A 922746-nucleotide genomic window follows, 5' to 3' on the forward strand; every position below is an offset into this window, starting at 1 on the left:
ACATTGATAAGGGATTTTTGGCTGCAAGTTTTAATGCTCTTTTTGAGTTTGTTGTTGATTTGGAATTAAACGATAAATTTTCTACGATATTTAGAGAGAAGACAAAAATACATTCAATGTGGTTAAGCAAGTGGGGAGAGCCAAAAGAAGGATTGGCAAAATTTTATTATAGTAATCATAATTTAGCAATAACTGGAAATTATAAAGCTGGGAAAAAAGAGGGAATTTGGGAATTTTATGATGAGGATGGAAAATTGACTAAAAAGGTTAATTATGTTAATGATGTTGCTGAGAACGAAGTTGTTTATTGAAATAATAGAATAAAAATTAGAAAGAAAAATTTAAAAGATGGCAGAAAAATCAAAAGAACAATTAAAAGCGGAAGAATATTTTAAACAAAATGGGATAGAGTGCGATAAAAATTTTGTTTATGGTATTAATTAAAAAAGAAAGAAATTTTGAATTTGTAACTGAAATTTTTTGTATTTTGCGAAGGGAGAATATTGATTTATGTTTTCAATATTAGGTGCAGTATTATTTGGAGTTATAGCAATTATGACAGTTCTTGTTGCTTGTGGTTTGCCTCTGGGCGAATTTACAATGGGTGGACAACATAAAATCTTACCTAAGAAATTTAGAGTTATGGCAGTCATTTCGGTAGCTATCCAAATTTTTGCAATGATAATTATTTTACAAGCTGGAGGTTTTATTTCCTTATGGCTGTCTTTTAAGATTACTAAATATATTTGTTTCTTCTTTGCCGCTTATCTATCTTTGAATACTATTATGAACATGATTTCAAAAAGTAGGAAAGAAAAATATGTTATGACTCCGCTTTCACTTATAGCCGGAATATGTTTTTGGATAACGGCATTTCAGATGTAGTATGTAAAATGAGGATAATCTATAGTGCATCAAATTGGAATTTAAAGTAAAAAATACGTATAAAAAAATTTATTTTTAGTATTGATTATTTATAAGCTCATGTATTTTTAAATATATATACAAATAAAACATTACATTTTTTGGATTGGTACTATTTAATAACTATTTTATTTATATTTTTAGCATTATGTAGTAGATAAAAAATCTAAAAAGAATATGTTAATCCTATATGGGATTTCAACTTAATTCACAAAATTTAAAAAATATAATAGAAACTATTTATTGCATATGTCTTTTTGAAAAACTTATATTATGATGAATTTTATGATGAGGATGGGAAATTGACTAAAAAGGTTAATGATGTTGCTGAGAAGGAAGTTGTTTATTAAAATAATAGAATAAAAATTAGAAAGGAAAATTTAAAAGATGGCAGAAAAATCAAAAGAACAGTTGAAAGTAGAAGAATATTTCAAGCAAAATGGGATAGAGTATGATAAAAATTTTATTTACGGTATTAAAAGAGAAAGAAATTTGAATTCATTTTTGATGATGGGACTTATTGGATTGATTATGAAAGCAGGAATGAAGCCGTGTTATATACTTTTTAAGGAGAATGAAATATTATTTTTCGAAGTTGGGATGCTTGGTGGAATTAAAGGGCTTTTAACAAGAATAGATGTTGATGATATAGAAAAAATTGATTTAAAAAAAGGAATCGTAAACTATAAATTTACAATATCAGTAAGAGTTGGGGATAAAATAAAAAAAGAAATAATAAATTTTGCCCAAATTAATGGAAAGGCATGGTGGATGCAGAATAGGAACAATCTGATTGAAGGTGGTTATTTTGATAGATTGAAGGAAAAAGTGGATAGAAAGAATTTGTTAAATTAAAAAAAATGAATAATTTTTAGGAGCAAGAAAAATGTATAGAGCTAATGATGAAGACTATTTAAATTTTTTTGAAATGTTAAAATTTTGGATTTCTCAAACTGATAAAAATATTGCAAATAGTGGTGAGAGAGTAAAGATTAAAAATATAAAAAGCAAGGATATGGAAAGCTTGGAAAGATCAGAAAAAGAATTTTTAAATCCAAAATTTGATGAAAAATTTATAAAATATAGTGATTTTTCAATAAATATTAATTTTGTAACATCTGGACATTATAAAGGAGAAAATACTAATTTTATTGTATATCAATCTAAAATTGAAAATATAGGTTGTTGGATAAATATTGTTTATCAGTATGATAATAAAAAAGTTGTAGCTTATTATAAAGGGTATCATGAAGACAATAAAGAATCTGAAGAATTTAAAAGGTATATGCAAGAAAAAGGATATACTAAAGGCTTTGAAGAATCAATTAGTAAATTAGGACTTAACGAAAAAGAACCAAATCAAAATGTAAAAGAGTTATTTGATTATTTTTATAAAATGATAGAAGAATCTGAAAATTATTCTAAAAATAAATTAAAAGATAGTAGAATATTTGACTTAAAAGAGAAACTAAAAAAAAATTATAATATAATTTTGAGAGGAGCTCCAGGAACAGGAAAAACATATTTAGCTAGACAAATTGCAGCTGAAATGATAGGAATTAATGTTGATGAATTAGATAATAATGAACAGTTTGAGTTTGTTCAATTTCATTCCAGTTATGATTATACTGATTTTATTGAAGGATTGAGACCAATTATTAAAAATAATCAATTAGGTTTTGAATTAAAAAAAGGTATATTTTATGAATTTTGTGAAATAGCAAAAATATCAGAAGTTTTAAGAAAATTAAATTCTAAAGAATTTACATTACAAGGTTTTGAAATTTTTTTAAAAGAATTAGGGGGAAATAGAGCTAAAAATTATATTCCTAAAATTGAGCAATTGCTTGGGAAAAAAAAATATACAGGAGATAAAACATCTGAAATAAAAACTTATGGAAATTTAAGAGAAATTCTTGAGAATAGCGAAGAAATTAGCAAATTTGATAAAGAAAATAATTTTAGTAATTGGTATTCAACACCTGTTAATTATTTAAAAAAATATGATGATGAAATTAAAAAAGAACATAATTCTGTTAATAAAAATTATATTTTTCTTATTGATGAAATTAACAGAGGAGAAATTTCTAAAATTTTTGGAGAGCTGTTTTTCTCAATTGATCCAGAATATCGAGGTAAAAAAGGTTCTATAAAAACACAATATTCTAATATGCATGAAGATTCACAAGAAAAATTTTATATACCAGAAAATGTTTATATTATAGGAACAATGAATGATATAGACCGTTCAGTAGATACTTTTGATTTTGCTATGCGACGTAGATTCTTATTTGAAGAGATTATGGCAGAAGACTCTCAGATAATGCTTAAAAATGGCAAAATAAAAGAACAGATGACAAGATTAAATAATGCGATTATAGATCAAAAAATTGGTAATTTATCAAAAGATTATCAAATAGGTGGAAGTTATTTTAAAGCATTGGATGAAGGTAAAGTTAATCAAGACGAGCTTTGGAAAAATAAATTAGAACCTTTATTAAAAGATTATTTTAGAGGAGAAAGAGATTCAGAAGGAAAATTGAGAGAGATTAAAAAATATTATGATGGAAAAAATGATACTAACTGATAATGCAGACATAACTGAATTTAGAAAGAACGAAATAATAGAAGAATTATTAAATATTACTTTATCTCAATTAAATGAAGATAATTTTATAATTTTTCCACCAATATTAAAAGAATCAGAAGATTTAGAAGAGAGTAATTTTATATTTGAATCAAAAAATAAAAAAGTATATACTCGAAATATAGTCGGGGTAATTGGAAAAGGACATGATGAAGTTAAAATTAAAACAAGATTTTTTAATAATTCTGAGTCACAATCTGATTATTTTCTTAAATATATGTTTCAAAAAGTACTTAATTATAATGTTATAAAAAATGAAACAAAAAGTGATAATTTAGGAATGTACTATGATTTATTAATTTATTTATTCCCGTTTTATTTAAAGAGAGCTATGAAAAAAGGTCTATATAAAGAATATAAAACTAAAGAATACAATAATTTGAATGTTAGAGGAGCTATAAATATTATAAAAAATATAAATAAAAATATTCCATTTAATGGGAAAATATCTTATACAACAAGAGAGTTTAGTTTTGATAATAGAGTAACTCAGATAATTAGACATACTTTAGAAAAAATAAAACAAAATTATAACTTTGATTTTTTCAATGATATGTTTTTAAAAGAAGATATACAAATACTTGTACAAAATACAAAAAGTTATAAAAATTCTGATTTGGTCAAAATATTAAAAGATAATATACTTAATCCAGTTAGACATAGCTATTATGAAGAATATTATGATTTACAAAAATTATGCATTCAAATTTTAAAAAATGAAAAAATAGATTTTGGAAATAACGATAATAAAATTCATGGAATAATAATAGATGTTGCCTGGCTTTGGGAAGAGTATTTAAACACTATGTTGATAAATAAAAAATTCATTCACCCTAAAAATAAAAAATCGGAAAAAGGTATTTCTTTGTTTAGCAATAGGCAAAGAATGGTCTATCCTGATTTTTATAACCTTGATGAAAAAATTATATTAGATGCAAAATACAAGAAATTAGGAAAAAACAAAAAAGAAATTTACAGAGAAGATTTATATCAATTAATAAGTTATTTGCATATAATAGAAGGTAAAAAATCAGGAGTAATCTATCCGGATATAGACAAATCCGAATCTAATGAAATAGGACAATTAAATGGATGTGGTGGAGAAATATTTAAAATTTCTTTTAAAATTCCACAAGAAATATCTAATTATAAAGAATTTGTTGTTGAAATAAAAAAAAGTGAAAAAATTTTTTTAAATAAGATAGATTGTATAAAAAAAATTATAAAATAAATATTTGTTGAAATATTTTAAAAGAAAGGAAGTAAAAAAATGAACTACAAAATTGCATTATTAAAAGGGGACGGAATTGGTCCAGAAATCGTTGATGAAGCGGTAAAAGTTTTGGATAAAATTGGAGAAAAATTTGGGCATAAATTTGAGTATACACAAGGATATTTGGGAGGAGAATCTATTGATAAATATGGGATTCCTTATTCTGAAGAAACTGCGAAAATTTGTAAAGAGAGTGACTCGATTTTGTTAGGATCGGTTGGAGGGCCTAAATGGGATAATGTTGAGCCTGATAAAAGACCTGAAAAAGGACTTCTTGCGATAAGAAAAGACTTGGGAGTTTATACAAATTTAAGACCAGCGGTTCTGTTTAAGCAATTGAAAAGTGCTAGTCCATTGAAAGATGAAATAATTGGAGAAGGGCTAGATGTAATGATAGTTAGAGAGCTTACAGGAGGAATTTATTTTGGACCTAGAGAATATTCTGATGAAAAAGCTGTCGATACATTGCCATATACAAAAGGGGAAATTGAAAGAATTGCAAAAAAAGCGTTTGAAATTGCAAAATTAAGAGGGAAAAAAATTACAAGTGTGGATAAACATAATGTTTTAGATACTTCAAAATTGTGGAGAAAAACAGTAAATGAACTTGCAAAAGATTATCCAGAAGTGGAAGTTTCCCACATGTATGTGGATAACGCTGCAATGCAATTGATTGCAAATCCAAGACAATTTGATGTAATTTTGACAGATAATATGTTTGGAGATATTTTGTCAGATGAGGCTTCAATGCTTACAGGATCACTTGGAATGTTGCCATCAGCAAGTTTAGGAGATGGAAAAGTTGGACTTTATGAACCAAGCCACGGTTCAGCACCAGACATCGCTGGACAAAACATCGCAAACCCAATCGCAACAATTTTATCAGCAGCAATGATGTTAAGATACGCATTTAACTTGACAAAAGAAGCAGACGCAATTGAAAAAGCAATCGAAGAAGTGTTGGAGGATGGATTCAGAACAGCTGATATTTATACTGATGGACTGAAAAAAGTTGGAACAAAAGAAATGGGAAATGAAATTGTTAAAAGAATATAATTTACTTTTTTGAATTTTAGAATTATACTCAAATTTATTTTAAATTAAACTGCTAAAAATTATATGAATTTAGGAATTGACTAAAATAGTCATAGTTTTTGAGTTCAGTTTTAAAGCAGTTTTACTATAGAATTGTTGATAATTATATAGATTTTGAATTTAATATTAGTAAAGTAAAACCAGGAGTCTTGATTTTTTGTGTAATTAAAAGATTTCGATTACTAAATAAGAGTTATTAAGGAAAAGTAAAAAAAGGAGGGGTTAGCATGAAAAAAAGTATGCCAATCGGAATTTCAGATTTTAAAAAAATCATCAAAGAAAATTATTATTATTTTGACAAAACAAATTTAATTGAAAAAATTTTAACAGATAATTCAGAAGTCAAATTATTCGCTCGTCCAAGAAGATTTGGGAAAACATTAAATATGTCAATGTTAAAATATTTTTTTGATATTAAAGAAAAAGATGAAAATCGAGAATTATTCAAAAATTTGAAAATTTCTAAAAGTAAATTTTTTGAAAAGCAAGGATCGGCTCCTGTTATTTCAATTTCTTTTAGGAATTATTCTGAAAAGAATTGGGAAAATGGATTTAAAACGGTAAAAACGGCGATTGCTGATATTTATGCTGAATTTAAATTTTTAATGGACAAGTTAGATAAAAGAGAGTTAAAGAAATTTGAGAATATTTGGTTGGAAACGGATGAAGGGGATTGGAAAAATTCCTTATTAATGTTGACTAAGTATTTGTATGAATATTACGGGCAGAAGGTAATAGTTTTAATAGATGAATACGATCATCCAATAGTTGATTCTTATGTTAAAGGTTATTATGATGATGCAATAGATTTTTTTAAAAGTTTTTATGGTATGGTTTTGAAGGATAATAATTACTTGGAAATGGGAATCATGACAGGAATTTTGCGTGTTGCAAAAGAAAATATTTTTTCAGGATTGAATAATTTAGAAGTTCATACGATTTTGGATAATGAATTTACAGAATATTTTGGAATTACAGAAGAAGAAGTTAATCAGGCAGTAAAAGATTTTGATTTGGAATATGAGCTAGAAGATGTTCAAAAATGGTACAACGGATATTTATTTGGCGATAGAAAAGTTTATAATCCATGGTCTATCGTAAATTTCTTAAAGCGAAAAAAATTGAAACCATATTGGGTAAATACTAGTGGGAATGAACTTATAAAATTATATTTGAGAAAATTGAAAAATGAAATTTTTGATGATTTTTCACAACTTTTAAATAAAAAGAGTATTTCCAAAAGAATAAATGATAATATGATTTTTGAAAATTTAGAAACAAATTTTAGTAAAAATATATGGAATTTATTTTTTCATAGTGGATATTTAACTTTAGCTGAAGAGTATGACGAAAATAGAAATGATGTAAGTTTAAAAATTCCAAACGAAGAAATTTTGAGAATGTTTTCTGAAATGTTTATTGATTTGTATTTTGAAAATTATGATATATTTTTAGAAGTGACAAAGGCATTAAAAAAAGGAGACGCTGAAAAATTTAAGAGAGAATTAAATAAGATTTTATTGGAAAATGTTGGAATATTTGATGTAGGCGGAATTTACAAGGAACAATTTTATCGCGGATTTATGTTGGGATTAGTTATAATGCTAAAAAATGAATATGAAATTTCTTCCAATAATTTTGCTGGAAAAGGCAGATATGATTTGCTTTTGAAGCCAAAAAATCTTGAAAAAAGAAAAGAAGGAATTATTTTAGAATTGAAAATTGTAAATTCTTCTCAAAAATTGAGTGAAAATGAAATTCAAAAAGAGTTAGAAAAAGAATGTGATATTGCATTAAAACAAATTGAGGAAAAGAAATATTCTTCAGTACTAAAAAATGCTGGGATTGATAATATTTTGAAAATTGGATTGGCGTTTTTGGGTAAAGAAGCGGAAGTTAAATTTGAAAGGGAAATTTAGTTTTAAAAATTTAAATTAGAAATTTTTAGTAATTAAGGTGAGAGTTTTTTGGGGGAAGATAGGAGAATGAAATGTTAAATAAAAAAATAGAAAATTTGTTGAAATCGAATAAAAAATATATTTCAGAGAAAAATGAAATATTAAAGGCTAAAGTATATGAAGATGCAGTAAATATTAATAAAGAATTAATAGAGTTACTACTTTCAGATGGTAAAGTAAAGAAAACTTATTTTACCGAAATTAATGGAGTACTTGTGTTTGATAAACAAGGATTTTTAAATTTTTTAGAATCAAAAGATTTTTTACCTGACAGTTATACAGCTTTTAAAAATAAAATAGGACTTACTGATCGAAATGGTAATTACTTATCAGATAATGATGATGTTGTATTATCCTTTCCTTATAAAGATTGTGTATTGGTGGGTGGACAAGATAAAGATGATCAAAAGAGAGAAGAAAAAATGTATAATGAAATACTTGCAAGTGAAGAAATAAGCACATTATTTTCTCCAAAAGTCTTGACAAATATAAAAAGATTTGGCAAAATTTCTAGTCAGTCAGTCAGTCAGTCAGTCAGTCAGTCAGTCAGTCAGTCAGTCAGTCAGTCAGTCAGTCAGTCAGTCAGTCAGTCAGCATAATGTAACCTTTAGTGAAAATGATAACTTAATTATAAAAGGAAATAATCTTATAGCACTTGCAAGTTTACTTAAAAGATATGAAGGGAAAGTAAAATGTATTTATATAGATCCACCGTATAATACAGGAAATGACAGTTTTAAGTATAATGACAGATTTAATCATTCTACTTGGCTTACATTTATGAAAAATAGACTGGAATTGGCGAAAAAGTTGCTTAGTGATAATGGAGTAATTACTGTGCAATGTGATGATAGAGAACATATTGATGGATGAAATATTTGGAAGAGAGAACTTTCTTAATTGTGTAGCAATTAAAATGAGCGAAAGTAGTGGAGTTAAAATGAATCATGCTAAAAATAAATTTCCTAAACTTAAAGAATATATATTAATATATGTTAAACCTAAATTTAAGGGTTTTATTGAAATTGACAAATATAAAGAAACAAAATGGGATTTAGAAAATAATATTTTTATAGAAAATTTGACGATGGAACAAAGGAATTTGCTCATAAATTTGGAAATGAAAGAAATAAATAGTGAGGAGGATGAAATTGTAGCAAATGATATATTAAAATTTTCTAAGAAAATATCGTTATCAGAGAAAATCAAAACCCTTAATTTTAAAAATAAAGAAGAGAAAGAAGAATGGCTATTTAAAAATAGTTATAGAATTATAAAAACAGCAGGGTCTTCTAGTTTAACAACTTTGGTAAAAAAAATAAAAGAGATACCCAATCAAGATTTGGCAGCGGCAGTTTCTAAAAAGGGAGTATTATTTTTTTATATAACAGACTTTAATAGAAAAAGTAAACAACCAAGACTGCAAGTAATATTTGCTGATTCAAATATATTTAAGAATCCTTGTGATTTTTGGCAGGATGTAAAAACAACAGGAGCTATTTCAGATGAAGGTGGAGTTAAATTTGTAAATTCTAAAAAACCAGAAAAAATATTATATCGATTAATCAAAATGATAACTAAACCAAATGACATAATACTAGATTTTTTCTTGGGTTCTGGAACAACAGCAGCAGTAGCTCATAAAATGGGAAGAAGATATATTGGAATAGAACAGATGGATTATATTGAAGATATTACTGTAAAAAGATTGAAAAAAGTTATAGATGGAGAACAAACAGGTATTTCAAAAACTGTGAACTGGCAAGGTGGTGGCTCTTTTGTCTATTGTGAACTCAAGGAAAATGGACAAAAATTAATAGATAGCATTTTGTCTAGTGATGAAAAAAGTATTGATGAAATAAAAGAAAAGATATTTTCTGATGATAGAATAGTTCCATATATTACAAGACAGGAATTGGAAAAAGCAGATAAAGATTTTTTTGATTTAAAATTTGAAGAAAAGAAAAAAGTTTTAATAGATTTGGTAGATAAAAATAAACTGTATATAAATTATTCTGATATTGATAATGAAGAATATGATATTTCGAAAGAAGAAAAACAGTTTAATGATTCTTTCTATAAGGATGTGAGATAATTATGGAAAGATTTTTATATGAAAAATTAGATGTATCAAGGGAAACTGGAGCTATAAAAGAAATTCCAAATTTTTTGAAACAAGGATTATCTAAAAGAATAGAATTGAGAGAATATCAGAAAGAAGCATTTGAAAATTTTATAACTTATTTTGAAAATGAAAAACTTAATAAAAATAAACAGGTTCATACACTTTTTCATATGGCTACAGGAAGTGGAAAGACTGTTATTATGGCAGGACTTATTTTGTATTTGTATGAAAAAGGATATAGAAATTTTTTATTTTTTGTAAATCAGACAAATATTTTGGAAAAAACGAAAGATAACTTTATAAATGTTTTATCAAATAAATATTTATTTAACGAAGATTTAAACTATCTTGGAGAAAAAGTAAAAATAAATGTGGTAGATAATTTTCAGAGAGATGTATTTAAAAATAATAATATAAATATATGTTTTACAACGATACAAAAATTACATTTAGATTTATTTGAAAATAAAGAAAATGCAATGACTGGAGATGATTTTGAAAATAATAAAGTTGTATTCATATCTGATGAGAGTCATCATGTAAATACGTTTACTAAAAATAGAACAAAAGAAGAAAAAGAAATTCAGAAAAGTTGGGAAACTTCGATAATGAATGCTTTTTATAGCAATAAAAATAGTATTTTGTTAGAATTTACTGCAACGGCTGATTTAAAAGATAAAAATGTGGAAGAAAAATATAGGGATAAAATAATCTATAACTATCCGCTCAAAAATTTTAGAGAAAGTGGATACACAAAAGATTTTGTAAATTTTAGTATTAATACTGATACTTGGAAACGAACTTTAATTGCATTAATACTGAATGAATATAGGAGATTTTTGTTTTCAGACTGTGGATAAAATATAAAACCTGTAATAATGTTAAAGTCAAAAGTAATTAAAGAATCGAGAAGTTTTTATGATGAATTTTTTGAAAAAATAAATAAACTAGATAGTAGTGATTTTGAAAATCTTCCGAAAGAAGATAAATATTTAAAAAAAGCATTAGATTACTTTAGAGACAAAGATAAAAATAAAACTTTTGAATTTTTAAAAGAAAGCATTAGAGATAGTTTTGTAGAAGAAAAAGCTATTATTATTAATGGAAATGAAGATAATAATGTTGAAAAACAATTGCTTTTAAATTCACTTGAAGATAAAAAAAATAATAAACGAATTATTTTTGCAGTAGATATGTTAAATGAAGGATGGGATGTACTTAATTTGTTCGATATTGTAAGACTTTATGATACAAGAAGTAGTGCGAGTTATACAATAAAAGAAGCTCAACTTATTGGTCGTGGAGCAAGATACTGTCCTTTTTTAGTAAATGAGGAGCAAGAAAAATTTAAAAGGAAATATGATTTTGACTTAGACAATAAATATAGAATACTTGAAACTATGTTTTTTCATAGTATAGACGATTCAAAATATATATCTGAATTGAAAAAGGCTCTTATCGAAATTGGATTACAAGAAAAAAACATGATTGAAAGAAAATATATTTTAAAAGCTGAATTTAAAAATACAGATTTTTATAATCATGGATATGTATTTTCAAATAGTAGAATTGAAAAAACTCGAGAGAATATTTATGAAATAGAAGAAGATTTGAAATATAAAACATTTTATCCGAAAAGTAAAAATAAAAATGCTAAAATAGAAAATTTGATTGACAATAAAAATGAAAAAATCTCTGACAATATTGAAATAAAAAAAATAAAATTAAGTGAAATTGACTATAATATTTTATCAGGTACAGCTATTTATTTTAATGAATTAAAATTTAATTTCCTTAAAGAAAAATATCCTAATTTAAAAACTCTAAAGGAATTTTTGACAGGTGAAAATTATTTAGGGAATATAGGGATAGAATTTAAATATGTAAAAGGAAGTGAGATAACAGGGAAAGATGTTTATAGAGAATTGAAACAGGAAGTGTTTCCCGTGATTTGTAAGCATATAAATGAAATAAAAACTGAATATGAAGGAAGAGAAGAATTTGAGCCTTATAAGATAAAAAATGTTATAAAAGACAAGACAATATATTTAAGCAGAATAAGTAGTGATGGAAAGGGAGAATCGCAAATAAAAACTTCTAGTAGTGAATTTAAATTAGATCTATCGGTAGAAGATTGGTACGTGTATGATGATAATTATGGAACAACAGAAGAAAAATCATTTATAAAATATTTTAAAACTGAAATAAAACCTAAACTAGACAAAAAGAATCTTGAATATTATGTAATAAGAAATGAGAGATTTAGTGAACTTGCAATTTATTCATTTGACAAAGGTAAAAGATTTGAACCTGATTATTTATTATTCATAAAAAATAAAACTCTTGATGAAGGTAAGAATAAGGAATATCAAATTTATGCCGAACCAAAAGGAGAACATTTATTAGAAAAAGATAATTGGAAAGAAGAGTTCTTGCTTAAAATTGAAAAGAAACAAAAAATATCAAAAAATAATCAAAAAATAATAGGATTACCGTTTTTTTATGGAAAAGGGACTAAATTAAAAGAGTTTAGCGAAGTTATCAATAAATTTTTAGACCAAATTTGAGAATAACGTTAGAATAAAAAAAGTATATAGAAATATTTTAAAATTAATTACAAAGAAAGGACGGTTTTTATGGAAAAAACTGGTGAAATTTTACATTATGAAAACATAACTTTCAGACGAGAAGGAAGAGAAATTTTAAAAGGTGTTGACTGGCACATAAATAAAGGAGAAAACTGGGCTTTATTAGGTTTAAATGGTTCTGGAAAATCCACTCTTTTGGGAATGATTCCAGCTTATAATTTCCCAACTTCAGGAGAAGTGCGAGTTTTTAGTCATAAATTTGGAAATTATGCTTGGACAAAGATTCGTGACAGAGTTGGTTTTGTGAGTTCTGCTTTGAATAATTTTTTGAGCACGTTAAATTCGCAAAAATTGGAAGATATTGTAATTTCTGGGAAATTTAGTTCGATTGGAATTTATCAAGAAGTTACAGATGAAGATAGAAAGAAAGCTGAAAAAATAATTGAAGATTTTGGGATAACTTACATTAAAGACAAATATTTTGCAACATTATCACAAGGGGAGCAAAGACGGACATTGCTTGCCCGAGCATTTATGAATGAGCCAGATTTGCTGATTTTAGATGAGCCGTGTTCAGGGCTAGATGTGAAAGCAAGAGAATATTTGCTGTCAGTTTTGGAAAAAAATTCTAAAAATGAAAATGCAGTTCCATTTATTTATGTGACGCATCAAATTGAGGAAGTGATTCCAGCGATAACTCATGTAGCTCTTTTGAAAGATGGAAAAGTTTTTGCAAAAGGTAGAAAAAAAGATATTTTGATAGACAAAATTTTGTCAGAAATGTTCGAGATGCCAGTAAAAATTGTTTGGGAAAATGATAGGCCTTGGCTGATTGTAAAATAATAAAAATTAGAGAGTGTCCAAATTTGTGTAAATATATCAAATCCATTAATAAGGATCATTTGAGATTATTTACACAAAAAAGTTTACACTCTTATTTTAACAAAAAGATAGCAAGAAGTCTCCGACTTCTATAAGTGGGAGATGAATTGCTTTTTTTGTAAAAAAATTGAAAAAAGGATATGTCTATGATACAATTTTTGTGTAAAATATTGAAGAGAAGTCATTAAAAATAATATTCAAAATCAAAAGGAGGTGTAATTTTATGAAATATAATTTAGCATTCAAATACAGAATTTATCCAAATAAAGAGCAGGAATTATTGATAAACAAGACTTTTGGATGTGTTCGTTTTATTTACAATACAATTTTGTATACTGCGAATAAAATTTATGAAGAAACTGGAAAAAATAAAATAATTACACCTGCCAGTTTGAAAAGTGAAAATCAATTTTTAAAAGAAGTGGACAGTCTAGCACTTTCAAATGCTCAATTAAATGTAAGACGATCGTTTACGAATTTTTTTCATAAGAGAGCGAAGTTTCCAAAGTTCAAATCTAAAAGACTAGTGTTAAAAGTTATACGACAAATTGTGTGAACAATTCGATACGAATTGAAGAAAACAAATATTTAGTTTTGCCAAAATTGAAAAAAGTGAAATTGAAATATCATAGAGAAATACCAAAGAATTATAGAATAAAGTCGGTAACATTGACAAACAGTAATGGAAATTACTATGTTTCTATTTTGACAGAATTTGAAAAAGAAATTCAAAAAATGCCAAGTAGTGATAAAGTAATTGGACTTGATTTTTCAATGTCTGAATTATTTGTCAGTTCTGAAAATCAAAGGGCTGATTATCCAAAATATTTTAAGATGTTGGAAGAAAAATTAAAGAAATTACAAAATCATTGTCAAGAAAAGTAAAATTTTCTAAAAATTGGTATAAACAAAAGAAAAAATATCAAAATTGTATGAGTATATCAAAATTGTCGAAGAGATTTTTACATAAATTATCAAAAAATTATCTGAAGCGTATAATGCTGTGGTTGTTGAGGATTTGAATATGAAAGGGATGAGTCAGGCATTAAATTTTGGTAAACGTGTAGGAGATAATGGATGGGGAATGCTTTTGAGGATGGTTGGGTATAAACTGATGTTTTTAGGAAAGCAATTTTTGAAGATAGATAAGTGGTTTCCATCGTCGAAAACTTGTAGTAAATGTGGAAATGTTAAAGAGAAACTGAAATTATCAGAAAGAAGTTATAAATGTGAGTGCTGTGGGATTGAAATTGATAGAGATTACAATGCGGCATTGAATATAAAAAACATTGGAAAAGCGATGTTGGAATATTAAGAAAATAAAAGAAAACAGGGCAGGGACTGCCCGAAGAGCTTGGTAAATATATTTGGCTAGCAAAAGCAGATACTTCCCAAGAAGCTCCCGCTTCTAAAAGCGGGAGTAGTTCACATTGTTGAATTGTCGATAAAAAATTTATACTATTCCCCGTTTAAAAAGCGGATATTTATTTTAATTATTTAAGAATAAATATCAGGTTTAATCTGCTAAAAAGATTTACAATGTATTCGTTATTCAAATGGGGTTCAGTATTAGAGCGAATTAAAGAAATTATTCTTTATATTCAAAAACTATAATAGATCCTTGCAATTTCTGTAGGTGATTTTCCATCTGCTCCGATTATATTACCAGTTATATCTGTTGCAATGTAATTTTTTTTATCAGAACTCACAAGAACTATACGGTAACGATTATTTGTTTTAAAGTATTTTATTACATCTCTTTGAATATTTTTACCATCTGCATTTAAAGAAACTATGTATAAGGCTTTATTCCTTATGAAGTTATTAGCAATGAATTTTGTTAAGCCTTTATTTTCCCATCTTTTGCATATACATATTATCAAAATTTGCTTTGAATATCAAATTATATTAATTTTAATATTATAAAATATATAAAAACATAATAAAAATTAGTATAAAATAATTTTAATTTATAATTTTTTTTCAAAAAACTTGAAAATGTAAAAAAATGTGGTACACTTAAAACATAAGGTTGTTTACTTTTTTAGATTTTAAAGGAATTTTAGAAATCATAAAATTATCAAAAATTTTTAAAAGTGAATACATAAAAATATATTTTGATAGAAGGAGGTTTAAAATGGTAGGAATTATTGTTGCAAGTCACGGTGAATTTGCTGCTGGTATAAAACAGTCGGCTTCAATGATTCTAGGTGAAGCTGAGTTATTGGAATCAGTTGTTTTTATGCCAAGTGAAGGACCAGATGACTTATATAAAAAAATTCAAGATGCCATTACAAAACTAGGAACAGAAGAAGTTCTATTTTTAGTTGATTTATGGGGAGGAAGTCCATTTAATCAATCTAATCGTTTCTTTGAAGAGGATCCTAAAAAGAGAGCGATTGTTGCAGGACTTAATTTACCAATGCTTTTAGCTGCTTTATCAGAAAGAGAAGATGTGGAAACAGCCCATGAAGTAGCAAAAGCTATTGTTCCAGAAGGAAAGGATCAAGTTAGAGTACGTCCTGAAGATTTACAGCCAAAGGAAGAAGCTCCAAAAGCTGCAGCACAAGATGACACACCAAAAGGTGCAATTCCAGCAGGAACAGTTATTGGAGATGGGAAAATTAAATTCGTACTAGCACGTATTGATACACGTTTACTACACGGGCAAGTTGCGACAAGCTGGACGAAGGCAACAAATCCAAATAGAATAATCGTTGTTTCAGACACAGTTTCAAAAGATGAATTACGTAAGAAATTAATTGAACAGGCTGCACCTCCAGGTGTACGTGCACATGTTATTCCACTAGATAAGTTGGTGGAAGTTTCAAAAGATCCAAGATTTGGAAATACAAAAGCGTTATTACTATTTGAAAATCCTCAAGATGCACTTTATGTAATTGAAAGAGGTGTTGACATTAAAGAATTAAATGTAGGATCAATGGCTCATTCTGTTGGAAAAGTTATGGTTAATAATGTACTTTCAATGGATCAAAAAGATGTTGATACTTACAAAAAACTTAGAGATTTAGGTGTAAAATTTGATGTTAGAAAAGTTGCCGCTGATAAACGTGCAGATTTATTCAAATTAATTTCAGAAAAAGCAAACGAAGGATTAAAACTTTAATTTTAGGAGGATGTTATGGATTTTAATATTTTAGCAGTTATTTTAATATTAATTGTCGCATTTTTAGCAGGAATGGAAGGTATTCTTGACCAATTCCAATTCCATCAGCCAATTATTGCGTGTTCATTAGTTGGTCTTGCGACAGGACACATGAAAGAATGTATTATGTTAGGTGGAGCATTGCAGTTAATGGCTTTAGGTTGGGCAAACGTAGGGGCAGCAGTTGCTCCGGACGCTGCACTTGCTTCTGTAGCTTCAGCAATTATTTTTGTTAAGGCAGGAAAATTTGATGCTGCAGGTCAAAATGTGGCGATTGGTACAGCGATTGCACTTGCAACAGCTGGATTGGTTTTGACTATGGTTGTTCGTACTTTATCAGTAGTTATTGTTCACCAAGCTGATAGAGAAGCTGAAAAAGGTAATTTCAAAGGTGTAGAATTGTGGCACATGGTTGCACTTGCTTGTCAAGGTTTGCGTATTGCTATTCCTGCTTTATTGTTGTTATTTATACCTTCTCACGTTATTCAACATGCTCTTAATTCATTGCCAAAATGGTTTACTGATGGAATGACAATAGGTGGAGGATTTGTAGTAGCAGTAGGTTATGCAATGGTAATTAACTTAATGGCTACAAAAGAAGTATGGCCATTCTTCTTCTTAGGATTTGCAATTGCACCGTTAAATGAACTTACACTAATTGCTACAGGAATTATAGGTGTCTGTGCAGCTATCATTTACTTAAATGTTACAAGTAATGGTGGCGGTGGCAATAGTGGTGGAGGAGATGGAGGTTCATCAGCTTCAGGAGATCCACTAGGTGACATCTTAAATGACTATTAATCTAAAGGAGGAATAAGAAATGGCAGAAGACAAAATAAAATCATCAAATGATAAAATAAAACTATCAAAAGCTGATCGTCGTAGTGTAATGCTTCGTTCTCAATTTTTACAAGGTTCTTGGAATTACGAACGTATGCAAAATGGAGGTTGGGCTTATTCATTAATCCCAGCATTGAAAAAATTATACCCAAATAAAGATGACGCAGCAGCGGCTTTAAAAAGACACTTGGAATTTTTTAACACTCACCCGTATATTGCTGCACCAATTTTAGGAGTAACTCTTGCTTTGGAAGAAGAAAAAGCCAACGGAGCGGCAATAGATGATGCGGCTATTCAAGGGGTAAAAGTTGGAATGATGGGACCACTTGCGGGAATAGGAGATCCAGTATTCTGGTTCACAATACGTCCAATATTAGGAGCAATTGCAGCTTCTCTTGCAACAAGCGGTTCAGTTATCGCACCATTGTTCTTTTTCATTATATGGAATGTAATTCGTATTGCTTTCTTATGGTATACCCAAGAATTTGGTTACCAAAAAGGTTCAGAAATTACAAAAGATTTATCAGGTGGATTGTTGCAAACTATAACTAAAGGTGCATCTATTTTAGGTATGTTTATTATGGGTATTTTGGTTCAACGTTGGATTACAATCAAATTTCCAAGAGTTATATCACGAGTTCCACTAGCTGACGGAGCTTATATAAAATTTCCAAATGGTTCAGTAACTGGTCCTCAATTACAAAAAATTCTTGAAGATTTCGGAAATAAATTATCACTTTCAAATACACAGATAACAACTTTACAAGATAACTTAGATAAATTAGTACCAGGACTAGCCGCATTATTATTGACTTTCTTATGTATGTGGCTACTTAAGAAAAAAGTCAGTCCAATCTTAATTATCTTTGGATTATTCTTAGTTGGAATTGTAGGACATGTAGTTGGAATATTCTAAATTAAAGATCGTTAAAATCTGATTTTACATTGAAAGTCTATGTGTAATAAAAAAGTTGGAACTAAAAATCCAACTTTTTTAATAATTAGAGTAGAAATAAAAAATAAAGAAATGGGGAATAAAATTGGCTATTTCATTAAATACAAAAGTATTATTTATGACAAAGGCAAATTCTTTATCTGGAATGATTGGAAATAAAAACGGTGATGTACTTATAGGTGATAAGGCTTTTGAATTTTATTAAATAGTGCAAGAACACTCGCAACTTTAGTCGTGAGATGAATTGCACGAAAATTTTAGTAAGCATATAGGGAAACTTGTATGTAGATACAGAGAGAAGCTGTACAACAAAGAAACTGAATTGCTGGGAACTCTTAAAGCTAGTATGACCACAACATAATACTTAAGTGAGGATATGGTATAAGTGTGAAGGTAGCGAAAGCAGAAAAAATATACTAGATGGTGCAAGGTTAAATCCTAAGTGCTATAAACAATAGACAATCAGCAGCTAAGCCTGAAAAGGAAAGTTCAACGACTATCCCTCGTGAGGGGAGTACAATACAAGCGGTTGGTATTGGAAGTGGTTTCGCCTAAATCTTAGGTAGTAACAAATATAATTGTTATGAATATAAGATATGGATAAGATATAGTCTGTGCTTGTTAGAGATAACAAGAAGTTCAAGATATTCTTTTCTCCTTAACTTGTTAAGGAGTGAAAATATTAGGAGAACTGCATAAGTAGTAGCGAACTTATGTGAACGACACTTCCCACTGTTGTGGGGTTTTAAAAACTTTAAAAATATTTAAAAATAAACAAATAAAATGTAGAATACATGGTATAATATCTCTGATGAAAAGGAGGTGATATCTATGTATTTAACTTTAAAACAGCAGGTAAAACATCTTAGTAAAAAGGAGTTTAGGAATTTAAAATACTTATCTCATATAGCCAAGAACTTAACTAATGAAGCTATATATAATGTTAGACAACACTATTTTCAAAATAAAAAGTATTTAAGCTATAACGAAAACTATAAAATGCTTAAAAATAGTAAGAACTATAAGAAGTTAAATTCTAATATGGCTCAACAAATTCTAAAAGAAGCAGACGGAAGTTTCAAATCATTTTTTGGACTTTTAAAACTTGCTAAAAATGGTCAATATGATAATAAAAAAATAAAATTACCTAAATATCTTGCTAAAGATGGATTTACAACTCTTGTTATAGGTTTTGTTAGATTAAAAGATGGTATGCTGATTATTCCTTATTCAAATTTATTTAGAAAGACACATAAGGAAATCGCAATAAAACTACCACCAGTATTAAAAAACAAGAAAATAAAAGAGATCAGAATAATACCAAAACAACATTCTAGGTACTTTGAAATTCAATATACTTATGAAGTAGAGGAAGTTCAAAGGGAATTAAATAAAGAAAATGCACTAGGAATTGATTTAGGTATAAACAATCTTTGCACTTGTGTTACAAATACTGGAGCTTCATTCCTAATAGATGGTAGAAAATTAAAATCAATAAATCAATACTATAACAAGACAAATGCAAAATTGCAAAGCATTAAAGATAAGCAAAAGATAGAGCATATAACATTAAGGCAAAAAAGAATAGTTAGAAAAAGAAATAATCGTATAAATGATTATCTTTCAAAGGCAGCAAGAATAATAATAAATTATTGTCTTAATAATGATATAGGAAAACTAGTTTTAGGATATAACGAGAATTTTCAAAGAAATTCAAATATAGGAAGCATAAATAATCAAAATTTTGTAAATATACCATATGGAAAATTAAGAGATAAATTAATATATCTATGTAAACTATATGGAATAGAATTTAAACTGCAAGAAGAAAGTTATACATCAAAAGCAAGTTTCTTTGATGGAGATGAAATCCCAGTATATGATAAAGAAAATCCGCAAGAATATATATTCAGTGGAAAAAGGATAAAAAGAGGACTATATCAAACAAGCACAGGTAAACTCATAAATGCGGATTGTAATGGAGCATTAAATATTCTAAGAAAAAGTAAAGTTGTGGACTTAAGCGTCCTATACAATAGAGGTGAACTGAACACGCCTAAAAGAATAAGGGTAGTGTAAAGCTATCAAACTTCTTAGAAAATTTTTAAATATTTTTAAAGATTTTAGAACCCATGACTTCAGTCGTGGGAGGTTCAGAATTCAAGAAATCCTGAAGATTATATTCAAATTCCATGGGATGAAATAATGAGAGTAAGAGCACAATTATTTTTTCGTGATAAATACATTCGTGGATTTTTTATTGACACTAAAAGTGCGGGCTCATATAACTTTGTTGTAAAAAATGCTGGAAAAACGCTAAAAACTATGCGGGATTTTCTTGGAAATGAAAAAATTGTAAGAAATAAACCTGTTCTGTCATTGAAAAGAGTATTGGAATGGTTTAAGAGAAAAAAATAAAAAAATATAAAGGAGACTTGTTATGAAAAAAAATTTAAAATTTTTGTTTATTTGTTTTGTCTTTTTAATTTCGTTTAATGTTTTTTCTGATGGTATGGTATTTGCAAAAAAAGTGCCACTTGAAGAATTACCTGAAACTGTGGAAAGTGATATGAGAAATGGAACAATGGGGTATCTTTCAAATCAACAATGTTTTGTATCAACATACAGATCTTTTTACAAAAATTCTGGTCTTGATCACGTAAATATTTATGCAACTTGTATTGATACATATCCTAATCGGAAAATAGAATGGGATAATCCCAAAATTCCAAAAGGTACTGAAAAAAAGACTATCCATATTATGGGAAAAAATACTTCACAAAGAATGTTAGATGAAATGAAAAAAGGGAAAAATGCCTTTCTTATAAAAAAACTTTATTACTATAAATCTTCAGATAAAAATTATAAAAAAGGTGAATACTATTATTTTGACTAATAAATTTGTTTGATAATTTTAGTTTGAAATTTTTAAAAATTTTTAGCAAGGGATTTTATTCCCTTGTTATTTTGTATTTAAATCTATATCAATTCTAGACAAATCTATTATATAAAGGAAAGATTTTCAAAAAAATATTTGTAAAATTTATGGAAAAAACTTTTTAAAAATGTTACAATACTTTACAAAGGAAAAAAATATTTTGAAATTTTATTTTTAAGAGGTATTTATTATGGAAAAATTGGAAAATGGTAATGTAGTTAAAAAAAATAAAGTAGAAAAAGTTAGAATAATAAAAAGTGGATATGGAAATGAAGAATTGCTGAAGGATTTTTATAGTTATTTAAAGGAAAGAAATATTCAGGAAGTTTTTGGAGTAGAGCAGGCTGATCTTATAATTTCACTAGGGGGAGATGGGACGATGCTTATTTCAGCAAAGGAGGCTATTAGAGGGAATATTCCTGTACTTGCAGTAAATATGGGATCTCTTGGGTATCTTGCTGAAGTTAAACCACAAGATGCTGTAAAAATGATGCAGGATTATGAAAATGGGAATTATAAAATTGAAGAAAGATCATTTCTTGAAGTAAAATATGAAGATAATATTTTTTATGCACTAAATGAACTTGTAATTACAAAAGGCGGACATGAAGCTCATCTGATACAAGTTGAAGTTTATTCAAATGATGTTTTTGTAAACAAATATAGAGCTGATGGAATAATAGTTGCGACTCCTACAGGTTCTACAGCCTACTCACTTTCAGCTGGTGGTTCAATCGTTCATCCAGGATTGAATGCCTTAACAATTACACCACTTGCTCCACAAAGTCTGACAGCACGGCCAATAATTGTAAATGGATGTGAAGTGCTAAGTTTTAAGGCAACTTCTAGAGACGACGCAGTTCATTTGAATATTGATGGAAATCAATGGTTTCAAATAAAAAAAGGAGATTTGGTATCCGCAAGAATATCAAAGAAAAAAGTCAGAATAGTAAAACCTGTAAGTAGTGATTACTACAGTATTCTACGACAAAAATTAAAATGGGGAGACTCTGTTTTATAATTATTAATATGAAAAAATTGGAAAATATATTTTATTTATTTGATAATAAGGAATTTTATTGTTTTAATAAATTAAATAAATCTAAAATTTATTGTTTATAATAACAGATAGCATATAAAATATTTTTACTTTTTTATTATACTTAGATAATCAAACATAATAATTTAGAGAAAGCCTTTGGAAAAAATAAAATAGTGAAAGGGAAGAAATGCTAAGGGAATTAAGATTAAATAATTTAGCGATAATAAAAAAACTGGATTTGGAATTTAATGATAAATTTATTGCATTGACTGGGGAAACTGGAGCTGGGAAATCAATTATTTTAAATGGAATATCATTGTTAATCGGTGAAAGAAGTCATACGGATATGATTAGAAATGGTGCGCAAAGCCTTTTTGCAGAAGGAGTTTTTGAGCTGAATGAAAATCAGAAAAAAAGATTGAATGAGCTTGGATTTGAGATAGAAGATGATGAATTGATTATAACACGATATTTTGATAGAAATGCAAAATCTAAAATTACAGTAAATGGATCAAGGATGACTTTATCGAGATTAAAGGAGCTTATGGTGAATATTATTGATTTAGTTGGGCAGCATGAGCATCAATTTCTTTTAAATAGCGAGTATCATTTGCATCTTTTAGACAGATTTTTAGATGATGGAGGAAAAATACTTTCTAGAAGGATACGTGAAAATGTAAATAAAATAAAAAAATTAAATTTGCAAATAGGAAATATTGAAGAGGAAAAAACAAGAATTGCAGAAAAAAAAGATATTTTGGAATTTCAACTTAATGAAATTAATAGTCTTGAGTTGAAGGAAAATGAAGATAATGAGCTGGAAGAAGAATACAAAATATTGTTTAATGCAGGAAAAATTAATGAAAAACTTGAGGAAACATCACAATTTTTGAAGGAAGGAGAATTTTCAATTTTAACGGCACTTGGAAGAGCTAAAAGAAATTTGGAGCAGCTCTCAGACTTGTCAGAATCGTATAATGAGCTTTATGAAAAAATTGAATCTGTTTTGTATGAAGTTGAGGAAATCTCGTATTCTGTGGATAATTTTGCTGGAGATGTTGAAATTGATGATAAAAAGTTAGAAAAAATTGTTGAAAGAATTGACAATATAAATAAACTGAAATTAAAATACGGCTCAACAATTGCTGAAATACTTGAGTATAGAGATAAAATTGAAAAGGACTTATCGTTAGTTAATTTTGAAAATGAAGAACTGGAAAATTTGAAAACTGAAAAAAATAAGCTTGTAGGTCAATATTTTCAAGATAGTGAAAAACTTAGTGAAATTCGTATGAAAATTGCAGAAAATTTGCAAAATACAGTTGATGTTCAGTTAGATGACTTGAATATGGAAAATGCTAAATTTAAAGTGGAAATTAGAAAAACTCAGGAAATAACAATGCATGGAACAGATAATGCAGAATTTATGATTGCAACAAATGTGGGGGAAACATTTAAACCACTTGCTAAAATAGCTTCAGGAGGAGAAATTTCACGTATAATGCTAGCTCTAAAAACTGTATTTTCAGCGGTTGATAATATTTCTGTGCTGATTTTTGATGAAATTGACACTGGAATTTCAGGTGAAACCGTGAGAAGAGTGGCAGAAAAGTTGAGGGAACTTTCAAGAAATACCCAAATTATATGCGTAACACATTCTCCACAAATTGCAGGAAGGGCACAGCAGCAATTTTTCATTAAAAAGGAAATAGAAAATAATTTTACAGAAACAAAAGTGCATGAATTAAATACTGAAGAGAGAATAAGAGAAATTGCAAGAATCATTTCGGGAGATAACATCACAGAAGCATCTATTAATCATGCCAAGGAGATAATGGGACTATGGGACAAGAAAGTACTGATATAGATAATCTTGAAAAAGATTTGAAAGTGGAAGAAAATACGGAAGTTAAAAAAAATAATGAAGAAATGATGGAAGGTCAAAAGGAGCAAAAAAAGAAAATAAAAAAAGATATATCTCGTGAAAATAAAATGCAAATTAGAGAATTTCTTGACTTTTTAGAATATGAAAAGGGGAGTTCCCAAAGTACGGTTGATGGATATAATCGTGATTTAGTACAGTTTTTTTTATTTGTTGAAAAAAATTATAATGAAATTGAAGAACACGATGTTTTCGACTATATTGAATATATAGTTGAAAAATTAAGAAAAAATTCAGCATTAAGAAAGATTTCGGCAATAAAGACATTTTACAAGTTCTGCTATTTGAATAAGGTGGTGAAAAAAGATCCAACGGGAATGGTGAAGTCTTTGAAACGTGAACATAGATTACCTGAAATATTAACAATAGAAGAAATGAAAAGAATTGTCGATAATTGTCCGTATACACCTAAAGGGATGCAGAATAGACTTATCATCAAGTTTTTGATTGCAACAGGTGCTAGAATATCGGAAATATTAAATTTGGAAATAAAAGATGTGGAAAATCAAGAATATGAATTTATTAAAGTGCTTGGAAAAGGTTCCAAATACCAAATAATACCAATTTATGACAGTCTTGAAAATGAAATAAAAAATTATTTGGCTGTTTATAGACCAAAATTAAAAAATGCAAATAACAGTTTTAAGATATTTCCAAATACACGAAGGGAAAAATTTTGGAAGGATTTGAAAATTATTGCAAAGGATACTGGAATTAAAAAAAATGTGTATCCGCATATTTTTAGACATTCACTTACTACGATTTTGCTTGGAAATGGCGCTGATATACGTGTGGTTCAGGAAATACTGGGGCATGCTAATATTACAACGACAGAAGTTTATACACACGTTGAAAAATCCAAATTGAAAATGATATATAATAATATAAAGCTGGGAGATGACTAGAAAAATGAAGGAAAAAAGTGAATTGAGAAAGCAAAAGGATGAAAAAATAAAAATACTTATGACTACAATTATAGCATATTTTGTATTTTTCATATTGACAGAAATAGGAATAATAACAGAATATTTAGGAATTATTCTATTGATTTTACTATATATGTATGCTAACTATAATCTAATAAATATGTTTTTTACAAGTAAGAGAACAACTTTTAAAGTGTATGCCTTTCTTTTGCTGGAAGTCATTTATTTATTTACAGGAAATATTTCATTACTAGGTGCGATTGTATACATTGTATTATTTTCGCTGTTGATTTTTTCAATAAGAAAAGATGAAGGAAGGGAAGAAATTCCTAAAATAATGAAATTTGTGAATATATTTTTAATATTTAAAGTTGTTTTTGTGCTGTCAATGTTGATTTTTTAAGAATTATTATTATTTGAATGTATTGAAAAATACAGCCTAAAATAGAATTATTAAAAATAGATAAAAGTTCAAAAAATAGTTGAGAAATGTATAAAAAAGTAGTATAATGAAAAAATATTGTAAATTAATGTTTTAGATGAATTGGAGAAATAAAAATGGAAATTAACAATGTTAATAGAAATAGTGGAACAGATGTTATGAAAAGTGTAGAAGATGTTACAGATAGAGCAGCTAGTGCACAAGTTGAAAAAAATTTATTTCTTGGGGAATATAAAGAAAGAATTATAAAGGCTCTTACTTTTGAGGAAATAAAGGAAAAAGGGATTTATTATGAGATAGAAGAGGCTTTGGAAAATAAAAGTGTGGCAAAGATGGTCATTTCACGTCATGCCAATTTTGAAGATATAAAAAAATATATTGAAATAGCTAAAAAGAAAAAAATACCATACAAAATGATAGATAATCTAGTCTGTTCTGGAGATATTGCGCTCGTTGTTGTGGCAAAGGATGCAATTGTACATGAAGCTGGGGATGAGATTATCATAACTTCAAAATTAGAAATGTGCCATTTAAAGCACTTGCCAGATGTGTATTATGAAGCTATGGAAAGTCCAATTTGTGATTTTCATTTAAATATAATAAAAGAAGAAATGCCTGAATATGCAAAAAATTATAAGGAACTGACTTTTATGGACAAGTTATTTGGTTCAAAATGTCCGATATGTCAAAAATTAGGAGGAAAAAAACGTGGTTGATGGATTTAGAATAAAGGGAAAAACTCCATTAAATGGGGTAATTAAAGTAAGTGGTGCTAAAAATGCCGCACTTCCAATAATTATAGCGACGCTTGTTGCAAAGGGAGAATATATTTTAAGAAATGTGCCGAATTTGAGGGATATTAGAGTAACAATGAGACTGCTTGAAGATTTGGGAATGGAAACAGAAAAATTAGATGAGAATACTTATAAAATAATAAATAACGGATTTAAAAGAACTGAAGCAAGTTATGAAATCGTAAAACAAATGAGAGCATCATTTCTTGTAATGGGACCTATGATTGCAAACTTAGATGAAGCTGTTGTATCACTTCCTGGTGGATGTGCAATTGGTTCAAGACCTGTTGATTTACATTTGAAAGGGTTTGAGCTGTTAGGAGCGGATATTACAAGAGTTCATGGATATGTGCATGCAAAAGCTGATAAATTGAAAGGTGCTGAAATTCCTCTGGGATTTCCAAGTGTAGGAGCTACTCAAAATATTATGATGGCAGCGGTAAAAACACCTGGAAAAACTGTTATTTCAAATGCAGCAAGAGAGCCTGAAATTGTTGATTTAGGAAACTTTTTAAATAAAATGGGAGCAAAAATTAAAGGACTTGGAACTCCAAATATTGAAATTGAAGGAGTTGAAGAGCTTCACGCTGTGGAATATTCAATTATGCCAGATAGAATTGAAGCTGGAACTTATGTAATTGCCGCATTAGTTACAGAAGGAGATTTAAAAATACAAAATGCAAGACTTGAAGACCTTGGAGTATTTAAATCAGAACTAGAAGCAATGGGAGTAAAATTTAAGCAAGATGGAGAGCTTTTGAGCGTAATAGGAAAAGCAAGAGATTTAAAACCATCGAAAATAAAGACATTGCCACATCCGGGCTTTCCAACAGATATGCAGCCTCAAATGATGTTATTACAAGTGCTTGTAAATGGTGGAAGTTCAATGGAGGAAACTGTATTTGAAAACAGATTTATGCACGTGCCTGAATTTAACAGAATGGGAGCAGATATTACAATAAGACACGGAATAGCCTTTATAAATGGAGGATTGCCTTTAACAGGCGCAGAAGTAATGTCGTCAGATTTAAGAGCTGGAGCAGCATTAGTACTTGCAGGACTTGCAGCGGATGGCGTGACTGTTGTAAATAGAGTTTACCATATTGACAGAGGATACGATAAATTGGAATTAAAATTAAATACTGTTGGGGCTCAAATTGAAAGAATTAAATTGGATATTTAGTGACTCTGTGAGTATTTTTTAAAAAAATTAAAAGACCTTTTTGATTAGGTCTTTTTTTGTATTGAGGATAATTTGGAGATAAAATTAAAATTTTGTATAAGAAATTTGTTGATTTTATACATAATTTTGTGTATAATAATAGTGAGGTGATAAAATGCCGATGACGTCAACGGAAATGATAAAATTGCTTAAAAAGAACGGATTTGTGCAAATTGCAGGCGGCAAAGGTTCTCATAAGAAATTTTATAATCAGAGTACGGGCAAATCAACTATTGTTCCTGATCATAAACAAGAACTTGGTAAAGATTTGGAGCATAGAATTTTAAAACAGGATGGACTTAAATAAGTCTAGTTTGTACCTCATAAAAGGAGAGTGAATAAATATGGTAGTATACCCAGCAATATTTCATAAATCAGTAGAAGGAGGATATGTTGTAGTATTTCCAGATTTTGATTATGGGGCAACAGAAGGGAAGTCATTAGAAGAAGCAATGGAAATGGCTGAAGATTATATTGGTACTTGGTTGTATGATGACTTTGTGAATAATAGAAAATTGACAGTTCCGAGTAAATTAAATGATATTTCTATTGAGATTTCTGAAGATGAAAAGGAATTTTATGTGGAAGGTGAAAGTTTTAAGACGTTAGTTGCTTTGGATATGTTGAAATACGTGAGTGAATGTAAAAATACAGTAGTTAGAAAAAATGTATCTATACCTAGCTGGCTAAACGAAATGGCAAAAAATCAAAATCTGAATTTTTCTCAAATATTACAAAGTGCTTTAAAACAAGAATTAAAAATAGGATATTAATATTTAGCTGCAGTTACTAAATTAGCTGTGATTTTTTGTTATAAAAATTTTCAATCGCATTGTCTTTTAAAGTCATTTATGGTAAAATAAATATATGATAAATATAGTAAAATCACTTTAAAAATGAGCTCAAATAAATAAAATTTGAGAAGTTGAAGGCTCTTGAATTTATGAGAGCTTTTTTCTTATTTTCTTATATTTACTAGAAAAAGATAAAGGGAATTGATAAGATGGGAAAATTAATAATTGTAGAAGGAACTGACGGAAGCGGGAAGCAGACACAGACAGAATTGCTGTGTAAAAAATTGAAGGAAATAAAAGGAGAAGGGAAAGTAAAAAAAATATCTTTCCCAAATTATGAAAGTAAGGCTTCAGAGCCTGTAAAAATGTATCTGGCAGGTGAATTTGGGAAAACAGCGGAAAGTGTTAATGCCTATGCGGCTTCGGTGCTTTATTCAGTTGACAGGTTTGCTTCATTTAAGACTGAATGGGAAAAATTTTATGAGGATGGAGGGATTGTGATTAGTGATAGATATACAATTTCAAATATGATTCATCAAGTTCCGAAAATTCAGGATAAAGCAGAAAGAGAAAAATATTTAGATTGGCTTATAGATTTAGAATGGGGGAAAATTGGGATACCGAAGCCAGATGTTGTATTTTTTTTGGATATTCCTTTTGAAATTAGTCAGAAGCTTATGGAAGATAGGGAAAATAAAATAACCGGGAAGAAGGAAAAAGATATTCACGAGAAGGATAAAAAGTATTTGAAAAATGCTTATGAAGTGGCAAAAGAGCTTTCAGTAAGATATGGATGGAATGTGATTTCTTGTGTAAATGAAGGGAAATTGAGGGAGATAGAGGATATAAATGATGAGATGTTGGAAATAATATTGAAAAATATTTAAAGATATACGGCTTTTAATTTTATTAAAAAGTATTTTTAGATAAACAAAAACATATAAAAAGTAATTAAATTGTGGTATAATAATACTTGAAGTAAAAACGTTAAAATAAGGAGAGGGTGTAATGGCTAGAAAAAAGGCAGAAGAAAAAGATGATAAAGGATTAAGTGAAAGAGAGAAAATGCTTAATTTAGCACTAAAGCAGATTGAAAAGGATTATGGTGAAGGTGCTATAATGAAACTTGGTGAAAATCAAAAAATGAATATTAGAGCTATTTCTACAGGAAGTTTAAATTTAGATATAGCACTTGGAGTTGGAGGAGTTCCAAGAGGGAGAATTATTGAGATTTATGGGGCAGAGTCTTCGGGGAAAACTACTCTTGCACTTCATATTATTGCGGAAGCTCAAAAGGCTGGAGGAACTGTGGCATTTATTGATGCGGAGCATGCTCTCGATCCAGTTTATGCAAAGGCTCTTGGAGTAAATATTGATGAACTTCTGATTTCGCAGCCTGATACTGGAGAACAGGCACTTGAAATTTCTGATATGCTTGTTAGAAGTGGAGCAATGGATGTAATCGTTGTGGATTCAGTTGCAGCACTTGTTCCAAAAGCTGAAATTGAAGGAGAAATGGGAGATCAGCAAATGGGACTTCAGGCAAGATTAATGTCAAAAGCACTTAGAAAATTGACAGGAAGTATTGCAAAATCTGATACGGTTATGATTTTCATTAATCAAATAAGAGAAAAAATTGGAGGATTTTCATTTACTCCAGGTCCACAAACTACAACTTCAGGAGGACGTGCATTAAAATTCTTTTCAACAGTTAGAATGGAAGTGAAAAGAGTGGGTTCTGTGAAACAAGGAGATGACGTTATTGGAAATGAAATTCTAGTAAAAGTCACTAAAAACAAAGTTGCACCACCATTTAGAGAAGCTAGATTTAATATTATGTATGGAACAGGAATTTCTAGAATTGGAGAAGTGCTAGATGCGGCTATAAATTTAGGAATTGCCTCGAAGGCTGGAGCTTGGTTCAGCTATGGAGAAGAACGATTGGGACAAGGTCGTGTAAATGTGGAAAATATGTTAAAGGAAAATAAGGAACTTTACGAAAGACTGGAAAAAGATGTACTGGAAGCAATTCGTCCAAAACAAGAAGAAGATAAAAAGGAAAATCCTGAAGCTGTGGAAAATGACCAGACTCAAAATGACGAAAATGGCAAAGTAGAAAATAATGAAAATTAATAAAATTTATCGAAATAAAATGTATCTTGATACAGGAGAAATTATGGATATAAGTCCGTTTATCAGGCAAAAATATGATTTGAAGGTAAATGATGAGATTGAGAGGTTTTATGATGAGGTTTCTTATGAAGCCTCTCTTGAAAAGGGAATTTTTCTAATTTCATTAAAGGACAGGACAAAAAAGGAAGTGCGGCTAAAATTAGAGGAAAAATATAGAAATAAGGCAGCTATTTTACGAGCAATAGAAAAACTGGAGGAATTTGGTTATTTAAATGACTTGAATTATGCAATGTCATATATTGAAGGTAGAACGTATGGGAAAAACCGTATTTCCTATAATCTTTTTCAAAAGGGAATTGATAAAGACATAGTTGAAAAGGCTTATTTGGCTTTGGAGGAAGAAAGGGAAGAAAATGTTGAAGATGTAAAATTAGAAAAATTGATTGAAAAAAAAGGTAAAAAGGTCAATGTAAATAATGAGCGGGATGAAAAAAAAATAAAGGAAGAGCAGAAACTTATACAGTATTTGGCAAGGCAGGGATTTTCGCTTGATAAGATTTTTAAAAAATTGAAGGAATATAAGGGAAATTTTGAATAGTAAATTGTAGTTATAGAAATAAAAAAATGGGAAATAATAATAAAGGAGGAAAACTATGAGAACCATATTTTACCATCTTGTACTTGTGGGTACTTTTATTTACGGAAGTATTTTTCATATTTGGTATCTAATATTTAATAGAGGTGAAAAAAGATATAGATATGTGTGCAGGGTGGCAAAAAATTGGGGGAAAAATTTAATATGGGGGTCTGGAAGTAAAGTAAATGTTATTTACAAAAATGGGAGTGAAGAGGAAGTAAGGAAAATACGAGAGAATAATGAAGCTGTCATATTAATTTCAAATCATCAGAGTAATGTTGATATTCCAGCATTGCTTGGGTATTTGCCACTTGATTTTTCATTTATTGCAAAGAAGGAGATGAAAAAATGGCCTGCTATTGGGCGGTGGATGCGTTCATTTGACTGTATTTTCCTGGATAGAAAGAATGCCAGACAAGGAATGAAGGATATGAAGGATGCGATAAGCAAAATAAAAAAAGGACATTCCTATGTTATTTTCCCTGAAGGAAGCAGAAGTAAAGATGGAAAGATTGGCGAATTTAAAAAGGGAAGTTTTAAACTTGCAACTGATACAAATGCTAGAATTTTGCCGATTACAATAGTGGGTACTTATGAGGTGCAAAGCCGTAAAAGTTTGAAAATAACGCCAAATAAAAATATAAAAATTATTGTGGATAAACCAATTGAGTTGAAAAATATGTCGAGGGAAGAAAAAAAAGATGTGCATAATATTGTAAATGAAATTATAAAGGACAATTTTAAAAAAGAAAAAAATCTTTAAAAAAGATGATTGAAATTTAAAGGAAGGAAGGTGAAATTATGAAAGTATTTTTGGCAACTAAGAATAAAGGAAAAATAAAAGATTTTGAGAAATTGACGGAAGGAATGGATTTGGAAGTTGTGACTATTCTGGATGGGATGGATATTCCTGATGTTGTGGAAGATGGGAAGACTTTTGAAGAAAATTCTAGGAAAAAGGCTAGGGAAATAGCTGATTATACTGGAATTGTGACAATTTCTGATGATTCGGGGCTTTGTGTTGATTGTTTGGATGGAGGGCCTGGAGTGTATTCGGCACGGTTTGCTGGAGAAAATGCAAGTGATAGAGAGAGAAATGAGAAATTGCTTGAAGTGATGAAGGATGTAAAGAAAGAGGATAGGCAAGCACATTTTGTATCTGTTGTGAGTATTGCTTTCCCAAATGGAGAAATTCATTCGTTTCGCGGTGAAGTAAATGGAGAAATTTTGTTTGAGCTGAGAGGAAGCAATGGATTTGGGTATAATCCGTTATTTTATTCGTATGAGCTAAAAAAATCATTTGGAGAAGCTGATGACGAGGAAAGAAAGAAGGTTAGTCATAGGGCTAGAGCATTTAGAAAACTCATTGATTCAGGACTTCTTAAAGAAAAATAATATTTTTGTTATTATGTTTTTTATTTAAATAGTGTATTTTTATTTATAAGAGTATTATAAATTAAGATAAAATATTATTTCTATTTTTTAAACGAAGTTTAGCATAAAATTTTATTTGATTTTTAAATTATTTAGAAAAAAGCTGGAAAGGAGCTTATTATGGAAATTACTGATGGGAAAAAAATTGAACTAAACGGATTGATTCACAAGGGAGTGGATAAAATTCTGATACTAATGGCAATATTATCGGTTGTGTATGGAGTGGTGTTTTCAATCATAGAAAAGACTTACCATATGCAGGTTGTTGCGGCATTTTTGCCAGTTGTTGCCATTGTTGTTTGGATTTTGTTTATTTTTTTGCGAATTGACAGGCTAAAACTTGAAAATGGAAAACTTTCACTAAATAATGAGAATTTAGATAAAAAAAATGTTTCGGGGTATATGGATAAATATGTGGGAACACCAAGAATACATTTTACAGTAGATGGCGAAGAAGTTTTATTTGAACCTTATGTAAATCGATACAGCAGAAGTGATACATCTAACAAAATTACGGCAATAGGATTTTTCCTAAAGGAAAATGGGATTCCTGAAATAAAATATCAAAGACTTTATCGTAAAATCTTGCTTTTAAGATTGGTCGTAGTTTTAGGAATTGTTGCTCCAGTAATTTTTACAGTTTAAAGGAAATAAAATATAATGTTGGTAAATCTGGAAATAAAAAAAACAAATTTGGAAAAAAATTTAAAAATAGCTCGTTCCATTAATGAAAATCTTATTTGTGTAATCAAAGATAATGCCTACGGGCTAGGAATTGAAAATATTTTGCCAATACTTCTGGAAAATAAATGTGACTATTTTGCAGTAGCATATATTGAAGAAACATTAAAAATTCAGGAAGTGCTGGAAAATTTGAAATTAAAAAATCAGAATAATAAAATAAAAGTAATGACTCTTAATTATGTAAAACCTGAAAATGTAGAATATGCAATAAAAAATAACATTGAATTAACAGTTTTTAACTTTTCACAGTTGCTTGATTATTTAAAAATCTTAGATGAGTTTTTTGAAAATACGACATTGAAAATCCATATAAAAGTAAATAGTGGAATGAATCGGCTTGGATTTGATGAAAATGAGATTTTGGAATTGGTTGAAATAATAAAAAAATATGAAATAAATTTTTTAAATAATAAATCAAAGAATAAAACTTCAAAAAATAGATTAGAGATAATTTCGATTTTTTCACATATTTCTGATGCAGAAAATCAAGTTGAAACAGAAAATCAAGTTGAAAAATATGAAAAAATCTTAAAAATATTTTCTCAAAATAATGTAAGATACAAATACAGTCATCTTCAAGCAAGCCCGCTTCTTTTCAAATATGGGAAAAAATACAACTATGACTTTGCAAGAATTGGAATGGCACTTTACGGAATGGAGCCTTTGTCAACCGATGTGGGTCTTTTGGATGTAATAACAGTAAAGTCAAAAATCATAAATATTAGAAATGTCAAGAAAAATGACAAGGTTTCCTATGGAAGCAAAGGAATTGTGAAGCATGATTCTAAAATAGGAATTGTTGCAATAGGCTATGCTCACGGACTTCAAAAGCAGATTGAAAATTCAGGGGAAGCATATATTTTAGTAAATGGGCAAAAAGCCAAGATTATTGGAGAAATTTGTATGGATATGGTTTTTGTTGATTTGACAGATATAGAAAATGTGGAAGTGAATGATGAAGTTGTGATTGTGGGAAGTCAGAAGAATATTGAAAATGGAATTACCAAGAGAATAACATTAAGGCAAGTAGCGAAATGGGCTAGGACAATACAGGATGATATTTTAACGAAATTTGGTGGGATAAAAAAAACGGTAGATTGATTTGGAATTAAATCTTTTTACTGTTTTTTATTTTTTGTAGTGATATCTTAAAATTGTCAAACGAAAATTTTCTATTTTTTGAATGAAGCAAATGTGATATAATGAGAATATAAAGAGAAACTCGATGAAGAAAATTTTAAAAGGAAAAGAGGAATGAGAAAATGTATAATACATTAAAAGATAGATTTTTGAGATATGTAAAATTTGAGACTAGATCGGATGAGAAAAGTGAGACTATTCCGTCGACACCGACACAACTTGAGTTTGCGAAGATTCTTGCGAGGGAATTGGAAGAGATTGGGATGGAAAATGTGTATGTGAATGATGCTTGTTTTGTGAATGCGACATTGCCTGGGAATATTGATAAAGATGTGCCTGTGATTGGATTTATTGCGCATATGGATACTGCAGATTTTAATGCAACTAATGTTAATCCGAAAATTGTGGAAAATTATGATGGGAAAGATATCGTGTTGAATGAGGCGAAAGATATTGTGTTGTCAGTTGAGGAATTTCCTAATTTGAAAAATTATGTGGGAAAAACGGTGATTACTACTGATGGGACTACGCTTTTGGGAGCTGACGATAAAGCTGGAATTGTGGAAATTGTTGAAGCAATGAAATATTTGATTGAGCATCCAGAAATTAAGCATGGGACTGTGAAAGTGGCGTTTGGTCCTGATGAGGAAATTGGTCGTGGTGCAGATAATTTTAATGTGGAAGAATTTGGTGCTGATTTTGCGTATACAATGGATGGAGGACCTGTTGGAGAGCTTGAATATGAGAGTTTTAATGCTGCTGGAGCGGTTTTCAAGATAAAAGGTAAGAGCGTACATCCTGGAACTGCGAAGGGAAAATTGATAAATGCAAGTTTGATTGCAGCAGAGATTGTGAATAGTTTTCCAGCTGATGAAGTGCCTGAAAAAACAGAAGGATATGAAGGTTTCTATTTCCTTGATAAAATTAATTCGAATTGTGAAGAAGCAGAATTGTCGTATATTTTGAGGGATCATGATAGAGAAAAATTTGAAGCAAAGAAAGAATTTGCAGCAAATGTTGCGAAGAAAATTAATGAAAAATATGGAAAAGAATTGGTAAGTGTTGAGATAAAAGACCAATATTACAACATGGGTGAAATAATTAAAGATCATATGAATGTAGTGGAAATCGCTAAAAAAGCAATGGAAAATTTGGGAATAAAACCAGTAATTGAACCAATTCGTGGTGGAACAGACGGTTCTAAAATTTCATTTATGGGACTTCCTACGCCAAATATTTTTGCAGGTGGAGAAAATTTTCATGGAAAATATGAATTTGTTGTACTTGAAAGTATGATTTTGGCAACTGATGTGATTGTCGAAATTGTGAAGTTGAATGGAGAAGGGAAATAATGAATGAGGAAAGCACTAGTAAAAACGTATATATATGAATTAATTTTTTTGTGTATTTATTTAATAGTTATGAATAAACTTTTGGAAATTTTTGAAGAAAAATTTATTTTAGGAGTTTTCATAATTTTAATAATAAACATAGTAGTGTTTTTTTATTTAATAATTTATTTAATAATTTCTTTAAAATCGCAATATCATGTATATAAATTGAATCTTTCAAAAAGTATTGTGATGGAGAAAAAACTATATAAGATGACAAAAATTAATATTAAGAAAGATATTCACAGAATTAATTTGTCAGCCTATTATAGGTTATTAAATAAAGAGGAAGAAGCATTGAGATATTTGAATGAAGTGAGAATAAGCAGGTTTACATTTCCAATAGTGAGATATTGTTATTATATGAATTTAGCAGAATATAAATATTACAATGGAAAAAAAGAAGAAGCTAGAAAAATACTTGATGAGAATATTAAGAAAGAATCTAACAAAAACTTATTAGAAATTTTTTTAGATTATGAAGATAATCCCGAACAAAAGGTTGTTGAACTTGAAAAAATATTACCAAAACATAAAAATAGATTGTATAAACTGCAAGTGGAGAATGCTTTAGCAATAACATACGAAGAAATTGGAGATTTTGAAAAAGCAATGGAATTTTATAAGAAAGTGGCTGAAAAGGAAAGTGAAATTTATTTTATTAAAGTTGCGAAAGAAAAAGTTTTGGAGTTAAGTTTGAGGAATAAAGAAATTTAGCAGGAAAGGATATGAGATAAAATGTTTGATTTAGCAGGTGAGGTTGCTCTTGTTACAGGAGGAGCAAAGGGAATTGGAAAAGGAATTGCAAAAGCATTGAAACAGGCTGGGGCAAAGGTTATTATTGGAGATATTGATAAGGAAAAAGGGGAGATGGCAGCAAATGAGCTGGATGGGGATTTTTACTATCTTGATGTTACAAATAAAGAACAAGTAAAGGATGTTGTTCAAAACATTTGTGAAAAATATGGAAAATTGAGTATTCTTTGTTCAAATGCAGGAATTTTCCCACAAGTGACTATTGAAAATATGACGGAAGAAGATTGGGACAAGGTTCAAAATATAAATATAAAGGGAACTTTTTTGATAATACAAGCAGCATTGAAACATATGAGAGAGCAAAATTATGGACGTATAGTATTAACATCTTCAATTACAGGTGATATTACCGGATATCCGGGATGGGCACATTATGGAGCGAGTAAAGCTGCTCAATTAGGATTTATGCGAACTGCAGCTTTAGAATATGCAAAATATGGAATTACAATTAATGCTATTCAACCAGGGAATATTTTGACAGATGGATTAATAGAAGCTGGAGAAGAATATATGAATAAAATGAAAAGTGTCATTCCAGTTAATGTTTTAGGAAAACCTGAAGATATTGGATATACAGCTGTTTTCTTGGCAAGTCGTGAAGCAGGATTTATTACAGGGCAAAGAATAGTTGTAGATGGTGGACAAATATTGCCAGAAACACCTGACTTTCAATAAATAAAATATTTTTATTTTCTTTTGAAAAAAGTGTTGAAATTATTGTATATTTCGTGTTAAAATAATATAATTAAAAAAAGTAATGTAAAAAATATGGTTTAGTTAGGGAAATTTTGAAAGATAAGAAAAATAAACAAAGTTTAAAAATAAAATGAGGAGGAATCTTAAAATGAGTCAAAAAGATAAAGTTGTAATTTCTGAAGGATTGACTTTTGATGATGTGCTGTTAATTCCGCAAGCATCTAGTGTTGTGCCGCATGAAGTGTCGTTAAAAACTAATTTAACTAAGAATTTGGTGTTGAATATTCCAATATTGAGTGCTGCGATGGATACGGTTACAGAATCAAAACTTGCGATTGCACTTGCAAGAGAAGGTGGAATTGGGTTTATTCATAAGAATATGACTATTGAAAGACAGGCTGACGAAGTATCGAAGGTAAAAAGATATGAAAGTGGGATGATTACAAATCCTATTACATTGAAAGAAAATGCTGTTTTAAAAGATGCTCATGACTTGATGAGAAATTATAAAGTTTCTGGATTGCCTGTGGTTGATGATGAAGGGAATTTAAAGGGAATTATTACGAATCGTGACTTAAAATATAGAGAAGATTTGTCATTAAGAGTTGTGGATATTATGACAAAGGATAATTTGGTAACTGCACCTGTTGGAACAACTCTTGAAGGAGCAAAATCTATTCTTTTGGAAAATAGAATTGAAAAATTGCCGATTGTGGAAGGTACTAAATTAAAAGGTCTGATTACAATTAAAGATATTGACAATGTTATTAATTATCCTAATGCTGCGAAGGATAAGGAAGGAAGACTTAGAGTTGGAGCAGGAGTTGGAATTGGAACTGATACTGTGAGAAGGGTTGCGGCTTTAGTGGATGCTGGAGTTGATATTATCGCTGTTGATTCAGCTCATGGACATTCGATTGGAGTTATTAATAAAATAAAGGAAATCAGGGCAGCTTTTCCTGACTTAGACATTATTGGTGGAAATATTGTAACTCCAGAAGCTGCGCTTGACTTGATTGAAGCTGGGGTAAATGCAGTAAAAGTCGGAGTTGGGCCTGGATCTATCTGTACAACAAGAGTTGTATCAGGAGTTGGAGTTCCACAAATAACAGCTGTTATGAATATTGCAGAAGTTTGTAAGGATAAAGGAATCGGAGTTATTGCTGACGGTGGAATTAAATTGTCTGGAGATGTTGTAAAAGCAATTGCGGCTGGAGCAGACTGCGTAATGCTTGGTGGAATGCTTGCGGGAACTGATGAAGCGCCTGGAGAAGAAATTCTTTATAACGGTAGAAAATTTAAAACTTATGCTGGAATGGGATCACTTGCGGCAATGAAGAGGGGAAGCAGTGATAGATATTTTCAGCTTGAGGCAGCAACTGAAAAATTAGTTCCAGAAGGAATCGAATCAATGGTTCCACATAAAGGTGCATTAAAAGACACAGTTTACCAAATTTGCGGTGGACTTCGTTCTGGAATGGGATACTGCGGAACACCTACAATTAATGAATTAAAAGAAAATGGAAAATTTGTAAAAATAACAGGAGCAGGACTTAAGGAAAGCCATCCTCATGATGTTATAATTACAAAGGAGGCACCTAATTATAACAATTCAAATAATTAATAGTTTATAACTGTAATAACAAATAAAAAGTAACTAAAATAATAGATTTATTTAAAAACTATAATTTGAAACTTTTAAAATTGGCAAAAATTAAGTAAAATTAATATTTAAGAGTATTTAGCAAAATGGGAAGTTTTTTGCAAAAAAGTAAAGGAAATGAAGAGAATGAATAAAGTAAAAAAAATAGCACTTTTATCTGTATTGGTGATGGGAATAAGTGTTTTGTCTTATTCTTATGAGGATTATTATCAAAAGGTCTACATTGTGAAAATTTCTAAGGAGGACTTGTTCAAAGTTGTAAATGCCACTAAAAATCAGCAAAAAAAATTATCAAAAATATTTGATGAATATCAGAAAAAGGCTGAAGGAGTAGAAAATGATTTAGTTCAGTTCGATAAAAAAAAGGATAAAATTGGGAAAATCGAACAAGATAGATACAGAGCAATTGCAAAAATTCTGTCTAATGAGCAGCTGGAAGCCTATAATTCTTATATAAATTCGCAAAAGGAATTATTTAACGAAAAAAATGATAAGGTTAAGAATCTTGTTGATAGTCTTAATTTGACAAATGTTCAGAAATCACGTGTTTTAAAATATGAAAGAGATTTTAAACGAGCAGTTGGCAAATTGAGGGATCAAAGATTGACAGAGAATGAATTTGTGGCAAAGTATAATGAATTAAGACAGGAAAGAAATGAAAAAATGAGAACTGTTTTGTTGGATGAGCAAGTGAAATTGATAGAAAATTTTTAAAGTATTGACAAAAGTGATAAAAAAATGGTAAAATACGATGATTATTAAATATAAATCACACTTTGTATTATTTAGAGATAGGGTGTTGCAATTTTTTAGAATATTTAAAAATTAGAAAAGTTTAAATAAAAAAGTGAAATTACAATCTGTCTTTTGAAGAGAAGTGGGAGAAAAACCAAAAAAAATTTAGGAGGAAAAACGTAATGGCAGTTATTACAATGAAACAATTATTAGAAGTGGGAGCACATTTTGGACATCAAGCAAAAAGATGGAATCCTAAAATGAAACCATATATCTTTACAGAAAGAAACGGAATCCATATTTTGGATTTACACCAAACTTTAGGAGCAACTGAAGCGGCTTATGAATTTGTTAGACAAATTTCTGAAGAAGGTGGAAAAGTATTATTCGTTGGAACTAAAAAACAAGCTCAAGAAGCTATTAAAGAAGAAGCAGAAAGAGCTGGAGGATTTTATGTAAATCACAGATGGCTAGGTGGATTATTAACTAACTTGGAAACTATCAAAAAAAGAGTAAAAAGATTAAAAGAATTAGAAGAAATGGATGCTGATGGAACTTTAGATACAGCTTACACTAAAAAAGAAGCTGGATTATTAAGAAAAGAAATGGCAAAACTTTCTAAAAATATCGGTGGAATCAAAGAAATGAACACTTTACCAGCTGCATTATTTGTAGTTGATATTAAAAAAGAATTCTTAGCATTAGAAGAAGCTAAAAAATTGGGAATCCCTGTAATCGCATTAATTGATACAAATGTAGATCCTGATTTAGTAACTTACAAAATTCCTGCAAATGATGATGCTATAAGATCAGTAAAATTATTTGCGCAAGTTATTGCAAATGCTGCAATTGAAGGAAACGGTGGAATTGAAAATGTTGCTGAAGGAGCAGAAGTGGAAGTTCCTGCAAGCGAAGAAATCGTTGAGGAAGTAGTAGAAGAAGTAGTAACTGAAGAATAATTTTTAAAAATCAAAGATATATATATAATTTGATGTGCCAAAATACAAAATTATTTAATTTTTTAGAAAAGATTTACTTTTTCTTTTAGTTAAATAATTTACCATGAAATGTATTTTAGGAGGAAATAATATGAAAAAAAAATTATATAAATCATTAAAAGATAGAAAAATAGCAGGAGTTTGTGGAGGAATAGCAGAATACTTTGATATTGATTCAAATGTTATAAGAATACTCTGGGTTATTTTTGCATCTGCATTTGGAACTGGAATACTACCATACATCGTCTGTGCTTTAATTTTAAAAGACAATCCAGACGAATATTAATCATAATCAAAACAAATATTTTTTTACTGAATTTAAAGGAACTGATAACAATAAATAGGAGGGAAATAAAGTGGCAATTACAACAGCACTTATTAAAGAATTAAGAGAAAGAACAGGAGCAGGAATGCTTGACTGTAAAAAGGCTTTACAAGAAAACGGTGGAGATATTGAAAAAGCAATTGACTGGCTGAGAGAAAAAGGGATTGCTAAAGCGGCTAAAAAGTCTGGAAGAGTTGCAGCAGAAGGATTAGTATTTGCAGCAGTTTCTGAAGATAGAAAAAAAGGTGCTATCTTGGAATTTAACTCTGAAACTGACTTTGTTGCTAAAAATGATGAATTTAAATCATTTGGGGAAAAATTGGTAGATTTGACTTTAAATCATGACTTGACAAGTGAAGATGAATTGAAGGCAATTGAATTTGAAGGAAAAACAGTTGAAACTCACTTAACTGAATTAATCGCTAAAATTGGTGAAAATATGAATATCAGAAGATTAAAGGTAATTTCTACTGACGGATTCATTGAAACTTATATTCACTTGGGTGGAAAAATTGGTGTATTATTAGATGTTAATGGAGAAGCTACTCCTGAAAATGTTGAAAAAGCAAGAGGTGTTGCAATGCACGTTGCAGCAATGGATCCAAAATACTTGGATAAGTCAGAAGTTACAGCTGATGACTTGGAAAGAGAAAAAGAAATTGCAAGACACCAATTAATAGCTGAAGGAAAACCAGCCAACATTATTGAAAAAATATTAGAAGGAAAAATGAGAAAATTCTACGAAGAAAACTGTTTAGTACAACAAAAATATGTTAGAGATGACAGCGTTACTATCGGGAAATTTATTGCCCCTAGCACAATAAATTCATTTGACAGATTTAAAGTTGGAGAAGGAATCGAAAAAGAAGAAGTAGATTTCGCTGCTGAAGTAGCTGCACAAATTTCTGGAAATTAATTTTTACTATAAGGGGAATTAAATCCCCTTATTTTTTCGCAAATTTTTAAATAATTGTTCTATACTGTTTTTCACTCAAGTGGAAAATTTATCAAGAAACTTTATTTGGCAAGGAGTCAAGACCCCTTGTTATAAAATAAAATCTTTTTCTGTTTTAAAATAGAATTTAGCATTAGACAAAATATGTTTAGAAAATTTTATTTAATTTATAAAATTTATGGAGGATTCTAAATGTTTAAATATAAAAGAATATTATTAAAATTAAGTGGAGAAGCACTTGCAGGAAATAAGGAATTTGGATTTTCAAATGAAGTGCTTAAAAGTTTTGCAAAACAAATAAAGGATGTTCATGAAAAAGGTGTACAAATTGCTATTGTTATTGGTGGTGGAAATATTTTTCGTGGAATTAGCGGGATGGAAAAGGGATTTGACAGAGTGACTGGAGATACGATGGGAATGCTTGCAACTATTATGAATGGACTGGCATTGCAAAATTCGATTGAAAGTTTAGGAGTTCCAACACGTGTGATGACTGCACTTCAAATGCCGCAAGTGGCAGAACTTTACATAAGACGTAAAGCTATAAGACATTTGGAAAAGGGAAGAGTGGTTATTTTTGCAGGTGGAACAAGTAATCCTTATTTTACAACAGATTCTTCGGGAGCTTTAAGAGCTGTGGAAATTCAAGCAGATGTGCTTGCAAAAGGTACAAAAGTTGATGGAATTTATGATAAGGATCCAATGAAATTTAGTGATGCTGTTAGATACGACACTGTAACTTTTGATGAAGTAATTTCAAAAAATTTAGGAGTAATGGATACAGCAGCACTTTCACTATGCCGGGAAAATCAAATGCCAATTGTAGTATTTAACGCTTTAGAAGAAGGAAATATACTAAAAATGGCTCAAGGTGAAAATATAGGAACAACTGTAAAAAAATAAAAAATATTAGGTAAAAAATTGAAAAAAGAAAAAAATAAAAATAAAAAGGTGGTAAGAATGTTAGACACAATTTTAAAAGAAGCTGAAGAAAAAATGGCAAAATCTGTGGAAAATACAAAAGATAAATTTTCACATGTAAGAGCAGGACGTGCGAGTGTTTCTATGCTTGACGGAGTAACTGTGGAAGCTTATGGTTCGCCAACTCCGCTTAACCAAGTTGGAACAGTTTCAGCTCCAGAAGCTAGATTATTAGTAATTGATCCTTGGGATAAATCATTAATTCCAGTAATTGAAAAAACTATTTTACAAGCAAACTTAGGATTTAATCCTTCAAATGATGGAAAAGTTATCAGACTTGTTGTGCCAGAACTTACAGAGGATCGTAGAAAAGAATATGTAAAAATGGTAAAAAAAGAAGCTGAAGAAGGAAAAGTTGCAATTAGAAACGTAAGAAAAGACATTAATAATAAACTTAGAAAACTTGAAAAAGATAGTGAAATTACAGAAGATGAACTGAAAGCAAATGAAGAAAAAGTTCAGAAAACAACAAATAAATTTATCGCACAAGTTGATGATGCCTTGAATAAAAAGGAAAAAGAATTATTAACAGTTTAGTTTTGAATAGAATTAAACTATATTTTGTTATTGTAAAAAAATTAAGCTAGATTTCTCTAGCTTTTTTATTTGAATATTTATTTTAAATTTCATATTTAAATAGTAAGTCAAAACTTCTTGTTATTAAATTATGAAGAAAAGTTTATTTGACAAGTTGCCATTTATTGTCGTTTCCTTTGGCAAATTTAACAGTAGATGTTGCTAAATTGATTTTTTTTGTATTCTTCAAATAATTATATTGAAGTTTTATATATTTTTCAATGTCAACTTCGACTTCGTCTTTTCCACTATCAACTTTTGCATATTGACTTGCATTATCTCCCAAATATTTATCCAATGCCTTTTCATCGTATCCTTTAATTAAAAATACAACTTCACCATCATTTCCATTTTCATTTACTTTGTAAACAGATACTTCAAATTGTTCAATAAGCATAGTATTTGAATCTTCCCATTGTTTTTTTAGTGTTGGGTTATTTATTTTTGCAACATATTTGTCGACATCTGGGTTAATTGATTTCAGTATTTCACGTGAACCATAATTTGAAATTTCTTGTAGTGCTTTTGCATAATCTTGGGCTGCAGTATTTAATGAATCATATTTTTTGATTTCTGCAGCTTCCTTTGCAGATGGAGCAGCAGTTGCAATAGTAGGAATTGCTGTTAATTGTCCCAATACCATTAATCCCATTAATATTTTTTTTGCTTTTGTAAATTTTATCATTTCTTTTTTTCCTCCAAATATTATTTAGTAAATTTATAAATTTTTCTTTTTGATTATTTCAGTTAATAATAATTTTTCTTTATATTATTATTATTTTTTTTTAACGTAAGGGCATCAGACGCCATGCCCTTACAACCTCGCTTTACGCAAAAATTTCTTATAAAGAAAAAAGAAAACTCGCTTTTGAAAATAGATTATTTTAATATGAATAAATGAATTTAACTTGAAATATGTTCCAAAAGCTCAAACAGTTCTTTTTTCTTTAACGAAATTTTGCTTGGTATTTTTTTATCTATATTTAAGTCTATTTTAAAATAAAATTTTTTTTAAAATTATAAATCTTGTTCCAAGTCGTCGGTAAATTTAAAGCCTTGACCTTCTAAATCCTGTTTTGACTTGTTGTGGAAGTTTTCGTAGATTTTTACTAGCATTTCTTTGTATGATGGCAGTTGTGGGGTGTTGTTTTCTTCACGCCATTTTATGGTGTCTTTTTCGTGGAATTCTACTCCTTCTTCAACTTTTTTCGCATTATAAGTGTCTTCAAATACGAATGTATCTAGTGGAACTCTTGGTTTTACTCTTGTTAGGCTTCTTTCGGCAGGGACTCCGATTGTTGTTCCAACGATTGGAAATACGTATTTTGGAAGTCCTAGCATTTTTATAAATTCTTTTGTTTCTTTTCTAATTGCGCCGATTACAGTACCTCCGTAACCAAGGGCAAAAGCTGCGGTTTGCAGTGCGTTTACCATAATTCCAGCATCTACTGCTCCAACTAGGATTCCATCGGCTGATTTTGGAGCGATGTTTCTTTTTCCAAGTGAATTTGAAGCATAAACTCCACGGTGGAAGTCAATTAGTACAAAAATAAATGCTTCAGCTTGGGCGATATGTTTTTGTCCGCCACATAATTCTGCGATTTTTGCTAATTTTTCCTTATCTCTTATGACAATCAATGAAGTTTGCTGACCATTAACTGAATTTGCAGCTCTTTGGGCAGTTTCAAGAATTGTTTGTAAATCTTCTTCCTTTAATTTTTCGCCTGTAAATTCCCTTACAGAACGTCTATTTTGTAATTGTTTTATTAATTCGTTCATTAAAACCACTTCCTTTTTAAATTTTACTAATTAATGGTATCATATTATATTTCTATTGTCAAACAGTTTAAAATCGTATTTTTTTATGGTATAATTTATAAATAAATGATAAAAATTTGCTATGAAGTGAAAAAATAAAAATAGAAAAGAATTGAAAGTGAAAAAATGTTAGAAAATAAAATAATGACTAATAAAACTTGTGGAAAGCTCTATATTTCTGGAGAATATTCGATTTTGACGGCTGGGCAAAGTGCAATTATAAAAAATGTAAATATATTTATGGAATCAAGAATAAGTTTTTCAAATATGGATGAATATATGGTTTTTTCAGATATGTTTGATTATAAATTGACTCTTGAAAAAGATACTTTTAATAATGAAAATATTTTGCAAAATTTTGATAAAAATTATTCGCTTATTTGTGAAGCAATATCTGTTATGAGTGAATATTTAAAGTTAAAAAATTTTGAAATCAAGCCTTTTGAGCTGGAAATTACTGGGAAAATGGAAAGAGATGGGAAAAAATTTGGAATCGGCTCAAGCGGGAGTGTTGTAATTTTGACAATAAAATCCATTTTGAATTTATATAATTTGGAAGTTTCTAAAGAAATGATTTTTAAATTGTCTTCTTATGTCTTGCTAAAACGTGGAGATAATGGCTCTATGGGCGATATTGCCTGTATTTCTTATGAAAGTCTGATTTTTTACAGATCTTTTGACAGAAAAAAAATTAGGGAATTAATAGAGAAGGAAACTTTGAAAGATGTATTAGAAGCTGATTGGAATTATGAAGTTTCTGAACTTTATTTTGATGAAAAAAAATTAAATCAAAATAATTTAAGTTGTGAATTTTTAGTTGGATGGACAAAGAAGCCTGCTATTTCAAAGGATTTGATAAATATTGTGAAAAATTCTATTTGTGAAAGTGAAAATTTTTTGGAAAATGTGGAAGAAGTTGTGAAAAAACTTAGGGAAGCTATAAGGAATGGGGATAAATTGACGATTAAAAAATGTATTGGTGAAAATGGGAAATTGCTTGAAAATTTAAATGAAAATATTTATAATAAAAAATTAAAAGAATTGGTAAATGCAACAAAAAATTTGGATATTTGTGCAAAAAGTAGCGGGGCAGGTGGTGGAGATTGTGGAATTGCACTTTCCTTTAATGAAAAGGATACTAGGATAGTTGTTGAAAAATGGAGAGAACTTGGGATTGAGTTGCTGTATTCTGAAAAATTATAAATAAATAAAAAAAGGAGATAAAAATTGAAAAATAGAAAAGATGAGCATATTAAGTATGCATTGGAACATAGAAGTGAATACAATAGTTTTGATGATGTTGAGCTTATCCATTGTTCAATTCCTAAGTATAATCTTGAAGAAATTGAGCTGAAAACTCAATTTGCAGGGTGTGAATTTGAAGTGCCGTTTTTTATTAATGCGATTACGGGTGGAAGTGAGAATGCGAAAAAAATTAATCAGAAATTGGCTAGAGTTGCGAATGAGTGTGGATTACTGTTTGTAACAGGGTCTTATAGTGCGGCTTTGAAAAATGCTGGAGATGATTCGTTTGAAATTGTAAAAAGGGAAAATCCAGGATTGAAACTTGCTACGAATATTGGGATTGATAAGGATTATACGGCTGGAGTTAAGGCGATTAAGGCTTTGGATCCGTTATTTTTACAAGTTCATGTAAATCTTATGCAGGAGCTTATTATGGCAGAGGGAAGTAGAAATTTTAGAGAATGGGAAAATAATTTACGGGAATTTGCACGAAATATTGAAATTCCGATTGTATTGAAGGAAGTTGGATTTGGAATGACTGAGAATGCAGTGAAAAAAGGGATTAAGCTTGGAATAAAGACTTTTGATATTAGCGGGCGTGGGGGAACCAGCTTTGCATTTATTGAAAATATGAGGCGGGAAAATGGGCTTCATTATTTGGATAATTGGGGACAGACTACAATTTCCTGCCTTTTGAATTTGAAAAAATATGTGGATAAAGTGGAAATTATTGCAAGTGGAGGAGTTAGAAATCCATTAGATATTATAAAATCATTAGTTTTAGGAGCAAAAGCAGTAGGAATTTCAAAAGTAATTTTAGAATTGGCTGTGAACTATGAAATTGAGAAAGTGATTGAAATTTTAGAGAGCTGGAAAAATGAATGCAGGATGATAATGTGTGCTTTAAATGCTAATAACATTGAGGAATTGCGGAATGTTAAATATGTTTTGTATGGGAAAACATTAGAATTTGCTATTCAGCAAAAATAGGATTTTTTAAATTTCTAGGTTTAAACTTTAGATAATTCTTGTGAACAAAAGTTAATTCATTTTTTTATATATTATTTTACTTTAAAAGTGCAAGGGGGAACAGTCGCCATCCCCCTTGCATCCCCGGCTAGTCTACGACATTTTTACGTACTGGCAAAAAACTCGCTTACGCTCAAACAGTTTTGTCAGCACATAAAAATGCTCCGACAGTAAATTGTGGTTTGTATTGTTGTAACAAAAAGAGGAAATATAAAATAAATTTTTAAAATATTCTGAAGCAAGGGGTCTTGACCCCTTGTCATAATTTTTTTAATTTGTTTAGAAAAGTGAGTTAAAAAAAAGCCCCTAAGGGCAGAGGTAGAGGTGAAATTCGGTTTTGTCAGACTATTTAGTTATTCTATAAACGATGTATAGAACAATGATAAGTCTGATAAGATCCTCGTTTGACATCTCTTACCTCCTGTTCGCTAAATATGAGTTTTACTAGAACTCCGTAATATTATAATAAAAAAAACTGGGAAAATCCAGTTTAATTTGCTAGTAAATTTTATTTAACGAACAAGTTCCCCTTAGGGTTCTTAAGGTGAGTTTATTATATCATATTTTATGAAAATGTCAAATAAATTTTTTTAAAGTTAGATTTGTTATTGGGAAATGGGAGGAGAGTTTATTAGATGAGAAAAGAAGAAGTTGGGAAGAAGAAAATTATTGTTTATGATTTTGATAAGACGCTTTATGATGGGGAGACAGGGGTTAATTTTTCGGTGTTTTATTTGAAGAAGTATCCGATTAGGTCGGTTTTATTTTTAATGAAATATTCTAAGGATTTGATTTTTTATTTGTTGAAAATAATTGACTTGACAACTTTGAAGGAGAGATATTTTGAGTTTTTGGAGAGACATTCTAAAGGAGAGGTTGAGAAATTGGTAGCTGGGTTTTGGGAGACTAAGAGGCATAAAATTTATTCTTGGACAAGGGAAGAACTGGAAAAAAATAAGAAGGAGTGTGAGATGGTTATTGTATCTTCGGCTAGTCCTTTGTTTTTGATTGAGAATTTTTTGTTGTCACTAGGGTATGATAAGGTTTTTGGGACTAATTTTGTAAATGATGGGAAGGATGATAAGGTAACTTTTGTTGCGAAAATTGATGGGGAGAATAATAAAGGAGATGAGAAGGTTAAAAAATTGGATGAATGGGCGAAGGAAAATGGGTTTGAATATGAGATTGTGAAATTTTATTCGGATAGCTTGGCGGATGAGCCATTGTATAATATTTCTTGTAGGAAGTATTGGATAAAGAAGGGGATTAAAATTGAGGGGATGCCTAAAAGGAAGACTTTATTTGATAAGTTGTTTTGGAAGTAAATTTTCTGATTTTATATTTAAATTATTTTTGTGAATAAAAATTAATACTATTCTTTATATATTATTTTATTTTAAAAGTGCAAGGGGGAACAGTCGCCATCCCCCTTGCATCCCCGGCTTGTCTAAGCATTTTTTTGAAACAAAAACGAAACTCGCTACGCTCAAACATCGTTTTTATTCCAAAAAAATCACGACATTTTTATTTGATTACAGGAATTAATTATAACAAAAAAAGCTAGAAAAATCTAGCCTTATTTTGTTAGTGATTTTTTATTTCATACCATAAAATTTCCCTAAGTTTTTTATTATATCATATTTTGTGAGAATGTCAAATACTTTTTTTTATAATTATAGATGTAAGGAATATTGATAAAAATAAAGAAAATTAATAGGGAGATTTTGAAAAATATAGAGGAAATATAAGGAAAATATTGGTGAGGATAAAGAAAAAATTTGTTAGGATTTTTTTAAAATACAATTAAAAATAGGGAGAAAATTTGAAAAAAGCTTGACTTATATTTTTTAATAGGGTATACTAAGATTATATCAATAGTCTTTTAAAAAGATATGGGTTTAATAAATAAAAAAGGTAAAGGTTGAGAGAAAATAAGTTTTATAAGGTTGAGCTATTAAATCTGTTGTGTTTAAATATTAATTTCATACGTTGAATATAGAGTTCGGGCAGGTTTTGGGACGAAATTGGTATGGATAAGGGCTTAGACAGGAATTTATAAGAATTGGGAAAATGGAAAACTAAGGACTGGAAGCGATGGATAGCTTTTGGTAGAGGAGTTGGATATTTGTCTTGAAATCTTACTAGGATTTACTGTTTAAGGATGGAGAGATTAGGGAGAATATAGAGTGAATTCCTTTTTTAAATCACTATCAAATCACTAAATCCACTATTTTTGTTTTAATGGTGGATTAATAATTATCACTTTTGAAGTCCTCTATGGCCCCCCTTAAGGACTCCACCCCTTCCATCCCTCATTTCTACTGGGATTTGCTGGACTTTGTTGAGGGTGTTTGAAAGGTTTTTGGAAAAATAAGGCTATTTCGATACTTTTTAGGCATTTCGCGGGAATACTTTTTCTTGGAAGCTTCATGGATGCCTAAATCAAAAAAACAGGCGGCTGTGAAAGCTGGAAAATTAATCAGCAAGCGCTGCATTAATTGGAACTGACGGCTTTTGCGGATGGCTATAAATTTACAAATTTTAGGAGGAAACAATGAGTAATAATTTGCGACAAATTGCAAGAGATTTGCGATCGTTTGTAAAAAGATGTAAAGACGTGCATTATTCTGACAGCCTGCTTATCTCTTTCCTGATAACAGGGCTTTTAACAATTGCGCCAAAGCTTCATGCTGACGTGGCAGACGTGGCAAGCGAACAGCAGGAAGTGACAGCACAGACATACGATGCCATAACAGATCTGCGGCAATCATTCATGCGTGCAAGAAAAGAGAACGAAAAATCATTAAAGGGAGCTCAAAGCGAACTTGTTCAGCTGTTAAGACAAGGGGACCAAGTAATCAAGAGCCCATGGTCATCATTCCAGTTCGGGACAGGATATATGAATAACGACTGGGGAACAACATATAGAGGTAGGGGCGGAAAATTCCTTGAATACTACAAGAGAGACAATGACCTTACCAAGTATGTGTTTGACCCTACTAAGCATTTATATGGGGCAACTAACCTGAATATACCTCGTAACAAGGAGCCGAATTCATTGACAATCAATCCGGCCAATATACATGAGCCTTATAAGCCTTATGTGCCTGAAAGATTGGATAATATCAATGGTCCAACTGCACCATCATTTAGACCTGATATAAAAATAAGTAACCCAGTTTCAACACGTGTAGAAACATATAATTTTAGTGAAAGCAGAAATCCGACTGTAGTATCAGCTCAAGGAGCTAGTAAAACATCTTGGGGGAATTTTGGTGTTGTAACTAATACTACAGGAGCACCATTAGAACCTGATTATACTTTCTCAAGTACTAATTATAAATCATATAATGGATGGGATGGTAATACAGCATCAGATGGATATGAGAGAAATCATATCAATGCTCCAAATGAAACTGCCACTATAACTAATATAGGAGGTTCGGGATGGGGAGCTATGGCATCTATGTGGAATGGACGTGATTTTAGTACTTCAACAGATCTAAATAATGTTCGTAATACAAACTGGAGCTGGTGGTATAATCCAACAACATCTTGGAGTTCAAGTGTTCAATATGAAAACTTAAATGGAACTTCAACATCTAGTATTACACCTGGAGCTAATAATACATTACCGTACTATACGCCTGGAAACTATTGGAACTCAAACCCTTATGTAGACAACCAAAACGTAGGTTATGATTATATTTATGCTAGAAGTGTTAGCACTTGGACTTATCCTGGTTGGTGGAATTGGAGTAATGAAAGTGCTACAAAAACTAATGCCTATAATTATTATATAGATCCAGCTCACCAAGGTGAAAGTATATATGGTACAGGAAATTCTTATACTAGTTATTATAATGCTGCTACATTATCGGGTACTAGATATGTAATATCAGGAGTAACTGGAAATTATGCTACTAAAGCTGACGCCGCCGCCGCCGCTGTTAGTCAACTTATAGATGCTCAACATAATTCATATTGGACTGCTAGATATAATGCATGGAATAATTTTGGAAGCAGTTATTCAGGAACAGGGGCATATAGAGAAACATTAATTTATGCTCCTTCAAATATGAATGTAAATTATACTAATGCATATATTGGAAACAATCATCCAGGTGGTTCATTTATGTTTGTAGGTCCACTTAGTGGTGGTAGTGGAGCAGTTGCAGCTAATATGGAGGCTACCCGTGTTCATTTGTATAACGGTACTTCTACTAAAAATAATGCTGCCTATGTAATTTCCACTTCTGGAGGAACTGATAGAACATTAAAACTTTCTAATGGAAGTTATATTTATGGAGATGGCAGTGGAAATAATATAGGATTTAATATCCAAGCACGTGATTGGAATCCAACAAGCAGTGCTGTAAATATATTTTCAAATGCAGATATGAGTTTTTATGGAAATAATAACTCTGTTTATAAAGTAAATAGTCATCTTGGGAAATTAAATATTAGCAATGGAGATGCTGCTCCTACTGCTGCTACTTTTGGACATGATAATGTTGCTTGGGATAATGGAGCATTTAATACAGGTGTAGTTAGAGTAAATGGAAATAATAATATAGTTTACGATGGTCTTGCTCCTGTTGAAGATAGCGGAGGTTCTAAATTATATCTTTCTGATGTACAAGTTGGTGGAGATAACAACATAATGGTTGCTTTACAACAGCAAGGATATTTCGGTGGAGAGATTAAATTACAAGGTGCTATGGGTGGAGGAGTTATGCCTGCTACTAGAAATAATGTAGCTGTATATGCTAACACTGCTCAAGGTTCTGTTCCTTATAGTGCTTATGCAATAAACAGTACTGGTCAGCCTGCAGGAGATATGTCAAAAGCTGTTGATATTAAAGTTCTTAATGTTGGAATGGGAGCCAACACTTCAAATAGTACATTAGTTTATGCAGATAATGCTACTCAAGTAAATGTATTAGCAGGAGACGCTAACAACAATAATATAATTTCTGATGGTGCTGAGTGGAGATTACCAGATGGTGTTACAACAACAAATGCACTTAATAGAGGTTATGATGTTAAAAGAGGTGCTGTCTCTACCAACGGTGTAATTGGTTATGCAACTGGTGGATTTACTGGAATTGGTAAAAATACTGCTGTTGACACAACTGCTTCATCTACTATTAATTTCAAAGCACCTGTTGATATGGTTTCATTAAATGGTGTTGCATATTATACTCAAGATGGTGGTATTATAACACAAATAAAAGATACTAGAGCTGCTGGTTACAAGTCAATAATTGCCTTAGCTGACGGAGTTGCACAAGGGAAAAATAGATTTTCTGCTTCAACTGTTAAAATAAAAGGTAATATTACAGCCGCTGATAACATTATGTATGTAGATCAAAATGCTTATAATGGTGCTGGGACTTTAGTTGCAAATGGGTATCAAAATATTGGAGGTGCCGCTATAAATGGTGGTTATGTCCTGATAGAAGGTGCAACAACTAATGGAGGAAGCACTATAGAAACTGGTACAGGAGCTAATGCTGCAAGTCCAGGAAAATCATTAATTTATGGTATGGGTGCTTATGCAAAAGGTACTGGTTCTACAGTAATTTATGCGAATGGTGACAATAATACTACAACAGCTGCAGTAAGTGTAGTGAGTGGTGACAGAGGAGCACTTTGGGCAGAAGATAATGGTGCAATAGAATTTAACGGAGAAATTACTCATCAAAATAATGTTGGATTAGGAAAAGTTATTAATACTAAAAATGGAACAACAGATGAACCAAGATTTGGTAGAGGTATCATAACGAATGATTCAGTAGGAGATCGTACTAATGATCACGATTCAATATCACCATTTTATGTAAAAAGAAATTTAAATGCAAATACTTTAGGTTCTAATTCAAATGATACAGCACATATTACATTCAATAAAGATACAACAATCTATATGTATGACGGTATCTTATTAAATGGTAATATCTATGGTTCTACATACAATAACGATAAAGGATATGCTATTTCTGATTATCATAAGGATGTAACAAGTGCTTCTGACCAATGGAAAGCTGCTAAATATAGAGGAATGTCGAAAGTAACAACTGAGATTAAATCTGACAATGTTGTAATTGGAGTTGTTAACCAAGCTAAAGATGAAATAGTATGGACTAGTACTAAAGCAGGAGGGACAGGAGTTCCTGGTACACCATCAACAAACTTTTTAAGTGGAATTGGTGCTTATGCTGGTAACATGGTAATCAAGAATACTGACAATCATAAGATTGACACCACTTTAATTAATGGTTCTTTAAAAATAGATAACGATGTCAATATAGAAGATATTCAAGAAACAAAACCAACTGGAGTAACAGATCCTAAAAATGATACTTTCAATCATATAAAGATGGAAAGTGAAATAGTAACTAACAATAAAAAAGTTAGTGGAGATGCAGCAAACAGAGCTCTTACAGGAGCTGACAATAAAACTAATTATCAAGTTAGAAATGTAGGGTTTGCTTTGGCTAACTCATTAAGCAGATGGGATAATCCAAATAATCAAAATCCAACTTGGATAAAAACATCTAAAGATCAATCTAAATTTGTGAATTTAAAAGAAGTTGACATTTGGGGTGGAAGAAAAGAAGGAACTGAAGCAAAACCAGTAATAACAGGACTTCTTGTAAACTTTGGAACTATTCAAAATGGTGACGGAACTAATAAAGGATATATAAGAGTTGACCATGGAAATGCAATTGTTGGTACTGATGGAAGTGTATTGCAAAATATGAAAGGCAGCGAAATTACAGTTACAGGGCAATATAAAAAACCAACATCAAATGCTCCAACAAGAGGAACTAATGGTAATAGAGGAGATGACACTGATTATGCTGGAGAAAATTATGGTATCGTAGGTATTTCTGATACTTATGAAGTAAGATATAATTATTCTGATTTGATTAACCATAGTGGTACAGATAATTCGGTTAAAATAGAACATGAAGATGCAAAAATCTTTGTTGAAGGTGATCAAGCAACAGGTATTTATGCCGAAAACAGAGGAAATGCTGCAAAAGATAATATAATTATTAATTACAAAAACGGTACTGCTGGTACAAATGGTATTGATGTAAGAAATTCAAATGTTACAAATGCAGATGCCCGTGGAATTGGTATTGCATTAGTAAATAATGTTAAAGATTATGTTAGCAAACTAAATGCAGGTGGAACTATTAACTTGACAGGTGCAAGTGATGGAGCATTCACATTTGGAAATAAAGCAACAAATACAGGACTTGGTTCACTTACTCTTCAAATGGGTAAAAATGATATTTTAACTGGTAAAAATGGTATAGGTATCTATGCAGAGGCTGCTAAGATTAACTTATCTAGTGATAAATTTACAGTAGAAACTCAAGATAACGGTGTAGGATTATGGGGAGTAGACGATACTAATGTCGCAGAAGGTGCTAACCACCAAAAAACTTTCCAATATAACTATAGTGGTGCAAGTAACAAAAATGGATTTGCAATGGCATTTACTGGTAAAAAATCTGGTGTAACAAATGCATCAAATGACTTAGATATTAAATTTACTAACGTAAAAGATACTAATGTAAATTTAGCTTATGAATTAACAGAATCTAAAGCAGCTACACCAACAGCCAATCGTGGAACTTACAAAGGAATTGTAGGTATCTTGGTAAACACTAACGATGGTGCAGATACTGTAACTAACAGAGGTAATATTGAAGAAGATTCATCATCTAAGACTAATGTAAGAGCTTACGGTGCTGTAGTAAATAAGGGAACATTCGTAAACTTTGGTAAGATTAAGCTTAACGACTCGCTAGATGCACAGGCTAGCACGCTAACTTCTGAAGACATGAAGAAAGTTAATGTGGGAATCTTTGCAAACTCTACTAATAAGCTTGATACAACTATCACAAACCGTGGAGATATTACAATTGGAGATTCTACAAACAACAAGAACATAGGAAGCTGGGCTATTTACGGATATAATGTAAATACTGACAGCAAGGAAGATGGAACTAAATCTAAGATTACAATTAACAGAAACAACTACGGTATCTATTCCGGTGACGGAAATGTCAACATTAAGAATACTAAATTGCTAGTTGGTAACGATACAGTTCTAGGGCATGTTCAGACTACATCAGGAGTTTCAACAGCGCCAGGAGCTTACCCTATTAACAGACAGACTGCTTATGCAAATGCAAACGACTTGTTATCTGGACTGGACAAGCCAAGAGAGCTTGACTCTGCAATTGGGGTATATATTGACAAGGGAAGCGTTGCAAGAAACATTAATGTAAGCGCTGACATGGACATTGACAGATTCTCTTACGGTATTGTCATGGCTGAAAAGAATGGAGGACCTGCAACAAACGTAACAATTGGTGATGGTGCCTACACTCTTGACGCAAGCGGAAAGGTTAATTCATTGACAGCGACAGATGCTCCGACAGTTGTACTGGCTTCCAACAGAACTGCAGGAGGACAGGTTAAGTCAACAGCCCCATCAAACCCTAAAGTTCCAGAAGAAACTAAGGAGCAGGGAAATGCAGTGTACTACTATTCAGCAGACACAGCATCAAGAGGTAAGTCATGGGCAAACGTAACAATGAACGGGGATTACAACACAGCCTACTATACTAAAGGTTCAATGGACAACTTCGGAACAATTGACCTGAGATCTAAATATGACGTTGACAACAACAACACAGCAAGAGGGTACGGAAACGTAGGTATCTTCTCGGCAAATACAAGCGCTCCGTCAACAAACTACGGAACAATCACTACAGGTATGTCTGACACTGTAAACATGGAATACTCGGCAGCGATGGCGGCAGGTAGAAACCACTACAAGACAGATGGAAACTTTGACAAGACGACAGAAGAAGGATACATTGTAAACAGGGGAAATATTATCGTCAAGGAAAAAGAAGGTATCGGTATGTTCGCAACTGGTGCAGGGTCTAAGGCAGTAAACTACGGTAATATCCGTCTTGAAGGAGAAAGCGCAATTGGTATGTACCTAGACAGAGGAGCAATTGGGGAAAACTATGGAGAAATCGAAGGTAACGCCCAAAGCTTGAAAGGGGTAGTGGCAATTAATGGAGGTTACATTAAGAACTACGGACATATTAATGTAACAGGATCAGGATCTTACGGAATCGTAACAGACGGATCAAGATTCATCGTAGACGCAAACGGAAACCCAACAGAAGTGCTTAAATCAACAGATTCAAGATATACTTCATCATCTGCCGTGACAGCAGGGCAAACTAATGGAAATGGCGGAACAGACCTTTACGGAGGAAAAGAAAGCTCAATTGAGGAAGGGACAAGCGGAAATCCTAAGACAACAGGTGTCGGAACAACTATAACAGCTCCAGACATCGTGCCTATAACTAAGGTAAGTGTTGACGGAATCGACACGCCAATCTTTGATGTTGAAAGTGATGCGGCAAATCCTGGAGACTGGGCTAAGAACATAACAGTAAGCAGCAGCATTCAAACTGGAGGAACAAGAATAATTGACCTTTCAGTTAAGAATGAATGGGGTAATCCAGTATGGGAACACGCATACAAAGACCCATTGTCAGAAGTAACGTCAATCGGAATGTATGTTGACACGTCAGGAGTCAGATACACTAACCCAATTGACGGAATCCAAAACTTGCCTAAACTAGGAAAAGTTGACTTGTACTTCGGACCGGAAGCTACACTGTATACAAACTCTAAGGCAATCAGAATTGGGGATAAGGTTGATGTAAACGGAAACGTAACTAAGAGCAACATCCTAAAACCATTTAACGATGCATTGTCAAGACTGCCTGGAGGAGCAAAAGTGAACGTTCTTTCTGCAAGCTTGACTTGGCAAGTATTAGCAAAACTTGACTCTAACAACCAGTTGTCAGAAATTTACATGAGTAAAGTTCCTTATCATTCATTCGCATATGATAATGACAAGTCTCTAGTAAACTTCACAAACAACTTGGACAACATTTATGAAATCGCAAGACAGGAAAGCGCTGAAAAAGTTATCTTCAACAAGCTGAACAGCTTAGGTAACGGAGAAGGGCATATATTGGCTCAAGCATTTGACCAAATGAGAGGTCACATTTATGGTGGAGTTCAACAAAGAATCAAGTCTACATCAGATATTCTAGGTGGAGAAATCAGCAGCTTGAGAAGTGAAAGAAACGTTTCCAAGGATTCTAACAAGTTCAAGGCATTTGGACAAAGAAACGAATTCAAGACAGATACAGCAGGAATGCCAGACTGGTACAGCAATGCAGGAGGATTTGCGTTTGTTCATGAAGATGAGACTGTAAGACTTGGACAGTCATCAGGATGGTCAGCAGGTGTAGTAAACAACTACTTCACATTCAAGGATCTATCTAAATCATATGAAAACCAGGCAATGGCAAAAGTTGGAGTGTTCAAGTCAATCCCGCTTGACGCAAACGGAACATTCATACTTAGCCTAGGTGGAGATGGATTCTTTGGAAGAAATGACATGAAACGTAGATTCTGGGTAGTGGATCAACAGTTCAGAGCGAAAGCAAGCTACTACTCTTACGGTGCAGGGCTTAATGCAGGGCTTGAAAAATCATTTGTAGTAAATGACGGATTCAGCATAGTTCCAAATTTAGGAATCAGAGCGGAATACGGAAGATTCTCGTCAATCCATGAAAAAGGTGACATGGCATTGAACGTCAAGAGCGACGACTACGTTTCAGTTAAGCCAAGCGTAGGAATTGACTTCAGATACAATCAGGAAGTATTCAAGAATTCAAACTTGACAGCAAGCTTAGGATTTGCGTATGAAAACGAAATTGGAAAACTATACGATGTTGAAAATGAAGCAAGAATAGTAGGAGCATGGACAGACTACTTTGGAATAAGAGGAGACAAGGAAGACAAGAGAGGAAACTTCAAGTCAGACTTGAAACTTGGACTGGACAATGGAAGATTCGGATTCAACGTAAACACAGGATACGATTCAAAAGGTCACAATTTCAGAGCAGGAATGGGCTTGAAAGTATTGTACTAAAAAATTCTAGGAATGAGGGAAACATGCTAGACAAAATGGGAGGAGGGCTGCCAGTGATGGCGGCTCTTCTTTTTGTTTATCGAACTTAGTAAAAAAATTTTTAATAAAAGCAATATTTAATGGAAAATTTTGAAAAATATGGTAAAATAATAGTATAAATTAAAAATTATTTATTTTAGGAGGAAAAAAAGATGAAAAAAATTATGAGAGGTGTACTGTTATTCGGTATGTTAGGAGGAATGCTTTTGTCTTGTGGAAATAAGAAGGGTAATGATTCTCAAGAGCAAAAAAAGGATTCTAAAGTTAGTGAAAAAGTTTATAAAATTGGGCTGTCGCAAATTGTGGATCATCCAGCGTTGAATGCGGCAAAGCAAGGATTTAAGGATGCGTTGGCTAAGGCTGGAGTGAAGGCTGATTATGATGATAAGATTGCAAATAATGATATGAGTAACCAGACTTTGATTATGCAGCAGTTTGCAGCAGACAAGAAGGATTTGGTTTTTGCAATTACTACTCCAACGGCACAGGCGGCTAAGAATCAAGTTGGGCATGAAACACCAGTTGTATTTGGATCAGTTACAGATCCTAAGAGTGCAGGGCTTGAAGGAATCCCAAATGTTACAGGAACAAGCGGCGCAGCACCAGTTACTGAAAATTTGAAATTAATGAGAGAGTTGTTACCAGGAGCTAAGAAAATAGGGATAATTTATAATTCATCTGAACAAAATTCGGTTTCTGAAGTAAATAATTTGAAAAAGCTGGCAGGGAAATATGGATTTACAGTAATTGAAAAGGCTGTTACAAATGGTACAGAAATGGTTGCGGCTGCAAATCTTATTGCAAAAGATATTGATATTTATTATGCTATTCAAGACAATACGGTAGCTTCATATTTTGCGGCAATACTTGATGTGTTTAATAAATCAAAAATACCAGTTCTAGCTACAAATAACGTATTCTCCAATGCAGGAGGGCTAATTTCCCAAGGAACTACCGATTATAACATTGGTTACCGTTCTGGTGAAATTGCAGCAGAAATTTTATTAAAAGGCAAAAAACCAAGCGAGATTCCAATAGAAACTGTTAAAAATCTTCAAATAGAAATTAATAAGCAAAATATGGAATCATTGGGTATAAAAATACCGGACAGCATTTTAAAACAGGCTAAGATGGTAGAAACTAAAAAATAATTAATATAATAAAAAGCTGGAGCTGTTTAAATAACTCCAGTTTTTTTATTTAGTTTAAGGTATTACAGTTTTATCAGTTTTTATTTTCGTGTTTTTTTCTTTCATTAGCATTCAAATATTTTTTTCTAAGTCTAATAAAGTTAGGTGTAATTTCTACCAATTCATCATTTTCAATATATTCAAGTGCCAGTTCCAATGTAAATTCCTTTGGAGGTGCTAATTTTACAGCGTCATCACTTCCAGCAGCCCTCATATTTGTAAGTTTTTTACCTTTACATACGTTTACAACCAAGTCATTTTCTCTTGAATGTTCTCCAACTATCATACCTTCATAAACTTCCACTCCTGGTCCAATAAATAGGATTCCACGTGGCTGCAAGTTGTTTAATGAATAACCTAGACTTGTTCCTGGCTCCATTGCAATTAGAACTCCCCTTCTTCTTCCTGTAACTTCCCCTTTGAAAGGTTCGTATTCGTAAAAAGAGTGATTCAGGATTCCTGTTCCTCTTGTTTCTGTTAAAAATTCGTTTCTAAATCCGATTAATCCACGTGATGGCACTTTGAACTCAAGTCTTGTGTAGCCGTCGCTTCCTTGATTCATATTTACCATTTCACCTTTCCTAAGTCCTAATTTTTCAATTACAACTCCTACAAATTCATCGGCAACATCAATAATTGCAAGTTCGATTGGCTCCATTTTCTGTCCATTTTTTTCCTTAAAGATAACTTCAGGCTTTGAAACTGCCACTTCGTATCCTTCTCTCCTCATATTTTCAAGCAAAATAGATAATTGAAGTTCGCCTCTTCCTTTTACAATAAAGGCATCTGGCGAGTCTGTCATTTCAAGTCTCATACTAACGTTATGATTTACCTCCTTTTGTAATCTTTCCAAAATATTTCTAGAAGTTACAAATTTCCCATCTTGCCCAGCAAATGGCGAATCATTTACAACAAAAGTCATCGCAAGCGTTGGCTCGTCAATGTCAATTAGCGGCAATGGTTTTGGATTTTCCTTACTTGCCACAGTTTCTCCTATGTCAATTTTTTCAATTCCTGCAATTGTTACAATGTCTCCGGCAAACGCTTCTTCCATTTCAACTTTTTTAAGTCCGTCATATCCATAAATTCTAGTAATTTTTCCATTCACCAAGTCGCCATTTCTTTTAATTAACGTAACTTCCTGATTTTTTTCAATTTTTCCGTTGTAAATTCTTCCAGTCCCTAATTTTCCAACATATTCATCATATTCCGTATTTGTAACAAGCATTTGCAATGGTTCATTTACATCACCTTCAGGATCATCAACGTGCTTCATAATTTCATCATAAAGTGGTTTCATATCCTTATCTTCATCTTCCAATTCCAGTTTAGCATATCCATTTTTAGCCGATGCATAAACTACTGGAAAATCAAGCTGAGCATCATTTGCTCCCAAATCCACAAACAAATCAAATACAGAATCCACAACAGCATCAGGATCTGAATTTGGCCTGTCAATCTTATTAACTACCACAATTGGACGAAGCCCATGTTCTAGTGCCTGTTTTAATACATATTTAGTCTGTGGCATGACTCCTTCAAAAGCGTCCACCAAAAGCAATACAGAATCCACCATTTTCAAGATTCTTTGCACCTCTCCACCAAAATCCGCATGCCCTGGAGTATCCACAATATTTATCTTATATCCATCATAATGAAATGAAGCATTTTTAGAAAAGATTGTAATCCCTCTTTCCTTCTCCAAATCATCACTATCCATAATTCTTTCATCTACTTTTTCATGTTCCCCAAATGTCCCCGCCTGTTTTAATAAAGCATCGACAAGAGTTGTTTTCCCGTGATCTACGTGCGCAATAATTGCAATATTTTTAATTTTGTTCATCCTTTATTTTAACAAATTTTTTGTTAATTTTTCCTCCTTAAATTTTAAAATTACTATCCCCTAAGGGTTGAGGAGCAGAGGTGAAATTCATGTCCTATCTATTCAAGCTGTAAAAAATAATTACAAATAGAATAAATATCGCAATGAAATCTACCATCCCACTACCTCCTCATATACAAATTGTGAATTATGCTAAAATTCACTTAATTATTATAACAAAAAAGACTGGAAAAATCCAGCCTAATTTATGGCATATTTTTTTTAAACGTTATATAAAGTTCTCCTTAGAGATTTTATACAAATTTATTATAACATATTTTACAAAAATGTCAAATATTAAATTCAGACCGACAGAGTAAAAAATATAGGGGCAAATAAATTTAATCAAATTTTTAATTAACAAAAAAGAGGAAACCAGTTACAATATAATCGCCAAACTCTATTGAAAGGTGGTTCCCTCTATGATTAGAATATCAGATTTTTCTTCGCTTGTAAAGACTTTTTTTAAAAATATTTTTTCCTTCAGACTTCCGTTTGAGCAGCAGTTTAAGCTGTTTGTCTCAAAGGCCTTTGAAACGCTGTTTAGAGTTTATGTCAAAAGAGTTGATGATGCCTTTTTCCATTCCGATGAAAGAAAAGATAAATTTAAAAGCAAAGGATTTGTTAAAAGAACTGTTACTACTGCTTTCGGGCATGTCACTTTTGAACGTCGAAAATATGCAGACAAGAAAACAGGCATTCACTACTACATTGATGAAAAAATTGGGCTTAAGCGGTACAGAAGGCTTTCTGAGGAGCTGATTTTTACTATACTTTTTTGAGTATCAATATGCTACGGCTTCATTTCTTGCAAAGACTTACGGTGTTTCAAGGGCTACTGTGTACAATCTTGTCAATTCTTTTGAAATGCCGAAACTTGATATTGAAAGATTTGAAAGGGATGACGATTCGCCAGTATATATGGAGATTGATGAAGACCATATGAAGTGCAGAAGAAGTAAAAACACATATATGAGGATGGTTTCAATACATCGTGGAATTGAGGAACTCTGCAGGGACAGAAACAAACTTATTGACAAACACACAATAATGTTCCCTGCATCCGTATCCCTTGAGGAAGTGTCGGAATATGTGCTTAACTATCTTGAAAAGAGATACAATATGGACAAGAAGAAGCTGATTGTGAACTCTGATGGGGGAATATGGATAGACAGCTTTGCAGGGGAGCTTAGGATTTACAATCCGATACACATTTATGACAAGTTTCATCTAGCAAAAGCTATAGTTGAAATTTCCAAGAAGGACAAGGGAATATCAAAAAATCTTTACAGGTGGCTTGAGAAAGATAACTTTGCAGGACTTGAAAATTTTTATGAGAATTTCAAGGAAAAGGAGAATGTGAGCCAGAGAAGAAAGGAGCAGATGAAGATGCTGCTTAACCAGTATGAGAAGATAAGAAGGATATATACTGAAGAGGATTACATAGGCTCAAGGACGGAAGCCCTTGTGTCCCACGAATGCTCAAGATTTTTGTCAAGCAGGTCGAAAGCGTTTTCAAGAAGGAAGATAAAGGCAAGAGCGTTATACCACACTTTCTTTGCAAACTATGGAAAAAACAGGGAAAAGGCGTATGAACTGTACTTTAGCGGCAAAAGAACGAGTTCACTAGAAAAGGTAATAGAGATGGAACGCTTGCCAGAAATTGTTAATGAAACAGGAAAAAGCACAAACATTCCATATTTGAGAGGAGGAGAATGTCCGATTAGGGAAGTTTTGAAAGAAATATCACAAAGTAAAATATTTTAAAAAAAGCAGTCAAAAAAGATTTGTTGTGGTATTTAATGACCGCCCCTATATTTTTTACTCTGTCTTCAGACCCCTAAGGGTTGAGGAGCAGAGGTGAAATTCATTCTCTATCTATTCAAGCTGTAATAAACAATTACAAACAGAATAAATATCGCAATGAAATCTACCATCTCACTACCTCCTTTATATAACGTTTCGTGAATCATGCCAAAATTCACTTAATTATTATAACAAAAAAGACCGGAAAAATCCAGTCTAATTTGTAGCATATTTTTTTTATTTGTATATGAGTTCCCCTTAGAGATTTTATACAAATTTATTATAACATATTTTACAAAAATGTCAAATATTAAATTCAGACCCCTAAGGGTTGAGGAGCAGAGGTGAAATTCATTCTCTATCTATTCAAGCTGTAAAAAATAATTACAAATAGAATAAATATCGCAATGAAATCTACCATCTCACTACCTTCTTTGTAGAATTTTTTGTGAATTGTGCTAAAACTCACCTAAGTATTATAACAAAAAAGACTGGAAAAATCCAGCCTAATTTGTAGCACATTTTTTTTATTATTCTACAAAGTTTCCCCCCTAAAGGTTTTTTACATATTTATTATAACATATTTTACAAAAATGTCAATTACTGAAATTTTATTTTTTATTTTTATGGAAAAAACTTTTTAAAACTGTTATAATTAGAAAAAGGTAATAATAATTTATAAATTATAGATTATTAAATACGTCTATGAAAAAATATTAAAGGAGAATTTATTTTGAGCAAAAAAATTATTTTTATATTTGTGTTTTTATTATTGGGAACTTTTTCTTGTACTCCGCTTTCAGAGGGGCTTTCAATGAAAAGTCAGGTTTATAATGCGGATGATGTGGATTTTTACTATGATTTGACTTATAAGAAAGATGGGGAAACGCATTATGAAAGACAGATCTGGGAACAGGCTTATAAGATTTTAGATGAAGCACAGGATTTTTTTCTGATGGATATTTTTGTATTTAATGATTTTGTTGGAAAGGGTGTTGAAGAAAAATTACATCCATTACCGCTTGCAGAGGAATTTACAGAAAAGATACTGGAAAAGCGGAAAAAAGATCCAAATGTGGAAATTTATCTGATACTTGATGAAAGCAATACATTTTACGGGGCTTACGACAATAAGATGCATAAAAAATTGGAACAGGCTGGAGTAAAAATTGGATATGTTGATTTAATGAAGCTGAGAGATCCAATGCTTGTTTATTCTGCACCATGGCGACTATTTATACAGCCTTTCGGAAATCCAAAAAATCGTGGAAAAATAAAAAATCCAATTTACGAAGGAACTGATAAAGTTACAATCCGTAGCATTTTGAGAGCATTAAATGCAAAAGCGGATCACAGAAAACTAATTATGAATGAAAATACTGCAATGCTGACATCAGCCAATCCACATGCTGAAGGTTCAAAACATTCAAATATAGCATTTAAGTTTTCAGCACCAATCTTAAAGGAAATTTACGATGCTGAAAAGCCAGTTGCAAGAATTACTAAAAAAGATGGAAGTTTAAAAAGAAGGCTTCCAAATAAGGATTTTAGCAAAATTCCGTTTTCTTCAAATGACAAGCTGAAAATACAATATTTTACAAATGATGCAACAGCTAAAGATATTTCAGAAGAGTTAAAAAATACACAATTTGGAGAAAAAGTTATCATTGCTCAATTTTTCCTTGCTGATAGAGGAATAATAAATGACATTAGAAAGGCGGCAAAACGTGGAGTAAAATTTGAGATAATATTAAATAATTCAGATGCCGGATTGCCAAATAAAGCGGCGGCTGGAGAATTAATGAAATATGCAAGAAAACATAACTATGACATAGATGTCAAATTTTATAACAAAGGTGAAGAAATGTACCATGTAAAAATGATGTCAATTCTGAAAAAGAATTATCTAATAACTTACGGAGGCTCTACAAACTTTACAAGAAGAAATATGAGAAACTATAATTTAGAAAATGAATTGAAAATAATGTCAGCTTACGACCAGAAAGTTTCCAAAGATATTTTAGACTATTATGACAGATTATGGACAAACAGAGATGGTGACTTTACATTACCCTACGATACACAAAAAAATGAAAAATTTATGAATGACATGTTATTCAGATTTATGGAAGTAAACGGATTTGGAGCCTTTTAAAAAAATTTTAAATATAATGAAAGAAGTGCGATTCCTATGGAAAACAGAGTTAAGGTTGAAAGAATAGATGAAAATAATTATGATAGAATATTTGCAATTTCTGATCTTCATGGTCAATATGATTTATTTTTAAAATTACTTGAAAAGATTAATCTAAAAAGAGAAGATTTACTTTTAATTTTAGGAGATATTTGTGATAGAGGAAAAAAATCTTATGAAATTTATATGAAATGCATGAAAATGATAAAACTTGGATATAATCTGAAGTTTATCTTGGGAAATCATGAAGATATGCTTCTGGAGAATTTTGAAAATGATTATCCGTTGAATTATGAAACAGAGTATTCGATTTATAAAAATTCTAAATATTTTGAAAAGAAAAATATAGAGAAATGGCATAAGGAAAATTTTTATGCTGAAGTAAAATGGCTGATAAAATGGTTAAAGGATTGTCCGCTCATAGTTTACGGAAATGAGAATATTTTTGTTCATGCAGGGCTAGATTTAAGCAAGGATTTGGAAAATCAGGAAAGGGAAAATGTGCTTTGGACACGAGAAGAGTTTTGGATGGATAAGAAAAATATTCTTGAAGAATATAAAAATAAAAATATATATTTTGGTCATACACCAAATATGAATGGAAAAATATCTAAAAAGTCTAATAAAATTTATGATATTGACTGTGGAGCATTTTTTACACATTCATTAGGGTGTATGGAAGTAAAAAATAAAAAATCAAAGGGCATAAGGGAAATTTACGTACATTGTTAAAATTCTATTTTGATTAACTATTTATTTTAAAGGAGATAAAATGAAGAAAATTCCTGTTGGTATTGAAGATTTTAAAGAAATTATAAATAATAATTGCTATTATATTGATAAAACTAAATTTATTGCTAACATTTTAGATGATGGTTCTAAAGTAAAACTTTTCATACGTCCAAGGAGATTTGGAAAAACTTTAAATATGTCAACATTAAAGTATTTTTTCGATATTCATAATGCTAAAGAAAATAAAAAATTATTTAATGGCTTAGATATTAAGAAATCTAAACATTTTTCAGAGCAAGGACAACATCCAGCTGTTTTTATTTCACTGAAGGGGATTAAGGCTGACAGCTGGGAAAATTTCTTAAATGCCATTAAATCCCTAATATCAAATCTTTATAATGAATTTGAATATGTAAGAAATTCATTAAATGAAGCTGAACTGAAAAATTTTGATAAAATATGGTTCAAAAAAGATGATGGTGATTATGAAAATTCTCTAAAGTATTTGACAGCTTATTTATACAAATATTACAATAAAGAGGTTGTTCTTTTAATTGATGAATATGACAGCCCTTTAATTTCAGCTTATGAATATCACTATTATGACAAAGCAGTTATATTTTTTAAGATCTTTTACGGAGAGGCATTAAAAACTAATCAGTATTTAAAAATGGGGATTATGACTGGAATTATAAGAGTTATAAAGGCTGGTATTTTTTCAGATTTAAATAATCTTAGCATTTATTCGATTTTAAATGAACATTATTCTGATTTTTTTGGATTTACAGAAGCAGAAGTTGAAAAAGTTCTTAAAGATTTTGAAATTGAGTTTAAACTTTCTGATGTAAAATCTTGGTATAATGGCTATAAGTTTGGAAATTCTGATGTTTATAATCCATGGAGTATTTTGAAGTTCTTACAATTTAAAAAATTAGCTCCTTATTGGGTTGAAACTTCTGGAAATTTTCTTATTAATGATATTTTAAAAAATGCAGATACAGAAACAACGGAAACTTTGGAACAGTTATTTTCAGGAGAAAGTGTAGAAGAAAATATTAATGGAAACTCTGATTTGTCTGTATTGCTTGGGCAGGAGAAAATTTGGGAACTGCTTTTGTTTAGTGGATATTTGACGATTGATGAGAAAATTGGAGAGGATTACGAGAATGTTTATTCTTTGAGATTACCTAATCGGGAAGTCAGGGAATTTTTTAGGCAGAAGTTTATTGAAGTGAATTTTGGGGAAAGTTTATTTAGGAAAGCGATGGAATCACTTAAAAGGTTGAAATTTAATTATTTTGAGAAATATTTACAAAATATTTTGCTGAAGTCGACTAGCTATAATGACACTAAAAATGAGGATTTTTATCATGGGTTAGTTTTAGGAATGATGTTTTATTTGGATAATCATTATTACGTGAAGTCTAACGAAGAATCCGGGCTTGGAAGATATGATTTGATGATAGAGCCTAAAAATAAGAATACTAGGGGATTTATACTGGAATTTAAGGTTACTAAAGATGAAAATAGTCTTGAAAAGGTTTCAAAGGAGGCTGTCAATCAAATTATTAAAAAAAAATATGATGTTGCTTTGAAAAACAGGGGAATTGAAGATGTTACTTTAGTTGGAGTTGCTTTTTGTGGAAAATTAGTCAAAATTTCTTATTTTTAGCAATAATAATAAAATCAATATACTTTTAAATTGAAAAAAAATAACAAGAGCAGTTTACTAGCTGCTCTTTTTTTGATTTCCTTACAAAAAAGAAGAGCCGCCATTACTGGCAGCCCTCCTCCCATTTTGTCTAGCATGTTTCCCTCATTCCTAGAATTTATTAGTATAATACTTTCAATCCTAATCCTGCTCTGAAGTTGTGTCCTTTTGAGTCGTATCCTGTGTTTACGTTGAATCCGAATCTTCCGTTGTCCAGTCCCAGTTTCAAGTCTGACTTGAAGTTTCCTCTCTTGTCTTCCTTGTCTCCTCTGATTCCAAAGTAGTCTGTCCATGCTCCTACTATTCTTGCTTCATTTTCAACATCGTATAGTTTTCCAATTTCGTTTTCATACGCAAATCCTAAGCTTGCTGTCAAGTTTGAATTCTTGAATACTTCCTGATTGTATCTGAAGTCAATTCCTACGCTTGGCTTAACTGAAACGTAGTCGTCGCTCTTGACGTTCAATGCCATGTCACCTTTTTCATGGATTGACGAGAATCTTCCGTATTCCGCTCTGATTCCTAAATTTGGAACTATGCTGAATCCGTCATTTACTACAAATGATTTTTCAAGCCCTGCATTAAGCCCTGCACCGTAAGAGTAGTAGCTTGCTTTCGCTCTGAACTGTTGATCCACTACCCAGAATCTACGTTTCATGTCATTTCTTCCAAAGAATCCATCTCCACCTAGGCTAAGTATGAATGTTCCGTTTGCGTCAAGCGGGATTGACTTGAACACTCCAACTTTTGCCATTGCCTGGTTTTCATATGATTTAGATAGATCCTTGAATGTGAAGTAGTTGTTTACTACACCTGCTGACCATCCTGATGACTGTCCAAGTCTTACAGTCTCATCTTCATGAACAAACGCAAATCCTCCTGCATTGCTGTACCAGTCTGGCATTCCTGCTGTATCTGTCTTGAATTCGTTTCTTTGTCCAAATGCCTTGAACTTGTTAGAATCCTTGGAAACGTTTCTTTCACTTCTCAAGCTGCTGATTTCTCCACCTAGAATATCTGATGTAGACTTGATTCTTTGTTGAACTCCACCATAAATGTGACCTCTCATTTGGTCAAATGCTTGAGCCAATATATGCCCTTCTCCGTTACCTAAGCTGTTCAGCTTGTTGAAGATAACTTTTTCAGCGCTTTCCTGTCTTGCGATTTCATAAATGTTGTCCAAGTTGTTTGTGAAGTTTACTAGAGACTTGTCATTATCATATGCGAATGAATGATAAGGAACTTTACTCATGTAAATTTCTGACAACTGGTTGTTAGAGTCAAGTTTTGCTAATACTTGCCAAGTCAAGCTTGCAGAAAGAACGTTCACTTTTGCTCCTCCAGGCAGTCTTGACAATGCATCGTTAAATGGTTTTAGGATGTTGCTCTTAGTTACGTTTCCGTTTACATCAACCTTATCCCCAATTCTGATTGCCTTAGAGTTTGTATACAGTGTAGCTTCCGGTCCGAAGTACAAGTCAACTTTTCCTAGTTTAGGCAAGTTTTGGATTCCGTCAATTGGGTTAGTGTATCTGACTCCTGACGTGTCAACATACATTCCGATTGACGTTACTTCTGACAATGGGTCTTTGTATGCGTGTTCCCATACTGGATTACCCCATTCATTCTTAACTGAAAGGTCAATTATTCTTGTTCCTCCAGTTTGAATGCTGCTGCTTACTGTTATGTTCTTAGCCCAGTCTCCAGGATTTGCCGCATCACTTTCAACATCAAAGATTGGCGTGTCGATTCCGTCAACACTTACCTTAGTTATAGGCACGATGTCTGGAGCTGTTATAGTTGTTCCGACACCTGTTGTCTTAGGATTTCCGCTTGTCCCTTCCTCAATTGAGCTTTCTTTTCCTCCGTAAAGGTCTGTTCCGCCATTTCCATTAGTTTGCCCTGCTGTCACGGCAGATGATGAAGTATATCTTGAATCTGTTGATTTAAGCACTTCTGTTGGGTTTCCGTTTGCGTCTACGATGAATCTTGATCCGTCTGTTACGATTCCGTAAGATCCCGATCCTGTTACATTAATATGTCCGTAGTTCTTAATGTAACCTCCATTAATTGCCACTACCCCTTTCAAGCTTTGGGCGTTACCTTCGATTTCTCCATAGTTTTCCCCAATTGCTCCTCTGTCTAGGTACATACCAATTGCGCTTTCTCCTTCAAGACGGATATTACCGTAGTTTACTGCCTTAGACCCTGCACCAGTTGCGAACATACCGATACCTTCTTTTTCCTTGACGATAATATTTCCCCTGTTTACAATGTATCCTTCTTCTGTCGTCTTGTCAAAGTTTCCATCTGTCTTGTAGTGGTTTCTACCTGCCGCCATCGCTGCCGAGTATTCCATGTTTACAGTGTCAGACATACCTGTAGTGATTGTTCCGTAGTTTGTTGACGGAGCGCTTGTATTTGCCGAGAAGATACCTACGTTTCCGTACCCTCTTGCTGTGTTGTTGTTGTCAACATCGTATTTAGATCTCAGGTCAATTGTTCCGAAGTTGTCCATTGAACCTTTAGTATAGTAGGCTGTGTTGTAATCCCCGTTCATTGTTACGTTTGCCCATGACTTACCTCTTGATGCTGTGTCTGCTGAATAGTAGTACACTGCATTTCCCTGCTCCTTAGTTTCTTCTGGAACTTTAGGGTTTGATGGGGCTGTTGACTTGACCTGTCCTCCTGCAGTTCTGTTGGAAGCCAGTACAACTGTCGGAGCATCTGTCGCTGTCAATGAACTAACCTTTCCGCTTGCGTCAAGAGTGTAGGCACCATCACCAATTGTTACGTTTGTTGCAGGTCCTCCATTCTTTTCAGCCATGACAATACCGTAAGAGAATCTGTCAATGTCCATGTCAGCGCTTACATTAATGTTTCTTGCAACGCTTCCCTTGTCAATATATACCCCAATTGCAGAGTCAAGCTCTCTTGGCTTGTCCAGTCCAGATAACAAGTCGTTTGCATTTGCATAAGCAGTCTGTCTGTTAATAGGGTAAGCTCCTGGCGCTGTTGAAACTCCTGATGTAGTCTGAACATGCCCTAGAACTGTATCGTTACCAACTAGCAATTTAGTATTCTTAATGTTGACATTTCCGTCACCGGAATAGATACCGTAGTTGTTTCTGTTAATTGTAATCTTAGATTTAGTTCCATCTTCCTTGCTGTCAGTATTTACATTATATCCGTAAATAGCCCAGCTTCCTATGTTCTTGTTGTTTGTAGAATCTCCAATTGTAATATCTCCACGGTTTGTGATAGTTGTATCAAGCTTATTAGTAGAGTTTGCAAAGATTCCCACATTAACTTTCTTCATGTCTTCAGAAGTTAGCGTGCTAGCCTGTGCATCTAGCGAGTCGTTAAGCTTAATCTTACCAAAGTTTACGAATGTTCCCTTATTTACTACAGCACCGTAAGCTCTTACATTAGTCTTAGATGATGAATCTTCTTCAATATTACCTCTGTTAGTTACAGTATCTGCACCATCGTTAGTGTTTACCAAGATACCTGCGATTCCTTTGTAAGTTCCACCATTAACAGCAGCCACTTTAGATTTGGCTTGTTCGTAAGCCAAGTCTACTGGACTTGTAGCATGGTTAGAGAATTTAATATCTAAGTCATTTGATGCATGTGTAATTCCTGTATTTCTTCCACCAAATGCCATTGCAAATCCATTTTTATTATTTTTTCCAAAATAGTTATATTGGAAAGTTTTATTATGATTAGCACCTGTAGCAATTTCAGAATTATCAGTTACCCAAATTCCAACACCATCATCTCTAGTTGTAACTGTGAACTTATCAGAATTTAACTGAATTTTCGCATTTTCAGCATAAATACCAATACCATTTTCTTTAGTTACAATATCGTTACTACCACTTGCATCTGATCCAAGGCTTCCACCAAATCCTTTTAATGTAATTAGTCCACCGTTACCGTTTGAATTTTCATTAACTAATGCTATACCTACTCCTCTACTGCTTGAAGGTGAACCGCTAGCTTGTACTTCTATTCCTGCAGTATTACCAATTTGAGTATCATCATAGCTGATAGTTACATTATTTTGTTTTGCATTAACATTTTTAGCAAAAATACCAGTTGCAGTTACAGATCCATTATTAGATTCTCCACCATCAACTTTAATTTTACCTTCAGACGTAATAGCAGTTGCATCAGTATCAACAATTGATCCATCTATTGTGTAGCTGTTAAGATAATTAGTTGTGTCTTTTCTTGAAATTCCAACTATACCGTAGTTTGCTCCACTAGGAGTAGATTCAGTAGTACTGTTTATATTTAATGAATTTGCTGTTAAACCAGTTGGTTTTGTATATTTACCAGAAACTTCGATAGTTGCATCTTTTGTATTAGTAAGAATACTGTTGTCAGTTCCAACTAAAGCGTTTCCATGATCAACTTTTACATCTTTTTCATTCTGAATAGTTCCATAAGATACATTTAATGCAGTTACAGCCTGATCTTTAGAACCTCCAGTTATATCAACAGTTCCTTTATTTACAAATCCTGATTCAGAATTTTTAGTTTTTCTCCATGTTGTATCATTACCATACACATCATTCCATCTAAATAGGCTATTTGCCATGCTAAGTCCCACATTTTGTAATTGATAGTTTGTATTTCCTTTAGCATCTTTTAAATCTCTATTTGTACCTCTTACATCACCTTCTACTTTTTTATTAGTATCAATTGTTACAAAAGTACTTTCCATTTTTATATCATTAAATGGATCATTCTTAGTTGGAGGAGTAGTTGCTGTTCTTGTTTCTTCTTTGTTTTCTAAATTAACATCTTCCCCTATTTTTACTTTACCGTTAATTATAGTAACATCAAGTTTATATGAATCACTTGCACTTGTACCATTTTTAATTTTCATTCCACCTGCATATTCACCAATTCCACTTAAGAAATTACCAGTTGCTGCACCAGTACCTGCTCCCCAGCTTTTATCACTGTTCCAGTTAATTTCATTTTTTGGCTGGTTAATAACTCCGATTGTTACGTTATCACTAAGGATATTTGCTGTTACTTTATCCATACCTTTGTATTTTGCATTAGTTTTAACATTTGCTTCTGAATTACTTCCTGCATAATCCCATTCTCTAGCAATTGAATCCCCACCAGCAATAATATTTCCTGCACTAGCAAAGCTTCCATTATATTTATTACCGCTTAATAAGATTCCGTCATACATATCTATATTAGTAACAGTAGAAGTACCAAAATCTATACTAGCTGTATCATTAATTCCTGTTCTGTGAACATAAAACGGACTTATATTGGCATGGTCATTCTCACCTGTATAACTAGGAGCCATACCTTTTCTAGTTCCAGAAAATGTAGCATTAGAAGTAGCTAAGGTAATATCCCCATTTCCATTTGGAGACTTATTATTTTGATGTAAAATATTACCTCCTTCATATTTAATAGAACCACCATTAGTAGCATATAAAGCTCCACTAGCACCACTTACAACAGAAACTTTTTCCATTTCAATATTAGAATTTGGTCCAGTTGCTACAGCTCCAATACCATAAATCAATGATTTATTGTTTGCATAATCAGTAACATCTGCTGAAGCATTCGCACCAACAACTTTAATAGTACCACCATTTTCAGCATAAGCACCTATATTTTGATATGTATGAGGTCTTGCACTTGCACTACCGCTACCATATTTACCGTTGCTTGTGTTTAAAACTAAATAATCAGTAGCATTAATATCTCCCTCAATTTTAATTTGTGGAGTGTTGATAGAAGCAAGGGCATTTGCACCATTAGCATATGCAATTATAGACTGAGGTGCGGCAGCTCTAGTAGATTTAGCATCTATACTTCCAGAATTTATAGCAAAGTAAGCTATACTTCCTAAATCTGGATTATTGTCACTTGCCTTACCAGCCATATCCACTGGACTCTTGAATTCAATTCTTGAAGGTTTTACAGCTGATGTGGTACTTTGAGCATATCCGGTATTTTGTATAACACCATCAGCATAACCAACAATAGTGTGTTCAGCAACAGAATTTAAGTACATGTCGTCATAATCTCTTTTAACAGCACCTGCATTCCAATAAACTGAATCACTTATAACAGTATTTTTACCAGTAACTTCAACTGTTGTTCCATTAGTTGCTTTAATCAAAGTATTATTTCTACTAGGTGTATTACCACCATTTTGAATACCAAATCCAACGTTTAGTTTCTCAACTTTAACATTATCCAAAGTCCCACTAAGTGCTGAAGAGATATGTTGCTTACCAATTCCACTACCTTGTCCAGAAGCAGCATCTACAACAACATTATTATCCCCAAACATAGCTCCTTGAATATAAATTTTACCTGCAAAAGCCCCAACTTGAGCATTACCGCTAGCATTACCGTCTGGTTTTTTCAAAGCAACCATAACATTGTTGTTACCTTTCATTTGTACATCGCTCAAAGTAAGTTTACTTGTATCATCATTTACAAATCCTTGTCCATCATAAACAACATTATCGTTACCATTAACCCAAATTCTACCTTTACCCGTAGTAGAACCATCACTAGTTTGAAGATTATCTGCACCAAGTGTTCCATGGCTATTACCACTATCTCCATTAGCTAATTGTAATTTTCCGATATAGTTATTAACACGATATACTGATACATTGCTATTATTTCCTTTAAGATCTATATCAACTGTTCCTTTGATTTCAACCTCACTATTATATGCTACATTTCCATTTTGGAAGTTAAAAATAACTTCTCCATCTAAACCTACACCGTTATCATAAATTTTATTCTTTTCACTTCCACCACTAGTACCAAAAGCAATCTCACTTTTAGTGTTCGTATTTGTATCTATAACAAACGCTGCTTGTTTTCCAGTTCCATTTAAATCTACTTCTACGTTATTTACACTATATTTACCACCTTGTATTTGAGCAAAAGCATCATTAGTTCCTAAAACATGTGCATTAAAGTTTTGCAATGTAACTGTTTGTCCTGTATTTGAAATTAAGACATCCCTATCTGCATCACCACTTCCACCTGGTGTCCAAGCTTCCCTGTATACGGTATACCAGTTAGACCAACCGTTTGAACTGTTATTATATTGAGCATCAACTAATTGATAAAACAAATTTTGTCTAGCTATTGCTTCAGTAGCACCAGTTGCTGTTACTCCTCCTAATGTAACAGTATAGGAAGAATAAGGTGGTGTTCCAACACCAGTAGGTGTACTATCAAGAATATTCTGATAAGTAACTCTAGAACCTCCTATCTCCGCATTTGGATTAGATGTATGATAATTACGAATCAAAGATTGTTGGTAAGAAGAATGTCCACCATATCCCCAATAATTGTACCACCAATAACCAGAACCTGGATAAGCTGAAGTAATACCATCATATCCAGCAGTTCCACCGTTTGGCGTATATGATTCAGTTGTTCCACTACCTGGTGCAGGACTGCTTAGGTTTTGATATCTTACAGTTGCAGACCAAGTTCTTGATGGATCCCACCACCAAGTCGAAGTACCAGTTGCATGACCTACAGAAGTCGTTCCACTGAAATTACCACCGATTGTCATATCTCCTTCACTTGTAGAGCTTGCACCCCCTAGTGTTGTTGAGGCTAAAGTATTGTTAGTACCATTTCTTTGGTTATATGTATTCATAGTATTCGCAGACCAACCATTCCAGGCTCTATATAAATTACTAGTACCATAAGTAAAGGTAGAATCATTACTCCAACTTCCACTAGTACCACCAATAGTATTAGTATTAGCTCGAGGGGTTCTACCAAATGCATTTCGTGCAGTAACAGTAGTATTTACTATATTAGGACTATATACAGTTGGATCGAATGTAGGATTAACTGGCATATTCACATTATCCAATCTTTCAGGCACATAAGGCTTATAAGGCTCATGTATATTAGCCGGATTGATTGTCAATGAATTCGGCTCCTTGTTACGAGGTATATTCAGGTTAGTTGCCCCATATAAATGCTTAGTAGGGTCAAACACATACTTGGTAAGGTCATTGTCTCTCTTGTAGTATTCAAGGAATTTTCCTCCCCTACCTCTATATGTTGTACCCCAGTCGTTGTTCATATATCCTGTCCCGAACTGGAATGATGACCATGGGCTCTTGATTACTTGGTCCCCTTGTCTTAACAGCTGAACAAGTTCGCTTTGAGCTCCCTTTAATGATTTTTCGTTCTCTTTTCTTGCACGCATGAATGATTGCCGCAGATCTGTTATGGCATCGTATGTCTGTGCTGTCACTTCCTGCTGTTCGCTTGCCACGTCTGCCACGTCAGCATGAAGCTTTGGCGCAATTGTTAAAAGCCCTGTTATCAGGAAAGAGATAAGCAGGCTGTCAGAATAATGCACGTCTTTACATCTTTTTACAAACGATCGCAAATCTCTTACAATTTGTCGCAAATTATTACTCATTGTTTCCTCCTAAAATTTGTAAATTTATAGCCATCCGCAAAAGCCGTCAGTTCCAATTAATGCAGCGCTTGCTGATTAATTTTCCAGCTTTCACAGCCGCCTGTTTTTTTGATTTAGGCTTTCACAACTTCCAAGAAAAAATATTCCCGCGAAATGCCTAAAAAGTATCGAAATAGCCTTATTTTTCCAAAAACCTTTCAAACACCCTCAACAAAGTCCAGCAAATTCCAGTAGAAATGAGGGATGGAAGGGGTGGAGTCCTTAAGGGGGGCCATAGAGGACTATTTTGAAGTAAAATTTAATATTTTATTTAAAATAATAAGTTTTAAAAAAAATATTTCTAATATAATTTATATAATATTTATATTAAATATTAAATATTTTTGATGGTTATTTTTAAATAAATTTTAGTGAAATGGTAAAAAATTATTAATAACCAAAAAAGACTAGAAACATTAAGGACTTGATGTTTACTATTTTTTTATTGCTGAGGTTGTTTTGTTTTTCTTGCACAATTACTGAATCTGTCCGATAGTTATGCAAACTCAGAATTTAACAAAATAAATAATCTGAAGCAAGGGTCTTGACCTCTTATAGAGATAAAAAGAATTAGGTTGTCGAATATATCGTCATATCATAAATTTTTTTATATAATATAGAAAAAATACTTGACAAAAAACGATTACTATTGTAAACTTATAACATAAAAGATTACAAATGTAAACATTTTAGACGAGGTAGAGATTATGAAAGAAAGTAGCAGAATTGATCAGAAGTGGTATATAACTGATGCAGAATGGGAAGTGATGCGTGTTGTTTGGGCAAATAATGAAGTGACGAGCAGGTTTGTGGCAGAGGTGCTTTGTGAAAAGATGAATTGGAAGCAGGCTACGATAAAGACTTTGTTGAATCGGTTGCTGGAAAAGGGCGTTTTGAAAAAGAGGGAAATAGGGAATAAGTATATTTATTCGACGGATTTTACAGAAAAGGAAGTGGCTAATAGTTATATATTGGGGACTTTTAATAAGATTTGTAAAACGAAGGTTGGGGAAATGATTGGGAAGGTTATTGAGAACAGTGAACTTAGTTTTGATGACTTGGAGCTGATTTTGAAGGCTGTGGAGGAAAAGAGGAAGACGGCTGTGGAGGAGGTTTTGTGTGACTGTGTGAAAGGGCAGTGTAATTGTGAGCATAATGGGCATAGGCATGTTTGAAAATATAAAAAAAATTAATCTGTTAAATTTATAAATTTTTTAAGTAATTGTAAAAGTAAATTATTAAAAATTAAGAAACAGTAATATTTTTGATAGTAAAGTTTAAGAGGAGGAAAAAAATATGGCAGAAAAAATTTATACAGTAACTGGGATGAGCTGTGCGGCTTGTGCTAATGCTGTGGAGAAGGCACTTAACAAGAATGAGGATATTAATGCTTCGGTTAATATTGCAACTGAAAAATTGAATGTTGAGTATGATGAAAGGAAGTATGATTTTGATAAGATTAGGAAAATAGTGGAATCGGCTGGGTATGGGCTAGTTGAAAATATGACTGAGGACAGGAAAGTTGAACTTTATCAGGAAAAAATAGCGAGTTTGAAAAAACGATTGATTTTGGCGATTGTATTTGTTGTTCCACTTTTGTATATTTCGATGGGACACATGCTTGGGGCGGCGCTTCCTGAGTTTTTGAATCCTAAGGTAAATGCGCTTAATTTTGCATTGGCACAATTTGTGCTGACTTTGCCAATCATTTATGCTGGGAGAGATTTTTTTTCGCATGGTTTTAAAAATTTGGTAAGAAAATCACCAACAATGGATTCGTTAATTGCAATTGGAGCGACAGCGGCGATACTTTATGGAATTTATGCAACATATAGAATTGTTACTGTGGATCCTGAAGCGCACATGGATTTGTATTATGAATCGGCTGGTGTAATTATTACGTTAATTTTGTTTGGAAAGTTGCTAGAAGCAAAGACAAAAGGGCAAACTTCATCGGCAATAAAAAAACTTATCGGACTTCAGCCTAAAAAAGCTAAAATTATTGAAAATGGTGTGGAAAAGGAGATTTTAATTGAAAATCTGAAGGTTGGAGATATTGTGATTGTAAAGCCTGGAGAAAAAATTGCAGTTGATGGGAAAATTGTGGAAGGTGCAACTTCTGTGGATGAATCAATGTTGACTGGGGAAAGTTTACCTGTTAGTAAAAAAGTTGGGGATAAAGTTGTTGGAGGAAGTATTAATAAAAATGGGAGTATTAGATTTGAAGCAACTGAAATTGGGAAAAATACAGTCTTATCACAAATTATAAAGCTAGTTGAGGAAGCGCAAGGGTCGAAAGCTCCAATTTCACGAATGGCTGATGTTGTGGCGGCGTATTTTGTGCCGATTGTTATTGGAATTGCGATAATTACAGGAGTTGCCTGGTTTGTGAGCGGAAGCGGATTAGTTACTGCATTGTCGTTTTTTATCGCCGTACTTGTAATTGCATGTCCGTGTGCATTGGGACTTGCGACTCCGACATCAATAATGGTTGGAACTGGAAAAGGTGCTGAAAACGGGATTCTTATTAAAAGTGGAGAAGCTCTTGAAACAACATATAAAATTAAAACAATTGTATTTGATAAAACAGGAACAATTACTAAAGGAAAGCCTGTATTAACTGATTTGATTGCTTATGGAAATTACAAGGAAGATGAACTTTTAAAAATTGCCGCAAGTGTGGAAAATGATTCTGAACATCCGCTGGCAGAGGCAATTGTAAATGAGGCAAAGGGGAAAAATGTTGAAATTAAGCCTTATGAAAAATTTAGGGCAATGCCAGGTTATGGGATTCGTGCGACTTTTGAAGGCAAGGAAATTCAAATTGGAAATAAAAAATTAATGGAAAATAAAAAAATTGATGTGAAAATTTCTCAAAAGGACTATAATATTTTATCAAATGAAGGAAAAACTCCAATGTATATTTCGATTGACAATGAATTGGCAGGAATTGTTGCAGTTGCCGATGTTATTAAGGAAACAAGCAAAGAAGCCATTGAAAAATTGAAAAAAATGGGAATTAAAACAATAATGCTTACAGGAGATAATGAAAAAACTGCAGAATTTATCGCAAAGCAAGTGGGAATTGATGATGTAATTTCAGAAGTTCTGCCTTATCAAAAATCTCAAAAAATAAAGGAACTTCAGGAAAAAGATGAATTTGTCGCAATGGTCGGAGATGGAATCAACGATTCGCCAGCGTTAGCCCAAGCAAATGTAGGAATTGCAATAGGAAATGGAACAGATGTGGCTATAGAATCAGCTGATATTGTTTTAATTAGAAACGATTTGCGGGATGTGGCTGGAGCGATTGCATTAAGCAAGGCAACAATTACAAATATAAAGGAAAATTTATTCTGGGCATTCTTTTACAACGTACTTGGAATTCCTTTTGCAGCTGGAATATTTTATGCATTTTTTAATGGACCGAAGTTAGACCCGATGATTGCGGCTTTTGCAATGTCGTTTAGTTCGGTGTCGGTTTTGGGAAATGCTTTGAGATTGAAGTTTTTTAAAGTTAAATAATATTTTTAAAAAATAGGTTGAATTTATCCTATATTTATGATATTATACTTTATAAGAGGTGAGCAATATGAAAGCAGAATTAGACAACTTAGTTTCAATGAAGGAAGCTAATCAAAATTTTTCAAAAGTGGCAAGAATGGTAGATACAAATGGATCTGTTGTCATTTTAAAAAATAATACCCCAAAATATATTTTAGTTGATTACAATTTAGCAAAAGAAGTTGAAAAAGAACCAGTAAAATTTGCGGAAGATAATGAATTGGAAATGGTTTCATCTAAAATTTTAAAGAAATACAAAAAAACATTTGAGGAATTGGCAAAATGATTCTTTTATCTGAAAAGCAAATATTAAAACTTCATTCTGAATTGGTAGAAAAATTTGGAGGAATTGATGGAGTTAGGGACAAAGGTTTAATTGAAAGTTCAATAAATAATGTTTATCAATCTTATTTTGGAGTTGAAAAATATCCAACAATAGAAGAAAAGGCTGCAAGATTATGTTATAGTTTTATTAAAAATCATGCTTTTTTAGATGGAAATAAGAGAATTGGAATTTATGTTATGATGGTTCTTCTTGAGTTAAATGGAATTAGTTTAAATTGTTCTAATGATGAACTTACAGAATTGGGGTTAAAAATAGCAGATTCTAGTATAGGATATTCTGAAATTCTTGAATTTATTTATAAGTTCAAGTAATATTAAAAATTTATTTATAAAAAAACCGTTTTAAATGAATTAATCAAATAAGACGGTTTTTTATTTTGTTTTTAAATTAAAATATATTTAAAATTTTATCCTTCTTTTATGGCAGGTTTTAATGCTCCTAAAACAATAGCCGAAACAATACTTCCAATTATAACTGCTACTAAATATAGGAAGAAGTTGTTACTTAATGCCATTACTAGGATTCCACCATGTGGAGCAGGTATTTTTATATTAAATAGTCCTGTTAATGCTCCTGCGATTGCGGAACCTACGACACTTGCTGGTATTACTCTTGTTGGATCTGCCGCTGCATAAGGGATTGCACCTTCTGTGATGAATGAGAATCCCATAATGTAGTTTGTAAGTCCAGCTTCTCTTTCTTGTGCAGTAAATTTATTTTTAAATAATGTTGATGCTAATGCGATTGCGATTGGAGGAACCATTCCACCAGCCATAACTGCTGCCATTGGTAAACTTCCACCAGATGTCATTGTAGCTGCCAATGTTCCAGAACCAAATACATAGGCTGCCTTATTTACAGGGCCTCCCATATCAATAGCCATCATTCCACCAAGAACTGCACCTAATAGAACAGCGCTTGAACCAGACATTCCATTTAACCAAGCATTTAAACCGTTGTTAATTATTGCTGCAAATGGATTTATAACAAGTACCATTGCTACACCTGTGATTAATACTGATAAAACTGGATACAATAATATCATTTTTAATCCGCTTAAAGATCTTGGCATACCTGATAATGCTTTTACTAAACCTTGTACAACATATCCAGCTAAAAATCCACCAAGCAATGCACCAATAAATCCAGAACCACCAGCTGTTGCAATAGCTCCTGCAACTAGTCCTGCCGCCAATGCCGCTCTTTCACTAATACTGTAAGCAATATATCCAGCTAATACTGGAACAAACAATCCAAATGCCTGTCCGCCAATATCTTTTAACATTTTAGCTAATGGCGCTTTAGAACCATATTCTGCTCCCGCTCCACCATTACCAGACAATGTATCAACTAAAAATGCCAGTGCTATCAAAATTCCTCCACTTATTACTAACGGAAGCATATATGAAACTCCACTTAATAAGTGTTTGTAAAGTCCTTTTTTCTCAGATGAAGATGATTCAGAAGAATCTGCAGTTTTTGAACCGCTTGCATGGAAAATAGGAGCTTTTCCATCTAAAACCTGTTGAATTAACGCTTTTGCATTGTTAATTCCTTCTTTTGCTTCCACTTGAATTAACGGTTTTCCGTCAAATCTGTCAACTTCGATATTTCTGTTAATTGCTAAAATTACACCAGTAGCTTTTTTAATATCTTCATCAGTCAAGACATTTTTTCTGCCATCCGCACCATTTGTTTCAACTTTTATGTTTATTCCCATTTCATCAGCTGCTTTTTTTAGTGCTTCTGCCGCCATATAAGTATGGGCAATTCCTGTCGGGCAGGCTGTTGCTGCAATTATGTAAGGAGCATTTTCATCAGTTGGAGCTTGTGCAGTTACAGCATCTTTCTTTTCTTCTTCTGCAAATTTTTCTGCTTCAGCTTTATTAATAATTTCCAGTACTTCATCAGCTGTCTTTGCATTTTCAAGAGCTTCCTTGAAATCATCATCCAATAATAATTGTGATAATCTTGCAAGTGTTTCAATATGAGTGTTATTTGCACCATCTGGAGCGGCAATCATAAAGAACAATGTTGCAGGTTCTCCATCTAATGAATCATAGTCAATTCCTTCTGGTTTTCTACCCATTGCGAGTGCAGGTTTTTTTACATATTTTGTCTTAGCATGTGGAATTGCGATTCCTTCACCAATTCCAGTTGAGCTTTGAGCTTCTCTAGCCATCAATGCCTCTACATATCCGTCATAATCATTCAGAACACCTGTTTTTTCGTGCAATCTGGCAAGTTCTTTAATTATGTCAACTTTAGTTGTAGATTTTACATCTAGACTAATTCTATCTTTGATTAGTAAGTCAGATATTTTCATTTTTACACCATCCTTATTTATTATTTTTTTATTTTATTCTTTTAAAGTAAATAATTCTTATTTTTAGCCATAGTAAAGCAACTTTAAAATTCAATACAAAAATCATCACTATTTTACTTCAATATATTAAGTTTACTTATCTTTTAAAAAGTTTCCTTTGAAATTTCAATTTCATCATATAATTTATCTACTAAATCCTTTTCTGCAAGCCCATAAGAATAAGCTGTAGCACTTCCTGAAGCAACTGCCAGTCTAAATGAATCTTCTGGAGAAAGCCCCTTTACAAATCCTGCAGTAAACCCTGCAACCATAGAATCTCCAGCACCAATTGAGTTAATTAATTGCCCTTTTGGAACAGATGCTTCCAGCACAAAGTCCTTGTTTACAAGCAATGCCCCTTCGCCACCTCTAGATAAAATGACATTTTTAACTCCTCTGTCTAAAAAGAATTTACATTTTTCTACGATTTCAGCCTTTGTTTCCAATTTTTCGTTAAACATTTCTCTTAGTTCATGAATATTCGGCTTAACAAAAAGATTATTGTGAATATTGTCTTGTAATAAATTTCCTCTTGTATCAAGCACAATTTCCACATTTGCTTTTACATTTTCAGATAATTGCTTATAAATTTTGCTGCTGATTGAAGATGGGATGCTTCCAGATAAAACAAGTATATCTCCATCTTTTAAATCAGAAATTTTGTTAGTTAGTTCCTGCAATTTTTCCTCTGTAATTTCTGGTGAAACTCCGGTAAGTTCAGTTTCCTTGTCATTCCCATTAACCTTTACATTAATTCTAGTGTTTCCTTCAAGTTCCACAAATTCAGATTTAATGTTATCCTTTTTCAAATCTCTGACAATAAAATCTCCAACAAATCCAGCAACAAATCCAATCGCTATAGATTCCACATCCAGATTTTTCAATACTTTAGAAACATTAATCCCTTTTCCGCCAGCTCTATAATTTACTTTGTGAGCAAGATTCAAATGTTCTGCCCGCAAATCATCCTTTAGATACATATCATAATCCAACGCTGGATTTAATGTCAATGTGTAAATCATCTTTTTCTCCTCCTAAATTTAAATATATTTTAAAACTATTTTTCAAACCATTTAATAGATATGTTTTAAAATTTGATTTTTTTTATTTTAGCAAAGGTTCCAGATTTTTTGCTTCATAATATCTGTTTTATTATAATTCTAATATAATTTCAAAACAAGTCTAATATGGTTTTACTACATTATTTGCCACTATATATTTATAACATTTGAAAATTAAAAAGTCAAATAATTTACGCTATTAAATTTATTTTCTCATTTTTCTTTAATGTTAATATATTATAATTAAATTAAATCAAGTCAAGATTCAAATCAAATTATAACGGGAGTGGTCTATATGAAAAGTAAAATAAAAAAGATATTTATTTATGCCTTGCTTTTATCCCTAATAAGCTGTGGAAGTAGTGGTGGAAATGGCAGTACAGGAAAAACACCAACACCAGCCCCAAAGCCAAAACCAGCAGATCCAAAACCAAAACCAGCAGATCCAAAACCAAAAGGACCAAGTGCCTCAGATGTTTATTATAACGGTGAAATTGTGATCCGAAATGGAGGATATTCGTCAAAATATCCAAATGGTACAATACTTACAACGACAACAAGTGATATAGTTAAAATTCCAAGTACAGCTGGGATACCAATAAGAAAGCAAGATTATCAAACGTCTTCAGGAATTCCAATGAATGGAAAGATATTTTTGCACAGTACAGGAACTACACAGCAAGTTACAGATTTTAGTTCAGATTTAACTGCTTCAAATAGTTATCGAGCAGCAATTGGCGGAGATTTAATGGACGAGTATATTGCAAGAGTAAATTCAGTTTCAGGTGGAGATAATTTATATATTTGGCCAGCAGGGAACATCAGAGGAAATAAAAATCCGTCACTTGAAGGAGGACTTCCTTATTTTGAAAAAACTTTGGAAAAATCTTGGATAAATGTAGTTGCACTTGTGAATAAATCTGGAACTGCAGGATTGGAATGGAAGGATTTAGAGCCATTGTCAAATGCAGGGGTAGCTAGTAAATGGACTATAACTGCGGTAAGTGAAGATGGAACATCAGCAAAAGCAGCGGAAAATGTTGCAAAAGCGGTAGATCAGGTACGTGAAAAATTTCCTGGAATGAAAATGGATATGATTAGAGACATAATTCTTTCAACAGCTACTGATATCGGAGCAGCAGGAGTGGATGATGTATTTGGATATGGACTTTTAGATGCTACTACTGCTTTAAATGGACCAAAAAGATTAGATTATGGAACGAGCAAATTTTATGTTCCAAATACAAAAACTTGGGTTTTTAAAAATAATATTTATGGTTCGTATACAGATTTAGAAAAAAGTGGAAAAGGAACATTAGTTTTAGAAGGAAAAAATTCTTTTTATAAAATAAAAGTAGATGGTGGAACACTGATTTTAAAAGGATACAATACTTCTAGATATGAAACAATAATAAAAAATGGAACACTCGATGTTAAGAGAAAATTTACTCCTCGAAATATTGAAATAGAAACGGATGGTACATTGATTACAAATCCTAATACTGTGATAGGAGAAATTACTAAAGATTATTATACGAATGAGATAACTGTTAATGTGGCAGTTAATATTGTAAATAAAGGAACACTAAAAAATATTGGAAAAGGAGCGATTATAACTGGAAATTACACAGCGAAATATGGTTCAGTGACAGAAGCAGAAATTGGATCAAAATTGATAGTAAAAGGAACAATAAAAATTGATGGAAGAGAAAGAAATCAAACTTTGGGAAGCTCAGTAAAACTTTTAAGTAATGGATACGTTACTGCAACACCAACAACATCGACAGTTATTGAAGCCGAAAAAGGAATAGAAGGACAATTTGCAAAAGTGGAAACTGATGAATTGATTAATGGAAAAGTGGAAAATAAAGGAAATTCAATTGAAGCTACAATTAGTAGAAAAAATGTGGAAGATTATGTAAATAGTTTGAAAAATAGCGATGAAATGCAGAAGAATACTGCTAAAAATGTAGAGGTTTTCTTTAAAGAATTAGATAAAAAAATAGCTGAAGGAAATACAAATGTTTCTAATTTTGCTTTAGGTGCGGCAAAACTTCAAAAAAATTCCCTATCTCTAAGTTCAAGTATATTAGATAGTTTATCAGGACAAATTTATGCTTCAGCTCAAGCTTTAACATTTCAACAATCGCAAACAATAAATAAGGATTTATCAAATAGACTTGTAATGCTCGGAACGCTTGATAATGCTAGTGATAAATTTGGATTATGGATTTCTTCCATTGGAGCTAATGGGAAATTAAAACAAAATGGGTATGCTGAAGGAAAAACTAAAGTTTATGGAGGACAGGTTGGAATTGATAAGCAATTTGGAGAAAATTTGATTTTAGGAACGGCTTTAGCTTATTCAAAAGGAAATGTGAAATTTGATAGACATGGTGGAAAGTCAGATGCAGATAATTTTGGAATTTCATTGTATGGAAGAGTTGGAAATAAAGATAATCCGATGTATTTGCAAGGAAGAGTTGGACTTGGATTTGTAAATAGTGAAGTTAAAAGGGATATTATTTTATCTGAAAATGATATTTCACGAGGAAAAATTGAGCATAATGATAAAGTAATTTCAGGATATTTAGAAACAGGGTATGATGTGAAAAAAGGTGATTTTGTATTGACACCATTTGCTGGAATCTCGCACGATACAGTTCAAAGAGGAGCATTTCACGAGGAAAATAGCCAATTTGGATTAAAGGCGGATAAAAAGACTTACAAACAAACAAGTGGACTTGCTGGAGTTAGAGTTAGTCAAAAATTTAATTTTGAAAATGGTTCAAAAACTACATTACAAGGATACATAACACATCAAAGGGCATTTAATAATGAAAATTTGAATTTTAAAGCATCGTATTCAGGACTACCAGATGCAAAATTTAAAGTAAAGGGAATAGGGCTTTCAAAGAGTCAAACATGGGTAGGAGCTGGAGTTTTAAATGAAGTTAGTTCAAAATTTGCCTGGTATTTGAATTATGATGGAAAAATTGATAAAAAGGCTAAAAATAATGTATTTACAGCTGGTATGAGAGTTAATTTTTGATAGACTTTTTTAAATGATAAATTTATAAATTTTTTATGAATTTTAAACTATATATGTTCACTTATCATTGGTAAGATATTTTTAAATAAAAGTTTAGTTCAAAAATTAAAAATAAGTTTTAGGAGATGATTTTTATGAAAAAGAAAAAAGTTTTAATATTAATTCTATTGGCATTTATGATGGTAACACCAGTAATGAAAGCAGATTTTTGGTCAAAATTAAGAGATGCTTTTATAGGTGGAGATAATTATTCAAGTTCGAGTTCAAGCTCAAGTGATAAAAATATTGTAGATGGTAAAATTTATAATCCAAAGGATAATAGAGAATATAGACTAGTTGAAAAAATGAAAGATGAAAGAGAAAATTCCCAAAGTGACTATAGAAAATTTGAAAATTCATCAAGTAAAACTTTTTATTATGAATGTACAATAAATTCAAAAGATTTTTTATCAATAATAGGATTTAGGACTTTTTATGGATATGCTGATTTTCCTGTATATGAAATTAGTTCAGGAGTGGAAAAGTGTTATGAAAAGAAGGAAAATGAATATAAAAAGGAAGTTTCTAAAAGGAAAATTTATATAGATGGTAAATTGGCAAAACATATTTTAAAAAATGAAATTAATGTTCAAAAAATAGCAGTTTATGATGCAAAATTAAATGACAGAGGCTATCCTTTGTTTAGTTCAAAAAATCCGAGAGTTTTGATAAATGATAAATTAGTATCTTATTAAAATGATAAAAATTAAAAAGTAAAAAATAAGAAAAAATGTAACTAACAATTTAAGTTAATTACATTTTTTTATTTACATAGATGACTTAAAATCATTAAATATACTTGAACACATCTAAAATTAAACTGATAAAAATTATATAAATTTAGAATTTGAGTAAAATAATTATAGTTTTTGAGATCAGTTTTAAGTAAGTTTTACTATAATTTTAAATTGATTAATGTTTATGTCCACATCCGCAAGAATGTGAGTGCATATCAATTACCATACGTCCTTGAATTGTTCCTTCTTCCATTTCCTTAAAGATTTCAGGAGCTTCTTCAATAGTTCTAGTTTGAACTACTGGCACAACCAATCCTTCGGCTCCAAATTGGAATGCTTCTCTCAAGTCTTCTCTTGTCCCTACCAATGAACCAATTACTTCAATACCGTCTAATACAGTTTTTACGATTGGCAAGTCCATAGTTTCTGATGGTAATCCAACAGCCACAACTTTTCCTGCAGCTCTTACTGAATCAACAGCTTGGTTAAATGCAACTTTTGATACAGCAGTAACTACAGCAATATGAGCTCCAATTCCGCTTAATTCTTTAATTTTTGCAACTGGATCTTCTTTTTTGCCATTTATAACATAATCTGCTCCAACTTCTTTAGCAAGTGCCAATTTATCATCATTAATATCAACAGCAATTACGTGAGTGTTAAACACTTTTTTAGCATATTGAACTCCCAAATTTCCCAATCCTCCTGCACCGTAAATTACTACCCATTGTCCTGGTTGAGGTTTTCCAACTTTTATTGCTTTATAAGTTGTAACTCCTGCACAAGTGATGCTGCTGGCTTGAGCTGGATCCAGTCCTTCAGGTACCTTTACTGCATAATCGGCCGTAACAATACATTGTTCAGCCATTCCGCCATCTGCAGAATATCCAGCATTTATTACATCTCTACATAGTGTTTCCTGTCCATTAATACAGTATTCACATCTTCCACATCCTTCAAAGAACCAAGCAATACTTACTCTATCTCCTGGTTTGAGTGATGTCACACCTTCAGCAACTTCTCTTACAATCCCAATTCCTTCATGCCCTAAAACTCTTCCCGGAACTTTCCCAAAGTTACCATGAGCCACATGCAAATCAGTATGGCAGACACCGCAATATTCCACATCAACTAATGCTTCTCCAGCTTTTAATCCTCTTAATTCTTTTTCTACAACTTCTATTCCTGTTCCTTCTTTATTAACTACTACTGCTTTCATTTTATTTCCCTTCCTTTTTTATTTATTTTCAATTTTTAAGTTTTTAAATTTAGTTATATGAATATTTAATCATATAACATATATATACCTCATAAAATCTAAAAAGTCAAATTTTTTTTATAAAATAATTTATTATATTTTTTATTTTTTAAATGAAATTTAGTATTAGAGGTTAATCAAATTTCTAGAAATTTATTGACAATAGTTAGTTTGTTTGGTAGAATTTTTGTGGGCATAAGTTTTATCGGTTATTTATCTTAATTTTTGTTTTGATTTTGAATATAAAATAATAGATATAAATATTTCAAATTTATGCTATTTTTGTTGTTTTATGGAGGTAGATATCTTGAACGAGGAAGTCCCGGAAGAGAGATTTAAAAATCTGAATAAATTAAAATTTACAAATTTGTGCAAATACGGATAAAGGGAATATCTTCGTTGCTGTTATTCTCCTGATTTTTATTTGCAGAAAAATTTTAAAAAATTAAAAGTGCAAAGAAGAAAAAAGAAAGGAGATAATAATGGAAAACAACATTATTCAAAAACTTATAGATGAAAAAAAATATTTTGAAATTAGAAAATATTTAAACGATTTAAACATTGTGGAAGTTTCAGAGCTGCTAAATCAGTTTGAATCTTCTGAATTAATAATGATTTTTAGGTTACTTTCCAAAAATAGGGCAGCTGATGTATTTTCGTATCTGGACAGTGAACATCAGGAAATGATTATTAAAACCATGACAGATGTGGAAACAAAAAATATATTTGATGAGCTTTATTTTGATGACATTGTCGATATCATCGAAGAAATGCCATCAAACGTGGTCAAAAAGATACTAAAGAACACCGACGCAAAAGATAGACACACAATAAATCTTTTGTTAAAATATCCTGAAAATTCAGCTGGAAGCATTATGACAACTGAATACATGGATTTGAAAAAGAATATGACAGCTTCTTCTGCAATTTCTAAAATTAGAAATGTTGTGGAAGATATGGCAAATGTCTACACTTGCTATGTGATTGATGAAAGTAGAAAGCTGGAAGGGGTAGTTTCTTTAAAAGAGCTTATTACAAGCGAGGACGATGAACCTATTCAAAATCTTATGAATAAAAATGTGATAAGTGTTCATACAAATGATGATCAGGAAAAAGTTGCAGAAATAATAAAAAAATATAATCTTATCGTACTTCCTGTGACAGATAACGAGAATAGACTTTTAGGAATTATCACGATTGATGATGTAATGGATGTTGTAGAACAGGAAGCGACAGAGGATTTTCATAGAATGGCTGGGATTTCACCTGTGGAGGAATCTTATTTGAAAACAAGCGCCTTTACAATGGCAAGACAGAGAATTAGCTGGTTAATTGTACTTATGATTTCTGCCACATTTACTGGAAGAATTATAAGCAAATATGAAGATGTGCTGCAGTCTGTAGTTATACTTTCTTCATTTATTCCAATGCTGATGGATACTGGAGGAAATGCAGGCGCACAGTCTTCGACAATTGTAATTCGTGCTTTAGCGTTGGGGGAAGTTGATATAAAAGATACTTTTAAAATATTAAAAAAAGAATTTCTTATTTCATTTATAGTAGCTATCGTTTTGGCAGCAATAAATTTTTTAAGAATTATAACTTTGACAAAGACACCTTTAAATGTTGCAATAACAGTTTCAGTAACTTTAATTTTTGTAGTTATAATTTCTAAAATAATAGGTGCTTTTTTACCAGTTATTGCTAAAGCCTTTAAAATGGATCCGGCAATAATGGCAGGGCCTTTAATAACTACGATTTTAGATGCGCTTACTCTTACTATTTACTTTAGATTTGCAACTATGTTTTTAAGTAATGTTATAAAGTAAATATTTTTATAAAATTTAAGAATGTAAAAATTGATTGTCTAATCGAAGTTTTATGATAACTATTTAAAAAAAATGAGGTGAGAAAAAAATGAAAAAAATAAAAAGAATAGTTGAAGATCTTTTGAAAGAAAAAAAATATTTTGAAATAAAAAAAGAATTAGATAAATTAAATGCAGTTGAAATTTCTGATGTGATAAATTTATTTAAACTCCCAGAGCTTGTAATAATGATTTTTAGACTTTTAAAAAAAGATAAAGCGGCGGATGTGTTTTCATATTTGGACAGCGAACATCAGGAAATGATTATTCACGCTTCAACTGATGTTGAAACACGAGAAATATTTGATGAACTGTATTTTGATGATATTGTCGACATTATCGAGGAAATGCCGTCGGATATTGTAAAAAAAATCTTGAAAAATACGGATAGAAAAGATAGACACTTGATAAATCAGCTTCTAAAATATCCAGATAATTCAGCTGGAAGCATTATGACGACTGAATATGTGGATTTTCAGAAAAATATGACAGTTCAAGAGGCGATAGGACAGCTTAAAAAAACTGGGAAAGACAAGGAAAATATTTATACTTGCTATGTTACGGACAAAAACGGGAAATTGGAAGGCGTGCTTTCACTAAAGGAATTAATTTCTAAAAAGGACGGTGCTGTAATTGAAGATATTATGAATACAAATTTTGTAAGTGTAAATACAAATGATGATCAGGAAAAAGTCGCAGATTTGTTTAAAAAATACGATTTTATCGTTATGCCAGTCGTTGACCAAGAAAATAGGATTTTAGGAATAATTACGGTGGATGACGTTTTGGATGTTGTGGATCAGGAAGTTACGGAAGATTTTCATAAAATGGCTGGAATTACTTCACCTACAGATGATTCCTATTTAAAGACAAGTATCTTTACGATGGCAAGACAAAGAATCGGGTGGCTTGCAGTTCTTATGATTTCTGACACAATTTCTGGAAACATAATACAAGGCTATGAAAAAGTTCTGGCAAAGTCAATAATTTTAACGGCATTTATTCCAATGCTTATGTCAAGCGGAGGAAATGTTGGTTCACAATCTTCAACGGTTGTAATCCGTTCACTTGCACTTGGGGAAATTTCTCCAAAGGACGCTTTTAAAGTGATTAAAAAGGAATTTTCAATTGGAATAATGGTTTCAATAGTTTTGGCGATATTAAATTTTATAAGACTTGTTACACTTGAAAAAACTAATTTTGTAATTGCTTTTGTCGTTTCATTGACACTTGTATTTACAGTAATAGTTTCAAAGCTAGTAGGAGCACTGCTTCCACTTGGGGCAAAAATTGTGAAGGCTGATCCGGCGGTTATGGCAACACCTTTGATAACAACGATTTCTGATGCCGTAACACTTATAATTTATTTTAATTTTGCAACAATGTTTTTGAAACTTTAGTAAATATAAACAATAGCAGTTTATTAAGTAATGTAAATCTAATGAAATACTGGATATATATTTATATATTTTATGGTATGATATAGCAAATTTTTAAGGAGGAAAGTAATCTTATGAAGGTTAAAATATTAATTTTATTAGGTATGCTTCTATTTGTAGTAAGTTGTGGAACTCATCCAGCACAAAAGGAATTTGAACGGCAAATGAAAGTAATACAGTCAGGAAATTTATCAAAATTTGGTAAAGCAAGTGGAGATGTAGTGGTTATTTTAAACCAATTTAGTAAAATGTATGGTGAAGGAATGAAAAAGATAACTTACAAAATTAATAAAGTTGAAGCAAAAGGAGATACAGCTACAATTAATGTTACCGTAAAGTCTCCAGATATAACACCATATATTCCAGAACTTCAAAGTAGAATATCTCAAAAACTTTCAAAGGCTATGCCAAAAAATAACGAAGAATTACAAAATCAGATATCAGAACTTGGAAAAGAATTTTTTAATGAAAAATTTAATAGCAAGGATTTGAAATATACAGAAAAAACTTTGGATGTTAAGTATGTAAAAAATGGAAAAGAATGGGAAATGAGCGATGAAAATGAAGAATTTTTTAAAATCTTAACTTTTGGGCTTATGAATTAGTTTAAAAAAAAGAAGTTACTTTGATTTGGATAACTTCTTTTTTATTTTCTTTGCTTGTAAAATTATAGTAAGACGGATTTAAAACAGAATCCAAAAACCATGACTATTTTATTTTGATTCAAGTCCTAAATTTATATGATTTTTGATAGTTTAATTTTGAACGAGTTAGAGTATATTTTAAAAATAGAAAACGTATTGTTTATTTTCCATGTCAAACAAAACCTATAACGAATTTTTAAATATCATAAACTCTCGAAGTTCATTTTCTTTAAGTGTATCTGGATGTTTTCTAAATTGAATTTTCCCAAGAGATTCTGTTATATCAAATTCTGATATAAAATATATATGCAATTCAAATTTTGTCTGTGTGCTGCAAATCCAAACTGTTCCTTTGGATAAATCTGTAAATGCATAACCGACGCTGCTGTTTTTATTCCATTTGAAAATCTGATTTTTGGGGACTGGAAGTTTTGACATTCTTCGGTTAAGTTCCTTGCTAACTATATTTTCACATGCATTAGTGCCAAAAACTATAGAAGATGAAATTACAAAACAGATACCAATAACAAATATTCCAAGTTTTAAAAGAACTGGTGTTGATATACAGGCTAAAAAAATCAAAAATCTTGCTGTATAAGCTAATTTTATATATTTATAATTTTTTATAATCATTATCCTTTTCTCCTTTGCATTAGATAATATTCTAATTGGTTATCTAGAAATTCCTTTACCATATTTAATTCTTGAGTTTTAGCATTAGCAGTTTGATCCGAATTTCTATCTGGATGCACTTTTTTTATTTCCCTTCTGTATGCTTTTTTTATTACATCCTCATTTATTTCTCCATTTTTATCAATTTTTAAAACAGCAAGATATTCTTCAAATTTCTGAATAATTTCTCCATCATTTGTGCTTTGGTAATCAAAATTTGAATAGTCATTATTTTTTCTTTCATATTGCTCCCTTGAGTATTCCTGTTGATGTCTATAGTATGAGTATTCTTGGGATTTTTCTTTCCAGTACTGTTTTTCCCTGTCCTGCTGCTTCTGATATTCTTCCTGATCTTTTCTTCTTCTTTCATATTCTTGATTCCTTGCACTTTCAAACCATTGCTCATATTTTTTGTAAATTTTTTTATTTTCTTCTCTTTCATTCAGAAGAATTCCCAAAATAAAATTCAAAAATTCTGGAATGGCTTTAAAAATCAGAAAAACTGCACAAGCAATTAGAACGTAAATAAGAACACCTAAGAGCCAGCTCCAGTTTCCAGCAAAAATAAAAGCAAGAAGAGCAAAAAATACTAAAATTGGCAATATTGTATAAAATCCTATAGCCATTATTGCCAATGAAATTAAACTGCATAATTCAGCAATTTCACTTAATATAAATTGTACTAATCTTATTAAGGTTTTCACTATTTACCTCCTTTTTAAAATTTCTCATTTAAATAATAAATTAATAAATTTTATTCAATAAGTATTCAAAATTTCTTATTTTCAAATAAAAAATATTTTTAATTTTTAAATGAGATTTAGAATTAATAAGAAACTCTTAAATTAATATCATTTTACTCAATTATAAATTAATTGTCAACTTTTTGTATTTTTTATAAATAGCGGAAAAAAATGAGGTTGTCTCATAAGATAAATAAAATTCCCAAATCATAAATTTTATATATTTTACTATATTTATAAAGTCAATAAAAATAATATTTATTGATTTTTAAAATATATAATACTTATGTTAGTAAAAATTATTTTTGAATTACGAGACACCCTCATCATATACTAAATCATGAATTTATTATAGATTTTTTTTAGCAAGGAGATGATTCCTTGTTACTAAATAATTAAGTAAATGCAATAAAATTAATATTTTGTAATTAAATAATCAAATGCTCCAAGAGCTGCTTTTGCCCCTTCTCCCATTGCAATGATTATTTGTTTTTGTTTGATATTTGTAACATCTCCTGCTGCGAAGATTCCTGCTGCGGAAGTTGAGTTGTTTTCAGGGTTGATTACGATTTCTCCAATTTTGTTTGTTTCAACTAAATCTTTTACAACTTCGCTTCTAGGTGATAATCCTACTTCCACGAACATTCCTTCCACATTTAATGTTTTTTCTTCTTCAGTTTCTCTGTTTTTGTAGATGATATTTTCTACAAATTCATTTCCGTTTACTTTAGTAGTTGCGGAATTTAAAATTACTTTTATGTTTGATTGCTCAGCCAATTTTTCCTGTAAAACTTTATCAGCCTTTAATTCAGGCATAAATTCGATTAATGTAACTGATTTTGCAATTCCAGATAGGTCAAGAGCCGCTTCAACACCTGAATTCCCACCACCAATTACAGCAACATCCAGTCCTTTGTAGAAAGGCCCGTCACAAGTTGAGCAGTAATGAACCCCTTTTCCAACGTATTCGGCTTCTCCTGGAATATTAAGACTTCTTGGTTTTGCTCCAGTTGCTATAATAACAGTTTTCGATTTATAACTTTTTCCATCATCAGTTACTAAAATTTTATCTTTTCCATCTTCCTTTATTTCTTTTACCAAATGTCCTTCTTTAAATGCAACTTCGTATTCCTTCAGATGTTTTTCCAAAGTTTGGGCAAATTTAGCTCCAGTAGTCGAGATAGTTCCAATAATATTTTCAATTTCATTTGTATCAAGAACTTGCCCTCCGATTTTCACACCAATCATCGCCACATTAAGCCCTTTTCTAGCTGCATAGATTGCCGCTGAGACAGCTGCAGGTCCAGAACCTACTACAGTTACATCGTAAAGTTTATTTTCATCAATTTTTGCCAGTTTCCCTTCATCTAAAGCCCCAAGATTTAAGCTAAAATCCATTTTTTATACCTCCAAATTTTATTTTTATTTATACAAATTTATTTAATTTTGTAATCATTACAATTTATTTTAATATAAATTTTTAAAATTGTCAACATCTAAATTTTTAATTTGGTCCTGAAGAATAAATTTTTAAAGAAAATTCAATATCAGACTTGTTTGAAAACTATATGTATTTAGAATTTAATGAGAAAAATATAAAAATTTTGTCTATCAAAAATTATTTATATTTATCTGGAGATATGCTATAATAATTTTAAGGGAAATTAGAGAAATAAAATTATTTTTAAAGAGGAATTTTTATGGATAAAGTAAAAAAAGAACTGGTTATAATAACTGGGATGAGTGGAGCTGGAAAATCTGAGGCTATGAAATTTTTTGAAGATAGGGAATATTTTTGCATTGATAATTTTCCTATTAATTTGTTTCAATATTTGAATGAGATTTTTTTAAGCAGTGAAAAGAGAAATCAAGTGGCAATAGCGATAGATGTTAGAAATCAGGAATTTATCGAGCAGTTGACAAAACAGCTGGAAATATTGGATAAAGAAGAAATTTCTCATACTATGATCTATTTGGATGCAAGAACAGATGTTTTACTAAGTAGATATGAGCTTTCCAGAAGAAAGCACCCGTTAAATATGTATGACACTTTACTTGCCAATATAAAGGCGGAACGTAAAATTATAAAGGATTTTATGGTAAAAGCTGATTTGGTAATTGATACAAGCACATTGACAGTAAAAAAATTGCAGGAAGTTTTGGAAAAGGAATTTTCAGGACAAAGAAAAAAAATAAGCGTCAATTTAACTTCCTTTGGATTTAAATATGGAATTCCGCTGGATTTACATTTAATGTTTGATTTACGATTTTTACCAAATCCCTATTATATCGACAATTTAAAAAGAAAAACTGGAAATCATAAGGAAGTACAGGATTATGTAATGGGACTTCCAGAAAGCCAGGAATTTTATAAAATGCTTTTAAATATGCTTTTGTATCTAATTCCAAAATATGAAAAGGAAGGAAAATCACATTTACGTATAGGAATAGGATGTTCAGGTGGACAGCATCGTTCAGCTACTTTTGTGAATAAACTTTACGATGATCTTTCACAAAAAATGGATTATCATATTGGAAAATTTCATAGAGAAGTAGGAGATAAAAAAGAAATTTAACAAAAAGATAGCAAGAAGTCTCCAACTTCTATAAGTGGGAGATGAATTGCTTTTTTTGTAAAAAAATTGAAAAAAGGATACACCTATGATACAATTTTTGTGTAAAATATTGAAGAGAAGTCATTAAAAATAATATTCAAAATTAAAAGGAGGTGTAATTTTATGAAATATAATTTAGCATTCAAATACAGAATTTATCCAAATAAAGAGCAGGAATTGTTGATAAACAAGACTTTTGGATGTGTTCGTTTTATTTACAATACAATTTTGTATACTGCGAATAAAATTTATGAAGAAACTGGAAAAAATAAAATAATTACACCTGCCAGTTTGAAAAGTGAAAATCAATTTTTAAAAGAAGTAGACAGTCTGGCACTTTCAAATGCTCAATTGAATGTAAAACGATCGTTTACAAATTTTTTTCAGAAGAGAGCGAAGTTTCCAAAGTTCAAATCTAAAAAGAATAATGTTAAAAGTTACACGACAAATTGTGTGAATAATTCGATACGAATTGAGGAAAACAAGTATTTAGTTTTGCCAAAATTGAAAAGAGTAAAATTAAAATATCATAGAGAAATACCGAAGGATTACAAGATAAAGTCAGTAACATTGACAAACAGTAATGGAAATTACTATGTTTCCATCTTGACAGAATTTGAAAAAGAAATTCAAAAAAATCCAAGTAATGATAAAGTGATTGGACTTGATTTTTCAATGTCTGAATTATTTGTCAGCTCTGAAAACCAAAGAGCTGATTATCCAAGATATTTTAGGATGCTGGAGAAAAAATTGAAGAAATTACAGAAATCATTGTCAAGAAAAGTGAAATTTTCTAAAAATTGGTATAAGCAAAAAGCGAAAATATCAAAATTGCATGAATATATCAAAAATTGTCGAAGGGATTTTTTGCATAAATTATCGAAAAAATTGTCTGAAGTGTATAATGCTGTGGTTGTTGAGGATTTGAATATGAGAGGAATAAGCCAGGCATTAAATTTTGGAAAAAGTGTAGGAGATAATGGATGGGGAATATTTTTGAGGATGCTTGAGTATAAGTTGATGTTTTTAGGGAAACAATTTTTGAAGATAGATAAATGGTTTCCGTCATCGAAAACTTGTAGTAGATGTGGAAATATTAAAGAAAAACTGAAATTATCAGAAAGAAGTTATAAATGTGAGTGCTGTGGGATTGGAATTGATAGAGATTACAATGCGGCATTGAATATAAAAAACATTGGAAAAGCGATGTTGGAATATTAGGAAATAAAAAAACAGGGCAGGGATTGTCCGAAGAGCTTGGTAAATATATTTGGCTAGCAAAAGCAGATACTTCCCAAGAAGCTCCTGCTTCTAAAAACGGGAGTAGTTCACTTTATACAAATTGAAAGAAAGAATAAAAAAAACACAAAAATGGAAGAGGAAAGAAAATTAGAGAAGAAAATAAAATTAGAAAAAGAAATAAAATCACCAATTAAATATAAGGATATTCCCACAAATCCAGGGGTTTATTTGATGAAAAATGAACGTGGAAAGATTATTTATGTGGGTAAGGCGAAAAATTTACAAAATAGGGTAAAGTCCTATTTTACAAATGTAAATTCGCACAATCAGAAAACACTGGAATTGGTGAAGAATATTAGAGATATTGAGTTTTTCATTTGTAAATCAGAAGTTGAGGCACTTATTTTGGAAAATAACTTGATAAAAAAGAATAAGCCTAAATACAACATTTTATTAAAGGATGAAAAAACTTATCCGTATATAAAGTTTACAAAGGAAAAATTTCCTAAAGTGGAAATTGTGAGAAGTACGAAAAAATTAAATGACAATGCAGAATATTTTGGTCCTTATCCAATGGGAATATTTTTTGCAATGAAAACTTTGTTAAAAATATTTCCAATGAGAGATTGTAATCGAAATATGGAAAAAATAACAAGACCTTGCTTAAAATATTATATGAAAACTTGTCCCGCTCCTTGCCAGTATAAAAACATAGAAGAAGAATACAGTGCAAATGTAAAAAATTTTAAAGATTTTCTGAAAGGGCGTTCAGATAAGGTTATTGAAATGCTAGAAAGCAGAATGAAGAAGTTTAGTGATAATATGGAATTTGAACGTGCAATTAGTGAGCGTGAAAAATTGACTGTACTAAAAAAAATGCTGGAAATACAGATTATCGAATACAGCAAGGAAATTGACGAGGATGTGTTTGTATTTGAGGAAAAAAGAGAAAATGTGTTTTTATGTGTGCTGAACATTCGGGAAGGGAAGGTTATTAATAAAAATCACATAATAATTTCAATGGAAAGAAGTCAAGAGGAAAGCCTTTTTGAACGGTTAATCACTTCATATTATGAAAAAAGGAATATTCCAAAGCATATTATTTGTGACGAGAGATTTTTGCAAAGTGAGCATTTGATAAAGGAATGGGCAAAAATTGAAAAACATAAGGAGATAAAAATTTATTTTCCAAAGATAAATAGCCGAAGATTAAAGCTTCTGGAAATGGGTTATTTGAACTTGCGAGAAGAAGTGGATAAATACTATAGAAAACGGCGTTTGGTTCAAGAAGGGTTGCGTAATTTGAAAAAAGAACTGAGATTAAAAAGTCTGCCTTATAGAATAGAATGCTTTGATATTTCAAATATACAGGGAAAAGATGCAGTTGCAGCAATGACGGTGGCACTTGATGGAGAAACAGTTCCAAGGGAATATAGACATTTTAAAATTACAGTAAAAGATACACCAGACGACTTCTTAATGATGAGGGAAGCATTGACACGGAGATATTCTAAAATAGAAAATGATAAAATGCCCAATCTGATTTTAATTGATGGTGGAAAAGGTCAGCTTGGAGTAGCTGTGAATGTGCTTGAAAAACTTGGGAAAATAGAGTATACTGATGTGATTGGAATTGCAAAAAGAGAAGAGGAAATTTTTAAAAGTTATGAAAGTGAGCCGTATTTATTTGAAAAAACAGATGAAACATTGAAAATTTTGCAAAGATTGCGGGATGAAGCTCATAGGTTTGGAATTACACATCATAGAAAATTGAGAAGTAAGCGGAATGTCAAAAGTGCATTGGATGATATTTATGGAATTGGCCCGAAACGGAAAAAGGAATTAATAAAAAAATTTGGATTAATAAAAAATATACGAAATGCAACACTTGCGGAACTGATGGAAATTGTACCAGAAAATATTGCTATTTCTATAAAGGAAAATTTATAAAGTAAAAATAGAAAATTGTAAAAGTTAAAAATGGGATGATAACAGTATTTAAAGCAAGAAGTTAAAACTTTTTTTCAAAAAGTGAGAAGATTAAAAAATTAAAATTGAAAAATGCTGTATTAATAAGATTTTATGAATTTTTACAAATAGTTATGTAAAATAAAAGTATTAGGAGGAAAAACTTGAAGAAATTAATAATGTTAATATTACTTGGGTGCAGTATGACAAGTTTTGCTCTTTTTGATAAAATAAAAAAGGAGATAAAATGGAGGGAAGAGGAAAAGCCGCGATTTAACCAGGTAAAAGTGACAATTGATGGAAAAGAAAAAATGCGTAAGGTCATTCCAGGACGTTATGAAATTAAATTATTTGAAATTACATATCCGACAGATTTGTTTGGGAAAAATAGATTTTATAATGAGTTTAATGCTTTTTTGAAGAATATAAAAAAAGGAAAAAAGTATTCATTGCTTTTGGAAGATAGATTTTATCAAGAAATGCAAGATATAAAAGTTGATCAATTATCAGAAGAGGAAAAAATATTGGAATTGCCAGCATCTTCATTGGATGAATATTACAGACAGCAGATAATTGCAATGTCAAAAGAAGTTAATTTAACTGAATATGTGGGAACAGATCAGGAATATTTGAATAGACAAATTTATGTTCTTTATGAACTTTTGAATAAAACTGATTTTAATCCAAAAAACGTTTATTCTGAATTAGATAAGGAATTTTTAATTGAAGAATTAAAAAATAACCGTAAGGAAGTTGTAGAAAACTTTGAAAAATCAAACGTTGAATTTTTTATAAAGGAAACCTATGAAAACTCAGGATTAAATAAATTTAAAGATGATTCAGTATATAAATTTGACAAAGATATCTTAATTTCTGATAAACTGGAAGATCAGGCTGTATTGCCAGAACTTCAAAGAAACGTTTATTTGACAGGTTTTCCTAATGAAATTATTGAAGAACTTGCAAAAAATCAGTTAAAATTAAAAAGAACACCGTTACTTCTTGAAAATAGCGAATATCATGGGTATACTTATAATGAAAATAATACAGTAGTGTTTATAGGAGGAGAAAAGCCCAAATACTATTATAATGATTATAAAATAAACGTAGTTAAAAAGCCAATAGAAGTACTTAATTTGTTAAAAACAAGTTCAAATTATTATGTATCAGACTTTTTTTAAAATTTTATTTTTGGTATAAAATATAAAATCCTAAATCATTCATCTAAAAGACTTTTTTATTTTAGGTTATTTTTATTAATAATAGTTTTTTCTTTACTTTTTACTTTTTAACTTTTTTAACGCAAGGGCATCAAACGCCATGCCCTTGCATCCCCGCTTTACGCAAAACTTTCTTATAAAGAAAAAAGAAAACTCGCTTTTGAATATAGATAATATTGATAGGTAGAAATTAATTCAATTTAAAATATATTCCAAAAGCTCAAACAGTTCTTTTTTCTTTAACGAAATTTTGCTTATCAATTTTTAAGAAGGTTATCTTAACAATTATAATTTTTTCAAAATAATATTTGTAGTCAAATTAAAATTATCGTGATTTTTTGGAAATAAAATCGACTGTTTGAGTAAAGCGAGTTTCGATTTCGTTTTCAAAAAATGCTTAGACGAGCGGGGGGTTCAAAGGAAATGGCGAATGATTCTCTTTGAATATTCAAAATAAAAAAATATATAAAAAAGAAGTGATAATTATTTATAAAAATAATTTGAAAATATAAATTTAGAAAAAAGTTTTTGGATGAATGATTTATGGATAAAAAAATATTGAATAAGGATAAATCTTAGAGAAGCAGGAGGAAAAATGAGCGAATATATTTTGGAAATGAAAAATATACGGAAGGAATTTTTAGGTGGGAAGATTGTTGCAAATGATGATATTACGCTGAAGGTTAAAAAGGGGGAGATTCATGCGATTGTTGGGGAAAATGGGGCTGGGAAATCTACGCTTATGAAGATTTTGAATGGGCTGTATTCTCCGACTTCTGGTGAGATTTTTTACAAGGGGGAGAAAATTGACATTGACAGTCCTACAACTGCGGCAAATTTGGGAATTGGAATGGTTTATCAGCATTTTATGCTAATTGATACCTTGACAGTTGCCGAAAATATGGTTCTGGGATTTGAGCCTAAAAAAGGTGGAGTATTTTTTGACTTGAATACTGCTAGAAAGCAGGTCAGGGAAGTTTCTGAAAAATATGGCTTAAACATTGATCCAGATGCAAAAGTGTCGGATCTGTCAGTTGGGATTCATCAGAGAATTGAGATTTTGAAAATATTATTTAAGGGTGCGGAACTTCTGGTATTTGATGAGCCGAGTGCAGTGCTGACTCCACAGGAAGTGAAGGAACTTTATGAAATTATGAGAAATCTTATAAAAGAAGGGAAAACAATTATTTTTATTTCACATAAATTACAGGAAGTGCTTGATTTATCTGATAATATTACAGTTATTCGACGTGGAAGCGATGTTGGAGAATTGAAAACTAAGGAAGCTACGAAGGAAAAGATTGCCAATCTTATGGTTGGGCGTGTTGTGCTGTTTGAAGTGAAACGTCCAGATGTGAAATTGGGAAATGTGGTTGTGAAAGTTGATAATTTGACAGTGAAAAGTGGAGGCATCGAGAAAGTTAAGGGTGTTTCGTTTGAAATCCGTGAAGGTGAAGTGCTGGGAATAGCTGGAGTGCAGGGGAATGGACAGACTGAACTTATTGAGGCTTTGGCAGGGCTTGCAAAAGTTGACAGCGGAACATATTTTATAGATAATGATGAGCTAGAAAACAAGACGCCAAAACTTATTAAGGAAAAGGGGCTTTCACACATACCTGAAGACAGACACAAAAGAGCGACTATTGATGATTTTACAATGGAAGAAAATATGGCCTTGGGACTTCAAGATCAGTATTCTAAGGGAGCATTGCTGGATTATAGCGAAATTGAGAAAAAAACTAATGAATATATAGAAAAATATGATATTAGGCCAACAGATGGGAAAATCAAGTTTGGCGGGCTGTCTGGTGGAAATCAGCAGAAAGTCGTAGTAGCAAGGGAGCTGGAACGTGAAAATAAATTTATTATTGCGGCACAACCTACAAGGGGGGTCGATATTGGTGCAATTGAGATGATTCACAATACAATTTTGAATGAAAAAACTCAGAAAAAGGCGATAATGCTTGTTTCGGCTGAGTTATCGGAAATAATGGCGTTAAGTGACAGAATTGCGGTAATGTATTCAGGAAAAATTGTAGGAATTTTGGATAGAAAAGATGCAACAACAGAAAAATTAGGAATATTAATGGCAGGAGGGGAAATAAATGATTAAAAATAAGATAAAGGATTTTCTACCATCTATAATTGCAGTATTAATTGCATTAATTATTGGTGGAATAATAATGATAACAAAGGGTGTAAATCCGTTTACAGCCTACATTGATATGATGCGGGCGGCTTTTTATCAGCCTTATCCAAGATCTCCGTTATTTAGTGGACTTGCAAATACATTATTTATCGCAACTCCGTTAATATTTTCAGCACTTGCTACAATGGTGGCCTTTAAAGCGGGATTATTTAATATAGGAATGCAAGGACAGATGATTGCTGGAGGATTAGCTGCGACTTTTTGGGCAATCACATTTAAAAATTATGTTTTCGGAAATGTGCTTGTTGTAATAATTGTGGCTGTAATTGCTGGATTTTTGTGGGCTGGAATAGCAGGATTTTTACGGGCAAAATTTGGAGTAAGTGAAGTAATTAGTACAATTATGTTAAATTATATTATGCTAGAATTACAAAATTTCCTGTTAAATGGGCCTTTAAAGGATCCAGCTTCACAAAATACACAATCTCCACGTGTTTTTGAAGGGGCAAGATTACCGTTACTTTTTGCAAATGTTACAAGACAAAACTTAAATTTTGGTTTTATAATCGCAATTCTTTTGACAATAGGGATATTTTTCTTTTTCAAATATTTCAAAAAAGGATACGAGATAAAAGCAGTTGGACAAAGTGATACAGTTGCTGAAAATGCAGGAATTAATCCAAAATATATCATGTTTTTAGCAATGGGAATCGCTGGAGCTTGTGCTGGACTTGGTGGAGCTGAACGTGTTTTAGGAGGAGCTTCAGAATATTCATACACTGAACTTATAATGGGAGATTACGGATTTACAGGACTTGCGGTAGCACTTCTTGGAAAAAATAATCCATTTGGAATATTAGTTGCGGCAATATTTTATGCGGCACTTGAAGTTGGGGGACAAATGTTGCAGCAAAGATATCAGATTGATAAGGAAATTGTATTTATTATACAAGCATTAATCATCATTTTTGTAGCATCAGAAAATTTATTTAAATTTATGCTTAATAAAAAGAAAGCAGCGTAAATTGGTTATCAAATAAAAAATATTAAGTCAGAAAGGAAAATTAAAATGATTATAAAGCAAATATTCGATTTAATACAGCAAACAATAGTAATAGCACCTCCAATTCTTATAACAGCCGTAGGAGCGTGTATTTCTGAAAAAAGTGGAGTCATTAATATTGGACTAGAAGGAATTATGCTGAGTTCAGCATTTGCAACGGCAGTTGTCAATATTGCCACAGGAAATCCATATTTAGGGATAATTTTTGGAGTAATAGTAGGAATCTTAATTTCACTAATTCACGCAGTAATCAGTATTAACCTGAAAGGAAATCAAATTATAAGCGGAGTTGCAATTAATCTATTCGCAGCAGCAACAACATCATACCTAATAAAAGCCATTTACAAAACAGCTGGAAATACTCCATTAGCAAAATCATTGGCAAACCGTCCATTAATGATAATTGTAATCTACGGAATCGCAATCGCAATGTATTTCTTCTTATATAAAACAGTTTTAGGTTTAAGAATCCGTTCAGTTGGAGAACATCCGCTAGCAGCCGACACGGTAGGAATAAGCGTTTACAAAACAAGATATATAAGCGTACTTATATCAGGAGCATTGGGAGGACTGGGAGGAGCTTATCTTACAGCAGTCCTACTCCCAGCCTTTTCAAATAACATGTCAGCAGGACGTGGATATATCGCAATGGCTGCAATGATCTTTGGAAAATGGAATCCGCTAGGAGCAATCTTGGCAAGTCTATTATTCGCTTTTGGACAAGCATTTGCCGACGTTTCCAAAACAATAGGACTTCCAATATCTCAGCAATTTTTGACAATGATACCATATATTTTGACTTTGTTGGCATTAGTTGGATTTGTAGGAAAATCGAAAGCGCCGAAGGCTTCGGGATTGCCGTATGAAAAATAAAATTAAATGATTTAAAAGAGGAATAAAAATGATAAAATCTTATCAAGAAATAAATGCAGAAACAATTGACCGATGGGTTGAAGAAGGCTGGGAATGGGGACAGCCAATTAGCCATGAAACTTATTTAAATGCTAAGAATGGTAATTGGAATGTTCTCCTAACACCAACAAATCCTGTACCACACGAGTGGTTTGGAAATATAAAAGATAAAAAAATATTAGGACTGGCTTCTGGTGGTGGACAGCAAATGCCTATATTTAGTGCTTTAGGGGCAAACTGTACTGTTTTGGATTATTCAGATAAACAGCTGGAAGCTGAAAAAATGGTTGCAGAACGTGAAAAATATGAAATAGAAATTATCAAAGCCGATATGACAAAAAAATTGCCATTTGCAGATAACAGTTTTGACATAATTTTTCATCCAGTAAGCAACTGCTATATTGAAAAAGTTGAGCCAGTATTTAAAGAATGTTACCGAATCTTGAAAAAAGGTGGAATTTTATTGTGTGGCCTGGATATTGGGACAAATTATACTGTAGATGAAAAGGAAGAAAAAATCATCAATAGTCTTCCATTCAACCCATTAGTCAATGAAGAGCAAAGAACACAGCTGGAAGAACAGGACTGTGGAATTCAATTTTCCCATACAATATCAGAACAGATAGGTGGACAGTTGAAAGCTGGATTTAGATTAACAGATATTTATGATGATACAAATGGATTTGGAAGGTTGCATGAACTTAATATTGCAAGTTTTGTGGCGACAAGAGCAATAAAAGAATAAAAACATAAAAGGAATATTTAATATGAGAAAAATAATTTTTATATTTGTGGTATTTTCTTTAGTTTCTTTTTCAAAGGATTTGGAAATAAAAACAGTCAAATTTTTTAGTGCGTGTGGGGAAAATGATAATGAACATTTAAAAATACTGGAAAATGAACAAGGAAAAATGAATGAAATATATAATAAATTAATTCAGAAATTTAATAAAAATGGAAGGCATCACTCTAAATTGAAGCAAAAGTTAATTAATTCTCAAGAAATATGGATAAAATATTCAGATGAAGAAATGAGAAATTATGGAATGTATAGAAATTGGTATAATCTATGCGTTAGAGAAAAATCTGAAACAAGAGAACAGATTAATTTAATACAACAAAGAATATTAGAATTAACAAATGAATATAAAAAATATTTAGATTAAAATAATAATTGAAAAAATCTGTTTCATAGATTGTAAAAAAAATTTGTGAAACAGGCTTTTTTATCTTTAAAACAGTAAAAAATTTATTTTAAAGTTTATAAAATAGTGGTTATTAATGAATGTTTTTTCTGTAATTTATATGTTTTTTCTTTTTTATAAAGCAAAGGGGAACAGTCGCCATCCCCTTTGCAAACCCGGCTCGTCTAAGCATTTTTTTGAAATAAAAATGAAACTCGCTACGTAAAACTTCGCTCAAACAATCATTTTCATTCCAAAAAAATCACGACAATTTTAATTTAATTATAAAAAGTAAACTAACTAAAATAAATAAAGAAAAATTTAAATACTATAGAAAATACTTATTAATTATTTCATAAACTTTAAAAGTAAAAATTTAAATTTAAAATAAAAAAATAAAATGGAATTGGTTTATTGAGGGAAATTTTAGGAGAGAGGAACATTGAAGAAAATGAAAGACAACAAAATAAAGATTACTGGAGCTAGAGAGCATAATTTACAAAATATTGATATTGAGATTCCAAAGAATGAACTGGTTGTAATTACTGGGGTTTCAGGAAGTGGGAAGTCTTCGCTTGCGTTTGATACGATTTATTCAGAAGGGCAGAGAAGGTATGTTGAGAGCTTGTCGGCTTATGCGAGAATGTTTATTGGACAGATGAAGAAACCAGAATTAGATAGTATTGAAGGGCTTTCTCCTGCGATTTCGATTGAACAGAAAAGTGTGTCAAAAAATCCTCGTTCGACTGTTGGTACAACTACTGAAATTTATGACTATATGAGGCTTTTGTGGGCACATATTGGAGAGGCACATTGTCCGATTTGTCATAGAAAAGTGGAAAAACAGTCGATTCAGGAAATTGTCGATAATTTGATGAGTTCTAGGAAAGAAAAGGATAAAATGATAATTTTGTCGCCAGTTGTGATTGATAAAAAGGGGACTCATAAAAATTTGTTTTTGAATTTGCAGAAAAGAGGGTTTCAAAGAGTTCGAGTGAATGGCGATATTCTTGATTTGAGTGATGAAATTGTTTTGGATAAGAATAAAAGGCATCATATTGAAGTTGTTGTTGATAGGGTTGTGTTTAAGGCGGATAATAAGGAATTTTTGAGTCGATTGACGGAGGCGATTGAAACTGCGAGCGAGCTTTCTGATGGGAAAATAATTGTGAATATTAATGGAGAAGATAACAAATTTAGTGAGAATTTTTCTTGTCCAGAACATCCAGATGTTATGTTTCCAGATGTCGTGCCAAGACTTTTTTCGTTTAATGCACCTTATGGAGCTTGTGAAGTTTGTAATGGGCTTGGTTCAAGATTGGAAGTTGACGAAAATAAATTAATTGTTGATGAGAATTTGTCGATTAATGAAGGTGGGATAATTTTTCCAGGAGCGACGACTAAAAAGGGTTGGAACTGGGATTTATTCATAGCGATGGCTAAGGCACATAAAATCGACTTGGATAAAAAGGTGTCTGAATTGACTCGAAAAGAGAAGGATATAATTTTTTATGGAAGTAATAAGAAATTTAAGTTTTCTTGGAGCGGAGATAGTTTTAGTTATAATGGAAATAGGGATTTTGAGGGAATTGTGAATGGTATTGAGCGTCGATATAGAGAAACTGCTTCGGAGTCGGCAAAGGAAGAGATGGAAGCCAAATATATGACAGAGAGAACTTGTAAAACTTGTCACGGGAAACGGCTTAAAGATGTTGTACTGGCGATAACGGTTAATGATAAGAGTATTATTGACTTGACTGAAGTGAGTGTTGTTGATGCACTTGATTTTTATGAAAAAATTCAGCTTACGGAAAAACAAATGCAGATTGCAGCTGAAATTTTGAAGGAAATAAAAGAACGGCTAAAATTTATGATAAATGTTGGGCTTGATTACTTGAGTCTTGCTAGAATGACGAAAACGCTGTCTGGTGGGGAATCGCAGAGAATTAGACTTGCGACTCAAATTGGAAGTAGGCTTACTGGCGTGATTTATGTGCTTGATGAGCCGAGTATTGGACTTCATCAGCGGGATAATGACAAGTTACTTGCGACTTTGAAGGATTTGCGTGACATCGGGAATAGCTTGATAGTTGTAGAGCATGATGAGGATACGATGAGAGAAGCGGATTATTTAATTGACATAGGTCCAGGTGCTGGAATTAATGGAGGAAAGGTTGTAGCACAAGGAACGCCAAAACAAGTTATGAGAAACAAAAAATCATTGACAGCACAATATTTGAACGGAAAAATTAAAATTGAAGTGCCTGAAAAAAGAAGAAAAGCGACTAAAGAAATTGTTTTGAAAAATGCAAAAGGAAATAATTTGAAAAATGTGACAGCACATATTCCACTTGAAGTTTTAACGGTTGTAACGGGGGTTTCAGGAAGTGGGAAGTCGACATTGATTAATCAGACATTGTTTCCGGAGCTTCACAACAGGCTAAATAAAGGGAAATTGTATCCACTTGAAAATGGTGGAATCGATGGGCTTGAAAACTTGGAAAAAGTGATTGACATTGACCAGTCGCCGATTGGGAGAACTCCAAGATCAAATACTGCGACATATACTAAAATTTTTGATGATATTCGTGATTTATTTTCACAGACAAACGATGCGAAAGTGCGTGGATATTCGAAAGGAAGATTTTCATTTAATGTAAAAGGTGGACGATGTGAAGCGTGTAGCGGTGCTGGAATTAATAAAATTGAAATGAATTTCTTACCAGATGTTTATGTGGAATGTGAAGTTTGTAAAGGAAAACGATACAATCGAGAAACATTAGAAGTTCAGTACAAAGGAAAAAGTATCGCAGATGTGCTAGAAATGACAGTTGAAGAAGCATACGAATTTTTTAAAAATATTCCATCACTTGAGAGAAAATTGCAAACATTGATGGATGTAGGAATGAATTACATTCAATTAGGACAACCTGCGACAACTCTTTCAGGAGGGGAAGCTCAACGTATAAAACTTGCAACTGAATTATCAAAAATGTCAAGAGGAAAAACTATTTACATTTTGGACGAACCTACGACAGGGCTTCACTTTGAAGATATCAGAAAATTATTAGAAGTGTTAAACAGATTGGTTGATAAAGGGAATACAGTCTTAGTAATTGAGCATAATCTGGATGTAATTAAGGTTGCGGACCACATTATCGATATAGGGCCTGAAGGTGGTTACAAAGGTGGACAGATTATTGCAGAAGGAACGCCTGAGGAAATTGCTAAAAATAAAAAATCTTGGACAGGAAAATTTTTGAAAAAATATTTGAAAAAAGATTATTGATGGAATTTTGTAGCAAGTGATAACAGTAAATTTTAGCAAATGGTCAGTAAATAAAATAAAATTTTGGGGTTAAAAGATAAAACTAATTTTAAAAATATGAAATAATAAATAATATTTTGTATGATTAGTTAAAGTAGATTTAGTTATAAAAGTTTAAAAATATTGTATTAATGGACTTTTAAAACTAATTGTAAAAAGAAGAAAAGGAGAATGAGATTGGTAATGAAAAATAAAAATTTATTTTTAAAAATAGTATTATTTATGCTTGTAATAGCATTTGGAATAGTATCTTGCGATCTTTTGGCGAATAAAACGTTGAGAGTGCCTGATTCTATGATTACAAAAGAATTAAATAAAAAGTTTCCGATTGAAAAGAATTTCTTGTTGGGAAAAGTTGGGCTCAAAAGTCCTGTAATTAGTTTTGCAGGAGATAGACTTTATTTTTCAGCTGAGTATGATGTTTCACTTTTGGCAGGAAAAGCGAAAGGTTCGATATTTTTAAACAGTCAAGTAAAATTTGATCCAAAAACAAATAAATTGTATCTGGTAGATTTAGACGTTACTAAAATTACTGATGAAAAAGGTAATAAAATAGATGATTCAGTCATGGCAAAATCACTGAAGGCGCTTGTTTCAAATTACTTGGAAACTAATGAGGTTTATACTTATGATGATGACAAAAAAGTTAAAGTAAAAAATATGTTTATAAAAGATGGAAAACTATTTGTTCAAACTTAATAAAATATTTTAAATTACGGCAAAATTTCGGTTTTGCTGTTTTTTTTGTTGAAAAAATGAAAATTCTTTGGTAAGATAATATTTAGTGTGAATTGAGAATATTTTTTGAAAGGAAAGTAAAAGTTGGAAGGAATATTTGACAGATTGAGAAAATTAACTGCTTTGTCTATTGTGAATAGGGGAGTTGAGTATTTTAATAAGCAAAAAGTAAAATTAATGTTGTTTATGAAAAAAGATGATAAAATAGTGGTAGAATCACAAGTTGATGGAAATTATAGAAATGCCTACAATGTTAATATAACTTATTTTTATGAAGATGGAAAGCCAGATAATAGAATTATATATGGTTGTGACTGTCCTAACTTTAAAGATACAAAAAAGCCTTGCAAGCATATTATTGCAACTGGGATGGCTGCAGATGTTGAAGTTAAGGCTGGAAATATTTATTTTAAGGAAAATAGAGAATTTAAAAGAGAAAAAGAAGATAAAAATAGCAGTAATCGTATAAAAATTTCAGAAAATGAAGTGTATGATGAAATTCTTAGAGAAGCTGAAAAGATTTTAGGAAAAAAAGAAGAAAATACTTATGAGAAGATTGAAGAAAAAGAAATTAAAGAGTTTAGGGAAAAGCTGGAAAAATTAAAAAAAAGAATTGATAAAACTAAGATTCCAGATTCAGAAAAAAACGAGTATAAGCTGGCACTTGAAATAGAGCAGTTATCATCTACATTATCAACATTGAGAGTAAAGGCAGGAGAAAAAAGTTTAAATTATATAAAGGAGTTAGAATATTTTATTTATTCAGTAGAAAATGAGCAGTTTTATGAAATTACTCAAAAAAATATTTATAATCCAAATTTGCATTATTTTAATGAAATAGATAAAAAAGTGATAAAAAACCTTGGCAACTATTTTAAGAAAAAAAATGAATTTGGAATGAATTTTAATAATAATAGTTATTATTATTATGGAAAGCCACAAGGTGAAATAATGAATCCAATGCTGGCAGAACAGATATTTTCAGCCATAGAAAATAAAAAGACAATAAGATCTGGCAGTAAGACAATTTATGTGACTGGAGAATACGAGCCAATATTTGCATTTCAAGAAGATAAGAATGGAAATAAAAAAATAATTATAAGAAACTTTACAGTTTTATCATCAACAAGTCGTTATTTTACCTTAAAAAATGGTGTGTCAAATATTGAAAAATTTCATAAAATGAGTGATGCAGAGTGGGAAATAATGAATACTCTTACAGATGGAACTAGAAAGGGGACAGAATATCTGAATGAAATATCAGGAAAGCTGTTTGATGAAATAAAAGAAGTTCTTTCAAAATACGAAATTCCAATTGCTAAGGTTACAGAAAAGTACGGAGCAGTAAATATTTTTGTAGAGGAAGGCAATGGAAAAAATAAACTTCAAGTAACGATTTCCTGCATTGAGGAAAGTATTAGGACAGATGACGAATATTTTATTCCTAAAAAAAATAAAAAACTTCAAAGGGAAATTTCTGAAGATTTTCAAAAATATGCAAGTGCTCAGATTATTGATTTAGAGTATAAAATTTATATTGGGTTTAGAGAAAAGCAGTTAAAATCAGATGACATTGTACTAGTGATTGATAGAAATGAATTTTCAGCAATGGCTGATATTATTGATGAAAAATATTCAGAAAAAGTGAATATTAATGTAAGTGATAAAATAAAAAAAGTTCGTAAAATTGGCGTGGATATTAATATAAGATCTGTAGGAAATGAACTTTTTAGTGTAAATTTCAATATTGAGGGAATTGATGAGAAGGATGTTGAAACAGTTCTGGAATCAGTAAGAAATGAAGAGAAATTTGTGACATTGTCAAGCGGTGAACTTGTGAAAATTGCCAATAGGAGCACTGAAGAAATGGTTGGAATCGTTGATGCAATGAACGATTTGAAAATTGGTGAAAATAAAATTTCTAAAATAAAGGCATTGCAGCTGGCACAGGTTTCTAGCAGTATTAACAAGGAATTGAATGAAATTGAAGAATTTAAGCAGCTTTTTCAGAAAATAAAAAAACGTGAAAATAAAGAGCCTTCAAATATAAAGGTAAAATTATTTCCATATCAGCAAATTGGGTTTAATTGGCTTAAAAATATGTATGATATTGGATTTGGTGGAATTTTGGCAGATGATATGGGACTTGGGAAAACTTTGCAGGCGATTTCGCTTATTTCGGAAATTCAGTTAGAAAATGAAGATTTGCTTGGGATAATTATTGTTCCGACTTCGCTTTTACATAACTGGAAGGAGGAGTTTTATAAATTTTCGGATATAAAGCCGATTCTTGTAGAAGGAAATGCTGAAACAAGGAAAGAATTAATTGAAAAAACTGAAAGAGGAATTTTGATAACGACTTATCAAACTTTTAGAAATGATGTGAAAAATTATAACAATAAGAAATTTGATGTGGCAATATTGGATGAAGCGCAAAATATAAAAAATGTATCTTCTCTTGTAAAAAAAGCGACAAGTAAGTTAAAAAGCACTGTAAACTTTGCTTTGACAGGAACTCCAATTGAAAACAGCATTATGGAACTTTGGTCGATTTTTGACTTTATTTTGCCTGGTTATCTTGATAACATAACAAAATTTAGAAAAAAATATAAAAATTCATTAAATAATCCAGATTCAAAAAAAATATTTAATTTGAAAAATATAGTTTCTCCATTTATTCTGCGAAGAACAAAAGATGAAGTGCTAACAGAATTGCCTGAAAAAGTTGAAAATAATATGATTGTAGAATTGAGCAAAGAGCAGAAAAAGCTGTATATGGCTTATGTTAAAAGGGCGAAGAAGGAGCTTAGGGGATTTGACAAGGAGGAAAATAACAACCTAAAAGTTCTGGCAATTTTGACAAAATTACGGCAAATTTGCAATTCTCCACAATTATTTGATGAGAATTATACTGGTGAAGTTGCTAAAATTGAATTATTGAGGGAAATGATACCAGATATTTTAGAAAATGGTCATAGAATGATTATTTTTTCACAATTTTTAGGAACATTGGAAGAAATAAAGGAAGAATTGGAAAAAGAAAAAGTAGAATATTTTTACATTGATGGAAGTGTAAAGTCCAAAGAAAGAATGGAAATTTCTAAAAAATTCAATTCAGGCGAAGGGCAAGTTGTCTTAATTTCCCTGAAGGCTGGCGGAACAGGATTAAATCTAGTTGGAGCAGATGTTGTAATTCACTATGATCCGTGGTGGAATTTTGCTGTGGAAAATCAGGCGAGCGATAGAGCCCACAGAATTGGTCAGAAAAGGAGTGTTCAAGTTATTAAGCTTATAACTGAAGGAACAATTGAGGAAAAAATAATAAAAATTCAGGAGAATAAGCGGGCTTTGAGTGAAAATATTTTAGGTAAAAATAATGGAAATAATAATAAGGATTCAAAAGAGATTTTTGAAATGGATGAGAAGGAATTGATGGAGCTTTTGAGTTTTGAGAAATAATTTATTTAATAAAAAATTTAAATTTTTCGCAGATATTACAGAAGGCATTAAAACAGGAAGTGTACATAAAATAAAAAAAATAATTTTTTATAATGTTGACAATTTTGAAAAAAAGTGATATACTAACTAAGTCATACTAGCCGGGGAGTTAGCGGTGCCCTGTATCTACAACCCGCTTTAGTAGAGGTGATGTCAAATTTGAGGGAAGTTTTAGTGTCAACGTCTTATTTCAAAAGTGTTGAGAAAATAGTCCTATATTGTAGAGAGTTAGCGAAATGTGTCAGGTCGGGAACGAAGCAGCACTAAGTTGATTTCTTTAGGTTTATAGGGTAGCTGTTTTTGAGCTTTTGACTTAAGAAACGGATGGTAGAACGTTTTCGAGAGTTTGATGTATGACTTTTTATTTTTATTTGAGTAATTATTTTAAAATCTTAAACTTGTTTATTTTGATTTCTTTAGCTATGAATGGAGGTTTCACAATGAAAGTAGTGGAATGGGATAGAAAAGAGAATATTAATAAAATTTTAATAGATATATTGGAGATAGATCCGAAATTTTCTTTTGATAAGGAAAAGGAGGATATATATTTTTTATATAATGAAGAAGATTTATATGGTTATGCAGTTCTTTCTTTAAATGATATTGCAGAACTGAAAAAAATATTTATTTTACCGAAATTGAGAAATAATGGATATGGGACGTTTTTTTTGAAACATATAATTAATTGGCTTACAAATAAAAATTTTGGTTCACTAATTATAACTAATCATAAAAAAATGAATAATTTTCTTGAAAAACATCGGTTTATAAGAACACAAGACGGATATATATTGAATAATTTGAGAGAAAGAAAAAAGCAGGAAGAAAATATGCTTTTTATTTCAAAATTTGCAATTTGTGTAAATATTATTTTAGCTTTTTTAAAGATTGTGGCTGGAAAGATTTTTTTCAGCATGTCGCTACTTTCAGACGGATTAAATTCACTTTCAGATCTGATTACGAATGTGTTGGTTATTGTGGGATTAAAAGTTGGAAGTAATCCTGAAGATAAGGAACATCCTTTTGGACATGGGAAGATAGAGTCAGTTTTTAGTGTGATAATAGGGACATTTATAATGATAACGGCTTTTGAGCTGATAAAAGATAATTTTTCAAAGTTGATATCTCTTAGTAGTGAAAATAATTTAAATATTACAGTTATTCCAATAGTTGTAACGATTTTGGCAATATTAATAAAAATATTTCAGTTGTCTTTTATGAAGAAAAGAGCAAAAAAATATAATAATTCATTAATAAATTCACTGCTTGCAGATTATAACACAGATATTGTAATTTCAACTTCTGTTTTAGTAGGATTATTTTTATCAAGAATTCATCCAGTATTTGATACAATTGTAGGATTTATCGTGTCAATTTATATTATAAAAAGCGGTTATGAGCTGATAAAGGAAAATTCATTAATATTGCTGGATTCGCAAGACAATGAATTAATTGAGAAAATACGTTCTGAAATATTGCAGTTTAAGGAAATTGAAAATGCACATGACTTTAGAATGACTACTTCTGGAAAGGATATTTATGTGTTTGCAGATGTAAGGATGGATAAAAATAAGACTATTGAAGAGGCACATGAAGTTACAAATAGGATTTCAAAAAAAATTAAGCATAAATATAAAAATATAAAGAGGGTATTAATTCATATTGAGCCTGTTTATGAAGATGATTAAGTTTGTTGGAATAAAAAAACTGTACTTATCGTATTTTTAGACTTTTACAAATGACTATAATATAAAAATATAAAGGAGATATAGTAAAATGATAGAAAAAATAAAACATGAGAAATATAAAATTTTAAAACGAAATATTATTGAAGATTCTGATTTTACAAAGGAAACGATGTTTATTCTTATTTGTGCAATGATTATTGCTTCGATAGGTTTAAATACAAATTCTGTTGCTGTAATTATTGGAGCTATGCTGATTTCACCATTAATGTCACCAATTCAATCAATAGGATTGGGACTGTCAAATGGAAATTTAAAAAGAGTCTATGTGTCGCTTTTTAGGCTGGGAATTTTTATATTAATAAGTGTGATAAGTTCCACTTTTTATTTTTTAGTAAGCCCTATAAATGAAGCGACTCCGCAAATATTAGCTCGAACTTCTCCAACTTTATGGGATGTATTAATTGCAATTTTTGGTGGAATTGCAGGAGTAATTGGAAAAGCGGAGGAAGATGGCGGAAATGTTGTTCCTGGAGTAGCAATTGCAACTGCATTAATGCCGCCTTTATGTGTAGTAGGATTTGGAATTGCTCATGGGAATCCCAAAATTTTTCTTGGAGCAGGATATTTATTTATAATAAATGTATTTTTTATAATGATGGCAACATTAGTTGGTTTGATAATATATTCTGGAAATATTTTTGAAGCAGGACATAAAATTTCAATAAAAAAGCAAATAATATTTTATATAGGAAGTTTAATTGTAATTGTTCCAAGTATATATACAGCGGCAACTTTGGTTCAGGATACAGCAACTGAAAATTCATTAAAAAAATTTATTTCAAAGGAATTAAATAATCATTATGTTTTTGATAATTCTGTTAATAAAAAAGATAAAACTGTTACTTTAAAAATTGTAGGAGAGGCTTTTAAAAAACAGGATATTGAAAAATTAGAAAAAAAACTGGAAAAATATAAATTGAAAAACTACAAATTAAAAATACAGCAGTTATCAAATGAAAAATATTTGACAGCACAGGACTTATCAAAATATTTAAATGAAGAAAAAACAAAAGAAAATACAGAAAGCATTGCATTACCAAGTAAAAATGAAGATCAGGCAATTTTGGAAAGTGATTTAAAAACTGTTGAAAACGTTTTGTATAAAAATTTTTCAAATAGCATTAGTGGAGTTAAAATTGGGAAACTGATAGATGCAAATAATAATGAAAACTTTGTTGTTTTAGTTATTGGAAATGAAACAATGACAGATGAAATCGCTGAAAAAATAAAAAATCTTGAGTTTAATACTGAGAAAAATTATAAAATTATTATTGAAAAAAATTAAGTGGCTATGAAAGTAAAAGAGGTAAAAATTGACTAACAGTAGTATTTGTAGTTATAAGCATCGGAATTTCTTCTCTCAAAGAGTGGAAAAAAACAAGAAATTTAAACAATAGACCTGTTTGGCAACTATATGTATTTAGAATTTAATAAAATAAAAATAATTTTTTTGTAACATAAATTGCATAATAAAATGTAGTAAGATCTGCCAAAATAGTAAAAAGTTTTATGAATAAATGTAAAAAATAGATTAAAGCCTTGACAAATGGCTTTAGATTTATTATAATAGTTTGTATAAGTGTAAAAAATTATGATTTTCTATAATTGTTTTTACAATATTAAATTAAAATATTAAAGATATAAAAATTAGAAAGGAGTCGATAAATAATGGCAGTACCTAAGAAAAGAACCTCTAAAGCGAAAAGAAATATGAGAAGATCACACGATTCAATCAAAGCTCCAAACATCGTCGTAGAAGCTGATGGATCAATAAGAAGACCACACAGATTAAACTTGGAAACAGGAGTTTACAGAGGTAGACAAGTAATAGCTAATGAAGCTACGGAAGCCGAATAGTTTTTCAAAGCAGGATTTATGTCTTGCTTTTTTTTTAACTTTTTTAGTTTGATAATTTTGGTGTTTTGCAGTTGTATTTTTAAGTTTTTTGTGATAGACTTTAGTAGAATAATTTTAAATTTGAAAAGTGTAAAATTATGCAAAAGAAAAGAAATATAAATGGGAAAAATAAAAATAAATCTGAGGTGAGATATGAAAGTTGGGATTTTAGGAACAGGATCTTATGTGCCTGAAAAGATAATGACAAATGATGATTTGGCAGGGATTGTGGATACAAATGATGAATGGATAACAGTTAGAACTGGTATCAAGGAAAGAAGAATTGCAGATGAAAATGAAGCTACATCTGATTTGGCATTTAGGGCAGCAGAAAAGGCGATTGAAGATGCAGGAATAGATAAGAATGAAATTGATTTGATCATTGTTGCAACAATGACTCCAGATTACGGAACACCGTCAACTGCGGCATTAGTTCAAGATAAATTGGGAATAAATGCTGCTGCATTTGATTTAGGTGCAGCTTGTACAGGATTTGTTTATGCCTATTCATCTGGACATAGCTTTATTGCGGCTGGACTTTATAAAAAAGTGCTTGTTATTGGGGCAGAAACAATGTCAAGAGTAGTTGACTGGACAGATAGGGGAACTTGCATCCTATTTGGAGATGGTGCAGGAGCTGTTGTACTTGGAGAAGTGGAAAATGGAGGATATTTGGCAAGCCATCTTGTGGCTGACGGTTCTGGAGCAAGTGAACTTTTAGTGCCTGCAGGAGGAACTAAAGAACCTATATCAAAAGAAAAGATTGAAAATAAGGATATTTATTTGAAAATGAATGGAAGAGAAATATTTAAATTTGCAGTAAGAGTATTTCCAGAAACAGTCGAAAATGTGCTAGAGCAAGCAGGAATTACTGCAGATGATATTGATTTGTTTATTCCGCATCAAGCAAATATTAGAATTATTGAGTCAATTGCAAAAAGATTTAAACAGCCGTTAGATAAATTTTTTGTAAATTTGAATAAATATGGAAATACTTCGGCGGGTTCAATTCCAATAGCACTTGATGAAGCAATAAAGGAAGGAAAACTTAAAAAGGGAGATAAGTTTGTTGCTACTGGATTTGGTGGAGGGCTTACTTATGGTTCGATTATGGTTGAAATTTCAAAATAATAATTTATAAAAATTATTGATTTGTTATAAACATACAATTAAAAAATTGTCAAAACTTGTAATTTTAAAAATTTTAGAGTATAATGTAATAGAGAATATTTAAAATTAAATATATTAGATTTACTCTATAAATTTAGAATTATAATAAAATATTATAAATTAAAGACATTTTGAATTTTTATCAAAATAAAAAAATAAAATACCGAGTAATTTGTTAGTCTAAAACTATAAATAGTAACTTAAATAAAAATTTCTGTATGTAAAAAATAAAATTTTTAAATATTAAGGAGGAAAAATTATGAATTCAAAAATATTTTGGGGATTGGTAATTGTAGTTTTAAGTTTATTTAAATTTATACCTGAAGATATTATGAAGTACATTGTAAATTATCAAGTAGTTATGATTCTTGTAGGAGCTTATTTCTTAGTTAAAAAGAAAAAACATGGATGGATTTTTCTTGGTATAGGAGTATATTTGTATATTACTAGTTATGTTTGGGAAGGTTTACCATTATTCATAGTTCCATTGATTTTTGGACTAGCTGTTATTGGACTCGGTATAAAAGAAACTGTTGATAAAGAAAAATTAACTAAATTTAGTAATAAAAATACTAAAGAGTCAAAAGAAGAAGTAGTTGATGCTGAAGAAATAAAAAAATAGTTTTTTTAATTTTGAAAAAAGTTTTTGAGTATTAAAAAACAAAGAATTAAAAGGAGAGTTTATATGTCAAAAATTGCTTTTGTATTTCCAGGACAGGGAACACAGTATGCTGGAATGGGAAAAAAGTTATATGATGAGGTAAATGATGAAAATAAAAAATTAATTGATAAGATTTTTGAAAATAATGAAGATGTGAAAAAAGTTATTTTTGAAGGAACTGATGAAGAGTTAAAAAATACAAAATATGCACAGCCTGCAATTGCACTATTTTCAGTTATCTTAACAAAATTATTAAAGAAAAAGGGAATGAATGCAGATTTTGTGGCTGGACACAGTTTAGGAGAATACAGTTCATTATATGCTGCTGGAGTTTTGAATGAAATTGATACATTAAAATTAATTTCAAAAAGAGGGGAAATAATGAGCAATGCTAATATTAGTGGTGGGATGGCTGCAATATTGGGACTTAGTGCAGCAGATATTGAAAATATCTGCAATGAAATTGATGGAACTGTAGAAGCAGTAAATTATAACGAACCAAAGCAAACTGTTATTGCTGGAGAAAAAGAAGTAATTGAAAAAAATCTTGAATTATTTAAGGCAAAAGGTGCAAGAAGAGCATTGCCACTAGCAGTTTCAGGACCTTTCCATTCATCATTGATGAAGCCTGTTGCCGAAACTTTAAAAAAAGAATTTGAAAATTATACTTGGAGTGATCCAACAACTCCAATTATTGCAAATACTACAGCAAACATTTTAGCCTCTGCTGAAGAAATAAAACGTGAATTGTACAATCAAACATTTGGTCCAGTAAAATGGGTTGACACAATAAATAGACTGTCTGAAAATGGAGTTACAAAGATTTATGAAATTGGACCAGGAAAAGTATTAGCTGGATTAATTAAAAAAATTAATAAAGAAATTGAAGTTATAAATATTGAAAATGTAGAAAGTTTATAATTTTTATTTATAATGTAAATTTAAAAAAGACTGACTTAAAAAGAGAATTTTTAAGTATAGTCTTTTTTTTTAAAATCAAAACTTAAAGTTTTTAATAATTTTAAAAAAAAATTAATTTTTTGTTGACATTTATTTAAAAATATAGTATAAATAATTAAATAAATATTAATAAAAGAGGTGGGTAGTTGTGAATAAGGATATGAAAAATGTGAAAAACAAAATTGAAAAGACGAAAAGAAAGGAGGAAGATAAAGAGTTACGAGATCGTGAAAAGGGATTTACACTTGTGGAAGTGATTCTGGTAGTGGCAATTATTACAATAATATCAGCAATTGCTGTGCCTCAAGTGGGGAAATATTTGAATAAGGCTAATAGAAGTAAGGTTATTGGAGCAGTTGCAGAGCTTAATAATACTACAACTTCTTGGAGTATTGATCATGGAGGAAATTCACCTAAAAATTTGCAGGATATTTTGACAGAGCATGGAAATCTAAATAAACTTGGGATTGGACTGGATAGCAGCGGAAAATTTAAAATTGGAAATATTGAAGGAAATATAGTTTATCAGGATGGAGAGGTTTTTGCTAAAGTTGCTGCGGGAAGTAAGGCATTTGCGGGGGAAGAAATTAGAAAATAATGAAATTTGAAATAATAAATAGTATAATCGAAGTTGTTAAATATTGTATTTTTTTTAGAATAATTTGGGTTGATATAAAAAAGAGGATAATTCCTGAAGAGAGTGTTGTTATTTTAATTATTTTAGGATTAATAGCCGCAATTCAAAACGATAATTTAGAAAAGTATTATTTGGGAATTTGTGCCTATTCAATGCCAATGATAGTGCTTTATATTTTAGAAGATTATTTTAGAAAAACGTTGATAGGCTTTGGGGATGTGAAGCTAATGATGGGGATTGGTGGACTTTTGGAATATTTTGGAATAGAGAAAATATTGAATTTTTATATGATTTTGTATATTTTTTCAGGAGTTATTGCTTCTTTATTTTTATTTTTGAAAAAATGGAAGAAGTATGAATATATACCATTTGCACCATTTATTGTTGCAAGTTATATTATTTTTGAAATTTTAATAAATAAAAGTTGGTGAAAATATGGTAAAAAATAGGGGAGAAACGTTAATTGAAAGTCTTATTTCGATGTTTTTTGTTACAGTTGCTATCATTCCAATTGCAAATTTATTTTTGAAAACATTTCAGACAGATGTGAAAGTGGATGATTTGAATAAAAAAAATGTGAATATTGAAAATATGATTGAAATAATAAAGGCAAAAAAATATGAAGAAATACTGAATTTTAATGGGAAATATGAGATTTCAGAAGTGGATGATTTTTATAATAGATTTGCAGTTGAAAAAAAATATCAAATTTTAAAAAATTTGGAAGGGAGGAAGGATAAAAAAGGAAAAACACAAGAAGAGAAAATAAATGTGGAGATAAAAAGAACAGATGAGTATTTTATAAATGAGTCTGGAAAAAAGGAATATATTTTTGAAATAAAAGTTGATAAAATAAAGGATTATTATTTTCCTGATTTTGATAAAAATAGTTAATTATAAAAATAAAAGTTTAAAATTTTTGTATTAATTGGATTTTATAGATTTCTGTAAGTATCTAATACTATCCCCTGTTTAAAAAGCGAATATAATATCAGGTTTAATCTGCTAAAAAGATTTACAATGTATTTGTTATTCAAATGGGGTTTAGTATAAATACATTTAATAGATAAAAAGTGAAATCTTTAAAAATTAGTTAAATAGTATTTGTAGTAACAAGAAGTCAAGCTTCCTAAACGATAAATGGTAAAAATATGAAAATTAAAGTTGAAAAATGCTGTATTGATGAGATTATATAAACTTTTAAAAATGATAAAAATTAAGGAGGAAAATGATTGGAAAAATAAAAAGTAGAAAAGATGGATATTTGCTGGTAGAAATATTGATAAGTATGTCTATATTTTCTGTGCTCGTGTTTGTAATTTCTGTATTTTTAAAGCGGATAGTTATTGTGGAAAAGGCTAAGAAGAATAATCAGAAAATGTATGAGAAAATGTATTTTTCAATGGATAAGATTGTTTTGGATATAAAAAATAGGGATATTCGGAAATTTTCTTACGAGAAGGAAAATAATGATATTTTTATCAGGGAAAATTTGATAGTTTTTAAATTGAATGAAATTTTTTATAAAATTGAATATGAAAAAGGAAAACTTTTTGTTTCAGATGCTGAAAATTTAGGAAAATTTGGAAGTAAAGTGGAAATTGGAAAATTTGATGAAGCAAAGTTTGAAAAAGTGGGAGAATTGTTAATTATTCGATTGAAAGAAAATAAAAATGAAGATGTCAGAGTTGTAAAAATTTAATATGATTTCTATAAATAACGGATTTTTTTATCAAGAAGTTAAGTTTACGTTATCAAATAATGGTATTCAGTATAAATTGAGGTTTTGGGTAATGAAAAATAAATATTTTGATGAAATAAGAAATAAAAGATTGGATAGAGAAAAGTCAAATTTAAATAATAAAGGAGTAAAAAATAAAAAAAGAAATAAAGGGGCAAGTTTAGTTTATGTTTTAGTAATTTTATCAATAATTTCAGCATTTTCAATTAATTTTGTCTATTATGTGCAACAGAAGAAGGATATGATATTTTTAAAAAGCCATAAGGAAACTAAGATAGAAAAAAAGTTTTTGATTCAAAAGGAAAATCAAAATATAGAAAGAATCTTGAAAAATGGGATTAATTTTGATGGGAATTTGGTTTTATTAGAGAAAAAAGAGCGATATTTTGACAGTGTTTTGAAAAAAGATGGACAAAATGCTGAATTGAAAAACTTGATATTTTTAGGAAAAGATATTGAAAGTATTGGAAATTACAGGATTAAGTCTATAAGTGATGAAAGTGATAATGAATATTCGCTGCCGCTTGAGGAAAATAAGGTTTATGGTGAGTTAAAAGTTATTTTTGCAAGGAAAATTCTAGATGAAGAGATTTTGTTTTGTGAAAAAATTGTATTTAAGAGAGTAAGTCCGCTGGAAGTAGAGATGAGAGTTGTGGAATCAGAATTTTTATAAAATTATATTCGATAGTTTCAGATAAAATTATAGAATTTAAAAAATTATAAAATTAAAATAATAATAATGGAAAGGAGAAAATTTTCTTTTAAAAAAGTATAAAAAAACATTATATTGTTTAAAAATTTATGAATATATAAATATAATTAATAATTAAAATAGTAAAGGGGAGTGATGGAAGAAAAAATAAAAATATATATAAGAAGTAAAAATAAAATCTATATATTTTTTAATGATGAAATATATTTTTTTGAAAATCAGGAATTGGAAATGGCTTTGGAGTCGTTTTTTGAGGAAAATAATATTGAAAAAAATGTGAAATTGGCTGTGATTTTGCATTATTCATATTTTTTGTTTGATAATTTTGATAGAAATATGGAAGAAACTGGTAAAAGAGAAAATAATATTGAAGATTCGGAGAAAAAATCTCTAAAATTTGAAGATATTTCAGAAGTTTTTAAGAAAAAAATTAATTTTGTAAAAAGAAAAATGGTTATAAATCATTTGGAAAATCAGTTTTTAGATATTTATTTAGATAAAAGGGAAATTGTTAGGATAAAAAATTGCTTGAAAAAGTATTCGGCAGTAATTTCTGAATTGAAGATAGATTTTGAGGCTGTCTATAATTATTATAAAGATGGAAATTTTGAAACGAATCAGAATAAAAATTTTGAGAATAAAGAGAATTTTCAGAATGTAATTGGAGATGTTGAAGAGATTCAAGAAGTTGAAGTTTTTGAAAATAGAGATGTTGAAGAGGTTCAAGAAATAGAAATTCTTGAGAATAGAAAAATTAATAGAAATTTTGGTGAAATAAAGGAAATTGATATAAATGAAGAATTTTTGGAAAATAGTAATAATTTAGAGAATGAAAATGGTAAGATTGAAATTTTGCAGTTGGGAGAAGAAAATAGTCTTAGGATTTTAATTGAGGATGAGAAAATTGTTGAGGTTGAAAAAATTGAACTGAAAATTGAAGATGTGGACGATGTTGAAAATTTTGATTTTGGAGATATGGTAGTTGTTGGAGATGAAGAAAATGATGTAAAAGTTATATTTGCAGGAGAAGAACTTTCAAATAGTCTTGATTTTATAAAGAGAATGGCTATTTTTGATAAGGAAAGTGTAAAAAATATAAAAGTTTTGGATGTTGTTATTGCTGGAATTCTTATATTTGCATACTTCTTGATTTATAATTCGATTCCGCTTCAGAAAAAAACTGTGGAAAATGAAGTTATCCAGAGGGAGATAAAGTCGCTGGAAAAGGATTATTTGAAAAGAAAGGCTGAAGAAATTCCTGATTATTCAAAGGAACTTGCGACTCTTCGTGATATTGATGGCGGGATAAAAAGGCGGGAGTATTATTCAGTTATAAAATTTTTAATTGAAAATAGTAAGAATGGGATTGATTATACAAAAATTAATTATGAAAAGGCAAAATGGATTGTGCAGGGGGAAATGGAAAATTTTAACAATTTTGAGAGACTTGAGAATAATATTTTGAGAAGGTATCCAAATTCTGAATTGGGATATTTGAAGGATAATGACACGGCAACAGTTTTTGAATATGTGATTGAGCCATTTCAAAATTAAAAAAATAGGAAGAGAAAAATGATAAAATTAAATTTTAAGATGATAATATTTGTAGTTGGAATTGTTTTTATGCTGGTAAGTATTAATAAAAAGTATGGGAAATATAAGGAAATTTTGAATAATAGAAAAATTTTAATTGAAAATAAAAGAAATCTGGAAAATAAAATTGTGAATGTGGTGGAAAGTAAAAATGCCGAAAGAAGTAAAATTATGGGAGAATATAACGAAATAATGGCAATTACAGATAAATTGTCGTTTTTATCCATAAAAAATGAATCGGAATTTAAGAAGATGATTTATGTATTTTCACACGATAGCGGACTGAAAATGAAGGAAATTTCAAAGTCTGAAAATGTATGGGAAAGAAATGGGTATAGGCTTAAATATATTCATTTTACAGTATATGGAAGTTTGAATAATTTTGGAAAATTTGTTTATTTTGTGAATAAAAGCAGAAAATATATTGATACATCTAAAATGTTTATGGAACTTACGAGTGATGGATTTAAAATTTCGCTAGGGTTTATTGAAAAAGTTGAAAATAAAGGTAAAATTAGTATTTAGTAAGATTTTTATTATAAAAAAATGTAGGAATTAAATTAATGAAGAGGAACTATTTATTATTAAAAAATTAGAAAGAATAAAAAGATTAAAATTGAAAAAAGGGGGGATTACAATTTTGAAAGGAAAGAGAAGATTTAGGTTTATGACTGTTTTAGTTCTATTTTCTTATTTTTCAGGAAATAATATTTTTGGAGCAAAAGTGGCTGACTATGTTAATAAAAGTGATGTGGAAAGTGCTAAAAAGATATTTATTTATGAAGTTCCAAAAAAAGTGCAGACTGATAATAAAAAAAAGACAAATGATGGGAATAAAGCCAAAAATAATAGTAAGCAAGGCAGTAAAAATAGTCAGGATGGGCATAAAAATAATAATTCTGCTAATAAAAAGGAAGAAGATAAAAATAAAGGGAATAGTCAGAATCAAAGCCAAAATCAGGTACGGCAGACTGTAAAGGAAATAAAAAAGAAAACCGGAGAGATTGATTTGGAATATAGAAATGGTAAGGATATTACTGAAGCACTTAATGGTTTTTTTGGATTTGAAGTGATTGGGATTGATAATAAGATTATTTTTAGTGGAGATGAGAATAAAATTGAAGAGATGAAAAAGATTATAAAGTCGCTGGATAAGGAGAAGGAGCAGGTTATAATAAAGGGAACTATAATTGATACAAGTTCTAATTTATTTGAAAGGCTTGGAATTGATTGGAGCATAAATAGTGATAATGCAGGTGCGAATAAGGATAATTTGGTAGCAAAATTTTTGAATGGAGAAGTTTCGATTGCATCAATTTTTTCTAAAGGTGGGAAATTTTTAGGAATAGATTTTAATTTACTGAAGGAAAATGGGGATATAAGGATTGAGGCTATGCCGACACTTATGATTATGGAAAACGAAGAGGGAGAATTGAAGGTTACAGAAGAAGTGCTTGTTGGAGAAAAGAAAACTACGAAGAATGATACTGAATATGCAGAGCCGATTTTTTCCGAAGCTGGGATTGTTTTTAAAATAAATCCTGAAATTAGAAGAATTAACGGAGTGAAGAAAATTTTACTTAAAATTGATACAGAAATAAGTAATTTTAAATTGACTTCAAGTTATAATGCTTCTTCTGGTGCTAAACAGAAAAATCAGACTAAAACAACAATTACATTAAATAATGGTGGTTCAACTTTTATTGGAGGATTAAAACAGGATGTGAGCAGGGAAACAATAAGAAGAGTTCCCATTTTGTCAAAAATTCCTATAATTGGTCCATTGTTCAAATATCGAAGAAATAATAGGGAAGTACGAGATATTTATATTGAAATTGAAGCGATTATACAAGATAAAACTTAATGGATAAAATAATTTTTTTAATTTTTTCAATTCATATAAAAAATTTATAAATTATACTGGAAATTTCAGAAATATGTAGTATAATATTAAGTAAAGGCTAAAATTAAAAGTATAATTGTAAAATAATGAATTTGAGTTAAGGAAAGGAAAAAGATGGTTTCAATTCAAAGGATTGAAGAAATAATAAAAAAATTTAATAGTGTTAGAATAGCTGTTATCGGTGATATGATGCTAGATGAGTATTTGATTGGAAAAGTGAATAGAATTTCACCAGAAGCACCTGTTCCAATTGTGAATATAGAAAGGGAGAGATTTGTGCTTGGGGGAGCTTCAAATGTGGCAAATAATTTGACTTCGCTTAAAGGGAAAGTTTTTGTTTATGGAGTTATTGGAGATGATGCGAATGGAGAGAAGTTTGTTAGGGAGCTTGAGGATAAAAATATAAATTCTGATGGAATTGTGAAGGATGAGACACGTCCAACGATTATTAAAAGCAGAGTTTTATCTCAAGGACAGCAACTTCTGAGATTAGATTGGGAAAAGGATACTGATATTTTAGAAGATATTCAAAATCAGCTTTTGGAAAATTTTGAAAAAAATATTGAAAATATTGATGCAGTATTGCTTTCAGATTATAATAAAGGATTGCTTACAAAGCATTTGGCAAAGAATGTAATTGAAATAGCTAAAAAATATAGTAAAAGGGTAATGGTTGATCCAAAACCGCAAAATTTTAAAAATTATGTTGGAGCAACTTCAATGACTCCAAATAGAAAAGAAATTTTAGATTATTTTGGAATGAAAAAGTTTACAAGTGAAGAGCAGATTGCTGAAAAAATGGCACAGTTAAAAGATGAGCTTAAATTAGATAGTGTTGTGCTTACTCGAAGTGAAGAGGGAGTTTCGTTATTTAAGACTAAACATAAGAGAATACCAACTGTGGCACGGGAAGTTTATGATGTGACAGGAGCTGGAGACACCTTCATATCGACATTCTTACTTTCAATATGTGCTGGAGCGGATTTATATGAGGCTGGGGTAATTGCAAATATGGCATCTGGAATTGTAGTGGCAAAAATAGGAACGGCTACTGCAACACAAGATGAAATATTGGAATTTTACAAGGATAATGACAATATTTTGAAAAAAATATAAAAATTATTTATTATTATAAAGATGTTATAAAATAAAAAATATAAAAAAGAGAAAAGGAAGTGAAATTATGGCAGTTATTGCAGCAGTTGAAGCTGGAGGAACAAAATTTATATGTGGTTTAGGGACTGAAGATGGGGAAATTATTGACAGAGTAAGCATCCCAACTACAACACCTGAAGAAACTATGGCTCAAGTCATTGAATATTTTAAAGATAAGAAATTTGATGTAATGGGAGTTGGAAGTTTTGGACCGATTGATCCTGTAAAAGGTTCTAAAACTTATGGATATATTACAAAGACTCCAAAACCTTACTGGAGCGATTACAATTTAATTGGAGAATTGAAAAAATATTATGATGTTCCAATGGAATTTGATACAGATGTGAATGGTGCAGCACTTGCAGAAAGCTGGTGGGGTGCTGGAGAAAATCTTAAAAATGTTATGTACATTACAGTAGGAACTGGAATTGGAGCTGGGGCAGTTGTTGATGGGAAAATGCTTCAAGGATTGACTCATCCTGAAATGGGACATATATTTTTGAAAAGACATAAGGATGATAAATTTGAAGGAAGATGTCCTTTCCATAAAGACTGTATGGAAGGAATGGCAGCAGGTCCTGCGATAGAAGACAGATGGGGTAAAAAAGGATTTGACCTTGCTGATAGAGATGAAGTTTGGGATATGGAGGCATATTATTTGGCTCAGGCTGTAGTAAATTATATTTTGATTTTATCGCCTCAAAAAATAATTATGGGTGGAGGAGTTATGAAACAACAGCAACTGTTTCCATTAATTAGAAAATATGTCTTGGAATTTTTAAATGGATATGTACAAAAAGAGGAAATTTTGGAAAAAATTGATGAATATGTTGTTTATCCAGGACTTGGAGATGAAGCAGGATTTATTGGTGCTATTGCATTGGGGAAAATTGCGTTGGAAAATAGCAGAAAATAATAATTAATTTGTAATTAATCAAAAGGGGAGGATTAATTAAATGGTAGGTATTATAAAAAGTAAGGAAAGTGAACTTAGTGAAAAAGACTTATTATCATTTACGAAAAGTGTATATTATTTATTAAATGGTAAAATTTCGCTAATTGATACACTTGGAATTGTTTCACAGAATTATGATGGAGATTTAAGAAGTAAAATAATTCGTACAAAACAGCAAATTGAAAGAGGAGTTTCCCTTCATAGGGCATTTTCCAAAATTACTGCAAATAGAGAATTTATGGAAATGGTTAAAATTGGGGAAGAAACGGGAAATTTGGAAATAGTTTTTAAGAATTTGTATGAAAAGTATGAATTTAATCAGAAAATAAAAAAGGATATAAAAAATTTGAGCATCTATCCAGTAACAGTTATAATTACAGCATTAGTTATCGTATTTATACTATTAAAATTTGTTGTACCTAAATTTGTCTTAATTTATTCAGATATCGGGCAAGAATTACCGAAAGTTACAAAAATTGTTATAAATTTTAGTAAAATAGTTGATAAATATGGGATTATTTTTTTGATTATCATAGTTTTTTTATCTTTTTGTTTTAAAAAATGGAAAAGGCAAAATGAGAAAACTTTTGAGAAAAAAATTCTGGGAATAAAAATTATTGGAAAAATGTATAAAAATATTTGTATATTAAATTTTACAAGAAATATGTATTCGCTTACAGATGCCAATGTCCCATTAATCCAATCTTTAAAGATGTGTACAAATTCTAAAAGTTATGTTTTAAATGAGGAATTGAAAAAGATTATTTTGAAAATAGAAAAGGGTGAAAGTATTCAAAAATCGTTTAAAAATACAACTTTTTTTGATAATGAATACAGAAGTTTTCTGACAATTGGAGAGAAAACTGGAGAAATGAAAATATCATTTTTCAATCTGAATGAAATTTATTATGAAAAGGTTAGCGAAAAGATAAAATGGTTTTTGAAAATGTTTGAGCCACTTTCGATAATTTTTATCGGAGTAATTATTGGACTGATTGTATTTTCAGTTATGTTGCCAATTTTTAAAATGGGAGAAATGTTGTAAATATTAAAGTTAAGAAATTAAATTTGAGATTTTTGAATGTTTTTTCTTTTTGAAGTTGTAAAGTAACAGTAATGTTTATATAGCAATAATCTAAATTTTTACAAATAATTAAAATAAAAAAAGGATAAATTATGATAGAAAATTTTATAGAATCATCAAAGTATACACAAAATCTATTTAAAATTCAAAATGAAATTGTACAAAATATAAAGAATGAAAGTTTAGCGGGAAATGTGCCGATTATTACAGATGAAGTGCTGAATTATATGATTTTTACAGCTAGAAATATGAAAGCTGGAAATATTTTAGAAATTGGAACGGCAACAGGATACTCTGGGCTATTTTTGGCACGGGTTGCTAATGAAAATGGCGGCTTTTTGACAACGATGGAAATTGATGAAAAACGTTATGGAAAAGCTGTGGAAAATTTTAAGAAATTGGGATTGTTTGAGAAGAATAGAATGATTTTGGGTGATGCTTTGGAGGAAATTCCAAGGCTTGATAAGGATATAAAATATGATTTTATTTTTATTGATGCATCGAAGGGGCAATATTTGAAGTTTTTTGAGATGAGTTATGAACTTCTTAATGGAAATGGAATTATTTTTATTGATAATTTGATGTTTCGTGGATTTGTAGCAGTAAAAAAAGAAGAAATTCCAAAAAGGTATAAAACTATTGTAAAAAGATTAAAAGAATTTATAGAAAAGTTAAATAAAGAATATAATTTTGTGCTGCTGCCGTTTGGAGATGGAGTTGGGATAGTAAAAAAATAAATTTTGTTTGATCTGTTTGGCAACTGTAAATATGATTAGATTTATTGTTTGAGAAATTAAGGTTTCTTGTAAAAAATGAAAATATTAAGTTGCTGAATATATTTATTTGATGTTAAAACAGCTGAAACATAGAATTTTATGAAGAGGCAGGAAAGAGAAGTGAGAGAAGATGAAATTTCTTTTATATAATATTCGATATGGAACTGGAAAGTATTTGAATCAGCCATTTAAGCATATACGGGGATATCTGGGCCGTTCTGTAAAGCATATTTATCGGATTGGGAAATTTATTAACAGGTATAAGCCAGATATTGTGGGACTTGTGGAAGTAGATCTGGGATCATTTCGGATGTATAGCAGAAATCAGGCTACACTTCTTGGGAGAATTACGAGAAATAATAATGTTTATCAATATAAATATGAAGAAGATTCTAATTATATGAAATTTCCAATGGTAAGAAAACAAGGGAATGCTTTACTTTCTAAAAGTTCAATTATAAGGGAAGAATTTCATTATCTGGATATTGGAATGAAAAAATTGATTATTGAAGTGGAAACAAAGGATGTGATTGTGTTTCTTGTACATTTAGCACTTGGAGGGAAAACAAGACAAAAACAAATTGTGCAGCTTTATAATCTTGTGAAAAATTGTAAGAAGCCGGTTATTGTAGCTGGTGATTTTAACGTTTTTTGGGGTGAAGAGGAAATTGAGATGTTTTTGAAGGCTTCAAATTTAAAAAATATAAACACAAGAAAAGATCCAACTTTCCCAAGTTGGAATCCAAAGAGGGAACTTGATTTTATACTTTGTTCTGAAGAAATAAAAATTAATAATTATAAAGTGATACAAACTCAACTTTCAGATCATCTGCCAATATTAATTGATTTTGATATTGTTCATGTTCATTCATAAAAACTGAATCATTAATTTTATTAATGTAACTATAAAAAACTTATATATTTAACATATTGATTTTTTATAATTTTTTTGATAAAATAAATTTATCAAAAGATAAATAAAAAATAATTAGGAGGAAGTATTATGAAAATGATAAGAAGGATAAGGGATAACAGAATAGCTGCACAATTTAATTATAGCCCCTTGTCTAAGGTATATAATCATTTTTATAATGGATTTCTGTTTTAATAAAAATAATTCTTGCCAATGACTTTTGGGTTGTTGGCTCTTTATTTTTATATACAAGTATAATTTTATTTGGAGCCTGTTAAGAAGGCTCTTTTATTTTAAAAAAATATTTTAAGGAGATGATTTTATATGATAAAAGCTGGTATTATTGGAGCAACAGGATATGCTGGACAGCAGTTGGTTTGGATATTAAATAATCATAAGGAGGTAGAACTTGAATTTATTTCATCACATTCAAATACTGGGGAAGATATGGGAAATGTATATACAAATTATAAAAAATATTTTGAGAAAAAGTTAATTTCTCTGGAAGAAGCAAAAGAAAATTTTAAAAATATTGATGTGCTATTTTTAGCATTGCCACACGGATTATCAGAAAAATTGACAAAGAAAGCGCTTGAAAACAATGTAAAAGTCATAGATTTGGGAGCAGATTTTAGATTAGATGATTCAGAAATTTATGAAAAATGGTACAAGGTAAAACATAACTATCCAGAAATCAATAAAAATGCAGTTTATGGGCTTCCAGAATTTTATAAGGAAAAAATAAAAAATACGAAAGTTGTGGCTTCACCTGGATGTTATCCCACTTCTGCTATTTTAGGCGTGGCACCGTTATTAAAAAATGGACTTGTTGATACGAAAAAAATTATTGTTGATTCGAAGTCAGGAGTTTCGGGGGCTGGAAGAAGTGCTAAATTGGATTTGATTTATGCTGAAGTAAATGAAAATTTTAAGGCTTATAATGTTTTGAAACATAGACACACACCTGAAATAAAGCAAGAGATGGATAAATTAGCGAATGGGAATATTAATTTAGTATTTACTCCGCATTTGTTGCCGATAAATAGAGGAATTCTTTCGACAATTTATTTGGATGTGAAGGATGAATTTAAGGAAAGTTTGACGGAAGAAAAAATCTATGAAATTTATAATGAATTTTATAAAAATGAGTATTTTGTGAGAGTTACAAAAGATTTGCCAGAGATAAAAAATGTGAAAAATAGTAATATTTGCGAGATTGGGGTTCGATATGACGAGGAATTTGGAAACATCGTTGTCGTGTCGGCGATTGATAATTTGATAAAAGGCGCTGGTGGACAGGCGGTTCAGAGTATGAACATTTTATTTGGATTTGAGGAAAATGAAGGATTGGAATTTTTGTCGATGTATTTATAAAAATATTTTGTTAATAAGATTTTATTAATAGGATTTTACAGAAGAAAAGAAAGGAGCGTGTGATTTATAATTTTTAGAAAATAATTAAAAATTATTTATCATACAAAAGTTATATGAAAATAATAGAAAATGGTACGATTACTGATGTTAAAGGGATTAAAGCGACTGGAATATCGGCAAAATTGAAAAAAAGTGAAAAAAAAGATATGGCTTTGATTTATAGTGAGGAAAAGGCGGTTTCAGCTGCAGTTTTTACAAAAAATTTGGCAAAAGCTGCACCAATTATTTTGGATATCAAACATATAAAAAATGAGAATACACAGGCGATTGTGGTAAATAGTGGGAATGCAAATTCTTGCACGGGGGATACTGGACTTGCGAATGCTAAAAAGATGACTGAGCTAGTTGCGAATAAATTGGGACTTAAAGCTGAGGAAGTTTTGGTCCAGTCAACTGGGATTATTGGAGTTCAGCTTGATATGGAAAAAATTGAGAACGGGATTGAGAAAGTTGTGGAAAACTTATCAGAAAATGGCGGAATTGATGCGGCTACTGCGATTATGACTACTGACACCTTTGTTAAACAAATTTGCTTGGAAATTGAGATTGCTGGAAAAAAAGCTAAAGTGGCTGGAATGTGTAAAGGTTCTGGAATGATTCATCCGAATATGGCGACAATGCTTTCATTTACTGTAACTGATGTGAATATTGAAAAATCACTGTTGCAAAAAATGTTTTCTGAAATTGCTGATAACACTTTCAATATGATTTCAATCGATGGAGATACGAGCACAAACGATATGGCTTGTGTTTTAGCGAATGGACTTGCAGGGAATGAAAAAATTGTTGATGAAAATTCGGTTGGATATGATGAGTTTAAAAAGGCGTTATATAAAGTGAATGAAGAATTGGCTAAATTAATTGCGAAAGATGGAGAAGGTGCGACAAAATTGATTCAAGTTACAACAAATGGAGCGAAAACGCTGGAAGATGCGAAAAAAGTTTCAAAATCAGTTATCACTTCAAGTCTTTTCAAAGCGGCGGTTTTTGGTGGCGACCCAAATTGGGGAAGAATTTTGTGTGCGGTTGGATATTCAGAAGCTGATTTGATGATTGATAAGGTTAATATTTTCTTAAAAACTGGAAATGACATAGTTCAAGTTGCAAAAAATGGGATGGCACAGGATTTTGATGTTCCGAAAGCTGAGAAAATTTTGAAGGCTGAAACGGTTGAAATAATTATTGAATTAAATGATGGACAGTTTGAAGCGACTGCTTGGGGATGTGACTTGAGTTACGATTATGTGAAAATTAATGCGGAGTATCATACTTAATAATTTTTAAAATAAAATTTATGATTTTAAGAATTATTTGTTAGTAAACTTTTCAAGATAAATTTTGAAAAAAATTATTTTTAAAATTAAATTTTTGAAAAACTAAAAAATAAGAAAAATTTTAATAATGAAGAAAGGGAAAATATGATTTCAAATTTAGATAAAGCAAAAATTTTGGTAAAGGCGTTGCCATTTATAAAAAAATATCATAATAAAACGATTGTTATTAAATATGGTGGAAGTGCGATGGTTAATCCTGTTGCACGAGAACAGTTTATTCAAGATGTGGTTCTTATGAAATATGTTGGGATAAATCCTGTGATTGTGCATGGTGGAGGACCTGAGATAAATGAGATGTTGAATAAGATTGGAAAAGAGAGCAAATTTGTCGCAGGAAATCGTGTGACTGATGAGGAAACAATGGAAATTGTAGAAATGGTGCTTTCTGGGAAAGTTAATAAAGGAATTGTGTCAGATATTAATAAATATGGTGGAAAAGCTGTGGGCCTTAGCGGAAAAGACGGAAATATGGTATTTGTCGAGAAAAAGTTTGTTGAAGTTGATGGAGAAAAGGTTGATATTGGATTTGTCGGAGAGATTAAGGAAATTAATACGGAAGTTATAAAATTGTTGGAGTCGAATGATACGATTCCTGTGATTTCGTCAATTGGAGTTGACAAAAATGGTCAGACATACAATATTAATGCGGATTATGTGGCAGGTGCGATTGCTGGGAAATTACAAGCTGATAGACTGATATTTTTGACAGATGTCGATGGAATTTTGCTTGACTACAACAATAAACAAACGCTTATTGATGAAATTGACGTGGAAAAAGTGAACGATTTAATCGAGCGTGGAATTATCAGTGGTGGAATGTTGCCAAAAGTTACAACTTGCTTGAATGCAATTGAAAATGGTGTGGAAAATGTTGTTATTCTAAATGGTAAATTGGAACATTCTGTGATTCTTGAGTTGTTTACAGTTGAAGGAGCTGGAACACTGATTAAGAAAGATGCAAATTTAGAGGATTAAAATTATTTGAAAAAGGAAAATGTCTGAAACATAAAAATATTTTGTAAAGATTTTGAAGTTAAACATTAGAAGATTATCGAATATTTTCTAAAAAAATTAAGAAAGAAGTGATTTAATGTTATTAAATGTATATAGCCGTTATAATAAAATTTTTGAAAAAGGAAAAGGAACATATATTTACGATAATGAAGGGAATGAATATTTAGATTTTGTGTCGGGAATTTCAGTAAATTGCTTGGGACACGCAAGTCCTGTGATTACAAAGGCTTTAACGGAGCAAAGTCAAAAATTGGTGCATATTTCTAATTTGTATTACAGTCAGCCACAATTGGATTTGGCGAATAAACTTACTGAAAATAGTGAAATGGAAAGCGTATTTTTTACAAATAGTGGAACTGAAGCGATTGAGTTGGCTTTGAAAATTGCTCGAAAATATGGGAATAATTTGTCGTACGATGAAAATGGAAACAAAATTGCTGATAAAACAGAAATAATATATATGAAAAATTCGTTTCACGGAAGAAGTACTGGAGCGTTGGCAGTTACTGGTCAGCCGAAATATCAAAAACCGTTTGAACCGTTGATGAAAAATGTTACTGAATGTAATTTTAATGATGTTAAAGATTTAAAAGCTAAAGTAAGTGAAAAAACTGCTGCCATTATTTTGGAGCCAATTCAGGGAGAAAGCGGACTTGAGAGTGCTACTCCTGAATTTATGGAAGCTATAAAAGAATTGAGCAAAAAATATGATACACTTGTGATTTTTGATGAAATTCAATGTGGAATGGGAAGAACTGGAAAACTATTCGCATATGAAAACTTTAATTTAGTGCCAGATATAGTTACAATCGCAAAATCACTTGGTGGCGGAGTTCCGATTGGAGCTTGTCTGACAAAAGGGAAAGCAAATGATGTGCTGGTTCCTGGCGACCACGGTTCAACTTATGGTGGAAATCCTTTGGTTTGTGCCGTTGCAAATGCTGTTTTACACGAATTAATTGACAACAAATTAATTGAAAAAAATGTTGTGGAAAAAGGTCAGTATTCTGTGGAAAAATTGGAAAAATTAAAGGAAAAATTTGATTTTATCGAAGAAATTCGTGGAAAAGGACTTCTTTTGGGAATAAAATTTGATGAGAAAAAAGTTTTGGCAAAAGATGTTGTTTTAAAAACATTAGAAAATGGGTTGTTGCTAGTCGGAGCTGGAAATAATGTTGTGAGATTTTTTCCGCCGTTTAATGTGACAGATGGGGAAATTGACAAAGCTATTTCGATTTTGGAAAAAGTTTTGAAAACATTTTAATTAATTTTAGAAATTTTTGATAACTCAATTTTTGATTTTGTTATGATTCAAGTTCCATTTTTTTATAATATTGTTGCATTAAATTTTTAATTTTTAAAACAATAGTAATTTCTGAATGATTCTATTTCAAAAGACAAAAGTTTTCGAAAAAATTTCTTCTTATAATTGCAAATTATAATTGTAAATTAAAAATTATTAAGGTAAAATTATACTGAAAGAACGAAAAAATTTAGATTTAAAGGGGAGATTTTGATGAAAACTTTTAGAAAAATTTCAATACTTTTTCTTTTGGTAAGTTTGATGAATTTTGGTGCGTCGAATATTGAAGGAAAAATTGCTCAGATTAGGAAGGATTTCGCAAGTACTAATGCTGTGAAAAATTATGTTATTAAGGAAGTTGAAGATTTAGAGCAAAGTACAGATGGCGGCGTTGTGAAGTATTATTTTCAAAATGGAATTGTTAAAAAAATTGTGGCTGAACATTTTGGGGAAAGTTGGAATAGTTTGACAGAATATTATGTAAAAAATGGAAAAGTTTATTTTATTTTTGAGAAGACTGAAAAATATAATGTACCATACTACGTGGATTCTAAATGGTATAAAGAAAATGAGCTAAAAAATGGAGAAATTTTTGATAAAAGAAAATCGAAATTTTCTGAAAAACGATACTATTTTGATGAAAATGAGAAATTGATTCGATATGTTGGTGAGAATAAAAAGATTGTTGAGAATGGACAAAAATTGAAGGAAATTGAGAAAGATATATTGAATGAATATTATAGAATAAAAAATTAATATATAGTTATAAATAAAAATTGGCAAAATTAAATAATAGCAAGGGACAGAATCTCTTGTTGTGATATGATAAAAAATAAAAATTAAGGAGAAATTATGCTAAAAGGAAAATCATTTTTAAAATTATTAGATTTTACGACGGAGGAATTGCAGTATTTACTGGATTTGGCGAAAAAATTGAAGATAGATAAGAAAAATGGGACTGAGAAAAAAACAATGATTGGAAAAAATATTGCTTTGATTTTTGAGAAAACTTCTACTAGAACGAGATGTGCGTTTGAAGTGGGAGCTTATGACCAAGGGGCAAATGTCACTTACATTGGACCTTCTGCATCACAAATTGGAGATAAGGAGTCTATGGAAGATACAGCGAAAGTTTTGGGAAGATTTTATGATGGAATCGAATATCGAGGATACGGTCAGGAATTAGTCGAAACTTTGGTTGAACATTCGGGAGTGCCGGTTTGGAATGGACTTACAACCGAGTTTCATCCGACACAGATTTTGGCGGATTTTTTGACAATTACAGAGAAAAAAGGTAAATTGAAAGGAATAAAATTCGCATTTTTAGGCGATGGAAAAAACAATATGGCAAATTCTCTAATGATAGGTGCTGCTAAATTTGGAATGGATTTTAGAATTGTTTGTCCGAAAGAATATTTTCCTGAAGAAAAATTAGTTGAAGAAGCTAAAAAAATTTCCAAAAAAACTGGCGGAAAAATTTTGTTGACAGAAGATAGAATTGAAGGGGTGAAAGATGCCGATGTCGTTTATACTGATGTTTGGGTGTCTATGGGAGAGCCAAAAGAAATTTGGAAAGAGAGAATTGATAAATTGCTTCCATATCAAGTAAATGCCGATTTAGTAAAATATTGTGCAAACGATTACTTGTTCATGCACTGTTTACCAGCGTTTCATGATTTGAATACGAAAGTTGCAAAAAATATTGAAAAAGAATATGGTTTGAAAGAAATGGAAGTTACTGACGAAGTTTTCAGAAGTAAAAATTCAGTTGTATTTGATGAGGCGGAAAATCGTATGCATACGATAAAGGCTGTGATGGTGGCGACATTGGGAGATAGAGAATATCCGATGTAAAAAAATCTACTTAAAATTAATTTTTTTAAGATAAAAGTTTTTTTATTTGTTCCTAAAAACTTTACTCCATCCTTAAAAATAAAAAATTTGAAATAAATATATATATATGATATACTAAAAAAAATAAATTTTGACAATATTAAAAATACATCGGGAGGAGTTTATGGATAATAATAGAGTTAGTGAACAAAAGTCAATTGCAGGTTTAAGGGCTAATGCTGCTGCTTTTCTTGTAAATTTGAGTTTTTTTACAATAATTGGAGGGTTGATAGTTCCGATTTTTGCTTTGATTTTGGAGGATAAGAATAGTTTTGTGAGATCGTATGCGAAACAGACTTTGACAATATCAGTTTTGTTAATTGTTTCAGGGGTGTTAAATTTTGTCATAATTGTTGGAAATATTTTGTATCTTGTAATTTTTGTTATATTGGTTATATTGCAAATTGTTGCAACTGTTTCATCAATTTTGGAAAAAGAATTTAGAATTCCTTATGTTGAAAAAATTATGAGTCTTTTATTTTTAAATTAATTTGTATTTTTTCTATTTAAATAATAAATTTATTATGATTATTTGTTAACATTAACAAAGAGATAAAATTTTTGTTATATAATAAAATTTAAAATAGAGTTTGGCATATTTAAGATTAGATTATAATTGCAAAATAAAATAAAAATGCATCTGGATATATTATTTAGGTGTATTTTTTTTGTCTTTATATTGTTTTTAGTGAATTACTCCCACTTATAGAAGACCTACGACTTCTTGCTATTTTTTGTTAAAATAATAATTTGTTTTAAAATAATTCAAAATTAGAGAAAACTAAATATAAGTGTATCATAATATAATTAAGTACAACAAAAAAATTTTGCAGCAGTTCACAAATTATAGTAAAAATGTTATAATATCAAATGTATTCAGATTTGTGTTTATTAGTATGATATCTGGTAATAGGAATTTTAGTCAATGTGTTTATGAAAAAGGGAGAGAATGTTGGATAATATTACGTTATATAGAAAGTATCGACCGCAGAATTTTGATGAAATTGCGGGGCAGGAATTTGTGTTGAGGGCTATTAAAAATTCCCTTAGGGAGAACAAGCTGTCGCATGCGTATTTGTTTACAGGGCCACGGGGGGTGGGGAAAACTACTATTGCGAGGCTTATTGCTAAAGGTGTAAATTGTCTGAATAGTGAAAATGTGACTGATAATCCTTGTGGAAAATGTGAAAATTGTCGTGAAATTTCTTCTGGGATTTCGATGGATATGATTGAAATTGATGCAGCTTCTAATCGTGGGATTGATGAAATTCGTGAATTGAAGGAAAAGATAAATTATCAGCCTGTTAAGGGAAGAAAAAAAATATATATAATTGACGAGGTTCATATGCTTACAAAGGAGGCATTTAATGCACTTTTAAAAACATTGGAAGAACCGCCGGCACACGTTATATTTATTCTTGCTACAACGGAAATTGATAAGATTCCAGATACAGTTATTTCCAGATGTCAAAGATATGATTTTTTGCCAATTGATAAGAAGGATATAAAAAAATTACTTCAGAATGTGGCAGAAAAGGAAAACATTAAGATTGATGATGCGAGTCTGGATTTGATATATCGGAAGTCTGAGGGAAGTGCAAGGGATAGTTTTTCTATTTTTGAGCAGGTTGTGTCAAATTTTAATAATGAGGAAATTAATCTTGAAAAAACTCAAAAGGCTTTGGGAGTGGTGCCTGATGTTATTTTGGAGGAATTTTTAAATTTAATAAAAAAAAGTGATAAAGGTAAATTAGTTGATTTTATTGACAAAATTTGGGAAGATGGGCTTGTGATTGAAACCTTTTTAAAGGATTTTTCCTATTATTTGAAGGAGCAATTTAAAAAGCAGACAGATTTATCGGTGGATTTTTTGCTAGATACAATAAGTGCGATTTTTTTTACTTTGAATGAATTTAAATATGAAGAGGATAAGAGATTACTTGGTTATGTGCTTGTTTATGAGCTTTATAAGAATCAGAAGAAAAATTTAAATAGAATTAAAACTCTAGAAACTGATAATTTTGCTTCAAATAAAACAGCTATTGACAAAAATTATATTAAAGATGTGTCGGATCATATTTATGAGAAGGTTATGAGTCAAATTTCAGAAAATCCGAAAATCGTAAATTCAGCAAATGAAACGAAAATAGCTGAATTGAGAGAAATAAAAAAAGTAGAAAAGATAGAGAAATCTGTAAAAAATTATGATATTTCAGTTTTTTCTGAAAAGTGGAGAAGAATTTTATCTGGAATAAAAGAAGAAAGTGTAATGCTAGGGGCATTATCGGTGGAAAGTAAGCCAGATAGGGTGGAAGATGGGGTGCTTTTTATAAGATTTCCAAGTAATCAGAAATTTCATAGTGAACAGCTTATGATACCAGAAAAGAAAGTAAAAGTTGAAAAAGTCATTAATCAAATTTGTAATTCGGATATTGAAATAAAGACTTTTTTTGAAAATAATGATGCTCAAAATGGAGAGGATAAGTTTTTGAAGGATGCGGTGAAGTTTTTTGATGGGGAAATTTTAGAAAAAAAATAAAAATATTAAATAAATTTATTGACAATAGGTTTGTTAAAATAAAAAAAGAAAAGAAAGGTATGGTAAATATGAAAATCAAAGTAATTTTGAAGGAAAATATAAAAGGTGTTGGAAAAAAAGATGAAATAGTGGAAGTTAAAGACGGATATGCGAATAACTTTTTATTAAATAAAAATAAAGCGATTCTTGCAACACCTGAAAATATTAATAAATTGAAGGCAAGAAATGAAAAAATTCAAAAAAATCATGATAGAGATGTGAAAAATGCTAAAGAATTGAAGGAAACTCTAGCTTCAAAGGAAATTGTGCTAAAGGTGAAGGCTGGGGAAAATAACAAGGTGTTTGGTTCAATTGGTGCTAAGGAAATTGTGCAAGCTATAAAAGAACAATTGAATATTGACATTGATAAAAAGAAAATTTCAGCAGATTCTAAAGTAAAGGAAATTGGGGTACATAATGTGGAATTGAAACTTCATTCAGAAGTAAGGGCTAATTTAAAAGTTAGAGTTGAGGCTGAGTAGTAAATTTATTACGAATTTTTGTATAATTATAAAAGTAAAAGTTGTAAAATTGAATAATAATATATTTATAGTAGCAGGAGGTCAAGGCCCCTTGCCTGAAAATGGTAAAAAAATAAAAATTTAAAATATTGTATTTATTAGCGTTTTTAAACTTTAAAAAATGACTAATAAATTATTTAACAAAAAGTTTTTATTATAAAATTTGAGATTAGAAAGTGAGAAAATTAAAAAATGGGGTTATACGATGAAGATGTGAAAAATAGTGAACCGTATAGCATAGAGGCTGAAGAGGCACTTCTGGGGTCTATCTTTATAAATCCCAATGTTATGGGAGATGTTGTCGATATTGTAACAGCTGAAGATTTTTATAAAAATAATTATAAAATAATTTTTTCTGAAATGACTAATGCCTATAATTCTGGGAAAATAATTGATGTGCTTTTGATAATTGAGGCTTTGAAAAAAAAGGAATTGATGGATGAAGTTGGAAATGAGGATGTTATTTATGATTTGACTGAAGTTGTTCCAACTGCTGCAAATGCTACGAATTATGCCCAGATTATAAAGGATAAGTCTGTTCAGCGTCAATTAATAGCCATTGGAGAAAAAATTGTAAGAATGGCGACACGTGGATATGAGGAAACAGATGCAATGCTTGATAAATCAGAAAGTATGATTTTCAAAATTGCAGAATCTAAACAAAAAAAAGAAATTGTGAAATTGTCTGAATTAGTTCAATCTAAGGTAAAGCATCTGGATGATGGCTCCAAGATTATAGGTAAAATAACTGGCATTTCTTCGGGATTTGATAGATATGACAGCATAACAAGCGGATTTCACGGCTCTGACCTGATAATTCTTGCGGCACGTCCTGCGATGGGAAAAACTGCATTTGCATTAAATCTTGCAATAAATGTTGCAAAGCAAGGTAAAGGAGTGCTTATATACAGTTTGGAAATGGGAAATGAACAATTGTTTGACAGGCTTGTGGCAAGTGAATCAAAAATTAGGTTAAAGGGGATAAAGGATGGAACACTGACTGCAGAAGAGCTTGTAGCTTTGGGAAATGGGCTTGGGAGGCTTTCTGAGATGCCAATTTATATTTCAGATTCTGCAAGTGTGACGATGCTGGAAATAAAGGCTAATGCAAGGCGGTTAAAGGCTGAAGGGAAACTGGATTTTATGCTAATTGACTATTTGCAGCTAATAAGCCCTTCGGCAAATTCAAGAAAAAGTCGTGAGCAGGAAATATCTGAAATTTCACGTTCGTTAAAAATACTTGCAAAGGAGCTAAATATACCAATTGTAACACTTTCACAATTATCTCGTGGAGTAGAGCAAAGGGTTGACAAAAGACCAATTTTATCAGATTTGCGGGAATCGGGTGCGATTGAACAGGATGCGGATATGGTAATGTTTTTATACCGTGAAAAGTATTATAATAAGGATACTGCGACAGAGGTAAATAATGTGGATATTCCAGAAAAATATGTTAAAAAACCGCAGAATTTGCCAGAAAATGAGGAAAAACAGGGAATGGAAAAGGTTGAACTGATAATTGGAAAGCATAGAAGTGGACCAACTGGAACGATAGAACTAGGATTTTTTCCAAATTATCAGCAGTTTGTAAATGTTGTGGATGATAAATTTGCACCACCTGCAGAATAAAATAAAAAAAATAAAGAAAAGAATTAAGGAGAAAAAATTAGAGAATGGAAACAAAAAAAAGAGTAGAATTGTTAGCACCAGCTGGAAATATGGAAAAGTTAAAAACTGCATTTCATTTTGGAGCTGATGCATGTTTTGTTGGAGGAAGTGCATTTAATTTAAGAGGGATGTCTTCAAATTTTAAAAATAAGGAATTAAAGGAAGCTGTGGATTATGTTCATAGTTTAGGGAAAAAAATATATGTAACTTTGAATATCTTTGCACATAATGCAGAAATTGAGTATATGCCGAGATTTATAAAGAAATTGGATGAATTTGGTGTGGATGCGGTAATCGTAGCTGATTTGGGAGTTTTCCAGATGGTTAGGGAACATGCTCCAAATATGAAAATTCATGTAAGTACGCAGGCAAATAATACAAACTGGATGAGTGTAAAAACTTGGAAGGATTTAGGGGCAAAAAGGGTTATTTTGGCTAGAGAAATGTCACTTAAAGAAATTAAGACTATTCGAGAAAAAGTACCTGATGTGGAAATAGAAGTATTTATTCATGGGGCAATGTGTATGGCTTATTCTGGAAGATGTTTGCTAAGCAATTATTTTACAAATCGTGATGCAAATCGTGGGATTTGTGCACAGGATTGCCGTTGGAATTATAAGGTTATTGCTGAAGGGCATGAGGAAACTGGGGCTCATGATATTGTGGAAAATGAAGAAGGAACATATATGTTTAATGCTAAGGACTTGTGTTCGATAGAGTTTATTGATAAGATAATTGAAACTGGAGTAGATTCGTTAAAAATTGAAGGAAGAATGAAGAGTATTTATTATAATTCGACAGTTGTAAAACAGTATAAAAGGGCACTAGACAATTATTATTCTGGTAATTATAAATATGACCCTGATTGGCTGGCTGAACTTAAAACTATCAGTCATAGACAATATTCAAATGGATTTTATTTGGGGCCTACTTCTGAAAAGGATCAAAATTATGAAACTGGACTTTCTTATAGCCAAACTTATAGACTTGTTGCAAATGTGCTAGAAAAAGTTGATACGAATAAATACAAGATTCAAATAAGAAATAAAGTTTTTGCGACTGAAACTTTGGAATTGGTTCGTCCAATTGGAGATGCTGTTAAATTTAAAGTGGAAAACTTTTTAAATACAAAAAATGATGAGTATCAAGAGTATGTAAATCCAAATACAATCGCTATTATTGAAACAGACGTGGAAATGGGTCCAATGGATCTCATTAGAATAAAACTTCCTGAAGGGCAATCAGATAGCGATATGGATACGTCAGAATTTTAATTATATTAAACAAAAAATTAATTATAATTTTAACGTAAAAAAAGCAATATGAATAAAAAGTATTGCTTTTTAATTTTAAATAAATCTTTTATTTATTGAGAATTGTTGAAAAAAAAAGATAAAATACTATACAAATTAAAAAAAATGAGTTATAATAACTTGTAAGGTTATTGACCTTTACTTTATGTCAAAATTTTAAAATTAATTTATTTGGAAAATTACTGAATAGATATTGAAAATTTTAAAAAATAATAGTTTATAAAGTAAAAAAGTAAAAAATATTAGAATAGAAGTGGAGATAACTATGAGAGAAAAAATATTAGTAATTGAAGATGATCCTAAAATTTCAAGATTACTTGAAATTGAATTAAAATTTGAAGGATTTGATGTGTTTTTTGCATACGATGGTAAAGAAGGGCTAAATATGGCTAAATATGGTTCGTATGACATCATTCTTCTAGATGTAATGCTTCCTAAAATGAGTGGAATGGAAGTTTGTAAGAGAATAAGGGAAACTTCGCAAGTGCCTATTATTATGCTTACTGCTAAAGATGAAATTAGTGATAAGGTAGTTGGATTTGATTATGGAGCAGATGACTATATGACAAAACCATTTTCAAATGAAGAATTGCTTGCTAGAATAAAAGCTCTTCTTAGAAGAACTAAAAAATCTGTTGTTCATAAGGGAATATTTGAATTTGAAGATTTAACAATTAACTATTCTACTTATGAAGTATTTAGAAATTATGGAAAAGATCTTATTCAACTTTCAAAAAGAGAATTTGAATTGCTTGACTTTTTAGTTTTGAATAAAGGAATTGTTTTATCGAGAGATAAAATTTTAGAAGAAGTTTGGGGATTTGATTATATTGGAAATGATAATATTCTTGACTTGTATATTAAATATTTAAGAGATAAAATTGATAAGCCTTATGAAAGAAGATTTATTCAAACTGTAAGAGGAATTGGATTTATTTTTAAATAAGGAGTAAAAAATGAAAAATTTGAAATTAGAAGATCGTATTTCAGCAAATTACGCTCTTCTATTTTTGGTATTAATATTAGTTTCCAACATTATTTTGGTTTATTCGTTGCAAAGACAGTCAAATAAGGTGCTTGAAAATTCAGCTGAAGAAAAACTGGAAGAAATAAACAGTTTTTTAGATAAGGTTGGAGTTTTTTCAGATAAGACAAATGTGCTTACTCTCGATTTTAATCCTGAAATTCAGGAAGGTAAAAAGGTTATACACGTAAAGCCTTTTAATCCAGGAGAGGATAATTATCTGTATGTTTTAGAAATAAAACAAAATAAGGATTCGGTAATTCCAATTAATACAATTGGAGATACAGATACAGAAGAAGCTTCAATGACTAATGAAAAAATGGTTGAATTGCTTGAAAGCTTTAATCTGAAAAGTAATGTTTCAGACGGAAAATTAATAAATATTGAAAAAAATAAATATTTTGTATTCAAAGTAAGCCGTGAAATAAAAAATTATAAATTCAATATTTATACTCTGAAAAATGTTACGAATGAAAATAAAATTTATAAAAGATTGGAATACCTTGTTATTTTGTTTACAATAATCGGAGTTGTTATAACAATTATTGTTTCAAAAATAATGAGCCGAAGAATTTTAAAACCGATTAACAATGTAATAAAAACAGCGAAAAGTATTTCAACAGATGACTTGAGCAAAAGAATAGAAATACCAAAAGAAGAAGATGAATTACAGGATTTGACGCTAATTATAAATGAAATGCTGGATAGATTGGAAACATCATTTGAAAATCAGAAAAAATTTGTGTCGGATGCTTCACATGAATTGCGGACACCGCTTGCTATAATAAAAGGTTATGCGGAAATTATACGTAAGCGTGGAACTACAGATATTGATATATTTGTAGAATCAATTGATTCGATAATTAGCGAAACTGACAATATGCGTAATTTAATACAAAAATTACTATTTTTGGCTAAGGGTGAAATTACAAAAATTAATACGAAATTTACAGAAATTGATGCAAATGAAATGGTTCGTCAAATTCATTCTGATACAGTAGTTTCTACAAAAACTCATAAATTCCATCTGGAAATGGGAGAAGACTATAAAATTAAGGGTGACGAAACATTACTGCAGCAGGCAATTAGAGCATTAATTGAAAATGCTACAAAATATTCAGAGCCAAATACAAATATTTATATAAAATCCTTTATAAAAAATGGATTTGGGCGAATTTCAATTCGAGATGAAGGTGTTGGAATTTCAGATGAGGATGCAAAGAGAATTTTTGACAGATTTTATAGGGTGGATTTGTCGAGAACGAAGGCAACAGGTGGAACTGGACTTGGACTTGCGATAGTTAAACGGATTGTGGAAATTCACAATGGAAAAATTGAAATTGATTCTAAAATGAATGAAGGAACAGAAATTTCAATTGTTTTACCTATTGGAGATAGCGTTATAAGTTCACAGGAAGAAATTAATAAAAATACAAATAAAGAAAAAACTGAAAAGAAAAAAAATATTTTTGGATTTTTAAAAAAGAAAAACAAGAAAAAATAAAATTATAATTTATTTGTTTAGTATCAAGTTTTATCAAATAAAAGTTAATAAATGTATTATTTGAATGTGAAAATAAAAATGAGAAACTAAGAAATAGAAAGGGAAAATAATGGCTAGAAAATATTTTGGAACTGATGGAATGAGAGGGGAAGCTAATAAGGACTTGACAATTGATTTGGTTACAAGTTTGGGACTTGCTCTTGGATATTATTTAAAAAAACATAGAAAAAAAGCTGGGAAACCAAAGGTTATTCTTGGGACAGATACAAGAATTTCAGGATATATGATTCGTTCGGCACTTACAGCAGGATTAAATTCTATGGGTGTAAATATTGACTTTGTTGGGGTACTGCCTACACCTGGAGTTTGCTACTTGACTAGAAAATTAAAGGCTGATGCGGGAATTATGATTTCAGCTTCACATAATCCTGTAAAGGATAATGGAATAAAAATATTTAGTCAAAATGGTTATAAATTGCCTGACGCAGTTGAGGAAAAACTGGAAGAATTAATGGGGAAAAAGGATGAACTTCTTCAAAAGCATCAAGTTGCAGGAGATGACCTTGGTACATTTAAATATGTGGAAGATGATATGAAAATCTATTTGGATTACTTGACTTCTACAGTTAAGAATACTAATTTTTCAAAATTAAGAATCGTAATTGACACTGCAAATGGTGCGGCATATAGAGTGGCTTCAAAAGTATTTCAAAATCTAGGTGCAGATGTTATTGTAATTAATAATATTCCAAATGGAAAAAATATCAATGTAAACTGCGGATCTACACATCCAGAACTACTTCAAGAAGTAGTCAAAGTTTACAAGGCTGATTTGGGACTTGCCTACGATGGAGATGCCGACAGATTAATCGCCGTTGACAATACAGGAGCAATTATAAACGGAGATCTGATTATTGCAATTATTGCAGAATATATGCAAAGCAGAGGACTTTTGAATGATAATAAAGTTGTAACTACAGTTCTAAGTAATATGGGATTTGAAAAATATCTGGATGAAAAGGGAATCGGATTAATTCGTGCAAATGTTGGAGACAGATATGTTCTTGAAAAAATGAAGGAATATGGATTAAACATTGGTGGAGAGCAATCTGGGCATATCTTAATGCTTGACTACAATACAACTGGAGATGGGGTATTATCGTCAATTCAGCTAGTTGCAGCTATTTTAGAAAGTGGAAGAACTTTACATGAACTTGTAAAAGATATTAAATTATGGCCACAAAATTCTAAGAATATTACAGTTGCAAAAGAAAAAAAAGCTACTTGGGAATCAAATAAGGACTTAATTGACTTTATCAAGGCAAAAGAAAAGGAAATCGCTGGAAAAGGAAGAATCCTTGTGAGAGCTTCTGGAACAGAATCATTAATAAGAGTAATGGTTGAAGCTGAAAGTCAGGAAATTGTGGATAAATATGTGGAAGAGTTAAGTAAGAAAGTGGAAGAAACACTTTGTTAAAATAAAGAATAAAAAAATAATTGTAAAACTGGGATTTTTTTCTCAGTTTTTTTTATGTGAAATTATATTATTATCCAATGTAAGCCCTATTTAAAAAATAATAATAAAATTCTTTAATGATTAATTAGATAGCTTTGTTAAAAAAATCAAATCTGATTTTTAAGTATCTATCTTAATGATTAAATTTGATTAAAAGATATTTTAATTATTTAAAGATACTAGTTTTTTATTCTTTGCTGGGAAAGTTTTTTTGGAAAACTATTGTATTTTTTTGTTAAATTTGGTAAAATAAAGAGCAACGAGTTTTCAAAACTTTTATTTGGAATCAATTAAAATAAGTATAAATTTATAATTTAGATAAATTTAAATTTATAGAAAATTATATTTAAGATTATAAAAAAATCTAATTTAAAAACATAACTTATTTAGCTTTTACGAGGCTTAACACCAAAAAAATTACTACAAAAAAGCCAAATTTTGAACTTTAGAATATTTTATTAATTTGGTATAAAATTCTAATTACTACCCAATTTCCCGTTAAGCTTTATGTAATTTTAATGTAGAAGTTTAGAAATTGTTAAGATAAAAGTTTCAAAAACATAATAATATATATTTAACAAAAAGCTTATATAATTTTAAAATTAAATCAAATCATTAACTATCATCATTTGAAATTTTAATTTGTTAAATATGAAAATATTTTTTTGTTGCAAAAATTTTTAATTTTTAAGTAAGGAGTGAGAGTCAAAATGACAAATAATCTTAGAAAGATTTCAAAAGATTTAAGAGCATTTGCAAAAAGAACGAAAGATTTCAAGTATACAGATTCTGCATTAATTATATTTTTAATGACTGGAATGGTATCAATCACAACTAATCTGTTTCCTGCAACAACTACTACAAGCAAAAGCATAGAAGCTCAGAAACAAGAGATTTCATCTTCAATAAAGGGGTTACATCAAAAGGTCAAAGAAACAAGACGTGAAAATGAAAAATTATTAAAAGATACAAATCTAGAACTTGTCAAATTAATGGAACAAGGAGATCATGTTGTAAAAGCACCTTGGAGCAGCTGGCAATTTGGTATGAATTATTTCTACAACGACTGGCATGGAACTTATAAAGGTAGAGGAGATAAAAAAGAAAAATACCCATATGAAGGAGTATTCCAAAGAAGTTCGGATGTTTATGAAAGAACAGTTTCGCCAGATAGTGACAAATACGGATTATTAAGCAGAAATAGAAAACCAAACTCTGCCTCAGGTTCAGCAGCTGGATACGGTGTAGCAAGTTTCAAACCTGTTAAGGAGCCAATCGTACCATTTGAAGTGAATGCAGGGATACGTCCAAGAAGCATAAATAAATCAGCAATAAGAATAGCAGATAAGACGGCGGTTACACCTACATTGCCAGAGGCAATTAGCTTTACTCCGCCAAAACCAGTTATTAGTATTCCAAAAGATCCATTTACTCCAAATCCACCAACATTTGCAGTAATATTAGGGGCAGATTGTAATAGTAACTGTAATAGTTATGATTGGAGAAATGGGGGAGGTATTACTCCAAGACAAAGAACTAAAAATGGTTTTTTACCAAACGCACTAAGTAATCAAAATACAACTGCTTGGTTGCATTATACTTGGAGAGATGGTAGTCATACTCCTGCTGAACAGTCTTATGCTTTTAAAATGTATGCAGAAGAAACAACTAGTGATATAAATAGTCCTCAAGGAACTTTAGTGGCTGGAAATACTACTCCTGGGGGAAATACATATTATTTTAACTCATATAATTTTGGAAATGAATTTGATGATCCAATTTCAGATCCACAAGATATCACACCTACTTTAAATAAGAATAAGCAATATTTCTTTATAGGTGGTTCAAGATTTTGGGAAATAGATAATCTATCTTCTGGTAATCGTGTTTTCCCAAATGGTAAAACATTAAATTTAGGAGGAATCTTAACCTTAGGTTTGGTATCACAACAAAATGGAGTTACACTAAAAAATGAAGGAACAATTACTGATATTAAAGAGAGAGAAGAGAAATATATACAAGATATGCCTTATGACACAACAGGAGCAGGAGCTGGAAAATATAAAACTATTTATGGACCTGCTAGCAGTGTTTATCATGTAAAAAGAAGTGATGATGGTTATGTAGGATATAAAGTGGGAATAGCACAAGTGTATGAAAATGCAGAAGGCTATGATCAAAAAAATCAAATATTAGAAAATGCTGGAAAAATTGACTTTCGTGGAGAACGTTCAATAGGGATGTATACCTATATTCCAAATGATCAAAGTTATGTTATTATGAAAAATGATTCAAATGGAACAATCAGTATGAGTGGTAAAGAAAGTTACGGGATGAAATTTGCTGCGAAAAAAAGCTCTAATGACAGACCTTCGATGATAAATGCAGGAACTATAGAACTTAGAAAAAACCCTGATGGTAATGATAAGGCAGATAATTCAGCAGCAATGGCTCTTATGGAAGATACAAGTGTTCTAAATCATGTAAGTATGGCTAGAGGAAAAGCTATAAATGAGTCAACAGGTATTATTAAACTTGAAAATGTACAAAATTCGTTAGGAATGTTTGTTAATATAGATTCAGATATGACAAATAAAAATAAAATTCAAATAGATTCAGATATAGATGAAGTTGATACAGATCAACCTATGAACGTAGCAATGAGAGCTGATTATGGAACTGGGCATGGAGGAAGCACTGCAGTTGGTTCAAATGCTGAAGTAATAAATGATACTACTGGTGAAATTAGCTTAAAAGGGAAGTTTGCAATTGGACAATTGGCAAGATTATCTACAGCTACAAATAGAACAGGTGGTAAGATAATAACTGCTAGTGATGTAAAAAATTCTATTGGAATGTCTACTTTAGGTGGAGTACTTAATAATGATGGAACAATAACAGTAACTGGAAGTGGAGTTACAAAAAATATCGGAGTATTTTTGAATAAGTATGAATTATCAGGAACTATATATAATCCAAAAGGTACTTTAGGATCAAATAGTAATATAACTGTATCAGGAGATAGATCAACAGGTATATTGATTAATGGTTCATCAACTGGAACTCCGGCTTCTTTAAAATATGGTGGAAATGTATCAGTTACAGGAAATGGAGTTTCGGGAATAATTGTCGGAGATAATGATACTGGTAAGGCTGAAGTAACAGTAGAAAATGATGGTACAGTAACTGTAAATAATGGAACATCAACATCTGCTGGAGTTTATGAATATATGGAAGGTGCTAATAAGAAGAAACAAGGTTCTTATGGTATTATTGTAAGTAAAGATTCAAAACTTGTAAGTGATGGAACTCACAAGATTAATGCTGATATTAATGTAAAAGGACAAGAATCAGTTGGACTGTATACTGGTGAAAATGCTAAATTAGATGTTAACAATCACACAGTAAAAGCCTACGAAGGAGCAGTAAACTATGATGCTGAAAAAGGTTCTACATTGACATTGACAGGAACAGGAACTGCAACTACAGGACAAAAGTCACTGCTGTTCTATACAGGATCAGATAATGCAAACCAAGGAAAAGTTTTAATAAATGGAACTATGACGGCAACTATTGAAGGTGGAACTACACCTAACGAGAGAGGTAATGCTTTTCTTTATGTAGGAAATGGTGGAGACTTTGGAAAATCTCAGATTGAAAACTGGGCAAAGAGTAACTTTGGAAATGGTACAAGTACAACTTTAGGTAACCTGACATTGAATATGAACAGCGGTTCAAGACTGTTCATTGCACAAAATGTCAAGATGAATCTGTCTGATACGACTGGAAATACAGTTTCAACTGCTACGGGTGCACATATAAATGGAACTGACTATAAGACATTTATGCTGTATTTAAGTAAACTGACAATTAATCAGGATGTAAACTTGGATGATGCTAACGATGCATATAATCAGCTTGAAATTTCAAATTCATCAATAACAAATGCAAATACTAAAACAATAACAGGAACAAAAGCTGATCAAGTTGCAATGGCACAAGAAAATGATAAGGTTTTATATCATAGAAATGATGTTGTTTTATCAAATGAAGGGACAATTAGCTTGAGTGGTACAGGTTCTACAGGAATGTATGCTAAGTTTGGAGAATTGTATAATAAAGCAACAGGAGTTATGACAATTGGTGACAAATCAACTGCTATTTATGGTATTGATGATTCATTGATTGAAAATGCAGGTAAGATTACAATTGGTTCAAATTCGACTGGACTTTATTCAGAAGGAACTAAGACACAGACAATAAAAAATACAGGAACTATAGAAACAACAGGAAATGATTCAGTTGCGATTTCCTACAAACCAGATGCGGGACTTGGTTCAGGAATAGTGCTTGAAAATGCAGGAAAAATCACAATGACAGGTGATAGAAATACAGCAATTTATGCAACAGGAACACCAGGATATACAGCTAAAAACAGCGGAACAATTACATTGGGAGATTCAGCATCAATTACAAGTCCTAATGTCGGGCTTTACACAGATCATAATAGTGTAACATTGCAAAATACAGGAAAAATAGAGTCTGGAAAAAATACGATTGGAGTATATGGACACAATGTAGAAAATTCAGGAGACCTGAAGATAGGAAATGCTGCAGTTGGAATTTACTCTCAAAGCGGAAACGTAAATTTGACAGGAGGAACAATTACAACTGGAACGGATGAGGCAGTTGGAGTTTACACAGTGGGAAGCGGACAAACTGTTACAAACAGTGGAACAGCATTCAATATTGGAAATAATTCATTTGGATTTGTAAACGTTGGAAAAGGAAATACAATAACTTCGAGCATCTCAAATGTTGGGCTTGGAAATAACAACGTGTACCTATACTCAAATGATACGGCAGGAACTGTGACAAACTCTACAAAAATAACTTCTACCGGAGAACAAAACTATGGAATTTATTCAGCAGGAACAGTAACAAATAATGGAAACATTGACTTGTCAAGTGGAAAAGGAAGTGTGGCAATCTACAGTATTAAAGGTGGAACTGCGACAAATAATGCAACAATTACTGTAGGGGCATCTGATGTTGCAAACAGCCTTTATTCAATAGGTATGGGTGCAGGATATTCTACAACTGATACAGGAAACATTGTAAATAAAGGAACAATTAATGTAAATGGAAAACACAGTATAGGTATGTATGCAAGTGGAGCAGGAAGTACAGCAACAAATGATGGAAATATTGTATTGAATGCAAGCAACACAACAGGTATTTACGCTGATAATGGAGCGACAGCAATTAATAATAAATCAATTACGACTGGTTCAGGAACTTACACAAATACAGTAGGAGTGTATCTTGGAAAAGATTCTAAATTGATAAATAGTAAAGGTGCAACAATCAACATAAATGCTAAAAATGGTGTGGGTGTTTACTTGAAAGGTGGAACGGTAGCAAACTACGGAACAATCACAGTAAACGGTGTTTCTAAAACAAATAATAATGATGTAGATGGAAATATGATATATAAATTTACAGTACCTGAAACAGGAAAAGGAGTAGGTGGAGTAGCAATCAACGCACCAGCAGGAGCACAAACAGCTACAATTACAGCGAATGGAGTTCCACAAACACCAGTAGTAGTAAACACAACAGGAAGAAATCCAATATCAGTGTCAGCTTCAAGCATCGGACTGTATGTAAATACCTCAGGAGTTGACTACACAAAATCAATAGATGGATTACAAAACTTGACAAGTGAAGCAGACTTGATTATTGGTAATGAAGCGGCTGAATCAACAAATAGTAAATATATATTAGTAAACGATCCTAACATAATAAATCCATACAAGACAGCAATGCTGAGCAATCCGAACATCAAATGGAACGTATATTCAGGATCAATAGGATGGATTGCAACTCCAACACTAGATCCAAATGACGGTTCAATAACAAGCCTATATATGGCAAAAGTGCCATATACAGAATGGGCTGGAAGAGAAAGCACTCCTATAAACAGTTTAGATACGTATAACTTTGCAGATGGATTGGAACAAAGATACGGAGTAGAAGCTTTAGGAACTAGGGAAAGACAGATATTCAGCAAATTGAATGGAATTGGAAACAACGAGGAAGTATTGTTATATCAAGCATTCGATGAAATGATGGGACATCAATATGGAAATACCCAAATGAGAATAAATGCAACTGGAAATATTTTGGATAAAGAGTTCAGATATTTAAAAGACAACTGGAGAAATCCATCTAAACAAAATAATAAGATTAAAATATTTGGTGCAAGAGATGAATACAATACTGACACAGCAGGAATCATTGACTATACAAGCAATGCTTACGGTGTAGCTTATGTTCATGAAGACGAAAAAATTAAGATGGGTAACTCTCAAGGATGGTATGCTGGAGCTGTAACAAATAGATTTAAATTTAAAGATATTGGACATTCAAGAGAAGAACAAACTCAAATTAAAGCAGGAATCTTTAAAACAATGTCACCTAAGAAAGATTATAATGGATCATTACAATGGACAATTGGTGGAGATATATTTGCAGGTGTCAATAATATGAAACGTAAATATCTAGTTGTAGACGACATATTCCAAGCAAAATCAAATTATCATTCATACGGTGCAGCACTTAAGACAGATTTAGGATATGATATAAGAATGAGTGAAAGAACACACTTAAGACCTTATGGAGCACTAAAGATGGAATATGGAAGATTTAATAAAATTAAGGAAGATTCTGGAGAAATGAGATTAGAAGTAAAAGGAAATGACTATTTCTCAGTTAAACCAGAAGTTGGACTTGAATTTAAATACGTACAGCCATTAGCAGTAAGAACAAACTTGTCAGTTGGACTTACAGCCGCTTATACAGACGAACTAGGAAAAGTAGGAAACGTAAATAATGAAGGAAGAGTAAGATATACAAATGCCGACTGGTTCGGAATAAGAGGTGAAAAAGAAGATAGACGAGGAAGCGGTAAATTTGACTTGAATATCGGAGTAGATAACACAAGATTTGGAGTAACAGTAAATGGAGGATATGACACTAAAGGTAACAATGTTAGAGGTGGAATAGGATTCAGAGCTATTTACTAATGTGAAAGATTGTATGAATTAAAAAAAATTCAGGATAAACAAGATTTTACACATTCAAATATTGGGTTAAAAGCTTGAATAAAATTAAGGACAGTAGAACTTAGGTTTTGCTGTTCTTTTTTGATGGATAAGGAAATAAAAAAGACTATCTCATATTGAAATAGTCTTTTATTTTTAAATTGTCTTTACTTTTTAAATTATTTAAGCAAGGAAAATTATCCCTGCCATTGTTTTATTATAATTTAAATAATAAATCAGTATATGTTGGGAATTTCCATAAGTCTTTCTCAATAACTTTTTCCAAATTATCACAAGGAACTCTCAATGCTTCAAGTCCTGATATTAATTTTTCTTTTGCTAAATCAGTTTGTTTAGAAAGATCTTCCTCGTTTGAAACTCTTGCAATTTCTTTTTCAAGTGATTTTGTTTCTTTTCTTAATGCTGTTACATTTGATAAAACATCTTTTAACAATTCTTCCTGCTCTTTTATAAAGGCTTTTCCATATTTTGAATTTTTTTCAATATGGTCTGCCAATAAATTTGCAAATTTTAATGCTGATGGTAAAATGTTTTTGTTTACGATATCAATTAATGTTCTTGATTCAATGCTAAGCTGTTTTACATATCTTTCAGCATAGGCATTGTATCTTGCCGCTGATTCTTGTTCTGATAACATTCCTATTTCATTTACTAATTCTAAAATTTCAGGATCAAGCATTTTTCTAAGTGCTGTATTTGCCGAAACTTCGTTTGTAAGCCCTCTTCTTTTTGCTTCTTTAACCCATTCTTCACTGTATCCATTACCATTGAAAATAATTCTGTGGTGTTTTTTGTAGGCATTTGCGATGATTTCGTTTATTACCTTTGGCAAAGTTTTTTCTGTCGCTTTTTCAAGTTTATCAGCATACTCTGACAATACTTTTCCAACTGCTGCATTTATTACTGCCGCTGTTGTTGCTGGAGTTGAGCTTGAACCTGGCATTCTAAATTCAAATTTATTTCCTGTGAAGGCAAAAGGTGAAGTTCTGTTTCTGTCTCCTGCGTCCATGCTGAATGTTGGCAGCACATCAACTGATAAGTTTACTTCTGAAGCTTCTGACACAGGTGCATCTTTTTTGTTGGCGATGTTGTCTAAAATTGTTGTCAATTCTTCACCTAGGAAGATTGAAATAATTGCTGGAGGTGCTTCGTGTCCTCCTAATCTGTGGTCATTTGTAGCAGTTGCAGTTGAGTATCTTAACATTGGATAATATCTATCCACAGCTTCAATTACAGCAGATACAAAAATTAAAAATTTTTTATTTGTTTTAGGCTCTTTTCCAGGACTAAACAGGTTTTCCCCATCATCAGTACCAAGCGACCAGTTGTTATGCTTTCCTGAACCGTTTACGCCGTCAAAGGGTTTTTCGTGAAGTAATGCCACCAAATCGTGTTTTAATGCAGTTTTTTCAATTGTTTCCATTATAATCTGGTTTTGGTCTGAAGCCAAGTTTGCAACTGAAAATAATGGTGCAACTTCAAATTGGTTTGGTGCAACCTCATTATGTCTAGTTTTTGATGGAATTCCTAATTTCCAAAGTTCTACATCGACATCACTCATAAAGTTTATAACTTTATCTTTAATTTTTCCAAAGTAGTGGTCGCTTAATTCCTGACCTTTAGGTGCTGGTGCTCCAAATAATGTTCTTCCAGTAAGAAGTAAATCGTCTCTTGCTTCAAACATTTCTTTTTTAACTAAGAAATATTCCTGTTCAACTCCAAGTGTGTTAAATACATGTTTTGAAGTTGTATTTCCCAATGCTCTTAATACTCTTAGTGATTGTTCGCTTATATATTTCATTGTTCTTAGCAAAGGAACTTTCTTATCCAGAGCTTCACCTGTAAATGAAATAAATGCAGTTGGAATGTATAATGTAACTCCATTTTTATTTTCTCTTATGAATGGATATGAACTTGTATCCCAAATTGTGTACCCTCTTGCTTCAAATGTGCTACGAAGTCCTCCATTTGGAAATGATGAAGCATCAGGCTCACCTTTTATCAAATTGCTTCCTGAAAATTTGTAAATTAATTCTTCACTTTCTGTTGGTTCCAAAAATGAGTCGTGTTTTTCAGCTGTCAAGTCTGTTAGTGGCTGAAACCAGTGACAGTAGTGAGTTGCTCCTCTTTTAGTTGCCCAGTCTTTTATAGCATTTGCAATTACTTCTGCAGTTTCCTTCGATAATTCTGTTTTACCAAGTTGTGATGCTTTAAATTCTTTGAAAACTTCTTTAGAAACTCTTTTTTTAAGATTGCTGTCCCTAAAGACATTCTCTCCAAAACTTTTCATAGCATTTTCCATAAATTTACCTCTTTCCTAAATTTCTAAGATTTTCATTTTTTGTAAGATTGAAAATGTGTAAAAATAATTAAGATGTGTAAAATACACTTTTCTAAAACTCTTTCAAAACTATTCATAAGCTTATTATACAATGTGTAAAATTATAAGTCAAATGAAAATTTTGATAGTATTTTATAAAGAAAAGTCTTTTTAAGTTTAGTATTTACCATATTTATATACATTTTTTATAAATAAATACTTTGGTTTACAAATCTTTTTTTATGTTTGCAAAATAATTATGTGAAATGTATAATTGGTTCATATATTAGGGTAAGATATTTTATTTGAAAATATTTTATGAGAACATCTAAAACATTGGAGGTACAGACTTTGGATAATAACATTCAAAATGTAAAATCACAAAAATATGAGCTTTCTAAAAATTCACTTTATGAGCCGTATTTTGAAAAAGACAACTGCGGTATGGGATTTATCGCAAACATTGACAACAAGAAAACTAATCAAATCGTAAAAGACGGAATAAGAATTTTAGCTGGATTAGAACATCGTGGAGCGGAAGGATATGACTCAGATACTGGAGATGGAGCTGGACTTTTATTTGAAGTGCCGCACGAATTTTTTGCTGAAATTATTCCTAATCTTCCTGAATTTGGAGATTATGGGGTTGGAAACATATTTTTCCCAACTGTAAAAGAAGAATTTGAAAAAATAAAGGCAATTATCGAAGAAACTGTGAAAAACTCAAAAGATGAAATCCTAACTTGGAGAGAAGTTCCTATAAAAAAAGATGCCGTTGGAGTTCAAGCGCAATCTACAATGCCATCTGTCTGGCAACTTTTCATAAAAAGAGTAAATTCATCAAAAGAAGATTTTGAAAAAAATCTTTATATTTTGAGAAGAAAAATTGAAAATGCTGTAAAAAAAGCAAACTGCGACACTGAAGATAAATTTTACATAACAAAATTATCTTCAAAATCAATAATTTATAAAGGTCTAGTTAAACCTGACCAAATTGAGAACTTCTATATTGACTTGCAATCAGACAAGCTTGTAAGTTCTTATTGCCTAGTTCACCAAAGATTCAGTACAAACACTTTTCCAGCATGGAAACTTGCACATCCGTTCAGATTTCTGGCACACAATGGAGAAATTAATACGGTAAAAGGAAATGTAAACTGGATGAAAGCCAGAGAAATTGCACTATCTTCGCCTAACTATGAAGATATAAAAGAATTATTTCCTGTAAATGATGAAGAATGGTCGGATTCAGCTAATCTTGATGCCGTTATTGAACTTCTTGTATTTTCTGGAAAAACTTTGATGGAAGCAATTTCAATTTTAGTTCCTGCGGCTTGGGAGAAGGATCATACTAAATCTGAAGATTTAAAAGCATTTTATGACTATTATTCAGGATTAATGGAACCTTGGGACGGACCTGCGGCCATGATTATGACTGATTCCAGATATTTGGTTGCAAAACTTGATAGAAACGGGCTTAGACCGCTTAGATATATCTTAACTGATGACAATCAGATGTTAGTTGGTTCTGAAGTTGGAACTTTACCAATTAAACCTGAAAATATTGTCCAAAGTGGGAGAGTGAAACCTGGAAAAGTTTTTGTAATTGATCTGGAAGAGAAAAAATTGTATAACGATGACGAAGTTAATGAAAAAGTTTTAAATGGAACAGATTTTAAAAAGTTGATTAAAGATAAGAAAAATGTAAATGACTTGATGAAGGAAGCTAATTTTGATTATAACAGAAATAGCGATTTAGATGACATTTACAACAAATTAAGATTATTTAGCTATTCAAGGGAAGATTTGCACATCTTGATTTCAAGAATGGCTATAACTGGGCAAGAACCACTTGGTTCAATGGGAAATGACGCAGCACTTTCTATTTTTTCCAAAAAGCCAAAATTGCTTTACAGCTACTTTAAACAATTGTTTGCACAAGTAACAAATCCTCCAATTGACCCAATTAGAGAAAATTTTGTTATGTCGCTTAGAACACAGCTTTACAGAAAAGCAAATATTTTAGAAGAAGTTCCTGAAGCTGGAAAAACTGTAGTTTTGGATTCACCAATTATGGACAACAAGACTATGGAATTTTTGAAAAATTATGAAAGAGATGGTAAAAAACCTGCTATTTTAGATATTACTTTCAAGCCAACTGAAAACTTGGAAGAAAGATTGGATAAAATATTTAAGCTTGCTGAAGATGCGATTGATAGCGGCATAAAGTCAATTATTTTATCTGACAGAAATGCTGATACTGAAAATGTGGCAATTCCAGCTTTACTTGCTGTTGCTGGACTTCATCACTATTTAATTAGAAATAAAAAAAGAAATGAAATTGATATTTTAGTGGAAACTGGGGAAGCTAGAGAAATTATGCATTTTGCATTGCTGATCGGATACGGTGCAACTGCGATTAATCCTTACTTGGCACTTGATTCAATTGAATATATGGTAAAAAATAAACTTTACTTGAATGCCGATGAATCTGAAATAAAGGATTTGCAATACAACTATTTGAAAGCTCAGAAAAAATCAATTTTGAAAACCATGTCAAAAATGGGAATTTCAACTGTTGACAGTTACAGAGGAGCACAAATTTTTGAAGCTGTTGGATTATCAACTGAGTTAGTTAAAAAATATTTCACAGGAACTGTTTCAAGAATCGAAGGGCTTACAATTAAAACATTGGAAGATGAAGTGCTAAATAACTTTGATGATGCAATTGACTCCATAAATCTTGGTGCTGAAACACTTTATGTGGATGGAGAATATTCTTGGATGAAGGAAGGAACAAATAGAATCTTGACTCCTGATGCGATTTCAAAAGTTCAAGATGCCGCAAATAGAGATGACTATAATACTTACAAGGAATTTGCAAAAATTGTAAACGACCAAAGTCAGCATTTGCTTACAATAAGAGGAATGCTAAAATTCCATTCTGACAGAAAACCTGTTTCAATTGACAAAGTTGAGCCAGTTGAAGCAATTATGAAACGATTTGTTACTGGAGCAATGTCATTCGGGTCAATTTCAAAGGAAGCTCATGAAGCGATTGCAAGAGCTTTAAATACAATTGGTGGTCGTTCTAACTGCGGAGAAGGTGGAGAAGATCCTAAAAGATTTCTGGATAACAGAAGAAGTGCTACAAAGCAAATTGCATCTGGAAGATTTGGAGTTACAACAGATTACTTGGTAAATGCCGATGAGTTACAAATTAAGATGGCTCAAGGAGCAAAACCTGGAGAAGGTGGACAATTACCTGGATTTAAAGTTAATAAGGAAATTGGAGCTACACGTCATACAACGCCTGGAATCAGCTTAATTTCTCCGCCACCACACCACGATATTTACTCAATCGAAGATTTGGCACAACTAATTTTTGACTTGAAAAATGTAAATGAAAAAGCTAGAATTAGTGTTAAATTGGTGTCTGAAGCTGGAGTTGGAGTCGTTGCTTCTGGAGTTGCAAAAGCAAAATCTGAAATGATATTAATTTCTGGACATGACGGAGGAACTGGAGCATCACCACTATCTTCAATTAAACATGCTGGATTACCTTGGGAATTAGGACTTTCTGAAGCTCACCAAATTTTAAAGGAACATAAATTGAGAAGCAGAGTTACTCTTCAAGTTGATGGAAAATTAAAAACAGGTAGAGATTTAGTAATTGGAGCGATTTTAGGAGCTGAAGAATTTGGATTTGCGACAATGCCACTTGTAATTTTAGGATGTATTATGATGAGAAAATGTCATACAAATATGTGTCCAGTTGGAGTTGCAACTCAGTCTGAAGAACTTCGTAAGAAATTTACCGGACAATATGAAAATATCATTAGATACTTTAGATTTATTTCACAGGAAGCAAGAGAAATTATGGCAGAACTTGGAGTTACAAAACTTGATGAATTAATCGGAAAAGCTGATGAATTCTTGGAGGTTTCTAAAACTTCAAAATTAGAAAAAGTAAAAAATGTAGACTTAGGAAAAATTCTTTACACTAACAAGAATAGTGACAGCCCAAATGTAAAAACTCAAAATCAAGACTTTAAAATGGAAAATATAATTGACAGAAAATTAATTAAACTTGCAAGTGCAACTTTTGAAAGTGATAAAAATAATGTCGCAAAAACTGTAATTAATGAAAAAATCGAAAACTTTGACAGAAGTTTTGGAGCGATGTTAAGTGGAGAAATTGCTAGAACATTTGGTGGATATAAACTTGAAGATGATACTATTACGTTGAATTTAGAAGGTATCGGAGGACAAAGTTTTGGTGTGTTTGGAGCAAAAGGAATTACATATAATTTGACTGGACAATCAAACGATTACATCGGAAAAGGACTGTTTGGAGCAAAAATTATTATTAAAAAACCCGAAGTTTCTAAATACGAAGCAGATGAAAATATAATTGGAGGAAATGCCATTTTATACGGTGCTATCAGAGGAGAAGCTTATTTAAACGGAGTTGCTGGAGAAAGATTCTGTGTTAGAAACTCTGGAGCAGTTGCTGTTGTAGAAGGTGTTGGAGATCACGGCTGTGAATACATGACTGGAGGTCGTGCTATTGTTTTAGGAGAAACTGGGAAAAACTTTGCCGCTGGTATGAGTGGTGGAATTGCTTATGTTTATGATAAAAACAACACTTTTGAGAAAAATTTGAATAAAGAAATGGTCGATTTTGACGAACTTAACGAAGTTTATGAAAATGAAATAAAAACTTATGTGGAAAAACACTTTAATTATACAGGAAGTGCCGTTGCAAAGGAAATTTTAAACAATTGGGAAGCTGAAAAACAAAACTTTAAAGTTGTTATTGCACCTGAATTTAAAGAAATATTTGAGAGAGGTGAGGCTTAGAAATGGGAAAACTAGGTGGATTTTTAGAAATACATAGAGAAGAAAAAAAAATTAGGGAAATTTCTGACAGAATTAAAGATTTTAATGAAATTGATGTCCCTTTAAACGATGAATATATAAAAACACAAGCGGCTAGATGTATGGACTGCGGAGTACCTTTTTGCCACTGGGCCTGTCCTGTCGACAACCACTGTCCTGAATGGCAAGATTTAGTTTATAACGGTGAATGGAAAAAAGCTTTGGACTTGCTTTTGTCAACAAATCCATTTCCTGAATTTACTGGGCGAATTTGTCCAGCACTTTGTGAAGGAAGCTGTACTTTAGGAAAAAATGACAAACCTGTAACTACTAAAAATATTGAACTTGCTCTTATTGAAAAAGGTTGGGAAAATGGATGGGTAAAACCAAAAACTCCTAAAAAAAGATTTGATAAAAAAATTGCTGTAATTGGAAGTGGACCATCTGGACTTGCTGCTGCTCAAACTTTAAACAGATTTGGGTACAATGTGACAGTTTACGAAAAAAGTGAAAGAGCTGGAGGATTACTCGCACTTGGAATTCCTGATTTTAAGCTTGACAAGAAAATAATTGACAGAAGAGTAAAACTTATGGAAGAAGAAGGTGTTAAATTTATTTACAACACTGAAGCTGGAAAAGATATTTCCAACGAAGAACTGGAAAAAGAGTTTGACATAATTCTTATGTCTTGCGGATCAAAACAAGCTAGAGATTTGAATATCAAAGGAAGAGAAGCAAAAGGAGTTTATCTTGCAATGGACTTTTTGACTCAGCAAAACAGAAAAGTAAATAATATTCCTTTGTACAACGAGGAAATTGATGTGAAAGATAAAAATGTGCTTGTAATCGGTGGTGGAGATACTGGTTCTGACTGTGTTGGAACTTCTGTAAGACAAGGTGCTGCCAGTGTAAAACAAATTGAAATTTTAAATAAGCCATCTGAAACTCGTACATCAAAAAATCCTTGGCCACAATTTCCAATGTATCTAAAAACTTCGACTTCTCACAAGGAAGCGACAGAAGTTTACGGAAATGACCCAAGGGAATGGAATGTTACAACAAAAGAATTTGTAAAAGATGAAAATGGAAACCTTTGTGGAGTAAAAATCGCAAAAGTTGAAAGTTTTGTAAATGAAGATGGAAGACTTGGATTTAGGGAAGTTGAGGGCTCTGAAGAAATAATAAAAGTTGACTTTGTCTTTTTAGCAATCGGATTTTTACATCCATATTTTGAAGGACTTTTGGAAAACTCAAAAGTTAAATTAGATGGGCGTGGAAATGTTAGTGCAAATGTCATCGACTTTAAAACTTCTGCTCCAAAATATTTTGCCGCAGGAGATGTAAGACGAGGGCAATCACTTGTTGTCTGGGCAATTAGTGAAGGTAGAAATGCTGCGAAGGCTATTCATGAATATTTGAGAAAAAATAGAAATTAATAGAATTTTGTATAATAATAAAAAAGGACTGTTTTATAAAAATAATTTTGTAAAGCAGTCTTTTCTTAATTTTATAAAAAAATCATAAATTAATCTTTAATTAATCTTTTTTTCTTAAACTTACTTCATTTACGAATTTTTTAAATAATTTTTGTGCAAGTTCATCATTAATTGCCATCATTTCTGGATGCCATTGGACTCCAATGATAAAAGTTTTATTTGAAATATTTTCAATTGCTTCAATTACTCCATCTGTACTTTTTGCAATTGTAGAAAATCCTGGTGCTAGCTGGTTTATCGTTTGGTGATGGTAACTGTTTATGAATCCAATCCCTTCAGGATAAATGTCGCTTAAAAAGCAGTTGGTTGCTACAGAAATGGAATGAGTTGGAGTATGAGCCCTAGCCTTTTGGAAATGTTTTATTTTAACATTTTCATCATAGGAAAGATCTTGATAAAGCGATCCGCCACATTCGACATTAATTATCTGCATTCCACGGCAAATTCCGAAGATTGGCTTTTCATAGGTAATTGCATAACGGATAAGAAGTGAGTCAAATTTATCACGTTCTGGAAAAATTTCTCCTAGTTTCTCTTTTGGCTCTTCCCCGTAAAGAAGCGGAAAAACATCATTTCCCCCAGTTAAAATTATTCCATCCACACTTTTTACAAATTCCTCAATGATGTCTTCGTGCTCATTCAAAGGTAGAATATGTGGCACTCCACCAGCATTTATCACGGCATTAATATAGGAAACATCCACATAAGATCGTTTATATCCAGCAAATAGTCCTTTTTCCAGTCCAAGTATATTACTTGAGATTCCAATAATAGGTTTTTTCATAGTTTTCCTCCAAGTTGTAAAAATATATATGAATTTAAGCATATATTTTTCTGTTAGTCAATTATTTTATATGATTTTTTTTATATTATCAACAATTTGTTCAAGAGTTTCCATAAAAAAAATATTTTTTTCTTCCAAATACATATATGAAAATAATAAATTTAAGTTTTCTTCAAAGTTTTTAGGTAAAATTTTACATTGTTTTTTACAAAGCTGAACTAATCGTTTTTCACCTGGATGTGTTATTTCATTTATTGCGAATAATAAGTCGAAATAAGAGGCTAAAAATTCTGTTATTCTATGATTTATGCTTACAAAATCTTTTCTTAAAATTGCTTTTTTTATTTGTTTTGGGTATGCTGGCATTGAAGAATCAATTAATTCCAGTTGTCTTTTTATGATATTTTCCTTTAGCTGTTTTGGATAAGGTATCGAATATTTATTTTTATATTTTTCAAGTTTTCCATTTTTGTCATATAAAATTTTGCATGTAATTAAATTATGCCACATGCAAGTTGTGTAGGAATTGCTCGGTTGACATTCAACAACTACCCTTTGAATACCTTTCATAAAGTCTTCCATATCCCGATATAAAATGTCAATTTCGATTCCATTGTTTAAAATACAGTTGTCTTCATATTCCCAAAAACTATTTCCAATCTCCATATGGCTGCAGAAATTTTTCAGGATATTTTTTCTTTTTTCTTCATTAATGGGTGAAGTTACATAAAGGTATACATCATAGTCTGACTTTTCATCATAATTTACTCCCGCTCGTGAACCTCCCAATGCAATTGCCTCAACTTCTTCTAATAAAGATAGTTCTTTAAATAATTGTTCTACCATTTTTTCCTCCTAAAATTATACTAATAGATATATTTTATCACTAAATATTTGATTTTTCTATAATTTTTTATTTAATTTAAAAATTTTTATAAAAATAATTTGATTATCAAAATAAATAATTATATAATATTTTTGATATAAAAATATTTGATTATAGGAGGATATATTCTAAAATGAAAAAAAAGAAAAATTTTAAATTTTTATTATTGTTGACAGGGATTTTATTGTTTGTGCTGTCTTGTGGAGGAAATGTCAGAAAAAATGCCAGCAAGGACGAGATTGTTGCAGCTAATTTCAGGGATATTCGTGACTTGAATCCGCATAATTATGCTGGGGAGCTGTATGCGCAGAATATTTTATATGAAGGGCTTGTAATAATTAACAAGGATGGAAGCATTGCACCGCAGCTTGCTGAAAAATGGGAAATTTCAAAGGATGGACGTGAATATACGTTTCATCTGAGAAAAAATGTAGTATTCTCTGATGGGGAAAAATTTGATGCAAAGGCTGTAAAAGCTAACTTTGATGCAATTATGGAAAATAAGGATAGACATGGATGGCTTGAAAGTGTACGACTTTTTGATGGATTTGAAACGCCTGATGACTATACATTTAAAATAAAATTGAAGGAACCATATTATCCAATGCTAATTGAACTTGGATCAATACGTCCATTCAGATTTATTTCACCCAAAGCTATGAAAAATGGGAAAAGTACAAAAAATGGAGTAGATAAATATGTTGGAACAGGACCTTATGTGCTAAAATCAAATAAAACTGATGAAGAAGCTGTTTTTGAAGTGAATGATAAGTATTGGGGAACAAAGCCAAAAATTAAGAGAATCCGTGTGAAAGTCATTCCTGAAGAGCAAACAAGAGCTTTGGCACTTGAAAAAGGGAATATTGATATTGTGTTTGGACGTGATATGATTGATAGTGAAACATTTAAGAAATTTAAAGATAAAAAAGGGTTCTCGGCTATGATGTCTGAACCTGTAGCAACAAGAATGATGCTTGTGAATACAACAAAAGGTGCATTGACTGATAAAAATGTACGTAAGGCTTTACAGCATGTATTGAATAAAAAAGAAATTTCTGAAGGAATCTTTGAAGGAACTGAAACACCTGCAGATACAATTCTTGCGAAAACAGTGCCTTATGCAAATATTAATGTTCCAGTTTACAATTATTCATTAGATGAAGCTAAAAAATTGCTAGATGCGGCAGGATGGACTGCAGGAGCTGATGGAAAAAGACAAAAAAATGGAAAGCCTTAACAAAAGATAGCAAGAAGTCTCCGGCTTCTACAAGCGGGAGATGAATTGCTTTTTTTGTAAAAAAAATTGAAAAAAGGATATATTTATGATATAATCTACTCAGTGAAATAATATAGAAGTAGGTAATAATAATGTCATACAATAGTAATTATCATTCAGTATTTGATATAAATTATCATATAATTTTTTGTATAAAATATCGAAGAGAAGTCATTAATGATGAAATTTCTAATAGATTGAAAGAGATTTTTGAAAAAATATGTCCGAAGTATAACATTGTTCTTAAAGAATGGGAACATGATGTTGATCATATTCATATGTTGATTAATGCTATGCCTAATACTGAACTTTCTAAGTTTGTAAATACTTACAAAAGTGCTTCCAGCAGGTTGATAAAAAAAGAATTTCCTGAAATAAGGGGAAGATTGTGGAAAGAATATTTTTGGAGTAGAAGTTACTTAGTTCTAAGTGTCGGAGGTGCACCGTTAGAGATAATTAAAAAATATATTCAAAATCAAAAGGAGGTGTAATTTCATGAAATATAATTTAGCATTCAAATATAGGATTTATCCAAATAAAGATCAAGAATTGTTGATAAACAAGACTTTTGGATGTGTTCGTTTTGTTTACAATACAATTTTGTATACTACTAATAAAATTTATGAAGAAACTGGAAAAAATAAAATAGTTACACCTGCTAGTTTGAAAAGTGAAAATAAATTTTTAAAAGAAGTAGACAGTTTGGCACTTTCAAATGCTCAATTGAATGTAAAACGATCGTTTACAAATTTCTTTCAGAAGAGAGCGAAATTTCCAAGATTCAAATCTAAAAAGAATGATATTAAAAGTTACACGACAAATTGTGTGAACAATTCGATACGAATTGAGGAAAACAAATATTTAGTTTTGCCAAAATTGAAAAGAATAAAATTAAAATATCATAGAGAAATACCAGAGAATTATAGAATAAAGTCAGTAACATTGACAAACAGCAATGGAAATTATTATGTTTCTATTTTGACGGAATTTGAAAAAGAAATTCAAAAAATGCCAAGTAATGATAAAGTGATTGGACTTGATTTTTCGATGTCTGAATTATTTGTCAGTTCTGAAAACCAAAGGGCTGATTATCCAAGATATTTTAGGATGTTGGAGAAAAAATTGAAAGAATTACAAAAATCATTATCAAGAAAAGTGAAATTTTCTAAGAATTGGTATAGACAAAAAGAGAAAATATCAAGATTGCATGAGTATATCAAAAATTGCCGAAGAGATTTTCTACATAAATTATCGAGAAAATTATCTGAAGATTATAATGCTGTAGTTGTTGAGGATTTGAATATGAAAGGGATGAGTCAGTCATTAAATTTTGGTAAAAGTGTAGGAGATAATGGATGGGGAATGTTTTTGAAAATGCTTGAGTACAAGTTGATGTTTTTAGGGAAACAATTTTTGAAGATAGATAAGTGGTTTCCATCGTCGAAAACTTGCAGTAAATGTGGAAATATTAAAGAGGAACTGAAATTATCAGAAAGAAGTTATAAATGTGAGTGCTGTGGGATTGAAATTGATAGAGATTACAATGCGGCATTGAATATAAAAAACATTGGAAAATTGATGTTGGAATATTAGAAAAATAAAAAAAACAGGGTAGGAACTACCCGAAGAGCTTGGTAAATATATTTGGTTAACAAAAGCAGATACTTCCCAAGAAGCTCCCGCTTCTAAAAGCGGGAGTAGTTCACTTGAAACAAGACGGGCTTTAATGAAAAAATTTAAGGAAGTGGCTGATTAAGATATTTGATGAAAGTGAGAATAAATAATTGATGGAAGAAGAAAAGATGAATAGTGAAAATAATATTTTGTTAAAAGTGTCAAATATTACTAAAAGTTATACTGAAAAGAAATTTTTGAAAAAATCAGTAAAGAATGTGTTAAACGATGTTTCGTTTTCACTAAAAAAGGGAAAATGTCTTGGAATTATTGGAGAAAGCGGGAGCGGAAAAAGTACGCTTGGAAGGATTTTGACTGGAATTGAAAATGCTGATGGTGGAATTGTTGAATTTAAAGGAAAAAATATTCATGCAAAGGAAAATAAATATCTCAAAAGAGAAATAAGCATTGTTTTTCAAAATTATGTATCTTCTGTAAATCCAAAATTTTCTGTTGCTGAAATTATTGCCGAGCCATTAACAATCGAATCTCAACTAAAAAAAGATGAAATACAGGAAGAATTAAAAAAATTGATAGAATCTGTAGGGCTTTCTGAAGAATTTTTGCAGAGATTCCCCAATGAACTAAGCGGAGGACAGCTTCAAAGAGTGTGTATAGCAAGGGCAATTGCAACAAAGCCTAAGTTTATTATGTTAGATGAGGCTGTAAGTTCACTTGATGTGTCTACACAGGTGGAAATTCTGGATTTATTGCAGAAATTGAAGAAAGAGTATAATTTGTCGTATATTTTTGTAACGCACGATTTGCTTACGATAACTTATATTTGCGATAGCATAATATTTTTTCGCAATGGAAAGATTGAAGAGGAAATTTCTGATATAAAAAATTTAAAAAATATAAAAAAAGATTATTCAAGAAAGCTCTTAAATGCAGTAATAGAATTTTGATATTTACATTCACAGAATAAAAATGTTATAATGTAGTAAAATTATTTTAAAATCGAATTTAAAAATTATAACTGTTTTACTTAAACTCTAAGATTATGTAATTTTATAAGTTTGATTTTAAGGTTCGAGTATAATATAAAAATATATGATTGGAGAGAAATAAGTGTGGATGTACATCATTTAAAAATTTTCTTTGAGGCATGCAAGGAAAAAAGTTTTACTAAAGCTGCAAAAAATTTATTTATAAGTCAATCTGCGGTATCAATACAAATAAAAAAACTGGAAACAAAACTTGGAATCCAGCTTATTGAAAGAAATTCTAAAAATTTTAGGCTGACTTTTGCAGGAAAAGAACTTTATCGAATGTCAAAGGATGTTTTTGATAAGATTTTGCGGGTAGAAAAGGAAATGGAGAAAATCTCACATTATGGTAAGGGAAAGATTTGCATAGGGGCAACTCATAATATTGGTGAGCCTGTGTTGCCGAGAATTATGGTAGAATTTAAAAAAAATAATCCTGAAATTGAATTTGATTTGTATATTAAAAATCGGGAATCACTTGTAAGGCATTTGAAAGAAGGAACAGTTGATATTGCCCTAATGGAGGAATATTTTATTGAGGATAAGGAAATAAAAGTGATTGAAACGGAAGAATACCCATTTGTTGTTGTAGCAGGAAGAGAAATATCAGATTATAGGGAATTGAAGAGAATGCAGCTGTTAAAGCGGGACACGCTTTTAACAAGTAAATATCTTGATTTGTTTGAAAAAATAATTGGATTTAATTTGGAAAATAGAATTGTAATAAATGGAAGTATTGAAACTATGAAAAATTTTATAAAAAGTGGGCTTGGTTTTGCCGTTTTGCCGTATTATAGTGTTTATGAGGAAATTGAAAAAGGTGCATTGAAAGTTATTCATAATTTTGAAAAGTCAGAAGATAAGTTTCAAATTGCCTATATTCGTGAAAATGGAGAAAAGCCGGGAATTTCAAAATTTGTAAAATTTGTAAAAAGTTATAAAATTACACCTGCTTTATTTTCAGTAAAAAATAAATAATAATTTTTATTAAATAAATTTTTTTTGATTTGGAGGAAAATTATGTTAAAGGAAGATATTAGAAATTCGTATTTAACTGCCTTTGAAACTGTAAAGGCATTTGTGGAAAATGAAGAGAATATCGAAAAAACAGAAAAAGTTGCACAGGAATTGGCATTGGTCTATAAAAATGGTAAAAAATCACTAATTGCTGGAAATGGCGGAAGTAACTGTGATGCGATGCATTTTGCAGAAGAATTTACAGGAAGATTTAGAAAAGACAGAAGAGCATTGCCATCTATAAGTATTAGTGATTCTTCGCATATTACTTGTGTTGGAAATGACTTTGGATTTGATTTTGTCTTTGCAAAAGGTGTAGAGGCATTTGGGCAGGAAGGAGATTTTTTCTTTGGAATATCAACTTCGGGAAATTCTAAAAATGTAATTGAAGCTGTAAAAATGGCAAAAGAAAAAAAATTAAAAACTGTAGCACTACTTGGAAAAGATGGAGGAAAATTAAAAGGAGTGTGTGATTATGAGTTTATAATACCTGGCGAAACTTCAGATAGAATTCAGGAAGTTCATATGATGATTTTACATATCATAATTGAAGGTGTGGAAAGAACTTTATTTCCTGAGAATTACTAAAATAAAGTGATTTTACTGTAATTCTATTATAAATTAATAGTTTTTTATAAGAGTTTTAAAAGCATTTAGTGGTATACTCTTTGCTGAAGTAAATTTTGAAGAAGAGAGATGGTAAAGATGAAATTATTAAAAAAATCTATGTTAGTATTGTCTGCAATGACACTAATTGGAGGAATGAGCTTTGCTGCTGCAACAAAAACTGAAAAAAAAGCAGTTGCTAAAAAAACAGTTACAAAAGTTGTAAAAAAACCAGCTGCAAAAACTACAAAAAAACCAGCTACAAAAGCTGCTAAGAAATCAGCTGTAAAAGTTGCAAAAAAACCAGCTGCAAAGGCTGCAAAAAAATCAGCCGCTAAATAAAAACAAATTTTGAAGAAGAGAGATGGTAAAGATGAAATTATTAAAAAAATCTATGTTAGTATTATCTGTAATGACATTAATTGGAGGAATGAGCTTTGCTGCTGCAACTAAGACTAGAAAAAAAGCAGTTGCTAAAAAAACAGTAGCTAAAAAAGTTGCTTCAGAATCTTACACTTGTGGTTCTGAAAAAATAAGAGTTGTATATCCAACAACAAAAACTGCAAGAGTAACAACTAAAGCTGGAAAAGTCTATAATTTAAATGTAGCAGTATCAGCTAGTGGAGCAAGATATGTTTCTAAAAATGGAAATATTGAATTTTTCAAAGGCGGAAAAGATGCCATTTATAGAGGACCTAATGGTATTGAAAAATCTTGTACAAAAAGATAACTCTTAAAATAATTGAAGTATAATAAAAGAATTTTAATTTTAACTGAGTTTTAAAAAGTACAGCTGGCAGATTTGGTGAGTGAAATCATTGAATTTGTCCGTCGTACTTTTTTTATTTTGATTTTTTTATAAAATTCAATATTATGCTATTTTACATTAAAATAGCAGCCTGGTTATGAATTTCTTTGCAAAAGGTCAAGATTTTTTGTTAGCGAATAATATAATTTCTATTTTTAAATAGAGTTTAACATTATTAGTATTAAATTTTTTTATTCATTGAGATAGAATGATTGAAAATCTTTGTTAAAAATGATAAAATTATAGAGTATAAGCAGAGAAATAAATTTAATAATTAAGAGAGGAAATTATAATGCATGAATTGGCTATAATCATTTCAACTTGGGTAATTCCGTTTGAGAGGATACATTATTTGATAATTATTATTCTGGCTGTGGCAGTGCTTTTGTCGGACAAGTCACCAAATGCGATGCTTGCTTGGATTTTTACAATTTTTACATTTCCATTGGGTGGAGCAATTTTATATCTTTTGTTTGGGATTAATTGGAGAAGGAATAAGATAATTTCAAAAAAGATGAAAGGTGAAGAAAGAAAGCTGTTTTCAAGACTTTTTAACTTTATGCAGAGAGATGTATCGGATATTTTCAGGTCACAGGACTTTTTTTATTATAATCGGTTAAAAAATATAAATGAAAATGTTGATAAAATGTCTGAGTCTGAAATAAAAGAAAAAATTCAAGGTCAAATTGACACGATGATAACAAATATTGGACTTCCCGCTCAGCAAAAAGAAATTGTCAAAATGCTTTACAATTCTGAAGGGACTTTCTTGACAAATAATGATTCGTATAAATTATTTTATGATGGAAAAGGAGCTTTTGATTCTATTTTGAAAGATATCGAAAATGCGAAAAAAACAATTTATATGGAATATTTTATTTGGAGGGCTGATGAGTTGGGAGAAAGAATAAAAAATGCACTTATAAAAAAGGCAAAGGAAGGTGTTAAGATAAAGCTGCTTTTTGATGGAGTAGGAACATGGAAGTTGCCGAGAAAGTATAAAAAGGAACTTAGAAGTGCTGGAATTGAAATAAGATGGTTTTTGGATGTGAAATTTTTTATTTCCAAGATGAATTATCGAAATCATCGTAAAATAGCCTTAATTGACAATAAAATAGTTCATACTGGCGGAATGAACGTGGGGCAGGAATATATAGATGGTGGAAAGCGGTTTGAAAGTTGGAGAGATACGAATATTAGAATTACTGGGGAAATAATTGGACAGTATCTTGCAATTTTTGTAACAGATTGGTTAAATAGTGGTGGTAAGTACAGTTTTGGTGAAGATGTAAAGGGTGAGGCAGTTCACGAATTGGAAGAGCAAAAGCCGATTGATAAGCAGAAAAAACTAGAATATTTAATGCAGGTTTCTTCGAGTGGACCTGATACAGAATGGACGACTTTGAAATATTTGTATTCTAAAATGATTGCAACAGCAAAAACGGAAGTTTTGATTCAAAGTCCTTATTTTGTGCCTGATACAGATTTGATTTCACAGTTGAAAATGGCGGCTCTTTCGGGAGTAAAAATAAAAATAATGATTACAGGAGTACCTGATAAAAAGATGCCCTATTGGATTGCAGAAACTTATTTTGCAGAATTGATAGAAGCTGGGATTGAGATTTTTAGATATAAGGCGGGATTTTTACACAGTAAAAATGTAATCGTAGATGAGAAAACATCTACGATGGGAACATGTAATTTTGATATGAGAAGTTTTGAGATAAATTATGAAGTGAATTCAGTATTTTATAGTGAAGAGATTAGCAAAGATTTAAAGGCACAGTTTGGAAAAGATTTGGAAGTGTGTGAAAAATTTGATGAAGCAAGATTAAAAAAAGTGACTTTCAGAAAACAATTGAGAAACTCTATATTCAAGTTAATTTCACCAATAATGTAAATAAATTATAATAATTGTGGGAAGGAAGAAAAATGGAAAAAAATTTCACGAAGGATGGGCTTATTCTTTTGAATAAAAGTAAGGGAGTAAGTTCATTTGCGGCAATTAATGAGTTAAAGAGAAAAATAAGGGCTAAAAAGGTCGGTCATGCGGGAACATTGGATCCGATGGCTGAAGGACTTATGATTGTTATGATTAATGATGCAACAAAATTTTCTGATGACTTGATGAAAAAGGAAAAGGAATATTATGTTGAAATGGAACTTGGATACAAAACTGATACTTATGATCTGGAAGGGACGGTCGTTGAAAGATATGAATCTGAAATAAGTGTAAGCAATGCTCAAATAATAAAAGTTATAAATAGTTTTAGAGGGAAAATAAAGCAAATTCCGCCAATGTATTCAGCAATAAAAATAGACGGGAAAAAACTTTATGATTTGGCGAGAAAAGGTGTGGAAGTTGAAAGAACAGAAAGAAATGTTGAAATTTCAGAAATTAGAAAAATAAAAATTATTCGTCCAGATAAAAATTCAAAAGATGCTCGAAATATAAAAATTTCATTTTATGTAAAAGTTAGCAGTGGAACTTATATCCGTTCTCTAGTTTACGATATTGGGGAAAAATTGGGAGTTTTTGCTACGATGACAAGGCTTGTGAGAACTAAAATTGGAAGATTTGAAATTGAAGATGCGATTGATTTGGAAAAGGCTGAAGCTGAAATTGATAAATTGAAGGAATTAGTGGAGGCTAAAAGAGAAAGTGAGTCATTTTGGGCTACAAAGAGTGATGCTGCTATAAGAGCTGAAAAGATTAGAGAAATAGTGTGTTTTGTTGAAATAGAATATGTGCTTGACTATTTCGGGATAAATGTTTCCAATGAGAAATATGGAAAATTGAAAAATGGAATGACAGTTATTGACACATTTAAAAAATTTGAAAATATAAGTAAAGAAGTTAATATGAGAAAAAACATTAAAGAAAATCAGAAATTTAAGATTTATGTGAGAAATAAAAATACAAATGAACGGGAATTTCGTGGAATTGTAAAAATTGTAAATATTAAGGGAGATAGAATTTATTTAAAAAGAGATAAATATTTTTTGTAACTTTCAGAATTTGAAAAGTGGTGATAATAATATATGAAGAAGTCAAATAAATATGTATTTGATATCGAAGTTTTTCCAAATTATTTTTGTATTGTGTTGAAAAAGTTGAATGATGAAAAAATATTGATTATCGATTCAGATAATTTTAATCGTCAAAAAAAACTTTTATATAGAGTCATTTCAAAAAACGTGTTAATTTCCTATGGAGGACACAGTTTTGATGATATTGTAATTAATGACCTTTTAAAATACAGAAATTCAAATGTAAATAGAAATAAATTAAACAGTGAAATAAAAATAATAAGAAATATGCCAAAAAATGAATATAAAAATGAAAATCACGAATTCAATTCGTATGACTTGGCTTATGAGTATAGTTTAAATCTTGGAGTAAAGGGGTTTGAGTTTAATTGTGGAGATAATATTGAAGAGCAGGATTTTGCCAACTTTAATTATGTAATAAAAAAAAATATATATGATAAGATTGTTGATAAGGTAATTGATTACTGCATACAGGATGTTTTGGCAACTGAAAAAATGTATAATTTTATAATTTCAGAAGAAAGTAACTGGGATGAAAAGGAAAACTTGTTAAATATACTTACAAATGGCAATTATAGCAATAATATGAAACTTAAAAGGAAAATAAAATATTTAAATTATAATAATGACAAACTTGTGACCATGCTTTTGGATCAAAATTCTGATAATTCTAGCCAGTCTAAAATAAATTATTCTAAAAGGATGAAGATGGATGATTATGATAATTATCTTCAAAAAAAAGTATATGAATTAACAATAAAAAAAGACCATTTGTATGAGTGGCTGCTTGAAAATAAAATATTTTATGAAAAGGATAAAAATATAATAAAAAAAATACCGAAAGATTTGCTTTTAAAATCATCATTTGTAAAAGATGTTTTAAATAGATATAGAATAAGTATTGTAAAAAGAATAAAAAGAGTTTTTGCAAGAGAAGGTATTGAAATGGTGGGAGCATCAGAAAATGATATTTTTATAACAAATGTAACTGATGAACTTTTAAGTAAAATAAAAAACAAGATAAATCATCAATATCAAGATATTTTTTTAATAAGAGATATTGATAAATTTTTAAAAAATAAAAGTTCTATTTTGTATAAGGTGAATGATAAAGTTAAGGGCATCAATGAATATCACTACAGCAAGTTAATTATGCCAAAAAATCATAAATGGATTTCAGAAATTTTAAAATTATATTTTTGGGAAAAACAGGAAATAGAAACAGCAGTAAGAAAAGTTTTTTCAGAAAATCCTGATATATTCTTTATGTATGCTTCTGTTTACGAAGACATTTATGCTTGTGATGAAAATGGAAAAATGGAATTTGAAAGTAATAAAGTGCTAGATAAGTTTAGAAAATATCGGCTATATTTTTCAAAAACGGGATTGTATAAGGTTGTTATTCGTAAAGATGAAAAATATTATGAAAAATATGGTTTTGGAGATATTAACGATAATTTATATAAAGTGAGGAACGTTGAAACAAGCGTAAATGAATTTGAAAATTATGAGGATATTGACTTGAAAAGCTATATTGACTATACTCAAAATTATATAGAAAAATATTTTGAATAACATATACGGATATCTTGCATACAAACTTTAGGTATGATATAATTAAAAAATAAAGAAGCAGGGAAAAATAAGGAGAAATATGAGAATTTTAGGAATAGATCCTGGTACAGCAATAGTGGGATACGCTGTTGTAGATTATGAAAATGGTGATTATACTCCACTTGATTATGGATGTATTTTTACAGATAAGGATGAGGATATGCCTATTAGGCTGGAAAAAATTTATGATGGACTAGAAAATATTATAAAACTCTGGAAGCCAACAGATATGGCTATTGAAGACTTATTTTTCTTTAAAAATCAAAAAACAGTAATAAAAGTAGGACAGGCTCGTGGAGTAATAACTTTAGCAGGACAAAAAAATAAGCTGAATTTATATAGCTATACTCCGCTTCAAGTAAAAATGGGGATTGCAAGTTATGGAAGAGCTGATAAAAAGCAAATTCAGGAAATGGTAAAGCTAATATTAAAGTTAGATGAAATTCCAAAGCCTGATGATGCTGCAGATGCACTTGCAATCGCAATTACTCATATCAATTCCAAAATAGGATTTGGTGGATTTAACAGAGGAGATAACATTACAAAAAAATTAGATAAAATTACTTCTAATCGAATAAAACTAGAAGACTATAAAAGATTAATGAAATAAATTTATATAATGAAAATTTAAATAGAAGGAATGGTAGATAAAATGAACATAGTTCTATTAAATCCAGAAATACATGTAAACACAGGAAATATTGGAAGAACCTGTGTCTTAACAAATACAAAGCTGCATTTAATAAAACCTCTAGGCTTTGAACTGGATGATAAAAAAATAAGACGTGCAGGACTAGATTACTGGAAAGATGTACAGCTTTTCGTATGGGAAAATTTGGAACATTTCTGGAAAGAAAACATCGAAACCAGCAATGCAAAAATCTATTTTGCAACGACAAAAACAAAACAGAGATATACAGACGTGAAATTTGATGACAACGATTATATAATGTTTGGACCTGAATCACGTGGAATACCTGAAGAAATATTAAATAAATATAAAAAAAATAATATTACGATTCCAATGTTGCCACTTGGAAGATCGCTGAATTTGTCCAATGCTGTGGCGATTGTGTTATTTGAGGCATTAAGACAGAATGATTTTCAATATTAAGATTAGAGATAAAAATTATTAGGAGAGAGAATGAAACAATATTTGGATATGGTCAAGTATGTACTTGACAATGGAGTGAAAAAGGAAAACAGGACAGGAGTTGACACAATTTCAACTTTTGCTTATTCATATAAAGTAGATTTGAGCAAAGGGTATCCACTTTTGACAACTAAAAAAATGTATTTTAATTCAATGCTGCATGAGTTGTTCTGGTATTTGTCGGGGGAAGAGCATATTAAGAATTTACGAAAAAAGACAAAAATATGGGATGCGTGGGCAGATGAAGAAGGAAGGCTTGAAACTGCTTACGGAAGATTTTGGAGAAGATATCCAGTTCCAGAAATTGCTTTGGGTGGAGAAGTGTTTGCAGATGAGAATAATCCTTGGACAACGAGAGAAGAAAATGGACAATTGGTATTTGATCAAATTCAATATGTAATTGATACTTTAAAGGAAATGAAAACCAATCCTAATCATAAAAATGGAAGAAGAATGATTGTAATTGCTTGGAATCCAGGAAATGCGACAATAAGTAAGTTGCCGCCGTGTCATTATACTTTTGCATTCAATGTTTTAGGAAATAAATTGAATTGCCATTTGACTCAGAGAAGTGGAGACATTGCACTTGGAATACCCTTTAATCTGGCTTGCTATTCGTTGCTTACAATGATGATTGCAAAAGAGTGCGGTTATGAAGTTGGAGAATTTGCTCATACAATAATAGATGCTCATATTTATGAAAATCATATTGAAGGATTGAAGGAGCAGCTGACAAGAAAACCGCTAAAACTTGCCAAAATTAAGATTGCAGATAAGCCGTTTAATGAATTGACATTTGAGGATATTACGCTTGAAGATTACGAAAGTTATCCAGTTATTAAATTTGAAGTTGCAGTTTAAAAGAATGATTTTAAATTGTGCATTATTAGTTAGAAATTTGTGATTCAAATAATTGAATGAATAAAAAAATAAAAAAGGAGCTATGATGTTTAGTTTAATAGTTGCTATTGGGAAAAATAATGAAATTGGAAAAAATAATCAGCTTTTGTGGCATATTCCTGAAGATTTGAAAAACTTTAAGAAAATAACGACAGGAAAGACGGTTATTATGGGAAGAAATACTTATAAAAGTATAGGTAGAGCTTTACCGAATCGAACAAATATAGTTTTATCTAGGAATTTTTTGGAAACAGATGAAAAAGTTAAAGAAGATAAAAAAAAATATGAAAACGAAACTACAAAGCTAGAATTTTTTAATGATTTTCAGAAGGTTATTGAAAAATATAAAGATTTACCAGAGGAGATTTTTATTATTGGGGGAGGCGAGATTTATAAAAAATCGCTTGAACTTGGGATTGTGAAGAGAATTTATATGAGTCGTGTTGATTTTTCTGATGATGAGGCAGATGCTTATTTTCCAGAAATAGATTGGGGAAAATGGGTAACTTTGACAGAGGAAAATTATGATGGCTGGAAGTTTTGTATTTATGAAAAAATAAAATAAATATCTAAAGAGGAGAAGACAATGCCTAGGCTTAAATTCACAAAAGAAATAGTAGTTGAGGCTGGATATGAATTAATGAAAAAGGAAGGCTTTCAAAATGTGAGTGTCAGAAAAATTGCAAATTATTTAAAATGTTCCACGGCACCAATTTATTTTAATTTTAGAACGGTTGATGAATTAAAGGAAGAAATTATAAATATGTGCAAGGAAAAATTAAAAAAATATCTTTACGGAGATTATTCAGAAAGAAAAATTTTAAGTGGAGCTATTGGATTTGTAATTTTTGCTAGAGAAGAAAAGGAATTATTTAGAACAATTTTTCTTGATACTACTGAAAGATTTGAAAAACTTTATGAAATGACGCTTAATGAGCTTTTAACAAAAGAGAATTTACATGAAAGTTTTCCAGCTTTGGAAAAGGAAGAAGCTAAAAAAGTTATAAATAAATTATGGTATTTTTTATTTGGATATGCAACTATGCTTTGTACAAGGCTTGATGAAGATTACAGAAAAAATGAAACAGATGAAGTCATAGAAAATAAAATATCAGAAATAGCAAAATATTTTCAGATGAAAATCTAAAAAAATAGTAAAACAAATGGGAGAAAAAATGAAAAGATATAAATTTTTAGGGGCGTTTCTTCATTTTATATACAGAATGCTTAGTTTTATGACTAGAAGGGAATATTTTTTTGCAGATGGAGTGGAAATGAATAATCCAAATATCGTTGTTTTTTGGCATAGAAAAATTTTTACAGTTTGTAGTGCTACACGGATTATTAAAAAAAAAGCTTCCATCGTAAGTGCATCAAAGGATGGAGAAATATTGGCAGAATTGCTTAGAAGAGAAGGAAATGAGCTAATTCGTGGATCTTCAAACAAAGATAATATAAAAAGTTTAAAAGAAGCTATGAAATATGCTAAAAAAAAATATACTCTTGGTATTGCAATAGATGGTCCAGCAGGACCTATTTTTGAGCCAAAGTCTGGTGCAATCTTTATAGCAAAAAAAACAGGAATGCCAATTGTACCAGTTAGCTCCTATTGCAGTAAAAAGTGGATTTTTAAGAACATGTGGGATAAACTTGAAATACCAATGCCATTTTCAAGGTGTGTTCATTATGTTGCAGAGCCGTTTTACTTGACTCGGGAAAGTTCTATGGAGGAATCAATAGAATTGGTTAAAGAGAGAATACACGAAGCTGGGTACAAAGCATTTGAGATTTATAATAAAAAATATAATAAAAATAAAAAAATTGAATTTAACGAAGAAAGTTTTGGAAAAGAATAAAATATAAATATTTTTATAATTATAAGGAGGAATAAAATATGTCAAAATCGTTTTATATAACAACGCCAATCTATTACCCTAATGCGGCACCGCATGTGGGAACAGCTTATACAACAATAATTTGTGATATGGTAGCGAGATATAAAAGATTAGCAGGATATGATGTTAAGTTTTTGACTGGAGTAGACGAGCACGGACAAAAAATTCAAGAAGCAGCAGAAAAAAATGGATATACACCTCAACAATGGGTTGACAAAATGTCATTAAATTTTACAACTTTATGGGAAAAATTAAATATTTCAAATACTGATTTTATGAGAACTACTCAAGAAAGGCACATTAACAGTGTTAGGGAAATTGTAAAAAGAGTTAATGATAATGGAGATATTTACAAAGGTGAATACTGGGGTAAATATTGTGTTTCAGAAGAAACTTTTGTTCCTGAAAATCAATTAGTTGATGGCAAGTATATGGGAAAGGAAGTTATTGATGTAAAGGAAATTTCATATTTCTTCAGATTGTCAAAATATGAAGATGCATTATTAAAATATATTGAAGAAAATCCTGAATTTATTAAGCCGGAAGGTAAAAAAAATGAAGTAGTTGCATTCATAAAACAAGGACTTCAAGATTTGTCCATTTCAAGAACAACTTTTGACTGGGGAATACCATTAGAGCTGGAAGAGGGACATGTAATTTATGTTTGGTTTGACGCTTTGACAAATTATTTGACTGGAGCGGGATTTGCTAAAGATCCTGAAGAGTTTGCAAATATTTGGACAAATGGTACTGTAAATCATGTTGTTGGGAAGGATATTTTAAGATTTCATGCTATTATTTGGCCTGCTATGCTTATGTCAGCTGGAATAAAATTGCCTGATACGGTTGCAGCACATGGGTGGTGGACTGTTGAAGGAGAAAAGATGTCTAAATCGCTTGGAAATGTTGTTAATCCTGAAGAAGAAGTGGAAAAATATGGACTTGATGCTTTTAGATATTATTTGATGAGGGAGGCGACTTTTGGACAGGATGCAGATTATTCTAAAAAGGCAATGGTTCAGAGAATAAATGCTGATCTTGCAAATGATTTAGGGAATTTACTTAATAGAACGATTGGAATGCAAAAAAAATATTTTAATTCAAAAGTTATGTTAAATGAAGTTGAAGAAAATTTTGATGTGGAAATTAAAGAGCTTTGGGAAAATGTATTAATTGACTTGGATAAACATATAAATAATTATCAATTTTCTGAAGCATTAAAAGATATTTGGAAATTTATTTCAAGAATGAATAAATATATTGATGAATGTGAACCTTGGAAACTTTCAAAAGATGAAAATCAAAAGGATAGATTGTCAACAGTTATGTACAATTTAGTAGATTCACTTTATAAGATTGCAGTGATAATTTCACCATTTATGCCTGAAACTGCACAAAAGATGATAAGTCAATTGGGACTTGACAAAGATGTTACTAAATTACATTTAGATGATGTTAGAGAATGGAAGAGTTATCCTGTTGGAAATAAATTAGGTGAGGCGATTCCATTATTTCCTAGAATTGAATTTGAAGAAGATCCTAAAAAAGAATATAATGAAGATTTAAAAATTGAAAATCCAATTACGATAGATGATTTTAACAGAATTGAAATAAAAGTTGTTCAAATTGAAAAAGTGGAGAAAATTGAAAATGCAGATAAACTGTTAAAATTCATTGTAAATACAGGAAAAGAAAAAAGACAGATTATTTCAGGAATTGCAAAATGGTATCCAAACATGCAGGAGTTAATTGGTAAAAAAGTTCAGGCTGTGTTAAACTTAAAACCAGTTGAACTAAAAGGGGAACTTTCACAAGGAATGCTTTTAACAACAACAGAAAAGAAAAAAACTAAACTAGTAATTATAAATGATGAGATAAAAGTTGGAACAACTGTAAAATAGATAGTTTTAAATTAATTGAAATAATAATTTATTTTAAATGACAGAGTTATTGCAATTTATATTTTGTAATCAGTATTAACTCTTTATTATCAATAAATAGAAAAAATAGTGAAGCACAAGAAAAGAAAAAGGGAAAAAGTGGGGGTAATTTTTTAACGAATAGGAAATGTGATAAAAATATGAAAAGATGTATATATATATTATTTGTGTTATTATTTTTAGCATCTTGCTCGAAAACCGATGCTGGTTATGATGCACTTGAAAAAGGGCTTATTGGAATTTTAGAAAAAAAAGACTATGAGTATATAATGAAGAATATCAATGAAGCAGCAAAGGAAGGAAATGAAGATGTATATGGACTTGCCTATACTTACCTTGCTGAAAATGGAAGTATGTTTTTTAATAAATATATGAAAAAGAGTAAAGGAATTGCTGAATATTATCAGGCTCTTTTATTACAGCAAACCAATGGAGATGAACTTCAAATTCTAGATCTTTTGGAAAGTTCAGCAAAACAGGGGAATATAAAGGCATATTATATGATTGGAAATATATATGAAAACAAGCTGCAGTTTACAAAGGCGCAAGAATACTTGAAAAAGGGCAGAGATGCTGGAGAAATTTATTCACTTTATTCTTACGAATATAATAAGAAGTTAATGAAATTTTATAAACGGATAGAAGAGCTTAATCAGAAATTAAATGATGGAACAATTACAATAGAGGAAAAAAAGGAGCTTGGAACTTTAGTTTTGGAAAAAGTTTCAAATCCAGAAAAAGCTTACGATATTTTAAAGGATTTTCTGTCTGAAAATTATTCTCCTGCACTTTATGCAAAGGCAAAATTATTGGAAAATGATGATAAGGAAGAAGAAGCTGTGCAAATTTATAATCAAATATTTACACAGAATAAATATTATTTGGCAGCATTTGAACTGGCTTCACGGCTTGTAAAAGATCAAAAGAATTATAATTTGGCATTGAAAATATTAGATGATACAAACTCTGATGAAGTTCTTATTTTGGGATATAAAGGATTTATTTATGAAAACCTGAAGGATTTTTCAAAAGCTGAAGAATTTTATCAAAAGGCTGCAGATAAAGATGACATTGATGCAATGAACTATCTTGGTCGTTTATATGAAACTCAGAAAGAAATGAAAAAGGCTAAAAATATTTATAACAAAGCATATATGCTAGGTTCAATTTCAGCTGGATATAAACTTGCCTATATTCTTGAAGATGAAGAAAAAGAAAAAAATCCTGTAGATAATAATGACAATGAACCAGCAAAACGAAATAAGGAAGCTAAAAAAATACTTGAAAGACTTGCAAATAGTGGAGATGACTATTCGATGGTAGATTTAAGCCTTTATTATCCTGAAAATGATAGAATGGTCAGAATTTTGAATCTGGAAGCAGCTGCAAAGCTGAATACAACTGCATTTTACAATTTAGGAGTTTATTATTATAACAAAAAAAATAAAGATAAGGCAAAATTTTATTTTAAAGTTGCTAAAGAAAATGGATATGATATTGGAGATGTCTTTAGTGCTTATATAGCCGAGTAGCAATATTTAAGTTTTTATGTACAAAAATAAATGTTTTCATGGAAAATTCTAATAGATATGATGTATAATTACTAAATTATTATAATAATAAAATTTACGAAAAGGAGAAAACTTTAAAATGAAAAAGATAATTTTAATGATATCGATGCTTTTATTATTTGTAGTATCGTGTGGAACAAAGGAATTTAGTGTTGATGTGGATGGAAAAGGGAAAGTTCCTGACTTTGAATTGAAGGATCTTAATGGTAAAAGTGCTAATCTTGGTAAAATTATGAAAAATGGGAAAAAGACTTTGTTTATTATAGCTGCTGAATGGTGCCCTCATTGCAAGGAAGAATTGCCTGAAGTTCAAAAATTTTATGATGCAAATAAAGATAAAGTAAATGTGATTGTAGTATTTACAAATAATAATACTAATCTTGGGAAAACTCAAACTTATGTAAAGGATAATGAATATACTTTCCCAGCATATTATGATGAAGATGGAACAGTTACACGTGGATTTGCAGTTGATGGATTTCCGTTTAACTTAAAAATAAACAATGGAAAAGTTGATGAAAAACTTGAATTGCCAGTTGACTTTGACTCATTGACAGCTTCTTTTGGAAAATAGTTTTATTTTAAGGTTATTACGTTCAAGATTAAAAAAGATAGCAAGAAGTCTCCGACTTCTATAAGTGGGAGATGAATTGCTTTTTTTGTAAAAAAATTGAAAAAAGGATATGTCTATGATACAATTTTTGTGTAAAATATTGAAGAGAAGTCATTAAAAATAATATTCAAAATCAAAAGGAGGTGTAATTTTATGAAATATAATTTAGCATTCAAATACAGAATTTATCCAAATAAAGAGCAGGAATTATTGATAAACAAGACTTTTGGATGTGTTCGTTTTATTTACAATACAATTTTGTATACTGCGAATAAAATTTATGAAGAAACTGGAAAAAATAAAATAATTACACCTGCCAGTTTGAAAAGTGAAAATCAATTTTTAAAAGAAGTGGACAGTCTAGCACTTTCAAATGCTCAATTAAATGTAAGACGATCGTTTACGAATTTTTTTCATAAGAGAGCGAAGTTTCCAAAGTTCAAATCTAAAAAGACTAGTGTTAAAAGTTATACGACAAATTGTGTGAACAATTCGATACGAATTGAAGAAAACAAATATTTAGTTTTGCCAAAATTGAAAAAAGTGAAATTGAAATATCATAGAGAAATACCAAAGAATTATAGAATAAAGTCGGTAACATTGACAAACAGTAATGGAAATTACTATGTTTCTATTTTGACAGAATTTGAAAAAGAAATTCAAAAAATGCCAAGTAGTGATAAAGTAATTGGACTTGATTTTTCAATGTCTGAATTATTTGTCAGTTCTGAAAATCAAAGGGCTGATTATCCAAAATATTTTAAGATGTTGGAAGAAAAATTAAAGAAATTACAAAAATCATTGTCAAGAAAAGTAAAATTTTCTAAAAATTGGTATAAACAAAAAGAAAAAATATCAAAATTGTATGAGTATATCAAAAATTGTCGAAGAGATTTTTTACATAAATTATCAAAAAAATTATCTGAAGCGTATAATGCTGTGGTTGTTGAGGATTTGAATATGAAAGGGATGAGTCAGGCATTAAATTTTGGTAAACGTGTAGGAGATAATGGATGGGGAATGCTTTTGAGGATGGTTGGGTATAAACTGATGTTTTTAGGAAAGCAATTTTTGAAGATAGATAAGTGGTTTCCATCGTCGAAAACTTGTAGTAAATGTGGAAATGTTAAAGAGAAACTGAAATTATCAGAAAGAAGTTATAAATGTGAGTGCTGTGGGATTGAAATTGATAGAGATTACAATGCAGCATTGAATATAAAAGACATTGGAAAATTGATGTTGGAATATTAGGAAAATAAAAGAAGACAGGGTAGGAACTACACCCGAAGAGCTTGGTAAATATATTTGGCTAGCAAAAGCAGATACTTCCCAAGAAGCTCCCGCTTCTAAAAGCGGGAGTAGTTCACTAATAAGGGATTTTACAAAAATACTTTAAAATAAAAAATAAAAATCTTTACAAATACTAAAATATATGATAAAATAACACTTGAATTTAAATTTATACTATGAATATAAGTTTGCCGCTATATTCTTGGTTTAAATAATAAATATTAGGAGGAAATAAAATGGCATTGAAACAAAAAAAAGAAATTATTGAAGCATTTGGAAAAAATGCTCAAGATACAGGATCTGCAGAAGTTCAAGTTGCACTTCTTACAGATAGAATCAGTCATTTGACTGCTCATTTAAAAATACATCCTAAAGATATTCATTCAAGAGTAGGATTATTAAAAATGGTTGGTAAAAGAAGAAGATTATTAAACTATATTAAAAATAGAAATGTTGATGATTATAGATCATTAATCGAAAAATTAGGAATCAGAAAATAGTAATTGAAGTAAAAGAGCGTATTTGTGTATGCTCTTTTTTTAAAAATTTTAAGGAGTTCATGTAAATAGATGGAATATAAAGTGAGTGAGAAAATAACAGGATTTTTTGTAATTTTGTTAAAAAAAGTATTATCAATTTTTTCTCTTAAAATTAGATACAAAATTTTTGAAGGTTTTGGTATTCTTGCATATTATCTTGTAAAAAAAAGACGAATGCTTGCGATAAATAATATAAAAAATGCTTTTCCTGAAAAAGAAAAAAAGGAAGTTGTGGAAATTGCGAAAGAATCGTATAAGACAATGGGAAAAATGATAATGACTTCGATTTTCTTAGAGGAGATTACGAAAGATGGAAATACTGTTGTGGAAAATGAAGAACTAATGAGATGGGCTTGTGAAAATAATGAAAAAGCAGTTTTAATTGTATCTCTTCATTTAGGTGGTTTTGAAGCTGGAAGTAAGATGCGAAATATTAGAAAGTTTTATGCTGTTTTTAGAAATCAGAAAAATAAAAAAATTAATGATTTAATGGAAAAATGGCGTAAGGAAGGTGGATTAAATTCGTTGCCTTTACATAATAATGAAGCACTTAGTGGGGCAATAAATGAAAAGTCAATTATTGCACTTGCTTCGGATCATTATGGAAAAGATGTGAATGTAACGTTTTTTGGACGAGAAACGACAGGAGTTGCAGGACCTGTATTGCTTTCAATAAAATATAAAATACCGATAGTATTGGCTTATGCGGTATTTGATGAGAATATTGTGAAAGTTGTAAATAAAAAAATTATTCAAATTGAAAAGCAAAATAAATTAAAGGAAACAATGCAATTTAATATGCAAAAAATTTATAATGAATTTGAAGAAATTATAAGAGAGTACCCTGGACAATATATGTGGCAACATAACAGATGGAGAAATAAGAAAAAATTAAGAAAGAAATAGATAAGAAAAAAATAAGTGGCGAAAAAAGTAAAAATTTATTTTTTCTAACTTGAATATGTGAAAAAATTATGATAGAATTAAATGACGAAGTTTTTGGAGGAAAATATGAAAAAATATTTATGTCTATTTATTTTGTTAATTCTAACAAGCTGTACAACTTTAAGTTCTACTGTAAACAATGTATCTCAAGTTGAAGCAGGTAAAATTAATGCAGAGATAACAAAAATTACTGAAGATTTTAAAAATGCTGCCAGCTTAAATGAATATGATAAATTAAAAGAAGTTTTTTTACCTACATTTAAAAATAATATTATTGTAAAAAAAATACAAGAATACGATCTTTCAGGATTGACATTTGTTTTTTCCGATGTGAATGTCGTATCAAAAAATAAAGCAAATAGTATGATGGTAATTAATTTTGCCACATCGAGCAATTATTATAAATTAACTTGGAAAAGGACAGATGACAATTTGTGGAAGATTTCAAATGTAGCTGAAAAAAAATAGGAAGGGAGAAAAATGAGCATATCAATAGCAGTTTTGTTGATTGTTATTTTTTCTTTTTTAACTTTTTTTATAGCTTATTTTTTTGGAAGTTCAATTTTTAAAAAGAAATATGGAGATTTGAATGAACTAGAATTAAAAATCGTTGATGCTAAAAGAAGACTTGAAACATCAAAAAAAGAAGTTGAAAGAGAAATTGAATCGTTTAGGAAAGAAGAAACACTAAAAGTAAAAGAAGAATTGTTAAATGAGAAAAAGATAGCAGACGACGAAATAAAAAAAATGAAATCAGAGCTTGCCATTAAGGAAGAAAGAATTGCCAAAAAAGAGGAAACATTAGAAACCAAAATGGAACGTCTGGAGGAGAAAGAAGCTAAAAGTGATAAACACCGTGAAAAATTATTCCGCAGAGAAAAAGAACTGGAAGAAATGATTGCAAGTGAGGAAAAAGAATTGGAAAGAATCTCAGAATTGACACAAGAGGATGCTAGAAAAATCATCTTGACTAAATTGGAAAATGAGTTAGATCATGATAAAGCTGTGTTAATTAGAGATTATGAGTATAATTTAGACAGGGAAAAAGACAGGATTGCCAAGAGAATTATTTCTACTGCAATTGGAAAGGCTTCTGCTGATTATGTTGTAGATTCAACAATTTCAGTTATCCAACTGCCGAGCGAAGAAATGAAAGGTAGAATTATAGGGCGTGAAGGTAGAAATATAAGAGCTATCGAAGCAGCAACTGGAGTTGATTTGATAATTGATGATACTCCTGAAGCAGTTGTATTATCTTCATTTGATGGGGTAAGAAGAGAAGTAGCTAAAATCGCACTTGAAAAATTAATTTCAGATGGACGTATTCATCCAACCAAAATAGAGGAAGTCGTAGCAAAGGCACAGCATGAAGTGGATGAAAGCATATTAGATGCGGCAGAACAGGCTATTCTAGAAGTAGGTATTCCAACATTACCACGTGAAGTACTGAAAGTATTTGGACGATTAAAATTCAGAACCTCTTTTGGACAAAATATTTTACAGCATTCAATAGAAGTTGCACACATAGCGGCGGCATTAGCAGCAGAAATCGGTGCAAATGTTGATATAGCTAAAAGAGCAGCATTGCTACATGATATTGGAAAGGCTTTTTCACACGAACAGGAAGGTTCACATGCTTTAAATGGCGGAGAATTTTTGAGAAAATTTTCTAAAGAAAGTGAAATTGTCATAAATGCAGTAGAAGCACATCATAATGAAGTTGAACAGTTAAGTATTGAAGCAGTAATAGTGCAAGCTGCAGATTCAATTTCAGCTTCAAGACCAGGTGCAAGACGTGAAACATTATCAAATTACTTAAAACGTCTCGAACAATTGGAAGAAATTGCCAATAGTCATGAAGGAATCGAAAGTTCGTATGCAATTCAAGCTGGAAGAGAGTTGAGATTAATAGTTCGTCCAGATAATATTGATGATGACAAGGCTACAATATTGGCAAGAGATGTGGCTAAAGAAATTGAAGAAAAAATGCAATATCCAGGACAAATAAAAGTTACTGTTATTAGAGAAACTAGAGCTGTGGAATATGCAAAATAGTAAAAGATAATAATAAATTAAGAATAGAGTTAATCCATTAAAAAATATCCTTTTAGAGAGTATTCAAAATTTTTGTAAACTTGAAAATAGAGATAATTTTATTTTGGAGACTCTTTTTTTATCATAAATAGAAAAAATAAATTAATAAAAACTATAAAAAAATGATAATATGTAGTATAATAAATATCATATAATAAAACTATTTGGTAATTTAACTATATGAGTTTATTATTTAGTTAAGAGAGAATTGAAGATGTAAAGGAATGATTTTAGATGAAATTTTTAATAATTGGAGATGTTGTTGGAAGACCTGGTAGAAATACACTATTTAAATATTTAGAAAAAAGACGGCAAAATTATGATTTTATTATTGTAAATGGAGAAAATTCTGCTGGTGGATTTGGGATAAATGTGAAAATTGCAAAGGAAATGTTTGAACGTGGAGTGGATGTTATAACTTTGGGAAATCATAGTTGGGATAAAAGGGAGATTTATCCTTATATTAATGAACAGAAAAATTTGATTAGACCTATTAATTTCACGAAAGAAGCTCCAGGAAATGGTTATACAATTGTAGAGAAAAATGAGATAAAAGTAGCAGTTATAAATGCACAATGTAAAGTATTTATGCCGCCAATTGCCTGTCCATTTTTGGCAGTTGAGGAAGTTTTGCCTAAAATAAAGGAAAAAACAGATATTATTGTGCTTGATTTTCACGGAGAAGCTACTTCGGAAAAGCAGGCAATGGGATGGAATTTAACTGGAAGAGTATCGGCAGTTTATGGAACACATACACATACTCAAACGGCTGATGAAAGAATATTACCTGGAGGAACCGCTTATATTTCAGATATTGGAATGACAGGAGGACATGATGGTATTTTGGGAATGAATAGAAGAGAAAGTATTCAAAGATTTAAAGATGGAATGCCAACAAGATATTCTGTATGTGAAGAAAATTTAAGAATTAATGGAATTGAACTGAAAGTAGATGAAAAGATAGGAAAAGCAGTTTCTATAAAACGTGTAAATATGGGATACGATGAAATATAAAAATAGGGGAAAAATTTAAGAATGAAGTGGATAAAAGTAAAAGTAGACTATTTTTCAGATAGTTTAGAAAAAACTAAAGCAAAATTAGTAAATATGTTTAATGAAATTGGAATTAATCAAGTTGAAGTAATTGATTACTTTTCAGAAAATGAACTTGACTATAATGCAAATTTTTCTAGTAAAAATGATGTTTGGAGCATTATTGGATATATTGTAGATAATAGATTTGCAAATACAAAATTAAATATTATTTTTAATAATTTAAAAGAATTTATGGAAAGTGAAAATGAGTTTATATATGAAATTTTTACAGCTAAATGTAACGATGAAGACTGGCAAGATGAATGGAAAAAGTATTTCCATACTGTAAACATAACTGATAATATTGTGATAAAGCCCAGCTGGGATGAATATGAGCCGTCTGATAACGAAATTGTAGTTGAGATTGATCCTGGACTTGCTTTCGGAACTGGAACACATGAAACAACTTCACTTTGTGTGGAATTTTTGGAAAAATATGCCAAAAATAAGAAAAAATTGCTTGATATTGGATGTGGCTCTGGAATTTTAATGTTAATTGGGAAAAAATTAGGTGTAGAAAAAGTCGTTGGAATTGACATTGATGAAAAAGTAAATGATGTTGTACTGGAAAATTTTTCTAAAAATGGAATAAATGACAATTTTCAAGTAATAATTGGAAATCTTGTAGATAATGTAAATGAAAAATATGACCTGGTTGTTTCAAATATTTTGGTGGATGTTTTAGAAAAACTGCTTGAGGATATAGAGAAGGCTTTGGAAAAGGGGGCTATAGTTATTTTTTCTGGAATTCTAAATGAAAAAGAAGAGGCGTTTTTAAAAAAGGCTAAAAATTATAATTTGAAGCAGATTGACAGAAAAGATAAGAATAATTGGGTGTCGCTTGTTTTTAAATATGAGAGTTAATCGAATAAAAAATTCAAGTTGTTCTAAATATATTTAATAAAATAAATTAATAAAAGTAGAAAGTGAGAAAATATGATAATTGCTATTGATGGTCCAGCTGGAAGTGGTAAAAGCACCATTGCAAAACTAATTGCAAAGGATATAGGGCTTGTTTATCTCGATACAGGGGCTATGTATAGGCTTGTTACGTTAAAAGCTTTGAATGAGGGGATATTTGGGAATGGTAAATTAAGTGATTTGGAGAAAATAAAAAAACTGCTTGATAATCTCAATATTGATATTAAGGAAAATGGTTTTTATCTTGATGATGTTGATGTAAGTGAAGAAATTAGAAAGCCGATTATTTCAGAAAATGTGTCGGATATTGCGGCAGTTCGAGAAGTACGAGAAAAAATGGTGGATTTACAGAGAAAGTTTTCCAAATCAAAAAATGTTATTTTAGATGGACGTGATATTGGAACAGTTGTTTTTCCAAATGCAGATTTGAAAATATTTTTAGTTGCTGATGCAAAGGAAAGGGCTAAAAGACGTTACAAGGAACTTGTTGAAAAAGGTGAAAATGTTGAAATTGAAGAAATTTACGATAATATTTTAAAAAGGGATAAAATTGATTCTACACGTAAGGAAAGTCCGTTAAAGAAAGCAAAAGATGCAGTTGAAGTGGATACGACTTTTAAAAGTATTAAAGAAGTGAAAAATGAGATTTTAAAAATGATAAATGTAAATATTTAATTATAATTTTTGTTTTGTAAAGTGTTAGTTTAAACTTATAAATAATTGTTATAACTTTAATAATTATTTTAGGTTTATTTTTTTAAAATTATAAGATACGTAGAATATATAAAAAAGAGAAAAAAATCAAAAAATTTGAAAAAAATACTAGACAAATATTGAAAATAGTGTATAATAATCTAGTAATTTAATAATTTAAAGAATAAAGCGGAGGTTTGATTAATATGTCAAAAAAAGAATTTGTAGATGCTTATGCAAAAGCTACAGGAGAAACTAAAAAAAGAGCAGAGGAATTGGTAAACCAATTTTTAGATAGTGTGGAAGAAGTATTATTAAATGGAGATTCAGTTCAATTTGTTGGATGGGGAACGTTTGAAGTAAAGGAAAGAGCAGCAAGAACAGGAATTAATCCACAAACTAAAGAAGAAATTCAAATACCTGCAAAAAAAGTTGTTAAATTTAAAGTAGGTAAAAAATTAGCTGATAATGTAGCTGAAGGAAAATAATGACTTTAAATTAGCGCAAGAATACTCGTAACTTTAGTTATGAGAATTTCAGGTAAACTGATAAAAGGCTATTTCTAAATGGAAATTCATTAGGAGATAGTCTTTTTGCTTAAAGATGAGTAAAAAGTGAAATTAAAAGATAGGTGAAATATGGTTTTATATAATTTATTAAGGAATTTATTGTATTTTGTAATAATGATTTTAGCAATATTTAATATTAAATTACTAAAATTTTTTAAATCTCGATTATTTCAAAAAATGGAAAATGATGATTTTTTAAATAATGGTGAAGAAGCAATTTTTATTCATTTTTCATCGGTTGGAGAATTCAACTTGACAAAGGAACTTATTTCAGAAATATTAGAGGAGAAAAAGACTGGAAAAAAAGAGAAGGTTATTCTTTCTGTTATGACAAATACTGGATTTGAGGCAGTTAGCAAAGAATATTCTGAAAATGGGAATGTAAGAATATTTTATTTTCCACTTGATGATTTTCTTGCAATTCGTAAAATTTATAAAAAATATAAAATAAAAAAGACAATAGTTATAGAAACTGAAATTTGGCCGAATTTATATTATTTTGCTGCTAAAAATGGAGAATTATTCATTGCCAATGGAAGGCTTACAGAAAAAAAATTAAAATCATATCTAAAATTTGGCTGGATTATTAAAAAAACTATAAATCGTGCAAAAAAAATAATGGTACAAAGTATTTCAGATAAGGAAAGATATGAAAGACTGGGAGTTCAAAGGGGTAAAATTAAAGTTTATAAAAATTTAAAATATTCAATTAAATATAATAAAATCTCAGAGATTCAAAAAAAAGAATATTATGATACAGTTGTAGATAAAAATAAAAAAATAATTGTATGCGGAAGTACACGTTTAGATGAGGAGAAAATTTGGCTGGACATTTTAAAAAAAATAGATACAAATAATGAATATCAGTTAATTATTGCACCAAGACATTTGAAACGGATTAGCGATATTGAAAAAATGATTTTGGAAAGATATTCAAGAGATGATTATTCTTTATTTACAAAGATTAATAAAAATAAAAAAAATGATAAAATAACGAAATATAAAAAAATAGTTATAGTCGATAAAATGGGAATTTTGACTGATTTTTATCAATTAGCGGATTTTGTATTTGTTGGAGGGACGCTTGTAGATATTGGTGGGCATTCAATTTTAGAGCCGCTTTATTATGGGAAAAAGCCGATTATTGGGAAATATTTTCAAAATATTGAGGAAATTGTAAAGGATGCTAAAGAACTTGGATTTGTTAAAATTGTGGAAAATGAAGATGAAATTGTTGAATATTTGAAAAAGTTTGAAAATATTGATACAAGGGAATTTTTTGAAAAAAATAATGAGATAGGTAAAATATTGGATGAAATTTTATATTAATTTTATAATGTTACTTATCAATTTTGATAATAAATTATTATAATTTTTTTAACAAAAAAGTAAAATTTTTATTAGTTTGTATCAAACTTCAATAAAAAGAAACAGTTTGTTATTAGTTTCTTTATACGGAGGGTCTTGCTCTCTTGTCATTAAGCTGTTAGTATAAATTTTATTAAAAATTAAAAAAGAAAAGGAAAATAAATAAATTATGGAAGATAAAAGTGAAGTTAAGATTAACATTATTGGAAAAAATGGGCAGAAAATTGAAATTACTGAAGCTGAACAGAAAAGAAGGAATAAAATAAAAAAAGTTAATGATGAATTTAAACTGGTGAATGCAGAAAAAAGTAGAATTATAAATGAAAAGGAAATTTGGAAATATTTCTTTGAAAAGCCTAAAAAAAATTATAATAAATATATGTATGAAATGCTTGAATTTCCTAAGCATTTGATGTATAATAATAAAAGCGTTGATGAATATTGTGGAAAATGGAATGAATTTTTTGGGAATAAAAATGACATTTACTTGGAAATAGGTTGTGGAAGTGGGAATTTTACAGTTCAAAATGCTGAAAAGTATAAAGATAGAAATTATATTGCATTGGAATTACGATTTAAAAGGCTTGTTTTAGGAGCTAAAAAATCTAAAAAAAGAAATTTGGATAATATTTTGTTTGTAAGAAAAAGAGCAGAAACAATTCTAGACTTCTTGGGAAAAGATGAAATTGCGGGAGTATATATTAATTTTCCTGATCCTTGGGAAGGTGAGGAGAAAAAAAGAGTTATAAGTAAAAGTCTGTTTTTTAAATTAGATATTGTTTTAAAAACAAATGGAAAATTATTTTTTAAAACAGATCATGATCAATATTATGAAAATGTTTTAGAATTGATAAATGAACTTGATAATTATAAAATTATTTATCATACAAATGATTTATATAATTCAGAAAAAGCAAGTGAAAATATTAAAACTGAATTTGAACAAATGTTTTTAAGTAAGCATAATATGAAAATTAAATATATAGAAATTCAAAAAAATAGGTAGATTGCATAAAATATTGAAAGGAGAGAGAAGTAAGAATTTAAGCTTGAAAAATAAAAATTCTTATATAAAGGTTATGGAAAATAAAAATACGTATAGTGAATTGCTTTATAAGTCAAATCCATTTAATTATACGATACCAGCATTATTGGAGGCACATGGGAGATTATATGGACTGACTCCAAAAGATTCGAGAAAAGCTAGAGTGTTGGAATTAGGCTCATCATTTGGAGGGAATATAATTACACAGGCACTTTATAATCCTGAAGCTGAATTTATTGGAATTGATTTGACATCAGAACAAGTTAAAAAAGGAAATGAAATTATTGAAAAAATTGGACTTAAAAATATAAAATTAATTGAAAAAAATATTTTAGATATAAATAAAGATTTAGGGGAATTTGATTATATTATTGTTCATGGTGTATTTTCTTGGGTTCCAAAAGATGTACAAGATAAAATTGTCAAAATTTGTAATGAAAATTTGACTGAAGAAGGAATTGGATATATTTCATACAATACTTATCCAGGATGGAAGGAACCTGATAAAATACGTGAAATGATGATTTATGCAAATAAATATTTCCCGGAAATTTCATTAGGAGATAAAAATCAGCGTGGAAAAGCCTTTATTTCAATTGTTGCAGAGCAAATGAAATTATATGATGATATTTCTAAGAAAAAGGGAGATTTTATTAAACAAATAGAAGAAGTTGTGGGAATGCAAGATTACTATGTAGCACATGAATATCTTGAAAGTTTTAATCATCCGTTATATTTAAATGAGTTTGTAGATTTGATGAAAAAAGAAAATTTAGAGTATATATCGGATGTTGCCTTGAGATTATCCATTATTAGTACTTATAATAAAAATACTGTGGAAAAATTGCAGCAGTTATCACAAGGAGATCATGTAATAAAGGAACAATGTCTTGATTATATACTTGATACAAAATTTAGAAGATCAATAATTTGTAAAAATAGTCAAGCTAAGAAACTTAATTTTAGCGAAAGTTTTCCTAATGAAATATTAGATTCGTTTTTATTGTCATTAAGATATACAAAAGAAGAATTAGAAACATTGAATGAAGATAATGTTAAGACTATTATGCTTCATTTGGTAGAAACGCCAAATAAAAGTTTTGTTATAAAAGATGCTATGAAATATTGGGAAAGTATTGCTAAAGATAAAAATGATGAAAAAAGAAATGAAGTTATTAGCAATTTGAGAAAATTTGTTTTGAATAGTATGATCAATGGTAAAATTAAATTTTACTGCTCTGAAAATGAAGTAGTTCCTTATGAGGAAAATAAAGTTTATATCCTTAAAAAATTTAGAAATTATCTAAAAACTCTAATTATTGGAGAAGGAGCTGGAGTAGTTGGAATAGCAAATTCGAGAAATGAACTTATTAATGATTTAAATGATGTTGATGTAATAGTTGCAGATATTTTATCAGAACCAAAAACAGAAAAGGAAATAATTGAAGAATTATCAAAAACAACCATTTATAGAACAATGCCAGACGGGGAAAGAAAAGAAGTAGAGGCTTCTGATTATTTGCCAGAAAGTATAAGAAAGTTTGAATTTTTAGGTTATTTTTCAAAAAGATAAAATTAATGCAAAATAGTGATAGGCAGAATAATACATACTTATCACTTTTTTTGAATAATTATTTGCACATTTTCTGTTTTAAAGTTAAATAATTATAAATTTTAAATTATATGTAATTTGGAAAATGATAAGAAATTATTGTATTTAATATTGCTAAGTAAAAAAATTTAATTGGAGGGAGGGAAATAGGTCATGAAGGAATTAGAAAAGTTTTTAGAGCTGGATAATATAATTAGATTTTTGAAAACTAATATTTTTAAATTATTTATAATTTTTTTAATTGTAAAAATTGGGAAAATATTTAAGACTAGAATTGAAAAAATATTAAAAATTATACTTGATAAATCAAATATTGATAAAAGTGTAGCCTCATTTTTACTTTCAATTTATTCAATCTTATATTATTTTATCCTAATTTATTCTTCAGTAGGAATTCTTGGAATTAATACTACTTCGATTACAACGTTTTTAGGAGCAACAGGAATTGTTTTGGGAATTGCTTTCAAGGAAACTTTAGGGAATTTTTGCGGTGGACTTATAATTCTTACATTTAAGCCATTTAGCGTTGGAGATACAATAGAGTATAATAATTATATTGGGACTGTGACAAAGATAGAATTGTTTTATACAAAAATGTTGAATCCCCAAAATGAGCTTGTAATAATTCCAAATGGAATAGTTACTAATACCGAAATAAGAAATATTAGACAAAATGGAGAACGCAGACTTGATTTGGAAGTTGGAGTTTCATACAATAGTGATATTCAAAAAGTAAAAGGTACCTTAGAGAGAATAATTAAAGAGGAAACAATGAATGAAGTTGAAGAAACACAAATAAAAAATAATTTACTTGTAAAACTTCAAAATACGATTTTAGAAAAACGTGAAAAAAGTAAAATTAATTTATTTGCAACAATTTTTTCTAGAAAAAAAATGAAAGAAGCCGAAGACGAAGCAAATAAAAAAACTGAGGAAGAAAATTATGAATCTGATAAAAATACGCAAAGTATATCAAATACTTCAAAAGTTGTCAATGATAAAAAAATGATTTTAGCTTCAAAACCATCTATTATAGGAGTCGGTCAATTAGCAGATTCTGCAATAATATTTTATGTTTATGTTTACACACGTTCGGAAAATTATTTAGATTTAAAGATGAAATTAAATGAAAAAATTAAAATGGAATTTGATAAATTAGGAATTGAAATACCATATCCACGAATGGATGTGCATATACAAAATAATAAATAATTAATAAAAAATAAAAGGAGGAATAAATGGAATTAAAAAGATTTTTAAATGACAATGCAGTGCAAAGTAACTGTTATGTTATTTCTCATGGGAAAGACTGTTATGTTATGGATCCTGGACAGGAAAAAATGACAGAAGTTATTGAATACATTGAAAAAAATGAATTGAATTTATTGGGAGTTCTTTTAACACATGGGCATTGGGATCATATTTTAGGGATACCGTCTATGCTGGAATATAAAAAAGTACCTGTTTACGTAAGTGAAGGTGGATATGAATTTTTATTTAATCCTGAATTGTCGCTTTTTGCTTGGAGAGAAGGAGAATTTGAATTAAATAAAGAAGATGTCAAAATTATAACTTTGAAGGAAAATGATAAAATTGGGAAAAATGGAATAATTTCTGAAAATACTGATAATGAAGAAATTTATTTTGAAATAATTGAAACACCAGGACATAGTAGAGGAGATATTTGCTACTATGATAAAAAAGATAAAATATTGTTTTCTGGAGATACATTGTTTACTGGAACTTATGGAAGAGTGGATTTACCAACAAGTGATCCAATTCAAATGGGAAAGTCCTTGAAAAAATTATTGAATTTGGATCCAGATATAAAAGTTTACCCAGGACATGGATTTGATACTACTATTGGAGTAGAAAAAAGATATTATTAGTTTATAAATTAAAATATAAAATTAAGGGAAAAAATGAAAATAATAATACAAAGAGTAAATTTTGCAAAAATATTTGTAAATAATGAATTTAAAGGAAAAATTCAAAAGGGAATAGTTGCTTATGTCGGAGTCGCTAATGGGGATTGTGAGAAGGATATTGATTTTTGTATTGACAAGTTAATTAATATTAGAATTTTTGATGATGAAAATGGAAAATTAAATTTGTCGGTAAAAGATATAAAAGGAGAATTACTAATTGTAAGTAATTTTACAATTTATGGAAATACAAAAAAAGGAAGAAGACCAAGTTACACAGATTCTGCAAGAGCTTCTGAAGCTCAAAAAATTTACAACCTTTTTTTACAAAAATTAAAGAATACAGATATTAAATTTGAAACAGGGGAATTTGGGCAATATATGAAAATTGTTTCTGAAAATGATGGACCTGTAAATTTAATATTATCTTCTGATTTGTAATGAAAACAATTTAATTTTAGATTTAAATTATTAAAATTCAAAAAATTATGGAAATAAAAATTATAATAGAGATAGAATATGGCAATATTTAAATTAAGAAGGAGCCAAGATATTTATTAAGAAGTATTTTATTTACAATAAAGGAGTAGAAAAATAAATAAAAAAATTCTTTTTTAAAGGTAATATAAAAAATAAGAACAGGAAAATATTATATTTATAGAAATGAAGGGAGAAAAAAGAAATGGTAAGAAAATCAACTTTAACAATGGCATGTATGTTATTAACAGTAGGATGTACAGGATTACAAACAAATAATGAAAATGATTCTAAAACTAGAAAGAACAATAATGATTTTTCATCTAATAGTAATGATGATAATAAGGATGATAATATTATTATTGAAATAGTTGGAGATAATAAAAAAAGAAATACAGGAGCTTCTCAAAGTAGTAATATAGAAAGAAAATACAATAATCATGATAAAAATAATGAAAGTAAATTTGACATGTCAGAAGTATCTGAAAAAAATAGCCAAACAAATAAAAATTCAGATGATTTCAAAATTACAAAACTATTTGATGAAAATAATTTGGTAGATCGTTCAATGCCAAATTCACAATTAGTATTACAAAAGTTATCTGAATTGAAAAGAAAACAGCAAGAAATACTAAGAAATGGTACGTCTAGTCAAAAAAAGACTGTAAAGTTACAAAATGATCTATTGAAGTCATACAGTCATTGGAAGGGCACAAAATACTCTCTTGGAGGAGATTCATCAAGTGGAATAGATTGTTCAGCATTGACACGTAGAGTTTATCGAGAAGTATACGGCTACGAATTACCAAGACAGACAGTACAGCAAATTAAAGTAGGAGCTCATGTTGCTAAAGAAAACTTGAAGCCAGGAGATATTGTATTTTTTAAACCAGAGGATACAAATAATCATACGGCTGTTTATTTGGGAGACTCTCTTTTTATCAATGCGTCTTCATCTAAAGGAGTCGTAATTTCTACATTGGAAAATACTTACTGGAATAAATATTTTAAATATGGCATAAGAGTTAGAATGACATAATAAATTTATTTTAAAAAACTTCAAAACTTGTAATTTTAAAAATTTTAGAGTATAATATACCCATAATATTTAAAATTGAATATTTGGAGGGCAAAACCTTGAAAAATTTAGGAGGAAAAATAATGAAAAATTACAAAGTGGCGATTATTGGTGCTACAGGACTTGTTGGAAGAACATTTCTAAAGGTATTAAAAGAAAGAAACTTTCCAGTGGAAAAATTATATCTTTATGCTTCAGCTAATTCAGCAGGTAAAAAAATCGAATTTAATGGAACAGAATACACTGTGATGGAATTAACGGATGAGAATATAGCTAATGACATTGATATTGCTTTATTTTCAGCTGGAGGAGGAGTATCGCTTGAATATGCTCCAAAATTTAAAGCGAAAGGTGCAGTTGTTATAGACAACAGTAGCGCTTGGAGAATGGATAAAAATATTCCGCTGGTAGTTCCTGAAGCTAATCCAGAAGCATTGAAAAATCACCCTGGAATTATTGCAAATCCAAATTGCTCTACAATTCAAGTAATGCCTGTATTAAAGGTATTGCAAGAAAAATACGGATTGAAAAGAGTAATTTATTCTACTTATCAGGCTGTTGCAGGTTCTGGACAAAAGGGTCTTAATGATTTGGAAGCTAATTTAAAAGGAGAGCCATCAAAAGGGTATCCACATCAAATTGCATTTAATGTATTACCTCATATTGATGTTTTCCTAGATAACGGATATACAAAAGAAGAAGAAAAAATGATTAATGAAACTAGAAAAATACTAAACTTGCCAGATTTAAAAGTAACTGCAACTTGTGTAAGAGTTCCAATTAGATTTGGACATGCAGTATCTGTAAATGTGGAATTGGAAAAACCTTTTGAATTGGAAGATGTAATTCGTGCATTTGAAGAAAAAGAAGGAATTGTTGTGCAAAATGATGGAAAGAATAATGTTTACCCAATGCCTATAAATGCACAAGATACTGATGAAGTTTATGTTGGTAGAATTAGAAAAGACTTTTCCGCTGATAATGCTCTAAATTTATGGGTTGTAGCAGATAACATCAGAAAAGGTGCTGCTACAAATACAATTCAAATTGCTGAAACTTTAATAAAAGAAGGAGCACTATAATAGAAAATGAAAGTTAGTACGATAAAAAATAAAATATTAGTATTACTAGTTTTTATGGCAACTTTCATAGCAGGATATAGTGATGATATAAAGGTTGGAATGGAGTGTGGATATGCTCCTTTCAACTGGTTTCAAAACGATAGTAAAAATGGTGCAGTGAAAGTAGATGGAGGTTATTGTGGCGGATATGACGTTGAAATAGCCAAAGTTATCGCTAAAAAGTTAAATAAAAAATTAGTAGTTGTAAAAACGAAATGGGATGCATTGCTTGGGCCTGCTTTGACTTCTGGAAAAGTTGATTTAGTTATAGCAGGAATGTCGGCAACGCCTGAAAGACGACAAAGTTTAAAATTTTCAAAACCATATTATGAATCAGATTTAGTAGTAGTTGTGAAAAAAAATGGGAAATATGCTAACGCTAAAACAATTAATGACTTTGTGGGAGCAAAGATTACAGGGCAGTTAAATACACTTCATTATGATGTTATTGATCAAATGAAAGGTGTGAAAAAGCAAACTGCAATGGAAAGTTTTCCTGCGATGATAGTAGCCTTAAATTCTGGGAAAATAGATGGATATATTTCTGAAAGACCAGGAGCGATGGCAGCTCAATTTTCAAATCCCAATTTAAAATTCATTTCATTCGATAAAAAAGATGGATTTAAATACGATACTGAAGAAGTAAATGTTGCAGTTGGAATGAAACTGGGAAATACAGAACTGGAAGAGAAAGTTAATAAAATTCTAGATGAAGATCTGACTCCTAAAGTGCGACAGCAGATTATGGAAAAAGCTATACAAAATCAGCCAAATGAAACATCTCGTTCATTTTTTGGATGGGTTACATTTTTTGTTCAAAATAACTGGAAGACATTTTTAAAAGGTACAGCTGTAACATTGTTTATTTCAGTTACTGGTACAATTGTAGGATTTTTCATTGGATTAGTAGTTGCATTATTTAGATATTCGGAAGCAGAAATTGATGGACAGAATAAAAAATATAAAAAAGGTGGATTAAAAATCTTAAACAGGATTTTTTCAATTTATATTGCAGTATTTAGAGGAACTCCTATGATAGTTCAGTCAATGGTAATTTATTATGGACTTTCTCAAGTATTTAATTTAAATTTATCTCCATTGCTAGCGGCTTTATTTATTGTATCAATAAATACGGGAGCATATATGAGTGAAATTATCCGTGGTGGAATTGACTCGATTGACACAGGGCAGTTTGAAGCGGCAAAGGCGATTGGAATGACAAATTTTCAATTAATGAAAAGTATTATTTTTCCGCAAATGTTTAGAAATATTTTGCCAATGATAGGAAATGAACTTATTGTAAATATAAAAGATACATCGGTGTTAAATGTAATAAGTGTTACAGAGTTATTTTTTATTTCAAATTCTGTTGCAGGAACTTATTCACGTTATTATGAAGTATTTATTATAACAAGTGTAATTTATTTCTTCTTGACATTTACGTTATCGTCAATTTTAAAACAAATTGAAAAGAGAATTGATGGACCTCAAAATTTTGAATTTTTAGATGATGTTAATGGGGAGGAAAAATAATGGGGAAAAAAGTTATTGAAATAAAAAATATTAGAAAAGATTTTGGAAAAAGAACAGTATTAAAGGATGTAAACTTTGATGTTCACGAAAAGGAAGTTGTAAGTATAATTGGCTCATCTGGAAGTGGAAAGTCTACTCTTTTACGATGTATAAACTTACTTGAAAAGCCTACAAGCGGACAAGTTTTAATTCATGGAAAAGATGCGATGGCAGGAGATATATCGCTTGTAACATTGCGTGAAAAAGTAGGAATGGTGTTTCAGCAGTTTAACTTATTTAATAATTTAAGCGTTTTGGAAAACTGTGTAATCGGACAAATGAAAGTTTTAAAAAAGTCACGGGAAGAAGCTGAAAAAATTGCAAAGGAATTTTTGGCAAAGGTAGGAATGGAACGTTTTATTCATGCAAAGCCAAATCAAATTTCAGGTGGACAAAAGCAAAGGGTGGCAATAGCAAGAGCACTGGCAATGCAGCCTGAAGTCTTGTTATTTGATGAACCTACAAGTGCACTAGATCCTGAAATGGTTGGAGAAGTTTTAAAAGTAATGAAAGATTTAGCCAAAAGTGGACTCACAATGATTGTCGTAACACATGAAATGGACTTTGCACACGATGTCTCAAGTAGAGTTGTATTTATGGATCAAGGTATAATTGTGGAAGATGATAAACCTGAAAATATTTTTGAGAATCCAAAACATGAAAGAACTAAGGAATTTTTGAGTAGAATGTTAAGTAAATAATATGTCATTATTTACAAGTTCTAATTAAAATCAAATTAAATCTAAAATTATTCCTTGAAATTTTTTAAAAAATAGTGTAAAATAATAAAAGTTGAAAAAACTAAAAGTAAAATTTATTAAAATTAAAGGAGATAAAATGGCAAAGAAAAAAGCTGAAGATACTAAATTAACTTTAACTGATGAAGAAAGAGAAGGATTGGATAACGAAGGAATAAAAAGAATTTTGACTAGCAAGGCTATATTAAAAGTTGCAAAAGAATATAAATTTTCGGATGAAGAAAAAGAAGAATTTGAATATTTATTTACAAATGAAAAACATAAATTCTTTATTGCAAAACTTATTGAAGATAAAATTTCTGTTAATGAAAATGATGTTACAAAATTATATACAGATAATAAAGCAAACTTTGATGCACAAAATATTCCTTTTTCTCAAGCTAGAGAAATTATTCAAAGAGATTTATTAAATCAACAAGTTGCTACATTAGAAGCAGAAGAATTGAATAAATTAGTAGAAGGAATGGAAGATAAAATAGAAGTTACCAAGAAAGAAGTTTTATTTTCAAGAGGAGATGCTGAAGTATTAAAAACTTTAATTGTTGGTAAAATAATTTCTAAAAAAATGGCTGATGAAAAATTTGAAGATCAAGAACAAAATAAAAAAGATTTAGAAGTTATAAGAGATAATGTATACATCAACTATTATTTAGATTTAGAAGTTAGAAAAAATGTAAAAGTTACTCAAGAAGAAGTTGTTGAGATTTATGAAAAAGAAAAAGCAAAACTTGGAAATGTAACTCCAAATAGTGCTTATCAACAAATTACTAATAGTTTGTTTAATAACAGAGCAATTGAAGAAAGAAATAATTTAATAAATAAAATTGTAGAAGATTATAAAGTTGATGAAATCGCAAAGGAATATGCAGAAGCTGAATAAAAATTAATAAAGTATAAAAAAACTTGGAAAGTAGTAAATTTATGAAATCCAAGTTTTTTATTTTATAAAAATAAAAGAATATCTCATAAAATAAATAAAATTTCTAAATCACAAATTTTATTTATTATTTAGAAAGTCAATAAAAATAATATCTGTTGATTTTTAAAATACATATCTATGTTAGCAAAAATCATTTTTGAATTATGAGATATCCTTGATTATTTAAAAATTTTAAATTAATTTTTACCAAGTTCATCTGCTACTAATATTGCTGCAAAAACATCATCAGCAGTAACTTTGAATGGCATATTATGGATTGTTTCACCTTCAGCTGTACTTGCTTTTGCCACTTCATATAATCTTTCTTTTGAAACATTTCCCATTCCTAGTTCAGCCAATGTTGTTGGAAGTCCTAAACTTTTGCAGAAGTCCACAACTTTTTTGATTTCACATAAACATCTGTTTTCTAAAACTAGCTGTGTAATTGTTCCAAATGCTACTTTTTCTCCGTGATACATGTGGTGTCCTTCTTCCAAAATTGTAAGTCCATTGTGAATAGCATGAGCTGCAGCAAGTCCTCCACTTTCAAATCCAATTCCACTTAAATAAGTATTTGCTTCAATTATGTTTTCTAAAGCCTTTGTGACTACTTTATTTTCTACTGAAATTTTAGCTTTTAAACCATCTTCAAATAATGTATCTTTACATAGTTCTGCGATTGCAATAGCGGCTTTTGTAATTCCTCCACCAGCAATTGAAGTGGCATTTGCATCGACACAGGCTTTAGCTTCATAATAAGTGGCAAGTGCATCTCCAATTCCAGCTACAAGAAGTCTTACAGGTGCATTTACAATTATATCTGTGTCCATTATTACCATATCAGGATTTGCCTTTAAGAATAAATATTCTTCAAATTCTCCGCTTGGAGTATAAATTACAGATAAGGCGCTGCATGGTGCATCAGTTGAAGCAATTGTAGGTACGATGAATACAGGGATATTTTCGTAATATGATATTGCTTTTGCTGCATCAAGAGTTTTTCCTCCACCAATTCCAAATACTGCATCACATTTTTTTTCTTTTAAAATATCAATATTTCGGTTAATTTCAATTTTTGAACATTCTCCGCCAAAAACTTCAATATGATAATTTATGCCTTCGTTTTTAAAACTTTCAACAATTTTATCTTTAAAATTATCAAAAATAAATTTGTCTACTAGTAGATATGCACCATTATTACCACGTAATTTGTAATAAGTCGCTAAATTAGTGATTTCATTTTTTCCTTGAATATATTTTGATGGTGAATTAATAATTTTTGCCATAAAAAATCATCTCCTAAAAATTTATTTTTATTTATTAATATTGTTATAACATATTTTTTAATAAAGTCAATAGCAGTTTTGAAGTAAAAAATCAGAAAATTATTCAGATTTAATATTTTATATAATTTCCTGATTTTTGAATTTTATTAAGTTGATTTTAAAGTTAAAGGTTCTTTTTGGATAATATAAATTTAAAATTTTTATAAATCCTGTTTTAACAAATGTCCCATTTTTTCCTTTTTTACCTTTAAATAATTTTTATCTACATCGTTGGCAGCAATTTCAATTTCCTTGCGTCCAGCAATTCTAATTCCATATTTTTCCAATCCTTCGATTTTCTTTGGATTGTTGGTTTTTAAAATAATTGATTTTATTCCTAGATCCTTTATAATCTGTGCTGCTACGGCATAATCCCTTAAATCGTCAGAAAATCCCAATTTATGATTAGCTTCCACAGTATCATAACCTTCGTCCTGAAGTTTGTAAGCCTTTAGTTTATTCAGAATTCCAATTCCACGCCCTTCCTGACGTAAATAAATCAGAAGTCCTTCTCCGCTTTCTTCCAGTTCATGTAAAGCTCTATGAAGCTGTTCTTGGCAATCACATCGTTTTGAACCGAAGACATCGCCTGTCAGGCATTCAGAGTGAAGTCTGACTGTGATATTCTCTTTATTTTTTATTTCGCCCTTCATAACTGCGATATATTCCTTATGTTCGATTTTATCGCTATAACCTGCAAAAGTAAAATTTCCAAATTGTGTTGGAATATCAACAGTTGCTTCATTTTTAACTAATTTTTCGTTTTTTTTTATATAAACAATCAGACCATCAATTGTAATTAATTTTAAACTATGTTTTTGACAAAATTCAAACAAGTCATTTCGACGAGCCATTTCTCCGTTTTTCTTTAAAATTTCCATAATTACAGCCACTTCAGAAAATCCTGAAAGTCTTGCCAGATCAACAGCCGCTTCAGTATGCCCTTTTCTTTCAAGTACACCGCCTTCACGTGCAATTAACGGAAATAAATGTCCTGGCTTTCTAAAATCCTTTGCAGTTTTAGCTGGATTTGCCAAATCTTTTATTGTATTTAATCTGTCACCTGTAGAAATTCCAGTAGTTGTACCTTCTAATGAATCGACTGAAATTGTAAAGGCAGTTCCAAAATAGTCGGTATTATGCTGAACCATTGGATTTAATTCAAGCTCTTCAGCTCTTTTCCTAGACATTGGCACACACATAAGTCCTCGTGCTTCATTAATTATAAAGTTCAATGTTTCATAAGTTACTGTATCGGCAGGAATTATCAAATCCCCTTCATTTTCCCTATCTTCATCGTCAACAACCACAACTGGAATACCTTTTTTCAAGTCTTCAATCGCAGCTTCGACAGTATCAAATTTTGCTTTATTTTCTGCCATTTAAATCACTTCTTTCTTTTTTTCCTTTTTTTATTAAAATCCATTTTTTTGTAAAAATTCCATTGTCAATTTTGATTTTTTTTCTTTATTTTTTAAATTATCAAAATTATCAAATTTCAATATTTTTTCTACATATTTTCCAAATAAATCTGTTTCAATATTCACAAAATCCCCAGTTTTCTTCATTCCAACCGTAATATTTTCAATCGTGTGCGGAATAAGTGAAACAGAGAAAATTCCATCTTCATCATTGACATCAATTACTGTAAGACTCGCCCCGTCAATGGTTACACGCCCTTTTTCAACGATATATTTCATATTATTTCTATAATTTTCATCCAGCTGAAACTCATAAACTTTCGCAATTCCCTTATCCGTAATTGACAAAATTTTAGCCTCGCAGTCAACATCTCCCATAACAAGATGTCCACCTAAAAAAGTTGCAAGCGTAAGCGACTTTTCAAGATTGACAATATCCCCCGCTTTAGCCCGTTTCAAGCCACTTCTCTCAATAGTTTCAAACATCACATCTGCCGTAAAGTCACTTCCCTTTAATTTGGTAACAGTCAAGCAAACTCCGTTTACAGCGATACTATCTCCAATTTGTGCCTTTTCTACAACCTTTTTTCCTCTTATTGTAATTTCAATACTTGCATTTTTTTTCGCAAGATTAATAACTTTTCCAGTTTCTTCAACTAAACCAGTAAACATAACTTTCTCCTGATTTTTAATTTTTTATTCAAATTAATTATAATTTTTTTGCAAAAATTCTATTCCCACATTTTTGTCATAAATATTATATTTCACATTTTCCAAAATCACAGCTTCATCCATTTTTTCCCTATCAAATCCTGTAATAAAAGACTTCCCTTTTTCATCGCCTAAAATTTTATTGGCAATAAAAATTTCTCCAGCGTCAATTACATTTTCTTCAAATGCCTGTGAAATAAGCGATTGTCCACCTTCCAGCAAAATTGAATCAATTCCAATTTCTCCAATTTTACGAAGAATTTCTTTAAAGCTAAATTTTGTACCATTTAAAAATACAAATTTAACTTTGCTATTTTCAGAAAAATCCAGCTGCTTTTCAGAATTTTCGTTATTTTTTGATGTGACAATTATTGTCTTTTCATCGCTATTTTCTTTAATAATATTGTGATTTTTTCCAGTTTTAAAATGCGGGTCAATAATGATTCTATATGGATTTACACCGTTTTCAACTCTTGCAGTAAGACTTGGATTGTCAACTAAAACCGTGTTTATTCCAACCATAATTCCCATAAATTTATTTCGATACAACTGAACTTTTTCACGAGCAGTTTCATTTGTAATCCATTTGGAATTTCCTGTCTTTGTAGCAATTTTCCCATCTAAAGTTATCGCACATTTTAAAAACAAATACGGAATTTTTGCCATAATATATTTAAAAAACACTTGATTAATTTTATCGCATTCACTTTTCAAAACATTTTCACGCACTTCAATCCCAGCATTTCTCAATATCTGCACACCTTTTCCAGCCACTTTCGGATTTGGGTCAGATGAGCCGATAACACATCTTTTTAGCCCCATTTTCACAATTTTTTCAGCACAAGGTGGTGTTTTCCCGTAATGCGAACACGGTTCCAATGTGACATAAATCGTGGCATTCGACAAATCGTTTGAATTTTGAGCAGCTTCTTCCAAAGCGTAAACTTCAGCGTGAGGTCCTCCAAAATATTTATGATAGCCAGTTCCAATAACTTTTTCATCTTGAACAACAACCGCTCCGACCATCGGATTAGGATTTACCGCCCCAGCTCCTTTTTTTGCTAGTTCAATTGCTATTTGCATATATTTTTTATCAATTTCATTATTTTTATTTGTAGACATAATTTTAATTTTCCTTTTTATAAATAAAATTATTAGATGTGTTTGATAATCTAACGTTTTTTATTTTTCAATTTCTTTAATTAAATTAATCATTTCAATTGCAGAAAATGCCGCATCTGACCCTTTGTTTCCTGCCTTTGTCCCTGCTCTTTCAATAGCTTCTTCAATGTTATTTGTAGTTAAAACTCCAAAAATTACAGGCAAGTCAGTTTGCAACGAAATTTGAGCCACTCCTTTTGAAACTTCTGCACAAACATAGTCAAAATGTGGTGTTGAACCTTTTATTACAGCTCCTAGAGCAATTATTGCATCATATTTTCCTGTCTTTGCCAATTTTTTTGTAATTAAAGGTATTTCAAATGCCCCTGGAACCCAGGCAATGTCAATATTTTCTTCAGAAACATCATTTCTTTTTAATACATCTAAAGCGCCTCCAACTAATTTTGAAGTAATAAATTCATTAAATCTCCCAGCTACAATTCCTATTTTTGCATTTCTTCCATCAAATTTTCCTTCAAAAGTTTTCATTTTCAAATCATCCTCTCATTATTTAATTTTTATTTTCATTTAAAACCAAAAAAGCCAAGAATATTAGATTCAAGGCTTTTATAATATAAAGGTAGGTAATTTTAATTTGTAATTACTTTAATTTAGAATTTTATATAAATAACTGAGCTATATATAACAAAGTTCCTTAATAATTTCATATTAAAAATTAATTATTTCACTTCTACCATCTAGACTATAACTATCGGTACTGGAATTACACCAGTTCATGTTATTTCTATCTTTAATTAAGTAAAAACAACTCGTGGACTTTACCACCGGTCGGGAATTTCACCCTGCCCTGAAGTTTTAAATTTATTTCCGAATTAATGATATCACTTTTTTACTATAATTACAAGCATTTTTTAAAAAATATATAAATCTTTTTTTAAAAAAATCAGTTCTTTTATTGACAAAATTTAAAACATAAGGTATTATTATATAAATTAATATTAAATTAATAAATGTAAAAAATAATAAAAAAACATTTATAAAAAATAAATTATATATTAATTTAAAATAATGATACAATAGGAGGTAACAGTGAAAAATACACTTAAAATACTAATTTTTCTAGTATTTATGGCTTGCAGTAACAGTAAAAGCGAGGAATTGAAAGAAAATAAAAGTACAAATGAACAAATGGCACAAATTAATACAATTCCCAAGCAAGATAAAAGCTGTATTGAGCTAGGGAAATATAATATTAGTGCTGAAAAAATAGAATTAAAAAATAAAGGATTGGAGGAGATAAATTGTATAACAGATTATAGAAATGTAAAAGTTCTAGATTTACGTTGGAATAAAATTAAGGATGTAAAACCGTTGAAAAATCTGAAAAAATTGGAAGTTTTAAAAATAAATTTTAATCAGATAGAGGATATAAAGCCTTTGTTAAATTTAATAAATATAAAGGAATTGTGGCTACATAACAATAAAATAAGTGATATTAGAGGAATTGGGAAATTAACAAAATTGGAACATCTGGATATAAGTTTTAATCCGCTAAAAAATGGAATTAAGGAAATTTCTGGATTGAAAAGGTTAAAAAGGCTCGAATTACGGGAAGTTCCAAAGGAAATAGTGGATTATGTGTATGAAGATTATCATAATTTTATGATTCCTGAAAAAATATTTATTGAGCAAAGATATCCAGAACTTGCTAAAAAACGTGAAAATGAAATAAAATATCCAAATTTTTCAAAGTTTGAAGATAAAATAAACGGTTTTGAAACTGTGAAAATTATAAGGGAACTTTCCACAAAAGAAGTTGCATTGAATAAATTGCCTAACGAAGTTTATAAAATAGTTGATGAGTATGATAAAAACTCTGAAGAAGCTGATGATAAAGTGGAGGGAGCAGCTTTTTTTACAAATAATGTTTATTCAATATACACTCTTACTTATCCTTTTGCTTATGCTGGGCAGTCAAATAGTGAAACTGTCTTTGTGAAAAATGGAAAAGTGATTGCAAGAGATACTGTAAATTTAGATTCTCAATTGGAAAGTATTGATGGAAATAATCTGTTTTTATCGGCAGTTGCAGCAAGCGGGGGAACAAATTATGCAATAACTGATATGAAAAGTGGACAGATGTGGCGAGAAGAATTCAGAGATTTTGGATTAACATCGTCTAAGGGAATGGGTAAAGTTTTTGTAACATCTTCAAAGGAAAATACTGTCAATGTAAGAGAAAGCAATGACTTAGACAGTTCAATAATTCATAAATTAGCGAATAATGTTGAAGTTGAAGAAATTTCAGATGAGAAAGACTGGAAATATGTGTATTTTTATAATAAAGAGGGGGGATATTATATGAAAGGGTATATACATAAGAGTCAGTTAAGATAAAATAGCTGATTTTGTAAAAATTTCAAAATTTAAAGGGGGAGTTAATTGTGGTAAATAGGAAATTTAATGGGGTAGATATTGGAGATAGTGCGGTTGCATTTTTTGAAAAGCTGGCTAAATTAGAAAGTGGCGGAAAGTATAATTTAGCAGATCAAAAATATTATATTGGAAAATATCAGATTGGGACGGATGTTTTAATGGACATGGGATGGCTTCCGAAGGGTTCGACTTGGGCAAATGCCAGATTCATTGGTGAAGGTGCCACAAAATGGAAGTTAAAGGGGAAACAGAGTTTTTTAAATAATCCAGCGGCACAAGATGAAGTAATAATGCGTTCAGTAAAAATGAGATGGGCAACCTTGAAAAAACATAAGGATAAAATTTGTAAAAATATATCTGTTCCTAAAAATGCAGTTTATATAGCACCAGGAAAAGTTAGAGCTTCTGAAAGTAAAGTAAAAACAATAATAATGAAAAAGAGAAATCAAGGATACAAAGCAGAAGATTTGAGGGGTAAAAGTTTTTTGCTTACATCGTCTGGAATGCTGGCAGCTTCACATTTATGTGGTCAAGGTGCAATGTCTAATGCTTTGGGAAATAATTTTAAAGGTGTCTGGGGAATACCGGTAGATGGAAATGCAATGCCATCATTGCTTTATGCTGTAAATTTAGCAGGGCATGATTTATCAGTGATTATTGGATTTAAAGATAATTGTGAAGTGGATCACAAAGTTGTAGAGAAAAATCATACACAAACTGATAATAAAAATATAAATAAACAGGCTACAATTCAGTCAAAACCTAAATCTAATGTTTCAAGTAACTCTTTACAAACACAAAAAGAAGTTTTGACACTAAATAATGCTAAAACTGAAAGTGATGAAAGTAATAAAGAAGGTGTATTTTCATTTAATGGTCAAAAATTTGAGGAAGTTTGGGATAGTGAAGAGTATAAAAGGGATAGAGCTGAAAATGGGAAAGCTCCTGAATTGGCATTTGTAAATCCTGATGAGGCGATTTTGAAAAGGCTGCAAGCTAAATTTCAAGATGAAAATATTTATAATGAGGATTATGTAAAATATTTAGAAACTAAGACAGGGAAAAAGGTGCTGGAAGAGAATACGGAAGATATAAATGTCATTTTGAAGATGTATGATGAGGCGACAAAGGACAATGATAAGATTGGGAATGTGATAAGGCAGCATGGATTTGATATTTTAAGGGGAAGAGAGGAAAATAATGAGATTTTGCGGATACAAGATATAGTTTATTATATTTATTCGTATCCTATTCCTAATAAAAGTGCTATAGAATCATTAGAATATGTACTTGGTCAATATTCAGCAAGATATGTGAAATATCCTGATAAAAAACCTGTAAATAAATTCAAGGAAGATAAGAATTATGTGGATAAAATACAAAGTGTGATTCAGATATATGTAAAAGATGGAAAAACTAAAGTTGAAAAAAATCAGCTACCTGAAAAGTATGACAAGTATATGCAGGGAATAAAGGATATTGATGAAATTGTTATAAAAGTTGCTAAAAAGCCAGCTTTGGAGTTACAGAAGACAAGATGTGAAAATTTGATAAGGGAACTTGGAGAAAATGCTGCAGAATATGAAAAAACTTATTCTATTGATGAAAATGGAGTTAGGCAGTTTCCTTTGTCGAGAAGATTGATTGACAATATAATAATTGAATTTTTGAAGGTGCAAACTGGGTTTAAGGAAGAAAATGAAACTAAGTATTTTGATAACCATGAATATAAAGATAGCAATATTGTGAGAAATTATCTTTTATGGTATATAAAAAGACAAAAAGGAATTGATATTCCATCAAAAATTGAAAGTGGGTTATTTAATAGACTTGAAAAAATTGGGAAGGATATAAGGGTAACGACTGTCTTGAATGACTGGATAACTTCAAAATCGGCAATAAAAGTGCGGAATATTAGGAAAATAAGTGATTTGATAGATGAAGTTTATGAAAATTACAGGGATAATTCGGATTTTGAAAAGGATAAAGACATTATTTTGGGATTATTTAAAAATAGCAAGGAATTGCGGGATTATGCGGCAAATGTTGATTCAATGGATTTGTATTCCTTTTACAAGTTATTTTATGATCTGCAAAATATTATAAATCCTACTGGAGAGTTATTTGTAAATACTAATTGTATGCTAAAATGTACGCTTGGAAGGGATATTAGCCGATTAATCATAAAAGAGGACAGTGTAATGCTTGAAGGCGGAAAACAGGCTAATATAAATGATACGAATATTCAGCCTTTTAAATCTTGCAGTGCAATTGGGACTTGCCAGCCTGCATTAATGGGGATGTGGGAGAAAAATACGGATGTAAAAGTTAGAAATAAGCCTGCATTGCTGGATATTTCAACTATTCAATGTCAGCATGGCGGAACTATAAGTATCGATGACGCTGGACAAAAGGAAGCTGGAACGGCAGTTACTAAAGATAAGGAAGTTAATGAAGCTGTTAGGGATGCTGATTGTCAATATAAACTGCTGATAAATATTTGTAGCGATGTAAATAATGATTTTATGCAAACGCAATTAAAAAAGGAAGCACAAAAATTTTCTAAATGGAACAGATTTAAAAGTAGCACAATGAATGGTGCAAATAAGACGAAAATTCAAATTGCTGAAAAGGAGACTTCTTCAGAAAAAGAAAAATATTTGAGAGAAAAAATTTTGGATGCATTTAAAGAGGCATATAAAAGTGTAAAACAAAAATCTGGACCTGAACTTGATACAAAGGGAATAATAAAAAAACATGGGTTAAGTTTGTGTGATTACGAGCAAAAAAACTTTTATTCTGGAAAAATGTTGCCTGTAATAGCTTATGGGTATTTAATGCGGGCTGGAAATTTGACAATAACGGAAAATGAAAAAAAACAGATTGAAGCAGAATTAAATAGCGATATAAAAACTTCAAATACAGAACAGATAGAATTAAAGGATTACAAAATACAAAATAATGTAAAACAAACAAAAGAAGCTACAGATCATAAAATAAATTCTTCAGATATTACAAGCTGGATTGAAATAGGTAAAACATTATACACATCAACAGAATATCCTCCAACTGAAGTAGATGTACTAAATGCAATAAGGAAAAATGGAAAAAGAGTGGCTGTGTGTCCGTTTAGTCAACGAGAGTGGAGTGAAACTCATAATTCTTCAAAGGGATTGAATAATGTTGATGGCGTTCAGGATGATGTGAAGAAGAAAGTTGAGCAGGATTCTAAAGATAAAAATAAAGAAGAAAGAAATAAGAATACAGATAATTTAGAAAATAATGTATCAAAAGGACAGGTTTCAACAGTTAAAGCAGATAAAAAATTAGAAAGAAAGTCTGAAAAATGTGATATAGATAACTGCCCACATAAAGAAGTCAAAGGAAGGGCGCCATGGATAAAAGTTGCAGAAGAAGAAATGAAGAAATATAAAGGGCAAAAAGAATCTAGCCGGAGTTTATATAATAGAATACAAAAAACATATTTTCCTTATGCAAATTTTGGAACAGATAAAAAACCTACTGAAATTGCATGGTGTGCAGCATTTGTAACATATTGCATGAAAACAGCAGGATATAAGAATTCATCTGATCCTTCTGTTGGAGGATATGATTGGGGAGTTGCGCCAAGACCAAAATTACCAAAAAGAGGATGGTTTGAAGGTGAAAAAACTAAACCTTTTGTAGGAGCTATAGGAATTTTTAAATTTCGAAAAGGTTATAGCCACGTAGCAATATTAGTTGGAAAAAGAAAAAATGGAATGTATGTATTTTTAGGCGGAAATCAAAATAATGAAATTAATAAAACGGCTTTTGAGCCAAGTAGAATTGATTATTTTATGAAACCCAAAAGTTATACAGTAAAACCAGAAGAGCAAGAACTACCAATAATTACAGATTCAAAAAATACAGGTACAGTAGGATAAAGGAGATAAAATGATAAAATTACTAATTAAAATAATAATACTAGCTTTAATTTCATGTTGTAGTAAAAATAATGACAATTTGTTTAATAATATTAAGTATAAAGAAAATATAGAAAAAAAGCCACAAAAGATATTGCAAAAAATGAGTTTTGATAATAAAAAATTGAATAATAAGGAAATGACTGTATCACTTAAAAGGATTATTGATACTGTTGTTACGGCTCGGAAAAGTAAAAGTTATACATTAGAAAAATATGATGAAGATATTTTTAAAAAATATAGAGAATATTTTGATGATACCCAAAATAATAGTGAGTTTTTTGAAAAAACTTCAAATTTACTTTTAGAATTAAAGAGTGAATTGAGTAATTTAAATTATGTCAAAAATATTAAAAAGTCCGTGAAAATTAAAGGTGCTAATTACAGTTGTTCAATTCAAATAACAAAAAAACCTGAAAAATTAGGATATGTTGATGGAGATGTATATGGTACAGTTAGCTGTTCTTCGGAATATGATTCGATGAGCAGGTTTGAAGAAATTTATTTAAAAAAAGTAGGTGAGAAATATTATATATTAGATTTATTAATTTCATAAAAAATATATTGACAAATTTTGAATTTTAGTTTAAAATAATATTAATTAAAATTTAATTAATATATAGAAGGGGGAGAATTGAAATTATTTGAAATAATACATAAAATTAATGCAGGTTGACTGAAAATAATTTTTATGGTATTAAAAGTAATTTTGAAAGGAATATGAGGAATAAAAATGTTATAAATCAGACTAATCGAACTATTTTGTTTGAGGAAATTAATCCAGAGAAAATGGATATTTTGACACTTGTTAATGATGCTAGAAATATGGATTCGTTGGATGATGAAAATATTATTGAGATTAATAGGCATCTTTTGGTTGGGAGTTTTGAGGAGTTTTTGGAAAAATTTGATCCGAAAGTGTATAGTTATTTTGATGCAGAGAGTCAGAGTATCAAGTATATTTTGAAAAAACCTGAAGGAGTACCTGAGGATCTTGTGACAGAAATTAAGATTAATAATGGGAATACATTTTTTAAAATGCTAAGTACATTGATTGAAGCTAGAAAGTCACAAGGGAATAGAAATGTAGATTTTAAGTTTGAAAATATTTTGGAGTTAATTTCTCCGAAAAAGGTTATTGAGGATATTAAGCAGACAAGAAAAGAGATTGCTCATATTTTTCAGAAGTATGAAGAATTGGATGATGAGAATCCTAAAAAGTTAGAATTGGGGGATAAACTTAATACAAAGTTTGAGGAGGCTTCTGAAAATTATAGTAATGTACTTGGAATGTTGCCGCTTGCAATTGAAGACATAAAAACTCGGCTATTAATTGGAAATGATTCGAACAATTTTAAATCAGAGAAAATAAAATTGGGAATGTTACAGGTTGGAGAGAAAGGAGAACTTGAGGTAATTGAGTATAAGCAGGAAAATCAAAATTCACTTGCGATGATTGAAGAAAAAAATACAACAGCTCTGGTTGAGGCCTTTAGGGATGACTATGAAAATGTGACAGATGAACCAAATAAGTATATTAGTGATTTGGTTGTTAGAACATTTGTGCCGCTTGCGAAAACATTTGTGGATGTAGATCCTAAGCAGGAAGTTCAAAATTATAATAATTATTTGGCATTTTATAAATCGGCTCAAGAGGATTTTATAAAAATTGCGAAGCCTTTGATTGAAAAAATATTGGGTGTGAAAATGTTTTTTGAGCAGTATGATGTTAGAATGGGGCTTATGAAACCGACACTTTTGATTACAAATGTAAAACCTGAAATGATTGTAAAGGCTGGAAATAAGGATAAATTACGTGCATTTTTGAATACGACTAATGAGAAAAATGATTTTGATAATACAGTATGGTTTGGGATTTATCCAAATGTTGATTTGGATATGAAAAAATCAGAGAAAAAAGTTCGTGAAAGATTTATGGGGACTAAAAATGAGGAAAAAACAGAGAAGAATACAATAGAAGTATTAACAAATTTAATGACTGTTTTGGCAGAATATAAAGTTCAAGTATTTTTTAACTTTGAAGGAAAGCCTGAAACTTCATTTGACAATCTTGCAACAACTGGTGTAGATAAATATATTGAAAAAACTCAAATTTTAGAAAATCAAAAATATTCAGAATACTTAGTTCCAGTAATTCCTAATTTTACAATAATTCCAAAGGATAAATCAGGAGTTATGCTAGATTATAAAATGAAATTTGAAGAGGAAACAGGAGTATTGCTTTCAAAAGAACAGGAAGATTTGTTAAAATTTTGGATAGAAGGTGTGTATATAGATGCATCTTATGTTGCAGCTGGAATAATTAGTGCGATACAATGTCCAAATTATCTAAAGGAAAGATTTTCAAATGTATCGCCGCTTTATCCAGGAGTACGTTTTGATATTGAAGAAAAGGATAACTCATATCATGCGAAAACAACAATGTCTAAGGAAATATCAGGATTTACAAATACAATAAAAGATAGAATAAATCAGTTTAATTATGGATTCGTATTTTCATCGGATAATGCGAATGTAGCACGTGAAAAAATTAGAAATATTGTCGTTTATAAGGCAAGAACTTTGCTAAAAAATCTAGATGGAGGATATGAGCCGCTTTATAAGACACTTACAACGACTTACATTGAAAGAACATTGAGATTTACGACAACAGATTTTAAAGAAGACAAATTAAATATGTTTTTTAGCACAAATCCTGAAAGTCAAAAATCAATTTGGTTAAAAGATACAAAATTTGTAAATGGAATTATGCAAAAGGGAGATGACTTATCTCATGTGATTGATGCAGATAATGGAATTTGTCAGCTAAATATAACTTTTGCAGGAAATTTGAAGAATTTGCAGGTTGAAATTAATAAAAATTATTAGTATTAATAAAGGAAAATAAAAAAAATAAAGAGGCTAAAGAAATAAAATGGGGGAAAAATGATTGAAAATAAATATCCGATATTTGGGAATGGGCAGGTGATAAATAAGGAAGCACTTGATTTATTGAGGGATAATCCTGCGGAATTGACGGATTTATTATATTTGGATAAAAAAGATGGAATAATCTCGGGATTTGACCTTATTACAGATTTAGATAATAAAAAAGTTACTGTGACAAGGGGAATTATTAAATATAATGAAAAAATCTTTTGGATGAATGAAGATTATAAATTTAATATGCCTGAGATTGAGAATAGATATATTTTGAAATTAAAATTATTTTCAGATTTTGAAGAAAGAAAATTTTATATTAGAAGTGCTGATTTTTCATTGGAAATTTTAGATATTGGAGCGAGTAATAGTGAAAATACTGAAATTGAAAATAAAATTTCGAATGGTTTGGAAATTCAAGAAGAAAATAATAACAAAACAAAAGAACTTTGGAAAAGTAAAATTGGAGAAATTGAAATAACACGTTTTATTACTAGAATAGGAGCGGAACTTAGAAATGACTATAATAGTTTTAGAGATTTAAGACGTGATTTTAATTTACTGGAACTTATAAATATAAAATATTCTTCAAAACATGAATTGGGGACACTTCATCCTAAAATTTTGAAATTATTTGGGAAAGAGGCTTCTAAAAAGGAGAATTTAGATATTTATGATGTAAATTTTTATGTAAATTGTTTAAATGGAAGTGTAGAAAGAGATGCTATAATTGCTTATATTAATTTAAAATTACAAATGGAACAGGAAAATTATACCAATGAAGAACTTTATCAGTATTTAGTTAAAATTTTGGATAATTTAGGAAAAGACAGAAAAATTACTGAGAAAAAGAGAGTTATTCCTAGAAAAATAACTATTGAATAGAAAAAAATATTTAGATTTTTAAAATATAAAAAAAGTTTTAAAATTTTTAGAAAAGTCAAGCAAGGAATTATAAGCTTTTATAAATTTTTAAATAATATAATTATTTATGACAAGGGGTCAAAACCCCTTGTTTTAGTTACCAAATAAGTTTAATAATACTCAATGATAATTAAGTGTTTTTTAGTTAAATCAAATAAAAAAAATTAATCTACTGTAAATAGAAATTGGCTTCCTGCATATAATCCCAATTTATTTTTCTTTAACTTGAATGTATAATTACCATCTGTTAGGCTGTCATTTTTTTCATTAAAGGTTAAATTTTTAGTATCAACTTGCATTCCATTTTCTGATTCGCCTTTGTAGGTTATTTTGTATTGGTTATTTTGTTTAGAAAATACTAAAACTCTATCTTCCATTGGAATTTCCTTACCAATAAGTTTATCTACGTGTTGTAAAGTCTTACTAGCTTTTACTTCTTCAGCTTTTACTTGTGAAGGTGGTTGAATATTAGCACTCTCATTGATATTTTCTGTAGTTTTATTTGCGGCTTCTGCAGCTTGTGCGGCTGGTTGAACTTCTGATGAAGCGGCGGTATTTTCTTGGGAATTATTGCTGTTATTGGCGGCAGTATTATCTACACTTTGTTGTTCGATTTGGATTTCATCTTGATCTTCATCTTGTTTTGCTTCTTTTTTTCCACAGCTAATTACGGCAAAAATTGCTAAACATCCTAATAGAATATATTTTTTTAGGTTCATAAATTATCACTTCCTTTTAATTAAATTTTATTTTGTAATTGATTTAAAATAATTATTATAACTATATTTTATATTGTTTTTAGTAAAATTACAAGAGTTTTATTACAATAAAAATTGTAAATTTAGAATTTAAAATATGGCAATTAAAAAAATTTTGAGATTCCTTAAAAGAGCATAATTACTTTATTTTTAAAGGAATTTTAGTGTACTTTATAAACAAATTCTTAAAAGTAATTAAAAAATTAAGAAAAAAAGCTATTATTTTTTTGAAAAATATGGTATAATACTTATAGATAACCAAAAGCAAGAAGTAAGTGTAACAAAATATAGATATTTGTAACAGTAACAAGTTGTTTGAGGTATTAAAATTTTAGGAGGTAATACTTTGTTAGGTAAAGTAAAATGGTTTAACGAAAAAAAAGGATTTGGATTTATTTCAGGAGAAGATGGAAATGATTATTTCTTACATTTCTCAAAAATTAATAAAGAAGGATTCAAAACAGTTAACGAAGGTGAAGAAGTAAGTTTTGATGTAGAAGAAGGACCAAAAGGACCTCAAGCAACAAATGTAATTTCTCAATAATCGATTAATTAATTTTGTGTAAAAAAGGCTGTTTCAAAATGGTAAATTTTGGGATGGCTTTTTTCTTTATTTTGGATACAATATATGAAAGCGAGGAAATATTATGTTGGTAGATTATCATATGCACTTTGAATATGGAAGTTATAACGAGAATTATGTAAATCCTTTTTTTGAAAAGGCAAAGGAAATGGGGCTGACAGAAATAGGGATTACAGAGCATACCCATGGATTTAAGGAATTTAAGGACTTGTATTATGATGAGTTAATTTTGGATGATAGTGAAACTGGGAATTTTCAGAAAAAATGGCTTGAACAGAAAACTAAATTTGTTCATACATTGGATGAATACAGAGATTTTATAAATAAATTGAAAGCAAAAGGCTATCCAGTAAAATTTGGAATTGAAGTTTGTAATTTTAGAAATCAGGAAAAAGTTAAGGAAATATTATCTAAATATGACTTTGATTATTTAATTGTTTCAATTCATTTTATTAAGGGTTGGGGATTTGATTTTAGTGCTTTGAAGCATAAATTTACAGATGGTAATTTGGTGCAAATTTGGAAGGATTATGCAAAAGAAATTGAAGATGTGGCAAATACAGGAATGTATGATATTTTGGGACATCCATTCAATTTGAGATTGTTTAAAAATATTCCTGAGAAGAAAGATGTTGATAAGTTGCTTGAAAGTACGGCTAAATGCCTAAAAAAGAATAATATGATTGTGGATGTAAATACTGGTACATTTTATCGGTATCCAATTAAGGAAATTACGCCGTATAGGGATTTTATGGAATATGTGAAAAAATATGATATTCCTGTAATTTTATCAAGTGATTCGCATTATTCTGAACATGTTGGAATGAAAATCAAGGAAGCGGGAGAATATGTGAAGGAATTTGGAATTACTGAAATGGTAACTTTTGATAAAAGAAAGAGAAAAATGGTTGAAATTGGATAATTAATAGTATTAGATGACTTAAGTTTTTTATCTATACAATGGTTCAAATCTCTTGTTAGCAAATAATAAAAATATAACTTTTATTTTTAAATTGGGTTTGGCATGAATTAACAAATTTAAGTTCATTAATAAAAAATGGGGATTATCTTAAAATACAAGATAATCCCTTTAATTTTATTGTTTTTAATTTTTTCTTTTTTTAATGTCTTCCCAATCTAGTGTTGTTGAAAATTCCTTCATAAATGCAATTAATATTCCTAAGAAAATTCCTAAAAATAATGAACCAGCGATAACCAGCTTTTTATTTAAAGAAGGTTTTGTTGTAGAATTTATAAATTTTACAACTGGATTTGGATCATTTTTTAACAAACGGTAATATGCCAGTCTTGATACAAGAGTGTCTGTTAATGAATCTTTTGTGGTTCTGATATCAACATTTTTTGTCAAAAAACTGTATTGTTGCTCTAAAAGTTTTATTTGTGAATCCAAAAAGTTGTTTTTTCTTTCAAGAAGATAATTTTGTGCAAGTATTGGGTATTCCTTTGCAAAATTTTCTCCTTCGGATTTGCTATTTGTAGAAAATTTTACTTTTACCATAGGATCATTTGTTTCAGATTGAGCAGTCAATCTTGTTGTCATTTCCTTTAGAAATTTGTCATCAGGTAAATTTACATTTTTTAAAGTCTTTGAATTTTTTTTCAAGTAATTGAAAAAATCAAATGAAGTTAGTGAAAATTGTGAATTTTCTCCAATTTCTGTAAGAACTTTGTCGTTTCCATAAAGTATTATTTCCGATTTGAATGATTTATGTACAAATACGAAAATTGTTGATAGTATTACAACTAATATTGTTGTTAAAGCAATTAGGGCTTTATCTTTATAAAGAATTTTAATTATCATATTGGCATCAATTGCCTGTTGATTTTTATTGTCCATTTCCTTTCCTTTCCATTTAAGTTTTAATACTAAATCCCATTAAAACAGAAATTATAATTTATTTAATTTCTTATTGCAAAAAGAATTTGTAATAAATTTACTATTCAAATGAAAAATAGCATAAATTAAAATTTTTATATATTAATTTTATCAAAAAAAGTGAAAAATGACAATGGAAAATTTAATAAAAATTATAAAATAAACGAAAAATATGATATAATGGGTTATTGATAAAAAATAAATATGAAACGTAAAGAAAGAAGGTTTTGAAAATGTACATAGATCCAATAATAAAAGGAATAGAAATATCAGATATAAGAAAAATTCATGAAAGATTGTCGTCTTATAAAAATGTAATAAATATGACAATTGGGGAGCCAGATACGGATGCACCGAAAAAAGTAAAGGAAGCAATCGCTTATCATGCTTTAAACAGCCCAATCAAATATTCACCTGTGGGTGGGATGCCTGAATTAAGAGAGAAAATTGCAAAATTTTATAATGAAAAATTTGGAGGAAATTACAACAAAGACAATGTTTTAGTTACAGTTGGTTCGACTGAAGGACTTTCTTCTACACTTAAAACAATTCTTGCAGAAGATGACGAAGTGTTAATTCCAACTCCAGCGTATGTTGGATATGAGCCATTAATTAGAGTTGCAAGAGCAAAAACCATTTTTATGGATTTGGAAGAAAATAATTTTATTTTGACTGAGAAAATCTTGGAAAAATATATTACACCAAAAACTAAATTAATAATTTTGACTTATCCAAATAATCCTTCAGGAATTACATTGCCGAAAGAAGAAATGATTAAAATTGTAAAATTTTTAAAAGATAAAGAAATTTATTTGTTAAGCGATGAAATTTACGCTTCAATCGCTTTTGAAAAATTTACTTCTTTTGCAAAATATTATAATGAATTAAAAGAGCAGTTAATCGTTGTAAATGGATTTTCAAAATCACATTCAATGACTGGACATAGACTTGGTTATACACTTGCAAATGAAAAATTACAAGCTCAAATAAAAAAAATAAGTCAATATACTGTGACAAGTGCTTCTACATTATCTCAATATGGAGCAATTGCTGCACTCGACTATTGTTCAGATACAACTGAATTGTCAGAAATTTACAAAAAAAGAGTTTACTATTTTGTGAAAGAACTTGAAAAATTAGGATTCAAGTGCTTGAAACCCAAAGGGGCATTTTATGTATTTGCGACATACAAAACAATTGATAAGTTTAAAGATGTAGGTTCTTTTGATTTTATTTTGGATTTGTTGGAAAAGACTGAATTGGCAATAATTCCAGGAATTACATTTCAAGTGGAAGGATATGTGAGATTTTCGATTGTGCATGACTTGCCTGTATTGGAAGAAGCGATTGCGAGATTGAAAAAATATATTGAATCTAAATAAAAATAAAAATAGAAATTAATTTTTAAAATTGCAGAAAATTTGTTTGGTAATCTTGTATAAATGATGGGATTACCAAATTTGTTTTTAATTAAAGTGAGAAAATTTTATAGGAAAATGGAGATGGAATGGAAAATAAAGAGAAAAAAATTTTAAAAAAAGGTGATAAAATACAGCTGAAAATAGCAGGACTTAATACGAAAGGTCGTGCGTACGGTTTTTATGGAGATGATGAAAATAGGATTTTTCCAAATATAAATGCTGCTGAAGGACAAATTGTTGAAGGTATTTTTGTGAAAAGAAGAAGAAAGTATGAATTGATTCGATGTGAAATTATTGATTTTGCAGGTAGAAAAAATGCGATTTATGACAAAATTGCTAGACAAAATGGTGGTTGTAATTATCAGTATTATTCATATGATGAGCAACTTGCGATGAAAAATTCTAACATTGAAAAGGAAGTGAAGAAAATTGCAAAATATGATTTTACTTTTGAAGAGCCAGTTAGAAGTGTCGAAGTGGAAAAATATCGAAATAAAATGGAATTTAGTTACGGAAATGCTATGAAAGACGGACCTATGATTTTGGGACTTCATAAACAAAACAGTTTTCATGATATTGTTGAAGTAGATGGATTGAAATTGATGGATGATAACTTTAATAAAATTTATGTTTTTTGTAATGAGTTTTCAAAAACGACAGGGCTGGATTTTTATCATAGATTGGATCATATTGGCTTTTTTAGGAATTTAGTTATTAGAAAAGCGGATTTTACGAAACAAATTTTAGTAAATATGGTTACTACAACTCAAATTGAAGATGAGAAAAAATTGGAATTTCAAAAAGGTTTAGTTGAAGGATTGTTGGCTTTGAAGCTTGAAAATGGATTTGAAATAACAGGGATTTTACATACATTTAATGACAATTTTTCTGATTCGGTTGTTTCTGAAAGTGAGGAAATTCTTTTTGGAAAAAGAGATTTGGAAGAAGAAATTTTAGGATTGAAGTTTAAAATTAGTCCATATAGTTTTTTTCAGACAAATTCAAAAACAGTAGAAAAATTATATGAAAAAGTGCTAGATTATTTGGATGAAATAGAAGGGGAAAATATTCACAATTCAATTGTATTTGATTTATTCAGTGGAACAGGGACAATTGGGCAAATTGTTTCAAAAAAGGCAAAGCAGGTTTATGGGATTGAGCTTGTGGAAGAAGCTGTTGAAAAAGCAAATGAAAATGCAAAATTGAACGGTGTCGAAAACGCTCATTTTATCGCAGGAGATGTTTTTGAAAAATTAGATGAGTTTGATAAAAATGGAATCAAGCCAGATATTATAATTTTAGATCCACCCCGTGCAGGCGTTGGTGACAAGACGCTTAATAAATTGCTAAAATATGGTGTGAAGGATATAATTTATGTGTCGTGTAATCCAAAAACATTTAATACTGATTTGAAGGTTTTGCATGAAAATGGGTATGAATTATTGAAAATGATTACGGTTGATATGTTTCCGGTTACACCTCATATTGAGGTTGTGTCAAGGTTAAAAAAGTCAATTTAGTAAGAAATTAACTAGGATGTATTGTTTATAAGGTCAAGTGCAACAAAAAAATAAAAATAATCATTGACAACTTTTGATAAATATAGTATATTATATATGAATAAGTGTTCATATATTCTATTAAAATTAAAATTTATTGTAATAAATAAAAAATGGAGGTTGCCATGAAAAGTAATGAATGTATGTTGTCTGTTGAAGGGCTGGATTGTCCTAATTGTGCGGCTAAAGTTGAGCGGAAGATAAATACTTTGGAGGGGATTAAGGAGGCTACGGTTGATTTTCTTGGGAAGAAAATAGTTGTTCTTGCTGATGAAATTTCTGAAAATGAGCTTGTTGAGCTTATTCAGACGGAAGTGGATAAAATTGAGGATGGGGTGAAAGTTTTTGTTCCAAAAGTCCAGGCGGGAGAGAGTTCTTCTGAAGGGGAAGATACAGGTAAAATTAAGAAAAAATTGCTAATTGGCGGGGTTTTATTTGTATTGGGAATTTTTGTTCCAAAAACTTTATTTATTCCAAAACTTGTGATATTTTTGGTAAGTTATCTTGTAATTGGTGGCGATGTTCTGCTTTCTGCATTTAAAAATATATTAAATGGGCAAGTTTTTGATGAGAACTTTTTGATGGCGATTGCGACTGTTGGGGCATTTGCTATTGGAGAGTATCCTGAAGGTGTGGCTGTTATGTTATTTTACCAGCTTGGTGAGCTATTTCAAGGGATTGCAGTTAATAATTCCAGAAAATCCATTGTTTCACTTATGGACATACGCCCTGATTATGCCAATATTAAAGTTGGAGAAGGAATAAAAAAAGTTTCGCCTGAAGAAATAAAAGTTGGAGAAATTATTGTGGTAAAACCAGGGGAAAAAGTTCCTTTGGATGGAAAAATAGTAAAAGGTGCTTCAACTTTTGATACTTCAGCATTGACTGGAGAATCATTGCCAAGGGAAGCGAAGGCTGGAGATGATGTTTTAAGTGGATTTATAAATAAAAATGGGCTTATAGAAATTCAAGTTGCAAAAGTATTTTCTGAATCTACTGTTTCAAAAATACTTTATTTAATGGAAAATGCTGGAAGCAAAAAATCAAAGACAGAAAATTTTATAACAAAATTTGCAAGATATTATACTCCAGTAGTCGTTATTACAGCATTAATTGTGGCAATATTTCCTCCACTATTAATTCAAGGTGCAACTTTTTCAGATTGGATTTACCGTGCTTTGATATTTCTTGTAGTATCTTGTCCTTGTGCTTTGGTTATTTCTATTCCTTTAGGATTTTTTGGAGGAATAGGTGGAGCTTCAAGACATGGGATTTTGATAAAAGGAACAAATTATTTGGAGGTTTTGAACAATTTAGAAAGTGTTGTTATGGATAAGACTGGAACTTTGACAAAGGGAATTTTTAAAGTTACAGAAGTAAATGCTGAAAACAATATAAAAATTAATGATTTTCAAAATAATAAAACTGAATTGACAAAACCTTTATTATTAAAGTATGCAGCACATATTGAAAAATTTTCCAATCATCCTATTGCACAGTCAATCGTGTCAGAATATGAAAATTCTGCATCCAAAGTTGATGAAAATGTTGTAAAGGATTTTGAAGAAATTTCAGGATTTGGAATAAAAGTTAATATAAATAACCATCAGTTTTTGGCTGGAAATTCTAAATTAATGAATTTGGGAAATATTACTTTTGATAAAAAAGAAAATTTAGGAACTGCAATTTATTTGGCGGCTGATGGAAAATATATTGGAAATATATTAATTTCAGATGAAGTGAAGGAAGATTCGGCAAGAGCGATTAAAGGCATGAAGGAAAATGGAGTAAAGGAAATCGTGATGCTTACTGGCGATAATGAAGCCATTGGTAAGAATATAGCTGAGAAACTTGGAATTGATAAGGTATTTACTGAATTGCTTCCAAATGAGAAAGTTGAAAAACTTGAGGAAATTTATAAAACTAAAAGTGAAAAAGGGAAAGTTGCTTTTGTAGGTGATGGAATAAATGATGCTCCTGTGCTTGCCAGAGCTGATCTTGGGATTGCAATGGGAGGAGCTGGAAGTGATGCGGCTATTGAGGCTGCTGATGTTGTAATAATGAATGATGAGCCGTCTAAAATAGTGACAGCCATTAAGATTGCTAAGAAGACGAAGGAAATTGTATGGCAAAATATTACTATTGCATTTGCTGTAAAAATAGTTGTTATGGCTTTAGGGCTTTTTGGAGATGCAACAATGTGGGAAGCTGTATTTGCTGATGTTGGAGTTGCATTGCTTGCTGTTTTAAATGCTACGAGAGTTTTAAGATACAATCCAGAATCTTCAAATAAATAATATAAACAAAAAAGTTAGAAGAATATATTCTTTTATGAATTGACTTCTAATTTTTTTATTAACATTAAAGTTTTTAAAATTTTTATTTTATTCTTACAAAAGAAAAAATTTGCAAATACTTATAAAATCTGTTATCATAAATTTAAGAAAATATTGAAATTCAATGGAGGCATAGTAGTGGAAAATATTATTTCTATGAATGATATGAAAAAAAATGAAATTCTTGATATTTTAAGATTGGCAAGAAAAATCGAAAATTGTTCGGAAGAGGAAAAATTGAAATTTTTACATGGTAAAATTATTTCAACTTTGTTTTTTGAGCCAAGTACACGTACCAAAATGTCGTTTGAATCGGCTGCAATGCGGCTTGGAGCAAATGTTTTATCATTACCGCCTGTGGAACAGTCATCTGTAAAAAAAGGAGAATCTTTTACAGATACTATAAAAATGGTTGAAGCATATTCAGATGTGATTGTTGTAAGGCATCCATTTGATGGTGCAGCACGGCTTGCGGCAGAGACATCAAAAAAACCTGTAATAAATGCAGGAGATGGATCTAATCAGCATCCTAGCCAGACTTTACTCGATTTATATACAATTTTGGAAGAAAAGGGAACACTTGAAAATTTAAAAATTGCATTTGTTGGAGATTTAAAGTATGGAAGAACAGTCCATTCGTTGACAAAGGCACTTACACATTTTAATCCGACGATTTATTTTGTAGCACCGCAAATTTTACAAATGTCTAATTATTTATTGGAAGATTTGAAAAAAAATGGAATAAAATATGAAATTTTAGAAGATTTTAGAAATTGCCTTGATAAAATTGACGTTTTCTATATGACTCGAATTCAGAAGGAAAGATTTCCAGATGTGGAAGACTATGAGAAAGTTAAGGGAATTTATGTTATAAATCGTGAAAATATCGTAGGAAAATGTAAAGATGACATGATAATTTTGCATCCTTTGCCAAGAGTTGATGAAATTGATAAAGATTTAGACAATACAAAATATGCTTTGTACTTTAAGCAGGCTAAAAATGGGATTCCTGTAAGACAGGCGATGATGATGGCTGTTTTAGGAAAGGATAAGGAGTTTTTTCTGTAAATTTATTATTTTTAGAATAAAAAATTTATTTTAAGAAAGGAAAGATTATGTCTGAAGGAAGAGAATTGCTGATAAGAGCAATAAAAAATGGAATTGTAATAGATCACATCCCATCAGAAAAAGTTTTTGCAATTGTAGAAATCTTAAAATTAAAAGAATACAGTGAAAGAATAACAGTTGCAACTAATATGCCAAGCAGTTCGCTTGGAAGGAAAGGGATTATTAAAATTGAGGAAAAAATATTGGAAGAAAAGGAATTAAATAATATTGCACTGCTAGCTCCAAATGTGACAATAAATATTATAGAAGATTATAAAGTTATTGAAAAAACCAAATTAGACAGGTTAGACAAAGTTATCGGACTTATGAAATGTGACAATCCAAAATGTATTTCAAATCATGAAAATATTGAAACAAAATTTATTCGGATAAAAGAAGGTTCTGAAAAAAATAATTCTGGAGAAAAGGAAAAATATAAATGTTTTTATTGTGAAAAGGTAATTTTGGAAGATGAAATACAAATTCAATAAATTTATTTGACAGCTTAGTTTCAAATTTATGAATTAATAGAGAGGAGAGAAATTAAATGCCTAAAATTCTAATAGAATCAAAAATGCTTGAAAATAATAAAAATGGTGTATTAAAATTAAGAATAAATAATGAAAGAGTGGAAGAATTAAAAAATGTAAAAAATGAAATTGATCTTGATTATGGTGAGCAGATATTGCAGGTATATAACAATTTTTTTACAAAAACACCAAAAAAAGTTATAAATGTGGAATCAGCTGATCAAAAATATAAAATTACACTTCACTATAAAGCATGGGGAATCACAGCTTTTTTACACCTTGTAATGATGGTATTGATTGCTATTTTTAAATCAAATCCACTTTTTACAGTATTCCCGATAGTTACAATAGAATTTTTGTTTTTGATTTTTATAGGAGCATTTGAAATAAGAGAAGTTAAAAGAAAGGATAGTTAAAAAATGGCTAGAATTGATGAAAAAGCAAAAGAAAGAATATTTGTTGCATTGGATTATGATAATATGGAAGATGCAAAAAAACTAGTTGAAGAGCTGGGAGATAATATCTCGATGTACAAAGTTGGGCTGGAAAGCTATCTTAATACAGATGGAAAATTAGTTGATTATTTGCACGAAAAAGGGAAGAAAGTATTTCTGGACTTGAAGTTTCACGACATTACAAATACTGTGAAAATGGCTTGTGCGAATGCTATTAAAAAAAATGTATTTATGTTTAACATTCATTGTTCAAATGGAAGCAAAACTATGAAGGAAGTTGCTGAATTGGTAAAAGAAAGTAAATCAAAAAGCCTTCTGATAGGAGTAACAGTTTTGACAAATTTGGGTGAAAATGATATTTTTGAAATGTTTAAAAGTGAGCTTAAATTGGAGGAAATTGTCTTAAATCTTGCTACACTTACGAGAGAGAGCGGGATGCATGGGATTGTTTGTTCACCACAGGAGGCAAAGAATGTGAAAGAAAAGTTAGGAAAGGATTTTATAACAGTCTGTCCTGGAGTGCGTCCAAAATTTACATTGAATGCTGATGGGAAAAGTAATGATGATCAGACACGGATTATGACGCCATCGGATGCTATAAAACAGGGAGTTGATTTTCTTGTGATTGGACGACCAATAACAAAGGCTGCAGATCCTGTGGAAAGTGCGAGATTGATTTTAGAAGAGATTTCAGAAGTATTGTAAAATTTAGAAATTTTTTGAATGTAAAATAAAAATAATAAAAAATATAAATACTGAAATAAAAATAATGAAATTCAAAGGAAAATGTATTAAAATAAGGAGTATTAAATTTATAAACATAGAAGGAGAAAATTATGAGAAAAAAAGTATTGCTATTAGTATTGGGAATTTTGGGAGCGTATCAACTTGGGTATAGTGAAAATACAGATACGAAGAATGTAGATACAAAAGTTGAAACAACTCAAGATGTAGATGTGAAACAAGATCAGGTAAATTCAGATGAAACAGAAAAAGCAGAAACAGAAAAGGAAACAGAATCAAATCAAACAGTAGAAACAGAAGAAAAGCCTCAGACAACGGCAGCACCAGTTCAAAAAGAAGCACCAAAAGCTAAAAAACTTACGCCTGCACAGGAAAAAAGATTAGAAGCTAAAGCTAAAAGGAATAAAGAAAAAAATATGTCACTAGATGAAAAATTGGATTTGCAAATTTTGAAAATGGAAAGACTGTTAAAAAGTCTAGAAGGTAGATAAAAATTAAATTAATTGATGAACTTAGGAGTGAAAATGACAAAAAATAAAATTATCATTCTAAAAAATGGAACGGATGTTCTTGGAAATAAAATTGAAATTTTGATAAATGGAGAAATTATTGAAGAAATTTCTGAAAATATTGATGAAAGCAAATTTAAAAATAATGAAAATGTGAGAATTATTGATGTTGAAGATAAATTAGTAATGCCAGGAATTATTGATGTGCATACACATATGAGGGAGCCAGGAATTACATACAAAGAAGATTTTACAACAGGTTCACGTGCATGTGCCAAAGCTGGTATTACGACTTTTTATGATATGCCAAATACGATTCCTACGACTACGACATTGGAAAATTTGCTGGAAAAGAAAAAATTGGCAGGTGAAAAGTCGATTGTGAACTTTGGATTTCATTTTGGTGGAAGTAAAAATGACAATGTTGAGGAAATAAAAAAGGTTTTGAAAAATGGTGATGCAAATACTGTAAAAATTTTTATGAATGTAACAACTGGAGAAATGCTTATTGAAGATGATGAAGTATTGAAAAAAGTGTTTGGAAATTCTAAGTTGGTACTGGTTCACGCTGAAAATGAGATGATTGACAAGGCGATAGAATTAAATAAAAATTATGGAAGAGGGCTTTACGTTTGTCATATTCCTTCAGCAGAAGAATTGAAAAAAGTTATAAATGCCAAGAGAAATAATGAATTGAATACAAAAGAACATCCAGTTTATGCCGAAGTTACTCCTCATCATTTATTTTTAAATACTGAAATTCGTGAAAGTACAGAACGAAATAAAATGCTTCTAAGAATGAAGCCTGAATTAAGAGAAAAATCTGATAATGAATTTTTGTGGAAGGCAATAAATCGTGGGGAAGTTGACACAATTGGAACGGATCATGCACCACATTTGATAAGTGAAAAACTGGAAAAAATTACATTTGGAATGCCAGGAGTGGAAACTTCGCTTGCACTTATGATAAATGCCTCTAACGAAGGGAAAATATCACTTGAAGCAATACAAAAGTTGATGTGTGAAAATCCTGCGAAAATAATGAAAATTGAAAAAAGAGGGAAGTTGCAGGAAGGTTTTTTTGCTGACATAATAGTTGTTGATACGCAAAAAGAGTGGATTGTTGGTGTAGATGACACAATTGAGTCAAAGTGTGGCTGGACTCCTTATGAAAATTGGAAATTAAAGGGAAAAAACACAATGACAATTGTAAATGGAAAAATTGTTTATGAAAATGGAAAAATTAATGATAGTCATAATGGAAAGGAAATTAATTTTTTGAAGTAATTTGTTTACCTCTATTTAGATAATTATTAAATATTTAGAAATAAAGTAAAAAAATCAAAATTTGAAAGGTGAAAGGAAATAAAAAAATGGTGAATTTAACATTGGAAGAAAAGGTAGCAAAGGCATTATTTGATGTGAAAGCGGTAAAAATTAATGTGGGAGAGCCGTTTACATTTGCTTCTGGGATAAAAAGCCCCATTTACTGTGATAACCGCTATGTCCTAGGTTTTTCAGATGAGAGGGACACAATTGTTGAAGCATTTGTTGAAAGAATTGACAAGAATGTGGATGTGATTGTGGGAGTAGCAACAGCGGGAATCCCTTGGGCTGCATTTATTGCCGACAGAATGAAAAAACCGCTTGCATATGTGAGAAACAAGCCAAAAGATCATGGTGTAGGAAAACAGATTGAAGGAGCTGAAGTTAAAGGGAAAAAAGTTGTTGTAATTGAAGATTTGATTACAACAGGAAAAAGCAGCCTTATTGCAGTTGATGTGCTTCAAAAGGAAGAAGTGAAGGAGCTGGAAGTAAAATCAATCTTTTCTTACGGATTTGACAGTGCGAAGAAAAATTATGCAAAATACAATTGTAAGTTCAGTTCACTTTCAAATTTTGATGTTTTAATAAAATTATTGGCTCAAACTGATTATTTGACACAAGATGAAGCAAAAATTGCTTTGGAATGGAGTAAAAATCCTGAAAAGTGGGGAAGATAATAATTGACTTTTTTTGTAAAATAATCTATAATTTGATAGAACTTTTGTGTGTGAATCATAATTTTGAAATACTTGAATATTATAATAATTTATAAAGTTCAGTAAAGGAGTAAAAATTGAAAAAGATACAATTTATAATAATTCCTACAATATTATCCTTTGGGTTAATAATATCTTCAGCATTAATTTCAAATGCTATGAATAAAGCAAATAAGGATGAAAACAGAATTACAGTAAAGGGAGTGGCAGAACGTAGAATAAAGGCTGATAAGGCACTTATAAACATTGTAATTTCTGAAAAGAGTGAAAATATTGATGAATTAAAAAGTAGTGTGTCAGAAAAGGAAAAATTGGTTACCGACTTGATTAAAAATTTGAAAATAAATGAAAATGATTATAATGTCGGAAACTTACGGATTCAGCCAAATTATATTGAAAATACATCGAATACAAAACAGCAGATAGCTGTAAATTCCACTGCAGTTGTGCCAAATACTAAAATTTCAGATTATGATGGAGTTGAAACAATTTCAATTGTTACTAAAAATATTGACAAGGCTGAGGAGTTTTTTGAAAAATTATCTGAATTAAAGCTTCAAAGCGATAATATTCAGATAAATGAGCCAGAATATTTTATAACAAATATTGAAAGATATAAAAAGGATATGGTTGTAGATGCTTCACGAAATGCTGAAGTAAGAGCTATTGAAATGTTAAAGGTAAATAATAATGAAATTGGCGGATTAAAAAATATGAGTCAAGGGCAATTTGAAGTGTTGGAAGATACAGAGGATGTGAGAAAAATAAATGAAAATGAAGCCAATCAGATTTATAAAAAAATGAGAGTAGTAGTGACAGCTACATATTTAATAAAATATTAAATGCAATAAATTCATTTTAAAAATAATTTCTTAAATTGAGAAAAAGAATAGATTAGAAAACAAATTATAAATAAAAAGTAAAATTTAGGAGGAAAAAATTAATGAAACCAGCAGCAGAATTAAGACAAGGAAGTACGTATAGAAAGGATAACATTCCATATTTAATACTAAAAGCTGAAAGACATCAATCAACATCAGGAAAAAGACAAAGAGCAGCAGAAGTAAAATTCAAAACAAAAGAATTAATTTCTGGGAAAATTCAAGAAATTACAGTTTTGGCAACAGAACTTATGGATGATATCATTCTTGACAGAAACCAAATGCAATTTTTATATGAAATTGATGGGGAATATAACTTTATGGATCAGGAAACTTTTGAACAAATTGCTTTAAGAGCAGAAGATTTAGGAGATGCAGTAAACTTCTTGGAAGAAGAAATGATTATTCAAGTGTTGATGTATGAAGGAACTCCAGTTGGAGTAGAACTTCCAAACACAGTAATTAGAGAAGTAACTTATACTGAACCAGGATTAAAAGGGGATACAATTGGAAGAGCAACAAAACCTGCAACAATTGCAAATGGGTATAGCTTGCAAGTGCCTTTATTTGTAGTAATCGGAGACAAAATCAAAATTGACACAAGAACTGGTGAATACATCGAAAGAGCAAATTAATAATAAAAATTTAAAATTGTAAATAATAAATTATAGCTATCGAAGGAACGGTAGCTTTTTTTGAAGAAATGACATAAAATTAAATATAGATTAATTTTTTGCAATAGAATTTAATAAAATAAATATTATGGAATAAGGGAGTTTTGAATTTTTGTTAAATAAAAAAATTAAATTATCAGATAGATCTGTTAATTAAATAAAAATAAAAAAATCAAGGGGTTGATTGAGATGAAAAATAAAATAATTAGAGGATTATTTTTTGTATTTTTATTTTTTGGAGTATTTTCTTGTTTTAAAAAAGGGAAGATAAATGAGGAAACTGGGATAAATCAAGATGAAAGTACAGTTTTAGTTGCGTCGTTTAATGCGCTTAGGCTGGGGGAAAAGCAAAAGGATTACAAGGCATTTGCACAGATTTTGGCAAAGTTTGACTTAATTGGGCTGGAAGAGGTTATGAATGAAAAGGGGGTTAAGAAAACTCAGGCGTATTTGGAAAAGCTGACTAAAGAGAAGTGGGATTACATTATTTCAGAAAATTCTGTAGGAAGTGAGAATTATCGGGAATATTTTGCATTTATTTATAGAAGAAGTAAATTTTCAGAGGCACGAGGGCTTGGATTTTATAAAGAAAAGGATGAAAATGAGTTTATGAGGGAGCCTTACGGGGCTTATTTTAAGGCTGGGAATTTTGATTTTGTTTATATTATAGCACATTCAGTATTTGGAGATAAGGAAAAGCAGAGATTGCTGGAGGCGGCAAGTTATGTTAATGTTTATGAATATTTTTCCAAATTGACAGATGAAGATGATGTAATTATTGCTGGAGATTTTAATACATCAGCAGATAATATGGCTTTTAAGAATATGCTTGACAAATATGGTATTTCATATATTTTGAATCCTGAAGAAAATTTAACGACACTTTCAGATAGCAAATTAGTAAGTTCCTATGATAATTTTTTTATAAATAAACAAAAAACAAAGGAATTTACTGGAAATTTTGGAGTTTATAACTTCATAAAAAATAATAACTATGCTATAATAAAGAAATATGTGTCGGATCATCTGTTAATTTTTTCAGAATATTCAACATTAGAGGATTTAGATTAACATAAAATAGGAAAAAGAAGAAAGGAAGCGAATGAAAGCAGAAATATTGAATAAAAAATTAGTTTATAAAAAAGTAATTAATATTGGATTGCCTGTGGCGATTGAAAATATGATTTATGCACTTATGAATTTTGTGGATATGTTTATGGTTGGAAATGAAAATGTAGTACTTGGATTAGGAACTATGGCAGTTGCTGGGTTAGGTTTTGCTAATCAAATATTTATGATCTTTATGACATCGCTTTTTGGGATGAATAGTGGTGGTGGAATTTTAGCAGCACAGTATTTTGGAAATAAGGATTACAAGAATTTGAAAAGATGTCTTGGAATAACTGTTATTGTTGGTTTTTTATTCTCATTGCTGTTCCTTTTCGCTGGGTTATTTATTCCAGAAGCTGTAATTTCTGTATTTACGAATGATAGCAAAGTTATAAAAATTGGAGCAGATTATTTAAGAATTGTGGCTTGGACTTATCCGCTTGTGGGAGTGGGATTTGCGTTTAATATACAGCTTCGTGCAATTGGAAAAACAAAGTATTCATTTTATTCAAGTGTTATTGGACTTTTGATAAATGTAGTCATAAATTATGTGCTGATTTTTGGACATTTTGGATTCCCTGCGATGGGAGTGCGTGGTGCTGCAGTTGCAACGGTTATTGCAAGAATTATAAGCACTTTTTATATAATTTACATAATTTATAAGTTAAAATTACCAATTGCAGGTAAAATAAACGAGTTATTTGATTTGTCAATGGATTTTTTTATAAAAGTTATGAAAATATCACTTCCTGTATTTATTCACGAAATATTATGGGTACTTGGAGCAAGTATGTATGTGATGATTTTTGGAAGAATGGGGACAGATTTTGCGGCTGCAGTTCAAGTTGTAAAATCAATTAGCAGTCTTGTATTAACATTGTTATTTGGACTTTCAAGTGCGACTTCAGCTATAATTGGAAATGAAATTGGAGCAGGAAGAGAAGATAAGGCTTATGATTATTCAATAATATTGTTAAAAGTAGCCATTCTTTCAGGTGTCATTATTGGAGCAATTGTATTTATTTTCAGTCCATTTATATTGATTCACGTAAATGCAAAAAGTTATCCGTTGGCAAAGGAAATTGTAAAGGCAGAAGTTTTTGTAATTTTTATAAAGGCAATTAGTTTGCAGTTGCTAGTTGGAATTTTACGCTCTGGAGGAGATACACTTTGGACAATGTTTACTGATTTAATACCGCTTTGGTTCATTGCGATTCCAATTACGTATTTTTCAGGACTGTATTCAGGATTGCCAGTTGCGATTGTGTATTTGCTTTCATGCAGTGATGAAGTTATAAAGATATTTCCTTGTGTGATAAGGTTGAGAAGCAGGAAATGGATAAATAATTTGGTAAATTAGGAAAATAGAAAAAATTTAAGATACTAGAGGAGAAAATAAGATAATGGATTTAGCAAGAAGAAAAAAGTATTTGCTAGTTGGTATTTTAGCAGTTTTTACAATGTCATGCTCTACAATAAAAACCCCACCGCTTGGAGTAGATTATGAAAGTCCTTTAAGGGATAGTGATAATGTTGAGTTTCATTATGATTTGACTTATCTTGACAAGGATGGAAATATTCGGTATGATAGGAAAATTTGGGATGCAACCTATAAGGTTGTAGACGAGGCGAAGGATTATCTGATTGTGGAGATGTTTTTGTTTAATGATATTTATAATAAGGATAAGGAGCATTTCCCAGAGTTTGCTAAGGAATATACGAGAAGGCTTATCAAAAAGAAAATGGAAAATCCTAATTTGAAGGTGTATGTGCTTTCAGACGAGAATAATAATTTGTATGGGGCATTTGAGCATCCGTTTGTTACAGAAATGAAGAATGCAGGAATTGATGTTATAGTGGTGGATATTTTTAAATTAAAGGATACATTTCCTTGGTATTCACCGATTTGGAGAACATTGATAGAGCCTCATGGAAATCCTCAGGGAAAAGGCTGGATTGGGGATTTTTATGGCCCAATGTGGCCTAAATTGACTTTGAGAAATTTATTTAGAGCTTTAAATGTAAAAGCAGATCATAGAAAAATATTTTTGAATGAGAAAAATGTTGTGATTTCGAGTGCAAATATTCATGATCCTAGTTATTTTCATGAAAATGTGGCAATATCAGCCGATGGTGAAATTACGAAGGATGTTTTGAATGGATTGCAGCATGTAGCTGAATTTTCAGGCGGGAAGATTGATGTTAATGAGAAGCAGGAAAATAAAGTAAATAATAGTCAAATTGGGAATTTGATTAGGAATGAAAATAGTGGAGCAAATAATCTCGCAGCAAATAATTTTTTAGAAGATGAAAATGAAAGAAAAGTTAGGGAAATTGAGAAAAAAAGGGAAGATTTTGTAGAAGAGGAAACAAGAAGATTTGCACAAACTGGAGAGTTTCCTGAAAAAAGCCAGGAATCGGATCATCAAAATAATATGAAGGATGGGGATACGATTACTAGATTTGATGATGAAAATAATAAATATAAGTTGCAATTTGTAACTGAGGCGAAGATTGGTGAGCATTTAGATAAGGATATTGATAGTACGAGGGCTGGAGATGAGATACTTATGGGAATGTATTTTCTAGCTGATAGAGGGGTTATTGATAGATTGATAAAGGCGGCAAATCGTGGAGTAAAAATTAGGATTATTTTTGACAGGAGTAGGGATGCTTTTGGAATGAGTACTAATGGACTTCCAAATAAGCCAGTTTCTAAAAAGTTAAAGAAAAAGACAAAAAATAAAATAGAAGTAAAATGGTATTTTACTAATAATGAGCAATATCATACAAAGATAACACTAATCAAAAAAACAGATGGTAATGTTATAATACAAACTGGTTCAGCTAATTTAATCAAAAAAAATATACGTGGATATATTATGGATGCTAATTTTAGAATTTTGACAAATAAAGATTCTAAATTGACAAGGGATATTTACACATATTTTGATAGATTATGGGAAAATAAAGATGGGCTGTTTACCGTTAATTTTGATGATGAACCGACTACAAAGGCGAGTACAGATTTTATGTATAAAATATTAGATGCAACACAATTAGGTTCATTTTAATCAATGAAGTTTGATTTGTGATTTATTTGATCAAAAAAATTAAAAATAAAAGAAATAAGAGAGAGGAATGAACGAAAATGAAAAGAAAAATAATGCTTGTAGTTGTAATTTTAGCAATTGGGATGATGTCAGTATCTTGTTTTAAAAAGAAAAAAAATAATAAAAAAAATACTCAAACACAACAGCAACAGCAAACTAAAGATATCAATACAGATATTTTCAATCTTGGGGGACAAGCACAAGGAAATCCTGATATAAAGAATTTAACTCCTGAAGAACAGCAAAAATTGATTGACAATCAAATTGATCCTGTAAAGGTTTCAGAAGCGTTGACAAAGGCACAAAATGGAGATAAGGAATCAATTATGTCACTTGCACAGCTTTATTATAATTTAAAGGATATGGACAAAGTAAAACAAATTTTACAATATGGTGTTGACAGAAATTATCCAGAAGCAATATATAATTTAGCAGTAATTTTGAAGCAGGAAGGTAATACAGCAGAAGCTAATAAGTTGATTGCAAAACTTCCAAGAGGTGCAGTAACAAGTACTGGAAATGCTGGAGTAGTTGGTGGACAAAGGGTACGTCAAATAAGAATGCGTCCAGGTGCTGAAGCATACAATAGAGGAGTGGATTTAATAAAGGCTAAAAGATACAAGGAAGCTAAAGCTGAATTTGAAAAGGCGTATAATGCAGGAATAAAAGAAGCTGATGTCCGTGTAGCACTTTTAAATAAAGAATTAAAAAATGATTCTGAAGCTTTAAAATGGTTTAAAAAAGCTGCAAATCGTGGTGTAAAGGAAGCAAATTATGAAATTGGAGCGATTTTATATGATGGTGGAAAACAATCAGAATCACGTCCATATTTATTAAAGGCTTATAATTCTGGAAATAAAGCTATGGCAATGCCAATTGCAATGTCGTATCATCAGCAAAATAATATGTCAGAAGCTTTAAAATGGTATAAAATTGCAGCTAAAAATGGTGATAAAAATGCTGCTGCCACAGTAGAAAGAATTGAAAAAGGTGGAGTTATTAATGAAAAGAAATCAAGTGAAAAAAGGGTAAAAACATTCCTAGGAAATAATAACTCTTCTAGCCTTACAGAAAGCACGCTTAATGATGTAAAGAGCAAAAATAAAGCTGAAGAATCTATAAAAACTGAAACTAAGCCAGAAGATAAGCAACCAAAATCACAAGTAGCAAAACCTTCTGAAAAATCTGAAGATGTAAATATAGATGAAATTATGAAGAAAAAAGCAGCCGAATATAATAAGTAAATTTAACAGAAGATAGCAAGAAGTCGTAGACTTTTTATAAGTCAGAATAGTTCACTTAGATGAAATTTAATAAAAAATATTTTTTTAAATATTGACATTTTAGTAAAAATATTATATACTAATTTCGTAACAAAATTATTTGAAAATCAAACTTAAAATTTTATGAAATAGCGCAAGAACACTCGGAACTTTAGTTGTGAGATGAATTGCACGAAAATTTAGTAGGCATATGGAAAAATTTTAGTAGATAAAATGCAGAATATTCTTTGATTGAAGACTGCAATGGAGTATTAAATATTCTAAAGAAAAGTAAAGTTGTGGACTTAAATGTTGTCCTATACAATAGGGGCGGGCTGAACACGCCTAAAAGAATAAGGATAGTTGTTGTGCTATCAAACTTCTTAGAAAATTTTTAAATACTTTTAAAGATTTTAGAACCCTGCGACTTTAGTCGTGGGAGGTTCAGAGAACAATTTAATCCAAACTTATCAAGAGAGATACTAGGGAACGGCCCGTTTTGAGTATCCAGCAACCTGTAAAAACAAGGTGCTAAATCCGGCATAAAAATGCAAAGATAAGGATAAGAATTTTAATTCTCTTCCTTAGTGGAAGAGTTTTTTTTTAGATAATATACTCGAACTTGTTTAAAATAGAACTGCTAAAAATTATAAAAATCTGGGGTTTGAGTAAATAGTCATAGCTTTTGAGTTCAGTTTTAAGGTAATTTTACTATAATAATAAATTGAAAGTTTTATAAAATTAAATAAGAATAAAAAAGGAAAATTAGGAGGAAATAAAATGGCTAAAAAAATTTATTTTACATCAGAATTTGTATCACCTGGACATCCAGACAAAATTTGTGATCAAATTTCAGATTCAATATTAGATGCTTGTCTTGCAGATGATGAAACTTCAAGAGTAGCATGCGAAACATTTGCAACTACTGGACTTGTGGTTGTTGGGGGAGAAATTACAACTAAAACTTATGTAGATGTACAAAAAATTGTGAGGGATAAAATTTATGAAATCGGATATAGACCAGGAATGGGATTCGATTCAGATTGTGGCGTTATGAATGTCATTCATTCTCAATCACCTGATATTTCAATGGGAGTTGATACAGGTGGTGCTGGAGATCAGGGAATTATGTTTGGTGGAGCAGTTAATGAAACTGAAGAGTTAATGCCGCTGGCTCTTGTATTATCACGTGGAATTATTCAAAAATTGACTAAAATTACAAGAGATGGAACACTTGCCTGGGCAAGACCAGATGCAAAAGCTCAAGTTACATTGGCTTACGATGAAAACGGAAAATTATTGAATGTTGATACAGTAGTTTTATCTGTACAGCACGATGAAAATGTTACAAATGAGCAAATTGAAAAAGACTTGAAAGAACTTGTAATAAAACCTGTATTAGAAAAATATGACTTGAATATTGAAAACGTGAGAAAATTCCATATTAATCCAACTGGAAGATTTGTGATTGGAGGGCCTCACGGAGATTCTGGACTTACTGGAAGAAAAATTATAATTGATACTTATGGTGGATATTTTAGACATGGTGGAGGAGCATTTTCTGGAAAAGATCCATCCAAAGTTGACAGATCGGCAGCTTATGCAGCAAGATGGATTGCAAAAAATATTGTTGCGGCAGGCTTTGCTACAAAATGTGAAGTTCAGCTATCTTATGCGATAGGTGTTGTTGAACCTGTATCAATTCGTGTAGAAACATTTGGAACTGGGACAGTTGAAGAAACAAGAATTGAAGAGGCTGTTGCAAAATTATTTGACTTAACACCAAATGGAATCCAAAAATCGTTGAATTTGAGAAAGCCATCATTTAGATATCAAGATTTAGCAGCTTTTGGTCATATTGGAAGAACTGATATTGATTTACCTTGGGAAAAACTGGATAAAGTTGAAGAACTAAAGAAAGAATTATTATAATTAGTTTTTAAAAATATAAATGAGAGGAGAGAAAAGGATATTTATACTGGATAAATTGATTTCTAAAATGTTGTTAAAAGATATCTGAAGAATCGAGTATAAGATATTCGGCAGGAATGAAAAAAAATATATTTTTTACGTTGATAATATTTGTATTTTTATTAGCGGGGTGTTCTAAGAACAGCAAGAATAATAAAGAAACAGTAGTCTTTAATCTTGGAAGTGATTACAATACTTTGGATCCGCATTTATTTACAGAGATGATAGCAGTTCAAGTTGATTCAAGCATATATGAAGGATTATTGAGATTGGATGAAAAAGGGAATTATACGGGAGGAGTTGCCAAGAGCTTTAAGGAAAGCGGTAATAAATTGATATTCAAATTGAGAGACAATGCAAAATGGAGCAATGGTCAAAAGATAGTAGCGAATGATTTTGTCTTTGCATTTAAAAGAGTTTTAAATCCTAAGGTTGCAGCTCAATTTTCTGAGATGCTGTTTCCTATAAAAAATGCGGAAAAGTATTATAACGGAAAAGTTGGGGCAGACGCTTTGGGAGTTAAGGCAATTGATGATGAGACACTGGAAATAGAACTAGAACATCCTACAGCTTATTTCAAATATATTTTAACTTTGCCAATTTCGGTACCTCTAAATCAAAAGTTTTATGAATCTAGAGAAAATAAATATGCAGTAAAGCTGGATGACTTCTTGTTTAATGGACCATATAAAATAACAAAATTACAGGAAGAAGAGATTTTGTTAGAAAAAAATGAGGATTATTGGAATGCTAAAAATATAAAAATTCCAAAAATAAAATATGTTATTTCAAAAGACTTTAGAGTAGTTGATGATTTAATTAAAAATAAAGAAATTGATATGTCAAGAGTTGAGCCTTATAGTCTGTCAAAATATAAGAAAAATAAGGTTTTAGATACATATTTTAATGGAAGAGTCTGGTATCTTGATTTTAATTTAAGCAATAAATATTTGAAAAATTCTAAATTGAGAAAAGCTATTTCGATAGTCATTGATAGAAAGAAATATGTAAATGAAATTAAGAAAGATGGATCAATTGTTGCAAAATCAATTATAAGTAACGAAATTTCAGGATATAGTAAAAAATATAGGGAAAGTTATCCAGATAAAGATTATTTTAAAGATAATGATATTAAAACAGCTAAAAAATTGTATTTAGAAGCATTAAAAGAACTTGGAGTTAATAGATTAAGATTAAGATTGTTATCAGGAAACTCAGATCCAGAAGTAAAGGAAATACAGTTCATTCAAGAGGAATTGAGAACAAAATTAGGACTGGAGACAGATGTTTCAACTGTACCATTTAAAGAAAGATTATCAAAAACTAGATCTGGAGATTATGATACAGTATTGAATACATGGTCGCCAAAATACGATGATGCCTTATCTTATTTAGATAGATGGAAAAAAGATGATAACTTAAATATGAATGTCTGGTCTAAAGCTAAATACAATGCATTAGTAACAGAAATCTCAAAAATACCGTCTTCTAAAGAAAGAGATAAAAAAATAAATGAAGCTGAGAGAATACTGATTGATGAGAATGTAATTTCGCCACTATATTTTTCAGTAGAAAATCATTACAGAAATCCAAAGATAAAAGATGTTGTGAGAAGAAGTGTTACTGGAATTGCAGATTTCACTTATGCACATTTTTTAAAATAATATTTATATATCTTAAGGAAGAATAAAAAAACAGGATGGTAATTTTATCATCCTGTGCTGTAATTATATTTTAAGTTTATGTAAAATTTTAGACTTTCTTTTAATTTTTCCTTATTTTTTAACAGGCTGTCTTATCACTGTCTTCAGTTTATTTATATCTGCCTTTCTTGGATCACTTAAATAAATTTCATGATGATGTCTTTTATCTGTTAAATCAATACTGTACCCACTTTCTTGTACAAATTCATTCATTCTTTGAATAGTTTTGGGTTCATCATTGTAGCTTCCTATATGCATACATTGTACGCAAAGTCCTTCATTATAGCTGAAAAATTCAACTTTTGAAAAATCCTTTTTCTTTTTTTTAGTAGCACATTTTATAGCCCATTCCACATCTTCCTCTTTAATAAAATCAGGTACTCTAATTAAAGAAATCCAGTTAAATAATTCCTTGTTTAACAGATAATTTTCATTCTCTACATTTTCCTGCCACCAAAGCCCTTCTAGTGGCGGAACAACATATTCAAAAAATCCTTCAATTTTGTATTCTGTTTTATAGCTTATCTTAAGAGTGTAGGCAACTCCGTATAACATTTCAACAGCTTTTTGATATTCCCCTTCTTTCTCATTGGGATTTCCTTTTCCTCGCACTGCTATAAAATTCATTTTAGGAATTTCTATAATTTCAGGTTTTTCTGACGGTCTATAAAATTTTTTAAATTCTTTCTTAAAATCAAATGCCATAATTATCATCTCCTAGTTATTATTTTATGCTGATATAAATGTGAATTTCCATATTTTCATAATGATTACCTGCTATATATTCTTCAAAATCATAAGTATAGTTTCTTATATCAGATTTTTCCTTCCCAAATTCTTCCCAAAATTTATACCAAAATTCTCCAACAGCCTTTACAGGATCACCAAAAATCACAAATTTTGCATATCTTCCTTCGGGAATTTCTAGACTTGTCATATCTTCAGGAATTTCATCAATTTTATTTTTCACTTCACAGCCTGTAAGACAGTCGTACTCAAAGCCATTTTCATTACTGTAATTATAATAGACTCCAATAGCATTGTTATTTGTTCTGTCCTTTATATTTTTGGCACCTTTTTCAGAATACAGTTTTTCCCATAAATTTGAAATTTTTTCAGACATTGTTTCATCATCTTTCACTCTTGTTTTAAATCCAACAAGAGTTTTTTCTTTAATTTCTACTATTTCATATTTCATAATTATACCACCTTTATCAATTTGTTTGTATTGTTTTAAAAATTCTTCAGTTGGTTTTATAATCTGTATAACATCTATCAGAAGATTATCAGGACCTTCAAAAATAAAATGTCTCTGTCCCCATTCCTCATTTTGTATTTCTAGCAATATGTTCATATTTTATCTTCTGAAATCCTTTCATATATTTTATCAACATCTTCAACTTCAAAATTTAATATAATTCCTTTAGATTGTTGCCTAAATCTTTCTGGAATTGTTTCATGGTTTTTATCTATAATTGCTATCTCAAAGTTATTCTCATGTTTCAAACTGATATACCAATCGCTGACAAATGTTTCTTTAAAATTAAAATGCTTTTTTATAAAATTTCCTGTTTCCTCTATGTTATTACTTAAAATTACAGGATAAAAACTATTTAACATAAAAATTCCTCCTCTTTAAAATTTTCTATAGATATTATAATACAAAAAATATGACATCAGTATGTCATATTTATAATGATATTATTTATTTATTCTTCAGCATAGTTTTCTAATTTTACAATTTTAGGTTTTTCTGCTGAAATAATGTCAACTACATGATTCCATGAAAGAATTCCATAGTGTGTGTATTTGTCACCAAACATATCATAATAAAAAGTAATATTTTCTACCATTTTAAGATATGAAGAATTTTTAATTATTGTGAAATACTCTCCTAAAACGTTACTGTTTTCATCAGGATATGCAAAAGATTCATTTCTAGTTTGATACATTATATAGCTTTCAAATGTTATCTCATAAATTTCATTATAGTCGATCAAAATAGGATAAGCTTTTTTTAATATTTCATCAAGATCTTTATTTCCTGCATTACTCGCTTCAGAACCTTTTTCTCCAGAATAAGGGAGAGAAACTATTATTTTTAATACATTATCTACATTGTCATTTATATTTAAAATATATGGCATATTATTATTTTTATATTTTTTACCAAATTTTATCATTTTTTTACTCCTATTAAAAAATTAAGATAAGGATAACTATTATTTTTAAACATAATTTTCCTTCATTTTTGAAATTTTTTCAAACAAAATTTTCTTTATTCTCTCTGGTTCTTTCACTTTCAAATGTTCTCCAAAAGATAGAAGATAGCCGTAAATCCATTCATTTTCAGGATATTCCATTATAATTTCAAAATCGCCATTTTCCATTTTGTTTATACTCTCTTCAGAAAATTCATCATAGACACGGTATGCTTGTGATTTGTCTATTTCGACTATGATTTTTATATTTTCTACCGTATTTTTCTTGTTATTTATTTCAAAGTCTTTGATTGTTTTTTCAAAATATTCGTTTGTTAAAGTTAGATTTTTAATTCTTGTTATTTTAAATTGACGAATATCATTTTTTTTGTGGCAATAGGCAAATAAGTACCAGGCTTTTTCCTTAAACCATAAAGTCAGGGGATCTGCAGTTCTTTCAGAATGCTTACCTTTTGTATTGAAGTAGTCAAATTTTACAGTTTGTTTAGTCAATATTGCTTCTTTTAATTTTTCAAATAGGGTATTGTCGTCATCATTGTTGTACCTTGAGAAATCTATTTTTATCCAGTCGTCTGCTTTTTGATTGAAAATGGCACTTAATTTTGAGAGAGTTTTATCGTTGTTGAAGTAGTTTGTGGCATTTAGGCTTTGGAGGGCATAAAGTATTTCGTTTTGTTCCTTTTGGGAAAGCAGGGATTTATTCATTATGTAGTTATCCATTAATTTTATTCCGCCATGTTTTCCTCTTTGAAAATAGATAGGAATACTAGCGGAAGCGAGAATATCAATATCCCTATAAATTGTTCTTATGGACACTTCAAAATGTGCAGCAAGCTCTTTTGCAGTAATTGTCCTTTTTTCAAGTAATAAATATATAATTTCAAATAATCTGTTAATTTTCATAATGCTTTTACTCGCTCCTTAAATAAATTTTATTTAAAAAATAAGGATTATATTTTATTTCTTTTGATTTTTTATAAAAAAAGGAGTATTATCTCCTCAGTTGAGATAAAACTCCTCATTCCAAAGTTTTTTTTAAAATCGATTAATGATTTTTTTTTGTTCTTGTGTGTACAAGAATTTATGTAAAGAATATATTTATTTATAAGAAATTAATTCATAAATTAACTAAATGGATTAATTGCCCATCTAAATGTCTTGTTGTAAAAATTACTGTCTAAACTAGAAACTGTTACTCTTCTACTTCCAGAAGAAGCGTGAATAAACTGTCTATTACCCATATAGATACCTACGTGAGAAATACGACCTTTTCCAGTTGTTTCAAAAAATACCAAATCGCCTTTCGTCATATTCATTGATGAAATTCTTGGTTTAAATGTTGCTTGTGAACTTGAAACTCTAGGCAAGCTTACATTAGCAGCTTTTTTGAATACGTAACCAACGAAGCCTGAACAATCAAATGTATTCGGACCAGTTGCTCCCCAAACATATGGTGAACCTAATTTTGTTTGCGCAAATGAGATAATTTGATCTCTTACAGCTGTTGAAGCAGCTCCACTACTTGTCACCTCTTGTCTTGGTTTTGATACAACAGTTAAATCTATAGTTTTGTTACTATAGTGATTTTTGATTGTGCTTTCTAAATCTGCAAATGATACAGCAGATATAATCAAAGCTCCAGCTAGCATCAATATTTTTTTCATTATAACCTCCAATCTACCTTTGAACTTTGGTACATTTATTATAACAATGTTTACTTTAATTTAGATTTTTTTTAACTTAATTTTTTATTAATTTGAAAAATTAAAGTGAATAAGATTATTAATTTTAAGAAAATCAATGAATTTAAAGAGTAGCTAAAAATTTTTTTCTTGAAGTTTTTGAAGAATATTGATATAATACAAGTAAAGTTAGAATTATTATTAAAATATAATAAAATAAGTAATCATGAAAGGATGATGAGATGAAAAAGTTTATTTTAATTGGAGTTGCGGCTATTTCAATATTGGCAGCTGCTGATGTAAATACAAAAAAAATTCTTGAAGAATACAGAAAAGAGGCTCTTAAAAGAGAGGCAGCACCAAAGCCTGAAAAGATTATAAAAAAAAGAATTAATGTAGATTCTATAACTGGAACTTCTGGAACAGCTGTTGAGGATGAAAATGTTGCAGTTGAAGTTGTGGAAGAAGGAACACAGGCAACTCCAGATATAATCGAAAAGGTAAATTTTTATTTAAGAAATAATCCTGAAAAACGTCAAAAACTTGAAAGACGTTATAGAGCTGTTGTTGGTCAAGAATAAATTTTTGAAAAAGGGTACTTATCTAAGAGTACCTTTTTGTTATTTTTAGAAAAAATTTGTTTAACAAAAGATAGCAGAAAGTCATAGGATTTCTATAAGTTGAAGTAGTTTATTTTCTAAAATTATTAGTGAAAGTAATTTTTTAAGACAGTATAATACTATTCCTCGTTTAAAAAGCGGATATTTATTTTAATTATTTGAAAATAAATATTAGGTTCAATCTGCAAAAAGATTTATAATATATTTGTTATTCAAATGGAGTTTAGTATAAAAGTATAAAATAGATATTTTGAGATTTAAGTGGTTTTATCATATAAAAAAATAAATTATAAAAACACTTGATATAATGTATGTTATATGATATTATAATAATATCGCTTTAAAGCTGAAATCACATAATTTTTATCATTTTTAAATTTCTATTTCTTAGTAATTTTTTTAAAAATATGTTTTTTACGGCTTAATTTTAGGGCATTTTTATTGTGAATTGACATTAAATGATGACCTTGAAATAAAAAAATGAGAGGATTAAATAATAATGGATTTTTCTGAAAAAAAAGGTACAGGTAGAACAATTTTAATTATAATAATTATAGTAATAATATTATTTGCTTTTAAAAATAGAATTACAAGTTCATTTACGTTTTTAGATGGAGTAACTCAGGCAGTAAATTTCAGATTGGTAAAGGTTAAAAGTATGCTTTATACTCAAATTCTGAAATTAAAATCGAGAATTAATGATATTAGTTATATAGAAGAATATGTTGAAAATAATAAAAACAGGGATTTTGAGTTACAAAAAAATAAAGTTCAAAATATGGAGTTTGCATATTTAAAGGGAGAAAATGAAAAATTACGACAAATGTTGGAAATGCGTCAAAAAAATCCATCTGAGTTTATAGCGGCAGATGTGGCACTTGTGGAAAGTGGAAATTCGTCAGAAAAAATGTATATAAATAAGGGATCAGCTCAAGGTATAAAAATAAATTTACCAGTAATGTTTAATGGATACCTTATTGGAAAAGTTTCCAAAGTAAGTGATGAATATTCAGAAGTAACGTTATTAACAAGTAAAACTTCCAAATTAAGTGTCGTACTAAATGGAACCGATCAGCAAATTTTGCGTGGGAATGGAAATGGAACTTTTTCTATCTTAAATTATAATGAAGGAAAAGTTGACAAAAATACAGTATTCGATGTAGAAACTTCAGGAGTAAGTGATATTTTACCAAGAGGATTAAAAATAGGAAGTTTAAAAGTAACAAATTTAAATGATTTTAACAAAATGAAAGAAATAAGATTTAAGCCAAGCTTTAATGTATTTGATATTCAAAGTGTGCTAGTTTATAAGTGGAGTGTTAATGATGTAATTAATACTCATATACAAAATCAGGTAAAAGCTGAAGAAGAACAACAAAACAAAGAAAATTCACAAATAAATTAAAGAAAGTTGTATTAAGATATACAAAATAGTATAAGTGTATAGACTATTTTAAAAATAAAAAAGAGGTGAGTTTAGTTATGTTAAGACAATTAACGGTAGCAAAAAAAGTTATATTATTATTTTTATTGGTTTCAGTATTTTCATTTTCTAAGGATTTTTGGGAAAAAAGAAATTTTACGGTAAATGTTACTGAAGATGCGACGATTAACGGAAGAAAAAGAAGTAAAAGCTATGTAATGGCATATAATTCAGGAACAATGAAGTTGACAATTACAGCACCAAGTGTAAATAAAGGAGAAGTTTATACTTTTAGTGGAAGTAAAAAAACGATTTACTATCCAAAATTAAAACAGACTGTTACTCAAAGAGTTGAAAAAAGTGAAGCAAGTATATTATCTGTGTTTAACAAATTAAGAGGTATAACTTCTAAAAAGACGCAAACTAGAAACGGAGATACGTTTACATTCTCAAATAATTGGCTAACTGCAATAAGAAGTAATGGAAATACTGTAAACTTTAGTGATTACAAGTCTTCAAATGGATATTATTTTCCAACAAAGATTTCTGTAAAAGATGGAAGTTCACAAATAATTTATAGATTATCAAATTTTAGATAATTAGTACTTTATAAAGTAAAAAATAAGAAATGTGAAACGTAGAATATGAAAATAATAAAAACAAATTGTATTGTTTTAAAAAAAAAGGAAATGAAAGAGGCGGATTTATTAGTAACACTTTTTAGTAAATATTATGGGAAGATTATGGCAACAGCTTATGGTATTCGAAAATCTAAAAAAAGAAATATTGTTTCTTTAAATCCGCTAAATGAAGTTGAAATTACACTTCTTCAAAGAAATAACTACTATGTTGTGAAAGACGTAGAAATTATAAAAAATTTTAAAAATATTTTGAAAAATATTGAGAAATTGGAAATATCATTGTATATACTGGATAGTATAGATAAAATTTATTATATGACTGAGGAAAATGGAGATTTTTTTGATAAATTAGTAGAGATATTAAGTTTTATTGATGCTCTTCCATACGTGAAAAAAGGATATAAATATTATGTTACGTTATCATTTTTGAGGAGAATAATGATAGAACATGGAATTTATGATATAAATGAAATTAGTATTATGATCGGAAAAAATAAAGAGGAAAATATACAAAAGTATAGGGAACTTTTGAAAATTCAAAGAAATAGTGCGAATATGAATGAAACTCAGGAAAAAATGGAAAATTATATAAGTTTTTTAAAAAAAATGATTGTAATTTTTGAAAATTTTATAAATAGAAATTTGCAGACTGAATTAGAAATAAGGAAATTTATTATGGAGGAATTTTATGGAAACTAAAAATATTGCTGACTATATCAAAGTGGATACAATAAATCTAAATTTAGAATCAAAAAATAAAAGTGCGATAATTAAAGAGTTATATAATAATTTGAAAAAGACAAATTTAATAAAAGATGAAGAATTAGGATTGAATGATATTTTTGCAAGAGAAGAAATGGGATCAACTGGAATTGGAAGAAAAATTGCATTGCCACATGCTAAGACAAAAGCTGTTGATGAATTGATAGCGACTTTTGGAATTTCGAGAAACGGGATAGATTATGAATCACTAGATAATGAAAATGTAAATATCTTTTTCATGTTTTTGTGTCCGGAAGATAAGACACAGGAATATTTGAAAGTATTGGCGAGAATATCGAGATTGATAAGGAAAGATAGATTTATAGATAATTTGCTAAAGGCTGGATCAAACAAAGAAATTATTGAAATTATTCGAGATGAAGAAATAAATGGATAGTAAAAATAAAGATTTATAATTTTTTTCAGTTAATAGTAGATGTCGTTAATTAAAATAAGAAAATAAAGAGATTCAGAAAGATAAGGGTAAAAATTATGAGATGTCCATTTTGTGGTTATGAAAACACGAAGGTTATTGATAGTCGTGCCTATTTTGAAGGAAACTCAATTAAGCGACGACGTGAATGTGAAAAATGTGGAAAAAGATTTACAACTCATGAAAAAGTTGCTGAATTGTCATTAATTGTAATAAAGAAAAGTGGAATAAAGCAGCCCTATTCACGTGAGAAGGTCTATAATGGGATTGTCAGAGCATTTGAAAATCGTAATATTGATATTGAAAAAATTGAAGAAACGATTGACAAGATTGAACGTGAGATATTGACGGAATACTCAGGAGAGATAAAATCTAGTGAATTGGGAGAAAAAATACTTTCATATCTAATAAATTTAGATGAGATTGCTTATGTAAGATTTGCTTCTGTTTATAAAAAATTTGATAGTTTGGATAGTTTTATAAAAGAAATTGAAAAAATAAGAAAAGATAAAAAATAAACTAAGAATAAAAATGAGAAAAATTAATAAATCAAAATAGGAGGAATAATGAAAAAACTACAATTTATTGGGAATTTTATATTTTTTAGTTTAGTAGTTTATTTTATGGGACAAAGTGTGAATGTATTTTTGGGGAAAAAGGCTATGCTGGCTAGTTTAACTACTACAGATAATGAGATAAAAGAACTCCAAAATAGAAAAAATAAATTACTAGCTCAGAAAAAAAATTCAGATGAAGACGAAAAGAATGAAAAGTATGCAAGAAATAATTTGAATTTAAAAAAAGAAGGAGAAGAAATTTATAAAACTACAGAATAATTTGTTTTAAGTAATTTTTTAAAATTATTATACTTTATTTTTATAAATCATGTAATGATGAACAATTTTATGAATATAGAAAATTTAAAAAATAAACTTGATAAATATGAAATAAAAGATGAGAAAAGTAAGTATATTTTTAGAGCAAACTTTAAATATATGATTTCGTCATCTATTTTTTTTATAATAATTGCTGCTATAGCGATTCATTCACTTTATAAAGGAATTAGCGGAGCTGAAAGACTTACGTTCATAAAAATTATTTTTATTGTGATTCTTTTGGGATATGTTGTAGTAGCTGTATTTCTTTTGTTTAATTTTAAGATTGTAATTGAAAATAATGAAATATTTTTGAGAAAAATACACATTAGTATGGAAAATATTGAAAGTGCAAGTGTAAAAATAATGAGAGTAAATTCAAGTAAAGTAGATAAATTCTTGGAAATAATAACGAAAGATAAGAAAAAGATACAGATTAGATTGAATATAAATAATGAATTATTATTTTTAAAATTAATACAAAATCAAATTGGAGAAAAAATGGATATTCAAAGTATTTGAGAAAGGTTTGGGATATGGATATAAAAAAAATAGTTTTTATAATAAACTTGCTTTTGTGTGGATTTATTTTTGCTGATGATAGTTCAGTAAAAAAGGCACTTGTTAAAGTTTATGCTGCACATCAGATGTTTAATTATGCTTCCCCTTGGCAAAATGGGCAGGATTTTAATTCAACAGCGACAGGATTTATTATAGATGGAAATAGAATTATTACAAATGCTCATGCTGTATTAAATGAAAAATTTCTGCAAGTTAGAAAAGAAGGAGATTCTAGGAAATATAAGGCAAATGTTAAATTTATTTCGGAAGAATATGATTTGGCAATGATTGATGTGGAAGATAAGGCATTTTTTAATGGAACGACTACATTGAAATTGGGAGCGCTTCCAAAAATTGAAGATAATCTTACGGTTTACGGATATCCGCTTGGTGGGGATAAACTTAGTACGACTAGAGGGATTGTTTCGAGAATGGAGCATAATACATATACTTTGACAAATCAAAAATTTTTGATTGGACAGACTGATGCTGCAATTAATAGTGGAAATAGCGGAGGACCAGTTTTAAGTAATGGAAGAGTTGTGGGAGTTGCTTTTGCTGGACTTACACAAGCTGATAATATTGGATATTTTATTCCTGTTAATATACTTAATAACTTTTTAGACGATATAAAAGATGGAAATTACGATGGACCTCCAAAATTGGGAATACAATGGGCAAAATTGGAAAGTACGTCACAACGTAAAATGCTGGGATTGAAAAATGACTCAAAGGGTATTATTATAAAAAAGGTTTTTCAAAATTCACCATTTAATGGAGTTTTGAAAAGAGGTGATGTGTTGTTAAAATTAGACGGGAAAGATATTGAATCAGATGGGACAGTAGAATTTCGTAAAAATGAAAAGACAGATTTTAACTTTGTGAATCAAGAAAAGAAATATGGACAAAATTTAAGTTATGAAATTATAAGAGATAAAAAAATTGAAAAGGGTCAAGTGACGCTAAAGAAAACAGATATAAAATATAGTGTTGTAAAAAGTACAAAGCTGCAGGAAGCTCCTTCGTATTATATTTATGGTGGATTGATTTTTGAGCCGCTTACAACAAATTATATCACATCAGTTTCACAAGAGCATCCTACAGATACTTTGCCTGCAATTTATGACAGGGAGGAATTATTTAAGGATTATGATGGACTTGTTATATTGGTTAGAGTCCTTCCATTTGATGTAAATTTAGGGTATTCAGATTTGGAAAACAAAATTATTACGAAAATTAATGGGGAAAAATATAAGGATTTTAATGACTTTGTAAAAAAAGTTAAAAATACAAATAGTGAATTTGTCATTTTTGAAGATGAGGAAGGGAATGAAATTGTGCTAGATGTGGCAGAAGTTAAGGCCCAAAAAGAGGCACTTATGGAGAATTATAATATTTCACATGAAATGTCAAGTGATGTAAAATAATAGGATTATTTGAAAGTTATATGGATTAAAAATTCAATAAATAAAAATTATGAAATAAGGAAGTCTTAATTTTATGTTGAAGTGAAAGATATTGGGTTACTGAATCATAATTTAATAGATGAGAAGGGAGGAACAAAATAAAAATATGGTAGAATTTTTTATTGCATTTAGACATATTGTTGAAAGAAAATTTCAAAGTATATTTTCAATACTAGGAGTAGCTATTGCAGTAACAGTTTTTATTGTTTCAATGACTATTTCAAATGGATTGAATAAAAATATGATAAATTCGTTATTAACAATGAGTCCACATATTTTAATAAAAAATAAAAAAACAACTTTTTTTGAAAATTTTGGTGAAACTGTAGAAAATATAAAAAAAATTAAAGGTGTAAAGGCTGTTATTCCTCAAATGAATAGCCAGTCAATATTAAAAAACGAAGGTTTGGCAAAAGGTGTATTGGCTGATGGAATTAGCCCAGAAAATGTAAAAAATGAGCTTAATTTGAGAATAGTGAAGGGAAATAACAATATTTCAGAACTTAATTCAGTTTTGATTGGTGAACAGCTGGCTAACGAAATGGATTTGAAAGTTGGAAAGGAAATAAGTATTGTATCAGCTGAAAATAAAGAGATAAAACTTATTGTAAGAGGAATTTTTAAAACGGGATTTTTAGATTATGATTCAAATCTTGTGATTGTACCTTTGGAAACAATGCAGATTTTGTCAGATCAAGGGAAAGTGGCAACAGAAATTGGAATTAAAATTGAACATCCAGAAAGAGTTGATGAGGTGTTAAATCAAGTGAGAAATGCTGTAGATCCCAAAGAATACGGTGTGATAAGCTGGAAAACAATAAATCAAAATTTATTAAAGGCGGTACAATTTGAAAAATTTGTATTAATTGCTATTTTAAGCTTGCTTTTGATTATTGCAAGTTTTGCTGTATCGGTAATTTTGAATATGATTGTGCGGGAAAAAATAAAGGATATTGGAATTTTGAAATCAATTGGATATACAAATAAAAATGTACGAAGAATTTTTACAATAGAAGGCTTAATAATTGGAGTTTTTGGAATGATTTTGGCGAGTTGTTTATCTCCACTTGTGCTGATAGCTTTGAAGGCATTATTTAAAGAATATATGAAAGGTGGGACTTATTATTTAGAAGAATTACCACTGTATATTTCACAAAAGGAACTTTTGATTATTTATGGTGTAACATTTGTCGTTGTATTTTTATCAACAATTTTTCCAGCAGCAAGAGCAGCAAGATTAAAACCTGTGGAGGCGTTAAAATATGAATAAAATAATAGAATTAAAAAATGTCAATAAAATTTATAAGACGAAAGTTGAAAATATTCATATCCTGAAAAATATAAATTTGGCCTTTAATAAAGGTGATTTTATTTCAATTCAAGGTAAATCAGGAAGCGGAAAAACTTCACTTTTAAATATATTGGGACTTTTGGATGAGCCAACTGATGGAGAAATTTACATTGGTGGAGAAAAAATTCATTATAGGGATGAGAAGGCTAAAACAGCCATAAGAAATGAAAAAATAGGATTTGTATTTCAATTTCACTATTTGTTAAATGAATTTACAGCACTTGAAAATGTTATGATGCCTGCACTTATTAATAAAAATATGAATAAAAATGGAATTAAAAAAAAAGCAAAGGAGCTGCTGGCACTTGTAGGACTTGCAAAACGGACAAAACATAAGCCAATGGAACTTTCAGGTGGAGAAAAGCAACGGGTGGCAATAGCAAGGGCGATGATTAATGATCCTGATATAATACTGGCTGATGAACCGACTGGAAATTTAGACACAGAAACAAGTAATCTTATAAATGAATTGTTTATGAAAATAAATAAAGAAAGAAATCAGTCAATTATAATAGTTACTCATAGTTTAGAACTGGCTAATTTGGCAACTTATAAATATAAAATTGAAAATGGCGAATTTAATATGATTTTACCAACAATACAGTTTTAGTTATATATAAAATTCAAATAATAAATTTATTATACAAGGGGGGTATAATCTCTTATTTCCAAATAAATAAGTATGGTTTTTATAAGAATTAGTTTAGTACAAAAAGGTTTAGGAAATAAAAAATAATCAAAAAAGTAATAAAAAAGAAAATAATAATTTGATTTAAAGCAAAAAAAATGGTATTATTTTTATTGCAGAAGGAAATATTATTCGCTATATTATTTTAACGAATATTGGCAAGAAATATCTGATTTTTACAAGTGGAGCAGTTTTTGCTGTGGTTAACAGGTAATATTAAAATGAGGCTAAAGTTCTTTGTTAAATGTTCAAATATAGTGAAAAAATTGTAGGATAGTAGGAAAGAGAGGAAAAATTTATGAAAAAATTGTTGATTTTGGCAAGCGCTTTGATGCTTATGGTTTTGAGTTGCGGGAATTCTGGAAGTGAGAGTAAAAGTAGCGGGAATGCTGGGACAGGCTCTAAGAAGTATAGAATTGGGATTACGCAGATTGTATCACATCCAGCACTTGATAGTGCGAGAGAAGGGTTTAAGGCTGCATTTAAGGAAGCGGGAGTTAATGCTGAATTTGATGAAAAGAATGCAAATGGAGAAACAACTAATTCAAATCTGATTGCTAATAATTTTGTCAGTTCGAAGGAAGATTTGATATTTGCGATTGCGACAAATGCGGCTCAATCGGTTTCACAAGCTACGAATGATATACCTGTGGTGTTTGCGGCAATTACAGATCCACAGTCTGCAGGGATTTTGAAGAATAATGTAACTGGTGTAAGTGATAGAATGGATGTAAAGCAGCAGCTAGAATTATTGAAAAAAATAGGTCCAAATATAAAAAATGTTGGTGTAATTTATAATTCTTCAGAACAAAATTCAAAAATCCAAGTGGAAGATTTGAAAAAGGCCGCAAAGGAACTGGGATTGAATATTGTTGAAAAAAGTGTTGTACAGGCAAATGAGATACCTCAAACAGTGGATAATTTAGTGAGAGAGGCAGATGCTATTTATTTGCCGACAGATAATCTTGTGGCTTCAGTTGTGAGTTTGATTACAGATAAGGCAACTGCAGCTAAAAAAATAGTATTTGGTGCGGAAGCGGCTCACGTTAAAGGCGGAGCATTGATTACACAAGGTGTAAGTTATTATGAAATTGGAAAAGAAGCTGGTAAAATGGCAATTGAGATTTTGAAAAATGGTAAAAAACCAAGCGAAATTAAATTTAAAACAATGCCTCTTAATGAAATTGTAGTAAATGGAAAAACACTTGCAGCACTTGGAATTTCATTACCTGAAGATGTGAAGTCTAAAGCTAAAATGGTTCAATAGAATAAAAAATTCGTAATACTAAGTTTAATATATTTGTTCGAATTATATAGCTTTTAAATTATTATAGCAAGGAGTCACGCCCCTTGTTAAAAAAGATTATTAAACATATTTTATAAAAATATAAACAAAGAAATGTGATTCGGAGAGAAAGGAAATAGAATGAAAAAGATACTGTTAATGATGATAGGTATATTAATGTTGGCATGTGGAAATAGTAATGATACTGTTAATGGGAAAAAAGATTCAAAGGACTCTGGAAATAAACAAGTTTATAAAATCGGAATAACTCAATTTATGGAACATCCATCACTTAATTTGACAAAGGAAGGATTTAAGGCTGCATTTAAAGAAGCTGGAATAAATGCAGATTTTGATGAAAAAAATGCAAATGGGGAAGTTACAAATGCAAATTTAATTGCTACAAATTATAAGGCGGATAAAAAAGATCTTGTATTTGGTATTGCTACACCATCGGCACAAGCACTTGTAAATAATATTTCAGATATCCCTGTATTATTTTCAGCAGTAACTGATCCAGCAAGTGCAAAACTTTTAAATCCAAATGTTACTGGAACAAGTGATAAATTGGAAAATGTTGCAGCTCAATTTGATTTACTGTTAAAAATAAAACCTGGAACTAAGAAAATTGGAGTTTTATATAATCCATCAGAACAAAATTCAGCAGTTCAAGTTCAAGAAATTCAAAAAATTGCTAAACAAAAAAATATAGAAGTTGTATTGCAAGGTATAAACAACTTTGGTGAATTGGCACAAGCTACTAAAAATCTATTGGGGTCAACTGATGCATTGTATTTGCCGACAGATAATCTTGTAGTGTCTGGAATGAATTTGATTGCATCAGAGGCTGTTAATGCTAGAAAACCTGTAGTTGTAAGTGAAAATTCTTCAGTAAAAGAGGGAGCATTGTTTACAATGGGATTAGATTACTATGCATTGGGAAAACGTACTGGAGAAATGGCAATTGAAATCCTTAAAGGAAAACCTGTTTCTCAAATTCCTTTTGAAACTTCAAAACAAATGAAACTTTATGTAAATAGCAAAACAGCACAAGCATTGGGATTAGATGTGAAAAATCCTGCATTTAGTGGAGCTGAGTTTGTAGGAAAATAAGATAAATACTGTTTAGTAAGAGTTTTTGAAGAGTTTATAATGAAACACTATTTAAATCAGAAAGTAAAAATAAAAAAAGTTACTGAATAGATTTAATAATTTTTAAAGAAAGAGAGAAAAAGGTAGATGAATGAACTATTAGTATTTTTACAGAGTCTTCCTGAGGCTTTTAAAACAGGATTTATATATTCAATAATGGTAATGGGAGTGTATTTGACTTATAAAATATTAGATTTTCCTGATATGTCGGTGGATGGGACATTTCCATTGGGAGGATTTGTATTTGCAGCATTTGCACTTTCTAAAAATGGATTTTTGGGGATAACAAGTCCTGTTATGGGATTGGTTTTAGCTGTTATTTGTGGAATGGTTGCAGGATATGTAACTGGAGCATTGCATGTTTATTTAAAAATTAATGGACTACTTTCAGGAATTTTGGTAATGACGGGGCTTTATAGTATAAATTCTAGAATTGTTGGAATGCCAAATGTATTTATTACACCAGATAGAAGTATTTATGAAATAATTTCATATAAAAAGGATTTTATACCTTTTGTAATTATATTTGTGATTTTACTTGTATTAAAGGGGCTTTATGATTATAAAATTAAAGAAAATAAATATATGATTAGAACACTTGCTGTTTATATAATTTTTACAATTGCATTAATAATTTATGTGGTAAAAACACAAGATGTAAAACTTATGCTTACAGTATTAATTGCATTTATTATAAAAATGATAATTGATTATATTTTAACTTCTAAATTTGGTTTTGCACTAAGGGCATTGGGAAATAATGAGCAGCTCGTGGTAAGTCTTGGGGTAAATGAAAAAAGATTGAAAATATTTGGACTAATGCTTGCGAATGGAGTTGTGGCATTGTCTGGGGCATTGTTTGCACAAAATATTAAAGTTGCGGATTTGCAGTCGGGAGTTGGAACGATTGTTATTGGTCTTGCAGCTATAATTCTTGGACTTGGAGTAATGAAAAAATCCCGTGTAATAAATGAAGTTTCAATTGTTACAATAGGATCGCTTATGTATTATTTTATAATAAACTTGGCATTAATGTCAAATAGCTGGACAAGAAGTATTTATGAAAGTCTTCACTTTAGTGATGATGTTATAAAAATACTTGAAGTTAAACCGACAGATGTAAAAGTGATAACAGCAGTAATTTTGGCGGTAATTTTGTGGAATGAACTTATTAATAAATCTAAAAAAGGTAAGAAAAAAGTAAAATTAATTGAGAAGGGAGAAGCGTAATGATAGAATTAAGAAATTTATATAAAACTTTCTTCTCTGAATTGGGAACAGAAAAACAAGTATTCAAAGGATTAAACTTTACAATAAATGATGGAGATTTTATAACAATTATTGGAAGTAATGGTGCAGGAAAATCGACACTTTTGAATGTATTGAACGGACAAGTTATTCCAGATGGTGGAAATGTGATTTTAAATGGAAAGGACATAACAAATGTCGTTCAGCATAAAAGAGCAAAATGGATTTCACAAGTTTATCAAAATCCAACAATGGGAACAGCTCCTTCAATGACAGTATTAGAAAATTTATCAATGGCTAAAAACAAAGGAAAAAGATTCAATTTTACATTTGGGCTAGATGTAAAAAATATAGAATTTTATAAAAAACAATTGGAAAGTTTAGGACTTGGGCTGGAAAATCAGCTATATACACAGGTAGGATTGCTTTCAGGTGGTCAAAGACAATGCTTGTCATTAATAATGGCAACTTTAAACCGTCCAGATATATTACTGCTAGATGAACATACAGCGGCACTTGATCCGCAAACTTCAGAAATAATTTTGGAAAAAACAAAGGAAATTATTGAAAAAAATAACATAACAAGCTTGATGATAACACATAATATGCAAGATGCCATAACTTATGGAAATAGACTAATTATGCTTCACGCAGGAGAAGTAATTTTTGATATAAAAGGTGAAGAAAAGAAAAAATTAACGGTGGAAAAACTGCTTGAAATGTTTAGAACAAAAGATGCAAAATTATCTGATAAGGATATATTTTAGAATTGAATAGTATTTAAAACATAATCTAGTGAGCTGGATGATTAAAGAGTTCCAGATTATGTTTTTTTTATTGTAAAAATTATATATTTAATTTTTTCTATTTGAACTGCATTCTTATCTATGATAAAATAATATAAATAGTAACAATAATTAAAAAGGGGAATTGAGAGGAAATGATTAGAAAGAGAAAAGAAAATAAAGAAAAAGAAAAATTTGTCAGTAGGAATTGATAATTTTGAAACAATGATACAAAAAGACTAACATTATTTTTGACAAGGCTGATCTAATCAAAGAAATATTGAAAAATAGGGTTTTGAGAATACTTTTTACAAGATCAGGAAGATTTTGAAAATTTTCATTAGTTGAGAAATAAAATGAAATATGCTATTATTAAATGATAAAAAATGGAAGAAACGGGGAAAGTTATGGAACAGACAGTATTTTCTGTAAGCGAGATAAACAGAGAAGTGAAGATGTTTTTGGAGGGGACAAGGACATTTAAGAATATTTTTATTGAAGGGGAGCTTTCCAATATTACGTATTATCGGTCTGGGCATTTGTATTTTACGTTGAAGGATTCAAGTGCAAGTGTGAAGTGTGCTATTTTTCGGTATAAATATAGAAATGTGCCTGAGGATCTGAAGGAAGGAGATTCGGTAAAAATTCGGGGAAATGTGACACTTTATGAAGCTAACGGAAGTTATCAGATTGTGGCGGATTTTCTTGAAAAAAGCAATTCTTTGGGATTACTTTATGAAAAAATGGAAATACTTAAAAAGTTATATTTTGAAAAGGGATATTTTTCTGATGAAATAAAGAAAAAATTGCCACAATTACCAATAAATGTTGGAGTTGTGACAGCTGATACAGGGGCTGCAATTAGAGATATTATAAATACTACACATAAAAGATTTCCAAATGTGAATATTTACCTTTATCCTGCAAAAGTTCAAGGAGAAGGGGCTGCACATGAAGTTTCGGCAGGAATTGAGTTTTTTAACAGGATGAATGAAGAAAAGCAGCTTGAAATAGATACGCTTATTGTTGGGCGTGGTGGTGGAAGCATTGAGGATTTGTGGGCATTTAATGAGGAAGAAGTGATAGAGGCTGTTTATAAATCAGAAATTCCTGTGATTTCAGCAGTGGGGCATGAAATTGATAATTTGCTTTCTGATCTAGTTGCTGACAAGCGGGCAGCGACACCGACTCAGGCGGCGGAAATCTTGATTCCTGAAAAAGGTAAACTGGCGGATGAGTTGGAAAATAAAAAAAATCTTTTGAGCAAATCGCTTTTAAATAGGGTTGCAATGATGAAAAAAGAGCTGGAATATAGAAAAAATAACTATTATATAAAAAATTTTGCAAATATTCTGGACAATAAAAAATTTGACTTGATGGAAAAGGAGCAAAAATTATCAAGGGAATTAAAAAGAATTTTGCAAAAGTCAAAGGAGCAGCTGGATTATCGTAAACAGAGATTTGATAGAATTAATTTGGAAAAAGTAATTTTAAGTGAAAAAGAAAATTTGAGGGGGAAATTGGCTAAACTTAATGAAATAATGCTGGAATTTTTTGAGAATCGGAAAAATGAGCTGAAATATAAAAAGGCACAGCTTTCTAAATATTCGGTAAACGATATTTTGAAGCAAGGGTATACCATAACTCGGAAAAATGGAGAAATTGTTAAGAGAGGAATTGAGCTTAGTAAAGAGGATAAATTGGAAATACAGTTTTTGGATGTTAGGAAAAAAGCAATTGTGAAATAATTGGGTATTTTAGAAGGTGAGGTATGAAAAATGTCTAAAAGACAGGATTATTTATCGTGGGATGAATATTTTATGGGAATAGCATTTTTGTCTGGAATGAGAAGCAAGGATCCATCTACACAGGTTGGAGCCTGCATTATTGATGAGGATAAAAAGATTATTGGAATTGGTTATAATGGGTTTCCGCAAGGGAGTTCGGATGACGAGATGCCTTGGGATCGGGAAGGGGATTTTTTGGAAACAAAGTATCCTTATGTTGTTCATGCTGAATTGAATGCAATTTTAAATAGTATAAAATCTCTTAAAAATTGTATTATTTATGTGACACATTTTCCCTGTAATGAATGTGCGAAGGCAATTGTTCAAGTAGGGATAAAAAAAGTTGTGTATTTTTCTGATAAGCATAAATCGCTTGATTCTACGAAGGCTTCAAGAAAAATTTTGGAAAATGCACAGGTGGAAATGGTTCATCTGGAAGTTGAAAAGGAAGAAATAAATATACGATTTAAAGGTTAAATAAGAAAAGAAATGAGATATGTATAAAAGTTGCTATTTTTAGTTGAGAAAAAAGAAATATTAGTATATAATATTAAAATAACAAAGTAAAAAATATATAAGAGGTGAGATTGATGGAAGCGACAGCGATTAAAAAAGTAGTGGCAATGGGAATTGGAGCGGCAGTTTATATTGTATTGTCGAGATTTGTGGCTATTCCTACACCAATTCCAAATACAACATTACAAGTAACTTTTGCCTTTGTGGCATTAATGGCATTTATATATGGGCCTGCAGTTGGGTTAGGAATTGGATTTATTGGGCATACGCTTAATGACATTTCAGGATATGGAAATGTTTGGTTTAGCTGGGTAATAGCGTCAGCATTTTTTGGAATGGGAATTGGATTTTTAGGAAAAATTATAAAAATTGAAAATTTTAATGGAGCGAAAATTGTAAAATTTATAGTCGGAGAAGTAATTATAAGTTTAATAAGCTGGGTAGTTCTGGCTCCAATTATTGATATTGCAATATACAAAGAACCACAAGCAAAGGCATTTGCACAAGGAGTTGTAGCAGCACTTGGAAATATGTTAGTTGTAGCTATTTTAGGAACAATTTTAATATTTGCATTTTCAAAAACAATAATAAGTAAAGGAAGCTTAAAAGAGGAATAATTTAAATAACCCGCACTTTTCAGGCAGTTTTTAAGTATTGGTAACTGTGAGAAGATTAGGCGGGTATTTTTAAATAGAAAATAATGGAGGAGAATTATTGGAAGAAAAAGAAAAAAAAGAAGAAAGAAAAATTGCTATAAATTTTGAAAATTTTACATTTAAATATGAAAGCCAGTCAAAGCCAACATTGCATAATATAAATTTGAAAATTTATGAAGGTGAAAAGATTGTAATAGTGGGTCCGTCAGGATCGGGGAAAAGTACGATTGGGCATTGTATAAATGGACTTGCTCCGTATTTTTACAAGGGAGAAGTTTCTGGAAAGCTTGAAATTTATGGGAAAAAATGTAAGGAAATCTTTGAACATTCTAAATATATAGGGACTGTTCTCCAAGATTCAGATGCACAGTTTGTGGGGCTTACTGTTGCTGAAGATATAGCTTTTGCACTGGAAAATAATGAAGTTGAAACGGCTGTAATGAAAGAAAAGGTAAAGGAAATAGCACAGTTTGTAAGGATTGAAACATTGCTTGACTTGAAGCCGCATGATTTATCAGGAGGGCAGAAACAGAAAGTATCGCTTGCTGGAATTATGGTTGATAATGCTAAAATAGTGCTTTATGATGAGCCGCTTGCAAATCTTGATCCGCTTAGCGGAAAATATGCCATTGAATTGATAAGTGAGCTTCATAAAGATAAAAAACTTACAACGATAATTATAGAGCATAGGCTTGAAGATGTGCTGCATAGGGAAATTGACAGGATTATTGTCGTTGATAAGGGAAGAATTATTGCTGATGATACGCCAGATAATATTTTAAAAGGAAATTTGTTAAGTAAAATAAATATAAGAGAACCTTTGTATATTTCTTTGCTTAAATATAGTAATGATAATCTTGAAAGATGTGATAATATTTCTATTTTTGAAAGAATTGATTTTTCTACAGCGAAAGAAAATATTTTAAATTGGATAAAATATAATTCTTCTCCAAAAAAGGCAGAATCTAATAAAACATTATTAAAGTTGGAAAATATCTCGTTCTCATACGATGAAAAAAGAAAAATATTAAAAAATATAGATTTAACCATAAAAAAAGGTGAAATGATAAGCATTGTTGGATCGAATGGGGCTGGAAAGTCGACATTGTCAAAGGTTATTGCAGGATTTGAAAGGCAAGATGAAGGAAAAATTTATTATAAAAATTTGGATATAAGTAATGAAAGTATAGCAAAAAGAGCTGAAAAAATAGGTTTTGTGCTGCAAAATCCAAATGCAATGATTTCAAAAGTTACAGTTTTTGATGAAGTTGCATTAGGGCTAAAAACTAGAGGAGTTTTAGAAGATGAAATAGAAAAAAGAGTTATTGAAATTTTAGAAATATGTAAATTAAAGCCGTTTAGGAAATGGCCTATAAAAGCACTTAGCTACGGGCAGAAGAAAAGAGTTACGATAGCATCTGTGCTTGTTTTAGAGCCTGAAATAATAATAGTTGATGAGCCGACTGCTGGGCAGGATCTTTTTCATTATAGGGAAATAATGGAATTTTTGAAGCGGCTGAATGAATATGGAATTACAATTTTATTTATAACCCATGATATGCATCTAATGCTGGAATATACCGACAAGGCTTATGTTTTTAATGAAGGTAAAATTATAAAATCAGGAAATCCATCACAGATTTTGGCAGACAGAAATGTGTTGAAGCAGGCAAATTTAAGGGAAACTTCACTTCATTACGTGGCAGAAAAAATAGAAATAAACTCTGAAGAACTCATAAGTACATTTGTTCATTATGAAAAAAATTGTGAAAAAGAACAGAAAAAGGCGGGTGGTTAGATGGAAAATACATTTTTATTGGAGTATATTGAAAAAGATTCAGTAATTCATAGATTAAATGGAGCTGCAAAACTGATTTGCTTTATATTGTGGACTGTGGCTATTATGCTTACCTATGATACAAGATTTCTTGCAGCTTTGACACTTTTGGGATTTGTGCTTTTTAAAATTTCAAAAATAAAATTTAATGAAATAAAAATCGTATTTTATCTAATTGCTATTTTTCTTGTATTAAATTTAATTATGATTTTTTTATTTTCTCCATTTGAAGGAACAAAAATATATGGAACAAGGCATGATATTCTTAAAATTTTTGGAAATTATGTGGTAACTTGGGAACAGTTATTTTATGAATTTAATATATTTGTAAAATATTTTTCAGTTATTCCTGTTGCCCTGCTTTTCATAATTACAACAAATCCAAGCGAGTTTGCCTCTTCGTTGAATAGAATAGGAGTGCCCTACAAATTTTCCTATGCAGTTTCAATTGCACTAAGATACATTCCGACAGTTCAGGAGGATTTTATCATAATTAGCAAGGCACAGCAGGCAAAGGGGATTGATATTTCCAAAAATGTAAAATTAATGACAAGAATAAAAAATGTATCTTATACTTTAATGCCGTTAATATTTTCAAGCATTGAAAAAATAGATATTATAAGTAATGCTATGATTTTGAGAGGGTTTGGGAAAAGAAAAAAGAGGACCTGGTATCAGGCTAGGAAAATGAAAGTGGCTGATATCGTGGCGATTATTGTGACTGCAATATTTGTGGGTACTTCGATAGTGCTGGTGAAGGTAAATGGTGGAAGATTTTATAATCCGTTTGTATAAATTGATTTAATAGATTATTTATTTTAATATTAAATAATAAATTTGTTTTAGCAAAAGATTAAGATTTCTTGTTTTAAAATATTTTAGTGAAAGGAAGAAGAAAAATGGTTAATATTGGAAATGACTGGGATGAAATTTTTAAAAATGAAAAGGAATTTGAAAAGGATTATTATTTGAACTTGAGAAAATTTTTGATAAGTGAATATAAGACAAAGACAATTTATCCTGATAAATATGAAATTTTTTCTGCGTTTAAGCTGACAAGCTACAAGGACTGCAAAATTGTAATTTTGGGACAAGATCCGTATCATGGGGAAAATCAGGCACACGGACTGGCATTTTCAGTAAAGCAGGGAGTTGCATTGCCGCCTTCCTTAAAAAATATTTACAAGGAAATAGAAAATGAATTTGGTTATAAAATGAGCAGAAATGGATTTCTTGAAAGCTGGGCAAAGCAAGGAGTGCTGCTTTTAAATACGGCGCTTACTGTAGTTGCTGGAAATGCTAATTCACATTCAAAGATAGGATGGGAAATTTTTACAGATAATGTGATAAAATATTTAAATAGACGTGAAGATCCGTTAATTTTCATACTTTGGGGAAATAATGCAAAAAGCAAGAAAGCCTTTATTGATACGGATAGACATTATATTCTGGAAAGTGTGCATCCTAGTCCGTTGTCGGCAAGCCGTGGATTTTTTGGCTGTGGACATTTTAAAAAGGCTAATGAAATTTTGAAGGAATTGGGAAAAGATGAAATAAATTGGCAAATATAAATTATTTATGATTGAAGGAGGTAAAAAATTGATGAATTTTAGAAAATCAACTTTTGATGATATTGACATAATTTTGGAAATTATTGAGAAGGCGAAAGCTGAATTGAAGAAAATGGGATTGGATCAATGGCAAAAGGGGTATCCAAATAGGGAAGTTATTGAAAGTGATGTAAAAAAAGGGATTAGTTATGTTTTGGAAGAAACTGCTGAAAATAATGAGAAGCCTGGAGAAAAAGTTTCTGGAAAAATTGTTGGAACGATTGTATTATCGCCTGAAAAAGAAGAGCCATATTCTAAGATTGAGGGAAAATGGATAACAGATGATGATTATATGGTAGTTCATAGGCTGGCGGTCGATTCTGATGTGAAAAATAAAGGTCTTGCTACAAAAATACTAGAATTTTCTGAAGGAGTTTGCATCGAGAATAAGATACTTAGTTTAAAGGCGGATACGCATGAAAATAATGAGCCGATGAAAAGGCTTCTTGCGAAAAATGGGTTTAGTTTTTGCGGCTTAATTTGTTTGGATAGGGAGCCTGATTTAGGGGCGAAGCGTATTGCTTATGAGAAAATAATAAAAATTCCGCATAAATTATTGTAAAATTTTAAATAAAAAAATTGATAAAAATATAGAAAGTGAGCTGATAAATTATGAAATTTGAAACAAAAACAATACATGGAGTAAGAGAAGGAAAAAAGAAGGAATTATGGGGAACAAATGTTAATTTTGCTTCTACATTTCCTGTTGCAGAATTTGGAGTGACACAGGAATTTGAATATTCTAGAGTTTCAGCGCCTACGAGAAATGAACTGGAGGAAATTATTGCAGCTCTTGAAAATGGAAAATATGCCTATGCCTTTTCATCTGGAATGGCAACTACGACATCTGTATTTACAATGTTTTCGGCTGGAGATCATATCATTTTGGGACAAGATATTTATGGAGGGACTTATAGAGTTTTACACGACATTTACTCAAGATTTGGAATAGAATCTACATTTGTTGATACAACTGATTTAGAAAATATAAGAAAAGCGTTAAAACCTAATACTAAAGCAATTTTTATTGAAACACCGTCAAATCCATTACTTGATGTAACTGACATAAGAGGAGTTGTAAAACTTGCGAAGGAGCATAATCTTATAACTATTGCAGATAATACGTTTATGACGCCATATTTACAAAAACCGCTTGATTTTGGAATTGATATTGTAGTTCACAGTGCAACTAAATTTTTGTCAGGACATCATGATTTGCTAGGCGGGGTTGCAATTACAAATGATGAGGAGCTTGCAGAAAAGATTAAATTTTCACAAGTTGCGGCTGGTGCTTTGATATCGCCATTTGACAGCTGGCTTTTGATGAGAAGTTTGAAAACATTAAAATTAAGGGTGCAAGCGGCACAGGAAAATGCAAAAAAACTTATAGAATTTTTCCAAAAGCACGATGCAGTTGATAAAATTTACTATCCGACTTTAGATACAAATAAAGGTAAAAAAATTCATGAAAGTCAGGCAACAGGCGGAGGTTCAGTATTTTCATTTACTTTAAAAGATGATTCAAAAGTAAAAACATTTTTTGAAAGTTTAAATGTGGCATTATTTGCAGCAAGCCTTGGTGGAGCTGAAACATTGGTAACTCATCCAAGTACAATAACTCATGCAGAAATGCCTGAAGAAGAAAAGGAAGCTAGAGGATTTACACATTCATTGATTAGAATTGCAGCTGGATTTGAAAATATTGACGACTTAATTGCAGATTTTAAACAGGCGCTTGAAAAATAGTAAAAAAGTAGGAGAAAAATGGCAAAAAAAATTGATGACGGAAAATCTCAGATAGTATTAATTGCTGCAATAATTATAATTGCGGCAGTTATGATTTCGGGGATGTTTAGTAAAGGCGGAAAGGGTTCTGAAAAAAGTGCTGGAAAAGCCAAGAATGTCAAAATTTCCCAAAATAATGGCAAAAAAATCTCTAAAACTAAGAAATCTAAAGAAAAAAAAGAAGTTGAACCTGAAATTTTAGATGGCTATCAAGTGCTGAAGGTTAGCGATGGAGATACGATTAACATTCAGAAGGTTGAAAATGGAAAATTTGTTGGAGAGATGCTTAGAATTAGGATGTACGGGATGGATGCACCTGAAAAAACACAGGATTATGGATCTGAAAGTAGACAGGCACTTGAAAAATTAGTGACTGGGAAAAATTTAAGCGTGGAAGTGAAAAATAAGGATAGATATGGCAGAATAGTTGCGATTATTTATGCGAATGGCAAAAATGTTAATGAAGAAATGGTAAAAACGGGAAATGCCTGGTGGTATCAGGAATATGCTAAAAAAGACACGCAATTTGAAAAATATCAAGAAAATGCGAAGCAGAAAAAATTGGGGCTGTTTTCTAGAAAAGGATATACAGAGCCTTGGAATTATAGGAAAGAAAAAAAGGCGGCTGCATCAAGCAGAACTAAAAGTAAATAGCTTACTTTAAGTTAAAGATTTGTTATAAAATTTAATTTTTCAAACAAATAGAAAGAGAAGTATAAAAAAGAAAAGGATGATGAAATGTTTATAGATGAAAGTGTAATTACAGTAATTTCTGGAAAAGGAGGGGATGGAGCTGCTACGTTTAGGCGTGAGAAATTTGTTCAGTTTGGAGGGCCTGATGGCGGAGATGGCGGAAAAGGTGGAGATATTGTGTTTATCGCCGATCCAAATATTAATACGCTTGTGGATTTTAAAAGCAGTAAAAAATTTAAGGCACAGGATGGGACAAAAGGTGCTGCGGCACGTTCTACTGGAAAATCTGGAGAAGATTTGATTATAAAGGTTCCAGTTGGAACAATGGTTAGGGATTTTGAAACGAATAAACTTTTGCTTGATTTGGATATTCCAAATGAAAAAGTTATATTTTTAAAGGGAGGAGATGGCGGACGTGGAAACATCCATTTTAAGTCATCTGTGAAAAAAGCTCCAAGAATAGCAGAAAGTGGACGTGAAGGTGCAGAATTAAAAATAAAATTAGAATTAAAGCTGCTTGCTGATGTGGCACTTGTTGGTTATCCAAGCGTTGGAAAATCCAGCTTTATTAACAAAGTGTCAGCCGCCAGATCAAAAGTTGCAAGTTACCATTTTACAACATTAAAGCCCAAATTGGGAGTTGTTAGAATGGGAGATGAGGAAAGTTTTGTGGTAGCTGATGTGCCTGGGCTTATTGAAGGGGCTCATGAGGGAGTGGGACTTGGAGATAGATTTTTAAAGCATATTGAAAGATGTAAACTTATCATTCATATTGTGGATATTTCAGGACTTGATGGGCGTGATCCTAAGGAAGACTTTTTGAAAATAAATCACGAATTGAAGAATTATAGTGAAAAATTGTCTAAAAAGCGACAAATTGTAGTGGCAAATAAGATTGATATGCTTTATGAAGATGAAAAATATGATGAATTTGAAAAATTTGTGAAGGAAAATGGAGCAGAATTTGTCTATCCAGTTTCTGTAATTGCAAATGACGGATTAAAGCCAGTTTTATCAAAGGCTTGGGAATTGATTCAGGAAATACCTAGAGAAGAGCTGGAGGAAGTTTACTCGGTTGAGGAATTGATTTCTGAAAACAATAAAAAAGAAGACTGGATTATTAGAAAAATTTCAGATAATGCATTTGAAGTTGATGGAAGAATTGTGGATGATGTGTTAAGAAAATATGTATTTATTGGAGAAGAGGGAATCATAAATTTCCTTCAAAAGATGAGAAGTCTTGGAATGGAAACAGAGCTTGAAAAAGCTGGTGTTGAGCAAGGGGATATAATAATTATTGCAGGTTATGAATTTGAATATGTAATTTAGTTTAAATTTTCATATAATTTATAAATTTGATATTGAAAAAATTTAAAAAATGTGGTCTACTTATAGCAGGAGGTAAATAAAATAGCTAAAGGAATTGTAATTGCAGGTGCTACAGGAGTTGGGAAAACTGATTTGTCGATAAGGCTTGCGAAAAAGATTAATGCAGAAATTATATCAGCTGATGCATCTCAAATTTATAGAGAATTGAATATTGGAACTGCGAAAATAACTGATGAAGAAATGCAAGGTATAAAACATTATATGATTGATGTTGTAAATCCTTGCGAAGATTATTCTGTGGGAGATTTTGAAAGAGATGTAAATAATATTTTGAATGAAAATTCTCAAAAAAACGGAAAAAGTATTATTATTACAGGTGGAACTGGTCTTTATATAAGGTCAATTACAGATGGATTTGCAAAATTGCCTTCAAAGGATGAAAAAATTAGAAAAGAGCTGGAAAGTAAAAGTCTTGATGAATTACAAGAAACTTTGAAAAAATTAGATGAAAAATCCTATGAGGAAATTGACTTGTCTAATAAATTGCGACTGGTTCGTGCCATTGAAGTGTGCCTTTTAACTGGCGGGAAGTTTAGCGAGTTAAGAACTCAAAATATAAAAGATAATAATTATGAGTTTTTAAAAGTATTTTTGACACGGGATAGAGAGGAACTTTACGATCGAATTAATAGGCGAGTTGAGATTATGATTGCAAAGGGGCTTGTCGAAGAGGCAAAAAAAGTATATAATAGGCATACAGAAAAGCTTTATAAAATATCTTCGATTGGATATAAGGAATTGTTCATGTATTTTGATGGGAAAATTTCATTGGATGAGGCGGTTGCAGAGATAAAAAAAGAAAGTAGAAGATATGCCAAAAGACAAATGACATGGTTTAGAAGGGAAAAAGACTATATTATTTATAATTTGTCAAGAATGTCTGAAAACGAAGTATTGGATATGATTTTAAAAAGATGGGAAAATTTTAGGAAAGAAATAAATTAAGAAAAAAATTTTGAAAGGAGATTGTGGGATTATCCTGCATAAAAATATGAAAATATTAGAATATTTAGTACCTGAAAGAGTAAATTTAGATTTAAAGGGAACAACAAAAGCAGAAACTATTAAAGAAATGGCACAATTATTTGTAAAAAGCGGAATTATTGATTCAGAAGATTTTGAAGAATTTGTGAGTGAAATAAATGAAAGGGAAAAATTGACACCAACAGGAATGCAAGATGGGATCGCAATTCCACATGCAAGAACTCCGCTAGTAAAGTCTCTTTCGCTTGCAATGGGAATTTCTAGCAAAGGTGTTGATTTTGAAAGTATGGATGGAGAACCTTCAAAACTAATTTTTATGATTGCCGCTCCAGAAGGAACTAAAAAGGAACATTTAGATTTATTAGCAGAAATTTCAAAATTGTCGTTTGAAGAAGAATTAGTGGAACAGCTTGAAGAAGTTAAAACAATCGAAGAAATTTTTGAAAAATTAAAAAATATTTAAATCCAATAGATTAGAAAATATTTTTTGTACTGATTTTAAATACCTCTTTAAAGAAAAATTATAATTTTTGTGTTTTATTTGAAAAATTAATTGTATTTTTTTATATAATTTGGTATAATAAGAACAAGTGATAGTTAAGTAAGTGATTTGATAGTAGTTCCATATTGGTTTGTTAATTTAATCGAAAATTTTATGCATAAGCTATGAGCTTTGATTATCAATTAAAGCTTATGTGCATGATAATTTTTTTAAATATGCGAACCTTAGGAACTACGGGGATAGACTGGTAAATTCATTACCTGAGAAAGGTAATTATTTCCAGCAATCTCGTGACTTTGGTGTTACGGGAGTTTTAGGCAAATAAAAAATTAGGAGGAAAATCGAATGAAAAAGACAATATTCTTTTTAGTTGGAATAATGATGGTTTCATCAATAGGTTTCTCTGCTGAAAAAAAGAGCTTAGAAAGTAACTTGAATTCAATTGAAAGTCAATTCAATGAGTTAATGAAAAAAGAAGAGGCACAAAAACAAAGTTATATTCAACAAAAAGCTCAATTAGAAGCTGAAGTGGAAGACTTAAAAGAAAAACAAACAAGTAGAGAAAAATTGGTAGAAAAATTAAAAGTAGATTCAGAAGTAAGATGGCACAGAGATAAATATAAAAAAATACTAAAGAATTCTGAAACTGTTTACAAAAATATAAATAAGAGCATAGCAGAAAAAGAGAAAAAAATTGCTGAATTGGATGCATTATTATCAGTAATGAATTAATGAAAGGAATGGTAATTAAAATATGAAAGCAAAAAAATTAGTATTGTGCGGAATAGTAGCTGCATTATCTGTTCCAATGATGGCAGATTCTGCACAGAATGTATTAAAACAAGCTAGAGAAGATTACTATAAAAGTTTAAAAGCGCCAAAAGAGCGTGAAATGACAACAGAAAAATTAGTAACAATAGATGAAGATGGTGTAGTAGAAGAAAAAGAAAGAGTTAAACCAAAATCATCAATTGAAAAACTTGAATACAATGCGGCTAAAGCAGCAACTAGAGTAGATTTTTATGAAAGAGTAGTAAGAAGTGTACAAAGAGAAGAAAAAGAATTAGGAGAATTTGACAGTGTTCTTGGAAGAGATGGTGTTAAGAATGCTCCTAAAAAAACAAGAAGAGTTAAATAAGCCAATTCAGTTATTTCAATAAAAATAATATTTAAATGATATTTAGAAAGGAAAATCAATGAAAAAAATATTAGGATTAGCAGCAGTAATGGTTTTGGCAATGAGTCAATTATCATTCTCAGCTAAAAGTGATACTGATGCCGCAGTGCAAAGATTAGTTAGAGTGGCTAAACAAAGACAGGCTAAACAAGCTAAAGATGCAGCAAAAGGTGTAGCAGTGGAAGAAGAAGTTGTAGTAGTTCCAGTAGAAGAAACTGTAACAACATCTGATACAGCAGTTCAAGATGCACGTGAAAGAGCTGAAGCTGCAAGAGCACAAGCACAAGAAAGAGCGGCAAAAGCAAGAGAAGCAGCTCAACAAAGAAAAACTAAAACAAGAGATATAAGAGCTCAAAGAAGAAATATGTCTGAAAGTAAAATGATGGACGTAGAAATTCAAAGAATTAGAAAAAGAGTAGATCAAATTAACAGTAACATTGAAAAATTCCATAAAACAAATGAAATGTTAGATCAAATGGAACAAAGATTGGATGCTATTCAAGATAGAATGAACTAGAAAGTTATACTGTTAAATACAGTAATTGATTAAAAATTTCAAAAATAAATTTGGATGAATTAGAAAGGAAATTAAAAATATGAAAAAGTTAGCATTAATATTATTAGGATTAGGAGCTTTGTCTTGTACAAATGCAAAATTAGTAGATTATAACACAACTAGATTAAATCATATTGAAGATTATTTAGATGAAAATAAACCAAATCCAGGTAGCCACAAATATAGATCATTAGAAAGAGAGGCTGAAAAATGGGTAGACGAACAACAACCACAACAACAACAATAATTGCATTAGGGTTGTTAGTTGCTTCACCACTAATGGCAAGAAGGCTGACAACTACTCAAATGAGAGAAAACACAATAAGAATTAATGCTCTTGAGTTAGAAGAGCCAGCTCCAGAACCAATTCCAGAACCAGCTCCAGAACCTAAGAAAGATGATACATGGGTATTTGATTCTGGTAAATTGAATTTTGACTTCGATAAATCAGTAGTTAAACCACAATACTTCGAATTATTGAGAAATGTTAAGGATTATGCTGAACAAAATGACTTCAAGTTAACAATTATAGGACATACAGATTCTAAAGGTTCTGATGCTTATAATATGGCTTTAGGTATGAGAAGGGCAATAGCAGTTAGAGATAAATTGATAGAATTTGGATTAGATCCTTCAAGAATCTTAGGTGTAGAATCAAGAGGGGAATCTGAACCAATTGCTACAAATGATACTCCAGAAGGAAGATTTGAAAACAGAAGAATTGAATTCAAAGCTACAAAATAGTAATAATCATAGATTAAATAAAAATATTTTTGTAAATTGTCTAGTTATTTCATCAATTGAAAGAATTAGACAATTTTTTTTAAAAAATTTAGAATTATAATGAAATAAATTGAATTTTAGTGTATAATACTTACAAAGATTTTAAGAAAGAAGAGGTAAGGTAAATATGTGGTTTACTAAATCATCAAAAGATGTTTTAAAAGAGTTGAATGTCTCGGCTGAAACGGGACTTTCAACGGAAGAAGTAAAAAGGAGGCTGGAGAAATATGGACCTAATAAATTAAAAGGAAAGCCGAAAAAAAGTTTATTGCAGCTATTTTTGGCACAGCTTCAGGATATGCTTATTTATGTGTTAATTGGTGCAGCTGTTGTTAATATTATTGCGCATGGGAAAGACGGGATAGCTGATGCTTTGATAATTTTAGCGGTAGTTCTTATAAATGCGGTAGTTGGAGTTGTGCAGGAATCTAAGGCGGAAAAGGCGTTAGAAGCGTTGCAGCAAATGACGACACCTAAGAGCTTGGTAAGAAGAAATGGCGAAGTTATTGAAGTTAATTCGGAAGAACTGGTGCCGGGAGATATTTTGGTAATTGATGCAGGAAGATATATTCCAGCAGATGTCAGACTTATTGAAAGTGCTAATTTGCAGATTGAAGAGTCAGCACTTACTGGAGAATCTGTTCCAAGTGAAAAAGATGCTAATTTTATTACAACTGACGCAAAAATACCTATTGGAGATAAGGAAAATATGGCATTTATGTCAACTATGGCAACTTATGGAAGAGGAGAAGGAGTTGTAGTTGAAACTGGAATGAATACGGAAATTGGAAAAATTGCACAGATTTTAGATGAAGATAACAATACATTGACTCCGCTTCAGATAAAATTAGAAGAACTTGGAAAAATTTTGGGATATGGAGCATTGGCAATTTGTGGAATTATTTTTGTCATAGGGTTGATTCAAGGAAGAGAAGCAGTTGAAATGTTTATGACTGCAATAAGTCTAGCTGTGGCGGCAATTCCTGAAGGACTTGTTGCGATTGTTGCGATTGTACTTTCGCTTGGGGTAAAGACTATGTCAAGGAAAAATGCAATTGTGAGAAAATTACCTGCGGTTGAAACATTGGGAGCGGTAAATATCGTTTGTTCTGATAAAACCGGGACGCTTACTCAAAATAAGATGACTGTTGTAAAAACATATACTTTGGATAATTTGAGAGATATTTCCAGTCAAGATGGACAAAAGGCAAATAATGATGAAACTGAGTTAATCCGTTCGTTTGTGCTTTGCTCAGATGCATCTGTTGAAAATGGACAAGATATCGGAGATCCGACAGAAGTGGCTCTGATTGTCTTGGGAAATAAATTTGATTTGGAAAAAAACGCATTGAATGCTAAATATAAAAGGGTTTCTGAAAATCCATTTGATTCGGACAGAAAACTTATGTCGACACTTAATGAAGAAGGTGGGAAATATAGAGTTCACACAAAAGGTGCGATTGACAACATTCTCACAAGAGCAAATAAAATTCTTGTAAATGGAGAAATTTTACCATTGACTGAAGAAGAAAAAAATAAAATATTGAAAGTTGCTGAAGAAATGTCAGATGATGCATTAAGAGTGCTTGGAGTGGCATTTAAAGATGTTGACAGTCAAATTTTACCTGAAGAGATGGAAAAGGATCTGGTTGTAGTTGGAATTGTTGGAATGATTGATCCGCCTAGAACTGAAGTGAAAGATTCGATTGTGGAAGCTAAAAAAGCTGGAATTACTCCGATTATGATAACAGGAGATCATAAGAATACGGCGGTTGCGATTGCAAAAGAGCTTGGAATTGCGACAGATATTAGCCAAAGTTTAACTGGAGCTGAAATTGATGAGATTCCAGATGATAAATTTGCTAAGGAAGTGAATAAATATAGAGTGTTTGCAAGAGTTTCGCCTGAGCATAAAGTTAAGATTGTAAAAGCGTTTAAAGAGCAGGGAAATATTGTGTCAATGACTGGAGATGGAGTAAACGATGCGCCGTCGCTTAAATTTGCCGATATAGGAGTTGCTATGGGAATTACTGGTACAGATGTTTCTAAAGGCGCTAGTGATATGATTTTGACTGATGATAATTTTACTACGATAATTCATGCGATTGAAGAAGGAAGAAATATTTTTAACAACATCAAAAAGACAATTATATTCTTGCTTTCTTGTAACTTGGGAGAAGTTTTGTGTGTGTTTATTGCAACATTATTTGGATGGGCAATACCGTTAGTTGCGACTCAGCTTCTATGGGTAAACCTGATAACAGATACATTACCTGCAATTTCACTTGGAATGGACCCTGGAGATAATGAAGTTATGACTAGAAAACCTAGAGATCCGAAGGAGAGTTTCTTTTCTGAAGGTGCGGGAATGAGATCAATTGTTGGTGGAGTACTGATTGGAGTGCTTACACTTGTGGCATTTTACCTAGGAATTATTCATAGCGGGACTGTGCCTATTTCGGTCGTAAAAGACAGTAATCCCGCAACACGGGAAATTTTAACTTATGGAAGAACAATGGCGTTTATTGTTCTTACATTCTCACAATTGTTTTATTCATTGTCAATGAGAAATAGTAAAAAGACTATTTTTGAAATTGGATTTTTTGGAAATAAATTTTTGATTGGTTCAATTATTATTGGAATGGTTTTGCAAATTGGCTTGACTTCAATTCCAAGTATTGCACAAATGTTTAAAGTAACTGCGATTGATTCAAGTCATTGGGGAATGGTAATAGGATTATCATTAGTTCCGTTTATTGTGAATGAAATTATAAAAGTGATTTCAAGAAGAAACAATGATTAAAAAATATAAAAAGATATTTTTTTTATTTCAATAAATTCTTGACAAATACTGAAAATGTGGTAACATATAATAAACATTGAAAAAAGTTTGGAGGAGATAAAATGTCAAAAAAAGAATTTGTAGATGCTTATGCAAAAGCAACTGGAGAAACTAAAAAAAGAGCAGAAGAATTAGTAAACGCTTTTTTAGAAACAACAGAAGAATCTTTAGTGAAGGGTGAAAGTATCCAATTTGTTGGTTGGGGAACTTTTGAAGTAAAAGAAAGAGCAGCTAGAGAAGGAAGAAATCCATCAACTGGAGCTCCAATCAAAATTGATGCTAAAAAAGTAGTTAAATTTAAAGTTGGGAAAAAATTAGCTGATAAAGTTGCAGAAGCTAAATAATAGGATTTTTTATAAAGACTATCCTGAAGATTTTTCATTTTTAGGGTAGTTTTTTATTATTTATAAAATCTTTCAGCTAATATGTCTAAAAGTTTATGTTTAAGAGTTTAAGAATAAATAAAAAAATAGGGAATTTCAATTATGAAAAAAAAGAAAATTTACTTACATTATGATATGGATGCCTTTTTTGCTTCAATAGAACAGCGAGATAATAGTGAACTTCGAGGAAAGCCTATTGCAATAGGATATGGAATTGTTACAACAGCCAGTTATGAAGCTAGAAAATACGGTGTGAAATCAGCTATGCCTACAATTCAAGCTAAACAGTTATGTCCAAATCTTATTGTTGTAAATCTTAGAAAGGGTGTTTATTTCGAGGAAGGTAGAAGAATACAGGAATTAATAAAGAAAGTATTGGAAAAATGTGAGTTTACTTCTGTTGATGAAGGATATATTGATATTACAAAGTTTATAAGAAGTGAGAATGTAAAACTTAATAAAATAGATGAAATTTTAAAAATTAAAAAGTTTATAAAAAGATTTAAAAAGTACATTTTTGACAATTCTCGTTTAACTTGTTCAGTTGGAATTGGTTTTAGTAAGATAAGTGCAAAAATTGCAAGTGATATTGATAAACCAAATGGGTATTTTATTTTTAAAGATCGGGATCATTTTTTAGATTATATTTATGACAAGGAATTGGGAATAATTCCTGGAATTGGTAAAAAAACCAGAGAAATACTGAAATTATTTAGTATAACAAAAGTTTTCCAATTATATGAAATTGGGAAAAATGAGCTAATTAGGAGATTTGGAGAAAGTAAGGGAGAATATTTGTATAATTCTATTCGAGGATTGCATATTTCTGAGATAAATACAGGTAGGAAAAGACAATCTTATGGTCATGAAATTACTTTTCATCGTGAGGAAAATGATATTTTGACATTGCATGCTGAATTAAAAAGGCAATCTAAAAGATTAAGTGATAAACTTATTGAGAAAAATGAATTTGCAAAAACAGTTACAATAAAAATCAGATATTCTAATTTTATAACTCATACTCGTTCTAAAACTTTGAAAAGTGCAACGAATGATGTAAATACAATATATGAAGCAACTCTTGAGAATTTAGAATTTTTTAAAAAAAAGAATGAAGTACGGCTTATTGGAGTTCAGTTAAGTTCAATTTTGAAAAGTAATGTAGTTCAGCTTTCGTTTGATGATTTAAAATAAAAGCGTATAAAAAATTTATAAGAATAGGAAGTGATATAAATGGATTTAGTAGATTTTGATGAAGAGAAAAAAGAAATATTAGGTTATATTGATGAAGTAAATCTTTTATTGGAAAGAGCATACGTGCCTTATTCTAAATTTCCTGTCGCTGCATTGCTAATTGATAATAACGGAAAAAAGTATAAGGGAGTTAACGTTGAAAATGCTTCCTATGGATTGACACTCTGTGCAGAACGTAATGCAATTACAACAGCAGTTACAGGAGGTATGAAAAAAATAAAACTGCTTGTTATAACTGGAAATACACCTGAACCAATTAGCCCTTGTGGAGCGTGCAGGCAAGTAATAAGGGAATTTTCCGACAAAGATACAGTTATAATTTTGGCAAATAAAGATGGAAAATATGAAAGCACTTCATTGGAAAAGTTATTGCCGTATTCTTTTGGTCCAGAGGATTTATAATTTAAAAGCTATGATGATTTCTTAAATATTAAGTTTATTTAGTTTTTATTAGTTTATTTTTATTGAGTTCAGATAAAAGAATATAGAATATATGAGAAAAAGTTAAAATTATAGTTATTTATAAATTTTATATTATATTATTTTTTGAAATTAATTTAAAAAATATTATGTTTTTTACAGTTTTTATTTGCAAAATCAAAAAAATAGGTTATAATATTATTGAGAATAACAAATGTTATATATAAACAAAAATTTTGACTTTTTAGGAGTGATTTTTATGAAAAAAATATTTTTAGTTTCAATTTTATCTGTAATTTTTAGTGCCATCTCAATGGGTGCGACTTTTATAACATCATCAAAAGACAATGCAATTAATATACGGCAAGCTGCAGGTACTGATTCAAAAGTTATTGAAACTATTAAAAATGGACATATATTAGAGAGTAGTGAAAAATCAGGCGAATGGTATAAAGTAACATATTATGACAGTGATATAAAAAAAACATTTACTGGTTATATTCATAATAGTCAGTTAAAAGAAATAGTTGGAAAACTTGTTATAACTTCAAGTGAAGGTTACAGTAATATAAGAGAGAAACCAACAACAAAATCTACAATCAAAACTAGATTAAAAACTGGACAAACAGTTTATGCAATAAGCAAAACGGCAGATGACTGGTATTACATAAGATATAATGGAAATGAATATGGTTATATTTATAGTAATCAAGTGGCTAAAAAATAGATTTTCAAACAACTAAATAAAAAATGGCAGGAAATATTAATAAATATAATCCTGCTATTTTTGTAATTAATTGTTTTTTTGAGATTGGAATAATACTAAACTCTGTTTAAGAATAGGAATAACTTTTCATAATAGGGTTGTTTAATAACTAATTCATAATCATTCAATTAAATTATTTTTTAGACATCTTGATTAATAAATATTTTTTTATATTACTATGTTTTTTCTTTTTATTTTCATAGGATTGCTCATTGTTGCAAATCCTACAAGCTATGGCTAGTCTACGACATTTTTCTGTATTGATAAAAAACTCGCTATGCTCAAATAGTTTTGCCAGTACAGAAAAATGCTCCGACAGGTTATTTATACTAAAGTCTATACATCTTATTTAGTCTTGTTTCAACAGTTTCGTCATTCAAATAATCATCATATTCCATTTCTTTTTCCAAAATCCCTTTTGGAGTGATTTCAATGATTTTATTTGCAATTGTCTGGATAAATTCGTGGTCGTGCGTTGTGAATAAAATTGTTCCGTCAAATCTTTCCAGCGCTTTATTTAACGACGTAATTGATTCAAGATCCAAGTGATCTGTTGGATTATCTAATAATAAGACATTTGCATTAGATAACATCATTTTTGAAAGCATACAACGAACTTTTTCTCCTCCAGAAAGCACTTTAGCTTTCTTTCTAGCTTCTTCTCCTGAAAATAACATTCTTCCTAAGAATCCGCGTACATATTCTTCATGTTGATCTTCTGAAAATTGTCTTAACCAGTCAATTAGTGATAAATCAACGTTTTCAAAATATTCTGAATTATCTTTTGGAAAATAGCTTTGTGAAGTTGTAACTCCCCATTCAACTTTTCCAGAATCAGGTTCTAATTCTCCAGCTAAAATTTGAAAAAGAGTAGTTTTAGCTATATCATTTTTTGATAAAATAACAACTTTATCTCCAGTATTTACTGTAAATGAAATATTATCAAGAATTTTTTCACCATCAATGGTTTTTGTCAGATTTTCAACTTTCAACATATTGTTTCCAGCTTCTCTTTCAGGCTTAAATTCAATATACGGATATTTTCTGTTGGAAACTTGCATATCTTCAAATTGTAATTTTTCCAATTGCTTTTTACGGCTAGTAGCCTGCTTTGATTTTGAAGCGTTGGCAGAGAAACGGGCAATAAAGTCTTGCAGTTCCTTCTTCTTCTGCTCCATTTTTTTATTTTGGTTTCTAATTAATTCCTGCATTAATTGATTTGATTCATACCAGAAATCATAGTTCCCAACGAACATTTTAATTTTCCCGTAATCAATATCGGCAATATGAGTACAAACTTTATTTAAAAAGTGTCTGTCGTGGGAAACAACAAGTACAGTTGTGTTTTCCAAATCCATCAGAAAATCTTCAAGCCACTTTACAGCATGCAAGTCAAGTCCATTTGTAGGCTCATCTAGCAATAAAATGTCAGGATTTCCGAAAATAGCTTGTGCAAGCAGCACTTTTACCTTTTCAGGCTCTGTTAATTCCTTCATTAATTTGTGATGCATTTCAGCGGGGATTCCAAGTCCAACTAGAAATTTTTCAGCATTTGTTTCAGCTTCCCAGCCATCTAATTCTGCAAATTCCCCTTCAAGTTCAGCTGCTAAATTTCCATCTTCTTCTGTAAATTCAGTTTTTGCATATAGTGCATTTTTTTGCATCATAATATCATATAATTTTGCATGTCCCATCATTACTACATTTAGCACTTCCTCATCTTCGTATGCAAAGTGATCCTGTTTTAAAAATGATAGTCTTTTATTTTTTTCTATAATAACTTCTCCAGAAGTAGAATCAAGCTCTCCAGTTAAAACCTTTAAAAATGTCGATTTTCCAGCTCCATTCGGTCCAATAATGCCGTAACAGTTCCCTTCTGTAAATTTTATATTTACTTCATCAAAAAGTTTTCGTCCACCAAACTGGACAGATAAATTACTTGTTGAAATCAAAAAATTTCCTCCTTAAATATTTATATTTTACTTATATTATATCAAAAATTTTCACTAAAAACAAAATAAATTTATTCAAAACCTTTATTTTTTCCAAAATAATTGGTAAAATATACAAAAGAAAAAAATTTGAAAAGGATAGAATGGGGTAAACTATGAATAAGACAAATTTTCATACTCACAATTACCGATGTGAACATGCCGCTGGAAATGTAGAAGATTATGTAAAAGTCGCAATCAAGGAAGGCTATACTGAACTTGGAATCTCAGATCATGCTCCAATGCCTGAATATTATGAAAATAACCGAATGAAGGAAGAGAATTTGGACGGATATTTAAAGGAAATTGAAGAGGCACAGGAAAAATATGGAGATAAAATCAAAATTTACAAATCACTAGAAATCGAATATTTTCCAGAATTTCTTGAAAAATATGATAAATATCGAAAAAAACTAGATTATCTCGTTTTAGGCTTACATGCATTTAGAAAACCTGGTGATAACACAAATTATAATGCCTGGAAAATAAAAACAGGCGAAGATGTGTTAAATTATGCAAAATATATGGCTGAAGCGATAGAAAGCGGAAAATTTGACTACATTGCACATCCAGATTTATATGTAATAAATTATCGGAATTGGGATGAAAGCTGTGAAAGAGCAGCGCATATTATTTCTGAAGCAGCAGAAAAAATGAATGTACCGCTTGAAGTAAATGCAAATGGAATAAGAAAATCATTTGAAAGACATCCAGATTGGGATAGATATATGTATCCATATAAGGAATTTTGGGACATTGTGAAACAGTACAATGTTAGGACAATAATTGGTTCAGATGCACATGATTTTAACAGGATGGAAGATAAAGAGATGGAAATTGCAAGGGAGTTTGCAAAGGAAATTGGGCTGAATGTAATTGAGAGTATTTTTTGAAATTGTAATATGAAAAAATAATTTTCAATTTACAAAGAGTAATACGAGATTAGCTGAAAAAATAGCAAAAGAAAATGGCTTTATCTGAATATAAAGATTAAAGCAATAGTCTTGCATAGAAAATGAAAAATTAAAAGAAAGGAGTGTGTGATATTTGTTATCATACAATAAATAAAAATGGATAATAGTTTTAAATTTTTAAAAGGGGCAAAAATGATACATCCGACAACTGGGATAACTTTGGAATATTTGGATAAGTCTAATGCAGTTTGTTTTGTATTGTTTAATGAAACTAAAGAAAAGGCAATTTTGGTAAAACAGTTCCGTCCAGGTCCGAAGGATTATACTTTGGAGGTTTGCGCTGGGCTGATTGATGGGGATGAAGATCCTAGGACAGCGGCTTTTAGGGAATTGCGAGAAGAAACTGGATATTTAGAAAAGGATATTGTGGATGTAGAAGAATTGCCACAAGGGCTTTATGTGTCACCTGGGTATACTACGGAAAATCTGTATTTTTTTAGCGGCAGATTGAAATCAGATGATATTGAGCCACTTGAGCAGTCGCTGGATAATGGAGAAGATGTGAAGGTTGTCTGGGTTGATGTGAAGGATATTTTAAAACTTTCAAATGATATGAAAACGATACTTGCGATAATTTATTTTTCGAGAAAAAAGTAGGATATTTAAAAATAAAAAATAAAAATGTAAGATGATAGAAAGGGGGAATTAATGGATCAAAATGATAAAATAAATTTAGATAAAGAAAATATTGACATTAATGCTGACATTGATACAAAAAAAATAACTCAAGAGGAAAGTACACAACTGAATGTGGAAAAATTAAAAGATGAAATCAGAAACCGTATGTCTGAAGAAGATGTTCAGAATTTTGAAGAGGAAGAGGAAGCATCGCCTGAAGAAATGGCTGAGGAAATTCAAAAAATTGAAACAGAGAAAGAGCTGGAAGAGTATTTTGAGGATAATCATTCGATTGATATTGCGGAAAGTTTTGAAGAATTAGATGATGATGAGCTTTTAAGAGTATTTAAGCTAATGAGTGATGAAAATAAGGCTAGTGTTTTGGAGCAGGCGGATGAAGAATTGCAGACGAGAATTATAGATTTGCTTTCAGATGAGGAAGATATTGATATTTTGGGATATATGTCGCCAGATGATGTGGTTGATATTTTAGGATATATTGACATTCAAAAAAGCAAGTCGATTCTTGACAAGATGAAACGTTCACAGGCAAATAAATTCAGGGAGTTGCTTGGTTATGAGGAGGATACGGCTGGGGGAATTATGACAACTCAGTATATTGCATTTAAGCAAAATTTAGAAATAAAAGATGTGATGGCTAAGCTAAAAATTATTGCTCCAAAGACAGAAGTAATTGAAACTATTTTTGTTACAAATGAAAAAAAGGAACTTGTGGGAGAAGCTGATTTACGGGATATATTGATTTCTTCTGAAGAAACAAAACTTGAAAATATAATGGATGAAAATATAAAATATGTCTATGTTGAGGAAGATCAGGAAGAAGTAGCGAGAATAGTATCAAAATATGATTTACATGTAATACCAGTTATCAATCATAAAAAAAATATATTGGGAATTATAACAGTTGATGATATTATTGATGTAATTCAAGAGGAAAATACGGAGGATATTTTGAAATTAGGGGGAATTTCAGAAGAAGAGGAGATTGATTCGACATTTTTATTTTCTGTTAAACAAAGATTGCCTTGGCTAGTCATAAATCTGGCAACAGCTTTTCTTGCTTCATTTGTAATTGGACTATTTTCCAATACAGTCGAAAAAGTAGTTATTTTATCTTCAATAATGACGATAATTAGTGGAATGGGAGGAAATGCTGGAACTCAAGCTTTATCTGTAACAATTCGTGCATTGGCATTAGGAGAAGTTGATCTAAAGGATACGATTGGAATAATTGGAAAGACACTTTTAGTTGGGGCAATAAATGGAGCAATTTTAGGATTATTGTGTGGAGGAATTTTGTGGGCACTTTATGGGAATTTTTATATGGGATTAATTGTATTTTTGGCAATGATTGGAAATCTTGTAATTGCCTGTATGATTGGATTTTTAATTCCAGTAACATTAAAGGCATTAAAAATTGATCCTGCGATGGCTTCAGCTGTGGTATTAACGACAGCGACAGATTGTTTTGGATTTTTAATATTTTTAAGTTTGGCAACGGTATTTCTAAATAAATTAACATAATATTTTATAAAGACGAATTTGAAAGGAGGAAATTATGCAAATTAATTTACCCTTACCTACAATAATATTAATTTTATATATAATTTATGTGATTTTTTCTATTATTATGAATAAGATTAAGTTTAATGCAGAAAATTTGGAAGAATTGGATGGGGAATTTATATTTACCTTTATACCAAAAATAAAAAAACAGCAAATATATTTTAATATTAACGAAGTAAAACTTTGTATTTTAACAAGAATTTTTATTCGTCAGGGAACTTTTAAGACAATAAATTTTAATATTCTTTTAAACGATGGATATAGCTTGAGATTAAAGAAAAAGAGAGAATGTCTATTATTTTTAAAAGTATGCCGTGAAAAAAAAACTGAACTGTATCAAAAAATTTTAAGTATGATACCTGCAGATATGACAGTTATTTCAATTTTGGAAAAAGAATTGGATAATTTTAAGGGTTAAAAAATATAAAAGAGAACATAAAAATGAATCTATTGAATTTATTTAAGAAAAAGAAAAAAATAAAATCAGGGGTATGCTTTTCAAATCAGAAATCAGTTGAGGAACTTTAAAAGAATTTTTTGGAAACTTATGCAGATAGAATTGATACTGTTACTGTAGAAAATGGAGAAAAATTAACTGAAAAAACCAAAGATTTTATCTTGAGTTAAAAAATGGAAGTAAATATATCTGAAAAAAATGTAAAAATACGTAAAAAATGGGATATTATAAGAAGAATTGTGGCAATAGTAATGACACGGCTTGCTGCATAAACTTATCTTGAAAAAAAGAAAATAGACAAAAGAAATTGTCAACGATCATTGATATTTTTGAAGAAAAATACCAATTTAGACAGGTATTGACTGAACGTGAAAAAAATTATTTGGAAAATTCATCAGATTCTAAAGATTTAAATATTAAATTTTATTTTATGTTAGAAGCTGTTAAAATGCTGCTTTGGGTGTTGTCAGTTATTGATATTGAATTTGATGACTTTAACGTGTTTTGCTAGAAAGTGTGAGATTCGTTCACAAAGCAAAATTTTAGATATGCTAGATTATTTGTATAGATTGAACTGGGCAAATGTTGAAATAAAATTGGAAGGTTATGATAAAATCGTAGATGAAGGTATTTTGTATTTTAGCAGACTTGCATTAGAATGGGTTGTTCAAGAGGGAAAAAGCATAGAAGAAATTATTATTCATATATGAGTATATTTAAAAAATTAAATAAAATAAATTAAAATTTATTTTTAAAATAATTTTATTATGGAAAATTTAAAAAATAATGAAAAATACGGCTTCATTCAAAATAATTTTAAAAATTAATTGACAATGGATTTTAAAAATGCTAATATAAAAATGTAAAGATTAAAATTAGTTTTTTGAATAATCATAAATGTCATAGAAGGAGAAAAAGTACAATGAAAAAAATCGCAATTTTAACAAGTGGAGGAGACTCACAAGGTATGAATACAGCGATAAGAGCTGTGACAAAAGCTGCCATCAACAAAGGTATGGAAGTTTATGGTATAAAAAGAGGATATAAAGGTATGCTTGAAGATCAAATCACTCCATTAACATTATTAGATGTAAGTGGAATTGCTGATAAAGGAGGAACGATCTTACTATCAGCAAGATTGCCTGAATTTAAAGATCCTGAAGTTAGGGCAAAAGCGGCAGCTAATTTGAAAAAATATGGAATTGACGGATTAGTTGTAATTGGTGGAGATGGATCATTCCATGGTGCACATTACTTATATGAAGAACATGGAATCAAAACAATCGGAATCCCAGGAACTATTGATAATGATATAGCTGGAACTGATTATACAATTGGTTATGATACAGCATTAAATATTATATTGGATGCAATTTCAAAATTGAAAGATACGGCAACTTCTCACGAAAGAACATATTTAGTTGAAGTAATGGGAAGAAACTGTGGAGATTTAGCACTTTATTCTGCAATCGCAGGAGGAGCAAGTGGAGTTATGATTCCTGAAACTGAAAGCTCAATTGATGATTTAGCTGAAGTAATCAAAAAAAGACGTGCTGAAGGTAAATTATATGACATAATTGTTGTTGCTGAAGGTGTTGGAAATGTTGTTCAGCTTAAAGAAGAATTATCAAAAAGAATTGACACAAGTATAAGAGTTACAATTTTGGGACATATTCAAAGAGGTGGAGCTCCAACAGCATTTGATAGAATTTTAGCTACAAGATTGGGTGTTAGAGCTGTTGAGTTAATTGAAGAAGGAAAAGGTGGATTAATGGTTGGAATCCAAAGCGAAGAAGTTACAACTCATAAATTATCTTATGCTTGGGAAAATTATTCAAAAGCATCTGCAGCTGATTATGCAATTGCAAATATGTTATCATTATAATTTAGTAAAAAAATTATGTTAGTTTAGTAATTTTTTTATTTTAACAAGATGTAAATGAACTTTCTTGCTTTTTAGTAAGAATTCATTGATAATTTAAGACAATGAAAATTTTAAATTAAATTTTAGGAGGAAAAATGAAAATTAAAATGACTAAAGTTGTTTGTACCATTGGTCCAAAAACTGAAAGTGTTGAAATGTTGACAAAATTAGTAGAAAGTGGAATGAACGTAATGAGATTAAACTTCTCTCACGGTGATTTTGCTGAACACGGACAAAGAATTAAAAATATTAGAGAAGTAATGAAAAAAACAGGTAAAGAAATAGGGATTTTATTAGATACTAAAGGTCCTGAAATCAGAACAGGAAAATTAGAAGGTGGAAACGATGTATTACTAGAAACTGGTAAAAAAGTAATTATGACAACTGATTATGATTTTGTCGGAAATGCTAGTAAATTTGCAGTTTCATATCCTGGAATTGTAAACGACTTAAAAGTTGGAAGTACTGTTTTATTAGATGATGGTTTAGTTGGATTAAAAGTTGAAGCTATCAACAAAGAAGCTGGAGAAGTTGAATGTGTTGTTACAAATACTGGAGAATTAGGAGAAACTAAAGGTGTAAACTTGCCAGATGTTTCAGTTGGTTTACCAGCATTAGCTGAAAAAGATATTGCTGATTTGAAATTTGGTTGTGAACAAGGTGTAGACTTTGTAGCAGCTTCATTCATAAGAAAAGCATCTGATGTTGCTGAAGTAAGAAAAGTATTAGATGATAATGGTGGAAAAAATATTCAAATTATTCCTAAAATTGAAAGCCAAGAAGGTGTTGACAACTTCGATGAAATCTTGGAATTAAGTGATGGAATCATGGTAGCAAGAGGAGATTTAGGAGTAGAAGTTCCTGCTGAAGAAGTTCCTTTCATGCAAAAAATGATGATCAGAAAATGTAATAAAGCTGGAAAACCAGTTATTACAGCTACACAAATGCTAGATTCAATGATTAGAAACCCAAGACCTACAAGAGCAGAAGCAGGAGACGTTGCTAACGCTATCTTAGACGGTACTGATGCTGTTATGTTATCAGGAGAATCAGCAAAAGGTAAATATCCAGTAGAAGCTGTTAAAATGATGGCTACTATTTCAAAAAGAACAGATGAGTTTAAAAAATTCAAACCAGTTGAAACTCCAGGAGCAGATATTTCTGTTACAGAAGCAATTTCAAGCGGTGCAGTAAGTACTACACAATCATTGGATGCTAAATTAATCGTATGTTGGACAAAAACAGGAAGATCTCCTAAGATGATTAGAAAATATGGACCAACTGTGCCTATAATCGCATTAACTGACAATGAACAAACTGCTAGACAGTTGGCATTAGTAAGAGGAGTTAGAGCTTATGTAGAAAAAGGATTAGATAAAACTGATGACTTTTTTGCAAAAGCAAGAGAAATTGCAGCTAATCACGAAGAAGCTAAAAAAGGTGATTTAGTAGTATTAGTTACTGGAATTTCTAAAGAAGGAACAACTAATACATTCAGAGTAGAAAGAGTTGGAGAATAATTTAGTTTGATTGTTTGACATTTTAATCATAAATATTTTTATAAGGGAAACGGTTTTTATGCCTTTCCCTTTTTTAAAATTATTTAAGATTAAAAAAGAGAGGAAATAAAAAATATGAAAAAATTAGATGATTTAATTGATGTTTTTGCAAAATTACCTGGAATTGGGAGAAAAAGTGCAGCAAGAATTGCATTTGATGTACTTGATAGAAGTGAAGCTGATGTTGATAGAATGCTAGAAATAATAAAGGATTCACATACGAATATTAAACATTGTAAGATCTGTGGAAATTTATCTGAAAATGATATATGTGAGATTTGTACTAGTAAAAAAAGAGATAAGGAAGTGATTTGCGTAGTTGAAGGAGTACGGGATGTGATTGCTTTTGAAAAATCTGAAACATATAATGGGCTTTATCACGTTTTAGGTGGAAAAATTGATCCTTTAAATGGGGTTACTATTGAAGATTTGAATTTGAGAAAGTTGATGAATCGGCTGGATGGGAGTGTTAAAGAAGTCATATTGGCTTTAAATCCTGATTTGGAAGGTGAAACTACAAGCTTATATTTGACAAAATTTCTAAAAGAAAAAAATGTTAAAATTTCAAAAATTGCAAGTGGTATTCCAATGGGTGGAAATATTGAATATACTGATATGGCGACGTTGGGGAAATCGCTTGAGGGTAGAGTCAATGTGGATGATGCAGATTAATCTTTTAAATTTATATTTAAAATTATTTTGAGTTTTTAAAACAAAAGGAAGAAAATTTTTGAGAAAAAATGCAGAAATTAAATCCAAAAAATAAAAAAAACAATATGGGCTAATTTCAATAAAAGATTAAATGAAATAGCCCATAGTTTAGTAATTCAGAATTATAATCAATCTGCTTAAAAATTAAAGTAAAAATATATTGATTAGCTATAGAATGGCTAACTTGTTATTTTAGCTTCAGCTAGAAATATTAAAAAAAAATTTAGTTATAATTTCTTTTATTTATTTTCCATACATTTCTTCTATCTTTTCGTCATCAATTCCAAATAAATAAGTTAGTGCAAATCCGCCTGCATAAGCTCCTAGCATTGCGATTATAAAGTAAATCCAAGTTCCCGGAACAACAATAAGAAGTCCGAATAAGCCTGAGACACCTTGAGAAATTGTTCCTAAGTGGAATAGAACTGCAAGAATCCCACCAATTCCAGAGCCTAGACAGGCTGTAATAAATGGTTTTCCTAATGGTAAAGTTACAGCATACATTAATGGTTCGCCAATTCCAAGTATTCCAACAGGAATAGAATCTCTTACCATATTTTTAAGCCGTTGATTCTTAGTTTTTATATAAATTGCAATTCCTGCTCCAACTTGTCCCCCACCTGCCATCATAAGTATAGGAAGCAGATAGTTAATTCCTTTTGTAGGTCCTGTCGGATCATTAAGTAAGGTGTGTATAGGAGTTAAAGCTTGATGTAGTCCAACTGAAACTAAAGGAAGGAATCCAGCTGCCAGTATATATCCTCCCAATATTCCTAATTTCTTATATGAGAAATCAAGAATAGCGAATATGAAGCCCGTTACAACAGTTCCTAAAGGCTGAATTATTATTAGGGCTATAAATACACCTATTATTAAAGTTAAAAGAGGAGTAAAAAATGTATCAAGCATTACAGGAACTATCTTTCTTATATTTTTTTCTAAATATGCAACTACTATACCCATAAATAACGATGCAAGCAGTCCTCCCATTCCAGGTGCAAAAGGCTTACCTGTAAAAGGAAGTATAACTGCACTCTTGTCTTCTACTTTAAGAAGTAAGGGTAAGGCTGGATTTGTGATAAATATTGATCCCATAATTCCACCAAGCACTGCAGTTCCGCCAAATTCTTTTGCTGCATTCATTCCTACATAAATCGCAAGATATCCAAACATAACAAATCCGATACTTCTTATCGCAGCAAACCACCATACTGTATTATAAGCATTTTTTGTTGCAACATTTATTACATTTGTAAGGCCCATTATTAACCCTGATGCGATTATTCCAGGTAATAGAGGTACAAATATATTTGCAATTTTTTGAAGAAATCGTTGGACAGGGCCATTATGTTTTTGTTTATTTACTTTCTTATTTTCACTTGCTACATCCTTTACGTTACTATCTGAAAATCCTAGAGCAATACCACTAAGTTTTGAAAATTCATCTCCTACTGCATTTACTTTTCCAGGCCCTAGTATTATCTGTAAAGTTTCAGCATTTACTACGTTCAGTACTCCATCAACTTTTTTTAACTTTTCTAAATCTACTTCATTTTTAACTTTAACTCTAAGTCTTGTCATGCAGACTGCGTTTGAAGCAATGTTTTCCTTGCCTCCTAAAATTTGATAAATTTCCTTTGCTGTTTTTTTGGCATCCATAATGCTCATCTCCTTTGTAAGTTGAAGTTTCAAAATCTTTTAATTAAATAGTTAAAGATAAATCTATTAGATAGAGACATTTTTATTTTTTTACAAAAGAAAATTTTTGCCAAGGTTTGATGTAGTCAATTAAAAATATTTCTTCATCTGCTATCTTTCCAACAACATTTGATTTTCCAGTATTTTTCATTTCTGTTTTTGCAATCAAAAGTTCCCCTGCGTAATGTCCAAATTCGCTACTTTCAATAATTATATCTCCCTTTTTTATTATTTCAGGAGCATTAAAAATTTTAAAATTATGTTTTTTATATTTTACACGGCTATTTGTAGAACGGATTAGATTTTCAGAAATATCACCTCTATTAAAGTGAAATTCATCAAAAATTATTTTTTGTTCTATTTCAGGAACATTTTTTTCAAGTTCAATTGAGAAACTTACCATATCTTTACGTACCTTTTTAAATTCTTCTAATTCTTCATCAGTTGGATAGCAGTTTGAAATAATTATATCGTCAATTGTTTCTAATGCGATAAAATGTTTGAACTGAACTATCAATGGTAAATTACGATGCATTTCCAAAGTTGGTAATCCTTGTGTTACTGGCTTAGGACCAAAACTGTTTTTAGATTGTGAAGTTATAAATGCGGCTGTTCGTAATCCATATTTTGTAAAATTTTCTGTACATTTTTTGAAAAATTCCAAGCCTAATCCTGTGTGGATATGAGGATAAAAGTTATGGCATCCTATTAGATTATTTTTATTTGGGCGATAATCCATAATTGTATTGATATAATGAGTATCGTTGCTCATATTTATTTCAATTTTTAAATTTTCTTTATTAAATGTCATAATGCTTTCCTGCAATCCAGTAAATCCAATATCAAGCCTAATTCCGTCAGCTCCCATTTCCTTAAAGAAAGTTAAATCATCATAACTGATTCCCAAATCATCAAAAACTCTTGGATTTACATCCAGAATAATCTCAAACCCTTTTTCTTTAGCATAATAATTTACTTTTTTAAATTTTTTTAAAATTATTTCTTTATCCTCTGTAGAAGAAAGCAAACAACTGAATATTCGGCTAAAGCCAGCTTCAAAAGATTTGTCAATATAACTTATCAATTCTTCTTCAGTTGTCTTTCCAGGATAAATAGAAATTCCTAATTTTCTCATTTTGTGTTATTTCCCTTCTTCTATCTATTTTTATTCTTGTGCTTCAGCATGTTCTTCTGCCAATAATTTTTTCTCATAGGCATTAAAGAAAGGATAGTAAATTGCAACAGAAATTATAATAAGAAGTATATTTAAAATAACTGCTCTAAAATCTCCATTTGTTGCTAAAAATGCTCCTATTGGTCCAGGTAGAGTCCAAGGCGGTGTTGAAGTTACACGGTTTACCAGTCCTGCTACCATTGCAAAATAAGTGATAGAGGCATTAACTATTGGAACAATTATAAAAGGCGGCAATAATGTAGGATTCAATACGATTGGAGCTCCAAAAATAATTGGTTCGTTTATGTTGAATATTGAAGGAAGGATTGCTGCTTTTCCTAGTGTCTTACCGTAAGTTGATTTTGATTTAAGTAGCAGTAATAGTGCAAATCCTATTGTTGTTCCTGAACCGCCAATCCAAATGAACCATTGGTATAAAGGTTCTGCCGCAATGTGAGGAATATTTTGTCCATTTGCCAAAGCTGTAGCATTTTGTTCAAGAAGCATAAGCCACAATGGACGTACAACAGATCCGACAATTGAATCACCGTGAATTCCAAAGCTCCAGAAGAATGTAATCATAAATACGATAAGTATTACAGAAAACCATGAATCACTAAATTTCAGGACAGGTTTTATAATTGAGCCTATTATATCGTGTAAATCAATATTTAGCCAGTAAGTCAAAATTGTCAATGTGAAAATAATTATTGCCGCTGGAGTTAAGGCTTCAAATGAACGTGCAACTGATTCTGGCACAGCTTCAGGCATTTTTATTCTAAATCCAGTTGTTGTAGTCATTCTATATACTTCAACTGCAAATATTGCCGCTATTATTCCTACAAATAAGCCTGCAGAGCCTAATCTTGACATTTGCAGAGCATACCCAATATCTTCCTGAATAATTTGAGAGCCTTTTGTACCCTCTTCAACAATAATTTGTACTGCTTTTCCACCAATAGTTTGATTTATCACTTCAATCGGATTAATCATTTTTGGCATGATTGTAAGCAAAAATGCGCAGACTGAGAGGATTGCCCCTGTGATTCCGTCTAACTTATACGATTTTGCAAGGCTGTAACCGATTCCCATAACTGCGTAAAGTCCCATTATGAACATTGTCATACGGTAGGGCAGTAGCATTTGTACTGCATGTTTTTTTGCTAAAACTGAGATTGCCCATTCTTTTGGAAAAGGTGGGAACGCTAAAATTAAAAATATTGATCCGACAATGATTAGTGGCAATGTAGAAACTATACCGTCCCGTATTGCCCTTAAATGTCTTTGTTCTGATATTTTTGCCATTTTTATTGAAAGTTGTTCTAAAACTGCCATAATTTACTTCCTTTCCTATTAAAATATTTTTTTTATTCATTTAAATAATAATTAGTTTCAAGAAATTGAGATTTTTAGTAAAATTTAATATCTTAAAATTTATTAATTGGATAATAATTCTTGAATCTGTTTTAATAATTTAGGGCCTCCAAGTGGGCTATATCCTTGTGGCGTAATCATTGCGCAAGGTACTTGGGCTTCCTTTGCTTGTGCACTTAATATATCAAATCTGTGTCTTATTTGAGGTGCAACCATTGCCACGTCATATCCATTTTTCACTTCATCTTCAAATTGCTGTGTACTTACAGCCTTTACTTCAATTTCTACACCTTTTGATTTTGCTTCCTTTTCTAGTGCTTTTACCGCCACTGCGCTTGACATTCCTAGCGAACATACAAATAATACTTTCATTTTAAATCCTCCTAATTTTTATTTTTTTTCAAGTTTATCAATTCTTTTATACATTTTTATCATTCCTTCAATTAATGTTTTAGCTTCAATCGCTGTCATTAAATGGTCTTGCGAGTGAACAAACAAAACTGAAGGTGTAATTCCTTCTCCATTTACTTCTGCCTGAATTATGTCGGTTTGAATATTATGAGCCGACAGCAGCGCCTCATCCGCTTCTTTTAATAAATTTTCCGCCTTTTTAAAGTTTCCCTTTTCCGCTTCACCCAATGCCTCATAAGCCAGTCCTTTTGCCATTCCAGCACTGTTTACAATTTCAAATACAACTAATTCCATTTGTTCCTTATCCATAATTTTTTATTTTCCTCCCTTTTGATATTTTTCTCTATTTTCATAATAATCCTTAAACTGTGGTAAATATTTTTCGTGTGCATCCAGAAGTTCATTCAAAACTTTTCTTCCAATTGTAGTTCCAGGAATTAATGGATTTGTAGTGAAAGCCTGCAATGCGGTGTAATAATTTCCTGTAACAGCCGCTTCCACAGTCAGTTCTTCCATTGCCTTCATTAATTGAATATATCCTCTCTGCCCAGCATTTGGAAATTTACCAAATGTTATTGGTTTAGGCCCGCTTGCTGTAATGTATGAGGAAATTTCAACTGCCGAATTATACGGTAAATCTGCGATAGCTCCTTTATTTCTAGTATTTACCGCCATTATTATGCCTTTATCATTGTAGATAGCACTAATCAGTTCACAAGCTGCATCAGAGTAATAAGCACCACCTCTTTGTTCAAGCTGTTTAGGTTTTTCCTTCAAATTTACATCCTTGTAAAGTTCAAAAAGTTCTGCTTCAACTCTTTTAACAATTTCCCCTCTTGTTCCATTCTCCTTATATGATTTCAGCCCTTCAGCCAGCATTTCATCCTGTAAGTAATAATATCTATGATAGTCACAAGGCAACATTCCCAAATTTTTTATCTGATCATAATCGTAATTTATGCTTACAATATTTTTTACGCCAAGATTTTCCTTATCCTGCCTTTTATCCCATAAATCCGCCGTAAGTTCATTTCCTTTCTTGTCCCAAACCTTGTACCAGACAAAGTGATTCAGCCCTGCAAATTGGAATTTAAACTCGCTAATATCTTTTTCATAAAGGCTTGCACAATCCATCTGAGTATGTACTGGAATATTGCAAAGTCCGACAACTTTTTCAAAATTTCCATAATTTAGTACAGCTTCTGTTACGATTCCAGCTGGATTTGTAAAGTTAATGAGCCAGGCATTTGGAGCAAGTTCCTTTATATCATTTACAATATCAAGTATTACAGGAATTGTACGAAATGCCTTAAACATTCCTCCAGCCCCATTTGTTTCCTGTCCCAAAAGTCCGTTTTCAAATGGTATTCTTTCATCTTTAATTCTCGCATCAAGCAGCCCCACACGAAACTGAGTAGTCACAAAATCCGCATCTTTTATAGCTTCCCTTCTATCCAGCGTCAAATAAACCTTGCAGTCAATACCAGCCTTTTCCACCATTCTTTTAGCCAAATTTCCAACTATTTCTAATTTTTCTTTTCCTTCTTCAATATCAACCAGCCATATTTCCCTTACTGGCAATTCCTTTATCCTTTTAATAAATCCTTCTATCAGTTCAGGAGTATAGCTAGAGCCTCCACCAATCGTTACAATTTTAATTCCGTCTTTTTTTCCCATTTTTTCAATCCTTTCTAAATTGCTAAATATTTTTTTCAGAATATTCATGTATCAATTTTGCCACATTATTATCGTATTGTTTTAATTTTTCCATTGCCATATCTTTATCAATATCCAAAAGTATCATAGAAATAGCTGTTTTTACATCATTTCCGGCTTTTTTCAAAACAGAACTTGCAATTTCATAATCAGCCCCAGTAGTTTTCATTATTATTCTTTTCGCCCGCTCAACCAGTTTCTGATTGGAAGTTTTTACATCCACCATGTAGCCTGAAAATACTTTTCCCAGTTTTATCATAATTGTTGTGGAAATCATATTAAGTATCATTTTCTGTGCTGTTCCCGCTTTCATTCTGGTAGAGCCTGTAACAATTTCAGCTCCAACAGGGACTTCTATAGAATATTGACTAACCTTTGATAATTCAGAGTTTTTTGAGCAAGTTATACTTCCTGTAACTGCACCAATACTGTTTGCATATTCGATGGCACCCAAAACATAAGGAGTTCTGCCAGAAGCCGCAAGTCCTATAACTGCATCATTTTCAGTAAGATTAATATTTAGCAAATCCTGTTTTCCCAGTTCAGGACTATCCTCAGCGTTCTCCTTAGCCTTGAATATCGCTTCATTTCCACCAGCAATTATTCCTTGAACTTTCTCAAAGGAAACTCCGTAAGTAGGAGGACATTCCGAAGCATCAAGTATTCCAAGCCTGCCTGATGTTCCAGCCCCAATATATATAATTCTAGTTTCTTTTTTATATTTTGACAAAATAGCATTTATCAGCCGTGAAATACTGCCCAGTTCATTTTCTACGCAAAATGCCACTTTCTTGTCTTCCTCATTTATTCTTCTCACAATCTCAAGGCTATCCTGCAGTTCAATATCCTTGCTGCTTGGATTATTTTCTTCAGTAGACAATTTTTCCAGCTCGATCATCATTTACCACTTCCTTTAGGTCAGTCTATGTTATAATTATATCTCGATTTTTCTCAAATGGAAGTCTATTTTTAAATTTATCTAAAAAATTTGTTTAAAAGAGAAGAAAAGTACTGATAAACTTAAATTCTATTAAAAAAAATAGGAATAAAATTTTATAACAATTAATTTGATAGTCTTATTAAAAAAATCAAATATCCATCTTAAGGACTTTTATAATTTTAGTTTAAAAATATTATGATTAATAAATGTTTTTTCTATTTTTTTATTCAATTTTTTTGTAACGTAAGGGCATCAAACGCCATGCCCTTTTTCGCAATAACAATTATTTTAACATGTATAACTGGCTGCTACTTAGAGATAATGGCGAAACGTTCTACGAACTGCCCCGCTTTACGCAAAACTTTCTTATAAAGAAAAAATAAAACTCGCTTCGGAGCCAGGGTTGCAAGGGAAATGGCGATTGATTTCCCTTGCCATATAAAAAGAAAAAATATAAGATTATGAAAAAATATTTATTAACAATAAGAAACTTTTAAAAATTTAAATAAAAATCCTCTATATGGATACTTAATGATAAAATTTAATTAAAGGATATTTTAATAGTTACATAAATTGTATAATAACACAATCTTGTAAAAAAAGCTTTAATTGTATAATTCTTTTGATTTTTTGCTTTTTAAATGTGAAATAGTATAAAGTTTAGATTTGGTGAATTTTAGAAACTTAAAAAATTGAAGTAAAAAAACAAGAGCATAATTATTTTTTACACTCTTGCTTATTTATAGATGATTAAATTTATTTGTTAAAAACAACAGATACAGCCAATATAAAATTTATACTTTTTATTTTATTAAACTAAATACAAAATATGGAAGAAACCCCATGCACATACTTGAAAAAATAATCCAAAGTCCCGACACAGTCTCCACAATTTTTCCTGATAAATCCTTTTTCAAAAATTTTACCATAAAATATATCGAAACTATCAATATTATAAGCAATGTTAATCCACCAAAGAAAAAATATTTTTCATAAGTATGGGCAAGCCCAAGAATGACAAGAAAATATTCAATAATAAAAAGTAGACTTAAAATAACCACAGCTTTTTTTCTCCCCCAAAGTTTACTATATGTTTGCACTCCATGTTCCTCTTCATCAGATCTTCTCGTTTTTCTTCCAATTTCTAGAACAATTCCGTTTAGATAATTTAATGCAAAAAGAGGAATTAGGGCAATATCAATATTATGTCTATACCATTGCAACGCTCCAAATTTAAAAATATTTTCTGCTTCGCCTAATATGATATATTGTGTAGCATTTACAATAACAAGAGTAATAAAAATCATTATTACAACGTGAGATAGAGCATAAATTAAAATTCTTTTTGTAAGCCACTCTTTTATAAAAAATTCCTTTGCCATTAAAAACATATAAAACCATACTATTATCATAAAATATATAATTTTAAAATCTATAACATACGCAAGAATTATTTGTATAATAACAGTAGCAATTCCTATTTTTCCCAATGCTTTTAAAGTTACTACTCCTCTTTGAACAGGACGGTAAGCCCTGTATTTTAAATCTTCTTCATAATCCTTAAATTCATCTGTAATTCTTAATTGTAAGAAAAACATAAAAATTATGATAAATAAAGCAACTATTTTATGCCAAGGCATTGGCACTTTAATTTCTTTTGAAAAAATCTGATTAATGATTTTTGAATTATATAGTAATCCTGTATAGATATATCCTGACAAAGTAAAAATTAGTACAAAAATTGAGTTTTTTCCTAATGGAAACCGTTCATTCAGATATATTTTGAAGTTTTTTATATTTTGGATTATTGATTTTTTTGAATTTATATTATTTTGACTCATTTATTTCTCCTCTTACAATATTATATATAAATAGATTTTACTGACAATAGAAGTCAATCATGGAAAGTAAATATCCTGTATTACTGTCTACTGGTGTACTTTCAATAAAATCTTTAATTTTATACCTTAATATTAATTTTTTTTCATTATACTGTTCACGCTTTTCAATAGTCATCGCTCTATCCAGAGAATGACTAAACGGACTTCCTGAACTTGCAATGCCTTCTATAATTCCTCCTAAAAAATCAAAAAACAGTCCTCTTGCTTTAGAACGTATATGAGTCTGATACTTTTCATCAAGATATGACAAGTCTGCCTCACTCTTTTCTGCTGAAAGATAGAATCTTTTCAAAGATCTTCTATCATATAATGAAAATAATTTTAATCCCTCCTGAATTAATTCTTTTGCTTCTGTTTTCATAAAATTTCCTTTCTGAATTTAAATTTTTAAAGTTTTTCAACTATCTCTTCCAGCCTTTTATAATCTGTCTTACTGTTATGCCTCTTATCCATTGGAATCTCAGTTTCAATTATTTTAAATATTCCAAATTTTTCTTTTAATTCTTTAATTTCATTATCCTCAGACAAATCTCCTTTAAATTCAGGATTTCTTTCAGTAAAGAGATACAATTTATTATTTTTTGAAGTAAGGACAGATTTTTTCAAGTTTTTGCAAAATGAAAAGGCAGTTTCTATAGTGAAAGGATAATAAATGTTTTCTTCAATTTGTATTAGCCCTTTAACCCTTCCAAGCAGCATAAGCTGCCCTTTTTTGTTAATATATCCCATATCTCCTGTCCTGTGCCAGTTTTCATCAGGATTTTTTTCAACATTTAGGTAACCATTAACCACGTTTTCTCCCCTTACAAGTATTTCACCTTTTAATTCTGAAGAATCTTTAACATTGTTTGATTTTTTTAATTTTTCTATTTTGAGCTCTATTTCATTAACTATTTTCCCAGCCAGCAGTCCTTTTCCATTTTTCATATTTTCAATATCTTCTTTTGTTATATCATCAAAATTTAATACCGATATTGGCTCAGCTTCTGATGCTCCATACAAAGCTGTAATTTTTGCATTTGTAAAAACTTCTTTAATTTTTTTCATAAGGCTGTAAAAAACAGGAGCGCCGCCTGTATATACCTTTTGAACATTTTCAAGCGTTATTTTTTCATCTTTGCAAAATTTTACAATATTTTGAAATATTGCAGGAGGGAGGATGACGTTCTGAATATTATTTTCCATTATTTGCTGAACAATATTTTTAAAATTTGATTCTGCAGGTTTTTTCCAGTTTAAATCAGGAATAAAAGTAGTTGTTCCTGTGGCAATGTGGGAAAAAAGAAATATTGGAAATGAAGAATAAACTGATGTTTTCTTTTCAAATTTTATATTTTTTTCAAGCACATTATGCTGCCCCAGCAAGAATTTATGAGTTCTCATAATAATTTTAGGAAATCCAGTACTTCCGCTTGTAAAGCTGATAAGAGCTGGTGTATTTTCTTCAATTTTTTCATAATTTTTAATTTTTTCATTTATTAAAAATTTTTCAGAATATTTCATCACTTTAATATAATTAATTTTTTTCCCAATTTTTCTGATTCCCTTTAGAAAAAATCCCTTCAAAAGTGTCTTCCTGCTCCCAATTATCCCATCAGGCGAAATCATCTCACAACATTTATTAATATGCTCAATTCCAGCATAAGGGTCAATAAATACAGCTTGTATTTCCATTTTAAATATTGCTGTTAAAATCAGGTAAAATTCCACTCCAATTGGAATAAAAACTACAATTTTATCTCCTTTTTTAAAATTTTTTTTCCTTAAATAATCACATACATAATTTGATTTTTCATCTATTTGGGTAAAAGTAACTTTTTTGCCTGTATGCAAGTCAAATAAAGCTGACTTATCTGGATACAGACTTCTTAATTCTTTTATTTTGTCAACTATTGTCATTTTTATACCGCCTTTTATTTAAAGTTCCTTTACAAACAAAGTATATCTTCTCAATTCATCTCCCAATAGCAATCCTATATTTTTAGATATATTTTTTTCATACATCAAAGCATAAATCACATTTTTATAACCTGATTTTTCCGCTTCCTTTACAAGTTCATCAATCAAGATATATCCCATCCCTTTTCCATTATATTGGGGAGAAATCGCAATTGTTTTGAGTATCATCGTTTCTATTTTTCCTTTATACTCAAGCTCTGCATAATCAGGTATTCCAAACACATAGCCAATTAATTCGTCCTTGAGATAAAGCATTTTAAAAAATTTTTTTACAATTTTATCTTCATAGTTCATGTATATTTTCAAAAATATTTCTCTATCCAATTCAGAATACAGAAAATTATTTTTAAATGCCTCAATTGTCAAGTCGTAAACTTTATTCAGCACAGTGATTAAATCATTATTTTCCGCAGATTTTACTGTCGTATCCTTATAATAGTCAAATTTTTTCAATTTTTCAATTTTTTTAGATAAATGCCCCCTTTGAACAGGATTCATATTTTCCATTATTGTAGAAATATAATAAGCAAGCGGTTCAAATCCAATTTTTTTAAATAATTCCACATAATATTCTTCATTAAAAGGCTCCATCAGAAACGGTGGATGATTTCTCTTGTCCGTAACATACCGATATGTATTCCAAGTAGTTCCATTTAAAGGACCTATTATTGTTTTTATCCCCTTTTTTTTGAGTTCTTTAAATACTTTATTAAAAAGCTTATCTTCATTTTTTCTGTATTTTTCATGTATATTTACATTTCCTATATATGATGTTTTTCTTCCATTGTAATTAGGACGATTGTGCCATAAATTAAGACTTCCAGCTATTTCTTTGTTTTCATTATAAAAAACAATAATTTCAGACGGACGTTCTATTTGTATTTTTGGAACTTCATTTTGTGAAATATTATTTTCCATAATGTATTTTTCTAAATTGATTTTATTTATCTGGTTATTTTCTGTTATTGTGTATTGCTTGATTTTCATTTTTAAATTTTCTCCTTTTTTATAATTTATCTTATTTATATTATACTAAATCCCATTTAAACAACAAATTTATTACAAACTTTTTTAATTAAAGGATATAAATCTAGTATTTTCAAATAATTCAAGATGTATTTTTTTACAGAGTATGGTATAAATTAATCTGTCGGAGCATTTTTTTGTGATGACAAAACTGTTTGAGCATAGCGAGTTTTTTGTCAGTGCAGAAAAATGTCGTAGACTAGCCATAGGTCGTAGGATTTGCGGCAATGAGCAATCCTACGGAAATAAGAAAAAAAGTTGAATGAATATGAATTACTTATCAAATAACCCTGATATAAAAATTTGTTCATATTTTTTAAACGAAGTTTAGTATTAACCCTAATATGTCTAAAAATAAATTGATTTATTAAATATTCGATTTTAAATAGTAAGTTTTTATAACATTCCAATTCCTAATAGCAACATAGAACAGATAAAAACTATTCCAGAAGCTATAAATACTTTTGATTCTCCGCTAAGTTCCTTTTCCTTTTCGATAATATAAAAAAACTTCATACTTGTTTCGTAAATAAATATTCCGCCAAATATAAAAATTATTATTCCAATTAGCATTTTAAAATCCAACATTTTTGACAAAGCAAGATAATTTATTATAAAGAAAACAAATGCCTTCCCTATACTTTCCATCAAAAAATTCATTCTGAATGTTTCTCTTTTTACATTTCCTGCATTATCTCTTATTAAATTTATAATTCCAAAATGCAGTGAAAAGGTAAATATATAAATAAGGTACATTTTATTTTTATCAAGTATAATGCTCATAGCAAGCCACATTGATGTGGTAAATGCTATTGTTAAAAGTCCTTTTAACGAGTCTTTAACCTGTCCTCTAACTTTTGGTGTAAAATGATAATAGCCAAGATACATTATTAATGGCGGAACAACCCATTTTATTCCACCTATAATCATAACGATATAAAGGAAAAATAAACTTGCAGTTTGGGCAACTTTTGTAAGAGTAGTTTTTTTTCTATTTAATATTATAATTATAAGAAGCATAACTATTACCCAAAGTTTATACATAAGTTCTCTCGCTGTTAAATATAAGTTTAATTTTAGGAATAAATATACGAAAAGCGGGACAAAAATATTATCCAGCCCATTCCACGAAATCATTTCAAGAATCATTGCAAGAATGCTTAAAAGTAGTGAAACAAGCACGATATTTATACTTTTAATGTTACTGAAAAATAAAAAGAAATTTATGCAAATAAAATATGTTGTAAGAAAAAATGTCACAGATCCTTCTACCGACTTTGTTCCAAATCCTGTGTCAAACTTATATTTACTATAAAATTCCCCGATAAGAGCTGCAAAGGCATCGGAAAACATAAGTATTATAAGCGGAAGAGAATACATTATTTTATCTTCGCTTGACGCAATCCATAATCCTAAAATGCTTATAATAAAATATATATCTCCAAATGTTTTCCTATTTTTTGTTTCCAAAACTTTTCTAAATCCAGCTATTTTATTTTTTATCAATCTAATGGAAATAAGTACCGTAAGAAAAATCACTCCGAGTATTATAACTGAACTCTTTTTCTCAAATATAAACGGAAGAGCCAGTCCCCCAAATCCCGAACCTATATGTAAAATTTTTCGTATAAGTTCTGAATTTAACGTTTCACTTTTTTCAAGTTTATTCAGCAAAAGAAAAAACATTATAAAACCAATAAAAACAAGTATCATCTTAGTTATTTCCATACTTTATCACCTTTTCAACTACAAAATCAGTATAAAAAAACGTTTTGTCCTTTTTATGAAGTCTTTTATCAAATTCTTCCATTCTTTGAAAATTTTTTCCAATATTATTTTTTTTGTTTTCTATATTTTCCTTCATTTCATTTTCTGTATAATTTAATTTTGCCGAATTTCTTTCCACTATCAAGTTCCAGTATGCCAATATAGCATTATTATCAGCATTATCATAAATTTTTTGCATTAATTTTCTGTAATTTTCCAAAGACATATACTCAAATATATCACTCAAATTAAATTTGTTTATTTTAAAATCTACTCCATCAAGATATTCCTCAACAGAATTCTGGACAATTTCCAATTTATGAAGATTTTTCTTAATATTTTCAAAATTTTCTTCTCGCAAAAAGTAAGGCAGGCAGTCTAAACGGTAATTTCCCATCATAATATAATGAATATAAGGATTTTCATAGCTGTCCAGCTCGCAAAGGGCATACTTGCTTCTTTTATTCATCTCTTCAGAAATATCTTTTTCTGCATACCTGAAAAATTCCTTATCCCTTCCAAATTTTCCAACTATAGATTTAGAAAGAAACAGTTTAAACATCAGTTTCCATCTAAAATTATTCCAATGTTTATTATAATATTCCTCTCTTTCCTGCCTTGACTTTTTCTCAAAAAGCCCTTCCACTCTTTTTTTATTATGTATCAAAGGAAGTATCTTTTCCCTAAAAATTTTAAAGAATTTTTCAAATTTTCCAATGTGAATCACCCCAGTTTCAATTGCTTCCCTATTAAGATCCCAATAATCTCTCACATCTTTCTCAAGTTTTTCACGTATTTTCTCATACATCCCAATTCTTTCAGAAGAATCTTTAACTCCCATAAATTCCAGCATTTCTTCATAATCAAAATTTTTAAAAATTTCCCTTTTAAGTTTAGCAAGAGCAATTTGGGGAAAACTCACATCAAGAGCCACCACTTTTTCAGGATTTTCAGCAAGCAACGAAAACACATTATCTCCTGCCGACAAAATCCCAAAGCATACATCTTTTTCACTAATATCAAGGCTTTCAAGTAATATTTCAGTATCTTCCCAACATTGGGAGTATCTTATCAAAGAAAAATCAACTTTATTTTCTTTTACTTCACTTTTCAATTATGTTCCTCCTAATTTGTTTGTAATTTTACATTTTTAATAAAAATCAGTCATTCAATTTTTTTATAATTCCCGTACTTCCGTCAAATTGAACCATATCTCCTGTTTTTAGAATACTTGTTGCCCCTTGTACTCCTACTATGGCAGGGATGTTCATTTCCCGTGAAATAATTGCACTGTGGGATAAAAGGCTTCCCTTTTCTACTATAAGTCCCTTCAATAAAGGAAAAACCATAACCCAGCTTGGATCTGTAGATTTTGTAACAACGATATCTCCGTCTTCAACTTGAGTATCCATAGGATTTAAGACAATTTTTACTTTTCCTTTTATAATTCCTTTGCTACATCCAGTCCCTTGCAAAGTATTTTCATCGAGTTGAGAATTTCCTGCCAAATCTTCATAATAAAAGTTTTCTCCTAGGAATCCTCTTGTTAAAAATCTATCAGGAAGAATTGCCTCTGTTTCGTATTTTTTATATTCCTCTTTTCGCAGTTCTATAAGTTTTTTTAAATCAACATCAATTATTGAGCCGTCAACAAGTCCAAAAATTTCATCGACAGTAAGGTAGAATACATCTTTTTCATTATTTATAAGGTTGTTATTTTTCAGATGTACTCCCATTTTTTTCATAATCTTTCTGACTGTTCCAAAAACCTTTGTCCGTTCATATCTCAAATTTTCCCTTAATCGTATAAATTTTTTCGCATAAAATAAAGTTTTTTTCAATAAATATTTTTTTATAGGATTTATTTTCAGGCTGTCATATATTTTTTTCTGTTCTTCCAATATGTTTCTTTTAGCATGTTCCTGAACATTTTCTGTTATTGAAAGCGAATATATCATTTTTATTAAAAATAAAGGCTCTTCCCTTAATGTTGGTGCTTCCAGTTTCAGTTCGTGGACTGTCCTGTCACCAAATTTTTCCATATATTCATTCAAAGTAGAATTAAATTCTGCATTTTGGGTTAATTTAAATATTTCAATAAGTGATTTTTCGTTTTTGTTTATTATATTTCTTATTTCATCTTTTAAAGATTTGTCATTTTTTATCATAAGGCTCATTTTTTTTATATATTTCGATGGTTCAACACTAATCATGCTGTTTCCTTCTTGAGCAATAAGCGTGTTGTGTGCCTTTTCAAAATCATCTTTTATATATTTTTCAGCCATTTTTTTTGAAAGTCCAAACCAAACCATTACAAGAAAGTCATTTATAATAGGTATTTCCCAGTTTTTCAAAAATTTATTTTCAAGAAACTTGTAATATTTTTTCAGTTCTTTTATATTTTTATTACTTAAATCGCTATTTTTACCATTAAGATTTTCATCAATAATCTTATAAAATTTTTCAGCCTTTTTTTCAATAAGAAACATATTCATAAATAATATAAATCCAGCCTTATATTTTTCCAGTTTATTTCTAAATTTTTCAAAGCCTGTCATTTTCCCTTCAGCTTCCAGCAAATTCTCATTCAGATTTTCTTTGGATAATTCCTTTTTTACTCCCATCATTTGTTCCATAAATTTACTATTGCCTTTAGAATTTGGAAACAGCATCAAAAGTTTATACCAGTTTATCAAGTTATAGTAAACCCGCCCTTTTAGCAATCCAAGCATATTATCATAAATATCCTGATAACTTTCCACAACTTTGGCAGGCACTCCTGTTATTTCTGAGAATCTTTTATAGACGTCGGAATATGCCTTTCTTATAAAGCTGAATGTGAGAGGCAATGTAATTTCAGGATAGCTTTCTACAATATTGCTGTTATCCCATATTATTGTGTTATATGTTTTTTTGTCTGTTTTTTCCAATGTAGTTATAGGTCTTGACTGCAATATATATAGCTTTTCCTTTTCAAATGCCCATTCCATATCCTGAGGCTTTCCATAATATTTTTCAATATTTATGATATTTTCACCTAGTTCACATACTTCACTGTCATTTAATATTTCCTTTTCAATATTTATTTCTTCTGTTTTTATTTTCTTATTTTCAAAATCTAAAACCTGTCTTATTTTTTTAGTTCTTATCTCCTTTTTAATTTCCTTCGTTTTTTTATTATATATAAACAGATCTCCATTTTCATCTCCGTCAACTATGCTTGTTCCCAGTCCATAAGTTCCAGAAATAACGACTTCGTCATAATTATTATTTACAGGGTTTACACTAAATCCAACTCCCGCCTTTTCAGAATTAACCATTTCCTGAATTATTACTGCTGGAACATTTATTTCATTATTTATTTTCCCTTCTTTTCTGTATTTCATAACATGATTTGAAAATGAAGAAATCCAAACTTCCTTTATTTTTTCCAACATATTTTCTTTTTTCACATAAAGGTACGTTTCAAACTGTCCAGCAAATGAAAAATTGCTGCTGTCTTCCTCAATTGAAGATGATCTCACAGCATAATAACTTTCTTCATTTAGTGCATTTTCTATTTCCTTTTCAAATTCTTCCTTAATTTTATGATTTTTTATAATTCTAATTATATTTTCAATTTTTCTTTCGGTATTTTCGCTGAATACAGCCTCCCAATCCTTAATTTCATCATTATTTCCTGCTTCTTGATTATATATTTCAATTTCTTTTAGTATAATTTCCTTAAAATATCTGTTAGTAATGACTGAAAAATGTGGGACATTAAATCCATTGGCAGCAAGTTCAAGCAAATTTTGAGCCTTTTTACCAATTTTTTCCTCAAATACTGTGTTTTCATTATGATTTTTTAGTTTATCAACACTATAAATATATTTCATAATTTTATTTTCCTTTGCTAAAAAATATGTTTATTTTATATTATACCTCATTATGTTTAATTTTAAAACTTTTTTCATAAAAAAAGTTGCTCTCAGTAGAGCAACCTGTATTCAAAAGTTTATAAATTTAAACTCATGAAAACTCAATAAATTTTAAGTTTTGAGTAGAATGTTAATTTGAAATGGCTATAAAATATTTTTATTTTTTAAAACACAGGGAATCCTTGTCCAGCATATTTTTCTTTAATGAACTTTTTAACTTTTTCAGAAGTCATAGCTTTTGTTAAATCCTGTATTTTTTTACTATTTTTATTATCTTCTCTTGCTACAAGACTTACAGCGTATTTACCATTTGTATTTTTTTCAATGAATAAGGCATCTTTTACGTGAACTCCAATTTTTAGCATATGTGATGGCCAGTTAAATGCTAAGTCAGCTTCTTGGTATGCTTGGACTAGTGATGGAATAGGAACTGCCATAAATTTGAAATTTTTCTTTGTGTTAATGACATCATTCAAATTATAAAGTCCATCTTTTGGCTTCAACTCAATTAAACCTTCATCTGAAAGTATTCTCAAGGCTCTATCCTGATTTGTCACATCGTTTGGAATGGCAACTTTTGCTCCATTTGGAATTTCTGCCTTATTTTTGTATTTTTTTGAATAAAAACCTACATAAACATCATAAATTCCTTTAACTTTTACAAGTTTTCCGTTATTTTTCTTATTAAAAACTTGCATAAATGGTTCGTGCTGATGAAAGTTTGCATCAAAGTCTTTGGCATTTAAACCAACATTTGCAGTAACATAATCTGTTAATACAGTAATTTTTACATCATAACCTTCCTTTTTTAAGTCTTCAGCTGCTATTTTCACAATTTCATCCATCGGATATCCAGCTGCAGCTATTCTGATGACATTATCCTTTTTTAAATTTATTCCAACAAATGCTAAAATTAGCACACATATTACAGCTAATGAAATTAATAATTTTTTTGACATTAGTAAATTCTCCTTTTCTTATCTAAATTTTTTGATATTCTGTTTCCAATAATCTGTATCGAAAATACAATGACTATCATTATCGCCACAACCCTGTATACAAGGGCATAGTTGTATTCGTTGTATCCATATCGCATTGCATAGTCGCCAATTCCGCCTCCACCGACAACTCCCATTACAGTAGAGTATGAGATAAAGCTGATAATTGCTGAAGTTAAACCAAGCACAAGGCTGCTTCTCGCTTCAACAAGCAAAAAATGCCACACAATCTGAAATACACTTGCCTTCATTGACAAAGCCGCATCAATTATCCCGCTATTCACATCATAAAAGGATTGTTCTGTAAATCTCGCATACAGTGCCACAGCTACAAAGCAAATTGGAAAACTTGCAGGAAATAGTCCAAAGGCAGTACCAAAAATTAATCGTGTGAGAGGTATCAATATAACTACAAATATTAAAAACGGGAAACTTCTGACTACATTTATATAAATGTTGCATGGAATATTTATAAACTTATTTTCCCTAATTCCGCCTTTATCAGTCAAAAATACAAGAGCTCCTAAAGGAATCCCTAAAAATACCGCACATATTGTAGGAATAAGAACCATTATAAAAGTGTCCTTTGCTGCAATTAATAATTCGCTATCTATCATTTCAGAACCTCCCTCACATAATCGGCATAACTTTTATTTGATTTTTCATAATCCTTCTGATTAACATTGAAAATATCTGTAATTTTACCTTTTTCAATAATTGCAACTCTGTTGCACAGCCTTTTAACAACTTCCAGTTCGTGAGTAACAACTAAAATAGTCGTTCCATATTTTTTATTTATTTCCTCAAATAAATCAAGAATTTCATCTTTTACAGATTTATCCAAAGAAGCTGTAACTTCATCGCAAAGCAGTAATTGCGGATTTGTCACTAATGCACGGGCAATCGCCACTCTCTGCCTTTCACCGCCGCTAAGGGAAGAAATAAATGATTTTTTCTTATCAGACAGCCCGACAAATTTCAAAACTTCTTCAATTTTTTCAGCTGAAAACTTTTTCTTTAAAATTAACGGAAGAACAACATTATCAAAGACATTTTTGTTATACAAAAGATTAAATTCCTGAAAAATATAAGCAATTTCAGTATTCTTTGCAATATTAATTTCTCCTTTATCAGCTTTCAAAATTCCTTGAATAATTCTTAAAATTGTCGATTTTCCGCTTCCTGACTGTCCAATTAATCCAAAGATTTCTCCTTTGTTAATCTTTAAATTTATTTTTAAATCAAAGCCAATATAATTTTTTTCAATGTTTTTAAGTTCTACCATTTCACCTCCAATTATTTTTGTATTTAATTTTAAAATGTAATAACTTCAAAATTATATCATATTTTTTAAAATAAGGGAATACTATTTGAAAAAAAGTAAATTCTGTTTTAAGGAACAGAAATAATGAAAATTTAGTAATTTTTTTCGATATTTTCACGGTTTTCTATTTTTTAGGGGAACAAAAATCGAAAACAAATATTTCCTTGTATTTCACTTTGATATTAGATATAATTTGTGTAGAAAAAATAATTGGGGATTAAATTTAAGGAAAATGGCTTAAAATTAGATTTAGAAGTTAAAAAATATTGTTATTTTAGGAGATTGGCTATGAAGAAGGTTAGAGTTACAATTTCGGATTTTATGAATGAAATTATAAAAAGTGATTCAGAGTATTTTAAAATGCCTGTGGGAAGAATAGGGAACATAATTTTTAAATATTATATGGATAAAAATTTGAATAAAGTGGAATTGGGGAACTTTTCAGGAGAAGTGCTGCAGTTTAACTTGAATAAAAATAATGATGAAATTTTTATGGATACTTTTGTTAGAAGCAGAGTTGAAACTGAGGCTGAATATTGGAGAAATATAATTTTTACGTATATTAATAATTTACGATATAAACGTGAAGAAATATTATTTGAAAAGATTTTTAGGAAAATTAAGGAAGGAATGGAGAGTAAGAGAAAGATAAAAATAAAATATCATAAATATATAAGGCTAGTAAGTCTGTATTTTGTAAAAGTGGCAGATGACGAAAACAGATCTTACTTGTTCTGCTACTGTGAAAAAAATAATGATTATAGGAATTACAGAGTTTCTGAAATAGAAGAAGTATGGTTTACAAATGAAAATATTGAAATAAAAGATAAAAAATATATTGATGATGTGCATAAAAATTTTGCTCCGTTTCTATCGTATAAGAACACAGTTAAAGTTGAATTTACAGAAAAAGGAGTGGAATTATATGAAAAAGTTTTGACAAACAGACCTAGACTTTTAAATAAGAAGGATGGGATTTATATCTTTGAATGTGATAACAAACTTGCATTGGTGTATTTTGCACAATTTTTTTCAAATGTAAAAATCTTAGAACCAATTGAATTACAGGAAAAATTAAAAAATGAACTTAAAAGGACAATAGAAATATATGAAACTGAGGAGGAAAAAAATGTTTAGATTAAGAGGGAGCAGAAGGAGAAAAACAGAGGAAATTATCAAAAAATTTTTAAAAAGTTATGCTCAAAATGAGAAAAGTGAAAATAAAAAGGATTTGAGAAGCTGGTTAATTTTTGAATTGCAAAATGAACTTGCTGATAAAAATATACAGGAAATAGAAAAAATGGCTGATGAACTTATGGCAGGAGTTGAAATTTATTTTGACAAGAAAAAGGAAGTGGAAAAATATCAAAAAGTTGGGATAAGCAGCAGTGATTATGTGGGAGATGTGATACTGGATAAAATTTCGAAAGATGTAATAAATGCGGAAATTGTGGATAGAAAGCAAATTATTAGAGATATGAAGGAAAGCAGTGAAATTTTAGCAAATTACAACGAGGCAATGATATATGAAGCAGCCGCAATAAACGATCCGCAAATAGTAGAAAATACATTGAGTGCAAATAGAGCAAATACCTATGTTGACAATGTAAATTCAGCTATAGGCAAGTCAAATGAGGAAATTTTGTCAGCACTTACAACTAAAACTGGAGAAATAAGCCAAAATCCTAATTTAGATGGATTTATATTTGAAGAACGTCATGCTGGAACGTTCAATATAGATGCGGCAGTTAAAGAAAAAAACTACTATGCAAAGGCACTAAAGCCAGAAATAGGCGAAACTTATGGAAAAAATTCGATTGACATGACAATAGAAGATTCTGGCAAGATTGTAAGAAAATATCAGGCAAAAGCCTATAAAAATGCCAATGAAACTGCAAAATCATTTTATGACAGACAGCAAGGTTACAAATATAAATTTCAGTCAAAATTAGTTCCGTCAGATCAGACTGGAGATATTCCAAATTCAGTAGATAAGATGAAATTTGGAGAAGTGGAAAGTAAAAATATAAGCAAGGAAGAAATAAAAAATATTCAGGAAAAATACCAGTCTGGCGACAAAGAAGCAGTAAAATTCAGTTTTGAAAAAGACGTAGACGCTCTTGCAATAAGCAAACAACTAGGAAAACAGGCTGTAATCAATGGAACTATGGGAGTTGGTATTGGAATGGCTTTGGATGTTGGAATAAAACTTGTTTCTGGAGAAGAAGTGGAAGTTGCTGAAGTAATCGAGGCTGGAGTGAAGACTGGAACTTCAATGGGACTTTCAACAGCAGTTGCTGGAGGAATAAGGGTTGCAGTCGAAAAGAATGTTGTGCCGAAAGTCTTTGCTGGAGTTTTAGCAAATAATAATGCAGTTGGAGCAGTTGCGGCATCTTCAATGGATATTATAGGAACGGCGTTTAAATTAGGCTCAGGTGAAATAAGTCTAGGAGAAGCTACAAAAAGGGTAGGAACATCAGTAGGTTCTGCTTATGGAGCAATAGTTGCTTCAAATGCTGGTTTTATAGGTGGAATGGCAGTGGCTGGAGCAATTGGGCTGGGAGCATTGGGAGTTGCAGGAGCAGTTGTTGGTGGAGCGGTAGCACTTGCGGCAGGAGCAGTATGTGGAATAGTTGGAAGTAAAGTTGGCGGAGCGATAGCCAAAGGAGTGGGAACTATTGCAAAACCTGTAATTGATGGATCAACTGAAATAGTAAAAAAAGGAACAGAGGCAGTAAAAAGCGTTGCAAAAGGAGCATGGGAAGGAGTGAAAGCAGTAGGAACAGCAGTAGCTTCAGGTGTAAAAGCGGTAGGAAGTGCCTTAAGTTCGGCAGTTGGAGCAGTAGGAAGTTTTATTGGAGGATTATTTGGATGGTAAAAATAATAATATCGTTTTAAAATTAAAGTTAAAAAATTCTAATTAAACTCTGTAGTATTAGATTAATTTAATTTTAAATGAGTTAGAGCATATTTATAAAAAATTGAAATAAATGAAAAATCAGGAGGAAAAATGGAAACAAATTTATCAAAGTATTTAAGGGCAAGAAGACCTATAATTTGGGTACACAGTGGAGATTATAAGGAAGTTGACACAATCGTAACGGAAGCGACTAAGGAATATAAAAGCAAGGCGATTTTTGAATACAGGGCCTTTGGAGCTGTGAATTTTGAAACAAAGGTTAAAAGTGATGAGATTATGGATTTGTACAGTTTTTTAAATATTTTATTTTCTGAAGGTGTGAAAACTAATGTGTTTTTGATAATTAAGAATGCAGAAGAAGAAATGAAAGATGCTAAGAATATTGCACTTATAAAGAAAATAGCAGAAACTAGATATTCAAATTCAGATTATAATTTTACAGTAATTGTAGTAACAGAAGCAGAAACAGTACCGAAGGATTTGGAAAAATTTACTTCGATACTTGATATTCCAAACATGACAAAAGACGAGATTGAAAAATATATTTGGAACTTTGCTAAAGAAAATAATGTGAATGTGGATAAAAATGATGTTGGGGAAGTTGCAATTTCGTTAAAAGGGTTGACAAAACTGGAAATAGATCACGTTCTGAATATGATAAATGAATCTAAGAATAATATTTCAATTTCGGGAAGAGATATAATCATTCGTGAAAAAGGACAAATAATTAAAAAATCTTCAATTTTGGAAATTATTGACTTTAAGGAAAAAATAGAAGAAATTGGTGGGCTTGAAGGATTGAAAGAATGGCTAAGTTCTAAGGCACAAGTATTTAGAAGACTGGATGAAGCCAAGAAATTTGGAGTGGATACGCCAAAAGGAGTACTGCTTGTAGGAATGCCGGGCTGTGGTAAAAGTTTGGCAGCAAAAGCAAGTGCAAGATTGTTTAACGTTCCATTATTAAGACTGGATATAGGAAGACTTTTGGGAAAATACGTTGGAGAATCAGAACACAATATGAGAGTGGCACTAAAAACAGCAGAATCAATAAGTCCGTGCATTTTATGGATAGATGAAATAGAAAAAGCATTTGCAGGAATAGATCAAAACGGTGGAGCAAGCGACATAACAAAACGTTTATTTGGACAATTTTTGACTTGGTTACAGGAAAAAGAAAACACGGTATTCGTAGTAGCAACAGCCAACGATATAACAGCCTTCCCGCCAGAATTTCTAAGAAAAGGTCGATTTGATGAAGTATTTTTTATAGATTTTCCAAACGAGGAAGAAAGAGAAAGAATATTTGAAATTCACCTTGAAAAAAGAGGAAAAATGTCAGACGACATAAACTTGAAAGAACTGGCAGAAGAAACAGAAGGCTACTGTGGTGCTGACATAGAAGAAATCGTTAAAAACGCAGTTGAAAATAAATTTATACTAGAAACTGAAAATGAAGAAGATAAGAAAATTACAACAAATAATTTATTAGAAGCAACTAAAAGTATAGATTCTTTATCGAATATTTTATCTGATAAGATAGATGTTTTGAAAAAGAGCTATAAAAAATTCAAAATAAAATCAGCTTCTCAAAAAATAAAAAATGGTAAAAGAATAGCTGGAAGACCAACATTTAAAGATATGGTTATAGTAAATGGAGGAAAATACACACCGTCATTCTTTAACGAAGAAAGAGAAGTTTGCAATTTAGAAGTTTGTAAATATCAGACAACACAAGATATGTGGATGGAAGTAATGGAGAATAATCCATCAGAATTTAAAGGTGGAAGACGTCCAGTTGAGAATGTATCTTGGTGGGATGCTTTGGAATTTTGTAATAAATTGAGTGAGAAACATGGATTAAAACCTGTTTATGATTTAAGTCGAAAAGAAGAAGGAATATTAAGAATACATCAATCAAATGGTAAAATAGAATACCCAAATGTAGTAGATTTTAGAAAAACTGAAGGATTTAGATTGCCAACAGAAGTAGAGTGGGAATGGTTTGCAAGAGGTGGAGAAATTGCGATACAAGATGGGACATTTAATTATAAACATTCAGGAAGTGATAATTTAAATGAAGTTGCTTGGTATTATGCAAATTCAGAAAATCGTACTCATGATGTAGGAGCGAAGAGGCCAAATCAATTAGGACTTTATGATTGTAGTGGAAATATATATGAATGGTGTTATGATACAGGTAGTGATGGATATATATCAGAAAAAACACCATATATATACGATGAAACAGAAGAAAGTAGAGTATTAAAAGGAGGGTCTTGGAATAATTTGAATTATAAAGATATTGAGTATGAAATATTTGAACGATATTCTGATAAAGCTGAGAATAGTCAGAAGTATTATTATGTTCTAAAAGCTTCTTATGGTTTCCGTATTGTTAGAACAATTTAATTTTTATGATTTTTCATTTTTTAGGTTTTGAAACAGGGGGGATTTTGACTAAAAAGGGAAAGAAAATAACGGAAATGGGGAGATTGAGGAGGTTTTGGGATTTATTAAAAAAAGTTTAAAAATGTGGTTGACAAAAAGTAATAAAAGTGTTATAAATAATATGTGGATCGTACTATATCAATGATTTCTTAAATAGAAGTCGATATAGGCTGAAATTATAATTTAAATTAATATAAAGGCTCTCTGTTTGGAGGGCTTTTTTCTATAGACTAAATCTAAAAATTTTTTGAAAAATAAGAAATTATATAGTGTAATTATGTTAAAATTTGATAAAAATAATATAGAAAGGATAGTAAATGGAGAAAAAAACTATTAATTTTATAAATAAAAGGAATTGAAATAAAAAAATAAGATAACCTCAGGGGCAAAGGAATTCTAAGATTTTAATCCTACTCCTATCCAGGAACCCAGCACTAATCCTTCACAAGTTATCTTGTTAAATTAATTATATCATAATTTCATAAAATGTCAAGGACAAGAAGTCAAAAAAAATTCAAAATTTACTTGCAAAATAAAATAAAATATGATAAACTATCTTAGTAATTAAATTAGAAGTAGAAACATTGTTTCTCACCTTTCCATCAATATATTTAGGTTTTGGATTGACTTTCCAAATAAAAATAGAATGATTAGTTCTATTTTAGGATGAGTTGGGTATTAGTTATTTGATATTTTGTAATGAAATGGGTATTTTTATTGTACTGATTTTATTGTGAGATTTATTTATATAATAACTATTGAGCAAGGTTTCTTATATCTTGTTTTTTTATTGTAAAAAAATTAGGAGGTGTTTTTTATAAGAGGAAATAACCGATTTGATGAGCCACGAATGAATGAGCGAATTAGAGTAAGAGAAATTAGAGTTGTTGGTGATGATGGGGAGCAGTTTGGAGTAATGTCTACACGAGATGCATTAGCACTTGCGACAGAAAAAGAACTGGATTTAGTCGAAATTTCACCAAATGCAACACCGCCTGTATGCAAAATTATGGACTATGGAAAATTCAAGTATGAGAAAACGAAGAAAGACAAGGAAAATAAGAAAAAACAAAAAAATATTGTTGTTAAAGAGATTAGAATTAAACCTCATATTGATGAACATGACAAGGATACAAAAATTTCTCAAATTGAAAAATTTATAGCCAAAGAGCATAAGGTAAAAGTTAGCCTAAGACTTACAGGTAGAGAAAGATTACATGCGGAATCTGCTATTAAAGTATTGGATGAGTTTGCAAGTCATTTTGAAGAAATTGCGACAGTTGAAAAAAAATATGGAAAAGAACAGGTTCAAAAATTTATTTTATTATCGCCTAAAAAATAAAGGCAAAATTTAAAAAAGTGAAAAGTGATTTAGGAGGAAAGAAAATGCCAAAAATGAAAACACATAAAGGAACAAAAAAAAGAGTTAAAGTTACAGGAAGTGGAAAAATTTCTTTAAGACACTCTGGAAAGAGCCATATCTTAACTAAAAAGACTCATAAAAGAAAGAAACGTCTAGGACAAGATGTGATCGCTCCAAAAGGTGCTGAAAGAAAAATTAAAAAAGTATTGGCTGGACAAGAAGGAAGATAATTCCAATAATTGTTTTAAAAAAATATTTTTGAAAAAAGTGATTTAGTAAAATTTGTAACTTTTTATTCAGAGGTAAAATAAAAAAAAGCAGTTTAAAACAATAATTAACGGCTTTTTATTTAAAAAATTAAAATTAAAAATCGACAGAAGTTAGTTCTAAAAATAAATAAAGAACAGAAAACGGCTAAAATATTAAGGAGGAAAGAATATGCCAAGAGTAAAAACAGGAATAGTTAGAAGAAAAAGACATAAAAAAGTTTTAAAAGAAGCAAAAGGTTATAGAGGAGCCATAAAAACAAATTATAGAAAAGCTAATGAAGCAGTTAAAAAAGCTATGGCTTATGCAACTGAACATAGAAAATTGAAAAAAAGAAAAATGCGTGAATTGTGGATTATAAGAATTAACGCTGCTGCAAGATTAAATGGAATTTCTTACTCAAGATTAATGAATGGATTAAAAAAAGCTGGAATTGAACTTGACAGAAAAGTTCTAGCAGACTTAGCATTGAATAACCCTGCTGAATTTGCAAAATTAGTAGAAAAAGTTAAATAGTGATTCAAATATAAATAAATCAATACTCAAATGGTGATTTTTAAATTAAAAGCAGCTGTTTGAGTATTACTTTTTTTAAGTTATAAAGTATAGATTCAGAATTATAATTAAAAAAAGAATTTTGATTTTTTATTTAAATAAGAGATTGAGTAATATTTAATAAAAAGTTTAGAATAAAAAAAATTTAAATGAATTAGATTTAATTAAAAGGACTATACTTGTAAATCTTATAAAATAGATTAACTTTAGGTTATGAGATAGCCCTTTTTATATAGGGAAATTAAATAAATAATGTTTTTTTTGGGCTATCTCATAAAATGGTCTTTTATTTAAAAAAACAAATCTCCCTATACAGCCACGAGATTGTTAAACATTGTTTAACTTTCTCTTGACATTAGTATTATAGCATAAAAATTAAAAAAGTCAATAGTGCAAATTAAAAAAAATTAAATTTTTGGGGTATTATTAAATTTGAGTGGTATTTATTGTATCAACTAAAGATTATGGAATTTTACAAGTAATTATAAAATGTAAATTAGGTGATTGTAAAAATAAAAGTGGTAAATATTAAATAACAGCAATATTTATTAATCATAAGAGGTCAAGATTCTTTGTCAGCGATCGTAGAAAAACAAGAAAATCAAGCATAAAAATACTGTGTTTATCAGATTTTTAGACTTTTACAAATGACTGAAATATAAATAATAGGGAGGAAAACATGAACAGAGATTTTGAATTTGGAATAAAAAAACAGTTGATTACGAAGGAAGAACTTCAGAAAAAAGTAAAGGAACTGGGAGTAAAGATTACTGAAGATTTTAAAAATGAAAATGAGCCGTTAATAGTGATAGGACTTTTGAAGGGGTCTATTGTGTTTATGGCTGATTTGATTAGGGAAATAAAATTGCCACTTGAAATTGACTTTATTGAGGCTTCCAGTTATGGGGAAGGGACTCAAAGTTCTAGAGAAGTTAAAATTTTAAAGGATTTAAGAAGTACGATTAGCGGGAAAAATGTTTTGGTAGTTGAAGATATTATTGATTCAGGATTTACGTTAAAAAAAGTATTACAAATTTTGGGAAGCAGAAATCCTAAGAAAATATTACTTTGTACACTTTTAGATAAACCTGAAAGAAGAGAAGTTGAAGTTGATGTGCAATATATTGGATTTGAGATTCCAAATGAATTTGTTGTTGGGTATGGGCTTGATTTTAATGAAAATTATAGAAATTTGGAATATATAGGAGTTGCTGAACCATCAGTATTTGAGTAAGGAGTAAAATTGAAGGGGAAAAATAAAAAATATAAGAAAAGAGATAAAAATTTTGAGAATGAAGATCATAAGGCTAAGAAAAAATATGGTCAGAATTTTCTAAATGATAGCAGTTTGTTGGACGAGATTTTGAATGTGGCGAATATTGATGAAGAAACAGAAGTGCTGGAAATTGGACCAGGTTTGGGATTTTTGACAGAAAAATTAATTGAAAATTCTAAATTTTTGACTGCTTTTGAAATAGATGATGATTTAATCCCATTTTTGAGTAAAAAATTTGAAAACAAGCAAAATTTTGAGTTAGTTCATCAGGATTTTATGGAAGCAGATTTGAAAACTTTTTTTGAGAATAAAAAAGATGTGAAAGTTGTAGCAAATATTCCGTATTACATAACTTCGCCAATTATTAATAAATTGCTTGAATACCGTGAAAATATTGATGAAATCTATTTGATGGTGCAAAAAGAAGTGGCAGAGCGGATTGCCTCAAAGCCACATAGTAAAAATATGAGCCTGCTTACTCACGCAGTACAGTTTTACGCTGAAACAGAATATTTATTTACTGTTCCAAAAGAAAAATTTGATCCTGTTCCAAAAGTTGATTCAGCATTTTTAGGAATAAAAATTTTGAAAGATAAAAAATATGAAAGTCAAATTTCAGAAGAAAAATATTTTAAATATTTGAGAGAAGCGTTTTCAAATAAGAGAAAAAGTATTTCTAATAATTTATCGAATTTAGGATTTTCAAAAGATTTTGTAAAAGAATGCTTGAAAAAAGTTGGCAAAACAGAATTAGCTAGAGCAGAAGAATTTTCTGTGCAAGGATTTATTGATTTTATTGGGATTTTGGAAGGTTAAACTGTCTATATTTTATTGAATAAAAAATAAAAAGTTCTCTAGATCGTGGAGGACTTTTTTAGTTACGTAATAATTTTTTTAGCAAAAAATTTTGTAAATCAAATATTTTTACTTTACAAATAATAAAATAATGAGTATAATATAGCAAATATAAATTGGGAGGAATTTTTTTATGAAAAAAATGGGAATTTTATTGCTTATTGGAGCATTAATGGCAATAAGCTGTAGCAAAGATACTGGAACAAAGGAAGGTGGAAAGGCTGGTACAACAGCTGGAAAGACAGCTGAACAAGGGAAAACTGATTTGAGCAAGGAAACTTCTGAATATAAAAAGTATGTTGAAGGTCAGATTGATATGCTTTTAAAGGATACAGAAAATTTTGCACAATTATTAAAGACTGGGAAATTAGACGAAGCTAAAAAAGTTTATCCACTAATCCGTATGGCTTATGAAAGATCTGAGCCTATTGCTGAAAGCTTTGGAGAATCTGATGTTAAGATAGATTATCGTCTTGTTGACTTTAAGGAAGAATTTAAAAATGAAGAAGGATGGAAAGGTTTTCATAGAATTGAAAAAATATTATGGGAACAGAATACTACAAAAGGAACTGAAAAATACGCAGACGATCTTGTAAACGACATTAAGGAGCTAAAGGCAAAAATCGCCACAATCGAAGTAACGCCTGATTTAATGGTTACAGGAGCGATTGACTTGTTGAATGAAGTTTCAACTCAAAAAATTACTGGAGAAGAAGAAGTGTTCTCACATACTGATTTGTACGACTTTAGAGCAAACATCGAAGGAGCTCAGAAAATTTTTGAACTGTTCAGACCTAAATTAGAACAAAAAGATGCTAAGCTTGTAACAACTTTAGATACAGAATTTAAAGCAGTAAACCAGCTTCTTGACAAATATATGACAGATGACAAAAATTATAAATTGTACACAGAATTGAAGCCAGAAGATACAAAAGCTCTAGCTGAAGCAGTTACTAAACTTGGGGAACCTTTATCGCAAATGGGAATCGTAATAGACGCAACTCCTAAGAAATAATATACTTATTCGGTAACTAATATGTTTAAGTATTATTGAATAGGGAATTAATTCCCTTTGTTAAAATTAACATTTAGATTATTGAACACATCTAAATAAAACTTACAGTATAAAAAGAGGTAAAATAATGAGTGATGAAAATGATAAAAAATGGTTTGATAAAAAAATATCACGTCGTGATTTTTTGAAAAAAGCAGGAATGGTTGGAGCAGGTGCTGCAATTGGAGCGAGCGGAGCGGGTGCAATTTTTGCAAATATGTTTAGCAGCAAGGCAAATCAAGTTGTTGGAAATGAAGGAATCTCATTTTATGGAGAACATCAGTCGGGAATTGCTACTCCTGTTCAAAAAAACGTCTATTTTGCGGTATTAGATTTACATTCTACGGACAGGGAAGAAATAAAGCAGATGTTTAAGGACTGGACAGATTATTCTGAAAAACTTATGAAAGGTGAACTTGTAGCACCAGAACTTGCAAATCATCTAGTTCCTCCGATAGATACAGGAGAAACAGTGGGATTAAATCCATACCGTTTGACAATAACTTTTGGAATAAGTCCGTCTTTTCTAGATAAATTGAAGATGGATAATAAGAAAATGGAAGAATTTAAGAATTTGCCACATTTTCCGAGAGACCAGATAAAGGACAAGTATAAAGGTGGAGATATTTGCATTCAGGCTTGTGCAGATGATGCTCAAGTGGCATTTCACGCTGTGAGAAATCTTGTTCGTAAAGGACGTGCCTTAATTACTCTAAAATGGACCCAAGCTGGTTTTTTACCAATTGGTAATGGAAAAGAAACTCCAAGAAATCTTTTTGGATTTAAAGATGGAACGGAAAATCCAAAAAATAATAATGATTTTAAAAATGTTGTTTGGTATGATAAGAATAATTGGCTGAAAAATGGGACTTTTCTTATTGTAAGACGTATTCAAATGCATCTTGAAACATGGGATAGAACTAATTTACAGGAGCAGGAAAATACGTTTGGAAGGTATAAAGAAAGCGGGGCTCCCTTTGGAGAAACAGATGAATTTGCAACAATTGACATAAATAAAAAAGGACCAGACGGAAAACCAGTTCTACCAATTGATTCACATGTTTATCTTGCCAAAAAAGCTGACGTTAAAATAGCACGCCGTGCCTTTTCTTATTCTAACGGAATAGATGAAGTGAGCGGACAGTTTGATGCGGGACTGCTATTTATATGTTTCCAAAAACATCCTGATCAATTTATAAAGATTCAGAACAGCCTAGGAAACGATGATAAACTGAATGAATATATTACTCACGTCGGAACAGGAATTTTTGCTTGTTTTGGAGGGATAAAGAAGGGAGAGTACATTGGGCAGAAATTATTTGAATAAAAAAATAAGTACAATGCTATTTTTGTGCTTTATGCTATTCTTCGTGAATATTATTGCAGAAGAAAGCTATAGCGGACTTTACATAAAAATTACAGACACAACAACGGCAATAAAAAATAATAACCAAAATGAAGCAAAAAAACTTTTTTCTGAAGTAAGAGATGAATTTAAAAAGGTTAAAAATGCTGATTCTACGCAAGGGAAAAAGGTACAGGAACTTTTAAATAAAGAAAAAGCTGTATTGTCAGAAGATGACCTGAGAGAAGTTACAACAGCACTATTAGCTTTTGAAAAAGAGCAGAATCCTGTTGACGATAATGCGGAAAAGAAAAAGTTTCAGTCAAGAATGAATCCTGCTTTAGATATGCTGGAAAAAGCAATTCAATCTAAAGATGTGGAACTTATGAAAAAAGAATATTTGAAATTTAACGGTGTCTGGACAAGAAATGAAAGTTTTATAAGAAGCAGAAGTATTCCTTACTATGGAAAAGTGGAAACTGCAATGTCGTTTTTGAGAAGCTCTATGGAAGTGGAGCCATTTGATTATGACAACACAATCAATTCTTTTAATGACTTGAAATCAACAATACAAGACTATTTAGATGGCAAGAAGATAGAAAATAATGTTTCAAGCACAATTACACTAAAAGAAGCTGTAGATATGTTGAAAGATGCGTTGGAAGCTTTTAAAAATGGAAATAGATCTAAAGGTCAGTCAAAAGTGAAAGAGTTTATTCAGGTATGGCCTACGGTTGAAGGCGATGTAAGTACGAGAAATTCAGCTTTATATACAAAAGTGGAAACACAGACTCCAATAATCATGGTAAAAGGTAGCGAAAAAGAGTATCAGGAACAATTACAAGGATTAATTACAGAATTATCACAAATTGATACAAAAGCACAATATACATTTATTGATGCAATGTTTATACTTCTTCGTGAAGGTGTGGAGGCACTTCTTATCGTTCTGGCATTGGTAAGCAGCCTGAAAGCTGCAAATCAGAAAAAGGGATTGCGTTGGGTTTATGCAGGAGCTGCTGCCGGAATTTTTGCAAGTGTGGTAATAGCATTTGCTCTTCAGGCTTTATTCCCTGCCGTATCTTCAGGAACAAACCGTGAAATTTTGGAAGGATTTGTAGGAATTTTTGCGGTTATAATGATGATTGGGATTGGATTTTGGCTGCATAGTAAATCATCCTTAAAATCTTGGAAAGATTATATTGACAGAAAAATGGATATTGTATTAAGTACAGGAAGTTTTGTTTCAATGTTTGTACTTAGTTTTCTTGCGGTATTTAGAGAAGGGGCAGAAACAATATTGTTTTATGTAGGAATTTTACCATTAATTTCATTGCAGAATTTGATTATCGGTATTGTAAGTGCGATATTGATACTAATTGTAATTGCACTTGTTTTAATATATGCTTCTTCAAAAATAAAAATACATCAAGTGTTTTTTGTACTTACGTGGACAATTTACTTCCTTGCATTTAAAATGCTTGGAACAAGTATTCACATGCTGCAAGTTGTAGGGATTTTACAGTTACACGTAGTTCATTTTATACCTACAATGGAAATTTTGGGAATTTATGCAAATATGGAAGTATTTATTAGTCAATTAATTTTAATTGTGATTATCGTGATTGCTGCATTGATAAAAAAGAGAAAAGATAAATAAAAATTTTAAAAGATAAAATATCGGAAAGGAATAGAATGGCTAAAATTGATGAACAGACGCTTGTGGAACATTTGAGCGAATTTAGGAAAAGACTCATTATTACAATTATATTTTTTATTGCAGCTTTTTTAGTAAGTTTGATATTTTGCTCCGATATTTACAAATTACTGACGGCTTCATTTAAGCAGAAGCTCATAGTTCTTGGGCCTAATGATATTTTGAGCATTTATTTAATGCTGGCTGGAATATGTGCTTTTAGTTTGACATTACCTTTTACAAGTTATCAGCTATGGGCTTTTATTCGTCCTGCTCTTAAGGAAAAGGAAGCTAAGGCAATTTTATCTTATGTGCCTGCAACTTTTATATTATTTGTTATAGGACTTTCTTTTGGATTTTTTGTAGTAACGCCTGCGTTACTAAATGTTTTACTATCTTTTGGCAATGATTTGTTTAATATTCAGCTTACAGCAAATAATTATTTAACATTTGTATTACATACATCATTACCGCTTGGTGTAATATTTGAATTGCCCGTTATTGTGGCATTTCTAACATCGCTGCATATCTTGACACCGCAATATTTAATAAAAAACAGGCGATATGGCTACTTTATTTTGCTGGTAGTTGCAGTCGTTTTGACGCCAGCTGACTTTATAAGCGATTTAACGATGGCAGCACCATTGATTTTACTTTATGAAGTGAGTATTTCTGTTTGTAAATATGTCTACAAAAGAAGGAGGGATGATTAAAAATGGGAATTTTTCAAGATATAGGAGCACCGGGACTTATAGTTCTAATACTTGGTGCGTTGCTTATTTTTGGACCTAAAAGACTGCCTGAACTGGGAGAAGCTATAGGAAAAATGATTCGGGAATTTAAAAAGTCAGTTTCTGGAATTGACTCAGAGGCTGATAATAAAAATGTAGAAGATAAAAAAGAAAAAAAGTGTAAATAAATTAATCTTAGTTTATAAGCTATTTTTTGATTATTATATTTGAATTATAAAAGGCTTGGAATTATAACACTCCAAGCCATTCTCTTTTTTCTAATACTTCCATTTCGATATTTTTTTGTTTTAACGTTTCAATCGCTTTATCCATATCATCTAAAAGATATGAATTTGTAAGAATCTTTATTAAACCGTTCTGGTTATCAAGAGTTCTCACATTTCCTAAGCCATCGTATGCTTCTATGATTTTATTAATAAAGTCAATATGTTCTTTTTTTGTTTGAATGATGTATTCCCAGCTTTTCATTTCTTTTTCATTATTTTCCATATTTTTCAGCCTTTCTCCTTAAAATTTGTCCAAATACGAGTATTTTCCGTTTGAATCTTTCCAGCCTAATATTTTTTCCAAATTCACATTCTGTGTTGATTGAATTATTCGTTTTTTTATGTCTGGATTATTTTTTACAAGCTGTGCAATTAATTCCTTTGTTTCACGCCGTTTGCTTGAAGTTTTTTCGGCAGCGACTGTACAGCCGCAGTTCATCGGAAGGATTCCGTTATTTCTTACCCATTTTATGATTGCCTTTTCTTCAACATAAAATAGAGGACGGATCAATTCTATATTAAAATTATCGGACTTTAATTTTGGTAGCATAGTTTCAAATTTTCCCATGTAGAACATGCTCATAAGAGTTGTTTCAATAACGTCGTCAAAATGATGTCCAAGCGCAAGTTTATTGCAGCCAAGTGAAGTTGCTTTTGTATAAAGGCTGCCACGCCGCATTTTGGCACACATATAGCAGGGATAGTCTTTTGCGATTTTTTCTGCAATTTCAAAGATATTGTCATCATAAATTTCACAAGGGATATTTAGATGTTTTAGATTTTTTTTCAAATTATTTAAATTAGCAGGATTAAATCCTGGATTCATTGAAATAAAAACCACTTCAAAGTTAGTTCTGCTGGCTCTTTTCAATTCTTGAAACAGCTTTGAAAGCAAGAGGCTGTCTTTCCCGCCAGAAATGGCAACTGCGATTCTATCTCCATCCTTTACCATTTCAAATTCCTTTAAGGCTCGCACAAATGGTGTCCAAAGTGCTGAACGGTATTTTTTTTGTATGCTTCTTTCAATGGTTTCTAATGGCTGAAGTGGAACTGATGGTAAAACTGTTTCACAAACTGCGCTTCCGAGAGAAGTAGAAGCGATTTTATCAGCATTTGTTTCATTATTTATCGTATTTTTGTCATCGAGATCATTTTCTAAATTCATTATCTGTAACTCCTTTTAAAGTTCATATTAGCCTTGATTTATTTAAGTAATCAAAAAATATTATAACATAAAAAAATACTCCAATCAACTGTAATAAAATTATATTTTTTTGCTTTATTATTTTGAAAATATTAAATTAATAAATAAATTTTTTCCAGCTTAATTTAAAAACAAAATTTGATAAGAATATTGAAAATATGGTATAATAACCGTAAGAAAATATAAATTTTGGATAAAAAATGGAGGGAAAAAATAAATGAGCAAGTATTTTGAAACTGTAGATTTTTGGATTGAGAATTTATTGGATTCGACTGAAAGTTATACGATTGAAAGTAATGAAAAAGGGAAGTTTGTAGATATTACAATTAATGTTACAAAGGAGGATATGGGAAAAGTTATTGGTAAAAACGGGAGAATTATTACGGCACTTAGAGTTCTTATGTCATCAATTGGGAAAAAAGATAAAAAAAGTATAAAAATTGAAGTTAAGGAAATGTAAGTTTGGAAAATTATTTAGGTAAAATAACACTAGATTTTATATTAATCAAGGAGTGAATTTATGAAAACTTACGACTTAAGGAAAAAGAGCTTTAAACTTAGAGTTTACTATTATGATACTGATAAAATGGGAGTTGTGTACCATTCAAATTATCTAAAATGGATGGAAATGGCACGAACTGAATATTTTAGGGATGTTTTTCCATATAAAAATATGGAGGATATGGGATTTATTTTGCCAGTAAAGACACTGAATATTGAATATGTTAATTCGGCAAAGCATGATGAGGAAATTGAGATTTTTGTAAAAATTGAGGAAATAAATAATATTAAGATTAGATTTTCTTATGAAATGTATAATTTAGATGGAATTTTAAAGGCAAAGGCTGAAACTGTGAATGTTTTTGTGGATGAAAATGGGAAATTAAAGAGAATTTCAAATGAATTGCTGAAGAAAATTATTAAATAATTGAATAAAATATTTGTATAATTACAAAATTCATTATTAAAAGGGAAATTTAAATATTAGATTTGTTTAAATATATATTTAAAATTTGGCAGAACAAATATTTTAAAGGATTTAAGAAAATAAAATTTAAAATTATTATAAAAAATAAAGAAGAGAGGCTTTGCAAATGAAAATAGTAATTGGAAATGATCATGCGGGTGTAGAATTTAAAAATAAAATTATGCAGGCGCTTAGAAGTAAAGGGTATGAAATTATAAATGTAGGAACTGATACTTTGGATTCAGTTGATTATCCTGATATTGCGAAGGAAGTTAGTAAAAAAATTATAAATAAAGAGGCAAATTTTGGAATTTTAATTTGTGGAACTGGAATTGGAATTTCTATTGCTGCAAATAAAATAAATGGAATTCGTGCTGCTCTTTGTCACAATGAATATACGGCAAGACTTTCAAGACTTCATAATGATGCGAATATAATTGCTTTGGGAGCTAGAGTTTTGGGAGAAGACTTGGGATTAGCCTGTGTTGAAACTTTTATAAATACGGAATTTGAAGGTGGCAGACATGCTAGAAGAGTTGGGAAAATTGAACAGTAATTAGTAAATGTTAAAAATAGCAGTAACTTTTTAAAAAATGGCAAGGGGTTAAAATTCCTTGCTGAAATTAAAAAATAATAAGAAAAAATAAAAAGGGAAGTGATTTTTATGTCAACAGTTTTTAAAAAAATAATAGATAAGGAAATACCTGCAAATATTGTATATGAAGATGATGAGTTTTTGGCTTTTCATGATATAAATCCAGCGGCGAAAGTTCACGTGCTTGTAATTCCAAAAAAGGAAATCAAAAGTTTGGATGCGGCGACTGAAGAAGATGCTTTGTTACTTGGAAAACTCCAGTTGACTGTGGCAAAAGTGGCAAGAATTTTAGGGATAGATAAAGATGGTTATAGAGTTATAACTAATATTGGAGAAAATGGCGGACAGGAAGTTTTACATATTCATTATCATATTTTAGGTGGGGAAAAATTGCCAGTTAAATTAAAATAGAAGAAGTAAAATTTTTATTCTGGAGGAAATTTATGGTAAATAAGTTTTCTAAAATTGTTGTGCTTGTCTTTCTTTTGGCAAATTTGGGAATGGCTGAGTATATAAAAAAAGATGATGCTGTTTACTATATGGATAAAATATCGCAGACTGATGAAAGAAAAGTGGAAGACGCAGATTTTAAGACATTTGTGAAATTAAATGATATTTATGGGAAAGATAGTAAAAATGTTTTTTGTATTGACAAGAAGCTAGAAGATGCTGATGTTAAGACTTTTCAGGTAATTGGGGAAGTCAATGGGAAAGATAAAAAATATATTTATAATTATGATGAAAAAATGGAGATAAATCCAAAGGATTTCAAACTTTACAAAAATAAAAATAAACTTTTGTATTTTAGAAATAATGGTAAACTGTATATTGGAGGAAGTTTTTTTGAAGTTGAATATGTTCAGGATTTAGACAGTTTTGAAGCAATTGATGAAAGTTATTCAAAGGACAGGTATAATATTTATTATGCTGGAACACCGATATACGATGTTGATAAAAGTACATTTCAGATAATAATGCCTGATTATTACGCAAAAGACAAGAATAATGTGTACAGTGGCTCTGATAAAATAAAGGATGCGAATCCTGATACGATAAAAATATTAAATCAGGTTTATTTGAAGGATGATAAAAATGTATTTTTGAATTTTGGACAAAAGATGGAAAATGTCGATGTAGCTACTTTTGAAGCCATAGAGGGCAACGTAGCTTATGGAAAAGATAAAAATAATATTTACTTTCTTGGTGAAAAAATAAAAGGAGCTGATGTAAAATCTTTTGAAGTTATTTTAGAGCCTAGTGATCTTGTTCAGATGTATTCAAAAGATAAAAATAGTGTCTTTATTGGAGGACGCAAAATAAAAGAGGCAGATTCAAAAACTTTTGAAAGGCTTCCTAAAACAACGTATTATTCAAAGGATAAAAATAATCTTTATTATCGGGAAGTAAAAATTGATAAAATTGACAATAAAACTCTTAAAATTTTATATTCTGATGGAATTGACGTGGTAAAAAATAGAAATAGAATTTTTGCAGAAGGGAAAAAATTGAATATAAAAAGTCCAGAAACTTTTGAAATAATTTTGAGTAAATATTATAACTTTCCAAATTTTATTTATGGAAAAGATGATAAAAATGTATATGCAATTTCAAAATTTGATGAAACTTATTCAAGCAAAATAATAAAAAATGCAGATGTAAATTCTTTTGAAGTAATGAAAAACAGTATGTATACAAAAGATAAAAACAATATTTATTTTACACATTCTGATGTTGTACAAATGAAAAATGTAGATAAAGACAGTTTTACTATTGGAGAAAATGGCTTTTCGCATGATAAGAACAGTGTTTATTTTTATGGAAAAAAGTTAGACAGAATAAGTCCACAAGGATTTAAAATTATTGATTTAACTGTTAATTCTGGAGATTCTGAAAAAATTGCTTTTTTGACAGACAGCAGGAATTTGTATAAATTTACTTATGGATTTGATGATGAAAGATATAATTTGAAAAATATAAAATTGTCTAATGTAACAAATGTGAAAGTCGATGCTCCGAGCTTTGAACTTGTTAAGGAATACACGGGGAGTTACTACAGGGACAAGGACAACGTTTTTTATTATGATATGAATAAGAAGGAACTGAAAAAGGTCGAAGGTAGTGATAGGAACAGCTTTGTCGAAATGGATAATTTTTTTGCAAAGGATAATAAAAAAGTCTATTATCTTGGAAAACAAATTGAGAATATTAGTTCAGAAGGATTTAAATTTGTCGGTTCAGATATTGTAAAAAATAAAAATGGTGTATATTTTTGGAAAGATGAAACTGGGACAGGAGATTATGAGATAGTACCTTTAAATTTTGACAGTGCTTCATTTGATATAGCAAATAAAGATACGAGCAATTATTTTAAAGATAAAAATGGGATTTATTATCTTGATTATGGAAAATTATTAAATTCGGAAGCAAAGGATGTGCAGAATGCCTTTATTAAACTAGAAGGGGCTGATATTCCAACATTTAAAGCATTTGGATATGGATATTCCAAAGATAAGAATAGAGCTTATTGTAAATATAAGGAATTTAAAGGGGTGGATGTGTCAAGTTTTACTGTCGTACTGGAAGATGAGGGAGTTGTAGTTAAGGATAAAAATAGAGTTTATAAAAATGATTGTGAGTGACAAGTAAAAATTATTTTATTTATATTTTAGTAAAACTGCTTTAAAAAAGAATTTAGAAAATCATAATTATCCTGCTAAAATTCTTTTTAATTATCTAATTCAATTTTGAAGGGTTTTAAATGTTTTTAAGCGTTTATTTAGATTTGTTTGAAAACTTAGAATTTAATAAAACAAATGTTCTGAAGCAAGGGTTTTTGCCCTCTCGTGAAATAAAAAATTAAGTTATCAAATAGGTCTGTTGAATAAATTATTTAAAAAAGGATTTGGAGGGATTTTTTATGAAAAGTAAATTTTTTAAAATTATTGCTGGAGTATTTATTTTAGCTAATTTAGGGATGGCAGAATATGTGAAAAAGGATAATGCAGTTTATTACAAATACAGTGAAGAAGATGATTCAGAATTTAAAATTGAAAATGTGGATTTGAATACATTTAAAATATTGAATGATAAATATGCAAAAGATGATAAAAGTGTTTATTTTTCAGGAAATAAATCGTTTGAAGATGTAGACAGTAAAACTTTTGAAGTGCTGCCAAATTATTATTCAAAAGATAAAAATAATGTTTATAGACCAATTAATGAATGGATTCACAAAATAAATGGAGCAAATCCAAAAACAATAAAAGTTTTGAATGAATTTTATTCAAAGGATGATAAAAATGTATATTATGATTCAGACAAAATTTCAAATGCAGATGTAAATTCATTTGTAGTTCTGGAAGCAGACCATAGTTATGCAAAAGACAAAAATGCGGTCTATTATTCAGGAGAAAAAATTAAAGGTGCGAATCCAAAAACATTTAAAATAATTGGGGATGGAATGTATTCAAAGGATGATAAAAATGTGTATGCTGCAGTAGACATTATAAAAGATGCAGATCCTCAAACTTTTAGAAGAATTCCTGAAACAAATTATGCCAGAGATAAGAATAACCTGTATTATTACTTTGGAGATGTTAAAAATCTTGGGAAAATAAATGAAAAAGATTTTAAAGTTTTGGATAGTAATTTGGTTAAAAATGGAAATGAAGTCTACTATTTGGGAGAAAAAGTGAATATAAAAAATCCTGAAAAGTTTGAAATAATAGAAAATTATTTAAGCAGTCCAAGTATGGTTGTTTATGGAAAAGATGATAAAAATGTATACGTAATGACACCGTATAAGGAAGCTGGTTATCTTAAAATAATAAAAAATGCTGACAAAGATACTTTTGAAGTAATGGAAAATAGTGATTATTCTAAAGACAAAAATAATGTTTATTACGCAGGATATAATGTTGTGCAGTTGCAGGATGTGGATAAAAACAGTTTTACTATTGGAGAAGAAAATGGTTTTTCGTATGACAAGAAAAATGTTTATTACGCAGGAAGAAAATTAAATGATATAAGTTCAGCTGGATTTAAAGTTACAAGACTTGTTAACAGACCAAATTTACCAGTCAATTTTTTAAATGATAATAAGAATATATATAAACTTATTACAGTATTTGATGAAGAAACTGGTGAGCTAAAAAATGTAAAAACAGCTGTTGTAAAAAATCCTAAAGTAGATTCTAAAACTTTTGAAACGTTTAGTTATTCGGGAAATTATTTTCGTGATAAAAATAACGTGTATTACGAAAATGAATTGTATAAAATGGGCTTGAAAAGAATAGCAGGTGCAGATAGAAATAGTTTTGAGGTTTTGAATGATGAATTTTCAAGAGATAAAAACAATGTTTATTATTATGGAAATAAAATGAAAGGTATAAATCCAGATGGATTTGAATTTGTGGGCCGTGACTTTAAAAATAATGAAGATATTATTTATTTCTTAAAAACTAAAGATAAAGTTTATGTGTTAAAAAATAAAGCTGGTAAAGAAGTATATGAAATAGTTCCTTTAAATTTTGATGCAAATTCTTTTAAATATTCTAATGCTGATAATTCGTATGAATCTGAGTCTGTAGGTTATTTTCAAGATAAAAATGGAGTTTATTATTTTGACGTATTTAGATTAGATGAATTAAATCCAAATAAAGTTTTTGCCAAAGTAAAAGGGGCTGATACTTCATCATTTGTACAATTAATGTTTGGTTATGCAAAAGATAAGAATAAAGTGTATATTGAAGATCGGGAAATTAAAGGTGTAGATCCAGAAAGTTTTAAGATAATTGAGACAAGTGATGGAGTTACAATAAGAGATAAAAATAAAATTTATAAAGAATTTAAAAAATAATTTTTGATTATACTTGAATTATTTAAAATCAAACTAGGATATAAATAAACTAAATAGTTATTTTAGCAAGGGGTCTTGACCCCTTATTATAGTAAGACCGATTTAAAACCAAACTCAAAAGTTAGGGCTATTTTACTTAAACCCTAAATTTATATGATTTTTAACAGTTCAATTTTGAATATGTTTGAGTATATTAATAAAAAATATTATTTTTAAGTTTAAAAAATAGAAAGTGAAAAAATAAAAAATGAGAGATGTAATAGCAAGTTCAGATAACAAATTTTATAAATTGCTAAAAAAGCTGGATAAAAAGAAGTATCGTGATGAAAACAGCATTTTTAAAGCTGAAGGGGAAAAGTTTCTGAACGAGAATATCAATTTTAATAAAATTATTGTGAAGGAATCGAGATTTGAATATTTTGATGAAAGATATGAGATTTCTAAGCATGATAATTTAACGATTTTGAAGGATAATCTGTTTGACGAGGTTTCAACACAGGAAAATAGTCAAGGGATAATTTTTTTATATTCTAAAAATTTGAATACAATTGAGGATATAAAGGGAGATGTAGTAATTCTAGATGATATTCAGGATCCAGGAAATGCTGGAACAATTATCAGAACAATGATTGCTGCAAATTTCCAAAATTTAATTCTGACAAAAGGCTCTGTAGATGTCTATAATCCCAAAACAGTACGTGCCACAATGAGTGGAATTTTTAAATTAAACATAATTTACGAAACACCTGAAAATATTGTGAAATTTTTGAATGATAAAAATTACTTGAAAATAGCGACAGCTTTACACGAAGATTCGATTTCTTATGAAAAAATTGAATTGCGGGGAAATAATGCGTTTATTTTTGGACATGAAGGTGGCGGAGTGTCTGAATATTTGATAGAAAATTCTGATATAAAGGCAATTATTCCAATTTATGGGAATATAGAATCATTGAATGTGAGTGTGGCGACAGGGATTTTTCTTTATAAAATGAGGGAGAAATTACAAAGATTATAAAAATTGTGGAGATAATAATACGAGAAAAATAATAATGTTTAATGTTTATTGTATTGTTGATTACAGTAGCAAATTTTGCTGAATTTTTGGAATTAAATAGTAAATCGGAGAGAATGAAAAGGGAAAGAGGATATAAATGCAAATATGATGATTATGGACATTTGAAATTTTGTGATTATGCAAAATAATATAAATATTAATAAAATTCGAAAAACTACGTAAGGGGTGGCAAATAATGGAGAATAATATACAAATATTTGAAGGTAAAAAAATTAGGTCTGTTTGGGATAATGAAAAGGAAGAATGGTATTTTTCTGTTGTCGATGTTGTAGGAGCATTAACGGATAGTGTAAATGCTAGAGATTATTGGTATAAAATGAAAAAAAGAATGACAGATGAGGAAAAAAGTGAATTGTCGACAATTTGTCGACAGTTGAAGTTAAAAGCACCTGATGGAAAAATGAGATTAACAGATGTTGCTGATATACAAGGTATTTTCCGTGTTATTCAGTCAATTCCGTCTCCTAAGGCAGAACCATTTAAAATGTGGTTGGCACAAGTGGGAAAAGATAGAATAGATGAAATTACAGATCCAGAACTAACTATTGACAGGGCATTGGAAACATATTTGAAAAAAGGATATTCAAAAGAATGGATAAATCAGAGATTACAGGCGATTCAAGTTAGAAAGGAATTGACAGATGCTTGGCAAGAGCATGGAGTAAAAAAGGGAATAGAATATGCAATTCTTACAGATGAAATTTCAAAGGCATGGTCTGGGTTGGCAACTAGAGAATATAAAGATTTAAAAGGATTAAAAAAAGAGAATTTAAGGGATAATATGTCAACTTTGGAACTTGTACTTAATATGCTTGCAGAAGCTACAACAACAGAATTAACCAATATTCATAATCCAAATGGCTTGGAAGAAAATAAAAAAGTTGCAAAACGAGGTGGAACAATAGCAGGAAATACTAGAAAAGAGATTGAAGCAGATACTGGAAGATCTGTTATTACAACTAAAAATGCAGTAGATTTTTCTAAATTAATTGAAGATGTAGTAAAAGATATTCCTGATATAGTTAAAAATTCTAAAGATGAAGAAAAAAGCAAGGAGTGAATTAAATATGGCTTCAAGTAAAGAATATTTAAATTTTGTATTGGAACAGTTGTCGGAAGTGGAAAATATTAGATATAGAGCAATGATGGGAGAATATATTCTTTATTATAGGGAAAAAGTTATTGGTGGGATTTATGATGACAGGTTTCTTGTAAAGGCTGTAAAATCGGCAAAAGAGCTTATTCCGAATGCTTTGCATGAAATTCCTTATGAAGGAGCAAAGGAAATGTTGCTTGTTGATGATGTTGAAAATAAAGAGTTTTTGAAGAATTTATTTGAAGCGATATATGATGAACTTCCTGTTTTAAAGAGAAAAAAGAAACAATAGAAATAAAGAAAGGAAATAAAAAATGTTAAAAAAAGAAATTTTTAAAATAGGTTCGCATGTGGGAATGAGCGGGAAAGATATGTTTCTGGGTTCTGTGAAAGAAGCTATTTCTTATGGCTCAAATACATTTATGATTTATACTGGAGCTCCACAAAATACCCGAAGAAAGCCAATTGAAGAATTGAATATTGAAGCCGGGCTTAAACTCATGGGAGAAAATGGGATTGATATAAATGACATCGTTGTTCACGCTCCGTATATTATAAATCTTGGGAATGCAGTAAAGCCTGAAACATTTGAGATTGCAGTGCAATTTTTGAGAACGGAGATTGAGAGAACGGATGCAATTGGAGCGAAAAGAATTGTTCTTCATCCAGGTGCTCACGTTGGAGAAGGTGAAGAAGTTGGGATTAATAAAATTATTGAAGGATTGAATGAAGTTTTGACAAAAGAACAGAAAACTACTGTGGCACTTGAAACGATGGCTGGGAAAGGTACGGAAATTGGGAGAAGTTTTGAAGAAATTGCAAAAATTATTGACGGTGTAAAATTGAAGGATAAATTAACTGTTTGCTTTGACACTTGCCATGTTCATGATGCCGGTTATGATATTGTAAATGATTTTGAGGGAGTTATTGAGCAGTTTGACAAAATTGTTGGAATTGACAGAATTTCAGTAATTCACTTGAATGATAGTAAAAATCCTGTTGGGGCACATAAAGACAGACATGAAAATATAGGATTTGGAAAAATTGGATTTGAAGTGCTAAATAAAATCGCACATTTTGAAAAATTTTCTCATTTGCCAAAGATTCTGGAAACACCTTATGTGGCTTTGAGCGATGATAAAAAGGCTAAAAAAGTTCCACCGTATAAATTTGAGATTGAGATGCTTAGAACTGGCGAGTTTGACAAAGATGTGATGGAGAAAATTAAAAATCAGTAAAGTTATTTGGGACAAGTATTGAGGTAAGTATATTTATAAGGAGAAAAGTAAAATGAATATTTGGACTCAGAAAAGTATAGAACTTGCCAATCAAAGAAATTATTTAGATTTATTATACAAGATTTACCCTATGTCTAATAATTTAAGAAGAGAAATGAAAAAAGAGGATATTCAAAAGTTAAATGAATATTATGAAATGAGAGATAAATATAAATTGTTAAATTTATTGTTAAAACAGGAAGTTTTTCCAATTAAAGATTCATATATATCATATTTAAAAAGAGATAAAAGCGCAATAAATAGAAATCCTGCGACTGTTGACAGGATTGTCGGGATGTTATATGAAATGGGGATAAATAAAATTATAGATAGAACAACAGCTCCAAAGGAAACAAATAGACAAATAGGTCCATTATTTAAAAACTAGATTGATAGGGGAACTATTGGCTGTGCTGTAACAAAAAATGAAAATGAATTTTTAGAATATGATGGGAATATTATATTTAATTCATCAGATAGAGCTATGCAAACGTTTGCTAAAAATCATTTAGGGTATTTAAGAGAGAAAGGACTAGATTTTATAGGTAAGTTTAATAATACTTATGTAATTGGAGAAGCGAAATTTTTGACAGATTTTGGAGGACATCAAAATGCACAATACGAAGATGCAATGGCTACACTTGATACATCACTTCTTAAAACTGATAAGAAGGTTTTAAAAATAGCAATTTTAGATGGTGTTTTATATATAAGCAGTCAAAATAAAATGCATAGTAGTTTATTTTCAAAAGATGGAATTATAATATCAGCTATATTATTAAGAGAATTTTTGTATAGTATATAGATTATAAAAGGGGGAAAATATGGAATTAATATATAGAAACAAAAAAAAGGAAAAAGAGATATTAGAAATAATAAATAAAAAATATAAAGAAGTAGAAAATAATAAATTAAGCTTCATAACTGAAAACAGCTTTTATATAAACGAAGATAATTTTTATGCAATGATAAAATTATTAAAAAATTATAAAAATAAAATTGATTTAATTTATATAGATCCACCGTATAATACTAATTTAGATTTTTCTTATGATGAAGAAAAAGTTTCAACAATTAGTCAAACTGAATCTGGAGTGATAGCTTATTCGGATAAGATGAATTTAGAAAATTATTTTGAATTTATGAGAGAACGTTTAATATTAATTAGTCAGTTGCTTAGTGATAAAGGGACTTTATATATTCATATTGATGATAAAATAGGGCATTATATAAAAATACTGTTGGATGAAATATTTGGAAGAAAAAATTTTATAAACAGCATTGCTAGAATAAAATCTAATCCTAAAAATTTTGCAAGAAAAGCATTTGGAAATCAAAAAGATGTAATATATGTTTATGCAAAAAAGAACAAAAATAATATTTTTAATGAGATACGTTCAGAACTTACTGAAGAAGAAAAAATAAAAAATTTTCCAAAAGTTGATGAGAAAGGACGTAGATATAATACTGTTCCTTGCCATGCGCCAGGAGAAACGAAAAATGGAAATACTGGAAAGATGTGGAAAGGAATGTTTCCACCAAAAGGGAGACATTGGAGATATTCAGTAGAGGAATTAGAAAAATTAGATGAGCGAGGAGAGATTGAATGGTCACAAAATAATAATCCTAGAATAAAAAAATATTTAACAGAACATAAAGGGAAAAAAATCCAAGATGTATGGTTAAATTATAAAGATCCACAATATCCAGTTTATTCAACTGAAAAAAATAGAGAAATGCTTGAAATGATAGTATTACAATCATCAAATAAAAATTCAATAATTTTAGATTGTTTTTGTGGGTCAGGTAGTTTTTTAAAAGCTGGATTAAAATATGGAAGAAAAGTGATAGGTATTGATAAATCAGAAATATCTTTAAAGGTGGTAAAAGAAAGTGAAGAATTAAAAAATATTGATATAATAGAAAATGATAGTAATGATGAAAACTTTAATCAAATAAAATTAAAACAAGATTTACAAGAATTAAAACTATTTAAAATATAATAAAAATAATAAAATTATGAAAATTTCAAATAAAATAGAAAGAAGTGATAAAAATGCTAAAAGATAAAGAATTAACAAAAAAGGAAATGCTTGAAATATTTAACAGAAGATATGCGTGCAAAAAATATGATAAGACAAAAGTTGTTTCAGATGAAGATTTTATGGCAATTATTGAGGTAGGGAGACTTTCTCCTAGTTCATTTGGGCTTGAGCCTTGGAAATTTATTCTTGTGAAAAATGAGGAAATGCTGAATGACATGAGAGAGTTTGCTTGGGGAGCGATTAACAGCTTGAATGGAGCGAGCCATATTGTTATGGTGCTGGCTAGAAAAGGTGTTACTGGTGATAGCGAGTATTTTGAGAGAATTGGGAAGGAAATAAAAAATATTTCTGAAGAAAATTTGAAGATTAGAAAAGAATTTTTTACAAAATTTCAAAAAGAGCATTTTAAGTTGCTGGAAAGTGAAAGAGCATTATTTGACTGGGCTTCAAAACAGACTTACATTGCAATGGTAAATATGATGAATATGGCTGCGGCTCTTGGGATTGACAGCTGTGCGATTGAAGGATTTAATAAAGAAATAGCTGAAAAATACTTTTCTGAAAAAGGTGTGTTTGATTTGAAGGAATATGGAATTTCATATTTTGTAAGTTTTGGATACAGAGATGAAGAGATTACTCCAAAAACTAGAAGAGAACTTTCGGAAGTTTATGAGGTTGTTGAGTAATAATTTATAAATTTTTTAGAGAAAAATATTAAAAATAATGTAAATCTGAAATTCTCAGATATATTTTAACAATTAGATATAAAAAGAAAGAAGTGGTAAAAATGTCAAAAGATATAGAATTAAAAAGAAAAGAAATTATAGAAGTATTCAATAGAAGATATGCGTGTAAAAAGTTTAGTACAAAAAAGAGAGTGTCTGATGAAGATTTGAAAACAATTTTAGAAAGTGCAAGATTATCACCAAGTTCTTTTGGACTTGAACCTTGGAAATTTTTATTGTTAAGAAATGAAAAGATGAGAGAAGATTTTAAGGAGTTCTCAACAGGAGCTATAAATAGCTTGAATGGAGCAACAGAAATTGTGATAATTTTAGCTAAAAAGGGGATTACTGCGGATAGTGAATTTTTCAGACATAGCTATAAAGATGTAAAAAAATTGCCATATGATGTTTTTGAAATTAAGAAAAATAGTTTTTCAATGTTGCAGGAAAAAAATATGAAATTATTGGAAAACGAAAGAACTCTTTTCGACTGGGCTTCAAAACAGACTTACATCGCACTTGGAAATATGATGACTGTTGCAGCTTATTTGGGAATCGACAGCTGTGCAATTGAAGGATTTAATAAAGAAAAAGCAGAAAAATATTTGTCAGATATGGAGCTTCTTGACTTAAGTGAATACGGAGTTTCTGTGATGGTAAGTTTTGGGTACAGGGATGAAGAACTGCCTAAAAAGATAAGAAAGCCGCTTTCAGAAGTTTTGGAAATAATTGAATAATTTATAGAAATTCTAAAATTACGATATGAAGAAAATAAAAAGGAGCTTTGAATGAAAAGAAGACTTTTAATTGCGTTAATTTTATTATTAACGGTGTCATGTGGTGAGAATAAAATAGAAAAAATATATGAAGAAGAATTAATGAATTTAAAAATTAATGGGTATGATGATTCAAAACAATTAAGTAAAAATGATATAAAAGAGATAAAAAAAATGCTTAAAAAAAATTTTAAAAATTTAGGAGTAACAGCTGTAACAAAAGATGGCAGATTTTTTATAAGTAAATACGTTACCAATCCTAAAAACAAAGAACAAACTGCGAAAGAGGTAGCAATAGAAAGACCCGATATTACTGATACTATCGGAGAATGGTGTAAAAGTAAAGGAATAAAGTTTAAAGTTATCTTTGTTGATTTTTTTGACAAAGAACAAGATAAACGAATTAGTCAGTCAATGTATCATTCTCATATTTTAGAAATTGAATATGAAGATAAAGATTATAAAAAAGCATTGCAAGAAGGCTTTTCTAAATATGCAAGAGCCACAAGATTTTAAAATAGGAAATATTTTTCTAAAAAAAGATGTGTTTGATTTGAAAAAATAAAATAGGAAATTTCGTAATTATAAATTAATTTATTGACAGAAAGAGGATTTTTATGAAAAAAATTTTTTTAATTATGTCTTTAGTAATGGCATTTTCATGTGGAAATAAAAATAAAAATAGCGTAGATAAGAATAAAAAAATTGAAAAAAATACAACTGCTGAGCAAGTGAAACAAAATCAAGAGGAAAAAACTGATTTTGATAAACTTAGTAAAAAAGAATAGGAAGAATATTTACAAAAACTGGAAAAGATAGAAGCAAAATATGAAAAGGAATTAATGGAATTAAAAATACCAGAATTCAATAAGTCCCAAACTAATGATTCTAAGCAACTGACTGAAGAAGAGGTAAAGGAAATAAAGGATGTATTACGTAAAAAATTTAAGAGAATAGGGTTGACAGCTGCAACAAAAGATGGCAGATTTTACATAATAGAAGTTATTACCGATGGAAAAAATAAAGAACAGACTGCAAAGGAAGTTGCTCTTCAGAGACCTGATATTATTGACACTATTGGTGAATGGTGTAAAAATAAAGGAATGGAATTTAAAGTTATTTTTGTTGAATTTTATGATAAAGTTCAAAAGAAAAAGATTAGTCAGTCTGCATACCATTCTCACCTTTTGGAAATTCAGTATGAAGATAAAGAATATAAAGATGCACTAAGAGAAGGATTTTCTAAATATAAGAGGGCTACAAAATTTTAAAATGAAAACATTTTTATAAAAAAGGTGTATATTTAAAGGAATATGGAGTTTCTGTAGTGGTAAGTTTTGGGTATAGGGATGAAGAGTGTCTAAAAAAGCAAAAAAAACACTTTAAGAACTTTTGGAAATAATTTAGCAAAGAGTTTTACTTCTTGTTGCAAGATAAAAAAGTAAAAAGTCGATAAATATAAATAGAGATAAAAACACAGTTCTGGTTGGTAGTCCAGACGCAGTAATGTAAGTAACCTGCCTCCTTAGGTTGTCCATTCTTTATTATAAATTTTTTTAGGGAGGCTGAAATTATGAAAAAAATTTCAGGAAAATTGACATTTTTTTTTGAAAATCCGTTTTGGGTAGGAATTTTTGAAAATTTTGAAAATGATAATTTGTCAGTTTGTAAAGTAACTTTTGGTTCAGAACCTAAAGAATATGAAATTTATGATTTTATATTAAAAAAGTTCTATAATCTTCGATTTAGTAATGAAATGAAGTCAAATTTTAGGGAGAAAGCAAAAAATCCAAAACGGAGACAACGAGAAATAAAAAAAGAACTTCAAAGTAAAAAATTTTTGAAAAAATCAGAAGAAATTTTAAAATTACAATACGAAGAGAATAAAAAGGAACGAAAAGTAAAGACAAAACAAGAAAAAGAACTTGAAAAACAGAGAAAATTTTTATTGAAACAGGAGAAAAAGAAACAGAAACATAAAGGGAAATAAAAAGTTTTTATTTGTTAGTCAAAAATATTGGGAGGAAAAAGTGGATTTAAAAAAAGAGAATTTAAAAGAATTTATATTGAAATTGAATCAAAAAGATATTAATGAATTAATGGCAAATTCGGAAAAAGAAGAAGATATAATTTTTTATAATAAATTGTTTAATTTAATTTTGGAAACAAAGCAAGACGAATTGATAAAAAAAGGTGTGTTTTAATGAAAAAAGTTTTATATATTTTTGCGGGAGTAAATGGAGCAGGAAAATCAACTCTGTATAATTCTGAAAATTTAGACAATAATATAAAATACAGTACAAGAATTAATACAGATGAAATTGTTAGAAAAATCGGAGATTGGAAGAATAATTCTGATCAAATAAAAGCAGCAAAAATGGCGATAAATATAAGAAATGACTGCTTAAAACATGGAAAATCATTTAACGAGGAAACAACTTTAACTGGGAAAACTATTTTAAAAACTATTGACAAGGCAAAAAAATTAGGTTATGAGTTACAATTATTTTATGTTGGAGTTAATAGTCCTGAAATAGCAAAAAAAAGAATAAAAAATAGAGTTGAAAAAGGTGGTCATAATATAGCTGATGAAATAGTTGAAAAAAGGTATTATGAATCTTTAGAAAATTTAAAACAAGTGATTTTAAAATTTGATGAAATCTATTTTTATGATAATTCTGAAAAATATAAAAATATTTTTTCGGTTATGAATAATAAGATTTTTTATAAGGATAAAAACTTTAATTGGTCAAAAGAAGCTATAGAAGTGATTGAAAATAGAGAGAAAAATATGAAAATGCTTTGAAAGAACAAAAAAGATTAATTAATCAAAGAAAGGAAAATGTAAAGGATATGCTTATGAATGTTCCAAGAGTAAATCCAGATTATGGAAAAGATATGGATAAGGATTTATTTAATGCGAGAGATAATGCCTTAACAGAACAGTTGAACAAAGATTTTCCAAGAAATAATCCATATAGGAATATCAATCCTGATGAAGGTTTAAATATGCCAAAACCTGAAATAAATAGAGAAAAATCTCAAAATATAAATGAACAGTTAAAAAAATTGAGAGAAAGAGTAGGTAACTAAGATGAAAAAGTTGAAGTTTATATTATTGATTTTGGTAAGTATTTTCTGTTTAAATTCCTGTCTTACAACAGCTTTTGTTATAGCTTCTATGCAGGGGGATGGTTTATTACCTTATCCCGAACCTGAAAGTCCTTATTATTATGGTGATAATAAGAGATTAAATACATTAATTCTTAGTGAAAACAAAAAAAAAATAGAGATTGGAAATAGTAAAATACAAATTTCTATACCTGAAGGATTATGGTTAAAGAATAGTGATAATAGTCTTCTTAATGAAACATTGAATAAAAAAAAATCATTTGAATTATCTGGATATTATCTAGGAAAATCACTTTTACTACCAATTCATATTTATAATGAAAATTTTGAAGAATTTGCAAAAAAAGAAAATTTAGTTAAAATAAATAAAAATACATATTCTAACAAATTTGAATATGGGAGTAAAAAAATTAAATTGAATCAAATTATAAAAAAAATTAATGACAATGCTTTTGCCGTTACAAGTTTTGATGATACGAAAGAAATTTCTAAAAATTTCTTTTTAGAATTGATGAAAGATTGGTAAAAAGTTTTAGATAAAAAAGTGAAATAAAAAAATTATTATTAGGAACTATAGTTACAATCTGCTGCTAAAAGGGATCATAAATTGGATATTGATTTATGGAAAAAATATGGAACTGGACCAACTGATAAAACGACTAAAAAACTAAGATATAGATTAGGAGACTTAAAATTAGGTGCATATATTCAAGCTAATTATGATAATCTAAAAAAAAGGGCAAATAAAAATAACGGTAGAATTTCATTAACAGAACTAGAAAATGAGTTAGTTAAAACTATCATAGATATATATGAATTATTTAATTGGGGGAAATAAAATGAAACTAAATAGTTTGAAGAAATTAATATTTTTTTTAGATTTACATTTTATAATCATAAATGTCTTATTCTGTTTTTACATTCTATCTTTAGATTCTGGATTATTAATCTATTATTTATTCTTAAATTTTTTTAAATTATTATTTGCAATAATATTAATGTTTATATTAAAAATAATAATAATATTTTTTGTTATTCCTTTTTATGATAAGCAAAATAATTTAATTTTAAAAAATATTATAAAATATTTAATATATATTATCTATTGTATTATAATAAATTTAATTTTAATTTATTTGTTTACAGATTTGAATAATATTTTATGGATGTAATAAATTATTAAAAAGGAGTAAAATATGTTAAAAAAAATAGAAACAATATTGTTAGCTAATTTTGGATTATTAATATACATTTTATTTTGGAAAATAAATATAAATATAAATAAATTAACTAATATGTTTATTATTAATGTTGTTATAATTATTTTTCTGTTTTAGTGAAAAATAATAAAAATAAAAATAGATATGATTTTTTATTTTTGTTAATAGATTTGATAGGTATTTTTTTATTAAGTAAATAAATAAATTAAGAAAGAGAATATGCCCAAAATTTCTGATATAAAGTAAAAATATCATTTTTTCTCACATTTTTCATACATTCCAAATAGTTAATACAAAAAATTTTAGTTATATTAAATTCGCCCATATAACCCTACAAGTCAAAATTTTCATTTAAGGCATTAAAATTTTTACCAAAAATCGATTTTTCAAGCTATATGGATGTTATATGGGCTTTTAAAATGATACTTTTAAACAAACTTAGATTGCTAGTACATCATATTCAACAGGAAAAGGTTTTAGAGATGTTTCAGAAAGTCAACTTAAAGATTGTAAAGCTAACCAAAAAAATTGTGATAAGTGAACAAATATATGGGGACTTACAAATGTAATTTTAATTGGAGCTCCTCTTGGATTAGAAACATTTGGTGGTGCTGGAACTGTAGAAAAAATGTTAACAGAAACTCCAGTAGCACAAAAAATAATTAATAAAATGAATGGTAGTAATTCAATATATCAGAATTATACAGAAAAAGCAACTAAAAATGCTAATAGTACAAGTGTAATGTTAGGAATATACAATCAAGATGGAATTTCTTATATAAAGGCTGCTGGTAATAAACATACATATTAGGAGATAGCGGCTAGAATGAAGCAGTAAATAAAGTTGGAGAATCGAATATGTGGAAAATAAACAAAAAATTTTTAGAACAGCAATTACAGCAAAGGAAAATTTTTTATTTTTCACATGATCCTATGAAAGCAAGTGGGTATTTTCAAAAAGAAGTAAATTTTTTAAAAGATAATGGTTTTAAGTTTATAAAAGATAGAGATTTCTAGAAAGTGGTGAAACAATTATAAAAGACTATAATGAAGCAAAAAAAATATTTTTATATTATAATGGAAGTTATTTTCATATGCAAAGGGAAGAATATCTTGATCAATATATGAAATTTAATATTTCAAAAAAAGAAGAAAGAAAATGGTTAAAAGAAAAAGTAGAAAAAATATTATCAAAAATGAGCGAAATAAAGAATATAAACTTAAAATATGATAAGTACTGGAATATTCTATATATATTAACTAAAACTTTAGAAGATAATCATCTTTTGGATAAAACAATAAGTGCGTTTGAAAAAGATTTAAAATATCTAGATATATTTTCAATTAACATGATATTGGAAATGATTCGTGATAATAAAAAAATATGGAAAAATTTTAAAAAGAAATTAAAAAAAATAATACAAAATAATGATATAAGTAAAAATGAAATTATATCGAAAGAACATAATAAATTAAATGGAACTCAGTTTTTGACAGAAGATGAAGTAATAAAAAGATATAGAGAAATTTTATCTAAATTACAAAGTTAAATATTAAAATTTTTTTTACACATAATAAAAAATAACATAATCGTCGCTACAAGAAAAGGAGCGACAGTTCTTGAAGAAGGATCTGAATCTATAGGAAATATTAATAATAGGACTCATAGCAGTTTAAATAATTTACATAGATCTACAGTGAAAAAAAGTTACACATTAAATTCAGAAAAATCAAATTGGAAATTTAAACCAGAAATTCCAAGAACAGCAGTGAAAAATTCTGAGGGTAATTATACATTAGGTAGAGGTAATGAGTGGAGCGTAAATAATACTGTAACTTCTGTGAAACGAATATCTGAAAATCAAAATAATATTTATAATGTTGAGTTGAATAACGGAATGACACCAGGTTATACTTTGATTAGAAAGAGTGACATTAAAGTTACTGCTAATGAAAATAAAATAAATAATCATAACGAAACTTGGGAATTAAGAATGGAAAGCAGATATAAAAATAGTCCTATTTTTGGTTGCCATACAATAGAATGTATGAAAAATATTTTAAAAGAGCATCCTGAAATACAATTTAATGTTAAAGAAGTAAGTAATGGAGTTAAGAGCGTTAAATATAGAGTACCAAGAAGAAATTCTGCCCAAGCAACAGAACAGAATAATGGTGTTGTGGAATATAGAGAATTTGTAAAAAATCCTAAAACAGTATACGACACTAGGATATACAAAACGGAAGATTTAACTAAACAAGTTATTAATGAAGTTAAAAATGTTATAACACCAAATGATATTCAACGAGCATATAGTAATCCAAATTACAATGTCCATTTGGATATAAAAATTAATAATCAAAAAATAAGAGTTAATATAAAATTTGATGCTTCAACAGGGGGAATAGAAATAGATGGGTACTATTTTCACGGAAATTAAATAGGAAAAAGAAAGTGAAAAGACATGAAAATCAAAAAAATAAGAACCGATAGTTATTCAATATTAAAAATAAGTAAATATGATTTTTTAGTAAAATTGATTAAGGAAATAGGAAATTTTCCATATGTAGTTTCAAATATATACGAAGATAATTCAACAAAAACTACAATAGTTGAAGATCAGGGTATGTATATTAATAATGGCTGGAATGAAACCGATGAAACAGCATTATATATTTCTGAGTATAATTCTGATAGTGAAATTAGAGTTTATTATGGTTATGAAGAACTTTTTTCTTATTTTTTAATTTACTATTTTGAAAATATCGCTAATTATGCTAACTTAATAAGTTTTGTTGAACAAGAATTGCATAATTATATAGAATATATGGAAAAATTTAAAAATTTTAGAATAAATGTTGATTTAGAAAATTTATTTAAAAGAGATAAATTAAGAAATTTCTTATTAAAATATAACGAGAAAGAAAATAAATATAATTTGGAGTTTATTAATTGTTATACAAAATATATAAATTATTGGGATATTAATATAAAAAAGAAATTTTTTTCTTGTCTTCTTGGAAAAGATAGATTAAAAGAATTTATGCTTAACAAAAAGAGAATTTTTAGAATAAATGGAGTTGATTATTTTCAAATTGAAGAAAAAGAAAAATATTCTGAAATATATAGAATAGAAATAGAAAATGATATTAAAATAGAATATTATTCAAAAGATTTAGAATATGAAAGTTTTGGAAATGTTGGCTTTTTATACAAAGAGAAAAATTTTGATATTGAAAATAAAAGTTTAAAAGGTGAGAAATTAAATTTTGAACGATATAGAGATAACAGGGATGAAATGAATGTAGAAAGAATTTCAAAAGAAGATTTTTTAAAAGAACTTGAAATTATAGTTGATGCCTATAAAAATATTTATAATGATAATGAAGTTCAAGAAATGTTTGAAAACTTTAAAGAAAATTTTTAGACAAAAATATATTTTTACGACAGGTAGCTTAACACAAGAAAGTTTCTAACAAGATATATCACAGTACAGCCTTCATAAACGAAAAATCTAATCAGGAATTAATTCAGTATACTAAGGGAGATACTGGAAAAGAGTTAGAACCGTTTACTGTGTCGTATCCCGAACATGGTCAAGGTGGTGCTTTTCAATTGCTTCCTGTTGATAAAATGGATATAAAATATGATAAATTGGATATTTTACCAAATCCAAGAATAGATTTAATATTAAGAGAAAAGAGGTAACATTATGAAAGGTTGGATAGAAGAATATGAAATATTAAGAAAATTTATAGAAAAATATTGCGAAGAACAAGACAAAAATCGTTTGATAGAAATATTAAATATGAAAGATAGATTTTTATTTAAATATTTTGTTAATGAATTTTCTAAGTTAAAAATACCGAATAAAATGACAGAAGAAGAATTAAAGGAATATAAAGAAAAAATTATGATATATATTTAAAAAATTAGAATTAAGAGTACAAATACAAGGATGTATTAATTATAATCATACATTAGGATAGCCTATTTATGAAGGAGGTATAAAATGAAAATGAAATTCTATTATTATATAAGTAAAAATGGAGAATTATGGGGAGAATTCTGTAGTATTATTAACGGAGAAAAATATAATATAGGTTATTCTGTATTTCTTAGTAGGAAATTAACTGAAATAAAATCTGAGGGAATAGACTATTTTCTAAAAGAAATAGAAAAAATAAAGAATGGTGAAAAAGAATGTGTTGAGGGCTATGGAGAAACATTAGATTTTTTTATATTCAAAGACAGAGTAGATTTTATAGATTGGTTTGGAGACTATGATGATTGGAGTTGTACAATAGAAGAATTTACAAAAGCTTTATTAGGAAAAAAGAAGTTTTTAGAAATGCCGAGAGATATAAACAGTTATCTTGAAGTCGAAATAAATAATTTATAGAATTATTTCAAATCCTTAAATTTAAAAAGAAAGCGTTACAGAGTGTTCAAACGACTTTATTTTAAATATCAGGTTATGGTATAATTAATATATTAAAATTTATAAAAAATAAAAGAGGGCGTGATTTTATGAGAAAAAAAGCTGTTCCTGTGGGAATTGAAGATTTTGAAAGAATAATAAATGAAGATTACTATTATGTAGATAAAACGTTACTAATAGAGGAATTATTAATAAACAGGGCTCCTGTGACACTTTTTACAAGACCACGTAGATTTGGAAAAACATTGAATATGTCAATGTTGAAATATTTTTTTGATGTAAAAGATAAAGAAGAAAATAAAAAGCTTTTTGAAAATTTAAAAATATATGATAGTGAATACATGGTTGAACAAGGGAAATATCCTGTAATTTTCATTTCAATGAAAGATTTGAAAGGAAATAGCTGGGAAGAAAATTTTATATTGATAAAAAAACATATAAAAAACTTATACATGGAATTTTATGATTTAAAGGATAAATTGAATCCTATTTTTAAAAATGATTTTGAAAAGATAGTTATGGAAAAAGAAGAGGCTGACTGGATTTATTCTCTTAAAAATCTATCAAATTATTTGTACGAATATTATAGAAAAAGTGTAATAATTTTAATAGATGAATACGATGCTCCAATAATAAATGCTTTTGATAAAGGTTACTACAATGAGGCAATAAACTTTTTTCAAACATTTTACAGTTCAGCGTTAAAGACTAATAATTCCTTGAAATATGGTATTTTAACAGGGATAACAAGGATTATAAAGGAAGGAATATTCTCTGGTTTAAACAATCTTTATGTGAATACAATTTTAAGTAAGGATTATTCAGAATATTTTGGACTTCTTGAAAGCGAAGTGATTGAAATGCTTGAGTATTTTGATATGAAATACAAAATCGAAGAAGTTAGAGAATGGTATAATGGGTATATTTTTGGAGAAAGTAAAGTATACAATCCTTGGTCTATTGTAAATTATGTGAGAGAAAAAGAAATTAAGGCATACTGGGCAAATGTTTCAGGGAATACACTTCTGGAAAATATGCTTGATCATGCTGGAGAAAGTGTTTATGATGATTTAAAACGGTTTACTGATGGAGAAAGTATTGAAAAATATATTTCGGATGGAACTACGATAAATAGTCTTTTAAGTAACGACGATGAGATATGGCAATTACTTTTATACAGCGGATATTTGACAAAGGATGAAAAGCAGAAGGAAATAGATGTAACTTCAGAATATACAGATGTTTATAACTTGAGAATTCCAAACAAGGAAATAAGAAAATATTTTGGTAACATGTTCTTAAACAGATTTTTTGGAACAGAAGTGAAAACGAATACTTTGATAAAGGCACTTGAAAATGGAGACATTAAGAAATTTGAGAAAACATTGGGAGAAATAATGATAAATATGCTGAGCCATTTTGATTTAAACAAGGAAATGGAAAAAATATATCAGGTGTTTATGATAGGGCTTGTTGGATTTTTAATGGGGAAATATGAGATTATTTCAAATGATGAAAGCGGATATGGAAGATACGATCTTGCGATGATTCCGATAAGAAGTAACGAAAAAGCCTATCTTATGGAATTTAAAATATCGAAGACGAAAAAGGGGATGGAAGAGAGAGCACAGAAGGCGTTGAAGCAAATTGATGAGAAAAAATATGATACGAAACTAAAGGCAAGAGGGATAAAGAATATTTTTAAGATTGGGATTGCGTTTTATGGGAAAGAAGTGAAGGTTGTTTTTAAATAGAGGTTTAAAGGTATTATAATGAATAAGCAATTAGAACAATTAAAAAATATAATTATGAAATATTATAAAAAAGAAAGAAAAGAAGTATTTTTGAAACAAGTAGAAAAAAATTTTATATTAAAATATATAGGAGTTTTTAAAATATCCCAGAACATTTAAATGACTTTATTTTAAATATCAGGTTGTGATATAATTAATATAAAGTTATAAAAAAATAAAAGAGGGCGTGATTTTATGAGAAAAAAAGCTGTTCCTGTGGGAATTGAAGATTTTGAAAGAATAATAAACGAAGATTACTATTATGTAGATAAAACGTTACTAATAGAGGAATTATTAATAAACAGGGCTCCTGTGACACTTTTTACAAGACCACGTAGATTTGGAAAAACATTGAATATGTCGATGTTGAAATATTTTTTTGATGTAAAAGATAAAGAAGAAAATAAAAAACTTTTTGAAAATTTGAAAATATATAATAGTGAATATATGAGTGAACAGGGGAAATATCCTGTAATTTTCATTTCACTGAAGGATTTAAAAGGAAATACTTGGGAGGAATGCTTAAATAGATTGAAGTTATTTATTTTTGATTTATATGCTGAATTTGAGTATATTAGAGAAAAAATGAATGAATGGGATAAAAGAAAATTTGAAAAAGTACTTTATGAAAAAGAAGATGCAGACTACATAATGTCTTTAAAATTTTTAGCAGATAGTCTTTATAAGTATTATGGAGAAAAAGTCATAATTTTAATAGATGAATACGATGCTCCAATAATAAATGCTTTTGATAAAGGATACTACAATGAAGCAATAAATTTTTTTCAAACATTTTACAGCCCAGCATTAAAGACTAATAATTCCTTGAAATATGGTGTTTTGACAGGTATAACAAGGATTATAAAGGAAGGAATATTTTCAGGTTTAAATAATTTAAAAGTAGATACGATATTGGATAAAAAATATTCAGAATATTTTGGACTTCTTGAAGGTGAGGTAATTGAAATGCTTGATTACTTTGGCATGAAATACAAAATTGAAGAAGTTAAAGAATGGTATAATGGATATTTATTTGGAGAAAGTGAAGTGTACAATCCATGGTCTATTGTAAATTATATTGACAATGGAGAAATCAAGGCATATTGGGCAAATGTTTCGGGAAATACGCTTTTAGAGAATATGCTTGATCATGCTGGGGAAAGTGTTTATGATGATTTAAAACGATTTACTGATGGAGAAAGTATTGAAAAATATATTTCAGATGGAACAACGATAAAAAGTCTTTTAAGTAACGACGATGAGATATGGCAATTACTTTTATATAGCGGATATTTGACAAAAGCTAAAAATCAGGAAAAAGAATCCGATTCAAATATTTATAATTTAAAGATACCAAACAAGGAAATACGAAAATATTTTGGGAATATGTTCTTGAACAGATTTTTTGGAACAGAAGTAAAAACTAACATTTTGATAAAAGCACTTGAAAATGGAGATATTAAGAAATTTGAGAAAACATTGGGAGAAATAATGATAAATATGCTGAGTCATTTTGACTTGGATAAGGAAATGGAAAAAATTTATCAGGTTTTTATGATAGGGCTTGTTGGATTTTTAATGGGGAAATATGAGATTATTTCAAATAATGAAAGTGGATATGGAAGATATGACCTTGCGATGATTCCAATAAAAAGTAACGAGAAAGCTTACCTTATGGAATTTAAAATATCGAAGACGAAAAAGGGGATGGAAGAGAAAGCACAGAAGGCGTTGAAGCAGATTGATGAGAAGAAATATGATACGAAACTGAAGGCAAGAGGGATAAAGAATATTTTGAAGATTGGGGTTGCATTTCATGGGAAAGAAGTGAAGGTTGTTTTTAAATAGAGGTTTAAGTAAAGGTGGGAAATAAAAGTGGGCTTAAAAAAAATAAAAGATAATTATTTTGAAAACTTAAAAATGAATAAATATGAACTTTTTGTTAAAGTTGTAGATTATATAGGGAATTTTCCTAATATTTTAGATGGATTTTATATTAATGGTTCGGGGCAAGGATATGGTGACTATGATTCTGTTTTAATAAATAGCGGTTTTAACGAAATAGATGGAGAAACTTCTATATTATATAGGAATTTTTTATGGAGATTACGAGGAAAGGGTTTATTATACATATGAGGAAATGTTTCATTATTTTTTAACATATTATTTAGAAAATATCCATTGCTATAGTAATTTAATAAGTTTTATTGAGCAAGAATTTGTAAATTATACTAAATTTATTGATGAGGCTAAAAATTATAAAATAAATTTAGATATTAAAAATATATTTACTAGAGATAATTTAAGAAATTTTTTGTTGAATTATAATTTTGAAGAAAATAGATATAACTTAGGAACTATAAACTTTTTGAAAAAAGAAATTACCTATTGGGATATAAATATTAAAAAGAAATTTTTTTCATATTTACTCGGAAAAAAAATATTAAAAAATTTTTTATCTAAAAGAGTATTTGAATTTAAAGAAAAAAGAAAAGATTTTTTTGGAGAATCAGTTGCTTATGATATGAAGTTTGAAATTTCAAAAAATAAAGAAAAAATAAAAATAAAATACTATAATTGGGATTTAATAATAGCATTAAAAAATAGTACAGGTATTAGTTTCTTAAATGGATTATTAGAAAAAAATATAAATGATTTCATAACAAAGGAAGAAGCAGAAATATTAATTTCAAAAAAATATAAAAATGAAAGAGAAAAAGAAAATGTAGAAATAATTTCTAAAGAAGATTTTTTGAAAGAACTTGAAATTATAGTTGATGCCTATAAAAATATTTATAATGATAATGAAGTTCAGAAAATGTTTGAAAACTTTAAAGAAAATTTTTAGGTGAGAGAACGTTTATAATAAAACGAAATGAAAGAAGTAGAAAAACAATGCATTTATACTAGAAAAGTAGATGTAAATGAATTAATGGAAAAAAGAAATAAGAAAGTTATGGAAGAACTGTCAGAAAAAGTTTAAAATTCAAATAGAAGGAGAAATTGAGATGTGTAAGAAAAAATATTACTTTGTATTTTAATAATAATCTTTATAGTATTCTTTATAAAATTTAAATTTTTTCCTTTTTTTATCGCTATTTTTATAATATATATAATAAGTGATAGTTTTTATTTGAAAAATTTAGATTTCAAAATAATTAATTTAAAAGAAATATTTCTTTTAAAAAATTTAGAAAAAATAATAATTCTTATATTTTATTTATTTATTGGAATATATTTTCTTTATTATACTTCAGTAGTGTTATCATACTATAAAGAAGTTTCTATTTTTAGGAATAAAATAAAAAATTCAAAAATTTATTACTCAGAAAATGGCAAGAAAATTGTATATTCTAAAGATTTAAAAAATATTTTCCTAAAGGAGTTAAATTTTTCAAATATTTTTAAAAAAACCTATCCTTATGATATTTCTTTTGATGAAAAATATTATTTTTACAATGATAAAAATGAAAAAATTGTATTCTATAATAATAATTGTGAAAGCTGGGATACAATTTTTAAGTTTCGTGGTTATCAAGATCATGTAAATATTAAAGTAAGAGATCATAATATATGTCAAAAAATTATTAAAGAAATAAGTGATAGCAAATGAGAATGTATTCATAGAGTGTATTTTTTTCTTCTGATTTAAATTGCTTTTCAAATTCAAAATATTGTTTTTTTTAAGTTAGTTCTTCTTTTTATATATTCTATAAAGATAAGATTAATGATTAAATTTTTTAGATTTTAAATTACTTTATACATAAAAACCCAATAAATTTGGAATTTGCACAATAGTTGTTGCACAATAATTTATTTTATTATATAATATAAAAAGAATAACAAATAGATAGGAGAAAAAGAGAAAAAATGTCAAACAGTGATAATAAAAAAGTAAGAGTTAGAATAGCACCGTCTCCAACTGGAGATCCACATGTGGGAACTGCCTACATTGGGCTTTTTAATTATGTATTTGCGAAACATAATGGTGGAGATTTTTTATTGAGAATTGAAGATACAGATAGAACTAGATTTTCTGAAGATTCGGAACAACAAATTTTTGATGCGATGAAGTGGCTTGGGCTTAATTATGATGAAGGCCCAGATGTTGGTGGGGATAGAGGTCCTTATAGACAATCAGAAAGATTTGAAATATATAAAGAATATGCCAAAAAACTGGTGGAAAAAGGCGAAGCGTATTACTGTTTCTGTACACCAGATAGATTGCAAAAATTGAGAGAAAGACAAGTGGCGATGAAACAAGCACCTGGATATGACGGTCATTGTAGAAACTTGTCAAAAGAAGAAGTTGAAGCAAAATTGGCAGCTGGTGAGCCTTATGTTATTAGACTTAAAATGCCTTATGAAGGTGAAACAATTGTAAATGATGGATTAAGAGGAGAAATTAGATTTGAGAATAGTAAAATTGATGACCAAGTATTGTTAAAATCTGATGGATTTCCAACTTATCATTTGGCTAATATTGTGGATGATCATTTGATGGGAATTACTCATGTTATAAGAGCAGAAGAATGGATTTCATCTACGCCTAAACATATTCAATTGTACAAAGCGTTTGGTTGGGATGAGCCTAAATGGTATCACATGCCACTTTTGAGAAATGCAGATAAAACTAAAATTTCTAAGAGAAAAAATCCAGTTTCGTTGAATTATTACAGAGAAGAAGGTTATTTGAAAGAAGGACTTCTAAACTTTCTTGCGCTTATGGGATGGAGTTTTGGAGAAAATAAAGAAATTTTTACAATTGAAGAAATGATTGAAAACTTTTCATTTGATAAAATCTCGCTTGGAGGGCCTGTGTTTGACTTGGTTAAATTAGGTTGGGTAAATAATCATCATATGAGATTGAAAAATTTAGACGAATTGACCAAATTAGCAATTCCGTATTTCGTGAAAGCTGGATATTATGCTGACGAAAACTTATCAGATGAAGATTATAAAAAACTGAGAAGAATCGTGGAAATTACGAGAGAAGGTTCACATACATTAAAAGAGTTGCCAATGAATTCTTCAATTTATTTTGAAGATGAATTCGAGCTTCCAGTTATTGAAGAAGGAATGAATAGTAAAGCTAGAAAATCGGTAAAAAAATTGAGAGATTCACTAGAAACTGAAACTGGGAAAAAAGCAATTAATTTGTTTATTGAAAAAATTGATGCTTTAAATGAAGAAATTTCAGAGGATGAAGCGAAACAAGTTTTACATGAATTACAAGATGAAATTGGAGAAGGACCTGGAGCTGTGTTAATGCCACTTAGAGCGGTTGTTACTGGAAAAGCTAGAGGGGCTGATTTATATACAGTAATTGCAGCAATTGGGAAAGAGAGAACTTTGAAGAGAGTGCAAAATACTTTAGAAAAAATTAAATAGTTTTTTGGAAAGTTATTAAAATTAGAAAAATTTAGAATATAAAAAAAGGAATTTGAGACATTGATCTTGGATTTCTTTTTTTATTTTAGAACAACTGAAAAGATTATATTTTATTTGAATTTTTACTTTTTATGCGGTATACTTATGTTGAATTAATTTTAAAAATAATTTATTAGGAGTGATAAAATGAAAAAATTCTTATTATTTATGATGATGTTATTTTCAACGACTGTATTTGCAGAAAGTGTTAATGCAAAAGTTACGAATAAAATCAATTTTGGGATTTCTCCAAAAGAATTGAAAAATATTATAAAAAGTGAGCCGTTGTCAGATTCGCACGATGATGGAAATTATGCTGTCTACTATTATAAAAATATAGAAGATCCATTAGGCATAAAAAGGCAATTAAATAGCTTCGCTTTTTCTGAAAATAAATTATTTTCGGCAGTTTTTGATTCGGTTACGACGGATGAGGAACATACGAAAATAATCGAAGATTATAAAAAGAATGCGAGTAAAGTTTTAAAAGAGAAATTGAATGTAAAAGAGTACAAAGGAGCATTAATATTGTATAATTCAAAAAAAATAATTGAGATATATAGAATGTTAGATCATACTTTTATAAGTGTTTATCTCTATGCTCCTGAAAACTTAAAAGATATTTTGAAGAATTATGAATAAATTTTTTCAAGTTTATTATAAAATAAAAAACTGTATTTGAATTAATTTTCATTTACAGTTTTTTTTTGAAAATTTTATAATTAAAATGGTTTTTCAAATTTTGTATGGTATAATAAAACTAGAGTTATTTATTTAGTAATAAAAAAATTATAAATTATTAAATAAAAATTTATAACAAATTTACTGTTAAATGGTTAATTATAGAGAAGCAAAAGAGGAGAATATGAAATGGAAGATATTATAATCGAAGATGAAATTATAGTAAGAGAGTCATCTGATGTGGAAAAGTTCGACAAAAATAATGATGGTGTACTAAAAAAACTTCAATTAGATGTGCCATTTTTAAAAAATAATGTAAAAGAATATTTTGAAGATGACGAGAAATATATGGATTTACTTTATTCAATGGCTGACAGAAGTGGTGTAGAGAGAGTATTAAAAATGAGATTTTTATTAGGAAAAGGAGTGTCAATTAGAGATATTTTGTGGAGAAGCGGGAAAAATAAGGAAGAGTTAAAAGAATATATAGTAAAATTTAGAAAATATGGAATTGGAGAGAATGAAAAAACTACGCAGGATAATGTGGTAAGAGAATTATCAATGGCGGCTATCTTTTTAGGAACTTTTGGAGTTTGGTCAGGTGAAAGGTATGTGGGGAATGGAACTTGGCGGTCGCCTGATAATTTTAATTTGAAATTGGATAAGAGTTGGGAATTGTATTTTGATATGACTTGTGGGGATTCATCAGAATATTTTTTTCAAATAGATATTGATGATACTTTAAATTTTATGAATTTTTTGATAGATATAATTTATGAGAAAAATGTTAAAGAAAATAAATTGAAATGCTATTTTGGAGATATTTTTTAGCAAGATTGCATAATAATAATGTAAAATGTGAGAAAGGATAAGAATATGAGTGATAAAGAAATTATAGAAGCTGAAACAGTAAAAGAAAATGGTAATAATCCGTTAAAAGTAATTCAATTAGATATGGAATATTTGAAAGAAAATGCTGAGGAATATTTGACAGATGATGAAAAATTTATGGATTTGCTATATTCAATAAGTGATAGAAGCGGAGTAGAAAAATTATTAAAGATGAGATTTTTATCAGGCGGAGCAGTACCATTAAGGGATATTTTGTGGAGAAGTGGGAAGACTAAAGAAGAATTGGCAAATTATAAAGTGAAATTTAGAAAATATGGGGATAAACCTGAAGAGAAAAAGACGGAAGATAATATTGTGAGGGAGTTATTGATGTCAGATGTTTTGGAGGGGAGTTTTAGAGGTTGGGAAAATGAGAGATGTACGATGGATCTAAGTAAATATCAATGGATAGGAATTGGAAATAGTATAAAAGGAAGTTTTGGAAATTGCAGATGGGTATCAAATGATGGACATTATAATTTAAAAATAAAAAAAACAGGAGAAATATATTTAAAAATGAGATGGTTTTTTGTTAGTAATGGAAGTGGAAACGGCTATTACACTTTCAAAATAGATGCAGATGACACTGAAAATTTTATGAATTTTTTGATTGATATAATTTATGAGAAAAATGTGAAGGCGGATAATTTGAAGAATTATTTTGAAGATATTTATTGATATAATTTATTTTCAAAATATAGATAATATTTAGTTTTTAGGAAAATGATGAAAAGAAAATTTTAAAATTAAGGAGAGAAAACTAATGAGTGATGATATTATTGTGATTGAAGATGTGCAAGAAGTTGAGACAATGAATGATGAGAGTACTAAGGCATTAAAGTGGTGCAGTTAAATGTAGATTATTTGAGGGAGAATGCAGAAGAATATTTGACAGATGATGAGAAATTTATGGAGTTGTTGTATTCGATAAGTGATAGAAGTGGGATTGAGAAGTTATTGAAAATGAGATTTATTTCGGGTGGAGCAGTTCCGTTGAGAGATATTTTGAAAGAAACTTGGAAAACAAAAGAGGAGTTAGCGAATTATAAATTTAAGTTTAGAAAGTATGGGGATAAGCCGAATGAGAAAGAGACTGAGGATAATATTGTAAGGGAGTTGCCGATGTCTTATGTGTATGAGGGGTCGTTTTTAGGTTGGGAGAATGAGAGATGTTCATATGATTATAATGATTATCAGTATACAAATTATCATGGGAATAATAGTGATGCAAAATGGTATTCTATTGACGGGCATTATAATTTAAAAATAGAAAAAACAGGAGAAATATATTTAAAAATGAGATGGTATTATCAATATTCTGATAATAATAATGATAAAGGAAATGGATATTATACTTTCAAAATAGACTTAAATGACACATTAAATTTCATGAACTTCTTAATAGATTTAATCTATGAAAAAAATGCAAAATCAGCTGAAGTTAAAAATTATTTTGGAGACATCTATTAAAATTTCTAAAAAATTGGAGGCAAAAAAATATGAAAAAAGAAACTTTACTAGAAAGTTTAAAAGAAATTGACTCAAAATTAGTAAATGAAGTAAAAAAACAAGATTTGTTTACAGATATTTATGAAGTGACAGATTTTGATTTGTTAGGAGAGAATTTTGGGGATATTGCACTTTATAAAATTAATGAGATTACTTATGAAGAAGAAGAGAAAGCACCGAGAAGAGAGGCTTTTGAGAATGTTTTGGGAGCTTTGAGGGATAGTTTTAATAATTTTTTATACATTATTTTAGGAACGAAAGAAAAAGTTTCGATTTATTTTGGGGTTGCGAAAAACAGTTATATTGATTCGAGTAATAGTATTTTGGAATTGCAAGATGTTGGGGATATGATTTTAAAGCCGAGTATTGAAGGGAATTTTAGAGGAAGTAAGATAAAAGAAATTATTTCTGATGAAAAAGAAGAAGTTTTGAAGGTTATAAGAAATCAAGGGAATAAATATGCATATTTTGAAGGAAATCCTGGAATAAATGAATCTGAAGATAGAAGTGATTTTCAGGGAATTGACAGATTAATTGACATAATGAGCGTGGGAAATCAAGGAACATTTGGACTTGTGATTTATGCTAATCCGATTCAGAAAGAGGAAATTGTAGAGATTGAGAAAGATATTTATAAACAGTATAATTATTATAATACAGTTCATAAGAGAAGTTATCAATTGGGGGAAAATCAAAGTAACAATACTGGGGAGAGTGCTACTGTAGGAAGTGGGACTAGTGAGAGTACAGCAAAAGGTAAAAGTAGTAATGAGACTAGTGGATCTAGTGAGACAAAAACAGAAGGAAGCAGTGCTAGTGATACTAAAGGTTCTAATGAAAGTGAAACAAAAGGAACGAATTATAATAAAGCTACTGGAAATACCTGGGGTAACTCTGAGGGTTCTAACAAAACAGAAAATACAGGTAAAAGTACGACAACAGGAACAAGTAATGGTTCTTCTACAAGTAGTAAATCATCTTCAACAGGGGAAAGTGCTGGAACATCATGGGGAACAAATAAAAATAAATCAGAAGGAGGAAGTAAAACAATCACAGAAGGAAGTAACCTTAGCCAAGCTAAAGGAACATCGACAAGTAGAACATCAGGAACTTCATTGAGTAAAGCTACTGGAACTTCAACTAGCAAAACATCAGGAACTTCGGAAAATAAGACAATTGGAACTACAAAAAATAACAGTACAACTAAAAATAGTGGTTCTAGTACAGGAACATCTGAAACAGAAAATATTGAAATTATAAAAAAAGAAATTCATTCATGGATTTCATACATTGATGAAACTTTATTGCCAATAATTGATTATGGGAAAGGAAAAGGGTTATTTAGAGTAAATACATATATTTTTGCTGATAATTCTGCAACTTTGCTTAAATTGGGAAATACATTGAAATCATTATCTTCTGGGAAAAAAGGGAATAAAAGACCATTGGAATATTATAGATTAGATAATGTGAAAGATAAAAAAATAATAAATAATTTAGTTAATTTTCAAATGAATAAAATTCAAAATGATATTGAAAAAGATGAGTTTTATACTGTAAATTCGATAGAAATAGGAAATGGATTTGTTAATGATTTTTATTCATCAAAAGAATTATCGTTGATTGCAGGACTTCCTAGAAAAGAAGTAAACGGATTAAAAGTAACAAAACAAGTGGAATTTGGATTAAATACAACTGATGAAAAAATGAAAGAACCATTGGAACTAGGAAATTTAGTACAAAGTGGGAAAATATTAGAAAATTCAGAAGTAAATATTGATAAAAAAGATTTGAATAAACATATTTTTGTTGCTGGAGTAACAGGAACAGGTAAAACTACTACTTGCCAAAGAATTTTGCTTGAAAGTGGAATGCCATTTTTGGTAGTGGAACCAGCTAAAACAGAATATAGAATTATGAAACTTAGTAAAAAAACAGAAGATATGGTAATTTTTACTTTAGGTCAAGATAATATTGCACCATTTAGATTGAATCCATTCGAGTTTTTTCCACACGAAAGTTTAACTTCGAGAGTAGATATGATAAAAGCTGCTATTGAAGCCTCATTTGATATGGAAGCAGCTATACCACAATTAATTGAATCAACAATATATGAATGTTACAAAGATTATGGTTGGAATGTAAATACGAATAAGAATACAAAATTTGAAAATCCATTTGCAGATGATGTTTACGCATTTCCTACATTCAATGATATATTGAAAAAAGTGGATGCTGTAGCTGAGAAACAAGGATTTGATGAAAGATTGAAAAAAGACTATATTGGTTCAATAAAAGCTAGATTACAAAGTTTGACTCTAGGTTCAAAAGGACTTATGTTAAATACACCGAGAAGTATTGATTTTGTGGGATTATTAGATAAAAAAGTTGTTTTAGAAATAGAAGAAGTAAAAAATACTGGAGAAAAATCTTTTGTAATGGGACTTATAATGACGAATTTAAGAGAAGCATTAAGAGCAAAATATAAAGAAAATAAACATTTTAAACATATTACATTGATTGAAGAAGCACATAGACTACTTAGTAAATTTGAGCCAGGAGATTCGGTTAATAAAAAACAAGGTGTGGAAATTTTTGCTGACATGCTTGCTGAAGTTAGAAAATATGGAGAATCGTTAATAATTGCTGATCAAATTCCGAATAAATTAACTCCTGAAGTGTTGAAAAATACGAATACAAAAATAATTCATAAATTGTTTGCAGAAGATGATAAAGAATCGGTTGGAAATACAATGATTTTGGAAAAAGAACAAAAAGAATTTTTATCTAGTTTGCCAACAGGAAGAGCAGTTGTTTTTTCTCAAGGATGGTCAAAAGCAGTACAAGTTCAAATAAAATTATTGACAAATACAACTTCGGATGAAGAAGTAGATGAACAAATATTGAAAAATAGTTGCATTAATTACTATAGAGAAAATTATAGAAGAGAAATATTTTCAGAAAGTAATATTTTTGATAGGGAGCCGACTTTTGAGGAAATGAAAACTATTATAGAATTTAGCAGAAGTGACTTGCTAAGTAGTTTCAAAAATATGTATGCAGCATTGGAAAATTTTTCTATAAGGGATATAAGAGATAGATCAAATATTTTTAAAAAAGCTAATAGAGAATATGTAAAAAATATAAGAATTGCAACAGAAAATGAAAAAAATCTATTAGTAAAATATTTAAAAGAAAAATATTTTATTAAGAAAAAGCATAAACTAGAAGAAGTTAATAGAGTAGAAGAATTAGAGAAAAATATAATAGAATTTTTATCAGAAGAAATCACGGATGAAAAAATAGATGTAGAAAACCCTTTAAAAATAAAAAAAATTTGGATGGAAAAATTAGGAAAAGGAGATGAGTAAAAATGGTATTTGGTTTGATAGCTGCAGCAATTGGTGGTGTCGTAGGAGCGATTAGTACAATAGGAAGTTCTATACTTGGTTTAAGTGTAAGTCCGTTTCTTGGAATAGTGAGTTTTGCTATGGGAATAGCAAAATTATTGAGTCCAAAAAATCAAATAGAACCAAGAGATTATGAAAGATTTTCTTATACAGCTGATATAAAAGATAAAAAACCTGAAAATTATGAGAATGTTTCAAGTTATATAAATGATGTAAAAAATTCAATGAAAGAATTGACACCCGTAGAAGAACAAAAATTAGAGAATTTAAGTGAGGAAGAAAAGAAAAGATATAAATCGAATACAGTTGCGACAATATTTCAGGCTTTTGGAGAAGAAATAGGATTAGAAGAACCTATCTCATTTGGAGCAATAAAGGGAGCAGCTGAAATAAAAATGAATCCAACAGAATTTAAAAAAATGATAGAGGATTATAAAAATAATAAAATTCCTACAATGGATGTAGATGCATATTTAGACAACGAATTAGATGCAGATGATGATGTAGCGATGTATGATTATTTAAAAGAGAAATTGGATAAAATGGGATGAGGAACCATTAAAGTAAAATAAATAAATATAAGAAAAAAATAAAAAAATTAAGAATAGGAGATGAATAACATGGGGTTTTGGAGTTTTCTTAGTGGGGTAGGACATGCAATAACAGGAGCAATTAGAGCGGTGGGAACTGCAATAGCTGGTGTAGGAAGAGCACTATTTTCTGGAATAGCGAATTTAGCTGAAGGTATAGTAAAATTGTTAAGTCCAAAAAGTCAAATAGAGCCAAGAGATTATGAAAGATTTTCTTATACAGCAGAAGTTAGAGATATAAAACCTGAGAACTATGAAAGTGTTGCAAGTTATATAAATGCTGTAAAAGGATCAATGAAAGAATTAACTCCTGAAGAAGAACATAAATTAGAAAATTTAAATGAAACAGAGAAGAAAAAACATAAATCAAATACAATTTCAACAATATTTCAGGCTTTTGGTGAAGATTTAGGGTTGGAAGAACCTATTTCATTTGGAGCAATAAAAGGAGCAGCTGAAATAAAAATGAATCCAACAGAATTTAAAAAAATGGTAGAGGATTATAAAAATAGTAAAATTCCTACAATGGATATAGATGCATATTTAGACAATAAATTAGATGCAGATGATGATGTAGCAATGTATGATTATTTAAAAGAGAAATTAGACAAGATGGATGAAGAACTTGAAAAATTAAACGAAAAAATATAATAAAGAATATAATTGATTAGAAATTATATCAGAATAAAAAAAATATAGAAAAAACAGCAAAAGAATAATTGAGAGGAGCTGAGAAAAATGACAGTGAAAATTTCGATTGCGATTTATGTTTCTGAACAGGGAATTTTGACAGAATATAATGGAAATGTAAAAAAATATCAAGGAGAAAAATTTTGTAATAGGGAAGTAAAAGAATTTTTATCGTGGTTAAAAAAAAATTTTCGTTCAAAAAATGTTTTTGATTTATTGATTTTTGGTACAGATTTTGAGAAAGTTAAAGAAATTTATAATGGATTTAATGATTTTGAAGTTTTAGAAGATAGTGATTTCACTTTAGAAACTTTGGAAAAAATTTTGCTTGAAAATGTGAATTTAAAAGAAAATGTAGTTTTAAAAATTTCTAATAATGAAAACGAAAAGATTTTTATAACTAAAAAAGGAAAACAATTTATTAGAACAAAAGAAGAAGAAAATTTTGGAAATGAGATTTTGGTAATAACTAATAATAAGAAGTTTTTTAAAGTAAGTTCAAAAAAATCAAGAATTGTTTCTAAAAAGAAAGAAAATCTGAATACAGTAGCAAAGGATGAAGTGAATTTGAGTTCGATATTTGCTAAGAAGTTGAAAGGAAATTAAGGAGAGATGGAAATGAATGATGGACAAACAGGAAAAATTTTAAATGATAGTATAGAGAAAATAAAAGGTATTTTATCGATTATAGCCAAAATTAGTACAAGAGTTGATGGATTAGAAAAGAGAATATCTGAAATTGAGAAATTAAATAATATTTATTCTCCAAAAGAAACGATTTCTGATGAAGATAAAAAAGAAGTAAAAGAGCAAAATGATTTAGAGTTTGGAAATGAAAATCAAGGAATCGAATTAAAAAAAGAAAATAAAAAATTAGAGGAAGAAAATCTAGATTTAAAGGAAAGATTAGAAAATTTTAAAAATGAAAAAATAAAAGAGATAGAAGAAAAAGATCAAAGAATATCAGAACTAACAGAAAAAAATATTGAATTGGAAGAAAAAAATAAAAAATTAGAAGAAGAAAAAAATGAGAAAATTGATGAAATTAAAAAAATAAGTAAAGATTTAAATCAAGAAAAAGATAATTTCGATAATTTAAAAATAGAATTTTCAAATTTTAAAAAGGGAGCAGAAGCTGAATTTTTAAAATTGAATGGAGAAATTAAATCTAGAGATGTTAAAATAAATGATTTAAACTTCAAAATAAATAATTTGTTGAGAGAAAAAACTAATTTAGAAAAAAATGTTGATGACTTAAGAAGAGAAATTCTTTCTAAAAATCAAGCGATAACTCGTTTGGAAAATCAAGTTAGTTCTTTAACAAAAGATGTGAGAAATAGAGATTATAAAATTTCAGATTTAGAAAATGATAATAATGAATTAAAAAATGATAAAAATAACTTAATATCAAGATTAGCGGATTTTAAAGATTTAGAAGAATTAGAAGCTCTTTATAGTGAGTATTTAAAAATTCCTGAAAATGATAGAGAGAAATATGATGCAATATTAAAACCACATTTGGGAAAAGATATGTTCTTATATTTGGTAACTACAAAATTTTCAAATTATAAAGATTTTTTAAAAAATGATTTTATTGAAAATGCTGATTTTTATGCTGTGTTAGTTAAAATCTATGATTATGTAATTAATGTAATGAATAAAGAGTATGACGAAGAAGTGTACGAATTTGTAAATCCTGAAATTGGTGAAAGATATAATCCAATTTCTCAAATACCATCTTCAAATAGTGTGAGCAATGGCGATGTAGCTAGAGTTATTGTGAAAGGGTATCAAAGAAGAAGAGATAAAAAATTGTTGTATCAATCTATTGTTTTATTAAAATAAAGAGCAAGATAACTTTAAAGAATCTAAAAAATATTTAAAAATATATTTAGAAAGATTTAAAGTTATTTTGTTTGTAAAAATGTATTTTGGAGTTGAGAATATTGAGTAAAAAATTTGGCGATGAAAGAAATAGAATACAAGATGAGATAGAAAGAATGGTAGAAAATATAGCAGAAAGAGAGAATTGTTTTATGAATGATATTAAAATAAAAGAATATTATAAAAAAAGTGAATATAAAAGAGCAAATTTAAATGAATTGTTAGAGTCAGAATTAACTGATATAAATGGTGGGCATTGGGATGTTTTCGAGAATTCGAAAGGTTCAGAAAGTGTGCCTTTTGTGCAGGAAGAAAATGTAAAAGTATATGGGAGAAATCCAGAAAATGATGTAGAAAAAAGTGCAATTGTAGCGATAGATTTTGGAACGAAAAGTACAGTTGCAATTTATAGAGATAATACAGAAACTGTATATCCATTAGAAATAGGTTCGAATAGTGCGAATGAGAGTTATAAAGAAAAGAATTTTGAAAATCCTACAATGATTGAATTTGGAGATTTTGAAGAATTTTTAAGATTATATAATGCAAAAGAAGGGCGTCCTTATACTGAATGGAATGATCTTCAAGTATCGCATCATGCACAAAATGATTTTGTAAATTCAAATAAACCTGAAGTATTAAATTCAATATTGTCAGATGTAAAACAATGGGCGAGTGGAAATCGAAAGATTAATATAAAAGATAGAAAAAATGAGTATAGTATAAAAAAATTTTTAGAAGGTTCAGAAGACGATATTACTCCTGTTGAATTGTATGCTTATTACATTGGATTAAATCTTAATAATATGTGTAATAAAAAAATATTTTTAAGATATGTTTTGAGTTATCCTGTAACTTATGAAAAAGCCATAAGAGAAAAAATAAGACTATGCTTTGAAAAAGGAATAAAAAAATCATTACCTATAACGATTTTAAACAATGAAAAAATAATGAAAAAATTTTCTGTAAAAAATTTTAATAGTGAGCCATTTTGTTATGCAGCCACAGCATTAGAGCAATATAATTTTTTTAATAAGGTAAAAGATGAAGAAGTATTTTATGGTATATTTGATTTCGGTGGTGGAACAACAGATTTTGATTTTGGGATTTTTAGAAAACTTGAAGATGATGATAGATATTCATATGAAATGGAAAGTATTTCATCGGGCGGATATAAGTATTTAGGAGGAGAAAATATTTTAAGTGCATTAGCATATGAAACATTTATGTCAGAAGAAAATATTGAAAATTTGAGAAAGGGGAATTTTCAAATTTCTCTACCTTTAAACAAAAAAGTGCCATTGAAAAATTATGATATGATAAATGAAACAAAAGAAGCTAAAAGTAATTTAATAAAAATAGCTGAGGGATTAAGATTTATTTGGGAAAACAGTGATATGCCAGATAATTACAATGATGATTTAGGAGAATTGTCAATAAATTTATTGGATAAATTTTCTAATCAAACTACAGTTAATTTAATAGTGGATATTGATAGATTAAAAAATCGAATAAGAGAAATGATAAAAAAAGGAGTAAATGAGTTTTTTGCAAATCTAATTTCAACAGTAGAAAGTAAAACAGTAAATGAAATTAACATATTTCTGGCAGGAAATTCAAGTAAATCTGAATATATTAAAGAAATTTTTGAAGCAAAAAAAGTAGAAATGGTAGATGGAAATGAAAAATTTAGTGAAAAAGTAAAGATATTTCCGCCACTAGGGACAGAAGAAGCTGAAGAAAAACAAAGAGAAATGGGATATGTGATTGATAGAAATAAATTTATTCCAAATGGTAAAACAGGGGTTGCTTATGGAAGTATTTTGCTTAGAAAAAATGGAGAAATAAAAACAGAGAGTTCAGTAGAAGAAGTTCCGTTTAATTATATTGTTGGAAGAAAGAGAAATGGAGAATTTAAAAATATTTTGGATAAAAAAATCGGGTATGATGAGTGGAAAAAATATATTGTAGCAAATGAGATAGAAAATGAAATTTACTTTACAGATAATTATTCTAACTTATTGAAAGATGTTGAATTAGAAAATATAAAAACAATTATGATTGATTTAGATGATGAATATGATGATGACGAATATATCTATATAAGAAGTATTTCTCCAAATAAAATTGAGTATTGCGTTTCTAATAGTGAAAAAATAAAAAAAGATGAATATATAGAAGAGCCAAAAGAGATAGATTTATCAAATGAATAGGAAGAAATGGTGTAAAGATGTTAAAAGTAAACAATAAGGTCGTGTATTTGCATAAGGATACTATAAAAAAAGAAGAATTATATAACTATATTTCTAGGTTATATATTGATAATAAAGAAAAAATAATAGAGTTATTTAAAAATATTGAAAAAAGACTTTATTTGGAATATTTTAATACAAAAATAGAGACAGAAACTAAAATAATAGATATAAAAAGAAAACTGATAATTTACAAGTTAAAAGATCCTATTTTTGTGAAAAACAAAAATGAAATAATTGAAAGAAAAGAAGAATACGAAGAGAAATTATCAAAATATGGAATTTTAGATTTCAATTCTTCAATTCCTAATGAATATTTATTTAAACAAATTAAGAATGAAAATTATTATATTCAAAGAAAAATTTTGAAAATGGGAAAATAAGAATAAGTAATAATAATTTTCAAAAAATATTGATGAATCGAAATAATAATTATGAAATTTATAATATAGAATTTGAAATGTTTACTGAAGAAGAAGGAAATTCTATAATATTTCCGATAAAAGAGATATCATTGAATACGAATGCTACGATAGAAATATTAAATTTATTAATTGAAAGAAAAATGGAAAATTTTATATTTTGATCAAGAATTAGATATTTCTAAAAATTTGGCAAATATGATGTTTTTTAATGTTATAGGAATGGCTCAAAAAGGAACTGATGAATATATAGTTATTGTGAAAAATGTGAAGGGTTTAAGAAAATTAATTGAAAAGGGAGAAATTATTTTTGAAAAGGGATTTCTCGAGGATAAAATTTTAGAAGAAGAAAATGATAAAAGTAAAGTTGAATATTTAAAACCAAATTTAAAAGATATGAATTTAGGATTATGGTCAATTTATGATAAAAGAAAATTTTCTAAAAGTGAAGATTTTAGAAAAGTGTATTCTGATGAAAGTATTTACGGAGAAAATCCGCTTAATGATGTGGATAAAAATGCACAAGTATTGATAGAATTTGACAATGAAATGGTTAGAGTATTAATAAAAGATTCAGATGGTAGAATATATCCTAAAAGTATTTTTTCTAAAAGAAATGAAGATTCTACAGAAAATTTAAGTATTATGAAATTTTGCAATATTAAAAAATTTTTGGAAGATTATGAAAAATTTGAGAGCAGACCAAATACTTCAAAAAATGATATTTTGTTTTCTTATGATGCTTTTAAAGAATATGAAAATACTGAAAATAAAGAAAATTTTTATTGGATAGATTTTCAAAACCCATTTAAAAATACAATTTATTTGGAGGAATTAGATAAAGAAATAAATTTAATTGAAATATTTGCATATACTTTGGGACTTTATTTGAATAATGAAATTGATAAAAAAATATTTCTGAGATACTCATTGTCATTTTCAAATGTTAGAACAAAAGAGGAACTCGATTTTATAAAATACAATTTTGAAAAAGGTATAAGAAAATCAATCCCAACTTCAGTATTAAAAGATAAAGTAATGAGCAAATATAAAGTAGAGTATCGAGTGGAAAATACAACATCTTTACTTGCTGGAATTTTAAGTGAACAAAGCAGTAAAAAAATAGAAATATCAGATATTCCAACAAGTTATATTGTTTTAAAATTAGATAAAAATGAATATACTTATTCGATGGGATACTATAAAAAAATATTAGACAATGAGAGATATGATTTAGAAATTAATAAAAAAGTAGCAAACGGATTTTTGAATAAAGAATTTGATGGAAAAGAGTTTTGGGAAATACAAGAACTTATTTGGAAAAAATTAGAAATTCTATTTTTAGATATTGAAAATAACAAAAATATTTTTTCTAAAAAAGTAAAAATAATATTTGATGTTATGCCTGAATTTAAAGATTTTGTTATTGGTAAAGTTTCAAAAAAAATGGAAGAGTATGAATTTGAAATTGATATAATTGAAATTTTTGAGGGAGATAAAATTGTTTTAGAAAATGGAATTGAATTAAATAAAAATTTCTTTAAAGTTTATGGTCTTCTTCTTTGTCAAAGAAGTGGATGGATAAAAATGTATAAAGAGAAAATTGTTGATGAAGAAGAATTTTTGTATAAGGTTGGGATAAAAAGAAATGAAGAATTTCAAGTATTACTAGATAATAATAGTGAAGAAGAATGGATTAAAACTTTATCAGCAGATGAGAAAGAAATATGTCTGAATTTTATGAATAAAAAAGGTGAAATATATAATTTGATTTTAGAAATAGAAAGAAGTTATGCAGATGCAGATATTTTTATAAAATCAAGAGGAAAAGACACCATTGATTACACAGTAATTAACAAGAGAGGACAACAATTAGAAGAGATTAGAACGGAAATTTTGGATTAATTTAGGAGGGAAATATTATGGTGGCAGTAATAATAGTAATATTAATAGCGGTAATTATCTTTTTATTATGGATAATAAAAAACTTATCAGAAAGTTTAAAAAGTAAAAGAAATCAAGTATCAAAAAAAAGTGGAATTGTAAATGAAACAAAAATGAAAGCAGAAAATGATGGATTAAAAATAGAAATTAGAAATTTAAGAAGTCAATTGGGAAGTTTACAAAGTAGTTCATCGAATGAAGAAACATTGAAAAATGAAATTAGAAAATTGAATGTGAAAATAAAAAAATTTGAAAGTAATAGAAATGATGGAGAAAAGGAAAAACTTGAGCAACAAATAAAAATATTGAATTTTGAAAAGAAAATTTGAAAATGAAGCAGATAAAAAAAAAAAAATTTGACTTTAAAAATAGATGAGTTGAAAAAAGAGTTGAATCAAGAAAAACAAAAAGCAAAAAAAGTAGTTAAAAATAGTTCGTCAAACGGAAGTTTTAATAATAATTTTGAAAAAATCTTTAATGATTTTAAGAAAATTTCTGAAAATGAAAAAAAACGAATAGAAGTTATAATTACAGAAAAAAAAGGAAAAGAAGTATTTTTAGGACTAGGATTACAAGCATCAAATTTAAAATTGTTATGGGAACAAATTGAGTTTAATATCCAAAAAAATGAAAATTCAAAAGATACAGAAATTTTGATAGAAACATATTATTATTTTTTTGAATTATATAATTCATTATTTTCAGCACCTGTTTATACATTTTTAGATAATAAAATAGGAGATAGATATAATCCTATAACATCAATTCCAGTAAATACTGGTTATACAAAAAATGAAGTAAAAAAAGTTGTATTTAAAGGATATAAAAATAGGAAAGGTGATATTGTTAAACAGTCGCTTGTTATTTTAGATTAAATTTTTATAGAAAGATAAAAAATTGACTTATTTATTTTTTTAGTTTACAATGTAAACAAAAAAGGAGAGTGATATTAATGTCTGTAATTTCAATTAGATTTAATGATGAAGAGGAAAAAGTAATAAAAAAATTTATTGAAAGTAAAGGATTTTCGGTATCTCAATATATTAAAGATCTGATATTTGAGAAAATAGAAGATGAATATGATTTGGAAATATGTAAAGAATATTTAAAAGCAAAGGAAGAAGGGAAGTTAGTAACAATTCCATTTGAGGAGGCAGCTAAAGAATGGGATTTAGAGTAGAAATTTTGGAAGAGTTAAATAAGAAAATAAAAAAGTTAGATAAATCTACTAAACGAACGCTATATTCATATATAAAAAAGAATCTTGTAGATGTGGAAAATCCAAGAATAAAAGGAAAAGCATTAACAGGAAATTTAAAAGGGCTTTGGCGGTATAGAATAATGGATTATAGGCTTATTGTGGATATTCAAGATGAAATTTTGGTAATAGTAGCTATTGACTTTGGACATAGAAGTAAGATTTACAAATAAAAATTAAAATCACAGTTTATTTTAGCTGTGATTTTTAGTAAAAAAGAAGGAAATTAAAACTTTTTGGCAGGAGAGAGTGAGATGGATATTAGAGAAGTTAGGAAAATAAAAGTGGGATTGGGAGAAAATACGACAGATAAATTTATAGAAGATATTAATGTATATGTAGAAATAGATAAATATAGATTTAATGGGCAAACGTATGAAAATGAAATTGAAGATATAAATAAAGGAAGTTGGGATGTTTTTGATGACTTAGATGAAGAAGGAAATTTATGTTTTACTGAAGAAGAAGAGAGTGAAATTATAGAAATAGAAGATGAAATTTATGCTAGAAATCCTAAATATGACATTGTTGAATCAGGAGTAGTTGGAATAGATTTTGGAACAAAAAGTACAGTTGTTGTATCTTATCGAGATGATAATGCAGGGATTAACAATAGTAAAACTTTGCCAATTAGAATTTCTGGAAATATGAATGATATTGAAAGAACCGAAAATTATGAAAATGCTACAATTATTCATTTTAGTGATTTAGAAAGATTTATTAAGTGGTATAATTTATTTAAAGGAAGACCTTATACATTTTATGAAGATATCCAAGTATCATTAGAAGCAGAAAATGAATTGAAAAGAAATACAGAAGATTTTGATATTAATGAATTTATGTTAGATTTGAAACAATGGGCCTCTAGTAAAAATAAAAAGAAAAAAATTAGAGATGAAGAAGGATTTTTGCATACGATAAATGGGTATTTGGATTTGAAAGAAGGAGAATTTGATCCGATAGAAATTTATGCTTACTACATTGGTTGTAGAATTAATAATATGGCACAATATTCGATATTTTTGGAATATTATCTTTCGTTTCCAGTAACTTATGAATTGGAAGTAAAAAATCGGATATTGAATAGTTTTAGAAAAGGAATTATGAAATCATTACCGAATTCAATTTTGAATGATGAAGAAGTTATGAAAAGATTTAGAGTAGTTTTTGGAGCGAGTGAACCTGCTTCTTATGCGATTACTGCATTGAAAAAGTTTTGTGTGGAACCAGATTTGGAAAATGAAATTGGATATTCAGTGTTTGATTTTGGTGGTGGAACAACTGATTTTTCTTATGGAATTTATCGTGAAAAGGAAAATTCGAGAAAATATGATTATGAGATACAGGAATTAGAAAGTGGAGGAGATAAATATTTAGGTGGAGAAAATTTGTTGTCGTTAATTGCATTTGATGTATTTTTGCAAAATAGAGAAAAATTAGTAAATGGTAAATATTTTATCTCATTACCTGCGAATAAAAAATCAGAAATAGGATTTGAAACATTTGTGTCAGAAGCTAGTCAAGCAGAATATAATATGAAAAAAATGATGGAAGCGATGCGAGATTATTGGGAAGGAAAATTGGAAGAAAGTTTGAAGGATTCGGGGAAAGTAACTGTTTATCTTTCAAATAAAGAAAATCAATATAAAAATGAAGAACTTGATGTAGATTATGATAGATTAGATGAAATTTTGAAGAAAAATATTTATGGAGGAATTATTTCATTTTTAGAAAAATTTGATATAGTATTTAAAAATAAGAAATTAAAAGAAATTTATATTTTCTTGGCAGGAAATTCTTCAAAAAGTAAATTTGTGGAAGAAATATTTGAAAATGAATTAACAGAGGAATTTAAACAAAAATACAATATCATTTTAAAAAATGCTTATTCGATAGAAGAAGAAACAGAAGGAAAAGTTATAGGTTTAAACTCAAAAACAGGAGTAGCTTTTGGATTGGTGGAATTGAGAGAAGGTAACGGAGAAGTAGAATATATTCCATTTAGAAATATTGCAAAAAATGAAGAAATTAATTTTAAATATTGTCTTGGATATAGTAAAAAGAGAAGATTTATTCCAGTTATTAATTTTAACACAAAATACAACGAGTGGATAAAATATGATGATGTGGAAGATGAAAAAATAATAGAAGTACTTTATTCAGGAAATACAAGAGCAGAAGGAAAAGAATTTCCAGCTTCAGAGTGTTCAAGAATAAGAATTTTAGTGCAAGATGATGACAAAGGAAGTCTTTTTATCAGATTAAAAAATCCAAGTACGATTGAATATGTAATTTGTGAAGATGTTGAGAAGATTGATAAAGGGAAAATTGTAGAGAGAGAGTTGTAATAAGAATTAAAAATATAATTTTTGGAAAGAGGAAAAACAATGAATCAAGAATTGAAAATATCAGTAGATATACCAGAAAGTTATCAAAATAAAATTAGAGAGGCTTATTGTGATTATAAGAAAACTTACAATGATATTTTAAGTCAAATAGGAGATGTTGGGGAGTTAGAAGTATTAAGCAGTAAAAAATTATATGAAAATTTTACTGATAGAGAATTAACCGTATATTTTTCTGATAATGAGAAGTATTACAATGATGATATAGCTTATTATGAAGAAGATATTTATAATAAAGATATATTATGGTTGCAAAAAAGATTATTTTTTTTTCATTATTATGATGGCAATATTGAAATTGAATTTAATGATGAAAAACAAGAAAAAATAAAAGATATATTAAAAAAACTGAGAGAAGTTTCTTCAAAACATGATGATAAATTTATAAATTTAGTAAAAAAAATTCCGAATACTTTGGAGAATATAGTTATAAAAAGTGAAGGAAAAATTTGGGGAGTCGGTAGAAAAGATTATGTTTGTTTATCTTCGGGGGCATATGTAAAAAATAAAAATAGGAATAATGTAGTATATTTAATTGAAAATATGTTTTTAAGATATTATACTGGTAATTTTATTAAGATGAAAATTTTTAATTCAAAGGTTGAGAAAAAACTAGATGATTTAAAAAAAGCTGAGAAAAAATATTTTAAGATTAAAGAAAAAATATTGAGAGAAGCAGAATTGAAAGAAGTAAGTGTGCGAAAACAAATATTAGAATTTTCAAATGTTAGGAGTATTTTTGATAAAGAAATAAAAAAATTTGAAAGAGTTAATGAAAAAGTTTTTGAAGAAACTTATAAGGAAATTTCAAAAAAAATTAAACTTTCTGTTGAAAAGGAAATAAAAAAAATCTTAGAAGATACAGTTGAGTTGGATGAAAAAGAAAAAGTAAAATATGAAAAAATGATAAAATTAAAATACGAAAAATTCGAAGAAAAAGAAATTGAGAATTTAAAAAATAAACCGAAAGAAATTATACAAAACTTGAACAGTGAAATAGATGATTACATTAGAAATGGAAAAATATATATTGAAAGATTAGAAGAATTAACAATTGGAAAGATTAAAGGGTTAAAAGAAAAAATAATATTAGAACTAAATAAATTTCTAAAAAATTTACCCAATGAATTTAAAAAAGTAAGGAAAAAAATTAGAATTGAAAAGTTAGTTTCAATTTTTGTTGATAAAGATTTCGATAGATTCAGAAGTAAAAAATACGATACAGAAATATATGACAGAAACAAAGGAAGCTGGGATGTTTTTGAAGCCACAAATGAAAATAATGATGTTGTTATTGATGGAGAAAAAATAAATGAAGAAATTTTAGATAGGAAAATTTATGGTAGAAATCCTAAAAATGATATTGTTAAATCAGGAGTGATTGGAATTGATTTTGGGACTAAAAGTACGGTTGTTGTTTCGTATAAAGATGACAATGAGGGAATAAATGGGAGTAAAACTTTACCAATTAGAATTTCTGGAAATTTGGATGCTATTGAAAGAACCGAAAATTATGAAAATGCTACAATTATTCATTTTGATAATATTAAAAAATTTATAACGGAGTATTTGTCTTCAGAAGGTAGACCATATACGCATTATGATGATATTCAAGTTTCGGTTGATGCTGAAAACGAACTGAAAAGAACTCAGAATAATTTTGATATAAACGAATTTATGTTAGATTTAAAACAATGGTCTGCAAATAAAAATAAGAAAAAAACGATAGCTGATAAAACTGGAAAAGAAATAATTTTAAATGGTTATTTGGAATTAAATGAAAATGAGTTTGACCCAATAGAAATTTATGCTTACTATATTGGTTGTCGAATCAATAATATGGCACAATATTCGATATTTTTAGAATATATTTTATCATTTCCAGTAACTTATGAACTGGAAGTAAAAAATAAAATATTGAATAGTTTTAGAAAAGGGATTATGAAGTCACTTCCAAATTCAATTTTAAATGACGAAGAAATTATGAAGAATTTTAGAGTGAAATTTGGAGCAAGCGAACCTGCTTCTTATGCGATAACTGCATTGAAAAAATTCTGTGTAGAACCAGACTTGGAAAATGAAATTGGATATTCAGTATTTGATTTTGGTGGTGGAACAACGGATTTTTCTTATGGAATTTATCGTGAAAAAGAAAATTCTAGAAAATATGATTATGAAATACAAGAACTTGAAAGTGGAGGAGATAAATATTTAGGTGGAGAAAATTTATTATCATTAATTGCTTTTGATGTATTTTTACAAAATAGAGAAAAGATGTTTGAGAAGGGATATGAAATTTCATTGCCAATAAATCAAAAATCTAAAATAGGGTTTGAAACATTTGTATCTGAGTCCAATCAAGCCGAGTATAATATGAAAAAAATAATGGAATCAATGAGAGATTATTGGGAAGGAAAATTGGAAGAAACAGAAAAAGAAAAATTGAAAAAAACAATTTATCTTTCAAACAAATCAGGTCAGTATCAAAATGAAGAATTGGATATTGATTATAACAGATTAGATGAAATTTTGAAAAAAAATATTTATAATGGCGTAATATCATTTTTAGAAAAATTCAAAGTGGTATTTGATAGTAAAAAATTGAAAGAAATATATATTTTCTTGGCAGGAAATTCTTCAAAAAGTAAATTTGTGGAAGAAATATTTGAAAATGAATTAACAGAGGAATTTAAACAAAAGTATAATATTATTTTGAAAGATGCTTATTCGATAAAAAATGAAATAGAAGGAGAAGTTATAGGATTGAATTCTAAAACAGGAGTAGCCTTTGGATTAGTAGAATTGAGAGAAGGTAATGGAGAAGTTGAGTATATACCGTTTAGAAATATCACTAAAAATGAAGAAATTAATTTTAAATATTGCATAGGATATAGTAAAAAAAGAAGATTTGTTCCAATTATTGATTTTAATACAAAATATAATGAGTGGATAAAATATGACGATATTGAAAATGAAAATAGTATAGAAGTACTTTATTCGGGAGATACAAGAGCAGAGGGAAAAGAATTTCCAGCTTCAGAATGTTTAAGAATAAGAATTTTGGTACAAGATGATGAGAGTGGAAGTCTTTTTATTAGATTGAAAAATCCAAATACGATTGAATATGTGATTTGTGAAGATATTAAAGATATTGATAAAACAAAAATTTCAGAAGAAATATTAAAATAAAAAATATAATTTCAATTTTTTAAATGATTTTATACTAAACCTCATTTGAATAATGAATGTATTATAAATTTTTTTAGTAGATTAAACCTAATATTTATTTTCAAATAATCAAAATAAATATTCACTTTTTAAACGGGGAATAGCATTAAGTTTATTAAAAAAGCTGTATTTGAATTAATTTTCATTTACAGCTTTTTATTTAAATTAAATTTCCAAAAATTCCTTTTCAAACTCATCTTCCGTAAGCACCCGAACCCCCAATTTTTCAGCCTTTTCCAGCTTACTTCCAGCCTTTTCCCCAGCAATTAGAAAATCTAGATTTTTTGAAACTGCTGACAGATAGTTTCCGCCTTTAGACAGAATTATATCTTTTATGTCGTTTCGTTTGTATTTTTGCAGTTTTCCAGTTGCAAGGAAGTTTTTGTCTTTTATTGGATTATCTGCTATTTCTTCTGAATTATTTTCATCAACAGCAAATTGTAATCCAATATTTTTTAAATTTGTAATAATTTTCCAGTTATTTTCATCATTTAAGAAAGTATTTACAGCAAATGCCACTTTATCGCCAATTCCTTTTACAGCCAGTAAATTTTCAATTGACTGATTTTTCAGATTTTCAATATTTTTAAAAGTTTTTGTCAAAAGATTCGCATTGAATTTTCCAACAAAAGGAATTCCAAGTGCGTAGAGAACTTTTGAAAAATCACGATTTTTACTGGACTCAATGCTATTTATCAAGTTATCTACACTTTTTTTTCCCATTTTTTCTAGATTTTCCAGTTCTTCACGATATTTTTCCAATGAATAAATATCGACTATTGTTTTTATTTTTCCTAATTCAATAAATTTTTCGACAATTTTGTCACCAAGTCCAGAAATATTCATTGCGTCACGGGAAACGAAATAGGCAATTTGACGTTTGACTTTTTCGGGGCAAAGTGGATTGTGGCATTTTAAGGCGACAAGTCCTTCTTCGTGTGCAAGTTCGCTGTTGCAGACAGGACAAGTTGTTGGCTCCTGAATTTCAATTTCTTCTCCAGTTCTATCGTCAAACGCAACATTTACAACTTGCGGAATAATTTCAGCCGCCTTTTCTACAATGACATTATCGCCAATTTTTATATCTTTTCTGCGAATTTCATCAAAGTTATGTAAACTTGCTCTTTTCACAACAGAACCTGATAAATTCACGGCTTCAAGTTCAGCAACAGGAGTGATTACACCAGTTCTTCCAACTTGAAAAGTTACGTCCATTAATTTAGTTTTTACTTGTTCAGCAGGAAATTTGTAGGCAATTGCCCATCGTGGGCTTTTAGTTGTGTAGCCAAGCGTTTCATAAAGTGCAAAATTATTTACTTTTATAACAAGCCCATCTGTTTCATAATCAAGTTTTTTTCTGTCATTATGCCATTTGTCGATAGATTTTTCCAATTCTTTAAAATCAGTATATTTTTCAAATATTTTTGTTGTTTTAAACCCAAGTTTTTCAATATATTCAATGCTCTCCAAATGAGTATTTATTCCGTAATTCTCAGCATTTACAAGATAATAGAGATAGCAGTCAAGTCCACGTTCTGCAACAATTGTCTTATCAAGCTGTCTTATTGTCCCAGAAGCCGCATTTCTAGGATTTGCGAAAACATCTTCTCCATCATCTTCACGCTCCTGATTTATTCGATTAAAGCTCGAAATTGGCAAAATAATTTCTCCACGAACTTCCAGTGAAACATTTTTTTTCAATTTTTTAGGAATAGTTTTAATTTCCATAATATTTTCAGTCACATCTTCCCCAATTTGCCCATCTCCCCGTGTTATAGCCTGAACAAGCACTCCATTTTCATAAATCAGGCTTATACTAAGCCCATCTAGTTTCAGTTCCAGAATATACTCTAGTTCCTTTGAATTCTCCTTAACATTTTCAGATAAAATAATTTTTTTGATTCTTTTGTCAAAATCCTCAATTTCCGAAATATTATAAGTATTCGACAAACTAAGCATAGGCACCCGATGTCGTACCTTTGAAAATTTTTCGCTCGCAGTACCTCCAATTTTTTCAGTAGGCGAACTTTCTCCATTTTCCTCATTTTTCAGCAATTCTGGATATTCCTGCTCAAGCTGTTTTAATTCACGCATTAAAGCGTCGTATTCCATATCCGAAATAAGAGGCTTGTCCTCGTTATAATAAAGATTGTTATGGTATTCGATTTCATTTCTCAATTTTGTATATTTTTCCTGAACATCAGAAAAAAGGGTATTTTTTTCATTATCTATATTTTCATTTTCATTATTTTTTTCTTGATTAAATAAATTCACGGTTGCTCCTTTTATAAAATTTGTTTTGTAAATTATATCATTTTTTTTATGATATGAAAAGTTTTTGGAGCAATTAAATCAGAGCTTGAATCCCAAATATTGACAAATTGTGAATGGTACAATATAATAATTTTATTAAGAATAATATAGTATTTTTTTACTTTTTTCAAAAGAAGAGAAAAAAATAATAATTTTAATTTGCATTTTAGGGTTATAAATTTATAAATTGAAAAAATATAAAAATATTGCAAAGCTGTATTAAAGTGAACTGGAGAAAAAGAATATGTTTTGGTATTAGAAAATACTTGAATTGAGGATATTCTGAAAAGTTATAGTTATATTTTTAGAGAAAGATAGCGAAAAATAGAGAAATTGTGGACATAGTTTTTTTTAGTTTGCTGCAATATATTTTACAATCTATGATAATAAATAAACTTCCTTATAGTGTGTCAAGTTGATATATAGGTAGTTATATTTATCAAAAATATTTAAAAATAGAGAATATTGGAATTCTTAAAAGAAAATAATGGAAAATAAATTAATTAAATAGAGGAGCTTAAAGAATGAAAAGTAGTATGACATTACATATTAAAAATGCAACAAAGATTGGTTTTAACAAAAATATTTTCACAACTTGTAAAAAAAATTGACAAATTCAAAAAAATATGGTAAACTAAAATTAGCTTAGGAAGGAAAGTGAGGAATATGAAAATAAAAAATGTTACAAGTCTTGGTAAAAGATTAAGAAAAATTAGAATAGACAACGATGAAATAACATTAAATATGGCTGAAAAGTTAGGAATATCAATTTCATACTTATCTGCTATCGAACACGGAAAAAGAAATATTCCGAATGATTTTATTCAAAAATTGTTTGATAAGTATCAGCTTAGTGAAGAAATGAAAACTTTGATTCAAAAAGATGTTGTTGATTATTCTGGAGAAATGAAGTTGATAATGAGTCAAATGAATGAACAGCAACAAGAATTAAGTTTATTATATGCAAGAAAAATAAACAAATTGAATGACAAACAGATAAAAAAAATGAGGAGGTTTTTAAATGGAGAGGAATAGTGCAACGGAATCCAAAATAAAAGTCAAGCCATTATCTAGAGCACGGATTCGGAAAATTGCCAAAGATTTAAAGAGAGATTTTTGCTTGACCAATGGAAGGATTGATATAATAAAGTTTATAGAGGGGGTTTCCAGCATACTGGGTATGGATTATGAATATGTTGAAGACTCACAATTGCCAAATAAATATGCAGAAACAGATCCGTTGAGAAAGATTATAATAATAAAAGAAAGTGTTTGCATAAGGGCAGCAAACGGAAGTGTAAGAGATAGATTTACTTTAGCACACGAATTAGGTCATATTGTTTTGCATTCCCTAAATAATCCAGAAGTAAAATTTTGTAGATTTGATGAAGTTATAAAACCTTACGAAGATATTGAATGGCAAGCAAATACTTTTGCAGCAGAGTTTTTGGTTGATGTAGAAGAAGCTAAAAATTTAACATTAGAAGAAATAGTTGAAAAATATGGTGTTTCTCAAACAGTGGCTGCAATACAAAAAAAGAATTGTTGATATATAAAATATTTATATATAAAAAAATAGTTTCTCAAACTGCAATTTGAAAAACTATTGTAAAATCTTGAAAAATAAAAGATTTTGTTATACTTTGTAAAGTTATTATAACAAAAAAAACTTTGTTTTTCAAGTAAAAATTGAAAAAAGGAGGTAAAAATGACTACAAGAGAAAATATAACTTCGTTAGCTGGTTGGATGTTAGATAAAGATTATAAACCAACAAATCAACTGGTAAAAAGTGTTGCAGGTTCATCTTTAAAATGTTTCGGTGATAAAGGTTATCCAAGTTTAGAAACTTTAGAAAAAGCTACAATGATAAAAACAGCTGGAAGTAAAGTATATAAAAAAGATGAAGTTAAACTAGCTAAAGCATTACTTAGCTATGACAGAAAAAAACCTAATTAAGTTATTAAGATAAGAGCTACACAAGGCTCTTATTCTTTTTCTTTGCAATCAATAACTGTCTCAATTTTAACTTTTAGAATTTTCAAATCCTGAAGTTTCATTTCTTTCAGTTCTATAATTTTAATTTTCTTCAAATTCTGAATATCTTTTTCATCTAAGTTTTTAATTTTTCATTTATCACTCCGTTGTATTTTCGAGTTATCTGTGATAAACTATTATGGCTAGAAAGAGCGGGGCTGTAATAGCTAGCCCTTAAATAGCCCTTATTTTTGATAAAAAACTATGTAAATTAGTAATTTTAAGAAAAGATTTTTTGGATAAAAAATAATATTATTTTTTTCAATAAAATCAATGGCTGTATAAGATTTTTAAATAAGTTTAAATATAATGTAAAATAATGATATAATATTTTCGTAAAATATGATATGATATAGGCAATGAAATTGTAAAAATAAAAGGAGGAAATTGAAAAAAATAAAATAATGGAGATAAATAATAATGAAATGACAAATATAAATACAGTTGAGAAAATTGATATTTTGGGGATGGATTTAGAGAGTTTGCAGGAGAAATTTGTTGAAATTGGTCTTAAAAAGTTTAATGCGAGTCAAGTTTTTGACTGGTTACATAATAAACTGGTATTTGATTTCGATGAATTTTCTAATATTTCAAAGAAAGACAGGGAAATTCTTAAAGAAAAATTTTATGTGGCAAAACTGGAGTTTAAGACACATCAGGTTTCAGAAGACGGGGATACTGAGAAATTTTTGTTTGAGCTAAAGGATAAAAGGCTGATTGAGAGTGTCCTTATTTCCCATAAGAATCGGCATACGCTTTGTGTTTCATCGCAGATTGGATGTCTTATTGGGTGTGACTTTTGTGCGACAGCAACAATGACTTATGAAAGGAACTTGTCGACTTCGGAGATTTTATTGCAGTATTATTATGTTCAAAAGCATCTTATGAAACGTGGAGAAAAATTGGGAAATGTGGTTTATATGGGAATGGGAGAGCCATTTTTAAATTATGATGCGGTTCTTGGATCTATTAATATGTTAAATTCTCCGAAAGGGCAAAACTTTTCAAAGAGGAATTTTACTATTTCTACAAGTGGAATTGTAAACGGGATAAAGAGATTTACGGAAAATGAAAATCAGATAAATTTGGCGATTTCATTACATTCAGTAAGGGATAATGTGAGAAGTGAAATTATGCCAATTAATAAAAGATGGGGAGTTAATCAGTTAAAAGAGGCGCTTTCAGATTATCAAAAGAAAACGAAGAATCGGATTACATTTGAGTATATTTTGATTGATGATTTAAACTGCGAGCCTGAAGATGCGAGAGAACTAGCTGGATTCTTAAATTCGTTCTCATGCCTTGTTAATCTGATTCCATATAATCCTGTTGGCGGAAAGCCTTATAAAACCCCTTCAAAACAAAAACAAAAGGAATTTTATAAATTATTAAAAGACAAAAATGTTAATGTAACATTGCGTGAAACTAAAGGACAGGATATTGCAGCGGCTTGTGGACAGTTAAAGGCAAAAAAACAGATGGATTTTTCTCAAGGTATTTAAAAAGTGTTGTTTAACATAGATTGGAAAAGAGATACTATAGCAATTTCGTTGAAGAGTTTTGAAAAAATAAAAAATTTAAATAAATATTATAGCAGTTACGAAAAGAGGTAGTAATGAAAATGAATAATAAAAAAGTAAAAGTGGAAAAACCTAGAAAAAAATTTAGTTTACTCTCGTTTTTTTTCAAAGTTTTTTTATTTCTGTTTGTGATTGGGATTGGAGCTGGGGCGTATTTGGTGTATACAGTAAGTAAGGAAACACCTGTTGATTTGATAGATGGGTATGCTCCTGTGTCTCCTTCGGTAATTTATGATATAAATGGTAATCAAATTGATACGATAATGGTTCAAAATCGTGCACCGATAGGGATAGGAGAGATTCCTCAGCATGTTCAAAATGCATTTTTGGCGATAGAAGATAGAAAGTTTAGAACTCATCATGGATTTGATTTTGTGAGAACGGCAAGAGCGGCTTTTTTGACGTTTACAGGAAGACGTCGTGAGGGTGGAAGTACAATTACGCAACAGCTTGCAAAAAATGCTTTTTTATCACCTGAACAAACGATGACAAGAAAAATTAAGGAAGCAATTTTGGCGGTAGAAATTGAAAGAAAATATACGAAGGATGAAATTCTGGAAAATTATTTGAATACAATTTATTTTGGGCAAGGAGCTTATGGAATAAAAAATGCGGCAATAAAATATTTTAATAAGCAGCCAAAACAATTAACTATTGCACAAGCGGCAATTTTAGCCAGTCTTCCAAAATCACCGACAAAATATTCAAAAATAGAAAATGCGTTAGAAAGACAAAGAATTGTACTTAATCAAATGAAAAATTATGGGTTTATAACAGATGAAGAGTATAATGAGGCAATCAATGAGAAAATTAGATTTGTAAATGGAAATATAAAAAGCCGTAATGAAGAAGAACAAATTTCAACTTCAAATGTTGCACCTGAATTTACAACAGTTGTTCTAAGTGAAGTAAGAAAAATATTGAAAATACCTGAAGAAGATCAAAAATTCTTATTTGATGGATATAAAATTTATGCAACAGTTGATTTAGATTTACAAAGAGCAGCTTATACAGCATTCAATAATAATTATAATCTAAAGAGCCGTGCAAATCTAAATGGTGCCTTGCTCTCTATTGATCCGAGCAATGGATTTGTAAAAGCAATGGTTGGGGGGAAAAATTACAAAAAAGGTAACTTTAATCGTGCGATGAGTTCATTAAGACAACCTGGATCCTCATTTAAGCCAGTAGTTTATCTTGCTGCATTACAAAAGAAAATGGCAATGAATAGTGTTATGGAAGATTCCCCAGTAAAAATTGGAAATTGGAGTCCGAAAAACTATGATGGAGTTTATAGGGACAGCATGACACTTGCCAAAGCATTGGAAATTTCAAATAATGTGATACCAGTAAAATTATTGCAATATGTGGGAATTGATTCAGCTGAAAAAGTCTGGCGTAATGCAGGAATTGTTGGTGGAGATTTTCCTAAGAATTATACACTGGCACTTGGTTCAATTTCTATAAGACCAATAGATATGGCGATGTTTTATGCTGCACTTGCAAATGGAGGTTATCAAGTACAGCCTCAATATATTTACAAAATTGAAAATAAATACGGTGAAGTAATTTATGAAGCTAAACCTAAAATGAAAAAAGTTTATGATTCTAAAGATGTTGCAATATTGACTTATATGCTTGAAAATGCTGTAAATTATGGAACTGGTCAATCAGCCAAAGTATTCAAAGATGGAAAATTGATTCCAATGGCTGGAAAAACAGGAACAACTTCAGATTATGTTTCAGCTTGGTTTACAGGATATACACCGACTCTTGCGACAGTAGTTTACGTTGGAAATGATGACAATAAGTCGATGGGACCTGGAATGACAGGAGGAGCTGCAGCTGCACCAATTTGGAAGAATTATATGCAGGCGGTAGTCGATTTACCAAATTATAACGTTGGAGTTTTTGAGTTTATAGATGATTATATTACGAGAAAAGATTTGACAACAAGAGATATAGATCTACAGATTGGATTACTTGATAGAGATGGTGTAAATAAACGGACAGCATTGTTTAAAGCAGGAACAGAGCCGATTGAATATGAAGGAAAATTTAGAAAAGGAGTCACTTTTTAAAAAATAAATTTTCTTTAAAGTTAAAAAAGTTTAATACTATTTCATATTTAAACAGTTGACTAGTTATGAATTTCTTTGCAATAGGTCAAGACCCTTTGTTAGCAGATATCAAAATATAATTTCTATTTTTTAAATAGAATCTTAGTATAAATACAATAAAAAATATGATTTCAAATACAAATTAATGTATAAGGAATCATATTTTTTGTTATAAAATCTATAAGTCTCAATTATGACATAAATAATAGTTTAACTACAAATAGTGCTCCCAGAGTAATCATAACCCATGAAATAGGTCTTCTATCTTCTTTTTTTGAAAATAAATTATAAAATAAATTTATTAATACGTAAGATAAAATTCCTAGTGTTAATCCATCTCCAATGCTGTAAGTCAAAGCCATTGTAGTAATTGTTATAAATGATGGAACACCTTCTAAAACATCATGTAAATCTATGTTTTTAACTGAACTTAGCATTAAATAACCAACGTAAATTAAAGCTGGAGCTGTGGCACATCCTGGTATTGAAATAAATATTGGTGAGAAAAACATTGATATTAGGAATAAAACTCCTGTTGTGATGGCTGTCCATCCAGTTCTTCCACCTGCGATAACTCCTGTTGAGCTTTCCACATAAGTTGTAACTGTTGAAACTCCAAGTGCGGCACCAGCTGTAGTTGCTATTGCATCTGCCATTAGGGCACGTCCTACATTTGGTACATTTCCGTTTTCATCCAGCATATTTGCCTTTGAGCATACTCCTATCAATGTTCCAACAGTATCAAAAAAGTCTACAAATAGGAATGTACAAATTATAACAAATAAATTTCCAAACATTTTAAAATCTGTAAATAATGAAAAGTCCAATTTCCCCATAACAGGCATCATTGACTCATATTTAAAAATACCAGATGGTAAATAAATTCCCAATTCCTTTGCATGTACAGGATTCAAAAGAGCATATCCCCAAGCTAGCAAAGAACTTAAAACAATTCCATAAAGAATCGAACCACGTACATTTTTTTTATCTAAAATAGATATTAAAATTAGTCCAATGAATGAAATAATAACAGCTGGAGAAAAATGCCCCATACTTACTTTTGTAGATTCATTTAAGACAACAAGCCCGCTTCCTGAAAAACCTACAAATGCAATAAATACTCCAATTCCACCAGTAACAGCATGTTTCATATTTTCTGGGATAGAATTTACTACAGCTTCACGTACTTTAAAAAGTGTCAAAACAATAAATATAATACCTTCACAAAATACAGCAGTTAAGGCAGTTTGCCAGCTAATTCCGCCTTTCAGTACAACTGTAAATGCAAAAAATGCGTTTAATCCCATACCAGAAGCAAGAGCAAAAGGTAAATTTGCAATAAGTCCCATAAGGAAACAACCAAGTGCAGCTGAAAAGCAAGTTGCTGTAACTAATGCACCTGCATCCATTCCTGTTTTTGATAAAATATTTGGATTTACGGCGATTATGTATGCCATTGTAAGAAATGTTGTAATCCCTGCCATAATTTCCTTTTTCATATTGACATTTTCATTTGCTAAAAGCGGGAAAAGTCGTTTTAAAACGCTTGTTTCTTGAACATTAGATGTGCTCATTTTAATTAATCAACTCCATTTCTATTTTTTTTATTTTAATAAGGGGGTTTTGTCCCCCTCTTTTTTCATATATAACTAACATTTATTTTATTATAATTTAATCCTCTTCATTTTCTTTGTTTTTCATTTTTTCTTCTTCTAATTTTTCCTTGTCAAATGTCATAACTACTTTTTCGATTTTTTTATTTCTTACTCGTTGAGGTTTAAATACAACTCCGTTAATTGTAATTGGCTCAATATTTTCATTATCTTCTGGAATATATCCAAGATTTTCAATTAAAATACCACTTAAAGTATCATAATATTTAGATTCAAGTTCAAAGTGAAAGTTGTCATTTAAGTCATATAATGAAACATCACCATTGACTAGATATTTATTTTTTGAAATTTGATGAATTGACAAATCCTCATCATCAAACTCATCATCAATATTTCCCATAACTTCTTCAATTAAGTCTTCAAGTGTAACAATTCCTGAAAATCCTCCATATTCATCGATTAATATTGTAATATGTTTTTTTTCAAGCTGCATTTCATTAAAAAGTTCATTTACATTTTTTGTTTCAGGAACAAAATATGCCTCTTGAACCAAGTCGGATATCTTTATATCATCAAATCCTTTTTTATAGGCTTCCATCATCAAATCTTTAGTTAGTAGAATTCCAATAATATTGTCTGCCTCATTTTCATAAACTGGAATACGTGAATATTTCCCAATTTCTTTATTTTCAAAAAGTTCATGGATTGAAATATTTTTATCAATTAAAAATACTTTTGTTCTTGGAATCATTATTTCCCGTGCAATTTTTTCATCAAATTCAATAATATTTTCAATCATTTCCTGTTCAGATTCATTAATAACTCCATGTTCTTTACCAACTTCTACAAGAGAACGCAACTCTTCCTTTGATACTTTTTCTTCAATATTATCTTCTTTCATTCTCAAAATTGTAAGTACTAAATTTGTAGAAAATGTTAAAAATTTTACAAATGGAGAGAATATTGTTGAAATAAAAACAATAACTCCAACTGATGATAAAGCGATATTTTCAGAATTTCTAAGTGCAATTCTTTTTGGAATCAATTCTCCAAAAACTAGCGTAACATAAGATAATATAAAAGTTATCAAAATCATTGAAATTTGGCTGCTATATGGTATATTTAAAGGTTTTAAAGCTTCTGAAAGAAATTGTGACAATCCAGTTGCTGCTGATGCTGATGCGAAAAAACTTGCCAGAGTAATTCCAACTTGAATAGTAGATAGAAATTTACTCGGTTCTTTTAGTAAGTTATCAAGTAAAATTGCCTTTTTATTCCCCTCTTCAATTAATATTTTTAGTTTATTTTTATTTAACGAAACAATAGCCATTTCCGCACTGGAAAAAAAAGCATTAATTCCCGTTAAAATTATTATTATTACAATTTGTAATAATAAACTGCCCTCAGACATTTATTTTTCCTCCTAATTTTTTAAAACTTATAGACATTATAACATATTTTTAAAAAATTTAAAAATTGATTTTGGAATCTAACTTTAAAACAATTTTATTTTTAATCCTAAGTAATTTAATAAAAAAACCTATTCCAAATTGAAAAAATTCAAAATAGGTTAATTAATTCTATTAATTTTTATAAATTATCAAAAATTTATTTTAAATTCTTACTTCCTTCTTCCAAAATCTTTATTTGATAAAGTATTTCCTCATCCTTAATAGTTTTTTCTTTTCCATTTTTTATTGCCTCATATAAATCATCATAAACTCTGCCATAATCACCTCTTTCTGAAATTACTTTTTCTTCGTGATAATTTTCCTTGTTATCATAGTAAATTAATGTTCCATAATGTTTGGGCGAGTCAATTCCAAAATCTGGATGATATGGCATATAAAATAGTTTTAGATGTTCTTCCTGTCTATCTTCCGTTTCCTTTATAAAACACCCTCTTGTTCCATACACAATAAATGAAGCCTGAAATAACTTCCCTTTACAGTAATTTTCAGACTTTTTCCATTTTCTCTTTTATAAAATAAATCTATATCATAATAGTCATTCATCCGATTTGTTCTAAGAAGCTGTCTTACGTCATAATGCACTTTATCAGGCTTACCATATCGTGAAATTACTTGATCTAAAACATGCGTTCCATGCCCATATAAAAATGTATTTGCTGCTTTACCATCGTATTCTTTTACATTCTCAGGCACTTCTGCCCTGTAATAATCATAATTAGATTCAATTTCTAAAATTTCTCCTAATTTTCCACTTTCAATTACCTTCATTGTAGTTAAAAAATCACTATCAAATCTTCTGTTATGATACGGCTGTACAATTAATCTTTTTTTCTTTGCCAATTCAAAAAGCTCCTGTGCTTCTTCTAGTGTTTCAGTAAAAGGCTTTTCCACAAGGCAGTTTTTATTATGCTCTAAGACTTCCCTAGCATAACGGTAATGTAAATCAGGTTTTAAACAAATAACAACCAAGTCAATTTCAGGATCATTGTAAAGTTCTTCAATTTTGTCAGTATAATTAATCCCATCTATCCGTTTCCAAGTTTTATTTTCCAAATTTCTAGTTACAATTGTTTTTACTTTTATTTTATCTTTTCTTTGCAACACAAATGGCAAATGATACCTGTTCGCACTTTTACCATTTCCAATAAATCCTACTGTTAGCATAATATTAACCTTTCTATTTTTTATTATTTCCAATTATTTTTTGTCTATCTTTTGTTCCAATCTTTTATAGACTTCAATAAATTCCTTTGCCAATTCTTTAAACAAAATCGCTGTCATTAAATGATCCTGAGAATGAACCATAATTAGACCAACATCAAGTTTTTCTCCTCCAGCTTCCCTTACAATCAAATCTGTCTGTAATTCATGTGCCTTCAGCATTTCTTCAGTAGACTGCTTCATAAATTCTTCCGCTTCATCAAATTTTCCTTCTTTTGCAGCCTTCATAGCCTGATAAGCCAAACTTTTAGTTTCCCCTGCGTGTCCAATCAATGTCATTGCAATCATTTCAATATCCAATACTTCTTCAGCCATGGTAATTCCTCCTAAATAGTTATTTTTTGTTTTATCAAATTTTATATTAAAATTTCTTCTTAATTTTGTTATAACACACGTTTCCCAGTATGTCAATTTTTCATACTTTTAATTTATTTTTCGTCTATTTTTATTAATTTTATTATTAATTAAAGCATAAATCCGATATTCTAAGAAAATAAACGATTTACAATTACACATTTTTTCGTGTATAATATATATTGAAAATTTTAAAAAAATATAAATTTATAATAAAATATTTTACAAAATCTTTATTAAAGGAGAAAAATCACATTATGGATATTTATGCACCAATTAACAAACATTTTTTAGAAAATAAAAAAATAAAAATTTCATTTTCAAAAGTATTGAATAAAAAAGAAAAATATTTTTTAAAGTTTCTTTTTATGGAATATAAATTGCTGGAAAAATTTGAGAAAGCAACTATTTTACAAGATGTTGATTTAAATGAAATATTAGATGTGCTTAAATTTTCTACATTTGAACAATTGAAAAAATTTTTGGATAATTTACAAGTGAAAAAGCTGGAATTTTCGATTTTTAGTAATGATAAAATTGTGCTTTATGGACGATTTCCAATTTTGGTGTCTTACAATATTGTTTATTCCAAAATTGAGTTTCAATTTGCAAGAGAAATTCAAAATGCTCGGGGAAACAATACTTTATTCTCACTTCTTAGATTTGACTTTCTGGTTTTTATGGGAGATGAGACTACTTATAATTTTTATACTTATTTGATTTCTGATAAAAATTATAATAATGATACTGTAATTACGTTAGAAAGACTAAAAGAAATGTTTGATACTGGAGATAAATATGAGCGTTTTTTTGACTTTGAAAAACAGATCTTAAAAAAAGCAATTGAATCCATAAATCTTTTTTCTGACATTAAGGTTGTTTATGAAAAAATTAAGGTTGGAGAACATATAAATAATAAAGTGGAAAAAATTCGTTTTAAAATAATTGATAACAGTAAATCTTCTGAAAAGAAAAACAAGGAGCTTGTTCAGCATATAAACAGCATTATGGACTTGATAAAAAATGATGTAAAAGATTTTCATGCTACTTATGAATTGATAAAAAAGTATATTTTAAAGAAAAATTACGATTACGTTTATACAAATGTTATTTTTACAAAAAAGCAATTTAAAAATAATATAGAAAAGCAGTTAAAAAAAGTTTTGCTGCTTGATTTGGGACAATCCTTAAAAAATAACTTAAAACATGAATCAGAGGTTTTGAACATAAAAAGAAAATACCGTACTCCTTTTTTTCTTCAGCTTGATATATCCAATCTCATGCGTCAGAATCATTTGGAAAATGAACTTAGAGTACTAGTTGATGATGGATATTTTAACGAAATTCTTACTTTAAAAAATGAACAGACAATGGAACAGAGCTTTACTGACTTCAAAATCTATATAAAGTACTTCCAAAATGCTAAAAGCCAAATAAAAATCATAAAATTCCTATAAAAATTTTATTTTTTTTTGGAATAATCATTTAAAATAATAAACGAAAAAATATATGTTTTTTTATCGTTTATTCTAGTTTTTATTTTATAAAAACTTATTTTTTCGATATTTAAAACAGATTATAGACGAAAAAATATTATTTTTTTATAAAATTTGACTTCTAACAAATTGGTGGTATACTATAAATATGGAAGTTAAGCTCATTGGAATATAAAACAATGAAAATACACTTAAAAAAATAAATAAAATAAGGAAGGATGATCCGAAATGAAAAAAATCTTATTATGCTGTGCAGCAGGAATGTCTACTAGCCTATTGGTAAACAAAATGAAAGCTGAGGCTGAAAAAAGAGGAGTTGAAGCTGAAATTTGGGCAGAACCACTTGACAAGGCAAAAGAAGAATTTCCAAAAGCTGACGTTGTTTTATTGGGGCCGCAGGTTAAATATGCCTTACCAGAAGCTCAAAAAATCGCTGAAGAAAATAACATTAACATAGATGTAATTAATATGGTTGATTATGGAATGATGAATGGGGCAAAAGTGTTAGATCAGGCGTTAAATTTAATTAAATAGCTCAATTTATATTATACTTTTGTTAGAGTTCAAATACCGGTAAATGATTTTAAACCATGAATACCGGTATTTGTTTTTATAAAAGAGAATTTGTTTTTCATGCTTGAAGATATTGAATTTTTAAAATAATCATTTTTTAGGAGGAATTAATATGGCTAATATTATGAACAAATTTACACAGTTTTTAGAAGAAAAATTAATGCCTGTTGCTGTAAAAGTGGCTAATCAGAGACATTTAGCGGCAATCAAAGATGGAATGGTCATTACATTGCCATTTATTATTGCAGGATCTGTATTTTTGATTTTAGGAAATTTGCCAATACCAGCATTAGCTAATTTTTATAAATATAATGCAGTTGGGCAGATTATCGCAAAATGGTTATCCTATCCTGTTGATGTAACATTTAATTTATTAGGCTTTATTGCGTGTATTGGTATTTCATATAAATTGGCTCAACACTATAAATTAGATGAAATTTCCAGTACAATCTTAGGAGTTTTGGCATTTTTACTTGTAACTCCTTTTCATAATGGCATCCCGCTGCCTAGTATGGGAAGTGGAGGATTATTTGTAGCTATAATAATGTCTCTTTTGGCAATAGAAATTGTAAACTTTATTGTGAAAAAGAATATTGTTATTAAAATGCCTGATTCTGTACCACCTGCAGTATCAAAATCATTTGCAGCATTAATTCCAGGATTTTTTGTTATTATGACTGCATTGATAATAAGAATTTTATTTGAAGTTTCTCCATTTGGAAATATACATAAAGTTGTTGAAATGGTCTTGACTAAACCACTTACAGCATTAGGAGGATCTTTCTTTGGAATGATGGGACTTTCTTTTATAACTAATTTATTATGGTCTGCCGGAATACACGGTTCAAATCTAGTAACGGGAGGTATAGCAAAACCTGTATTAGATACGCTAATGGATCAAAACAGAATTGCGCTTAGTGCTGGAAAGCCTCTTCCAAATATAGTTACAACTCAGTTTTTTGATATTTTTCATAATATGGGAGGTTCTGGAACAACTTTCTCTCTTGCTATTATGCTACTTTTCCTTTCTAAGAGCAAACAGCTTAAAGAAATTGGTAAATTAGCAATTGGTCCTGCTTTTTTCAATATTAACGAACCTATTTTATTTGGACTTCCAATAGTTATGAACCCTATTTTAATCATTCCATTTATATTGGCTCCGTTAGTTACAGTAATGGTTACTTATCTAGCGATGTATTCAGGGTTAGTTGCAAAAGTAACTGGAGTTGCCTTGCCTTGGACAACGCCTCCTTTTATATCCGGTTTTCTCGCAACGAGCCATTGGACAGGAGCAGCCATACAAGTAGTAAACTTCTTCATAACAGCGGCTATTTACTATCCATTCTTTAAATTATGGGATGATAAAAAACTTCAAGAAGAAAACGGGACAGCAAGTATAAATTAATCATTAGCGAAATTTATGGTTAAATTAATAAAATATATTTTACAAAATATATTTTTTATGATATAGTATTTGTAAATTAATAGTAAAATAAATTTTAAGGAGTGATTACGATGATTAGACATAGTTGGATATGGTGGAAAAAATTAAATACAATTTAATATTTTTTGCCAGCTATGTTGAGATTTATTGTAATTACGATTATAAATATTATGAAAAAAGCATTGGTGAAGTAAAAATCAATGCTTTTATTTTATTCAATTCTCTTAGACGGTAAAATAGTTTAAGAGAATTTTTTTATAAATTTCAACAGATTTAGAAAAAGGGAAAGAATAAGGAGAAAGAAGAAAAGTAAAAAGAGAAAAAATTGGAGAAAGTGAGAAATTTTATGTTGATAAATAAACCTACTTATTATTATTCTGTTATCAGGCAAAAATTTAATAATTCTTATTTTGCTGAAGATGAACGGCAAGTTATTATTGGGATTGACTGTGAATATTTTGATTCTAATGAATATAGCTATGATTCCTTGAAGAAAATTTATAATTCTTTTGTGAAGCAAAAAAAGGTTGCTCCGTTTGCAGGGCTATTTGGGACATTTGCCTATGAGTCGATACATTTTTTTGAGAAGATTGAGAAGATAGAAAAAGAGCAGTTTAAGTTTCCACAGTTTATTTTTGCCAATGCGAAGGCTTATTTGCATTATTCAAAGACTAGCAAGGAATATTCATTTTATGGGGACGAAAGAAAATATTTTGATTTTTTGAATGATGAAATTGAGAAAAGAACTGAAAATAGTGAATTGCTTTATGATATAAAAACAGATTTTGATGAGGAAAGATCACATTTTTACGGCATTCTTGAAAAAGCAAAGGAATACATCAAGGCTGGGGATATTTTTCAGGTTGTGCTAAGTGAACAGTTGAAACTTGCGACAAATATGGATTCTCTTGATTTTTATGAAAAATTGTCAAAGGCTAATCCTAGTCCATATATGTATCATTTTCCTACAAAATATGGAGATATTGTCGGTTCAAGCCCTGAAATCCTAGTTGATATTTCATCAGATAATATTTATATCGCTCCCATTGCTGGAACTCGCCCAAGGGGAAAAGATGCCAATGAAGATGCATTTTTAGCAAATGATTTGTTAAATGATGAAAAGGAATGTGCTGAACATCGAATGCTTGTGGATTTGGCACGGAATGATATTGGAAAATTTGCTGAAAGTGGCTCGGTGGTTGTGAAAAATCTTATGCATATTAAAAATTATGAGCATGTAATGCACATTGTGACTGATGTTTACGGGAAAAAGCGAAAAGATGTGTCGATATTTGAAGTTATTGCTCAAGCTCTTCCAGCGGGAACACTTTCTGGTTCACCCAAGATTCGTGCTATGCAGATTATTTCAGAACTAGAAGTATTTAAGAGAAATGTTTATGCGGGAGGAATCGGATTTTTGAGATTTAATGGGGATGTTCAGCTTGCGATTATTATTAGAACTGCATTTTTTGAAAATAAAAATTATGACTTGAATAAGGTTGACAAGGTTAGAAATGTGTTTATTCAAGCTGGGGCTGGAATTGTGTTTGATTCGGTGAAGGAAAAGGAATATGATGAAATTTGCCATAAAAGAGCGTCTGTACTGAATATTTTTAAGAAATTCTGCAAAGAAGAAAGAGAAGTTGAAAAGGTTAAAAATGAGGAAAATAAAAATGAAAAAGGGGAGGATGTGAAATAAATGATTTTGATGATTGATAATTACGACTCGTTTGTTTTTAATGTTGAGCAGTATTTGAAGGAAATGACTGATGATGAAGTAATTACTGTGAGAAATGATGCGATTACGGTTGATGATATAAAAAAAATGAATCCTGATAAAATAATCTTTTCTCCAGGTCCAAAGCATCCAAAGGATAGTGGAATTTGCCTTGAAATTTTAAATAATATTGATGAGCTGGGAAATATTCCAATTTTGGGGATTTGCCTTGGGCATCAGGCAATTGGGATGAATTTTGGTGGAGAAATAAAAAGGCTTGAAAATCCATTGCATGGTAAGACTTCAGAAATTACAGTTTTATCGGAAAATTCTGTGTTATTTAAGAACTTGCCAAAAAAATTTAAAGTCATGAGGTATCATTCGCTTTATGTTGAAAATATTCCAGAAGAGCTTGAAGTTACGGCAAGGTCTGAAGATGGGATTGTGATGGCTGTGGAACACAAAAGTAAAAATATTTTTGGGATACAGTTTCATCCAGAATCGTTTTTTACAGAATATGGGAAAAATATAATACGAAACTTTTTAAATATTGAAGTTTCAGAAAATTTGCAAAAAAATAAAAATTTTGAAAATAGTAAAAAGAAAGGAAACTTTGAAAACATGGATAAATATTTGAAAAAATTACAGGAAAATATTGCATTGACAGATACTGATTTTAGAGAAATCTGTAAAATTATTGATGATAAAAGTTATGATATTGTACAGCTTGGAGCATTGCTTGTGCTAATTTCAGAAAAAAGCCTTTATCCAGAATCATTAACTGCTTTTGTAAATAATATTTTAGAATACAGCACAACTTTTGAAGATGAAACTCCAATGATTGATGTCTGCGGAACTGGTGGTGATGGATTCAAGACAATAAATATTTCAACAGCTGTTGCATTTATTCTGGGAGCAATGGGAGTGACTGTCGCAAAACATGGAAACCGTGCAATTTCCAGTAAAAGTGGAAGCAGCGATGTACTTGATAAATTAGGAGTGCCTCTTGAAAAATCACTGGCAACTCAAATTGAAAAGTTACACAAAAAAAATCTTGCCTTTTTCCATGCACCATTTTTCCATAAATTAGTCGGAGAAGTGCGAGAAGTTAGAAGTCGCCTTGGAATAAGAACTGTCTTTAACATTTTAGGACCGCTTCTTCATCCAAATACAAAGTTGAAATATCAGTTAGTTGGACTTTATCATGAACCTGTTCACAGATTATATGCTGAAACATTACAACTATTGGGAAGAGAACATGCGTTGGTTGTTTGTGGAAATGATGGGCTTGATGAAATAACAATTTGTGATGACACTAAAATTATTGAAGTAAAAGGAGATCAAATTCTTGAATATACAATTTCTCCTGAAAGTTTTGGATTTAAAAGAGCTTTTCATTCTGAAATAGAAGGCGGAACTCCAGAGGAAAATGCTGAAATTTTGATAAGAATATTAAAAGGTGAAGAAAAATCAGCAAAATTCGATATAGTTGTGTTAAATGCGATGTTTGGGCTTTATACTGCGAATGTAGTGGACCATCCTGCGAAGGCGAAGGATATGGTTTTGGAAGCGATTGAGAGTGGAAAGGTTTATGAGTTTTATGAAAATTATGTGAAATAATTTTTTTGAAGAGGGATTTAGATGATGATAAAAACTTTGTATAAAGAAAAATGTTTGAGGTATTTTATAGTACCTGACATAATATCTATAATTATCTTTTGGTTTGATGCTCCAGTAGATCCTTTATGGATTTTGCCTTATCTTCTTAATAATACGATTAAAAATAGATTTTGGAATCTTCCTATAAGTTGGATTTTATTTAAAATAATAATTATATACTTCAGTTTTAAAAAGCTTGAAAAAATAAATAGAATTAAAGATAAAGAAAAAAGAAAAAAATATAAAATTAAATTAAAAATAATAATTTTTTTTACGCATGTAATTGTGTTGGGAATTTTTATTAAGTTTATTGATAAAATTATATTTTATTGAAAGGAAAAATATGGATATTTTAGAAAAAATAAAAATAAAAAGAGATATACAGCTTGAAGCAGAAATAAAATCTTTTAAGCAGCCATCGTTGAAAGAGGCATTGAAACAGGATGGAGTACGGATTATTGGAGAAATTAAAAGGGCTTCTCCATCGAAGGGAAAAATTGCAAAAGATGACTTTGATTTGTTAAAACAGGCACAAAGTTATGTGGATAAAGGGGTTGCGGCTTTTTCAATATTGACGGAAAAGGAATATTTTAAAGGAGAGAATGATTTTATAAAAATTATAAGAGAGAAATTTCCAGAAATGCCGATTTTGAGGAAGGATTTTATTTATACTCCATTTCAGGTGGCACATGCTAAGTTTTTGGGGGCTTCGGCGATTTTGCTGATTGTGAGAATGTTGGATGATAAGACGCTTTTGGAACTTCATAAGTTGGCACAGGATTTGGAAATGGATGTTTTGGTAGAAACTCATGATGAAGAGGAAATAAAAAGAGCTTTGAAGATTCCAAATTTAGAGATTTTGGGGATAAATAACCGAAATTTGAATACTTTTGAAGTTGATATTAGAACTACGGAAAAATTGATAAATAAAATTCCAAGAGATGTTTTGAAAAATTTGACTATTGTAAGTGAAAGTGGATTTTTGTCAAAAGAGGATGTGGAATATGCGGAAAAATTGAATGTGGATGGACTGCTAATCGGAGAGGCACTTATGAAGGGGCTTCTTTAGAAAGAAAAATAAATTTATGGAAGGAAAAAAATTGGAGAAAAAAGAAAATAATGTGGCAACTGATGATTTCACAGAAAATGCTACTAAATTGAAGGTTTGCGGGATTAGGAGCATTACTGAAATTAATGAATTGAAAACTTTGGATATTGATTATTTTGGATGTATTTTTGCAAAGAGTGCAAGGCAGGTAGATACGGAGCTTGCGGCTAAGATTGCTAGGACTGCGCATAGGCACGGGAAGAAAACTGTTGGAGTGTTTGTGAATGCGATGATTGAGAATATTGTGAAAATCGTGGAGGAAACTGGAATTGATGTTGTGCAGCTGCATGGAGATGAATCGGTGGAATATTGTGTGGAGCTTACGAAAAAATTGGAAAAACTTTATGAGAAAAGCTGCTTTAGAAAACGTAAAAATTTTCCGTCTAAGACAGAAATTTGGAAAGTTTTTGGAGTGACTGATGAACTTCCAGATATTGCAGATTATAAACAGTATATTGAATATCCGTTGTTTGATGCGAAGGGAGAAAATCGCGGGGGAAATGGGATTGTTTTTGACTGGGATATTCTGAAGGATTTGGAGAAATATTCATTTGTACTGGCTGGAGGGCTTTCGGCTGAAAATATTTGTGAGGCGCTTGAATGTAAGCCTGCGATTTTGGATGTGAACAGTAAGGTTGAGGTCAATAATAAAAAAAATAAAAAATTAGTTGAGGAAGTTGTAAATTTAGTAAAAAAGGGAAAATAATAATTTAAAAAAATAAATGTGAAAGGAAAGAAATATGGGAAATAAACATTTTAATGAAAAGGCATATTTTGGGCAATTTGGTGGGCAATTTGTGCCAGAAACTGCTATGTTTGCTTTGGCGGAACTGGAAGCAGAGTATGAAAAATTGAAGAATGATAAGGAATTTTTTGAGGAATTTGATGATTTGTTAAAAAATTATGTTGGGCGTGAAACTCCGCTTTATTATGCAAAAAATTTAAGTGAATATTATAATCACGATATTTACTTGAAAAGAGAGGATTTGAACCATACTGGAGCTCATAAAATTAATAATGCGCTTGGGCAGGTTTTGCTTGCTAAGAAAATGGGGAAGAAAAAAGTAATTGCTGAAACTGGGGCTGGACAGCATGGAGTTGCGACTGCGACTGCCGCTGCCTTGTTAGGCTTGGAATGTGATGTTTATATGGGAGCTGTTGATATTGAACGGCAAAAACTGAATGTGTTTAGAATGGAACTTTTAGGTGCAAGAGTTATTTCAATTGAAGATGGGCTGAAAACATTAAAAGAAGCGACAACAGCGGCTATTCAGTCTTGGGTTGCTGAAATAGAAACTGTATTTTATGTAATCGGTTCAGTTGTAGGGCCTCATCCATATCCAACAATTGTACGTGATTTTCAGTCAATTATTGGTTATGAAACAAAGGCGCAGCTTGAAGCTCTTGGAAAACATGCTGACCATGTTATTGCATGTGTTGGTGGCGGAAGTAATGCAATTGGGATTTTTAGCGCATTTATAAATGACAATTCAACTAAACTTTATGGAGTGGAAGCTGGAGGTTATGGAATTGACACAGATATGCATGCTGCCACATTGACACTTGGAAAACCTGGAATTATTCACGGAATGAAAACTTATGTGCTGCAAAATAAATATGGGCAAATAAGTCCAGTTCATTCAATTTCCGCTGGACTTGACTATCCAGGAGTAGGTCCTGAACATTCGCATCTGTTTGACACAAAAAGGGCAACTTATGTACCAGTTACCGATGATGAGGCGATGAAAGCATTAATGCTCGTTACGAGAAAAGAAGGAATTATTCCAGCGATTGAAAGTTCACATGCTTTAGCATATCTTGAAAAATTATGTCCTGCACTTTCTAAAGACAAGAGGGAAACTATCGTTGTAAACGTGTCTGGACGTGGAGATAAGGATATGCATACTGTTTTTTCTGTATTAAAAGATAAGGAAAGTGGCGGAGAAAATGGAATTTATGAGTTAAATGGAGGTTTTGAAAATGAGTAAAAAAATTATTGATGTTTTTAAGGAAAAAGAAAAAGTAAATATTGGCTACATTGTTGCAGGTTTTCCAAGTGTTGATTTTACAAAGCAATTTTTACAAAATTTAGATAACACGGTCCTTGATATGCTAGAAGTCGGTATTCCATATTCAGATCCGTTAGCTGATGGAAAATTAATTTCGCATGCATCATTTCTAGCTTCAGAAGCTGGAGTTACTACTGATACCGTATTTGATTTGCTAACTGAAATAAAAGACGATATTTCAAAGCCTTTGATCTTTTTGATTTATTACAATCTAATATTTGCCTATGGAATTGACGAATTTATTAAAAAGTGTAAAAAAGCCAATATTAAAGGGTTAATTATTCCAGACCTGCCTTATGAGGAAGCCTTTGAAATGTCAGAAAAATTGCGGGAAAATGAAATTGCTCTTATTCCGCTTGTAAGCGTTACTTCTGGAAATAGAATAAAAAAAATCGTTTCCCAAGGAGATGGCTTCATCTATGCAATCGGTTCGTTAGGAGTAACAGGTTCAAAACAGGTTGATTTGCCACGTTTGGAATCGTTTATCAAGGAAATAAGAAAAGTTTCAGATTTACCAGTTTCTTTGGGATTTGGAATAAAAAATAATGACAATGTTAATACAATGAGAAAATATGCGGATGGAGTAATTGTAGGGACAAGTATTGTTGATTTTACTTTTAAAAATGATGTGGATTATACGATTCAGAAAATTAACGAGTTGTTTAAATAATAGGATTGTTATGAATTTTAATAGTATTATTTTTTAGGGAAAAAATTGAAATATACTTTTTTTAATGATATAATAAAAAAGCTCATTTACAGGCAATTGTAAAAATAAAATTATTAAAAACTAAGCGATAATAGTATTTACATAATTAAAGAAACTCATTGTCAAAAAGTAATAATTAAAAAGAAATATGAGTAGTTTAAATCATAAAATACTATTTTAGTTAGATTTTATAGGCTTTTACAAATGACAGAAAATTTATGGGAAGGAAGAAAAAGCATAATATATGGAATTTTATAATTTTAATTATTTAGAAAACCAAAAATTTGTAACGGATAAATTTTTTCTTGTTGTAATAATTTTAGTGATAGCGTTTATATTATTTGCATTTTGGAAATGGTTTAAAGGAAGCATTTCGCTTAGAGATAAACAGCTTAGTTTGCTTGGATTGATGTTTATTTTCTTATTTGCATTATATCATTATGATAATTATAGAGCTAGAAATAATGAAGAAAAAGTTTATAAAAATTCGGCAAGTGTTATAAAAAAATTATCTGAAAAATTTAAAGTTAGCGAAAATGATATTTTTATAAACACGCCTGAAATAACAGAGGACACTGTTTATAAAATAAAAGATAAATATTATCAAATTCACTGGGTAGGAACTAATATTTTAGTTGAACAAATGACAGTTCCTTATGTGGATGAAGTAAAAATGCTTAAAGAATAATAGCATGGAAAAAAATATAAAAGAAAGGAAGATGATGTAATTTTGGATTTCATAATTCTTGTAGCAATAAAACTTACAATTGGATTTATTGCGTTAGTTTTGTTCATGAATTTAAATGGACGGAGCCAATTGGCACCAACATCAACAGAAGATCAAATAGGTAACTATGTTCTTGGGGGAATTATCGGTGGTGTAATTTATAGTCCAACTATATCAATAATTCAGTTTTTGATAGTTCTTTTAATATGGGGACTTTTAATGACAGTAACTGATTTTCTAAAAAATACAAATAAACGCGTAAAAAAAATGATAGATGGACAAGTTGTGTACTTAATAAGAGATGGAAAAATGCTAACAGAAAATTTTGCACAAGCCACACTTTCAATTCCTGATTTTTATACAAAATTGAGAACAAAAGGTGTTACACAAATATCGGATATAGAAGAAGCTTTTATGGAATCGAATGGACAACTTATTGTTATAAAAAAAGGTGAAGGCGGTTATTCAAATTTATTGGTTTCCGAAGGGAACATACAAGAGGATAACTTGAAACATATCGGAAAAGATGATGATTGGTTGAAGGAAGAATTGGAAAAATATAATATTACTGATTTAAGTGAACTTTTTATTGTTGAATATAGTGGTGATGGAAAACTTTTTATTGTGAAGAAATAGAAAAATTTTAAGAGAGAAAAATACTCAAATGGCGATATGATTTGCTATCTGAGTATTTTTTATTTTGTGAATGTGATTAATCAATTATATTCATATTTTTTTAATTTTAATATGAATTGTTTATCATAATCATCTAATTGAATGTCATCTTGATTACTAATTTCAGGTGTATACCAAGATTTATTATTGAAGAATGAAGATAATTCTTCATCTTTAAAAATGTATCCTTTTTCTGCGTATATCATATTTCGTAAAATACGTAATTCTTTTTTGTTGTATTTATTGAATGCTGATTCATTTTCATTATCCATGACTTCATATTTTAGGTTATTTAAATCTTCTAGATCTAATTCATTTTCTGAATTTGTATTTTCTGTTGTTTTTTCAGATGAAGAAGTTTCATCAGAATAATTGTAATTAGACTCTGTGTCATTATTTTCATTAGTTTTTATATTAGTGCTATTGGTATTATTTGTGGTAGTAGATTTTATTAAACCTATTTTTGTAAGAATAAATTCTTTAATATAATTTTTATTAAATACAGGAATGTTAGTTTTTCCTGCAAAAGCAGAAAATGTACTTGTTGTATAGGCACTAGTATTATAAAAATAGGTTTCTTGGATAATATTCTCGTTAGGATAGTATACAAAAGTTCCTCCTTTTTTAGGAAAAAATCCTCCAAAATTACTTGCAGAATATTCATTATTTACAATACTAAATGAATTGCCGTTTAATTTAATAGTTCCATTTATATTACCATTGGAATTAATAATTAAATTTAATTCTGTATTTTTAGTAATATTTGTTAGATTGGTGAGAATACCATTTCTGTAGTTAGATTTATAAGTATGATGATTATTTCCCTGATCCTGATAATCAAAGTGTTCTATAGACTGTATATTATTTTCTTCCATTATTGCTTCTAATTTTTGAGTGCCATCTATAATAGAAACTTTTCCATTTAGCGTACCATTTTTAACTTCTATATAACCTTGTAATGGTGATTGCAATTCAATTTTTCCTGAAAATATATTATTTTCATACATGATAAGTTCATTTTGATAACTTAAATTAGGATCTAAGTTAGAAATAGTTCTAGTAAATACGTTTTTCAAATTGTTTTGACAAGATATTACTGTTAAAAAAAACAATATTAAATTAAATATTTTTTTCATAAAAATCTCCTTAAATAAATTTTATATTATATTTTTTATTTAAAATTTCTTGTACAAGTACTGCGTTAATTAAATTAACTGTATCACATTTTGTCGATGTTGAAGCAAATTGCCATTGTGGTTCAAAACTTTGTCTAGCTTGTCTTATATCAGCTTGACCATTAGTTACATAGGCTTTTTTTCTTGTAGTTACATTAACAACATCCCCATACTGCAAAGGAATAATTGTATCAGTAACTCCTCCAAAAAGTTTAGCTTTCATAAAGTTTAGATTATTATTCTTAATTTGTTCAAATAAATATGGGGAATTAATAACTTGTTCTAAATCATTGTTATATTTTTCAAATACATAATTTCTAAATTGTTCTTTTATAATGTTAAATACATTAATAAAATCCTTTTCCAACAGTTCATCATCAAAGTTGATTTCTTTATAGTCAGAATATATTTTATTCATTTCATTATTTGAATATTCAAAAAAAGGTTTATTTAAATATAGAATTTTTACTTTTTGTCCTATATCGCCTTTTATAGCTAAGATTCTTTCAAAATTAATATTTTGTAAATTCTTACCTTCCGAAATAATAAAACCAGTTGTATAAACAATTACTTTACTTTTTTTGTTAAACAAATAAATACTATAAGCTAACATTAATATTCCGATAAGAGAATAAAATCCTCCTCCAAACAAGGCAATAACTCCAAATACAGCAAATGTCCAAGCACCTTTTGATTTCATGCCACTTTTTTCAAATTTAAAAACTTCTCTTTCTTGCATAATATTTTCCTCCTAAAATTTTTATTATTTACTTATTTATTAAATTTAAACTTTAATTAAAAAAAGTTTTGATTTATCCTCCTTTCTTGACAAAATATAACTACATTAAGATTAAAAATATACAAATTATTTATCTAAGTATATTCAATAGAGCATAAACTTGATAAATATTGAGTAAATTCTTAATTTTAACTTTTGCATTAAAAAATTTATGCATAGAGTTATTACATATCAATATTTAAAAAAACAGTGTTTTATTTAAATTTATATAAAAAAATAAATAGTGCTAAATTTAATATAGTATAACTCATTTATAAGTATACCACCGTTTTTTTTTTTTTTTTTTTTACTTATATAAAGATTAATTTATAGTTAATTTAATAGTTTTAAACATATTGATACTAAAAATTTTTATAATATAACAATTTTTAATTTGATTATATAAATTTTGGATATATTTAAATATTAGCCTGGTATTAAAAATTTAGATTAAAAAAACAATTAGATGTGATATAACATTGTTATAATAGATATGTTCGATAACCTAAGTTTTTTATCTATACAAGGGGTCAAGACCCCTTGCTTCAAGATATTTATTTTATTAAATTCTAAGTTTGTATAGTTATCGAACAGGTCTAATAGTAAAAATTAAATATGGTAATAAAAATGACAAATTCAATTTTTTTTAAAAAATTTAGAATTAAATAAAAAAGTTTTACTATTTTTTTTGACATATTTTTTGGTTGCGATTGATTATACAATACACCTTTTAAAAAAATGTAAAAAAAATTCAAAAAAAGTGTTGACAAAAAAATTAAATAATGGTATAGTATATTTGTTAGCAGTCAATAATACAGAGTGCTAACAAAATTGAAGATTTATGAAAGTTAAAAATGAGAAAAAAGGTGATAGATATGGAACAGAACTTTACACAAAAAAGTATTGAGGCTATTTCAGAGGCTAATAACTTTGCGATTAGATACAAACATTCTGATATAAAAGTGGAACATTTATTGTTGGCACTTGTGGGGCAAATGGATGGACTGATTCCTAATGTATTGAAAAAGATGGGAATTGATACTACTGATATGATTAAGAAAATTGAAGGGAAGTTAGAAAGTTTTCCAAAAATTGAAGGTGGGAACAGTGAACCACGACCGAACGGAGAAATGAATAGGGTTCTTGTGGGAGCTGGAGATTTTGCTAAAAAAATGGGGGATAGTTATATCAGTACAGAACATCTATTTTTAGCAAGTTATGATAATAATAATTTTCTGAAAGAATATGGGATAAATAAGAAGCAGTTTGAAACTGTGCTTGAAAGTGTAAGAGGAGGTAGAAAAATTATGACAGATAATCCAGAAAGTACATACGAAGCGTTAGATAAATTTGGAAAAGATCTGGTTGAACTGGCTCGAAAAGGTAAACTTGATCCGATTATTGGGAGAGATAATGAAATCCGACGGGCTATACAGATTTTATCAAGAAGAAATAAAAATAATCCGATTCTGATTGGGGAACCAGGGGTTGGGAAAACAGCCATTGCAGAAGGAATTGCACAAAGAATATTGAAAGGTGATGTGCCTGAAAATTTGAAAGACAAGACAATTTTCTCGCTTGACATGGGTGCCTTGGTTGCAGGAGCGAAATATCGTGGGGAATTTGAAGAAAGATTAAAAGCGGTATTGGAAGAAATTGAAAAAAGTGAAGGAAGAATAATTCTTTTCATTGACGAAGTTCATAACATTGTGGGAGCTGGGAAAACAGAGGGATCTATGGATGCTGGAAACCTTTTGAAGCCAATGCTTGCACGTGGGGAAATAAAGGTTATTGGGGCTACTACAATTGACGAGTATAGAAAATATATTGAAAAGGATGCAGCACTTGAGCGTAGATTTCAGCCTGTAATGGTAGATGAGCCGACTGTGGAAGATACAATTTCAATTTTACGTGGATTGAAGGAAAAATTTGAAATTTTCCATGGAATCAGAATTACTGACAATGCGATAGTTACAGCGGCTACAATGAGCGACAGATATATAAATGACAGATTTTTACCAGATAAGGCGATTGACTTGATTGACGAGGCGGCTGCAAAAGTAAAGACTGAAATTAATTCAATGCCGACAGAACTGGATGAAGTTACAAGACGTGTTATGCAGCTTGAAATTGAAAAAGTGGCGCTTGAGAAGGAAAAGGATCAGGCTTCTAAGGACAGACTTGTTACGTTGGAAAAAGAATTGGCAGAACTTAATGAGAAAAAGGCTGCGTTTAAGGCGCAATGGGAAAGTGAAAAGCAGGAAGTTGAAAAGATTCAAAATATTAATACTGAAATTGAAAAAGTTAAACTTCAAATTGCCGATGCACAAAGAAAAAATGACTATAACAAACTGGCAGAACTGCAATACGGTAAATTGCCTGCACTGGAAAAACAAAGGGCAGATGAAGAAGAAAAAGCCAAAAATCAGAATCCAGGTGCAAATAAATTATTAAAACAGGAAATTGACAGCGAAGAAATAGCAGAAATCGTTGGAAAATGGACTGGAATACCAGTTTCAAAATTGTTGCAGGGAGAACGTGAAAAAATCTTACATCTTGCAGAACAAATGATGAAAAGAGTAATTGGACAAGATGAAGCAATCACAACAATAAGCGACACAATAATTCGTTCACGTGCAGGACTGAAAGATCCAAACCGTCCAATTGGTTCATTCATCTTCCTAGGACCGACAGGTGTTGGTAAGACTTATTTGACAAAAACTCTTGCATTTAATTTGTTTGATGATGAAAGCAATATTGTTAGAATTGATATGAGTGAATATATGGATAAATTCAGCACGACAAGATTAATCGGAGCACCTCCAGGATATGTAGGATATGAAGAAGGTGGACAGTTGACGGAAGCTGTTAGAAGAAAACCTTATTCAGTAATTTTGTTTGATGAAATTGAAAAGGCTCACCCTGATGTATTTAATATTTTGTTACAGTTGCTTGATGATGGAAGACTTACGGATGGTAAAGGGAAAGTTGTAGACTTTAAAAATACAATAATCATTATGACTTCAAATATCGGTAGTGAAATTATATTGGAAGATCCGCAAGTTTCAGAGCCTACAAAAGAAGCTGTATTAAATGAAATGAAACATAGATTTAAGCCAGAATTCTTGAACAGAATTGACGATATTATAGTATTTAAGGCATTAGGAAAAGAAAGCGTGAAAAGTATTATTTCACTTATCCTTGAAGAAATAAACGATAAATTAAAGGAACAATATATAAAAATTGAATTTACAGACAAAGCTCTAGACTACATCGTAAACGAGGCTTATGACCCAGCTTACGGAGCAAGACCTCTAAAACGTTTTGTTCAAAAAGATATAGAAACTAACTTATCAAAAATGATTTTGAGCAACGAAGTACCTGAAAATAGTACAGTTGTACTTGATAGTGATGGGGAAAAATTGATTTACAATGTAAAAAAGTAGATTGAGGATTAAATAAGATTTTGAAAGAAATATTTAAAAGATATTTTTTGAAGAGATGTTTTTTTGGGAAATATAGAAGTATCAGAAATGGTGCTTCTTTTTCTTTTTTATAGAAAATTAACTAAATATTATTTATATTTTCTAAATAGATTTATGTCAGATATTCAAACGAGAAGAAAAAATTTATTAAAAGTAAATTGTTGTATAATTTTTTATCAGGGACGTTAATAATTTGATAGGCTTAAAAAAATAGGGTAAAAAATTTGGAAAAAGCAATAAAATATGGTAAAATATAGTGAATTTGCTATAAAATAGGAGGGTATAAAAACTAAATAATAATGGTATTTATGATAAATTGAATAAATCTTAAATAACATTAATATATAATGAATTTGTTTTAAATAAATTTGATACTAAACACCATTTAAATAACGGATATATTATAAATCTTTTTAATAGTTTTATTTTCAAGTAATTAAAATAAACTTTTGCTTTTTAAACGGGGAATAGTATAAAAAATATGAAAGGTGGATAAATATGGATTTCAAAGATGTTGAAAAAAAAGAAGAAGAATCAGTTTTAGAAAAAAAAGAAATTGTTGAAAAGGATTTTTGGCGACAGAAGTACCATATTCAAGGAATTGTAGGACTTATTAATGATCCAAATGGATTTTCACAATTTAAGGGGAAATACCATATGTTTTATCAATGGAATCCTTTAGGAACGATTCATAAAAATAAAACTTGGGCTCATAGTGTAAGTGATGACTTATTGCATTGGGAAAGACTGGAAACGGCTTTGCGACCTGATACCTGGTATTCTAAGGATGGAGTTTATTCTGGAAGTGCAATTGTGGATGATGGAAAACTATATTTATTTTATACTGGAAATGTGAAAGATTGTGATGGGAATAGAGAATCTTATCAATGTTTAGCAGTTTCAAGCGACGGAGAAAATTTCGAGAGATGGGAGCCAAGTATTGTAAATCAGCCTGACGGGTACACTCGACATATAAGAGATCCCAAAATTTGGAAAAAAGATGGGAAATTTTATGCGGTAATTGGTATTCAAAGTGAAGATTTGGAAGGAAAGGCAGTTTTATACAGTTCAGAAAATATAAAAGACTGGAAATTTGAAGGGGAAATTGCAGGAGCAAATCATGGAAAACTTAAAGATTTTGGATTTATGTGGGAGTGTCCAGATTATTTTCAGTTAAAGGATGAAAAAACAGGAGAAATTAAGGATTTGTTAGTATTTTCACCACAAGGACTGGAGCCTGAAGGAGATTTGTACAATAATAAATATCAGACAGGATATTTATTTGGAAAACTGGATTATGAAAAACCTGAATTTGAAATTTCATCAGATTTTGTGGAAATTGACAGAGGGCATGACTTTTATGCACCACAGTCAATGGAGGATGACAAAGGAAGAAGAATTATTGTAGGCTGGATGGGAGTTCCTGAAGAAGAAGACTTTCCAACTGTGAAAAATGAATGGATTCATTGCTTGACATTGCCAAGAGAATTAAAAGTAATTAATGGAAGACTTTATCAATTGCCGATAAAAGAAATGGAAAGTATACGTGGAGAAAAAATTGAATTTAATGAAAAAGTGGCTGGAGAAGTAAAGGTTGGAACTGGGACAACTTATGAATTAAAAGCTAAATTTTCTAATTTTAATTCTGATTTTGGATTGAAATTGAGAACTAGCAAAAATAGTGAAACTGTTTTGAAATTTGATTACAATGATAAGAAATTTGTATTGGACAGAACAAAGGGTGAACAACCTGATAAGAGATTAAGAAAAGTTTATTTGGGAGATATTTCAGAACTGGAACTCACAGTATTTGTAGATAATTCTTCTGTGGAAGTGTTTATTAACGGTGGACAGGAAGTGTTTTCATCGAGAATATTCCCTGAAAAAGGTGCGGATGGGATAAGTGTGTTTGCAGATGGAGATGCAAGTGTGAAAATTGAAAAATGGGAATGGAAATAAAAAAATTAATTAGAAAATCTAGAAGGGAAAAAATTGATAAAGAATAAAAAATTAACAGGAAATAAAATGGTAGGAAATATAAAACTGGATATTATAAATATTATTGATGATATTTTGTATGAGAAAAAATATAGCAATATTCAGTTAAATTATTATTTTTCTAAAAAAAATTATACTCAAAAGGAAAAAACTTTTATTACAAGTGTTGTGAATACTGTAATAAAAAACCTGATTTATATTGATTATTTAATTGAAAAAGGGACACGAAATGTGAAAAAACGGAAAATAAAGCAGCTTTTGAGAATTTCTGCTGCACAGCTGTTTTTTATGGAATCGGATAATGCAGGAGTGATATTTGAGGCTGGAGAAGTTGCAAAAATTATAAATGAGCATCAAGCTGGATTTGTGAATGCGGCTTTAAAGACAATTTTGAAAAGTAAAGAAAAGTTTGATAATGAGATTCCTATGGATAAAAGGGAAGGTATTATTTTATCGTATCCTCAATGGCTTGTAAATAAACTTAAAATTGATTATCCAGATAATTATTTGGAAATAATGGAGTCATATAAAAAGAGAAGTTATCTGTCGGCTAGATTTGATAAGAATAAAATGACTAAAGAAAAATTTGAGAAATTGTTAAAAGAAATTAATACAGAAGTTTTATTTTCAGTTGATGAAGTCTATTATTTGTCAAATGCGAATATTTTTGATACGGAAATTTATAGAAATGGAGAAGCTGTAATTCAAGATGCTTCATCTTATTTGGCTGTGAAAAATTTAGCTGTGAAGGATGGAGAAATTGTGCTTGATGCTTGTGCCGCTCCAGGTGGAAAATCTCTTGCGATTTTGCAATTATTTAATCCAGAAAAATTGATTTCTACGGATATTCATGAACATAAGGTGAAATTGTTAAATGAACTTAAAAATAAGTATGGTTATGGTAATTTTCGAGTAAGGTTAAATGATGCTGCGCAAATTGAAAATTTAGGAGTTAAATTTGATAAAATATTGCTGGATATGCCGTGCAGCGGACTTGGAGTGCTTAGGAAAAAGCCTGAAAAAATATACGAACTGACCTCAAATGATATAAAAAATTTAAAAAAACTGCAGAAAAGAATATTTGAAAGTGCGTATAAATGCTTGAAAAATGGCGGAGAAATAGTCTATAGCACTTGTACTTTTTCTAAAAATGAAAATACAAATAATATTCAATATTTTTTGGAAAAATATGAAAATTTAGAAGTTTTAGATTTGGAAGTTCCAGAAAGTGTAGAAATTGTAAAGGATGAATTTGGTGGGGCTTATATTTCGTATGAAAATAAATATATGGATGGATTTTATATTGCAAAGTTGAGAAAAAATTAATGGATTTACTTGATTTTATATTATGATCAGGCGAATATTTATTTAACAAGGGGTTAAGTCCCCTTGTTGTTGTGTAAATTTGAATTGTCAAATATTGGAAAGAATAAAATTTTTAGTAAAATAGTTGTAGTTCTGACTTAAAGTAAAAAGATTGATTGGTTAAGAAAAAAATGATTGAAAGGACGTATTTGGAATGCAATTTGATCTGGATAATGATGTGAAATTCATATTGGAACAATTAAATAAAAATGGAACAGGATTTATTGTCGGAGGAGCAATTAGAGATAAAATTCTAAATAGAGATCCTGGAGATTATGATTTTGCTACTGACATAGAGTATTCAGAATTAAAGAGAATTTTTGCAGATTATAATCCAAAGGAAATGGGAGCACATTTTGGAATTCTTATGATACAAGTGAATGGGAAAAATTATGAGATAGCAAAATTTCGTAAAGAAACAGGAATTTATAATAGCAGATATCCAAAGGAAATTAAATTTGTAAAAACAATTGAAGAAGATTTGGCAAGAAGGGATTTTACGATAAATTCACTAGCTTACAGTAGGAAGACTGGAATAGTTGATTTATATGGTGGAAGGCAGGATATTAGGCAGAAGGTAATAAGATTTGTTGGAAAGCCTAAATTAAGAATAGAGGAGGATGCACTTAGAATTTTGCGGGCTTTTAGGTTTGTTTCTAAATTAGGATTTAGTTTGGATAAAAAAACGGCAGAGGCTATTTATAAAAAAAGAAAGTTTTTGTCAAAAATATCGAAGGAAAGAATTTTTGATGAGTTAAGTAAAATTTTAATGGGGAATTTCGTGAAAAAGGCATTTATTGAAATGAAAAAACTAAAAGTTCTGGAAATGTTGATTCCAGAATTCCGTTATACGTATAATTTTGATCAGAATAATCCAAATAACCCAGATGACTTATTTTATCACATAATAAAAGTTATTCATCTTTGTGATTATGATTTAATTACTAGATTTGCAGCACTTTTTCACGATTTGGGAAAAATCAATGTGAAAATTATTGATGCAAAAGGAATTTTTCATTTTTATGGGCATGAAAAGGAAAGTACATTAATTGCTGAAGAGGAATTAAGACATCTTAGGGCTTCAAATGAGTTTACAAATTCAGTAAAAAAAATTGTCAAAAATCATATGTTAATTTATCAAGATGTTTCAGATAAAACATTAAAAAAATTAATTATTGAGATGGATGAAAGAAATTTAAAACGTCTGTTTAATCTGTTTTCTGCTGATTTAAATTCAAAAGGTATAAGAACTCGTACAGAAAATGATGAAATTTTACAAAATTTTAGAAATAAAATTGAAAATATAAAAAAACAAGGAGAAGTACCACAATTTAATGATTTGGATATAACAGGAATTGATTTGATAAATCTTAAATTTAGTAATCGTGAAATTGGGAAAGTGAAAAACAGGTTGTATGAGCTTGTTCTTGGTGATGAAATTAAGAATGAAAAGGAAGAATTGGTAAAATATGTTGTAAAATATTATAATTTGAAGGATAATTTTGAGTATGAAAATTCCTGTGGTGCAATTGTTTTCAATGAGAATACAGAGAAAATTCTGCTTGTAAAAATGCACAATGGGAACTGGGGATTTCCAAAGGGGCATATTGAAAATAATGAAACTAAGGAAGAAACAGCAATTCGGGAAGTTTTTGAAGAAACAAATATAAATATAAAAATTATTCCAGGTTTTGAACGTTTAATAAAATATATTCCAAATGAAAGAACCATTAAAAAAGTTACAATTTTTGTAGGAATCACTCAAGATGAAAATGTTAAGATTGACACTTCTGAAATTGAAGCTTTTCAATGGTGTACCTATGAAGAGGCTTTAAAATTGGTAACTTATAAGTTGCAAAAGGATGTACTCGAAAATGCGAGGAAGGTATTTATTAGTTCAAAAATAATAAAAAAAGAAATCTAAAATAAAAAGATTAGGAAATAAATTGGATAAAAATGAATAAAGAAAAAATTTTAGGATATGAAGTTCATCGGAAAAAGGTAAAAAATATAAATTTAAGGATAAAACCTAATATGGAAGTTTATATTTCTGTTCCAATGAATTTACATCGTAATTATATTGAGAATTTTATTCGTTCTAAAGAAGAATGGATAAAAAGTGTTTTGAAAAAGATTGAAGATGTAAAGGAAAAACAAAAGAGATTTGAATATAAAACTGGAGAAATTCATAAATTTTTAGGGAAGGAATATATTTTGACTGTAAAAATAGGACATTTTAATAGTGTAAGTTTAAAAAATAATACTAAATTAAATGAAATTATTTTAACTATAAATGAAAATATTTTTGAAAATGTTGATGAAAAGAAAAAAATTATGGAAAAGTGGTATTTTGAAAATGCAAAAAAATTGTTTCCAAAATTTATGGAAAAATGGTTGGAAATATTGGATGAACATGTGGAAAAGGTGGTAATAAAGCCAATGAAAACTAGATGGGGTTCATGTAATTATGTAAAAAAATATGTAAATCTTAATACAGAACTTATAAAAAGGACACCTTTTGAAATAGAATATGTAGTTTTGCACGAATTGACACATTTAAAATATCCAAATCATGGAAAAAGTTTTTATAATTATATAGAACGATATATGCCAAATTATAAGATTGCTGAAAAAATGTTGAATGCTAAACATTATTATTAATTAAAAAAATTAGAAAAAGAAAGTATTAAAATAAAAAAAGGAACTTGTCCATTAAATCAGGAAAGTTCCTCTATTTTTTATTAATTATCCATATCATAATCGACTAAAACTTCAATTTCTCCGTTTTCATAAACAAAAAGTCCTGTTACAGCTTCATGAGGTAAATCAGTATGCATCTTTTCAGCAGCTTGACAAATGTATTTTTTTTGAATTTCATCGCTAGTTTGACATCCTGCACAATCACTATGTCCTGCTACAAAAATATGATCGGATTTGTGTTTATTCACTGAAATTAAAACAACCTTATCTTCGATACTTTTTAAATAATTTTCATTATTGATAATTTTATTTACAGCACCTGCATCTGTAATAGTATCCACAAAGGTATATCTATAATTATTTCTAATATATTCGTTTAAAATATGGATAAATCTTCCATCCATACAGCAAACTAAAGTACAAAACATAATTTCCTCCTTTATTCAAATAATTTCTTAAAATAATATATGTTTTTAATTATTACAATTTTGAAGTTATTTGAAATATATCCAAAAGATATTGAAATTATAACATATTTTTTGATAAAAATCAAAAATTTTACTTTAAATTGAAAAATAATTCTGTTACATTATTGATAAAACTTAAAAAATATAGTATAATTATGAGATTAGAGATATTAGCATAACTTTTGAGTTTGACTTTAAAGTAATTTATATCACAAATCAGACATATTGATAACAATTAAACAAATTAGAAAACAAATAATATTAAATCATTTAAAAATTTAGGGAGGTAGTATTTATGTACGCATTGGATAAACAGCTTGTTTTAGAAGATGGTAGCGTGTATAAAGGATATGGATTTGGAGCAGATGTGGAAATGGCAGGAGAAGTTGTTTTTAATACCGCGATGACTGGATATCAAGAAACTATTTCAGATCCATCATACAATGGGCAAATTATTACATTTACCTATCCATTAATTGGAAATTATGGGATAAACAGAGATGATTATGAAACTATCAATCCAAGTATTAAAGGGATTGTAACTCGTGAAATATGTAGAAAGCCTTCTAATTTTAGGAATGAATTTACATTGGATGAAGTTTTGAAAGATTTGAATATTCCAGGAATTTCAGGAATTGATACACGTAGCTTGACAAAAAAAATTAGAGAACATGGAACAATTAAGGGAATTATTGTAAGTGCAGACAAAAACCCGCAAGAAGTTGTAGAAAATTTGAGAAGTAATTCGTTGCCGACTAATCAAATTGAACAAGTGTCGACAAAAAAGGCGTTTCTTTCATCTGGAAGGGGTATGAGAGTTGTATTGCTTGATTTAGGAATGAAATCAGGAATTATGAGAGAACTTAATTCAAGGGATTGTGATATTGTTGTAATGCCTCATAATGCAACTGCTAAAGAAATTTTAAGACAGAAACCTGATGGAATAATGTTAAGTAATGGGCCTGGAGATCCAACAGATGTTCCAGAAACAATTGTTACACTTAGAGAATTGATAGGAAAAGTTCCAATTTTTGGAATTTGTATGGGACATCAGCTAATTTCACTTGCTTGTGGAGCAAAAACATATAAATTATTATTCGGACATCGTGGAGCAAATCAGCCAGTATTAAACTTGCAAACTGGAAAAGTTGACATTACAGCACAAAATCATGGATTTGCAGTAGATATTGAATCATTGAAGGATACAGATTTAGAACTGACACATATTGCAGTAAATGATAGAACTTGTGAAGGTGTAAGACATAAGAAATATCCAGTATTTTCAGTGCAATATCACCCAGAAGCTTCACCAGGACCTCATGATCCAAATTATTTATTTGACATATTTATTGAAAATATGAAAAAAAATCGAAGTTAGTAGTTTTGAAAAACATTTTTAACATTAATTAAAAACAAACAAAAAGAATAAAAATAATCGAAGGAGATGTAGAAAAATGCCTAAACGAAAAGATATAGAAACGATTTTAGTAATAGGATCAGGTCCAATAATTATAGGACAGGCTGCTGAATTTGACTATGCGGGGACACAGGCTTGTCTTTCATTGCGTGAAGAAGGATATAAAGTTATCCTTGTAAATTCCAATCCTGCAACTATTATGACAGATAAGGAAATTGCAGATAAAGTTTATATTGAGCCGTTGACTGTTGAATTTGTGTCGAAAATTATAAGAAAAGAACGTCCAGATGCGTTACTTCCAACTCTTGGAGGGCAAGTTGGGCTGAATTTGGCTGTGGAATTGCATGAATCTGGTGTTTTAAGAGAATGTGGGGTAGAACTTCTAGGGACTAAACTTGAATCTATAAAGCAAGCTGAAGACAGGGAATTATTTAGAGATTTGATGAATGAGCTGGGAGAGCCTGTGCCTGAATCGGATATTATTCATAATTTGAAAGAAGCACGTAGATTTGTGGAAAAAATTGGTTATCCAGTGATTGTAAGACCTGCATTTACAATGGGTGGAACTGGTGGTGGAATTTGCCATAATGATGAAGAATTGGAAGACATTGTTACAAATGGACTTAGATATTCGCCAGTAACTCAATGTTTATTGGAAAAATCAATTGCAGGATATAAAGAAATTGAATATGAAGTAATGCGTGACAGCAATGATACGGCAATTGTTGTCTGCAATATGGAAAATATTGATCCAGTTGGAATTCATACTGGAGATTCGATTGTAGTTGCACCGTCGCAAACATTGACAGACAGGGAATATCACATGTTGAGAGATGTTTCACTAAAAATAATAAGAGCATTGAAGATTGAAGGTGGATGTAACGTTCAATTGGCATTAGATCCGCATTCATTTAATTATTATATTATTGAAGTAAATCCGAGAGTATCACGTTCATCGGCACTTGCTTCAAAGGCGACAGGCTATCCGATTGCAAAAATTGCTGCAAAAATTGCAGTTGGATTGACGCTTGACGAAATTATAAATCCTGTTACAAAAAACTCTTATGCCTGCTTTGAGCCTGCACTTGATTATGTTGTAAGTAAAATACCAAGATTCCCATTTGATAAATTTGAAAAGGCGGATAGACATTTGGGAACACAGATGAAGGCTACTGGAGAAGTAATGGCTATTGGTAGAACCTATGAGGAAAGTTTGTTAAAGGCTATTCGTTCACTTGAATATGGAGTTCATCATTTAGGGCTTCCAAATGGGGATGAATTTAATTCGGAATATATTTTAAAGAGAATCCATAAGGCTGGAGATGAAAGACTGTTCTTTATTGGAGAAGCGTTAAGACGTGGAGTTACTCCGCAGCAGATACATGAAATGACAAAAATTGATATGTTTTTCCTTGATAAAATGAAAAATATTATTGATATTGAAGTTGAATTAAAGGCAAATGTGAATAATCCAGATGTACTTCTTTTTGCTAAGAGATATGGATTTTCAGATAAAGTTATTGCACATCGTTGGAATACGACAGAAGATGAGGTTTATAAACTTCGTGAAAAATACAATATTAAGCCTGTATTTAAGATGGTTGATACCTGTGCGGCTGAATTTAAGTCAGAAACACCTTATTTTTACTCAACTTATGAGCAAGAAAATGAAAGTGTTATAGGAGATAAGAAAAAAATTGTTGTGCTTGGTTCAGGGCCTATTAGAATCGGACAAGGGGTTGAATTTGACTATGCGACAGTTCATGCGGTAAAGGCTATAAAAGAGTCTGGTTACGAGGCAATTATTATAAATAACAATCCAGAAACTGTTTCTACAGATTTTTCAATTTCAGATAAACTTTACTTTGAGCCGCTTACAGAAGAAGATGTTATGGCGATAATTGAGCTTGAACATCCAGAAGGAGTTGTCGTTCAATTTGGTGGACAAACTGCGATTAACTTGGCTGAAAAATTGTCAAAACACGGTGTAAAAATATTGGGAACATCACTTGAGGAAATTGATAATGCGGAGAACCGTGATAAATTTGAAGCATTATTACATAAGTTAAATATTCCTCAGCCATTAGGAAAAACTGCGTTTGATACAGAAACAGCTGTAAAAAATGCTGCAGAAATTGGCTATCCAGTTTTAGTTCGTCCATCTTATGTATTAGGTGGAAGAGCAATGGAAATCGTATATCGTGAAGAAGAACTTAGACAATATATGGAAAATGCAGTAAAAGTATCACCTGATCATCCAGTGTTGACTGACAGATATTTAGTTGGAAAGGAAATCGAAGTAGATGCGATTTGCGATGGGGAAACAGTTGTAATTCCAGGAATTATGGAGCATATTGAAAGAGCAGGAGTCCATTCTGGAGATTCCATTGCCGTTTATCCTCCACAAAATGTTTCTGAAGCACATAAGCGTACATTAATTGACTACACAGTTAGACTTGCAAAAGGGCTTAATATTATCGGTCTTTTAAATATTCAATATGTAATTAGTGACGGAGAAGTTTATGTACTGGAAGTAAATCCTAGAAGTTCGAGAACAGTTCCATTCTTGAGTAAAATCACAGGAGTTCCAATGGCAAATCTTGCAATGAAGGGAATTCTTGGAGAATCATTGAAGAGCAAAGGATATGAAACTGGATTAATTGAAGAAAGTAAAAATGTATATACAAAAGTTCCTGTATTCAGTTTCCAAAAATTAAAAGACGTTGATACAACATTAGGACCTGAAATGAAATCGACTGGAGAAGTTATGGGAAGTGATGAAAACCTTGAAAAATCACTTTACAAAGGACTTGTTTCAGCTGGAATAAAAGTTAAGGATCAAGGAAGCGTTTTATTTACAATTAGTGGAACTGCCAAAGAGGAGGCTTACGGATTAGCCAAGAGATTTTCTGATTTAGGATACCATATAATGGCTACTAAGGGTACAGCAAAATATTTTGAAGATAAAGGTCTACGTGTGGAAACTGTTGGAAAAATCGAAGAAGAAGGAAAATATGAACACGATGTGCTAGGACTGATTTATAAAGGACTTGTTGATATGGTAATAAATACAGCGGCTAAAAAGAAAACTGCCAGAAATGATGGATTTAAAATCAGACGTGCTGCAAGTGAGCAGGAAATTGCTTGTCTTACTTCACTTGATACAACAGATGCCTTATTAAAAGTTTTGGAATCTATTTCATTTAACGTAAGTTCAATATAGATTTAGTTTTAGTAAAAATTATAAAGAAATAAGAAAAAAAATAATTTTTAAAATTATTAATTTTTTTAGATTTGTTTTTAATACTAAACCCCGTTTAAAAATGAGAATAAATTTTTAATAGAATTGTTCAATAGCTAATTTATAATCATTCAACTTTTTTATTTTTTATATTCGTAGGATTGCTCATTGTCGCAAATCCTACAACCTATGGCTAGTCTACGACATTTTTCTGCACTGACAAAAGACTCGCTATGCTCAAACAGTTTTGCCAGCACAGAAAAATGCTCCGACGGATTAGTTCATACTAAACTCTGTTTAAAAAATAAAAATTATATCTTAAATTACTTGAAAATATTAGGTTTATATCCTTTATTAGAAAAATTTGTAATAAATTCGTTATTTAAATGGGGTTTAGTATAAAATCTCTTCAAAAACATATTTCTGAACTTTCATTCCCAATCTTTCATAAAATTTTACCGCTCCAGCATTATCAGCCCAAGCATCCAATGTCAAATTATAACATCCTTCCTTTTTTGCAAAATCCAAAGCAAAATCGTATAATTTCTTTCCAATGTTTTGCCCACGAGTATTTTCATCAACACAAAGATCATCAATAAATAATGTTTTTATATCAGTTAGGACGTTGTGATTTGTTTGTTGCTTGAAAATACAGAAAACATAGCCAATTACGTTATCATTTTCATCTGTTGCTACGAATATCGGTTTGTTAGGATCATTTAACATTTCTGTAAGTTCCTGAGCATTATATTTTTTGCCAGTTGCATTGAAAATATCTGGGCGGTTTTTGTGATGAACTAATAAAATTTGTTCTAGCAGATTTTCTATTTTTGGAATGTCTTTTTCTTGGGCTGGTCTAATTTCCTTCATTGTATAAATTTTCCTTTCTATAGTATTATCAAATAAGTTTTTTGTTATAAATGAATAATTTTTTGAAATTTTTATCTAATACTAAATCCCATTTAAAAAATAGAAATTATATTTTATTTATTTTTTTGTGGCAAAGGAACAAGACCTCTTGTTAAATAGAATTTATAATAAATCTATCCTTCTAATGGGAAATAGTATAAAATTAACTAAAGAGCTTGTAAAAATTTTTTTCCATTTTCAATTTGCATTTCCACATTTTTTATTGAAGTTCCACCAAAGGAATTTCTTTTATTTACACAATTTTCAATTGTGATTTCAGAAAGGATGTCATCTTTGAAAACATCTGAAAATTTATGAAATTCTTCAAGTTGCATATCATCAATTGCAATTTTCTTATCTTCACAGTAGGATACAATTTCTCCAACAATTTTATGAGCCTGTCTAAATGGAACATCGTGTTTTGCCAAATAATCGGCTACATCTGTTGCATTTAGAAAACCAGATTTCATTGAAGCGTAAATCTTTTCATTATTTACTGTAAGTGTGTTAAGCATTGAGTAAAAAATTTCAATTGATAGTTTAATATTGTCAATCGAGTCAAAAATTCCTTCTTTATCTTCTTGCATATCTTTATTATAGGCTAACGGAAGTGCCTTCATTGTAGTTAAAATTCCCATAAGATTTCCATAAATTCTGCCTGTTTTTCCTCTTACAAGCTCTGCAATGTCAGGATTCTTTTTCTGTGGCATAATTGAAGATCCAGTTGCAAAGGCATCATCAAGATTTATAAAGGAAAATTCAGAAGAGCACCAGATAATAATTTCTTCTGAAAATCTTGACAAGTGCATTGAAATTACAGAAATAATCATCGCAAGTTCAATTATAAAATCTCTGTCGCTTACAGAATCTAAGCTATTTTCAGTTGGTTTTGAAAATCCAAGCTCTTTTGCAACAAAATGTCTGTCTAAGTCAAAAGTAGTTCCAGCCAAAGCTCCTGCTCCAAGTGGCATTTCATCACTTCTTTCTAAAAAGTCTTTAATTCGAGAAATATCTCTTTTAAACATTTGAAAATAAGCCATCAAATGATGAGAGAACAAAATAGGCTGAGCCCTTTGTAAATGCGTGTATCCTGGAATAATAACATTTTTATATTTTTCAGAAAGTTCTAACAGAACATTTTCCATTTTTACAAGCAATTTTGAAATTTCATGAGCTTCTTTTCGCACATACATACGCACGTCAAGAGCTACTTGATCGTTACGGCTTCTAGCAGTATGCAGTTTTCCAGCGATAGACCCAATAATTTGAGTCAATCTCTTTTCAATCGACATGTGAATGTCTTCATCTTCAATTTTAAATTCAAATTTTCCGCTTTGAATCTCTTCTTTTATTTGAAGCAGCCCATTTTCAATTTTTTTTTGCTCACTTTCTGCAATAATCCCTTGCTTAGCAAGCATTCTGCTGTGTGCAATACTCCCAGTAATATCTTCTTCATACATTCTTTTATCAAAAGTTATAGACGCATTAAATTTTTCTAATAATTTATTAGTTTCCTTATGAAACCGTCCTTCCCACATTTTTTTCATATTTTATTTTTTCCTTTCCAAAGTGTTATTTTTACTAATATTATAACAAAAAAGAAGAATATTTAAAAGCCTAAAAAAATAAATTTAAATAATTAAAAAATATAAGTTTTTGTTTTATTATACAGATATGATATAATTGTATAAAGAAAAAAGGGAGGAAATCAAATATGAGAAGTAATAAGAAAGTAAAATTACCAGTTGGAATATCTGATTTCAAGGATGTCATTGAAAATAATTACTATTATTTTGATAAGACAAAATTTATAGAAAATATTTTGGAAGATGGTTCTAAAGTTAAATTATTTACTCGCCCAAGAAGATTCGGAAAGACATTAAATATTTCAATGTTAAAATATTTTTTTAATGTTAAAAATAAATATGAAAATAAAAAGTTATTTGAAAATTTAGAAATTTCTAAAAGTGAATATTTTGAAAAACAGGGGAATTATCCAGTAATTTCTATCTCATTTAGAAATTATGACGAAGAAAACTGGGATGATGGGCTTAAAACTATTAAGGGAATATTAAAAAGGGTATATTCTGAATATAAATTTTTGACTGAAAAAATGGATGATATTGAAATAGAAGAATTTAATTCTGTGCGAAGGGGATTAGATTCAGTAGAATGGGAGGCATCGCTTATCAATTTGTCAAAATATTTATATGAATATTATGGGAAAAAAGTTGTGGTGTTAATAGATGAATATGATCAGCCAATAATAGATTCTTATGTAAAAGGTTATTATGACAAAGCTATCAGTTTTTTTAAAAGTTTTTATGGATTAGTTTTAAAAGATAATGAATACTTAGAGATGGGAGTTATGACGGGGATATTAAGAGTTGCAAAAGAGAATATTTTTTCGGGATTGAATAATTTAGAAGTTCACACAATTTTGGATAGTGAATTTACAGAATATTTTGGAGTTATGGAAAATGAAGTAGAGAATTCTCTTAAAGATTTTGAGCTGGAATATGAATTGGATGATGTTCAAAAGTGGTATAATGGATATTTATTTGGCAACAGAAAAGTTTATAATCCTTGGTCGATTATTAATTTTTTAAAAAGAGGAAAATTGAAGCCCTATTGGGTGAATACAAGTGGAAATGGACTTATAAAGTTGTATTTACAAAAATTAAAAAATGAAATTTTTGAAGATTTTTCAAAACTTTTAAATAAGGAAAGTATTTTCAAACGAATTAATGATAATATGACTTTTGGAAATTTGGAAGCTAATTTTGAAAAGAATATTTGGAATTTGTTTTTTCATAGTGGATATTTAACTTTGGCAGAAGAATACGAGGAAAATAAAGAAGAAACATATTTGAAAATTCCAAATGAGGAAATCTTAAAAATGTTCTCTGAAATGTTTATTGAAATATATTTTGAAAATTATGAAAATTTTTGGTCTTTGACTAATGCATTAAAAAAAGGAGATATTGATAAATTTAAATTAGAGTTGAATAAAGTTTTGTTAGAAAATGCTGGAGTTTTTGATGTTAATGGAAATTATAAAGAGCAATTTTATCACGGACTTATGCTTGGATTAGTTTTAATGTTGAAAAATGAGTATGAAATCGTATCGAATGGTTTTGCTGGAAAAGGACGATATGATTTGCTTTTGAAGCCTAAGAATATTTTGAAAGGAAAAGAAGGAATTATTATCGAATTAAAAGCTTTAAATATGGCAAAAAAATTAGACAAAGATAAAATTAAAGCAAAACTTGAAAATGAATGTGAAATTGCATTGAATCAAATTGATGAGAAAGAATATGGCTCTATTTTGAAAAATGCTGGGATCGAGAGAATGTTGAAAATTGGGATTGCATTTTTAGGAAAAGAATTTGAGATAAAATTTACAAGAGAATGAATTTATTAGAATTGTTCGTTAGAATTTGATAAAACAAATATTCTGAAGCTTAAATAAAAAAAATTAGGTTATCAGACAGGGGTTAATATATAAATAAAAAAATAAAAAAGAATAAATTTGGGAAAATATCTTTTAAAATTTTTGGAAAAAGGGTATACTATATTTGTATTTAATTTTTTGAAAGGAAGAATAAAATGGGAAAAAATAAGATAGAAAAAAAAGAATTGAAAAGAGATAATGTAGGACAAGAATACAAATGGAATTTATCTGATATTTATGAAAATTATTCAGCTTGGGAGAAGGATTTTGAGAAAGTTAGTGAGCTGAAAAAAGAATTGGCTGGATTTAAAGGGCAATTTGGGAATGAAGGAAAGTTATTGGAGTTTTTTCAGAAGCAGGAGGAAATGGATAAGATTTCTTATAAATTGTATCGGTATCCTCAGCTTGCGAGGGATTTGAACTCGTCGGATAAGGAGGCTGTGGAGCATTTGCAGAAGGTGCAGTTTTTATTTGCAGAGATTTCTACTGAATTGTCCTGGGTAAATTCGGAACTGGTTGATAATCGTGAGAATATTGAAAAATGGATTGAAAAAAAAGAATTTGATGATTATAGATTTGGACTGAAAAATTTGTTTAGATTGCAAAAGCATATTCTTGAGGAAAAGGAAAGCAAACTGCTGTCGTATTACAGCTCATTCTTTTCAGCACCGAGAAGCATTTATTCGGAAGTTACGGTTACGGATGTGGAATGGCCTCAAGTTACACTTAGTTCGGGAGAAAAGGTGGATGTAACGCCTGCCAATTATTCTAAAATTTTGTCTACAAATAGAAATCAGGAAGACAGAAAACTGATGTTTCAGACGTTTTATACAATTTATGAAAAGAAAAAAAATACAATTGCTGCAATTTATAACTCAATTTTGCAAAAAGGAATTGCTTCAAAGAAAGCCTACAATTACGATTCATTTTTGTTAAGCCATCTGGAAAGTGACAATATTCCAGAAGAAATTTACTTAAATCTTGTCAATACAGCGAAAAATAATACAAAACCATTGCAAAGATATTTAAAATTGAGAAAGAAAATTTTAGGACTTGAAAAATATTATAACTTTGACGGCTCAATTAATCTAATAGAATTTGACAAGGAATACGAATATGATGATGCGAAAGAAATAGTGCTAAATTCAGTTGCTCCGCTTGGAAAAGATTACGTAGAAAAAATGAAAAAAGCGATTTCAGAAGGCTGGCTGGATGTATTTGAGGCAAAAGGGAAAAGAACAGGAGCATATTCTGCAGGAGTTTACGGAGTTCACCCATATATGCTTCTGAATTATAACAAGACTTTAGACAGCGTATTTACATTGGCACACGAACTGGGACATACCTTGCACACTCTTTATTCAGATGAAAATCAGCCTTTCTTGATGGCAGACTACACAATTTTCGTAGCGGAAGTGGCTTCTACATTTAATGAAAGACTACTGCTTGACTATATGCTGGAAAATACCAATGATCCAAAAGAAAGAATTGCACTATTGGAGCAGGAAATTGGAAATATTGTTGGAACATTCTATTTTCAGGCATTGCTAGCAGATTATGAATATCAGGCACACAAGCTGGCAGAAGCTGGAGAACCAATTACAGCGGAAGTTTTGAGCAAAATTATGGAAGACTTGTTTGACAAATATTACGGCGACATAATTGAAAAAGATGATTTAATCTATATTTTCTGGGCAAGAGTTCCACACTTTTTCAACTCGCCATTTTACGTGTATCAATACGCAACTTGCTTTGCCTCATCAGCGATTTTATATGAAAAAATGATAAATTCAAGTGATGAAAACGAGAAAAAACAAACACTAGACAAATACATTCAATTATTAAGCTCAGGAGGAAATGACTTCCCAATGGAACAGCTTAAAAAGGCAGGAGTTGACTTGTCAAAAATTGAAACGATTAAGGCTGTGGCGAAACAGTTTAATTTGCTGTTAGATAAATTGGAAGTGGAAATTGGGAAGTTGTAGAAAGATATTGAAATATCACGACAAACGCATGAAGATTAGATTAAATTTTTAACAAAAGATAGTAAGAAGTCTCCGGCTTCTACAAGCGGGAGATGAATTGCTTTTTTTGTAAAAAAAATTGAAAAAAGGATATATTTATGATATAATTTATTCAGTGAAATAATATAAAAGTAGGTAATAATAATGTCATATAATAGTAATTATCATTCAGTATTTGATATAAATTATCATATGATTTTTTGTATAAAGTATCGAAGAGAAGTCATTAATGATGAAATTTCTAACAGATTGAAAGAGATTTTTGAAAAAATATGTCCGAAGTATAATATTGTTCTTAAAGAATGGGAACATGATGTTGATCATATTCATATGTTGATTAATGCTATGCCTAATACTGAACTTTCTAAGTTTGTAAATACTTACAAAAGTGCTTCCAGCAGGTTGATAAAAAAAGAATTTCCTGAAATAAGGGGAAGATTGTGGAAAGAATATTTTTGGAGTAGAAGTTACTTAGTTGTAAGTGTCGGAGGTGCACCGTTAGAAATAATTAAAAAATATATTCAAAATCAAAAGGAGGTGTAATTTTATGAAATATAATTTGGCATTCAGATACAGAATTTATCCAAATAAAGAGCAGGAATTATTGATAAACAAGACTTTTGGATGTGTTCGTTTTATTTACAATACAATTTTGTATACTGCGAATAAAATTTATGAAGAAACTGGAAAAAATAAAATAATTACACCTGCTAGTTTGAAAAGTGAAAACCAATTTTTGAAAGAAGTTGACAGTCTGGCACTTTCAAATGCTCAATTAAATGTAAGACGATCGTTTACGAATTTCTTTCAAAAGAGGGCAAAATTTCCAAGGTTCAAATCTAAAAAGAATAATATTAAAAGTTACACGACAAATTGTGTGAATAATTCAATACGAATTGAGGAAAACAAATATTTAGTTTTGCCAAAATTGAAAAAAGTAAAATTGAAATATCATAGAGAAATACCAAAGGATTATAAAATAAAGTCGGTAACACTAACAAACAGTAATGGAAATTACTATGTTTCTATTTTGACAGAATTTGAAAAAGAAATTCAAAAAATACCAAGTTGCAATAAAGTAATTGGGCTTGATTTTTCAATGTCTGAATTATTTGTCAGTTCTGAAAACCAAAGGGCTGATTATCCAAAATATTTTAGGATGTTGGAGAAAAAATTGAAGAAATTACAGAAATTATTGTCAAGAAAAGTGAAATTTTCTAAAAATTGGTATAAACAAAAAATGAAAATATCAAAATTACATGAGTATATCAAGAATTGTCGAAGAGATTTTTTGCATAAATTATCGAAAAAATTGTCTGAAACATATAATGCTGTGGTTGTCGAGGATTTGAATATGAGAGGAATGAGCCAGGCATTAAATTTTGGGAAAAGTGTAGGAGATAATGGATGGGGAATATTTTTGAGGATGCTTGAGTATAAGTTGATGTTTTTAGGGAAACAATTTTTGAAGGTAGATAAATGGTTTCCGTCATCGAAGACTTGTAGTAAATGCGGAAATATTAAAGAGGAACTGAAATTATCAGAAAGAAGTTATAAATGTGAGTGCTGTGGAATTGAAATTGATAGAGATTACAATGCGGCACTGAATATAAAAGACATTGGAAAATGGATGTTGGAATATTAGGAAATAAAAAAACAGGGCAGGGACTGCCCGAAGAGCTTGGTAAATATATTTGGCTAGCAAAAGCAGATACTTCCCAAGAAGCTCCCGCTTCTAAAAGCGGGAGTAGTTCACTACTCGCAAACATAGAAAAAATAGCTATAAAAAAAATTAACTAACAAAAAATTCAAAGGAGAACATAGATGAAGTTAATGCTCATATATGATTTGAATATCTTGAAAGAAAGGCTGATGTGAACCGCATGAATAAAAAAAAAGAATGCGAAGAGCTATGGGCAAAAAATAAATATTATGTATTAAGCAAATCGCATAAAGTGTACTTAGAAATAAGAAATTATTTGAAAGAAAAAGAAATTGATATTGTATTTATTAGTGAAAGAATACAAAAAGTAAGGGATATGAAAGAAAGTAAAAAAGATTTTAGTAATGCAATTCTTCATTTATGGGGATATTTTAAAAAAAAGGCAACGAAGATTGAAAAACAAGGATTATTTAACATTCTGGAAGAATATATGGGAGGGAGAAATAATCAGAAATCGGTAATTGAATATATCAATACTTTACTAAAGAAATATCCAAATAAATATTTACAAGAATCTACTTTATTAACAGGAGAAAAAGATGAGACTATGGCATGAACAAATTATTCATCTGTTGCCTAAAAACCAGCTTCTTGGTCAACATAGAGAATGTTGTGCGCTTAGGGGAAATGGATGGAAAAAGAAACATAAAACAGTAGATTATGTATTTTTATATTCTCCATATTATTTATTTGTTTATCATTCATTGGTTATGGATGAAATGGAAAAAAGAGGGTATAAAGTTTCTAAAGAATGGAGAGATAAGAATTATAGGGGAAAGAAAGCAGAAAATTATAATAATCTTGAAGAAAAAATTATAGATAGCCCAATTTACAAAGAACATGATAATGAATATTTAGTTGAGTGTATCGAAAATTTGCGAAAAAAAGGGATTAAATTGGAATTATAGATGTGATAGGAACCCAGAAAAAATCATAAAAAAGATAGGAAAGAAGAAGAGCTATTTCTGTTTCCAGGTAAAAGGGAACCAGAAGACTTTAAAAGAAGATATAGAAGATTACTTTGCTGACAAGGGATTCAGAAGAAAATGGAAAAAAGCAGGAACAGAAAAGGTATTACATAACGAATATAGCAGGGGGAGTGGAAGAATTTGTAAGAGCGGTAAGAGGACATTGGGCAATAGAAAGCTATCGCTGGATACTGGATGTGACTGACATTCAGAGAAGATGCAAGTAGGACATTGAACAAAAATGTGGCAAGAAACTTAAATATTCTAAGGAAATTAGCAATCTCAATACTAGAAGAGCTGCCGTTCAGAAAGAAATTTAGCAGAAGGATAAAGAGATATATCATATCATTAGATGTAAGAAGATATTTAAAATTATTTTTTGATATATGAAATGCTGTTGTAAAAAAAATGGATAAATATAAAGAAACAGTTTAAAATATTCATGCGTTTGTCGTGTTGAAATATAAAATAACTTGTACCCAAACTCAAAATATTGTATAATAAAAAAAATACACATAAATAGTTAATACATGAAATGGAAAGATAATTTGATATAGAAAAGAACAATATAAAAGGAGATAGTGTATTTATGAAAAAATAATTATGTTGGTTATATTAGCTATGACACTTGTAAGTTGTGCTTTATCTGAATTAAATGAAGCACGTGAAAGAAGAGCTGAAAGAGGAGAAAAATGTTACGAATATTTTAGTGGATATATACATTGTGAGGATAAATTCGGAAACAAGACATACTAATAAATAATAAACTTATATAGGAAGGGCAGTGGATTCTCGTTTAGGGAGGATGTATTTTGCTCTTTTTATTTTGGTTAAATAATTGTATTTTTTAATTAATTTTCTAATTAAAATCAATTCTGTTCTCAATATTAATAACATTGGCTTATTGTATTGACAATGTAATTATAAATTGGTACAATGAAGAAAAAAAGAGGTATTTGTTATGGCAAATGCAAATTTAAGTATTAGAGTTGATAAAGAAACAAAAGAAAAAGCAAACGAATTGTTTAACAAATTTGGCTTGACAATGACAACAGCAGTAAATATGTTCTTAAAAACTGCAATTAGAGAAAATAGAATCCCTTTTGAATTGAAATTGGAAGAAGAGCCAAATGAAGTGACTTTAGAAGCAATGAGAGAAGCTGATAGAATTGCAAGAGATGATAATGTAAAGGGATATGACAGCATAGAGGAGTTGAGAGAGGCACTTGGTGTATAAAGAAATAGGTTCACACTCAGAACTGTTTTAGTATGGTTCTGAGTTTTTTATGATATTATGAAGGAGTGGATTTTTTATGAAAAAAATATTTTTTGTTTTAATTATTATAATAATTTTAATTATAATATTTGTTAAATTATACAAAAGAAAGATAAAATCGGATTCAGAACATACAGCTGAAGAGTTTGTTAATAAACTCGATGAATTAGGATATTTTAAGTATGCTAAAAAAGGAGATGCTCCTTCTTTAAAGAAAGAAATGTTAGAGATGATAAGAAAATATGGAAGTGAAGGAACATTAACTACGTTATGGGATGAAAATGCAAATGTAGCAAAAGATTATAGATTTTATTTTTGTGATGGAGAAACAGTTTTTGAAGGGGATGGAATACCAGATTTGATAAATGATCTACAACCTTCATTTGAAAAATTTGGAGTTAAAATCAAAATTGACAGTTTTTCAGAAGAATGGGATGACGAAAAAGGATTAAGCACCAAAATTAAAATTAATGGCACAGAGTATGAAATTTTTAAAAATTTTAAAAAAAGTGGATGGGGAGAAGCTCCTATGAGAATAGCATATGCTGTAAATAAAGAACTTGAAAAAAAAGGAATAAATGAAAAAATTTATTTAATATCAGGTGGAAATGACGGGAAATTAGTATTTTTAACAGAAGAGCAACATAAATATATCTATGCCTTTTTTAAAGATTCCAAAGAAAAGCCTCTCGAATTGAATGAATGGGGAAAGGTAATGAAAACAGAGCCGTTGAATTTTTAATCTATTAAGAAAGGATAAATTTAAATGAAAAAAATAATTTTACTTTTCACAATAATTTTAGAATTTAATCTATTTTCAAATACACCGTATGATGAGTTTTCTCAAAAAGTGGAGAAATTGGAAGAAAAAATAAAAAATAGAGATAAAAAAGCAATTAATAATTTAGGAAATTTGTATGCAAAAGATGAAAATTCCCGCAATATTCCTAAAGCGAAAGAATATTATAGATTGGCAATAAAAAATGGTTCTGAAATTGCTAGTAAAAATCTTGAAATAGCAAATAAACTTCCAAAATTGTGTTCTGATGGAGCGATATGTGAAAATTGGACTACGATTAGATTTGTAGATAAAGATGGAAAAATTGTGAAAATGATAATAAAAGGGTTTCCTGTTAATAAAGAAGAAGTGACTGAGATTGAAAAACGGGAAATTAAAGGCGAAATAGAATATTTATTAAATGTTTTTCTTGAGAATGAAGAATTTGTAATTGTTGGGTATGCTGATAAAACCGAGAATAATAAAAATAAATTATCTTTATTGAGAGCTGAAAAAATGGCAGAATTTCTGAAACGAAATGAATTGAGAAAAGATATAAAAATTACTAAAATGATTGGAAAAGGAGCTGAAGATCCAATTGATACGAATGATACAGTAGAGGGAAGATACAATAATCGTCGTGTTGAAATTTTGTTAAAAAATGGGAAAGTTAAAAAAATTGATATTAGTAACTTGCTGAATCAACTGAAAGATGAATAAATTTTGAAAAAGTTTCGATTTTACAAAAAGATATGGTATAATCAATATTGAAAAAAGGTTGAAGGAGAAGGTGATTTTGATGAAAAAAATTTTTAATAAAAAGATTGGTATTTTAGTTTTTTCTTTGGTATGTGCTGGATTTTTGAATGCTAAACCTGTGAGAAGTGAGAATGAGGCTTTAAGACTTGTGCAAAATTCAATAATTAAGCATAGATTTGGTGGTAGTCAAGGAACGAAATGTATGAGATTTTATGTTGATGAAACAGCTGAAGAATTTGAAATTGATGTGCGAAGTAATAATGCGAAATGTGGTGGAGATCCAAGTGTTGAGCCACGTTTGTTTAGTTATACTGTGAATAAAATAACTGGAGAACTTGCGACAGATAATTTTAGTTATGCAGAAGATCAGGGAATAGACTGGGAAGGAGATTTTCTTCCGATAGATTAACTTTTAATATTTTGAAGCTATTAAGAAGTAGAGTCTAAATTATGAAAAAATTTATTTTAATATTAATATTTGTTTTGGGAAATTTTATTTTTGCAGAAGTAATGGATTAGGATACAGAGAGTTTTTTTACCTAAAACATAGGTTTATAGGGTTTAGTATTAGAACTAATAAATTAAAAAAAATATCATAGAATAGAGAAAAAGAGTTATCTAAATTCAATTACGAATATAGATAGCTTTTATTTTTGATTTATTCTTTTTTTCAATTCTCCTAATGGAATGGACTTGGAAGTTTTTATCAAATCCTTATAGACATTATTTAAATGCCTGATTACAGATTTATCAGTTATTCTTATACAAGTTTCGTGATTAAAGAGAAAGCCTGTAGTAGTAAAGTTTAAAGAACCTAAAAAGGCAATTTTGCTGTCGATTATGTAGATTTTACTATGAAGATTGTAGCTTTTTTCAAGAATATGTATATTGAAATTATCTCGTTTTGAGTAGTAAAATTCGTGGTTTATTGTTAGTTTTCTTAAAAAAAGGGTTAATATTCCAAAAATAATGGTAAGTGCTAAAAAATTATTTTTGGAAATTGGGAGTATATTTTTTGTAAAAGAAATATCGAAAATAAAGGATGTAAAGATTTCTAACGCTGCGATGGATAAAATAATATAAAAAAATATTAATAGGGACTTTCCCAAAAGAAACAACCATTTTTCAGAACCTAAAATAAGATTTTGGCTATATAAGTTCTTTTTTAAAAAAGGATAAATTCTTTCGTTATCTTTTGAAATAATGTTTACTTGAACATCTTTGTTTAATGCCTCAAAAATATCTTCAGTTATCATATCCCCACTTAAAAAGGGAGAAATTACCGTAATTGATTTTTTAGCTTTCTGTATTGCATTTCTAACACTAATTCCAGCCTTTTTCCCAATATAAATATCACAGGAAATTCCTTCTAAAAAAGATTGTTCAAATTTTGGGATGCTTTTTTTTCTTTCAGTTTTTGTTTTTACAGTTTTTTTTGTTGAATTATTTGTTCGTTTTGTTGTAGTTTTTTTCATTATTTTTCCTTCTCTTTATTTAGATCTGAACTTTTGAAAAATTCAGAAATTTCCTTCATCGTTCGTTTATCCTTTAGAATACTGGTATGAGTCGTATTTTCAATAATTTTGAAATTATCAGATTTCATTTTTGCAGTTTTTAGAGGCACCATTCCATCGTCTTCTCCACGAATTATCATCGAATACAGCGGATTATTTGTCTTATTTCCAATTAAAATCATATAGTCGTAATCAGGCTCGCCAAGCTGATTTACAAAACTGTCTTTTTTTGTACTAAATTGGGGAACGACTTTTCCAAGCATAGATGGGAGTTTGTCTACAAAAGGAACATCTGCCAGATGGCTTCCGTGAGATGGTGGGGAAATAAATACGACTTTTCCTAGATTTTCAAGCGGATTTTCCTTTAAATAATACCGAAGGATTCCAGTTCCCATGGAATGTGCCACAAAATTAATTTTTATATTTTGATTAAAATTTTTGTTTATTTTTTTATGAAAATTTTCTGAGAGAATCTGCTCTTTAATAGTTTCAATATTTGGCTCTATATAAAGATCAGAAATTTCCTCAGCAGTTTCTTTCGTTGTGGGATACTGAATATTAATAATCCTGTAATTGTCCTTAAAATTTTGAGCAATGCTTTCCATATCTGAACTTTTTCCATAAATACCATGAAGAAGTACCAAAAAATCCTGATTTTTCCGAGATTTATCATTCTTTTCATAATAGATTTTAATTTTATATTCGTGATAGAGAAGTTTAGCTATGATATTTTTTGCTATAACAATTTCGGCTGCCTTAAATGTTGAACCAATTAATATATCTTTCATTATTTCTTTCATTTTTTACGGTTATTCCTTTTCATCATATTCCGTCACTATTTTCCTTTAAAAAATTAAGTCGATAAAATTCAAAAATCCCCATTTCTCCAAGTTTTGGAACATATTCATCAATTTGCTCAATATATTCTGAAATTTTTTCTCCTTGCCCGCCAGTTGCGATAACATAAGCATTTGGGAAAAACTTTTTGTATTGCAGAATTAGTTCTTTTATTGAGCCGACATTTCCGTAAAAGATGCCAGCATTAATTTGAGAAACTGTATTTATTCCCAGAACAGTTTCAGGCTCTGTAAATTCGATTTTGGGCAAAGCGGCAGTATTGCTAAATAGGGCGTTTATTGAAAGTGCAATTCCTGGGATAATGCATCCGCCCATATAAGTTGAATCCTTTATCATGTCAAAGGTTGTGGCTGTTCCAAAGTCAATTATTAAAAGTTCCTTTTCTGGATAAAGTTTTTTTGTCGCCAAAATATCTACAATTCTGTCTGCCCCAAGTCCACGTTCCATATTTGGCAAAATTTTTATTTCTTTTATCTTATTTTCTACATTGTCAAGCGTTACAAAAGTTGGATCAATTTCAAAATATTTTTTTCCAAGCCTTGTAAAGTTTTCATTAATGTTTGGAACAACCGATGAAACTATAATATTTTTTATATTTGAAATTTCCAGATTTTTGCTTTTTGAAAATTCGTTTAACATTATAAAAAGAGTATCTTCCGTAAACTCCAAATGTGTCGGTATTCTGAATGTTGCTAAAATATTTCCATCTTCATTATAAAAAATTGGTACAATATGTGTATTTCCAATATCAAATCCTAAAATCATAATTTTTTTCCTTTCTATAAAAAACTATTTTTAATTTCTTTATTTTTTAACAATTTTATTTAATTTCTAGTAATTTTACTTCATAAATAATCCAATGTAGGCCATAATAGATAAAATAACTCCCACAATTGCTTCTCCGCTCATTAGTCCATTTGATATTAAAAGCAGTTTTGAATGGGAATTTTTTGAAACCTTATTTCCTATAAAACTTACAAGCCCTCCTAAAAATACTGTTGAAGTCAAGTAAAATGGAACATAAATTCCAATTCCGAAAGTTAAGACTGGCAAATTTAAAAGGCTTAAAATTAGTCCAGCTACAAGGCCCATAAAGAAAATTCCTAAAAATGGGATTCCATTTATTACTGTCGCTACGATGGAAGCCTGTAATGCAATTAATTCAGTATTTTCAACAGGTCCGATTACTTTGTAGACTTTGAAAAATACGAAAAATAAAAATGTTATTACGAATGAACTTACGATTGCACCAATTAATTCTCCAAAAAGCTGTTCTGATGGCTTTACTTTCATTTTGTACCCTGATTTAAAGTCATTTAAAATATCGCCTGCAAGTCCGCAAGCAACTGTTATAATGCAGGCCAGCATAAATAATATTAAGGTATTTAAATTTGTATAAAATTTTATTCCGCCAATATTTAAGCCATTTAGCATTTTATTTAAGAATGAAATTAATAAAATTGTAATTATAGCGTAAATTTCCATTGGATTGACCCCAGTTTTTCCAGTTGAATATCCAGCGATTATTGTACATAAAATTGAAATCAGCACTAAAATTAATGAAAGAAAAATTGGTAATTTATAAATAAAAGTTATAATAATTATGGAAATAACCGATAAAACGAGTAATTTTACTACAATGCTTTTATTTTCTGTATCCTTTTTCATTTTATTTACAAAAATAATTTTTAAAACTATAGCAATACCAATTCCAATCATAAATCCCATTCCAAAACTGTTTTTCATAATAGGGAAATCAGCAATTTTAAACATTTTTGCAAGTGGCTCTCCAATAAAAAGAACAATCGCACCACCTAAAAACCAGACAAATGTATTTATAAATCCAAGTACATATCCTATTCCAACTAAAAGTGGCGATATATAAATACTAAAAAGTCCATTTTTTAGTGTAACTACTGTTGGAATAAGAGATGCTTTTCCTTTTGTAGAGCTAAAATCACGAAAAAAGGCGACAATTGAGCTAAATAATGTTCCAAAAGCTACATAACGGATATTTTCCGCACTTTTTCCTGAATCTACAAGATTATAGGCAGCTTCTCCAATTGGAAATTCCAATTTTTCCTCTTCGATCAATTTTGCACGAAAAATATATGATAAAAATGCCCCTGCGATACTTCCACTTAAAATAGCTAAAAGCAGCTGATACTGATTAATATCCGTTAATTTTCCACCTAGAATAATGTAGGCAGGCATTGTAAAGGCAACTCCTCCAGCTACCATTGAACCAGCACTCATAATAGTATGTGCAACTGTAATTTCCTTGTTATTTGTCTTTTTAAATAAACTTAATGTTATCATAGATAATAGTGTAACCATTATAGTTGGCCATGGCAATGCTCCAAATTTTAATGCAATGTAGAAAGAGCTAGAAGACACTAGAATTGCTCCAATAATTCCTGTGAAAACTGCTGGAAATGTTATATTTATTCCGTTCCTCTCAGTTTTTGTTGCTACTTTTTTTGTTTTTCCCATTAATTTTCCTCCCATTTTTTAATTTTATATAAAAATATGTCTTCTTGTTAAAATTTTACTTCATTTATATGGCTTTTGTCAATGAAATTTTTAGAAATATAATTTAGTATTTATATGATTTTTTATTTAATGGATTTTTGTAAATTAATTGTAAAAATAAAAACTATAAAAATTGAATAACAAAGGCAAAATGAACTTTCAATATTAGATTTATTAGAAATTATAATAAATTTTTGAATTTATTATTAAAATATATAAAAAATTGTGGTATAATGTGAAAATATGAGTATAAACAAAAAATTGAATAAAAATAAAATAATTTTTGGAAGAGGAGAATAGAATATATGTTATTAGAATTAAGGGAACTTCAGAAAAATACAAAAGAGTATTTGGGAAAAGAAATTGAAATTAACGGATGGGTAAAAAAAATTAGAAGTCAAAAGAACTTTGGGTTTATCGAGTTAAATGATGGAACTTTTTTTACTGGGATTCAAGTTGTGTTTGATGAAGCATTGGAAAATTTTGAAGAAATTTCTAAACTTACAATTTCAACTTCTGTTAAAGTTACAGGAATTGTGGTAGAATCGTTGGGGAAAGGACAGGATTATGAAATTAAGGCAACAAAAATTTCTGTTTATCAAAAGGCTGATTCAGATTATCCATTGCAAAATAAAAGACATACATTTGAGTTTTTGAGAACAATTGCACATTTACGTCCTAGAACTAATGCTTTTTTTGCAACATTCAGAGTGCGTTCAATCTTGTCTTATGCAATTCATAAATTCTTTCAGGAAAAAAACTTTGTATATGTGCAAACACCAATAATTACTGGAAGTGATGCGGAAGGTGCTGGAGAAATGTTTAGACTTACAACGCTTGATATAAATAATGTTCCAAGAACTGAAAATGGAAGTATTGACTTTAAGCAGGATTTTTTTGGAAAAGAAGCAAATCTTACAGTAAGTGGACAGTTAAATGTTGAAACATTTGCAACAGCATTTAAAAATACTTATACTTTTGGACCGACATTCAGGGCTGAAAAATCTAATACTCCAAAACATGCGGCAGAATTTTGGATGATGGAGCCTGAAATTGCATTTGCTGATTTGGATGTAAATATGGATATTATTGAAGAAATGATAAAATATATTGTAAATTATGTGAGAGAAAATGCTAAGGAAGAAATGGAATTTTTCAATAAATTTGTAGATAAAGATCTATTTGCTAGATTGGATACTTTGGTAAATAATAAATTTGATAGAATTACTTATACAGAAGCAATTGAAATTTTGAAAAATGCAAAAAAAGACTTTGAATATGAAGTTGAATGGGGAATTGATTTACAAACTGAGCATGAAAGATATTTGGCTGAAGAGCATTTTAAAAAACCAGTATTTGTAACTGATTATCCTAAAGATATAAAAGCATTTTATATGAAATTAAATGAAGATGGTAAAACAGTAAGAGCGGTTGACTTATTGGCACCTGGAATTGGAGAAATTGTAGGTGGAAGTCAAAGGGAAGATGATTATGATACCCTTTTAGGAAAAATTCGTGAAATGGGATTAAAGGAGGAAGATTACTGGTGGTATCTTGACTTAAGAAAATATGGAAGTGTGCCGCATTCAGGATTTGGTCTTGGATTTGACAGAATGCTTATGTATATTACAGGGATGACAAATATCAGAGATGTAATTCCGTTCCCAAGAACGACTAAAAATTTAGAGTTCTAATTATTTAGGAGGAACAAAATGGGAAAAACAAAAAGAGTGATGATGATGGTGGCTATTCTTTTTACTTTTGCAACAGTTGTAAAGGGAAATTACTATATTGCAGAAAATACAGAAACTGAAGGTGGAGATGCTACAACTGTAAATGAAGAAGAAAGTATTGTCCCGCCGACAACTAAGGCTGATGAAACTACAAAAAAAGCATTTAAGCCGCCAAAGGAAGAGGCAGTAAAGCCAAAGGAAAGAGATACTGGAACAATGCCTGCAACACAGACTGAAGATGTATCTACAGAAGCAAAGTATAATTCATATACAAATTATGAAAATGCGACACTTGCTAAAAAAAGTTCATCGGCTACATTTAGAATGGCTCAGCTGTATTTTAGGGATGGGCTTTATGAAAAGGCTGTAAATCTGGCATTGAAGGATGAAAATCCTGACATTCCTGTTATGTATGTAATTGCGATTGGATCTCGACTTATGGGAAATAATGACAGATCAATTGACTATTACACTAGAATTTTATCACAAGATGAAAATCAGGCTGAAGCAAAATTAGGAATAGGTATTGCTTATAAATCAAAAGGGGATTTTTCAAAGGCATTGGGATATTTAAGAGACTATAATTCTACACATTCTGATGATGAAGTAAAAAAGGAAATTACAATATTAAATGAAATATTAGCTGGTTCAAGATAAAAAATAGGGGGGATTATTGTGGAATGGCTTAGACTAAAGGAATATGGGATGAAAAATAACCATATAAAAAAATTGATGTTGATTTTTCAAGATTTTGAAGAATTATTTTATGAGGAAAATTTTAAATTGTTTAATGATGAGTTAAAACATCAGCTGGAAGAGTCAATGAAAATTGATATGAAGGAAAGAATAGAACTTTATGAGCGAAACAAGGTAAGAATAATTAGTGTAAATGATAAGGAATATCCAAAGAAATTAAAAAAAATAAAAGATTATCCAGTATTTTTGTACTTAAAGGGGAAAAAACTGAAGGATTATGAGAAAATAAAAATTGATAAAGATAAGATTTCAGTGGAAAATAAGCGAAATATAGCGGTTGTAGGTACAAGAAGAGCTACAAAATTTGGAAAAACAGCTTGCGAGAAAATTATAAATGAACTTGTAAATTATGATGTGACTTTAATTAGCGGTCTTGCAGAGGGAATTGACACAGTTGCCTTAAAAACTGCACTTGATAAGGGAATAGAAGTTGCATCGGTAGTGGGGACAGGGCTGGATATTGTATATCCCTATGACAATCGGGGCTTGTGGGAAAGGATAGCGGAAACTGGAACTATTATAAGTGAATATCCGTTGGGAACACAACCTACTAGGTGGACTTTTCCAAGAAGAAATCGGATTATTGCAGGAATGTCAGATGGAATTTTGGTGGCTGAAAGTTTCAAAAAAGGCGGTGCATTAATTACTGCAGAATTGGGATTTAGTATGAACCGTGAAATTTTTGCTATTCCAGGATTCATAAATTATCCATCTTTTGAAGGTTGTAATGATTTGATTAAAAATAATAAGGCAAAATTAATAACTTGCGGAAATGATATTGCGATTGAATTTTTGTGGGATATAAAAAAGGAAAAAAGTAAATTACAAAAATTGACAGAGGAAGAGCAGACTGTATTTGAAACGATTACAGAGGAAGTAAGTTTTGAACAGATATTGCAAAATGTGAAGGAAAAAATTGAGAAAAATAAATTATTCTCAATAATTATGAGTTTAAAAATTAAAGGATTGATTACAGAAACAAATGGGGCGAAGTATATAAGAATAGTATAATTAAAGTGAGAAAATATGAGAAATTTAGGGAAGGAATAATATGGCAATAAAGTATTCAAAAAATGAAATTTTAGAAATGATAGAGAATGCAAAATTTGATATTAGAAGTTTTTATAAACAAGATTTTGTAAACTATGCAGGGAAAACAAAAGATTCAAGAGAATATTACACAGAAATTATTGCAGAATGGTTATTGAGTCACGTTGACTTATTTAATAAGATAAAGCTAATAAATAGAGAAGGAAGTTATAGAATAGAGAGCCATGATGGAAAAATTATAAATCAAGAGTCAAATCGTGCAGAAGAAAAAATTGCTATGAAATTATTTGATTATTCGCAAAATAAGGGAGAAATTTTTGATAAAATTGGGAAAATTATAGATTATCAGACACCTTTAAAAAATATACAAACAGATGATGCTGGTAAAATAGATTTGCTTGCTTATAATGAAGACACTGACACTTTAAGAATTTTAGAATTAAAAAAATCAGATAGTAAAGAAACTATGTTAAAATGCCTGTTGGAAGTTTATACCTATTTAAAAATTGTAAATAAAGATAAACTTTTAAAAGATTTTGGATTACCAAAAAATACGATAGTTAAAGCCTCTCCACTTGTATTTTTTGAAGGGATGCAGTATATGGAAATGCAGGAAGACAGGAAAAATTTAAAAAAATTAATGGAAAAAATGGAAATAGAACCAGTCTATTTAATTGAAGAAAATGGAAAATATAAAGTGAAATTATAAGAATTTAGAAAATAATTTTAAAAATAAAAAAATATTTATAAATAGAGAAAGAAATAAGGAGAAAATAGAGTTGGCTAGAAAGTTAGTTATTGTTGAGTCACCATCAAAGGCAAAGACCATTGAAAAAATACTTGGAAGAAATTATGAGGTTGTTGCATCTTACGGGCATGTGATTGATTTGCCAAAAACTAAAATCGGAATAGATGTGGAAAATAATTTTGAGCCGCAGTATAAGGTTATAAAGGGGAAAGGTGAGATTTTAAAAAAATTAAAGGAAAAGGCAAAAAAGGCAAGTAATATTTACCTGGCTTCGGATCAGGACAGGGAAGGGGAAGCTATTGCCTGGCACATTTCAAATTATATTAAGCAGCCTGATAAAACTAGGAGAATTGAATTTAACGAGATAACTAAGACAGCTGTAAATAATGCAATTAAAAGTCCGAGGGATATTAATGATAATCTTGTGAATGCACAGCAGGCTAGAAGATTGCTAGATAGGATAGTTGGTTATAAAATAAGTCCACTTTTATGGAAGATAATTAATCGTAATGCAAGTGCTGGACGGGTTCAGTCGGTTGCGTTAAAGTTGATTTGCGACCTGGAAGATGAAATAAATGCGTTTGTTCCGCAAAAATATTGGGAAGTCAGTACATTAATTGAAAAAGATATTAACCTTAATTTAGTAAAAATTGCAGATGAGAAAGTGAATAAAATATTTGATGAAAAAGTTATAAAAAAACTAAAAAAAGACTTGAAAAATGAATCGTTGACACTTGAAAAAATAGAAATTAAGAAAAAATCTCAAAAACCGCCACTTGTATTTAAAACGAGTACGTTACAGCAGCTTGCTTCATCATATCTTGGATATGGCGCAAGTAAAACTATGAGAATTGCGCAGCAGCTTTATGAAGGGCTTGAGATTGATGGGGGAAATAAAGGGCTTATAACTTATATGAGAACAGATTCAACAAGAATTTCCATTGATGCGATAAATATGGCAAAGGATTACATAATTCAAAATTACGGGGAGAAATATGTGGGGAAATATGTCGTAAAAAATTCAAAGTCAAATGTTCAAGATGCACATGAAGGAATTCGTCCATCTGACATTAACTTGGTTCCTGATAATATAAAGGGATATTTGACAAATGAGCAGTATAAGTTGTATAAATTAATTTGGGATAGGTTTTTAGTTTCACAGTTTGCAGCGATGCAGTATGAGCAAATGCAAATTAATGCTACGAATAAAGATTATCATTTTAGGGGAACGATTAATAAGGTTATTTTTGATGGATATTACAAAATTTTTAAAGATGAAGATGAAATTAAAACTGGAGATTTTCCAGAATTAAAAGAAGGAAGTGTTCATCCAATTGAAAAATTAAATGTTGAAGAAGGAATTACAAAGCCGCCAACAAGATTCTCAGAAGCAACTCTTGTAAAAAAGTTAGAATCTGAAGGAATTGGACGTCCATCAACTTATGCTTCGATTGTCGAAACTTTGAAAACAAGGGAATATGTGGAAATTATTGAAAAACGTTTTTTTCCAACATATTTGGGATATGAAGTAAAAGATGAACTTGTGAAAAATTTTAAAGACATTATGAATGTGAAATTTACAGCGAATATGGAAAAAGAACTGGATAAAGTTGAAGAAGGGACTGTTGAGTGGGTTCAGCTTTTGAGAGATTTTTATAGTTCATTGGAAAAGGATATTGTTAAGTTTGAAAAAGAAATTGATGAAATAAAAAAACGAAGAGTTGTGGCAGATGTAATGGATTCTGAAGGGAATCCAATGATTTTAAAAACTGGGTTGTATGGAAAATATTTGATTAGTGAAGCAAATGAGAAGGAAAAAATTTCATTAAAGGGAATTCCTGTGTCGCCTGAAGAAATCAAAAAGGGAGAAATTTTTGTAAAGGAAGCAGTTGAAAAACTTCAAAATAACAAAAAGGGAATTCCGACTGATTATACTGATGAAAATGGAGTTAAATATGTATTGAAAGTTGGAAGATATGGAGAATATCTTGAAAGCGAAAATTATGAAACAGATGAAAAACGAATGTCGTTGCCGCTGGAATTGAAGCAAAAATATAGAAAAGGTTCTGTAATAGAACTAGATGGTGTTTTGCAAATAAATGAGGAAATGAAACGGCTTTACGAAATTGATAAAAAATTAATAGAAGAAGCTGGAGTTTGTGAATTTTGTGGAAGACCTTATGAAATAAAAGTTGGAAGATATGGGAAATTCCTTGCTTGTACTGGTTATCCAGAATGTAAGACAATAAAAAATATAAAAACTGGAAAAGTGACGAAAGTAACTGAAAAGGAAGAAAAAGCAAAAACTAAAAAAACTGCTAAAAAATCAACTTCCAAAGTAAAATCGTCTACTGCAAAAAAGAAAAAAACAGCAACAGCTAAAAAGAAGAAAACAACTAAAAAATCGTAAAGATAAGAAGGTAAAAATATGAAGAAAAATGGAATGGATAAGTTATTTGACAAATATATGAAGAAAATTCAGTCTGGAGATACAAAGGCTATGAATGAAATTGCCCTTATTTTTCAAAATAACTATGAAGATGAAAATGCAGAAAAATGGTTTTTGAAGGCTATTGAAGCTGGAGATTATTCGTATGCCAATAATTTAGGATATTTATATGCCAGTCGTCATGATTTTGAAAATGCAGAAAAGTATTATCAGATTGCAATTAAAAATAATGATTATGATGCTTTAAATAATTTAGCAATTTTGTGTGAGCAATATGGAAAAATTGAAGAGGCGGAAAAATATTATTTAGAGTCAGTTGAGAAAAATTGTGAAGGTGCAGAAAAAAATTTACTTATGTTTTATGATAGTACTAATCAAACTGAAAAAGCAAAAGATCTTTATTTACATTTAGCTTGGAAAAATGATATTGATGCGATGAATCGGTTAGGAATGATTTTTGGAAATGAAGGGAATTTTAAGGAATCTGAAAAATGGTTTTTAAAGGCTGCAGCATTGGGAGATGAACATGCCAAGAATAATTTAAAAATATTAAAAGAAAACGTAAAAAAGTAAAATAATTTTTATGTTCATAAATAAGTTTTCGTTTTATAAAAATTATGGCGAAAGAAATACATTCGTATTTAGTTATTTTTCCTTTAACGAAATTTTGCTTATTTAATGTTTTCCAAATTTGAGAACTTAAATATAATAATCTTTATAATTTAATGTAGAATGTCGTGATTTTTTTTGGAATGAAAACAACTAAACACATTTATGTGTTTCTTTCCCTATAACCTTTATAGCAAATATGTTTTATGGAGTTGTTCTATAATTTTTATTTGTGAAAGTGAGTGTTAGCGAATTTCGTTTTCGTAGTAATTCAAGTTTATCCAAATAATGAATGTTTAGACTACTTTCCCAAATAAAATTTGGGAATATTTCAAAAAAATGCTTAGACGAGCCAGGGATAGTGCATAGTACTTTCGCTATTCGTCATTATTTAAATATGTTAAAATAACTGTTATTGCGAAATAAAGGGAAATGACGATTGATTTCCCTTGCTTTATAAAAAGAAAAAACATAAAATTATGAAAAACATTTATTAATAATAAGCAGTTTTTCAAAATTTGAATAAAAATTCCTTATATGAATACTTAATGATTAAATTTAATTAAAGGATATTTTATAGTTACACAGGTTGTAAACAGTACAATCTTGTAAAAAAGGCTTTAATTCCATAAATTTTCTGATTTCTACTATTTAAATGGGAAATAGTATTAATCCTTTTTTTATACTATTCTCCATTTAAAAAGTGAAAATTATATTTTGATTATTTGAAAATAATACTAAATTTGTAAAAAAATAAAAATCCATTATTTGATTACTAAAAGTATATGACATTTATGTTAGTAGAATTGTTTTTTATTTATGAAATATCCTTTTAATAAAAATTCAAAATTTAAATTTTTTGTTTAAAAAGAAAAGTATTAATTATCCAGATACTCCTTATTAAACTGTATCATTTTTTCAACATTTACAACAACTAAAAGCATGTCATTTTCTAAAATTTTTTCGTCTGGTGAAAGTGATATTCTAAGTTCTTCACCTTTTCTTTTTATCCCTATTACGTTCATTTCATATTTTTTTCTCAAACCTAACTCAACAAGACTTTTTCCTATAATTTTTTTTGGCGCTTTAAATTCAAAAATCCTATATTTTTCAGAAAATTTCAAATGCTCTGTCACATCTGGTTTTAAAAATTCAAAAGCCAATTCTCTTCCAACACTTTCATCAGGAAATACAACTTTTCTTGCTCCAATTTTTTCTAAAATTTTTCCTTCAATTTTTGTAATAGCTTTACAAATAATTGTTTTTATTCCCAGCTCCTTTAACATAACTGTAACTAATGCGCTTGTTTGCAAACTTCCTTCAATGCAAATAAAAGCCACTTCAAAATCATCACTGCTCACCACTTTTTTTAGAGAATTTTCTTCTGTTACATCAAAAGAAACCGCTTCTCCAACAATTCCGTCATCTATTATCTGCTGTGTAAGTTCTTCATTTTTATCGATTACAAGCACAGTTTCGTTGTGATTATAAAGCGTCTTTGCAATACTTCTTCCAAATTTTCCCGCTCCTATAACTAAATATCCTGCCATTTTTTCCTCCTAAAAATTATCCTATTAAAATATTTTCCTGTGGATAAGTGTAACGTCCTTTTTTTAAATTTGACTTTGATAATGCCAAAGCAATTGTAAGTGGACCAACTCTTCCAACAAACATCGTAACTATAAGTATAAATTTTGAAATGTCCGCAAGGCTTGGAGTCAAATTTCTTGAAAGTCCGACAGTTCCAAACGCTGAAAACACTTCAAAAACCAAATCCAAAAGATTCTTATTCCTTTCAAATAAAATCAATAAAAATACACAAATTGTCATATAAATAAGTGAAATGAATAGTACAGTTATTGCTTTACTGTATATCCTCCAGCTTACGCTTCTTTTATCATATTCAATTGTATCTTTATTTTTTAATGTCGCTAAAGTTCCTAAAATTATAAGTCCAATTGTTGTAGTCTTTATTCCGCCACCAGTTGATCCAGGGGAAGCTCCAATAAACATAAGAATAACAAATAATAGTGAAGTTGACCTCTTTAGACCCAAAATTGAAATTGTATTAAATCCTGCTGTTCTCGTCGTTACACTTTGAAAAAATGATGCTTCCAATTTTTGTCCAAAAGATAAATTTCCAATTGTACTTTTATTGGAATATTCCAAAATAAACATCGCAATCATTCCTATTATTACTAAGAAAATAGATATTTTAATACTTAATTTAGTTGTTGAAGTCAATCTTTTTTCTTTTTTCCGCAAAACATTATAACAATTTAAAATCGTTGAAAATCCAATTCCACCCAAAAATATCAGAAGCGGAATCGTCATATTTATTATAAAACTATTTTTAAATCCGTATAAATTATCTGAAAATAGTGAAAATCCCGCATTACAGAAAGCCGAAACAGAATGAAAGAAAGAATAATAAACTGCTTTTAAAAAACCAAATTTTTTTATAAATTCAAAAAATAAAATAACAGTTCCGATAAATTCAATGACAATTACAGACAAAATAACTTTTTTCACATATTCTTCGATTTTAAAAGTCGTGTCAATATTTATATCTTCCTGAACGATTTTTTTCGTGTAATACCCAATTTTTTTGGAAATCATAATGATTATAACTGAGGTGAATGTTATAACTCCAAGCCCTCCAAGCTGGATTAATACTAAAATCACCATTTGCCCAAAAATATTATAAACGCTGCCTATATCAATACTGGAAAGCCCTGTCACACAAATAGCTGAAGTTGCTATAAAAAATCCGTCAATCAATTTCACACTTTTACCATACCTCATAGAAATTGGCAAAGACAACAAAATCCCACCTAAAATTGTAACTACCATAAATGAGAGCAATATTGTCATATATGGCGAAAAAGATTTATTTTTTAAAAACATTTTATTTTCCTCCATTCATTCACTTTTTACTTTTCTAAAATAAATTTATCACATTTATTTTTTTTTGTCAATTATAGGAATGAGTTCCATTATTTTTTTATTCTAAATTATATATTAAAATATCCAATCGAGTTGGATTATGAAAATATTAATAGTATTTTTTCAGGAGTGGATACCTATAATGATAAAAATTCTCATATAATTATTTTAATATACTGAACTTTAAAAGGAATCTATTCAAAAATTTTGTACATCTGTCTTTGAAATTATCTTTTTGCAATAGCAGTAAAAGTAAATTTTTCAGGATGATGAATTATTGTTTCATACTGAAAAAGAGTTCCGTTTGACAAATAGGCGTGAGTTTCGATGACAACAACCATATTTATATCTTTTAATTTGAGATATTTCTGTTCTTCTGGCGTAATCTTTCTGAAATTAATATCTCTTCGAGAGTATCCAATCTTTAATTTTAAATCCTTTTCCAAATATTCATATATTGACTTTTTGGCAATCTCTTCATTCAAGAATGGCACAATTCTTCTGTCAAAAAAACTTGTGGAATAATTTAAGACTTCCCCATTTAAGGAATTTGTACGGACTACTTTGTAGAAATCGGCACTTTCAGAAACTTGAAATTCTTTCATTAATTTTTTGTTCCCTTGAACAATATATAAGCTGATTAAGTCAGTTTCAAGATTAATATTTTGAAGTTTATTTAGTTCCTGCACAGTTTGAATTGAAGTCAGAGAAATATTTTCTAAATTTTTTTTCTCCAGTACAATTGATTTTTTCCCCTTCACTTTTTGAATAAAACCTTCAGCTTCCAGCATAGAAAGAGCTTTTCTTACAGTAAGTTTGGAAAAATTATAATCTTTTGCCAAGTCATCTTCTTTTTTTAAAAAATCTCCTGGTTTAATAATACCATTTTTAATTTTGTGTTTTATATCATAATATACTTTTTCATATTTAGTCATTTGTATAAACCTTTCATATTATTTTTATATATTATACAATAAATTTCTTTAAATAACAACTAAAAATAAAAAGATTTATATAATAATAATAAATTTTAAAAAAGATTTATATAAACCTATTGACTTTTTGAAAATTTATGATATAATAGTTACTGAAATGAGAAAACAAAAAATATATAACTAATAAATTATAGGAGATGATTATTTATGAAAAAATTTTCAATTGTAGTAGCTGGTGGAGGGAGTACATTTACTCCAGGGATTGTTTTGATGTTGTTAGAAAACTTGGATAAATTCCCGATTAGACAGATAAAATTTTATGATAATGATGCCCAAAGACAAGAAGTTATCGCAAAAGCATGTGATATTATAATAAAAGAAAAAGCACCTGATATTAACTTTGTTTATACAACAGATCCTGAAACTGCATTTAGTGACATAGACTTTGTTATGGCACATATAAGAGTTGGAAAATATGCAATGCGTGAAAAAGATGAAAAAATTCCTTTAAGACACGGAGTATTAGGACAAGAAACTTGTGGACCTGGAGGAATTGCTTACGGAATGCGTTCAATTGGTGGAGTTATTGAATTAGTCGACTTTATGGAAAAATATTCACCAAATGCTTGGATGTTAAACTATTCAAATCCTGCGGCAATTGTGGCAGAAGCAACTAGAAGACTACGTCCAAATTCTAAGATATTAAATATTTGTGATATGCCAATTGGAATTGAACTTAGAATGGCTGAAATGTTAGGATTAAAATCGAGAAAAGAAATGGTAGTGAGATATTTTGGATTGAATCATTTTGGATGGTGGACAGATATTAGAGATAAACAAGGAAATGATTTAATGCCTGCATTAAGAGAAAAAGTTGCAAAAGTTGGATATAATGTGGAAATTGAAGGTGAAAATACAGAAGCAAGCTGGAATGACACATTTACAAAAGCAAAAGATGTGTTTGCAGTTGATCCGACAACAATGCCAAATACTTATTTAAAATATTATTTATTCCCTGATTATGTAGTGAAACATTCAAATCCTAATCACACAAGAGCAAATGAAGTAATGGAAGGAAGAGAAAAATTTGTATTTGGAGAATGTAGAGCAATCGCTGAAAAAGGAACTGCAAAAGACAGTAAACTTCACGTAGATGATCACGCTTCATACATAGTTGACTTGGCAAGAGCAATAGCATACAATACTAAAGAAAGAATGCTGTTAATTGTAGAAAATGACGGAGCAATCTCAAACTTTGATCCAACTGCAATGGTTGAAGTACCTTGTATAGTAGGTTCAAACGGGCCTGAAAAAATTGTTCAAGGTAAAATCCCTCAATTCCAAAAAGGGCTTATGGAACAACAAGTTTCTGTTGAAAAATTGACAGTAGAAGCATGGATAGAAGGTTCATACCAAAAACTTTGGCAAGCAATCACATTGTCAAGAACTGTACCGAGTGCCTCTGTTGCAAAAGCAATATTAGATGATTTAATTGAAGCAAATAAAGACTTCTGGCCAGTATTGAAATAGATTACATCTGAATAATTTTAAAATGAAAATAAATTTTTAGTGCTTGAAATGTTAATTAGTTTATGATATAATTACAATAAGAAAAGAAAAACCAACTGTTTCGTTTGGAAATAAAAAATTTGCAGAAGAAAAGGCTCTATTCTTTATTGAATGGGGTCTTTTTTTATGATATAATTACCAAGTTAGTTCTGCAAAACTAACAAACAAATGGGACAGTTGGGAGGTGGTAAAAATGAATTGGGATTTTACTATTTTGATAGCTATAATCGTTTTATTTTTGATTATTAGTAAAAAATAGTTAAAATTCATCATCGGCATCACCTTAATGCCTGTCAATCTGTATATTTAGATTGACAGGTTTAAAAAAATGACTTTATTGAATATGAAGGAGAAAAATATGGATATAAAAAAATTAGATAAAAAATGGTGGAAAAAAGAAGTTGGATATCAAATTTATCCAAGAAGTTTTTATGACAGTAATAACGATGGAATTGGGGATTTGAATGGGATTACAGAAAAGTTAGATTATTTGAAGGATTTAGGAATAACGCTTATTTGGGTTTGTCCGATATTTAAGTCGCCAATGGATGACAATGGGTATGATATTTCAGATTATTATGATGTGAATCCTGAATTTGGGACAAAGGAAGATTTGGAGAGATTGATTTCAGAGGCTAAAAAAAGAGGAATAAAAATAATTCTAGATTTGGTAATTAATCATACTTCTGATGAGCACGAGTGGTTTTTGGAAGCATTGAGAAATCCTGAAAGCAAGTACAGAAATTACTATATTTTCAAAAGAGGAGAAAACGGATTGCCACCAACAAACTGGAGAAGCCATTTTGGTGGTTCTGCTTGGGAAAAAGTTGAAGGTGAAGCTGATGAAAATGGGAATGAAATGTACTATTTACATTTATTCTCAAAAAAACAGCCTGACTTAAACTGGGAAAATCCTGAAGTCAGGGAAGAGCTTTATAAAATGGTAAATTATTGGCTTGAAAAGGGAATTGCTGGATTTAGAGTTGATGCAATTAATTCGATAAAAAAAAATGCAAGATATTTGGATTTGCCTGTTGATGGAGCGGATGGATTCGCCTACAGTATTAAATATACATTAAATCAACCTGGAATCGAGGAATTTTTGGGTGAATTAGCGAAAAAAACTTTTAAAAAGCATAATTGTATGACTGTGGCTGAAACGCCGTTGTTGGAGTATGAAAGATACAATGATTTTATTGGTGAAGATGGGTTCTTTTCGATGATTTTTGATTTTAGTTATTCTGATTTGGATATGACAAAAGGTGGATTTTACTATTCATTACGAGATATTCCAACTGTGGAATTGAGAAATAAGATTTTTGAAAGTCAGCTGACACAGCAAAAATACGGATGGGGAGCACCATTTTTGGAAAATCATGATTTACCAAGAAGTTTGAATAAATTTTTTGGTAAAAAAGCGAATGAAACAAATGCAAAATTGTTAGCAAATGTATTTTTCTTCTTGCGAGGAACACCGTTTATTTATCAAGGTCAAGAAATTGGAATGGATAATTTTGTGAGAAATGATATTTCTGAATTTGACGACATTGCAAGTAAAGATCAATATCAACGGGCTTTAGGAGAAGGATTTTCATCTGAAGAAGCGTTGCATTTTGTAAATAAACGAAGCCGTGACAATTCAAGAACGCCTATGCAATGGGATAGTAGCAAGAATGCTGGATTTTCAAAAGATAAAGACTCAAAATCGTGGATAAAATTAACAGGAAGTCAAGCTGCAACAAATGTAGCAGACCAAATAAATGACAAAAATTCAATTTTTTCACACTACAAAAAAATGATTGATTTGAGACAAAATGGTAAATATTCAGATTGCTTGACTTTTGGTGATTTCATCTCTGTTCCGTTGGAGAATGAAAAAATTATCGCTTATGTGAGAAAATATAAAAATCAAAAAGTTCTTTGTATTAATAATTTTTCTGAATTGAAACAAGAGGTTAAATTGAGTGAAATTGCGAAAGTTCTTGGAGAAAAAGAAATTAAAATTGGAGAGATTTTGATTAATAATTTTAAAGGACTTGAGAACAATGAGGTGAAAGTTGTTCTTGAAGAGTTTCAAAGTTTGTTAGTTGAAATTTTATAAGAAAAATTTAAACTGTACCTAAAATTTATTTATAGATAAAATAAAAGGTACAGTTTTTTTTATCAGTCATAAAACTCGTTATTATTTACTTCTCTAATTTCATTTTCACTCTTTGCTACAACAATTGTACAAACAGCATCTCCAGTTATATTTACAACTGTTCTAAACATATCAATAATTCTATCGACACCAATTACAACTCCAATTCCTTCAAGCGGCAATCCAGCTTGTTTTAACACAAGTGACAACATTAACATTCCAGCTCCTGGAACTCCTGCCGTACCGACTGAAGCTAATACCGCTGTCAAAATAATTCCAATATATTGTGTTGGTCCTAAATGAATGTTATAAAGATTTGCGATAAATACTGCCGCAACTCCTTGCATAATCGCAGTTCCATCCATATTTACTGTCGCTCCCAATGGAATTGTAAATGAGCTAATTTCTTCTGAAACACCGAATTTTTCTGATAGTGTTTCAATATTTACTGGAATTGTCGCATTACTGCTCGATGTAGAAAATGCCACTGAAACAACGTTTAAAAAGTTTTTGAAAAACTTAATTGGATTCATTTTTGCCATACCTACAAGCATTATTTGATAAACTCCTGTGTGAATTACAAAAGCTATTAATGTCACGACAACAAATCCTATTAGTTTAACAAGCACATCTATTCCTGTTGAAGCAACTACTTTTGAAATCAGTGCAAAAACTCCAAGTGGAGCAACTTGCATTATAAGTTCTACCATTTTTAACACAAGTTCATTTGCTTCTTCAAGTAAAGTTTTTAAATTTTTAACTTTATCTCCTAAAGCAGTAATTGCAACTCCTAAAAGCAAAAAGAATATTATTATAGCAAGCATTTTTTCCTCTGACATCGCATTTACGATATTTTTCGGAATCATATCAAGCAACACGTCAATAAGTTTGCTCTGCTGAGCAATTTCATATTCTCCTTTTGGAAGATTTCCGTGAATCATTCCTTTTCCAACATTAGTAATTTTTGCTACAAATAGTCCAATAGCTACGGCAATCGCAGTAGTTGCAAAATAAAATCCTAAAACTTTTGTCCCAATTCTTCTAAGTTTCTTTACATCTCCAATGGAAGCTGCTCCCATTGCAAGAGAAATCGAAACAAGCGGCACAATCATAACTTTCATAAGATTGATAAACATTCCTCCAAAAAACGCAAGAACTGAATCAATAACAACATCTTTTACAAACGGATTAGCTGCAAAAGGACTCAAAATCATTCCAAATACAACTCCGAGTGCTAGTCCAATCATAATTCTGGTTGTCAAGCCAAATTTTTTCATAAATTTTTTAGCAGTATAAAATACTGCCTCCTTTCCCAAATTTTTTTAGATATGCTATATTTTAACTTTTTATAGAAAAATTTACAAGTTATTTTTAAAAAATTTACTATTTTTCGGATATTTTGTTTATAAAGAGTGAATGTAAAAAACATAACTGCAATTATTATTAAATTTGTTTTAATTTTAATATAATTAAAATCAAATATGGTGGGTATAATATAGTAGATTTAGTTTTTATACTAGTTGATTACAAATAATTATTAAATTAAAATTTTAAGAAGGAATAAAAAATGAAAAAATTTTTACTATTAATGACTTTTTTTACTTCTATGGTAGCTTATGCAAGAGTTGGGGAAGTAGGAACTAAAACATTTGAAAATGTTATAGGCTATTGTGAAAATGAGAAAGTAACTTCTATTAAAGAAGATCCAAATACTGAAAGTTATCTTGCTTATGTAAGAGTAACATATCCATTATGTAAAATAAATGGATTACGATATAGAAATATAAAATTTTCATATCGTACGAGAGATGATGGAAAATTTGTTGCAAAACAAGTAAAAAACATAAATTTAGATGGATATGATATTGAAATTAACTATGATACAAGAACCATAATATATGTAAGACATTAATAATATTTTATTAAATTTAAGATATCTTACTGTTTAATTAAAATATAATTTTTATTCTTTAAATAAAGTTTATATTAATATTATTTAATTTTAATGAAATAAAAAATTGTCTTTTATTCTTAAAAAAAAGAGTATCAGACAGTTTTTATTATTTTCAATTCTCAATTAACCCAATAAATTTAGAAATAATTCTAAATATAAATTTTATCCCTTTTATTTATTTGAACAACCAAAATAAATAGTTCACTTTCTTCAATTTTTGCAATAATCCTATAATTTTCAACTTGATATCTCCAAAATCCTTTTAGATTATATCTCAATGCTTTTCCAAACTTTTTTGGATTATCTGTTTCGTTAAGATTTTGCTTGATATATCGCATGATTTTTAGTTTTATTGAGTTATCTAGTTTATTCAGTTGTTTTTCTGCTTTTTCTCTAATAATGACTTTATATTTCATCTTCCAAGCCCATTTTTTTTACTAAATCGTCAAATGAGATTGCTTTTTCCTTGTTTGTCTTATATTCTTCATAAGCCTCAACAGCCAATTTATAGTCTTCTTCATCTTCAATTTTTTCAAGAATTAAATCTAACATTACTTGGTTTAAATTGATATTATTTTCCTTAACATAGTTATTTATTTTGTTCTCTATGTCAGGATTAGCATTTATAGAAACGGTTATCATTGATTTCACACCCTTTCTTATTGTTTTAATTAATAAAATTTTAACATAAAAGATAATAAAAAGCAACGAAAATATTTAATTAAATTATTTTATTTGAACTCCTTCCAATTCCAACAAAAATCGCTTAATATGAAGTCCCCCGCCATAACCAACCAATTTCCCATCGGCACCAATCACACGATGACATGGAATAAAAATTGAAATTTTATTTCGATTATTCGCCATTCCAACTGCACGGACAGCTTTTAGATTATTGATTGCGATTGCGATGTCTTTGTAAGAACGAGTTTCGCCATAAGGAATTTTTTCAAGAGCACTCCAAACAGAAATTTGAAATGGTGTTCCTTCTTCCAAAAATGGCAAATCAAAATTTTTTCGTTTTCTTTCAAAATATTCAAAAAGTTGTTTTTTCGCTTGTTTAATCAGTTCAGTTTCACAAATTTTAAAATCATTATGTTTTTTAAAATCTTCAAAATCTGATTCCCAAATTAAATCTGTGATATGAGAGTCATTTTCCGTCGTAGCAATTCCAATTTTTCCAATTGGAGTATTTGTCTCATAAAAGTAGATATTTTTTTTCATTGTTTTTACCTCTTAATTTTCATTTATAGTAAAACTACTTTAAAACTAAACTCAAAAGTTATGGCTACTTACTTAAAATCCAAATTTATAAAATTTTAGTAGTTTTATTTTAAATAGGTTCAAATATACAATTGATTAAAAAAATTAACTTCAAATTACAAAAAGTTTTTCGTGAATTATTCTCTTTTAAATTTTATTTCAAATTCTTTTCCAAAAAACGCAATTCCAATTTTTAAAATATTGTCAATTCCAGCATTTTTCAAAATTGAAGTATACTCTTTTTCTTCAATTTGATTTAGTGCAACTTCACATTCACTTAACAATTTTTCGTGAATCTTTTCTGAATCTAATTTCAAATTATCTATATTTATTGCTTTTAATTCAATGATAATTCCTTCTTTTCTTTCAAAAATATTTTTAGGTTTCAAAAGTAAATCATATCGACCTTTTCCTGAAAAATTATTTGATGAAATTTCATACTCACTTTTTAATTTTAAAATTAATCCGAGTATTAATCCATGATAAAATTGCTCTTTATAGATTCCAGATACATCAAAAATACTTGTATTTTCTAACAAAATTTTATTCAATTCAATTTTAAAATTTTCTATATTTCCATTTTTTAATGCATTAGTTAATTTTGAAAAATTATTAGAATTTCCAAAATATACTTCAACAAACATATTTGAGAACATTTTTAAAATTTCTTCATTTGGAATTTTTAAATATGTTTCTTCACTATTTTCATTATATTTTCTGGATAATGTTAAATAACCGCTATGGAAAAAGAGATTCCAAATATTTTTCTCAAAATTAGCTTCTAAATTTCCAAAAGTCATGCTATCGTTAATTATTTCAAAAATTTCTTCTTTATTCAAAAGTTTTGAAAAATCATCAAAAATTTCTTTTTTCATTTTTTGTAAATATAGTTTTATAAATCCATTCTCACTTGTATTTACCCAATAAGGCTTTAATTTTCCGTTTTTTAAAAAATTAATAATCGACCAAGGATTATAAACTTTTTTTTCGCCAAATAAATACCCATTGTACCATTTTTGAACATCATTTAATTCATATTCTAAGTCAAAATCTTCAAGAGATTTTTCAACTTCATTTTCCATAATCCCAAAGTATTCTGTAAATTCATCATCTAAAATTGTGTGAACTTCCAAATTATTCAATCCCGAAAAGACATTTTCCTTTGCAACCCGTAATATTCCAGTTAAAATTCCCATTTCCAAATAATTATTATCTTTCAAAACTTTTCCATAAAATGCTTTAAAAAACGCAATACATTTCTCATAATTTCCTTTTATATAGGAATCAATTATTGGCTGGTCGTATTCATCTATTAAAACAACAACTTTTTTTCCAGAAAGTTCGTACAAATATCTAGTCAAATTAAATAAGGAATTAATCCAGTCAGCATTATCTTTTTTCAGCCAAATAGCGTCAAAATCTGCCAAGTCACTTTGATTTAAATCATCTCTTATCAAATAAAATTCGTTATACAGCAATTTTATTTCATTTTTAATCATGTTAAATCCACTTTCCCAGTTTTCTGCATCATAATTTTTAAAAGAAATAGAGATTACAAAGAAATTCCCCTGTTTTTCAAAATATTCACTTTTAGAAATTTCTAAATTTTCAAATAATTTTTTGTTTTCGTCTTTATTTTTAATGTCAAAAAAGTACTTTAACATCGAAATATTTAAGGTTTTTCCAAATCTTCTCGGACGAGTAAATAATTTAACTTTTGAGCCATCTTCTAAAATGTTTTCTATAAATTTTGTTTTATCGAAATAGTAGTAGTTATTTTCGATAATTTCTTTAAAATCAGATATTCCAATTGGTAATTTCTTTTTTTTGCGATTTCTCATCTTCATTACCTCTCCTTTTTATTTATAAATAATTTTATTGTTTTAACTAAGTGAATATATTATAATATGAATTATAAAAAAAGTAAATTATTTGATTGTTACAAAATAGATTGTATAGTAAAATATAATAAATTTAGAATAAAAATATCGTATTAATTATTGTAATTTGAAAAGTAAAAGGGAGTAAAAAAATGAATTTATTTGACAAAGTATATGAAAATAAAAAGCCACTTGCGTTTAGATATCGTCCGAAAAGTTTGGATGATTTTTATGGACAGGAAAAGTTGGTTGGAGAGAATGGAATTTTGAGGAAGATTATTGAGCGTGGGAATTTTATGAATGCGATTTTTTGGGGAGCACCGGGGACTGGGAAGACGACTCTTGCGGAAATTGTTGCCGAGAAAATGAATTATCATTATGATTATCTGAATGCAATAAAAGCCTCTGTAACTGATATAAAGGAGATTTCTGATAAAGCACACAACAGATTTCGTACGAACGGACAGCAGACACTTTTGTTTTTGGACGAGATTCATAGATTTAATAAGTTGCAGCAGGATTCGCTTTTGCAGGATTTGGAAAATGGGAATATTATTTTGATTGGAGCCACGACTGAAAATCCTTATTATAACTTGAATAATGCGTTGTTGTCACGATGTATGGCATTTGAATTTAAAAAATTGAGCGAAAAAGATTTGCTTAAAATTTTGGAAAATATTAATGAAAAAGAGAAAATTGGAATTTCAGATGAGATTTTGAAGTATATTTCAGAGATTATTGAAGGGGATGCAAGACAGGCTATAAATATTTTGGAATTAATTGCAAATGTTGGGGTGGATTTTACGTTTGATGAAGTGAAGGAAGTGCTGAATACGAAAAAATCTTATCACAAGACGGAAGACAAGTATAATACGGTTTCTGCAATGATAAAAAGTATTCGTGGAAGTGATCCTGATGCAGCTGTTTACTGGATGGCAAAAATGCTTTCTGGTGGTGAAGATATTTTGTATATTGCTAGAAGACTTGTAATTTTGGCTTCTGAAGATATTGGACTTGCAAATCCACGGGCGTTACCAATTGCCGTGGCAGGGCTTAATGCGATAAAGGAAATTGGAATGCCCGAAGCTAGAATCATCTTGTCTGAAGTGGCAATCTATCTTGCAATTTCTCCCAAGAGCAATTCAGCTTACAATGCCATAAATTCAGCACTCAAACACATTGAAAATGAAAAAATTCAGGAAGTTCCAGTTCATCTCACAAAAGTTGGAGCAAAAGACTATAAATATCCACACAATTATAAAAATCATTATGTAGACCAAATTTATATGAATGAAAAAATCAAATTTTATGAGCATGGAGAAAATAAATTTGAAAAGGCGGCGGATGAGTGGTTGAGGAAAATTAAGAAGAATGGGAAATAGACTTTTGAATTTTGTAAAATAATTGGAATAAAAAATACTCAGACAATGGTGTAATTAGTTGTCCGAGTTTATTGAGAGTGTAAATTTTTTTGTGTAAATAAACTAGTGAATCCTTATATTATTGGATTTGTATATACATTTACACAAAATTATGGACACTCTCTTTTTATTTTAAAAATTAATCAATACCTTCATATTTTTTTAATTTTAGTACAAATTCTTTATCATAATCATTTAGTTGAATTACTGACTGATCTAGGATTGTTGGAGAATACCAAGATTTATTTTCAAAATATTTTCTGAGTTCACCACCTTCTTCAAATGCAAATCCTTTTTCAGCAAATATCATATTTCTCAAAATTTTTAATTGTTCTTTAGAATATCTACTAAAAGCACTCTCATTTCCTTCTTCCATAACTTCATATTTCAAATTGTTTAAATCATCTAAATCTAGTTCGTCATATGAAGTTGAGTGGCTTTTTGATAAATTTTCATTTGATGAAGTTTTTAAATGAGAGTTTGAAATTTGTTGTGAGTTATTAGTAGAAATATTTCTATTATTTCTACCATAAGTAAGAAATTTTAATAATGAAAATTTTCGATTGTTACTTTCTAAAGTTATATTTCTAGGAATTACATTGATATAATCTCCTTTTTTATATGCTTCAATACGTACTATAGCATTTTTGTATGAAACTCTTATCATTTTACCACCATCTCCTAAATCACCTTCAATTTTCCATTTTGGGGTTGTTCCAATTTTATCATTAGGATAAGCAGCTTTAAGTAATGCGAAAACAATATCCGAAATTGAATTGCAATTATAGAAATTTATTGGCAATGTATTATTAGTTTTCATTTGTTTTACAGTTTTTATATAATAATCGAAATTATTTTTTTGAGATTTAATATTTACATTTTCTGTATTTTCATTGCTATTTTTATTATTTTTATCAGCTGTAATTTCGTTAGAAATCATATTATCATTAATTTTTTTCATTTTCATTTTTCTCATTTTTTTTATTGCACGAAAATATACAAAATAACAAAATAATTGTTAAAAATAGTTTTAAATTTCTCATTTTTTATTTGACACCATCTTTCTTTTTCAAATATTCCTTATTAACATATCCAAATTCTTCGCCATCTAAAACTTGGACATAATACCAATTACCTTTTTCATTAATTAAACTTACAGTTTTTCCATTTTTTACCTTGCCACGAATTGTTGAATTGTTGTCAGGCTTTCTCATAAACTTAACATATCCATTTGGCGAATTTACAATATATTTTTCTCGCTTTGCTCTTTTTTCTTCTAAATCTTCATAATTATTATAGCCAGAAACAAAATCTCCTCTTCTTACAACATCTATTATATTTCCATGAATTTCAAAATCTACGACTTCTTGATTAATAAAAGTAATCCCGGAAGGCTTTCCATCAAAACCTTTATCATTATAAATTTTACAAAATACTTTATTTTTATCAATGCATGAAGTGAAATCTACTTTAAAACTGTGAGGATTACTTTCAGATTTACTGCTAAATATTTCAAAAAAATTATTATATATTGAATTAAAAACAGCATCTTCAATATGAATCTCTGTAATTTTGGGATTAGGAGTACAATCTCCTAAATCTCCAAATCCATATGTGTCAACATCTTTTTCGTCAATGTACTGTGTTCCAGAAACTTTAGCATTTTTGGAAAGTTTAATTATTACTGTACCTGTCTCATCTTGTCCCAAATAACTTCCATTCAAAGTGTCTACATTAATATCGTAAATCATTCCAGAATTACATTTCTCATAAGCCAACCCAACAATATTTATAACAAACAAACTTAAAATTAACAATAATTTTCTCATAATTCTTCTCCAATCTTTTAAAATTTATTTTTACCAAGTAATATCATTTAATTTTTCTGCAATTTCCAAAGTTGATAATTTCTCTACATTTTCAATTTCTAAATCTGCTTTTAAGTCAAAAAGTCTAGAGCCTAGCAAACCATATTTTGAAATTTTTTTAAATTTTGTTGGACAAAAGTCATTGTCGTCAAATAAAAAGAAGATATGTCCCTTTGAAATATCGCCATAGCCGTAAATTTCTGGGAATTCTTTTATTGTGCTGATGATTCTGTTTTCTTCTTCAGTAGTAATTTCTCCCTCGCCTGAAATTTTTTCAGTAATTAATTTTCCTTCTTTTGTAAGTTCAGCCAAAAAAACTTTGTTTACTTTTCCAATATATTTCACTTCTTTTGCAGTATATATTCCAGTAAATTGATGGTTTGAATATCCTCTAGATTCAGGTTGGAAGTATAAATGATATTTTTCGTTTAATTCAAAACTTTTATTGCATGGAACGATTCTGAATACGTTTTTTATTAGATCCATTGAACTGCAATAATAATAAAAATCTTTGGATAAACGGTATAGTTCTTCATTAAAAGGATATTTTTCCGTAATTTCTTGAAGGGAGGAAAGTAATTCGGAAAAAGTTATTGAAACAAAATTAAAATTATAAATTCTTATTTTTTGATTTATAGATTTTATGGTAGTTTCATCAAAGGTAGAATCACTTATGTGAATTAATATATTTGTTTCAGCTAAATTTTCGTTTTTGCAGTAATTAATAAGTTTTTTTGTATTATCTAATCCTGCAATTTTAGTTTCAATAATGATTTTTGTTGCTTTTGTCTGAATATGACCGTCTATAATTCCTCCTTCCTTTTGTGATTTTTGTTGTGTAAAAATAGGGATAACCTCATAATTGATATTTTCTGGAAGAACACTGTTTATAAATAATTCATAAATTTTTGGATTTATTCTATATAAATTTGATAGAAGTAATAGAATATTATTTGTAATAGTATTCTCTCCTTTAGAGTAAATTTGAAATGGATTAATAAATCCCATAAAAAACCTCCTTATTTGCTTTAAAGTTATATTTTTATTTTAATTATACCATTTTTTTTTTTTTTTTTTTATAGATAAATTAAATTAGAGTTAATTTTATGGATTATTATAAAGTAATTATAAATTTACAATTTTTAAAAAGTTAATATTTTTGGCAACCTTGATAAATACAATACTTTATGATAAAATAAATTAACAAAATATATTGGAGGAATGATACCAAATGAAAAAAAGAGCTTTGATTAGTGTTTTTGATAAAACTGGGATATTGGAATTTGCACAGTTTTTGGATAAAAAAGGTGTGGAAATTATTTCGACAGGAGGAACTTATAAATATTTGAAGGAAAATGGTCTTTCTGTAATTGATGTTTCAGAAGTTACTAATTTTAAAGAAATGTTGGATGGGAGAGTAAAAACTTTGCATCCAAATATTCATGGTGGAATTTTGGCGATTAGAGATAATAAAGAGCATATGGATACGATTGCAAAAGAAGGAATTGAAACAATTGATTATGTTATTGTTAATCTTTATCCATTCTTTAGAGAAGTTCAGACGGACAAAACTTTTGATGAAAAAATTGAATTTATTGATATAGGTGGGCCTACAATGCTTCGTTCAGCTGCAAAATCATTTAAAGATGTAACAGTTATTTGTGAAACTGAAGATTATTCAGCAGTTATGGAAGAAATGGAAAAAGATGGAGAAGTTTCTTATAAAATTAAAAAAAGATTGGCTGGGAAAGTATTTAACTTGACATCAGCTTATGATGCGGCTATTTCTAATTTCTTATTGGAAGAAGAATATCCTAAATATTTGAATGTTTCATACGAAAAAAAATTCAATTTGAGATATGGGGAAAATCCTCATCAATCTTCAGCTTACTATGTTTCAACTACTGAGAATGGAAGTATGAAAGATATTAAACAATTAAACGGAAAAGAATTGTCATTTAACAATATTAGGGATATGGACATCGCTTGGAAAGTGGTTGGAGAATTTGATGGTCCAGCAGCTTGTGCGATAAAACACTCAACTCCTTGTGGTGTGGCTGTTGCAGATGACATTTTAACAGCGTACAAAAAAGCTCACGATTGTGATCCAGTATCAATTTTTGGTGGAATTGTGGCACTTAACAGAGAAGTTAATAAAGAAACTGCCGAAGAATTGAAAAAAATCTTCTTGGAAATCGTAATTGCACCTTCATTTACAGATGAAGCGTTGGAAATCTTAAAAACTAAGAAAAACTTGAGAGTTATCGAATGTAAAACTCCAAAATCTCAAGATAAATTCGATTATGTAAAAGTTGATGGCGGAATTTTGGTTCAGGGAACAAATAACAAAATGATTGATGAAATGAATGTTGTTACTGAAAAACAGCCAACTGAAAAAGAAAAAGCTGATATGGAATTAGGAATGAAAGTTGTAAAATATGTAAAATCAAATGCAATTGTAGTCGTTAAAGATGGAATGGCAATTGGTGTAGGAACTGGTCAAACTAACAGAATCTGGTCAACAGAACATGCATTACAGCACGCTCAAGAAAAAGTAGGAAAAAACTTGACAGGAGCAGTATTAGCATCAGACGCTTTCTTCCCATTCAGAGATTGCGTAGACACAGCTACAAAAACAGGAATCAAAGCAATTGTACAACCTGGTGGTTCAATTAGAGATAAAGAATCAATTGACGCTTGTAATGAACATGGAATAACAATGGTATTTACTGGAATTAGACATTTTAAACATTAATTTTAAGAGAGAATTGTGAAAAATAGGGCAGGATTAATAGTAGTCCTGCTTATGTTTTTAATATTTTCCATTTGAATTTTTGAATTTTTAATAAAAGTTAGTAAATAAATAAGATATTTAAAGAAAGATGCAAAATAGTTCCAATTTTAAAGTAGATTTACTGCAGTTGTTGTTGTTGTTTAGCTAACAATATTTCCTTTAAAAATTTATGAAATTAAAGTCTTGACAAATATATAAGATTATGATATTATAATTGTGTTGTTTAAAAGAGTTATAAATAATTTGGGACCGTAGCTCAACTGGTCAGAGCAACCGACTCTTAATCGGTAGGTTGTGGGTTCGATCCCCACTGGTCCCACCATTTTAAGAGTTTTTAGACTCTTTTTTTATTATAATCAATTGCCAATTAATAATATGATATAATAATTACATTAGCGAGATTGAATATTTTCAAATAAATTTTTATAGAGGGAAAAGAAGGATTGAGATGATTTTAAAAAATGATAAAACAGAAGTAGAATTAAACATTTGGAAAGAAGGACTTGTTGATGAAATCTTTTTCGATGAAAATTCGACAGTGGAAAACTTACCAAGATTAGAAAAATTATTAAATGTTCAAGAGTGTGATTTTTTAAGCTTATTTCAAGGAAAAGTCGAAGTTGTGATTGAAGGTCACATTATTGCGATGATGAATGGAAAAGAAACAGTCAAATATAATTTTAAGAAAAAATATGAATTTTTAGATAATTATGGGAATATTTTAAACAAATTAAACAGTGAGCAGTTAAAACTTGTAGAAAAATCACAAAACATGTTTGAAAAAGCAATAATTTATATTTCTGAAGAAACAAGATGGATTGCTGATGCATTTAAGTTTTTGTCAATTTCGTTAAAAATATTGAAAGAAAAAAATGAATATAATAAACAAGAACTTATTAATTATTTGAAAAAAATAGATAATAAAAAAAATTAGCAATATAAACTCTTTGGAAAATTGACATTTTTTATGTTACTGACAAAAAAATATATTGTGAGGAGGAAATTTGGAAAATAGAAGTCATTTTGATGGAGGGCTATTAAGTTATGTTGGATGGATTATTCTGGGAAGCTTAATAACTTCATGTACATTTGGAATTTGTTATCCTTGGGCTTTGTGCATGATTTATGGCTGGAAAATAAATCATACTGTTATAGAAGGAAGAAGGCTGCAATTTAATGGAACTGCAGTAGGACTATTTGGAAATTGGATAAAATGGTTATTGTTAATAGTAGTGACATTTGGAATATACGGTTTTTGGGTGCACATAAAACTGGAACAGTGGAAAGTAAAAAATACAACATTTTTAGATTAATTTATTGGATAAGACTGATTATTTCGGTCTTTTTCTGTTTATTAAATGATTTTTGATGAAGGAGGATTGTGTTTATGAAAAAATTTTTTAGGATGTTAGGATTAATTATTTTAATTGGAAATATTGGATTTGCAGAATATACGATTAAAGATGGAAAAGTTTATTGGGATGATGAACTTGTCGTGAAATATGTAAATGGGGTAGTCAGTCAGTACAATAAATTTTTACCTGATGTGGAAAGTTTTAAAATATTAAAAAATGGGTATGCAAGAGATAAAGGAACGATTTATTATAATGGAGAAACGGTGCAAAAACAAAATGGAGATAATGAAGTAGATATAAAAACATTTGAAATTTTGGAAGGAAATGTGGCAAGAGATAAAAATACAGTTTATATTAATGGAATTGATTTTCCTAATGTGGATGTAAATACAGTAAAAATTGTAAAATCTAAATATGATTTTATTAATTATGTGAAGGATAAAAACGGTATATATTGGATTGGAAGTCCTGATGTAGAAGCAAATCGGCACTATGATAAGGAAACTTTTGAAGATTTAGGAGATTTTTTTGCAAGAGATAAGAATTATATTTATTATTTTGAAAAGCCTTTAAAGTTTATTGATAAAGCAAGTTTTAAAAGATTATCAGATAGCTATATATCAGATAAAAATGGAATTTATTATCTTGATAAGATAATTAAAGGAGCTGATAAAAATAGTTTTGAAATAATGGGACGGGGTTATGCAAAAGATAAAAACAATATTTATTACGAGGATAAAAAATTGTCAGGGGCAGATATTAACACATTTGAGGTGAAAGAGGATATTGTGAAAGATAAAAATAGTATTTATTTTAATGGAAAAAAATTAGAGGGAGCAGACATTCAAAGTTTTAGAAAATTAAATGAATATTATGCTATTGATAAAAATAATATATATTATAATTTAGATTCAGATTCGGATATAAAAAGAATAAAAAATACTGATGGAAATTTTAAAATAATTGAAGAAAAACTTATAAAAAATAAAGATGGTGTGTATTATTTGGGTAAAAAAATAAAAGAAATTGATCCAAATAGTTTTAAAATTATAAGAAAAAATAATTTAAAAAAAGATAATTCATATTATGCAAAAGATAGTAAAAATGTGTATTATATTCAATTAGATCCGTCATTTATTTGGGACTCATATAATACTTTAAAAAATGTTGTTAAAGTTTTGAGAGGTGCAAATCCTAATACATTTGAAGTAATAAATGATTATTACAGTAAAGATGATAAAAATATATTTTATATAAGTTGGATTGTTGAAAAAGAACCTCTGATAAAAGGTGTTGATATAAAAACCTTCGAAGTGTTAAATAATGAGTTTTCAAAAGATAAAAATAATGTATATTTTGGAACTGATAGAGAAGAAGATTTAGATTCTAAAAGTTTTAAAATTTTGAATTTAAATAGTCAAAATAGGAATGGTTATTATTTAGAAGATAAAAATGGAATTTATTTTCTAAAAATAAATGATTTCGGTAATTATTTCAATAAAATTACTGATAAGGGTAAATTTTTGAATGATTTCTATATTAAAGATAATAATTATGTATATTGTAATGAAGATGTATTGAATAATGCGGATCCAAATACATTTAAAGTGGTAGACGAGTATAGTTCACGGGCTGAGGATAAAAATCATAAATATGAGTATTGTAAGGTTTTGAAATAATAAAAAATAGAATTAAAATATATTGGATAAAAATTAAAAATAAGGTATAATTTTAATGAAATATAAAAAATAAAAGAAAGTGAGTTGGTAGTCATGAAAAAAATCAGAATACTGCTATTATTTGCTCTAATTATGATTTTCAGTGCGAATTTGTTGGCGAATGACTGGGAATTTGGGTCGGAAGGTGGGCATATTGTGCCGATGAATGTGTCGAATGTTTCGATAAAGAGTGAGAGGCTTCGTTTTAAATTGGAAAAATTTAAGTCAGAGTATGGGACGCTAGATAATGAAATGGTAGTAACTGTTAGATTTGTGTTTGATAGTCCTGAAGCTGGGGAGAAATATATTGGATTTATTACGCCTGAAGGTGGGAATGAAGAATGGGATGAAAGAGATCATTTCAAGGATTTTAAGACTTCTGTCAATGGACAAAATGTGAGTACAAAAGCGTATAGATTGACTGATTTTGCCCCAAAAGATGTAAAGCAGCTGGAAGAAGTTAAAAAATATTATAAGGAATATGATGAAGATAAGGCACGAAAAGAATATGAATATTACAAAAAGAGCTATGTTTACTACTTCAAGGCTAATTTTAAAAAAGGAGAAAATATAGTTGAGCACAGCTATCGTTATGATGGAAGTAGCGGTGTTGGAATTGTTGATTTTAACTATGTCTGGTCGACTATTTCAAAATGGAAAAATCAGAAGGTGGATAATTTTGAAGTGATTGTTGAGCCAGGAGATGCTCTTATTGCAATGCCTGTGGTAAAGACAAAAGATGGAAAAGAGATAAAATGGCAATTGGCTGGAGAAGGAAATGTTGATTATGCTTACAAAGAAAATTATGAAACAAATGAGCCATACAAAGTTCTTTATGCCAAATTGAAAAAAGGTTATTTATATTTTAAAACAAATAATTTTAAGCCTGAAGAAGAATTTGAATTGAGAGAAATAAAAGGTTTGAGAGTTAATTATGTATTTCCTGATAAAACGGAAAAAGGTTTTAAATTTAAGGATGATTTGACAGACGATGCCTATGCGATAAAGTATTTAGATAAAGATGAAATAAAAGATATTTCAGATGAAGAATTGAAAATAATGAGAAACTATCCTTATGCGATGGCAGGTTATGATTTTTCAGACAAAAAATTGAAAGACTATTTTTCAAAATTCTTATGGTATGTTCCGATTGGAAAAGATGCTAAATTGGGAAAAGATGATTATGAGTATGTTAAAGATGTGGATAAAGTTATAAATGATAGGAAGAATGGGAAATAGAGTAATAACTGAATAATATTTCGAGTTTTTATTATGGACTTTTTTGGTAAGGGGTTAATACCCCTTGTCAGTAATAAATGAAAAAGTTTATATTTTAATGTAAGTTAGTATAAAGCAGGAAAAGATTACAAGGGTTAATTGTAGTCTTTTTGTTATAGTATAAGGAAAATAAAGTAGAAGAAGTGAAATAAATTGAATATTAAGGTTAAATTGAGTAAAAATATGAAAGAGTATGTAGAGAAAATAAGGGAAAAGGCTTTGAGCGAAAATAGAACAGAATATGAGAATGCACTTGAAAAATATAGAAAATATTTATTAAAAGAAATTTTACAAAATATTGAAGAGATAAAAAATGATGAGGAATATGCAAAAAATATGATGGAAGAAGAAATTTTAGAAATTATAAAAGCTGAAAAAAAGAGATTGGAGAATATTAATTTAGTGTCGGAAAAAATATTGAATACGGATTTTAAGCCTAAGATGGAAATATTTATGTTTTTTAAAAATGAATGTTGGTTACTGGATTGTCCACAGCATTTGATAATTGATGAGGATTGAAGAAATATGAAAGGAATAAAATTATGAAACAAACAAAAGAAGAATGGGCAAGATATATTCAGGATGAAATCAAAAAAAATGATAGTTACGATAATTATAAGCATACATTTATTGAATATAAGGATTATTTAGAGAAATGTCTTTTGAAAAATCCGCGAGATGTAGAAAAGGTATGTCAATTAGCGATAGCTTATTTTACGGTGTATCAAGATGGAAAAACGAGTCTGAATGTATTAGAGGAGTTTTTGAAAAAATATTCAAAAGATTTAAATGATGATGAGAAGGCTATTATTTATCAGGATTTGGCTGATTTATATGAAAAAGATGCTTATGATGATAAAATGTGTAAGTATTATTTGACAAAATTAATTAAAATGGGGAAACAATCAGTGGTTGTATGGGAAGTATTGGGAGAATATTATTTAAAAAGAAAAAAATACAAAAAGGCACTTGAATGTTTTCAGGAAATGGAAAAATTTTCAGATGAGAAGGAAATAGAAGATGATTATAATTATGGGATAACGTTGTTTTATTGTGGTTATTTTGAAAAAGCGAAAGAAATGTTATTGAGATGTTATGAAAAGGAACCTGAAAGTGCAGGAATTTTATATGCATTGGCACTGTGCTTACATTATACCAATGATAAAAAATTGGCTGAGCCAATTCTGGATAAATTGTTAGAGAAAGTGTCGTTAGAGAAATATTATTATGATGAGCAAATTTTATTTGAAGAACTTATAGACTTATATTATTTATTTGAAGAATACGATAGGTGTGTCTTGGTTTTTGAAAAAGAGATAGATGAACTTGACTGGGAAGAACGTTTTTATTATAATATGGTTTTTTCATTTTATTTTTACAGTTTAAAAAAATTAGGAAATTTTAAGAAAGCAGAAAACAAATTGTCAGAATTGATTCAAAAACATAATAAGTATATTGAAAAAATTGAAGTTGGAGAAATTTATGACAAAAAATACTGGAATGAAGAAGAGATTGATGAATTTATTGAAGAAGAAAAGAATGAAATAAAAAAGATTTTGGAGATATATAAAAAGATAATGAATAGTAATTATAAGCCTCAAAATACAAAAATAAATTTAGAAAAAATGTATAAAACTTGCTATTTAGTTGATTGTCCAATGCATCAGAAATTAGATTAGGAGGAAAATTGGAAAAACAAAAAAATTTAGAAAGAAAAACGATAAAAGAATGGATAAAATATATTCAAGAAAAAATTAGAAATAATAGTGATTACGATTCTGTTTATGAAGAGTATAAAACATTTTTGGAAAATAAATTGAAAGATAACCCACAAGATGTAGAAAAGGTATGTCAATTAGCGGCAGTTTACAATGAATTAACTTATCAATGGAAGGATATTTATAAATTATTGAATGAATTTATTAAAAAATATGAAAATGAATTGACTGATGAGGAAAAATCACGGATTTATACTAATTTAGGGTATTATTATGATGATCAGAGAGATGGCAGTAAGAGAGCGATTAGAACTTTGAGAAAGGCTGTGGCGTTTAATCCAAATAATTCTAAGGCTTATTATGGACTTGGGGCGAATTATTATGGTGCTGGGAAATACGAGAAGTCAGAAGAAATGTATAAAAGAGCTTGTGAGCTGGAAAATAATCCGATTTATAAGTTTGAATATGCGAATTTGCTGATGGTTAATGGAAAAAACGAAGAGGCGAAAATAATTTTGGAAAAATTAATAAAAAAAGATTTTGAGTTTGGAAAAGAGGATTTTGCTAAGATAAAATATAGTTATATTGTGAATAGGATTCGATTGAAGGAATTTGAAAATATTGAGTCTGAAATTAATGAATTAATGTTAGAAACGGTTAATAAAGATGATTTTTTTGAGGAAGAGTTTGCAGAGCTATATTATTTGGCAGGAAGTTATGAGAAAAGCCGAAAAATTTATTCAAAGTTTAAAATACAAGATTATCAATTTCCAGCTTGGTGGCTGAGATTCTATTTTTATTCTCTAAAGCAGTTAAATGAAATAGAAAAATTACAAGAAAATTTTAAAATAGTTTTGAAGATTAAAGATGAAGAAATAGAGAGCATTAAAAATGGAGAATTTTTAACAGAATGTACGAAATCGTATAAAAAAGAAGAAATTAGGGAGATAAAAAGGCAAATAAAGAATTTGAAGGCAGAATATGGAAAAATATTGAAAACAGATTATAAACCAGAAGTAAAAATTTATCCTAAATTTTTATATGACTGTTTTTTGATAGATTGTCCACGACATCAAAAACTAGATAAATTAAGTTAAGGCAATATTAAATTTCTTTATAATTAAACAAAAAATTAAATATTTCAGATTAAGAAATTAGAGAGAAAAGAGATTCTAGAAAATTACTAAAATCTCTTCTCCATTATCCTAATTTTCTTAACAAAATAAACATTCCCATCTTCCCTATATTCCAAAAGCATCGGATAAATTTCAACGCCATTTTCTATCGCTTCATAAAAAGTTTCAGAAAATTCTCTGTCGATAATATGTTCAGGTGCGAAAATTTCAGATTTTCTAAATATCAAAATAAAAACTGCTGTCCGAAATCCTTCTTTTTTAAGCTCCATAAGTTCTCTCAAATGTTTTAAGGCACGAATTGAAGGAGAGCCAGGAAATTGAGCAATTTTTCCGTTTACCAAAGTGCAGCCTTTTACTTCAATGTAAATTTTTTCTTTTTCAGTTTCTAAATAAAAATCGAGTTTGCTATTATTATGCTTAATTTCAGGTTTTATATACGAAGGTTCTCCAAATGGAGAAATTTCATTATCGTGAAATATGGCTTCTGTAATATATCGATGAAAAGCCGTATTTATAAGAATAATCTCTTCATGAACTTTCACTGCGATAATATCCCATTTAGTTTTACGATTTTCATTATTTGCTTTTTTTATCAACAATTCTGCACCATCAATCAATAATTCCGTCAATCTTCCAGTATCATGCAAATGAGCAAAGTCTTCTCCTGAATATTCTTCATTTTCAGAATCTTTAAATTCAAATCTAACAGTAAAACGAGTTACTCTTTCCTTAAAATTCACAATTTTGTCATAGTTTATCGTATAAAGAATTTTATTTTTTTTCATATATTTTTCCTTTTTTTAGTATTTTTGATTTTAGGATAACATATTTGAAGTTAGGGAGCAAGAAAATTTTATAAATTCAATGTTTTTTATTGATTTGGATATAATTTTTATGATATTATAAATTTGTAGTGAAATAGAAAGGAGGTAAAAATGACTATTATTGAAAAAATATTTTTACTTGCTGCAATTTGTAGTATCTTGCAATTCGCTTTAGAAGTGTATAGAGAATACCAAAAGCACAAGAAAAATAAGGACCAATAACAAAAAGAGCTATGGTTCAACAAACCCTCTGGCCTTTTCACTACATTTATTAATTTAAAAGAGGAGTAAAAAATATGTTTGAAAAAATAATGTTAGTATTGTCTGTAATAATTATAATATTAGCAATTATAACTTGGACATTAAAATATATCAACTGGAAAAATGAAAAAAAAGATAAAAAAAATAAGCCCCAATAACAAAGGGCTTTGACTATTATTGAATTTAATTACAATAATAGTATATCATATTTAAAATAAAAGTCAATAGTTAATTAAAAACATTTGAATAATTTTAAATGAAAATAAATAATAATATAAAATAATGATATAATATTGTAAAAAAATATGATAAAATATATTTATTAAGAAAGATATAAAGTAAATCAGAAATATAAATATTCAAGGAGGAAACAAGAAAATGAAAGTATTAATCGTAGGAGCAGGGGGAAGAGAACATGCAATTGCTTGGAAAATATCTCAAAATGAAAAGGTGGAGAAAATATTTATAGCACCAGGGAATGCGGGAGCTGAGTTGTTACCAAAAGCTGAAAATGTGAATTTATCGAATAATATAGACGAGTATGTTAAATTTGCGAAGGAAAATAATATTGATTTGACATTTGTTGGAAGTGAAGAATTATTGGTAGCAGGGATTGTTGATGAATTTCATAAAAATGGCTTGAAAATCTTTGGGCCTAATAAACAAGCGGCGATTCTTGAAGGAAGCAAGGCTTATTCTAAAGATTTTATGAAAAAATATGGGATAAAAACTGCTGTTTATGAAATTTTTGATAATGCTGAAAAAGCAAAAGAATTTTTGAATAATTGGAAAGATTTCCCTGTAGTTGTAAAAGCTAGTGGTCTTGCGGCTGGGAAAGGTGTAATTATTGCTCAAAATCTTGATGAGGCGATAAAAGCGGTTGATGATATAATGATTGATGAAAAATTTGGAGACGCTGGAAGTCAAGTTGTAATTGAAGAATTTCTGGATGGTGTAGAAGCGTCGATACTTTCATTTACAGATAGTAAAATTATTGTACCATTATTGTCAGCAAAAGATCACAAAAAAATTGGAGAAAATGAAACAGGATTAAACACAGGTGGAATGGGAGTTATAAGTCCTAATCCTTATGTGACAGATGAAGTTTTTGAAAGTTTTAAAAATGACATTATGAATCCGACTTTAAAGGGAATGCAAGCTGAAGGAATGGATTTTGAAGGTGTGATTTTCTTTGGACTAATGATTACGGCAAAAGGTGTTTACTTGCTTGAATACAATATGAGATTAGGAGACCCTGAAACTCAAGCAGTTCTACCATTATTGGAAAATGATTTGTTAGAATTGGTAGAATATTCATTTGACAAAAAATTATCGGAATTAAATGTTACTTGGAAACCACTTCATGCTTGTTGTGTTGTAGGAGCTGCAGAAGGATACCCAGAAAGTTACAAAAAAGGTGATGTTATAACTGGAATTGAAAATGCTACAGATGATGAATTAGTATTTATCGCAGGAGCAAAATTTGAAGATGGAAAATTCAAAACTAATGGTGGAAGGGTATTAAATGCTGTTGCATTTGGAAAAACATTGAATAAGGCTAAGGAAAATGCTTATAAGTTATTGGATAAAATCAAATTTGATGGAATGTATTTTAGAAAAGATATTGGTAGAATTAAGTAAAATAACTAATGAAAAAAACTGTTTTAATTTTAAGACAGTTTTTTGTTTATGAATATATATTGGAAAATTTTATTGTTATTAATACTATTTTTCATTGAGTAGTAGAATGATTACTAAAAATGATGCTAGATTTTCGATTGATTTAAATAAAAAAACAAATTTTAAATTTTTGGTGGATCATTTCAATCTTTGCTATAAAAAATATTGCTTTAATTAGTAAAAATCAATATTTAAAATTAAGTTTAGTAGATTGGAAAATATAATATAAAATATTTAATTTGAAATTTGAAAAATGTGTGATATAATTAGAAAAAATTAGATTAATAAAACTAAAGTTTGGAGGAAGTATTATAACTTTAGGATTTAGAATTTATATTTTTTTCTGATTTCCTAATGTAAAAATATTTATTTTAAATAGCGTTTAGTATAAATAGGTTTTATTATAATAAAAAAATGAAAAAAAGGTGAATACTTTGAATAAGCAGGAATTTAATCAATATAGAAAAGTAAAATTTTACATTGCAGTCTGTTTTTGGATATTTTCATTGTCAATGTTTGCTGTTGGAAGTAAAAAATCAGTTGAAAATAAAAGTAACGAAAAAAAAGTTAGTAGAAATAGAGTTGAGGATGAAGCAGTAAAAATTGATATTATTATCAATAAAAATGATAATAATAATTTTGAAGAAGATAAAGATTTGGAAAAAACTGATGAAGAAGATGGAGATTTGATTTATTTGGATCAGATTCAAGATGAAGAAGAAGAAAAAAAACAGAAAAAGTTGAAAAAAACTAATAGGATTGAACGTTTTATAAAAAAAATAGATGAAAAGGTTAATCCTATTATAAAATTTCAGATATCGAAAAGTTATGGAACGTGGTATTTGATAAAGACGGATGATAATTTGGAAAAAAATTTGAAAAATGTGAGATATGATTTTCTTCAGGAAGAAAACGGATATCATATTATTAAAAGTTATTTTGATCCACAAACTGATAAATGGAATGAAGAAATGCAGAGGGGGTGGATTGAAGAAAATAAGGGGAAAATATATTTGGATATTGAAAAAAAATATTTTAAAAACAATAGGAATGAAATTATATTCTTTGATAAAAATTATCGTTATATGATTATAAGATATTATAATGGAGTTACAAGAGTTCTTTCCCGTTATCCGAATAATAATAAAATTTCATTAGAAGATGAAGAAATGAATGAATTTGAAAAAATTGTAGATAATGAAAGTAATCTTAAAAATCTTAATTATGATGTTAATATGAAGAATATTCGGGAAATTGAGAATGAAAGAAAAAAGGCCGAATTAAAGAGCAAAACAGATGATTTAGAAAGAAGATTAAGTGAAAATCCTGCAAGTGTGTTTCAGATTGACACAATTGGCGCAAAAAGAGAATTTGAGAGAAGACTGAGAAAAGAAGGAATGGCAAAATTTGAAACGAAAGATGGAACTAAAAATGTAGAAGTGATAGAACTTAATGATAAAGATTTAAAAGGAAAAGATTTAAAAGATAAAAATTTAAAGGAGAAAAACTTGAAAAATTCAAATAATGAGAAGTAACAGTAAGGATACAGGAATAAATAAGAGATGTTGAGTATAATAAATAGGTAGTTATTAGGTTGTAATTTTATAAAAAATTAAAGCTTCCTTGTTGAATAAGGATATTTGACAAATTAAAGATAACTTTACTGATATAAATTTAAAATCAAAATATATTATTTTTATTAGTTTTATAAAAATAACTAAAAAATACTGGATATTTAGGAGAAAAATATGAAAAATACACTAAAAATTATTTATGCCATAATATTTTTAATATTATTTATGTGTTTATCGCTTTTTTTTAACTTCTTTTTTGCAAAAAGAGAGTATAAAAATGTTAATATAAATGTAAAAAAGGGAACAAATTTTGTACAAATTTATAAGGATTTAAAATTAAATTATGGAATTATGGATAGAATTTATTTAAAATTAAATGGTGAAAATATAAAATTAAAAGTGGGAACTTATAAATTTAATGGAAAATTTTCAAAATATGAAATTATAAAAAAAATCAAAAATAGTGAAACAAATGGAATAAGACTTACAATTCCTGAAGGATTTACATCAAAACAAGTGTTTGCACGGATGGAAGCACTTGAGTTGGGAAATACAGAGGAAATAAATAAAGTTTTGAGTGAAGTTAATTTTCCATATCCGCATGAAAATAATAATTTTGAAGGATATTTTTATCCTGAAACTTATATTTTTTCTGAAAATGTCACAACAAAGCAAGTTATTAGAACGATTCTTGATGAATTTTTGAAGAAATTTCCACCTGAAAAATATCCAGACAAGAAGAAATTTTATGATGATTTAAAATTGGCTTCTATTGTGGAAGCGGAAGTGCCTGATGAGGCAGATAAGCCTAAAGTTGCTGGAATATTTTTGAAAAGATTGGAAATTGGGATGAAGCTGGAATCGGATGCTACATTAAAATATGAATTGGGAAGACAGGCTACGAGAAATGATTTGAAATCTCAAAATACAGCGTATAATTCATATAAAGTTAAAGGATTGCCTCCAACACCAATTGGAAATCCTCCAATTGAGACTGTTAAGGCTGTGTTAAATGCTCAGAAAACTGATGATTTGTTTTTTTTCACACATAAAGGAAAAACGTATTATTCAAAGACACATGAAGAACATTTGAAAAAACGTCGTGAAAGCGGTCAATTAAAATAAGTAAATTTTTTAAATTTTAATTGTTAAAAAAGTTTTTTGTAGTAAATTTATTATTTAAATAATATAAAAAAAATTGGGAATTGGGAATTAGATTTAATGGAAAAATTAAAAAAAATAGAAAAAAAAATATTGAAGAGAACAATGGAAATTATTGAAAAAAAATTGATTTCTAATGGGGATAAGATTCTTATTGCATTTTCTGGGGGGCCTGATTCAATTTTTCTTTATAATTTTCTAAAGTTTTTAAAAAGTCGAATTTTGATTGAAATTTCGCTTGTTTATGTTAATCATAATTTGCGGATTGATGTTGAGAATGATTTAAAATTTGTAAAGAAGTTTGCAGCTGAAAATAATGTTGATTGTTACATTCAAAGTGTAGATGTGAAAGAATATTCAAAAGAAAATAAGAAATCTGTGGAATTGGCGGCTAGAGAATTACGATATGAAGCGATTGAGAAAGTTCGGAAAAAGATTGGGTATAATAAAATTGCAACAGGTCATAATATGGATGATAATGTGGAAACTTTTGTTTTTCGAATTTTGCGTGGAACGTCGATAACTGGGTTAAAGGGTATTCCAGAAGTACGTGAAAATATAGTAAGACCGATTTTAGGATTTGAAAAAAGTGAAATTTTGTGTTTTTTGAAAAGTCAGAATTGGGAATATTTAGTTGATTATACAAATAATGAAAATGATTATACAAGAAATTTTATTAGAAATAAAATTTTCCCTTTTTTTGAAAGGATCAATCCAAATTTTAAAAGAAAAGTGGAATCTTTGATTGTGGAAATTAACGAGAGAAATTTTGCTGGATTAGAAAAATTTGAAAATGAGAAAAATTTAGAAAAAGAAAATTTTAAAATTTTAAAAAAAAACGGAGTTAATCAGAAGGATGAATTAAGTTTTCTTTTAAAAAAAAATAATGTGCAAATTTCAAGAGAAAAAATTGATCAGATTTTTAAGAGTTTTTTTACTAAGAGTGGAGAATTAAGAGATGCAGGGACAAAAGAATTTTATTTGGGGGAAAATAAAATTTTACAAAATGTATATGGAGAATTAAGAATTATAGAAATTACAAATAAAAATAAGATAAAAAATTTAAGAAGCAATAAAATTGGAATATTATCTGATAAAAACATAATTTTAAAGGAAAATCAAAGTATTAAATGGTATAATTACAAAATAACCCTATATGAAAATATTGAAAATTTTAAAAAGGATGAAAATGCAGAATATGCTATTTTTAAAATTGATGATAGAATAGAAAATGGGGAATTTTTTGTCAGAAATAGAAAAGATGGAGATAGAATTTCTTTGAAAAATTTGGGACATAAAAAAGTGAAGAAAATTTTAATTGATAAAAAAATTCCAAAGGGAGAAAGAGATTTTGTTCCGATTGTAGGAGTTAAGATTTTTGGATCTGAAAATAATTTGCAGTTTTCAAATGATGCTGTAAAATTAGAAAATAGAGATAATAACGAAATGACAGAAATTTTAGCAGTTTCAGATATAAAATTTTCAAAATTTTTGGAAAAGATTCAGGAAAATAAAATAAAAAAATTAGGAAATGAGAGTAAAAGTAAATTATTAATAATTGGGAGGAAAAATGGCAGAAAAAGATAAAAATGATATTAGAAAGCGATTGGAAGAGTTGCGAAAAGATAATAATAGAAAAAATAACAGACAGGATGATGGGAATAAATCTCCATTTTCAGGTTTTCTATTTTTTATTTTTGTAGTGTTGTTATTCACTTTTACGGCAATATTTCATCAAGATATACAAACTTATTTTCAAGCTAAAAAGGAAATTTCCTATACAGAATTTGTAAATAGGACACAAGCGGGGGAATTTTCTGAAATAAGTGAAAAAGACGATAAATTAATTGCACAAGCTCGTGAAAATGGTAAAGATATTCTTTATTTTACAAAGAAAATAACAGATAGAGTTGGAAATGAACCAATTATTATCAATGCGATTGAACGTAAGAAAGTAAAATTAAATTCATTGCAACCGTCAGGAGGAAGTTTCTTTTTGTTACTTCTAGGACAATTTTTACCTATGATTATAATGATTGCAATTATGGTTTATTTGGCTAAAAAAATGGTTGGAGGTTCGCAAGGTGGAGGACCTGGAAATATTTTTGGATTTGGAAAATCGAGAGTCAATAAAATTGATAAAAAGCCTGATGTAAAATTTGATGATGTTGCTGGAGTTGACGGAGCAAAAGAAGAATTACGGGAAGTTGTTGACTTTTTAAAAAATCCTGAAAAATATACAAAGGCTGGAGCAAGGGTGCCAAAAGGTGTACTTTTATTAGGAAGACCTGGGACAGGAAAAACATTACTTGCAAAAGCGGTAGCTGGCGAATCTGGAGCTTCATTCTTTAGCATTTCAGGTTCAGAATTTGTGGAAATGTTTGTTGGAGTTGGAGCTTCACGTGTAAGGGATTTGTTTGAAAAAGCAAAGGAATCTAGTCCGTCAATTATATTTATTGATGAAATTGATGCTATAGGTAGAAGAAGAAGTGTTGGAAAAAATAGCGGAAGTAATGATGAAAGAGAACAAACATTGAATCAGTTGCTTGTTGAAATGGATGGATTTGAAACTGATACAAAAGTTATTGTACTTGCGGCAACAAATAGAGAGGATGTACTTGATCCTGCATTACTACGTGCTGGGCGATTTGACAGACGTGTGACAGTTGATGCACCTGATTTACAAGGACGTATTGCAATATTAAAAGTTCATTCAAGAAATAAAAAACTTGATAAAGATGTAAGACTTGAAGATATTGCTAAAATAACTCCAGGATTTGTTGGAGCTGATTTGGCTAACTTGTTAAATGAAGCGGCTATTTTGGCAGCAAGAAGAGCCAGCGATACAATAAAAATGTCTGATTTGGATGAGGCTGTAGATAAAATTGGAATGGGACTTGGACAAAAAGGTAAAATTATTAAACCCGAAGAGAAGAAACTGTTGGCTTATCATGAAGCTGGACATGCTATTATGACTGAATTGACACCAGAAGCTGATCCTGTTCATAAGGTTACAATAATCCCTAGAGGAGAAGCTGGTGGATTTATGATGCCACTTCCCGAAGAAAAATTAGTAACTACAAGTAAACAGATGTTAGCTGAAATAAAAGTATTATTTGGTGGACGTGCTGCTGAAGAAATCGGATTAGAAGATATAAGTACAGGAGCTTATTCTGATATAAAACGTGCTACAAAAGTTGCAAGAGTTTATGTTGAAAGTGTTGGAATGAGTAAAAAGTTAGGACCAATTAACTTTGAAAATGCAGATGATGAATATTCATTCGCTCCAAATAAAAGTGATGAAACAGTTAGAGAAATTGATCTTGAAATAAGAAAGATTTTAACTGAAGAATATTTAAATACTTTAAATACTTTACAGGATAACTGGAGTAAATTAGAAGAAGTAGTGGCATTATTACTGAAAAAAGAAACTATTACTGGAGATGAAGTTAGAAGAATCATTAAGGGTGAAACAGCTGAACAAATTTTGAAAGAGTATGAAAATTTTGATAAAAAAGACGAAAAATCTCAAAGTTTTGAAACAAAAGAAATTAAAAATAAAGATTCTGAAGTAAAAGACAAAGAGATTCAAAAATCTGAAAGTGAAAGAGCAGTAGAAAATGTTAAGCAGGAATTGGAACTTGAAAATAAAATAGAAAATCAAGTGGAAGAAGATACTAAAAAATTGGAAGAAAAAAATAAAACTGAAAAATTAGCTGAAGCTGTAAGAGAAATTACTGGAAAATCAGACTGGGCATTGGAAGAGGATTTTGATTCAGAAGAAATAGAAAATAACAAAGATAACGAAAACAAAGACAACGATAAAAAAGATAATGACAGTAATAATTCTGATGATTCTTCCGATAACAATGGTAGTTCTGAAAATGGTAAAAATGAGGATAATAAAAATAATGATTCATCGAATGAAACAGGTAATAAGAAAAAGAAAAAGAATAATTTTAAATTACCTAGTTTTATGGAATAAAATGTAAAAATTTTACATATTGGGAAATAACATTGGGAAACTCTGTTATTTCTCTTTTTTTTGTTAAAAATATGTAGTATAATAAAATTGCATAAGGAGGTAACTTAAAAAATGAAAAAAATAATCTTAATAATAGTAATTTTAACGTTAGGGATAGTGAGTTGTTCAAAATCTAGAAAAGAAAATAAAAAAAGTAAAAAGTCAAATATGACAATAATTTCAAAAAAGCCAGATATTTTAAAAATTAGTTATGAAAATTATATGAAGCAGAGAATGGACGATACTAGAAGAGATGTCTTGCCAGTAGATGTAGTTGGTCAAATGCAAGAGGCTTGGAAATCAGAAATTGCAAAACTTTATAATTTACTTTTGGGGGAATTATCTGATAAAGAAAGAGAGAAATTACGTTTGGATCAAAAAGAATGGGAAAAAAAAGTAAATACTGAACCTAAAGAAAAAAAATTGGAAAAAACAGAAAAAAGAGCGATAGAAATGGCAAGAAGATATGATAAAATACATAAAAAATAGAAATTTTTTGAGAATTTATAAAGATTAAAGAGTTTAGATAAAAAATATAAAAATAGGAGATGAGAAAGATGAAAAAAATGTTATTAATGGTAGGATTACTACTTATAGGAGTTAGTACATTTGCAGGAAAATATGAGGACGAATTAACAGAAAGAATGAAAGTGGAGGAGGAAAAAGCTCAGTCTGCTTGGGATAGCGGAGTAAGAGCGGATATGATTAATGCTTCAGTTAACTTAGATGATGAATGGGAAAAGGAATTAGATAAAGTTTATAACTTGATTTTGAAAAAATTATCAGTAAGAGAAAAAGCAAAATTTAAAACTGAACAGCAAAAATGGAAAAAAGATACAGAAATTAAATTGAAAAAAGCATATAATAAATATGTTGAGGAAGAAGGAGAAAGAATGGCTGGAGAATTAGCTGCCAGTGATAGTTTGGAAGCAACAAAAGCTAGAGCTTTAAAATTGGCAAAAATGTATGATAAACTTTCTAAGTAGTATTTGATGATAAAATGAAACAAGAAAAATATTAAAAAATTATAGTAAAGTGGGAAAAAAAATTTGCACTTTTAAAATGATGTGGTATAATACTATTAGTGAGGTATAGGAAGTGAAAAAGTTTTTTTTATTTAAAGGAAACAAAATATTTTTTATTATGATTTCACTGCTTTTCACTCAAGCGATATTTCCAATTACTTTTAAATATGATACTGGAGAGAATCTAGTAACGAAGAAAAAGGAAGAGGATGCAAAGGAAAAGCGGATAAAGTCAGTACTTAATGCAATCCGAAGACATAATAATAAATATGTGCAATTTTATCTTGCAATTGAAAAAAATATCAAAAATCGTAAGAAATTGTTAGAAGAATATATAAATAGACCCGCAGGAGTATATGGAGTAGATTTGGACGAATCATCATTAATTGCTGGAGGAGGAAATGAATTGGTTGATGTGAATTCTCGAAGTGAGGATGGATATACTCCAATTATTGTTGCTATTGAAGCAAAAAATCAGGAAATTTTACAACTTTTGATTGAAAATGGGGCAAATTTATATGAGAGACATCCAGTTTTTAATAGAACAACTGTTGGAACGGCTGCATATTATGAAAATGAAGAAGCAGTAGAAATATTATTAAAAAAAGATTCTAAACTTGCAAACATTGGAAGTACAGTAGATGGATGGACCCCCCTTGAAGATGCAACATTAAAGGCAAATGTGGCAATTGTAAAAATGTTGTTGCAATATGGAGCTAATCCGACAATTACCGATAAGCATGGTGGTACTCCAATGGATATGGCAACAAAGTTTGGAAAGGGAGAGATTGTCAAAATTTTGAGAGATCATATAAAGGCTAATAGAAGTAAGTATTATAAGTAAATTTATTTTTTAATATCTGAAATTTGAATTACAATCAAGTAAATATATTTAACATAAAGATTAAATTCATCAGAAAATTTATACTTACAAATTAAAATTTATTTATAAAAAAATTATATATAGAGGAGAAAAACATGAAAAGAATGACAGGAATTGGTGCTTCTGAAGGAGTATCTATAGGTAAAGTATTACTTTTTATAACAGAGGAAATTGTTGTGCCAGAAACTAAGGATGAAAATTCGACAATTGAAGCTGAACTTGCAAAATTGGAAAATGGATTAAAAAAATCTAAAACTCAGTTAATCGCAATTAGAGAAAAAGTAAAAGAAAAAATGGGAGAAGATAAAGCAGCAATTTTTGATGGTCATATTATGCTTCTTGAAGATGATGATTTGATTACGGAAGTTGAAGATAAAATTAAAGGAGATGGACTTCCGGCTGCAAAAGCATTACACGACGGAATTATTGAATATTGTGATATGATTTCACAATTGGATGATCCATATTTAAGAGAAAGAGCTGCTGATTTGAAAGATATAGGTAAAAGATGGCTTAAAAATTTACTAGGTATGAAAATTCATGACTTAAGTAACTTGGAACCTGGAACAATTGTTGTAACTGAAGATTTGACTCCATCTGATACAGCTCAATTAGATTTGGAAAATTGTATAGGATTTATTACAGAAGTTGGAGGTAAGACAGCTCACTCTGCAATTATGGCAAGATCACTTGAATTACCAGCGATAGTTGGAGTAAAGGGGATTCTTACAGAAGTAAAAGATGGAGAAATTGTTGTTATGGATGGGGAAACAGGGGAATTATATCTTGAGCCATCTGATGAATTGATTAAAGAATATGTTAAAAAACAAGAAGTATTAAAAAAAGAAAAAGAAGAATTGAGAAAATTAATTCATGAAGATGCAGTTACTATTGATGGAAGAAAAGTTGACATTTGGGGAAATATTGGAAGTCCTAATGATGTTGATGCTGTAATCGAATCTGGAGCAACTGGAATTGGATTATACAGAACAGAATTCCTATTTATGAACTCTGATCACTTCCCAACAGAAGAAGAACAATATCAAGCATATAGAGTAGTTGCTGAAAAAATGCAAGGAAAACCTGTAACAATAAGAACAATGGACATTGGTGGAGATAAGGAATTACCATACTTAGACTTGCCAAAAGAATTAAATCCATTCTTGGGATATAGAGCAATCAGAATTTCATTGGAAAATAAAGATATGTTCAAAACTCAATTAAGAGCGATTTTAAGAGCATCTCAATATGGACAAATTAAAATTATGTATCCAATGATAAGTTCAATTAATGAAATTAGAAAAGCAAACGCTATTTTGGAAGAATGTAAAAAAGAACTTGATGAAATTGGAAAAATTTATGATAGAAATATAAAAGTAGGAATAATGGTTGAAACTCCTTCAACAGCTATTGTTGCTTATAAATTTGCAAAAGAAGTTGACTTTTTCTCAATCGGAACAAATGACTTGACGCAATACTTCTTAGCAGTAGATAGAGGAAATGAAATGGTTTCAACTTTATATAATTCATTTAACCCTGCTGTACTAGAAGCTATTCAAAAGGTAATTGATGCTGCACATGGAGCTCACATTAGTGTAAGTATGTGTGGAGAGTTTGCAGGAGATAAGAGAGCTACTAAGTTGCTTTTAGGAATGGGACTTGATTCATTTAGTATGAGCGCTTCATCTGGTTTAACTGTTAAGAAAATAATTAGAAATAGCAGTTATGCTGATGCGCAAAAATTTAGAGATTTAATTTTGCAACAAGATACACCTGAAGATGTTATAGCAAAATTAGTTTAGTTTATATATAAAAAAAGGCTAGTGATATACTTATTAGCCTTTTTGTCTTTATAATTTTGCTTAGTATTAAAATAAAAGATATCAAAATTAAATAATAGAGGAGTGAAGAATATTATGAAAGAAAAAAAAGTTGCAGTATTTTTAACAAATGGATTTGAAGAAATTGAGGCAATAACACCGATTGATTTGCTTCAAAGGGCTGGAATTAACGTGGACACAGTTTCAATTACAAGTGATAATCTTGTAGAAAGTGCAAGAAAAGTGAAAATAATGACGGATAAAGTTATTGGAAAAATTGATTTTTTAGAATACGATATGCTTGTAATGCCTGGTGGACCAGGAACAGAAAATTATTTTAAATCACAGCTTCTTTTGGATAATGTTTTAAAATTTTCAAAAAATATTGAAAATAAAAAGGTTGCTGCTATTTGTGCTGCTCCAACAGTATTAGCAAGTCTTGGAATTTTGAAGGGAAAAAATGCAGTATGCTTTCCAGCTTGCGAAGATGATTTATTAAAGGGAAAGGCAATTTTGAAAAAAGATAGAGCTGTTGTAGATGGAAATATTATAACTAGCAGAAGTGCTGGGACTGCAATGGACTTTTCACTTGCGATTATTAGTGAGCTTTTAGGAAAAGAAGTGGCTGGAAAAATTGCAAAGGAAATTGTGCTTTAAAATAAAAAATAAAAAATTTAAAAAGTTATATGGAAAAAATAAGAAAAGTATGGTAAAATATTTCAGTAATTGTAGAAGTAAAATGATTTGATAATTAATTAGATTACAAATTGCTAATTCAATTGCAATATATGAAAAAATTTGAAATTTTAAAAATATTTAGAAATAAAAATATTAGGAGGGAGGAGTTTATGGAATATCATAAACCTGTGCTGTTTAATGAAGTGATGGAGAATATAATAACAGTTAGGGATGCAGTTTATGTTGACTGTACGCTTGGTGGCGGTGGACATACGCAAGGTATTCTGGAAAAATCTTCTAAAAATTCAAGTGTTATTGCAATTGATCAGGATATGCAGGCTATTGAATTTGCCAAGAAAAGATTGAAAAAATTTGGAAATAAACTTCAGATATTTCAAGATAATTTTAGAAATATTGATATGGCTGTTTATCTTGCAGGATTTGAAAAGGTAGATCGGATATTAATGGATATAGGAGTTTCCTCAAATCAGTTAGATAATGCGAAAAGAGGTTTTTCATACAGGTTTGAGGCAAGACTGGATATGCGGATGGATAGTAATTTAAAAACAAGTGCTTATGAAGTTATCAATGAATTTTCTGAAAAAGAAATTGCAGATATTATTTACAAATATGGTGAAGAGCCAAAATCTCGAAGAATTGCAAAGAAAATTGTAGAATATAGGAAAAACAAGCCTATTGAAACTACAACAGAACTTGCAGATGTTGTTATAAGGTCAATAGGGAAAAGCATGAAGAAACATCCTGCTAAAAGAACATTTCAGGCTATTAGAATTTTTGTGAATAAAGAGCTCGAGGTATTAAGTGAAACATTGGATAAAGCGGTAAAATTGCTTAATAAAAATGGCAGACTTTTGGTAATTACTTTTCATTCTTTGGAAGATAGGATTGTAAAGGAAAAATTTCGTGAATTTGAAGATCCTTGTACTTGTCCAAAGGATATACCGATTTGTGTGTGTAATAAAAAAAGTTTGGGAAAGATAATTACAAGAAAGCCGATTATTGCTAAAACATTAGAATTAGAAGAAAATAATAGGGCACATTCGGCAAAATTGAGAATTTTTGAAAGGAGTGAATAAAGGAAGTATGAATGGTGTATCTAAAAATAAAAAAATGCAAATAGAAATATTAAATGTTCCAAAAATTACAAATACAGCAAGATCACATGAAGAAGCAAAAAGAAAAAAAGTAATAGCTCCTACAGAAGTTAAAAGAAAACTTTCCAGAACTGCAGGACTAGATAAAAAGATTATAAAAACTGTGATGTTTTACATTATAATTGTAACAGCAGTGGCATTATTAAGATCCTTTGTAGGATATGATGTGACAAGTTTAGGAAAAAAGATACAACAAGAAGAAGCCAAATTAAAAGAACTAAAAAAGGAAGTTGCAAGGTTGGATAACGAATTTATTAATAGTGATGATTTAAAAACTCAGGAACAAAAAGCAAGAGAAAAGGGTTTTTCTGTTCCAAGTGATCCTACATATATAGATTTGGGAAAATAGTGCTAAAAAAATATAGCATAGTTAATTGTGTTATATTTTTTTTATTTATACAAATAGTAATAGATATAGGACACGACAAACGTATGAGAAAATATGAAAAAAAGTATAATATTATTGATAACTCTCTTTTTGCTATGTTTGCGAATGTTGGATATCGGAAAGAAATTGAAAAATTTGAAAAGCTGTATTTTAAAGCATTGAAAAGATATTTGGAATTGTCAAATGGAGTTCCTTCGTAAAAGGTGGACTGGAAGAATTTGTAAGGACAGTAAGAGGTCATTGGGCAATAGAGAGTTATCATTGGATATTGGATGTAATATTTATGGAAGATGCAAATAAAAGACATTGAATAAAAACGTAGCAATAAATTTTGAATATTTTTAGAAAATTAGCAATATCTATACTTGAAGAATTGCCATTTAGGAAAAAATTTTGTAGAAGGATAAAAAGATATATTATATTGTTAGATGTGAGAAGATATTTAAAATTATTTTTTGAAATATGAGAGTGGCATTATAAAAAAATGAGAAAATAAAAAGGATGATTTAAAATATCCATGTGTTTGTCGTGAATATAGGAATAAAAACTTGACAATAACCAAAAAAATTGGTAACATAATAGATATAATGACTAATCAGTCATCTTGAAAAATCTTATTTAATAATGGGCATTATGATTAGTTAAAAAATAATTTGTGAAGGAGGTTGTATCTTGGCAAAAGAAGTTTTGGAAAAGATTAAAAGTGCTGAAGTGGAATCAGATCAAATTATTGCTGATGCAAATGAAAAAGCAAAGAATATTTTGAAGGATGTTGATCAAAAGATAAAAAATGATGGCGATAAAATAATTTCTGAAGCTAAAATTGAAGCACAAAATCTGGAAAAGCATTCAATAGAGGAAGCTGAAAAAAAAGTAAATTCTCTTTTAAGCAGTGAAGAGGAGAATATTAACAGTATTCTGAATATTGATGAACAAAAAATAGATGAAGTTGTCAATTTGTTGGCAGAGAGGATTGTGAAATAATGGCAATAGTTAAAATGAGCAAATTTGAATTGGTTGTTTTCGCAGAACAGAGAGCTAAAGTATTAAAGGCACTTCAAAAATTTAAGGAAGTAAACTTTGTAGACATTAAGTTGCGTGATGAAAATGGAGAAATAGATAAGGATACAGTTGAAGGTGTTACAAAATATGTGAATAATGAAGAATTGACACACATTGATGAAAGACTTTATCAATTAAGCAGTGCAATTTCCCTTATTAAGAAGTATGATGAAAGAAAGACACGTTTAAGGGATATTATTCATGGAAATGAAAATTATACTTTTGATACATTGTCTAAAAAAGCGTTGACTTATGACTGGAAAAAGATTTCATCAGAGTTAAATTCAATTGGAGTGCAGTATTCGCAAATAAAATCTGAAATTTCTAAAAAATATACACGATATGATGAAATTGATTTGTGGGAACGACTAGATGTAAATCCTATGGAATTAAAAAAATTAAAAAAGGTAAACACATTTCTTGGAACGATACCGTTAAAGTTAAAGGGTGACTTTATTGAAGGCATTTCTAAACTTGATAAAACTTATTATGAAGAACTTAAAATAGTAAAAGATGAAGTTTATTATCTTGTAATTTCAAGTATAGATGAAAGTGAAAAGGAAAAATTGTCTGAAGTTTTTAGAAATAGCAGTTTTAGTGTGGAAAATCTTGATATTGATGCAGTTCCGCAAGACTATAAAAATGAATTGCAAAAGGAAATAGGTGAGCTGAAAAAGCAAAAACGTAAACTGAAGGCTCAAATTAAGACTTATAGTGAAGATTTGACTGATTTACAGGCGGTTTATGAATATATGCAAAATAAAAAGCTGCGTATTGTGGAATCAGAAAAATTGGCACAGACTGAAAATACTGTTTTAATAAAGGGATGGATTCCTACGGAAAAAATTCAGGAATTTGAAAAAGTTGTAAAAAACGAAGCTGGAAGTAGTTATTATTTGATGTTTGAAAAAGCGGAAAAAGATGACGCGACAGTGCCGATAAAATTGAAAAATGGAAAAGTTGCGAGTGTATTTGAAAATTTAACAGGGATGTATGCTTATCCTAGATATAATGAAATTGATCCGACACCGTTGTTTACACCATTTTATATCTTGTTTTTTGGAATGATGGGAGCAGATGTAGGATATGGACTCGTCTTACTGCTTGCAACAATGTTTGTCTTGAAAGTGGTAAACTTGAGTTCACAAATGAGAAAATCGGTTAAATTTTTCTTTTATTTAAGTTTTTCAGTTATTTTCTGGGGAATTTTATATGGTTCATATTTTGGAGCAGAAATACCTGGAATGTGGCGGCTTATAAATCCATCAAAACAATACAATACTTTATTAATTGGTTCGATTGTATTTGGAGTAGTTCATATATTTATTGGATTGGCAATAAAGGCGTATATGCTTATTAGAGATGGTAAGGCATTGGATGCTGTTTATGACGTGTTATTCTGGTATATGGCACTTATGGGCGGGATGGCTTATTTAGTATTTAAAATGAAAAATTTATCGCCTGCTGTAACAAGTGTGTCAATGTGGATTATGATTGTTGGAATGGTTGGAATCGTACTTACTGGTGGACGTGATGCTAAGGGAGTTGGAGCAAAGCTTGGAGGAGGGCTTTATAGCCTTTACGGAATCTCAAGCTATGTTGGAGATTTTGTGTCTTATTCAAGACTTATGGCTTTGGGACTTTCTGGTGGATTTATTGCGTCAGCTATAAATATGATTGCTGGAATGATTATCGGAAGCTGGGTTGGAATGATATTTATTCCAGTAATATTGCTAGGCGGACATTTATTTAATATGTTCTTGTCTTTCCTTGGAGCTTATGTTCATACTTCAAGACTTATGTATGTTGAGTATTTTGGTAAGTTTTATGAAGGTGGAGGAAAGCCGTTTAAAGATTTTAGAACAGAAAATAAATATATAAATCTTGATGATTAGTTTTTTGATTTTCAAGAAAAATTAAGTTTAATAAAATTATTAATAAATAAAAAAATTAGGAGGAAATAAAATGAATTTTTCACAGTTTTTAGTACAAAATGGAGGAATCGTAATGGCGACATTAGGTGCGGCATTAGCGACATTGTTAGCAGGAATTGGATCAGCAAAAGGTGTAGGAATCGTTGGGGAAGTAGCATCAGGACTTATGAGTGAAGAACCTGAAAAGTTTGGTAAATCGTTAGTATTGCAATTATTGCCAGGTACACAAGGATTATATGGATTTGTTATCGGACTTATGGTGTTAGGAAAATTGAAACCTGAAATGCCAATACAAACTGGATTAGGAATTTTAATGGCTTGTTTACCAATCGCATTTGCAGGATATGGATCAGCTATTGCACAAGGTAGAGTTGCAGCTTCTGGTATTAGTTTGCTTGCTAAAAATGAAGAACAAAATACAAAAGGTATTATTTATGCGGTAATGGTTGAAACTTATGCATTGTTGGCATTCGTTGTTTCAATTATGTTATTGGCAAAATTCTAGTTTTATTTTATAAAAGAAATAAAAAGAATTAAATATGACATAAAAAGCAAAGAAGGAGAAAATATGTCTAATTTAGATAATTTAACATCAAAAATATTAGCTGATGCTAAAGCACAGGCAGACAAAATTGTAAAAGATGCACAGGAAAAGGCACAACATAAATATGATCTTGAAATAAAGAAAATTAATGCAAAAAAAGAAACTGTTCTTGAAAATGCGAGAAGAGATCGTGAACTTCTTTCTGAAAGAATTAAGTCAAGCGCTAATTTAAAGGCTAGAAACAAAAAGCTGGAAGCAAAGCAGGCTGTAATTGATAAAGTTATAGATAAATTAAAAACAAAACTTGTTAATATGGATGAAAAAAAATATATTAATTATTTGAATCAAAATATTGATAAAAAAACTATAACTGGGAAAGAGTTAATTGTAAAAAAAGAATTTGTAGAAAAAGTTAAAAAAGAATTTCCAGGTGCAAAAGTAAAGGAAAATGAGTTTGTAACTTCAGGATTTATCGTTGAAGAAAATGGGATTCAGGAAAATTACACTTTTGAAGTGAAATTGGACTTTATGAGGGATGAACTGGAAGTTGAAATTTCAAAACTTTTATTTTCATAACAGGTTTATTTTATAACTAGAAAGCTGGATAATAAAAAATTAATATTTTTAGTATAAATTAAAAAATAGGTCTAACATAAAAATAAATTGAGAGTTAATTGTAAAAGTAAAAATTAAAAAGCTGAAAAATAATAACATTTAAATGATAAAAAAAATAAAAAATTAAATGCTGTATCAGTAAAAATTATAACTTTGTACATGCGACTAAAAAATGAATCAGTAAAGGGAGAAAAAGATGGATAGAATGGATTACGGACAGAGTGTCGTAACTATTAGGGTACTGGAAAAGAGGCTTTTGACTAGAAATAGACTGGAAAGAATGATAGAAGCCGAAACTCCCGAAGAAGTGCTAAAATTATTGGGAGAAACAGAATATTCTCAAGATATGGCTGATATTCATGGTAGTCAAGATTATGAAACAATACTTAAAAGAGAAACAGAGCGAGTATTTTCGATTGTAAGAAAAATGGTTAAGAATACGGCAATTGTTGATATTTTATCGCTTAAATATGATTATCATAATTTAAAGGTATTATTAAAAAGTAAAATAACAGGAAAAGATTTTTCGCATTTGCTTATGCAAGCTGGAACAATTGATGCTGGAAAATTTAAAACAAAATTTGAGCTGCAAAGTAATGATTTGCCAAAGGAAATAATAGAGGCAATTATTGAAGTTCAAAAAGATTTTGAAGAAAATCATAATCCGCAAAGAATTGATATACTTGTAGATAAGCATTATTTTAGAAATTTATCACGTTTAGCAAAAGAGATTGATGTAAAAGTTATTACTGATTATGTTGAAGGATTGATTGACTTTCAAAATATGATAACTCTACTTAGAGTTCAAAAACAGAATCGTGATGCGAGATTTTTGGAAACTGTTATTTTTGATGGTGGAACAATTTCAAAAAATAAAATTGTTTCCTCAATGAATGATAATATAGATACTATTTTGAATAAGTTCAAGAAGGAAAAATTGGGAATGTATCTGGCAAAAGGGTTAGAAACATTTAGTGAAACAAAAAGATTATCGGAACTTGAGAAAATTTCTGATAATTATTTAATGGAATTAAATAAAGAATCAAAATATGTTGTATTTGGACCAGAGCCGTTATTTACATATCTAGTTGCAAAAGAGCGTGAAATTAATGCAGTCAGAATGATAATGGTAAGCAAGATAAACAACATAAGTTCGGATAAAATAAGGGAAAGGTTGCGTGAAACTTATGCATAAAATAGGTGTAGTTGGAGATAAAGATTCTATTTTATCATTTAAGGCATTGGGAATTGATGTGTATCCAGTTGTTACAAAGGAAGAAGCCAGAAGCACAATTGATGCAATGGCAAGTAATAATTATGGTATTATCTTTGTGACAGAGCAAATTGCAACTATGGTTGAAAGTACCATTGAAAGATACAACCGTGAAGTGCTTCCAGCTGTTATTTTGATTCCGAATAATCAAGGAAGTCTAGGAATTGGGCTTAAAAAGATAGATGAGTACGTTGAAAAAGCGATAGGATCTAATATATTTTAGCTGAAAGGAGAAATTCATTGAAAACAGGAAAAATAATAAAAGTATCTGGACCTCTTGTTGTTGCAGAAGGTATGGAAAATGCCAATGTGTATGACGTGGTAAGAGTTTCAGAGAAAAAATTGATAGGTGAAATTATTGAAATGAGAGGCGATCAGGCTTCTATTCAAGTATATGAAGAAACATCAGGAATTGGACCAGGAGAAGAGGTTTTCACAACTGGAGAGCCTTTAAGTGTTGAATTGGGACCTGGGCTTATTGAAGCGATGTTTGATGGGATTCAACGTCCGTTAAAGGAATATCAGGAAATAGCAGGGGACTTTTTGGATAAAGGAGTAGAAGTTAAACCTTTAGACAGAAAGAAAAAATGGGAATTTGAACCTGTTTTATCTGCTGGAGCAACTGTTGAAACTGGTGATGTCTTGGGAACAGTTCAGGAAACTTCTGTTGTAAATCATAAAATTATGGTGCCGGCTGGAATTAAAGGGACTTTGAAAACTATTAAAAGTGGAAGTTACACAGTAGTTGACACAATTGCAGTTATTAAAACTGAAAAAGGTGATGTAGAAGTTCAAATGATGCAAAAATGGCCAGTAAGACGTGGAAGAAAATATAAACAGAAATTAAATCCAGAAGCTCCATTAATTACAGGACAAAGGGTAATTGATACATTTTTTCCTGTAACTAAAGGTGGAACTGCTTGTGTGCCAGGGCCTTTCGGATCTGGAAAAACAGTTGTGCAGCACCAAATGGCTAAATGGGCAGATGCTGAAATTATAGTTTATGTAGGATGTGGAGAACGTGGAAATGAGATGACAGACGTTCTTATGGAATTTCCAGAAATAATTGACCCAAAAACTGGACAATCATTAATGAAAAGAACTGTACTTATAGCAAATACTTCAAATATGCCGGTTGCAGCCAGAGAGGCAAGTATTTATACAGGGATTACAATTGCAGAATATTTTAGAGATATGGGATATTCTGTGGCAATAATGGCTGATTCTACTTCAAGATGGGCGGAAGCACTTAGGGAAATGTCTGGACGGCTTGAAGAAATGCCAGGAGATGAAGGATATCCAGCTTATTTAGGTTCAAGAGCTGCAGAATTTTATGAAAGAGCAGGAAAAGTAATTTGTCTTGGACAAGATGGAAGAGAAGGGGCATTGACAGTTATTGGAGCAGTTTCGCCTCCAGGTGGGGATATTTCAGAGCCGGTATCACAGGCTACACTTCGTATTGTTAAAGTGTTCTGGGGATTAGATGCGAATTTAGCATATAGACGTCATTTCCCTGCGATTAACTGGTTAAATTCTTATTCATTGTATCAAGCAAAGGTTGATAATTGGATGAATCAAAATGTAGGACCTGAGTTTTCTAGAAATAGAGCCCGTGCAATGTCATTGCTGCAAGAGGAAAACAGTTTGCAAGAAATTGTTAGATTAGTTGGTAAAGATACTTTATCAGAAAAGGATCAGCTTAAACTGGAAGTTGCAAAATCAATAAGAGAAGATTATTTGCAGCAAAATGCATTTATGGAGTCAGATACTTATACTTCGCTTGAAAAACAGGATAAAATGCTTGATTTAGTATTGAAATTTTATGATGAAGGGTTAAGAGGGCTTGAAAATGGTGCTTATTTAAATGAAATTATCGCAATGCCAGTAAGAGAAAGAATTGCAAGAGCAAAATATTTGCCTGAAGCTGAATTAAATAAAATTGATGAAGTGGCAAAGGAATTGGGAAAAGGAATAGATGAACTTGTAAATAAAGGAGGTGTAGCAAATGCTTAAGGAATATAAAACTATTAAGGAAGTTGTAGGACCATTGATGATGGTTGAAGGTGTTGAAGGAATCAAATATGAAGAACTTGTTGAAATTGAAACTCAAAAGGGAGAACTTCGTCGTGGGCGTGTGCTTGAAGTAAATGGAGATAAAGCTGTCATTCAATTATTTGAAAATTCAGCTGGAATTAATCTAAAGGATTCAAAAGTTAGATTTCTTGGTAGACCACTTTCACTTGGAGTGTCTGAAGATATGATTGGACGTGTATTTGATGGACTAGGACGTCCAAAAGACAATGGACCAAAAATTATTCCTGAAAAGACATTGGATATTAATGGAACAGCTATAAATCCAGTTGCCCGTGATTATCCGTCAGAATTTATTCAAACTGGAGTTTCTGCAATTGATGGGCTAAATACTCTTGTTAGAGGACAGAAATTACCAATATTCTCTGGTTCAGGACTTCCACATGCAGAATTAGCACTGCAAATTGCAAGACAGGCAAAAGTTTTGGGAACAGATTCTAAATTTGCGGTAGTATTTGGAGCGATTGGAATTACATTTGAAGAAGCTCAAACATTTACGGAAGATTTTATAAAAACTGGAGCAATAGATAGAGCAGTGTTGTTTATGAATTTGGCTAATGATCCAGCAATTGAGCGTTTGTCTACACCAAAAATGGCACTTACTTGTGCAGAATACCTGGCATTTGAAAAAGGGATGCACGTACTTGTAATTTTGACTGACTTGACTAATTATTGTGAAGCATTACGTGAAGTATCGGCGGCAAGAAAAGAAGTTCCAGGAAGAAGAGGATATCCAGGATACTTGTATACCGATTTATCAACAATTTATGAAAGAGCGGGAAGAATTAAAGGGCGTGAAGGTTCAATTACACAAATACCGATTTTAACAATGCCTGAAGATGATAAGACTCACCCAATTCCAGATTTGACTGGATATATTACAGAAGGGCAAATAATCTTGTCAAGAGATCTGTATAAACAGAATTTGATGCCTCCAATTGACGTTTTACCGTCACTTTCAAGATTGAAAGATAAAGGGATTGGAAAAGGAAAGACAAGAGAGGATCATGCGGATACGATGAACCAATTGTTTGCGGCTTATGCGACTGGTAAGGAAGCTAAAGAATTGGCTGTAATCTTGGGAGAATCAGCATTGTCTGAAACTGATAAGGCATTTGTTAAATTTACAACTGCATTTGAAGAACAATATGTGGCTCAAGGGTTTGACAATAACAGAACTATTGAAGATACATTAAATTTAGGATGGGATTTACTAAAAATATTACCAAGAACAGAGTTGAAAAGAATTAGAGATGAATATTTGGAAAAATATTTACCTGCAGGAGATGAATAGACTATGGCAAGATTAAATGTAAATCCTACAAGAATGGAGTTAAGTCGTTTAAAGGCACGTCTAAAAACTGCTAAAAGTGGACATAAACTGTTAAAGGACAAGCAAGATGAACTTATGCGGCAATTTATTATTTTGGTAAAACAAAATAGAAAATTACGTGTGGAAGTTGAAGGAAAGTTACAAGATTCATTTAAGGATTTTCTTCTTGCAAGGGGAGTAATGTCTGATGAAATGCTGGAAAATGCCATTGCTTATTCAGAAGATAAACTTTCTGTAAATATAGAAACTAAAAATGTGATGAGTGTAATTGTGCCTAAAATGACTTTTAACAAGAATATGGAAAGTACAGAAGTTACTTATCCTTATGGATATGCACAAACATCTGCAGACTTGGATGATGCTGTTGATGGATTAAATCGTGTAATGAAAGATTTGTTGGAATTGGCAGAAATTGAAAAAGCATGTCAGCTTATGGCAGATGAAGTGGAAAAAACAAGACGACGTGTAAATGCATTGGAATATATGACAATTCCACAGCTTGAAGAAACAATCCGTTATATTCAGATGAAACTTGATGAAAATGAAAGATCAAGTATCACAAGGCTTATGAAAGTTAAGGATATGATGGCTGAAAAAGCATAAATTTAATAATACTTATTTAAATATTAGGTTTTAGCAAGGGGTTAAGCCCCTTGTTATACAATATTTCAAAAAAATAGAGCCGTTTAGATTACGACTCTTTTTATATTTAATATTATTTTTTCAATAATTTTCAATCTAAACATTGGATTTATTGAATAATTAATATTTTATTTCAAGTCTTTTATATATTTTTTCACAAATTTCTGAATATCAGCCTTATCAATCACATCTGAAAATCTAATTTCAGAATTTCTAACTTCAGTCAATTTTTCAGGAAATTTCACTCCAGTAATTTCTGAAACTTCATCCAAAATTGCATAAGGTTCTTTTGTATCATCAATTCCTAACGCTTTTGCAATCGGAGCTGGGAATTTGAATGGATGAGCAGTTGACATTATTACTGTGTGAATGTCTTTGTCCAGATGTTTTTCATCCAGTTTTTCGTAAACTGAATAGGCAACGGCTGTGTGCGGATCCATTAAATAATGGTAATTTTCATAAATTTCTTTAATCGCACTTACAGTTTCTTCATCGTTTGCAAATTCTCCGTAAAATTCAGTTTGAATATTTTTTAGTTCTTTGTCGCTTACCGACAATTCTCCGCCTGAAAGCAAATTTTTAATTAATTCGCTTACTCTCTTGCTATCTTCATTTAACGCATAATATAAATATCTTTCAAAATTTGATGAAAGAAGAATGTCCATTGATGGAGAATTTGTCGCATAAAAGTCTCTATTTTTGTTGTATGTTCCAGTTTGGAAAAAGTCAGCTAAAACTTTGTTTTTGTTTGAAGCTGAAATAAATTTTTTGATTGGTATTCCAAGTTTTTTTGCAATAAACCCTGCTAAAATATTTCCAAAATTTCCAGTTGGAACTACTACATTAAATTCTTCCCCAGCTTTAATTGTTCCAGCATTTACCAAATTTACATAAGTTGTCACATAATATATAATTTGCGGGAATAATCTTCCGATATTAATTGAATTTGCACTTGAAAACATAACATCGTGTTCATTTGCATATTTTTTAAATTCATCGCTTGAAAAAATCACTTTTATAGCGCTTTGAGCATCATCAAAATTTCCATTAATCGCAACGATTTCCACATTGTTTCCAAGCTGTTTTCTCATTTGTTCTTCCTGCATTGGACTAACTCCATTTTTTGGATAAAAAACAACAATATTAATTCCATCAACATCCTTAAATCCTTCAAGTGCCGCTTTTCCAGTATCTCCAGAAGTTGCCGCTAAAATCAGGATTTTTTTGTCTTCTTTTTGTTTTTCCTTACTCAAAAGCAGTAAATATGGGAAAAGTGATAAAGCTAAATCTTTAAACGCCAATGTTCTTCCGTGAAATAATTCTCCAAAGCTCACTTTATCATTTAATTTGTGAACTGGAACGATGTTTTTGTCGTTAAAAGTTGTGCTGTTGTAGGCATTATTTATAGCAGTTTTTATTTCTTCGTCTGAAAATTCTGTAAAAAATAATTTTATAATTTTTTCTGAAATTTCTTGATAAGATAAGTCTTTTAATTCATCATAAGTTAATTTTACTTCTGGCAATTTTTCTGGAATATATAATCCTCCATCTTCACAAAGTCCATGAAGGGCTGCAAAAGTGGAACTTTTCACATTGCTTGGATTAATTTCTCTCGTACTTTTATAGTTCATAATATACCTCTTTTCATTTTTGTTTTTTTATATAAAGTAATTATACTATTATTTTTTATAATATGCAAGATTAGTGAAGAAAAAACATAAGATTCTCATTTTCTTTTAATAAATTTATTGTATAATTTAAATGAAAGTTAGAATAAATATTTATCGAAAGGGTGCATTTTCATGAAAAAAATACTTTTAATTTTATTATTGTTATTTACAGTTGTATCGTGTGAATTAGAAGATGCTAGGGATGCTTACAATAAAAAGGAATATTTAAAAAGCATAGAATTAGTTTTTAATTATTTTGAAACAAATCCAAAAAAAATTAATAAAATCAAACCTGAGATAAAAAATGAAATTATGGAGAAATTTTTGAATATTACAAATCATTATAAAGAGATGACAGGGAGCCGTGATTTGAGCGAAAGACAGAAAGGTTATGAAGAATTAGTTAAAATTTATGCATTATTTGACACTTATAAAAACTCTTCAACTTTTTCGGATTTTCAGCAAAAATACCCTTTGGATGAATCTTTGAATAATATTGAAAAAACAATTACGCAAAGATTAAAAAATAATAATTATAATTATGAATATTATGGTTATGACCATTTTAAAGATGTGACGAATGATATAAATAATTACTATGAAGATATCTTAAAATTTATTGATTCTATAGAAAAAAATCCAAAAATATCCAATGAAATGGCTTTAAAATATAAAGAAATAAGTAAGCAGATAAATAAAAATAAAGCTAATAAATTTATCGAATTTGCTAATGCAAGTGAAAATAAAAAAAATTATAGAGAAGCACAGAGATTTTACGAAGAAGCTGATAAACTTTTTGTAATAACTCGCCAAGATGCAAAAAAAGTCTCAATTAAAACAAAGGAATTAAAAGAAAAGGCTGATTTGCAAGCAGCAGAAAATGCATATAATTTTGCTTTATCAAGACTTAAAAATGCTAAAACTAGAAATGACTATAGAAACGCAGTTTGGAATTTGGAAAGAGTAAATGAACTTGTTTCAAATTATAAAGATTCTGTAAGTTTGATTTCAAAATATAAAGATAAAATTTATGTAAAATATAATATTTTTGGGTGCAGCAATAGCTGGGTTGAAAAATATCTAGATAAAAAATTGGAAAATGTCATTGGTAAGAAAACTTCTTCTAGTTCTGCTGAAGTTCAAATAAATTGCAGAGTTACTGATAACTATAATATTTCTACATTTCCTAGCAATATTGAGAATCTGAGAGAAATAAGGGAACTTGTAAATAATGCTGGTGAAAAGGTTACAAAAGAGTTTATATTTCAAAAAATTAAAAGTCTAGCAATCGAAAAAATAACTTTTAACTATGAAATAGAAGTATCAGGTCTTGTAAAACAAAGATATTCAAATAATCTTTCAGAAAAAAATGAAGTGCATTCACTCCAATATACAGGAGATATTCCAAAAGAATATAAAGATAAGGATAAAATAGAAAAACCTTTAGGGGAAACCAAAATGAAAAATAAAATTTTAGAAAAATCTAATTTAGAAAGAGAATTAAATCAAATAATTGATGCGATAGATAGGTTATAGTTATGAAAAATAAAATAAAAAAAATAAAATTTTAATTGAAAGGATCTGTTCTTATGAAAAAAATATTTTTAATTTTATTGCTGTTATTTACCATTGTATCTTGTGAATTAAAAAAGGCACAAGAGGCGTATGATAATAAAGAGTATATAAGAAGCATATATCTTACTTTGAGTTATTTTGAGAAACATCCAAACAAAGTTGAAAAAATTAAACCAGATATTAAAAATGAAATTATGGAAAAGTTTTCTAATATTGTAAATTATTATAAAACAGAAGCTGGAAGCAGTAATTTAAAAGAAAGACAAGATGGTTATGAAGGGCTTTATAAAATTTATGCATTATTTGATGTTTACTCTCAGTCTTCAAATTTTACTGATTTTTTGTCAAAATATGATGGCGATGAACTTTTAGGCGAAATTTATAAAATTATAGATGAACGTATAAAAACAGGAGAATTGGAAGTTAAATATTCTAGAGATATTATTTCAATACTTGATGAATATTACAGAAATATGATTGGTTATACTAAAGAATTAAGTGGAATTAAAAAAATAGATGAAAATAAAATTTTAAAATATGAATCAATATCAAGAAAAATGTCTCAAGCTGAAGCTGATAAACTCATAGAATATGCCAATATAAAAGAAAAAGCTGAAGAATACCGTGAAGCACAAAAATTAAATGAAGCAGCACAAGAAACTTATGGACAATATCAGAAAAATTATAAAAATATGTATATAAAAATTAGAGAACTCAAAAAAAAAGCTGATTATCAAGAAGCAGACAAGCTTTACCAAAGTGCTATACGAACTTCGGGTGCTGTAACTAAACATGGATACAGAGAATCAATAGAAAAATTAAAAAAGGCACAAGAAATTATCCCTAATTTTAAAGATTCAAAAGAGAAAATTGCAGAGTATTCTAAAAAAGCCTACGTAAAATATAATATTTCTGGTTGTGATAATAGCCATGTCCCTGCATATATAAACGGTCATTTATCCAAAGTTGGAGTTTATACAAAATATTCAAGTGAGGCTGAAGTCCAAATAAATTGTAAAGTTACAGATAATTATCAAGTTTCTACGTATCCTAGCCAAATAAAAAATTTATCTCAAGTAAAAGAGGTTAAAAATAACGATGGACAAATGGTAAAAAAAGAATTTATATTTCAGGAAAGCAAAACTAAATCAGTTGAAAAACTAGATTTCAGTTATGAAATAGAACTTTCTGGATATGTGAGAAAAAAATATTCAGGTAATGCGTATAAACAACATGAAATAAACTCGTTACAGTATTTAGGAAATGTTCCGTCTGAGTATTCTGGCAAAGATAAAATTGAAAAACTTTGGGGAGAAAGTGAAATGAGAAGAAAAGTTTATGATAGTGCATCTTTTTTTAAAGATCTTAAAGATATAGTTAAGGAGTTAGAAAAATTATAATTATTTTTTATGAAAACAGCCAATTAAAAAAATTCTATTATTTTTAATTTTATCAATTATCACAAAATTAGTGAAAATAATAATTTAATTTATGAAAAAAAATAATAATATACTTAAATTTATATTTTACTAAAGAAGCTTTTAGTGAATTTATAGAAAAAAAAATTTAAATGTATTTTTGGTGTAATGCTTGTATTTTTTTCCTGAAAATGGTATTATAATAATAAAACTGAGTTAAGATTGAGTTCAAATGAAATAGTGTTAAATATTAATATCATTTAATTTATTGAATGATTTAAGATTCGATGAGGAGGGAAGTCAAAATTGAAAAGCAGGATTGAAGAACAGAACGGAAAAGTGATAAATAGAAATGTAACTTCTAACAGGATTAAAAAAAATATGGAATTAAATGAAAATAATTTAGAAAATGAATCAAAGGTTAAAAAGGAAGAAATATTAAAAAATATGCTAAAAAATGTGGATAATGAAATAAAAAGAGAAGAAATTATACACATGTTACTGGAACAAAAAGTTTCAAAAGTCATAAAAGAAGAGGAAAGTGAAAAAAAACAGTTTTCGAATAAAGTTTTAAATTTCGTAGGAAGTGGAAAATTTATTGCTTTTATGGTGGTATTTATTTTGGTGTGGACTTTAGTAGATGTTTTTTTTCTTTTAACAGATAAATTTAATCCATATTCATTTGTCATAATGAATGTAGTTTTATCGCTTGTAGTATTAATTTTTTGTTCACTTATTGTTTTTAACCAAAATAAAAAAAAGAAAATGGATAGGAGAAAATCTGAAAATGATTATAAAGTTAATTTAAAAAATGAAATCATAATTGAAGATTTACATTACAAATTAGATGATTTAATTGAAAAACAAGATAAAATTGCAAAACGTGTTTTGGAATTGGAAAAGAAAAAAAAGGCAGCTGCTACAAAAGGAAATAAAGAGTATAAATTTATTGACATTTCAGAAGGTGAAAAGAAAAAATGAATATTTTTGATTTAAAAGATTTATCTGAAAATGAAGAAATTGTAAAAATTTTAGTTAAAAATGAGAATGTAAAAATTGAGGAAATTATTTCGACTGGGCAAGTTACAGGTTGGCAGGAATCTGATAAAAATGAATTTGTAATCTTAGTTCAGGGAAATGCTGAAATTGAGTATTATGAAAATAAAAATCTTAAAACAAATGAAAATATAATCAAAAACCAAAAAAATACTAATGATATGAAACTACAATTAGGAAAAGGAGATACAGTATTAATTAGAAAAGGAGAAAGACATAGAGTTAGTTATACAAGCAAAAATCCTTGCTGTATATGGATTTGTATCTTTTTTGAGTAGAAATTTTAGATTTAATAGTATTTTTCGTTTAAAATAGAGTTATCATAAATTATTTTTAGCATAAGAATAATTCTCTTAGCAAATGAAAAAATATTTTTTAAATGAAGTTTTAGTATAAGAAATTTAAGTAAAAAAGTGAAAGAAGGAGTAGTTATGATGTTATTTATAATATTTGCACTAGTTGTCGTTATTGCGACAGGAATTCCCTATGTGAAAAAAGGGATTGAAAATAGGAAATTAATGAAAGAATATATGGAAGAACAAGGACTTGGGAAAAATGAGGCTATTGGAAAAGTAAGAGATGCTAAAACGACGAATGATAAAGTTATTGAAGGTTTGTTTTATTTATCACTTATAGCTCTTCTAGGAGGAGGATTTTATAATATTTATTTATATAATAATGAAAATTCAGATAATATGAGTGCTCAACAGCAATCTGAAGGGACAATGGCAAATATAACAACTGATCAGAATCAAAACCAAAATCAGGATCAAAACCAACAGGATCAGAATCGACAAAATCAGGGAACACCAGTTGTTCAAAATAACATAATTTCAAACCCAAATGATGCACAAGTTCAGGAAAATGTAAAAAGGGAGCAAGCTAGGATTGATAAAATGTTTGCAGATAGTGAAAGAAATACATCAAGTTTAATGGATATGTTAAAGAAGAGTTTTGAAAAAAAAGATACGGGTGAAGGAATTAAAAATGGTGAAAAAGCTTTGGAAAATGTGAAAAAATCTAGTAATTTATTTAAAAATACAAAATGTAATCCAACTGGAGATGCTACGTTTGACAAGGAATGTCCAAAATTGCTTCAAAAGGGTAAGGAATTATATTCTTCAAAACAAATTGATGTTGAAAAAATGCTTAGTGCATTGAAGGGTATTGAAAAGAGCATAAATGATGTTAAAAATAGCGAATTAGGACAACAGGCAGTTCAAGAAGGAAATAAATTATGGGACAGTCTTATGAAAAAAGTCGATGAGTTTCAAAAAAAGTAAAATAGACTTGTTTAGTTTATGATTTGTAAAATTATTTCATATAATAAATTTTGATGGTTATAGTTTAAATATTAAAGTCTTAATAACTAAAATGATAAAAGGAATTTATTTTAACTGGTTTAAGGTAATTCCTTTTATTTTATAATAAAATTTTTGATTCTCTGTAAAATACTGGGAAATTAAAAGGTTTTTTTAGGAAAAAAAACAAAATTTTGACAAAAATGTGATGTATAATAGAAAAATAAATTAATAAGGTAATTAAATTATAAAATATTTTAAGAATAGGAGGAAATGTTATGAAAATGAAAAGTTTAGGAAATGCAGTGCTTGGAGCTTTAATTATTCTAGTTGGGCTTGTGATATTGACAGAAAGTAAGGATAATCATATTGATATAAAAATTGCAGACAAGGGAAATTTGAGTGTAAATAATGTAAAAAATGTAACAACAGTAACTGAGAAAAAAGGTTCTGGGAAAAAAGTAAAAGCTGTAGTTATTGAATTTGATAAGTCTATAAAAAATGAAAAATTATCAAAAAATGCAGTTACAGTAACTCAAAAAAATATTTCTAAAAAGAATATAGAAAATAAAAATGATGAACCGATTGTTAATACAACTGAAACAAAAGTAAATAGAGAAGTTTCTAAAATATATACAAGTGATAAGATAGATGATGAAAATGTGGAAGCAAAAGATGGAAAATATTTGTATTTGGAATTAGCTGAAGATAAAGATACTGATGATAAAGCAGCTCAAAATGATATGGAAGATTTGAAAATTTCAGTTTCACAAAGTAAAAAAAATTATTTTACGAATAATAGCAAAAGTTTTAATGTAAATAATAAATCTTAATTTCAAATATTAAATTGTAAAATAAAAAATATTTATTAAAATGGTGATTAAATGAAAAATAAAAAAATGTTATTGATTTTAGCAGCAATTGTATTTGTATTAAGCTGTTCCAATGAAAATAGTGTCGAAAAGAGCAATATAAAAAAACAGAGTGTTGTCGAAAATGCAAAAAATTCAAAAACAGAAAAGGAATATTTAAAAAGTATAAATTATTCAAATATAGCAGATAAAATGGCTCAGGATGAGATTAAGGAAAGTTTGGAAAATGCAGGGGTTGATTCTAACAATATAGATATTTTTTTCAAAAGTGTAAATTACTATAATGAAGCGACTGAAAATAAAGGTTTGATAAAGTCAGGATTTATTAATTCTAAAAATATAAATCCAATTTATGATGAAGTGGCAATACAGAAAATTTGGGACAAAAAGAATAAAAATTTTCCTGGATTTAATTGTCGGATAACAGCATTTACATTGATGAAAGATTATATAAAAATGGAAAAGCCAGCTATAAAAGCTGGGGAAATGCTTTTTATGGATATAGAATCATTTAAGAATATGCCGTTTAAGCTGTTTTCTCAAAATGAAGAGAATAAGTTTATTAATTTATTTTCAGAAATTCCAACAAAAATGACTAAAGATGTGAGAGTTCATATTGAAAATGTGAAAAATGCCTGGAAAGATCGGGGAATTAAGTTTGATAAAAATAGTAAAATATCAATGATTTCTGTATTTTTCCATTTCAATGATGACCCTGAAGAAAATATTCTGTTTATAGGACATGTTGGGATTTTAGTTCCTGAAAAAAATGGAAAGTTATTATTTATTGAAAAATTGGCATTTCAACAGCCTTATCAGGTTTTAAAATTTAATAATCGGACAGAACTTAATGACTATTTGATGAATAAATATGATACTGCATGGGGACAGCCTGTGGCTAAGCCGTTTATTATGGAAAATGATGAATTGCTGAAGGAATACAGGACTAATCCAAATAACAAATAATGGAAATTAGTAAAAGCAATTTAAATATTTAGAAAAAATAAAAAACTCGGAAAATAAGTTTATCTTCTGAGTTTTTTTGTTTTTTATATTATTTTTTTACTTTTCTTGTTTTTTTATCTTTTTTACCTTTAGAAGATTTATCTGATTTTTTACCAGAAGTTTTACCAGAAGATTTTTTTCTTCCCTTTCTGTCTCTTCTTCTGTCTGATTTTTTACCAGATTTTTCTCCACCGCCATTTCTGCTTCCTGTAGCTTCTTCAACAAGTGGTTTTGCATCTTTTTTAGAATTTAAGGCTCGCATTATGTATTCAGCTTCTTGTAATGGCACTGTTATGAAAGAGTATTTGTCCATAATTTTTACATCTTTTACTTTTCTTCCTGGAGTTTTTGCTTTTTTGTTTAACAAATCAAGTAATCTTCCAACATTGTAGCCGTCTTTACTTCCAAGAGCGATAAATAATCTTGTCTTATCATCAATTTTAACTTTTACATCTGTTATTTCATTATAGTTTTCAGGCAAGAATTCATCTTCATAAACGTGTCTTAATACAGAGGCTAGAACCTGCTTGGCATCTCTTCCATCCATAAGTCTTTGGGCAAGTTCTGAATATGCGTCAAAGTCGTTTTCCATTATAATTTCATCCACATAAGCAAGCAGTGCTTCTTTTTTAGCTTCTAAAATTTCTTCAACATTTGGAATATGTTCTCTTTTGATTTCTGTCTTTGTAATACGTTTAATTTGAGCAAGTTTGCTTGCTTCTCTTGGAGTTACGAAAGTAATTGCTACACCTTTTTGTCCGGCACGTCCTGTTCTTCCGATTCTATGAACGTAAGATTCAGCTTCTTGTGGGATAGAGTAGTTTATAACATGTGTCAGGTTGCTTACATCAATTCCACGTGCAGCAACATCTGTCGCAACTAATATTGTTAATATTTTTTTCTTGAATAAATCAAGAGCCTTTTGTCTAAGAGCTTGAGTAATATCTCCGTGAATACATTCAGCATCGTAATTTCTAGCTTTTAATTTATTTGTAACATCGTCAACTTCTGATTTTGTACGGCAAAATACGATTCCATAAAAATCTTGTTCATAGTCAAGAACTCTGCATAGTGCTTCAAACTTATCTTCTTGTTTAACTTCATAGTAAATTTGTTCAGTTAAATTAGTTGTAAGTTCTTTTTTTGCAACTTTTAGTAATTTATGTTCTGGCATAAATTTTTTAGCAATAGCCATAATTGCTTTAGGAATTGTAGCTGAGAAGAATAACATTTTTTTCTCATCGTTAGTTTTTTCTAAAATTGCTTCAATATCTTCTAAAAATCCCATATTAAGCATTTCATCAGCTTCATCCAATACGAAATAGTCTAATTGGTCAACTTTTAGGATTTTCTTTCTCATTAAATCCATAACACGCCCAGGTGTTCCAACGACAATGTCAACTCCAGACTTTAATTTTTTAATTTGGTTTTCAATAGAAGCTCCACCATAAACTGCAAGAACCTTTAAATTCTTTTCCCCTTTCAATGAATAAATTTCATCAGCGACTTGATTGGCAAGTTCTCTTGTTGGTGCTAAAATTAAAGCTCTAACTGTTTTATCCGCTTCAATTGTTTCCAAAATTGGAATACCAAATGCAGCAGTTTTTCCTGTTCCTGTTTGTGCTTGTCCTATTAAATGTGTTCTTTCCTTTAGTAATTCAGGGATTACCAGCTTTTGTATTTCACTTGGTTCCTCAAATCCTTTTTTACTCAAAGCATTAAGCATCTCTATACTTAATCCAAAATCTTCAAATTTTTGCATTATTTTTTGTTTTACCTTCCTTTTCTTTTATATTTTGATTTATACTTATTATTTTTAAAAAACTTTTTGTATATATCATTATACCATATTTTTACAGTTTTTGTACTTATTTTTAAAAATTATTTTTTATATAAAGTAACAGGAGAATTCTTTATGGATATTTTAAGAAAAAAATTAAAAATTTTTTCACTAGATTTAGAGATTATAGATGTTTTATTATAAAATATAAAATAAAAGTAAAAATTTTTAAAAAAAGACTTGCAAAATTTTCAAAAATGTATTATTATATTGTTAGCACTTAAAGATATAGAGTGCTAAGAAGATTTTAAAATAAAAAGATAAAAATGAATGACTTTAGGAGGGAAAAATGATAATTAAACCATTGGGAGAAAGAGTTTTAATAAAACAGACAGAACAGGAAGAAGTTACAAAAAGTGGAATTGTATTGCCAGGGACAGCTTCAAAGGAAAAACCGATAATTGGAGAAGTTTTGGCGATTGGTTCAAAAATTGAGGAAGTTAAAGTAGGAGATAAAGTAATTTTTGAAAAATATTCTGGAACAGAAGTTAAGGATGGGGAAGAAAGTTACTTAATTTTAGAAAAAGACAATGTTTTGGCAATTGTTGAATAATAAAAATTTTAAAAAATAAATTTTTATAGAAATTAAATGTATAAAAAAATGAGATAGACATTGTAAAACAAGTAATTTTTATTTCTTGTTAAAATAAAAATTATATTATTAAATTACGAAAGAATTTTGCAATAAAAAATTTACAAAATTTAGAAGGAGATGATAAAAAATGGGAAAAATAATAAAATTTAATGAAGATGCGAGAAAAGCACTTGAAGTGGGAGTAGATACATTAGCTGACGCTGTAAAAATTACACTTGGACCAAAAGGAAGAAATGTAGTATTAGATAGAGGATTTGGAGCACCAATGATTACAAATGATGGTGTTACAATAGCAAAAGAAATTGAACTTAAGGATCCAATCGAAAATCTTGGAGCACAAATTGTAAAAGAAGTGGCTACAAAGTCAAATGATGTGGCTGGAGACGGTACAACTACTGCAACTGTACTGGCACAGGCTTTAATCAAAGAAGGGCTGAAAATGGTAGCTTCTGGAGCAAATCCTGTATTTATAAGACGTGGAATGGAGCTTGCTTCTAAAAAAGTTATTGAAGAACTTACAAAAAGAGCTAAAAAAGTGGAATCAAATGATGAAATAGCACAAGTTGGGGCAATTTCAGCAGGAGATACGGAAATAGGACAATTAATTGCTCAGGCTATGGAAAAAGTTGGAGAATCTGGAGTTATTACAGTTGAAGAAGCACGTTCTTTGGATACAACTTTGGATGTTGTGGAAGGAATGCAATTTGATAACGGATATTTGTCACCTTACATGGTTTCAGATTCTGAAAGAATGGTTGTGGAAATGGATAATCCATTTATCTTGATTACAGATAAGAAAATTTCAAATATGAAGGAATTGTTGCCAGTTTTGGAAAAGACAGTTGAAACTGGAAGACCAATGTTAATAATTGCAGAAGATGTAGAAGGTGAAGCACTTGCAACTCTTGTTGTAAATAAACTTCGTGGAACATTGAATGTGGCTGCTGTAAAAGCTCCTGCATTTGGAGATAGAAGAAAGGCTATGTTACAAGATATTGCGATTTTAACAGGCGGAGAAGTTATTTCTGAAGAAAAAGGAATAAAACTTGAAAATGCTGATATTAGTTTATTAGGACAAGCTAAGAAAGTGAGAATTACTAAAGATAATACAGTTATCGTAGATGGATTGGGAGAAAAAGATGAAATTCAAGCAAGAATTGGACAAATTAAGAATGCAATTGCTGAAACAACTTCTGATTACGATAAGGAAAAATTACAAGAAAGACTTGCTAAATTATCAGGTGGAGTAGCTGTAATAAAAGTTGGAGCCGCAACTGAAACTGAAATGAAAGAAAGAAAATTGAGAATTGAAGATGCTTTAAATGCAACAAAAGCAGCTGTGGAAGAAGGAATTGTGCCTGGTGGAGGAACAATCTTGATTCAAATCGCAAAAGCAATTGAAGACTTTAAATTAGAAGGTGAAGAAGGGCTTGGAGTGGAAATTGTGAAAAGAGCATTATCTGCACCACTTAGACAAATTGTTATCAATGCCGGAATTGATGCAGGTGTTGTAATTGAAAAAGTAAAAAATTCTGAAAATGGAATAGGATTCGACGCTGCAAAAGAAGAATATGTAGATATGGTAAAAGCTGGAATCATTGATCCTGCCAAAGTAACTCGTTCTGCAATCCAAAATGCAGTATCAGTATCATCAGTATTATTAACAACTGAAGTTGCAGTTGGTAATGAAAAAGAAGAATCACCAGCTGATGGAATGCCAGGTGGAATGGGAATGCCAGGAATGATGTAATCTATGAAATCTAATAAAATAAGGGGTAGTCATTATAAACTACCTCTTTTTTTCTGCTATATTATTTTTTGATTTTTATTTCTTCTAAAATTGTCTTCACATTTTCTAAATTAATACTTTTTCCGCTTTCCAAGAGCTTTTCTACGATAATATCAATTTCTTTACCTTTTGCACCAGCAAAAAGTGCTAACGAACGAGCCTGTAACTTCATGTGTCCGTGCTGTATTCCAGTTGTAACAAGTGCTTTTACTGCGGCAAAGTTTTGAGCAAGCCCTACTGATGTAATAATGCTTGCCAGTGTCCTTGCGTCAGGATTTCCTAAAATATTAAATGCAGCTTTTACGCTTGGATTTAGTCCTATTGATCCACCTACACTTGCAATTGGCATTGGAAGGGTAAGTTCTCCCTTTAATTTATTTGTGCTTTCATCAAAAGTCCAAGTTGTAAGTCCTTCATATTTGCCATTTTTCACAGCGAAGGCATTTCCTCCAGCTTCAATTGCACGCCAGTCGTTCCCCGTAGCAATTACCACAGCGTCGATTCCGTTGAAAATTCCTTTATTATGCGTTGTGGCACGATAAATATCAAGTTTTGCAAATTTGCTCGCAAGTTCTATTTTTTTTGCAGTTTCAATAGACGTCTCCATTGAGCTGCTAAGAAGTTTTACATTTACTTCACATTCTGCATTTACAAGAGATTCGGTTGCATAATTTGATAAAATTGCCATTAGGCTTTTTCCGTTTGTAATATTTTCAAGCGGCATTTTTATTGCCTCAAGCATTGTATTCAAAATATTTGCTCCCATAGCCTCCTTTACATCGGCAATCAGATAAACAATTAAAAATTCATCAATATTCTTCACTTCAATATTAATTGCTCCACCGCCACGTGCTACAATCGAAGGATGGGCATCATTTGCAATTTTCAAAATTTCATTTTTATTTTCCAAAATCATTGAAATAGCATTATCAAAGTCCAAAATATCATATAATGCAACTTGCCCAATCATTTTCCTATCTAAAATTTTTGTTGTGAAACCACCAGATTTTCCTATAATTTTAGCTGCGTAACTGCACCCTGCAACAACAGAGGGTTCTTCCGTAACCATTGGCACAGCATAATCTTTTTCATCAATAACAAAGTTTGGAGCAACGCTGAATGGCAAGGCAAATGTTCCGATTCCATTTTCAGCCATTTGATTTGCAGTTTCTAGTGGCAAGTTCTCGTTTTTTTTCAGAAGTTGTTCAAATTCTTCAGTTAAAAAGCCATTATCTTTTAACATCTGTATTCGCTCAGTTCGTTCTTTTTTTTGAAAGCCAAGCCAATTTAATTTTTTTTGATTTTCCTTTTTCATATTTGAAATCAGTTCCTTTCGTTTCGGATTTATAATAAAACTCAAGCACTTAAAAAATTGTCAAATTCTAATGCTTGAGTGAAAATATAGTTTAAATTTTAAGGTTTATAGCCAGTTTTATCTTTTTCTGTTATTTTTCTGATAACTTTGCACGGTACTCCTGCGGCAATTACATTATCTGGAATATCTTTTGTAACAACACTTCCAGAGCCAATAATAGTGTTATTTCCAATTGTAACTCCTTGATTAATATGGACTCCCGCACCAATCCAGACATTATTACCTATCTTCACAGGCTTGGCATAACATCCCCCGTTTATTCTTTCTTCTGCATCAATGCTGTGATTGGAAGTATAAATTCCTACTCTTGGTCCAAAAAGAACATTATTTCCAATTTCAATTCCGCCACCGTCTAGCATCACACAGTCAAAATTTGCATAAAAGTTATTTCCTATTGAAATATTAAATCCAAATTCACATCGGAATGTTGGCTCGAAATGCACATTTTTACCAATTGATTTTAAAAGATTTTTTAGGATTGCTTCTCTTTCTGATGACGGTTTTCCAAAACTTTCATTATATTTATTTGTCAAAAAAACAGTATTTTCTCTAGCTTTTATAAGCTCTGGAGTTAAATCATTGTAAACTTTTCCAGATAAAATAAACTGTCGTTGTTCTTCTAAATTCATATTAATTAGCTCCTTTAGGATAAATTTAGTTTATTTTTTTGTAAATTCTTTTGTGATTTTCCACTTTTTCTAACACAAACGCATTATCGCTTTCCTGAATAAGTTTGCTATTTGAAAAATCACAATTTCCTTCATTATCTAAAATTATTTTTTCAAAAAATAAATTTTCATATTCATTTATTGACAATTGCTTTCTATTGTCAAAATCGTTTAATCTATCATGCCTTAGATGATTTTTAAAGCCTTCTGCAAGGGTTAGATTAAAAAATTCACAAACAGCACCGCTTCCATAACTATACATTCCAATCTTGTCGCCAGCTTTCAAGCTATCACAGTTTTCAAGTAATGAAAGCAAACTTAGATAAAGAGAGCCGGTGTAGATATTTCCAACTCGTTTTCCATAAATTATTGAAGTATGAAATTTTTCCAAAAATTTATTTTTTGTTTCTTTTTCCACGTTTTTTTCTAAAAGCGAATTAATTGCTTTTAATCCAAGTTTTGGAAATGGTAAATGAAAACAGAAAGCATCAAAGTCAGATAAATCTTGATTATATCTTTTTTTGTATTCATCAAATGTCGTTGTAAGGCAGTCGAGATACTGCTTTGTTGAAAAATGTCCGTCTACTATTGGGAAATCTGAGTAGTTGGGACGCCAGAAGTCCATAATATCACGTGTTTGACATACATTTTCATCATTTATTACAGCGATTTTTGGCTCCTTTTTTATTAACATTGCGATACTTCCTGCCCCCTGTGTAGATTCTCCAGGAGTGTTAATCCCATATTTTGCAGTATCTGAAGCAATTACGAGAACAGAAGCGTTTTCGTTCTTTTCAATATAGTTTTTAGCAAAACTTAGTGCGGCAGTGGCTCCATAGCAGGCTTCCTTTATTTCAACGGAACGTGCAAAAGGCTGAATATCCAGCAGATGATGAATAAAGACAGCAGACGCCTTACTTTGATCAACACTTGATTCTGTCCCGACAATTATCATTTCAATATTTTTTTTATCTTCTTCATCTAGAATCTGTTCAGCGGCACTGGCTCCAAGTGATACAATATCCTCTGTAACAGGTGCTACACTCATTTCACTTTGCATAAGCCCTTTCACAAATTTATTTTCATTTTCATTTCTTCCAATCGCCAAATCTCGTATATCTAAAAAATATTTTGGCATTGCAAATCCAATTTTATCTATTCCAATTTTGATCTTCTCTTTTATTTCCTTAATTCTCATAAAATTTAGCCCTTTCTTTTTAATATTTTTTGAAAGAATCATTAAGTTTAATTATTAAATGTAACTCTTATATATTGTACTATAAAAAAATTGAAATATCAACGGCTTATAAAAAAATATAACCTTAAAACTTTTAATTTTTACTAATTGTTTTTTGGTTATATTTATTTTACATAATTTAACAAAAAGATAGCAAGAAGTCTCCGACTTCTATAAGTGGGAGATGAATTGTTTTTTTTGTAAAAAAATTGAAAAAAGGATACACCTATGATACAATTTTTGTGTAAAATATTGAAGAGAGGTCATTAAAAATAATATTCAAAATTAAAAGGAGGTGTAATTTTATGAAATATAATTTAGCATTCAAATACAGAATTTATCCAAATAAAGAGCAGGAATTGTTAATAAACAAGACTTTTGGATGTGTTCGTTTTGTCTACAATACGATCTTGTATACTGCTAATAAAATTTATGAAGAAACCGGAAAAAATAAAATAATTACACCTGCCAGTTTGAAAAGTGAAAATCAATTTTTAAAAGAAGTGGACAGCTTGGCACTTGCAAATGCTCAATTAAATGTAAAACGATCGTTTATGAATTTCTTTCAGAAGAGAGCGAAGTTTCCAAAGTTCAAATCTAAAAAGAATAATATTAAAACTTACACAACAAATTGTGTAAATAATTCGATACGAATAGAGGAAAACAAATATTTGATTTTGCCAAAATTGAAAAGAGTAAAATTAAAATATCATAGAGAAATACCGAAGGATTACAAGATAAAGTCAGTAACATTGACAAACAGTAATGGAAATTACTATGTTTCTGTTTTGACGGAATTTGAAAAAGAAATTCAAAAAATCCCAAGTAATGATAAAGTGATTGGACTTGATTTTTCAATGTCTGAATTATTTGTCAGTTCTGAAAATCAAAGGGCTGATTATCCAAGATATTTTAGGATGTTGGAGAAAAAATTGAAAAAATTACAAAAATCATTGTCAAGAAAAGTAAAATTTTCTAAAAATTGGTATAGACAAAAAGTAAAAATATCGAAATTACATGAGTATATCAAGAATTGTCGAAAAGATTTTTTGCATAAATTATCGAAAAAATTATCTGAAGATTATAATGCTGTGGCTGTTGAGGATTTGAATATGAAGGGGATGAGCCGGGCATTAAATTTTGGGAAAAGTGTAGGAGATAATGGATGGGGAATGTTTTTGAGAATGCTTGAGTATAAACTGATGTTTTTAGGGAAACAATTTTTGAAGATAGATAAGTGGTTTCCATCGTCGAAAACTTGTAGTAAATGTGGAAATGTTAAAGAGGAACTGAAATTATCAGAAAGAAGTTATAAATGTGAGTGCTGTGGGATTGAAATTGATAGAGATTACAATGCGTCATTGAATATAAAAGACATTGGAAAATTGATGTTGGAATATTAGGAAAATAAAAGAAGACAGGGTAGGGACTACCCGAAGAGCTTGGTAAATATATTTGGCTAGCAAAAGCAGATACTTCCCAAGAAGCTCCCGCTTCTAAAAGCGGGAGTAGTTCACTAAATAATTTCTATAAGAAGAGTAATATTGCTATTCTGAATAGTTCAAAGCGTATTTTCTAATCGCTTTTGCTACACCGTTATTTTCATTACTATCAGTTTGATATTTTGCAGCCTTTCTAGCAGATTTTGTTCCATTTTCCATTGCAACACTATAATTAGCATACTCAAACATTTCAATATCGTTATTTCCATCTCCAATTGCCATTATTTCTTCCTGCTTAATTCCCAATTTTTTGGCAAGTTTTTTTAATCCAGTTCCTTTATTATTACCTTTTGGCAGTATTTCATAAATATAAGGCTGACTTAATACACTACTATATTTATCTTTTAAAATACTTTCATTTTCTTTTTGAAAATTTGCCATTATGTTAGGATTTCCAAGGAACATTATTTTTATTATTTTATGTTTTCCATTTTTTGCTTCTTTGAGACTTATATTTGTAATATCTGAAAAAACAAATCCAGCATCTGTAATAAGCTCATCTGTAGGCTTTCTGTCGTCTATGTTGAAATAATAATAGTCATTTACCAAAGTAAAGTTTATATCATAACCTTCAGAGAATTTGTATAAATAATCAATATCGTCGGAAGTGAAATTTACTTGGTCAATCAGCTCCCAGTTTTTTGTTTTATGAATAGAGCAGCCGTTATTCAAAATAACATATCCTTCTGAATCAAGTTCTGATAGCCCAAGTTCCTCATAAAATGGTAAAATTCCATATAAAGGTCTACCTGTACAAAGTACAATTTTTATTCCTGCGTCTATTGCTTCGTGAATAGCTTCCTTTTGTGCCTTGTCAATATGTTTTTTTCCATTGAGCAAAGTTCCATCCATATCAATTGCAATCAATTTTATCATTATTTATCCCTTCTTTCAAAAAAATATGCTTATCTAACTTCTTAAAGTTATTAATAAAACAGTTATGATTTATAAATTTAGTTTTTATTTTATTATAGTATATCTTAATTTAAAAAAATATTCAATAGCTTTAACAAAATTTTGTAAAATAAAAACCCCTGAAAACCAGTGTTTCCAGGGAATATAAAATATCTCTTATTATATTTTTTCCTATCTTTTTGAGAATTGTGGGCTTCTTCTTGCTTTCTTTTTCCCGTATTTCTTTCTTTCAACCATTCTTGAATCTCTTGTTAAGAATCCTGCTTCTTTTAAAGCTCCTCTTAATTCAGCGTCAGCTACTAATAAAGCTCTTGAAACACCATGTCTAATAGCTCCTGCTTGTCCTGTGTTTCCTCCACCGGTTACATTAACTTTTACTCCGTATTTGTTTAAAGTATCTGTTAATTCTAATGGTTGTTCTACGATTTTAGCTAAGATTTCTCTTCCACCAAAATATTCTCTCATATCTTTTCCATTTATTATTACTCCAGTTTCACCTGGTACTAATCTTACTCTTGCTACTGAAGTTTTTCTTCTTCCAGTTCCTAAATATTGAATTTTTTCTGCCACGAAAATTTACCTCCTATAACTCTATTCTTTCTGGTTTTTGTGCTGTATGTGTATGTTCTGTTCCTGTGAATAATCTCAATCTGTTAATCATTTGGCTTCCTAATTTGTTTTTAGGTAACATTCTTTCTACAGCTTTTCTGATTACTTCAGTAGGTTGTTTTTGTAACATTTCTTCTAAACTTCTTACTTTCAATCCACCTGGATATCCACTATGTCTGTAATATTTTTTGTCTAATAATTTGTTTCCTGTTACAGCAATTTTATCAGCATTCAATACGATAACAAAATCTCCTCCATCAACGTGCGGTGTGTAGCTTGGTTTATGTTTACCCATTAATCTTACAGCGATTTCAGTAGCTAATTTTCCAAGTACTTTTCCTTCTGCGTCTATCTCATACCAGTTTCTTACAACTTCTTCTTTTTTTTGCATTACAGTGTATTTACTCACTTTGTTTCCTCCTGTTTTTATTCTCTAATATTTATAGAATAACGGTCCTTTGTGGGAAAGGCTCATATTAGTTAATTATATATTATTTTTACCTACTTGTCAAGCATATTTCCTTGATATTTCCATTATTTTGATAATTTTTTCTGTTTTTAACAACATTTCATACCAGTAATTTTAATTTTCTCCTTATAGAAAGTAATTCTAATTTTTTGAATATTTTTTATTTCTTTAGAACATTTTATAACTAAAGGGCATAGTGAGCTATGAGAAAAAAGTATTTGAAATTATAAAAAATATTTGTTACAATTCAACCAGAAAATCTTTGAAAAAATAATAAATATAGGAGGGAAAAATGGCATTAGAGAAAGTAAATTCACCTAAAGATTTAAAAAACTTAAAAAGAGAAGAAATGGTTGAATTAGCGGCTGACATAAGAAAAGCGTTATTAAATAGATTGACAAATTATCCTAAAGGAGGGCATGTGGGACCTAATTTTGGTGTGGTTGAAATGACGATTGCTTTACATTATGTGTTTAATTCACCGATTGATAAAATTGTGTTTGATGTGTCGCATCAGGCTTATCCGCATAAAATTTTAACAGGGAGAAAAGATGGATTTCTTTATGAGGATAAATTTAAAACTGTTAATGGGTATACTGACCAAGATGAAAGTGAACATGATTTCTTTAGGGTTGGACATACTTCAACATCGGTTAGTTTGGCGACGGGACTTGCAAAAGCTAGAGATTTGAAAGGTGCTAAAGAAAATATAATTGCATTAATTGGAGATGGTTCTCTAAGTGGAGGACTTGCTTATGAAGGATTGAGTAATGCTGCTGAACAAGGTGGCAACTTGATAATTATTGCAAATGATAATGATCAGTCAATTGCGGAAAATCATGGTGGATTGTATAAAAATTTAAGGGAATTGAGAGAAAGTAATGGTGAGGCACCAAACAATTTCTTTAAATCGCTTGGTTTGGATTATAAATATGTGGCTGATGGACATGACATTAATAAATTAATTGAAGTGTTTAAAGAAGTGAAAGACATTGATCATCCAATAGTTTTACATATTCATACAATAAAAGGAAAAGGATTGCCATATGCTGAAAAAGATAGAGAACCTTGGCATTATAATGCAAACTTTGATCCAAAAACAGGTGAACCAAAAACTAAACCTGAACCAAAAGAGGAATTTGGAACAATAACATTTGATTTCTTGACAGATAAAATGGAAAAAGATCCGACAGTTACATTTATTAACGCTGGTGTTCCTATGGGATTTGGATTTACAAAAGACAGAAGAGAAAAATTGGATAAATTGAGAAAACAATATGTTGATGTTGGAATTGCTGAAGAACATGCGACAACTTTTTCATCGGGAATGGCAACAAATGGTGCAAAACCAGTATTTGGGGTAATTAGTACTTTTGTTCAAAGAACTTATGACCAAATTTCGCATGATATTGCGATAAATAAAGCACCAACGGTTACTTTAGTATTCGGCGGAACATTAAAAGGTATGAATGATGTAACACATTTAGGATATTTTGACATACCGATGATTTCAAATATACCGAATATCGTGTATTTGGCACCAACTACAAAAGAAGAATATTTAGCAATGCTTGACTGGGCGATTGATCAAAATGAAAATCCAGTATTTATAAAAGTGCCTGGTGGAGCAGTTCAACATTCTGAAACTGATGTGGATAAAGATTATTCTAACTTGAATAGCTACAAAGTTGTGGAAAAAGGAAATGATGTGGCGATTATTGGATTGGGAGAATTTTTTGCATTAGGTAAAGAAGTGAAGAAATTGCTAAAAGAAAAAGCTGGAATTGATGCAACATTAATAAATCCAAGATTTATAAGTGGTGTTGATGGAAGTTTGTTGAATGAATTAAAAGAAAATCACAAATTGGTGGTTACATTGGAAAGCGGACAAAAAGAAGGTGGATTTGGAACGAAAATTTCTAGCTTCTACGGGACTTCTGACATGAAAGTGCTTAATGTGGGTGCTAAAAAAGAATTTACTGATGAAGTTCCTTATGATGTATTTTTTGAGGAAAATAGACTTACGAAAGAACAAATTGTTAAGGATATTTTAATGGCTATTAAATAATTTGAAATTTAAATAAGATAAAATAAAATCAGGAGTACATTTGATAATATTCCTGATTTTTTTGACTTTATTTAATAAGTATAACTTTCTTCGCTAACTGGATAAAGATATGTTTCCCATTCTTCAAGTTTAGGATTCATAAGATTTTTCCTTTTCAATTATTTTTATTTCATAATTCTCAATACAAGTTTTTCTTTAGCATCTTTCAAAATTTCGTTAATTTCATTTTTTGAAAGATTATCTGCCAAGATAATGTAGTAATTTTCAATTTGATTTATTAGTTCAAATGGTGAATTTTCTATGTCAAAATCATCTGAAACTCTTACATAGTAAGAATCTTTTACTGTGTTTGAATCTACAATTTCAAATACTTTTGTGGAATTGAAGAAGTAATCTGATTCAATATGGTTTCTAGTTACAATTTTTACAATATCAGCCACTACTGCTGAAGCAGTTGGATCCATTCCAGCACCTTTTCCATAAAATAAAGTCTTATCTGTGTATGAACCAGTTGTTTCAATTGCATTATAAACATCGTCAACTTTTGCTAAAATTTCACTATTTGGAATTAATGTTGGTTCAACTGAAATTTGTGCTGATTTTTCAGATAATAATTTTGAACTTGCGATTAACTTTATAGTTAAATTTAGTTTGTTTGCAGAGAAAATGTCAACTGTGCTAATATCTCTAATTCCTGATAACTGCATATCTTTAAATTTAATTGAACCTCCATAGGCAAGTGAAGCCAAAATGTTAATTTTATGTCCTGCATCAATTCCATCTACGTCAAATGTAGGATCAGCTTCTGCATATCCTTTTTCAGAGGCAATTTTTAATGCTTCGTCAAACGATAAGTTATCTTCTTTCATTTTTGTCAAAATGTAATTTGAAGTTCCGTTCATAATTCCACGGATTTCAGTAATTGTATTTGCAACTAAACTTTCCATTAAAGGCGTAACAATAGGGATTCCTCCACCTACAGCCGCTTCAAATAAGAATGATACGCCATTTTCTTTTGCAATTTGAAATAATTCAACTCCAAATTTTGCAATTAGTGCCTTGTTTGCTGTAACGACACTTTTTTTAGCTTGAAATGCTTCAATAATTATTTTTTTTGCGATAGTTTCTCCACCGATGAGTTCTACAACGATTTTGATTTCAGGATCGTTTAACACCTTTTTATAGTCATTTGTAAGAATAGATTTGTCAAAATCAAATGAAAATTCACGATCTATATTTAAATCACACGCATATTTTACTTCAATGTCAGCTCTTGATTTTTCAAAAATGCTTTCTTTTTCTTTTGTTAGTACTTTAAGAACTCCTTCACCAACAGTTCCCAATCCAATAATTCCTATTTTCATATTTTTTAAAGTCCTTTCTTTCAATAAATATTATTAATTTGTTTTTAGTTTAGTTATTTAAATAATATGTTTGACAATCTTCTAAATAGTCTGAACCTCCCACGACTAAAGTTGTGAGTGTTCTTGCACTATTTCATAAATTTATATATTTTGATTATCTTTAAATAAAACTGATAAAAACAACACTTTCTAATTTTTAAAAATATAAAATATTTATTTATCAAATTCTAAATTATAATTTTTTAACTAATCTTCATTTTCAATAAATCTTTTATGTAGCGCATTTACTGCTTTATTTACATCATCTTCGTAAATAATGCAAGAAACATTAATTTCTGAGCAAGAAATCATATCAATATTTATACCATTTTCAGCAAGTGTATCGAAAATTTCAGCAGTAGTTTCATAGTGACTCTTAAGACCAATTCCAACAACAGAAACTTTTGCAATTTTTTCCTTATATAGAACTCCTTCGGCTCCAATTTTTTCTTTAATTTGTTCTGAAATTGCCACAGCTTCCTTTAAATCATCAATTTTTACAGTAAATGAAATATTATTTAATTCTTTGTTGATACTTGAACTTTGTAAGATTATATCAGTACTTATTTTTTCTTTTGCAAGTCTAGAAAATACTTTTGCGGCAATTCCTGGTTTGTCAGGCACTCCAAAAAGTGTGATTTTTCCTTCATTTTTAGAAGATGTAATACCTGCAATTTTTACTTTTTCCATAGCTTCTCCTTCTGTGTAAATATTTTGATTTTCAAATTTTTCAAATTCTTCATCCTTTTGAACAATTGTTCCAGTAGAGTCATCAAATGATGAACGTAAATGTATTTTTATACCATATTTTGCAGCAATTTCAACTGATCTTGGATGCAGAACTTTTGCTCCAGAGGCAGCTAGTTCTAGCATTTCTTGATATGAAATTGTTTTTAATTTTGTTGCATTTTTTACAATTCTGGGATCTGCAGTATAAACTCCATCAACATCTGTATAAATTTCCACCTCATCAGCATCAAGTGCCGCTCCCAAAGCAACGGCAGTCGTATCAGAACCACCACGTCCAAGTGTAGTAATTTCATTATTTTCAGTAATTCCTTGAAACCCTGCAAATACTACCACATTTCCTTTATCTAATTTTTCCTGTATAATCTGCGTATCTATATCAATTATTTTTGCCTTTGTATGTACAGACGTAGTTTTAAAATTAACTTGAAAGGCATTTAGTGAAACAGCCTTTTCTCCTAGTTCTTCAATAGCAATTGCAAGTGACGCAATAGAAATTTGTTCCCCAGAAGTTAAAAGCATATCAAATTCACGTTTGTTTGGTGTATCTGAAAGTTCATAAGCTCTTTTTACTAATGCATCAGTTCTTCCAGCTGGTGCAGATACAACAACGATTACATCGTGTCCAGCCTTTTTATATTTTACAACCCGTTTAGCTACTTCCTTCACACGTTCTGCATTAGCAACGGAAGTTCCACCGTATTTTTGTATAATTAAAGCCATATTACCTCCTATTTTTCTTTAAAATTTAGCTACTTATTAATATACTATTTTTTTTAATAAATTTCAATATTTTACTAGCAAAGAATATCATATTCTAGCTAAAAAAGCAAGGTAATTTACATATTTAATATAATAAAAAATTTTTGGTTTTAATCTTATCAATTAAATTTTTAGAGAGCTGAATATAATAAGCATATTAAAAATAATAAAAAAGAATACTAAGAAAAAATAAATTGAAAAGATAAAAGAATTGTGATACACTAACTGCAGAATAGTATTTAAAATTTTTTGTGATTTATATAACAAATAATTATTTAAATATATTCAAATTTACTTTATTTAAAAATTAAATAAGGAGGAAATTTATGGAAGATAAAAAAAAATTAATAATTATAACATCAATTATAGCAGTAGGAATCCCATTATTTGCGATTAGCACACAAACGATATTAAAAAAGGCTAGGGATGATTACTATAAAATACAAAAACAGCAAATTGAAGATGAAAAAGCTAAAGAGAGAGCTGAAAAAGAACAAAGGCTAGCTCAAGAAAAGGCAGAAAGAGAAAAACAAATTCAACAGGAAAAGGAAGAAAAGGAAAAACGTATAACTGAAGAAAGAAATGAAAGAAGACAAAAAGCTGCGGAACAAAAATTGCAAAGGGAACAAACTGCACAAGATAGACAAAATAAAAGGGAAAAAGTTAAAATCACTAATGCGGCTCCAGTTTTTACTCCTGAACCAGAAGTTACAACTACTGAAAAACATGAATTAACACCAGAAGAAGTAAGAAAAGCAAAAAATGCTTTAAAGGAAGCAAGAGCAAGTTATTTTAGCGGAAATAAAGCAGCAAAACCATCCAAAACTTCAAAGAATACAGATAAAATAATAATAAAATCTGATAGTAAAGGAAATGTAGAGGCAATAAGACATACTAAGGAAGAAAATGCAAAGGCACAACGAATTTTAAAAGAGATAAGAGATAGTTATTATAAAAATAGTACAAGATAAAATAATTAAATGACTCAGAAATGGGTCATTTTTAATAAAAAAAATAACTTAGTTAAATAAAAAATAATAAATATTGCAAAACTATTTGACTTAATCTAATTTTTTTTGGTATAATGAACATAGAAGGTAATAATAAATTTTAGGAGGAATATGAAATGAAAATTGTAGTTTTTGATGCGAAACCTTATGATATCGAATTTTTTGACAAATGGAATGAAACTTTTGGAGCTGATATTACTTATTTTGAGGAAAAATTAAGTTTAAAAAATGTAATGCTTACAAAATATCAAGATGTTGTATGTACATTTGTAAATGATGACTTAAATGCAAAAGTATTGAATATACTTTCAAAAAATGGAGTTAGAGTAATTGCGGCAAGATGTGCTGGTTACAATAACATTGACTTGAAAGCTGCCCGTGAAAACAGAATTACCGTTTTAAGAGTTCCTGCATACTCTCCGTATGCCGTTGCTGAACATGCATTGGCATTACTTATGTCAGTAAACAGAAAAACTCACAAGGCTTATAACAGAACAAGAGAAGGAAATTTCAGCCTAGCAGGGTTAACTGGAATGGACTTAAATGGTAAGACAGCTGGAATTATAGGAACTGGTAGAATAGCAAGAATTTTCATAAGAATTTTAAATGGATTAGGAATGAAAGTTATTGGTTACGATAAATACCCTAATGAACAAGCTGCAAAAGAAGAAAATTTCACTTATGTAACACAAGATGAAGTATTTGCAAAATCTGATGTAATTTCATTGCATTGCCCATTATTCCCTGAAACAAGACACACAATTAATAAAGAAACTATTGCTAAGATGAAAGACGGTGTTATCATAATTAATGCTGCCAGAGGTGGATTAATTGATACAGAAGCATTGGTTGAAGGATTAAAAGATAAAAAAATTGGTGGAGCTGGACTTGATGTTTATGAAAATGAAAGCAGCTACTTCTTTGAAGATGAATCAGCAAGCGTGTTAGAAGATGATTTATTAGCTAGATTATTGTCATTTAACAATGTTGTGCTAACTTCTCACCAAGCATTTTTGACAACTGAAGCATTGGATAACATCGCTGAAGCAACATTTAACAATATTTTATCTTATGTTAAAGATGAACCATTGAAAAATGAAGTTTGGTACAACGAAGAAACTGGTAAAGTTGTTGAAGGTTTAAGAAAATAATTATTATCTGAAATATAAAAAAAGTTTTTGTTTTCTAAAAACTTAAAGAGAGGCTGTTTTTTAAGAGCAGCTTCTTTTAATATTTATATTTTCCTAAAATTTTGAAAAAAAGAGAATTTTGAAAAAGAAAAAAATAAAAAGAAAGAGGAAAAAAATATGGATTTATTTGAAATAAAAAAACAAAATGGAATAAATGAAGTTAATATTGAAGAAATCAGGAGGCATCTTTGACATTGGAAATTTAAAAAATGAAATTAGTGAATTGGAAAAAAAAACATTTGAGGCGGACTTCTGGAATACGGATAACTGTCAGGAAATATTGAAAAATATTAGTGCAAAGAAAAAATTGCTTGAAGAGTATGATAAGTTAAATGGGATTTTTGAAGATGTTTCTACAATTATTGAATTTATTGAAATGGGAGATAATTCGTTTGAAAATGAACTTGAGCAGAAGTCACAGGATTTGAAAAATGAAATTGACAATTTTAAGACAAAATTGCTTCTGGATGAAGAATACGATATGAACAATGCTATTCTTACGATAAATTCAGGAGCTGGTGGAACGGAGGCATGTGACTGGGCTGAAATGCTTTATAGAATGTATGATAGATGGGCAAATCGGCATAATTTTAAGGTTGAGGTGCTTGACAGCCTGGCTGGTGAAGAAGCTGGAATTAAAAGTATTACGCTAAATATAAAGGGGAACTATGCTTATGGCTATTTAAAAGGGGAAAAAGGAGTTCACAGACTTGTCAGAATTTCACCATTTGATTCAAATGCCAGACGGCATACTTCATTTGCTGCAGTGAATGTAACGCCTGAAATAGAAGATGACGTTGAAATTGATATTCGTCCAGAAGACTTGAAAATTGATACTTATAGGGCAAGTGGCGCTGGAGGGCAGCATGTAAATACAACAGATTCAGCCGTTAGAATTACTCACATCCCAACAAATACCGTAGTTACCTGCCAAAATGAGCGTTCACAGCTGAAAAATCGTGAAACTGCAATGAAAATATTAAAATCTAAATTGTTTGAATTGGAATTGGAAAAACAGGAAAAGGAAATGGCAGAATTAAAGGGAACAGAATCTAAAATCGAATGGGGAAGTCAAATCCGTTCTTATGTTTTTCAGCCTTATAAAATGGTTAAGGATCATAGGACAAAGGCTGAAGAGGGAAATGTTGAAAAGGTTATGGATGGAGATATTGACTTATTTATAAATGAATATTTGAAATATGTTAAATCTTAACTTATATTATTTTTTTCATTTAAATAGTGAATTTATTGTAAAATCTTTTAGCAAGGGGTTGAAACCCCTTGTTTTATCATAATTTTAAATTTTATTATAATTCTAAATATAATAGATTTGAAGAAATTTGATAAACTATTTTAAATTTATATATTACTCTCGTTTATTTTTTTTACTGCTTCTTCAAACTGTTCCCGTGAAATATTAAATGAATTAAGGGCCTTTAAAAGTTGCTTCGCATTATAATAGCCGATTTTTAACAGGTCTCCTAGCATTATTCTATGTTCCTTTGAATTATTTCCAGAAACAAATCCATTATCAATCAAATCACTGATATTGAATCTATCTTCAACATTTTGATGAGCCGTAATAACATTTTTTAATGCATCTAAAATTGCTTCATCATTGGCATTTTCCACTCCGATATTATCATCTCTAGTTGCATCCTTTTGACTGACAAAGGCATGCTTTATATTTGGAATATATCTCTTTAACGTATCTCGAATTTTTTTTCCCGCAAAATCAGGATCTGTAAACAAAATTAAATCGTTATTTCGGGATAATTCAACTATTTTATTTATTGTTTTTTTAGATAATGCAGAAAAGCCGTTTAAGGCGATAATATGTGCATCTACAACTCTTTTTATGGCTGTTATGTCATCTCGCCCTTCGACTACTATAATTTCCTTTATTTTTATTTTTTTATTTTGTGTATTTGATTCTTTTTTCATTTAACATTTCCTTTTTTATTCTTTTTCAAATTTTTTATTTTTTTATATTATAATCTTCCATAGCTTTTAAAAGTAATTCCCAAGTTTTTCCAACAGAATCTATTTCCATTCTTTCTTCAGGCGTATGAGCACCATAAATATTAGGTCCAATTGAAACAATATCGACATTTTCCATATTATTGTCAAAAACTCCGCATTCTAGTCCAGCATGAATTGCCTTAATTTCTGGCTTCTTTCCTGTTATTTTCTTAAATGAATTTACCACAATGTCACGGATTTTTGAATCTTTTCGATATTCCCAAGATGGATATGGCGAATTTATTTTTACAGCCACTTCATATTTTTCAGAAAGTTCCTTCACATCGTTCAATAATTTTTCAAGCGATTTATTTATCGAACTTCTAGGTAATGACTGAACTTTTATATTAATTTTCCCATCTTTATTTTCAGTTTTTATAACTCCTAAATTTATTGAAGTTTCCACAAGTCCTTTAATATCCTCACTCATTGCAATAACTCCATTTGGAAATTCATGGAAAAACGAAATAACGGCATTTGTATTGGAAATTGACATTTTTCCTTGATTTTTCAATTCTTCTTTTTTTATTTCTTTAACTTCAATAACAGGGTTTTTATCAATTATTTTAAAATCTTTTGTCACGTTTTCAAAAGCCAATTTCGCCAATTTTTCAAAATCGCTGACTTTTTCATCTTCAAGTTTCACAGCAAGTAATGCCACAGCCTCTCTAGGTATCGCATTAGTCTTTTCTCCGCCATCAATATCCATTATTGAAAGTGTATATTTTTTATTCAAATGATTTAAAACATCTGCCAAAATTTTGTTAGAATTCCCAAGTCCCAAATGAATTTCAGCTCCAGAATGTCCTCCAAGAAGCCCTTTCACATCAACACTTATCACAGTATCGTCATCTTCAAGTTTTTCAGCATCAAAGTTAAATTCATTAAAAATTCTTGCTCCACCTGCACTGCTTACATAAACTTGACCATATTCTTCAGTATCCAAGTTTATAAGCGTCTTTCCAGAAAAAATCCCAAAGTCAAGATTATTAACTCCGCTCATTCCATCTTCTTCATCAGTTGTAAGAATTATTTCAAGTTCCGGATGTTTCAAGTCATCACTGTCAAGTATCGCAAGCGCATAAGCCACTGCAATTCCGTTATCTGCCCCAAGCGTAGTTCCTTTTGCCTTCAAAAATCCATCTTCTACAACAAGTTCAATTCCTTGTGTTTCAAAATCAAAATGCGTATTTTTATTTTTTTCCCAGACCATATCCATATGCCCTTGCAGAATAAGTGGCGAATATTCTTCATACCCAGCTGTTGCAGGCTTTCTTATGAACACATTGAACGCCTTATCCTGAACAACTTCTAAATTTCTTTCTTTTGCAAATTCCACAATCCAGTCACTAATTTTTTTTTCTTTATTTGAACCTCTCGGTATTTTAGAAATTTCACTAAAATAGTGAAAAACCTTTTCAGGATATAAATTCTCTATTTTCATTTTATCTTTCCTTTCATTAAACCTGTTTGATAATCAAGTTTTTTTATTTTTACAAGGAGTCAAAACCCCTTGCTTTAGAACAATTCTATTTATCAAATTCTAAATATATAAAATTTCCGAACAAGTATATTTCAAATTATTAAAAATAAACCTATTATAAAATATGTTCTAATAATTCTTCCAGTTCAGCCATCTCTCTTTGAGTCAAGTCATAACCGCTTTTTAACTTTTTCAGAATTCTGTTATCAGAACCAACTGAACTGCGTTCCAAAATTTTTATAATCAGTCTTTTATAAAACTCCATTTTTCCTCCTTAAAGCGATATAGCAGTTTCAAGCGCAACTTCAATCATTTCGTTAAAAGTAGTCTGTCTTTCTTCGGCACTTGTAACTTCGTGAGTTATAAACGAATCACTTATTGTAAGCAAAGTCAATGCATTTGCCCCCAATTTAGCTGCAGTTGTATAAAGCTGAGCTGTTTCCATTTCTACGCACAAAACTCCAAATTTTGCCCATTTTTTCCAAGCATTTGGGTCATCTCCGTAAAAAGTGTCACTTGTAAATACGTTTCCAGCTTTTATATTAAGCCCCTTTTGTTTTGCAATTTCGTATGCTTTAAAAAGCATTTCAGCATTTGCAGTTGGTGCATAATCTGCTCCGTTAAATCTAAGTTTGTTAATAGCTGAATCAGTTGAAGCTGACATCGCAAGTACGACATCTCTCACTTTTATATCCTCTTGATAAGAACCAGCAGTTCCAATTCTAATCAAATTTTTTACTCCAAATTCTGCAATCAATTCATGTGCATAAATTCCAATTGAAGGAACTCCCATTCCAGTCCCTTGAACAGACACTTTTTTTCCTTTATAAGTCCCAGTAAATCCCAACATTCCACGAACATTGTTATATTGAACAGCATCTTCCAAAAAAGTTTCTGCAATATATTTTGCTCTTAATGGATCTCCAGGTAGCAGTATAGTTTCTGCAATATCTCCTTTATTTGCTCCAATATGTGGTGTTCCCATTTTTTATTACCTCCTGAATTTTATAATTATTTTTCATTTTTTCTAAAAAAGTTTTTCACTTATTATATTTTACTTCAATTTGTTAAATTGTTCAAGGGATTTATTTTCTTTTTTGATATTTAGTTTAAAAAATTTGTAAAAATCTTGAAAAAATGGTATAATTATAAAAGTTTTAAGAAGGTATTTTGAGTAAGTAATTGTAAAGTTTTTTATTAATTAAATGATGAATATCTAAGTTAAGTAAAGAATTTTACTATTATTTGCTCCCTTCTTAAAAAATAAAAATTTTTAGGAGGAAAAATGTTTGATGAAAAGATATATAGTTTTAATTTAGGAAATCAAGAAATTAAAATAAGTACTGGAAAAATTGCACGTCAAGCTGGAGGATCGGTTATTGTGCAATGTGGCGGAACTGTACTTTTAGTTACAGCGACTAGAAGTAAGGATGTAAAGGAAGGTCAGGATTTTTTTCCGCTTACAGTTGACTACATTGAGAAATTTTATGCATCTGGAAAATTTCCAGGTGGATTTATAAAAAGGGAAAGTAAGCCAGGAACTGATGAAATATTGATTTCAAGATTGATTGATAGACCGATTAGGCCGCTATTTCCAGAAGGATTTTTAAATGCGGTTCATATTGTAATTACGGTGTTTTCTTATGATGAAGTCAATTATCCTGAAAATCTGGCTACAATCGGAGTTTCTGCTGCATTGGGGTTGTCAGATATTCCGTTTGCTGGAACTGTGGCCGGAGTTACAGTTGGATACATTAACGGAGAATATATCTTAAATCCGACTGGTGAACAGCTTTTGGAAAGTGAGATTCAGCTGTCGGTTGCAGGTACAAAGGATGCCGTGACAATGGTAGAAGCTGGAGCTAAGGAAGTTTCTGAGGAAGTAATGCTGGAAGCTATTATGTTTGGGCATGAAAAGATTAAGGAAATTTGTGCAGAGCAGGATAAATTTTTGGCACAATTTGACGTACAAAAATATGAATTTGAAAAAAAGGAAGTAGAGCCTGAAATTAAAGAATTTATTGACGGCTTTGAAAATGAAGTTGAAAATGCGATTATGACACCTGGTAAATTGGAAAAATATGAAGCGATTGATAATTTAGAAATAGAACTTTTTGAGAGATATGTTGAAAAACTTGAAAGTGAAGAAAGAGAAATTGACGAAAATCTTGAAAAGGAATTAAAAAAATATTACAGAGATGTGGAAAAAAGACTTGTGAGAGATGCTATTTTGTACAAGCAATATCGGGCTGATGGAAGAAAAACTACTGAAATCCGTCCAATTGATGTAGAAATAGATACACTTCCAGTACCACACGGTTCAGCATTGTTTACACGTGGAGAAACTCAGGCATTGGTTGTTGCAACACTTGGAAGTAAAGAAGATGAACAAATTATTGATGGAATGGAGGATGAAACACGTAAAAAATTCTTCCTGCACTATAATTTTCCGCCATATTCAGTTGGAGAAGCTGGATTTATGAGAGCACCTGGAAGACGTGAACTAGGACATGGAAATTTAGCTGAAAGAGCATTAAAACATGTTATGCCAGATCAAGATAAATTCCCATATACAGTAAGGCTTGTTTCTGAAATTACAGAATCTAACGGATCTTCATCACAAGCGACAATTTGTGGAGGATCGCTTGCTTTAATGGCAGCTGGAGTGCCTATAAAATCAACAGTTGCAGGAATTGCAATGGGACTTATAAAAGAAGGGGATACATTTACTGTACTTACTGATATTCAAGGACTCGAAGATCATCTTGGAGATATGGACTTTAAAGTTGCAGGTACAAAAGATGGAATTACTGCGATTCAAATGGATATAAAAATTGAAGGAATTACAAGAGAAATAATGGAAATTGCTTTAAAACAAGCATTGGAAGGAAGAATGTTCATTATTGATAAAATGGAAGCTGTAATAAGCGAACCTAGAGCTGAAGTCTCTGAAAATGCACCAAAAATTGAAGTTATCAAAATTAATCCAGATAAGATTGCAGGACTTATTGGGCCTGGAGGAAAAGTTATTAGAGCGATTATTGATGAAACTGGAGTTTCAATAGATATTGATGATGATGGAACTGTTTCAATTTTTGGAAAAGAGTCTGAAAATATGAAAAAAGCATTGGAACTTGTAAAAAATCAAACACAATCTGTTGAGTTAAATGGAATTTATGAAGGAAAAGTTACAAAATTGATGAAATTTGGTGCATTTGTGGAAGTACTGCCAGGAAAAGAAGGGCTTTTACATATTTCTGAAATAAGCAATAAGAGAATTGAAAAGACTGAAGATGCATTAAAAGAAGGACAAATTGTAAGAGTTAAAGTAATTTCAATGGAAAATGAAGATAAATTTAATTTAAGTATGAAGGCATTGTTGTAATAAATTTTAAATAAAATAAATATTCTAGGGTAAGGAACTTTAATTTTGTTAAAATAACTAGATAAAAGTTATTAAACATATTTGAATATTTAAAAAAAGTAAAAATAATAAGTTACAAAGGAGAGTGGAAGTGATGAAAATGAATTTACCTAATAAACTAGCAATATTGAGAATCATTTTGGTTATTCCATTTGTGATTTTCTTGAGTCTAGCTTTGGAATTTTCAGAAATTATAGGGATTTCTATAATGTTGAGAATATTTGCAGCGATTATTTTTGTAGGAGCGGCAATTACAGATTATTATGATGGGAAAATTGCGAGAAAATATAATATGATTACAAATTTGGGAAAACTGCTAGATCCGTTAGCTGATAAAATTCTTGTTATTTCAGCTTTGATTACATTTGCCAAATTTAATCAAATTAGCTTGTGGTTTGTAATAATAATAATATTTAGGGAATTGCTGATAACAGGACTTCGTTCAATTGTAGCAGCTGAAGGAGTTGTAATTGCAGCAGATAAACTTGGAAAATGGAAAACTGCAACTCAAATGGTGGCACTTACGTTAATAATTTTGATACCTTTCAGTTTTATAGTAAATAATATCTTGTTGATTATTCCGTTGATATTAACAGTAGTTTCAGGAGTTGAATATGTTGTAAAATGTAAAAACATCTTGAATAAATAAAAAATAAAAAAACCTTTTAAATTTTGGAGGTGAAATTTTGGATATTATTATAACATTGATTTTAAAAATATTTGACACATATGCTATCCTTATTCTAGTGAATATTTTAGGCTCGTGGATTGATCCGTATAATCAAATAATATTTTTTCAATGGGTTAGAAAAGTTACAGAGCCTTATTTGCGGATGTTTAGAATCATAATTCCAATTGGAACTATGAATTTTGATATTTCTGCAATTTTAGGACTTATGGTTATAGAGATGATGAAGAAAATGTTTGTAAGAGCTGTTTTATTAGGTATGTTTTAAATTATAATCCTGATTAAAAAAATATTTTTTGGAAAGATAGATTTGTTCTTTATTAAATAAAAATTTATAAAATCTAAGAATAAAAAAAATGAGAATATTATTTTTTCTAAGAAAAGGGGAGTAAAATAATTAACATTGGATAATTTTAAAAAATATAAATTTTACAAAAGAGGAGATTTTAAATATGAAATTAAAAAAAATTATAACTACATCATTTATGGCGGCAGCTCTTACGGCAACTGCAGCAGTAAATAAGACAGATTTTTTACAAAATAAGCAAATTGTTCAAAATACAAATGTTACAGGAGATATGTATAGTGCTCAAGATGCTTTTGCTTCTGTTTATGATAAAGCTAAAGACTCTGTTGTAAATATAAGAACAAAAAAGACAATTGTTGTTGAAACTTATAATCCGCTTGAGGCATTCTTGTTCGGAACTTCTGGAGTAAGACAGCAAAGACGTGAATCTGGAAGTTTAGGATCAGGATTTATAATTTCAAGTGACGGATATATGATGACAAATAATCACGTTATTGAAGGTGCTGATGAAATTTACGTAAAATTAGCTGATGGACATGAATATTTGGCAAAATTAGTTGGGACATCGCCTGAAGTTGATATTGCTATTTTAAAGGTAAATGCCAACAGAACATTTAAGCCGTTAAAGTTTGCAAATTCAGATAATATAAAAATAGGACATTGGGCAATTGCATTTGGAAATCCATTAGGACTTAATAGTTCGATGACTGTTGGTGTAATTGGAGCTTCTGGAAGAAGTTCACTTGGAATTGAGCAAGTTGAAAACTTTATCCAAACAGATGCTTCTATTAATCAAGGGAATAGTGGTGGACCGCTTCTTAACATCAATGGAGATGTAATTGGTGTAAATACTGCAATTTATTCTCCAAATGGTGGAAGTGTAGGATTAAGTTTTGCAATTCCTTCAAATTTGGCTGAAAATGTAAGAGATTCAATTATAAAAAATGGAAAATATGAACGTCCATATATTGGAATTTCAGTACTTGATTTAAGCTCAGAATTGAAGAAAGAAAGAAGAATTTCTTATTCAACTGGTATTTTAGTTCAACAAGTTTATCCAAATTCGCCAGCAGCAAAATATGGGCTTAAAGCTAATGACATAATTCTTGAAATCAATGGAAAACCTGTGACATCAGCTGGATCATTTATTGGGGAACTTGCAGCTAAGAAAATTGGGGAAACAGTTAATTTGAAAGTTGCATCAAATGGAAAAGAAAAAAATATTTCAATGAAGCTGGAATCATTTAGTTATCAACAGCAAACAAGACAACAAAGAAGATAAAAAAATAATTTAAATCAAAAGTTATAAAAAAATGGCTTTCTCGAAAATCTTGAGATAGCCTTTTTTCTTTTTATTCATTTTCTAAAAAGTCTTTAAATTTTATAGCCTAATTCTGTTACCATATTCTTATCTTTTTCTATTGTTGTTCCTGTAGTTGTTAAGAAATTTCCTGTAAGTGCAGAATTAATTCCACATTTTAAACCAGTTTTTACATAATTTCCTAATTTAATTCTTCCTCCAGCATATCTTAAATGAGTTTTAGGCATAATAAAACGGTAAATAGATATAGTCTTTAAAATTTCTAATGGCTCTACTGCTTTATTATTCTCAAATGGAGTTCCAGGGATTGGAGTTAAAATATTTATCGGAACAGAATTGACTTTTAATTCTTTTAAATCAAATGCCATATCAATTCTATCTTCAATAGTTTCCCCTAATCCAAATATTCCTCCACTGCAAACGTTTAATCCAATTGCTTTTGCATTTTTTATCGTATTAACTCTATCATCATAAGTGTGAGATGTACAGACATTAGGATAAAATCTTCTCGATGTTTCTAAATTGTGATGATACATCGAAATACCTGCATTAGCCAATTTTTGTAATGCTTCTTTTGTACAGATGCCATGAGAAGCACAAAGACTTAATTTTTTAGTGTGTTCTCGTATAGATTCATAAATTTCAGCCAAGTCATTTAATTCTTTTTCATTTCCATTAAATCCTCTACCGCTTGTTACAAGTGAAAATCTATGAGCGCCTTCGTTTTCATTTCTTTTGGCTTCACAAAGTGCTGTTTCTTTTGAAATAAGACCGTATACATCTACTGCTGTTTTAAAATGAATTGATTGTGCACAGTATTTGCAATTTTCAGAGCATTTCCCAGATTTTGCGTTAATAATAGTGCATAAATCAAAATTTTCACCACAAAATTTTTCTCTAATTTGATTTGCTGCTTCAAAAAGCAAGTTTAAAGTTTCGATATCATCATTAGGAATTTTTGATAAAAAGATTGCTTCTTCATGAGTTATATCGTATTTTTCATTTATAATTTTATTTTTTAAATGTGATATAAACTTAACTAGTTCAATTTGATTATTATTTTTTAACATCTTTTTTTTCCTTTCTTTGCGTTCAAAAAATTGTATTAAGTAAAAATATGATAATTAAATAAAAGATCTCCTAAAAATTGCTTTAAAGGAGATTCTTTGTTTAACAAATAATTTAATTTTTATTTTTTTTAATAAATTTCCATAATCTTGGAAATAAAAGAGTTGCTGCAACTGCTTTTAACATATCTCCAGGAATAAAAGGAAGTACACCGGCCATAAATACATTTTTAATAGGCACAAATAACATCAATACTAATGCACCTAATATCAAAATAACGGCACTAGCAAGTAATAGTGAAAGAAATGTCTTCACATAAGATTTTGCAACACCTTTATCAGATAAAAATCCTAAAATTACTGTAGCTGCAATATATCCTAAAATATATCCTCCTGTTGGTGAAAACAACGAACCTGCTTTAAATCCAGCAAAAATCGGAGCTCCTAAACTACCTGCTGCAACATAGGAAAGTACAGTTGCTATTCCCAACTTTCTACCATATACTAATGCTATTAATATTACTCCAAATGATCCTAGTGAAATAGGTACAGGAGTAAAATAAAGCGGTATTATAAGTTGCGACATTATTGATAAAAATATAACTCCGCTTAATACCAAAAAGATACTTTTTAAAAATTCTTTTTCTTTTGTTTTAATTTTTATACTGTTACTTAAAATATTTTGTTTCATAAAAATACCTCCATTATTTTTAATTTTATAGTATTATAACACCTGTTATATAAAAAGTCAATAAAATTTTATGATATACATTTAAACTAAGTTTTTATTTTTTATTCTTCAATTTCAACTTTTTTAAATTCCATTCTTACATCAACTCCATCTTTTCTATTTTCTAAATAAATTTCGCCGTCATTTAACAAAATTATATCTTTTATAATTGAAAGTCCAAGTCCTGCTCCTTTTTTAGCGTTTTTTCCTTGAAAATTACGATTAAACAGCTTTTTCTTTTCTTCTTCAGGAATTCCTTCTCCATAATTTCTTACGATAACTTCAGCCATTATATTTTCTTTAGCAATTAATTCAATATTTCCGACAGAATATTTTATACTATTGTCAATCAATCCACGTAAAACTTCTGAAATTAAGTTTTTATCAACAAAAATATTCACATTGCCATCGGATTTTACTAAAATTTTCCTTTTGATATTCAAAAGTTCATAATCTTTTTTTATTTTTTCAAAAAGTTGTTTTACATCAATAACTTCTTTTTTAATAGTAATTTTTTCGAGATTAGAACTTAAAAATAATGTATTTATTATTCTTTCAATATTTTTTACCTCAAGATTCAAATTTTCAATGGCTTCATTTAATAAATCTTTGTCATTTTTTCCCCATTCTAATATATCTAAATAACCTTTCATTATAGCAAGAGGCGTTTTTAATTCGTGCGACACGTCAGAAGAAAAAGTCTTTTGACTCTTTATAATCTCCTCTTTTTTCTTAAAAGTTTCATTCAACACATCAATTAATTCTCCAATTTCGTCATCTCTTGTTTTGGTCAATTGTGCATCAATATTATGATTATTTATTTCCTTACTTTGAAAAATTATATTTGACAACGGATTTAACACATATTCTGCTACAATTTTTGAAATTACGATAATCGAAATTGTGATTAAAACAAACATTAAAAGCATAACATACAAAATTTCATGTGCTTCCATAAATTCAAAATTTCTTATCGCATAATATTTTATATTATTTACAGTGTAAATTCTTTTGTAGACAAATCTGTCCCATTTTATTTCAAGTTTATTCTCTTCAATTTTCTTAAAATCCGAATGATTTTCGTCATCTGTCAAATAAATGAAATTCCCATTTTTTTCAACTGCAAGGGAAATATATTGTTTATCAGCATAATCGTAGTTTTTGTAAGTTTCTTTCAATTTATCAGTCGGAACATTATTTAATTTTTCAATGGCAGATAAGACAAGCTTATCCATTTCTTTAGTTTCCGCTTCAACAGCTTTATGAATTAAAAATATGGTCATTCCCAAGATAATTATAAACGAGATAAAAACTAGACTTACTGTATTTGCAAAAATTATTTTGTCTTTTATCTTTTTTAATTTTATTTTTTTCATATTTTTAAAATATACCCAATTCCTCTCACAGTCTTAATTTTTTCTTTTCCCAATTTTTGCCTAATTTTTTTTATTGTGCTGTCAAGAAGATTGTCACTTGCATCCCAACCCCATATTTTTTCAACGATTTTATCTCGTGAAACAATTTCCTCTTTATTCTCAGTCAAAAGTTTAACCAGTTCAAATTCTGTTTTTGTCAATAAAACAGGAGTTTCTTCCAAATAAACAGAATAATTTTCTGTATTTAACTTTAAAGTTTTATAAACGATTTCAGAATTTTTTTCTTTTCTAATATTTATGTCAATTCTTGCATCAAGCTCCAAAAAATCAAAAGGTTTTGTAACATAATCGCTCGCTCCTGATTTTAATAATTCAACTTTTTCTTCCGTATTATTTTTCGCAGAAACAACAATTATAGGAACTTCTGATATTTTTCTAACATTTTTACAAACTTCATTTCCTTCCATCGAAGGAAGTCCCAAATCCAAAAGCATCAAATCATAAAAATCCCTCTTTTTGTCAATTTCATTTAATGCGTCAATTCCATTTTCGATTATCGTTATTTCATGATTTTTGTGTTCAAGCTGTAATTTTAAAATACGTGATATTTTTTTATCATCTTCAACAATCAGCATTTTTCCCATTTTTCCTCTTTTCAAAGTTTACTTAGTTTAAATTAATTAGGTAATCTTAAGAGTATTATATCCTATTTATCGTTTCTTTGCAAAGCAAAAGAGTATAAAAATAGAGATAATTAATATTATAACTTTTTTATATATTATCGGACGTAATAAAATCTTAATCTTTATGTATATCAATTTTTATTTATTCACATAAATTATAAACAATATAATATAACTAATCTGACTAAATTTATTTATCTTTATATTTTTTACTCTGTCCAAAATAGTAAATTATTTGATTTATTGGGGGAAATAAGGTAAAATATAGCATGATAATATTACATAAACAAATTTAATAAGGGGGAAGTAAATGAAAGAAAGTAAAAATAAAAATGTAGCAGCATTTTTTGATATTGATGGGACGATTTATAGGGATTCGCTGTTAATTGAACATTTTAAGATGCTTGTTCAGTATGAGTATATTGATATGATGACTTGGGAAGGGAAAGTTAAGGAGAAATTTTCCAAGTGGGAGAATAGAACTGGGGATTATGATGATTATTTAGATGAGCTTGTACAAACTTATATGGAGGCATTGAAAAATTTTAGTAAGGAGGATATGGATTTTATTGCTAAAAGAGTAATGAAGTTGAAAGGTGATAAAGTTTATCGATATACACGAGAAAGATTGAAATTTCATAAGGAAAAAAAACATAAAGTTATAATTATTTCAGGAAGTCCAGATTTTCTTGTGAGTAAAATGGCTGAAAGATATGGTGTCGAAGATTACAGGGCTTCTATTTATGAAGTTAATGAAAATGGAATTTTTACAGGAAATGTAATTCCAATGTGGGATGCTAAAAGTAAGCAAAAGGCAATAACAGATTTTTGTAAAAAGTACGACATTGATTTGAAAAAATCGTATGCCTATGGGGATACAACGGGAGATCTGACAATGTTTAAAAATGTTGGAAATGCCATTGCTATAAATCCAGCAAAAAAATTATTGCAAAAAATAAAGAGGGATAAGGAATTGAAGGAAAAAGTTATGATTGTTGTGGAAAGAAAGGATGTTATTTATAAATTGAAGGCAGATGTCAGCATTATATAGTATATTTGTTTTAAAATTTGAATTTGGGAAAATAAATAATGAACTAGGTTATTATAAATAAAATTAAAAAGTTTATAGAATATATTCCGTAAAAGTATAGTTTGGAATATAATCTGAGAAAATTGATTTTTTATTAAATAGTTAAATACTAAAAGAGGGATGATATTTATGGAAAAAAATTTAAAAATAGTGTATTTGGATAGAGTTACGGCTGGACCGATTGATTTAAGGGAAAAGTTTGATAAATATGGCGAATATACTGAATATGAAGATACTGAAGTTGGAGAAATTGATGAAAGAATAGAAGATGTGGATGTTGTAATAACGACTAGAATAAGACTTGGGAAAAAGCAGTTTGAGAAGGCTAAAAAACTTAAACTGATACTTATTACAGCGACTGGATTTAATCATATTGATGTGAAAAGTGCGAATGAATTTGGAATAAAGGTGGCAAATGTTTCAGGCTATTCGACTAACTCTGTTGCACAGCTGGCAATTACTTTTCTTTTAAATGAATTAACGCCTGTTAATAAATATTTTGAGGAAGTAAAAAATGGTAAATGGATTGATATTCATGTTCCTGATTATCAGAAATATCCGATTGATGATGTGGAAGGGAAAATTTTAGGAATTGTAGGATTTGGAAATATTGGAAAAAAAGTTGCTCAGATGGCAGAAGCATTGGGAATGGAAGTGATGGTTGCTGGAAAAGATTATAAAAAAGTTGAAGAGGATGGAGTTTTACGGTATGATTTAGATGAAGTTCTAGAAAAATGTGATGTTTTAACACTTCATGTACCATTGACCAATTCAACACGAAATCTTATAAATCTTGAAAAAATGAAGAAAATGAAAAGGAGTGCTAGAATTTTGAATTTAGCAAGAGGGCCAGTTATAAATCAGGATGATTTGTATTTTGCATTAAAAAATAAAATAATAAAATCAGCAGCTATTGATGTAACGAGTGTTGAGCCGATTGAAAAAAATTCTAAATTATTTGAATTGGAGAATATTGTAATTACTCCACATATTGCATGGAAATCTGAAAAAAGTATGATAACACTTATGAATGATGTTGAAAAAAATTTGAAATTATTTCTTGAAGGAAAGTTAGAAGGACTGAAATAAGGAATAAGAAGGTACAATAAAAGAGGTGAAAAAGATGTTGGTAAGTAATTTTAATGGGATAAAACTTGAGTTTGATGGGCTTTATTATGGAGGAAATTATGAAATTGAGGTTTTTGGGGATGGAAGATTTTATTATTCGTATATTGAGAATACATCAGTTGAACTGAAAAAGGGATCATTTCAGATTAATCAGAAGGAAATTATGATTTTTGAAGAAATGATGGAATATTTTGAACTTTTGAAAAATCAGAGAAATTATATGATAAATGAATTTAATTTTGGAAATGGAGTACTTGTTATTCAAAAGGATAATGGGCGTGAAGAAAAAATTCGGCTGGGAAAGGAAATGATGTTTGAATATGCAAAGACATTAATTGACAAATATGCAAAAAAGTCAAGAAGGCTGTTTTTGTTGGATACTTATTTGGAAGGGGCTAAGTATATTAGAAATTTTGCAATTAAAATCAAAGATGAGGTTCAGTTGGATTTGTTTCGGGAATTTAACGGTATTTCTTTAAATGCAGTTGCTGTTTATAATTCTAGAAAGGAAAAAGTTGGATATTTGCCAAAAAGTCAAAGTGAAATTATTGCTAGAATGATTGATGCTGGGAAAAAATTTGTTGCTGTACCAATTCCCTTTGATGAAGAAACTGCTCTTAAAGTTTATCTTGTAGATTAATTAATAAAAAATTAAAATTTTTGTTGACAAATGAATATTTTTGTTGTAGAATAATAACAGATAATTAAAATTAAATTAATTTAAAAAATAGTGCTATTGTTTAATTATCAAAAATAAATAGGGGGAATTATTTATGGGATTCAGATTGAGCGTTAAAGGACAAGAAAATGAAATTCTGCTAGACAAGGAAAGTATTTTGGATGTAAAATATATTTCTGAAACGCCTGATGATTCAAATGCGAGAGCAACAGATTTGGGAGTAATTTTGGAAATTAGGGGGAAAATTCTAGCTGCGGCAAGTGGAGATACAGAAGATGACACAAGAAAAGTTGCACAATGGTCATTAGTTCCATCAGAAGCAAGCGATGCCTACAGACAAGCAAGCCTTGAAATTATTTCAGCAGGACAAATGGTAAGAAAAATTGACATGACAAACGTATTTGTAGTTGATTATATTGAAGAATATGGAAATCAGGCTGGAACAGGGACTTTTTCGCTAAAAATTAAACAAAAGAAGGAAAAAGTGAAGGAAGTTGCAATTGAAGGTGGATATGCAGCACAGGAAGCATAAATTAATTTTTTATAAAACTAAAATCTGAAATATTAAAAATAAAAAAGGAAATAGTAGTAAATTATTTTTGAACTTTGGAAGACTTTTGTAAGTAAATTAAGAATAAGAATAATCTCTTTCTAAATATTAATTTAGAATAGAGGTTATTTTTTTATTTTATTGACTTTAGTCAGTTGAGTATGCAAAGCGTGCGAAACATAAAACCATCCGTTATGTGGGTGCGGAAACGTAAGTTTGCAACAAAATACATCTTCCATTATAATAGAGCTGTTCAAGCACTATTTTAATGAAAGAAAGGTGTTTAATATGGCTAAATAGCCTGTCTCATACTAAATGGATGTGTAAGTATCATATAGTATTTACACCTTACACCTAAGTATAGATGAAAAATTACATATAGTCAATACAGAAAAAATGTGGAAAAAATTTTAAGAAGATTATATGAATATAAAGGAGTTAAAATAATTGAAGGAACATCTGATGAAAGATCACGTGAGTGTGCTGGTAAGCATACCACCGAAAATAAGTGTATTAAGTTTTATGGGATATCTGAATAGGAAAAGTGCATTGATGATGTTTGATTTTATTTGAAACAAATATTTTGAATATAAAATAATTAAATTGTGCAGTACCACGATGGCACTCAAAAAAATTCGATGGCACTCAAAAAAATTTATTAAGCGAAAAAAATTTTGGTTGTATAAACCTCTAAAATATATGTAGTAAAATAACTTATATGATATTTAAAGATTTTTGTTATGATTAATAAAGAAAATTAACAACAAAATTTTTAAAACTTTAATTTGGAATAAAAACATTAATGACATCAAGGATTTAATCTCAATAGATTATTCAAACGATGCTTGAAGTTTGAGTATTTAATAGTTTTTATGACTGAGATAGTTTGGATTTAGTTTAAGTAGTGCTAATCAATTTTCTTTTTATTTAATACTATTTATTTTTGAAGTTTTATGTGTTAAAATAATAATAACATTTTAAGTTTGAATATTTAAATAAACTAATAAACAAAATAGGCAATTGTAGAAGTAATAATATAAAAACTCAATAAATATAATATTTTTATTTAAAATATCAAAATTTTACATTAAAAAATACTGGAGAAATGGTAAGAAGTGGAACTGTAAAAAATATTGTAATTAGCAGAAATTTAAAACTTTTATAAATGGCTATAATAATTAAAAGTAAGTGAAGGAGATACAATTGTATAAAATAAAGATTAATAACATGAAATTTCATTCATATATAGGTGTTTATGAAGAAAAAAAAAAATTGGACAGAATATTGAAATTGATTTAATTATATCACTTTCAAAAGAAATTATTAAGAATGATGATATAAATAACATTTTAAGTTATGGAGACTGTTATAGAAAAATTGAAAAAATTGTGAAGGTAAGTAATGTTGATTTGTTAGAAACGCTGGCTTTGGAGATTATAAGGGAAATAAAAAAATTAAATGGAAAAATCGAAAATGTGCAGGTAAATATTAGAAAATTGGCAGTTCCGATTGATGGGATTTTTGATAGTGTTGAAATTCAGATAAATGATTAGGCGGGTATGGAAAAATGGAAAAAAATAAAGTTTATTTAAGTTTAGGTGGAAATATTGGAGATAGGAAAGGATATATCCAAAAAGCTATTAAAATGATTGGAAAAATTAATGGAATTAAAATATTGGGAAAGTCTGGGTTATATGATATGAAACTACTCTAGTTGGATATTTAGAGCAGAATTTGTTTCTAAATGTAGTAATTAAAATTGAAACTAAATTTTCAGAAAGAGAAATTTTGAAAATTATAAATAAAATTGAGGCAGAACTAGATAGGAAACGTGAAATTAGATGGGGACCAAGAACAATTGATATTGACATTTTACTTTTTTCAAATAAAAAAATAGATGAAATAGATTTAATAATTCCCCATAAAGAAATGCTAAATCGACTTTTTGTATTGATTCCATTAATTGAGATTTACGATGGAGATTATTTTGAAAAAGAAGTAATTGTTAAAAGAATAGATGAGTTATTTAAAATAGAAGACCAGAAAATACAAAAGATAAATGATTAATTTTAAAAAGAATATGAATTATATATAAATAATTATTTTATTGAATAATAGATAGTGTGTTAATAAATATAATTTTCATATATAATTCTTATATTTTTAAAATTTTATAATTTTATTATCGGACGTATTTTTTAATAATTAATTAACTAATTAATTTAATAACAATTTCAGAATTTTAAATTATATGTTTAAAATTTAGTAAAAAGATGACAACAGTTTTTATTTTCTTAATTATCTAAAAGGTATTAAATTTTTATAAATAGTTGTAAAAATGCTAAGTTAAAAAGTAAAAGATAAAAAAATATGTACAAAGAAAGGAAAATGTTAAGATGCTTAAAATTAATGAAATAAAAAATAGGAATCCTAAAAATATTGTTATTGAATTTGATGGAGAAAAAAATGAATTGAATAAATTTGGAAATTTTCTGGAAGATAAAAATGTATTTTCTTTTAATCAAGATAAAAAGATTGTGGGAATTTTTAAATATTCTGAGTTAAAGTAGTCGGTTGAAATCTTGAAAAAGGAAAATAATTTTGAGTTTGAAAATGGGATTAATAAATTGAAAGATATTTTGCAAAGGGACAGGCTGATTTGGAAGGGGAATAATTTTGAGTTTGATTTGACAACTGAGTCGGTTATTTATTCGATTTTGAATATTACTCCTGATTCATTTTATGATGGAGGGAGAAATTCGAGTGTAGATAAAGTTTTAAAGAGAATTGAGGCAGATATTAAAAATGGAGCTAAGATATTTGAGTTTGGAGGAAAATCATCAAAGCCTAATTTTGATGATATTTCGGCACAGGAAGAATGGAATCGGATTGAAAAATATATTGAAGCTGTAAAAAAGGAGTTTCCAGATGTTGTGCTGGCTTTGGACAGTGATACTGAAGAAGTTATTGAAAAAGGACTGGATGCTGGAATTGATATTATTAATGATTTTAATGGATTTGCTTCGGAAGGGAAACTAAAACTTGTTGAAAAATATAAGCCTGCATTAGTTGTTATGAATAATGGAAGATTTGATGAAATTCCAAATTTGAAGAATTATTTGGAGAGTTATTTTGATGAAAGAGTGAAGGCGATTTTGGGAACTGGGATTGAAAGGGAAAAAATTTCGATAGATCCAGGAGTTGGATATTCTTCAAATAATAGTATGAATACGCCTGAAGATATGGAAAGAATTAAATCGGTAAAATATTTGCGGGATATGAAGTTACCAATAATGGTTGCAATTTCAAGAAAAAGTTTTAATGAAAAGATATTTCAATTGACATTGGAAGAAAGATTGATGGGAACATTGATATTTGAAAGTTTGATGGTACAAGATGGAGGAAGGATTTTGAGAGTTCATGATGTGAAGGAAACTAGGGATATTTTGAATATGCTGGAAGTTTATAATAAGTTTTAATAATTAAAATTGAAAAATTGAAACATTTTATTTTGTATGATATAATGAAGAAGCATAAATTTAAAAATAGAAAAATATTGGATTTATTTGATTTGGTAACTATTAAATAATAAATTTTTTTATTTTAAAATTTTATTATATTTATTAAGGATATTAAGCTTTTTAATAAATTATGTATTTAAAATTTAATAAAATAAAAATTTTGAATATAGAATAGTCATAATTGAAAAAAGTTGATTTAAAAAGCAAAAGTTATAAAAATTGAATAATATATAATATTAGTAGTAACAAGGAGTTTTGATATCTTATATTTTACCCAAAAATGGAAAAAAATAAAAAATTAACAGTATTATATTTTATGGTTTTAGACTTTTGTAAATAAATATAATAAAAAACTAAAAATAGGAGGAATGTAAAAATGAAGCAATATTCAAAAATATTATTTTTAATTACAGCAGTGACAATGATTTCAAGTTGTACAGTAGCACCACTTACAGGGAGAAGACAATTAAAATTAGTAAGTGATGAAAGTGTTGCGGAAAAATCAGTTTCTACATATAGAGAATTTATTCAACAAGCTAATGCTAAAGGACTTTTGGCAAATAATACAGCTGATGGACAACGACTAAGAAGAATTGGCGGAAGAATATCAGTGGCAGTTGAAAAATATTTGAATGAAAATGGGATGTCTAAAAAAATATCTGGTTTACAGTGGGAATTTAATTTGATAAAAACGAAAGAAATAAATGCGTTTGCTATGCCAGGCGGGAAAATTGCTTTTTATACTGGAATAATGCCAATTTTAAATAGTGACTCTGGTATTGCCTTTGTAATGGGACATGAAATTGGGCATGTTATCGGAGGACATCATGCAGAAGCATCAAGTAATAATGCTCTTGCAGGGATTGCAGCAGGTGTAACAGATGCACTAACAGGTGGAAATATTATATCTTCTTTAGTTTCAAGTGGACTTTCGATTACTCTTTTAAAATTTAATAGAACCCAGGAATATGAAGCGGATAAATATGGAATGATATTTATGGCAATGGCTGGGTATAATCCATCAGAAGCAATTACAGCTCTTGAAAGAATGGATTCGATAGGTGCACGTCAAGGTGCAGAAATTTTGTCAACACATCCATCTGGAAAAAATCGAATTGAAGCAGCTAGAAAATTTTTACCTGAAGCAATGAAATATTATAATGCAAAATAGATAATTAAAAGAAAAATAAAATTATGAAAGGAAATGCAGTGGGAAATAAGGTAAGTATAGCTCCAATGGTTGATAGAACAGATAGAAATTTTAGAAATTTTGTTAGAATGATAAATAAGGATGTTTTGTTGTATACAGAAATGATAACGGCACTGGCAATTCTTAATGGAGATTTGGAATACATTTTGGGATTTGATGAAGTAGAACATCCAATTGTGCTGCAAATTGCAGCAACTAATCCAAAAGAGGCTTATCAGGCTGTAAAAATTGCTGAGAAATATGCTTATGATGAAATTAATCTAAATGTTGGATGTCCATCGGATAGAATTTCGGGAAATATGATGGGTGCTTATCTTATGGCATTTCCAGAAGAAGTGGTAAATATTGTGAAGGCAATGAAAGATGCAACAAATAAGCCGATTTCTATAAAACATAGAATTGGAATTGATGGGAAAAATATATTGCCTAATACTTTTGATAGGACATTATTTGATAAGTATGAGGATATGATAAATTTTATTCATATTACTGAAAAAGCTGGAGTAAATAAATATATTATTCATGCTCGAATAGCGATATTAGCTGGGCTTGATCCAAAACAAAACAGAAGCATACCGCCACTTAGATATGATGAGATTTATCGAGCAAAAAAAGAAAATCCTAATTTGCATATAGAAATTAATGGTGGAATAAAAACAGTTAAGGAAATTGATGAGCATCTAAAACACGTGGATTCTGTAATGCTAGGTCGTGAAATTTATGACAATCCTATGATTTTGACTGAATTTGGAAAATATTATGGAAGTGAAAAAAAAATAAATATTACACGTAAAGAAATTATTGAAAAGATGATTCATTATGTTGAAAATATGGAAAAGCAGAATCTTCGTCCACATTTATTTTTAATGCACACTCACGGATTATTTCATAATGTACGTGGCAGTAAGGCATGGAAAAGAGCAATTAATGATCCAAAGGCAGATTCTGGAACATTGAGGAAATTATTGAAAGAAATGGAAAATTTAAGATAAAGTTATTATTTTTTTAAAATAATAAATTTTAAATTATTAATCGTTGTTGTAAAAGACGGCGATTTTTTTATTATTTTCAAATAATTAAAATAAACCTTCGCTTTTTAAACGAGGAATAGTATAAACAGTAGTTTTCCTATAATTTTTATAAAATCTGATATGAAGTAATAATAATTATAGAATCAAAATATTATAAATACAAATATAAATAAAATATTTTTTTTGTGGACTTTTTATTATAATTGTGTAATAATTTAATGAAAACAAATTATGAATTTTTTCACAAATAAATTTAATTTAAAAAAGAAATTTTTATAAAGATAAAAAAATTAGTAGAAAGGAGATGTGATAAGTTATCTTATCACGATATGAAAAATGAGAAATAATCAAACTTTGGAACAAGTGTCAAATGTTGCAGAAAGTAAGGTTCAGTTGCTAAAAAATTCTAAGGGGAAATATTTTTTATCGTCATTTATGGCTGGGATGTTTATTGAATTGGGGATTTTATTGACGTTTACGGTTGGAGGAGTTAGCAGTGGATTGCCAACTAATAAAATTCTTATGGGAGTCAGTTTTGGGATAGCACTTAGTCTTGTAGTTGTGTTTGGAACGGAGCTTTTTACGGGAAATAATATGATTGGAGTAACAGGGATGCTAAATAAGGCAATAACTTTTAAAGATATGATCTTTATGTGGATAGCGGCTTATATTGGAAATATTGTTGGATCAGTTGTACTTGCCATTATATATGTTTTTTCAAATTCTGCTTCAAAGTCTGTTGTAGATTTTATTGTGAAAGTTTCAAAGGCTAAAGTTGCAGCTCTACCGCAAGAATTGTTTTTTAAAGGAATTTTATGTAATATTTTAGTATGTCTTGCTGTTTTGGCTGGAATAAAATTAAAGGAAGAAACTGCTAGGCTGATAATGGTTTTTTGGTGTCTTTTTGCATTTATCACTGCTGGATTTGAGCATAGTGTTGCTAATATGACGCTTTTAATGATGGGAATTATGTATAAAGGAATTACTTTGAATGGATATTTCTATAACTTGCTGTTTGTAACTTTGGGAAATATTGTTGGTGGAGGCTTTATTGGGTATGCCTGTTATTATTTGGGGAAAAAGGAAATAAAAAAATAAGAATAAAGAATTGAAATAATTGGAGAATATAACAAGGGGCCTAATCCTTTGTTTATGAAAAATTTAGGAGGAGTAATGAAAATTAGCTTAAATCGTGAAAATTTTAATTCAGCACTTGAAAAGCTGAAGAGAGAGTATAAAATATATGCCCCAATTGAAATACCATTTCGTGGGACATTTTCAGATACTTCTGTAATTAGATATTCTGAAATTGACAAGATTGAAGAGATATGTTTTGATAAAAAATCTCATTTTTCAGCAAAGGAAGTAATGCTGCCAATAACACAGACAATGTTTTACTTTACAGAAGATGGATGTACAATGCCTAAAGAGCAGAATGAAAAGTATCTTATTTTTCTTAGAAGCTGTGATTTACATTCCGTAAAGAGAGTCGATGAAGTCTATTTAAATAACAAATTTTTGGATATTTACTATAAAAGAGTAAGGGATAAAGTAAAATTTGTAGTATTTGGATGTCCAAATTCGTTTGAAAACTGTTTTTGTGTGGATATGAAGACTAATAAGACTGATGAATATAATATTGGGATAAAAGTTACAGATGATAAAGTATTTGCTGATATAAGAGATGATGAATTAAAGGCATATTTTGATGAAGTTATTTCTGAAAATAAGGAAAATAGTAAAGTAAATGAAAATGTAGAATTTGAAATGGAATTTGTGGAAGATAATGAAATTCATGTAGATATTCCAGATAACATTGAACTTTCCGATATTATAAATTTAGATTTATGGCGTGAATATGATAGCCGTTGTATTGCCTGTGGAAAATGTAATTTCGTTTGTCCAACTTGTACTTGTACGACAACGCAAGATGTTTTTTACAGTGAAAATGACAATAATGGAGAGCGAAGAAGAGTGTGGGCTTCGTGCCATGTAAATGGGTTTACTGATATGGCTGGTGGACATTCGTTTAGACAAAGACATGGAGATAGAATGAGATTTAAAGTTATGCATAAAATTTCTGACTTTAAAAAGAGATTTGGCTATCAAATGTGTACGGGATGTGGACGATGTGATGATGCTTGTCCTGAATATATTTCATTTTCAAATTGTATAAACAAACTAAGTGCGGAATTAAAAAGAATTTCAGCTGAAAAAAGAGGTGAAAAATCAGAATGAATACTAATACATTAAATACAATAAATATAGATGAGCAGGATATAATAGATATGAATGTATACTTGCCAACTGTTCACAAACTTTTATTCATTGAAAAAGTTACAGAGCTGGAATGGCTATTTCGTGTAGAATATAAAAATGGAAAAGTAAATGCTGGGCAGTTTATGCAAGTTTCGTTGCCAGGAGTTGGAGAAGCTCCTATTTCTGTTGCGAATTTTAACTTAGAGGAAGGATATCTTGATTTTTTGATTAGAAAAGTTGGGAAGGTTACAGATAAAATTTTTGAATTAAAGGCAGGAGATAGAATTTTTTTAAGAGGTCCTTATGGAAATGGATTTCCGATTGAGGAATATAAAAATAAACATATTGTAATGGTTGTTGGAGGAAGTGGAATTGCACCAGTTCGTCCGATTATTGAATATTTTACAAAACATCCTGAAGAAATGAAGTCTTTTAAAATAATTGTGGGTTATAAAAATTATGAAAGTGTTATTTTTGAAAAAGAATTTTTACGTTGGAGAAAAAATATTGAAATCTTAGTCACTTTGGACAATGCTGAAAGTGCAAGAAATTTAGGAAAAACGGAAAATGAATTTCACGAAGGAATGGTGACTAAATATATCCCAGATTTGAAAATTGAAAATATGAATGAAACCGAGTTTATTGTAGTGGGACCGCCAATAATGATGCATTTTGCCTGTCTTGAAATTTTGAAATTAGATGTGCCGGTTGAAAAAATATGGGTTTCATTTGAGAGAAAAATGTCGTGTGCAGTTGGGAAATGCGGACATTGTAAAATTGATGAAACGTATATCTGCTTAGAAGGACCTGTATTTAAGTATGATAAAGCACAAAAATTGTTGGATTAAAAAAAATTTTTAGAAATTTGAATTTAAGAAAGAAGGCAATAAAATGAGTATGGATTTAAATAGAAAAGTTGTTACAAAAAATGCATATAGGGTGACAAAAGATAGATCAAAAACTGCACTTCGTGTAAGAGTCCCAGGCGGAGCAGTTACAGCGGAAATAATGGGCTTAGTTGCAGATATAGCAAATACTTACGGAGACGGAAATGTGCATATTACAACTCGTCAAGGATTTGAAGTTTTGGGAATCAATTGGAAGGACATTGAAAAGGTCAATAAAATGGTTCAGCCAATTATGGAAAAATTGGATATTAATTACAAGGATAAAGATAAGGGATATGCAGCTGCAGGGACAAGAAATGTAGCAGCTTGTATTGGAAACAAAGTTTGTCCAAAAGGGGCTTACAACACAACTGAACTTGCAAAAAAAATAGAAAAAGCGATTTTTCCAAATGATTTTCACTTCAAAGTAGCCCTAACTGGCTGTCCAAATGATTGTCAAAAAGTAAGAATGCACGATTTTGGAATAATCGGAATGGCAAAGCCTGAACTAGATGAATCAAGATGTGTTTCGTGTGGAATGTGTGAAAGAAAATGTAAAAAATTGTCAACAGGAGCAATTTCATATAAAAATTATAAACCTGTGAGAGATCATCAAAAATGTATTGGCTGTGGTGAATGTGTTTTAAACTGTCCGACAGGTGCATGGACAAGATCGCCTAAAAAATATTATAAACTTGCGATAATGGGAAGAACCGGAAAGCAAAATCCAAGACTTGCTGAAGATTGGCTATTTTGGGCAGATGAAGAGTCAATAATAAAAATTATGAAAAATACCTATGAATATGTTGACAAATATATTGATAGAAGCCTCCCAAAAGAGCATATCGGTTATATTGTTGACAGAACTGGATTTGAAGAATTTAAGAAATGGGCTTTAAAAGGTGTAAATTTACCTGAAGAAACCGTTATGGTAAATAATATTTATTGGGGAAATGGTATAAAATATCAAGGAATATTATAAAATATTTTAAATACGAAAGAAGTGATTTGGATGTCTTGGATGGATAAATATAAAAAATTAAAAAATGATTTTAACAAAAAAGATTATCATGGTGAAGATCCTAGTGAAGTTAATGAGTATGATGAATATGACGAGTATGAAGAACATCAGGATAAGGATAATGATGATTGTGATAAAGATTAACTTATAAAAATAAAAAATTTGAACTGTACTTGGTTTTTGAATAATAGAAAGTACAGTTTTTTTATTTAAATTTAAATATTGAAAAATTTCATATATTATAGAAATTTATAATAATTTTATGTTAAAATATTATAGTGAAAATAAAAATTATTTATGATGAACTGAAAAACTTTTAGAATAGAGGGTGATTGCAATGGAAAATTTTTGGAAAAAAGAAGAAAATAATATAGAAATACAAAATATTGAAATTTTAAACAATGGAAAAGTAGAAAAAAGTAAACTATTTTTATTAGAAATTGAAGATGAAATTAATTTGAAAATAGAAATTGAAAATATGGTATATTTTTCAAAAAGTGATAATATATTTGATTCTATTGTAGAATTACGAAAAAAATTAGAATTAAATAATATTTATTTACTTTGTAATGCTTCAGCTATTAATGTTTATCCTTCTACAATGCAAAAAGAGTTTGGAGGGACAAAAGCGTATAAATTACAAATGGGGAAACAAGCGACTTTAAATGATGTAGTAGATATTTTTGATTATGATAGTGAATTAAAAATTGGTAGTGTTAAAGAGCAAGAGGAATTTTATGAAAGTTGGATAGAGAGTTTTTAGTGAGAAATTGTTATTTTGTGTTAGGACATATTACCAAATATGAACAAAAATAACAATACATTGTCAATACAACGAAACCATAGAGAAAGTTTAAAATGAAATTTACCAAAATAATAAAGAAATATACTTAATCCAAATAAAATATTCCAAACTAAGAAAGGGATGTAAAATGAGAATAATAAAAAGAGATAAAAATGGAGAGGAAATAGCAGAGATTTTTGGTATTTATTGGGATGAAGAAAGAAATCAAACACTTTTTTTGGGGATGACAGATAAATATAGTGGAATGTATGTTTATTCAGAAAGTGAAGTTGAGATTATTGACCCAAATATAAATTTTAGAACAATTTATCTTTCTGGGCATCTTCCAGGGATATTTCATTGGGCATTAATAGAAAAAGATTTATTAGATGAGGTTATTGACGGTAATTTAGAATTAAGAAAAAAATTTTTGGACGTATTGCGTTCAGAGAATATAATAGATTGGTAATTTTATATAAAAATACTATGTATTTTTTATATATATGGAGTGTGTCCAATCAAATAAAAAATGGGTAGAGATAATTTTTTTTATAAACTTTAATCTTATATTTTTTAAAATTATAATTAAAATAACTATAAATTTAGGTAAAGGTAGTGGTTTAGAGATATTTAATCAACGGATTAAACAGATAAATGTTAAACGAGGAGATATTCATCATGGAAAAAATAAATGATTTCAATGAAGCTAAAAATTTGCTAGAAAAATATTTAGATAAAAAAATATCAATAAATAAATTGAAAAAAAATTATTTTATTGATGATATAAAATTTATAAAAGAAGAACTAGAAAAAGCCTATTTATTTAAAGATAAAACAAAATTAGATATTTTATTTTGGTTAATATTTACATTTGATTTTTATTCTGAAGAGTTCATAAATATCTTATGTAAGATTTCAAAAGAAGAATGGCATTGGAGACACGAAGATATTGCTATTTACTTTATGAAAATGAAGTTACCGTCTACGCTAGAATGTCTTTATGAATTAGCAATTTCAGATTTTGAAAAATATCGTGATGATGAATACTGTCAATTAGTTGAAAAATGTTGTTATGCATTGGGAGCAATAGGGACGGAAGAGGCAAAAGAAAAACTTAAATTGTTGGCTAAAAGTAGTAAAGATATTATACGAGAACATGTTGAAGATACGTTTGAAATGTATAAATTATCTTAATTTAGGAAAGGAAAAGGATTAGAAATATTCAATAAAAATCTAAAAGAATACGAAGTGATAAAGGAGAACAAATAATGAAAATATCAGCAAAATATGAAAAAGAATTAAAAAAATTCTTTGAATTAAGCAAAAAATTTTATATTGTAAATTTTCAACTGAGAAATGAGGAATTAATCTCAAATTTTTCTGGTGTTACAGATGAAGAAAAAATAGATATGATTAAAGAAGGAATAAAACAAGCATGCTATAAAAAAAATTCAGATGAGATAGCGTACTTAATGTATTCCATTGGGATTTTTGGTTTATTTCCAAAATATTCATTAAATTTTGTTAAGAGTTTCAGCGAATTATCAAGAGAGGAATTTCATGAAGAACATGAAGACATTGCTAGTTATTTTCAAAGTTTACATTTACCTCAAACAATAGACACGGTATACGAACTAGCAATTTCAAATTTTGAAAAATACCGTTGGGACGATAATTTTGCACTGGTCAGAAAATGCTGTTTTGCTTTGGGAGACATAAACACTCCTAAGGCGAAAGAAAAATTGGAATTATTATTACAAAGTGATGAAGAAATGATAAGAAAACATGTAATGGAGCAATTAAACAGATGTGATTTTACAAATAAAGATGTTGAATGAAAGGATTAATTATGAAAAAAGAAGAGGAAAGAAATATTTATGCAGTATTTGATGACAAGACAATAAGAGTTTATCAAGCATATAGCAATGAAATAGCAGACGAGGCTTTAAAATTAGGAAAGTTTGGAAGTAAGTTCAGTTTAAACAGAATGACTTGGATAAAGCCGTCGTTTCTCTGGATGATGTACAGAAGTGGCTGGGCTACTAAGCAAGGACAGGAAAGAATATTGGCAATTGACCTGAAAAGGGAAGGATTTGATGAAATAGTGAAAAATGCTGTACTTTCATCTTTTAGAGAAGTTTCTGATTTATCTAAGGAAGAATGGAAAGAAAAACTGGAAAATTCAGAAGTGAGATGCCAATGGGATCCGGACAGGGATATTTATGGTAATCCAATAGGAAGAAGAGCAATACAGTTAGGCATAAAGGGAGAAATGGTAAAAAAATATATAAATGACTGGATTGTAAATATAACGGATATAACTGATAAAGTTGTTGAGATAAGAAATAGCATTCAAAATGGAACTTTTTCAGAATCTATGCTTCCTCAAGAGAAAAAGTATATTTTGAATGATTAAATTTTAAAAAATTATATAAATAAAATATTATTTAAATATAAATTTGTAAAAATTACAAAAAACTATTGATTTTTTTCTAAAATATAGTATAATTAAATAAATTGAGAAAAAAATAATTTGATATACTAATTGTTATTATTTAAATAATAATATCTTGATAGAAAAGGAGAAATAGATATGAAAGTTGTAGTAATTGGATGTACACATGCTGGGACGGCGGCGATTTTGAATTTGAGAAAGATGAATCCTGAAGCGGAGGTAACTGTATTTGAAAGGAATGATAACATTTCGTTCCTTTCTTGCGGGATTGCCTTATATGTTGGAGGAGTAGTGAAGGATCCTAAAGGGTTATTTTATTCTTCGCCTGAAAAATTAAAGGAATTGAATGTTGATACGAAGATGAAACATGAAGTTAAAAATGTTGATATTGAAGGTAAAAAAATTCATGTTGTAAATCTTGAAAATGGGAATGAATTTGATGAAACTTTTGATAAATTGATTATTACATCAGGTTCTTGGCCGATTATTCCGTCAATTGAAGGAATTAATCTAAATAATATTTTGCTTTGTAAAAATTATAATCATTCAAATGAAATTATTGAAAGGGCAAAAAATTCTCAAAAGATTGTTGTCGTTGGTGCTGGGTATATTGGAGTGGAACTTGTGGAAGCATTTACGGATAATGGGAAAGAAGTTGTGCTGGTAGATGCTGAAGAAAGAATTTTGAGTAAGTATTTTGATAAGGAATTTACAGATGTTGCTGAAGAATCGATTAAACAAAGGGGAATTGTGCTTGCAACTGGGGAAAAAGTTTTAAAATTTGAAGGAAGTAATGAAAATGTGGCAAAAGTAATTACTGATAAAAATGAATATGAAGCTGATATGGTAATTATGTGTGTTGGATTCTTGCCAAGTACTTCATTATTTAAAGGACAGCTGGAAATGTTGCCAAATGGAGCGATTAAAGTTGATGAATATATGCGAACAAGTAATAAGGATGTTATGGCGGCAGGAGATTGCTGTTCGGTATTTTATAATCCTTTACAAAAGGAAGTATATATTCCGCTTGCGACAAATGCCGTGAAAATGGGAACATTGGCAGGCATAAATTTATTTGAAAATAAGATTAGACATATTGGGACACAAGGGACTTCTGGAATAAAAATTTATGAAAATAATATGGCGGCAACTGGATTAACAGAAGAAAGTGCAAAAGAAGAAGGAATAGAAGTGGAAAGCGTAATTGCTGTCGATAATTACCGTCCTGAATTTATGCCGACTTATGAAAAAGTAACATTAAAAGTTGTATTTGAAAAAAATAGCAGAAGAATCTTGGGAGCACAATTAACTTCTAAGATTGATTTAACACAATCAATTAATACATTGTCAGTATGTATTCAAAATAAAATGACAATAGAAGAATTGGCATTTGTTGACTTTTTCTTCCAGCCTCATTATAATAAACCTTGGAATTTCTTAAATTTGGCAGGATTGAATGCTTTAAAATAGAATTTGAGATAATTAGGAGATAAAAAATGGATAAAATAATAGTAAAATATGACAAAAATTTCAGAATGAAAATCGAAAATAACAGAAATAGCGAGATTATTTTGACAGATCGTAATGGTGAAATGCTTTCTCCATCGGAACTTCTCGCTGCATCTGTAGCTTCATGTGCTATGACAGTTTTATCAATAAAATTGGAATCTAATAACCAGAATTTTCAAAATTGCTATGCAGAAGTTGGGAAAAAAGTCGATTTAACAACTTTTAAAGTTACAGAAATCAATATTGCATTTCATCTGAAAAAGGAATATAGTCAGAAAGTAAGAGAAAAAGCTGAAAAATCAGTAGAAGAAATGTGTGTAGTTGGCAGAAGTTTAAGTAAAGATGTGAGACAGAATTATTCTTTTATTTATGATGTTGAAAATTAAAACTGCATATAGGTGAGAAAAATGATATATGATATATTAGATTTTTTAGAAGAACTATTTTGGAAAGTAAGAGCTTACTACAGGAAAAGAAAAAGTACAGTTATAAGTATTTTTATTTTTATAATTTCAATTTATGCAGGAAGTTTAATTTATTTTCTAAAAGATGAGAGAATTAGGCTTATAAAAGAAAATCGAAAATATAATTTCTGGTTTGTTCACAATTTTGATTTCAAAAGAAAACTTTACGCAATGAATTATGGATTTTCACTTAATGAGACAGTTAGGCTATATAATTTTAATTTTAAAAGGTATTTAGTTGGATTGAAATGGAAGATAGGAAGTAAAGATGTATTTTATGTTTTTATATTGCCATATAATAGAAAATACTTTTACGTTCCAGAAAGGCAGATACTGTATTTGAAAAAAGCTGATTATTCAAAAGAATTTGAAAAAGAAGCTATAGATTATAAAAATATTGGAGAATTTCTTGAAGTAAAATTAGTGGAAGATGAAAAAGACAGAAAAATACGGAAATTTTTAAAATTTTTAGAAGAAAATAATTAAGAAAAAAAGGAGCAACCTCACAGATTAACTATGAGAGAACTCCTTTTTTGTTTCTTAATTTTTTATAAAAATCAAAAATTTAATTATCTAACTACATTTGAAAATCTCCAGTTTCGCCATTATTTGCTTTATCCATTAAGAAGTTTGACATTTCTTTAAATTCTGATACTGCTTTTGCATCTTTTCCTGTTACAGAACTTACGCTTTGTGAATTTATAAGACTTCTTGAGATTTCAAGAGCTATATCTCTGAATGAATTCTGGCTCATTGAGAATAATTCACCATTTTTGTTTTTTCTATCATATTGAGCGCCAATTATTTTTCCATCTCTAACTGTTAATTTTACAAATGAATTCCAATTTCCGTCATATCTTTTTTCAACAGAATAAATACCGTTTTTTAATGCTGAAAATCCCAAAATATTTAATAAAAACATTAAGATAACTAAAAATTTTTTCATATTTAACACCCCTTTTCTATCTAAATAAAAATTTTTTCTGAGATACCCCTTTTCTAATAATATTATACACTATTTTTTAATAAAATCAAATATTTTTTAATAAAATGCTTGTGTGTCTGTTACATAGCCATCTTTGTTATAAAAAGTCCAGTTTCCATAAGCCTTGTAATTTCTTAAAGCTCCTTGAACTTTAACTTTTCCGTTATCATAATATTGAGTAAAATTACCATTTCCATTTACTAATTTCATTTCACGTTCTTTTGAACCATTTCTTGAATAACCTAAAATATCAGTAATAATACCATTTTGATAATTTTCAATTAATTTTTTTGCACCATTTTCATAGTTCCAAGTCCATTGTCCATTTCTATAATTACGAGAATAGTTTCCATTTGAACGGACAATACCGTTGGAATAATATGATTTTGCTTCTCCATTTAGTTGCCCATTTGTATAATTATTTTCATTTGTAACAATGCCATTTGAAATTTTTAATTCTTTTCCATTTTTCATATTATTTATATATTCAAGTGATGAAGTTAAACGTCCAAATTCGTCAAAATCATAACTTGCACCATTTAACATTCCATTTTTGTAATTTCTTATAGTTTTAGAATTACCATTCCCATAGAAATCAACATCTTCACCTTCTCTTATACCATTTATATAATTTGCAACTTTTTGTAGATTACCGTTTTGATAATATAGAAACATAGGCCCATTTAATGTCCCGTTTTGATAATTCCTAACAACTTGTGCATTTCCAACCTTATCAAATTCAACATAAACTCCAGTAAATGGCTGTCCAGTTTCCTTCACTGTGGCAAAATTTCCAGCAATTGCAACATTGTCGACTGTGCTATAGTATGAAGTTAATGCATGTGAAGACTGGGCTGAATATTCACTGCTTCTTTTGGCAGAAACTTTGGGAACTGCTGCTGCTGACAAGTTACTTATAGATAAACATGAGAATAAGACTATTATTGATTTTTTTAACATAATAAATTTTCCTCCTTTTTTAAACATTACTTTTATTATAACAATAGTTAATTATATTTATCTTAGAAAAATATAATTATAAAAAAATTTTTAAAAATAAATAAAGTATGCTATAATTTTATTGCTTGTCAAATATATCGTAACTTTGAATTTTAAGTAAAATAAAAGAAAGGAGATTTTATGGATTTATACAATTTAAGAAATAATATGAGAAGCAGGTATTTTTCGATGTGGGAATATTTAAATAATGGATTTGAAATTTTTAAAATGTTTGTAAAAAATCATCCTTTGATAGTTTTTTTATATTTTATATTTTCAACTATTATGGTACTTTTTATTACGTTTCCATTTACAGAGCAGGCAATAAAGATGTATGAATTTACAAAAAAAATAAATAATGAAAAAATGCAAGAAAATATAAATGAATATGCTTCACTTTTATCCAGACTTTTTTCTATGCTTTTGCTGTATGCTTTAATTTCATTAATTATTCAGTTTGTAGCAGTAATTATACGAAAAAAAGCAGGTCTAGAAATTGAGATGGAAGAAGAAAAAAGAGAAAAAATGAGAAAAAGTAATTTTAAATTAGGAGAAATTATTCTTAAATTCGTAACTATGATAGCAGTATATTTAATTATTGGGATAGTTCTAATGATGTTCATTGTTGTACTTTCATTATTTTTAGGTAGCTCTTCTGGATTATTTATAGTATCTGTCATATATCTTGTTTTATTCCTTAATATTTTATATTTACAGCAAATATACTATTTAAGAAATGTCAATTTAGTGGAAGCATTTAAATATAATTTATATTTAAGTAAGGGAAAAAGATTAAGAATATTACTTCCAATAATAATGATTACATTAATTGCATTTTTTATTAATTATGCCTTAAATCATTTTGCTGGAATGGCGATTGGAAATTTACAAATGTTAGGAATAGTTACATCTGTAACTAGCGGAATTGTTAAGACTTTTTCAACTTTGTATACAATAATAACAGAAAATCTTATATATTTTAATGTGGAGTATATGGATTTAAAGGAATTAAAATAATTTTTTTGAAAATTATATAAATTATAATTAATAAAAAGTTCTAAAATAAGAAATTAATATTTTTGTCAAAATAAAAAAGAAGGAGAGAGTTATGAATTTTGAAAACTTACAAAAAGATCTGTTTGAAAGAAAATTTAAATTAGGAGAATATTTCTCAAAAACATTTGAACTTTTAAAGATATTTTTAAAAGAAAATAAATTATGGTTTATTTTGCTTACAATCGGAAATACTTGGCTGCTTTTTTCCAATATATTGATACAACACATTGGGATAAGTTTAAAGATTGCAGAAAGTACTGGCGATAATCGTGGTATTCTTGGAGCACTTTTTTCCAATATTTTGGTGCTTTTTGGTATTGTTATAGTGTCACTTGGATTAGGACTATTAAGAGTAATAATTTATATGAAGTCAGGCTATAAAATTGAAGGAAGAGAAAAGGAATATCGTTTTGAAAATGCCTTTATTAAATATTTGAAATATATTGGGCTGTCTCTGTTATTCATAGTTGCAATTATGATTGTAGTAATGCTTTTACTGCTAATAACAACTATTCTTGCTATTGCCACTAAAGAGATTCATTCAAATTTTGTCGGATATATTCTAATTGCAATACCATTGATAGCTTATGTTGCAATTATACTTGCATTTATATTGAATATTCTTTATTTTTTTCAAATATTTTATGTTAGAAATATGAAAATATGGGATTCGTTTAAATATAATTTAGAATTATCTAAAAAAAATAGATTTAGAATAATAGTTCCAGCAATTATAATTGTATTGATAAATCTAATATTTATAGTACCTTTTTCTATTTCGATATTTACTTTTTTGCCAACCTACATTGGATTTATAGCTTCTGTTATATGCGGATTTTTTTCAGGAATCTTAGGAGTCGCTGGAATAGTAATGAATATTGTAGTATTTTTAAATGTGGAATATGATTATTTGAAAAAGCAAGATGAAAAAAGGAATGAAAACAATAGTAAAGAAAATAATAGTGATGATTTGAATTTAGAATAAATAAAAATAATTTTAAGTGGAATAAGAATTCCACTTTTTTTAAAATTATTTTAAATTTTAAACATTTTTCATTTTGAGTACGTTGTGTTTTCAAATTATTTATGATAAAATAATAAAGTATAAAAATAATGTATTATTTAAAAAAATTGTGCTATACTATTTATAGCATAACAATAACATAGTGATTACACTTTGGAATTAAGTTTTGAACTTTAAAAACAATTATAAGTAAAAAAACAATGAAGAATCACTGTAAATATTATATTAGATAGGAGGATGTATGGGGATTTTCGATTTTTTTAAATCTTCCGAAAAGAAAGATAAAGAAAAGGAAAAAGCTGGCAACGGTAATAATAGCAATACTGCCAAAAATGTTCAAATCAGAAGACAAATTTATGATATTACGAATAATGAGTCGGAAATGATGGAAAACGGTAATTACACAGAAGATTTTACGGATATTTCCTATTATGATGATTTTGGAAAAGAATTTAAGATGCCCAAAAAAGACTGGCTTGATAAAAAACTGTATCCATCTATAAGAAAAAATTGGAATAATATGGATGGACTATATCCAATAATCCAAGATGCTTTCTCAAAGGGAATCTATACAGAAGTAAAGGAAGCTGTACTGAGATTTTATGCGACAGATGAAAATTTTGAGAGAAAACTAATTTTGCTTGGAACTTATCATACAAAAATAGGAGCTTATCAAAATGCTCTCGAGCTGTATGAGAAAAATTTGAATATTGATAATGTAACAGAAGGATTATGTATAGCGTATGCAGAAGTTTTGGAACTTTGTGGAAAAGCTCCTGAAGCAGAAAGAAAATATTATGATGCGCTTGAAATTAATCCAAATTCAGCAACAGCATTTAAGAAGTACTTTGACATTGTTAAAAAGAGAAATGTTAAAGAGTATGAAAGCAAACTTGAAAAATTATCTGAAATAAATGGAAATTGGCGTGCAAAAATGATGAGAGCGATGGTTTTCTTTAAAAAAGGCGATAAGGAAAGTGGAAACTTCTTTTTAATAAATGCATTAAAAGAATCTGGATACAATTCAGAGGTAATGTATATTACATCAAGTATTTATATTCTTAATGAACTTTATGATGAGTTTAAGCAATATGTACTTGCTTATTATAATCCTGAAAAACATAATGCGTATACGGCCTTAAATGTTTTAAAATATTATAAAGTTAGAAACTTGTATAAAGAAGGATTAGAATTGTGTAAATTTACATCTAAATTTCCCTGGATTGAACATTATAAGAAATTCATGCATTATGAAGACTACTTTTGGAAAATGAAGGTAAATTCTGAAAGTATAAGTAATAATGAAGGTATTTCAAATCACTTTTTTTCAACAAACAAGCCAATTTGGTATTATGGATTCAATCATCCAGAGTTTATGCTAAATCAAAGTAGACGGGTAAAACCAAACGTTCTTATACTTACGTTCACTTCGATAGGAGAAAAATCAGAATTAGCTGAAAATCTGGCTGTTTCATTACCATTGTACTTAAATGAAAATTTGCATTATAAAACAAATTTAAATTATCAATTGGCAATAGCTTATAATAAAGAAAGTTTATTTGTATCTAAAAAACGTTATAGTACTGACTATATGAAACTGATAAGGCAACAAAATAATAATTTAAATTTTGTTCTTGCAGGAAATATTTTAAAAATGCCAAATGTAGAGAAATATGAAATTGAGATTTATCTTTATGATACATTTAATGAGCAAAAATCAATTTTAGTTAATAAAATTTATGATGAAAATAATATTTATAGTGTTCAAAATGATTTACTAAAAGCTGTAAGTACTTTTTTTGAGAGAGATTTTTCTATAAAATATGAAAGAAACTTAAATAATTTAATTTTATTTTCGCCTAAATTAAAATTTCTGATACAAAGTAAGATTCATAAAGAACATCAGTCATGGAGATATAAAAAACTTCTGTCAGATCAGATTGATGTGGTACTTGAAGATAGAAATAATGATCTTAAAAAAATAAATCTTTTAGCACTTTTATATGAAATAAAAGAGACAAATAGCCAGCTTTTAAAATTTCAAAAACCTCTTATTTACAGTATGAATATTCACGGAATATTTGAAACACAAACGTTAAAAATACTTGCACCAATTATATTTAAAATATTTGATGATGACGTTAACTTTCAAGCAAATATAGAGGCCCTAAATATTACAGATTCAAATTATTTGAGCTGGATAAATAAATTTTCGGGAGAATAAATTATGCTTTTTTATAAAAAAATAGTGGCAGTAGTAATATCTATTTTTTACATATTTGCAAATTGTAGCTTTTATAATTCAATTTTTCATGAATATACAAATAATAGACTTTTTCATATAACAACATGGCTTGGAATTGTTGAAGCACTTTTCTGGATTACATTATTTCTTTCAGTATTTCAACTTGAAGATAAAAGTATTCAAAAAGGTGATAGAACTAGGGAAGAAAAAGAAAAGGAAATAAAAAAAGATACAAGAGATTTAATAATTTGTTTTTTCATATTTATAGCAAGTTTAATTTGTATAAATATTTCCCGTGTGATTTTAACAAGTTCACCTTATATAAATGACATAGCTTCAACTGTAAGTTCATACACTATGTTTATTGGAGGTACAAGAGTCTTATTTATATTTTCAGCAATAATGTTTATTTTTATTGCAGTAAGTAGAAAAAATATATTTTTAATTATTATTTCAGCAATAAATACTATAATTTCTATAATGATATGGCTAGATTTTGATGGAAATATTACTGCAATTATGAGAATTACTATTGCAATATTAGCAATTATTTATTATTTAAAAAATGATATTATAAAATTTAATAAAAAGAACGGAACTAAGTAATAGAAAAATTAGTAATTAAAAATAAAATAAGTAAAAAAAATTATTAAAATAGGAGGATGACAAACAAATGAAAAAGAATGTAGCAAATATATTATTTTTAATATCAATATTATCTGTCGGAAATATATTAAATGCAAACAATCAAGATGTTTCAAAAGATGTTAAAAAGCCAATAGAAATACGTATTGATGATAATGGACAAGTAAGGAAAGATCAATCGGGTCCTAATAAAAACAAAAAAAATGATAATAGTGGACAAAATAGTTATGTAAACACAAATACTCAAAGAGGAGGAACTGAAACAATATCAAATTCAGCAGGAACAGTTAAAGTAGATGCTTCTTCATATAACTCACAAGGTCAAGATTATAGACAAAAATTCATAATCTTACATTATACAGCGGGAAATAGAGATTCATCGTTAAAAACTTTGACAGAAAATGAAGTAAGTGCACACTATCTGGTTTCAGATGACAAATCAGAACCAGTTTATTCATTAGTAGATGAAAATAAGAGAGCTTGGCATGCTGGAGTTAGTGATTGGAAAGGAAGAAACAATTTAAATGACACTTCAATTGGAATTGAAATTGTAAATGGTGGAGATGTCAGTGGAACATTTGTGCCATATAAAGATTTTCAAATAAAGGAAGTTGCTGTTTTAGTTAAATATTTAGCTGATAAATATGAAATTCCTGCGACGAATATTTTAGGACATTCAGATATTGCACCACAAAGAAAATCTGATCCAGGTCCACTATTTCCTTGGAGGGAACTATATACTCAGTATAATATTGGAATGTGGTATGACAACGAGACAAAAAATAACTATGAAAGAGAATATGAAACTAAACTAAGTATGACACCTGTTTCTGACGTTCAAAGAGAATTAAACAAATTTGGATACGGCATTAGTATAACAGGTTCTTGGGATAAACAAACTAAAAACGTAATAAAAGCATTCCAGCATCATTTTAGACCATCAAATTATAGTGGTGAAATGGATGTTGAAACATTTGCTATTTTAAAAGCATTAAATGAAAAATATAATAAAAAGTAGTATTTTTAAAAAGTTTATTATAGCAAAAGAAAAACATTATTCACAGACAGTAGAGCTTTTCAGCAAACAGATAATTTAAGAAAATGAGAAGAAAGGAAAAATTATAAAATGAAAAAGTTTTCAAATAGAGCTTTAAATATGCACTATTCACCGATTAGAAAATTAGTTCCGTACATTGATGAAGCTAAAAGGAATGGAGTAAAAGTGTATCAGTTACATATCGGACAACCTGATGTGGAAACGCCAGATACGTTTTTTGAAGGACTGAATAACTATAAAGAAAAAATTGTAAAATATACAAATTCAGCTGGAATAATAGAACTTAGAGAGTCATTTTCTAAATCTTATAAAAAAGTTGAAATTAATCTTTTACCAGAAGAAATTTTGATTACTCAAGGTGGAAGTGAAGCAATTCAAATTACACTTCAAACTCTTTGTAATCCTGGGGATGAAGTTTTAGTACCAGAGCCATATTATACAAATTATGACAGTTTTTTGAGAATTGCAGATGCAAAATTGGTTCCAATTGAAACTTCAATTGAAAATCATTATCATTTACCAGCAAGAGAAGAAATTGAAAAATTAATTACCCCAAAAACCAAGGCAATAATGTTTTCTAATCCAAGTAATCCGACAGGAATTGTTTTTAGACCCGAAGAAACGGAATTGATAAAAGAAATTGCGATAAAATATGATTTATACATAATTACAGATGAAGTTTATAGACAATTTATTTATGATGAAGAAATTGCAAAAAGTTATCAATCATTTATGTCAATTCCAGAAATTGAAGATAGAGTTATTCTTGTGGATAGTATTTCTAAGCACTACAGTGCAACTGGAGCAAGAATTGGTGTTATCGCTTCTAAAAATAAAGATTTTATGGCACAAGCATTAAAATTTTGCCAGGCTAGATTATCAGTTTCAACAATTGAACAATATGCCAGTACAAACTTGATAAATACGCTGGATACATACATTGATAATACAAAGTTGGAGTATAAAGTTAGACGGGATATGATTTACAACAATATTACTAAAATACCTGGTGTTGTAACATACAAGCCAAGCAGTTCATTGTATTTAATTGCTGAATTGCCTGTAGATGATATTGAAAAATTTGCAATTTGGCTATTAACAGAATTTAGATATGAAAATCAAACATTATCATTTGCACCAGGACCAGGATTTTATACAACACCTGGAAAAGGTATAAAGGAAGCCAGATTCTCATTTTGTACTCATAATTTAATTGAAATTGAAAATGGAATGAAAGTACTGAAAAAAGCTTTAGAAGAATATAACAAAATAAATAAATAGATTTCTTTGGACTTGTTTAGTAATTCAAAATTAGTTTTTTGTAATTATTTGAGCAAGTCTAATTTTTTATAAAAGTTTAGAAATATTATATTTATTAAAATTTTTATACTTTTACAAATGACTAAAAAAAGGAGAAAATAATTTTTATGGAAAATAAAGAAAACTTTATTGAAAAGGATATAAAAAATGCAAAAGAAATTTTAGAGAGGATGAATCCTAATCAAAAAGTCAATTATCATACAATTTTAACAAAATTGATTTCAGATTGGAAAAGTAAAAATATTCGTCCCAAAATAATGATTCACAGCTGCTGTGCACCTTGCAGCACCTATACTTTAGAATTCCTTACACAATATGCTGATGTAACTGTGTTGTTTGCTAATAACAATATTCATCCTAAAGCTGAATATGAGAAAAGAGCTTTAGTTCAACAGGAATTTATAAATAAATTTAATGAAAGAACAGGAAATAATGTCGGATTTATTGAGGATGAGTATAAACCAGCTGACTTTTATCGAGCTGTGAAAGGATTGGAAAATGAAAAAGAAGGTGGAGAAAGATGTACGGTTTGCTTTCAAATGAGATTAGATATTGTTGCAAAAAAGGCCCAAGAATTGGGATTTGATTATTTTGGAAGTGCATTAACATTAAGTCCTCACAAAAATAGTCAGTTGATAAACACTCTTGGATTAGAGATTCAAGAGATTTTTGATGTGAATTATTTGCCATCAGATTTCAAGAAAAATAATGGTTACAAGCGTTCAGTCGATATGTGCGCAGAATACGATGTTTATCGTCAATGTTATTGTGGGTGCATTTTTGCAGCATTGGATCAGGGTATCGACTTGAATGAGTATAAGTAGGATTTTTATAAAATAAATTGTAAAAATCTTTTATTTGAGGTATAATATTAACAAAGCTTAAATTATAAATAAAAATTAATTTGAATAATTTGGAAGATGATGGGAAAATGGAACTAAATATAAGAAGAATTAAAGAAGATGATTATCAAAAAATTTTTGTTTTGACGGATATTCATGGAAGATTTGATTTGTTTGAAAAAATAATGGAGAAAATAGATTTGAAAAAAGAAGATTTACTACTGATTCTTGGAGATAGTTGTGATAGAGGAAAATTTTCTTTTGAGTTATATAATTGGTATGAAAAAATGATTCAGAAAGGATATAATATTATTCACTTAATGGGAAATCACGAAAATATGCTTTTTGAATCAATAAGCGATGAAAATACTCGTTTAAATTGGTTATATAATGGTGGAAATGTTACTATAAAATCTTTTTTTGAACATCAAACAGAAGAAAAAACAATAGATGAATATTGGAAAAATAATAAATTCTATGAAGAAAAATGGTTATTTAATTTTATTGAAAAAATGCCACATATCATTGAGAGTGAAAATCATTTATTTGTTCATGCAGGAATTGATTTTTCTAAAAATTTGGAAGATCAAGAAATTAAATATTTATTATGGACTCGAGATGATTGGTATAAAAAAAATAATACAGGAAAAATCGTATATTATGGTCATACCCCACAAAAAGATATTAGCATTAAAAATAATTGTATAAATTTAGATTCAGGATGTTTTTCTACTGATGTTTTAAGATGTGTTGAGTTAAAGGAAAAGAAATTGTTTGTTTTAAAAAATAATAATGTTAAAATAGAAAAATTTGATATAAAACAAATAAAAAAGAAATTAACTGAAGAAAGAAAAGAAGAAAGAAAAAAAGAATATGAAAAATTGATTGAGGATTATAAAGAATATATAATAGATTTAGAAAATAAAACAGATAAAACAAAAAAAGATGAACAAAATTTATTAGAAGTTAAAGAAAATCTAAAAAAATTAATTAGATTAAAAAGAATATTGGAAAAGTAGGAGAATAAAATATGTTTAACGCAGAATTGAAAGAAAGAGCAAAAAAAGATTTAGAGGAAGTATATGAAGATTACAAAAGAACATTAGCTAATACTGTAAATCACTCTGAATCATTATATGAGAAAAAAGTATATGCTGTTGAAATACTTAAAAATTTTAGTAGTTATATTCAGAAGTTGTCAAATAAACCAATAGAGTTTGAAACTATTTTAGGTAAAATAGAGATGAATATAAAAAAATTTGACAATAAAATTGAAGAAGTAGCGAAAGAGGTTAATCAAGCAAAAGTAGTTCCAACAGCTGTGGCTGGTGCAGGAGCATTAGCTGGTGCAGGAGTCGCTGCATTTGCTCCAACGGCGGCGATGGCAATAGCAACAACGTTTGGAACGGCTTCTACTGGAACAGCAATAGCAAGTTTATCAGGTGCTGCTGCGACAAATGCTGCATTAGCATGGCTTGGTGGAGAAGCATTGGCTGCAGGAGGAGGTGGAATTGTAGGTGGGGAAGCGCTTCTAGCATTAGCAGGACCAATAGGTTGGGCTATAGGAGGAAGTGCATTATTAGGTGCTGGATTAATCTTAAATGGTAAAAATAAAGAAGCTGCCGATAAAATTGAAGAACAAATATTAGAAATAAAAAAAGAAATGATGAAAATAATGAAATTAGATATTAAAGTTTTAATGTCTGAAAAAGAAATAAAAGAAATTTCTGATAATATGGAAAATGGATTTGAATTAATAAAGTACAATAATGATTACAATCAGTTTTCGATAGAAAATAAAGAACGATTAGCAACATTAATGAATATTTCTGAATCGTTATCGACTAAAATAGGAGAATTTGTGTCAAATGAATAAATACGAATTGAAAGAAAAAGAATGGAAGTTGTCGACCTGTGATAGGTATGATTTCATGATTGCCGGCTTTAGTGGAGCTATTGCAGGAATTATTGATGTCTTTTTTGTTGGAAATCCTAGTTTAAGTAAATTAGGAAGTTTGACAGATGATGGAGCAGATGAATTAGTAAAAAAATTTGCTAAAGTGAGTGGTTGGAAACCTAAAATAGATAATGAGAATAATGTAGCTTCTGCGATAGGATTTCTTGAAGGTAAATTTAGAGTGAACTATGATCAGAGAAATACAACTGATGTAAACAAATTATTTAAAATGGGAGCTAAAAATCATCATATAAAGTCACTAAGCCATTCACCTGATATTATTGGATTATTTTTTTCAATATTAAATCAATTTACATCTACTGCAACATTTGTTAGTGAAGGGAAAATATTTAATATTGATACATCAGATGGAAAATTTGAATTGAAAGGGAATAATTTTATTGAAAAATTATTTTGCGGATTCTGTAATTGGATTGGACATATAATGTCTGATCTATCTGGAAGTTCAGGTGGAAGAGGAAAAATAAATGCTGGAAGAGGTTCAGGAATACCGATTCCTTTCATGGAGTTATTTTTAATGTGTGATTTTGGTAAATTTCAAAATGGAAATGATAGACAAACATTAGCTGTAACAATGACAAGGGTTTTTCAAGAAGGATATGATGCCCGTTTTGGAGTAACAATGTCAATTCCTGTTTTAATACAAGAATTAATGATTAGAAGTTTATGGATAATTAAAAAAAGATATTTTGAAAAGAAAGATTGGAAAGAATGTATTCCAACTGAAAAACATGGAGATCTGAGATTAATGTTACTTATAGGATATACAACTTTTTGTTTAATAGATGGTATTGATGCAGGACTTCGTTCAGGTGGCAATATGGTACAATTTATTCTCCATTTAAATTATGTCGCTTGGGTAAGATTAATAATGTTGGTATTTAAAGAATTAATTATACGTTATGGGCCTTTCATAAAGGAATATTTAGATAAGTTTTTATATTCTATATTTAATACAATTAAAAATTTAAATGAACAAAAATTAATAGAAGAATTCTATGAAAGAATACAAAAAACCGATAGAGAGATAACAAGGACTTTGTATGAATTTATTCAACAAGTACAAGAAGAATACAAACAAAGACAAAAATTATTAATCGAATCTTTTTCAAAAAAAAATAATGCAACTCAACAAATGATTTATAGTGTTGAATATGCTAAAATAATGGGAGTTTCAAAAGAAAAAATAATTTATTCTATAGAAGAATTAGATGAGTTGTTAAAAAAATAATATAAAATAATAATAGGAGATACTGAAAATGAGCGAAAATTATTATGATAATGAATTTGAAAAACTAAAAGAAGAGTTAAACAATTTAAAAAAGGAAGCAGGAAAAAATGAGGAAATAGATCAAGAAAATGAAAGGATAGAGAAAAAAAGAAAGCAAGAAGAAGAAATTGAAGAAGTAGAGTATCAAGAAAAGAAAGCGAGAGAAATTGTTGATATGAGTTCTGTAGCAGCAGGTGGAGTGGGAGTTATACCGATACCTTTTGCAGATGCAATTCCTATTTCAGGAATACAATTAAATATGATTTATCAAATAAATGAAAAATTTAATGTTGAAACAGAAGCTAAAATGATCGTTAGTGGACTAGGAACTGTTATCGGAGCTTCTATGATTGGAAGAACAGTCGCTTCTAATCTATTAAAATTTATTCCTATTGTTGGTTCAGTGGCTTCAATTGGAACAGCTGCTGCTATAACAAAAGCTATGGGAGAAGCTTACATAATAACGTTGAAAAATTTATGTATCAGATATATTAAAGAAGGAAGATCAACTAACTATCTTGATATAGATGATATTATTGAGGAATTTAAAAATAATTTTAAACCACCTAAGAAATAAAAAATTCCCAATTGACATTCTAAAAAAAATAATATAAAATAAAATATATTAACCCCCTGCAGTATTTTAAATAATACAAGGTTCGTATACCTACGCAGGGCTTTTTTATAAGAGAAATTACTATAATGACAAAACATAAACTTTTGACATGCAAAGAACAAGTAATGGTTTTTAAAAATAGAGGAATGATTATCGAGGATGAGAAAGATGCAGAGAGAATATTTAATTTTATAAATTATAAATTGAAGGAGTGTTCGTTGCCTTTTGAAGAGAGTGTTCATAATTTTGTGTAAACTAATAGATAAATCCAGTAAATTTAATACTTTGCTGTTCTATTTATACAAAAATTTTTACACATCCTTTTTGAAGTATGCGAAATATATTTAAGGAATCACTTTTAACCAAGTTTTAAATAGTTTTTTTGAGATAAAATTTGCAATTATATTTATTAAAAAAATTGAACTTTAAAATAGCAAAATAGCAATAGCAATTTTAGTATATTTGATTCATTAGAGAAATATGTAATAATAGCACGAATGAAGAGACCTAAAGGTTAAGATTTAAAAATTTTAGAATTGTTGAAAGTTTGAAAATATAGAAATATTAGAAAAAAATAATCAAGTATTAAAAAGTTATATTTAAAAAATTGAGAAATTTGTATCATAAGCGACTTGTAAAATACATATTTTTTATGTTATAATAAAACATAATAACTATAATCATTTGTAAATAAATAAGGGAGATGAATAAAAAATGAATTTCGTTTATATTTCACCACAATTTCCAAAAACAAACTGGGAATTTTGTGATAGATTGAAAAAAAATGGAGTAAATATATTAGGGATAGCAGATATTGAGTATAATCAATTGGATCAAAAATTAAAGGACAGCTTGACTGAATATTATAAGGTTTCTAGTCTTGAAAATTATGATGAAGTATTAAAGGCGGTAGCTTTTTTTACTCATAAATATGGAAAGATAGATTGGCTTGAATCTAATAACGAATATTGGCTTACACAAGATGCACAGCTTCGTTCTGATTTTAATATTACAACAGGAATAAAAGCTGACAAAATTGCTAATATTAAAGAAAAATCGAAAATGAAAAAAGCATATAAGAAGGCAGAAGTGCCGTCTGCAGATTTTTCATTAGTGACAACACCTGCAAAGGCAAAGAAATTTATTGAAAAAGTTGGGTATCCAGTTGTAACTAAGCCTGACAATGGAGTTGGAGCGAGCGACACTCATAAAATTAAAAATGAAGAAGAGTTAAAGGCATTTTTTGAAAATCGTAATAAAGATATAAAATATATTATGGAAGAGTATGTTGATGGAGATCTTGTATCTTATGATGCAATTATTGATTCTAATGGTAATCCTCTTTTTGAAACTGGTATATTTGAACCTGCGATTATGGATGTTGTAAATGATGGGCTTGATGTTTTTTATTATGTGCAAAAGAAAATGCCTGAAAAATTGTTAGATGCAGGAAGAAAAGCCATAAAAGGATTTGGAATAAAAAGTAGATTTGTTCACTTGGAATTTTTTAAACTTAATAAAGATAAAGATGGATTAGGTAAAAAAGGAGATTATGTTGGATTGGAAGCAAATATGCGACCAGCAGGCGGATATACTCCTGATATGTACAACTATGCCAATAATACAGATGTTTACCAAATTTGGGCTGATATGGTGGCTTTTGATAAAATTGAAAAGGCTAATTTAAATGAAGATTTAGAAAAAAATTACTGTGTTTATGCCAGCCGTCGTGATAATAACAATTATGTTCATTCACATGATGAAATTAAGCAAAAATATGGAAATGCGATTGTAATGGATGAAAGAATGCCTGACATTTTTTCAGAAGCTATGGGAAATTATATGTATACAGCAAAATTTGCTACAAAAGAGGAAATGGAAGAGTTTATAAACTTTATACATGAAAAGGCATAAAAAATAAATTATAGGGAGAAAAAATGCAAGTAGAATACAGAAAAGAATATAGCCATAATCTTGGAAGAGAAATGGAATTTAAAAGATATGGGCATGCTGGAAAACCAGTTTTAGTATTTCCTTCACAAGATGGAGATTGCAATCAATATGAAGAATTTGGGATGATAGATGTCTTATCAGACTATATTGAGCAAGGAAGATTGCAGTTATTCTGTGTTGGAAGTGTTGATAAAGAAAGCTGGTCAGATATAAATGGTAATCCAAGATATAGAATAGAAATGCAGGAAAAATGGTTTAATTATATTGCAAATGAATTTGTACCTAGAATGCAAGATATTTCTTGGAGAAGTGACATTATTGTTACAGGATGCAGTATGGGTGGAGCACATGCGGGAATTTTATTTTTCCGTAGACCTGACTTATTTGATACATTAATTTCACTAAGTGGAATGTTTGATGCATCAATGTTCTTTGGAGATTATAAGGATGATTTAGTTTATAACAATTCTGTTGTTGATTTCTTGAGAAATATGCCTTGGGATCATTATTATTTAGATTTGTACAGACAAAAAAATATCATTATATGTATTGGGCAAGGTGCATGGGAAGGTGAACTGCTTCCAAGTAATAGAGAATTAGCACACATTCTTTATGAAAAACAAGTTCCAGCATGGACAGATTTCTGGGGTTATGATGTAGCCCACGACTGGGACTGGTGGAGATTGCAAATAAGATATTTTATGGAACATTTGGATATTTAAGTTTGAATCATAAATATTAAAATTTTTAAATGATAAATAAATAATTAAATAAAGAAGCACTGAGATTTATTAATTAAAATAAGTTTTTATTTTTTCAATAAGTTTCGTGCTTTTAAATTTATATTGATTATTCTAATAAAATTGAGAGCAATATAAAATATAAAAAAAGAATTTTATATCCAGTTCGCTGGTTAATAAATGGAAATAGTATAAGTTAATTTATTTTAATAAAAAAATCAAAAGAAAGGAAAGGTGTTTATTTAAATGTTAAAAAAATTATTTTCCAGTCTTAGGGAATACAAAAAAAGTGCATTAATTTCGCCTATATTCATTGGAATAGAAGTTATTTTTGAAATGCTTATTCCGACACTTATGGCGATGATTATAGATAATGGACTTAATGGAAATAATGGAAAAGGTGATATGAATTTTATTATCGTTATGGGCCTTATAACGCTGGGAGTGGCGATGCTGTCGCTGTTATCGGGAATACAAGCCAGTAAATATGCTTCTTATGCTTCGGCTGGATTTGCTAAAAATTTGAGAAAGGATTTGTTTTCCAAAATACAGTCATTTTCGTTTACAAATATTGATAAATTTTCTACAGCTGGACTTATTACAAGATTTACAACAGATGTTAATAATATCCAAAATTCATTTCAGCTGTTAATAAGGGGATTTGTAAGAGCTCCACTTATGATGTGTGTTGCAATATTTATGTCCTTTATGATAAATCCAGGACTGTCAATGATATTTGTTGTTGCAGTTTTATTTTTGGGAACTTTTCTAGCTTTTATCATTTTTAAAGTTCATCCAATATTTACTGCAGCAATTAGAAAATATGACGACATTAATGCCAGTTTGCAGGAAAATATTAACGGAATCCGTGTTGTAAAAGCATATATCCGTGAAAAATATGAAACAGGAAAATTTAAAAAGGCAACGGAAAATTTGAAAAATATGCTATTAAAGGGAGAAAATATTATAATTTTTGTATCTCCAGTAATGCAGCTGACTGTATTTTCATGTATTTTGCTGCTTTCCTGGTTTGGTGCAAAGATGATTGTCGTGCATGAATTGACAACTGGAGAATTGACAAGTTTATTTGCCTATACAACAAATATTCTTATGAGCCTTCTTATGCTTGCAATGATGCTTGTAAACATTGTATTTTCAAGAGCATCAGGAGATAGAATTGCAATGGTTTTAAATGAAGAGCCTAGCATTAAGAACCCTGAAAATGGAATAACTGAAGTAAAAGATGGTTCAATTTTATTTAAAAATGTTGACTTTAGTTACAGCAATAATCCTGAAGTGCTAAATTTGACAAAAATCAATCTGGAAATAAAATCTGGAGAAACTATTGGGATTATCGGTGGAACTGGAAGTGCAAAATCGGCTCTTGTTCAGTTAATTCCAAGACTGTATGATGTTTTAGATGGAGAACTTTTAGTTGGAGGAGTTAATGTTAAGGATTACGATATAAAGACACTTCGAGACAATGTAGCGATGGTTCTTCAAAAAAATGTGCTGTTTTCAGGAAGTATAAAGGACAATTTACGTTGGGGAAATGAGAATGCGACTGATGAGGAAATGGAACATGCCTGTAAATTGGCACAGGCTGATGAATTTATTCAAAAATTTCCTAAAAAGTACGATACTCGTATTGAACGTGGCGGAGCAAATGTGTCTGGAGGGCAAAGACAAAGGCTATGTATTGCAAGAGCTTTGCTAAAATCTCCAAAAATATTAATTTTAGATGATTCAACCAGTGCAGTTGACACAAAAACGGATAAACTAATAAGAGAAGCCTTTAAAAATGAATTGCCACATATTACAAAAATTATTATTGGTCAAAGAATTTCATCAATAAAGGATTCTGATAAAATATTAGTTTTGGAGGATGGAGTTATTACAGCTGCAGGAACACACGATGAGCTAATTAAAATGAGCAACGTATATCGTGAAGTTTACGAATCTCAGACAGAAAGGAGTGATGAATAATGGCTAAAGATAACAAAAAATCCCAAAAATCGGAATCTAAAAATCAGATAAAAGGGTTAATAAGACTACTGGGGTATATGTTTAAGCATTACAAGATTCGTACATTATTTGTCATTGCATTTATTTGCCTTGGTTCATTTGGAATGGTTATCGGAACGATGTATTCAAAGGAATTAATAGATGGAGTTATTATTCCAAACATTGGAAAAAATAATCCAGAGTTTTTAAAGAGCCTAATTTCAATAATTTTTAAGATGATAACTGTTTATGCCGGAGCAGTTGCATGTACATATATTTATGAAGTTTTTATGATTTACATTGCACAAGGAACATTAAAAAAATTAAGAGATGATGTATTTATACACATGGAATCACTTCCTATAAAATATTTTGACACGAATGCACACGGAGATATAATGAGCGTCTATTCAAGTGATATTGATGCATTGAGAAATATGATGGTAGAAAGCTTATCACAAGTGATTTCTTCAATCATTACAATTATAAGCGTGCTTATTTCAATGTTTATCCTAAATGTTCCATTGACATTCTTTGTAGTAGTAATGATTATAATTATGATTGTCACAACAAAGACTATTTCTGCAAAAAGTTCAAAGAACTATACTGCACAGCAAAGAAATATCGGTATTGTAAATGGATATGTAGAGGAAATGATAGAAGGTCTGAAAGTTGTAAAAGTATTTTCGTATGAGAAAAAGGCTGATGAACGTTTTAATAAGCTGAATACAGCATTATTTAACAGGGCAAACAATGCAATGAAATTTGCAAACATTCTAGGCCCTGCTGTCGGAAACCTTGGAAATATAAACTTTGTACTTACATCCGTTCTTGGTTCAATAATAGTGTTTAATAACATTGCAGGATTTACAATCGGTGGACTTGTATCATTCTTGCAGTTCATAAAAGTAATAAATCAGCCTGTTTCACAAATTGCACAGCAATTAACATCAGTAATATTGGCATCGGCTGGAGCCCAAAGGGTATTTAACCTGCTAGATCAGACACCTGAACAAGATAACGGCTATGTAACTCTTGTAAACGCAAATATTGATGAAAATGGAAACATTACAGAAACTGAAAAGCACACAGGTGCATGGGCTTGGAAATATCCACATTCTGACGGAATTATTTCCTATGAAAGACTAATGGGAGATGTTGTTTTTGAAGATGTAACATTTGGCTACAATGATGAAAAGACAATACTTCACAATATCAATCTTTATGCTAAGCCAGGAGAAAAAATCGCCTTCGTTGGTGCAACAGGAGCTGGAAAAACTACAATTACAAACTTGATTAACAGATTTTATGATATTAATTCTGGAAAAATCCGATATGATGGCATTAACATTGAAAAAATAAAAAAACATGATTTAAGAGAATCGCTTGGAATTGTATTGCAGGACACACACTTATTTTCTGGAACAGTTGCCGACAACATTAGATATGGAAAACTTGATGCAACAGATGAAGAAGTGTATGCTGCTGCAAAACTTGCCAACGCTGACCATTTTATAAAACATTTACCACAAGGCTACGACACTTATTTAAGCGGTGACGGTTCCAGCCTTTCACAAGGGCAACGGCAATTATTGTCAATAGCAAGAGCAGCAATCGCTGATCCCCCAGTCTTAATCCTGGATGAAGCAACTTCAAGCATTGATACAAGAACAGAAAAAATCGTGCAGGAAGGAATGGACAAGTTAATGGTGGGAAGAACAGTATTTGTAATCGCCCACAGACTTTCAACTATCAAAAATTCCGATGTAATAATGGTACTTGATCAAGGAAAAATTATCGAACGTGGAAATCACAATGAACTGATTGCACAAAAAGGAACTTATTATCAGCTTTATACGGGTGGATTTGAAAATCAGTAAACTAAAATATTTGTGTAAAAAATAAAGAGTGGATTAAGTGCCACTCTTTTTAATTTATTGTAAAAAATTAATTTTAATAATGTCCTCTACAAGAAATTATCCATAAAACCCCATTTTCATCAATGGCATAGACAAATTTTTAAATTTATTCATCGTCGACCTCGATTAAATCATGAACTTGTCCTTTTCCACTTTTCATCTGAGAAAACCCTCTATCTATTTTTGCAAGATATTCAGCATTTTGGACTGCTTTCAAAAATTGATTATATTTTTCAAGATTTATTAAAACTACATTTTCTTCATTTTTTCTTGTTACAATTACATCTTCATTTTCTTTCACTGCTTTATCACAATAATTTTTTAAATTATTTCTCATAGTTGAAAAACTTACAGCTAACATACTTATCACTCCTTTATAGTTTTTGTACAATTTATTATAGTTCTTTTTGTACAAAATGTCAATTAAAAAATAAAAACAAAAAATTGACAATTATGGTAAAATATAATAAAATATTGTTGTAAAATATTTAAAAGAGGAGGGATCACAGATGTATGCAATTGCATTTGATTTAAAAATTGATGATTTGAAAAAAAATTATGGTGATCCATATAATAGGGCTTACGATGAAATTCGACAGGAATTGGAGATACTAGGTTTTGAATGGACACAGGGCAGTTTATATGTGAATAGTACTGAAAAAAACACTTTAGCTGAAGTTTATAAAGCCATAACAAAACTAAAATCTATCGAATGGTTTAAAAATTCTGTAAGGGATATTAGAGCTTTTAAAGTTGAAGATTGGAGTGATTTTACAGCTATCGTGAAAGAATAATTATTTTATAGCGGTTGTTTCAGAAATGGAACAGCCTTTATTTTAAGAAAGGATATTTTTACAATCGAAAATTTATGAAGAATATGATTATAACAGTAATAAAAATTTCTATTATCTTATTTGTTTTTTTATTTTGCTTTGTGCAATATTTTATAATAAAAGAATATATAACTGATAGAAAAGCCGTAAATGAGAATAAAAAAGTAGATTATGTAATAATACTGGGAGCAAGAGTAAAAGGAGAAAAGCCGACTAAATCACTTATGGAAAGGATAAAGGCTGCAACGGAGTATTTAAGGAAAAATCCAGAGGTCAAGGTTATTGCAACTGGCGGACAAGGTAAAAATGAAGGTGTTGCTGAAGGATTGGCGATAAAAAGGGACCTTTTGAAAAATAGAATTAGTGAGGATAGAATTATTTTGGAGGACAAATCTAAGAATACTGTTGAAAATTTTAGGTTTAGTCTTGAGAAGATAGAAAATATTGAAAATAGTAAAAATATTTTAAACAATAATAAAAAAAATCAAAAAATAAAAGTATTGATTGTAACGAATGATTATCATATTTTCCGTTCTAAAAATATTGCTAGAAAAGTTGGGTTTGACAATGAAAATTATGAAATTTACGGACTTCCAGCGAAAACGCCACTTATTTCCATACCAAAATCATATTTTAGGGAATTTTTGTCAAATGTAAATTATTTTATTTTTCAATCTAGGAATCAGTTAAAAGTTAAATAAATTTATAATTTAAGTGATACAAATATAATTTTTATTTTCAATTTTAAAGTGTACTAGAATCTGTTAAAAATTATATAAACTCTAGATTTGAATAAAATAGTCATGTCTTTAAGTTCAGTTTTAAAGTGGTTTTGCTATAATTTTATGAAAAATTAAAATATAATATAAAAAATAACTGAATTTTGGTAAAATATTTTTCACAAAGACTATGAAAAAATGTAAAATTATTATATAATATACATATTGCTGAGTAACTAGATTCGGATAGAATAGTTACTCATTTTAAAAATATAACAAAGAAGATAATAAACGAGTAAACGGAGGAAACAATATAAATGTTGGATCAAAAGAATAAAAGAAATTTTTCGATAATAGCACATATTGATCATGGAAAATCCACTATTGCGGACAGGCTTTTGGAGCAGACAGGAACTGTAACGCAAAGGGAAATGGTAGATCAGCTGTTGGATAGCATGGATTTAGAAAGGGAAAAAGGGATAACGATTAAAGCACAGGCAGTTACACTGAAGTATAAGGCTCGAAACGGGGAGACTTATGAGTTAAATTTAATTGATACGCCGGGACACGTCGATTTTATTTACGAAGTATCAAGATCGCTTGCAGCTTGTGACGGGGCCTTGCTTGTAGTTGACGCCGCACAGGGAATCGAAGCACAGACATTGGCAAATGTGTATTTGGCTTTGGAAAACGATTTGGAAATATTGCCTGTAATAAATAAAATTGACTTACCTTCAGCGGATCCTGATAAGGTTAAGCTCGAAATAGAGGAAGTTATTGGGCTTCCAGCAGATGATGCTGTTCTTGTTTCTGGAAAAACTGGATTTGGAATTGAAGATTTGCTGGAATCAATTATTAAGCATATTCCTGCACCTAAAGGAGAAATTAACAATCCTTTGAAAGCGTTAATTTTTGACTCACATTATGATGATTTTAGAGGAGTTATAACGTACATTAGAATAATTGAAGGGAAAATTGCAAAAGGAGACAGAATTAAGATTATGTCTACTGAAAAGGAATTTGATGTACTGGAAGTTGGAATTTTCTCGCCTAAAATGAAGGAAGTAGATGAATTAACAGTTGGATCAGTTGGATATATTATTACTGGTATTAAATCAATTAAAGATACTCAAGTTGGAGATACTATTACACACGTACAAAATCCAACAAGTACAGCACTTGAAGGGTATCGACCTGCACTAAGTATGGTTTTTGCTGGAATTTATCCAGTTTCAACAGATGACTATGAAGATTTAAGAGAAGCATTGGAAAAATTGCAGTTGAATGATGCTTCATTATCTTATGCCCCAGAAACATCACTTGCGTTGGGATTTGGATTTAGATGTGGGTTTTTAGGACTTTTACATATGGAAATAGTTGTAGAAAGATTGCGTCGTGAATTTAACATTGACTTGATTTCAACAGCACCATCTGTTAAATATCACGTAACGCCTGAACAAGGGGAAATGGTAGTAATTGATAACCCCGCAGAATTTCCAGAAGGGAAAAAATATATTGAAGAGCCTTATGTAAAGGGTACAATCATTGTTCCAAAAGATTATGTTGGAAATGTGATGGAACTTTGTCAGGAAAAAAGAGGAACATTTATTAATATGAATTATCTTGATGAAACGAGAACTATGATCAGTTATGACTTGCCACTTGCAGAAATTGTAATTGATTTTTATGATAAATTAAAATCACGTACAAAAGGGTATGCTTCATTTGAATATGAAATGATTGGATACAAAGAATCAGACTTGGTAAAAGTAGATATTTTGGTAAGCGGAAATCCAGTAGATGCCTTTTCATTCATTGCTCATAAAGATAATGCCTATTACAGAGGACGTGCAATCGTTGAAAAATTAAAAGATGTTATTCCAAGACAGCAGTTTGAAATACCATTACAGGCTGCATTGGGTACAAAAATAATTGCAAGGGAAACAATTAAGGCACTTAGAAAGAATGTACTTGCAAAATGTTATGGTGGAGATATTACACGTAAGAAAAAATTATTAGAAAAACAAAAAGAAGGTAAAAAACGTATGAAGGCAATCGGAAATGTAGAAATTCCACAAGAGGCGTTTTTATCAGTATTAAAATTAAATGACTAATTTATCTTATATAAATATGAATATAAAAATTAGACTTGTTCGATAACTATACAAACTTAAAATTTGTAAAATAAAAATATTTTGGAAGCAATGGGGGTATTGATTCCTTGTATATAGATAAAAAGTTTTATATTATCGAACATATCTATTGATTAAATAATCCAAAAGTTTATTCGATGTAAAATTATAAAAAAGGTAGAAAAAACAAAAAGGAAAGAGAAAATAGTGAATAAGGAAATAAAATTAAATAAGAATATTATATTTTTTGATGTGGAAACAAACGGATTTCAGGGAAGTTCTGTTTTGTCGATGTCTGCGATAAAGGTTAATTATAATTCTGAAAATTCTGGAGAAGAGAGAAACAAATGGAAAAAAGTTTCTGAATTTAACAGATTTTATTTTAGAAATGAAGGCGAAGAGTTAAATGAAGGTGCAATTAATGTAAATGGATTGACAGATGATGTAATTTTAAGTGAAAGGAAAAATATTATTCAAAATACAGGAATTGAATATCCTTTGACTTTTAAGGAAGATATGGATAATTTCTTTTTATTTTGTCAAGATACAAGCCATTTTGTCGCTCATAACATAAAATTTGACAGAAGTTTTGTAGATTTTCCATTGCAAAATCAATTTGATACAATGCTAACAAATATAGATATTGTAAAGGTAACAGGTTCTTCCTGTGGAAACTACAAATGGCCAAAATTAATGGAATGTGCCAATTATTATAATGTTCCATTTGAAGAAAGTCAATTACACGGAAGTTATTATGATGTTTTAATAATGTTTAGAATATTTTTTAAAATGATGAAGCATAAAACTGGAAATAAGAGAATTTTAGAATTTTTAGAAAAGAATAATTTACAGGACTTAAATTCTTGTAAAAATTAATTAAAATAAAAGGGGTGAAAATGAGTATTTTAGCAAAAAAATCTGAGTCAAGTAATTTAATAAATACAGAAGAAAAAAATGATAATTTTTTAGAAATAACTGAATACAAGGAAAATTTAGAATTTGAAGTTCTGGAAACTTTTTCAGATAAAATTTCTGATTTTATTGGAAAAATGATTATCAAAAAGTTATTGAATTTACTGAAAAACAATTGTATTTGTTAAATCAGGCATTTACAGATGAATCAGAAAAAATAAAGATTCAAAATACTGATTTTCACTTTGAGTTACCGTTAAAACGAAAAAATAAAGATATAATTGGCAATATAAATGAATTAATTATAAACGAAAAGGCTAAATTTCGTAATTTTTTTATTTATTTAAAACAGGAATTGCTAAACTGTAAAAAATTCTATTTTATTGTAAGTTTTATAAGATATTCAGGGATTCAGTTGTTAATAAGCACTTTGGATGAACTTGAAAAACAAGGGATTCAAGGAGAAATTATAACATCTGTTTATCTAAATATTACGGATTCAAAGGCATTGCGAAAACTTTTGTCGTATGAGAACATAAAAGTTAAGGTTTATAATAATTCTAGCGAGAGTTTTCACACAAAAGCATATTTATTTGAAAAAGAAAAATATCATAGTGTTGTAATCGGCTCGTCTAATATTAGTCAAAGTGCCTTGTATTCGGCAGAAGAATGGAATGTGAAGCTCACAGATAGCAGTTTTTTTAATATTTATGGAAAATCGCTGAATCAATTTGAGAAGTTGTGGCATAGTAATGAAGCAATAGAATTGACACAAGATTTTATTGATGAATATGAAAAATATAAAAAATCTATAAATGCACAAAATACTTTTGATTATAGGAAAACCAAAATTGAACAAGAAAATAAATTTGTACCAAATAGCATGCAAAAAAGAGTTTTGCAAAAACTAAAAGAAACTAGAATAAACGGCAATAAAAAGGGCCTTGTAATTTCTGCAACTGGTACAGGAAAAACCTATCTTGCCGCAATGGATATAAAACAGTTTTTTGAAATTAAGTCTAATGCTAAAAATAAATTATTTGAAATAAATGATAAAAAATCAAAAACTTCAAACATAAAATTTTTATTCATTGCTCATCGTGAAGAGTTGCTAGAAAATGCAATAAATGTTTTTTCAAAAATCCTTAAAATTGACAAAAATGAATTTGGAAGAATTTATGGCGGCTTAAAGGAAATTGATAAAAATATAATTTTTGCTTCGATTCAGTCTTTAAGAAATTGTTATAATGAATTTAAGCCTAGTTTTTTTGATTACGTTATAGTTGATGAATTTCATCATTCAATGTCAGACAGTTATTTAAAAACATTATCATATTTTAATTCAAAATTTCTATTAGGATTAACAGCGACTCCAAAACGTATGGATGGCAAAGATATTCTTTCACTTTGTGATTATAATGTTGTGGATGAAATTGGAATAAAAGAGGCTTTGGAAGAGGACTTGATTGTGCCTTTTCATTATTTTGGAGTAAATGATTATATGATTAATTATGATAATATTCCTTACAAAAATGGGAAATACAATGAAAAGATATTACTAGAAAATTTATTGTTGAACACACGTACCGATTATATTGTTGAAAAAATCAATAAATTTGGCTTTGATGGTGATGAACTAAGTGCTGTTGCATTTTGTCAGAATATTGAACATGCTTTTTTTATGAAAGAAGAATTTTCAAAAAAAGGTTATAAATCAGCTGTGATTACAGCAAATACAAGTTCAAACGAAAGATCAGAAATTTTAGAAAAATTTAAAAACAAAAAAATTGAAATTTTATGCGTAGTAGATATTTTAAACGAAGGAATTGATATTCCAACAATTAATTTACTGCTATTTTTACGTCCCACAATGTCGTCAACAATTTTTATACAGCAAATTGGGAGAGGATTAAGAAAGGCTAAAAATAAGGATTTTGTAACAATTATTGATTTTATTGGAAATCACAAGAAAGATTATTTGCTGATAAATTATTTTTCAAATGAAGTTGATAACAAAGATACGCTGTTTACTAAAAAAGAAAAAATTATTAATGAAGTTAAAAATCAATTTTCAAATATTCCAAAATCTTGTTATGTGGAGCTAGATAGAATTTGCCAAAATCGTATTATTGAAAAAATAGAAAAGATCAATTTTAGTTCAAAAAATATTTTAAAGGAAATGTATTTAGATTATAAAGCTGAAATTGGAAAATCTGAAGATGAGTTTTTGCAAGTAAGAGATTTTGATACAAATATCGAGTTATTTCAGGAATTATGCCTAAAAATGCATTCATTTTATAACGCTCAATTACAATTTGAAGATTCTAAAATTTTTAAAAAGGAAAATGAGAAAAATCCATTAAATAAAACTGAAATTGAATTTTTAGAATATTTAGAAAAGAAATTAACACTTGTTGAGCCGTTTACCTTTTTGATTATTGATTATTTGGTAACTGGAAAAGAGTATATTAATAACAATGATTTATTAAACAAATATAAGGAATTTTTTGATATCAAAGGAAATTTTGAAAAATATTACCTTTTGAATAGGATATTTGAGGAATTGATGGAAGACGAGATTTTAGAAAAAACTCTTTATGGCTATAAATTTTCTAAAAAATATAAAATTATTTTCAAATGAAAAATTAAATAAAAAAAATACTATGAAATCTAACCAAAAAGTAAATAAATCAAATTTTATAAATCGATTGAAACAATTAATTTATCTAGGTTTGAATGAATTTAAAAGAAATGATTTAGATGAATTTAACGAAAATATTCTCATTTCGTATAAAGAATATAAGCGGGTGGAATTACAAATATTACTTGATTCTAAGGTACCAAAAGGCAGCTGGAGAGCTGGTTATGCGAATACTGAGAAAGATATTTGCTTGTTTGCGACAATTGATAAAACGCACATTTTTCAAGAGAATTTAAAGTATGACAATTCATTATTTGCAGATGATATTATTCAGTGGATAAGTCAACCAAAAACTTCTCATAATTCAAGTGTTGGACAAATGTTTATTCATCATAAAGAAAAAGGCTTCAAAGTTCATATTTTTATACGAAAATATGCTTTTATGAATGGAAATAAGACAAACCCTTTTATCTATCTAGGAAATGCAAAGTATTACAGCAGTCAAGGCGATAAACCAATGAAAATATTATGGAAATTGGATAAAAAAATTCCTCAAAAGTTAATTTATGAATTGTATAAATTTTAAGTAGTTTAAGTAGTGGTAGTGGAATAAGTCTTAAAAATCATGGAAAAATCTATCTAAAGAATGAATAATAATGTGAATGATAGTAGTAATTTATGAAATGTGTTTGGCAAAAGTATGCGATAGAGAATAGATTTTTATATTATATTTTATTATTTATATTTATCACACATTACATATTACTCCATCTTAATTAATGTATGTTGTTATATAAAAATTTTATAAATGGAGAACTACAATTTAACTTTTGAAAAAATTTTTTCAAAAGTTATTTCTTTGTTATAGTTATAATAATCTAATTTTTCTAACCATAATTCTAATTCTTTCTTTCTTTTTTTAAAAAAATTTCCAAATCCTTTTTATTTCCCAACATAATTCCTTCAAAATGCTCGGGCAAATTACATAGTTCATAATAACCGCACAAAAAATCATATTTTGAATTATTCACTAATGAAAGAGACCAATTAAATGGCATTTTGGATTTTTCTACTTCAATAAAAGTTTCTGAAATCCATTTTATTTTTTTTTCTTCTTCTATTAAATAATGTGATTCCTTATTATTTTTAAAATAACATATTCCCATTACTAAATAATCTATATTTTTATATCTTATTTTCATATAAACTCCTTATTTATCTTTCAAACTTATATAGCATATTATCGAAAATATTGCTATAATTTAAAACCTCATCATAATATTCTAAATTTTTTTGCCAATTTTTCTTCATTTCATCAGATTGTAGTTTTTTGTATTCTAAAGCTTCTTCTCCTTCCCAATGATATGCAGCATAAATAAGATTTTTTGTCAATTTTTGTGGACCTATAATTATCTTACACCATTCTTTATTTATTATTTTCCAATGCCAATCAAAAGGTATCCTTCCATCTACAATTTCTAACTCTGTATCAAGAACTTCAAAATTACTATATAATAAAAACAATTTTTTTCGATTATCTAAAATAACAATTCCAAAAACTTCATGAATCGTTCCATTTTCTTTTAATTTTACTTTCATTAGATATTTTCACATCCTATCTTTTTATTATAATTCAAGTTAAGTATATCACACAAAATCAAAAAAATCGAGATTAAATTTTTCTATTATATAGAGATAAAAATATGATATAATTATTTAAGATCAAAAATTAAGGAGACTAAAAAATGCCAGTTTATTATAATGCTGATAAAAAAACATGGTATGCGATGTTTTATGCTAAAGATTACAAAGGTGTAAATAAAAAGTACAAAAAGACTGGGTTTAAGAAGAAAAAGGAAGCTCAGGAATATGAATATGAATTTAAGAAAAAAATTGCTAAATCTGTAAATATGTCATTTCAATCGTTGTATGAACTTTATTTTGAGGATTATAGCAAAAGACATAAACCTACAGCTATCAATACTGTGGAAAATTTTTTTAGGTTACATATATTGCCTTTTTTTGGCGATGTTGAGATTAGCAAGATTAATTCCTATATGATTCGAGAATGGCAAAATGAAATGCTGGAAAAGAAAAATGAAAATGGAAAGCCATTTAGCGAAAATTCTAAAGCTAATATTTATGCAGCTTTAAAAAGTTTGTTTAATTGGGCTGCAAAATATCAAGGATTGAATGAAAATCCTTGTAAAAATTTAGGGGCATTTGGAAGTAAAAAAAATCGATCTGAAATGAAAATCTGGTCAGTAGATGATTTTAATAAATTTATAAATTTTCTTGAATCAAAAAATAAAGAAAAAAATGGTAAATATTCAGATGCGATTACTATATTTAAAGTCTTATTTTGGACTGGATTACGAATTGGAGAAGTTTTGGCTCTTACATTTGATGACATTAATTTGGAAGAAAAATTTATAGATGTAAATAAAACTATTTCTCGAATAAATAAAAAAGAATATGTAACCACTCCAAAAACTTTGGGATCAATAAGAAAAGTTCTTCTTCCTGAAAATCTTATTTCAGATTTAAAATCATATTTTTCTAAATTTGAGTTAGAATTAACAAAAAAAAATTTAAAATCTCAAAGAATCTTTAATTTAAAAAAATCTCAATTACGATATATTTTGGAAAAGTATAGTATTCAAGCTGATGTTGAAAAAATAAGACTTCATGATTTTAGACATTCCCACGCTTCATATTTGTTATTTATCCAAGCCGACATTACAGCAATCAGCAAACGCCTAGGGCATGACAACCTGCAAACTACTATAAATACTTATTCTCATTTATATAAAGATGCCAATAAACAACTTATGAAAAAGTTAAATAATAATAGTTGAATTATTAACATTTAAGTGTTATACTATAAATATAAAGGTAAATATTGAAGTTTAGGTAGAAAAAATATTGAAAAAAACTAAAAAAATAGAACTTTTATAGAACTTTTGAATTTTAAAAACAGTAAAGTAAACCTTATTTTATAGTATATATGGCAAAAAATTCTATTTAAGGTTCACATAAATCAAAAAAGTTTTAAAAATCATAAAATACAAAATTAAAAACTGTTTCATCAAAATAAAGCGATTTGAAGCAATAAAAAATCATCGACGATAAAAAGTATGGCTTAGTCAATTTTAAGCTCTTATACGGCTTTTTACGCGGTGATTTTTTTAAAGATTTTTATTTTTTATATCTATAGTGTATATTTTTTTCTTTTAAAAAATTTGAATCTTTTGCCATAAAGGCTGTCAGAACAAATCTGAGATTTTTTACATTTTTGTGCTGTGAAATTACTACAAAATAATTTAGTTTTCCAATTTTCTTTTGGTAAAAATGCTCTTTACGAGATTTTGACTGTTTTGTTACAAAATCTGGATTTTCTAATACTTCCTTTATTATTTCAAGTGTAATTTCAGGATGTTTTGGAAAAATATGTTCTTCAAACTGATTTTTACTCATTACTACTTTTTGATGTAACTTAGCTTTAAATTCGTAAACTTCTAATCGCTTTCCTGTCTTTGTATATCTAATTTTTTCTTTTATCATAACTTTACCATTTTCTTTTTCTTCTTAAAATTTTTTTTATTAAATCTTTTCTAAAAATAAATATTAGAATAAACCAAATAACTAAATATATTATTGCAAATATAATTAAATTAACCACAATTCCATATTTACTATTAAATTTTATCATGCTCGAAGCCCAATATGAAATCATTGAACTTGCAAATGTCACTCCTAAAATTGCAATATATTTTAGGTTTCTTAATTTTACATATTTTTTGTTTAGCGAAATATACAAAATTATAAAGTTCACCATTGCAGAAAATGAAGTTGCAAAAGTTAAGCCTACATGTCTATATTGCTTGTATAAAAGTGCATCTAAAACTATATTTGTAAATATTGCAGTAAACGATGAAATAACAGGTGTTTTTCTATCTTTATAAACATAATGGCTTCTTGTAAGAAGATGTATTGTTGAGAAAAATAGAAGTCCTAAAGCATAAAATTGTAGTGTTTCTGAAGTAACTTTTACAGCGATTGCATTAAATTTTCCTCTTTCATAAACTAATCTCACTATCTCTTTTGCATATCCAAATAAAATCACACTTGATGGAACAATTAGGAAAGAAAGCATATATAATCCTTGATGAACAACTCGCTTTACCGTTCTGCTGTCATTTTTTACAACAGCTTTTGACAATGTCGGGAAAATCACAACGGCTAGTGAAATTGCAAAAACTCCTATCGGAAGCAAATATAATCTACTTGCATAGTTTAATGCACTTGCTGTTCCTGCTGGAAGTGAAGTTGCAAATCTGTTGTCGACAATTTCATTTATTTGATAGCCAAAAATTCCGACTAATGTTGGAACCATTAAAATAAACATTTCTTTCACATATTCATCTTTTAGGTTTAAAATAAATTTATATTTTTTCATAATTTGAAAAAATTGCGGAAGCATTATCACTAATTGAAAAACTCCAGAAAGTAAATAAGCCACACCAAGCCCGTAAATCCCCATTTTATTTTTTAATAGCAAAGTTCCAACTATGATTGTCAAGTTAAATACAATTCCCATCGATGCTGAAACTGCGAATTTTTTGTAATTATTTAGTAATGACGACACAACTCCAGATAGTGCAATGAATAAAAAGTAAAAAGCTACGATTTTTAATAAGTTATTTGCTGCATCAAATCTTTTTGGGTCGTTAAAACCTGTTGTCACCTTTAAAATTTGTTTGGAAAAGAATATCATAATTACAGAAAGTGTCGATGTAAATGCAACTATTAAATTCAAAAGCGAAAATACAAAGTCATCTGTTCTCTCTTTTCCCTCTTCTTCTATTCCACGATTATAAATCGGAATAAATACCGTTCCAAGCGAACCTTCTCCAAATAATGTCGTAAAAAAGTTTGGAATTTTTGTAGCACTGACATAAGCGTCTGTCATTCCTGTCGCTCCAAAGACACTTCCAATAATCATTTCCCTTATGAGTCCTAAAATTCGGCTTAACATATTTATTATCATTACTATGAAACTAGATTTAAACATTAAAGTTAATTTCCTTTCTCCTTAATTTTTTTTGTTTCTATTTTATTTTATGGATTTAATAAAAAAAATATTTTCTTCTACAATTATATCAATTTCCCCATTTTTAAACATATCTAAAATACAAAGAAATAAAGTTACTATTCTAGATTTAGAAAACTTATTTTTTAATAGATGATTAAATTCAACTTTTCGATCTTCCTTTATAATTTCAGAAATTTCATTATGAGCTTCTTCTGTTGAATAATTATCATCTTCTAAGTTTAGAATCATCCTTTCTCCTAAATTATCTTTTTTCATCATTTTTGAATTAATTAAATTATTTAAACTTTTGAATAAATTATCTAAATTTAGGCTTGAAATATCATATTCAATTATTTCATTCCCTATACTTTCCGTTCCTGTTCTTGTATGTGGAACATTATACTCATTTTCATATTTTGAGAACAACTCAGAAATCTCCTTAAATAATTGATATTCTATTATTTTTTTTTCTAGGTTTTCAATTTTTTCAATTTTTTTATCTCTATTTAATATTGAATAAGCCTTAATCTCAATTAAATCAGTTGCCATTATTAAGAATTCAACTTTTATTTTTAAATTTAATCCCTTTTGTGTGTGAATATAACTTAAATAATCGTCTATAATTTGTGAAATATTTATTGAATTTATATCCATCTTCTTTTTTTCAATTAAATGAATAAGTAAATCAAGAGGCCCTTCAAAATTTTCAATTTTTATTTGTATTATATTTTCCATATTCTACCTATTTTCTTTTTGACATTTATCTTTATCTAAAATCTTATTTTTCCAATAATATACATCTTTTCCAATTTGTTCTTTTAATTCCTCTACTGATCCAAATTTTTTTTCACGTCGAATATTTTCTAAAACCTCAATCAAGATAATTTTACCATAAATATCTTCATTAAAATCAAAAATATTAGCTTCAACACTAAGTACTCCAACATCAACTGTAGGATTTTTCCCAATATTCATTACCCCATTATAAATTATGTCATTATCCTGAATATGAATTTTTACTCCATAAACTCCAAATTCTGGATAAATCTTATTTTCAAATTTTAAATTTGCTGTAGGAAAACCAATAACCCTTCCAAGTTGCTTTCCATAGACAACTTCTCCAAGAATAATGAAATTATGCCCGAGAAGTTCTCTAACTTTATCAAAATCTCCTTTTTTAATGAGGTTCCTAACTCTTGTGCTACTTATAACTTCCCCGTCTTCATCCAGTACAGCATCTTGAATATTTAATTTTATATTTTTCTTCTTTAACAATTTTTTAAGTATGTTAACATTTCCAGATTTATCTTTTCCAAAAGTGAAGTTAAAACCACAATAAACTTCATTTGCATTTAAAGTATCTATAAGTACTTTTTCTACAAATTCTTTAGGTGAATAATTTTTAACTTTTTCAAACTGTTCTAAATAAAGATAATCAATTTTACTTTTACTTAATAAGTAGGCCTTTTCAGAACAAGTCGTTATTTTAGTCTGCTTATTTTTTGGATATTCACTAAAAGTATAAACAATTGTTTTTAAATTTTTTTCTTTTGCTTGTTTTACAGCCTTCTCTAAAATTATCTGATGCCCTTTATGAACGCCATCAAAATTTCCTAAAATAACAGTATTTTTACTTTTTTTTATTTCTTCAATATTTTTATGATAATCAGGAATCCCTGTATTAATACAATATTCAATAATCTCCTTTATTTCTGCTAAATTTTTTGTAATAAATTTTATCATCAATTTTCATTCCTTTTTTATACTAAACTCCATTTAAACAATGAATATGTTATAAATCTTTTTACCTGCCTGATAATATTTATTTTCAGATAATTAAGATAAATTTTCACTTTTTAAACAGATAATAATATTATTATTTTCTCTCTCTTTAAAAATTAAGTTTATGCTTATTAGATTTTATCACAATTTCAATTTAATGTATAGTAAAAAAAGAAAAATGCTAAAAGTTAATAATATAAATAAAAAAAATAGTCATAAACTTAATAAAAATCTATGACTATAATTTAATTTTAATTTTTTTGTTTTATAGTTCTTTGCTATTTTTTTTTTCAGCAGTTTCTACTTTTGGTTTTTCTTCAACTTTCTTATTTTCTTTTTTACCTTTACCATCTTCCTCTTTTATAAGAGCAATTTTTATTTTTTTTCTTCCTTCAAACAATCCGCCCTCTTGAATTACAAACACAGCTGATGTTATTGTAGCATAGACTTTACCTGTATTTCCAATTTCAACTTTATCTGCTATAATTTCTCCTGAAACTTCTCCATCTACAACCACAGTTTCAGCGGTAATATTTCCTTTTACTTGCCCAGTTTTTCCAACATGAATGAGTTTATTTCCTTTAATATCACCATTTAGCACACCTTCCATATTAAATACAGAATTTGTTTCAATAGTCCCTGTTATTGTTGTTTCCATTGAAATTGTACTAATTCCATTTGTATTTTCATCATTATTTGCTGAAAATTGTCTGTTTAATCCTTCGTTTTCTCTTTTTTCCTTTGATTTTTTTTCACTAGAAAATAATGCCATTGTTCTTTCCTTCTTCCTTCTTTTATTAATTAATTAAAGTCAAATATATATCATAGTATACTACATTTGATTTGTTTTTTCAAATGTTTTTTAATCTTTTTTATTAAAATTTACTCTTACAGTTTTATTTATTTTAGATTTTTTTCTTTATTTAATTTTTTATCAACAAAGGTACAATCTTAACTTGTTTTTTTCTAGCAAATAATTTTTTTACTTTTTGAAGAATCGACTATAACTACCCAAATTAAAATTTTCAATATTATCCATAAATTCATCAAAACTATTTGCAACTTTTGCTAATTCAAATGAGAAAAGTACCATATCATCTGCAAAATAAACACCTTTATCAATTTTATTAAGAAAAAATAAATTTGAGAATGCTCCATTATCATCATAATCGTTATCTAAGTACAGATCATTCCAAACACAAACATAATTTTGTAAAAAATGTCTCTCATATTGAACATTTAATAAATTTTCCAAACTAACAAGTTTATATAATAAAATCTTTTTGTGAAATAAACTTTCAGATTTCTTTTTTAACTTTTTCATTTTTTCCCAAGTTGTCCCAGCATACTCCTTGATAATCTCTCGATATTCTTTAACTTCTTCCAATGAAAATCTTTTCAAAACTTTAGAAATCTCCAGTTTTAATTCATTCATAAAATCTATAACTTTTTTATCCCCTTTATCAATTTTTTCATTAAATATTTCTATATATATTTTATCAAATATCTCTTTAAATTTTTTTATTTTTTCAAAATCAATAAAATTATCAAAACTTTTTTCTGAATCTTTTAAATGAATAATTCCAAACAAAGTTAAAAAAATTTTTTCAAAAAAACTGTATTCTCCATCATAAAGAAAATCATCAGAAAAATCCATACTCAAAAATGAAATTTTTACATTGTCTTTAAACAAAATAACTTCATATTCTCGCAAGAGTTTTTCATATTTAGTTGGAAACATTTCAAAAAATTTAGAATTAAAATAATCACTCTCACATTCTCGTTTTCTACTATTCTCAAAATCAACAATATTGTAAATACTACTTCTCATTAAGTTTCTTACCTTAAATATTCAATTATACTTCAAAAATTTCTTTCATACATTTTGAAATATTTTCAATAATATGACTTGCATTCACAATATACTGTTGCTCTACCAACTTATCAGCTATTTTACCATGCAAATATGCCCCTATACAAGCAGATTCCGCTAACCCATATTTTTGTCCCGCCAATGAACAGATTATACCAGTCAAGCAATCTCCCATTCCTCCGTTTGCCATACGGGAATTTCCTGTACTATTCACAAAAAGAGTTTTCCTATCTGTAATAACTGTATTTTTCCCCTTTAAAAGTAAAGTTATTTCATATTTTTGAGCAAAATCTTTCGCTATTTCAAGTTTATTTTTATTAATTTCTTCTGGAGAAAATCCTGATAATCTTGAAAATTCAACTAAATGTGGGGTTAATACACTTCTATTTTTTATTTTTTCAAAAAGTCCTTTATTTTCAGATAATAAATTCAAAGCATCAGCATCTAGCACAAGTTTTATCAAATTTCCTTTATTATTTCTCTCAATGCTGATTAGTTTTTCAAATATTTTCAATGCCTTCTGACTTTTCCCAATTCCAGGCCCAATAGCGATCACATCACTATTTAGGATTTCATTTTCCAGTTTTTCAAAATTTTTTTCTATGTTTTCAAAATTTATCGGAAAACTCATAGCTTCAGGAACAAATACGTTAAGTGAAAAATTATTTTTATCAGTAATTACAGTTGTAAGCCCAGCTCCACTTCTTACACACGATTTTGCCACGATATTCCCTGCACCATAGAATCCACTACTTCCAGCAAAAATTAATACTTTCCCAAAATCTCCCTTATGAGAATTTTCATCTCTTTTTATATGAAAACCTTTTATTATTTCAGATGTTAAGTAATATTCACTGACAATATGATCAATATTATTTTTATTTAATCCAATATTTTCAATAATCACTGTTCCTAAATATTCTTTTATATCTGATTTTAAAAAGCCTTTTTTATATGTGACAAAAGAAATGGTAACATCAGCTTTAACAGATACTCCCATTATTTCTCCAGTATCGCCATTAATTCCAGATGGAATATCAATTGCATAAACTTTTTTATTTTTAGAATATTCATTTATCTTCAAAATAATATCTTTATAAGTGCCTTTTATTTCTGAATTTAACCCTGTTCCAAAAATCCCTTCAATAACAATGTCACATTCTAAAAGCAGCTTATCCAATTCTTCCAACTTATAAAAAATTTCAATTCCTGAATTTTTACAAATTTCATAATTTACAAAACAGTCATTGCTCATATTTTCATCACTAATACAAAAAATCTTAACATTCTTATCTTTTGAAAATAATTGTCGTGCGATTGCATATCCATCGCCTCCATTATTTCCCTTTCCACAAATAATAAGAAAATTATCTTCATTCTTGCTAATATGCTTTGTAAATGAAATCGCTGCATTTTCCATAAGCATAATACTCGGTATTCTCAATTCATTAATCGCATAACTGTCAATTTTTCTTGTAGTTTCGTTTCCACCTAATAACATTTTCATCACCCCATTATGTCCTGTTATTTTTTAAATATCAAAATCCTGAAACTTTCCATCTTTTAATATTTTAACACTTTTAAATCCAATTTTTCGTATAATTTCCAAACTCTCATCAAAATAAAAATCAATGTTTTGAACTTCATGTGCATCTGAAGAAATGGTAACTGGAATATTTTTAGCTAAAATTCTTTCAAGTATAAAAGAACTTGGATAAGGTGTCTGAGTCCATCCACGTGACATTCCTCCTGTGTTAATTTCAACAATTGCTCCAGATTTAGCAATTTCATCCAATACATATTCGACTTTATTTTTATACCAATCAGCACTTTCATCAAAATATTTAAAATCTTTATTAAATTTTTTTACCAAATCCAAATGCCCAATAATATCAGGCTTTTGAGTGTGCACCATTTTTACGATATTATCAAAATATGCTTCAATAAATGCCTTTTTATCTTCATTTGCATAATTTTTTATTCCGTACTCTAAAATTTCAGGCGTATTATCAACACAGTAATACTCATCCTTTTCTTTATCCTTTATATAATGAACCGATCCGATTCTAAAATCAAGTCCTAAATTTTTATCAAGTTTTGAATTAAATCCCGAATAAAAATCAGCCTCAATACCAACATAAACTTGAATTCTATCTTTATATTTCTCTTTCAAATTTTTTAATTCTTTCAAATATTCTAATGTTCCTTTTTCAGACATACAATATTCCGTATCAAATTTTGTGAAAGAATGCCCTGAAAGACCAACACTTGTAAATCCTTTTTCTATTGCTGTTAAAATATAGTCTTCAGCATTGTTTTTTCCATCGCAGTAAAATGTGTGAGCATGAAGATTTGATGGGAAAATTATTATTTTAGTTTTCATTTTTATCAGCTCCTTGTATTGTGATATAATGTTTTTTTACTTTTCACCACCCATTTTTTCCTGTTTCACCTTATGATCAACAACATGTCTTTTAGCCAGTTCATCTTTCACATCTTGAATAGTAAGCCCTTGCTCAATCATTAAAACCAAAGTGTGATAATATAAATCTGCAATTTCATATCTCAATTCATCATTATCATTATTTTTAGCCCCAATTATAACTTCCGTACATTCTTCTCCAACTTTTTTTAAAATTTTATCAAGCCCTTTTTCAAACAAATAAGTCGTATAAGATTTTTCATTTGGATTAACTTTTCTATCTTTTATCAATTCATAAAGTTTTTCAGGCGTAAAACTGCTATAATCTTCTGCTTCAAACAATGAATTAAAAAAGCAACTTTCAGCACCAGTATGACAAGCAGGCCCATCTTTTTTTACTTCCACAAGCAAAGCATCCGCATCACAATCATATTTTACTGAAACAACATGCTGATAATTCCCTGAAGTTTCCCCTTTTAGCCAAAGTTCTTGTCTACTTCTGCTAAAAAAACAAGTTTTCTTATCTCTTAAAGTTATTTCAAGACTTTCTTTATTCATATACGCAAGTGTCAATACTTCTTTTGTATAATAATCCTGTATTATCACAGGAACAAGTCCTTTTTCATCAAATTTTATTTGCTCTATATTCATTTTTACCTCTTTTCTAAAATTATTTATTTTAATATTTTAATATTTCTCTCAATAAGTAAATATACTTTAATAAATCTTCCATTTCAAAAACAGAAACTTCATAAATCATTTCTCTTCCTTTTACATATAAATCACACTTCGTAAAATTTCTTCTTTTATTTCATCTTTATATTTCTGAACTTTTGGATTTTTAAATTTATACTCAAACATACTTTCATCAACTAAATCCACTTTTTTCATAATAATTTCTTCTTAGTTCATTTTCAAAATTTTTCTCATTAAATGTCAAATTCTCATCTCAACGCCATTACTCTTCAAATACTTTTTCAACTTCATAATTTCCACTTCTTTAAAATGAAAAATCGAAGCTGCAAGTCCTGCATCAATTCCTGGAATTTTAAATAACTCTCTAAAATGCTCCATATTTCCAGCTCCACCTGATGCAACTATTGGGATTGATAATTTTTGTGATAAAATTTCAAGTAATTCCAAGTCAAATCCATTTTTAACTCCATCTGTGTCGATACTATTTACAACAACTTCTCCAGCACCATTTTCCTGACCATTTACAAACCACTCTATCGCATCAATCCCAGTACTTTCTCTTCCACCTTTTGCAAAAACTTTAAATTTTCCATCAACTCGTTTTACATCGACTGACAAAACTACACATTGATCTCCATATTTTTTTGCAGCTTCTTCAATTAATTTTGGATTTCTTATTGCCCCAGAATTTACGCTCACCTTATCAGCTCCAGCTTTTAAAACTCTATCAAAATCATCCAGCGTATTTATTCCACCGCCAACAGTAAGCGGAATAAATATTTGACTCGCCACTTCTTTCAAAATATCTGTAAACAAGCCTCTTTCCTCAACCGAAGCCGTAATATCATAAAAAACAAGCTCATCAGCCCCAGATTTATTGTAAAATTTAGCAAGCTCAACTGGACTGTCAACTTCTTTTATCCCAGTAAAGTTCACACCTTTCACTACTTTCCCATTTCTCACATCAAGACACGGAATTATTCTTTTTGCAAGCATTCTTATACCTACTTTCTTTGTTAAATTTATTTATTTAGCCTATTATAAATTTTTATACACAACTAAAAAATATTATTTACTAATTTCTAAAACTTCCTTCAAATCAAGATTTCCTGAATAAATCGCCTTTCCCACAATTGCTCCATAAATATGATTTTTGTTAAGTTCTTTAATCTCATCTAAAAATGTAATTCCGCCTGAAGCAATAATATCTGAATTAACTACTTTCGACAATTTTTTATAAATTTCAAGATTTGTCCCGCTTAACATTCCATCTTTTGAAATATCAGTATAAATTATTGTTTTCACACCTATATCCGATAATTTTTTGCAAAATTCAACCGAGTTCAATTCTACAGTTTCAGTCCATCCTTTAACCGCAACTTTCTCATCTTTCGCATCTACAGAAACTGCAATTTTATCGCCATATTTTTTTACCATTTCCTTCAAAAATTCTTCATTTTCAACGGCAATCGTTCCTAAAATAACACGGTTTACTCCCAATTCAATATATTTTTTTATTCTTTCTTCATCACGAATTCCACCACCAACTTGAACAAAAAAATCACTTTTTTCAACCAATTCTTTTATAACTTCATAATTTTTTGTATTCCCATCTTTAGCTCCATCCAAATCCACAATATGAAGATTTTTTGAATTATTTTTATTAAAAAAGTCCAAAACTTCAACAGGATTCTTAAAAAATACTTCCACTTGGTTATAATCCCCTTGTTTTAATCTAACCGCCTGTCCGTTATGTAAATCTATCGCTGGAAAAATTTCTATCATAGTTATTTTCTCCTTTTATTTTTAAAATTTTTTATCATTTATTAAAATTTGAAATTTTTAACAATAATATTTAAGATAAAAATTCTTTTATTGAATTTTTATGTTGTTACTTTTACAATGATTATTCATTTTTAAAATATCAATCAAACATATTTATTTTTTTTAAATTTTCTTCAAACAATTTTTTATTATTATAGAAATCATTTTTATTTGCCCTTGCCAACTCTGATTTTATAAACCAATTCTGATACTTACTATAATCTAATATTTCTTTATCAGGCTTATTTTTTCCTTCAAAATTTTTATAATAAAAATCAATTGCATCCTGTGTACGATTCTCATTTAAATAGAAACTTATTGCAAACCATCCCATTGTTAATTTATACGCCCAAGCCTGTTCATCAGAAATATGTGATTCTTCCGTTTTTTTCTTATCATCACACATTTTCATAATAGAATTTAAGCTTGCAAGTGCTGTTTTTTCATCTATTTGCATAACATTCCAAATTGCATCCTCTCCTATTGTATATGTTACAGCAATTCTAGTAATCAAATAATCTGGATATTTTTCTTTAAGTATTTCATAATTTTTATTGTAAGAATCAAAATCTCCCTTATTGGAATAATACATATTTGAAAAAAACAATTTTGACACTTCATAAGGATTATATTTTTCATATCGTTTTAAATTATTTAATTTTTCTGCATCACTTTTTCCAAGTGCGTTATAAATATTTATCAAGTTTTCTGACAGAACAAAATTCTTTTCGTTCTTTTTCAACAATTCTTCAATCTTTAATGCCAATTTTTTTACTTTTTCTCTGTCAGGTTCACTCACTACATTAGGCATTTCCTTATCCAATTCTATTGTTTTTAGTATTATTTCTTGAGAAACTCCTAATTTTGATAAATCCTGACTTATCATCTCGCTTCGACTTTTCGCATTCAAATTCACTATTGCAAAAATACTCATCAATAATATTATCTTCTTCATAAATACCTCTTTCGCAATTAATCAAAATCAACCAAAAAATGAATAAATTAAGTAAAATAATTACAATTTCACCTTTACTTTACTAATTCACCCCAATTTTTCAATAATTTCAATCCAGTATCTCCAGATTTTTCAGGATGAAACTGCATTCCATAAACATTTTTATTTTTCACAATTCCAGGAATTTTTGTTCCGTATTCTGAATATGCAACAATATTTTTCATATCAGTTTTTGCAAAATATGAATGAACATAATACACGTATTCTTCATTTTCAACATTCACATTTTTCAAAATTTTATCATTTCTAAATTCATCATTTATTTTCAAGTTGTTCCATCCCATATGAGGTATTTTCAAATCAGAATTTTCTGGAATATGTTTTTTTATTTCCTCAACAGTTCCATTTATAAGCCCAAGTCCTTCAAATTCACCGTATTCGTAACTTTTTTCAAAAAGCATTTGCATTCCAAGGCAAATTCCTAAAAATGGCTTTCCATTCTTCGCTTCATTTATCAAAATATCTTTTAACCCATATTTCTCAAGATTAGAAATAGCATCCCTAAAGGCCCCCACTCCTGGCAAAATTATTCCTTTCGCATTTTTAATCTCTTCAACATCATTAGTCAGTTTTGTATCAAGTCCAACGTAATTTAATGAAGATAGCAAAGAGAAAAGATTACCCACTCCATAATCAATAACTGCAATCATATTTAAAAATCCTTTCTTTTTCTTTACATTTTTACTTTATTTTTTGATAAATTTATATAATTTTTTTTACTTGTTTTTGATTCGTTATTTCTTTCAAATTTTCAGTAACTTTATGAAATTTATTAAATCTTTTTACTTTTTTTACTTACTTAAATTATATCAAAAAAAATATATTGTTGCAATTAAGAAAAAATTTTCCATAAATAAAAAGGCCCCACTTTTTTATGAGACCTTTTTTGCTTTGCTCCCCTGCCAAGGAACACAATTTTACATTATTTTTTATATATTGTCAACCATTCAAAAAAATTTTTTAGTTTTTCACAACTTTATATTTCACTTTAACTCTTTTTCCAAAAAATGCCATTCCAATATGTACAATTTCTTTTACTCCACATTCCTTTAATAAAACAGGATATTTTTTATTTTCAATTTGACTCAATGCTTCCTCTGCTCTTTCTTCAAGCTCTTCTTCAGTTTTAGCCACTTTAAATTCAAATATATATCCAACATCTCTTTTATTTATCGGATTTAAAGCTAAATCATTTCTTCCATATCCAGTTTCATTATTTGATAAAACTGTGTACTCATTATCAAGATACAACATCATTCCTAAAATAAAAGTATGATACGGTTTTTCTGTTTTAGAAGTATCATGATAACTCATTGACACTAAAAATATTTCATTTAAAAGTTTTTCAAATCTGTCAAATTCAAAGTTTTTAAACGCTTTGATCATTTCTCTAAATCTGCTAAAACCTCCTAAATTTTGGACAAACATATCTTTAAAAAATGTTTTAACTTCATAATTTGGTAATTTCAAAGCATATTCATTCATAGCAATTTTTTCTTCAACAGTCAAATACCCTCCAAAAAGTAATAACTGCCAAACTTCTTGTGGATCTTTCAATCTATCCATATTCGACGAAGCCATTACCATTTGCTCTGTTGTCCCGTTATTGAATAAATCTTTTAATTCATCAAATAAATCTTTATCAGCATTGTCTATTGCTGCATGGATAAGTCTGTTATCTGATGTATTTATCCAGTAAACATCTATTTCTTTTTCATCGAGATAGTTAATTATACTCCACGGATTATAAATTTGAATATTCCCAAACTTATAGCCATTATACCATTTTCTCACTTTTTCAATATTTTGCTCTAATCCATAATATTCCAAAGCATTTTTCACTTCTGTTTCAATCAATCCAAAACTTTTCGCATATTTATTATTCAAAACTGTATAAGTTTTCAAATTATTCAATCCAGAAAAAATCCCTTCCTTTGCTACCCTAAGTATTCCAGTCACAACAGCAAACTGTAAATATTCATTATCTTTCAATGTATTTGAATAAAAACTTTTAAAAAATCTTCGTGACTTTTCATAATATCCTTCGTTCCAAGCACTTGTCATTGGAGTGTCATACTCATCTATTAAAATTATGACTTTTTTACCGTAATATTCATATAGATATCTTGATAAATTCTTTAATGAATTTTCCCAATCTGCATTATACTTATCTTTAACAATATTAAAAAAATCTTCCAAATCAAATTCATCCAATTTCTCTTTAATATATTGAAATTGTTTATACAATGATTTTACAAGATTCTTAGTATTAAAAAAACTATTCTCCCAATTTTCTGCCTCGGCATTTCTCAGGCTTATAAGAATCACAGGATTTTGTCCTTGATTTTCCATATACTCACTTTTTGAAATATACAAATTATCAAATAATTTTCTATTTTCCTCTGCATTTTTCACATCAAAAAAATATTTTAACATCGACAAATTTAGAGTTTTACCAAATCTTCTGGGCCTTGTAAAAAGTTTAACTTTTGATAAGTCTTCCAGCAAATCTTCTATGAACTTTGTTTTATCGACATAATATCCGTTTTCTTGTATAATCTCCTTAAAATCAGAATTTCCAATTGCTAGTCCTTTTTTCTTTTTTTTCATAATTAATCCCTACTTTCCCTTTACTTACTTAAATTATATCAAAAAAAAATTGACATTACAATGAAAATCACTTTTCACTTTTCTTTTTCTTAAAAAAATCCAGAATTGTTTTCTTATGTTCCAATTCCTTCGGTAAAGGTACTCCTATCCAATCATGAAACTCTTTTATCTTAATTTCAATAATATCCGAAGAATTATTGTCATTTTTACATTTTTGCGATAATGCATTCAAATATTTTGTTGACGGAAGAATTTTTGTACCAAATCTGTTGCTTTGTCCTTCTTCGCTATCTAAACTTTTTAATTTGAATAAATATACACCTTTTTCTTTTTGTACTTTAAAATCTTGATGATTATATTCGTATAATTTTCTCCATAAAGACTGATTATTTTCTACAGTGTCATCATATCTAGTTTCAGGAAACCAAGCAGGCATTTCGATTTGAGCAATTTCAAAATATTCCTTAAAAATTTCACGAGACCAATAAAGGAAATCTATCAATCCTGTAGAAGAATGTAGGGAATAATTTTTCCAGCTTAAATTGTCATCTGCCAACTTTTCTGCAAATCGAATAACAAAATCTTGAAAAAGAGTATCATTAATAATTTCAAACACTTCTGTATACGCTTTTACAGATTTTTTCTTAAGTTCTGTGTCAAAAACTTTATCATTTTTCACATAGTATGATCTTCTTTGTGCCCGTTGTGGCAACGAATATTCCAAAGCATTTGTTGTTCCAATAAAACAAGGCGTAAAATCGAAATTTGAAGTAGAAAGATTTGAAACATTTACAATCAGGTTGTTTCCTCTATCTTTGTTTGAAAAAAATTCTTCGTCAATTTCATCAATTAAAATTGGAGCTACATTATTTTCATTCATCCATAGTTGAATTTGTGTTATCGTGTCTGCTTTTTTTGTTCTTCCAGTCGGAATAATGTTATTGTACAAAATAGGCTTTGATTTAGAAAGGCCCAGCATTTTTTGTAAAATCTGCAATAAGTTACTTTTTCCTGAACCAGCAGTTCCTCCAATAAATAAAAATTGCGGAACATCTAATTTTTCCGAATCAGATTCCAGTTTAAACCTAATATCCTGAAGAAAAGGCGAGGTAAATGCATATAAAATAATCTCAACGATTCTTGAACCATAATTATCGTTATAGTCAATTACATACTTTCTATAGTTCTCAATCAATTTTACAATACTTTCAATAGAACTTTTTATTTCTTCCTTTTTGCCCAAACGGTTTCGTGTTTCCATTTTCTTCAATATATAATCCCGAACGTCCAAATCCACGATCAGTATCTTTTGAAAATAACAATTCTCTTTCAGGAGTCGCTTGATTTAATTTTGGAGCAATTTTAATTTCCAATTTAGGTTTTATCTTTTTCGCAAATGTTTCCGGCATCACAACCATACTCTCTTTCTTTTTAGCCTGTCGTGAAATAGTATTAATTGACAATTCATAAGCAAATTTTTCAACTTCAAGCTCCTCTTTTTTCTCGTTCTCAATTATTTTCTGTTTCTCATCAATCGTTTTAATTTCCTCAATTATTGGTAAAGCAACACTGTCTTCTTCCTTAACAATCACCTCATTAAATTCTTTAACAATATCTTTCGAAATATCTATTTGCAATTTGGAATTTTCATCTTGTGTAAATCTCACAGAAAATTTCTCTTCCTGTTTTTCATCATTATTTTCATCTAAAACTTTAATTTTACTTTTCGCCTTTTTCCTTATAGCTTTCGTAATAAAATCAGTACAAGTTAAAGTAATTTCGTTAAAATATTCTTCAAACTGGTTAAATAATGGGGAATTATCAAAAATGACAATATTTTCAAATTGGTTCCTTTTATTTGAAAAAGCCTGAAATGAAAGATTAGCTGATCCAAAAATCAATCTCGTCTCCGTATCATTTTTCAAAAGATAAAATTTACTATGAATTGTTGAACTTATTGGCACTCTCAATTTCCACTTTTCTTCCACAATATTTTCTTGATTCTCCCTTGAAAGATTCTAAAAAAAACGGATTTGTTTCTTTTTAATAATCGCCTTTTGACTCTCAATCAAATTCTTGGTTTCATTTTCCAAAGCCTTCCGCCCTCTAACTTGGACATCTATATCTTTTATCCCAATAACTAAATCAACACTTTTAAATGGCGTCAGATATTTATTCAAAAAACTTTCATCAGCTGAAAATGTGACAGCCTTTATCTCATAAAACCTGTTACTATCGAAAATCTCTTCAATCTCTAAATCAACTCTTTCACCATTTAAAATAGTAAAAAGCGTATTTTTAACTTTTATAGCTTCAGTTTTTTCAATATTTTCATTTTCAAATAAAGTTAAAGTTTCAGATTCTAATTCTTTTTCCATTTTATCTCCTTTCTATTTATGTAATTAGTATTCGTAAAATTAATTTTCTTTCCCTCTCTTCAATTTTTTCAAATACTCCTTCTTCTCCAACGAAATTCTCAAACTTTCTCGAGCCTTCTGTATCGTCTTATTATGCACCCAAACATCCAATCTGTTATCTTCTAAATAAATCACCGCATAATCCCACTGTTTTGCAAGTGCCGTCGCAAAAAACCAAGCAACTACCATTTTCACATAATATTCTTCAGAATAAATATTCGCTACCATTTCCAAATATTCCTTTTTAAAGTCTTCATCCAAAAAATGCGTCATCAACATTTCTACACCAAACCTGCAAGTATAAGTTTTATCCGATTGAGACCATTCCTTTATTTTTTCAATCAGTTCTTTTTTATGCTTTTTAAAAATCTTCGGAGAAATCGTATCACAAACCGCCCAATTATCAACAAATGGCAAAAAATTATCAAGCAATTTAATACATTTCTCAAAATCTTTGCTCTCTGAAATAATTGCTCCATGCAACAAATTCTCATCGTAATATTTATGTGGCAACTTCTTCAAAAAATCTTCATATTCATTATTTTTTACCAATTTTTTAGCCAATTTTCTTATTTCAGGAATTCTCACTCCAATAATTGTATTCTCTGATACATTTGGCGTTAATTTACTTAAAAATTTCATATATTCTTTATCTTGAAGTGAAAATAATTCTTTTTGTATTTCCATTTAAATCTCATCCCTTTAAAATTTTTATTTAGTATCAAATACCTCCTTTCCTAAATTATCAAAAACTTCATTAATATTGGCGTTTTTCAATTCTAATTGCCATTTTCCATTAACTTTATTTACTTTAACATCTATATTTTCTTCTTCATAACTAGACTTCTTAACGAATTCTTTTATATCATCTTCTAAATATTTATAGAATGCATCGAGTTTATTTTTATCAATTTTTCTTAAATCATTGGATTCTTCTTCAGAAATTTCAGATTTTCTAATACTGTTATCAAAAAATTTACCAAAATTAAAGGTAGAATCTATATTTTTTGTTTTAATCAAAATTTTAACTTTTGCATCATTTTCTCCAGAAAAAGAAATTGATTTTATGTCAGTTTCAAAAATATCTTTTGTTATTAGGGTATTATTAATAATATTAGATATATTTCTCATAAATTCTTTAAATGATTGTCTCTGATTTTGAGGAACTTCTTTCATTGATTCATTGATTAAATTATCCATATATTTTTTGTTAAACTCTCTTACTTTTACTAATATTTTTTTCTGAAACGCATCATTAACTTTTTCGAAAAGATCTCTATTGACAATATTTTCAATTTCTTTACTTTCTTGATCAATTTCACTCTGCGAAAATTTAACTCCATTTTTTACATTAATCTTATAGTTTCCTTGTGCCATTCCCAATGTTCCTAAAATAAATAATCCTAATAATATCTTTTTCATTTTTTCTCTTCCCTCTTCTTTCTATCTATTTATTTTTTGATTTTTTTAATGACTTTAATTATAATAGTATAATTTATTTTTTTCAAGATTTTTAACCATTCAAATTAATCAGATTCTATTTTATATTTTATTTATAAAGAAATAAAAAAAGTTGAGTGCCACGCATGACACTCAAAAAAATATTTTGACTAGATAAAAAAATTATTTTGAGCTGTTAATAAATTTGATTAAACTAATACCCCTTTAGTGGATGGAATCTCATCTTTATATTTTTCATCAATACTCACAGCCTCCGCCAAGGCTCTGGCAACTCCCTTAAAAATCGACTCAATTATATGATGTGAATTCGTTCCAGCTATATTTTTTATATGCAGTGTCGCATTCAAATGCCGTGTAAAGCCAATGAAAAACTCTTCCACTAATTCTGTATCAAAAGTCCCAACTTTCTCAGTCGGAATATTCACATCAAAATTCAAAAAATATCTCCCGCTTAAATCAACAGCAACTAACGTCAGGGCCTCATCCATCGGCAAAAGAAAGTTCCCATACCTTCTTACCCCCTTCAAATCTCCCAAAGCTTCATAAAAACATTTTCCCAATGCAATACCAATATCCTCCGCACTATGGTGATCATCCACCTGCGTATCCCCATCACAATAAATCTTCAAATCAAATCTCCCATGCTTCGCAAACAAGTCAAGCATATGATCCAAAAACCCAACCCCTGTATTATTTTCATATTTCCCAGTTCCATCAATATTCAATTCAACTTTTATTTTTGTTTCAAATGTATTTCTTTCAATTTTAGATTTTCTCATAACTTTATCCTTTCATTGCAAATTTATTTATAAATAGTATAATCTATTTTTTTATCTTTTTCAAGATTAAATCAAAAACAAGAAATTTGTTTTGACATATTAAAAATTGTGGTATAATTTAGTGGATAATTTAACATATTCTAAAATATAGGAGGTGAAAAGATGCTTTACGATGAAGCTAAAAATGTACTTTATGCTTCAGAAAGAGCTGAATTTTTTATAAGAAAATTAGGTTTTGATTTTGATAAAATTGATAAAAATGAAATAATTTTTCTTCTAAATAAAGAATTTGAAAGAGCAATTACAGAAAGAGAAAGTAAATTTTATGATAGTTCCGAATGTCTACGTGTATTGTGTGGATATTTGTATTGTCTAGGGGATATTTCTGATGTTCCGTTACTAGAAAAAGTAAAATATGGTATTGATATGGATGTTGGAACTATGATTGATAGCGAATGGATTGATAGTTTAAAAAATAATGGTATAGAAATGGAAGAGTACGATATTCAATCAAAACAAGAAATTATAGAAGGTTTTGTAGATTATTACAAGTTTTTTTATACTTTATAAAGTATTAAAATTATAGATTTTAGCAAAGAAGATTTATTTATTTAATAACAAAAACTTAGCAAGGGGCATTGAATTTCCCCTTGTCAAAATAAAAACCACTAATAAGTCATTGATATAAATCTTCAAATCAAAATTTTTTCCTTTGAAAAATAATTTCTTCCAATTTCTCAATAAAAATCCCCATTTCCTCATCCGTCCCAATCGTAACCCTCAAATAATTATTAATTCTATCTTTTGCAAAATATCTTGCTAAAACTCCATTTTCTTTTAATTGTTTGTACAAATCACCTGCATAGACATCTTTATGTGAAATAAAAATAAAATTAGCACTTGAATTTAATACTTTAAATCCTAATTTTTTCAATTTTTCAACCGTTTTTTCTCTAGTTTGAATAATTTTAGCATTAGTTTTTTCAAAATACTCGTCATCCTTAAACGACTCGATTCCAGCTTCAATTGAAATTCTGTCGATTGTATATGAGTTAAATGAAAATTTTAATCTATTCAACCCTTCAATTATATTTTCAGAGCCAAGTGCATATCCAAGCCGTATTCCCGCCATAGAACGTGACTTGGAAAATGTCTGAACTACAAGAACATTATCGTATTTATTTATTAATTTTACAGCACTTTCTGCTCCAAAGTCAACATACGCCTCGTCAACGATAACTAGCTGGTTTGGATTATTTTTTACTATTTCTTCAATTTCATCCAATTTTAAAGCAATCGAAGTTGGTGCATTCGGATTTGCGATAATTATATGTCCATCCAAGCCAAAATATTTTTGAATTTCAATTTCAAAACTATCATTTAAAGGAATTTTGACTTCCTTCAAATTAAATAAATCGGCATAAACTGGATAAAAACTGTATGTAATATCTGGATAATACACTTTATCTCTCGCATTAAAAAATGTCATAAAAATAAATGCCAGAACTTCATCCGATCCATTTCCAATAAACACTTGCTTGCGTGTAATTTTATCATTTATTTTATTAGAAAAATATTCAGCAATAACTTTTCCAAGCTCCATTACATCTGGATCTGGATACAATTTCAAATCTTCCAAATTCATAGATTTTATTTTTTCTATAACTTTTGCTGATGGCGGATAAGGATTTTCATTTGTATTAAGTTTAATATATTTTTTGTCTTTTGGTTGTTCACCTGGTGTATAAGGCTCTATTTCCTTTATTTTATTATTCCAAAATTTCCCCATTAATTTCTCCTTCCATTTTTTAGTTATCAATATCGTTAAAACCACTAGTCATTTCATTCATAAAAGTATTGAAATCATGCTCTAATTTCCATTTTCCATTAATTTTTTTTACTTCTATTTCTGAATAATTTTCATCATAATCAAAATTGTTTAACTTTTCTTTAATTTCTTCATCAAGATATTTATAAAATTTATCAAATTTTATTTTATTAATTTTTTCTATATTTTCAAGTTCTTTGTATGAAATATTAGCTTTTTCAATTGCTTCATCAATAATTTTATCAGTATCAATATTATCTATATCTTTAAATTTCGATACTATTTTAACTTTTGCTTTATTTTTTTCTGAAAATGAAATTTCATTAACAAAAATTTTTAAATTATCAATTTCACCTAAAAAATTTTTTCCCATAACTTCATGTATTTTATTAAAATACTCTTTTGCAGCCTGTTTTTGTTTTTTAGGAACATTTTCCATCAATTGATTTATTCATATATTCACGATAAAGTCCTTTTATAGTTTTTTTACCTTCTGTATTATATCTTTCAATTATTTCTTTATTTACAAGATTCTCAATTTCTTTACTATCCCTATCAACTTCACTTTGTGAAATTTTAACTCCACTTTTCACATAAACCTCATAATTACTTTGTGCCATCCCCAATGTTCCTAAAATAAATAATCCTAGTAGTATTTTTTTCATTAATTCCTCCAATTATTCTGTTATTAATTTTTTGTTCTAATTATCTCGATTTTGTAAAAAATCTAAAATATTTATATGCTTTATTCCATCTTCGCTTAAATTTATTTCATCCATCGAAATTATAAACTTCTGAAAATTATCCTTTACTTTCTTTAATGGCGTTATCTCTCTCTTGAATGTATTTTCATCAAGTATCGTTGCTGACACTTGATAATATTCTCTTTCATTATTTCGTTCTGCTATAAAATCTATTTCCAAATCTCCAATTTTACCAATATACACAGTATATCCACGTCTAATCAATTCCAAATAAACTATATTTTCCAAAATATGCCCAATATCGCTATGCTTTTTATTTATAAGCAATTTTCTTAGTCCTATGTCAACTATATAATATTTCTCCAACGACTTTAAATGTTGCTTTCCTTTTATATCATAACGTCCAGCTTTGTACAAAATAAACGATGATTTAAGGGCTTCTATATAATTTTCAACGGTAGAAGATGTAGTTTTTCTGCCATAGGAAACAAGTGTATCTGCTATTTTTTTGGGTGAGACGATATTTCCGATGTTTTCAAATAGAAATTTTACTACAGATTCGAGTAACGTAATATCCTGTACTTTATTTCTTGCAACTATATCTTTTAACAAAACTGTGTTGTATATTCCCATTAAATAGTCTTTTCTTATATCGTCATCTTTTATTTGTATTGCATAAGGAAATCCACCATTTTCAAAATATTTATTCCAAGTCTGTCTCACGTCCTGTGTTTCATCCAATTCAAGATATTCAGAAAAAGATAGAGGCAATATGGATATTTCAATATATCTGCCTGAAAGCAGTGTTGCTAATTCGCCAGATAGCATCATCGCATTGGAGCCTGTTATATAAATATCTGTGTTATCCTTTATAAATAAAGAATCCACTGCCCTTTGAAAATTTTCAACTTCCTGAATTTCATCAATAAATATATAATTTTTTTTATTAGGCACAAGTCTTTCGTTTATATATTGATACAATAATTTATAATCTTTTAAATCTTCAAACTTTAAATCCTCAAAATTTATGGAAATTATCTGTTTTTCCAAGATACCAGATTCTATTAAAGAATTTTTAAATTGAGATAGCAATGTAGATTTCCCGCATCGCCTAACGCCTGTGATAACCTTTATTATCTGCATATCTTTTATTTTTTTTAACTTTTCCAAGTATTTAGTTCTTTTAACCATAAAATCACCTCATACAAAGTATATCAAAAAAAAGAAATATAATCAATTTTTTATTCTCAAATTAAAAAACTTCCCAATTTAACAAACTTTTTCTTTTTCAAAATAAAAACTTCTAGAAATTAAATACTTTTTATTTTAAAAATGAAAAATTTTAATATTTTGAAAAAGCCTGAAAACTAGAAATTTATAATTTTCAATCTTCCCAAAAAATTATTAAAAATCTGTTTTCAGACAAATTATATTTTTTATTTATCAAATCTTTTAGAAACTGAACGAGCATGTGCTGTAAGCCCTTCATTTTCAGCAAATTTAATTACTTTATCCTTAACTTCTTCAAGTCCTTGTTTTGAATAATAAATAAATGAAGATTTTTTAACAAAGTCATCTACCGACAATGGAGAAGAGAATTTGGCAGTTCCGCTTGTTGGTAATGTGTGATTTGGGCCTGCTAAATAATCTCCAAGTGGTTCAGGTGTATTATGTCCCATAAAGATTGAACCTGCGTTTTTTATTTTTGGCAATAATTCAAAAGGATTATCCACTGCCAGTTCTAAATGTTCTGGTGCTACAAAATTACTTACAAAAACTGCTTCATCCATATTTTCTACAACAATAATTCTACCTTGAGTTTCAATTGAAGTTCTAGCAATTTCTTCTCTAGGTAGTTCCTTTAGTTGTTTTTCTACTTCTACTGCTACTTCATCTGCTAATCTTTGTGATGTTGTAACTAATATACAAGCTGCCAATTTATCATGCTCTGCTTGCGATAACAAATCTGCCGCTGTATGAACTGAATCTGCACTTTCATCAGCAATAATTAGTACTTCACTTGGTCCAGCAATCATATCAATCGAAACTTTTCCATAAACCATTTTCTTAGCCATTGCAACATAAATATTTCCTGGTCCACCAATTTTATAAACTTTTGGAACAGTTTCTGTACCGTAACTAAGAGCAGCTATTGATTGAGCTCCACCTACTTTAAAGATTCTATCAACTCCAGAAATTTTCGCAGCAACCAAAAGAGATGGCAAAATCGTTCCATCTTTAGTTGGAGGTGTCACCATTACAATTTCTTTACATCCAGCAATTTTTGCCGGAACTGCATTCATCAAAACAGTCGATGGATAAGCAGCTGTTCCCCCGGGAACATAAAGTCCAACTTTTTCAATTGGATTAACTACTTGCCCTAAAATTACGCCATTTTCCTGTCTTATTAAAAAATCATTTCTAACTTGCTTTTCGTGAAATTTTTTAATATTGTCATGAGAATATTGAATAACTTCCATCAAATCCTTATCAATCGTATCAAAAGCCTTTTGAATTTCTTCTTCTGTAACTTCTAAATTTTCCAGTTTCACTCCATCAAATTTTTCAGTATATTCAATCAAAGCCTTGTCTCCTCTAGCCTTAACATCTTTTAAGATGCTTTCCACAGTTTCATTTACATCAACATAAGAAAACTGACTTCTAGCAAGCTCCTTCTCCAAATCAACATCTTTTGAATATTTTATAGTTTTAATCATAACAGATCACTCCATTTCATTTTTTATTTTAAAAATATAAATTTTTTAAATTGTACAATCTATAGTAAACAAAAAATAATACTAACTATTTTTATAAAATTTCTTTTATACTTTTAACAATTTTCTCTATTTCTTCATTTTTAAATCTATAGCTCGACTTATTAGCAATAAATCTAGCACTTATATCTTCAATAGTTTTCAATACTTTCAAATTATTTTCCTTTAAAGTCGTTCCAGTTTCAACAATATCCATAATCACATCAGAAAGTCCCAAAATTGGTGCTATTTCGATAGAACCATTTAGTTTTATAAGTTCCACATCTCTATTAATTGAATCAAAATATCTTTTTGAAACATTTAAATATTTTGTCGCTACTACCAATGGTCTATCAAAATTTTCCTTAAAATTCACAGGTCCCGCAATCGCAAATTTACATTTACCAAATCCCAAATCCATTAGCTCATAAATATCAGGATTTTCCTCAAGCAGAACATCTCTTCCCACAACTCCAATATCTGCACTTCCTTTTTCCACATAAACCCCAACATCTGACGGTTTTACCAAAAGAAACCTAACATTTTTTTCTCGATTTTCAAAAATCAGTTTCCTATTATCTTCCTTTATTTCTGAACTTTCATAACCTATTTTTTCAAACAAATCATATACTTTATTTCCTAATCTTCCTTTAGGAAGAGCAATATTTATCATAAAAGCTCCTTTCATTCCCTATATTAATTTTTAAAATGATTTCTGTATAATTTATTTTTTAATTAAGTTCCCGTTTTTAAATAAATATTTTTCATTATAATTAAAAATTTCACTATCATTTTCTTTAAAATTCTCAATATTTTCAGTTCTCACTCGAAGTCCTTTTTCCTGAAAATCATTTACAAACTTTACCAATTTTTCAAAATCGCTATTATCATAAGCAATCAATATTTCAAAATCATTTTTATCTTCATCTTTATAATAACCCTTCAAACTATCAGTCAAAATCGCAAATCCAATTGCCCCTGTGTCAACTCCAAATTTTTCAAATAATTTGTCATACCTTCCGCCAGTCAAAATTACGTTTGGAAATCCTTCAATATATCCTTGTAAAATAATTCCATTATAATAATTTAAATTTTTTACGATGGAAAAATCAAATACAATTTTCGATTTTTTATGAAATTTAAACAGTAAATTATTTAATTGTTTAAGTTCAAGCAAAATTTTCTTTATATCATCATTTACTTCATATTTCAAAAGTTCTTTTTCAATATCATCTAAATTTCCAGATAATTCAGGAATTTTATAAATCAATTGTTTTACATTTTCAGAAATAAATTTATTATTTTCCAATATCTTTTTTATATCATGACTATTTTTCTTATTTATACAATCAAAAATTTCTTCTTTCACTTCATATTCCAAATTAAGATTATCAAAAATCGAAGAAATAAATCGAGCATGTGACAAAGTAATCATACTTTTTTCATTTATAATATCTAAACTCTTTATTGCAAGATCCACAATTTCAAAATCCAAAAATGTAGATTCTTTCCCAATCAGCTCAATTCCCAGCTGCTCATTTTCATCATATCCCACATATTTTGTCAAATTATATGTATTTTCTTGATAATAAATTTTACTATATTTCAAAGACTGATCCTTAGAAATTTTCTTAGCGACTGACAATGTAATATCGGGCCTTAAAGCTAACAACTTCCCATTCGGACTCATCACAGTCAAAACGTTTCTATCAATAAAATCCTTGTTTTCATTATACAAATCATATTCCTCAAAACTAGGAAGTGAAATCCTTTTATACCCATACGAATCATACATCTTACGTATATTCAACAATATTAAGTCTTTCTTGCTCAAATTTTTTATATAATTTTTCACAATTTACCTCACTTTCCACATGCATTATTTTATTATTTTATCTTGTTATATAATTATCTTACCATATAATCACAAAAAAAGGAAGTTTTTATGCTCCCTTTTCTCCCTTTTTAACAAATTTAGTACAATATTTCTTTAAAAAACATAATTTTTTATTTTTAGATTAATTATAAAATAAATTCGCTTGATAACTTAATTTTTTTATTTAATAAGAGGTTATCTCATAAGGTGAATAAAATTATTAAATCATAAATTTTGTATAATTTTTTATAAAACTAGTAAAAATATTACTTCTCTATTTTTGAGAATATATAATGTTTGTGTTAATGAAATTATTTTTAACTAAACATTTGTTTATTTACTTTATTGAATTTTATTTCTGAACAAGTCTAATAAAAATCAATTTAAAAATTTACAATTCATAAATACTTATAATATCTTTTAAATTCCCCGCTAGCCTCATCTTCAGCTAGTAAAAAGCATTCCAATTCAGCTTCCTGTCTTTCTCTTTCTTCATCTAGCAAAAGTTTATACCGAAAATCAATATGAACATGCTCTTCTTCATTTTTCAAAGAATTTTCAGGAATCTCAATCACATTAACATCAATCAGCCCAAAGTTCTTCATCTTCTTATCAACCACAGCACTAAATCCCGTTTCTTCAAAAAACTCACGAATAGCTGTATCCAAAGGCATCTCATCATTTTCCACATGCCCCGCTGGCAACAAAATCGTTTTTAAATAAGGATGTCTTATAAAATAGCATTTTTCATTTTTAAAAACTACCGCACTTGCTGACAAATGCACCTTTGACTTCCTATTTATCAAATTTTTTACATCTGCCTTTAATAATATTTCCAAAATACTTTCAATTTTTTTACTTAATTCAGGTTCATATTCTATCAAACTCATTACATGATTTTTTAAAAAATTTATATTTTCCATCTTCAATTCAAAATTCCCTTCTTATAAATTTTTTCAATATCTGTCATTAAATTTTTGATAAATAAACAATATCAAAGTAATTGGAATTATCCATATCGCAACTGATAAAAATATTCTAAGTGCCAATTTCAGTAATGCAATCACAGCCACAATCCCAATCGCTATTCCCAAACATTTTATTAATATTTCTAAATTACTTTTTGGTGTTACATCTTTCATTTTTTTACCTTCTTTCTTATTTATTTTAGATTATAGACAAATATAATCTCAATTATTTTGAAATTATATTTTATACTCAAATCCATTTAAAATAGAACTGCTACTAAAAATTATATAAATCTATAGTCATAATTTTTGAGTTCAGTTTTAAGTCAGTTTTACTATATAAAAATTTAAATTGTTTAAAAATATAATTTTTTTTAATTTTCCCTAAAATTTTTACTCTATACTCTACAAATAATTTAATTCTTTAGAATAAAATATATTTATGCTAATAGAATAATTTCCACCAATTTATTTTATATTTTAAATAAAAAATCAAATATATTTTTTTATAAGTATCCGTTCCTTCCCCTTCCTAGTTTCCCCTTTATCCAGAAATAATTTATATTTCCCAAACCCTCTAATCGTAATCAAACTACCAATTTCAAGCAATTTAGATTTATCCTTTTCTTCCACATAATCAACAAAAACTTTCCCCTTTTCAATCGGATCAATTACTTTTGTACGAGATAGATTTGTGATTGTCGAAACTATACTATCTAACCGCTTTGATGGAATTGTAATTAATTTATCATCATATCTATACTTTGGAAGTTCATTTTTACTTTTAATATCTACAATTTCAATTTTACAAGTTGCTTTCCCAATCTGCTTTAATTCCGAAACAATATAATCAGCAATTTTTTCAGAAACTGGAATATACCCAAAAATCTGTTTACTTTTACTATCACTTTTGAGAATCAAATCCCCCAAAAGTTCTCTCTTTATATTAAGCCCCATAAGACTTCCTAAAAAATCTTTATGTAAATACTCATGAAATCTTGAATTTATTGATATTCTTAACAATTTATTTGGAAATTGAAGTTCATTTCGATTAAGTCCAAAATTATTATGACCATCTATACCGTCTATAAAACTATCAGGAACAAATGCAATCTGTCTTCTATCACTATCCTCAAAAACTCCATCACAAACAATATTCACTCCTCCAAATTTCTTCCCTAATTTCTTCCAAAAATTCGGTGTGTAAAATTCCTCTGTAAAACTAATAATTTCATAATCTTGTGCAATTTCGTAATAGTTATATAATTTACTAGCCAAATATTCCTGCTCTTTTGGAAATTGTTTTAAAAAGTTTTCTTTTTTCATTTGTTGTGTTGTTCCCTTTCTTAATTTTATTTATATGTTAATTTTTCTATTTTTTCGCTCATTATTTCTACTTACTTACTTACTTACTTACTTAATAAGTTATATTGAATAAATATAATTAATATTGTATATTTATTTTATTTTTATTATTATTATTTTATTACGTCCGATAATTTTATTTTTAGTTTTAAATTTAAAAGATAATAAAATTAGTCAATTATACATTGATTTACTCTTATTATTATCCTAATTTACATTTACATTACGATGTTTATGTTCCATTTTATTTCCATTTTATTTTTTTTCACTTCCACTTCGCACTTCGCTTTCTCTCCATTTTTTTAAACTTATTTCTAATTAAGTCAAACAAAAATATTACTACTTTATTATACTTTTTTCTTTTTTATGTTATTAATGGAAACTTGCTCTCACTTTTATTTAATATTTTTTACCATTTTACCAATTTTTTCTCTTACGATAAAAAATTTTGAAAAATACTTTCTTTTCATTATCAATCTTCACTAACAACTCTCAGATTATCCCAATCAGTATTTTCACTTTTTTCTTCTTTCTTTTGCATTTCAAATTTTTCATACTCAGAAATCAAATTTCCTAATTTAGAAATTACATAAGCTACAACACCAATATCATCACCAAATCCAATAATTGGCAAAATATCAGGTACTGCATCAATTGTTGAAATAACATAAATAATTGCTCCTGCAATTTTTACCTTATCCATTGTTGGAATCTTAAATTCTCCTCTTCTATCTGATTTCACCATTCTCACAAGAAGTTCAAATTTCGTTGTAACTGCTCCCAAATTATTTTTCAATTTTCCAGCTTTTTTTAAATCTTCTGCTGCAATTTTTATTTTTTTATATTTTTCATATAGTTTTTTTGCATTTTTTAACATCATTTTCCTCTTTCTTATATTAAAGTAATATGTTTAATTATACTAAAAATATCTTTTTTATTCAATTATATTGGCTTAATATTATCTAATTTTAAATATTTGAAATACTCTGATTTACTACATTTATAAAAAAAATACAGTCTAAAAATTTTTCTAACTTCACAAAAAAGACACAAATTCTACATAATTTTGTCAAAATTTATTGATATTATATTCTTGTCGATGAGGAAAAGACATAAAAAATAAAATTATTAAATAATTGGAGGAATTATTATGAAAAAAATAGATAAAAAGAAAATTTTAGGAATCGCCTTATTAACATCATTATCAATATTTGCAGGCACAACAGCAAATAATACTATTAAAACAACAACTGCAGCAAGTAACACAGCAAATGACGAATGCAGACCACCACATAGATTGCAAAAAGATTCAAATGGAAATCTTGTAGATGAAAATGGAAATATTGTAAAAAAACCTGATCCAGCTAGAATTGAAGAATTAAAGACAAAACTAAACAACGGAAAAATTACAAAGGCTGAAGGAGCTGAAATTGCAAAAATGCTAGATAAAAGAGGACCTCACAAACCAAATGATAAATGTAAGCCAAAAGATGCCCCAAAAAGATTGACTGATACAGAAATTCAATCACTAACAAATTCATTAAACAGCGGAAAAGTTTCAAAAGATGAAGCTGCTAAATTAATAGAGATGTTAAATCATAGATTTAAAGGATCTAAACCTAATGATATGCCTTTAAATTAATAAATAGACTAATAAAATAGTCATACTAATAATAATGCTAACAAATATATAATCTTTGATATTCACAACTTAAATGACAGATTCTTCTATATTATTATATAAACTCTCTCTACTGCTATTTAAGTTAAAAAAAATGGCAATCTTGTAAATTATAAAAAATAAGAACGATAATTTATTAAGACTGTCATTTTCTTTTATTATTATAATTATTAATGATTTCTATATTTTTTCTCACTTCTATCCTTCTATCTATCTGCTGCTGTGATCTTTTTATTTATTATATGGAACCATTAACACAACACAAATTTGTGCATTTAATATTGTAACTTCTTAGGCAGAAAAAATATTATTTTATTAGTTAATGAATTATGTGTTGATAATTAAATATCAAAATGAGGATGTTAAAGAAAGTAAATAAAAAAAAATATATATATTATATTAATAAATAATCAACGTCCGATAATTTAAATTTATTATTTTATATTTTGTTTAAAAATTTAAAATATTGATATTTCTAATAATCTTTTTCATTATTTATACTAAACCCCCATTTTATTATTCTTAAATAATTAAAGTAAATATTCACTTTTTAAACAGGGAATAGTATTAAACAGTAATCTATCATAAACAAATAAGAAATAGATTTTTTCATAAAAAAAGCCGAATAGAAATTCGGCTAATTTTTTTAAATTAATTTTCTATTTTTTAATAATCCCAGCATTTCTCAAATATTCTCTCGCAACATCTTCCGCTTTCTCACCTTTTACAGAAACACGGTAATTCATTGTCGACATTTCTTCGTCTGAAATTTTGCCACTCAATTTTTCCAAAATCTTTTTCAATTTAGGATATTTTTTCAAAGTTTCCTCACGCATCATTGGAGAACCTTGATATGGTGGGAATAAATGCTTATCATCCTTTAAAATAACCATATTATACTGAGCAAGTTCGGGGTCAGTAGAATAAGCGTCAACCAAGTTAATATCGCCACTTTGAACAGCAACATAACGAAGTTTTGGCTCAAACTCTTTAATATTCGGAATTTCAAACTGATACAATTTTTTAAGTCCAAGATAACCATCTTCACGGTCATTAAATTCTCTTGTAAATCCAGCTTTTATCTTATCCTTCACTCTCGCCAAATCAGAAATCGTCTTCAAGTTATTTTCATCGGCAAACTTCTTGCTAACAGCGATTGCATAAGTATTATTATATTTCATAGGTTTTAACATAACCATTTTAAATTTAGTTTCCATTCCTTTTTGTGCTTGATTAAAAACATCTTCAGCATTGTTATTCACAGGAGTTTCGTTTAAGAAAGTGAAAACGGCAGTTCCTGAAAATTCAGGATAAATGTCAATATCGCCATTTTTCAAAGCATTGAATACGAATGAAGTTTTTCCAAGTCCAGGTTTTAACTCAACGCCAAGTTTACTATTTTCTTCAATCAAAATTTTATATATATTTATCAATATTTCTGGCTCTGAACCAAGTTTTCCAGAAATTATCAATTTATCTTTTTTTGTATTATTAAAACTGCTAATTGATCCAAAAAGACACGCAAATGTGATTAAAATTAGGAAAACTAATATTTTTTTGATACTCAATTTTTCCAATTGCTTAAAGATGAAATCGAATAAAATTGCAAGTAAAGCAGCAGGAATCGCTCCTAACAAAATCAAATAGTTATTATTTCTATCTAGACCAAGTAAAATCAACTTTCCAAGCCCTCCGGCTCCAACAAGGGAAGCTAGTGTGGCAGTTCCTATAATCAAAACAGCAGCCGTTCTAACTCCTGTCATTATTACAGGCATAGCCAGTGGAAGCTGAACTTTTGTAAGTTGCTGAAATTTATTCATTCCTAAAGCTCTTGAAGTTACCATATACATTGGATCTACGCCAGTAATACCAGTGTAAGTGTTATGTAAAATTGGAAGCAGAGCATAAAGTATTAAGGCGATTATCGCTGGTTTTCTTCCAATTCCAACGATTGGTATTAAAAGTGCCAAAATTGCTAAAGACGGTATAGTTTGAATAACGCCGTTAATCGCAATAACAATGTTCGCTAATTTTTTGTGATAGCTCAAGTAAATTCCTAGTGGAATGGCGATAATTAGAGCAATTATTAGTGCGATAAAAGAAATTTGAATATGTTCTACAATTCCACTAAAAAGTTCGTCTTTTTTTTCTAAAAAAGTCAAAATTAATTTATTCATAAATTTCACCTTCTTTCTTTTTGATAGCTATAAATTTTTTCACAAAATCATTTTTAGGATTTGAGATTATTTCGTGTTTTGTTCCAGCTTGAACTAACTCGCCGTCTTGAATGATACAAATTTTATCCCCCAATAAAAATGCTTCTTCAATGTCGTGAGTTACAAAAACAATTGTTTTGTGAATTTGTTTCTGAAGTTTTTTCACATCTTCCTGTAAATTCGCACGAGTGATGGGATCTAACGCACTAAACGGCTCATCCATCAAAATAATTTTTGGATCAGCAGCTAGAGCTCTTGCAATTCCAACTCTTTGTGCTTCTCCACCAGACAATTCCGAAGGATTTCTCTTTCGATATTTTTCAGGCTCAAGTCCAACCATATTTAATAACTCGTCAATTCTTGCATCAATTTTTTCTTTCTTCCATTTTTTCAATTCAGGCACAATCGCAATATTTTCTTCAACATTCATATGTGGAAAAAGTGCCACTTGCTGCAAAGCATATCCAATATCCCAACGCATTTTGTGAATATTGTAATCTTTTACATTTTTTCCGTTAATTTTCACTTCCCCAGTCGTATTATCCTCCAACCGATTAATCATTTTCAAAAGTGTAGTTTTCCCACTCCCAGACGGTCCAATAAAAACCGTAATTTCAGACTCATTTATAGTCAAGTTTATATTTTTTAATCCAACATTCCCATTTGGATAAGTCATTCCAACATTGATAAATTCTATCATTCATTTACCTCCAGTTAAATACCAAATAATTTTTTATAAATTTTATAAATTTCAAATTTTGTTCAGTATTTTAAATTATTTTTTATTAAATTTTTGTTCAGCTCTCTCAAAATTATGCAAAACTTTTTCTAAAGTCACCTCAAAAGCTAATCTCTCCTCATTTGAAATTCCTTCAAAAGAGATTTCAGTCATTTTATCAGAAATTTCATCATATTCACTTTTCAAAGATTTTGCATAATCCGTCAAAAAGATTAAACTTTTCCGTTTATCACTCGGACAAAATTTTCGTATCAATAAATTTTTTTCTTCCATCCGCTCAAGCATCGTTGTAAGCGAACTCATAGCAAGACCAGATTTTTTTGACAATTCTCTATTACTAATCCCATCATTTTCCCAAAGTACATGTAAGATTCGACCTTGTTCCCCATTAAACGCCGTTATATTTTTTTGTGCCAAAAATTTATTCAAAAGTCTAGTATTTACTTGTTTTATTCTGCCTATATAAAATCCAGAGTTTGATTTCATAGATTTCCTCCTTTACAAAATTATTACTATATGATAATATATTTATATAAAAATATTACTATATCGTAAATTTATGTTACCATATAGTAATAAAAAAGTCAAATATTTTTTATAAAAATGATAAAATGTTTTAAAAATAAAAAAACAAAAGGAAGGAAGTTAAAATTTATGGAAAGAAAATTTATGAAGGCAATGGTGCTTGAAAAACCGTGTACTGCTGAAGAAATGAAAATAAAAAATGTGCCAATTCCAGAAGTGAAAGAGAACTGGATTCTTGTGAAAATAAGGGCATTTGGAATAAATAGAGCGGAAATTTTTACTCGTCAAGGAGATTCGCCATCAGTAAAACTTCCAAGAGTAATTGGGATTGAGTGTGTCGGCATTGTGGAAGAGCCGTCTAACAGCGATTTTAAAAAAGGCGACAAAGTTTTTTCGATGATGAATGGCATGGGAAGAGAATTTGACGGAAGTTATGCAGAATATATTTTGATTCCCAAAAATCAAGTTTATAGATTGCCTGATGAAAAAGATTTTTTCAAAAATATCGAATTAAAAAGTAAAGAATTGTTAAAAGAAAGATTTTCAAAAAATTTGGAAATCACAGAAGAAAATATTTTCTGGTCAGAAATTGCAGCATATCCAGAACTTTATTATACGGCGTATGGCTCACTTTTTAAAAGTTTGAAATTAAAGGAAGGAGAAACACTTTTAGTTCGAGGTGGAACAGGTTCGGTGGCATTAGCAGCTATTCAGTTGGCAAAAGCTATCAATGTAAGAGTTATCGCTACGAGCAGAAGTGCATCTAAAAAGCAGTTTTTGAAGGAAAAAGGCGCAGATGAAGTGATTGTTGGGAATGAAAATTTTGATGAAAATTTGAAAAAATTATTCCCAGATGGCGTTGATAAAGTTTTAGAATTAATTGGAAGACCAACTTTGAAATCGTCGCTAAAATCAGTAAAGCAAGGTGGAATCGTCTGTATGACAGGATGTCTTGGAGGCTGGATAATTGAAGATTTTGAGCCGTTGGTTGATATTATTTCAGAGTCGTATTTAACTTCATTTGACAGCACAAATGTCAATAAAGATACAGTTAATGAAATGTTTGATTTTCTTGAAAAACATAATATTAAACCATGCATTTCAAAAATATTTACATTAGATGAGATTTCTTTGGCACACAAATATTTAGAATCCAATAATGCTAACGGAAAAGTCATTATCATAGTAAGGTAGATACTAATTTTTTTAATCTCTATATTAATATTTATTATAAATATATGAAAACCTATTCATTTGACAAATAGGTTTTTTTAATATATAATAAATTATATTTTGCGAATGATTTGCAATTCATTGAAATAAAAAACGTTTTTTATTATTAGGAGATGTTATTATGAAATTAACTAAGAAAAGGCAACAAATACTTAATCTTGTAAAGTCTTCAGACACTCCAGTAAATGCCAAGTTTTTAAAATCAAAAGTAGATTTTGACTTATCAACGGTTTATCGAGCTTTGGAATTTTTAGAGAAAAATAATTATATTTTTTCATTCGACTTTGAAAATGAAAAATATTACTTTAAGGAAGAAAATGCCAATTTTTTTATTTGTGATTCTTGTAAGCATATTGAAACTATGCCTGAATTTTCAAATGAAGAAACAGAAAAGGAAAAAAGCGAATTAAAAAAACGAGGCTTTTCACTATTGTCACATCTTTCGATTTTTAAAGGAAAATGCAACGATTGTGATTAAAATTTATGATTTACAAAATACATATAGGAGGAATTAAAATGAAAAAATTATTATCATTACTTTTATTATCAGCTCTGTTTATTTTTTCTTGCGGAAATAAATCAGAAACTAAAAAAGAGCAAGGAACTACTACAGGAACAAGGGAAAAAATTGTAACAAGCGTACCGCCTTTAAGATGGCTTACTCAAAAAATTGCAGGAGATGATTTTGAGGTTATTTCAATTGTGCAGCCAAATATGAATCATGAACTATTTGAGCCAAAACCTTCAGATTTGAAAATTTTGGAAAATTCAAAAGTATTTTTCACTTACAATATGTTAGGATTTGAAGAAACAATTTCTGACAGCTTAAACGATAAAAATAAAATTGTTAATGTTTTGGATGGTGTTGATAAAAATTTATTTATCAAAGGAGATCATGATCACGACCACGAACACGGTAAAAAGGAAGAACATGAACATCATGAGCATGAGGGAATTGATCCGCATGTATGGTTCTCGCTTGATATGATGCCAAAAATTGCTGAAAATATAAAAAATGAATTGTCAAAACTTTACCCAGACAAAAAAGAAACTTTTGAAAAAAATTACAATGCTTTTATCACCGAACTTAATCAAGTAAAAACAGAACTTTCACAAAAAATGGCTTCAAAAACTAAAAAATCATTTATGATTTATCACCCTGCATTAAACTATTTCCTAAAAAATTATGCCATTGAAGAAATTTCAATCGAACAGGAAGGAAAAGAACCATCAGCACAGCAAATAAAAGAAATTATCGATGAAGCAAAAGAACACAACGTAACTACAATCCTAGTTCAGCCTCAATTTCCTAAACAAAGTGCTGAAGCCATTTCAAAAGAAATTCCTAACTCAAAAGTCGCTGAATTTAACGTTGACAAGGAAAATGTCTTTGAAAATCTAAAACAGTTTGTAGATTATTTAAATTAAAAATTTTTATTCAAAAAAAGAACGAGAAGAAAACGAAAGGATAAAAATTTGATGACTAACGGACAGAATAAAAAACTTGTGAGTGTAAAAAATCTTAACTTTAAATACAGCAATGACTATATTTTGAACGATATAAATTTAGATATTTTTAAAGGAAAAAATGTTGCAATTTTGGGAAGAAATGGTGGCGGAAAATCAACTTTAGTAAAAGTTATGCTTGGATTTTTGAGAAAAAATTCTGGCAGTATTGAATTTTTTACAAGTGAAAACAAAATTGGGTATTTGCCACAAATAAGGGAGTTTGACACTTCCTTTCCCATTAACATTTTTGACTTGGTAATATCGGGATTGACTAATAAAAATAATCTTTTCAGAAGATTTAACAATGAAGAAAAAAAACGTGCTGAAATACTCTTGAAGGAATTTGATATTTTTCATTTAAAAAATAAATTAATAAACGAAGTTTCTGGTGGACAGCTTCAAAGGGCATTAATTGCACGTGCCTTAATTTCTTCGCCAGAACTTATTTTTCTTGATGAGCCAGAATCATTTCTGGATAAGGAATTTGAATTTAAACTTTTTGAAAAAATAAAGGAACTGTCAGATTCGACAATCGTCGTAATTTCTCACGAACTTGAAAAAATCTACGATTACATTGATTCAATTTTTGTCGTGGAAGGCAGTATTCGAGTTTATGAGAAAAAGGAAGATTACGTGTGCAGCAATCCTTATTTACATTCACACAAATAAATTTTACAAAATTAAAGATAAATTATTAAAGATTGGGGAATTATGGAATTTATAAAAATTTTTGAATACGCCTTTATGAGAAATGCCCTTATTGTAGGGCTTCTTTCTAGTATATGCTGTGGAATAATAGGAACTTATATTGTAAATAAAAAAATGGTATTTATTTCATCAAGTATCAGCCATGCCTCTTACGGTGGTATCGGAATAGGAATTTACCTAATTTATTTCTTTAACTTGCCAATAAAAGATCCATTATTTTTTGGATTAATTTTTTCAATATTGTCAGGTGTGCTGATTTTAGTTTTAAAAGACACTCTTCACGTTGACGGTGATTTGGGAATAGGTATCGTTATGTCAATGGGAATGGCTATCGGAATTATTTTTGCCTTCTTGACGCCAGGCTATCAATCCGATATGTCAACTTATTTATTTGGAAATATCCTTTTATCCAACACCCTGAACATAATTTTACTGCTAATACTGGACATAATCACAATCACATTTTTCATCATCTTCTACAAAAGCATCGTCTACACCAGCTTTGATGAAAACTTCTACAAAATACACAGCGTCCCAGTAACCTTCATAAACTACTTTATGATAATCCTAATATCCTCCGTCATAATAATAAACATAAAGACAATAGGAATCATCTTAATAATCTCAATCCTGACAATCCCGCAGGCAATCGCAGCCTCGCTCGCAAGAAAATACTCAGCAATCATAATTCTATCCATAATTTTCTCATTTATAGGAATACTGTCAGGACTATATTTTTCCTACACGCTGAATATTCCGTCAGGCCCTTCTATTATTGTACTGCTTACGATCTTGTTGGCGTTAGTTAAGGTTGGGGGATTTGTGAAGGGGAAATTTTTGAATTAATAAATTTTAATAACTATAAAACACCTTCCTTTTAGAGTAATTTTTAAAGTTGCTATTACAATGGAAGGTGTAATTTTATTATAAATTTCTATTTTTATTCTTAAGAATTCTTGTTATTCTCTTTATTTCCTAATTTCTCTAGTTTTGCTTGATATTCTTCTATCTTTTTTCTGTAATATTCTTCATCTTTTTCTTCTTCATATTTATTTTCAAACTTCGATTCAATCATTGATTTCAACTTATTAGAGATTAACTTTTCTCCAATTTCACCTATTATAAAATCAACCTCATGTTTTATATCCGAATACTTTTCAGCTTTTTCTATTTTATGTACTATCCCTTTAATCTTTTCAGTAGCAAATTTCCCAAAAGTCGATTCTAAAAACATAGTATTTTTAAACAAATCAATAATATTAGCCCCAAAAGTTTTCACATCCTCTTTAATCTCAGCCTTAATTTTACCTTTTTTATTTTTACTTAAATAAATACAGTCTTTTGCTAAAACATCTGCTATCAGAAAAGGACTGTGTGTTGCAAAAATCAATTTAAACTTTTTATCTTCATACCTTCCTAATTCTTCTATTAATTCATATAAAAATCTTCTGCTCCATTCAGGATGCAAAAAACTTTCTATTTCATCAAATAAAAGTGTAATATATTCTTTATTTTTTAATTCTCCTCTTAAAACTCCATGAAGAGTTGAAAAATATTGTAATTTTATTCTTTCTCCATCACTTAATCCTTCTTCTTCTATTTTTATTATATCCTCTATATTTTTTAAAGATATGTCTAAACTATTTTCTGATTTTGGAATAAGAAAAGAATCGTATTCTTTTAGTAACTCTACTAATTTTTCATTTTTCTTTTTACAATTAATTCTAATTTTTTTAATAGTTCCTTCAGGATTTTGGATATCTATTTCTTTTTCTGATATCTTTTCTATAAGACTAGCTATTCTTTCAATAATACCATATCTCTTCGGAATATACCAATCAAAACCCATACCTGTTAATTTATCATATTTCTTAAATAATATTTCACATTTCTCAAATAAAGATTTGTCATTTAATAATTCTAATAACTCACCTTTTATTTCTTTTAATTCATAAATTTTTTTAGAATTTTTGTTTAAAATTTTTAATATAATATGTAAATAAATATAATTAAAATAATTATTAAAAATAATATCCTTCAGATTATCTTCATTTTTATTATCAAAATTTTCAATTTCATCAAAATTAAAATTATTTTCATTTTTATTATTATATAACTTAAAAAACTGTCAATTTCACTAAAATCCAAATTTTCTATTTTTTAATCTTCTCTTTTATTTCTCCATTTTTTGATTTTTTAATTCTTCATATAAATCAGGAATTAATAATGTAAAGTATGCATTTTCAAAATTATTATTATTTTTTCTTGATTTACCTTGATTAAATAATTATATATCTCTTCTTTACTTACATTCCCTAATCCAACATTCCATTTATAAATAATTGTTTCTGACTGTGCATATATTTCAGATAATATTTCTCTTTGAGTAGCATTTATAGTCTTTTCTCTAAATGAAAATTTTATTACTCCTATTTTTCCTATATAATTTTTATTGTCTTGATAATTTTCTTTAATTAATTCATCTACTATTGGAAGTTCTTTTATTTCTAAAAATCTATTTCCATTCCCTTCAATAATAAAATCTTCATCATTTCTACTAGATTTATACAAAATAATACTATCATTATTTCTATTTTCAATATCAAGAATTAGATTTGAATTTAACACTTCTAAAATACTTGTCTTCCCACTCCCATTTTTCCCAATCAACAAATTAACACTATCTATATTTCCTATTGTTTTATCAATAGAATAAAAATTTTCTATAGTATTATTTGCAGATTCACATTTTTTATTGATTGATAATGTGTCTTTATCTCTATTATACTTAATTTCATAATTGTTATCAAAAGTAATTTCAAAATTTTTCAGCCCTTTATATCCTTTTACCCACATATATATCGGAAACATTTCATATCCTCCTTAAATTTTTATATTAAATTCCTCTAAAATATCTTTAGTCAATTTCGCCAAAGGCTCTCCATTTTCTATTCTTTTTCTATACGGCTCTTTCACAATATCTTTAAAATATTCTTCAAGCTGTTTTTTCTTATCAACATCACTTTCAAACATTTCTACACAATTTTCCAAATAATTTTCTGGATATTTTTCAATATTATATAGCAAATTTTGAATATACTGATTATGCGATTTTTTATATAGTCTATCCAATCCCAAATTTTCAATACTATTCTTTACTTTTTCTACGTCTTCTTTATTTTTAAGATTTTCATAGTCAATTTTTACATAAAAATCTGAATATCTTTCTCCTAAAATTTCACTTATAACTTCTTTTGAAGTCCTAAATTTCACTCCTAATTTATCAAAGCCTTCCTTATACAAATAAACAGAATTACGTGTATCTTTATTCCCTTTAAATCTGCTATTGCAAATTTGGCAACTAGGAATAAAATTATATAAAGACAAAGCTAAAAACGGATAAAGTGATTTTGGATAAAAATGATCCAAATCTGCTGTTGTTTTTTCATCGTTATTTTCTTCATAACTACTAATATAATTTCTTTGACAATATGGACATATTTCTATTCCTATTAAAGACAATAATTTATGTCTGCTCCACGTCTCTTTTTCATCTATTTTCTGTCCTTCTCCATATAAGTTCGCATATTTAAAAAGTTCATTTGGCAAATACTCTTTATAAAAAAGAAGATTTTGAGGTAAATATTCTTTATTTATATCTAACTTTTCAAATTCTTTTACTGATTTTTTTTCTACGATGAAATCTTTTTCCCCTTCTTTTATTTTTTCTAATATATCTAAATACTTTTTTATAGAATCTTTTTCAGATTTATTAGACAATTCATTATATACTTTACATATATTTGGTAAAATATTCTCTTTATACCATACTGAATCTTTTTTTTAATCATTTTTTAAGTTTTCCAAAAAACTTTTATCAAATAAATCTTCATCAAATTTTTCTTTTTCCTCTATAACAAAATTCTTACCTTTTTTAATTATTTTCTCTAGTATATTTAGATATTTTTTTATAAAATCTTTTTCACTTTTTTTATGCTTTTTATATTCTTCAAATAAAAGTTTATTTTTACAATTTTTTGAATTTTTTTTCAAATTATTTCCTAATTTCTCTTTTAATTTTTTTTCTACAAAAGCATTTAAATCTTTTTTGTATAATTTGTTGTACACCCTACGTATATTGGGTAAAATATTAATTTCATACCATTTTGAATGTTTTTCTTTTATTATATCCCAATTATTTATTTTTTCTACATCTATTTTTATCATCTTTTCTCCATTTACAAAATTTAAAAATCTGCAATTTTATAACTTCTAATTTTTCTTAATCCAGTATACTATATTTCATCAATAATTTCTATCACTATTAACAAAAAAAGAGGAAAATGAAAATCTCCTCTTTCTAAAATCTATTATTTCTTCACATAGACAAATTTTCTCTCATCCGACATATCCTCATCAAAAACATACCCATCCAAAGTAATATTTCTCAATTTTTTCACATCACTAATCTTGTTTTTCACAATATAATTTAAAGTAAAACCTCTCATTTTCTTCGAGTTTGTGCTCACTTGCCTTAATTTACCCTTTGAATCTTCCCAAAACTCAAAATCAATTAATTTATCGGGGATTATAAGTTTAGAATATTCCTTTGAGGCAAGATTTAAAATAACATCTTCCTTTTCAAAATATTCATTCACGCTTGTTTTCCAGACTTCATAAAGCGACTTACTTTCAAAAATTGAATTTGTCATATCAAGACGATACTCCTTCACATTTGTATAAGGCGTCAAAACCCCATACAAAGCAGACAAGATAATCAAATGCGATTCCAAATATTCAAAATCACTTTTATCAAATGTTTCAATCTTTATAGCCTTATACGCAACACCAGTGTAACTTGCCAAAGCATTTCCACTTTTCTCATTTTCATAATTTTGATAAAATTCCGATAGCTTTTGTGCCTTTTCACTTTTCAATTTAAACTTTTTCTCAATTTCTTCCACAGAAAAAGTTTTTATTTTTTCAATAATTTCATTTGTTATTTCTAGATAAAAAGGCTCTTTTTCAGTCAAAGAGCCACTATCTTTTATTGGCAAATTGCTAATTTTTTTAGTTTTGCTTGGTGATATTATAATTTTCATAGATTAAATCTCCAAATCTAATTCATCATTATTAAATTTAAAATCATCATCATGCAAATGCACTACTTCCAGTGCTTTCTCATAATTCGTAGATTTTTTCGAGAAGAAATCATGCTGTGTTGTTTCCACATTTAATCCATTTAACACAATTGGATTTACATTCTTCACTTCAAATTCTTCTTCAAATCCTAGATTCATCAAGGCTTTGTTCGCATTATAACGGATGTATTCCTTCACATCGCCTGTAAGCCCCAAATCACCATAAATTTCATCAGTATATCTTGTTTCATTTTCGTACAAGTCATACATTAATTTTTTTAGTTCAGCCCTCATATCAGCTTTTTCCTCTTCGTTGAAAGAATTATATAATTCCTGAAACAATAATCCTACAAAAACTCCGTGAATCGATTCATCAGCTATGATTTTCTTGATTATATCGCAACTTGCAACCATTTCTCCCTGTCCTGCAAGCCAAAGCGGTAAAAAGAAGCCGCTGTAAAACAAATATGTTTCCAAATAAACCGAAGCCGCCAGAGCCATCGCTATTTCCCTTTTTGAAGCCTCAGGATTATTCATTTTCTGATAATATCCGTCAATTTTATTAGCTTTATACTGCAAATGCGGATTTTCCTGAACCCATCTGAATGTTTCATTAATCTCCCTTGTAGACGCAACCGTTGTAAATATTGTCGAATAAGACTTCGCATGAATCGTTTCCATCATACACATATATGAAAGCACCGAACGATTTTGTAGTGACTCAATATGATCAATAATTTTCGGCATCCCTGTATGGCTTTGTAGCGTATCCAACAGCGTTAATCCTCCCAGTACGTGCAAATACGCCAACTTCATCGCAGGCTCAAGTGAATTCCAGCTATCAATATCCTTCGACGGAATATACTCCGTATCAATCCAAAATTGCTTCAAGTTCTGCTCCCAAAACATCTCCACATAATCATTTTCTGGAGTATTCCAGTTTACTGCCTCATATATTTTTTTCTCCATTTTTTGTTTTCCTTTCTTGATAAAATTGTTTTACCAATTTTTTATATTATCTCAATCAACTCCCACATTTTATATAAAATTTAGAATAATTCACTATGACTACCTGATGCTAATAAAATCAATATTAATTTATCTTCAGCTATCTCATAGATTAATAACCAATCTGGAGTTATATGACATTCTCTTGCCCCATCATAATTATTGACTAATTTATGATCCTTGTTTTTAGGAGGAAGTTTTTCTCCTTTTGCTAATATTGAGATTATACTTTCTAATAATTTTAAATCTTTTTTCTGTTTTTTTAGATTTTTTAAATGTTTTTTAAATTTCCCAGTAAGAATAATAGAATATTTATACTCTTCTTTTTTACCCCTCATAATCTTCTCCCAAGACATCTTTAAACATATCTTCTGGACTACTGTAAGATTTATAATTTGAAGGATTTTTCTTAATTTGTTTAGCTTCTTCAAATGCTTGAGCCAATTCTGAATTTTCAGGTAAAGAATTTATATAAAATGGTATGCCTTTTTCTCTTATAGCTTGTTTCAAAAATATATTAATTGCTGTACTAAGGCTTAATCCTAAATCTTTAAATAATTTCTGTGCTTCTTTTTTAGTTTCTTCATCTATCTTTATACTTGTATTAACTGTTGCCATAAAATATCACTTCCTTTTATATTTATTATACATACAAAGTATATCTTTTGTCAATCAATTAGTTTATCATAATGTTTATTTATGCCAATCTTTCGGAAAATCCATTTTATATAAAATATCATTTATATTTATATCTATAATATCTTTTAGTTTAAATTCAAGTAAACTTAATAATTCTCGTAACTTTTTTGTTAGACTTTCATATTCTTCTTTTGATAAAAATAATTTAAGTCCTTCGTATATCGTAAATAATTTTGTTTCTTATTATTTGTTATACCTATAATATTATTTATATTTACAATATTTTTGATGAAAAATCGTACATTCTTTCATTATGTGCTGCTATGTTTCTAAATAATGAACTTGCCCGTAAAAAAGTTTTTATAAAATTATTATTTAATTTAGGTAAATTTGTGTACTCATTTTTATACAAATTTCTAAAATGGCTTATTATTTTATTTTGTACTCTATTTTCCAAAATCAAATAAAATCTGCTCATTTCTCCAAATGTAAAAAAATTAATTACTATCCAAAATGGTATATTATCTTTTGTTGTACTATAATGCTTTATTATACTATTGCTTTTGTTATTTCTTAAAAAATTTAGTTTTTTTACTAAATGTGAAATGATATATATATTTTCATTTCTAACTCCAACATAATAATTATTAAGTTCCAAATAACTTTCTTTATTTGTATAACATTCCGAATAATAATATGCAATTGCCGTTTTAAAAGCTCTTTCCAATTGTGTCAAAACATCAAAAAACAACATTCTCAAACTTTTATCAAAATCATACAATGCTTTCAAATGATTAAAATGAACTCCCGATTTATAAATATCATTTCCATTTAAATCTTTCCCTTTTAAAAAAGGTTCTTTATAAAAATTTATGATGGAATAATAATTATACCTCATTAAATAATAAATTGTTTCATCATCAGTTTTTACCCGTAATTTACCTCCGTTTTCTCCATTTAAAATCTCAACTTGTTCCTTAAAAGTTTTAAATGGCTTATCCATTCCCTTTCCCCCTTTTATCTCAAAAATGCAAAAAAGCCCTATCAAAATTGAAAGAGCTTTTTCTACAGTCTACAACAACGCACAGTTAAGTGGGTTATTCTTGTAGTACGATCACTAAAATTATTATACTCTATATTTTGATATTTGTCAAATGTAAAAAACTTTTATTTTACTAAGTAAATTTTGGCAACTCTCTTAGTAACCAATCTGATTAAATCTTTCAGTTGTTTCTTATATTTTTTATATTTTCTTTCTATAAGTAAGTAATATCTTCCCTTGTTTTTTTATAAAAAATTAAATACTCTGAATATAATTTATTACTATTATAGAAGTTCTTCCCCCTAAATTTTCATTATGATTATAGTATAATAAACTTTTATAAGGATATTCTTTTTCTGAACAAGTAGATTTAAATTCCATATATTTCTTCAATTTATCTAAATACATTTTCTCAAAAAGAAAATTTTCCTTGTTGATATTTATATTATTTTTATCCACATCATTAACTAAAAAGGCAATTCTAACTACTTCATTATCAATTGTATTAATATATTTTTGACATTCTTTTTTCAAAATATCTTTATCTTTTTCTTCTATTTTTATTTTATCAATATAAATATTAAAAAAAATTTCAAATATTTTTATAGATATGATATTAAAATTTTTTTTAAGATTTTCACTTATTATATTCCTGTAATAATCGTGTAATGTCACTATATTATCATAATATTTATCTAATAGCGAAATAATATTTATAGACTTCGTATTAGTCGGTATATCATTTATTTTCTTTATTTTTTTATTAAAACCTTCAACTTTTTTTAATTCTTCATACCTAACATTAATGCCAACATACGAAAAACTATCTTTTATATCTGTCTTGATTATTAAAATTTCTTCTATAATAAGTCCTTGATGTTGCATATGATTTCTTAACAATTCCATTATTTGATATTCAATATTATCATCATAAAGAATATTAGTTTTCTTTTTAAATTTTTGTTTATATTCTGGATTTATACTATTTAAATCTTTTTGAACCTGATCTATATATAATCTTACACTACTCAAAAAATTAAATACTAATCTATTATACTGTATTATTTTTTTACTTATTAATTTTTTTAAATTACTTTCATTAGTTTGATTTTGGTCAATAATTGTATAAAAATGTTTTATTTCTTTTTTAAATTCTAAATAATTTTCTTTTAATATATTAAATTTTTCTTCTATCCATAAAAATTTTCTACACTCACTATACATTTTTTTTATCTCAATAAAATCCTGTTTTTTTATTTCTAAAAGAGGCCCTACTGCACAACCAACTTGAGCATAATATTCTTTATTTTCCATTTTTATAAATCACTCCTACTTAACTTTATTATACTATTTCAATACAAAAAATTTTATCCATAACATTTTTATGATTTTTTCCTAAATATCTAGCCATGAAATGTTCTATTTCTTTTTTATGATTATTATAAAATTTATCTTTCGTTTTAAATATTAATTTTATATTTTCATTATCCTTTATATTAAAATAGTCAAAAATCTCTTTTAAAGTTGAATAATCTGCATCTGCTAAACTATGCCCAAAAAAGATTATTTCTTCAAAATCTGTTATTTCACAATTTTTTATCAATAGTTTCCAATCTTTCTGTCCTTTTTTCAATTTTAAAAATTTTTCCAGTTCTTTTTTTCTATGGTTATTCTGAATTTGAATTTCATCAATTCCAAATATTACTAAATCTGTTTTTATTTCTCCATTTATATTTAACATATCTTTATAATTAAAATGTTTATTAGTTTCTAAATATTCTTTCAAATAAGTTGTATAATTAAAATTGATAATATACAGTTCATTATCTCCCATAATTTTTTTTATTTCTTTGTCTGAAATCTTTGGAATATTTAAATTTTCTACATATTTCAGAAAATCATTTTCAAAATAGTTTAAATATTCCATTAAATTAATAGTATATTTTTTATCAATATTTGATTTTTCATCATTTTTAGAAGTTAATCTTAATTTTTTTTTATCTTCTTTCGTTTTAAAATATAAATCTATTGAAAAAATATTTTCTAAAATGAAATTGATATATTCTATTTTTGTAATAATCCCATTACAGTAGCTTTCCCATAATTTTCTTTCTAATTTACCTTGGTTATATTCCTTTGTTCTTTTTATTATTAGATAATAAATTAAATCATACCTTTTTAAAATATCATAAGAATAATTATAATTTTTTAATTTTGATTTTTCAATAAAATTTTTTATCATATTTTTTATCTCATATTTTTTTTCAAAAAAAATAGATTTATTATTATTATATAAATAATTAATAATATCAATTATGTCTTCAACATAATTTACAATTTGTTCTTCGATTGAATACCAATTTTCATACTCAGGTTCAAGAAATAATAAAAATGGAATAAATAAACCAAATGAAATTAAAAAAGAGTTACTAAATTTTAGATTAACAAGAATATGACCTCTTAAATATTCTAGGCTGTGATCTTTGGTATGATCTTCTATATTATTGTCTATTCCATTTATAATTTGTTTGTTATAATTTATCATTTTTTCTATTCCAGTTTTTATATCATTCACATCAATAATAGAATTATCATTAATAATTTTTTCTATATCTCCGATTATGAATGTTTTTAATGTTTCCAATATTTTAGATTTTAAATAAAACTTAGAATTTATTTCATTGTTTATTATAATTTCAATATATTTTTTTATTTTAGTTCCAGAAGTATATTCAAAATAATCCCAATATCCAGTTTTTAAACCTAAATTTTTGTCAAATCCATTTCCTAATATAACTAATGATTTTTTCATTGAAAATTCCTCCAAATATAATTTCTACACCGAACAACTTATACACTCCTCAATAGTCGCCTTCCTAGTCCTAGTATAATAAAGCGACTTCAACCCCAGCCTATGTGCATAAATATAAAGCCTAGCCAAATCCCTAGTGCTGTCCGTACTCTTTGTATACAAAATAGTCGAAATACCTTGATCTACGTGTCTTTGGATTACAGAAATTAGTTTCAAGATATTTTTTTGATCCATATCGTAAGCGGACTTATAGAAAAAGTAGTTGTCGTTTGTCAGGTATGGCATTGGGTAGAAAGTTGTGCTGTCTCCGTATTCTCTTACTTCGATTGTGTCAACTACTGGCATTACTGAGGCTGTGGAGTTCATTATGTAGGATGTTGACTGGTTTGGAGCGATTGCCATTCGGTAGGCGTTGTAGATTCCATGTTTCATTACTTGTTCTTTTAGGTTTGCCCAGTCTTCTTTTGTTGGGATGTAGATTCCTTCAAATAGCTGTTTTATTTTTTCTGTTTGTGGCATATATTCTTTTGTAATGTATTTGTCAAAGTAGTTTCCGTTGGCATATTCAGATTTTTCAAAGTCCTTGAAAGTTTGGCCTTTTTCCTTTGCAATTTCCATTGAACGTTCCAATGAATAGAAGTTCACCATCATAAAGAATACATTACAGAAGTCAAGCGCTTCCTTGCTTTCATACATAATAAAGTTTTTAGCCAAGTATCCATGCAGATTCATTGCTCCCAGCCCTACTGAGTGCAGCTCGTCGTTTGCTTTTTTTATTGACGGAACAATATCAATGTTTGTCAAGTCTGATACCATTGTAAGTGAATCAATTGCCGCTTTTGTAGCTTCTTTTATTCTTTTGTTTTCCATTAATATCGCAATATTTAATGAACCTAAATTACATGAAATTCCACGTCTTATCGTATCTTCTTCATAATACGCATTAATATCTGAAACTTCTGATAATTGCATAATTTCAGTACAGTTCCCTAAAAGCATACCGTTAAACATTCCCATATGTCTTTTTTCTTCAGTAAAGCAATATGTATCGTAAACTCCATCAATTTCTTCTACAGCAGTTATTTTTTCAAAAGCGCAAGCATCTCTATTTGGAGTATGTTCCAAATCAAATTTCAATCTAAATGTTTCAAATCCTAACTCCACAAGTTTTTGTAAGTTTCTATGTGTTATAAGTAATCTATATAATGGCTTACATTCAAATTTTCCACATTCATCTGTTCCATTATTTAATGGCAGTTCTCTAATTTCAGTATCTCGCATTTTATTTATTTTTGAAAGAATACCAATTTCTTGAAGCAACAATCTAGTATTAGAAAGAAATTCTAAATTTGTTGAAGCTATTTGTAATGAATTATTTCCATTATTTTTTGAAACAGTGCCATCTGCATCTGCCAATCCGCTTAACCATTTAACAATACTTGAAATTTCATAGTTAAAAGGTACAAAAAATTTATCTTTCAGTCCCTTACAATAATTCAAAATTATTCTATCTTCATTTTCTGATTTACTGTATTCTAAATTATCAAATTTATCTAAAAGTTCTTTTTTTTCTCCATACAAATAAATCATTTTATTTGTAAGATTTTTTCTGTCTTTCACATCATATTCGCAACCATCACCTGAATAAAATCCATTTGCATAAGCATTTTCAAGTATTTCACGATTTTTATTTTCATACTTTGGCAAATCAAATTTTATAAGTCTGTCTCCAACTTTAAGTTCGTGCGCTCTTTTTTCAACAACTTTTTCATTTTCATCTTTAATATAAAATTTGTGATATGGTGTTACATCTACAGTTTGAAAATTGTCTGTACTAACTTTTAATAACTTTTGATCAGTTCCTGTTTTAATAACTGTAGTTTTACTCCATTCTTCTCCATTCCAAACATGAACTTTTTCATTTTCATGCTGTCCAATTTCTGTATAACCGTATTCTTTTGTTAAAATTTTTGTACACGGAGCAACACACAAATTTGAGAATTTAACTGCTCCAATCTCTTTCAAAGCATGTTCTTTATTTGCATTATCTTTAAAGAACAAATAAGGGTATCCGCTTTCTTTTTGCGTTTGAGAAATTTTTACAAGAAGTTCCCTTGCGTTTATTTTTTTCTTTTTAACATTTGGATTATCAACCAGTTTTTCATACATTTCGTTCATATCCATTTCATCCAAGTATTGTCCATATTCTAGGAATACTGTGTGTGGATTAAATGTATAGCAAACTTCATCTTCCATCGCTAATTGCATAAATTTATCTGGAACGATAACTCCAATTGATAGTGATTTTATTCTAATTTTTTCATCAACATTTATTTTTTTACTATCTAAAAATTCGTTAATGTCTGAGTGAAATACGTTCAAGTAAACTGCCCCAGCTCCAGCTCTTTGTCCCAATTGATTTGCATAAGAAAAAATATCTTCCAAAATTTTCATAATTGGTAAAACTCCAGAGGCCCTACCTTCTACACCTTTTATAGCTTCACCTCTTGCTCTAATTTTAGACAAGTTAATCGCAACTCCTCCACCAATTGAAGACAATTTCATAGATGAGTCAAAAATATATCCAATTCCACTCAAATTATCTCCCATTTCATCTAAAAAGCAAGAAACAAGTTCTCCCGATCTTTTTTTCCCAGAATTCAAAAAAGTAGGAGTAGCTGGTTGATACTCTTGATTTATTAACATCAAAGCATATTCTTTTGCTTTCTCAAAATTTCCTTGTGCCAAATACAACGAAACAGCTGAAACTCTATCCTCATATCTCTCCAAAAACTTCTCACCAGTGTCATCCATCAACGCATAACTTTGATAAAATTTCGAAGCACTCATAAATGAAGCGAATCTAAATTTCTTATCATAAACCATTTTAAAAAGCTCTTTAATTTCATCATGACTATACATTTTATAGAAGTCAATATAGTAGTCATTTTTTATCAAATATCTCATTTTTTCTTCTAAATTATGAAAAAACACAGTATTTTTATTTACATAATCCACAAAATATGAATAAACAGCTTCTTTATCCTTCTCAAGCTGAAAATCTTCACCTTTTTTAACCATTATTTCATTATTTAAGTATATCCACTTTTTAGCTCTATTATCAACCATTTTTCATCTCCTATTTATTATTTATAATTATTTTCCAGATAATTTATATAATTTTCCACTTCCGTATTAGTTCCCGACAATTCAAATTTCATTAAAACTGGAATTCCATATTTTTCCTGAATTTTATCAGCCGCTACTGCGAAAAATTGTCCCCAGTTTCTGTTTCCGCTGGAACTTACTGATTTTAATAGTTTACTGTTGTTTTCGTTTTGTAAAAATTCGTCTGTTGTTGTTGGAATTTCTCCAATTTTTGTTGTGAATGTCAGAAAATGCCCTTCGTTTTTGATTATCATAGTTGGATTTATTTTTATAAAATGCCAGTCTGGACGTTGTGATTGCATTTTTTTTATAAACCGCTCAACATTTCCTGTTTTTGAATCATAATATATATACATTGATTTCACCTTGCTTTTTGGCATTTATTCTATTTTTGACTGAATAAATGGCTAAAATTTTGTTTTGTTTTCCAAATTTTGACATAAAATATACTCAAAACTGAATATTTTAATAAAAATTGTTTTGAGTAGTATTATTAATTAATTTAAATTGTATTATTAGCTCAAATTATTTTTTAATTACATCATTGAAATAATTTCATTAATTTCTTCCGGCTTGAATCCAATTGTTCTTTTCACTTCTTCGTTTTCTTCAAATAAAATTACTGTTGGAACACTTCTCACTCTATATTTTACAGCCAATTCCGGATTATCAAAGGGATTTATTCTTTCATATTCTACACCTTTTTTATCTAATAAGTCCGACACCATTGCACATGGGTTACAGTCATTTTTTTCAAATTTCACTAATTTTTTCATTCTCTTTTCTCCTTTAAATTTATATATATTTTTTATTCATTACACAAAAAACACAATATATTGTGTTAATTTTGATTTTTTTATCGTATATGTAGTGTATCTTATTTTTAAATATTTTTCAATAAGATTATATTTAATTTTTGATTAAAGAGTTTTCTAAGTTGATAAATAAAGGGGTTTATTAATTATATATTTTATATATGGAAAATTGCTTATTTATTATTATTTGTAAAGATATAGGAAAAATAACAATTGGAGAAGAAATAATTAAAATGTATGAATTGATGAAAAATATAATTAATTTCTATATACACATAGATTTTTTTATGATAGAATAAAGTAATATAAATTTACTTACAGGAGTTGAGCAAATTATGGAAAATAAATATAAAAATTCATATAATTTATTACAAAATGATCTAAAAAATAAAATACTAATGCTGGATGGAGCAATGGGAACAATGATTCAGCGAGAAAATTTGACTGCTGATGACTTTGGCGGAGAAAAATATGAAGGATGTAATGATTATCTTGTACTGAAAAGACCTGATATTATTAAGAATATTCATAAAAAATATTTGGAAGCTGGAAGTGATATTATTGAAACTAACAGTTTTGGAGCTTTAGAAATTGTATTAAAGGACTATGACTTGGAAGACAAAGTTTTTGAAATAAATAAAAGGGCTGCAGAACTTGTAAATGAAGCTATTGCAGAATACAGAAGCGAACATCCTGAAGTTACACGAAATCTGTATATTGCAGGAGCTCTAGGACCTTCTAACAAGTCAATCAGTGTTACTGGCGGAGTTACTTTTGAAGAGCTTATTCATAATTATTATACCGCTGTTTCAGGGCTTCTGGCTGGTGGAGTTGACTTGATTTTATTTGAAACAATTCAAGATACAAGAAACTTGAAAGCAGCTTATTTGGGGCTTAAAAAGGCTATGGAAGAAAATTATACTGTTCCATTAATGCTGTCATTTACGATTGAAAGTACAGGAACTACGCTTGCAGGACAAACTGCAGATGCCTTTTATTATGCTGTAAATCACATGAATCCATTTTCTGTTGGACTAAATTGTGCGACTGGACCTGAATTTATGACTCAGTTTTTAAAAACATTGAATAATATTTCAAATACTTATATTTCAGTTTATCCAAATGCAGGATTGCCTAATGAAGACGGGGAATATGAGGAAACTCCAGACACATTGTCAGCTAAAATTGAGCCGTTTTTCCAAAATCATTATTTAAATATTGTTGGTGGATGCTGCGGAACTACCCCTGAACACATTCAAAGAATTAAGGAAAAAAGTATAAATTATGAGCCAAGAGTTATTGATAAAAATAAAGATTTTAACGATGTTTCTGGATTAATAGCTTTGGAAACACCAAAAGATCGTCCAGTTTATGTAGGAGAACGTACAAATGTAATTGGTTCACGTATTTTCAAAAATTTAATTGCCAATGAAAAATTTGATGAGGCGACTGAAGTTGCAAGGCTTCAAATTAAAGGGCGAGCAGATGTAATTGATATTTGTCTTGCGAATCCTGATAGAGATGAGATTGCCGATATGAAGTCATTTTTGGATAAAGTGGCAAAATTTGCAAAAATTCCGCTTATGATTGACTCGACTGATATAAATGTCGTTAAGGAAGGGCTTACTTACTTGCAGGGAAAAGGGATTATAAATTCAATTAACCTTGAGGATGGAGAAAAGAAATTTGCTGATATGGCAAAAGTTATTAAGGATTTTGGGGCTTCTGTCGTTGTTGGACTAATTGATGAGGAAGGTATGGCTGTTTCTGTTGAGAAAAAATTGAAAGTTGCCAGAAGAAGCTATGAACTGCTTACAAAAAAATATGGGATTGACGAAAGGGATATAATTTTTGACACATTAGTCTTCCCAGTTGCAACAGGAGATCAAAAGTATATCGGCTCTGCTACAGCAACAATTGAGGCAATTAGACAAATTAAAGCAGAAATGCCGAATGTAAAGACAATTCTTGGAGTGAGCAACGTTTCATTTGGACTGCCAATTGCTGGAAGGGAAGTTTTAAACACTTATTATATGCAAAAGGCTTATGAGGCTGGACTTGATTATGCGATTATAAATACAGAAAAAGTTATTCCGATGAATGAAATTTCAGATGAAGAAAAGGAACTGTCAGAAAACATTTTATTTCATACAAATGATGAAAATGTATCAAAATTTGCAAATTTCTATCGTGAAAAAAAGGCTGCAAAAAAAGTTGCTGATACAAGTAACCTAACTACTGAAGAAAAAGTTGCAAACTTAGTTGTAGAAGGAAGTAAAAAGGATTTGACAATTTTACTGGATGAATTATTGAAAAAATATTCACCAATTGAGATTATAAACGGGCCTTTAATGACTGGAATGGATGAAGTTGGAAGATTATTTAACAACAATGACTTAATCGTTGCTGAAGTTCTGCAAAGTGCTGAAGTTATGAAAGCTTCTGTTTCACATCTGGAACAATTTATGAAGAAAGATGAATCATCTGTAAAAGGAAAAGTAATTATGGCAACTGTAAAAGGGGATGTCCACGACATTGGAAAAAATCTGGTTGGAATAATCATTGGAAATAATGGTTACGAAGTAATTGACTTAGGGATAAATACTCCTGCCGAAAAAATCCGTGAAGCAATTATTGAACATAAAGCAGACTTTTTGGGCCTTTCTGGACTTCTTGTAAAATCTGCCACAGAAATGGTAAATACTATGGAAGTTCTGCGTGAAGCTGGAATTGATATTCCGATATTCGTGGGAGGTGCGGCACTTACAGAAAAATTTACTGTAAATAAAATTGAGCCTGCCTATAAAAATAATATTGTAATTTACTCAAGAGATGCAATGACTGCACTTTCTGATTTGAATAAAATGATTGATGAAAAAAAATTTGAAGAATTTAAGAAACACTTGCAAAAACGTAGAGAATTAGTAACAATTAAAGATGCGAAAAAACTTGAACAGCTGAAGGTTAAACCGACAGTAAGTGATATTAAAGATGCTGATGGAACATTCGACTTTTCAAAAGTTGAACTGCCAAAATATAACTTTGAAAAAATTTACAAGTCGCAAACTTTAAATAAGCAAATTTTAACAAATATAAAGGCAAAGGATGTATTTCCATTTGTAAACTTGCAAATGCTTATTGGAAAACATCTTGGAATGAAATGGATTGTAAATAATTTGATTGAAAAACAAGATCCTAGAACAATAAAACTATACAATGAAATTTTAGACATTGTCGAAAATGGCGATGAATACTTTGATATAAAAGCTATTTATAAATTTTTCCCTGCACGTAGAAAAGCTGGAAAAAGAAAAGATGACTTTAAAATTGAAATTCTATCAGACGATTTGTCAACAGTTTTGGAAACTTTTGATTTTCCAAGACAAAAATATGGACAATATTTATCGCTAAATGATTATGTAAGTCCGGAAGGAATCGACTACATCGGATTTTTTGTCGCAACTGCTGGAGAAAAATCAAGACTTGTTTCCAATGAATTAAAGGAAAAAGGCGAATTTTACAGAGGACATATTGTAAATTCTATTGGACTGGAGCTTGCCGAAGCAACATCTGAATATATTCACAAAATGATGCGTCAAGATGTTGGAATCATTGACAAAAATATCTCTCTAAATGAGATTTTAAATGCCCAATATCAAGGAAATCGTTATTCTTTCGGCTATCCAGCCTGCCCAGACTTAAGCGACCAAAGAAAACTGTTTAATTTATTGAAACCAGAAAGATATGGAATTACATTGACGGAAGAATTTATGATGTATCCGGAAGCGACAGTAAGTGCAATTGTATTCTCACAACCGTTCTGTAAATACTTTAATATGTAGTTTTTTTGAAATTTTACAACTGTAAGTGAAGTGTGTTATTTTTAAATATTGTAATGCACTTTGCTTATTAAAGAAGAAAATCAGATGGGATAAAATAAAAAAAAATTGAAATAATCAACAAAAATAAAGAAAGTTTGTACTATTTCTCATTTAAAAAGTAAAAATTATATTTTAAATATTTACTAACAAGGAGCTTTGACTCCTTGCTAATAAAAAATTTATAAAAAATTTATTCAAAAACTTCTGTTGCATTCGGAACTTCATTCCCCAATGCTACATTTAATGCCACAATCGCTACTTCCAACTGACTTTCATCAGGTTCTCTCGTAGTAATTTTTTGCAGCCACATCCCTGGAACTGCAATTATCTTGGCAAAAACATTATCCAAATGGTAACTTGTCCAACGTTGTATTTCATACGAAAGTCCAGCTACGAAGGGAACAAATAGAATTCTTGTTACTAACTTGTAAATTATCATTGAAAAATGTCCAGTTGGAACTTTAAAAAATAAATCTACTGTTGAAAACACTAGAATACTTATAAACATTACAAGTAAAAGAAAACTTGTACCACATCTTGGGTGAAATCTTGTACATACTTTTGCATTTTTAGGTGATAGTTCCTTTTCCATTTCATAATTCATAATACTTTTATGTTCTGCCCCATGATACTCAAAAACTCTCTGAATATCCTTTAAAAACGAAATTCCATAAATATATCCCAAAAAAAGCACCAATTTTATAACAGCTTCCACAATATTAGCCTTTAAAACACTATCTTTAAAGAAAAATCCCCCAATAGCCGATGGCAACCACATAAACACAGCAATTCCCAATAAAACCGAAGTCATAACAGTAAATCCAACCTGCTTATCCGTCAATTTTTCCTCTTCATGCCCAGCTTGATTTGATGCAAAAATAAGCTCCTTTGTTCCAACAACCATCGCATCATAAAGTGCTATAACTCCCCTCACAAAAGGTACCTTCAACCATTTATTACTTTTTTCAGTAAGTGCTATCTTTTTATAAACAATACTTCCATCCTGCTTACGAACTGCTGTTGCAATCGCCTTAGGTCCTCTCATCATAACACCTTCCACAACAGCCTGTCCTCCGACAGTTACTTTTTTATCTCTCATTTTTACCTACTTTCTCATTTTTTTATTTTGATAAGGACTCAAAATCCTTTTAGTGCTTATTTTCTTAAAATTTACTCTCTATCAATTACCGCTCTATTTTTTATTCTTTTCAATGATTTATTAATATGTTCAGCCTTATATTTGCTAACTCCCTTTATTTTAGCAATATCTGAAGCTGTTGACATTAAAATTGACTGAACGTTTGAAAATTCCTTTACTAGAATTTCTCTATCTTTTTTACTTATTTTTGTTATATTGCTTAAGAGTCCATATCCACGTGGCTCTATTTTTTCATCAAGATTTATAATATTTGTATCAAAACCAAGTAGACAAACTATTTTTTCATCATCCAGTAATTCCTCTTTTGTCAAAGATTTTACTCTTAATCCAATTTTTTCAGCCGTTTCATTACTTATTTTATAATCTTTTATTAATGCATCAAAACTCTCGTTTTTATTTAACATTATTTCTTCATACTGGATTTTTATAAGCCGTCCTTCACTCCCAAGTTCTGCCATATATTCAATTAATTCTTCTGACATTCTGAAAAGTAATCCATACATTCTAACACATTCTACAATATCATAAAGAGTTACCATATTGTCAAACTCAAGAATTGATAAATTCACATGATTTTTTTCAATCGCAAGAGAATATTTCTCAAGAGCAGTTATCGCCTGCGAAGATTTAGTCAGTAAATCCCCAATTTCATTTAATAAATATCTAAATTTCCCGTAATATATTGTTATTTTATTTCTTCTTTCAGAAACTGCCACAACTAAATTTCCCTTTTGTTGTGCAATTCTATGTGCCGCCTGATGTCTTGTTCCACTTTCATCTGTTTCTATCGAATAATTAGGCTGCAACTGAATATTTGCCCCATAAATTGTCTTTATATCCTCAGATAAAATAATTCCACCATCCATTTTAGATAACTCATAAACTTTTTGTGGCGAATAAACTGTATTTAACTCAAATCCACCTCCCATTACATCTTTTAAATTATTAGGATTTCCCAAAACAATTAATGCTCCCAGTTTTGCCTCCTGAATTTTATCAATTGCTTCTCTCAATGCTGTTCCAGGTGCTACCCTGTCAAATATATGCTCCAATATTTTCTTCTTATTAACTACCTTTTTTACCATATTTCATCCTTTCGCCCTTTTTTCTGCTGGCTTACCTTATCCTCTCGACAAGTTCACTTATGTTACTTATATAATTAAGTTTTATTTTTATTTTTTCCTTTTCAAAGTCTGCCTGATGGCTTTTGGGCAGGTATACTCCTGTAAATCCCATTTTTTCCAGCTCATTTACCCTATTTTTAATAAACGAAACTTTTCTTACTTCCCCACGTAGTCCCAGCTCACCAATAGCCGCTATTTTCTGGCTTATCGGCACGCCTTTTACTGAAGATAGAAGTGAAAAAATTACTGCCAAATCAGAACTTCTATCATTTAAGTCAATTCCACCTGGAATATTTATATAAATATCTTTTGAATTTACATCTACTTTTAAAGAACGTGATAAAACTGCACTCAATATTTCCACACGATTTTTATCATATCCCTCCACTGTTCTTCTTGGCATCCCAAAATTTGGTGTCCCCAATAACGACTGCACTTCAAATAAAAATACACGGCTTCCTTCAAAAATTGGTACAATAATGCTTCCAATATTTTTTTCATCCCTGTCACTTATAAAAAATTCAGACGGATTTTTAACTTCACTAATTCCATTTTCCTTCATATCAAAAATTGAAATTTCATTTGTAGAGCCATAACGATTCTTTATTGAACGGATAATTCTATAATAGCTATTTTCCTCACCTTCAATCTGCAAAACTGCATCAACCATATGCTCCAGTAATTTCGGACCCGCCAGTTTCCCATCCTTTGTAACGTGCCCCACAATATAAAATGCAATTTCATTTTTTTTAGCAATTTCAATGATTTTCAAAGTTGTTTCCCGAATTTGCGTCACACTCCCAGGAATAGAATTTACATTTTCAGAATAAAGCGTCTGAATTGAATCAACTACAACAACTTTTGGCTTATCTCTCAAAATTACACTTTCAATTTTTTCAATATTTGTATCATTTAAAATATACAAATTTTCACTTTTTACATTAACACGTTCTGCACGCTGTTTTATTTGACGTGGCGACTCTTCCCCTGAAACATAGAATACATTTCCAATCTTTGCATACTCCTGCGACAGCTGAAGCAGAAAAGTCGATTTTCCAATCCCAGGGCTTCCTGTAATTAGTACAACTTCCCCCTTTATCAGCCCGCCACCCAGCACTCTGTCAAATTCCTCAAAAGGCGTTACCATCCGAAATTCCTTTTCAATTTCAATTTCTGTTATCTTGCTAATGGAAACATCCTGTGACTCCACATCCTTAAAGGTTCTTTTTATATCAATTTCCTCTTCAAATGTTCCCCAGGAATCGCAATTAGGACATTTCCCCAGCCATTTTAACGAACTGTAACCGCATTCTGAACATATGTATCTAGTTTTTCCTTTTTTTGCAGCCATTTTAAATTCCCCTTTTATTTTTCTACTTTATCAATTAATCTACGTTCCACATTTTCAGTTACAAAAAAACTTAAATCTCCTCTATTTAAAGCAACTTCCTTCACAAGGCTGGAACTCAGATACAAATATTCCCTTGAAGCAGTTAAAAATACTGTTTCAAATTCACTTTTAGCAAGCGTCTTATTTGTAAGTGTAAATTGCAGCTCATATTCATAATCTGATAATGCACGTAAACCTCTTATCAAAATATTTACATTTTCCTTATACATAAAGTCAACTAATAATCCATTAAAAATCTTTATTTCAGCTTTTATGCCTTCTTTTTTTAATATTTCCTGTATCATTTCAACTTTTTCCTCGTCAGAAAACCAAGCTTTTGATTTTGTAGAATTTTTAAAAATACCTATTATTAATTTATCAAATAAGTTTGAAGAACGCTTTATAATATCAATATGCCCCTTTGTTATTGGATCAAAACTCCCTGGATACAATGCTATTTTTTCCATATTGTTCTCCTATTTTTATTTTATATTACATTTTATTTTTACTTTTCTATTTTTTTAATTTTGAAAGAGCTTCCTTTGCTGCATGTTTTTCAGCTTCCTTTTTACTTTTTCCAATTCCTATTCCATGAACTGTATTATTCCAGCTTACAGACATTTCAAAAATTTTATCATGGTCAGGTCCGCTAGTCTTAATTAAATTATATTCAGGCATTTTTCTATACTTCCCTTGTACAAATTCCTGCAAAACTGTTTTATAATCACCCGTCCCCTCTATTTCTTCCAATTTATTTATTTTCCCAAGTAAAAATTTCAATGCAATACTTTTCGCAGTATAATAATCTGAATCTTTAAAAATCGCACCAATCAATGCCTCAAAAGCATCTCCCAAAATAGATCTTCTATGTCTTCCGCCAGACATAATTTCTCCATTACTTAAATACAAATATTCTCCCAGTTCAAGCTCACTCGCAATGGTTGAAAATACAGGTTCACTTATAATTTGGCTTTTTAGTTTTGCAAGCTCTCCTTCCGTCTTCTTCTCATAAAGATCATAAATATACTCAGTCGTTATAAGATTCAGAATTGCATCTCCTAAAAACTCTAATTTTTCATTGTTAAATCTTCTGTCCTTTTCAATTTCATTGGCATACGACCTATGCGTTAATGCTTCATGCAAATATTCTTCATTTTTAAATTCATATCCTATTTTTTTTATTAATTCATTTACATTCCTATTTCCATTATTTTCCATTCATTTCACCTCCATATTTATTATTTTCTAACAGCAAAAAAGAAAATTATTACAATTTTTACAGTTATTTATTTTAATATTTTATTCTTATAATTCTGCCTAATTTACTTTTTGTTATTCCTTTAACTATAATTTTTTTAATCAAAGATAAAATATTAACTATATAATATTATAAAATTTAACTTACTATAATTTCTTGCTTCAACAAGGGGAATAAGTCCCCTTGCTCCATAATATTTATTTTGTTATAGTTACACATTTAATTTTTTTTAATCTATTAATTTTTATTATTTATATTTTCTAAAAGCCAATACAGCATTATGTCCACCAAATCCAAGTGAACTTGACATTCCGACCTCAATGTCTCTTTTTACAGGTTTATTTGGTACATAATCCAAATCACATAACGGATCAGGGTTCTCATAATTTATAGTTGGTGGCATAATCCCTTCTGAAATTGCAAGCGCTAAAAATCCAGCTTCAATTCCTCCAGCTCCACCTAATAAATGTCCAGTTGCACCTTTTGTAGAACTTACAGCCAATTTATAAGCATGTTCTCCAAATGCTGATTTTATTGCTTGAGTTTCGTTTTTATCATTTGCAGGCGTAGAAGTTCCATGCGCATTGATGTATCCAACTTCTTCAGGTTTGATATTTCCTTGTTCCAGAGCCATTCTGAATGCTCTTGCAGCACCTTCTCCACCATCAGCTGGAGCTGTCATGTGATAAGCATCTCCAGTTTCTCCATATCCTACAACTTCTGCATAGATTCTCGCTCCACGTTTCTTAGCATGTTCCAACTCTTCAAGTATTAACACACCAGCACCTTCTCCAAGCACAAATCCATCTCTGTCAGCTGTAAATGGACGTGATGCTTTCTTAGGATCAGGATTAGTTGACAATGCCTTCAAGTTTGCAAATCCTGCTATTCCTGAAGGAGTTACTGTAGCTTCTGTTCCTCCAGCAATCATCGCATCAGCTTTCCCTAATAAAATCGCCTGAAAAGCATCTCCAATTGAATTTGTCCCTGAAGCGCAGGCTGTAACAACTGTTTTATTAGGCCCTTTTGCTCCAGTATAAATTGAAGTATTTCCAGAAGCCATATTTAAGATTGCTGCCGGGATATAAAATGGTGATACTCTTCTTGGTCCCTTTGTAACAAGTTTTTCCACTTCCTGTTCAATTACATCCAATCCACCGATTCCAGAACCGATAATTACTCCGATTCTATCTGCATTTTCATTAGTAATTTCCAATTTAGCATCTGCTAAGGCCTCTTTTGAAGCTGCAATTGCAAATTGTGAAAATCTTGCTATTTTTTTCAATTCTTTTTTTTCAATATAATTTTCAGGTACAAAATCTTTTACTTCTGCCGCAATATGCACTGGATGCTGTGAACTATCAAATTGAGTAATTGTATCAATTCCACATTCTCCATTTAATAAATTCGTCCACGCCTTTTCTTTCCCTGTCCCTAATGGCGTTACTAATCCTATTCCTGTAATAACTACTCTTCTCATTAATACACCTCTCATTTTTATTTTTTTATAATTAAACTTATATTATTCTCCATTTAAATAGCAAATCTATTATATTCCTTTTTTATAGAAATATAATTTTTATTTTTTAAATGGAATTTAGTACTGATTCACACTAAATTTACTTTAATCAATTCAATTTTGTAACAATAAACTTATTTTAACATTTTTTCATTTTTTTTTCAATAAAAAAGGGGGAAGAACCCCCAAAAAAGTTTTATTCTATTGTTTAGCTTCAATATATTCCATTACATCTTTAACAGTTTTAATTTTTTGTGCATCTTCATCAGGAATTTCAATATCAAATTCTTCTTCAAAAGCCATAATTAATTCAACTGTATCCAATGAATCAGCTCCTAAATCATCAACAAAAGATGCATCTTCAGTTACTTGATCTTCATCTACACCTAATTGATCTACAACTATTGATTTAATTTTATCTAGCATTATAATGCCACCTCCATATTTATTTTCTAAAATTATTATACCAAATGAATTTAAAAAATGCAACAAAAATTCATTATTATTTAAATATTATTTTAACTTTTTTATTTGTATAATAAAATTAATTCAAAATTTAACTTAAAAGTTCCATTAACTCCTTATCACTCATTTCAAACAGAACCTTTTCCCCATCTTTGCTTTCCAGCAGGTTTTCACTCAATTGACGCTTGCTTTCCTGAATTTTTATAATTTTTTCTTCAATCGTACCTTCTGTCACAAGTTTTATAACCTGCACACTTTTTTTCTGTCCAATTCTATATGCCCTGTCGCTCGCCTGATTTTCCACAGCGATATTCCACCAAGGATCATAATGAATTACAACATCTGCCCCGACAAGATTTAGTCCAGTTCCACCTGCCTTTAACGAAATCAGCACCACTTGCCGCTCTCCAGCATTAAATTTATTACAAATATCAACTCTTTCTTTAGACTTCACATTTCCATCAATATAAAAATACTCAATTCCCATATCTGCAAGTTCCTTCTCAATTTCCTTCAAAGTACCGACAAACTGTGAAAATATCAATAACCTATGCCCATTTTCAGTTATATCCGGCAAAATATCACGTAACACTTCCAGTTTTGCTACTTCCCCCTTATAGTCCTCCTTAAATAAAGTTGGAGAATTACAAATTTGACGCAGTTTTGTCAAAATTGCAAGTATTTTCATTCGATTATTATCATTTTCGTTAAATTTCTTCATTTCACTCTTAGCCTGCTTAATATAAGACATATACAATTGTTTTTGCTCTGTACTTAACGTTACAACCATATTAGATTCAATTTTATCAGGCAATTCAGTTAGCACTTCCTTCTTTGTTCTTCTTAGCAGAAATGGAGCAATAATTTCACGTAAATTGTTTATTTTTGAAGAATTTGGATTTACGATGGCTTCCTTATAAGTTTTCTTAAATTTTGTCAAATTATCGAGATAACCAGGTATTACAAAGTCAAAAATTGACCACAATTCTAAAATATTATTTTCGACTGGTGTTCCTGTCAATGCAAAATTTACTTTACTGTTAATTTTCATAACAGCCTTCTTTATTTGAGAAGTTGTTGTTTTTATATTTTGAGCCTCATCTAGCACTACTACGTCAAATTCTCTATTCTTATATTCCTCAATATCATTTCTCAATGCTTGATAAGTTGTTATTAAAAATCCTTTTGAGCCTTTTGAAATAATTTCCTTTCTTTGAGCTGCTGTCCCCTCAATTAAAGTTGGAGTTATCCCAGTAAACTTAATAATTTCTTCCTTCCAGTTATAAAGAAGTGAACTTGGAACAATAATTAATGCTGTAAAATTACGATTTTCCTGATAAATTTCATTTAGCAGTGAAATTGTCTGTAAAGTTTTACCAAGCCCCATATCATCAGCAAGAATCCCTCCAAATCCAATGTCATACATATTCTTCAGCCAGTTAAATCCCAATTTTTGATAAGGAAATAAATTTACCTTTATATTATTTGGCTCAATTTCTTCACGATTTTTTATTTTATGAAATAAATCTTTAAATTCATCCATTTTTACAAGATCTTCCTGAATATTTTTGGAAATTTGAGCAAGCTGAAGAGCTTTTATTTTAGAAATTTTATTTTCTCCAACCTTCAAATTAGAAATGGAATCTACAATTCCAACTAATTCTTCAATACTTTTATTGGCAATTTTTACCAATTCCCCACTTGAAAGAGTTATATACTTCTGCTCATTTTTTATAGCTTCCATTACAATTTCCACATCTTCAGTCTTTATTCCTTCAATATCAAAACTGACATTTAAAAAATTATTTTCAACTTTTTTTATTCCAATATGAACATCAATATTTCGTGCATTTTTTATTTTATTTTCCAAATGAATTTTCACTTTATCCGCATATTTTTTATCAATATACTCTGAAATTTTTCCCAGCCCTTCATAATTTACATTATAAGTTCCTTCAATCAGTTCCACATTTGTAATAGAATAACCTTCCACAAGTTTTTTCAACTCTTCAAATATTTTCGCATTTTTTCTAGGAATAAAGTACTTCCCATTTTTCTCTATCGCACAAACAGTATTTGATAAATTTACTTTCACAATTTCTTTCTCATCAGTTTCCGATACAAATATATCAATACATCCGTCCTCTTCAACATATTCTGCAATATTAACATTCTCATATCCTAAAACTGCACATAATTTTCTATTATCCTCATTTGAAAGCTGATTAAACAGTTCTGTATCCAGAAAATCAAATTTCCCAAAAAATCTTTCTTCATTTTCATCCATTTTAAAAACTTTTGTCGTATCATTTGCAAATGTATAAAATGGACTGTTCTCAGAAATTTTTTCAATATTTCTCATTGCAATTCTGTCATTTTCCACAACAAACAAAGGCTCGTAACTATTCATTATCTGTTTAGTTTCTCCCAATAAAACCAGATTCTTCCCCTTTTCCATAGCCGTAAGCAGCTTATTTAAAAGCATTTCATAGACTTTTAAGCCTTTTTTATCTTTAATTCCGCTGTTTATTACACTTTGAATCTCTTTGCTATATTCATAAATCGCATTGATTATTTTCTGGTTAGTTTCATTGAAAAAGCAGTTTTTCGGACTATATGTAATTTTAGAAGTAACTTCATACTCTTTTTCCTTTACAATAGCCTCAATAAATTTCAAAATATCCTTTACATAATATATTTTCTTAAATCCTGCCTTTATCCGCAAAATATAATCTGGGACATTATTTTCCTGATTATAGTCATATCCGTATTTATAGTCACTGTAACTTCCTTCATCAATTTCCACTTCCAGCCGCATTTCCTGCTTTTCCTCATCATCTATATTTTCACTTTCCAGATGAAGATTGTAAATTTCGTTAATCTTTTCAGAAATATTTTCCACATTTTCCAATATTTCCTCATTATTTTCCATCTCTTGAAAGTCAGCTGTTCCATTTTTCTCCAAAAACCCAGTATTTTCAGCATTCTCTCCACCTTCTCCGAAAACTTCAAATCTAACTTTCTCACTTTTATTTTTTAAATTAATATTTTCCAAATTTCCATTATTAAGAAGATTATCCGCCTCCACAGAAGTTCCTTCTGATTTAGCAAAACTTGCTGCATTAAGTTTTTCTTCCCGAAGTTTAACTCTCTGACGTGATTTATTTTTTCCATCGTCTTCAGTTTCCTTCCTTTTAACACTCTTTGCAGCCTTTTCCTTTTCTTTTTTCCGTTTTTCCTTGATTTGAGCCATTTTTTTATTATCCTCTTCAAAATCATCCTCAAACATCATTTCAATCTCATCAGTCCCAATAACCTTTGAAATCTTTTCTGAATGATCTGCCATCATACCAAGTGTTACAATATGTTTACAGCAATTTTTTTTATTATTCTTAAAAAACATACAGTCACAATTAGCCTCTATAAATTCACCCTTTTTCTGTTCAACTGTAATAGAAGTTTTACACAAACTGTTTTCCTTATATTCTCCTTCCACTGTCATAAAATTCCCGTCAGCAAAAAGTGCAGTTATATTTCCCAAACTTTCATTATAATATTCCTGTCCTATTACAAAAATACTCGGTGTGATTTGTTTTTTTAATTCTAATGAAATACTCTTATGTCCCATTTTTCTCCCTTACTTTTATTTATAAACTAAAACTTAATAATATTTTATCATTATTACTGCATTTTCATCTTTCCCATAATAATTTTTCCTTATGGAAATTTCCTCAAATCCAATTTTTTTATAAAGTTTTAGTGCCTTCTTATTTTTCTCATTAACTTCCAACAAAAATTTATTTTTAATTTCGATATTTTTCTTATCTTCTATTAAATCTTTCATACTTTCAATTAACAATTTTTTACCAAAACCTCGCCCTTGATATTCCTTTTTTATCGCTACCTCAAAAATATCCGTGCTCTCTATTGTACCATAAAATACAATATATCCCAACACATTTTTTTCATTTTCCCTATTTTTGTCAAAATTTATTTCCCCTTTTTGATTTTCTCCCAAATTTTTATTTTCTTTTCCACTCTCATTTTCTAATTTTTTCACAAAAATATTTTTCCCCAAAAAATTAAATAAGCAGTATATTTCATACTGCTCACCTAATATCATTTCAGAAAAATATTTATCTTCAACTTTATTTTTAAAGTTTTCATTATGAATTTTTACCAATTCACTCACAATATTTTCCATTTTATTCTCCATTTTTTCACTTTAATCGAATTTTTATTCATAATATCAAAATACGAATATTTTTATAAATATTACAAAAATTTCTAAATTATAACAGCCCTATTCTAGTTAAAGGCCACCATCTCACAAGCAATTCCCCTTTAATTCTAGGTTCAGCCACAAGTCCAAAATATCTGGTATCTTTACTGTTTGAAGTGTTATCTCCCATAGCCATATAATAGTTTTTATCAAGCGTTATAGTTTCTCCATTTAATAATTTTTTAAACAATTCATCATTATATTTAAAATCCATAATTGGCATAACCATTTCATTTCTGCCTTCCACTTTTAAAGTAAACGTGTAATATTTATTTGTCAATGTATTTCTTGGATCAGCAGTAAATTCATCATCATTTCCAATTATATCCTTAAAGTTTTTATCCGTCTTTATTAATTCTAAAAATTCTTTTCCTGTGATATTTTTAAAACCTTTTCCATCATAATAACTTTCCCAGTCAACTTGCCCAATTAAAGTACCGTCAGTCGTTTGTCCAAATACTTTATTAATTACAATAACTTTATCCAGTTTCACTTTATCTCCTTTTTTAGGAATATAAATTTTATTATTCATAAGTAAACCTTCAGGAAGATAAAATTTTTGCGGTGTCAATCTTTCTAAAACTTCTGATTTTTTATCATTTAACATTATTGCCCCACCAACAGCTTTAACTTTCTCAGAATTAAATTTATCCATAGCTTCATTATACTTTTTCATTTCTTCATTAAATTCTTTTCTACTATTGGCTGTTGTCGGATATTTTGGATCATTATTAATATTTGCAATTTCAAATTCATTAGTAGTCATTTTCCCTTTTGCAATTTGAAGCGTTGTTCCTGGCTCTCCAACTATTCTTTTCGTATACATCACTTTATCAGTCATTGGTTCTTTAAATGCAATTATTTGACCAACCTTTGGATTTGAAAAGTGATATTTTACCATATTTGTGAATACTCTATCCTTAACTAATATTGTAGGTTCCATTGAACCTGTCGGAATAACATAATTTCCAATATAAAACATTTGAATAACAGCTACTAAAATAACTGCAAGTAATGCATTATCAATTCTTGTCAATGCTTTTCCAAATGTACTTCTCTTTCTTTTTTCTTTTGCAATTCTTTCTTCTACAGAAAGATTATCATTTGGAAATATTTTTTTAAATATTTCTGATACACCTTCATTTCTTATTTTTGACTCTGTTACAATTTTTTCTAATTTTTCATTACCTTGTGTAGCTTCCTTCAAAATTGACTGCTCTGTAATTTTTTCTGTCGATAATTCCTTAAATAAATAAATAAGAATCAATGAAATCACAACATTTATTATTAGATAAATATAAAAATTTGTATCCAAAATATTAAACATCAACTTCCCTAAAAATAACATAATAAGATTTAGCAAGAATATCCATTCATGCTGTTTTCTAAGCACGTAAACTATAATATTTAAAGCAAATACTCCATAAATTCCCCAAACTTTTATCCATATATTAGGATCTTTACTTTTATCCACAACTACTAAAAATACTGCTGTAATAATTAACGCAACTATTGTCAATACATTTCCTACCATAAAGTTTTTATCACTTTTCTCAAGCGAAACTTTTTGCAATGTTTCATCCTCTTTTATTCTTATCCACTGAATAACTTGCTTCTCTCTAATAAAGAAATATAGTAAAAATAATGTTGCAATAATATAAAAAGCTCCCCATAATAATATATTCATAATTTCTCCCTCTCTTAAACTTTATAATTTTATAAAAAGAAAAAGCTAGCATTTTGCTAGCCTTGAAGCTACTTTCTAATTTCTTTAATTCTAGCAGCTTTTCCTGATAAGTTTCTCAAGTAGTATAATTTAGATCTTCTTACTTTACCAATTCTCTTAACTTCGATTTTTTCTACTAATGGAGAATTTAAAGGAATGATTCTTTCTACACCGATTCCTTGCGATACTTTTCTAACTGTGAAGTTTTTAGCAACGCTTCCACCAGAAACTCTAATAACTACACCTTCAAAAACCTGTATTCTTTCTTTGTTTCCTTCTTTTACCTTGTAGTGAACAGCAACTGTATCCCCTGCTTTAAATTGAGGTACATCAGCCTTCAAGTAATTTTTTTCTACTAATTCGATTAATTTCTCTTTCAAGAAATTCACTCCCTTCTTTCTAAGACATTCTTTTTATCTATACCAATTTTACTAATTCACAAACTTTTCTTGCTTATAAATCTTTTACAAAACTGGTAGCAACAATAAAAGCGGAATATCCTTTTATTCAATAACTTAATAAGTTTATCACATTTTCCATTAATTTTCAATACAATTACAAAATTTTTTTCAATTTTTTCAAAATTTTTAAATTCATATTCTTTTTTCCTAAAATACTTTTTTTAATCTGAATATTTCAAACTCAAAAATTATAACTCTCAAATTACCACATTTATTCAATATTTAATTATAAATTTTAAGCTATAGGTTATCGGATTGATTTAGTGGTATTTAATATAACCTTTATCCCTGTATTCAAAATACTCTTTTGGTATTTCATCCTTAAAAAGTTTCATAACAAAATCATACAACTCTTTATCTGTACCTTCTAAATCTTCGCTAACTTTATGCACTACTTCATTTCCAGTTATTATCGTTACCACATCTTTTGGATTATTCGAAGAAATATCAAAACCATCTTCTAATTTTTCCTTTTCGTGTCCATGTTTGTCCAATAAACCTGTTAACCATCCAGTTTTAAAAAAAACTTTGGTCTCTAGTGTGTTATTAGGATTTATAAAATACAGTTCAAGTTTCAATACATTTATTAAACTTTCTTTAACATATCCTACTGATGATACTTTTCCAAACAAAAATCTTTTTTTATTCTTTAGCTTTAATGGTGAATTAGAATAAAAAGTATCCAAAAAATTTGCATCTAATAAACTATCTAAGGTTATATCCTTGAAAATAGAAAAATTTTGTCCACGATTATCTATTACTTCATAATCAACTTTTTCGAAAGTCTTAAAATACATCAAAAATCGATATTTAGTTCGCTCAGGAGAGTGTAATGAAAATTCAAGTATTCCAGTATTATACCAGGGATTTTCATCATATGGAGGCTTTTTAAAATCTATATTTCTTTTATTTAAAAATTTTAATACATTTGGATCATTTTCATCTATGTCCTTTATTTCTTCTGTAGAAGAATAGCCTATATTTACAGAAAAGAATATTAATAATATTACTAATTTAATCAATTTAAAAACCATTTTGATATGCACCTCTCAATCTTAATTTATGTTCTATTCTCAGCATATTTTCTGTGATATCGCCATCCAAATTATACTTTCCTTTACCATCTAAGCTTGGCCCTGTGCTTCTTTTAGCCTCATCTGGTGTAGTTTTTCCTATACCAACCGTCCTATACTCTTCTACCGAGCCTAGCTTTCCTAAGCCTTCAAAAGGAGCCTCTTTTAAATTACCTTTTTCATTCATAAATAACCATGTATATTTTTTAACAATATTTCTATATCCTAATTCATAATGTTCTCCTGTTAGCGGAAGTTTTTTTATCATTTCGAATTTTTTAAATTATTTCAATTTTTCAATCCACTCAGCTTCCTTAAATCCAACCAGCACAAAATCCTTCCCTACCAAAAGTGGTCTTTTCAATACCATTCCATTGCTTGCAAGTAATTCAAACTGTTCATCTTCTGACATCTCTGCCAATTTTTCCTTCAAGTTTAGCTCTTTGTAAACATTACCGCTTGTATTAAAAAATCTTTTTAACGGCAATCCGCTTTTTTTATAATATTTCTTAATATCTTCCTTCGACGGTGTTTCTTCCACAATGTGCTTATATTCATAATCAATTCCATTTTCCTCCAGCCATTTTACAGCCTTTTTACAGGTTGTGCATCTTGGGTAACAATATAGTTTGTTCATTTTTTTACTTCCTTTCATAATTTTTTAATTTATTTATATACATTTTACATTTTATAATAAGTAAAATATAACGTCTCAACGGAATAGAAAAAATATTTTCAAACTGGCAACAAGCTGTCGATTTTTTTCAAGTTAGCATCTTTATTTTTTCTTCCACAATAATCCTACCGAAAAAAATATATGACTCACTATAATAAATATATATCTTTCCTTTTCAGTTGGAGCAAAAAATGTACTATTATTATCAGCAAAAATATACTTTATAACAAAATATGTAAATATCATTATCATCACAACTATATTAATTTTAGGATATTTAAGTATTCTTTGTATCAAAAATCCCAAATAAAATATTAACATTAAAGCCAAAATTAATATTAATGCAAAAATAATATATCCAGATGGATGTATTACTATTGCAAAAATCAATGCAATTCTTGTTAGCATTAGAGGATTTAAAAACTCTTGAATTAATACATATCCTAATATTAGAATAATAGTAACTAATCCTTTCAATAAAAAACTCGATGTTCTATTTTTCATTTTAATTTTGCTCCTTAAACTTTCAAAGTTCAAAATCATTTTCATAATACAGAATCTGATTCATATTCCCTTGCAAAAATTCAATCTTTTCCCTAATTTCTTCAGACACAAACGGCATTTTTATATCTGCCAAAGTTTCCTTCAAAGTCTGCGTCAATTCCACAATTTTCACTTTATATTTGTCCAGCCTCAAATCATTTGCCATTGCTTTTATACAATCTTCAAGAGTTCCAATTTCATCAACTAAATTGATATTTTTGGCTTCGCTTCCAAGCCACACTCTTCCCTGTGCAATTTTCTCAAGCTCATTTTCATTCATTCCTCTAGCTGCCATTACGTGTTCTTTAAACTCGCTGTAAACTTCATTCATATTATAGATTAATTTCTCTCTTGAATCATTTCCTAATTCTTCAAATGGATTCAGCATATCAAAGCCAACACCCTTTCCAAATCCTTCCAAATTAACATCTAACTTTTTCATTGTTCCTGCAACTTCAGGATACATCATAACAACACCGATTGAGCCTGTCAAAGTAAAGTTATTTGCAAATAATTTTTTTCCAGTTGTGGCAATGTAATAACCACCGCTTGCACAGACATCTCCCATTGAAACATATATTGGCACAGTCAATTTTTTTAATTTCTTGTATATTTTTTCAGAAACTAAAGCACTTCCACCAGGTGAATTTATTCTTAATACGAGCCCTTTCAAATTTTTTATTTCTTTTAATTCCTCAAGTTTTTCACATACATTTTCATAAGTAATATTTTTGTTAGGATTTTTCACATCAATAACACCTTCAAGATTCACTACTGCAATCGTATCTTTTGCTTTTTCCTTTTTTTCTTTCAACATTCCTATGTATTCTTCAATCGAAACAGTATCTTCCTTGTAATTTATCCCAATTTCATCATAATCAGCAACACCATCAATCAATTTATATTCCAAAGCCTTTTTCGCCCCAGCAAAAATCAGATTTCCACTCAATATCTCATTTTCAATGTCAACTCCTCTTTTACTTTTTACCAGTTCCAAAAAATCTTCAAAAACTTTATCCTTTATATTTTTAATTGATTCCTTTTTCTCTTCCGACATTTGGTTATGGCTAAATTTTTCTCCAGCCACCTTGTAATCACCAATATGAAGCACATTCATTCTTATCCCAAACTTTTCCAGAAACGACTTCAAATAAAATTCCTTATGCAAATATCCCCTAAAAATCATAGTTGACTGCCTTGTGTCAAACATAAAAATTTTATCCGCAAGCATAGCCTCTCTATATCGACTTTCCTCAAAAAGCGTTCCTATTGCCACTACTTCCTTATTTTTCCTAATCTTATCAAAAACTTTAGAAACTTCTTCCAGTTGTGAAAGTGTTAAATTTAACTTATCCACATCAATAATCACTTTTTTTATATTTTTATCTTCCAAAAGATTATTTAATCCTTGTAATATTTGATAATACGATAATTTCTCTTTCCCTTTTAATGCCGACATAGCCACATCTTCCTTTAATTTTTTCACATCAAATACAACAGTTTTTACCTTTTTTAAAGGCAATTTCTTCTTATTTTTTACTCTAAGAATTTTCTTTATAAAAATTAAATTTAAAATTACACACAAAATAAGCATTATTACTATTTCTAACAGCATTTTCAAAATAAACATCATATCAACTCCCTTTTTTTACTTTTAAACTATTTCACTGGTAATCCCAATCCAAATGCAATACAACATCCTATTAACAATAACAATTCTTTCGTATTGAAAATTAATATTGAAAAAATATTGCCAATTCAAAAAAATGAAGCCAAAATACTAATATCGGACTAGCACTATTAATTTCTATTATCACTTTTCTTGTATACAAAGCTATCGGATACAATATTAATTATGAAATAAAAAACGGAAACAACGACATACAATCTGGAAATTTTATTTTTTTGTTTTTATTCAATTTATTACTCCTATCAAAAATTTTATTTCATGGCACTATATTTAGATTAATAATTTTTTATTTATACTAATTCTAATTTAAATAATGAATCTAATATAAATTTAAAAAGTTGACGGAGCTTTTATTTGTTCAACTACGACTGTCTGACGACTGAAAGGAGGAGTTTCGTAGTTGGGCGAATAAAAGTCGTAGTCTAGCCATAGGTGCAGGATTTGCGGCAATGAGCAATCCTGCAAAAATAAAGAAAAAACATAATAAAAATTGTTATTAAACAAAATAATCTAATACTAAATCTCATTAGAAAATAAAAGCTATGTCAAGAACAAGAAGTTTTAATTCCTTACTAAAAAGTATGCAATCCAAAATTTGTTAAACATTCGCTATTAAATGGAAAATATATAGTATAATCTCTCTACTTAAAATAATTGGTATAAATAAAATTCAAAATAACTTGTTTTAATATTATAAAAATAAAAAATTACAGTTCAATTAACAACTTTTTCAATTCATTCATTTTATCCCTTAATTTAATAGCTTCCTCAAAATTAAGCTCTTCAGCCAATTTCTTGATTTGTTTGTCGAGTTTTTTAATTTCCTTTTCCACCTCTTTTTCACTCTTATACTGCTTAATTGCTTTGTTTGCTTCATTTTCTTTTTCAATTTCATAGTCTACGATTGACTCTGCGATTTCTCTTACGATTGATTTTGGATTAATATTGTTTTCCAAGTTGTATTTTTCCTGAACTTCACGCCGTCTGTTTACTTCGTCAATGGCTTCCTGCATAGAGCCTGTTATTCTGTCGGCATACAGGATAACATGTCCTTCCACGTTTCTTGCGGCACGTCCCATTGTCTGAATTAAAGATCTTCTAGAACGTAAATATCCTTCCTTGTCTGCTTCCAAAATTGCCACTAATGAAACTTCTGGAATATCCAGCCCTTCCCGTAGCAAGTTTATTCCAACCAGAACATCAAATTCACCTTTTCTCAAGCCTCTTATTATCTCTGTTCTTTCTAGCGTATCAATGTCAGAGTGCATATATTTTACTTTTATTCCATATTCCAAATAGTAATCTGTCAGTTCTTCTGCCATTTTTTTTGTCAAGGTTGTAACTAAAATTCGTTCTTTTCTTGCTGTTCTTGTTTTTATTTCATCTATCAAGTCATCAATTTGATTTTTTGTTTCACGAATATCGATACTTGGCTCTACAATTCCTGTTGGACGGACAAGCTGCTCTACAACTTCACCATTTGAATGTTCCAGCTCGTAATCACTTGGAGTGGCTGAAATATACACAGCTTGTGGAACTTTTTCAAAAAATTCCTCAAATTTCAACGGACGGTTGTCGTAAGCGCTTGGAAGCCTAAATCCATTGTCAATTAAAGACTGCTTTCTTGCCCTATCTCCCTTATACATCCCATTTATCTGTGGAACTGAAATGTGCGACTCGTCCAGAAATACGACTAAATCCTCTGGAAAATAGTCAATTAATGTATCAGGTGCTTCTCCTTCACTCTTCCCAGTCAAATACCTAGAATAGTTTTCCACTCCTTTACAATACCCGATTTCCTCAATCATTTCCAAATCATACTTTGTTCTTTGCTCAATTCTTTGTGCTTCCAGCAATTTTCCCTCTTTCTGGAAAAAATGCACTCTTTCTTCCATTTCCTTTTTTATTGCCTCGAACATCACTTTTGTATCTTCATTTGTCAAATAGTGAGTTGCAGGCATTATTGTGATTCTTTTTATATTTCTAATTTTCTGTCCAGTAAGCGTATTAATCTCTGAAATGCTTTCCAAATCATCTCCAAAAAATTCAAAACGGTACCCTGTATCCTGATAAGACGGATGTAAATCAAGAATATCACCTTTCACACGAAATTTTCCACGCTCAAATGCAATATCGTTTCTCTCATATCTAAGTGAAATCAGCCTTTTTATAAGCTCATTTCTCTCAAACCCTGTCTCTACATCAATCGGAATTGATCTCTTTTTATATGCCTCTGGCGACCCCAATCCATAAATTGCCGAAACAGAAGCCACAATAATAACATCTCTTCTGTTCAAAAGTGCCGCTGTCGCTGCATGCCGCAATTTATCAATCTCATCATTAATTGAAGAGTCTTTTTCAATATATGTATCAGTTTGCATAATATACGCTTCAGGCTGGTAATAATCGTAATAAGACACAAAATATTCAACAGCATTTTCAGGAAAAAACTGCTTATATTCATTGTAAAGCTGTGCTGCGAGTGTCTTGTTTGGTGCCATTATCAAAGCTGGACGATTTATTTTTTCAATAACATTCGCAACTGTAAATGTCTTTCCTGAACCCGTAACCCCAAGCAAAATCTGATCTGTAATACCATTTTCCAAGTTTTCTACAATTTTTTGGATAGCCTGAGGCTGATCTCCAGTCGGCTGAAATTTTGAATGTATTTTAAAATCCATTTCTATTTTTCCTCCTTTCAATATAAACTTTATTTGTTACTTATAAAATTTACTATTTCTGTATATATTTTATCTGCTAATTTATTATAATAAAATTTACTATTCCTCGTTCTCTTTCTCTCTCTCGTTAGCATTTCTTCTGATTCTAATTTTTCTATCATTAACGGTATATTTTTGCTAATTTTTTTATTCTTATGTTTATAATTTTTTGTATAAGTTTTTATATTTTTTTCATAAACAGGGATTCTATACTTTTCAAAAAAACAAAACTTTTTTATTTTATTAAAATTTATAATTTCATTCAGTCCTTCATCTGCTGATAAAATTACAGGAAGTTGTATTTTCCCATTTTTATGTTCTTTAATATTAATTTCTTGTAGTATTCTTAAATGAGACAAATCCCACACCATTCCCTTAATATAACCTTTAATTTTTTCAATTTCTATTTTTTCTTTAGTATTTCTTAAATTTTTGTTTATCTTTCCAAAAAATTTTTGATTTTCTGCATCTAACAAATAAGTTATACATAGTAAAGTTTCATTTTCCATATAATAATATAATTCATTATTTATAAAATTAATTAATTCTTCTATTCTTTTATTAATATTAGGTATTGTTATTTTTATATAAAATGATTTTAAAATTAAACAATATATTAACAAATTTCTATCTACATATTGATTTTTAATTTCTCTTATATGACTTATTCTATTCTTAATATTTTTTACTCTTTGTTTTCGTTTTATTATATATATTATTCTATTTTTAATATTGTTTACTACCTGTTTTAGTGTTATGTCCTTCAATTTTTTTTTATAACCAAAATTAATAAGATATTCTACTGAATTTACGCTATCTAAAATTATTTCTTCATCTATTTCTTTATCTCTCATTATACTTTCTATGATGTATAAATTACAAGAACCTAATAAAAAATTTTCACGTTTTTTGTCTAAATCTTCTATTATTCTAACTATATCCAATTTTAATTTTTCATCTTCCTTTGTTAATTGATTTTTATAAAATCTATCTAAATAACTGACTATATTAGTATCCATTTCAACAACATAATCTATATCTCGTAATTTATTAAAAAATTTTCTTTTTTCATAATCAGCTAATTTACTAACTATTATCTTTCCTTGATTATTTGGCAACTTAAAAATTTTGGAATCTTCTATCTGATTATCTTCAAAAGAAATAATCTCTAAATCTTTCATTATTAACTGCAAATCTTTCTCTAAACCTTCTAATTCAAATGGAATAAATCCATTATTTATATCTTTTTTTAAATTTTTAAATTTTAATTCAGGATTTAACGAATCCAATACTTGTGAAATCAAAATTCTAAATAAATATTCTTCTTTTTCCATTATTTCCCATACCCCATTTCATCAAGAAATTTCTTATTTTTTCTCCACTTCTTCTTAACTTTCACCCACAATTTTAAATTGACTTTCAAATCAATCAGATGCTCAATTTCCCGTCTAGCCTCTATCCCAATTTTCTTAAGCATAGCCCCATCTTTTCCAATAATAATACCTTTTTGACTATCTCTTTCAACATAAATATTTATATCATATTTCCTAATTGTAGGCTTTGTTTCCACATTAATAATCTCCACAGCTACACTATGCGGAATTTCATCTTTCGTATGATGTAAAATTTTTTCTCTGACTGTTTCCACAACGATTTTATTTACTGGCAAATCTGTATAGTAATCTTCTGGATAAAACCACACATCATTTGACAAGTATTTCTCAGCAACTTCAAATATTTTATGAATCCCAATCGCATATTCCGCCGTAAGAGTTATTATTTCATCAAACTCTCCCAATTTTTCACGAATTTCCTTTTTCTTCTCCTCAATTTCCTCATCCGACATTTTATCAATTTTATTAATGACAAGAACAATCGGTGTTTTCACACTTCTCACATTTTCATTGACAAAAATATCTCCAGTCGAAATTTCCTGTGTTCCATCCAGCATAAACATTATCAAATCCACATTTTCAAGTGCTTCCAATGCCACATTTGTCATGTGTTCCCCAAGTAAATGCTTAGGTTTGTGAATCCCTGGTGTATCTACAAATATAAACTGATTTTCTCCAATATTTACAATCCCTTTTATCTGATCCCTAGTCGTTCCAGCCTTATCCGACACAATCGCAACCTTTTCCTTCACAAGCTTATTCATAAGCGTAGACTTCCCAACATTTGGACGCCCAACAATTGTTATAAATCCTGACTTCATTCTTTCTCCAATTCTATTTTTTTAATTTAATTATGATAATAAATTTATTTAACAATTTATTTTATAAATTCAATTCTTAAATGTTTAACTAAGTAATTTTTATCTAAATAACAGTTTTTTTGGATAAAATAATTTGTTGTTAATAAATATTTTTTCTATAATTTATATATTTTTTTTCATATGTAAAAGGGAGCAGACACCATTCCCTTTTATTTCGCAATATTAGTTATTTTAATTTCTTCTATAATATTTTTAGATATAGGCGAAAGTGCTACGCACCAATCCCAGCTTGTCTAAGCATTTTTAATTTAATTACAACAATTATTTTGATTAGAAAATTATAATTATTCAAAATAATATGTAAAAACTTTAATAAGCAAAATTTCGTTTAAAGAAAAATAGCTGTTTGAGCTTTTGGAATAATTTTAAGTTGTATAAAGTTGTTTGTATTAGAATAATATAAATTCAAAAGCGAGTTCTATTTTTCTTTTATAAGAAAGTTTTGCGTTAAGCGTGGGTGCAGAGAGATGGCGTCTGATCTCCCTACTTAAATAAACTTAAAATAATAAAACTAAAATAATCTAAACTTATGAAAATTACTTTGTTGAATATTTAAAGAAAAAACTTATAAAGTAAGTTATTAAAAAATCTATTTTTTATATTTTTTTAACAAATTCCGATTTCAGCTTCATCGCACCAAAACCATCTATTTTACAGTCAATATTATGAATCCCATCATCAATTAATCTGATATTTTTAACTTTTGTCCCTCTCTTTAAATCTGATGAAGCACCTTTTACTTTTAAATCCTTTATAATCGTAACATTATCTCCATTTTGCAAGATATTTCCATTTGCATCTTTTACTACAGCTTCATCACTGCTTTCTTCTTCAGTTTCTGCCCATTCGTAAAAGCATTCTGGGCAAACTAGCATATTTCCATCCTCATAAACGTATTCTGACCCACATTTTGGACATTTTGGTAAACTCATATTTTATCATCCTTTCAAATTTTCATAGTTATTTATTATTATATCACGAAATGAAGAGTTAGAAAACATATTTATTATTTTTATTTTCAACTTACAATCTTTATCTTAATTTTCATTTATATTAATTTTTGCAGTAAATAAAGGCATTATAAAAAGCGTTATGAAAAATAATACTCCATAATACAAAAAAACTGTCCACAAAGGAGCTTTTCCATTGATATTAATCTGTAAAAGCGGTATTTTGCTTCCAGCATAAATAAATCCTTCAAATGCTTTAAAAATAATTTCTGTTACAAAAACAACTATGCCATTAAATAATGATAATTTAAAAATATTTAAAAGTACGGCAAAAAATAGGCACTGGATAACAACTGTTCCAATTGGAATTCCTACAATGTTCAGTAAAAATGAGAATAACGGCAATTTTTCAAAATAATATAAAAATAGCGGAATACTTGTGATTTGGATTGTCAGGCTTAAAAATATCAAATCTACAGTATTTCTTAAAACTTCATTTTTTATTTTATCCAAAACTTTTTCCTGATAAAGTTTCTTAAATTCAGGATTTACAAAGATTATCGCTACAACTGCGGCATAGGAAAGCTGCATTGAAATATCAAAAACTGAATAGGGATTTAACACGATTATGACAATAAATGACACCAGCAAAGATTTTTTACTTTCCTCCTGTTCAAAAAGGATTCTTGCTAAAATCATCATAGCTCCCATAATATAAGCACGTAAAATCCCTGGTGAAAATCCGATTAATGCACAATAAAAAGTAAGTGCCGCAAGTGCCATTAAATACTTAAACCTGTATCCTAACGACAACCCATCCAAAATTTTAACAATCCCAATCACAACCAGACTTATGTGAGTCCCAGAAATTACAATTAAATGAGCCAGCCCCGTGTATTTAAACTTTTCTTTCATATCTTTAGAAACTTCTGCTTTTTCCCCTAAAACTGCAGCACGTGAAAAAGCATACAAATTTTCATCAGTTATAAACAATTCATCAAAAATATTCAAGATATATTTCCGAACTCCATTCAGCCGTGATTCCTTGTATCCTAAAATTTTCCCATCAATTTTAACATTTCCATTTTTACTTATAACCTTCCTAATTTTGTACCGCATAAGATAAAATCCATATTCCAGACCCTTTTTATTCTCAATGCCCGCCTGATTTTTCAAATATTTATTATTAACTTTTAGAACACTCCCACGATTCCCATCAATTTTAACATAAAGCACCTTTTCCCCAGCAAGCTCTCCTTTAAAAGTAACAAAATTTAGATAAAACAAAAACAAAACAATACCTGCTAAAATCAACATCCCAAATTGCCAAGCTCTTTTTACTTCTTCAATTCCAATTTCCATACAAAAAAACTTTTTTAAATTTTTCCTTCTTCGCAAAAGTTCGGATTTTATATATCTTTTCCTCGCTACTTTTTCCCTCTGTTTTTTCATTTCCAAAATATATTTATCAAATTCACTATTTTCAAATTTATTTGAATGTTCATTATTTTTTATATTTTCTTTATTTTTTAAATTTTCATTGGCTTCATTATTTTTATTAACCTTTATATTTTCAACATTCCTAAAATTTTCATTTCTTTTTGAATCTTCATTTTTATTTGATTTTTTCACTATTCTACGAAAACTTACATTTTTAAAATCTCTTTTTTTATTACTTTTCTCTACTATTCCATTGTCCCCAATATTTTCCCCTTTTTTCATCTTAAATTTCCTCCTCCCACAAATTAGCCTTTAAATAGTCATCCGAAAGATTAATCGGCTTTTTAGCTCGATAAATACTTATAATCGGATATTTTGCCGCATTTATTGTATTTGTGGAAATTCTATAATAAATCTTTTCTCCCTTTTTATCCAGCAAATAAACAGAAAATCCCCTTTCAAAATTTCCCTCATTTGTTGTCCTTCTCCTAAAATCAGCATTTTTATTGGAATTATTTGTCATATAAGATAAGTTTTTGGAAATCTCCATTTTATCAATAATATCCTTTTGCCCATTTTTTTCATCTAAAAAATAAGCCATCTTTTCAGATATCTTAAAATCCAGCACATATTCCTTCCTATTATGTTGTGCATACTGCTGAATTTTCCTAATAAACTGGCTAATATTCCTCTTCTGAATTGCAAACTCCTGATTTTGCCTCTGCTTCTGCAAATTCACAGAAATAACCATAAACAAAATCGCCATAATCGAAATGTACAGCAAAACCTCAATAAGCGTAAACCCATTGCTATCCCCTTTTATTTTCATTTTTCTCCCCCTGAAATTAATCTAATTATTGAAACTATTTTTAATTATATTATACAACATTTTTTCAAAAAATCAAATTATTTTTAAAATTTTATTAATTTAATATAAAAATAAAACATTTGATAATTAAAAATTTGAAATCAAAAATAATATAAAACTTAAATTAAAACTTTTTAGAAATTTTGAAAAATATGCTATAATTTTATAGAAATATTTTTAATTTGAACTTAAGCTACATTTATGCTATTCCTTGTTAAAATAATAAATTTGTTAGAATTTCTGCTTTTAAATTGGAATTTAGTATTAAATAGCAAAATCGTTCGATATTAAAATTTTGAAAAAATTTGTTAAAACAAAAATATCTTATAGAGAAAAGGAATGATTAATATGACAAAAAAATTTAACTACAAACCATTAATTGAATATACAAATTATGAAAAAAAAAATATATAAAACCTGAAAAAGCTGGAGATTTAAGGAAAGATATGGAACTTTTTAGAAAAAATGGACAAAATGCTAGAAAAGTTTTTACGGAAATTGCAAAGGCTTTGGAAGAAAAGACTGATGGATTTCATTTGCAAAAAGTTAGCAGCTGGATGAATCAGGCTCAGATTGCAAGACCTTATCTTTGGGTATTTTTGCGTCAAGATGGGGATAGCGATACTGAATCTGGAATTGCTTTGAGAGTTTTTAAAAATGAAAGAACTAGAAAAGTTGGAATTTCGCTTGAAGTGAGTTTTGTTGAAAGAAAAATTGGGGAAAATACACTTGAGAATCAGAATAAAGTTTTGGAAGTGCCGATTGATGAACCACTTTATTATTTCGTGCAATTTGCGAAAAGTAAGGAAAACTGTGCTTTGGATAGATTTGAAGGGAATGAAAGTAATAGAAAAAGATTTCTTAAAGAGTGGAAAAATGGGGAAATTAGGAAAGTTTTGGTTAAGTTTGATGTGGAAGAGATTGAAAGATTTGAGAGTTTGGATGAGCTAGTTGAGGAATTTTTGAAGGGATTTAAATTGCTTATGCCATTTTATGCTGCTACTCATTAAATAATAAATTTTTTTAATTTTAAAGAGATTCAATACTGCTAAACAAAAGACTAGAAAAATTTGGGAGTGATGATTTTGAATTTTGATGAAGCATTTAAAATACTGGAAATAGACCCGACGGATGATAAAAAGAAAATAAAAATTGCATATTCTGAAATGTTGAAAAAATATCATCCTGAGGAATTTCCTGAGATATTTATGAAGACTAATGAAGCATATAGAGTTGCTTTGGAGTTTGAAAAAGCTGATTTTGATGAAGTGAAATCAGAGAATAAGATGACTGAAAAAAATAATGAAAATGAAGAATTTTTTGAAAGAGTAAAAAAGAATTTTGAAGAAAATAAAGAAAAATCTTTTTTTGAAAATTTTGAAGATATTTTTTCTGATGAAAAAAATGAAAGTGAATTTGAGAATATTTTTTCTAATAAAAATAATTATGTGAATAAAAAAACTTTTGAAGAATCTGAAGAGTTTTCAAATATTTTTGATGAAAAGAAAAATTTAAAAAAATCAATATCTGAATGGATAGAGGGATTGAAGAGTCTTATTTTATCTGAAAAGCGACCGCTTACAGAATATAGGAAAATTTTACGGGAATTTCATTTTAATTTTGATAACTTGGAAAAAAAGCAGATTAGAGAAATTTTCCAAAAAAGTGAATTGTATAATTATGCTTGGAGAAATTTGACTAGAATTGAAATAGAACTTTTAATTTATAATTTGAATAGTTCTGATGAGATTGTTGATATTTTAGGAGAAACTTGGGCAGATTCTGGGAAAAATGAAAACACGAGCTTAAATAAAATTGCAAAAAAAATTTCAAGTGAAAATTTTTTAGAAAATGAAGAGGGATATGAGCAGTTTATTCAGGATTATTTTAATATTAATGTTTTTAAATTATTTAAAAAAAATGTTGCATTGTATTCCTATCGGGATATTGAGCAAGTTGGTAATACTTTTAAATTTGTATTTTATAAAATAAAAAATGAATATATTGAAATTAATAATTATATGAAAATTTTGGGAATGGGCTATAAAGATGGTCTTGAAGCAAAAATAACCGTATTTATAATGTTTATGTTTTTATCAACTATTATAGCTTTATTTTTTCTAGATACTAATGTTGCATGGAATATAACAGTCTTTGGAGGAATTTTTTTTACAATCATAGACTGGCTTAACATTATTTATGAAAAAGATTTTGGCTGGAGTATGAGATGCGGATTTTCAAACTATTTATTTATACTAATGACTATAATTTTTTTGGGAAGATTAATAGTTATTGGAAATGCAGAATATGATTCATCATTCTCAAAATTTTTACTATATTTTTTATTAATATCTCAATATTTATTTATAAATATTATTTTATTTATAAAAATGGTAACGACAACTTATGTAAGATATGAAAAAATAAAAGAATTTTCAAAAAAAATTTTGAATGTCTTTGTTTTAAAAAGATAAAAAATAAGGAGTGATAATTTTGAATTTTGACAAAGCCTTTAAAATACTAGAAATAGAGCCAACAGATGATAAGAAGAAAATAAAAATTGCATATTCTAAAATGTTGAAAGAATATCATCCAGAAGAGTTTCCTGAGATGTTTATGAAGATTCGGGAAGCGTATCAGACTGCTTTGGCGTTTGAAGAATATAATTTTGATGAAGTAAAATACAATAAAACGAATTTTAAAAATAGAAATTTTTTTGAAATTGAAAAAAATTTTGAAAATGATGATTATGAGGAGATTTTTTTTGAAAATGATATTCAAAATACAGGTATTGAGGATGAAGAATTTTCTGATGTTTTTAGTGGAAAATATGAATGGATGGAAGAAAATCTAAAGTCTTGGCTAAAAGAGATTCGCAGAATTTTAAACAGAGAAAAAGTTTCTTTTATTTACTTAAAAGTTTTTTTGAAAAGATTTGATAAGTTTTCAGATGATGAAAAGTCTAGAATTAGGGATATTTTAGGATTGGAAAATAATGATTTTGAAGATAATTTGATTTTAAAATCAGAGAATCTTTTTGAATTTGAAAAAGAATACATTATTTCCTGTTTGTCAAATAATAAAAATGAATTTGGGGAAATAAAGGGGCTTTATAACAGTAAAGAGGAAAAAGATAATGATAAAGCTTTGGAAAATTTTGTGGAAAGATATTTTAATGTGAAAAAGTTGAATATTTTTGGATTTTTTATATTTTGGAATATTTATCGTGGAAATTATAGGTATCTTGATATAAAAATAAATAAAAAAATTCACAATTTATTTTTTAATTTGACAAATAATTTATTATTAAAAAGAATAGTTTATAGTTATAAAAAAATAAAAAATATATTTTATCATTTAGAAATTACTTGCGAAGACGATATTGGAGAAGATGACGCTTTTATACACACTCTAATATTTCTTCTTAGTTGTATTGCGCTAATTTTTATTTGCATATTTAGTTTACCAGCAATAATAAATACAAAGGAAATAGATTATAGAAATGTCGTAAAAAGTTTTGAATTAGTTAAAATTTATTGGATCGTACTTACAGTTACAAGAACTTATTTGGATTTTTCGCTTGCAAAACGTGGAAATAACTTAAATATGGCGAGTATGTTGAATATACAAATAATTCTGCTTGGAAGTTATTTAATTTCTATTTATTTTAATTATAAAATTAAAAACTTTTGGCTGTTTGGAATATTAATATGGATGATTATAAAATTAATAATTGTAAATAGAATAAAATATTTAAGATTGAAAAATTATGCGAAACAAATACTGGACAAAATATATAATTAAAAAAGAAAAATAGTGATGGAGGAAAGTAAAAATGGGAAGAATGATTGGAATCGACTTGGGAACAACTAATAGTTTGGCAACATATATTGATGATAATGGAGAAATACAATTTATAAAAAATGAATATGGAAATATTTTGATTCCGTCTGTTGTGGGAATTGATGAAAATGATGCAATAATTGTAGGGGAATTGGCAAAAGAGAGAAGAATGATGAATGCAGGCGAAACTGCGAGTAATTTTAAAAGAAGAATGGGAACAGATGCAAAAATTAAAGTTAAAAATAGAACTTTTGATGCACAAATGTTATCTTCATTTGTTTTGAAACATTTAAAGGAAAATGCTGAAAAACAGCTAAGTGAAAAAATAGATAGAGCAATAATAAGTGTACCTGCATATTTTAACGATAAACAGCGTAGAGATACAAAAATGGCGGCAGAATTAGCGGGACTTACAGTAGAAAGACTTATAAATGAACCAACAGCTGCAGCAATGTCGCTTGGAAGTCATATTTTAGATCAGAATTTAAAATTTATTGTGCTCGACTTGGGCGGAGGAACATTTGATGTTACTTTGCTCGAAACATTTGAAAATATTATGGAAGTGCTGTCAATAAGTGGAGATACAATGCTTGGAGGAGAGGATTTCACCACTAAAATTTGTGAAATTTTTTTGAAAAATATCAAGTTATCAATAGCAGATTTGAGTCGTGATGAAAGAACGAAATTATACACAAAAGCAGATAGAGCAAAAAAATTAATAAGCTTGAAGAATGTAGAAATCGAGATGGAAATTAAAGGAAAAAAATATAAATCAGAAATTACACAAGAGAATTTTAGAGAGACTGTAAAACCATTGCTTGTAAAAATGAAAGTTGCGATTGATAAGGCTCTGCAAGATGGAAATACAGATGCTAGGGAAATTGAAAAGGTTATTTTAGTTGGAGGAGCAGTAAAATTAGGAATTATTGAAGAATTTGTGGAAAAATATTTTCATAAAATGCGTGGAGAAAAAATCTATTTTAATAACGATGATTTTATTGAAAATAATAAACTAGTATCAATAGCAGCTGATCCCGATACAGTTGTGGCTTATGGTGTTGGAATCGCAGTTGGAATGAAGGAAAGAAACAAAGTATTTAAAGAGAGAATTCTGACTGATGTGTGCCCATTTACTCTAGGAACAGAAATCGTAGGAAGACGATTCGCACCGATTATTCCTAGAAATACCACAGTTCCCACAAGTAGATCTGAATATTTTTACACAATAGAAGACTATCAAAGTCAAGTAACTGTCGGAATTTATCAAGGAGAAAGTTTGAACATAGATGATAACTTATTTTTGGGAGAATTTTTACTAGATGTGCCACAAAACTTAGCAGGAAAAGAAGCCATAAATGTGAGATTTACTTACGATATAAATGGTATTTTGGAAGTAGAAGCAAAAGTTGTGAGTACAGGAGTTAAAAAAAGTAAATTAATTATAAATGGTGATTTATCAGAAGAAGAAAAAAACGAGAAAATAAAAATGCTGGAAGAAATAAAAATTCAGTCTGAAAATAAAAATAAGGATAAACTGCTGCTTGAGAGAGCAAATAGAATCTATGCTGAAATAGTGAATACAGAAATTAGAAATCATATTTCTGAATATTTAGAAAATTACCAAAAAATTGTAGTAACAGGCGACAGAATCCGTATTCAAAAGACAAAAAAGAGTTTTTCAGAATTTCTTGACAAAATTGATCCTGAAATTAATGACATGAGTGTAGAAGATATTTTGAAAGATTTTGAAGATGAAACGGAAGAGGAAGATATGAAAGAAGAAGATGAACTAGAATTTTGGAATTAAAAAATGATTCTTAATTATGAAGAAAAATAATTAAATATTTAAATTTTAATGATTTTGAAATTGTGAAAAATGAGGTAAAATATATTAAAGTGAAAAAATATAAAATATTTTTTTAATAATAAAATTTTTTTATTATAACTTATAGATTCTATAAATAATTTATGAAATTAAAAAGAGGTGAAGTAGTTATGAAAAGAAAAAATTTATTGAAAATATTGGGGTTATTGATTTTGTCAGGAAATGTTGCAAGTGCTAAATATTTAGGAAAACTTGAGAAAACTTATTCTAAAACTTCAGATTATAAAATGAAAATTACGAGTGTTAAAAGTGGAAAAAGTAAGAGAAATGTTTCAAAAATGTTAAGTAATCAAGAAATTGATTTGAAACTTATTGAAAAAATTGGGGATTCAAATTATTTTAGAAATAAAAATGGGATTTATTATAAAAGTGGAGAAAAAGTTTTGAAATTGGATGGAGTTGATAAAGATAGTTTTGAAGTTATGAAATTTGGAAATTATGGGAAAGATAAGAATAGTGTTTTTTATCATAATAGAAAATTGGATGGTGTTAAACCAATTGGATTTGAGGAACTGGATGAAAGATTTGCGACATATGAAGGTGTTCTTTTTCATAATGGAGAAAAAGTTGAGGGAGTGAGAAGAATTGAGAGTGGCGATATGGATATGAATGGTCTTGAGAGAATTAGAGTTTCTGATCATTGGGATCTAGGGTACTCAAATTATTTCAAAAATAAAGATGGAATTTATTATGCGGGGGAAAGTAAATTTCTTAAATTGAACGGTGCAGATAAAGATAGCTTTAGTGTGACTTTTAAAGGAAAATATGGAAAAGATAAAAACAGTGTCTATTATCAAGATAAAAAAATGGACGGTGTAAAACCAAGTGAATTTATAGAGTTAAATGATATTTTTGCAAAAGATCGAAATAATATTTATATTGATGGGAAAAAACTTGAGAATTTTGAGGCAAGAGATTTTTTGATTTTGGATGAAAAGAGATTCGAGTATAAAAATAAGAAATATTATTATGATAAAAAAAGTAAAACTGTTAAAGAAGATAAATAAATTGAAAAAATTTTTTAAAGTTATCAGACAGAACTAATATTATTTTTTTTAAAGGATCTTGAATAAATTTACCATTTTAAATAGAAAAAAATTTAAAAATGACAAGGAGTAAAATATGAAAAGAAAAAGTTTACTAAAAATATTGGTTTTATTTATTTTAGCGGGAACTATTGCAAATGCTGAGTATTTGAAAAAGGATGGAGAAGTTTATTATGAAATGCCATATCTTGAAATTAAGTTGAAAGTGAAAGATGCGGATGCGAAGACTTTTGAAAATTTGGGAGAAGATAAGATGAAAATTATCGGCTATTTTGGAAAAGATAGCAAAAATGTTTATTTTCTTGGGAAAAAATTAAAAGATGTTTCAACTAAAAAATTTGAAATTTTGGATGAAAAGTATGTGAAGGATTACAAAAATTTGTATAATCTTAAAACTGATTCACTTTCCTTTTTTTCAATTGATGAAATAAAACCGAAAAAAGTGTCGATTGATGGACTTGATGTGAAAAGTTTTAAAGTTTTAGAAAATAAAAAAGCTTCTTTAACAGACTATTATACGGATAAAAATAGCGTTTATTTTCATAAAGATGATTTGAGAAAAATAACTGGAGCGGATAAAAATTCTTTTGAAATTTTGGAGGAGTATATTGCCAGAGATAAAAATAATGTTTATTCTAAAGGGGAAAAGCTAGGAAATATAGATATTAAAAGTTTTAAATATTTTGAAGATGGGCTAGCAAAAGATAAGAACAGAGTTTTTTACATTGAGGATAATAAAGATGTTACAGGAGTAGATGCGAAAACTTTTGAAAGAATGGGAGAAAGTTATTATTTTAGAGATAAAAATAATATCTTTGCTTTAAAGGATTATAATCCTTATGATTTGGAAATGTTGAAAAATATTGATAGAAATAGTTTTAATACTTTGAGTAAGGAAATCGGGAAGGATAAAAATGGAGTTTATTATTTTGGAGAAAAAATAGATGGAATTTCTTCAGATAATGCTAAAATTGTTGAAGCGTTGGGAAATAGCGACTATATTCTTCAAAGTGGCAACGACCATTATTTGATGACTGTAAATGAAAAGGATTCAGATAACAATGAAAGATTTGAAATAAAGAAAATAGATAGCTTGAATATTGATTTTGATACATTTAAATATTTTGAGATGTCTAATTTGTATAAAGATAAAAATAGTTTTTATTATCATTCAGATAATGACTTGAAAAAAATTAAAAGCAACATTGATGTGAAAAGTGCTGAAAAAGTGCTGAAATTAAATGATTTTATAAAGGATAAAAATAACCTTTATTATTATTCTAACGGAAAAATTGAGAAGATTAATTTGAAAATAGATGTAAATAATTTGGAATACTTGGATGATGGAAATTCTACTTTTAGTAATTATTTGAGAGATGGGAAAAATATTTACTTTGTGGATAATGAGTATGGAAAAGTAAAAATTATGAAAAATGTTGATAGAAATACATTTAAAGTTGTAAACGGAAATTATGGAGTGGATAGTAAAAATGTTTATTGTTTTGGAGAAAAATTGGATTTTGTAGGACTAGATGGGCTTAAAATTTTTAATGAGACTTATTTGAAAGATAATAAAAATGTTTATGAAATTTCTGCAAATGATAATGACAAAGTGAAAGTAGAACCGATTAAAAATCTTAATATTGATGTGGCAAGTTTTGAAGATATTTTTGGTGGATTAAATTACAAAGATAAAAATTCAGTTTATTATGTTGATGAAAATAATGGAGAAGTCTCTTTGAAAATATTAAAAGGAGCAGATCCAGCTACATTTGAGTTTGGAATTATTTCAAAAGATAAAAATAGTGTTTTTATTGGAAATCAAAAGTTGAAAGGTGTGAGTTCTAAAGGATTTGAAGTATTAAATGATAGTTTAGATTTTGTAAAAGATTACAAGAATGTTTACTATTTGGATAGAGAAAGTGATGGAATTACTTATAAAGTGGAAGTTTTAGATACAAAAGGAGTTGACATTCCGAGTTTTGAATTTTTTGGGAATTCTTACAACAAATATTACAAAGATAAGAATAACATATATTTGTTAAATGATAGAGATGACAAAATGAAACTTGAAAAATTGGCTGGTGCAAATCCAAAAACATTTGAAATTATGGATGGTAATTTTGCAAGAGATGATAAAAATCTTTATATTTTTGAGTATAAAGTGGATGGAATTGATCCAAAGACATTTGAAGCATTGAACTATGAAATGATAAAAGATAAAAATGGAGTGTATTTTTTGGAAAATATTTCAGAAGAAAATGAAAATTCAGAAATAAAAACTAAAAAGTTGAACTTAAAAGGATTGGATTTGAGAAGTTTTAAAAAAGTTGATGATAGCGATTATTATTTTAAAGATAAAAATAGTATTTATTACGAGGATTCTGGAAATTTACATAAAATAGAAAGTGCTGACTTGAAAACATTCAAAGACTTGGATTATAATTTTGCGAAAGATAAAAATAATATTTATTATAAAAATAAAAAATTGGATGGAATCGATGCTGCAAGTTTTGAAAAAATAGAATTTAATTTTATAAAAGATAAAAACAGACTTTATAAAATTGACGAAGATGAAGAAAAAAATGAGATAAAATTAATTCCAATCAATGAAAAAGTCAATCTTGAAAATTTTGAAGAAATTGGTGGAAATTATTATAAAGACGATAAAAATCTCTATTATTTTGGAGAAAATGAGTTTAAGAAAATAGAAGAAGCAGATCCAGATTCATTTAAATATGACAATGAAAATTATACTTTTATTGCAAAAGATAAAAACAATGTTTATTTTGAAGGAGAAAAAGTGAAAGGAATAGATGTTAAGAGTGCCGAAGGAATAGACGGGCTTTGGATGAAAGATAAAAATAGTGTGTTTTATCGAGGGAAGAAATTGGAGAAAATCAGTTCAAATAAATTTCAATATTTTGACGGTGGAATTTCGTATGACAAAATTTTGATTGACAAAAATGGAGCTTATAAATTGCTAGAAAGTGAAAACCAGAAAGATAAAATAATTCCACTCGACAGCAAAAATATTGACTTAAAAACTCTTGAAAGATTTGATACACCAATAGATGGTTCAAATTATTTCAAAGATAAAAACGGAGTTTATTTCTTGAACGGAGAAAAATTTGTGAAAATAAATGGAGCGGATAGAAATAGTTTTGAAGTAACGATGAGCGGGAAATATGGGAAAGATAAGAATAATGTTTATTTTGAAGGAAAGAAAATGGAAGGGGAGAATCCGAAGGAATTTGAGGAGATTGATATTAATGATTAGTAAAAATGAAAGGAAGGGGTATTCGATATGAAAAACAACAAAAAAACAAAACTGCCAATTGGAGTTTCCAATTTTAAAGACATTATTGAAAAAAATTACTATTATTTTGATAAAACAAAATTTATAGAAAATATTTTAGAAGATGGCTCTCAAGTGAAATTGTTTACTCGTCCGAGACGATTTGGAAAAACATTGAATATGTCGATGCTTAAATACTTTTTTGATGTTAAGAATAAAGATGAGAACAGGAGATTGTTTGAAGGATTGAATATTTCTAAAAGTGAGTATTTTGACATGCAGGGGAATTTTCCTGTGATTTCGATTTCATTTAGAAATTATGATGAAGAAAACTGGGAAAATGGATTCAAGGCTATCAAAGGAATTGTAAAAAGGTTATATTCAGATTATAAATTTTTAATTGAAAAAATGGATGAGATTGAAATTGAAGAATTTAATTCTGTGCGAAGAGGATTAGATTCGGTAGAATGGGAGGCTTCTTTACTCAATCTGTCAAAATATTTGTATGAATATTATGGAAAAAAGGTGATTGTGTTGATTGATGAATATGATCAGCCTATAATAAATTCGTATATAAAAGGGAATTATGAAAAAGCCATAAGTTTTTTTAAAAGTTTTTATGGATTAGTTTTAAAAGATAACGAATATCTTGAAATGGGAGTTATGACTGGAATTTTAAGGGTTGCAAAGGAAAATATTTTTTCTGGATTGAATAATTTAGAAGTTCACACAATTTTAGATGATGAATTTACAGAATATTTTGGGATTATGGAAGATGAAGTGGAGAAAGCGCTTGAAGATTTTGGTTTGGAGTATGAATTGAAGGATGTCCAAAAATGGTATAATGGATATTTATTTGGAAATAGGAAGGTTTATAATCCGTGGTCTATTGTCAACTTTTTAAAAAATGGAAACTTGAAACCTTATTGGGTAAATACAAGTGGAAATGCTCTTATTAAATTATATTTGAAAAAGCTAAGAGACAGTATTTTTGATGATTTCACAAAACTTTTGAATAAAAAAAGTATCTTAAAAATTATTAATGATAATATGACTTTTGGTAATTTAAAAGCTAATTTTGAAAAAAATATTTGGAATTTATTTTTTCATAGCGGTTACTTGACTTTGGCAGAAAAATACAATGAAAATGATGTTTATTTGAAAATACCGAATGAAGAGATATTGAAAATGTTTTCAGAAATGTTTATCGAAGTATACTTTGACGATTATGAAAAATTTTTGTATATGTCAGATGCTTTAAGAAAAGGAGAGATTTCAAATTTCAAAAAATATCTAAAAGAAATTCTATTGGAAAATACTGGAATATTTGATGTAAGTGGAACTTACAAAGAGCAATTTTATCACGGATTGATGTTAGGATTGATTTTAACTTTGAAAAATGAATACGAAATTACATCGAATAATTTTGCGGGGAAAGGACGATATGATTTACTTTTAAAACCTAAAAATATTTTGGAAGGAAAAGAAGGGATTATTATTGAGTTGAAAATTATTAATGAAGTGAAAAATTTAAATGATAATAAAATTCATGAAAAACTTGAAAAAGAATGTGAAGTTGCATTAAAGCAGATTGATGAGAAAGAATATAGTTCAGTTTTAAAAAATGCTGGAGTTGAGAAACTTTTGAAAATTGGGATTGCATTTTTGGGAAAAGAATTTGAAATAAAGTTTGAAAGAGAATAATAGAAAATAGTTTTTAAGATATGCTTTTAAAGCATAACTAGTTATAAAAAATAAGTATTTGATATAATAGGATAAATATTGTAAAATAAATCATAAAAAAGTAAAAAATTTAGATTTTATCTAATTTTAAGAGGTGATTTTTTATGAATAAAATATTAGTAGCTTATTTTTCAGCGACAGGGACAACAAAAAAAGTTGCAGAAAAATTGGCAAAAGCGACTGGGGAAAATTTGTTTGAGATAAAACCGCAAGTTGAGTATACTTCTGAGGATTTGAACTGGAACGACAAAAAAAGTAGAAGTTCAGTGGAAATGAATGATGAATTTAGCCGTCCAGAGATTGAAAATGTTGTGGAGAATATTGATGATTATGATACTGTGTTTATTGGATTTCCAGTTTGGTGGTATATTCCGCCTCGTATTATTCAGACTTTTATTGAAAAACATAATTTGAGCGGGAAAAAGATAATCACTTTTGCGACATCAGGTGGAAGCGGGATAAAAGGCTCAACAGATTTTTTGAAAAAAAATTATTCGGATTTGAATATTATTGAAGGCAAAAGATTTGGGTGGAATGAAAGCTTGGAAAGCATTGGAGCTTGGGTAGAAAAAATAAAAAAATTTTAATGAAAAAGAGAAATATTTTTTGATTAAACAGAGGTAAAAAAAATGAGAAAAAAAATTACTGCAGGAAGAGATTTATTAGGTAATATTGCACCAAAATTTGCACAATTGAATGATGATGTTTTGTTTGGAGAAGTTTGGGCAAGAGAGGATAAATTGTCGGCTAGAGATAGAAGTTTGATTACGGTCACTGGACTTATGGCGAGTGGAATTTTGGATAGTTCTTTGAAATTTCATTTAAAAAGTGCTTTGGAAAATGGGGTTACAAGAGAAGAACTGGCAGAGGCTGTTACACATTTAGGATTTTATGTGGGATGGCCAAAAGCTTGGGCTGTATTTCGGCTTTTGAAAGAGATCTATTCAGAAGATGGGACGGCTGATCCTGTAAGCAGCTTGTTTGGGAAAGGCGATTATAACGAGGCTTATGCAAAATATTTTAATGGGAGAACTTATTTAAAAACATTAGTTGAGCCGAATGACACTTCAAAAGTTGGTATTCATAATGTTGTTTTCGAGCCAGGAGTTATAAATAACTGGCATTCTCATTCAAATGGACAAGTATTATTGGTGACTGATGGATACGGATGGTATCAAGAAGACGGGAAAGAAGCGATAGAATTACATCCAGGAGATGTTGTGAATATTCCTAAAAATGTTAAGCATTGGCATGGAGCAGCAAAAGACAGTTGGTTTACTCACATTGCTTTATCAGATAGCGGTTCGACTGAATGGTTTGGAATATTGTCAGAAGATGAATATGAAAAGTTGCCAAAAGCGGTGAATGCTAGATAAGTTAGTATAAAAAAATTATAAAATGAATGAGGATTTATGGAATTAAGAATTTTAAAATATTTTTTGATGGTTGCAAAAGAGGAAAATATAATTGAAAATAAAGAATTTATAAATATTGAAGGTGTAAAATTATTAAATAAGGGTAATTTAAATTATGTGAAATAAAAAATATTAAATTTTGAACTTTGGTAAAATAACAATTTATGTAAAAAATGGAGATGATTTCAAATGAAAACAACAAAAATACAGGAAATAGATGTGCCTAAAGTAGCACTAGGAACTTGGTCTTGGGGATTTGGAGGAATTGCTGGAGGAGATTCGATTTTTGGAAATAAATTAGGAAAAGATGAATTGAAACCAGTTTTTGATAGAGCAATGGATTTGGGACTAAAATTGTGGGATACTGCCACTGTTTATGCGAGTGGTCAATCTGAAACTATTTTGGGAGAATTTGTAAAAGATAGAAGTGATGCGATAATTTCTACAAAATTTACACCTGAACTTGCTGAAGAAAGAGGAGATAATGCGATTTTTGAATTTCTTGATAAAAGTTTAGAAAGATTGAATAAGAAAGTTATTGATATTTATTGGATACATAATACAAAAGATATGGAGAAATGGGCACCTAAATTGGTTGATGTGTTAAAATCAGGAAAAGTGAAAAAAGTAGGGGTTTCTAATCACAATTTAGAACAAATAAAATATGTGAATAATCTTTTGAAAGAAGCTGGATTTCAGTTACACGCTATTCAAAATCATTTTAGCTTACTTTACAGAACAATTGAAACAACTGGAATTTTAGATTATTGCAAGGAAAACAATATCGCAGTATTTTCGTATATGGTACTGGAACAAGGTGCTTTATCTGGGAAATATACAAAAGAAAATCCATTGCCAGCTGGAACAAGAAGGGGTGAAGCATTCCCACCTGAAACTTTGGCAAAATTGGAGCCATTATTTTATGAAATGAAAATTTTAGGTGGAAAATATTCTGCAACAATTCCTGAAATTGCGACTGCTTGGGCGATTGCAAAAGGAACTATTCCAATAATCGGAGTTACAAAACCTAATCAAGTTGACGATGCCAAAAGGGCTGCAAGTGTTGAATTAAGTGATGAAGATGTTGAGCTTATGGATAGAGTAGCTATTAGTACAGGTGTTACTGTGAAAGGTGAATGGGAAAGTTCAATGTAATTTTAATTTAAAATGAAATTTAAAAAAATTCAGATTTTAAATAAATTTTAGTAGATGTGAAATAAAACTTTTTAATAAAGTTAGTAAAGCTAGTAAGTAATAATTGAAGTTGTAAAATTATTAAATAAAGGTAATTAAATTATAAAATAAAAGTATTAATTTAAACTTTGGAAGAAATAATAAAAAATATGAGAGTGTGTGTGTAAATTTTTTTATGTAAAAATCTATATATTACTAAAGTATATATTTACACGAAATTATAGACACTCTCATTTCATAAAAAGTGATATTTAAACTTGCAACTTACTTTACTTTTTTGTCGCATCCGTTTATTGACGATACACTATAGAAATTGAATTTTATTAATTTGATAAATTTAATCTGATAATCAATTTTTTTATTTTTTATAGATTTAATTCAAAATCGAACTATAAAATTATAATTCTTTTATTAAATTTTTCAAATATTCTTTTACTCTATCCTTTAATTCTTCATGTCTAAGTCCAAATTCGACATTTGCAACAAACATTCCAAATTTATCTCCAGTATCATATCTTAACCCGTCAAAATTATAGGCATATAATTTTTCACCATTGTTTTTCATTGCTAAAATTGCATCTGTCAGTTGTATTTCTCCCCCTTTTCCAGGTTTTGTATTTTTTAAATACGAAAAAATTTCAGGCTCTAATACGTAACGTCCCAATGCAGCAAGATTACTCGGAGCTTCATTAACTAATGGCTTCTCAACAAAATCCTCTACAATAACTGTCTTTTCATCAAATTGCTTCAATGGTTTTATTATTCCATATTTTGAGACATTTTTGTGAGGAACTTCCTGAACTCCTAAAATTGTTCCTCCTTGCAGTTCATTATATTTTTCTATAAGCTGTTTTGTTACAGGAAACTGCCCTTTCTCTCTATCTGTGTAAATAATGTCATCTCCTAAGAGCACAACAAATGGCTCATCTCCCACAAAAGATTCTGCGCAACTTATTGCATGTCCTAATCCCAATGGCTTTTTCTGACGCACATAATAAATATTTGACATCTCAGAAATATGATTTACCACTTTTAAAAGGTCTTTTTTCCCATTTTCTTCCAAAGTTCTTTCAAGTTCATATGAATAATCAAAATGATTTTCAATTGATCCTTTATTTCTTCCAGTAATAATTAGAATTTCTTCAATTCCAGCCTCCAAAAGTTCCTCCACAAGATACTGTAATGCAGGTTTATCGACAATTACAAGCATTTCCTTAGGCTGTGCTTTTGTCGCAGGCAAAACTCTTGTTCCAAGTCCTGCTGCTGGTATAACGGCTTTTCTTATTTTTTTTATGCTCATAATTTACCTCCTGTTTTATTCATATATCAAATTTTAAAGCTATCTTAAAATTTAAAAACTAAAATATATGTCCCTCATCCGAATAACTAACTTTTATTGCTAACGGTTCAAACAATTTTAATTTTTCAAAATATTCTTTTGCCCTTGAATTAGCTATCATATGGTATTCCTTCGTCTTTAAATCATACTCGTATTTTCCAATTATAATAATACTTTTTTCATCTGGAAACTGTACATAGAACCGTACAATTTCTTTATCCGGTAACGGATTTTTCCCTAAATTTTTAGTATCAATTTTTGTAAAAAAGTTTTTATACTCATCAAATTTTTTATAAAATTCTTTTTTAAACTCATCATTTGTAGTTGTTGGAGTAGCCTTTATAGTAATTCCTATATTAGCATTATAATTCTCATCTTCAATTGTATAATAAGCCATTTTAACATTGTCGCTATCACAAAAAATATCATTCGATCTTTTTTCAGTTTGAATTTTTTTTATAACTCTATCCAAAAAGATATCAGGATTATTCGCAAAATTACAAGTATTACTAAATCCTTGTATTCCCGCCAAGAATAAAAGTGATGATATTATTTTCTTCATTTTATCTACATCCCTTCAAAAATATAATTTTAATATGTTTAATTATACCATAATTTTTTTAATTAATGAAATGTTTTAAAACATTATTTTTCTAACTTTGAAAAGTCATAAAATAAAAAAGTTGCAATTTTAAAAAAATACACTATAATTAACGATATATATTTGAAGGGAGATTGTATTTATGTTTAAAGAATTTAAAGAATTTATATCAAGAGGAAATGTAATGGATCTTGCAGTTGGAGTTATAATTGGAGCTGCTTTTGGAAAAATAGTAACTTCATTAGTTGATGACATAATTATGCCTATTATTGGAATAATTTTAGGGAAAATTGATTTTTCAAATTTAAAATTAGTTATTACGCCTGCTAACGGGTCTACTCCAGAAGCTGCAGTAAAATATGGATTATTTATTCAAAATGTAGTTAATTTCTTTATTATGGCTTTTGTTATCTTTCTTATGGTAAAATTTGTAAATAAATTAAGAAAACCTGCTACGACTGAAAAACCAGCTGAACCTGAACCAACAAAAGAAGAAGTATTATTATCTGAAATCAGGGATATTTTAAAAAACAAATAATAAAAATTATAATTTATGAACGGAATAGAAAAAATTATTCCGTTTAATCTTTTTTTGAATTTAATATTAAAATTATTTAAAAATTTAAATTAAAATATTATGGAGGTTATTATGGATTTTGAAAATAATAAAAATGAACAACATCATTCAAATCATAATATAGAAGAGTTAGACAGAATAAGAAATGAAGTAACAAATAATTCCAGCAATTCAAATTTTAATGAAAATATAAATGGCTCGATTACCTTAACTCTAGATGATCTAACTGTAAAAAATATGAGATTTATGGCAACAGTAATAAAAATTTTATCAGTTTTAGGAGTTATTGTAGGAGCTTTCCAAATATTAATACTATTTCTTGGAATTTTTACTATTATAATTTCAATCAAATTTTTTAAATCAGCAAATGCTTTGGAAGATACACTTATTATGAAGGATGGAGAACAATTAAAAACATACTTCAATGAACAGTCCAAAGCCTTAAAATTATATATTATCTTTATAATAGTTGGTATTATTATAGGTATTCTTTTTTATGGATTTCTTATGGTATGTGTAATAGCTGCTTTAGCCAATGATACAATCTTATAAACAGTTTTATTTAAAATGAGAGTATTAAAATTTTATGTAAATATATATAATTTAATAAATATGAATTTCAAACTATAATTACACAAAAAATTTATACTCTCAATTGTTATTTTAAAATTTATCGAAAAATTAAACACTGGATATTACAACTGTTTTTATCTTCTTAATCTCATCATAACTTGGATCAATTACAACTCCCCATATTAAATTAACGTTTTTATCCTTTACAATATCTGAAATTTTCTCTGTTATTTTTCCAATATCCATAAGTGAAACACTTGTTCCAGTTGTAAAATTTACTAAAACTCTTTTAGCATTTTCCAATTTACCTTCAAACAAGTTATTTTCCATAAGCTGTTCAATTATTTTGTCAACTGCGTTATCTCCCTTTCCTTCCCCAACTCTAATAATCGTATTCTTAGCATTATGAAGAACTGCTTTTACATCTAAAAAATCAATATTCATAAATCCAACTTCCGTCAAAATATTTACAATTCCTTCAATCCCTTCCTTTATAATTAAATTTACCGTATTATAAACAGATTCAAGCGGCTCTTTTCTATCAATATAATTATATAATTTTTCGTTTGGAATAATAATTAGACTATCCGTAAGTTTTTCAATTTTCTTTATTCCTGTATTCGCAATTTTCAGAGTTTCAAATCCCTCCAGATAAAATGGACGAGCAACAATACTAATAGTAAAAATCTTCAATTTTTTTGCAACTTCAAGAATAACAGGCATTATTCCACTCCCAGTAGCTCCACCAATCCCAGAAATCAAAAACAATATATTCGTTCCCAAAAGTAATTTCTGAAATTGATTTTCACATTGAAATGCCACTCTTTCAGCCTTTTCCCTGCTACATTCCTTAACACCAGTATCTAAAAATATTTTTTTCTCTGCGTGACTCGAATCAGAACTTTCACTATTTGTATCAATCGTTATATATTCGACCTTCTTTACACCTGAGGCTATCATAAAATTAACAAAATTTATCCCCATTCCGCCAATTCCGATAACTTTCATATTCATCTTATCTTTCATACCGTTATCCCAATCTTGCAAATACAAATTATATGCAAATCTCCCTTCCATTAAAGATTTTTAACATTAAAATTAAATTTTTATAGTTATATTTTAGCAGATTAGAAGTGGTATTTCAAGGGATAAAAAAATCACAGTTAAATTAATAACTGCAATTCCTTATTTCTATTTTTTTCATTACTTTTTTCCAACTCCGCTTAATTTCTCAAAAATAACAGACTTTGTAATCACATAAAGTAAAATTGCTATCAACAATGGCAACACTATTGATGTTAACAAAAGTATTCCAATAATAACTGGTGCATCTTCAACCAAATCTTTTGAAATGGTATTTATTTCCTTCGTAAAGTTATCAATTTTACCTTTTGCACTATCTATTTGACCTGGAATGTTAAAAATGCTCTTAGACTGATCTAGCGAAAGCATCTCATCTTTCACTTTATTTAGCCTTCCCAGATCTTGATTTAGTTCAACAATTGCAGGCTCTTTATATTCCTTTTCAAAATATCTCGATATTGTTGAATTTATAAAAATTGCACTTGGTAAAACTATGTAAATATAAAGCAATATGAAAAATGAATATTTAGAAATCTTTCTAAAAATTTTTGTAACTTTATTTTTATAAATAGTATATGGAAAAATTGTAATTAACGAAATAAACGTCAAGATTGTAGCCAATTTTACTTTAAAAATTTCATAATAAATAGTTTCCAGCTTCAGTATAACAACGCTCGCAAGTGACACTTTCCATAAAATATTTATCATGTCGTAAATAGGCTGAATAATATCTCCAATCTCAATTTCCATTCCAACAATCATACTAACATTAACCGTACTACCTTCAATAATATCCGTAGTTCCTTTCAAAAGCGACAATGTTAAAAACATCTTTTTAGATTCTTCATAAGTTTTTTCTAAATATGGCATTGTTAAATTTTTAAAAAAATTAAAAACTGTATGCTCAAAAATTTTATCCATTATCCCAAAAATACATAAAACTAATCCAACTACAATTAATATTTTTACTAAAAGATTTTTTTTCTCAGAATCCCATTTTGGAAAATTATTTTTTCGATTTTTCTCCAATTTTTTTTCATTTTCTGCTGTCAAAACAGCCTCATTTTTTTCTGCCAATTAATCTCACTCCTTTTTTACTTTTTTATTAAAATCAATCCCATTCTAAAATTTTTCTCACAACATAAGAAGCCAACACAAGCCCAGCTGTTCCAGGTACAAACGAATTACTTCCAGGCGTAGTTTTTCTAGGAATCTCATTATTCTCCCTAAATTCAGTTGGTAATTCTTCCTTAAATAATTCCGATTTGTCAGGTTTAACTGGAATTTCTCTTGAATACACAACTGGTATATTTATAATCTTTTTCTTTTTTAAAATGCTTCTAATCGTTCTTGCCATCGGACAAACAGATGTATTTTTTATCTTTGCAATTTCTACCATTTCTGGATGCATTTTATTCCCAAATCCCATCGAAGAAATGATATTTATTTTGTTTTCTACACAATATTCAATTAAATTAACCTTACTTCCAATTACATCAATAGCATCCACAACAAAGTCATATTTATATTTACAATTTTTCTTACCATTATTCAAATCTTTTGATTCTTCAAAATTTTCAACCTTTTCAAAATCCCCTAAAATTTCATCAATATCATCAGCAACCAGTTTTTTCACAAGTTCAACTTCACATTCAGGATTAATATCCAAAATTCTATCCTTCATAACATCAACTTTAGACTTCCCAATCGTGCTTCTAAGCGAATGAAGCTGTCTATTAATATTTGACTCTGAAATTTCATCAAAATCAACCATCGTAATATGCCCGACTCCAGCTCTCGCCAGAGCTTCCACAGTATAAGAGCCAACTCCGCCAACTCCAAAAATTATAACTCTCGAATTATTCAACTTTTCAATTCCATCTTCTCCAACCATCATTGAAAATCTGGCAAATGTCTGATTCTTATTATTCATATTTAAAATATTTCTCCTTTTCAACACTTATTTTTAATCATTTACAAAAGTATAAAAATGGCAATAAAAACAGTATCTTTAAATTTCTATCTTTATTATTTTCTCTCTGCTTTTTTATTATTTAAAAAAAGCAAAATTTCAACTAGATTAGACTTTTACTACTCTCATATCTTTTCAATTTTTAAAATTTCGCTCCTATTATATCACAAATTTAAAAAATGTAAATAGCCAAAATATAAAAATTTTATTATCTACTTTTATTATATTTGATTTCATTTTTTCTTACCAAACTCTTTCTCAAACGAACTCAAATCCATATTTTTCAACACTCTCTCAAGTAAAAGTGGCAATTTTTCAGGATTACAAGCAAAACATGGAATTCCAAGTGATGCAATTTTTCCAGACATTTGTGAGTCATAATAAGGTTTTCCATCTCCAGATATTGCTAAAAGACAAACTACTATTACTCCCGAATCTTTCATTTCTTGTAATCTTCTTAGCATTTCACCACGATTTCCACCTTCGATTAAATCAGATATTAGAAAAAATATTGTTTTTTTCGGATTTTCAACATATTTTGTACAATATTTAATTGATTTATTGATATTTGTTCCACCACCTAGCTGAAATCCGTATAGTAAATCAACTGGATCATCTGATTTTTCTGTCAAATCCACAATTTCAGTATCAAAAGCTACCACACGTGTTTTTAGTGAAGCGATACTTGCTAAAATACATGCCATTACTGAAGAATAAATTACAGATTCTCCCATCGATCCACTTTGGTCAATATCCAAAATGACTGTAAATTTACTTGTGGGATTAACGCTTGCCCTCTCAAAAAAATAATAATGCTCTGGAACAATTTTTTTTAATTCCCTGTTGTAATTTTTTATTCCTCTTCGTATCGTTGTTTTAAAATCTAAAGATGACGCAGATGGAATTGGCGAGTGTTGTTTCTTGTTAAGTGCTGCTCTAACTGCTCTTCTAATATTACTTTCCAACAATTTATTAATTTCCTCTACAATTTTTTTTATGAAATTTCTAACACTTTCTTTACTTTTTTGTGGAATTTGCTCTTTCAAAAGCATAATTGTTGAAGCAAGATTTATGTTAAGCTCTACTTGATCCAATATTTCAGGCTCAAAAAGCAATTGTTTCAATCCACATCTTTCCATCGCATCTGTCTGAATAATTTTCACCAATTCTTTATCAAACAAAGTTCTAACATCTCCGAGCCATCTACTAATTTGTGGATTAGACGGACCTCGCCCAGCAGAATCTCCACCCATAAATTGTCCTGTTGGATTATAAATCGCATCCAACGCCTTATCCATCAACCAATCTTCCTCTGTAAAACTTGGAATAGCTTCTGAATCCATAGATGAAAATTCTTCTTCCGTATCTTTTCCAAGAATTAATCGCCAACGTTTTATATCTTCTTTATAGTCCATTTTTTCGCACCTCTTTAATATTCTTAATATATCTTAAAATTTTATTTAGGATTAGCTACAAATTTTTCTTTTTTTATTTCTATTTCATCATTATTAATAATTATTGATTCCAAACTATGTCCTGTTTTTTCAATTAATTCATAAGTTCCCACAAAAAAACAAAATTTTTTCTTACATTCTTTAGATTTTTCTGAATAGGGAACTACTAAATAATTATCTCCATATTCAGATAGTACAATCATTTTTTTACCTTCCACTGTAGTTAATTCATAATTATGAGAATTTATAGACGAATTTATTAATATCCCTATACCTATGATAAATTCTGCTATCCAAACCCATGCTATCTTTTTTTCAATTTCTGATCTCTGATTTCTAGATTTAAAAAAATTATAGTACACTAATACTCCAAAATCAAATATAAAAAATAAAAATAACAATATAAAATAATAATAAGATAATTTATTATCTAATCTTAATTGATAGACATTGAAAACCAATAATTGATAACTTATTACAATGTGGCACAAAAAATTTTGTATTTTTTTCTCATCTTTTATTTGACTACTATCCGAACTCTTTTCTTTATTATATATTAATAGCAAGAATAAAAGAATCGGAATTATTATAATTATTAACATGTAAAGTATTCTGTTATAATCAAAAGAAAAGAAATATTTAGAAGGTATATCATACAACTTTTCTTTATCTTTCGAAAGATATAATTTAATAATATAATCTATTCCTATTATAATAAATCCCAAGATAGCTGTGACTATTTCAAAATTTTCTTTTATTTTCTTTATCCATTGTTCTATTCCTTGATTTTCTAATTCTAAATTTCTTTCTCCCATAAAAATTCTCCTATTTTTTATTAAAATTTTTTAATCATCTAATTTTCGATCAAATATCATCAAAATCAAATTCTTCTAATCCTGCAATTATTTCTTTCTCATTTTCTCCCAGATCATCATTTATTACAGCACTTACATCATTTTTATTCAAGCCCCATATTTCTGCGATATTTTCGGCAATATCATGCTTTTCATTTGAAGTAAAGTCAGCAAAAGCTCTTCTTAAAAATAATAATGCTCTTTTAAATTCTTCCTCATCTAAGTTTGAAATATAATTTTGGAGTTTTTCCCAAAGTCCAAGCCTTGCAATTAAGGTGTAATGATTTTTCATCGACAGACCTTCAAACCAAGTTGCCCCTAAATCTGCGGGAACTCCTTTTGACAATCTTTTTTCTACTTCTTTTCCAAGTACTTCATTATCAATTTTTCCAGCTTCCAGTAATATAGCCATTGCAAGTCCTGAAATTTTTGTATTTAAATCGTCTCTTTTTGAAATTTCTAAAAGAAGTGAATACCATCTTTCTCTATCTAAAAAATCATGATTTTCAACTACAGTATGCATTATTATTATACTTTTAGCTAGTTCTACTGCTGCATTATTGTCGCAAAAAGACTCGCTTGGTAATATTAAGCAAACTCTTAAAAAAAGTTGCTCAAGAATAGGAATCAGAACTTTTGTATCTAATTTTCTAATATCGCCATAACGAAGCATCACTGATAAAGTCGACATTGTCTTGGCTATTTCATCGATAGGGACGTCGCCTGTTATGAAATTTTGTAACGCTTGAAACGCTTTTTCTAGTGCTTTTGGCATTCCGCAATAGAAGGCATCTTTCACTATTTCTGCCATTTCTGACAATGTTTTTGCACCTTCTATTCTTTGCATCAATTCAAAAGCTGTTGCAAATTCAATTGTATCTCCTTTTAAGATTGTTTCCACAATTTCAATTTCTGTTTCTGGTTTCCATTGTAAAATCCACTCTTCTGCCCAAGTTGTATTTTCTTGGCGATTCCCAATAAGTTTTGCAAACGAAATATTCAAAACTCTCAATTTATGAAAAAAGAATGAACGTTCCAAGTCCATGAATGCTAATTTTTCTGATTGAACCCTTAATTTTTCCCTCAAATCTAATTTTATTTCTGTCGCTGTTAATGAACGATATTTTTCAAGTTTCAATTCCTTCAATAAATTGTAAAAATCTGACTGTATCGATGTTTGAATAGCTTCCTTTGGAATACTTCCTATTTTTTTCCCAACTTCAACATTCGCCATTGCTAAAACTAGTTCTGAGTAGCTTCCGTGTGCCATACAAGTTATCGCTGCATCTTTTATATCCTTTAACGTCGGTATTTTCCCATCGTGTAAATTTGCCAATGAAGTTGCTAAATGGACTGCTTCTATAATTTGAGCTGACGATACCATATTTCCATTTTCCCTTTGATATTCTGCAATTTTACTTAAATACATATATGTCGCAAAAAATGGGTCTTCTTTTTCTAAACCATTCCACAAAAATTCATAATACCCTGGTGCCTTATTTCCAGCTCCATAATTTGAATAAGTCGACAGTTTATAGTAAGAATAAGGCATTAACGTTTTTTTAGATTCTAATTTTGGTAATTTTTTGATTTCCTTTTCAGTCAAAATCAATTTGCCACTTTCTATTCCTTCAACGTGAAAAGCCCCAACAACCATAGCAATTTCATCCATTTCGTAGCCTTCTTTACACACATCAGAAACGACTTTACACATGTACGACTCTCTTATAATATTTTTCGCATCAGACACCGTATTTGATAAAGTCAACTCCCTCAAATGTTTCCCATAATCTCTCGCTCCACTACGATATGCCTTATAATCAGAAGCCTGCTCCACTACTCTTTCCCAAAATACTTCATCATCTGAATCTTCCAAATATTCATTAATTTTTCTATAAATGTAGTCATTCAAATTTTCCTCTGGATTCTCATCTAAATTTTTCTTTACACTTTCTACACCTAAAAAAATTGAAGATGGCAAATCGCAAAATCTGCACTCTACTCCATTTTCCTTTGTCCACAAAATAGCTTGATATTCTGGCGAAAACTCTGCAAATGGATATACTATTGTCTGGATAGGCGCTTCTAAAGTGTAAGCCATTACAGCAATTGGCGGAACAATATTTTTTCCAGTAATTTCGCTAATAAGGTCATTGAAATCAGAAGGCCCTTCTATCAAAACGATTTTTGGCTGTATTTCATCTAAATAATCTCTCAAATAATGTGCTCCAGCTGGTGAAAAATGCCTAACTCCGAATATATTCGGTTTCACTTCATTTTGTTTTTTCATTTATTCCACCGCCTTTATTTAGTAGCTTTGTTAAGTGCCTTACATTCTTTATAAAGATCCAGCCATTCTGAACCTCGTTTTTTCATAATATTTTCTAAATATTCTTCCCAAATTTGCCCATCTTTACTATCTTCTTTTACTACAGCTCCCTGCAATCCTGCCGCCAAGTCATAATCTGATATCTCTCCATCCCCAAAACTTCCAGCCAATGCCATACTATTCGCTAAAAGTGAAATAGCTTCTGCAGTTGATAACACATTTGCAGTCGGCTTTATCTTTTGTCTTCCATCTAACGTAACACCTTGACGCAATTCTCTAAATACTGTACAAACTTTTTCAATAACTTCCTCTTCAGGCAATTTCGCATTTAAATCTAAATTTCCTGCAAGTTGCGTAACTCTACTTCTAACAATATCTATCTCTGCTTCAAGAGTCTTCGGACTTGGTAACACCACAATATTAAAACGTCTCTTTAACGCTGCCGACATCTCATTAACTCCCTTATCACGAGTATTCGCAGTTGCAATAATAGAGAACCCTTTTTTAGCTGGAATTTCTACATTCAATTCAGGTACACTCATTCTTTTCTCTGACAACAAAGAAATCAACGCATCTTGCACTTCTGACGCACAACGAGAAATTTCTTCCACTCTAGCAATCGCTCCATCTTCCATCGCTTTATAAATCGGACTTGGTATCAATGCATCTTTTGTAGGCCCTTCTGCAATCAACATCGCATAATTCCAAGAATATCTAATTTGCTCTTCAGTCGTTCCCGCTGTCCCTTGAATAACTCGAGTCGAATCTCCATTTATCGCCGCCGTCAAATGCTCTGACAACCAAGATTTTGCAGTTCCCGGCTCCCCAATCAACAGCAATGCCCTATCCGTAACCAAAGTCGAAATTGCAATCTCAACCAATCTTTTATTCCCAATATATTTAGGCGTTATCACTTTTCTTCCAGCTTTCCCTCCACAAATATATGTCAACACTGACTTAGGTGACATTTTCCATCCAGTAGGTATCGGATTTTTTTCCGCCTTAATTAATGCATCAATTTCATCTTGAAACATCTGTTCTGCTGTTAATCTTTGTAATTCTTCTTTTTTAGCCATTTTTTACAACTCCTTCACTTTCATTCCATTATTTAACTTTTCTAGCCATTTTTCACATAAATTTATAGACATTCTTTTTGTTTTTTTATCCATTTCAAATAATTCTTCAATTTGCTTTATTAATTCACTTTCAGATATAGGAACTTCATTTAAAATGTATCCTATTGATCTTACTCTATTATGTAATTTAGGTGCATTTTTTTCTATATCTATTTTACCCTTAAGAAAATTTTTATAGTTTGTCCATTCTAACTTATTTAGGAACTCTATATCTTCACTATAAGGAATACGAGAAAGAATAATATTATAATAAAATGCTCCGTATTTTTCTTTCATTCCTTTTATATCTGGATTATATAAGTTCTTTAAATCTCTATGATATGAACTGTAATAATTCCAATTTTCATAGAAATCATCTTCAATATTAAAGATTATATTATACCATTTTTTATCAAAACCATTTAACTTTATTTTCATAACACTATAATCATTTATATTTTGCCAATATAAAATATATTCTTTATTTTCTTCATCATAGTGAATATGGAAAATTACATTAAATAATGTACTAAAATCCTCTTGAGCTTTAGCTTCTTCCTTATTTTTAGAAAGTTTATTATTAGCAAAGAATGTATGGAATAATTTTTTTATTCCTTTTTCATCTTTTCCTACTCCTGCAAATTTAGAAAAATTCTTATATGTAGTTTCAGGTTTATCTTTAATAAGTGAAATTAAAAATTCTTGTTCTAAGAACTCTCCTTCATATATCTTAGACAGTTTCTTTATTAAATTCGTAATTTCTTTATTTATTTCAGTTACTATGTAATGGCTTAAAATTCTTTTTACAGCAGCTTTATTATAAGGATACAGTTCTTTGTATAATGATAAAGTTTTTTCTGTTCTTTTATTTGAACTAACTGAACACAATTCTGCAACCTCTTCCTGAACTTTTCTTCTTTCTTCTTTTGTTTTTAATGTTTTATTTTTTAAATCTTCTGTATATTCTTTAATATAATTGTTAATATAATCTGATACCCATTGCTGCTCTGTTCCTGCCATATATTCCATATTTTCAAACGGTTTTTTTCTAAAAAATTTATCCCACTCTTTTTTGACTCTCTCATCATCCATATACGCAAGACTTTCAAAAACTTTATTTTTCAATTTCCCACGTTCTTTTTTCATTAAATCTAAAAGATAATCAACGTTATCCTGATCGTATGCCAAAGCTCCAATTGCAACTTCTTTCACTTCTTTTCCACCATTTTCAACACAATATTTATAAAATTCATTTTCTTCGCCTTTACAAATATCTTTGATAATTTCCAATCGAGCAATCATTTCCTTTTTACCTTGAGGATCAAATCCTTCTTTCAATAGCGGAATTATCTCTTTCCCCTGTTTCTTTAACATTTTAATCATTAAATCTATAATTCCAGAATAACTATCATTAAGTCCGTTTATCATAAATTTTTTCACTCTAAAATCATTCACTATTTCAGGATTATCCCATCGCAATGTCGAATCAATAACTCTGAAACGACCACCACCAGTTCCTTTAAATGCAGCAATTAATTCGCTCAACTCACTGTAATGAAGTTCTTGATAAAAATTTTCTTTTCCAATAGTTGTCTCTATTTTTTGCAAATTACCACCAGTATAAGTTGTCGCTTGGGTACAAAGCACCGCATCAAGCAAAGCCAACAAATCTAAAAATAAATCACATTTATCTTCCTCATCGCCTTCAATCAATTTTTGCCCCATTTCATAAATTTGCTTAAATACTTTGGCAGCCGAAGCATACCCCTTCATTTGATCAACAGCTCTTTGCAAACGAAAATCATCTTTCACCAAATTTATCCCAACAATCGAAACATTTTCAAGCCTATTCTTCAATTCATATAACGGTTCTAAATTCATTTTTTCTCCTTCCTAAACTTCATTCTAAAATCCAAAACGAATAATTTTATCATCAGTTATGATACTTTGTGCTTGGGCATAAATATTTCTACCTTCATAAAATAATTTTACAAACATCACTTGATTTTCCAAACATTCATTTGGCAAAAGTTCATAAAAATTTTCTGAAAATTCCTTGTTTTTCTTATCTCTAAGCTCTATCATTTTTTGATTTTTATCAATTAAAATATATTTTTTCTTACCTTCTTCTTCAACAAACATAATTTTTTCAAATTCTAGTAATAAAGCCACTTCATTATTTGTCAAAATATTTTTTAATTCATTTTTAGCAATTTTTACGGCATGATCTACACTTTGAGCATGTTTTTTTATCTCTTTGTAACAAGAACTTTCAATTTTATCAAAACTAGCAGCATCCCATCTTATTCTCTTATTAACTCCACCTGGATAAAAAGTTAATGTAGGCACCGTCAATAATGAAAAATTAGAATTTTCCTGCTTGATATATTTCATCGCCGAACGAGGTCTATAATTGGCAGTATATGACACTTCTCCACTTTCTAGATCAATCCAGTATCCACAATCTGTAAAAATCTTACTAGCCTCATCATAGTTCACTTCAAATGAAAGCTGCACCAATCTCGCATTTTCCTTTTTTAACCCCAAATCATTCAACTGAGTTAACTTCCATACGCCTCCTAAATCCTCATACAACGTATTATCCGTCAATTCTGGATCATTCTTTTCAAGTTGCTCATTCAAAAACTCTCTACCTTTTTTCTCAATCGCCCTCAACTTTTTCAAACATTCTAAAGCCGTCTGATAATGTCCCTTATCCTGATCCTCTTTATACGCCTGAATTTCCAAAAGTAATCTTTGAAACAAAACTTGTGGCCCTGGTAAGTAATAATCTCCCAATTGTTTTACAATATCTCGATACTCTGTAATCGAAACACTCCCCATTGCAGAAAGTCCAACTTTCAACAATTGCGAACTTATTTTCTTTATCAAATCTAGCCCTTCGAGTTGCTTTTTAATTTTCTTTGTTCTAGCCGATTTAGATGCTTTTGAAGAAGTTTTTTTCTTAACTTCCTTTTCCTCATTCGCCCTTTTAGCCTTTAATTTTTCCTTTTTTTCTCTCTTTGCCAAAATATCTTCTGGTATTTCACACTCCTCAAATTTTTTCCCTCTCAATATCTCAAATAACAAAGCTAATCCATGCTTACAAGGAAATTGTCTACTTGGACAAGTACATCGTGTAACAGGATTTTCTTCATCAATAAAATCCACCGAAACCGTATAATTCGATTTCCCACTTCCCTTACACTCGCCCATATACAAAGTATCGTCAACCGAACGCCACAATTTCAAAAATGCCCCTTTATCACACAATTTTTTTGCATTTGAAATCGCTGAAGCATTCGGAGCCATAGCAATAATCCTGCTCTCCTCTAATCTCTTCACAATACAAACCTCCTTCTTTTTTATCCAAAATTCACTCAATTTTTTATTCAAATTTTTAAATCGTTTAGATTTATTATATCATAATTTTTTTATAAACTAAACTCTATTTAAAATTATATTTTATAATATTCCCTGTTTAAAAAGCAAATATTTATTTTCATTAAGAACTTGAATATATTTTTGCTAAATAAAAAATCGCTGCTTTTTATCACAACGATTATTTTAAATATTTTATTTTAACAAAAAGATAGCAAGAAGTCACCTACTTCTACAAGTGGGAGATGAATTGCTTTTTTTGTAAAAAAATTGAAAAAAGGATACTCTTATGATACAATTTTTGTATAAAATATCGAATAGAAATAATTAAAAATAATATTCAAAATCAAAAGGAGGTGTAATTTCATGAAATATAATTTAGCATTCAAATATAGGATTTATCCAAATAAGGAGCAAGAATTATTGATAAACAAGACTTTTGGATGTGTTCGTTTTGTTTACAATACAATTTTGTATATTGCTAATAAAATTTATGAAGAAACTGGAAAAAATAAAATAATTACACCTGCTAGTTTGAAAAGCGAAAACTAATTTTTAAAAGAAGTGGACAGTTTGGCACTTTCAAATGCTCAATTGAATGTAAAACGATCGTTTAAGAATTTTTTTCAAAAGAGAGCGAAGTTTTCAAGATTCAAATCTAAAAAGAATAATGTTAAAAGTTACACGACAAATTGTGTGAACAATTCGATACGAATTGAGGAAAATAAATATTTGGTTTTGCCAAAATTAAAAAGAATAAAATTAAAATGTCATAGAGAAATACCAAAGGATTACAGAATAAAGTCAGTAACATTGACAAACAGTAATGGAAATTACTATGTTTCTGTTTTGACAGAATTTGAAAAAGAAATTCAAAAAATGCCAAGTAATGATAAAGTAATTGGACTTGATTTTTCAATGTCTGAACTATTTATCAGTTCTGAAAACCAAAGGGCTGATTATCCAAAATATTTTAGAATGCTGGAGAAAAAATTGAAAAAATTGCAGAAATTGTTATCAAGAAAAGTGAAATTTTCTAAAAATTGGTATAAGCAAAAAGCGAAAATATCAAAATTACATGAATATATCAAAAATTGTCGAAGAGATTTTTTACATAAATTATCGAAAAAATTGTCTGAAGCGTATAATGCTGTGGTTGTTGAGGATTTGAATATGAAAGGGATGAGTCAGGCATTAAATTTTGGTAAAAGCGTAGGAGATAATGGATGGGGAATATTTTTGAGAATGCTCGAGTATAAGTTGATGTTTTTAGGGAAACAATTTTTGAAGATAGATAGGTGGTTTCCGTCATCGAAGACTTGTAGTAAATGCGTAAATATTAAAGAGAAATTAAAATTATCAGAAAGAAGTTATAAATGTGAGTGTTGTGGGATTGAAATTGATAGAGATTACAATGCGGCACTGAATATAAAAAATATTGGAAAAGAAATGTTGAAATATTAGGAAATAAAAAAACAGGGCAGGGACTGTCCGAAGAGCTTGGTAAATATATTTGGCTAACAAAAGCAGATACTTCCCAAGAAGCTCCCGCTTCTAAAAGCGGGAGTAGTTCACTAATTATATTCCTGAATTACTTTTCCATCTTCTCCATACTCTTTTTCCAAAAATATTTTCCCATTTTCTAAATGACTTTCCATTTCCAATTTTCCAGTTTTAGAATTATATCTCCAGATAATTCCCGTTTTATTAGCTAAACTTTCTTTTTTTACAATTTCTCCTGTATTTATATCATATATTTCATAATATTCCACATAATCTTTAAAATCATCTGGATTACTAAATGGATGAAAATTATTTTTCTTTCTCAAAGTAGATTTTCTATAAAGTTTTCCGTTATCATAATATTCTTCCATTTCTCCAACTGGTTTACCGCTTTTATAATTTAATTTTAAAGAATTTTCATTACCAAATCCAAAAGATTTATCAACATACATTTCCCCAACGGGTCCACTTTGATTATATTGTGCAGAAAATTCTAATTTGCCAGTTTTTGAATCTCTTGCTTCAAATTTTACCATTCTTCCATTTTTTATTTCAAAAGTTAATGTTCCAGAAATATCCAAATCATCAACATAAAGATATCTCAATATAAATACTCTAAACGAAACATTCGTGTTTTCACATTTGTAAATACCATTTTTAAAAGGAATATTTGTTTTTCCAGTATATGGATTAAATTTTTTCTTACTATCTCCACCTTTAAAATATTTACAAACTTCTAAAGTCTGGTTATCTGTATTACCAAATATAACTATTGAACTAAATAAAAGAAGAAAAAGAAAAATTATTTTTTTCTTAAACATTAAATCTAAAGAACATAACATCCCCATCTTGCACAATATACTCTTTTCCTTCAAGCCTCATCGCACCTTTCTCTTTTGCTCCGTTCCATCCATTTAATTCAATAAATTTATCAAACGAAACAACTTCTGCACGAATAAATCCTTTTTCAATATCCGTATGAATTTCACTAGCTGATTTTTGTGCATTTGTCCCTTGTTTAATTGTCCAAGCTCTGACTTCCTTTACTCCAGCCGTAAAATATGTGATTAATCCCAATAATTTAAATCCAGCACGAATTAATCTATTTAAACTTGGCTCTTTAATTCCAAGTTCATCAATGAACATTTGTCTTTCCTCTTCATCTTCAATTTCGATTAATTCAGCTTCCACTTTTGCCGAAAAAGTTACAACTTCGCTGTCATACTGTTTTGCAAATTCCCTAACTTTTTTTACATAGTCATTTTCAGTCTCGCTTGTCAAGTCGTCTTCAGAAATATTTGCTGCAAACATCATCGGCTTTATAGTCAAAAATTGATAAACTTTTATTAATTCTTCTTCCCTTTGAGTAAATTCTAAAGTTTTTAATAATTTAAATTCTTCCAAATGTGCCTTACATCTTTCAAGAACTGCAAGCAATTCCTTTCCTTCAGCGTTTCCGCCACGAGCCAGTTTCTGATTTTTCTGAATCGCTCTTTCGACAGTTTCCAAATCAGCAAAAATAAGTTCCGCATTGATTGTTTCAATATCTCTAATCGGATCAACGCTTCCTTCCACATGAATAATGTTGTCATCGTCAAAACATCTCACAACTTGGCAAATCGCAGCCGTATTTCTGATATTTGACAAAAACTGATTTCCAAGCCCTTCCCCTTTGGAAGCACCTTTCACAAGCCCCGCAATATCCACAAATTCAACTGTCGCTCCAACCGTTCTCTCTGGATTAATCACTTTTTCCAAAGCCTTTAGCCGTGGATCTGGCACACTCACAAGCCCCACATTTGGCTCAATTGTCGCAAACGGATAATTTGCTGCCTCTGCATTTTGTGTTTTTGTTATCGCATTAAATAATGTTGATTTTCCTACATTTGGTAATCCTACAATTCCTATTCCTATCATTCTATTTATATTTCCTTTCTTTTTTTGCAATTTATAAACTTTATTTTATTTATTTCATTATATCCTAAATTTATATATCTTCTAAATAAATCTAATTTTTATAATTTTTCCAAAATTTTTATCAATTTCCACTTTTCCTTGTCTGTCGCCTTAAACAAATAAGAAATATCATAAATCGGCACAATCTTAATTTCTCCATAAAAATCAAATACTTTCCCAACTAAATCCTTTATATCCTCTTTCTCATCATTTTCCAAAAGCGATTTAGTCGCCCTTTCTCCAACTGTTACAATATATTTGGGATTTATCAAGGCAATTTGCGTTATCAAAAACTCATTGCATTGCAAAATGCTTTCTTGCTCAATTATATTCCCATGGGAACTACATTTTGTAAGTGTTGTAAAATAGCATTTTTTTAAATCCAGTTTTGAATATTCTAAAAATCTTTTGAAATATTTTCCATTTTTATCGGCAAGAAGCTGCTGCTTTATATCCTCTTCCTCACTTACACTATCCAATACAAACAGTACCTCTGCCTTTTTATTCCCTTCTCCAACAATCGGATTAATTCGAGTTTTTTCCAAAACACATTTAGTACAAATATCAATTTCTAATTTTAAGTCATTCCACATAACTTTTCCTTTATTTATTTATTTTTTATATTTTATAAATTTCTGTTCCTTCTTCATCAATAACTTCAATTTCCAAATGACTTTTATTTTCCCGCTCCAAAATTTCATACAGCGAATTATATGCCAATTCTGGAGTATTGTTATCCTTACTTATATGCATCAAATAAATTTTTTTCAGTTTTTCATTCAATACTTGAGCAATTAATTTTGATGCTTCTGAATTTGATAAATGCCCATTTCTTCCCTTTACACGATTTTTAAGTTCCCAATGATAAGGTCCTGTCATTAGCATATTATAGTCATAATTGCTTTCCAATACGATTACATCGCTATTTTTCAAATTTTCCTTAATAATATTGTTCACACACCCAACATCACTCGCATAAGACAACTTTTTTCCTTCATACTCAAACGTATAACCTAAACATTTTTTCGCATCGTGCATCACTTCAAAATTATTAATTACACAATTTCCAATTATAATTTTATCTTCCCTTATAAAATTCAAATTCTTTTTATCAATTTTTCCAATCTTTTCCCTAATAACGCCATAAGTCATTTCATGAAGGTAAATTGGAATATCATATTTTCTCGACACAACTCCAAGCCCCTGAATATGGTCAGAATGCTCATGAGTTACAAATATCCCCTTTATATCTTCTATTCTCTTTTCAATATTATTTAGTTTTTCTGCAATTTTTTTCCCACTAAATCCTGCATCCACCAAAAATTTCTTATTCCCCATCTCAATATAGCTGGAATTTCCGCTGCTTCCACTTCCCAAACTTGAAAATTTCATTATTTTTCAATCTTCTTTCTAACCGAGTTTTTGTTTTTTTAAACTCTCAAATTCCCCACTTTTAAAATTCTCAAATTTTAAATATTTGGCGAAATAGTTCCCTTAGCTTCATCATAAACCCATCCGCCTTTTCTATCTTTTTTTATCACAATTCTATTGCTTTGCTCCCTGTCATCCTTTAAACTTTCAGGAATTTCATAAATCTTTTCATTTCCATAAAAAGTTTCAAAATTATATTTTCCATCCGCACTTTTTACACTTCTAAGATTATCTTCAAGCCCTGCCAATTTAGGATTTGCACCTGTCATTTCCTTAAATTTCTTTACTGCATTTTGCAATTTCACAGTTTCAACTTGAATATCAGCATTTATAAGTTTATCAACTTTTCTTGAAAAAAGTATAACAACATTAAAAATTGCAATAAATAAAACTATAAGAAAAACTACTCCTCGAGAAATAATCTTTCTAGTTATTTTCGCCCTATTATTCCCATAATAATAATCATTATCAAAAGCCATTTTATTGAATGAAATTTAAAAATTTCATATTCTCCCTTCTAAAAATTACTTCTAATCATTTGTAAAAGTTATAAAGTCTCCTTAATACAATATTTTTCAATTTTAAACTTATATACTCTTATATTTTTTCAAAAAAATATTTTGAAATTTTGATAATTTTACTTTTACAATAACTTAAAAAATTATTTTTTATTTTTAAAAATTGATGGTCTTACAATTACCTTTACCTGTTTTGGAATTTCCAACTGTATTTTTAAAGGTCCTCTTTTCACATTAACCCATCCAAGCCCAGCAATTGCCAGCTCTTCATTTTCTTCAATTTCCACTTCGCAAGTTACAAATTCATTTTGGAAATACTTTTTCTTTTCACTCCCTTGCAAAATTTCAAAAAAGTTCCCATTTAACAAGTCCTCCACTCTTTCCTCACGAGTCACATGAAATTTCACACTTTTTGAAGCATAAGCAGAAAAAATCGGCTTGCTCCCACTTTCCAAAAGCTCATTTCCCAATATTTTAAATCTACAAAAAACATCAAACATAAAAACTTGATTTTCTTCTAATTTAAAAGTTTTCCTTGAAATTTCTCCCACTGGCACAAGTTTCAATCCACTTTCTACACTAATTAAATCAGAAACTCTTCCATCTGGAATAAGCCCAGGCGTATCAATTATCGTAATCTCACTATTTTGAATTTTGTTATTAATTGATTTTAAAGTTGTCCCTGAATATTTTGAAGTTGTTATTCTATTGTTTCCCAAAAGCAAATTTATAACTGAAGATTTTCCAACATTTGAAACTCCCAGGACAGTTGCCTTAACTTTTTTATTTTGAAAAATATTTTTTATTTTTCTAACAATACCATTTATTCCATATTTACTTTTGGCACTAATAAAAGCAATGTCATCAGGCACAATATCCTCTTCAGCAAGTCTATCCTTTACCCAGTTGGAAATTTCGGTCGGATGTATAAAATCAGGCATAAGATCAATTTTATTAACCAAAATTATTGATCTGTAATCCCTCAAATAATCCAAAATTTCCTCAGTAAAAGAACCCTCAAAATCAATAATATCAAATATTGGCAATATTACATCCGACTTTTTTACACTTTTACTTACTTCCTTCAAATAATCTTCTCTGCTAAAATTATTTACAAGGTTTTCTCCATAATTCTTAATCTTAAAACATCTTTGACAAAGCAAATCATCCTGCATCACAAATTTTTCCTTAGGAACATACCCCTCCTTATTTTTATCTTCAAACTGCAGCTCAATCCCGCAGCCACTACATTTCTTTTTAATCAAAATTTCCTCCTACTTTTTTTACTCATTTAGCTATTTATAAAAATTTCAATAGACTCATACTAAACTCCAATTGAATAATGAAAATGAATATGTTATAAATCTTTTTAGTAGATTAAACCTAATATTTATTTTAATTATTTGAAAATAAATATTCGCTTTTTAAGCGGAGAATATATCAATATTCTTAAATTTTTTAGTTTTATTATTTTTCTCTGCTTTTTGACAATTATAAATACTGCTATTATTCAATTTCTATCACTTTTACTTTACAATTATCTTTTTTTTCGAGCGTATAAAAATTTTTGTGTAAATAGAACAGCAAAGTATTGAATTTACTGAATTTATCTATTAATTTTCACAAAATTATAAGTGCACTCGTTTTTTCTCATTCATAAAAATCTTTAATTTATAAAATTTTTACTATTTGTAATAATAATATATTATATTAATATTTTTGTTATTTATTAGTTTAATTTAATTTATAAAATACGTCCGATAATATAATTTTTTATTTCCATAAAAATAATAACTATTTTTTTATTTAATTTGTTAATTTAATTTTCAAAACAAACCTATTCCTTAGCCAGTGGATGCGTACTCATATAAATATCACGCAAAAAAGTTTTGCTCACGTGTGTATAAACTTGCGTCGCAGCAATACTGCTATGCCCTAAAAGTTCCTGTAAATATCGAATATCCACACCATTATTCAAAAGTTCCATTGCAAACGAATGTCTAAATACATGTGGTGTTATTTCCTTTTGTATTCCAGCTTCATGTGCATGTGCCGAAATCAGCCTTCTAAGTGAACGTGTTGTTAATTTTTTACCCTTACTATTTACAATAAGCACTTCCCTAGTATAATTAGCATACTGCCTCTTTTTTTCTTCAATATACTTTATAAGCCACTTTTTAGCATTTTCACTAAAAAAAGTAATCCGTTCCTTGTCTCCCTTCCCAACAACCCGAATTTCCCGCTCTTCAATATCAATCATAAATTCACTTAAATTGATAAGTTCAATTGAACGAAGACCGCTGGAATAGAGCAGTTCAATAATCAATCTGTCACGAATCCCAGTAATTTTCTCTGTATTTATAACATGCCTTAAATTATTCAAATCATCTCGATTAATCACATTTGGCAATTCTTTTTCAAATTTTGGAACATTTATATAAGAAGCCTTATTTGTTTCAATTACTTTTATTTCCTGAAGATATTTAAAAAATGTCCTAAGTGCTGAAATTTTCCTATTTATGCTTCTTTTAGAAATTGGCTTTAATTTTGCCTTTTTATCAGAATTTTCCATATTTTCAATACTTTTTACATTTTTATCATTTTTTTCAACTTCTTCAAGCCTTTTAGGAGAATTTAAATAGGCAATAAATGATCTAAAAGTCATCATTTCAATTTCCTCAAAATTATGAATCTCTTCATATTCTTCAAGATATTCCATAAATTGCAGTAAATCTCGCCGATAACCTCTAATTGTGTTAAAACTCTTACCAAGAATAACTTCCTCATAATATAAAAACTTATCCACATACATTACAAGATTTTCATTTTTTATATTTTCTTGTACATTTTCATTATTTTTTTTTGTTAATTCATCATTTATATCATTTTCCATTTAAATTTCTCCAATTTTTAAATTTCTCAAAGTTTTTAATTTTTCTAGTTATTTACAAGAATCTATAAACTAAATAATTTATCAAAAGCATTTTTTGAAAGTTCAATAAATTTTAAAAGTTCAGCTTGTGTAAACGTTGCCTCTTCTCCTGTTCCTTGTAACTCAATAAATTCACCCTTGTCATTCATTACAATGTTCATATCCACGTCAGCCTTTGAATCCTCTTCATATTCCAAATCAAGAAGCAGCTCGTTATGCACTTTCCCAACACTTATTGCTGCAACTTTTGATTTTATTGGAATTTCCTTTAATTTTCCTTGATCAATCAATTTTTCAACTGCCAGTTCCAAAGCAAGATAAGCTCCTGTTATCGAAGCTGTTCTTGTCCCGCCATCAGCCTGAATCACATCACAGTCAATCATTACCGTTCTTTCTCCCAGTTTTTCCAAATCTATTGCCGCTCTTAATGCTCTTCCGATTAAACGCTGAATTTCCATAGTTCTTCCGCTAAGCTTTCCCTTTGCTGACTCCCTTTGGACACGTGTATGCGTAGCTCTGGGAAGCATGCTGTATTCAGCAGTTATCCAACCTGAATTTGTTCCCTTTAGCCATCTCGGAATTTTTTCCTCGATTGTAGCATTACAAATAACTTTTGTATTTCCAAATTCAATTAAAACTGAACCTTCTGGATGAATAATATAATTTTTAGTAACTTTTACTTCTCGCATTTCATCATTTTTTCTATTATTATTTCTCACATTTTCTCCTAAATTCCAATTATTTTCCTTTATAAAGCGGAAATTTTTCAGTTAGCTTAAAAACTTGCTCTTTTACTTGGGCAATTTTTTCGCTGTCATCTATATTTCCCAAAACTGTTAATATAAATTGTGCCACCTGTCTTGTTTCTTCTTCCTTAAATCCACGAGTTGTAATCGCAGGCGTTCCCAATCTTATTCCACTTGTAATAAATGGTTTTTCAGGATCATTTGGAATAGCATTTTTATTACAAGTTATACCAGCCTCTTCTAATTTTGCTTCAGCCAATTTTCCTGTAACTCCCATTGGACGTAAATCTACAAGCATTAAATGATTATCAGTTCCTCCACTCACAATTCTAAGTCCACCTTTTGTAAGTTCTTCAGATAAAACTTTTGCATTTTTTACAACTTGTTCTTGATATTCTTTATATTCTGGACTAAGTGCCTCTTTAAATGCTACAGCCTTTGCCGCAATTATGTGAACTAACGGCCCTCCTTGAATTCCAGGGAATATTGTTTTATCAATTTTTTTAGCAATTTCTTCATTATTTGTCAGAATTACTCCTCCACGAGGTCCTCTCAATGTTTTATGAGTTGTAGAAGTTACAACATCTGCATATTCTAATGGATTTGAATGAAGTCCAGCTGCAACAAGTCCAGCAATATGAGCCATATCCACCATTAAATATGCCCCAACTTCATCAGCAATTTCTCTAAATTTCTTAAAGTCAATTATTCTTGAATAAGCGCTCGCTCCAGCAACTATCATTTTAGGTTTTTCCCTCAATGCAATTTCTCTTACCGCTTCATAATCAATCAATTCTGTTTCAGGATGTAATCCATATTCCAGTCCAATATAATTTTTTCCAGAAAAATTAATTTTATAGCCATGAGTCAAATGCCCGCCAGCACTAAGACTCATTCCTAAAATCTTATCCCCGGCTTCAAGCAATCCAACATAAACTCCCATATTTGCTTGAGAACCAGAATGTGGCTGAACATTAGCATATTTTGCCCCAAATATTTTTTTCAATCTTTCAATTGCAAGACTTTCCACTACATCAGCATTTACACATCCACCATAATATCTTTTTCCAGGATAACCTTCTGCATATTTATTAGTAAATACAGACCCAGCCGCTTCCATCACAGCCTTTGAAACAAAATTTTCAGATGCAATTAACTCAATTCCCTCTTCTTGTCTATTCTCCTCTTCCACAATCGCATTATATACTTCCAAATCAAAATCTTTTATATAGCTCATTCTAATTTCCTCCTGATTTTTTATTTTTATTATTTATAAAAGTCCATAGATTCTAATAAATATATTATCTTTAAATTTCATTTATTAAATTAATAGTTTTTTTATTGTGCTTAAACTAAGCAAAATTCCTATTTTACAACTTGTATTTTTCTATAATTATAATAAAGTGCCTTTACAAAATCATATTCAAATGGAGAATTTAAATCCCCGTATCTTAGATTAAACATAGAACGTGCATTTAATCCCGTCACAACTGGTCTTGTAAATCCATAAACATTTTTATCAAATACTCCTGTATCAAAGAACAGCTTTTCTTCTGCAACTCCTCTTGCTGCACCCCCTATTGCTGTATCTGCTGCAGTTCCAACTGCATCTCTAACAGTACTTGGTCCTAATGCTGGCAAAATTAAAAAAGAACCTGTTTTTATTCCATAATATCCCAAAGTATCCCCCATTGTTTCAGGATCACTTTTTAATCCAATATTTTTAGCAACGTCAGTTACTCCCAATAATCCAGCAGTTGAATTTACTACAAATCTTCCAAGTGCATTTGCAGCTTTTCCAGGTTTTAATTGTAAAACTGAATTTACAAATGTCGGTATCTCTTTAAAATTATTATAAAAATTTGAAATTCCCTTTCTTACCGGTTTTGGAATAACTGCTGAATAAACACGGGAAACGGGATAAAGTACCTTTCTATCAAGTTGTGTATTAAAAGCGTACATTCTTCTATTAAATGGCTCTAGCGAATCATCAATTCCAGTCAACTGAAATACTTGACTTGACACAATATAATCTTCGTCCAGTTCTTCTAGGTTTTCTGCCAATACTCCATAACCATCTTGTTCAAGTGCAATATATTTATTTTTATCAGGCTTATTTTTCTTTGTTTTTATATTTGTCTGTGCAACTAAATCAATACTTTTATCTGGTTTTTGTGCTGTCTTTCCATCCACAAATTCAACAAAAAGATCATCATTTGCCTCCTTATTACTTTCTTCTAAAAACATTATAGTATCTTCATTTTTTATATCCATCAATTCAGCTTTTCCAATTACTGTAACGGCAAACATAGCTCCAAGCATTAATAATTTATTTTTCCCTGCCATAATCTATTTTTCCTCCAATTTATCTACCATTAAATTTGCCACATCCTTATGCCAAAGAACTCCTGTATGACCTCCAAATGGTATTAACACTCTATTTGAAAATGTATTTTTTATATAATCCAAATCTTTCTCTTTAAGTAAAATATCATTTGTTGAAGTAATAAATATAATATTTTTATTATTTCTATTAATAAAATCCTGACTGCTTCTCAAATCAAAGTCACTTATGAATTTATTAAAGTCAAGATTAGGATATTTATATTTTTTCAAATATGGATATAAAATTTCCTTTGCATATTCATCAAATGAAACTGATAGTCCTTCTCTAAATTCATTAGACACAGAATCAAATCTCTTGTATGACTTTTTATTTGAAAGCCTTCCAACAGCATTATTCCCACTAAATACTTCCCCTGCAAAAGTCATATTTGCCGAATAAAACCTAAATAATAACCCTGTAAGCATTTCAAAATCCTTTTCTCCAAGTCCTAATTTTCCTAACGAAGTTGTTAAATTTGAAAACTCAATATCTTTTATTTGTATCGATTTATCATACATAAGCTTACTAAATATTGTATCTAAATATTTTTCCAAACTTCTCGCATCATAAACTCCATTTTTTACCAAATATCCATCTAATTTATTCGTTGCCGTCAAAATGCTGATTGGTGAATTTAATAAAAGAGATTTCTCAATTCCAATTTTTCTGTTATTTTTTTCATCCATCTCATGAATCAACAATGACTGAAATCCACCTAAACTGTAACCTCCAATATAAGTCTTATCAATTTTCATTCCATTACTTTTTTCTTTTAAAATAGCTTTTTGTATCAAATCATACATTTGTACAGTTTCATCTTTTATATACCCTGCATAAATATTTTTACTTTGACTTACAATGTAAGGCATTGTCGTAGGTGAACTAAATGCAATTACATTATATCCTTTATCGTAAAATACATTCGCTAAATAAAGCGACATTCCGCTGTTATAAACTGAACCTGTTCCTGAAATTAAAATCATTAGAGGAGCTTTTTTGTCTTTTTGAGTCCACACGCCATATTCATAATCTTTCCATTGTCTTAATATTTCAGGAATCTTTTTTGTCGTCGTAAATCTTCTAACTTTTGGTCCCTTTGGATTTTTAAATTTATACTGCTGCTCTACAGGCGTTCCAAGAACAGTTGCCATTATGGCACTTTCCTTATATGGATAATCACTTGCAATCTGTGTCACATCCGTTTCAGCAAGTCCAATAACTGAAAATGTAAATATTATTATCAAACCCAATATTTTTTTTAACATATTCCCAATTATGCGAAAACTGTTTCACATTTCTCCTTTCCAATTTTAAAAAGTTATACTTTTTATTTATTTATCTATATTTTATCAAAAATATCAAAAAAATTCCAGTAAAAAAATTTATTAAATTACACATCCACCGAAACAATTTTAGTCTCCCCAATCTCTTTATTCATCGTAACTCCATAAAGCCGATGTGACCCCTTCATCGTCTCCTTATTATGAGTTATAAGAATAAATTGCGATTTATTAATAAACTGATGCAGCAATTCAATAATTTTTTTAGTGTTTTTTTCATCAAGTGCCGCCTCAATTTCATCAAAAAATGTAAACGGACTTGGCCTAAACATAAAAATCGCCATTATAAACGAGACTGCAAGCATTGATTTTTCCCCACCTGAAAGTAAAAGTAAAGTCTGTTCAGGTTTATTTTTATATTTTACACTTAATTCTAATCCAGTCGTAAGCACATTTTCAGGATCTGTCATTTTAATTATTCCTTTGGCACCATTTAAAATCGTTTCACACATATATTGAAAATTTTTATTTATTTGTTCATAAGCCATAAAAAACTTGCTCGTAACTTCCTCTTCAATTTCTCTAATAAATCCAAGTAACGATTCTCTGCTCTCAAACAAATCCCTCTTCTGTGCCACAATATTCTGATACCGCTCATTTTCATGCTCATATTCTTCTATTGAAGCCATATTTACAGGTCCAATATTTATACGATTTCTCTCATTTAAAGATAATTTTCTTTTCGTTGCTGCAAGCTCTTCTTCACTAATAATCTCAAAATATTCTTCATCATTAAAAATTTCATCATTTTCAAGTTCCTTAAATTCAGAAGTTTTAAATTCCAATTCACTCTCATTTCGTGTAATTTTTTCTATGATTTTTTCATATTCATTTTTACTTTTCAGAATATTCATTTCAATTTCTTTAATTTCCGCAATTAATTTCCTTTCACTTCCTTCAACTTCTTGAATTTTAGCTTCTGTTTCTTGAATTTCTTTTAAAATATTTACTTTGCTTTTTTCATTTGCCTTAATTTCAGACTTCATATTTGAAATTTTATCTATTAGTTCACTTCCAAACAATTCCTTCTTTTTCTCAAATTCAATTAATTCAGCCTTTTCACTTAAAAGTTTTTTATAATCAATCTCAATTTCTCTAAAACGATTTTTATTATTATCTGTTTTGACTTTTAAAACTTCATATTCCTTATCCGCCACATTTAATTTTTGAACAAATTCATCAATATTCTCAAGTTTTTTCAATTCTTCATTCAAATTTTTCATTTTCAGATTATTCTCTTTAATACATTTTTCGATATTTTGAATTAATTTCAGATTTTCCTTTATTTTAGTTTCTTTCTCTAAAATAAATTTCCCACTTTCAGAAATTTCATAATTCAAAGTATTAATTTCCCGCTGTTTTCGACTAAATTTAACACTAAAATCATCATAATTATTATTAAATGACTGATAATTATTTTTAAAGTTCTCAAATAATTTCTCTTTCTCTTCCTTTTCTTTTTCAACTTTTTCAGCTTCTAAAACAACTTCCGATAACTTTTTCTTAAATTTATCCAAATTTTCCCTATTTGTCTCAATCTCAGCTTCCAGACGCTTCAATTCCTTTTTTCTTTCTAAAATCTCATCTTTTCCCTTAAACGAATGCCCACCAGTCATTCTCCCCCGAGAAGCAATAATATCTCCCTCAAGCGTAACAATTCTATCATTGAATCCCTTTTTTAAAAGCTCTGTTCCAACTTCCAGATTTTCCACAACAACAGAATTTCCATAAACAAATTGAATAACTTTTTTTATGTTTTTATCTACAAATTTAGCATCAACTTTTACAATATTTCTTGCAAAATCAATAATTCCATTTTCTCCATTTGTATTTAAAATAATATTCTGAATTTCCTCTTTTGACATTTTATTTTGAAAATCACCTTGGTGTAAAGTTTTATCAATAATAGGTAAAGTTTCATTCATTTTTGAAACTCGAATATTTTCAATTGGCAGAAACGAAGCTCTTCCAAGTTTTTTTCTTTTCAAAATTTCAATACATTTCTTCCCAATTTCACTATCTTTAACAACAATATCTCGAAACATTCCTCCAGACAAAGTCTGTACCGCTTCCTCAAATCCCGATGGAACATCAATCAAATTAACAAATGCCCCAATTACTCCATCAATTTTTTCATTTAAAATATGCTTTACACTTTGATTAAATGTCTCATTTTTTTCAATTGCATTAGCAATAGCCTTTTGCCTAACTTTATAATTTTCCAATTTATAACTGATTTCATTTTTTCCCCTATTAATTTTTGAATATTCTTTTCTCAATTCATCAGTCTTTTCATTAAGCTTCTGAATTTTTTGTTCCCTTTCAAGTTTTTGCTTTTCCTTTTCTGATTTCTCCACTTCATAAGCCTTCTTTTCCTGACTTATCTTATCAAATTCAGCTTCCAAGTCCATCTTTTCGGCAATTTGTCTTTTATTCTCATTTTTAGCCCCAAAAACTCTTTTTTCCAAATCCTCATTTTCTCCAGCAACTTTTATCTTATCCACTTCAAAATCAGAATTTTTTTGTATCCGTTCCTTCAATTCAAGTGCAATTTCATTTCTCTTCTTTTTTACATCCTTAACTTTAACTTCCAATTCAGTCTTTTCTTGTTCCTTTTCAGTTAAATCCTTTGTTATAAGCTCAAGCTCATTTCTGGAATCATTTAAAATTTTCTCCTTTTCCTCAATATCCTTTTCTAAAATTCCTTTCCTTTTAGCCTTTTCATTAGCTTCGGTTTCTAAGTTAGAATTTTGATTCATGAGTTTTGAATACTTTTCCTTCAATATTTCCAGATTTTCAAAATTTTTATTTCTTCGATTTTTTTGGCTTTCCAGATTTTCTTGTAATTTTACCCTAATTTCATTAGTCTTTTCAAGTTCAGCCTGCTTTCCAGAAAAACTTTTTTCATTTTTTTCCAGTTCTTCCTTTACCTCCTGACTTTTCTCCTCATATTCATATTTCAACGAAGTTTTCTCATTAACATCATACTCTAGAACCATAAATCTCTGAATATTAATCTTCTTGCTGTATTCTTTAAAAAGTTTTGCCTTTTCCTGCTCACCTTTTAAATAATCAACCCGTTGTTTCAAGTCCTTTTCCACATAATCAATTTTTTCAATTTCATTTTTCAAATCCTGTAGCTTTTTCTCAGACTCATCCTTTTCAATCTTAGCCCTCTTAACTCCAGCTGCCTCTTCAATAATTTCTTTCAATTCCTTTGGTGAAGAACCTATAATTCTCTCCACTCGCCCTTGCCCAATTATTGAATAAGCCTGTTTTCCAATCCCAGTATCCATAAAAAGATTATGAATATCTTTAAGCCTGGATTTCCTGTTATTTATCAAATATTCATTTTCCCCTGTCTTGAAAATCCTTCGGGTAATCTTAACCTCTGAAAAATCCACATCCAAATATCTATCCTCGTTATCAATAATAAGACTGACTTCCGCCATAGACTTTGGCTTCTTGTTCTTCCCGCCAGAAAAAATAATATCTGAACTCTCCTTAGCTCGTATATTCCTATAACTTTGCTCTCCTAAAACCCACAAAATCGCATCCAGAATATTACTCTTCCCACTCCCGTTAGGCCCAACAATCGAAGTAATCCCATCATCAAACTCCACAATAGTTTTATTTGCAAACGATTTAAATCCAGTTAGTTCCAATGCTTTTAAGTACATCTTTTCTCCTATTTCTCCATTTTTTTTAAATAAAATTCAATCATATTTCTACATTTAAAATCATATTTTTTCTTTTTTTGCTAATGCTATATAACATTTTCTTTATTAGCTTTGTTCGACAACTTAATATTTTTTATTTTTAATAAAAGGTTTTACTTATTTGTGAATAATATTTATTTCATTATATTTTGAAATTTATATTGCTATCGAAAAGATTCTATTTACTTTACAATAAGAATACTTTTTAACTCCTTGATAAATAAAGAATCTACATGTTTACTACAAATTATTATCTCCCTTTTCCAAAAATTACAATCGTAACCGTCTTCAGTAATATCTTCATATCAAATAAAATATCGTGATTTTTTATATAATACAAGTCATACTGTAATTTTCTATAAGCATCTTCAATGCTTGCTCCATACGGATACATAACTTGAGCCCAGCCAGTAAGACCAGGCTTTACAGTATGTCTTAGATTGTAGTACATAATTTCTTTCTCAAGCTGTTTTATAAAGAATTCTCTTTCTGGACGTGGTCCCACAAAGCTCATTTCTCCACGTAGCACATTCCATAGTTGCGGCAATTCATCAACCCTTGTAAGACGCATAAATTTTCCAAATTTTGTAACACGATTGTCATTTTTAGTAGCCCATTTTGGTCCATCTTTTTCTGCATCAGTTGTCATTGAACGAAATTTGACTATTTTAAACGGCTTATTTCCTTCCCCAATTCTTTCCTGAATAAAAAATATCGGTCCTTTCGACTCCAGTTTTATTATTATCGCAGCAATAATCATAATTGGAATGACACAAACTCCGATTAAAAGTGCAAAGATTATGTCAAGAATTCTTTTTGCCTTCAAGTTAAAGCTATTATAGTAAATTTCAAAACCTGTATTTTCCAAAAACCACTTTGGACTTAAATTTGAAACTGGTAATTTATTTTCATACATTTCATAAAATTCCAAATAATTATAATACTGCATTCCATTAAGTTTATACTGCAAAAGTTTATCTACGAGTTTTGTATCATACAAAAGATTATTTGTAAAATCTACAATTATGTCAACTTTTTTATTTTCACAAAGATCTAACAATTTTTTTGTTAAAATAGTTATATCTTTTTTTTCCTTCAAAACATCTGATAATTTATATTGACTATCTTTTTTTATACTTTCCAGCAGGTCATTTGTATACCCATTTTCTCCAACAAATACAACTTTTTTCTTTTCAGCCAGTCCAATCATTACGATATACCGATATATAATCTGGAACATTGTAATTAACCCAAATAAAATTATCGCCTCATTTAAAAGAAATATTTTAAAAAGTTTTATAACTATTACAAGGATAAAATTAATTATAATTATAATCGCAATATCCCGTAATTTATATCTTCCTGTCATATTATAAACATTCGCCACATAATAAATTATCATCGAACAAACAATTACAATTACATTTGTAAATCCAAGTCCACGATTTATAAGCAGCAATCCTACCAAATACATCACAACCGTCAATATCCCAAATAAATAGGAATAATTTTTTTTCATTCCACGTACAGCCATCTTAAATTACACTTCCTTTTTTCATTTTTTCTTTAATAACAAATTTATCTAACGAAACTATTTCATTAAGTAGATAAAATTTCCAAATCATAATATTTTTTCTCCTTTCATCTATACATCCCATATTATTTATAAAAATCTATAAAATCCAATTAATGAAATATTTTAATTCCCTTCAATTTTTTTGTAAATCCTTACTTTAATTCAATTTTTTTATAAAATTGCCTATTTATCCCAGTTAAAAGATTATACAGCACTTTTAATATTTTACTTGTAAAAAAAGATAACAAAAATACTATTACAAACGTAACAATTATATATAAAAAATAATTCACTTTGAATTTTAATATTTTTTCACAAAAAAACAAAAAAATCGGATGAATTAAATAAATATCATAAGTTTTCGCTGATACAGACTTTATAACATTTTTTACTTTGGCTAAATTTTTTCCCCATCAAAAGTATTTACAAAAAAATCATAAAATAAAACTGTTGCTCCAAAAACACCAATTGAATGATAATCATAAAAATAATCAAAAAATTTACTATTTGATTTTGTAAATATATATGTTAAAAAGATAATCGAAAATATCATCATAAAAAAAATTATGTATTTTTGCCACTTTTTCATATTTAAAGGTTTTTCAAAAAGTAAGTAGCCAATTAAAAAATATCCGATATATTGCCCAACTGGAGAATATATTTTTATATTTTTCCTAAAAACTGCATTTAAAAATGGAATAACAATTATAAAAGCAATCCAAATATAAACTAAATAATCTATGCTCTTTCTATCAACTTTTATCACAATTTTTCTCAAAAATGGAGTTATTAAATAAAGCAATAATATCATATAAATATACCATAAATGATAGTAAATTTTTCCTTGAAAAAAGTCTGAAAAAAAATTATGATAACTTTCCTTTTTGGAAAAAATTAAAATTATCGTTTTATAAGTTGATTTTCTAAAAAAAACCAAAAACAATTCATCGTTTTTTACATCTTTAAAAATTATTACAAATATAAAAAAAACAACAGAATATATAAAAAACTTTGGAATAATTTTTACAAATCTCTTTTTAAAAAATACTTTCACATCCTCATCTTTCCTTAATAAAAAAAATCCACTAACCATAACAAATAGTGGCACGCACATTCTGCTAAAAGAATCTATAATATTTGCCGTCATCCATCTGTTTCTAGATATTTCACCATAACTATACAGCTCACTTGCAACAATATGAATAAATAAAACCATACTAATCGCAATACATTTTAAAATATCAAAATTAAAAAATCTGTCCTTACTTTTTACCATTTATAAATCTCCAAATTTATCAATTTCCTTTAATAAAAATATAACTAATTTTACCATAGTTTAAGGTAATTTTCAATCGTTTTTACCTTTATACATTTTATATATAAATGAATTTAGAAACAATAATTATTCTATTCAAATTCTAAATTTATTTAATTTTAATAATGTGATAAAAATTTTTATATTAAAAATTTGCATTTTTAATAAATATTGGTATAATTATATCGAATAGTTTGCTAACCAAAATATTTGAAGGAGGAAAGAAATATGAAAATAAAACTAAACAATATTTCAGAAACTATGCTTATTACTTTGCATGCACGTGCGAAGGATGCTGAAAGTAAAAATCCAATTTTAAATGATAAAAAATCTTCCGAGATTCTTTCACAGCTGGATTATGATTTTTCAAAATTTGAGAAGGCGTGGGCTTCGTACTATGGGATTCTTTCACGTGCGAAAGTGATGGATAATGAAGTAAAAAAATTTATGGAAAAATATCCAGATTGTGCGATTGTGTCAATTGGCTGTGGACTAGATACAAGATTTTTACGAATAGATAACGGAAAAATAAGATGGTTCAATCTTGACTTGCCAGAAGTTATTGAAAAACGAAAATTATTTTTTGAACCTAATGAACGAGTTACAGATATTGCAAAATCTGCATTTGATTCAGCGTGGACAAAGGATATTAAACTGGAAGGGAAAAAATTGCTTATTATTTCCGAAGGTGTATTAATGTACTTTGAAGAACAGCAAATTAAACAGTTTTTGGAAATACTGACTGATAATTTTGATTCTTTTGAAGCTCAATTTGACTTGCTTTACAAAGGAACAGTTAAAATGAGTAAAAAACATGATACCTTAAAAAATATGGAAGCAAAATTTAGTTGGGGAGTAAAAGATGGAAGCGAAGTCGTAAAATTGAATCCAAAATTAAAACAGACTGGACTTATTAATTTTACCGATGAAATGAAACATCATCTTCCTGGCTGGAAAAAATTGTTTATTCCATTCTTTTACATTTTTAATAACAGACTTGGAATTTATACTTATGAAAAATAAATTTATTTTTTAATTTATTTCCTTTTCTAAAATGAATGGAGGGATTATTATGAAAGAATTGAAATATTTGCTAAGTTTATCTGGTAAACATAAGATGAAGCTAATTTTTTCAGCAATATTCAGTATAATTGGTACGACATTGTCTGCTGTGCCTTATCTTCTTGTGTATCAGATTGTTCTGGAGCTTTTTAAGGCAAATATTGATTATTCAAGAATAAAATTCTGTGTTTTTATTGCGATATTTTTTATAATTGTAAAAATAATTATGCAGATTTTATCAGGGGTATTTTCACATATTGCGGCTTTTTCGATTTTGTACAAAATTCGGATTGATTTGATTGAGCATTTGTCAAAGCTGAATATGGGATTTTTTAAGAAAAATATGTCTGGAAAGCTGAAAAAGATTATTAATGAGGATATTGAAAAATTGGAACTCTTTATTGCACATCAGATTCCAGATTTATCTTCAGCTCTTGTAACTCCGATAATATTTTTAGGGATTATGATTTACTTTAACTGGAAATTGACACTTGTTTTATTTATTCCAATTATTCTAAGCATAATGGCACAGGGAAAAATGTTTCAAAGTTATGGGAGTCGTGTTGAACATTATTACACTCTTCTTGCAAACTTAAACGCTACTATTATGGAATACATAAATGCAATGAACGTTATGAAAGCATTCAACCTTACTGCTAAATCATTCAAGGATTATCGGGATATTACTCAGGAATATGCAGATTACTGGATTGAGCTTACAGAACTAAGTGTGCCGTTTTACTCGATTTTTCTCTGTCTGACTGATTCGGGGCTGCTTTTCATTATTCCGGTTGGCGGACTTATGCTGTTTTATAATCAAATTTCAGTATCTGTGTATATTCTATTTATTTTAATGAGTACAATTTTTTTAAGCTCATTAAAGGCATTATTTGACTTGGCACACCATCTTTCCGCATTGACTAAAGGGCTAGGAAAGATTATGGAAATCAATGGGGAACAGGAGCAAAAATCTGGAAACACAAATTTCCCTTCTAATTTTTCAGGCTATATAAAATATGAAAATGTAAATTTTGCATATAAAAATAAAAATGTTATAAATGACTTTTCCTTGGAAATAAAGGCTGGAACCTCAACTGCACTTGTAGGGCCTTCTGGCTCAGGAAAAACAACGATAGGACTTCTGCTTGGAAGATTTTGGGATATAAATAGCGGAAAAATAACTATTGATGGAACTGATATTAAGGATTTTACTTACACAGGATTGGCTGACAATGTTTCGTTTGTCTTTCAGGATACATTTATGCTTCACGATACTATTTTTGAGAATATAAGAATGGGAAGGGATTATTCGCTGCAAGAAGTGGAAAATGCTGCAAAAAAGGCACAAATTCACGATTTTGTAATGTCCTTGCCTCAGAAATACGAAACTGTGATTGGAGAAGGCGGGATTAAATTAAGTGGAGGGGAAAAGCAGAGAATTTCAATAGCTCGTGCCATTTTAAAAAATGCCCCAATTATCGTACTGGACGAAGTTACTTCCTACTCTGACATTGAAAACGAAGCCAAGATTCAGGAGGCTCTGCGTACTTTACTAAAAGGGAAAACTGCCATTATCATTGCTCACAGGCTTTACACAATAAAAAATGCCGATAATATCGTTGTAATGAATAAAGGACGTATTACCGAGCAAGGTACTCACAAGGAGCTTCTGCAAAACAAGTCAGAATACTGGCATTTATGGAATTTATATAGCGATAATGATTTGATGGAAAATAAGGAAATTTAGGGGGTGTAGACAATGATTAATGATATTAGAAATATAAGAACTCTTGCTGGAAATAAATATAAAAATCTTAAAAAGCCAATATTTTTTCTAACAATAGATGCTATATTTTATATGATGAACTACGCAATGTTTTATTTTACAATTATTGATTTGATGAATAATAATTTTACAATGAAAAAGTTGATAATCTATACTTTTATTATGATTTTTGCAATCATTTGCAGATTTGTATTAAATCGTATCGGATATATTGGAATTCAAAGTGAGGGAGCTAAAATTATTCAGGATTTGAGAATCAGGATGGGGGATCATTTGAGAAACTTGAATTTGGGATACTTTAACAGTCACAATATTGGGAATATTATTAATATTATGACAAATGATTTACAGGATTTTGAGCAGGTTATAACTCACAGCACATCAGAAATTATAAAGTTATCCATACTGACAATTTATCTTCTGTTAATTATATTTGAAATTTCACCTCTACTTGCCATACTGCAACTGATAATCTCCCTGACTGGATTAATATTTGTCATTCTGGGAACGAAAAAAGGTGCAAAAATAGCATTGAAAAAAAAGCATACTATGGATAATGTTGTTTCACGTATGGTGGAATATATCGCCGGAATGGAACTTTTTAAGGCATATAATCTGACTGGGGAAAAATTCAAGAGGTTAAAGGACAGTTTTAATGATTTGAAAAAGGAAAGTATAAATACTGAAATTGCTCTTGCCCCCTATGTTATGATTTTTCAGCTTATTACGGATATTTCCTTTGCCTTGCTCCTGTTAGTATCTACACAGCTTTTTATGGCTTCTTCCATTAATAAAGTAGAATTTTTTTCATACATAATTATTGGACTTTCACTTTCAAACGTGCTAAAAGCCTTTTCTACACAATATACTTTTATCCAATACTTGAAACTTGCCACAGATAAACTGATAAATGTGCATAATGAAAAGGAAATTTCCTATGAACTTGAAAAAGTTACTTTACCAAATTACAATATAAAATTCCAGAATGTAAGTTTTTCTTATGAAAAAGACACTCCTGTCCTAAAAAACATCACTTTTGAAGCAAAACAGGGGACAAAAACTGCCTTAGTCGGTTCGTCAGGCTCTGGAAAAACAACTGTTACCAGCCTTATTGCAAGATTCTGGGACTGCCAGTCTGGCGAAATTACCATTGGCGGAATAAATATCCAAAAAATATATCCTGAAGAGCTGCTTACAAATATAAGCATGATTTTTCAAGATGTCTACTTGGTAAATGACACTTTTGAAAATAACATAAGGCTGGGAAAACCTAAGGCTGCAAGGGAAGAAGTGATAAATGTGGCTAAAAATGCCAATTGCCACGATTTTATAATGGAAAGCGAAAATGGATACGACACTGTAATCGGAGAAGGCGGCTCTACTTTGTCTGGTGGAGAAAAACAGAGAATTTCAATTGCAAGAGCCTTATTAAAAGATACCCCAATTATTTTAGTTGATGAAGCCACAGCCTCACTTGATGCCGATAATGAATACGAAATAAGAAAATCTCTCAATATTCTTACAAAAAATAAGACTGTAATTACAATCGCCCACAAACTCAACACAATAAAGGATTATGACAAAATCATAGTTATGTCCGACGGGATAATCGAAGAAATTGGAAATCATGAGCAGCTTATGGAAAATAAAGGACGATATTACAAAATGTATACTGAAATGGAAAAGGCACAGTCAGAATTTGAATTAATTTAATATAAAATATACCCAATCTTGAATTTTTCAATCAAAAATTTGGGTATATTTTTCTTTTTTATATCTCTAATTATTAATCTTTTAACAACGGATCTTTCTTCGTAACTTCAACTACCAATTTATGTAGCCCAATTAACGCTATCAAATTCGGAATTACCATAAGCCCATTAAACATATCTGCAAGTTCCCACACTAAATCAACTTTTTGTAGCGAACCTGCCACTATACAAGCCATTACTAAAGCTCTATAAACATTAAGTGCTTTTTTACCAAATAAATATTTTACATTAGCTTCTCCAAAGAAATACCATCCAATTATTGTTGAAAAAGCAAAAAAGAATAATGCAACTGCAACAAATATTACTCCAAAATGCCCCAATACTGCTTGAAATGCTTGCTGTGTCAATGAAATTCCAGTTCCATTTGCTCTTCCATCTGCAATCAGTATTACTAATGCTGATAATGTTAAAATTACAAATGTATCAATGAAAACTGTAACGATTGCAACGTGTCCTTGATCTTCAGGATTTTTTACTTTCGCAATTGCATGTGCATGCGGTGTTGAACCCATTCCAGCCTCATTTGAGAACAACCCTCTCGCCACTCCAAATCTTATTGCTTTTCTCATTCCAGCTCCTGCAAATCCACCTAAAACTGCTTTTGTAGAAAAAGCATTAATAAAAATTGCCTTAAATGCCATACCTGTATTTCCAATGTTTAATAAAATAATAGCAACACATGTTACAACATATAAAATTGCCATAATTGGCACAATTTTTTCAGTAACTGAGGCAATTCTTTTTACTCCACCAAAAAATATAAATCCAGATAAAGCTGCTAAAAATAATCCTGTTACAACTGTTGGAATATGAAAAGCATTATGAAAGGCATCCCCTACCGAATTTGCCTGAACTGCATTTCCCATAAACCCTAAAGCTAAAATACATGAAACTGCAAAGAATCCTGCTAAAAATTTAGCTGCTTTTCCACCATTAAATAAAGTTTGGATATAATAGGCAGGACCTCCTGTCATTTCTCCATCTTTTTTCTGTTTAAAAATTTGGCTTAATACTGCTTCTGAATAAATAGTAGCCATTCCAAAAAATGCACTTACCCACATCCAGAATATCGCTCCAGGCCCTCCAGATACAATCGCTGTTGCAGCTCCTGCAAGATTTCCTGTTCCAACTTGTGCAGCGATTGCTGTTGCTAATGCCTGAAATGATGACATTCCATTACTATCCGCCTTTTCTCCACTAAGGTCAAATCCACCTGTAAGTTGTTTTAATCCACTTTTAAATTCTCTAATTTGAATAAATTTCAGTCTAAAAGTGTAAAATATACCAGTTCCAACTAACAAAATAATTAAAACAACTCCCCAAAAAAATCCATTAAAATCCTTAATAACGTTTAACATTTAAACTTTTCTCCTTCTATTTTTATATTTTGAATTTTAAATGAATGTAGAATTTAGGCTGTGTATTTCAAACAAATAACATTATAATTCAGATTTATTTAAATAAAAAAAGTTGCTCTCTACTTTAAAATAAAGTATAGACAACCTCTAAAAATTCTTTTTATATAAAAAAACAAATATAAAATTATAATTTTATATGTATCAATCTCTGTTCTTTTACCTGAGAGTTTAGGGAATTTATTCCTTTGCTCCTTCGGTGCAGCCATCTAAGACTATCTCTCCAGAGGTCCGTCCACTATGAGTCCTTTTACCTGAAAGAGTCACTTCTTCGGTGTTTCAATTATATTTTTAATATTTTTCTAATATAATTAAAATCTCTCCTCATACCTTCATCCAATTTATTCAATTTTTTACATATTATCATATTTTTTTTAGTATGTCAAAAAATATTTTTTAATGTTTTTTTATTTAATAATTTTTATATTGTTAATAAATTCAAATCTTAATATTTTACTTCAAAATAATCAAGCATTTTTTTCATTTCATCTTGTGCCATAAGACAAGTATCATAAAGCCATCCCTTTTCACTCTCATAATTTTTTAACCCACGATAATAAAACATTTTATACTTATCTTCCAATATAAAAGGCACAATATCATTTTTCAGACATTCCTTAAACATTATAAGCCTTCCAACTCTCCCATTCCCATCTTGAAATGGATGAATTTTTTCAAATTCATAGTGAAAATCTATAATTTTTTCAACAGTTATTTCAGTTTGGCTATTATAATTTTCCAAAAGTTTTTTCATCTTTGCCTCAACTTGTTTTGGACTCACAGTCCTATTTCCACCAACCGTGTTTGGCTTTTGCTTATACTCGCCAACCTTAAACCATTCAATTTGTGAATCACTCGTATTACTTTTAAGCAGAAAATGAAGTTTTTTTATATATTTTTCAGAAAGTTTTTCATTTGCATGTTCAATAATAAAGTCAAAACATTTAAAATGATTTAAAGTTTCAATCACATCTTTAACTTTCACTGTTTCATTTTCCGCAAAAAAACTATTTGTTTCAAAAATATGTCTTGTCTGATCTTCTGTCAATGTACTTCCTTCAATATGATTACTATTATAAGCAAATTTAATTTGAAGATTATGATACAACATTCCTTTTAAATTATTATTTTTTTCTTCAAGCAAAGTTTCCAGTATATAATTTTTCATTTATATTCCCTTTTTTCATTTATAAATTTATTTACTTTTCAATACCGCTCTAACTACATAGTGTATAAAATAATAGATTGATTTTAAAAGCGGTAATTTTTCAATTTTTCGGTAAATTTCCCAACGCACTTTCGCTGTTTTAGCTTTATTGCTTGAACGTGAATTATCAAGCACTCGATAATATGCCAAACTTTCCTTTAATCCATAAATTGTTTTCACATCCTTCACAATTTCCAGCCAAAGCACATAATCTTCATTTTTCTCCAGTTCTTTAAAATATCGCTTTCCAATTTTTTCCGCATCATACATAACTGTCAGGCATCCTAAATAGTTATTTTTTAACATATCCGTATAGGAAATTTCAGATTTTATAACAACTTCGTTGATTTTTTCGCCATTTTCCCTGACTCTCATATATTCTGTGCAGCTAATGCTCGCATTTTTTTCCTTCATAAAATTTATCTGCTTTTCCAACTTTTCACTATGCCAATAATCATCAGAATCTAAAAATGCGATATATTTTCCGCTAGCCAATTCAATCAGAAAATTTCTTCCCTTTACTACTCCCACATTTTTTTCAGTATTTACAATTTTTATTCTTTTATCCTTTTTCACAAATTCACTTGCAACTGCAAGACTGTTATCTGTTGAGACATCGTTCATAATAAGCATTTCCCAATTTTCATAAGTTTGTGAAAGTACCGATTCTATTGTTTTTCCAATAAATTTTTCTGCATTATACATTGGAACAATTATTGAAACTTTTTCTTTTTCCATTTTCTCTCCTAATTTTAAAATTCTCTAGTCCTGTGGAAACTTAATTCCCGCTTCAATTCTAGCCTTTGTCTGCACTTCACTTACCAGTAGACTTTTTTCCAGCTGTCTATAACAAAATTCTAAATCCTTTTCATTTACTGCACGAATAAACGCCTTAAATTCAGGAACAACTCTGTCTTTTGAAAATCCATCATCAAAACTTTTCATTGTTCCATCATACATTTTTAATGTAACTTTTCCAACAAGTCCTGGTGCTTCTTCACTTATAATTTTTCCTTTGCTTCCCTGAATTACGCCTATTCTCTCACCTTCACTATCTTTTGCACATACACACATAGCATTAAAGTTTTCATATTCCATCATAAGAACTCCGCTCGTGTCAATATTTCTCTCAAGATTTGCATAATATTTCACATTTTCAGGCTTTCCAAAAAGTCCTAGAACATAATGTAAATTATAAAGTCCTAAATCCATCAATGCTCCACCAGCTTTTTTTAGGTCAAATACAGGTAAAATTTCTCCTCTCTTAAAAGCGTCATATCTGCTGGAATACTGGCTATACTGGCTTTGAACAAGTTTCACATCTCCAATTTCCCCAATCCAGTCTTTTATTTTTTTATAATTTTCAAAATAAAGTGTCGTTATTGCTTCAAATAAAAACAGTTTTTTTGCTTTTGCCAAATCTGACAATTCTTTAGCTTCCTTATAATTAGTTGTCATCGGCTTTTCAATAATAACATTCAGCCCTTTTTCAAGTGCCTTTTTGCAAAATTCAAAATGCAGGAAATTTGGAACAGCAATATAAACAGTATCAATTCCAAATTCACAAAGTTCATCAAAATCATCTGTAAAGTTTGGAATCCCATATTTTGTGCAAATTTCCTCAACTTTGCCAATACTTGCCTTTGTCCCTTGCATCCCCACAATTTCCAGCCCTTCCAGCTTCACAAGGCTAGGCAAAAACTCCTGAACAATCATCCCTGAACCAATAATTCCCAGTTTCATACAAAATCCCTTCTTTCTCCATATTTTATTTGAAATTTATTCTTTTATTCTAATAAATAAATTTATTTTAAAATATTTTTTTCAATTCAAAATCTATATAATTTCTAAAAAAATCCAATAAATTATGCCTTTAAATCATCGTACTTCCCACCTTCAAATTTTTTCACAATATAACTGCAAACTGGCACAATTTTATAATTATTCTCTCTTGCATATTTTACACCTGCCTCAAATAATTTCCCTGCGATTCCTTGTCCTCTTAATTCAGGTGAAACTACAGTTGACTCAAAAAATAATTTTTCTCCTTCTTTTCTGTAAGTTAATTTTGCAAGTTCATCTCCATTTTCTCCAAAGATGAAAAATCCTTCATTTACTATGTGTCTTATTTCCATTTTTCAAACTTCCTTTCAATATTTTATTCTATTATATAGTAAAATCATCCCAAAATCAAATTTAAAAAATTTAAAAATACCTTAATATGTGTATAGATGTCAAACATTTGTTACAAAAATATATTAAAAAAATGTTTCTTTCTTAATACAGTTTTGGTAGGCTTACATTATATCAAAAACCTTTCTTTTTTTTGTATACTCTTGTCACATATGTATTACCTCTCACAACAATTAAATTTTTTCAAACTCCAATGTTTATAAAAAAATGTGGTATAATTAAAAATAAACAGGAGTTAGAATAATAGAATACCTATAAAAATAGAAAGGGCTGATATAATTATGAAAAAAACTTTATATTTAATGCGACATGGACAAACTTTATTTAATTTACGGAAAAAAATTCAAGGAAGCTGTGATTCTCCATTAACTAATGAGGGAATCAGACAGGCTAAAGTGGCTGGAAAATATTTTAAAGACAATGAAATTACTTTTGATGCGGCTTACTCTTCTACTCAGGAAAGAGCTTGTGACACACTTGAAATTGTGACTAATAATAAAATGAGGTATGAAAGATTAAAAGGATTAAAGGAATGGAATTTTGGATTATTCGAAGGAGAAAGTGAGGATTTGAATCCAAAACATCCAAATGAAAGAACTTATGGAGATTTTTTTGTGAATTTTGGTGGGGAAAGTAATAAGGATGTAGAAAAAAGAATGCAGGAAACTTTGACTAGGATTATGGAAAAGGATGGAAATAATACTGTTCTTGCTGTGAGTCATGGTGGCGCCTGCTATAATTTCTTCCTGAAAAATGCTCCAGATATCCCATTTACAGGGCTTCCAAACTGTGCCATTTTCAAATACGAGTATGAAGATGGTAAATTTACATTCATCGAACTTATTAAGCACGATTTTACAAAAGAAATATAACTAAAAAACGCCTTAAAAAATAAACTTTTACATTTTGTGAAAATTTTATTTTAAGGCTTTTTATTATTAGTATTTGTTACTGAATTTTTATGCCTTTAAATCATCATATTCTCCACTTTCAAACTTTTTCACAATGTAACTGCAAATCGGCACAATTTTATATCCATTTTCTCTTGCACATTTTATACCAGCATCGAATAATTTTCCTGCAATCCCTTGCCCTCGCAATTCAAAAGATACGACTGTCGATTCAAAATACAATTTTTCCCCTTCTTTTCTGTAAGTCAATTTTGCAAGTTCATCTCCATTTTCTCCAAATATAAAAAATCCTTCATTTACTACATGTCTTATTTCCATTTTTTCAAACTTCCTTTCAATATTTTATTACATAGTAAAATCATTTCAAAATCAAATTTAAAAAGTTTACAAATATTTCAATATTTCACGTTTATATTGAATAAATTTTTCAGACATTATAACGTCTTCATTATTATAACTCTTGTCCTGACTATTTTTCAATTCAACATTTATTTGTGCAACAATTTTACCTGGACTTCCTGCCAAAATATAAATTCTATCGGAAAGCAGTATCGCCTCATCAATATCATGAGTGATAAACAGAGTTGACATCTTAATTTTGTTCATTATGTTTAAATACCAGCTATGGATTTTATGCTTTGTAATGGCGTCCAATGCACTGAAAGGCTCATCAAGAAGAGCAACTTTGCTGGAAAACAAATATGTTCTAAGCAATGCTGCCCTTTGTTTCATTCCGCCTGACAGTTTACTTGGATACAAATTTTCTGTACCTTCCAATCCAAAATCTTTAAAATACGGCTTTGCAATTTCCCGTGCCTTATTTTTATTTTCACCTCTTATTACAAGTGGAAGCGCTACATTGTCAATAATTCTCTTATGTGGCAATAGTAAATCCTTCTGCAGCATATAACTTACTTTCCCGCATTTTCCAGTTATATCCTCTCCATCCATTTTCACATTTCCACCATCAGGTTCTAAAAGTCCTGCAACAATATTAAATAATGTAGTTTTTCCAGCTCCGCTTACTCCTAAAATACAAACCAGCTCATTTTCATACAAATCAATTGAAACATTTTCTAAAACTTTTTTATTTTTAAAAGAAATAGAAATATCTTTTATTTCCAGCTTTTTGTCTTTCTTCACTTAATATCTCCTTAATATAACATATTTTAGTCATTTGTAAAAATCTAAAAATTCCAATAAACAAAGCATTTTTAAATTTTCAGCTTCATTATTTTTCTCCACTATCTAACAAGGGGGATTGATCCCCTTTCTATTATAAATATTGCATTTTCTATTTCAGATACTCGTTACTATACCCAAAATCCTTGGGTATTTCACGTTTCACAGCCTTATTTTTATAAAGCCATTCATAAAATCCATTCCATCGATTTCCATCAATTATTCCCCATTCCTTGGCATCCGCCTGATATTCTTTAGAAATCCATTTTTGACTAGCCGTTACTAAATTTATATCCAGTTCAGGAGAATTTTTTACCAAGATTTTTGCTGATTCTTCAGGATTTTTTGCCGCATATTCATATCCCTTTTTTATTGCCCTCAAAACTTTTTTCGCAATTTCAGAATTTGCTTTTAAGTAATCGTTATTTGCAATAATTACTGGACTGTAATAATCAAGTTCCTTTCCATAGTCACGTAATTTTAAAAAGTTTGTCTTTAGTCCTGCCTTTTCTGTCGCAATTCCATCCCAGGCATAATAAACCCAGACAGCATCAATATCTGTTTTCAAGCTAGTAACAACGTTTGTTACAGTATAAGGAATTAATTTTACTTTAGAAAAATCTCCGCCGTTATCGGTTACCAATTTCTTCAAAATAGCCTGCTCAATATCATCTTCCCAAGTGGCATATCTTTTACCTTCCAATTTTTTTGGAGAATCTATCCCTTTTTCCTTCAATGAAATAATTCCAGATGTATTATGTTGAAGAATTGCTGCAACAGCCGTTACCGGCACAGGATTTTCCTTTGCAAACGATTTTGCCAGCGTATCCTGAAAACTTATTCCAAATTCTGCCCCGCCAGCTCCGATAAGTGCTGTCGTACTCCCTTCAGGCGGTTGCACAATTTCCACATCCACTCCTTCCTCTTTAAAATATCCCAGGTCTTTTGCCACATAAAGTCCTGTATGATTAGTATTTGGCACCCAATCTAGCACAATTCTTATTTTTTTATTATCTTTAGATTTCCCGCACGAAACAATAAGAATTAAGATTAAACATAAAATTAAGATTTTTGATACTTTTCTCATTTTTTTTACCTCTTTTCAATTTTTATAACTTTTTTATATTTTTTTAAATTATTATAAAATTTACAAATTTAATTAATACTTTTTTTTATTTTTATAGTTATTTTTCCCAAGTCATACACCATCTCTGAATTTTTTTTACAAAATACATAAGCAGCAAACTTATCCCGGAAATCAAAAAAATCACAGCAAACATCTTGTCAAAAGAATATGATTTTCTAACTCTTGTCATATAAACTCCAAGCCCGTCATATCCGCCCAGCCATTCAGCCACAACTGCCCCAATTATCGAATATGAAACTGAAATTCTAAGACCTGCAAAAAAATATCCAAGCGAACTCGGCAGCTTCAAGTGAATAAAATTCTGAAATGATGTCGCCCCCATTGTTTTCAGCAAATTTAACATATCTCTGTCAACCGAGCGAAATCCATCCAGCAGCCCAATCGTAATCGGAAAGAATGAAGTCAGTAAAATAAGCATAATTTTAGGCAATATTCCATATCCCATCCAGAGCACTAAAAGCGGTGCAATAGCAACTGTCGGTATCGTCTGCGTTATAACCAGAACAGGATAAATCATTTTATAGGCATATTCAAACCTATCCATAATAACCGCCACAACAAATCCCAGAATTATTCCCAATCCAAGTCCTAAAAATGCCTCAACAAGAGTAACTTCTGTATGCTTCATAAGCAACGGGAAATCTGAAACAAACGCTTTTACAACTTCAAATGGCGATGGCAGCATAAATTTTGGAATAATATTCACCATTGACAAAATTTGCCAAATCATCAGTAATACAGCAATAATAATACTTGATGCAATTTTATCTGTTATATTTTGAAATTTTTTCATCAATCTTTAAAATATCTCCTTTCGGTTTATAATTTATTTTTACATACGACATTACACCCTCAGCCCCTGCCTTCACAGCCACAACTTGACATTCCTTAACAATTTCCATAAGCTCGTCAAAATCCCCTTCTATCGTCGTCTCAAATGGAGCAACATTTATTTTCAGCCCTTTACTTTTAATAAATTCAATAACTTCATCAACAACCCTTACAACTTCATCACTTCCCACAACATTAGGTAGCACTTGAATTGCAACACTTGCATTGATTTCTTTTTTTTCCATAATTTATCATCCCTTTCTTTAACTTTATATTTTATAATAAATTTTCATTTAATAATTTTTAGTTAAAATTTTTTCAAACAAAAAATCCCCTTATCACAAGGAGATTCTATATTTCTATAAATTTTCTAAAATAATTTAAAGAGATATGCAAAATAACTTTAAAATTATTTCTTAGTTTTATATAAAATACTCCCTCCGACAGTATTACCTGTATCAGGTTATATGGGTTTAATTCTCAGCAAAATTGCTCCCCAGTATTCTTTCATTTTTCATTTTTCTACTGTTATTCTGTTTTCACATCTGCAAGATCTGAATATAATTCTTTTAGAATAATTTTTGTTTTGTCATCAATATTTACTAAATACCATTTATTTTTATCTTCAAATACCAAAGTTTTTTGATTTAATTCTAACTTTTGACCTTGAGCCAAAATTATACTTTTTGCAGGTATAATAGCATAATTTCTTCCAGCACTTGTCTGTCCTGTCTTTACATTTTCCAAATCATATTCATATTTTTCAAATTTCATATTTTGTGTAACATCTTTTAATAGCTGTAATGTCATTTCTTTTGCCTTTTGCGAGGTTGTAGAAAGATGTTTAGCTTCCCATTCCCAAAGTTTTTCAGGTACATTTTCCATACTTGAGCTTGCATCTCCTGCCATCGCATCCTTTGAAATTTTGTCAACTTTTTTAGAAATTTCAGGCTTCATTTTACTCCACCATTCTTGTGCCAATTCATTTTGTGCCTGCTCTACATTCTTACAAATTTTTTCATCTCGCTTTTCTTTACATTTTAAAACTGTTTCTTTATAGCAATTTATCATTTTTTTTCAAATTTTCTATGCTATATTTATTTCCACAAGATGTAAAAATCATTGTTGAAACTGAAATTAGAAGTAATAATTTTATTTTTTTCATTTTTCCTCCAAAAAGTTTATTATTAATAATTATACCCTATTTTTTCATATTTTCAAAATTTATTTTTTCATTAAATTATTTTCCAAAAACTTCAATTGTAGAAAAAATAGTTAATTTTAAATATTCTTAATTTTTTATAAAGATAGATTGTATAATAAAATACAACAAATTTAAAATAAAACAGAAGTAACTGCTTCCTGAAGTGTATTAAAATTATGGGCTATCTCTTTTAATTTCTTCTTAAGGCTAAGCCCATACTTTTTCTATTGGATTTAAATTCAGTAAATATGGCGGAAGGAATAAAGGATATGACTATAAACTGGAAGAGCTTACAGATGAGCTTATAATTAGAAACAAAGGAATGTATGAAGTTATCAAACTGGAAAAAGGAAAGCTTTTTTGAAGGAAAAAATAACAAGATAGAAGCAATAAAAAGGTTGTCTTATAGGATAAAAAAATTCGATAACCTGAAAAAGCTTATTCAGCTTAGAATCTCTTAAGGGTATCGAACTTTTTTCAATCCCGTACTTGACAAATAGCCTAAAAATAATATACAATACAATTAAAATATCTTAAAAATAATAACTACTTTTTTTATATAGTATCGTCTATTTAATCTAAAAAATTCATTATAAATAAATTTAGTTTGTATAATAAAAAAATTGAAAGAGAGTGCTATGATAAGAACTGATAAGGAAAAATTTCTAGAAAAAATTAAAGAAAATATTGATATTCAAAATTTAAAAGGAGATGGAAAAATATTTTCATATGTAAACAGAGACTATCTCGCAGGAGATAATAAAAAATATATGAATATGTATAATAAATTATCATTCTGGTATGATTTTGGTGAAAAATGGATAGGATTGTTCAGATACGGGAATACGATTTCTGAAATGAGAAAAAATCTTATGGAACATCTGGAGTGGAGAAATGGCATTTCTGTTTTATATGTTTCTATCGGTACAGGAAAGGATTTAAATTTTATTCCACAGAATGTTGATTTAAAATCTTTAGATTTTACAGGTATAGACATTTCCTATGGAATGTTAAAAAAATGTCATTCCATCTGGAAAAAAAGAACAAATCTTACATTAGTAAATTGCTGTGCTGAAGATTTACCTTTTAAAGACAATGTTTTTGATATTGTTTTTCATGTGGGAGGAATTAATTTTTTTACTGATAAGGCTCTAGCTATAAAAGAAATGATTCGTGTATCAAAACCTGGATCAAAGATAATGATTGCGGATGAAACTGCAGATTTTATTAAAAATCAATATAAGAAAAGTATTTTTACAAAAGATTACTATAAAAATACAGATTTTGATTTAAGTGAAATCCAGAAATGTATACCTGAAGGTGTAAAAGAAAAGAAGACAGATTTTTTATGGAACAACAGATTTTATTGTATTACATTCAGAAAATAGAGCCAAAATGTATAAAGCAGCACCTTCAATATCAAATTTAAGATAGGAAGGAAGTTTTCCATTTTATCAAATAAAACAGAGGGAAAAATTCAAATAAAATGTATAATATTGAATTGAAACAGTACATTTCATAATGTTTCATAAAAAGTGATATTTACTCTTGCAATTTACCTTAAGATTTATCAATAATATTATACCTTTTTTCATACGTTTGTCATGCTATAATATGCAGGCAGGTCCGCAATCCTTCTCATACACAACAATATCTTTTAAACATCGAAAAAATCTTTTTCATCTCTCTTTCTTTAAAAATAAAGAGTTCCTAAAGACTAGAAACTCTCTATTTAATTTAAAATAATTTATAATTAAATAACAAGTTAGAAATGACAATAACAAGTATTACAAATAAATACAATGCATTATCCTTTACAAATTTAATAATATTTTTTCTATCTCCACTATTTAATTTAAATATTGAAAAAATTTCTTTATATTTTTTTCTTATTAGACCTATAATAAAAATTATAATAAGAACAACTATAAAGATTCCCATAGCTATCATTATATAATCATTATAATATGAATATTTTCCTAAATTTGCGATTATATTTAAAATTATATGTAATTTTATAGAATATTTTAGCGAATACCTATAAGTAATATATGAAAGAATAATTCCTGCTAAAATTACTCTCCCTATAGCATTTATATTAATATGATAAAATCCAAATAGAACCGAATTCATTATTATAGCTACTTTATATCCATGCTTCATTAAGTTATTCATTAATATTCCACGAAATATAATTTCTTCTAATATAGGAGCTATTAAAGAACTTAATATAATATTAGTAATTATATAATAAGTTGTACTTTCATAATTATATATAATTTTGCTCTCATTATTATAACCAATTCGGACATTTATCATTATAAAGTTTACAAATACTATTATACCCAAGTAAAATATAAGATTATTAAACCTTAAATTCTTTCGTTTAAAAAAATATTGATTTTCTTTCATAGTCTTTTTTAAATAAAATATTACTGGAAAAAATGACACCAGATATATTACAGTATCTGTAATACAATATACTTTTGAATTCTCAAAATATACAATATATTTTTCATTTATAATTTTAAATATGATATAAAAAAAACTTGTTAAGCATAAAAATAATGGTATATTTTTAATTTTTTTCATAAATTTATCCTTTTTAAAACCTAAAAGTATTATTCTTAGTTCTTACTTTTATTTATATTTTCAATAACTAGTATATAATATTTAAATTATTTAATTAATGTCTTTTGCAACTATTCCAACTTTTACTTATTTGTTGTGTGGCTTTCCACTTGTGATAGTCTTCTACCCTTGTCTAATTGCTGCCAATTGCAGGATGTTTTCCATCGTTTGGACCAAATAAAAATTGAAGACCTACATATGTCAAACTCTTTTAATCACTACAGCCCATTCTCTTTTACAGTTCTTTTTCTTTTCTCCACCATCAATTGTCATTAGTTCCATTTTATTTAATTCTACAATTTTCATTTTTATCACCTCTAAATTTTTTTAAATTATTAATATACGTATTATCCCCTCCCTTTATTACTATTTTTGTTAAATTGATTTTTATTTAATTTTTTAATAGTTTAAAATTATAATTAAAATAAATTATTCTAAAAACTAGGAATTCTCTATTTAAATTAAAATATCTTATAATTAAACTGATAAATACAGAAACTTACTTTTTCATCAAATTATTTTCCAAGAATTTCAATGCTTTCTCAACATCAGCTTCTTTTCCTTCTTCCGGCACATATTCAATATACTTTACAACATTATTTTCATCAACAATCATGAGTGCTCTTGTCAAAAGACCTTTTTCCTTTATAAAAAATCCATTTTGAATACCAAATTGATGATATTTAAAGTCAGAAACTGCTTTTAATCCATTAATTTCATTGGCTGTACAGAATCTTTCCTGAGCAATCTGTACAGGTTATATGGGTTTAATTCTCAGCAAAACTGCTCCCCAGTATTTTTCATTATTTCTATTTTATTTTAGCTAAATCTGGATACACATCCTTTAAGAAAATCATATACTCTTTTTCATAATTGATAATGTACCATTTATTTCCATCCTCAAATGCCATTGTTTTTCCTTCGCCGTTTATTTTTTGTCCATTATAAATTATTGTAACTTTGGTTGGTATAATTGCATAATTTCTTCCTGTTTCAGTTTTCCCTACTTTAACATTTTCAAAATCATAGGTATTTTCAATTATTTTCATATTATCTGTTAGTTTACTCATCGTTTTTATAGTTATATTTTTAAGTTCATTTACAGACATAGATCCCTTCTTAGCCAAGTATGTTAAAAATTTTTCCGGCATTTCATCAAAACTTGCTTTATAATTTCCTGCGACCAAATCTTTTGAGATTTTATTTAGCCGTATCTTAATCTCAGGTTTTACTCTTTCCCAAGCTTCCTTTGCTGTTTCTCCTTTTTTACTATTTTGAACAGTTGTATTCAAGTTTTGATTTCTATTTTTATTTGCAGGAGCAGTAAATGTAACAGCTGAAACAACTAACAATAATAAAATAATTTTTTTCATTTTTACCTCCAGAAGATTCATTTTTATTAATTATACCTCATATTTTTACATTTTCAAAATTTTTACTTTTTTATCAGATTATTTTCCAAGAATTTCAATGCTTTCTCAACATCAGCTTCTTTTCCTTCTTCCGGCACATATTCAATATACTTTACAACATTATTTTCATCAACAATCATGAGTGCTCTTGTCAAAAGACCTTTTTCCTTTATAAAAAATCCATTTTGAATACCAAATTGATGATATTTAAAGTCAGAAACTGCTTTTAATCCATTAATTTCATTGGCAGTACAAAATCTTTCCTGTGCAAACGGAGTATCAACAGTTACAGAGTAAAATTTCACATTTGTATGAGTTTTAGCAGCTTCATTTAACTGTTTTGTTTGTAGCGAACAGACTCTGGTGTCAAGTGACGGTGCTGTGTAAATTACCTTTATATTTTTATCTTCAAAAATATTTTTTTCTTCCAGTTTTGTATTCACTACTAGAGGTACTTCTTTTATTTTATCGCCAACTTTTAATTCTTTTCCAACTATTGTTATTGGAACTTTTCCCATTGTAATTTTTAAATTATTATCAGCTTTTAAAGTATCCAAATATTGTGTATATTCTGCATTCTGTCCTGCCTTTCCCGTTTCATTATCCACCTTTGATTTATTCTCACAAGCAATTAAGATTGCGGCTATCGCTCCTAATAATATTACCTTTTTCATTTTTTCTCCCTCTTCAAATAATTTTAGTTTTTTTGTAAAAATCTATAAAATCCAATTAATACAACTTTCGATTTTATTATTATTTATATACCTATTTGTATATTCAATTATAACCTTTTCATCTTTGAAAGTATAATAAAAATACAGTAAAAATTCTTTGGATCAAACAAAAACCTTTACTGTATAAAAATCATATTTTTATTTTTCCAAAATTTTATCTGCCAGCACCAATGCTATCTTCTTTTCTCCAACCATAAATTCCACAATCATACTTTTCATATCCACTTTTTTTATTTTTCCACGTCCAAATTTCTTATGTTTAACTACATCTCCAACTTTATATTTAGAATTCATATTTGGAACAGCAGCTTGAGAACTATTTAATTTTTTACCAAATGTTCCAATTTTATTTTTAGAAAACGGATTAAAATTTTCTACTTTAGGTGTAAAGCTTCTTGGATTTTGTAATTTATTTCCGTATTCTCCACTCACATATTCCAGATTTTCCTGCTTCATTTCATAGATAAATCTTGACGGACGACGTGCGTTATCATCTTTTCCCCAGATTTTTCTAGAAGATGAATATGAAATAAATAATTCCTTTTTTGCACGGGTTATCGCCACATAGCAAAGTCTTCGCTCTTCTTCCAGTTCTTCTTCTGGTGCATCAAAGGAAATTGATGGAAACAGTCCGTCCTCCATTCCAGCTAAAAAGACATAGTCAAATTCCAATCCTTTTGAACTGTGAATTGTCATAAGTTTTACATAATTTTCATCTTCTTCCATTTCATCAGTTGCCGAACTTAGTGAAATCATATCAAGATATTCATTTAACGACATATTTGGGTTCTGCTTTTCAATTTCAGCAATACTGTTTAACAATTCCTCAATATTTCTAACCCTATCTTCCTTGTTGTCTTCAATTGAATCAATATAATGAGTTTTAATCAATATTTCATCAAATATTTCTTTAATTGACATCTCATCAAGATTTGAATAAATACTTTGCATCATATTGTAAAATTCTTGTAATGCTAATTTTGTAGCAGTTCTTACTGGAATTGAATCAATATAGTGAAGTGCCTCCAGCATAGAAATATTTTTTTCATTTGCCACTTCCTGTATTTTTTCCAGTGTCTTTTCTCCAACAGAACGTTTTGGAACATTAATTATACGATAAAAATTATGATTATCATTTTTATTATTTAAAAGACTCAAGTATGCTAAAATATCCTTTATTTCCTTACGTTGAAAGAATTGCATCCCGCCATAAATTTTATACGGAATATTTGCAGCCAGGAGTTTTTCTTCCAGCACTCTCGAATGTGCATTTGTTCTATACAAAATCGTCATATCCTTGTATTCAGCACCATCTTTTTTCTTTTTTTTCATTTCTGTTATAATAAAATTTGCTTCATCAAAAACAGTCGCTGCATTATAAATCTTAATTTTTTCACCATCTGAACCATCCGTCCAAAGCGTTTTCCCTTTTGAACTTTTGTTATTTTTAATAAGTTCATTAGCCGTATCCAGTATTTTCTTAGTAGAACGATAATTTCTTTCAAGTTTTACCGTAAATGCTTCCTTGTAATCCCTCTCAAAATTCAGTATATTATTAATATTTGCCCCACGAAATGCATAAATACTCTGATCTTCATCTCCCACAACACAAATATTTCTATACTTCGCCGCAATTAAATTTATCATTTCATACTGAATATCATTAGTATCCTGATATTCATCCACCACAATATATCTATATCTTTCCTGTATTTTTTCCAGCACAAAAGCATCATCTAGCAATTTTCTCGCATTTAAAAGCAAATCTGAAAAATCCATCGCATTATTTGCCTTCAAAACTTCATTATATTTCTGATAAATTTCGCCAAAAAGCCTATTTGCAGGAATTCTCATATCAATTTCCCGCTCCAGCTCCTTAATCCCTATACCCTGCTCCTTCAATTTACTAATCTTATTTGCAAGTTTTCCTGGCTGAATGCCATCACTATCCTTAATTCCCATTTCTTTTTTTATTTTTGTAATAATTGATTTTTGATCGTCCACATCATAAATATTAAAATTCCGTCCATACCCAATTCTCTCAGAATAAGTTTTAAGCAATCTCACCGAAAACGAGTGAAATGTAGAAACAACAAGATTATTCGCCTCATGCTCAATAAGAGCCACAGCCCTCTCCTTCATCTCCCTTGCCGCCTTATTCGTAAAAGTAAGTGCCAGAATATTAAGTGGCGAAATTCCTATCTCTTTTACCATGTGTGCAATTCTATAAGTAACTGTCCGTGTTTTTCCGCTTCCCGCTCCAGCCAGTATCAATACAGGTCCTTCTATTTTTTCTGCAGCTTTTCTCTGCTCTTCGTTTAATTCATCTAAAATACTGCTCATATCTCTCCTTTTTCATTATTTTCTACAATTCTCTATATTTAACTTCCGTTATTTTCGATATTTTCTCAATAACACCATTTTCTTCCTTTTCTTCCCCAGCATGACTATTCCCATTCTTATAGACAATTTCCTTTAAATTTAAGTCTGATTTTTTTAATAAGTCAACTGTCAATAAAATCTGATTAAGCACACCTTTTTTATTTTTTGAAACAATAATTACTTCTGAATTTTTTCTAAATTCACACATAAAGTCCAGAATACTGTAGCTTCCTTCCAGCTTTAACAAAAGTCCGCCAGTAATTCTGACAAAAATATAGTCATTTTCAATTAATGCTGTGTTTATTTTTTTACGCAATTTTATTAAATTGCTTTTTTCATTTTCATCCATTTGCCCTTTTATAACAATAGTTTCTATTTTTTTATTATCAACTAATTGTTCTTCGTACATTTTTTCGACAAATTTCTTACCAACATTAATTTCAGTTCCAACTATAAAATATATTTTCCCTTTTTTATCGCTTCTATATCTTACAATATGATGCCTTCGACATCTTGCCTCATAATTTTCATTTGCACCAACCATAACTAGCGGATCGTCATAATATGCAGGCTCTCCATTGATAAGACGCTGACTCGCATAAGCAGGCTTTCCGCAAACCATGCAAATTGCATGAAGCTTATCCACCTGATCGGCAATGCTCATCAGTTCTGGCACAGGCTCATAAGGCTCTGCCCTGAAGCTCATATCAAGACCTGCAACGATCACTCTTTTTCCATATTCCACATACTTCTTACAAAAATCAACAACCTTTTTCCCAAAAAACTGTACTTCATCAATACCAATCACTTCTGCATCAACATTTTTTTCCATAATTTCTTCCATCTGGGAAACATCGCTCACAGGATAGGCCCTAAAACTGTTATTTTCATGTGAAAATACTCCATTTTCCCCATATCTATTGTCAATCGCATGTTTAAATGCAACTATTTTCTGTTTTGCATACTCTGCACGTCTAAGCCGTCTTATAAGCTCCTCGCTTTTCCCTGAATACATGCTTCCAGTAACGACTTCCAATGTTCCAATTTTAGAATTTTGTATCATTTTATCGTTCCTTTTCTATTTTTTTAATTATTCAATATTTAAATAAACTTAAATTGCCTTCGCTTTAGTATAACTTATGTTTTAAAAAGGGGCTATTGCCCCTTGTATATCTTTAATTTAGATTTTTTTATTTTTTATTTTTATTTTCTCTAAATGAATCAAACATATTTTTTGCATTACTGTATAAAACCTTGACTTCATAAGGCTTTACATTAATTTGAATTTTTTTGTCTGAAATCGCATAATTTTCCTTTAAATTTAATTGATTTCTATAAAACCCAAATAATTTTGGTACTTGTAAAGATAACGGATATTCATCTGATCCATTATTTACAACCATTATCATTGACTCATTCCCATCTGATATTTCATAGGAAATGAAGTCTGTATTTGGTCTTGCAGGATTTATATCACGACCTTGATACAGTTTTGCCCGTCTTTTCTGATCATCTAAATAAGCTGTGATTTCCGAGTCTATACGCCCTTTTGTTTTGGGATCGCTATAAACTTCAAGAATTCTTAATTTTCCATTTTTAAACAAATTTTTATGTTCCTTACGTATTTTTAATAATGCTCTGTAATGATTTTCAATATCAGGATTACTTTTTACAGGATAGGAAATCCACTTTTGAACTTCATTCACTTCCACAACGCTTGGCAAACTTCTAAGCCTGTCTTTATATTTAATAATATTGTCAGTTTCATTGTCATAAGGTTCATAATCCTCCCATAACATGGGCTTTCTATTTCTAGGTGAATCTGCTCCCCACATTCCCTTTTCATCTCCATAATAGATAATTGGTGTGGCAGGCAGCATCATTTGCATTGCAACTACTCTTTTCAATTTATTTACAGCAGTTCCATCGTAAAGATCTGGGCGGATATTTAAATATCCTTGATCCGACTGGTTATTTCTATCATAAACTCTATTGGGATTTATCATTCCGCTAAAAATTCTGTCTGTATCAAGCGATCCGATAAACACTTGTGTCATATTAAAGCGATTGCTTGAATATCTGTTATAAATTTCATTTAATTTTGTTGCAAATTCAACTCCGCCAATACGGAAATTTGGATTAGTATTCACAGTATATTTTATAATATTGTTAATAATATTATAATCTGCTCCACTATCATAAATTCCATCTTCAATATCTTTTGTAATGCTATTTGAAACTTCCCCTGTAATCAGCAAGTCTGGCTTATACTTTTTCAAATTTTCTGTAATATTTGCAATATATTCCTTATTTGCATTATCATAGTAAACATATCTTATCCCATCAATCCCATCATCATAAATTTCCTTCTTAAATGTCCCATCAGGCCCTAAAATCCATTTTTTCATCGCATTTTCAATATAATTTCTAACTTCAGGATTTTTTAAGTCAAGCACAGTATCCTTCAAATACCAGTTTGAAAATTCCTTATTATTTATCGCAAAAAATCTGTTCGATGTAGTGTCAGCAGCCACTTCCAGAACCACTTTCAGACCTTTCTGATGGGCCTTTTTCACAAGGCTAGCCAGTTTTAAGTCAGAATCTGTCCACACCCACGTTTTGGGATCTAGCAAGTCTTCATCAAGCAAGTTTTTATCAGTTTCAGGATTAAAAATAAGCAAATTCAATTCCATATCCCCATTGTTATTATGAACTTTTGATTTTATGTCAAGCCCTTTAGATGTTCCAGTCTGCTCTATATATCCAAAATACGGATCAACGTGATTAAAGTAAATTGTGTCATATTTATGGTTTGAAAGTGAATAAAATGGTGATGATAAAATTATATATTCTATACCAAGATCTTTAATATAATCAAGCTTTTCAATTATTCCTTCTAAGTCTCCACCATAATAACGTGTGTAATTTTGAACATCATTTAACGTATTTTCTTCCCACTCGTTTTTTTCCTCATAATTACTATTCCACTCATTTAGCGAGAACTGCGGCTTCTCATTTCCGCCCCAATATGCCAAAACTAAATCTTTTTTTGATCTTCCTGAACGAATTTCTCCAGTAGGCTCTGCAAAGTCATCTGTCCCAAACTCATTAAAAATCGCATCATTATCCACATCCCCATTTCTAAATGAATCAATGTAAATCTGGTATCCTACAGAACCTCTAGCCCATTCTGGAATTGTCGTTAATTTTTTTGAACGTGAAAACTCAAATCTTTCTATGTCCTTTAGATTTTTTGAAATATTTCTTCCCATATAATATTTTGTCTTGTCATCTGTCAGCACAAAATAATAACTTGACACACTGCTTGGGATTTCAGCCATAAAAATTTCATTTCCACCATAGTTTCCAATTCCACGCATCAATTTTTTACCGCCATCATAAACAATTTCTGCAGAATAGATATCGTTATTTTTAGTTTTTAACATTATCTTAACATTATTTCCGTTAAGAACTCTAAATTCAGTATCCTCTTTGTGAACTAATGAATCTAGATCAATAATTCCATCATTTCTTTGACTGTATTTCAATTCATTTTTTTTTGAAACATCTGCGTTTTCATCTGTTACATCAGCTTTATCATTAACTTTTTTATTTTTTTCAAAATTTTCACTATTTTTTTTATTATTTCTTTTCGACGCACTAATCAAGTAATTCTCTTGAATATTCACAGTATCATTTATATTTTTGTGAAAATTCTCATTCTGTACAGAAGTTGAAAATGAAATAACTGAACTTACTAAAAACAGCAAAAGTTTCATCTTTAATTTAAAACTCATATTTCTCCTCTATTCATCTTAATTTCCCTAGCCGCAGCCAGACAAAAAACTATTATTTTTATATTTTTTTTATTCACATCACCTTCAAATTGCTCTAAAATACTACTTTTAATTTCCCTAAGTGTAGCCCCAGTTGTTATAATATCATCAAGTATCAGAATGTTTTTATTTTTAAAGTCAATATTTCCAGAAATTTTAAAAGCTCCCTTTATATTTTTATTTCTATCTTCCTCATTTAGAATTCCAGCCATTTTTTTCGTATTTTTAATCCGTTCAAGCTGAACATAATTAACCTTTAAAAAATTCAAAATTTCATCAACTTGATTATATCCTCTCTCATTTTTTCTTTTCCTGCTGACAGGCACACTCACAACAACATCTATTTTTTCCCTTTTTAAAACATAATAAAACTCCTCTTTTACCAATTCAGCAATCAATTTTGCCATAACCTTCCTATGATTATACTTATAGGAATAAATCAATCTCTTAAATTCCCTGTTATAATCCCAGACATAGTAAATATTATTTAATTTTCGCAATTTTTTTAAGCTGTTCAAAATATTTCTCGTATCCTTTGACACAATATCACACTCAACCAGTTCCTCCCCAGAAATTATATCCCGATTCCTAAACAAAATTCCTTTAAAATTAAATATTATTTTCCCAAAAACTTTAGACTGGATCTTCAACCTTCTGAATTATCTTGGTTGAGTACATTTCCGTATATCCACAGTTTTTACATATTTTCAAATAAAACGTATCAATAGCTATCTTTGCTCCAACGGCCCTTTTGGTAGGAATAGCCACCTTTTTTATTTCAAATATATCCATTCCACATTTACAGCATTTTTCATCATTTCTCATATAACCACCTCAAAACGCATTTTTTAACCACTCAATATTTCCAGAATCCTTACTTACTCCAATAATATCATACCTCACATTCCTGTCCCAATTTTTTTTCAAAAGATAAACCTGCGAACTGGCAAAAATCCTATTCTGCTTTTCCTCCGTTACCATCTCAATCGCCGATCCAAAAAAGTCATTTCTTCGATACTTAACTTCCACAAACACAAGCGTCTGGCTACTCTTCTCAAAAAAAATCAGATCAATCTCCCCAAACCTAGTATAAAAATTACTCTCAACAAACACAAGCCCCTGCAAAATCAGATAGTCCTTTGCTATATTCTCATACTTAAACCCAACTTCCCTTTTATTCATTCTAACTCACTTTTCCCCCTTTTTTGATATTATACCACAAATATCTATATTTATTCTTTTAATATAATACCAATTTTTTACTTTTTTTTCAAGACTGGAAATTCAATTAGTTTTTTGATTCTCTTAACCTAAATAATTTTAATGTTATCCTAAAATAAAATGTGTATCTTAATTTTTTAATACACATTTTTGAATTTATATTTATTTTTAAAGTTTAAAATCTAAATCAGTTATTAATAACAGATCTTCTTTCGTAATATTCTTAATACTCACTATTCTTCTAGCATGATTCATTACTAAATCATCATAAATATTTCTTACCATCCTGCCATTTGAAAAATTTTCTTTTTTATTCTGCAATTCTGTTTCAAAAAAATCATTCAATTTTACTTTCGCTTTTTCTGTCAAATCATAATCATTATTTTTACACATTGATATTAATATTTCCAAAAGTTCTTTAGTATTATAGTCTTCGAATTCTATAAATGTGTTAAAACGGGACTTTAGTCCAGGATTTGAAGAAAAAAAGTTTTTCATTGGCTCAGAATACCCAGCAACAATTACTACCAAATCATTTCTATAATCCTCTAATGCTTTAGTCAATTCGGTTATGCATTCTCTTCCATAGGAATCACTTTGTTCATTTTCAGTTATACTGTAGGCTTCATCAATAAATAACACTCCACCTTTAGCTTTTTCTATAACATTTTTTACCTTTAATGCTGTTTGACCTTGATACCCTGCTATTAAATCTGTCCTTGACACTTCAATAAAATGCCCTCTTGACAATAAACCTAATTGCTTATAGATTCTACCTATAATTCTAGCAACAGTTGTTTTTCCAGTGCCAGGATTTCCTGTAAAAGATAAATGCAATGTGCTTTTAACAGCATTTAATCCTTCTTTTTCTCTCATCTTTTGAACTTTTTGATAAATTATCAAATCATTCACTTTAGATTTAACATTCTTCAATCCAATCAAATTATTCAATTCTTCTAATAAATCCGTTAAGCTTCTAGCATCTTCTACTACTTCATCTAAATTACAAATCCTTTTTATTTCTAAATAACCATAATATTCAACTAAACTTTTTTTCAAAAAATTTGCTATTTCTTTTATATCTTTGGAAAATTCTTTTGAATCTACTATTTCAGCAATTTTTTTTAATAATAAAACTGTAGATTCTCTACTATTTTCTTCAACAATAGACATTCCATATTTTGTAATTTTACCGTTAGAATTAGTAACCGCATCTAGTTTAGAAGCATAATTCAAAAAATTTTCTTTATATTTACTCATCTATTTACTTCCCATAAAAAATAATGAAAATAATAATATTGTAATAATTCCAAAAGATATATTTGATATTAAAACCGTTCTTTTTAATTTTTTTAGTTTCAATTCTGTATCTTCATCTATTATATAATTTTCTGATTTATCTTTAGATATTTTTGTAGAATTTAACTCATCTACATTTCTCTGAATATATATTTTTACTTCTTTAATATCTTCAGAAATTGTGAGTACTTTACTTTCTAACTTTTTCAAATCATTCCACATATTATCAATATCTTTAAGATGTCTATATGAATCTATCTTAGCTTTAAATAGACTTAAACCTTCAACTACTTTTTTTATAATCTCCATATTTCTACCAATATCTTGTTGGGCAACTTGAAGTTTTTCTTGAATAAATTTTATATTTTTCTGAGCAATCTGAATTTTACCATTTACTTCTTTAATATCTTCTATTCTTTTTTCAGCTTCTATTAACCCTTTATTTGCTTTATTTATTGCTTCGTTTGATTTCATCATAGATTGTGTTATATTTTTTATATACTCATTATCTAAAGCATTAAAAGTATTATAAATTACTCCAAATTCTTTAATTATTTTATTTTTAACATCATTAATGCCTATTAAATGATTCTGAATTTGAGAACTTAATTTATTCAACTCTTCTCCTGTAACAACATGATTACCTCCGTGAATAAAGTTCCACCACTCTTCTGACTCAACTTTTGAAAGTTTAATATCTTTCACATTTTGTTCTGAAAATACTTTTAAATTATTTTTATACTCATCAAATTTTTCTGCTATTATTCTACTATTTGTTTCAAGCATTTCATATTTACCCATTTTTTTTGCTCCATTTCTAATCTATTAAACTATTTAACAAAGAATTAATTTCATCAAAATTTTTTTCTATTTTTTCTTGATTCTTTATTTCTTCTTCACTACTAATTATAATATTTTCTGCAATATATTTTTCAAGATTTTTTTCAGCGTTTTTCTTATACTCTTCTAACTCTTCTTTATAAACTTTATTCTTTTCTTCTGTCTCTCTTTCTATTTCTGCATTATATTTTGAAAGTTTTTCATGTCTATTTATAATATTCGAAGCAACTTGTCCTTTTTGATAAATTAATTTTTCTCCATTTAATTTCTGAATTTTGTATTGTGTTATTAAAACTTGATTTCCTTTATCTATTTGTTTTGAAAGAACTTCATTTTTCATTTGTTTTTCTATTATTTTTTGAATAAAGTGAATTGCTATCGCTCCTATGATTCCAGATACAACTGCTCCCATAAATATTCCTATTATATTTGCCAAACTACCAAGCAATGGTATTTCAACCAATAATATTGGTATTGAGGATAGTCCTTTTTCTATTACTTCACTTAATACTATAGCACCTGCTCCTGTTAATCCTGCTATTACAATTTTACCAGTTTCTAAAATTAAACGTCCTATTGGTTTATTTTTGTTTTCAGGACTTTTAATATAATCAATAGCATTTTTAATAGCTTGCCAGCCTTGTTTTAATAACATCCACACTTGCTTTAAAGTACGAAAAACAGGTCCAACAATAGCCGTAGCTATTGTAGTAAATAAAACATTTCCAGCATTTATTACGTGTGTTTTCATTTTTCCTATAAAAGAATAAATTGCTTCTTTCAAACTATCCCAAAGCATCTCAAACTTTCCTTTCGTTGTTTTAAACCATTTAACTAATTTGGTTATTATTTCTCTTATTAAATCAACCAATAATCCCATAACAACGGCTCTAAGTGCTGTACCACCAATACGAAACGCTTCTTCTTTTTGCGTTTGGATCCCTTCTTTTCTTAACCTTTCTTCTCCTTCTCTCTCCTTTTTTTCAATAAATTTTTCAGCTTTCTCATCCGCTTCTTTCCAATGCTTTGTTTTATCTCTATTATCTATTTCATCAGGTAATTTATTACTTTTCCTCTTATTTCTTTCTGAAGTTGTATATCCTTGTAGATTTTGAGGATTATTTATTATATCTGTTAACTCTTCATTGTTATTCGCCATTTGAAGTGATGAATTTTCATACAGCTCTGCTGAAGGTCTAACATGCTCTCTTTCAGCAGCTTTAGGATTATTTTTACCATTTTCTAATTTAGTATTAGTAGGAATTTGTCTACCGTTATATATATCTACAACTGTATTAATACCTTTCTTTTTTAAATCTCCCGCTCTTTTTAGACCCTTATCCTCATCATCCATTCCTGGATTCACATATTTTTTTCTAAAATCTTTATGAGACATATTTTTATATCTATCATAATTCTGTTCTAATTTCTTTTTACTTATATAATTATGTTTAGCTATTTTTCCTTTTTCAAAATTTTCAGGAGTTTGGATGTGTGCTTCACTTCTTAAATCTAATTTTAAATCACCATTTTCCTTTACGAAGTCTTCTCCTGCTACAATTGCAATTTGATTATTAACCTGTTCCCAAATCACATCCTCTACAACTTTACCCAAATTATCAGGATCTCCTATTTGTTTCTGATTTTCTTTTAAAATTTCAAGTTCTGATAGTTCTAATTTTAACTGACTTTGTAATTTTTCCTCTAATTCATCAAAATCAAAAGAATCCTCAAAGTTTTCTTCACTATTTAGTGCAAATGCAAATTCTTTACTGTCCATTGTTTTCTCCCTTTTTAATCATAATTCAATAAAAAATATTTTTTTTCATTTATACGCTTTATTATTTTATCATATTATTCTATAAAATCAAGTATTTGTTATAATTATCTTTGCAATTTCTTTAAAATACTATTTTTTATAAAGGGATTATAATATTTTATATATTTTTAATTTTTTACTCCCAATATCTTCTTCAAAAACGTCTTCCTATGATACTTACAAGCCCCTTTTTCAAGTAAAATCTCCCTATGTTTCTTAGTTCCATACCCCTTATGTTTCTCAAATTCGTACTCAGGAAATTCTTTTGCTATTTCACAAAGCATTCTGTCCCTTGTAACCTTTGCCACAATCGAAGCTGTCGCAATTGCAAGAGATTTACCATCTCCTTTCACAATGCACTCCTGCTTTCCTTCATACTCTCGAATCAAATGATTACCATCAACTAAAACTATGTCAAATGCTGATTTTTCAGCCACTTGATTAATCGCTCGACGCATTGCTAGAAATGTTGCATTCAAAATATTCATCTCATCAATTTCCTTTTCTGACGCAATCCCAATTCCCACAATACAATTTTTTTCTATTGCCTCAAACAATCTCTCCCTTTTCTTTTCAGCCAATTTCTTTGAATCATTAATTTCCTGCAATTCTGGAAAATCCTGATTTACAATAACTGCCCCAGCCACGACTGGCCCAGCCAAAGGCCCTCTCCCAGCCTCATCAACCCCAACAACAATTTTATTATATTTTTTATCAAATTCTAGTAGTTCATTTTTTTTATTTCCTAATTTTTTTTCATCCATAAGTTTTTTCCCCTATTTTTTATAATTTTATTTAGCAAGTTTATAAATGCCTTTAAAATATCCAAATTAATAATTTTCAAGCTCCAGCCCACATTTTTTCAGCGCCTTTTTAAAATCTTCCGGCAATTCTGCAATAAATTCCATATTCTCTTCTGTAATTGGATGTTGAAATTCCAGTTTATAGGCATGAAGCATTTGCCGTTTTTCACTGTCTGGCCTTCCGTAAACACTATCGCCTAAAATTGGGTATCCCAGATGTTTCATGTGAACTCTGATTTGATGAGTTCTTCCAGTTTCAATATGAATTTTAACAAGTGTAAACTTTTCCGCCTGTGAAATTACTTCATAATTGGTAATTGCAGTTTTTCCTGAATTTAAATCATTTATTACAGCCATTTTCTTTCTGTCGTTTTTATCACGTCCGATTTGTGTTACAATTCTCCCGCTTTTTTGATTCAATTTTCCCTTCAAAATTGCAAGATAAGTTTTTTTCACAGCTTTATCGTGAAACATTTGCGACAATTTTAGATGTGCCTTGTCATTTTTGGCAATTATCAAAAGTCCGCTCGTATACTTATCCAGCCTGTGCACAATTCCTGGACGTATTTCCCCATTTATTCCCGACAAATCTTTAATATGATACAAGATTGCATTTACAAGCGTTCCCGAATAATGCCCATTTGCAGGATGAACAACAATTCCAGCCCTTTTATTAATAACTGCCAAATCATTGTCCTCATAAATTATTTCAATATCAATATTTTCAGGCTTAATCTCAACTGTTTCCAACTCTGGAATTACAACTTTTACCACATCATTTTCTTCAATTTTATAAGCTGGCTTTGTCTTTTTCCCATTTACTAAAATATTTTCATCTTTTATAAGCTGCTGAATCCGTGTCCGTGTCAATTCCATCCTTTCTGACAAAAATTTATCAATCCTGCTTCCAGCCTCTTCATTCAAAACAAAAATATTTTTCTCATTTTCACTATCTATTTCACCTTCAAATTCATTTTCAATTTCATATTTTTCTTTCTTTTCATTCATAATTATCTATTTTTCTTTCTTTATATAATTTTTTATTTCCCAAAATTTTATTCCCTTTTAAAATTTATCCCGTCAATACAATGATTATAAATTAATTCCCTAATTTCATCCATATTATTAGTTTCATAAAACTTCACAAGCAATTCCAAAAATTTCTCCTGATATTTTATAGGAACTGAAATAATCCCTGCACCATTTTGAATCATCACCTGATTTGCCGCCATCATGCTTGTCCTTTTATTTCCATCATAAAAAAGCTGGCTTCTCATTAAATATAGCATTAAATTTATTGCTTTTTCTGTTGCAGAATTTCCACTTTCTAAAATCTTGTTCAAACTATCATTCACTTTTTCTTTATCAGGAATTTCAGGCTTCCAATCTGTTCCACCCATACTGACATCAGAAAATCTCAATTGTCCTGGGAAAGGATTTACATTTGCCTCTCCAATAAGTTGATTTATTTTACAGATATAATTTAAATCAACTGGATATTCAATATTTTCCAAAATAAATTCCCACGAATGTTTCAAATTAACAATGGCATTTATATCCTTAACTTTCATATTTTGAATTCCCAGCCCTTGAAAAATCGTTTCAGTCTGAGGATAAGTCACAGCTATTCCTTCCAAATTTGCTGATTTCCAAATAGAATCTACTATATTCCTTTTTGCAACAAAAATATTTTCCTCTAATGTCATTTTATACTTGTCTTCCATAAATTCACTCTTTTCTAAAAATTTTTCATCAATTTTTTAACTCTCATCATCACATTTTTGAAAAATACCCATTTCCTCTGAATACTCCCTATTATGATGGTTTTTAGCCAAAATCGCTACTTCCTCATCTACTTTTTCCAACTTTTCAAAACTTCTTTGTGCATGATTTTGCAATTCTGTCTTAAATCCCAACTTATGCAGAATTCTCGTTACAATTGACACATTTCCCTTCCCGCAGTCGTGCAGAAGTGCTAATTTCAAATATTTATCATCATTTCTCAATTCCGTTTTTCTCAATTTTTTATAAACTTCAAGCGAATGAAACTTATCATAATCTGACATTTCTAAAAATATTTTTTTCTCATTTTCTGTAAGCCTTTTCAAAGCCTCATTCATATAAGCCCTATTAATCTTTGGCTTAAAATACTCTATCGCTTTCCTAATAATATACATTTTTCCAACCTCTTTCATATATTTTTATTTATACTTAATTTTTTCTTAAACCCGTTCAATAGCCACACAAACTTAGAATTTAATAAAATAAATATTCTGAAACAAGTCGTTTTGATTCCTTGGCAGAAAATATAATGTCTCTATTTTTCTCATATCTACATTTCCTTCACAACTATATCTCCAAAAATTTTCTTCAACTTCCTAATATTTTTCCCATTTTTCCCAATAAATTCCCCTTTATCCTTCTTTTCAACAAAAAATACTGTAAAATAGCCATTTTTCTCAATTTTCTTAATTTTAGCAATTCCACCAATATTTTTTAATTCCTCATTCAAGCCATTTATTTTACTTGCAGAATTTCCTGCTTCTAAACTTTTTTCATTTAATTTCACAAAATCTTTTCCATAATCCTCATTTTTTAAAACCATCAGTTCTTCAATATTTTCGACATCAAAAAAACTGATTTTCTCCAATTCCTCTGAAAATTCAACTTTCTCCAATATCAAATATTTCCCGTCAAGCGCCTTGTCTTTTATCCCTAATTTTCTATTTTCAAAGTTTTTATTGTTTAATTTTTCAATATCAAGCTTTGTGTTATTTAAAATGAAATTACTCATAATTCGCACCTGCTGCGGCAAAAATCCATCTCCCACAAAATATAGCCTGCCATTTTCATATTTCACAAAAACTTCCCTTATATGATTCTTTAATTTTTTCCCCTTTTCTGAAGTAAATTCGTAAAAATCCCTTTTCCCAGAAACTTTCTCACAAATCTGACTTATTCTCTCTTCATTATTCTTCACAAGATTTTCTGGATATTCATAAATATAATATCTTTTTTCAATCATTTGCGGAAATTCTAAAAACGGCAATGTTCTTACTATTTTATTGATTTCCAGCCCTTCTGTCCCTAAAAGTTTTAATTTTGAAAAATCAATAATATTTTTGGAATTTATATAAAGAATATTTCCCTTTGCGCTCACATTCGTATCAGTTCTTCCAGCCTGCTGGATTCCTTTAAAAATCTTGATTTTGCTGCTTTCCAGAATTTTTCTAAATTCTGCTTTTACACTTTTTTTATTTGGATTTTCATCAAAAGATTCAAACTTTTGTCCATCATATTCTATAAAAAACATGTATCCAAAATATTTTGTATTCTCAAAATCCCTTATTAATTTATTCACTGCTATTTCTCCATTTTTTATTTTTTTACTTTATAAAGTTCCCTGACATATTTTCCAATCTAATTTTTCATAATTCACAAATACTTTATTATTTATTCAATCATAATTGAATATATTTTATCATTTTATCTAATAAATGTATAGATATTTTCCTTTAATTTCCTTTAATTAAAGTATAAACAAATCAATTTCTCTACTATCCCATGTTATAATTAATTTATCAAAATTATTTTAAAAACTTAGAGGTGATTATTTATGAAATCAGGTTATGAAATTTTAAACGATCCTTTTCTTAACAAAGGAACGGCGTTCACAAAAGAAGAAAGAGAAAAATATGGATTATTGGGACTGTTACCAGCACAATTTCAAACGATAGAAATTCAAGCAAAACAAGTTTATAAACAATTTCAAGCGAAAGATAAATTAATAGAAAAAAGACATTTTTTGATGGAAATTTTTAATACAAATAGAACGTTATTTTATTATTTATTTAATGAACATGTTGTTGAGTTTATGCCTATTGTTTATGATCCTGTAATTGCAGAAAGTATAGAAAATTATAGCGAGTTATTTGTAAACCCTCAGAATGCAGCTTATTTGTCGGTAAAAGAACCAGAAAATATAGAAACAATTTTAAAAAATGCCGCAAGTGATAGAAATATTCGATTGATAGTTGTTACAGATGCTGAAGGGATTTTAGGAATTGGAGATTGGGGAACTAACGGAGTAGATATTTCAGTTGGAAAGTTAATGGTTTATACTGCCGCAGCTGGAATTGATCCTTCTACAGTTCTTCCAGTTGTGATTGATGCAGGTACGAATAGAAAAGAATTATTGGAGAATGAATTTTATTTGGGAAATAAATTTGAAAGAGTTAGAGGTGACGAATATTATAATCTTATTGATAAATTTGTAAAAACAGCTGAGAAAATTTTTCCAGATTTATATCTTCATTGGGAAGACTTTGGAAGATTAAATGCTGCTAATATCTTGAAAAAGTATGAAAATGAAATTGCAACTTTTAATGATGATATACAGGGGACAGGAATTATTACTTTAGCTGGAATTTTAGGAGCATTAAAAATTTCTGGTGAAAAACTTACGGATCAAGTTTACATGTGTTTTGGTGCAGGAACTGCTGGAGCTGGAATTGCTAAAAGAATTCTTGATGAAATGATTGAACAAGGACTTTCTGAAACAGAAGCAAAAAAGCGCTTTTATTTAGTTGATAAGCAAGGATTATTATTTGAAGATACAGAAGGATTGACACCAGAACAAATTCCTTTTGCTAGAAAACGTGATGAATTTGAAAATTCTGATGAACTAATAAATTTAGAAGCAGCAGTTAAAGCTATAAAACCAACAATTTTAGTAGGAACTTCAACAGTACCAAAAACTTTTACAAAAGAGATCATACAAGAAATGGCAAAACATACAAAAAGACCTATAATTTTTCCATTAAGCAATCCTACAAAATTAGCAGAAGCATCTGCGAAAGATCTTATTGAATGGACAGACGGAAGAGCTCTTATTGCAACAGGAATTCCATCAGATCCTATAGAATATAAAGGAACTGTTTATGAAATTGGACAAGCTAATAACGCATTAATTTATCCTGGATTAGGACTTGGAATTATTGCAACAAAATCAAGACTCTTAAATGATAAAATAATTTCAGCAGCAGCTCATTCACTAGGAGGAATTGTTGATACAAATAAACCTTGTGCTGCAGTACTTCCACCTGTATCAAAATTAACAGAATTTTCTGAAACAGTAGCACTTGCAGTAGGAGAAAGTGTATTAGAACAAAAATTAAATAGAGAACCTGTTGATAATTTGAAAGAAGTGATTGAAAATACAAAATGGATTCCTGAATACAAAAAACTTTAATTAGCTTGTTGATTTTTTTTAACTTTTTAAAGTAAAATGAAAATATATAAAAATATTAGGAGATGATTTTATGAAAATAGCAATGGCTGGAGATCATGCTGGATTTAATTTAAAAAAGGAAATTAAGGAATTGCTGGAATCACAAGGACATGAAGTTATAGATTTCGGACCTTTTAATGAAGAATCTTGTGACTTGCCTGATTTTATTTATCCTGCTTCACTTGCAGTAAGTAAGCTAGAAGTTGACAGGGGAATCTTTATAGATGGTGTTGGTTATGGAAGTGCCTTAATTGCAAATAAAATTTACGGTGTTTATGCTGCTGTTTGTCAAGATCCATTTTGTGCAAGTTTAGCTCGTTCTCACTCAAATACAAACGTACTTTGTCTTGGTGGAAAAATTATTGGTTCTGCTATCGCACAAGAAATTGTAAAAACATGGATGACTACCGATTATTTAATAAATGAAAAGAAATATACAAATAGAGTAAATAAAGTAGTTGAAATTGCTGAAAAGCATATTAGAAAAGATATTTAATACTGAACCTATTTAAATGACGAATATATTATAAATCTCTTTAGTAGTTTAAACCTGAATATTTATTTTTAAATAATTAAAATAAGTTTTCGCTTTTTAAACGAAGTACAGTATGCCTAAATAAAAGAACCTCTCTCAAATGCTTTATATGTACGCCTTTGATATATGATATGGAATATCTTGATAATGTCTATATACTGTAATATTCTCTTTAAAAGTTTTAATTACCTATTTGAATTTATTAGAAATATATTTTGAATAAATCCATATTGATTTACTATCTTAAAATTTTGGAGAGAATTTTTGGGTTGAACTTTTCAGCAGATATAACAGGGCTGCTTTCATCAAATTATCCTTATGAGACAGCCCTTTTTTATTAATAATTATTATTTACATTTAAAACTACTAGCCTTATTCTTATCTCCACCAATATAAGTTGCTACCTTTGGATATGGACAAAGTGGCTGTTCCTTATTTGGATCTGGATATTCTTTCCCTGCTTTTCCAACTATATAATCTGGTGCAATATTTTCTTCAGTCCATTTTTCAAGGGCTGTCAAAGCGTCAAAATTTTCCATTACAGGGCCTCCACCACAGTGATTCATTCCAGGAACCATAAATAAACGTGTGAAATTATCAATATTTCCCATATTTTCCACTAATTTTTTATACCAGTCCCTAATGTCGTGAGCTGAAAATACGGGATCTGATACACCTTCATAAATAATGACTTTTCTACCACGAGCTTTAAATGTTGACAAATCAGTTTTATCAGCGTCATTTAATCCACCAATTTCATTTGTTTTGGCAACATCCTTATCAAAATCAAATTCTGTTGGTTTCATTCCTGGTCTTGCAGGCTTCATATAATAATCACTCAAACTAGCTGTTCCCATCATGAAATTCATTGAATTTGGTGTTCCTGTTTTTGAGGTCCCGTGTTTCCACATACGCCAACCCATTATATTTATTCCTGCATCATAAGGTCAAGATGCGTAAACATTTTCGCCTTTACTATTTTTCGCACCGTTGAATACTGCATTTAATAATGCAACTTTTTTCTTTCCAATTTTTTTCTCAACCATTTCAGGTTTAAAGTCGCATTTTTCCCAATTGTTTACAATTCCATCTTTCAAACCATCTTTAGCATCACATCTATCAAGCACACCTTGAGCAACAGCATCCAAATCCTCTTGCGTCAAAGCGTCTGCAACTATTTTGTTACCATTTTTATCAGTCGGTACATATTTTAGAAATTGGTTGTTGTCCCATATTTCACCAATTGCAGCTTTCGACAATCTGAATCCAGGATTTCCCGCAATAATTCCATCAAACTCATTTGGATAATACATAGCGGCTTGCATTGCCTCACGACCTCCATTTGAACATCCCAAAAATAACTGTGTTTTGGCATCAAATTATACATTTCGTTGATTAATTGTTTTGCAACATTCGTAACTTTTCCAGTAGATTAGAATGCATAATTTAAGATAGCTTGTTGATCTTTTGCAAAACTTGTATTACTTCCAAAATGTCCACTGTCAGTACTTACAACGGCATATCCACGAGTCAAAGCTGGTTCTGCGGTTGATCCTGACGGACGGGCTGTCCCAGTTGCTGGTGAAACGGAACCATCTAATCCTCCACCACCTTGAAATAAAAACTTATTATTCCATTTTGCAGGTAATCTCAATTCAAATCCAATCGAATAATCTTTCCCATCTGCACCTTTTCTATTTTCAATTTTCTCTTTCACAACACAGTGTGCAGGTGCCGAAGCCTTAGCCGTACTAGAACCACTAAAGCTAGCATTAGCATCTTCTTCCAAAGGTCCTTCCTCTTTCCATTCCGTACTTGTAATCTCAGTCTGATAAATTTTGCTATTTTTTAAGCTCATACATTTTTCCTTTGTTGCTCCAGTAAATACAACTGATTTTTTTTCAAGTTTTTTATTATTTGTTTTTGCTGCAAAAGTTGTAATTCCTGCCACCATTAAAAGTGATGAAACCATCATTAATTTAAACTTTTTCATTATACTTCCTCCAAAAAATAAACTGTTACTTTACTATTACTAGTATACCATAAAAAATATAGAGTTTAAATTTATAAATTAAAAAAATTTTTTGACTAATTGACTTTTTTTGAAAATATGATATAATTAAATTGTTAAAAACCCTAAGGGGAACTTATGATATGTAATAAAATTGGGATTAAAAGCTAGATTTTTCTAGCTTTTTTTGTTATAATTAACTTTGGGTATCCCAATGCCCAAATTACATATCAAGGAGGTTTAGAGCAGTGAATAGCGATGAACTTATTAGACTTCTAGTTATTATGTATATTATTTACAGATTAACTAGATAGTCGAAAAATCTCGAATTTCACCTCTGCCTCTACCCTTAGGGGATTTGAACTATTCAACTTATTTAAATTATAAATTAATAAAATTAACAATTTTCTAAAATCCAAACAAATCCTTTTCCAGTTCGTATATCTGAATCATTAAAATGATTTCCCTCATTCCATTCCAAAATACTTTTTTCAATTCCAGAATTTTTTAATATTTCAGAATACTCCCTTATATTGTCACCAATTTTAGCTAATATTTTATGTTTAGAAGTTTCTTCCAGTTTTCCAAGGCTCAGATATACATTGTTTGCCTTTAGTTCAGCATTTCTTACAAAATCTATCCAGCCCTCATACCACACAGAAGGAGAAACGCCTGCTACTCCATAAAAAGTATTAGTTTCATAACCACTCCACAGAGAAAATAATCCAGCAAGAGAATATCCGCCTAAAATATACTTCACATTCTTTTCTTGAATATTCATAAATTCTGCCAAACTTGGAATCAATTTTTCCTTTATAAACTCTAATGTTTTACCAGCTCCATCTCCAAAATTTCCTTTTCCACGAAGAAGTGGCATTTCCCAAGGTGTCAGTTCGCTATTCCAGTCTTCTATTTTAAAAGCTGCCAAACTAAAATTTTTATCCGTATTTTCAGAAATATATTTCACTTCATTGTCTAAAAGTTGCATATCATGCTCATCGACAGGCTGTATTAGGATATATTCTATCTTTTTATTTTCATTTGTATATAAAATACATTCTTTTTCTTCTATTTTGAAATTTAATTTTTTCATATTTGCTCCTTTTTTAATATTTTTTGAATATTGAATTTATTTTAAATAGATTTTGATTAATATAATTAATTATAGCATATGTTTTTAAAAATTTTATTCAATTTATTTATACTATTTTTATAATTTTTTTCTTTGCTTAAATATATTTAATTTTTTTTAAAATTGTGGTAAAATAAATGGAATATTTGATGAAATCTTGGATTTTGCTAAGCTTTATCAATAAAAAAATATTTATAAACGAGGAAAATGAAATGTTTAGAAAGAAAAATGAAATTTTTTATGTTGGAAAAGTTGAAATTATTATTAATGAATCAACCCTTGATGTATTTAGAAATACAATCTATTATGTAGATATGCAGGATGCTCTGTGTATTAAAAGTGTTCCGTTTATTACCTGTGATATTTATGAAGATGAATTTCCCGACCATTTAATTGCTCAGGTAGGACTGGAAGATGACGAGGAAAATGATATATTACCAAGTGTAGAGGAACTGAAAAATAAAAAAATTGTTTGCTTTATTCAGTTAGATGAGCATATAATGAGATAAAACTGTTGAACTGCTCAGAATTATATACAAAATATTCAAATGGAGGTTATTTTTATGAACATGGAAATTATACAAATTTGTGATATTACATTAACAGTAAAATTTGCCTTAAAAACTAAAACTAATATTGAATATTTTCCTTTTGAATATGAAAAAAGTATAGAATTTTTATTCTCTAAAAATAAAATAGATTTTTTAGAAAAAAACTATAAAGCCAGAAATATTGAAGAATGGTTTGATTATTGTTTAAAGTTAAGTTTAGAAGATATAAAAATTTTATTACCTGTTTCATCTAAAAATTTAAATATTTCCAACGATTTAAATACAGGTAAAATTAAACTTATTTGCTATTTTAAAAATAATTTGATTCTTTATTTTACACCAAAATGGAAGAAAACAAGTGGTGGACGAAATGTTATTTATACTGCTCACAAATATGAAAATTCTATCAATGGAAAACTTAAATTTTATGATAATACAGAAGATTTTAAAAATATATTAAGTAAAATAGCAACTTTGGCTGATAAAATTAATTTTTCAAATTTTGGAAATATCTTTAGAAAAGCTTTTAACATTTTAAATGGGGAAAGTTTTGAAAATATAAGAAATACTCTTTATGGACAAACTCTTTTTAAAATACCTAAAATAAATGCAAGACTTTTTTATTCCGCCAAAATTTCTAATGTTTTTGGTGGAATGAGTTCCTGGAATGACAGCCCTCCTTATTATGCACACAAAAAAGGGCTTGAAAGTGAATATGACAGTCTTACGGAAGAACTTTTGACACAAATTAGGCTTGCTCTTTTATATTCTGTAAATGAATGGTAAAATATAATAAAATTATAATGGAGGATTTATGAAATTTTTTCAAAATATACTTATTATTGTAGTTGTAGTAACAATTATTTTTCTAATAAAAAAATTAATGATAACAAAAAAATTAGAAAAAAAGGAGAATAAAAAATTGGAAAACAAAAATTTATCTATATATGAATTAATAAAATCTTCTATTCAAGAGTGCGGAAAATTACCTGAAGATTTTGCTTTGCCCCAAGAAGAGGAGAATGGAATTCCTTGGGCAGATGGTGCAATGGATGGCGTTTTTTTGTATCATACTGCTATAAATGAAGAAAATATAGAAACTTTGAAGAATATTGTATTTCAAATTTCAGAAGGAAAATTTAAAGAAGCTCAAAATAATTTAGACCATTTAGATTTTTTAATGGTTTCATCAAGAACTTCCTTGCTAAATTGGATTATTCAAGAAAGTGAAAAAATAAATGCTAATAATATGTATGAATTTACTATCTCTCAATTGAAAACTTCTAAAAATAAAGAAAATATAAAATTTTCTTTGGCTGTATTATTATTAATGGGAGTTGAGAAAGATGTTAAAGCAATGGAAATAATAAAAACTTTGGCTCTTTCTGACGAGTTTACCTTATTTTGTTTAGATATAATAACTAGACTAGAAAATTCAAATGAAGAAATTTTTGAAATTGCTAAAAAGGTTAAAGGATGGGGAAGAGTACATTCTATCGCATATTTAGAACCCGCTAATGATGAAATAATAAAAGAGTGGATATTGGAAGAAGGCTGTCACAATGAAATAGATCCAGCATACACTGCATTAACTTGTGTAAAAAAAATAAATTTACTAGAATTATTAGATGAAGAAAATATTTCTAATAAAAAATTTAATGCCATTTCATATTTAATTACTGCTTTATTAAATGAAGGACCTGCTTCTGGAATTTCATCCTTAGAAAATAAAGAAATGCTAATTGAAAGATATTTAAAAAAAGCAAAATATTTATCTTCAACAGAAAACGATTATCGTGCTGTTATGATGATTAAAGAATATATAAAAGATGACAAAAAAATTAATAATAATTTTATAAAAATTTGCAATGAGATTTTAAATTCTGAAAGAACTGTAAATAATATAAAAGAATTAATGAAGAAAGGATATTCTTATGATATAGCAAAATATATAAAAATAGACATTGAACCGTATGCTTTAGAATATTTACAAAGTAATCTTTTAAAAAATCCCTATATAATGTATGATATATCAAAAAAAGAAAATATAGAAAAACTTGTCTTACTCGTAGAAAAAAGATTACCATTAGAAAAAATGAAAGGATCTCCTACTGATAAAATCAATTTTAGAAATGAAGAATTTACAGTTTTAGATGTTGCAGTTAGAACTCTAGAAAATTTTGAAGGGATAGGAAAAAATTTAATGATATGTGCTCTAAATTCTCCATATGAAAATGTGAGATATGGAGCAGCTAATACATTGGAAAAATGGAAAGGGAAGGGATATATTTTTCCTGATGAAATAATACAAAATATAAAAAACTTAGAAAAAATTGAAGTTGATGATGAGTTGAAAGAAAAATTAAACAAATTAGTAAAATGATGTATTATATCTTTTTAGAAATTTGAATAAAATTAAAAAATAAAGTGGCGATAAAAATAATAAATTAGTAAATAAAAAAAATACGGAGGTTAAAAAATGAGTATAAGTTTTTATGTAAAAAACAAGAAAAAATTTTTAGGTTATGAACCGATTTTAAATGTTGAAACTGCATTGAGTTTGCTGGATAAGGAGCTTTATACCTACAATACTGGAAATATTGATATTAATGATTTGCTGCTATCTCCTGTTTCTAATTATCAGTGTCTTTTAATAGGAGATGGTAAGGAAAGTGCAAGAGGATTTGAATTGTATTATGATAATAAAAATAAAAATTATAGCATAAGGGTTTTTACACCATCGTCCAGAGAAGATTGGCTTCTGGCATTGGAATATATAAAAGCATTGGCTAAAAAATTTGATTCAAAAATTATAAGTGAAACGGGAGAAGAATATACAGTTGACAATATTGATAAATTTGACTATGAAGGTGATATACTTTATGGAATAGAAGGAATTTCATCACGAGTTAAAGGTGAAGATTCGACTCTTTACAGTATTTTTGGAATAAATAGAATAGTTTCCTTTAATCAGGAAATGATTGATAGAATAGAAAATTCAGATAGCCCTATTGATACTTTTTCTAATATGGTAAAGGAAATACAATATTTAGATGCCTTCTCGGCAAATCAGCGATTTTTCAGAAATAAGGAAGACGGGAAAATAATAGGAACTTATACTCTTACACAAAATCTTAGAATGATACTTCCTTATAAACCTAGTGTTGAATTTGAAAATTCAGATATGGTTAAAAATGAAGATATTGCTTTCTGGAATATTGGACTGGTAATTATTGACGGAGATGAAAATGATCCAAACAGTTATCAAGTTGTTGGTCAATTAGATTATAATGATTTTATAAAAAAATTACCAAAAGATAAGTATCATTTTATCGACGCTTCATATATTCTTGTTGAGCCATTAAGTAAAGAAAAAATTTTAGGATTGCTGGAAATATCTGTTAATTAAAATAAAATGACTTTAAAATATTATTTCTAAAAATGAAATTAGGAGGCATAAAATGGATAAAAATCGTAAAAGATGGGGTTATATCTTTGATGAAAAATTAGATATGTTGATTCCTAATATTCCAAGACAGAAAAAATTTGTAAAAATATTTTTGATTTTATCATTAATATTTTTTATCATTGCTCTAATGCAATTATATTTTTTAGATAAAACTTCCCCAAAACAAATAATATTTTTGATTTATAGTGGAGGTTCAGTTTTTTTTCTTTTATTTTTGGCTATTGTTATAAAAGTAAATATTTCTTTCATCGAAAGAAAATTGAAACAACTTGAAGAAACGACATTGCCATATGAATTTGAAATTCATCCACTAAAAGATAATTCATATATTTTTTTGTGTATTATATTATTTATTATGTTTATTACAATACTCTATTTTAAATTAAATGAATTGTTAAAAAATTTTACATCAAAAGATATTTTTTTCGTTATTTTTATGATTATAACGATTGCCGTCAATTTTAGCTTTTTTTTGGAAAATCTCAAAAAAAGAAAATATTCTTTAATTATAAGTGGAAGAATTATAAAATTATTATATGAAAACAATGAAATAGAATTTATAGAAATTGATAATATCCGTTATGCCAAATTTTATGCGGCTAATGCTGGAAAAGGCAGAAAAGAAAGAAATCCCACTTTTCAAATTTTTGATAAAGAAGAGAAAAAATTTGTTGAAATGTCTATCAAGCCAACTGATTATTGTTTGCTGAAAAAATATTTTACAAAATATAATGTGATGATTGATGATTTATACGAATATTTCTAAGAGTCTATATGATTTTAGAAATAAAAATTTTTTTTAAGATTACAAAATTACAAATTATACTCATTTTATTCAAAAAATAAGGAGAAAAATACAATGTTTATTTTTATGTTGATATTGCAATTGGTAATACTTATTATTAGTATCACAACTATTATCTATTTAATAACAAGAAAAAATACAATGGAATGTTTTTACATAGAAAATGAAATTTTATGCCTAAACTCTATGCCTACAAAAAAGATTCCACTTTCTGATATTGATTACATAGAATTTTATTGCAGTCGTTTTCGTAACAGTTGCAGAGGATTGATAAAGATTCATACGATAAATTCAAAAGTAGTCAAACGATTTTTTCAAACAAGTAAATTTACATTTTTTGTTACTGAACAAATGGTTTTAGATGAAATTAATAAATTGACACCTATTTTGAAGGAATATTCGATACCATACACTATTAATTATAATTAAACTTCGAATGTTGTAGTTATAGAATTTTAAAAAATTTAATTATATTTATTAAAAATAACAAATCTTATACTAAAAAGGAAGTGTTTTAAATGGGAATATATGAAATAATTATAGGAACAATGTTTATACCATTTTTATTTATTTTATCAATATTTTTTTCTTTATCATTAAGAAAAAGAAACATGCAAAAAATTATATCCGCTGAAATTAGTGATGCTTTAAAAGACTTAAAACCACGAGAATTTTTTTATAATTTATTAAAAATGGAAAGAACAGCAAAACCAGTTTACTGTGCAGAAATTTTTTTATTAGCGATAGACACCATTTATATCTTATTCGGTGGATATGCTGAATATCTAAAAGAGTTAAAATTTGCACAAGAGTTTTCTGATTTTCCGATAAATCCTATGTCATCTGTATTTATTAAATTTGGTATTCCTATTTTTTTATGGTTTATTGTACTTTTTCTATTATTATTTGCCTTATTTATGAAAAAGAAAGAGAATAAAAGATTAGCCGAAATGCTAGATAACTTAGAAAAATACAGATTTTTAAATTATGCAAAAGAAGATTTTATCAACTCTGAGAAAATAGTTAAAACTGGAATGGTCGCACAAAGTGATTTAAAAATTGGAAGCAGATATTTATTTTCTATCTATCCAGCGTACATAATTCCTTATTCTTGGATTTCTGATATAAAAATTGATAGAGTTTATAATCGCGGAGGAAGTTATTCATCTTTAACTTTTATTTTTACTAAATCTTTTAAATATGAGAAAATATTTTTTGCTAAAAAGGAGGTTGCTGAAAAGGTTAGAGATTTTATTTTGGAAAATGAAGATTTTCATTAATTTCTTTATGTATCTTCTTGCTTCTCTTGTTCATATCCAATCATTTTTTATAAATACCGCTACTATTTGTTTTATTTTTCAAAAATTTACAAAGCCAATATTTTTTGATATAATGAAATTAAATAATTTTTTAGAAAGTGAGTGATAAAAATGGATTCACAAGAAATAAATAAATTTATAAAGGAAAATGTTGATAAAATTTATGATGAAATGGTAAAAGTTAGAAGAACTATTCACGAAAACCCTGAACTTGGGGATGAAGAGTTTGAAACAAGTAAATTGATAAAAAGATTTTTGACAGAAAATGGTATTGAATTTTTTGAAATTATAAATACTGGAGTGGTTGCGACAATCTATAATGATAAGGAAAATATGAAAAATAAGACAGTTGCAACTCGTGCGGATATTGATGCATTACCAATTTTGGAAGAAAATGAAGTTGAGTACAAGTCAAAAAATATTGGTAAAATGCATGCTTGCGGACACGATGCACATACAACTATTCAGCTTGGGGTAGCAAAGATTTTGGCAGAAAATAAGGATAAATGGAATGGAACTGTAAGATTTTTCTTTCAGCCTGCCGAGGAAACTTCTGGAGGATCAGACAGAATGATAAAAGCTGGAGCATTGGAATTTGAAAAGGAAAAAGATAAAAAAATAGATGCTTTTTTTGCATTACACATGGCTCCAGAAATAGAACTTGGGAAAATTGGGATAAAGTATGGAAAAGCACATGCTTCATCAGCAAGAATACACCTTACGATAAATGGTACTTCTGCCCACGCTGCATTACCACACAAAGGAGTAGATGCAATTTTAATCGGAGCGAAAGTTATGGAATACCTACAGTCAATAGTTAGCCGAAGAATTGACCCAAGAGAAGAGTCTGTAATTACAATTGGGGCATTTAATGGGGGTTTTGCTGATAATGTTGTCTGTGACAAAGTGGAAATGAAGGGAACAGCTAGAACAATGTCTGAAGAAACACGAACATTTATAATCGAAACATTAGAAAGAGATTTACCAAAATTTGTAGAAGCATTAGGTGGAACAGTAAATGTTGATATTGTACGTGGTTATGCACCTGTAATTAATAATGACGAAATGACAGAAAGAGTAGAAAATAACATTGTTGATTTGTATGGTAAAAGTGCTTTGGAACTAATAAAGCAGCCTAGAATGGATGTTGAAGATGTTAGTTATTTTCTAAATGAAATCCCTGGATGTTTTTTCAGACTAGGAACAAGAGTGGAAGAAAAAGGCTTAATTTACGATCTGCACCATCCAAAATTTAATATTGATGAGGAAAGTTTAAAAATCGGAATGGGATTACAATTGAAAAATATTTTAGAATATTTGAAATAAAAAAGGAATAAGATGAATAAAATAAAAAATAATTATGAAGTTGGGCAAAAGCTGGAAATTGAAATAGAAAAAATAGTGTTTGGTGGAGAAGGACTTGGAAGAGTTGATGGGTTTACAGTATTTGTACCGATGAGTGTGCCAGGAGATAAATTGGAAGTGGAGATTATCTCGGTAAAAAAGTCGTATGCAAGAGGGCTTATAACTAGGATAATTGAACCATCAAAGGACAGGATTGAAGATTTGTCCAAAATTAGTTTTGAGGATTTTGATGGCTGTGATTTTGGAATGCTTAAATATGAGAAACAGCTTGAATATAAGGATAAAATGCTTGAAGAAGTGTTGACAAAGATTGCTGAAATTGATTTGAGAAAAGTAAAAATTAGTAAAATTATTGGAAGTGATAAAAAAATTAATTATAGAAACAAGACGGCTGAACCATTTTTCAAAAAGAATGGAATTATTCAGACGGGATTTTATTCAAGAAAGTCCCACAATGTATTTTCAGCTAAAAAAAGTCTTCTAAAGTCAGAAATTGCCAAAATAATTATTGATAAATTTTTGGAGAAAGTAAATAGTTTTGCAGGTACAAAAAAGGAATTTAAAGTTTTTAACGAAGTGAATAATACTGGATTTTTGAAGCAGATAATGATTAGAAATAATGAAAAAGATGAAGTTATGATAGTTGTTGTCGTAAATAAAAATTCGCAGTATAATCAGCTTTCAAAAGTACTGGAAGATATGTACGATGAAAATGACTACATAAAATCAATCTATATTTCTGTAAAAACTGAACAGAATAACGTAATTTTAGGTAAAAATGTCCATTTATTTGGAAGTCAGTATTTGGAAGAGGAAATGGAAGGATTAAAATTCAAAATTTATCCAAATTCATTTTTTCAAATTAATAAAAAACAGGTACTAAAACTTTACGATGTTGCAATAAAATTTTTGAATGAAGAAAATAAAAATATTGATAAAATCTACGAAAAAACAGTAATTGACGCATTTTCAGGAACTGGAACCATTGCAATGATGCTTTCAAAAAACATAAAAAAAGTTATTGGAATTGAAAGCGTGGAAAGTTCAACACTTGCCGCAAAACTAACTTCTTATGAAAACTCCATTCAAAATGTAGAATTTGTAAATGGAAAAGTTGAGAAGGAACTCCCAAAAATTTTGAAGAGAGAAAATGTCGGAGCAATAGTTTTTGACCCGCCAAGACGAGGAATCGAAGAATCAGCATTAAAGAGTGTTGTACAGAATAGAATCGAAAAAATTGTCTATATTTCCTGCAATCCTGCCACTTTTGCACGAGATGTGAAGATTTTGACTGAAAATGGGTATGTATTAAAAAAAGTTACTCCTGTGGATATGTTCCCGCAGACTGGGCATATTGAAGTAGTGGGATTATTGGAAAAATAAGGAAAAGTAAATATTGGTCTAATATTTTATAGAAAAAGTGTGGAAATTGTTAGCAAATGAAATAATAATTAATAGGAGAAAATATAAGAAATGATGGAGTATTTTGAACTGGATAAAAGAAAAAATTTTGATGAAAGAAAATATTTATCAACAGAATTACTTGATAAATTAGGGTTAAATAAATATAGAAATTTGATAGAAGAAAATGATGCTATTTATTGTTCTGGAAAATATGGTTATAAATTAAAAAATGAAACTTATGAAAAAATTAAAGAAATTTTATATGAAATGTATAAAGATGCTTACGATTTGGAAGATGAAGAAGAAAAAGAAATGTTTAATGAAGAAATAGAAGCCTTTTTTTGCGATAAAAAATTATTAAGTGTATGGCGATTATTCTTTGAAGATAGAGTTTTAGAGGAATGTGTGGAAAATTGGAAACACTCTCCTCATATTGGATTAGATAACGAGGAAAAATTAAGAGATGATTTGATTCCGCTTGATTTAATTGAAAATAAAGAAGATGAAATTTTTCTTTTACACAAAGTGAATGGAGGAATTTATTTTTATTACGCATTTACATTTGTTATAAAAATAGCGGATAATTTTGATGAATTTATAGATAATTTATATGAAATTTAAAAATTAAAAAATTATTGTAAAATAATAAAAATATATTAAAAGAAGTTGATATTTATGAAAATATACACAAAATATGGTGATGAAGGTTTTACAAGACTTTATGGTGGACAAAGAGTCAGCAAGACTCATGTTAGAGTAGAAGCGTATGGAACGATGGATGAAGTTTGTTCATTACTTGGAGTAATTATTGCCGAAATTCGTGAAGATGAAAAGCTGAATGATGTACTTGGAAAGATACGTGAAGAATGTGAAAATATACAGCAGCAACTTTTTGACTGTGGAAGTGACCTTGCGACTCCTGATGGATTACGAGAGTACAAGCAAACAATTGATGATGTGAAATGGCTTGAGGAAAGAATGGATGAATATATTCCACAATTGCCTAAATTAGAATGTTTTGTAATTCCTGGAGGAAGCAGAATGTCAAGCATGTTTCATCTTATGCGGACAAGCACTCGTAGCTTGGAACGAAAAATGATAGCTGTAATTGAAGCAGGCGAAAATGTAAATAAAATCGGACTTCAATATATAAATAGGCTTTCAGATTATTTTTTTGTGATAGCTTGTCTTGTGAATTTAAAATTGGGAATTAATGAAACTATTTATAAAAAAAGCAAAAAAATTTTTAAAGTAAAAAATGAAAAATAAGCAAAAAAAAGGAGATGATTTAAAATGGAATTAGGAATTATTGGAGCTGGAAACATGGGAAGTTCGATATTAAAAGGTGTTATAACTTCTAACTTTCTTGTAAGTGATGATATAACTGTTTTTGATTTAAATCAAGAAAAAGTTGAAAACTTAGTAAAGAAATACGGTATTAAAGCAGCTGAAAGTGAAAATGAGCTTGTAGAAAAAAGCAACATTCTTATTCTTTCGGTAAAACCAAATATTGTACCAATAGTTTTGAAAAAAATTAAAGATAAATTGGATAAAAATACAATAATTTTATCAATTGCAGCTGGAGTTAGCATTGACTTTATTGAAAAAAATATTGGAAATGATAAAAAAGTAGTAAGGACAATGCCAAATACACCTGCTCAAGTTATGCAGGGAATGACAGCAGTTTCCTTTAATTCAAATATTGAAGAAAATGAAAAAAATGTTATCTTTAAATTGTTAAATAGTTTTGGGAAAAGTGTAGAAATTGAAGAAAAACTTATGCATGTTTATACTGGAATTAGCGGTTCTCTTCCAGCATACGTCTATGTGTTTATAGAAGCCCTTGCTGATGGCGGAGTTTTAGAAGGAATGCCTAGAAATAAGGCTTATGAAATAATTGCTCAAGCTGTTTTAGGTTCTGCCAAAATGATGCTTGAAACAAAAAAACATCCAGGCATTTTGAAGGACGAAGTGACTTCTCCTGGAGGAACTACAATTGCTGCTTTAAAAGTACTAGAAGATGGTAAATTTAGGGGAACTGTAATGGAAGCAGTTAAAGCCTGCACAGAAAAATCAAAAGACATGGCACAAAAGTAAATCTTTAATATTGACAATACCAAATAAATGAGGTAGACTAGTATTAATAATAATTTATATTTAATTTCAAATAAATAAAACATATATAAAAAAATTATAATGATTAGGAGGACTTATGAAATACTATGTAGGAATTGATTTAGGAGGAACTAATACAAAAATTGGACTTGTAGATGAAAAAGGTAATATTATTTTTAAAACTATTGTAAAAACCGATTCAATGGAAGGATTTTCAGAAACAATTCAAAGATTGTCAAAAATTTTGCTTACTCAAGTTGAAGGAAGCAACATCAGCTTTGATGATGTTTTATCAGTTGGTGTAGGAGTTCCAGGTCCTGTACTAAATTCTAGAATTGTTAAATTCTGGGCAAATTTCCCTTGGAAAAACGGAGTTGACCTTGCACTAGAATTTGAAAAAAATCTTGGAAAACCAGTAAAAGTTGATAATGATGTCAATGTTATCACACTTGGAGAAATGTGGAAAGGTGCAGCTCAAGGATATAAAAACGTATTAGGACTTGCTATTGGAACTGGAATTGGTGGTGGAATTATTGTAGATGGAAAACTTGTCAGTGGAGAAAATGGAGCCGGTGGAGAAGTTGGACATATAAAAATTGAACCAAATGGAAAATTATGCGGATGCGGACAAAAGGGATGCTGGGAAGCCTATGCTTCTGCTACTGGAATAATTCGTGAAGCAAATAGCCGTCTTGCAGTAAACAAGCAAAATTTGCTTTATGAAATGACAAAAGGCAGAGAATTGGAAGCAAAAGATGTATTTGATGCTGCTAAAGAAAATGATAAATTTTCACTTGAACTTGTGGATTACGAAGCTGAAAAATTAGCTTTTGGTATCGGAAATTTGCTTAGTACATTAGATCCTGAAATTGTTGTAATTGGTGGAGGAGTTGCACTTTCTGGGGATATTTTGTTTGACCGTGTAAAGGAAAAATTAAAAGATGTCGCATTCCCGTCAACTCTTGAAAATTTAAAACTTGCTACAGCCACTCTTGGAAATGATGCTGGAATTTTAGGAGCAGCTTATCTTGGAATGATGTAACAAATATATTTTGAATTATATATTAACTTTTTAAAAAACTAATCCTCATTAAAATAGTTGTTTTATTATAAATATTTTAAAGCAAAATCTCTTGCTATTAAATAAATTCTAGTTTCCGATTTTTAACGAGGTTTAGTTTTACTATTATTTTAATATTTAATACTAAATCCTATTTAAATATCGAATTTATTATAGATCTTTTAGTAGATTAAACCTGATATTTATTTTCAAATAATTAAAATAGATTTCTGTTTTTTAAATGGGTAATACTATAAAGTAATAAACTTATTAATTAATATTAATATACAAAAAAAAGACTATTTTTAAATTAATAAATAATAGTCTCTATTTTTTTACTTTAAATTTTTTCATTTTTCATCACTTTTATTTAACTCTTTCTTTATTTAAACACAATTATCTTTTTTCAAATTTTATAATTGAACCATTTTTTGCATCAACAATAAATTCATATCTAGATTTATTTGCAATAAACTCTATTTCATAAATAGATTTTCCATTTTTATTATCTAATTTAATCTTTTTAAAATTAGCAGCCGCCTCTGCAACTCCAGCATGTGCCAATGCAATTTCCTTTGCTTTATTTGGTGTTATTTGTGTGTCAGAAGTTTTTATATTAATTTTCGGCACTAACTCCATTTTATTTCTTTGCCCAATAATACTTCCCTTTGTCAAGAAACTGATAGAAAGAAGAAATATTACTAAAGTAATTGTATAGTTAAAACTTTCCTTTTTTATTATTCTATTTATCATATACTTTCTCCATAAACACTTTTTTATTTATTACTACTTTTTTCTTCACTCCAATTAATTACTTTTCCAGTATAAACATCTATTTCAAAATTATAAGCAACATTCCGATAATTAATTTTACCCTTATAAAACCTATTATCTTCCACATCAAATTCAAGAACATTTGCAAATGTCGCTCCGGGAACTTTGGCTAGAGCAATCTGTTTTGCCTTGATTACATTCAATTTTTTTCTTTCCTTTCCGCCTGAAAAAACTAGTAAACTGGCTAATAACATTCCTAATAACGTCATTTTTAAAAATCTGATTTTCACAAGCCGACCTCCCTTCCATTTTAAAATATCTATCTATTTATAATACCTTTTTCTTCATAATATACAATTACTAAATTTCTCCTTTCTTCATAACACTAATATAATTTTTTCATTTTCACGTAAACTATTTAAATTAAATTGCTTTACTCGAGTAAATAAATCTGATACTTTAAGTTGAGCTATGTATCGTTCCTTCTGACAATTTAATAATACCACATAAACATTAAAGAAAAATGAGAATTTTTCATTTTTTGAAAATTTTTTTAATCTTGTATATTAATTCCAATTAATCGGTATTTCAGAGTGATAAATTTTTTTAATTTTTTACTTAACATTTTTTCTTTTACAAGATTACTATAAAAGTTGTTCCTGCTCCCAATTTACTTTCCACAAAAATTTCTCCATTATGAAGCTCTATAATTTTTTTTACCATAGAAAGTCCAAGTCCTGAGCTATCACCACTTTTAGACGGATCCACTTGATAAAATCGTAGCCATATTTTATCTAGTTCATCTTTCGGAATTCCTATTCCATCATCAGAAATTTTACTGATAATTTTATTTTCCTCTAAAAATAATTCAATAATAATTGTTCCATTTGGCTTTCCATAGGAAATTGCATTTGATATTAGATTTGTAAAAACTCGCATAATCATCATTTCATCAATTTTTGCATAAATCTCTGGGACAATTTTTGTGATAAATTTTATATTTTTAGCTTCTGCAGCACAAATTTGAGTTTCGACAGTCATTTCCAGCAATTCACTTAAATTGATGTTTTCCAAATTCAATTTTTGTTTTCCACGTTCCATACGTGCCAAAGTTAATAACTGCGACACCAGTTTTGACATTTTTTGTCCTTCCTTTTCGATAATTTTAAAGGAATTTTTTGCTTCTTCAACTGATTTTATATGGTTTTTTCCATATTCTGACTGTGTCAGTATGACTGTAATAGGAGTTCTTAATTCATGGGAAACATCTGAAGTAAACTGCACTTCATTTTCAAAGGACGTTTGAAGCCTGTCAAACATCACATCAAAAGTATTTGCAAGAGTGTGAAGTTCATCATCGCCTTTTCCAAGGTCAATACGTTGTGATAAATCATTTCCTTCGTTAATTTCTTCTGCAATTTTCCTAATTTTCTTAATTGGTGTAAAAGCATTTTTTGTAATAATATATCCTCCAATTGCTGAAAGTATGAGAAAAAACGGCAAAATTATAAAGGAAATATGAATGACCGTTTCAATAGCATTAGATTGTCCAATATTAGGCATTACTCCTCGAATCCATACTTTTCCATAGCTCCCAAGATTAATCATTTTATTATAAACATACCACTTTTGATTATGACTTCTTACAATTATAATTTTATCATCCTTCGATTTTTTATTATCCATCTCAAATCCATTTGGAGAATTTCCATACAGAAATTTGAAATCCTTGTCATAAATGGAAATTTCCACATTTTGAATCATCGTATCAAAATTGCTGTCAATTATAATTTCTCCATTTTTTATAGTTAAATAGTCAAGCCTGTGAATTACAACATCTTTTAAATAAGTTCGCACACTTGAATGAATAATATTTTCACTTATATAAAATACAATATATAATGAAGAAAGTACAAGCAAAATCATAATTCCCATATACCATAGACCTATTTTTAATTGTATCCAGTTACTATTAACAAATCTTTTCATGTTTTTACTTTCCCTATTTCGATTTCTTTTTCGGCTTTTATTTTTCAAAAACTACTTCTAAATAATTATTTTAATAAATTAATTTAGCTTTAAATTTATTCAACTTTCAGAACATAACCAATTCCACGGACTGTGTGAATTAATTTAGGATCAAAATCCTTATCAATCTTTCTTCTTAAATATCTAATATAAACATCAATAACATTTGTACCACCCTCATAGTCATAATTCCATATATGCTGCTCGATTTGTTCTCTTGAAAGAACACGTTCCTTATTTCTTATCATGTATTCTAAAATTGTAAATTCTCTTGTTGATAGTTTTATTGGAACATCATCACGAAAAACATCGTGAGAATTACAGTTTACTCTTAAATTTGCAATTGAAAATACATTACTTGCATTGAAATTTCCATTTGTTGAATTTCTTCGTAAAAGCACTCTTATTCTTGCCATCAGCTCATCAAATGCAAATGGTTTCACCAAATAGTCATCAGCTCCATAATCAAGTCCTTTTACCCTATCTTCAATTCCATCTAATGCAGTAAGTAATAAAACTGGTGTTTTTATTTCCTTTTTTCTTATTCTCTTTAAAATCTCAAATCCATCTATTCCTGGTAGCATAATATCCGATACAATAACATCATATTCAGTTGAAAAAATATATTCAAGCGCATCATTTCCATTAAAACAAGTGTCAACACCATATTTTTCTAAAATTAACCTTTTAACAATTATATCATTTAAATTTTTTTCATCTTCAATTACTAAGATTCTCATAAATTTTCACCAACCTATCTTTTTGCTACTGTCGAAAATACAAATTTATCTGGCCTGTAGGAATTTATACCATATTGAAATAATGTTCCATTAGACAAGTAAGTGTGACTTTCAACTACAATGACTGCATTAAAATCCTTTAAATCCATATATTTCTTTTCATCTTCAGTTGCATACCTAAATTTTATTTCACGCCGTGAATGAGATATTTTCAAATGTAATTTTTTTTCAAGATAATCATAAGTTGAACTTTCTGCAATTTTTTTATCCAAAAATGGAACAATCCTCATATCAAAATAAGTTGTTTCATACTCAAGAGCTTCCCCCTCTAAAATACGAATACGTGAAACCTTGTAAAATGAAACTTCTTCAGATACTTCAAAAATATCCATAATTTCCTTAATTCCACTAACGACACTCAATTCAACTAAATTAGTCGCAATATCAATATTTTCAATTTTGTTAAGTTCCTTTGAAGTCCTAAGATTTGATAAGCTGTTTTTAAATCTTCCATTCTCTAAAACCATCGAATTTTTCCCCTTGATTTTTTGAATATATCCATCCAATTCAAGCATAGAAAGTGCCTTTCTTATCGTATCTTTAGAATATGAATATTTACGTGCAAGTTCAGATTCACTTTCTAAAAATTCCCTTGCCTTAAATGTTCCATTTGTAATTTTTTCTTTTATGTCATTATAAACTTCCTTATATTTACTCACAGACATATCTCCTTTCAAGAAACATCAATTTATTATATCCTATAAATAGAAAAATAACAATGGTCAGTAAATAAAAATTAATTTATAAAAAAACAAGGAGAACAAAACTTTCTCCCTGATTTACGAATTTATAAAAATACATTTCCATTTTCATCAATTGCCTTATAAGCTGGCCTAATCAATTTTTTATCAACCAAAATTTGTTCCATTCTATGTGCGTTCCAGCTAGCAATCCTCGAAAGTGCAAAAAGTGGAGTAAAAATATTTTGTGGAATATTCAAAAGCTTATACACAAAACCTGAATATAAATCAACATTTGCACAAATTTCAAAATTTTTTCCTTTAAGTTCCTTTCCAATTTCTCTAGTAAGTTTTTCAATACTTGAAAATAATTCAAATTCTTCAAGCGCTTTTTTTTCTTTTGCTAATTCATAAGCTTTTTTCTTTAAAATCACGGCACGAGGATCTGAGATTGTGTAGACAGCATGTCCCATACCATAAATCCTACCTTTCTTATCAAATACTTCTTTTTGAAAAATTTTTTTCAAATATTCTTTCAATTTAACCTCATCATAAGGATTAGTGTTTTTCTTAATATCTTCTACCATTTTTGTAACCATCGAATTTGCTCCTCCGTGCATAGGGCCTTTTAAAGAACCGATTGAAGCTGAAATTGATGAATATGTATCTGTTCTAGTTGAAGAAACTACATGAGAAGTAAAAGTTGAGTTGTTTCCTCCTCCGTGTTCTGCATGAATAACTAAAATTAAGTCTAATACTTCAGCTTCCAATTCTGTAAAGTTATTATCGCTTCTAAGCATGTGAAGGATATTCTGTGCAATACTATATTCCTCTACTGGATTATGAATGATTAAACTCTTATTAAAATGCTTGTAATTACATGCTTGATAACAATAAACAAGAAGACTTGGAAATTTTGCAATCAAATTTAGAGATTGGTCAATCAAATTTGAAAGACTGATATCATCTGGATTTTCATCCAAAGTATAAAGACACAACACAGACCGTTGAAGCTGATTCATTATATCAGTACCTGGCTTTCTTAGTATAAAATCTTCGATAAATTCATCTGGTAAATGTTGGTATTCTTTTAAAGTACTAATGAACATTTTTAATTCAAAATTTGAAGGAACTTTTCCAAAAAGTAATAAAAACATTGTTTTTTCAAAACAGAAAGTCTTTTCTTTTCTAAATTGAGCTACAAGTTTTTCAATAGGAATACCACGATAATAAAGTTTTCCTTCTGATGGAACTTTCTTTCCATCTTTATCTATTGAATATCCTAAAACAGAACCAATTTTTGTCAATCCAACAAGGACACCCGTTCCATTTTTATTCCTAAGCCCTCTTTTTACATTTAATTTATTGTAAATATCATCTGAAATATAATTGTTTTCAGTAAACATAACTCCCAGCTCATTAATAAAATCGCTTTTCATTTTTTCCCAACTCCTTATTTCAGATTTTCAATAATTCTATCTGTAAACTCAGTAGTTGTTGCACTTCCACCTAAATCTGCAGTCTTACATCCATCAGTTAATGTTTTTAAAATTGCATTTTCAATATTTTTAGCAAAATTATCAAGTTTTAAGTATTTTAACATTTCTATTGAAGAAAGTAATAATGCAAGCGGGTTTGCTTTATTTTGTCCTGCAATATCTGGTGCTGATCCATGCACAGCCTCGAAAATAGCAATGTCATCTCCAATATTAGCTCCAGGTGCAACTCCAAGACCTCCGACAAGCCCAGCCACTAAATCAGACAAAATATCTCCATATAAATTCATCGTAACAATCACTTTAAATCTTTCTGGATTCGTAACAAGCTGCATACACATATTATCAATAATAAGCTTTTCCAACTGAATATTTTCATACTCTTTTGAAATTTCTCTCGCAATATCCAAAAACATTCCATCAGTAAATTTCAAAATATTTGCTTTATGAACAACTGTAACTTTTGAAATTCCATTATTTTTTGCATATTCAAAAGCACTTTGGATAATTCGTTTACTGCCTTTTCTCGTAATTCTTTTTATAGCAATTGCACTAGTTTTTTCTTCATTTTCATATTTTTCTTCGCCGATATAAATTCCTTCAGTATTTTCACGAAAAATAGCCAAATCAATATTATTATATCGAGTTTCAATTCCAGGCAAATTTCTAGAAGGTCTAAAATTTGTGTATAAATCATATTTTTTTCTGAGATACACATTGATACTTCTAAACCCTTTTCCGATAGGTGTAGTAATAGGTCCTTTTATCGCAATTTTATTTCTTTTAACACTTTCATAAAGACTTTCAGGTATAAGTTCCCCTGTTTTTTCATAAACATCTGACCCTGCATTTTCAGTTTCAAATTCTATAGGAACCTTTGCAGCATCAAAAATTTTTACTAAGCTTTCGGAGATCTCATATCCAATCCCGTCTCCAGGTATTAATGTAATTTTTTTCATATTATCTTCCACCCTTTCCTAATTTTTCTTATAATAAATTACAGTAATTCTAGCTTAAAATAAAAGTAAATTTTGCTTCTAAATTAAAATAAAACTACTGTTATTCACATTTTAACTCAAAAATTCATCACTTGTAGCGAATTTCAAATATCCACCAAATTTCAAGATTTTAAGTTCTCTTTCTGAACCATTGAATTTAGCAGGAAATTCGATATTCTTAGTAAGATTTTTAACAATAAATCTTCCGTTTATCAATGAATTTGGAATATCTGATAATTGTAATTCGTCATATTCATCGATATTGTTGTAATCTTCTACATTTTCAAATTCTAATGGTATAATTCCACTGTTAATCAAGTTTGCTTTGTGAATTCTTGCAAATGATTTTGCAATAACAGCTTTTATACCAAGATAAAGCGGTAATAATGCAGCATGTTCACGGCTTGAACCTTGTCCATAATTTTCTCCACCAACAACAATTCCACCATCATTTTTTTCAGCTCTTTCTTTGAAATCTGGAATAATTGTTTCAAAACAGTGTTCAGATAATTTAGGAATATTTGAACGGAATGGCAATAATGCAGCATTCGATGGACAAATATCATCTGTTGTAATGTTATCTCCTGTTTTTAAAATAACTTTTTTAGTAAAGCTGTCTTTTAATTCTTCTCCAATTGGGAATGGCTTAATATTAGGCCCCATAACAATTTTTACAGTTTCTCTTTCTTTTTTTGCCTCATCTTCATTAGGATTTGGGAAAATGAAATAATTATCTGAAACTTCAAATTTTTCTGGCTCATCAATAATAATTTCTGCCCCCAATTCTCTTGGATCTGTTAAATATCCTGTAATTGCTGATGCAGCAGCTGTTTCTGTACTAACTAAGTAAACTCCAGCACTCATTGTTCCACATCTTCCCTTGAAGTTTCTGTTAAATGTTCTAAGTGAGATACCATTTGTTTTTGGTGCCTGTCCCATTCCAATACAAGGTCCGCACGCAGCTTCTAGTAGTCTTGCTCCAGCCGCTATAAATTTAGCCAATGCTCCATTTTCTGAAATCATTTTCATAATATTACTTGAACCTGGCGATAAAACAAGACTCACATCTGGATGAACTTTTTTCCCATCTAAAATTGCTGCAAGTTTCATAAAATCTGAATAAGATGAATTTGTACATGAACCAATTGCAATTTGATCAACTTTCAATTTTTTGTCTTTTGGAATTTCATGCACATTATCAGGACTATGAGGGAAAGCCGCAAGTGGCACTAATTCATCTAAATTAACAACTAATTTTTCATCATAAACTGCATCCTCATCAGGCAATAATTCTACAAAATCTTCTCCACGTGATTGTTTTTCCAAGAAAATCTTTGTATTTTCATCACTTGGGAAAATCGAAGTTGTAGCTCCTAATTCAGCTCCCATATTTGTAATAGTGGCTCTATCCTCAACAGATAGAGATTTTATACCTTCTCCAGTATATTCCATTACAAATCCAACTCCACCTTTTACTGTCAATTCTTTCAACACATACAAAATTACATCCTTAGCTGATACCCAAGGTTGTAATTTCCCTCTAAGTTCGATGTTATAAACTTTTGGAACTTTCAAATAATAAAGACCTCTTGCCATACCAATCGCAACATCAAGTCCACCTGCTCCAATTGCAAGCATTCCAAGTCCTCCACCAGTAGGTGTGTGGCTATCTGACCCAATCAATATTTTTCCTGGCTTCCCAAATCTTTCCAAATGCAATCTATGACAAATCCCATTTCCAGGTTTTGAAAAAACAATATTATGCTTTTCAGCTGATGTTTTAATAAATTCATGATCATCTGCATTTTCAAAACTTGATTGCAACATATTGTGATCGACATAAGCCACAGAAATTTCCGTTGCTACTTTGTCAATATTCATCGCATTTAGCTGTAAATACGCCATCGTTCCCGTGGAATCTTGTGTAAGTGTTTGATTAACTCTTACGGCGATTTCGTTACCTGCTTTTAATTCTCCTTTTAGAAGATTTTTTTTCAAAATCTTGTATGTTAAATTCATACCCATTTTTTCCTCCCATCATAACCTCTTTTAATTTAATTTCTCAACTATATTTTAATTATAATACCAATCATAAATTGTGTCAACGATATATAATATATATTTTTTATATGATTTCATATATATTATATATAGTTTAAAAAAAAGCCAATAAATATTGACTTTCTGTGCTACTAGAGTTATTTTTTCTATGTGCTTTTTTTTCATTTGTATATCAAACAAATCGTTTTTAAAAATATTATATTTTACTTTCTTTTTTCTCAAACCATGCAAAAAATTTTTCTATTCCATCTTCAAAATCCGTTTTTGGATTGTAGCCAAGAAGTTTTTTGGCTTTGGAAATATCAGCGTATGTCATCGGCATATCCCCTTTTTGAAAGACGCAAAATTCTAAATCAGCTTTGTAGCCTGAAATTTTTTCCATTATTTTTACCATTTCCATAAGAGTTATTACTCTGTTGTTTCCAAGATTGAAGATTTCGTAACATTCATTTTTTTTGTTTATAAATTTTATTGAAGCTGTGATTCCTGCGATTATATCATCAATATAAGTATAGTCCCGTCCTGTCTTGCCATCTCCATAAATTGATATTTTTTCATTGTATTTCAATTTTTTTGCAAATTTATGAATGGCTAAATCTGGTCGCTGTCCTGGTCCATAAACTGTAAAAAATCTGAGCATTATGACTTTTATACCGTAATTTTTGTAATATAGATACGCCATTTCTTCACAAGTTTTTTTAGTTAGAGCATAAGGCGATAAAGTTTTTTTTATGTTATCGCTTTCTGAAAAAGGAAGTTTTGGTGTATCTCCGTAAACTGAAGATGAAGAAGCACAAACAAAATTGTTAATTTTAAATTTTTTACATAATTCCAATAAATTTAAAGTTCCTTTTATATTTGTTTCTTCGTAGTCCAACGGTCTTTCAAAAGATGGTCGCACTCCAGCTTTTACCGCCAAATGCACGATTCCGTCAAATTTATAGTTTTTAAAAGTTTCTTTTAAGTCATCGAAATTTCTGATGTCTTTGTTTAATAAAATCATATTTTTATCTGCATTATTTATAAAGTTGACAAATTCTTTTAGATTTTTTTCTTTTTTATCATATTTTATTTCAAAAAAAGTATTTGTCGCTTCACACAAATTGGAAATTTTGATTTTGTAATTGTAAAAATCGTCAAAATTGTCAACTACAATTATTTTAAAATGTTCTGACAGCAATTTTTTTACAAGATGGGAGCCGATAAATCCTGCTCCACCTGTGATTAAATAAGTTTCCATTTTATTTCAATTTTCCTTTCTTTATATTTTTTTCTATTTTTTCAGTATTTTTAATAATAAGTAAATTTCTTATATAAACGATAAATCCAAATAATTGTCCCAAAGTAAAGACAATATCTTTTCTGTAAATTGCATAAATTAATAAAAGAAAACTTCCAAAAAGGCTTAAAAACCAAAATGAAATTGGAACAACGCTTTTTTTTCTTTTTTCGCTCGCAATCCATTGAACTAAAAATCTTGCGGAAAACATCAGTTGTCCTGCTAATCCTAAAATTATAAATATTTTTTCCATTTTATTTTCTCCTGTCTAGTTTTATTTTTTTTCTATGTAAAGATAGTTTGAATCATAATTTCTCGCATCTGTCATTTTGTTTATTTTACTTATATTAAATCCTGCAACAAAAGTAACTATTGGAAATAGCAATCCCAAAAATATAAATCCTGCTTTTTTTCCAGCTTTTAAAAATAATAATAAACTCACTATTCCTATATTAAATAGTGAAAAAATGGAAATTACTTTAAATGGAACAAAATCTCTTGAATTTGAGAAAATCATAACGATTGAAGCTACTATAAAAATAGAAATTGTTATGAAAAAAAGAATATTTTTTGTTTCAAAAGGGATTTTTCTATAATTTATAGCCGTCAAAATTCCAATTGGAGTTACAATTGGAAGTAAGTAAATGACAAGTTTGCTGCTTGAAACTGACAAATAAAATAATGTTGAAAAAATCCATATTAATAGAAATTTTTCAAAATCGTTCGTATTTTTTTCTTTAATCCAAGAAATAATGGATTTATACATTACATACACCGAATACACAGTCCACGGAAATACTGTCATTGGTAAAGTATATAAATAATAATAAAACGGTCTTTTATGAGTAAAAGCTTTCACTGCTCTTCCAAAAAGTTGTTTAAAAAATAATTCATTAATGAAAATATTTCCTAAACTTATGTAGGCTGGAATTATCCAAAATAGGACAAATGCTAGAATTATTGCTAATCCTTTGTAAAATCCTGCTTCTTTTAAGGAATATTTTTTTGAAGCTGTAAATTTGAAAAGAATTATCACTAATAATGGAGTCAAAAGTCCCACAATTCCTTTAAATAAAAAGGCAAATCCAATGTAGACAAAAGTTATCCAATTTTTTTGATAATCATTTTTTTCATAACATTCAAAAAAATTTAAAAGTGATAAAGCTATAAAACAGCTAAGATAAATGTCCATTCTAACTACTATTACAGAAACATATTGAAGAATTCCTGTAAATGTTATAAATATTGACATTATAGCAATATTCTCATCAAATTTTATTTTTAAAAATCTATATAATTTTATGAGTAAAAAACTTTCAATAAATATGTTAAAAATAACAATTCCGTAAGTATAATAATTTCTAAAAATAAATTTTGAAAAGATAATTATCCAAAAGAATAATGGCGGTTTGTCCGTATAAAGTTTTCCAGATAAATAATACACAAATGGATTTTTATTTTTTATTATATCTTGAGCAATATACAAATATTTTAATTCATTTCTCTGAGTAAACATTCGATTAAAAAGTGGTAATGTTACGAGAATTAACACAATTGGAATAAAATATTCAAATTTAAATTTTATTTTTATTCTTTTTAACTTAAAATCTTTGTAAAAGTTGAATTTAGTAATTTTTTTTGTCGGTAATTTCATAGTTTATTCTCCTTTTTTTCATCCATCTCACCGCAAATACATCTTCAAATCCGACAAATAGTCTATTAAAAGTCGTATATTTAGATTTTCCATAAATACGGTCGTAATGCGGTACCGCTATTTCAATCACAGAAAATCCATTTATTTTTGCAAGTGTGGGTAAAAATCTGTGCATTCCTTTATACAGGTAAAAAGATTTTACAACTTCCCTTTTAAACACTTTTAAAGGACAACCTGTATCGCGAATATTGTCTTTTGTAATAAAATTTCTAAATGAATTTCCAACTAATGAAACCAGTTTTCTGTAAAAGCCGTCTTGTCTTGTCGCACGCATTCCGTTTACCATATCATATTCCTTTAAATATGGGATAAGAAGAGAAATATCTTTTGGATTTGTCTGCAAATCTCCATCCATTGACACGACAATATCTCCGCTGCAATACTTAAACCCTGCCGAAAGTGCCGCACTTTGTCCACAGTTTTTCTTAAAAAAAATAGGTTTCAAATATTTTTTATCTTTTGACAATTTTTCAAGAATTTCCTTTGATTTATCAGTACTCCCATCGTCAACTAAAATAAATTCATATTCACTATATTTCCCTTTTACAGCCAATTCCAGTTTTTCCACTAGAAGAGGTATATTCTCCTCTTCATTAAAAATCGGTACAACAAATGATATTTCCATAATTTTTCCTCCTTTTTTCAAATTTACAATAAAAGCACATTAATTTCTCCCAATCGGATAATAGTGAAAATAATTTCTAATATTTTCGTTATCTGAAAACATATTTCTAAAATCAAAAAAATAATTACTTTTCATAACATTTTTTATTCTCTCTAAATCCATATTTTTAAATTGTTCCCATTCTGTAGTCAAAATTAGACAGTCTGAATTTTTGGCACATTCATATTCATTTTTACAATATTTAATACAATCTGAATAGTTTTCAAGTTCTTTTTTTGTCTTTTCCATTCCTTGAGGACAATAAACTTTGATTTTTGCTCTTAAATTCATCAATTTTTTTATTATTTTTATCGCAGGGGATTCCCTTATATCGTCAGTTTCTGGCTTAAACGACAGTCCCAAGATTGAAATTGTCTTATCTTTTGTGCTTCCAAGTTTATTTTTTATCTTTTTTATCAAAATATCTTTCAAATCATCATTAAATTTCACAGCAGAATTTACAATACTCATCTCACAATCATTATTTTTTCCAATATTTAGTATCGCAAGAGTGTCTTTTGGAAAACAGGAACCTCTAAAACCAAGTCCTGCATTCAAAAATTCATTTCCAATTCTGTGGTCAAATCCCATAATTTTTGAAACATCTTCAATATTTGCTCCTGTCTTTTCAGAAAGCATCGCCATTTCATTAATAAATGATATTTTTACAGACAAAAACGCATTTGAAGAATATTTGGACAATTCTGCCGTTTCAAGATTTGTAAAAATTATTGGAATTTGTTTTTTTAAAAAGTATTCATAAATTTTATAAATTTCTTTTTTTATTTTTTCTTTATTATCATTTTCATCAATTCCCACAACAATCCTATCAGGATTTAAAAAGTCGTAAACAGCCTTTCCTTCCCTTAAAAATTCAGGATTTGAAATAACTGATACATTAAGATTACCCATATTTCTTTTTTTTAATTCATCTAAAATAATTTTTTTAATTTTTTTGTTTGTTCCCATCGGAACAGTTGATTTTGTAATAATAAGGCTATCTTTTGAAAGAAATTGAGCTAAATTTTTAATTGCAGCCGTGATATAATTCAAATTTGAACTACCATCATCCAAAGGTGGCGTTCCTACTGCAAGAAATATCACATCAGCATTTTTTATCCCAGAATTATAATCCAAAGTAAATTTAATTTTCCCGTTTTTCAATGACTTTTTTAAAGTTTCTTCCAATTCTGGCTCATAAATAGGCGATTTTCCCTGTTTTAACGTTTCAATTTTTACTTCATCATTATCAATACAGACAACATTAAATCCTAAATCCGACATTACAACACCTTGAACTAAACCGATGTATCCTGTTCCGATTATTGCTATATTCATAATCATTCCTCCATTAATTTAATTTTTTTCTTAAATCTATTCTTTATAAAAATAAAAATTTATTTACATATCTTTTTCTTATATAATAAATATAGCACAGAAATATATTTTAAAAGTGAATTTAAAATGAATAATCAAAAAAGAACTGTTTAAAAAATTTATTTTCTAAACAATTCTTTTTAAAAAAAGTAATGAAAATTATCAAAAGTACATATTTAATCAAAATTTATTTTGTTAAATATTAATATTATTTAAATAATTTTTTCTAATTTATTAATAATTAATTTAGTCAATTTCAAAATCTAATATTTCTCCTGTTTCTGCGTCAATTTTATATTCTTTTTTTGTATTTCCTTCTATAAGATCTACTTTATAGACCAGCTTTCCTTTTTTTCTTTCAAGTTCAATACTTTTGAAAGTTGCATTTGGAGCTTGTTTTTTTGCTATGCTTTTTGCCTGCTCGACTGAAATTTTCGTGTTTGCTATTGCGGGATTTAATTCATCGTCATCTATATCAGTTTTTGCTCTAAAAATCTGCCCTGTATTTGCATCAATTTTATATTCTTTTTTAGTGTTAGTGTTTCCTTCCCACAATTCAATGTCATATACAGGTCCTCTTTTTGTATTTTCTAATTTCACTTTTTTTAATTGTCCATTCGGTGTATTTTTTTTAGCGATTTTGACAGCTTCTTCCCGACTGATTTTTGTTGCAATATTTCGATTATTTGAAGTTGCACCATATGCAAGTAATCCTCCTAGTAATAAAAAACTTAAAATTCCTGTTTTAAAAAAATTTTTTTGATTTTTCATAGCATCATCTCCTTACAATTTTTTTTATTTTAAATATCAAAATTATATCTTTGATATAACTATAATATCATAAAAAAGATATTTTTTGAATGAATTTAAACTGAATAAATTTTATAAAAAAAGAAACTTAAAAAACTGAAATTTGTCTTTTGAAAGATTTTAGCCATTATTCTCTAAATTTTAAATTATTTAACATATTTTATGCTTAAAAATTATAAATTAATCGGTATATATATAAGAAAATTTTCAGTAGCAAGATTTTTAATTTTTTTCTTTAAACAGATATTTACATTTGTATATGATTAATGTTAAAATAATAAAAAAGAAAGAATAGAAGTTGGAATAAACAAAAATTCATTATGGATGACTATATGCCAGATGAAATGTATAGATTATTTAATGATAAAGCTACTACAAGTTTAATGAATAAAATTATAAATAAATGGACAAATTTTATTAAAGGAAAAAATAGTAATGAACGAAAATATGAAAATAGGTTCCGAGAACATAAAATAGTAGATTTTACTTTAGAATTTACGGCACTAGGACATACTAATTTATTTACTTCTTCATATGGGAAAATAAAAAAATTAATGGAGAGTATAATGTAAATATAACAATACTAATTCAATATAGAGATACTTTGTAAAAACAGAATTGTCTAAAAGAAGATAGGAGTAATAAAAATGTTAAAAAAAATTATGTTAATAGTCTTGATAACTATAATAGCACTGTCTTTTAAATTGTTAGTAATAAATAATATTTTTGTTCCTGAAGCTTTTTATTGGGATATTTTTTCTAATGATTGGAAAAATAGAGACTATAGAATTGAATGGGAAGCAGGTTGTAAAATAATAGAAATAGGAAAAAAAGGTAAGTATTACTATGGGAGAGTTGTTTCAGGTGGAGTAACACTATATAAGCCTGGAAAGTATGATTACTCAAAGTGTGAAGATGAATATTTTTTGATAGATTCTTCTGAAAGTTTGTCATCAAATTTAGCATTCAATGGAGGTATTTACTATAAAAAAAAAGAAAAGATTTTAAATATTACAAAAGAATACAAAGTAAAGAAACCGTATAACTTTTTTATGTTTTCTATATTAAGATAGTTGTTTATTTATTTTAATTAAAGAAGATTGGTATTTTTAAAAATAAAAATTGAAAACAATCATTGTTGTAAGACAGCGATTATTTTTTGCCTACGTTTTTATACATTCCAAATTAACAAAAAATTTTGATTACATCAAATTCGCCTATATAACCCTACAAGTTAAAATTTTCATTTAAGGCATAGGTTTTTTACCGAAAATCGACTTTTTGAGCTGTTTGGATGTTATATGAGCTTTTAAAATGATATTTTTTAAAATTTATAATAAAAGTTAAAATTTTTAATTTTTTTCTTTAATCAGATATTTACATTTGTATATGATTAATGTTAAAATAATAAAAAAAGAAAGGAATATTAGTATGGCAAACAGCAATTTCTTTGGACAGTTGAGAGAAACTAGGTTTTCTGAGACTGTAGAAAATATTGCTGGTGAAAGGTTGAAAGTCGCAAGTACTCAAAATGAGATTAAATCAGCTTTTGAAGAGGCATATTCTGATTTAGGTTATAAGGCTGAAATTAAATTTAGTACACCAGAAGAAACTCCTGAATTAAAAGACAAAGCAGGAACTGCTTATGTTTCATCTACTGGAGTACATACGATGATAATAAATATAAATGCCAAAGAAAATAATACAAAATCGGGGCTTATTGGAACAATTTCGGAAGAAGGGAGTCATATTATAAATGGAGCCAAAGGAAGACAAATAGAAACAGGAACTGAAGAAAAAGGACTAGAAAGTACAGGAAGAGCAACTAATTCATATTTTCAGGATAAGTATAAGGATGACAAGACTACTATTTCTATGAAATCTGATGGCGCTATTGATACTAGTAAATTGGGAGTTAATGTTGGAGATAGTCCAGAATATGAAGATATTTTCACTATAAAAAATTCTTTATATAAAGGATTAAGCGATAATCAAATAGTTGAAAAGGTTGGTAAAGATTATAATTGGAAAGGAGTTAATTATCGAAATTTAGTAGAAGAAATAATGCAAAAAGATCATGATAATTCACTATTAAGTTATATTAAAGATCATGTTGGAGAAAAAATAACAATAGCAGTTATTTCAACTTTAGCAAGGAAATATTTAATTGGAAAAGGATTTTCTGATGCAGCTGCAACAAAAGCAGGAGGTTGGATTGCATTTGGATTATTTACAGTTAATGAAGTAAGTAAATTGAAAGAATTTAGAAATTTTGGTTCAAATGGTAGAGCAGCTTTAATTTTAGCATTAGGAAAAGAAAGAGAGAGATTTAATAGTGCTGTAAAGGCAGCAAGTTGGGAAATGGATTATATTTTATAATGGAGCAAAGAAAATTGAGAATGAAAATAATTTTGATATATTTTACCAAACTGAATATTTATTATGGCAACAAACATATGAAAAATGGCCAAAAGAACATCAAGAATTTTTTAAAAATGCTATAAATGCTTCAGGAAAAGGTAAGGAATTAAATACTATCATAAAATCTCAAAAAAGACATTACAGATTTATAAATAGTGGATATTATAAAAATTCAAATGGTGAAAATATCTATTATCCCGCTGGAAGTCCTAATTGGTATAATAGAAGAAATGGAGAAACTAATTGGAATGTTTGGAATAGTTTTTAAATTCATAAAAAATAATGAATATGTATATTATTCATTGTATTCAGTGTTAAGTTTAGCAATAATATTTATATTTTATAAATATATAAAATTATTTGAAAAATTTAATGATTTAAAAAAAATATTTTTATGGTATTTAGTATTCTTTGGAATTTATGGACCTTATAAAAAATTAAAAGTTAAAAATTATTTAATTAGATTTTTAATATCGACATCTATTTTAGTTATAATTTCAATAGGTGATAAGCTATGAAAATATTAATTGTAATTATTTTTTACTTAAGGATATTTATTTTGATTAAATTGTTGTTTTTATCTAATTTAAATATTCCAAAAGAAAATGAAATATATACATATTTAAAATTTGTAAATTTTGAATATACGTTATTAATTTTTAGTAATGACAAAAAAAATATATTGAATTTGTTTATAAATATTTGCTTTCTCTTTTGGCTTTTAAAAATTATGTAAATATATTCTAAATTATATACATATAAAAAATGTATCAAGGAATAACTTATGAAAATTATAAAATAATTGAAGAAAAAGGAAGTATTTGTAAATTAGTTGATAAAGATTTTCCACTTTCTTCTAGAACAATAATACATCTTATAAAAAAAATATCTGATAATATGCAGTAGCACGAATATTAAATAACGATAGATATATGGTTATTGATAACGTTACAGAACATTTGATGAAAAAATTATAATAGATGATTAATGATATAATTCCTACTCATTTAATAATAAAAAATTCAGACACATTAATCGAAAAGCAAATTTTAATACCAAACAAGTTTAAAATTTGTGAGAGTGTCCAAAATTTTATGTAAACTCAAAATACAATATACGGTACAGGATGGTTTTTTATCATCCTGTTTTTAAATTTCTATTTTTTTATTTTTATAATTTAAAGTATTTGCCATTATATCTTTTTTTAAGATTCCAATATTTGTTTTTCTGCCATAAGAAAATGATCTTGTTTTTCTAATTCTTTCTTTATTTTCAAACATCTTTTTATGCACAAATTTTGCGATAAAGTATGAGAGAATAACACTTGCAACAACATCAGTAGTCCAATGTCGCACTAAATAAATACGGCTCATTCCTACTAAAATTCCTAAGATGAATAACGGTATTTTTATTGCTTTACTTTTTATGATAAAAGATAAAATCCAAATTGTTCCCCAAATAGTAATTGTATGTCCTGATGGAAAAGATACATAGTTTCCTTTCCAAAATGAACTATTTTTAATTAAAGTCATGATTCCATAAAATTTATCAGGATTTATAGTTATCGATGGTCTTGCTCTTGCGAATAACACTTTCATTATATTCAATATAATTTGAGTAGAAAGCAAAGTAAAAATTACTGCTAAAATATATTTTTTTAAAAAATTATATTTCTGTTTATTGATTAAAAAGAATGATAGCAATACAACTGTAAGCATTAATTCCAAATATCCTTCTCCAAGTTTAGTAATTAAACGAAAAAATTTTTCAATACTTTCTGAATGTTTAAAAATGCTGAAATTTGAATTATAAGATAAATGTTTAAAAAAGAATTTATCTACAGAAAAAATATAATTTGCTAGTTTCAATTGCATCACATCTCCTTCTTTATTTTTATTTTAGATAATTAGTAATTTCTAAATTTATATATTCTTATTTTTATAAAATCAAGATATAATATTTTCGATAAGTAATGGTATCATAAAAAACAAATTTTAAACTGAATTTAAACTGAATAAATTCTTTATTAAATAAAATAAAAAAGGAACTTACAAAAGCTCCTGTTTTATTATTAAAATTACTTTATTAATGAAAAAATTATTAGTTTATTTAATTTAATACCTTTTTATTTTTTTTAAATTAAGATATAATATTTTCAATAAGTAATGGTATCATAAAAAACAAATTTTAAACTGAATTTAAACTGAATAGAAAATAAAAGTTAGAATAGTTATATATAAATTTTACCATTACAGGTATCCACTTCATAGGAAGTATTATCAATATTTTTTTAATCTAACTAAATTGGATATTTTATCGTGTATACTCTTTTAAACAATAAAAAAAGATTGCATAATTTTTGATACAATCTTTTTTACAATTTCTATTATCTTGAAAATCTTATACTAAACCCCATTTAAACAATAGATATATTATAAATCTTTTTATCTGATATTTATTTTCAAATAATCAAAATAAATTTTTGCTCTTTAAACCAGTGATAGCATTTTATAAAAAAAAGAACTTTCTCAAGTCCTGTATTTTAAAAATTTAAAATTTTTGACTTTTGAAAATTCTTTCTTAATTTTTTTATAAAATTTAAATTCAATTATTTATCAAATTTTATTTTTATCCTTTTTTCATCATGTCTTCAATTCTTTCTCTTACTTGAGGTACTGACAATCCGATGATTACTTGAATAGCTGTTCCTTTTCTAACTACACCATGAGCTCCTGCTGCTTTAAAGGCTGCATCTGGTAATAATTTATCTGCATCTTTTACACTTACTCTAAGTCTAGTTGCACAGTTATTAAGTTCTTCGATATTTTCTCTTCCACCTAATGCTTCAAGAATGATTGCACCTTTTCGAGCATATTCATCTTCTGCTGATGATGCACCACCTTTACCATCTCCTTCACCGTGTTTAGCTCTATAATCAGCTTTTGTGTAAAGTTTCATTTCTTCATCATCATCTTCTCTACCTGGAGTTTTTAAATCCATTTTTAAAATTAAGAATCTAAATACAAAGAAGTAAATTACAGTAAAGATTAATCCTATTACTATTTGAATAATTACTGTTCCAGAGTGATTTTTAAACATAGGTATCCAGTTTAAGAATAAGAAGTCTAATAATCCTCCACCCATATTTCCAACTACTCCGAAAGCATACATTGTTGCTGCCATTGTTGCTGCTAAACAAGCATGAACTGCAAATAATACTGGAGCTATAAATAAGAATGTAAATTCTAATGGTTCAGTTATACCTGAAATTACTGCTGTGAATATTATAGGTATTAATAATGCGGCTACAGCCTTTTTCTTATCAGATTTTGCGGTAGCGTACATAGCAAGTGCTATTCCAGGCGCTCCAAATATTTTTGAGTTTCCGTGTAATGCAAATCCACCTTGTGGGAATAAAGATTTTAGTGACTGTGTGCTTTGAGCAAATTCTTTTATATGTTGAACCCAGAAAACTTGAATTCCATCAGGTACTGCTGCTGGACCAAATACAAATGGTGTATAAACAAAATGGTGTAATCCAGTTGGAATTAATATTCTTTCTAAGAATGTATAAATCCATACTCCGAAGATTCCTGAAGCTTTCATAAATCCTTGCAATGCACTAATTCCCATTTGGAATTTAGGCCAAATTAATACGGTTAGGAATGCACAAGGAATCATAACTACAAACCCTATTATGTATACAAATACCGAACCTTGGAATACTCCCAAGAAATCAGGCAATTTTTTATCAAAATATTTGTTATGTAAATATACTACTAATGCCGCTATCAAGATACCACCAAATAAGTTTGTATCCAATGTTGGAACTCCACCTATTGCAGAATACCCTGTTACTTTATCTGCTACTTGCTTAGCAGCATCTATTCCATAAAAAACTTTTAATATTGCTGACACGAAATAATTAAATGTAGTGTATAATGCAAATGTTTCCATACATGCTCTTGCATTTGTTTTATTCGCAAGGCTAATTGGCAATCCTATTGCAAACAATATTGGCATTTGTCTAAATACTGTCCAACCACCTTCAGATATCACATACCAAAAATTGTACCATGCTGTTCCTTCTTTAGCAATGTTTCCCATAATTTCTGTATTAGTAAATACAGAAGATAATCCTACGACTATACCAGTGAACGCAAATAACAGAACTGGTGCCATCATCGCTCCACCAAATCGTTGAATTTTTTTCATCATAACTGAATACCTCCTAAAAATTTTTATATATTTGATTTATATTTTCCTTATTTTAAATATACCACACTTTTTTGATTTGTCAATACATTTACGTATATCTTTTTTCATTTTTTTTTCAAAAAAATAATCGCTACATAAAAAATAGCGATTATTACTGGCTTTTTATAAATTTTCATTTTATTGAATTTTTTTATATTTTTATCAAATTTATTATTATTTTGTTTTAAATTTTTATAATAATCTAAATTTTTTGTTTTATTAGATTTTGAATATGTATATTTTTTATAAATAAATTAAAGTTCTATTTCTACTTCTACTCCAAAATGATCTGAAACTATCCTTTTATTTTCATTATTAAATATAACTTTACTTTCTTTCACTTTTATTTCTTTATTGCTAAATATATAGTCAATTCTTTTTTGAGATTTATCATTAGTCCATCCATCAATACCTTTATCAACTGTTATTCCATTATCTTTTTTTTCAGCCAAAGTATATGTATCAAATAATCCTTGAGATACGATGTTTTTATAGTGTTCAGGATTTCCAATAGCATCTGTATTAAAATCTCCCATTAATATTTTCAAATTATCATTTTTAGTTCTTGTTAAGATATTTTGAATACTTTTTCCCATATCTTCAGTTTCACAGTTTGGAAGATTCATGTGGCAGCTGTAAAATTCAATTTCCTGTCCGTTATAGTCAATTGTTATACTTACAATTCTTCTTGAAGAAATTGTTCTTACCGATTGAGCAAAAGTGCAGTAAAACTCATCTTCTTCTTTTATTTTATGTCTTGTAATTATTGCAACTCCTTCATTGTATTTTCCATATCCAATATGTGAATTACTCCAATGATAATAATAATCTGTATCTGTGTATTCCTGCAATTTTTCCAGAAGTACCCATCCATAATTTTCCTGTCTTATATCATCAAAAATTACAGGATTATTCATAAGCTGATTCACTTCCTGCATTGCTATCACATCATACTGCTTTTCAGCAATAGCCTTTGCTAAAATGTCGATTTTTTCCATTTGGTTTTTTTCCAACCATGCATGTACATTTATTGTCAATATTTTCATAATTACAACCTTTCTTTACCATTTTATTTATTTAATTTATTTTTTTAAAACTACTCTACATTCGTATTATACCACATTCGTTCTTAAATTTCATTAATTTTTTATTTCACTTAAATATTTAAATGATTGAGAATCTTTTATTGTCAATATTTTTAACAATTTTAAAAAAATACATTTACGTATATGTTGACAATTCAAATAAAATATAGTATATTTAAAGTGAGAAATAAAAATTTAATTTTATTAATAATTTTAAGGAGGACATAAAAATGTTCGAAAGAAGTTCAGGTATTTTATTACATCCTACTTCACTTCCAGGAAAATATGGAATTGGAACTTTAGGAAAAGAAGCTTTTGCTTTTGTAGATTTTTTGAAAAAATCTAATCAAAAATTATGGCAAATATTCCCGTTAGGGCCGACAGGATATGGTGATTCTCCATATCAATCATTCTCTACTTTTGCTGGTAATCCATATCTTATTGATTTTGATTTGCTAGTTGAAGAAAATTTATTGTCACAATCTGACTTAGAAGGAATTTCATTTGGAGAAAATCCTGAAAATGTTGATTATGGTGCTATTTACAATCAAAAATATCCTTTATTGAGAAAGGTATATGAAAATTACAAAAATACTAAAGAAAATAAGGAAAGAGAAGAACTAAAACATTTATTTGAAGAATTTAAAGTTCATAATCAAAGCTGGTTAAATGATTTTGCAATGTATATTTCTTTAAAAAATCATTTTAATGGATTGCCTTGGAATGAATGGCCAGAAGATATTAAATCTAGACAGCCTGAAGCAATGGAAAAATATTACGAAATCATTAAAGAAGAAGTTGAATATCAAAAATTTATTCAATTTTTATTCTTTAAACAATGGAATGCTGTAAAAAAATATGCTAATGAAAATGGTGTAAAAATAATTGGAGACATCCCTATTTTCGTAGCTGCTGACAGCTCTGACGCATGGGCAAACCCAGAAATCTTCTTATTTGATGAAGAAAGAAAACCAGTTAAAGTTGCAGGTGTTCCGCCTGATTATTTCAGTGCTACTGGACAACTTTGGGGAAATCCATTATACAACTGGGATAAATTAAAAGAATTAAACTATAAATGGTGGATTGACAGAGTTAGAGCCAACCTTTCTACTTGTGACATCATAAGAATTGACCACTTCAGAGGATTCGATGAATATTGGGCTGTTCCTTATGGAGATAAAACAGCTGAAAATGGTACTTGGTGCCCAGGTCCTAGAATAGATTTATTTAATGCCATCAAAAATGAACTTGGAACTTTACCTATAATTGCTGAAGATTTGGGAACAATGACACAAGGTGTTATTGATTTGAGAGAAGCAACTGGATTCCCTGGAATGAAAATTTTAGGATTTGCATTTGATTCTAAAGAAGAAAACGACTACTTGCCTCATACTTACACAAAGAACTGCGTAGTTTATACAGGAACTCACGATAATGACACATTAATCGGATGGTTCACAAAAGCCAATGAAGACGATAAGCAATTTGCAAGAGACTATTTAAATTCAAGATCTGATGATGAAATCCATTGGGATGCAATAAGAGGTGCATGGAGTTCTGTTGCAAGTATGGCAATCGCCCCAATCCAAGATTTCTTAGGATTAGGAAGTGAAGCTAGAATCAATACTCCTGGACTTGCTAGCGGAAACTGGCAATGGAGATTAAAAGAAGGCGTATTAACTGATGAACTAGCAGAAAGAATTGCTAAGTTGACAAAAGTTTACTCAAGATAATTTGAAAAAAATTTTTGAAAATAAAAAATTATTATAAATAAAAATAGAGAGAAAAATGAAAATATTATTCAAAAAACTCTCTATTTTTTTAATCTATTGTATTCAATTTCTTTTAGAATAAAGTTTTCTTTTCTTGGTATCCATCTTTTTGAATTCTTTTCACTGAATTTATACTCCTAATTTATGGTAAAACTAATTTATAACTGAACTCAAAAGCTATGACTATTTTACTCAATTCCTAAGTTTATAATTAATAGTTTAATTTTGAACGGGTTCGAGTACACTGACAATTTCAAATTTTTCTATTTTTAGAAACATAATATAAATAAGAATTCCAATAACTGTACCTAACTGCTTAGCATCTATTTCATCTAAATTAAAAATTAAAATTATTATTACAAAAAGTACTGGAACTAAAAATATCATAGATAAAATGAAAAAATTATATTTAATTTCTACTACAACTTCTTCCTTATTTTCCAAATCTAATCCTAATTTTCTTTTTTTAGATTTTTTTTCTGAAAGTATCACATAATCTTCATTAGTTTCAAAAATTATTTCTGAATTTGGCTTTAATTTCTTCTTTTCATTGTCTATCCAAATAGTTTTGGGAAATAACCTAAACTTAAATTTATCATGTACGATTATTTTTGACATTTACTCTCCCTTTCTTTTTTAATCCTATTTTTCAAGCAATTTCTTAATCCCTTCAATCATTAAAACATGCTCCTTTTCAAGCACCCTCTTCTGCAAAACTTCAGGCGTGTCATCACTAAGTACAGGCACTTTTATCTGCAAAATAATTTCTCCTGTATCAACTCCTGTATCAACAAAATGAATTGTACATCCACTTTCAGTTTCCTTTGCTTCGATAACTGCTCTGTGAACATTCATTCCATACATTCCTTTTCCACCAAATTTTGGAAGTAATGACGGATGAATATTTATAATTTTTCTTGACCATTTTTTTATAAATTCTGGCGATAAAATCGACAAATATCCTGCTAATACGATATAATCTGTTTTTTTATCATCATTTTCAAGAACATTGCTAATTTTGTCAGACAATTTTTCTTTTAACACTTTTCTGTCAAGTAAAACATTTTTTATGCCATGTTTTGCTGCTCTTTCTAATCCATGACACTTTCTATCTGCAATTACATAAGAAATTTCACAATTTAAGTTTCCTTGCTCAATGTTGTCAATAATTGACTGTAAGTTCGACCCTCCGCCAGAAACTAAAACTGCTATTCTTTTTTTATTTTTATTAGACATTTTTTCACTCTCTTTAAATTTATTTTTATTATCTTTATTTTTCAGACAAATCACTAAATTTCAAAAATTATAGATTTTAAGTAAAATTTATAAAAATTTACTAGAATTAAAAGCAGGAACGGTAACTAAAATTAAGTCCCTGCCTATTCATCAATAATTTTTGTCAATATTTCTTAATACAAATTAATTTTTTCGTCACCTTTAACAATAGCTCCTAATTCATAGGCTTCTTCTCCATTTTCAGCCAAAATATCAATAACTGTTTTCACATCATTTTTATTTACGATAACAACAAATCCAACTCCCATATTAAATGTTCCCCACATTTCTTCTTCTGGAACTCTTGAGAATGCTTCGTGTTTAAATAATGGATGAACTTTTACTTTTGCTTTTTCGATGTTTGCACAAAGTCCATCTGGTATAGTTCTTGGAACGTTTTCAATAAGTCCTCCACCAGTTATGTGAGCCATTCCGTTCACTTGTACTTTTTCCATAACTTTTTGAATTGGTTTTACATAAATTTTTGTTGGTGTCAATAAATGTTCTCCAATTGTTTTTCCGTTATATTCTTCACTAAAATCAGTAAATAATTTTCTTAACAATGAGAACCCGTTACTGTGAGCTCCACTTGAAGGAATTGCAACAATTACATCTCCTTCTTGAACTTTACTTCCATTAACCATTTTTTCTTCTTCAACTACACCAACTGCAAATCCTGCAATGTCATATTCTCCATCTGCATAAAACCCAGGCATTTCAGCAGTTTCTCCACCTACTAAAGCTGAATCTCCTTGAAGACAACCTTCTACAACACCTTTAATTATTTCAGAAGAAACATTTGAGTCCAATTTTCCACAAGCTAGGTAATCTAAGAAAAATAATGGTTGTGCTCCGTGACACAAAATATCATTTACACACATCGCAACACAGTCAATTCCAACTGTATCGTATTTATTTGTTTCAAATGCAACTTTTAACTTTGTCCCAACTCCGTCAGTTCCAGACACTAAAATTGGTTTTTTATATTCTCCTAATTTGTATAAAGCTCCAAAACTTCCCAATTCGTTCATAACATTTTTGTTGTAAGTTGCTTTTACTCTTTCTTTTATTTTTGCAACACTTCTGTATCCTTCTTCTTTATCTACTCCTGAATCTTTATAAGAAATTGACATTCTTTATCCTCCTGTTTTAAATTAAATCTCTATTTATTTTACAAAATTTGCAAAATCTTCTACATATTTTGTAGGGAAAAATTCTGTAATTTCATATTCCGCAATTCTATTTATATTAAACGGATCTTCTGAAATTATTTTCTTAACTTCTTCTAAATTTTCTGCATTTAGCAAAATTACACCGCCTGTTCTAGGATTTTTTCTTCCTGAACAAATAAACTTTCCCATTCCATAATATTTTTCTAAAAATTTTATATGTTCTTCTAAATATTTTTCAACTTCACCTACTGCTTTTACATAATTTAAACTCACTATATACATTTTTTCACCTTATTTTTCAATTCTTTATTTTTTCAATTCTTTCAAAGCCTCTTTTTGAATCGGTGTCAACAAAGCGTAAAATTCTTCCTCATAATCTCCTAATCCAGCTGGATAATCTCCATTAAAGCATTCCATGCAAAGTCCAGTATATGGCGCATCAAAATTAAGTCCTATCGAATCAATTAATCCATCAATACTCAAGAAAGCCAATGAATCTGCACCAATGTACTCTCTTACTTCTTCAACAGTTTTATTTGCTGAAATCAATTCTGATGAATTTGACACATCAATTCCATAAAAAATAGGAAACTTAAATTCTGGCGAGGCGATTCTTACATGAACTTCTTTTGCTCCAGCCTCCTTCAATAACTGAACAATACGACTTGAAGTTGTTCCACGAACTATTGAATCATCAATCATAACTACAACTTTATCTTTTACGACACCTTTTACAGCAGAAAGTTTCATTCTAACACCTTGTTCTCTAAGTTCCTGAGTTGGCTGAATAAATGTTCTTGCTACATATTGATTTTTGATTAATCCCATTTCATAAGGTTTCCCGCTTTCTTCTGCATAACCACTCGCTGCCGATAATGACGAATTTGGAACTCCAATTATAATATCTGCATTTTCAACAGGTGCTTCTTGTGCCAATCTTCTTCCGCATCTTTTACGAGCCGAATGTACATTTATTCCTGAAATATCCGAATCAGGTCTTGCAAAATACACATATTCCATCGCCGCAATCGCAGTTGAAGTATCGTCAGTATATTTTTCAATCCTGTATCCATCTTTATCAATGATTACAACTTCTCCAGATCTAATATTTCTAACAAATTCCGCTCCAACAATTTCCAACGCACAAGTTTCACTCGCCAAAATATACGCTCCATTTTTTGTTTTCCCCAAAATTAAAGGACGGAATTCAAAAGGGTCAACTGCACCGTACAATTCTGTCTGAGTTTGAACTAAGAAAGAAAATCCACCTTTTACTTGTCTTAACGCATCTTTCAATTGGCTCAAAAAATCTTTTTCTTTACTTCTTCTAATCAAATGAACCAACACTTCTGTATCTGATGTAGAATGAAAAATCGCACCATGCTCTTCCAATTCTCTTTTTAACGTTTTCGCATTAATCAAATTTCCATTGTGTGCCAAAGCGATGCTTCCATCAAAAAATTGAAATAGGAATGGCTGAATATTACGACCACTGCTGCTTCCAGAAGTCGCATATCTAACATGTCCAATAGCGCTGTTCCCTTCCAATCTATTAAATATCCTGTCATCATTAAACACTTCTGACACAAGTCCAGGCCCACGATGACCATTTACACGAACTCCATCACTTACCACAATTCCCGCCGCTTCCTGTCCTCTGTGCTGTAAACTGTGAAGTCCATAATAAGTAAGTCTTGCTGCATTAGGATGTCCAAAAACTCCAAATACTCCGCATTCCTCATTCAAACTCTTAATCATTTTGTTAGTTTCCTCCATTTTTTATCATAAACTATTCTAGCTTATAATTTTATCAATATTTTTACCATAAAAATTACTTTTTAATTTATTTTACGACAAGAAGTTAATACCCCTTGCCGATTTAAAACTTATAAAAAATTTTTATTTAGATATGAACCATAAATTGATTTTAAAAATTTACTCTGCCAATGCTTTTTCTAAACGTCTTAAAACTTCACGATATGCACCCATTACATCTCCCAAATCTTGTCTAAATCTATCTTTATCCAATTTTTTAAGTGTATCTTTATCCCAAAGTCTCATTGAATCTGGACTAATTTCATCTGCAAGTAAAATATTTCCATCTTTATCTCTTCCGAACTCAACTTTATAATCCACCAAAATCAAGTTCATTTTATCAAATAATTTAGACAATAAATCATTAATCAAAAAAGTTTGTTCTTTAATCTTAGCTAGTTCTTCTTCAGTAACCAATTCCAACGCCAAAGCATGATCATCATTTAGCAACGGATCTCCCAAATCATCATTTTTGTAAGATAATTCAAAAGTAGGTCTTTTAAAGATTTTTCCTTCTTCAGCCGCATATCTTTTTACAAAACTTCCAGTTGCTCTATTTCTAATAATTACTTCCAAAGGCACAATTTCAACTTTTTTACAAAGTTGTTCCCTTTCATTCAAAGTTTTAATCCAGTGAGTTTTTACACCGTGTTTAATCAAATATCCATAAAGTAATGTAGAAATTTTATTATTTAAAATCCCTTTATCTTCCAATTGATCTTTTTTTACTCCATTAAATGCAGTTGCATCATCTTTAAAATACATAATTATTTCATCCGCTTTGTCTGTTGCAAAAACTGATTTTGCTTTTCCTTCGTAAATTTTTTCTCTTTTTTCCATTTTTATTTCCTCCATTTTTTTATTTTTAAATCATATCAAATAAATATTATATTGTTCAATAACTTGAATTTTTTTTATTTCCATAAGGGGTCAATATCAATACCCCTTGCTTCAAAATATTTGTTTTATTAAATTATAAATACATATAATTTTTGAATAAGTCTATTACAAATTATAACTCAACTTTCTTCTCATTGTCAGCAATAAATTTAGCTTTCATCTCTTTTCTAAAATTAATCAATTTTTCTCTAATTTCAGGATATTTTACCGCAAGAATTTGCACAGCTAGCATTCCTGAATTGTATGAATTATTAATTCCAACAGTTGCTACTGGAATAGATTTTGGCATTTGAACAATCGAATAAAGTGCATCCAATCCTTCAAGTGCACCATTTAAAGGCACTCCAACTACAGGCAGTATTGTTTTTGAAGCAATAACTCCAGGTAAATGTGCCGCAAGTCCAGCACCAGCAATAATCACTTCTGCACCTCTTTTTTCAACATCAGCTAAAACTTCTTCCAATTTTTCAGGAACTCTGTGAGCCGACAATACATAAGCCTCAAACTCAATTCCAAATTCTCTCAAGCAATTTGCTGCACCTCTCATTTTGTCAGTATCTGACTGACTTCCAAAAAATATTGCTACTTTCATTTTATAAATCTCCTTTCATTTCTTCTTTATTTATTTTTACTTACTTTAATTCTCTATTTAAAATATCATAACCACATTTTTCATTAATTTTCAAATCTGATGTTTCCATAACAATATTTACAATATTTCTATCTGTGTTTTTAACGTATTTTCCATAAAATATAATTTTTTCTTTATTATTTCTAATATCGTTAAAATTTTTAGAAAAATAGCTATAAAAATTTTTATTGTCTGAATATTCAGCTTGTAAAACTAAATCAAATTCATTTTTAAATCCCAACACAGAAGTATTTTCAGATTTCAAGATTTTTATATTTTCAAATTTATCAAGTTTAAAAGATTGTATTTGAAAATAGAAATTAAAATTTTAAATTATTTATAACTTTGTCATTTTCAGCATTATAAAACTTTCTGTTTTTATATAAGATTGGTATTTCTTTAATTTTATTTTCTATTTCTTCAGTATAGTTTCCGTTCCAATTTCCATTTTCCTTTTTTAAAAATAAAATTTTATTGTTTTCTTTACCATCTCTTTTATCTTTCATTGTCAATTCATACTTTGTATTACAAAATTCATCTAATGTTTTTTTTGAATAACTATTTATAATGCCATTTTTTTAAATCTTTGCCTCCTTTTCCAAATCTCTAGGTTTTTCTAATTTCCAGTCTACAAAAAGAAACATTATTGGACAAGATGCAAGTATTGATATTACTATAGTTATGAACATTATTTTTCTCATATTCTATCCTTTAATAAAAAATCTAATCTCCTGCACCATTTTTTATGTAAATTTTTACTTATCTATATAAAAATCAGCTTTCTTTTTATTTGAATCACTATCTGCTTCTTGCAAGTTGTTTTCTTATAACTTGTTCTATTTCGTTATTTCTTTTCATAAGAAGTATTCCAATTGCATTTATATCTGTATATGTCTTATTTTCCATATCAGACATTATTTGATTAATTAATTCTAAATTTGCTTTATTTTCTTTTTTAGCCAAAAGATATATTTCTTTGTTTATTATTGTTTTGGAGTTTATAAATTCATACTCCTTATTTTCCATCGTATCTGATAATTTTTTTATTTCTGATTGAATTTTTTTCAAATCTTGTAAATATTTTTCGCTGTCTTTTTCTTCAACTGGAACTTCAAATGTCTCTTCTGCATTATAAATTTCATTCCAATCATACAATTTATAACAAAATATATCAATCAATAAACTTTCTTTAAACAAATCACTTATTGGTGTATTATTTCCATATTGCTGATCTGCATAAAAAACAGCCGTTTTTTTTAGTAAATATTTTAATTTAAAAATAAATATTTTGTTTAATTCCTTATATTTTTCCTTACGTTGTTTAATACTTTCTAAATATTCAGAATTTAAAGTTTTTCCCTTTGAAAAATTGTCCTTTTTATAATCTCCTGATTGATAATAATTTTTCAAGTTATCTGCTTTTAACTTCCAAATTTTTAATGATTCAATCCAATTTCCTGTTAATTTACTAAACAGCTTATCTTTTTTATTTTCTTTTTCCATTGCCTGAATTATACTGTCAAAATCTGAAAAATTTTTTTCTGATGCCATTTTCAAAAAGTCATTTATTTGCTTTTCATCAGGTTTTACAAAATTATTATTATCATCTAAAAATATCTTTTTGTAATCATAAAAAAAATCTTTTTCATAAAAATACATGCTTATTTTAACAACATTGTTACCATAACGAGGCATATTTTCAGCAATTTCTCTGAATTCTTCCTTCCAATTCTTAGGTATATGTTCAAAATCCAGCATTTCATCAAGTGAGATTTCACGTAAAACATCCTGATTACTCACATTTTCAACCTTTTTATTTTGAGCATTCTCCGACTTTTCTTCTTTCCTTTGGCAATTTGACAAAACTAACGACAGCAAAATGGCTAAAAACAGAAATTTATTTATTTTTTTCACACCAAACTTCCTTTACAAAAAACTAAAATTATTTAAGTTATACTCGAACCCATTTAAAATTAAACTATTAAAAATTAGACATTAGGGTTTGAATAAATAGTCATAGCCTTTGAGTTCTGTTTTAAAACAGTTTTACTATGCAAAGATAGAATCAATATTAATCCAAGATTCTATCTTCATAACATATTTTTTTTCTATTTAAAAAATTTTATTCCATTTCTAAAAATATTCTGCTCTTTATTTCCATAAATATTTTTGTAAACATTCTTTCCTTTTCTTTCAGAATGTCCCATTTTACCAAAGATTCTACCATTATAAGCTAACATTCCTTCAATTGCGTAATAAGAACCATTCGGATTAAATTGCGAATCCATTGTCGAATTTCCATCCAAATCAACATATTTAGTTGCAATTTGATTATTTTTAAATAATTTTTTGTATTCTTCTTCTGTAATAACAATTCTTCCTTCTCCGTGAGAAATCGCTATCGAGTGAATATCTCCTTCTTTCATATCAGCTAACCAAGGTGAATTATTTGTAATAATTTTTGTTTGCACAATTTTCGACATATGTTTATCAATTGTATTAAATGTCAATGTTGGCGAAGTTTCGTTTAATTCACGAATTTCTCCATAAGGCAACAATCCTGATTTTATCAACGCTTGGAATCCATTACAAATTCCTAAAATTAATCCGTCTCTCTTTAACAGATTTTCTACAGCTTCTTTAACTTTTTTGTTTTTCAATACAGCTACCATAAATTTAGCCGATCCATCCGGTTCATCTCCCGCACTAAATCCGCCAGGCAACATTAATATTTGTGAATTATTAATTTCTTTAACAAAATTATCAATTGAACTTAAAATATTGCTATGCGACAAATTATTAAACACACCAATTTTTGCAAGTCCGCCTTCTCTGTTAAATGCTTTTTCCAAGTCATATTCTGAGTTCGTTCCAGGGAATACTGGAATAAATACTCTTGGTTTTGCATAAGTATTTGAAATATTGCTAATTACATTCTGAGTTTCTATTTTTTCAAGTTTTTCATATTTTACACCTTTGCAATGTGCAATTTTATGTTCTTCTTCAACCTCTTTTTTAGTTGGGAATATTCTTTCAAGTTTGATTTCCCAAGCTCCAATTAATTCATCCAAGTCAAAAGTTATATTATTTATAGTAATTTTCGCATTATCTGTAACTTTTCCAAGTAAAACAGCATTTTTATTTTCAATATTTCCAGCAGTTTCTACAACAAATGATCCATAATTTACTTTAAACCATTCATTTTCAGGAAGATCTGCTGTAATATCTACACCAAGTTTATTCCCAAATGCCATTTTTGCAATGCTTTCAGCAATTCCGCCATTTTTAACAGCCATAGCAGAAACAATCTTTTTATTTCTAATATTTTCAGTCACAAAGTCAAAGTTTATCTTCAATTCATCAAGTTTTGGCAAATCATTTTCATCATTTGGAGTTGTAATTAAGTAAACGTTGTTTCCAGATTTTTTAAATTCACTAGAAATTACATTTTCCGCATCTGTAACACTTACTGCAAACGATACCAATGTTGGCGGTACAGAAATATCATTAAATGTTCCGCTCATCGAATCTTTTCCACCAATTGAAGGCAATCCAAAGGCTTTTTGTATATGCAATGCTCCTAATAATGCTGATAATGGTCTTCCCCATTTTTTAGAATCTTGTCCCAATCTTTCAAAATATTCTTGGAACGTAAATCTTATATTTTTGTAATTCCCTCCACCAGCGACAACTTTTGCCATTGATTCAATTACAGCGTAGGCACCACCGTGGAATGTACTTTGTTTTGCAACATAAGGATTATATCCATACCCAACCATTGAAGCAACGTCTGTTTCTGCATTAATTACCGAGACTTTCTGTACCGAAACTTCCGCAGGTGTCAACTGATATTTCCCACCAAATGGCATTAATACCGTCGTTGCTCCAATTGTTGAATCAAAAGTTTCAACTAATCCCCTTTGCGAAGCTACATTCAAGTCTTTTAAGTTATTTATAAATTTACTTCTAAAGTCATTTCCTTCAATTTCTCTGTTCAAATTCAATTTTGGTGTATTTTCAATTGTAATATTGATGTTTGAAGCAGCTCCGTTTGTATTTAGGAAATCTCTTGAAATATCAACAATCGCTTTTCCGTTGTATTTCATAACAAGTCTATTTGAATCGTTAATTTCAGCTACTTGATACGCTTCTAGATTTTCCTCGTTTGCAAATTCTATAAATTTATCTAAATTTTGTTTTTCAATAACAACTGCCATTCTTTCCTGTGACTCTGAAATAGCCAGTTCCGTTCCATTTAACCCAATATATTTCACTCTTACCTTATTCAAGTCAATTTCAAGACCATCAGCCAGTTCTCCAATTGCGACCGAAACTCCTCCAGCTCCAAAGTCATTACATTTCTTAATTAATTTGGTAACATTTCTATTTCTGAAAAGTCTTTGAATTTTTCTTTCAACAATCGCATTTCCTTTTTGCACTTCAGCGCTTGATTTTTCTGAAGATTCTGTTGTATGCTCCTTAGACGATCCAGTCGCTCCTCCAATTCCGTCCCTTCCAGTTCTTCCACCAAGTAAAATTATAATATCTCCATTTTTAGGCTTTTCTCGAATAATATTTTCAGCAGGTGCCGCTCCTACGACAAGACCCAGTTCCATTCTTTTAGCCTTGTAACCTTCATCATAAATTTCATTTACGTGAGTTGTTGCAAGTCCAATTTGGTTTCCATAAGAAGAAAATCCGTGTGCAGCCACTTGTGTAATAACCTTTTGCGGTAATTTTCCAGCCATTGTATCTGCAATTTTTTCAGTTGGATCAGCAGAACCGCTAATTCTTACAGCCTGATAAACATAAGTTCTTCCAGATAACGGATCACGAATTGCTCCACCAATACAAGTAGAAGCCCCTCCAAATGGTTCAATTTCTGTCGGATGATTATGAGTTTCATTTTTAAACTGTAAAATCCATTTTTCTGTAGTTGTGCTCTTTTCTCCATCTTCATCAATTCTTTCAATTGGCACATCAATATAAATCGAGCAGGCATTTATTTCATCTGAAACTTCCAAATCTGGTAAATTCCCATTTTTCCTTTGTTCTTTTCCAAAAATCGTAGCAAGATCCATAAGAGTCATCGGCTTTTTAGAAATTCTGTCAGCATGAACATATTCCCTGCTTTCAAAGTACTCATTAATAGCCTTTTCGATAATATTTTTGTAAGTTTCATTTTCAATTTTAATATCATCAATGATTGTTTCAAAAGTTGTATGTCGGCAGTGGTCACTCCAGTAAGTATCAAGAACACGAATTTCAGTTTCTGTTGGATTTCTTTTTTCCTCGTTTTTGAAATATTCCTGAATAAATAACAAGTCATTTACTGTCATTGCCAGTTCTAATTTATCTTTTAAACTTGCAATTTCTTCTTTTGCTTTTTCAGTAAATCCATCGTAAACAATAACATCATCTTTATTTTCAGTTTCAACATTTTCACTTAAAACATTTAAATCCTTTTCTCTTGCTTCAACTTCATTTATATAGTATTTTTTTATTTTGGCAAGTTCTTCAGGAGAAATTTTTCCGTATAAAATTATCAATTTTCCACTCTTTACGTTAATATTATTGTCTTTATCAATTAATAAATTTACACATTGAATTGCAGAATCTGCTCTTTGGTCATATTGCCCTGGCAAAAATTCTACTGAAAAATATACATTTTCTGAATTTTTTTCTTCAAATACTTCATCCAACGATCTAAAAACATTGTCAGCATTTATTTCTGAAAATACCGTTCTTTCCAATTTTTCCAAATCATTTTCACCCAAGTTAAACACATCATAAATATTCAGAACTCTCACATCGCTAAGTCCACTTATTCCAACATTTTCCTTCAAGTCACTGAACAAGTTCTGTGCTTCCACTCTAAAATCTTTCTTTTTTTCCACAAAGATTCTATAATTCATCTTTATCTCTCCTTCTTTAATTTTATTTTATAAAAAATAAAAATCCAAGCAAAAAAGATTACCCAGATTTTTCATATATTTGTATATTTAATTTTTTATATTTTTTATATAACAAAGTAGACAATTTTACAATTTGTCTAGTAAAAAATATCCTGAACGCTCTTCTGACAAAAAATCTTTTTTTCATCTTTCCTCCAATAAAATATTTCCCTTAAAAAATCTTGTATTGCCGTAAAATTCCTACCCATTAAAAGTATAACAAAATTTTATCAGTTTTTCAATACCAAAAAAATTATTTCTGTGCCAAAATAAGTTACTTTCTTCATAGTATATTTTCCCAATATTTCTTAAATCTCCATTTCCTATTTTACTATTTTTTCTTTAATTTAATAGAATTTTATAATATTATTTATAATATTTTACTAAAAAATTTTAATTATTTTATTTTTGCTATTGACATTTTAAATTTTCAAGGTACAATATTATTGACATAGATGAAAGGATGTGATGATTTATGAAAATCATTATTAGTGGAAAACAACTTAAAGTTACAGATGCAATTAAAGCTTATACTGAAGAAAAAATAAGCAGAATTTCCAAGTATTCAGATGCTATCACAGAAGTCGATGTTGTTCTGACTGTTGAAGATACAAAATCTGAAGGTCCAGTTCATAAAGCTGATGGATTAGTTTTTGCAAGTGGTACAAAAATAAAAATAGAAGCTGAAAATAAAGACTTATATGCAGCAATTGACGATTTATCCGACAGATTAGAAAGACAAGTTAGAAAATATAAAGAAAAACAAAAAGACCACAACAAAAAAGGTACTCGTTAATCAAAAATAATAAATATTTATTTATCATTAAAATATATTAAAAAAACATATAGATTCAAAATATAAAGTAAAAAGTTAAGTTTTTTATTAAAAAGATTCAATTTATTTAACATTTCTATTTAAGAAATAATTATTTTAAGATTAAGGAACTTTAAATATATAAAAAAAGACTATTTTAAAACTATTTAGGTTTTAGAATTAGTCTTTTTATATTTTTTAACAAGGGGTTCTTACATTCTTGTTCTCTTAATTATTATTATTAATTAATTTTACTTTTACAATTATCCAAATCTCTAATCAAAAATAACCTTCCATTTATCCTTATTCTTATTCGCCTCAAAACACATCTTTATCTGATCAACTGTAATTTTTTTCTCTTCCAGTTCAGGCAATTCATCAATCCCAAAATATCTACTATCAATCGTTTCAATATTTTTCTCAAATTTTCCACTCAAATATTCACATAAAACAAATACTTTCGTTATACCATACGGTATCTTTTTACCTTGATTCTTTGTAACATCAAGCAAAGCTATAATCATCTCAGCACTAGCCTCAATCCCAGCTTCTTCCTTAACTTCCTTCAACACATTTTCCTTCACAGAAAGATAAACATCCGCCCATCCACCTGGCAATGCCCATTTCCCATTACTTTCCTGAATCAAAAGAATTTTATCATTTTCAAAAATCACGCCTCTCACATCAATTTTAGGTGTCTGATATCCAACTTCATTACAAAACAGATTTTTTACTTTTTCTACCGAAATATCAGTCTTATAAGCTACCATCTCTGCTGAAATCTCTCTAATTCTCTCAAATCGCTCAATATCAAACTTATCCTTTCCATACGCAAGTCCCGCCTGAGCCAAACTTTGTAATTCAATTGCCCAATTTAACCATTTTTCTTCTGATTTCTCATATTTTTCTTCACACTTCATCTGTTATCATTCCTTATTTATAACCTTTGTTTTTTCTGTTTGACATAGATATATTTACTACTCTAATAAAAATAATTTCTTATAATTTAATTTCATATTTTTTCAAAAACAAATTAGGGTATTCATTATATTTGGAATAATCATATATTTTTGCATATTCTTGTCTTATTTTTTCTTCTGGAACTTCATTGTAAATTTTTAAATCTGGTGTTATATTTGCTAGTGTTTTTAATCTTTGCAATACTTCTTTTGAAATTCCTTTAGAAATAAAATATTCTTCACTATACGCAAATAAAATATAATTTAATATGGCTAACTGCTCATTTTTCTCAAATTTTTTTAATTTATCAAAAAATGTTTTGTATCTTTTATTATTAATATCCTCAAAAACTATAATTTTACTTCCACTTTGTTTCATGTTATCTTTTTCTTTAAATGGAAAACAACAAAAATAAAAAAATTCTGATTTTTCATAATCTTCCAGGGGATTATTTATATAATTGCCCTCAAAATCCGTTATTAAACCTATTGTAGTTTGAAAGGCAATAGGAATAATATAAGGTAATTCTTCTTCGTATAATACTCTATATCTAACCTCTCCTTTTTTTAAATAATCGTATCGTTTTTCAAATTTATCAATTTGCTTCCTATATTCTTCCTTTTTAACATACGTATCTTTTATATCTTCAATTAAGTCTACAAAGAATGGAGTATTACCAAAATTCATACAACTGTTTAAGTATTCCATTCTTTTTTTATATCCAATATATTCAAGTTTATTTTCGTAAATCATTTTTAGAACGTTTTTCATTTCTATTTGCCTTAAAGCTTTATTTGATAATTTTATACCATAAATTGATATTTCATTTTCATATTGTGTAAAAATATCATTATCACATTTTCTACATATCAAATGAAACGTTCCTGCTTCATTAAGACCTTTATCTTTTTTTTCATATGGCATTTCAAGTATATTATTACTATAATAATATACCTTTTCATTTATCACAATATTTTTTAATATGGATTGAGGAACTGTATGAGAATTACATATCATAGACTTTTCTTCTTTTTTATTTTCCTCTTTTAGGCAATTGTAACAACATCCTTTTCTTTCTTTTTTAAATTCTTTTATCATTTCTTTTTTCATTTTATTTAAAAATTTATCTATTTCTACTTGTTTTTTATTTAAACTTTTTTTTAAATCTTCAAAAGTTATTTGTTCAATTTTAAACTCCATATTTTATAATCTCCTTAGCAAAACTTCCTTCTTTTTCAGTTCCCAATAAAATTTCCTCAACAGTTGCTGCAATATCCGCAAAAGTTTTTCTTGTTCCAATATTTACATTCTTTTTAACATTTTTACCATAAATCATTATTGGAATGTATTCTCTTGTGTGATCTGTCCCTTTGTATGTAGGATCGTTTCCGTGATCAGCTGTGATAATCAGAATTTCATCATCTTTCAAGTTTTTCTCGATTTCAGGCAGCCAGTTATCAAATTCGATTAGAGCCTTTACATATCCTTCAACATTTCTTCTATGTCCGTAAACAGCATCAAAATCAACTAAGTTAGTGAAAATCAATCCTTTTGTATCTTCCTTCAATGCGGCTATTGTTTTTTTAATTCCATCTAGATTGTCCTGATTAGCTTTTCTGTTATCGGTAATTCCTTTTCCATTGAACAAGTCGCTCGTTTTCCCAATTCCAACTACATCAAGTCCAGCTTTTTTCAATCTTTCAAGCATGCTTTCTTTTGGAGGGTCAATAGAGAAGTCGTGTCTGTTCGCAGTTCTCTTAAATTCTCCTACTTTTTTACCAACATAAGGTCTTGCAATTACCCTTGCCACAGGTGATTTCTCATTACAAATTTCAAGTGCAATTTCACACGCTTTATAAAGTTCTTCTAATGGTATAATTTCTTCATTCGCAGCAATTTGAAACACAGGATCCGCTGAACCATAAACTATCCAATTTCCTGTTCTAATTTGTTCTTCTCCATATTGATCAATCGCTACAGTCCCTGAAATTGGTTTATTTAACATAACCTTTCTTCCAGTTTTTTCTTCAAATTCCTTTATAACCTCATTTGAAAATCCGTTTTTATAATTTGGAAACGGTCTTTCTAGCGGCACACCAGCTATCTCCCAATGTCCAGTCGTAGAATCCTTTCCTTGCGACACCTCAATCGCTCTTCCATAGGCCCCTTCAGCATTTTCCACAGCTGGAGTCCCTTCAATCTCAGTAATATTTCCAAGTCCTAATTTACCCATATTAGGCAAATTCATTCCCCCATGAGCTTTCGCCATATTCCCTAACGTATTTGATCCACAGTCATCAAACAAATTCGCATCAGGCAATTCTCCTGCTCCAACACTGTCTAAAACTATTATTGTTATTCTTTCTATCTTTTTCATTTTTTTATCTTCCTTTCTTTTTTATTTAATTATATCTTTTATCTGTTTTAAAAGCAATTGATTTTAAGATTTTTTTTATTCATCAGAGCCATAAACAATCATTAATAAATATTCTTTATACCGTATTATTCCTGCTGAAAAAACATTGTATGCATAAAATTCACTTAAAATAGCTTCATATTTCTTTATCGCTACATAAAAATTTACAGGCTCACCAAACCAATGTGTTATTTGATAAAAAAAACGTCTTACATTCCAGTATTGTTCCTTTTTATCTGCTTTATTTTCTAAATTTTCAATTATTTCCTCAACAGTAAATTCTGTTTGCAATTTAATAAATTCAGAAATTCTATCGTAACCAGTTTTTGTTTCATTTTGTTTTATCAGCTTTTCGTATTTTCTATTTTTTTTGAAAACAATATTCAATTTTTCCAATTTTTTTCTAATATTATCATCTTTTTTTTCAGATGAACTACTTTCATAATACTGCAATAATTTTTTCTTTATTATTTCATTCAAATCATTATTTTTATCATTGTCAATAAAAAATGTATCAATATATATTGCTGTATATTCAGGACAAACCTTCATCCCATCATTCCAACACATTGAGACACCTTCAATAAATCCTTCAATATAATCCCTATTCTTCATTGTGATAATTCCTTTTCAAAATCATTATTTTTTATAAATATTTGTCAAATCGTCAAAAACAACTTTCTCATAAATTTCAGCATCAGTTATAAACACATATTCATCAAAAAATACTTCATCATAAACCCACACACTAAATTGACTAATAGAATATGGCATTATTTCATCAATTGTTAAATTTTGGAAGAAAAAGTTTTCTGTAATAATCCCATTTCTAGCATTTTCTACATCGTATTTAGTTAGGCTATTTCCCAATTTTTGAATAACGTTTTCCAATGGAACAGACAATTTATTCTCTCTTAAACAGTTATTTGCCATACCTAGATATTTTTTTACAATGCTATTTTTTATTTTGACATCCCATTCTTCTACATTATCAAGAATAAGAGACATCTGTTTTTCCAATTCCTTATTATAAATTTCAGCTTCTTCCATTGACACATACACTTTTTTCCCAAGCCAATCAACTTCAAAATCCTCAATATCGCCATTATCATTTATATTAAATACCATTTTCAGTTTTCCTAACTTCAATTTTCATCTAAAATGAATCCCAGAAAATGTCATCTCCATTTTCTTCAATATATTTATAAATTTTTTCTTCATTCTCAATCAAATCCTCAACTATTTCAGCCACTTTCCGTATTTTTTCCCAGTTTTCCTTAGTATTTCCAAAATAGCGTCCGACATATCCCCCAGCTTCAGGATCAGAATCATAATCTTCATAAAGTTCTGGATAATTATTCTCTAAATAACTTTCAATTAAAGCTGCCCATCCATAGCCATTTAAATAGGCTTCTTCATTAATTTCAGATACTTTTTCAAAAATTTCATCAAATTTTTTATCATTATTCATTAGACAAAAAGATACTTGATCGTTAATGTCATCCTTTATTTCCTGTATTTCTTCCTCTGAAAGTTCCATCCCACTTTTTTTCAAACTTTCAATATATTCCTCAAACCCTTTTTCATCTTGCTCATCAATTGCTACATATTTCATAAATTTATCCTTCTTTTCTTCATTTTATTTTTAACCAATCTCCAAAATCGCCATGTATGATAAATGTTCATTCCTATAAATCATTATTTTTAATAGAATATATAAATATGTGTAATATTCATATAAATACGTACTATTTTTATAATTTTAATCATCACATTTTTTATAATTTTTAGGCATAACATTATTCTGAAAATAATAAAAATTAAATTTTATACTATTAAAATTTGTATTTCCATATTCAATTATTATTTTTCTATCTTTTTCAAAAAAATCATCCATAATATAAATTTCTTTTTTCTTTTCAGAAATTGATATACTGTAATTACTATATCTTTTCATAATATAATCTTTTTTAAAAAATCTTATTACAGTTACTACCAGTAATAATATTATTATTGTAAACAATTTAATCATTAAATTTAAATATCCCCATGCAATTCCAACTGAAAAAATTATCATTAAACTAAATACTGCAAAACACATCATATAATGCTTTTCAAAAATTGAATATTTTACATATAATTTTTCTTCCTCTTTTTTTTCACGAATTTCTTTTTTTGGATAACCTATTTTCTCCAACAAATATTCCAAAATTTCATCTTTATTTTTTATGTCACAAAAAATATAACTTTTTTTATGATTACTTTCTATTGAAACATCCATTATTAAATTACAGAAATACTTATAAATATTCATTGAGCTGTCAAAGTTTAAAAGAATATCATACGAACCTAATATATTTTTTCTCACTGTCAAAGTTTTTATATCATTATATGCAATCATTTTCTCAAAAAATAGACCTTTTATTTTCACTTCATAATCAGAAAAATCAAATTTCATCTTATTTTTAATAATCATTACCAAAAGAAATCTATATACGAAATAACTTATTCCAATAGCTAAAAAAAATATTCCACCCTTTTCTTTTTTATTAAATAAAATATCAATTCCTCCTAATAAATGACTTAAATATATTACTAGAAAAAATATATCCCACATATTAATTTCAAATTTTGAATATTTTATTTCCATATAATTTATCTCCATATTTTACTATTTCTTTCAATACTTTCTCCCTTTCTTTTTTATAATATTTCTCTACAATATCTGTTACATCTATGCTTACATCTAGTTCTGTATTCAAATATATTTTATCATCCTTTTTCAAAAATGCTTCCCAAATTTTTCCCGTATTCAAATAAGCCGTGACAATTTCAAAATCATTTTTTAAAATTTTTACTATTTCTCTATTTCTTAGTTTCGATATTTCTTTAAAAAAATTTTCAATATTATCATCTAATTTATCTATATCAACAAAATATATATCATAAAATAATTGTTTTTTATATTCTTTAAATGTATCAAAATATCCTTTAAAATTACTCAATCCTAACCACTGCAACAAAATATCTGAACAAGAAATTTTATTTATTAAACTTATTTCTTCTTTAGACATCAACCTTAATAACTGCTGTTCAGTAAATTTTAAAGGTAAATATTTATAATCGTACTGATAAATCTTTTCTCGATATGGAACCATCAAAAAATTATTCTCAAATTTTACTATACCCATATCACATTTATTTTTTATATCCCCATAATTAAATTCAAACACAAACTTATACCGTGCTTCTTCATTATAAGAAATTAATTCATAACAGTATCCATAATAAACAATTTCATTATTTTTCATAATTTGAAGGTAATCCTCATAGCAACTATCATAATAATTTTCATCCCAAGTAATTATACTTACATCCATTTTATCTCATCCTGTTTATATTAATTTATTCTTGAATTATCATAATTTTTTATAATTCTTAAATATTTAAAAATTTAAATGTTATTTCTTCCTATGCTTTCTTCCTTTCTTCTCTCCAAATGCCTCCAAAATCCCACCTTTCACAAGTTTATTCAAAAATCTTCTAGCTGTTGAATCCGAAACATCCAAAATCTTTTGAGCCTCACTATTGTCAATATAATTATTTTTCTTAAAATATTCTTCTTAGTATTTTCAGCCTTTGTAACTCTTTATCAGTCATTTTATCAGTCAAAATATCAGTCATTTTTAAGTCATTTTTTTCTTTTTTCACAATATTTCCAATTTCCTCTGTTACAACGGTAAATTTAACAACCATTTCTTCTTTTTTATAATCATTCATTGATGTTATTTCAAGATAATATTTTTCTTCCATCAACAAAAATTACAACGAAAAAATTTTCTCATCACACACTTTTTACAATAAAAAATGCAAATATATTACAAAAATTACAACGATACTTTATCATTTTTAAATTTGCTAAAATCCATACAAACACCTTTATTTCATTAAATAGTAGCTTTAACAACTCTATTATGATAGAAAATATTTCTTATTTGAAAATTTTGTTTCCGCATAACTTATTTTTAAACCTTATCTGTATTATTATCAATCAATTCCAAATATTCATTTCCCCAATCGCATAAAGTTTTTAATACAGGCTCAATAGAATTACCTATTTCAGTCAGAGAATATTCAACTTTTGGAGGAATTTCAGGATAAATAGTTCTTTTTATCATTTTTTTATCTTCAAGTTCTCTCAATTGCTCTGTCAAAGTTTTTGTAGTAATATTTCCCAGATTCCTTTGCAATTCATTAAATCTGACTACTTTTTTTATATACAAATTCCATAAAATCCTTAATTTCCATTTTCCACTGAGTATGTTTATTCCTAACTCCATTGGACAAGCGTTTGAAACTGCTTCTGTTTTTGACATATTTTTCCTTCCTTTAATAAAGTATCAAAAAAGATACTTTATATCAAAAATGTGCGTACTTGTATTGATTACAAGAGGTATGTTATACTTTATTATATCAAAAATAATAGAAAGATAAAAGGGTGAGAAGATATGATAATAGATAGTCACCAACATTTAATATTGCCAACAGAATTACAAATTGAACAAATGAATAAAGCAGGAGTAGACAAGGCAATACTTTTTACAACGACTCCGCATCCTGAAAAAGCTAAAACATTGACTGAATTTAAAAATGAGATGTCAATTTTATTTAAAATTTTAGGAGGAGAAAATTCTCTTGAAAATAATAAAAAAAGATTTAAAAAGGATATTTCTGATTTAATGAAAGTGATAAATAATTATCCTGATAAATTTTATGGCTTCGGAACTGTTCCACTTGGATTATCCCTTGAAGAAACTCAAATCTGGATAAAACAATATATTATTGACAATGGATTAAAAGGCATTGGCGAATTTACACCTGGAAATGATGAACAAGTAAGCCAATTGGAAACAATTTTTAAAGCACTAAAACAATATGAAAACTTTCCCATATGGGTTCACACTTTTAATCCAGTCACTCTAAACGGTATAAAAATTCTTGAAAATCTCACAAGAAAATATTTCAAAACACCAGTAATTTTTGGACATATGGGAGGTTATAACTGGATGGAAGTAACAGAAATACACCAAATGCCTACATTGATTTATCCGCTGCTTTTTCTACACTCGCATTAAAAATGATAATAACAGAAGTTCCTGACAAATGTCTATTTAGCTCTGACGCTCCTTACGGTGATTCATTTTTAAATAAACAAGTAATAGAATATTTAAGTCCATCTAAAAAAATATCAGATAAAATACTTGGAGAGAATATCATAAAATTATTGGAATTAAAATAAATATTTTTTTAACAGGGGTATTCCCTACCATACCCCTATAAATCTTCAAAATTTTTCTGCACTGACCAAAAATTCACTTCTGATTAAAATAAAAAGCTTTTTTAAAATTTAAATAGGGGTATAAGGATTAAGCTGTGTCTGAAAACTCAAAATCTATGTTATTTTTAATATTTTTTGATTTTAAAAATTATACAAAGTACGATAAAATAAGTATTTATTATTTTTGAATTTAGAAAAATTTGTTAAAAATTCATCATTTTGAGAGTTTTAAGACATACCCTAATTCAAAAAATCTTAAAATCATTTCCAATAGATTTATTCTACTTCAAAAACCGCCATATACGGCAAATGATCCGATAACTTAGTCCAATCCCTTGAATCATCATTAATATAAAAACTCTTTTTTACTTTGTAATCTGTCCCCTTTTTTGCCATCACATAATCAATTCTAGCCGTTTCAAGCTCCCTATTTTCTGAGTTATTCTTATTTTCCAAATCTCTCCCTTCAAAATAGCTGTCATTCCAATCTTTCCTAATTTTCGCATAATATTCCGTCGTTGGCAAAAGATTAAAATCTCCGCACAAAAACTTCACATCGCCCTTAAATCCCTCAATTGCAGCAAATAAATCAGCCAACTCCTCATTTTTATTGTCCAAACTATTATCAAGATGTGTATTTACGATCAAGATTTTATTTTTAAATTTTTGGGTATTCAATCTTGCTGCTAAAATCTGTCTTTTTTCCTTGCTGCTTCCAGGCAATTGATGAATATAAATATTTTTCACGTCATATTTTGAAATGAAAGCAATTCCATATTCTCCGCTATCAAAGTCCATCGCTTTTTGAAAATAATAATAATTATATCCTAGTTCTTGTGCCATTTCTTGCACTACATCCCGAAATTTGCTTCTTCTCGTATTCCTATCAACTTCCTGAAGCCCTATAAAATCTGGCTTATACTTTTTTAAACTCCGAGCAAGTTCCCTTCCATTAGTGAGCCTCGCCCCAAAAATATTGTATGTTATAAGTCTAAATTCCATTTTTATTTCCTATCCTTTTTATTTTATTTGTATAAATAATTAATTTTTTCTTGATTAAAACCATTTCAATTCATCTTTAGTCAAATATTCATAACTTCGATTTTTATCTTTTCCATCTCCATTTGGAAGCACTTCGAATGTATTATAATCTACACCTTCTAAAATTTTTCCCTTAAAATAAATATTTTTATCATCTTTTATAAACCATTTATTCAGAACTTCTACTTTATCTCTATTAATTCCTTTTACTTCATAAATAAAGTAGTATGAATCAAAACAGTTTAACATTGTATTGTTTATATAATATACATTGTATTTATCTTTTCCATATAATGTAGCATATATTATTCCATTTGGCAAAAATTCAAATGTTTCAGGATTTTTAATTTTTCCCAATAATGGAGAAGGATCTATTACTTCATTCCCGCTATAAACATGATTTTTATCCTTTGCATAATCTTCATTTAAAACTTTAAAACTCATAATATCAGCATTTTCTATTTTTTTATCCCGATAATAAATTTTATTCTCATTTTTCCAATAATTCTGCCCTAATTTTTCAAAATTTTTAATCTTTACATCTTTTATTTTTTTACCCATGTAATAAACATTCTTATCATCTTTTAAAAGGGAAAATCCTATCAACTCAGCAGTTTTCGGATTTACTCCCTCCAAAATTTTATTTCTGTAATAAACCTTTCCTTTATCTATCGAATAATAATCTCCTATAATTTGTGCAACATCTCCAAATCCCACATTTGCCAAAACTAGAAATAACAATACTTTTAAGATATTTTTCTTCACATTTTCTTCTTTCGATTCAAATTCAATTTTATAAATTTCTTTTCAAACAAAAATTACAATAAAAATATTTCACTTCCAAACATCATCTTTCATATCCGCTTTCTTCATCCCAGAAACAAACCTATTCCCTTCCACAAAAAATCTCAAATTTTTCTCAGTCCAAACACCTTTATTCGGAACTCCAATTCTCTCAGAAATACCTATCTTCTTAGGAATTTTAGCATTTTCAAAATCAAGATACAAATATTTCTCATTTATTTTAGAAATGTCATATTTAATTTCAAAATTTTTATTCCCTAATTTTTCAGAAAAATTTTCAATTTCAAACATATTTTTCTCAGTAATCTGAATTTCCGTCTTATAAAATCTATCGTCAATCCCAAATGCCTTTGTAAATTTTCCCGGACCATTACTCACTAAAATTCCACTTTTTCCACGATTTTCTTCCATTTTTTCAACATTCAAAATTGGCTCTATCGCTCTAATTAAAACACTTTGCGGATTTCCTTTTTCACAAGTCACAATATTTAACATTTTATGAGAGTGTATAGAATGAATATAAACAGTTCCAGCTTTTTCAAACAACGCTTCTACTTTTGGAGTCCGTTTTTTCCCATAACCGTGAGCCGCTCTGTCAAATTCACCCAAATACGCCTCCGTTTCAACAATATATCCGGCAAATATCTCATTTTCATTCTTTGAAATCAAAATTTTCCCAAGCAATTCCTTTGCTACCATAATAGTGTCTTTCTTATAAAATTTCTCTATTTCTTCAAAAGTCATTTTTTCTCTTCCTTTTTCTATGTTTTCATACTATTTCCCATTAGGTATAAATTCTATTTAATGTGAGATCAAAACTTCTTAGCAAAAAATAAATAAAATATTTTCCTATTTTTCAAATGGTATTTAGTATAAAATTTCTGTATTCTCAAATTTTTAATCAGTATATTTTTTCAACTGGCTTTTATGAATAAAACCTCTATATTCCTTTGTTTTTGAGAGTTTATTACTCTCATTAGGATATTCAACATCAAAAATATAATACCAGTCGCCATATTTTGTAATATATTTCACAACAGTTTCATTATCCATTTTTGAAACAATTTTCGAGTTTGTTGTCGGTTTTTCACGCAAATTCGCATATCCATCCTTTGAACTCACTTCATATTTTTTCAAATCAAAAGGCTCATTTGGATCTACAAACTCTTCTTCAAAATCCTTTGATTTTTTCGTTTTAACTTCAGTAATTTTCGATTTCGCACCAGCAACTCTTTTCAATTCTGTGGCATAGACATAAACTGTCGTAAAATCACATTCTGTATACGGCAAAACTTTTTTTATCTTAACTGTCGCTGGAACTTCAAATTTCCCTTTACGGATTTTTTGCATTTTTTGATATTCTTCTGGAAAATTTTTCTTTAATGTTTCAGTAATAATTTTTTCTTCCTTAGCTGTTTCCTTTTCATAATCCGCATTCACATCTGGATTATTATAGTCAAAATCTCTAAGCCTCAAAACTAACGGTTTCCCATTCACAATATCCTTATTTTCAGGATAAAACAGCATTTCGCCATATCCAGTACCCGAGCAAGGCACCTCTGGATCACTCTTATCCCAATCCATCTTAAAAATCCCTCTTAAATTTAAAATTACACCGTTATCAGTCAATAAAATTTCTTGAGCATTCGTATTTTTTCCAAAACTAATTACAGAAATTAATAGTAAAAACACAAAAAATAAATAATTTTTAAATTTCATCTTTCCCACCTCTTTTTTATTTAAGAAAACACAAAAATTTAATATCCAGAACCTTCACTCTCAGCCCCAGTTACAATTGCAATTCCAGAACTTGTTCCCAATCTTTCAGCACCCAGTTCAATATATTTTTTCGCAGTTTCAAAGTCTCTCACTCCGCCACTTGCCTTAACTTTTGCCTTATTTCCAACTGCTTTTTTCATAAGTTCCACATCTTCAAATGTAGCCCCTCCAGTTCCAAAACCTGTCGAAGTTTTCACAAAATCAGCATTCGCATTAACAGCCAATTCACACGCCTTCACTTTTTCCTCATCAGTCAAATAACAAGTTTCAATAATCACTTTCAAAACATTTTTTCCAATTGCTTCTTTAATTCTTCTAATTTCGTTTTCCACCAATTCATAGTCCTTATCTTTCAATGCTCCAACATTAATAACCATGTCAATTTCTGAAGCACCATCTTCAATCGCCTTTTTCGCCTCGAATACCTTTACATCAGTCGCCATCGCTCCCAAAGGAAACCCAACTACCGCTGCAACCTTCACATCGCTGTCTTTAACTTGACTAAAAGCATATTCAACATTCGCCCCATTTACACAAACTGAATAAAATCCATATTCTTTTGCTTCATCGCATAATTTTTTTATATCTTCTCTCGTAGCATTCGCCTTCAAAATTGTGTGATCAATAAATTTGCTTATTTTCATCATTACCATTCCCTTCTTTAATTTGTTATTTATTGTTTTTATTCTACTATAAGTATACCGACTTTTTTTCTTTTGGCAACACTATTTTATATAACAGAAAATACTGAAATATATTATTTTTAATCAATATTGTTCTTTACAATTATTCAATTTTTATGGTTAACTTATTTTACTAAAAATTCTATCAAATTTACATGCTTTATCCCATTTCTTGACATATCAAATTCATCCATCGACAGCACATATTTTGGATAATTGTCTTTAATATTTTCTAAAACTGAGAATTCTCTTTCTTTCGTATCTTCTGAAGCTAATAAATAACTTACCTGAATATATATTGTTTCATCATTTTTTTTACAGACAAAATCTACTTCAAGATTATCTACCTTTCCAATTTTTACATTATATCCTCTTCTTAACATTTCAAAGTACACAATATTTTCCAGTATTTAATTTATATTTTTTTGATTATTTTCCATTATTGCTTCCCTTATTCCATGATCAGCTATGTAATATTTTTCATTCACATTCAGTATCTTTTTTCCTAATAAATCATTTCTAGCAACTCGGTAAACTAAAAATGCCTCTTCACATGCCTTTATATAGTTCAGTATTGTTTCTGTTGCAACTTTTCTATTCTCGCTTTTAAAAAATTTAGAAATCGATGTTGCTGAAAATGTATTTCCAATATTCATAATAACATAATTTATTATTCTTTCAAGCAAATCTGTATCTCTAATATTATTTCTCTGAGTAATATCCTTTAATATAATAGAAGCATATAAATCCTGTAAATATTGCATACTTGCTTCAAAATTATAATCCAAATTATGAAGAAACGGCATTCCTCCAAATTTTACATATTTTTGAAATGCTTCTTTGACTTTTATTTCTTGATTTTTCTCCTGTATAATTTCAAAAAACTCTTTAAATGAAAACGGATACACAACAAATTCAACATATCTTCCAGCTAAATATGTTGAAAGCTCTCCTGAAAGCAGCTTAGCATTTGAACCTGTAATATAAATATCAAATCTAAGCTCTTCATCCACCCTCAAAGAGTTCACGCATTTTTCCCAGCCTTCCACTTCTTGAATTTCATCTAAAAAAACATAGTAGCTCTTATATTTATCATCAACCTTATTTAAAATAAAATCATACAATCTCTCATAATTTTTTAGATTTCTATATTTCAAATTTTCAAAATTAATATAAATAAACTGATTTTCATTTATTCCCCTATTTTTCAATTCCTCCATTAAAAGTTTTAACATAACTGATTTTCCACTTCTTCTTATTCCTGTCAAAACTTTTATCACATCTTTATCAATAAAAGGTACTATTTTTTTTATATATTCATCTCTTTTTAACATCTTATCACCTCTTTTCAATTATAACTTACAAAAAATCGAAAATCAACATTTTTATTAGTTATATCTTACAAAAATATTTTTTCTACAATTTTATCAGTTATAACTTAGGTAAATAAATATGAAAATTTAAAAAGATTAGCTTTCACTTTATACAAAAACTAATCCTTATTTAATCCATTAAAATTCATAATGTGTCCACATACTGATAATATTTATTCTTTTTTCTTCCTCAATAACTTCATAAACAAGTCTATGCTGTTTATTAATTCTCCTTGAATAATATCCCTTCAAATCTTTCGTCAAAATCTCGTAAAATGGTGGCGTTTGAAAAGGATTTTTCTTTATAAGATTTATCAATTTATCTACATTATTTTTTAATGCTGGAAATTGTTTTATTTTCTCCTTGTCTTTATTAGCTTTCTTTAAAATATAAATCTTATATTCTTCTACCATTCAAAAACCTCATAATCATCACTAGTAGCATTCTTTGCAGTTTCAATCTTTTCTTTCATATTTGGATCTGACAGCAAGTATAAAGTTTCTAGTAAACCGTTATATTCAGCTTCACTAATAATAATCGCATTTCCTTTTTTTGTATTCACATTAATAACATCGTTATAATCAATCGCCGATTCTAAATAAGAAAATAAATTTTTTCTCAAATTAGTTGCATTTGTATTTGTCACAAAAATCACTCCTTCCACTTATGTACATAATACAGTACATAAATAAAAAAGTCAAGATTTTTTTCATATCTTTATTTTTATTTTTTAGTTTGTTTATACAGAAATGCTTATGCTCTCAATTTTTAAAAAATTTTTTATCAGTTATAATTTAGTAAATAAATACGAAAATTAAAAAAGATTAGCTTTCACATTGTGCAAAAACTAATCCTTAACAATTTTATTATTTTATTATTTTATCAATTATTTATTATATATTTTTTATTTCAATTAAAACAAACTACATTTTATTTTTTAAATATTCCCGCATTATTTAAAACTTTATCTTTTACTTCATTTGTAGCATCTATTTTTTGATATAATGTAGGAACCCAATTCACTTTTGATAAACTTTCATCAAATTTATCAATTTTCTGTCCATTGAAAATATTGTTAATAGTTGTAAGTTCTTTTCCACCAAAGACTTTTACAAAATCTTTATAATCTTTGTCTTTTACTTCTGCAACATTGTTTTCAGCATATATTTTTGAATTTTTTCCAACTCCTAAAGAATAAGAATAACTGTATTCACTATTTTTATTGTCTGATTGATAATAATTATTATATACATGAACCTTTCCAAATCTCACTCTTGGTGCTCTTTGAACTAAATTATGAAAATAATTATGATGCAAAGTTACATTTAATTTCCCTTCATCTGTCATTTTTGAATCACTATTTCCTATCAAAATCGCTTTATTATGATTTTCAAAAATATTATATGATAAAGTTATGTAATCTGATTGATTTGATATATCAATTAACCCATCCCTATGCTCATATTTACGATTAAAATATTTTTCAATAGTTTCAGGTCCATCTTGAAAATGGCAATGATCTATCCAAATATGAGTGCCACCCTTTATTGAAATACTGTCATATTCGGAATTCCAGTTACCTTCTTTTCCATCTTTTGGATCCCATGATGGAAAATAATCATAAGGGGGCTCGAACATTATATTTCTTATAATTATATTATTAGAATCTAGGACTAAATCTACACCTTTTAATTTTGCATTTTTAATCCCAATTATACTTGTATTGGCAGGAACATGGACTGTAATACTTTTACTTTGATTTTTTTGAGATTGTTCTCTTTTTGCTTCCTGATCTTCTTTCAGACTTTTAGGTGCTGAACTTTTAGAAGCATGAGTTTCCAAATATTTTTGAAAATCATACCCTTTAGCCATATAATCTTCCATCTTTAAACTCTTACCATTATCATCTGTATCAAAATCTATTGTCCCATATATCATCAAAATCTTAGGTTCCGTATTTTTTCTGTTTCCAAGTGCTGCAACAAATTCTTTCTTATTTGTAACTTTGAATATATTTTTCTGAACAGCTTGAGTTCCACCCGTAGTTCCTTTACCTTCTGAAGCAAATCCATCATTTTTAGCTAATACTTCTCGTATAAAATCAGTTTTTTCAGCCGAACACAAGATTAAAGAAATCATTAAACTAATTACTAAAACTATTTTTTTCATTTTTTGTCTCCTTTACATTTTACTAAAGTATCCTCTCTTTGCATTTACATTAAATCATTATAATCAATTGCTTATTCTAAACAAAAAAATAAAGTTTTTCTTAAATTAGTTGCATTTGTATTTGTCATAAAAATTACTCTTTCCATATATGTATATAATATAATATATAAATAAAAAGGTCAATATTTTTTCATATTTCAATTTTTAGCAACTATCTTTTAGCAATTGCCGTAAAAGTAAATTTATCAGGATGATAAGTTATTGTTTCGTATTGGAAAAGATTTCCGTTAGATAAATAAGCATAAGTTTCAATAACTACAACTCTGTCAATATTTTCCAGATTTATATACCGTCTTTCTTCATCTGTTGCACTTCTGAACTTTATTTCCCGCCTTGAATAGGATATTTTTAAATTTAGTTCATTTTCCAGATATTCATAGATAGATTTACTGGCTATTTCATCATTTAAATAAGTGACGATTTTTCTATCAAAATAGGAAATGGCATACTGCACAACTTCACCATCCAAAGAATAAGTACGGACAACCTTATAAAAATCAGCCGTTTTAGAGACATTAAATTTTTCCATTAGTTCCTCAACACCTTGTACTATGTATAGACTAACTAAATTTGCCTTGACATCTATATTTTTTATCTTATTCAATTCTTGAAATGTCTGTATCGAAGTAAGCGAAATATTTTTCAAATCTCCTTTTTCCAGCACAATCGACTTTTTTCCCTTTATTTTTTGAATATATCCCTCAGACTCCAATAATGCAAGTGCCTTTCTAACAGTAAGTACCGAACAGGAATAATCTATCGCCAAATCAGCCTCACTTTTTAAGTAGTCTTTTGACTTTAATTTTCCATCTTTTATTTGTTTTTTTATATTTTCATAAACTTCCTTATATTTACTCATTTCGCAATACCTTTCCATAGTAATTAATATATTATACTTTAATTTATTTAAAATAACAACCAGAATATATCTTTTTTATTTTCCAAAACATCTATATATATGTACTGATTTTTTAAAAAGATATGTTATAATAAGTTTGTAAGAAAAATTAACTACTCAAAGGAGATGATTTAAAATGGCTGTTAAAAACAAAGTCGTTATTGTTACAGGAGCTTCTTCAGGAATTGGAAAAGCTACTGCAAAATTACTAGGAGAAAGTGGCGCAAAAGTCGTACTTGCTGCAAGAAATGAAGACAAATTACAGCAAGCTGTTGCTGAAATAAAGGAAAAAGGAGGAGAAGCAGCTTACAAAGTGACAGATGTATCAAAAAGAGAGGAAGTAAAAGCATTGGTTGATTTTGCAATTTCTGAATACGGAAAAATAGATGTTATTTTCAATAATGCGGGATTAATGCCAAACGCACCATTGTCAGAACTAAAAAATAGTGAATGGGATGAAATGATAGATGTGAACTTAAAAGGTGTCTTAAATGGTATTGAAGCTGTACTTCCACATTTTATCAAGCAAAAATCTGGACATGTTATTAGCACATCTTCTGTTGCTGGACTAAACACATATCTTGGAGCAGGAGTATACTGTGCCACAAAACACGGTGTAAAAGCACTAATGGAAGTACTAAGAAAAGAAAGTGCCAATGAAAAAATGAATGTCCGTACAACAACTTTATATTTAGGAGCATTCAGAACTGAACTTGCAACACGTATCACAAATAAAGCAATTAAGGAAAGAATTGAATTTCTTTACGACACAATTGGAGCAGATCCTATAATAGTTGCCGAAGCTGTAAAATTTGCGATTGATTTGCCAGAAGAAGTTAGCATGAACGAAATCACGCTTTACCCAACAGCACAATTATAAACTTATTTAAACTTTTTCTTAAAAGAATACTTTGATTGATAAAGTTATTTGTTTTGATTTAATTTAAAATATTTCTTGAAAATATGTTATTAGTTTAAATGTACAGTTTTTTTAAATAGACTATTCTTGATTTAAACTAAATATTATTCTTTGGACTGCACCTCTAATCTTGTTTATGTCCAAAATTTTAGGTGCAGCTTATTTTTTCAACCTTTATTTAATCTTACAATAAGATTTTCATTATAGATTTTTTCAATAAGTAAATACAAATCTTAATATTGTGGGAAATTTTTTTTGTTTTATACTACATTTAGATTTTACAAAACTTTCTTTTTCAAATACTTCCACAAAACTATCATTAACACTGTCATTATTATAAAAATTATTATTAATGCCCAAAATCCTGTATCTTGAAGCGGTAACTTCACATTCATTCCATAAAATCCAAAAATCATATTTGGAACTGTAATTAGTATTGTCGCCGCTGCCAAAACTTTCATTGTGATATTCATATTATTTCCAATATATGATGAATATGTTTCTCGTGTTGTTTTACAGATTTCACAGTATGAAAACGACAAATCAAGTGTAAAGTTTATCTCTTGCAAAATTCTCGTCATGTATTCTTCAAATTGCTGAAATTGCTCATCTTCTTTCAAATTCTCAACAACATAATCCAAGTTTCTCATAGCAATATTGTAAACATAAAAACCTTGCTCCACTTCCGAAAGTGAAATCAATTTCTCATTACTTTGCTGCTCCCTTAAAACCGTTTCAATCTTGTCGTGTTCTCCAATTAAAATTCGTACATATTTATACAAACTTTGAGAAATTTTATGAAGCATATTTAGAAAAAAACGATTTTCTTCAAGAATATCATCTCTCAATTCAGCATATTCTTCAACAAAATCATAAAAATCTTCAAAATAATCATCATCCAAAATGACAACCTTATCCTCCCTCATACAAATTACAATTGGATTAATTTCGTAAGATGTAACCTCTTTATCTATCACAGGTTTCTTCACAGTCGGATAATACAATTTATAAATTTCCCAGTCTGATTTTGAGATCCTCGGAGTAAAAATTTCTTCATCAATTACATTTTTTATCTTTTCCTCATCCATCTCCAATCTTTCAGATACAATTCTATAATCTTCATCTTTTAAATTATACACATAAGAAATTGTTTTCCCACTTTTTGTATCTATTCTTTTTATCATAGCAACCATCCTCGATTATTCCTAAAATTTTTACTTTATGAATAAATTATATCAAAAAACAGAGGCTATTTCAATTTTCAAAAAATTTTTTAATATGCAAATGACTTTTTTATCCTATAAACTTTCAAGCCAGTTCACAAATTCTAAAAACACCTCTATTTCTGTTATTTGTTGCAAATATCTCAAGTCAATATATTTCCCAGATTTTTCATGACAAAAGAACTCAATATCCCAAAATTCTGTTTCAATAAATCCTAATTTTGGATCATATTTAAAATATGAAAATTTATCAAGGTTTTTCCTGAAGTATTTTAATTTTGCATAACATAATTGATATTTTCTAAAAATAACTTCTAATATCGTATTCTTCAAGATAAAATTATGCGAAAAATAGACTCTTTCAGGAACATTATTTTTAGTCGTCATCCATTGCCTTTTATCATTTAATTTTAATTTATATTTGTTTATATAATTTATTTTATCTTCTGACAACTCATTTTTTAATTTTTCTTCCAAAATCATTAATTTTTTATCGTCCAATTTTTACTTCTCCTTTTTATATTTTTCTAATTTAAAAATAACACAATTCATCCCGTATTTTTATTTACGAGTTTCCTTGTGTTATTTTATAAAGTTTCCTATCTTCCAACAGTAGTTCCACCATCAATTGACAAGCATTCGCTTGTGATTTCCTTTGCAAAATCAGAAGCTAAAAAAGCAGTTGCATATGCTATGTCTTTTCCACTTTGAGCATGACCTAAAGGTATTAGTGATTCTACGGATTTTTTCCATAATTCTTCACGAACTTCTGGTGATACTTCTTCTTTATTGTTAGGATCCCAGTTATGTGACATTCCATCTAATATTTCTTCCCACATTGATGTACGGATAATTCCTGGTAAAATACCGTTTACACGGACATTATACGGTGCTCCTCTTCTTGCTCCACTTTGAACCAATGAAGTAACTCCTGCTTTTGAAGCACAGTAAATTTGCAACATATCCATTCCTTCTCTACCAGCAATTGATGATACCAGTATTATATTTCCAAATTTTTGCTTCATCATAGTTTCTAAAGAATGTTTCAGAACTAATGCAGACCCTACAACATTAATATTCAGTACTCTTTGCATTTCTTTTGCATTTGTATAAAGTAAGTCCTGTATAGAAATTACTCCAGCTGCATTTACTACCGCATCTAATTCCCCATTTCCTAATGCTTTTGCTTCTTCTACCATTTTTTGAACTTCTTCTTCATTTGAAACATCACATTTTGTGAAATCTGCTTTTACTCCAAAATTTTTAAGTTCAGCAACCGTTTTTTCAGCTTCTTCTGTATTAAAATCACCAATATGAACATTTGCTCCACAAGATGCAAAAAGTAATGCCATATCTTTTCCCAAACCTTTTGCCGCTCCTGTCACTAAAACTGTTTTTCCTGTAAAATCAATAGTCATTCCCATTTTACTCATCTCCATATTCTTTTATTATTTTAATATTTTTTTGTTACTTCTCTCTTCTTTATTAGTTTACCACATAACTTATTTTAGTCAATATTTTTAAAATTATTTTGATAACCAAAGTTATTTATTTTTACTTAATTTAAAATATTTCTTGAAAACTTAACTTAAAATATGTTATCATTTTAAATGTACATGTTTTTTAAAAAATAAAAAATGATATAATAAATAATTTTAGGAGGAAAAAATAAATGGTTATAAAACCTAGATTAAAAGGTGGTTTAGCACTTACAAATCACCCAATTGGAGCAAAGGAATTTGTAAAAAGACAAATTGACTATGTAAAATCGCAAGATAAGTATAAAGGTCCAAAAAAAGTGCTGATTATTGGGTCTTCTTCTGGATATGGGCTTGCAACAAGAATCTCCCTTGCTTTTGGTGCTGGAGCTGAAACTATTGGAGTGGCATTTGAAAAAGGTATAGAAGGGAAAAGAACTGGATCTGCTGGATGGTGGAACACAATTGCATTTGATGAAGCTGCTGAAAAGGAAGGATTAAAATATAAGAATTTCATTGGTGATGCTTTTTCATTTGAAATGAAAGATGATGTAATAAAATTTATTAAAGAAGAATTTGGCGGGAAAATTGATTTGTTAATTTACAGTTTAGCAAGCGGAGTTAGGACTGATCCTATTGATGGCATAACTTACCGTTCAGCATTAAAATCTACTACAAAGGAAATTACAGGACCAACTATCAATTTTGAAAAGGAAACTATGGAAGAAACAACAATGGGTGTTGCAACTCCTGAAGAAATTAAAAGTACTATAAAAGTTATGGGTGGAGAGGACTGGAAATTATGGATTGAAGCACTTGATAAAGGCGGAGTTCTTTCTGAAGGCTTTAAAACAGTAGCTTACTCATATTTAGGACCAAAAGTAACTTACGGAATTTATAAGGAAGGTACAATTGGAGCGGCAAAAAGAGATTTGGAACATACTTCTGATGTTTTAAATGACTTTTTGAAGGAAAAATATAATGGAGAGGCTTATGTTTCATTAAGTAAAGCATTAATGACAAAAGCAAGTGCAGTTATCCCTATTTTCCCATTATACGCAGCATTGCTTTATAAAGTAATGAAGGAAAAAGGTATTCACGAAGGTACAATCCAACAAAAACATAGATTATTAACTCAAATGGTTTATGGAAATCATCCAGTAATTGATGACGAAAGAAGATTACGTCCAGATAACTGGGAAATGCGTGAAGACGTTCAAGCTGAAGTTGAAGCACTTTGGGACAAAATTACACCAGAAAACTTTAAGGAAATAAGTGATTATGCTGGAGCAAGGGAAGAATTCATGCAATTAAACGGATTTGACTTTGACAATGTAGATTACGATGCTGATCTTGATTTAGAAGAATTAGCAAAATTAAGACCTTAATTTTAAAGATTTACAAAAATAAAATTTATAAAATAAAAAAAAATTAGACTATCTTGATTTAGAATAAAAATTAATCTTTTCAAATAGTCTTTTTTATTTTTATTAAATCTCCACCATAATTTCGCTTTTTAAATCAAATTCCATTCTCAAAAACTTTTTCCAGCTTTCCAAAACTTTTTTATACTCTTCAAACTTACAGCTCCACAGCGGATATTCCTCACAAATCCCAAAAATTGTATGCTCAAATTCCACTTTATTCTTATCAATTTTATGCTGAAAAGCTTGACCATCCCAAGTAGTTTCACGTAATTCCCCACTTTCAATTTGTTTCAATTTAGGCAATAGAATATCAATTATTTTCGTGTCTGGGAAATCTTCCATTATTCCAGTTATTAAATATTTTGTATATTCTTTTTTCTTTTTTTCTAAATATCTGTTTTTTTTCTTATTTTTTTCTATTTCTAGTTCAGAAAATTTTATTTCTGGAAATGCAGTCAGCCCAAAATCTTCATCATCATAATAGCCAAATTTTATAATCATTATGCTTTTCCTTTCTTCAAACTAATTTTTAATGGTTTTCATAAACTGGATAAGCTGTTATTCTAGGACTTTTATAACCTCGAATTAAAACTCCGCTTTTGCTAATTCCTTGCCACATATTGCTATCTCTGCCCTTTAAATCTTTTCTGTTTTCCCAGGCCGAATTTATTTCATCAATAATTCTAGCTTCATCCCAATTTTCTGGAAATATCGTATTTACACCGCCATTAGACGTTTTTGACTGCCAAGTTCCGTCCTTCTTCCTTACTTCGATGCTTGCCCGATATACTCCATTTTTCGCTGGACTCCCAATTTTTTTCACAATTCTGACATCTCCACGTAAAAGCGAATGTCCTCCCGTAACTTTTCCTTGCGAATTTTCATCCCCGCCAATTACGTGTTCGTAATCAATTTTATATTTTTTGTTTTCTAATTTTTTATCGCTTTTATATTGTTTTTCAGCAATATTTTTCTTATTCTTATTTTTTTTATTATTTTCCCATTTAGCAAATTTACTGCTTTTTTCATCTTGTGCAACAAATCCTTTTGAAAAATCATTTTTTATTTTATTACTGTTTCTTCCAAAATACATTTTTCCAAGTCCAAATAGTACAACAATAATAAGCAACAGTATTTTTGTTAATCTATTTCTGTTCATTTTATAAACTTCTCCTTTTCATATTTCAATTTGAGCATATTATATCAAAGTTATACTTTAAAATCAATAGAACTCTATTTTAATGTTTTACAAAAGATTTTTTTAGTGATATAATATTGACATATTATTAAAACATATTTTAATTTTTTTAAAATAAATTAAATTAATTAAGTTTTAGAATAAAAATATTTAAACAAATTATGGAGGTTTTTATGAGAAGTTTGTCTGGTATTCAACCCAGCGGTATTTTACATATTGGGAACTATTTTGGAGCTATTAAGCAATTTGTAAAATTGCAAGATAAATATGAAGGTTTCTATTTTTTAGCAAATTATCATGCTCTGACATCTTCGCCAAAAGGGGAAGATTTAAAATCTAACACAATAAACGTAATTTTAGATTATTTGGCTTTGGGTCTAGATCCTAAAAAATCCACATTATTTTTACAGTCGGATGTGCCTGAACATACAGAATTATCTTGGATTTTATCAAATATTTCTCCAATGGGACTATTGGAAAGAGCTCATTCATATAAAGATAAGGTTGCAAAAGGAATTAAGCCAAATGTAGGACTATTTACTTATCCAATACTTATGGCAGCTGATATTTTAATGTACTCACCTGATATTGTGCCTGTTGGGAAAGATCAGAAGCAGCATGTGGAAATAACTCGTGATATTGCCATTAAATTCAATGAAACTTACGGAAAGGAAATTTTTAAATTACCAAAGGAAAAAATCGTTGAAAACGTAGCAACTGTGCCAGGAACAGACGGTGATAAAATGAGTAAATCCTATGGAAACGTAATAAATATGTTCGGTTCAAAAAAATCATTGAAAAAACAAATTATGAACATTGTAACAGATTCAACACCTTTGGAAGAGCCAAAAGATCCTGACAATAACATCACGAAATTATATGCCCTTTTTGCAACAGAAGCAGAAGTAGAAGCATTAAAAGAAAAATTCAGAGCAGGAAACTTTGGATATGGACATGCCAAAAATGAATTATTTGACAAATTTATGGATTATTTCACACCATTCCAGAAAAAACGTGAAGAGCTGGAAAATAATATGGATTATGTTTATGAAATTTTACATGAAGGTGCAGTTAAGGCTAGAAGTATTGCTACTGCCAAGATGGATGAAGTTAGAGATGTAGTTGGACTTTTGAAGAAAAATTATTAAAAGATGAAGTATTTAGAAAAGAATATGAAAGTCTTGAAGTAGAATTTCAAATTATAAAAGAAATTATTGAAGCAAGAAAAGATAAAAACATTACACAAAAGAAATTATCAGATTTAACTGGGATAATGCAAGAAGATGTAAGTAAAATAGAAAACGGAAATCCCAATCCTTCATTGAAAACATTAAAAAAATTGGCTGCCACATTTGGTAAAAAATTAGTGATTTCATTTGAATAAAAAAAATGAAAGGAAATTAATATATGAAAAAATTAATTATATTATCAATATTATTGACAACTCTTTCATGTGGTTTAAATAATAAAGGTAATAATGATAAAAAATCAGAAAAAAATTCTGTGGAAAAAGTAAGGACTTCAGAACAAGAAGTAAAAGAAATGGTTGAATTATGGAATAAAGCTTCAAGTAATGGGGACTTTACAGTTTTGGAAAATATGCTTGCAGATAAAGTTGAATATTATCAGCAAACAGTTACAAGGGATTACTATATTAAAGATCAAAAGAAATTCTTTGAAAAGAATCCTGTTTACGGACAAGTAATTAAAGGTGACATTAATATTCAACAAATTTCAGATACACAATATAAAGCAGAATTTGTAAAAGAAGTTACAACTAAAAAAGGAACGAAAGATTATCCATCTTATTTAGTTTTCAAAAAAATAGGAGATGAATGGAAATTAATTTTAGAAAGTGATACAGTTTCTGATGCAAATATTGAGAAAAAGAAAAAACAAAAAACAGAAAGTCCTAATAAATCAACATATTATTATGGAGATAATCAAACTTTAATTGGAACATTTGATATAAAGAAAATATTTGTAGAAGACGGAGCAGCAAATGAAAACGGAAAAACTATTTATCCATATTTTTTATTTTTGAGTTCACCAATAAAAGTAGTTCCTTCAGTTGCAAATGATTCTGAAAATGTAGTTGAAACAGGAGTAACTGAATTACACTTAGTTCTTGATGAAAATTTAATTAACTATTTAAAATCAAATCAAGCATATGGTAAAAAAGTTAAAATGACAGGAGAGTTATTTCATTCGCAGACTATACATCATCAGTCTGCTGTTTTAATGAATGTTAAAAATATAGAAATATTAAATTAATTCATGAAAATATAAAATGAAAAGACTGACTGCTAAAAATCAAGTAACTACGTTTGAAAAAATTTAATATTATTTTCTATTAGACCAATGAATTTGTTATAAACTTTATTTTACAAGAAGTCTTAATCCCTTGCAAAAAAATTCATAACTAGTCTGCTATTTAAATAAAAAAGGCACGCTCAGGTGTCTTTTTTTGAACTTTAAATTTTTTTACTACTTCTATGTATACTAATTTTTTATAAGACTTGCATTAATTATAGCATACAAATTTTTAGCATCTTTTTCAAATTTTACACTATATTTATAACCTTTTTCAGTTTTTTCTATATTTTCAGGTAATTTGTTAAATTCAAGTCCATTTTCTGCATTAATTAGAGTAATTTTTAAATTTCGTATATTTTTTGAAGGTTTATTTTGAAAAATTACATTTATATCAAGATTAATCGCTTTATTTTTTTCAGCCAGTATCTTTTCTTTTTCAGTTTCAGATAAATCTGTAACTTTTGAAGAAATTTTTACAATTTCAGGCTTTTCTGGAGCTGCTCCTTCGCTATTTGTAAGTATCAATATTTTGTCATTTTGTCTAGTTTTGTTGGATATTTCAAATACGATTTTTTCAAAATTCTTAATGTCTTTCACTTTAATATTTTTTGCTTTCAGATCGAGTGTGTTTCCAGTTATTACATCAACAGGTTCAGGCTTATTGTCTTTTACATTTATATTACGACTTCCTCTTCCTCCAAATAATATGCTTTCTTTCCCAAACAATACAGAATTACTCTCTATTACGATTTTATTATTTATGACAGAACCTCTGTGGCTGTAACCGCCATAAACATTACCACCAATTTTCGAATCGCCTTTTATTATTATTTCATTATCACTTACTACTGAATTTTGTCCAGCACCACCATAGACGCTTCCACCTCTTACTGCTTTCACTCCATCTTTTTCCCAAAATCCATTTGTTGCCAAAACACCACCATTAATAATTACCTTGTTATTTTTTATTTTAGAAAATTTATTATCGTTGTCTTCTACTGCACCAAAAACACGTTCAAGAGGCTTTCCCCCTGAATTAATATAGACAGTATTCCCTTCAGGACTTGAAGAAATACCAAATGAATTTTCCAATTTTACAAATCCTAATGCTTGAGTAGCCTTATTATCTTTTGGATATGTCACCATTTCCTTTGCAGCAAGACTCATACTTAACATTGCAATTCCCGCTAAAATAATTAATCCCTTTTTTAATTGACTTCCCATTTTCATAATGTCCTCCTAGAAATAAATTATTTTCAAAATTAAATTTTGAATAAGTTTATATATATTTTACTCCTAATTAGTTTGATTGTCAATTATTAAGTTAATAAAAATATATTGAGAAACATTATACATTCAATTTCATTGATAAAAGAATTTTTGTATAACTATTTTTTTAAGTTTATGTTTTTAACTTCATATATTTTATTTATTTTTTAAATATTTTTTATAAACTTTCTTAAATTCCAAATCCTCATCAATATTCTCCAACTTTTTTTCAAATAAATCCATTCTATTTTTCATAGTTTTTTCAATCGAATGAAATTGTCTATATTCACTAATTTTAGCATGATTTCCACTTTGCAAGACTTCTGGAACAGTATAGCCGTCAATTTCCACAGGTCTTGTATACTGCGGAAATCCCAGAAGTCCATTATAAAATGAATCAGTTTCAAAGGATTCCTTTTTTATTACTCCTTCTTTTATACGAATTACAAAGTCCATGATTATAAGGGTCAGTAAATCTCCTCTGCTTAGAACGTAATCACCAATAGAAATTTCCTCATCTCCAAATTTATCAATTACTCTTTGAGCCAATCCTTCGTAATGCCGTAAATAAGGACAATTTCTTCTTCTTTTTTTAAATTCTGTAACTTTTTTAGATTAACTGTTTTCTTTACAGGGATAAAAAAAGAATAACTGATAACTATTCTAGTATTTATTTATTCTTATCTATATCACCACCTGTATATCCAAAAACATAATCCAAATTTATATTTCTCATTGAATTAAATACACTTTGCTTTACTCCTGGATTCTTTTCTTCAAGTTCAGCCAGCAGATTTTTCACTTCCCTACGTTTGCTTGAAGTTTTTCCAGCTTCAATTGTACATCCACAGTTCATTGCACGAATCCCATTTGTTTTTGTATAATCAATTATATCAGCTTCTTTTACGTAAATTAACGGACGAATCAATTCTAATTTTCCAGAAGTTGAGGGAACTTTTGGAGTCATTGTTTTCATTGTTCCAGCATAAAGCATATTTATAAGAGTCGTTTCAATTACATCATCAAAATGATGTCCAAGCGTCAATTTATTAAATCCAAGTTCTTCCACTTGTGTATACAAAATTCCACGCCGCATTTTAGCACATAAAAAGCACGGATAATCTTTAGCCTTTTCATTTGCAATTTCCCAAATATTTGTATCAATAATATCACAGTCAATATTTAGCTTATTCAAATTATTTTTAAAATTATCCAAATCAGAATTTCTAAATCCTGGATTCAGACTGACTGCCTTAAATTCAAAATTTTTCCGTCTATCTTTTTTTAATTCCTGAAATAATTTTACCAAAAGTAAACTGTCCTTTCCGCCAGAAACACCAATCGCAATTTTATCTCCATTTTGAATCATATCAAAATCACTAATTGCCTTCAAAAATTTTGACCAAATACTTTTTTTATAAGTTGTCACTATACTTTTTTCAATTTCCTCCACATCCTTCATCGGACAATCTGGAAGGATTGCTTCACATACTAAATTTACCACTTTCTTTCTCCTTTAACATTTATACTTTTTTTATTTTTAAATAATAGATTAAAATCCTCGTTAAATTTTTACATCTTCAATTTCAAGCAAAAATAATAAAAAGCTGTCATAGATAAGAATTTCACTCCTTATTTTAAGACAACTTTTTATACTAAAGATTTCTTTTCTTATTCATTTAAATTCCCAAATTTTGATATATTTTACTAACTACATGCCCAATTTCTACCATTTTATCTAATTATTTAGTTAATATTAAATAACTTCCGCATTTGTAGCTTTAAAATTTATTTTTTTATTTTCTTTATTAATTACATTTCCATATTTATCTTCTATATAATGTATTTTTTCAATAAGCCCTTCATCTCGGGAATCAATCCTAAATGCTGCTTTATATTCTTCCAAAGCCTTTTTGTGCCGTCCCATATGCTCATACTTTCTAGCAAAATCAATATGTGCAATATACATATCAAAATCAAGGAATATTGCAAGGTCATAACAATCAACTGCTTCAGATATTTTGCCTTTTCTTGAATAAATATTTCCCAAAAGGAACAAAATAAACGGCTCATCTTTTGTACTTACATCAAGTGCCCTATTAAAGTTTTCTTCAGCTTTGTCAAGTTCTTCATTTTCATAATACAAATAACCTAAAAAAGCTCGTATTTCAATTTCATTTGGCTGTAAATTTACTAATTTTTCATAAATTTCAATTGCCTTGTTGTTTTCCTTTAATGCATGATAAATAGAAGCCAATGTTTTTAATACTTCCACATTGTCTGGATTATTTTTTATTTTTTCTAAATTTTCTTTAAGAAGCTGTTTATTATTTTCGTTGTATCTTATTTCTCTAAAAATCAATGTTTCTAACATTATTTCCCACTGCTACTATATCTATTCTTAATTAAAACATCATTTTTTTCTTAATTAAATAGCCTGTATTAATGTAGCATCTCCTTTCTTTTTTTCCTTAATTTTCACAAAAGTTTCAAAAATTATCTAAAATCTAATAAAAAATCTATAATTTGGAGAATTTATAATTTTAGGTTAGCTTTAAGTTGAATATTTTAATCATAATTTATGTAATAATTTAAAATTATAAAATTGATAATTAAATTTTTTAAACTATAGAATTTATATTTGATTAAAATAAAAATTATAGAGTTGCATAAATATATTTAAATTTCTTAACTTATTTTATCACAAATAACGATTTTAGTAAATAACATTATTCAGAAAATTTTTTCTACTCTTTTAAATTAAGATTAAAGAAGTAAATAAAATGGGGATTTTAAATATTATTTCAATTTAACCAGTTTGTTTTTCGCCTCTTGACTTCCAGACTTTATAGCCTTTTCATAATATTCTCTAGCTTCTTTTGTGCTTTTTTCTACACCTTTTCCGTTTGCATACAAATCTCCAAGTGCTTCATACATTGGGGCTGCCGTCTTATCTATTCTGTCTTCTGCTTTTTTATAAAACTCTATTGATTTTGCATAATCTCCAACTTTTTCATAAAGCTTTCCAAGTTTATAACTTGAAACTAAATCTCCGCTGCTATCCCCAATTTCATAGTAAAATTCCGCATCATCCAGGCTCTTTTTGACTCCAAGTCCATTTTCAGACATTATTCCCAAATATCTAGGTCCTTGTGCATCTCCACCATCAACAGAACTTGAAAATGATGAAAATGCTTTTTTATAATCTTTTTTTACCCCCAAGCCTTCCAAATAAAGAATTCCAATATTTCTCATTGCACGATAATTCTTATTTTCAGCGGCTTTTTTACTCCATTCCATAGATTTTTTATAATCTGCCTTAATTCCATCTCCCTGAAGATATATTTCACCAAGTTCAGCTTGTGCTTCCGTATCCCCTTTTTTAGCCTTTTCTGTCAATTCCTTAATTTTATCATTCATTTTATTTTCCAAAGTTACATTATTTTGGGAATTTCTTGCTCTTTTATTCTTCTTTCCGCAACTAAATACCAAAATTAATATTAATGTTGCAATAATATACTTTTTTTTCATAATTTCCTTCTTTCTATTTCTATTATTACTTTTTTGCTAAACTTTTTAATTTTTAATTCAATAACTTGTTTTTTTACAATCTATGTTACTTTAGCAAAAAATAAATTTTTTATTTTATGATGTTTATTTTATAATTAAGACTAATTTAAAATCAAACTCACAAGTTAACTGTCTTATTTAATTTATATCAATTTGACTTTAAAAAAATCCGAATATATTATAATTTTGAACTCGTATAGCTTACAAAAAATTTTAATAAATTATAATTCCCACAATAGCCGCAATTACTGTCAGTAATATTGGACTCATCTTCCACTTTAGCACAAGCGCCATTGACACAATAAATATCACAACACTTTTCCAATCAATAAAATTATTCTTATCAATTAATAACATCGCAGCTGCTAGAATCAATCCAACAACAACAATTTTAAGCCCAGCGAATGCATTGTCTATATATTTATTGTCTTGAAACTTTAAATAAAATTTACTAAAAAAAGACATTACAATAACTGACGGAAGAATTAATCCTATTGTTGCAACTGTTCCAGTTAAAATTCCATTCCAAACCCCTGCTTTATTCCCTACTAAATATCCAACATAAGTTGCTGAATTTAATGAAATTGGACCTGGAGTTACTTGAGAAATTGCCACAATATCTGTAAATTGCTGTATATTTACCCATTTATGAAAATCTACAACATCAGCCTGAATAAGCGGTAAAATCGCATATCCTCCACCAAAACTAAATAATCCTATCTTAAAAAATATAAAAAATAATATTAATAATATCATTTATTTCCCCTCCAAATCATCCAAACATTACCTAAAACAGCACCTAAAATAATCATCGCAATAGGCGGAAATTTCAAAAACACAACCATTGCTGCTACCAAAATTACAATCCACAATGTTTTACGATTAATTTTGGCTGATTTACCAATTGTATAAACACTCGCCGCAATTAATGCAACTACCATTGGTCTTATCGCTTTAAAAGCCTTTATTACATAAATATTATCCTGTATATTGCTAAATAACGAAGCTATAAGAAGAATTACTATAAATGATGGCAATGTCGAAGCTATAACCGTAACTGCTACTCCTAACATCTTTTTCATCTTATATCCTACAAAAACCGATATATTTACTGCTAATGCACCTGGTGAAGATTGTGCAAGAGCCAAAAGTTTGATAAATTCCTCTTCTTCAATCCACTTTTTTTTTACTACAATTTCAGCTTGAATAAGTGGAACCATAGCATACCCACCACCAAGAGTAAATGCACCAATTTTGAAGAAAATCCAAAATAATTCCAAATATACTTTCATCTTACTTTACTACCTTTCTAAATCATTTATTTTTCATTTTATCATAAATATCATAATATTACAAATATCCAAATAATTAAATATAAAACCAAAAAAGATAGCCAAATCTTGACTATCTCTCTAAAAATAACATATTTTACCTTTTGGAAAAAAATTCCTTTGCCAATTCCTTTAAATAAAACACATCAAAAATTCCACATAATTCCCGTACCGAATGCATTGCAAGCATCGGAACTCCCAAATCCACTCCATCTATATCCAGATGTGTCGATGAAATCGGACCAATCGTACTTCCACCAAGTTCATTTGATTCATTTACAAATGGCTGAATTTGTATTTCAGTGCCTTCAATAAGCTGTTTAATTACTGCAATCGAATATCCATCAGAAGTATATTTTTGCTTTGCACTTATTTTTATAGAAATCCCTTCGTTTATTTTCCCACGATTCGTAGGATCTGTTTTGCCTAAATGTGCAGGATGTGCCGCATGTGCCGCATCAGCTGATAAAATATACGAACTTTCTAGCATTTGCAAAAAATCCCCTCGGCTAAGCCCAAGAGCCAGCGAAACTCTTTCAAGCGTATTTAACAAATAATTAGAATCTGCCCCTTGCTTTGTAGCACTTCCTATTTCTTCATTATCAAACGCCACAAAAATATTAATTCTATCCTGATTTTCTTCAGCTTCCAAAAGTCCAATCAGCCCTGTATAAACAGAAGCAAGATTATCAATTTTTGGTGATGACATAAATTCTTCATTTGCCCCCAAAAGACATCCTTTTTCAGTCGCATACAAATACAAGTCAAAATCAATTATATCTTCCTTTTTTATTCCAGTTTTCTCTAAAATAATTCTTTCAAGATAACCTTCCCTTTCAAAATTTTTGTTAATAAGTGAAATCACAGGCAAAACATCATTCTGCTTATCAATCTTTACCCCATTATTTACTTCCCTGTTTTGATGAATTGCCAGATTTGGTATTGTCAGAAGCGGCTCATCTATCTTAATTTTCACAGTTCTTGGAAAAAATGAATTTTCTCCTTTCACAATAACACGTCCAGCAATAGAAAGCGGTCTATCAAACCAGGTGCTTAAAATAGGCCCTCCATAAACTTCTGTATTTAATCTTACTACATTTTCTGTAATAATTTCAGGATTAGGCTTTATTCTGAAACAAGGAGAATCCGTATGTGCCCCAAATATTTTAAACCCATTTTTCACATCAAAATCCTCTCCAACCGTAAAGGCAATTATAGTGGAACTAGATTTTTTTAAAAAATACTTTCCGCCCTTTTTAATTTCCCATTTTTCACGTGGCATAATTCTTTCAAACCCATTTTCATCCAAAATATCCGAACAGTTTTTCACAACGTGATAAGTACTTGGACTTTCATCAATAAATTCGATAACTTCCCTTGCAAAACTTTTCACTTCCATCTCAATAAAATTTTTCTGTATCTCTTCCAGCTCTCTCGTTGTGTGTATCATCTCTATTCATTCCTCTCAAGTTCAAATTTAAATTATTTAAAAACATTTCCCTATTAACAATATTGTACCCCATAATTTTTAATATTCAAAAAAATTTTTAATATTTTTTCAAATTTTTTGCAAAATTCATTAATTTTATTCAATTTATTTTAAAATTCATCAAATAAAAAAACTGGATTTTACTCCAGCTCTCTTTACAATTCAAAAATTTTTTTAATAAAAAATAGTTAGAAAATTCCTTTTTCTTTAAATACTTTAGTTAATTTTCCATAAGTATCCGCTTCAGCTGCAACCAATGGCAATCTCACCACATCATTATCCAATTTTCCAAGTATCTTCATAGCTGCCTTTACAGTTACAGGATTTCCTTCAACAAACATATTTCTACTTACATCGTATAATTTTGTATGAAGTTCAAACGCCTTGTCAAAATTTTTGTTTAAGAATGAACTAATCAAGTCGCTCATCTCTTGCGGCATTATATTAGCAACTACTGAAACTACTCCTTTTGCTCCAATTGAAAGCATTGGCAGAATTAAATGATCTTCTCCTGACAAGATTTCAATCTTATCCCCACATAAATCTTGAATTTTTATCATTTGCTCAAGGCTTCCTGTTGCTTCCTTTACAGCAACAATTTCAGGCAATTCAGCCAATTTTGCAATAGTTTCTGCTTCAATATTTGTTCCAGTTCTTCCTGGCACATTATAAAGCATTACAGGGAATTTTGCTTCTTTTGCAATTGTTTTATAATGTTCATAAAGCCCTCTTTGACTAGGCTTGTTATAATATGGGCAAGTACTTAATGCCGCATCTGCTCCTAGCTCTTTTGCATATTTCGTCAATTCTACTGCTCTCGCTGTATTATTAGAACCTGCTCCAGCAACAACTTGTATTCTTCCCTTCACTTCTTCCACAACTATTTTTATCACTTTTTCATGTTCTGCAAATGTCAATGTTGGAGCTTCTCCAGTTGTTCCACAAGGCACAATTCCAGCTGTCCCATTTTCAATGTGATAATTTACCAATTCTCTTAATTTATCTTCATCCAATTCCGTTCCATTATTTTTAAACGGTGTTATTAAAGCTACATAAGATCCTTCAAATTTCATTTTTTTCCTTCTTTCTTTAATTTTACTTTAATTTATAATTTTTATTTGAAACTCATATTTTAGTAATAAATTTTATCATTTAAACTAGAAATAATAAAAAAATTATCTTTGAAACTTATATAATCCTTCAGCAATTTTTTCACTAGGTCCAGTCATAAAGGCATCATTTTCCTCGCCTTCGTATTCAATAACAAGCTGTCCGCCAGGAACTTTTACATTTACCTTGTCATCTACAAATCCAAAAGTTTTAGCAAGCACTGCTGAAGCTGTTGCACCTGTTCCACAAGCCAATGTCCTTCCTGCTCCACGTTCCCAAGTAATTACTTCCATTCGCTTTCTATCATACACTTTCACAAAATTTACATTAACTTTTTTAGGAAATAAATCAGTATAATTTTCAATTTTTTCCCCAATTTCATCAATATCATAATCACTAAAGTCATTTACAAATATTACAGAATGGTCAGTTCCCATAAAGATATACGAAATTTCAATTTCTTTTCCATCAATGTTTATTTTTTCTCGTAAAAACTGCTCTTTTTCTGTATTTATCAATTCTTTTATGTTAAAAATAGGTTTTCCCATATTTACTCTTGCTGAAAAATCATCCTTTTCCTCATCATAATTCACTCTTATTGTCAAATCTCCAGGAACTGTCTTTACAACAAACTCATTTCCATCAATTAAATGATTATTCACAAGATAATGTGAAAAGCATCTTATTCCATTTCCACACATCGGTGCCTGACTTCCATCTGCATTAAAGAAAAACATAAACGGCATACTTGCCACATATTTTAAAATAATCAGTCCATCTGCACCTATTCCAAAATGTCTATCGCAAACTTGGCTTGCAAACTCTCCATATTCAGGTATCCCCTTTTCAATCAGCTCTTTTTCGCTAACAATAACAAAATCATTCCCTGCACCCTGATATTTCTCAAATTTTAACATTAAAAAAACCTCCATTAATTTTTATTTTTCTTTTCCTGCAACTTTCTAGCCATTTTCACAACGAATTTTCTCGATAAAAATCTAATTCCAAAAACTGCAATTCTATTAAAAATCCCAGGAATGATAACTGCTTTTTCCTTCTGAAACTCTTTATACCCAATTTCAGCCACTTTCTTCGCAGTCATAACTTTCAATCTCTCAAACAGCGAACTTTCTTCCAAATTGCTGCTCTTCTCAAAGCCAGTATCTGTTGGTCCAGGACAAAGTGCCGATATTCTAATATTTTTTCCACGAACATCATTTTTCACTTCTTCCCTAACTGCTTCCGTAAACGACTGCACAAAGGCTTTACTCGCATAATACGTACTCATTAAAGGCCCTGGCATAAAAGCTGCAATTGAAGACACATTTAATATCCCGCCATTTCCATCCTTTAGCATATCATTTAAAAACAGTCTTGTCAATTCTACAACTGCCTTTATATTCAAGTTTATCATTGCATCATTTCTTTTCATCGTTTCTTCATCAGATTCAGAAAATTTCCCATAGATCCCAACTCCAGCATTATTCACGAGTACATTTATTTTCAATTTTTCAGATTTCACTTGATTATAAAGCCTTTCAGCTGCATTTTCCAGTGACAGATCATTTTCAATTACAGTTATCTTGATATTTTTAGAAATTTCTTCAAAAATCTCTTTTTTTAAAATTTCCAGCTTATCTTTATTTCGTGCCACAACAACCAGATTATGCCCGTTTTTTGCATAAATTTTAGCAAGTTCATAGCCAATTCCACTGCTTGCTCCTGTTATTAAAACTGTTTCCATAAAAATTCCCTTTTTTGTATTAAACCCAATCCTGTAAAAAGATACTTCAATAATTTTTTATATATCAAACTCTCTTGCAAATAATTCTGCAACTTTTTTACCCATAACTTCATCCACAACCAATGAAATACTAATTTCTGAAGTCGAAATTTGGTGAAAACTTATATCATTTTCAGATAAGATTTTAAACATTTTTGCAGCTACACCAACGTTACTAATTAATCCAATTCCTACGATTGAAACTTTTGTAACATATTGGTTAATTATAAATGATGTTTTCGGAAATTCAGCTTCTATTTCTTTCCCAATTTTTTCAAGTGCTGCTATATCAGTTTTTGGACAAGTAAATGCAAAACTTCCATGATGGCTAGTTACATCATTTTGACTTATCATATCAATATTTATTCCGTTTGCTTCAGCTTTTTCAAAAATCTCATATACATTTTGTGCATTTGTAGGAATTTCTTCCACGTTTACCATTAATACATTTTCATTTATCGACACTCCAGTTATTACTCTTTCTTCCATTTCTTTAATCTCCTTTATTTTTTGAATTGAAGTTATAATCGTTCCATTTTTTTCACCTAATGATTTTCCAACATAGATTTCTACTCCATATTTCCCACCAAGTTCAACGGCTCTAGGCTCCATTACTCCAGCCCCCAAATAAGCCAATTCCATCATTTCATCATAAGAAATATATGGCAATTTTTTCGCATCGCTATACACTCTCGGATCAATTGAATAAATTCCGTCAACATCCGTATAAATCTCACATTTTCCTCCCAAAGCTGCCGCAAGTGCAACTGCAGAAGTATCAGAACCTCCACGACCCAAAGTAGTTACATCTCCATCTTTGTTAACTCCTTGGAATCCAGCTACAACAACGATTTTCCCTTCATTCAAATGACCTTTTATAACATCACCATTTATATCATCTATTTTATTTTTCATATAATGCCCACTCGTTTTTATCCCCGCTTGAGCCCCTGTCAATGAAATTGCTTCATATCCCAATGTTTGCAATGCAATACTCAAAAGCGAAATTGTTTGTTGCTCTCCAGTCGACATCAATCTATCCATTTCCCTAGAATCTGGATTTTCAGTAATTTCATGAGCTAATTTAATTAATGCATCAGTTGTTTTCCCCATAGCTGAAACTACTACAACTACATCATTTCCTGAATCCTTTACGCTACCTAAATATTTAGCGATATTCATAATTTTTTCAGTTGTGGCAACCGAAGTTCCACCATATTTATGTACAATAATCACAATAAATGCACCTCTATCCTTTCAATCTGTCTTTTCTTTTTATCATTACAAATTATCATTGCAAAAAGAAACAAAATTATAATTCAAAAATTTCATCATTTCTCAATAAATCTTCATAAGATTCTCTTCTAACAGCAACTTTTGCTTTACCGTCTTTTACAAATACAACTCCTGGCGTAACCATTCTGTTGTAGTGGCTTGACATTGTATAACAATAAGCTCCTGTTGTACCAACTGCAACTATATCCCCAACTTTAGTCAATTTTGGCAATTTACCATTTTGAATAATAATATCTCCTGATTCACATAATTTTCCAGCTAATGTAACATCTCTTGTATCAGTATCTTCCATTTTATTAACAACTCCAGCCTCATATTCAGCTTGATAAAGTGCAGTTCTTATATTATCTGACATTCCTCCATCAATAAACACATAAGTTTTTCCACCAACAGTTTCTTTAATTCCACCAACTTCATACAAAGTAGTTCCCGCATTTCCGACAATACTTCTTCCTGGCTCAATACAAAGTTCTTTAAATCCAATTTGATATTTAATTTCCATTGCTTCAGTGTAAGTTATAATTTCGCTAAGCACTTCTTCTATTGGTTTAGGATCATCTCCATTTTTGTAATAAACTCCAAATCCTCCACCCATATTTACTGTGTGAACTACAATTCCCAATTCTTTTTTCAATCTATCCAAATATTTGAAAATTTCATCTAACGCAAAAATAAAGAATGCAGATTGGAATATTTGTGAACCAATATGTGTATGGAACCCTTTAAATTCAATATATGGACTATCATTCAATCTTTTTACAATATCAATCAAATTTTCTTGGAAAAGTGAAATCCCAAATTTCGATGTAAGCCCTGAAGTTTTTATATAATGATGCGTATGTGCTTCAATCCCTGGATCAATTCTCACTAAAACTGCTTGTTTCTTACCTTTTTCCTTACAAACTTTTTCAATCTTAGCAATTTCATCTTCATTATCTACAACAATAGTGTCAATCCCATATTCAACAGCCATTTCAATCTCATTCACCAATTTATTATTCCCATGCAAATGCACTCTTTTCATTGGAAATCCTGCCTTATGTGCTGTATACAATTCTCCACCAGAAACCACATCTAAATCCAATCCTTTAGATTCAACCAATTTAATCATCCCAGTTGTCAAAAACGCTTTCCCTGCATAAGCTATTCTCGTTTTAAATCTTGTAGACTGAAAAGCCTCTTTCATTTTATCAATAGTCGTTTCAATCAATTCCTGATCCATTACATAAAGTGGCGTTTTAAACTCTTTTGCCAACTCAATCGTATCAACTCCTCCTATTGATAAATTCCCTTTTTCATTAATTTTTGCCGTTCCAAATAATTTCATATTTTCACAAAATTTTTCTATTTTTATAAAACTTGAATACTAAATTCTATTTAAAAAAAGTAAAAAAATACTTTATTTAATAACACGGAATCAACATTCCCATCAAATAATTAAGATATTATAAAATAAAAAAACTTTTTTCTCCTTTCAATATTTTTATTTTTTGGATAATAAAAAATGCTGATAATAAGCATCAGCATATAAAACATATATCTAAAATTTTTTTATTATTTATATTAAAACTTAAAAATTTATATGAATTATATCTGACAGCTCCCCATTATCCCTTGATAATGACAGTTCTATGGATATTCTCCATAGCCCCAGCAATAAAGACAGTCAATCCCTACGCTTCGGCAATTATTCCTTTCAACTTATTTCACAGAATCGACTTTTCTCCGTAAATTTACTTTTAATAACTGCACCTCTATCACATAACTTCTATTATTATAACTAATTTTTTTAGATTTGTAAAGTGTTTTTCAAAATTTTAATATATTTTCATATTAAGTCTTTTCAACTTCAAATTTTACTAACCAAACTAAACAAAGAAAATCATAAGAAAAAAAATATTTTAAAATTTCTCAAAAAAATGCTATAATAATAGGATATAATAATTTTTTAAAGAAAGGAGAAAGAAAAAAAGAAAATGAAAACAATATTTAAAACCCAATCTAATGAAGAACGCCGTGAGATGATTTTAAACGGAAAAGTTATAAATACACTGCTTTTCCTATCCATCCCAACATTGCTAGTTGGAATTATTCAGGCGCTTATTCCACTTTCTGACAGTTTATTTCTAAACAGGCTTACAAATGTTGAAGTGGCTAGTTCTGTTACATTTAGTCAGCCTGTATTAAATATTATGATTGCATTGTCGCAAGGGCTTGGAGTTGCTACTCTTGTTATGCTTGGAAGGCTTTATGGAAAAGGAAGAATGCTAGCTGTAAAGGAAACGATGCTGCAAATTTTTGTTTTTAGCTTTGTTATTGGACTTTTTATAATTCCAGTCTGTGTATTTTCAGCCTTTATAATTTCCAAATATACAACTGCTGAAATTCGTGATAATGTCTATATTTATATTGCTCTCTACTCACTTGTAATGCCTTTTGTATTTTTGGCTGCAATTTATAATTCATCGAAAAATGCGATTGGTCGACCTGAAGTTACATTTATTAGAATTTTTTTATTGTTAATTTTAAAAATAATTTTTAATTCAATTTTTCTATATGTCTTAAAAATGGGGATTGTGGGTGCAGTAATGGCTTCGCTTTTTTCCTATATTGCAATCACAATCTGGATGTTTTACGATTTATTTTTAAAAAATGGAGATGTCAAGCTGGATTTAAGAAATTATTCAATGAAACTGCCTATAATAAAAAGACTTCTAAATATCGGCTTTCCATCAATGTTAAACTATGCCTTCCTGTATCTTGGATTTTTCCTTATAAACAAAGAAATGGAAAAATTCGGTGCAATCGCCTTGAATGCACAAGGAATTGCCTCTAACATCAATGCAATCTGCTTTATTTTGCCATCTTCAATCGGAACTACAGTTTCTTCCATGATTAGCATAAATATGGGAACTGGAAATGTGAAGAAGTCTAAAGATGTGTTTAAAATTGGCTGGAGAACAGGAGCTATACTTTCTATTTTAACAATTATCCTTATTTTACCAATTTCAATGCCTCTTGTGCTAACTTTTACAAAAGTTCCAAAAGTTATTGAAATCGCTGATAAGGCTTTGCACATTTACACATATTCGGTAATTGGATTTAGCATTTTTATGATTTCACAAGGAGTTTTTATTGCACTTGGAAGAACAAAAGTTCCTTTAGTTATGTCTATTTTAAGAATATGGCTATTAAGATATATTTTTATCCTGGTAACTCAAAAATATCTTGGACTTTACTCAATTTTCTGGGGAAATTTATTTTCAAATACATTGGCAGGTTTAATCTTCTTTATTTCTGTAAAAAGTATCGACTGGAAAAAAGGTTTTAAAAATAAAGAAAGTAATTATATAAAATTACAAAAAAAATCTCTAGATAAGTAAGAATTTTCTTGCTTAAATAGAGATTTTTTATTGATTCGAGATTAAAATTATTTTACAACATTCAATACAAGTGTTTCTCCAGCTACTGCTTTTCCAGATTCAACTGGATTTAATGAACTATAATCATCACTATTTGAAATTATTACTGGTGTAATAATTGATTTTGCATTTGCTTTTAAGAAGTCGTAATCATATTTAACAATTGGATCTCCTGCTTTTACTACTGCTCCTTCTTCTGCAATTCTTTCAAACCCTTTTCCTTCAAGTTTAACTGTATCCATTCCAAGGTGCACGAAAATTTCAATTCCAGCAGGTGTTACAATACTAAAAGCATGGTTAGTATCAAATATTTTTTCTATTCTTCCAGAAGCTGGTGCAACCATCACACCTGATGCAGTTGGTTCAATCGCAACTCCATCTCCTATCATTTTTTGTGCAAAAACTTCATCAGGCACTTCTGACAAAGGTAGTAAATTTCCTGAAATAGGAGCTATTACTTTTCCATCAAATTCTTTTTTAACTTCTTCACCTTTGTTACCTTTTTTGAATAAATCAAATAATCCCATTTTAATTCCTCCAATTTATTTATTTATATTTTAATTATCTCATTTTAATGTTACCACATATAATCAAATTAGTCAAATTTTTCTTTTAATAATGAAGAAAAAATTTAGAAATGATTATCAAATGTTATAATAATGTTTCTTCAACTATTATTTTTCCAGTAATTTAACTATAACTTACTCTTTCAAAATAATTAATCAACTAATACTGGATTAAAATCTTCAATCCAAGGCAATCCAAATTTATTTAATGCATCCATAAATGGATCTGGATTCATTTCTTCTACATTAAACACCCCTGGTTTTTTCCATTCTCCAGTAAGCACCATTGCAGCCCCAATCATTGCTGGAACACCTGTTGTATAGGAAATCGCTTGTGAACTGACTTCCTTATAGCATTCTTGATGGTCGCATACATTATAAACATAGTAAGTTTTTTCAACTCCATCTTTTTTACCTCTAAAAATATTTCCAATATTAGTTTTACCTTTTGTTCTAGGTCCAAGTGAAGCTGGATCAGGCAATACTGCCGTCAAAAATTGTAATGGCACAATTTGTTTTCCTTCAAATTCTATCGGTTCAATTGAAGTCATTCCAACATTTTCAAGCACTTTCAAATGAGTTAGGTAACTTTGCCCAAAAGTCATAAAAAATCTGATTCTTTTAATTCCTTTAATATTTACAGCAAGTGATTCCAATTCTTCATGGTGCAATAAATACATATCTTTTTCACCAATTTGTGGAAAATTATATACTCTTTTAATTTCCATAGGTTCTGTTTCCACCCATTTTCCATCTTCCCAGTAACTTCCGTTAGCAGTAACTTCCCTAATATTAATTTCAGGATTAAAATTTGTCGCAAACGGATAACCGTGATCTCCAGCATTTGCATCAAGAATATCAATATAATTTATTTCATCAAAATAATGCTTTTGTGCATATGCTGAAAATACTCCAGTAACACCTGGATCAAATCCACTTCCCAAAATAGCCGTAATCCCAGCTTTTTCAAATTTTTCCTTATAAGCCCATTGCCATTTATACTCAAATTTGGCAGTATCTAACGGCTCATAGTTCGCTGTATCCAAATAGTCAGTCTTAGTTTCCAGACAAGCATCCATAATTGTCAAATCTTGATACGGCAAAGCCACATTTATCACAATATCAGGCTTATATTCATTAATCAATGCCACCAATTCAGGCACATTATTAGCATCCACCTGTGCAGTCTGAATTTCAATTCTTCCAGCATATTTGCTTTTTTCAATTCTTTCCTTAATTTCATCACATTTCGCCTTCGTACGGCTAGCAATCATAATCGAACTAAACACTTCTGAATTTTGTGCACACTTATGGCAAACTACATTCGATACTCCTCCAGCTCCAATTACTAATGCTTTTTTTCCCATTATTTTCGCCTCCTCAAATTTTATTCTATTTATTTTAAATTTAATTTATAAATTTTTTCCCAATAATATTATACTTTAAAATTTTTATTCTGTAAATTATTTTTTTTACTTTTTCATTATTTTTATAAAAAATGGAATGAATTTTAAATGATAATAAATCTACTTTATTCCTCGATCTTTACAATACATGTTTAATTATTTCTAGAATAGAATAGTTCTTTTAGCTTGATTTCACAATCATTTTATATAATTTTTTAATAACAGGAAACAAATAAAAAAAAGATAAAGAAGAAATAAAGTATAAAAAAGCAGCTTGAAAAAAAGTAAATAAATAAAGGTTTTTTGGCCATAATAAAAACCTCCAAATATTATATAGTTATTTTACCATATATTATTTAGAGATTTATGCAGGAATTTTTATACATCTGAATCTTCAGTTTTACCTAATTAATATTTTTTAATTTATTTCTTTTTTATAACTTTTTTAACTTCCTTGTTTACAAAAACAATCTTTTTCACATCATCATAAGTTTTTGCAAAATAGAATTTCATCTGATCTGCAATTTCCTTTGGCAATTCCTCTGTGTCAACTTTGTTGTCAAAAGGAAGCACAACATCTCTTATACCAACTCTGTGAGCTCCAATTACTTTTTCCTTAATTCCACCAACTGCCAGAACCTCTCCAGTAATTGTAATTTCTCCGGTCATTGCCACATCCTGTCTAACTTCTTTATTTGTCAATACTGAAATTATTGCTGTTGTAATTGTAATTCCTGCTGACGGTCCATCTTTGGGCACTGCTCCTTCTGGAAAGTGTAAATGAACATCGGTTGTTTCATTGAATTTTTCTTTTATTCCAAGTTCATTTTTTATGTGCCTTACGTAAGAATATGCCACTCTAGCTGATTCCTTCATTACATCTCCCAGTTTCCCAGTAAGTTGCAATACACCTTTTCCTTCCATTTTTACCGCCTGCACTTCCAGAGTTGTTCCTCCAACCGCTGTCCATGCAAGTCCATTTACAACACCGATTTTACCTTCTTTTTCTTTAACTTTATCAATTCTAAATTTGGCATTTCCTAAATATTTCTTGACTTTTGCTTCAGAAACAGAAATTTTCTTGCTGTCAGATTTTGATAAAAGTATTTCCTTTGCTATTTTTCTGAACAATTTACCAATTTCTCTTCGTAAATTTCTCACTCCAGCTTCTCTTGTGTACTCGTTTATAATTTTCATAACTGCTTTATCAGAAAATGAAATTTTAAAGTCTTTTAATCCATTTTCTTCCTGTGTTTGAGGAATTAAATATTTTTTAGCAATATTTAATTTTTCAAATTCTGTGTATGATTCGATTGAAATAATTTCCATTCTATCACGAAGTGGTCCTGGAATTCCACCCAAATCATTTGCTGTACAAATAAAGAACACATTTGACAAGTCAAAAGTATGATCAATGTAGTGATCTTCAAATGAATTATTTTGTGCAGGATCTAGAACTTCCAGCATTGCTGAAGCAGGATCTCCTCTAAAGTCAGAAGCCATTTTGTCAATTTCATCAAATAACATTACTGGATTATTTACACCAACTTGTTTCAATGAATTTATGATTCTTCCAGGCATTGCTCCTACATAAGTTCTTCTATGTCCACGAATTTCAGCTTCATCTCTTACTCCACCAAGTGAAATTCTTGTAAATTTTCTGTTCATTGAACGGGCTACCGAATGTGCAAGTGATGTTTTACCCACACCTGGAGGCCCTACAAGACAAATGATCGAACCTTTTAATGTCTTATTTAATTTTTTGATTGCCAGAAATTCTAAAATTCTTTCTTTTACTTCTTCCAATCCATAATGATCTTCATTCAGAATTTTTTCAGCTTTTTTAATATCAATTTCATCACTAGTAGAAACTTCCCAAGGTAATTCAAGCACAGTTTCAATATATGTTCTAATTACTGAAGATTCTGCAGAAAAATCAGGCATTTTTTTCATCCTTGAAAGCTCTTTCACCAATTTATCCTTCAAATCCTGAGGAATTTTAGCATCTTTTACTCTTTGATCAAGTTCCTCCAATTCCTCGTCAGAATCCGTTCCTTCTCCCATTTCTTCACGCATTACCTTAATTTTTTCACGTAAATAATAGTTTTTCTGAACTTCTGCCATTTGTTCTTTTACACGATTTTCAATTTCTCTTTCAAGCATAAATATTTCAATTTCTCTTTCAAGTATACTTAAAATCTTATAAGCTCTCTCTTCCACATCCAACGTTTCAAGCAGCCCTTGCTTCACATCTGTCGCAATCATAAGGTTAGTACAGATTAAATCAAAAACTTTGTCAATACTGCTAATTTCCTTTAGATTATAAATAATATCAGGCAATACTTTATTAGTTTTTTTAGCATATTTTGAAAATTCATCAATAACTTTACGCTTCAAAGCCTCAGCCTTACTTTCATCAATTGGTTTTGAAAAAATTTCTTCATATTCAGCATAATCAACACCATTTTTATCTTTTGAAAATTGATTAATCAAAACTCTGTGTTTAGCTTCAACTAATACTTTTACGTTTCCATTTGGCATTTTTACTGTTTGTATAATATGAACTAAAACTCCAGTTTCATAAACATCTTCTGGAAATTTTGGCTCTTCAATATTTGCATCCTTTTGCGACGTAAGAACTAGTTTATTGTCAAATCTCGCAACTGCTTCTTCAAGACTTTTCAAACTTGACTGCCTTCCGATAAAAATCGGAGTTACAACACCTGGAAATACAACTAATTCTCTTGTAGCTATAAACGGTTTATTTTGCATAATTTCCCCTTTCATACTTTATATTAAATCCTATTTAGACATTTAAATTTAACAAATATATAGTTTATATCCAATAATTTATTTTTTTATTCTAACTTACTTTAAAATGTTTATTATACTAACATTTTAAGTCCGTATAATTTTTTTGAATATCTCTATCTATAAGACAGTATTAAATAAATAAATTTATATTTTTTCTATATTTTTAAATAATTCAAATAATTTTACTATTCGACAATCACTTTATTCTTATCTGTAACAGCTTCCTTCGTAATTATCACTTTCTTAACATTATCTTTTGATGGAATTTCATACATTAAGTCAGTCATAACACTTTCAATAATCGAACGAAGTCCTCTCGCTCCAATTTTTCTCTTTAGTGCCAACTGTGCAATCTCAACAATCGCATCTTTATCAAATTCCAAATCCACATTTTCCATTTCAAAATATTTCTTATATTGTTTAACAAGTGAATTTTTAGGTTCTGTCAATATTTTAATCATGGCCTCTTCATCAAGCCCATGAAGTGCTGTAATTACAGGCAACCGTCCAATTAACTCTGGAATTAACCCAAATTTTATCAAATCTTCAGGCAATACATTTTCAAACAAAGTTAAGTCATCTAATTTAGTCTTATTTGTTTCCAGCCCAAATCCAACTCTTTTTTCATTAACTCTATCTTTAACCTTTGCTTCCAGCCCTTCAAATGCCCCACCAACGATAAATAAAATATCCTTCGTATTAATTTCAATCATTTCCTGATTAGGATGTTTTCTCCCACCTTGAGGCGGCACACTTGCAACAGTCCCTTCGATAATTTTAAGTAATGCCTGCTGAACTCCTTCACCAGAAACATCCCGTGTAATTGACATATTTTCTGATTTTCTCGCAATTTTATCAATTTCATCAATATAAATAATTCCGTGTTCTGCCGCTTCAATATCGTAATCTGCAGCTTTTATCAATTTTAAAAGTACATTTTCCACATCATCCCCGACATATCCAGCTTCTGTCAACGTTGTCGCATCTGCAATCGCCAGAGGTACATTCAATGTTTTTGCTAATGTCTGTGCAAGCAAAGTTTTCCCACTTCCAGTAGGCCCTACCAGCAGCACATTAGATTTTTGAAGCTCCACATCATCATCTGTTTTTTTCTGCTGTTTATGCGTTATTCTTTTAAAATGATTATAAACCGCCACAGATAAAACTTTTTTAGGCTGCTCCTGTCCGATAATATATTCATCAAGTTTAGCCTTTATTTCTTTAGGCTTTAACAACGTAATTTCCCTATTCTGTTCATTTTTATCATACTCTCTAAAACTGTCCAATAATTCTGCGCTGTCTTCTATACATTCATTACAAATAAATACATCATCCTCTTCTGGACTCTGTACCAATCTTTCCACTTCATCTTCTTCTCTTCCACAAAATGAACAGTAATTTTTTTTCTTTGCCAATATTTTTCACCTCATTTTTCCTTTAAAATTTATACTTTTACCTATATTTAATTAAAAATCTCTTATTTTATTATAATAAGCAAAATTTCGTTAAAAGAAAAAGAACTGTTTGAGCTTTTGTAAAAAATTTTAAATTATATACATTTATTTATACCAAAATAACCTCTATTCAAAAGCGAGTTTTCTTTTTCTTTTATAAGAAAGTTTTGCGTAAAGTGGGGATAGTTCGTAGAACTTTCGCCTTAATCTTAAGAAAGCAATAAATTATTTATATCATAATAATTTTTATTGCGAAATATGGGTATGGCGTCTGATACCCTTGCTTAAAATAAACTAGAAATAAATAATACATAAAAATTATTATTAATTAAGTAAATTAAAACACTTATAATTAAAATCATTTTTAGTAAATTATTCAATCATAGTTTCTTTTGCAAATAATTACAATATTTTATCAATCAATCCGTAATTTACAGCTTCTTCTGGCGACATAAAGTTGTCTCTTTCAGTATCTGCATAGATTTCTTCTACCGATTTTCCAGTCGCTTCTGATAAAATTTTACTTGTAATTTCTTTCATTCTTTCGATTTCTTTTGCTTGAATCTGAATATCTGTCGCTTGTCCTCTTGCTCCACCTAATGGCTGATGAATCATTATTCTTGAATTTGGCAATGAGTATCTTTTTCCTTTTGCTCCTGCTGACAACAATACTGCTCCCATACTTGCCGCTTGTCCTACGCAAACTGTAGAAACATCACTTTTAATGTGACGCATTGTATCATAAATTGCAAGTCCAGCTGTAATTACTCCACCTGGGCTATTTATATACATGACAATATCCTTTTCATTATCCTGTGCATCCAAGAATAGCAGCTGTGCAACAATCGCATTTGCCATCCCATCTTCAACTTCTCCACTTACAAAAATTATTCTATCCTTCAAAAGTCTTGAATAAATATCATAACTTCTTTCCCCACGTCCATCATTTTCAATAACTACTGGACTATATACTGACATATTATTTCCTCCTCTTTCTATAAATTTTTCTTTTATTTTATTATTAGATATGTTCGATAACCTAAGTTTTTTTATCTATACAAGGGGTCAAGACCCCTTGCTTCAAGATATTTATTTTATTAAATCTAAGTTTGTATAGTTATCGAACAGGTCTATTTTTTTATTTTCTTTGTTATTAAATATGCTTGTTATCCCAATTCTTTTTATTTTTACAAAATAGTGAAAAAGAATTTCGCAATAAACTATTTTATCACAAAATTCTTCTAAAATCAAAATATTCTTTTTAATCTGTAATTTAAAAAATTACTATTTAACTTTTGCTTCGTTTACTAATAAATCAATTGTTTTTTGATTCACTAATCTGTAGTTTGTTTCATCAATAAATCTTTCATAGTTTCCATTTTTTCTTACATCAGCAATTAATGCATCCTTTTCAAGTCCATACATTGCAGCTAAAGTTTCGATTTCTTTTGCTACTTCTTCATCAGTTGCTTTAATTTCTTCATCTTTTGCAATTTCAGCCAGTACTAATTCTGTTTTCACAGCTTTTTCAGCATTTTCCTTTGCATTTTCCCTCATTGAATCCATTGTTTGTCCAGTCATTTGGAAATATTGATTCAAGTTAATTCCTTGCATTTGCAATTGTTGCGCAAATCTGTTGATTTGATAGTCAATTTCCCTTTGAACTAATGCTTCTGGAATTTCAACTTCTGTTGCACTTACTACAGCATCTACAACTTTGTTCTTAAATTCATTTTCAGCTCTTGTTTCTTCTCTTTTTGTAATATTTTCTCTAGTTTTAGCATTCATATCTTCAACTGAATCAAATCCTAATTCTTTTGCCAAGTCATCATTTAATTCAGCTTCTTCTTTTCTCTTAATTGAGTTTACTTTTACTTTAAATAAAGCTGGTTTTCCAGACAAGTTTGCAGCTCCATAATTTTCAGGGAAAGTAACGTTTACATCAAATTCATCCCCTTTTTTGTGTCCTGCAATTTGATCTTCAAAAGTGTCAATAAAGCTGTGAGAACCTAATGTCAAGTCATATCCTTCAGCTTTTCCTCCATCAAAGGCTTCCCCATCTATAAATCCTTCAAAGTTAATGTTTACAACATCATCATTTTTAGCTTCTTCATCTTCTGCAATTTCTTTTAATTTTGCAGCGCTTTCTCTTAATCTTTCAATTTCTTCATTTACAGTTTCATCTGTAACTTCCACATTTTCCTTTTCTACTTCCACACCTCTATATTGTCCTAATTCAAATGTAGGTAATACAGGAATTGTAAATACAACTTCCACTTTATCATCATTATTTTCATATTTTTCAAGTTTAATATCAGCAATTGGTTTTAATTCATTTTCTGCAACTGCTTTTCTATATTCATCAGAAATAATATGATTTAGGATTTCTCCTTCAATTTCCTTTTTGAATTTACTTTCAATAACTTTTGCAGGTACATGTCCTGGACGGAATCCGTCAACTTTTGCATCTTTAAAATGTACTAAAACGTGATCTTTTAAGTGTTTTAATTCTTCTCCTTCCCTAACTGCTGATACTTCATAAGTTGTTTCATTTAATTTTTTTACTGCCATTTCTTTAATTCCTCCTAAAATTTTTTGTTATATATAATTTATATTAATTAATTTAATTATTTAAAATCCTTTATTTTCAACTCGATAAACAAATCTGAATGAACAGACTTAAATATCGGAGTATAAACTATTTTAAACTTTTTCTTATAAAAATTATTTGTTTTTAATTTATGTCCTAAATTGTATCCAATTACCGATATAATACGGTTATTTTTTTTAACAAATCCCTTAAAATGCCGATTATTTATCCCAAACTTTGTCAAATTCAAAAAACTCACATCAGCATCCATAAAATTAGGCTCTTGATTATCCAGCCCAAAAGGTGAAAGTCTATTTATATCGTTAAGCTTTCTCTTATTCAAATTTTCAATATTCAGCCACGCATCAACATAAAGTATCTTTTGAACATTTTCTCTATTTTTTCTAGCAAGTTTATATCTCAAATATTTTTCTATTTCACCTAAATATTTTTCAGACACAAGAAATCCTGCTGCTAAATCATGCCCTCCGAACCGCTCCAGCTTATCTGAAACACTTTTTAAAATATCAAAAATATTAATTCCTTCAATGCTTCTGCAAGATGCCTTTCCATATCCATTTTTTATTGAAACCAAAATAACTGGAATATTATATTTTATGGAAATTCTCGAACAAACAACACCAATTACTCCAGAATGCCATTTTCTACTCTTCATAAAAATGTATTTTGGACGTTCAAGATGCTGTATTTTTTCCTCTAGCTCATTATAAATCTCATTTTCCAAATAACGTCTAATTTTATTTGCACGCTTCATTTCCTCAATTATTGAAAAAAGTTTAAAATCATCTTCCTGAATAAAAAAATTTACAACAATTTTTGAGTTATCAATTCTTCCAAGTGCATTAAAAATTGGTGCTACAAAAAATCCGATATCGCTAGTCGTTATATTTTTGGGATTTATCTTCAAATAGTTAATAATATACTTCAAACCTTTTATTTTCGTTTTTTTTAAATTACTTAATCCTTTTTTTATAATAAATCTATTTTCATCAGTCATTGGTACAACATCTGCGACTGTCCCAATCATTATAATATCCAAACAATCATACAATATCTTTTTATTTGCACCAAAAATTTCATAAACTGCATCTGTAAGTTTAAAAGCAACTCCAGAACCAGATAAAAATTTATTTGGATAATTTTTGCTGCTTTTTGGATTTATCACAAGAACCCCAAGTTTTTTTCCTTCATTTTCAAACTCATTTTCAAAAATACCTGTCTGTCTATGATGATCTGTTATAATTATATCAATCCCTTCGCTTTTCAGCATTAATATTTCTTCAAGATTATTTATCGACGTATCAACTGTTATAAACAACTTTGCATCCCGTTTTTTCAAAAATGTCAAAACATGTTTATTTATCCCAGCTCCCTTATGAACCCGATTTGGAATATAATAATCCACATTTAATCCCAATTTTCTCAACATCATTACTAAATACGCTACTCCAGAAATTCCATCAACGTCATAATCTCCATAAACTATAATTTTCTCTTTATTCTTCCCAGCCTTTTGTATCCTTTTAACAGCATTTTCCATATCTTCAAACAAAAATGGATTATGAATATCCTCTTTATCTGAATTTAAAAATTTTTGTACTTTTTCCTTCGTGTTAATTCCTCGATTTAAAAGAAGCCTTGAAATTAATCTACTTTCACCAAATTCAGAACTTTTTGATACCAAATAATTTTTATCATAGCTTTTTAATTCCCATTTCATTACAAGATTAATCGCTTCCTTTTTTTTGTATAATTAAACACCTTAAAATCAGAATTTTACTAAAATTTCTATATTCAGTAATTAGATTTTATTAAATTATTTTTTGAAATCCTGATTTTAAAGCCTTTTTGCATCTTTATTCTATTCAGTATCACTATTTTCTTTTTTTATTTCACTTAATATTGAAGCTATCTTTACACCATATTCAACACTATCATCCAAATGAATTCTCACTTCTGGAACAAATCTAACTGTTAATTGTGAACCAATTTTTTTTCTAAAAAATCCCTTTAACTTATTCAAATCTTCAGCAATTTTTTCCCTATTCACATTATTCTTCAAATCAAGTATTGAAAATGTCAAATCAAGATATCTTCCATCCTTTGTAAGCTCTACCTTGTGAATTGTAACAAGATTTTTTATTTTTTCATTTTTTATCTCTGTCAAAAGTGTCATTCCAATAATTCTTGAAATTTCTTTTTCTAGTCCCTTTTTCCTTCTATCATTCATAAAATTATCACCTATCTTCGTTATCTTGGGATTTCTTCCATAATATATGACTCGATAATATCTCCAGCCTTAATATCATTAAAGTCTTGAATACCAATTCCACATTCTTGTCCCATTACAACTTCTTTTACATCATCCTTAAATCGTTTCAGTGAACCTAATTCCCCATCAAAAATAATAATTCCATCACGAATTACACGAATTTTGGAATCTTTTGTAACTTTCCCATCAACAACAACAGCTCCAGCGATATTTCCAACATTTGACACTTTAAATACTTGTTTAACTTCAATTCTTCCAAAGTAAACTTCTTTAAATTCTGGATCAAGCATTCCCTTCATTGCCTTTTCAATTTCTTCAGTTGCATGGTAAATTACGTTATAGTTTCTAATTTCCACTCCAGTTTTTTCAGCAATGATTCTAGCAGGTGTTGTTGGCCGTACGTTAAATGCTATTATAATTGCATTTGATGCTTCTGCAAGTTTTACATCCCCTTCAGTTACTGCTCCAGCACTTCCTTGAATTACATTAACAACAACTTTTTCCGTATTAAGTTTTTCAAGCGATTCTTTCAATGCTTCAACAGACCCTTTTGAATCTGCTCTTATAATACACTTCAATTCTTTTAATTCTTGTTCTTCCAATTCTTGTGATAAACTTTCCAATGAAATATGTTTTTTCTTGTTTTGATCATTTACTTTTCTTTCTCGAATAAAGTCTTCTACAATTTTCTTAGCCTGTTTATCACTTTCAACACCATACAGAATATCTCCGGCATTTGGTACAACATTAAATCCTGTAATTTCCACAGGTTGTGAAATAATCGCCTTATTTATCTTTTTACCTCTGTCATCAAGCATAGAACGAACTCTACCATGAGCTTCTCCAGCTACAAATACATCTCCAATTTTTAAAGTTCCTTCTTGCACAAGCACATCAGCAACTGCTCCCATCTTAGGATCAAGTCTTGATTCTACAACAACCGCTTTAGGACGTTTATTTGGATTAGCTTTTAATTCTTCAAGTTCCGCTGTAATTAATATTGTTTCCAGAAGTTCTTCCAAATTAATTTTTTGTTTTGCAGAAATTTCAACAAATTCTGTATTTCCACCCCAGTCAGGTGACATTAACCCATATTCAGTCAATTCTGTTCTAACTTTCATAGGATCAGCTCCTGGCTTATCAATTTTATTAATTGCAACGATTATTGGAACTCCAGCTTCCTTAGCATGCGAAATAGCTTCCACAGTTTGAGGTTTTACTCCATCATCAGCTGCTACAATTAAAATCGAAATATCTGTAATATTAGCTCCCCTTGCTCTCATTTCAGTAAACGCCTCATGCCCTGGAGTATCAATAAATGTAATCCTTTGTCCCTTCCAGTTTACTTGGTAAGCTCCTATTTTTTGTGTAATTCCTCCAGCTTCATCACTCATTACATTTGTATGTCTAAGTGCATCAAGTAATGAAGTTTTACCATGGTCAACGTGTCCCATAATTGTAATAACAGGTGCTCTTGTGACAAGCTCATCTTCTTTATCTTCTTGTTCAAGATGATATTTTTCACCATAACTAACTTCTTCAATCTCTTCCTTTTCCACAATTACTTCATAGTCAAGTGCCACTTCTTCAGCTTCTTCAAAAGATAAAATTGCATTTGCTGTAAGCAATTTTCCTTCCATAAAGAATTTTTTAATTATATCAGAAACATTAATTCCCAATTTTTCAGCTAAGTCTTTAATAACAATTTCATCTCCAATTGTTATCATTCCTATGCTCTCTCCTTCAATTCTGACAATTTCATCCTTAACAGCTTTTTCATGTTTTTTATTTTTCTTTTTCTTTTTGTCGTCTTTTCTAAAATCAGAACGAAGTTCTTTTTCATGCTGCTCTCTGTCTCTTCTATTTTTTTCGTATTTTTTCTTTTCAAATTTTCCTTTTCCTTTTCCACCAGCTTTTCCTTTTTCAGCAACTGTTGCTGCTGGAATTTCAGCTTGTGACTCTTTTTTTCCACCAGAAAAGTTTCTGTTGTCTCTTCTAAAGTCCTCTTTATCCTTATTAAATCCGCCTCTGTCGGAAAATCCTCTATTATTCTGTCTATCCTTAAAATTTCTTGTTCCATTTCCTTTGTTATCACGATTATCCCTATTATCTCTATTTTGGAAACTTCTATTATCTCGATTATCTCTCAACTGATTATTTCCATCCCTGTTGAAACTTCTATTTTCTTTTTTAAAGTTATTATCTCTTCCGTCTCGCTTAAATCCGTCCTTACTTCGATTATCTCTGCTTTGGAAGTTTCTCGTTCCATTTTCTCTGCTATCACGGCTATCTCTATTGTCTCTATTTTGAAAACCTCTATTATCTCGATTATCTCTTGGCTGGTTATTTCCTTCCCTGTTAAAACTTCTATTGTCTTTTCTAAAGTTATTGTCTCTTCCGTCTCGCTTAAATCCGTCCTTATTTCGATTATCTCTGCTTTGGAAGTTTCTCGTTCCATTTTCTCTGTTGTCTCGGTTATCTCTATTTTGATAATTTTGTTTATCTTTATTTATTTCATTTTGTTTATTATTATTCTGACTACTCAAATTAACTTTCATCTCCATTTTCTTTTTATTTTCGTTTTTATCAAATTTATTTTTATTATTATCTTTCTTTTTTTCCAATGTTCGCTTTGGTGTATCATAATTCTTATTAATATTTTGTTCATTTGATTTATTTTGTTCAATACTATTGTTTTTTTGATTGTCTGAATGATTATTTACCGTTTTTGCAGCAGTTTCTTTTGGTTTTCCTTCATTTTTATTCAGATTTTCAGTTTTACTGCCATCACTTTGATTTTGATTCTGAACATCTTTTTGAAGCTTTTTTCTTATCAAATTTACTTCTTCACCACTTAGCACATTCATGTGATGTCTTTTATCAATTCCAAATTTTCGGATTTCCTCCATAAACTTAGATGCCGTAAAACCACTTTCTTTTGCTAATTCATGCACTTTCATCCATTCATCACCTCCACTTTGCTTAATATTCCCTTTATTACTTTTTTATTAAAAATACCGACAACATTTACATTCCTTGAAAAAAGTCTTATCAATTCCTCTTTTCTTTCAACAAATATAATCTCAAAATTAAAATTTTCCTTTAATTTTTCAAATTCTTCAATATATTTTGTCTTTATATCTTTAGGAATTATCAAAAGTTTCACTTTCTCCTTTTGCACTCCTTCAATTGTTTCATCAATTCCAAAAACAAAATATTCAGAATTCTTCATTGGCTTTAAAATATCAATTATACTCTTTTTTTCACCCTTTATCTGCTCCAGCATTTTTACAAGCTGCTCAATTTCAATCTTATATTTCCTATTTTTTGAAAGCTTCTCAATACATTCATTCGTTTTACAAACATAAAACCCTCTTGCCTGCACTTTCATTTCCCTGTCAAAAATATATTTCCCATTTTGCTCAGAAATTCTAAAAAATTCAGATTTTTTACCTTTCCTTCTGCAGCAAATACACATTCTTTCAGGTTTACTTTTCTCTTTATCCATTTTATCATTTTTTTTATTTTCTAAATTCTTTCCATCAACTGTATCCAAACTTCCTAATTACCTCCTTGTTCGATACAATTTTAACTATATTGTAAAAGCTATTAATCGAAATTTCAATTTTTTACTTTGAATTTCTAATAAAAAACTTAATCTTAATCATAACTTTTCACTTTTACAACTGTCTAATTGTCCCTATTCATTATCTTCACTAAGTCCTGCGAAAGCACTTTCTTCAACTTCAATATCATTTTGCGAATCACTAGTTTTTTCAATATTTTCTGTTTCATCTAATGAATCTTGAAATGCACTTTTTTCTTTAAATTCATCTTCTTCGCTTCCAGCCATTTCATCTGATCCTGTATGAATATCAATTTTCACGCCACATAATCTTGCCGCAAGTCTTGAATTTTGTCCTTTTTTACCAATCGCAAGTGATAATTGATTTTCTGCAACAACTACTTTTGCAACTTTTAGATTATCTTCACCTTCTTCAACAATCTCCACAGACAAAACTTGTGCAGGATTTAAAGCATTTTTTACAAATTCCCTAACATCTTCATTCCAAAGAACAACATCAATCTTTTCTCCTTGCAGCTCATCAATAATAGTTTGGATTCTCATACCATTCCGTCCAATACAGGCACCTTTTACATCTAAATTCTTATCATTTGAATAAACTGCTACTTTAGAACGGCTTCCAGCTTCCCTTGCAATATTCTTAATTTCAATTATACCTTCATAAATTTCAGGTACTTCAAGTTCCAATAGCCCACGTAGCAATTCTTCAGATTTTCTAGAAACAAAAGTTTTTGTAAACTTAGTTGCCTCCTCAACTTCTCCAATAAATATCTTAATTCTGTCCCCTTGCACAAATTTATCCGTTGGCGACAATTCCTTTTGCGGCACAATTGCTTCAAGCCCATTTATATCAACGTATAAATTCCCCTTTTCATCTGTCTTTCTAACATTTGCAGACACAATTGAATTTTCAATTTCCTTAAATTTATTAAAAATATTTCTTTTTTCACATTCTCTGACTTTTTGTACAACAATCTGTTTTGCATTCTGAATCGCATTTCTCTTAAAACTTTCCGCATTAATTTCCAAATCCAGAATATCTCCCAGCTTAGCACGTTTTTTAACAGAGATTGCATCTTCCAGACTAATTTCCTCTTCAGGATTTTCTACATTTTCCACAATCAGCCTTTGTGAATAAACCTTCACATCTCCGCTATTTCTATTTATAGTTACTTTTACATTATCCTTTTCACCATAATTCTTCTTATATGCCGCAAGCAATGCAGTTTCTATTGTTTCCAGCAATTCTTCCTTTAAAATTCCCTTTTCCTTTTCAAGTTCATCAAGTGCTTCCAAAAATATTTTTTGATCTCGCCCTTTCATCATTCCTCCTCACTATTTAATATGCCATTTGGTAATTCATATATTAAAGTTGCCTTTTTTAATTTAGAAAGTGGTATTTCCACTATTTTCCCCAATTTATCATCCAAAAGAAAAATCGTATCATCTTCAAATTTTTCCAATTTTCCAACAAATCTTTTAGCCCCCTCAATATTACTCTTAGCCTGAACATTAACTTTCTCTCCTAAAAATCTCACAAAATCCTTAGGCTTTTTCAACCTTCGCTCAACCCCAGGCGTCGAAACCTCCAAAAAAAACTTCTCTTCAATCAGTTCATCCGCAATCCCGTCAATCTCACGGCTAAAATCAATACAATCATCAAGTGTCGTAGTCCCATCCATTTTCTCCACATACACTCTCAAATAATTATATCCCCCATCCCTCACATATTCCAAATCTGCCAACTCCAGATTCATTTCCTTTAAATGCGATTCGATTTTCTTCTCAAACTCATTTAAAATCTGTTCCATAAAATTACACCTCATATCTAAAACTAAAGAGTGGGCTGACCCACTCTCTACCTGAAATTATTTTCTGTAACTATAATAACACATTTTCATTCTTTTTTCAACCCTCTATCTATCTAAAAATTAACTTTTTATATTTTTTCTAAATATATGAAAATTTTTTTTACTTTAAGTCAATAAGATTAAATATTTTCAATGATTTTCACCTGTTTCCATCTATATAATTAATTTTTTGCTAAATTTTAAAATTCTGCTCCAAAACCTAATTTCAAAAGGCTATTTTTACTATCTCTTAATTCATATGAAGTCTTAATTTTAAAATTATCTGAAATATTATATTTCAAACCAGCTTCCACATTAATAGTGCCACTTGCATAATTTAATGGTGCAATAGTATACCTTCTAGAGTATTCTCTTTCAGAATGATAGGATTTTTTATTAAATCTCTGTTCGTATTCTAAATTACCAAATAAATCAAGTTTGCCAAATGATTTTTCTCCATACACTCCGACAATTCCTTCTGAGATAGTTTTGGATGTATTTGAAATATGTAATTTATCAATGCTTCCTTCCTTTACTTTTGTTATTCCTAGCCCGGCATAAGGTTTTACATACCCATTGTCAAATAAAAATTTATATCCAGCTTTTACGCTAAAATCTAAGATTTTTGATTTATATTCGGCATTCGCAATAGCTCCTAACCCGGTATTTGTATCAAATGCATGCTTATTTGAAGAATATATCATATTCCCTGTTAAATCTATATTATCATTAAAGTCATATTTACCATTTAATCCAAACTGAGATGATGTTATTTTTTCTTTTACATTACTAAATTTCCCCTTGTAATTAACTTTTGATTTTTGAGAGCCGAAAACAGTTCCTAAAGAGAATTTTCCAAAATCTTTAGACACATCCGCTAAAACGCCGTCAGTATCTGAATCATACTGTACATTGCTTTCCTTATCCTTATATTTTCCACCATAATTTCCCATATAGGCAATATCAATCTTATACTGCCCGTCTTTTGAATTTTCAAGATTTTTATAAATTGCGCTTCTTGCAGCTTTTGTTAAATCTAAATCAACCTTTGAACGAGGCATTTCAACAGTAACTTTTTCTGCCGCCTGATTTTCAGGTGAAAATAAACTTCCTGTTTTTGGAGTAAAGTTATTAATTGTCATCATCAGATCTTCAAAATATGTAGGTAAGTCGTCATACCCGTTGGGATAAGCATTCGTATCTGAAGTAATAAACAAATTTCCTGCATTACGTTCACGAGATAATTTTATAATTTCTTCATATTGTTCTGGCGTCGCATTATAAATTACATGTAAAATATGATTGGAATTTGCAGGATCCTTTTCAAATTCGGATGTTCTGGCACGATAATTATTCAAATATTCCGTTGCGCTAACTTCCTGAGTCATCCAAATATCAGCATAAGGTGCGATTCCATCTCTGATTCCCCATCCATTATTTGCAATAACGGTCATTTCTGGATATTTAGACTTTATATAATTATAAATTTTAGCCATATAATCAATTTGTGCCTGAGTCGCTCCTCCTTCAATTTCATCGATAAAATATCCCGCTATATTTTCTCTTCCATAAAAATTGACAAAATTATCAATATCAGCATAAACTAAATCAAGATTTCTAGTAGAACCATGCGTATATGTATATCCTATATTTTTTATTCCTGCCGCTTTATTTCTCGCTATCTGTTCCATATCTTCATCTCTTTTAACCAAATATTGCTGATGAGGATCTCCAGACGGCGCAGCTTTATATGAACCAAAAGCTACATAAGGGATTAATCCACCTCCAACATCTGTGATTCCTTTCCAAAAAGAAGCATTGACACCACTCTTTCCAGTCCATCGAAATGCAGGCATAACAACTTGCTGGCTTTTTATAATTTCATTATCAGAATCTTTATGTTTTTTTGAAAATCCTCCCATATATTCCAAATTAATCTGTATTCTATCAGGATCATCAATAATTTCTTTTTTAGTGTTAAAATTGCTATTCTGCTTAAAATTACGTTTTTCTGAAATAGAATTATCTGAAATTAATTTTTCTGAACTGTTTTTTGCTTCCAAATTTTCCGCAATCTTATTTTCATTTTCTGATATTTTTATCAAATTATCTGTATCGTCTTTAGAATTTGTATTTCCATAACTTATTCCAGTAATTCCTGCCATTATGCAAGGTAATATTTTTTTTAATTGTTTTTTCATATCTATGCTCCCTAATAATCCAAAATCTTGCCTTGGTAATTGCACACTTTATTAATATTAAGAAGTTTAAACATAAATTAATAAACTTCCGCACCCTTCAAATTAATCTTCTTCTTCTCAATAGTCCAGTTATCCGATAATTCTGCAAGTTCCTTTTTCATATTTTCCAAGAACTCGTCATTATCGTAATTTAATGAAATTAAAGTCGGACCTGCACCGCTTATATATTCTCCTAAAGCACCGTGTTTTTTAGATGCTTCAAAGATTTTTTCTGAATTGTTTATTAGTGCAAATCTGTAAGGCTGATGGATTTTGTCGCCTAAAAGGAAGCGTAAGTTGTCGTATTCTCCTTTGTTAAAAGCATTTACAAGTAATCCTAGTTTTGAAATGTTGTTTATTGCATCAGAAACTAGGTACATTTTTGGCAATACGCTTCTTGCTTTTTCTGTAGATAATTTAAAATTTGGAATCATTACATAAAAGCATAAATCATCAGAACTTATTAGCGAACTGTAAACAAGGTTTTCCTTATCATGAGCAGTAAGTACCATTCCTCCGAAAATTGCAGGTACTACATTGTCAGGGTGTCCTTCCATTTCCACAGCAAGTTTTGCTACTTCGTTAATATCCAGCACATCTCCCGCAAATTTGTTTGCAATCAAAATTCCAGCAACGATAGCTGATGAGCTGCTCCCAAGCCCACGTGAAATTGGAATATCATTTCTTACAATATTTACTTTATAACTTGGAATATTTTTTACTAAATGTTTTTCGGTATATTTTATTGCTTCAAAAATTAAATTGTCCTCAATCGGAATTGAAAACGGTTTTCCATTTTCCAAAAATTCAATTTTATTGCTTTCTTCTACTTCGAGTTCCAAAAAATAATCCAATGCAACTCCTAAACAATCATAACCTACACCAATATTGGCCGATGTCCCCGGCACTTTTACCTTAAATTTTAAACCCATCTTTATTCCTTTCTTTTTATCATCATAATTTCTATAAGAATAGCCTTGCAGCAAGACTCAATCTAAAAATACAACAAAATATTAATAATAAATACATAACTTTATAATTTTTATTATCTTTCATAAAATACAACACAGCTAATGAAATAATTACAAAATCAATAAATGTAGGTAAAAATATTATATTTACAAAAATAAATAATAAACCTATCCAATAATTTATTCCTAATAATGAAAATCCTGTATGAAATATATCTTCAAATAAACAGAAATATAAAACTATTATACAAATATAATACTTGTATGCCTTGCTCTTTTTTCTTATAAATATATATGGCAGACCAAATAGTATAAAAAACAGAAGTTCTCCGTTTAAATATTTTGCATTTAGTATAATTTTTGAAAAATATTCAATGTCGAATAATTTTATTCCCATTAATAATGTCTGTCTATTCAAATAAAATAAAGTAATGCTTTGGAAAATAAAAATTTCAAAATCAAAAACAAATTTATTTCCAAATTTATCATTTTCTTTTTTTACAAAAGAATTTAAAATAGAAAATATTAAACCTGCATTTGTTATAAAAAATAAATTATTTTTAGATAATACTATTGATACTGTCAGAAAAATTATTTTCAAATAATTTAAAAAATCTACCTTCTTTATTAATTTTTTCAATTCCTTAAAATACTTACTTGCATCCATTTGTTAATTATCAACTTTCAAAAAATACTATATTGTCAAATCCAAGTAATGAGCCCATTTTATTTGACTCAATTCTCGTAGTGCCTTTAATGTTCTTCTTCCAACTTCATTATCTACTGTTAAAAGCATAATTGCACTATTTTCACGTCTACCAACGTTCATTGTGGCAATATTTATATTTCCTCTTCCTAAAGTTGCTCCTACAGCTCCGATAACTCCTGGGACATCTTCATTCCCTAAATAAATCATATTGTCAGAAATTGCCATATCCACATCATGATTTTTTATACTTACAATTCTTTCTTCATTATTCATTCCGATTGTTCCAACAACATAGATTTTTTTACCATCTTCATTTGTTATTACAAATTCTATTGCTGAAGAATAATTTTTATATTTATGATCTTTTTTATTTATTGAAATATTAATTCCTCTTTTTTCAGCTAATGGTTTTGAATTAATGTAATTTACTTCTTCCTTTAATACAGGCTCTAAAATTCCTTTAATTGCAGTTGAATCTACAAGAGCTGTTTCTTGTTCTGCAATTTCTCCATAATAATTAATGGCAACATTTGTAATTGGAGTTTTTTCAATTTGGAAATAAATTTTTCCTAATTTTTCAGCTAAATTTATGTACGGTTTTACAATTAAGAATTCCTCTCTTCCAATTGCAGGCAAGTTTACAGCTGTTTCAACTATTTCTCCACGAAGTCCATTCAATACCTGCTTTACAACCTGAGTTCCGACATTTCGCTGTGCTTCATAAGTTGTTGCTCCAATGTGTGGAGTTGTAACCACATTGTCAAATTCATATAAAACACATTCTGAACGTGGTTCAACAGCATGTACATCATATCCAAAACTTGCAATTTTTCCACTTCTTAATCCTTCTGCCACAGCTTCTTCATTAAAAAGTCCTCCACGTGCTGCATTTACAAGTCTTACCCCATCCTTTAACTTGTGAATATTTTCAGCATTTATCATATCCAAAGTTTCCTTCGTTTTAGGTGTATGAATAGTTATCACATCTGCCTTTTCCATTAATTCATCAAGCGTTTTAGCTTTTTCACAGCCATATCTCTTGAATCTTTCATCTGAAATATACGGATCATAAGCAACAAGTTTCATTCCAAATGCCTTCATTCTTGTAGCAACTAATCCACCAATTCTTCCAAGTCCGATAATTCCCAATGTTTTTTCAAACAATTCGTTTCCAACAAAAATTTCTCTTTCCCATTTTCCACTTTTAATAAAATTATTTGCCGCAACAATATTTCTCGCAGAAGCAATCATAAGCCCAATCGCAATTTCACAAGCTGAAACCGTATTACTATCTGGAGTATTCGCCACAATTACACCATGTGCAGTTGCTTCTGGAATATTTATATTATCTGTCCCATTTCCAGCACGCCCTACTATTTTCAAATTTTTAGCCTTATCCAGCAATTCCTTATCTACTTTTATAACGCTTCTCACAATCAAAGCATCATATTCATGAATTATTTCCAAAATTTCTTCCCGTGAAATTCCCACTTTCACATCAACCTTTACATCTCTAGCATTTTGCAGCCTAGCAACCGCTTCATCATCAATATATTCACCAACTAAAACTTTATACATATTTCCTCCTCACAATTCTGTAATCTATATCTAATATATTATCATAAATTAAGCCACAATTCAATATATATGCCAATTCTTTATAAATCCACCTAAAGTCTGAATAGCAGTTCTCAAATTCATTCTACCATAAATATAAAAATTAAAAAATTATAGATTTACAATTTATCATATTTATTATATAATATACCCAAATTATTTTTATATTGAACTATTTAAAACTAATACTAAAATTTCATTTTAAAATAAGCAAAAATCTTACTTTTTATAAAATATAATTATAATCTGAAATTAATTATTGAAAAATCTTGTTTTTTTTTATAAATCAAACATATTATAGTTTTAAGTTCTGTTTTAAATTAATTTTTTATGCTTTATATTAAAATAAAAAAGGAGAATCACAATATGGCAAGTTACAAAAATTTTGACTTTAAAAAACTGTATTTTATCGTGTATATTGCCTTAATTTTAATAGTCGTATTTTTAGCATTTAAATTGGGGATATTTTTATTTCCATTTACAATAGCGCTATTTTTTTCAATATTAACACGGCCATTTACACGATTTTTACAAAATAAGCTGAAACTTTCAAAAAAACTTTCAACGATAATTTCAATCGTATCATTTTTACTTATATTTTTTGGAATTATTGGCTGGGGATCGCTAAAACTAATAAGTGAAATTTATAAATTATCTCAAAATCTTAACAGCTACAGTGAAATGATGCAAAAACTTTGGACTGACGGCATGGAAAAAGTTTATGCCTATTTGGGAAATTTCCCATCAGGCTTTACAAAGCAAGTAAATGATACGATAAATGCTTTTATTTCCACAGGTTCTGCAAAGCTCGGAATTTTTATAAAAGGTTTAATCAATTTTATTACATCAATCCCTACTGTTATTTTATATATCTGTATTACAATTTTAGCAACTTTTTTTATTAGCCTTGACAAAGATGAAATCGTAGTTTTTTTAGAGCATCAGTTTCCAAAATCTTGGCTAGATAAAGTTTTCAATATAAAAACAGATATGTTTACAGTTCTTGGTTCCTACATTAAGGCACAAATTATTTTAATGACAATTTGTTTCTTTGAACTTCTAATATGCCTAAATTTATTGTCATTTTTAGGATTAAATGTGCCTTATCCCCTACTAATGTCCATAATTATCTGTTTAATTGATGCATTACCAATTTTAGGAGCAGGAACAATTTTAATTCCCTGGGCAGTCATTTCATTTGCATTGTCAGATATAAAACTAGGAATTGCACTAATAATAATTTATCTATTTGTCCTATCAGTAAGACAAATGATGGAACCAAAATTAGTAAGTCAAAATTTAGGAGTTCATCCTTTAATTACTTTAATTTCAATGTACTCAGGATTTAAGATTTTTGGAGTAATTGGATTTTTAATTGGGCCTATAGTAATGATTATTTTAAAAAATGTATTTTCAAAAGAGCTGGAAGTTGGATTTTTTAGAGATATTTTTGGAGATGGAGATACTTCCAGCAACAAAAAATCTAACAATAAAAAATTATTAAAAAAATAAGATGCCAAAATGAATTTGAAAAAGTATAAAAGAAAAAAAAGAAGGACAGTTTTTACACTTGTCCTTTTTTTACAAATCTAAATTCAACTCGACGATTACTTCCTCTTCCTTCACTTGTTTCATTACTTTTAGCTGGATTATTTTCTCCACGTCCTATTATTCCAACTATTCTATCCTTTGAAAGTCCTAATTCTATTAATTTTGAACTAACTATTTCAGCTCTTCTAAGCGACAATCGTTTATTATATGAAGCCATACCACTTGTATCAGTATATCCAATAATTGATACAAGAAAATCATTTTTTTCAATATAATCTTTTACATCATTTAATACAGGGTAAGCCTCTTTTTTCAAATCAGTACTGTTTTTATGAAAATTTAACTCATCTGAACTTAAAGAAATAATTTCTGATTTTGACATTTGAACTTTTTCAGGATTATTTATAGGTTTCTTTTGAATTTCAAAAACTTCAGGCTGTGAAATTATTGACGAATCTTCTTTTTCAGATTGTGACTGTATTGTTTCAGAATTTTGAGAAGATGAAGCCTTATCATTATTAACAATTTTTGTTCCACTACCATCTTCCTTTAATATAACTGTTATTAAATCAGGATTATCTTCAGATGAATTAATTTTTGAGGATGTTCTTTCAGGATTTGGTGTATCTAACGTAGGAACATCTTTTATATCTTGCTGTATATCCGCCATATTTGGACGTATTATATCTTTTCGCATTTCAGAAGTAGTTATTTTTTCAGAAGCTAGAGGTACTGTCATTGCCACCATTGAAGAAACTGCAACTAATGTTGGTTTTTTCATAATTTATTCTTCCTCCTTCTACACAATTATTTTTTCATTAATACAGCTTCCTCCATTTAAATATTAGATTATCATAACTTTATTCAGTAATAATCAAAATTCTTTACTACTGAATAAACAAAATATAATTTTTAGTTTTCAAATGGAGACCAGTATTAATAAAATTTAGTCTAAATTTTTATTTTTGACTATTTTCTAAATCATATTTTTTGATTAATTCATCATATTTACCATTTTCTCTCATTTTTTTCAATTCAGCATTTATTTGTTTTATCAATTCTGGATTTTTTCCTTTGTCAATAGCCATTGCCATTCCAATTGAAGCAGGTTTTTCATCAAAAATTTCCATTTCAGGATTTTTCTTCATATATTCAGTAGCAACTGCCTTTTCCAAAATAATTGCATCAATTTTTCCTGCCTTTAAATCTAAAATTATATTTACAGTACTTTCATTCGGTACAACTGTAGCCCCTTTAATAGTTCTGGCTTCAATTTCTTGAATTGTCCCCAATTGCACTCCAATCTTTTTACCGCTTAAGCTATTTGGAGTAACCGAATTATTACCTTTTCTTCTCAAATAAGTTTCTTTAGAAATAAAATAGTCATCTGTAAAATCAACTGATTTTTTTCTTTGTTCAGTAGAACTCATTCCAGAAACAATAATATCAATTTTTCCAGCCTTTAATGACGGAATAAGCCCATCAAACGACTGATCTATAATTTCAATTTTATATCCAAGATTTTTCCCAATTTCATTAATCATGTCAACATCAAATCCTGTTATTTTACCATTTTCAACATATTCAAACGGCGCAAAAATCGCATTTAATCCAACTCTTAATTTTTTTTCTCCGTTATCTTTTTTTCCACATGACATAACTCCAAAAATTAACAATGTCAATACTAAAAATATTTTTTTCATATTTTTTCCTCACTTTCTTTAATTTTTTAATTTTTTCCTGTTTCCAAACCATATTTTTTAACTAATTCATCATATTTTCCATTTTTCTTTAACTTTTTCAAGTCTTCATTTATTTTCTTAATAATTTCTGTATTTTTTCCCTTATTAAAAGCAATCGCCATACCATAAGGCAATTTTTCTTCATAAAAAACTTCTATATCAGGATTTTTTTTAATAAATTCCTTCGCAACAATATTTTCCAAAATTACCGCATCAGTTTTCCCATTTTTCAAATCTAATATCAAATTAATAGTTGCATCATTTGTTACAACATTTGCATTTTTTATTTTTCTAGCTTCCAGCTCTTGAATTGTTCCTAACTGAACTCCAATTTTTTTACCAGCCAGACTTTCCTTTGAAGTGAGTTGGTTATTTCCCTTCTTTTTAAGAAACATTTGTGTTGACTTGTAATATTCATCTGTGAAATCAACTGATCTTTTACGTTCTTCAGTTGCACTCATTCCAGAGATAATCGCATCTAATTTCCCTGCCTTTAATGACGGAATAAGAGCATCAAACGGCTGAACCTTCATTTCAATTTCATATCCCAAATCCTTCCCAATTTGTTTTATCAAATCAATATCAAATCCAACAAGCTCTCCCTTTTCAATATATCCAAACGGAGGAAATACTCCATCAGTTCCCACTACAAGTTTTTTTACTCCCTTGTTATCAGCATTATTTTTATTGCCACAAGACAAAATTCCAAAAACTATCATTGTGATCACTACTAATACTTTTTTCATGCTACACTACCTTTCTATTGTAAAATTACTATTACAATTTTTATTTAATGATTTAACACTTTGTCTAAAAATTCCTTTGCTCTTTCAGTTTTTGGATTTTCAAATAAATCAGCAGGTTTTGCATCTTCCAGAATATATCCTCCATCCATAAAAAATACTCTATTTGCTACATTTTTTGCAAATCCCATTTCGTGTGTTACCACTATCATTGTCATCCCTGCATGTGCAAGTTCTCTCATAACTTCCAAAACTTCTCCTATCATTTCAGGATCAAGTGCTGAAGTTGGCTCATCAAACAAGATTATTTTTGGATTCATAGCCAAGGCTCTTGCTATTGCCACCCTTTGCTTTTGACCACCAGACAATTTATTTGGATAGACATTTCTTTTATCAGCAAGTCCTACTTTTTCAAGTAATTCCATTGCTAATTTTTCAGCTTCTGGCTTTGATATTTTTTTTAGCCTAATTGGACCTAAAGTAATATTTTCCAAAACTGTTTTATGTGGATACAAGTTAAAATGCTGAAATACCATTCCCACTTCTTCACGAATTTTATTTATATCTACTCTACGTTTCAGAATATTTTTACCATCTATTCTAATCTCTCCAGAAGTTGGCTCTTCAAGTCTATTTATACAACGTAAAAAAGTCGATTTTCCACTTCCAGATGGTCCAATAATAGAAATTACTTCTCCTTCTTTTACTTCTGTACTAATTCCCTTCAGAACTTCCAAATTTCCATATTTTTTCTTTAAATTCTTTATTCTAATCATTTCCTTATCTCTTACATCGTTGCCAATTCCTTCAATTCCTTCTGACTCTCTGCATTTTTTATTAAAACTAATCATTTTCCTTTAACTTCATCTCCAATCGTTTCCCAATAAACGAGAATAATTTTACACTTATATAATAAACTACACCTGTAAATAATATAGGTTTTATACTATAATAAGCAGCCTGTAAACTTTTACTATTCATTGTAACATCCATAACGCTAATATATCCCACAATAGAAGTTTCCTTAAATAAATTTATAAATTCATTTACAAGAGCAGGTAAAATATTTTTTACAGCTTGTGGCATTATAATTTCATTCATTGCCATCCTATAAGGCATCCCTGTAGCTCTTGCAGCTTCCATTTGACCCCTATCAATACTTTCAATTCCTGAACGGATTGTTTCTTCAACATAAGCTGCACTATTAAGTCCAAGAGCAATTGCAGCTACCCAATAATTATTAAAAACTACTATTACAAAAGAAAGTGTCAATAATTGTAACATCATTGGTGTTCCACGCATTATATCAACGTATTCATCAATAACTGCATCCTTTATCATATTAAAAACTTCATTACCTGTTTTCTGAAATTTGAAAAATGCTAAAAGCATTCCAAATAATATTCCAATAGCCGCACCAATAACCGTAAGACCAAGAGTAGTCACAAAATAGCTGCTTGCATAAATTTCCCATTCATGAGGCTGCATATCATGTGGAAATACAAGAAGTACTGTAATCACGACTACTGCCATAAAAAATGTTGTTTTTATTATTTTCCTAGTTTTTTCTAAATCCTCCATATTCCTTATGAACTTTAATTTTTGTTCATATCCTCCTTATATTTAAATTATTATAATATTATTATACCTAATATTTATTCCTTTTTCAATAAAAAATTTTAAAAAAATTATTTTGGGTGTATTGTATATTCTCCTAGTTTTTTTAAGAAAAAGATATCCCAATTATCTAAAGTGTTATTTTTTTTATTTTTTCAGATTTTTTTAGATAAAATAAAATATATTTATAAAATTATTACAATAGCAATTGTACATTTATAAACATTTGAAAAATCATTAATCTCTCAAATGAATTTTTTACAAATAAATCTTTGCCAAATCAAATAAAAATATCATAACAAGCGACACCGAAACAATAATTCCAAGTCCAAATCTTTTTAATGATAAAAAAGCAACGACACCCATTCCAATCAGTATTTTTACAATGTCATAAGGACTTGTCCCACCTGAAGTGAAAATGTCTGGAAAAACCATAAGTGCCAGTACCGAATACGGCAACGCTTCAAAAAATTTATTCATTATTGGATTTTTCGGAATCTTCACAAACAGTGGCAGCAGTCTTAAAGCCACCGTTACCAATGCTGAAATGACAACTACTTTAAAAACTTCTAAGTTATTCATTTTCTTTTACCTCATCCTTTCTATGTCTTACCGCATAAATTAAACTTGAACCTATCATAATTAAAATCATCGCCCATCCACTACTTACCTTATTTAAAATTGGCAAATACATAAATACAAGTTTTGCGGAAATTACATAAATTACAACTTCAAAAAACTTTGGTAATTTTTGCAGTGACATCACAAGCAAACTAAAATATATTGAATATAAAATAAAACTTAGACTTGCACGAAAAACTTCAGGTATCATATTTCCAAAAAGTGAGCCTAGAACAGAGCTTCCAGCATAGCAAAAATATGGAACTGTATTTAGCCCAATGATATACCAAGGAGAATTTTCTCCCTTTATAATCGCATAAGTTATCGTTTCATCAGTAAGTCCAACTCCAACCAGTATTTTTTCAAATAATTTAGTTCCATTTTTTAATTGCCTGAAAATCAGTAAATTTAAAAGCAAATATCTCAAATTTATCATAAGTACTGAAATTATGACTTCAATCGCTGTAGAATGCTGCACATAAACCATTTTCAAAAGCATAGCTTCCGAGCCGCCGGCATAAATTCCGAATGACATTGCTGCCGTGACAATCGTATACATTCCGTTATTTTTAGCAATCAGCCCAACTGTAAGACCAAACGGAATATATGCAATTCCCATTCCGATTCCAGCTTTTAGGCCTTTTAGATATTTTTCTGTATTAATCATTTTTCTCTTTCTTAATTTCCTTTCTATTTTATTCTATTCTATTATTTATTTTATTTTTATTGTACTCAAACTTATTTAAAAATAAAATGCCAAAAATTATATAAATTTAGATTTTGGGTAAAATAGTCACAGTTTTTGAGATCAACTTTAAACTTTAAAGCAGTTTTATATAAACTAAATAAATTTCATTATTTAAAAATTATATCACAATTTTTTCATTAATTGAACTTTATTTAAGTTTATTTAACTTTTTTAATTAAAAAAATAAAAAAAGAAGTTAGTTCATATTCAAGCTAACTCCTTTAATTTTTTTTATTTAATATTACAATGCGTCTTTTCCTCTCTCTTTTGTTCTAATTCTAATCACGTCGTCTATTGGCAAAATAAATATTTTCCCATCTCCAACTTCTCCAGTATAAACGGCATTTATTATAATGTCAACTAATTTTTCAACATTGTCATCTTGAGTAATTATTTCAATTTTTAATTTAGCCAGTAATGTCGGCGTAATTTTTTGCCCACGAAAACTTTCCGTGTAGCCCTTTTGATTTCCGTGTCCCAAAACTTGGCTTACTGTCATTCCTTTGACTTTGGCTTTTGTCAATGCGTCTTTTAAATCTTCTAATTTATCAGAACGAATTATAACTTCTATTTTTTTCATAATTTTTCTCCTTAAATTAAGAATCTAGTCCCATAAATGTTGGATAAGCGGTTTCCTTATGTTCACTGTCATCCATCCCCACAGCTTCTTCTCTATCTGTAGCTCTAAGCGGTAAAAATACACCGATAACTTTTATTATCACAAATGTAAAAGTTCCAGCCCAAATAGCCGTTATCAGTATGGCAGCAACTGTTGCACCAAACAAATGAGTTCCGCCGTATAAAAGTCCAAAATTTCCCTTTTCTGGCGTTAAACTTGGTGTTGTAAAAATCGCTGTTGCAATTCCTCCAAAAATTTCACCAACACCATGACAGCCGAAAGCATCTAATGCATCGTCGTACTGCAATTTATGTTTTAAACTTGAAATTGCAAAATAACAGATTGGACTGACTAGGAATCCCATTAAAATTGCCGAGCCGTAGGAAACATAACCTGCACCTGGTGTAATTGCCACAAGCCCTGCAACTAGACCGGTTGAAGTTCCAACTAATGTAGGAGTTCCGTTACTTAACTTTTCAATAATTACCCAAGAGCATGTTGCCGCAGCAAGTGATAACATTGTCGTAATAAAAGCGTGAATCGCCGTACTATTTGCTTCAAGAGCTGAACCTGCATTAAATCCTAGCCAGCCAAACGCCAAAATTCCTGTTCCAAGCAGTACAAAAGGCACGTTATGCGGACGATACTCGGTTCTTGTAAATTCTCTTCTCTTTCCAATAATTGTCGCTAAAACAAGTCCAGACACTCCTGATGAGATGTGAACAACATCTCCGCCAGCAAAATCTAATGCTCCCATTTTTGCAAGAAGTCCTCCGCCCCAGACCATGTGAGCTAAAGGATAATAAACAAATATTAACCAAATTGGAGCAAAAACTAAAAACGGCGCAAACTTTATTCTCCCAGTTACGGCACCTGTTGCAATGCTTACCGTAATTATTGAAAACATCATTTGAAATAATGCAAAAGCTGCATCTGGAATTTTATATCCTTTTGTACTTGCTGTTTCACTGACTCCACGTAATAAAACATTTCCAAAATTTCCTATAAATTTCCCGTTTCCAGAAAATGCTAAGGAATACCCCACTAAAAACCACATCACAACTGCAATAGCAATTGGAAGAATAACCATCATCATCGTATTAATGACATTTTTTCTTCGTCCCAGACCTCCGTAAAAGAATGCTAGTCCCGGGGTCATAAAAAGCACTAATGCTGATGAAAATAAAATAAAAACTACACTTGCTGTATCCATACTGATACCTCCTCTATCTTAATTTTTTCGACATCCTGTGTCCTTTAATGACCTATTCTAGCAATTTTTAAATAATTAGTCAAATATATTATATATATTTTTACCATATATAAAACATATCATTACTTTAACAATCCCCAGTTTTTAGCCACACTTCCATTAGCTTTCAACGGAACTTTCTTAAACTTAACTGTATTTTCCATAATTTTCTCAATTTTTTCCATATATTCCTTAGAAAATTCATCACAGACTTCAAAAATCAGCTCATCGTGAACTTGAAGAAGCATTTTGATATTTTTATCATTTTTAAATTCTTCATGAAGCTCAATCATGACTTTTTTTATAATATTCGCCGCTGTTCCCTGAACAACAGTATTTACCGCCATTCTCACAGCTTGTGCCTGAATATTTTTATTTTTTGCATTAATTCCACTAATATATCTTCTCGTTCCATAAAAAGTTTCCACAAACCCATGAAGCTTAGCCGTCTCTGTCACAATTTCCAAAAATTTTCTAACTCTTGGATACTCCTCAAAATATGTCCTGATATATTGTGAAGCCTCCTGAACTGTAATTCCCAGTTCCTTAGACAGTCCAAACGGAGTTTTCCCATAAAGAATACTAAAGTTAATTACTTTTGCGATGCTTCTTTCATTTCTTGAAATTTCATCTTCTTCTGTTTTAAAAAATATTTTTCTAGCCGTCAAGCTATGTAAATCCTGATCATCCTGATAAGCCTGCACCAAATGCTTATCCTTCGATAATTCAGCCAAAACTCTCAGTTCAATTTGAGAATAGTCAAATGAAATCAAGCTATGCCCTTCCTTTGCGACAAAACCTGTACGAATCCTGATTCCATCATCTGTTCTCACAGGAATATTCTGTAAATTTGGATTTGCCGAGGAAAGCCGACCAGTAGATGTTCCATTTTGATTAAAAGTCGTATGAATTCTGTCCTCTTTATCCGCCAACTTTGGAATCGGCTCAATATAAGTAGACAATAATTTCTTATAAGCTCTGTATTCCAGTAATTTTTTCCCAATCATCCGCTTATCTTCTGCCAATTCCCCATTGTTAGCAATCATTTCCAGAACTTCCACATTTGTCGAATATCCAGTTTTTGTCTTTTTTCCCGATGGAATCTGCAATTTTTCAAACAAAACTTCCCCCAGTTGCTGTGGCGAATCAATATTAAATTCTTCACCAGCAAGTTCATAAATTTCATTTTGAAGCATATTTATCTTTTCTTCCAGCTCATTTTGAAATTCTCCAAAATACTTTTTATCAATTTTTATCCCAGTTTCCTCCATCTGTGCCAACACTGGTATTAACCGACTTTCCAATTTATCAAAAATATTTAGAAATTGCTCATTTTGCAATCTATTTTTTAAAATTGTTTCCAATTTATAAATAAAAAACGTTCTCTTTGATAAAAATTCAGAAATCACATTATCTGAAACATTACTAAAATTCTTTTTTCTTCTCTCCTTTTTAAACTTTTCCTCAAAAGTAGCAATCTCCACTTCAAATTCATCTAGAATTATTTCCTCAATTTCCTGTAAACTTTCCGTTCCCAGTACATATCTTGCAAGCAAAATATCAAAATATTCAGTACATTTTATCCCAAACCTGTTATTATTTATCCCATAAGTTTTTCCGCCAACAGAATAGCCAAAATACTCACTTTCCCCATTTTTCATATATTCTTTCACATTATAGGCGATAATTTCTTTTTCACTCAATAATTTATAAATATTTTCAATATTTTTTTTATTATTTTTCTTCTCATCAGCACTATTACTTAAAGCAAACAAATTAATTTGTGCTCCAGATTCTACATTTTCTTGATTATCATTTTGCAAAATATCCTGAAGTTCACTATCTAAAAGCACAATATTTGTCTTTTCATCGCAAATGGAGATTCCAAGCATATTTTCAAAAATCGCTACTTTTTTATCCATTTTTTCAATCACAGAATAAGCCTCATTCCAGCTCATAACTTTCCCGTAATTTCTCTCAAAATATATTTTTCCTCCTTTAACTTTTCTATTTTTTTCACTTTTTTGACTTTCCATCACGTTTTCTTCAGCTTTTTTTTTCTGATCTTCATATTCTGCAATCAATTTCCCCTTCAATTCCTGAATCTCATCCATTTTTTTATCCATTTCCGAATTATGCTCATATTCAACCTGCTCATAAAAATGTGAAATTCCATCAAAAATCGGATTTTCTCTATCATACTCCAATTCCTGCCTTTTAATTTCTTCCTTTTCCTGCTCTAATCTCTCTTTTTCCAGTTTATCTTCATTTAATCTTTTATTTTTTTCTAAAATTCCCTTCTCTCCCTCTGTAAGCCCCTCTTGACCTTCACTTTGCAATTTTTCCCTTTCTTCCTGTATCGCTTTAGAAAACCTTTTAAAATCCAGTTCTTCATACAATTTCAAAAGACTATCAAAATCCTTTTCCTCAAATTTCAATTTATTTTTATCATATTCAACATTAAGTTCCTTTTTAACAGTTGCAAGTTCCCGACTTATAAAGGCATTTTCCCTATCAGTCAGCAATTTTTCCTTCTGTTTTCCCTTAATTTCATCAATATTTTCATAAATTCCTTCCAAATTGCCATAAGCTGTAATAAGTTTCGCTCCATTTTTAGGTCCAATTCCAGCAACTCCTGGAATTCCATCTGACTTATCTCCCATAAGCCCAAACAAATCAGGTATCTTATCAGGTGTAACTCCCAGATATTCAACCACATCTTCATCAGTTTTTATTTGCTTAAATGCAGAATTTTTGTCACCCTTTCCAAGCAAAGCGATATTAATTTTCTCATCCACAAGCTGCGCCAAATCCTTATCCCCAGTTATTACAAAAACCTCGATTTCCTCATCAGCATCATTAGAAAATTTCGTAGCAAATGTAGCAATCACATCATCCGCTTCCTGCCCAGCCTTCTTGTATTTTGGAATCCTATACCCATCCAAAACCTTCATAATAGTATCAATCTGCATAACAAGCTCTTCTGGCATACTTTCCCTATGCGCCTTATAAGTTTCCAGTTCTTCAGTTCTCTCCAGCTCATCCCTTTTCACATCCAGACAAGCCACCAGATAATCAGGTCTGAATTCCCTAATTACACTTTCTAGAGTATTAATAAATCCGAATGTAGCTCCAGTAGACATTCCGCTGCTATTTCTCATCCCCATCAGTGCAAAATGGCTTCTATACATAATCGCACTCGTATCCAATATAACTGCTCTCTTCAACTTAATTGTCCTCTTTTCTTTTTTTATTTTTGTTTTCACTAATCTAAAATATCTTGTAATTATAAATATTATCAATATCTAATCTTTATAACTTATACAATTATTTACGTTTAATTTTACACAAAAAGAAATTAAATATGATAAAAAAATACCATCCTATTTCTAAGACAGTATTTTACAAAATATATTATTTTTTATTTTATTATGCTTCTGCTCTTTCAGGATAAATACTTACTCTTTTTTTACCATTTCCAAATTTTTCAAATTTTACATATCCATCAGTTAATGCGAATAAAGTATAATCTTTTCCTAATTTTGCATTAGTTCCAGCATAAAATTTACTTCCTCTTTGTCTTACAATGATGTTTCCAGCTTTTACAGCTTCTCCATCATATTTTTTTATTCCTAAATATTTAGGATTAGAATCTCTACCATTTCTAGTTGATCCTTGTCCTTTTTTTGAGGCAAATAACTGTAAGTTTAATTTTAATAACATTTTCCAACCTCCTTGATTTTTTCTTTATGTCTTTAATTCATAGTTCTTTTCAAACTTTACTTTTGTGAATCTGATATTTTTTATTATTTCTTTTCTATTTTCTCTTCAAGTCTCACGAACTCACTATAACTTCTTGCAACCGCCTTTAAATACGAATACATTGATTCAATCAAAATATCCGCTTTTTCCAGTTCCTCATCAGTTAATTCAGATTCTTTCAAATCACAAGTAATAAGTCCATCTTTCTCAACATACTCCAACTTTTCTTGAAGTTTCAAAGTTTCAATAAGCCCATTAATTGTCATTTGTCCTACTGATGAAACAGCTGCACAAATTACATCTTCTCCAAATCCTGAAAAATCTGCATGTCCTTTTATTTTAAAGTATGTTATTCTATTATTCTGTCTTTGAATTTCTATTTTTATCATTCAAACCACAACATCTTTCATAGTTTAAAAGTTAACTTATATTTTTATATTATTTCAATTAAGCATTAATTGATTTAATTTCAATTGCTGTAAATAATTGTCTGTGTCCTTTTTTTCTATAGTAAGTTTTTTTGTTATATTTAAAGTTAATTTTTTTATCAGCTTTTCCATGCGATTTAACTGTAGCTACAACTTTAGCTCCTTCCACAACTGGAGTTCCAACTTTTACGTTATCTCCTTCTCCAACTAATAGAACTTCATTAATTTCGATGTCTGAATCAACATCAGCTGCTAATTTTTCAACTTTTAATACAGTTCCAACTTCTACTTTGTATTGTTTTCCACCTGTTTTAATTACTGCAAACATTTATGTTCACCTCCAAATAATTTATCGCTATTATTGGTATTAGCCACCAATTTTACGCGTACATCTTAATTAGTTTACTATATTTTCACTAATTTGTCAAATTATTTTTTTCTATAAATATTAAATCCAGTCGCCTGATTTGTAGCCATTATCGTAATATCTGAAATTTGTACGTGTTTTGGCTGATTTGCAATATAAAGTATCGTATTTGCAATGTCTTCAGGCTTTAGTGCTTCGACTCCTTCATAAACCTTTTTAGCCTGCTCCATATTCCCATGAAATCTCACATTGCTAAAATTAGTTTCCACAATTCCAGGCTGAACAGTTGTAACTTTTATATTTTTATCAATCGTATCAATCCTAATTCCATCACTCAACACTTTTACAGCAGATTTTGTAGCGCAATATACAGCAGCCCCTGCATAAGCATAAATTCCAGCAGTCGATCCAATATTTATAATATGCCCTGCATTATTTGCAACCATGCTAGGCAAAATCTGTCTTGTAACATACAATAGCCCCTTCACATTTGTATTTATCATCTGTTCAATATCCGCAATATCATAATCTTGAAACTTATCCAGCCCTAGAGCAAGCCCTGCATTATTTATCAGTATATCAACTTTCTTCACATCTTCCAGTATTTTTTTAGTAAATTTCACAACATCATTATACTTTGTGACATCAAGCACAAAAATATATGCATTAGTACCATATTTTCTATCAATATCAGCCTTAATTTCCTTCAACTTATCCAAATTTCTGGCACACAAAATTACATTATCTCCATTTTTAGCAAATGCATAAGCAGTTTCCTTCCCAATTCCACTTGTAGCACCAGTAATAAAAATATTTCTATTCATAAAAACTCACTCCCTATATTTAAATTTATCATTATTTATTTTAAAAACGCCTTTTTTAATTTATTTAAAATCAGATACACTTTACTTCTATGCTCTATTTCAACAACTAAAACTATTAACTTATCATCTTGTATTTCAACTATTATCCTGTAATCTTTTAATGGTTTATACTTCCAATACCCTTTTAAATTATGGCTCAAAACCTCTCCTTTAATTCTTGGATTTTCAGAATTGTTTATTTTTTTCAGAAAATCATAAATTTTTTTACTTGTATTTTTATCCGTCTTTTGTAATTTTTTTGCAGCATATTTTAGATAGCAATACTTTATATTTCACTTAAAATCCCATTTTCTTTCCAAAATTTTCAAGAGATATCATTGGGGATTTTTTAGCTTTTTCAGATAATTTCATTATTCTTTTTATTTCTGATTTGGAAATTTGTTCATTTTCTTCTATTTTATCTAATTCTTTTGATATCAAATTATTAATAAAGTTGTTATCATATTTCAAAACTTCTTTTAACTGTTTTTGTTTTTTTTCGTTTAATTCAATATCTATAATCATAATATTTCCCTCCTAAAATAAATTTTGTAATTTTTTTAGAAATTGAATAATTTTTAAGTTCATTTAATAGAATATCTATATTTTTATTATACCACAAAATTTTCATTATAAGTATTATTTTATATCAAGTTTATTTTTTTGATGGAATTTTTGTCTTAATTTCAATTTAAAAATCCCAATTCCCTTTTCAATGCTCATTTCCTGTAAAAAATTATATACAAACATATTTGTAAACTTCAGATCCATTTTTTTATTTGATCCCAAATCAACAAACATTTCTAAATTTCTATAATCACTTTTTTGTAAATATGACTCAGCCCATTCCACTAAGTCTATTATATTTTTTTTATTTCTTTCATACAAGTCATCATTCACACTTTTATTTTCAGAATTCAAGTTATTTCCAGCATTTTCCAAATTTGAAATAATTTTTCCAGTTATTTCCATTTCTACTGTGCTTCTGCTATTTGCTAAATTTGTATCTTCTGCAAGCCCAATTTTGTATTTTACTTCGATAATCTCATCTTCACTTACATTTATTTCCTTTTTACTTTCCTCATCTGTAATTCTTAATCTATATTTCATTTATCCCACCCCTTAATTTTTTTAAAAAACTGCTATTTCATCAATTTTTACTGTTTCTCCAACACTTACAACTCCAAAATGATTTTTCCAAAATATCTTCAATTCCAGTCCAAATTCCAGAAATAATAGTTCTAAAGTTTTTATTTTTGCAATATTTTCTTTATTTTTTTCCTTATTTATATAAATTATTATTTTATTTTTTTGATGTTTTTCCCTGTAAATAAGCGAATCTAAAAAAAAGTATTTAATTCCAAACTTAAAATTTTTCATAGAATTGACATTATTAATCTTTTCATTATAGATCAAAAGTGCCACATATTCCTGCTCTTCCCTATTCAAAAGCAAAAAATATTTTTTTAAATACTTTCCTAAAATTCCTTTTCTTATATCTTCTGAAATTTTTTCACAAACAATGTCAATCACTGTCGTTCCACTTACAAAATCAAGTTCCCTTAAATAACTTATCGCATTATTTTCAATATTTCTCTTAAAATTCTTTAAGATATGCTCATTTTTATCTTCTCTTGATTCATCAGCTGCATTTTTTCTACGTCTAAAACTGCTTATTTTAGATTCTTTTTTAATAACATTTTCCATTGTCAAATTTTTAATTTTGTTATCCTTTTGAAGTTTGCTTTCAATTTCAAAAAGATTATCATAATAATTTACAAAATCAGTAAATATTTTATTAAATCTCACATAAGGATTTACTTTCACAACCTTTTTCTTCTCGAATTTGTCATAAAAAAAATCATCGTTTACTTCAATATATGCTGATACATTATTTTCCAGTTCAAATTGTGTATTTATAGGAACTGCCCATATATATGGATATCCTTTTTTATTTTTATTCGCCATACAGATACCCCCTGCACTCAAATTCGCTGTAATTATTCTGGATTTCTGAAATTAAAAAACTCACTTTATCCTCTGAATATTCATTAAAAGTCTTAATTTCCACGAATAGGTTTAATTTAGGCTTTTTATTAAAATATTCCCTTTGAAATTCATTTCTCAAGTTTTCATTGCAGTCATAAATATCCAGATTTTGTTCAATATTTTCTTTAAAATTAATATCTCTCAGTATAATTTCATCCTTTGTAAACTCATATTCCAAAAAATATTTTTCCAAAAATGCACGGCTTCTTGTATTTTTATTTTTTTTTTGAATTTTATCAATAAAACTTTCATTCTTAAAATTTGTAAAATGAAAATAATTTTCCTGATTTTCACTATTTTTTTCAAAAATTTCAAGTATTTTCCTGCATTTTTCTATTGGCTTTATGGAAAAAATATCCCATACATCACCTGTATTTTTCTTTGAAACAATATTTAGCTTATTTTTCCCACTGTAATAGCAACATAGAATATCGTCATTTTCATGATTCGATACTAAAATTTGCTCATTATCCTCAAAATTTATTGTATACTCAAAAGATAAATCAATTTTTGTTGGGTGTACAAATATTGTACTTATAATCTTCTTTTTTTCAATATTCCATAATAGTTCCCTATTTCTTAATACTTTATCCTGAATTTCTTCAAAATCATAAGTAATTTCATAATCCTCATTCTGAATTTTTTCTAAAATATCTCTTTCTATCTCAAAATCGTATTCAACTAGCTCAATTTTATAACATCTCATAAAATGTGCCATGTTAAGAGTTTTCCAGCTTTTTCCATTCAATTCAAATGAATTATGCAATTTTTTTATTTCATCAAAATAATTCTCGTTCCTTACAAATCTCACTTTAATTTCATAATTATTTCCATCAACGTTTACCCATCCATTAAATTCCCTTTCAGAAACCTCATTAATCTTACGTAAATCCAAATTCAAATAAACATTTTCTAAATAAATATTTCCATAATCTTCACTAAAAATATCCACTTTATCAGTTACTGGAAAAAACACACCATCCATTTTAAATACATCCTCGCTTTTCACCAGCACCGTTTCAACAAAAATATTCTCATTCTCTGAATTTTCAGCAATCTTAACCTCCAAAAACTTATCTTTAATTTCCTGAAATCTCTCCTGCATCTCTACATTCATTTCAAAAAACATCTCTCTCAGACTTTTTCCAAGCATTTCCTTTTCAAAAATTTCATTCTCTCTGTTCATAACCCCTCCAATATTTAACTATATTTTAATTTTATCATATAATTAAGTTTTTTTCAAATTTTTTTATTAAAAATTTAATATTTTTAAAATATAGAAAATTTTATCCTTTTATATTTGTAAAAGTAGAAAAAAAATGCTAAAATTAATTAAAATATAAGACATTATTCTGCTAAAATAAAAAATTGCAAAATATACTCAGGAGGAAATATTTTATGAGCTATCAAACTATAATTGTCGGAATTGCAGGAGGGACTGGTTCTGGTAAAACTAGTGTAACTCAAGCTATAATTGAAAATTTGGAAAGAACGGGGATTCATTCGATTTTACTTGAACAGGATTCCTATTATAAAAGAAATGACCATTTAACTTATGAGCAAAGGACTAAATTGAATTATGACCATCCAGATGCGATTGATTTTGATTTGCTTGAAAAGCATATTTTGGCATTAAAAGACGGAAAATCCATTGAAAAACCTATTTATGATTTCCAAGTTCATAACAGAATTAATGAGACTCAACATATTGAGCCTGCAAATTTAATTATTGTGGAGGGAATTTTAGTACTTGCCATTGCAAAAATTAGAGATCTTTTTGATGCAAAATTATTTGTGGATACTGATGATGATGAAAGACTTTTAAGAAGAATTGAAAGGGATTTAAATGAACGTGCTAGAAGTTTTGAAAGTATAAAAAATCAGTATATAAATACTGTAAAACCGATGCACTTGGAGTTTGTTGAACCTTCTAAAAGATATGCAGACGTTATAATTCCACGTGGAAAAGATAATAAGGTGGGAATAAAAATGGTAGCGAGCAGACTTCGATATTTATTTAATAAATTAAATAAAAAATAATAATAAAACAAAAAATTGAAAGGAGTGTATGATAATAAAAAAATTATCATACAATTAAATATTATGAAAATAATTGTAATTGGAGGCGGAGCAGCTGGAATGATGTTTTCGACTCAATATAAAAAGGCAAATCCTGAAGATGAAATTATTTTATTTGAAAAATCATCTTATGTAGCTTGGGCTGGATGTCCAACACCTTATTTTATCGCTGATGAATTGAAAAAAAGCGATGTCTTGCACGGCACGCCTGAAGATTTTATAAATCGTGGAATTAATGTAAAAATTCATCACGAAGTTACAAAAATAGATTTTGAAAATAAAACTTTAACAGTAAAAGGCAATGAAATTAACGGAACAATTTCTTATGACAAATTGGTAATTGCTGTTGGAGCAAAATCATTTGTACCAAATATTGCTGGATATTCTCAAAATTTGGAAAATGTATTTACTTTATCACATGCAGAGCATGCCTTTAAAATAAAGGATTTCCTAAATGAAAATAAATCAAGATTAAAAAATGCAGTTGTTGTAGGAGCTGGATTCATTGGGCTGGAAATGGCTGAATCATTTAGAAAAAATGGATTAAATGTTACACTAATTGAAAAGGCTGACCAAATTTTTCCAAATGTTTCTGAAAATTTGAAAAAAAGAATTTATAAGGAAATAGAAAAAAACAACGTTACATTAAAATTAAATTCAGGAGTTTCGGAAATTATTTCTGAAAACAATGTAGCAAAATCAGTAAAATTAGACAATGGAGAAACTGTGGATTTTGATATTGCATTATTTAGCATCGGAATTACTCCAAATATTGATTTTCTTCCTAAAGAATTAAAAACCGATTCTGGAAAAATTACTGTAAATGACAAATTTGAAACAAATATTAAAGATGTATATGCAATTGGAGATTGTATTTTTAACAAATATTACAAAACTGACAGAAATTTATATGCACCATTTGGAGATGTGGCAAATAAGCATGGAATGTTCCTTGCGAAACATTTATCAGGAAAAAATGTGAGCTGGAAAGGATTGATCCGTTCTTTTGCAACTTCATTTTATGATGTGAAACTGGCACAAACTGGACTTTCACTAAAAGAAGCACTAGAATTAGGATATAATGCCGACGTTGTTTCAATGAAAGCAATGTATAAAAATTCAGGATTTGAAGATTCTGTTCCTGCAAGTGCAGAAATTATTTACGACAAAGATAAAAAAATCGTTCTAGGTGGAGCAATGGCTGGAAAGGAAGCAGTTGCTCAATTTGTGGATCAAATAGCTATTGTAATTACTCTTGAAACTCCTATTGAAAAATTCATAGAAATTGACTTTGCATATTCTCCAACAAACGCAAGTGTTTGGAATCCGTTGTTGGTAACGTACAGAAAAGTTATTAAATAAAACAGGTATTTTTATGAAAAAGAAAATTGAAGATTTACACAAAAACAAAAGATTTAGAATAAGTTATCAGGTCATTTTTATTTTTTTGGCAGTTTACAGTTTTACTACGACAATTTTAGATTTGCACGGTGATATTCATATTTTTGGAAATCGCCTTTTGGAGTTTATTGATATGTCAATTTATCTGATTTTTGCAATTGATTATTTTATTCGATTTACATTTTCAAAGGATAAATTAGATTTTATTGAAAATAATATTCCAGATTTGATTTCCATTATTCCGTATTACTCTATTTTCAGATTATTTAGAATTTTTAAAATAAGACGTTTTGCCAAAACTTTCAGACAATTAAAATTAACCAGAACCTATTTGATTATCAAAAGATTTCGAAAAAAAATAAAAAATTTTTTAAAATTAAACGGGTTGATTTATCTATTAATTTTTGCAGCATTAGGAATCGTTGTCTCAGCATTAATAGTTTCCTATGTTGAAAAATTATCATATTTCAATGGCTTATGGTGGGCATTTGTAACGGCAACTACTGTTGGCTATGGAGATGTCTATCCACACACATTTATTGGAAGAATAATCGCCATTTTTCTGATACTCATTGGAATGGGAACTTTTGGGATGATTACAGGAGCAATCACAAGCTATTTCTTGAATCGGCAAGCTGATTTAATCCCAGATGACAATTTAGATGAATATATCCTAAATTCCCAAAACTATACAGATACAGAGAAGCAGGAAATTATAACTTTTATACAATTTATAAGGAATAAAAGAAAAAAATAAATTACTCTTAAATTTTTTAATACAGGAAAAATAGTAAGTTTATTCAATCTTATTATTCTCCTGTATTTTCTATTATTAATTACTATGCTAGTTACTATGAACTTTTTTCCCTTTAATTCTCACATCTGAACTCAATGATTCCATCGTTATTTCCTTTTCCTTTCCAATAATATTTATCCTAGAAGCATAAAAATCAGCATCTCCAATCGACTCTATTCCCAAATAATTATTCGATGCAATAACCATATTCTGATTCGACTTATTTACAAAATTATCTGCATTTTCAACTATATTAGGCGATTCCACACTATATTTTTCAGCGGTCTTAACTTCAAAATTATTTAAATTTAAGTTAAAATTAAAATCACTCTGATTTACTTGAAAATTTCTTTTCGTATAATCGCTAAATCTCCCATTTCCTTTATTATTAATTGCCCATGACACTTTTGCAAACCGCTCGTCTTCATTTGGAAAATAAACCTCAACAGTATCATTTACTTCAGGAGTGCAAAAAAATCCAGTATTTGTCTGTGAATAAAAAGTCTGATAACTTAATGGAAATTTTTTTATCCCATAGTCATCATAAGCCCTGTCATTACTTTCAGAATCACTTCTTTCCTGAACAATTCTTTTCAATCCTTCTGAAAATTTAACTTCCATTTTTGCAATTCCGCCATCTTCAAATACCCGTTCAACATTAGCCTCAATTCTACACCCCCTAATTTTTTTATTATATTTCTTAAATACATGATAAGTTCCCATATCTGATGCTAAAAATTCACTTTTCAAAACAAAATTCTTCAAAAATATTTTAGTTTTTAATACAGAAAAACTTCTTTTATTTTCATCAGAATTTTCACTATTATTCTTATTTTTTCCGATATTTTCAGAAATTGAAATAGTATTTCCCAAATTTATTACTTTATTTGACTGCACTTTGTAATATAAATTTTTATAATCCCTTACAAGCGAATAATCTGAAAAATATCTATTTTCCTTCTTAATTTCTCCCATTTCCACCATTCCAAACAATATTATCCCCTGCTCAACTACAAACAGCCCAGTTTTCAGTTGACTAGCAAGTCTTACCAAGAATTCCCAGTCTGTTTCATCAAACTGGACAACAAGAGTTCCAATCTGTTTTTTTGCAATATCAGAATATTTTATTTCCAGTCTTTTCTCAGTATAATCTTTATTAATCTCATTGATTATATCTGAAAACATAAGATTTACATCTTGAAAAACCCTATACTTCTTCTCGTTTTTCCTATCAAAAATTATACTTTTAGAAAATGCTCTTATCAAAATTCTACAACCATAACTCCCATAATCTAATATTTCAAAATAATCAACTATCCCACAAAAAATTTTCTTTTTAACATTCTGATTTATCCCTGAAAGTTCAATTTCAATTTCAACATTTTCCTTCTCAATAATTTTTTCCAAACTCTTTCTTTGCTCATCATCCATCTCCAGTTGCACTTCCAACTTCTGATGTTCATTAATATTCTCATTTAACACAAATTCTCGAATTACAAAATTATCTAGATTTTTTCTGTCCAGTATAATTTTAATATTTTTCCCCTCATACATATTTTCCATATCTGTACTTTCTTTCCCCATTTTCCTCACCTCAATTTACCTTTTTTATATAATATTTAATAAAATATTAATATGTTTTTATTATACTATATTTTAAATACTTTTTCAATCTTTTTATAAATTTTTTCCATTTTAAAATTATTAATTTTAGTTTTAAAATATTCTCTAATAATTTGACTACACTAAAAAATAATAAAATTTAAATTATTTATTGAAAAATACCTTTTTTTATAATATAATAAACTTGTTCAAAAAACTCACAATTTATAAAATTTATCCAATAAATTATACAGCTACTGAACGAGTTTAATATTTAATCAGAAGAAAGGAAAAAATACCTATGTTTATAAATACTATGAAAACAGGTTTCTTAATGTTTGGATTAGTTTTTCTCTTTGTAGCAATTGGTGGTGCATTGGGAAATCAGCAAGGGGCACTAATTGGACTTATAATTGCTGGCGGTATGAGTTTTTACAGTTACTGGTTTAGCGATAAAATGGTTATCAGAGCTTATAATGGTCAAGAAGTTAATTCTCAAAATAATCCAAGACTCTATCATCTAATACAAAGATTGACAAAAAATGCTGATTTACCTATGCCAAAAATTTACATAATTCCGGAACGACAACCAAATGCCTTTGCAACTGGAAGAAATCCACAAAATGCAGCAGTTGCCTGTACAGCTGGACTGCTTGAATTAATGGATGATAACGAGCTAGCAGGTGTAATAGCTCATGAACTTGGACATATAAAACATCGAGATATTTTAATTAGTACAATCGCTGCTACATTTGCTGGAGCAATTGCAAATATTGCAAGATTTTTACCTTATGTATCAAGCGGGGACAATAGAAATGGCGAAAGAAGACGAAATAACGTCGCCACTGCAATGCTAGTATCACTTTTAGCCCCAATAGCCGCTTCTATAATTCAAATGTCTATTTCAAGAAAAAGAGAATATATGGCAGACAGAGCTGGAGCTGAGTTTTCAGGAAATCCCTTATATTTACGCAATGCACTCCAAAAATTGGAGAACTACAGTCATAGTATTCCAATGAATAGAGAAGATCCAGCAACAGCCCACATGTTTATTGTGAATCCATTTTCAAACCTTGGAAATCTGAAAAATTTATTTAGTACACATCCATCTACTGATGACAGGATAAGAGAGCTTGAAAAAATGGCAAGAGAAAAAAATTTATTATAACTTAATGGAACTTTTTATTTTACTTGAGAATTTATTATAAGTATGATAAAATATATAAAAGTTATCAAATATATATGGAGAATAAGATATGATTAATACTTTTACATTTTTAACCCTACTATTACTTTTTGTACGTATTTATTCACTTGTTTCACTTTTATTCCTAAGTGAAAAACGAGTGCAGTTTGCAGAAAGGATAACTGTATTTATACTTTTATTTGAAGTTTTGACTATATTTTTATATACTTTTTTTAATTCATTCCGTTATCTACTACCGCCAGTTTTAATGTTGCTAAAGACTCAAAAATTTTTTATTCTGAAAAATTTTTCAGTAACACTTCTAATATATTCTATTTTAAATCTGGCATTAGCTTTCACATTTGGAAGTCAAAACATCTTCAAATTTATAAATAGATTTTTAGTAGGAATAATTTTATTAACAAATATTATTTATGGTTTTATGTTAATAATATAAATTTATAAAAAAATAGGTAGCTTAATTTTTGTAGTAAAAGTTACCTATTTTTATTATTAATTTAAAATTATCCTTCTTGTTTTTCAAGAATCATATTTACTTCTTCAATAATCATATCTGGATTTAAACCATGAACTGCAATTCCTTCTCCCAAAGTTTCTGCACTTGAAATAATACATCCAACACATCCAAGTCCATATCTCATTAATACTTGAGCAATAATCGGATATTTTTCCACAGCTTCCATTATATTCATATCTTTTGTGACTTTTTCCATAGTTATTTCCTCCCATTTGAAATTTTATTTTATATTTTTAATATTAAATCCTTTAAAATAAAACTAAAGTTTAAATGTAAACTAAATATTATATTTTTAGAATTTGGTTTTAAAGTAACCTATATCAAACCTCATAAAATAGTCAACAATATTTTATTTATTTAACAACCGCAAAAGATTTTGATTTTATCAAGAAAAATTATTATATTTACTATTTAAATGAGAAATAATAATACCACTCTATAAGTATAACAAATTAAATCGTTTCAGTCAACTTTTATAAACAAATATTTTTTTAATCAAATAATACTTATAATTTTTAGAAAAAAAGATTGAACTAGAATTATTATAAATAACGACTCCAATTCAATCTAAATTTATAAATTTATTTCAATAATTTATTCTTACTTATTTTGCAGCTTCATATTTTTTAGATACTGCATCCCAGTTTATAACGTTAAAGAAAGCTGTAATATAATCTGGACGTCTATTTTGATAATTCAAGTAATATGCATGTTCCCATACGTCTATTCCTAAAATTGGAGTTCCTTCTGAACATCCACAAGCTGTTACACCTGGCATTAGTGGATTATCTTGATTTGCTGTTGAAGTTACTTTTAATTTTCCATCTTTGTTTACAACAAGCCAAGCCCATCCTGAACCAAATCTAGTTGCAGCCGCTTTTGAAAATTCTTCTTTAAATTTGTCAAAACTTCCAAATGCTTCATTTATTTTTTCGGCTAATTCACCTTTTGGTTCTCCACCTGCATTAGGTCCCATTACTTCAAAATATAAATTATGGTTATAAAAACCTCCACCATTATTTCTAACAGCTCCACGTATATTTTCTGGCAATGCATCTAAATTTGTTAAAATTTCTTCTATTGATTTTTCCAAAAATTGTGGTGCATTATCTTTTAATGTGCTATTCAAATTATTAGTATAAGCTGCATGGTGCTTTCCATAATGGATTTCCATTGTTTTTGTATCAATACTTGGCTCCAATGCATCAAATCCATAAGGTAATTCTATTTGTTTAAACATTTTTATCACTCCTAATCTATTATTTGAATGTATTTTATCACATTATTTTTATAAAATCAATAAAAATTTATATTTTTTATGAATTTGTTATTATTACAATTATGAATAAACTGATAAACTAATTAAAATATTCATTATTATCTATTTTTTTATTTATTCTTTTATGATATATCCAACACTTCTTACAGTTTTTATAATTTTTTGATCATGTCCCTTATCTATCTTTGATCTCAAGAAATTAACATACACATCTACAATATTACTTTCTGAAACAAAGTCTATATCCCAAATTTTTTCAGAAATCATAGTTCTAGTAAGAACTCTATTTTTATTTCTCAAAAAATATTCCAATAATAAAAATTCTTTATTTGTTAGTTCTATTTCTTTTCCATCACGTTTAACCTCCCTATTTGCAGGATTTAATGTTAAATCGTAAGCTGTCAAAATTCCCATTTCATCTTCAGTAAGCCGTTTATTCAAAATTCTCACTATTGCTCTAAATTTAGCCGAAAGTTCTTCTAATCTAAAATCATTGTAAACATAGTCATCTATTCCCTTTAATAGGGCTTCGGTTTTCGCATATCTGTCATCTTGTTCGATTGCCATTAGAATATAGCTTTGTTTTTTATATCTTGTTATTCTTTCTATTGCCAATGGAAAATCTTCAATTGAATTAATATCTAAAAAAGAAATATCAAGAGTTTCTGTTTTTAGAGCATCAAGCATTTGTTCCTCATTTTCTGCCAATATAACATTAAAACTCAATTCTTTCAATAACTGTCCCACTACCATTCTGGTCTTTTCATTTTTGTTAAATACTAATACTTTCATTTTTCTATTGTATAATAAATATATTACGACTTAAATACATTTAAAATACCTCTCCTTTCACACTTATTTTCTTACTTCTCATTTTCTTTTTCTGTTTTTTCAATTACTTTTGTAATTATATCATTCATTCTTCTTGCTGCTAGAGAATCGTTTGAAATAAATGGTAACCCATTATCACTAGATTCCACAATATTTCCATCTAATGGTATTGAGCCTAGAAAGTCTGTTTTTTTCTCTTGAGCCATTTTTTCGGCACCACCTTTTTTAAAGATATTAACTTCTTTTTGACAGTCAGGGCAAATAAAACCACTCATATTTTCGATTACACCAAGCACATCCAAGTTAATCAATCTAGCAAAATTTATTGAGCGTGTAGAATCCAGCAAGGAAACCTTTTGCGGTGTTGTAACAATAATTGCTTTTGAATCAGTTCCTATATTCTGAGCAATGCCTAATGTTTCATCACCTGTTCCTGGTGGCAGATCAACTATTAAGTAATCAATCTCTCCCCATTTAATTCCTTCCAACATTTCCATTATCGCCGTAATTTTTTGCGGTCCCTTCCATACAACTGGTGAATTATCAGGAACAAAAAAACTTAATGATGATATATGCAAATTTTCTGTTATTTCCAATGGCTTGGAAATTTTTGAAAGTTTTACTCCTTCTTTTCCAAACATAATCGGAATATTAGGTCCGTGCAAATCTGCATCAAGAATACCAACTTTGTATCCTCGCAACGACAAACCAAAGGCTAAATTAACAGATGTAGTTGTTTTCCCAACTCCACCTTTTCCACTCATCACTACTATTTTATGTTTAATCTTGGACATATTGGAATCAATTCTTTGCTTCCGTTCAGCTAAAGCCGGATTAGTTTGCATTTATTCCTCCTATTCTAAAAATATTATAATTTTATTTAACTTCCCTACTTTAATTAAATCATAAACTTAGAAAAAATACAAGCAATTTTTTACATTTTTTTCAAAAAAAATTAATTTTTTTATTACAATAAATAAATTATATTTAAAATTTTTTTTATTAAAAAATATACTAGACTAATTTATATCTTTTTTATATAATATACATAAGTTTGATTATTAAAATTAATAAATAGAAAGGAACAATTAATTATGAATATTTATTTAAAGGAAAACATAAAAAGATTAATGCTCTTTTTAATCCTAACTCTTGCACTTGTATGTAAGACAAAGCCAGAAGATAAATACTTCTGGTATACTCCACACGAAGTTATTTCAAACGTTGACAAACTTCAGCCAGGAGATATTCTCATTTTATCTAAAAAACCGACGTTACGTTCAATGTGGGGACATGCCGCCGTTCTTAATGAACACAAAAAAATAATTGAATTTCCAACATATTCTGCTGGTTACAGCGAAAGTCCAATATATGCCTGGGAAAACATTGATAGAAAAATTGCTATTTTTAGATTAAAAGGAATAGACGATAAATTTAAATCTGCATTATTTAAAGAAATTGATGAAACTGTAACTAAACCTTATGGACTAACATTTACCAAGGACTTTGACAAAAGACTTTATTGCTCACAATTTGTATATTTGGTATTTAAAAAAGCAGGAAAAAGAGTTGGACGTAAAGTAGATCTAGATTCCAATGGCGGTGGATGGGTTATGCCATTTGACATAATGGATTCCCCTTTACTTGAAAACATATCTATTTATACTCAATAAATATTTCTGATGAATAAATTTATAAAAAAACTGTCTCGTATAATTTATCTTATTTTTTTATAAAATAAATATTACTTGACAGCTTTTTATTTTTTATAAATAATTCGTACTTTCAAAAAATTTTTATTAACATTCGCAAAAAATATAATCATTTTAACAAAAAATAATATTAAATTTGAAAATTAGGAGCTTTCCCCAATGTTGTTAAATCATAAGGAGTCCCTTGATAAACATGATGATTTATCCAATTTGAAAATAGTAAATTTGCATGAGCTCTCCAAACAAAAAGTGGTGCTTTACTTGTATCATCATTTGGATAATAGTTATAAGGAACTTTTATGGCTTTCCCTAATTTTACATCTCTCTCATACTCCTTTGCCAGTGTCATTCTATCATATTCCAAATGTCCCATAATAAAAATATTACGTTTATCTCGACTACGCACAATACTTACCCCAGCCTCTTTAGAATTGGCAATAATTTCCAATTCAGGAATTTTTTCTATATCCTTTGCATGAACTTTTGTATGCCGTGATTGTGGCATATTAAACACTTCATCAAATCCACGTAATAACATTGTATGACAAATATCAATTTTTAGAGGATAAATTCCAAAAAGTTTTTCCTTTAACGGATATTTTTTTATTCCATAATGATAATAAAGTGCCGCCTGCGCTCCCCAGCAAATACACATTGTAGAATAAACATGAGTTCTACTCCATTCCATAACTTCTGTTAATTCCTTCCAGTAAATAACCTCTTCAAAAGGCATATTTTCAACAGGTGCTCCTGTTATTATAAGCCCATCAAAATAATCATTTTTTATATCATTGAAGGTCTTATAAAAATTTGACATATGTTCTTTTGATATATTTTTAGATACGTAGGATGCCATTTTCAAAAAAGTTACTTCAATTTGAAGCGGAGTGTTACTCAAAAGCCTTAATAACTGTGTCTCTGTTTCAATTTTTGTAGGCATAAGATTTATTATTATAAACTTTAAAGGTCGAATATCTTGTGACAATGCCCTTCTTTCATCCATTACAAAAATATTCTCCTTTGCTAAAATATCTACAGCCGGTAAGTTATTTGGTATTTTTATAGGCATTGCATATTCTCCTTTCATAAATTTTTTTGTTCTCTCAAATTAAATCTTTAATTAAATCAGATTTTTAATTTCCTCTAATTGCTAACGGCATTGTAAAATACAACGATTTATCATTATCTTCATCTTTTACAATTACTGAACTTTTATCATTTAACAGTTCTAAAACAGTAACTTTTCCTTCAATTGTAGAAATATAGTCAAGTAAAAATTTAACATTTAATGAAATTCTCAAATCTTCACCCTCTTGAATTGTTACAATTTCTTCTTTTATCTGTGCATTTTCACTTGTCCCTGTAAGCAATAGCTTATTGTTTGAAAAAAGAAATATTCCGCCATTTTTAGATTCTTTATTATCCCTAACAAATATAGCTGTTCTCTTTAATACTGATAAGAAATCCTTTGTATTTAATAATATTTTTTTATTATGTTGAGAATTATTCAAAATTGATTTATAATCTGGAAATTGTAAATCAATTGTACGAGTTAATATCTCTACACTTGAAAATTTGAAAAATACTTTTGAACCATCTGATTTTAACGTGATCTTTTCTTCATCTATTAATCTCATAATTTTTACTAATCCATCAATTGTCTTTAATGGAATACTTAAACTAAGGTTTTCCTTATTTTTTTGAGAATCTTCCAAATCCTCTTCAATGTATGTTAATCTATATGTATCAGATGAAATAAGTTTTAATTTATTTTCTTCAATTTCCACTCTAATACAGTTTACAGCAAGGTTTTCTGGATTTGGAGAAGCTGATATTTTTACATTTTCGATATTACTTAATAGTTTTCCTTTTTCAAACACATATTCAACTCCGTTCTCAAGTTTTGACTGAACTGGAAAATTTTCTACATTATATAATGAAAATTCAGTATTTGTTGAACCTGCTTGGATTATTAATTTACCATTTTCCTCAATTAAAGTTATTTTATCATCAGAAATCTGTTTTAAAAATTCTTCAATTAATTTATGTTTTATAACAATTTTTCCATCTTCTTTCACTTGTGCTTCTATTTCTGTATTTATAGAAAGTTCCAAATCTGTTCCTCGTAAAATTGCCTTCTCACCTTGAGTTTCAATATAAATTCCAGAAAGAACTTCTCTTATTTTATTTTCAGTTACTGCATTTTCAACTATAGTCATAGCTCTTAATAATGATTTTCTATCTACAATTATATGTAACATATGTTCACCTCTTTTTTATAATATATCCTTATATTCTTCTAAATGTTCCTTTAATTTCGTTATAGCCTTTTTCTCAATTTGTCTAACTCTTTCACGTGTAATTCCCATCTGTTCGCCAATTTCCTTTAATGTATGGATTTTATTGTCATATAATCCATAACGATATTCAAGGATCAGTCTTTCACGCTCATTTAAAACTTTTTCAAGCAATTCCTTCATCTCAACAAGCTGATCCTCTTTTATTATTTTATCCTCAACATCATCATTTTTTCCTATAACATCCTCTAGATAAATATTATCGCCTATTGTTTCATTTAATGACATTATATCCTGAAATTCACCTAAAAGCAATATAACTTTGCTTTCCTTTAAATCAACTTTTTTTGCAATATATTCTGTTGATGGAGCTTCACCATGAATGGCAGTATAATTTTTTATGACTTTATTTACTTTTGATAATTGCTCATATTTATAAGACGGTATTCTAATATCCCTTCCAATATTGATAATTGCCTTTTTAATTGACTGTTTTATCCACCATACTGCATATGTGCTAAACCTATGCCCTTTTTCATAATCAAATTTATTTATAGCCTTTATCAATCCAATATTCCCTTCGCTAATTAAATCAATTAGAGGCAATCCGTTCCCAAGAGATTTTTTAGCTGTACTTATTACCAGTCTTAAATTTGATAAAATTAGTAATTGCCTTGCCTGTTCGTCATTATCTTCCCTAATTCGTTTTAACAGTTCGTATTCTTCTTCCTTTGAGAGTAAATCAAATTTTTGAATATCACTTAAATATAACGACATTAAGTTTAAGTTGTTATCTTCCATTACCTCACTCCAGTTTTATTTTATATATATTTCTTAATTTAAAAATTCTGACTTCAAGTCTCTGCTCATAAATGTAGATTCCAGTTCTGAAACTGGCTTTCCACCATAAATTACTTCATAAAGTGCTGTAAAAATAGGTGCTTTCAAGTCATTTTCCTTTATAATTTTATAAAGAGCCTTTATTGTTTCTGCACCTTCTGATACCATATTCATGTGTGAAACTATATCTTCAATTTTTTGACCTTGCCCCAGCTTTTCCCCAACATATCTATTTCTACTATGTTTGCTTGTACAAGTTACAATAATATCTCCAAGTCCTGACAATCCCATAAATGTTTTAGGATTAGCATTATAAAATTTTGCAATTTCAAACATTTCATTAATTCCACGAGTTATAAGAGCGGCTTTTGTATTATCTCCATAACCCATTCCATCGGCAATTCCCGCTGCGATTGCAAGACAATTCTTTAATGCACCTGCGAGTTCAGCTCCCATAAGATCCGTTCCTGTATAAACTCTAAAATAAAGATTGCTAAATGTAGTCTGCACAATTTTTGCAGCCTCTTCATCCTTAGACACAGAAAGTATCGCAGATGGCAATTTTTGTGCCACTTCTTCAGCATGTGTCGGTCCAGCTAGTAAAACATAGCTATATTCCTTATTTTCCAGTTCTTCAGCCACAATTTCAGAGATTCTTTTTTTTGTAGTAATTTCTAAACCTTTTGCAACATTTACCAGTATTATATTATAATTTAAGAAATTTTTCAATCTTTTTAAAATATTTCTTAAAAATTGCGTTGGAGTTGCTAATAATAAAATATCAATTTTTCCGTATTTTTTAGGGTTTTTTAATATTTCTCCATAATCATCCACAACATTAAGACTATCAGGTAATTTTATATTTGGCAGGAATTTAGGATTTTCCTTTGTGTCACGAATAACTTTTCTAACTTCCTCATTATGTTCCCACAAATATACTTTATGTCCATTTTCTACTAGCAGTTTTGAAAGGCAAGTTCCCCAGCTTCCACCACCAATAACCAATATATTTTTCATTATTATCCCTTCCTTTCACAATATATAAATATCCTAAAGAATTTAAATATTTTTATTTACAATTATATTTTTATAAATTTTTTATTTTTTACTTTTCAAATTAAACTTAGATTCTGTCCCATTTCTTAATCTTTCAATATTGCTTTTATGCTTTGCAACAATTAAAATTGCTATTAAAATTCCTAAAATAACATATATTATTTGCTGATACAAAAAATATGTAAAAATAGGAAGCGATATAGCTGCAAAAATTGAAGAAAGTGAAACATATCTAAAAATAGCAAAAACCACAAAAAATACAATTGCTGCAAACAATATAGCCTTTGGAACTAAAACTAAAAATACTCCTAGTGTTGTTGCAACAGCTTTTCCACCTTTAAAATTCATAAAAATAGAAAATACATGTCCTAAAATCGCACAAATTCCAACCAACACATAATCAAAATTTTCAATTTTTGTTAAATTTTCAAAAAAATCTACTTTTAGTAAAATTGCAATTAATGTTGGAACTAATCCTTTAGATATATCCAAGATTAACGTCAGAATTCCTAATTTTGCCCCTAAAACACGTGCAGCATTTGTAGAGCCTGTGTTTTTACTTCCGTGCTGACGTACATCTATTCCTTTAAAGACTTTCCCTATCCAAAGTGCATTTGGCACACTTCCTAAAATATATGAAAGTGCCATTAATAAAATCGTAATCATTTCTCATTCCTTTTTTTATTTAATAAATTATTTATTATTTTTATCTGTTTTCTCATACTCTGTAGATTCTATCTTTTTAGATTCCAATAAATGACTTTGATTTTCAATCATTTTGTCAAAAAATTTTTTTTCTCTGTATAAAAATACTAGAAGTATCAAAAAGAACAGAAAATCCGTAAACGGTTGCGCAAGCCATACACCATCCAGTTTCCATATATTTGAAAAAACTATGACAACTGCTAGAAATATAACAACTTGCCGCATTAAATTCATTGTAACCGAGTATTTTGAACGTCCAGTCGCCTGAAAATAATTTGGCACAGTTATTCCAAAAGATGAAATTATTACAAGTGAAAAATAAATTCTAATAGCTTTTATTCCTTCCCTTAAAGCTTCAGGCGTACTCTTTTCATTAAAAAATAAAATCAATTGTTTTGGTAAAAGCATTACAATTACCCAAAATGCAAAAGATAATATAGCTCCTGCACCTATAGCAGTCATTAAAGATTTTTTGACCCTTGTAAAATTTTTTGCACCATAATTAAATCCAATTATTGGCTGAACAGCTTGGGAAACTGCATAAACACTCATTGTCATAATTGGCAAATAGGAATTTATAATTGTCATAACTGCCACACCATAAGTCCCTCCATAAATATCTACAATTTTATTTGTTACAAGTCCAACTCCTGAACTTGCAGCTTGCAGTAAAAACGGCGACATTCCAATTGAAAAAATATCCTTTACTATTTTGGGATCTAATTTTAATTTTGAAAATCTTATTGCAATAACACTTTCCTCTTCTAATTTAAACCCAAACATATCAATTTTAAAGGGAAGTTTCCCAACGATTAAAAACCACAATACAAATACTGCAGATAACACATTCCCAATTAAAGTCGCATAAGCAGTTCCTTCAATTCCAGTGTGGATAATCATTACAGCCACATAATCTAAAATAATATTTACAACCGCCCCAATTAACATTGAAAACATTGCAACTCGTGGTGCTCCAGCTGCATTTAATATATTTGAAAGCCCAAATGAATAAAATAACGGTAAAATTGCCAGTAATATTATTTCAAGATAAGCCCTTGCATAAGGCAACGTTTCATTGTTAGCACCAGAATACCGTAAAACTGTGTCAATATTCAATATTAAAAATGCATATAATAAAAGTCCTAAAATTGCAAATAACGTTATAGCATTTCCCAATATTTTTTTTGCTTCTCCCTTTTTCCCCTGTCCAAGCCTAATTGAAATAATCGTTCCAGCTCCAACTCCGATGAACATTGAAAAAGCAATAATTAACATAACAATATAAAAGGCAATTCCCGCACCTGCAAGCGCCTTTTCACTAATTTTCCCAACAAAGAATCTATCAACAATGTTGTAAAGAACAACTGCCGCAGATCCAATAAGTGTCGGTATGAAATATTTTACAAATAATTTCAAGATAGAACCCTTTAACAGTTCTTCACGTTTTTTTTCCATATTTTTTCCTTTTTATAAAGTCAATTTTTATTTTTTTAACAAATAATTGGCAATTTTTTTCAAAACTCCAAAATTACCCAACTTCTCTCTTTCCTTTTTTAACTCTAAAACAATATTTTTTTTATTTTTTTCTATAATTCCCATTTCTTTAAGCAATTTTTCCTCAGAAAAATCCTCCTGCAGCAATTCCTTAAAAATTTCCTTATCAGCATTTAAATTAGTTAGAGTTATATATTTTATTTTTACTATATGCCGTGCAATAAAGGCATTAATCGCCGAAGTCTTGTAAACCACTATTACAGGCAATCCCGTAAGAGAAATTTCAAATGTTACTGTCCCTGAAGTCGCTATCGCATATTTACAGTCTTTTCTTATATTTTTTATTTCATCAAAAGTTATTTCTAAATTTGGAATTTTCAAAACATCAATTTTATATTTTTCTTTAAAATCACGAATATATTTTTTATGCTCTTCATTTGCCAATTTCATTAAAAATTTTTCATTCTTAACCTTTTCGTTTCTAATTAATTTCACAATTATCGGCAAAAATTTCTCAATTTCCTGTCTTCTGCTTCCAGGCAGTAGCAATATTTTTTTCCCCAATTTATCTGAAAAATCATATTTATCAACAAACGGATTTCCAAAATATTCTACTTTTAACCCTTTTGATTTATCTTTCCTCAAACTCTCATCATAATATTCTTTCTCAAACGGAAAAATTACAATAACATCATCAAATTTTCGTAATTTTTTTATTCTTCCTTTTCCCCAAGCCCAGACTTTAGGCGGAATATAATAAATCATTCTCAGATTTTGCAGTTCTTTTTTCAAAATTTTCTTTTTCAGCAATTCAAAAAATTTTAAATTAAATCCACCAAAATCAACGAATATAACAGTTTCTACTTCATTTTCCCTAATAAACTGCAAATATTCACGTGCCTTTTTCGTAAAATACCTATACTTTTTCAAAGCTTCCACAAATCCCATAACATCATTATTCTTAATATGATTTACAGCCTTGACCCCAGCTTTTATAGACTTATCTCCAACTACACCAAAAAATTCAATATTTTCATCTTTTTTTCTCATTTCCTCTACAATGTACGAAGCGTGTAAATCTCCTGACATTTCACCACAGGAAATAAAAATTTTTTTCTTTTTTTTTAAATTTAATGAATCATTATTATTTTTCATTTTTTTAGCCTTTTATATTTTTTTATTTTGATAAGAATTTAAAATTCTTTACTGAATAATTTATTTCTATTTTAGAATTTATTTTATATTTATAAAATATCTTCTTAATAAATATAAATTTTAAATTTTAATTCCCTTTATAAAGATTTTGTTTTTATTTGCAAAATTAATAACTTCCTCTTTATCAATAAACAGCATTTTATCAGCTTCTATTACAATTCCACAAGCATTTATTTCTGCAACTTTTTTTATTGTTTCCAGTCCAATCGTTGGAACATCTATCCGATAATCTTGATTTCGCCTTGCCATTTTTACAACAATACAATTTTTTCCAGCTAATTCTCCACCACGTAAAATCGTCTTATCAGTCCCTTCCACACCTTCTAGTGCAATAACTGATTCATCCTTCACGACAACTGTCTGCCCCGCATCAATGTCAGTTAGCATTCGTGCAGCTTCTATCCCAATTTCTATTGTCTTTTCCTCATTTTTATTTGGAGAAATTTTTGTATAAACTTCATTTCTAGCAATATATTCGTCTAACAAATAATTTTGGGGCAAAACTTCGATATTTTCAGATTCAATGTAATTAATTATTGCCTTTAAAATATTTTTATCCTTTTTATTTTTTGTAGATAACAATATTTTAGTTGCTGTCAGATCAAATTTTAGATTTGAAAAAATCAGATTTTTTTCAACTTTTCCAAGCATTATTAACTGAGTTATTCCATTTTTCTTAAAATATGAAATTATTTTTCCAACTTGAGCCACGCTATACTTTACAGAATTTTTATGTTTCTTTACATCATCTTCCACACTTTCAAATAGATAAACTGAAAATGGCTCAATACCCTTCAACGTACATTGATTTAAAAATAATTCTGGCAATTTTCCATTTCCAGCGATTAAACCTACTTTTTTCATTGTCATCTTTTATTTTTTCCTTTTTTATTTTTTTCTAAAAAAATATTTATATTAAAAAATTAACTCAAAATAAAACATAGATTATTTTGAGAAATTTTATATTTTAAATCTTTTATACAAATTTTTAACATTCAATTTTGTAATTACAGTAATTATGTAGTTAAATTACTTTAAAACTGAACTTCAAAGTTATAACTATTTACTCAAATCCCAATTTATCTAATTCTATTTATTTAGATTGTATTGTTTTTTCTAAGAGCTCAAGTATATCATCTCAAAGTTCTTTTACCTTGTAATACCTCTTTTACTTTTTCGTATAAAATTAATAAGGTTTTGAGCTTCCTCATATTGTCCGTAATCACGTTCTACAGTTTGAAGTGCTTTTTCTAATTTTAATTTTTTCTTGAATATAATTTTATATAGTTCTCTCAATCTTTTTATCTGCTCTTCCGAAAAACCTCTACGTTGAAGTCCTACAATATTGATATATACAGCTCTTGCCTTATTCCCTTCAGACAGCATATAAGGAACAACATCCTGATTTACAGCCGAACACCCACCTATCATTGCATGTCGTCCAACTCTTGTAAACTGATGTACAGCAGTAAGTCCACCTACAACCGCATAATCTTCCACTTCCACATGCCCAGCAAAAGTCGCAGCATTTGCTAATACACAATTATCTCCAATTATACAATCGTGTGCAATATGAACATAAGCCATCACAAGTGTATTATTTCCAATTCTTGTTTCATATTTGTCAATAGTTCCACGATGAATTGTAACAAATTCACGAATTTTATTGTTATTTCCGATAACAACTCTAGTTTTTTCCCCTGCGAACTTTAAATCCTGTGGCTCCTTACCAATTGATGCAAAAGAAAAAATATAATTATTTTCACCAATAATTGTTTCACCCTCAATTACAACATGTGATTCTACAATAGTTCCATTACCAATTGTAACCTCTGGACCTATAATCGAGTAAGCTCCTATTTTTACATTTTCTCCAAGTTTAGCATTTGGATCAACAATTGCCGTTGGATGTATATTATTTAAACTCATAAATTAATACCTCTCGTCTTTTATTTGTCTTTACATATCAGTTACAGCGAATTTCAATTCACCTTCGCTTACCACAGCTCCATCAACTAAACATTTTCCTTTAGCTACAATAATATTTCTTCTCACACTTAATTTTTCCACTTCGAGTCTTAATTGATCACCAGGCACAACAGGCTTTCTGAATTTACATTTGTCAATTGACATAAATAAAGGTATTTTCCCAGGTTCTAACATAAGCAGTCCAACTGCTTGTGCAAGCGCTTCCATTTGTAATACCCCTGGCATAACAGGTTTTCCAGGAAAATGTCCTTGAAAAAATTCCTCATTCATTGTCAAATTTTTAATTGCAACCAAACTATCTGTCCCATTTTTTTCTATCACTCTATCCACCAATAAAAATGGGTATCTATGTGGCAATATTTTCATAATATCCTCTACATTCATAATTGTTTCATTTGTTGCCATATTTTTCATTCCTCCTGAATTTATATTTTTATTTATTTTAATTTTTTACTCAAAATTAAATCTAGTTTAATTTTAATCTTTTTGGTAAAATTTCAAATTTTATATTTACATTATATTTGATTTTTTTACAAATTACAAGTGTTTTTTATATTTTTTATAAATATTTTTTTGCAATCATTCCAGTTAATTGGGAATTTACAAAATGTCCAGCTTTTATTGCAATAATATGAGATTTTATCGGAGTTCCCAAAACATATAAATCTCCAATTATATCAAGGATCTTATGTCTAACAAATTCATCAGGATATCTTAACCCTTCTGGATTTAACGGTCCATCAGCTCCAACTACTACTGCGTTTTCCAAACTTCCTCCTAGTGCCAAATTATTCTTTTTAAGAAAATCTATTTCATAATCAAAGGCAAAAGTTCTACATTTTGCAATATTTTCCACATAATTTTCAAAATTTACTTCTAATTCATAATATTGTGATTTCAAAAAGCTATGATTGAAATCAATCGTATAAGATATTTTAAATCCATCATAAGGCAATGCCATTACATATTTTCCAGCTTTCTCATCTGAAAAAATAACAGGCTCTTTAATCACAACAGGTTCTATTTCCTCATCCAATTCTGAAGTTCCTGCACTTTCAATTTTTTCCACAAACTGAATCGAACTTCCATCCAAAATTGGCATCTCATTCCCTTCAATCTCCACAAAAATATCAGTAATCCCACAAACCGAAAGTGCCGACATAAAATGTTCAATTGTATGAAGTTTTACCCCATCTTCATTTTGGATATTAGTCCCTCTTTCCAAATCAAATAAATTTTTATAAGCAACTTTTATGATATTATTTTTATCAGTAACATCCATTCTTTTAAAAACAATCCCAGTTTCTTGATTCACAGGTTTTAATTTCATTTTTATTTCTTTTCCCTTATGAAGCCCAATTCCAAAGATTTCAATTATATTTTTAATAGTTTTTCTTTTCATTTTATACTTCCTCCATTTCTTATAAATTTAGTTTATTTTTTATTTATAGCATTTCTTTTTAACCATATATTTGTATTATATCATAAAACTAAGTGTTTTTCCTTTTATTCTTTATAGAATAATATTTTTTTTGCTTGGTAACTAAATATAAAATCTAAAGAAAAATTAAAAGGATTAACTCCTGCTTTATACAGAAATCAATCCTTATTGATTAGTTAATTTTCATATTCAACTTTTTGAAATTTTTTCAAAAAATTATTATTTCAAGATGTTTTTTTATATTTTTTTACCAAATTTTTATTCTATCTTCAGGAGCCTTATACATTTTATCCCCTGGTTTTGTTTCAAATACTTTATGGAATGCATCTATATTTTCCAAAGTTCCATTTACACGGAATATATTTGGTGAATGTGAATCTGTTTTTGCTAAATTCTTTAAATATTCTGGTGTTGATTTTTGGCGCCACATTCTTGCAAAACTTAAAAAGAATAATTTATTTATTGTATCTGGGTAGGCTTTTGAAGAATTTGGATGATCCTTCAAATATAATTGTAATGCATCATAAGCGACATTTAATCCTCCAAGGTCTGCAATATTCTCTGTTAATGTGTATTTCCCATTAACATAAACTCCATCTCCAACTGTATATTTTGAAAATTGATTTTCCAATTTTTTTGTAGCCATGTCAAATTTTGCCTTATCTTCAGCAGTCCACCAGTTTTTGACATTTCCATCACCATCATACTCAGCACCAGAAACATCAAATGCATGAGTAAGCTCATGCCCAATAACTGATCCTATTGCTCCAAAATTACTTGCTACTTCCAATTTACTATAGTCATAGAATGGATACTGTAAAATTCCTGCTGGAAACACAATTTCATTACTAGTTGGAGAATAATAGGCATTTATTGTATGAGGAGACATATACCACTCTGTCTTATCTACTGGTTTTCCAACCTTTTTAAGCTCTTCGTTATAACCCCATTCGCTGATTCCTTTTAACTGATCATACAACGAGTCATTACTTGATATTGTCATTTTGCTGTAGTCTTTCCATTTATCAGGGTATCCTATTTTAACATTTACTTTTGCCAACTTTTCAAGAGCCTTTTTCTTAGTTGCAGCACTCATCCAATCTAATTTTTCAATTCTGTTCTTCATTGCTTTTTTTATGTAATCAACCATTTCTTTCGCATTTTTTTTTGCTTCTGGTGAAAAATTTCTTTGAATATAAATTTTACCAATTATTTCCCCAAGACTTCCATCGGTAAAGTTTAATGCTCTTTTTTCAAGTGTTTCTCTTTCTTTTTGTCCATTCAAATATTTCCCAAAAAATTCAAAACTTCTTGCACCAAGTTCATCATTCAAAACTCCTGCAGCTGAACTAATTAAATTATATCTCATATAATCTTTAATTATGTCGATATTCTCATCATTTACAAAATTATCCAAATTTTTATAATAATTCAATTCTGTTATTATTACTTTATCAGTCTTTACATTCAACTGTTTTAAATATTGAGCTAAATCCACATTTTTAGACAATGTCCCCAAATCACTTACTTTTACTGGATTATTATATTTTTTTACATCATGACGCTCTTCATTTGTCATTAACGTATTTGCAATTTTCTTTTCAAAAGCAACTATTTTTTTAGCTCTTTCAAGCGTATTGTCTTCTCCCAAGTATTTCAACATATCACTGACGTATTTTGTATATTCCTCCAATATTGCCCTATTTTCCTTAGTATCCTTCTGGTAATAGTCTCTTGACAACCCAATTCCTGCACTTCCTAAATATACCGCATTATTTTTAGAATTATTAAGATCTGTTCCTACTCCCCATCCATAAAATTCAGAACTTCCATATTTTGTAACTTCCACATTATATTTTTTTAAATCTTCAATATTTTGAATTCCATTTATTTTTTCCAAATCCTTTTGAATAGGCGACAACCCTTCTTCATTTCTTTTTTTCATATCAGAATAACTGTCATAAAGTGTTAATACTTTTTTTTCATCCGCAGTCAATGAAGCCTTTTTACTTTTTAATTCCTTTATCAAATTACGTAAAAAATCCTGATTTTTTTCATTAAGTTCATAGAATGATCCCCAAGCTGGCTTCGTACTTGGAATTTGTGTCTTCTTATCCCAATTTTCATTTACATATTTGTAAAAATCATCTTGAGCCTTAGATTTAGTACTTAAATCGTCGAACAGCTCCTTATCCTTTTCCTTCAAAAGTTTTGCCTGTTGCTTTTCATAGAAATCCCAAAATCCCGATCTTTGTTGAACAGGCTTTGTTGTCAAATTTCCATTATTTTGATTTACTTTTTCCAATGAAAGTTTACTATTGTCAACATTCTCATTTTCCGCATAAATTAAATTAATACTAGCTAAAAATAGCGAAACTATAAGTAATTTTTTCATTTTTTATCCATTTCTTTATTTAAAAAGAAACTTATCCTTTCTTTTTTATTTTTATATTATTTTATTCTAACTCCTTTTAAAAAAATAAAAATAATATTTTAAAGAAGTTTGGATATATTATACATTTTTCTTAAATTTATTTCAACAAATTTATACAAAAAATAAATTTTTTTATTTTAAATTTATTTTTCGAATAATAAATATTAAAAAAATAGCCTTAAATTAAATTTAAAGCCATTTTTGTTTTGATCATCCTAAAATTAAAATGCTGGAATTACTCTACCATCATATTTTTCTTCAATATATTTTTTAACTTTTTCACTTTGCAATGCCTTTACAAGTTTTTTCACTCTTTCATCATTTTGATTTTCTTTTAAAACAGTAACAACATTTACGTAAGGTGAATCTTTACCTTCTATCAAGATAATCTCGTTTTTTGTAACTTTTGCATCAATCGCAAAGTTTGAATTTATAATTGCTCCTGCAACTTCACTTAATCTTGGTGCAATTTGTTCATTTGATAATGTTTCAATTTTAATATTTTTTGGATTTTTTATAATATCTGCTGGTGTAGAATCTAATTTTGTGTTGTCTTTTAATTTTATAATTCCAGCTTTATCAAGTAAAATTAATGCACGTCCTCCATTTGTTGGATCATTTGGAATAATTAAAGTATCTCCATTTTTCAATTCATTAACATTTTTTATTTTTTTAGAATACAATGCCATTGGTTCTAAGTGAATATTTCCAACTGCTACCATATCAATATGATTTTTCTTACCAAAATCTTCCATATACGGAACATGTTGGAAAAAATTTGCATCTATACTTTTATCTGCAAGTGCCTTATTTGGCTGGACGTAATCATTAAATTCAACTACTTCCAGTTCGATACCTTCTTTTTTCAAATCATCCTTTACCAAATTTAATAATTCAGCATGCGGGATAGGTGTTGCTCCTACGATTAATTTTTCAGTTTTTGCAGCTCCACTTTGACTGCTAGTTGATTCCTTATTTTCATTTTTATTTCCGCAAGCTACTAAAAATAACGCTATTGCTAATAATAATGATAATATTTTTCTCATAAATACCTCCAAAAATTTTTATTTATAATTTATTTTACAACTGTTTTTACTAAAATACTGGAATAATTACATCTTTATATTTTTCTTCAATATATTTTTTTACTTTTTCACTTTGTAATGCCTTTAATAATTTTTGAATTTTAGGGTCATTTTCATTGCCTTTCAATGTTGCAAGGACATTTGCATATGGAGAGTCCTTATCTTCTTTCAAAAGTCCATCATCTTTATAAGACAATCCAGCATTCAATGCAAAACTGCTATTTACAATCGACGCTGCCACTTCAGGCAATCTTGGTGGCAACTGTTCAGCTGAAAGTTCTTCAAACTTGATATTTTTTGGATTGCTTACAATATCCTTCAATGTTGCTTCCGTATTTTTATTATCATTTAATTTTATAATCCCACCTTTATCAAGTAAAATTAGTGCACGTGCTAAGTTTGTCGGATCGTTTGGCAATAAAATAGTATCTCCATTTTTCAATTCATTAATACTTTTAATCTTTTTAGAATAAAGTGCAAGTGTTGGTAAATAAACCTTTCCAACTGCTACCATTTCAAATCCATTTTTCTTACTAAAATTTTCCATATATGGAATATGTTGAAAGAGGTTCGCATCAACTTCCTTTGATTGCAACACTTTATTTGGCTGAACATAATCATTAAATTCGACTACCTCCAATTCAATTCCCTGTTTTTTTAAATCATCTTTTACAACATTCAAAATTTCTCCCGCTGGAACAGGCGTAGCTGCTACCTTTAATTTTTGAACTTTTTTATTTTCAGCATCTTTTGCAGATTTATCAGAATTTCCACAAGCTACAAAAAATAATGCCACAACCAAAACTAATAAAATTTTTTTCATAAAATCATCTCCTTTGCTGTATTTATCTTAATAATTATATTTAAAAGAAATTTATTTATTCAATTTCCATTTTTATTTAATTCAATTTCAAAAAATTTAATCATATTTAATTAAACTATACTCTTTTTCTTTTATTTGTTAATATTTTTACTATACTATTTCCAATAAATTGTATAATTTGTACAAGTAAAATTATAACAATTGTTGCTTGCCACATTACTTCAGGTTTAGATCTTTGATAACCATCAATTACAGCGGCATTTCCAAGTCCACCACCACCGATTGTTCCAGCCATTGCAGAATATCCAATTAAACTGATTAATGTCAAAGTCATCCCATGAACGAGTGCAGGCATAGCCTCAGGAATCATAACTTTAAAAATAATTTCAGGAGTAGTTGCTCCCATTGATTTTGAAGCCTCTATAAGCCCTTCATCCACTTCTTTTAATGCCCCTTCAATAATTCTTGCAACAAAAGGTGCAGATCCCAATGAAAGTGGAATAATAAATGCTATACTTCCATATGATTTATGCACAAGTAATCTTGAGAGCGGAATTAATAGTACCATCAAAATTATAAAAGGAATTGATCTTGTAATGTTTACAATTATCATATCCAATAACTTGTGAATTGTTTTATTTGGTTTTACACCTTTTTCATCAGAAGTGACAAGTAAAATCCCAATCGGAAGTCCGATAATTAATGCTGCAATTGTTGAAATAAATACCATGTAAACTGTTTCCCATAATGGAACAACCATATTTTGAAACTGAAAAAACTTAATCCAATCAAATCCCATTATAACACCTCCGAATCAATTTTATTTTCTTTTAGCCATTCAATAATGTCCTTGGCTTTCTCTTCACTTGCAGAAATTTCTATTAACAAATTTCCTACAATGATATCACCTACTTTATCAATAAATCCGCTCAAAATATTTACTTCAACATCATATTTACGGATAATTTTTGTGATATACGACTCATTTACCTGATCTTCATTATATTTTAATCTTAACCGTAATTTCCCGTTATTTTCCTCACGTTGTTTCTTTTCTTCCTCTGTGCGAAATTCTTCATGGGAAATATTTCCTACAAATTCTTTTGCTAAATCTGTTTTAGGATTCAGGAAAATTTCTTTTGTTTCCCCTTTTTCAATAATTTGACCATCCGACATAATTGCCGTTTTATTGCATATTTTTTTTATAACTTCCATCTGGTGAGTAATTAAAATTATCGTTATCCCAAATTTTTTATTTATATCCTTCAATAGTTCCAAAATAGAATTAGTAGTTCTTGGATCAAGTGCCGACGTTGCCTCATCCGACAGCAATATTTTTGGATTATTCGCCAATGCCCTTGCAATCGCAACTCTTTGCTTTTGTCCTCCAGAAAGCTGTTCAGGATAATTCTGTTTCTTATCTGAAAGTCCGACAATTTCCAGCAATTCGTCTACTCTTTTTTCTATATCCTTTTTTTTCCATTTTGAAATTTCCAATGGAAAAGCCACATTTTCAGCTACACTTCTCGAATTTAACAAATTAAAATGCTGAAAAATCATCCCTGTTTTTTTTCTATATTGACGTAACATTTTCATATTAAATTTCAAAATATTTTTATACTCATACCCAGTAACTGTATTATTTTTTTTATCAACAATTTCCTGTTTTACCAAAATTTCTCCAGAAGTAGGTTCTTCCAATCTGTTAAGAAGTCTAATGAGTGTCGACTTCCCAGCTCCACTAAGTCCCATAATTCCATAAATATCGCCTTGTCCAATATCAAGGTTTACATTATTTACAGCTAACAATTCTTTACTGTTATTATTCTGATATTTTTTGACTAAATTTTTTATCTTAATAAAACCCTCCATACTTCTCACCTCTTTTTCTTATTTTATCTTTATTTCTCCAGTTAAAAAGATTATATGATTTATTACTTTAAAAGTCAACTTATTTTTAACTAATTTTCTTCTGTCATAATTTCGTAATTTAAATTTTATAAAAAATAAAAATAATATTTAGTATTGATTTAATAATTCATTTTTTTTATTTTTACAAAAAATTAGATTTTTTTTAAGATTAATTTATCTTATAAATTCTAAATCTATTTTTTGGATTTTTCTTTATTATAACATTTTTTTATTGTATATACAAGTAATATTTTAAAGTTTTTTATACTAACTTTCTATTTAAAAAATCAAAACAATATTAACATTAATAAGGGTATTACAAATTAAACTCATAATACCCTAAAATTAATACTAAATTTTATCTATAAAATAATGTTTTATTTATTTGTATTCAATAAATTCCCTTACCCTTCGAGAAACTGGATTTTCAAATATTTGTTGTGCAGTTCCTGTTTCCAGTATTTCACCCTTTTCCATAACAATTACTCTATCTGAGATTTCACGTACAAAGTTCATTTCATGACTTACAATTAACATTGTTATTTTTTGGCTTTTCAGCTTTCTTATTATATCCAATACTTCTTTTACAAGTTCTGGATCAAGTGCCGATGTAGGTTCATCAAAAAGCATGATATCTGGATGTAGTGCCAAAGCTCTTGCTATTGCAACTCTTTGTTTCTGCCCTCCTGAAAGTTCATTTGGATAACTATTAATTTTATCAGATAGCCCTACCAAGTTCAGCATTTCTTTAGCAATATTTTCAGCTTTTTCTGTATCCATCTTTTTTACTAATTTTAAAGTTCTAACTATATTATTTCTAACTAACATGTGTGGAAATAAATTAAATGTTTGAAAAACCATTCCAGTTTTTAGCAGCATTTCCTTCTTTATTTTTTTATCTACATTTTTATCTGTTAAATTGTTCCCTTCAATCAAAATTTCTCCAGATGTTATTGATTCAAGGTCTACTATACATCGCAAAATCGTTGATTTTCCACTTCCTGAAGGTCCTATTAATGAAACAACTTCTCCTTTATTAATATGCAAATTAATATTTTTTAAAATTACGTTATCACCATACTGCTTTTTTAATTTTTTTACTTCTACTATTTTTTTTTCTTCCATATTTTTCCTATCTTTTGCAATTTTTTCACTTTTCATGATTTATCTCCCAATTTACTCTATTTAAATTTTATTTTGTTTAAATTTAATATTTTTAATTTTTTTAAATTCTAACTTTATTTCTTTTTTCAATATTTTTAAACAATCTGTCAATTGCAAAACTTAGTACAAGATAAATAATAATTGCACAGATATATGGTGTAATATTATAATAAATATTAGCCAACTCCTTTGTTCGCTTCATAACTTCTGTTACAGCTAGGACATATATAAGCGAAGTGTCTTTTATAAGTGTAATAGCTTCATTTCCCAATGTCGGCAATACCCTTCTTATTGCCTGCGGTAAAATAACATATATTATTTTTTGCCAATAACTGTAACCAAGCACTTTTGCTGCTTCATGCTGCCCCTTCTCAATACTTTCTATCCCACTTCTCATAATTTCCACAAGATATGCCGCATAATTTATAATAAATGTAATAGTTGCCGCAGTATATGGCTCAAGCACAATTTTATATCCACCAATTTTCATAAGTGGAATCCCATAATAAACTACCATTAATTGCAGCATTAAAGGTGTTCCACGAAAAATCCAAGTATAAACTGAAATAAAAAATTTTATTATTTTATTTTTTCCTGCATATGCCAACGCTCCTAAAATTCCCAACGGGATGGAAAATAGAATCGTAAGTATATACAACACTATAATATTTGGTAATGTTTTTACCAGTTCAATAAATATTGGTAATGCCTGTCTCATTATTAATCTTTAAACCACTTAGAATAAATTTTTTGATAAGTCCCGTCTGCTTTTAATTCTTCAATTGCTTTATTTATTGCTTCTACTAACTTAGTATTACCTTTTTTAGCGGCAATTCCATATTCTTCTTCTCCGTAATTATCGCCTAAAATACTGTAAAGTTCCTTTTTAGCTTGGGTTTCTTTTGTTTTTTTTGTATATTTTGCCAATACTTCATCAGCTATAATTGCATCAATTCTTCCTGCATCAAGATCCATAAATGCCTGATCATATTGTGCATAAGTTTTAAATTCTTTAAACGTCTTATCTTCACCTGATTTTTTTACTGCTTCTTCCCCACTGCTTTCAGTTTGACTTCCAACAATTTTTCCCTTTAAATCAGCCTTTGTCTTAATACTTGAACCTGCTTTTACTATTATAAGTTGATGACTTGTCAAATATGGTTTCGTCATTTCAGTTTCTTTTTTTCTTTCATCTGTTATAGTAAGTCCATTCCAAATCAAGTCAATATTCCCGCCATTTAAGTCAAGTATCTTAGAATCCCAGTTTATTGGCTTAAATTCAACTTCACTTCCTAACTTTTGAGCTACCGCCCTAGCTAAATCAATGTCAAATCCTACGATTTCTCCCTTCTCATTTTTAAATCCCATCGGAACAAATGAATCATCTAGCCCGACTACCATTTTTTTAGGAATTCCACTGGCATTATCTTCTTCTTTTTTTTCTTCCTTCTGGACACTACACATAAAAACACTCAATGCCAATGCCATCAACAATAATATTTTTTTCATTTCCAATTCCTCCTGCCTTTATTTATAACTAAAAATTTGTTATTTTTTTATTCCCTTTCTAATTTTTGCTATTTTATAATATACCATTTTTTTTAGCTTTTTGTCAATAATTTTAATATATAAGTTTTATATTATTTAATATATTTTATTAATGATTAAATCTTTCACATAACTTATAATTGACAATTGCTCAAAACACCTTATTATACTAATCTCTTGAGTTTACTAAATTAATTTTTTATTTATTATTTTGCATCAATAAAACATTAAAAACATTTTCCAAATCAGTTTTAGCACTCAAAATATTACTAGCACTTATTACAACATCTTGAATATTTTGATTTTTTACACCAGTTAGCATTTTTTGTGTATTTTCAGATAATGTCTCTGAACTTTCCTTTATCTTTTTAAAATCTGATTCACTTATATTTTCTTTTTTAGCACTCTCAACTGTCATTTTAGCTATATTTTTATATGCCTTCTGTAACTCATTATTGGCTTTTTCCAAGCCTTTTATTTCCTCTTCGTCAAAATTCAAGTTATTTTTGCTAAAAGCAGCTTCTGCAAATCTATCTGCCGAATTTACAAATTTTAGTATACTTAATTTAGCTGTTTTTCCATCCATTTGTAATTGTGCTTCCATTTTTTTATTAATTGCTTCTGCAAATTCATGTAAAGAATTAGAAAGAATCTTACTATTTTCAATTCGATTTCGCAAAACAACCTTATATTTTTCGTTTAATTCATCAACTTTTCCCAGTTTATCAGTCTTATAATCTCCCTTTTCAAAATAATCATTAATTTCTGTCAAAACCTTTTGCTCTTGAATTAGGGAATCAACTAAATTTTCAGCGTTTTTATCAATAGATTCCATTTTTGGACTTTTTTGCATTTCATCGGTTATTTCCTTTATGTATTCACCTATCAAATTAATTGAGTCATCAAGATTTACAATGGATATTATTTCACCCGAAATATCTTTTATATTTCCATTTTTCTCGAAAAATTCATCTTTTTTTATTTCTGTAAAAAAATCATTCCATTCTTCTGAGTTTGGTTCTTCACTTATTTTTAAATATTCACTATATTTTTTTATCTCTTCTTTAGAAATATCTTTTTTTACACCTACCACTTTTACTTTTTCTTTATTCTTATTATCTTTTTTATTATTACAAGACACAACAACTAATAAAGCCGTCATTCCAATTAAAAAATATTTTTTTAATTTCATCAGTTTTACCTCCAAATTTCTTTATTTATACTAATCCTGCAATTTTTAAGATGTAAAGCCAGCTCGTCAATGTAAATATACTCATAATCGTTGTAACCATAACCGTTCCAGAAGTTACAGACCCATTATGTCCCATTCCCCTTGCCATTGTAAATGAAGTCGGAGTTGTAGGACTTCCCAGCATCCCAAGCACTGCAACCAGTTTTTCATCCTTAAATCCCATTTTCACTGCTATTGGCAAGAATATCGCAGTAAGTATTATTAATTTAAATGAAGATGAAACTAACACAACTTTTATTTTAGAAAAAACTTCCTTCACATCAAAACTCGCTCCAAGTGCCAGCAATCCAAGCGGAGTCGCTGCAGCCGCAAATGTTGAAATAGATTTTTTCATAATAACAGGCTGTGGAATTTTTAACATTGCCCAAATCATTCCAGCTAAAATTCCCAATATTAAGGGGTTTTTAATAACCCCCTTTAACGTATTTTTCAAGACAACTCTGTTTAATTTTCCCTGTTTTGGACGAAGCAGCATCAAAATCACAACAGAAGCTACATTATACAACGGAACTGCTCCAATTACCATAAGCGCCACAATCTTAGCCTCTCCATAAACATTCTGCACAAAGGCATAAGCAAGTAAAGCCGCACTGCTCCTAAAGCTGGCCTGAATAAATTCTCCACGAATTGACCTATCCTTCAAAAAAATTGATGAAATACACATTATTAAAATTGAAAGAAATGTTGTAAAAAAGCAAAATAACAAATATTTTAAATCCCAAATTGCTGAAAAATCAGACAATGACAATTCCTTGAATAATAGTACAGGCAAAAGCGCTAAAAATACAAATCTGTTCATCTTATCTGCAAATTCCAAGTCTATAACTCCAACTCTTCTAAAAACATACCCAAGTATCATAAGTAAAAATACAGGCATAGTCGCATTTAAACAAAATACTAATTCTTTCATTTTCCTCCTTTATGAAATTTTATTTAAAATTATTTTATAATTTTATCAATAACTCCCCCGCCAAGACAAACCTCACCATCATAAGCAACCACAATTTGCCCTAATGTCACAGCCTTTTGCGGCTCATCAAACATCACTTCATATTTATTTTCATCAAGTTTATTAATTACAGCTTTTGTATCCTTTTGTCTATATCTGAATTTCACAGTACATTCCAATGGAAACTGAACTTCATTTATAAAGTTAAAATCCGTTGCAATTAAACCTTTTGAATAAAGCACCGAATTATCCCCTTGTGTTACAATCAATTCATTTTTTTCCAAATCCTTATCCACAACAAACCAAGGCTCTCCAGTCCCTTCCTTCGTATTCCCAATTCCAATTCCCTTTCTTTGTCCAATTGTGTAATACATAAGTCCATTATGATGTCCTAGCACTTTTCCATGCGTATTTACAATATCTCCACCCTTTGCAGGCAAATATTGGGATAAAAACTTATTAAAATCACGTTCTCCAATAAAGCAAATTCCTGTACTGTCCTTCTTTTTAGCCGTTGCCAAATTATATTTTTCAGCAATCTCACGAATTTGCGGCTTTGTATATTTTCCCAATGGAAACAGCACCTTTTCCAATTGTTCCTGACTTAATTGACAAAGAAAATAAGTTTGGTCTTTATTGTCATCAACTCCTCTTAACATAGTCGACTTTATTCTTTTCCCATTTTCATCTTCCACTTCCTCGTGATTGATTCTTGCATAATGCCCTGTCGCCACATAGTCTGCCCCAAGTTTCATCGCATAATCTAAAAATACACGGAATTTAATTTCCTTGTTACACATCACATCAGGATTCGGAGTTCTCCCTCTTTTATATTCATCAAGAAAATAAGTAAAAACCTTATCCCAGTATTCCTTTACAAAATTTACCGAATAATAGGGTATTTCCAATTGTTCAGCCACAGCAATTACATCCTTATAATCCTCTTCTGCCATGCAGACCCCATTTTCATCCTTTTCTTCCCAATTTTTCATAAAAACGCCAATCACATCATATCCTTGTTCTTTTAGTAAAATTGCCGCAACAGAAGAATCTACTCCGCCTGACATTCCTAATACAACTCTTTTTCTTTTTTCCATAAAAATTCCTTCTCCTTCCCTCTTTTCATAATTCTTTGACTTCTTTCACTACTTAATCGCTTTATAAAAATAAGTATACCACAATATCCATTAACAGACAAGAAAATATATTTGAATAATTATTTCCTTAACTTTTTGGTGCGAGATTAACTTCATACTTAATCTCTTTAATACCAGGTTATTTTAATAAATAAAAAAACGGAAATTAATTATAGTTTTCAAAACAAATTCCGTTTTTTACTTTCTAAATCAGACTTTTTTAAAATTCACTTATTCTAAAAGAATCTAAATTTATTTTATTTTTTTTATAATTTCCTGAACGTTAGACACTTTCACATCTTCACTAATTCCAGTTTCACCTTTCACTTCACCAAATCCCCATTTACAGTAAACAATATCAACTCCAGCATTTTTAGCAGTATTTACATCCACAAGCATATCTCCAATAAATAGTATTTTGTCCTTTGAAACATTCAAATCTTGTGCCATTCTATCAACATTATAGGGATTCGGCTTATTTGGATATTCCTTTTCATTAGATCCAAATATTCCATCAAATTTCCATTTCGACAATTTTTTTTCAACAGCAGATAAGGCTGTTTCGTGATCCTTATTCGTCACAATTCCTTTTTTTATATTTTTTTCTGTCAAAAAATCCAGCAATTCAGGTATTCCTTCATAAGGCTCAACACCATAGTCAAAGTAAATATCATAATATTTTCTTATAACTTTTTCCATTTCCTCATTCATTATATCATCATATTTCTCTTTTCCCAAAATATTCCGTGCAAGCCCTGAAACTCCACCACCAACAAATTTTACACATTCATTAGCAGAATATTGCTTTTTTCCAAGTTCTTCCATCGCTGAATTTACAGTCTTTGTAATAGATTTTGACGTATCCATAAGCGTTCCATCCAAATCAAATATAACTAAATCATATTTCATAAATTTTTATTCACTCCCTTCCTAATTCACTTTAAACAATTACAAAAATCCATGAAATCTTGTCAATCCAACTTTCAAGATTTTAGGGATTAATCTCTAAATACTGTTATTACTATTTTATTTACGCTTCAGGCTCAATAACATTCCCGTCATCATCAATCGGATTTCCATCATCATCCACTCTAACAACCTTAATACTGTCCAAATGCCCTCTCATACTTTCCTTAAATTTTTCAATATACATTTTTCTATATTTTTCACGCTCTTTCTTCTCTTCTTCGGTCAATTCTCTCTCACGTGCTAATTTTGAAAATTCATTTACTTTTTTAATAATATCTTCCATTTTTCAATTTTCCTTTCTAAAAAAATATTATATTTTATCTTGATTTTTATCTAAAATACAGTATAAAATAAAATTTATTAGTATCAAGCTCTTAGTGTTGAATTTATTTTTTATCTTTTTTCCAATTTATAAATTTTATAATCCAAAAAGTATATAACAATATTATTATACTGTATTGACTATAATTTATCAACACTTTTCAAAAAATATTTCTTCCCAATTTATATATTCTATAAATTTCTAAAACAAAAAATCACAGTTAATCTTAATAACCGTATAACCGTGATTTTTATTTAAAGAAATTTTTTACTTATTATTCTATCTTATTATTTTTTAAAATGCCGAAACAGCATATCCTACAAATGCAATATATGATGTGAACTACTCACGACTAAAAGCCGAGAGCTTCATAAGATAACTGAAAAAGTAAGTTATCTTCTAAGAAGTTTGATTTTAAAATCCTTATTCTTTTTGGCTAGTCCACAATAGCCGCTACTAGATAAGACATTATGTCTACACTGCTACTTTTTATCTGTATATTATATTTTAAACTCAAATATATTATACTCTAAAATTAGTAATATTGCAAATTTTAAAGCAACATTTTCAATGTTGGTGTTATTCATCTCATGGCTAAAGCCACGAGTGTTCTAACACACTTAATAAAAATTCATAAATTTTAACTAAAATATTTTTTATTTTCTTTATTTCACGCTTCCAAATAAGTCATTCAAAGCCTCGCTCATTGTCGGATGAGTAAATATCATATCTTTTAAGAATGTATATTTCTGTTCAGCTTTCATAGCCGCTGCAACAATGTTTATCATTTCGTGGGAAGTGTTGCATAATAAAGTACATCCCAATATTTTATCTGTTTTTGCATCTACAACCGCTTTAAGAAGTCCATCTGTCACACCTTCTATTTTTGCCTTTGGAATTGCCATTGCTTCAAGTCTTCCTGTTTTTACTTCATATCCTTTGGCAATCGCTTCGCTTTCAGTCATTCCAACTCTTGATAATGGCGGATTTACAAATACACTGTATGGAATTACATTTCTGTCTTTTACCGTTCTGTTTCCTCCATTGTAAAGATTATCCCTTATTATTCTAAAGTCGTCAAGAGAAATATATGTAAATTGAAGTCCGCCTTTCACATCTCCCATTGCCCAAATGTTATCAGCTGCTGTTTTCAATGTTTCATCAACTATAACCGCACCTTTTTCATC

848 protein-coding genes, 1 tRNA gene, 1 other RNA gene, 7 pseudogenes and 6 riboswitches (2 of these 863 running past the window's edge) are annotated in these 922746 nt (G+C 29.0%); of the genes and pseudogenes, 500 read left to right on the forward strand and 357 right to left on the reverse strand.

All coding sequences use genetic code 11. The annotated features are described in order from the left end of the window. From FVE73_RS02540 to frr, 48 genes and pseudogenes are all read left to right on the forward strand, one after another. A protein-coding gene (locus FVE73_RS02540; protein WP_018498846.1) for a DUF2262 domain-containing protein crosses the window boundary here: on the forward strand, positions 1 to 311 show its end. The gene continues 490 nt to the left of window position 1, outside the view; only the last 311 of its 801 coding nucleotides appear in the window; its start codon lies off the left edge, out of view; the stop codon is at positions 309 to 311. Between the two features lie 199 nt (positions 312 to 510). Further along, positions 511 to 885 (forward strand): hypothetical protein, encoded by a 375-nt coding sequence (locus FVE73_RS02545; protein ID WP_018498848.1) that lies wholly within the window; start codon positions 511 to 513, stop codon positions 883 to 885. A 426-nt stretch (positions 886 to 1311) separates the two neighbouring features. Beyond that, complete coding sequence (locus FVE73_RS02550) at positions 1312 to 1779, forward strand: hypothetical protein (RefSeq protein ID WP_018498849.1); 468 nt, start codon at positions 1312 to 1314, stop codon at positions 1777 to 1779. A gap of 31 nt (positions 1780 to 1810) precedes the next feature. Continuing rightward, positions 1811 to 3511 carry an McrB family protein gene (locus FVE73_RS02555; RefSeq protein ID WP_018498850.1) on the forward strand — a complete coding sequence of 567 codons (1701 nt, stop codon included), beginning with the start codon at positions 1811 to 1813 and terminating at the stop codon, positions 3509 to 3511. Continuing rightward, positions 3486 to 4802, forward strand: coding sequence for a 5-methylcytosine restriction system specificity protein McrC (locus FVE73_RS02560; RefSeq protein ID WP_018498851.1), 1317 nt, complete (start codon positions 3486 to 3488; stop codon positions 4800 to 4802). The genes FVE73_RS02555 and FVE73_RS02560 overlap by 26 nt, the downstream gene beginning before the upstream one ends. A 39-nt stretch (positions 4803 to 4841) precedes the next feature. Further along, entirely contained in the window at positions 4842 to 5900 is a 1059-nt protein-coding gene (leuB, locus tag FVE73_RS02565; protein ID WP_018498852.1) for a 3-isopropylmalate dehydrogenase, read from the forward strand. Between the two features lie 266 nt (positions 5901 to 6166). Next, positions 6167 to 7858 carry an AAA family ATPase gene (locus FVE73_RS02570; RefSeq protein WP_018498853.1) on the forward strand — a complete coding sequence of 564 codons (1692 nt, stop codon included), beginning with the start codon at positions 6167 to 6169 and terminating at the stop codon, positions 7856 to 7858. 71 nt (positions 7859 to 7929) lie between these two features. Next, a complete protein-coding gene (locus FVE73_RS02575) occupies positions 7930 to 8496 on the forward strand; it encodes a site-specific DNA-methyltransferase (RefSeq protein WP_018498854.1) in 567 nt (188 codons plus the stop codon). After that, positions 8396 to 8770 carry a DNA methyltransferase gene (locus FVE73_RS11020; protein WP_081617797.1) on the forward strand — a complete coding sequence of 125 codons (375 nt, stop codon included), beginning with the start codon at positions 8396 to 8398 and terminating at the stop codon, positions 8768 to 8770. Before FVE73_RS02575 ends, FVE73_RS11020 begins: the two co-directional genes overlap by 101 nt. Further along, positions 8763 to 9992: a DNA methyltransferase gene (locus tag FVE73_RS02585; RefSeq protein WP_018499462.1), complete on the forward strand. Its 1230-nt coding sequence runs from the start codon at positions 8763 to 8765 to the stop codon at positions 9990 to 9992. The genes FVE73_RS11020 and FVE73_RS02585 overlap by 8 nt, the downstream gene beginning before the upstream one ends. 2 nt (positions 9993 to 9994) lie before the next feature. Next, positions 9995 to 10882 carry a DEAD/DEAH box helicase family protein gene (locus FVE73_RS10815; protein WP_018499463.1) on the forward strand — a complete coding sequence of 296 codons (888 nt, stop codon included), beginning with the start codon at positions 9995 to 9997 and terminating at the stop codon, positions 10880 to 10882. Between the two features lie 18 nt (positions 10883 to 10900). Then, positions 10901 to 12589 carry a hypothetical protein gene (locus FVE73_RS02590; RefSeq protein ID WP_018499464.1) on the forward strand — a complete coding sequence of 563 codons (1689 nt, stop codon included), beginning with the start codon at positions 10901 to 10903 and terminating at the stop codon, positions 12587 to 12589. Positions 12590 to 12658: 69 nt separating this feature from the next. After that, on the forward strand, positions 12659 to 13453 hold the full coding sequence (locus FVE73_RS02595) for an ABC transporter ATP-binding protein (protein WP_018499465.1): 795 nt from the start codon (positions 12659 to 12661) through the stop codon (positions 13451 to 13453). A 262-nt stretch (positions 13454 to 13715) separates the two neighbouring features. Continuing rightward, positions 13716 to 14048 (forward strand): helix-turn-helix domain-containing protein, encoded by a 333-nt coding sequence (locus tag FVE73_RS10820; RefSeq protein WP_232058522.1) that lies wholly within the window; start codon positions 13716 to 13718, stop codon positions 14046 to 14048. Beyond that, positions 14045 to 14377 (forward strand): hypothetical protein, encoded by a 333-nt coding sequence (locus FVE73_RS10825; RefSeq protein WP_232058523.1) that lies wholly within the window; start codon positions 14045 to 14047, stop codon positions 14375 to 14377. The genes FVE73_RS10820 and FVE73_RS10825 overlap by 4 nt, the downstream gene beginning before the upstream one ends. 88 nt (positions 14378 to 14465) lie before the next feature. Further along, positions 14466 to 14807: an RNA-guided endonuclease InsQ/TnpB family protein gene (locus FVE73_RS10830; RefSeq protein WP_269473114.1), complete on the forward strand. Its 342-nt coding sequence runs from the start codon at positions 14466 to 14468 to the stop codon at positions 14805 to 14807. A gap of 822 nt (positions 14808 to 15629) precedes the next feature. Then, positions 15630 to 16619 (forward strand): PTS sugar transporter subunit IIB, encoded by a 990-nt coding sequence (locus FVE73_RS02605; RefSeq protein WP_018499560.1) that lies wholly within the window; start codon positions 15630 to 15632, stop codon positions 16617 to 16619. A 15-nt stretch (positions 16620 to 16634) separates the two neighbouring features. Beyond that, positions 16635 to 17459 carry a PTS mannose/fructose/sorbose transporter subunit IIC gene (locus tag FVE73_RS02610; RefSeq protein ID WP_018499559.1) on the forward strand — a complete coding sequence of 275 codons (825 nt, stop codon included), beginning with the start codon at positions 16635 to 16637 and terminating at the stop codon, positions 17457 to 17459. Between the two features lie 19 nt (positions 17460 to 17478). Then, a complete protein-coding gene (locus FVE73_RS02615) occupies positions 17479 to 18414 on the forward strand; it encodes a PTS system mannose/fructose/sorbose family transporter subunit IID (RefSeq protein ID WP_018499558.1) in 936 nt (311 codons plus the stop codon). Positions 18415 to 18538: 124 nt separating this feature from the next. Then, complete coding sequence (locus FVE73_RS02620) at positions 18539 to 18658, forward strand: DUF956 family protein (protein ID WP_018499557.1); 120 nt, start codon at positions 18539 to 18541, stop codon at positions 18656 to 18658. A gap of 626 nt (positions 18659 to 19284) precedes the next feature. After that, on the forward strand, positions 19285 to 20532 hold the full coding sequence (locus FVE73_RS02625; RefSeq protein WP_146997825.1) for an RNA-guided endonuclease InsQ/TnpB family protein: 1248 nt from the start codon (positions 19285 to 19287) through the stop codon (positions 20530 to 20532). Positions 20533 to 20607: 75 nt separating this feature from the next. After that, a pseudogene (locus tag FVE73_RS02630) lies at positions 20608 to 20871 on the forward strand (DUF956 family protein); the annotation flags it as partial. Positions 20872 to 20893: 22 nt separating this feature from the next. Beyond that, on the forward strand, positions 20894 to 21349 hold the full coding sequence (locus tag FVE73_RS02635) for a hypothetical protein (RefSeq protein ID WP_018498887.1): 456 nt from the start codon (positions 20894 to 20896) through the stop codon (positions 21347 to 21349). Positions 21350 to 21581: 232 nt separating this feature from the next. Continuing rightward, on the forward strand, positions 21582 to 22412 hold the full coding sequence (locus FVE73_RS02640) for an NAD(+)/NADH kinase (RefSeq protein ID WP_018498888.1): 831 nt from the start codon (positions 21582 to 21584) through the stop codon (positions 22410 to 22412). A 208-nt stretch (positions 22413 to 22620) separates the two neighbouring features. Continuing rightward, positions 22621 to 24300, forward strand: coding sequence for a DNA repair protein RecN (gene recN, locus FVE73_RS02645; RefSeq protein WP_018498889.1), 1680 nt, complete (start codon positions 22621 to 22623; stop codon positions 24298 to 24300). Further along, on the forward strand, positions 24276 to 25280 hold the full coding sequence (locus FVE73_RS02650; protein WP_018498890.1) for a tyrosine-type recombinase/integrase: 1005 nt from the start codon (positions 24276 to 24278) through the stop codon (positions 25278 to 25280). The genes recN and FVE73_RS02650 overlap by 25 nt, the downstream gene beginning before the upstream one ends. Positions 25281 to 25284: 4 nt before the next feature. Then, a complete protein-coding gene (locus tag FVE73_RS02655; RefSeq protein WP_018498891.1) occupies positions 25285 to 25704 on the forward strand; it encodes a hypothetical protein in 420 nt (139 codons plus the stop codon). Positions 25705 to 25859: 155 nt separating this feature from the next. Beyond that, a complete protein-coding gene (locus tag FVE73_RS02660; RefSeq protein WP_018498892.1) occupies positions 25860 to 26459 on the forward strand; it encodes a DUF1694 domain-containing protein in 600 nt (199 codons plus the stop codon). Further along, complete coding sequence (gene murA / locus FVE73_RS02665) at positions 26452 to 27720, forward strand: UDP-N-acetylglucosamine 1-carboxyvinyltransferase (RefSeq protein ID WP_018498893.1); 1269 nt, start codon at positions 26452 to 26454, stop codon at positions 27718 to 27720. Before FVE73_RS02660 ends, murA begins: the two co-directional genes overlap by 8 nt. Before the next feature lie 160 nt (positions 27721 to 27880). Beyond that, positions 27881 to 28066 carry a type II toxin-antitoxin system HicA family toxin gene (locus FVE73_RS02670; RefSeq protein WP_232058525.1) on the forward strand — a complete coding sequence of 62 codons (186 nt, stop codon included), beginning with the start codon at positions 27881 to 27883 and terminating at the stop codon, positions 28064 to 28066. Between the two features lie 37 nt (positions 28067 to 28103). Continuing rightward, positions 28104 to 28532: a type II toxin-antitoxin system HicB family antitoxin gene (locus tag FVE73_RS02675; RefSeq protein ID WP_018498895.1), complete on the forward strand. Its 429-nt coding sequence runs from the start codon at positions 28104 to 28106 to the stop codon at positions 28530 to 28532. Positions 28533 to 28762: 230 nt separating this feature from the next. After that, positions 28763 to 29440 carry a dTMP kinase gene (locus FVE73_RS02680; RefSeq protein WP_018498896.1) on the forward strand — a complete coding sequence of 226 codons (678 nt, stop codon included), beginning with the start codon at positions 28763 to 28765 and terminating at the stop codon, positions 29438 to 29440. 121 nt (positions 29441 to 29561) lie between these two features. Beyond that, positions 29562 to 30686 carry a recombinase RecA gene (recA, locus tag FVE73_RS02685; protein ID WP_018498897.1) on the forward strand — a complete coding sequence of 375 codons (1125 nt, stop codon included), beginning with the start codon at positions 29562 to 29564 and terminating at the stop codon, positions 30684 to 30686. Beyond that, positions 30676 to 31284 carry a regulatory protein RecX gene (locus FVE73_RS02690; protein ID WP_018498898.1) on the forward strand — a complete coding sequence of 203 codons (609 nt, stop codon included), beginning with the start codon at positions 30676 to 30678 and terminating at the stop codon, positions 31282 to 31284. Before recA ends, FVE73_RS02690 begins: the two co-directional genes overlap by 11 nt. 55 nt (positions 31285 to 31339) lie before the next feature. Further along, entirely contained in the window at positions 31340 to 32086 is a 747-nt protein-coding gene (locus FVE73_RS02695; protein WP_018498899.1) for a lysophospholipid acyltransferase family protein, read from the forward strand. Positions 32087 to 32124: 38 nt separating this feature from the next. Continuing rightward, on the forward strand, positions 32125 to 32718 hold the full coding sequence (locus tag FVE73_RS02700; RefSeq protein WP_018498900.1) for an XTP/dITP diphosphatase: 594 nt from the start codon (positions 32125 to 32127) through the stop codon (positions 32716 to 32718). 159 nt (positions 32719 to 32877) lie between these two features. Further along, positions 32878 to 33402 carry a hypothetical protein gene (locus FVE73_RS02705; RefSeq protein ID WP_018498901.1) on the forward strand — a complete coding sequence of 175 codons (525 nt, stop codon included), beginning with the start codon at positions 32878 to 32880 and terminating at the stop codon, positions 33400 to 33402. A gap of 15 nt (positions 33403 to 33417) precedes the next feature. Beyond that, on the forward strand, positions 33418 to 34602 hold the full coding sequence (gene alr, locus FVE73_RS02710) for an alanine racemase (RefSeq protein ID WP_018498902.1): 1185 nt from the start codon (positions 33418 to 33420) through the stop codon (positions 34600 to 34602). Between the two features lie 161 nt (positions 34603 to 34763). Further along, positions 34764 to 35993, forward strand: a complete 1230-nt coding sequence (gene pepT / locus FVE73_RS02715) for a peptidase T (RefSeq protein ID WP_018498903.1) — start codon at positions 34764 to 34766, stop codon at positions 35991 to 35993. Positions 35994 to 36245: 252 nt separating this feature from the next. After that, positions 36246 to 36749: a tetratricopeptide repeat protein gene (locus FVE73_RS02720; protein ID WP_232058526.1), complete on the forward strand. Its 504-nt coding sequence runs from the start codon at positions 36246 to 36248 to the stop codon at positions 36747 to 36749. Between the two features lie 21 nt (positions 36750 to 36770). After that, on the forward strand, positions 36771 to 37523 hold the full coding sequence (gene fabG / locus FVE73_RS02725; RefSeq protein ID WP_018498905.1) for a 3-oxoacyl-ACP reductase FabG: 753 nt from the start codon (positions 36771 to 36773) through the stop codon (positions 37521 to 37523). Positions 37524 to 37692: 169 nt separating this feature from the next. Further along, positions 37693 to 39168 carry an IMP dehydrogenase gene (gene guaB, locus FVE73_RS02730; RefSeq protein WP_018498906.1) on the forward strand — a complete coding sequence of 492 codons (1476 nt, stop codon included), beginning with the start codon at positions 37693 to 37695 and terminating at the stop codon, positions 39166 to 39168. 165 nt (positions 39169 to 39333) lie between these two features. Further along, on the forward strand, positions 39334 to 39921 hold the full coding sequence (locus tag FVE73_RS02735) for a hypothetical protein (protein WP_018498907.1): 588 nt from the start codon (positions 39334 to 39336) through the stop codon (positions 39919 to 39921). 203 nt (positions 39922 to 40124) lie between these two features. Next, entirely contained in the window at positions 40125 to 40901 is a 777-nt protein-coding gene (gene rpsB / locus FVE73_RS02740; RefSeq protein WP_018498908.1) for a 30S ribosomal protein S2, read from the forward strand. Positions 40902 to 41031: 130 nt separating this feature from the next. Further along, positions 41032 to 41226 (forward strand): PspC domain-containing protein, encoded by a 195-nt coding sequence (locus FVE73_RS02745; RefSeq protein WP_018498909.1) that lies wholly within the window; start codon positions 41032 to 41034, stop codon positions 41224 to 41226. Between the two features lie 70 nt (positions 41227 to 41296). Further along, the gene (gene tsf, locus FVE73_RS02750) at positions 41297 to 42181 is read left to right on the forward strand and encodes a translation elongation factor Ts (RefSeq protein ID WP_018498910.1); all 885 of its coding nucleotides are present in this window, start codon (positions 41297 to 41299) and stop codon (positions 42179 to 42181) included. A gap of 231 nt (positions 42182 to 42412) precedes the next feature. Beyond that, on the forward strand, positions 42413 to 43123 hold the full coding sequence (pyrH, locus tag FVE73_RS02755) for a UMP kinase (protein WP_018498911.1): 711 nt from the start codon (positions 42413 to 42415) through the stop codon (positions 43121 to 43123). Positions 43124 to 43180: 57 nt separating this feature from the next. Continuing rightward, positions 43181 to 43738 carry a ribosome recycling factor gene (gene frr, locus FVE73_RS02760; protein WP_026239070.1) on the forward strand — a complete coding sequence of 186 codons (558 nt, stop codon included), beginning with the start codon at positions 43181 to 43183 and terminating at the stop codon, positions 43736 to 43738. A gap of 142 nt (positions 43739 to 43880) precedes the next feature. On the opposite strand, the gene FVE73_RS02765 is transcribed toward frr, so the two are convergent. After that, on the reverse strand, positions 43881 to 44462 hold the full coding sequence (locus FVE73_RS02765) for a hypothetical protein (protein ID WP_018498913.1): 582 nt from the start codon (positions 44460 to 44462) through the stop codon (positions 43881 to 43883). A 332-nt stretch (positions 44463 to 44794) separates the two neighbouring features. Continuing rightward, on the reverse strand, positions 44795 to 45556 hold the full coding sequence (locus FVE73_RS02770; protein ID WP_018498914.1) for a nitroreductase family protein: 762 nt from the start codon (positions 45554 to 45556) through the stop codon (positions 44795 to 44797). Positions 45557 to 45721: 165 nt separating this feature from the next. On the opposite strand from FVE73_RS02770, the gene FVE73_RS02775 reads away from it, so the two are divergent. From FVE73_RS02775 to FVE73_RS02795, 5 genes are all read left to right on the forward strand, one after another. After that, a complete protein-coding gene (locus FVE73_RS02775) occupies positions 45722 to 46798 on the forward strand; it encodes a phosphomevalonate kinase (protein WP_018498915.1) in 1077 nt (358 codons plus the stop codon). Positions 46799 to 46822: 24 nt separating this feature from the next. Continuing rightward, positions 46823 to 47830 carry a type 2 isopentenyl-diphosphate Delta-isomerase gene (gene fni, locus FVE73_RS02780; protein WP_018498916.1) on the forward strand — a complete coding sequence of 336 codons (1008 nt, stop codon included), beginning with the start codon at positions 46823 to 46825 and terminating at the stop codon, positions 47828 to 47830. 674 nt (positions 47831 to 48504) lie between these two features. Next, entirely contained in the window at positions 48505 to 49194 is a 690-nt protein-coding gene (locus FVE73_RS02785) for an HAD family hydrolase (protein ID WP_018498917.1), read from the forward strand. A gap of 1229 nt (positions 49195 to 50423) precedes the next feature. After that, positions 50424 to 58928, forward strand: a complete 8505-nt coding sequence (locus FVE73_RS02790; protein ID WP_146997826.1) for an autotransporter-associated N-terminal domain-containing protein — start codon at positions 50424 to 50426, stop codon at positions 58926 to 58928. Positions 58929 to 59119: 191 nt separating this feature from the next. Beyond that, positions 59120 to 60118, forward strand: coding sequence for an ABC transporter substrate-binding protein (locus FVE73_RS02795; protein WP_018499562.1), 999 nt, complete (start codon positions 59120 to 59122; stop codon positions 60116 to 60118). Positions 60119 to 60191: 73 nt separating this feature from the next. Here the strand turns inward: FVE73_RS02795 and typA are convergent, their stop codons facing one another. After that, a complete protein-coding gene (gene typA, locus FVE73_RS02800) occupies positions 60192 to 62000 on the reverse strand; it encodes a translational GTPase TypA (RefSeq protein WP_018499563.1) in 1809 nt (602 codons plus the stop codon). Between the two features lie 461 nt (positions 62001 to 62461). On the opposite strand from typA, the pseudogene FVE73_RS02805 reads away from it, so the two are divergent. The 4 genes and pseudogenes from FVE73_RS02805 (at position 62462) to FVE73_RS02820 (ending at position 68443) form a co-directional block, all read left to right on the forward strand. Beyond that, positions 62462 to 63806 (forward strand): annotated as a pseudogene (locus FVE73_RS02805) (ISLre2 family transposase). A gap of 772 nt (positions 63807 to 64578) precedes the next feature. Continuing rightward, complete coding sequence (locus FVE73_RS02810; RefSeq protein WP_018499447.1) at positions 64579 to 66000, forward strand: phospholipase D-like domain-containing protein; 1422 nt, start codon at positions 64579 to 64581, stop codon at positions 65998 to 66000. Positions 66001 to 66036: 36 nt separating this feature from the next. Continuing rightward, a complete protein-coding gene (locus tag FVE73_RS02815) occupies positions 66037 to 66771 on the forward strand; it encodes a metallophosphoesterase family protein (protein ID WP_018499448.1) in 735 nt (244 codons plus the stop codon). Between the two features lie 40 nt (positions 66772 to 66811). Then, positions 66812 to 68443, forward strand: a complete 1632-nt coding sequence (locus FVE73_RS02820) for an AAA family ATPase (protein ID WP_018499449.1) — start codon at positions 66812 to 66814, stop codon at positions 68441 to 68443. A 160-nt stretch (positions 68444 to 68603) separates the two neighbouring features. Here FVE73_RS02820 and FVE73_RS02825 read toward each other — a convergent pair whose 3' ends face one another. Further along, positions 68604 to 76946 carry an autotransporter-associated N-terminal domain-containing protein gene (locus FVE73_RS02825; protein WP_146997827.1) on the reverse strand — a complete coding sequence of 2781 codons (8343 nt, stop codon included), beginning with the start codon at positions 76944 to 76946 and terminating at the stop codon, positions 68604 to 68606. A gap of 746 nt (positions 76947 to 77692) precedes the next feature. Between FVE73_RS02825 and FVE73_RS02830 the strand changes: the two genes are divergently transcribed. The 4 genes from FVE73_RS02830 (at position 77693) to FVE73_RS02845 (ending at position 81206) form a co-directional block, all read left to right on the forward strand. Next, complete coding sequence (locus FVE73_RS02830) at positions 77693 to 78160, forward strand: CopY/TcrY family copper transport repressor (RefSeq protein WP_018499152.1); 468 nt, start codon at positions 77693 to 77695, stop codon at positions 78158 to 78160. 121 nt (positions 78161 to 78281) lie between these two features. Then, the gene (locus FVE73_RS02835; RefSeq protein ID WP_018499153.1) at positions 78282 to 80510 is read left to right on the forward strand and encodes a heavy metal translocating P-type ATPase; all 2229 of its coding nucleotides are present in this window, start codon (positions 78282 to 78284) and stop codon (positions 80508 to 80510) included. 67 nt (positions 80511 to 80577) lie between these two features. Further along, the gene (locus FVE73_RS02840; protein WP_018499154.1) at positions 80578 to 80835 is read left to right on the forward strand and encodes a type II toxin-antitoxin system Phd/YefM family antitoxin; all 258 of its coding nucleotides are present in this window, start codon (positions 80578 to 80580) and stop codon (positions 80833 to 80835) included. After that, on the forward strand, positions 80832 to 81206 hold the full coding sequence (locus FVE73_RS02845) for a type II toxin-antitoxin system death-on-curing family toxin (protein WP_010125713.1): 375 nt from the start codon (positions 80832 to 80834) through the stop codon (positions 81204 to 81206). The genes FVE73_RS02840 and FVE73_RS02845 overlap by 4 nt, the downstream gene beginning before the upstream one ends. A gap of 95 nt (positions 81207 to 81301) precedes the next feature. Here FVE73_RS02845 and FVE73_RS02850 read toward each other — a convergent pair whose 3' ends face one another. Together FVE73_RS02850 and pfkB are read right to left on the reverse strand one after the other, a co-directional pair. Next, entirely contained in the window at positions 81302 to 83221 is a 1920-nt protein-coding gene (locus tag FVE73_RS02850; protein WP_018499155.1) for a PTS fructose transporter subunit IIABC, read from the reverse strand. A 143-nt stretch (positions 83222 to 83364) separates the two neighbouring features. Continuing rightward, positions 83365 to 84282 carry a 1-phosphofructokinase gene (pfkB, locus tag FVE73_RS02855; protein ID WP_018499156.1) on the reverse strand — a complete coding sequence of 306 codons (918 nt, stop codon included), beginning with the start codon at positions 84280 to 84282 and terminating at the stop codon, positions 83365 to 83367. Between the two features lie 334 nt (positions 84283 to 84616). Here pfkB and FVE73_RS02860 point away from each other — a divergent pair, with 334 nt between their 5' ends. Beyond that, entirely contained in the window at positions 84617 to 87373 is a 2757-nt protein-coding gene (locus FVE73_RS02860; protein WP_018499157.1) for an autotransporter domain-containing protein, read from the forward strand. A gap of 134 nt (positions 87374 to 87507) precedes the next feature. After that, positions 87508 to 88107: a hypothetical protein gene (locus tag FVE73_RS02865; RefSeq protein ID WP_018499158.1), complete on the forward strand. Its 600-nt coding sequence runs from the start codon at positions 87508 to 87510 to the stop codon at positions 88105 to 88107. A gap of 217 nt (positions 88108 to 88324) precedes the next feature. Here the strand turns inward: FVE73_RS02865 and adhP are convergent, their stop codons facing one another. Continuing rightward, on the reverse strand, positions 88325 to 89368 hold the full coding sequence (gene adhP, locus FVE73_RS02870; protein WP_018499159.1) for an alcohol dehydrogenase AdhP: 1044 nt from the start codon (positions 89366 to 89368) through the stop codon (positions 88325 to 88327). A 521-nt stretch (positions 89369 to 89889) separates the two neighbouring features. On the opposite strand from adhP, the gene mgtE (FVE73_RS02875) reads away from it, so the two are divergent. The 3 genes from mgtE (FVE73_RS02875) (at position 89890) to FVE73_RS02885 (ending at position 93318) form a co-directional block, all read left to right on the forward strand. Continuing rightward, the gene (gene mgtE / locus FVE73_RS02875; RefSeq protein WP_018499160.1) at positions 89890 to 91236 is read left to right on the forward strand and encodes a magnesium transporter; all 1347 of its coding nucleotides are present in this window, start codon (positions 89890 to 89892) and stop codon (positions 91234 to 91236) included. Between the two features lie 88 nt (positions 91237 to 91324). Continuing rightward, entirely contained in the window at positions 91325 to 92674 is a 1350-nt protein-coding gene (gene mgtE / locus FVE73_RS02880; RefSeq protein WP_018499161.1) for a magnesium transporter, read from the forward strand. Positions 92675 to 92787: 113 nt separating this feature from the next. Then, a complete protein-coding gene (locus FVE73_RS02885) occupies positions 92788 to 93318 on the forward strand; it encodes a hypothetical protein (protein WP_018499162.1) in 531 nt (176 codons plus the stop codon). A 222-nt stretch (positions 93319 to 93540) separates the two neighbouring features. Here FVE73_RS02885 and FVE73_RS02890 read toward each other — a convergent pair whose 3' ends face one another. The 3 genes from FVE73_RS02890 to FVE73_RS02900 all read right to left on the reverse strand — a co-directional run bounded on the left by FVE73_RS02890 (position 93541) and on the right by FVE73_RS02900 (position 96170). Beyond that, on the reverse strand, positions 93541 to 93990 hold the full coding sequence (locus FVE73_RS02890; RefSeq protein WP_018499163.1) for a hypothetical protein: 450 nt from the start codon (positions 93988 to 93990) through the stop codon (positions 93541 to 93543). Then, complete coding sequence (locus FVE73_RS02895) at positions 93990 to 94733, reverse strand: DnaJ domain-containing protein (RefSeq protein ID WP_018499164.1); 744 nt, start codon at positions 94731 to 94733, stop codon at positions 93990 to 93992. Before FVE73_RS02895 ends, FVE73_RS02890 begins: the two co-directional genes overlap by 1 nt. A 453-nt stretch (positions 94734 to 95186) precedes the next feature. Beyond that, positions 95187 to 96170: an FAD-dependent oxidoreductase gene (locus FVE73_RS02900; protein WP_018499165.1), complete on the reverse strand. Its 984-nt coding sequence runs from the start codon at positions 96168 to 96170 to the stop codon at positions 95187 to 95189. 302 nt (positions 96171 to 96472) lie between these two features. On the opposite strand from FVE73_RS02900, the gene rapZ reads away from it, so the two are divergent. The 47 genes from rapZ (at position 96473) to FVE73_RS03135 (ending at position 156783) form a co-directional block, all read left to right on the forward strand. Further along, a complete protein-coding gene (rapZ, locus tag FVE73_RS02905) occupies positions 96473 to 97348 on the forward strand; it encodes an RNase adapter RapZ (RefSeq protein ID WP_018499166.1) in 876 nt (291 codons plus the stop codon). A 162-nt stretch (positions 97349 to 97510) separates the two neighbouring features. Continuing rightward, positions 97511 to 98608, forward strand: a complete 1098-nt coding sequence (locus FVE73_RS02910; protein ID WP_146997828.1) for an RNA-guided endonuclease TnpB family protein — start codon at positions 97511 to 97513, stop codon at positions 98606 to 98608. A gap of 150 nt (positions 98609 to 98758) precedes the next feature. Next, a complete protein-coding gene (uvrC, locus tag FVE73_RS02915) occupies positions 98759 to 100579 on the forward strand; it encodes an excinuclease ABC subunit UvrC (protein ID WP_018499842.1) in 1821 nt (606 codons plus the stop codon). Positions 100580 to 100761: 182 nt separating this feature from the next. Continuing rightward, positions 100762 to 101778, forward strand: coding sequence for a hypothetical protein (locus FVE73_RS02920; RefSeq protein WP_018499841.1), 1017 nt, complete (start codon positions 100762 to 100764; stop codon positions 101776 to 101778). A gap of 634 nt (positions 101779 to 102412) precedes the next feature. Next, positions 102413 to 103930, forward strand: coding sequence for an ABC transporter ATP-binding protein (locus FVE73_RS02925; protein WP_018499840.1), 1518 nt, complete (start codon positions 102413 to 102415; stop codon positions 103928 to 103930). Continuing rightward, complete coding sequence (locus FVE73_RS02930; RefSeq protein WP_018499839.1) at positions 103923 to 104990, forward strand: ABC transporter permease; 1068 nt, start codon at positions 103923 to 103925, stop codon at positions 104988 to 104990. Before FVE73_RS02925 ends, FVE73_RS02930 begins: the two co-directional genes overlap by 8 nt. A gap of 45 nt (positions 104991 to 105035) precedes the next feature. Further along, positions 105036 to 105902: an ABC transporter permease gene (locus FVE73_RS02935; RefSeq protein ID WP_018499838.1), complete on the forward strand. Its 867-nt coding sequence runs from the start codon at positions 105036 to 105038 to the stop codon at positions 105900 to 105902. 28 nt (positions 105903 to 105930) lie between these two features. Next, on the forward strand, positions 105931 to 106686 hold the full coding sequence (locus FVE73_RS02940; RefSeq protein WP_018499837.1) for a class I SAM-dependent methyltransferase: 756 nt from the start codon (positions 105931 to 105933) through the stop codon (positions 106684 to 106686). 22 nt (positions 106687 to 106708) lie between these two features. Next, positions 106709 to 107107, forward strand: coding sequence for a lysozyme inhibitor LprI family protein (locus FVE73_RS02945; protein ID WP_018499836.1), 399 nt, complete (start codon positions 106709 to 106711; stop codon positions 107105 to 107107). Positions 107108 to 107576: 469 nt separating this feature from the next. After that, positions 107577 to 110414, forward strand: a complete 2838-nt coding sequence (uvrA, locus tag FVE73_RS02950; RefSeq protein ID WP_026239137.1) for an excinuclease ABC subunit UvrA — start codon at positions 107577 to 107579, stop codon at positions 110412 to 110414. A gap of 222 nt (positions 110415 to 110636) precedes the next feature. After that, on the forward strand, positions 110637 to 111152 hold the full coding sequence (locus FVE73_RS02955) for a DUF1439 domain-containing protein (RefSeq protein ID WP_018499834.1): 516 nt from the start codon (positions 110637 to 110639) through the stop codon (positions 111150 to 111152). Between the two features lie 123 nt (positions 111153 to 111275). Beyond that, positions 111276 to 114650 carry a DEAD/DEAH box helicase gene (locus FVE73_RS02960; RefSeq protein WP_018499833.1) on the forward strand — a complete coding sequence of 1125 codons (3375 nt, stop codon included), beginning with the start codon at positions 111276 to 111278 and terminating at the stop codon, positions 114648 to 114650. Between the two features lie 131 nt (positions 114651 to 114781). Continuing rightward, an RNA gene (gene ffs, locus FVE73_RS02965) (signal recognition particle sRNA large type) lies at positions 114782 to 115046 on the forward strand. A gap of 83 nt (positions 115047 to 115129) precedes the next feature. Then, on the forward strand, positions 115130 to 116377 hold the full coding sequence (locus FVE73_RS02970; protein ID WP_018499831.1) for a GNAT family N-acetyltransferase: 1248 nt from the start codon (positions 115130 to 115132) through the stop codon (positions 116375 to 116377). Positions 116378 to 116465: 88 nt separating this feature from the next. Beyond that, positions 116466 to 117722 (forward strand): TIGR00341 family protein, encoded by a 1257-nt coding sequence (locus FVE73_RS02975; RefSeq protein ID WP_018499830.1) that lies wholly within the window; start codon positions 116466 to 116468, stop codon positions 117720 to 117722. A 383-nt stretch (positions 117723 to 118105) separates the two neighbouring features. After that, positions 118106 to 118294 (forward strand): 50S ribosomal protein L32, encoded by a 189-nt coding sequence (gene rpmF / locus FVE73_RS02980; protein WP_018499829.1) that lies wholly within the window; start codon positions 118106 to 118108, stop codon positions 118292 to 118294. Between the two features lie 192 nt (positions 118295 to 118486). Next, positions 118487 to 119464 carry a beta-ketoacyl-ACP synthase III gene (locus FVE73_RS02985; protein ID WP_018499828.1) on the forward strand — a complete coding sequence of 326 codons (978 nt, stop codon included), beginning with the start codon at positions 118487 to 118489 and terminating at the stop codon, positions 119462 to 119464. A 298-nt stretch (positions 119465 to 119762) separates the two neighbouring features. Beyond that, the gene (locus FVE73_RS02990; RefSeq protein ID WP_018499827.1) at positions 119763 to 120125 is read left to right on the forward strand and encodes a hypothetical protein; all 363 of its coding nucleotides are present in this window, start codon (positions 119763 to 119765) and stop codon (positions 120123 to 120125) included. Between the two features lie 63 nt (positions 120126 to 120188). Continuing rightward, entirely contained in the window at positions 120189 to 121085 is an 897-nt protein-coding gene (gene fabD / locus FVE73_RS02995; protein WP_018499826.1) for an ACP S-malonyltransferase, read from the forward strand. Positions 121086 to 121272: 187 nt separating this feature from the next. Next, the gene (locus FVE73_RS03000) at positions 121273 to 121722 is read left to right on the forward strand and encodes a prepilin-type N-terminal cleavage/methylation domain-containing protein (RefSeq protein ID WP_018499825.1); all 450 of its coding nucleotides are present in this window, start codon (positions 121273 to 121275) and stop codon (positions 121720 to 121722) included. Beyond that, positions 121722 to 122192: a prepilin peptidase gene (locus FVE73_RS03005; RefSeq protein WP_018499824.1), complete on the forward strand. Its 471-nt coding sequence runs from the start codon at positions 121722 to 121724 to the stop codon at positions 122190 to 122192. The genes FVE73_RS03000 and FVE73_RS03005 overlap by 1 nt, the downstream gene beginning before the upstream one ends. A 4-nt stretch (positions 122193 to 122196) precedes the next feature. Further along, the gene (locus FVE73_RS03010) at positions 122197 to 122655 is read left to right on the forward strand and encodes a type IV pilus modification PilV family protein (RefSeq protein WP_018499823.1); all 459 of its coding nucleotides are present in this window, start codon (positions 122197 to 122199) and stop codon (positions 122653 to 122655) included. Positions 122656 to 122989: 334 nt separating this feature from the next. Then, the gene (locus FVE73_RS03015) at positions 122990 to 123463 is read left to right on the forward strand and encodes a hypothetical protein (RefSeq protein WP_018499822.1); all 474 of its coding nucleotides are present in this window, start codon (positions 122990 to 122992) and stop codon (positions 123461 to 123463) included. A gap of 91 nt (positions 123464 to 123554) precedes the next feature. Further along, positions 123555 to 124175, forward strand: a complete 621-nt coding sequence (locus FVE73_RS03020) for a hypothetical protein (RefSeq protein ID WP_018499821.1) — start codon at positions 123555 to 123557, stop codon at positions 124173 to 124175. Between the two features lie 174 nt (positions 124176 to 124349). Next, positions 124350 to 125768: a cell division FtsX domain-containing protein gene (locus FVE73_RS03025; RefSeq protein WP_018499820.1), complete on the forward strand. Its 1419-nt coding sequence runs from the start codon at positions 124350 to 124352 to the stop codon at positions 125766 to 125768. A gap of 18 nt (positions 125769 to 125786) precedes the next feature. After that, positions 125787 to 126332, forward strand: a complete 546-nt coding sequence (locus FVE73_RS03030; protein ID WP_018499819.1) for a hypothetical protein — start codon at positions 125787 to 125789, stop codon at positions 126330 to 126332. Positions 126333 to 126447: 115 nt separating this feature from the next. After that, on the forward strand, positions 126448 to 127671 hold the full coding sequence (locus FVE73_RS03035) for a type II secretion system protein GspD (protein ID WP_018499818.1): 1224 nt from the start codon (positions 126448 to 126450) through the stop codon (positions 127669 to 127671). A gap of 153 nt (positions 127672 to 127824) precedes the next feature. Continuing rightward, the gene (rfaE1, locus tag FVE73_RS03040) at positions 127825 to 128826 is read left to right on the forward strand and encodes a D-glycero-beta-D-manno-heptose-7-phosphate kinase (RefSeq protein WP_018499817.1); all 1002 of its coding nucleotides are present in this window, start codon (positions 127825 to 127827) and stop codon (positions 128824 to 128826) included. Positions 128827 to 128893: 67 nt separating this feature from the next. Next, a complete protein-coding gene (locus tag FVE73_RS03045) occupies positions 128894 to 129781 on the forward strand; it encodes an ROK family protein (RefSeq protein ID WP_018499816.1) in 888 nt (295 codons plus the stop codon). A 40-nt stretch (positions 129782 to 129821) separates the two neighbouring features. Then, a complete protein-coding gene (locus FVE73_RS03050; RefSeq protein ID WP_018499815.1) occupies positions 129822 to 130865 on the forward strand; it encodes a type II secretion system F family protein in 1044 nt (347 codons plus the stop codon). 131 nt (positions 130866 to 130996) lie between these two features. Continuing rightward, on the forward strand, positions 130997 to 131641 hold the full coding sequence (locus tag FVE73_RS03055; RefSeq protein ID WP_018499814.1) for an O-methyltransferase: 645 nt from the start codon (positions 130997 to 130999) through the stop codon (positions 131639 to 131641). Between the two features lie 169 nt (positions 131642 to 131810). Further along, positions 131811 to 132554 carry an endonuclease/exonuclease/phosphatase family protein gene (locus tag FVE73_RS03060; RefSeq protein WP_018499813.1) on the forward strand — a complete coding sequence of 248 codons (744 nt, stop codon included), beginning with the start codon at positions 131811 to 131813 and terminating at the stop codon, positions 132552 to 132554. Positions 132555 to 132917: 363 nt separating this feature from the next. Further along, on the forward strand, positions 132918 to 133967 hold the full coding sequence (gene argC / locus FVE73_RS03065; protein ID WP_018499811.1) for an N-acetyl-gamma-glutamyl-phosphate reductase: 1050 nt from the start codon (positions 132918 to 132920) through the stop codon (positions 133965 to 133967). 113 nt (positions 133968 to 134080) lie between these two features. Then, entirely contained in the window at positions 134081 to 135301 is a 1221-nt protein-coding gene (gene argJ, locus FVE73_RS03070) for a bifunctional glutamate N-acetyltransferase/amino-acid acetyltransferase ArgJ (RefSeq protein WP_018499810.1), read from the forward strand. Positions 135302 to 135445: 144 nt separating this feature from the next. Next, on the forward strand, positions 135446 to 136336 hold the full coding sequence (gene argB, locus FVE73_RS03075) for an acetylglutamate kinase (RefSeq protein ID WP_018499809.1): 891 nt from the start codon (positions 135446 to 135448) through the stop codon (positions 136334 to 136336). A 115-nt stretch (positions 136337 to 136451) separates the two neighbouring features. Next, positions 136452 to 137639: an aspartate aminotransferase family protein gene (locus FVE73_RS03080; RefSeq protein ID WP_018499808.1), complete on the forward strand. Its 1188-nt coding sequence runs from the start codon at positions 136452 to 136454 to the stop codon at positions 137637 to 137639. Between the two features lie 252 nt (positions 137640 to 137891). Then, positions 137892 to 138434: a hypothetical protein gene (locus FVE73_RS03085; RefSeq protein WP_018499807.1), complete on the forward strand. Its 543-nt coding sequence runs from the start codon at positions 137892 to 137894 to the stop codon at positions 138432 to 138434. Positions 138435 to 138530: 96 nt separating this feature from the next. Further along, positions 138531 to 139532, forward strand: a complete 1002-nt coding sequence (gene argF, locus FVE73_RS03090) for an ornithine carbamoyltransferase (protein ID WP_018499806.1) — start codon at positions 138531 to 138533, stop codon at positions 139530 to 139532. 163 nt (positions 139533 to 139695) lie between these two features. After that, a complete protein-coding gene (locus FVE73_RS03095) occupies positions 139696 to 140061 on the forward strand; it encodes a DUF4870 domain-containing protein (protein WP_018499805.1) in 366 nt (121 codons plus the stop codon). Between the two features lie 459 nt (positions 140062 to 140520). Next, positions 140521 to 142110 (forward strand): DNA polymerase III subunit gamma/tau, encoded by a 1590-nt coding sequence (gene dnaX, locus FVE73_RS03100; RefSeq protein ID WP_018499804.1) that lies wholly within the window; start codon positions 140521 to 140523, stop codon positions 142108 to 142110. 68 nt (positions 142111 to 142178) lie between these two features. Further along, positions 142179 to 142631 (forward strand): 50S ribosomal protein L9, encoded by a 453-nt coding sequence (rplI, locus tag FVE73_RS03105; protein ID WP_039782684.1) that lies wholly within the window; start codon positions 142179 to 142181, stop codon positions 142629 to 142631. Positions 142632 to 142862: 231 nt separating this feature from the next. Continuing rightward, positions 142863 to 144299, forward strand: a complete 1437-nt coding sequence (dnaB, locus tag FVE73_RS03110; protein WP_018499802.1) for a replicative DNA helicase — start codon at positions 142863 to 142865, stop codon at positions 144297 to 144299. A gap of 44 nt (positions 144300 to 144343) precedes the next feature. Next, positions 144344 to 145612 (forward strand): peptidase U32 family protein, encoded by a 1269-nt coding sequence (locus FVE73_RS03115; RefSeq protein WP_018499801.1) that lies wholly within the window; start codon positions 144344 to 144346, stop codon positions 145610 to 145612. A 304-nt stretch (positions 145613 to 145916) separates the two neighbouring features. Then, positions 145917 to 146597, forward strand: a complete 681-nt coding sequence (locus FVE73_RS03120) for a response regulator transcription factor (RefSeq protein WP_018499800.1) — start codon at positions 145917 to 145919, stop codon at positions 146595 to 146597. A gap of 10 nt (positions 146598 to 146607) precedes the next feature. Then, the gene (locus FVE73_RS03125; RefSeq protein WP_018499799.1) at positions 146608 to 148179 is read left to right on the forward strand and encodes a sensor histidine kinase; all 1572 of its coding nucleotides are present in this window, start codon (positions 146608 to 146610) and stop codon (positions 148177 to 148179) included. A gap of 109 nt (positions 148180 to 148288) precedes the next feature. After that, a complete protein-coding gene (gene glmM / locus FVE73_RS03130) occupies positions 148289 to 149656 on the forward strand; it encodes a phosphoglucosamine mutase (RefSeq protein ID WP_018499798.1) in 1368 nt (455 codons plus the stop codon). 749 nt (positions 149657 to 150405) lie between these two features. After that, entirely contained in the window at positions 150406 to 156783 is a 6378-nt protein-coding gene (locus tag FVE73_RS03135; protein WP_018499797.1) for an autotransporter-associated N-terminal domain-containing protein, read from the forward strand. A gap of 235 nt (positions 156784 to 157018) precedes the next feature. Here the strand turns inward: FVE73_RS03135 and FVE73_RS03140 are convergent, their stop codons facing one another. Further along, complete coding sequence (locus FVE73_RS03140; RefSeq protein WP_018499796.1) at positions 157019 to 159124, reverse strand: glutamine synthetase III family protein; 2106 nt, start codon at positions 159122 to 159124, stop codon at positions 157019 to 157021. A 369-nt stretch (positions 159125 to 159493) separates the two neighbouring features. Between FVE73_RS03140 and gltB the strand changes: the two genes are divergently transcribed. Next, positions 159494 to 164005 carry a glutamate synthase large subunit gene (gene gltB / locus FVE73_RS03145; RefSeq protein WP_018499795.1) on the forward strand — a complete coding sequence of 1504 codons (4512 nt, stop codon included), beginning with the start codon at positions 159494 to 159496 and terminating at the stop codon, positions 164003 to 164005. Positions 164006 to 164007: 2 nt separating this feature from the next. After that, positions 164008 to 165459 carry a glutamate synthase subunit beta gene (locus FVE73_RS03150; protein WP_018499794.1) on the forward strand — a complete coding sequence of 484 codons (1452 nt, stop codon included), beginning with the start codon at positions 164008 to 164010 and terminating at the stop codon, positions 165457 to 165459. A gap of 100 nt (positions 165460 to 165559) precedes the next feature. On the opposite strand, the gene FVE73_RS03155 is transcribed toward FVE73_RS03150, so the two are convergent. Both FVE73_RS03155 and FVE73_RS03160 read right to left on the reverse strand, forming a co-directional pair. Further along, the gene (locus tag FVE73_RS03155; RefSeq protein WP_018499793.1) at positions 165560 to 166303 is read right to left on the reverse strand and encodes a gamma-glutamyl-gamma-aminobutyrate hydrolase family protein; all 744 of its coding nucleotides are present in this window, start codon (positions 166301 to 166303) and stop codon (positions 165560 to 165562) included. Between the two features lie 66 nt (positions 166304 to 166369). After that, complete coding sequence (locus FVE73_RS03160) at positions 166370 to 167149, reverse strand: DUF4037 domain-containing protein (protein WP_018499792.1); 780 nt, start codon at positions 167147 to 167149, stop codon at positions 166370 to 166372. A 173-nt stretch (positions 167150 to 167322) separates the two neighbouring features. Between FVE73_RS03160 and nikA the strand changes: the two genes are divergently transcribed. From nikA to FVE73_RS03360, 40 genes are all read left to right on the forward strand, one after another. Continuing rightward, positions 167323 to 168426 (forward strand): nickel ABC transporter substrate-binding protein, encoded by a 1104-nt coding sequence (nikA, locus tag FVE73_RS03165; RefSeq protein ID WP_018499791.1) that lies wholly within the window; start codon positions 167323 to 167325, stop codon positions 168424 to 168426. Between the two features lie 131 nt (positions 168427 to 168557). Next, positions 168558 to 168956 carry an IS200/IS605 family transposase gene (gene tnpA, locus FVE73_RS03170; protein WP_146963952.1) on the forward strand — a complete coding sequence of 133 codons (399 nt, stop codon included), beginning with the start codon at positions 168558 to 168560 and terminating at the stop codon, positions 168954 to 168956. A gap of 4 nt (positions 168957 to 168960) precedes the next feature. Continuing rightward, on the forward strand, positions 168961 to 170058 hold the full coding sequence (locus tag FVE73_RS03175; protein WP_146959326.1) for an RNA-guided endonuclease TnpB family protein: 1098 nt from the start codon (positions 168961 to 168963) through the stop codon (positions 170056 to 170058). Between the two features lie 209 nt (positions 170059 to 170267). Beyond that, complete coding sequence (locus FVE73_RS03180) at positions 170268 to 171047, forward strand: ABC transporter ATP-binding protein (protein WP_146997877.1); 780 nt, start codon at positions 170268 to 170270, stop codon at positions 171045 to 171047. Between the two features lie 165 nt (positions 171048 to 171212). Continuing rightward, positions 171213 to 172106 carry a LysR family transcriptional regulator gene (locus FVE73_RS03185; protein ID WP_018499196.1) on the forward strand — a complete coding sequence of 298 codons (894 nt, stop codon included), beginning with the start codon at positions 171213 to 171215 and terminating at the stop codon, positions 172104 to 172106. A gap of 42 nt (positions 172107 to 172148) precedes the next feature. Further along, positions 172149 to 172733 (forward strand): D-sedoheptulose 7-phosphate isomerase, encoded by a 585-nt coding sequence (gene gmhA, locus FVE73_RS03190; protein ID WP_018499197.1) that lies wholly within the window; start codon positions 172149 to 172151, stop codon positions 172731 to 172733. A gap of 117 nt (positions 172734 to 172850) precedes the next feature. Beyond that, positions 172851 to 173093: a hypothetical protein gene (locus tag FVE73_RS03195; RefSeq protein ID WP_018499198.1), complete on the forward strand. Its 243-nt coding sequence runs from the start codon at positions 172851 to 172853 to the stop codon at positions 173091 to 173093. A 31-nt stretch (positions 173094 to 173124) separates the two neighbouring features. Then, a complete protein-coding gene (locus FVE73_RS03200) occupies positions 173125 to 173481 on the forward strand; it encodes an MliC family protein (protein ID WP_018499199.1) in 357 nt (118 codons plus the stop codon). A gap of 370 nt (positions 173482 to 173851) precedes the next feature. Then, a complete protein-coding gene (cls, locus tag FVE73_RS03205) occupies positions 173852 to 175459 on the forward strand; it encodes a cardiolipin synthase (protein ID WP_018499200.1) in 1608 nt (535 codons plus the stop codon). Between the two features lie 32 nt (positions 175460 to 175491). Continuing rightward, complete coding sequence (truB, locus tag FVE73_RS03210) at positions 175492 to 176568, forward strand: tRNA pseudouridine(55) synthase TruB (RefSeq protein ID WP_018499201.1); 1077 nt, start codon at positions 175492 to 175494, stop codon at positions 176566 to 176568. A 33-nt stretch (positions 176569 to 176601) separates the two neighbouring features. Next, the gene (locus FVE73_RS03215) at positions 176602 to 178185 is read left to right on the forward strand and encodes a hypothetical protein (RefSeq protein WP_018499202.1); all 1584 of its coding nucleotides are present in this window, start codon (positions 176602 to 176604) and stop codon (positions 178183 to 178185) included. 79 nt (positions 178186 to 178264) lie between these two features. Continuing rightward, the gene (gene ruvC / locus FVE73_RS03220; RefSeq protein WP_018499203.1) at positions 178265 to 178834 is read left to right on the forward strand and encodes a crossover junction endodeoxyribonuclease RuvC; all 570 of its coding nucleotides are present in this window, start codon (positions 178265 to 178267) and stop codon (positions 178832 to 178834) included. Positions 178835 to 178876: 42 nt separating this feature from the next. Continuing rightward, positions 178877 to 179338: a tRNA (cytidine(34)-2'-O)-methyltransferase gene (locus FVE73_RS03225; protein WP_018499204.1), complete on the forward strand. Its 462-nt coding sequence runs from the start codon at positions 178877 to 178879 to the stop codon at positions 179336 to 179338. Positions 179339 to 179368: 30 nt separating this feature from the next. Beyond that, on the forward strand, positions 179369 to 180238 hold the full coding sequence (thyA, locus tag FVE73_RS03230) for a thymidylate synthase (RefSeq protein ID WP_018499205.1): 870 nt from the start codon (positions 179369 to 179371) through the stop codon (positions 180236 to 180238). 85 nt (positions 180239 to 180323) lie between these two features. After that, positions 180324 to 180842 (forward strand): dihydrofolate reductase, encoded by a 519-nt coding sequence (locus FVE73_RS03235; RefSeq protein ID WP_018499206.1) that lies wholly within the window; start codon positions 180324 to 180326, stop codon positions 180840 to 180842. Positions 180843 to 180863: 21 nt separating this feature from the next. Further along, a complete protein-coding gene (locus FVE73_RS03240; RefSeq protein WP_018499207.1) occupies positions 180864 to 181424 on the forward strand; it encodes a TetR/AcrR family transcriptional regulator in 561 nt (186 codons plus the stop codon). A gap of 28 nt (positions 181425 to 181452) precedes the next feature. Beyond that, positions 181453 to 182133: a lysophospholipid acyltransferase family protein gene (locus tag FVE73_RS03245; protein ID WP_018499208.1), complete on the forward strand. Its 681-nt coding sequence runs from the start codon at positions 181453 to 181455 to the stop codon at positions 182131 to 182133. Positions 182134 to 182171: 38 nt separating this feature from the next. Beyond that, on the forward strand, positions 182172 to 184073 hold the full coding sequence (metG, locus tag FVE73_RS03250) for a methionine--tRNA ligase (RefSeq protein ID WP_018499209.1): 1902 nt from the start codon (positions 182172 to 182174) through the stop codon (positions 184071 to 184073). A gap of 179 nt (positions 184074 to 184252) precedes the next feature. Next, complete coding sequence (locus FVE73_RS03255) at positions 184253 to 185644, forward strand: SEL1-like repeat protein (protein ID WP_018499210.1); 1392 nt, start codon at positions 184253 to 184255, stop codon at positions 185642 to 185644. A gap of 118 nt (positions 185645 to 185762) precedes the next feature. After that, on the forward strand, positions 185763 to 186257 hold the full coding sequence (locus tag FVE73_RS03260) for a TlpA family protein disulfide reductase (RefSeq protein WP_018499211.1): 495 nt from the start codon (positions 185763 to 185765) through the stop codon (positions 186255 to 186257). Between the two features lie 192 nt (positions 186258 to 186449). Beyond that, positions 186450 to 187547, forward strand: a complete 1098-nt coding sequence (locus FVE73_RS03265; RefSeq protein WP_146997829.1) for an RNA-guided endonuclease TnpB family protein — start codon at positions 186450 to 186452, stop codon at positions 187545 to 187547. Between the two features lie 275 nt (positions 187548 to 187822). Next, positions 187823 to 188086: a 30S ribosomal protein S15 gene (rpsO, locus tag FVE73_RS03270; RefSeq protein WP_018498570.1), complete on the forward strand. Its 264-nt coding sequence runs from the start codon at positions 187823 to 187825 to the stop codon at positions 188084 to 188086. Between the two features lie 69 nt (positions 188087 to 188155). Continuing rightward, positions 188156 to 189031 (forward strand): lysophospholipid acyltransferase family protein, encoded by an 876-nt coding sequence (locus FVE73_RS03275; RefSeq protein WP_018498571.1) that lies wholly within the window; start codon positions 188156 to 188158, stop codon positions 189029 to 189031. 105 nt (positions 189032 to 189136) lie between these two features. Beyond that, the gene (locus FVE73_RS03280) at positions 189137 to 189538 is read left to right on the forward strand and encodes a hypothetical protein (protein ID WP_018498572.1); all 402 of its coding nucleotides are present in this window, start codon (positions 189137 to 189139) and stop codon (positions 189536 to 189538) included. Positions 189539 to 189550: 12 nt separating this feature from the next. Further along, a complete protein-coding gene (gene rny / locus FVE73_RS03285; RefSeq protein WP_018498573.1) occupies positions 189551 to 191125 on the forward strand; it encodes a ribonuclease Y in 1575 nt (524 codons plus the stop codon). A 273-nt stretch (positions 191126 to 191398) separates the two neighbouring features. Further along, positions 191399 to 192178 carry a TIGR00282 family metallophosphoesterase gene (locus FVE73_RS03290; RefSeq protein ID WP_018498574.1) on the forward strand — a complete coding sequence of 260 codons (780 nt, stop codon included), beginning with the start codon at positions 191399 to 191401 and terminating at the stop codon, positions 192176 to 192178. A gap of 21 nt (positions 192179 to 192199) precedes the next feature. After that, complete coding sequence (gene prmA / locus FVE73_RS03295; protein ID WP_018498575.1) at positions 192200 to 193123, forward strand: 50S ribosomal protein L11 methyltransferase; 924 nt, start codon at positions 192200 to 192202, stop codon at positions 193121 to 193123. Positions 193124 to 193195: 72 nt separating this feature from the next. Further along, a complete protein-coding gene (gene cmk / locus FVE73_RS03300) occupies positions 193196 to 193855 on the forward strand; it encodes a (d)CMP kinase (RefSeq protein ID WP_018498576.1) in 660 nt (219 codons plus the stop codon). A 224-nt stretch (positions 193856 to 194079) separates the two neighbouring features. Further along, entirely contained in the window at positions 194080 to 194361 is a 282-nt protein-coding gene (locus FVE73_RS03305; RefSeq protein ID WP_018498577.1) for an HU family DNA-binding protein, read from the forward strand. A 258-nt stretch (positions 194362 to 194619) separates the two neighbouring features. Then, positions 194620 to 195771, forward strand: coding sequence for a 3-deoxy-D-manno-octulosonic acid transferase (locus FVE73_RS03310; RefSeq protein ID WP_232058527.1), 1152 nt, complete (start codon positions 194620 to 194622; stop codon positions 195769 to 195771). Positions 195772 to 195979: 208 nt separating this feature from the next. After that, positions 195980 to 196816: a tRNA (guanosine(46)-N7)-methyltransferase TrmB gene (gene trmB / locus FVE73_RS03315; protein WP_018498579.1), complete on the forward strand. Its 837-nt coding sequence runs from the start codon at positions 195980 to 195982 to the stop codon at positions 196814 to 196816. Positions 196817 to 196829: 13 nt separating this feature from the next. Beyond that, positions 196830 to 198428 carry a methyltransferase regulatory domain-containing protein gene (locus FVE73_RS03320; protein ID WP_232058528.1) on the forward strand — a complete coding sequence of 533 codons (1599 nt, stop codon included), beginning with the start codon at positions 196830 to 196832 and terminating at the stop codon, positions 198426 to 198428. A gap of 192 nt (positions 198429 to 198620) precedes the next feature. Next, complete coding sequence (locus FVE73_RS03325; RefSeq protein ID WP_018498581.1) at positions 198621 to 199679, forward strand: mechanosensitive ion channel family protein; 1059 nt, start codon at positions 198621 to 198623, stop codon at positions 199677 to 199679. A gap of 26 nt (positions 199680 to 199705) precedes the next feature. Further along, the gene (locus FVE73_RS03330; RefSeq protein ID WP_018498582.1) at positions 199706 to 200356 is read left to right on the forward strand and encodes an MBL fold metallo-hydrolase; all 651 of its coding nucleotides are present in this window, start codon (positions 199706 to 199708) and stop codon (positions 200354 to 200356) included. 33 nt (positions 200357 to 200389) lie between these two features. Then, complete coding sequence (gene dtd / locus FVE73_RS03335; protein ID WP_018498583.1) at positions 200390 to 200833, forward strand: D-aminoacyl-tRNA deacylase; 444 nt, start codon at positions 200390 to 200392, stop codon at positions 200831 to 200833. Between the two features lie 241 nt (positions 200834 to 201074). Then, complete coding sequence (locus FVE73_RS03340; protein WP_018498584.1) at positions 201075 to 201908, forward strand: NlpC/P60 family protein; 834 nt, start codon at positions 201075 to 201077, stop codon at positions 201906 to 201908. 122 nt (positions 201909 to 202030) lie between these two features. After that, on the forward strand, positions 202031 to 203029 hold the full coding sequence (locus FVE73_RS03345; RefSeq protein ID WP_026239048.1) for an aspartate-semialdehyde dehydrogenase: 999 nt from the start codon (positions 202031 to 202033) through the stop codon (positions 203027 to 203029). Positions 203030 to 203035: 6 nt separating this feature from the next. Continuing rightward, positions 203036 to 204601 carry an ABC transporter substrate-binding protein/permease gene (locus FVE73_RS03350; RefSeq protein ID WP_018498586.1) on the forward strand — a complete coding sequence of 522 codons (1566 nt, stop codon included), beginning with the start codon at positions 203036 to 203038 and terminating at the stop codon, positions 204599 to 204601. After that, entirely contained in the window at positions 204601 to 205341 is a 741-nt protein-coding gene (locus FVE73_RS03355; protein ID WP_018498587.1) for an amino acid ABC transporter ATP-binding protein, read from the forward strand. The genes FVE73_RS03350 and FVE73_RS03355 overlap by 1 nt, the downstream gene beginning before the upstream one ends. Positions 205342 to 205477: 136 nt before the next feature. After that, positions 205478 to 206278, forward strand: coding sequence for a hypothetical protein (locus FVE73_RS03360; RefSeq protein WP_018498588.1), 801 nt, complete (start codon positions 205478 to 205480; stop codon positions 206276 to 206278). Positions 206279 to 206514: 236 nt separating this feature from the next. Here the strand turns inward: FVE73_RS03360 and FVE73_RS03365 are convergent, their stop codons facing one another. The 5 genes from FVE73_RS03365 to ribH form a co-directional block, all read right to left on the reverse strand. Then, positions 206515 to 207603, reverse strand: a complete 1089-nt coding sequence (locus FVE73_RS03365; RefSeq protein WP_018498589.1) for a glycerol dehydrogenase — start codon at positions 207601 to 207603, stop codon at positions 206515 to 206517. 200 nt (positions 207604 to 207803) lie between these two features. Continuing rightward, positions 207804 to 209024, reverse strand: coding sequence for a bifunctional 3,4-dihydroxy-2-butanone-4-phosphate synthase/GTP cyclohydrolase II (locus FVE73_RS03370; protein ID WP_018498590.1), 1221 nt, complete (start codon positions 209022 to 209024; stop codon positions 207804 to 207806). A gap of 33 nt (positions 209025 to 209057) precedes the next feature. After that, positions 209058 to 209735 carry a riboflavin synthase gene (locus tag FVE73_RS03375; RefSeq protein WP_018498591.1) on the reverse strand — a complete coding sequence of 226 codons (678 nt, stop codon included), beginning with the start codon at positions 209733 to 209735 and terminating at the stop codon, positions 209058 to 209060. A gap of 33 nt (positions 209736 to 209768) precedes the next feature. Next, positions 209769 to 210896: a bifunctional diaminohydroxyphosphoribosylaminopyrimidine deaminase/5-amino-6-(5-phosphoribosylamino)uracil reductase RibD gene (ribD, locus tag FVE73_RS03380; RefSeq protein ID WP_018498592.1), complete on the reverse strand. Its 1128-nt coding sequence runs from the start codon at positions 210894 to 210896 to the stop codon at positions 209769 to 209771. 60 nt (positions 210897 to 210956) lie between these two features. After that, positions 210957 to 211424: a 6,7-dimethyl-8-ribityllumazine synthase gene (ribH, locus tag FVE73_RS03385; RefSeq protein WP_018498593.1), complete on the reverse strand. Its 468-nt coding sequence runs from the start codon at positions 211422 to 211424 to the stop codon at positions 210957 to 210959. 193 nt (positions 211425 to 211617) lie between these two features. Then, a riboswitch (FMN riboswitch) is annotated at positions 211618 to 211755 on the reverse strand. Positions 211756 to 211985: 230 nt separating this feature from the next. Here ribH and FVE73_RS03390 point away from each other — a divergent pair. The 5 genes from FVE73_RS03390 to FVE73_RS03410 all read left to right on the forward strand — a co-directional run bounded on the left by FVE73_RS03390 (position 211986) and on the right by FVE73_RS03410 (position 221122). Continuing rightward, a complete protein-coding gene (locus FVE73_RS03390; protein WP_018498594.1) occupies positions 211986 to 213293 on the forward strand; it encodes a leucine-rich repeat domain-containing protein in 1308 nt (435 codons plus the stop codon). 47 nt (positions 213294 to 213340) lie between these two features. After that, positions 213341 to 217258, forward strand: coding sequence for a PAAR-like protein (locus tag FVE73_RS03395; protein ID WP_018498595.1), 3918 nt, complete (start codon positions 213341 to 213343; stop codon positions 217256 to 217258). Positions 217259 to 217268: 10 nt separating this feature from the next. Further along, the gene (locus FVE73_RS03400; protein ID WP_018498596.1) at positions 217269 to 217853 is read left to right on the forward strand and encodes a hypothetical protein; all 585 of its coding nucleotides are present in this window, start codon (positions 217269 to 217271) and stop codon (positions 217851 to 217853) included. A gap of 164 nt (positions 217854 to 218017) precedes the next feature. Further along, positions 218018 to 220186, forward strand: coding sequence for a hypothetical protein (locus tag FVE73_RS10835; protein WP_018498597.1), 2169 nt, complete (start codon positions 218018 to 218020; stop codon positions 220184 to 220186). Between the two features lie 57 nt (positions 220187 to 220243). After that, positions 220244 to 221122 (forward strand): hypothetical protein, encoded by an 879-nt coding sequence (locus tag FVE73_RS03410; protein WP_018498598.1) that lies wholly within the window; start codon positions 220244 to 220246, stop codon positions 221120 to 221122. Between the two features lie 203 nt (positions 221123 to 221325). Here FVE73_RS03410 and FVE73_RS03415 read toward each other — a convergent pair whose 3' ends face one another. Then, positions 221326 to 221880 (reverse strand): hypothetical protein, encoded by a 555-nt coding sequence (locus FVE73_RS03415; protein WP_018498599.1) that lies wholly within the window; start codon positions 221878 to 221880, stop codon positions 221326 to 221328. 385 nt (positions 221881 to 222265) lie between these two features. Between FVE73_RS03415 and FVE73_RS03420 the strand changes: the two genes are divergently transcribed. After that, the gene (locus FVE73_RS03420) at positions 222266 to 222463 is read left to right on the forward strand and encodes a cold-shock protein (protein WP_018450345.1); all 198 of its coding nucleotides are present in this window, start codon (positions 222266 to 222268) and stop codon (positions 222461 to 222463) included. 103 nt (positions 222464 to 222566) lie between these two features. Further along, on the forward strand, positions 222567 to 223424 hold the full coding sequence (locus FVE73_RS03425) for a histidinol-phosphatase (protein WP_018498600.1): 858 nt from the start codon (positions 222567 to 222569) through the stop codon (positions 223422 to 223424). Between the two features lie 183 nt (positions 223425 to 223607). Here FVE73_RS03425 and FVE73_RS03430 read toward each other — a convergent pair whose 3' ends face one another. After that, positions 223608 to 224360, reverse strand: a complete 753-nt coding sequence (locus FVE73_RS03430; RefSeq protein ID WP_018498601.1) for a GumC domain-containing protein — start codon at positions 224358 to 224360, stop codon at positions 223608 to 223610. A gap of 272 nt (positions 224361 to 224632) precedes the next feature. Here FVE73_RS03430 and FVE73_RS03435 point away from each other — a divergent pair, with 272 nt between their 5' ends. The 18 genes from FVE73_RS03435 (at position 224633) to FVE73_RS03520 (ending at position 245777) form a co-directional block, all read left to right on the forward strand. After that, positions 224633 to 225781: a pyridoxal phosphate-dependent aminotransferase gene (locus tag FVE73_RS03435; protein ID WP_018498602.1), complete on the forward strand. Its 1149-nt coding sequence runs from the start codon at positions 224633 to 224635 to the stop codon at positions 225779 to 225781. A 125-nt stretch (positions 225782 to 225906) separates the two neighbouring features. Beyond that, positions 225907 to 227340 carry a 23S rRNA (uracil(1939)-C(5))-methyltransferase RlmD gene (gene rlmD / locus FVE73_RS03440; RefSeq protein ID WP_018498604.1) on the forward strand — a complete coding sequence of 478 codons (1434 nt, stop codon included), beginning with the start codon at positions 225907 to 225909 and terminating at the stop codon, positions 227338 to 227340. A 164-nt stretch (positions 227341 to 227504) separates the two neighbouring features. Then, positions 227505 to 229676 carry a heavy metal translocating P-type ATPase gene (locus tag FVE73_RS03445; RefSeq protein ID WP_018498605.1) on the forward strand — a complete coding sequence of 724 codons (2172 nt, stop codon included), beginning with the start codon at positions 227505 to 227507 and terminating at the stop codon, positions 229674 to 229676. A 177-nt stretch (positions 229677 to 229853) separates the two neighbouring features. Further along, positions 229854 to 230783, forward strand: coding sequence for an aspartate carbamoyltransferase (gene pyrB / locus FVE73_RS03450; protein WP_018498606.1), 930 nt, complete (start codon positions 229854 to 229856; stop codon positions 230781 to 230783). A 47-nt stretch (positions 230784 to 230830) separates the two neighbouring features. Then, positions 230831 to 231313, forward strand: coding sequence for an aspartate carbamoyltransferase regulatory subunit (gene pyrI, locus FVE73_RS03455; protein WP_018498607.1), 483 nt, complete (start codon positions 230831 to 230833; stop codon positions 231311 to 231313). Between the two features lie 56 nt (positions 231314 to 231369). Next, positions 231370 to 231768, forward strand: coding sequence for a hypothetical protein (locus tag FVE73_RS03460; RefSeq protein WP_018498608.1), 399 nt, complete (start codon positions 231370 to 231372; stop codon positions 231766 to 231768). 3 nt (positions 231769 to 231771) lie between these two features. Then, entirely contained in the window at positions 231772 to 232512 is a 741-nt protein-coding gene (gene pyrF / locus FVE73_RS03465; protein WP_018498609.1) for an orotidine-5'-phosphate decarboxylase, read from the forward strand. 131 nt (positions 232513 to 232643) lie between these two features. Beyond that, positions 232644 to 233042, forward strand: coding sequence for a hypothetical protein (locus FVE73_RS03470; RefSeq protein ID WP_018498610.1), 399 nt, complete (start codon positions 232644 to 232646; stop codon positions 233040 to 233042). A gap of 33 nt (positions 233043 to 233075) precedes the next feature. Continuing rightward, positions 233076 to 234347 carry a dihydroorotase gene (locus FVE73_RS03475; protein ID WP_018498611.1) on the forward strand — a complete coding sequence of 424 codons (1272 nt, stop codon included), beginning with the start codon at positions 233076 to 233078 and terminating at the stop codon, positions 234345 to 234347. An 86-nt stretch (positions 234348 to 234433) separates the two neighbouring features. Then, positions 234434 to 235063 (forward strand): orotate phosphoribosyltransferase, encoded by a 630-nt coding sequence (pyrE, locus tag FVE73_RS03480; RefSeq protein WP_018498612.1) that lies wholly within the window; start codon positions 234434 to 234436, stop codon positions 235061 to 235063. Between the two features lie 116 nt (positions 235064 to 235179). After that, a complete protein-coding gene (locus FVE73_RS03485; RefSeq protein WP_018498613.1) occupies positions 235180 to 235944 on the forward strand; it encodes an SIMPL domain-containing protein in 765 nt (254 codons plus the stop codon). A gap of 101 nt (positions 235945 to 236045) precedes the next feature. Beyond that, the gene (efp, locus tag FVE73_RS03490; RefSeq protein WP_018498614.1) at positions 236046 to 236618 is read left to right on the forward strand and encodes an elongation factor P; all 573 of its coding nucleotides are present in this window, start codon (positions 236046 to 236048) and stop codon (positions 236616 to 236618) included. Positions 236619 to 236846: 228 nt separating this feature from the next. Beyond that, the gene (locus FVE73_RS03495) at positions 236847 to 237728 is read left to right on the forward strand and encodes an endonuclease/exonuclease/phosphatase family protein (RefSeq protein WP_018498615.1); all 882 of its coding nucleotides are present in this window, start codon (positions 236847 to 236849) and stop codon (positions 237726 to 237728) included. 31 nt (positions 237729 to 237759) lie between these two features. Further along, on the forward strand, positions 237760 to 239127 hold the full coding sequence (locus FVE73_RS03500) for an MATE family efflux transporter (protein ID WP_018498616.1): 1368 nt from the start codon (positions 237760 to 237762) through the stop codon (positions 239125 to 239127). Between the two features lie 43 nt (positions 239128 to 239170). Beyond that, a complete protein-coding gene (locus FVE73_RS03505) occupies positions 239171 to 240841 on the forward strand; it encodes a phospholipase D family protein (RefSeq protein ID WP_018498617.1) in 1671 nt (556 codons plus the stop codon). Between the two features lie 77 nt (positions 240842 to 240918). Then, complete coding sequence (locus FVE73_RS03510) at positions 240919 to 242124, forward strand: tetratricopeptide repeat protein (protein WP_018498618.1); 1206 nt, start codon at positions 240919 to 240921, stop codon at positions 242122 to 242124. Positions 242125 to 242606: 482 nt separating this feature from the next. Beyond that, positions 242607 to 242705: riboswitch (SAM riboswitch) on the forward strand. Positions 242706 to 242922: 217 nt separating this feature from the next. Further along, complete coding sequence (metK, locus tag FVE73_RS03515; protein WP_018498619.1) at positions 242923 to 244074, forward strand: methionine adenosyltransferase; 1152 nt, start codon at positions 242923 to 242925, stop codon at positions 244072 to 244074. A gap of 116 nt (positions 244075 to 244190) precedes the next feature. Further along, positions 244191 to 245777, forward strand: a complete 1587-nt coding sequence (locus FVE73_RS03520; protein WP_018498620.1) for a peptide ABC transporter substrate-binding protein — start codon at positions 244191 to 244193, stop codon at positions 245775 to 245777. Positions 245778 to 245888: 111 nt separating this feature from the next. On the opposite strand, the gene FVE73_RS03525 is transcribed toward FVE73_RS03520, so the two are convergent. From FVE73_RS03525 to FVE73_RS03550, 6 genes are all read right to left on the reverse strand, one after another. Beyond that, positions 245889 to 246521, reverse strand: coding sequence for a GyrI-like domain-containing protein (locus tag FVE73_RS03525; protein ID WP_018498621.1), 633 nt, complete (start codon positions 246519 to 246521; stop codon positions 245889 to 245891). Between the two features lie 19 nt (positions 246522 to 246540). Continuing rightward, positions 246541 to 247170, reverse strand: a complete 630-nt coding sequence (locus FVE73_RS03530; protein WP_018498622.1) for an effector binding domain-containing protein — start codon at positions 247168 to 247170, stop codon at positions 246541 to 246543. Continuing rightward, positions 247167 to 247436: a VOC family protein gene (locus tag FVE73_RS03535; RefSeq protein ID WP_018498623.1), complete on the reverse strand. Its 270-nt coding sequence runs from the start codon at positions 247434 to 247436 to the stop codon at positions 247167 to 247169. Before FVE73_RS03535 ends, FVE73_RS03530 begins: the two co-directional genes overlap by 4 nt. Before the next feature lie 89 nt (positions 247437 to 247525). Continuing rightward, the gene (locus FVE73_RS03540) at positions 247526 to 247999 is read right to left on the reverse strand and encodes a hypothetical protein (protein WP_018498624.1); all 474 of its coding nucleotides are present in this window, start codon (positions 247997 to 247999) and stop codon (positions 247526 to 247528) included. Between the two features lie 45 nt (positions 248000 to 248044). Further along, positions 248045 to 248941 (reverse strand): helix-turn-helix transcriptional regulator, encoded by an 897-nt coding sequence (locus FVE73_RS03545; RefSeq protein ID WP_018498625.1) that lies wholly within the window; start codon positions 248939 to 248941, stop codon positions 248045 to 248047. Positions 248942 to 249162: 221 nt separating this feature from the next. Further along, positions 249163 to 249702 carry a C40 family peptidase gene (locus tag FVE73_RS03550; RefSeq protein ID WP_018498626.1) on the reverse strand — a complete coding sequence of 180 codons (540 nt, stop codon included), beginning with the start codon at positions 249700 to 249702 and terminating at the stop codon, positions 249163 to 249165. 260 nt (positions 249703 to 249962) lie between these two features. Here FVE73_RS03550 and FVE73_RS03555 point away from each other — a divergent pair, with 260 nt between their 5' ends. The 37 genes from FVE73_RS03555 (at position 249963) to FVE73_RS03735 (ending at position 282911) form a co-directional block, all read left to right on the forward strand. Next, a complete protein-coding gene (locus FVE73_RS03555) occupies positions 249963 to 250301 on the forward strand; it encodes a hypothetical protein (protein WP_018498627.1) in 339 nt (112 codons plus the stop codon). A gap of 538 nt (positions 250302 to 250839) precedes the next feature. Then, positions 250840 to 251745, forward strand: a complete 906-nt coding sequence (gene mreC, locus FVE73_RS03560; protein WP_018498628.1) for a rod shape-determining protein MreC — start codon at positions 250840 to 250842, stop codon at positions 251743 to 251745. A 77-nt stretch (positions 251746 to 251822) separates the two neighbouring features. After that, complete coding sequence (locus tag FVE73_RS03565; protein ID WP_018498629.1) at positions 251823 to 252362, forward strand: hypothetical protein; 540 nt, start codon at positions 251823 to 251825, stop codon at positions 252360 to 252362. A gap of 45 nt (positions 252363 to 252407) precedes the next feature. Further along, on the forward strand, positions 252408 to 253103 hold the full coding sequence (gene recO, locus FVE73_RS03570; protein WP_018498630.1) for a DNA repair protein RecO: 696 nt from the start codon (positions 252408 to 252410) through the stop codon (positions 253101 to 253103). Next, entirely contained in the window at positions 253093 to 253563 is a 471-nt protein-coding gene (locus FVE73_RS03575; RefSeq protein WP_018498631.1) for a PTS sugar transporter subunit IIA, read from the forward strand. The genes recO and FVE73_RS03575 overlap by 11 nt, the downstream gene beginning before the upstream one ends. A 95-nt stretch (positions 253564 to 253658) precedes the next feature. Beyond that, positions 253659 to 254117 carry a transcriptional regulator NrdR gene (gene nrdR, locus FVE73_RS03580; protein ID WP_018498632.1) on the forward strand — a complete coding sequence of 153 codons (459 nt, stop codon included), beginning with the start codon at positions 253659 to 253661 and terminating at the stop codon, positions 254115 to 254117. A gap of 48 nt (positions 254118 to 254165) precedes the next feature. Next, positions 254166 to 254435: a septum formation initiator family protein gene (locus FVE73_RS03585; RefSeq protein ID WP_018498633.1), complete on the forward strand. Its 270-nt coding sequence runs from the start codon at positions 254166 to 254168 to the stop codon at positions 254433 to 254435. Between the two features lie 69 nt (positions 254436 to 254504). Then, a complete protein-coding gene (locus tag FVE73_RS03590) occupies positions 254505 to 254996 on the forward strand; it encodes a hypothetical protein (RefSeq protein WP_018498634.1) in 492 nt (163 codons plus the stop codon). Positions 254997 to 255010: 14 nt separating this feature from the next. Further along, on the forward strand, positions 255011 to 256462 hold the full coding sequence (locus tag FVE73_RS03595; RefSeq protein WP_036059818.1) for a S1C family serine protease: 1452 nt from the start codon (positions 255011 to 255013) through the stop codon (positions 256460 to 256462). Between the two features lie 145 nt (positions 256463 to 256607). Further along, complete coding sequence (locus FVE73_RS03600; RefSeq protein ID WP_018498636.1) at positions 256608 to 257771, forward strand: ABC transporter permease; 1164 nt, start codon at positions 256608 to 256610, stop codon at positions 257769 to 257771. Beyond that, positions 257764 to 258462, forward strand: a complete 699-nt coding sequence (locus tag FVE73_RS03605) for an ABC transporter ATP-binding protein (protein WP_018498637.1) — start codon at positions 257764 to 257766, stop codon at positions 258460 to 258462. Before FVE73_RS03600 ends, FVE73_RS03605 begins: the two co-directional genes overlap by 8 nt. 376 nt (positions 258463 to 258838) lie before the next feature. Beyond that, positions 258839 to 259807 carry an ABC transporter substrate-binding protein gene (locus tag FVE73_RS03610; protein ID WP_018498638.1) on the forward strand — a complete coding sequence of 323 codons (969 nt, stop codon included), beginning with the start codon at positions 258839 to 258841 and terminating at the stop codon, positions 259805 to 259807. Between the two features lie 159 nt (positions 259808 to 259966). Next, positions 259967 to 260938 (forward strand): ABC transporter substrate-binding protein, encoded by a 972-nt coding sequence (locus FVE73_RS03615; RefSeq protein WP_018498639.1) that lies wholly within the window; start codon positions 259967 to 259969, stop codon positions 260936 to 260938. A 126-nt stretch (positions 260939 to 261064) separates the two neighbouring features. Beyond that, positions 261065 to 262207, forward strand: a complete 1143-nt coding sequence (locus FVE73_RS03620) for an ABC transporter permease (RefSeq protein ID WP_018498640.1) — start codon at positions 261065 to 261067, stop codon at positions 262205 to 262207. Further along, a complete protein-coding gene (locus FVE73_RS03625) occupies positions 262207 to 262992 on the forward strand; it encodes an ABC transporter ATP-binding protein (RefSeq protein ID WP_018498641.1) in 786 nt (261 codons plus the stop codon). Before FVE73_RS03620 ends, FVE73_RS03625 begins: the two co-directional genes overlap by 1 nt. 425 nt (positions 262993 to 263417) lie before the next feature. Continuing rightward, complete coding sequence (gene xseA / locus FVE73_RS03630; RefSeq protein ID WP_026239052.1) at positions 263418 to 264758, forward strand: exodeoxyribonuclease VII large subunit; 1341 nt, start codon at positions 263418 to 263420, stop codon at positions 264756 to 264758. A 30-nt stretch (positions 264759 to 264788) separates the two neighbouring features. Further along, on the forward strand, positions 264789 to 265274 hold the full coding sequence (locus FVE73_RS03635; RefSeq protein WP_018498643.1) for a deoxycytidylate deaminase: 486 nt from the start codon (positions 264789 to 264791) through the stop codon (positions 265272 to 265274). 113 nt (positions 265275 to 265387) lie between these two features. Continuing rightward, a complete protein-coding gene (locus FVE73_RS03640) occupies positions 265388 to 265930 on the forward strand; it encodes an ECF-type riboflavin transporter substrate-binding protein (protein ID WP_018498644.1) in 543 nt (180 codons plus the stop codon). A gap of 97 nt (positions 265931 to 266027) precedes the next feature. Next, positions 266028 to 267767, forward strand: a complete 1740-nt coding sequence (locus FVE73_RS03645) for an ABC transporter ATP-binding protein (RefSeq protein ID WP_018498645.1) — start codon at positions 266028 to 266030, stop codon at positions 267765 to 267767. Further along, positions 267768 to 268601, forward strand: coding sequence for an energy-coupling factor transporter transmembrane component T family protein (locus FVE73_RS03650; RefSeq protein WP_018498646.1), 834 nt, complete (start codon positions 267768 to 267770; stop codon positions 268599 to 268601). A 104-nt stretch (positions 268602 to 268705) separates the two neighbouring features. Further along, positions 268706 to 269377, forward strand: coding sequence for a uracil-DNA glycosylase (locus tag FVE73_RS03655; RefSeq protein WP_018498647.1), 672 nt, complete (start codon positions 268706 to 268708; stop codon positions 269375 to 269377). 31 nt (positions 269378 to 269408) lie between these two features. After that, on the forward strand, positions 269409 to 269978 hold the full coding sequence (locus FVE73_RS03660; protein WP_018498648.1) for a GNAT family N-acetyltransferase: 570 nt from the start codon (positions 269409 to 269411) through the stop codon (positions 269976 to 269978). A gap of 50 nt (positions 269979 to 270028) precedes the next feature. Next, positions 270029 to 271162, forward strand: coding sequence for a trans-sulfuration enzyme family protein (locus FVE73_RS03665; RefSeq protein WP_018498649.1), 1134 nt, complete (start codon positions 270029 to 270031; stop codon positions 271160 to 271162). A gap of 18 nt (positions 271163 to 271180) precedes the next feature. Further along, complete coding sequence (locus tag FVE73_RS03670) at positions 271181 to 271855, forward strand: thermonuclease family protein (RefSeq protein WP_018498650.1); 675 nt, start codon at positions 271181 to 271183, stop codon at positions 271853 to 271855. Between the two features lie 84 nt (positions 271856 to 271939). Continuing rightward, positions 271940 to 273223: a GTPase ObgE gene (obgE, locus tag FVE73_RS03675; RefSeq protein ID WP_018498651.1), complete on the forward strand. Its 1284-nt coding sequence runs from the start codon at positions 271940 to 271942 to the stop codon at positions 273221 to 273223. A 132-nt stretch (positions 273224 to 273355) separates the two neighbouring features. Beyond that, positions 273356 to 274228, forward strand: coding sequence for a tRNA (adenosine(37)-N6)-dimethylallyltransferase MiaA (gene miaA, locus FVE73_RS03680; protein WP_018498652.1), 873 nt, complete (start codon positions 273356 to 273358; stop codon positions 274226 to 274228). 46 nt (positions 274229 to 274274) lie between these two features. After that, positions 274275 to 274730, forward strand: a complete 456-nt coding sequence (locus tag FVE73_RS03685) for a PTS sugar transporter subunit IIA (RefSeq protein ID WP_018498653.1) — start codon at positions 274275 to 274277, stop codon at positions 274728 to 274730. 384 nt (positions 274731 to 275114) lie between these two features. Next, complete coding sequence (locus tag FVE73_RS03690) at positions 275115 to 275501, forward strand: adhesion protein FadA (RefSeq protein WP_018498654.1); 387 nt, start codon at positions 275115 to 275117, stop codon at positions 275499 to 275501. A 22-nt stretch (positions 275502 to 275523) separates the two neighbouring features. Beyond that, positions 275524 to 275907: a hypothetical protein gene (locus FVE73_RS03695; protein ID WP_018498655.1), complete on the forward strand. Its 384-nt coding sequence runs from the start codon at positions 275524 to 275526 to the stop codon at positions 275905 to 275907. A 58-nt stretch (positions 275908 to 275965) separates the two neighbouring features. After that, a complete protein-coding gene (locus FVE73_RS03700) occupies positions 275966 to 276463 on the forward strand; it encodes a hypothetical protein (RefSeq protein WP_018498656.1) in 498 nt (165 codons plus the stop codon). 79 nt (positions 276464 to 276542) lie between these two features. Continuing rightward, positions 276543 to 276749 carry a hypothetical protein gene (locus FVE73_RS03705; RefSeq protein WP_018498657.1) on the forward strand — a complete coding sequence of 69 codons (207 nt, stop codon included), beginning with the start codon at positions 276543 to 276545 and terminating at the stop codon, positions 276747 to 276749. After that, on the forward strand, positions 276713 to 277246 hold the full coding sequence (locus FVE73_RS03710) for an OmpA family protein (protein ID WP_018498658.1): 534 nt from the start codon (positions 276713 to 276715) through the stop codon (positions 277244 to 277246). The genes FVE73_RS03705 and FVE73_RS03710 overlap by 37 nt, the downstream gene beginning before the upstream one ends. A gap of 166 nt (positions 277247 to 277412) precedes the next feature. After that, complete coding sequence (locus FVE73_RS03715; RefSeq protein WP_018498659.1) at positions 277413 to 280088, forward strand: cation-translocating P-type ATPase; 2676 nt, start codon at positions 277413 to 277415, stop codon at positions 280086 to 280088. A gap of 101 nt (positions 280089 to 280189) precedes the next feature. Next, complete coding sequence (locus FVE73_RS03720) at positions 280190 to 280471, forward strand: HU family DNA-binding protein (RefSeq protein WP_018498660.1); 282 nt, start codon at positions 280190 to 280192, stop codon at positions 280469 to 280471. Positions 280472 to 280612: 141 nt separating this feature from the next. Continuing rightward, the gene (dinB, locus tag FVE73_RS03725; protein WP_018498661.1) at positions 280613 to 281704 is read left to right on the forward strand and encodes a DNA polymerase IV; all 1092 of its coding nucleotides are present in this window, start codon (positions 280613 to 280615) and stop codon (positions 281702 to 281704) included. Between the two features lie 39 nt (positions 281705 to 281743). After that, entirely contained in the window at positions 281744 to 282166 is a 423-nt protein-coding gene (gene cdd / locus FVE73_RS03730) for a cytidine deaminase (protein WP_018498662.1), read from the forward strand. A 277-nt stretch (positions 282167 to 282443) separates the two neighbouring features. Further along, a complete protein-coding gene (locus FVE73_RS03735) occupies positions 282444 to 282911 on the forward strand; it encodes an SH3 domain-containing protein (protein ID WP_018498663.1) in 468 nt (155 codons plus the stop codon). A 172-nt stretch (positions 282912 to 283083) separates the two neighbouring features. Here FVE73_RS03735 and FVE73_RS10840 read toward each other — a convergent pair whose 3' ends face one another. Beyond that, complete coding sequence (locus tag FVE73_RS10840) at positions 283084 to 283269, reverse strand: hypothetical protein (RefSeq protein ID WP_081617785.1); 186 nt, start codon at positions 283267 to 283269, stop codon at positions 283084 to 283086. 10 nt (positions 283270 to 283279) lie between these two features. Then, positions 283280 to 284902 carry an ABC-F family ATP-binding cassette domain-containing protein gene (locus FVE73_RS03740; RefSeq protein ID WP_018498664.1) on the reverse strand — a complete coding sequence of 541 codons (1623 nt, stop codon included), beginning with the start codon at positions 284900 to 284902 and terminating at the stop codon, positions 283280 to 283282. A 155-nt stretch (positions 284903 to 285057) separates the two neighbouring features. On the opposite strand from FVE73_RS03740, the gene FVE73_RS03745 reads away from it, so the two are divergent. The 9 genes from FVE73_RS03745 to recR all read left to right on the forward strand — a co-directional run bounded on the left by FVE73_RS03745 (position 285058) and on the right by recR (position 292732). Beyond that, complete coding sequence (locus FVE73_RS03745) at positions 285058 to 285834, forward strand: histidinol-phosphatase (RefSeq protein ID WP_018498665.1); 777 nt, start codon at positions 285058 to 285060, stop codon at positions 285832 to 285834. A 177-nt stretch (positions 285835 to 286011) separates the two neighbouring features. Further along, positions 286012 to 286512, forward strand: coding sequence for an NUDIX hydrolase (locus FVE73_RS03750; protein WP_018498666.1), 501 nt, complete (start codon positions 286012 to 286014; stop codon positions 286510 to 286512). A gap of 51 nt (positions 286513 to 286563) precedes the next feature. Beyond that, positions 286564 to 288078, forward strand: a complete 1515-nt coding sequence (mgtE, locus tag FVE73_RS03755; protein ID WP_018498667.1) for a magnesium transporter — start codon at positions 286564 to 286566, stop codon at positions 288076 to 288078. A 34-nt stretch (positions 288079 to 288112) separates the two neighbouring features. Next, a complete protein-coding gene (locus FVE73_RS03760) occupies positions 288113 to 288538 on the forward strand; it encodes a hypothetical protein (RefSeq protein WP_018498668.1) in 426 nt (141 codons plus the stop codon). 346 nt (positions 288539 to 288884) lie between these two features. Beyond that, positions 288885 to 289088 carry a DUF4272 domain-containing protein gene (locus tag FVE73_RS03765; protein ID WP_018498671.1) on the forward strand — a complete coding sequence of 68 codons (204 nt, stop codon included), beginning with the start codon at positions 288885 to 288887 and terminating at the stop codon, positions 289086 to 289088. Beyond that, positions 289051 to 289287: a DUF4272 domain-containing protein gene (locus tag FVE73_RS03770; protein WP_146997830.1), complete on the forward strand. Its 237-nt coding sequence runs from the start codon at positions 289051 to 289053 to the stop codon at positions 289285 to 289287. The genes FVE73_RS03765 and FVE73_RS03770 overlap by 38 nt, the downstream gene beginning before the upstream one ends. A 212-nt stretch (positions 289288 to 289499) precedes the next feature. Further along, a complete protein-coding gene (pfkA, locus tag FVE73_RS03775; protein ID WP_018498673.1) occupies positions 289500 to 290462 on the forward strand; it encodes a 6-phosphofructokinase in 963 nt (320 codons plus the stop codon). A gap of 134 nt (positions 290463 to 290596) precedes the next feature. After that, a complete protein-coding gene (gene pykF, locus FVE73_RS03780) occupies positions 290597 to 292021 on the forward strand; it encodes a pyruvate kinase PykF (protein WP_018498674.1) in 1425 nt (474 codons plus the stop codon). A gap of 114 nt (positions 292022 to 292135) precedes the next feature. Continuing rightward, positions 292136 to 292732: a recombination mediator RecR gene (gene recR / locus FVE73_RS03785; RefSeq protein WP_018498675.1), complete on the forward strand. Its 597-nt coding sequence runs from the start codon at positions 292136 to 292138 to the stop codon at positions 292730 to 292732. A 282-nt stretch (positions 292733 to 293014) separates the two neighbouring features. Here the strand turns inward: recR and FVE73_RS03790 are convergent, their stop codons facing one another. The 17 genes from FVE73_RS03790 to FVE73_RS03870 form a co-directional block, all read right to left on the reverse strand. Continuing rightward, the gene (locus tag FVE73_RS03790) at positions 293015 to 294430 is read right to left on the reverse strand and encodes a PTS transporter subunit EIIC (protein ID WP_018498676.1); all 1416 of its coding nucleotides are present in this window, start codon (positions 294428 to 294430) and stop codon (positions 293015 to 293017) included. An 82-nt stretch (positions 294431 to 294512) separates the two neighbouring features. Then, complete coding sequence (locus FVE73_RS03795) at positions 294513 to 295604, reverse strand: DUF871 domain-containing protein (RefSeq protein WP_018498677.1); 1092 nt, start codon at positions 295602 to 295604, stop codon at positions 294513 to 294515. Between the two features lie 30 nt (positions 295605 to 295634). Continuing rightward, a complete protein-coding gene (locus FVE73_RS03800; RefSeq protein WP_018498678.1) occupies positions 295635 to 296978 on the reverse strand; it encodes a PTS sugar transporter subunit IIC in 1344 nt (447 codons plus the stop codon). Between the two features lie 102 nt (positions 296979 to 297080). After that, positions 297081 to 297389, reverse strand: a complete 309-nt coding sequence (locus FVE73_RS03805) for a PTS sugar transporter subunit IIB (protein WP_018498679.1) — start codon at positions 297387 to 297389, stop codon at positions 297081 to 297083. 18 nt (positions 297390 to 297407) lie between these two features. Then, positions 297408 to 297737 (reverse strand): PTS lactose/cellobiose transporter subunit IIA, encoded by a 330-nt coding sequence (locus tag FVE73_RS03810; RefSeq protein WP_018498680.1) that lies wholly within the window; start codon positions 297735 to 297737, stop codon positions 297408 to 297410. Between the two features lie 6 nt (positions 297738 to 297743). Continuing rightward, entirely contained in the window at positions 297744 to 299105 is a 1362-nt protein-coding gene (locus FVE73_RS03815) for a 6-phospho-beta-glucosidase (protein ID WP_039782330.1), read from the reverse strand. 22 nt (positions 299106 to 299127) lie between these two features. After that, a complete protein-coding gene (gene murQ / locus FVE73_RS03820) occupies positions 299128 to 300042 on the reverse strand; it encodes an N-acetylmuramic acid 6-phosphate etherase (protein ID WP_081617786.1) in 915 nt (304 codons plus the stop codon). 845 nt (positions 300043 to 300887) lie between these two features. Further along, entirely contained in the window at positions 300888 to 301925 is a 1038-nt protein-coding gene (locus tag FVE73_RS03825) for a UbiA family prenyltransferase (RefSeq protein ID WP_018498683.1), read from the reverse strand. Positions 301926 to 301962: 37 nt separating this feature from the next. Further along, positions 301963 to 302346, reverse strand: a complete 384-nt coding sequence (locus tag FVE73_RS03830) for a hypothetical protein (protein ID WP_018498684.1) — start codon at positions 302344 to 302346, stop codon at positions 301963 to 301965. Positions 302347 to 302372: 26 nt separating this feature from the next. Beyond that, a complete protein-coding gene (locus FVE73_RS03835) occupies positions 302373 to 303884 on the reverse strand; it encodes an AMP-binding protein (protein ID WP_018498685.1) in 1512 nt (503 codons plus the stop codon). An 18-nt stretch (positions 303885 to 303902) separates the two neighbouring features. Further along, entirely contained in the window at positions 303903 to 304931 is a 1029-nt protein-coding gene (locus FVE73_RS03840; RefSeq protein ID WP_018498686.1) for a GNAT family N-acetyltransferase, read from the reverse strand. A 435-nt stretch (positions 304932 to 305366) separates the two neighbouring features. Further along, the gene (locus FVE73_RS03845) at positions 305367 to 306698 is read right to left on the reverse strand and encodes a diacylglycerol/polyprenol kinase family protein (RefSeq protein WP_018498687.1); all 1332 of its coding nucleotides are present in this window, start codon (positions 306696 to 306698) and stop codon (positions 305367 to 305369) included. Continuing rightward, on the reverse strand, positions 306685 to 307851 hold the full coding sequence (locus tag FVE73_RS03850) for a DUF3419 family protein (RefSeq protein ID WP_018498688.1): 1167 nt from the start codon (positions 307849 to 307851) through the stop codon (positions 306685 to 306687). The genes FVE73_RS03845 and FVE73_RS03850 overlap by 14 nt, the downstream gene beginning before the upstream one ends. 46 nt (positions 307852 to 307897) lie before the next feature. Next, entirely contained in the window at positions 307898 to 310615 is a 2718-nt protein-coding gene (locus FVE73_RS03855) for a PEP/pyruvate-binding domain-containing protein (protein WP_018498689.1), read from the reverse strand. A gap of 206 nt (positions 310616 to 310821) precedes the next feature. Then, positions 310822 to 311616 carry a MetQ/NlpA family ABC transporter substrate-binding protein gene (locus FVE73_RS03860; protein WP_018498690.1) on the reverse strand — a complete coding sequence of 265 codons (795 nt, stop codon included), beginning with the start codon at positions 311614 to 311616 and terminating at the stop codon, positions 310822 to 310824. Further along, entirely contained in the window at positions 311616 to 312272 is a 657-nt protein-coding gene (locus FVE73_RS03865) for a methionine ABC transporter permease (protein ID WP_018498691.1), read from the reverse strand. Before FVE73_RS03865 ends, FVE73_RS03860 begins: the two co-directional genes overlap by 1 nt. Next, complete coding sequence (locus tag FVE73_RS03870) at positions 312269 to 312940, reverse strand: ATP-binding cassette domain-containing protein (RefSeq protein WP_018498692.1); 672 nt, start codon at positions 312938 to 312940, stop codon at positions 312269 to 312271. The genes FVE73_RS03865 and FVE73_RS03870 overlap by 4 nt, the downstream gene beginning before the upstream one ends. Before the next feature lie 327 nt (positions 312941 to 313267). Between FVE73_RS03870 and FVE73_RS03875 the strand changes: the two genes are divergently transcribed. The 13 genes from FVE73_RS03875 (at position 313268) to FVE73_RS03935 (ending at position 327677) form a co-directional block, all read left to right on the forward strand. Continuing rightward, on the forward strand, positions 313268 to 314116 hold the full coding sequence (locus FVE73_RS03875) for a WYL domain-containing protein (protein WP_018498693.1): 849 nt from the start codon (positions 313268 to 313270) through the stop codon (positions 314114 to 314116). Continuing rightward, entirely contained in the window at positions 314109 to 315857 is a 1749-nt protein-coding gene (locus tag FVE73_RS03880) for a hypothetical protein (RefSeq protein WP_018498694.1), read from the forward strand. The genes FVE73_RS03875 and FVE73_RS03880 overlap by 8 nt, the downstream gene beginning before the upstream one ends. 132 nt (positions 315858 to 315989) lie before the next feature. Further along, positions 315990 to 318308 carry an SUMF1/EgtB/PvdO family nonheme iron enzyme gene (locus FVE73_RS03885; protein ID WP_018498695.1) on the forward strand — a complete coding sequence of 773 codons (2319 nt, stop codon included), beginning with the start codon at positions 315990 to 315992 and terminating at the stop codon, positions 318306 to 318308. Between the two features lie 889 nt (positions 318309 to 319197). Further along, entirely contained in the window at positions 319198 to 319689 is a 492-nt protein-coding gene (gene infC, locus FVE73_RS03890; protein ID WP_018498698.1) for a translation initiation factor IF-3, read from the forward strand. A gap of 44 nt (positions 319690 to 319733) precedes the next feature. Continuing rightward, a complete protein-coding gene (rpmI, locus tag FVE73_RS03895) occupies positions 319734 to 319940 on the forward strand; it encodes a 50S ribosomal protein L35 (RefSeq protein WP_018498699.1) in 207 nt (68 codons plus the stop codon). A gap of 208 nt (positions 319941 to 320148) precedes the next feature. Continuing rightward, complete coding sequence (gene rplT / locus FVE73_RS03900; protein ID WP_018498700.1) at positions 320149 to 320493, forward strand: 50S ribosomal protein L20; 345 nt, start codon at positions 320149 to 320151, stop codon at positions 320491 to 320493. A 718-nt stretch (positions 320494 to 321211) separates the two neighbouring features. Beyond that, positions 321212 to 321766 (forward strand): hypoxanthine phosphoribosyltransferase, encoded by a 555-nt coding sequence (gene hpt / locus FVE73_RS03905; protein ID WP_018498701.1) that lies wholly within the window; start codon positions 321212 to 321214, stop codon positions 321764 to 321766. A gap of 9 nt (positions 321767 to 321775) precedes the next feature. After that, positions 321776 to 322624 (forward strand): 16S rRNA (adenine(1518)-N(6)/adenine(1519)-N(6))-dimethyltransferase RsmA, encoded by an 849-nt coding sequence (gene rsmA / locus FVE73_RS03910; RefSeq protein WP_018498702.1) that lies wholly within the window; start codon positions 321776 to 321778, stop codon positions 322622 to 322624. Between the two features lie 172 nt (positions 322625 to 322796). Then, positions 322797 to 323678, forward strand: coding sequence for an iron uptake system protein EfeO (gene efeO / locus FVE73_RS03915; RefSeq protein WP_018498703.1), 882 nt, complete (start codon positions 322797 to 322799; stop codon positions 323676 to 323678). A gap of 127 nt (positions 323679 to 323805) precedes the next feature. Beyond that, positions 323806 to 325044: an iron uptake transporter deferrochelatase/peroxidase subunit gene (gene efeB, locus FVE73_RS03920; RefSeq protein WP_018498704.1), complete on the forward strand. Its 1239-nt coding sequence runs from the start codon at positions 323806 to 323808 to the stop codon at positions 325042 to 325044. Next, positions 325022 to 326722 (forward strand): FTR1 family iron permease, encoded by a 1701-nt coding sequence (locus FVE73_RS03925; protein ID WP_018498705.1) that lies wholly within the window; start codon positions 325022 to 325024, stop codon positions 326720 to 326722. The genes efeB and FVE73_RS03925 overlap by 23 nt, the downstream gene beginning before the upstream one ends. A gap of 35 nt (positions 326723 to 326757) precedes the next feature. Next, a complete protein-coding gene (gene tatC / locus FVE73_RS03930; RefSeq protein WP_018498706.1) occupies positions 326758 to 327471 on the forward strand; it encodes a twin-arginine translocase subunit TatC in 714 nt (237 codons plus the stop codon). A 2-nt stretch (positions 327472 to 327473) separates the two neighbouring features. Next, positions 327474 to 327677, forward strand: coding sequence for a twin-arginine translocase TatA/TatE family subunit (locus tag FVE73_RS03935; RefSeq protein WP_018498707.1), 204 nt, complete (start codon positions 327474 to 327476; stop codon positions 327675 to 327677). Between the two features lie 61 nt (positions 327678 to 327738). Here FVE73_RS03935 and FVE73_RS03940 read toward each other — a convergent pair whose 3' ends face one another. Further along, positions 327739 to 327999: a DUF4911 domain-containing protein gene (locus FVE73_RS03940; RefSeq protein WP_018449800.1), complete on the reverse strand. Its 261-nt coding sequence runs from the start codon at positions 327997 to 327999 to the stop codon at positions 327739 to 327741. A gap of 18 nt (positions 328000 to 328017) precedes the next feature. Continuing rightward, positions 328018 to 328941, reverse strand: coding sequence for a tRNA 2-thiocytidine biosynthesis protein TtcA (locus FVE73_RS03945; RefSeq protein ID WP_018498708.1), 924 nt, complete (start codon positions 328939 to 328941; stop codon positions 328018 to 328020). Between the two features lie 256 nt (positions 328942 to 329197). On the opposite strand from FVE73_RS03945, the gene FVE73_RS03950 reads away from it, so the two are divergent. From FVE73_RS03950 to FVE73_RS04210, 55 genes and pseudogenes are all read left to right on the forward strand, one after another. Next, complete coding sequence (locus FVE73_RS03950; RefSeq protein ID WP_010124409.1) at positions 329198 to 329440, forward strand: KH domain-containing protein; 243 nt, start codon at positions 329198 to 329200, stop codon at positions 329438 to 329440. 60 nt (positions 329441 to 329500) lie between these two features. Further along, positions 329501 to 329908, forward strand: a complete 408-nt coding sequence (locus tag FVE73_RS03955; protein WP_018498709.1) for an acyl-CoA thioesterase — start codon at positions 329501 to 329503, stop codon at positions 329906 to 329908. A 166-nt stretch (positions 329909 to 330074) separates the two neighbouring features. Further along, positions 330075 to 330503: a ribose 5-phosphate isomerase B gene (gene rpiB, locus FVE73_RS03960; protein WP_010124405.1), complete on the forward strand. Its 429-nt coding sequence runs from the start codon at positions 330075 to 330077 to the stop codon at positions 330501 to 330503. 108 nt (positions 330504 to 330611) lie between these two features. Continuing rightward, positions 330612 to 330953: a histidine triad nucleotide-binding protein gene (locus FVE73_RS03965; protein WP_010124403.1), complete on the forward strand. Its 342-nt coding sequence runs from the start codon at positions 330612 to 330614 to the stop codon at positions 330951 to 330953. A gap of 32 nt (positions 330954 to 330985) precedes the next feature. Beyond that, entirely contained in the window at positions 330986 to 333181 is a 2196-nt protein-coding gene (locus FVE73_RS03970; protein ID WP_018498710.1) for a DKNYY domain-containing protein, read from the forward strand. Between the two features lie 278 nt (positions 333182 to 333459). After that, a complete protein-coding gene (locus FVE73_RS03975; protein WP_018498712.1) occupies positions 333460 to 335400 on the forward strand; it encodes a DKNYY domain-containing protein in 1941 nt (646 codons plus the stop codon). Between the two features lie 247 nt (positions 335401 to 335647). Then, on the forward strand, positions 335648 to 336418 hold the full coding sequence (locus FVE73_RS03980; RefSeq protein WP_018498713.1) for a TrmH family RNA methyltransferase: 771 nt from the start codon (positions 335648 to 335650) through the stop codon (positions 336416 to 336418). A 41-nt stretch (positions 336419 to 336459) separates the two neighbouring features. After that, on the forward strand, positions 336460 to 336606 hold the full coding sequence (locus FVE73_RS03985) for a hypothetical protein (RefSeq protein WP_018498714.1): 147 nt from the start codon (positions 336460 to 336462) through the stop codon (positions 336604 to 336606). Between the two features lie 47 nt (positions 336607 to 336653). Beyond that, positions 336654 to 337538 (forward strand): BRO family protein, encoded by an 885-nt coding sequence (locus tag FVE73_RS03990; RefSeq protein WP_018498715.1) that lies wholly within the window; start codon positions 336654 to 336656, stop codon positions 337536 to 337538. Between the two features lie 7 nt (positions 337539 to 337545). Next, positions 337546 to 337866: a TfoX/Sxy family protein gene (locus FVE73_RS03995; protein ID WP_018498716.1), complete on the forward strand. Its 321-nt coding sequence runs from the start codon at positions 337546 to 337548 to the stop codon at positions 337864 to 337866. Positions 337867 to 337888: 22 nt separating this feature from the next. Next, complete coding sequence (locus FVE73_RS04000; protein WP_018498717.1) at positions 337889 to 338812, forward strand: deoxyribonuclease IV; 924 nt, start codon at positions 337889 to 337891, stop codon at positions 338810 to 338812. A gap of 52 nt (positions 338813 to 338864) precedes the next feature. After that, positions 338865 to 339656: pseudogene (locus tag FVE73_RS10845) on the forward strand (restriction endonuclease). 19 nt (positions 339657 to 339675) lie between these two features. After that, the gene (locus tag FVE73_RS04010; protein WP_018498720.1) at positions 339676 to 340854 is read left to right on the forward strand and encodes a site-specific DNA-methyltransferase; all 1179 of its coding nucleotides are present in this window, start codon (positions 339676 to 339678) and stop codon (positions 340852 to 340854) included. Between the two features lie 53 nt (positions 340855 to 340907). Beyond that, on the forward strand, positions 340908 to 341582 hold the full coding sequence (locus FVE73_RS04015) for an NAD(P)H-dependent oxidoreductase (protein ID WP_018498721.1): 675 nt from the start codon (positions 340908 to 340910) through the stop codon (positions 341580 to 341582). A 101-nt stretch (positions 341583 to 341683) separates the two neighbouring features. Continuing rightward, a complete protein-coding gene (locus tag FVE73_RS04020) occupies positions 341684 to 342358 on the forward strand; it encodes an NAD(P)H-dependent oxidoreductase (RefSeq protein ID WP_018498722.1) in 675 nt (224 codons plus the stop codon). Positions 342359 to 342409: 51 nt separating this feature from the next. Beyond that, entirely contained in the window at positions 342410 to 342913 is a 504-nt protein-coding gene (locus FVE73_RS04025; protein ID WP_018498723.1) for a hypothetical protein, read from the forward strand. A 101-nt stretch (positions 342914 to 343014) separates the two neighbouring features. Then, positions 343015 to 343185: a hypothetical protein gene (locus FVE73_RS10850; protein ID WP_018498724.1), complete on the forward strand. Its 171-nt coding sequence runs from the start codon at positions 343015 to 343017 to the stop codon at positions 343183 to 343185. Between the two features lie 54 nt (positions 343186 to 343239). Continuing rightward, on the forward strand, positions 343240 to 343668 hold the full coding sequence (locus tag FVE73_RS04030; RefSeq protein ID WP_018498725.1) for a hypothetical protein: 429 nt from the start codon (positions 343240 to 343242) through the stop codon (positions 343666 to 343668). A gap of 302 nt (positions 343669 to 343970) precedes the next feature. Further along, positions 343971 to 344387 (forward strand): YjdF family protein, encoded by a 417-nt coding sequence (locus FVE73_RS04035; protein ID WP_018498726.1) that lies wholly within the window; start codon positions 343971 to 343973, stop codon positions 344385 to 344387. Between the two features lie 40 nt (positions 344388 to 344427). Then, entirely contained in the window at positions 344428 to 344601 is a 174-nt protein-coding gene (locus tag FVE73_RS04040) for a hypothetical protein (protein ID WP_018498727.1), read from the forward strand. Next, on the forward strand, positions 344601 to 345203 hold the full coding sequence (locus FVE73_RS04045; protein WP_018498728.1) for a zeta toxin family protein: 603 nt from the start codon (positions 344601 to 344603) through the stop codon (positions 345201 to 345203). The genes FVE73_RS04040 and FVE73_RS04045 overlap by 1 nt, the downstream gene beginning before the upstream one ends. Further along, a complete protein-coding gene (locus FVE73_RS04050; protein ID WP_018498729.1) occupies positions 345200 to 345490 on the forward strand; it encodes a hypothetical protein in 291 nt (96 codons plus the stop codon). Before FVE73_RS04045 ends, FVE73_RS04050 begins: the two co-directional genes overlap by 4 nt. A gap of 1 nt (position 345491) precedes the next feature. Next, positions 345492 to 346055: a hypothetical protein gene (locus FVE73_RS04055; RefSeq protein WP_018498732.1), complete on the forward strand. Its 564-nt coding sequence runs from the start codon at positions 345492 to 345494 to the stop codon at positions 346053 to 346055. Between the two features lie 81 nt (positions 346056 to 346136). Next, entirely contained in the window at positions 346137 to 346367 is a 231-nt protein-coding gene (locus FVE73_RS04060; RefSeq protein WP_018498733.1) for a hypothetical protein, read from the forward strand. A gap of 1010 nt (positions 346368 to 347377) precedes the next feature. Beyond that, positions 347378 to 347560: a hypothetical protein gene (locus FVE73_RS04065; protein WP_018498735.1), complete on the forward strand. Its 183-nt coding sequence runs from the start codon at positions 347378 to 347380 to the stop codon at positions 347558 to 347560. A 47-nt stretch (positions 347561 to 347607) separates the two neighbouring features. Further along, positions 347608 to 347766 carry a hypothetical protein gene (locus FVE73_RS04070; protein ID WP_018498736.1) on the forward strand — a complete coding sequence of 53 codons (159 nt, stop codon included), beginning with the start codon at positions 347608 to 347610 and terminating at the stop codon, positions 347764 to 347766. Positions 347767 to 347843: 77 nt separating this feature from the next. Continuing rightward, positions 347844 to 348299, forward strand: coding sequence for a hypothetical protein (locus FVE73_RS04075; protein WP_018498737.1), 456 nt, complete (start codon positions 347844 to 347846; stop codon positions 348297 to 348299). A 147-nt stretch (positions 348300 to 348446) separates the two neighbouring features. Further along, positions 348447 to 349190 (forward strand): hypothetical protein, encoded by a 744-nt coding sequence (locus FVE73_RS04080; protein WP_018498738.1) that lies wholly within the window; start codon positions 348447 to 348449, stop codon positions 349188 to 349190. A 24-nt stretch (positions 349191 to 349214) separates the two neighbouring features. Next, positions 349215 to 350177 (forward strand): hypothetical protein, encoded by a 963-nt coding sequence (locus tag FVE73_RS04085; protein WP_018498739.1) that lies wholly within the window; start codon positions 349215 to 349217, stop codon positions 350175 to 350177. A gap of 149 nt (positions 350178 to 350326) precedes the next feature. Then, positions 350327 to 350458, forward strand: a complete 132-nt coding sequence (locus FVE73_RS11025) for a hypothetical protein (protein WP_018498740.1) — start codon at positions 350327 to 350329, stop codon at positions 350456 to 350458. Positions 350459 to 350462: 4 nt separating this feature from the next. Next, a complete protein-coding gene (locus tag FVE73_RS04090) occupies positions 350463 to 350678 on the forward strand; it encodes a hypothetical protein (RefSeq protein ID WP_018498741.1) in 216 nt (71 codons plus the stop codon). 84 nt (positions 350679 to 350762) lie between these two features. Continuing rightward, positions 350763 to 351152: a hypothetical protein gene (locus tag FVE73_RS04095; protein WP_018498742.1), complete on the forward strand. Its 390-nt coding sequence runs from the start codon at positions 350763 to 350765 to the stop codon at positions 351150 to 351152. A gap of 128 nt (positions 351153 to 351280) precedes the next feature. Then, complete coding sequence (locus FVE73_RS04100) at positions 351281 to 352945, forward strand: AAA family ATPase (protein WP_146997832.1); 1665 nt, start codon at positions 351281 to 351283, stop codon at positions 352943 to 352945. Positions 352946 to 353179: 234 nt separating this feature from the next. Then, entirely contained in the window at positions 353180 to 354832 is a 1653-nt protein-coding gene (locus FVE73_RS04105; protein ID WP_146997833.1) for an AAA family ATPase, read from the forward strand. Between the two features lie 27 nt (positions 354833 to 354859). Further along, on the forward strand, positions 354860 to 355120 hold the full coding sequence (locus FVE73_RS04110) for a hypothetical protein (RefSeq protein ID WP_018498152.1): 261 nt from the start codon (positions 354860 to 354862) through the stop codon (positions 355118 to 355120). 4 nt (positions 355121 to 355124) lie between these two features. Continuing rightward, positions 355125 to 355832 (forward strand): hypothetical protein, encoded by a 708-nt coding sequence (locus FVE73_RS04115; RefSeq protein WP_175284475.1) that lies wholly within the window; start codon positions 355125 to 355127, stop codon positions 355830 to 355832. 1022 nt (positions 355833 to 356854) lie between these two features. Beyond that, entirely contained in the window at positions 356855 to 358375 is a 1521-nt protein-coding gene (gene gltX / locus FVE73_RS04120; RefSeq protein ID WP_018498155.1) for a glutamate--tRNA ligase, read from the forward strand. Between the two features lie 186 nt (positions 358376 to 358561). Beyond that, positions 358562 to 359056 (forward strand): hypothetical protein, encoded by a 495-nt coding sequence (locus FVE73_RS04125; RefSeq protein ID WP_018498156.1) that lies wholly within the window; start codon positions 358562 to 358564, stop codon positions 359054 to 359056. Between the two features lie 228 nt (positions 359057 to 359284). After that, complete coding sequence (locus FVE73_RS04130; protein WP_018498157.1) at positions 359285 to 359926, forward strand: hypothetical protein; 642 nt, start codon at positions 359285 to 359287, stop codon at positions 359924 to 359926. Positions 359927 to 359971: 45 nt separating this feature from the next. After that, entirely contained in the window at positions 359972 to 360664 is a 693-nt protein-coding gene (locus FVE73_RS04135) for a hypothetical protein (RefSeq protein WP_018498158.1), read from the forward strand. A 162-nt stretch (positions 360665 to 360826) separates the two neighbouring features. After that, on the forward strand, positions 360827 to 361456 hold the full coding sequence (locus FVE73_RS04140) for a hypothetical protein (protein ID WP_018498160.1): 630 nt from the start codon (positions 360827 to 360829) through the stop codon (positions 361454 to 361456). Positions 361457 to 361485: 29 nt separating this feature from the next. Then, positions 361486 to 364866 (forward strand): helicase HerA domain-containing protein, encoded by a 3381-nt coding sequence (locus FVE73_RS04145; protein WP_018498161.1) that lies wholly within the window; start codon positions 361486 to 361488, stop codon positions 364864 to 364866. 2 nt (positions 364867 to 364868) lie between these two features. Then, positions 364869 to 365456: a hypothetical protein gene (locus FVE73_RS04150; protein WP_018498162.1), complete on the forward strand. Its 588-nt coding sequence runs from the start codon at positions 364869 to 364871 to the stop codon at positions 365454 to 365456. A gap of 69 nt (positions 365457 to 365525) precedes the next feature. After that, positions 365526 to 366146: a hypothetical protein gene (locus FVE73_RS04155; protein ID WP_018498163.1), complete on the forward strand. Its 621-nt coding sequence runs from the start codon at positions 365526 to 365528 to the stop codon at positions 366144 to 366146. Between the two features lie 87 nt (positions 366147 to 366233). Then, complete coding sequence (locus tag FVE73_RS04160) at positions 366234 to 366791, forward strand: hypothetical protein (protein ID WP_018498164.1); 558 nt, start codon at positions 366234 to 366236, stop codon at positions 366789 to 366791. 12 nt (positions 366792 to 366803) lie between these two features. Further along, positions 366804 to 368030, forward strand: a complete 1227-nt coding sequence (locus tag FVE73_RS04165; protein ID WP_018498165.1) for a coiled-coil domain-containing protein — start codon at positions 366804 to 366806, stop codon at positions 368028 to 368030. Between the two features lie 101 nt (positions 368031 to 368131). Continuing rightward, the gene (locus FVE73_RS04170; protein ID WP_018498166.1) at positions 368132 to 370282 is read left to right on the forward strand and encodes an acetate and sugar kinases/Hsc70/actin family protein; all 2151 of its coding nucleotides are present in this window, start codon (positions 368132 to 368134) and stop codon (positions 370280 to 370282) included. A 17-nt stretch (positions 370283 to 370299) separates the two neighbouring features. Then, on the forward strand, positions 370300 to 370704 hold the full coding sequence (locus tag FVE73_RS04175) for a hypothetical protein (protein ID WP_175284476.1): 405 nt from the start codon (positions 370300 to 370302) through the stop codon (positions 370702 to 370704). Positions 370705 to 370875: 171 nt separating this feature from the next. Then, positions 370876 to 372648: a hypothetical protein gene (locus FVE73_RS04180; RefSeq protein WP_175284477.1), complete on the forward strand. Its 1773-nt coding sequence runs from the start codon at positions 370876 to 370878 to the stop codon at positions 372646 to 372648. A gap of 17 nt (positions 372649 to 372665) precedes the next feature. After that, positions 372666 to 373016 carry a hypothetical protein gene (locus tag FVE73_RS04185; protein WP_175284478.1) on the forward strand — a complete coding sequence of 117 codons (351 nt, stop codon included), beginning with the start codon at positions 372666 to 372668 and terminating at the stop codon, positions 373014 to 373016. A gap of 27 nt (positions 373017 to 373043) precedes the next feature. Then, positions 373044 to 373562 carry a hypothetical protein gene (locus FVE73_RS04190; protein ID WP_175284479.1) on the forward strand — a complete coding sequence of 173 codons (519 nt, stop codon included), beginning with the start codon at positions 373044 to 373046 and terminating at the stop codon, positions 373560 to 373562. A 77-nt stretch (positions 373563 to 373639) separates the two neighbouring features. After that, positions 373640 to 373867 (forward strand): type II toxin-antitoxin system RelB family antitoxin, encoded by a 228-nt coding sequence (gene relB / locus FVE73_RS04195; protein WP_018498169.1) that lies wholly within the window; start codon positions 373640 to 373642, stop codon positions 373865 to 373867. Further along, positions 373852 to 374118 (forward strand): type II toxin-antitoxin system RelE family toxin, encoded by a 267-nt coding sequence (locus tag FVE73_RS04200; RefSeq protein ID WP_018498170.1) that lies wholly within the window; start codon positions 373852 to 373854, stop codon positions 374116 to 374118. Before relB (FVE73_RS04195) ends, FVE73_RS04200 begins: the two co-directional genes overlap by 16 nt. Before the next feature lie 81 nt (positions 374119 to 374199). Beyond that, positions 374200 to 376293, forward strand: coding sequence for an acetate and sugar kinases/Hsc70/actin family protein (locus FVE73_RS04205; RefSeq protein WP_018498171.1), 2094 nt, complete (start codon positions 374200 to 374202; stop codon positions 376291 to 376293). A gap of 39 nt (positions 376294 to 376332) precedes the next feature. Further along, entirely contained in the window at positions 376333 to 379539 is a 3207-nt protein-coding gene (locus FVE73_RS04210) for a hypothetical protein (RefSeq protein ID WP_018498172.1), read from the forward strand. Between the two features lie 204 nt (positions 379540 to 379743). On the opposite strand, the gene ligA is transcribed toward FVE73_RS04210, so the two are convergent. Then, positions 379744 to 381852, reverse strand: coding sequence for an NAD-dependent DNA ligase LigA (ligA, locus tag FVE73_RS04215; RefSeq protein ID WP_018498173.1), 2109 nt, complete (start codon positions 381850 to 381852; stop codon positions 379744 to 379746). A gap of 705 nt (positions 381853 to 382557) precedes the next feature. Between ligA and FVE73_RS04220 the strand changes: the two genes are divergently transcribed. The 5 genes from FVE73_RS04220 to FVE73_RS04240 all read left to right on the forward strand — a co-directional run bounded on the left by FVE73_RS04220 (position 382558) and on the right by FVE73_RS04240 (position 387587). Then, complete coding sequence (locus tag FVE73_RS04220) at positions 382558 to 382926, forward strand: helix-turn-helix domain-containing protein (RefSeq protein WP_018498174.1); 369 nt, start codon at positions 382558 to 382560, stop codon at positions 382924 to 382926. Further along, entirely contained in the window at positions 382913 to 383440 is a 528-nt protein-coding gene (locus FVE73_RS04225; protein ID WP_018498175.1) for an ImmA/IrrE family metallo-endopeptidase, read from the forward strand. Before FVE73_RS04220 ends, FVE73_RS04225 begins: the two co-directional genes overlap by 14 nt. A 159-nt stretch (positions 383441 to 383599) precedes the next feature. After that, on the forward strand, positions 383600 to 383848 hold the full coding sequence (locus FVE73_RS04230) for a hypothetical protein (protein ID WP_018498176.1): 249 nt from the start codon (positions 383600 to 383602) through the stop codon (positions 383846 to 383848). Between the two features lie 482 nt (positions 383849 to 384330). Next, positions 384331 to 385428 carry a 23S rRNA (adenine(2503)-C(2))-methyltransferase RlmN gene (rlmN, locus tag FVE73_RS04235; protein WP_018498178.1) on the forward strand — a complete coding sequence of 366 codons (1098 nt, stop codon included), beginning with the start codon at positions 384331 to 384333 and terminating at the stop codon, positions 385426 to 385428. A gap of 113 nt (positions 385429 to 385541) precedes the next feature. Further along, complete coding sequence (locus tag FVE73_RS04240; RefSeq protein ID WP_018498179.1) at positions 385542 to 387587, forward strand: transglycosylase domain-containing protein; 2046 nt, start codon at positions 385542 to 385544, stop codon at positions 387585 to 387587. A 230-nt stretch (positions 387588 to 387817) separates the two neighbouring features. Here the strand turns inward: FVE73_RS04240 and FVE73_RS04245 are convergent, their stop codons facing one another. The 5 genes from FVE73_RS04245 to FVE73_RS04260 form a co-directional block, all read right to left on the reverse strand. Continuing rightward, complete coding sequence (locus tag FVE73_RS04245) at positions 387818 to 389200, reverse strand: NCS2 family permease (protein ID WP_018498180.1); 1383 nt, start codon at positions 389198 to 389200, stop codon at positions 387818 to 387820. A gap of 97 nt (positions 389201 to 389297) precedes the next feature. Then, positions 389298 to 390650: a hemolysin family protein gene (locus tag FVE73_RS04250; RefSeq protein WP_018498181.1), complete on the reverse strand. Its 1353-nt coding sequence runs from the start codon at positions 390648 to 390650 to the stop codon at positions 389298 to 389300. A gap of 197 nt (positions 390651 to 390847) precedes the next feature. Beyond that, positions 390848 to 391156, reverse strand: coding sequence for a Gfo/Idh/MocA family oxidoreductase (locus FVE73_RS10855; protein WP_232058530.1), 309 nt, complete (start codon positions 391154 to 391156; stop codon positions 390848 to 390850). Continuing rightward, the gene (locus tag FVE73_RS04255) at positions 391129 to 391875 is read right to left on the reverse strand and encodes a Gfo/Idh/MocA family oxidoreductase (RefSeq protein ID WP_232058531.1); all 747 of its coding nucleotides are present in this window, start codon (positions 391873 to 391875) and stop codon (positions 391129 to 391131) included. Before FVE73_RS04255 ends, FVE73_RS10855 begins: the two co-directional genes overlap by 28 nt. Before the next feature lie 33 nt (positions 391876 to 391908). Continuing rightward, a complete protein-coding gene (locus FVE73_RS04260; protein WP_018498182.1) occupies positions 391909 to 392247 on the reverse strand; it encodes a PTS lactose/cellobiose transporter subunit IIA in 339 nt (112 codons plus the stop codon). A 296-nt stretch (positions 392248 to 392543) separates the two neighbouring features. On the opposite strand from FVE73_RS04260, the gene FVE73_RS04265 reads away from it, so the two are divergent. The 11 genes from FVE73_RS04265 (at position 392544) to FVE73_RS04315 (ending at position 404424) form a co-directional block, all read left to right on the forward strand. Next, complete coding sequence (locus FVE73_RS04265) at positions 392544 to 393743, forward strand: replication initiation protein (RefSeq protein WP_018498183.1); 1200 nt, start codon at positions 392544 to 392546, stop codon at positions 393741 to 393743. A 267-nt stretch (positions 393744 to 394010) separates the two neighbouring features. Further along, positions 394011 to 394316 carry a PTS sugar transporter subunit IIB gene (locus FVE73_RS04270; protein WP_018498184.1) on the forward strand — a complete coding sequence of 102 codons (306 nt, stop codon included), beginning with the start codon at positions 394011 to 394013 and terminating at the stop codon, positions 394314 to 394316. A 151-nt stretch (positions 394317 to 394467) separates the two neighbouring features. Further along, positions 394468 to 395760, forward strand: a complete 1293-nt coding sequence (celB, locus tag FVE73_RS04275; RefSeq protein WP_018498185.1) for a PTS cellobiose transporter subunit IIC — start codon at positions 394468 to 394470, stop codon at positions 395758 to 395760. A gap of 385 nt (positions 395761 to 396145) precedes the next feature. Further along, a complete protein-coding gene (locus FVE73_RS04280) occupies positions 396146 to 397498 on the forward strand; it encodes an anthranilate synthase component I family protein (RefSeq protein WP_018498186.1) in 1353 nt (450 codons plus the stop codon). After that, positions 397499 to 399136 carry an anthranilate phosphoribosyltransferase gene (gene trpD, locus FVE73_RS04285; protein WP_018498187.1) on the forward strand — a complete coding sequence of 546 codons (1638 nt, stop codon included), beginning with the start codon at positions 397499 to 397501 and terminating at the stop codon, positions 399134 to 399136. Between the two features lie 382 nt (positions 399137 to 399518). Beyond that, positions 399519 to 400244: an indole-3-glycerol phosphate synthase TrpC gene (trpC, locus tag FVE73_RS04290; RefSeq protein ID WP_026239014.1), complete on the forward strand. Its 726-nt coding sequence runs from the start codon at positions 399519 to 399521 to the stop codon at positions 400242 to 400244. Positions 400245 to 400275: 31 nt separating this feature from the next. Then, on the forward strand, positions 400276 to 400989 hold the full coding sequence (locus FVE73_RS04295) for a phosphoribosylanthranilate isomerase (protein WP_232058532.1): 714 nt from the start codon (positions 400276 to 400278) through the stop codon (positions 400987 to 400989). 34 nt (positions 400990 to 401023) lie between these two features. Then, the gene (gene trpB / locus FVE73_RS04300) at positions 401024 to 402271 is read left to right on the forward strand and encodes a tryptophan synthase subunit beta (RefSeq protein WP_018498191.1); all 1248 of its coding nucleotides are present in this window, start codon (positions 401024 to 401026) and stop codon (positions 402269 to 402271) included. Beyond that, positions 402264 to 403022, forward strand: coding sequence for a tryptophan synthase subunit alpha (gene trpA, locus FVE73_RS04305; RefSeq protein WP_018498192.1), 759 nt, complete (start codon positions 402264 to 402266; stop codon positions 403020 to 403022). Before trpB ends, trpA begins: the two co-directional genes overlap by 8 nt. Positions 403023 to 403305: 283 nt before the next feature. Further along, the gene (locus FVE73_RS04310; protein WP_018498193.1) at positions 403306 to 403749 is read left to right on the forward strand and encodes a DUF3290 family protein; all 444 of its coding nucleotides are present in this window, start codon (positions 403306 to 403308) and stop codon (positions 403747 to 403749) included. A 42-nt stretch (positions 403750 to 403791) separates the two neighbouring features. Next, on the forward strand, positions 403792 to 404424 hold the full coding sequence (locus tag FVE73_RS04315; RefSeq protein WP_018498194.1) for a DUF421 domain-containing protein: 633 nt from the start codon (positions 403792 to 403794) through the stop codon (positions 404422 to 404424). An 80-nt stretch (positions 404425 to 404504) separates the two neighbouring features. On the opposite strand, the gene FVE73_RS04320 is transcribed toward FVE73_RS04315, so the two are convergent. Beyond that, a complete protein-coding gene (locus FVE73_RS04320) occupies positions 404505 to 405599 on the reverse strand; it encodes a YARHG domain-containing protein (RefSeq protein ID WP_018498195.1) in 1095 nt (364 codons plus the stop codon). A 10-nt stretch (positions 405600 to 405609) separates the two neighbouring features. Continuing rightward, positions 405610 to 406377 carry a hypothetical protein gene (locus tag FVE73_RS04325; protein ID WP_018498196.1) on the reverse strand — a complete coding sequence of 256 codons (768 nt, stop codon included), beginning with the start codon at positions 406375 to 406377 and terminating at the stop codon, positions 405610 to 405612. A gap of 914 nt (positions 406378 to 407291) precedes the next feature. On the opposite strand from FVE73_RS04325, the gene clpB reads away from it, so the two are divergent. From clpB to FVE73_RS04350, 5 genes are all read left to right on the forward strand, one after another. Then, positions 407292 to 409862 (forward strand): ATP-dependent chaperone ClpB, encoded by a 2571-nt coding sequence (gene clpB / locus FVE73_RS04330; protein ID WP_026239016.1) that lies wholly within the window; start codon positions 407292 to 407294, stop codon positions 409860 to 409862. 537 nt (positions 409863 to 410399) lie between these two features. Then, entirely contained in the window at positions 410400 to 411860 is a 1461-nt protein-coding gene (locus tag FVE73_RS04335; protein WP_018498199.1) for a glycoside hydrolase family 32 protein, read from the forward strand. Positions 411861 to 411893: 33 nt separating this feature from the next. After that, positions 411894 to 413225 carry a 16S rRNA (cytosine(967)-C(5))-methyltransferase RsmB gene (rsmB, locus tag FVE73_RS04340; protein ID WP_018498200.1) on the forward strand — a complete coding sequence of 444 codons (1332 nt, stop codon included), beginning with the start codon at positions 411894 to 411896 and terminating at the stop codon, positions 413223 to 413225. 193 nt (positions 413226 to 413418) lie between these two features. Next, entirely contained in the window at positions 413419 to 415188 is a 1770-nt protein-coding gene (locus tag FVE73_RS04345; protein ID WP_018498201.1) for an NUDIX domain-containing protein, read from the forward strand. A gap of 32 nt (positions 415189 to 415220) precedes the next feature. Further along, the gene (locus FVE73_RS04350; protein ID WP_018498202.1) at positions 415221 to 415925 is read left to right on the forward strand and encodes a M48 family metallopeptidase; all 705 of its coding nucleotides are present in this window, start codon (positions 415221 to 415223) and stop codon (positions 415923 to 415925) included. An 80-nt stretch (positions 415926 to 416005) separates the two neighbouring features. On the opposite strand, the gene FVE73_RS04355 is transcribed toward FVE73_RS04350, so the two are convergent. Continuing rightward, positions 416006 to 416392 carry a carbonic anhydrase gene (locus FVE73_RS04355; protein ID WP_026239018.1) on the reverse strand — a complete coding sequence of 129 codons (387 nt, stop codon included), beginning with the start codon at positions 416390 to 416392 and terminating at the stop codon, positions 416006 to 416008. Positions 416393 to 416726: 334 nt separating this feature from the next. Between FVE73_RS04355 and carA the strand changes: the two genes are divergently transcribed. Then, positions 416727 to 417809 carry a glutamine-hydrolyzing carbamoyl-phosphate synthase small subunit gene (carA, locus tag FVE73_RS04360; protein WP_018498204.1) on the forward strand — a complete coding sequence of 361 codons (1083 nt, stop codon included), beginning with the start codon at positions 416727 to 416729 and terminating at the stop codon, positions 417807 to 417809. 76 nt (positions 417810 to 417885) lie between these two features. Then, positions 417886 to 421071: a carbamoyl-phosphate synthase large subunit gene (gene carB, locus FVE73_RS04365; RefSeq protein ID WP_018498205.1), complete on the forward strand. Its 3186-nt coding sequence runs from the start codon at positions 417886 to 417888 to the stop codon at positions 421069 to 421071. A 411-nt stretch (positions 421072 to 421482) separates the two neighbouring features. On the opposite strand, the gene FVE73_RS04370 is transcribed toward carB, so the two are convergent. Then, positions 421483 to 421959 carry a GNAT family N-acetyltransferase gene (locus FVE73_RS04370; RefSeq protein WP_018499452.1) on the reverse strand — a complete coding sequence of 159 codons (477 nt, stop codon included), beginning with the start codon at positions 421957 to 421959 and terminating at the stop codon, positions 421483 to 421485. A 206-nt stretch (positions 421960 to 422165) separates the two neighbouring features. After that, positions 422166 to 423545 carry an argininosuccinate lyase gene (gene argH, locus FVE73_RS04375; RefSeq protein ID WP_018499453.1) on the reverse strand — a complete coding sequence of 460 codons (1380 nt, stop codon included), beginning with the start codon at positions 423543 to 423545 and terminating at the stop codon, positions 422166 to 422168. Positions 423546 to 423712: 167 nt separating this feature from the next. Here argH and FVE73_RS04380 point away from each other — a divergent pair, with 167 nt between their 5' ends. The 13 genes from FVE73_RS04380 to FVE73_RS04440 all read left to right on the forward strand — a co-directional run bounded on the left by FVE73_RS04380 (position 423713) and on the right by FVE73_RS04440 (position 433389). After that, positions 423713 to 425413 carry an AAA family ATPase gene (locus FVE73_RS04380; RefSeq protein ID WP_018499454.1) on the forward strand — a complete coding sequence of 567 codons (1701 nt, stop codon included), beginning with the start codon at positions 423713 to 423715 and terminating at the stop codon, positions 425411 to 425413. A 194-nt stretch (positions 425414 to 425607) separates the two neighbouring features. Then, positions 425608 to 427437, forward strand: a complete 1830-nt coding sequence (gene pepF, locus FVE73_RS04385; RefSeq protein ID WP_018499456.1) for an oligoendopeptidase F — start codon at positions 425608 to 425610, stop codon at positions 427435 to 427437. 183 nt (positions 427438 to 427620) lie between these two features. Further along, the gene (tnpA, locus tag FVE73_RS04390) at positions 427621 to 428019 is read left to right on the forward strand and encodes an IS200/IS605 family transposase (RefSeq protein ID WP_094079471.1); all 399 of its coding nucleotides are present in this window, start codon (positions 427621 to 427623) and stop codon (positions 428017 to 428019) included. A gap of 4 nt (positions 428020 to 428023) precedes the next feature. Continuing rightward, positions 428024 to 429121: an RNA-guided endonuclease TnpB family protein gene (locus tag FVE73_RS04395; protein ID WP_146997835.1), complete on the forward strand. Its 1098-nt coding sequence runs from the start codon at positions 428024 to 428026 to the stop codon at positions 429119 to 429121. Beyond that, the gene (locus FVE73_RS04400; protein WP_175284480.1) at positions 429103 to 429276 is read left to right on the forward strand and encodes a hypothetical protein; all 174 of its coding nucleotides are present in this window, start codon (positions 429103 to 429105) and stop codon (positions 429274 to 429276) included. The genes FVE73_RS04395 and FVE73_RS04400 overlap by 19 nt, the downstream gene beginning before the upstream one ends. A gap of 83 nt (positions 429277 to 429359) precedes the next feature. Next, complete coding sequence (locus tag FVE73_RS04405) at positions 429360 to 429755, forward strand: YbgA family protein (protein WP_018499572.1); 396 nt, start codon at positions 429360 to 429362, stop codon at positions 429753 to 429755. After that, complete coding sequence (locus FVE73_RS04410; protein WP_018449823.1) at positions 429739 to 430107, forward strand: TIGR02328 family protein; 369 nt, start codon at positions 429739 to 429741, stop codon at positions 430105 to 430107. Before FVE73_RS04405 ends, FVE73_RS04410 begins: the two co-directional genes overlap by 17 nt. Before the next feature lie 113 nt (positions 430108 to 430220). Then, a complete protein-coding gene (locus FVE73_RS04415) occupies positions 430221 to 430394 on the forward strand; it encodes a hypothetical protein (protein ID WP_155822778.1) in 174 nt (57 codons plus the stop codon). A 376-nt stretch (positions 430395 to 430770) separates the two neighbouring features. Next, positions 430771 to 430923, forward strand: a complete 153-nt coding sequence (locus FVE73_RS04420) for a hypothetical protein (protein WP_018499573.1) — start codon at positions 430771 to 430773, stop codon at positions 430921 to 430923. Between the two features lie 205 nt (positions 430924 to 431128). Then, on the forward strand, positions 431129 to 431404 hold the full coding sequence (locus FVE73_RS04425; protein ID WP_018499574.1) for a type II toxin-antitoxin system RelB/DinJ family antitoxin: 276 nt from the start codon (positions 431129 to 431131) through the stop codon (positions 431402 to 431404). Positions 431405 to 431480: 76 nt separating this feature from the next. Further along, positions 431481 to 432185: a hypothetical protein gene (locus tag FVE73_RS04430; protein WP_018499575.1), complete on the forward strand. Its 705-nt coding sequence runs from the start codon at positions 431481 to 431483 to the stop codon at positions 432183 to 432185. 24 nt (positions 432186 to 432209) lie between these two features. Further along, complete coding sequence (locus tag FVE73_RS04435) at positions 432210 to 432941, forward strand: OmpA family protein (protein ID WP_018499576.1); 732 nt, start codon at positions 432210 to 432212, stop codon at positions 432939 to 432941. A 79-nt stretch (positions 432942 to 433020) separates the two neighbouring features. Beyond that, on the forward strand, positions 433021 to 433389 hold the full coding sequence (locus FVE73_RS04440) for a hypothetical protein (protein WP_018499577.1): 369 nt from the start codon (positions 433021 to 433023) through the stop codon (positions 433387 to 433389). 238 nt (positions 433390 to 433627) lie between these two features. On the opposite strand, the gene FVE73_RS04445 is transcribed toward FVE73_RS04440, so the two are convergent. The 4 genes from FVE73_RS04445 to FVE73_RS04460 form a co-directional block, all read right to left on the reverse strand. Next, positions 433628 to 434455 (reverse strand): phospholipase D-like domain-containing protein, encoded by an 828-nt coding sequence (locus FVE73_RS04445; RefSeq protein WP_018499578.1) that lies wholly within the window; start codon positions 434453 to 434455, stop codon positions 433628 to 433630. Further along, positions 434455 to 435294, reverse strand: a complete 840-nt coding sequence (locus tag FVE73_RS04450; RefSeq protein ID WP_018499579.1) for an esterase/lipase family protein — start codon at positions 435292 to 435294, stop codon at positions 434455 to 434457. Before FVE73_RS04450 ends, FVE73_RS04445 begins: the two co-directional genes overlap by 1 nt. Positions 435295 to 435316: 22 nt before the next feature. After that, on the reverse strand, positions 435317 to 436117 hold the full coding sequence (locus FVE73_RS04455) for a type III pantothenate kinase (RefSeq protein ID WP_018499580.1): 801 nt from the start codon (positions 436115 to 436117) through the stop codon (positions 435317 to 435319). A 75-nt stretch (positions 436118 to 436192) separates the two neighbouring features. Continuing rightward, entirely contained in the window at positions 436193 to 437845 is a 1653-nt protein-coding gene (locus tag FVE73_RS04460) for an OPT/YSL family transporter (RefSeq protein WP_018499581.1), read from the reverse strand. Positions 437846 to 438189: 344 nt separating this feature from the next. On the opposite strand from FVE73_RS04460, the gene asnS reads away from it, so the two are divergent. The 6 genes from asnS (at position 438190) to FVE73_RS04490 (ending at position 445193) form a co-directional block, all read left to right on the forward strand. Next, on the forward strand, positions 438190 to 439578 hold the full coding sequence (asnS, locus tag FVE73_RS04465; RefSeq protein WP_018499582.1) for an asparagine--tRNA ligase: 1389 nt from the start codon (positions 438190 to 438192) through the stop codon (positions 439576 to 439578). Between the two features lie 18 nt (positions 439579 to 439596). Further along, entirely contained in the window at positions 439597 to 440274 is a 678-nt protein-coding gene (locus tag FVE73_RS04470) for a tetratricopeptide repeat protein (protein ID WP_018499583.1), read from the forward strand. 18 nt (positions 440275 to 440292) lie between these two features. Then, positions 440293 to 441384, forward strand: coding sequence for a DNA-processing protein DprA (gene dprA, locus FVE73_RS04475; protein ID WP_018499584.1), 1092 nt, complete (start codon positions 440293 to 440295; stop codon positions 441382 to 441384). A gap of 40 nt (positions 441385 to 441424) precedes the next feature. Next, entirely contained in the window at positions 441425 to 442132 is a 708-nt protein-coding gene (locus FVE73_RS04480) for a hypothetical protein (RefSeq protein ID WP_018499585.1), read from the forward strand. A 70-nt stretch (positions 442133 to 442202) separates the two neighbouring features. Beyond that, positions 442203 to 444581, forward strand: coding sequence for a type I DNA topoisomerase (topA, locus tag FVE73_RS04485; RefSeq protein WP_018499586.1), 2379 nt, complete (start codon positions 442203 to 442205; stop codon positions 444579 to 444581). A gap of 18 nt (positions 444582 to 444599) precedes the next feature. Next, positions 444600 to 445193 (forward strand): tetratricopeptide repeat protein, encoded by a 594-nt coding sequence (locus FVE73_RS04490; protein WP_018499587.1) that lies wholly within the window; start codon positions 444600 to 444602, stop codon positions 445191 to 445193. 914 nt (positions 445194 to 446107) lie between these two features. Here the strand turns inward: FVE73_RS04490 and FVE73_RS04495 are convergent. From FVE73_RS04495 to FVE73_RS04505, 3 genes are all read right to left on the reverse strand, one after another. Further along, on the reverse strand, positions 446108 to 446779 hold the full coding sequence (locus tag FVE73_RS04495) for a potassium channel family protein (RefSeq protein ID WP_018499588.1): 672 nt from the start codon (positions 446777 to 446779) through the stop codon (positions 446108 to 446110). 16 nt (positions 446780 to 446795) lie between these two features. Then, positions 446796 to 448136 (reverse strand): TrkH family potassium uptake protein, encoded by a 1341-nt coding sequence (locus FVE73_RS04500; protein WP_018499589.1) that lies wholly within the window; start codon positions 448134 to 448136, stop codon positions 446796 to 446798. A gap of 266 nt (positions 448137 to 448402) precedes the next feature. Next, complete coding sequence (locus FVE73_RS04505; protein WP_018499590.1) at positions 448403 to 449110, reverse strand: GntR family transcriptional regulator; 708 nt, start codon at positions 449108 to 449110, stop codon at positions 448403 to 448405. 207 nt (positions 449111 to 449317) lie between these two features. Here FVE73_RS04505 and FVE73_RS04510 point away from each other — a divergent pair, with 207 nt between their 5' ends. Both FVE73_RS04510 and FVE73_RS04515 read left to right on the forward strand, forming a co-directional pair. Next, positions 449318 to 450640 (forward strand): 6-phospho-alpha-glucosidase, encoded by a 1323-nt coding sequence (locus tag FVE73_RS04510; RefSeq protein ID WP_018499591.1) that lies wholly within the window; start codon positions 449318 to 449320, stop codon positions 450638 to 450640. A 397-nt stretch (positions 450641 to 451037) separates the two neighbouring features. Next, a complete protein-coding gene (locus tag FVE73_RS04515) occupies positions 451038 to 452780 on the forward strand; it encodes a glycoside hydrolase family 13 protein (protein ID WP_018499592.1) in 1743 nt (580 codons plus the stop codon). A gap of 62 nt (positions 452781 to 452842) precedes the next feature. Here FVE73_RS04515 and FVE73_RS04520 read toward each other — a convergent pair whose 3' ends face one another. Beyond that, entirely contained in the window at positions 452843 to 454096 is a 1254-nt protein-coding gene (locus tag FVE73_RS04520) for a dicarboxylate/amino acid:cation symporter (protein WP_018499593.1), read from the reverse strand. A 290-nt stretch (positions 454097 to 454386) separates the two neighbouring features. On the opposite strand from FVE73_RS04520, the gene FVE73_RS04525 reads away from it, so the two are divergent. Continuing rightward, positions 454387 to 454731, forward strand: coding sequence for a hypothetical protein (locus FVE73_RS04525; RefSeq protein WP_018499594.1), 345 nt, complete (start codon positions 454387 to 454389; stop codon positions 454729 to 454731). Positions 454732 to 454922: 191 nt separating this feature from the next. Here FVE73_RS04525 and FVE73_RS04530 read toward each other — a convergent pair whose 3' ends face one another. From FVE73_RS04530 to FVE73_RS04545, 4 genes are all read right to left on the reverse strand, one after another. After that, positions 454923 to 455189 (reverse strand): type II toxin-antitoxin system RelE family toxin, encoded by a 267-nt coding sequence (locus FVE73_RS04530; RefSeq protein WP_018499595.1) that lies wholly within the window; start codon positions 455187 to 455189, stop codon positions 454923 to 454925. Then, positions 455179 to 455415 (reverse strand): type II toxin-antitoxin system RelB family antitoxin, encoded by a 237-nt coding sequence (relB, locus tag FVE73_RS04535; protein WP_021746937.1) that lies wholly within the window; start codon positions 455413 to 455415, stop codon positions 455179 to 455181. Before relB (FVE73_RS04535) ends, FVE73_RS04530 begins: the two co-directional genes overlap by 11 nt. An 84-nt stretch (positions 455416 to 455499) precedes the next feature. After that, positions 455500 to 455997 (reverse strand): methylated-DNA--[protein]-cysteine S-methyltransferase, encoded by a 498-nt coding sequence (locus FVE73_RS04540; protein WP_018499597.1) that lies wholly within the window; start codon positions 455995 to 455997, stop codon positions 455500 to 455502. Between the two features lie 176 nt (positions 455998 to 456173). Continuing rightward, the gene (locus tag FVE73_RS04545) at positions 456174 to 457877 is read right to left on the reverse strand and encodes an AAA family ATPase (RefSeq protein WP_026239121.1); all 1704 of its coding nucleotides are present in this window, start codon (positions 457875 to 457877) and stop codon (positions 456174 to 456176) included. A 191-nt stretch (positions 457878 to 458068) separates the two neighbouring features. On the opposite strand from FVE73_RS04545, the gene FVE73_RS04550 reads away from it, so the two are divergent. Further along, positions 458069 to 459298, forward strand: a complete 1230-nt coding sequence (locus FVE73_RS04550; RefSeq protein ID WP_018499599.1) for a replication-associated recombination protein A — start codon at positions 458069 to 458071, stop codon at positions 459296 to 459298. 178 nt (positions 459299 to 459476) lie between these two features. Here the strand turns inward: FVE73_RS04550 and FVE73_RS04555 are convergent, their stop codons facing one another. From FVE73_RS04555 to FVE73_RS04565, 3 genes are all read right to left on the reverse strand, one after another. Continuing rightward, a complete protein-coding gene (locus FVE73_RS04555; protein ID WP_175284481.1) occupies positions 459477 to 460298 on the reverse strand; it encodes a YARHG domain-containing protein in 822 nt (273 codons plus the stop codon). An 85-nt stretch (positions 460299 to 460383) separates the two neighbouring features. Further along, positions 460384 to 461166 (reverse strand): SH3 domain-containing protein, encoded by a 783-nt coding sequence (locus tag FVE73_RS04560; RefSeq protein WP_018499601.1) that lies wholly within the window; start codon positions 461164 to 461166, stop codon positions 460384 to 460386. 30 nt (positions 461167 to 461196) lie between these two features. Then, positions 461197 to 462213, reverse strand: coding sequence for a hypothetical protein (locus FVE73_RS04565; RefSeq protein ID WP_018499602.1), 1017 nt, complete (start codon positions 462211 to 462213; stop codon positions 461197 to 461199). 223 nt (positions 462214 to 462436) lie between these two features. Between FVE73_RS04565 and purH the strand changes: the two genes are divergently transcribed. The 9 genes from purH (at position 462437) to FVE73_RS04610 (ending at position 471165) form a co-directional block, all read left to right on the forward strand. Then, complete coding sequence (gene purH, locus FVE73_RS04570; RefSeq protein ID WP_018499603.1) at positions 462437 to 463960, forward strand: bifunctional phosphoribosylaminoimidazolecarboxamide formyltransferase/IMP cyclohydrolase; 1524 nt, start codon at positions 462437 to 462439, stop codon at positions 463958 to 463960. Between the two features lie 284 nt (positions 463961 to 464244). Continuing rightward, a tRNA-Lys gene (locus FVE73_RS04575) sits at positions 464245 to 464321 on the forward strand. A gap of 126 nt (positions 464322 to 464447) precedes the next feature. After that, positions 464448 to 464933 carry a hypothetical protein gene (locus tag FVE73_RS04580; protein WP_018499604.1) on the forward strand — a complete coding sequence of 162 codons (486 nt, stop codon included), beginning with the start codon at positions 464448 to 464450 and terminating at the stop codon, positions 464931 to 464933. A gap of 70 nt (positions 464934 to 465003) precedes the next feature. Beyond that, the gene (locus FVE73_RS04585) at positions 465004 to 465312 is read left to right on the forward strand and encodes a DUF898 family protein (RefSeq protein WP_018499605.1); all 309 of its coding nucleotides are present in this window, start codon (positions 465004 to 465006) and stop codon (positions 465310 to 465312) included. 74 nt (positions 465313 to 465386) lie between these two features. After that, positions 465387 to 467033: a DKNYY domain-containing protein gene (locus FVE73_RS04590; protein WP_018499606.1), complete on the forward strand. Its 1647-nt coding sequence runs from the start codon at positions 465387 to 465389 to the stop codon at positions 467031 to 467033. Between the two features lie 93 nt (positions 467034 to 467126). Continuing rightward, a complete protein-coding gene (locus tag FVE73_RS04595) occupies positions 467127 to 468311 on the forward strand; it encodes a YARHG domain-containing protein (protein WP_018499607.1) in 1185 nt (394 codons plus the stop codon). A gap of 222 nt (positions 468312 to 468533) precedes the next feature. Beyond that, the gene (locus FVE73_RS04600) at positions 468534 to 468869 is read left to right on the forward strand and encodes a hypothetical protein (protein WP_232058533.1); all 336 of its coding nucleotides are present in this window, start codon (positions 468534 to 468536) and stop codon (positions 468867 to 468869) included. Positions 468870 to 468892: 23 nt separating this feature from the next. Then, a complete protein-coding gene (locus FVE73_RS04605; protein ID WP_018499609.1) occupies positions 468893 to 470029 on the forward strand; it encodes a tetratricopeptide repeat protein in 1137 nt (378 codons plus the stop codon). A gap of 8 nt (positions 470030 to 470037) precedes the next feature. Continuing rightward, positions 470038 to 471165: a tetratricopeptide repeat protein gene (locus FVE73_RS04610; protein WP_018499610.1), complete on the forward strand. Its 1128-nt coding sequence runs from the start codon at positions 470038 to 470040 to the stop codon at positions 471163 to 471165. Between the two features lie 86 nt (positions 471166 to 471251). Here the strand turns inward: FVE73_RS04610 and sfsA are convergent, their stop codons facing one another. After that, positions 471252 to 471989 (reverse strand): DNA/RNA nuclease SfsA, encoded by a 738-nt coding sequence (sfsA, locus tag FVE73_RS04615; protein ID WP_018499611.1) that lies wholly within the window; start codon positions 471987 to 471989, stop codon positions 471252 to 471254. 335 nt (positions 471990 to 472324) lie between these two features. Here sfsA and FVE73_RS04620 point away from each other — a divergent pair, with 335 nt between their 5' ends. The 23 genes from FVE73_RS04620 to FVE73_RS04730 all read left to right on the forward strand — a co-directional run bounded on the left by FVE73_RS04620 (position 472325) and on the right by FVE73_RS04730 (position 496152). Further along, positions 472325 to 472447 carry a Vpu gene (locus FVE73_RS04620; RefSeq protein WP_018499613.1) on the forward strand — a complete coding sequence of 41 codons (123 nt, stop codon included), beginning with the start codon at positions 472325 to 472327 and terminating at the stop codon, positions 472445 to 472447. Between the two features lie 220 nt (positions 472448 to 472667). Next, positions 472668 to 473930: a phosphoribosylamine--glycine ligase gene (gene purD / locus FVE73_RS04625; protein WP_018499614.1), complete on the forward strand. Its 1263-nt coding sequence runs from the start codon at positions 472668 to 472670 to the stop codon at positions 473928 to 473930. A gap of 464 nt (positions 473931 to 474394) precedes the next feature. Continuing rightward, positions 474395 to 475504: a hypothetical protein gene (locus tag FVE73_RS04630; protein WP_026239122.1), complete on the forward strand. Its 1110-nt coding sequence runs from the start codon at positions 474395 to 474397 to the stop codon at positions 475502 to 475504. Positions 475505 to 475717: 213 nt separating this feature from the next. Next, positions 475718 to 476668, forward strand: a complete 951-nt coding sequence (gene mltG, locus FVE73_RS04635) for an endolytic transglycosylase MltG (RefSeq protein ID WP_018499616.1) — start codon at positions 475718 to 475720, stop codon at positions 476666 to 476668. Between the two features lie 96 nt (positions 476669 to 476764). Next, a complete protein-coding gene (gene tilS / locus FVE73_RS04640) occupies positions 476765 to 478291 on the forward strand; it encodes a tRNA lysidine(34) synthetase TilS (protein ID WP_018499617.1) in 1527 nt (508 codons plus the stop codon). After that, positions 478275 to 480689, forward strand: coding sequence for an ATP-dependent zinc metalloprotease FtsH (gene ftsH / locus FVE73_RS04645; RefSeq protein WP_018499618.1), 2415 nt, complete (start codon positions 478275 to 478277; stop codon positions 480687 to 480689). Before tilS ends, ftsH begins: the two co-directional genes overlap by 17 nt. A gap of 111 nt (positions 480690 to 480800) precedes the next feature. After that, positions 480801 to 481217 (forward strand): DUF1311 domain-containing protein, encoded by a 417-nt coding sequence (locus tag FVE73_RS04650; protein ID WP_018499619.1) that lies wholly within the window; start codon positions 480801 to 480803, stop codon positions 481215 to 481217. A 68-nt stretch (positions 481218 to 481285) separates the two neighbouring features. Next, on the forward strand, positions 481286 to 481714 hold the full coding sequence (locus FVE73_RS04655; RefSeq protein ID WP_018499620.1) for a lysozyme inhibitor LprI family protein: 429 nt from the start codon (positions 481286 to 481288) through the stop codon (positions 481712 to 481714). Between the two features lie 112 nt (positions 481715 to 481826). Next, entirely contained in the window at positions 481827 to 482597 is a 771-nt protein-coding gene (locus tag FVE73_RS04660; RefSeq protein ID WP_018499621.1) for an ankyrin repeat domain-containing protein, read from the forward strand. A gap of 134 nt (positions 482598 to 482731) precedes the next feature. Then, positions 482732 to 484438: a phosphoenolpyruvate--protein phosphotransferase gene (gene ptsP, locus FVE73_RS04665; RefSeq protein WP_018499622.1), complete on the forward strand. Its 1707-nt coding sequence runs from the start codon at positions 482732 to 482734 to the stop codon at positions 484436 to 484438. A gap of 114 nt (positions 484439 to 484552) precedes the next feature. Next, on the forward strand, positions 484553 to 485113 hold the full coding sequence (locus FVE73_RS04670; protein ID WP_018499623.1) for a DJ-1 family glyoxalase III: 561 nt from the start codon (positions 484553 to 484555) through the stop codon (positions 485111 to 485113). A gap of 191 nt (positions 485114 to 485304) precedes the next feature. Continuing rightward, positions 485305 to 486231 (forward strand): 16S rRNA (cytosine(1402)-N(4))-methyltransferase RsmH, encoded by a 927-nt coding sequence (gene rsmH, locus FVE73_RS04675; RefSeq protein ID WP_018499624.1) that lies wholly within the window; start codon positions 485305 to 485307, stop codon positions 486229 to 486231. Next, positions 486224 to 486658: a hypothetical protein gene (locus FVE73_RS04680; protein WP_021746914.1), complete on the forward strand. Its 435-nt coding sequence runs from the start codon at positions 486224 to 486226 to the stop codon at positions 486656 to 486658. Before rsmH ends, FVE73_RS04680 begins: the two co-directional genes overlap by 8 nt. A gap of 83 nt (positions 486659 to 486741) precedes the next feature. Continuing rightward, entirely contained in the window at positions 486742 to 486897 is a 156-nt protein-coding gene (locus FVE73_RS04685) for a hypothetical protein (RefSeq protein WP_018499626.1), read from the forward strand. A gap of 472 nt (positions 486898 to 487369) precedes the next feature. Next, complete coding sequence (locus FVE73_RS04690) at positions 487370 to 487681, forward strand: hypothetical protein (protein WP_018499627.1); 312 nt, start codon at positions 487370 to 487372, stop codon at positions 487679 to 487681. Then, on the forward strand, positions 487681 to 489654 hold the full coding sequence (locus tag FVE73_RS04695; protein WP_018499628.1) for a V-type ATP synthase subunit I: 1974 nt from the start codon (positions 487681 to 487683) through the stop codon (positions 489652 to 489654). Before FVE73_RS04690 ends, FVE73_RS04695 begins: the two co-directional genes overlap by 1 nt. A 70-nt stretch (positions 489655 to 489724) precedes the next feature. After that, positions 489725 to 490198, forward strand: a complete 474-nt coding sequence (locus tag FVE73_RS04700; RefSeq protein WP_018499629.1) for a V-type ATP synthase subunit K — start codon at positions 489725 to 489727, stop codon at positions 490196 to 490198. A gap of 63 nt (positions 490199 to 490261) precedes the next feature. Then, positions 490262 to 490813, forward strand: coding sequence for a V-type ATP synthase subunit E (locus FVE73_RS04705; RefSeq protein ID WP_018499630.1), 552 nt, complete (start codon positions 490262 to 490264; stop codon positions 490811 to 490813). A 235-nt stretch (positions 490814 to 491048) separates the two neighbouring features. After that, entirely contained in the window at positions 491049 to 492047 is a 999-nt protein-coding gene (locus tag FVE73_RS04710; RefSeq protein WP_018499631.1) for a V-type ATP synthase subunit C, read from the forward strand. Beyond that, a complete protein-coding gene (locus FVE73_RS04715; protein WP_026239123.1) occupies positions 492040 to 492348 on the forward strand; it encodes a V-type ATP synthase subunit F in 309 nt (102 codons plus the stop codon). The genes FVE73_RS04710 and FVE73_RS04715 overlap by 8 nt, the downstream gene beginning before the upstream one ends. 17 nt (positions 492349 to 492365) lie before the next feature. Further along, entirely contained in the window at positions 492366 to 494138 is a 1773-nt protein-coding gene (locus FVE73_RS04720) for a V-type ATP synthase subunit A (protein ID WP_018499633.1), read from the forward strand. After that, on the forward strand, positions 494131 to 495510 hold the full coding sequence (locus tag FVE73_RS04725; protein WP_018499634.1) for a V-type ATP synthase subunit B: 1380 nt from the start codon (positions 494131 to 494133) through the stop codon (positions 495508 to 495510). Before FVE73_RS04720 ends, FVE73_RS04725 begins: the two co-directional genes overlap by 8 nt. Positions 495511 to 495513: 3 nt before the next feature. Further along, positions 495514 to 496152, forward strand: coding sequence for a V-type ATP synthase subunit D (locus FVE73_RS04730; RefSeq protein WP_018499635.1), 639 nt, complete (start codon positions 495514 to 495516; stop codon positions 496150 to 496152). Positions 496153 to 496319: 167 nt separating this feature from the next. Here the strand turns inward: FVE73_RS04730 and thrC are convergent, their stop codons facing one another. Further along, positions 496320 to 497822, reverse strand: a complete 1503-nt coding sequence (gene thrC / locus FVE73_RS04735; protein ID WP_018499636.1) for a threonine synthase — start codon at positions 497820 to 497822, stop codon at positions 496320 to 496322. 171 nt (positions 497823 to 497993) lie between these two features. Here thrC and FVE73_RS04740 point away from each other — a divergent pair, with 171 nt between their 5' ends. From FVE73_RS04740 to FVE73_RS04770, 7 genes are all read left to right on the forward strand, one after another. Beyond that, entirely contained in the window at positions 497994 to 499397 is a 1404-nt protein-coding gene (locus tag FVE73_RS04740; protein WP_018499637.1) for a hypothetical protein, read from the forward strand. Positions 499398 to 499450: 53 nt separating this feature from the next. Further along, on the forward strand, positions 499451 to 500836 hold the full coding sequence (locus FVE73_RS04745; RefSeq protein ID WP_018499638.1) for a hypothetical protein: 1386 nt from the start codon (positions 499451 to 499453) through the stop codon (positions 500834 to 500836). A 324-nt stretch (positions 500837 to 501160) separates the two neighbouring features. Then, positions 501161 to 501835: a DUF1003 domain-containing protein gene (locus tag FVE73_RS04750; protein ID WP_018499639.1), complete on the forward strand. Its 675-nt coding sequence runs from the start codon at positions 501161 to 501163 to the stop codon at positions 501833 to 501835. Next, a complete protein-coding gene (locus FVE73_RS04755; protein ID WP_018499640.1) occupies positions 501832 to 502188 on the forward strand; it encodes a cupin domain-containing protein in 357 nt (118 codons plus the stop codon). Before FVE73_RS04750 ends, FVE73_RS04755 begins: the two co-directional genes overlap by 4 nt. A 153-nt stretch (positions 502189 to 502341) precedes the next feature. After that, on the forward strand, positions 502342 to 503193 hold the full coding sequence (locus FVE73_RS04760) for a hypothetical protein (RefSeq protein ID WP_232058534.1): 852 nt from the start codon (positions 502342 to 502344) through the stop codon (positions 503191 to 503193). 296 nt (positions 503194 to 503489) lie between these two features. Beyond that, entirely contained in the window at positions 503490 to 504044 is a 555-nt protein-coding gene (locus FVE73_RS04765) for a hypothetical protein (protein ID WP_018499642.1), read from the forward strand. Between the two features lie 51 nt (positions 504045 to 504095). After that, positions 504096 to 505049 carry a DUF4300 family protein gene (locus tag FVE73_RS04770; protein ID WP_018499643.1) on the forward strand — a complete coding sequence of 318 codons (954 nt, stop codon included), beginning with the start codon at positions 504096 to 504098 and terminating at the stop codon, positions 505047 to 505049. A gap of 88 nt (positions 505050 to 505137) precedes the next feature. Here the strand turns inward: FVE73_RS04770 and FVE73_RS04775 are convergent, their stop codons facing one another. Then, entirely contained in the window at positions 505138 to 506850 is a 1713-nt protein-coding gene (locus FVE73_RS04775; protein WP_018499644.1) for a DEAD/DEAH box helicase, read from the reverse strand. A 367-nt stretch (positions 506851 to 507217) separates the two neighbouring features. Here FVE73_RS04775 and FVE73_RS04780 point away from each other — a divergent pair, with 367 nt between their 5' ends. After that, positions 507218 to 507481 carry a co-chaperone GroES gene (locus FVE73_RS04780; RefSeq protein WP_018499646.1) on the forward strand — a complete coding sequence of 88 codons (264 nt, stop codon included), beginning with the start codon at positions 507218 to 507220 and terminating at the stop codon, positions 507479 to 507481. A gap of 169 nt (positions 507482 to 507650) precedes the next feature. After that, complete coding sequence (groL, locus tag FVE73_RS04785) at positions 507651 to 509273, forward strand: chaperonin GroEL (protein WP_018499647.1); 1623 nt, start codon at positions 507651 to 507653, stop codon at positions 509271 to 509273. A 61-nt stretch (positions 509274 to 509334) separates the two neighbouring features. On the opposite strand, the gene FVE73_RS04790 is transcribed toward groL, so the two are convergent. The 3 genes from FVE73_RS04790 to FVE73_RS04800 all read right to left on the reverse strand — a co-directional run bounded on the left by FVE73_RS04790 (position 509335) and on the right by FVE73_RS04800 (position 512553). Then, entirely contained in the window at positions 509335 to 510627 is a 1293-nt protein-coding gene (locus tag FVE73_RS04790) for a hydroxymethylglutaryl-CoA reductase, degradative (protein ID WP_018499648.1), read from the reverse strand. A gap of 98 nt (positions 510628 to 510725) precedes the next feature. After that, positions 510726 to 511316, reverse strand: a complete 591-nt coding sequence (locus tag FVE73_RS04795; protein ID WP_018499649.1) for a sugar O-acetyltransferase — start codon at positions 511314 to 511316, stop codon at positions 510726 to 510728. Between the two features lie 25 nt (positions 511317 to 511341). Beyond that, positions 511342 to 512553: a hydroxymethylglutaryl-CoA synthase gene (locus tag FVE73_RS04800; protein ID WP_197739262.1), complete on the reverse strand. Its 1212-nt coding sequence runs from the start codon at positions 512551 to 512553 to the stop codon at positions 511342 to 511344. Between the two features lie 344 nt (positions 512554 to 512897). Here FVE73_RS04800 and FVE73_RS04805 point away from each other — a divergent pair, with 344 nt between their 5' ends. Beyond that, positions 512898 to 513995, forward strand: coding sequence for an RNA-guided endonuclease TnpB family protein (locus FVE73_RS04805; RefSeq protein ID WP_146997836.1), 1098 nt, complete (start codon positions 512898 to 512900; stop codon positions 513993 to 513995). A 144-nt stretch (positions 513996 to 514139) separates the two neighbouring features. Here the strand turns inward: FVE73_RS04805 and FVE73_RS04810 are convergent, their stop codons facing one another. From FVE73_RS04810 to rplM, 3 genes are all read right to left on the reverse strand, one after another. Continuing rightward, on the reverse strand, positions 514140 to 514970 hold the full coding sequence (locus FVE73_RS04810; RefSeq protein WP_018497916.1) for a Cof-type HAD-IIB family hydrolase: 831 nt from the start codon (positions 514968 to 514970) through the stop codon (positions 514140 to 514142). Between the two features lie 210 nt (positions 514971 to 515180). After that, positions 515181 to 515579, reverse strand: a complete 399-nt coding sequence (gene rpsI / locus FVE73_RS04815; RefSeq protein WP_018497917.1) for a 30S ribosomal protein S9 — start codon at positions 515577 to 515579, stop codon at positions 515181 to 515183. A gap of 13 nt (positions 515580 to 515592) precedes the next feature. Continuing rightward, entirely contained in the window at positions 515593 to 516027 is a 435-nt protein-coding gene (gene rplM / locus FVE73_RS04820; RefSeq protein ID WP_018450228.1) for a 50S ribosomal protein L13, read from the reverse strand. A gap of 352 nt (positions 516028 to 516379) precedes the next feature. On the opposite strand from rplM, the gene FVE73_RS04825 reads away from it, so the two are divergent. Continuing rightward, positions 516380 to 518155 (forward strand): 1-deoxy-D-xylulose-5-phosphate synthase, encoded by a 1776-nt coding sequence (locus tag FVE73_RS04825; protein WP_018497918.1) that lies wholly within the window; start codon positions 516380 to 516382, stop codon positions 518153 to 518155. A 164-nt stretch (positions 518156 to 518319) separates the two neighbouring features. Here FVE73_RS04825 and FVE73_RS04830 read toward each other — a convergent pair whose 3' ends face one another. Both FVE73_RS04830 and FVE73_RS04835 read right to left on the reverse strand, forming a co-directional pair. Continuing rightward, positions 518320 to 519519 (reverse strand): homoserine dehydrogenase, encoded by a 1200-nt coding sequence (locus tag FVE73_RS04830; protein WP_018497919.1) that lies wholly within the window; start codon positions 519517 to 519519, stop codon positions 518320 to 518322. Between the two features lie 246 nt (positions 519520 to 519765). Continuing rightward, the gene (locus tag FVE73_RS04835) at positions 519766 to 521028 is read right to left on the reverse strand and encodes an aspartate kinase (protein WP_018497920.1); all 1263 of its coding nucleotides are present in this window, start codon (positions 521026 to 521028) and stop codon (positions 519766 to 519768) included. Positions 521029 to 521393: 365 nt separating this feature from the next. Between FVE73_RS04835 and FVE73_RS04840 the strand changes: the two genes are divergently transcribed. The 3 genes from FVE73_RS04840 to prfB all read left to right on the forward strand — a co-directional run bounded on the left by FVE73_RS04840 (position 521394) and on the right by prfB (position 524480). Continuing rightward, positions 521394 to 522038 (forward strand): hypothetical protein, encoded by a 645-nt coding sequence (locus FVE73_RS04840; protein WP_018497921.1) that lies wholly within the window; start codon positions 521394 to 521396, stop codon positions 522036 to 522038. A 155-nt stretch (positions 522039 to 522193) separates the two neighbouring features. Beyond that, positions 522194 to 523228, forward strand: a complete 1035-nt coding sequence (locus FVE73_RS04845) for a 2-hydroxyacid dehydrogenase (RefSeq protein WP_018497922.1) — start codon at positions 522194 to 522196, stop codon at positions 523226 to 523228. 156 nt (positions 523229 to 523384) lie between these two features. Then, positions 523385 to 524480 (forward strand): peptide chain release factor 2 gene (gene prfB, locus FVE73_RS04850; RefSeq protein ID WP_232058535.1). Its coding sequence is split into 2 segments (ribosomal slippage): positions 523385 to 523456 and positions 523458 to 524480, totalling 1095 coding nucleotides; the frame shifts between segments, so codons are not numbered across the junction. Positions 524481 to 524626: 146 nt separating this feature from the next. Here the strand turns inward: prfB and rnmV are convergent. The 4 genes from rnmV to deoD form a co-directional block, all read right to left on the reverse strand. Further along, entirely contained in the window at positions 524627 to 525211 is a 585-nt protein-coding gene (gene rnmV / locus FVE73_RS04855; RefSeq protein ID WP_018497924.1) for a ribonuclease M5, read from the reverse strand. A 34-nt stretch (positions 525212 to 525245) separates the two neighbouring features. After that, positions 525246 to 526733, reverse strand: coding sequence for an aminoacyl-histidine dipeptidase (locus FVE73_RS04860; RefSeq protein ID WP_018497925.1), 1488 nt, complete (start codon positions 526731 to 526733; stop codon positions 525246 to 525248). A 154-nt stretch (positions 526734 to 526887) separates the two neighbouring features. After that, positions 526888 to 527037 (reverse strand): hypothetical protein, encoded by a 150-nt coding sequence (locus tag FVE73_RS04865; RefSeq protein ID WP_018450218.1) that lies wholly within the window; start codon positions 527035 to 527037, stop codon positions 526888 to 526890. Positions 527038 to 527046: 9 nt separating this feature from the next. After that, positions 527047 to 527757: a purine-nucleoside phosphorylase gene (deoD, locus tag FVE73_RS04870; RefSeq protein WP_018497926.1), complete on the reverse strand. Its 711-nt coding sequence runs from the start codon at positions 527755 to 527757 to the stop codon at positions 527047 to 527049. A gap of 300 nt (positions 527758 to 528057) precedes the next feature. On the opposite strand from deoD, the gene pnp reads away from it, so the two are divergent. From pnp to FVE73_RS04890, 4 genes are all read left to right on the forward strand, one after another. Further along, positions 528058 to 530157: a polyribonucleotide nucleotidyltransferase gene (pnp, locus tag FVE73_RS04875; protein WP_018497927.1), complete on the forward strand. Its 2100-nt coding sequence runs from the start codon at positions 528058 to 528060 to the stop codon at positions 530155 to 530157. 139 nt (positions 530158 to 530296) lie between these two features. Beyond that, positions 530297 to 530845, forward strand: a complete 549-nt coding sequence (gene pgsA / locus FVE73_RS04880; protein ID WP_026238987.1) for a CDP-diacylglycerol--glycerol-3-phosphate 3-phosphatidyltransferase — start codon at positions 530297 to 530299, stop codon at positions 530843 to 530845. A gap of 37 nt (positions 530846 to 530882) precedes the next feature. After that, positions 530883 to 531152: a YggT family protein gene (locus FVE73_RS04885; RefSeq protein WP_018497929.1), complete on the forward strand. Its 270-nt coding sequence runs from the start codon at positions 530883 to 530885 to the stop codon at positions 531150 to 531152. A gap of 184 nt (positions 531153 to 531336) precedes the next feature. After that, positions 531337 to 532473 (forward strand): S1C family serine protease, encoded by a 1137-nt coding sequence (locus FVE73_RS04890; protein ID WP_018497930.1) that lies wholly within the window; start codon positions 531337 to 531339, stop codon positions 532471 to 532473. Between the two features lie 92 nt (positions 532474 to 532565). Here the strand turns inward: FVE73_RS04890 and bioB are convergent, their stop codons facing one another. The 4 genes from bioB to FVE73_RS04910 form a co-directional block, all read right to left on the reverse strand. After that, on the reverse strand, positions 532566 to 533582 hold the full coding sequence (bioB, locus tag FVE73_RS04895; RefSeq protein WP_018497931.1) for a biotin synthase BioB: 1017 nt from the start codon (positions 533580 to 533582) through the stop codon (positions 532566 to 532568). Positions 533583 to 533694: 112 nt separating this feature from the next. Then, entirely contained in the window at positions 533695 to 534270 is a 576-nt protein-coding gene (locus FVE73_RS04900) for a biotin transporter BioY (RefSeq protein ID WP_018497932.1), read from the reverse strand. A gap of 101 nt (positions 534271 to 534371) precedes the next feature. Continuing rightward, positions 534372 to 535685, reverse strand: a complete 1314-nt coding sequence (locus FVE73_RS04905; RefSeq protein WP_018497933.1) for a sensor histidine kinase — start codon at positions 535683 to 535685, stop codon at positions 534372 to 534374. Continuing rightward, the gene (locus FVE73_RS04910; protein ID WP_018497934.1) at positions 535682 to 536329 is read right to left on the reverse strand and encodes a response regulator transcription factor; all 648 of its coding nucleotides are present in this window, start codon (positions 536327 to 536329) and stop codon (positions 535682 to 535684) included. The genes FVE73_RS04905 and FVE73_RS04910 overlap by 4 nt, the downstream gene beginning before the upstream one ends. Positions 536330 to 536678: 349 nt before the next feature. Between FVE73_RS04910 and FVE73_RS04915 the strand changes: the two genes are divergently transcribed. The 25 genes and pseudogenes from FVE73_RS04915 to FVE73_RS05025 all read left to right on the forward strand — a co-directional run bounded on the left by FVE73_RS04915 (position 536679) and on the right by FVE73_RS05025 (position 555442). Then, a complete protein-coding gene (locus FVE73_RS04915) occupies positions 536679 to 537419 on the forward strand; it encodes an HAD family hydrolase (RefSeq protein ID WP_018497935.1) in 741 nt (246 codons plus the stop codon). 168 nt (positions 537420 to 537587) lie between these two features. Further along, the gene (locus FVE73_RS04920; protein ID WP_018497936.1) at positions 537588 to 538547 is read left to right on the forward strand and encodes an NAD(P)-dependent oxidoreductase; all 960 of its coding nucleotides are present in this window, start codon (positions 537588 to 537590) and stop codon (positions 538545 to 538547) included. Positions 538548 to 538581: 34 nt separating this feature from the next. Then, positions 538582 to 539226, forward strand: a complete 645-nt coding sequence (locus tag FVE73_RS04925) for an HIRAN domain-containing protein (RefSeq protein WP_018497937.1) — start codon at positions 538582 to 538584, stop codon at positions 539224 to 539226. A 133-nt stretch (positions 539227 to 539359) separates the two neighbouring features. Then, complete coding sequence (locus FVE73_RS04930; RefSeq protein ID WP_018449917.1) at positions 539360 to 539797, forward strand: hypothetical protein; 438 nt, start codon at positions 539360 to 539362, stop codon at positions 539795 to 539797. Positions 539798 to 540083: 286 nt separating this feature from the next. After that, positions 540084 to 540379, forward strand: a pseudogene (gene tnpA / locus FVE73_RS04935) (IS200/IS605 family transposase); the annotation flags it as partial. A 758-nt stretch (positions 540380 to 541137) separates the two neighbouring features. Continuing rightward, complete coding sequence (locus FVE73_RS04940) at positions 541138 to 541368, forward strand: dihydroneopterin aldolase (protein ID WP_232058545.1); 231 nt, start codon at positions 541138 to 541140, stop codon at positions 541366 to 541368. Positions 541369 to 541382: 14 nt separating this feature from the next. Next, positions 541383 to 541529, forward strand: a complete 147-nt coding sequence (locus tag FVE73_RS10860; RefSeq protein WP_018497941.1) for a hypothetical protein — start codon at positions 541383 to 541385, stop codon at positions 541527 to 541529. Positions 541530 to 541549: 20 nt separating this feature from the next. After that, the gene (gene folK / locus FVE73_RS04945; protein ID WP_018497942.1) at positions 541550 to 541882 is read left to right on the forward strand and encodes a 2-amino-4-hydroxy-6-hydroxymethyldihydropteridine diphosphokinase; all 333 of its coding nucleotides are present in this window, start codon (positions 541550 to 541552) and stop codon (positions 541880 to 541882) included. A gap of 329 nt (positions 541883 to 542211) precedes the next feature. Further along, positions 542212 to 542385, forward strand: a complete 174-nt coding sequence (locus tag FVE73_RS10865; protein WP_018497943.1) for a hypothetical protein — start codon at positions 542212 to 542214, stop codon at positions 542383 to 542385. A gap of 12 nt (positions 542386 to 542397) precedes the next feature. Further along, positions 542398 to 543294 (forward strand): dihydropteroate synthase, encoded by an 897-nt coding sequence (folP, locus tag FVE73_RS04950; RefSeq protein WP_018497944.1) that lies wholly within the window; start codon positions 542398 to 542400, stop codon positions 543292 to 543294. Positions 543295 to 543712: 418 nt separating this feature from the next. Further along, complete coding sequence (locus FVE73_RS04955) at positions 543713 to 544507, forward strand: M48 family metallopeptidase (RefSeq protein ID WP_018497945.1); 795 nt, start codon at positions 543713 to 543715, stop codon at positions 544505 to 544507. A 23-nt stretch (positions 544508 to 544530) separates the two neighbouring features. Beyond that, the gene (dusA, locus tag FVE73_RS04960; protein ID WP_018497946.1) at positions 544531 to 545538 is read left to right on the forward strand and encodes a tRNA dihydrouridine(20/20a) synthase DusA; all 1008 of its coding nucleotides are present in this window, start codon (positions 544531 to 544533) and stop codon (positions 545536 to 545538) included. 375 nt (positions 545539 to 545913) lie between these two features. After that, positions 545914 to 546675 carry a formate/nitrite transporter family protein gene (locus FVE73_RS04965; protein WP_018497947.1) on the forward strand — a complete coding sequence of 254 codons (762 nt, stop codon included), beginning with the start codon at positions 545914 to 545916 and terminating at the stop codon, positions 546673 to 546675. Between the two features lie 75 nt (positions 546676 to 546750). Next, a complete protein-coding gene (asrA, locus tag FVE73_RS04970; RefSeq protein WP_018497948.1) occupies positions 546751 to 547815 on the forward strand; it encodes an anaerobic sulfite reductase subunit AsrA in 1065 nt (354 codons plus the stop codon). Then, on the forward strand, positions 547812 to 548684 hold the full coding sequence (asrB, locus tag FVE73_RS04975; protein ID WP_018497949.1) for an anaerobic sulfite reductase subunit AsrB: 873 nt from the start codon (positions 547812 to 547814) through the stop codon (positions 548682 to 548684). Before asrA ends, asrB begins: the two co-directional genes overlap by 4 nt. A 43-nt stretch (positions 548685 to 548727) precedes the next feature. Next, positions 548728 to 549705 carry a sulfite reductase subunit C gene (gene asrC, locus FVE73_RS04980; RefSeq protein WP_018497950.1) on the forward strand — a complete coding sequence of 326 codons (978 nt, stop codon included), beginning with the start codon at positions 548728 to 548730 and terminating at the stop codon, positions 549703 to 549705. A gap of 39 nt (positions 549706 to 549744) precedes the next feature. After that, on the forward strand, positions 549745 to 549888 hold the full coding sequence (locus FVE73_RS04985) for a hypothetical protein (RefSeq protein WP_169458045.1): 144 nt from the start codon (positions 549745 to 549747) through the stop codon (positions 549886 to 549888). A 193-nt stretch (positions 549889 to 550081) separates the two neighbouring features. Next, a complete protein-coding gene (locus FVE73_RS04990) occupies positions 550082 to 550507 on the forward strand; it encodes a hypothetical protein (RefSeq protein WP_018497952.1) in 426 nt (141 codons plus the stop codon). Between the two features lie 169 nt (positions 550508 to 550676). Beyond that, positions 550677 to 550997, forward strand: a complete 321-nt coding sequence (locus FVE73_RS04995; RefSeq protein WP_018497953.1) for a hypothetical protein — start codon at positions 550677 to 550679, stop codon at positions 550995 to 550997. A gap of 209 nt (positions 550998 to 551206) precedes the next feature. After that, positions 551207 to 551722 (forward strand): hypothetical protein, encoded by a 516-nt coding sequence (locus tag FVE73_RS05000; protein ID WP_018497955.1) that lies wholly within the window; start codon positions 551207 to 551209, stop codon positions 551720 to 551722. Positions 551723 to 551796: 74 nt separating this feature from the next. Next, positions 551797 to 552366 carry a HEAT repeat domain-containing protein gene (locus FVE73_RS05005; protein WP_018497956.1) on the forward strand — a complete coding sequence of 190 codons (570 nt, stop codon included), beginning with the start codon at positions 551797 to 551799 and terminating at the stop codon, positions 552364 to 552366. Continuing rightward, a complete protein-coding gene (locus FVE73_RS05010; protein WP_018497957.1) occupies positions 552363 to 552944 on the forward strand; it encodes a DUF4291 domain-containing protein in 582 nt (193 codons plus the stop codon). The genes FVE73_RS05005 and FVE73_RS05010 overlap by 4 nt, the downstream gene beginning before the upstream one ends. A 177-nt stretch (positions 552945 to 553121) precedes the next feature. After that, positions 553122 to 554453, forward strand: coding sequence for an FAD-dependent oxidoreductase (locus tag FVE73_RS05015; RefSeq protein ID WP_018497958.1), 1332 nt, complete (start codon positions 553122 to 553124; stop codon positions 554451 to 554453). Positions 554454 to 554479: 26 nt separating this feature from the next. Further along, a complete protein-coding gene (locus FVE73_RS05020) occupies positions 554480 to 554878 on the forward strand; it encodes an OsmC family protein (protein WP_018497959.1) in 399 nt (132 codons plus the stop codon). A 21-nt stretch (positions 554879 to 554899) separates the two neighbouring features. After that, positions 554900 to 555442, forward strand: a complete 543-nt coding sequence (locus FVE73_RS05025) for a hypothetical protein (protein ID WP_018497960.1) — start codon at positions 554900 to 554902, stop codon at positions 555440 to 555442. Positions 555443 to 555533: 91 nt separating this feature from the next. On the opposite strand, the gene FVE73_RS05030 is transcribed toward FVE73_RS05025, so the two are convergent. Together FVE73_RS05030 and FVE73_RS05035 are read right to left on the reverse strand one after the other, a co-directional pair. Continuing rightward, the gene (locus FVE73_RS05030) at positions 555534 to 555902 is read right to left on the reverse strand and encodes a pheromone cAD1 o protein (protein ID WP_018497961.1); all 369 of its coding nucleotides are present in this window, start codon (positions 555900 to 555902) and stop codon (positions 555534 to 555536) included. A 96-nt stretch (positions 555903 to 555998) separates the two neighbouring features. Beyond that, positions 555999 to 556901 carry a toxin-antitoxin system YwqK family antitoxin gene (locus FVE73_RS05035; RefSeq protein WP_018497962.1) on the reverse strand — a complete coding sequence of 301 codons (903 nt, stop codon included), beginning with the start codon at positions 556899 to 556901 and terminating at the stop codon, positions 555999 to 556001. 180 nt (positions 556902 to 557081) lie between these two features. Here FVE73_RS05035 and FVE73_RS05040 point away from each other — a divergent pair, with 180 nt between their 5' ends. The 16 genes from FVE73_RS05040 to FVE73_RS05115 all read left to right on the forward strand — a co-directional run bounded on the left by FVE73_RS05040 (position 557082) and on the right by FVE73_RS05115 (position 575570). Next, positions 557082 to 557957, forward strand: a complete 876-nt coding sequence (locus tag FVE73_RS05040) for a hypothetical protein (protein ID WP_018497963.1) — start codon at positions 557082 to 557084, stop codon at positions 557955 to 557957. A gap of 91 nt (positions 557958 to 558048) precedes the next feature. Beyond that, complete coding sequence (locus tag FVE73_RS05045; protein WP_018497964.1) at positions 558049 to 558981, forward strand: hypothetical protein; 933 nt, start codon at positions 558049 to 558051, stop codon at positions 558979 to 558981. 280 nt (positions 558982 to 559261) lie between these two features. Continuing rightward, positions 559262 to 561244 carry a tetratricopeptide repeat protein gene (locus FVE73_RS05050; protein ID WP_018497965.1) on the forward strand — a complete coding sequence of 661 codons (1983 nt, stop codon included), beginning with the start codon at positions 559262 to 559264 and terminating at the stop codon, positions 561242 to 561244. A gap of 3 nt (positions 561245 to 561247) precedes the next feature. Beyond that, complete coding sequence (locus FVE73_RS05055) at positions 561248 to 561871, forward strand: hypothetical protein (RefSeq protein WP_018497966.1); 624 nt, start codon at positions 561248 to 561250, stop codon at positions 561869 to 561871. A 67-nt stretch (positions 561872 to 561938) separates the two neighbouring features. Further along, positions 561939 to 562928 (forward strand): N-acetylmuramoyl-L-alanine amidase, encoded by a 990-nt coding sequence (locus tag FVE73_RS05060; RefSeq protein ID WP_018497967.1) that lies wholly within the window; start codon positions 561939 to 561941, stop codon positions 562926 to 562928. Positions 562929 to 563036: 108 nt separating this feature from the next. Beyond that, a complete protein-coding gene (locus FVE73_RS05065; RefSeq protein WP_018497968.1) occupies positions 563037 to 564248 on the forward strand; it encodes a pyridoxal phosphate-dependent aminotransferase in 1212 nt (403 codons plus the stop codon). 146 nt (positions 564249 to 564394) lie between these two features. Beyond that, the gene (locus FVE73_RS05070; protein WP_018497969.1) at positions 564395 to 565111 is read left to right on the forward strand and encodes an epoxyqueuosine reductase QueH; all 717 of its coding nucleotides are present in this window, start codon (positions 564395 to 564397) and stop codon (positions 565109 to 565111) included. 107 nt (positions 565112 to 565218) lie between these two features. Further along, positions 565219 to 566148, forward strand: a complete 930-nt coding sequence (locus tag FVE73_RS05075; RefSeq protein ID WP_018497970.1) for a metallophosphoesterase family protein — start codon at positions 565219 to 565221, stop codon at positions 566146 to 566148. An 11-nt stretch (positions 566149 to 566159) separates the two neighbouring features. Next, the gene (locus tag FVE73_RS10715) at positions 566160 to 567005 is read left to right on the forward strand and encodes a hypothetical protein (protein WP_018497971.1); all 846 of its coding nucleotides are present in this window, start codon (positions 566160 to 566162) and stop codon (positions 567003 to 567005) included. Further along, on the forward strand, positions 566998 to 568338 hold the full coding sequence (locus FVE73_RS05085) for a hypothetical protein (RefSeq protein ID WP_018497972.1): 1341 nt from the start codon (positions 566998 to 567000) through the stop codon (positions 568336 to 568338). Before FVE73_RS10715 ends, FVE73_RS05085 begins: the two co-directional genes overlap by 8 nt. A gap of 28 nt (positions 568339 to 568366) precedes the next feature. Further along, positions 568367 to 568954 (forward strand): YcjF family protein, encoded by a 588-nt coding sequence (locus FVE73_RS05090; RefSeq protein WP_018497973.1) that lies wholly within the window; start codon positions 568367 to 568369, stop codon positions 568952 to 568954. A 125-nt stretch (positions 568955 to 569079) separates the two neighbouring features. Further along, positions 569080 to 569247 (forward strand): hypothetical protein, encoded by a 168-nt coding sequence (locus tag FVE73_RS05095; protein WP_018497974.1) that lies wholly within the window; start codon positions 569080 to 569082, stop codon positions 569245 to 569247. A gap of 460 nt (positions 569248 to 569707) precedes the next feature. Further along, entirely contained in the window at positions 569708 to 570907 is a 1200-nt protein-coding gene (locus FVE73_RS05100) for an ATP-grasp domain-containing protein (RefSeq protein ID WP_018497975.1), read from the forward strand. A 23-nt stretch (positions 570908 to 570930) separates the two neighbouring features. Next, a complete protein-coding gene (locus FVE73_RS05105; RefSeq protein WP_018497976.1) occupies positions 570931 to 571668 on the forward strand; it encodes an esterase family protein in 738 nt (245 codons plus the stop codon). A 264-nt stretch (positions 571669 to 571932) separates the two neighbouring features. Next, on the forward strand, positions 571933 to 573672 hold the full coding sequence (locus FVE73_RS05110; protein WP_018497977.1) for an ABC transporter ATP-binding protein: 1740 nt from the start codon (positions 571933 to 571935) through the stop codon (positions 573670 to 573672). Next, complete coding sequence (locus tag FVE73_RS05115) at positions 573672 to 575570, forward strand: ABC transporter ATP-binding protein (RefSeq protein WP_018497978.1); 1899 nt, start codon at positions 573672 to 573674, stop codon at positions 575568 to 575570. The genes FVE73_RS05110 and FVE73_RS05115 overlap by 1 nt, the downstream gene beginning before the upstream one ends. Before the next feature lie 145 nt (positions 575571 to 575715). Here the strand turns inward: FVE73_RS05115 and FVE73_RS05120 are convergent, their stop codons facing one another. Beyond that, positions 575716 to 575970, reverse strand: a complete 255-nt coding sequence (locus FVE73_RS05120; protein ID WP_018497979.1) for a type II toxin-antitoxin system Phd/YefM family antitoxin — start codon at positions 575968 to 575970, stop codon at positions 575716 to 575718. 148 nt (positions 575971 to 576118) lie between these two features. On the opposite strand from FVE73_RS05120, the gene vapD reads away from it, so the two are divergent. The 7 genes from vapD (at position 576119) to FVE73_RS10875 (ending at position 583432) form a co-directional block, all read left to right on the forward strand. Then, the gene (gene vapD, locus FVE73_RS05125) at positions 576119 to 576403 is read left to right on the forward strand and encodes an endoribonuclease VapD (protein ID WP_018497980.1); all 285 of its coding nucleotides are present in this window, start codon (positions 576119 to 576121) and stop codon (positions 576401 to 576403) included. Positions 576404 to 576477: 74 nt separating this feature from the next. Continuing rightward, entirely contained in the window at positions 576478 to 577143 is a 666-nt protein-coding gene (locus tag FVE73_RS05130; protein ID WP_026238992.1) for a YdcF family protein, read from the forward strand. 335 nt (positions 577144 to 577478) lie between these two features. Next, positions 577479 to 579275 carry a translation elongation factor 4 gene (gene lepA, locus FVE73_RS05135; protein ID WP_018497982.1) on the forward strand — a complete coding sequence of 599 codons (1797 nt, stop codon included), beginning with the start codon at positions 577479 to 577481 and terminating at the stop codon, positions 579273 to 579275. A gap of 225 nt (positions 579276 to 579500) precedes the next feature. Further along, positions 579501 to 580169: a 3'-5' exonuclease gene (locus FVE73_RS05140; RefSeq protein WP_175284482.1), complete on the forward strand. Its 669-nt coding sequence runs from the start codon at positions 579501 to 579503 to the stop codon at positions 580167 to 580169. A gap of 20 nt (positions 580170 to 580189) precedes the next feature. Next, a complete protein-coding gene (locus FVE73_RS10870) occupies positions 580190 to 580393 on the forward strand; it encodes a hypothetical protein (protein ID WP_232058536.1) in 204 nt (67 codons plus the stop codon). Then, positions 580381 to 582846 carry a DEAD/DEAH box helicase family protein gene (locus FVE73_RS05145; RefSeq protein WP_232058537.1) on the forward strand — a complete coding sequence of 822 codons (2466 nt, stop codon included), beginning with the start codon at positions 580381 to 580383 and terminating at the stop codon, positions 582844 to 582846. The genes FVE73_RS10870 and FVE73_RS05145 overlap by 13 nt, the downstream gene beginning before the upstream one ends. Beyond that, entirely contained in the window at positions 582803 to 583432 is a 630-nt protein-coding gene (locus FVE73_RS10875) for a DUF3427 domain-containing protein (protein ID WP_232058538.1), read from the forward strand. Before FVE73_RS05145 ends, FVE73_RS10875 begins: the two co-directional genes overlap by 44 nt. A gap of 313 nt (positions 583433 to 583745) precedes the next feature. On the opposite strand, the gene FVE73_RS05150 is transcribed toward FVE73_RS10875, so the two are convergent. Continuing rightward, complete coding sequence (locus FVE73_RS05150) at positions 583746 to 584048, reverse strand: hypothetical protein (RefSeq protein WP_018497985.1); 303 nt, start codon at positions 584046 to 584048, stop codon at positions 583746 to 583748. Between the two features lie 13 nt (positions 584049 to 584061). After that, a complete protein-coding gene (locus tag FVE73_RS05155; protein WP_018497986.1) occupies positions 584062 to 584445 on the reverse strand; it encodes a hypothetical protein in 384 nt (127 codons plus the stop codon). Positions 584446 to 584591: 146 nt separating this feature from the next. Between FVE73_RS05155 and FVE73_RS05160 the strand changes: the two genes are divergently transcribed. Further along, complete coding sequence (locus FVE73_RS05160) at positions 584592 to 585704, forward strand: tyrosine-type recombinase/integrase (protein WP_018497987.1); 1113 nt, start codon at positions 584592 to 584594, stop codon at positions 585702 to 585704. Between the two features lie 340 nt (positions 585705 to 586044). Here the strand turns inward: FVE73_RS05160 and FVE73_RS05165 are convergent, their stop codons facing one another. From FVE73_RS05165 to hisB, 20 genes are all read right to left on the reverse strand, one after another. Continuing rightward, positions 586045 to 586410, reverse strand: coding sequence for a PBECR3 domain-containing polyvalent protein (locus FVE73_RS05165; protein WP_018497988.1), 366 nt, complete (start codon positions 586408 to 586410; stop codon positions 586045 to 586047). A 4-nt stretch (positions 586411 to 586414) separates the two neighbouring features. Continuing rightward, positions 586415 to 587920, reverse strand: coding sequence for a murein biosynthesis integral membrane protein MurJ (murJ, locus tag FVE73_RS05170; RefSeq protein ID WP_026238994.1), 1506 nt, complete (start codon positions 587918 to 587920; stop codon positions 586415 to 586417). 42 nt (positions 587921 to 587962) lie between these two features. Beyond that, positions 587963 to 588676, reverse strand: coding sequence for a segregation and condensation protein A (locus FVE73_RS05175; protein WP_018497990.1), 714 nt, complete (start codon positions 588674 to 588676; stop codon positions 587963 to 587965). A 3-nt stretch (positions 588677 to 588679) separates the two neighbouring features. Next, the gene (locus FVE73_RS05180; RefSeq protein WP_018497991.1) at positions 588680 to 589684 is read right to left on the reverse strand and encodes a bifunctional riboflavin kinase/FAD synthetase; all 1005 of its coding nucleotides are present in this window, start codon (positions 589682 to 589684) and stop codon (positions 588680 to 588682) included. A gap of 304 nt (positions 589685 to 589988) precedes the next feature. Next, positions 589989 to 590495: a polymer-forming cytoskeletal protein gene (locus FVE73_RS05185; protein WP_018497992.1), complete on the reverse strand. Its 507-nt coding sequence runs from the start codon at positions 590493 to 590495 to the stop codon at positions 589989 to 589991. 210 nt (positions 590496 to 590705) lie between these two features. Then, positions 590706 to 591554 carry a hypothetical protein gene (locus FVE73_RS05190; protein WP_018497993.1) on the reverse strand — a complete coding sequence of 283 codons (849 nt, stop codon included), beginning with the start codon at positions 591552 to 591554 and terminating at the stop codon, positions 590706 to 590708. Between the two features lie 25 nt (positions 591555 to 591579). Then, positions 591580 to 593103: an NAD(P)H-hydrate dehydratase gene (locus FVE73_RS05195; protein ID WP_232058539.1), complete on the reverse strand. Its 1524-nt coding sequence runs from the start codon at positions 593101 to 593103 to the stop codon at positions 591580 to 591582. Positions 593104 to 593127: 24 nt separating this feature from the next. After that, complete coding sequence (gene hisJ, locus FVE73_RS05200) at positions 593128 to 593979, reverse strand: histidinol-phosphatase HisJ (protein WP_018497995.1); 852 nt, start codon at positions 593977 to 593979, stop codon at positions 593128 to 593130. 36 nt (positions 593980 to 594015) lie between these two features. Beyond that, complete coding sequence (gene hisIE / locus FVE73_RS05205; protein ID WP_018497996.1) at positions 594016 to 594669, reverse strand: bifunctional phosphoribosyl-AMP cyclohydrolase/phosphoribosyl-ATP diphosphatase HisIE; 654 nt, start codon at positions 594667 to 594669, stop codon at positions 594016 to 594018. Between the two features lie 285 nt (positions 594670 to 594954). After that, positions 594955 to 595710 carry an imidazole glycerol phosphate synthase subunit HisF gene (hisF, locus tag FVE73_RS05210; protein ID WP_018497998.1) on the reverse strand — a complete coding sequence of 252 codons (756 nt, stop codon included), beginning with the start codon at positions 595708 to 595710 and terminating at the stop codon, positions 594955 to 594957. A 72-nt stretch (positions 595711 to 595782) separates the two neighbouring features. After that, positions 595783 to 596499 carry a 1-(5-phosphoribosyl)-5-[(5-phosphoribosylamino)methylideneamino]imidazole-4-carboxamide isomerase gene (gene hisA / locus FVE73_RS05215; protein WP_018497999.1) on the reverse strand — a complete coding sequence of 239 codons (717 nt, stop codon included), beginning with the start codon at positions 596497 to 596499 and terminating at the stop codon, positions 595783 to 595785. Positions 596500 to 596638: 139 nt separating this feature from the next. Further along, positions 596639 to 597493 (reverse strand): hypothetical protein, encoded by an 855-nt coding sequence (locus tag FVE73_RS05220; protein WP_018498000.1) that lies wholly within the window; start codon positions 597491 to 597493, stop codon positions 596639 to 596641. A 74-nt stretch (positions 597494 to 597567) separates the two neighbouring features. Beyond that, positions 597568 to 598203: an imidazole glycerol phosphate synthase subunit HisH gene (gene hisH, locus FVE73_RS05225; RefSeq protein ID WP_018498001.1), complete on the reverse strand. Its 636-nt coding sequence runs from the start codon at positions 598201 to 598203 to the stop codon at positions 597568 to 597570. A 310-nt stretch (positions 598204 to 598513) separates the two neighbouring features. Next, complete coding sequence (locus FVE73_RS05230) at positions 598514 to 600163, reverse strand: AAA family ATPase (protein WP_018498002.1); 1650 nt, start codon at positions 600161 to 600163, stop codon at positions 598514 to 598516. Positions 600164 to 600230: 67 nt separating this feature from the next. Beyond that, positions 600231 to 601433: a DEAD/DEAH box helicase family protein gene (locus tag FVE73_RS05235; protein WP_175284483.1), complete on the reverse strand. Its 1203-nt coding sequence runs from the start codon at positions 601431 to 601433 to the stop codon at positions 600231 to 600233. Next, complete coding sequence (locus tag FVE73_RS05240; RefSeq protein WP_020572229.1) at positions 601372 to 602151, reverse strand: phospholipase D family protein; 780 nt, start codon at positions 602149 to 602151, stop codon at positions 601372 to 601374. The genes FVE73_RS05235 and FVE73_RS05240 overlap by 62 nt, the downstream gene beginning before the upstream one ends. 30 nt (positions 602152 to 602181) lie before the next feature. Beyond that, complete coding sequence (locus FVE73_RS05245) at positions 602182 to 602541, reverse strand: hypothetical protein (protein ID WP_018498003.1); 360 nt, start codon at positions 602539 to 602541, stop codon at positions 602182 to 602184. Positions 602542 to 602580: 39 nt separating this feature from the next. Further along, a complete protein-coding gene (locus FVE73_RS05250) occupies positions 602581 to 603267 on the reverse strand; it encodes a DNA alkylation repair protein (RefSeq protein ID WP_018498004.1) in 687 nt (228 codons plus the stop codon). Positions 603268 to 603291: 24 nt separating this feature from the next. Then, positions 603292 to 604002, reverse strand: coding sequence for a hypothetical protein (locus FVE73_RS05255; protein ID WP_018498005.1), 711 nt, complete (start codon positions 604000 to 604002; stop codon positions 603292 to 603294). A 227-nt stretch (positions 604003 to 604229) separates the two neighbouring features. Beyond that, positions 604230 to 604820, reverse strand: coding sequence for an imidazoleglycerol-phosphate dehydratase HisB (gene hisB / locus FVE73_RS05260; RefSeq protein WP_018498006.1), 591 nt, complete (start codon positions 604818 to 604820; stop codon positions 604230 to 604232). Between the two features lie 162 nt (positions 604821 to 604982). Between hisB and FVE73_RS05265 the strand changes: the two genes are divergently transcribed. Continuing rightward, a complete protein-coding gene (locus FVE73_RS05265; protein WP_018498007.1) occupies positions 604983 to 605390 on the forward strand; it encodes a hypothetical protein in 408 nt (135 codons plus the stop codon). Positions 605391 to 605517: 127 nt separating this feature from the next. Here the strand turns inward: FVE73_RS05265 and hisC are convergent, their stop codons facing one another. From hisC to FVE73_RS05320, 11 genes are all read right to left on the reverse strand, one after another. Continuing rightward, positions 605518 to 606609 (reverse strand): histidinol-phosphate transaminase, encoded by a 1092-nt coding sequence (gene hisC, locus FVE73_RS05270; protein ID WP_018498008.1) that lies wholly within the window; start codon positions 606607 to 606609, stop codon positions 605518 to 605520. Positions 606610 to 606628: 19 nt separating this feature from the next. After that, complete coding sequence (locus FVE73_RS05275) at positions 606629 to 607090, reverse strand: hypothetical protein (protein ID WP_146997837.1); 462 nt, start codon at positions 607088 to 607090, stop codon at positions 606629 to 606631. Continuing rightward, entirely contained in the window at positions 607071 to 607313 is a 243-nt protein-coding gene (locus FVE73_RS05280; protein WP_018498010.1) for a hypothetical protein, read from the reverse strand. The genes FVE73_RS05275 and FVE73_RS05280 overlap by 20 nt, the downstream gene beginning before the upstream one ends. Positions 607314 to 607349: 36 nt before the next feature. After that, positions 607350 to 608543: an ATP-binding protein gene (locus FVE73_RS05285; protein ID WP_018498011.1), complete on the reverse strand. Its 1194-nt coding sequence runs from the start codon at positions 608541 to 608543 to the stop codon at positions 607350 to 607352. A gap of 245 nt (positions 608544 to 608788) precedes the next feature. Then, entirely contained in the window at positions 608789 to 610069 is a 1281-nt protein-coding gene (gene hisD, locus FVE73_RS05290) for a histidinol dehydrogenase (RefSeq protein WP_018498012.1), read from the reverse strand. A 91-nt stretch (positions 610070 to 610160) separates the two neighbouring features. Beyond that, positions 610161 to 610778 (reverse strand): ATP phosphoribosyltransferase, encoded by a 618-nt coding sequence (gene hisG, locus FVE73_RS05295; protein WP_018498013.1) that lies wholly within the window; start codon positions 610776 to 610778, stop codon positions 610161 to 610163. 51 nt (positions 610779 to 610829) lie between these two features. Next, positions 610830 to 611960: an ATP phosphoribosyltransferase regulatory subunit gene (locus FVE73_RS05300; RefSeq protein WP_018498014.1), complete on the reverse strand. Its 1131-nt coding sequence runs from the start codon at positions 611958 to 611960 to the stop codon at positions 610830 to 610832. Between the two features lie 419 nt (positions 611961 to 612379). Continuing rightward, a complete protein-coding gene (locus tag FVE73_RS05305; RefSeq protein ID WP_026238998.1) occupies positions 612380 to 612904 on the reverse strand; it encodes an NUDIX domain-containing protein in 525 nt (174 codons plus the stop codon). Positions 612905 to 612937: 33 nt separating this feature from the next. Beyond that, positions 612938 to 613123, reverse strand: coding sequence for a hypothetical protein (locus FVE73_RS05310; protein WP_018498016.1), 186 nt, complete (start codon positions 613121 to 613123; stop codon positions 612938 to 612940). Between the two features lie 318 nt (positions 613124 to 613441). Then, positions 613442 to 614275: a YlmH family RNA-binding protein gene (locus FVE73_RS05315; protein ID WP_018498017.1), complete on the reverse strand. Its 834-nt coding sequence runs from the start codon at positions 614273 to 614275 to the stop codon at positions 613442 to 613444. Positions 614276 to 614786: 511 nt separating this feature from the next. Further along, positions 614787 to 615191 (reverse strand): YkvA family protein, encoded by a 405-nt coding sequence (locus FVE73_RS05320; protein WP_018498018.1) that lies wholly within the window; start codon positions 615189 to 615191, stop codon positions 614787 to 614789. 273 nt (positions 615192 to 615464) lie between these two features. Between FVE73_RS05320 and FVE73_RS05325 the strand changes: the two genes are divergently transcribed. Continuing rightward, positions 615465 to 615956 carry a hypothetical protein gene (locus FVE73_RS05325; RefSeq protein ID WP_018498019.1) on the forward strand — a complete coding sequence of 164 codons (492 nt, stop codon included), beginning with the start codon at positions 615465 to 615467 and terminating at the stop codon, positions 615954 to 615956. A 698-nt stretch (positions 615957 to 616654) separates the two neighbouring features. Here the strand turns inward: FVE73_RS05325 and FVE73_RS05330 are convergent. The 3 genes from FVE73_RS05330 to FVE73_RS05340 form a co-directional block, all read right to left on the reverse strand. Further along, a complete protein-coding gene (locus FVE73_RS05330; RefSeq protein ID WP_018498020.1) occupies positions 616655 to 618172 on the reverse strand; it encodes an ABC transporter permease/substrate-binding protein in 1518 nt (505 codons plus the stop codon). Continuing rightward, positions 618165 to 618911: an ABC transporter ATP-binding protein gene (locus FVE73_RS05335; protein WP_018498021.1), complete on the reverse strand. Its 747-nt coding sequence runs from the start codon at positions 618909 to 618911 to the stop codon at positions 618165 to 618167. The genes FVE73_RS05330 and FVE73_RS05335 overlap by 8 nt, the downstream gene beginning before the upstream one ends. A 75-nt stretch (positions 618912 to 618986) precedes the next feature. Then, positions 618987 to 619436, reverse strand: a complete 450-nt coding sequence (locus FVE73_RS05340; protein WP_018498022.1) for a MarR family transcriptional regulator — start codon at positions 619434 to 619436, stop codon at positions 618987 to 618989. A gap of 168 nt (positions 619437 to 619604) precedes the next feature. Here FVE73_RS05340 and FVE73_RS05345 point away from each other — a divergent pair, with 168 nt between their 5' ends. The 5 genes from FVE73_RS05345 to FVE73_RS05365 all read left to right on the forward strand — a co-directional run bounded on the left by FVE73_RS05345 (position 619605) and on the right by FVE73_RS05365 (position 623771). Then, on the forward strand, positions 619605 to 620669 hold the full coding sequence (locus tag FVE73_RS05345) for a zinc-binding alcohol dehydrogenase family protein (protein ID WP_018498023.1): 1065 nt from the start codon (positions 619605 to 619607) through the stop codon (positions 620667 to 620669). A 160-nt stretch (positions 620670 to 620829) separates the two neighbouring features. Next, positions 620830 to 621186, forward strand: a complete 357-nt coding sequence (locus tag FVE73_RS05350) for a Fur family transcriptional regulator (RefSeq protein ID WP_018498024.1) — start codon at positions 620830 to 620832, stop codon at positions 621184 to 621186. A 38-nt stretch (positions 621187 to 621224) separates the two neighbouring features. After that, positions 621225 to 622136, forward strand: coding sequence for a metal ABC transporter substrate-binding protein (locus tag FVE73_RS05355; RefSeq protein ID WP_018498025.1), 912 nt, complete (start codon positions 621225 to 621227; stop codon positions 622134 to 622136). Positions 622137 to 622187: 51 nt separating this feature from the next. Then, positions 622188 to 622886 (forward strand): metal ABC transporter ATP-binding protein, encoded by a 699-nt coding sequence (locus FVE73_RS05360; RefSeq protein ID WP_018498026.1) that lies wholly within the window; start codon positions 622188 to 622190, stop codon positions 622884 to 622886. A 42-nt stretch (positions 622887 to 622928) separates the two neighbouring features. Continuing rightward, positions 622929 to 623771, forward strand: coding sequence for a metal ABC transporter permease (locus FVE73_RS05365; RefSeq protein ID WP_021769158.1), 843 nt, complete (start codon positions 622929 to 622931; stop codon positions 623769 to 623771). 100 nt (positions 623772 to 623871) lie between these two features. Here the strand turns inward: FVE73_RS05365 and FVE73_RS05370 are convergent, their stop codons facing one another. From FVE73_RS05370 to FVE73_RS05430, 14 genes are all read right to left on the reverse strand, one after another. Continuing rightward, positions 623872 to 624774 (reverse strand): AAA family ATPase, encoded by a 903-nt coding sequence (locus FVE73_RS05370; protein ID WP_232058540.1) that lies wholly within the window; start codon positions 624772 to 624774, stop codon positions 623872 to 623874. A 371-nt stretch (positions 624775 to 625145) separates the two neighbouring features. Next, positions 625146 to 625796, reverse strand: a complete 651-nt coding sequence (locus tag FVE73_RS05375; protein ID WP_175284484.1) for an OLD family protein — start codon at positions 625794 to 625796, stop codon at positions 625146 to 625148. Positions 625797 to 625808: 12 nt separating this feature from the next. Beyond that, complete coding sequence (locus FVE73_RS05380; RefSeq protein ID WP_018498030.1) at positions 625809 to 626705, reverse strand: hypothetical protein; 897 nt, start codon at positions 626703 to 626705, stop codon at positions 625809 to 625811. Between the two features lie 63 nt (positions 626706 to 626768). Then, positions 626769 to 627152 (reverse strand): hypothetical protein, encoded by a 384-nt coding sequence (locus FVE73_RS10880; protein ID WP_018498031.1) that lies wholly within the window; start codon positions 627150 to 627152, stop codon positions 626769 to 626771. Positions 627153 to 627295: 143 nt separating this feature from the next. Then, complete coding sequence (locus tag FVE73_RS05385) at positions 627296 to 628027, reverse strand: YaaA family protein (protein WP_018498032.1); 732 nt, start codon at positions 628025 to 628027, stop codon at positions 627296 to 627298. A gap of 3 nt (positions 628028 to 628030) precedes the next feature. Further along, the gene (nrdF, locus tag FVE73_RS05390; RefSeq protein ID WP_018498033.1) at positions 628031 to 629035 is read right to left on the reverse strand and encodes a class 1b ribonucleoside-diphosphate reductase subunit beta; all 1005 of its coding nucleotides are present in this window, start codon (positions 629033 to 629035) and stop codon (positions 628031 to 628033) included. A gap of 80 nt (positions 629036 to 629115) precedes the next feature. Next, the gene (locus tag FVE73_RS05395) at positions 629116 to 629412 is read right to left on the reverse strand and encodes a type II toxin-antitoxin system YafQ family toxin (protein ID WP_018498034.1); all 297 of its coding nucleotides are present in this window, start codon (positions 629410 to 629412) and stop codon (positions 629116 to 629118) included. Then, positions 629402 to 629692 (reverse strand): type II toxin-antitoxin system RelB/DinJ family antitoxin, encoded by a 291-nt coding sequence (locus FVE73_RS05400; protein ID WP_018498035.1) that lies wholly within the window; start codon positions 629690 to 629692, stop codon positions 629402 to 629404. The genes FVE73_RS05395 and FVE73_RS05400 overlap by 11 nt, the downstream gene beginning before the upstream one ends. Positions 629693 to 629987: 295 nt before the next feature. Then, positions 629988 to 630716, reverse strand: a complete 729-nt coding sequence (locus FVE73_RS05405; protein WP_232058541.1) for an Abi family protein — start codon at positions 630714 to 630716, stop codon at positions 629988 to 629990. Between the two features lie 294 nt (positions 630717 to 631010). Beyond that, positions 631011 to 632069: a hypothetical protein gene (locus tag FVE73_RS05410; protein WP_018498037.1), complete on the reverse strand. Its 1059-nt coding sequence runs from the start codon at positions 632067 to 632069 to the stop codon at positions 631011 to 631013. 28 nt (positions 632070 to 632097) lie between these two features. Further along, the gene (locus tag FVE73_RS05415) at positions 632098 to 633567 is read right to left on the reverse strand and encodes an AbiH family protein (RefSeq protein ID WP_018498038.1); all 1470 of its coding nucleotides are present in this window, start codon (positions 633565 to 633567) and stop codon (positions 632098 to 632100) included. Between the two features lie 24 nt (positions 633568 to 633591). Then, positions 633592 to 636696 (reverse strand): ribonucleotide reductase N-terminal alpha domain-containing protein, encoded by a 3105-nt coding sequence (locus FVE73_RS05420; RefSeq protein ID WP_026239000.1) that lies wholly within the window; start codon positions 636694 to 636696, stop codon positions 633592 to 633594. A gap of 17 nt (positions 636697 to 636713) precedes the next feature. After that, the gene (gene nrdI / locus FVE73_RS05425) at positions 636714 to 637091 is read right to left on the reverse strand and encodes a class Ib ribonucleoside-diphosphate reductase assembly flavoprotein NrdI (protein ID WP_018498039.1); all 378 of its coding nucleotides are present in this window, start codon (positions 637089 to 637091) and stop codon (positions 636714 to 636716) included. 180 nt (positions 637092 to 637271) lie between these two features. Continuing rightward, the gene (locus FVE73_RS05430) at positions 637272 to 637511 is read right to left on the reverse strand and encodes a thioredoxin domain-containing protein (RefSeq protein WP_018498041.1); all 240 of its coding nucleotides are present in this window, start codon (positions 637509 to 637511) and stop codon (positions 637272 to 637274) included. Positions 637512 to 637885: 374 nt separating this feature from the next. On the opposite strand from FVE73_RS05430, the gene metH reads away from it, so the two are divergent. Further along, a complete protein-coding gene (gene metH, locus FVE73_RS05435; RefSeq protein WP_018498043.1) occupies positions 637886 to 641392 on the forward strand; it encodes a methionine synthase in 3507 nt (1168 codons plus the stop codon). A 229-nt stretch (positions 641393 to 641621) separates the two neighbouring features. Here the strand turns inward: metH and FVE73_RS05440 are convergent, their stop codons facing one another. The 22 genes from FVE73_RS05440 to FVE73_RS05545 form a co-directional block, all read right to left on the reverse strand. After that, positions 641622 to 642530: a DUF1385 domain-containing protein gene (locus FVE73_RS05440; protein ID WP_018498044.1), complete on the reverse strand. Its 909-nt coding sequence runs from the start codon at positions 642528 to 642530 to the stop codon at positions 641622 to 641624. A gap of 71 nt (positions 642531 to 642601) precedes the next feature. Next, positions 642602 to 643675, reverse strand: coding sequence for a DNA integrity scanning diadenylate cyclase DisA (gene disA, locus FVE73_RS05445; RefSeq protein WP_018498045.1), 1074 nt, complete (start codon positions 643673 to 643675; stop codon positions 642602 to 642604). 31 nt (positions 643676 to 643706) lie between these two features. After that, positions 643707 to 645065, reverse strand: coding sequence for a DNA repair protein RadA (gene radA, locus FVE73_RS05450; protein ID WP_018498046.1), 1359 nt, complete (start codon positions 645063 to 645065; stop codon positions 643707 to 643709). Positions 645066 to 645079: 14 nt separating this feature from the next. Then, entirely contained in the window at positions 645080 to 645571 is a 492-nt protein-coding gene (gene coaD / locus FVE73_RS05455) for a pantetheine-phosphate adenylyltransferase (protein WP_018498047.1), read from the reverse strand. A 46-nt stretch (positions 645572 to 645617) separates the two neighbouring features. Continuing rightward, on the reverse strand, positions 645618 to 646322 hold the full coding sequence (rnc, locus tag FVE73_RS05460; RefSeq protein WP_018498048.1) for a ribonuclease III: 705 nt from the start codon (positions 646320 to 646322) through the stop codon (positions 645618 to 645620). A 287-nt stretch (positions 646323 to 646609) separates the two neighbouring features. Further along, positions 646610 to 647842 (reverse strand): beta-ketoacyl-ACP synthase II, encoded by a 1233-nt coding sequence (gene fabF / locus FVE73_RS05465; protein WP_018498049.1) that lies wholly within the window; start codon positions 647840 to 647842, stop codon positions 646610 to 646612. A gap of 240 nt (positions 647843 to 648082) precedes the next feature. Further along, positions 648083 to 648307: an acyl carrier protein gene (locus FVE73_RS05470; RefSeq protein ID WP_018450158.1), complete on the reverse strand. Its 225-nt coding sequence runs from the start codon at positions 648305 to 648307 to the stop codon at positions 648083 to 648085. 130 nt (positions 648308 to 648437) lie between these two features. Further along, a complete protein-coding gene (locus FVE73_RS05475) occupies positions 648438 to 651974 on the reverse strand; it encodes a DEAD/DEAH box helicase (protein WP_018498050.1) in 3537 nt (1178 codons plus the stop codon). A 33-nt stretch (positions 651975 to 652007) separates the two neighbouring features. Then, the gene (locus FVE73_RS05480; RefSeq protein WP_018498051.1) at positions 652008 to 652550 is read right to left on the reverse strand and encodes a GNAT family N-acetyltransferase; all 543 of its coding nucleotides are present in this window, start codon (positions 652548 to 652550) and stop codon (positions 652008 to 652010) included. 88 nt (positions 652551 to 652638) lie between these two features. Next, complete coding sequence (gene lepB / locus FVE73_RS05485) at positions 652639 to 654315, reverse strand: signal peptidase I (RefSeq protein ID WP_018498052.1); 1677 nt, start codon at positions 654313 to 654315, stop codon at positions 652639 to 652641. 68 nt (positions 654316 to 654383) lie between these two features. Then, positions 654384 to 654734 carry a 50S ribosomal protein L19 gene (rplS, locus tag FVE73_RS05490; protein ID WP_018498053.1) on the reverse strand — a complete coding sequence of 117 codons (351 nt, stop codon included), beginning with the start codon at positions 654732 to 654734 and terminating at the stop codon, positions 654384 to 654386. Between the two features lie 341 nt (positions 654735 to 655075). Beyond that, complete coding sequence (locus FVE73_RS05495; protein WP_018498054.1) at positions 655076 to 655849, reverse strand: hypothetical protein; 774 nt, start codon at positions 655847 to 655849, stop codon at positions 655076 to 655078. Then, positions 655839 to 656156 carry a hypothetical protein gene (locus FVE73_RS05500; protein ID WP_018498055.1) on the reverse strand — a complete coding sequence of 106 codons (318 nt, stop codon included), beginning with the start codon at positions 656154 to 656156 and terminating at the stop codon, positions 655839 to 655841. The genes FVE73_RS05495 and FVE73_RS05500 overlap by 11 nt, the downstream gene beginning before the upstream one ends. 15 nt (positions 656157 to 656171) lie before the next feature. Then, positions 656172 to 656525: an arsenate reductase family protein gene (locus FVE73_RS05505; protein ID WP_018498056.1), complete on the reverse strand. Its 354-nt coding sequence runs from the start codon at positions 656523 to 656525 to the stop codon at positions 656172 to 656174. Between the two features lie 141 nt (positions 656526 to 656666). Continuing rightward, positions 656667 to 657068, reverse strand: a complete 402-nt coding sequence (locus FVE73_RS05510; RefSeq protein ID WP_231370099.1) for a hypothetical protein — start codon at positions 657066 to 657068, stop codon at positions 656667 to 656669. Positions 657069 to 657090: 22 nt separating this feature from the next. Further along, positions 657091 to 658737: a signal peptide peptidase SppA gene (gene sppA, locus FVE73_RS05515; protein WP_018498058.1), complete on the reverse strand. Its 1647-nt coding sequence runs from the start codon at positions 658735 to 658737 to the stop codon at positions 657091 to 657093. A gap of 767 nt (positions 658738 to 659504) precedes the next feature. Then, positions 659505 to 661478 (reverse strand): excinuclease ABC subunit UvrB, encoded by a 1974-nt coding sequence (gene uvrB, locus FVE73_RS05520; RefSeq protein ID WP_018498059.1) that lies wholly within the window; start codon positions 661476 to 661478, stop codon positions 659505 to 659507. A 29-nt stretch (positions 661479 to 661507) separates the two neighbouring features. Next, complete coding sequence (locus FVE73_RS05525) at positions 661508 to 662851, reverse strand: hypothetical protein (RefSeq protein WP_018498060.1); 1344 nt, start codon at positions 662849 to 662851, stop codon at positions 661508 to 661510. After that, complete coding sequence (gene era / locus FVE73_RS05530; RefSeq protein ID WP_018498061.1) at positions 662851 to 663732, reverse strand: GTPase Era; 882 nt, start codon at positions 663730 to 663732, stop codon at positions 662851 to 662853. The genes FVE73_RS05525 and era overlap by 1 nt, the downstream gene beginning before the upstream one ends. 656 nt (positions 663733 to 664388) lie before the next feature. Further along, positions 664389 to 664724, reverse strand: a complete 336-nt coding sequence (locus tag FVE73_RS05535) for a zinc ribbon domain-containing protein YjdM (protein ID WP_018450172.1) — start codon at positions 664722 to 664724, stop codon at positions 664389 to 664391. 105 nt (positions 664725 to 664829) lie between these two features. Further along, entirely contained in the window at positions 664830 to 666464 is a 1635-nt protein-coding gene (locus FVE73_RS05540) for a ComEC/Rec2 family competence protein (protein WP_018498062.1), read from the reverse strand. A 1-nt stretch (position 666465) separates the two neighbouring features. Continuing rightward, positions 666466 to 667011, reverse strand: coding sequence for a type II secretion system protein (locus FVE73_RS05545; protein ID WP_018498063.1), 546 nt, complete (start codon positions 667009 to 667011; stop codon positions 666466 to 666468). A gap of 485 nt (positions 667012 to 667496) precedes the next feature. Between FVE73_RS05545 and FVE73_RS05550 the strand changes: the two genes are divergently transcribed. The 11 genes from FVE73_RS05550 (at position 667497) to FVE73_RS05595 (ending at position 681435) form a co-directional block, all read left to right on the forward strand. Beyond that, a complete protein-coding gene (locus FVE73_RS05550; protein WP_018498064.1) occupies positions 667497 to 668060 on the forward strand; it encodes a hypothetical protein in 564 nt (187 codons plus the stop codon). A gap of 69 nt (positions 668061 to 668129) precedes the next feature. Further along, positions 668130 to 669524 (forward strand): J domain-containing protein, encoded by a 1395-nt coding sequence (locus tag FVE73_RS05555; RefSeq protein ID WP_390624480.1) that lies wholly within the window; start codon positions 668130 to 668132, stop codon positions 669522 to 669524. A gap of 19 nt (positions 669525 to 669543) precedes the next feature. Beyond that, positions 669544 to 670854 (forward strand): J domain-containing protein, encoded by a 1311-nt coding sequence (locus tag FVE73_RS05560; protein WP_018498066.1) that lies wholly within the window; start codon positions 669544 to 669546, stop codon positions 670852 to 670854. Positions 670855 to 670885: 31 nt separating this feature from the next. Next, entirely contained in the window at positions 670886 to 672700 is a 1815-nt protein-coding gene (locus tag FVE73_RS05565) for an Hsp70 family protein (RefSeq protein WP_018498067.1), read from the forward strand. Positions 672701 to 672888: 188 nt separating this feature from the next. Further along, complete coding sequence (locus FVE73_RS05570; protein ID WP_018498068.1) at positions 672889 to 673785, forward strand: DKNYY domain-containing protein; 897 nt, start codon at positions 672889 to 672891, stop codon at positions 673783 to 673785. Between the two features lie 115 nt (positions 673786 to 673900). After that, positions 673901 to 677104, forward strand: a complete 3204-nt coding sequence (locus tag FVE73_RS05575) for a DKNYY domain-containing protein (protein WP_018498069.1) — start codon at positions 673901 to 673903, stop codon at positions 677102 to 677104. 27 nt (positions 677105 to 677131) lie between these two features. After that, complete coding sequence (locus FVE73_RS05580) at positions 677132 to 678826, forward strand: AAA family ATPase (RefSeq protein ID WP_018498070.1); 1695 nt, start codon at positions 677132 to 677134, stop codon at positions 678824 to 678826. 143 nt (positions 678827 to 678969) lie between these two features. Then, positions 678970 to 679452: a flavodoxin gene (locus FVE73_RS05585; RefSeq protein ID WP_018498071.1), complete on the forward strand. Its 483-nt coding sequence runs from the start codon at positions 678970 to 678972 to the stop codon at positions 679450 to 679452. Between the two features lie 42 nt (positions 679453 to 679494). After that, the gene (locus tag FVE73_RS10885; protein ID WP_018498072.1) at positions 679495 to 680241 is read left to right on the forward strand and encodes a carboxymuconolactone decarboxylase family protein; all 747 of its coding nucleotides are present in this window, start codon (positions 679495 to 679497) and stop codon (positions 680239 to 680241) included. A gap of 36 nt (positions 680242 to 680277) precedes the next feature. Beyond that, complete coding sequence (locus FVE73_RS11030) at positions 680278 to 680406, forward strand: hypothetical protein (RefSeq protein ID WP_018498073.1); 129 nt, start codon at positions 680278 to 680280, stop codon at positions 680404 to 680406. A gap of 63 nt (positions 680407 to 680469) precedes the next feature. Next, positions 680470 to 681435 carry an aldo/keto reductase gene (locus FVE73_RS05595; protein ID WP_018498074.1) on the forward strand — a complete coding sequence of 322 codons (966 nt, stop codon included), beginning with the start codon at positions 680470 to 680472 and terminating at the stop codon, positions 681433 to 681435. 436 nt (positions 681436 to 681871) lie between these two features. On the opposite strand, the gene galU is transcribed toward FVE73_RS05595, so the two are convergent. Together galU and FVE73_RS05605 are read right to left on the reverse strand one after the other, a co-directional pair. Then, entirely contained in the window at positions 681872 to 682774 is a 903-nt protein-coding gene (galU, locus tag FVE73_RS05600; RefSeq protein ID WP_018498075.1) for a UTP--glucose-1-phosphate uridylyltransferase GalU, read from the reverse strand. Positions 682775 to 682832: 58 nt separating this feature from the next. Beyond that, the gene (locus FVE73_RS05605) at positions 682833 to 683375 is read right to left on the reverse strand and encodes a hypothetical protein (RefSeq protein WP_018498076.1); all 543 of its coding nucleotides are present in this window, start codon (positions 683373 to 683375) and stop codon (positions 682833 to 682835) included. A gap of 181 nt (positions 683376 to 683556) precedes the next feature. On the opposite strand from FVE73_RS05605, the gene mscL reads away from it, so the two are divergent. Together mscL and FVE73_RS05615 are read left to right on the forward strand one after the other, a co-directional pair. Next, positions 683557 to 683952 carry a large-conductance mechanosensitive channel protein MscL gene (gene mscL, locus FVE73_RS05610; RefSeq protein WP_018498077.1) on the forward strand — a complete coding sequence of 132 codons (396 nt, stop codon included), beginning with the start codon at positions 683557 to 683559 and terminating at the stop codon, positions 683950 to 683952. 111 nt (positions 683953 to 684063) lie between these two features. Beyond that, positions 684064 to 684543 (forward strand): DUF5362 family protein, encoded by a 480-nt coding sequence (locus tag FVE73_RS05615; protein WP_018498078.1) that lies wholly within the window; start codon positions 684064 to 684066, stop codon positions 684541 to 684543. A 129-nt stretch (positions 684544 to 684672) separates the two neighbouring features. Here the strand turns inward: FVE73_RS05615 and FVE73_RS05620 are convergent, their stop codons facing one another. The 9 genes from FVE73_RS05620 to FVE73_RS05660 all read right to left on the reverse strand — a co-directional run bounded on the left by FVE73_RS05620 (position 684673) and on the right by FVE73_RS05660 (position 696683). Continuing rightward, complete coding sequence (locus FVE73_RS05620) at positions 684673 to 685617, reverse strand: cell division protein FtsZ (RefSeq protein WP_018498079.1); 945 nt, start codon at positions 685615 to 685617, stop codon at positions 684673 to 684675. A gap of 150 nt (positions 685618 to 685767) precedes the next feature. Next, positions 685768 to 686724, reverse strand: a complete 957-nt coding sequence (locus FVE73_RS05625) for a hypothetical protein (RefSeq protein ID WP_018498080.1) — start codon at positions 686722 to 686724, stop codon at positions 685768 to 685770. 34 nt (positions 686725 to 686758) lie between these two features. Continuing rightward, the gene (locus tag FVE73_RS05630; protein ID WP_018498081.1) at positions 686759 to 687580 is read right to left on the reverse strand and encodes a tRNA threonylcarbamoyladenosine dehydratase; all 822 of its coding nucleotides are present in this window, start codon (positions 687578 to 687580) and stop codon (positions 686759 to 686761) included. Between the two features lie 272 nt (positions 687581 to 687852). Beyond that, complete coding sequence (locus tag FVE73_RS05635; RefSeq protein WP_018498082.1) at positions 687853 to 689034, reverse strand: VWA domain-containing protein; 1182 nt, start codon at positions 689032 to 689034, stop codon at positions 687853 to 687855. A gap of 41 nt (positions 689035 to 689075) precedes the next feature. Continuing rightward, positions 689076 to 689888, reverse strand: a complete 813-nt coding sequence (locus FVE73_RS05640; RefSeq protein ID WP_018498083.1) for a hypothetical protein — start codon at positions 689886 to 689888, stop codon at positions 689076 to 689078. A gap of 49 nt (positions 689889 to 689937) precedes the next feature. Further along, positions 689938 to 692217 carry a DUF5682 family protein gene (locus FVE73_RS05645; RefSeq protein WP_018498084.1) on the reverse strand — a complete coding sequence of 760 codons (2280 nt, stop codon included), beginning with the start codon at positions 692215 to 692217 and terminating at the stop codon, positions 689938 to 689940. A 14-nt stretch (positions 692218 to 692231) separates the two neighbouring features. Further along, the gene (locus FVE73_RS05650) at positions 692232 to 693332 is read right to left on the reverse strand and encodes an ATP-binding protein (protein ID WP_018498085.1); all 1101 of its coding nucleotides are present in this window, start codon (positions 693330 to 693332) and stop codon (positions 692232 to 692234) included. Between the two features lie 3 nt (positions 693333 to 693335). Next, positions 693336 to 695252: a hypothetical protein gene (locus FVE73_RS05655; protein ID WP_018498086.1), complete on the reverse strand. Its 1917-nt coding sequence runs from the start codon at positions 695250 to 695252 to the stop codon at positions 693336 to 693338. 24 nt (positions 695253 to 695276) lie between these two features. Continuing rightward, positions 695277 to 696683: an SWIM zinc finger family protein gene (locus FVE73_RS05660; protein ID WP_175284493.1), complete on the reverse strand. Its 1407-nt coding sequence runs from the start codon at positions 696681 to 696683 to the stop codon at positions 695277 to 695279. A 435-nt stretch (positions 696684 to 697118) separates the two neighbouring features. Here FVE73_RS05660 and FVE73_RS05665 point away from each other — a divergent pair. After that, positions 697119 to 698216 (forward strand): annotated as a pseudogene (locus FVE73_RS05665) (RNA-guided endonuclease TnpB family protein). Positions 698217 to 698326: 110 nt separating this feature from the next. On the opposite strand, the gene FVE73_RS05670 reads toward FVE73_RS05665, so the two are convergent. The 14 genes from FVE73_RS05670 to FVE73_RS05735 all read right to left on the reverse strand — a co-directional run bounded on the left by FVE73_RS05670 (position 698327) and on the right by FVE73_RS05735 (position 716135). Next, the gene (locus FVE73_RS05670; protein ID WP_018498777.1) at positions 698327 to 699097 is read right to left on the reverse strand and encodes a hypothetical protein; all 771 of its coding nucleotides are present in this window, start codon (positions 699095 to 699097) and stop codon (positions 698327 to 698329) included. Further along, positions 699069 to 700172 (reverse strand): redox-regulated ATPase YchF, encoded by a 1104-nt coding sequence (gene ychF / locus FVE73_RS05675; protein WP_018498778.1) that lies wholly within the window; start codon positions 700170 to 700172, stop codon positions 699069 to 699071. Before ychF ends, FVE73_RS05670 begins: the two co-directional genes overlap by 29 nt. A 98-nt stretch (positions 700173 to 700270) precedes the next feature. After that, the gene (locus FVE73_RS05680) at positions 700271 to 700804 is read right to left on the reverse strand and encodes a uracil-DNA glycosylase (protein ID WP_018498779.1); all 534 of its coding nucleotides are present in this window, start codon (positions 700802 to 700804) and stop codon (positions 700271 to 700273) included. 25 nt (positions 700805 to 700829) lie between these two features. Beyond that, entirely contained in the window at positions 700830 to 701603 is a 774-nt protein-coding gene (locus tag FVE73_RS05685) for an MBL fold metallo-hydrolase (RefSeq protein WP_018498780.1), read from the reverse strand. A gap of 77 nt (positions 701604 to 701680) precedes the next feature. Next, positions 701681 to 702121: a hypothetical protein gene (locus FVE73_RS05690; RefSeq protein WP_018498781.1), complete on the reverse strand. Its 441-nt coding sequence runs from the start codon at positions 702119 to 702121 to the stop codon at positions 701681 to 701683. 182 nt (positions 702122 to 702303) lie between these two features. After that, a complete protein-coding gene (gene yqeH, locus FVE73_RS05695) occupies positions 702304 to 703425 on the reverse strand; it encodes a ribosome biogenesis GTPase YqeH (protein ID WP_018498782.1) in 1122 nt (373 codons plus the stop codon). A gap of 572 nt (positions 703426 to 703997) precedes the next feature. Next, entirely contained in the window at positions 703998 to 705053 is a 1056-nt protein-coding gene (locus FVE73_RS05700) for a tyrosine-type recombinase/integrase (protein WP_018498783.1), read from the reverse strand. A 62-nt stretch (positions 705054 to 705115) separates the two neighbouring features. Continuing rightward, positions 705116 to 705811, reverse strand: coding sequence for a ribonuclease PH (gene rph / locus FVE73_RS05705; RefSeq protein ID WP_018498784.1), 696 nt, complete (start codon positions 705809 to 705811; stop codon positions 705116 to 705118). 19 nt (positions 705812 to 705830) lie between these two features. After that, entirely contained in the window at positions 705831 to 707075 is a 1245-nt protein-coding gene (gene glyA / locus FVE73_RS05710; protein ID WP_018498785.1) for a serine hydroxymethyltransferase, read from the reverse strand. A gap of 128 nt (positions 707076 to 707203) precedes the next feature. Beyond that, complete coding sequence (locus FVE73_RS05715; protein ID WP_018498786.1) at positions 707204 to 708184, reverse strand: MlaA family lipoprotein; 981 nt, start codon at positions 708182 to 708184, stop codon at positions 707204 to 707206. Between the two features lie 3 nt (positions 708185 to 708187). Continuing rightward, positions 708188 to 709489 carry an alpha/beta hydrolase gene (locus FVE73_RS05720; protein ID WP_018498787.1) on the reverse strand — a complete coding sequence of 434 codons (1302 nt, stop codon included), beginning with the start codon at positions 709487 to 709489 and terminating at the stop codon, positions 708188 to 708190. Between the two features lie 125 nt (positions 709490 to 709614). After that, on the reverse strand, positions 709615 to 713244 hold the full coding sequence (smc, locus tag FVE73_RS05725) for a chromosome segregation protein SMC (RefSeq protein WP_018498788.1): 3630 nt from the start codon (positions 713242 to 713244) through the stop codon (positions 709615 to 709617). Between the two features lie 289 nt (positions 713245 to 713533). Continuing rightward, positions 713534 to 714817 (reverse strand): exopolysaccharide biosynthesis polyprenyl glycosylphosphotransferase, encoded by a 1284-nt coding sequence (locus FVE73_RS05730; RefSeq protein WP_018498789.1) that lies wholly within the window; start codon positions 714815 to 714817, stop codon positions 713534 to 713536. Positions 714818 to 715256: 439 nt separating this feature from the next. Beyond that, complete coding sequence (locus FVE73_RS05735; protein WP_232058492.1) at positions 715257 to 716135, reverse strand: acyltransferase; 879 nt, start codon at positions 716133 to 716135, stop codon at positions 715257 to 715259. A 267-nt stretch (positions 716136 to 716402) separates the two neighbouring features. Between FVE73_RS05735 and FVE73_RS05740 the strand changes: the two genes are divergently transcribed. From FVE73_RS05740 to FVE73_RS05750, 3 genes are read left to right on the forward strand one after another with little or no spacing between them, the layout of a single operon-like run. Further along, positions 716403 to 717197 (forward strand): class I SAM-dependent methyltransferase, encoded by a 795-nt coding sequence (locus tag FVE73_RS05740; RefSeq protein ID WP_018498792.1) that lies wholly within the window; start codon positions 716403 to 716405, stop codon positions 717195 to 717197. 49 nt (positions 717198 to 717246) lie between these two features. Beyond that, positions 717247 to 718983: an ABC transporter ATP-binding protein gene (locus tag FVE73_RS05745; protein ID WP_018498793.1), complete on the forward strand. Its 1737-nt coding sequence runs from the start codon at positions 717247 to 717249 to the stop codon at positions 718981 to 718983. A gap of 12 nt (positions 718984 to 718995) precedes the next feature. Continuing rightward, positions 718996 to 720735, forward strand: coding sequence for an ABC transporter ATP-binding protein (locus FVE73_RS05750; RefSeq protein WP_018498794.1), 1740 nt, complete (start codon positions 718996 to 718998; stop codon positions 720733 to 720735). A 73-nt stretch (positions 720736 to 720808) separates the two neighbouring features. On the opposite strand, the gene FVE73_RS05755 is transcribed toward FVE73_RS05750, so the two are convergent. From FVE73_RS05755 to FVE73_RS05775, 5 genes are all read right to left on the reverse strand, one after another. Continuing rightward, on the reverse strand, positions 720809 to 722152 hold the full coding sequence (locus FVE73_RS05755) for an alanine/glycine:cation symporter family protein (RefSeq protein ID WP_018498795.1): 1344 nt from the start codon (positions 722150 to 722152) through the stop codon (positions 720809 to 720811). 206 nt (positions 722153 to 722358) lie between these two features. Beyond that, positions 722359 to 722438: riboswitch (glycine riboswitch) on the reverse strand. Between the two features lie 3 nt (positions 722439 to 722441). After that, positions 722442 to 722545: riboswitch (glycine riboswitch) on the reverse strand. A 109-nt stretch (positions 722546 to 722654) separates the two neighbouring features. Beyond that, complete coding sequence (locus tag FVE73_RS05760) at positions 722655 to 723377, reverse strand: Fic family protein (protein ID WP_018498797.1); 723 nt, start codon at positions 723375 to 723377, stop codon at positions 722655 to 722657. 27 nt (positions 723378 to 723404) lie between these two features. Beyond that, positions 723405 to 724154, reverse strand: coding sequence for a glycosyltransferase family 2 protein (locus tag FVE73_RS05765; RefSeq protein ID WP_018498798.1), 750 nt, complete (start codon positions 724152 to 724154; stop codon positions 723405 to 723407). A 24-nt stretch (positions 724155 to 724178) separates the two neighbouring features. Next, on the reverse strand, positions 724179 to 725159 hold the full coding sequence (locus FVE73_RS05770) for a Gfo/Idh/MocA family protein (RefSeq protein WP_018498799.1): 981 nt from the start codon (positions 725157 to 725159) through the stop codon (positions 724179 to 724181). A gap of 122 nt (positions 725160 to 725281) precedes the next feature. Further along, positions 725282 to 725551, reverse strand: a complete 270-nt coding sequence (locus FVE73_RS05775) for a GNAT family N-acetyltransferase (protein ID WP_018498800.1) — start codon at positions 725549 to 725551, stop codon at positions 725282 to 725284. 339 nt (positions 725552 to 725890) lie between these two features. Here FVE73_RS05775 and FVE73_RS05780 point away from each other — a divergent pair, with 339 nt between their 5' ends. After that, on the forward strand, positions 725891 to 726481 hold the full coding sequence (locus FVE73_RS05780; RefSeq protein WP_018498801.1) for a histidine phosphatase family protein: 591 nt from the start codon (positions 725891 to 725893) through the stop codon (positions 726479 to 726481). 87 nt (positions 726482 to 726568) lie between these two features. Here the strand turns inward: FVE73_RS05780 and FVE73_RS05785 are convergent, their stop codons facing one another. The 6 genes from FVE73_RS05785 to FVE73_RS05810 form a co-directional block, all read right to left on the reverse strand. Continuing rightward, positions 726569 to 726838 (reverse strand): GNAT family N-acetyltransferase, encoded by a 270-nt coding sequence (locus tag FVE73_RS05785; RefSeq protein ID WP_018498802.1) that lies wholly within the window; start codon positions 726836 to 726838, stop codon positions 726569 to 726571. A 66-nt stretch (positions 726839 to 726904) separates the two neighbouring features. Continuing rightward, entirely contained in the window at positions 726905 to 727663 is a 759-nt protein-coding gene (locus FVE73_RS05790) for an ABC transporter ATP-binding protein (RefSeq protein WP_018498803.1), read from the reverse strand. 151 nt (positions 727664 to 727814) lie between these two features. Continuing rightward, the gene (locus tag FVE73_RS05795; RefSeq protein WP_018498804.1) at positions 727815 to 728789 is read right to left on the reverse strand and encodes an ABC transporter substrate-binding protein; all 975 of its coding nucleotides are present in this window, start codon (positions 728787 to 728789) and stop codon (positions 727815 to 727817) included. A gap of 97 nt (positions 728790 to 728886) precedes the next feature. After that, complete coding sequence (locus FVE73_RS05800; protein ID WP_018498805.1) at positions 728887 to 729642, reverse strand: ABC transporter permease; 756 nt, start codon at positions 729640 to 729642, stop codon at positions 728887 to 728889. After that, positions 729614 to 729925, reverse strand: coding sequence for a thiamine-binding protein (locus FVE73_RS05805; RefSeq protein ID WP_018498806.1), 312 nt, complete (start codon positions 729923 to 729925; stop codon positions 729614 to 729616). Before FVE73_RS05805 ends, FVE73_RS05800 begins: the two co-directional genes overlap by 29 nt. Before the next feature lie 173 nt (positions 729926 to 730098). Next, a riboswitch (TPP riboswitch) is annotated at positions 730099 to 730189 on the reverse strand. 19 nt (positions 730190 to 730208) lie between these two features. Continuing rightward, complete coding sequence (locus FVE73_RS05810) at positions 730209 to 730751, reverse strand: hypothetical protein (protein WP_018498807.1); 543 nt, start codon at positions 730749 to 730751, stop codon at positions 730209 to 730211. Positions 730752 to 731522: 771 nt separating this feature from the next. Here FVE73_RS05810 and FVE73_RS05815 point away from each other — a divergent pair. Further along, positions 731523 to 732272, forward strand: coding sequence for a class I SAM-dependent methyltransferase (locus FVE73_RS05815; protein ID WP_018498809.1), 750 nt, complete (start codon positions 731523 to 731525; stop codon positions 732270 to 732272). Positions 732273 to 732621: 349 nt separating this feature from the next. Here FVE73_RS05815 and FVE73_RS05820 read toward each other — a convergent pair whose 3' ends face one another. From FVE73_RS05820 to FVE73_RS05905, 18 genes are all read right to left on the reverse strand, one after another. After that, a complete protein-coding gene (locus FVE73_RS05820; protein WP_018498810.1) occupies positions 732622 to 733476 on the reverse strand; it encodes a CPBP family intramembrane glutamic endopeptidase in 855 nt (284 codons plus the stop codon). A 538-nt stretch (positions 733477 to 734014) separates the two neighbouring features. Then, positions 734015 to 734146 (reverse strand): thioredoxin domain-containing protein, encoded by a 132-nt coding sequence (locus FVE73_RS11035; protein WP_269473104.1) that lies wholly within the window; start codon positions 734144 to 734146, stop codon positions 734015 to 734017. A gap of 178 nt (positions 734147 to 734324) precedes the next feature. Continuing rightward, positions 734325 to 734888, reverse strand: a complete 564-nt coding sequence (locus tag FVE73_RS05830; protein ID WP_036059701.1) for a hypothetical protein — start codon at positions 734886 to 734888, stop codon at positions 734325 to 734327. Between the two features lie 62 nt (positions 734889 to 734950). Further along, positions 734951 to 735601, reverse strand: a complete 651-nt coding sequence (gene tpx, locus FVE73_RS05835) for a thiol peroxidase (RefSeq protein WP_146997841.1) — start codon at positions 735599 to 735601, stop codon at positions 734951 to 734953. Positions 735602 to 735799: 198 nt separating this feature from the next. Then, entirely contained in the window at positions 735800 to 738004 is a 2205-nt protein-coding gene (locus FVE73_RS05840) for an ATP-dependent helicase (RefSeq protein ID WP_018497914.1), read from the reverse strand. Between the two features lie 22 nt (positions 738005 to 738026). Next, positions 738027 to 739106 carry a thymidine kinase gene (locus FVE73_RS11040; protein WP_018497913.1) on the reverse strand — a complete coding sequence of 360 codons (1080 nt, stop codon included), beginning with the start codon at positions 739104 to 739106 and terminating at the stop codon, positions 738027 to 738029. Between the two features lie 127 nt (positions 739107 to 739233). After that, complete coding sequence (locus tag FVE73_RS05850) at positions 739234 to 741840, reverse strand: alpha-amylase family glycosyl hydrolase (protein WP_018497912.1); 2607 nt, start codon at positions 741838 to 741840, stop codon at positions 739234 to 739236. Next, the gene (locus tag FVE73_RS05855; RefSeq protein ID WP_232058493.1) at positions 741837 to 742475 is read right to left on the reverse strand and encodes a ComF family protein; all 639 of its coding nucleotides are present in this window, start codon (positions 742473 to 742475) and stop codon (positions 741837 to 741839) included. Before FVE73_RS05855 ends, FVE73_RS05850 begins: the two co-directional genes overlap by 4 nt. A gap of 37 nt (positions 742476 to 742512) precedes the next feature. Next, positions 742513 to 742704 carry a zinc ribbon domain-containing protein gene (locus FVE73_RS05860; RefSeq protein WP_018497910.1) on the reverse strand — a complete coding sequence of 64 codons (192 nt, stop codon included), beginning with the start codon at positions 742702 to 742704 and terminating at the stop codon, positions 742513 to 742515. A 9-nt stretch (positions 742705 to 742713) separates the two neighbouring features. After that, positions 742714 to 743061: a YraN family protein gene (locus tag FVE73_RS05865; protein ID WP_018497909.1), complete on the reverse strand. Its 348-nt coding sequence runs from the start codon at positions 743059 to 743061 to the stop codon at positions 742714 to 742716. Between the two features lie 207 nt (positions 743062 to 743268). Continuing rightward, positions 743269 to 744360, reverse strand: coding sequence for an AAA family ATPase (locus FVE73_RS05870; RefSeq protein WP_018497908.1), 1092 nt, complete (start codon positions 744358 to 744360; stop codon positions 743269 to 743271). Further along, positions 744361 to 745200 (reverse strand): hypothetical protein, encoded by an 840-nt coding sequence (locus FVE73_RS05875; protein WP_018497907.1) that lies wholly within the window; start codon positions 745198 to 745200, stop codon positions 744361 to 744363. A 16-nt stretch (positions 745201 to 745216) separates the two neighbouring features. Continuing rightward, entirely contained in the window at positions 745217 to 747019 is a 1803-nt protein-coding gene (locus FVE73_RS05880; RefSeq protein ID WP_018497906.1) for a hypothetical protein, read from the reverse strand. Between the two features lie 167 nt (positions 747020 to 747186). Beyond that, entirely contained in the window at positions 747187 to 747822 is a 636-nt protein-coding gene (locus tag FVE73_RS05885; RefSeq protein ID WP_018497905.1) for a ribonuclease HII, read from the reverse strand. Between the two features lie 66 nt (positions 747823 to 747888). Next, positions 747889 to 748869, reverse strand: a complete 981-nt coding sequence (locus tag FVE73_RS05890) for an RluA family pseudouridine synthase (RefSeq protein ID WP_018497903.1) — start codon at positions 748867 to 748869, stop codon at positions 747889 to 747891. Between the two features lie 47 nt (positions 748870 to 748916). Further along, positions 748917 to 749585, reverse strand: coding sequence for a Fic family protein (locus FVE73_RS05895; protein WP_018497902.1), 669 nt, complete (start codon positions 749583 to 749585; stop codon positions 748917 to 748919). Positions 749586 to 749621: 36 nt separating this feature from the next. Beyond that, positions 749622 to 750038 carry an HD domain-containing protein gene (locus tag FVE73_RS05900; protein WP_018497901.1) on the reverse strand — a complete coding sequence of 139 codons (417 nt, stop codon included), beginning with the start codon at positions 750036 to 750038 and terminating at the stop codon, positions 749622 to 749624. Between the two features lie 155 nt (positions 750039 to 750193). Further along, positions 750194 to 751222, reverse strand: coding sequence for a pseudouridine synthase family protein (locus FVE73_RS05905; protein WP_018497900.1), 1029 nt, complete (start codon positions 751220 to 751222; stop codon positions 750194 to 750196). A 255-nt stretch (positions 751223 to 751477) separates the two neighbouring features. On the opposite strand from FVE73_RS05905, the gene FVE73_RS05910 reads away from it, so the two are divergent. Next, the gene (locus tag FVE73_RS05910; RefSeq protein ID WP_018497899.1) at positions 751478 to 753112 is read left to right on the forward strand and encodes a malolactic enzyme; all 1635 of its coding nucleotides are present in this window, start codon (positions 751478 to 751480) and stop codon (positions 753110 to 753112) included. 70 nt (positions 753113 to 753182) lie between these two features. Next, positions 753183 to 753647: an RpiB/LacA/LacB family sugar-phosphate isomerase gene (locus FVE73_RS05915; protein WP_018497898.1), complete on the forward strand. Its 465-nt coding sequence runs from the start codon at positions 753183 to 753185 to the stop codon at positions 753645 to 753647. A gap of 386 nt (positions 753648 to 754033) precedes the next feature. Here the strand turns inward: FVE73_RS05915 and FVE73_RS11115 are convergent. The 3 genes and pseudogenes from FVE73_RS11115 to FVE73_RS05925 all read right to left on the reverse strand — a co-directional run bounded on the left by FVE73_RS11115 (position 754034) and on the right by FVE73_RS05925 (position 756790). Next, a pseudogene (locus FVE73_RS11115) lies at positions 754034 to 755011 on the reverse strand (tannase/feruloyl esterase family alpha/beta hydrolase). 107 nt (positions 755012 to 755118) lie between these two features. Further along, positions 755119 to 755679, reverse strand: coding sequence for a tannase/feruloyl esterase family alpha/beta hydrolase (locus FVE73_RS11050; protein ID WP_269473106.1), 561 nt, complete (start codon positions 755677 to 755679; stop codon positions 755119 to 755121). Positions 755680 to 756094: 415 nt separating this feature from the next. After that, the gene (locus FVE73_RS05925) at positions 756095 to 756790 is read right to left on the reverse strand and encodes an alpha/beta hydrolase-fold protein (RefSeq protein ID WP_018497897.1); all 696 of its coding nucleotides are present in this window, start codon (positions 756788 to 756790) and stop codon (positions 756095 to 756097) included. A gap of 251 nt (positions 756791 to 757041) precedes the next feature. On the opposite strand from FVE73_RS05925, the gene FVE73_RS05930 reads away from it, so the two are divergent. The 13 genes from FVE73_RS05930 (at position 757042) to FVE73_RS05990 (ending at position 768899) form a co-directional block, all read left to right on the forward strand. Then, a complete protein-coding gene (locus FVE73_RS05930; protein WP_146997842.1) occupies positions 757042 to 757338 on the forward strand; it encodes a hypothetical protein in 297 nt (98 codons plus the stop codon). 54 nt (positions 757339 to 757392) lie between these two features. Beyond that, entirely contained in the window at positions 757393 to 758166 is a 774-nt protein-coding gene (locus FVE73_RS05935; RefSeq protein WP_018497895.1) for a hypothetical protein, read from the forward strand. Between the two features lie 28 nt (positions 758167 to 758194). Next, a complete protein-coding gene (locus FVE73_RS05940; protein ID WP_018497894.1) occupies positions 758195 to 759763 on the forward strand; it encodes a hypothetical protein in 1569 nt (522 codons plus the stop codon). A gap of 96 nt (positions 759764 to 759859) precedes the next feature. Next, positions 759860 to 760789, forward strand: coding sequence for a DUF4299 family protein (locus FVE73_RS05945; RefSeq protein ID WP_018497893.1), 930 nt, complete (start codon positions 759860 to 759862; stop codon positions 760787 to 760789). Positions 760790 to 760841: 52 nt separating this feature from the next. Continuing rightward, positions 760842 to 761615: a hypothetical protein gene (locus FVE73_RS05950; RefSeq protein WP_018497892.1), complete on the forward strand. Its 774-nt coding sequence runs from the start codon at positions 760842 to 760844 to the stop codon at positions 761613 to 761615. A gap of 93 nt (positions 761616 to 761708) precedes the next feature. Beyond that, the gene (locus FVE73_RS05955; protein WP_018497891.1) at positions 761709 to 762083 is read left to right on the forward strand and encodes a hypothetical protein; all 375 of its coding nucleotides are present in this window, start codon (positions 761709 to 761711) and stop codon (positions 762081 to 762083) included. Between the two features lie 89 nt (positions 762084 to 762172). Then, positions 762173 to 762934: a hypothetical protein gene (locus FVE73_RS05960; RefSeq protein ID WP_018497890.1), complete on the forward strand. Its 762-nt coding sequence runs from the start codon at positions 762173 to 762175 to the stop codon at positions 762932 to 762934. Positions 762935 to 763084: 150 nt separating this feature from the next. Further along, on the forward strand, positions 763085 to 764299 hold the full coding sequence (locus tag FVE73_RS05965; protein WP_018497888.1) for a M20 metallopeptidase family protein: 1215 nt from the start codon (positions 763085 to 763087) through the stop codon (positions 764297 to 764299). A gap of 12 nt (positions 764300 to 764311) precedes the next feature. Next, a complete protein-coding gene (gene rlmD, locus FVE73_RS05970) occupies positions 764312 to 765721 on the forward strand; it encodes a 23S rRNA (uracil(1939)-C(5))-methyltransferase RlmD (RefSeq protein ID WP_018497887.1) in 1410 nt (469 codons plus the stop codon). Between the two features lie 90 nt (positions 765722 to 765811). Next, positions 765812 to 766363, forward strand: a complete 552-nt coding sequence (locus tag FVE73_RS05975) for a hypothetical protein (protein ID WP_018497886.1) — start codon at positions 765812 to 765814, stop codon at positions 766361 to 766363. Between the two features lie 54 nt (positions 766364 to 766417). Further along, complete coding sequence (locus tag FVE73_RS05980; RefSeq protein WP_018497885.1) at positions 766418 to 767011, forward strand: cob(I)yrinic acid a,c-diamide adenosyltransferase; 594 nt, start codon at positions 766418 to 766420, stop codon at positions 767009 to 767011. Between the two features lie 24 nt (positions 767012 to 767035). Then, positions 767036 to 767839, forward strand: a complete 804-nt coding sequence (gene proC / locus FVE73_RS05985) for a pyrroline-5-carboxylate reductase (protein ID WP_018497884.1) — start codon at positions 767036 to 767038, stop codon at positions 767837 to 767839. A gap of 115 nt (positions 767840 to 767954) precedes the next feature. Beyond that, a complete protein-coding gene (locus tag FVE73_RS05990; RefSeq protein WP_018497883.1) occupies positions 767955 to 768899 on the forward strand; it encodes an ROK family protein in 945 nt (314 codons plus the stop codon). A gap of 414 nt (positions 768900 to 769313) precedes the next feature. Here FVE73_RS05990 and FVE73_RS05995 read toward each other — a convergent pair whose 3' ends face one another. The 14 genes from FVE73_RS05995 to FVE73_RS06060 all read right to left on the reverse strand — a co-directional run bounded on the left by FVE73_RS05995 (position 769314) and on the right by FVE73_RS06060 (position 783559). Next, positions 769314 to 769670, reverse strand: coding sequence for a PepSY domain-containing protein (locus FVE73_RS05995; protein ID WP_018497882.1), 357 nt, complete (start codon positions 769668 to 769670; stop codon positions 769314 to 769316). 23 nt (positions 769671 to 769693) lie between these two features. Beyond that, on the reverse strand, positions 769694 to 769981 hold the full coding sequence (locus FVE73_RS06000; RefSeq protein WP_018497881.1) for a PepSY domain-containing protein: 288 nt from the start codon (positions 769979 to 769981) through the stop codon (positions 769694 to 769696). 343 nt (positions 769982 to 770324) lie between these two features. Next, positions 770325 to 771680 carry a sensor histidine kinase gene (locus FVE73_RS06005; protein ID WP_018497880.1) on the reverse strand — a complete coding sequence of 452 codons (1356 nt, stop codon included), beginning with the start codon at positions 771678 to 771680 and terminating at the stop codon, positions 770325 to 770327. A 95-nt stretch (positions 771681 to 771775) separates the two neighbouring features. Continuing rightward, positions 771776 to 772459, reverse strand: coding sequence for a response regulator transcription factor (locus FVE73_RS06010; protein ID WP_018497879.1), 684 nt, complete (start codon positions 772457 to 772459; stop codon positions 771776 to 771778). 14 nt (positions 772460 to 772473) lie between these two features. After that, positions 772474 to 773178 carry a UTRA domain-containing protein gene (locus FVE73_RS06015; protein WP_018497878.1) on the reverse strand — a complete coding sequence of 235 codons (705 nt, stop codon included), beginning with the start codon at positions 773176 to 773178 and terminating at the stop codon, positions 772474 to 772476. Positions 773179 to 773306: 128 nt separating this feature from the next. Further along, positions 773307 to 774638, reverse strand: coding sequence for a citrate/2-methylcitrate synthase (locus FVE73_RS06020; protein ID WP_018497877.1), 1332 nt, complete (start codon positions 774636 to 774638; stop codon positions 773307 to 773309). Between the two features lie 14 nt (positions 774639 to 774652). Next, positions 774653 to 775654, reverse strand: coding sequence for an isocitrate/isopropylmalate dehydrogenase family protein (locus FVE73_RS06025; RefSeq protein ID WP_018497876.1), 1002 nt, complete (start codon positions 775652 to 775654; stop codon positions 774653 to 774655). 111 nt (positions 775655 to 775765) lie between these two features. Then, positions 775766 to 777718, reverse strand: coding sequence for an aconitate hydratase (locus FVE73_RS06030; RefSeq protein WP_018497875.1), 1953 nt, complete (start codon positions 777716 to 777718; stop codon positions 775766 to 775768). Between the two features lie 232 nt (positions 777719 to 777950). Then, the gene (locus FVE73_RS06035; protein ID WP_018497873.1) at positions 777951 to 778994 is read right to left on the reverse strand and encodes a GDP-mannose 4,6-dehydratase; all 1044 of its coding nucleotides are present in this window, start codon (positions 778992 to 778994) and stop codon (positions 777951 to 777953) included. A 1-nt stretch (position 778995) separates the two neighbouring features. Further along, positions 778996 to 779286 carry a lipid-A-disaccharide synthase N-terminal domain-containing protein gene (locus FVE73_RS06040; RefSeq protein WP_018497872.1) on the reverse strand — a complete coding sequence of 97 codons (291 nt, stop codon included), beginning with the start codon at positions 779284 to 779286 and terminating at the stop codon, positions 778996 to 778998. A 21-nt stretch (positions 779287 to 779307) separates the two neighbouring features. After that, a complete protein-coding gene (locus FVE73_RS06045) occupies positions 779308 to 780687 on the reverse strand; it encodes an ArnT family glycosyltransferase (protein ID WP_018497871.1) in 1380 nt (459 codons plus the stop codon). Then, a complete protein-coding gene (locus tag FVE73_RS06050) occupies positions 780659 to 781375 on the reverse strand; it encodes a glycosyltransferase family 2 protein (RefSeq protein WP_146997885.1) in 717 nt (238 codons plus the stop codon). Before FVE73_RS06050 ends, FVE73_RS06045 begins: the two co-directional genes overlap by 29 nt. Positions 781376 to 781411: 36 nt before the next feature. Beyond that, positions 781412 to 782749, reverse strand: a complete 1338-nt coding sequence (locus tag FVE73_RS06055) for a UDP-glucose dehydrogenase family protein (RefSeq protein WP_018497869.1) — start codon at positions 782747 to 782749, stop codon at positions 781412 to 781414. A 285-nt stretch (positions 782750 to 783034) separates the two neighbouring features. Then, positions 783035 to 783559 (reverse strand): PepSY domain-containing protein, encoded by a 525-nt coding sequence (locus tag FVE73_RS06060; RefSeq protein ID WP_018497868.1) that lies wholly within the window; start codon positions 783557 to 783559, stop codon positions 783035 to 783037. A gap of 371 nt (positions 783560 to 783930) precedes the next feature. Here FVE73_RS06060 and FVE73_RS06065 point away from each other — a divergent pair, with 371 nt between their 5' ends. The 4 genes from FVE73_RS06065 (at position 783931) to FVE73_RS06080 (ending at position 786537) form a co-directional block, all read left to right on the forward strand. Then, positions 783931 to 784170, forward strand: a complete 240-nt coding sequence (locus FVE73_RS06065) for a hypothetical protein (protein ID WP_018497867.1) — start codon at positions 783931 to 783933, stop codon at positions 784168 to 784170. Between the two features lie 75 nt (positions 784171 to 784245). After that, on the forward strand, positions 784246 to 784671 hold the full coding sequence (locus FVE73_RS06070) for a hypothetical protein (RefSeq protein ID WP_018497866.1): 426 nt from the start codon (positions 784246 to 784248) through the stop codon (positions 784669 to 784671). A 358-nt stretch (positions 784672 to 785029) separates the two neighbouring features. Next, on the forward strand, positions 785030 to 785977 hold the full coding sequence (locus FVE73_RS06075) for a hypothetical protein (protein WP_018497865.1): 948 nt from the start codon (positions 785030 to 785032) through the stop codon (positions 785975 to 785977). Positions 785978 to 786195: 218 nt separating this feature from the next. Further along, a complete protein-coding gene (locus FVE73_RS06080; RefSeq protein WP_146997845.1) occupies positions 786196 to 786537 on the forward strand; it encodes a hypothetical protein in 342 nt (113 codons plus the stop codon). Positions 786538 to 787167: 630 nt separating this feature from the next. Here FVE73_RS06080 and FVE73_RS06085 read toward each other — a convergent pair. The 3 genes from FVE73_RS06085 to FVE73_RS06095 form a co-directional block, all read right to left on the reverse strand. Beyond that, the gene (locus FVE73_RS06085) at positions 787168 to 787893 is read right to left on the reverse strand and encodes a phosphatase PAP2 family protein (protein WP_018497862.1); all 726 of its coding nucleotides are present in this window, start codon (positions 787891 to 787893) and stop codon (positions 787168 to 787170) included. Between the two features lie 754 nt (positions 787894 to 788647). Beyond that, on the reverse strand, positions 788648 to 790237 hold the full coding sequence (locus FVE73_RS06090; RefSeq protein ID WP_018497861.1) for an alpha-glucoside-specific PTS transporter subunit IIBC: 1590 nt from the start codon (positions 790235 to 790237) through the stop codon (positions 788648 to 788650). Positions 790238 to 790530: 293 nt separating this feature from the next. Next, positions 790531 to 791322: an endonuclease/exonuclease/phosphatase family protein gene (locus tag FVE73_RS06095; RefSeq protein WP_018497860.1), complete on the reverse strand. Its 792-nt coding sequence runs from the start codon at positions 791320 to 791322 to the stop codon at positions 790531 to 790533. 263 nt (positions 791323 to 791585) lie between these two features. Between FVE73_RS06095 and malQ the strand changes: the two genes are divergently transcribed. Continuing rightward, a complete protein-coding gene (gene malQ, locus FVE73_RS06100; protein WP_269208510.1) occupies positions 791586 to 793094 on the forward strand; it encodes a 4-alpha-glucanotransferase in 1509 nt (502 codons plus the stop codon). 258 nt (positions 793095 to 793352) lie between these two features. Here the strand turns inward: malQ and FVE73_RS06105 are convergent, their stop codons facing one another. The 12 genes from FVE73_RS06105 to FVE73_RS11055 form a co-directional block, all read right to left on the reverse strand. Further along, a complete protein-coding gene (locus FVE73_RS06105; RefSeq protein ID WP_018497858.1) occupies positions 793353 to 793751 on the reverse strand; it encodes a hypothetical protein in 399 nt (132 codons plus the stop codon). Between the two features lie 24 nt (positions 793752 to 793775). Then, positions 793776 to 794369: a phosphoribosylglycinamide formyltransferase gene (gene purN, locus FVE73_RS06110; protein ID WP_018497857.1), complete on the reverse strand. Its 594-nt coding sequence runs from the start codon at positions 794367 to 794369 to the stop codon at positions 793776 to 793778. A gap of 173 nt (positions 794370 to 794542) precedes the next feature. Then, positions 794543 to 795541, reverse strand: coding sequence for a phosphoribosylformylglycinamidine cyclo-ligase (gene purM, locus FVE73_RS06115; RefSeq protein WP_018497856.1), 999 nt, complete (start codon positions 795539 to 795541; stop codon positions 794543 to 794545). 33 nt (positions 795542 to 795574) lie between these two features. Beyond that, positions 795575 to 795862: a YciI family protein gene (locus FVE73_RS06120; RefSeq protein WP_018497855.1), complete on the reverse strand. Its 288-nt coding sequence runs from the start codon at positions 795860 to 795862 to the stop codon at positions 795575 to 795577. A 24-nt stretch (positions 795863 to 795886) separates the two neighbouring features. Continuing rightward, on the reverse strand, positions 795887 to 797338 hold the full coding sequence (gene purF, locus FVE73_RS06125; protein WP_018497854.1) for an amidophosphoribosyltransferase: 1452 nt from the start codon (positions 797336 to 797338) through the stop codon (positions 795887 to 795889). A 177-nt stretch (positions 797339 to 797515) separates the two neighbouring features. Continuing rightward, on the reverse strand, positions 797516 to 798235 hold the full coding sequence (purC, locus tag FVE73_RS06130; protein ID WP_018497853.1) for a phosphoribosylaminoimidazolesuccinocarboxamide synthase: 720 nt from the start codon (positions 798233 to 798235) through the stop codon (positions 797516 to 797518). Between the two features lie 172 nt (positions 798236 to 798407). Continuing rightward, positions 798408 to 798887, reverse strand: a complete 480-nt coding sequence (gene purE / locus FVE73_RS06135; protein ID WP_018497852.1) for a 5-(carboxyamino)imidazole ribonucleotide mutase — start codon at positions 798885 to 798887, stop codon at positions 798408 to 798410. A gap of 40 nt (positions 798888 to 798927) precedes the next feature. After that, a complete protein-coding gene (locus FVE73_RS10910; protein ID WP_232058495.1) occupies positions 798928 to 799191 on the reverse strand; it encodes a hypothetical protein in 264 nt (87 codons plus the stop codon). Positions 799192 to 799246: 55 nt separating this feature from the next. Continuing rightward, positions 799247 to 799432 carry a hypothetical protein gene (locus tag FVE73_RS10915; RefSeq protein ID WP_232058496.1) on the reverse strand — a complete coding sequence of 62 codons (186 nt, stop codon included), beginning with the start codon at positions 799430 to 799432 and terminating at the stop codon, positions 799247 to 799249. A gap of 292 nt (positions 799433 to 799724) precedes the next feature. Then, positions 799725 to 800840, reverse strand: a complete 1116-nt coding sequence (locus tag FVE73_RS06145) for a DUF3829 domain-containing protein (protein ID WP_018497849.1) — start codon at positions 800838 to 800840, stop codon at positions 799725 to 799727. 194 nt (positions 800841 to 801034) lie between these two features. After that, on the reverse strand, positions 801035 to 804841 hold the full coding sequence (locus FVE73_RS06150) for a phosphoribosylformylglycinamidine synthase (RefSeq protein ID WP_018497848.1): 3807 nt from the start codon (positions 804839 to 804841) through the stop codon (positions 801035 to 801037). Positions 804842 to 804899: 58 nt separating this feature from the next. Continuing rightward, positions 804900 to 805028, reverse strand: a complete 129-nt coding sequence (locus FVE73_RS11055) for a hypothetical protein (protein ID WP_018497847.1) — start codon at positions 805026 to 805028, stop codon at positions 804900 to 804902. Positions 805029 to 805355: 327 nt separating this feature from the next. Between FVE73_RS11055 and hpf the strand changes: the two genes are divergently transcribed. Beyond that, on the forward strand, positions 805356 to 805676 hold the full coding sequence (gene hpf / locus FVE73_RS06155; RefSeq protein WP_018497846.1) for a ribosome hibernation-promoting factor, HPF/YfiA family: 321 nt from the start codon (positions 805356 to 805358) through the stop codon (positions 805674 to 805676). A 293-nt stretch (positions 805677 to 805969) separates the two neighbouring features. Here hpf and FVE73_RS06160 read toward each other — a convergent pair whose 3' ends face one another. From FVE73_RS06160 to FVE73_RS06205, 11 genes are all read right to left on the reverse strand, one after another. After that, positions 805970 to 806614 carry an NUDIX hydrolase gene (locus FVE73_RS06160; RefSeq protein ID WP_018497845.1) on the reverse strand — a complete coding sequence of 215 codons (645 nt, stop codon included), beginning with the start codon at positions 806612 to 806614 and terminating at the stop codon, positions 805970 to 805972. A 79-nt stretch (positions 806615 to 806693) separates the two neighbouring features. Next, positions 806694 to 807854, reverse strand: a complete 1161-nt coding sequence (locus FVE73_RS06165) for a hypothetical protein (RefSeq protein WP_018497844.1) — start codon at positions 807852 to 807854, stop codon at positions 806694 to 806696. Next, a complete protein-coding gene (locus FVE73_RS06170; protein WP_018497843.1) occupies positions 807844 to 809031 on the reverse strand; it encodes a phosphopentomutase in 1188 nt (395 codons plus the stop codon). Before FVE73_RS06170 ends, FVE73_RS06165 begins: the two co-directional genes overlap by 11 nt. Positions 809032 to 809106: 75 nt before the next feature. Then, positions 809107 to 809685, reverse strand: coding sequence for a hypothetical protein (locus FVE73_RS06175; protein WP_018497842.1), 579 nt, complete (start codon positions 809683 to 809685; stop codon positions 809107 to 809109). 24 nt (positions 809686 to 809709) lie between these two features. Continuing rightward, a complete protein-coding gene (locus FVE73_RS06180; RefSeq protein ID WP_018497841.1) occupies positions 809710 to 810198 on the reverse strand; it encodes a DUF2262 domain-containing protein in 489 nt (162 codons plus the stop codon). 28 nt (positions 810199 to 810226) lie between these two features. Continuing rightward, the gene (locus FVE73_RS06185; RefSeq protein ID WP_018497840.1) at positions 810227 to 810685 is read right to left on the reverse strand and encodes an immunity 51 family protein; all 459 of its coding nucleotides are present in this window, start codon (positions 810683 to 810685) and stop codon (positions 810227 to 810229) included. Positions 810686 to 810832: 147 nt separating this feature from the next. After that, a complete protein-coding gene (locus FVE73_RS06190) occupies positions 810833 to 811720 on the reverse strand; it encodes a hypothetical protein (RefSeq protein WP_018497839.1) in 888 nt (295 codons plus the stop codon). Next, complete coding sequence (locus tag FVE73_RS06195) at positions 811695 to 812450, reverse strand: hypothetical protein (protein WP_018497838.1); 756 nt, start codon at positions 812448 to 812450, stop codon at positions 811695 to 811697. The genes FVE73_RS06190 and FVE73_RS06195 overlap by 26 nt, the downstream gene beginning before the upstream one ends. Positions 812451 to 812531: 81 nt before the next feature. Beyond that, positions 812532 to 812639, reverse strand: a complete 108-nt coding sequence (locus tag FVE73_RS10920; RefSeq protein ID WP_018497837.1) for a hypothetical protein — start codon at positions 812637 to 812639, stop codon at positions 812532 to 812534. A 40-nt stretch (positions 812640 to 812679) separates the two neighbouring features. Continuing rightward, positions 812680 to 812883 carry a hypothetical protein gene (locus tag FVE73_RS10925; protein ID WP_018497836.1) on the reverse strand — a complete coding sequence of 68 codons (204 nt, stop codon included), beginning with the start codon at positions 812881 to 812883 and terminating at the stop codon, positions 812680 to 812682. 212 nt (positions 812884 to 813095) lie between these two features. Next, the gene (locus FVE73_RS06205; RefSeq protein ID WP_018497835.1) at positions 813096 to 813446 is read right to left on the reverse strand and encodes a winged helix-turn-helix transcriptional regulator; all 351 of its coding nucleotides are present in this window, start codon (positions 813444 to 813446) and stop codon (positions 813096 to 813098) included. 132 nt (positions 813447 to 813578) lie between these two features. On the opposite strand from FVE73_RS06205, the gene FVE73_RS06210 reads away from it, so the two are divergent. Beyond that, positions 813579 to 814205: an amidohydrolase family protein gene (locus FVE73_RS06210; protein ID WP_232058497.1), complete on the forward strand. Its 627-nt coding sequence runs from the start codon at positions 813579 to 813581 to the stop codon at positions 814203 to 814205. Positions 814206 to 814684: 479 nt separating this feature from the next. Here the strand turns inward: FVE73_RS06210 and FVE73_RS06215 are convergent, their stop codons facing one another. From FVE73_RS06215 to FVE73_RS06260, 10 genes and pseudogenes are all read right to left on the reverse strand, one after another. After that, a complete protein-coding gene (locus FVE73_RS06215) occupies positions 814685 to 815410 on the reverse strand; it encodes an endonuclease/exonuclease/phosphatase family protein (protein WP_018497834.1) in 726 nt (241 codons plus the stop codon). Between the two features lie 54 nt (positions 815411 to 815464). Next, a complete protein-coding gene (locus tag FVE73_RS06220) occupies positions 815465 to 816214 on the reverse strand; it encodes a DKNYY domain-containing protein (RefSeq protein WP_018497833.1) in 750 nt (249 codons plus the stop codon). A gap of 69 nt (positions 816215 to 816283) precedes the next feature. Beyond that, a complete protein-coding gene (locus FVE73_RS06225) occupies positions 816284 to 816997 on the reverse strand; it encodes a DNA-3-methyladenine glycosylase (protein WP_018497832.1) in 714 nt (237 codons plus the stop codon). A 153-nt stretch (positions 816998 to 817150) separates the two neighbouring features. After that, positions 817151 to 817972: an SH3 domain-containing protein gene (locus FVE73_RS06230; protein WP_018497831.1), complete on the reverse strand. Its 822-nt coding sequence runs from the start codon at positions 817970 to 817972 to the stop codon at positions 817151 to 817153. Between the two features lie 38 nt (positions 817973 to 818010). Beyond that, positions 818011 to 818676, reverse strand: coding sequence for a deoxyribose-phosphate aldolase (gene deoC / locus FVE73_RS06235; protein WP_039782065.1), 666 nt, complete (start codon positions 818674 to 818676; stop codon positions 818011 to 818013). A gap of 164 nt (positions 818677 to 818840) precedes the next feature. Then, positions 818841 to 820049: pseudogene (locus FVE73_RS06240) on the reverse strand (ATP-binding protein). A 177-nt stretch (positions 820050 to 820226) separates the two neighbouring features. After that, on the reverse strand, positions 820227 to 820502 hold the full coding sequence (locus tag FVE73_RS06245; RefSeq protein WP_018497827.1) for a Txe/YoeB family addiction module toxin: 276 nt from the start codon (positions 820500 to 820502) through the stop codon (positions 820227 to 820229). After that, the gene (locus FVE73_RS06250) at positions 820496 to 820735 is read right to left on the reverse strand and encodes a type II toxin-antitoxin system Phd/YefM family antitoxin (protein ID WP_018497826.1); all 240 of its coding nucleotides are present in this window, start codon (positions 820733 to 820735) and stop codon (positions 820496 to 820498) included. The genes FVE73_RS06245 and FVE73_RS06250 overlap by 7 nt, the downstream gene beginning before the upstream one ends. Positions 820736 to 821019: 284 nt before the next feature. Beyond that, complete coding sequence (locus FVE73_RS06255) at positions 821020 to 822258, reverse strand: pectate lyase family protein (protein WP_018497825.1); 1239 nt, start codon at positions 822256 to 822258, stop codon at positions 821020 to 821022. Positions 822259 to 822469: 211 nt separating this feature from the next. After that, positions 822470 to 823177: a GntR family transcriptional regulator gene (locus tag FVE73_RS06260; RefSeq protein WP_018497824.1), complete on the reverse strand. Its 708-nt coding sequence runs from the start codon at positions 823175 to 823177 to the stop codon at positions 822470 to 822472. Positions 823178 to 823352: 175 nt separating this feature from the next. Between FVE73_RS06260 and FVE73_RS06265 the strand changes: the two genes are divergently transcribed. After that, positions 823353 to 824096, forward strand: a complete 744-nt coding sequence (locus FVE73_RS06265; protein ID WP_018497823.1) for an SDR family oxidoreductase — start codon at positions 823353 to 823355, stop codon at positions 824094 to 824096. Positions 824097 to 824413: 317 nt separating this feature from the next. Here the strand turns inward: FVE73_RS06265 and FVE73_RS06270 are convergent, their stop codons facing one another. The 3 genes from FVE73_RS06270 to FVE73_RS06280 form a co-directional block, all read right to left on the reverse strand. Further along, complete coding sequence (locus FVE73_RS06270; RefSeq protein ID WP_026238979.1) at positions 824414 to 825319, reverse strand: CorA family divalent cation transporter; 906 nt, start codon at positions 825317 to 825319, stop codon at positions 824414 to 824416. Positions 825320 to 825433: 114 nt separating this feature from the next. Beyond that, on the reverse strand, positions 825434 to 825859 hold the full coding sequence (locus tag FVE73_RS06275; RefSeq protein ID WP_018497821.1) for a hypothetical protein: 426 nt from the start codon (positions 825857 to 825859) through the stop codon (positions 825434 to 825436). Between the two features lie 98 nt (positions 825860 to 825957). Continuing rightward, positions 825958 to 826782, reverse strand: coding sequence for an SDR family NAD(P)-dependent oxidoreductase (locus FVE73_RS06280; protein WP_018497820.1), 825 nt, complete (start codon positions 826780 to 826782; stop codon positions 825958 to 825960). 248 nt (positions 826783 to 827030) lie between these two features. On the opposite strand from FVE73_RS06280, the gene fabV reads away from it, so the two are divergent. Continuing rightward, positions 827031 to 828224 (forward strand): enoyl-ACP reductase FabV, encoded by a 1194-nt coding sequence (gene fabV, locus FVE73_RS06285; protein ID WP_018497819.1) that lies wholly within the window; start codon positions 827031 to 827033, stop codon positions 828222 to 828224. 102 nt (positions 828225 to 828326) lie between these two features. Here fabV and FVE73_RS06290 read toward each other — a convergent pair whose 3' ends face one another. Both FVE73_RS06290 and FVE73_RS06295 read right to left on the reverse strand, forming a co-directional pair. Then, a complete protein-coding gene (locus tag FVE73_RS06290) occupies positions 828327 to 828764 on the reverse strand; it encodes a hypothetical protein (protein WP_018497818.1) in 438 nt (145 codons plus the stop codon). Positions 828765 to 828792: 28 nt separating this feature from the next. Beyond that, entirely contained in the window at positions 828793 to 829422 is a 630-nt protein-coding gene (locus tag FVE73_RS06295; RefSeq protein ID WP_018497817.1) for an EndoU domain-containing protein, read from the reverse strand. A gap of 212 nt (positions 829423 to 829634) precedes the next feature. Here FVE73_RS06295 and trpS point away from each other — a divergent pair, with 212 nt between their 5' ends. The 3 genes from trpS (at position 829635) to FVE73_RS06310 (ending at position 831735) form a co-directional block, all read left to right on the forward strand. Continuing rightward, positions 829635 to 830609, forward strand: coding sequence for a tryptophan--tRNA ligase (gene trpS / locus FVE73_RS06300; RefSeq protein WP_018497816.1), 975 nt, complete (start codon positions 829635 to 829637; stop codon positions 830607 to 830609). Positions 830610 to 830674: 65 nt separating this feature from the next. Beyond that, positions 830675 to 830845, forward strand: a complete 171-nt coding sequence (locus FVE73_RS06305; RefSeq protein ID WP_232058546.1) for a helix-turn-helix domain-containing protein — start codon at positions 830675 to 830677, stop codon at positions 830843 to 830845. 23 nt (positions 830846 to 830868) lie between these two features. Further along, on the forward strand, positions 830869 to 831735 hold the full coding sequence (locus FVE73_RS06310; RefSeq protein WP_018497814.1) for a DUF4431 domain-containing protein: 867 nt from the start codon (positions 830869 to 830871) through the stop codon (positions 831733 to 831735). 228 nt (positions 831736 to 831963) lie between these two features. Here FVE73_RS06310 and FVE73_RS06315 read toward each other — a convergent pair whose 3' ends face one another. The 13 genes from FVE73_RS06315 to lysA form a co-directional block, all read right to left on the reverse strand. Continuing rightward, the gene (locus tag FVE73_RS06315; protein ID WP_018497813.1) at positions 831964 to 833007 is read right to left on the reverse strand and encodes a hypothetical protein; all 1044 of its coding nucleotides are present in this window, start codon (positions 833005 to 833007) and stop codon (positions 831964 to 831966) included. A 195-nt stretch (positions 833008 to 833202) separates the two neighbouring features. Beyond that, positions 833203 to 833595 (reverse strand): RNA methyltransferase, encoded by a 393-nt coding sequence (locus FVE73_RS06320; protein WP_018497812.1) that lies wholly within the window; start codon positions 833593 to 833595, stop codon positions 833203 to 833205. A 121-nt stretch (positions 833596 to 833716) separates the two neighbouring features. After that, positions 833717 to 834550, reverse strand: coding sequence for a tRNA 2-thiocytidine biosynthesis protein TtcA (locus FVE73_RS06325; RefSeq protein WP_018497811.1), 834 nt, complete (start codon positions 834548 to 834550; stop codon positions 833717 to 833719). Between the two features lie 252 nt (positions 834551 to 834802). After that, on the reverse strand, positions 834803 to 835420 hold the full coding sequence (locus FVE73_RS06330; protein WP_018497810.1) for a tetratricopeptide repeat protein: 618 nt from the start codon (positions 835418 to 835420) through the stop codon (positions 834803 to 834805). A 425-nt stretch (positions 835421 to 835845) separates the two neighbouring features. Then, a complete protein-coding gene (locus FVE73_RS06335) occupies positions 835846 to 836577 on the reverse strand; it encodes a tetratricopeptide repeat protein (RefSeq protein ID WP_018497809.1) in 732 nt (243 codons plus the stop codon). A 252-nt stretch (positions 836578 to 836829) separates the two neighbouring features. Continuing rightward, positions 836830 to 837372, reverse strand: a complete 543-nt coding sequence (locus tag FVE73_RS06340; protein ID WP_018497808.1) for a chromate transporter — start codon at positions 837370 to 837372, stop codon at positions 836830 to 836832. After that, a complete protein-coding gene (locus FVE73_RS06345; RefSeq protein WP_018497807.1) occupies positions 837369 to 837908 on the reverse strand; it encodes a chromate transporter in 540 nt (179 codons plus the stop codon). The genes FVE73_RS06340 and FVE73_RS06345 overlap by 4 nt, the downstream gene beginning before the upstream one ends. Before the next feature lie 136 nt (positions 837909 to 838044). Then, positions 838045 to 839397: a M18 family aminopeptidase gene (locus FVE73_RS06350; RefSeq protein WP_018497806.1), complete on the reverse strand. Its 1353-nt coding sequence runs from the start codon at positions 839395 to 839397 to the stop codon at positions 838045 to 838047. Between the two features lie 227 nt (positions 839398 to 839624). Beyond that, the gene (gene dapA / locus FVE73_RS06355) at positions 839625 to 840509 is read right to left on the reverse strand and encodes a 4-hydroxy-tetrahydrodipicolinate synthase (protein ID WP_018497805.1); all 885 of its coding nucleotides are present in this window, start codon (positions 840507 to 840509) and stop codon (positions 839625 to 839627) included. A 102-nt stretch (positions 840510 to 840611) separates the two neighbouring features. Then, entirely contained in the window at positions 840612 to 841463 is an 852-nt protein-coding gene (dapF, locus tag FVE73_RS06360; RefSeq protein ID WP_018497804.1) for a diaminopimelate epimerase, read from the reverse strand. Between the two features lie 14 nt (positions 841464 to 841477). Then, entirely contained in the window at positions 841478 to 842290 is an 813-nt protein-coding gene (locus FVE73_RS06365) for an SDR family NAD(P)-dependent oxidoreductase (RefSeq protein ID WP_018497803.1), read from the reverse strand. A 57-nt stretch (positions 842291 to 842347) separates the two neighbouring features. After that, entirely contained in the window at positions 842348 to 843565 is a 1218-nt protein-coding gene (locus FVE73_RS06370; protein ID WP_018497802.1) for an aspartate kinase, read from the reverse strand. 76 nt (positions 843566 to 843641) lie between these two features. Beyond that, a complete protein-coding gene (gene lysA, locus FVE73_RS06375) occupies positions 843642 to 844952 on the reverse strand; it encodes a diaminopimelate decarboxylase (protein ID WP_018497801.1) in 1311 nt (436 codons plus the stop codon). A gap of 262 nt (positions 844953 to 845214) precedes the next feature. Beyond that, positions 845215 to 845390: riboswitch (Lysine riboswitch) on the reverse strand. Between the two features lie 211 nt (positions 845391 to 845601). On the opposite strand from lysA, the gene FVE73_RS06380 reads away from it, so the two are divergent. After that, entirely contained in the window at positions 845602 to 847008 is a 1407-nt protein-coding gene (locus FVE73_RS06380; RefSeq protein ID WP_018497800.1) for an MATE family efflux transporter, read from the forward strand. A gap of 47 nt (positions 847009 to 847055) precedes the next feature. Here the strand turns inward: FVE73_RS06380 and FVE73_RS06385 are convergent, their stop codons facing one another. The 16 genes from FVE73_RS06385 to serA form a co-directional block, all read right to left on the reverse strand. After that, positions 847056 to 847574, reverse strand: coding sequence for a PTS sugar transporter subunit IIA (locus FVE73_RS06385; protein ID WP_018497799.1), 519 nt, complete (start codon positions 847572 to 847574; stop codon positions 847056 to 847058). Between the two features lie 191 nt (positions 847575 to 847765). Further along, a complete protein-coding gene (locus FVE73_RS06390) occupies positions 847766 to 848980 on the reverse strand; it encodes a saccharopine dehydrogenase family protein (RefSeq protein WP_018497798.1) in 1215 nt (404 codons plus the stop codon). 462 nt (positions 848981 to 849442) lie between these two features. After that, positions 849443 to 851791, reverse strand: a complete 2349-nt coding sequence (gene lon, locus FVE73_RS06395; protein ID WP_018497797.1) for an endopeptidase La — start codon at positions 851789 to 851791, stop codon at positions 849443 to 849445. Positions 851792 to 852018: 227 nt separating this feature from the next. Then, positions 852019 to 853251 (reverse strand): ATP-dependent Clp protease ATP-binding subunit ClpX, encoded by a 1233-nt coding sequence (clpX, locus tag FVE73_RS06400; RefSeq protein WP_146997846.1) that lies wholly within the window; start codon positions 853249 to 853251, stop codon positions 852019 to 852021. Between the two features lie 438 nt (positions 853252 to 853689). Beyond that, entirely contained in the window at positions 853690 to 854265 is a 576-nt protein-coding gene (clpP, locus tag FVE73_RS06405) for an ATP-dependent Clp endopeptidase proteolytic subunit ClpP (protein WP_018450081.1), read from the reverse strand. Between the two features lie 306 nt (positions 854266 to 854571). Further along, positions 854572 to 855858, reverse strand: coding sequence for a trigger factor (tig, locus tag FVE73_RS06410; protein ID WP_018497795.1), 1287 nt, complete (start codon positions 855856 to 855858; stop codon positions 854572 to 854574). A gap of 56 nt (positions 855859 to 855914) precedes the next feature. Then, complete coding sequence (gene recJ, locus FVE73_RS06415; protein ID WP_018497794.1) at positions 855915 to 857618, reverse strand: single-stranded-DNA-specific exonuclease RecJ; 1704 nt, start codon at positions 857616 to 857618, stop codon at positions 855915 to 855917. Positions 857619 to 857759: 141 nt separating this feature from the next. After that, complete coding sequence (gene rbfA, locus FVE73_RS06420; protein ID WP_018497793.1) at positions 857760 to 858128, reverse strand: 30S ribosome-binding factor RbfA; 369 nt, start codon at positions 858126 to 858128, stop codon at positions 857760 to 857762. Positions 858129 to 858148: 20 nt separating this feature from the next. Further along, a complete protein-coding gene (gene infB, locus FVE73_RS06425; RefSeq protein ID WP_026238977.1) occupies positions 858149 to 861130 on the reverse strand; it encodes a translation initiation factor IF-2 in 2982 nt (993 codons plus the stop codon). After that, positions 861127 to 861726, reverse strand: coding sequence for a DUF448 domain-containing protein (locus FVE73_RS06430; protein WP_018497792.1), 600 nt, complete (start codon positions 861724 to 861726; stop codon positions 861127 to 861129). Before FVE73_RS06430 ends, infB begins: the two co-directional genes overlap by 4 nt. A 144-nt stretch (positions 861727 to 861870) precedes the next feature. Next, on the reverse strand, positions 861871 to 863079 hold the full coding sequence (gene nusA / locus FVE73_RS06435) for a transcription termination factor NusA (RefSeq protein WP_018497791.1): 1209 nt from the start codon (positions 863077 to 863079) through the stop codon (positions 861871 to 861873). After that, complete coding sequence (locus FVE73_RS06440; RefSeq protein WP_018497790.1) at positions 863079 to 863567, reverse strand: ribosome maturation factor RimP; 489 nt, start codon at positions 863565 to 863567, stop codon at positions 863079 to 863081. Before FVE73_RS06440 ends, nusA begins: the two co-directional genes overlap by 1 nt. A 239-nt stretch (positions 863568 to 863806) precedes the next feature. Beyond that, positions 863807 to 865807 carry a spherulation-specific family 4 protein gene (locus tag FVE73_RS06445; RefSeq protein WP_018497789.1) on the reverse strand — a complete coding sequence of 667 codons (2001 nt, stop codon included), beginning with the start codon at positions 865805 to 865807 and terminating at the stop codon, positions 863807 to 863809. Positions 865808 to 865884: 77 nt separating this feature from the next. Continuing rightward, a complete protein-coding gene (thrB, locus tag FVE73_RS06450; protein WP_018497788.1) occupies positions 865885 to 866778 on the reverse strand; it encodes a homoserine kinase in 894 nt (297 codons plus the stop codon). A 31-nt stretch (positions 866779 to 866809) separates the two neighbouring features. Continuing rightward, the gene (locus FVE73_RS06455) at positions 866810 to 867484 is read right to left on the reverse strand and encodes a hypothetical protein (RefSeq protein WP_018497787.1); all 675 of its coding nucleotides are present in this window, start codon (positions 867482 to 867484) and stop codon (positions 866810 to 866812) included. A 27-nt stretch (positions 867485 to 867511) separates the two neighbouring features. Continuing rightward, the gene (gene serA / locus FVE73_RS06460; RefSeq protein ID WP_018497786.1) at positions 867512 to 869104 is read right to left on the reverse strand and encodes a phosphoglycerate dehydrogenase; all 1593 of its coding nucleotides are present in this window, start codon (positions 869102 to 869104) and stop codon (positions 867512 to 867514) included. 405 nt (positions 869105 to 869509) lie between these two features. Between serA and ytvI the strand changes: the two genes are divergently transcribed. After that, entirely contained in the window at positions 869510 to 870655 is a 1146-nt protein-coding gene (gene ytvI / locus FVE73_RS06465; protein ID WP_018497785.1) for a sporulation integral membrane protein YtvI, read from the forward strand. A gap of 52 nt (positions 870656 to 870707) precedes the next feature. Here ytvI and FVE73_RS06470 read toward each other — a convergent pair whose 3' ends face one another. From FVE73_RS06470 to FVE73_RS06560, 19 genes are all read right to left on the reverse strand, one after another. Beyond that, entirely contained in the window at positions 870708 to 871475 is a 768-nt protein-coding gene (locus FVE73_RS06470; protein WP_018497784.1) for an OmpA family protein, read from the reverse strand. Between the two features lie 178 nt (positions 871476 to 871653). Continuing rightward, positions 871654 to 872397 carry a basic amino acid ABC transporter substrate-binding protein gene (locus tag FVE73_RS06475; protein WP_018497783.1) on the reverse strand — a complete coding sequence of 248 codons (744 nt, stop codon included), beginning with the start codon at positions 872395 to 872397 and terminating at the stop codon, positions 871654 to 871656. 26 nt (positions 872398 to 872423) lie between these two features. After that, the gene (locus FVE73_RS06480; RefSeq protein ID WP_018497782.1) at positions 872424 to 873182 is read right to left on the reverse strand and encodes a basic amino acid ABC transporter substrate-binding protein; all 759 of its coding nucleotides are present in this window, start codon (positions 873180 to 873182) and stop codon (positions 872424 to 872426) included. A 44-nt stretch (positions 873183 to 873226) separates the two neighbouring features. Continuing rightward, positions 873227 to 873955 carry an amino acid ABC transporter ATP-binding protein gene (locus FVE73_RS06485; protein WP_026238976.1) on the reverse strand — a complete coding sequence of 243 codons (729 nt, stop codon included), beginning with the start codon at positions 873953 to 873955 and terminating at the stop codon, positions 873227 to 873229. Between the two features lie 67 nt (positions 873956 to 874022). Continuing rightward, positions 874023 to 874760, reverse strand: coding sequence for an amino acid ABC transporter permease (locus FVE73_RS06490; RefSeq protein WP_018497780.1), 738 nt, complete (start codon positions 874758 to 874760; stop codon positions 874023 to 874025). Between the two features lie 294 nt (positions 874761 to 875054). After that, positions 875055 to 875378: an AzlD domain-containing protein gene (locus tag FVE73_RS06495; protein ID WP_018497779.1), complete on the reverse strand. Its 324-nt coding sequence runs from the start codon at positions 875376 to 875378 to the stop codon at positions 875055 to 875057. Beyond that, positions 875371 to 876084, reverse strand: coding sequence for an AzlC family ABC transporter permease (locus FVE73_RS06500; RefSeq protein WP_018497778.1), 714 nt, complete (start codon positions 876082 to 876084; stop codon positions 875371 to 875373). The genes FVE73_RS06495 and FVE73_RS06500 overlap by 8 nt, the downstream gene beginning before the upstream one ends. Positions 876085 to 876406: 322 nt before the next feature. Continuing rightward, positions 876407 to 876745, reverse strand: a complete 339-nt coding sequence (locus FVE73_RS06505) for a P-II family nitrogen regulator (protein WP_018497777.1) — start codon at positions 876743 to 876745, stop codon at positions 876407 to 876409. A 16-nt stretch (positions 876746 to 876761) separates the two neighbouring features. Continuing rightward, positions 876762 to 877997 (reverse strand): ammonium transporter, encoded by a 1236-nt coding sequence (locus FVE73_RS06510; protein WP_018497776.1) that lies wholly within the window; start codon positions 877995 to 877997, stop codon positions 876762 to 876764. Positions 877998 to 878119: 122 nt separating this feature from the next. Then, positions 878120 to 881263, reverse strand: coding sequence for a DNA polymerase I (gene polA / locus FVE73_RS06515; RefSeq protein WP_018497775.1), 3144 nt, complete (start codon positions 881261 to 881263; stop codon positions 878120 to 878122). A 202-nt stretch (positions 881264 to 881465) separates the two neighbouring features. Further along, entirely contained in the window at positions 881466 to 881759 is a 294-nt protein-coding gene (gene rpmA, locus FVE73_RS06520) for a 50S ribosomal protein L27 (RefSeq protein WP_018497774.1), read from the reverse strand. An 83-nt stretch (positions 881760 to 881842) separates the two neighbouring features. Next, complete coding sequence (locus FVE73_RS06525) at positions 881843 to 882187, reverse strand: ribosomal-processing cysteine protease Prp (RefSeq protein WP_018497773.1); 345 nt, start codon at positions 882185 to 882187, stop codon at positions 881843 to 881845. A 58-nt stretch (positions 882188 to 882245) separates the two neighbouring features. Next, positions 882246 to 882554, reverse strand: a complete 309-nt coding sequence (rplU, locus tag FVE73_RS06530) for a 50S ribosomal protein L21 (protein ID WP_018497772.1) — start codon at positions 882552 to 882554, stop codon at positions 882246 to 882248. Positions 882555 to 882655: 101 nt separating this feature from the next. Next, entirely contained in the window at positions 882656 to 883417 is a 762-nt protein-coding gene (locus FVE73_RS06535) for an SDR family NAD(P)-dependent oxidoreductase (protein WP_018497771.1), read from the reverse strand. A 35-nt stretch (positions 883418 to 883452) separates the two neighbouring features. Further along, a complete protein-coding gene (locus FVE73_RS06540) occupies positions 883453 to 883746 on the reverse strand; it encodes a type II toxin-antitoxin system RelE family toxin (RefSeq protein WP_039782034.1) in 294 nt (97 codons plus the stop codon). Between the two features lie 7 nt (positions 883747 to 883753). Continuing rightward, positions 883754 to 883981 carry a hypothetical protein gene (locus FVE73_RS06545; RefSeq protein WP_018497769.1) on the reverse strand — a complete coding sequence of 76 codons (228 nt, stop codon included), beginning with the start codon at positions 883979 to 883981 and terminating at the stop codon, positions 883754 to 883756. 114 nt (positions 883982 to 884095) lie between these two features. Further along, positions 884096 to 884566, reverse strand: a complete 471-nt coding sequence (locus FVE73_RS06550; protein WP_018497767.1) for a hypothetical protein — start codon at positions 884564 to 884566, stop codon at positions 884096 to 884098. A 21-nt stretch (positions 884567 to 884587) separates the two neighbouring features. Beyond that, the gene (locus FVE73_RS06555; protein WP_018497766.1) at positions 884588 to 885424 is read right to left on the reverse strand and encodes a hypothetical protein; all 837 of its coding nucleotides are present in this window, start codon (positions 885422 to 885424) and stop codon (positions 884588 to 884590) included. After that, positions 885414 to 886691 (reverse strand): hypothetical protein, encoded by a 1278-nt coding sequence (locus FVE73_RS06560; protein WP_018497765.1) that lies wholly within the window; start codon positions 886689 to 886691, stop codon positions 885414 to 885416. The genes FVE73_RS06555 and FVE73_RS06560 overlap by 11 nt, the downstream gene beginning before the upstream one ends. 212 nt (positions 886692 to 886903) lie before the next feature. Here FVE73_RS06560 and udk point away from each other — a divergent pair, with 212 nt between their 5' ends. The 3 genes from udk (at position 886904) to FVE73_RS06575 (ending at position 889742) form a co-directional block, all read left to right on the forward strand. Beyond that, entirely contained in the window at positions 886904 to 887545 is a 642-nt protein-coding gene (udk, locus tag FVE73_RS06565) for a uridine kinase (RefSeq protein ID WP_018497764.1), read from the forward strand. 63 nt (positions 887546 to 887608) lie between these two features. Then, positions 887609 to 888946, forward strand: a complete 1338-nt coding sequence (locus FVE73_RS06570) for an FAD-dependent oxidoreductase (RefSeq protein ID WP_026238975.1) — start codon at positions 887609 to 887611, stop codon at positions 888944 to 888946. Between the two features lie 13 nt (positions 888947 to 888959). Continuing rightward, positions 888960 to 889742, forward strand: a complete 783-nt coding sequence (locus FVE73_RS06575; RefSeq protein ID WP_018497762.1) for a potassium channel family protein — start codon at positions 888960 to 888962, stop codon at positions 889740 to 889742. A gap of 87 nt (positions 889743 to 889829) precedes the next feature. On the opposite strand, the gene FVE73_RS06580 is transcribed toward FVE73_RS06575, so the two are convergent. Continuing rightward, positions 889830 to 891365 (reverse strand): contractile injection system protein, VgrG/Pvc8 family, encoded by a 1536-nt coding sequence (locus FVE73_RS06580; protein WP_018497761.1) that lies wholly within the window; start codon positions 891363 to 891365, stop codon positions 889830 to 889832. Positions 891366 to 891684: 319 nt separating this feature from the next. Here FVE73_RS06580 and htpX point away from each other — a divergent pair, with 319 nt between their 5' ends. Beyond that, the gene (htpX, locus tag FVE73_RS06585) at positions 891685 to 892551 is read left to right on the forward strand and encodes a zinc metalloprotease HtpX (protein WP_018497760.1); all 867 of its coding nucleotides are present in this window, start codon (positions 891685 to 891687) and stop codon (positions 892549 to 892551) included. Positions 892552 to 893093: 542 nt separating this feature from the next. Here the strand turns inward: htpX and FVE73_RS06590 are convergent. The 4 genes from FVE73_RS06590 to FVE73_RS06605 all read right to left on the reverse strand — a co-directional run bounded on the left by FVE73_RS06590 (position 893094) and on the right by FVE73_RS06605 (position 896062). Next, on the reverse strand, positions 893094 to 893303 hold the full coding sequence (locus FVE73_RS06590) for a DUF1858 domain-containing protein (protein ID WP_018497758.1): 210 nt from the start codon (positions 893301 to 893303) through the stop codon (positions 893094 to 893096). Between the two features lie 408 nt (positions 893304 to 893711). Further along, positions 893712 to 894347 carry a superoxide dismutase gene (locus FVE73_RS06595; protein WP_018497757.1) on the reverse strand — a complete coding sequence of 212 codons (636 nt, stop codon included), beginning with the start codon at positions 894345 to 894347 and terminating at the stop codon, positions 893712 to 893714. A 153-nt stretch (positions 894348 to 894500) separates the two neighbouring features. Beyond that, positions 894501 to 895178, reverse strand: coding sequence for a response regulator transcription factor (locus FVE73_RS06600; RefSeq protein ID WP_021745500.1), 678 nt, complete (start codon positions 895176 to 895178; stop codon positions 894501 to 894503). 71 nt (positions 895179 to 895249) lie between these two features. Then, positions 895250 to 896062, reverse strand: coding sequence for an Mrp/NBP35 family ATP-binding protein (locus FVE73_RS06605; RefSeq protein ID WP_018497755.1), 813 nt, complete (start codon positions 896060 to 896062; stop codon positions 895250 to 895252). A gap of 249 nt (positions 896063 to 896311) precedes the next feature. Here FVE73_RS06605 and FVE73_RS06610 point away from each other — a divergent pair, with 249 nt between their 5' ends. Further along, entirely contained in the window at positions 896312 to 896890 is a 579-nt protein-coding gene (locus FVE73_RS06610) for a YiiX/YebB-like N1pC/P60 family cysteine hydrolase (RefSeq protein WP_018497754.1), read from the forward strand. A 169-nt stretch (positions 896891 to 897059) separates the two neighbouring features. Here FVE73_RS06610 and metA read toward each other — a convergent pair whose 3' ends face one another. The 25 genes from metA to FVE73_RS06735 form a co-directional block, all read right to left on the reverse strand. Further along, a complete protein-coding gene (metA, locus tag FVE73_RS06615; protein ID WP_036059220.1) occupies positions 897060 to 897998 on the reverse strand; it encodes a homoserine O-acetyltransferase MetA in 939 nt (312 codons plus the stop codon). A 64-nt stretch (positions 897999 to 898062) separates the two neighbouring features. Continuing rightward, on the reverse strand, positions 898063 to 899190 hold the full coding sequence (gene dnaN, locus FVE73_RS06620) for a DNA polymerase III subunit beta (RefSeq protein ID WP_018497752.1): 1128 nt from the start codon (positions 899188 to 899190) through the stop codon (positions 898063 to 898065). Between the two features lie 15 nt (positions 899191 to 899205). Further along, positions 899206 to 900027 carry a sigma-70 family RNA polymerase sigma factor gene (locus tag FVE73_RS06625; protein ID WP_018497751.1) on the reverse strand — a complete coding sequence of 274 codons (822 nt, stop codon included), beginning with the start codon at positions 900025 to 900027 and terminating at the stop codon, positions 899206 to 899208. A 33-nt stretch (positions 900028 to 900060) separates the two neighbouring features. Then, a complete protein-coding gene (locus tag FVE73_RS06630; protein ID WP_018497750.1) occupies positions 900061 to 901083 on the reverse strand; it encodes an NAD(P)H-dependent glycerol-3-phosphate dehydrogenase in 1023 nt (340 codons plus the stop codon). An 81-nt stretch (positions 901084 to 901164) separates the two neighbouring features. Beyond that, positions 901165 to 901788: a glycerol-3-phosphate 1-O-acyltransferase PlsY gene (plsY, locus tag FVE73_RS06635; protein ID WP_018497749.1), complete on the reverse strand. Its 624-nt coding sequence runs from the start codon at positions 901786 to 901788 to the stop codon at positions 901165 to 901167. 27 nt (positions 901789 to 901815) lie between these two features. Next, positions 901816 to 903282, reverse strand: a complete 1467-nt coding sequence (locus tag FVE73_RS06640; protein ID WP_018497748.1) for an MATE family efflux transporter — start codon at positions 903280 to 903282, stop codon at positions 901816 to 901818. Between the two features lie 27 nt (positions 903283 to 903309). Beyond that, on the reverse strand, positions 903310 to 904476 hold the full coding sequence (lpxB, locus tag FVE73_RS06645) for a lipid-A-disaccharide synthase (RefSeq protein WP_018497747.1): 1167 nt from the start codon (positions 904474 to 904476) through the stop codon (positions 903310 to 903312). A 120-nt stretch (positions 904477 to 904596) separates the two neighbouring features. Then, positions 904597 to 905406, reverse strand: coding sequence for an LpxI family protein (locus FVE73_RS06650; protein WP_018497746.1), 810 nt, complete (start codon positions 905404 to 905406; stop codon positions 904597 to 904599). 279 nt (positions 905407 to 905685) lie between these two features. Continuing rightward, entirely contained in the window at positions 905686 to 906465 is a 780-nt protein-coding gene (gene lpxA, locus FVE73_RS06655; protein WP_018497745.1) for an acyl-ACP--UDP-N-acetylglucosamine O-acyltransferase, read from the reverse strand. Positions 906466 to 906495: 30 nt separating this feature from the next. Beyond that, a complete protein-coding gene (gene fabZ, locus FVE73_RS06660; RefSeq protein ID WP_018497744.1) occupies positions 906496 to 906930 on the reverse strand; it encodes a 3-hydroxyacyl-ACP dehydratase FabZ in 435 nt (144 codons plus the stop codon). Between the two features lie 154 nt (positions 906931 to 907084). Then, a complete protein-coding gene (gene lpxC / locus FVE73_RS06665) occupies positions 907085 to 907927 on the reverse strand; it encodes a UDP-3-O-acyl-N-acetylglucosamine deacetylase (protein ID WP_018497743.1) in 843 nt (280 codons plus the stop codon). 286 nt (positions 907928 to 908213) lie between these two features. Continuing rightward, positions 908214 to 910361, reverse strand: coding sequence for a M13 family metallopeptidase (locus FVE73_RS06670; RefSeq protein ID WP_018497742.1), 2148 nt, complete (start codon positions 910359 to 910361; stop codon positions 908214 to 908216). 260 nt (positions 910362 to 910621) lie between these two features. Continuing rightward, positions 910622 to 911446 (reverse strand): MetQ/NlpA family ABC transporter substrate-binding protein, encoded by an 825-nt coding sequence (locus FVE73_RS06675; protein WP_018497741.1) that lies wholly within the window; start codon positions 911444 to 911446, stop codon positions 910622 to 910624. 49 nt (positions 911447 to 911495) lie between these two features. Continuing rightward, positions 911496 to 912308: a MetQ/NlpA family ABC transporter substrate-binding protein gene (locus FVE73_RS06680; protein ID WP_018497740.1), complete on the reverse strand. Its 813-nt coding sequence runs from the start codon at positions 912306 to 912308 to the stop codon at positions 911496 to 911498. Between the two features lie 115 nt (positions 912309 to 912423). Continuing rightward, the gene (locus FVE73_RS06685) at positions 912424 to 913107 is read right to left on the reverse strand and encodes a methionine ABC transporter permease (RefSeq protein WP_018450142.1); all 684 of its coding nucleotides are present in this window, start codon (positions 913105 to 913107) and stop codon (positions 912424 to 912426) included. Next, positions 913107 to 914180 carry a methionine ABC transporter ATP-binding protein gene (locus FVE73_RS06690; protein WP_018497739.1) on the reverse strand — a complete coding sequence of 358 codons (1074 nt, stop codon included), beginning with the start codon at positions 914178 to 914180 and terminating at the stop codon, positions 913107 to 913109. The genes FVE73_RS06685 and FVE73_RS06690 overlap by 1 nt, the downstream gene beginning before the upstream one ends. Positions 914181 to 914600: 420 nt before the next feature. Continuing rightward, positions 914601 to 915329 carry an amino acid ABC transporter ATP-binding protein gene (locus tag FVE73_RS06695; RefSeq protein WP_197739265.1) on the reverse strand — a complete coding sequence of 243 codons (729 nt, stop codon included), beginning with the start codon at positions 915327 to 915329 and terminating at the stop codon, positions 914601 to 914603. A 115-nt stretch (positions 915330 to 915444) separates the two neighbouring features. Next, entirely contained in the window at positions 915445 to 916101 is a 657-nt protein-coding gene (locus FVE73_RS06700) for an amino acid ABC transporter permease (protein ID WP_018497737.1), read from the reverse strand. A gap of 2 nt (positions 916102 to 916103) precedes the next feature. Continuing rightward, entirely contained in the window at positions 916104 to 916892 is a 789-nt protein-coding gene (locus FVE73_RS06705; protein ID WP_018497736.1) for an amino acid ABC transporter substrate-binding protein, read from the reverse strand. 238 nt (positions 916893 to 917130) lie between these two features. After that, complete coding sequence (locus FVE73_RS06710) at positions 917131 to 918123, reverse strand: DUF3829 domain-containing protein (protein ID WP_018497735.1); 993 nt, start codon at positions 918121 to 918123, stop codon at positions 917131 to 917133. Positions 918124 to 918148: 25 nt separating this feature from the next. Next, positions 918149 to 919093 carry an AEC family transporter gene (locus FVE73_RS06715; RefSeq protein ID WP_018497734.1) on the reverse strand — a complete coding sequence of 315 codons (945 nt, stop codon included), beginning with the start codon at positions 919091 to 919093 and terminating at the stop codon, positions 918149 to 918151. 29 nt (positions 919094 to 919122) lie between these two features. Next, positions 919123 to 920229 (reverse strand): tRNA 2-thiouridine(34) synthase MnmA, encoded by a 1107-nt coding sequence (mnmA, locus tag FVE73_RS06720; protein WP_018497733.1) that lies wholly within the window; start codon positions 920227 to 920229, stop codon positions 919123 to 919125. A gap of 291 nt (positions 920230 to 920520) precedes the next feature. Then, on the reverse strand, positions 920521 to 921177 hold the full coding sequence (locus FVE73_RS06725; protein ID WP_018497732.1) for an HAD family hydrolase: 657 nt from the start codon (positions 921175 to 921177) through the stop codon (positions 920521 to 920523). Between the two features lie 121 nt (positions 921178 to 921298). Continuing rightward, positions 921299 to 921520 carry a DUF896 domain-containing protein gene (locus tag FVE73_RS06730; RefSeq protein ID WP_018497731.1) on the reverse strand — a complete coding sequence of 74 codons (222 nt, stop codon included), beginning with the start codon at positions 921518 to 921520 and terminating at the stop codon, positions 921299 to 921301. A 704-nt stretch (positions 921521 to 922224) separates the two neighbouring features. After that, positions 922225 to 922746, reverse strand: the end of a protein-coding gene (locus tag FVE73_RS06735; protein ID WP_018497730.1) for an FAD-dependent oxidoreductase. It continues 852 nt past the right edge of the window; the window shows 522 of its 1374 coding nt (coding positions 853–1374); its start codon lies beyond the right edge, outside the window; the stop codon is at positions 922225 to 922227.

This window comes from Leptotrichia wadei, assembly GCF_007990545.2.
In the GTDB taxonomy this organism is placed as follows: domain Bacteria; phylum Fusobacteriota; class Fusobacteriia; order Fusobacteriales; family Leptotrichiaceae; genus Leptotrichia; species Leptotrichia wadei.

Excerpts from the sequence above, each read along its gene's own strand:
- FVE73_RS02545 (WP_018498848.1), top strand. The coding sequence starts at position 511 with ATGTTTTCAATATTAGGTGCAGTATTATTTGGAGTTATAGCAATTATG.
- FVE73_RS02550 (WP_018498849.1), top strand. The coding sequence starts at position 1,312 with ATGGCAGAAAAATCAAAAGAACAGTTGAAAGTAGAAGAATATTTCAAG.
- FVE73_RS02555 (WP_018498850.1), top strand. The coding sequence starts at position 1,811 with ATGTATAGAGCTAATGATGAAGACTATTTAAATTTTTTTGAAATGTTA.
- FVE73_RS02560 (WP_018498851.1), top strand. The coding sequence starts at position 3,486 with ATGATGGAAAAAATGATACTAACTGATAATGCAGACATAACTGAATTT.
- leuB (WP_018498852.1), top strand. The coding sequence starts at position 4,842 with ATGAACTACAAAATTGCATTATTAAAAGGGGACGGAATTGGTCCAGAA.
- FVE73_RS02570 (WP_018498853.1), top strand. The coding sequence starts at position 6,167 with ATGAAAAAAAGTATGCCAATCGGAATTTCAGATTTTAAAAAAATCATC.
- FVE73_RS02575 (WP_018498854.1), top strand. The coding sequence starts at position 7,930 with ATGTTAAATAAAAAAATAGAAAATTTGTTGAAATCGAATAAAAAATAT.
- FVE73_RS02585 (WP_018499462.1), top strand. The coding sequence starts at position 8,763 with ATGGATGAAATATTTGGAAGAGAGAACTTTCTTAATTGTGTAGCAATT.
- FVE73_RS10815 (WP_018499463.1), top strand. The coding sequence starts at position 9,995 with ATGGAAAGATTTTTATATGAAAAATTAGATGTATCAAGGGAAACTGGA.
- FVE73_RS02590 (WP_018499464.1), top strand. The coding sequence starts at position 10,901 with ATGTTAAAGTCAAAAGTAATTAAAGAATCGAGAAGTTTTTATGATGAA.
- FVE73_RS02595 (WP_018499465.1), top strand. The coding sequence starts at position 12,659 with ATGGAAAAAACTGGTGAAATTTTACATTATGAAAACATAACTTTCAGA.
- FVE73_RS10820 (WP_232058522.1), top strand. The coding sequence starts at position 13,716 with ATGAAATATAATTTAGCATTCAAATACAGAATTTATCCAAATAAAGAG.
- FVE73_RS02605 (WP_018499560.1), top strand. The coding sequence starts at position 15,630 with ATGGTAGGAATTATTGTTGCAAGTCACGGTGAATTTGCTGCTGGTATA.
- FVE73_RS02610 (WP_018499559.1), top strand. The coding sequence starts at position 16,635 with ATGGATTTTAATATTTTAGCAGTTATTTTAATATTAATTGTCGCATTT.
- FVE73_RS02615 (WP_018499558.1), top strand. The coding sequence starts at position 17,479 with ATGGCAGAAGACAAAATAAAATCATCAAATGATAAAATAAAACTATCA.
- FVE73_RS02625 (WP_146997825.1), top strand. The coding sequence starts at position 19,285 with ATGTATTTAACTTTAAAACAGCAGGTAAAACATCTTAGTAAAAAGGAG.
- FVE73_RS02635 (WP_018498887.1), top strand. The coding sequence starts at position 20,894 with ATGAAAAAAAATTTAAAATTTTTGTTTATTTGTTTTGTCTTTTTAATT.
- FVE73_RS02640 (WP_018498888.1), top strand. The coding sequence starts at position 21,582 with ATGGAAAAATTGGAAAATGGTAATGTAGTTAAAAAAAATAAAGTAGAA.
- recN (WP_018498889.1), top strand. The coding sequence starts at position 22,621 with ATGCTAAGGGAATTAAGATTAAATAATTTAGCGATAATAAAAAAACTG.
- FVE73_RS02650 (WP_018498890.1), top strand. The coding sequence starts at position 24,276 with ATGGGACAAGAAAGTACTGATATAGATAATCTTGAAAAAGATTTGAAA.
- FVE73_RS02655 (WP_018498891.1), top strand. The coding sequence starts at position 25,285 with ATGAAGGAAAAAAGTGAATTGAGAAAGCAAAAGGATGAAAAAATAAAA.
- FVE73_RS02660 (WP_018498892.1), top strand. The coding sequence starts at position 25,860 with ATGGAAATTAACAATGTTAATAGAAATAGTGGAACAGATGTTATGAAA.
- FVE73_RS02670 (WP_232058525.1), top strand. The coding sequence starts at position 27,881 with ATGACGTCAACGGAAATGATAAAATTGCTTAAAAAGAACGGATTTGTG.
- FVE73_RS02675 (WP_018498895.1), top strand. The coding sequence starts at position 28,104 with ATGGTAGTATACCCAGCAATATTTCATAAATCAGTAGAAGGAGGATAT.
- FVE73_RS02680 (WP_018498896.1), top strand. The coding sequence starts at position 28,763 with ATGGGAAAATTAATAATTGTAGAAGGAACTGACGGAAGCGGGAAGCAG.
- recA (WP_018498897.1), top strand. The coding sequence starts at position 29,562 with ATGGCTAGAAAAAAGGCAGAAGAAAAAGATGATAAAGGATTAAGTGAA.
- FVE73_RS02690 (WP_018498898.1), top strand. The coding sequence starts at position 30,676 with ATGAAAATTAATAAAATTTATCGAAATAAAATGTATCTTGATACAGGA.
- FVE73_RS02695 (WP_018498899.1), top strand. The coding sequence starts at position 31,340 with ATGAGAACCATATTTTACCATCTTGTACTTGTGGGTACTTTTATTTAC.
- FVE73_RS02700 (WP_018498900.1), top strand. The coding sequence starts at position 32,125 with ATGAAAGTATTTTTGGCAACTAAGAATAAAGGAAAAATAAAAGATTTT.
- FVE73_RS02705 (WP_018498901.1), top strand. The coding sequence starts at position 32,878 with ATGGAAATTACTGATGGGAAAAAAATTGAACTAAACGGATTGATTCAC.
- alr (WP_018498902.1), top strand. The coding sequence starts at position 33,418 with ATGTTGGTAAATCTGGAAATAAAAAAAACAAATTTGGAAAAAAATTTA.
- pepT (WP_018498903.1), top strand. The coding sequence starts at position 34,764 with ATGTATAATACATTAAAAGATAGATTTTTGAGATATGTAAAATTTGAG.
- FVE73_RS02720 (WP_232058526.1), top strand. The coding sequence starts at position 36,246 with ATGACAAAAATTAATATTAAGAAAGATATTCACAGAATTAATTTGTCA.
- fabG (WP_018498905.1), top strand. The coding sequence starts at position 36,771 with ATGTTTGATTTAGCAGGTGAGGTTGCTCTTGTTACAGGAGGAGCAAAG.
- guaB (WP_018498906.1), top strand. The coding sequence starts at position 37,693 with ATGAGTCAAAAAGATAAAGTTGTAATTTCTGAAGGATTGACTTTTGAT.
- FVE73_RS02735 (WP_018498907.1), top strand. The coding sequence starts at position 39,334 with ATGAATAAAGTAAAAAAAATAGCACTTTTATCTGTATTGGTGATGGGA.
- rpsB (WP_018498908.1), top strand. The coding sequence starts at position 40,125 with ATGGCAGTTATTACAATGAAACAATTATTAGAAGTGGGAGCACATTTT.
- FVE73_RS02745 (WP_018498909.1), top strand. The coding sequence starts at position 41,032 with ATGAAAAAAAAATTATATAAATCATTAAAAGATAGAAAAATAGCAGGA.
- pyrH (WP_018498911.1), top strand. The coding sequence starts at position 42,413 with ATGTTTAAATATAAAAGAATATTATTAAAATTAAGTGGAGAAGCACTT.
- frr (WP_026239070.1), top strand. The coding sequence starts at position 43,181 with ATGTTAGACACAATTTTAAAAGAAGCTGAAGAAAAAATGGCAAAATCT.
- FVE73_RS02765 (WP_018498913.1), bottom strand. The coding sequence starts at position 44,462 with ATGATAAAATTTACAAAAGCAAAAAAAATATTAATGGGATTAATGGTA.
- FVE73_RS02770 (WP_018498914.1), bottom strand. The coding sequence starts at position 45,556 with ATGAACGAATTAATAAAACAATTACAAAATAGACGTTCTGTAAGGGAA.
- FVE73_RS02775 (WP_018498915.1), top strand. The coding sequence starts at position 45,722 with ATGTTAGAAAATAAAATAATGACTAATAAAACTTGTGGAAAGCTCTAT.
- FVE73_RS02785 (WP_018498917.1), top strand. The coding sequence starts at position 48,505 with ATGAGAAAAGAAGAAGTTGGGAAGAAGAAAATTATTGTTTATGATTTT.
- FVE73_RS02790 (WP_146997826.1), top strand. The coding sequence starts at position 50,424 with ATGAGTAATAATTTGCGACAAATTGCAAGAGATTTGCGATCGTTTGTA.
- FVE73_RS02795 (WP_018499562.1), top strand. The coding sequence starts at position 59,120 with ATGAAAAAAATTATGAGAGGTGTACTGTTATTCGGTATGTTAGGAGGA.
- typA (WP_018499563.1), bottom strand. The coding sequence starts at position 62,000 with ATGAACAAAATTAAAAATATTGCAATTATTGCGCACGTAGATCACGGG.
- FVE73_RS02815 (WP_018499448.1), top strand. The coding sequence starts at position 66,037 with ATGGAAAACAGAGTTAAGGTTGAAAGAATAGATGAAAATAATTATGAT.
- FVE73_RS02820 (WP_018499449.1), top strand. The coding sequence starts at position 66,812 with ATGAAGAAAATTCCTGTTGGTATTGAAGATTTTAAAGAAATTATAAAT.
- FVE73_RS02825 (WP_146997827.1), bottom strand. The coding sequence starts at position 76,946 with ATGAGTAATAATTTGCGACAAATTGTAAGAGATTTGCGATCGTTTGTA.
- FVE73_RS02830 (WP_018499152.1), top strand. The coding sequence starts at position 77,693 with ATGAAAGAAAGTAGCAGAATTGATCAGAAGTGGTATATAACTGATGCA.
- FVE73_RS02835 (WP_018499153.1), top strand. The coding sequence starts at position 78,282 with ATGGCAGAAAAAATTTATACAGTAACTGGGATGAGCTGTGCGGCTTGT.
- FVE73_RS02840 (WP_018499154.1), top strand. The coding sequence starts at position 80,578 with ATGAAAGCAGAATTAGACAACTTAGTTTCAATGAAGGAAGCTAATCAA.
- FVE73_RS02845 (WP_010125713.1), top strand. The coding sequence starts at position 80,832 with ATGATTCTTTTATCTGAAAAGCAAATATTAAAACTTCATTCTGAATTG.
- FVE73_RS02850 (WP_018499155.1), bottom strand. The coding sequence starts at position 83,221 with ATGAAAATATCTGACTTACTAATCAAAGATAGAATTAGTCTAGATGTA.
- pfkB (WP_018499156.1), bottom strand. The coding sequence starts at position 84,282 with ATGATTTACACATTGACATTAAATCCAGCGTTGGATTATGATATGTAT.
- FVE73_RS02860 (WP_018499157.1), top strand. The coding sequence starts at position 84,617 with ATGAAAAGTAAAATAAAAAAGATATTTATTTATGCCTTGCTTTTATCC.
- FVE73_RS02865 (WP_018499158.1), top strand. The coding sequence starts at position 87,508 with ATGAAAAAGAAAAAAGTTTTAATATTAATTCTATTGGCATTTATGATG.
- adhP (WP_018499159.1), bottom strand. The coding sequence starts at position 89,368 with ATGAAAGCAGTAGTAGTTAATAAAGAAGGAACAGGAATAGAAGTTGTA.
- mgtE (WP_018499160.1), top strand. The coding sequence starts at position 89,890 with ATGGAAAACAACATTATTCAAAAACTTATAGATGAAAAAAAATATTTT.
- mgtE (WP_018499161.1), top strand. The coding sequence starts at position 91,325 with ATGAAAAAAATAAAAAGAATAGTTGAAGATCTTTTGAAAGAAAAAAAA.
- FVE73_RS02885 (WP_018499162.1), top strand. The coding sequence starts at position 92,788 with ATGAAGGTTAAAATATTAATTTTATTAGGTATGCTTCTATTTGTAGTA.
- FVE73_RS02890 (WP_018499163.1), bottom strand. The coding sequence starts at position 93,990 with ATGATTATAAAAAATTATAAATATATAAAATTAGCTTATACAGCAAGA.
- FVE73_RS02900 (WP_018499165.1), bottom strand. The coding sequence starts at position 96,170 with ATGGATTTTAGCTTAAATCTTGGGGCTTTAGATGAAGGGAAACTGGCA.
- rapZ (WP_018499166.1), top strand. The coding sequence starts at position 96,473 with ATGGATAAAGTAAAAAAAGAACTGGTTATAATAACTGGGATGAGTGGA.
- FVE73_RS02910 (WP_146997828.1), top strand. The coding sequence starts at position 97,511 with ATGAAATATAATTTAGCATTCAAATACAGAATTTATCCAAATAAAGAG.
- uvrC (WP_018499842.1), top strand. The coding sequence starts at position 98,759 with ATGGAAGAGGAAAGAAAATTAGAGAAGAAAATAAAATTAGAAAAAGAA.
- FVE73_RS02925 (WP_018499840.1), top strand. The coding sequence starts at position 102,413 with ATGAGCGAATATATTTTGGAAATGAAAAATATACGGAAGGAATTTTTA.
- FVE73_RS02930 (WP_018499839.1), top strand. The coding sequence starts at position 103,923 with ATGATTAAAAATAAGATAAAGGATTTTCTACCATCTATAATTGCAGTA.
- FVE73_RS02935 (WP_018499838.1), top strand. The coding sequence starts at position 105,036 with ATGATTATAAAGCAAATATTCGATTTAATACAGCAAACAATAGTAATA.
- FVE73_RS02940 (WP_018499837.1), top strand. The coding sequence starts at position 105,931 with ATGATAAAATCTTATCAAGAAATAAATGCAGAAACAATTGACCGATGG.
- FVE73_RS02945 (WP_018499836.1), top strand. The coding sequence starts at position 106,709 with ATGAGAAAAATAATTTTTATATTTGTGGTATTTTCTTTAGTTTCTTTT.
- uvrA (WP_026239137.1), top strand. The coding sequence starts at position 107,577 with ATGAAAGACAACAAAATAAAGATTACTGGAGCTAGAGAGCATAATTTA.
- FVE73_RS02955 (WP_018499834.1), top strand. The coding sequence starts at position 110,637 with ATGAAAAATAAAAATTTATTTTTAAAAATAGTATTATTTATGCTTGTA.
- FVE73_RS02970 (WP_018499831.1), top strand. The coding sequence starts at position 115,130 with ATGAAAGTAGTGGAATGGGATAGAAAAGAGAATATTAATAAAATTTTA.
- FVE73_RS02975 (WP_018499830.1), top strand. The coding sequence starts at position 116,466 with ATGATAGAAAAAATAAAACATGAGAAATATAAAATTTTAAAACGAAAT.
- rpmF (WP_018499829.1), top strand. The coding sequence starts at position 118,106 with ATGGCAGTACCTAAGAAAAGAACCTCTAAAGCGAAAAGAAATATGAGA.
- FVE73_RS02985 (WP_018499828.1), top strand. The coding sequence starts at position 118,487 with ATGAAAGTTGGGATTTTAGGAACAGGATCTTATGTGCCTGAAAAGATA.
- FVE73_RS02990 (WP_018499827.1), top strand. The coding sequence starts at position 119,763 with ATGAATTCAAAAATATTTTGGGGATTGGTAATTGTAGTTTTAAGTTTA.
- fabD (WP_018499826.1), top strand. The coding sequence starts at position 120,189 with ATGTCAAAAATTGCTTTTGTATTTCCAGGACAGGGAACACAGTATGCT.
- FVE73_RS03005 (WP_018499824.1), top strand. The coding sequence starts at position 121,722 with ATGAAATTTGAAATAATAAATAGTATAATCGAAGTTGTTAAATATTGT.
- FVE73_RS03010 (WP_018499823.1), top strand. The coding sequence starts at position 122,197 with ATGGTAAAAAATAGGGGAGAAACGTTAATTGAAAGTCTTATTTCGATG.
- FVE73_RS03015 (WP_018499822.1), top strand. The coding sequence starts at position 122,990 with ATGATTGGAAAAATAAAAAGTAGAAAAGATGGATATTTGCTGGTAGAA.
- FVE73_RS03020 (WP_018499821.1), top strand. The coding sequence starts at position 123,555 with ATGAAAAATAAATATTTTGATGAAATAAGAAATAAAAGATTGGATAGA.
- FVE73_RS03025 (WP_018499820.1), top strand. The coding sequence starts at position 124,350 with ATGGAAGAAAAAATAAAAATATATATAAGAAGTAAAAATAAAATCTAT.
- FVE73_RS03030 (WP_018499819.1), top strand. The coding sequence starts at position 125,787 with ATGATAAAATTAAATTTTAAGATGATAATATTTGTAGTTGGAATTGTT.
- rfaE1 (WP_018499817.1), top strand. The coding sequence starts at position 127,825 with ATGGTTTCAATTCAAAGGATTGAAGAAATAATAAAAAAATTTAATAGT.
- FVE73_RS03045 (WP_018499816.1), top strand. The coding sequence starts at position 128,894 with ATGGCAGTTATTGCAGCAGTTGAAGCTGGAGGAACAAAATTTATATGT.
- FVE73_RS03050 (WP_018499815.1), top strand. The coding sequence starts at position 129,822 with ATGGTAGGTATTATAAAAAGTAAGGAAAGTGAACTTAGTGAAAAAGAC.
- FVE73_RS03055 (WP_018499814.1), top strand. The coding sequence starts at position 130,997 with ATGATAGAAAATTTTATAGAATCATCAAAGTATACACAAAATCTATTT.
- FVE73_RS03060 (WP_018499813.1), top strand. The coding sequence starts at position 131,811 with ATGAAATTTCTTTTATATAATATTCGATATGGAACTGGAAAGTATTTG.
- argC (WP_018499811.1), top strand. The coding sequence starts at position 132,918 with ATGATAAAAGCTGGTATTATTGGAGCAACAGGATATGCTGGACAGCAG.
- argJ (WP_018499810.1), top strand. The coding sequence starts at position 134,081 with ATGAAAATAATAGAAAATGGTACGATTACTGATGTTAAAGGGATTAAA.
- argB (WP_018499809.1), top strand. The coding sequence starts at position 135,446 with ATGATTTCAAATTTAGATAAAGCAAAAATTTTGGTAAAGGCGTTGCCA.
- FVE73_RS03080 (WP_018499808.1), top strand. The coding sequence starts at position 136,452 with ATGTTATTAAATGTATATAGCCGTTATAATAAAATTTTTGAAAAAGGA.
- FVE73_RS03085 (WP_018499807.1), top strand. The coding sequence starts at position 137,892 with ATGAAAACTTTTAGAAAAATTTCAATACTTTTTCTTTTGGTAAGTTTG.
- argF (WP_018499806.1), top strand. The coding sequence starts at position 138,531 with ATGCTAAAAGGAAAATCATTTTTAAAATTATTAGATTTTACGACGGAG.
- FVE73_RS03095 (WP_018499805.1), top strand. The coding sequence starts at position 139,696 with ATGGATAATAATAGAGTTAGTGAACAAAAGTCAATTGCAGGTTTAAGG.
- dnaX (WP_018499804.1), top strand. The coding sequence starts at position 140,521 with ATGTTGGATAATATTACGTTATATAGAAAGTATCGACCGCAGAATTTT.
- rplI (WP_039782684.1), top strand. The coding sequence starts at position 142,179 with ATGAAAATCAAAGTAATTTTGAAGGAAAATATAAAAGGTGTTGGAAAA.
- dnaB (WP_018499802.1), top strand. The coding sequence starts at position 142,863 with ATGGGGTTATACGATGAAGATGTGAAAAATAGTGAACCGTATAGCATA.
- FVE73_RS03115 (WP_018499801.1), top strand. The coding sequence starts at position 144,344 with ATGGAAACAAAAAAAAGAGTAGAATTGTTAGCACCAGCTGGAAATATG.
- FVE73_RS03120 (WP_018499800.1), top strand. The coding sequence starts at position 145,917 with ATGAGAGAAAAAATATTAGTAATTGAAGATGATCCTAAAATTTCAAGA.
- FVE73_RS03125 (WP_018499799.1), top strand. The coding sequence starts at position 146,608 with ATGAAAAATTTGAAATTAGAAGATCGTATTTCAGCAAATTACGCTCTT.
- glmM (WP_018499798.1), top strand. The coding sequence starts at position 148,289 with ATGGCTAGAAAATATTTTGGAACTGATGGAATGAGAGGGGAAGCTAAT.
- FVE73_RS03135 (WP_018499797.1), top strand. The coding sequence starts at position 150,406 with ATGACAAATAATCTTAGAAAGATTTCAAAAGATTTAAGAGCATTTGCA.
- FVE73_RS03140 (WP_018499796.1), bottom strand. The coding sequence starts at position 159,124 with ATGGAAAATGCTATGAAAAGTTTTGGAGAGAATGTCTTTAGGGACAGC.
- FVE73_RS03150 (WP_018499794.1), top strand. The coding sequence starts at position 164,008 with ATGGGAAAACTAGGTGGATTTTTAGAAATACATAGAGAAGAAAAAAAA.
- FVE73_RS03155 (WP_018499793.1), bottom strand. The coding sequence starts at position 166,303 with ATGAAAAAACCTATTATTGGAATCTCAAGTAATATACTTGGACTGGAA.
- FVE73_RS03160 (WP_018499792.1), bottom strand. The coding sequence starts at position 167,149 with ATGGTAGAACAATTATTTAAAGAACTATCTTTATTAGAAGAAGTTGAG.
- nikA (WP_018499791.1), top strand. The coding sequence starts at position 167,323 with ATGAAAAAAAAGAAAAATTTTAAATTTTTATTATTGTTGACAGGGATT.
- tnpA (WP_146963952.1), top strand. The coding sequence starts at position 168,558 with ATGTCATACAATAGTAATTATCATTCAGTATTTGATATAAATTATCAT.
- FVE73_RS03175 (WP_146959326.1), top strand. The coding sequence starts at position 168,961 with ATGAAATATAATTTAGCATTCAAATATAGGATTTATCCAAATAAAGAT.
- FVE73_RS03180 (WP_146997877.1), top strand. The coding sequence starts at position 170,268 with ATGAATAGTGAAAATAATATTTTGTTAAAAGTGTCAAATATTACTAAA.
- gmhA (WP_018499197.1), top strand. The coding sequence starts at position 172,149 with ATGTTAAAGGAAGATATTAGAAATTCGTATTTAACTGCCTTTGAAACT.
- FVE73_RS03195 (WP_018499198.1), top strand. The coding sequence starts at position 172,851 with ATGAAATTATTAAAAAAATCTATGTTAGTATTGTCTGCAATGACACTA.
- FVE73_RS03200 (WP_018499199.1), top strand. The coding sequence starts at position 173,125 with ATGAAATTATTAAAAAAATCTATGTTAGTATTATCTGTAATGACATTA.
- cls (WP_018499200.1), top strand. The coding sequence starts at position 173,852 with ATGCATGAATTGGCTATAATCATTTCAACTTGGGTAATTCCGTTTGAG.
- truB (WP_018499201.1), top strand. The coding sequence starts at position 175,492 with ATGGAAAAAAATTTCACGAAGGATGGGCTTATTCTTTTGAATAAAAGT.
- FVE73_RS03215 (WP_018499202.1), top strand. The coding sequence starts at position 176,602 with ATGAAGAAGTCAAATAAATATGTATTTGATATCGAAGTTTTTCCAAAT.
- ruvC (WP_018499203.1), top strand. The coding sequence starts at position 178,265 with ATGAGAATTTTAGGAATAGATCCTGGTACAGCAATAGTGGGATACGCT.
- FVE73_RS03225 (WP_018499204.1), top strand. The coding sequence starts at position 178,877 with ATGAACATAGTTCTATTAAATCCAGAAATACATGTAAACACAGGAAAT.
- thyA (WP_018499205.1), top strand. The coding sequence starts at position 179,369 with ATGAAACAATATTTGGATATGGTCAAGTATGTACTTGACAATGGAGTG.
- FVE73_RS03235 (WP_018499206.1), top strand. The coding sequence starts at position 180,324 with ATGTTTAGTTTAATAGTTGCTATTGGGAAAAATAATGAAATTGGAAAA.
- FVE73_RS03240 (WP_018499207.1), top strand. The coding sequence starts at position 180,864 with ATGCCTAGGCTTAAATTCACAAAAGAAATAGTAGTTGAGGCTGGATAT.
- FVE73_RS03245 (WP_018499208.1), top strand. The coding sequence starts at position 181,453 with ATGAAAAGATATAAATTTTTAGGGGCGTTTCTTCATTTTATATACAGA.
- metG (WP_018499209.1), top strand. The coding sequence starts at position 182,172 with ATGTCAAAATCGTTTTATATAACAACGCCAATCTATTACCCTAATGCG.
- FVE73_RS03255 (WP_018499210.1), top strand. The coding sequence starts at position 184,253 with ATGAAAAGATGTATATATATATTATTTGTGTTATTATTTTTAGCATCT.
- FVE73_RS03260 (WP_018499211.1), top strand. The coding sequence starts at position 185,763 with ATGAAAAAGATAATTTTAATGATATCGATGCTTTTATTATTTGTAGTA.
- FVE73_RS03265 (WP_146997829.1), top strand. The coding sequence starts at position 186,450 with ATGAAATATAATTTAGCATTCAAATACAGAATTTATCCAAATAAAGAG.
- rpsO (WP_018498570.1), top strand. The coding sequence starts at position 187,823 with ATGGCATTGAAACAAAAAAAAGAAATTATTGAAGCATTTGGAAAAAAT.
- FVE73_RS03275 (WP_018498571.1), top strand. The coding sequence starts at position 188,156 with ATGGAATATAAAGTGAGTGAGAAAATAACAGGATTTTTTGTAATTTTG.
- FVE73_RS03280 (WP_018498572.1), top strand. The coding sequence starts at position 189,137 with ATGAAAAAATATTTATGTCTATTTATTTTGTTAATTCTAACAAGCTGT.
- rny (WP_018498573.1), top strand. The coding sequence starts at position 189,551 with ATGAGCATATCAATAGCAGTTTTGTTGATTGTTATTTTTTCTTTTTTA.
- FVE73_RS03290 (WP_018498574.1), top strand. The coding sequence starts at position 191,399 with ATGAAATTTTTAATAATTGGAGATGTTGTTGGAAGACCTGGTAGAAAT.
- prmA (WP_018498575.1), top strand. The coding sequence starts at position 192,200 with ATGAAGTGGATAAAAGTAAAAGTAGACTATTTTTCAGATAGTTTAGAA.
- cmk (WP_018498576.1), top strand. The coding sequence starts at position 193,196 with ATGATAATTGCTATTGATGGTCCAGCTGGAAGTGGTAAAAGCACCATT.
- FVE73_RS03305 (WP_018498577.1), top strand. The coding sequence starts at position 194,080 with ATGTCAAAAAAAGAATTTGTAGATGCTTATGCAAAAGCTACAGGAGAA.
- FVE73_RS03310 (WP_232058527.1), top strand. The coding sequence starts at position 194,620 with ATGGAAAATGATGATTTTTTAAATAATGGTGAAGAAGCAATTTTTATT.
- trmB (WP_018498579.1), top strand. The coding sequence starts at position 195,980 with ATGGAAGATAAAAGTGAAGTTAAGATTAACATTATTGGAAAAAATGGG.
- FVE73_RS03325 (WP_018498581.1), top strand. The coding sequence starts at position 198,621 with ATGAAGGAATTAGAAAAGTTTTTAGAGCTGGATAATATAATTAGATTT.
- FVE73_RS03330 (WP_018498582.1), top strand. The coding sequence starts at position 199,706 with ATGGAATTAAAAAGATTTTTAAATGACAATGCAGTGCAAAGTAACTGT.
- dtd (WP_018498583.1), top strand. The coding sequence starts at position 200,390 with ATGAAAATAATAATACAAAGAGTAAATTTTGCAAAAATATTTGTAAAT.
- FVE73_RS03340 (WP_018498584.1), top strand. The coding sequence starts at position 201,075 with ATGGTAAGAAAATCAACTTTAACAATGGCATGTATGTTATTAACAGTA.
- FVE73_RS03345 (WP_026239048.1), top strand. The coding sequence starts at position 202,031 with ATGAAAAATTACAAAGTGGCGATTATTGGTGCTACAGGACTTGTTGGA.
- FVE73_RS03350 (WP_018498586.1), top strand. The coding sequence starts at position 203,036 with ATGAAAGTTAGTACGATAAAAAATAAAATATTAGTATTACTAGTTTTT.
- FVE73_RS03355 (WP_018498587.1), top strand. The coding sequence starts at position 204,601 with ATGGGGAAAAAAGTTATTGAAATAAAAAATATTAGAAAAGATTTTGGA.
- FVE73_RS03360 (WP_018498588.1), top strand. The coding sequence starts at position 205,478 with ATGGCAAAGAAAAAAGCTGAAGATACTAAATTAACTTTAACTGATGAA.
- FVE73_RS03365 (WP_018498589.1), bottom strand. The coding sequence starts at position 207,603 with ATGGCAAAAATTATTAATTCACCATCAAAATATATTCAAGGAAAAAAT.
- FVE73_RS03370 (WP_018498590.1), bottom strand. The coding sequence starts at position 209,024 with ATGGCAGAAAATAAAGCAAAATTTGATACTGTCGAAGCTGCGATTGAA.
- FVE73_RS03375 (WP_018498591.1), bottom strand. The coding sequence starts at position 209,735 with ATGTTTACTGGTTTAGTTGAAGAAACTGGAAAAGTTATTAATCTTGCG.
- ribD (WP_018498592.1), bottom strand. The coding sequence starts at position 210,896 with ATGTCTACAAATAAAAATAATGAAATTGATAAAAAATATATGCAAATA.
- ribH (WP_018498593.1), bottom strand. The coding sequence starts at position 211,424 with ATGAAAACTTTTGAAGGAAAATTTGATGGAAGAAATGCAAAAATAGGA.
- FVE73_RS03400 (WP_018498596.1), top strand. The coding sequence starts at position 217,269 with ATGATAAAATTACTAATTAAAATAATAATACTAGCTTTAATTTCATGT.
- FVE73_RS10835 (WP_018498597.1), top strand. The coding sequence starts at position 218,018 with ATGAGGAATAAAAATGTTATAAATCAGACTAATCGAACTATTTTGTTT.
- FVE73_RS03410 (WP_018498598.1), top strand. The coding sequence starts at position 220,244 with ATGATTGAAAATAAATATCCGATATTTGGGAATGGGCAGGTGATAAAT.
- FVE73_RS03415 (WP_018498599.1), bottom strand. The coding sequence starts at position 221,880 with ATGAACCTAAAAAAATATATTCTATTAGGATGTTTAGCAATTTTTGCC.
- FVE73_RS03425 (WP_018498600.1), top strand. The coding sequence starts at position 222,567 with ATGTTGGTAGATTATCATATGCACTTTGAATATGGAAGTTATAACGAG.
- FVE73_RS03430 (WP_018498601.1), bottom strand. The coding sequence starts at position 224,360 with ATGGACAATAAAAATCAACAGGCAATTGATGCCAATATGATAATTAAA.
- FVE73_RS03435 (WP_018498602.1), top strand. The coding sequence starts at position 224,633 with ATGTACATAGATCCAATAATAAAAGGAATAGAAATATCAGATATAAGA.
- rlmD (WP_018498604.1), top strand. The coding sequence starts at position 225,907 with ATGGAAAATAAAGAGAAAAAAATTTTAAAAAAAGGTGATAAAATACAG.
- FVE73_RS03445 (WP_018498605.1), top strand. The coding sequence starts at position 227,505 with ATGAAAAGTAATGAATGTATGTTGTCTGTTGAAGGGCTGGATTGTCCT.
- pyrI (WP_018498607.1), top strand. The coding sequence starts at position 230,831 with ATGTCTGAAGGAAGAGAATTGCTGATAAGAGCAATAAAAAATGGAATT.
- FVE73_RS03460 (WP_018498608.1), top strand. The coding sequence starts at position 231,370 with ATGCCTAAAATTCTAATAGAATCAAAAATGCTTGAAAATAATAAAAAT.
- pyrF (WP_018498609.1), top strand. The coding sequence starts at position 231,772 with ATGGCTAGAATTGATGAAAAAGCAAAAGAAAGAATATTTGTTGCATTG.
- FVE73_RS03470 (WP_018498610.1), top strand. The coding sequence starts at position 232,644 with ATGAGAAAAAAAGTATTGCTATTAGTATTGGGAATTTTGGGAGCGTAT.
- FVE73_RS03475 (WP_018498611.1), top strand. The coding sequence starts at position 233,076 with ATGACAAAAAATAAAATTATCATTCTAAAAAATGGAACGGATGTTCTT.
- pyrE (WP_018498612.1), top strand. The coding sequence starts at position 234,434 with ATGGTGAATTTAACATTGGAAGAAAAGGTAGCAAAGGCATTATTTGAT.
- efp (WP_018498614.1), top strand. The coding sequence starts at position 236,046 with ATGAAACCAGCAGCAGAATTAAGACAAGGAAGTACGTATAGAAAGGAT.
- FVE73_RS03495 (WP_018498615.1), top strand. The coding sequence starts at position 236,847 with ATGAAAAATAAAATAATTAGAGGATTATTTTTTGTATTTTTATTTTTT.
- FVE73_RS03500 (WP_018498616.1), top strand. The coding sequence starts at position 237,760 with ATGAAAGCAGAAATATTGAATAAAAAATTAGTTTATAAAAAAGTAATT.
- FVE73_RS03505 (WP_018498617.1), top strand. The coding sequence starts at position 239,171 with ATGGATTTAGCAAGAAGAAAAAAGTATTTGCTAGTTGGTATTTTAGCA.
- FVE73_RS03510 (WP_018498618.1), top strand. The coding sequence starts at position 240,919 with ATGAAAAGAAAAATAATGCTTGTAGTTGTAATTTTAGCAATTGGGATG.
- metK (WP_018498619.1), top strand. The coding sequence starts at position 242,923 with ATGGCTAAAAAAATTTATTTTACATCAGAATTTGTATCACCTGGACAT.
- FVE73_RS03520 (WP_018498620.1), top strand. The coding sequence starts at position 244,191 with ATGAAAAAAAATATATTTTTTACGTTGATAATATTTGTATTTTTATTA.
- FVE73_RS03525 (WP_018498621.1), bottom strand. The coding sequence starts at position 246,521 with ATGGCATTTGATTTTAAGAAAGAATTTAAAAAATTTTATAGACCGTCA.
- FVE73_RS03530 (WP_018498622.1), bottom strand. The coding sequence starts at position 247,170 with ATGAACATATTGCTAGAAATACAAAATGAGGAATGGGGACAGAGACAT.
- FVE73_RS03535 (WP_018498623.1), bottom strand. The coding sequence starts at position 247,436 with ATGTTAAATAGTTTTTATCCTGTAATTTTAAGTAATAACATAGAGGAA.
- FVE73_RS03540 (WP_018498624.1), bottom strand. The coding sequence starts at position 247,999 with ATGATAAAATTTGGTAAAAAATATAAAAATAATAATATGCCATATATT.
- FVE73_RS03545 (WP_018498625.1), bottom strand. The coding sequence starts at position 248,941 with ATGAAAATTAACAGATTATTTGAAATTATATATTTATTACTTGAAAAA.
- FVE73_RS03550 (WP_018498626.1), bottom strand. The coding sequence starts at position 249,702 with ATGAAAAAAATATTGATGCTAGCTGGAGCTTTGATTATATCTGCTGTA.
- FVE73_RS03555 (WP_018498627.1), top strand. The coding sequence starts at position 249,963 with ATGAAAAAGTTTATTTTAATTGGAGTTGCGGCTATTTCAATATTGGCA.
- mreC (WP_018498628.1), top strand. The coding sequence starts at position 250,840 with ATGGATTTTTCTGAAAAAAAAGGTACAGGTAGAACAATTTTAATTATA.
- FVE73_RS03565 (WP_018498629.1), top strand. The coding sequence starts at position 251,823 with ATGTTAAGACAATTAACGGTAGCAAAAAAAGTTATATTATTATTTTTA.
- recO (WP_018498630.1), top strand. The coding sequence starts at position 252,408 with ATGAAAATAATAAAAACAAATTGTATTGTTTTAAAAAAAAAGGAAATG.
- FVE73_RS03575 (WP_018498631.1), top strand. The coding sequence starts at position 253,093 with ATGGAAACTAAAAATATTGCTGACTATATCAAAGTGGATACAATAAAT.
- nrdR (WP_018498632.1), top strand. The coding sequence starts at position 253,659 with ATGAGATGTCCATTTTGTGGTTATGAAAACACGAAGGTTATTGATAGT.
- FVE73_RS03585 (WP_018498633.1), top strand. The coding sequence starts at position 254,166 with ATGAAAAAACTACAATTTATTGGGAATTTTATATTTTTTAGTTTAGTA.
- FVE73_RS03590 (WP_018498634.1), top strand. The coding sequence starts at position 254,505 with ATGAATATAGAAAATTTAAAAAATAAACTTGATAAATATGAAATAAAA.
- FVE73_RS03595 (WP_036059818.1), top strand. The coding sequence starts at position 255,011 with ATGGATATAAAAAAAATAGTTTTTATAATAAACTTGCTTTTGTGTGGA.
- FVE73_RS03600 (WP_018498636.1), top strand. The coding sequence starts at position 256,608 with ATGGTAGAATTTTTTATTGCATTTAGACATATTGTTGAAAGAAAATTT.
- FVE73_RS03605 (WP_018498637.1), top strand. The coding sequence starts at position 257,764 with ATGAATAAAATAATAGAATTAAAAAATGTCAATAAAATTTATAAGACG.
- FVE73_RS03610 (WP_018498638.1), top strand. The coding sequence starts at position 258,839 with ATGAAAAAATTGTTGATTTTGGCAAGCGCTTTGATGCTTATGGTTTTG.
- FVE73_RS03615 (WP_018498639.1), top strand. The coding sequence starts at position 259,967 with ATGAAAAAGATACTGTTAATGATGATAGGTATATTAATGTTGGCATGT.
- FVE73_RS03620 (WP_018498640.1), top strand. The coding sequence starts at position 261,065 with ATGAATGAACTATTAGTATTTTTACAGAGTCTTCCTGAGGCTTTTAAA.
- FVE73_RS03625 (WP_018498641.1), top strand. The coding sequence starts at position 262,207 with ATGATAGAATTAAGAAATTTATATAAAACTTTCTTCTCTGAATTGGGA.
- xseA (WP_026239052.1), top strand. The coding sequence starts at position 263,418 with ATGGAACAGACAGTATTTTCTGTAAGCGAGATAAACAGAGAAGTGAAG.
- FVE73_RS03635 (WP_018498643.1), top strand. The coding sequence starts at position 264,789 with ATGTCTAAAAGACAGGATTATTTATCGTGGGATGAATATTTTATGGGA.
- FVE73_RS03640 (WP_018498644.1), top strand. The coding sequence starts at position 265,388 with ATGGAAGCGACAGCGATTAAAAAAGTAGTGGCAATGGGAATTGGAGCG.
- FVE73_RS03650 (WP_018498646.1), top strand. The coding sequence starts at position 267,768 with ATGGAAAATACATTTTTATTGGAGTATATTGAAAAAGATTCAGTAATT.
- FVE73_RS03655 (WP_018498647.1), top strand. The coding sequence starts at position 268,706 with ATGGTTAATATTGGAAATGACTGGGATGAAATTTTTAAAAATGAAAAG.
- FVE73_RS03660 (WP_018498648.1), top strand. The coding sequence starts at position 269,409 with ATGAATTTTAGAAAATCAACTTTTGATGATATTGACATAATTTTGGAA.
- FVE73_RS03665 (WP_018498649.1), top strand. The coding sequence starts at position 270,029 with ATGAAATTTGAAACAAAAACAATACATGGAGTAAGAGAAGGAAAAAAG.
- FVE73_RS03670 (WP_018498650.1), top strand. The coding sequence starts at position 271,181 with ATGGCAAAAAAAATTGATGACGGAAAATCTCAGATAGTATTAATTGCT.
- obgE (WP_018498651.1), top strand. The coding sequence starts at position 271,940 with ATGTTTATAGATGAAAGTGTAATTACAGTAATTTCTGGAAAAGGAGGG.
- FVE73_RS03685 (WP_018498653.1), top strand. The coding sequence starts at position 274,275 with ATGAAAATATTAGAATATTTAGTACCTGAAAGAGTAAATTTAGATTTA.
- FVE73_RS03690 (WP_018498654.1), top strand. The coding sequence starts at position 275,115 with ATGAAAAAGACAATATTCTTTTTAGTTGGAATAATGATGGTTTCATCA.
- FVE73_RS03695 (WP_018498655.1), top strand. The coding sequence starts at position 275,524 with ATGAAAGCAAAAAAATTAGTATTGTGCGGAATAGTAGCTGCATTATCT.
- FVE73_RS03700 (WP_018498656.1), top strand. The coding sequence starts at position 275,966 with ATGAAAAAAATATTAGGATTAGCAGCAGTAATGGTTTTGGCAATGAGT.
- FVE73_RS03705 (WP_018498657.1), top strand. The coding sequence starts at position 276,543 with ATGAAAAAGTTAGCATTAATATTATTAGGATTAGGAGCTTTGTCTTGT.
- FVE73_RS03710 (WP_018498658.1), top strand. The coding sequence starts at position 276,713 with ATGGGTAGACGAACAACAACCACAACAACAACAATAATTGCATTAGGG.
- FVE73_RS03715 (WP_018498659.1), top strand. The coding sequence starts at position 277,413 with ATGTGGTTTACTAAATCATCAAAAGATGTTTTAAAAGAGTTGAATGTC.
- FVE73_RS03720 (WP_018498660.1), top strand. The coding sequence starts at position 280,190 with ATGTCAAAAAAAGAATTTGTAGATGCTTATGCAAAAGCAACTGGAGAA.
- dinB (WP_018498661.1), top strand. The coding sequence starts at position 280,613 with ATGAAAAAAAAGAAAATTTACTTACATTATGATATGGATGCCTTTTTT.
- cdd (WP_018498662.1), top strand. The coding sequence starts at position 281,744 with ATGGATTTAGTAGATTTTGATGAAGAGAAAAAAGAAATATTAGGTTAT.
- FVE73_RS03735 (WP_018498663.1), top strand. The coding sequence starts at position 282,444 with ATGAAAAAAATATTTTTAGTTTCAATTTTATCTGTAATTTTTAGTGCC.
- FVE73_RS03745 (WP_018498665.1), top strand. The coding sequence starts at position 285,058 with ATGAATAAGACAAATTTTCATACTCACAATTACCGATGTGAACATGCC.
- FVE73_RS03750 (WP_018498666.1), top strand. The coding sequence starts at position 286,012 with ATGGATAATAGTTTTAAATTTTTAAAAGGGGCAAAAATGATACATCCG.
- mgtE (WP_018498667.1), top strand. The coding sequence starts at position 286,564 with ATGGATCAAAATGATAAAATAAATTTAGATAAAGAAAATATTGACATT.
- FVE73_RS03760 (WP_018498668.1), top strand. The coding sequence starts at position 288,113 with ATGCAAATTAATTTACCCTTACCTACAATAATATTAATTTTATATATA.
- pfkA (WP_018498673.1), top strand. The coding sequence starts at position 289,500 with ATGAAAAAAATCGCAATTTTAACAAGTGGAGGAGACTCACAAGGTATG.
- pykF (WP_018498674.1), top strand. The coding sequence starts at position 290,597 with ATGAAAATTAAAATGACTAAAGTTGTTTGTACCATTGGTCCAAAAACT.
- recR (WP_018498675.1), top strand. The coding sequence starts at position 292,136 with ATGAAAAAATTAGATGATTTAATTGATGTTTTTGCAAAATTACCTGGA.
- FVE73_RS03790 (WP_018498676.1), bottom strand. The coding sequence starts at position 294,430 with ATGGATGCCAAAAAAACAGCAAAGGAAATTTATCAAATTTTAGGAGGC.
- FVE73_RS03795 (WP_018498677.1), bottom strand. The coding sequence starts at position 295,604 with ATGAGAAAATTAGGAATTTCTATTTATCCTGGAAAGACAACTGAAGAA.
- FVE73_RS03800 (WP_018498678.1), bottom strand. The coding sequence starts at position 296,978 with ATGGCAGTTTTAGAACAACTTTCAATAAAAATGGCAAAAATATCAGAA.
- FVE73_RS03805 (WP_018498679.1), bottom strand. The coding sequence starts at position 297,389 with ATGAAAGTATTATTTGTATGTTCGCTAGGAATGTCAAGCGCAGTGGCG.
- FVE73_RS03810 (WP_018498680.1), bottom strand. The coding sequence starts at position 297,737 with ATGGATAAGGAACAAATGGAATTAGTTGTATTTGAAATTGTAAACAGT.
- FVE73_RS03815 (WP_039782330.1), bottom strand. The coding sequence starts at position 299,105 with ATGGGAAAAAAAGACGGAATTAAAATTGTAACGATTGGTGGAGGCTCT.
- murQ (WP_081617786.1), bottom strand. The coding sequence starts at position 300,042 with ATGATCGAGCTGGAAAAATTGTCTACTGAAGAAAATAATCCAAGCAGC.
- FVE73_RS03825 (WP_018498683.1), bottom strand. The coding sequence starts at position 301,925 with ATGAGTCAAAATAATATAAATTCAAAAAAATCAATAATCCAAAATATA.
- FVE73_RS03830 (WP_018498684.1), bottom strand. The coding sequence starts at position 302,346 with ATGAAAACAGAAGCAAAAGAATTAATTCAGGAGGGATTAAAATTATTT.
- FVE73_RS03835 (WP_018498685.1), bottom strand. The coding sequence starts at position 303,884 with ATGACAATAGTTGACAAAATAAAAGAATTAAGAAGTCTGTATCCAGAT.
- FVE73_RS03840 (WP_018498686.1), bottom strand. The coding sequence starts at position 304,931 with ATGAAAATCAAGCAATACACAATAACAGAAAATAACCAGATAAATAAA.
- FVE73_RS03845 (WP_018498687.1), bottom strand. The coding sequence starts at position 306,698 with ATGGAAATAACTAAGATGATACTTGTTTTTATTGGTTTTATAATGTTT.
- FVE73_RS03855 (WP_018498689.1), bottom strand. The coding sequence starts at position 310,615 with ATGAAATATATTTATAGTGTTGATAAACTAAAAAATCATAATGAAAAC.
- FVE73_RS03860 (WP_018498690.1), bottom strand. The coding sequence starts at position 311,616 with ATGTCAAAAAAATTATTAATTTCATTAGCTGTAATATGTGTGCTAATT.
- FVE73_RS03865 (WP_018498691.1), bottom strand. The coding sequence starts at position 312,272 with ATGATAGATAGCGAATTATTAATTGCAGCAAAGGACACTTTTATAATG.
- FVE73_RS03870 (WP_018498692.1), bottom strand. The coding sequence starts at position 312,940 with ATGGTAGAACTTAAAAACATTGAAAAAAATTATATTGGCTTTGATTTA.
- FVE73_RS03875 (WP_018498693.1), top strand. The coding sequence starts at position 313,268 with ATGAAGAAGGTTAGAGTTACAATTTCGGATTTTATGAATGAAATTATA.
- FVE73_RS03880 (WP_018498694.1), top strand. The coding sequence starts at position 314,109 with ATGTTTAGATTAAGAGGGAGCAGAAGGAGAAAAACAGAGGAAATTATC.
- FVE73_RS03885 (WP_018498695.1), top strand. The coding sequence starts at position 315,990 with ATGGAAACAAATTTATCAAAGTATTTAAGGGCAAGAAGACCTATAATT.
- infC (WP_018498698.1), top strand. The coding sequence starts at position 319,198 with ATGAATGAGCGAATTAGAGTAAGAGAAATTAGAGTTGTTGGTGATGAT.
- rpmI (WP_018498699.1), top strand. The coding sequence starts at position 319,734 with ATGCCAAAAATGAAAACACATAAAGGAACAAAAAAAAGAGTTAAAGTT.
- rplT (WP_018498700.1), top strand. The coding sequence starts at position 320,149 with ATGCCAAGAGTAAAAACAGGAATAGTTAGAAGAAAAAGACATAAAAAA.
- hpt (WP_018498701.1), top strand. The coding sequence starts at position 321,212 with ATGAACAGAGATTTTGAATTTGGAATAAAAAAACAGTTGATTACGAAG.
- efeO (WP_018498703.1), top strand. The coding sequence starts at position 322,797 with ATGAAAAAAATGGGAATTTTATTGCTTATTGGAGCATTAATGGCAATA.
- efeB (WP_018498704.1), top strand. The coding sequence starts at position 323,806 with ATGAGTGATGAAAATGATAAAAAATGGTTTGATAAAAAAATATCACGT.
- tatC (WP_018498706.1), top strand. The coding sequence starts at position 326,758 with ATGGCTAAAATTGATGAACAGACGCTTGTGGAACATTTGAGCGAATTT.
- FVE73_RS03935 (WP_018498707.1), top strand. The coding sequence starts at position 327,474 with ATGGGAATTTTTCAAGATATAGGAGCACCGGGACTTATAGTTCTAATA.
- FVE73_RS03940 (WP_018449800.1), bottom strand. The coding sequence starts at position 327,999 with ATGGAAAATAATGAAAAAGAAATGAAAAGCTGGGAATACATCATTCAA.
- FVE73_RS03945 (WP_018498708.1), bottom strand. The coding sequence starts at position 328,941 with ATGAATTTAGAAAATGATCTCGATGACAAAAATACGATAAATAATGAA.
- FVE73_RS03950 (WP_010124409.1), top strand. The coding sequence starts at position 329,198 with ATGAGCAAGTATTTTGAAACTGTAGATTTTTGGATTGAGAATTTATTG.
- FVE73_RS03955 (WP_018498709.1), top strand. The coding sequence starts at position 329,501 with ATGAAAACTTACGACTTAAGGAAAAAGAGCTTTAAACTTAGAGTTTAC.
- rpiB (WP_010124405.1), top strand. The coding sequence starts at position 330,075 with ATGAAAATAGTAATTGGAAATGATCATGCGGGTGTAGAATTTAAAAAT.
- FVE73_RS03965 (WP_010124403.1), top strand. The coding sequence starts at position 330,612 with ATGTCAACAGTTTTTAAAAAAATAATAGATAAGGAAATACCTGCAAAT.
- FVE73_RS03970 (WP_018498710.1), top strand. The coding sequence starts at position 330,986 with ATGGTAAATAAGTTTTCTAAAATTGTTGTGCTTGTCTTTCTTTTGGCA.
- FVE73_RS03975 (WP_018498712.1), top strand. The coding sequence starts at position 333,460 with ATGAAAAGTAAATTTTTTAAAATTATTGCTGGAGTATTTATTTTAGCT.
- FVE73_RS03980 (WP_018498713.1), top strand. The coding sequence starts at position 335,648 with ATGAGAGATGTAATAGCAAGTTCAGATAACAAATTTTATAAATTGCTA.
- FVE73_RS03985 (WP_018498714.1), top strand. The coding sequence starts at position 336,460 with ATGTTTATTGTATTGTTGATTACAGTAGCAAATTTTGCTGAATTTTTG.
- FVE73_RS03990 (WP_018498715.1), top strand. The coding sequence starts at position 336,654 with ATGGAGAATAATATACAAATATTTGAAGGTAAAAAAATTAGGTCTGTT.
- FVE73_RS03995 (WP_018498716.1), top strand. The coding sequence starts at position 337,546 with ATGGCTTCAAGTAAAGAATATTTAAATTTTGTATTGGAACAGTTGTCG.
- FVE73_RS04000 (WP_018498717.1), top strand. The coding sequence starts at position 337,889 with ATGTTAAAAAAAGAAATTTTTAAAATAGGTTCGCATGTGGGAATGAGC.
- FVE73_RS04010 (WP_018498720.1), top strand. The coding sequence starts at position 339,676 with ATGGAATTAATATATAGAAACAAAAAAAAGGAAAAAGAGATATTAGAA.
- FVE73_RS04015 (WP_018498721.1), top strand. The coding sequence starts at position 340,908 with ATGCTAAAAGATAAAGAATTAACAAAAAAGGAAATGCTTGAAATATTT.
- FVE73_RS04020 (WP_018498722.1), top strand. The coding sequence starts at position 341,684 with ATGTCAAAAGATATAGAATTAAAAAGAAAAGAAATTATAGAAGTATTC.
- FVE73_RS04025 (WP_018498723.1), top strand. The coding sequence starts at position 342,410 with ATGAAAAGAAGACTTTTAATTGCGTTAATTTTATTATTAACGGTGTCA.
- FVE73_RS10850 (WP_018498724.1), top strand. The coding sequence starts at position 343,015 with ATGAAAAAAATTTTTTTAATTATGTCTTTAGTAATGGCATTTTCATGT.
- FVE73_RS04030 (WP_018498725.1), top strand. The coding sequence starts at position 343,240 with ATGGAATTAAAAATACCAGAATTCAATAAGTCCCAAACTAATGATTCT.
- FVE73_RS04035 (WP_018498726.1), top strand. The coding sequence starts at position 343,971 with ATGAAAAAAATTTCAGGAAAATTGACATTTTTTTTTGAAAATCCGTTT.
- FVE73_RS04045 (WP_018498728.1), top strand. The coding sequence starts at position 344,601 with ATGAAAAAAGTTTTATATATTTTTGCGGGAGTAAATGGAGCAGGAAAA.
- FVE73_RS04055 (WP_018498732.1), top strand. The coding sequence starts at position 345,492 with ATGAAAAAGTTGAAGTTTATATTATTGATTTTGGTAAGTATTTTCTGT.
- FVE73_RS04065 (WP_018498735.1), top strand. The coding sequence starts at position 347,378 with ATGTTAACAGAAACTCCAGTAGCACAAAAAATAATTAATAAAATGAAT.
- FVE73_RS04070 (WP_018498736.1), top strand. The coding sequence starts at position 347,608 with ATGTGGAAAATAAACAAAAAATTTTTAGAACAGCAATTACAGCAAAGG.
- FVE73_RS04075 (WP_018498737.1), top strand. The coding sequence starts at position 347,844 with ATGCAAAGGGAAGAATATCTTGATCAATATATGAAATTTAATATTTCA.
- FVE73_RS04085 (WP_018498739.1), top strand. The coding sequence starts at position 349,215 with ATGAAAATCAAAAAAATAAGAACCGATAGTTATTCAATATTAAAAATA.
- FVE73_RS04090 (WP_018498741.1), top strand. The coding sequence starts at position 350,463 with ATGAAAGGTTGGATAGAAGAATATGAAATATTAAGAAAATTTATAGAA.
- FVE73_RS04095 (WP_018498742.1), top strand. The coding sequence starts at position 350,763 with ATGAAAATGAAATTCTATTATTATATAAGTAAAAATGGAGAATTATGG.
- FVE73_RS04100 (WP_146997832.1), top strand. The coding sequence starts at position 351,281 with ATGAGAAAAAAAGCTGTTCCTGTGGGAATTGAAGATTTTGAAAGAATA.
- FVE73_RS04105 (WP_146997833.1), top strand. The coding sequence starts at position 353,180 with ATGAGAAAAAAAGCTGTTCCTGTGGGAATTGAAGATTTTGAAAGAATA.
- FVE73_RS04115 (WP_175284475.1), top strand. The coding sequence starts at position 355,125 with ATGTTTCATTATTTTTTAACATATTATTTAGAAAATATCCATTGCTAT.
- gltX (WP_018498155.1), top strand. The coding sequence starts at position 356,855 with ATGTCAAACAGTGATAATAAAAAAGTAAGAGTTAGAATAGCACCGTCT.
- FVE73_RS04125 (WP_018498156.1), top strand. The coding sequence starts at position 358,562 with ATGAAAAAATTCTTATTATTTATGATGATGTTATTTTCAACGACTGTA.
- FVE73_RS04130 (WP_018498157.1), top strand. The coding sequence starts at position 359,285 with ATGGAAGATATTATAATCGAAGATGAAATTATAGTAAGAGAGTCATCT.
- FVE73_RS04135 (WP_018498158.1), top strand. The coding sequence starts at position 359,972 with ATGAGTGATAAAGAAATTATAGAAGCTGAAACAGTAAAAGAAAATGGT.
- FVE73_RS04145 (WP_018498161.1), top strand. The coding sequence starts at position 361,486 with ATGAAAAAAGAAACTTTACTAGAAAGTTTAAAAGAAATTGACTCAAAA.
- FVE73_RS04150 (WP_018498162.1), top strand. The coding sequence starts at position 364,869 with ATGGTATTTGGTTTGATAGCTGCAGCAATTGGTGGTGTCGTAGGAGCG.
- FVE73_RS04155 (WP_018498163.1), top strand. The coding sequence starts at position 365,526 with ATGGGGTTTTGGAGTTTTCTTAGTGGGGTAGGACATGCAATAACAGGA.
- FVE73_RS04160 (WP_018498164.1), top strand. The coding sequence starts at position 366,234 with ATGACAGTGAAAATTTCGATTGCGATTTATGTTTCTGAACAGGGAATT.
- FVE73_RS04165 (WP_018498165.1), top strand. The coding sequence starts at position 366,804 with ATGAATGATGGACAAACAGGAAAAATTTTAAATGATAGTATAGAGAAA.
- FVE73_RS04175 (WP_175284476.1), top strand. The coding sequence starts at position 370,300 with ATGTTAAAAGTAAACAATAAGGTCGTGTATTTGCATAAGGATACTATA.
- FVE73_RS04185 (WP_175284478.1), top strand. The coding sequence starts at position 372,666 with ATGGTGGCAGTAATAATAGTAATATTAATAGCGGTAATTATCTTTTTA.
- relB (WP_018498169.1), top strand. The coding sequence starts at position 373,640 with ATGTCTGTAATTTCAATTAGATTTAATGATGAAGAGGAAAAAGTAATA.
- FVE73_RS04200 (WP_018498170.1), top strand. The coding sequence starts at position 373,852 with ATGGGATTTAGAGTAGAAATTTTGGAAGAGTTAAATAAGAAAATAAAA.
- FVE73_RS04205 (WP_018498171.1), top strand. The coding sequence starts at position 374,200 with ATGGATATTAGAGAAGTTAGGAAAATAAAAGTGGGATTGGGAGAAAAT.
- FVE73_RS04210 (WP_018498172.1), top strand. The coding sequence starts at position 376,333 with ATGAATCAAGAATTGAAAATATCAGTAGATATACCAGAAAGTTATCAA.
- FVE73_RS04220 (WP_018498174.1), top strand. The coding sequence starts at position 382,558 with ATGAAAATAAAAAATGTTACAAGTCTTGGTAAAAGATTAAGAAAAATT.
- FVE73_RS04225 (WP_018498175.1), top strand. The coding sequence starts at position 382,913 with ATGGAGAGGAATAGTGCAACGGAATCCAAAATAAAAGTCAAGCCATTA.
- FVE73_RS04230 (WP_018498176.1), top strand. The coding sequence starts at position 383,600 with ATGACTACAAGAGAAAATATAACTTCGTTAGCTGGTTGGATGTTAGAT.
- rlmN (WP_018498178.1), top strand. The coding sequence starts at position 384,331 with ATGGAGATAAATAATAATGAAATGACAAATATAAATACAGTTGAGAAA.
- FVE73_RS04240 (WP_018498179.1), top strand. The coding sequence starts at position 385,542 with ATGAAAATGAATAATAAAAAAGTAAAAGTGGAAAAACCTAGAAAAAAA.
- FVE73_RS04245 (WP_018498180.1), bottom strand. The coding sequence starts at position 389,200 with ATGAGCACATCTAATGTTCAAGAAACAAGCGTTTTAAAACGACTTTTC.
- FVE73_RS04250 (WP_018498181.1), bottom strand. The coding sequence starts at position 390,650 with ATGTCTGAGGGCAGTTTATTATTACAAATTGTAATAATAATAATTTTA.
- FVE73_RS04255 (WP_232058531.1), bottom strand. The coding sequence starts at position 391,875 with ATGCTAACAGTAGGATTTATTGGAAATGGTAAAAGTGCGAACAGGTAT.
- FVE73_RS04260 (WP_018498182.1), bottom strand. The coding sequence starts at position 392,247 with ATGGCTGAAGAAGTATTGGATATTGAAATGATTGCAATGACATTGATT.
- FVE73_RS04265 (WP_018498183.1), top strand. The coding sequence starts at position 392,544 with ATGGATATTTATGCACCAATTAACAAACATTTTTTAGAAAATAAAAAA.
- FVE73_RS04270 (WP_018498184.1), top strand. The coding sequence starts at position 394,011 with ATGAAAAAAATCTTATTATGCTGTGCAGCAGGAATGTCTACTAGCCTA.
- celB (WP_018498185.1), top strand. The coding sequence starts at position 394,468 with ATGGCTAATATTATGAACAAATTTACACAGTTTTTAGAAGAAAAATTA.
- FVE73_RS04280 (WP_018498186.1), top strand. The coding sequence starts at position 396,146 with ATGTTGATAAATAAACCTACTTATTATTATTCTGTTATCAGGCAAAAA.
- trpD (WP_018498187.1), top strand. The coding sequence starts at position 397,499 with ATGATTTTGATGATTGATAATTACGACTCGTTTGTTTTTAATGTTGAG.
- trpC (WP_026239014.1), top strand. The coding sequence starts at position 399,519 with ATGGATATTTTAGAAAAAATAAAAATAAAAAGAGATATACAGCTTGAA.
- trpB (WP_018498191.1), top strand. The coding sequence starts at position 401,024 with ATGGGAAATAAACATTTTAATGAAAAGGCATATTTTGGGCAATTTGGT.
- trpA (WP_018498192.1), top strand. The coding sequence starts at position 402,264 with ATGAGTAAAAAAATTATTGATGTTTTTAAGGAAAAAGAAAAAGTAAAT.
- FVE73_RS04310 (WP_018498193.1), top strand. The coding sequence starts at position 403,306 with ATGGAATTTTATAATTTTAATTATTTAGAAAACCAAAAATTTGTAACG.
- FVE73_RS04320 (WP_018498195.1), bottom strand. The coding sequence starts at position 405,599 with ATGAAAAAAATATTTAATTTAATATTGTTTTTTTTAACAGTAATATCT.
- FVE73_RS04325 (WP_018498196.1), bottom strand. The coding sequence starts at position 406,377 with ATGCAAGAAAGAGAAGTTTTTAAATTTGAAAAAAGTGGCATGAAATCA.
- clpB (WP_026239016.1), top strand. The coding sequence starts at position 407,292 with ATGGAACAGAACTTTACACAAAAAAGTATTGAGGCTATTTCAGAGGCT.
- FVE73_RS04335 (WP_018498199.1), top strand. The coding sequence starts at position 410,400 with ATGGATTTCAAAGATGTTGAAAAAAAAGAAGAAGAATCAGTTTTAGAA.
- FVE73_RS04345 (WP_018498201.1), top strand. The coding sequence starts at position 413,419 with ATGCAATTTGATCTGGATAATGATGTGAAATTCATATTGGAACAATTA.
- FVE73_RS04350 (WP_018498202.1), top strand. The coding sequence starts at position 415,221 with ATGAATAAAGAAAAAATTTTAGGATATGAAGTTCATCGGAAAAAGGTA.
- FVE73_RS04355 (WP_026239018.1), bottom strand. The coding sequence starts at position 416,392 with ATGTTTTGTACTTTAGTTTGCTGTATGGATGGAAGATTTATCCATATT.
- carA (WP_018498204.1), top strand. The coding sequence starts at position 416,727 with ATGTACGCATTGGATAAACAGCTTGTTTTAGAAGATGGTAGCGTGTAT.
- carB (WP_018498205.1), top strand. The coding sequence starts at position 417,886 with ATGCCTAAACGAAAAGATATAGAAACGATTTTAGTAATAGGATCAGGT.
- FVE73_RS04370 (WP_018499452.1), bottom strand. The coding sequence starts at position 421,959 with ATGAAGGAAATTAGACCAGCCCAAGAAAAAGACATTCCAAAAATAGAA.
- argH (WP_018499453.1), bottom strand. The coding sequence starts at position 423,545 with ATGAAAAAAATGTGGGAAGGACGGTTTCATAAGGAAACTAATAAATTA.
- FVE73_RS04380 (WP_018499454.1), top strand. The coding sequence starts at position 423,713 with ATGAGAAGTAATAAGAAAGTAAAATTACCAGTTGGAATATCTGATTTC.
- pepF (WP_018499456.1), top strand. The coding sequence starts at position 425,608 with ATGGGAAAAAATAAGATAGAAAAAAAAGAATTGAAAAGAGATAATGTA.
- tnpA (WP_094079471.1), top strand. The coding sequence starts at position 427,621 with ATGTCATATAATAGTAATTATCATTCAGTATTTGATATAAATTATCAT.
- FVE73_RS04395 (WP_146997835.1), top strand. The coding sequence starts at position 428,024 with ATGAAATATAATTTGGCATTCAGATACAGAATTTATCCAAATAAAGAG.
- FVE73_RS04400 (WP_175284480.1), top strand. The coding sequence starts at position 429,103 with ATGGATGTTGGAATATTAGGAAATAAAAAAACAGGGCAGGGACTGCCC.
- FVE73_RS04405 (WP_018499572.1), top strand. The coding sequence starts at position 429,360 with ATGAATAAAAAAAAAGAATGCGAAGAGCTATGGGCAAAAAATAAATAT.
- FVE73_RS04410 (WP_018449823.1), top strand. The coding sequence starts at position 429,739 with ATGAGACTATGGCATGAACAAATTATTCATCTGTTGCCTAAAAACCAG.
- FVE73_RS04420 (WP_018499573.1), top strand. The coding sequence starts at position 430,771 with ATGTTGGTTATATTAGCTATGACACTTGTAAGTTGTGCTTTATCTGAA.
- FVE73_RS04425 (WP_018499574.1), top strand. The coding sequence starts at position 431,129 with ATGGCAAATGCAAATTTAAGTATTAGAGTTGATAAAGAAACAAAAGAA.
- FVE73_RS04430 (WP_018499575.1), top strand. The coding sequence starts at position 431,481 with ATGAAAAAAATATTTTTTGTTTTAATTATTATAATAATTTTAATTATA.
- FVE73_RS04435 (WP_018499576.1), top strand. The coding sequence starts at position 432,210 with ATGAAAAAAATAATTTTACTTTTCACAATAATTTTAGAATTTAATCTA.
- FVE73_RS04440 (WP_018499577.1), top strand. The coding sequence starts at position 433,021 with ATGAAAAAAATTTTTAATAAAAAGATTGGTATTTTAGTTTTTTCTTTG.
- FVE73_RS04445 (WP_018499578.1), bottom strand. The coding sequence starts at position 434,455 with ATGAAAAAAACTACAACAAAACGAACAAATAATTCAACAAAAAAAACT.
- FVE73_RS04450 (WP_018499579.1), bottom strand. The coding sequence starts at position 435,294 with ATGAAAGAAATAATGAAAGATATATTAATTGGTTCAACATTTAAGGCA.
- FVE73_RS04455 (WP_018499580.1), bottom strand. The coding sequence starts at position 436,117 with ATGATTTTAGGATTTGATATTGGAAATACACATATTGTACCAATTTTT.
- FVE73_RS04460 (WP_018499581.1), bottom strand. The coding sequence starts at position 437,845 with ATGGGAAAAACAAAAAAAGTAGCAACAAAAACTGAGAGGAACGGAATA.
- asnS (WP_018499582.1), top strand. The coding sequence starts at position 438,190 with ATGTTATTAGAATTAAGGGAACTTCAGAAAAATACAAAAGAGTATTTG.
- FVE73_RS04470 (WP_018499583.1), top strand. The coding sequence starts at position 439,597 with ATGGGAAAAACAAAAAGAGTGATGATGATGGTGGCTATTCTTTTTACT.
- FVE73_RS04480 (WP_018499585.1), top strand. The coding sequence starts at position 441,425 with ATGGCAATAAAGTATTCAAAAAATGAAATTTTAGAAATGATAGAGAAT.
- FVE73_RS04490 (WP_018499587.1), top strand. The coding sequence starts at position 444,600 with ATGAAGAAAAATGGAATGGATAAGTTATTTGACAAATATATGAAGAAA.
- FVE73_RS04495 (WP_018499588.1), bottom strand. The coding sequence starts at position 446,779 with ATGGCAGGATATTTAGTTATAGGAGCGGGAAAATTTGGAAGAAGTATT.
- FVE73_RS04500 (WP_018499589.1), bottom strand. The coding sequence starts at position 448,136 with ATGTTTTTAAAAAATAAATCTTTTTCGCCATATATGACAATATTGCTC.
- FVE73_RS04505 (WP_018499590.1), bottom strand. The coding sequence starts at position 449,110 with ATGACTAAATATGAAAAAGTATATTATGATATAAAACACAAAATTAAA.
- FVE73_RS04510 (WP_018499591.1), top strand. The coding sequence starts at position 449,318 with ATGAAAAAATTTTCAATTGTAGTAGCTGGTGGAGGGAGTACATTTACT.
- FVE73_RS04515 (WP_018499592.1), top strand. The coding sequence starts at position 451,038 with ATGGATATAAAAAAATTAGATAAAAAATGGTGGAAAAAAGAAGTTGGA.
- FVE73_RS04520 (WP_018499593.1), bottom strand. The coding sequence starts at position 454,096 with ATGAAAAAATTTGGCTTGACAACCAGAATTATGATTGGACTAGCACTC.
- FVE73_RS04525 (WP_018499594.1), top strand. The coding sequence starts at position 454,387 with ATGAAAAAATTTTTACTATTAATGACTTTTTTTACTTCTATGGTAGCT.
- FVE73_RS04530 (WP_018499595.1), bottom strand. The coding sequence starts at position 455,189 with ATGAAATATAAAGTCATTATTAGAGAAAAAGCAGAAAAACAACTGAAT.
- relB (WP_021746937.1), bottom strand. The coding sequence starts at position 455,415 with ATGATAACCGTTTCTATAAATGCTAATCCTGACATAGAGAACAAAATA.
- FVE73_RS04540 (WP_018499597.1), bottom strand. The coding sequence starts at position 455,997 with ATGAAAAAAAATATCTACTTTTATGAGACAAATACTCCAATTGGAAAA.
- FVE73_RS04545 (WP_026239121.1), bottom strand. The coding sequence starts at position 457,877 with ATGAGAAATCGCAAAAAAAAGAAATTACCAATTGGAATATCTGATTTT.
- FVE73_RS04550 (WP_018499599.1), top strand. The coding sequence starts at position 458,069 with ATGAATTTATTTGACAAAGTATATGAAAATAAAAAGCCACTTGCGTTT.
- FVE73_RS04555 (WP_175284481.1), bottom strand. The coding sequence starts at position 460,298 with ATGAAAAAAATTAATGATAATATGATTTCTAACGAAATTACAGCTGAT.
- FVE73_RS04560 (WP_018499601.1), bottom strand. The coding sequence starts at position 461,166 with ATGAGAAAATTATTGTTAATTTTAAGTTTGTTTGTTATAAATATTGTT.
- FVE73_RS04565 (WP_018499602.1), bottom strand. The coding sequence starts at position 462,213 with ATGGGATTTATTAATCCATTTCAAATTTACTCTAAAGGAGAGAATACT.
- purH (WP_018499603.1), top strand. The coding sequence starts at position 462,437 with ATGAAAAAAAGAGCTTTGATTAGTGTTTTTGATAAAACTGGGATATTG.
- FVE73_RS04580 (WP_018499604.1), top strand. The coding sequence starts at position 464,448 with ATGATTTTAAAAAATGATAAAACAGAAGTAGAATTAAACATTTGGAAA.
- FVE73_RS04590 (WP_018499606.1), top strand. The coding sequence starts at position 465,387 with ATGAAAAAATTTTTTAGGATGTTAGGATTAATTATTTTAATTGGAAAT.
- FVE73_RS04595 (WP_018499607.1), top strand. The coding sequence starts at position 467,127 with ATGAAAAAAATCAGAATACTGCTATTATTTGCTCTAATTATGATTTTC.
- FVE73_RS04600 (WP_232058533.1), top strand. The coding sequence starts at position 468,534 with ATGAAAGAGTATGTAGAGAAAATAAGGGAAAAGGCTTTGAGCGAAAAT.
- FVE73_RS04605 (WP_018499609.1), top strand. The coding sequence starts at position 468,893 with ATGAAACAAACAAAAGAAGAATGGGCAAGATATATTCAGGATGAAATC.
- sfsA (WP_018499611.1), bottom strand. The coding sequence starts at position 471,989 with ATGAAAAAAAATAAAATTCTTTATACGATAAACTATGACAAAATTGTG.
- FVE73_RS04620 (WP_018499613.1), top strand. The coding sequence starts at position 472,325 with ATGTTTGAAAAAATAATGTTAGTATTGTCTGTAATAATTATAATATTA.
- purD (WP_018499614.1), top strand. The coding sequence starts at position 472,668 with ATGAAAGTATTAATCGTAGGAGCAGGGGGAAGAGAACATGCAATTGCT.
- mltG (WP_018499616.1), top strand. The coding sequence starts at position 475,718 with ATGAAAAATACACTAAAAATTATTTATGCCATAATATTTTTAATATTA.
- tilS (WP_018499617.1), top strand. The coding sequence starts at position 476,765 with ATGGAAAAATTAAAAAAAATAGAAAAAAAAATATTGAAGAGAACAATG.
- ftsH (WP_018499618.1), top strand. The coding sequence starts at position 478,275 with ATGGCAGAAAAAGATAAAAATGATATTAGAAAGCGATTGGAAGAGTTG.
- FVE73_RS04650 (WP_018499619.1), top strand. The coding sequence starts at position 480,801 with ATGAAAAAAATAATCTTAATAATAGTAATTTTAACGTTAGGGATAGTG.
- FVE73_RS04655 (WP_018499620.1), top strand. The coding sequence starts at position 481,286 with ATGAAAAAAATGTTATTAATGGTAGGATTACTACTTATAGGAGTTAGT.
- ptsP (WP_018499622.1), top strand. The coding sequence starts at position 482,732 with ATGAAAAGAATGACAGGAATTGGTGCTTCTGAAGGAGTATCTATAGGT.
- FVE73_RS04670 (WP_018499623.1), top strand. The coding sequence starts at position 484,553 with ATGAAAGAAAAAAAAGTTGCAGTATTTTTAACAAATGGATTTGAAGAA.
- rsmH (WP_018499624.1), top strand. The coding sequence starts at position 485,305 with ATGGAATATCATAAACCTGTGCTGTTTAATGAAGTGATGGAGAATATA.
- FVE73_RS04685 (WP_018499626.1), top strand. The coding sequence starts at position 486,742 with ATGAGAAAATATGAAAAAAAGTATAATATTATTGATAACTCTCTTTTT.
- FVE73_RS04695 (WP_018499628.1), top strand. The coding sequence starts at position 487,681 with ATGGCAATAGTTAAAATGAGCAAATTTGAATTGGTTGTTTTCGCAGAA.
- FVE73_RS04700 (WP_018499629.1), top strand. The coding sequence starts at position 489,725 with ATGAATTTTTCACAGTTTTTAGTACAAAATGGAGGAATCGTAATGGCG.
- FVE73_RS04705 (WP_018499630.1), top strand. The coding sequence starts at position 490,262 with ATGTCTAATTTAGATAATTTAACATCAAAAATATTAGCTGATGCTAAA.
- FVE73_RS04710 (WP_018499631.1), top strand. The coding sequence starts at position 491,049 with ATGGATAGAATGGATTACGGACAGAGTGTCGTAACTATTAGGGTACTG.
- FVE73_RS04715 (WP_026239123.1), top strand. The coding sequence starts at position 492,040 with ATGCATAAAATAGGTGTAGTTGGAGATAAAGATTCTATTTTATCATTT.
- FVE73_RS04725 (WP_018499634.1), top strand. The coding sequence starts at position 494,131 with ATGCTTAAGGAATATAAAACTATTAAGGAAGTTGTAGGACCATTGATG.
- FVE73_RS04730 (WP_018499635.1), top strand. The coding sequence starts at position 495,514 with ATGGCAAGATTAAATGTAAATCCTACAAGAATGGAGTTAAGTCGTTTA.
- thrC (WP_018499636.1), bottom strand. The coding sequence starts at position 497,822 with ATGAACTATAAAAGTACGAGAGAAATTAATCCAAGCAATGTGAAAAGT.
- FVE73_RS04740 (WP_018499637.1), top strand. The coding sequence starts at position 497,994 with ATGAAAAAAATACTTTTAATTTTATTATTGTTATTTACAGTTGTATCG.
- FVE73_RS04745 (WP_018499638.1), top strand. The coding sequence starts at position 499,451 with ATGAAAAAAATATTTTTAATTTTATTGCTGTTATTTACCATTGTATCT.
- FVE73_RS04755 (WP_018499640.1), top strand. The coding sequence starts at position 501,832 with ATGAATATTTTTGATTTAAAAGATTTATCTGAAAATGAAGAAATTGTA.
- FVE73_RS04760 (WP_232058534.1), top strand. The coding sequence starts at position 502,342 with ATGATGTTATTTATAATATTTGCACTAGTTGTCGTTATTGCGACAGGA.
- FVE73_RS04765 (WP_018499642.1), top strand. The coding sequence starts at position 503,490 with ATGAAAATGAAAAGTTTAGGAAATGCAGTGCTTGGAGCTTTAATTATT.
- FVE73_RS04770 (WP_018499643.1), top strand. The coding sequence starts at position 504,096 with ATGAAAAATAAAAAAATGTTATTGATTTTAGCAGCAATTGTATTTGTA.
- FVE73_RS04775 (WP_018499644.1), bottom strand. The coding sequence starts at position 506,850 with ATGCAAAAATTTGAAGATTTTGGATTAAGTATAGAGATGCTTAATGCT.
- FVE73_RS04780 (WP_018499646.1), top strand. The coding sequence starts at position 507,218 with ATGATAATTAAACCATTGGGAGAAAGAGTTTTAATAAAACAGACAGAA.
- groL (WP_018499647.1), top strand. The coding sequence starts at position 507,651 with ATGGGAAAAATAATAAAATTTAATGAAGATGCGAGAAAAGCACTTGAA.
- FVE73_RS04790 (WP_018499648.1), bottom strand. The coding sequence starts at position 510,627 with ATGAAAAAGGAAAATCAAAAAAAATTAAATTGGCTTGGCTTTCAAAAA.
- FVE73_RS04795 (WP_018499649.1), bottom strand. The coding sequence starts at position 511,316 with ATGAATTTAGAAGAACAACGACAGTTTATTTTATCTGGAAAAGTTTAC.
- FVE73_RS04800 (WP_197739262.1), bottom strand. The coding sequence starts at position 512,553 with ATGAGAATTAAGGAAATAAAAGAGAAGATCAAAATTGGAATAGATAAA.
- FVE73_RS04805 (WP_146997836.1), top strand. The coding sequence starts at position 512,898 with ATGAAATATAATTTAGCATTCAAATACAGAATTTATCCAAATAAAGAG.
- FVE73_RS04810 (WP_018497916.1), bottom strand. The coding sequence starts at position 514,970 with ATGATAAAATTGATTGCAATTGATATGGATGGAACTTTGCTCAATGGA.
- FVE73_RS04825 (WP_018497918.1), top strand. The coding sequence starts at position 516,380 with ATGGCATTAGAGAAAGTAAATTCACCTAAAGATTTAAAAAACTTAAAA.
- FVE73_RS04830 (WP_018497919.1), bottom strand. The coding sequence starts at position 519,519 with ATGAAAATAGGAATTATTGGATTGGGAACTGTTGGTGAAGGAGTTCTT.
- FVE73_RS04835 (WP_018497920.1), bottom strand. The coding sequence starts at position 521,028 with ATGGCTTTAATTATACAAAAATACGGTGGAACTTCCGTTGCTAATGCA.
- FVE73_RS04840 (WP_018497921.1), top strand. The coding sequence starts at position 521,394 with ATGGAAGATAAAAAAAAATTAATAATTATAACATCAATTATAGCAGTA.
- FVE73_RS04845 (WP_018497922.1), top strand. The coding sequence starts at position 522,194 with ATGAAAATTGTAGTTTTTGATGCGAAACCTTATGATATCGAATTTTTT.
- rnmV (WP_018497924.1), bottom strand. The coding sequence starts at position 525,211 with ATGAAAAAAGAATCAAATACACAAAATAAAAAAATAAAAATAAAGGAA.
- FVE73_RS04860 (WP_018497925.1), bottom strand. The coding sequence starts at position 526,733 with ATGAAAATAGAGAATTTATATCCTGAAAAGGTTTTTCACTATTTTAGT.
- FVE73_RS04865 (WP_018450218.1), bottom strand. The coding sequence starts at position 527,037 with ATGGAGTTTTATAAAAGACTGATTATAAAAATTTTGGAACGCAGTTCA.
- deoD (WP_018497926.1), bottom strand. The coding sequence starts at position 527,757 with ATGGGAACACCACATATTGGAGCAAATAAAGGAGATATTGCAGAAACT.
- pnp (WP_018497927.1), top strand. The coding sequence starts at position 528,058 with ATGTTTGATGAAAAGATATATAGTTTTAATTTAGGAAATCAAGAAATT.
- pgsA (WP_026238987.1), top strand. The coding sequence starts at position 530,297 with ATGAATTTACCTAATAAACTAGCAATATTGAGAATCATTTTGGTTATT.
- FVE73_RS04890 (WP_018497930.1), top strand. The coding sequence starts at position 531,337 with ATGAAATTAAAAAAAATTATAACTACATCATTTATGGCGGCAGCTCTT.
- bioB (WP_018497931.1), bottom strand. The coding sequence starts at position 533,582 with ATGTTAAAAAATAATAATCAAATTGAACTAGTTAAGTTTATATCACAT.
- FVE73_RS04900 (WP_018497932.1), bottom strand. The coding sequence starts at position 534,270 with ATGAAACAAAATATTTTAAGTAACAGTATAAAAATTAAAACAAAAGAA.
- FVE73_RS04905 (WP_018497933.1), bottom strand. The coding sequence starts at position 535,685 with ATGAAAAAAATAAAATTAAAAAAGATAAAAGACAAAATAATTTTTGCA.
- FVE73_RS04910 (WP_018497934.1), bottom strand. The coding sequence starts at position 536,329 with ATGGGAAAAATGCTGATTGTTGAAGATGATAAAAAAATATCACGTATT.
- FVE73_RS04915 (WP_018497935.1), top strand. The coding sequence starts at position 536,679 with ATGAAAGAAAGTAAAAATAAAAATGTAGCAGCATTTTTTGATATTGAT.
- FVE73_RS04920 (WP_018497936.1), top strand. The coding sequence starts at position 537,588 with ATGGAAAAAAATTTAAAAATAGTGTATTTGGATAGAGTTACGGCTGGA.
- FVE73_RS04925 (WP_018497937.1), top strand. The coding sequence starts at position 538,582 with ATGTTGGTAAGTAATTTTAATGGGATAAAACTTGAGTTTGATGGGCTT.
- FVE73_RS04930 (WP_018449917.1), top strand. The coding sequence starts at position 539,360 with ATGGGATTCAGATTGAGCGTTAAAGGACAAGAAAATGAAATTCTGCTA.
- FVE73_RS10860 (WP_018497941.1), top strand. The coding sequence starts at position 541,383 with ATGGAAAAAAATAAAGTTTATTTAAGTTTAGGTGGAAATATTGGAGAT.
- FVE73_RS10865 (WP_018497943.1), top strand. The coding sequence starts at position 542,212 with ATGCTTAAAATTAATGAAATAAAAAATAGGAATCCTAAAAATATTGTT.
- FVE73_RS04955 (WP_018497945.1), top strand. The coding sequence starts at position 543,713 with ATGAAGCAATATTCAAAAATATTATTTTTAATTACAGCAGTGACAATG.
- dusA (WP_018497946.1), top strand. The coding sequence starts at position 544,531 with ATGAAAGGAAATGCAGTGGGAAATAAGGTAAGTATAGCTCCAATGGTT.
- FVE73_RS04965 (WP_018497947.1), top strand. The coding sequence starts at position 545,914 with ATGAGAAATAATCAAACTTTGGAACAAGTGTCAAATGTTGCAGAAAGT.
- asrA (WP_018497948.1), top strand. The coding sequence starts at position 546,751 with ATGAAAATTAGCTTAAATCGTGAAAATTTTAATTCAGCACTTGAAAAG.
- asrB (WP_018497949.1), top strand. The coding sequence starts at position 547,812 with ATGAATACTAATACATTAAATACAATAAATATAGATGAGCAGGATATA.
- asrC (WP_018497950.1), top strand. The coding sequence starts at position 548,728 with ATGAGTATGGATTTAAATAGAAAAGTTGTTACAAAAAATGCATATAGG.
- FVE73_RS04985 (WP_169458045.1), top strand. The coding sequence starts at position 549,745 with ATGGATAAATATAAAAAATTAAAAAATGATTTTAACAAAAAAGATTAT.
- FVE73_RS04990 (WP_018497952.1), top strand. The coding sequence starts at position 550,082 with ATGGAAAATTTTTGGAAAAAAGAAGAAAATAATATAGAAATACAAAAT.
- FVE73_RS04995 (WP_018497953.1), top strand. The coding sequence starts at position 550,677 with ATGAGAATAATAAAAAGAGATAAAAATGGAGAGGAAATAGCAGAGATT.
- FVE73_RS05000 (WP_018497955.1), top strand. The coding sequence starts at position 551,207 with ATGGAAAAAATAAATGATTTCAATGAAGCTAAAAATTTGCTAGAAAAA.
- FVE73_RS05005 (WP_018497956.1), top strand. The coding sequence starts at position 551,797 with ATGAAAATATCAGCAAAATATGAAAAAGAATTAAAAAAATTCTTTGAA.
- FVE73_RS05010 (WP_018497957.1), top strand. The coding sequence starts at position 552,363 with ATGAAAGGATTAATTATGAAAAAAGAAGAGGAAAGAAATATTTATGCA.
- FVE73_RS05015 (WP_018497958.1), top strand. The coding sequence starts at position 553,122 with ATGAAAGTTGTAGTAATTGGATGTACACATGCTGGGACGGCGGCGATT.
- FVE73_RS05020 (WP_018497959.1), top strand. The coding sequence starts at position 554,480 with ATGGATAAAATAATAGTAAAATATGACAAAAATTTCAGAATGAAAATC.
- FVE73_RS05025 (WP_018497960.1), top strand. The coding sequence starts at position 554,900 with ATGATATATGATATATTAGATTTTTTAGAAGAACTATTTTGGAAAGTA.
- FVE73_RS05030 (WP_018497961.1), bottom strand. The coding sequence starts at position 555,902 with ATGAAAAAATTTTTAGTTATCTTAATGTTTTTATTAAATATTTTGGGA.
- FVE73_RS05035 (WP_018497962.1), bottom strand. The coding sequence starts at position 556,901 with ATGTTAAAAAAATCAATAATAGTCTTATTCTCATGTTTATCTATAAGT.
- FVE73_RS05040 (WP_018497963.1), top strand. The coding sequence starts at position 557,082 with ATGGATTTATACAATTTAAGAAATAATATGAGAAGCAGGTATTTTTCG.
- FVE73_RS05045 (WP_018497964.1), top strand. The coding sequence starts at position 558,049 with ATGAATTTTGAAAACTTACAAAAAGATCTGTTTGAAAGAAAATTTAAA.
- FVE73_RS05050 (WP_018497965.1), top strand. The coding sequence starts at position 559,262 with ATGGGGATTTTCGATTTTTTTAAATCTTCCGAAAAGAAAGATAAAGAA.
- FVE73_RS05055 (WP_018497966.1), top strand. The coding sequence starts at position 561,248 with ATGCTTTTTTATAAAAAAATAGTGGCAGTAGTAATATCTATTTTTTAC.
- FVE73_RS05060 (WP_018497967.1), top strand. The coding sequence starts at position 561,939 with ATGAAAAAGAATGTAGCAAATATATTATTTTTAATATCAATATTATCT.
- FVE73_RS05065 (WP_018497968.1), top strand. The coding sequence starts at position 563,037 with ATGAAAAAGTTTTCAAATAGAGCTTTAAATATGCACTATTCACCGATT.
- FVE73_RS05070 (WP_018497969.1), top strand. The coding sequence starts at position 564,395 with ATGGAAAATAAAGAAAACTTTATTGAAAAGGATATAAAAAATGCAAAA.
- FVE73_RS05075 (WP_018497970.1), top strand. The coding sequence starts at position 565,219 with ATGGAACTAAATATAAGAAGAATTAAAGAAGATGATTATCAAAAAATT.
- FVE73_RS10715 (WP_018497971.1), top strand. The coding sequence starts at position 566,160 with ATGTTTAACGCAGAATTGAAAGAAAGAGCAAAAAAAGATTTAGAGGAA.
- FVE73_RS05085 (WP_018497972.1), top strand. The coding sequence starts at position 566,998 with ATGAATAAATACGAATTGAAAGAAAAAGAATGGAAGTTGTCGACCTGT.
- FVE73_RS05090 (WP_018497973.1), top strand. The coding sequence starts at position 568,367 with ATGAGCGAAAATTATTATGATAATGAATTTGAAAAACTAAAAGAAGAG.
- FVE73_RS05095 (WP_018497974.1), top strand. The coding sequence starts at position 569,080 with ATGACAAAACATAAACTTTTGACATGCAAAGAACAAGTAATGGTTTTT.
- FVE73_RS05100 (WP_018497975.1), top strand. The coding sequence starts at position 569,708 with ATGAATTTCGTTTATATTTCACCACAATTTCCAAAAACAAACTGGGAA.
- FVE73_RS05105 (WP_018497976.1), top strand. The coding sequence starts at position 570,931 with ATGCAAGTAGAATACAGAAAAGAATATAGCCATAATCTTGGAAGAGAA.
- FVE73_RS05110 (WP_018497977.1), top strand. The coding sequence starts at position 571,933 with ATGTTAAAAAAATTATTTTCCAGTCTTAGGGAATACAAAAAAAGTGCA.
- FVE73_RS05115 (WP_018497978.1), top strand. The coding sequence starts at position 573,672 with ATGGCTAAAGATAACAAAAAATCCCAAAAATCGGAATCTAAAAATCAG.
- FVE73_RS05120 (WP_018497979.1), bottom strand. The coding sequence starts at position 575,970 with ATGTTAGCTGTAAGTTTTTCAACTATGAGAAATAATTTAAAAAATTAT.
- vapD (WP_018497980.1), top strand. The coding sequence starts at position 576,119 with ATGTATGCAATTGCATTTGATTTAAAAATTGATGATTTGAAAAAAAAT.
- FVE73_RS05130 (WP_026238992.1), top strand. The coding sequence starts at position 576,478 with ATGAAGAATATGATTATAACAGTAATAAAAATTTCTATTATCTTATTT.
- lepA (WP_018497982.1), top strand. The coding sequence starts at position 577,479 with ATGTTGGATCAAAAGAATAAAAGAAATTTTTCGATAATAGCACATATT.
- FVE73_RS10870 (WP_232058536.1), top strand. The coding sequence starts at position 580,190 with ATGAGTATTTTAGCAAAAAAATCTGAGTCAAGTAATTTAATAAATACA.
- FVE73_RS10875 (WP_232058538.1), top strand. The coding sequence starts at position 582,803 with ATGGCTATAAATTTTCTAAAAAATATAAAATTATTTTCAAATGAAAAA.
- FVE73_RS05150 (WP_018497985.1), bottom strand. The coding sequence starts at position 584,048 with ATGAAAATAAGATATAAAAATATAGATTATTTAGTAATGGGAATATGT.
- FVE73_RS05155 (WP_018497986.1), bottom strand. The coding sequence starts at position 584,445 with ATGAAAGTAAAATTAAAAGAAAATGGAACGATTCATGAAGTTTTTGGA.
- FVE73_RS05160 (WP_018497987.1), top strand. The coding sequence starts at position 584,592 with ATGCCAGTTTATTATAATGCTGATAAAAAAACATGGTATGCGATGTTT.
- FVE73_RS05165 (WP_018497988.1), bottom strand. The coding sequence starts at position 586,410 with ATGATAAAAGAAAAAATTAGATATACAAAGACAGGAAAGCGATTAGAA.
- murJ (WP_026238994.1), bottom strand. The coding sequence starts at position 587,920 with ATGTTTAAATCTAGTTTCATAGTAATGATAATAAATATGTTAAGCCGA.
- FVE73_RS05175 (WP_018497990.1), bottom strand. The coding sequence starts at position 588,676 with ATGGAAAATATAATACAAATAAAAATTGAAAATTTTGAAGGGCCTCTT.
- FVE73_RS05180 (WP_018497991.1), bottom strand. The coding sequence starts at position 589,684 with ATGATAAAATTTATTACAAAAAATTTAGCAGAAATAAAGGAGATTATT.
- FVE73_RS05185 (WP_018497992.1), bottom strand. The coding sequence starts at position 590,495 with ATGGCATTATTTTCTAGTGAAAAAAAATCAAAGGAAAAAAGAGAAAAC.
- FVE73_RS05190 (WP_018497993.1), bottom strand. The coding sequence starts at position 591,554 with ATGAGAAGTAGTATTTACAATATTGTTGATTTTGAGAATAGTAGAAAA.
- FVE73_RS05195 (WP_232058539.1), bottom strand. The coding sequence starts at position 593,103 with ATGAAAATGTTATTAGGTGGAAACGAAACTACAAGAAAAATTGACAGT.
- hisJ (WP_018497995.1), bottom strand. The coding sequence starts at position 593,979 with ATGAAAACTAAAATAATAATTTTCCCATCAAATCTTCATGCTCACACA.
- hisIE (WP_018497996.1), bottom strand. The coding sequence starts at position 594,669 with ATGAATATAGAGCAAATAAAATTTGATGAAAAAGGACTTGTTCCTGTG.
- hisF (WP_018497998.1), bottom strand. The coding sequence starts at position 595,710 with ATGCTTGCAAAAAGAATAATTCCGTGTCTTGATGTGAGAAATGGGAAA.
- hisA (WP_018497999.1), bottom strand. The coding sequence starts at position 596,499 with ATGATAGAAATTTTTCCAGCGATAGATTTACATAACGGACAGGCGGTT.
- FVE73_RS05220 (WP_018498000.1), bottom strand. The coding sequence starts at position 597,493 with ATGAAGAAGATAATATTATTGATGAGTATTTTTGCAATAGTGAATTTG.
- hisH (WP_018498001.1), bottom strand. The coding sequence starts at position 598,203 with ATGATTGCAGTTATTGATTATGGAGTGGGTAATCTTTTCTCTTTGCTA.
- FVE73_RS05230 (WP_018498002.1), bottom strand. The coding sequence starts at position 600,163 with ATGAAAAAAAAGAAAAAAGGACTAGCAATTGGAAATTCTGATTTTAAG.
- FVE73_RS05245 (WP_018498003.1), bottom strand. The coding sequence starts at position 602,541 with ATGGAAAAAGAATTAGAATCTGAAACTTTAACTTTATTTGAAAATGAA.
- FVE73_RS05250 (WP_018498004.1), bottom strand. The coding sequence starts at position 603,267 with ATGGAAATACAAAAAGAATTATTTTCACTTCAAGATAAAGAATATATG.
- FVE73_RS05255 (WP_018498005.1), bottom strand. The coding sequence starts at position 604,002 with ATGAAAAAGATATTATTAGGATTATTTATTTTAGGAACATTGGGAATG.
- hisB (WP_018498006.1), bottom strand. The coding sequence starts at position 604,820 with ATGAGAAAATCTAAAATTGAAAGAAATACATTTGAAACAAAAATAAAA.
- FVE73_RS05265 (WP_018498007.1), top strand. The coding sequence starts at position 604,983 with ATGCTTTACGATGAAGCTAAAAATGTACTTTATGCTTCAGAAAGAGCT.
- hisC (WP_018498008.1), bottom strand. The coding sequence starts at position 606,609 with ATGGGGAAATTTTGGAATAATAAAATAAAGGAAATAGAGCCTTATACA.
- FVE73_RS05280 (WP_018498010.1), bottom strand. The coding sequence starts at position 607,313 with ATGAAAAAAATACTACTAGGATTATTTATTTTAGGAACATTGGGGATG.
- FVE73_RS05285 (WP_018498011.1), bottom strand. The coding sequence starts at position 608,543 with ATGGTTAAAAGAACTAAATACTTGGAAAAGTTAAAAAAAATAAAAGAT.
- hisD (WP_018498012.1), bottom strand. The coding sequence starts at position 610,069 with ATGATTAAAACTATAAAATATTCAAAAGATGTTGATTTGGAGAAGGAG.
- hisG (WP_018498013.1), bottom strand. The coding sequence starts at position 610,778 with ATGATAAATATTGCTCTTCCTAAAGGAAGATTAGGAAATAAAGTATAT.
- FVE73_RS05305 (WP_026238998.1), bottom strand. The coding sequence starts at position 612,904 with ATGGAAAATATAAATTTTTTAAAAAATCATGTAATGAGTTTGATAGAA.
- FVE73_RS05310 (WP_018498016.1), bottom strand. The coding sequence starts at position 613,123 with ATGAAAGATGTAACACCAAAAAGTAATTTAGAAATATTAATAAAATGT.
- FVE73_RS05315 (WP_018498017.1), bottom strand. The coding sequence starts at position 614,275 with ATGAAAAAAGAAAACTTTTTAAAACAATTTCCAAAAGAGCAGGAATAT.
- FVE73_RS05320 (WP_018498018.1), bottom strand. The coding sequence starts at position 615,191 with ATGTTAAAAAATGCAAAAAAACTATATGAAAAATATAAAAAAATAAAA.
- FVE73_RS05325 (WP_018498019.1), top strand. The coding sequence starts at position 615,465 with ATGAAAAAAATAGATAAAAAGAAAATTTTAGGAATCGCCTTATTAACA.
- FVE73_RS05330 (WP_018498020.1), bottom strand. The coding sequence starts at position 618,172 with ATGAATAAATTAATTTTGACTTTTTTAGAAAAAAAAGACGAACTTTTT.
- FVE73_RS05335 (WP_018498021.1), bottom strand. The coding sequence starts at position 618,911 with ATGATAGAATTTATCAATGTTGGAATGACTTATCCAAATGGGAATGTT.
- FVE73_RS05340 (WP_018498022.1), bottom strand. The coding sequence starts at position 619,436 with ATGAAATCAAACTCTGGATTTTATATAGGCAGAATAAAACAAGTAAAT.
- FVE73_RS05345 (WP_018498023.1), top strand. The coding sequence starts at position 619,605 with ATGGAAAGAAAATTTATGAAGGCAATGGTGCTTGAAAAACCGTGTACT.
- FVE73_RS05350 (WP_018498024.1), top strand. The coding sequence starts at position 620,830 with ATGAAATTAACTAAGAAAAGGCAACAAATACTTAATCTTGTAAAGTCT.
- FVE73_RS05355 (WP_018498025.1), top strand. The coding sequence starts at position 621,225 with ATGAAAAAATTATTATCATTACTTTTATTATCAGCTCTGTTTATTTTT.
- FVE73_RS05360 (WP_018498026.1), top strand. The coding sequence starts at position 622,188 with ATGACTAACGGACAGAATAAAAAACTTGTGAGTGTAAAAAATCTTAAC.
- FVE73_RS05365 (WP_021769158.1), top strand. The coding sequence starts at position 622,929 with ATGGAATTTATAAAAATTTTTGAATACGCCTTTATGAGAAATGCCCTT.
- FVE73_RS05370 (WP_232058540.1), bottom strand. The coding sequence starts at position 624,774 with ATGGGTTTTGATTGGTATATTCCGAAGAGATATGGTATTATTGAAAGA.
- FVE73_RS05375 (WP_175284484.1), bottom strand. The coding sequence starts at position 625,796 with ATGTTTCCGATATATATGTGGGTAAAAGGATATAAAGGGCTGAAAAAT.
- FVE73_RS10880 (WP_018498031.1), bottom strand. The coding sequence starts at position 627,152 with ATGATAAAAATAGATGTAGAAAAAATAAATAATTGGGATATAATAAAA.
- FVE73_RS05385 (WP_018498032.1), bottom strand. The coding sequence starts at position 628,027 with ATGAAAATTATAATATCACCAAGCAAAACTAAAAAAATTAGCAATTTG.
- nrdF (WP_018498033.1), bottom strand. The coding sequence starts at position 629,035 with ATGGAGAAAAAAATATATGAGGCAGTAAACTGGAATACTCCAGAAAAT.
- FVE73_RS05395 (WP_018498034.1), bottom strand. The coding sequence starts at position 629,412 with ATGAGGGGTAAAAAAGAAGAGTATAAATATTCTATTATTCTTACTGGG.
- FVE73_RS05400 (WP_018498035.1), bottom strand. The coding sequence starts at position 629,692 with ATGGCAACAGTTAATACAAGTATAAAGATAGATGAAGAAACTAAAAAA.
- FVE73_RS05405 (WP_232058541.1), bottom strand. The coding sequence starts at position 630,716 with ATGGATAAGCCATTTAAAACTTTTAAGGAACAAGTTGAGATTTTAAAT.
- FVE73_RS05410 (WP_018498037.1), bottom strand. The coding sequence starts at position 632,069 with ATGGAAAATAAAGAATATTATGCTCAAGTTGGTTGTGCAGTAGGGCCT.
- FVE73_RS05415 (WP_018498038.1), bottom strand. The coding sequence starts at position 633,567 with ATGAAAAAATCATTAGTTATATTAGGAAATGGATTTGACAAAAATTTA.
- FVE73_RS05420 (WP_026239000.1), bottom strand. The coding sequence starts at position 636,696 with ATGGTTGATAATAGAGCTAAAAAGTGGATATACTTAAATAATGAAATA.
- nrdI (WP_018498039.1), bottom strand. The coding sequence starts at position 637,091 with ATGTATATATATTATGATTCAAAAACAGGAAATGTTGAGCGGTTTATA.
- FVE73_RS05430 (WP_018498041.1), bottom strand. The coding sequence starts at position 637,511 with ATGAAAAAATTAGTGAAATTTGAAAAAAATGACTGTAACCCATGTGCA.
- metH (WP_018498043.1), top strand. The coding sequence starts at position 637,886 with ATGGAAAATAAATATAAAAATTCATATAATTTATTACAAAATGATCTA.
- FVE73_RS05440 (WP_018498044.1), bottom strand. The coding sequence starts at position 642,530 with ATGAGAGATAAAAAAGTAACTGTCGGAGGACAGGCTGTTGTGGAAGGT.
- disA (WP_018498045.1), bottom strand. The coding sequence starts at position 643,675 with ATGGTAAAAAAGGTAGTTAATAAGAAGAAAATATTGGAGCATATATTT.
- radA (WP_018498046.1), bottom strand. The coding sequence starts at position 645,065 with ATGGCTGCAAAAAAAGGAAAAACTAGATACATATGTTCAGAATGCGGT.
- coaD (WP_018498047.1), bottom strand. The coding sequence starts at position 645,571 with ATGGAAAAAATAGCATTGTATCCAGGGAGTTTTGATCCAATAACAAAG.
- rnc (WP_018498048.1), bottom strand. The coding sequence starts at position 646,322 with ATGGAAAATAATGGAAATAGGAATGTAAATGAATTAATAAAAAAAATA.
- fabF (WP_018498049.1), bottom strand. The coding sequence starts at position 647,842 with ATGAGAAGAGTAGTTATTACAGGAATAGGATTAGTAACGCCATTAGGG.
- FVE73_RS05470 (WP_018450158.1), bottom strand. The coding sequence starts at position 648,307 with ATGCTAGATAAAATTAAATCAATAGTTGTAGATCAATTAGGTGTAGAT.
- FVE73_RS05475 (WP_018498050.1), bottom strand. The coding sequence starts at position 651,974 with ATGGGACATAAGAGTATTTCATTAGAATTAAAAAAACAAATCACACCG.
- FVE73_RS05480 (WP_018498051.1), bottom strand. The coding sequence starts at position 652,550 with ATGGAAAATATTGTGAGTGAATTGGTAAAAATTCATAATGAAAACTTT.
- lepB (WP_018498052.1), bottom strand. The coding sequence starts at position 654,315 with ATGAATATATTATTATGGGGAGCTTTTTATATTATTGCAACATTATTT.
- FVE73_RS05495 (WP_018498054.1), bottom strand. The coding sequence starts at position 655,849 with ATGGTTTTTAAATTGATTAAATTAGTAATATTATTAATATTCTTTTCT.
- FVE73_RS05500 (WP_018498055.1), bottom strand. The coding sequence starts at position 656,156 with ATGATAAAAAAACTTCCGCTAACAGGAGAACATTATGAATTAGGATAT.
- FVE73_RS05505 (WP_018498056.1), bottom strand. The coding sequence starts at position 656,525 with ATGAACAAACTATATTGTTACCCAAGATGCACAACCTGTAAAAAGGCT.
- FVE73_RS05510 (WP_231370099.1), bottom strand. The coding sequence starts at position 657,068 with ATGAAAAATAGAACATCGAGTTTTTTATTGAAAGGATTAGTTACTATT.
- sppA (WP_018498058.1), bottom strand. The coding sequence starts at position 658,737 with ATGTTTATTTTGAAAATGCTGTTAGAAATAGTAATAATGCTTATTTTG.
- uvrB (WP_018498059.1), bottom strand. The coding sequence starts at position 661,478 with ATGGATTTTAAAATACATTCAAAATTTCAGCCGACTGGAGATCAGCCT.
- FVE73_RS05525 (WP_018498060.1), bottom strand. The coding sequence starts at position 662,851 with ATGGAAAAAGAAGAATATTTATTTAGAATTTTGATTTCACAAGTATTG.
- era (WP_018498061.1), bottom strand. The coding sequence starts at position 663,732 with ATGAAGTCAGGATTTATAACAATTGTTGGGCGTCCAAATGTTGGGAAG.
- FVE73_RS05535 (WP_018450172.1), bottom strand. The coding sequence starts at position 664,724 with ATGAGTTTACCAAAATGTCCAAAATGTGGGTCAGAATACGTTTATGAG.
- FVE73_RS05540 (WP_018498062.1), bottom strand. The coding sequence starts at position 666,464 with ATGAAAAAAGGGGAAAATATTGGGGACAATGGAATAGTAGAGAAAAGT.
- FVE73_RS05545 (WP_018498063.1), bottom strand. The coding sequence starts at position 667,011 with ATGAAAATAAAAGGGGATAGCAATGGGTTTACGCTTATTGAGGTTTTG.
- FVE73_RS05550 (WP_018498064.1), top strand. The coding sequence starts at position 667,497 with ATGGAACTTTTTAGAAAAAATGGACAAAATGCTAGAAAAGTTTTTACG.
- FVE73_RS05555 (WP_390624480.1), top strand. The coding sequence starts at position 668,130 with ATGATTTTGAATTTTGATGAAGCATTTAAAATACTGGAAATAGACCCG.
- FVE73_RS05565 (WP_018498067.1), top strand. The coding sequence starts at position 670,886 with ATGGGAAGAATGATTGGAATCGACTTGGGAACAACTAATAGTTTGGCA.
- FVE73_RS05570 (WP_018498068.1), top strand. The coding sequence starts at position 672,889 with ATGAAAAGAAAAAATTTATTGAAAATATTGGGGTTATTGATTTTGTCA.
- FVE73_RS05575 (WP_018498069.1), top strand. The coding sequence starts at position 673,901 with ATGAAAAGAAAAAGTTTACTAAAAATATTGGTTTTATTTATTTTAGCG.
- FVE73_RS05580 (WP_018498070.1), top strand. The coding sequence starts at position 677,132 with ATGAAAAACAACAAAAAAACAAAACTGCCAATTGGAGTTTCCAATTTT.
- FVE73_RS05585 (WP_018498071.1), top strand. The coding sequence starts at position 678,970 with ATGAATAAAATATTAGTAGCTTATTTTTCAGCGACAGGGACAACAAAA.
- FVE73_RS10885 (WP_018498072.1), top strand. The coding sequence starts at position 679,495 with ATGAGAAAAAAAATTACTGCAGGAAGAGATTTATTAGGTAATATTGCA.
- FVE73_RS11030 (WP_018498073.1), top strand. The coding sequence starts at position 680,278 with ATGGAATTAAGAATTTTAAAATATTTTTTGATGGTTGCAAAAGAGGAA.
- FVE73_RS05595 (WP_018498074.1), top strand. The coding sequence starts at position 680,470 with ATGAAAACAACAAAAATACAGGAAATAGATGTGCCTAAAGTAGCACTA.
- galU (WP_018498075.1), bottom strand. The coding sequence starts at position 682,774 with ATGAGCATAAAAAAAATAAGAAAAGCCGTTATACCAGCAGCAGGACTT.
- FVE73_RS05605 (WP_018498076.1), bottom strand. The coding sequence starts at position 683,375 with ATGAAGAAAATAATATCATCACTTTTATTCTTGGCGGGAATACAAGGA.
- mscL (WP_018498077.1), top strand. The coding sequence starts at position 683,557 with ATGTTTAAAGAATTTAAAGAATTTATATCAAGAGGAAATGTAATGGAT.
- FVE73_RS05615 (WP_018498078.1), top strand. The coding sequence starts at position 684,064 with ATGGATTTTGAAAATAATAAAAATGAACAACATCATTCAAATCATAAT.
- FVE73_RS05630 (WP_018498081.1), bottom strand. The coding sequence starts at position 687,580 with ATGAATAATAAGAATCAGACATTTGCCAGATTTTCAATGATGGTTGGA.
- FVE73_RS05635 (WP_018498082.1), bottom strand. The coding sequence starts at position 689,034 with ATGGACTATAAAGAAGATATAAAACGTTGGCGATTAATTCTTGGAAAA.
- FVE73_RS05640 (WP_018498083.1), bottom strand. The coding sequence starts at position 689,888 with ATGGGAGAAAGAAATTTAGAATTAGAAAATCAAGGAATAGAACAATGG.
- FVE73_RS05645 (WP_018498084.1), bottom strand. The coding sequence starts at position 692,217 with ATGAAAAAACAAAATGAAGTGAAACCGAATATATTCGGAGTTAGGCAT.
- FVE73_RS05650 (WP_018498085.1), bottom strand. The coding sequence starts at position 693,332 with ATGGCTAAAAAAGAAGAATTACAAAGATTAACAGCAGAACAGATGTTT.
- FVE73_RS05655 (WP_018498086.1), bottom strand. The coding sequence starts at position 695,252 with ATGAATTTAGAACCGTTATATGAATTGAAGAATAGGCTTGAAAATGTT.
- FVE73_RS05660 (WP_175284493.1), bottom strand. The coding sequence starts at position 696,683 with ATGGCTCCGAATGCTTCAGCGATTTCAAATGCAAAAAAATTGTGTGAT.
- FVE73_RS05670 (WP_018498777.1), bottom strand. The coding sequence starts at position 699,097 with ATGTTATGTTCTTTAGATTTAATGTTTAAGAAAAAAATAATTTTTCTT.
- ychF (WP_018498778.1), bottom strand. The coding sequence starts at position 700,172 with ATGATAGGAATAGGAATTGTAGGATTACCAAATGTAGGAAAATCAACA.
- FVE73_RS05680 (WP_018498779.1), bottom strand. The coding sequence starts at position 700,804 with ATGTGGAATGACTTAAAATTAGAAATTGATATTTGTACTAAATGTGTT.
- FVE73_RS05685 (WP_018498780.1), bottom strand. The coding sequence starts at position 701,603 with ATGAAATTTTCAAGTTTGGGAAGTGGAAGCAGCGGAAATTCCAGCTAT.
- FVE73_RS05690 (WP_018498781.1), bottom strand. The coding sequence starts at position 702,121 with ATGGCTTTTGATAATGATTATTATTATGGGAATAATAGGGCGAAAATA.
- FVE73_RS05700 (WP_018498783.1), bottom strand. The coding sequence starts at position 705,053 with ATGGAAAATGATATAAATGATGAATTAACAAAAAAAAATAATGAAAAT.
- glyA (WP_018498785.1), bottom strand. The coding sequence starts at position 707,075 with ATGAGCTATATAAAAGATTTTGATTTGGAAGTATATAATGCGATTGTG.
- FVE73_RS05715 (WP_018498786.1), bottom strand. The coding sequence starts at position 708,184 with ATGGCAGGGAAAAATAAATTATTAATGCTTGGAGCTATGTTTGCCGTT.
- FVE73_RS05720 (WP_018498787.1), bottom strand. The coding sequence starts at position 709,489 with ATGTTAAAAAAAATATTGGGTTTGATAATAATATTTACATTTTCAGTT.
- smc (WP_018498788.1), bottom strand. The coding sequence starts at position 713,244 with ATGTACTTAAAAGCATTGGAACTAACTGGATTTAAATCGTTTGCAAAT.
- FVE73_RS05730 (WP_018498789.1), bottom strand. The coding sequence starts at position 714,817 with ATGGCTGTACGTGGAATGAAAAAAAATTATTCCTATTTATTTGGGATA.
- FVE73_RS05735 (WP_232058492.1), bottom strand. The coding sequence starts at position 716,135 with ATGGTAAAAAGTAAGGACAGATTTTTTAATTTTGATATTTTAAAATGT.
- FVE73_RS05740 (WP_018498792.1), top strand. The coding sequence starts at position 716,403 with ATGAAAATAAAACTAAACAATATTTCAGAAACTATGCTTATTACTTTG.
- FVE73_RS05745 (WP_018498793.1), top strand. The coding sequence starts at position 717,247 with ATGAAAGAATTGAAATATTTGCTAAGTTTATCTGGTAAACATAAGATG.
- FVE73_RS05750 (WP_018498794.1), top strand. The coding sequence starts at position 718,996 with ATGATTAATGATATTAGAAATATAAGAACTCTTGCTGGAAATAAATAT.
- FVE73_RS05755 (WP_018498795.1), bottom strand. The coding sequence starts at position 722,152 with ATGTTAAACGTTATTAAGGATTTTAATGGATTTTTTTGGGGAGTTGTT.
- FVE73_RS05760 (WP_018498797.1), bottom strand. The coding sequence starts at position 723,377 with ATGAAAAATTATATACTGGAAACTTTGCTTGAAGAAAAAAATAATAAT.
- FVE73_RS05765 (WP_018498798.1), bottom strand. The coding sequence starts at position 724,154 with ATGGAAAAAGAAAAAGTTTCAATAATTGTTCCAATGTATAATGCAGAA.
- FVE73_RS05770 (WP_018498799.1), bottom strand. The coding sequence starts at position 725,159 with ATGAAACTGGGAATTATTGGTTCAGGGATGATTGTTCAGGAGTTTTTG.
- FVE73_RS05775 (WP_018498800.1), bottom strand. The coding sequence starts at position 725,551 with ATGGAAATAAGACACATAGTAAATGAAGGATTTTTCATCTTTGGAGAA.
- FVE73_RS05780 (WP_018498801.1), top strand. The coding sequence starts at position 725,891 with ATGAAAAAAACTTTATATTTAATGCGACATGGACAAACTTTATTTAAT.
- FVE73_RS05785 (WP_018498802.1), bottom strand. The coding sequence starts at position 726,838 with ATGGAAATAAGACATGTAGTAAATGAAGGATTTTTTATATTTGGAGAA.
- FVE73_RS05795 (WP_018498804.1), bottom strand. The coding sequence starts at position 728,789 with ATGAGAAAAGTATCAAAAATCTTAATTTTATGTTTAATCTTAATTCTT.
- FVE73_RS05800 (WP_018498805.1), bottom strand. The coding sequence starts at position 729,642 with ATGAAAAAATTTCAAAATATAACAGATAAAATTGCATCAAGTATTATT.
- FVE73_RS05805 (WP_018498806.1), bottom strand. The coding sequence starts at position 729,925 with ATGGAAAAAAAAGAAATCAATGCAAGTGTTGCAATTCAAGTGCTACCT.
- FVE73_RS05810 (WP_018498807.1), bottom strand. The coding sequence starts at position 730,751 with ATGATAAATTGCTATAAAGAAACAGTTTTAAAATGTAAAGAAAAGCGA.
- FVE73_RS05815 (WP_018498809.1), top strand. The coding sequence starts at position 731,523 with ATGATAAGAACTGATAAGGAAAAATTTCTAGAAAAAATTAAAGAAAAT.
- FVE73_RS05820 (WP_018498810.1), bottom strand. The coding sequence starts at position 733,476 with ATGAAAAAAATTAAAAATATACCATTATTTTTATGCTTAACAAGTTTT.
- FVE73_RS05830 (WP_036059701.1), bottom strand. The coding sequence starts at position 734,888 with ATGAAAAAAATTATTTTATTATTGTTAGTTGTTTCAGCTGTTACATTT.
- tpx (WP_146997841.1), bottom strand. The coding sequence starts at position 735,601 with ATGAAAAAGGTAATATTATTAGGAGCGATAGCCGCAATCTTAATTGCT.
- FVE73_RS05840 (WP_018497914.1), bottom strand. The coding sequence starts at position 738,004 with ATGAGCAGTATTTTAGATGAATTAAACGAAGAGCAGAGAAAAGCTGCA.
- FVE73_RS11040 (WP_018497913.1), bottom strand. The coding sequence starts at position 739,106 with ATGATACAAAATTCTAAAATTGGAACATTGGAAGTCGTTACTGGAAGC.
- FVE73_RS05850 (WP_018497912.1), bottom strand. The coding sequence starts at position 741,840 with ATGAGTTTTAAATTAAAGATGAAACTTTTGCTGTTTTTAGTAAGTTCA.
- FVE73_RS05860 (WP_018497910.1), bottom strand. The coding sequence starts at position 742,704 with ATGAGAAATGATGAAAAATGCTGTAAATGTGGAATGGATATATTTGAA.
- FVE73_RS05865 (WP_018497909.1), bottom strand. The coding sequence starts at position 743,061 with ATGAATAAAAGGGAAGTTGGGTTTAAGTATGAGAATATAGCAAAGGAC.
- FVE73_RS05870 (WP_018497908.1), bottom strand. The coding sequence starts at position 744,360 with ATGAGTAAATATAAAGAAAATTTTTTGAATTATGCTTCTAAACTAGAT.
- FVE73_RS05875 (WP_018497907.1), bottom strand. The coding sequence starts at position 745,200 with ATGGGTAAATATGAAATGCTTGAAACAAATAGTAGAATAATAGCAGAA.
- FVE73_RS05880 (WP_018497906.1), bottom strand. The coding sequence starts at position 747,019 with ATGGACAGTAAAGAATTTGCATTTGCACTAAATAGTGAAGAAAACTTT.
- FVE73_RS05885 (WP_018497905.1), bottom strand. The coding sequence starts at position 747,822 with ATGGATGAAAAAAAATTAGGAAATAAAAAAAATGAACTACTAGAATTT.
- FVE73_RS05890 (WP_018497903.1), bottom strand. The coding sequence starts at position 748,869 with ATGAATGAAAAGAAAGAAAAATATGAAATTGAAAATGAATTTGAAGGT.
- FVE73_RS05895 (WP_018497902.1), bottom strand. The coding sequence starts at position 749,585 with ATGGAAGACAAGTATAAAATGACATTAGAGGAAAATATTTTTGTTGCA.
- FVE73_RS05900 (WP_018497901.1), bottom strand. The coding sequence starts at position 750,038 with ATGTATATTATTAGGAAAGCGATAGAGTATTTTAAGCCAAAGATTAAT.
- FVE73_RS05910 (WP_018497899.1), top strand. The coding sequence starts at position 751,478 with ATGAAATCAGGTTATGAAATTTTAAACGATCCTTTTCTTAACAAAGGA.
- FVE73_RS05915 (WP_018497898.1), top strand. The coding sequence starts at position 753,183 with ATGAAAATAGCAATGGCTGGAGATCATGCTGGATTTAATTTAAAAAAG.
- FVE73_RS11050 (WP_269473106.1), bottom strand. The coding sequence starts at position 755,679 with ATGAAAAAGTTTAAATTAATGATGGTTTCATCACTTTTAATGGTGGCA.
- FVE73_RS05925 (WP_018497897.1), bottom strand. The coding sequence starts at position 756,790 with ATGAAAAAATTAAATTTCAAAATAGAAGAAAAAGAATGTATTTTATAT.
- FVE73_RS05930 (WP_146997842.1), top strand. The coding sequence starts at position 757,042 with ATGTTTAGAAAGAAAAATGAAATTTTTTATGTTGGAAAAGTTGAAATT.
- FVE73_RS05935 (WP_018497895.1), top strand. The coding sequence starts at position 757,393 with ATGAACATGGAAATTATACAAATTTGTGATATTACATTAACAGTAAAA.
- FVE73_RS05940 (WP_018497894.1), top strand. The coding sequence starts at position 758,195 with ATGAAATTTTTTCAAAATATACTTATTATTGTAGTTGTAGTAACAATT.
- FVE73_RS05945 (WP_018497893.1), top strand. The coding sequence starts at position 759,860 with ATGAGTATAAGTTTTTATGTAAAAAACAAGAAAAAATTTTTAGGTTAT.
- FVE73_RS05950 (WP_018497892.1), top strand. The coding sequence starts at position 760,842 with ATGGATAAAAATCGTAAAAGATGGGGTTATATCTTTGATGAAAAATTA.
- FVE73_RS05955 (WP_018497891.1), top strand. The coding sequence starts at position 761,709 with ATGTTTATTTTTATGTTGATATTGCAATTGGTAATACTTATTATTAGT.
- FVE73_RS05960 (WP_018497890.1), top strand. The coding sequence starts at position 762,173 with ATGGGAATATATGAAATAATTATAGGAACAATGTTTATACCATTTTTA.
- FVE73_RS05965 (WP_018497888.1), top strand. The coding sequence starts at position 763,085 with ATGGATTCACAAGAAATAAATAAATTTATAAAGGAAAATGTTGATAAA.
- rlmD (WP_018497887.1), top strand. The coding sequence starts at position 764,312 with ATGAATAAAATAAAAAATAATTATGAAGTTGGGCAAAAGCTGGAAATT.
- FVE73_RS05975 (WP_018497886.1), top strand. The coding sequence starts at position 765,812 with ATGATGGAGTATTTTGAACTGGATAAAAGAAAAAATTTTGATGAAAGA.
- FVE73_RS05980 (WP_018497885.1), top strand. The coding sequence starts at position 766,418 with ATGAAAATATACACAAAATATGGTGATGAAGGTTTTACAAGACTTTAT.
- proC (WP_018497884.1), top strand. The coding sequence starts at position 767,036 with ATGGAATTAGGAATTATTGGAGCTGGAAACATGGGAAGTTCGATATTA.
- FVE73_RS05990 (WP_018497883.1), top strand. The coding sequence starts at position 767,955 with ATGAAATACTATGTAGGAATTGATTTAGGAGGAACTAATACAAAAATT.
- FVE73_RS05995 (WP_018497882.1), bottom strand. The coding sequence starts at position 769,670 with ATGATAAATAGAATAATAAAAAAGGAAAGTTTTAACTATACAATTACT.
- FVE73_RS06005 (WP_018497880.1), bottom strand. The coding sequence starts at position 771,680 with ATGAAAAGATTTGTTAATAGTAACTGGATACAATTAAAAATAGGTCTA.
- FVE73_RS06010 (WP_018497879.1), bottom strand. The coding sequence starts at position 772,459 with ATGAGAATCTTAGTAATTGAAGATGAAAAAAATTTAAATGATATAATT.
- FVE73_RS06020 (WP_018497877.1), bottom strand. The coding sequence starts at position 774,638 with ATGAAAAGCGATTTTATTAATGAGCTGGGAGTTATGTTTACTGAAAAC.
- FVE73_RS06025 (WP_018497876.1), bottom strand. The coding sequence starts at position 775,654 with ATGAAAAAAATTACATTAATACCTGGAGACGGGATTGGATATGAGATC.
- FVE73_RS06030 (WP_018497875.1), bottom strand. The coding sequence starts at position 777,718 with ATGGGTATGAATTTAACATACAAGATTTTGAAAAAAAATCTTCTAAAA.
- FVE73_RS06035 (WP_018497873.1), bottom strand. The coding sequence starts at position 778,994 with ATGGAAACTTATTTAATCACAGGTGGAGCAGGATTTATCGGCTCCCAT.
- FVE73_RS06040 (WP_018497872.1), bottom strand. The coding sequence starts at position 779,286 with ATGGAAAAAATATTTATAATTTTAGGATTAGCAGGACAACTGATGTTT.
- FVE73_RS06045 (WP_018497871.1), bottom strand. The coding sequence starts at position 780,687 with ATGAAATTACCGACAAAAAAAATTACTAAATTCAACTTTTACAAAGAT.
- FVE73_RS06055 (WP_018497869.1), bottom strand. The coding sequence starts at position 782,749 with ATGAATATAGCAATAATCGGAACAGGATACATCGGTTTAGTTCAAGGT.
- FVE73_RS06060 (WP_018497868.1), bottom strand. The coding sequence starts at position 783,559 with ATGAAAAATCAAAAAAATTTTTTTAAAACAGGAATTTTAAGTTTTTTA.
- FVE73_RS06065 (WP_018497867.1), top strand. The coding sequence starts at position 783,931 with ATGCCAGATGAAATGTATAGATTATTTAATGATAAAGCTACTACAAGT.
- FVE73_RS06070 (WP_018497866.1), top strand. The coding sequence starts at position 784,246 with ATGTTAAAAAAAATTATGTTAATAGTCTTGATAACTATAATAGCACTG.
- FVE73_RS06075 (WP_018497865.1), top strand. The coding sequence starts at position 785,030 with ATGGCAAACAGCAATTTCTTTGGACAGTTGAGAGAAACTAGGTTTTCT.
- FVE73_RS06080 (WP_146997845.1), top strand. The coding sequence starts at position 786,196 with ATGGTGAAAATATCTATTATCCCGCTGGAAGTCCTAATTGGTATAATA.
- FVE73_RS06085 (WP_018497862.1), bottom strand. The coding sequence starts at position 787,893 with ATGCAATTGAAACTAGCAAATTATATTTTTTCTGTAGATAAATTCTTT.
- FVE73_RS06090 (WP_018497861.1), bottom strand. The coding sequence starts at position 790,237 with ATGATGAAAAAAATTCAACGATTTGGTGGAGCGATGATGGCACCAGTT.
- FVE73_RS06095 (WP_018497860.1), bottom strand. The coding sequence starts at position 791,322 with ATGAAAATATTGACAATAAATGTACATGCATGGTTGGAAAAAAACCAA.
- FVE73_RS06105 (WP_018497858.1), bottom strand. The coding sequence starts at position 793,751 with ATGTCAAAAATAATCGTACATGATAAATTTAAGTTTAGGTTATTTCCC.
- purN (WP_018497857.1), bottom strand. The coding sequence starts at position 794,369 with ATGTCTAATAAAAATAAAAAAAGAATAGCAGTTTTAGTTTCTGGCGGA.
- purM (WP_018497856.1), bottom strand. The coding sequence starts at position 795,541 with ATGTCAATTTCTTATAAAGATTCAGGAGTAGATAAAGAAGAAGGATAC.
- FVE73_RS06120 (WP_018497855.1), bottom strand. The coding sequence starts at position 795,862 with ATGTATATAGTGAGTTTAAATTATGTAAAAGCAGTAGGTGAAGTTGAA.
- purF (WP_018497854.1), bottom strand. The coding sequence starts at position 797,338 with ATGATTAAGAGTTTGAATGAGGAATGCGGAGTATTTGGAGTTTTTGGA.
- purC (WP_018497853.1), bottom strand. The coding sequence starts at position 798,235 with ATGGAAAAAAGAGAAAAAATTTACGAAGGAAAAGCAAAATCAGTTTTT.
- purE (WP_018497852.1), bottom strand. The coding sequence starts at position 798,887 with ATGAAAGTAGCAATATTTTTTGGAAGTCAGTCAGATACTGACAAAATG.
- FVE73_RS10915 (WP_232058496.1), bottom strand. The coding sequence starts at position 799,432 with ATGAAAGATAAAAGAGATGGTAAAGAAAACAATAAAATTTTATTTTTA.
- FVE73_RS06150 (WP_018497848.1), bottom strand. The coding sequence starts at position 804,841 with ATGAATTATAGAATCTTTGTGGAAAAAAAGAAAGATTTTAGAGTGGAA.
- FVE73_RS11055 (WP_018497847.1), bottom strand. The coding sequence starts at position 805,028 with ATGAAAAAAAGATTTTTTGTCAGAAGAGCGTTCAGGATATTTTTTACT.
- hpf (WP_018497846.1), top strand. The coding sequence starts at position 805,356 with ATGAAAATCATTATTAGTGGAAAACAACTTAAAGTTACAGATGCAATT.
- FVE73_RS06160 (WP_018497845.1), bottom strand. The coding sequence starts at position 806,614 with ATGAAGTGTGAAGAAAAATATGAGAAATCAGAAGAAAAATGGTTAAAT.
- FVE73_RS06165 (WP_018497844.1), bottom strand. The coding sequence starts at position 807,854 with ATGGAGTTTAAAATTGAACAAATAACTTTTGAAGATTTAAAAAAAAGT.
- FVE73_RS06170 (WP_018497843.1), bottom strand. The coding sequence starts at position 809,031 with ATGAAAAAGATAGAAAGAATAACAATAATAGTTTTAGACAGTGTTGGA.
- FVE73_RS06175 (WP_018497842.1), bottom strand. The coding sequence starts at position 809,685 with ATGAAGAATAGGGATTATATTGAAGGATTTATTGAAGGTGTCTCAATG.
- FVE73_RS06180 (WP_018497841.1), bottom strand. The coding sequence starts at position 810,198 with ATGGTATTTAATATAAATGATAATGGCGATATTGAGGATTTTGAAGTT.
- FVE73_RS06185 (WP_018497840.1), bottom strand. The coding sequence starts at position 810,685 with ATGAAATATGTAGCAATTGATGAGCAAGATGAAAAAGGGTTTGAGGAA.
- FVE73_RS06190 (WP_018497839.1), bottom strand. The coding sequence starts at position 811,720 with ATGGAAATAAAATATTCAAAATTTGAAATTAATATGTGGGATATATTT.
- FVE73_RS06195 (WP_018497838.1), bottom strand. The coding sequence starts at position 812,450 with ATGGATGTAAGTATAATTACTTGGGATGAAAATTATTATGATAGTTGC.
- FVE73_RS10925 (WP_018497836.1), bottom strand. The coding sequence starts at position 812,883 with ATGGAAGAAAAATATTATCTTGAAATAACATCAATGAATGATTATAAA.
- FVE73_RS06205 (WP_018497835.1), bottom strand. The coding sequence starts at position 813,446 with ATGTCAAAAACAGAAGCAGTTTCAAACGCTTGTCCAATGGAGTTAGGA.
- FVE73_RS06210 (WP_232058497.1), top strand. The coding sequence starts at position 813,579 with ATGATAATAGATAGTCACCAACATTTAATATTGCCAACAGAATTACAA.
- FVE73_RS06215 (WP_018497834.1), bottom strand. The coding sequence starts at position 815,410 with ATGGAATTTAGACTTATAACATACAATATTTTTGGGGCGAGGCTCACT.
- FVE73_RS06225 (WP_018497832.1), bottom strand. The coding sequence starts at position 816,997 with ATGACTTTTGAAGAAATAGAGAAATTTTATAAGAAAGACACTATTATG.
- FVE73_RS06230 (WP_018497831.1), bottom strand. The coding sequence starts at position 817,972 with ATGAAATTTAAAAATTATTTATTTTTTGTGTTTTTACTATTAATTTCT.
- deoC (WP_039782065.1), bottom strand. The coding sequence starts at position 818,676 with ATGAAAATAAGCAAATTTATTGATCACACAATTTTGAAGGCGAATGCT.
- FVE73_RS06245 (WP_018497827.1), bottom strand. The coding sequence starts at position 820,502 with ATGGTAGAAGAATATAAGATTTATATTTTAAAGAAAGCTAATAAAGAC.
- FVE73_RS06255 (WP_018497825.1), bottom strand. The coding sequence starts at position 822,258 with ATGAAAAAAATAGTTTTAGTAATTAGTTTAATGATTTCTTTAATCTTG.
- FVE73_RS06260 (WP_018497824.1), bottom strand. The coding sequence starts at position 823,177 with ATGAGTAAATATAAGGAAGTTTATGAAAATATAAAAAAACAAATAAAA.
- FVE73_RS06265 (WP_018497823.1), top strand. The coding sequence starts at position 823,353 with ATGGCTGTTAAAAACAAAGTCGTTATTGTTACAGGAGCTTCTTCAGGA.
- FVE73_RS06270 (WP_026238979.1), bottom strand. The coding sequence starts at position 825,319 with ATGATAAAAAGAATAGATACAAAAAGTGGGAAAACAATTTCTTATGTG.
- FVE73_RS06280 (WP_018497820.1), bottom strand. The coding sequence starts at position 826,782 with ATGGGAATGACTATTGATTTTACAGGAAAAACAGTTTTAGTGACAGGA.
- fabV (WP_018497819.1), top strand. The coding sequence starts at position 827,031 with ATGGTTATAAAACCTAGATTAAAAGGTGGTTTAGCACTTACAAATCAC.
- FVE73_RS06290 (WP_018497818.1), bottom strand. The coding sequence starts at position 828,764 with ATGATTATAAAATTTGGCTATTATGATGATGAAGATTTTGGGCTGACT.
- FVE73_RS06295 (WP_018497817.1), bottom strand. The coding sequence starts at position 829,422 with ATGAACAGAAATAGATTAACAAAAATACTGTTGCTTATTATTGTTGTA.
- trpS (WP_018497816.1), top strand. The coding sequence starts at position 829,635 with ATGAGAAGTTTGTCTGGTATTCAACCCAGCGGTATTTTACATATTGGG.
- FVE73_RS06310 (WP_018497814.1), top strand. The coding sequence starts at position 830,869 with ATGAAAAAATTAATTATATTATCAATATTATTGACAACTCTTTCATGT.
- FVE73_RS06315 (WP_018497813.1), bottom strand. The coding sequence starts at position 833,007 with ATGAAAATGGGAAGTCAATTAAAAAAGGGATTAATTATTTTAGCGGGA.
- FVE73_RS06330 (WP_018497810.1), bottom strand. The coding sequence starts at position 835,420 with ATGTTAGAAACATTGATTTTTAGAGAAATAAGATACAACGAAAATAAT.
- FVE73_RS06335 (WP_018497809.1), bottom strand. The coding sequence starts at position 836,577 with ATGAAAAAAAAGTATATTATTGCAACATTAATATTAATTTTGGTATTT.
- FVE73_RS06340 (WP_018497808.1), bottom strand. The coding sequence starts at position 837,372 with ATGATATTATTAATATTATTTTTTATATTTTTTAAGATAGGATTATTT.
- FVE73_RS06345 (WP_018497807.1), bottom strand. The coding sequence starts at position 837,908 with ATGAAAGTATATTTGGAATTATTTTGGATTTTCTTCAAAATTGGTGCA.
- FVE73_RS06350 (WP_018497806.1), bottom strand. The coding sequence starts at position 839,397 with ATGATACACACAACGAGAGAGCTGGAAGAGATACAGAAAAATTTTATT.
- dapA (WP_018497805.1), bottom strand. The coding sequence starts at position 840,509 with ATGAAATTTGAAGGATCTTATGTAGCTTTAATAACACCGTTTAAAAAT.
- dapF (WP_018497804.1), bottom strand. The coding sequence starts at position 841,463 with ATGTTAAAATTTGAGAAATATCAGGGTGCAGGGAATGATTTTGTTATT.
- FVE73_RS06365 (WP_018497803.1), bottom strand. The coding sequence starts at position 842,290 with ATGGAAACAGTTTTAATAACAGGAGCAAGCAGTGGAATTGGCTATGAA.
- lysA (WP_018497801.1), bottom strand. The coding sequence starts at position 844,952 with ATGAAATTATTTGGAACGGCAAAAATTAATGAAAAAGGGAATTTATCA.
- FVE73_RS06380 (WP_018497800.1), top strand. The coding sequence starts at position 845,602 with ATGAAAACAATATTTAAAACCCAATCTAATGAAGAACGCCGTGAGATG.
- FVE73_RS06385 (WP_018497799.1), bottom strand. The coding sequence starts at position 847,574 with ATGGGATTATTTGATTTATTCAAAAAAGGTAACAAAGGTGAAGAAGTT.
- FVE73_RS06390 (WP_018497798.1), bottom strand. The coding sequence starts at position 848,980 with ATGGGAAAAAAAGCATTAGTAATTGGAGCTGGAGGAGTATCGAATGTA.
- lon (WP_018497797.1), bottom strand. The coding sequence starts at position 851,791 with ATGCAAAATAAACCGTTTATAGCTACAAGAGAATTAGTTGTATTTCCA.
- clpP (WP_018450081.1), bottom strand. The coding sequence starts at position 854,265 with ATGTCAGTATATAGTCCAGTAGTTATTGAAAATGATGGACGTGGGGAA.
- tig (WP_018497795.1), bottom strand. The coding sequence starts at position 855,858 with ATGGCAGTAAAAAAATTAAATGAAACAACTTATGAAGTATCAGCAGTT.
- recJ (WP_018497794.1), bottom strand. The coding sequence starts at position 857,618 with ATGAAATGGGAATTAAAAAGCTATGATAAAAATTATTTGGTATCAAAA.
- rbfA (WP_018497793.1), bottom strand. The coding sequence starts at position 858,128 with ATGAATGATAGAAGGAAAAAGGGACTAGAAAAAGAAATTTCAAGAATT.
- infB (WP_026238977.1), bottom strand. The coding sequence starts at position 861,130 with ATGAAAGTGCATGAATTAGCAAAAGAAAGTGGTTTTACGGCATCTAAG.
- nusA (WP_018497791.1), bottom strand. The coding sequence starts at position 863,079 with ATGAAAGGGCGAGATCAAAAAATATTTTTGGAAGCACTTGATGAACTT.
- FVE73_RS06440 (WP_018497790.1), bottom strand. The coding sequence starts at position 863,567 with ATGGAACAGATTTTAAATGAGTTTGAGAAGAAAATCGAATCGCATTTA.
- FVE73_RS06445 (WP_018497789.1), bottom strand. The coding sequence starts at position 865,807 with ATGAAAAAACAATTAAAAAAAATATTACCTTGCATAATGGCAGGAATT.
- thrB (WP_018497788.1), bottom strand. The coding sequence starts at position 866,778 with ATGGGTTTAAAATTTAAGGTAAAAGTGCCGGGGACATCGGCCAATATT.
- FVE73_RS06455 (WP_018497787.1), bottom strand. The coding sequence starts at position 867,484 with ATGGATGCAAGTAAGTATTTTAAGGAATTGAAAAAATTAATAAAGAAG.
- serA (WP_018497786.1), bottom strand. The coding sequence starts at position 869,104 with ATGTATAAAGTTTTAGTTGGTGAATATATTGATGATGAAGCGGTTGCT.
- ytvI (WP_018497785.1), top strand. The coding sequence starts at position 869,510 with ATGGCAAGTTACAAAAATTTTGACTTTAAAAAACTGTATTTTATCGTG.
- FVE73_RS06470 (WP_018497784.1), bottom strand. The coding sequence starts at position 871,475 with ATGAAAAAACCAACATTAGTTGCAGTTTCTTCAATGGTGGCAATGACA.
- FVE73_RS06475 (WP_018497783.1), bottom strand. The coding sequence starts at position 872,397 with ATGAAAAAAATATTTTTAGTATTGACATTGTTAATTTTTGGAGTTATG.
- FVE73_RS06480 (WP_018497782.1), bottom strand. The coding sequence starts at position 873,182 with ATGAAAAAAGTATTAGTAGTGATCACAATGATAGTTTTTGGAATTTTG.
- FVE73_RS06485 (WP_026238976.1), bottom strand. The coding sequence starts at position 873,955 with ATGATTAGAATAAAGAATTTAAAGAAAAAATATGGAAATTTGGAAGTT.
- FVE73_RS06490 (WP_018497780.1), bottom strand. The coding sequence starts at position 874,760 with ATGGAGGATTTAGAAAAAACTAGGAAAATAATAAAAACAACATTTTTT.
- FVE73_RS06495 (WP_018497779.1), bottom strand. The coding sequence starts at position 875,378 with ATGAATAACTTAGAAGTTTTTAAAGTAGTTGTCATTTCAGCATTGGTA.
- FVE73_RS06500 (WP_018497778.1), bottom strand. The coding sequence starts at position 876,084 with ATGATTAATACAGAAAAATATCTAAAAGGCCTAAAAGCTGGAATCGGA.
- FVE73_RS06505 (WP_018497777.1), bottom strand. The coding sequence starts at position 876,745 with ATGAAAAAAATAGAAGTTATAATTCGTTCTGATAAATTAGAAGATTTA.
- FVE73_RS06510 (WP_018497776.1), bottom strand. The coding sequence starts at position 877,997 with ATGGATACAGCAAGTGTAGTTTTTATTTTATTTTCATCAGCATTAGTG.
- rpmA (WP_018497774.1), bottom strand. The coding sequence starts at position 881,759 with ATGTTATTAAAATTAAACTTACAGTTATTTGCCTCAAAAAAAGGACAA.
- FVE73_RS06525 (WP_018497773.1), bottom strand. The coding sequence starts at position 882,187 with ATGATAAAAATAGAAATTCAAAGACAGAATAATAGAATAACATACTTT.
- rplU (WP_018497772.1), bottom strand. The coding sequence starts at position 882,554 with ATGTTTGCAGTAATTAAAACAGGTGGAAAACAATACAAAGTAGAAGTT.
- FVE73_RS06535 (WP_018497771.1), bottom strand. The coding sequence starts at position 883,417 with ATGAATAGAAATATTTTTATTACTGGTGCTACAAGTGGAATTGGGAAG.
- FVE73_RS06545 (WP_018497769.1), bottom strand. The coding sequence starts at position 883,981 with ATGATTATAGATATTGAATTAAACGAAAAAAAACAAAAACAGTTAAAA.
- FVE73_RS06550 (WP_018497767.1), bottom strand. The coding sequence starts at position 884,566 with ATGAAATATAGATTAAGAATTACAGATGAGGAAAGTAAAAAGGAAATA.
- FVE73_RS06555 (WP_018497766.1), bottom strand. The coding sequence starts at position 885,424 with ATGGCGAATAAAAATAAAAAAGGATATCCATATATATGGGCAGTTCCT.
- FVE73_RS06560 (WP_018497765.1), bottom strand. The coding sequence starts at position 886,691 with ATGAACAGAGAGAATGAAATTTTTGAAAAGGAAATGCTTGGAAAAAGT.
- udk (WP_018497764.1), top strand. The coding sequence starts at position 886,904 with ATGAGCTATCAAACTATAATTGTCGGAATTGCAGGAGGGACTGGTTCT.
- FVE73_RS06570 (WP_026238975.1), top strand. The coding sequence starts at position 887,609 with ATGAAAATAATTGTAATTGGAGGCGGAGCAGCTGGAATGATGTTTTCG.
- FVE73_RS06575 (WP_018497762.1), top strand. The coding sequence starts at position 888,960 with ATGAAAAAGAAAATTGAAGATTTACACAAAAACAAAAGATTTAGAATA.
- FVE73_RS06580 (WP_018497761.1), bottom strand. The coding sequence starts at position 891,365 with ATGGGGAAAGAAAGTACAGATATGGAAAATATGTATGAGGGGAAAAAT.
- htpX (WP_018497760.1), top strand. The coding sequence starts at position 891,685 with ATGTTTATAAATACTATGAAAACAGGTTTCTTAATGTTTGGATTAGTT.
- FVE73_RS06590 (WP_018497758.1), bottom strand. The coding sequence starts at position 893,303 with ATGGAAAAAGTCACAAAAGATATGAATATAATGGAAGCTGTGGAAAAA.
- FVE73_RS06595 (WP_018497757.1), bottom strand. The coding sequence starts at position 894,347 with ATGTTTAAACAAATAGAATTACCTTATGGATTTGATGCATTGGAGCCA.
- FVE73_RS06600 (WP_021745500.1), bottom strand. The coding sequence starts at position 895,178 with ATGAAAGTATTAGTATTTAACAAAAATGAAAAGACCAGAATGGTAGTG.
- FVE73_RS06605 (WP_018497755.1), bottom strand. The coding sequence starts at position 896,062 with ATGCAAACTAATCCGGCTTTAGCTGAACGGAAGCAAAGAATTGATTCC.
- FVE73_RS06610 (WP_018497754.1), top strand. The coding sequence starts at position 896,312 with ATGAATATTTATTTAAAGGAAAACATAAAAAGATTAATGCTCTTTTTA.
- metA (WP_036059220.1), bottom strand. The coding sequence starts at position 897,998 with ATGCCTATAAAAATACCAAATAACTTACCGGCTGTAGATATTTTAGCA.
- dnaN (WP_018497752.1), bottom strand. The coding sequence starts at position 899,190 with ATGTTACATATAATTGTAGATAGAAAATCATTATTAAGAGCTATGACT.
- FVE73_RS06625 (WP_018497751.1), bottom strand. The coding sequence starts at position 900,027 with ATGGAAGATAACAACTTAAACTTAATGTCGTTATATTTAAGTGATATT.
- FVE73_RS06630 (WP_018497750.1), bottom strand. The coding sequence starts at position 901,083 with ATGAAAAATATATTGGTTATTGGTGGTGGAAGCTGGGGAACTTGCCTT.
- plsY (WP_018497749.1), bottom strand. The coding sequence starts at position 901,788 with ATGATTACGATTTTATTAATGGCACTTTCATATATTTTAGGAAGTGTG.
- FVE73_RS06640 (WP_018497748.1), bottom strand. The coding sequence starts at position 903,282 with ATGGAAAAAAAACGTGAAGAACTGTTAAAGGGTTCTATCTTGAAATTA.
- lpxB (WP_018497747.1), bottom strand. The coding sequence starts at position 904,476 with ATGAAAAATAATAATGATTCATTAAATTTAAAAAAAAAGAAAAAAATT.
- FVE73_RS06650 (WP_018497746.1), bottom strand. The coding sequence starts at position 905,406 with ATGACAATGAAAAAAGTAGGTTTAATCGCTGGAAATGGAAAATTGCCA.
- lpxA (WP_018497745.1), bottom strand. The coding sequence starts at position 906,465 with ATGAGTTTAAATAATATACATCCAACGGCAATTGTTGATCCAAATGCT.
- fabZ (WP_018497744.1), bottom strand. The coding sequence starts at position 906,930 with ATGGCAACAAATGAAACAATTATGAATGTAGAGGATATTATGAAAATA.
- lpxC (WP_018497743.1), bottom strand. The coding sequence starts at position 907,927 with ATGAAAAGAAAAACTATTAAAAATATAATTGAAATCTTTGGAATTGGG.
- FVE73_RS06670 (WP_018497742.1), bottom strand. The coding sequence starts at position 910,361 with ATGAAAAAATTACTTATAGTTTCGCTATTTTTAGCTAGTATTAATTTA.
- FVE73_RS06675 (WP_018497741.1), bottom strand. The coding sequence starts at position 911,446 with ATGAGAAAAATATTATCATTATTATTAGCAATAGCGTTATTTTTAGTA.
- FVE73_RS06680 (WP_018497740.1), bottom strand. The coding sequence starts at position 912,308 with ATGAAAAAAATTTTATTAGTTTTGGTTGTGGCATTATTTTTTGTAGCT.
- FVE73_RS06685 (WP_018450142.1), bottom strand. The coding sequence starts at position 913,107 with ATGGGATTTGATTGGATTAAGTTTTTTCAGTTTCAAAATATGGTTGTT.
- FVE73_RS06690 (WP_018497739.1), bottom strand. The coding sequence starts at position 914,180 with ATGGAGGGTTTTATTAAGATAAAAAATTTAGTCAAAAAATATCAGAAT.
- FVE73_RS06700 (WP_018497737.1), bottom strand. The coding sequence starts at position 916,101 with ATGAGACAGGCATTACCAATATTTATTGAACTGGTAAAAACATTACCA.
- FVE73_RS06705 (WP_018497736.1), bottom strand. The coding sequence starts at position 916,892 with ATGAAAAAAATATTATTGTTGATGGCATTGGCATTGAGTGTTTTTATG.
- FVE73_RS06710 (WP_018497735.1), bottom strand. The coding sequence starts at position 918,123 with ATGAAATTAAAAAAATATTTTTTAATTGGAATGACGGCTTTATTAGTT.
- FVE73_RS06715 (WP_018497734.1), bottom strand. The coding sequence starts at position 919,093 with ATGAAAGAATTAGTATTTTGTTTAAATGCGACTATGCCTGTATTTTTA.
- mnmA (WP_018497733.1), bottom strand. The coding sequence starts at position 920,229 with ATGGAAAAAAGAAAAAGAGTTGTATTAGGAATGTCAGGCGGAGTAGAT.
- FVE73_RS06725 (WP_018497732.1), bottom strand. The coding sequence starts at position 921,177 with ATGAAATATGATTTAGTTATATTTGATTTGGATGGAACGCTTATGGAT.
- FVE73_RS06730 (WP_018497731.1), bottom strand. The coding sequence starts at position 921,520 with ATGGAAGATATTATTAAAAAAGTAAATGAATTTTCAAAATTAGCACGT.